A 922,746-nucleotide genomic window follows, 5' to 3' on the forward strand; every position below is an offset into this window, starting at 1 on the left:
TCCTGAGATGCGTAGCCTACCATACTAAAAACGACAACTGCATCTTCGTCTACCCCGTCAAGAATATATTTACCATTTAAATCGGTAGTAGTCCCGATTTGCGTTTTTCCTTTAACAGAAACGGATACCCCAGGCAAGGCCCCTACAGTATCTTTTACCGTTCCTCTAATCTCTTTTGCCACTAGTCTTACCTCCTTTGGCACGATCTTAGGCTTGTGCGGTCCAACTGCTACAGTAACAGGATTCCCTAGTCCCTTCCTTATCACCAGCGTTTTATCTTCCATAGCCCATTTAATGGCCTTTTTCGGAAAAAACTGATCCAGGACTTCCTGTAGGCTGGCCTGTTTAAAATCGACATCTACAACACGGGCTGCTTTAATCAATTCCCCGTCGCAAACCACCTGATAGCCGGTTTGCCTGGTAATTTCTTTAAATACAGTGGTAACAGAGGTTCCCTTTTGCGAAAATGTAATTTCCTGGGCCCGTCCGGAAGCGCTAACCTCCATTAATAGTGTACACATGATGATGACAATCAACTTCATAATACGCAAGGTTTTATTAGCTCTGAAAACAAAATGCTCAGACCTAAATAGATCGTAAAAATTCATACATTTGGTTATTGGGTTTATTGGTTATGATGGTTATTTGGTATAAAATATCTAACTACAGGCCTGATATCATCCGTGGCTTCGACGGCAATCGGAGTCACGGTTTTTCCGGCACTTTTAAGTAAAATTATTTGTGCACGATGATCCTCCTTCCCTCAATTTTAAAATGGATTCCTCCCGTTAATTCCAATATTGACAATACTTTTGATACATTTCCATACCTCGTTACAGATCCCCATACGGTTTTTCCAGCGAAATCGTCTTTATAAACAATATCTACATCATACCACCTGGAAACCGCTTTCATGATGTTTTCAATAGGTTCATTTTCAAAGAAAAACTGTCCCTTTTTCCAGGCGATCTCGGCCGAAGGATCTACATTGGCCACATTAATGACAGCAGAAGCTTCACCGATACGGGCCTGTTGCCCCGGTTTTAATATTGCCTCGTCCGGATTCGCTCCTGTTAAACTCCGCACCTTAACAGCTCCCTCTAAAAGCGTTGTTTTGGTACTGGCATCATCCTTATAGGAGTTTACGTTAAAATGTGTGCCCAGTACCTGTACAACCTGCCGGTCAGAAGCTACAATAAATGGTTGGGTTGCGTTCTTTTTAACCTCAAAATAAGCTTCTCCTGTAAGACTTACCCGGCGTTCCTTTAATCCAGCAAAACTTAAGGGAAACTTCAATTCAGACGCGGCATTGAGCCAAACCCTCGTACCGTCAGGCAAATTAACCTGGTATTGTCCGCCCCTTGGTGTGGAAACCGTATTTGTCAGCATTTTTTTAGGATGGCCATGTACAACGTGCTCCTGTATGGTATAGACCAACTGGCCATCAGCTGTTTTAGTGACCATAACCCCCGACTGCTGAATTACGGCACCCTTTACCGCCGAATCCAGCAATACTTTTGAACCATCGGCCAATATGAGGGTGGCTTTATTCCCACCCGGAGCAACATCTGCAAGAAGTTCCCTTTTTTTTGTGTGGGTGGTAAAAAATACCACTCCCGCACAAAGCACCAGAACTGCAGCCACTTTTAACCAGAGCTGGTTTTTTGAAACAGGCCGGTCAACTTCCTGCTCCCCCATTTCACGAATGAGATTTGACTTTACGCGCTGAAGTTCTGCCTTAACCTTAGGCAGCTCCTTAAACTCCGGATCAACTTCCGCCTGCAATTCTTCCTCAATCAGCTCCCTGAACAAAGGCGCATGCGCTTTATCCTCCAGAAATGATAGAAAAGTTTCCTCCTCCTCCGCCGAGCACTCCTTAGCCAGGTAACGTTTAAATAATTTTATGAGCTCTTGCCGGTTTTCCATAAATATGATCTCTTTCGGATTGTCAGCCATCCTGTTTAAATTCCAGGCCGGGCTTAATGCCTTTTTCACATAATACGGGCGGGCAGAGAAAAGTCCCTGCTCCAGATTAAAATATTTTTTTATTTTTTTTAGCGTTATAAATATTCCCGGGCAGGGAGGCTATAAGCCTAAAAAACCTATAAAAATTATCAACACGGATTCGGCAATCTGCATCTGGGCTTTGATAAATTTATTGGATTTCAGCAGGTGATCGCTGATGGTAGAAGTAGAGATCTGGAGTAACTTACTGACCTCATGGTAGCTTTTGCCTTCAAGCTTACATAAAGTAAATACCTGCTTACGTTGTGGGGAAAGTTTGGCTACAGCCGCAAGAAAAAGCTGGTTGCTTTCCTTATAGAAAAGCTGTTCTTCAATATGACTGTATGCTTCACTATCGGCCTCTGTAAACTGACTTTCCAATTTTCTATCGAGGGCCAGCTTACGAAAATGATCATAGACCAGGTTTTTACCGATCTGATGTAAATAGGCGTTAAATGACTTTTCGGGATCTAAATTTTCCCGTTTCTCCCAAACCTTCATGAAAACGTCCTGAAGTATCTCCCGGGCCAGTTCAGTGTCCCTCACCATACGCAGAACATTGGCATACAATTGCGCGCTAAAGTGATCATAAAGTTCATGGAAAGCGCTATGGTCGTTATTCATGACTTTCATCAATAACGTGCGGACCAATAGTGCATCCTTGCTTTTTTTGATCGCGTTTGTGCCTTCAAAGCGCAGCATCGTAATTTAGTTTGGTTTATAGTTTGGTTGACTAAAAACTAATTTACGTGTATCGGTAAAGAAAAAACTCTGTCAAATGCGCTTAGTAGTAAATCATTTTGGCATCCTAAAAACCTTCAAATTTTTCCCAGAAGCCATCTATGGGCAATCTGGCGAAAATATTTACAGGTTCTTTTTTAACCGGGTGTATGAATTGTAACCGGCGTGCATGTAGGCAGATGCTTCCCTTACGGCTCCCCCTGGGGTAGCCATATTTATTATCGCCCACAATGGGGCAGCCCATGGTTGACAACTGTACCCGGATCTGGTGGGAGCGGCCAGTTAAAGGGTCTACTTCGATTAAATAATAACCATCCAGTTCTCCGAGCAATTTATAACTCAGCTCGCAGCGCTGGCTACCGGGAACTTCTGTATTATAAGGTGTAACTACATTTTTCTGTGGGTTTTTGATCAACCAATGTACCAGGGTACCAGAAGCTTTGCCTGGTTTTTTCCGCACCACGGCCCAATAGGTCTTTTTAACCTCCCTGTTTTTAAAAACGGCATTCATACGTTCCAGGGCCTTGCTGGTTTTGGCAAAGAGAATAACACCGCTAACAGGTCTGTCCAGCCGGTGAACCACACCCAAAAAAGCACTATTGGGTTTATTGTATTTTACGGCCAGGTATTTTTTTACCTGTTCGTCTAAAGGTTCATCTCCGGTCTCATCAATCTGTACAATATCGCCGGCCTTTTTACATATCGCAATCAGGTGATTGTCTTCGTAAAGTACGTCTTTATCGGTTACCGGCATTAATATTGTTCCTTTTCGTTTGGAAAATCATTTCCTTTTACGTCTTTAACGTAAGACTGCGCCGCTTCCTTGATACCCTCATACAAATTCAGATATTGACGTAGGAAACGAGGTTTGAAGCCCTTGGTCAGGCCTACCATATCGTTCACCACCAATACCTGTCCGTCACAGTCAGGTCCTGCGCCAATACCAATCGTTGGGATATGCAGGCTTTGCGAAACCTCCTTACCCAGTAATGCAGGTATTTTTTCCAGCACAATAGCAAAACATCCGGCCTGCTCCAGGGCGATTGCATCAGTTTTAAGTTTTTCTGCTTCTTCCTCACCTTTTGCCCTTACCGTATAAGTGCCAAATTTATAGATAGATTGTGGTGTTAAGCCCAGATGGCCCATTACAGGGATACCAGCGGTAATAATACGCTGTATAGAATCTACCACTTCTGTGCCCCCTTCCAGTTTTACGCCATGGGCACCGGACTCTTTCATAATTCGGATGGCCGAGTTCAAGGCTTCTTTTGAATTGCCCTGATAAGAGCCGAAGGGCAGGTCGACCACAACAAAGGAGCGGCCGGCCCCTCTTACAACAGACTGGGCATGATAAATCATCTGGTCGAGCGTAATCGGAAGTGTGGTTTCATGTCCGGCCATAACGTTAGAAGCCGAATCGCCCACCAATAAAACATCCAGCCCTGCATCATCCAGGATGGTAGCCATCGAAAAATCGTATGCAGTCAGCATAGAGATCTTCTCTCCACGCAATTTCATCTCCTGTAATATATGAGTCGTTATTCGTTTTACTTCTTTATTTACCGACATGCCTTTATTTTTTATGGAAGCAAAATTAGTTTTTACAATTGAAATAAATATTGTTTTATTGTTTTTGTGACATTCCCAACTTCTATCTTTCGGGGCTAAGGGCTGCAGCCTTGGGTAATTGAAAAAATATCTTGAATAAAACCGCTTAAACTCTTATCTTTGTACCCCGAAATGAAGGGGTTAATTAACAGCACATTTGTTAAAAACATAATCGGTATCAAAACCGCTTCAAAATCCCCATTTTTCTCTTTTTTTACACCCATAATTTTTCATTATCACAACAATGACTAACTACACCAAGTTACCTGCTATCCTGTTACTGGCCGATGGAACCGTATATTACGGTAAAGCAGCCGGAAAAATTGGTACAACTACCGGAGAGATCTGCTTCAATACCGGAATGACAGGCTATCAGGAAATTTTTACTGACCCTTCTTATTTCGGTCAGATCATGGTAACCACCAATGCACACATTGGAAATTATGGTATACACAGAGAAGAAATTGAGTCTGACAGCATCAAAATAGCTGGCCTCGTTTGTAAAAACTACAACATTGGGTTCAGCCGTAAGGAGGCATCTGAGTCTATTCAGGACTATTTTCAGAATGAAAACATTGTAGGGATTTCGGATATCGATACCCGTGCTTTGGTACGCCACATCAGGCATAAAGGAGCAATGAATGCCATTATTTCTTCTGAAATTACTGACCTTGAAGAATTAAAAGCAAAACTAGCTGAGGTACCTTCAATGGACGGCCTGGAGCTGTCTTCACAGGTTTCAACCAAAGAAGCTTATTTCTATGGTTCTCCTGAAGCCAGCATTAAAGTGGCGGCTTTAGACTTGGGCATTAAAAAGAACATCCTACGCAATTTTGCTGACAGGGACGTATATGTACACGTTTTCCCGGCAAAAACCACCTTTGAAGAAATGGAAAAATGGGGCGCAGACGGTTATTTTATCTCCAATGGCCCCGGCGATCCTTCGGCTATGCCATATGCCATAGAAACCGTTAAAAAAGTATTGGCTTCCGAAAAACCCATGTTTGGCATCTGCCTTGGTCACCAGTTACTTGCCGAAGCAAACGGAATCGGAACGATGAAAATGTTTAACGGTCACCGTGGTTTAAACCACCCGGTTAAAAACATCATCAAAAACCACTGCGAAGTGACTTCCCAGAACCATGGCTTTGGTGTAATTCCGGATGAAGTAAGAAATTCAGATAAAGTTGAAATTACGCACATCAACTTAAACGACCAGTCGATAGAAGGTATCCGTGTAAAAGGTAAAAAAGCATTTTCGGTACAATATCACCCTGAATCCTCACCAGGCCCGCACGATTCGCGTTACCTGTTTGATGATTTTATCGGGATGATCAAAGGCGAACTGACCTGGTAATCCACAATTACCGAAATAATATATCATATCACCGACATTTTAGAAGGTTTAGCCCGATAACATTTTCTGTTTGGCTAAACCTTCTTACATTTATCATATGGATAAGAAAAATGCCATTATCAGTGTCAAAAACCTGGTAAAGAAATACGACGATTTCACGGCAGTTCAGGGCATCAGCTTTGACGTTTACGAAAACGAGATTTTTGGCCTTTTAGGCCCTAATGGCGCCGGTAAAACCACAACACTGGAGATCATTGAAACCCTGCGCGAAAAAACCTCAGGAGAGATCATAGTTGACGGTTACACTGTAGAAAAAGATGCAGGCAAAATCAAAGGCATTATTGGGGTACAGCTGCAGGCTGCAGGTTATTACCCCAATTTGAACCTGGTAGAACTGATGGAACTGTTTGCCGGTTTATATGGTGTAAATATCCGCCCTATGGAAATGCTGGAGAAGGTAAATCTGCAGGATAAGTCAAAAGCAAAATACAAAGCCTTGTCTGGCGGCCAGAAACAGCGCTTTTCTATTGCCACCACATTACTCAATTCTCCAAGAATTATTTTTCTGGATGAACCCACCACCGGTCTTGATCCGCAGGCACGCCGTAATTTATGGGACCTGATCATCGACATCCGAAACAACGGTACAACAGTAGTACTGACTACCCACTATATGGACGAAGCCGAGCAGTTATGTGACCGCGTGGCCTTTGTAGAGCGCGGTGAGATCATTGCGCTAGACACGCCAGACAATCTGATTGACAACCTGGTCAATAGCGGGTTCGAGAGAAAAAAAGAAGTTAAGAAAGCCAATCTGGAAGATGTTTTCATCAATCTTACGGGCAAAGAATGGCGGGAAGACAATTAAAATAGACATGAGCAAACCTTACAGCAATACCAAAGCTACATTAGCGCTTGCCAAAGCGAGTTTCCGTTCCATCATGCGGAGCCCTTCTGCAGTTGTGTTTACACTGGCTTTCCCTTTAATATTTATCCTTGTTTTTGGCTTTTTAGGCAATGGCGGGGTGAAAGTGAAACTGGCAGTAGCACCAGGATCAGATATTCAAAATCCAATTATCAAAGCCCTTCAACAAATGCCCGTAATCAAACTGGTTAATGACAAGGATACGACAGAAATAAAAGAAGGATTAGAAAAAGGAAACATCGATGCCCTGATCAATGTAAAAAAGAACGAGGCCGGCACCCCCGCATATCTTGCCAGCGTACAATACACTTCGGCCTCGGTAGACAAAGGCAGCATCCTCAAATCGGTACTAACAAATCTACTGTATACACTCAATACAAAGGATGTAAAACCCACAGTTGCCGAGCTTAGCGAAAGCACAGTGCAGGGAAGGATTTATCGGACTATAGATTTCATTTTACCCGGACAACTGGGTTTCTCCCTGCTGAGCACGGGCGTATTCGGAACAGCTTTTGTATTTTTCAGTTTAAGGCAAAACCTGGTGATCAAACGCTTTTTTGCTACCCCCGTTAAAAAATCCAGCATTGTTTTTGGCGAGGGGCTTGCCCGGATAGGCTTCGCTTTACTTGGTGCAGTTTTCATTATCCTGATAGGGCATTTCTTTTTTCATTTTACATTGATACATGGTGTCGTCACGGTACTAAATATGCTTTTACTCTCTGTGATTGGCCTTATTGTGTTTATGGGATTTGGTTTTGTGGTCTCAGGGATTGCAAAGAGCGAAAGCACCATCCCTCCTATTTCCAACATCATCACGCTTCCGCAATTCTTGTTGTCAGGTACTTTCTTTTCCATCGATGCCTTCCCTTCCTGGCTACAGCCGATTAGCAGGGCTTTGCCACTAACCTATTTAAATGATGCCATGAGAAAAGTAGCTTTTGAAGGGGCCGGACTTTGGGATGTAAAGCATCAACTCCTGATTATGATCATCTGGGGTATCGGCATCTATACTGTTGCCGTTAAGGTGTTTAAATGGGAATAACCCCTTTGATTCTGTTAGAATTTCGTATTAGGAATATTAAATATTTGTTGTTAAATTCATTCAACTAAATGAAAAAACAAACTAAAAACTATGAAAAAACTAGCAGCAGAATTCTTTGGAACCTTTTGGCTGGTCTTAGGCGGTTGCGGTAGCGCTGTCCTGGCCTGTAATTATCCTGAAGCGGGCATCGGCTTTTTGGGTGTGGCGCTCGCATTCGGATTAACGGTAGTTACCATTGCCTATGGTCTGGGGCACATTTCAGGAGCGCACCTTAATCCCGCCGTTTCCATAGGCCTTTGGATTGGTGGAAGGTTTGAAGGCAAAGACCTCATTCCTTACATCATATCGCAGGTCTTGGGCGGGGTCGCCGCAGCAGGTATCCTTTATATAATTGCCACTGGCAACGGAAGTGCCATCGGAGGATTTGCTACCAACGGTTACGGCGATTTATCGCCCGGTAAATACAGCATGACAGCAGCCCTGGTATGCGAGGTGGTCATGACCTTTATCTTTTTACTGGTTATCCTTGGCGCTACCGACAACCGGGCACCTAAAGGTTTTGCCGGATTGGCCATTGGCCTTTGCCTTACCTTAATTCACCTCATCAGCATTCCTGTAACCAATACCTCTGTTAACCCGGCAAGGAGCACCAGCCAGGCCATCTTTGTTGGTGGTGAAGCACTTAGCCAGCTCTGGCTGTTCTGGGTAGCACCAATAGCAGGCGCTATCCTGGCCGGAATTGTATACAAGGCCCTCTTTTCTGCCGATTCTGAAACCGCATAACAGTGATAAAAAATAAGATTAAAACAAAGGGCCGTAAGTAATTACGGCCTTTTTTGCTGATAATTTAAAATTTATTTTAACTTTGGATATCCTCTTAGTAATTGTAATTTATACACTAAGGCTTATAAACTAATAAAAACCAATAAAAATGAGTTTAATTATCGATGTTCATGCGCGGCAAATACTCGACTCCCGCGGCAATCCTACCATTGAGGTAGACGTAATTACAGAAAATGGCGTTCTTGGCCGTGCAGCTGTACCTTCTGGTGCTTCTACCGGAATCCACGAAGCAGTGGAGCTTCGCGACGACGACAAGGCTGTATATATGGGTAAAGGCGTATTAAAAGCTGTAGCCAACGTAAACGATAAGATTGCAGCTGAACTGAGAGGTGTGGATGTATTTGAGCAAAATGCAATCGACAACTTATTGATCAAACTCGACGGGACAGAAAATAAAGGAAAATTAGGGGCCAACGCCATCCTGGGTGTTTCTTTAGCCGTAGCCAAAGCTGCCGCACAGGAAAGCCGCCAGCCATTGTACCGTTATATCGGCGGTGTAAATGCAAATACCCTTCCTATACCAATGATGAACATCGTAAACGGCGGTTCGCACTCTGATGCACCTATTGCTTTTCAGGAGTTTATGATCATGCCTGTTGGGGCTTCTTCATTCTCCGAAGCATTAAGGTGGGGTACTGAAGTATTCCATAACCTTAAAAAGATCCTGCACGACAGGGGCCTTTCTACTGCTGTGGGCGACGAAGGCGGTTTCGCACCAACGTTTGATGGTACTGAAGATGCTGTCGAGACCATCCTTAAGGCGATTGAAAAAGCAGGATATAAACCAGGTGAGCAGATTTGCCTGGCATTTGACTGTGCTGCTTCTGAGTTTTATAAGGACGGCAAATACGACTATACCAAATTTGAAGGCGATAAAGGCGCTATCCGCACAAGTGCAGAGCAGGCCGATTACCTGGCTTCATTAACAGAAAAATATCCAATCATTTCTATTGAAGATGGTATGGGCGAAGATGACTGGGATGGCTGGAAATTGTTAACCGATAAAATTGGCGACCGTGTACAATTAGTTGGTGATGATTTGTTTGTAACCAATGTGAAGCGTTTACAAAGGGGCATCGACAGCCATACTGCCAACTCTATTCTTGTAAAGGTAAACCAGATCGGTTCATTAACTGAAACCATCAATGCCGTTACTTTGGCACAAACAAATGGCTATACTTCAGTAATGTCGCACCGCTCGGGTGAAACTGAAGATGTTACCATTGCCGATCTGGCAGTAGCTTTAAACTGTGGTCAGATCAAAACCGGCTCAGCTTCTCGTTCAGACAGGATTGCAAAATACAATCAGTTGCTGCGCATTGAAGAAGAATTGGGTGCTGCCGCAAAGTTTATTGGCAAAAATTTTAAATACGCTAAGAAATAAGCTGTATCTAAACTGAATACAACAGAAAGTCCTGCAAGCAATTGCAGGACTTTTTTATTATATTGCAATAAATACTACCTGTCATGACAAAAAACAAAAAGGAAGAAACATCGGCAATATTCTCATTAATGAGTGTATTTCCGCCCCTCGCTTTACTATTTATTATTGCCGGTTGGTTTAAGCAAAAAAATGTTAGCTCAACTTCTTTTGTCTGGGCAGCTATAGCAATAGTATCGAGCATAGTTTTTGTGGCACAATTGTACAAACCATTGTAATTTGTAACTTTGTAATAATTATGAACCGCATATTAGAACTTGTCCGCAACAAATACTTCTTATCTGTACTCGCTTTTGTGGTATGGATGCTATTTTTTGATAAGAACGATATGATTTCCCAGTTTGAGTTCAGGTCTGAAGTGAATAAGCTCCAGGAAGAAAAAGACTTCTATGTAAAAGAAATTTCACAGGTAAAAAAGGACCTGAACGAGTTAAATACCAATCTGAATACGGCTGAAAAGTTTGCGCGTGAAAAATATTTCATGAAAAAAGATAACGAAGACGTATTTGTCATCATTAAAGAAGCTCCTAAAGACTAATAGGTAAATTTAGGAAAGGTAACTTTATAACGAACCACAATTATTCTGAGTACAAATATAAATCCGATAACGACAATAGTCGCCACATCATCTTTAACATCAAAATACTTTAAAGAATAATACAAAATCCCACCTAAAATACAGGCAGTAGCGTATACTTCTTTATGAAAAATAAGGGGTATGGTATTTAGAAGTGTATCCCTGATCACCCCTCCAAAACAGCCGGTAATGGTGCCCAGTGCTACGCATATTCCCGGACTTAAGCCAAACATCATTCCTTTTTGGATACCGAGCATAGTAAACAGGCCCAGGCCCATGGAGTCAAAAAGGAAAAGCGTGACTTTAAATTTCTTAATATGCGTCTTAAAAAAGATAGTTGCAATGCAGGTCAGCAAAATCAACAGGCAATAGTTTACGTCGCGCATCCAGGCTACGGGAGTATCTCCCAGTAGAAGATCCCTTACCGTTCCCCCACCAATTGAGGTTACAAAAGCGATGATCAGTACACCAAACGGGTCCAGCCTTCTTTGCATGGCCGCAAAGGTCCCCGATATCGCAAAAGCGATGGTCCCCAGTGTTTCAATGGTATCCATTGTACTTATCTGCATGGCATAAAGTCTTTAAATTTCTCCGTTTCTTTTTCTGAAGAACCATTCGAGGCCAAGCAAGCCTATAATCAAAGCAAACAGCCACTTAAAGTTAATCAATTCTTCGTATTTACGGTCTTCATAACTCAAAGTCCTGATCTGCTCATTTGTTTTTATGTTATTCAGCAATTTCAGCAGATCAGCCGGCATATACATTTTTCCCCCTGTTTGAACAGACATGGTACTTAATAGCTGATGATTGGCAACTGTTTGCTGGTATTCTGCCACCATCGCATTCACATAAAAAATGCCCTGCGCAGTATGCTTCTTATCTCCAAGCACCGTACTGGCTGTGTACGTATAATTACCCGGCGGGAGCGAGCTCGCATCCAGTTGATAAGCCACCTCTGTTCGGGAGAACAAAAATTTATACGCAACCCCATGATCATTTTTTAGTACCAACTCCACGTCTGGTTTATTTACCGGAACATAACTATCATTATACAATACCGCGTTGAGTATAATGTTTTCATTTTCGTCAAAGGTATTTTTTGAAGTAAACACCTTAAATTTCCTTTTGTCGTCTTTTACAGAGAGATACTGAACTGTTTTTGATACCAGGCTGTTAAAGGCCATAGCGTCCTGCTGTCCTTCCGCTACTTCAGAAAGCTTCCACCTCCATAAACCCTCTCCTATTAAAAACCCGGTTTTCTTCCCGTTATCTGTCATAAAAAACAGCTGTGGGTAATCTGTATTGATTTTTCCTATCCGCTGCTGTAAGGCTACGGTTGCCTGTCCATTTACCAGTGGCTTATTAGCCGGTGCAGTTAAAGGGTCAAAACCCTCGACGTGTTTTACCATCACCGGGTCCAGCTCAAAGGCTGTAAATCCGGAGTTAACATGACTATAGCTTTCCTGAACAGTATTGCCACCGCTCAGGTTCACCTGCTGTTGTACCTGATTAAATGCTGCCAAATTACTTTGCGCGCCTACCACATACCACACGGCCGCATTTCCCAGCCTGAGCTTATTCATAAATGCAGTAGCATCGTACATTACAGATGGCAACTGATAAAGTATAACCAACCCATAATCGGCAATATTAACCCCATTCAATTCTTCAGCCAGCACTACCTTAACTTCAAAATTTTTGTTCTGGGCTATTGCCTGCTTTAAAGCGGCAATATCCGGGTGTGGCCCTGCAGCGGCAATAAGTATCTTTTGCCTGGCATCAATAACCTCTACAAAAAAGTGCTGTGTATTGTTCTTTTCAGAAGCTTCCCTACTTAGCGGACTCAGCTGTACAGTGTATTTCTGTAAGCCCAGCTTAGCTGCTTTAAGTTTTACGGTTACATTTTTTACAAAAGCGGCCGAATTGATCGGTACCCTTTCTTCATGTATCTTTTTGCCATTTTCCAGCACAGACAACACGGTCTCCTCGCCCTTGGCTTCAAAAGCCTGCACTTGTACATCGGCAGTAAACTCATTGTTCAAATATACCAGGCTGTTGTGGTTCACGCCCGCAACCTGCAGGTCTTTTTTGGGAACGGTATCACCAAGAGCAATGGTATAAATGGGAGCCTTTAACTTATCCAGTTCGTAAAGCGGGCTCCCACCACGATTAAAAATACCGTCAGAAGCAATAATTACAGCTCCCACATTCCGGTTCAGATACTCATCATTTAGTTTGCTGATGAAACCAGCTGCATTGCTGAGCCTGCCTTTATTCGAAAAATCAAAACCATTTTTGATGCTGTCGGCAAAGCTATAAAGCTTAACCTCATATTGTTCGGATAGCTTATCGGCCAGCAGCTTTATGTCCTGCTCATATTTTGCTTTATTGAACCCTGCTGGCACTATATTACCTACCGACAAAGAGTTGTCCTGCCCGATGATGATAATGGGTTTTTCGGGGGTATAAGAAACGCTCCTTATCAATGGAAAAAAAAGCAAAAAACCGATAGCCGTAACAGCTAAGGTACGCAATACTGCCAGTAAATAGCGCAGTTTCCTGCTGAGATGCCGGGTACCATTGTACAATAACCAGGCAAATAAAATTCCAGCCACCAGGCAGCCAAATAAGGTCAGCAAGCTATATATCGTCAATGAATCACTCATGGGTATTTGGATAAAGATGCTAAATTTTAGCATAAACTGCGAAGCATTTTATCTAAGTTTGTTTAACACATAAGGCTTAACCATGAAATTCCTCTCTAAACTTATTTTATTGCTTACCATGACCATACCTGCATTTGCCCAGATGGGGTTTAAAACAGAACAGTTAAAATTTGATCGGGTAAGAACAGCCTATGCCGAAAAATGGCCTGGCTTACAAAAAGATTTGCAGGTTGCTGGGATAACAAGTACTTTCGAAATGTACATGGCTGCCTATAAAGCAGAGGGCAAACTGGAACTTTGGCTAAAAACAGACCGGCAAAAAACTTACCGGCTGTTTAAAAGCTATAATTTTTGTACACATTCCGGAACCCTTGGCCCTAAAGTAAAGGAAGGTGACCTGCAAACCCCAGAGGGCTTTTATCACATTAACGCCTTTAACCCCATGAGCAATTTCTATCTTTCTTTGGGTATAAACTATCCGAATGCAGTCGATAGATTAAGGAGCGGAAAGGAAAGAACCGGAGGCGACATTTACATTCATGGAAACTGTGTTACCGTAGGCTGCATCCCTTTAACCGACGATAAGATCAAAGAAGTGTATGTACTGGCTGTAGAAGCGAAAAATGCAGGCCAACTCAAAATACCAGTACACATCTTCCCTTTTAAAATGACAAACTCAAACCTGAATAAGCAACTGCAGCGCTTTCCTCAGCAAAAAGGTCTCTGGACAAATCTGCAAAGTGGCTATGCTTATTTTGAGCAACACAAACTTTTACCGGAGGTTAGCATAAAGGCAGGTCAGTACCTGTTCAATTGATACTCCGCTTTCTTCCCCTTGAAGTAACAAACTATGCTAAGATTATAACGGTGCAGTCCCGTTTCTGAACACCTTTGCATTTCTCCATTTTACAACGGCCTGGCCGGTCTTCATTGTTCCATAATTGCCGTATTTCATATAATTGGTCACAGGTTCGGTATCCACCAGCTCTGCCTTTTTTACCCCGTTAATGTAAATGATAATCTTTGCACCTTTGTCTTCCTGTAAATGGATCACATTTACCCTGACCTCCGCGTTGTAAATATCTGTTACAAGGGTTTGGCCAAGCCCTCTTAGCGATCCTCCGGAGGCAGCATAGCCTCTGATCATCATCTGCGTTGCCCCTTCAATGCTTCCGAAGATCTGCATCACACATTCATCATTTAAAGGAGAGTAAATGGTAAGGTAGCCCTGGAACTGCCGGCTCCCGATTGAATAATCGTCGTGTATCCTGATTTCCGAGCGGTTAGACTGTGTAGTTAAAATCCGGAAGGTTTCGTCTCCGGTAGCACTTTGATAGTTATAGTCGGCACAGATCGGACTGCCAACAGACTTATAAGCTGTCCAGTTAAATATCTGCAAACCCGCAGCATCATCAAGGTGGATTTTACGCAAAGGCGAGTATTCTACCCATCCGCTCCCCAGCGGTGCATCTGCTGCCGTTCCGCCCCCCGGCTGCGCCGGATTGGCTTCAACAGGCTCATAGGCAGTATAAAAAGTATCAATAGCGCCTATTGGCTTATACAAGGTGCGATATTCAAACACCCCCGCTTTTTTAAAATTAGTTAAGGTAGTTGTACTTACAAAGGGTGTTACAGCTACAGTCTGAGCCACATCTGCAGCATTTGTATATTTTATTTCTGTACCAATTACCTCTGTGGCAGCACTGTTCCAGGAAATCGAAACAGTACTTTCAGTCTCATTAAACACAGTACCTTTAATTCCCCTGTTGTTCAAACCCTCTTCGTAAATTTCTCCCAGCACCTTCCCTTTTACGGTCATTTTATCAGAAACATTTCCCTTACTGTTATAGGCATAGACTGTAAAATCGTACGTTCCTTCATCCAAATTACTTATAAGCACCTCCATCTGATTTTTGCCTGGCGTTACAGCCGCTTCTGCAGATTCTTTTTCAGCATTCCAATACACACGGCATTTCTGGATATCGGCATTTCCCGTCAACGTCCATCCCAATTTTATCCTGGTTTTTCCGGTGTAGCTGGTTAAGTTGCCAACTTTTGCAGGCTTCCCGTTTTCATCAACAGGGTTGTTTTTTTTCTTGCAGGCGGTACCAAGCATGCTCATTATGGCTACTGGCAGTACTAATTTTAAATAGCTTGTTTTCATAGTTAAAATTCTGGTTTTCTGATAATACGGATAGAAAGAGAAAATTCCCTGCTCGTAAAGCCATTTGAGGGAAATAGCCTGGACTTACCCAATAAAAAAGCCATCCGGAAATTCCGGACGGCTCCCATTAAATAATAAAAAATTTCTTATAACATCCCGCCGCAAACAGACAGTACTTGTCCGGTAACATACGCGCTCATGTCAGATGCCAGGAATACGCAGGCATTTGCTACGTCTTCTGTTTCACCGGCCCGTTTCAAAGGAATTGCCTCCACCCAGCCCTCTACCTGCTTAGGATCTAGCACATCGGTCATTTCGGTACGGATAAAGCCCGGGGCAATTACGTTTGTACGGATGTTACGTGAGCCTAACTCTTTGGCCAGTGATTTAGAGAAGCCAATGATTCCGGCTTTTGAAGCCGCATAGTTGGCCTGTCCGCCATTTCCCTGTACACCTACAACAGAACTCATGTTAATGATGGATCCCTTACGCGCTTTCATCATCACCTTAGAAGCCGCCTTACAGACGTTAAAAACAGACTTCAGGTTTACGTTGATCACATCGTCCCAGTTTTCTTCGCTCATGCGCATCAACAGGCCGTCTTTAGTAATTCCTGCATTATTGACTACGATATCCAATGCTCCGAAATCGGCAACGATAGCATTGACCAGCTGATCTGCTTCATCAAATTTAGAAGCATCGGAACGGTAGCCCTTTACTTTAGTACCAAAGCTTTGCAACTCCTGCTCCAAAGCCAGTCCTTTTTCAACTGAAGATAAATAGGTAAAGGCTACATTAGCACCTTGCTCAGCAAATTTCTCTGCTATTTTCCTACCTATTCCTTTAGATGCACCGGTAACCAGTGCCGTTTTTCCTTCTAATAATTTCATTCGTTTTTTCTAATAAGTATTTGGTTATAGATCTGTTACTTCTTTATTGCCGGTTCCTGCTGGCTCAGGCAATGAAAACTGCCCAATCCCCAGATGATATCTGTCGAATCAATCCCCACAACTTTCCTGTCGGGAAACACGCCTTGAATAATCTCTAATGCCTTTTCATCGTTCACATCTCTAAAGGTAGGCACTACAACAGCTGCATTTGCAATGTAAAAGTTTGCATAGGAAGCCGGCAGGCGGGTATCTTCATGAATTACCGGTGAAGGCATAGGCAATTCAACAATATTCAGTGCTTTGCCATTCAGTAGGCGCATTGCTTTCAGGGCCTCCAGGTTTTCCTGCAGCAGCAGATAGTTTTCGTCCAGCGGATTACTTTCTACAACTGTTAAAACGGTGTCTTCGTTCACAAAACGGGTAATGTCATCTATATGCCCATCTGTATCATCGCCTACAATTCCATCTCCAAGCCACAAAACCTGTTCTGCACCATAAAATTCGAGCAGGTACTGCTCTATCTGTTCCTTGGTCAGATGCGGGTTCCTGTTTTCGTTCAGCAGGCAGGCCGTGGTTGTTAAAATGGTGCCCGCACCGTTAAACTCTACCGAGCCTCCTTCCATAACTATATCGGGGGTAAACAAAGGCAGGTTAAAATGTTTAGCAATTTTAGTGGGAATCACATCATCCAGGTCAAATGGCGGATACTTACCTCCCCAGGCATTATACCCCCAATCAACCACTGCCTTTTCCTTACCTTTCAATACAAATGCAGGGCCATGGTCACGGCACCAGGCGTCATTGCTTTCATTAAAATAAAACTCAACCTGGCTTAAATGTGCACCTACCTTTTGCAGATGTGCTATCGCATCGGCTTTCATGGCTTCATCTCGTACATTGATACGCACTTTTTCGCCTTCAGCTATCGCCTTTATAAAGGCACAGTAAGGTTCGTAGATCGTCTCAATCTTTCCAGGCCAGGAGGCTTCTTTATGTGGCCAGCTCAGCCAGGTGGCCTCGTGTTCTGCCCACTCGGCAGGAAAACTATATCCTGTTTTTTTGGGGGTATCTGAAAAATTTATCGCTGTCAAAGGTTATTTTTTTTAAGTAGTTCCAAAGTATGATCCAAAGCTCCTGGAGCTTGCCAGCTATCGTGCCCTGCAACCACGAGACGGATCATTTTATAATTGTTTTTTATCGCCAGGATCGTTTTCGGCCATGCAGTCAGGTCAGCATCGCCAACAAACCCCAGATCCGTTACAGCTGCACTTTTAATTAAACAGCCACCATCCAGCACTTTATATTCCGGAAACCAGACCACCAGATTGTCTTTTGTATGACCTGCACCAAAATAATCAAGCTGAAATTTTTCACCACCAATATCAAACTTTGCTCCCTTTTTAAAAGCATTTGAAGCAAGAGGTTTGTTTTCGGCCTTTAAGATGGCATTGGTTTGCTCCGAAGCATAGGTCGGGATCCCTTTCCGGTTAAAAAACCCAAATCCACCGGCACGGTCTTCATGAGAATGCGTTGCAAAAACCATGATCACCTTTAAACGATGCTTCTTTTCTATAGAATCCAATAACGGTTGGTTTTGCGTCTGGTCCCAAGGTGTATCAAATAAAACCACGCCCTTCCTGGTAATCAGATATAGGGCATTAGCCGAGACCGTTTCGCCTTTATAGCTATGGTATGTGGTATACACACACAGCCGCTTATTTACAGGTATGATTTCCAGCTTTTGTGCGTATACAGAAAAAACCAGAAATAACAGCAGCAGGCAAGTCAGCAGGCTAATCCTCATCAATATACCTTTTTGTAATTGGCTGATAAGAGTCTATTCTGCGGTCTCTCAGGAAAGGCCAGTGCTTACGAAAGAAATCTGATTCAGACAGGTCTAACGTAACCACTTCTGTTTCTTCATTTTCATGCGAAGCCAGGTAAAGGATCCTCCCCTGGGCATTTGTGGCAAAGCTGCCTCCCCAGAATTTCATGGCACCGTCCTGCTCAAAACCTACACGGTTAACGCTTACAACCGGGACACCATTGGCCACTGCATGCGAACGCTGAATGGTTTGCCAGGCGTTATATTGATCTTTGTTTGTTTCCTCATCCTGATCCGTTGCCCAGCCAATAGCTGTTGGATAGAACAAGATATCCGCACCCATCAGTGCAGTAATACGCGATGCTTCAGGATACCACTGGTCCCAGCAGATCAGGATACCAATTTTTGCAAATTTGGTCTGAAACACCTTATAACCCAGGTCGCCTGGAGTAAAATAGAATTTTTCGTAATAGGCAGGATCATCAGGAATGTGCATTTTGCGGTATTTACCCAGATAGGCACCATCCGCATCCAATACCGCTGTGGTATTGTGGTATAACCCTTCAGCACGTTTTTCAAATAAAGAAGCAATAATTACGACTCCAAGTTCTTTTGCCACAACCTGCAAAGCATCGGTTGAAGGACCAGGAATGGCCTCTGCCAGATCGAAGTTATCATAATCTTCAACATCACAAAAATACAATGAAGTAAAAAGCTCCTGCAGGCACACAATCTGAGCACCTTTTGCTGCAGCTTCCCTGACTTTTAAAATCGCCTTATCTAAATTTTCCTGTTTATCAGCGGTGCAGCTCATCTGCACCAGTCCTACCTGTACTTTAGCCATTCTTTATCAAAAAATAATTTGATGCAAAGTTAGCCAAAAAAAATAAATCAAGAGGCAATACTTTCCTTGTACTCCTGCTGCAGTTCAAACAGGCATTTTGCACACAAACAGCCTTCATAAAGCTCGCTGATATATTGTACTTCGTTCAGGTTTAACTGAACCACGCTGCACTGGCATTTGGTATACGAATTGGCCTTGCACTCTATGGGAGTGCCACAACGTTCGCAAGGTATAATTTCATGTTTCGCCATTACAGCTACAAAGATACGATTTCATCTGCCTGCTTATACAACAAAAAAGGAGTAAGAATTGCTCCTTACTCCTTTGGCGATATATTCAATCTGAATGATTAACCTGAACAGCTGATACAGCCTTCTTCCATCGAACAAACCGGCCCTTCTACAATCTCTTCTGCACTTTGTTCAATATGCTCCGGAATTACCGGCTCCATGTTTTTACCTGCCTGGTTCTCTACAGTAAATTTCACTGCTTGTGAAGCTGCCTGTGTACGCAAATAATACATACCGGTTTTCAAACCTTTTTTCCATGCGTAGAAATGCATTGAAGTCAGTTTTGATGTATTCGGAGCATTGATAAACAGGTTGAGGGATTGCGACTGGCAGATATAGGCACCCCTATCGGCTGCCATATCAATAATACTGCGCATTTTGATCTCCCAAACTGTTTTATACAATTCTTTGATATAATCAGGGATCTCAGCAATGTCCTGAATAGATCCGTTGGCCAGGATGATCCTGTCTTTCATAGCAGGGGTCCATAAACCTAAAGCTACCAAGTCTTTCAGTAGGTGTTTGTTCACTACAATGAACTCACCGCTCAATACCCTTCTGGTATAGATGTTGGAGGTATAAGGCTCGAAACACTCGTTGTTGCCTAAAATCTGCGAAGTAGAAGCAGTTGGCATTGGTGCCACCAGTAAAGAGTTATACACCCCATCTTTTACTACTTTTTCACGCAAGGTTTCCCAATCCCATCTGGCGCTATCCGGTTTTACGTTCCAAAGGTCGAACTGGAATTTCCCTTCCGATAAAGGAGAACCTTTAAAGGTTTCATAAGGGCCGTTTTTAACTGCAAGGTCATGAGAAGCAGTCATTGCAGCAAAGTAAATGGTTTCAAAGATCTCTTTGTTTAAAATACGTGCACCTTCGCTTTCAAAAGGCAAGCGCATCAAGATGAAGGCATCAGCCAGTCCCTGTACACCTAAACCAACTGGTCTGTGGCGCATATTTGAATTTCTGGCTTCTTCTACCGGGTAGTAATTGTAATCGATGATCTTGTTCAGGTTTACTGTAGCCTGGTAAGTTACATCATACAATTTCTGGTGGTCAAATTCGCCATTGATGACGAACCTAGGCAAGGCCAGTGAAGCCAGGTTACATACTGCAACCTCATCTTTAGAAGTATATTCTATAATTTCTGTACAAAGATTAGAACTTTTTATGGTACCCAGGTTTTGCTGGTTAGACTTGCTGTTGGCTGCATCTTTATACAACAGGTACGGTGTACCGGTCTCAATCTGTGAATCCAGGATAGCAAACCACAATTCTTGTGCTTTAATGGTTTTACGTGCCCTTCCCTCTTTTTCATAACGCTCATACAAAGCATCGAACTCTTCGCCAAAACAATCTGCCAGTCCCGGTGCTTCATGCGGACAGAACAAACTCCAGTCGCCATTCTCTTCCACTCTTCTCATGAACAGGTCGCAAACCCAAAGAGCATAGAACAGGTCGCGTGCACGCAACTCCTCTTTACCATGGTTTTTACGCAGGTCAAGAAAGCTCAGCACATCGGCATGCCAAGGCTCAAGATAGATGGCAAAGGCACCTTTACGCTTACCGCCGCCCTGGTCTACATATCGGGCAGTATCGTTAAATACCTTTAACATTGGTACGATACCATTACTTGTACCGTTGGTACCGCCAATATAAGATCCGGTAGCCCTGATGTTATGGATACTGAGACCTATACCACCTGCACTCTGAGAAATTTTAGCGGTTTGTTTCAGGGTATCATAAATGCCTTCAATGCTATCGTCCTGCATCGTTAACAAGAAGCAGGAAGACATCTGTGGTTTAGGTGTAGCTGCATTGAACAGGGTTGGCGTAGCATGTGTAAACCAACGCTCGCTCATCAGGTTATAAGTTTCAATGGCACTGTCGATATCATTTTTGTGAATACCAACGGCAACACGCATAAATAAGTGCTGCGGGCGCTCTACAATCTGCCCATCAACTTTCAGCAGGTAAGATTTTTCCAGGGTTTTAAAGCCGAAATAATCAAAACCAAAATCACGGTCGTAGATGATGGTACTGTCCAGGATATCTGCATTTTTTTCGATCACTTCCCAAACATCATCTGCAATCAGGGATGCAGATTTTTCTGTTTTTGGGTCTACATATTTGTACAGCATCTCCATGGTTTTGGAGAATGACTTGGTGGTATTTTTATGAAGGTTGGATACCGCAATACGTGATGCCAACAAAGCATAATCCGGATGTTTTGTAGTTAAAGACGCTGCTGTTTCTGCAGCAAGATTATCCAGTTCAGATGTAGTAACACCATCATACAGCCCTTCAATTACCTTCTTGGCAACATCTATCGGGTCTACCAGCTCAGCATTAAAACCATAGCATAACTTCTCTATGCGAGCCGTTATCTTGTCAAATCTTACCGCTTCCTTGCGGCCATCTCTTTTTATTACAAACATATTTTTCAGGTATTTACAGTGCTTAATGAGTTTGAGAGCGGCAAACCCAACATAGGCACCCAATTATAATTTATTATCTATTTACTTACTGCTAACCTCAATAAGTATTAAAAATCATCATCCAATGAGAAAGCAGCAGCTTTATCCTCAGTTGATGTCAATACACCACTCTTCTGATAATCGCCAACCCTCTTTTCAAAGAAATTGGTTTTTCCCTGCAGGGAGATCATCTCCATGAAGTCGAACGGATTGGTCGCATTGTATATTTTAGCATAACCCAGTTCCTGTAACCATCTGTCGGCAACAAACTCTATGTATTGAGACATCAGCTTGGCATTCATACCAATTAAAGCTACCGGTAAGGCATCCGTAACAAACTCTTTTTCTATTTCTACTGCATCACTAATGATGCCATGAACCTGTTCCTGTGTTAATTTATTTTTCAGCATGCTGTATAATAAACATGCGAATTCACAGTGTGAGCCTTCATCCCTCGAGATCAACTCATTACTAAATGTTAATCCCGGCATTAATCCGCGTTTTTTCAGCCAGAATATGGAGCAGAAGCTTCCGCTAAAGAAGATCCCTTCCACAGCAGCAAAGGCAACCAAACGTTCAGCAAAATTACCGTTATCAATCCAGCGTAGCGCCCATTCAGCCTTCTTCTTTACACAAGGAACGGTTTCTATAGCATGGAACAACCTGTCTTTTTCATCAGGATCTTTAATATAGGTATCAATAAGTAACGCATAGGTTTCGGAATGGATATTCTCCATCATGATCTGGAAACCATAGAAACACCTTGCCTCTGGCAACTGTACTTCACTCATGAAGTTTACAGCAAGGTTTTCATTTACGATACCATCACTCGCTGAGAAGAAGGCCAGAATATGAGAGATGAAATGTCGCTCGCCATCGTTCAGATTATCCCAGTGCTTCAGATCGTCAGACAGATCAATTTCCTCAGCAGTCCAGAAACTTGCTTCAGTCTTCTTATACATTTCCCAGATTTCAGGATATTTAATCGGCAAAAGAACAAACCTGTCTTTGTTTTCTTTTAATAATACTTCTTCTTCTTGCATAAGCATCTATTTTAATAGGGTAAATTGTATAATTGATTGATGAAGCTTTAATAAATCCAGTAGCCAAACAATCCGTACTCAGTTATAAAAAGTTTAAAAAGACATAAATTCTCCGGCAACCTTAAGCAACTAAATATTAAAACTTTAACTAAAAATCTGTGTGTGATTTATTAAAGAACTTTATATAAACAAATATACTCCCTAGGGTTCTGAAGTGTGAACAATAGTTGTTAACAAGGGGGCATTTTTATCAACACTAAAAAGGTAAATTGACACAGTAATTACGTCTGAAATTTGGTATTTATTTCTTTTAAGAAATAAAAAAACACACCGAAGTGTGTTAATAAATTTAAAAAACTGACTATAATGCCATTAAAGTTAAAGCTAGTCGTCTTCTTCAGGCAAATAACTGATCTCGACTTTTGCAATCCCTTTTCCATAAATACCAATGGCTTTAGCAGCGGCTTCAGAAAGATCAATTTTTACTTTCCGGGAATGCGGCCCCCTGTCATTTACTTCAACTTCTACAGATTCCCCGTTTAATGGATTTGTAACGGTTACTATAGTCCCAAATGGAAGGTTCATGTGCGCAGCGGTCATTTTTTGCCTGCGATACCTTGTTCCGCTGGTTGTTTTGCGGCCTTCAAACTTTCGGGCGTAATATGTTGCGTAAACCGTTTTTGAGATTAATTTAGAAGAGCGATTGGAAGTGGGTTCTGCTGATTTGCTGACAACCGCAGCCGATGCTGTTTCGTCTGACATGTCCTGGGAAAAACCCATAAAAGATAATAGCATACCACATAACAATAAACAATACTTCATATTTACTATAGTTGGTGAACGGGCAAACATAAGGAAACTAATTCCTAAAAAACAAAAAATGCCCGGCAAGTTATCACCAGGCACTCATGAATCTTCCTTAAAAGGAATATTATTTCTTGTCAGGCACAAAGTTCATGGAAATGGAGTTCACACAATGCCTGGTATTCTTATCTGTAAAACCTTCACCAATGAACACATGCCCAAGGTGCGCTTTGCAATTTGCACATACAATTTCTGTACGCATTCCATCGGCGTCAGGAATCCTTTCTACAGCGCCCTTCACCTCATCATCAAAACTTGGCCATCCGCAGTGGGACTCAAATTTGGTTTCTGAACGGTAAAGCGGTGCATCACAACGCTTGCAGGTATAGGTTCCTTTTTCTTTATTGTTGAGCAGCTTACCCGTGCCCGGATATTCAGTGCCTTTTCGTACTATTACATCCTCTTCCTCTTTGGTTAGTTTATTCCAGTCCATATTATTCTTTTTTATTACTGCGTTTTGATTAACGGTCTCTTTAGTATTGGGTTTTTGGGCGCAGGCCAGCAGGTTAAATAGTACCAAAAAGCCTGCCAGCATAAATGTTTTACTAATCCTTGTATTCATCTTTAATGATATTAGTTTATACAATATACGTCGCAATTGTCGTTTTGGTTTGCACCGGGCCTATTATTCACATCATGGCAATGTAATAAATCCCCGGAATGCAAAAAGCTCCGATGAACAAGGTTCACGGGAGCTTTTAAATTATACAAGAAGATCTTATTTAATATTTATTTTTTCAAAAGTTCTGCCATAGCAGCACCAATTTCTGCAGGGCTTTCTACTACACGGATACCGCACTCGGCCATAATTTTCATTTTAGCAGCGGCGGTATCATCTGCACCACCAACAATAGCACCAGCGTGCCCCATTCTACGACCGGCTGGAGCAGTCTGGCCGGCAATAAAGCCAACTACAGGTTTAGTACCGTTTTCTTTGATCCAGCGTGCAGCTTCAGCTTCCATTCCACCGCCAATCTCACCAATCATGATGATACCTTCAGTTTCAGGATCGTTCATCAGCAACTCAACAGCTTCTTTAGTCGTGGTACCAATGATCGGGTCTCCGCCTATACCTATTGCTGTAGTAATACCCAAACCTGCTTTCACAACCTGATCTACAGCTTCGTAAGTTAAAGTACCGGATTTAGACACTACACCTACTGTACCTTTTTTGAAGATAAAGCCCGGCATGATACCAATTTTGGCTTCATCAGCTGTAATCACACCCGGACAGTTAGGTCCGATTAAACGGCAATCCCTGTCGGAGATATATTCTTTTACCTGGATCATATCCTTGGTAGGAATACCTTCGGTAATACAAACAATAACTTTAATTCCTGCTTCTGCAGCTTCCATAATGGCATCTGCAGCAAAAGCTGGAGGAACAAAAATAATAGATACATTCGCGCCGGCTTTATCAACCGCATCCTTTACCGTATTAAATACCGGTTTATCTAAATGAGTTTGTCCGCCTTTGCCCGGTGTTACACCACCTACAACATTAGTTCCGTACTCGATCATTTGAGAAGCATGATAAGTACCCTCATTTCCAGTAAAACCCTGAACAATAACTTTTGAATCTTTATTTACTAAAACACTCATGTATCTTTAATTTTTTGTGCAAAGCTAAGTTAATTGAGATGCATTGTCAAATGCAATCCTAATTTTATTACATTTATTACAGCTATTCATTTGCAATTGTTTTTTCAACCCTTGTATCCGGTATAAACCAGATGGCCGCAACCAATATGTAGCAGAAAATTCCTATCCAGGAACTAATAAAACTACTCAGTATGGCAAAAACATAAATGCCTGTAGAAATTTTACCTTTCACATCTTTGCCATATGCCTTCGCAACATCAGATTCCTGACCATGCAGCTTTATCAATGTACGCACCAGGATATAATAAGCTATGGAAGCCATCAGCATGACCCCGCCATACATTACAACCGGCCAGGTTTCATAATGATTTTCTCCCATCCAGGCCGTTGCAAAAGGGAACAAGGAAAGCCAGAACAGCAAATGCAGGTTTGCCCAAAGCACGCTCCCATTTACCTTTTTAACTAACTGCATCATATGATGGTGATTGTTCCAATATATGCCTACATAAATAAAGCTCAGTACATAACTCATAAATACCGGGATAAGGGGAATGAGTGTCCGAAGGGAAGTTCCATGGGGTGTTTTTAATTCAAGCACCATAATGGTAATGATAATAGCCAGTACGCCATCACTAAAGGCTTCTAATCTGCTTTTGTTCATAAATTAAAGATAGTATTTACCCCGATTATTTTCTTAAACTTGTGATCACTTTGCAGTAACGATATATACAGCCAAAAATGAGCCCTTTAAAAATCTGTTTCAAAATATTAAAGACCGGGAACGGCAAATTCCAGAAAACGAAAGACGAGATAAATAACCTGATTGTTGATGTGATCAACCGTAACCCCAGCAAAGCTTCACAGGAGTTGCGGGAAATTGCAATAAACGAGTTCAATAACGAGGCAGCTGCCCAAAAGGTACTTCAAACCAGCGGCCGTTTTTTTATCAGTAAGGTTACCGACGTTGAAGTCCTGATCACTTTTCTTCCCGAAGAAAAATTACTGGAAGATCAGTTCTATACGCAGTGGAGATACATACAGACCTCCGAGCCCTACCGGCTGGTGCAATACCTGGAAGAAAACAAGGTAGTGGTGTATAGTGAAAAAACAAAAGTCTTGCATACCGTTAAACTGGAAAAAGACATCAGTATCGTTGCAATTGAAGATTAAAACTGGATATCATTAAACCACTTTTTATAGATATCTTGGTAGGTTCCGTTCTCTTTAAGCAACCTTAAAACCTCATTAAACCTGGCTTTAAGCTGTGTATCACCTTTTTTCATGGCTATTGCATAAGATGAATCTGTTTTAGGCAGGAACATCCCTATTTTCAGTTTCTTATTTTTTTGCAGGAAACCACCGGCTATGGGTGAATCGTCTACCAGCAAATCTATTTTGCCTGCCTGCAGCTTTCTATACAGTTCTTTATTGGTTACTGCATATACAATGTTATTTGCCGGGAATTGCTCACGCACATACTTTTCAGCTTCAGTAGCCTCTCTCACTCCTATTGTTTTATTTTTAAAGTGATGAAGGCCATTCAACGAATAGTCCTGACCAACTACAGCACATAACCTGAAATACAAATAGGGATTGCTGAATTCCAGGATATGCTGCCGTGAAGCGGTTACGGTTACGGCAGAGCAGATAATGTCAAGCTCTCCTTTAAACAGTTTCTCAAGTATGGTAGACCACAAAGAAACCTCGTATTCAACTTCTAAATCCAGGTGACTGGTAATGGCCCGAAGCAGATCGACCTCAAATCCTTCAAAATTTTCAGAATTGTAATCTGAGTGCATTGGAAATGGCGCTGCAGAATCCAATCCAACCTTCAGTACTTTTTTATTGGCCATACAATAAAGGATTATAACTACAAATAACAACAAAAAATCTCAAAAAAGCAGGAAAAATCAACCTCCAAAAGCAAAAATTCCCGACGTTTCTCAAAAAACATCGGGAATTCTTATTCTATATTTTCATTTTCCTTGCAGAAAATCAGAAAACAAACCCTTCAGGGCTTGCTTTTTAGACCGGATATATCTGAAACCACTTCTTCTTCGCTGCCACGTTTACCTTTCTTCTTCTTTTTCTTAGGATCTATTCCGCTCAAACGCTCTTCCAAAACTTTTTCAAACTCTGGCAGCTGATCTCCTTTTAAAATTTTACGAATATTATCGTTTGTATCATTCTGAAGTTTGTAAAACTTAGTCACATCATCTTCTTTTGAAGTACCGGCCTGTTGTCTTTTGATCAGTTCCAGCTGTTGCTTAGACATGTCAAATACATAGGTATAGATTACGCTTTTCTGTGTTGCACTCAGTTTCAATCTTTTTTCCAGTTCGTCAACATTTTTCGAGGTCATTTCCTGGGCTGTAGGCATTTTATTTTGCTGGGCCTTTGACCATACATTGATTCCGGTTAGCAACAATACAATTAATAAATATTTCTTCATGACGGTATTTCTGTCTAGGGCTGCAATTTAAAAAAATAAATGCAGAATGTAAATATATACCCGCTAACCTAAAAGCCTATCTTTAACAAGTCGTCAATTTTAACAAACGAGTATCCTTTGTTTTTTAAAGTTGTAATCAATTCCGGCAACTTCATATAAAACTTATCCTTTCTTCTGGGGTCGGTTCCGATATGTACCAGCAGAATAAATCCGTTTAAACCGTTCCTGCTTTTTTGTTCATAATCGAGAATAGATTGCATGATCTGCTTGCTATCTACATATCTGACTCCCATTTCAGGATAGGTATAGTCGGCCGCCGATCGGGTGCCTGGAGTAAAATTAATCAGCTGAAGGTCCAATTCTTTTGTCCAGGAAGCGATCTGCTCGTTATACCATTCATAAGGGGGCAAAAAATAAGCCGCTTGTTTTTTATCAATATTTAACTGCTTTAATTCCGTATAAGCAGCCGCCAGGTCGTGTTCAAATTGTTGTTTTGTGACCAGCAGGCTATCCCTTTTAACCCAATCGCAATACAGTAAATGTTTATCAGAGTGGCTGCCCAGATAATTCCCATCTCTTATCAGCTGTTGTACACCCCGCTTAAAATGCTTGTCGCGGTAAAAATTTCCGGTCAGAAAAAAAGATCCAAGAACCCGCTCCCTTTTTAAAGCTTTTGCAATAAATCCGATCCCATCTCCAAATTCATCTCCTGTAAAAACAAGGGAGAGCCTTTTAACAGAGGTATTGCCCCTTACTATTGCGCCACGATCTGTCTGCACCTGCGCCCATATTTGCTGAGTACATGATGACATTAAGATCCCTGCAAAAACAACTATATACTTACTAAACCGGGTCATAACCGGCTACAATTTAATCATATCAAATCATTTATTCCTCCTTTTATATGTAAAGAGGAACCATCCGTCGCCAGTAATGCGGCCGGTGGGCATTGCTTTCCCATTGATGAAACTGGTTAGGAATGCCTTTGTTACCTAACAACGCACTAAATTCACGGTTACCAGGTAAAAACGGATCTGTTTCCCCCACAGCAATGATTACCTCAAGTTTACGCAGCGCATCAAGCATATCGCAATCTGTTAAGTTGGAAATGTATTGTCCGGGCATATTTAAATAAACGGTTTCATTCCGGTACCCATCCAGCAGGTCTTTAAAATCACCCGGATTGGAGGTAAGATCGTATCTTCCGCTCATTCCCACAGCTTTCTTAAATAGCCTGGGGTATTTCATAGCCAGATTTAAAGCGTGATACGCCCCCATGCTGCATCCGGCAGTTTCCAGCCAGTCACCATTGTTTTTTGCTTTTATCAGCGGGACTACTTCATTTAAAATATAGCTTTCATATTGCAGATGCCTTTCCATACGGTTATAGGGATGCAACTGTTCGTTATAAAAACTTTCCCCGTCAATGCTGTCAACACAAAACAACTGTACCTGTCCGGCGTCAATCTGGCTTCGCATGGCATCAACAATGCCCCAGTTCTCATAATCATAAAACCGCGCCATACGGGTCGGGAAAAACAGAACTGCCCTCCCGCTCCAACCAAATATCAAAAGCTCCATCTCCCGCTGTAAGCTTTTACTAAACCATTTGTGATATTCTCTGTTCATTTAAGGTACATCGCTTATGCAGAGAAATATCTATCTTCTATATTATCTGTGGATTAAAAATTGATTAATAATATCTCCCCACAACTGATAGCCCTTTTCGCTCAGGTGCAGGCGGTCATCCAGAAAATAAGACCTTTCAGGCTGGCCGGATTTATCGAGCATTTTTTTAAAGACATCAATAAATTTCCAGTTGTTGCTCAGTTTAATGATCTCACTTTCTATCAGGTTATTGGTATAACGTAACTGGTCGGCCTTATGCCAGCGGCTCAAGCTTGGTTTCAGGGAAACGAAATAGCAGGGCAGTTCACCAAAACGGTTGGCAACTTTGAGCATAAGCTGCTGGAAGAAGATGAAGATCTCTTCGGGGTGCCGGCCATCCCCCAGGTCATTGTCACCTGCGTATATCACGAGTGCGCGGGGGTTGTAATGCAGCATTACCCTTTCAAAAAACCATACACATGCCGCCAGCGTAGAACCGCCAAAGCCCAGGTTTACCACTTCAGCATGCTTAAAATCGAGGTTTAAACTATCCCACATCCGTATAGAGGAACTGCCATAAAAAATAACATCGGGATTTCGCCCGGTAACTAAACGTTCCTTTTCAAGTCGTCTGACTTCATCTTCATACCAAAACATCCTTCATAATCTGTAAAGATAAAGATAATGAGATCCGACATTGCGGAGATATGATGTTAATGTTAATTTTTTGTATCACAAGGCATTGTACAGTCTGGCATAAAACGCACATAGTTGTAGCAGCCTTTCCTCTATGGCAAAAATCTGCTCCTGCTGCTTTGGTTTGAGTTTTCTTTTGGTTTTATTTATCAGCAAGGTACAAATGGCCAGTCTTCGCTCCAGCAGAAAGTGTCTTGCATCTTTGGGATGTAAAGCAGCATAAATTTCTGCATCTTCCATCAGGTCTTCACATTTATCGTGTAACATCCAGTTTAACAGCTCTGTTAAACAGGCCCCATTCTCAATCTGAACCATAATGGCTTTAAACAGATCGAAATCAGTGCCTGCACTCAGTTTTCCTGTTACTGCCTGCTTCATGTCTATTTATATTTTGAGTCTATATACTTACATACGATAAAAAGGAAGATCGGGGTTCAGGCAAATGAAATTAATTCTGTATTATCCTGCTATAGCTAACGTTGTGGCCACTACTTTCATTAGCCAGAACAAAAGGTAATAGGGGCTACTTTATTTAATGCCTTCATGTCCTTTTTAAGCAAAGCTATTGGTCAATTTAGCAGAAAACCTGAAGCTAAAAGAGTTAAAAAACTGAACAAAATGGCTAGAAATTTGGTTAAAAAAACGATTAACATTGGTTTAAGCAAATACTAAACGCCTAACCTTGAATAATTGTTCCTATGAAGCGTAAAATCAACATCACCATTAGCTGCTTGCTGCTATTTATAGTTATAGCCTGCCAACAAAAAGCCCCGGTGCAAAAAACAGATACCCGGACTGCCGCTTTTTCTAAAATTACAGATACGGCTAAAATGTATCATTCGCTACAAAAGCCAGAAATGGCGATCAAATATTACAAACGCGCTTTACAAAATGCGCAGAAAAACAACCTTCCCCGCCAACAGGCTGAAACGTTATTGCATATGGCCAAACTTCTTCCAAAAAAAGATGCGGACACCAGCCTGCACTACCTGAACAATGCCCTACATATTGCACGCAAACTTAAGCACAAGCAACTCCAGTCAGACATTTATCATTCTATTGCACAAATTCACAAACAACAGCGCGACTACGAAGCTGCACTATTTGCGCTTGAGGCACACCACAGGCTTACAGATTCCCTGCTGGAAGAGCATCGGCGAAAAGACATTGAACAGGTCAAAGCACAACGTAACGCAGCATATGAACGGAGCATTGCCATTTTGGTATGCACAGCCCTCCTCATTATTGCACTTGTATTTGCCTTGTTTTTAAGGCGCACACAAAAGCTAAACCAAAAACTTGCCCTTCAGGTAGAGGTAACTAACAAGCTGTTTTCTATTATCAGCCACGATCTGAGGGGACCAGCCGGGAGCCTCAAGCAGGGCCTTGAGCTAGTAGATGGTGGCAGCATTACAATTGAAGAGTTACCCGATTTCATGAGGCTTTTAAAAAAACAGAGTATTGTGCTCAATGAAACACTTGATACGATGCTGATCTGGTCAAGGTCACAACTTAATGAGCTCCGGCAGGCCCCAGTGGTATTCTCGCCACTAGCCATCATTCAAAATAACCTGGTACTGCTGGAAGGTCAATACATGTCAAAAAATTTGAGTTTTGACCTGGACGTTCCGGCAGATGTTACCATTTACGCCGACAGGGACCAGTTTGATTTCATCATCAGAAACCTACTTTCCAACGCCATTAAGTTTTCTCTTGAAAACGGAACAATAGAAATTCATGTCAGCAGGGAAAACCACAGAGCTACAGTTACTGTCAGAGATTACGGAGTGGGTATTTCTACCGAACGGCAGCAACAGTTTCTTTCTGGGAACCTGGAAACTACTTTCGGAACCTCAGGAGAAAAAGGAACCGGCTTGGGTCTTAGAATGGTGAAGGACTTTATCAACGCTGCGGGAGGCAGTATCAGTTTAGAAAGCCGTAAAGGAAATACATGTTTTTCGTTTACGCTTCCCTATCAAAATGCGTAATGTTGAAATATTCAGATTATCTTCACAATTGAAGGATAGATTAGACGAAAATTTTATCCTATGAGATTAAGACTAGTTTGTTTAGCCTGTTTATTTCTATCTATCGGTACACCTGTTATTTCTAATGCACAAAGCCAGGACACCCTAAATTCTAAACCTAAAGTTGCAGCATTTGTAATTCCAACAATATTTATTGGGTATGGGTTGGTATCGCTTGCAGGTAAAAATGCTATCCGCGACCTCGATTTAACCACAAGGGATGAACTTCAGGAAGACCATCCTTTATTTGCCGCCCACGTGGACGACTATGCACAGTTTGCCCCGGCCCTTGCTGTATATGGCCTGCACCTTGCCGGTGTAAAAGGCAAAAACAATTTGGCTGATGCAACAGGCATCTACTTATTGTCCACAGCAATAATGGGAGGTACTGTTTCTGGCTTAAAAAGCTGGACCCACAGACTGCGGCCCAATAATTCCGGGTTTAATTCTTTTCCTTCCGGGCATACCGCAAATGCATTTGCAGCTGCAGAATTTTTAAACCAGGAATACAAAGAAGTATCGCCCTGGTACGGATACGCCGGCTATACAGTAGCCACAGCAACGGGGGTATTAAGAATGTATAACAATAAGCACTGGTTAAGTGATGTGGTGGCCGGCGCAGGATTTGGGATTCTATCTACCAAACTGGCTTATATCTTTTATCCAAAATTAAAAAGGTTGGTTCTGGGCAAAGGAGAGCAGCATTACACCCTGGTGCCCTCTTATCAGCAACATAGTTTTGGTCTTTCGTTTAATGGTACCTTTTAAATAAAAATGGTACCTTGTAGATAAAATAAGTATTATGATAAATTGTTATCCGGTAATTTCCAGGCTAATTGCGTTATCTGTAATACCGCTTCTCTTTTACAGTCTTTCAATGAAGGCTCAAGTAAAAATATCCGATTATCAGTACAACCTTGGCCTCGCAGATTACAATAACCAGCCCTACATCCTGCTGCGTAGCTTTAATTTAAATGGTATACTTACTTACCTGGCCGTCAATCCCCAGAACCTGGATACTCGAACAATCAAGGCAACCGAACTTAGTAATACAACACTCTGTTCTTTTGAGCAACTGTGTCTGAAAATGGAGGACACACCCTATATCAAAGCACTGTTGCGTGCCCGGTCAAAGGCCCTACCCATACAGGATGCAGGAATTACGCACGCATTCCCTTCGGAAAAAGGAATCACCCTGACAATTGACCTCTGCCCTTCCCACAAAGGGCTCGACAAAGACATTTTTACATCATTAACAGGAGCCTTTAAAAATATCGAGCGGCCTATACCGGTTGCCTTATCCCTAACGGGTAAATTTCTCCTTACACATGAAGATGATATCCAGTGGCTGAAGGGACTGGTCAGTTCAGGTCAGATCACTATTACCTGGATCAACCATACCTATCATCACCATTACAACCCTGCTACCCTAATAAGCCACAATTTTTTACTGGAGCCAGGAACCGACCTGCAGTCGGAGCTGCTGCTACTCGAATCAGCAATGCTGGAACAAGGTTTAATACCTTCAGTTTTTTTCAGGTTTCCGGGACTGGTCTCCAGTCAACAACTTGTAAATAAGGTAACATCCTATGGTTTAATTACTATAGGAAGTGATGCCTGGCTGGCTAAGGGACAACAGGCCCAGCCAGGAAGTCTGGTACTCATCCACGGGAACGGCAATGAACCCATTGGAGTACAGGATTTCATAAAGCTACTGGCAAGTGAAACTGCGGCAGTTCACCAAAAGCAATGGCTGTTATACGATCTTCGCACTTCAGCAGCCAGGCAATAGCCAAATTGGAGAAAGAATTATGTAAATTAAATCAAAATACTATATATGAAAGGCTTTCGGTTCATCCCTCCCTTTGTTCGCGAGAATGGTAAAATCATTGCCAGCTTTATATTTACAGTTTTCTTTCTTGCGCTTTTCATATGGTTCATTAAACATGAGCAGGGCGAGTTGAAACAGGTAAAGCGACTGCTCATATCTGCCAATTGGATTTGGATTTCATTAGGTATCGCCTTAAGCATAGCCTATTTGTTTGTTCACGGAATGATGTACCGCTCTGCCTTTTTTGCAATCGGAAGTCGCATTTCTATAGGCGAAGGCACAATGCTATTCCTCAAAAGAAATTTTGTAAGCATCTTTTTACCCGCCGGAGGTGTTTCTTCCCTGGCTTTCTTTAGTGCCGACATAGAAAAAGAAGGTGTCTCCCAGTCCCAGATCAATTTTGCTTCTTCCATATATGGCTTTGTAGGCATTCTATCTGTTGTGGTGGTGGCCATTCCTGTTTTTATTTATGCTATTTTCCAGGGAAGCATCGGCTACGGGGAGTGGTTTGGGCTTATTACCGTATTAGGGCTTATTGCAGGAATCTATCTCCTATACAGATCTGTAATCACCAAAGGGGCCACGTACCTGTTCATCATCAAATATATTCCGGTAATAGAAGTTTATGCGGCCGATTTCAGAAGCAATACCATTGAACGCAATAGTTTTTTAAAGACTTTAGGCTATAGTGTGCTCATTGAAGTAATAGGTGTAGTGCATATTTATATTGCCATGCTGGCTTTATCTATCCATCCCTCTATAACCAATGCACTTATCGGGTACATAGTTGGGGTAGTATTTCTGATCATATCTCCATTTTTAAGAGGCCTGGGTGCTGTAGAGGCCTCAATGACTTTTATGCTCATGCAGTTGAAATATTCAAGTGCCGAAGCAGTATCCATCACGTTTGTATACAGATTTATGGAGTTCTGGATCCCAATGCTGCTCGGCGCATTCAGTTTTCTTTTAAAGATCAACAAGCTCCTGATGCGCATAATACCGGCCTTATTGCTCCTGTTAATGGGGGTCATCAACCTGATATCGGTACTTACCCCAGCCATTCATTCCAGGGTCCATTTTTTAAAAGACTTTCTTCCTATCGAAGCCATAAGGGCATCCAACTATTTTGTATTTACAGCAGGGTTGTTCCTCCTGGTTACTGCGGCATTTATGCTCAAAGGATTGCGGATCACCTGGTATTTTGCACTCAGCTTATGTATAAGCTCCCTTATTGGCCATATCACAAAAGCTATAGACTATGAGGAAGCCATTTTTGCACTATTGGTAATTGTTATTCTCTTTGTTTCAAGAAGAGAATATTACATCAAAACAGATCCAAAAACACGCTCCCTTGGCATTCAAACAACACTGCTAAGCATTACATCTGTAATATTGTATGGAACAATAGGATTCTATTTCCTGGATAAAAAACATTTCAATATAGATTTCAACTGGTGGCAATCAATCAGGTATACGTTGGAAAATTTTATCCTGATTGGCAGCAGTGACCTGGTTCCATCAGACCGCTTCGCGCGGAACTTTCTATGGTCCATCAATATTAGTGGGTTCTTTTCTATCGCCTTCCTTATTTATGCATTAATCAGGGCCTACATCCCAAATTCCGGTACAGCAGAAGAGGAGCTGCAATGGGCAAAACATCAACTGGATAAATATGGCAGCTCTGCGCTGGATTACTTCAAAACTTATAAAGATAAACTCATCTACCGGCAAGGCGAAAGTTTTTTAGCTTACCGGCTTTCAGGAAATTTTGCTGTTGTACTGGAATGTCCCGTTGGCACACCCGAAAAGAGATTAGAGTTGATAAGGTCTTTTGACAAATATTGCTCAGAAAATGGCTTAAAGAGCCTTTACTATCGCGTTTCGGCAAACAGTTTAACTGATTTTGAAGCACTCTCCAAAAAAAAGCTGTTTCTTGGTCAGGAAGGCATTGTAGACCTGCAGTCATTTAGCCTCGCTGGTGGAAACCGAAAGTCCATCCGAAATGCCATAAAGAAAGTCTCAGAAAACGGTTACGTTAGCAAAACTTATACTGCTCCCATAAAAGACAACGTCTTACAGCAACTTAAATCCGTTTCAGACGAATGGCTGAAGGACACCAAAAGAAAAGAAATTGTATTTTCGCAGGGGATGTTTGACTGGGATGAAATTAAATCTCAAACTGTCATTACAGTAGAAAATACAGAGGAAAAGATTGTCGCCTTTTTAAACCTCATACCAGATTATGCCGAGGGTGAAGCCACCTATGACCTCATCAGAAAAACAGCAGATGCGCCTAATGGCACCATTGATTTTATCATGGTGGCCATGTTTGAGCATTTAAAACTCAAGGGATTTAAAACAGTAAATATTGGGTTTTCCCCTATGTCAGGTATCAGCAAGGCCAATAATATTCCAGAACGTTCCATGAAATTCGCATACGAAAAAATCCGCTCATTCTCCGGATACCGGGGATTAAGGGATGCCAAAGATAAATTTTCACCCATATGGCAAGACAAATACCTAATCTACAATCATGATTACGACTTACTGCAAGTACCCAATGTATTAAAACAGGTTATAAAACCCTAAAACCTACACTCAATGATGAAATACATGCTGCTGCTCATATCGCTCTTATGCTTTAATGATAAGATACTGGCTCAAACCGATACCAGCTCCATCACCCATGGCGGATTTGGTAAGGTGCTCATATACCATCCCAAGGGCCGCCCCACTTCGGTTACCTTATTTGTTTCGGGCGATGGGGGCTGGAAAAACGGGGTTATTGATATGGCCCGTACATTAACGGCCCAGGGATCTATGGTATTGGGAATTGATGCCCGGCATTATGGATACCACCTTTCCAAAGAAACTTCTGATTGCCTGTACCCGGCTGCCGACTTTGAGGAATTGAGCCTTTACGTGCAAAAGAAATATAAATTTGCCAGTTACTATAAGCCTATACTTGCAGGTTATTCTTATGGTGCGGTACTGGTGTACGGTGTTTTAGCGCAAGCCCCGGCAAATACCTTTAAAGGTGCAATTGCCTTGGGTTTCTGCCCAGACATTAACCTTAAACGGCCGCTGTGTAAAGGGAACGGCCTTACACAACGTGTTTTGAAGCAAGGTGTTTCATTTTATCTGGAAAGAACCATGAAACTAACGGCCCCGTTCATTGTACTGAACGGGCTTAAAGATCAGACCTGCCCTTTTGCCGCAACCGAGGATTTTTTAAAAGATATGCCGAATGCAGAGCTTATACCCTTAAAAGTAGGCCACGGCTTTTTAGTAACCGTCAACTGGCAGGAAGCCTTGATCCAAGCTTACCGGAAGCTGGAAAAGGAATCGGTTTTCAGCAGTTCCACTGAAAATAACCTACCTCTTACCATTGTGCCTTCAACAAGAAAAACCGATCTGCCACTTATTTTTATGATCTCCGGCGATGGTGGCTGGACCAGCTTTGACCAGTCGCTTGCCCAGGCCTTCGCAGATCAGGGCTTACCTGTGGTAGGGCTGGATGCCCAAAAGTATTTCTGGAAAGCAAAAACACCTGAAGGGGCTGCAGCAGAAATTTCGAAGGCAATCACACAATACAGCTTCGAAATGGGCAAAGACAAATTCATTTTAGCGGGCTATTCTTTCGGTGCCTCAATTGTTCCCTTTATAGGCAACAGACTTTCCGCATCATTGAAATCCAAACTTAAAACAGTAGTCTCGCTCTCGCCCGATGAATCAGCAGATTTTGAGATCCACATTATTGATATGCTAAATTTCGATGGTGCCCATCCTTACAATGTGGTTGCTGAGTTCAAAAAGCTAAGAGGAATACCATCTATTTGTATTTTTGGCTCAGGAGAAAGTAATAACGTTCCTGACCGTTTTCGTAAGGCCGGAGTTGAAGTCGGGATTATTCCCGGAAACCATCATTTTAACGATGATTTCCAAAGAATAGTAAAAGAGGTTATGGGTTATTCCAAATAATTCAGATTTCATTCACAATTGCTGCCTATTTTTAACCTTCGGCAGTTTACTGACCGTTTAACAAAGTAATAAATTATGAAAATCCTGATCATTGAAGACGAAGCTGAACTGGCATCCAGCATGATCGCGTATCTTTCTTCACAGCATTACCTTTGCGAGCTGGCTCCCGATTACCCCCAGGCGTTGGAAAAGATCAGCAATTACAAATACGATTGTATCTTGCTAGACCTCATGCTTCCCGGCGGGAACGGCATGAAAATCCTTGAACTGCTTAAAGCGCAAAACAAAGAAGATGGGGTCATTATTATATCTGCAAAAAATTCATTGGAAGATAAAATAAACGGCCTGCAGATTGGTGCAGATGACTACCTGGCCAAGCCTTTCCATCTGTCGGAACTGGCTGCCAGAATTTATTCGGTCATCAGGCGCAGGAACTTCGCAAATGCCAATATCATCCAGCAAAATGAATTGAAAATAGATGTACTCTCCAAATCCGTAACTGTTAATGGCAAGGCAGTAACATTAACCAAAAAAGAACTGGATTTGCTGCTTTTTTTTGTCGGTAACAAGAACCGGGTAATTTCCAAGAGTGCCCTGGCAGAACACATTTCAGGAGATCTGGCAGACATGCTCGACAACCATGATTTTATTTATGCGCACATTAAAAACCTGAAGAAAAAACTATCGGAGGCGGGCTGTGGTAACTATCTGAAAACACTGTACGGCAATGGTTACAAATGGGAACTATGAATAAACTGCTGAATAAATCACTAAAGCGGTTTACCGTGTATGCAGGAATTGTACTGGCCTGCAGCATTCCCGTTTATTATCTCGCCATCAACGAACTATGGCAATACGAATTAGATGAGCATAATATTACTTTAACGGCTGAAGCCGGCCGTGAAGACACCTTCCTCATCATCGGTGCAATTACGCTTTTAACCGTATTCTTTTTCGCGCTGATATTAGGTGGGTTTGTATGGCTTAACCGCAGCATCTCCAGCCGGCTTTGGCGGCCGTTTTACCAGACACTTGAAAAGATCAAAGACTTTGACCTTACCCGCAATACAACTGTAAAGTTCGAACCGGTAAACATCATTGAATTTGAAGAGTTAAATAGCAGTATCAACAGGCTTCTGGAAAGTAATGTTGCGGCATTCCGTCAGCAAAAGGAATTCACAGAGAATGCCGCACATGAATTGCAAACCCCTTTGGCCATAGTACAATCCAAACTGGATATCTTGTTTCAAAACCATCAGATCACCAGTGAGCAGGCCGTACTTATAGAAAAAATCCAAAACGCATTATCAAGAGTATCCCGGATCAACAAAAATCTATTGCTGCTGGCAAAAATCGAAAATCAGCAATTCCCCGAAAAAGAATTTATAGACATTGCCCCCCTGCTACAGGAAATACATTTTCTGTTGTCTGACTTTAAGGAAGAAGTATCCCTGCATCTGGAAATGGCTGGCAGCCCCGGCGTTGGGGCCAATAAGATCCTGGTGGAAACCATGCTAACCAATTTACTGATGAATGCCATCAGGCACAGCCCTCATCCGGCAGACATTCATATCGTACTAAACCAAAACTCCTTAAGCGTAAGTAATCCCGGAACCACGCCACTCCAAACAGAAAAACTGTTCAAACGTTTCAATACAGCATCCAGGTTAACGCCTGGCAGTGGCCTTGGACTGTCCATTGTAAAAGAAATCTGTGTACGCTATCAATGGGAAATCGGATATGATTTTACAGATAACCGGCACATATTCAGGGTAACATTTACAGCCAACTGATTGCGTTGTTCAAATTTTCTTCTAATTTGCTTTGCAGTTTTGAGAAAAAACAGCTTATGCACAGATTCTTTTTTCTCCTGATTTTAACAATACCCATTTTTGTCAAGGCGCAGACCAGTTTATCCGTAACTGTTTCAGGTTTAATAAAAGATACAAAAAAAATGCCTTTACCCTATGCAAACGTGCTGCTTAAGCAGGCAAAAGATAGCGCATTTGTAACTGGTACAGTTAGCGGGAGCGATGGACGATTTACCCTGGCCAATGTTAAAAGCGGCAATTATAGGCTTGAAATCTCTATGCTTGGCTTCGTTACTAAAAAACAAGCGGTTACCGTAGGTACGCTGAGTGCCTTTCTAGACCTGGGGAATTATGAACTTGACGAGGATGCCCGAATGCTCAATGAAATAAAAATTACCGGTGGGCCTGTAGAAGGGATCTCGTCTAAAATGGATAAGAAAACCTACAACCTGGCCGGTAACCTAAGCCAGGCCGGAGGCTCTGTTTTACAGGCTGTACAAAATTTACCCGGGGTTACGGTACAGGATGGAAAAGTGCAGCTCCGCGGAAATGATAAAGTTGCCGTACTTATTGATGGCAAGCAAAATGCCATTACCGGCTTTGGTAGCCAGACCGGACTCGATAATATCCCGGCATCAGCTATAGAAAGCATTGAGATCATCAATAACCCTTCGGCCCGGTACGATGCCAATGGGAATGCGGGGATCATTAACATCATCTATAAAAAGAATAAACAGCAGGGATTTAACGGAAAAATAGGTTTAACTACCGGATTGGGTGCTTTGTGGATCAGGAAGGAAAACCTGCCAACCATCAGGCCGCAGTACCAGGCTACACCAAAATTAAATCCCTCCCTTTCGCTCAATTACAGAAAGGATAAACTTAACACTTTTATGCAGGCAGACTGGCTGTACACGCAGACATTGAACCGTAATGATTTTGCCCAACGCATTTATGATGATGGCACGGTGATCAACCAGCAGGTAAAAAGAAACCGGACAACTACTTTTTCGACCCTAAAGACGGGGGTAGACTGGAACCCCAACAATCAGAATACCTTTACAGCCGCAGTGTACCTGAACCGAGAAAAGATACTAGACAAGGGCGATATCCCTTATTTCAACAAAGACTTCAGTGTTCGCAGCCGTCTTTGGCAATTCCTGGAAGATGAAGTGAAATATACTGCCACCGGATCTCTGCTGTACCAGCATAAATTTAAGCAGCCGGGTCACCTGCTGAACGCCGGGTTCAATTATACCTTTCACCGCGAAGACGAAAAGTATTTCTTTACCAACATTATGCCCGATTTTACAGGAGAAGATGCATTTAAGCTGCTGTCTGATGAGCATGTGGCCGATCTGAACCTGGATTACACCAAACCTTTGAAACATGGCCGGTTGGACGGAGGCCTTAAGTTCAGAAGAAGAACAATCCCTACCAACATGCAGTTTTTTCCGGGCCTCAATTCTCCTATAGATGTGAACGCAGGGGGCTGGGCCGATTATAAAGAAACCATTCCAGCGGTGTATGGCAACTATGTATTTGAAAGCAGGCATTTTGAGGTAGAGGCAGGTCTCAGATTTGAGTATGTCAAAGTAAACTACGATGTCAATCCCAATCACAATACCTATACCAGTGATGGCTATGACTATAACCGTTTCTTCCCAAGCCTGCGCCTGGCCTACAAAGTAAATGATAAAAACAAGATTTCCTTATTTTACAATGAACGGGTTGACCGCCCAAATGAGGTAGACATCAGAATTTTCCCTAAGTATGATGAGCCAGAAGTAATTAAGGTAGGCAATCCTACATTACGCCCCCAGTTCACCAAAAATATAGAGCTGGGACATAAGCTAACCTGGGGCAAGGGAAGCATATACTCAGCCATTTATCATAAAATGGTAGATGCCACCATTACAAGGATTGCAACAGTAGTACCGGGGAATACTTTAATCTATAACATTTTTCAGAACGCGGGCAAAAGCCGCAATACAGGCGGAGAGCTTAGCCTCCAGCAGGAAATGGCAGCATGGTTCTCTTTTAATGCCAGTGCCGCATTGTACAGAAATACCATCAATGCTTTTACGATAACCAACAAATATCCTGTTCCAACCCAATATACGATGGGCAAGGAAAGCGTCACCTCCTGGAACACCAAGTTTAACGGAATGTTTAAACTGCCAGGAAAAACTGAGTTGCAACTGTCGGCGGTTTATCTTGCGCCAGACATTATTCCACAAGGCCGTATCGGCTCAAGGTTTTCTGCAGACATGGGGTTGAAAAAACAGATCCAAAAAGGCAAAGCTGAGCTGTTCCTTAACGGCACGGACCTGTTCAACACCCTAAGGCCAAGAAAAGAGATTAATGGCAATGGCTTTAAGCTGGTCAGTACCGATTATTTTGAAACCCAGGTATTCCGCTTAGGCTATAATTATAAGTTTTAGCAGATCTGGAATTCAGGACGCAAATTATTTAAAATTATTCTAAATAAATTTGGTGATATAAATATCTCCTACTACATTTGCCGCCACTAGAATTAATCTAAATAAAGGCAATGAAATATTTATACGCTGTAACAGTTTTGTGCATTACCCTCATCTTTAGTCAATCTGTTGTTGCACAGCTGGCTTCGGCTCCTGCAAGGGGAAGTATTAAAGGAAAAGTAAGGTCCAATGATGGCAAGCCTGCATCCTATGTAAGCATTATTATTGTAGAGAACAACAGAAAAGCATTGTCTGACGAAGATGGAACTTTCTCCTTCAACAATTTAAAAAATGGCACCTATACTTTAAGAACATCATTTGTGGGCTTACAAGTACAATCGCAAAAAGTAACAGTAACCGAAAACGAAACCGCCAGCGTAGAATTTATACTGTCTGAAAGTTCAGCACAACTGGATGAAGTTGCCATCAGTGGTTACAAAAGTCCGAATCAGAAGCCAGCTACCCTGGGCAAAATAGCCATTGCCCCCCGCGATCTGCCCCAGGCAGTACAGGTAATAGGCACACAGATCATAGCAGATCAACAGGCCAATCGCTTAGGCGACGTAATGAAAAACGTAAATGGTGTTGCCATGGGCGCCAACCGTGGTTCGGTAGGCGAAAATTTTTATGCCAGGGGCTATAGCCTTGGGGCCAATAATGTATTTAAAAACGGGGCAAGAACATCCATAGGTGGCATACCAGAGGCCAGTACGCTCGAATCTGTAGAAGTGCTTAAAGGTAGTGCTGCATTGCTTTACGGTGGAGTTACCGGAGGCGCGGTGGTAAATATGGTCACAAAAAAACCCAAATTCGAATCTGGTGGCGAGGTATCTATGCGTGTAGGCAGCTACGACATGTATAAACCGATATTTGACGTATATGGCCCCGTGTCTGAAAATATAGCATACCGAATGATTGGTTCCTATGAAAAAGCAGGCAGCTATAGAGATCACGTACAATCCGACAGAATTTATGTTAACCCGTCACTACTCTATAAAATCAGCGAAAAAACAGACATACTGATACAGGCCGATTACCTTAAAAGTGACTTTACACCCGATTTCGGAATCGGTACCGTTGGCAATGCCATTTCACCGCTTGGCCGTAATACATTTGTAAATACCGCCTGGGCCTATAATAAAACCAATACCGGAACCTTGCAGGCCGTTTTAAACCAGAAGTTCAATGACAACTGGAAACTGAATGTAACCGCAGGCGTTCAATCTTACATCCGTGATTATTTCTCATCCGAGCGTCCGTTTACAACCGATGGCAGCTGGAACCGCGCACTTACGCGTTCAAAAACAAGAGAACTAACTTACAATGAGCAGGTCAATTTAACCGGAAATCTTAAAACATTTGGCATCAGCCATCAGCTTTTAATTGGCGCAGATGGCGATCAATCCAAAATCATCACAGGTGGTTTTACCAACCCGAACTTATTAGGGGGCAGTACAAAATATTACGATCAGGTAAACCTGCTTGATCCCGCAAGCTTCAATATACCCTCAAATTTTATAAAGCCAGAAACTACATTGCTTACCAATACCGAAGCCATTGTATATAGGTTTGGTGGTTTTGCACAAGACCTGATCAGTCTTACAGACAAATTTAAGGTCCTGGCAGGGATAAGATGGACCTTCCAGAAAACCCCGGTAACCACCATCAATACTTTAGCTACGCAACAGGAAACAAAAGGGACTACGGCCTTAAAAATTGACAAGGCCTTCTCACCAAAGTTTGGTTTAATTTATCAGCCCCTTAAATCCACTTCAATTTATGCCAGCTATGCCAATAACTTTACATCCAATAGCGGTATAGATATTGCAACTAATGCGCCTATGGGCCCATCCATTATCGATCAGTATGAAGCGGGCATAAAGAATGATTTTATGGATGGTAAGTTGTCTGTGAATGTAACCGCTTACCAAATCAGGAACGATAGGTTTGCCCAGCAGGCTTTGTTTAAAGCTGATGGCTCCGCCAATGCCGATGCCAACCTGAAAGAGTTCACAGGAAAAACACAAAGTGATGGTGTAGAGGTAGACATTACGGCTACAATTGTAGAAGGCTTAAACTTTATTGCCGGATATAGCTACAATTATATGCGCTATACAGAAACCCTGCCACTTACTGTAATACCTACCCCTACTCCTGCCAACCCCAACGCAACAACAACGGTTAGCGGAATTGTAGAAGGTGAACGCCTGGTGGGAACAACCAAAAATACAGCCAATGCCAGTTTATTTTACACCGTGCAGAACGGCGGCTTAAAAGGCCTGAAACTGGGTGCATCGGCTTTCTATACCGGCGACCGTAATGGCGGAAGAAATACAAATAAAGCCGGCTCATCAAGCGGTATTATTCCTGTAAAGGGTTTCACTACCTTTGATTTATCTGCCGGTTATACCTATAAGAGATTTAGCATACTGGGCAAAATATCGAACATCAGCAACGAATTAAATTATTTTATTCACGAAAACTACAGTGTAAACCCTATTGCACCAAGGCAATTCGCTACAACTTTAACTTATAAGTTTTAATTCCGTATGAAAATCTTTCTGCGAAATGTCCATTTGTACCTGGCCCTTGCTGCCGGCCTTGTTATTATGTTATCTTGTGCAACCGGGGCCATCATGGTTTTCGAAGATGAACTGGACCATATAGTCAATTCAAAAAGATATGAAGTAACACCCGGCAATGAAAGATTGCCTCTTGAAGCCTTATTAAAAAAGTTAAAGCAGCATAACATTCCCAAAGCTAAACTCTCTTCTGTAAAGGTGTTCACAGACCCTAAAAGATCGGTTGAATTTGCGATGGTGCTTTCTGAAAAAAAGGGAATGGGCCCACAACAGGGTAAAGAAGCCGTAAAAGGAAACGAAAAAAAAGCCAAAGGCGGAGGAAAGCCTGGGCTTTTCGTTTATATCAATCCATATACAGGGCAGGTACTTGATGTATACAATAAACGCGAATCTTTCTTCTTTAAAGTAGAAATGCTCCATAGATTTCTGCTCGGAGGACAAAACAGCATTGGCAAAACAATAATTGGATTATCCACTTTGTCTTTCCTTATCATTACCCTTACGGGGATCGTATTGTGGTGGCCCAAAAACAAAAAAATACTGTTACAGCGGTTAAAATTTAAAACAGATGGAAGCTTTAAAAGGCTCAATCATGATCTTCACATTGTTACCGGTTTTTACACTTCTGTTTTTTTATTGGTCATAATATTAACAGGGTTGGTTATGGCATTTAACTGGGTCAATGAAGGTATCTTCACGCTAACAGGAAGCAGTATGGAGAGTCCAGAACCTCCTTCCTCTGTTTATCAGCCAGGCAGAAAGGCAATTTCAATGGCACAGGCCATACAAATGATCGATCTTAAGGCAGTTGAATTCTACAACATACGTACACCAAAAGATTCACTGGGAACCTATGCTGTCAATGTGCTTCCAAAAGGCAGTATGGAGCATAAATCGGAGACTTATTTTGTCGATCAATATTCCGGTGCAGTAATCGGACAGCTTAAATTCACAGACAAAAACCTGGGCCAGCGCATACGATCTTACATAAAACCAATACATACCGGTGAGTTGTTTGGCATGCCAACTAAAATTATCAATTTCATTCTGGCCCTGGTAACCTTTAGCTTTCCAATTACCGGAGTGATCATGTGGATAAACAGGACTAAAAAAAGAAAAGCGGTGTAATTTCTATACGCAGTATCACCTCAACTGGTTAAATTTTATTGATGTAGGCCCCCATTTTTGTAGAGATCATAGGCAGTTTGGTAATTTGCTTTGGCTTGCTCTACAAGGCCTGCAGAGAGTTTATCCGGCTTTTGCATGCCGCTTACAGGAGCGTACAAATAAGTTCCTACCTTCCGCTGAGGGCCTAAAATTACCAGGCTGTCCATTTTAAGATAGGCCAGTTTCTGGTAAGTTCCAAGCACAGCCCTGGGTTCAAAACCAGGATCCAGAACATCCTGCCCATAAAGGTTACTAATGTAGTTCCAGCCAAGCAGCGAGAATAGTGTGGGATAGAGATCAATTTGCGAGCACATTTTTCCAATTACGCCTTTTCTGTCATCAGGCAGGTTCAGGATCATGCAGGGAATATGGTATTTACTGATCTCTATTTCATTTTTTCCGGCGCTTCCCGCACAATGATCTGCAACGATAATGATTACTGTATTTCCATACCACGCTTTATTCTTTATCGCCTGCAAAAACCTTCCAATAGCATAGTCGGTATAACGTACGGCAGCTTCCCTACTACCAGGCCGGCGGTCAATAGCCCCTGCCGGAAATGTAAACGGGCGGTGATTGGAAGTGGTCATTACAAAATTATAGAACGGCCTGCCAGACCTAAAGTCTTTATCTGCACCTTTAATAACCTCCTGAAACAAATCCCCGTCGCTTATCCCCCAGGCATTTTCAAAGTGTACAGCACTATCAGGAATTACCCTTCTTTTGGTTTTATAAGTATCATTGATCTTTAGGTTACGCCCTCTATCTACTATATCGAAGCCGTTACCCCCAAAATACTCATTCATATTGTCAAAATAGCCATCACCGCCATAATAAAATGTTCTTGAATAACCCTTCTGTTGAAAAATGTAGCCCACAGTGGTCAGGTCCTGATTATCCTGCCGGCGTACTATACTGTTTCCAGGTGTTGGTGGCACAGAAAGGCTAAGCGCCTCCATGCCCCGCACGGTACGTGTACCTGTGGCATACATATTTGTAAAAAACAGGCTATGATTAGCTGCAGAATCCAGCACAGGCATTAAATTCTGGGTATTGCCAAAATGTGCCATAAAATCTGCGCTCAGGCTTTCAACCGTAATCATAATCACGTTGGGTTTATAATATTTTCCGGTATTTGTTATTCTCCTTTTAATAGAATGGCCTCCGCCCAAAAATAAACTGTGCTTTTCACTCAGTTCTTTCCTCACCAATTGATATGCCCTGTTCAGGGGCAATACCGAATAAAAATCATTGTAATTCAGCTCGTTGTTTTTAAAGGCCGAAAAAAAAGAATAAATACCGGCCTTTGCCAGTTCATTTTCATATCGGTTAGTACCAGACTCAGCATAGGCATTGCTAAGCAATACAGGATAAGATAAAGTTACAAGGAACAGCACACCGAATACCATCAACCTGCGCTTAAAAGATATACCCGGTTGAAACGACATCCGAAATACACCGAACCTGCTAAAAAGCCACATCACCACCAAAGCCAATACCAGCACACCGCCTATCAGCAATGGCAAGGGATAAGATTCATTAATGTTGTTAACTACCTCATAAGTATAAATGAGGTAGTCAACTGCAATAAAGTTAAACCTGCTTTCAAATTCCTGCCAGAAGGTAACTTCAGCAAAAAAAGAAAAAAAGGGAATGAGCAAAGCAATCAGCAAGCCAGTATAAGTAATTAATCTGTTTACTGTAGAACGTAGCCACCTGTCTGGCAGCACCAGCAAATAGAGGTTGTAAAAGGCGGTCATAAACAAAGCAACCCCAATATCATAATCTAATCCCAGGAAATAGATCCTCAATAATCCGTTTATACCAAAATCAGCTTTAGGTATAGACACCACCAGCAATAGGGTCCGGATTAAAAATGAGAGCAGTATAAAGACAAATATAAAAGCAAAAAAGACACAGTACCTGCCCCTGAATATTTGTTTAAGCATATTCATACAAAATATGCAAAATTATAGATCAATTTGGTAGAAAATCTGAATTTCCCCTAAATACTGCGTAGTACTTACCGCATCACCTGCTGCATTCACGTAATGCATCCAGGTATGTACCACATCGCCGCTAAAGTTTTCCGGCAATTGCAAATCCACTTTCTGCTCTGCCCGCAGGGCAATATCCTGAAAGGTCACAAATTCCTGTTTTGCCGGATTGTAAACTACAACAGTAGCCCTGTCATCATCCTTGCAAAAGACCGATGCTGACGGGTTTTCCCATTCTATGCTCAGTATGCCATCTGCCAATGCCAGCACTTGCTTAATTAAAGAAATCAATAGCTCACCGCGGCTAAACACCGCCCTGGCAAAATCTATTGCATAGGTTGCTGCCGAATTGCCGGTAACAGCTTCCTTTAAATGAAAGGCCACAGCTTGGTTCATTGGCGTTTTCTCTCCATTAAAAATCTGGTAACCTATCCATATCAATGCTTTCAGCGGCTTTAGCCAGCTGCTTACCATAGACAGCAGTGCCCTCTGGTTCAATTGTTTTTCTGATGGGGCCTTTAGTGTGGGTGTTGGTAAACTCCGCATGTAATCTATACCTCGCGATGACGCGCCAACCACATTGCCCAGTTTGCCCTTAAAGGTGCCGTTTATTCCGTTTTTATATCTTGCCATAATATTTGTTTTTTGATTTTTGATTTTTGATTGGCGGCTGAAACCCAATCTGCATATTTATATACTGTTCGTTTATGGTGCAAGCGCTGGTAAACGCCATCCCCATTTCTGCTTCCATTGTTATTGCTGTTACCTTCCAGGCTGTAAATCCAATCACCCTTAACCTCAGCAACAAGCCCTACATGCGCAATCCTTTTCAAGTCCGGAAACCATACCCCAAACACATCCGCAGGCTTAGGCTCTTTTACTATCCTTGATGCCGGAAACATAGCTGGGCTCCAGGCAGTTCGGGGCCGATCATAACCAGCTTTTCCAAAACACCAGGAGATATAGGAAGCGCACCATGCCGCTGGAACTTTAATTCCAGTATAAGCTAAGTACTCACGCACCCGCTTACCCTCATTATTCCCTACCTCCCTTACCCCAACTTCGGCTCTGGCAATACTAAGCACCTTGTCCCGCCTACTTGTCATCCCGACTTCGGAGGGATCTATTACACCACCGCTACCACACACCCCAAGCCCACCAATAGCACCAAACAAAACGATGCCCATAAAAATGCCAGCTTTTGCCATACCTGTAAATCTTCAAAGTGTAAAACCATCCTGTCCATTCCCGGCAGGCCCATCCGCAGCCAAAACCTGATGAAAAGCCACCAGCTTAATTCCAGCAGCAGTAAAAATGTAACCAGACTTAGCACCACCATTAAGGGTACACTTTGGTTTATCCCGGTAGTCATTTCCGGGTTATCCAAAAAGCTGGTTATCCCGCCCCATATCAGCATCAGCAATACAAATAGCCGATGTTCTTTCTTGGCTTCATTCAAAAAGCCAATGAGGTTCATACCCCAATGTTTTATATCTATTGTTTTCATGTTTTCTGTTTTAAATGAATAAGAGGGGCTGGCCTTTTCCAGCCCCCTTAGGTTAAAGAACCGTAAACTCCCCAATGTAGTTGCTATTGGAAACCTCTTTTCCAAGCGCATTTACAAAAGAGATCCAACAATGCACGGTGTCACCACTCCAATCGGGCGGCAGCTGCAATACATAAGCTTCAGCTGATCTTGCAGCTGCAGATGGCAGCATCGTAAACTTATCCTTATCTACATTGTAGGCCAGCACCGTCGCCCGGTCTGTGCCACCGGTACTACCAATAGGGGCATCATTGTCCCAGCTAAAGTCCAGCTTGGCCGCAACCGTAGCGGCAACCGCCACATTGGCCGCTTCAGGTAAATCACCATCGCTAAACATCACCTTGGTGTAATCAATGGCATAGTTTGCCATGTTTGTTCCGGTAACCGCATTCTTCAAATGATAAGAAGTTGCTGCGTTCATAGGCGTTATGCCATTGTTGAATTGCTGGTAACCTACATTGATCAGCGGTTTAAGCCGCTTTAAAAATGTGGTAACCATGGCCAGCTTAAACCTTACGTTCAGCTGTGCTTCAGTGGGGGTGTAATCCCCAAAATCAGGAACACTTTCAAATAGTGTACCCCGTTCCAGCTCGATCCTACAACCGACCCAACTTTTCCTCTGAAATTGCCGAGGATGCCTTTTTTGTATTTTCGAATTATAAATGTAAAACTATGTATGTTGAAACAAATAAACCACAACTTACGAAGTGACAATCAGGCACTTTGGTACAAAAACCATCTTCAAAGCTATAGGAAGGCGGTAAATTATTTTCTTTTTACAAGAAAAATTATTTCTGATAAAATTTTTGAGAAGTACTTTCACAACCTCCAAAGCTATGCATCCATATCTAAGGGCTCATCTTCTTCCAGTTCTGGCCTTGCCCTGTACAAGGTATAACTGTAGGTCAGTACCGGGTGCCCATCTACATGCGCATCTGCATCAGGTATAACCATCACCGGCAGGTGTTCATCAATCTCGAAATACATTGGTTTCATATGAGCACATTTTTCTTTTAAAATAATGCCGTCCAGGCCTGGTTCTTAAAACGCCTAAATTCCCCGGTTGTTGATCAGGTATTCTTTGATTTTCTGCTCATCATCACCCACAGCCGCCCGTGCCTCCCGGATAGCCTGCTCATCAATGTTTTCTTTCCGCATCAGTTCTGAGATAATTTCCCCGGGCTGCTTTTCCTCTTCCGGAATTACCGGTTTATTAGATTGGTTATTTTGCGTTTCCATTTTAGTATTTTTTTATTCATTAAACACGCTTGGCAGCCAATGGTTTTAATTTCATCCATAGGAGTAGGTTTTCGGTTTGCACATTTCTGTGTAAATTAATGCCATGCAAACATCAGGTGAAAAAACATTCAGCAAAACCGTTGACATCAATACCTCCCCGGAAAAATTATGGGAGGTACTAACCAAACCCGATTTGATGAAACGATGGGTATCTGATTCGGAAGTTGAGATACTTACAGATTGGAGATTAGGCAGCCCGATAAAAATGCTGGTACAGGCCAATTCGTATAAGGATTATTTTGAAAACAAAGGAACTGTTTTGCAATTCAAGCCTGAACATATTCTGCAGTATAGTCATTTAAGCGCATTGTCCAGGCTGCCAGATCTTATCGAAAACTATACGGTTATTACGTTTACGCTAATTCCCGGCAACGATAAAACCAGCCTGAACTTAACTTTAAGCAACTTCCCAACAGAAACGATTTATCAGCACCTCGCATTTTACTGGAACATCACCCTTGAACTAATTAAAAAGCGAATTGAAAATGAAAAACCATGTTGCTATGGAACCGAAGGGGTGTTATAGTTACAGGGATAACGGGTTACCGCCGGCTAAAAGGCAAACAAATATTATTCTGTTTGCCCCTTTAAAAAACCTCTCAAACAAAATCCAATTCTAAAAAACATAGCCATTTCCGGACGTGTTCCGGAAATGAAAATAGTTTTGTTAGCTGAAAAACAAGGGCTTAGGTTTGCTGTTATAAAACCTATAAAATTGGAACTAACCACCAGCATTGTTAAACCAAAGCAGCAGAAAAGAAAAGCCAGAAGAAAGCCGCGCCGCAGAGATGATCTCTTATGGAAAGCAATTGTCGAGGACGTATCAGAAGACTTCCTGCGTTTTTTCTTCCCGGAAGCAGATGCTCTTTTTGATTTCAGCAGAAAATGTGAGTACCTGGACAAAGAATTTGACCCCTTCTTTCCGTACGAAGAAAATACGGCAGCTGTACGGTATGTAGATAAACTGATTAAGGTTTATCTGAAAAATGGAACTGAAAAATGGATTGCAATACATGTGGAGGTCCAAAATCAGCGCGGCAAGGAAGACTTTAGCTCCAGGATGATCCGGTACTGGTACTTAATGAAGGAAAAATATAATGTGTCTATTACAGCGCTTGCAATTATAACAGGGAGCAATAACAAATTCAAACCTACACCTTATGTTGAGAAATGCTTAGGTACTAAACTAACTTACGAATACAACGTTTATTCCATACTGGATCAGCGCGAAGCCGCCTTACAGGCCAATCCAAACCCATTTGCTGTTGTTATCCTGGCGGCCCTTTCTGCCATTAGAAAAAAGAAGGTAACCGATCTGGAATTAAAGGCCATAAAACACGAACTGAACCGGGAACTGACAAAAAGAAAACCTGATGCGGTTAAACACAAAGGCATTATGAATTTTATTAAATACTATATGAATTTTGAAAACCCTAAAATGATGATTACTTTTGATAGAGAACTTCAAGCATTAACCGGAAGAACTACTCCTATGGGGACTGAAGAATATTTACTGGATAAATTTAAAAAAGAAGGAATTGCAGAAGGCGAAGCCAAAGGCCGGCATGATGAAGCTTTGGAAATTGCCCGTGAGATGAAAAAAGATAAATTTCCGGTTGAGACCATTGCAAAGCTGACTAAGCTTACAATCCAAGAAATAGAAGCGCTTTAAGCCTTCACGGTCCACGCTCATCATCAGATTACAAATGCTTCGCCTTAAAATTTTGTGAAGTCAAAAGAAATACCTAATTTCTCCCATTGAAACCAAACCCTGCAGCTTAGGGCCGCATCGTTCGGGTTATCAGACTTAATACCGAACAAATGGAAACTATATTGGTACAAGACAAGGATGATGCGGTCTTAGACGTGCTTTCTCTTGCCCTTCAGGAAGAAGGATTTGAAGTGATCTCTGTCAATACCTGTGATGAAAAAAAGATTCTGGAATTAATTGATCAGCAAAGACCTCATGTGGTAATGCTCGACATCAGGATGTCAGACCAGGATTGCATTGATGTATGTAAGCTAATTAAGCTTAAGTATCCGCACCTTCCGGTTATTGCATTAAGCTGTAATAACAATGTCCATGAGCAATACAACACAAATGGATTCGACGGCTATATTAAAAAGCCATTTGACCTGGACCTCCTTTATAAAATTATCAGAAAGCATATTTCAGGATAATCGTAAAACTATTAGTGCTCCGAATGGTTGTAGAATTAACATCAACCCTGGAAAACTATGGATACCCCCAAGCAACGCATCTATATAGTTGAAGACAATTCTGATATTGGCTTTATACTCGAGTTATTTTTAAATGAGGAAGGCTTTGCGGTCAAAGTATTGTCTACAGCAAAGGAATTTAACAATGCCCTGAAAAAAGGAATGCCCGATCTGTTCCTTTTAGATGTAATGTTACCAGACGGAAACGGCATTGATATTTGCCACCGGCTTAAAAATGACCCCCGCAGTAAACGCTTACCTATTTTGATCATGTCTGCCCAGTCAAATCAAGATGCTGCAAAGAATTGTGAAGCGGAAGAATTTATAGCAAAACCATTTGACCTGTTCATTTTGCTCCGTAAGATTAAACAGTGTTTGTCTGCGGCCTAAAGCGCTGGCAGATGACCTTTAAATTGCTACCGCGCGCTGAATTAACGCGCTTTTGTTTAAACAATCTTTTGCCAAAGATTGTTCAGGAATAGCAGACAAGCAAGACTGCGATTGGATAAAAGCAAAAAACAAGTTTAATTAAAACTTACAATTATGGCAAATCAACAAGATAAGCGGAAAAAAGATGAGGTTCAAAAAAAAACTGTTTATAAAGAGACAGAGGAGCGCATCAACGAAAAGAAACCAGACAGCGGAGAAACTTCTTCGGTTGCCGATCTTGGCAGAACAGACCTTGTTTCCAGACCGGAAAGAAAACATAAGCCTTTAGGCTCAAGTCATGAGCCCGGAACTACGCCAGGAAGCGATATCTAACCTAAAACCTATTCCTATGAAAAACCGTGCAACACCAAAACCCGGTTCAAAGCAATACAACCCGGAAAAAACAGAGCAGCTAAATACGCCGCAATACCACAGCAGCACTGATCGCAGAAGCAGCAATGAACTGCCTGCCATCGAAAATCTAAACAATCAGCACGAAACGAAAACGGATAAGCAAGTAAAGGATCAGGATATCCCTAAAACTGATTTAGGTAATAAACGCAAGGGCAACGAAAAACAACGCGAAAAGATCATTACGCGCTAACGGTCTGCTGGTCATCTTGAGGTGCAGGGTGGCTGCACAGGGTTAATTTAAGATATGCCGTACAGTTTTTGTTAACAAAATGATAATTTACGGTTATCTTAATGTTTCCTAATTTTGCGACATGCAGATAGCAACCTATGTGGTTTATGAACTGTTGATCAGGCTGAATGAACTGAACGCAGATGTCGGAGACTTTGTTTCCTGCAAAAAAACAGAACAGGGAATTTTGGTACAGACTACTTCTGGTCAACTTACCATACCAGAAAGCCTTTATCGCAGGCAATTTGAGAACCCAGCCGAAATCTCGGCAATTGAACTTCTTTCACTATTCTGAAATGGGAAACCAGCAAGGCTAATTTTACCGCCTCCAGGAATGATTGAGTGGCATAAGTTGCCTGAGCCTGGTCTACGAGACAGCAGAATAACTGGGTTAGGGCTCAGTGAAGACTGGGTTAGGGCTTATTGGACTAAAGGGTACCTTTAACCCAGCAAGCCCCAGCCAATCCTCCTGTTAATGCTCTTTTACCCAGAAATGTATGTACGAGCGCTAAATCTGCGATTGCTGGCTTACTTAAAAAGTAAAAACGCAATGATCAGCGTAACAATGATGTTAAAACCCTGTGCAATTAAAAAGGCATAAAATGGCTTTTTACTGTTTTTACCAAACAAATCTGCAAAATTCGTTTCCAGTCCGATGCTGGTAAAGGCCAGCGCAAACCACAGTCCCTGTAAATTCTTCAGGCTGCCTTTCACCTCGGCATTCACTTCAGCGGGAATAAAAAAAGAAAACAATAGTGACGCTGCTATAAAACCGATCACAAATTTTGGAAAACGCTCCCAGATCACTTTCAATGTAGGTTTTGTGGCTTTATCTTTCCCTGCCGGATGCTGGGTATAAGTCCAGTACACTGAAATGGCAAAGGCCGCAATACCCAACAGCACATTCTGGGAAAATTTCACAATAGTGCTGATCTTTAATGCTTCTTCGCCAACCAGGCTGCCCGAAGCAACCACTGCCCCGGTTGTATCTATACTACCACCCAGCCAGGCCCCCGTAACGGCCTGTGGAAAGTTGAAATAAGCTGCAATGTAAGGCATGAAGATCATCATGGGTATGGCGGTAATGAGCACCATAGAGATGACATAGGAAAGCTTTTTGGAGTCGCCCTTAATTGCCCCTGAAGTAGCGATTGCGGCTGATACCCCGCAGATGGAAACTGCGCTGGAGATCATCATGGTCAGCTCTTCATCTATTTTTAATTTTTTACAGATCCAGAAAGCAAAATACCATACCGAAAGTACAACTACCAGCGCCTGTACAAGTCCCAGAGAACCGGCTTTCAGTACATCAGAAAAAATAACACTGGTGCCCAGCAATACCAGCCCTATTTTAACGAACAGCTCTGTAGACAAAGCTGTTTTGAACCATTCCGGCAGGGTAAAAAAATTGCTGATCAGCAATCCAATGGCAAGACTGAAGATTACAGCTTCCAGGTTTAATGCTTTAACCTGGCTATTGCCCGCCAGAATGAGGGCAATGATGGTCAGGATGTAGACCACCGGAAAAGTCAGCACTGCGCTTTTTATAGGTTTACCGCTAAGCAAGGCTCCGACTGCGGCAATAACGAGCACAAAAATAAACTGCAATCCGATGTGGCCCAGGTTGCCAGCCGATAAAACCGTAGAAGAGAGTTCTGTTATATTTTTCCAGCCAAATGCAGGAACAGGCAATAACAGCCCTGAAAGCGATAAAATAATGGTTAAAGCACCGAGTATAACGACTACCCAGTCTTCATGAATGTTTAATTTTTTGGTTGCTGACATATGGTTGATTTTGTGTGTTTTAAATTTCAATAGAGAAAAGATCTTTTAACGCCCGTTTTGCAGCATGGTAGCCGCACATGCCATGCACCCCCCCTCCCGGAGGTGTAGAGGATGAACAGAGATAAAGCCCTTTTGCAGAGGTCCGGTAGGGTGAGCTTCTCAGAGCAGGGCGTGTAAAGATCTGCCCCAGGTCAATTACCCCGCCATTGATATCGCCTCCAATATAGTTCGGGTTATACGCTTCCATCTGGCCGGTATTCATGGTGTGCCTGGCCAGTATCCTGTCCCTGAAGCCCGGAGCAAACCGTTCTATCTGCTGTTCAATAGCAGCGGTCATGTCTTTTTCAGAGCCGTTGGGTACGTGGCAATAAGCCCAGGCCGTGTGTTTACCTTCGGGCGCCCTCGACGAATCGAACAGGCTTTGCTGTGCAAGTAGTACAAATGGTTTTTCGGCATGTTTCCCCTGCCAGCATTGCTGTTCAGATAAAGTAATTTCTTCGATGGTATTGCCAATGTGCACTGTACCTGCCTGCCGCGCCTGTGCCGCTGTAAAGGGAATGGCTTCGTCCAGGGCCCAGTCTACCTTAAAAACCCCCATGCCATAACGATACTTTTCCAGCTGCCATTTGTAAAGGGCAGAAAACTTGTGCCCTGCAATCTGCAACAGCTGTTTTGGGGTAACATCAAAAAGTATGGCTTTTGCCGAAGGCAGTTCATTCAGCGACCCGATAAACCTTCCTGTTTCAATCCTGCCACCTATGGCTATAAAATAGGAAGCCAATGCACTGGCAATGGCGGCCGAACCGCCCAGCGGGATGGGCCACCCTTTTAAGTGGGCTGCGGTCATCAGCACCAAACCTATAGCCGAGGTAGTAAGGTTAGCTAAGGGCTGTATGGAATGGGCAGCCATTCCTGCCCATAAGCCCCGCGCAGCCTGGGTTTTAAAACGCTTGGCCAGAAAAGAAGCTGAGGTAAGGGCGTTTAGCCCAAATCTGGCCATTGCCAGGGGATGTTTGGGAAAATGTAACGGTCCGAGCACATCAGCCGCAATATCGGGCCAATCCTTCACCAAAGGCTTTATCAGCTTCAGATAGGCTTGTTCATCCTGGCCCAGCAACCTGGCCGTTTCTTCCAGGGAAGAACTTAACACCGCCGCAGTCCCATCATCAAAAGGATGCGCAGCAGCAAGACCGGGATAGGCATACAACAAACCATGATCCTGCAGGGGCAGGGTATTCAAAAATGGTGAGCCGATGGCAAGGGGATGAATGGCCGAACAAACGTCGTGGACAAAACCCGGCAGGGTCAGTTCTGCAGACCTTAAACCGCCGCCAACTTCGGCTTTCCCTTCTATGATCAGTACCGACAGGCCTTCCTGTTGCATAGCAATAGCTGCAGCAAGCCCATTTGGACCCGAACCAACAACCACGGCATCAAAATCTGTTCTGTTCAATTCAATTGTTTTTATAGGAATGATTTCCTGTTAGCAATGGGTACTTTTTATTAGAACGATCTAAAATTACATAAATAGAATCTTTAAATTCATTGGTACCTGAAAGAATGATCCTGTTTTCTGATGGCCTCGAATAATGCAGTACCTGTTTCAGATGGCGGCCGGTCTTGCTTTTGTTCTGAAGGTATAATATATGGCCAACCGTATCAGCCCTGTAATAATACCAGTGCCTTCCCGACATTCCGCTCGATTCCCAGGTGATGTTCAGGTCTCTTTTTGCAGGGTCTTTCTTTTTATGTTTTTTAGGATCGCCGTATCTGCGGATATCGCCCTGCCAGTGAAAATGCCATTTCCCGTTGTACACCTCTGTGCGGCGGGGGTAACTTCCGGCAGCAAACATTTCTATATCCTGCGGGCGGTTTGCAAGCTTGATGCTGATGGATGACCAGTCTTCAAATGTAACATCATGCCATCGGATCGAATCCTGGGGCGTGTAAGGTAGCACCTTATTGTTTAGCTTAAATGTAGTCACCTCATACAGCCCTGCAGTGGCTTTCAGGCCCGGAGTATTCGGGATCTTGTAAAAGTCGTTATGGGTATAGCCATAAACTTCAAAAATGAAGAACAGCACCACAAATACAAAGTTGAAAGTATATTTAATGGTTAACCGGGCATATTTTTGCCAGGTTTTCTTAAACGCCGGGTAATCGTGTAAAATCTGCGTATCCCTTTGCTTTACAATAAGGCTCCAGATGCCGGGGATGTCGTGCCAGAGAATAAAAAGGGAAAGCATGGCCATAGCCGCACTGGGCACCTGCTCGCCAATATCATATGCATGATTAGAGATGGCAATGTTACCAAATACCACAAGGGTTATGGCCGCGCCAATACCTGTTGTACGTCTGAACAGCAATAAAAACCCACCGATAAATTCTGCAAACCCAAGGAATACTTCGTAGCGCGGTACTACACTAAGGGCTTCCCAATACAGCCGCTTGGCAAAAAAATCAATCATTTCCGTATTCCACAAACCCTCATACTCCCGTGGCATCTGCATCACAAACAGCTTTTTATATCCCCAGCCAATGCCAGCATAAGCTACACGGTAGCGGGCAAATACCCGAACCCAATAATACAGTACGCTATATTGCGTGCTCTTTTTATCCAAAGCGGTCCAAAGGAATCCCCCAATAATGGCAATGAGCAGGACAAAAGGAAAGTTGATATAGCTGGCAGCACCAAAAAAACCGTCTTCCGAAAATATATTGATGAACTGCGGGTTAAAAAAAGCCACCACTTCTGTCAGGTCCCGGTAGTTAAGGTGCGCATAATCAAAATTCCAGATCATCTGGTAAAAACCTGCATCAAGCGGAAACGAGAACAGGGTCACAAAAATGAACACAATTCTGAAAAGGATCTTCTGCGGTGCAGTCCAGGCTTTGTTGTGATGAAATGCCGCCGGCACTTGTCTGGCATCAGGCTTCCTGCTTGCGGGCTTTGCTGTTAAAGTTTCTGCGTACATAAATCTTGTTGGTTTTGATACAATGGATAAGTTTTATTCTTTCTGTTTAACACCACATATATGCTATCCTGGTATTCATTTCTACCCCACAAAATTATTCTGGATGCCGAAGGGCGGGAATAATGCAGGTCTAAAGTCTGCTGCCTGTAAACCTTGTTTTTGTTTTGTAAATGCAGGATTCGGTTGAGGGTGTCTGCTTCATAATAATAATGCCTGCGGCCGCCGCCGGTACCGGCCGATTCGTAGGTCCTGTCTATGTCCTTAAATTGTTTTCCCCTTCCGGCCTCACCGTGGATCATGAAAGTATGAAATACGGAAAAAGACAAGGTCGACCATTTTTCAAAGGTAACATCCTGCCATCGCAGGGAATCGAGGGGCGAATACGGGATAATTTTGTTGTTGATGCGGAATTCCGAAACTTCATACAAGCCCCTTGCATTTGCCAGTCCTGGCCGTGAAGGCACTTTGTAGGAGTCGTATTTGTAATTTTGCCAGTGCAGATAAGCGCTCGTGAGGAAGAAAAATCCGAATATAAAAACCTTAAACAAAATGCGCCCATACTTCTGCCATGGTTTGGTTAAAGAAGGATAAATGACACCTGGTCCTGAATTTTCCTCCCTTACAATGAGTTTCCAGACAGAAGGTAGGTACCGCCACAATACAAATGCCCCGCCCAGTGCATAAAATGAAGCTGCCAGATGTATTCCGCCGTCATATGCATGATTGGCAAATGCAATATTGCCAATCATGGCCACTGCCAGGGCGGCACCGATTGCCCTTGTTTTTCTGAAAAATAAAAAGAGCATGATGAGCAATTCTGCAAAACCAGCAAAAACTTCGTACCCCGGTACAAAACTAAATTGTATCCAGTAAAGCTTTTGTGCCACAAAGTCGCCAAAAGGTGTATTCAATTGCGTAAGGGCCAGCTCCGGCATCTGTGTAGGAAAGATCTTCGAAAAAGTAAGCCCTTGCAGCTGGACAATCATGGCGTAGCTGACACCTGCGCCTAAGAAATAATAAGCCAGGCTGTAATTCCTTTCCTTTCTGTCAAACACTGACCATAATGCTGCACCGGCCAGGCCCAGGACAAGCGCCAGCCCCCAGTTTACATAGCTGGCCAATCCAAATTCCCCGCTTTCGGGATAAATGGTCAGCATGCTTTGTTTAGATACCGGTATCCCACCGGTATCATTGGCGCCCGGTCGTGTTCCGGCAACCTTAATGGGGTCAAACGAGGAACCGCTAAGTTTACCGATATCCCTGATGTGCAGGTTAGCCCAATCGGTGCTAAACCATTGCCGGTAATAGGCCGTATTTAGCGGAACAATAAGTATAAAGAAGAAAATGAAAAATGTGCGAAAAAGATATTTTTCAATAGCTGTCCAGCTTTTCGATGTACTTTGCTGTTCAATCTTATTTGTTGCTTCCAGGTCCATCTTTTACAGTTTAATTGGTTTCCTGCGTCCTTCAAACAGCAGGTATTTTCTGTTGATCTTTTCCAGCACCGCATAAACTGAATCTTTTTTCCCGTTTACGCCTTGCAACACCAGGGTGGAGTCGTTCAGAAAATTGTATTTCAGGGAATAATGTTCAGACCGATAATGCTTGTTCTTATTTTTTAATTGAATCTGGTGCTGGGCAGTATCGGCAGTATAGCTATAATAAAAACGGCCACCTACACCCGCCGATTCATAATTCCGGTCAATATCATGCGCATAAAACCCATCGGCAATAGAGGTATCCAGCTTAACTGGTTTTGCAGTCTGAATGCTGATGGTAGCCCATTTTTCAAAAACAACATTCTGCCACCTGTTGGTATCTGTTCTGGAATAAGGAAGAACCTGGTTGTTGAACCTGAACTCGCGAACATTATAGTACCCATAACTGCCTTTTAAGCCCGCCGCTTTGGGGATTTTGTAGGGATGATGTTTATAATTGGCGTAAGTACTGAAGCCCAGCGCCACGATGAATAAAATGGCCAACCCTTTAAGCAAGCCCCTTATTTTTCCCAGGTTTTTACTCCACACGGGGTTAAACTTATTGGCCAGGGTATATTGGTGCAAAACCAGCAATTTGTACAGGCGGGGTGCATCGTAGGCAAACAATACCGCAGCAATTGTAGTCAGATAAGCAGCATATACCCCCTGCCCGGCATTATAAGCCAGGTTTGCGGCAAAAACATTTCCTGTAAAGCCCAGGATGATGCCTGCACCAAAAGTTGTGGTCTGCCGGAAAAGCAGCAGCAGCCCGGCAAATACTTCAACAGCGCCCAGAAAGATTTCGTAGGGCTGGGCAATCCCCAGCGTGTGAAAATAGATCTTCCAGGGAAGAAAGTCGCCATAATTGGTATGCAGGTTACTAAGTGAAGGATAGGGCATTTGCAAAGGGAACAACTTGATAAACCCAAACGCAATAATGCCTACAGCCAGGCGGTACCGCAGCATTACACGCAGCCAATAGTAAAGCTTATGGTAATCGGTGCTTTCTTTCTTAAGGATAAAAGGCCAGGCAATTGTTCCTGCAACAGCAATAATAAGGGCAACGGCCCAGTTTTCATATCCGCTTAGTGAAAAAAAACGGGGCGAATAGGTGGTTAGCTTAAACAGATCATAAAAAGACAGGTTTGCCCAATCCGTACCAAACAAATCACGGTAAAATTTCCAGTCTAACGGCACTGTGAGGATAAAAAAGTAAATGAAGAGCAAACGCAGCAGTACTTTGTAATTTGAACTCATGGCTTTGGTCTTTAAGGTTAATAATCTTTATTCTGTTCCAGGCTTGGGTCGAGCTGGATTTGTGTAACCGGTATTGGAAAAACATACTCATGATCTGCTACTTTGGTATTGGGGTCCAAAGCCTCCAGAACAGCTTTGGCCCTTCCGGTCCGGGCCAGGTCAAACCACCGGTGTGCTTCCCAGGCAAACTCTATGCGGCGCTCATTTTCAATGGCCAGCAGGATCTGTTCTTTGGTAACCGCAGCAGATGGTAAAATACCTGCCCGGTCCCGAACCTGGTTCAGGTCGGACAATGCCCCGCTGCCTGCCGACAGGTTGTTGAGCTGTGCCCTGGCTTCGGCACGGATCAGGTATATTTCGGCAATCCGGAAAATGTATGCAGGGTCTGTAGCATCTTTACGGTAATACAGGTTTCCAAACCAGTTGGTAATCCCGCTTTGTGTTACACTACCTATCAGAGCGCTCCTTCCGCCTGATATTGCAGGATCGTTTAATAGCTGCACAAATCTGTCATTGGGTGCATAGCGGTATTGCCCGCCGTTGGTAGAATGCTGCATCTGTACACGAATGGCATTGGGGTTCAGCACACTATACTGCAGTTCAAAGATCGACTCTTTGCTTGCGCTTACATTGTTGGCAAACCAGGCGCTGAAAGGTTTGACCAGGGTATAATCAGCTGTTTTATCAATCAGTTTGGTGGCATATTCTTCTGCCAGCAGCCATTCTTTTTTATAGAGGTGCAGCCTGGCCCTCAATGCCCAGACGGTACGTTTGGTTGCCCTTATCCGGTTTACCACATCCGGCAATAACAGTTCTGCATCTTCCAGGTCTTTCTGCACCTGGGCATAAGTCTGTTCCAGCGTGCTTCTTTTTACTTTAGGGCGGTTCTCTAACGATACTGTAGGTTCAAGAATGAGCTGTACACCGCCCCATGCCCGGGCAAGGTCAAAATAGGCCAGGGCCCTGATAAATTTAGCTTCGCCAATGTACTGGTTTTTAAGGGCGGGGGTAAGCAAAGGGTCTGTCACATTTGGCACTTTGCTGATCACATGGTTGGCGCGGTTGATGGTGTTGTAAATGGCAATCCAGGCTGTATTAAAGAATACTTCATCGGTTCTGAAATTTACATTTACCAGGTTGGCAGAACCACCTGTAGTCAGGTTTTTAATATCCCCGCTTGGAAAATAGCCCAGGGTTACATAGGTTTCACCATAATACCCTACGCTGCCCAATTGCCGGTAAACCGCCCTCAATGCGGTTTCACTGGAGCCTTTGTCGTATATCGGGTTTTCATCCGAAACAGCATTGACCGGCTCGGTGGTTAAAAAACGCTCACAGGAAGTTAAGGAGGTTATGGTCAATAAAAAGACAATATATTTTATAGATTTCATATCTGTAGTTCTAGAATTTATAGTGTAACATTTAATCCCAGTTGTACGGTACGCGGCTGTGGTGGCGTACCGTAATCATAGCCCTGGATGTTTTGTGTGCCAAGATTGGATTCCGGATCGGCCCCTGTGTATTTGGTGAATAACAACAGGTTACTACCGATCACATAGAACCTTAGCTTTTCAATTTTAATTCTCGAGGTAAATGCTTTGGGCAGAGTATATCCGAGGGTTAGCGACCTTAACCTTAAAAATGAAGCATCCTCAAAAAAGCGGCTGTTTTCCTGGCGGGCGTAATTGGCATCATTTAATTTTGGGGTATTGGTAATCTGGCCAGGGCTTGTCCAGCGGTCCAGCTGGCTTTTCAGCAGCACACGTCCGGCATCCAGCGTCCCCCCTGTTTCTCCGAGCATACGGTTGTGGTTCCAGATGTAGTTGCCGTAAGAAAACGTAAAGAAAATACCCAGGTCCAGACCTTTATAGGTAAAATTATTGGTCAGCCCCCCAAAAAATTTGGGCCAGGTACTGCCCACGATCTGGCGGTCATCTGCTGTTATTTTGCCGTCCTTGTTGTAATCGTCGAACACGGCATCCCCGTTTTCGGGATTCACAGATAATTGTTTATACAGCCAGTACGAATACAGCTCCTTTCCCTGCTGCAGGCGGATCAGGTCCCTTCCTGCAAAGGGAATGTCCGCAGGTATTTTTTCGATAGTATTTTTGTTTCTGGCAATGTTAAAATCTGTTTTCCAGGTAAAGCCGGTTGTTCTCAGGTTTGTAGAATTAATGGCCAGTTCAAATCCCTTATTGCTGATCTCACCAAAATTGGTCAGGTAAGAAGAGAAACCAGAGGATCCTGGAACAGCCACCTGAAGCAGGGCATCACTGGTATATTTGTTGTAATAGTTGAACTCTATGTTCAGTTTATCCTCAAATAGACCGATATCTATCCCTGTGCTAAACTGTGCCGTGCTTTCCCATTTCAGGTCAGGATTGGCCAGCTGTAATGGAGCTGTTCCGGGCAGCTCTGCACCTCCTGCCACGTCTGCATAGCCAAAACCACCTGTCCACAAACCCTGTGAGGCAAAATCGTTGATCCCGGCCTGGTTACCGGTAATGCCATAACTGATCCTGTATTTCAGGTTACTGATCTGCGGCACATCTTTAAGAAAGTTTTCCTCTTTTACCCGCCATGCGGCACCCACTGCCGGAAAATATCCCCATTTATTGTTTTTACCGAACTTTGAAGAACCGTCGGCCCGCAGGGTAAACTCAGCATAGTATTTACCCGCATAATTGTAATCGGCCCTCGAGAAAAAAGAGGCCAGTGTACTTGTTGTTTTAAACTGACCTGCAATCTGTGTTGCCGCCGAAGAAATCTGTGTATAGGAATTGTTTGGGAAATTGGTACCTGTAGCTGATACGTTTTTTACCTCAGCACCTTGCAAGGTATTTCCAATCAGGATGCCAAAGCTATGTTTGCCAACTTTATCGCTGTATGCCAGTGTCTGTTCATTAATAGCTGTTGAAGATTGGGTAATGCTCTGACTCCCCCTTCCACCGCTGTTACCCAGGATGGTGCGGGTATCCCAGTATTCATTTTCTTCATAATTGTTGTAATCCACACCGAAGGTGGAACGAAACTTTAGTTTTGGTGTGATTGCATAATCGAGGTAAATGTTGCCGATATAATGGTAGCTGTAAGACCATAAGTTTACCGTCCCGGTAAGTACCGCGATATTGTCAAAGTTCACCCATTTTAAAGGCGTTCCCTTCTCATCAAAGATTGGAAGATAGGTGGGGATATTTAAAGAGGCCTGCAATAATGTTCCATTGGCCCCGTTTGCAGGCCGTGCCTGGTTACGGTGGCTCCTGGAAATGGCATTGCTGCTTCCCAAAGCTATTTTTGAATTGAGTTTATGGTCCAGGTTAACTTTTAAGCTCGCCCTGTCAAAAGACATCGGCTTCCATATCGATTCCTGATCTGTATAGCCTCCCCCCAGATAGAACCGCGTCCTGTCTGAGCCCCCCTGCAACGAAAGGTCATAACTACGCAGGGATGCTGTACGGTTCAGATAACTCATTCTATCATAAGTAGGCTGTTCTTCTGGCAAACCCCGACCGGCAACCCCATTGATGACCTCACTTGCAGGCCGGAAAGGCTGGGCCTTGCCCATGTTCCGGCTATACTCATTTATCAGCGCCGCATGCTCTGCTCCGGTAGTGGTTTTCCATACCCTATCTTCCGGCGCCCAGCCTAAACCCTCCGAGCCATTAAATTCTATCCTGGTCTTTTGTCCGAAATTCCCCCTTTTTGTTGTCACCAGCACTATACCATTGGCGCCCCTGGAGCCATAGATGGCAATGGCTGTAGCGTCTTTCAATATTTCTATACTTTCAATATCTGAAGGATTGAGATCAGAAAGTGGTGATGTTGCCCGTTCCTGCGCTATATTCTGCAGACTGTTGTTATTGACCCAAACCCCATCAATGATATACAGGGGATCATTGGTCGCATTGATGGAAGTGGCTCCCCTAACACGGATAAATATATCCGATCCCGGCACGCCGGTATTTGAATTGATCTGTACGCCTGCAGCCTTCCCCTGCAGCTGGGCATCAAAACCCGCTTCAGGAATATTTTTTGTTCCTGAAGGGTCTATTTTAGACACTGAGCCAATCAAATCTTTACGTTGCTGCGTGCCATAGCCTATAATGACCACGTCATTCAGCTGACCGGTGATTTCTTTCAGCCTGATCAGAATAGGGCTCCCATTCGCAACAACATCCTTTTTTTCATAAGAAATATGTCTGATCTCAAGTGTGTAAGGAAATTTTTGCCCGGTTACAAAATCAAAACGGCCATCCGGATCGGTTTGTACCGTATGTGTAGTACCCGTAATGTGTATGCTTACTCCAGGAATCCCCTGTTTGGTAAGTGAATCTATGACCTGTCCTTTCAGGGTTGAGTTGATCAAGGGTTGCGTTTGCGCAATAGAAACAAATGGCAATAATAACAATACGGCAATACTGATGCGGCATATCCGTACCTTTTTTAATAAAGAACAGGCATAATGGTAATGCCCGGCCTTTTTAAAATTTTGCATAACTTTAAAAAGTTTTAATTAATAAAATCTGTTGGTTAAAACGAATTGGCTTTTCAGTAAGTGATTGGCGTTGCGTACTGAAGGCCAGGTAAAGGCAGGATACTCATCCTGTCTTTATTGTTTGTTCTTAATTGAAATGCTATTGCATGAAACAGCAACAACAGCGAGCGGAACCCCTCAATAGATCTGGACTGCAGAGCGCAATTTCCTTTTTGAAATGTAAAGCTTGTTTCATTATTTGAGTTTTAGTTCAACCATTATCATTAATGGTCTTATTTGTTTATTGATCCGTCAATTCCAGACAAATGTAGCTGCATTTTTCTAAAAAACAAATTAAATCTACCTATTTAGTAGTATTTATTATATTTGCAGTCTAAATACTCAATTAACCTTAAAATTATGTACAATTCTAAATTCAAACTGGTTCTCGGATGGAGTCTTTTTATTATCGTATTCTACATCTTTTGGCTGCTCGCTTACTTTGTATTGGCAAAATTTGCACTTAGTGAAATTTCCAACTTTCGTTATGGGAACATGGGCCTTTCGGAGGCATTAAGTCTGGGGAATATTTTCTGGTACCTAATTTACATTGGGGGCATCGCTTTATGCATGTATGTCATCAGGCTGTTCATCGTAAAATCGCCCGCGCCTAAATCTGCAGCCTTAATTTATGCGGTTTTAATTGTCATTTCAGAAGCGGTTTTGGTAAAAGGATTAGCTGACAGCAGCCCTATGATTAATATTTTTCCGCATATAGCCATTAACACCTGCTTTTTATTCGGGATCATCTTTACCTATTTTAAACAAGGGGCCGTTGGGCTAAAAACTCAGGCAGACTAATGCAATGCATCAAACAGGATCTCTACGGGATGTAAAGCCCGTTTGCCTGTACCATCTTTAATCTGGTGCCTGCAGCTGGTTCCTGTTGCGGCGATTACTACGCCTTCAGCTTGCTTTCTTACTTCCGGGAATAAAACCAATTCGCCGATCTGCATGGACAAGGCGTAGTGTTCTTTCTCGTAACCAAAAGACCCTGCCATGCCGCAGCAACCCGAAGCGATGGTTTCAACTTTATAGTTTTCCGGAAAACGCAGCAGCTGCTCGGTAGCTGTTAATAGTCCGAGTGCTTTTTGCTGGCAATGGCCATGCAGCTTGATGGTTTTATGTCCAGTGCTAAACTGTGATTTTAAAATGCGTCCGGCTTTCATTTCCTGGATCAGGAACTCATCGATAAGCATTGTATTTGAGGCCAGCTTTTTTGCAGCAGCGATCTGGCTTTCATCGACCAGGTCCGGGTATTCATCCCTGAAGGTAAGAATGGCTGAAGGCTCTATACCAATAAGGGGTGTATCTGCGGAAACCAGGAGGCTCAGCTGTTTTACATTGTAATCTGCAATTTGTTTTGCCTTACGCAGCAAGCCTTTGGAAATGCTTGCCCTGCCGCTCTCTTTATGTTCTGGGATGATGACCTGGTAGCCCAGTTTGTTTAACAGCTGTACCGCTTTAATGCCGATCTCGGCATCCTGGTAATTGGTAAACTCGTCGCAAAACAGGTATACTTTTTTTTGCGGTTGCGCTCTTTCCTTTTTAGCCGCTCTGCGGAACCAATTTTTCAGGGTAGTGTGATGCAGTTCCGGCATGCTCCTCTGAACAGCAAAACCTGCCATTCTTTTGATCAGGGTGCTCATTACCCTACCCGCAATTACATAATTGTAGAGCTGAGGCATCAATGCCATAAACCTGGAAATTGTATTAAAGCCGGCCACCATCCGCGACCTGAGCGGAACGCCATTTGCATCCTGATAGGCCTGTAAAAATTCGGCCTTCAGTTTGGCCATATCAACATTGGAAGGACATTCAGACTTGCAGCCTTTACAGCCCAGGCATAGGTCCATTACTTCCTTAATTTCAGGATGATCAAAAGGATTGGCTTTAGCAGAATTGGTCAGAAAAGTCCGAAGCACATTGGCCCTGGCCCGGGTAGTATCCTTTTCGTTCCTTGTAGCCATGTATGAAGGGCACATGGTGCCCCCTGCAAGTTGCGATTTGCGGCAATCACCCGAGCCGTTGCATTGCTCTGCATGTTGTAGTACATTTTGTCCATGATAGCGGAATACTGTTGATATTTCTCTTGCTGGCTGTCCCGGGGTATACCGCAGCATGGTATTCATGGCTGGGGTGTCAACAATTTTTCCTGGATTGAAGATGTGTTTGGGGTCCCAGGTATCTTTCAATTCCCTGAGCAAGGCATAATTTTTAGGCCCGATCATTTGTTCAATAAACTCTCCACGAAGCCTGCCATCGCCATGCTCGCCACTCAGCGAACCCTTGTATTTTTTCACCAGTGTAGCCACCTCTTCGGCGATAACACGAAACATCCGGTTACCTTCCTCCGTTTTCAGGTTCAGAATAGGGCGCAAATGAAGTTCACCTGAACCCGCATGTGCATAATGCACCGAATGTAGCCCATGCTTTTCCAGTACCTGATTAAATTCACGGATGTAAGCCGGCAAATCCTGTACATCTACTGCGGTATCTTCAATTACAGGTACCGCCTTCTCATCGCCGGGAAGGTTACTGAGCAGACCAAGTCCGGCCTTTCTGAGTGTCCATACCTTTTTGGTATCGGCGCCATACAATACCGGAAAATGATAACCCAGGCCCGCAGCACGCATTTCCTTCTCAGCCCTTGCTGTAATCCGTTCAACTTCTTCAAGCTTATCCGCAGCGTATTCTATAACCAACAGTGCAGCTGGGTCACCCTTTACAAAAAAACGGTTCTGCAATTGTTCCAGGTTGGTTTTAGTACACTCCAGTATGTAATGATCAATCAGTTCTACGGCATAGGGCTGATACTTAAGCGCAATCAAATTGGCTTTCAGCGCATCTTCTATAGACGAAAAATGAGCGCACAACAAACCGCTGTGCAACGGAGGTAAAGGCTCCAGCCCCAGTGTGATCTCCGTGATAAAAGCCAGCGTACCTTCTGAACCACAGATAAGCTGACAGAAATTGAAATCTGGTCCACCGGCTGTAAAAGGCGCAGTTTCCAGCAGCAGGTCTACCGCATATCCGGTATTTCTCCTTTCTATGCTTTTTTTGGGAAATTCTTTGCGGATTTCCTGTTGGTTTTCATAGTTGCCCAGCTGGCCCCTCACCGAACGGTAGAGCGTCGCTTCAAGCGTATCGCCTTCGCATTTCTGAATAAACTCCTCAAAATTCAATGCCCTAAACTCCACTTCCGATCCATCGCTCAGCAAGGCCTTTATGGCCAGTGTATGTTCACGGGTGCTTTTATAAACAACCGAATTGGAGCCACAGGAATTGTTACCAACCATACCGCCAATCATAGCGCGGTTGGCAGTAGAAGTTTCCGGACCAAAAAAAAGCCCGTGAGGCTTTAAAAACAGGTTAAGTTCATCTCTTACCACACCAGGCTGTACACGCACCTGGCGCTTACCGGTATCCAATTCCAGTATCTGGTTAAAATGTTTGGATACATCAACCACAATACCGTTGCCTACTACCTGCCCTGCCAGGGAGGTGCCTGCAGCCCTTGGAATAAGCGAAACATGTTCCTTGGCCGCAAATGCAATGAGTTTTTTCAGATCTGCAACCGTTGCAGGAATGCTTACTGCCAGTGGCATTTCGGCATAAGCTGAAGCATCCGTAGCATACAGGATGCGCATCAGCTCATCGCTATAAAATTCTCCCGAAAGCTCATTAGCCAGATGCTTCAGCTTTTGTTTCATTTATCTACAGGTCAAACTTAATACCCTGGGCCAAAGGTAAGGTATTGGAATAATTAATGGTATTGGTTTGTCTGCGCATATAAGCTTTCCAGGCATCGGATCCGCTTTCCCTTCCACCACCTGTTTCTTTTTCGCCGCCAAAGGCGCCACCTATTTCGGCACCGGAAGTACCAATGTTAACGTTGGCTATGCCGCAATCAGAGCCTGCGGCCGACAGGAATTGTTCTGCCTCACGCAGGTTTAGGGTCATGATGGCTGAAGATAATCCCTGCGGCACACCATTCTGCAAGGCGATGGCCTGGTCAAGCGTTTTATATTTTATCAGGTACAGAATTGGTGCAAATGTCTCTTCCTGCACAATTTCGCAATGATTTTCTACTTCGGCAATGCAGGGTTTTACATAACAGCCCGAAGCATAGGCATCGCCATCCAACACCCCGCCTTCAACTACAAATTCAGCACCTTCTTTTTTACCCTTTGCTATGGCCTGTGTATATTGTTCAACCGCGGCGGTATCTATAAGCGGACCAACATGGTTGTGCTGGTCCAGCGGATCACCAATGCGCAGCTGTCCGTATGCTTTAACCAGTTTATTTTTGAATTCCTCGTAAATATCTTCATGGATGATCAGCCGCCTTGTAGATGTGCAGCGCTGACCGGCGGTACCTACAGCCCCGAAAACTGCACCAATAATAGACATCTCCAGATCAGCATCCCTGGAAATGATGATGGCGTTGTTACCTCCCAGTTCAAGGATGCTGCGCCCAAACCTTGTGGCCACAGCTGCAGAAACGATGCGGCCAACACGGGTTGAACCGGTAAAGGAAACCAGTGGGATCCGCTTATCGTTGTTCATCTTATCGCCCACCGCATTACCGATCAGCAGGCTGCTGATCCCTTCAGGCATGTCGTTGTCTTTAAGCACTTTTGCAATGATGTGCTGACAGGCTACCGCACACAAAGGCGTTTTCGAGGAAGGTTTCCATACGCATACGTTGCCGCATACCCAAGCCAGGGCCGTGTTCCAGCTCCATACCGCTACCGGGAAATTGAAAGCCGAAATGATCCCCACAACCCCCATAGGGTGCCATTGTTCATACATGCGGTGATTGGAACGTTCGGAATGCATAGTTAAGCCATACAGCTGGCGCGAAAGTCCGACTGCAAAATCACAGATGTCGATCATCTCCTGTACCTCACCCAAACCTTCCTGCAGGCTTTTACCCATCTCGTAAGATACCAGGGTACCCAGGTCTTGTTTGTGCACACGTAGTGCATCCCCAAACTGCCTTACTATCTCTCCCCTTTTTGGAGCAGGTACATTGCGCCAGAAAAGAAAAGCTTCCCCTGCTTTTTTCATTACCGCCTCATAGGCAGCTTCATCAGCTACCTGCACACTGGCAATGGCCTGTCCATTCACCGGTGAATAAGACACTATGTTTTTACCACCGGTTTCCAGCCAGTGATTACCTGTGGAGGTCCCGGAGTTCGTTTCGTTAATACCCAATCGGGTCAATATTTCAGTAATTTTCATCATTTCTTTTTTTGATCAGCCTTTTGTTTGTTTGGTGTACGTGCTTTCAAAGATCTTATCGGCATTGCCGGTTTCAAAGCCCTCTCTGCGGTGTTCAGCCCGAATCTCCGCTGCAGGTAGATCTACGTACTGCGGCAGTACCAGTCGTTCAGAGAACTCCACATAACTGCCGGCAATTTCCATTTTTTCGCCATTGGCAAAAACCGCTTCCTGCATTTCTGCTACGGTGCTGCTTTGGCGCAACAGCCCATCAGGGCTCACTTTAATTTTTCCACCCTCTGTATTCAGTTTCAATCCTAAGGATTCTACAAAAGCATTAAAATCCTCAAGATGTCTGTACCCCGGTTTCAGATCGTGCACGCTGATGGTATAATGGTTCAGGTAATACCTGTTGTAAATTACCCAGGCAGCATATTCGCTTTCTTCCAGCAGGGCCTGGTAATCAGATTTTTCAGGCAATTGCCATAAAGGCTGGTGAAAAAATTCACCGATCTGCTCCCCCTTGTCCAGGTTCAGCGCATCAACCGGGTCTGCACTGATGTGCCTGGTATATTTTTCAATCAAAGCCTGCGCCCTGTCTGAAAGTTTTTCTACCATTAACTCACTCATAAATATCCTCGGATATTCCGGTGAAGGCGGGGCATACCAGTAAGCATTTAGCTTTTTACCTTCAAAGTAATAATTGTCCCTTTTCCGGTAGCCGTGATGCAGAAATATCTTTTCAAAAGATGCAATTCCCAGGTGTGGCACACCCAGTGTGCGGAAAGCAATATGATCGTTAACGATTTCGTCCTGCCCTTGTATTACACCGTTACTGATCAATGCATTGGTTATTTTTTTTACCGCCGGAACCTGCTGACTGTACCTTTCAAAAAGGATATTTAAAAAAGTGTCCAGCGGACTTTGATTGTCAAAATTCATCGGTTTTGTGTTTATGCTACTTCAATTTCACCTAAAATGCCCTTTTCAAAAAGCTGACCAGTCTGCGTGGCCAATAATCCTTCAAATGGGATGTCTTCCTGTTTAATGAAACCTTTGGCTGGCAAAGCGCCATTGGCCACCATTTCAATAACTGCAACCAGGCTGGCTGCTGTAGTCCAGGAAATTGCCCTCCAGGTCTGCCCATCTATGGTAACAGGATTGTACGACTTACAGAACTCGTTCCTTTTCAGCTGCCCGTCTTTCCAGCCCTCGGCTGCTGCATATACCAATACCACGTCTTCCGCTACTTCCGGCTTGGCATTTTTAAGGATATCTTCCAGCTGCTGTTTGTTATTTTTTAAATGCAGCTCATGGATTAAGAAGTTCATCAGGTCACAATGTCCAGGATAGCGGATGGTCTTATAGTCCAGCTTATCTACACGTCCGGCGTAGGTTTCGCACATGGTGCCCAGACCTCCGGAAGTATAAAACGCTTCATAGGCTGCCCCTTCTATATTGATCGTTTCCTTGCCCTGTAAACTCACAACCTGCTTACGCTGTCCATTATGAATGGCTTCTGCATCATTGATGTATTCATTTACCACGCCAGCGGCCGACCAGGTAAAGGAATAACCCAGCTCGCCATTCGGATATTTAGGCAAAGCGCCTACACGCATTTCAATAGAACGCAGTTTTTCAAAATCTTTGGCCAGGTGTGCCCCAATAATACCAATAATACCGGGTGCAAGCCCGCATTGCGGGGCCATTACTGCTGTAGCCGTCTCGCTTAAACCGATGATATATTTGGTCGTCTCCACATCTTCGGTAAGGTCGAAATAACTCTTACCTTCCTGGTGTGCAATCCTGGCTATGGTTTTATTCAGAAAATAAGGCAGGGCCGAAACTACTGCGTCATGGCCGGCAATCATTTGCTGCATCAGTACCTCATCTGTAACATCTCCCGTAACTACATTAAACGGAAGTTCGTAAGGATAATGAGGTGCCTGTTTGTCCATACCGGTTACCTGAAACTGCTTGCTGAGCAGTACGCCAACCAGTGTACCTACTTTGCCGAGGCCAAGTGTCAATACTTTTTCAATCATTGGTCTATATTATATTTGGTAAAAACAGCTCAAATATCCATACATTTACCATTAGCAAACAATACATAATAATTAACAAATGATAAGTACAGCTAATCAATTAGAACTCCGGCAACTAAATTATTTTAAAGTCCTGGCCGAAGAGCTTCACTACCGGAAGGCTTCGGAGCTTCTTTTCATTTCACAGTCGGCCTTAAGCCAGCAGATTAAACACCTGGAAGGCACATTGAAAGTTTCTTTATTTGAAAGAACCAACAGAAAGGTAGCATTAAGCGATGCCGGCAAACTGTTTTATAAAGATGTGCTGCAGGTGTTGAACAAAGTGGAAATTGCAGCAACCAATATTAAATTGTACACCGCGGGAAATACCGGTCAGATTGGGATTGGCTTTGTAGCTTCGGCAATGGCTTCTGTTTTACCTGCTTTACTTAAGCAATTTAATAGCGATTGCCCCAATATCAGGTTCAGACTGGATGAGCTCAACAATGCAGAACAGCTGATTGCCCTGCAAAATGAAACACTTGACCTTGGCTTTATGCGTTCCAACCATTTACCGGACGGCTTTAGCAGTAAAAGGGTATATACCGAAACCTTTTCACTGGTTTTACCGGCAAATCATCCGGTTACCGATGCCGGATTCAGGAATATAGGTCAGTTCAGGGACGAGAATTTCATTCTTTTTCCAAATGAACAAAGCCAGCTCTATTACCAGCAGATCATTAACCTTTGTGCAGACCAGGGTTTTGCGCCCAAGGTTGCCCATCGTTCCATTCATGCGCCAACCATTTTCAGGCTGGTAGAAAACGGGATGGGGCTGTCGGTCATTCCCACTTCACTGGCCTCCACTGAAAACCCGAATATCCGTTTTATTGAATTAAAGGATATTCCGCAGCAAACAGCCTTATACGCAGTCTGGAAAAAACTAAACAGCAATCCGGCCTTACCTTATTTCCTGGAGATGCTGGTAGCACAATAAAAAAATTCGACATTCCGATGGCAGATTTTTTTTTATCTGCTTTTTAATTTTGCACTTTAATTCAGTACATAATGATAAAAAAGCTCTTTTCTTACCTCGGGATATTTTCCATAAGCTTTTTATCATTACTTCCTTTAACGCTTCTTTACATTTTTGCTTATGGCCTCTACATCCTCATCTACTACGTTTTTGGTTACCGTAAAAAGGTTGTCAGACAAAACCTGGCCAATGCACTCCCTGATAAAACACCGGCTGAGCTTAAAGCCATTGAAAAGAGGTTCTACCGGTACCTTGCAGACCTGATATTTGAAGTTGTTAAAATGAAGAGCATTTCGGAGACCCAAATCCGGAAACGTTTCATTTTTAAAAATAAGGATCAGATTGAAACCTATCTAAAAAACGGACAAAGCGTGCTGATCTGCGCTGCACATTATGGCAACTGGGAATGGGGTACTTTAGGAATCGGTTTAAATTTTAAGGCAAATCATTACCCCATATACAAGCCATTAAACAATCCTTTTTTTGATCAATGGTTTAAAAAAGTGCGCAGTCGTTTTGGCAATAGACTAGTCGCCATGCGGCAGACCTTGAGGGCGCTTCAGGAAGCTAAAGATCAATTGAGTATATTCAGCTTTGGTAACGACCAGGCCCCGTCGTGGAATGAATCGCACTACTGGACCACTTTTCTGCACCAGCCCGCTTCTATACAATTGGGCATAGAGAAGATTGCCAGAAAAACGAACCAGCCCATATTTTACTTTAAAGTGAATCGTATTAAAAGAGGCTACTATACCGTAGACTGTGTTCCATTATGTTTGAACCCGGCAGAAACTGCTGAATTCGAGATCACGGAAATGCATACCCGGGTATTGGAAGAAATGATCAGAAAGGAACCTGCTTACTGGCTCTGGAGCCACAAAAGATGGAAACACAAACCAAGACTAGGCTGATTTGCAGCAATTCCCTATATTTAGCCGGCGCAAATGTAATGGGTAATTATAGGGATTATACGGATCAGGAACTGACGGCACTGTTAAAAAGCAGTGACCATAAGGCCTTTACCGAGATTTTTGACCGCTACAACAGCCTGCTCTACATCCATGCTTTTAAAAAATTAAGGGACCGGGAAACTGCAAAAGATGTGGTACAGGACACCTTATCGGCCTTGTGGCACAAGCACGAAACACTTGACGTAGCCAACAACCTGGGCGGTTATCTATACACCGCTTTAAAACACAAGATCTTTGACCTGCTTGCCCGGCAACAGGTGGGCCAGAAACATGTTGTGGCCCTGCAGGAATACCTAAACAAGGGAAATTTTCTGGCCGACCACCTGGTACGCGAAAAGCAGCTTGCAGCCATTATTGAAAAGGAAATTGCGGCACTGCCCCCACGTATGCGCGAGGTTTTTGAACTGAGCAGAAAAGAAAACCTGAGCCACAAACAAATTGCGGAACGCATGGCCATATCGGAACAAACGGTTACCGACCAGGTAAAAAAGGCTTTAAAGATATTAAAACCACGTATCGGACTGGTCATTGCCGCTATATATTTTATCCGCTAAAAATATTTTTATTTCGTATCCCCCCTGGACTGCCCATTGCCGTATTGGTTATCATTAAGGCTAAACCATGAACCAAACAGAAGCAACCGCATTACTCCAAAGGTACAAAGCCGGGACCTGCAGCGAAGAAGAAAAAGCAAAGCTGGAAAGCTGGTATTTGCAGTGGAACAATGATGATCATACTTTTGAAGAAGCAGAGTTGCTCAGTTTGCAAAAGGAAATGTGGCTTAACATGCCTTCAAAGCCTTCGCCCCCCAAAACGCTCAGTTTATGGCCTAAAATAGCTGTTGCAGCTGCTGTAGTTATCGCAGTAAGCGCCGGAATCTGGTTTTATACCGCACAACAACGTGAACATGGGATAAGAAAAGAATTACTGGCCAATGATATTGCACCGGGCAAAAACACCGCAACACTTACCCTTGCCAGCGGAGAAAAAATAAACCTTAGTACTGCAAAGACGGGCGTGACGATAAACGAAGGAAAACTGGTCTACAACGATGGCACAAATATCAGCGCCGCCACCGGTACGCAAGCTGTTATTGCAGCTACCCCAAAAGGAGGCACTTATCAGATCACCCTCTCTGATGGGAGCAAAGTATGGCTTAATGCCGCTTCCTCCGTTAAATTTCCTTCAGTATTTGACAAACAGGGCTCAAGAAAGGTCAGTTTAACAGGCGAGGCTTATTTTGAAGTGGCCAAAGACAAAACCAGGCCTTTTATTGTAACTACAGATAAGCAGGAAGTTGCAGTTTTGGGTACACATTTTAATATTAACAGTTATACGGAAGAACCTATTCAAAAAACTACGCTATTGGAGGGTTCTGTGAAAGTAAATGCTTTTAATGCCAGTTATTTATTAATTCCCGGGCAACAGGCTAATTTAAAAAATAATCGTGTGCTTATTGAAAATGCCGATATCAGCCAAACGATGGCCTGGAAAAACGGACGTTTTGTATTTACCGGCGAAGACTTGGAAAGTATTATGCGCAAAATATCCAGATGGTATGATGTGGAAGTTGATTTTCAGGATAATACTCAAAAAATATCATTCATTGGCGTCATTTCCCGCAATAAAAATATTTCATCTGTATTGCAACTCATTGAAGAAACTGGAAATGTTCATTTTAAAATAGCAGGAAGGAGAATTACAGTTATGAAATAAGGCTACCAATTTGAATACAAAAGGAAAGATGGGAGCTTAAAAAAGCCAGGAGAGATCCGACCCTCCCCCGGCAAATGCCTGAGTTTACCCATCAAAATCGTGCTAAACAATTGTCAACAAACCAAACCCAAACAATCAAATATATGATTTATATTAATCTTGGGATAAAGCAAGCTGCTGATATCCTTAAAGAATTTATGCCTGCAAATTACCGGGCATGTAAAAACAAATGGATAATGAGGATAAACCTAATCATCATCTTAATGACCAGCTTTCTCCTTCAGGTAAGTGCCGGCAGTTTTGCTCAGAAAATTACGCTGAATGAGAAAAATGCAAGTTTTGAAGCCATTATTAATAAAATACAGGCACAGAGCGGCTACGATTTCATAGGCAATACAGTATTGATCAGAACGGCTAAACCAGTGAGCATCAACGTAAAAGAAATAAGCCTGGCACAGGCACTTGAGCTTTGTTTTGCCAACCAGGACCTTTCCTACACTTTGAAAGACAAAACCGTAGTGATCAAACACAAGCAGGCCTCTATTTTTGATAAAGTAGTAGATTTTTTTACCGCAATAGAAATCCGTGGCAAAGTGCTGGACGAAAAAGGCAACCCACTTGCCGGGGCATCCATTAAAGTTAAAGGTTCTGATAAAGGAACCGTAAGCAATTCCAACGGAGAGTTCTTATTGGAAAACCTCAATGAAAATGCAATCCTGCAGATCCATTTTGTAGGTTATATCACAAAGGAAATAACGGCTAAGGTGCTTAAGGAGAACCCGGTGGTAAGGCTGGAAATCAATACTGGAGAATTAAATGAAGTAGCAGTTGTATCTACCGGATATCAGAAAATACCAACAGAACAACTGACCGGCTCAACTTCAACAATTAATAAAAAAGCCTACGAATCCCCTATCATTACCAATAATTTCTTACAGGGGCTTCAAAACAAATTGCCAGGAGTTTTAATCAATGGCGACTTAAAATTCGAAGGCAATTCACTGTTCCAGATCAGGGGTATTTCTACCATTTCTGCTACCAAACAGCCCCTGGTTGTAGTAGATGGCTATCCTACAGAACTAAGCCTGGACGCCATCAACCCAAATGAAATTGAATCGGTAACCGTTTTAAAAGATGCCGCTGCTGCTGCCATCTATGGGGTAAGGGCCTCTAACGGGGTGATTATTGTAGAACGCAAAAAGGCAGTAAAAGGTGATGCGAAATTCGAATTCAGGAGTACCCTTAGTGTAACATCGAAAGAGGATTATACCACTTACCGACTGGCACCAAACACTGCACGGATGAACTATAGAATAGATTCTTACGATAGAACCGGAAGCCAGAATCGTGATTATTTCACCAATAACCCGGGAAGATATAACGGAGGTGATGAACCTCTAATAGACCTGGCATCTGGGTTAATTACAAGGGCCGAGATGGAAAAGAGAATGGCAGAACAGTATGCTTATGATAACAAAGATGATTATAGCCGTTTTTTCGAACAAAATAAAGTAACACAGCAGTACGACTTTAATTTTTCTGGTGGTACGGAAAAGGCCCTTTACTACATATCATCAAACCTCACCAGGAACCAGAATTCAAAGATAAAATCGAACGACCAGCGCTTCCTTCTTTCAGGAAGGGGGACCTATAACTTCAATGATAAGTTATCTTTTGTATTGACCACCGATTTCATGCAGAACAAGGGTAATGGGACTCCTGTATACAATTATACAGACTTCTATTCATTTGAGCGGTTCCAGGACGACAATGGCACTCCTTTATCAACATTTGCGGGCTCACCTACCAACCCGCTATATAACCCAGGTATTATTGCCAAAGGATATTATGACAATCGTTACTACCCGCTAAAAGAGATTAATGAGGTAAGCGATCAGAGTAAATCAACATCTAATAAGGTAGTAGGTGATTTGTTCTATAAGATAATACCAGGACTGACGTTAAAAATGGGTGGGGTTTATGAGTACAGCAGCAACAATATTAAACATTACGCCTCCGAGAACGCTGCAGAAATTAAGCAATACGTAAATTTATATTCAGAGGTAGGAACAGACGGCAGCATCAAATTCAATTTGCCAAAAGGAGGGTACAACAAAACCAAGGTGGGTACTACTACAGGCTATACTTTACGTGCCCAGTTAAACTACGACAAAAAATTAAATGAAGATCACGCTATCAATGTAATTACTGGTGCTGAAATCCGTAAAGTTACTTCAGAGTTAAATGGCTACGCAAATTTTGGTTACAGTGAGCAGACGTTATTGCAGCAACCAGTAGATTATAATAAAATCCTGACAGGTTCCTGGTTCAATACGCTTTTCCCTAACAACTCCCTTTCCTATACAGATCTTTTCCAGAAAACCTTCAGTGATGACCGTTTTGCATCTGCCTATTTCAATGGAGTATATGGCTATAAATCAAAGTACATGGTCTCCGGAAGTATCCGTATTGACCAGTCTAATCTTTTCGGGACTGACCCGAAATACCGCTATAAACCACTGTGGTCATTTGGTGTGGCATGGAATGTAGACAAGGAAGCTTTTATGGAAAATGCAGTATGGATAAACAAACTAAAGCTTAGAATATCGGATGGTTTTAACGGAAATGTCTCCAAGGCCAGTTTACCTCAGATTCTTGCCAATTATGCTCAAAACTTACGTACCTCACCCACTTCTACAGGTTTAAATATTCAGAGTCTGGAAAATAGTGCTCTGCGTTGGGAAGAAACCAGTAATTTCAACACAGGTCTAGATTTTACCCTGTTTAACCGCATATCAGGAAGTATTGATTATTACAGCAAACGAAGCAGCGATTTATTAGGTAATACAGCAATCGACCCTACCAAAGGAGCCTCATTTACGACGTTAAATTCTGCAAAAATAAACAATAAAGGACTTGAAATAAGTCTAAACAGCGACTGGTTACATCGCAAGGGCTTTAACTGGAACACCGGTATTGCATTTTCCTACAATACAAGCAAAGTGCTGAACGTTTACCAGAACAACCTTAAACTAAATTATCAATATGTAGATGGCTCAAACGCAAACAATTACATCGTAGGTTATCCGGTTGGTGCCATGTTCAGCTTTAGGTTTGCTGGCCTAAATCAAAGAGGGCTTCCTACTGTGTATGACAAAAATGGGAATACCAAGGAACTTTATGCCAATACCAACGACGAAGGAATAAACGATCTGAACTATTCCGGAAATGGCGTTCCGCCTTACGCAATAGGTATCAGCAACCGCTTTGATATTGGCCCTTTCTATTTATATGCGATGGTTGATCTGTATACTGGTTTTAAAACCCGCATTCCAAGGCCTTCGATATTTAGTAACCGCCCGCTGGAAGGTGCAGAAAACTATTTCAGAACAGCTGGAGACGAAGCAAATACTGATGTATTAGGCTTTTATGCCTTTTCAAACATGGATATCACAAGGACTTTCGCTGTGTATGACAATTCTGACAAATACGTTGTAAATGGTTCTTACATTTTATTGAGAGATGTTACACTATCTTACCGATTTAAAAATCAGGTTTTTAAACAACTCGGCTTTAGCAATTTTGAGCTGAAAGCTCAGGGATCTAACCTTTTCACTAAAGGCTTCAATAAATATAATTACAGCCTTGCTACCGGAAATTATGCCAGGAGAAACCTTGTGCCAACTTTCACCATTGGCTTATTCACTAACTTTTAATCCCAGATCATGAAAACCAGAATATACTATACTTTGCTTGTTTGCTGTGTATTCAGCTTGTTCTCTTCCTGTAAAAAATTCCTGGAAGTAGAGCCTAAGGGGAAAGTAATTTTAAAAACACTTACCGATTATGATCTGCTGCTGAACAGCCAAAACCTGACCAGCAGCGGAGAGCAATTGCTCAACCAAATGTCTGACGACCTGGATATTCCAACTGTAGATCCTATGACCAGGACAACCACCATATTGAGTTATGTGTGGTCCAACGACCTTAACCCGACAGTTAATGAAAGCCCGTTGGTATGGGGCAAGCATTATGCTAATATCTATGCCTTTAATGCAGTAATCAATGGTGTTGAACAGGCAACAACTGGAACTCCAAAGGAAAAGAAAAAGCTTAAAGCTGAAGCACTGGTAGGCAGGGCATTTGAATACTTGTACCTGGTAAATTTATATGCCAGGACCTATAACGCTGCAACAGCCAATACAGACCTGGCAGTTCCTTTCATTATCTCAACAGACATCATGAACAAAACACCCGAAAGGTCTGTGGTAAATTTCATCTACGGAAAAATCATTGATGACATCAATGCTGCTATACCCGACCTGCCGGCAAACAACAACACCAACAAATTCAGGGGATCAGTAAACGCAGCATATAGTATCCTAGCCAGGACCTATTATTACATGAATAACTTTACAGAAGCTGCAAAATATGCAGACCTTGCATTAAAAGAACCAGGAACAGGTTTGATGGATTACAATCCTGTTGCTACTAAAGCAGATATCCCCAATATGCCAATCAACAAACAGGAAATCTATGCCCGTTATGGAACAAATCCGGCTTCGGTAGTACTTCCTACGGTAGAATTCCTGAAGATGTTTGACAAAAATGACCTGCGTTTAAAACTATACTATACAAAACTGGGCGATTTTACATTTCCTACCCGTGGGGTAAGCCAGTTTTCACCAAATGGTAGTGCCGTTAGTTTTGGTACTTCTGTAGCGGAAATGAAACTTATCATTGCCGAAGCAGCGGCAAGGGCAAATAACCTGCAGTTGGCATTAGACCAAATGAACGACATCCGCAAATTCCGTACCGCGACCGCCGCTTATCAGCCTTTCCAATCGTCAGACAAAGAAGTGGTGTTACAGCGTGTACTTCTGGAACGCAGGTTTGAACTCGCCTTTAAAGGAATGAGGTGGATGGATATGCGCAAACTGGATGCAGAAAACAGAATGCCAGCCGTAAACCGTTTAAATGCAAAGGGAGACATCATCAGCACATTGGAGCCTCACAGCCCGAAATACGTGCTCAAGATACCTGCCGCTGTGTTGAACTTTAATCCGGATATGCCTCAAAATTAATCATACAGCATTCCTGGAAAGGCCAATTAACCTTTAATCCCTTTAAAAAATAACCTTTCTCCTTAAATCCCCGGACTTTGAGGGGAACGGTTATTTTTCTACCTTTACTGTGGCGAACCACATATAGGCCCTGCAGGCTTATGCCACAACATGATGCAACTGAACCCTGAAGCTGATTTTAACGAAGAAAAAACGCTCCTCTATCAAATCTCCACCGGAGATGAAAAAGTATTCAGTGTGTTTTTTCACCGCTACAGCCCTAAGGTTTACACCTATGCCTTAAAAATTGTAAAATCTGAATCGCTGTCGGAAGAAATTACCCAGGAAGTATTTGTAAAAATCTGGAACCTGGGCGAACAGCTCAATAGCATCGAAAACCTGGATGCATACCTGCGTGTATTCACACGTAATCAAACATTAAAAGTTTTGCGCCGACTGGCGCTGGAAGTCAGGACCAACAAAATGATGGCCCCGGGCTATACAGAAACCCATAATGAGACCGAGGAATACATCATCTTTAAAGATTCTGAAAAAATCCTCAACCAGGGCATTGCGCAACTCCCTGCCCAGCAGAAATTAGTATACCTGCTATGCCATCAGGAAGGCTTGAAGTATGAGGAAGCCGCCGAAAGGCTGAACATCTCCAAGCTCACTGTAAAAACCCATATGCAGCATGCACTCCGCTTTCTGCGCAATTATGTAAGCACCCATACCGATATTGCAGTGCTGGTCATCCTCATGACTTTTCTTGCCGAATTACATTAATCAACTTTTTTTCTTTTCCATTACTCCGACCTGCTTCGCCGGGGGTCTATATAAGAAAAGGAGTTTAGAACATCCACCCTATGCATATTAAATTAGAAAATTTATACCAGCGATATGTTGAAGGCACCTGTACAAACGAAGAACGTGCAGAACTGCTTTCTATCGTTGCAGCAAACCCTGACGACCCTGAACTTACAGGTTTGCTTGATGGTACCTGGAATAAAATAAATACAGCAGAAATGCAGTCACTGGATGATCCGGAAGACATGCTGAACAACATACTCGGTCAGCAAAAAAAATCAGTAGTCAAAAAAATCGGATGGTACCCTTATGCCGTAGCAGCATCTATCGTAATGGTTTTGGGCGCTGCCATCTTTTTTTATACCTCTAAGACCCCCACTGCCATACCGTCTAATCCAACAGCAGTCAACATTCCTCCGGGAACAAATAAAGCCACTTTAACCCTGTCTGACGGAAAAGTAATTACCCTGGACAATACAGCTGAAGGAGAAATTGCCACTCAGGCCGGGATCATCATACGTAAAACCAAGGATGGACAGCTTGTATACGACATAACAAAAGACCAGGAAACAAAAACCTCAGGTGCTCTGGCTTACAACACCATCGTTACACCCAGGGGCGGCCAATACCAGGTAAATCTACCCGATGGTACAAAAATATGGCTGAATGCCGCATCCTCATTAAAATACCCTGCAGTATTTAATGGCAAACAACGCAGGGTAGAACTAACAGGAGAAGCTTATTTCGAAGTAGCTAAAGACAAAACGCATCCGTTTGTTGTGGCTACAGATAAACAGGAAGTCCAGGTGCTGGGCACGCATTTCAACATCAACAGCTATGCGGATGAAAGTGTAACGAAAACAACTTTGCTGGAAGGCAGCGTAAAAGTGTCTTCCAAAGGCGCAGAAAGATTCTTATTACCAGGCCAGCAATCTGCATTACGCGGTAATGATCTGAATGTCTACCTGGTAGATACGGAAGAGGCCATAGCCTGGAAAAACGGTGACTTCCGGTTTAATGAAGCAGACCTGAGCAGCATCATGCGTCAGCTTTCGAGATGGTACAATGTTGATGTAAGTTTCGAGAAAAAACCTACAGCAGAACTTTTTCACTTTACAGCTTCCAGGAACATTAGCCTGGCAGATATGCAAAAAATATTTGAGTACAATGGTATTAACTTTAAAATAGAAGGGAGAATGCTTATAGTAAAATTATAACCAAAAAGATTTTACTTGAAAAAGAAAGCCGGAAGTGTTACGAGCACCCCCGGACTTAAGTTTCAGGTAAATAAAAAAATGAAATCGGGATAGACCACATTCAATTATCAACCCAATCGGGCAAAGGAATCTCTTCAAAAAGGGAAACGGTTTGCCACGACTAAACCAAACAAAAATATGAATAAAATTTTAGACGCATTAAGGGTCATGAAATTAATTATATGCTTACTAATCATCAGTATCCAGGCCAGTGCAACAGCATTTAGCCAGCGCATTAGCTTGAGTGAAAAAAACGCAAGCATAGAAAGTATCATTAAAAAAATTGAGCAGCAAAGCGGCTACTCTTTTTTCTATAAGATAGACCTGCTCAGAAATAACGCTTCTAAAATTAACCTCTCCTTAAAAAATGCAACGGTAGACCAGGCATTACAGCAAACACTAAGCAACCAGCCTTTAACCTTTGTTATTGTAAACAACACCGTTATCATTAAAGAAAAGCCTGCCGCCACTGATAGACCCAACAGCCCTGAGGCTAAAAAACCAGTACGCGGAAGGGTAACAGACGGCAAAGGCCCTATCCCCGGAGTTTCTGTAAGAATTGATGGTACGAATATGGCCACCATGACGGATGCAAACGGATACTTCACCTTAAACCTGGCTCCTGGTACTTATCGTATTGTTTTTACCTCTATTGGCTACGAGAGTAAACGCATTGAAAAGGTGATCACTGAAAACGACAACACAGAAATCAACGTGGTTTTAAATGTAGCCATTGCACAATTACAGGAAGCAGTAGTAATGGGTTACAGCACCAAAAAGGCCAGTGAGATCACAGGTGCATTGCAAACTTTCAATGCCAAGCAACTGGAAGGTGTAACCACCAACAACCTGATATCTTTACTGAAAGGAAAAGTTGCGGGTATGTACATCACTGAACCTTCAGGAGACCCAAATAACAAAGCATCCTTTGTTGTACGCGGGCAGGGTACTTTACCAATAACAGGTAGTACTACGCTTCGTGTCACCAATAACCTCAATCCATTAATTGTAGTAGATGGGATCATTTATCCCGATGTGGCCTATCCAAGCGATATCGTTTCTTCAACCGATATAGAAAGCATCACCCTATTAAAAGATGCAGCATCAACAGCCATTTACGGTTCACGCGCCAGCCAGGGTGTATTGGTGATCACCACAAAAAAAGGCGTTGCAGGCAACATGAAACTGGATATCAACAGCACTTTTGGTGTAAGCAAAAGATACATGGGTAAAATCGAGTTCATGAACAGCCAGGAATTATATGAACACCAGCGCAAAATGTTGTTGAACTCCTTTGCCATCAGAAATGAAGGCTTGAGTCAGGATGCTTACCTCACAAAATACCTGCCGCCCACTTCGGTATTAAACAATTACACCAACTGGAACGATGAAATATATCGTGATGCTATGGTGAAAACTGTAGATATCGGTTTGTCTGGTGGAACGGAAAAAACACGTTATTATTTTGGGGCCAACCGCTATGACGAGCAAGGTCCTTTAAAAGGCAACGACCTGTTAAGAAATAGCTTTAAGTTAAATCTGGAGCATAATATTACCAGTAAGCTAAGTCTTAACGCCAATATTAGTACAATATTTGACACTGGAAACAGAAGCCCGGTTGGCGGGATCACCCCCCTTTCTTTGCTGCCATGGTACACCTTAAACAACGATGATGGAACCCCTAAAAAAATATTGGGCACAGATGTGCTGAACAATATTTCTCAAAATCCGCTATACGATTTACCTTACAACAGTAACATTACCAAAACCCAAACGGTACTTGGTGTATTCTCAGCAAAATACAAATTGTTCGATTGGCTGACCCTTTCTTCTAACAACTCTTACAATACCACCTTCATTGACAATCAATCTTATGAAGATCGTTTGTCCTTAACTGGTACGGGAGATAAAGGAAGGCTTTCACAACGCAAAACAAATACTTATTCTTTCATGACTTCCAACCTGGTTACCGCACGTAAACAATTTGGTTTGCATACTGTAGGTGGCTTAGGAGGTTTCGAATACAATAAAAATGGCTCTGAATTTAATGCCCTCGCGGTAAAAAACATGCCTACAGGCGTTAAGGTTCCTTCTGCAGCTGCAGAAGTGTGGAATACCTTTAGCGGAAAATCCTTCGCGGGAGAAAAATACGTAAGGGCTTCCTATTCACTATTTTCTGAGGGCAATTACAACTATGACGAACGTTATTTCGCCAATGCTTCATACAGAATGGACTACTCCACCAATTTTGGTATAGAAAAAAGGGCTGGTCATTTTTATTCGGTAAGCGGCGCCTGGCTGGCCAGCAATGAGCAGTTCCTGAAAGGCAATAAATACCTTACCAATTTGAAAATCAGGGCAAGTTATGGTACCAGTGGTAAAGTAGCTGGAGAAGATTTCCTGACTGAGAGCTTCTACAATTTCAACTATCAGTATGGTGGCGATCCGGCAGGTATCATCAACCAGCTAGGAAACCGGCAAATTACCTGGGAACGTGCTTACGTAAGAAATCTGGGTATTGATTTAGGCTTGTTCAACAGGATTACCGTATCGGCCGATATCTATAGGAAACGCAATACAGATTTGCTTCAAAGAGTTGCCACACCTTCTGTATTAGGCGTACCCAGCCAGTACCAAAATATAGGTGCTATGGTTAACAAAGGTGTAGAACTGGTCCTTTCCAGCAGAAACCTTACCGGCAAATTCACCTGGGAAACTGGTTTTAACCTTACATTCAATAAAAACAAGATCACCAAACTGTACGATGGCAAACTTCAAAACGGATATTTTGGACTTCTTAAAGAAGGGGATGACATTAATACCGTACGTGCTGTGAAATGGATGGGTGTAAACAGTGAAACGGGCGCACCTCAATTTGAACGCCTGGAACTTGACCCGGCCACAAACACCTATACCAGCAAAATCGTAAACGTTTATGATGATATATTTAAAGGTTTAACCGGAGATGCTGCTGCAGCGCAGTACCAGTTGGTAGGCATGGGCGCTCCTAAATACTATGGTGGTATACTGAATACTTTTGGGTACAAAGGCTTTGAGCTGTCTGTATTGCTGAATTTTGCCGCCGACTATCTGGTATATAACAACTCGCGAAGCAGCTATTTTTCCTCAGAGGGAAACAATGTGTTGAGGTATAACCAGGTCAAACCAAGAAACGGGCAATCAATCTGGGAAAAACCAGGTGATAAAGCCACAGAGCCTATGATTTACCGCAGCCGTACAGATGGTGCTGATCAGCAGCTGCTCTCCAGATTCTGGGAAGACGCCAGTCACATCAGGGTGCGTAACGTAAGGCTAAGCTATTCTCTTCCTGCTCAAATCATAAACAAAGCAAAATTAACCCGCGCAAACATCTTCCTGAGTGGTGATAACCTGTTTGTCTTTACCAAAAAAACCTTTTACGGATCTGACCCTGAAGGTAACCTGGCCGGAGACACCAACAATTATGGCGTGAGTGCAGGTTATGGTGCCAGCCGCAAGTATCTATTGGGCGTACAATTAACATTTTAATGAAGCAGACAATGAAAAAGTACATACTATCCGCATATATATGTTTTGCAGCAATTGTATTGTTTGGCTGCAAAAAAGCAATTGATGAAAACATCAGGCCTTTTAACGATAAATCTGACAAAGAACTCTTAGCAACTCTTGATGGCTTAGCACTTGCTACAAACGGCAATTATGCCCTAATGGTTACCAAATCGGCTGGCGATAGCCAATATGCTATGAACTGGTTCAATTTAAGTGAACTTAAAGGCAATAACCTTCGTCCGGTGGTTGAGGCCTTTCCCCAAACCAGAAGCGATGCTTATCTTTTTAGAAATTCGCCTACTCAGGGTCCAACGGCTTCATTCTGGAGAATGTCCTATCGTCTGGTATTTGGTGTGAATAAGATCATTGATGCCATCAATGATGGACAGGGTGCAGCTTATGACCAGCTTAAAGGTGAAAACTATTTCCTGAGGGCATTGGCTTATTTCAACCTGGTAAGGGTTTATGGTCGTCCATATTATGACAACAATGCATCCAACCTTGCGGTACCACTATCGCTGAGCTCAATGGTAGATAAGGACTATCAGCCAAAACGCAATACGGTTAAAGAGGTGTATGCCCAGATCATCTCCGATCTGGAAAAAGCCGCCTCATTAATGAACCAGCCGCGCGCAGGTAACCCTAATAACTATGCCTGCAAGGAAGCTGCCTGGGCACTTTTATCTCGTGTTTATTTGTATATGGGTGGCACATCAAACGCTCCGCAAAATGAGTACAATACCAAGGCCGTGGAATATGCAGATAAAGTAATTGGATCTAATAAATATACTTTATTGCAAGGCACAGCGTACAGCAGTTCCTTTGCTATAGACGGCAAAACCAATAAGGAATACATATTTGCTTTCAGACATGATGATGCCAATGGCAATAACATCAATGAATTCCTGATTGCGATGAATATATTTGGCACTATTTACCAGGGTGAATACGCGGCATCTCCAGATTATATGGCTATTCTGAACCAAAACCCGGGCGATTTGAGAAAAAACTTTATCAAAGTCGAAAATGATAGCCGCATTACCTTGGCCGATAAAAGCAGGAATTCAGTCATTAAATACGATTTTCAGAAAATTGCGCCTCCGGGAGGGTTTGACTTCAGTGCGCACAGCAGAAGTGCTACACCTTACCTCCGTTTAGCGGAAATGTTCCTGAACAAAGCAGAAGCACTTGCAAAATCGGGAGACAATACCAATGCGCTGATTGCGCTGAACCTGGTTAGAACAAGGGCCCTGGCACCTGCATGGACAACCACAACACTTGCTGCAGCGGGCATGACGGTCTTCCAGGCAGTATTAAACGAGCGAAGATTAGAGCTGGCATGGGAAGGTCACGGATCATTCGATAACTTCCGGAATGGACTCCCAATGGTTAGGAACTATACTGATTATTCTACAAATATTCCTTTGACCAAAGAAGCTAATGATAAAACTGTAATCTATCCTTTACCTCCGGGAGAAATTTTATTGAACCCGAACCTGGAACAAAACCCATTATAAAATATAAGCACCGGACCGACTGCCGGTCCGGTGCTTACGCTAAATTCCGCTCCAATTAGCAAACCCATAACTAACAACAAAATGAAAAAACTATTAACCGGAATTGCCTGCATCCTTGCCCTATCGACATCTGCTCAGGACCGCGAGATCACTTTTAAGGAAGGCGATTGGAAAACACAGCTGGCCGCAGCCAAAAAAGAGAACAAGATCATCTTCTTCGATGCCTACACATCATGGTGTGGCCCTTGTAAAATGATGGCCAAAGATGTATTTACCAAAAACGAGGTTGCCGATCTGTTCAATGGTACCTTCTATAATGTTAAATACGATATGGAAAAAGGAGAAGGCCCGGCATTAAAAGACAAATATGATGTAAAAGCCTATCCTACCTACCTGTTCATCAACGGTGAGGGCGAAGTAGTACATAAAATTGTGGGCAGCATGTCGGCCAAGGAATTCATTACTGAATCCAATAAAGCGCTGAAACCCGAAAGCACTGCATTTGGGCTGGCCAAGAAATTCAATGCCGGCGATCATTCAGAAGCTACCGCAGTTGCCTATCTCGAAGCATTGGAAAAAGCGTATGAATCGGACAAAATGGGTAGTGTGGCAAAAATCTATTTCGATGGTTTACCTAAAGCCTCGTTACTGGAAGCCCGCAAATGGGAACTGGTCCAGAAATACCTGAACAACCCATCGTCACAAGCCTTTGCTTACCTGTATGCCAATAAAGCAGAGCTGGGAAAGAAATATGGGGCTGATAAGGTGAACATGTATTTCGAGAACACCATGAATATGTCTGTTTATTCCGTTAAAAGGGCATACGAGAAAAAGGACAATCTTAATGAAGCCAAAGAAATTGCTGCAGCCATCAGGAAACTGCAGGCTGCTAAACCTACAAAAGGATCGGCTTTTATGCTGGCCCAGCTGGACTTGATAGCGTTTGCCGCAGCAAACCAGTGGGATAAATTTACTGCAAAGATAGATGCTGTACTTGCAGATGCCGGTTTCCCGCGCAAAGACCAGCTTGTGGTTACCGCAGCTAACGACGTAGTTACCGCAGCGCCCGCAAAATATTACCCTGTTGCCGAAAAATGGGCAAATGAGCTCCAGAAAACTGCGGGTGATTTTACCAACATCCAGTTAACTGACCTCAGGAAACGTATCCTGAAAAAACAGGGAAAAACCGCTGAAGCTGAAGCCATGGCGGCCAAAGCAATGGAACTGAGAAAAGAGGCAGGAAAAAAAGGTCAGATGACCCCTCCAATGATGAAAGACTAAGAATTAACTTAAATATATATAACACCAAAAACAATGATTAAAAAAGTTTTAATGCTGGCAATTGCAGCCCTGTTTATACTAAGCAGCAGCTTTGCCCAAAAAGGAAAAACAGTAACTTTTACAGGTACGGTTAAATTCCCCGACACAGAAAACAAATACCCTATTTACCTGGGCAAATATGAAGGTGAAGGTTTTAAAAGAGCTTTTAAAGCAATAGACAGTACAAAATTAGATGCCAACAACAACTTCTCGTTTAAAGTACCAGCCGATAAACCGGATTTTTACCAGGTACGTGTTTATTATTTCGACCGTATTGACTTCTGGGCAAATAAAGATAACATCCATGTCAATGTGAGGGGTATTGATACCGCCAAAATGAAGATCAAAAACCCTCCGTATATTTATATGGAAAACACATCTGCCGAGAATGATGTGATCAATGATGTGAACCTTGTGGCTTACCTTGATTACCAGCAGATGATCGCAGTTGGTCAGGAACAATACCAGGCCGGTCTTTCAAAAGAACCCAAATGGATAGAATACATGAAAGATGGTTATAACCGCATCGGTAAAGACCGCGACTTCCGCATCAAATACCTGGTTAATAAGTACAAAGACCAGCCTTCAGTATTGTACGCGCTGAACTATTTAAGTACCAAAAGAGATCAGGAACTGATCATGACTACCCTGGATAACCTGACCAAAAAATTCCCTAACCTTACACAGGCACGAGACAAAAAGAAAGAAATCCTGGATGGTATTGCCCAGGCTGCAAAAATTGCCGATGGTCAGAAAACACCCGATTTTTCTTTCCCGGATGTAAACGGCAAAAAATGGGGACCAAAAGATTACAGGGGCAAATACCTGATCATCGATTTCTGGGCTTCATGGTGTGGCCCTTGCCGTCAGGAAATTCCTCACCTGAAAGAAGTGTACAAAAAATATAAAGACAAAGGCCTGGAGATCCTGTCCGTTTCTGTAGATGCCAAACCAGAAGCCTGGAAAAAAGCGATGGACGAAGAACGTATGACATGGCCGCAAATTAATGCGGTAGAATCTAAACCTGTTATGTCTTCTTATATGTTCAGTGGCATTCCTTACCTGGTAGTGGTGGATAAGGAAGGAAAAATTGTAGAGAAAAATGTGCGTGGTGAATCTTTAGATAAAGCCATGCAAAAAATATTTGGCATGTAAAACCTGATGGCCAGACCTCTGGCCATCTTTAACAAAACATAAAATGAAAAAGATCATATTATCATTACTGATGTTAACAAGCTTCTCCGCTTACAAAGCCAATGCTCAAATGGGAGCAGCACAAAAGGTTAAGTGGGACATTGAAAAAGAAGCAGACATCAATATGGAACTCGATGCGGTATGGGACGTTTTTCAAAATAACGAACTGCTCAAAAAAGCCTCAGATGGCTATGTAAGTGCGATAGAAGTGATAGACGCGAATATGCCGATATCCAGAAAGATTGGCTTTTCAAACGGCGGCAATCGTTTAGAAAACATTACTCAGAACGAGGCTCACAACAAACTGATAGCGATTGACTTTGTTGACAGCAACCTGCCGAAAGGAATCAAAGCAGCACAATATGCCATTTTCTTTAAGGCCAATGGCAGCAAAACAAATGTAAAGTGGAGGGCTTTAGTAAGTGGTGATTCGGACGCAAAACAAGCGTTGGTAAAACAGTTGACTGCTGAATTTGACAGCTATGCTGCTGGTTTGGAAAAGATGACAAAGAAATCCATTCCGGCAGTGCGTATGAATTAAAAAATGACCATTCTCTTCCTGCACTGATTTTTAAGGCGCTAAAAGCGCATAAAAATGATGTGCCATCAGAGGAGGTTTTTTTTTGAATAACAGGGCGGTTAAGCATGATGCTTAACCGCCCTGTTTCTGTATAGCAGTATAAATATTAATTAGAAATCAGTAAGTTTGGACGCTCTTGGGGATAAATTCGACTAAAACATGGCGTCCGTTTTAACAGATATAACTAATTTACAAAGTGCAGTGGCAAAAAATGCCGATGAAGCTGCTTACCGTAAATTATTTATATTGTTTCATACACCTGTTATACGTTTTGCAAACACAATCGTACATTCCGAAGAACTTGCCGAAGAACTCTATGCAGATGCAATGATGAAAATCTGGTTGATGGGGCCGAAACTGGAACAGGTTATCGACCTGAGGGTTTACCTTTTTACCCTGGTCAAAAATTCCGCTTTTAATCACCTCAAAAAACATAAAGGCCGTAGTTTCGTAGGTCTGGATGACCTTGAGCTAATACCTCAAGGCAGCGCAACCCCAATTGAACATCTAATTGAAAAAGAACTTCAGCTGAATTTGAATAAAGCAGTCGACATGCTACCCCCTAAATGCCAGATGGTTTACAGGCTGATTAAAAATGAAGGGTTCAGCTATAAGGAAGTATCTGAAATCTTAAGCATTTCTACCAATACCATTGAAGGTCACATGACCAATGCGCTGAAAAAGATTACGCTGTACATGAGACAGCACCTGGATCTTTAAAATATTTTTTATCAGACCGGTGGTTCCCTTCCATTTTTTTGTCTCTTAATTGAAACAACCGGAAATCTATGGCCGAAGATATTTTTTTTAAACTTTTAAGCAGGCAGCTGGCCGGTGAAGCCACTGAAAAAGAATTGCAGCAATTGAAAAAAATGATTGATGCAGACCCTGAACTGAAAAAAGTATACCTGTCATTTCATGCTACCGAAAGCGAGATTTCTGAAGAAGAGCTGAGCAAAGCCGAACAGGCTTTTGCCTTACATTCTTTAAAAATGCACCTCCATGTTCCGGCGGCTCCAGCCCGCCATTTGGGCAAGGGTAAAAATCGGCAGCGCATTTTGCTTGCCAGTGCAGCGCTTTTATTGATCTTCACGATTTTTATGTTACTATTTTCTCCTTTTGGCAGCAACACGGCATTAAAAAGCCAGGTGGTAACAAAAAAGGGTTCCAAAACTATGGTTAAACTGCCAGATGGCAGTTCGGTATGGGTAAATGCGGACAGCCGGCTGCAATATGCCGACAACTTTAAAGGCAAACTACGCGAAGTATGGCTGGATGGAGAAGCATTTTTTGATGTAAAAAAAGATCCGGCACATCCTTTTATAATCCATACCGATAAAATCAACATTAAAGTACTGGGTACAGCTTTCAACGTAAAAAGTTACCCGAAAGATCAGGTTATCGAAACCTCCCTGATCAGGGGACGGATTGAAGTAAGTTTTAATGACAGGCCCTCTGAAAATATCATCCTGCGCCCTAATGAGAAACTCACGGTACGCAAAGATCAGTCAGAGCCAGACAATGCCGAAGCAGAAAATACACCTAAAATTAAGTTAGACAATCTACTGCGCCTGAATGCACAAAACCAGGTAGTGGAAACCGCCTGGATGGATAATAAAATAGCTTTCTCCAACTGTCCCATGTCCGACATCGCTGTCATGCTGGAAAGACGGTTTGACATCAATGTCGAATTTAAAGACCAGGAGGTCATGAAATACCGCTATACAGGAATATTTAATGACGAAAGTATAAACGACATACTTAAAATAATGAAAATTACTAAACCCTTTAACTACAAACTGAATGGAAAAAAACTGACGATTACAAACTGATGTCGGGTTAATTATAAACGGGAAATGTTGTCGCATTCCCCGTTAGCAAATAATTGATGACTGATGATTTCCCCCGGAAAGAGAAAAATATCAACCTTTTATTAATCAACTATTCAAAACAAATATATGAAGAAAACCAAACTTTTCTTTCAGAACCATTTTGCCAGGTGCTACCGAAAACATTTTCTAAAAATGAAGTTACTTTTAATACTTGCGCTGCTCACCATACACACCAGGGCCTCGCTATATTCTCAAACCCGTATAACCATGGAGTTGAAGAATACCCCATTGAGCAGTGTGCTTAGAAAAATTGAGCAGAAAACCACTTACCGCTTTGCGTACAACAATGAGGTAGTTCCCTTTAAAAAACTGGTGAACATCGACGTTAAAGATGCCGGGATTTCAGAAATCATGACCAAATTACTGGATAAACTGCCTTTGACCTACAATGTGGTTAACAATGTAGTGGTCATAAGTGCCATTGACAGACCTGCGGCAACAACCAATCCGGCTGAAGCTGTACTGGTGCAGGGAACAGTAAGCGATGAGCAAAACCTGCCCTTTCCCGGTGTAAACATCAGATCACAGAAACATCCCTCCATCACCAGCGTTACCGATCCAAAGGGCCAGTTTCGAATTACCCTGCCCGATGCTGCCGATGTACTGATCTTTAGCTTTGTGGGCTACCAGATTGCAGAACAGCCTTTGCCGGTAAGCGGGGCACTGAATATTAGCCTTAAGCCCCTGGGCGGTTTACTGAACGAAGTAGTAATTAATGGTTACGGGAAACAGGCCAGAGCCATTACTACGGGAGCTGTAGGCCTGGTTAAATCTCAGGAGCTGGAAAACCGTGCATATACTTCTATAGACCAATCGCTGCAGGGAAGGGTTGCCGGGTTACAGTCCGTTGGTTCATCAGGGCAGCCGGGTGCACTGCAGCAAATCCGCATCCGCGGAATAGGCTCCATCTCTGCAGGGTCCGATCCCCTCTTTGTTATTGATGGTGTAATCGTAAGTGCCGGCCAATTGTCCAGAGCTACCACTACCTCCAACGCGCTATCAGCCATAAACCCTAATGACATCGAAAGCATCAACGTTTTAAAGGATGCCTCGGCCTCGGCCATTTATGGCTCAAGGGCAGCAAATGGGGTCATCATCATTACCACAAAACAAGGCGCCCAAGGCAAAACAAAAGTTAATTTTGATGCCGAGTATGGCATCACAAAGCTGGGAAAAATCCCCGAAGCTGGTAAGTTGCTCACAACCGGGCAATGGCGAACGTTAACCGCACAAGGAGTATTAAACAATCCATCCTATGCCAAACTCAATGGGGTAACGGCCGACAATGTATTTACTTTCCTGGATAACAAATTTGGTTCTGGAAACGGACTGAATACCAACTGGCTTGACCTGGTACAAAGGGACGGCCGGCAGCAGCAGTATAACCTGGGCATCAGCGGGGGCACGGGCAACACACAATACCATGTTTCGGGTGGGTATTTTAAACAGCAGGGAACCGTGATTGCCTCAGATTTTAACCGCTATTCCTTTAAGGTGAATTTAAAAACCAAAGTTACGGATCGTCTTTCCCTATCAACCACCCTAATTCTGGGGGCCAATGGCCAGAATTCTCCCGCAAATGGCAGCTCTTCCGACAATCCTATTACCGCCGCGGTACACTTGTTCCCTTTTATTTCACCCTACAATGCAGATGGCACCTACAACACAGACGCGGCAGTATTTGGTTCAAAATCAAACCCACTCTACACTGCCAAATACAACAAAAACAAACTCAGCCAGCTTAAAGGCCTCGGAACCTTATCGGCAGCATACAAAATTACCGATAACCTGAGTTTTACCTCAAGGATTGGTACGGATTACAACAACCTGGAAGAAGACACCTACTATAACCCAACGCATGGGGCCGGCGCATTTTACGACAATGGTTACTCCTCGCGCGCCTATACACGTTACTTTAATTGGACCTGGACCAATATGATCGATTACCATTTAGACCTTAAACGCGATCAGACCTGGGTAACCAACATTAAATTGGGTTATGAAGCCCAAAAATCGCAGAATTATACCGCTACAGCCAGCACTACGGGGCTACCAGGAAACCCGGCAGCAACGGTTCCTTCAAATGGGACCAATCCTTTCGAAGCTTCAGGAGCCAATTCTGATTATACCATTGCTTCACTACTCAGTCTGGCCGACTTCTCCTATAAGGGAAAATACGTCATTTCCGGAAGTTACCGTCGCGATGGCTCTTCCCGCTTCAGCGAAAAAAACCGTTACGGAAATTTCTGGTCTGCCGGTGCCTCCTGGAACATACAGGAAGAAGCTTTCCTAAAGCCGCTTAAGTTTATTAACATCTTAAAGCTAAGAACAAGCTATGGCCTTACAGGTAATGCAAATATTGATGACTATGGCTGGAGACAATTATACAGCTATGGGGTTTCGAGCGATTACTCGGTCTCTTACTATAATTTTAACTACGATGGCGAGGTGGGCAGCGGCCCTACTTCTGTTGGAAACCCGTACCTGACCTGGGAAACCAACAAACAATTGAACCTGGGCATTGATGCCGGTTTATTTAACAACAGGCTATCTTTTACCTTCGATTATTACAACAGGAAGGCAACTGATTTATTGCTCAGCCAGCCTACCTCCGGTACCACAGGTGCAGGTGCTTTTTTAAACAACATCGGTTCGATGAGAAACAGGGGTGTTGAATTTTCCATCAACGGAACACCTGTACAAACTGCTGACTTTAAGTGGAGCGCAGGCTTTAACATTTCCCGGAACATCAACAAAATTACTTCCCTGGTAGATGGAAAAGACATGAAAGGTTCTTCTGTGATCAGAAGGGTTGGGCTCGACTTTCAAACTTATTACCTGCGCCAATGGGCTGGTGTTGATCCGGCCAACGGAAAGCCGCTTTGGTATACCGACGAGACCAGGACAGCAACCACAAGCAATTACAACCTGGCCAAGCTTGTTCCCAATCATTCTGCCACGCCTAAAGTATTTGGCAGTTTTACCTCTGCTTTTGCCTACAAAGGCTTTAGCCTGGATGGGTTATTCTATTACAACTTTGGCAATCATGTGATGGACCTTTGGTCGAGATATACGCAATCTGATGGGGACAACAGCTCTTTTAACCATTTTGCCTCGCAGCTGGGCGCGTGGCAGAAACCAGGCGATATAACTGATGTTCCAATCTATATTTTCAACAATACCAACAACTCCAGCCGTGCTTCCAGTCGTTTTCTCTATAAGGGAGACTACATCCGCCTAAGAGAATTAACACTGGCCTATGCTTTTCAGAAGGCAGTGCTATCGAAAGCAAAGATTGAAGGCTTGAGCATATATGTGCGCGGAACAAATCTGGCCACCTGGGTTAGGGACAAGAAATTGCCCTACGATCCGGAAGCTGGCTTAACCGGACAATCCAACTATAACATCCCAATGCCAAAAGTATTTACCCTGGGTCTTAACCTAAAGTTTTAATCTGAGTAATAAAATGAAGAATTTAAATAATATACTATTGATTGGAGGTTTTATAACCTTGCTTTCCATTGTTTCCTGTACAAAAAGCTTCCTGGATCAAAAGCCCTACACCAGTATTTCTAAAGAAGATGCGCTTAAAACAGCTGCTGATGTTAAAACAGCACTAAACGGTGCCTACGCAAACTTACGCAATGGCGAGCTTCGTGGGGCTGCTGTTCCAATACTTGGTGATCTGCTTGCCGATAACATCTACCTCTCGACAGTCAATATTGGTCTTTTTAACGGGGAGAATGCCTATTCCATCACCACAGATGGCGCTTACAGCAACCGGGTATGGTTTTTTGCCTACGCCAACGCTTTACAGGTAAATAACATTATAGATGCCCCATTGAACCAGGGCAGCGAGGTGATGCAATATAAAGGTGAAGCCTATGCCATTCGCGCTTTGCTTTATTTCGACCTGGTGCGTTTCTTCGGAAAACCTTATACCCTGGCACCCAATACACTTGGTGTGCCCATTGTATTGCATTACGACCCTGCAGCCTTACCTAAGCGAAATACGGTTACCGAAGTTTATACCCAAATCCTCTCAGATCTGGACCAGGCTATCAGTCTGATGTCGCAATACAATGGCTCAGCAAGATTTTCCAAATATGCTGCAATAGCATTAAGGGCCAAAGTAAATTTATATAAAGGAGACTATCAGAAAGCCTATGACGATGCCAAAAATGTATTGGCCAACAGCGGTTTTACTCCGGTTAACAGGGCCGATCTGGCAGCCTACTGGGCCGCAGCAATACCTCACGACCAAAGCAATAAAGTTGAAACACTTTTTGAACTTGCATCAGATGCTTTTAACAATGCCTCAGATGAACTTGCAACGCATTTTGTGCAGGCCGATAACAGCGAAGGCGAAATGTTAACGACCAAATCATTATTTGATGCCTATACCACAGCGGATGTCAGGAAGAGCCTCATCATTAAAGGTGTGCGGAACAGGGTTGGTGGCGAAGACCCTGCTTACATCGTGAATAAATATCCTGTTGTAGTTGGGGACTTCAATGAAAAAAAGGTGATCCGTTTAGCGGAAGTTCAGCTAATTGCTGCTGAGGCCGCCTACCGTCTGAACAAGGAAAGCGAAGCCCTGACATGGCTAAACACTTTGATGGCACAGAGAGATCCTTCCTTAATTTATGCTTCTGCTGGTGTATCCCTGCTGGCCGACATTGTAAACGAGAGACGCAAAGAACTTGCCTTTGAGGGCGACCGTTTCTTTGACCTCAACAGGTTGAACCAGAATATCAACCGGACAGAGGAATATCCCAGCGGCATTATTGAAGCGGGAGATTACCGGAGGGTAATGCCAATGCCGCTGGGAGAAATCAATGTAAACCCCAATATTGTTCAGAACCCAAATTATCAGTAAGCAGCTTAACCCAATTTAAAATGTTTAGAATTCTTTTCATACTGTTTATGGCGATGCCATTTGCAGGCTTTTCACAAAAAAACAACTTTGTTATAAAAGGGACCATTGGCAGGCTGCAGCCCCCTGCCAAAGTTTACCTGAAATACTATACCGGTACCGAAACAAAAATTGATTCCGCTCTGCTCCGTAATGGCAAATTTGAGCTCAGGGGCTATTTAAGCGCAATTAACCGTGGAATATTTTATTTGAATACCAAAGGTACAGGGCCATCGCGCGAGGATTACCGCTATTTATACATCGATAAGGGCACCACTACATTGAGCAGTACCGGATCTGCCAAAGCGGCAACCGCCTCTGGTACACAGATTGTGGCCGAAGATGCCAGCTATCAGGCGGCATTGACCCAGGGAACAGTAGCGCAATTCATTCAGGCACATCCATCATCCATTATCTGCTTGAGGGCCTTATTCGCAATGCTTTCTTCTACCGATCCACAAGAACTGGAAACTTTATTCCTGGGTTTATCACCAGAAATCCGTAACAGCGGGGATGGCAAAGGGCTTTTCTCCAAAATCCAGTCACTCAAAAATGTAGCCATCGGTAAGATTGGCCCCGACTTTTCCCAGCCAGACACCAGCGGAAAACCAATACAGCTTTCTGCTTTTCGTGGAAAATATGTATTGCTGGATTTCTGGGCATCCTGGTGTGGCCCCTGCAGGAAAGAAAACCCAACGCTGATCAGGATGTACCAATTGTACAAGGACTTAAACTTTACCATCATTGGTGTATCCCTGGATGAACTTTCAGGAAAAGAAGAATGGATCGAGGCGATCCACAAAGACAGGTTAACCTGGCCGCAGGTTTCAGATTTAAAAGCTGAAAATCATGCGGCAAAGCTATACGGGATCACCGGTATACCTCAAAACTTTTTAATTGATCCGGACGGGCGGATCATAGCAAAAGACCTGAAAGGGGCTGCACTGGAAAAAAAGCTTTCCGAAATATTAGCGAAGCCAAATTGACAGGAGCTTGTCCTAAATTAGTATGTCAACCTGAAAAGACATATACCAGGTCAAATACTGCTTCGGACTGACTGACCTGATGTTCCCCGGGAAAAAGTATACTTTTCCTGGCGAGCACCAGGTCAGTCCTTTATCTGACACGTTATCACGCAACCAGCGCTAATTGTCCTGCAGTTTGGCATATAGCGCTTTATCGAGCCCATAAATATCGTCGTAAAACAGCAGTCTTCCTTTTTCATCGATATCTGTTGTATAGTAAGTAATAAAAACGGGCACAGAAACCGGCAACCCTATATATTTGGCCCTTGGGTAACCACTTTGCATTGCACTTTTGATCTGCTCGTACTTTTTCCCCTTTTCGAACAGGGCAAGAGCAAGCAGCAAGGGTTTTTCTACCCGAACGCAGCCATGACTGATGGCACGCATAGGCTGGTTAAAAGCAGCTTTTACGGGGGTATCATGAAGGTAAACACTGCTTTCATTTTTAAACAGAAATTTGATTTTGCCCAATGAATTCCGGTAGCCGGGCTGCTGTTTGAAAGAATAACTACTTACGTTTTCCCTGGCCCAGTCTATAGATTCGGGATCATCTATGAGTTTACCCTGCTTGAAGACATGGATGTTGTTATTGGCCAGGTAATACTTGTCGCGGCCAGCATACTTTGAGATCTCATTTTTTGCGATGCTTTCAGGAATGTTCCAGACCGGATTTACCTGTACACTATAAATTTTACTGCCCAGCTGTGGGGTCTCTTTGCCTTTTTCTCCTACACAAACTTTCATCTGCAGTACAGATATACCCTTTTCTATTACCTGTAAATTAAATTCAGGGATATTTATCCGTACAAATTTCTGTTCAGTTGGCTTGTTTCTCCAGCGTAGGCGCTCCAGGTTCACTTTTAAAGTCTGCTGTGTTTCTTCGAGCGTTTTTTTGGGGGCCTGTATTTCATCTCTTAATGCTGCCTGCAAGGCCAGGTACTTTTTACCCTTTGGTTGTATACTGTCCAGATAGCCCCTAAGATCTTTGACCTCCAAAACACGCAACATTAAAATACTATCTGGCTGCGCTGTAGGTGTAAAATAATTGCTGTCTATCTGCGCCGGATTCAACAGACCAAACTGCAGGGCATTGCTGTATTTCAGCAATGAGCTGGCCACCTGCAGTTCCAGCTCTACCACATCCTGGTACACATTAAGGGTAAGCCCTTTTTTGACATACAGACGTTCCCTCATTTTTCTTATGTTAGTAACAGCAAATAGCTTAGGATCAAGACCATGTCGAGAAACCGCTTCAAAATAGGACAACAAAGTTTGCAGCTGATCTTGTAGCATAAAATGGGATATCAGTACCGGCTGAAATGTTTTACTTTGATAAAATGAGCGGATGGCATTGGGATAGCTTAGCTGAGCCTGCTTATTTTCCAGTACACGCTTAAATACATCCTGAAAATCCTCAGCTCCCTGTTTGGCTATTGCAGCCTGAATAACAGGTGTGGTTACACCAGCGGGACCAGCTATTCGTTTAACCTTGCAGGAAAAACACAGCAAGACACCGAAAAACAAGAGAATAGTGACCAGCCTTTTCATGATGCTTTCTCTTTCACAAGGGATTAACAAACGGGCTACGAGATTGTTTTTTTACCATTTCTGGTTGTTTTCAGAAAAAAATATACGTTCTCAGAGCAGGCATAGGAATAATTGATGCTGAAGGGCATCAATTATTCCTATGCCTGCGAAGAGTAATGCTTATTTTTAATTTTAATCTGCAGAAATTCCGGTTGAATTGAACTGCAGGTCGTACAGTTTTTTGTAATATCCGTTCAGTTTCAGTAACTCCTGATGCGTTCCCATTTCCTTGATCTCTCCTTTATCCAGCACCAGTATTTTATCGGCCTTTTGTATGGTAGAAAGACGATGCGCAATTACGATGGAGGTACGGCCCTTCATCAGGTTTTCTATGGCACGCTGGATCAGCATCTCGGTTTCTGTATCTACGGAAGAGGTAGCTTCATCGAGCACCAGTATGGATGGATTATACACCAGGGCCCTGATAAAGGAAATGAGCTGGGCCTGACCAGCCGACAGTGTCGCCCCACGCTCCATTACGTTGTACTGGTAACCGCCAGGCAAGCGTTCAATAAAATCGTGCGCCCCTACTTTTTTAGCAGCATCAATAACCTGTTCCATGGAAATATCCGGATTGTTTAGTGTGATGTTGTTAAAAATCGTATCCGAAAACAGGAACACATCCTGTAGTACAGTAGCAATATTGCTACGCAGAAAACTGAGTTCGTAATCCTCTATTTTAACCCCATCTACCCTGATCTCTCCTTTCTGGATTTCATAAAACCGGTTCAATATATTGATGGTCGATGATTTACCTGCGCCGGTAGCGCCTACCAGTGCAATGGTCTTACCTGCCGGTACCTGGAAAGAAATAGCTTTCAGTACGTAATTTTCCTCATTATATGCAAACCAAACTTTATCAAATGAAATTGAACCTTCCATTTTTTGAGGAACAAAAGTGCCCTTGTTCACCGTTACTTCATCGGTATCCAGCACCTTGAATACCCGCTCTGCACCCACCATTCCCATTTGCAGGGTATTGAACTTATCGGCGAGCTCGCGGATTGGCCTGAAGAGCATACTGATGTACATGATGAATTCTGTGATGATACCCGGCTTAACATCAGGATCGTTCAGAATGGTCTTTGCACCGTACCAAACCAGCAGGCCCAGCGACATGGCCGAGATGATCTCAACCACAGGAAAAAATATGGAGTAGTACCAGTTGGAACGAATATTGGCGTCGCGGTAGCGGCCGTTGATCTTTAAAAACTTTTTGTATTCCTGCTCCTCCCTTGCAAAATACTGAATGATGGAAATACCTGTGATGTGTTCCTGCAGGTAGGTATTTAAATTGGAAACTTCTGTACGGATTTCCTGAAAGGCCGATTTAATGGCCTTTTGAAAAACCGATGTGGCCATAATCAGCAGTGGCATAGGCAACAGCACCACCAGGGTAAGTGTCCAGTCCTTATATACCATTACACCAATGATCACAATGACCATTAAAACGTCTCCGATAATCACGATAAGGCCTTCGGAGAAAATTTCGGCAATGGTCTCCAGATCAGAAACCGTACGGGTGATGAGCTGGCCGATCGGTGTATTGTCGAAATATTTTAACCGCAGCCTGGTAATGTGATTAAACACATTGATGCGCAGGTCGCGGATGGCCGACTGCCCCAGGGTATTGGTAAGCAGGGTATGGCTATATTGGAAGACCGTTTGGAGGATCAGGAGTATGAACATCAGGATGGTCATGTTCAATAAACCTCCATAATCTCCGGTAAGAATATGATGGTCGAGCGTATAACCGATAAGGATAGGCCGGAGCGGCGCAATGGCCGCCAGGAGTATGGTGAGTACTACAGACCAGATAAAAATACTGCGGTAAGGTTTTACATATTGAAAAACCCTTTTCAATAAGCTGAAGTTAAACGCATCACCGGTTATTTTTGACATATTACTTTACAAAGGGATAAATTACATTTACTAAATACAAACCACAGGCCGGAACAGATTGTCCTGCATTACTGCGGTTCTTACTTTCTATAATTTGTTTAAACTGAGCTAAGTTAAGTTCATTTTTACCTACCTGTATCAGTGTGCCCACAATAGCACGCACCATGTTCCTCAAAAACCTGTCGGCCCTAACGGTAAACCGCAAACCGCTCTCCTGCTCCTCAAAAAAAGCGGCTGTAATTTTACAGTTATTGGTGAAGGTCTGGGTATTGGATTTACTGAAACAGGAAAAATCGGTATAGTTGAGCAGGAGCTCTGCTGCTGCATTCATGGCTTCAATGTCAAGCTCGCCTTTATACAGCCAGGAACGGTTCAGTTTAAAAGGGTCTTTATGAAAATGAAGGTAGTAATGGTAGGCACGTTCGGTTGCATCAAAGCGTGCATGGGCATCTGCATCAACTTTAAATACCCTTTTTACCGCAATCTGATAAGGCAGAAGCGCGTTAATGCCCGTCACCGAACATAAGGGATCCGGCAACTTCGCCTTTGCCTCAATACTTTCCCCATCAGGCGGAACCGACAGATCGAAATGTGCGTAAAACTGCGTAGCATGTACACCTGTATCTGTACGCCCGCAGCCCAGCGTACTTACCGGCTGCCGGAAATAAGTGGATAAAGCTTTATCCAGGCATTCCTGTACCGTAGTAGCATTGGGCTGTATCTGCCAGCCATGATAAGGGGTGCCGTCGTACGACAATTCAATAAAATACCGTTGCGTGTTCAATAGTACAAAATTATCTTTTTAATCGGATATCGAATTGCTTAGTTTTGGCCTTTTAATATATTTGTTAAAATTATTGAACTGATATGATACAAAGAGTGCAATCTATATGGCTTTTGTTGGCAGCGTTGACGCTTGTGAGCTTATTCTTTTTCCCGCTGCTATTTAAAAGTGTAAATAATACCGAGTATTTACTTTATATAGACGGACAGCATATAGGCGCGATGATCTTAAACGGCGTTACCATCTTATTATGCCTGATTTGTATTTTTCAATTTAAGAACCGCCCGATGCAAAAACGCCTGATCATGATCAACATGGTCCTGATCATCGCTACGGCTGTATTGTCGGTATTAAATGCATCTTTATTACCGGGTGGAATCAGTGGGGCTTCACTGCATATTGGTTCAGGAATGTTTGTCCTTGCCCTGCTGTTTTGCATGCTTGCGATCCGCGGAATCAGAAAAGATGAGCAATTATTAAGATCCGCCGACAGACTCAGATAATTAACCGCTTGATTTTTATTTAGTTACTAATCTGTAAAATTCCAAAAATTAAACTTACCTTTGCGGCTTAATAAATAAAATACATGATAAACCCATTTAGTAAATTGGGGATAAGTGATGACGTTGTTAATGCTGTAAAGGATTTAGGTTTCGAAAATCCAACACCTATTCAGGAACAAAGTATTCCTGTGCTGTTAGAGGGCAATAACGATTTTGTTGGTTTGGCCCAAACAGGAACAGGAAAAACAGCCGCATTTGGTTTGCCGCTGTTAGAATTGATAGACTTCAAAAGCAATAAGCCTCAGGCATTGATTTTATGCCCTACAAGAGAGCTCTGCTTGCAGATTACTAGCGACATCAAGAATTTCTCAAAAAACACCCCTGGTGCTAATGTTGTTGCCGTTTATGGCGGTGCAAACATTATGCAGCAATTGCGTGAAATTAGAAACGGTGTACAAATTGTAGTGGCTACACCGGGCCGTATGTTAGACATCATTGGCCGTAAAGCCATAGATTTCAGTAATGTGAAATATGTAGTGCTCGACGAAGCAGATGAAATGCTGAACATGGGCTTCCAGGAAGACATTAATGATATTTTGTCGACCACACCTGATGACAAAAAAACATGGCTATTCTCGGCAACTATGCCTCCTGAGGTAAGAAGGATAGCCAGGAACTACATGGACTCACCGGTTGAACTGACCATGGGTACCAAAAACACAGGTAACGTAAATATTGAGCACGAATACTATGTAGTACGCGCAAGAGATAAATACGCAGCTTTAAAACGTATTGTTGACTTTAACCCTGAAATTTTCGGTGTTGTTTTCTGCAAAACCAAGCTCGATACACAAGATGTAGCTGAGCACTTGATTAAAGATGGTTACAATGCCGATGCGCTGCACGGAGATTTATCTCAGCAGCAGCGCGACAAGGTAATGCAGCGTTTCCGCGACCGTAACATGCAATTGTTAATTGCAACCGATGTTGCTGCCCGTGGTATTGACGTAAACAATGTGACCCACGTAATTAACTACTCCTTACCAGACGAGATTGAAAGTTATACCCACCGTAGCGGCCGTACGGGTCGTGCAGGAAAAACAGGTATCTCTATCTGTATCGTAAATTCGAAAGAATTGGGTAAGATCCGTCAGATCGAAAGGATCATTGGTAAGCAGTTTACAAAAGCTGCCCTCCCAACCGGATTTGACGTTTGTGAAAAACAATTGTTTGCCCTTGTTCACAAAGTTCACAATGTTGAAGTGAACGAAAACCAGATTGAGCAGTACATCCCGCGTATTATGGATGAGTTTGCTGAATTGACTAAAGAAGAAGTCATCAAACGTTTTGCATCTTTAGAGTTTAACCGCTTTTTAGAATACTATAAAAACGCGCCAGACCTGAACGCCTCAGACGAACGTGGAGAACGCGGTGAGCGCGGAGAGCGTGGCGACAGAGGCCCAAGGACAAGTGACGGTTATACCCGCCTGTTCATTAACCTGGGTTCTGTTGACGACTTCACCAGGGGCGATTTACTTTCTTTTGTATGCAACAATGGGAAGATCAGCGGGAAGAGTATAGGTAAAATAGATCTTAAAGGCGTTTACTCCTTCTTTGAAGTAGAAAGCGGTGCCGTTGATTCTTTATTCAACAACTTTAAAGGCGTTGAATTTAACAACCGCGGTGTAAGGATCGAAAAAACAGCTGACGGTGACGGCGGCGGTGGCCGTAGTCGCGGTGGTTTTGGCGGAGGAAGACGTGATGGTGGAAGCTATGGTGGCGGAAGACGTGATGGTGGAGAGCGCAGAAGTTATGGCGGAAAACGTGAAGGAAGTAACAGCGGTGGTGGTTTCAGGGATTTCTCTGGAAGAAGCCGTGAAGACAGAGGCGGTAGTGGTCGTCGTGATGGCGGAAGCGATAGAAAACGCAGATCTTAAGTTTTTATAACCATTATATAAAAAAGGGCGGGTGTTCAATGAACACCCGCCCTTTTTTATTGGAATTCTAGTTTTTACTTTCTGGTCTGTCTTTAATCTGGGATGCTTTCAGATAGATTTTTGCTCCCTTTTTATTGATATAATATTTTTTGTTTTTACCATCGATATATACATCGGACCCATCAGGGGCCATTTTGCCTTTGTAAGTTTGATCAGCTACTTTTGAAGCTCCTTTTACAGCAACCTCGGCAGTTTTATTACCTACTTTTGTAGCCGTTTTACCAATGGCCTTACCGGTTTTATCCAGTGCCTGTCCAACGGTTTCTTTTTTCTTTTCCTGTGCATTGGAAGTAATTACTGCTGTAGTGCATAATGCCAGGCAGAGCAGTCCCGCCATAAATTTTGTTTTCATAAGTTCAATTTTCTTAGAAAACAATACCGCGGCACTTTTGTTTTAACTCAACTGTTCTGTGAGCAGGCGCATTTCAATATGGGGCGAATGTTTTTCATATAAAATGGCGTAAACTGCCCTGCTGATCGGCATATCCACTTTATATTTTTTATTGATAAAATGCATGCAGCTGGCAGCGTAATAACCCTCAGCCACCATATTCATCTCTAGCTGAGCCGATTTTACCGTATATCCCTTCCCTATCATGTTTCCGAATGTGCGGTTACGGCTAAACTGCGAATAGGCAGTCACCAGCAGATCGCCCAGGTAAGCAGATTCCATGATGTCCCTTGAAATCGGATGAACCGCATCTACAAACCGTTTGATCTCCCTGATGGCATTGGAAATTAAAACTGCCTGAAAATTATCACCATAGCCCACACCATGGCATATGCCGCTGGCCACAGCATAGATATTCTTCAATACGGCAGCGTATTCTGTACCAAATATATCATCTGAAACATTGGTTTTAATATACCTGGTATTGAGCAGGTTGGCAAAAAAGCCGGCCAACCCGACATTTACAGAGGCGATGGTCAGATAGGATAACTTTTCCAGTGCCACCTCTTCGGCATGACAAGGGCCGCTAATCACCAGAATATCTGAGAGAGGCACCTGGTATTTCTGGTTAAGGAATTCGCCGATGATCTGGTTCTCATCTGGTACAATGCCCTTAATGGCCGAGATCACCTTCTTCCCTTTAAGCTGTTCTGGCGAGATGCCAGCTAAAGTCTCTTTAAGAAAAGCGGCCGGAACATTCAATACAATATAATCTGCCTTACCAATAATAGCAGCAATGTCGTCCGAGATATTGTCTTCAGGAATTCTGATCTCTACAGAGCTCAGGTAATTTGGATTGTGCTTATATTTCTGCAGGTGTGCTATAGAATCGGCATTGCGCATCCACCAGTAAATTTCTTTAGCTGAAAAGTTATCAGAGAGCATTTTTATAATAGCAGTAGCCCAACTACCTCCACCAATCATTGCGACTTTAGGTATCATACATTATAAATAAAAAATCCCGGTTTAATGTTTTAAACCGGGACAATTTACTTATTTAAAAAGGATTGGAAAAGCCTACTTCTTACCTGGCTCAGCAAACAATTGATCCTTAGTAACTTTCTTTACTTTCGCCCCATCCTTCAGTTTGTTCTGAATGGCAGAATACGGTCCCGTTACGACTTCCTGTCCGGCTTTAAGGCCAGATTTCACGATGATGAACTGATCGTTCTGTATACCTGTGGTTACTTCTACCTGCTTAACCGTCTGATCGGCATTGTACAGGTAAACAAATTGCTTCACTTTTTTATCTGTCAGCTTATTTCTTTGTTTTTCTTCATTTTCCTGATTGCCCTGCGCCTCTTTTTTATCTTTATCCCCTTTCTTTTTGTCGTCTGTGAATACAGACTGGATCGGAACCGACAGGCCATTCACCGTTTCGCTTTCTATATCTACAGTTGCAGATAACCCCGGTCTGAATGGTGAAGGCAGGTCTTTCGCTCCACTGGTAATGTTATTATAGGAATCGGCAAGAATACGCACTTTTACATTAAAGTTGGTGACCTGGTCTACCGTACTGGTAGCTGAACCCACATCTTTAGAAGAACTGGCAATTTCGGTTACCACTCCTTTAAATTTTTTATCAGCAAAAGCGTCTACTTCAATAGAGGCCAGATCGCCCACTTTAACCCTGTTGATGTCGTTCTCGTTCACATCCACGTTTACCTCCATAGAGGAAAGATTGGAAATACGCATGATCTCGGTACCTGCATTTTGTGCAGTTCCCAGAATCCTGTCGCCCAACTCTACAGACAATTTAGAAATTACCCCGTCGACAGGTGCAAATATGGTAGCTTTGGCCAGGTTGGCACTGGCTTCCTGAACATTCGCTCCATTTTGCTCTAAATTATACTTAGCTGCCGTAAGCTCTGCCCTGGCCCGGGCCAGGTTTGTTTTTGAAGTGGTATATGCAGCCTTGGCCGCGTCAAATTCGGCCAGGGAAATCACTTTCTTATTGAACAGCTCAACATTACGTTTGTAGATGGCCTCTTCATTGGCAAAGGTACCTTCAGATTGTTTGAGCAGCTGTGCAGCCCCCGCTACACTTGCCTTCTGGGAACTGTAAGAAGCAACTGCACGGTCGTACCCTGATTTCAATACATCAGGACGAACCTTAACCAGCAGCTGCCCTTTTTTTACCACATCACCTTCCTTAACCAACAACTCGGTTACCTCGCCAGATACTTCTGAGCTCAGCTTCACTTCCGTTTCGGGCTGTATTTTTCCACTGGCCGTAACCGTTTCAATTACCTTTCTGTTGGCAGCCTTTTCTGTAGTTACCTTTTCACTTTTATCGCCCCCGATAACCCCGGTAAACACACCAATGGCCAGCAAGGCGATCACAATGCCCACTATAATTAATATGGTTTTTAGTTTCATTTTGTGTATGTTATATATATTTTCTGTGAACGTTTAAAAAACAATTTGTTTACCGAGGTAATAATCTATCACCTTTGCTTTGAACAATAAATCGTATTTAGCCCTGATCATGTCTATCTCGGCTTTATTCCTTTTGGTGAGGGAAGTACTGTAATCCAATGAATTCACCAGTCCTACATTGTAACGCTGCTCGATGACAGAAAAAGCTTCCTTTTGCGCATTAAAGGTTTTTATGGCCGATTCATTGGTACTTTCGGCAGCCTTTAAATCTGCAACTGCCTGGTAGATGATTTTGTTTAAATTATTCTTTGCCAATTGCTCATCTGCCTGTGTTTGCAAAAGGTTTATCCTTGCTTTTTTAACACTAGATCTGGCTTGGAGGCCATTAAAAATTGGTATGCTTAAGCTCAAGCCAACCCCCTTTGAAACGTTATTCTCGATCTGATCTCTGAAAGATCGATTTTGAAGATCTGCAGGCAGATTATAATTATAGTTATAGTATGAACCATAACTACCGCTAAAAGAAAGGCTGGGATACAGGTTTCCCTTCGCTACATCTATACCCTTTTTTGCAGCTGCAGTCTGAAGCGCTGCCAGTTTAATATCAGGGAAGTAAGTCAACGCCTCTGCATATATGGTTTCTGCATCATAGGCCGAATTGGATTTCGTAAAATTCGCTGCATTAGGTGCCTGAACCTCAAACCTGGTAGAAGAAGGGATATCCATTAACTGCACCAGGGTAATAAAGGAAATGGTCTGTGCGTTATCTGCATTGGTTACATCCAATTCTGCCGTAGCCACCTGCGATTTAGCTTCAGCCAGATCTGCAAGTGTTTTGTTCCCGACATCTAAAAGTGCCTGCTGCTGCTTTAATGTTTTACGGGCAACTTCCAACTGCTCCTTAGCAGCTTTTAGACGGTCTTTATTGTATAATATCTCCATATAAGAAGTTACTACACTTAAAGTAAGATCATTTTTGATCTTATCCGTGTTCATTTTACCCGCTTCGAGCAAGAGTTTATTTTGCCGGATCTGGTTGATCTTGGAAAAGCCATTGAACAGATCCACACCCAGGCCCAAGCCAGGGCTAAAACTATAATTCTGTGTATTTTCATAAATACCCGAGGTACCGGTATTGTTCCGTCCCCATGACATTCTCTGGTCAACCGATCCGTTCAAGCGAGGATACTGCGCCAATTTTGCCTGCTTAAAATTCTCTTCTGCTAAATCCTCGCTTAATTTCGATTTAGTAATCTGGAGGTTATTTTGAAGGGTCAATTCGATGGCACGTTGTACAGTTATGACTTCCTGTGCTATAGATTGCTGTGCAACTCCCGCAAGAAAAATAAAGGTTAAAGCCAGGGAAAGCTTTAATGAGGCATTATAGGAGATGATTGTCTTCATAAATTAAGTTTTTCACAATATTAGCATAAACAACTTATACATTTTGCAATTTTTGGGTACACTTATTGTAATTTCTTACTTTTGGCTATGTACCTCGTCAAATCTCCGCTTTTATTAAGATGGTATTATCCATCTTTAACCTGGAATAAAAACCGTACTCAAAAAGTTATTTATTTAACCTTTGACGATGGACCTATACCTGATGTTACAGTATTTGTTTTAAAAACTTTAAAAAGCTTTAATGCAAAGGCAACCTTTTTCTGCATAGGTGACAACATCCTTAAACATCCGGAGGTATATGAACAGATAAAAGCAGGGGGGCATCGGATTGGGAACCATACTTTTAACCATTTAAAAGGATGGAAAACTCCAGACCAGACTTACATCGAAAATTTCAGCAAATGCCAGGAGCTTACACAAACCGAATTGTTCCGCCCTCCGTATGGCCGTATCAAAAAATCCCAGATTGCAGGGCTAAGGTCTGTAAAGCCCAATACGCAGATCATCATGTGGGATGTATTAAGCGGCGATTTTGACACTGCACTTGCACCGCATAAATGCTATGAAAATGTGATTAAGCATACCAGAAATGGCTCTATTGTTGTTTTTCACGATAGCTTAAAGGCTTTTGAAAGGCTGGAATACACCCTGCCCCGGGCGTTGAAACATTTCAGCGAAAAAGGATATCAGTTTGGGGTCCTTTAGGGACCGGAAAACTTTCCGGGAGGGCTAAAGTGTCCGTTTTACACGCATTACATTATTTAGAATAGGTATAAATAATATAATGATCTGCATATGATCATCAAGGCCTGTTTTTTTTTGTAAATTCGCTACCAATTATAGTAATACTTACCCTTTTAACACATATTATCAATGGCTTTTGATATAGAAATGATCAAAAAGGTGTATGCAAACTTTGGCCCCCGTGTAGAGGCGGCCCGTAAATTAGTAGGCAGACCTTTAACACTTTCAGAAAAAATACTTTATGCCCACCTTTGGGAGGGAAATACGAACACTTCTTACAACAGGGGTGTGGATTATGTGGATTTTGCTCCTGACCGTGTGGCCATGCAAGATGCTACTGCCCAAATGGCATTGTTACAGTTTATGCAGGCTGGCCGGCCTAAAGTCGCCGTTCCTTCGACAGTACACTGCGACCACCTGATTACCGCCAAGCTTGGTGCGGCAATTGACTTGCCTGCGGCCAATACAGAAAGCAAGGAGGTGTTCGACTTTTTGTCTTCAGTATCTAACAAATATGGCATTGGTTTCTGGAAACCAGGTGCTGGTATCATCCACCAGGTAGTGTTGGAAAACTATGCTTTCCCCGGCGGTATGATGATCGGTACGGACTCACATACTGTAAATGCAGGTGGCTTGGGTATGGTGGCCATCGGTGTTGGTGGTGCTGATGCCTGTGATGTAATGGCGGGATTGCCATGGGAGCTTAAATTCCCTAAGCTGATTGGTGTTAAATTAACCGGAAAGCTAAACGGCTGGACCTCTCCAAAAGATGTAATCCTTAAAGTTGCAGGTATATTAACCGTAAAAGGTGGTACTGGCGCTATTGTTGAATATTTTGGTGATGGTGCTAAAAACCTGAGTTGTACAGGTAAAGGAACCATTTGTAACATGGGTGCCGAAATTGGTGCAACCACTTCTACTTTTGGTTACGATGAAAGCATGGAGCGCTATTTGCGCGCTACCAACAGGGCTGATGTAGCCGATGCTGCAAATGCAATAGCCGCTCACTTAACAGGTGATGCAGAAGTTTATGCAGAACCGGAAAAATATTTTGACCAGCTGATCGAGATTAACCTGTCGGAACTGGAGCCTTACCTGAATGGTCCTTTTACACCTGACCTGGCTACACCTATTTCTAAAATGAAAGAAGTAGCCGCAGCAAATGGCTGGCCTTTGAAAGTGGAATGGGGACTGATCGGTTCTTGCACCAACTCTTCTTATGAAGATTTATCAAGGGCGGCATCTATTGCCAAACAGGCGGTAGACAAAGGCTTAACTACAAAAGCGGAGTTTGGTATCAATCCGGGCTCTGAGCAGGTACGCTATACTGCAAACCGTGACGGCCTGCTGGCTACTTTTGAAGATTTAAATGCTACCATTTTTACCAATGCCTGCGGACCATGCATCGGTATGTGGGACAGGGTTGGTGCCGAAAAACAAGAAAAGAACACCATCGTTCACTCGTTTAACAGGAATTTCGCCAAACGTGCCGATGGCAACCCTAATACTTATGCCTTCGTAACTTCTCCGGAAGTGGTAGCAGCGATTGCGATTGCGGGAGATCTTGGCTTTAACCCTTTAACTGATACACTGACCAACAATAAAGGTGAGCAGGTGAAATTAGATCCGCCGAAAGGCGATGAACTACCGGTAAACGGCTATGCTGTTGAAGATGCCGGTTACCAGGAGCCCGCCAAAGATGGCAGCGGTGTACAGGTGATTGTTTCACCTACCTCACACAGGTTGCAATTGCTTGATCCCTTTGCTGCATGGGAAGGCACCGACTTAAAAGGTTTGAAATTATTGATCAAAGCTAAAGGAAAATGTACAACAGACCATATTTCTATGGCTGGTCCATGGTTGAAGTTCCGCGGTCACCTGGACAATATCTCTAACAACATGCTGATCGGTGCAGTGAACTTCTTCAATGAAAAAACTGACAACGTTAAAAACGAACTGACAGGTGAATATGGTCCAGTGCCAGCAACGCAACGTGCCTATAAAGCCGCTGGTATTGGCTCTATTGTAGTAGGTGATGAAAACTACGGTGAAGGTTCGAGCCGGGAGCATGCCGCAATGGAGCCCCGTCACCTTGGTGTGCGTGCGGTATTGGTAAAATCTTTTGCCCGTATTCATGAAACCAACCTGAAAAAACAGGGTATGCTGGGTTTAACTTTTGCAAACAAAGACGATTACGATAAAATCTTAGAAGATGACGCCATAGACATTATTGGCCTGACAACTTTTACACCGAACGTTCCGTTAACCCTGGTCCTGAACCATGCAGACGGCACTAAAGAAGAGATTGTTGTTAATCATAGCTACAATGCACAGCAAATCGAATGGTTTAAAGCAGGGGGTGCATTGAACATTATCCGCAGAGAAGCCGCTGCTAAAAACGCATAACAAACACATTCGGTTCAAATACAATGACATAAAGCCCATCCTGTTTCTTCAGGATGGGCTTTTTATTTGTGATAACCGATTTAAAGTTTACTTTTGCCGCACAAACAAATAAGATCAAACAAATTAGATTTATGAAGAAATTTCTATTGTGTGCTTTAACTGCATTCACATTTTGCAGTGTAAAAGCGCAGGAAGTAAAAAACACCATTAAAATTAATCCGTTAAGTGCATTGCTGCGTACCGGATCTGTATTCTATGAAAGAAAAGTAGACGATGGCATGTCTGTCCAACTTGGAGTAGCCTATACTGGTATCAAACTGGACGACACTAAATTTACTGGTCTTGCCGTTACACCGGAAGTACGTTTTTACCTGAAAAAACATGCACCTGCCGGTTTATATGCAGCCCCATTTTTAAGGTATCAGAATTATACGGTATCTGATGATGCAGACGAAGGTAAATATACCTCTTTTGGCGGTGGTGCCGTAATGGGCTACCAATGGGTATTCGGCAGTGGTTTTGCTTTAGATCTGTTCTTTGGCCCAAGTTATAACAACGGCAACTACAAAGCTTCATCAGGCAGTGACGAACCGGAGATCAAAGGTGGTATAGAAGGTTTCGGCCTTCGTACAGGCGTAACCATTGGTTTTGGTTTCTAAGTAGCTGTAAACTTATTTAGGCCCCGTTTTGATCTAGATCAAAACGGGGTTTTATTTTAAAACTCATTCTGGCAATTGAAACAGTGGTGTGTTTTTTTCGCATGAAATGGATAGATCATTAACAACAAAGAAACAATTACAGTAAATGGCCCGAAACGTTTTTTAGTAGCCTGTACATAACCCACATTGGAAGAACCACAGTTCGGGCAAACAGCAACAGTAGCGGCCTCGGCTTCTTCTGTTAATGGGATTTCTCCTTCCTCTGCCTGAAGGATACTTCTGGCCCGCTCCGCATCTTTTTCAAACAGGTGTAGTTTAACACCACCCAATGCCTGCGTGTACAAAGGGTTAATGGTAATGGTATTTTCATCCGAAAGAAAGCATTGTACACCACTATCCATTAATCTGGCTTTTACAATATTGGCCTCTATAGGGTTGTAAAAGGTTTCAAAAATAATGATCTTATCCATAGGTAAAGTTTGAATATAAAGATAAGAAAAGCTTTCAATGGTTCAGAAAGTCCTGAAACCAAAGTCCGGAGTCTTTAACCGTACGCTGCTGAGTCTTAAAATCAGTATACACCAGACCAAACCTGGCATTATAGCCTTCTGCCCATTCAAAATTATCCATCAGCGTCCAGGCCATATAACCAGCAATGTTCAATCCCTCGCGCTTCGCTTTTAACAAAGCAGCCAGATATTGCTGAAAATAAGCGATGCGTTCCTGATCATGCACCTGATAATTGTTCAATTTATCATGGTAAGCAGCTCCGTTTTCTGTAATCATCAGCTGCGGGATATTAGGATAAGTGGCAAATTGCCGGATAATGTTATAAAAACTATCTGGATTAATCTCCCAGCCCATAGCGGTATGTGGTTTTTTACGGTTTTTGGCCTTTACCTCCCAGGCCTGAACTACCGGGATGAAAGCATTGTATTTAATCGTTAGCGGAAAATAATTCTGTATGCCAATGAAGTCGAAATCGAAAGTAAGCCGTTCGGTATGGCGCCAGGTAGAATGCTGGATGGAAAAACGTTCCATAACCTCCCAACCGGCCGTTGGGTATCCCATGCCCAATGCCGGCTCTATAAATAAACGGTTCATCAGGCAGTCTACACGTTTAGCCGCCAGCAGGTCGGCCTCGCTGTGTGTATGCGGGATAATTTCGGAACAGGAAAAGCTGGTACCAATATTGGCCTCTTTAACTTCTGCCCTCAGAATCCTGCCCCCATCCGCCTGTGCAATTGCGGTATGGTGCACTGCCGAAAAGAAATTGGTAAGCCCGGTCTTGCCTGGTGCATGCACACCGAGCATATAACCTAAAGAGGTAAAGCCAAAGGGTTCGTTCAGTACAATCCAGTTTTTTACCTTATCTCCATATTCTTTTGCGCAAACACTCACAAAATGATTAAAACTGTTATTTATTGAAAATGCGGTCCAGCCCCCCTCCTCTTCCAACGCATGGGGCAGGTCCCAATGGTATAAAGTCACATAAGGCACGATGCCCTGCCGCAGGCATTCATCAATTAGCTGATGATAAAACAAAATGCCTTCTTTATTCACACGCCCTTTACCATCAGGGAGAATCCGGGGCCAGGAGATGGAAAATCGGAATACCTTAAAACCAAGCAACTTAACCAGCTCAACATCTGCTTTATAGCTATGGTAAAAGTCACAGGCTGTAGTTGGCAGATGTCCTTTTTTAATTTTCCCCTGCCGTTTAGAGAAGGTATCCCAGATAGATAATCCTTTACCATATGCTTCGGCCGCACCCTCAACCTGCGCTGCCGCCGTAGCTACGCCCCATATAAAATCGCTTCCAAAATCAGAGGCCTTGATCATATTTTTTTCTATAGCGGGCAATATGGCAATTGCATATTAAGTTAACGTTAAGCCAATCTCCTTTAATAATAAAGCGGCATTAAAAGTACTGCAAGGGCCATGTTTTAATTTATAATCAAAGTTCATCTCCCCTTCAGAAATCTGTATATCGAAATGATAGTTCCTGATCTGCCGGGGGTAACTATCCTCCATTTCAGACAATTGCAGGTCATGTGTAGCAAACAACGCGGGCATATTTTGTTCGATGAGTTTTTCTATAAACACTTTTGAACCCAGGTATTTGTCTTTACTGTTTGTACCCCTCAGCATTTCGTCGATCAGCACAAATGAATTCGGGTGCTGCTGTATCCCATCCAGGATCATTTTAAGCCTGTTCAGCTCGGCTTTAAAGGTAGAAGTGTGATCGTTTAATGAGTCTTTGATACGCATATAGGAAAGGACCTTGAAAATAGACAGTGACAACCGATCGGCACATACCGGTGCACCGGCGAATGCGAGCGACATATTAATCCCAACAGTACGCAAAAAAGTACTTTTTCCAGCCATGTTAGAACCGGTTATAATGTCAACCGTAGGTTTTTCTGCTACATCAAAACTATTCACGACACGTGCTTTCTCACGAATCAGCGGATGACCAAGGTTTAAAGCCTTCAGCTGGAATGTATCTTCAATTAACGGAAAATTCCAGCCCGCCTGGTTATGGCTCAATGTAGCGAAGGAAATCAGTTCTTCAAACCTGCTGATCCGCTGCAGGCCCTTTATTACAGCTATGGCCGACTGATCGTGCCAGTTACTCAGGGCAATGGAACACCTGAGGTCCCACAGCAGGAAAAAATTGAGCACAGCACCCACTATAACATTTAACCTGGCATCAAAATTCTGAATAATGGTAGCTAGCTTTTTGATCTGCGCACTTATGGGTTTACCCGAAAACGATTTGTCAAAAAACCCGAGGATATAGGGCGAATTCCAATTTACATCTTCTGTCCATTTGACGCTATCGGCAAAGGCACTCAGCAAATTGGATTCCCTGCTAAAGCCGTTATATACTTTATTGATCTGCCCAAGCTTAAAAAAGGTAAGCCCGGCGTTGGCAAGCAGCAGAAGTGCAAAAAACTGCCACAAAAGTCCTCCAAACCCTATACACAGGGCCAGCATGCCCAGGGTTACAAAAGGGACAAGCTTCACATAAAGGCGAAGTGTGCGGTTGCGGGTAAAACCAAGCTGGCCAGGCAACTGGTTTTGTAATTTATCTTTAATCACTTTTAGCTGACCAGGCTTATGGCCCTGCAATTCGGCCCGGAAGTGAAAAGTCTGCGCTATATGGGTCTTTAGTTCTGCTATAGCCTCCTGTCTTTGCAGAATCGTCAGTTTATCATTAGGGCCACCCAGATTAGCGGCCAGCATATCGAGCGCCTCGATGGTATTGCACCTGTTAACAAAAGAATACAGTGAACCCGGCCCGAAGATATCCAGGTCGGATGAATAGGGATGGTACTCATCGGCATAGGCCGAGCCATCGTCATATCCATTTTTACCGGTACTAAGCTGGTTAATCTCGTTCTGATAAACCCAAAGCAGCTGGCCTGCATACGTTAACTGCCGCTGAACGAAGGTTTGCTTTTTTACCAGGAACAGGAACAAAACCAGGGGAATCAGTAGCAATACACCAAAAAACCACTCAAAGCCAAAATTAATGATCAGCGCAACAATCAGAATTTCGGCGATAAAGAGGCCCAAACGGGCAAACGAAATTTTATTTAATTTACGTCTCAGTTCATCTATCAGCTGTTGCTGTTGTATGGTTTTGTTTTGATAGTCTGCTTTTACCATTATATTTGAAATTCCTTAATAATTGATTGCTTTAACTTTTGACCGCAGTTAAGTTAAGATGTTACGGGCACCGGGAACGTCTTTAAGGCTTAAAGATAAACAATATGAAGATAACCCTGCTTGTTATAGGCAAAACGGAAGATAAATACCTGATTGAAGGCATAGATAAATATCTAAGCAGGCTGAAACATTATATTGGCTTTAACCTGCTGGTGGTACCGGATATTAAAAACACGAAAAACCTGACCGAGGCACAGCAAAAAACAAAAGAGGCTGAGCTGATCCTGAAACAGATCAGTAATCCGGATATGGTTATTCTTCTGGATGAAAGGGGAAAAAAATACAGTTCTGTTTCCTTTTCAAATTATTTAAACAAACAGATGATCGGAAGCGTTCAGCATTTGGTGTTTATAATTGGAGGACCATATGGTTTTGACGAAAGTATTTACAAAAGGTCCAATGGCAGCATATCACTTTCCGATATGACTTTCTCTCATCAAATGGTGCGGTTGTTTTTTGTAGAGCAGCTTTACAGGGCCTTCAGCATATTAAAGGGCGAGCCCTATCATCACGAATAAATTAAAAACGGCTTGTGGAAACTTCATCCACAAATCATCATGATATAAAAGGAGGTTATTATGCGTTTACCATCGGAGTATAAAAGGAATTACAAATTTAAAAGTGATACAAAAAAAGACAGGTTCAGCTATATCATTGCTATTCTCATATCCATCATTGCATTTTTGCTGATATGGTATTTAGCTTAAACCACAAAAGCCACCTTTAAGGTGGCTTTTGTGGTTTATTGCAGGGATTGCCTACACTCCCTTTTTACTCGTCATATTGGCTTTTTTAGCTGGCTGCGCAGTTTTACTCGGCGCTTTGGCATTTGCTGCCGGTTTAGGTGTAGCTTTAGGCTTTTTCTCTACCTTATCTTCAGCCTTTACATTTTCGCCTTCCGCAGCTGGTGCCGCTTCACTGAACAATGGCAGGTCTTTAAGCAGGTGGTACCAGCTCACGATCTTTTTCATGTCTGAAGCATATACCTTCTCTTCATCATGACCTGGAGCCACTTCTTTAAAAAATGCCCTCAATGCAGTTGTTTCTGCTTTTACATCAGGAACATTCCCTTTAGCAGCAACCATATTGGCCAGAACATCCGTTAATTTCAGATCCTCATCCTCGCCATATACGGTAATGTCTTCCAGTGATGCCAGCTTGGTTGTAGTGATATTGGCTACAATTTTAACTTTCTGGGCATCCAGACCTTCAAGAACGTATCCTGCTTTGTTCTGACCTACAAGTTTAAACAAACCTGGTCTGCCAGATACTGCTACTATTCCTCTTAAATTCATATTAATCTTCTATTACTTCGATACCTAAAATTTTATCACCTTGTCTGATACTGTCCACAACATCAACATTTTCTATTACCTTACCAAAGCAGGTATGGTTTCTGTCAAGATGGGCGGTATTGTCTCTGCTGTGGCAGATAAAAAACTGAGAACCGCCTGTATTTCTTCCGGCATGTGCCATAGATAATACACCACGATCGTGATATTGGTTGTCCCCTGTCAGTTCGCAATCAATTTTGTAGCCGGGACCACCAGCACCTGTTCCGGTAGGATCACCACCCTGAACAACAAAATTAGGGATTACCCTATGAAAAGTTACTCCGTTATAAAAACCTTCGCTGGCTAATTTTTTAAAGTTAGCAACTGTATTTGGGGCATCCTGATCATAGAACTGAACAGTCATATCACCTTTCTCTGTTTTAATTATTGCTTTGCTCATGATATTTTTTGTGTAAAAAGCAAAAATAGTAAAATCAAATGATTAGAAAAGACGAATGATGTTAAAAAGCGTTAATTCTTCAATATCCACATGATCTGGTTGGTATCATCGCTTCCTCCGTACTGGCTCTGCACCGCAGCATCCATATTTGCAGAGTTATAGCTTAGCTCATTTGAAGGATAAAGCCAGCGCAGCGGAAATTTGGAAGAAGGGGTATTTAGATTGGTGGTGCTGTTTAACGTAAATACAGGATAACCGGTACGGCGGTTCTCAAACCAGGCGAAATATTTACCACCTTGTAAAAAGTTGGCCAGATATTTCTGGGTAACGATCTGCGCAATCTGCTGTTCATTGGTCCCGGTTAATGCAACCCCTGCTGTAGCCGGAAAGGCATTGATATAGGTGACATCCATCTTCATGTTGTGGTGATAATCGGTCAGATCGGGCGTGTAAGCAGCAATAAAATTCATGGAATTAATGATTCCTGCAGCATAGTAGGTTTGCGCGGGAGTACCTATAATCCATCCCCGTACAGCAGCTTCGGCCAGGAGAAACTGCTGGTCCCAATAACTGAATACGCTAACAGGCTCAGCATTTACCAGCTGTACATAACGGTTGTTCAGGTCGGCATAATCCTTTCCTACCCTCCTGGTTTGCAAAGCCGAAAAAGCATCAGAAGGCTCGACGCCAGGATAGGCAGCGTAGTCAGTTTGTGAAACCCCTGCGCTTATCTTTACAGGAGAAGGCTTGGCATAATAAAACAAACGCCTGTCGTTTGTAGCTTTCATAGGCGCCAGCAGGGTATTCGTAAGCATCGTATAGTTCGACTTTACAAACGAGTTACCAGAACCTGCCGGAACATCAGACCAGGGATAGTTTTGTCCGGCGGTGTTGTTATAGGCCAATGCAAAATTATCCTTGTAATCGCGCATCAATGGGCGGGTTGCCACGATATCTTTAAAACGCTCAATTACTTTCAGGTCTGCATCCCCGGTTTTCTTGTACAGATTCATCAATACATGGAGTTCAAAGCTGTTGGTCAGTCGTCTCCAATTATCAGTTTTACCTCCATAAATTGGATCTCCATCAAAATTTGCGCCTTCTGAAAACAGTTGGTTCGCCTGATCGAGCTCGTTTAGAATGCCTAGAAATACGGCTTTCTGTGTATCGTATTTAGGCTTTATCGTACCACTTTCACCTTTTACGGCATCAGAATAAGGCACATCACCTACCTGCATGGTAGTGTTAAAAAATTGCCATGCCCGCACAAAATGCCCCAGGGCCTGGTACGATTTCCTTAAGGCATCGCTCGTAGCATATCCTTCCATAGGTGAAATATTCCGCAAGAGCGTAAGCCGATTGAAATCTGTACGCCCTAAACGGTTATATTGAAAACTTTCCTGACCCTCACCCCAGGTTAGGTACTTGCCCAATAAAAAAGGCTGCATAAAGCCTTTTGTGGTACTGATATCTGAACGGGTTATATTCAGAATCATGGTACTAGCCAGCATTGCCGAATTTACCTGTGTAGTTTCATTGGGATTGGTATTGATCTCTTCGAATTTTTTACAGCCACTGGTAAATGCGATACCTGTGATCAGTGTACATATTAAAAAATTTCTTTTCATCATCTTAATTGATTAATGTAAATATTTAAGCCGGTTTCAATTAAAAACCTAATCTGAAGTTAAAACCTACCATACGTGAAGATGGAGAATTTAGATTCTCGGTATCTATATCAGGATCTGAAAATTTAAAGTTGGTCAGCAACAAAAGGTTCTGCCCCGTGACAGTGAATGACGCTGTTTTTGCCCCCAGTTTTTTTGCGAGTTTAGAAGGGAAGCTATATCCTAGAGAAACTTCACGAAGCTTCACAAAAGTTTCATCCTGTATGCCCATATCTCCTCCTCTAAAATTCTGTGCAAAATCCTGGTAGCCCACCTGCACATCATTTGGTGCATATTGTCGGGTATCGCTGGTAATATTGCCATACTTATCGTATTTCACTTCACCAGAAATCACCTTAACACCTTTTCCTACATAATTATTCAAACCGTTTACCACCTGGTCATATCGATACTGGTTATCCGATTCGGGATTGGTACCGGTATCCCACATTTTATCGTACATATAGTTGTACATTAAGCCGCCGATCCGGCCGTCTATATTGATACCCAGGTTCCAGTTTTTATATCTGAAATTATTGATAAAACCAAAGCTGAAATCGGGTTCCCCGTATCCATACTTTTTATTGTAATCACTTTCAACAGGCATGCCATTATTGTAAATGACATTACCATCAGGATCTCTAAGCCAGTATGAGCTGGTATAGGTGTCCAATCTTTGCCCTTTTTTTACCCATAAATTATCAGGAGAATAAAGCGGACTAATATTGTCATAATACCGGTGCTGGTTGGACCAGTTTACGATGCTATTCCATTCAAAGCTATCTTTTTTAATGATGGTACCATCCAGGCTGATTTCCAGTCCACGGCGGGTGTAGGTTTCATCGGTATTTACGAGGATGGTAGAAAAACCGGATGAACCGGGTATGTCTATATTTATCTGCCTGTTAAAATAGTACTTATTAAAATAAGCTACGTCAAAGTGCAGACGTTTGCCAAACATATAACCCGCTGTTCCAATCTCCCAGGTACGGAAAGAACTTGGCAGCAGTCCCTCACCAATCAATTTCGACGGATAACTGGCAGCGTTCAAGGTATTCCAGGCAGCGGTGGTCGTTACATAGGTTTTATTAATGTCAAATGGATCGAATGCACTTTTAAACAAAGTCCATGAACCTCTCAATTTAAACATATCAATAACTCTTGGTAACTTTACCAGTTCAGAAAGCACTACACTTGAGCCAAGTGAAGGATAAAAGTAAGTTCTGGAAGTGGCCGGCTGGCTTGAATTCCAATCGCCCCTTCCGGTCGCATCAAAAAAAACTGCATCGTTCCATCCTATGGATGTACGTCCATAAACACTATTGATCTGCTGAGCCCAGTTTCTTCCGGCGTCAAAAGTTGTTGTAATTGGTTCAACCGAACCTTTTAAAGAAAAATACCTTGGTGAAATCAGTCCGTTTTTAGTAGTTGCTGTAATGTCATCTTTATTATAATAAAACAACGTTCCGCCCGCAAGTGCACTCACGGCCCATTTACTTATTTTCTTATTGTAGGTCAGGATCAGGTCGTTGTTGGTCGACATACCGGTACGGTCATTCACCTGGTACATTCCTCTTGCATTCCAGCCACCGCGGGTTGAGAAAATATTGGCAGTGGGGTTTTGCTTGGTAATCCGGTCATTAAAATTATCATACCCCAAACGCAGCATCAGGTTGAGGTCATTACTGAATTTGTAATTGGCCGTCACACTGGCATTCATCTTATTTTTTGTCTCTCCGTTTAATTTCTCATTGGCAATTAAGTACGGGTTGTCATACCAGTTTGTGTACATCCAGTTCTGAGTTTTATCCGGCACTACCCAATAGTCCTTATAATCACGGATGTCATATTCTGTACCTGTCCACATCACCAGCTGGTAAAGATAGCCCTGATTGTCGTAGCCACTGCCCCACATTTGCGGGGTACTGCCCCTGCTCAATCCAAAGCGGCCTTCTATTTTAAAACGGTCGTTTATTTTGATTTCCCCACCCGAGGTAAAATTCATCAGGTTCAGTTTCTGGTTAGGGAACTGACCTTTTTGAAAAATATGATTCAATCCTATCCTAAAACTGCCGTTTTCCGTACTTTGTGCAAGGGAAATGTTATTATTGGTAATGATCCCAGTATTCATAAAATTCTTCAGGTTGTCTTTTCCTACAGAAAGGAGAGGACGTCCATCTTCAAACTGTTTGGTTTCGGGGTTCCAGTCGCGCGCTGTATTGCCTACATCCAACCTCGGTCCCCAAACATAGTCGTTGTCAATCTCCCCGTTCTGTCCACGCCCATAAGAACTTTGTACTTCAGGAATAGCAAGATACCCCAACTGGAACATGGTATTGCTGTTCACATCAACAGAAAAACCCGTACCTGCCGCCCCCTTTTTTGTGGTAATCATTAGAACACCCCCCTTAGCACGCGACCCATATAAAGAAGAAGCTGTCGGCCCTTTAAGCAAATCCATACTTTCAATATCATCGGTGGGCACATCTCTTAACGTCATATTCTCATAAGGGACCCCGTCAATAACCAGCAAAGCGCTTTCTCCCCTTAATTCGATTGTAGGCCTGGCATTAAATTCGGTTGAATTTTTAATCACTAGCCCAGAAACCCTCCCTGTAAGCGAAGTACCAAGGTCTACCCCTTTTACTGTCTGCAAATCTTTCCCTGAAACCTTTTGCACCGCATATCCCAACGCTTTCTCCGATCTTTTGACACCAAGCGCAGTTACGACAACTTCTGTCAGGTCCTGCAATTCAGCATCCAGCACAATATTCAGTGTACCTGTCCCAGCATTTACAGTAATTTCCTTGCTTACATAGCCCAGAAATTTAACTACGATCACATCGCCTTCCTTTGCATCCAGGTTAAACTCTCCGGCGGCATTTGTTGAAGTCCCTTTGCCGGATCCTTTGATTACCACAGACGCTCCCGGTAAAGGATTGCCTTCCTTATCCACTACCCTTCCTTTGATGTTGATGGCAGAGAACATATTACTGAGAAATCCGATCAGTCCGGGTTTTTCCCTTCTGACTACAATGGTCCGGTTAACGATCGTATAGGAAAACGGCCTGTTTTTAAACATCAGGTCCAGTGTTTCTTCGATGCTGGCATCTTTTACGAAAATGTTGATCTTCCCCTCCTGCCTGATCAGTTTATTGTTGTAAAAAAAAGTAAAGCCACTTTGCTTTCTTATATTTCCAAAAAGACTGCTGAAAGTGGCATTCTTTTCAGCAAGGGTAATCTTCTGTGAGTAGCCATCGGCCGACACCTGCAAGCAGCCAACGATAAGTAAGATTACGACGAGTTTCATTACCCTACATAAATTAAAATTCATATTTTTGAATGTTTTGGTTAATCCATTAATTATTTAACAAGGTATTTTCTGCGATCGGCCGGAACGTAGTTCCAGACTATAAAGGATGGGACAAGCCGGATCCTGTTGTCACCAGGGTCCGGTTATTTTCCTTCAATAAGATCTGATGGTTCTGGTAATTATTTTTTCATCTGCTGTTTGTTTTTAAGTTTATATCTGGTTCTTTGTTTTTATCTGGTTACGATCAGCTTCCTGTTCTCTATTTTAAAATGCAGCCCGCCTCCGTATTCCAGCACTTTCAGGGCGTCTGACAACCTCACTGTGCGCGGAATATCACCTACAAATTCATCATCCATTCTGCTTACCTGGTAAACTACATCCACATCATACCAGCGCGACAATTGCCGCATTACGGTTGGAAGATTGTCATTCTCAAAATGGAAATAACCATTTTTCCAGGCCATTACCTGTTCTATTTTTCCAGGCACTACGGTTATTTTTCCAGGCAAATAATTGTTTATGCGCGACTGCTGGCCAGGAGTTATGGTTACAGTTTTGACACCCGACTGCACTTTCACACTTCCCTCCAGCAAGGTAGTCCTGATCTCCTCTTCATCGGTATAGCTGTTGATATTGAAATGTGTGCCCAGCACTTCTACCTCCTGCCCTTTGCTCTCTACAATAAAAGGCAAACGCCTCCCTTTATAATTCATCTTCGCTACTTCGAAGTAGGCTTCTCCGGTCAACAGTACCCTGCGCTCTTTAACGCCTGAAAATGCCTGAGGAAACTGTATTGAAGAAGCTGAGTTCAACCATACTTTAGTCCCATCGGGTAAGGTAAATTGATAGGTACCACCACGGGGAGTACTGGCTTTCAGCAATGCGCCTTCGGGTGCAGTTCCGGTAGATGAGGCCTGAATGGCACTACCATCATTATAACTTAAGCCTTGTGCATCTACCACAACGCCCTTCTTTGCATCACTCAGGCTTATTGTTTTGCCATTTGCCAGCCTTAACACGGCTATATTTTTACCAGGTTCAGCATCCTTCCCGGCAAGGACCAGATTGGCTTTATTGTGGTTATACCTTGTAAGGTACCAACCTGCCCCTATAGCCAACAAGCATATTGCAGCAGCTGTTGCTGCAATATGCTTGTAACGATAGCTTTTTTTTCGTTGCAACGGCAATGTAGCGCCCAATACTACCGAAGCCCTTTCAAAATCGGGGGGCATCATATCGGTATCGTCTGCCTGCCGCATCGCATCCAGATACCAGCTCTCCACAATAGCCTTTTCTTCTGCGCTGCAGGTACCATTTGCATACCGTTCAATTAATCCTTTAGCTATTTCGTTTTCCATATTTACACAACTGCACTAACAGCCATTTGAGGTTATGACGAACAGCTGGAATCAAAGTGGTAGATTTTTAAGAAAATATTTTATTGAGCAGCAGAAATACCTGGCCTACTCCGATTACCAGTACTAGATGGAGCTTTAAACGCAATATTTTAATCGCGTTATGCACCTGTTTTTTTACTGTGCCTTCAGCCACATTGGTCATTTCAGAAATCTCTTTGTACGAAAGATGGTGTTTACGGCTCAATTCAAATATCTTGCGCATTTTTGCCGGGAGTTTTGCTACCTCCATTTCAATGCGGTTGATCAGTTCCTTTTCCCGGATGATATCTTCTGTAAGAAACTCACCCTTGTCGTAAAATTCCTGAAGATTCGCCAGGTAATTGGTTCTTACCTTGTTCCTGTTGATCAGGTCGATCACTTTATTCCGTGTGGCAGAATATAAGAATGACCGGATAGAAGTCGTAAAAACGGTTTCAGCTGATTTGGCCCAAAGCGCTGTAAAAATATCCTGTACCACATCAATGGCCTCATCATCATCCCTCAGCATTTTTCGGCTATGCCTGAACATCAGCGGCCAGTACCTGTCGTAAATTTCAGTATAGGCCATGCCATCGCCTTCCTTTAATAAGGTTGCCAGTTCCTGATCAGTATAAGCGCTGTAAGCGGCCATCGTCGTAATTTATTCTTAAAATTAGTCAAACATCTTCAATTAAAGTTAATTAATTTTCACCTCAATGTTAACTAATCTTCAGCGATACTACGAAGCCCCTACAGTCTGTACACTACATGGGCAACAGGCCGTCTTTTACCAGCTGATCTACCAGTACTTTTGGATAAGTGTTTACAAAATTATCTATGGAACCAGGGTTAACGGTTTGCGACTGGGCCGACCAGATCAGTTTGTTGCTGTCTATGTCGTACAGATTGGTTTCCATGAAATAAGTTTTATCTGTTACATAATAACCTGGTTCATAAAACATAGGACCCCAGTAGTTGTAATAACTGTAAAAACCACCGTACCACCTGTAATATGGAAAAGGCGCGTAGCCTCTTGTACCGGGCACATAGCGTGTTTCACTGTTTTTATCGATCATAGATATCGTCATGATATAGTTTGCGCCGGAATTTTTGATCTTTGATAACAATTGTTTTTCAGGCGGTATCTTTTTATAGAACTCCGGATTAAAGTACTCATTCCCTTTTACGGTTCTTACGTTCTTCTGGCTTAGCAAAGCTGTAAAACCATTTTCAAGTTCAGTCCTGACTTTTATATTCCTGGTTAATGATGTAATAAAGACCGTTTGGCCACCCAACATTTTTCCTTTTGCACCACTATCTACCCACGATCCGGTAACCCTTGTTATCGGACTACAAGCCCACATCATCCCACTTACCAGCAAAATGACGCCTAATGTTATTCGTTTCATAACCAATGTTTTATAATTAAACACGCGCAAGCAGAAAAGGTTTAGTAACAAAGCGGTAAAAAGCTCGTTACAGGCAGCCTAAACCAGGATTGATTTGGCCCCCATTCGCTACAATTTACTTTTTTTAATAGCGTTATATCGTTACATTCGTACCAATGCCCATTTTATGACCGCCAAACGAATCCCAATCTTGTTTTTTTTGCTCTGCTGTAGCATGGTAATAAAAGCCTCCTCCATTCTTATTTATATGGATGAAGATCAGAAGAACCATTTAAAAGCCTATGGAATTGCCTATTGGAGCATTAAACAGCAGGCCGATGTAAGCTGGCTTTTAAATTACCGGGGAGGTAGCTTTTTAGTGAAATACAATAAGATGGTAGAGGATGAATGTAAGGCCAGGGGTGTTTCATACCAGGTTCTGGCCGATGCCAAAGTAACCGGAATACTGAACGAAATCAGTGACCCACAGGTAAATATGGAAATGGTAAAACTGGAAAAAGCGCCAAAAATTGCCGTCTATTCGCCCAAAAGCAAATTGCCCTGGGACGATGCCGTAACCCTGGTGCTTACCTATGCCGAAATACCCTATGATGTGCTATACGATGACGAAGTGTTAAAAGACAAATTAAGCGGCTATGATTGGTTGCATATGCACCATGAAGATTTCACGGGGCAATATGGCCGTTTCTGGGCCTCCTTCAGAAACGCCACCTGGTACAGGGAGGATGTGAAAAACCAGGAAGCCGCCGCCAAAAGAAATGGTTTTAAAAAAGTTTCTGAGCTGAAGCTTGCGGTAGCAAAACGGATAAAAGAATTCTGTGCCGGCGGAGGCTTTCTTTTTGCCATGTGCTCTGGTACCGACAGCTTCGATATCGCCCTCAGCGCCGAAGGCGTAGACATTTGTGAAAGGATGTTTGATGGTGATGCGGCCGACCCACAGGCACAGGCAAAGATCAACTTTAACCGGACTTTCGCCTTTAAGGATTTTATGCTGGACCTGGACCCTTCCAATTACGAATTTTCGGACATTGATGTCACACAGACCAGGAGCAGGGAATTAAACCAAAGCAATGATTTCTTTACCTTATTTGATTTTTCGGCCAAATGGGACCTGGTACCCACCATGCTCACGCAAAATCATGACAAAGTGATAAAGGGTTTTATGGGGCAGACCACGGCCTTCAGGAAACGCCTGGTAAAACCCAGCATTACCGTACTTGGTGAAAACAAAGGCGCCGAGGAAGTCAGGTATTTAAACGGAGAAATAGGCAAGGGTCAGTTTACCTTTTATGGGGGGCATGATCCGGAAGATTATAAACACGAGGTGGGCGACCCGCCAACAGACCTGAACCTGCACCCCAATTCTCCCGGGTACCGCTTGATCCTGAACAACGTACTGTTCCCCGCAGCCAAGAAGAAACCGCAGAAAACTTAATCGTAAAAATTCCACTGCACCCCAAACTTGAACAACATGCGGTCCTGCATCGGATACCGGTTAATGGTATAGTACCCTTTACTAGGGAAACCCTGGTTCACATAGTCGCATTTCACAAACAGGTTTGCTTTTCTCAGACTGGCTTTTACCCAAACATCCACAATCGGGGTACTTTCAAATGTCTTGCTGTCTGCACCGATAAAAAACTGGCTCGAGGCTGGCGAGTAAGCATAGTTTTTGTAAGGTGAATTGTAACGGATGTCAAAGCCGACATTGGTTTTGAGTGCTTTAAAGAAAGTTTGATTGATATAAAAAGTATTGAAGGTATACACCTCCGGTGTACGCAATATGTCAGGATTATCTGTTTTCTGATAAACCAGGTAGCTTTCCAGGTTAAATTTACCCCAACGGAACTTTTTACCGATGGCAATTTTTAAGAGGTTAACACTGCTGCCCAGCTGAACTGGCATTAGGGTTAGCGTATCGGTTCTTGTAGTTGTAGTCTGCATGTCTAAAGCTCTCGATTTAAAATACAGATAATTGGTGATGAGGTAGTATTGCGCCGTAGCATCCAGTTTCAGCCGCTCATTCAGGTATTTAAAGGAGAAATTGATCGTTTTGGTTCGATCAAAGCTGTTACCATTCTTGTCGCCCAGCCAGTTGTAATGGTTTCCAACAAAACGGTTATAAATCTCTTCCGGGGATTTGTTCTGGAAATAAGCGCCCAGCACCACCCTGCCTACCGAATTACTGAGCAGCACATTGCTCTTAGCCTCATACAAAAAATCGCCGGTATGTCTACCCTGAAAAATCTGTTCCACATCCAGGTTCAGGTCTATCCGGTTGCTAAACCTGTAGCCTGCCGAGCCTAGTAAAGTGATGTTTTGAAAAGTAGAATTGTATTTATAAAAATTGGTGGTATCGGGATACTGGCCCAGTTGTGTATAATTATAGTAATCGTGCCGGATGCCCGCATCTACCTTTAATTCATTTTTAATGATAGAACTGGATTTTGCCCTTAGAAAAAAACTATATACAAACTCATTTTGAATGTGCTTGTAAAAGGTACTGTCGTTCGTAAAACTCGGATCGGCAAAACCTTCCGGAATTACAGAACTATCGTCATCTTCATTTTTCTGAAATGCATAGGAACGTTTATCGTATTTAAATGTATAGGCAATTTTATTCGTTGGCAAGATCTTATCCGATATTTCCTGGGCAAGACTGTCTATACGCCCAACAAAATAGGTTTGTTTGAGCATAAAAGAACCCTGTCGCCATATTTGCCTGGCATTGTTTAAGCGCACCCTTTCGGCTATCCGGTTTAGGCCCAGCTGGCCTTCGGTGGTAAAAATATCATCATTACCCACTGAACCATTTTCAGCTGCCTTCAAAGTATTGAATATGGCATTGCTCCATAAATTATAACGTTTATTGGGCGATTCGTACCAGGTGAACAATGCCCCGTTCAAATCGTCGCCCCTTTGACGGGCATAGATACCATTGGCACCAATCCGGTTAAAATTTGCGCCCACATTAAAGTTTTTCTTCACATTCTGGGAGTGGATCACTTTAAAAACCTGTTCTGCATCTCCCGCCGCCACATAATACAAACTGGTAAAAGGCGTCCTGGCCTTATAGTATTTAATGTCGTCCTGGGTCATGGCATAATAATCCAATGCGTGAAAGCCGGCATCAAAACCAATTGTTTTTGAAGGTTCAAACAGCATGGGCATAGCTGCCAATCCCAGGTTACCGGTACCTACCGTAGGTCTTCTTGGCTGTACAAGCACACTAAAGTTCTGAAAGCCATTTAAGCTCGTATCCAATGCCAGCGTTTGAATGCTGTCTTTTGTAAGCTTTAGCGTCGTATAACGAACATATTTAGATGTAAATACCACAGAGTCGATCCCTCCTTCCTCTTTCTTACGCAAAGAATCCAGTTCCTTGTTCTCCCTGACTGTAGTTTTTAAATCCTGCGCATACAAATGCCCGGTACTTAAACCTGCAAGCAAAAGAACAAATAAAACAATGCGTCTATACATTATAGCGTCGAAATTAACTGGCTCAATATCTTAGTCATTTTGGGTTCAGCAGCACTTGCAGTCTCCAGGATCTCGTCCAGGCTAACAGGCTGCAGCTCTTCAGGAAAACCTTCATCTGTCAATACAGAGATGGCAAATACAGGCACACTCATATGATTGGCTACAATAACTTCAGGCACGGTGCTCATTCCTACTGCATCTCCTCCTATGACCCTTAAATATTTATATTCTGCTCTTGTTTCCAGGTTTGGGCCTGTTACAGACACATATACACCCTGATGACAAGTAATACCTTCTTTTTCAGCAATCTGCATTGCACTTGCAATGAGTTTACGACTGTAGGGTTGGCTCATATCCGGAAACCTTGGCCCCATATCGGCATCATTATGCCCTCTCAAAGGGCTCTCCGGCTGCAGATTGATGTGGTCGTTAATGATCATCAGATCACCTTTCTTGAAATCAGGGTTCAAAGAGCCTGCAGCATTCGATACAAAAAGACAATGTATCCCCAGGGCCTTCATTGCCCTGATCGGAAAAGTGATCTGCTGCATACTATACCCCTCGTAATAGTGCAAACGGCCCTGCATTGCCATTACCCGCTTGCCTTTAAGCGTTCCAAAAATCAGCTTCCCGGAATGGAACTCTAAAGTAGAGATTGGAAAATTAGGGATATTGGAATACATTAAACTGAATTCGATTTCCATCTCCGTTACAAGCCCCCCAAGGCCCGTTCCTAAAACAATTCCAATCTCGGGCTGGAAATTATTGGTTTTGCGCTTTATATATTCAACGGTTTCGTGTAGTGCCTGAAACATAATTTAAAATCTTTTGATCAAATGTAGCTTTATCTTTTTCCTGCAGCTCAATTTTAATGGGCAAATAAAAGACCGGTAAATTTAACAGTAATTCTTTTAAAGTAACAGCTAATAAACGCTGTGCATCCTTTTCTGTTGTGATGATGATCTTTTCTTTTGAACCTTCACTTTGAAACGCATTAACCAGCTGCTCGATATTTTGCCTGCTGAACGGGTAGTGATCGGGATAATTGTGCTGTACAATATGTTTTGAGTATCCTTTTAAATGTACCAGTAAAGGTCCCGGATTGGCTATTCCGGTAAGTAAAAACACCCTTGTATCAGCACTAATGGCATCACAAGACTGTTCCGCACCCGAAAACAGGTGCTTCAGGTTTCCATAGCTGATAAAAGAAAAGAATAGTCCGCCGGCCGGCATATTTCCAAAATTTTTGACGCAGGCTGCGGTTTCCATGGCGTCAGACCTTTCCGGAGCTTTGGTAACCAGTAGTGACTGCGCCCGCTTGTAGCCATCAAAGGGCTCTCTTAGATTCCCGGCAGGCAGCAGAAACTGCCAGCTCAGTAATTTCTCATACTCAAAAAGCAAAATACTGAACCCTGGTTTCACTTTCCTGTGCTGGTAGGCATCATCTAAAATAATCAGGTCATGGCTATCTTTTAGCCGATTGATTCCATAAACGCGGTCTTCACATACCGCTACGGTAACATGCCTGAATTTACTGTAAAACTGCATGGGCTCATCACCAATGGTTAGTGCATTGGCATTTTCATCTGCCAGTATAAATCCCCTCGTTTTCCGGCCATAGCCTCTGCTCAGTATGGCAACTTTATAATCCTTTAACAAACGAACCAGGTATTCGGTTACCGGAGTCTTACCGGAGCCGCCAACCACCAGGTTCCCCACACAAATTACAGGCAGGTCAAAACTGGTAGACTTAAACAGCCCGATGTCATAGCATTTATTTCTGCACACCACTACGATGCCGTAAAGGACAGAAAAGGGAAGCAACAGTAAGCGCAGGTATTTTATCATATTCAGCATTCAAAAATAGGAATTATTAAGCGCCTTATAAGTATTACCCGCGTAATAAAAAATTACCTTACCTTTGTAAAAAATAACTTATTATACCATGCTTAAAGGATTTTTTAACGTACCAACCCCTGTTAATGAGCCCATTCTGGGTTATGCCCCCGGAAGTAAAGAACGTGAATTGCTAATGGCCGCTATTGCCGATGCCCGTTCAAAACAAATTGAGATACCAATGCACATTGCAGGTAAGGAAGTACATACCGGCAATAAAGGAAAAGTTACTCCACCACACGATCACCAACATATACTTGGACAATTCAGTAAAGGAGATAAAACTCATGTATCGCAAGCTATTGACGCTGCTTTAGCTGCCAAAGCCGATTGGGAAAACCTGGCTTGGGAGCACCGTGCTGCAATCTTTTTGAAAGCTGCAGATTTAATTGCAGGTCCGTACCGTTATAAACTGAACGCTGCAACCATGCTGGGTCAAAGTAAAAATGCCTATCAGGCAGAGATTGATTCAGCATGTGAGCTGATTGACTTTTTACGCTTTAATGTGAGCTATATGGCCGACATTTATAAGCAACAGCCTCCCGTATCGCCAAAAGGATCATGGAACAGGGTTGAGCAACGCCCGCTTGAAGGTTTTGTGTTTGCCCTTACCCCATTTAACTTTACGGCCATCGCGGGCAACCTGCCAACATCTGCCGCCATGATGGGTAACGTAGTGGTCTGGAAACCGGCAAACACACAGATTTTTGCCGCCAACGTTTTAATGGAGATCTTTAAAGAAGCAGGCTTACCTGCAGGGGTAATTAACCTGGTTTACGTTTCAGGTCCGGATGCAGGTGAAGTAATTTTTAACCACCCTGATTTTGCAGGCATTCACTTTACAGGCTCTACCGGAGTATTCCAGAACATCTGGAAGACCATTGGAAACAACATTCATAAGTTCAAAACCTATCCACGCATTGTAGGCGAAACCGGTGGCAAGGATTTTATCCTGGTGCATGGCTCTGCTGAGGCTGAGGCTTCTAGTACAGCAATTATACGTGGCGCTTTTGAATACCAGGGACAGAAATGCTCTGCTGCTTCACGTGTGTATGTTGCCAAAAGCATCTGGCCAAAGGTAAAAGAGTTTATGCTGCGCGATCTGGCCACCTTTAAAATGGGCGGCACCGAAGATTTCAGCAATTTCATTAACGCAGTTATCGACGAGAACTCATTTGATAAACTGGCCAAATACATCGATGAAGCCAAAAAAGATAAAGGGGTAGAGCTCATTGCAGGTGGTGGCTACGATAAAACCAAAGGTTATTTTATTGAGCCTACTGTACTTGTGGTAGATGATCCTAAATATACCACTATGTGTGAAGAACTTTTTGGTCCGGTTTTGACGATTTATGTATATGACGACAAAGACTTCGACAAAGTACTGAGCATTATTGATACCACTTCCATATACGCCTTAACAGGAGCTGTAATTGCGCAGGATCGTTACGCCATTGAGAAAGCAACACATGCCCTTAGAAATGCCGCTGGTAACTTTTACATCAATGACAAATGTACAGGTGCAGTTGTTGGACAACAGCCTTTTGGTGGTGCAAGGGGTTCAGGAACCAACGATAAGGCGGGGTCTATGATCAATCTTTTGCGCTGGGTATCGCCACGTGCAATAAAAGAAACTTTCGATCCGCCAAAGGATTACAGGTACCCTTTCTTAGGTTAGCAAACAACCGTTCTCAGAGAAGGTAATTTCCGGTTAAGCAGGATGCAAATGGCAAAGCGCCGAATCCTGTTTAAATCTGATTAAAAGCAGAAAAGCTCCGGGTGATGAACCCGGAGCTTTTCTGCTTTTATTTAACGTTCTCTAAAACTTTCAATATGATTAAGCATTGTGATCGGCAAACCGTCTATTTAACAATCTTACTTGACTCCTCTGCTTAACCTGAAAATTACCTTCTCAGAGGATGGTTATTTTCCTGCATTCATTTTGAACACCGGCGAAATGTCATCGGCACTTGACGCACTTACCTGCATATCAGAGATCAATCCTGTTTTCAGGCTGTAAACCCAGGCATGAACGGAAAGTTCCTGTCCTGATGCCCATGCGTTCTGTACAATAGAAGTACTCATTACATTGGCTGCTCCTTCTATAGCATTCAGCTCAACCAAACGGTCAGCTCTTTTTTGCGGGTCTTTAATGGTCGACATTTCACGCTCATGTATACGGATCACGTCTTTGATGTTCCTTAACCAATTGTCAATTAAACCTACCTGTTTATCTCCCAATGCTGCATTTACACCTCCGCAACCATAGTGGCCGCAAACGATGATATGTTTTACCTTAAGTACGTTTACCGAATAATCCAGCACACTTAACAAGTTCATATCCGTATGTGTAACCACATTGGCGATGTTACGGTGTACAAAGATGTCGCCCGGCATCGTATTGGTGATCTGATTTGCAGGCACACGGCTATCTGAGCAGCCTATCCACAATACAGGGGGGGCCTGACCGGCAGAAAGGCGGTCAAAAAACTGAGGGTCTTCTTTTAGGGTAGCTGCAACCCATTCTTTGTTTCCCTGTAATAAACTATCGTAAGTAATATGTTCGTTATGTTGTTTTTCTAATTTAGCGCACATAATATTTAATTGTTAATTTCTTCTATGACTTTGTGATTTAATTTTGGCACAATATACTGCGCCTTAACATTTTCGAGCGTTACAATAATACCTTTGGTATAGGCATTATGTTTGTAATTAAAAATAGTTTCCAAAACATCGGGATCTATGTACCTCGAGTTTGTTCCATCAATAATTACATTGGTTTCTTTCGGAATTTTGTTCAGCACTACCTGTATAGCAGCTTTGTTAAGGAAAGATACTTCCTCTGCCAGTTTAATTCGTATGTTTTTCTTGTTGCCTTCTTCCTGGATTTTGTAGAAGAACGGATTACGCATATTGGTACGCAACAGGTAAAATACAGAGATCAGCATACCTATGGCCACTCCTTTTAAAAGGTCGGTAAGCAATACCGCAACAATGGTAACCACAAACGGGATAAACTGGTCCCACCCTTTATGGTACATGTGCTTAAATAAAGCTATTCTAGTTAATTTATAACCTGTTACCAATAATATAGCTGCTAAACATGCCAAAGGTATCATATTTATCAGACCTGGAATAAAAAGTAGCGATAAAAGTAACCAGGTTCCGTGAAAGATTGCAGACATCTTGGTCCGCCCACCTGCGTTAACATTGGCCGAACTGCGGACAATAACCGAAGTCATAGGCAAACCACCTAACATCCCGCTCACCATATTTCCCGCACCCTGGGCCATCAGTTCCCTGTTGGTAGGTGATACCCGTTTGATCGGATCTATTTTATCGATAGCCTCAATGCTAAGCAGGGTTTCCAAACTGGCTACAACAGCAATGGTTGCCGCCACGACCCATACCTTACCGTTGGTAAGCTGAGAAAAATCAGGAGTGGTAAACAGCCCCATAAACTCCGACCAGCCATTGACTACCGGAATGGCCACCATCTGCTCGTCTTTAAGTGCGTAACCTGTACCCTGAAAAGCCAGTGTTAAACCGATACCCAATATCACTACAATAAGTGGTGCAGGGATGAGACTTAATTTTTTAAACTTAGGCCACAGTAACAATACACCAATCGACAAGGCACTGATCACTATAGCAGCCACACTGAAATGGTTCAGGGCACCACTTATAGCCGAGAATGTGTTTTCATGATCTTTCTGAAAAAAACTTTCATCGCCAAAAAAATCAGAATCCACTCCCAGGGCATGTGGAGTTTGCTTCAGTATCAATGTCAAACCAATAGCAGCCAGCATCCCTTCAATTACACTTGAAGGAAAGTAGTTGCCAATGGTCCCCCCTTTTAATAAACCAAGGATCAGCTGCATGGCCCCGGCCAATACTACGGCCAATAAAAAAATCTGGTATCCACCCAATTGCCCTATAGCACCCAAAACTATTGCAGTAAGCCCCGCCGCCGGCCCGCTTACACTTAATTGTGAACCGCTTAAACTAGCTACCACAATACCACCTACCACACCGGTAATCAGACCGGCAAATAAGGGAGCGCCGGATGCCAGCGCAATACCCAGACAGAGGGGCAGCGCAACCAGGAATACCACTATACTGGCGGGCAAATCCTTCTTTAAATTCTTTTTTAAAATATACTTCTTCACTTCCAGTCTCGAAAAGACTGAGTTTCCACTTTGCATAAAACTATGTTTTAATGTTCTAACTAATTTCTAAAAAACGTACAACAATTCGTGCTGATGCGGGAACGTCATACCTGTAAAAATTAGCAGCGGTTGGGAGGCGGTGTAGGTACAGATGGGTGGAAAGGATCTACATACCGTTTAAAGTGATCAATAAAACTGTTATTAATTCCAAAATGACTGAGTACAGCTGAAAAACTGTAATCATAATGCAGGTCAATCTTATAATCGCAAAGCTTTACTTTTGCTTTACCACTATCGCCGTCAGCACTATGCTCTACTTCGATCTGCATGATCACAGCATTCATGATCTCTTTATCAATATGATTAAAAAACACTGGGGCACCGGAAATTACCATCTTTGCAGAAAAGATGCCCAAAAAGGCAATAATGATCAACAAACGGTATTTTCTTAAAAACATTTAATAACTGTGTGTGTGTTTTTTGATTCAATTTTTTCAAAAATAAGGCCAAAATATCCTAACAAACAAATTGTCATGTAATAAAAATGTAATTTAGTTGTTATCAAACCCTGTACTGGTGCTACTTGAATTTAAATAAACTTGCTTGTTATAGGAAAACGAAGCATTAAACGTATTTTAGCCCCTTTAAATATTTTACCTGCTTTTATGAAATTAATACCCTTAGGTCTGCTTCTTCTATGCGCTGTTTTTACTTTTGCACAAAGCAATAATGCACCCTCAACCTATGATACGCACGAGATTGCCATAACAGGATACCTGCAGACACAGTATCAAAGAGCACAATCGGCCGGTATACTGTCCTTTTCCGGCGGAGATTTTGCAAAAAACTCTAAAGATCGCTTTATGATCCGCAGGGGAAGGTTAAAAATAGACCGGGCCGATAAGTATTCAAGTATCGTTTTTCAGATTGATGCCACACAAAACGGCGTACAACTCATGGATGCCTTCATACAATTGCACAGACCCACTTCAAAGGCGCTGTTATTTACAGCAGGATTGTTTAACCGCCCTTTCGGACATTCAATTGTTTATTCTTCAGGCTACAGGGACTTTCCCGAAAGGGCAAGGGTATTTCAAACTTTAATGCCCCGTGAAAGGGACCTGGGTGCAATGCTTACTTTCAGGCCCGACGGCAAATTTCATTTCCTTACCGCCGAAGTTGCCGTAATAAATGGCAGCGGCCATTCGGCCAGGGATTATGATTCCAAAAAAGACATTGTCGGCAACCTGGGTTTTAAATTTGACAGTCTGGCTAATAAAAAACTACATATCGGATTTGGCGGATCCATTTACCAGGGCTCTGTACGCTCTGATACAGAAAGTTATTTTAGCAGTAACAGCAGTGGTTTCGTTAAAAACACGAGCCCTGATTATGTAGACTGGAATGCCAAACGCAATTATTACGGAGGAAACCTGCAGCTACAGTACGACAATACTTTTGGAACCACCCTTTTTAAAGCTGAATACATCGCCGGTACACAACCAGGTGTAGCCAGTTCGTCCAGTATAACTGGGCCTGTTGCCAGCCAGAGCTTTGCAGCCCAGCCTGCTACCGACCTTTATTTACGCCCCTTTTCGGGTTATTATTTATGGCTAACCCAACAGATCGCAAAAAGCAGGTTTACTGCACTCTTGGCCTATGACTCTTATGACCCGAACAGTGACCTCAAAGAGACACAGATTGGCGCACCGGGAAGCAATACCACTGCAGGCGATATCAAGTTCAACACCTTAGGCTATGGCATGGCCTGCCTCATCAATTCAAGGATGAAATTAACGGTTTACAATGAGCATGTAGTAAACGATCCAACCCAGCTGGCAGGCTATCTCGAAGATCTGAAAGATGATGTATTTACTGTCAGGTTGCAATACCGCTGGTAACGATATATTTATGATATTTGACAAAATCATTTTAAATGAAGCATAAAATAGAGCTCCTCCAGGATAAAATTAAACAGGCAAAAGCCGGTGGTGGCGAAGCCAGGATTGAAAGTCAGCATAAAAAAGGAAAACTTACAGCCCGGGAAAGGATCCATTTCTTAATGGACGAAAACTCTTTTGAAGAGATCGGAATGATGGTAACCCACAGGAGTACCGATTTCGGAATGGAGCGTGAAAAGTATCTGGGCGACGGGGTAGTTACAGGATATGGTAATATCAATGGCCGGCTTGTCTATGTGTTTTCGCAGGATTTCACCGTGTTTGGAGGTTCTCTTTCAGAAACCCACGCCGAAAAAATCTGCAAGATCATGGATATGGCCATGAAAAATGGCGCACCTGTAATCGGCCTGAACGACAGCGGCGGTGCCCGTATCCAGGAAGGTGTAGTCTCATTGGGCGGATATGCTGATATATTTTACCGGAATGTGCAGGCTTCTGGAGTAGTACCTCAATTATCGGCCATTATGGGGCCCTGCGCAGGTGGCGCAGTATATTCCCCGGCCATTACAGACTTTATATTGATGGTCGAAAACACCTCCTATATGTTTGTTACGGGCCCTAATGTCGTTAAGACGGTAACCCATGAAGAAGTTAGTTCAGAAGAACTCGGAGGTGCATCTACACATGCCACGAAATCCGGCGTCACCCATTTTGCCTGCGCCAATGAGCTGGATGCAATCAACCATATCAAAAGATTGCTCAGCTACATGCCGCAAAACTGCGAAGAAGTACCCGACTCGCTACCCTATGAAATGGGAGATGAAAACAGGACTGCGCTCAACGATATCATGCCGCAAAATGCAAACCAACCCTACGACATCAGGAGCATAATAGAAGAAACCGCGGACAACGACAGCTTTCTGGAGGTACATAAAGACTATGCAGAAAACATAGTGGTGGGCTTTGCGCGACTGGCAGGCAGAAGCATTGGCATTGTAGCCAACCAGCCTGCGTACCTTGCTGGGGTTTTAGACAACCATGCTTCAACAAAGGCAGCCAGGTTTGTCCGTTTCTGCGACTGCTTCAACATTCCCCTGCTTGTTTTTGAAGATGTTCCCGGTTTCCTTCCCGGAACAGACCAGGAATGGAATGGCATTATCAGCAATGGCGCCAAACTGCTGTACGCATTTAGTGAGGCCACCGTGCCCCGCATTACCGTAATCACAAGAAAAGCCTACGGGGGTGCCTACGACGTCATGAACTCCAAACATATAGGGGCTGATATGAATTACGCCTGGCCAACTGCAGAAATTGCAGTAATGGGTGCAAAAGGAGCCGCGGAGATCATTTTCAAAAAAGAAATCACGCATGCAGAAAAGCCTGAAGAAAAGTGGCTCGAGAAGGAAAAGCTTTATTCCGATACCTTTGCCAACCCTTATCGCGCCGCCGAACGGGGTTTTATAGATGAAGTGATTGAACCGGCGCAAACCCGGATCAAATTAATTAAGGCTTTTAAAATGCTGGAAAATAAAGTAGTGAATACTCCGCGTAAAAAGCACGGAAATATCCCATTGTAATGCAGCTTAGTCGTACCGATGTCTTATTGATGGCCTTTTGTACGGGGCTTATTGTGGCGAACATCTATTATTGCCAGCCCCTTGTGATACTTGTAGCGCGCGAGTTCCACCTCAGTGAAAGTTATGCCGGCAGGATCACTTACCTGACGCAAGCAGGTTATGCACTGGGCTTATTTTTACTCGTGCCGTTGGGCGATATGTTTGAACGCCGCAAGCAAATCCTGATGATTACCGGTCTGGCCGTAGGCGCATTGCTGCTTGCAGCCTTTTCGCATACCTTTTTACTGCTGCAAATTGCGTGTGTACTGATTGGCGCAAGTTCCATCATCCCACAACTCATTTTGCCTATGGCTGCTAACCTTACTTCTGATGAGAAAAGAGGCCCTACCATTGGTATTATCATGAGCGGATTACTGATCGGCATCCTCGCTTCACGGGCAGTAAGCGGAAGCATAGGCTTTTTATGGGGCTGGCGGACCATGTATTTTATTGCTGCCGGCATCTGCTTTCTGCTGCTCTTGTTGATGGCCAAACGTTTTCCCCTAAGCAAACCCACATTTACAGGCTCGTATGGCACACTGATGTCATCCATGTGGGGTTACATCAAAACGCAACCGGTACTGCGAGAGGCTTCCATCATTAACTTTCTGGCCTTCGCTATCCTTAGCGCATTCTGGACAACGATGGTATTGTTTCTGGCCAATCCCCCTTTTAATTTTCAAACCCTGCAGATTGGTTTATTCGGAATTGCAGGTGCGGCCGGTGCCCTCGCAGCCCCTTTGGTAGGTAAATTGAGCAGCGGACAAAACCCAAGGAAAAATCTACTGACCGGTCTCCTCCTGCAGCTCATTAGTATTGCGGCTTTCTATTTCACCGGAAGTCAGCTCTACTTTTTTATAGCCGGAATTATCTTAATAGATATCGGCCAGCAAGCCATACACGTTACCAATCAGACCAGGATATACACCTTGGTCCCGGAAGCGAGGAACCGACTGAATACCATTTTTATGTCGGTGAGCTTTGTAGGTGCCTCTGTTGGCTCAGCTTTCGGATTGTGGTTATGGGAAAATGGGCAATGGACTTTGTTCTGCCTGGGGACCAGCCTGGTGGTGATCCTAAACATACTGATCTATAATTTCTACAGCCATAAAATAAAACCTTGATGATGCACAAAGTCCGGATTCAGCAGATCAGCTTTGATTTAACCTGGCGCATCAGACATGAAGTGATGTACCCTAACCTTCCTTTTGACAGTATTAAACTGGACAACGACAAAGAAGGTACCCATTTTGGCTTGTATATTGACAACAAACTAACTGCTGTAGTTTCACTGTTCCATAAAAACGACAGTTATCAGTTCAGAAAATTTGCGACAATTGTTGCTGCGCAAGGCAAAGGCTTCGGGACTCAGTTGCTTGAGCACATCATATCTTATGTGAAAAATGCGGGTGGTAAAAAATTGTGGTGCAATGCCCGTGTTTCGGCAACGGGCTTTTACAGCAAATTTGGTTTTGCAACAACCCGGCAAACCAGTGTAAGTAACGGAATTGACTTTGTCATTATGGAGTTACAACTGAACAATTAGACTCAGGGTTAACACCCGATTTATATATTTGCTTAGATTAAAAATAAAATAATGGCTAAAAAGAAAGACGACAAACAGAATCATGTTTCTGTGGTTACTAAAAAATCGCTCCAGTTTTTTGAAGAATATATCAATAATCCATCCCCTACCGGATTTGAATACCCAGGCCAGAAATTATGGCTCGACTATTTAAAACCTTATATAGATGAGAGCTTTATAGATAATTATGGTACCGCCGTGGGTGTAATTAACCCTAAAGCAGAATTTAAAGTAGTTATTGAAGCCCACGCTGATGAAATTTCCTGGTTCGTTAATTACATTACCGCCGATGGACTGATCTATGTAATCCGCAACGGTGGCTCCGACCACCAGATTGCCCCTTCTAAACGGGTAAATATACACACAGATAAAGGAATGGTTAAAGCCTTATTTGGCTGGCCTGCCATCCATACCCGCAACGGCGGAGAAAAAGAAGAAGCCCCTGCACTGAAAAATATATTTCTGGATTGCGGCTGTACCAGCAAGGAAGAGGTAGAAAAGCTGGGCATACACGTGGGTTGTGTGATTACCTATGAAGATGAATTTATGGTGCTCAACAACCGTTACTATGTAGGGAGGGCGCTCGACAACAGAGCCGGTGGTTTTATGATCGCCGAAGTAGCCCGTTTGCTTAAAGAAAACAAAAAGAAACTTCCTTTTGGCTTATATATCGTAAATTCCGTACAGGAAGAAATCGGACTTCGCGGTGCAGAAATGATCGCCGACAGGATTAAACCTCATGTAGCTATTGTTACCGATGTAACCCACGATACCACTACCCCAATGATCAATAAGATCACTCAGGGTGATCTTGCCTGCGGTAAAGGACCTGTGGTTTCCTATGCGCCAGCTGTTCAAACCAATCTAAACAAGCTGCTGATCGAAACCGCTGAGAAAAACAACATTCCTTTTCAGCGCCAGGCATCTTCACGTTCAACCGGAACAGATACAGATGCATTCGCTTACTCCAACGGTGGAGTTCCTTCTGCACTGATCTCCCTGCCCCTACGCTATATGCATACCACGGTAGAAATGATACATAAGGAAGATGTAGACAATGTCATCAGCCTGATCTACCACTCCCTGCTAAACATAAAGAAAGATCACGATTTCAGATATTCAAATTCATAATTGACTTAAAGGCCTGCTACCATCACCAGCAGGCCTTTATTTTTTAAAACCCAGTGCTTTTGTTACTTTTATAATTCTTCGTACACAAAAACATTTTACTCATGAGCAATCAGTCAGCAAAATTTATAGAAAAGATCAAAGCTTCATATAAGCCCAGCGGATCATATATTTACCTCGGGGCCGGTATATTAGATGGTGAAGTATGGTCTGATGCCGAGATAAACCTGTCACTGCACATGATGAATAGACACGGACTGGTAGCTGGTGCAACAGGAACTGGAAAAACGCGTACCCTGCAATTGCTCTCCGAGCAATTGTCAGACGCAGGCGTACCGGTATTTATGCTGGATGTGAAAGGCGATCTGTCCGGGTTAAATCAACCAGGTGCTGTCAACCCCAAAATCGAGGATAGGGCAAAACAACTCAATAGGCCTTTTAGCCCTGCGGGTTTCCCATTGGAAGTTTATTCCTTATCAGGAAAACTAGGCGCCCAGATGAGGGCGACCGTCCTTGAATTCGGGCCTGTTTTACTCGCCAAAATACTGGACCTGAACGATACCCAGACCGGCGTACTTGCCGTTATCTTCAAATATGCCGACGACAATAAAATGCCGATCATCGACCTCAACGACCTTAAAAAACTGGTTTCTTACCTGTCAAGTGAGGAAGGTGCTGAAGAGATCAAGGAATCCTACGGAAAAATATCAACCGCTACCTCGGGTACCATTTTAAGAAAAATAGTAGCCATAGAACAACAGGGCCTTGGTGCTATGTTTGGCGAACGTTCTTTTGACATTGAAGACCTGTTTGAGAAGGTTGATGGCAAAGGAGTAATCAGCCTGCTGAATATTTCAGATGTTCAGAACCAACCGGTATTATATTCAACTTTTTTGTTAAGCCTGCTGGCAGAAATATTCTACAATATGCCAGAGGCTGGGGATCTGGACAAACCCAAGCTGGTCTTCTTTTTTGATGAAGCCCACCTGCTGTTTAAAAACTCGTCTAAAGCATTTTTAGAACAGATCGAAACCATCATCAGGCTGATCCGTTCTAAAGGCATAGGCGTGTTCTTTTGCACCCAAACGCCTACTGATGTGCCAGAAAGCGTATTATCTCAACTGGGTAACCGCATACAGCATGCCTTGCGAGTGTTTACACCCAATGATGCAGACGCCATGAAAAAAACAGTAAATACCTATCCAACTTCAGAATTCTATAAAATTGACCAGGTTTTAACTTCGTTGGGAACAGGACAGGCACTGATCACTGTTCTGAATGAAAAAGGCATTCCTACAGAAGTGGCGGCTACCATGCTTACGCCACCAAGGGCTATAATGGGGCCCCTAACCACTGCCGAATACAATGGACTAATCCAATCCAGCAGCATGACCGCAAAGTACCAGGAAATCATCGATCCGGAAAGTGCTTATGAAATTCTGACCAAAAGGGTAAATGACAGGCAGGCAGAACAGCAAACGCAGGAACAGGCCAGAGAAGAACAGGCGCCTGCAAAAGGAGAAAAGAGCATTATTGAACGGGTAATGGGAGCAACCATTACCCGGCAGATTGGCAAAGAAATTGTAAGGGGATTGTTCGGTATGCTGACTGGGAAAAAACCAAGAAGCAGCGGTGGAAAAGGTATCTTCGGATTTTAAATAAAAAACTATCTTTACCTTAAACAAAAAATGTATTTTTAGCCCCGCGAAAAGCATCGTATTATATTGAATATTAACCTAATTACTATTTTTATTGAATGAAACCTACCTTATTAATACTCGCAGCCGGTATGGCAAGCCGTTACGGCAGCATGAAACAAATTGATGGCTTTGGACCAAATGGCGAAACCATTATAGATTATTCTATCTTCGACGCAATAAAAGCAGGTTTTGGTAAAGTAGTATTCATCATCAAAGAAGAATTTGTTGACAACTTCAAAGCGATCTTTGAACCAAAACTCAATGGAAAAATTGAGACTGACTACGTATTTCAGAACTTCGATCTAAAGCAGTTTGGCATTGAAGAGGAAATTTATCGCGAAAAACCATGGGGAACTGCACATGCCATTCTTTCAGCAAGAAATGTGATCAAAGAACCATTTTGTGTCATCAACGCAGATGATTATTATGGATTTGATGCCTTTAAAAAAATGGTTGATTTCCTAAATACTGAAGCTACAGATAGCAATTATTCTATTGTAGGCTATCAGATTGGAAAAACCTTATCCGATTTTGGCTCGGTTTCACGTGGTGTTTGCAAAACCAATGCAGCAGGCTATCTGGAAGAAATTACAGAACGTACACAGGTTTATAAAAAAGGCGATGGTATCGTATATGAAGAAGGAGGCGTAGAGTATCCATTAGAATTTGATACTCCTGTTTCTATGAATTTCTGGGGTTTCACGCCAGCCGTATTTAAACTGACTGAAGATTTGTTTAAAGTATTTGCGCTTGAAAATAAAGACAAACCAAAAGCAGAGTTCTTTATCCCTTTAATTGGTGAAAACCTTGTAAAAACAAATACGGCCAACTTTAAAGTGATCCCAACCGACAACCAATGGTTTGGTGTAACTTATAAAGAAGACAAACCTTTTGTGCAGGCAAGTATTGACCAGCTGGTAAAAGATGGCACTTACCCTGAGAATCTCTGGAAATAAATAAGAATTATAATAAAAAGGCCCCTGATCAAATGATCAGGGGCCTTTTTGCTTTAACAAGCTTACCGATTATTTTTTGTCGTCTTTTACTTCTTCAAAATCTACATCAGTAACATTATCGCCGCTGTCAGTAGCTTGTCCGCTTGCCTGTGCATCAGCACCAGCTTCTGGTTGGGCAGCGCCATCCTGACCAGCTTTATACATCTCTTCAGAAGCTGCATTCCATGCATTCTGCAATGCCTCTTGTGCCGAATCGATATCAGCAAAATTTCTCGCAGCATGCGCATCTTTAAGTTTTTTCAAACTTTCTTCAATAGGCGCTTTTTTATCGGCAGAAAGCTTATCACCAAACTCTTTCAATTGTTTCTCTGTCGAGAAAATTAAAGCGTCCGCACTGTTGATTTTTTCTGCTTCTTCTTTAGCGGCTTTGTCAGCATCAGCATTCTTTTCAGCTTCTTCCTTCATCCTTTTGATCTCTTCATCAGTTAAGCCTGAAGAAGCCTCGATACGGATCTTTTGTTCTTTACCTGTAGCTTTATCTTTTGCACTTACGTGTAAGATACCGTTTGCATCAATATCAAATGCAACCTCGATCTGAGGAACCCCACGTGGAGCTGGTGGAATACCATCAAGAATAAAACGGCCAATTGTACGGTTCTGAGCCGCCATAGGACGCTCACCCTGCAAAATATGGATTTCTACCGAAGGCTGGTTATCAGCAGCTGTAGAGAAAGTCTCTGCTTTTTTAGAAGGAATGGTTGTATTGGCTTCAATTAATTTAGTCATTACCCCCCCCATAGTTTCAATACCTAAAGAAAGCGGGGTAACATCCAACAGCAACACATCCTTAACTTCTCCGGTTAACACACCACCCTGAATTGCAGCACCGATAGCCACAACCTCATCTGGGTTAACACCTTTAGAAGGCTCTTTACCAAAGAAAGCTTTAACTGCATCCTGAATAGCAGGGATACGTGTAGAACCACCTACCAGGATAATTTCGTCAATATCACTTGTTTTTAAACCTGCATTTTTCAAGGCCGATTTACAAGGCTCAATAGTACGTTTGATCAGGTCTCCTGCCAGTTGCTCAAATTTTGCACGGGTCAATGTTCTTACAAGGTGTTTTGGACCTGTGGCATCAGCAGTGATATAAGGAAGATTGATCTCTGTAGAGGTTGTGCTAGAAAGCTCAATTTTTGCCTTCTCAGCTGCTTCTTTTAAACGTTGCAGGGCCATTGGATCCTGGTGAAGGTCCATGCCGTTCTCTGCTTTAAATTCCTCAGCCAGCCATTCGATAATTACGTGGTCAAAATCGTCACCACCTAAGTGTGTATCACCATCTGTAGATTTAACCTCAAATACACCATCACCCAACTCCAATACAGAAACGTCATGCGTACCGCCACCGCAGTCAAACACAACAATTTTCATGTCTTTATGTGCTTTGTCCAAACCATAAGCCAAAGCTGCTGCAGTAGGCTCATTAATGATACGTTTAACATTTAAACCAGCAATCTCACCGGCTTCTTTGGTAGCCTGACGCTGGGCATCGTTAAAATAAGCCGGAACCGTGATCACAGCTTCAGTTACCTCCTGTCCTAAGAAATCCTCGGCTGTTTTCTTCATCTTTTGCAAGATCATTGCAGAAAGTTCCTGAGGGGTATATTTACGGTCATCAATTTCCACACGTGGTGTATTGTTGTCGCCTTTTACTACTTTATACGGCACACGGCCTGCTTCCTTTGAAACCTCAGCAAAGCTGCTGCCCATAAAGCGTTTAATTGAATAAATTGTTTTTGTTGGGTTGGTGATTGCCTGGCGTTTAGCCGGCTCACCCACCTTACGCTCACCATTCTCTGCAAAAGCAACAATGGATGGCGTAGTACGTTTACCCTCACTGTTGGCTATAACTACAGGTTCGTTACCTTCCATTACGGCTACGCAAGAGTTTGTTGTTCCTAAGTCTATACCAATAATTTTTGACATGCTATTTATCTCTGTTTATGTTATGAAATCTTTTTATTTAGTATCTGTTTAACAAGCAATGTGCCAATTGGTTTTTGGCAGAAAATATTCCCCGCAAAGAATAATTAAAGAAACTTATGGCGGAAAGCCCTTACAAAAATGTGACAGTATGACAGAAATTCGCCGCTAAGCCTTCTTATCAAAGCCAGCCAATCTTTCCAAATGATGGTATCCTATTCCAAAATAAGCTTTAACTTCCTTTATTTTCGCGGCAATTTCAGCTTTCTTAGCTTCCTGTAATTTTTTCGGAATTTTGATCTCGCTAGTCCGGGTCCCTACCACCAGCACATTCTTTGGTGTATGTGCATCAGATATAAATTCAAATACCTTTGTCTTGTAACCAAAATACTCCAGTATCAGGGCACGTATCCCGTCAGTAACCATTTCAGCCTGTCTTTCCATAAAGATGCCATATTTAGTTAAAAAGGAAAATTCGTTTTTAGCCTTGTGTTTCTCCATCTCTCTTCTGATCTGCTTATGGCAGCAGGGAGCCACTACAATCAATTGTGCCCCGGCTTGTATCCCTTTATAAATGGCATCATCTGTTGCCGTATCACAAGCATGCAGGGCAATCAGCAGGTCTATTGCATCCACATCATAATCTTCTATTGTTCCCTGTACAAAATCAAGTTTGTTAAATCCCGCGTTCCCTGCAATTCCATTACATAGCCCAACCAGGTCTTCCCGGTACTCCACCCCTGTCACCTTGCTGTCCAGCTTCAACACATGGTGCAGGTAATCATATAAGGCAAAAGTCAGGTACCCCTTACCCGAGCCCATATCCACTACTTTATTTATCTCTGCAGCAGGTAACTCTTTGATCAGAGAACTCAGTATCTCTACATACTGATTGATCTGCCGGTATTTATCCTGAGCATTTTTAAATACATTCCCCTCGGCATCACTAATCCTCAATTCCTGCAAGTAGGTCTTTCCGGCAGCCTGAATGATGCGTTTCTTTTCTTTATTATGAGATAATGTTGGCTGTACTGTAGCTGTCGTTCCTTTTTCCCTGACAGAAATCAACCCTTTCCTCCCATATTCAAGGATCACTTCTTTTTCTATCATAACCAGCGTACAAACTTTAAAATCATTGCTAATAAAGTGCCTAATTAAAGTTATACCTTCCTCAACAGAGAAATTTTTAATGATATCTCTTGTTTTATAGCGGTAAGTAAAAGAAAGCATATCTGCCCTTTTTATCTCTATTCTGCGGACATATACATTTTTTAATTCCTTTTCATTTCCCTGATAGTGGCCAAGAGAAAGCTTAACATACTGGTTCAAAGAAATCCCCTCAGAAACCTGGGTTAAAAATTGCTGAATAAGAAGTTGATTGGACATGGAATTAGATTACGCAGCAAAGATAATCTTTTGAAAAGGAATAGTAAATTAGCTTTTATGGAATCATTATACTTTGTAGCTATACTCCCCCCTCAGGAAATCAGTGCCGAAATTGATGAGATCAGAAAACAATGTTCAATTGACCATAAAGTATACACTGCCCTAAAACCGCCTGTTCACATCACCCTGGCGCCCCCCTTTAAACTGAATTCACAATTTGAACCCAAACTATTCAATAGCCTGGAACTGGCAAGAAATTTTCCGTCCTTCAACCAAGAGCTGAAAAACTTCGATGGATTTCCATCGCACACCGTTTATATTAACGCTTTGAAAAATCCATTTATCAGCGCACTTTTCAAAACCATTAAGAATGCGCTCAAACCCTATTCAATCGACAACAAAGGCTCAATCACCCCGCATGTCACCATTGCTTACAGGGATCTCAGCGATGCCTATCCCCAAATCATGGAAGAATATAAAAGAAGAAAATACAAAGCAGAGTTTACGGTAAACAAATTTAGCCTGCTAAAACACGATGGAAAAAACTGGAACCTGCTTAGAGAATTCGAATCAAGACCTCAGCGCGAGCAATTCACTATAGACTTTTAAACAGAAAACCCCAACCAGCAATTGGTCAGGGCCTTCTTTATGATGATAAGGAAATAACTATTCGCCTTTTTCTTCTGCTTTTTCTTCAGCTGCAGGAGCTTCTTCTTTTGAAGGAGCTTCTTCAGCAACAGCTTCTGCTTTCTCTGCTTTAGCAGCAGGTGCATCAGCTTTTTTCGCTTTGCTTCTACCACGACGGGTTGTTTTCTTTTCAGCAGATTCTGCTTCTTTACCATAAACCTCATTGTAATCAACCAGCTCGATCAATGCCATCTCAGCATTATCCCCCAAACGATTGTTCAATTTAATGATTCTGGTATAACCACCCGGACGGTTAGCTACTTTTGCGGCAACATCACGGAACAATTCAGTAACAGTTTCTTTATCTTGCAAATAACCAAATACAATACGACGTGAATGCGTAGTATCGCTTTTAGATTTTGTGATGATTGGCTCAACATACATACGCAAAGCTTTGGCTTTTGCTAATGTAGTAGAGATTCTTTTGTGTTTAATCAACGACGAAGCCATGTTAGCCAGCATCGCTTTACGATGTGAATCTGTTCTTCCTAAGTGATTTACCTTTTTACCGTGTCTCATTTTTTAATTTATTCAGTGTATACCGTCTCTTTGATTCTATACGAGGGAATTATACACTATTAACAATATGTTATTTACTTTTTATTTTTTGCTATTCTTCGTCCAGTTTAAACTTAGACAAGTTCATGCCGAATGAGAGGCTCTTAGATTTAACAAGTTCCTGAATCTCTGTTAAAGATTTCTTACCGAAGTTCCTGAATTTCAACATATCAGCAACATCATAAGAAACCAGATCAGCAAGAGTGCGGATATCAGCTGCTTTTAAGCAATTTAATGCACGAACCGAAAGATCCAGATCTACCAATTCAGTTTTTAAGATCTTACGCATATGCAAGATTTCCTCGTCAACCTCCTTGGTTTCTTCTTTAGCCTGAGATTCCAGTACCAGGTTCTCATCAGAGAACAGCATGAAGTGCTGGATCAGGATTTTCGCAGCTTCTTTCAATGCCTCTTCCGGATGGATTGAACCATCAGTAGAGATGTCTAATATTAACTTCTCATAATCTGTTTTCTGCTCAACACGATAGTTCTCTATGGTGTATTTTACATTTTTCATTGGAGTAAAGATCGAATCGATTGCAATTACACCAACAACAGCATCACTGATTTTATTTTCTTCTGCAGGTACATAACCACGTCCTTTATTAATGGTCAATTCCACTTCTAAAGTAACGGATTTCTCCATGTTACAAATAACGAAATCAGGATTAAGCACCTCAAAGTTGTTAGAAAACTTAGTAATATCGCCGGCAACAAATTGTTCCTGACCATTTACCAAAATAAAAACTTTCTCCGAATCACCAGCATCTCCTGTCTTTTTAAAACGTACCTGTTTTAAATTAAGAATGATTTCTGTTAAATCTTCTACAACACCTTTTATGGTAGAAAACTCATGAGATACGCCTGAAAAACGAATACTTGTAATGGCATAACCTTCTAAAGAAGAAAGCAATATTCTTCTTAAGGCATTACCAATTGTTACACCGAAACCGGGCTCTAAAGGACGGAACTCAAATGTACCATCGAAATCAGTAGATTTCTGCATGATTACTTTATCGGGTTTCTGAAATGCTAAAATTGCCATTTATAATGTTTTTAGATCGTTATTAAAATTATGCAACGTAAAAAAGTTAATTGCCCGCAGGCAATTAACTGAATATATTATTTAGAGTATAACTCTACTATAAGATTTTCTTTGATATTTTCTGGTATCTCGTCGCGATTAGGATAAGCTAAAAACTTACCTGACAACTCACTTGCATTCCAGTCTAACCAATTGAATTTATTGATTACCCTACCGGCTACCGAATTGGTGATAGCCTCTAAAGTTTTTGATTTCTCACGCACAGCGATCACATCGCCTGCTTTCAATTGATAAGATGGAATATTTACTACTTCACCGTTAACTGTTACGTGTTTATGGCTAACTAACTGGCGTGCAGCAGAACGTGTAGTAGCAATACCTAATCTGTAAACTGTGTTATCTAAACGAGCTTCTAATAATTGTAATAAGTTATCACCTGTAATACCTTCACGTGAAGACGCTTTGGTAAATAAGTTACGGAACTGACGCTCTAATACACCATAAGTATATTTAACTTTTTGTTTTTCCATTAACTGTACTGCGTACTCAGACTGTTTCCCTCTTCTTTTAGAAACACCATGCTGCCCTGGAGGGTAGTTTTTTCTGTCTAGTACTTTATCAGGGCCAAAAATTGGCTCTCTGAATTTACGGGCGATTTTGGACTTTGGTCCTGTATATCTTGCCATTGCTTTTCGTTTTAAAGTATCATACAACCTTACGCTGCAGACTCTTAGCTTTAAAAATTAATAAATTAAACTCTTCTCTTTTTAGGAGGACGACATCCATTGTGTGGAAGCGGGGTAATATCTTTGATAGAGGTTACTTCGATTCCTGAAACCTGCAGTGTTCTGATTGCAGACTCACGACCGGAACCCGGGCCTTTAACAAAAACGTCTACTTTACGCAGTCCCAGATCAAATGCTACTTTACCGCAATCTGACGCAGCCTGACCAGCTGCATAAGGCGTGTTCTTTTTAGAACCTTTGAAGCCCATTTTACCTGCAGAAGACCATGAAATAGTTTGACCATTGTTGTTTGTTAAGGTAACAATGATATTGTTAAAAGTAGCATTGATGTGTGCCTGACCTACAGGCTCGATCACAACAATACGCTTTTTGGTAACTTTTTTACTCTTAGCCATAATTATTATTCAGTACTAATTTTATTTAGTAGCTTTTTTCTTGTTTGCAACTGTTTTTCTCTTGCCTTTACGTGTACGAGAGTTGTTCTTAGTACGCTGACCACGAACCGGCAAACCTTTTCTGTGACGTAAACCACGGTAGCAACCGATATCCATCAAACGCTTAATGTTCAATTGAACTTCTGAACGTAAAGCACCTTCAACTTTTATTCCGTCGTTGATAATGGTACGGATTGCTGATAACTCATCATCAGACCAATCCTGTACTTTTTTGTTAAAATCGATACCTGCTTCCGTCAATATACGTTGTGCAGTTGCTCTCCCTACTCCGAAGATGTAGGTTAAACCGATCTCACCTCTCTTGTTTCTTGGTAAATCTATACCTGATATCCTTGCCATATTTATATTTAGCGATTTTTGATTTACGATCTTTGGATTTACGATTTACGTTTAAACAGCACCGCTATTCAATTACGTAACCTTCATTCGTAAACCTAAAATCTAAAATTTAATTAACCTTGACGTTGCTTAAATTTAGGGTTCTTCTTGTTGATAACGTAAAGCTTACCTTTACGACGAATAACCTTGCAATCCGCACTACGTTTTTTAATTGATGACCTAACTTTCATTTTATTTGTATCTATAAGTAATCCTGCCCTTTGATAAATCGTAAGGCGACATCTCTAATTTGACTTTGTCCCCTGGTAAAATTTTGATATAATGCATCCTCATTTTTCCAGAGATATGTGCAATAATCTCATGACCATTTTCCAGTTCAACCCGAAACATAGCATTCGATAATGCTTCTCTTATTACACCGTCTTGTTCAATTGAGGCTTGTTTAGCCATATAATATTGATTTTTACTTAATTAGCTGCTATTAAACAGGGATGCAAAATTAAATAAAAAAATTTAATTATTTACTTTTTTTCTTTTAAAACTTCTTCAATGAATGAAAAGGTTGATAAAACATCTGCATTACCCTTTTTAACGGCAACAGTGTGTTCAAAATGTGCTGATGGTTTGTTATCTTTACTGGTAACTGTCCAGCCATCAGACCAAAATTTAACACCTGCCGTCCCCGCATTGATCATTGGTTCTATCGCAATCACCATTCCCTCCTCAAGTTTAATTCCACTCCCCCGCTTGCCATAATTTGGCACCTCGGGTTTCTCGTGCAATTTAACGCCAACGCCATGACCAACCAACTCCCTCACTACCCCAAATCCGTTTGCCTCGGCATAAGCCTGGACAGCAAAACCGACATCGCCAATTCTAGAACCAACAACGGCTTTTTCTATCGCCAGTCTTAAACATTCCTGTGTAACTTCTACCAGTTTTTTACGTTCCGCATCTATCTCACCAATTGAAAAGGTATAGGCGGAATCGCCAAAAAAATCATTTTTAATTACACCGCAATCTACCGAGATCAGATCCCCTTCCTGAATGACATATTCTCCTGGAAAACCATGAACAACCTGCTCATTCGGAGAAATACATAAAGAATAGGGGAATCCATTATAATTTAAAAAGGCCGGAATTGCGCCGTGATCCCTTATAAATGTCTCTGCCAGATCGTTTAGCTTCTTTGTCGTTATTCCCGGACCAATCACTTTAGCTACTTCTGCCAAGGTTTTTGATACGAGCAAAGAACTTTCCCTGATCAGCTCTATCTCTTCCTGAGATTTATAATAGATTTTAGACATTTGCTAACTAAATCACTGCATTACTACCAGTCGCAGCAGGAATTCCTGTACGACCAGTAACTCTACCTGTCTTCATTAATCCGTCGTAATGACGCATCAATAAATAACTTTCGATCTGTTGTAAAGTATCTAAAACCACACCTACCAGAATCAACAGCGATGTACCGCCATAGAAATGTGCGAACTCCGATTTGATTCCAAACTTAACTGCAACAGAAGGTAAAATAGCAATGATTGCTAAAAAGATTGCACCAGGAAAAGTGATCTTGGAAATCACATCATCAATAAATGAGGATGTAGATAATCCAGGTTTAATTCCCGGTATAAATCCACCATTCTTTTTCATGTCGTCCGACATCTGGGTCGGGTTAACTGTAATAGCAGTATAAAAGAAAGTAAATGCGATAATTAAAAATGCGAACGTTAAGCTATAAGCCAGTGAAGTATAATCACTGAACTGTATCAACCAGGTATTTTGCAGCGACGGGAAAAACCCGGTTAAAGTAGCCGGAATAAACATCAATGCCTGGGCAAAGATGATCGGCATCACACCGGCAGCATTCACCTTTAAAGGGATATACTGTCTTACACCACCAAACTGCCTGTTGCCTACAATTCTTTTCGCATACTGAACCGGCACTTTACGAACGCCCTGAACAATCATAATGGTAAACATTACAACAGCAAACAGGGCCACAATCTCAATAATAAGTGCAATTAATCCACCACCATCACCCACTACTCTTGAACTTACTTCCTGAGATAACGCAACCGGTAAACGAGCAATAATACCAACCATAATGATCAGTGAAATACCGTTTCCAATACCTTTGTCAGTTATCTTCTCACCAAGCCACATTACAAATAAGGTTCCGGCTGCCAAAACAAAGGTGGCAACAACAAAGAACAAGGTATGATCTATGATGATGGCCTCTGCTGGAACCTGTGTTTTAACATAGCCTATCGCTTGAACAGCGGTAATGGCTACAGTTAAATAGCGGGTAATCTGGTTGAGCTTTTTCCTGCCGCTTTCTCCCTCCTTCTGCATTTTCTGAAAAGAAGGAACGGCAATACCCAATAGCTGAACTACAATAGAGGCAGAAATATAAGGCATCACACCCAAGGCAAGGATAGACACCCTTGAAAAGGATCCTCCGGCAAACATATCCAGTAGACCTAAAATGCCAGACTTTGTATTATCGCCTAAAAGTGTTGCATCAACACCTGGCAACACCACGTGTGATACAAACCTATAAACCAAAAGAATTACGAGCGTAAAAACGATACGCTCTTTCAATTCCTGAATTTTCCAAATATTACTTAAAGTAGTAAACAGCTTCTTCATTAATTACAATTTTTCGATTGAGCCTCCAACAGCCTCAATAGCTTTTTGTGCGCTTGCAGAAAAAGCATGTGCTTTAACTTCTATCTTAGATTTAACTTCACCGCGACCTAAAATTTTAACCAAATCATTTTTAGATGCCAGGCCATGTTGTTGCAGAGCAGCGAAATCTATAGTTGTTAAGTTAAATTTTTCAGCCAGACCTTGTAATACGTCCAGGTTTACACCTACGTATTCCACACGGTTGATAGGTTTGAAACCTACTTTAGGTACACGTCGCTGTAATGGCATCTGACCACCTTCGAATCCAACCTTAGTTGAATGTCCTGAACGTGATCCTGCACCTTTGTGTCCACGGGTGGAAGTACCACCACGACCTGAACCGGTACCACGACCAATTCTTTTACTGTTTTTAGTAGAACCTGCTGCAGGTTTTAAATTACTTAAGTTCATTTCTTGAAACTTATTTTGTTGCCCTTCGCTTTCACTAATCAGGGACAACGGTTAAACAATATACAAAGGTTGCAAATGTAATTATATTAACTACATTTACAACCTTTAAAAAAATTTATATACTTTCTATTGCTACTAAGTGATTTACTTTTCTTACCATTCCAATAATGGCAGCAGTAGCTTCAACCTCTACACTTTGGTTCATTTTAGTTAAACCTAAAGCCTGCATGGTTCTTTTCTGGCGCTCGCTTCTGTCGATAACGCTTTTTATCTGGGTTATTTTGATCTTAGCCATGATGTTATCCGTTAAAAACTTTATTTAAATCAACACCACGCTGCTGTGCCACAGTATAAGCATCACGCATTTTAGTCAATGCGTCTACAGTTGCTTTTACCACGTTGTGAGGATTTGATGAACCTTTTGATTTTGCCAGTACGTTATGTACACCAGCACTCTCTAATACAGCACGCATCGCACCACCAGCAATAACACCGGTACCAACTGCAGCAGGTTTGATCAAAACAAAACCTCCTGAAAATTTACCGATCTGCTCGTGAGGTACAGTGCCATTCAGCAAAGGAACCTTTACCAGGTTCTTTTTGGCATCATCAACGCCTTTGGCAATGGCTTCTGTTACCTCTTTCGCTTTACCCAATCCGTAACCTACGATTCCGTTCTCATCTCCAACAACTACGATTGCTGAAAAGCTGAAAGTACGACCACCTTTGGTTACTTTGGCTACGCGTTGTATGCTAACTAAACGATCTTTTAATTCGATCTCGCTAGTCTTAACTCTTTTTATATTGATAGTTGACATCCTTATCTAATTTTCAGATTAAAATTCTAAACCAGCTTCACGGGCACCTTCAGCCAGCGACTTAACGCGGCCATGGTACAAATAGCCATTTCTATCGAAAACTACTTGCTTGATACCTGCTGCTATTGCCTTTTCAGCTACTAATTTACCAACTGCTACTGATTGCTCAGATTTGTTGCCGGTACCTGAAAAATCTTTAGATAAAGATGAAGCTGATACAATTGTACTACCGGTTACATCGTTAATGATTTGAGCATAAATCCCTTTATTGCTTCTATAAACCGATAAACGTGGACGGCTTTCAGAACCTGTTAATCTTTTTCTGATTCCTTTTTTTATACGATCTCTACGAGATAATTTTTTCCCTGCCATGATGATTATTTTTTAGAAGCTGATTTACCTGCTTTTCTTCTTAACACTTCGCCTACAAACTTGATACCTTTACCTTTATATGGCTCTGGTGCACGTAACGAACGGATCTTCGCTGCTACCTGTCCTATCAATTGTTTGTCAATGCTCTCTAAAATGATTTTAGGAGTTTGACCTTTTTCTGAGGTTGTAGTAACCTTAATCTCTTCCGGTAATTGGAAAACATAATGGTGAGAATAACCTAAAACCAGGTCCAGTGTATTTCCCTGATTAGTGGCACGGTAACCCACACCTACCAATTCCTGTTCTACTTTATAACCTTGTGTTACACCAACAACCATATTATAGATCAAAGCGCGGTATAAACCATGTAATGCTTTGTGTCTTTTTTGTTCTGAAGGGCGTTGTACAGTTAATACGCCGTCTTCCTGACTTACAGTGATATCTGAATCTACTGCTTGAGTTAATTCTCCTTTAGGTCCTTTAACTGTTACTACGTTATCTTTTGATACAGTAACAGTTACTCCTGCAGGTACATTAATTGGGGCTTTTCCTACTCTTGACATTTTGCTATCCTCCTTTAATTAATAAACGTGACACAAAACTTCGCCACCAATGTTTAGTTTAGCAGCCTCTTTATCAGTCATAACACCCTTGGATGTAGATAAAATTGCGATACCTAAACCGTTTAATACTCTCGGCATATTCTCTACACCTGCATATTGCCTTAAACCTGGTTTACTGATACGGGTTAACGTACGGATTGCAGGGATCTTAGTAATAGCATTGTATTTTAAAGCTATTTTAATAATGCCCTGAGTTGTAGTATCCTCAAATTTGTAGTTGGCAATGTAACCTTTGTCAAAAAGTACTTTAGTGATTTCCTTTTTAAGGTTCGACGCAGGAATCTCTACAATTCTGTGATTTGCCTTGATGGCATTTCTTACTCTTGTAAGATAATCTGCTATTGGATCTGTATTCATCTTTTATATAATTGTGATAGTGGTTTCCTTCCCGACCCATTCGGGACGACCTTCCATCGGTTAATTCTTGTTGTTGGTTTAGGGCAATTACCTTAAACGCATGCAAGCTGTATTACCAGCTTGCTTTTCTTACTCCAGGGATTTTACCTGCTAAAGCCATATCACGGAACAATACCCTTGATATACCGAAAGTACGCATATAACCACGTGGACGACCGGTTAACTTGCAACGGTTGTGCAAACGTACAGCCGATGAGTTTTTTGGTAACTTGTCTAATCCTGCGTAATCACCTGCAGCTTTAAGTTCTGCACGTTTCTCAGCATACTTAGCAACCAGCTTCTGGCGCTTAATTTCGCGAGCTTTTACACCTTCTTTTGCCATTATTGCTCTGTTTTTTGATTTTTAAATGGTAACCCAAATTGTTTTAAAAGTTCCAATGCTTCAACATCAGTAGTAGCACTTGTTACAAAGGTAATATCCATACCTAAAATCTTGTTGATTTTATCAATGTTGATCTCAGGGAAGATGATCTGCTCAGTTACACCTAAAGTGTAATTACCTTTTCCATCAAAACCTTTATCATTGATACCTTTGAAATCACGGATACGTGGCAAAGCTACGGAAATTAAACGATCTAAAAACTCATACATGTTATTGTCACGTAAAGTTACACGTACACCTACCGGCATACCTTTACGTAATTTAAAGTTTGAGATATCTTTTTTAGATTTTGCTCCTACTGCCTGCTGTCCTGAAATTGTGGTCATCTCTAAAATAGAGCTGTCCATAATTTTTTTGTCAGTCACAGAAAAACGTCCAACTCCCTGGTTGATTGCAATTTTCTCTAACTTAGGAACCTGCATAACACTCTTGTAATTGAACTTTTCTTTAAGTGCAGTTACAATTTCCTCTTTATATTTACTTTTTAATCTTGGTACGTAAGCCATTATTTGATCTCCTCTCCTGATTTTTTAGATACCCTAACTAATTTCCCGTCAGCATTAAGCTTTCTGCCAACGCGTGTAGTTGCACCTGTCTTAGGATCAATTAGCGCCACGTTAGAAATATGAAGAGCAGCCTCTTTTTTAATGATACCACCATTTGGGGTAGCAGCATTTGGTTTTGTATGTTTTGATACCAGGTTAACACCTTCTACAAGTATCCTGCTTTTAGAAATTAATACTGAAAGCACAGTTCCCTGCTGACCTTTTGAATCTCCGGCTATAACCTTAACTAAATCGCCTTTACGGATTTTTATCTTTGGTGTAGTTACTTTATTTTTCATTTTATAATACCTCCGGTGCTAATGATACAATTTTCATGAATTGTTTTTCACGCAGTTCTCTTGCTACCGGGCCAAAGATACGTGTACCACGTGGCTCATCTTGTGCATTTAATAATACTGCTGCATTGTCGTCGAAACGGATGTAAGAACCATCTTTACGTCTGATCTCTTTTTTTGTTCTTACCACAACTGCTTTAGAAACTGTTCCTTTCTTGATATTTCCTGAAGGCAATGCACTTTTAACGGTAACAACGATCTTGTCACCGATAGAAGCATAACGCTTTCCGGTACCACCAAGTACACGGATAACCAATACTTCTTTTGCGCCGCTATTGTCGGCTACGTTTAATCTTGATTCCTGTTGTACCATGTTATTTAGCCCTTTCTAAAATTTGCACTAATCTCCAGTTCTTGTTCTTACTCAGCGGACGAGTCTCCATGATCAGTACTGTATCACCAATACCACAATCGTTTTTCTCGTCATGAGCCATAAATTTGGTAGTTTTCTTAACAAACTTACCATAGATCGGGTGTTTCACTTTACGTTCTACCGCTACCACAATAGATTTATCCATCTTATTGCTTACCACCAACCCGGTTCTTGTTTTTCTTAATTGTCTTTCCATTTCGACTCTAAAGTTATTTAGTTTCAGTAGCAGACTGAGCTTTACGCTTAGTCACTTCAGTATTTAATCGGGCAATATTTCTCCTAACCTTCCTGATGCGGCTTGGATTCTCTATAGCCGAAATTGTATGCGCAAACTTTAACTTTACTAAGTTCTCTGTCTCTTCTGCAATCCTGGCTACTAGCTCTTCTTGTGAAAGCCCTGTAATTTCTGAGTTCTTCATTTTATTAATTTTTATATTGTGGGTCCAGCGGTTATAATAACAAGTTACTTACAACATTCAACCCATCCTTTTTTATGCCTCTACGTAATCTCTACGTACTACAAATTTTGTCTGGATCGGTAATTTCTGAGCTGCTAAACGCATTGCTTCTTTGGCAATTTCCAAAGGAACACCTTCAGCTTCAAAAATAATACGTCCGGGTCTAACAACGGCTACCCAATACTCAGGTGCACCTTTACCTTTACCCATACGTACCTCAGCAGGTTTCTTAGTTACCGGTTTGTCCGGGAATATTCTAATCCATACCTGACCTTCACGTTTCATGAAACGAGTTACCGCGATACGGGCTGCCTCTATCTGGCGACTGGTGATCCAGGTCGACTCTAGAGATTTGATCCCGAAAGATCCGAATGACAATTCAGCACCACGAGTTGCTAAACCTTTCATTCTGCCCTTTTGCATCTTTCTGAACTTCGTTCTTTTTGGCTGTAACATTTTATTCTAATATTATCGTTAAACGATCTGTTAACTAATTATTTACGAGGACCTCTGTTTTGAGAATTTCCACCTCTATTATCTCTACCGGCACCAGGACCGCCTTGACCAGGGCCTCTTCCGCCACGATTTCCTCCGCGGTTATCGTTTCTTCTGTCGCCACCGCCACGGTTGTCTCTGTCTCTTCCACCACCGAAAGCACCTTCTGGCCTGCCACCTTTGCCCGGAGCATTGCCCGTTGAGCCGATGTTAGGAGAAAGGTCACGTTTACCGTAAACCTCACCTTTACAGATCCATACTTTAACGCCTATTTTACCATAAGTAGTCAAAGCTTCTGCCAGTGCATAGTCAATGTCTGCACGGAAAGTATGCAAAGGAATTCTTCCTTCTTTATACTGTTCGCTACGAGCCATCTCAGCACCACCTAAACGACCAGAAGTCATAATTTTGATACCTTCAGCACCCATACGCATAGTTGATGCGATAGTAGATTTCATTGCCCTACGGAATGAGATCCTTGCCTCTAATTGTTTTGCAACACCTTCTGCTACCAGTTGTGCGTCAAGTTCAGGACGTTTGATCTCAAAAATGTTGATCTGAATTTCCTTTTTAGTCAATTTTTTCAACTCTTCCTTGATCTTGTCAACTTCCTGTCCTGCTTTACCGATTACAATACCCGGACGGGCAGTGTGAATCGTAACAGTGATACGTTTTAACGTACGCTCGATTACCACTTTAGCTACGCCGCCTTTAGCGATACGTGCAGAAAGGTATTTTCTTATTTTTTCGTCCTCAACTAATTTATCAGCATAGTTGTTGCCACCGAACCAGTTAGAATCCCAACCTTTGATGATTCCTAACCTGTTACCTATTGGATGTGCTTTTTGTCCCATTTCTGTTAATTAGTTTGAGTTTCAACGTTTTTACTATCTACTACCAAAGTTACATGGTTTGAACGCTTACGTATTCTGTAACCACGTCCTTGAGGAGCCGGTCTTAATCTTTTTAACTGACGACCACCGCCTACCATTATCGTTTTCACGTATAACTGGTTTTCTTCAGGGCGAGAACCTTCATTTTTAGTCTCCCAGTTTTTGATAGCCGACAATAATAGTTTCTCAACTCTTACTGCTGCGTCTTTATTGGTAAACTTTAAAATATGTAAAGCTTTCTCCACACGCTCACCTCTGATAAGATCTACAACCAAACGCATTTTACGTGGTGAGGTTGGACAATTGTTTAATTTCGCTACTGCTTCCATCTCTTAATTATTTTTTCTTTTCAGAGTGTCCCCTAAATGTTCTGGTTGGAGCAAACTCTCCCAGTTTATGACCAACCATGTTTTCTGTTACGTATACCGGTATAAATTTATTACCGTTATGTACTGCAAATGTATGACCCACAAAATCTGGTGAGATCATTGATCTGCGAGACCAAGTTTTAATTACAGACTTCTTGCCTGAATCATTCATAGAGACTACTTTCTTCTCTACGTTATGGTCAATATAAGGTCCTTTTTTAATCGAACGAGCCATTATTTCTTCCTTTTCTCTATGATGAAACGATTTGAGTATTTTTTAAGTTGACGGGTTTTATAGCCTTTGGCATATACACCGTTCCTTGAACGAGGCTGACCTCCTGATGAGCGGCCCTCACCACCACCCATTGGGTGATCTACAGGGTTCATCGCTACCGGACGTGTTCTCGGACGACGGCCCAGCCAACGGCTGCGACCAGCTTTACCTAACACTTCATTTGCATGATCTGAATTGGAAACAGCTCCTATCGTAGCCAGACAAGTGATCAGGATCAACCTGGTTTCGCCTGAAGGCATTTTCAATGTTGCATATTTACCATCGCGTGCAGCCAATTGTGCATAAGCACCTGCGCTACGCGCCAACTGAGCACCGCGACCTGGGTGAATCTCCACGTTGTGGATGATAGATCCCAAAGGAATATTGCTCAATTTCAAAGTATTACCCACTTCTGGAGTTGCAGTATCACCCGACACTACCTTTTGCCCAACTTGCAATCCTTCCGGTGCAATAATATAACGCTTCTCGCCATCAGCATAGTTTAACAATGCGATGCGTGCAGTACGGTTAGGATCATACTCAACAGTAGCTACTGTTGCAGGAATATCAAACTTATCACGTTTAAAATCAATTAAACGGTAAGATTTTTTGTGACCACCACCCATATAGCGCATGGTCATCTTTCCTGTATTGTTACGTCCTCCCGATTTCTTAGAAGATACAACCAATGATTTTTCGGGCTTGGTTGCTGTAATCTCCGTAAAGCTGGCACCAACTCTAAAGCGGGTTCCCGGAGTAACTGGTTTAAATTTTCTTAAGCCCATAGTTTATAAATAATTCAATTCTTATTAAATATTCGAGTAATAATCAATTGTTTCTCCTGCTGCCAGGGTTACAATCGCTTTCTTGTATTTCGGGCTACGTCCCGTAACTAATCCACCTTTAGTGTTTCTGGACTTAACTTTACCACTTACAACCAATGTATTGACAGCTAAAACGCTTACACCGTACATTTTCTCAATGGCCTGTTTAATCTGCAACTTGTTTGCTTTGTGTTCTACTTTAAAAGTAAAGCGGTTAGACTTTTCTGTTAATGCAGAAGCTTTCTCTGTTAATATTGGTTTCTTTAAAAATTCCATATTACTTGGCAAATGCCTCCTCCAGTGTTTTAACAGAATCCGCAGTTAACAAAAGCTTGCCGCAGTTCAATACATCATAAGTATTTAACTGATCTGCAGTGATTACTTTCGCTTTCTGAATGTTTCTGCTTGATAAATAGATATTGTTATTTTGTGAAGGTAAAACCAACAATGTCTTTTCGTTAGCCAGGTTTAATGCACTAACCAGATTGATGTAGTTTTTAGTTTTGATCGTATCAAAAGTAAAATCCTCCAAAACAACTACATTGTTGTCTTTTGCTTTGTATGATAAAGCCGATTTACGCGCCAGTGACTTCAGCTTCTTGTTCAGTTTAAAACTGTAATCACGAGGCTGAGGACCAAATACACGACCACCACCGTTAAACAATGGAGATTTAATACTTCCTGCACGGGCACCACCAGTACCTTTTTGTTTGTATAATTTACGGGTCGAACCAGCAATCTCATTACGTTGTTTAGACTTGTGCGTTCCCTGACGTTGGTTCGCCAGATATTGCTTCACATCTAAATAAATTGCGTGGTCTACAGGCGTAATGCCAAATACCGACTCAGGAAGTTGCACCTTGGCACCTGTTTCTTTTCCTGAAATGTTTAATACTTTAACTTCCATCTGCTTACTTATCTAAGATTACGTAAGAACCCTTAGCTCCTGGTACGGAACCACTAACTACAACCAGGTTTTGATCAGCATAAACTTTCAAAACCTGTAAGTTCTGAATTTTTACCCTGTCGCCACCCATTCTACCCGCCATACGCATACCTTTAAATACGCGAGAAGGATACGAAGCAGCACCCAACGAACCTGGAGCACGCATCCTGTTGTGCTGTCCGTGAGTCTGTCCGCCAACACCGCCGAAACCATGACGTTTTACAACACCCTGGAATCCTTTACCTTTTGAAGTACCAACTACATCCACGAAATCACCTTCGTTAAAAATGTTAACCGTTACCGTATCACCTAAGTTAAGCGATTCTTCAAACGGCTCAAATTCAACCAGTTTGCGTTTTGGGGTAGTCTTTGCTTTTGCAAAGTGGCCTTTAAGGGGCATGGTGGTGTTCTTTTCTTTAGCTTCGTCGAAACCTAACTGAACTGAAACGTAACCGTCTTTCTCTGCGGTCTTTACCTGTGTTACAACACAAGGTCCAGCTTCGATCACCGTACATGGTATATTCTTACCATCGGCGTCGAAAATGCTGGTCATTCCTACTTTTTTTCCAATAATACCTGACATTTTCTTTTTTTAATTTAACACCCATCGAAGCAGTAGGGCTTCGTTCAAGGTGGATACACTCCCCGTTAAGGGACGGCAAAAATAGGAAAGAAATCTTAATTTTCAAATAGTTAGCTAATTATTTTTTCAAATAAATACTAAAAATTTGTTTTGACAGTGCCGCATGCAGTTAAAGCAAGTTTTAGCCCACCAGCTTATCACTTAAACTATACAGAATGATGCATAAAACAAATAAACCAATCAGAACATACAAGTAGTCCCGCTCTATAAGGAAGCTGAAAACGGAGAAAACAACCCTTGCAATCGGCGTAAAGATCAACAATACTGTACCAAACTGTATAATTGCAGCCCCGTCCATCGTCTTTAAGCCATGAAGAATTGATGCAATGGACGACAATCCTGACTTTCCTGCATCAAAATTACCGTAGTCTACAGTTGCGTTGTAGTTAAAAAACAAATAGATAAATCCACCAACAAGCACAACACTCATTGCTGAAATTACCCCTACGCGCAGCAAAGTCCCCAGTATTACCTGGATGTCTTTATCTGCAAAGAAATTTTTGTCCCCTTTACTCATAACTTACCCGATAAGCCATTATAAATCATTTGAAGTGCCAGAAAAGTAACCACAATGGCAAATACAACTTTCAGTTTGTCTGTCTTGGTTTTCACCAGAATCTTGGAGCCTATAGTAGCCCCCAGCAGCACCCCTACAGTAACCGGCATGGCAATCCCCGGATCAATCTGCCCCCGGTGCAGGTAAACAATTGCACTTGCAGCAGCAGTTACCCCCATCATAAAATTGCTGGTCGTAGTAGACACCTTAAAAGGAATACGCATGATGTTGTCCATCGCGATTACCTTCAGAGCCCCCGAACCAATTCCAAGCAAGCCAGAGATGATCCCGGCGATGAACATCATAAAAAAACCACCGGCCACATTATGGACAGCATATTTTTTGACCATGCCGTCAACCGGATAAGAACCGTTCAGCTTAAAAAACAACGCCAGTTTTCCCGAAGTATCATTATCGGAGCGGTCCACCTTCTTTCTTACCATCATTGCAGCAGAAAACAATAGGATCAGTCCGAAAATAACCGCAATGTAACCCGGGTTGATATAAACAGTGACGACAGCACCAATGATGGCACTGATTGTCGTGGCAATTTCCAGGAACATGCCTATACGGATATTGGTAATCCCCTCCTTTACGTAAGCAGCGGCAGATCCAGAGGATGTCGCGATTACAGAGATAATAGAAGCCCCTATTGCGTAATGTATGTCAACTCCCAATGCCAGTGTCAGCAGCGGAATAATGATCACTCCACCCCCCAATCCGGTGAGTGAGCCAACCAGTCCGGCCAAAAAAGCTCCAGCCAAAACTATAATTGTAAATAGTAATACCGACATTGCTACAAATATACTATCTGCAAACTGAACACAATAAAATTAAAATATCATTGTTAAATTAGACATAAACCAATATCCTTATTTGAAGATGAAAAAAATTCTATTCCCAATTATTTCGGCTTTCATACTTAGCTTCAATGCTCAGGGCCAGTCAGTACCAGATACCACTAAGGCCGATCCCAGCCTAAAAGGTCAATACCAGCTCATGCTTTCAAAGTCAAAAACCTTAAACGGCTACAAACTGGTAAACCCAAACAGAATGAGCGCTTTCTGGCAAAACGTCAGGGACACACTGGCTACAGACCGCCGTCAGCTGGCAAACGCCACAAGAAAGATCAGGGAACAAGAACAAAATATTACAGCGCTTAAAACTCAGATCAGTGGTAAAGAAAGCTCACTGGCCAGCACAAATGCTAAAGTAAACGAGATCAGCGTATTGGGTATATCCTTTACCAAATCCACTTATAATACAATTGTATGGAGTCTCATTATCGGACTGGCAGCAGCACTTGCCGTTGTGATTCTGCGGTCAGCAAAACACATCCATGAAGCCCGGTACCGCAGCACTTTATACGAAGAGATTTCCCAGGAATACCAGAACTATAAGACCAAGGCAAACGACAAAGAGAAAAAGCTTGCCCGCGAGCTTCAGGATGAACGCAATAAACTGGATGAGCTAAGGAGCAAAAGATAAACTCCTGAAACCAGCAGTAAAAAAGCCTTTCTGAAAATTCAGAAAGGCTTTTCCTTTAACTGTCAGTTATAGTTAAACTTTGATTTCCACTTCAACACCGCTAGGTAGTTCAAGTTTCATTAAAGCATCAACTGTTTTTGAGTTAGAGCTATAAATATCTAACAAACGTTTGTAAGCACACAATTGAAACTGCTCACGTGCTTTTTTGTTCACGTGTGGTGAACGCAACACAGTGAAAACTTTCTTTTCTGTAGGCAACGGAATCGGTCCGCTAACCACTGCACCCGTAGGTTTAACAGTTTTTACGATTTTCTCTGCAGATTTATCTACCAGATTATAATCGTAAGATTTTAATTTGATTCTGATTCTTTGGCTCATGTTATTTATGAATTAAAGCTGCCGGTTAGAGCTATTAATAACCGGCAGCCAGTTTATTTTAAAAATTAATCTAAAGATTTAACTTTTCCTTTTGATTTTGCAATCACCTCTTCCTGAACGTTTCTAGGAGCTGGCTCGTAGTGATCAAATTCCATAGTAGAAGTTGCACGCCCTGAAGTAATGGTACGCAACTGAGTTACATAACCAAACATCTCCGAAAGTGGAACCAAAGCTTTGATTACCTGGGCACCATTACGGGTGTCCATACCTTGCAGCTGTCCACGACGACGGTTTAAGTCTCCCATTACATCACCCATATTCTCTTCCGGGGTCAGTACCTCAATTTTCATGATTGGCTCCATCAATACTGGCTTACATTTAGGTAAAGCCTCACGGAAAGCAGAACGTGCTGCAATCTCAAAAGATAAAGCATCCGAATCGACTGCGTGGAATGAACCATCAATCAAACGAACTTTCATATCAGGAAGCGGGAAGCCTGCAACAACACCGTTAGACATGGCAGCTGCAAAACCTTTTTCCACTGAAGGAATAAACTCACGAGGGATAGCACCACCCACAATCTCATTCACAAATTGCAATCCGCCTTTTTCGAAATCTGCATCAATAGGAGAAATGATTACCTGGATATCAGCAAATTTACCACGACCACCAGTTTGTTTTTTATAGGTCTCACGGTGTTGGGTAGAACCTGTAATTGCCTCTTTGTAAGCAACCTGAGGAGCTCCCTGGTTTACTTCTACTTTAAACTCACGTTTCAAGCGATCAATCAGGATGTCCAGGTGAAGCTCGCCCATACCTGAAATCACAGTCTGACCTGTTTCTTCGTCTGTTTGAACTTTAAATGTAGGATCCTCTTCGGCCAATTTACCTAAAGCAATACCTAATTTATCTACGTCAGCCTGAGTCTTAGGCTCAATGGCCAAACCGATAACCGGATCAGGGAAATTCATGGATTCAAGAATGATCGGATTTTTCTCATCACAAAGGGTATCCCCTGTTTTGATGTCTTTAAATCCTACAACCGCAGCAATATCACCGGCACCTACGTTAGGGATCGGATTTTGCTTGTTGGCGTGCATCTGGAAGATACGTGAAATACGTTCTTTGTTTTCAGAACGTGCATTGTATACATATGAACCAGCTTCCAGGTTACCTGAATAAACACGGATAAAGCACAAACGACCAACGAAAGGATCGGTTGCAATTTTAAATGCAAGCGCCGAGAAAGGCTCAGTTACATCCGGTTTACGCACTACTTCTTCTCCTGTGTTCGGGTTGGTACCAGTAATTCCTTCCACATCCATCGGCGAAGGCAGCAATTCCATTACCAGGTCAAGCATGGTCTGAACACCTTTGTTTTTGAAAGATGAACCGCAAACCATAGGAACAATTTTTGCGTCCAAAGTAGCTTTACGCAATGCATCAAGGATTTCACGCTCAGTGATGGAGTTAGGATCGTCAAAGAATTTCTCCATTAACGACTCATCATAGTCAGCTACTGCTTCCAGTAAGTTCTCTCTCCATTGTGCAACTTCATCCAGCATATCATCAGGAATCGGAACCTCAGTAAAGGTCATACCTTTATCGTGCTCGTTCCAAACAATACCACGGTTGTTGATCAGGTCAACCACACCTTTGAAGCTATCTTCAGCACCGATTGGCAATTGCAATGGAACAGCGTGACTGCCCAGCATGTCTTTAACCTGTTTAACAACTTTTAAGAAATCGGCTCCTGAACGGTCCATTTTGTTTACGAAACCGATACGTGGAACCGCGTAATTGTTCGCTAAACGCCAGTTGGTTTCAGATTGAGGCTCAACACCGTCAACAGCTGAAAACAAAAATACCAATCCGTCCAATACACGTAACGAACGGTTTACCTCTACGGTAAAATCCACGTGTCCCGGAGTATCAATAACGTTTACCTGGTATTTATTACCACGGTATGGCCAGAAAACGGTAGTAGCAGCAGAGGTAATGGTTATTCCGCGTTCTGCTTCCTGTACCATCCAGTCCATTGTAGATGCACCTTCGTGTACCTCACCAATTTTATGGTTTACACCTGCGTAATAAAGAATACGCTCGGTAGTTGTAGTTTTACCAGCATCAATGTGCGCAGCAATACCAATATTTCTTGTAAATTTTAAATCTCTTGACATTTTATGATTCTATATGATTAGAAACGGAAATGAGAGAACGCTTTATTGGCCTCAGCCATTTTATGCGTATCTTCTTTTTTCTTAACCGCTGCACCTTCACCTTTAGCTGCTGAAACGATTTCACCTGCTAATTTCTCTTTCATTGTTTTTTCACCACGTTTACGTGCGTATGAAATTAACCATTTCATACCCAATGCAATCTTACGGTCAGGTCTTACCTCAGTAGGAACCTGGAAGTTTGCACCACCTACACGGCGTGATTTTACCTCAACAGCTGGCATTACGTTGGCTAAAGCACGTTTCCATACTTCCAAACCATTTTCACCTGCTTTTTTCTCAGCAAGTTCAACAGCATCGTAAAAAATAGAATATGCGATAGATTTTTTTCCATCGAACATCATATTGTTTACAAACCTTGTTACCTGAACGTCGTTAAATTTTGGATCAGGAAGGATAATTCTCTTTTTTGGTTTTGACTTTCTCATTTTTCTTTCCTCCTAATTATTTCTTTTTACCTTTTGCAGGAGCCGCTGCTGCTTGTCCTGGTTTAGGGCGCTTAGTACCATATTTCGAACGACGTTGGTTACGACCCGCAACACCTGAAGTATCCAGTGCCCCACGGATGATGTGATAACGTACACCTGGTAAATCTTTAACACGACCACCACGGATCAATACGATCGAGTGCTCCTGTAAGTTGTGACCTTCTCCAGGGATGTAAGCATTAACCTCTTTACCATTGGTTAAACGTACACGCGCTACTTTACGCATTGCTGAGTTTGGTTTTTTAGGGGTAGTGGTATATACACGTGTACATACACCTCTTCGCTGTGGACAGCTGTCCAACGCCGGAGACTTACTCTTGAACTCCAGTGCTACTCTACCTTTTCTAACTAATTGTTGAATGGTTGGCATTGTTCCTTTTTTACTTTTTTATTTATGTTTAAAAACTATACCCCTCAATAAGGGACTGCAAAGGTAAGACAATACATTTTATAAATCAAGGGGTTAACAGAAAATTAATCCCTTAAAGACAAACAGCATAAAGCTAAGGCGTAAAAATAAAGCCAAACCCTACAAAATCGGCTTCTGTTTCATGTATATATATTTTAGCCTGCACAGCTGCCCAGTCCAGCACATTGTACTTCAGTCCCGGTGTCCAATAAGTCTTGATGTTCATTAAACTGTTATAATGCAGGTAATAGCCATATTTTACACTCATCGCCATTCGTCCCATCCATAAATCCGGTCCAATCGCCAAACCTACCCGCCACCTGTCAAACGAACTGGCTTTAGACTGATAGGTTTCTGTATTTCTTAAAGGATCATAAATGGTATGGTAATATACCGCGTCCAAGCCGGCCCCAAAGCCCAGCACCCTGTTCAAGCGGTAATTGTATCCTGCATATAAACCTGTTTTGTACAGGCCATCTTTACTCCTGTAAACGCCGCGGCGCCCTATATTCACGCCAATATCTATGCTGTGCTTTTTGTAATCCATAGGCTTTCTCCAGGAAGAAGTATCTGCCGCGGATTTTGTTTTTAAAGATTGTATCAATCCCAGACTAACACTACTGATATTCATCCCGTTATTGGGCACCCGTGTACCCCCATTGGAAAAATGGAGGATATCCAGCCCGGCCGACAACCGCGTAGAAGGCCCGATTTTGGTCGCCAGCTTCAGTGCAATCCGCGAAGAAAAATTAAGGTGACTGCCCACCAGCACATTCTCATTCGTAAACCAGGTTTCACCCAGATAGCCCATTCCCAGGCCGGGGGTCACAAACAGTTCTGTATTTTTACATTTCAGGAGCGAAAAATTAAGTGCAGCTATCAGCGCGTAGGAATCACCAAATCTATCCGGCCGCGGATCAGACTCCATAACAATATCGCTCATGTTCTTGTAATTAAATACAAGGTCCAGGCTCTTCAGGTTCAGCATTTTCATCCATGGCCTTGGATTTGCAGTAGTGCTCATATGATAAATGAGTTCCCCCCCATAAGCCACACTACTTAATTTGTTCTGCGCGGTAAATACCCCTAATGATACCTGCGGGGCAAACTCTATACTGTTCCGGGTATCCTGCATTTCCTGCGCATGCAGATTAGCTGCGGCAAATATTAAATTTAAAAAGAAAATAAGGGAATAAGATTTAACTGGCTTTGGGATGCTCATTGTAAGTTTGCTTGCTCAATCGTTTTTAGTGAAATGTATTCAGGTATAGCCGCTCCACTTTCTTACGTGCCCAATCGGTCTTACGCAAAAACTTCAGGCTCGAATTCATGGTTGGGTTGTTGTTGAAACAGGCAATGCGTACCTGCTGCCCCAATTCCTCCCAGCCATAGTGCCATACCAGCTGCTTCAATATAAACTCCAGTGTTTTGCCATGGAGCGGATTATTTGCCTGTTCTTTTTCTGCCATAGTGCAAAAATAACAAGAATAACTAGATTTGCATACGGGCCTCATCAATTCCGGTACCCGCGCTATGGCAGCGCATAAAACATTTAAGCATATGAATTTAAAACTAGGCGATTTTGTTCGTTTCGTAGACGAGAACATCGAAGGATATATCACCCGCATGATCGACAAGGACACCATTGGCGTAACCGATTCCAATGATTTTGAAATCCCTGTCCTGGCCAATAAGGTAACATTGGTGCATGGCGACATCCCCGGCGAAGAACTCATCCCCTCCAAATCTCCGGTCACAGTACCGGAAGCAGAATTTAAAAAGGATGGAATTTATCTTGCCCTGGTGGCCGACCAGCACAGCAGCTCTGTAGCCCATTTCCACCTGGTTAATGAAAGTTCCTATCAGCTGTTGGCGGCTTTTACAACAGCAAAACAGGGTACCTTCAAAGGAGAATTTACAGGCATTATTGACCCGAATACCACAAAAAGGATATATTCCGCCCAACTGGGCGACATTCAGATCTGGCCCGAATTCAGGTTGGAAATACTAAGCAGTACCAAGGCAAACGTTGAACCCAAATCGCCCATTATTTTTCACAGGAGCATTAAAGGCAAAGACCTTTCTGTAGCCAAAGAAGAAATTGCCCTGCTCAAACAAAAGGGCTGGCTCATCCGCCTGGACGAACCTCAGCCGTCGGTTGATTTGCAGAAACTGAAAGAGAAGTTTCAAAAATAAGCGCTGCAGTAATATTCTTTCAATTGTACTCCAATATTACTCTTTTGCTGCTTCATGCTTCAGATGAAGCGCAGTCGACGTTAACAGGGGGTTGGTTCGGTAAATGCCGAACCAACCCCCTGTTAACGTCGACCCAAGCCCGAAGCAAGTAACCTATAATACACCAGAAATACTGGAACAACTAAAGTTGTCCTATACTGAAATACGTTTACAAGTCAGCTGAGTCTCCTCCCTTACTTCACACAAAAATTACCTTCTCTGAAGAGGCATAGCGTCTTTTTATTTTTTCTATAGAAAAAAATAAAATTATACAGCCTCAGAAGAGAACGGTTATTTTTGACCCCAGCTGTTGTTCCCCTCATTTACATCCGGCAAAACCTTATCCGGATCCAGCACTACAGCAACCACCTCTTCAGTAGTCGGGTAATAAACGGTCCAGGTTTTATTCCTCATCCATATATCTACGCCTAACTTAACTCTTTCTGTTTTTCCGCTTTTGGTTTTAACCTGCAGTATAACCGGCATCGGCATCTTCTCCAGGTTGGCCACTACAATATTGTATCCGGCTAAGACACCATCTTTTTTGACCTCCTTCACATCAGCAATAGCCTGGTCCATTTTCCAGTTCTCTAAAAACCAGCCCCTCCAGAACCAGCAAAGATCTTCACCCGCAGCATTTTCCATGGAACGGAAAAAATCAAAAGGACTTGGATGTTTATAAGCCCACTGGGCAATGTAATTCCTGAAAGCATAGTCAAAGCGATCAGCGCCAAGCACCTGATCTCTCAGGATGTCCAGTCCCCAGCCTGGTTTATAATATAGGTTTAAGCCGATGTTTGCCTCTTTCATGGCATCCGGACTCAGCATAATCGATTCTACCTCTGGCCTTGAAATGCTTCTGGCAATATTGTGCATATCAGCAGGCTCCTGTTTATATTCCCCATTGTTAAAGACGGCAGAAGATATCCCATTGATAAAGGTATTGAAGCCTTCGTCCATCCAGCCGAACTTACGTTCGTTGCTGCCCACAATCATCGGGAACCAGGTATGGCCAAATTCATGGTCAATTACCCCCCATGCAGCTCCCTTTTTAGCCCTCCAGCCACAAAATACGATCCCCGGATATTCCATCCCCCCAACATTGCAGGCAACATTCACCGCCATCGGATAAGGGTATTCAAACCATTTATCCGAATAGTGTTCCACCGATCCTTTTACATACTCTACTCCACGCCCGTAGCTATCCTGACCGTTACTTTCTACAGGATGTGCCGAAACGGCAAGCGCCTTTTTACCACTGGGCAGGTTGATGCGGGCAGCATCCAGCACAAAAGCCTTGGAAGAGCCCCAGGCCACATCCCGGGTGTTTTTTATCCTGAACTTCCAGGTCAGTTTATCTTTGGCCGGACGGGATTTAGGATCTGTCACTTCCGCTTCCGATCGTATGGCGATGGTTTTATCGCTTAGCTTTGCCGCATTCCAGCGCTTCAGCTGTTCCGCAGTAAAAACTTCCTGTGGGTTCAGCAATTCCCCTGAGCCCATTACGATATGACTGGCAGGAGCAGTCACCGAAAAATCCACATCGCCATATTCACAGTAAAATTCTCCCGCTCCCCAATATGGCAGGGTATTCCAGCCCAATATATCGTCATACACGCTCATCCTTGGGAACCACTGCGCTATGGTAAAGATTTCACCATTCTTTGTGGCCAGATGCCCCATCCTGTCCGATCCATTGGCCGGGATCACAAAGGAAAAATTCATTTTTATACTGATCACATCACCATTTGCCTCCATAGGAACTGCCAGCCTGATCTGCATCCGGGTATCCTCAGTTAGGGTACTGAACCTTACCGGTTTCATTTTTTGGGCTACTTCGATTCCATCGATCTTATAACCACCTTTTAATTGTTCGCCCCTTGAACCATAACGGCTTCCGGAAGCGATCAGGGAATTGCCGCGTGAATCGGGCGCAAACAGGTTCTGGTCCAGCTGCAGCCATAAAAATGGCAGCCGGTCGGGGCTATTGTTCTTATAAGTAATGTTTACTGTACCGGAAACGGTATTTTTTGCTTCATCCAGATTGGCGGTAATGTTATAATCTGCCCGGTTCTGCCAGTATTTTGGTCCAGGGGCACCACTTGCCGACCGGTATTCGTTTCCGTTCTGAGTGTAAAACAAAGGGCTGAACGCCGCATGAGGGTCGTAATTACTTACAGCAGTATTTTCCTGCGCCAGCACCCTTAAACTTAAAAAGCACAGCAATACCCAGGTGAGAGTTGGTTTATGAATCATATGAAAGTATTGGTTTTCCACTAAAGATATCAAATGAATTATTATACAGGTGTATTGTAACGGTTTTATTAGTTAACCTTTAAAACCGGCATGGGTGGGTTCCTCCTTTGCTCAGGAGGAAGCTTTAACCAGGTATGATAGGCCTTGATCGTATACATCGCATAATTAAAAGGCCTTTCGCTCTTTACCAGCTCTTCCGGTGGACGGTACATAGACATAAAGTCCTTCAGGTCCTGTCCCTTTAATTTAACCAGGTCAGCAACATATTCCTCGGTAAAAATGGTATTGATCTCATTCTGGTAACGGTCACGTTCTTCCAGTTGCCTTATTTTTTCCTGCTGCCGCTTGTATTTACCATAGCCAAGGTTAAAGAGCAATCCACCAGCCCGGTCGTTATTGCCTTTACCCTGCAATCCCTCGGGTGTAAAACGTTTGTAGGCCCTTGCCTGCGGATCAGGCCCTAAAATTGAAGGATTAATTCTCACGCCAACTACCTCTACTTCTTTTAAAGCCGTTGAATTTCCAGGCAGGTATACGGTTTTTGGCAGGAGATTAATTAAATATAGCGTATCAGTATGGTACCCCATCATAGAAAACTCCAGCAAATCGCCTACCCGGGCAGAGATCGAGAACTGACCGGCAGCTTTGGTCAGCGTAAGTTGGTTGTTGCTCAGGTTTTTTACCTTAACATTCTGCAAGGGGAAAGTTTTGTTATCAAAATCGTACACCGTTCCCGAAACCGAATTCTGGGCCAGCAGCGCAAAAGGTGCGGCAATGAGCAGGAACAGCAACAGATGTTTAAGCATAACCAAATGTAAGGGTGTTCATGAGTTAAATATATAATTTAACATAAATTAACAAGAAAGGTTTCCTGTTAAACTTTACAAACACCCTGTCATTCAGCAAACTATTTCAATACCGCAGCATACTGCGCTTCGTTAAAACTGATAAGTACCGGTTTTCCGTCGACCTCTATAACCGGACGTTTAATGGCACTGGTATGCTGAAGTAAAACCTCCACCGCGTTTTTCTGATCGGCTACCCTTTGCTGCACTTCCAGACTTAAAGCCCTCCAGGTGGTTCCTTTTTTGTTCAGCACCTGCTCCCAGCCAAAAACATTACACCACTCGTTCAGTTTTTCGGGCGTAATGCCTTTCTTTTTGAAATCATGAAACTCTGCATTAAAGCCATTTTCTTCCAGCCAGGTCCTGGCTTTTTTTACTGTATTACAATTGGGTATTCCGTATACGATCATGTTTGCAAAACTAAGATTTAATTCATCACTTTTTTTCGGGGTTTCATCACATTTTAAATTTTGAACACTTCATACTTTGTAGTATTGTGGCATAAATCATCACGTCGCTTGTCGACTTAAAATTAAACCCAATGATCAAATTAAAAGAGACCACAAAAATAGAGCTTTGGATTGTAACCTCATTCATCGCGATCTCCTGCCTATTCTCTCTCCTGCAAAACCTGGCCGCGCTTGGCGGATTGGGAAGCGCTTTCGATATCAGGACTATCTTTAACGATACCATATGGACCTACACCTTATTCAGTCACCTGGTCACCACAGTATTTTATTTACTGTTAGCCCTATATGTACAAAAGGAATTTGAAAAATCAGATGAAAAAATTTCAACTGCTGTCTTCTTTATATATCTGCTCATCCACATTTGTTTTCTTGCCGGCTTTATCAGCAAATATTTCATTATCCTGCTTTCCATAAAGTTGATGGTTATCTATTTTACAAGGTACAAGCAAAACATGCCTAACAAAGTATATTCCGAAGCCACACTTCTGGTTGCCTGGTCCATGTTACTTCATGCTTGCGCTCTGATTTTAAATGCCCATCCGTTTATTGTAGCCATCTTTACTTTTGTTAGCCCACTGGCCATTTTTAGCTACATCTACCTGGTATACATACAACTGCCTCTTATTATAAAAAGAAAACGTCCCAAGTTGACATATATCGGCGTCATTTTCTTATTGACATCGCTATCAAGCCTGCTGATTGTACTGACATCCCTGCTTTTCTTTAGCAATACGCATGATCACGATAACGTCCTTGGTTTCTCTACAGCCATAAATTCAATTGCACAGTTTATCGTTGTCCCGTTGTTTGCCTGGAACATTTACAAAGCCAGGAACAACAAAAAAGACCAGGAAATCTATGCTCTGAAAACGGAGCTTGGCAAATCAGACGCTAATCTTAATTTCTTAAAATCACAGATTAACCCGCACTTCCTTTTCAATGCGCTGAATACCCTCTACGGCACTGCGCTGCAGGAAAAAGCCGAGCGGACAGGAGAAGGCATTCAGAAACTGGGTGATATGATGCGTTTCATGCTCCAGGAAAACGTAGAAGATAAAATTCTTTTGTCAAAAGATGTAGACTACCTGAACAACTACATCGCCCTGCAAAAACTAAGAACCTCGACCTCGCCCGAAATCGTGATACAAACACAGATTGAAGAAGAGCAACCAGACGACCTTGCCATTGCGCCCATGCTGCTCATTCCCTTTGTTGAAAATGCATTTAAACATGGCATCAGTTTAAAATATCCCTCACACATCAAAATTACACTTCAAACAAAAAACAACACCCTGTATTTCGATGTCCATAACAGCATTCACCAGAAAAACGAAAGCGACCCCGAAAAACAGCATGGCGGCATTGGCTTACAAAACGTAAAACAACGTCTGGCTTTGTTGTACCCTGGCCGTCATGAACTGATCATCCGCGAAAGTGCCAAGGAGTTTTTCATTCACCTGACCCTGCAGTTGAGGGAAAATGATTAATTTTAAAAATGATTGCAATAGCAATAGACGATGAACCCATAGCCCTGGATGTAGTGCAGTCGCATGCATCCAAGGTTCCTTTTATTGAACTGAAAGCCACTTTCACAAATGCATTTGATGCAATTGCCTTTCTGCAACACAACAAAACAGACCTCATTTTTCTGGATATAAAAATGCCAGACATCAGTGGGATAGACTTTTTAAAAAGCCTCAGCAACCCGCCCCTGGTCATATTTACGACGGCCTATTCAGAACATGCCGTAAAAAGTTTTGAGCTCGATGCGATAGATTATTTATTAAAGCCCTTTTCCCTGCCCCGTTTCTTAAAAGCCTGCAACAAGGCTCAGGAACTCTACAAGTTCAGAAACCATACACCTGCCTCAACAGAACCTCTCTCTATTTTTATTAAAGATGGTTATGAGCAAATAAAAGTTCAGATCAGTGACATCAGGTACATAGAGGCGGCAGGCAATTACACACAGATCAATCTCGAAAATGATAAATTACTTAGTACAAGGGTACCGTTAAATGAAATGCTCCTGCTGCTGCCCGCAGAAAAATTCATCCGCACCCACCGGGCTTTTATCGTAGCAAAAGAAAAGATCAGCAAATTCGATCGCTTCCAGATATGGATTGGCGAACAGGTCATTCCTATAGGCGCTACTTATGCTCAATCTTTGAATAATTTATGCTAAATTCTTCCACAATTTATCTACCTGCGACCCGCTAATTAAATATTATGATTAATATTGTTAGCCATAACAAGAAATTGATCTTAATTATTAACTCATAACATGTTTAAGCTAACTTTTAAACAACAGGTACTCACAGGTTTTGCGATTTCCTTATTGTTTGTCATGATCTCTGCAATTACTTCGTATCAAAGTATCGATTCCTTTAATGAAGATTCTGATTGGGAAAACCATACCTACGAAATCATCATCCTGACCCAAAAAATTGATCAACAGATTGTCAGCGCAGAAAGCGGGCTCAGGGGCTTTGTCCTTACCCAGAGCCAAAAGTACCTTCCCCTTTATACGGCCAATATAGACCAGGTTCAAAACAGCATTCACGATCTCAAAACGCTAGTTAGTGATAATCCCTTACAATTGCGTCATGCCGACAGCCTCGAATCTTATCTCACAAAAAGGGTAAATTCGCTGAAAGAAATCCTGCACGCCAACAATGCTTCCGGAAAAGAAGCCGCAATCGCGCTGATGCAGACAGATAAGATCAGGACAATTCGGGAAAATTTATCCAAATATAGCGAAAAAATGATTTTTGGGGAACGAACACTGCTCAAAAAGCGGATCCTGGCCACAGACAAGAGCAAAGACAGGACAGTTGCCATTGTTATCGGAAGTGCATTGATCATCTTCTGCCTCATCCTCTTTTTGTTCACCTACATCAGAAGAACATTCGACCAGCAAAAAGAAACAGAGGTGCAGATCAGGAACAACAATGCCCAGCTTGCACAGTTGTCTGAAGAAAACGAGCAAAAAAACTGGCTTCTTTCCGGTGCAGCCCTGATTAATGAAGCCATGCGTGGCGAACAGGAAATGAAAGAGCTTTCCGTAAAAATCATTACGGAAATCTGTAACTACCTGAAAGCGCCGGTAGGCGCCCTGTTTCTGAGCAATGAAAATAAACAAACACTGCAGCTAACCGGAGGTTATGCCTACAGCCCCAAAAAAAGTGTAATAGAAAGCTACGCTTTTGGCGAAGGCATGGTTGGACAAACCGCCGCAGAAAAAAAAGAAAAAATACTCACCGATCTTCCTGCAGATTATATGACCATCAGTTCGGGCCTGGGTCAGACCCTTCCCAAATCTGTGTACCTGTTCCCGGTTTTATTTGAAGGGGCAACCATTGCCGTCATAGAAATCGGATTAACCCGGAACCCTGACGACATCACTTCCCTGTTCCTTCAAACCGTATCCGAGAGCATTGGGGTAGCCATCAACAGTACCATAGCCCGGCTCAAGCTCAGGGATCTGTTTGAAGAAACCCAGCAACAGGCAGAAGAACTGGAAAGCCAGCAGGAAGAACTCCGTACTACCAACGAAGAGCTGATCTACAAATCGGAGCAGCTTCAGGCTTCTGAAGAAGAACTGCGGGTACAGCAAGAGGAACTCCGCCAGACCAATGCAGAACTGGAAGAAAAAGCACAACAGCTCGAAGAACGTAACATTGCCATTAACCAGGCCAAAGAGGCCATGAGCCTCAAGGCCGAAGAACTGGAAATATCCAGCAAGTATAAATCTGAATTCCTGGCCAACATGAGCCATGAATTGAGGACCCCGCTGAACAGCATCCTCATCCTGGCCAGAATATTGAAAGAGAACAGACCTGAAAATCTGAATGAAGACCAGATCAAATATGCCGGGGTAATACACAATGCTGGCACAGACTTGCTGACGCTGATCAACGACATTCTTGACCTTTCTAAAATTGAGTCCGGTAAACTCGATCTTTCCATACTTCCTGTGAAACCTGCCGCCATAAAACAAAATATGGAGGCCTTATTTACTGAACTGGCCAGGAGCAAAAAAATTACTTTCCGCAGCATTCTTGGCAGCGAATTACCAAAGGAACTGTTTACTGACCAGGCACGGCTGGAACAAATCGTAAAGAACCTTTTGTCCAATGCCTTTAAGTTTACGCCGGAGCATGGTGAAATTACATTGGAGATCGGCATGGCTAAGCCACAGACACCGTTTTACTCCAGCCAGTTGCAAAGCAGTACAGACGAAATCATTGCGATCAGGGTCAAAGACTCCGGAATTGGAATTCCGGAAGACAAACAAAAGCTGATATTTGAAGCCTTTCAACAGGCAGATGGCTCAACCAGCCGGAAATATGGGGGTACAGGACTTGGTCTTTCCATCAGTAAAGAACTGGCACACATCCTGGGTGGGGAAATCCAGGTGAGTAGCAAACAGGGAGAAGGCAGTATCTTTACGCTTTTTGTACCCAAAAACCACTCTGCGGCAACTGAAAATGAGGAAAACAGCTATGAGACTGAGGAAACTGCTGTAATATTCCCGGTTCCTGCCCCAGAACCCATACAAACACCACACAGCCATACGAACATCCAGAGATTACTTATTGTTGAGGACGATCTTGCCTTTGCGGATGTGCTGAACGATTATGCCATAGAAAAAGGCTTTAGTCCTATTCTTGCCCACAGTGGTGATGTAGCGCTGGAGATGGCTTTTTCCGAGCTACCCGATGCCATTGTACTCGATATCATGCTGCCTGTGGTTGACGGCTGGACCATCCTCAAAAAATTAAAGGCCGATCCGAGAACCAAAAATATCCCGGTCCATATGATGTCTGCAGGAAACGAAAAGGAAGGAAAAGCAAAAAAAGAAGGTGCCATCGGTTTCCTGAAAAAACCGATTGAAAAGGAGCAGCTCGACGAAGCATTTGAACTGTTAAGTGCAGCCCACCTGAAGTATAACCTGAGCAAAGTGCTTGTTATTGAAGACCAGGAACTTCACAGCAAGTTACTCACACAGCAGCTAACAGAAAAGGGCGTTGATGTAAAACAGGCATTTACCGGAAAAGAGGCACTGAAACTCCTCGAAGAACAGGAATTTGACTGCATCATCCTTGACCTTAAATTGCCGGATATTTCAGGCTTTGAGCTGCTGGACATGATCAAATCACAGCCACGAATTGCACATGTACCTGTAATTATCAATACGGCAATGGAACTTGACCAGGAAAAAATGGCGCACATCATGCAGTATACAGAAGCCATGGTGCTCAAGTCCAATAAATCGAACGACAGGCTAATAGATGAGGTAAGCCTGTTTATGAACAAACTTAAGCAGCAAAGTCCGGCATCTTCAGCAACTATTGGCAAGTCCGTTAAGCCTAAAGGTTCCTCTACAATGGAAAAGGTGCTCAAAGATAAAACCATTCTGATCACCGATGACGACATGCGCAACATATTTGCCTTGTCAAGTGCCCTTCAGGCCTACGATTTGAAAATTGTGATCGCCAACAACGGTCGGGAAGCCATCACGCGACTGGAAGAACAGGAAAACATCGACCTGGTGCTTATGGACATTATGATGCCTGAAATGGATGGGTATGAAGCGATGCGGGCAATCCGTGCTAAAAAAGAATATGCTAAACTGCCCATTATTGCGTTAACAGCAAAGGCCATGAAAAACGATAAGGAAAAGTGTATTGAGGCCGGTGCAAACGATTATATTTCCAAACCTGTTGATATGGACAAGCTGCTTTCAATGTTAAGAGTCTGGCTAAGCTGATATGCATAAAGAAACTGACATCATCACCTATGAAGAACTGGGCAATCTCATTAGCCTGATCAGGAATATCCATGGCTTTGATTTTTCGGGTTACTCTGCTGCCTCTTTAAAAAGGCGGGTTACCCGGATCATGCACCTGCAACGGCTAAACCTGTTCGACCTCCGCACATTGTTAACCAACGACCACGATTACTTTGAATCATTTTTGATTGAGGTCACTGTAAATGTCACCGAGATGTTCCGCGACCCCTTGTTTTACAAATCATTACGCGACAACATCATCCCCTACTTAAAATCTTATCAGCGCATTAAAGTGTGGAATGCAGGTTGCTCAACAGGCGAAGAGCTCTATTCTTTTGCAATCCTGTTTGCACAGGAACAGCTCTACGAACGTTGTTTTTTTTATGGTACAGACATCAATGTAGATGTATTGGAACAGGCAAAAACGGGGATTTATAACCTGCAAAAAATGAAGCAGTATTCGGAGAACTTACAGAAAATAGGGACAACCCATACGCTGTCCAACTATTATACCGCAAAGTATGATGCAGCATCCATCAATCACTCTTTAAAAAAAAATATACTTTTTTCTGTTCATAACCTAGCCTCGGATGGCGTATTCAATGAATTTCAGGTCATTTCCTGCAGAAATGTACTCATCTATTTTAATGTGGAATTACAAAAAAGAGTGATCGAATTATTTTATAATAGCTTGGCCAATTTTGGCTTTTTATGTTTAGGTTCAAAAGAAACATTAAGAAGCACAGAGTTGGGGCGTTTTAAAATAATAGATAAAAAAAATAACATTTACCAAAAGATAGCATAGGGCCTAAATGCCCCAATAACCCAGCACACATGGAAAAAATTAACATCCTAATTGTTGATGACCGACCTGAAAATATTATTGCCCTGGAAGCACTTCTGCAGCGAAACGACATCAATATCATCAGTACCACCAATCCCAATGAAGCCCTGAGGTTATCTTGGGAAATGGACATTGCCATTGCCATGATTGATGTTCAGATGCCTGAAATGGACGGTTTTGAACTTGTAGAGATCTTAAAAAGCAACCCCAGGACAAAAGAAATCCTCATCATATTTGTTACTGCCATATCTAAAGAAACCAAATATGCAGTTAAAGGATTAAATACCGGTGCGGTCGACTATCTGTACAAACCCCTGGATCCTTTTGTGACTTCTGCAAAGGTAGATTCCTTTATCCAGTTTGTCAGAAACCAGAGAGAAATAAAGAACAAAAACAGAGAGCTTGAAGCCTATCAAAAAGAACTGATCAAAGCCAAAGAACTTGCAGAACAGGGAAAGCGGATAAAAGACAATTTCCTGGCTAATATGAGCCATGAAATCCGCACCCCAATCAACGGGATCATAGGCATTGCGCAACTCCTTAAAAAAACAGAGCTGAGTGATGAGCAAAGAGAGATGGTAAACCTCTTGGAAATCTCCTCCAACTCTTTGCTGGGCGTAATCAATGATGTACTGGATCTTTCCAAAATAGAATCGGGCAAGTTTAAGATCAACAGGGCGGCTACAGATATTGTCAAAATATGCGTAGCTGTGGTGGACCTGCTCCGCATCCCATCTTTAGAGAAAAAGCTGGCACTTAATTTAGAGCTCGATCCCGAATTGCCAAAAATGATCCTGGCAGATTCCCTGCGTTTAAATCAAATCCTGATGAACCTGATCGGCAATGCCATTAAGTTTACCCACGAAGGCAGCGTAACGTTAAAAGTAGAAATACTGAACCATAAAGGAAATAACCTTCAGATCAGGTTTTCAGTAACAGATACCGGTATTGGGATAGCTGAAGAAAATATTGAAAAAATATTTGAAACCTTTGAGCAGGCCGATGAACAGACCACCATCAAATTTGGGGGCACCGGACTTGGGTTATCCATTGTAAAAAACCTTGCAAAACTTAAAGGGGGGATACTGGAAGTTCAAAGTGAGGAGTTCAAAGGAAGTACTTTTAGCTTTACCAATTGGTACGAAGTACTGAAGGAAGCCAATACGCCTAAAAAATCAACAGAAGAAAAACTTATGCCATTTAGCAATCTAAAAATTTTGGTTGCGGAAGATAACCCGATCAATAAATTTCTAATCATCAAAATCCTGCAGGGCTGGCAGGTTCAACTGGATGTGGTTGAAAACGGACAGGAAGCATTAGACAAACTGAAAGAAAACGACTACGACTTGATTTTAATGGATACTTTTATGCCGGTAATGAACGGCCTGGAGGCCATCAAACTGATCCGCGAGGGTTATGCTCCTGGAAAAGAAAATATCCCTATAATTACCTTCTCTGCTGCCGTGCTCGACACAGACAAAGAAACGGCAATCGCTGCCGGGGCCAATGATGTCATCAGCAAGCCATTTGAACCGGCTACACTTTATAAGAAAATCCAGGAATATACTACTGGTTAAAAGCCGTCATTGTTTTTGCTGGGCCAATCGTTACAAAGCTTTTGATCAGCTCCGTACTCTTATCGATCAGTGCCGGTAACTCCGGAAGTTCATCATCGTCGAATGGCGCAAGCACATAGTCTGCCTGCCTGCCTTTGGGAAAGTTATCACTGATCCCAAACCGCAGACGCGGATAAGCCTGTCCGCCGCAAAGCCCTTCAATGCTTTTTAAACCATTATGTCCTGCACTGCTGCCTTGTAGCTTCAGTCGGAGTTTACCTAAAGGCAAAGCCAGGTCATCTACAATTACCAGCACATTTTCCAGAGGAATACGCAGTTCCTGCATCCAGTAATTCACGGCCTTACCGCTCAGGTTCATATAAGTGGTGGGCTTAATCACATGCAGCTTCCTCCCTTTAAAACCAAGTTCGGCATGATAGGCCAGGCGCGTATTCGTGAATGTGCCTTCCAGCTGCCTGGCCAGTTCATCGGCAATCATAAAACCAATGTTATGGCGGGTATCCGCATACTCAGGACCAATATTTCCTAAACCAACTATTAAGTACTTCATCTATAAATTATACAATCAGCAGTCCTGTTCATTACCTGCAAAGATAATAGTTTATACCATACAGGTAATGGTTCAAAACCCATCCATAAAAAAAGCAGCACCGGTAATGGTGCTGCTTCTGCTTTCAAAAGAAATCAATTATTTCTTGTTCGCTTCTTGTTCAGCTTGTTTTAAAGCTCTTGACATTGCTACAGAAACGATGGTATCTTCACCTGTGTTGGTTACAATGTAGTTACCTTTTTCAAGATCACGTACACGGAATAAGTTACCAACTTCCAGTTTGGCAATGCTCACTTCAACAGTCTGAGGCATATCTTTAGGGAATGCTTTAACACGAAGTTTACGTAATTTCTGAACCAGTTTACCCCCCATTTTAACACCTGGAGAAGTGCCGGTTAATTTAACCGGGATTTCCATCAGGATCTGTTTGTCGTCAAACAGCTGCAGAAAATCTACGTGTAACAACACGTCTGTTAATGGGTGAAATTGCAAATCTTTAATGATGGCTTTGGTTTTGGTGCCATTGATTTCAATTTCTACAAAGTTCGCTTCAGGAGTGTAAATAGCATCCCTTAGATCGGCGATAACAGCAGCAAAGTGAACTTGTTCTTTACCACCATACAATACTGCAGGAACTTTACCTTCGTAGCGAAGCTCTTTAGCATCGCGTTTCCCTACGTTCTCTCTTGGAGAACCGCTAATTGCGATTGTTTTCATTTTCTATTTATTTAATTTATCTAATTATTCTTAAACTCTAAAAAGGTCGCTGATAGACCCGTGTTCGTTTACATTGGCAATTGCTTTTGCAAACAAAGGGGCTGTACTCAGTACCCTTATTTTTGAACTCTCCTGTTTCAACGGAATCGTATCCGTTACGATCAGTTCTGTCAGCATTGAATTTTCAATGGTTTCGTAAGCCTTTCCAGACAATACCGGATGCGTGCAAACGGCCCTCACACTTTTCGCACCTTTTTCCATAATCAATGCAGCAGCTTTGGCCAGTGTCCCGGCAGTATCACAAATGTCATCAATCAGCACAATATCCTGTCCAACCACATCACCGATGATCGACATCGATTCGATTTCATTGGCGCGCTTCCTGCGCTTGTCGCAGATGACCACCTCTGCATTAAAGAACTTCGCGAAAGTACGTGCCCTGTAGGAACCGCCCATATCAGGCGAAGCGATCGTCAGGTTCTCCAGTCCAAGGCTTTTGATGTAAGGCACAAAAATTACCGATCCGTCCAGGTGATCAACAGGGATATCAAAGAAGCCCTGTATCTGTGCAGCGTGGAGGTCCATGGTCATGATCCTATGGATACCAGCTGATTTCAGCAGGTTAGCTACCAGTTTCGCACCTATGGCAACCCTTGGCTTATCCTTTCTATCCTGTCTTGCCAGTCCGTAATAAGGTACAACTGCAGTAATGTAATGCGCAGAAGCCCGTTTTGCGGCATCAATCATCAGGAGCAATTCCATCAGGTTATCAGAAGGCTGATAGGTAGACTGGATCAGGAAAACATCACAACCACGTACCGTTTCATCATAAGAAGGCTGAAACTCACCATCGCTAAACTTATTTAAAGTTACATCGCCTAGCGCTTTGCCGTATTGCTCGGCAATTCTTTTTGCTAATTCTTTTGTACCTGATCCGGCAAAAAGCTTAACTGGGTTAAATTGCAATGGCATGATTAAGGTATATCAATGCTGGTTAAAAAAAATCGGATTGTGAATAAAACCCACAATCCGAATATTGTTAGTTGCCCGACCAGGATTCGAACCTAGACAAACGGTACCAAAAACCGTCGTACTACCATTATACTATCAGGCAATCTTCCATTTTAAAAGGCTTGCTTCGAAATGGAATGCAAATGTACGCAGATTTTTCATTTTTGCAAGAGCAGCATTCAAAAAAAATAAAATTATTTTATCATTTTTATGTTCCCCAAACAGAAAATATTCAAAATGAGCAATTTGATTAGCCATGTAAATAATGTAAATATTTAAATAACCAGGAAAGTTGACTCAACCATATGGCTCATTATGCCTTTCCTCGGAGATAATACCGACTTTGCTCCTAAAAGTACCTTTTTCCCGAAGAAAGGCAGAACCGGCGAATAACCAGGGCCGACTAAAGGTGCAGCCTGGCCTAAATAAAAATGTTAAACTCCGCTTTACTTTGTGCTATTCTCAATCTTATTCTTTATTTTCGGCTGCATTTTAATCGCCTCAATAACATATTAACTATTCAATAAAGAAATGAATTATTCAAAAATTAATAATCTTACCGGTTGGTTTTGCTTTCTTGTAGCCGCTGTAACTTATATTTTAACATTGGAACCTTCCGTTAGTTTTTGGGATTGTGGTGAGTTCATTGCTTCGGCCTATAAAATGCAGGTCGTTCACCAGCCCGGGGCTCCGCTGTTCCTGATGATCCAGAGGTTCTTTTCTTTATTCGCCTTTGGTGATGTACAAAAAATAGCCTATTTCATGAACGTCGGCTCGGCCATTGCCAGCGCTGCTACCATCCTCTTTTTGTGCTGGACCATTACTGCTCTTGCCAAAAAGATCCTGGTAAAAGAAAATGAGGAAATCAGCAAAGCTACCCTCATCTCTATTATGGGTGCCGGAATCGTAGGTGCATTGGCCTATACCTTTTCAGACAGTTTCTGGTTCTCGGCCGTTGAATCTGAAGTATACGCTTTATCGTCTTTATTCACCGCCATCGTTTTCTGGGCCATATTAAAATGGGAAGCGCATGCAGATGAACCGGGTGCTGATCGCTGGCTGCTGTTCATCGCCTATATCATGGGCCTGTCCATAGGTATCCACTTATTGAATTTGCTGACCATCCCGGCAATTGCTTTTGTTTATTATTTTAAAAAGACGCAAAAAACCACAACCAGTGGGATCATCAAAGCCGGTTTCATAGGTGTGCTTATCCTTGCGGTGATCCAGTATGGGATCATTCAATACCTGGTATCATTTGGTGCCTATTTCGATCTTTTCTTTGTAAACACATTAGGGATGGGCTTTGGAACCGGCGTAATTGTGTTTGCTATCTTACTAATCGGCGGACTGGCATGGGGCATACGTTATTCTATCAAACACCAGAAAAGAGTATTGAACATCGCACTTCTTTCTACCGTACTGATCATTTTTGGCTACTGCTCCTTTGCAATGATCATTATCCGCGCCAAGGCCGATCCGAACCTGAACAACAGCGACCCTGATAATGCCTTCTCTTTCCTGAGCTACCTGAACAGGGAACAATATGGCGACAGGCCACTGCTTTTCGGGCCAAACTACAACTCGCAGAAAGTTAACCTTAAACAGGGCAAAACCCTTTATAGAAAAGGTGATGAAAAATATGAAGTAGCCGGTAAAAAAACCGATTACGAGTATGACAGAACAACACCATTCCCAAGGATGTATAGCGATGATGAGCGACATATTGGTTATTACAGGGATTTGATGGGCTTTGATGAAAGTCATTTCCCGAACCTCATCGATAACATTGGCTTCCTGTTCAAATATCAGGTAGGCCAGATGTACATGCGCTACTTTATGTGGAACTTTGTAGGCCGGCAGAACGACGATCAGGGACAAGGCAGCCTGTATGAAGGCCAATGGCTGAGCGGGATAAAACCTATCGACGCCATGATGCTGGGCAACCAGAAAAACCTTCCACCTTCTATAGTAGACAGCAATTCTTACAACCGCTTCTTCTTTTTACCCTTGATATTGGGCTTAATAGGTGCCATATGGCAGTTCCAGCGCAACCAGAAAGATGCGGGCATCGTGGCCCTGCTGTTTTTCTTTACCGGCCTGGCCATTGTGCTTTACCTGAACCAGAAACCAATGGAGCCAAGGGAAAGGGATTATGCTTATGCGGGCTCCTTCTATGCCTTTGCCATATGGATAGGACTTGGTGTGCTCGCCATCAGGGAGTGGCTGTTTAAAAAACTTACACCTGTAAACGGCGCCATCCTGGCTACAGCAACCGGTCTGTTTGCAGCCCCGGTGCTTATGGCGGCCCAGGGTTGGGACGATCACGACCGTTCGACCAAGATGGTCGCACACGATATCGCCGTCGACTACCTGCAATCCTGTGCCCCAAATGCGATCCTGTTTACTTATGGAGACAACGACACTTACCCTTTATGGTATGCTCAGGAAGTAGAAAATATCCGTCCGGACATCAGGTTAGTAAACTTAAGTTTATTTGATACCGACTGGTACATCAATGGCATGAAACGTAAACAAAACGAATCTGCCCCACTGCCCCTTTCGATGAAACCTTCCCAATATGTACAGGGCGTAAGAGATGTGATGTACTATCAGGACGCAAACATTGCCGGATCGGTAGAACTGAAAGACATCGTAGATATATTGTTATCTGACAATGCCGAAGACAAACTGCCGTTGCAGGATGGCAGCAGAGAGAACTTCATTCCCACAAAACACTTTAAACTTACGGTAAACCGTGCCGATGTATTAAAAAATGGTGTGGTGCCTGCTGCAGATTCAAGCAAGATTGCAGCAGTGATGGACTGGACCTTCAACAAAAACTATGTGACCAAGGGTACATTGGCTATGTTTGATATATTGGTACATAACGACTGGAAAAGACCTGTTTATTTTGCCAGCACTGTTCCTTCAGATCAGTACAATGGTCTCGACAATTACCTGTACAATGAAGGTCTGGCCCTACGCCTGCTGCCATTGAAGCCGGATACCACGGCAAACCGAACAGAGCTGATCAATACACCGGTACTCTATAAGAATGTTATGTATAAATTTGTGTGGGGCAATATTAAAAACGCAAAATATCTTGACCCTCAATCCTCCGACGACATTTCCATCTTCACCAATGTATTTAACAATACCATCTCCGGTCTGATCAAAGAAGGCAGGACTGCAGATGCTAAAAAAGTAGTAAACCGTTATTATGAAGTAATGCCGGAGAAATTCTATGGCATGCGTTCTATGATGGGTGCTTACTTCCTGGCCGAAAACCTTTATCTGCTCAATGAGAACCAAAGGGCAAATGACTTGATTGAAAAATCAGCGGCCTATATCCAGAAAGAACTGACCTACCTGGCAGATGTTTCTGAAAGCAAACGCAACCTGATTGGCAGCCAGAACGTTCAATTGGGCTTATCCTTCCTGAACCAGATGGCAAGAACAACTGCCCAATACAAGCAGACCAAGCTTAGTGAAAACCTGAACCGTCAGTTTCAGGGTCTGGAAGGCAGGTTTACCATGTATTTCCCGCAGCAATAAGGGGAAACCTCGAAGCTGTTCTCCGGCTGCATAATTTGGCTTTGAAGAAAAGCCAAAAGACGCTATGCCGGTTCACAGCATACTCGTTTTCTGCCAAAGAACAACCGTCAGTACTTTTATTGCTAACAGATAGACAGCAAGAAAAGACAGTACTAAACAATAAGAAAGGCCTGCAAATCGATTTGCAGGCCTTTCTTATTGTTTATATATTATACGTAATAGTTCTTTTGTGACCAGTATTGAATTACCTGATTAAACACCCTGCTTTGTTGGAAGTAATGAGTTTTCTGCGAACCGGCATAGCGTCTTTGCGCTTCTTCAGCGCAATTATGCAGCCGGAGAGCAGAATGCGAGTTACTACTCGTTCACTACGCCCATTGCACAGAATTTGTCGATCCTGGCAGTAACCATTTTTTCTGTTTTTTCTTTCTTCAACACCTTCAGGTCGTCCAGGATCTGTTTTTTTAGGGTCTGTCCCATCAGTTCAGGATTCTGGTGCGCACCTCCCAGGGGTTCTTTAATAATTCCGTCGATCAGTTTGTTTTTAAACATGTCTTCGGAAGTTAATTTCAGGCACTCTGCGGCACGTTCTTTATAGTCCCAGCTGCGCCATAAAATTGAAGAGCAGGATTCCGGTGAGATTACCGAATACCAGGTATGTTCCAGCATATAAACCTTATCTCCGATGCCAATGCCCAATGCACCACCTGATGCACCTTCACCAACAATGAAACATAAGATCGGAACTTTCAACACTGACATTTCCAGTAAGTTTCTGGCAATCGCCTCGCCCTGTCCGCGTTCTTCTGCTTCAAGGCCTGGGTATGCTCCCATAGTATCAATAAAAGAAATAACGGGCTTGTTGAATTTTTCGGCCAGGCGCATTAAACGGAGTGCCTTTCTATATCCTTCAGGATTGGCCATACCAAAGTTCCGGTATTGCCGCTCCTTGGTATTTTTACCTTTCTGGTGACCAATGATCATCACAGTCTGACCATCTATGGTTGCAAAACCGCCAATGATAGCCTTATCGTCCTTTACCGTTCTGTCGCCATGCAGTTCAATGAAATCATCGCAGATCATGCTGATGTAATCCAGGGTTTGCGGACGTTCAGGGTGGCGGGACATCTGAACTTTTTGCCAGCCGGTAAGGTTACTGTATAGGGTTTGCTGGGTTTTGTCCAGCTTCTCTTCAAGTTCTGTTAAGGTAGCAGACATATCTACTTTGGTTTTTTCAGCAACTTGTTTCACCTTTTCAATTTGCTGTTCCAGTTCAGCAATAGGCTTTTCAAAATCAAATGATGTTTTTATCTGTTCCATAATCGGGCTGTAAAAATAGACATTTTATTTTAAAAACCTGTTCAATGCTTCGATTTCGGCAACGGTAATTTCTGAGAGATCTTTAATGACAATTTGTGCACCTTTCAGGTTTTCAGCATCACCGATACCTACTACCCCCATACCCGCTGCATTTGCGGCCTGCACACCAGCAAAGGCATCTTCAAAGACCACACAACCGGCCGCAGCGGTATCCAGCAATTCAGCAGCTTTAATAAACACCTCCGGGTCCGGTTTAGAAGTGGTTACTGCATTGCCATCCACAATGGCATCAAAAAAATGAGCCAGGCCCGTACGTTCCAGAATGAGCGCCGAGTTTTTACTGGCCGATCCCAAAGCAATTTTAATTCCCTGCTGTTTCAGCTGGCGCAGCAGTTCCAGTGATCCCGGCAGTACTTCCCCTGCAGTCATTTTACTGATCATGGCTACGTACCAGGAGTTTTTCAGACTGGCCAGTTCCTCACGTTCGGCATCAGATTTTCTTATCCCTCCCCACTCCAGTATCATATCCAGGGAGCGCATGCGGCTTACTCCTTTTAACTGCTCATTCTGGGCATGGGTAAAATCAAAACCCAGCGAGTTGGCCAGCTGCTTCCAGGCTTTATAGTGATAAACGGCAGTATCTACCAATACTCCATCCAGATCAAATATACAGGCTGTTTGTTGTGTCATATCCATCTAATTCAATTCAAGTACAAGTGTTGTTTTTGCGGGTACGGTAATGATTTTCAGGTTCTCCAGCTTTTGGGCGGTGATGACATTGGTTGCGGCCGAAACACTGGCCATCCTTTCGGCAAACCTCGCAGTCGGCAGTTCCTTTGCTTTGCCCTCTGCGTTTACAATGACCATTACCTGTTTACCTCCTTCCGGTAAATACCTGAAATAGGTATATATTCCATTCTCAGGTACAAACTGCATCATTTTACCCCTTTGCAAGGCTGGGCTGCTTTTACGGTACCTCGCCAGCATCCTTACAAAATTAAAAGCTTCGTTTTCCAGTGCTGTCCGACCTGAGGCGGTAAATTTATCTGCTTTATCGCCCGGCCATCCGCCGGGAAAATCCATACGCACCAGTCCGGGCGGATGGTAATGGTTTTTCATCAGGATCTCTGTGCCATAATAGAGTTGTGGGATGCCACGCATAGTGAGCAGCAAAGCAATTCCTGATTTAAACTTATCGATGTCCTCATTCACCATCGAATAAAGACGGCTCATGTCATGGTTATCCAAAAAAATCACGTTCCGACTGGCATCCTGGTAGAGGAAGTCCTGAGCAAGCGTGGCATAGAGCCGGAATACTCCGTCAGTCCAGCCCGTATTTCCATTTAAAGCTTCATACAACGCATTTTTCAGCACAGCGTCTGTAATGCCGGGCAATTCCGTATCAAAGCCCCGGTTTACGGTATTGCCCTGGGTAAAATAAGCCTGCGCTGCCACAGAATTTACCAGTGTCTCGCCAAAAACAGAAAGTGTAGGAAACTCCGTCTTTATTTTTTGCATCCAGTCTTTCATATAATCCGGATCGTTATACGGGTAGGTATCCAGGCGCAAGCCATCTATCCCCGCATATTCAATCCACCAGATGTTGTTTTGTGTCAGGTAGTTCTGCACAAAAGGGTTCTGCTGATTAAAATCGGGCATAACAGGTACAAACCAGCCGTTGAGCATCTTCTTTTTATCCGCTTCGGCAGCGTGAGGGTCCATCACGGGCTCATCACGATAGCTGGTTTGCGTATAGGCCGGCCACTGGTTAACCCAGCTTTTCATAGGCATATCCCTATAAAGCCAATGCCCGGTACCCATGTGGTTGTGCACAACATCTTTTACAATCTTAAAGCCCTTTTCATGAGCCTTATCGACATATTTTTTATACAAGGCCAGGCTGCCATATCGGGGGTCTATTTTATAATGATCTGTTGCTGCATAGCCATGGTAAGAAGCTTCGGTCATATCATTTTCAATTTCCGGTGTCATCCAGATGGCAGTTACCCCCAGATCATCCAGGTAGTCCAGCTTACCAATGAGTCCTTGCAGGTCACCGCCATGGCGATAGTACATTGAATCCCGGTTCAATTTATTTTCCCGCATCCCTTTTACAATGTCATTCCCCGGGTCTCCGTTTGCAAAGCGATCGGGCATCAACAGATAGATCAGGTCTTTACCACTCACTCCCTGAATACGCGAGGGTTCCTTCACCCTGTTTTTCAGTTCATACGTATATTGCAATTTTTTTTTTCCCGCCTTTGTAAAAACAATGGGAAATTTTCCCGCTTTTGCTTCCCTGGCAATTTCCAGATCCAGGAACAGGTAATTGGGGTTTTCCACCTGATGTACTTTTGCGAGTTTAACCCCGGGATGGTTCAGCTGTACACTCAATTTAGCAATACCGGCGCCATGCACCAGCAATTGTAGTTTGGGGTTGCTCATGCCCACCCACCAGAACATAGGCTCAATACGCTCCAGCTGCTGCGACTGTGCCCATTTGCTTAACAGCATAAAAAACAATACAATAAATAGCTTCCTCATGATGAACTGGTTACACGCTCCCCCTGGACATTGACATACTGCACCTACTTTTAGCTAATAAAGTGGTAAAAGCGATCAATACAGGGTAAATATAAAGGAAAATGTGGTACATTAGCAAAACACAAGCAATGGCGGGGCCATCAATTCTGCTGGATAAATAATTTATGACAAAAAAGGTTAAGTTCACAAATGCCGATAAATCGACATTTTATGTGACCGTGCGGAAGAGGGTTGATGCTTATTTCACCGACAATAATATTTCTATCCATGCCAACCCGGCCATGTGGTTCAAAACAATTTTTTTCCTGTCGGGTTTGCTTTCTATTTATTTAATGGTTCTGTTTGGCGGCTTCCATACTGTAGTTACCATTTTATTATGTGCATTGCTGGGCATGTTCGGGGCCTTTGTTGGTTTCAATGTCTGTCATGATGCCATTCATAAATCCTACTCCGCAAATCAGACGGTAAACAGGGCATTTGGTTTTGTATTCAACTTAATTGGCGCCAGTCCGTATGTCTGGAATATCTGCCACAACATTGTCCACCATACTTATACCAATATAACAGGGCATGATGAAGATATAGATGTTGCACCCGGACTGATCAGGTTCTCTGAGTCGGAAACAGTAAACAAACTGCAATCTTACCAGCATTATTATGCCTTTATATTGTATAGCTTTGCCATGCTGTCCTGGGTATTCAGAAAAGACTACAAGAAATTCTTTCAGAAAAAGGTAGGGGAACACCTGTCCGATCATCCGAGAATTGAATACTTCCGGTTGTTTTTCTATAAAGCCATTTATTATTTCCTGGTCATCGGACTTCCCTTAATGGTAATGAACATTACCTGGTGGCAATTTCTGATCGGCTTCCTGGTGATGCAGTTTTCGCAGGGGCTGGTACTTGGCCTGGTTTTCCAGCTTGCCCATGTAGTTGAAGGCACGAGCTTCCCTTTTCCGAACGAGGAAGGCAATATTGAAGAAGCATGGGCAGTGCATCAGCTGCAGACTACCGCCAACTTTGCCGGGGATTGCAAGGTCACAGGTTTTCTTTGCGGAGGATTGAACCGGCAGGTTGAGCATCATCTTTTCCCTAAAATATGCCATATCCACTACCCTGCCATTGGAGCAATAATAAAGCAGACCGCAGCCGAATTTAACCTGGATTATATAGAAAGTTCGTCATTCGGTACGGCCTTGGCTTCCCATTATAGAACGCTGAAAAGGCTGGGCCAGGAGACTTATAGGAAAACCCCGCACGTCAACCGGGCCAGGGCTATTTAAGGTAACCTTCTTTTTTGAGGACTTCCGCCCAAACCAGATAACCTTCAGGTTTAAGGTGTAATCCATCATGTGTAAGTTCCGCTTTCAGGTGGTTTTCATTATCGAGGAAATGGGTATAAAGATCTATTACCGTTACTTTCTTAGCGGCCAGCTCTTTGATTGCTGAATTGAGCCATAAGATATGCTCATCTTTACCGTAATGGTTTTTAAACTTCTGGAAAGCAGCATTCACGGGCAACAGGGTGTAGAAATAGATATTGGTTTTTTTAGACCCGGCCCTGATGCGGCTGATCATACTTTTATAATTCCTGAGGATCAGGCTATCCGGTATGTTTCTGGAAATATCATTGATACCAATCAATATAAACACTTTTGAAGGCTTACCGGCAATGACCTGGTCCAGGCGTTCCAGCACTCCATAGGTAATGTCGCCCGAAATGCCCCGGTTCTTTGCGTTTGGCATCCCCAGTAATTTTGCCCAGTCGGTACCAGCGGTAATGCTGTTCCCCAAAAATACAATGTCTTTTTTAGTGATCGGATCGGCAGCAAATTTAGCCACCTGTTCTTTGTATTTACCCGGCCTGAAGGTGGTATCATATTTAATTTCCTGGGCAAGGCCATTCAGGTTCAATAAAAGCAGCAAACAAAAGCAGGTTAGCAGCCCGCAAAAAAATCTTTTCATAAACATTTCAAATTATACAGTGGCTGATAAATTACGTTTTTCTCTGTTCCAGGTAAATGCGGTAAAGAATATGGCGAATATACATGCAATTGCGATAGCAATAAAGCAGGCATCCCAGCCATAATGGTCTACCAGGCTGCCCAATGCCGCATTGGCCATCAGATCGCCTATAAAATAACCAAATAATCCCGTCAGCCCTGCTGCCGTACCCGCAGCTTTTTTAGGCACCAGGTCCAAAGCCTGTACACCTATGAGCATTACCGGCCCGTAAATTAAAAAACCTATGCCCCAGAGGGACACATTCTGCAACAGCTGATTGCCTGAAGGATTTTTCCAGTAAATGAGCACAAACACAAGGGTTAAGGCCATATAAATAATGGTCACCGGTGCCCTTCTGCCTTTAAAAACCCTGTCGCTCAGTACGCCGCACAATATGGTCCCAGGAATTGCAGCCAGCTCATAAACTGAGGATGCCCAGGCGGCCTGGGTTGCGCTGTAGCCTTTTGCTTCGCCTAAAAAGGTTGGTGCCCAGTTCACTATTCCATTTCTTACCAGGTATACAAATGCATTGGCAATGGCAATATACCAGAGCATCCTGTTGTTGAATACATATTTGAAGAAGATCTCTTTGGCTGTGAATTCCTTTTCCTGGCTGGCATCGTAGCTTTTCGGGTAGTCGTTATTGTATTCCTCTATAGGCGGTAAACCACAGGATTGAGGGGTATCCCTTACCAGAAGATAAGCGATGATAGAAAACCCGATGGCAATCATCCCTGGAAAGTACAGTTTACTCTGCCAGTCCATAAACAGCTCAATAGCCCATATAGTGAGCGGACCAACCAGAAAACCACCCACATTATGTGCCAGGTTCCAGATCGACATGGCGGTTCCGCGTTCCCTTACAGAGTACCAGTGCACCACTACCCTGCCACATGGGGGCCAGCCCATGCCCTGAAACCAGCCATTGACGAACAGCAAGATAAACATAATGGTAATGGACGAAGTGGCAAAGGGGAAAAGACCCATACATAGCATGGTCAGCGAAGACAAGATCAGTCCGGCAGATAGGAACATCCTTGCATTGCTCCTGTCTGACAGGTTGCCCATTAGGAATTTACTGAAGCCGTAGGCGATGGAAAGCGCCGAGAAGGCAAAGCCCAGCTGCCCTTTGGTATAACCTTCGTTTTTAATGAGGTCAGGTATGGCAAATGAAAAGTTCTTGCGTACAAAGTAATAGGCTGTATATCCTATAAATATACCTGCAAACACCTGCAGACGAAGTTTCCAGTAGCTGGAGTTGACTTGCGCCTGAGGTAATAATGGCCGGTGTGCAGCCGGTGGCGGGAAAATGTTGAAGCCCATGAATTGTATTTGGTTTGGTTTGTTGACGTAATTTGGTTCCTGGTTAATCCAGCAGCAGGTCCGGGTAATCGGAAATGATACCGTCTACCTTTAATGCTTTGATAGCGGCAATTTCCACTTTGGTGTTCACTGTCCAGGGAATAACCTTGATCTGCTTTTCATGGCATTGCTTAACCAGATCGGAATCGACCATTTTATAGGCCGGGCTTAAAATAAAGGGGTTAAAGCCCAGGTCATCCAGGTTTTCCTGAAGGCTCTTTTTGTTATCGACCAAAAATGAGGTCCTGATCTGCGGATATTTTTTATGCAGGATCTGCAATGTCCTTTTGTCGAATGACTGGATCACTACATACGGACTGATCCCTTTTGCTTCAATCACATCCATCAGTAGTTTTACAAATTGCTCTGGCGCAGGGTTTACTATACCATCTCCTTTTGCACTGCATTTTGTTTCTATGTTGTAGAACATCTGTTTCTTCCCTTTCGAATAAAGCTGCACTTCATCTATCAGTTCTGAAAGCAGGGGAATGTAAGTCTTGATTTTCTTTTGCTGAGGGAAACCGGCATGGACTTTGGTACCCAGGTCAAACGCCTTCAGCTGGCTGTAATCCATTTGGTAAACCGGGTATTTTTTAGCGTCGCTTTTAGGGATTTCCTTCCCTTCCGGTGTAAGCATAAATGCCGGGCTCAGGTAATCGTCGTGGGTAACCACTACCTTACCATCTTTGCTAATGTGGGTATCCATTTCCAGGGTGGTAATACCCAAGTCGATCGCATGTTTCATGGCAATAATGGTATTTTCCGGCATCAGGCCCCTGCCTCCGCGGTGCCCTTCGGTGCTGAAAGCCGGGAATTCTGCCTTGTTGGCCGATTGTTTGTTTTGCATAGTTTTACATCCAAACAGACCAACCAGTGTTATGCCAGCCATATAAATTATCTTTTTCATCAATTACAGGTTTTAATTTCGTCTTTGGCCGGATAGCTAAATTCGTTTGCTAGCTCCCAGCGTGCTTTATACATTTTAAGGCCGTCCATCTGAAAAATGGTTTTACCGTTCAGGTCCTGCACCTTGTCGTTATACCACTGCTTATCCGTATCGATACCTTGAAGGGTGATGACAGGGTAACCGTTAGGCCCGGAGCTGACACTTTTGATACGCGGTAATGCCGAGGCTTCGATTACAGCTTTGGTTTTCATGTCAATTACCCAGGCCTTGGTACTGGTAGACAGCCAGAGCTCGTCTTTTCCATATACAGGAAAGAGGTCATGACAGCCACTTGCCGGCAACGTGATGCTTTCCTTTACGCTTAAGTCCGGTGCCTTGCAGTTGAAATTGTAGGTATAAGCAATTAACTTGTTTTTGCTGGCCGACCAGAGCACCTGACGTTGTTTATCCCACACTACGTTGTGTGCATCCTCCATCACCAGTGTTTTTTTATACACATTGTCAGGGAATATGCCCAGGTTTACATTGATCAGTGTCAGGACATCTCCTGTACTGGAGGCAGCAACAATATTGCCGTCGGGCAGTACTTCTGCCGAATGCGTATTGCCCCCTACATAACAATAGAATACAGTAGCCCTATCGGAAACCCGTACCAGGGCAACACCGCCTCCCGAAGCAGTGATGAGTATATACTTGCCATTGTAAACAGGCTTGCCTTCACTAATGTTGCTGAACCAGGCTGCATGATTTGCAGGTACGCCGGTTGCGGCTTTCCACTCCCATACCACGGTTTGAGTTTTGAGGTCGATCCGCGCAATCCGGTTTTGCGATTGATCAATCGCCAGGAGATAAGTAGCTTTATAAGCTACAGGATCCGGGTTCTGCGGCCCTGGTTCTGCTTTTTTTGAGGAACAGGAACCCGCCCAGAAGGCCAATATACATAGCAGGTAAACAATTTTCTTCATTTGGTTTAGGTTGCGTTGGGTTTGGTCATCAGGATTTGGCTATTACCATATATTGTTCGCCAAAGCGATCTGTTGCTACAACTTTAACTTCTTTTACTGTGGGGCTGTAATGTGCCATAAACAGGTGGTCCATCAGCTTCGGTTCGGCAAAAGTCCTGCCTGCCGGTAGGGTATCCCCTTTGTACAATTGAACAGACAGGGGATCATATCCTTTTTGCTGCTCAAGAGCACCCATTGGCTTGCCATCGAGGAAATATTCTACTTTCCATTCCGGGTCCCAGTTCCATACATTGGCGATCAACCGCTTTTGATTGGTCAGTTCCTCGGTAAACACACTCAATTGCCTGGATTTATCGAACCCGGTAGACTTATAATACCATTTCAGTTCATTGCCCTTTACTTCGTAAACGCCATAACCCCTTGGGGTTCCGTCATTACAGATCGGCCCCGTCCACCAGGCACCGCAAACTGTACCATGATTGTGTTCGTATATGCCGTTTGTAATGTTATTGAGGTTGTAATGGGTATGACCAGACATGATGTGCACATTTTTATAACCATCCAGCAGGGCATAGAAATCGGCATTATTTTTAACAGCATTGTGTACAGGAATATGCAAGCAAACAATGATCAATTGGTCTTTCCCCACATGTTTCAAATCCTGCGCCATCCAGTTTAACTGGTTTTCGCTGATGTAACCATCATAGGAACGCTCTACACCAAGGTAGCGGACGTCATCGAGTACAATATAATGCGCTTTGCCGCGGTTAAAGGAATAGTAAGTTGGGCCAAATACTTCTTTAAAAGTTTTATCAGAAGTTTCATCGCCACCCATCCTGTAGTCCATATCGTGATTGCCCAGGGCCTGGAAAAAAGGAATGCCCATTTCGGCTACCGCCTTATTGTAATCAGGAAAAAGTGCATGGTTGTCCCATACCAGGTCGCCCACCCCTATTCCGTGAATTAGCGCATCGGGCCCCATTGATTTTACCAGCTGCTGCACATCGGGCACTGCCGTGTCCATCATTTGTTTTACATCCTTCTTATTCTTTACCTGCGGATCGGCCCAGATAATAAAATTGTGTTTGCTATCGTCTCTTTTGAGCGGTTGTAGCTTAAAGTCGTACTCATTTCTGCTGCCCAGGGTTTCATATTGCCTGGCGATATGGTAATCTGTTTTAAACTCATAACCAGCAGGCGTACTCATGAATATATTGCTTGCTTTATCGTTGATATCGATGCTGTAGTTTCCTTTGGCATCGGTTAAAACAACAGTATAGCCATCGGAAATGGCTACCTTGGCAATACCTTTGTTACCACTTGTTACGCGGCCTTTTAGAATTTTGCTGCGGCCAAGCTGATCAAAGGCATTGGTTTGGAGACTGATAAAAGCGCTTCCTGTGATAAAGCCAACGCTTTGTAAAAAGGATCTTCTGTTCACTGTTGTGTGTATTTAAAATTGAAAATTAAGGAAGGACAGGTTCCTTCCTTAATACTATTAATGATTTATTAAAGATTATTTTACTCGCAGCATTCGCCTCCATAAAAGGCAAATTCATACGAATATGAATCGCTTGTTACCGGATCAATTACGGTAACCCACACATTGGCATAACCATCAATAAGAATGTCATCGGTAAAGCGGATCAGTTTATCGTAGGCAGAATAAGAATGCGCGATAACCGCATTGTATACTCCCCATGATATGGAGGCACATGAAAGCGGCACAGTAAAGCGGTACAACTGACACCTGCAAACATAATCCTGATCATGTAAATCGGACTGAGGAATGATAGAAGTTTCGGTTACCACATCTCCGCAAAGTGGCATTTGCCTTTGTCCGTTAATTGCAAGGGGGTAGTTTAACCACCTGTCGTTCTTGATGATCTTGCCAGTTGGTTTGCCTACTGGCACACCGGCAAAAGATTCAGGTGAAGAAAAAAGGGTTACGAAGGTTAACAAAAAGCACAGGCTGAAAGCGGCTTTCTTAAGGAATGATCTTTTCATAGTTGTTTTTAATTAAAATTTGTAAGGTTAATTATCATTAATAGTCTCTTAGACAATCACTATATGCTGAACCACTACTACGCTCCCTGTCCTTATAGTTAAGGAATCATCAGCATAAACATTGAAAGTATACGCTGATGATGCCCCCTATTTATCTATTACAATCCAACCATCTCAGTGGCATTGGTTGTCTGGATTTCCTCAATTAAAGAAGTCTTTGTCAATTTAATGTGAACATTGCTCCTTGCTTTTGTCCACTTGCCCAGGGTTAGATTGAAGGTACCACCTAAGGCGTAAAAATATCCCTGGCCTGAACCATCAGGAGCCCCTGCATTGGGCTGATAGGCAAATCTTGAAGTATTTGATCCTGACAAATAAAATGGTGTAGGCCTGTTACTATTGTGATCAATCACATCATAAACATCTGTATTTCCGATTCTGTAGCCTGTTCCTCCATTTGCCGCATCATATAAAGTTCCACCATTGTGTACAAAAACTACATCCATAGGAACCGAGTTTTTATCAATAGATATGCCACGGAAGGCTGCCATACCATAAGCATTGCCACTATTGGCCAACAGGTTGGTTGTTGAATTGCCCCTGGTTGTATTTGTTGAATTGAAGAACGGACTGGCAACATTATAAGCTGCAGACCTTATCCATTTCGCAGAGGCAATCGATGTTGAAGAAGGACCATTGATCAGTTTATTGGAAGCCCCCACGTAAAAAATCTCTCCCCTGGACACAGTTCCTGAAGTGAGTTCCAATTTATACGTTCTTACCTGTCCGGTTGCCCAGCCCTCAACAGGAACACCTATCGGAACTGAGGCACCTGCATTGTTTGTGGTCACAATGGTAAATTTTGTGGTTGCGAAATTGATATTTGTGGTTGCCCTGCATTGAATGTACTCTGCGTTTGTATCACTCCCTTCCGGATCGTTGATAAACCCGGTAATGATAAATTCAGGCACATCAGGTGTTGCACTTAATGTATAAATATCAGCAGCCGTACGCAAACGGTGCTTACCGACCAGCTTTCCATTTTCAAGAGCAGTCAGTACCGTTCCCCTGTAGTTGGCCATATAAGGCGGAACAAGATTTGCAAAAGTGGCATTGGCTTCTGTATGAAGGATAATATCTGCCGTACCGTCATTTAAGACTTTATCGCCCGCTATTTTCTCTGTTGGTACCAGGCTTGGATTATAGGTACCTTTCCATACGTTTACAAATGTTGATTCATACAGCTCCGGCTGGCTCAGGATCAGATTGGCAAATCCCCGTCTGATCATCATAGGCCTGTTCGATGCAACTTTAGTTACATCAGTGCCGCTCTTGCCAACAATTTCCAGGATACCATTTACCCTTTTCAAGACTCCACCGTCAATTTTTACATGCACTGAATCTCCAGGTACATAATTCCTAGCAGCAGCACCAATATCAATGGCTATACCACGGATAGAGTCTATAGCATTACCCACAATCCTCTTGTTTTGAAGCAGGAGCAGACCTTCAGGCAGGTTATTACCGGAATGATCTGAAACAACCTGCCCAGCTACTACGCTCGCTCCTCTCATATTTTCAGCATTGAGTGTCACATCTTCGCCTCTGTAAAGTTTACGCAAGTCAAAATTCGAAATGAACTGACTGGGTGTACCAGCAATATAGTCGCTGTCCCGTTTACATCCCATAAACACTGAAAAAAGTGCTGCCAGAATGAACGATTTTTTAAATATCTTTTCCATAACTATGCTATTCATTTTCAAAAAAATTAAGGCTTTTGCCACCAAACCTGTGTCTTAATAATATCTGGCCCCTGAGCGGCCACCGCTTCTTTATAACTGGTCGGATTAGTTGACTGTGTAATTGTCGGATAATTCAAACGTGCCGGCATCACTTTGTCGTTAAGCATGCCAGGCCCCTTTGGCAGGAAGGGATAGGAAGTTCGACGGTATTCGAACCATTGTTGAAAATCAACAAGAAACAATGCATAATATTTTTGCTGATGGATCAGCAACATTTTGCTCAACGTGTTGGCGTTTGCGCTTTCCAGAGGCAGGGCATTGTCCCATTCAATTTTCGCAATATCTACATAGTTAAGCACTGCAGGGTCTGTAGCACCGCCGGGCATAACGTTAGGCAACCAGTAATTGATCGCGTCTGCAATTCCCTTTAGATAATACGTTCCTGCATCCTTACTAACCCAGCCCTTAGCTGCTGCTTCGGCGATAATGAAATCGACCTCCGCACAGTTCATAATGATACCCGTATACCTGTCCGTCTGCAAATTGATGGCCACATTGTCACTGGAAGAGTAAAAGCGGGATTCTTTAGCCGGCTCACTTCCTGGGTTATAGCCGCTTGGAACACCAACAAAGCCACTCGTTCCAGGCCTAATCCCGAATCTATTGATATTGTTCTGACCATATGAGGGAATGATACGCGGATCACTCCATGCAACCAGGTTGTCAATAAAAAATTCACCTATAGCCGGCACATAAAAATCATTAGCACGTATACTGGCCATGAAAGGAGAGGTGTATAAAGCCGTACTGACATTTGAGCCTGTCCACAACAATTTGGCTGTATGCTGGTTGTTTTCCATTATAGGGTAATTGCCCGGATTGGTATCAATTATTTCCTTTATTTTTGCAATAACAGTTGATGACACCTCTGTCTTGGCTGAAACACGAAGCAACAACCTCAGGTACAAAGAATTGCCCAGCCTTCTCCACTTGGATACATCCCCGTTATATATAGCATCACTTGTAGCAACAATAGCGGTACCTTCTTTCAGCAAATTGTTGGCCTGTTCCAATTTTTCGAACATCCCCAGGTAAATATCCTTTTGCCTGTCAAATTTAGGTTGATAATTGCCTTCCCGGCCGTTATTGGCTTCAGAAAAAGGCACATCACCGTAGGTATCTGTCAATAATGAATATATCCAGGATTGAATGATCAATGAAATACCCTGATAGGATTTGTTTAATTTTTCAGGCTTACTGGCAATCTTCTGCATATCAACGATATTGGTGAGATTGACATACCAGTTGTTCCAGGTATTATCAGCTACGTTCGCCCTGATATCATACCTGAAAATCTTACCTTCCGCATCACCAAGGTCTACGGTTACCTGCATTAACTCGTTGTTGAAGTTACGGTTACGCAACATATTGGTCGACATCAGGTTCACCATCGTAGGCGCCATCAGCTGGTGCGCTTCCACGGCTTCTTTACCCAGCGGGTCTGTATTTACTTCATTAAAATCTTTTGTACAGGACAAAGCCGACAAGCCCAGTCCCGCCAAAAGTATATATACAATCGTATTTTTATTCCTTTTCATTTTCTTGATAATTAAATGCCCATAACTAAACGTACACCATAAGTCCGGGTAGAAGGCAGCTGCCCGGTTTCAAAGCCTTGCTGGATATCAGATCCGGCTAAAGTTCCAAACTCAGGATCGAATGCCGGCCAAGGCGACCATATAAACAGGTTACGTCCATAAACACCTAAAGTGAGTTTGCTCATGCCCAAGCTCTGTACCAGTCGCTTGCTGAACGCATAAGTTAAGTTAGCTTCTCTGAATTTCAGGTAATCCGTACGGAAAATACCACCTTGCGCTACATTATAATACAAGGCATTATAGTAACCTTCAAGGTCTGTAGCAATCACATCGTTAGGGCGATAGGTTCCATCACCATTATCAATTACACCAGTGCCAACAATACCGTTATACCTACCTGGCAATGTTACTGTCGACTTACCCATTGAAGCCATCCTCGAAAAAGTAAAGGAATGGCCTACAGCACCCAGCTGAGCGTCAAATAAAACGTTCATACTCAAATTCCTGTAAGTAACACCAGTACCAAAACTGAACCTGAATTTAGGCAAAGTATTACCTAAATATTCAATATTGGCATTAGGCTTGGCAAAGCCTGTGGTCTGATCGAAAATAATCTGTCCGTCTGGAGAACGCTGAAAACCTGTTCCGTATAAATCACCCATGCTTCCACCTACGGTGGCTACAATCTGCCCTGCATTACCAAAGCCTCCGGTACGCAGCACTACAGAACTGTCGGCGAGTTCCCGTATTTTATTACGGTTGGCGGTGAAAGTACCGTTCAAAGTCCAGGCAAAAGATTTGGTTTTTATCGGGCTTCCGTTCACAGCAAGCTCAATCCCCTTATTGTCCACCCGTCCCACGTTAAAAATACCAACATTGTAACCGGTAGAACGGTCGATGATACGGCTAAGTATCTGGTTCTTTGTATTACCTGTATATACTGCCAGGTCAAAATTCAAACGGCTTTTAAATAACTTGATATCCAGGCCCAACTCTATGGTAGTTGTAATCAATGGTTTCAGATTTGGATTTGGCAAAATATTTGGATTGGTCATCGCACTATCCGGATATACGTTATTTGCAGCAATAAGATAGTTATAAGCGGTACGATAAGGTGTAGTACTGCCACTACCCACCTGAGCGACAGACGCCCTCACCTTGGCAAAGCTGAATGCCTTTGGCAGTTTCCAGTAATCTGAAGCTACAAAAGCAAGACTTGCCGATGGATAGAAAAAGCCGACATTATCAGTTCTGGTTGCAGTTGCCAATGTACTGTTCCAGTCCTGACGGGCAGTTAAATCCAGAAAGAGGTAATTTTTATACGACAACGAACCTATTCCATAAAAACTATTAATCCTGTAGCGTGAGGTATCCGGAACATATACCAAAGGACTGATGCTGTTGTCTAAACTATAAACACCAGGAATTAAAAGTCCATCAGCACGTTTTTCCAACCTGCGGTATTCATTACGCATCTGACTACCACCAGCGCTCACAGTCATATGAAAATCCTTATTGATCTTCTTGTCATATTTCAGCATAAAATCAGCGCTGATCTCATAGGATTTAATACCGGCTACACGGTATGAACCTTGTGCAAACCTTCCTCCCGAAGAAGTATCCCAGGGGCGTATAGTTTCCCTGGTATCCTGATTATAATCAGCAGATGCGCGCACCATCAAACTAAATTCCTTTGTAAACTTGTAGTTGGCCTGTAGGTTACCCAGCCAGCCGTTACGTCTTTGCGGGTTCAGATATTGTTCAGAAATTGCATAAGGTCCTTCAGGGAAAGATGTGGTTAGGTTAACAAACTGGCGGTTTTCAAGCCCCGGAGCCCAGTAGTCCCTATACCAATCGGTATTGATATTTGGCTGCGCAAACATAAACCAATACATCAGCGATTGGTTACCATAGCCCGTGGCTGGTAAATTATCGCTATGCCTGTTACTGTATTGTGCTTTTAAATTGATACTTAGTTTCTTGGTTAAATTGGTATTGGCATTCAACGCTACTGTAGTTCTTTCCAGCCCTGTATTGGGAACAATCCATTCATTTTCGCCGTGGCTGGCAGACAAACGCAAGCCTACCTTTTTAAAGGTACCATCTAAGCTTACAGAGTTGGTAGATTCGAAACCTGTAATAAAAAACTGATCTACCGGGTCTCCGTACCCTACCCATGGTGTTTTGTCAACCCCTTTTTGTTTGGTAAGGGGATCATACTGGTAAAACATATAATTTTCTGAGAAGGCCGGCCCATAACTGGAACTGGTGCTTCCTGTTCCAAACTGATAAGTAGTAGTGCCATCTGTACCCGCCCCGAATTCATTCTGCCTTGCAGGGCCGCGGTTGATATCTTCCCAGGCACTGTTTGAGGTAAAATTGATGCCCATCGTCTTCCTGTTTTTGGCGGCCGATTTTGTGGTGATAATAATTGCACCATTGGCACCCCGTTGTCCATATAGCGCAGAAGCTGCCGGTCCTTTTAACACCGTAACACTTTCAATGTCATCAGGGTTTAAATCGTTCAAACCACTGCCAAAATCCACGGGCATAATGTCTCCAGATGTTCCATATACACCACCGCCCGTTGCTGCGCTGCGCCTTGAGCTACTGCTGGCCACAACTCCATCGATAACGATCAGTGCTTCGTTGTCACCTGTAAGGTTATTTTCCCCACGCAGGATAATTTTGTTTGAAGCAGCAGGGCCACTATTGCGAACCAGGTTCAAACCTGCCACCTTACCCGATAAAGCATCGGTCCAGTTACTGGAAATTGCATTGGTCAGTTCAGTACTGTCAACCTTGGTAACAGCGTAACCCAGTGATTTTTCTTCCCTTTTGATACCTAACGCGGTAACCACTACCTCATTAAGATCACTGCTGGAACTGTTCATGTTCACAACCATTGTACTGGTTGCAACATTGACCATCCGTTTTACCTGGATATAGCCGATCATGTTAAATGCAATTTCAGTGCCCTTTACTACTTTTACAGTAAAAACACCATTTCCATCTGTTACACCCAGAACTTTCTTTTGGTTATCTGAAATGGTAACACCTGGTAAACCGCTGCCATCGCCAGCATCTTTAACAGTTCCTTTTACAGTAACTGTTTCCTGCTGAAACAGGTTGCTTTCCAGCAAACCGGTTCCTGCCTTAAGCATTTGGGGCATTTGTACAAAAACCAATATCATTGCGAAAGCAAGATATTTAAATGGTGTTTTGAACCGCCCGTAGTGAGTAAAGTTTTTGTTCATAATTATTATTAATTTGGTTTCCCCGTTTGTTTACAATTCATTATGTAGGAGCGTTTAATATAATTACTGTTATTCAGACTAATTTTATCGAAAAACCAAACAAATAAAAAGGAAATGCACTGTAAAGAAAACACAGTACAAACAAGCTGAACAAGCCTAAAAACCCAATTATGCGGGATGTCAGAAATTTTCCTCATCAGATTCTAAGTATTTGGTTAGTTCCTTTTGTTTTGCAGCATTTCGTTTCATTTCGATTCCCCTTGATTTCGCTGCAAATATCAAGGTTGTAGTTTTAACTGTATGTTAAGGATTCGTTAAGTTAGGCCGTTGCCTTTACTTTATGAATACCGTCATTTTCCTGCGCAGGTGTATACAATAAATACTGTGCTGCAAGGACAGTAAAAGCTTCCACCTGCGCTTCTACCCAATCTTCAGTCTTTCCCATCTCCTCTGCCATTATCCGGGCAACAGCCGGCGCAAGCACCAAAGCCCCCTTTGCATCCAGGAAAAGCAGGCGCATCCTGCGCGAAAGCACATCTTCAATCGTACGCACCATTTCGTTTTTGACCATCCACACCACCTCTGCTTTTAAGTATTTAAAATCAGGATCCAGACGAACGTTCAGTTCCGGCCGTTCCTTCATCAGTTGCCTGATTCCTTCTGCATCTGCGCCATACAAACCCAGATCATCAGTCCGCATTTTTGCAACATAACCATGTATCTTAACATCCTGGGTTATGCATCTTCTCGCATCCAGCTTCCCAAGCGCGATTGCCTTGTCTACTACATCCATTGCCATCCTACGGTAAGTAGTCCATTTTCCTCCCGTAATGGTAATCATGCCCGACTTACTTATGATCAGTTTATGGCTCCTGGAAATCTCCTTGGTACTGTCAGTATCTTTGCCCGGGGCCGCCAGCGGCCTTAAACCGGCAAAAGCAGCAAGCACATCTACCCTTGCAGGTTCTTTTGTCAGGTATTTACCAGCTGTTGTTAAAATAAATTCAATCTCTTCATCCAGTGGCTTTGGTTCCAGGCTGTGTTCATTTAAAGGCGTATCCGTAGTTCCCACGAGTACTTTCCCATGCCATGGCACCGCAAACAACACCCGCCCATCTGGTGTCTTAGGGATCATCAAGGCGCTATCCCCTTTCAAAAAAGAGGCATCGAGCACTACGTGTGCACCCTGACTAGGCCTTACAATCGCCTTGCCAGATGGCACATCCATTTTCAGGATCTCATCCACAAATACACCCGTTGCGTTAATCACAATTTTTGCGTTTAGCGTATAACTTTTTCCGTTTTCTGTGTCTGTAAAACTGAGACCGGCAACTTCTTCATTTTGCTTCGTCAATCCGGTTACCCTGGCATAGTTCAGCAAAACCCCGCCATATTCTGCGGTAGTCTGCGCCAGGTTCAAGGCAAGCCGGGCATCATCAAATTGCCCGTCACTATAACTCACCCCTCCTTTTAGCCCATCCGCTTTTAAACCAGGGATTGCAGCCAGCACCTTATCAGCCGAAAGAAATGAAGACTTTTTAAAGCCGCTTCTGCCCGCCAGCAAATCGTACAGCTTTAAACCGATCAGGTATTTATATTTCGACAACCAGGAATACACCGGTATAATAAACTCCTGATCTTTAACCAGGTGCGGTGCATTTTTAAGCAGCAAACCACGTTCATGCAACGCTTCATACACCAGGGCCACGTCACCTTGGGCCAAATACCTTACCCCGCCATGCACCAGCTTGGTACTCCGGCTGGATGTGCCTTTCGCAAAATCAGACTGCTCCAGCAGCAAAGTACGGTAACCCCTGCTTGCAGCGTCCACAGCTGTACCCAGTCCGGTTGCACCGCCACCAATAACAATGACATCCCAATCTTTCTGCTTTTCTACCAGTTCTATGAATGAATCTCGGCTAAACACCATTTCGTTTATTTTCAATTTAAAGTATAGATATTTCGCAAACTTTCGTTTTAAATATCAAATATAAACAAACGAAACTAAAAAAAGATATTTATTGTAAAAAAACAAATTATCAGTTTTATTTTTACTTTTAAGTTTATTGAAGACTTAACTTTGAAACTGAAAATTATGTTTATATTACAACAGCCATATACAAGACTACATGATCAACATAGCTGAAAGACATCAATATATTTTAAATAAAATCCAGACAGACGGCAACATCGACGTAAAGTCGCTCTGCAAAAAACTAAAAGTTTCCTCTGTTACAATCCGGAAGGACCTGAAACTACTTGAAGACAAAAACCTTCTGTTCAGAACACACGGCGGGGCAACGCTGAATAACCCATACACAGTCGACAGACCTGTAAATGAAAAGGAACACCTGCAAACTTCAGAAAAAATGAGGATTGGGACACTGGCGGCGGAACTGATCGAAGCCAATGATTCCATCATTATTGCCTCCGGCACAACCGTGCTTGCTATGGCACGCTGCATCAAACCCAAGGGCAACCTTACAGTCATCACCTCAGCCTTAAATGTAGCACTTGAACTGCTGCACCACAACGATATCGAGATCATCCAACTGGGCGGACTTTTGAGAAAAAGCTCATCTTCTGTTGCAGGCCCTTATTCCGACAATGTACTCGGCAATGTTTTCTGCAGCAAGTTATACCTGGGTGTAGATGGTATAGACCTCGAATTCGGCTTAACCACTACCAATGCCTATGAAGCCCACCTGAACCGCCAGATGATAGATTCATCCCAAAAAGTCATTGTATTGGCCGACTCTACCAAATTCGGGAAGAGAGGCTTCGGCAGGATCTGCGGGATTGAAGAAGTAGACCATATCATTACCGACAGCGGCATATCTGATCAGATGCACAAAAGCCTGCTGGGACTAGGCATTAAGGTCTCCATTATTTAGTGGCTCAAGGCAATTTCATCCAACCTGCAGCCCCCCCCCTTTCTTATAACAATACGAAACACCGGTAGCTTACCGGCATAACCATATTACACCCACATCGCTCTATTGATTCCAACATTACCACCACACGCCAAGAATCGTGGTTTTCAATAAGTATGTTGATTTAATCTTAACATTAAGATAACCACAAAGCTTTTACTTTGTATTATTATTTTTTTCATCTAATTACAAATCATGGCGTATAAAATTTTATTTTCTTTTATTTTACTTCGTTTTATTGCTTTTTATTCGATATATTCGATTTACACAAACCAATACAAACTAAAACTAACCAAATTTAAACCTTTTTTTTAAATGAAAAATCACCGAAAGTATTTGAAAAGGTGTTTTATCACCTTTCTATGGCTGTGCTTCAGTTCGTTTTGTTTTCTATCTTGCAAACGCGAAAAAGAAGACCCAAGTAAAAAACACGATTCTTCAAAGCCGATAGTTCTTACCTCCTTTTATCCCAATGAGGGAGGAGCCCGGGATAAGATACTTTTAGACGGGGAAAACTTTGGAGATGACCCAAGTAAAATCAAGGTCTATTTTAACAATGCGAAAGCTTCAGTTGTCTCTTCAAGCGGAAATCGGATTTATGCCATCGTACCCAGACTTCCGGGCGATAACCCCCATATCTCTGTAGTTATTGGTAAAGATTCGGTCGTTTACAAAGAGAACTTCACCTACCACATTCAGGCTCAGGTTAGCACCGTTACTGGCAACGGGCAAAAAAACTTTAAGCCAGGAACACTTTCTGAAGCTGAAGTTTATGGTAAATACCTGGAACTAGATGCCGAAGGCAATATATTCATGTCCTGGCGGGATGGAGGAAACCCAGCTACCTTTGGTGTAGCCCGAATAAATGAGAAGCAAAATATAGTGACCCCGCTGATTGAATCTGTCGCAACCGGTCGTATCTTATATGCCAATGGCCTGACCGTGGACCGCGCCACCGGAATGTTGACCGCTGCTCATGAGTCTACCAAGGAAGTGATTTTCACCTTTGACCCACGGGAAGCCTGGTATCCTCGGCAACGGAACCTCAAATACTCCACGGCAGATTATAACTCAATCGTCACTGCAGATTTGTACAAAAACTTTGTAACATATTGTCCTTATGACGGCTATCTTTACACGAGATATAGAGATGGAAAGGTTGCAAAAATAGACCCCCGGACGTTCGAAGCGAAAATTGTTCATCAAGGGCCTTATGGATCGCAATATGGTCAGGCGATCAATCCAAAAAAACCATGGCTCCTGTACATAACCCTCACCACAAATGCCACACCGACCAATTTCAGACAAGGTATTTCGGTACTGGATCTTCGTGACCCTAACGGATCAGGAGGTTTTAAGCGACTCAATGCTCCTGGTGGGAGTGCCTTTCGCGATGGTCCATTGGCAGATGCGCTATTCAACGATCCTAAAGAGATTAAGTTCGACAACAATGGGAACATGTTTGTTGCAGACTATGGCAACCACTGTATCCGCATGGTATCAGCTGATAATATTGTAACAACTGTAGCAGGCCAGCCGGGCAAATCTGGCTATAAAGACGGCGGACCTGTTGAATCTCTGTTTAATCAACCCTGGGGAGTGGCCGTCAACGAGCAGGGCGACATCTACATTGCAGACTGGAGCAATGCCCGGATACGTAAATTAGTTATTGAATAATAACCATTAAGCATATGATCAAATAATGTCTGGTTTACATAAAACCACTGGAATGATACGCTTTAAATTATCTCATTAAATATATAAAGTATAATAAACATATAAGATGACAAAGACTTTTAAAATTTTGTGTTTGCTGTCGCTGTGTCTGTTTCTAAAGAATTTACGCGCACAGGAAATCAAGAAGTTACTTACCATTGCCGGTACTGTTACCGATGAAAAGGGGGAAGCTATCCCAGCTGTATCTGTTTATATTAAGGATAAACCTTCAGCTGGCACCTCTACCAATCAGGAAGGAAAATTCAGCATTCAGGTCTCGTATGGCGACAAAGTAGCTTTTAGCTATGTTGGGTTCAAAAACGCAGAACATCTTGCTATCGAAACAAAAAAGAACTTAACCATAGTTCTTAAAGACAATAATGAGGCCCTGGAAGAAGTAATGGTAGTGGGCCTGGGTAATGTGCAACGGAAGATAAGCTCGGTGGGTGCCATCACCACTGTAGATGTAAAAGAGCTTCAATCCCCTGCACCATCTATCGCAAACCTTCTTGGTGGAAGGGCAGCTGGTGTAATCTCTAGATTAGGGAGTGGCGAACCAGGGAAGAATATTTCCGAGTTCTGGGTACGTGGTATTGGCACATTTGGGGCCAATAGTAGTGCCTTGGTGCTCATCGATGGCTTAGAGGGCGACCTGAATACCATTGATCCGGCAGATGTAGAAAGTTTTTCTATACTCAAGGATGCATCAGCTACCGCAGTATACGGGGTTAGGGGCGCTAATGGGGTCGTATTGGTTACGACCAAACGAGGTCAGGTGGACCGCATGCAGCTCACTGCACGCGCCAATACTACCTTATCCCGTCTCAACCGCTTACCGGAATATTTACGCGCTTATGATTATGCGCTATTGGCTAATGAAGCAAGTATAGTTCGTGGACAGAGTCCCTTGTACAACCAAACAGAGCTGGGAATTATCCGCGATGGACTGGATCCTGACATGTATCCAAATGTAAACTGGCAGGACGAAATTCTTAACAAGAATTCCTGGCGCCAGAGCTATTACATGAGTGGTCGTGGGGGATCAGAAGTTGCACGCTATTTCCTTAGTTTGGGAGGTAAGAGTGAAAGTGCTGCTTACAAAGTAGACAAGAATAGCCAATACAGTTCTAATGTTGGTTTTAACACCTATAATTATCGTATCAATCTGGATGTTAACCTAACTAAAACCACTAAAATTTTCTTGGGTTCCGACGGGTTTCTATCTAAACTAGACCAGCCAGGTTTGGCAAATACAGATTACATCTGGGGAGCACAATCAAGACTTACCCCGCTCACTATTCCTACACGATATTCCAATGGCATGCTTCCCGGGCTTGGTGGGGAAGACCGCTCATCACCGTATGTCATGATCAACCGCACAGGTAAGGCCTCAGATGAAGTGTACAAAGGTAAAACCACATTGGCTCTCAATCAAGATCTTTCCGGTATATTAGACGGGCTTAAATTCCGGGTTCAGGGGGCTTACGATATACACAGTTACTTCGAGGAGCGCAGACGCGTACAACCGGCACTTTATAATGCCTTAGGACGGGCCTACGATGGCTCGCTCATTACCTTGCAAACCGTACAAGAACAAAAAGCGAGTTACACCAAATCTACCCGTCAATACCGCAAATACCACTTTGAATCTGTTATCAATTATGATAAGGTATTCAACAGTGACCACAGGACCTCCGCACTGGTCTATTACTACATTAGTGATGCCAAAGATACCGAAGACGCGACCAGTAACCTGGACGCCATCCCCTTACGTTATCAGGGTGTATCGAGCAGGTTGACCTATGGTTTCCGGGACACTTACCTATTAGATGTCAATTTTGGCTATACCGGTTCTGAGAACTTCCAGCCCGGCAGGCAATATGGTTTTTTCCCGTCAATAGCCCTGGGATGGGTACCTACTGGCTACAAATTTGTAAAAGAAGCCGCACCATGGCTTAATTATTTTAAAATCAGGGCTTCCTATGGCACAGTAGGTAATGACCGGATTTCAAGCATTCGTTTCCCTTACCTGACCAAGGCCAACCAGGGCAATGGCACGGTATGGGGGGTGCCGGATATCGAAATAATTAATGAGACCAGGATTGGCGCTGATAACCTGGCCTGGGAAAAAGCAATTAAATCTAATTTAGGTATTGAAGGTAAGCTCTTTAACAGTAAGGTAGATTTTGTGGTAGACTTTTTCAAAGATCAGCGTAATGGAATTTTCCAGCAGCGGGTACAGGTTCCCGATTACGTAGGTGTCATTTCCAATCCCTTCGCAAATGTGGGCCGTATGAAAAGTTCCGGAGTTGATGGGAACATCAGCTATACCGCCAATCTTTCCAAAGACATAGGTCTTACTTTAAGGGGTAATTTTACCTACTCAAAAAATCTGGTACAGAACTGGGAACAAGCCTATCTTGAATATCCTTACCTGGAGTACAACGGCTTCCCCTATAATTCTATAAGAGGCTATCAATCCCTGGGACTTTTTAAAGACGAAGACGACATCAAATATAGCCCTAAGCAAACGTTTGGAGATGTGTTACCGGGTGATATCAAATATAAGGATGTAAACGGGGATGGTATAATCGACAAACTGGATATGGTGCCCCTAACGCATAGCAATTATCCTTTAACAATGTTTGGTATGGGCGGAGAATTCCGCTATAAAAAGCTGACACTAGGCGTATTGTTCAAAGGGACAGGAAAAACCTCCTTTTTCTATGTAGGACAGCCAACAACGGTAAACGATGTAACAAAAGCTAATGGAATGGGCTATATGCCCTTCTTTGAAGGCAATCTCGGCAACGTACTTAGTATAGCAGCCGATCCTAAAAACCGCTGGATTCCGAGGGATTATGCCATGGCAAACGGTATAGACCCTGCTTTGGCCGAAAACCCAAATGCCCGATACCCACGCCTGCAATACGGGAATAACACCAACAACAGCCAGTTATCATCCTTCTGGCAGGGAGATGCGCGCTATGTACGTCTGGAGGAAATTACGTTGAATTATAACATTAATCCATCGATCCTGAAACGCCTTGGAATTAAGTCTATGGACCTGCAACTTGTGGGCAATAATTTATACATATGGGATAATGTTAAACTTTATGACCCGGAACAGGCCGCCTGGAACGGGCGTAAATACCCGATACCAACAACCTATTCCTTTCAAGTGTACGTCAATTTTTAATACAAACAAGAAATTAATGATATGAAAACGTCAATCATAAAAAGATTAGCATTCGCAGCGGTCATCATCCAGTTGATTGCGATGACAACATCCTGTAAGAAGTACCTAAATATCGATGAATATTTTGACGATGAATTTAACATCGATTCCGCTTTTGCCAACCCTCGAAATATGGAAGCCTATATGTGGGGTGCAGCGGCCATGTTTCCAGATGAATCAAATACCATTCGCTATGGTTATACACCTGGCCCTATGGCAACCGATGAAGCCTTGAACGGGCTTACCGGAGGTGGCTCGAGCAATGTGTATTATGGAATGGATTTTGCCACCGGGCGCATTACTTCAGATTTCTATGGAGACAGCAACCCTAACTTAAATCAATGGGCAAAATACTACAAGATTATCCGTAAATGTAACAGTATCCTGCAAAACCTTGATCGCCCTAAGGGCATGACCAATTTAGATCGGCTCAGGATTGAAGGGTACACGCGTTTTATCCGTGCATATGCTTACTACAACATTTTAGTAGATTATGGCCCTGCAATCCTGCTGGGTGATGAGGTGATCAACACCAATGAATCCCTTGAATATTATGACCGCCCCAGAGCGACCTATGATGAAACTATGGACTACACCTGCGATGAGCTTGAAAAAGCAGCAATGCTTATGCCTGCAGAAGTTTCGCTGCTGGATTTTGGCCGCCCGAGTAAAGGAGCTGCACTTGCTTTGATAGCCCGCCTGCGGCTGATCCATGCAAGTCCGCTGTTTAATGGCGGACCGGTAGCCAGTTCTTATTTTGGTAACTGGAAACGTAAAACCGATAATGTCAATTACGTATCACAGCAATATAATGAAGCAAGATGGGCGGTGGCTGCAGCCGCAGCCAAGCGCGTGATGGATCTTGGTCAGTACAGGTTATATACCGCAGTGAAAGATGACAAAACCCCTGCGCTTCCTGCCGGAGTTAATTCGGATCCAAATTTCTATCTTGATTATCCAAATGGAGCAGGAGGAATAGATCCGTTAAGATCCTATTCGGATATTTTTAATGGCGAGGCTGTTGCTGAAATTAATAAAGAGATCATCTGGGGCAGAAATACAGGTTATATGGTAACAACCATTAGTCAGGGCTCTATGCCGCCTTCTCTCGGTGGTTGGGGGCGATTCTGCGTTACACAGAAAGTGGTTGATGCCTATCTGATGGCCGACGGTCGTACCAAAGAAGAGGCCACCAGCAATGGGTATTATTCAGAAACAGGCTATACTACACAGGCCAAAAATTTTTCAGGATATCCACTCAATTCCGGGGTTTACAATATGTATGCTAACCGCGAAATGCGTTTTTATGCATCTATTGGATTTAACGAGGCCGTATGGCAGGCACAGTCCAGTACGACCATCAACAACTATACTGCCAAGTACTACTACCAGGCCCCTGATGGTCGTGGCGGAGTGACTGCGACTTCACCCAACTACCCAATCACGGGCTACGTTATCAAAAAATTCAATCACCCGATGGATGCTTTTTCAGGTACAGGTGCGCGTCACATCAAAAAGGCCTACTCCATCATCCGCTATGCCGAGATACTCTTGTCTTATGCTGAAGCGCTTAATAACCTGACAGGTAGCCACACGGTAAAGCTTGGAGATAAGGAATACACCATGTCCAGAAACCAGGAAGAGATAAAGGGTGCCTTTAATCTCGTTCGCTATCGTGCCGGGCTGCCTGGATTGAGCGCCACCCAAATCAGTACTGCTGCGCTAGTTCAAAAACAAATTGAACGTGAACGCATGGTTGAGCTGCTGTGGGAGAACAGGCGCTATTATGATGTACGTCGCTGGGGCATTTATGAAGAAACAGAACGCGAACCTATACGCGGTATGAATCCGGATGGCGCTACCAAAGATGCCTATTACCAACGTGTTATACCGGGAACATCGTCATTTATGACACGTGTAGTAGACAAAAAAGCAGTTTTTGTACCCATACCACGTGCCGAAATGAGAAGGTTACCTTCTTTAGATCAGAATCCGGGCTATTAGGTTAAATTATAAATATAAAAAAATGAAACAAAAGTATATAACGATGCTCGCACTCGCAACCGTGCTCTCTTCGTGCAAAGACAATGAATTGTTCGAAAAGGAAATGTACAAAAATGATGTTGCTTTGATCAGTAGCAGCTATTACAATACCTTTCAGGAAATCGTTCCATTGACAGGCAATGAAGTAACCGGATATATCGCAGCTTCTGCAGGGGGGACACATGCATCTACAAAGGACCTGGTGATCCAGTTGGAAGACGACCTTACGCAGCTGGATTTTTATAACCGGTCTCTTTTTGATTTTGACACCAAATTATATGCAAAACTGCTGCCCCGGAACAAATATGAAATCTTAGATCCAAAAATCCAGATCAAAGCCGGAGAACGTACCGGACGGACCATGGTTAAGTTGCGCCCAGACGGCCTATCACCAGATTCGACTTATTTTATCGGATTAAAAGCTACAGCTGGCCCTGGAGTTGAAATCAACTCGAAGAAAACCACGATTCTTTACCAAGTGCTCATCAAGAACGATTATGCTTCTCAGGCACAAAATACTTTTTATTCCATGACTGGCCTGGTAAACGGAATGGTAACAGCGGGTAATAAGAAGCTGTTTCCCTTATCGGCAAATAGTATTCGAGTAATTGCCGGAACGGAATCATTTGAAAGTACAGAACCCATGATCAATAAGACTTCCATCGTACTAGAAGTGGCAGCTGACAAAAGCGTCACCATTAAACCATATAAGGACATAAAGGTGAAGCAAATTAATGGTGATGCAAGATATCCCAATGTATTCAGGGTTGAGGAATCCTTTGGCCGTAAATTCAATGTCTTCCTATTATCGTATGAGTATACCGTTAATAATGTGGCAAAGACTATGCAGGAGGAATTACGGATTGAGATCGTCAGGTAATTAACGTATTTATAATCAACGACTTTTTAGGGCTATAGTTCATTCGGAACCGTAGCCCTAACTTTTACACCTATTTCTTACGCTCCGTTGTATACCTTACCAGCTGCTCAAGACCGGTCCTTGCATCGCCTGGCTCAAAACTATACAGAATGTCAAAGGCCTCCTGCTGGTATTGAAGCATCTTTTCCTGGGCATAATGAACACCCTGCCTTGCATTTACAAAATCTATGATCTCCTGAATTTTTTCCGGTTCGTCCTGATGGTTTTTTACCAGGTTAATGATTCTCTTCTTCTCCGGTTTTTCTGCCCGGTTCAATGCATAGATCAATGGGAGCGTAACTTTTTTCTCCTTGATATCTATTCCCAACGGTTTACCCACATCATCGGTACCAAAATCAAAAGTATCGTCCTTAATCTGAAACGCTATTCCTACCTTTTCACCAAAGAGACGCATTTTTTCTATGGTCTCCTCATCCGCACCGGCTGAAGCAGCACCACAGGCACAACAGGAAGCAATTAAAGAAGCTGTTTTTTGCCTGATTACATCAAAGTACAATTCTTCACTGATGTCCATCCTCCGTACCTTTTCTATTTGCAGCAATTCCCCCTCGCTCATCTGCTTCACCGCTTCAGAAACAATCTGAAGCAAGCGGAATTCAGAATGGTTCACCGACAGCAACAACCCTTTAGCCAGCAGATAATCGCCTACCAATACGGCAATCTTATTCTTCCAAAGTGCATTGATAGAAAAGAAACCCCGGCGCTCATAAGCGTTGTCTACCACATCGTCATGAACCAATGTAGCGGTATGCAGCAATTCAACAAGGGCCGCCCCCCTATGGGTCGATTCAATGATCCCGCCACATAACTTAGCGGCAAAAAAAACAAACATAGGCCGGATCTGCTTGCCCTTTCTTTTAACGATGTAATGGGTAATGCGGTCCAGTAAAGGCGCATCACTGTGCATGGAAGCCTTGAACTTTTCTTCAAAGGCATCAATCTCTGCTGCTATAGGTAGTTTTATCTGGTTTATTCCTGGCATTACAGGTTAAAAAATATCCGTGCAAACATAAATTAAATATCTTTAAAAGCGTACTTTTAGTAAAAAGTTTAAAATGAAAAAAGCATTTAAGCTCTTAATTGCACTCATTTTAATAGGTGCAGGCATTTACGTGGCTGGTCCAAGGCCGACACATCCAATCTACAGCACGCAACTCCCGGCTGTTCCTGGCATCCCCCAGCTCGAAGCCTATGTAAAGCGACTCGAATCCCAGCATAAAATTAAATCTGGCAACGAAGCCGAAATTGTGTGGGCAGACAGCAATCTCAAACAGCAAACTGAGTATGCGGTAGTTTACCTCCATGGATTCTCGGCTTCTAAAGAAGAGGGCAATCCTGTTCATTACCACCTGGCCAAAGCCCTGCACGCCAACCTGTACCTGGCGCGACTGTCCGACCACGGTATAGATACAGTTCCGGCCATGGAATACATGACAGCCGACAAACTCTGGGAAAGTGCAAAGCTGGCACTCGAAATAGGAAAACGCCTGGGCAAAAAGGTCATTCTTGCAGGCACCTCAACCGGCGGTACGCTTGCCCTTAAACTGGCGGCCACTTATCCTGAGGTGAACAGCCTGGTCCTGCTTTCGCCAAACATCAGGATAAACGACAGGCTGGCCTTCCTGCTGAACAACCCATGGGGATTACAGCTGGCACGGCTGGTAACCGGGGGCAAAGACAGGAGTTCAGAGGAAAAAAAGCTGGAATATGCAAAATACTGGTACACAAGCTATCGCCTGGAATCGACTGTTCAGCTTCAGGAACTGGTAGAAAGCAGCATGAACAGGGCTGTTTTTGAAAAAGTAAAACAACCCTGTCTTTTGTTATATTACTATAAAAATGAAAAAGAGCAGGATCAAACTGTGAAGGTAGATGCAGAACTCTGGATGTTTAACCTGCTGGGTACGCCTCCTGCGTTAAAAACCAGTGTAGCCATACCCAATGCAAGAGACCATGTAATAGGTTCTTACATCACCTCTAAAGATATCCCTGCCGTTCAAAAAGCTGTAAACAGCTTTGTTCAGCACATCCTTAAGGTGAATTAGGCTTTCATTGCTTTCGAAGGACAGGCAAAATCTGTACGTTTCAGCCCTGTATTTTTAATGGCTCCATAACCACCCGCAATATCAACAACCTGCTCAACTCCCCTGGCCTTCAAAATAGAGGCTGCAATCATTGAACGGTATCCGCCGGCGCAATGAATGTAATAGGTTCCATTATGATCGATCTCGCTGGTCCAATCGTTGATATAATCCAGGGGCCGAGTCATGGTCATTTCCAGGTGTTCCGACTCATATTCTCCGGGTTTTCTTACATCAAGCACCTGAATGTTCTGATCTTCTTGTGCAATGCTTTCAAATTCAGCAGCGCTGATCGATTTAACCATATCGATATCCTTGCCAGCCTGCTGCCAGGCGGCAATGCCACCCTTCAGGTAACCAATGGTATTGTCATAGCCCACCCTGGCCAGGCGGGTAATTGCTTCTTCCTCCTTGCCTTCATCACAAACCAGCAGCAAAGGCTGTTTAAGGTCTGTAACCAGGGCGCCCACCCAAGGTGCAAACTGTCCGTTTAACCCTATGTTTACCGAAGAAGGCACAAAACCTTTGGCAAATACCTGAGGATCCCTGGTATCCAGCACCAATGCCCCGGTTAAATTGGCCATGGCCTCAAATTCCACAGGTGCCAATGGCTTTAACCCTTTCTCATAGACTTCATCAAAACTCTCGTAGCCATTTTTATTCATGGCTGCATTTTTAGCGAAGTATTGCGGGGGAGGCAAAATGCCGTCCGTAACTTCTTTTATAAACTGTGCCCTGCTGGTCGCTTTAAGCGCATAGTTCACCTCCCTTTGATGGCCAAGGGTATCAAATGTTTCCTTGCTCATATTCTTGCCACAGGCCGATCCGGCACCGTGCGCAGGATATACAAGCACATCATCCGGAAGGCTAAGGATCTTCTGCTGTAAAGAATCATAAAGGGTTCCGGCCATATCTTCCATGGTCAGATCGCCCTGCTGCGCAAGGTCAGGTCTGCCTACATCTCCAATAAATAAGGTATCTCCTGTAAAAATACAATACGGTTTTCCGTTTTTGTCGGTAAGCAGATAGGTTGTCGATTCGGGCGTATGCCCTGGTGTATGCAGCACGGTAATGGTCAGCTCACCAACTTTAAACTGTTCGCCATCGCTGGCAATATGCGACTCAAAAGAGGTTTTGGCGGTAGGGCCGTATACAATTGCAGCGCCCGATTTGCCGGCCAGGTCTACATGCCCGGAAACAAAATCGGCATGAAAATGAGTTTCAAAGATATACTTGATGACGGCATTGTCTTTCGCAGCTTTTTTAAGATAAGGTTCAACTTCTCTTAAAGGATCTATAATTGCAGCTTCGCCATTACTCTCAATATAATAGGCCGCCTCGGCCAGGCAGCCAGTATAAATTTGCTCTATCTTCATTACAGTTTTTTTATGAAATACAAAAATAAGTTTTTTATCCGACAGTCAGTTCACCGCGTAGCGACTGCTCCATCAGTTTAACGACCTCTTCATTGCTATGTCCCTGCGCCATTAGGTACATCAGCTTGGTAATCGTAGCCTCAAAAGTCATGTCATAACCGCTTACCACGCCCATTTCCTGCAGCTTTTTACTGGTTTCATATTTACCAAGCTCTACAGATCCGCGCTGGCATTGCGAAATGTCGACAATGATCTTACCACTATTTATGGCTTCCTGCAGACAATTGATAAACCATTCTGCCGTGGTCGTATTGCCCGAACCAAAGGTTTCCAGTACAATCGCATCTACAGATGAATGGGTAATGGCCATGACTGCCTGTTTGGAAATACCTGGGTACATTTTTAAAACCCCGATGTTCGAATTAAAATCGAGCAATACCTGTAACTCCTTTTCAGGCTGTGGCAAAATATAATTGTTAAAGAAATTAAGGTGTACACCAGCCTCAGCAAGCACAGGGTAATTGGGCGAGCGAAAGGCCTCAAATTTTTCAGAATTGTATTTGATAGAACGGTTGCCCCTGAACAACTGGGCATCGAAATAAATGCAGACTTCCGGAATCTTGGCTTTGCCATGCTCTTTGGTTGCTGCAATCTCAAGTGCGGTGATCAGGTTCTCTTTGGCATCTGTCCGGATCTCCCCGATAGGCAGCTGCGAACCGGTAAGAATAACCGGTTTACTCAGGTTCTGCAGCATAAAGCTCAGCGCCGACGCCGTAAATGCCATCGTATCGGAACCATGCAGGATCACAAATCCGTCAAACTCATCGTACCGGGTAAAAATCAGTTGTGCCAGTTCGGCCCAGATATCGGGGTGCATGTTCGACGAGTCCATTATCGGATCAAAAGAATGTACCTCAAGGTTATAATTCAACCTGGCCAGTTCCGGCACATTTTGCTGGATCTGTTTAAAATTAAACGGAATAAGCGTACCGGTATCAGTATCATTAACCATACCTATGGTCCCGCCGGTGTATATGATGAGTATTTTGGTCATGTTTTAGATTTTAAAGATGCTGATAGAATTGGCCGTAGTTACTTCCGCTATTTCTTCCACGCTGGCTCCGTATATTTCAGCAAGCTTCTCTGCAATATGGATCAGATAGCTGCTTTCATTTGGCTTACCCCTGTAGGGTACAGGTGCCAGATAAGGGGAATCCGTTTCCAGCACAATGTGTTTTAGCGGAACAGCTTTCAGCACCTGGTCGAGCCCCGCGTTTTTATAGGTCACCACCCCACCTATGCCCAGATAAAAACCCAACCCAATAGCTTTATTTGCCTGCTCCAGCGTTCCTGTGAAGCAATGAAAAATCCCCCTCAGCAATTCATCCTTTTCCGCTTCCAGTATTTCAAAAATCTCGTCGAAAGCTTCCCGGCAATGAATGACGATCGGCAGATCGAGGTCTTTGGCCCATTTGATCTGTTCACGGAAAGCGGCTTGCTGAAACGGCAATGTGCTTTTATCCCAATATAGGTCTATCCCAATCTCTCCAATGGCATAAATGTCCCGGTCGGCTATGCTCTGGCAGATTTCGTCCAGCACTTCCTCATAATTATCCTTTACATCACAGGGGTGTAAACCAGCCATCGCGAAACAATTTTCGGGATATTGCTGTACCAGGCTATCGATTTTGGCTATCGATGCAACATCAACATTAGGAAGGAACAGGCGTTTGACCTGGTTATCAAAGCAACGCTGCATCAATTGGTTCAGTTTTTCCCCATCCGTCTCGTAATACAGATGTGTATGGGTGTCAGTTAAAAGCATTGGCGAAGTTAATAAAAACCAGCCGAGCTTAACAAATAAAAAACCCCGCCAGTTTAGACCGACAGGGTTTCTTTACCTTTATGATCTGCCTGAAGGCAGTAAATAAGGTTTATTTTTTTACAGTTGGGGCTGGTGTTACCGGAGTAACGGTTGCCCCCGGAACTGTAGCTGGTGCAGCTACCGGCTTTTTGATGTCAGTTAATTCTACTTCAAATACAAGCGGAGAAAAAGGACTGATACCGCCCTGAGGCATACCACCTTCACCGTAAGCCAGGTTAGAAGGAATGATCAAAGTGATCTTTCCACCTTTACCGATCAATTGCAAGCCTTCGTCAAATCCAGGGATCGCACGGCCCAAAGTAATCGGACGTGGTCCGTATTGTGCCATTGCATGGAATTTACCTGTTTCTTTAGCTACTTTTTCATCACTGGTATCGAAGACATTGTCTTTGCCGTCAGATTTTTTAGTAGTTAGTTTACCGGTATAATTCACCATCATGGTATCACCCAGAACTGGCTTAACTGCATCACCGGGTTTGCTGATCACATACTGTAAACCAGAAGCCGTAGTTGTAGTTTTCAGGTTGTTGTCTGCGATATATTTTTTGATCTTTCCGGCTTCAGCACCTTTCTTTTTCTCTATGCTGGCTTTGTAGTCTTTCTCAAAAAATTCTCTTGCTTTTTTCTGGAAGGTGGAATCCGCTTCACCGGCTGCTTTAGCCAATACTTTTTCCACTTTAACCGTAAAAACAATATACTTATCTTTTGTACCCTGAGGTTTTGGCTGTCCGCTGCGCGCTGCCATAGTATCCAGATCCAGTTTAAATGTAGCACTATCGCCTTCTCCAAATAAGGTAAGCACATCGTTCATGTCACCTGCATATACTTTTTTAGCTACAGGGAATACCTGCGGCTGCTCCATATCCCAGGTATTGAACATCACAGAATCTTTTTCACTTTTCTGGATAAAGTTCAATTTTACAATATCACCCTCTTTAATTTTTGTACCTCCGCCATCTTTATGAATGATGTACGAAAGACCTCCCGGACCTTTTTTGTAGTTGTTACAAGCAGCTAAACCAAGTGCAGCTGCGAAAAGAATTACTATACCTTTCTTCATGTGGTTTTTTAAATTATTTTTTTGTTGTTCTAATTTTATTGTAATAATTGGTTTTTATAATCAGTTAAAAGCGCCTTAAATTCCTGAACAGTGTCTACTAAATTCTTATCAGAAAAGCCTCCGGCGGCATTTCTATGCCCACCACCATTAAAATATTTCTTGCAAATCTCATTTGCAGGAAAATCCCCGGTGGAGCGCAAAGATAATTTAACTTTATCAGTTCTTTCAATAATAAATGCAGCCAATTTAATACCATTGACCGACAATGCATAATTCACAATCCCTTCAGTATCACCAGTAACGATCTGGTATTTCTGAAGTTCTTCCTTAGTTACCGTAATAATAGCAGTGTTGAACTCTCTCAGGATCTCCAGCTTTTCGCTTAAACAATGGCCCAGAAAGCGTAATCGGTTTTCTGTGGCATTATCGTATACCAGCTGGTGGATGCGCCAGTGTTCTGCCCCCAGGTCTATCAGATCGGCAGCAATACGGTAGACTGCCGCGTTGGCAGATTCAAACCGGAAGGATCCCGAATCGGTCATGATCCCGGTATACAGGCAGGTGGCAATATCTTTGTTCATCATTGCACCGTCCTCCAGTTCGTTTACAATAAAATCATAAACCAGTTGTGCTGCTGCGCAGGCATTGATGCTCCAGTGGCGGTAATCGTCAAAATCTTCCGGATCCAGATGGTGGTCGATCATAAGCTTATAAGCTTTTGAAGCCCTTACCAGTTCCCCCAGTTCGTTGATCCTGCCGAGTGTATTAAAATCGAGACAGAAAATAAGGGCAGCCTCTTCTACCAGCTTTGCCGATTGCTCCTGTGCTTCTGTATAAATGATCACATCAGAGTTATTGGGCAGCCAGTGTAAAAAGTAAGGGTAATCAGTGGGTGTAATCAGTTTAACGTGATGTCCCCTCTGAATCAGGTAAGCATACAAACCTAAAGACGAACCCATCGCATCACCATCAGGTTTATGATGCGTTGTAATTACAATTTTCTGTGGCGTAGCCAGTAAAGATTTTATTTCTGAAATAGATAGCATAAGTTTCGGCTGCAAAGCTAGTAATTTAATTATATTTAAGGCGCTCCGGTTTATCTCTGTTTCAAACTTTAATATTTAGCGTATAAAACGTAATTTTGCAAAAAATTAATATAAAAGATGAGTACAAACAGAACTTTCACCATGATTAAGCCTGATGCAGTTGCAAATGGCCATATAGGTGCTATAATTAATGACATCACTACTGCTGGTTTTAAGATCATAGCCTTAAAGTACACCAAATTAACACCAGAAACTGCCGGCCAGTTTTATGCTGTTCACAAGGACCGGCCTTTTTATGGGGATCTGGTAAGCTTCATGTCTTCAGGTCCAATCGTTGCCGCTATTCTTGAAAAAGACAATGCTATTGAAGATTTCAGGAAACTGATCGGGGCAACCAATCCTGCCGAAGCTGCTGAAGGTACAATCCGTCAGAAATACGCCAAATCTATTGATGCAAATGCTGTTCACGGTTCAGATTCAGATGAAAACGCACAGATTGAAGGCGATTTCTTCTTTACTGCAGCTGAGCGTTTCTAGATAAAAGAAAAAACACGAAAACGATTAAAATAAGCGCCCCAAAAAGGTGCTTATTTTTTTATAAAGTTTGTACCTTTCGGGCACAACAAATAGAATAAATGAAGAAGATCATCATTACACTTATGCTCCCTCTTTGTGCCGTGGCAGGAAATGCGCAGACTAAAGCCAAAACAGGCACGGCAAAAAAAACAACTGCAACCAGCAAAACCCCGGTAAAGCCTGCCGTTGCGGTGTTTAAAACTACGCTCGACTCTGCAAGTTACGCCTTTGGCAATACCATGGCCAGTAGCATGAAGAACGACGGGCTGAACAGCCTGAACTACGAACTGCTGGTTAAAGGTCTGAAAGATGCTTTTGGCGGTGCAAGTCCACAAATCAGCCCTGAGAAATCGCAGATGGCCATTGCGAACCTGTTTAAAACCGTCAGCAGACAAAAACATGCGCCGGCCATTGCCGCAGGTAAAGCCTTTCTTGAAAACAACAAGAAAAAACAGGGAATACAAGTTACACCAAGTGGATTGCAATATGAAGTGATCAATAGGGGAACAGGCATCAGGCCGAAAGCCACGGATACCGTATTGGTAAATTATAAGGGAACCCTGACCAATGGTAAACAGTTCGACAGTTCTTACGACAGAAACGAGCCACTTTCGTTACCGCTAAACGGGGTTATTGCAGGCTGGACCGAAGGTCTTCAGCTAATGCAGACGGGCTCCAAATACAGATTGTTTATTCCCTACGAACTGGGCTATGGAGAACGTGGTGCCGGAGCCGATATCCCTCCTTACAGCACCCTGATCTTCGAGATAGAGCTACTTAAAGTAAACGGGAAATAAGCGTTTAGAAAACCATTGTCGTAGTTTGTTGTTAATAAATAACATCAAAACTATGAACTTATGACAACGAAAAGATATTTTCCATTGGCCATTATTGCATTCCTTTCTACAACCCTGGCCAGCTGCGAGCTCATCGAAGGCATTTTTAAAGCAGGGGTGTGGACAGGCGTAATTGTGGTTGTACTTGTACTGGCATTAATTATCTGGCTGATCAGTAAAGTTTTCGGCGGATAACAGGCCTAGAGAAATACAATTTCAGTAATCACTTCAGATCCGGCACGTTCATTTATTTTTTGAATGATGCCGGATTTTACCATCAACAGTTCATTCTTAATTACTGAAGATTCAATCCTTACAAAGAGTTTTTTCTGCGAAACATAGATCTGGGTAGTCCGGTTGGCTATTGCTTTCCCCATCAGGTCGGGCCATAGCGCCACAACAGAGGTCTCGTCAAATTTCCCCTTCAGCTTGTATACATTGAGCAGTTTGCCAATGCCTTCTTTTAATGTAATATCGTTAGGCTTACGCATGATTTATTGCTCCATTATTTACTTCAAACAAAGTTACCGGCACATCAATTTTATTAAAAACCGCCAGCAGCCTTTCTTTTCCCGTATCTGTTATAAAAATCTGTCCGAAATCCTGATGTGAGACCATTTCCATCAGTTTCTGCATCCGGTTGTCATCCAGTTTATCAAAAATATCGTCCAGCAACAGCAAAGGTTTAAAACCTTTATATTTCTGAAGATAAGCATATTGAGCGAGTTTAAGTGCAATTAAAAAAGATTTCTGCTGTCCCTGAGAACCAAATTTCTTCAAAGGCATATCCGATATGGTAAATACCAGTTCATCCTTATGGATACCAACCGTAGTCCTTTCCAGTATCTTATCCTTTTCAAAAGACTGCAGCAGCAATTGTTCAAATGCACTATCGTTCAGCTGACTTTGATACAGCAGTGCTACCTGTTCTTTATCATCAGTCAAAAACTGATAGTAATTGTCAAACAATGGGATGAACTCCCCCATAAACTGCTGCCGTTTCGCATAGATCTGCATACCCGATGCCACCAGCTGTTCATTGTAAATTTCCAGCAGTGTGGGATCGTAGCTCCTGGTTACCGCTATCTGCTTCAACAGGGCATTGCGGTTCATTAGCTGCCGGTTGTACATAATCAACTCGTCCAGGTACTGTGTATCCGTCTGCGAAATCACATTGTCCATAAAACGCCGGCGTTCTTCGCTCCCTTCCATAATGATATTGGTATCGTACGGCGATATCATGACCAGCGGGAACAGGCCAATATGACTGGCCAGCTTATCGTATTCTTTTTTATTGCGCTTGAATTGTTTTTTCTGGTTACGCTTAACCCCGCAAGTAATTTTTTCGTTCTTCCCCTGACGTTCAAAATCGCCCTGGATCAGAAAGAGGTCCTGCCCCGATTTGATCTGTTGGGTATCGATAGGGTTAAAATACCCCTTGCACAGGCACAGGTAATGAATGGCATCCAGTAAATTTGTCTTACCAGCCCCATTGTTACCTACAAAAGCATTTACAGTTTTAGAAAAACTAACATTTGCGTCTGTGTAGTTCTTAAAATTAAGAAGGGTAATGTTTTTTAACCACATAGTATCAGTAGCAAAGTTACCGTTTAGCTTTGTGAATACGATGATTTGTTTTTATTGAATTAACGCTCAGTTCATTAATTTTATTTAAATACTTGAAAAAGGGGTTGATACTTTGATGTAAAAACGTATTTTTGCAATCCTTAATTTTTTAAAATAAAATGTCTGTAACAGAAAAAGAAATAAATCAGCCGGTAAGAAAAGGCTCTTTTTTAGAAGAAAATTCGAAAAGCCTTTTATTCATTGCAGGTGCAATTGTTGTATTGATAGCCATTTACTTCTGGTATCAGAATGTATATCTTAAAAACAGGGCCGAAGAAGCTTCTGCAAAAATGTATAAAGCAGAGCAATACATCGGCGGGCCGGATTCCCTGGCCAACAAAGCCATCAATGGTGAAGGCGGTTACCCTGGTTTGGAGAAAATTGCTGAAGAGTACGACAATACCAAGTCTGCCAATCTGGCCAATTTATACCTTGGGGGGATTTACCTACGCAAAGGCGAATACAAAAAAGCCACTGAAGTTTTAGGGAAATACACCGAAACAGGAAGTGCAATTGCAGATCCATTGGCATTAGGCCTTTTAGGTGATGCCTACAGCGAGCTGAAAGATTATAAACAAGCAGCAACTTATTATAAAAAGGCGGCTGACAAAGCCAGCAACAAATTTACCTCGCCTATGTTCCTTAAAAAATTAGGCTTGGTTTACGAGAACATAAAAGATTTTAAAGGTGCAGAAGAAGCCTATACGAAAATTAAGACACAATATCCTGACAGCCAGGAAGCAGCAATGATAGATGAATACATTGCCCGTGTTGCAGGCCAGGTAAAATAAGCCAGACCAAAAAAAATATGGCCTTGTACATGTGAAAATGTACAAGGCTTTTTTTTGCAATTTGTCAAATCTTTCCCAATTTAGCAGACACAAATAAAACCGAATAAGATGTACCGCAGCATAGATGATTTCCTGAAAGACTGGAAAAATGAAGAAGCTTTTACCATTCGCATTTTTGAACTGATCACAGCCGCTACCAAAAGCGAAAAAATTCATAAAGATGTTCGTTCATTGGAACGTTTAGCCTGGCACCTTACACAGACTTTAACTGAGATGGGTACAAAAGCCGGTTTATTTGCAACCGATACGCTTGAGCATGTTGCCATCCCGTCTACCATGGAAGAGGTCATTGCTACCTACAAAAACAATTCGGAGTTATTGGCACGCGCAGTCCAGCTCAAATGGACCAGTTCTTCTCTTACAGACCTGATCCCAATGTATGGCGATCAATGGGCAAAAGGTAAGCTCCTGCAGATATTTATCTTACACCAGGCGCACCACCGCGGGCAAATGACTGTCATTATGCGCGTTCTGGGTTTACCTGTCCCCGGCTTATATGGGCCGTCGAAAGAAGAATGGCTGGAAATGGGCCTGCCGGCAATGGATTAAAGCCATGAAAAAAATCGTCGTACTCACAGGTGCCGGCATCAGTGCCGAAAGCGGATTACAGACCTTCAGGGATGCCGATGGCTTATGGGAAGGCTACAACATCGAAGATGTGGCTACCCCGGAAGCCTGGAAACGCAACCCAGAGCTTGTACAGCGTTTTTACAATGAAAGACGCAAATCTGTAATCGAAGCGCAGCCAAATGCGGCACACAAAGCCCTGGCAACGCTACAGGAACAGTACGAACTATACATTATTACCCAAAACATTGATGACCTCCATGAAAGGGGTGGCGCAAAAAATGTACTCCACCTGCACGGGATCATTACCCGTTCACAATCTGATGTGGATCCTGCAGTCACCTACCCTATAGACGGCTGGGAGATTAAACCCGAAGAGGTATGTGAATATGGTATGCAATTGCGGCCGCATGTAGTATGGTTCGGAGAAAATGTACCTAATCTGCAACCCGCCGCTAAAATCTGTTCAAAAGCCGATATCTTTGCCGTCATCGGCACATCACTTGCCGTTTATCCGGCAGCAAGTCTTACAGACTATGTACCTGCTACCGCGATGAAATATGCCATCGATGTAAAAATCCCATATATCAAAGGCGATTTCAAAAAAATTGAGCAGCCTGCAACTATCGGTGTGCAAATGATGGTAAATGAACTCCTGGCAAAATAGCAGTTTAAATGATTTTTCGCTAAGTTTGCGGCATGGCAACACAATTAAAAAACCTATCCGATTTTTCTCATACTACGGTACCTGATGGCAGCCCTTATAAATTCGCTATTGCGGTGGCCGAATGGAATGCAGAAATCACTGGCAGCCTTTACAATGGTGCTTTACAAACCCTGCTTAAACATGGCGTAAAGGCCGAAAATATCATTTCAGTACCCGTACCCGGAAGTTTTGAACTGACTGCTGCAGCGGAGATACTTTTACAGAAACACAAAGACCTTGATGCAGTAATTTGCCTGGGTTGTGTCATACAAGGTGAAACCAGACATTTCGACTTCATCTGCGACGCAGTAGCTAATGGCGTCAGCAATGTAGGCATTAAACACAGTAAAGCTGTAATATTTGGGGTATTGACTACCGATAACCAGCAACAGGCTATAGACAGGGCGGGCGGCAAACACGGCAATAAAGGCGATGAAGCTGCTATTACAGCGCTAAAAATGGCGGAACTGACCGCTACCGTATAACAAACTTTGATTCTTTGCTTAAAAACTGTAAATTAGTACTCATATATCATTAAGAAAACCAATACAGATGAAGAAAGTTGCAATCCTATTGCTTGGCGTTTTTTTTGCAATAACTATTTTGGAAGCCTGCTCTAACAAACTTTGCCCTGCTTACAGTTCTTATCCTGAAGGCAAAAGAAGAAGAGGTTAACAAAAAAGCTGATAGCATAAAAAATGATGGAGATGGAGTGGAAAAATATTACACGGGCCGAACAGGTGGCCGAAATTCAGCAACAGGACGGATATAGCTTAATTTTTAAGCACAGTACCCGTTGTTCAGTAAGTGCAATGGCCAAAAGACGTTTTGAAATGGACTGGTCTGTTATACCTGAAAACACCTCACTCTACTTTCTGGACCTGATCAGCTACCGAGACATTTCTGCTCAGATAGCTGATACCTTCCAGGTGCATCATGAATCTCCGCAAATCCTGGTAATCAAAAACGGCGATTGCATATTGGATGCCTCACATAGCGATATTTCGGCCGATGAAGTGGCCGAGGTCATTAATAGTTAAAACTTACAGTTTTCCTGATATCAGGATGTAAACTATACATCACCGGACAGGTATTGGCCGATCTTTCAATGATCGTTTTCTCCTTTTCCGAATAATTGTTGGCCGGGAACTGAAAATTCACTACAATTTCGGCTACCCGCCTTGGGTTTTCCGCCATAATTTTAGTGATCTCACAAGTTGTCCCGTCAATGTTAAAACCATGCTCATTGGCTGCAATGCCAACAATGGTCAGCATACAATTGCCCAGCGAAGTGGCCAGCAGATCGGTAGGCGAAAATGCTTCGCCTTTTCCTTTATTGTCAACCGGTGCATCGGTAATGATTTCATTGCCCGAACGCAGGTGAACAGATGTGGTCCTTAAACCACCATTATAAGTTATTCTTGAAGTGCTCATGATGTAAAATTAAACAATCCTGCGTAAATCATTATTATTTATAAAATATCCCGGCAATTGTTAACTTTAAGTACAGATAAACACAAACACCATGAAAAAAATCATCTTTCTTATCCTCATCAGCATCAGCGGATTAACAGCATGCAACACGATGAAACAAAACAAATCTGCAGGCAAATTAACCGGAGACTGGGTATTGAATTACATTACAGGCCCAAGAATTGCCTTCGATGGCCTGTTCCCCAATGACAAACCAACAATTAATTTCAAAGAAAACCCTGAAATCATCAGCGGCAATACCAGCTGTAACGGTTTTAGCTGTAAGCTTACCATTAAAGGGAACAACATGAGCATATCACAGCCCGGCCCCATGACCATGAGGTACTGTGAAGGCGGCGGCGAAAAAGTATTTTTAGACATGCTGCAAAAAGTAACCGGTTACGATGTACAGGGCAATACCCTGGTCATGCTGCAAGGTGACATTGTGGTTATGCGCTATACCAGGAAATAGGTTTTTGTTTACATGCGGTAAACATTTCATGTTTATAACAATTCAAACCTATTGCGTAACTTTGCATCATGATCGCATTACCGGTTGTTTCAGAAAACCAAGTACAACGTAAACCAGACTGGCTTAGAGTAAAGCTTCCTGTTGGCAAAGAATATGCACAGGTACGCAGTCTTGTGGACACCCACAAGCTGCACACCATTTGCGAAAGTGGCAATTGCCCGAATATGGGCGAATGCTGGGGAGCCGGAACGGCTACCTTTATGATCCTTGGTAACATCTGTACCCGATCCTGCTCTTTCTGCGCCGTTGCCACAGGCAGGCCACTAGCAGTTGATACAGATGAACCTAACCGTGTAGCCAACTCAGTGAAGCTGATGCAGGTCAAACACTGTGTAATCACTTCGGTAGACAGGGATGACCTGAAAGACGGAGGGTCGATCATCTGGGCCGAAACCCTGCAAGCCATCAGAAGGGAAAGTCCTGAAACGACATTGGAAACCCTGATCCCTGATTTTAAGGGGCAGTGGGACAACCTGTACCGTGTACTGGAGGAACGCCCGGAGGTGGTATCGCACAACGTAGAAACTGTACGCCGTTTAACCCGGCAGGTGCGCATACAAGCCAAGTACGACAGAAGTCTGGAAGCTTTGAAACGCATCTCAGAATTTGGATTACGTACTAAGACTGGTATCATGCTGGGCCTTGGTGAAACTGAAGCAGACGTATTGGAAGCCATGGACGACCTGGTAGCGAATGGTGTACACATTTTAACACTGGGGCAATACCTGCAGCCTACACGTAACCACCATCCTGTAGTAGACTGGATCCACCCTGATCAGTTTGAAAGATACAAGGAAATCGGATTGGAAAAGGGCTTAAAGTATGTAGAAAGTGGTCCGTTGGTGCGTTCCTCTTACCATGCAGAAAAACACCTGTTCGATTTTTAGCGAAACTACCTCAAAAACCTTTTAACGCTTAGCGGCAGCTGTGCTGCAAGGCTGGATGCTGTGATGTTGTGATGATCTACAGCCAATTCATCTCCGGCCTTTCCGTGAAAATAGCAGCCCAGCAAGGCAGCAGCTTTGGCGCTATAGCCCTGGGCAACATAAGCCGCAATAAGCCCTGTAAGCACATCCCCCATGCCCCCCTGGGCCATAGCCGGATTTCCGGTCGGGTTAATCAATACATCCCCCTCCTGATCCACAATAAAGGTAAACTGGTTTTTCAGTACAATGACAGCACCCAGTTTTTTTGCCATTGTCCTGGCCGTTTGCAACCTTTCCCACCAGTTCTTGTGCTTACCAAACAGGGTATCAAATTCCTTTAAATGTGGTGTAAATATGGAATTTTTTGCCAGGTGAAAAAGCAGGTCTGCCCTTTTAGACAGGATATTTAACGCATCGGCGTCGGCAACAACAGGGACTTTTAAAGTTACCAGTTCCTCAATAATGCCTATCACTTCCAGATGTTTCCCTAAACCAGGGCCTATGGCAATGGCATTGTATTTTTTTAATGATTTTATCTTGACCAGCTGCTTGCGCTCCAGGTACATCACCTCAGGGAGTACTGAATTTAAGGCAGTAAGTCCACTTTCGGGCACAGACAGGGTAGTCAGGCCGGCTCCCCCATACAAACAACCACTTGCACACAGCAGGGCGGCGCCCATAGTTTTGATGTCACCAGCAATGAGCAGGGCATGACCATAAGTTCCTTTATGGGAAAAAGCTCTTCTAGGCTTTAAAATGGTAGCAATGTCGGCCTGATTGATCAGTTTATAAGGCGAACTGTCCGCTTCGGTACCAAGCTTATCCAATCCTTCATCTACCAGCTGCAATTTGCTGTCGGCATCAGAATCAGGCAGAAAGCTATTTAAAAATACTGCCATAACGTTTATTTTACAGGCCCATTTCCTTTTTCAGGAATTTGCCGGTCAGGCTGATCGGGCTTTGGATCAGGCCTTCGGGTGTTCCTTCAAATATGATCCTGCCCCCCCCGGCACCGCCTTCCTCACCCAGGTCAATCACCCAGTCGGCTACTTTTACCACATCCAGGTTGTGCTCAATAACCAATACAGTATTTCCCCTGTCAACCAACTCGTTAAGCACACCCAGCAACACATTTATATCCTCAAAATGCAGGCCAGTTGTGGGCTCATCCAGAATATAAAAGGTATTGCCGGTATCTTTTTTGGAAAGTTCTGTAGCCAGCTTCACCCGCTGGGCCTCACCGCCAGACAAAGTGGTAGACGATTGCCCCAGTGTAATGTAGCCCAAACCAACATCTTTTAATGTTTTGATCTTCCGGTAAATGGAAGGCATATGTTCAAAGAAATCACAGGCATCCTCTATACTCATATCCAGCACATCGCTGATGGATTTACCTTTGTAACGCACTTCAAGTGTTTCGCGGTTATACCGTTTGCCCTGGCATTCCTCGCAGGGTACCTGCACATCGGGCAGAAAATTCATTTCTATAACCTTCATGCCCCCACCCTGGCAGGTTTCACAGCGCCCGCCTTTTACATTGAAAGAAAAACGTCCTGGCTTATACCCTCTTATCTTGGCTTCAGGTAACTGAACAAATAAATTCCGGATGTCTGAAAACACGCCGGTATAGGTAGAAGGGTTGGAACGTGGTGTACGGCCAATAGGCGCCTGGTCAATCTCGATCACCTTATCTATTTCCTTTAAGCCATTGATTTTTTCATAAGGCAAAGGATGCTTCTTAGCCCGAAAAAAATGATGGTTCAAAACAGGGTATAAAGTCTCCGTAATCAGACTGGATTTTCCACTCCCTGATACCCCGGTTACGGTTATGAACTTACCCAGCGGAAAGTCAACGGAAACATCCTTCAGGTTATGACCACTGGCCTTGATGATGGAAAGTTTATGGCCGGTTCCTTTTCTGCGTTTTTTAGGCACCTCTATGCCTTTTTTGCCATTAAGATAAGCGGCAGTAAGGGTATCTGATTTCAGGATTTCATCCGGACTACCCTGCGCAACAATTTCACCGCCATGCACCCCAGCAGCCGGACCAACATCGATTACGTAATCCGCTTCCAGGATCATATCCTTATCGTGCTCCACCACCAGAACCGTATTGCCCAGGTCACGCAGGTTCTTTAAAGCGCCGATCAGGCGTTCATTGTCGCGTTGGTGCAGCCCAATGCTCGGCTCATCCAGAATATACATTACATTCATCAGCTGCGATCCGATCTGTGTAGCGAGTCTGATCCTTTGCGCCTCTCCACCCGAAAGGGTACGTGCGGTACGGTCTAGCGACAGGTAATTCAAACCTACATCACTCAGAAAACCCAGTCTTGCCCTGATCTCTTTCAGGATCTCTTTGGCTATGGTATTCTGGCGCTCAGAAAGCCTGCTCTCCAGGTCTACATACCATGCCCTGATGCTGCTGATGTCCATCTCAGCCAGTTCAAAAATATTCTTGCCGTCAATTTTAAAATGCAGGCTTTCTTTTTTTAATCTTGCCCCGTTACAAACCGGGCAGGTTTTCAGTTTTCTGAAAGCCTCCATGTCATCAACAGCCCCCTCACCCTTGCGTTCCTGCTGCTCTTCCAGCAATTTAATAATGCCATCAAAAGTGATCTGGTAATTCTGTACATTCCATTTGTTGTACTCTACAGCCACGGAAAGCAACTCAGGCGAGCCATTCAAAATGATATTGATGATGTCATCGCCCAGTTTTTCAATTGGGGTCGACAAAGAGAAATTATATTTTTTTGCCAGGGCTTTCAAGACCTGAAACATCCAGATGTCGCGGTATTCGCCCAAAGGGGCAAGCCCTCCGTTCATGATGCTCAATTTAGGGTTGGGCATCACTGATTCTTTGTCTACCACAAAGATATAGCCCAGGCCGTCGCAGTTCTCGCATGCCCCATAGGGCGAATTGAAGGAAAAGCTGTTGGGTTGCGGCTCGTCATAGGAAATCCCTGTTGTAGGGCACATCAGAAAGCGGCTGAAGTGGGATACATTGTTGTCCTTGTCGCTGATGTTAATGATGCCTTTGCCTAAGCGCATCGCGGTTTGCAGCGAATCCTGCAGCCGCTTTACATCCTTACGGTCGATGATCAACCGGTCTACCACAATCTCAATATCATGGATCTTGTATCGGTCTACCTGCATTTTAGGTGTAATGTCCTGGATATCCCCATCAATGCGCACCTTTACATAACCCTGTTTACGGATCTGCTCAAACAATTCCCTGTAATGCCCCTTACGCCCTTTTACCACTGGCGCAAGAATATTAACCGGCATATTACCGAATTTATTGAAGATATTTTCCAGGATCTGATTCTCGCTCATGCGCTCCATCTTCTCCCCCGTATTGTAGGAGAAAGCATCAGCTGTACGCGCGTACAACAAACGCATAAAATCATAAATCTCGGTAATGGTACCTACGGTAGAGCGCGGGTTTTTACTGGTGGTTTTCTGTTCAATGGCTATCACAGGGCTCAAACCGGAAACTTTATCTACATCCGGTCGTTCCATCCCTCCCATAAATTGACGGGAATAGGCACTGAACGTTTCCATATACCGGCGCTGTCCTTCAGCGTAAATGGTATCAAAGGCAAGTGATGACTTTCCGCTTCCGCTTAAGCCGGTAATGACTACCAGTTTATTTCTTGGAAAAGAAATATCTATATTTTTAAGGTTATGCACCCTGGCCCCATACACTTCAACATCTTTTTGCTCGCCAAGGTCAACGGTATTTTTGCTCATATATATTTAAAAAAATGATACTGAATCTATACGTTAAAGGTCATATTTTTTTCAACTGCAAAAATGCTAAAAATTTTATCATTTTCACAGCATACTTACCATACAATTGTTGTACCGTCTTCAGTAGGATGTCCCGTACAGATCAATACCCTCCCGGCAGCAATTTCATCGTCCATCAGCACCTCATTATAATCCATTTCCACTCCTCCCTTAATACAATTGGCTGTACAGGTACTGCATATCCCGGCATGACAGCTGTAAGGCAGATTGATTTTTTTTTCAAGCGCTGCATCCAGTATGGTTTTGTTATAGGGAACAGCCAGGTGGTAAATATTGTTCTGAAAATTCAGCACTACGGTATAGGTATTGGTATGCCTGATCTTTTTCTCGGTTGCATCATCTTCATCCAGTTCATCTTCAGGAAGCACAAATGTTTCCCTTTTGATCTGGGCCTGGTCAAAACCCAGGTTAAGCAATGTGATCCGGCAGACATCCATATAGTCTATTGGACCGCAGGTATACAGCAAAGTATCACTTTTATCGAATTCCAGGTTTTCGGCCACAAGCCTTTCTATAAGCGGGCCGTTCAGGCGTGCCATCATCAGGTTTTGCGATTGGCTAAAAACATACACCACTTTAAAACGGTCCGGATATTGTTCCTGCCAGGTGTTCAGCTCTTTGTAGAAAAGTGTTTGTTCAGCGGAACGATTGCTGTAAATCAAAATGAGTTTGCTGTTCTGTTCACGCACAAGTGCGGTTTTCAGGATGGCAAATAAAGGGGTAATCCCAACACCCGCAGCAAACAGGAATACAGTTCTTTTGATTTCAGCATCCGGCTGGTAAAAAAATCTCCCGCTCGGCTCAACAGCGTTAAGCACATCCCCTAGCGATGTTTTATGGTGCAGCAGCCGGGATATTTCCCCGTTTTCCACACGTTTTATGGCAATCGCCAATGGCTCATCTGTATCGGGTGAACTGCATATGGAGTAAGATCTTCTCAATTCCTTTCCGTTTACATCAAAAACAAGGGTCAGAAACTGTCCGGCAAGGTAGGCTGGTTTTTGTCCGCCTACCGGTTCAAAACTGATGATCAGTGTTTCACCCGGACAAAAGGTCATTTCGGTTATGCGCAGTTTGATCATTACCATAGCGCGGTAAAAATAACAAAAAAACGCTTACGATGACCTCTGGCCAGCCATCACTGTATTCAATTTTATTGATCAGCATCTTTCTGTCGGTTCCCGCTGCCTTTCCTGTTCTATGGTCAACTCTTAAAGCATGATAAGCAATTTTCTTTTCAGTATCATGTACTTTATTTTTTGGTTAGCGACCGGATCAGCTCCACCTCATCCTGTCTATAGGCCGATCCGTCTGCATTAAAGATATCATGGAACCAGATTTTAGGTTCTGCACCGTTTGGTATAGGGGTATCCCAGGCATACTTGGTATTGGTTTTACCCGCCACCAAACCCCAATTGTATGCACCGATATGTTCTTTTTTAAGTAGCGGCATGATATTGCCAAACAGACTGTTTCTTGTTCTGGCCATATATTCGGTACAAATAAGTGGACGATCAGATACGCTCCTGAGTGCATCAATCCAATGCTGGTGGTCTGCAGGATCCCCATAATTATGGTAAGTGGTGATATCAGAATTTCGGATCTGATAATCAGACAATTCTTTCAGGTCCCGCTTCCATACGCCCACAGAGAGTGGCTGATCGGGATCAACTGTACGTCCCCACTCAAACACTTTTTTTAACAAATCCATACTTTTATTACCATAACCCGAATTGCCTGGCTCATTGTACAAATCCCAAAGCACAATTCGCTTGTCGTGTTTAAAGGTTGCCAGGATATCCTTTACATAAACCTCCAGCGTATCCACCAATTTAGGGTCTTCGTGATAAAGGTCTCCCGGATCCCTAACCCAGCCCGAATTGTGGATTCCCGGCTTAGGACCGGGCTGGGCTCCTGTTTTAAAAGTTGGGTTCCAGCAATCATCAAACAACACGAATAGGGTAGAAATATGGTGTTTATCTGAAATATCCAGATAAGTCTTTACTCTGGCCTTAAAACCTTCCCGGTCTTTCTGCCATGCGGCATGATGTAAATAAACACGCATAGAGTTCATTCCTATACCCTCAGCAAAGCCCAGTTCCCGATCTATCGTTGCAGCATCAAAAGTTTCCTTTTGCCACATCTCCAGCTGGTTAATGGCAGTACTTGGAATAAAATCGGCACCACGCAGCCATCCCCATTGCGCATACCATTTATTGGCTTTTTCTACTGTCCATATTTCTCTGGGTTGCTTGTTGACTTGTCGGGTTTGCGTTTGTGCATAGGCCTGAAACACCAGGGCAAATAACAATAGCGATAGATAGGTTTTTAGGTCTCTCATTGTTTGTGATTTTTATTATTCTTGATTTTTTATTGTGCTATTACAAAGGATCAGCAGCTGTGTCCGCTACTACAGGCCCTTTGATCGTCCATACTTCCGTATTTGCAGAATAAGCTTGCTTTAACATTGGGACCATAAATCCCATTTTCCAGTAATAGCAGACAGGCAAACGGATGATCCGCCGGTTTAATGCATGAGGATCGGCCATGCTGACAACCTTATATCTGATGCAATTAAAACCAAAGCAGACCAGCACGCCTGCCTGGCCACTTTTAACAGAATTAATTCAGGTCGTTAAAGCCTTTGCTTGTAGTAGTTTTTTTCATACAGACATTTTTTAGTTTGGTTTAGTTTGTCTATTTGTTAATGGTGCTAATAGAAGAATTAATATTTGATCCTGCTGATCAAATGTTGTACAATTTGTATCAAAAATGTGTCTATTATTGGTCTGAATAACTGATACATTTTATATTCGTTTATCTGAGTTTTAGAACTATCTTTAGGATAACCACAACAAACCTGATATGTACACCAACATAACCAAACTATTCCTTGTATTTTTTTTGCTGTTCAGCGTGGTAAGCATTGGTTACAGCCAGTCGTACTCCTTCAGGCACTACCAGGTGGAGAACGGTCTATCTTACAACTCTGTGATCTGCAGTTTACAGGACAAGAAGGGATTTTTGTGGTTTGGCACAAAAGATGGCTTAAACAGATTTGATGGTTATACATTTAAAATATTCAGAAATGATCCCGATAATCCGGAAAGCATCGGCAACAATTTCATCCACAGCTTGTATGAAGATAAAAACCAGACCATTTGGGTTGGCACACTCGCCGGGCTCTATAAATACGATCCACTTAAGGAAAGCTTTAGCCTGGTTTCCCCTTCAAAAGGATATGACATCAGAGATGTAAATGCAGACAGCCGGGGAAATATATGGTACATAGCAGGCTTGTTCCTTTCCCGCTACAATGAAAAAACAAAGCAGAACATCACCTACAGGAACAAAGCACATCCAGGAACAACCTCTCTCAGTATCAGTGAAAGAGACGAAATATGGGTATCATCAATGGATGGTTTCATTCAAAAATATAACCACGCAACAGATTCATTCAGCAATTACAGCGTTTTTGACAAATCTGAACCCGCTATATCCAACTGGATAGAAAAGATTTACAATACCGGAAAGGGATCCATATTGGTAGGCACCTCTAATCAGGGCATCAAAATCTTCGATTTGAAAACTTTAACTTACAAAGAACTTTTAACCTCCAACGCCGACCAAACTGCCATTTATGCCCGTGATTTTATGGATATCGGAAACGACGAATACTGGATCGCCACCGAGTCTGGATTGTTTATTTACAACCTAAAAACGGGCCGGTATAAAAACCTGCGCAATAAATTTAACTATCCCTATTCCATTTCAGATAATGCTGTATACACCTTATGCAAGGATAAAGAAGGAGGGATTTTTGTCGGAACTTATTTCGGGGGCGTAAACTATTATGCAAAGGAATTCACTTCCTTTGATAAATTTATTCCACAGACTGGTAACAACAGCTTAAGCGGCTATGCCGTGAACGAAATATGTAGCGACAAAAAAGGGAATCTCTGGATTGGTACAGAAGATGCCGGGTTAAACAAGCTGGATCTTAAAACAGGACAGTTTAAACATTTTAAACCAGGAAGCAAAAAAACCAGCATCAGTCATACCAATATCCATGGCCTGCTGGCTACAGATAATGAACTATGGATCGGGACTTTTGAACACGGGCTGGATGTCATGGACATCAACACCTCAAAGGTAATCAGGCACTACCGGGCAGGAAAAGCTCCAAATCAGCTAAAAAGCAATTTTATTGAATCCATCCTTAAAACAAGTACAGGCGATATCCTGCTGGCTAGTTCTTATGGACTGTACAAATACAACAAACTTAGCGATGACTTCAGCCTGTTGAATGAAGTGCCTGGAAATTTGCATTACCATCATGTGCTGGAAGATCGCTCTGGCAACATTTGGGTAGGATCATCAACGTACGGCCTGTATGTTTTCACCGTAGCCAACAAACATTCCATAAACTACAAATCGGAAGAGAACAATACAAAAAGCCTGAGCAGTAATGCCGTCAACAGCATTTTTCAGGACAGCAAAGGCAATATCTGGATAGCTACAGAAAACGGGCTCAACCGCTTTAATGAAAAAGAAAAAAATTTCACCAGGTACTCCATTAAAAATGGCTTTCAGAGCAATGTTTTCTACAGGATTTTGGAAGATCAAAAGCAGAACCTATGGATCAGCACCTCGCGTGGACTTGTATGTTTTAGTCCAGATGAAAAGATAACACTATACACCAGATCCAATGGTTTGTTGAACGATCAGTTCAACTATGGTTCGGCGTATAAGGATAAGAATGGCCGGATGTATTTTGGCAGCGTTAAAGGAATGATCAGCTTTCTGCCAGATGGCTTTAGAAAAAACCTGTTTGTTCCACCAATTTACATTACAGGCTTCCAGGTGTACAACAAAGAACTGCAAATCGGTCAAAAGAATTCTCCTTTAACCCAATCCATCAATTTTACCAAAGTATTGAACCTTGAACACCACCAATCCACATTTAGCATTGATTTTGCGGCCTTAGGATTTACTGCGCCCGAAATGACAGAATACACCTATACCATGGAAGGTTTGGACCAAAATTGGACTTACCTTAAAACCAACAGGAAAGTTTATTTTACTAATCTTACACCGGGTACGTATACGTTTAAGGTAAAAGCAACAAATAGCAGTGGCATCTGGAATCCCAATATCATCAGTCTTAAAATCATCATCGCCCCCCCTTACTGGGCAAGCCCTATGGCCTACCTGCTTTACTCCATCATGATGGTAACGGCCCTATATTATGGGATAAAATATTACCATCAAAGGACCAGTGATAAAAATAAAAGAAAGATTGAGCGCTGGGAGTCTAAAAAGGAAACAGAGCTTTACCAGGCTAAAATCGAGTTTTTCACTTATGTTACCCATGAAATTAAAACACCCCTAACCCTGATCAAAGGTCCTTTAGAGGAAGTGATGCGCCATGCAGAAGCCATGCCCCAGGTCAAAGAAAACCTGACGACCATGGAAAAAAACACCAACCGTCTGATAGAACTGACCGATCAACTCCTGGGCTTCAGAAAAGCTGAGATTGAAGGCTTTAACCTCAGTTTTGTAAATGTAAACATCAACGACATTCTGAAAGAGAACTGTTCCAGGTTCAAAACAGCTATTGAACATAAAAAACTGGAATTAACTGTAGATTTACCAGAGATACCACTCTATGCTTATGCCGATCCAGAAGCACTAAATAAGATATTCGGTAATCTGATCGATAATGCGGTAAAATATTCCAAAAGCGAAATTTCGGTAAAGCTGGTCACCTATGAGCACAATTTTGTGATCACCGTAGCCAGTGACGGCAAAGTTATTCCAGAAAATTTCCGGGAAAAGATCTTCGAACCCTTCTTCAGAATGACCAGTGCAGGATCGGAAAGAGGAACAGGAATTGGCCTGCCCCTGGCCCGCTCCCTTACTGAATTGCATGAGGGGACTTTGCGACTAAAAAATGAGGATAAAAAATACAACAACTTTGTATTGACCCTACCCATACGCCATGAACAAGAATTTAAAATCAGTTTAACAGAAACAAGCCCTATGGCAAAAAGCGTCTTACAAAAAAGAGGCGCGACAAATTGTCCCATCATTTTAGTCGTAGAAGACAATACAGAGATCAGTACCTTCATTGCAGGTAAATTAGCTAAAAATTTTGTGGTATTACAAGCTGGAAACGGACAGGAAGCGCTGGATATCTTAAAAGAAAAAAGTGTCCATCTGATCATCAGCGACATCATGATGCCGGTTTTAGATGGAATAGCATTGTGCAGGGCGGTGAAAGAGAACCTGGAATACGCACACATACCGATCATCCTGCTCACCGCCAAAAACACCTTGCAGTCTAAGATAGAAGGCCTGGAAGTTGGTGCTGATGCCTACCTGGAAAAACCTTTCTCTCCCGATCATTTGTTAACCCAGGTTTCCAATTTACTGGCAGGCAGGGATAAAATTAAAAACTACTTTGCAGGTTCTCCGCTGGTTCACATCAAGAGTATGGCCTACAATAAAGCAGATGAGGCTTTTCTGGAAACACTTTATGAGGCTATCCGTAAAAATCTGGACAACAAATCCCTGGACGTAGATCAACTGGCCGAGATCATGCACATGAGCAGGCCAACTCTATACCGGAAAATCAAGGCCATTTCCAACCTTTCACCGCACGAGCTCATTAACATCACCCGACTTAAACAGGCAGCCGAGCTCCTGGTCGAAGGCAACCATAAGATCCTGAAGATCGCTTCCATGACGGGCTTCAGTTCTCAGGCCCAATTTGGGAGATCTTTTCTTAAACAGTTTGGCATGACACCTTCTGAATATGCTGCATCGAAGCACCTGATCACAACTGATTAATAGTTTACAGCGTATGGTTCATAGGAGACTTGAACAGAATACCCCATATGAACCATACTTTTTAATTATCTCTTAGCGTACAGGCTATCAATTATCTCGAAATTAATCAATCACTATCAGCCCTCCTGATGTAAAAAATAAAGAATGGGATGATAACCATCGCTAATTTACAATCCAATATTTATCAGTCGAATTAAAATTATTAAATACGTAAAAATTACCGTTTTCTTCCATACAAAGCAACGATGTTCCAACAGCCACTATTTTTTTGAATCGATTCCAGCCGGTACCGATACGACTTCTAGATCCTAAAGAACCATTCGCCGTGACTGGAATGCTCCATAGATTTCCACTGACGTCAACCCCCAAAAGAGATTGATTATTGAACATAGTAAGTGGTTCATAAATAGAATATCCTTTTCCTACGGTAATTCCGTTGGGCGCCCCAAATGTAGCATCATTTTTTGCATACCAGGCCTTTACCTCCCCTGAAGTCAATACATCTGCCGAGGCGGCTAGTACTGAGAAGAAGAAACCTTTACCGGGTAAAAACCTCGGCATAGTAAATCCGGTTCCGAAAGTGTTTGCTGAACTGGGCGTTGCTTTTACAAAAATTAGCTGGCCATTTTGAATTTGGTGCATGGACACAGCACCGGCGGTATTAATACCGATAAACCGATCCTCATCGTAATAGAAGAAATCGCGATAAGTAGCGCGGGGAACGAGCGAAGCCATGGATGCTGTTTGGGTTAACGATCCGTCCGCGTTTACAGCATAACGAATGATGCCGCCTGTAGCATTCCACTCATATAAACTTTGTCCTTCGCCCGTAAAATATTTACTTGCTATCCTTCCTGTAACGGAAAGTTTTACACCTCTGTTCGAGACTGCCTCTGGTGCCCGATAGGTTTTAAACTTATTGTAAACGATATCTACCCCTTGAGGTGGAAAGAAAACAGTTCTGAATTTAAACTCCCCGGCGTCGGGAAAGTTAGGTAATTGAACTTGCTCTGTAGTCCGCTCTATTCTCACTGTTTTTTCCACGCCAACTTTGTCCTTGTAAACAATTTCTGAATAGATAACACTATCCCCGCGGGTCGATGGCGAAAGATTTAGCGTGAAAAGTGACTGTGCATAGTCGAAATTAAACGCTGTTAAATTTCTCGCACGCAAGCCATCTGCAAATTCTGAACCCCATACATTGACGGTTGAAGACGAATATAATGAGGTTTCCCCTCTGTTGTTTATATTCCTGAATTCGAAAAGTGTGGAGCCTTCAGGAAGGTTTTCAATGATCACCGAGTCCTTTTGGACTCCTGGTCCTTTACGTACAAATTCTTTCACAATTGAATCTTTCCTCATATTCCAGTAGATAATGGTCTTTTCTACCTTGGGATCGGAGCCGATATACCATGTTATCTTTGCTCTTCCGAATCCCGAAAAATATTTAATGGAGTCTACTTTTCCTAAATAGACCTGCTCTTCTTTCTCAGCATATTTTCGCTGAATGTCGTCCATTTTGTCGCAAGACGGCAATAATAATAAAACGACTGCTATGAAGGCTAATATTATGGGAACTATTTTAGTTATCTTTTTCATCTGTATAAAGTTTATTCCATTTCTATTGTGGAACTGTGTTATCACCATAAACAGTAATCTCTCCCATAGACCAGTAATTGCTTACGGGAGGCGGCATTACACCTGCAATTTCACGTACAAATATTCGAATATATCGCACGGGGCCGGCATCCAGTGGAATTTCGTATTCCGTACCGTTTGCCGCAAGGTTTAATGCGCCCTGTGGATCTGGTGGAACCATTCTGTCATAGCGAGGTATGGCATGCCAACCCAAATATTGCCAGTCATCTTTAAATGTCCGGGCAGGAAGCTGGGTGGTTTCATTAATCCCATCGAGGTCTCTGATGTTCTTATTGCGGACAGCATACTCGTCCAACCAGTACGGACGGTCAGCCAACTTAGTAAAATCCATTGTTTTTGATCCCCATGCCTCGAATTGAGTAATATTTGCCTGTCCGTAAACAGAGTTGAGATGATAACCATGAATAACAATCCGGCTGAGCTTGACAACCTGTTTGAGATCAATAGTCATAGATATGCCGCTGCCGCCTCCGGATTGAGTCAACCATCCGTGAGAGGCAGTATTAACAATGTTGTCCCATAGTGCACTAATGTTTCTACCAGAAAGATTAGTGATATTGTCATAAGGGATACTTGACCGAAAATCTGCGTATGGTTTCGGTACCATCGTCTCAAAAAATGGAGTTGTCTTAAGTACTGTCGTGTCCGATATATTTCCCCACTTATCTTCAAAAGCGATCGCAAAAGTAGTCTCTTTTGGATTAAAGCCCCTAAAAGCGCGGCGTTCCTTTTCACTCGAGGAAAAATACATTTCTTTGGTTACCAGTCCGTCTCTTTCGTCTTTAACCATCAACCGGACACCAAATTCCGTCTTTTTTGGATTACTCCAATCCGCAACAATACCGCCAAATCCCGGTATCATATTCAGAGAATTCTTGGCAATGCTGATAAGTGACTCCAGGGGCTTAAACTCTAATTCAAGAGGCTCTGAACGCTGTTCCTGTTTATTAACCATGTACAGGCGGAATGGCACTTTGTCCAGCGTATTAAATCCTTCGATTGTAAGCGTATTTTTATGAACAGACGATTTCTCGGTAAACATTTTCCCGTTCCGCTCATATTCTGCCATCACGTAAAGTAAGTCGGGGTCGTTTGGGAGTTTGTACGTAATCGTCGCTCCTCCGTTAATAGGGGTTATCTGATCAACCTCTATTGGTCCGGAAGACCATCTGCCACCCGGCTTGTCAATTTCCTCTTTGCAGGCGAAAAAGGTACATAAAACCAATACCGCCATTATAAATCTATATTTTTTCATAAAAGTAATCTTTATTAATAATTCCAATTCTGTACTTAGCGTTATTACCAGCCATACGTTTGAACCAAATTTGGATTAATCCGTAAGTCGTAGTCTCTGATAGGATATAAGTAATCTCTAAATGTAACCTGGCGTACAACTTGACTATAGACGAAAGGAACATAAAATTGTTCTGTTTCTCTTGATGGAGTCCAGGACATAGGACGGAGGCTCCAATACTGACCAGCCGTTTTCCATCGGCGTACATCCCAAAAGCGTTGTCCCTCAAACGAAAGCTCGATCAGGCGCTCTCTTTGAATAATTTTACGCATCTCATTTTTATTTGCTGGTGCGTCAGGATTAAATGCCGCTTGTTGCCACGACTGTACTACGCCATTCAATCCCGCCATAGCGCGCACCTCGTCAATCCATTTGTAGACCTCTGCATCTGGCTGGCCCTTTGTTTCGTTCAGTGCCTCGCTGTAAAGCAAATAGAGATCTGATAAGCGCAGTAAAGGAAAGTTATAAGGATGTGCTGTATATCGCTTATTCACATCTCCCTGGCTGGCGGATGACTCGAACGGGATGATCTTTTTAGGAGTATATGCACCGTGGCCTGCTGCTGGTCCAATCTCATCAGGACGACTCTTAATGAAGGGGGCAAATGAGACGCCGCCATTGGTAGTGGTAGTGGATAGCTCAAAGAATCCTCTGTCGATACCTAAATTGGCGTAAAAACGCGGCTCCCGAAAGAAGTGAAGAAGGACGGTTACTTCGCCGGTAGCAATATAAGATTGATGATGATCTGCCGAGGTTGCCCGTTTTAAGCTATATCTGTTATTGTAGTCATAGGTTTTATCTTCATTAATCGGAACACCGTTGTTTGAATAAAACAATTCACCCATATGCCAGGAAGCAGACATGTAGTTGATATAACTAGGCTGATCCGTACTATACAATACCGGAAAAAGACTTGCAAGCATATTTCCCAGCGGAGCAAAGGTGGAACCGCCTTTACCATTTGCAAATTGTTCCTGCGTGGCCCAGATTACGCCTGGATTTCGGTCGATCGATTCAGTAATCGCCTTTCTGACAGTCATCAGCTGCACCAAACTGTCATTCATCGCGAATGTTTGGGCGCCACCTGCAAACTTGTTGAATTCATATAAGCGGTGCCCGGCCTCATGGGCAGCATCAATGGCCTCCTTTATGGCTACCGCAGCTCTCTCCCATTTTTTAGGGTCAGGAGTACTGGATATTAATTGTTTCCCGCGCTTATCGACCCAACCTGCATAATCCGGATTACCATTAAATAATGGGCTGGCTCCCCAGGCTAAGACTTTCGCCTTAATACCCCTTACAATAGTTTGGGAAATCCGGCCTTGTTCTGTCGTCGGATCTGGAAGTGCCAATGGTAAATCAACCGCCGCCTCATCCAGCAACTGCACGATATAGTTTACACATTCATCCACTGGTTCGCGATATACTTTCGTTTGCTCAGGAGTAGCCGATAAGGGCAGGTTTTCTTTCACCAACACGATGGGGCCATACAATTGCATTAAAAAGAAATGGTAATAGGCCTTCAGGAATTTCACTTCGGCGATCCATCGGGCGCGTTCCAGTTCGTCAATATCACGGGGAATATGTGCGTTTTCTAGAAAAATATTGCAGTCACGTATGGCTCTATACATTGATTTACCTCCCTGCCCCCCCGTCCAGTAATCCTGCAGCGGATTATTCGTGTTTTGAAGTCCACGTGAAATTTGGGCGGCGGGCGTATTTCCAGCCCTGTTATCGCTCCTCCAGTCAAACTCGTCCCTGCTGGTAAAATAGGCAGGGTAGTAAAACGGATCGGTCGGATCTGGCAAGTGTGAGTAACATGTTCTCAGAAACTTATCCATTACTGAGCGATTGGAGAAGGCGTGGTCCAATGTCGCTGTATCATTTGGTACCACATCCAGGTATTTGCAGCTCATAATTCCCATCAGAGAAAAGGCTACTATTATTCTCATTATATTCTTCATTCTTAGATCATTATTAAAATTTAACATTCAAACCTAAGTTAAACACGCGCTGAACCGGATATCCCAGGCCTAGTCCGCCCATTTCCGGATCCCACATCTTAAACTTAGAAAGGTAAAACAAATTGGTCCCGCTGAGGTACACCCGCATCATACTCATGCGGGCCCTTTTAGTCAACCGCTCGGGTAAAGTATAGCCTATTTCCGCCTGTTTTAGTCGTATAAAGGTTCCGTTTCGCAGCCAATGCGTACTCGGCTGATTGTTATTTGAGATGGTGTACTCAGATAGGCGGGGCCAGAATGCTTCTATATTCCTGTTCGTTTCAGACCAATGATCGTCTGCGATCGTTTGCATCAGCGCTTTTTGTCCCTGGTTAAGGAAGGGAGAGATACCAGCGGGGTTTATAAAGAAGGAGGATCTAGCGGATCCTTGAATAAAGAAGTTGATGTCGAAGGCTTTATATGCTACCGAGAACGAGTTTCCGTAAATGATCTCAGGAATAGTCGGGTAACCAATGGCTACCATATCGTCCGAATTGATCTGACCGTCATTGTTGATGTCCTTATATTTAAGATCTCCTGCACCGTATTCTCCAAATAATTGTCTGGGCGAGTTGTTTACTTCTTCCTCATCAATGAACAGTCGCTCGGCAATGTAACCTATCGGCTGGTTAATCTTCTGTCCAACGCGGGTACGCCATGGAACATCACTATAATCTGGTTCTTCCCACTTCTTAACTGTGCTGGCTGCATAAGTGAAATTGCCATTTATCATTAACGATAAACCGTTAGTGAAGTGTTTGTTGTATGTTAGCTCCACATCCAATCCTTTTCCCCGGGCCACTCCAACATTTGCCTGAGGGACTACCCGAAGACCCATCGTAGTTGGTATATCTACCCGGGTCTGAAGAATATTACTTCGGGTTTCCTGAAAAAAGTCTGCTATAAGCGTCAGATCCTTGAACAATCCAAGCTCTAAACCAAAATTTGTCTTTTTAGCAACTTCCCAGGTTATCAGGTCGTTGGCATACCGATCAATAGAAATACCCGAACGGTAGTTTCTATTCAGACCAAACCAGTATCCGGCCCCGTTCATATCGATCTGAGACAGGTAGAAAAACCGATCAAACAAAGAGCCTATCTGATCGTTTCCGACCTTACCATACGTAGCACGTAATTTTAAAGTAGATATCACATCCTGCATACCCTTCATAAACGGTTCATTGCTGATCATCCACCCAGCGCCGGCAGAAGGAAAAAATCCCCAGCGGTTCTGCTCGGCGAAACGTTCGGTACCGTTATATCCAAAGTTTAGTTCCAGAAAGTAGCGAGAATCATATCCATAAGATAACCTGCCGGCTGAAGAGATATTCCTTCTTGCGAGAGAGGCCTGAAGGTCATCAGACACCCTCGCATCAGCTTGAAGGGTACCAGTTTCGTTCCTGATTGTACCAACCAATAAGGCATTGAGATCATGCTTTTTATTAAAGGTTTTATTGTACTGCATGCGAAGTTCACCGTACTGGGACGCATTGACCGTCCTGCCCTGACTTTCAAAGTTCAGATACTCAGTACCGCTGTCTGGATTGAGCGGCGTTAACTGGTAAGAACCGTCTATGGTATTTGCAAGACTGTAAAAAAATGGACGATACGCGCGGTTTTGTGCATAATACGCTTTTCGCATCGCGTTGAATGTTCCTCTTACAGTTAAACCCTCCAGATTCCCGGTAAATTTATGATCCATTTCCATTTGCAGCAGCATCATAGACTCTTTCGATTCCTGGAATGAGCTCACCACTTGCGCCCAGGGGTTGGAAAAATTCATTTCCGGATTCATACCGAAAAGGATATGCTCAGTAAATTCGTTGGCTGCGTCTGCCGGATAAAATGGGAGGAACTTCACCGGCGATGCATTTCGCGCCGCGCGGAATACTGCCGCGCCGCCCGATACTGTGTTGCCCAACTCGTCTACCATACTGGGAATAAAAGGGCCACTCCGATCATCAAATGATCCGTATGCACGCACAACACCAGTAGTGGTTGGTGCAAACTTAATGGTCACATTCGAGCGTATCTGAAGCCGATTGATATTGATGTTATTCTCGACTAGATTTTGTTCGCTTTCTTTTAGTATTCCCTTGTCATTCTGAAAGTTGGCAGCCAGGTAATACTGTACAGACTGTCCCCCACCGGTGAGGTTCAGGTTAAGACGGCGGTTGATCGCCTTATCGTCTATTAAATAGTCATACCAGTTTACAGATGGATATCGAATCGGATCGGTGCCCAGCTCTGTTTCCCTGATTTTCGAAGAAGAATAGGGTAGATCTACGAGGGCGTTGCGTGTTCGCACCGCTTCGTTGTGAAGTTTCATGTAGGTAACAGGATCGGCCAGTTCGGCTAACTTGGTATTGTAAGAGTTGGACTGCTCAGCTCTTACGTTGATCAACAATTTGTCTACTGCCCCTACCTTTGTTGTCACGAGAATCACGCCGTTTGCTCCACGTGCGCCATACAGTGCCGCGGAACTGGCATCCTTTAGTACGGAAAAGGATGCGATGTCGTCTACGTTCAACCGGGCGAGGTCATTTGTTGCCATTTCTACACCGTCAATCAGGATCAGCGGATCTCGTTTACCTGATGTACTAAAAGTCGTAACGCCGCGGATGTAAAATTCAGCATTATCGAGCCCTGGTTCTCCGGACCGTTGATAAGCGATCACTCCACCAACCCTTCCCGCCAAAGCAGTCGTTAGGTTACTTGACGGGTTTCTCATGGCACCAGGTCGAACTGTTGAGATGGCACTGACCACACTTTCCTTTTTTTGTGTACCAAAAGAGGTTATGACAACCTCGTCCATAGTAGATGTTGACTCTTGCAAGGTGACACGGACTTCCTTTAAGCCTTTAACGGGCACTTCTTTTGACGCATAGCCAATAGACGTAATCTCCAGTATGGCGTCGTTGTTCGGAATCGTGATTGAAAAGTTTCCGTTCAAATCCGAAACTGTAGCAATCTTTGTTCCTTTAACCTTTATACCCGCTCCGATTATTCCAGCCTCATTAGCGTCGCTGACCCGGCCGGTTATGATACGTTCCTGAAACAAAAACATGCGTTCATTAAGACCATAGGTAACGGACGCCGCTTTACCCATATCCACAGCCTTTGCACCAAGTGAAAGGGGAATAAAAGGCGGCACAATTACTACAGCCATTGTACCTAACCACCTGATTGAGCCGATTAAACTAAATTTTGTAGTTTTTTTTCTCATAATTAATTGTTTATATCGTTTATTACTAGGTTTTACTGTCTATTTCATGGACGGATCATGTTCCTTTCATTGCTTATTTAAAATATTTGTCAAAGAAATTATATAATGGTTACGTACCCGGTATTGAAAAATAAGATTGTATGCCGGAGAAACTGCCATGAATCCCGGGAATAAACTTCCCTCTTCTTCCTGGCTGTTAAATTTGAGTAAGACCGAGTATCGTAATTTTCATGATGGCAATTTTAGTTTGGTTTGGTTAGCTATTGGTAACGCTAATAAATGAATTAATATTTGATCCAGCTGATCAAATGTTGTGCAATTTGTATCAAAATACAGTGAATATGCCGAAATGTAATAACCATCGTTGAGGATAATAATTCTCAGGCTTTCTTCAGGAATTCCCTGCGGTATCTGTGTGCTTCGTATCCGGCTATTTACTTTGCTTATTCTGATCTATAAATATTGACCTGGAACTGACTGCCCCCATGCGGCGTCCTTCTTTAAAAGTAGCAGCCTTAATGGTTACAGGCAGCTTAACCTCAAAGGGCTTGCTGTATACCAGCGAATGTACAGTTGGCATGGAACCATCCAGACTGTAACGTATCTGAGGCTGATAGCTATTGGTTTTGAAAGATACCGTTGCTTTATTGCCCAGGCTGTCAACACTTACCGTATGCCATACATTATAGGCACTTTTGGCGTAATTGATACCCAGGTCATCGTAACGCTGGTATTGCTTTTCAATTCTGCGGCTAAAGTCAGTCCAGCTCTTTCTGGCTGGTATGGTCCAGGCCAGTTCCGCCATTGCGGCAGCACGTGGAAAGGCCATGTATTCTACTTTTTCGGGTGAATGGATAAATTCGGCCCATACATTACCCTGTACCCCTTTTATGTATTTTGCCTCTTCGGCGGTAAGCACCGCAGGGACCGGCTCATAGTTGTATACCTTTTCCAGTTGCAGATTGCCCCCTATCGCTTTTGGCTCCAGGTAAGGTTCGCCCTGATAATAATCCAGGTAAAGAAAATCGTAAGGGGTCATCACTACATCGTGTGCTTGCCTGGCTGCAGCAATACCACCTTCGGTACCCCTCCAGGACATAACAGCGGCATTAGGTGCCAGGCCGCCTTCCAGGATCTCATCCCATCCGATAATGCTTTTATTTTTAGTGGTCAGGAATTTTTCTATCCGCCTGATGAAATAGCTTTGCAGCTCATGCTCGTCTTTCAGGTTTTCCTTTTTCATCCTGGCCTGGCAATCCGGACAAACTTTCCAGCGGTCTTTAGGGCATTCATCACCACCAATGTGGATGAGTTTACCAGGAAATAGTGCGACAACTTCTGTAAGCACATCTTCCAGTAAATTAAAGGTCTCTTCTTTTCCGGCGCAGAAAACTTCTTTTTGTATGCCCCATCCTACCAGCATTTTAAACGGCCCGCCAGTGCAGGAAACCTTAGGATAAGCCACCAGTGCTGCGGTAGCATGACCCGGCATTTCAATTTCAGGAACCACCGTTACGTAACGTTTTCTCGCATAGGCCACAATGTCCCTTATCTGATCCTGCGTATAAAAGCCCCCGTGAGGGGTATTGTCGATTTGGTTGTTCGCAAATTGCGTTCCATTACGCCATGCCCCAACGGCAGTAAGCCTTGGATGTTTTTTAATTTCGATGCGCCAGCCATGGTCTTCGGTTAAATGCCAGTGAAACACATTCAACTTATGTAAAGCAAGGTAGTCGATGTATTTTTTAACAAACTCAACCGAGTAAAAATACCGGCCCACATCCAGCATCATGCCTCTCCAGCCAAAACGCGGCTTATCGGCAATTTTTACGGCCGGGATCAGCGGCGCTTTAACAAAGGCACAACTGTTACCCTTTACCGGCAAGAGCTGGTACAAGGTTTGTGCACCATAAAATACACCGTTTGCTTTTTTGCCACTGATGCGTACCGAAGTTGTATTGGCAACTAAAATATAACCTTCGTCGCCCAGGCTATCTACCGAGTTTCTGGTGGTCAGCACAATGACATTGCTGCCTGCGGCACCAGCAGCCGGGAGTACTTTTAAAGCGTAACCAGTTAGTTTTTTTACCTGATCAGAAAATTGAAGACCAATCGACTTCAGGTCGGAATTGTCAGCATCGTAAGTAATTTTAGTAAAGTTGTTAATTCTAAATTTGCCGGGGAGCACCTGCATATTTAGTGGTTGCGGGATCACAGAAATGCTCTGGCTGTATGCAGCATCCAGGTGGTTGAGCCCAAACAGGCACAATAGAAAAAATACGGGTTTCATCCTCATTTTATATATCTGGTTTTACTTGTGTACGTTAACGATTAAAGTTAAAAATATTCTGCTAGCTAAATATATCAAAGAATCAGATGCGGAAGGAGTGCTGTCAGCATTTTGATACCGGATGCACAAAGATTGAGACGTTTTATCAAATTCCTGAGTAATGACCAGGCCTCAGCCAGAACCCGGCATAAAAAAACGGCATTCCCCGATCATTCCATTGCAGTGGCGGACGGGGATCCAGGAAACAAAAAGAGGTTGATCATCTCTTATCGATGATCAACCTCTTCCCCCATTTGCGTGTATTTCTATATTTTTATTCCGACTGCCTGGCCTCAGCTTTTTCAGCGTTATAAGCCAGTAAAGCCCTCGGCGCTCTGTAGCCATAGCGCACAGGATCCTCCATGATCTCTTTCATGGAAATCAATTTGTAAACATAACCACCTGTTTCGCGGTTCAGTTTCATCTTGAAATAATTGTCCTGATGTTGTCTGTTGATCTGGCGCTTCATGTGGCTGTCGCCGACATTATAGGCTGCTGCTACCAGAGTCCAGCTGTCAAAGATCCCATAAAGTTCTTTGATGTATTTTGCCGCTGCGACCGTAGACTTACGCAAGTTTTTGCGTTCGTCCACTTTCGAGTTCACTTTTAAGCCATACATACGGGCCGTTCCGGGCATAAACTGCCAAAAACCCGCAGCGCCTTTAGGCGATGTGCCTCCATCCAGTCCTGATTCTACCAAAGGAACATATTTAAAATCCTCCGGAATGCCGTAAGCGGCAAGGATAGGTTCTATGATCGGAAACCATTCTGCTGCTTTTCTATGCAGGCTGTTGGTTTGCAGATTACTGAAGTAATGTGCAGCAAGGGTCTTTTTCATTTTACGTTCCACCTTGGTATCTCCAAGAGGCAACGACTCTTCTGCAAAATTTAACTGAGCCATAAGAGATAATGGCTTCCTGATTTTTGTTGTTACTGTATCTTTTTTTGTTGTACTTTTCTCGTCTTTTGAATTACTTTTCGCTGCTTGGGGCATGTTGTAAGCAAACACTTTTGCCATAACCAGTAATGCTATAATTACCGTACATGTTATTATGTGTTTCTTTATCATCTTCCTCCTTTTTTTGGTTAACAATTTTAAAACGCCTGCAAACATACGACATATTTAGTTAATTATCAACTAATTACAAATTTAACCCTCAAAATCTGCGTTTAAATATGATTAGGCGGCGATTTTTATTTATCTTCAGCCAGCGAAATTGGGAGTCTTATGCAAAGTCCATTTTGGCCTCAAAACATCCCTTTTAAATCCTGAATTTCTTCCGGTATTTGTTTGATTTTCGTTCGGAATGCGACCCAGATTGGTTAATCCTTGGTTAGGCATTGGTTAGGGGTTGGGTAGGCCTTGGCATACCCTAAAGCTTACCCAACCCCTAACTAACGCCTGCTTAATCCATGTGCAAACTCTGGTGCATCCCGAACGCGTACCAACTGAACACAAACACCACAGCCAACGGACCCAAGCCAAAAATTGCAAATCAGCCCAATTTTACCTAAATTTGTCGCCGCATAAATTATGCGGTTAAAAGCGTATCATGATCAAAAACAACAACAGGAACAGTCGGGATGACAAGTCCAAACCGGGAAACCGAAGCACAACAGGCAAAAAACCAGAAGAAAAATCTTCATACAAGGGAAAAAGCAGGTTTGACGACAAAGAGGGGAAAGACAATAAATTTGGTGGCTCCCGGGATTTCAAGCCAAGAACACCAAAAGAGGGGGACAGCCGGGATTTTAAATCCAGGACAGATGACAAGAAAGATTTCAGGGCAAGGGGTAGCAAAGACGCAGAAACCAAAGGCTTCAGAAAAGATTCAGAACCTAAAAACTTTGGTTCAAGAAACACGGGTTCCAGAGATTTCAAACCTGGCGCCTCAAAAGAAAATCCATACGGAGAGAACAAACGCAGTTACATTAAGAAAGATAAATTCAATTCGGATGGCGATCAGCCTTTCCGGAAGTTTGACGATAAAAAAGGACAAAGTCCAAGAAGTACCGACAGCAGGCCTTTCAGAAAAAGGGAAGATGACAGCGCGAGGCCTTCTTTCAAAAAACAAGGAGAACGTGGAGAGCGTGGAGAGCGCGGCGAACGTCCGGAACGCAGCCGCCAGGAGCGCAACAATACCTGGAACGGCCCGGAAAAAGCGCCAACCATGCGCAGCAGGAAAAATCCGGTACAGAAAGACGATGGACTCATCCGCCTGAACCGCTACATATCCAACGCCGGGATCTGCTCCCGTCGTAAAGCCGATGAACTGATTGAAGCAGGCGTGGTTTCTGTAAACGGTGAAGTGGTTTCAGAGCTGGGTCATAAAATAGATCCGGTAAAAGATCAGGTACGCTACAATGGCGAACTGCTGAAACGCGAAAAGAAAGTTTATGTATTGCTCAATAAGCCAAAAGATTACATCACCACGACTGACGATCCACAGGAGCGCCGTACGGTAATGCAACTGGTAGAAAAAGCCAGTCGCGAACGCATTTACCCCGTAGGCAGGTTAGACCGGAATACTACCGGCCTGTTGCTGATGACCAATGATGGCGATCTTGCAGATAAACTTTCGCACCCAAAAAATGGCATCACCAAGATCTACCACGTTGAACTTGGCAGAAACCTGAGCCAGGGCGACCTGAATAAAATCGCGTTTGGTCTGGAACTGGAAGACGGAATTATTAAACCAGATTCCGTATCTTACGTGGCGGGTGGCTCCAAGCGTGAGGTAGGCATACAGATCCACAGTGGCAAAAACCGTATCGTACGTCGTATATTCGAACATTTGGGATACGAAGTAGTGAAGTTAGACCGCGTGGTATATGGCAACCTGACCAAGAAAGATCTTCCGCGTGGAAGATGGCGTTACCTGGAAGAACATGAACTGATCCAGATTAAACACCTTATAAAATAAAATATGCGCAGCATCGCCTCACTTTTACTGGTCCTGATTTTCTCAACACAGGGATTCACACAAAAGAAAGACTATAACCTAATAGTGGGCACCTATACCAGTCCGGGTAAAAGTGAGGGGATCTACATTTATAATTTCGACCTTAACACTGCAGATTTTAAACTCCGCAGTGTGGCCAAAGCCGTTACCAACCCCAGCTACCTGGCAATCGCAAAAAACAACAAGTTCGTTTACTCGGTAGCCGAAGCCCCGGACAACAGCGCCGTAGCTGCCTTCGGTTTTGACGGTGTAAAAGGTGAACTGAGTTTTTTAAATAAACAAGCCACCACCAGCAAAGGTCCATGCTTTGTAATGGCCAATGATAAACATGCTTTCTCGGCTAATTACGGCGGCGGTAGTTTATCGGTTTTCAGTATCGAAGGCAATGGCTCCTTAAGTCCGTTAAAACAACTGGTGCAGCATACCGGTAAAAGTATAGACCCGAAAAAACGTCAGGAAAGCGCGCACGCACACCAGGTACAGTTTACGCCCGACAAAAAATATATAGTATGCACCGACCTTGGGGAAGACCAGGTTTATATCTACAACTACAACCCGATGGGGGGCGACAAAGTCCTGACCCTGAAAAATGTCACCAAAACCAATGCGGGGAGCGGCCCCAGACACCTTACTTTTAGTCCGAACGGAAAGTTTGCCTACCTGGCACATGAATTTAACGGCAACATTACAGTTTTCAGTTATGCCAATGGAGCGCTGACCAAAATCCAGGAAACCGGCACTGTAGACAAAGATTTTGAAGGACGGGTTGATGCGGCTGATATTCATGTATCCCCTGATGGCAAATTTTTATATGAGACGAACCGCGGTGATGCCAATACGATCTCTGTATTTGCGGTAAAACCCGATGGAAAGCTCAGCTTTGTAGAGACAGTAAGTACCATGGGCAAGGGACCTCGCAACTTTGTTATTGATCCGACTGGAAAGTACCTGCTTGTTGGCCACCAGTACACCAATGACGTAGTGATTTTTGAGCGCAACAAAAAAACCGGCACCTTAAAGGATACCGGTAAAAGAATGGATATCGGTGCGCCGGTCTGCCTGATCTTTGCCCCTGTTAAATAAGCTTATATTTTTACTTCATTAAGTTTGCGCGATTCTTCAATTACTTTATTGTAATAAGCTACATAGTAAGGCAGAATTTTTTTCAGATCAAAATCCTTCGCCCTTGCAAATGCGTTTTCTTTAAACTGTTTCAGCGTTTCATCACTTTCCAGAATACTGATGGCTTTACGCGCCATATCTTCCACATCCCCTACATTGCTCATGTAGCCAGAGAAGCCATCTACATTCAGCTCAGGCAAACCACCAGAATTGGAAGTAATTGCCGGCACTTTGCAAGCCATCGCTTCCAGGGCAGCCAGTCCAAAACTCTCAGAATCTGAAGGCATCAAAAACAGATCAGACACGGATAGGATTTCTTCTACCGCGTCCTGCTTGCCCAGAAAGCGGGTATGCTCGCAAATGCCAAGATCGCGGCACAATTGTTCATCGGAAGCACGCTCAGGGCCATCTCCTACCATCAGCAGCTTAGATGGGATCTTCTCCTGTATCTTTTGAAAAATCCGGATCACGTCGGCCGTACGTTTTACTTTCCTGAAGTTAGAGGTATGGATAAGGATCCGCTCGTTATTTGGCGCTATGGCTTTTTTAAAATGATCCTTAGGCTTTAAGCTGAAGCGGGAGAAATCGATAAAATTCGGGATTACCTTAATTTCGTTCGTGATCTCAAAATGCTCTTCCGTATCGTGCTTTAAGCTTTCGGATACTGTAGTTACACCATCAGATTTATTGATGGAAAAAGTAACCACAGGTTTATAGGTTGGGTCTTTACCCACCAGGGTAATGTCGGTTCCATGCAAAGTGGTTACAAAAGGGATATGAATGCCATAGGTTTCCAGGATCTGCTTGGCCATAAAGGCTGCCGAAGCATGTGGAATGGCATAATGTACATGGAGGATGTCCAGCTTTTCGAAACGCACCACATCTACCAGCTTACTGGCCAATGCCGATTCGTAGGGGGCATAATCAAACAGCGGGTAATCGCGTACCGATACTTCATGATAAAACAGGTTGGCAGAGAAAAAATCGAGCCGGGCAGGCTGACTGTAGGTGATAAAGTGTACCTGATGGCCCTCATCAGCTAGTGCTTTACCAAGTTCAGTGGCTACCACACCACTCCCCCCAAACGTGGGGTAACAAACAATACCTATTTTCATTTCGAAATTATTTAACGCTGCAAAGTACAGTACTTAAACTGATCTTTGTGTTAAACAATTGCAATTATTTAATTACGCTTCATTTCCTCCTGGATAACCAGGTACATCTCATTCGGGCGCTGCGTACCAATATAGTATTCAAACCCGTCGCGGTCTGTAAGCACAACGGCATCTTTTCCAGAGGAATAGAACCTGATGCTTCCCTTGCGGTGCAGGTTGTATACCGGGTTATTGAAAAGGTAATTGCTGTAAACGTCTTTTCTGACCTTAACGATCGAATTCAGGTCGATTTCCACTTTTTTTGCCGACCAAAGCCCATCTATAATGATCTTTTTCTGGTCTACGATGGTTTTATACTGGATCAGGAAAAGCAGGATGATGGAAACACCAATAATACCAAAACCTACGATCAGGAAAAGGTCTTCGGTATTGTCGCGGTCCCTTTCATAAACATAAGCGGCAAAACAAAAAGCGGCCATTACCAATCTGATGCAGATCCTGATGTAATCGCGGCCAATGTACTGTTTCTCAAAAAAAGCGTATCGGTTCCCCATGTGTGTATGTTTGTGCAATAAAGTTAAGGTTTTTTCAATAGCATCACTTCTTTTTATCGCTTAATGAAGCTATCATGACCTTAGATGCCTCAACTCAAAAATGGTTACACTTTTGGTGTTTTCTGTAAGCTTATACCTGTTGTCCTGTCTCAGCCCGGCAACCCAGATCACTTCCCCATTGCCATTCAGCAGTATGGGCACCTGGTCTTTGCTGCCCAGAGGAATTTTCTGACCGATAAAAAAGTCGCTTAGTTTTTTAAAACCGTTCATCCCCATTGGCTTAAAGCGGTCGCCAGCCTGCCATCCCCGCAGTACAAGCGGAAAAATCAGTTTCTCTGTATCCACATAAGCTTTTAGCTCATCTTTCTCAAAATACACCTTTGCTGATCTGGAGATGAGCAATTGCATGTCTTCCAGGTTAAGCATTTGGTCTTGTGGGTGAATTAAATGTTGGGGCATGGTTTGCGCAGCAGTAAGCGCAGTGACAATGAGATTTTCGCGGTCAACCACAATGCGGTGGGAAGTGCTATAAAAAGAAGTTCCGCTTTGCTTGTCCAGACTGGCCAGAAGTTCTGCAGTTACTGCTTCTGTGAAATTAAAGGGCTTCAACAACTCAAACAGCAGCAGCTGTTGAGGGCTCAGTTCAGCAACGCTTTTTATAGGCAAATACAAACCGCCCTGCTTTTCTATCCATACCTTTTCCCGCAAATTAGCCACAGTCTGTTGCAACACCAGCTCTGTATCGGCAAAGCGCCTGATGTTGTGTTCAAAAGTTTCCTCCAGGTTTGGGTTGATCTCTTTAAGCTGAGGGATTACATTTAGCCTTATTTTGTTACGTGCATATTGGGTGCTGCTGTTAGAACTGTCTTCCACATAGTCGATCTTGTTTTTCTCTACCAGTACTGCAATCTCTTTGGCCGTAAGAAACAACAGCGGCCTTACCAGGCGGTCCCTTTTTGGTAAAATACCATGCATTCCGGCAATACCCGTCCCCCTCACCAGGTTCAGTAACACGGTTTCTATGGCATCGTCCTGGTGCTGTGCCAGGGCAATACAAGTATACTTATGCGTATCCCTGATTTCTTCAAACCAATTGTAGCGTAAGGTCCTTGCAGCCATTTGGGTAGAAACCTTTTGTGCTGCAGCAAATGCCTTGGTTTTAAAATGCCTGACATAAAAGGGTACATCCAGCGTAGCGGCCAGCATTTTCACAAATGCTTCATCCCGCTGGGATTCATCGGCCCGCAAATTAAAATTGCAATGTGCAATACCAAAACTGAATCCGGAGAGTTTAAATAAATGCGCCATCAAAACGGAATCTTTACCGCCGCTAACCGCCAGCAAAATTCTATCTTTTGCATGGAAAAGGGCATGCTGAGCAATAAAGTCCTTAAAGTTCTGAAGGGGTAACATTGCTCAAAAATAGAGAAATAAATATTTAAATAGTGAATATAAACCAGCAAGCAAAAAACTAACTTTGTAGCGTGCAGAAATTACGTTATTTCCTGATCTTATTGCTTTTCCCCTTCGCTGTGCTGGCGCAGCAGAAGACCAAGATCAATGTTGACCATTATGAAGCCTCTACAACCAATGTTGCAGATAAAAACAACAGCATCTCTTATCTAAGAAAACCTGTATTCCGGCAAGATAATGCGACACTGACCTGCGATAGTGCCGTTTTTTATGTAACCAAGAACATTTTTGATGCTTATGGGAACGTGCACATCAACCAGGCCGACACCATCAATATTTATTCCGACCGTTTGAACTATAACGGAAACACCAAAATCGCACATTTGACCAGCAATGTACGGATGATTGACAAGGAATCAGTGCTGACCACCAATATCCTGGATTACAATATGGCCAGCAAAGTAGGGACTTATGTAAGTGGGGGAAAAATTGTAAATAAGGATGTCACACTGACCAGTAAAAACGGGTATTATTTTTCGAACAGCCGCGATGCCTATTTCAGGTACAATGTAGTCGTAGTTACTCCGGAAAGCGTCATCAAATCAGATACCCTTCGTTACAATACCTTTACCAACTGGACGTATTTTTATGGCCCCACCAATATCAAAGGCAAAGACGACAACCTGTATACAGAAAATGGTGCTTACAACACAAAAACACAATATGCCTATTTCGGGAAAAAGAACCTGTATACCATGGGCACAAAATCACTGAAAGGTGATAGTTTATATTATGACGGCATTGCCGGTTATGGAAAAGCGGTAAGGAACATTGTATTTAAGGATACTGCAGATAAGACGGTAATGTACGGACAGCTGGGTTTCTACTATAAAAAAGACGAGCGTACGCTCGTAACCAAAAACCCCTATGTAGGCATGGGCACGGCCGACTCTATAAAGGTAAAAAACAAGCTGCAGCCCGACAGCTTGTGGATGGGTGCCGATACCCTGGAAACACAGATGGTGTTAAAAAAGACCCTGAAACTGATTTCTTCCCCGGTCATCAAAAAGGATAATGAGCTTGGGGAAGAAGAAAAAGACGAAAAGAAGGAGCCCAAAGTAGGCGCAACCAGTCCAAAAGTTTTAGCCGAAAACAGCACAGTTAAGAAAAAACCTGAAAAGCGGGGCAAAAAGAAAGACAATAAGGACCTGGAACTTCCTGAAATCCCTGCCCTGAAGCTCAAAGACTCCGTACTTAAAGATAGCCTGCTAAAGGACAGCACCACCCTGCAAAAAAAAGCACCGCCTGGATGGAAAGATTCGGTGCTTACCAAAAAGATAGCACCTGTTGCAACGAAAGGCAAAGACAGTATCAGCAAAACCATTAAGGCCGGTTTGCCACCAAAAGCCAAAACCGATAGTCTTCTGGCCAAAGGAAAAGCGGATGCCGGTAAACTCAAAAATATAAAGGTTAAGGACTCTATCCCTTTTAACCCGGAGGATACGGTACGGACCAGGGTCATTAAAGCCTATCACAATGTAAGGGTGTATAAAGCAAACATGCAGGCCAGGGCCGATTCGTTGTTCTATACCAGTGCAGATTCGACGCTGAGGTGGTACAAAGATCCGATCCTATGGTCGGAAGGCTCGCAACAAACCGGAGATACCATTTACCTGCAGCTGAAGAACAAAAAGCTGAATACCCTGCAGGTACTGGAAAAAGCATTCCTGGTAAATGTAAATGCCGATTCCGCCAGGTACAACCAAATCAAGGGCAAATTGATCACGGCCTTCTTTAAGGACGGCAAAATGAAGAACATGTTTGTAGATGGGAATGCGGAGAGCATTTATTTTAACCAGGACAAAAAAGAGGCCTATACAGACATGAACCAGACGGTAAGTGCCCGGATAAAAATACTTTTTCAGGAAAAGCAGATCAGCAGGATAGTGACCATAAAGGAACCTGAAGGCCTGCGTACACCGATTGCCGAATTAAAAGAGGATGTATTTCTGACGGGCTTTACCTGGCGGCCAGAACAACGGCCCTTGTCCAAAAAAGAAGTGATCAACGGTAAGCCTAAGGCTAAAGCTGCGACAAAGAAAGCAGCAGCCGGAGTTCCTGCTAAAACAACGTCTAAAACCGGCAATACAAAAGCTAAGCCTGTTCCTTTAAAAAAGTAATGAGCTTGTTCATGGCCAGGGCACGATGGCTGATCTTGTTCTTCTCTTCCATGCTCATTTCGGCAAAGGTTTGGGTATAGCCCTCCGGCTCAAAGATAGGGTCATAGCCGAATCCCTGTGTTCCAAACGGTGTTTCACGGATATTGCCATAAATTATACCTTCGAAAAGAAAATGTTCCTGATTCCGGACAAGGGAAATTACCGTTCGGAAACGGGCTTTACGGTTACTTTGCCCCTTCATTTTCTGGAGTACCAGGTTTAAGTTTTCCTGATCGTTCCTAACACCTGAGTACCTGGCCGAGAAGATACCCGGCTCCTGGTTCAAGGCCGCTATTTCAAGGCCGCTATCGTCGGCAAAACAATCAATCTGGTAATGGTCAACCACATACTGGCTTTTAAGTGTAGCATTTTCTGCAAAACTGTTTCCGGTTTCAGGGATATCCACATCACAGCCAATGTCATTAAGGTTCAATATTTTATACTGGCCCAGCAAAAGCTTACTTACTTCCTGCGTTTTGTGCAGGTTATTGGTTGCAAATACAAGTTCTCTCATTTTATAATCCAAGGTTTTGGAGGCTGCCCCATAGTGCTTTTTTTTCTGCGGGGTTCTGATCCAGGCTGCGCAACTCATCAGCAAAGATGATCCTTACAGCCGCTTCATTTACAATAGTGTTTTTGGGGTGCCCGGTCAATGCCAGCTCCTCGGGCTTAACACCAAAAGCAAAGACAAGGCTGCAGGAAAAGTAATCCAGCAATTGCTTAAAATTTACACCGCTATAGCCAGCATAATTCAGCAGGGCAAAATCATTGGCCGTCAGGTTTACAGATTTTACAATTTTACGGAGCAGCTCCCTGCCTGCTTCATCGCTCACTTCGTTTTGCTGATCGTTTACCAGAATAAGAATATTGCGCTGGTTCTTACCTAAAAATTTAAAATCAGGCTGTTTCTGAACCAGCGGGGTTTCAGGGCTGCCAGCAGGCATGTTCTTTTCCTGTTGCAAAGGGCTGGCCTCAGGTATTGAACCAGTAACATCAGGTTGTAAACCAGGCTCATTTACCAGGTAAACATCATCGGTAAAAAATAAGTGCAGGGCTTCTTTACCAGCGGTTAAGGGGCTATTCATCAATGACAATTTTGCTCGGAATATTTTTTCTGTTAAAATTAGTTAAATATCTTCTTATAGTGCCTTTATTTATTACTTTTATGCCTTAAAAATATATACTCTTTTGTGAGAAAAGTTTATTGCGCTGTTACTTTAAGTCTTTTTGCTGCTGGTGCTTTTGCTCAAAATGTAGCCAGCATTAACGGGAAATCCATAGGTAACAAGGAATTCATGTGGTTCTACAAAAAAAATCATTTGGGTAGCGGTGCGGCTGCATATGCAGAACTGGAGACTTATTTGCATCAGTATATCAATTTTAAACTTAAAGTTCTGGACGCTAAAGAAATGGGACTGGACACAGATACGGCCTACCTTTCGGAAGTAAAGAATTACGAGCTTGCGCTTGCGGCACAAAAGAGAATAGCCAAAACAAGTCCGGCTTACCAGCTGCTCATGAATGAATATAAAGAAGCGGCTTTGATGTTCAATGTATCAGAAATCAGGATCTGGAACAAGGCACAGAATGACGAAAACCAGCTCCGGAATTTTTATGAGCAAAACAAGAATACCTATTTACCTGCGGCCTTTGAAGAAGTGAAGGGGAAGGTGATAGCCGATTACCAGGAACGACTGGAGAAAGAATGGATAAATACACTCAGAAAGAAATATACGGTAAAGATTAACCAGAATGAGGTAAAGAAACTGGCAAAGTTGTAAGTTAATCTGCCATTAGATGATAGAGAATGTTAAATTTGCAAAAAAGGAATACAATTGAATAAATATATAATGAAGAAATTTTTAGTGATTGCAGGCGGATTGATCTGTTTGTTTTTAAATACTCAGGCACAAAAGAAAAATATAGATAAAGTGGTGGCTGTGCTTGGAAGCAATATTATCCTGTTGTCTGACCTGAACCAGCAATACGCGCAATACCTGAACATGGGAAATCCGGACAATCCCCAAATCAAATGTGAAATATTGCGCCAGATCCTGACCAACAAGCTTTTGAAGCAGCAGGCCGAGATAGACTCTATTACGGTAGAGGATAGCCAGGTAGATGAAGAGGTAGAAAAAAGAATGCGCTACCAGATCCAGCGGGCTGGCGGGCAGGAGCGTTTGGAGGAATTTCTAAAACGCTCGGTTCTTCAATATAAGGACGAGATCAGACCAGACATCAAGGAACAGCTGATTTCCAGAAAAATGGAAGCCCACATCACCCAAAACATCAACATTACTCCGCTGGAGGTTAAAAAATATTTTGACTCTTATCAAAAAGACAGCCTGCCAGATATCCCTACGGAATTTGAGATCGGGGAGATTGTAATGTACCCCAAGCCAACCAAGGCAGAAAAGCAAAAATTCTACGACAAGATTGATGCCCTGCGTTTAAGGGTTAAAAGTGGCGAGGATTTTGCCTTCCTGGCTAAGTCTTATTCTGAAGACCCCGGATCTGCAAGCGAGGGCGGTGACCTGGGCTTTTTTGACCGTACCTCTATGGTTAAGGAATTTACCGCCTGGGCCTTTAAATTAAAGCCTGGGGAACTATCCCCAGTGTTTGAAACCGAGCATGGTTTCCACTTTTTACAGGTAGTTGAACGTCGTGGCGAGCAGGTTCATGCACGTCATATCCTGATCCGCCCGCAAAACCCACCAGCAAGTCTGGAGCGTGTTAAACTTCATGCCGATACCATTTATAAAAACCTGATCGACAAGAAAATCCCATTTTCTTTCGCAGCTTCACAATATTCAGACAATAAGGAATCGCAGTATAATGGAGGTATGATGCTGTATGCCGATAATGTTACCGCCAGAACAACCTTTATACCTGCCGACAAGCTGGATCCTAAAGTATTCCTTGTGGCAGATACCATGAAGGTTGGCGGGATTTCGACCCCAACACTTTTTACAGACCAGAGTGGCAAAGAAGGCTACAAGATCCTTTACCTGAAATCTAAAATCCCTCCTCATAAAGGAAATTTAGAGCAGGATTACGCCAAGTTTAAAGAATATGCGCAGCAGGATAAAACCAACCGCGAAATGAGTTTATGGTTTGAGAAAAAAAGGAAAGATACCTATGTACGTATTGATGAGGAGTATGTAAACTGCGATGAACTGAAAATGTGGACAGCAGCCCCATCTGCAAATAAATAAAGGCTTATGCAGTTTGAAAATGACATCAAGGCCGTTGATGCCCTGCATCAATCGTACAACAATATAAAAGCCGAAATAGGCAAAGTTGTTATCGGACAAGACGAGATCGTTAAATCTGTACTGATCTCCATTTTCAGCAACGGGCACTGCCTGTTGGTGGGCGTCCCGGGCCTGGCCAAGACCTTACTTGTTCAAACTGTAGCCAATGTGCTGGACCTGAATTTTAACAGGATCCAGTTTACACCAGATCTGATGCCCAGCGATATCATCGGGGCCGAGATCCTGGGTGAAGACAGGAACTTTAAGTTTATCAACGGCCCTATATTTTCGAACATTATCCTGGCGGATGAGATCAACAGGACACCGCCAAAAACACAGGCAGCCTTGCTGGAAGCCATGCAGGAAAAGGCCGTAACCGCAGCAGGCATCAGGCATGTATTGCCCAACCCCTTCTTTGTACTGGCCACCCAGAACCCGATTGAGCAGGAAGGCACCTACCCCCTGCCGGAAGCGCAGCTGGACAGGTTTATGTTCAATGTACATTTGAGCTACCCTTCCTTTGCCGATGAGCTGACGATTGTAAAGAACACTACCAGCAATACTGATGTGAGTCTGAACAAAATCATCAATGCCAGCCAGATCCAATATTTCCAGAAACTGATCCGGAACATTCCTGTAACAGACAATGTAGTGGAATATGCAGTTAAACTGGCCGGCAAAACACGCCCTAATACCGCTTTATCGACAGAGGAGGTGAACAAATACATCAACTGGGGCGCAGGACCAAGGGCCTCACAGTTCCTGGTAATCGGTGCCAAATGCCATGCCGCCATTTCGGGAAAATACGCTCCTGATATTGAGGATGTGCAGGCCGTGGCCGAAGCTATCCTTCGTCACCGTATTGTGCGCAATTACCGTGCAGAAGCCGAAGGCCTGTCGGTAGAACACATCATTAAAAACCTGTATTAAATATTATTGTCCGCCCTGCATTACACGGGTATATTGATTGGGATAGTCGGTAATCAGGCCGTCAACACCAAGGTTAATTAAGTACCTCATGTCCTTAGCCGTATTTACGGTCCATGGAATGATCTTTACCCCTGCGGCATGGCAGCGGTCTACCAAGCCCTTTCCTACCAATACGTAATACGGGCTGTAGTAAGTTGGGGTAAAGCCCAGGGCCTGTATGCTTTCTTCAAAATCCTGCTTTTCATCAATCATCAACGAGGTTTTGATGGAAGGAAAGTATTCGTGCAGGTACTGCAATGTCCGCATGTCGAGCGACTGTATGATCACCCTTTTGCTAAGCTTTTTCTCTTTCACGATTTCCATGATCTTTTCTATGAATACCGAGGCATCAGGCTGAAATACCCCATCGCCCTTCCTGATCAGTGAGGTCTCAATGTTATAAATGGGTTTTTCAAGTTTGTTTTGTTTGACGTAAGCCTCTACGGAATCGATGGTCTCGGTCAGCAGGGGTTTGTAGACTTTCATCTTCATTTGCCCCGGAAAGCGGTTATGCAGTTTCATACCTACATCAAACTTCCTGATCTCCTCATAGTCCATGTTGAACATGTTGTATTTTTTCTCGTCCTTAAAGCTGATGGCTTTTCCATCCGGTCGGGTACTGATTTCGTTGTTAAAATAAGGCTCATGCGAAAGGACAACCTCGCCATCTTTGGAGATCACGACACCCATGTTCAGTACAGTGACATCCAGGTCAAGGGCCTTGATCATTCCCGGGATGGTATTTTCAGGCATGATTCCCCTGGCCCCCTGGTGACCTACCAACATAAATTTCTGGGCCCTGACCTGGAATGTCAGGGCAAATAAAGCAATCAGTACTAGTTTCTTCATTTATTATTAAATAACGGCATAAAATAAGGATTTATTGGAAGCCAAACAAAAAAGGCCACCAATCAGGTGACCTTTTGTATGTTGTAATTGAGATTTAGCGTTCCGCGGGTGCAAACACCTGAACAATGATGTTCCAGTTGTGGTCTGCCTGACGCTCATAGATGAACACATAGTTAAAGCTTTCCCTTAACTCAGCTTTATAATCTACCGTAGCAACGCCATAGGTATAGGCAAAATCACCCCCATCGGCTTTCTCCACTTTAGTGGTTTTGAAAGATACTTTACTTACCATGCTGTTAAAGAAAGGCAGAATCTTGTCTTTACCCACAATAGGCTCATAGCCCGGGAACAGTAACCTGGCATCCGGATTTAAAAAGCCTGAAAAAGCGGCAATTCCATATGATTTTAGCGAGGTATTCAAAGTTTTTTCGGTAGTAGCAATGATATCCGCCGCTGCCGCCCTTTGCTTGTCGGTCAGGAATTTAGGCTTATAGGAATCTTTTGGTTCAATAAACTCCGGACTTACTTTGTTGAGCGGCTTGTTGGTAGTCGTTCCCAGATCTAAAGCAAGTTCCCATTTGCCATTTTTAGCTTTCCATACAGACAGGAATTGACCGTAAGCAGGTTTTTCACCTCCTACAGTATACGGACCGGTTGTAAACCCCCAGTCGCCACTTCTGGACACCCTTGCATAGGTTGGGCTCCAGCTAATGTCCTTGCTTTCTGGCTGCGAGCTGTAAAAGGTCTTTGCATTAACAGGGTTTGGTCTGAACACCAGGGCATCGTCTGCAGCAAAATTAGTATAGGCGGTTTTAGCGCCATGTTTTGCCAGGCTCTCTGCAAATTCTTTTTCTGCCTTTACCAGCGATTTGGTGCTTCCATCTGATTTCTGTGCATAAGCAGCGGGTGCCAGTAACGTTAGGGATGCGGCAGCAATGGTATAAAGAAACTTGTTCATCATAATTTTAAATAGTTAGGATACGAATATAGGGTTTGGATGTTTTCGTTGGTTTAAAAAGTAATTAACAATTGCACATCATGCGCTACGCCTTATTCCAGGTAGTGCCTTCCTTGCTATCTTTTAGCTGTATGCCCATGCTTTGCAGACCAAGGCGGATTTTGTCGGAAGTGGCATAATCTTTATTCTCCTTTGCAGTTTTCCTGATGTCTATGATCAGGTCAAGCACGTCATTTAGTTCTGTATTGGAACTTTCTTCGTCCTTCAGACCAAAGATCTCAAACACAAAATCGCTGATCAGCTTTTTCAGCTTTTCCAGCTCAGCGGCGTTGATCTTTCCTTTTCCGTCATATATGGTGTTGATGATGCGTGCAGCCTCAAACAATTCGGCAATTACAACCGGACTGTTGAAATCGTCGTTCATGGCTTTGATACAGTTTTCGATGATCGGTCCTATTTCAAAGTCGCTTTCGGACGAAGGCGTCAATTTATCCAACAGGCTTACTGCGTTCATTAACCTCCTGAAACCTTTTTCAGAAGCATCCAGCGCTTCATTCGAAAAATCCAGTGTGCTGCGGTAATGTGCCTGCAGCATGAAGAATTTAACCGTCATCGGGCTGAACCCACGCTCAAGTAAAGGATGATCGCCGGTAAAAAGCTCGCCCGGCAAAAAGCCATTACCTGCCGATTTGGACATGCGGGTACCATTCACGGTCAGCATATTGGTGTGCATCCAGTACTTAGCCGGTTGTTTATGACTGCAGGCTTCAGATTGTGCAATTTCGTTGGTATGGTGTGTTGCGGCAAGGTCCATTCCTCCCCCATGAATGTCGAACTCATCGCCCAGATACTTGGCGCTCATGGCCGAGCATTCAATGTGCCAGCCCGGGAATCCCACTCCCCAAGGTGATGGCCAGCGCATAATTGTCTCAGGTTTGGCCTTAATCCATAAGGCAAAATCGAGCCGTCCGCGCTTTTCATCCTGTCCACCCAGCTCGCGCGTATTGGCCAGCATGTCTTCCAGGTTCCTGTTGGTTAAAATGGTATAATTGTATTTTGAACTGTACTTTTCAACATCAAAATAAATGGTACCATTGGCCTCATAGGCATAACCGTTGTCCATAATCACCTTGATCATTTCTATCTGCTCGGTAATATGCCCGGTTGCGGTAGGTTCTATACTCGGAGGCAGGGTATTGAACATCCTGAGCACATCATGAAAGCCAAGGGTATATTTCTGAACAATTTCCATAGGTTCCAGCTGCTCCAGCTTTGCCCTTTTGGCAAATTTATCATCGCCTTCGTCACGGTCGCCCTCCAAATGCCCGGCATCGGTGATGTTGCGCACATAGCGCACCTTATAACCGTTATATTTTAAATACCTGAATATTAAATCGAAAGAAATAAAAGTACGGCAGTTGCCCAAATGAACATCACTGTATACGGTTGGCCCGCAAACATACATTCCTACGTGAGGCGCGTTAAGGGGTTCAAAAAGTTCTTTTTTTCGTGTAAGTGTATTGTACAGTTGTAGGCCTTTATCCATGTTGCAAAGGTAAATATTTTAGGGATTTAATCTCAAATCGCTGCGAACAGGAAAATGATCTGACAATCGCGCACCAATGATGCGGTAATTCATCACATCTATATCCTGCGTAGTTGCAATATAATCGATCTGAAAGTTCGGGAACTTACCGTTGTAAGTCTTGCCAAAACCTGTCCCTTGTTCTTTAAAAGTATTTTTAAGTGATTTTGTGAGTTGAGTTACGGCATAGGAAGCCGGTGTATCGTTAAAATCGCCTGCAATCAGGAAAGGTGTTTTACAGGTGGCCATGTGGGCTTTCATCACATCTACCTGCGCACTGCGTTTTAAAAAGGCCCGCCTCAGCATTACCAGAATCCTTTTTGAGGGATACAGTTCAGGGTCCATCTTTTGTTTTACCTGATCAATATAATTGTAATCCTGTTTATCAAAAGAAATAGATTGCAAGTGTACGTTATAGATGCGCATTGTTTTTTTTCCAACCAGGATATCAATAAATATGCTCCCATTGCCCCAGCCATTTACAAATTTGATCTCTCCTTTATCCTGAATTGGATATTTAGAAAAAATGGCCAGTCCGGTAGCCTCATAATCATTTTCGGATGATGGTACAAAATAATAGTACGGGTTTTTCAGGATCCTCTTCAGGCTATCTGTAATGTCAAACTTCCCCTTTCTGCGTGTAAAATATTCCTGGAAACAAATCACATCGGGGTTTTCTTCCTCTATAAGATCCAGCATCTGCTGCTTTACCGGCTCCACATTTTCCTGTCCGTAGGGCTTAAAGCTATGTACGTTATAGGTCATGACCCTGATCAGGTCCGGATCGGCTTTAGGGCCCAGACCTTCAGTACCAATAAAGCCAAAGGTGGTGGTGAGCGATCTCCAGCCAGTCAGGATCAGCAAAAGTGTGGCGAAAGCGAAAGACCACCTGCCCCTGAAGCACCACCAGACAATCATGAGTATATTGAGCAGCAGGATATAAGGATAGGCCAGACCAAAAAAAGCGATCAGTTTTTGTTTACGCGGGTCCCACATGCCCGCCACAATACCCAGTGCAAGGGCAATGAGCAGGACAAGTGCGCCTAAGCGGACAAGCTGATCTACAAATGTTGGTTTACCTTTTTTCATTAATGTTTACTTGCTTTAAACAGCGTTTCCTTTTCTTCTTTATTGAGCTTATCATAGCCCGATTTAGAAATTTTATCCAGTATCCTGTCTATTTCTTCCTGGTTCACCTTGTCGGACTGTTTTTTGTTTCCTGCCCCGGAAGATTCGTTTCTTACTACTCTTAATTTTGGTTTGCGTTTAAATATATTGCTCCAATCGGTCCCGCCCCTCAATAGTTTAATATAGGCAAAGCCAAAAAACGCCCCACCCAGGTGGGCGAAACTTCCACCGGCACCTTTGGTTGCAACACCAATAATATCAAGCACGATATAAGCGAGGGCCAGATATTTCAGTTTCACATCTCCCAAAAACAACAAACGCATGCTGTAATCGGGCACCAGCGTGGCAGTAGCTACAATAATGGCCATAACAGATGCAGAAGCACCGATAACAGTTGCTGCAGGCAGCGCCGTAGCAAACACCGGAAAAACATTATAAGCGGCAAGGAAAACCAGGGCACCGGCAAAACCTCCGGCCAGGTATACAAAATGAAACTGCCGGGGTTTCAGGAAATCCAGAAAGATCCTGCCCATCCAGTATAGCCAAAGCATATTGAACAGAATATGCAGCAGGCCATCATGAAAAAACTGATAGGTTAAGATGGTATAGAACCTGTAGGGCAGCTTCGCTACGGATGCCGGGAAACCGGCATATTCCCTGATCCAGGCCTCATAAGCAACTCCACCCTTGCCGGAGAGGAAAAACGGGATATTGATCAGTGCAAATGCTACGAAAATAAGGGTATTTATCCCTATATAAAAGAATAAAGGGTTGCCTGATTGAAATACTTTATATTTTAAATCTTTAAACAGGTTATTATTCATAGTAAGTATAAAATCTATCGTTGTTTTTGTCGCCCCAGATCTTGACCAGGATAAAGCCCAGCAATGCACCTCCAAGGTGGGCGTAATGGGCTATGGAATCGCCCGGAACTTTTGCTACGCCCAGAGAAAGCTCCATCAGGATATACACCGGGATGAGGTACTTGGCCTTAATAGGAATGGGGATGAACATCACATACATTTCAGTGTTGGGATATAACATCCCAAAAGCCACCAGCAAGCCAAAAATGGCACCCGATGCCCCCACCATTGGGGCGCCATACGTACCCAGCAAGGTCTCTGTGGCAGACTTTGTCAATCCCGGGATCTGAATATTGCCCTGGATATAGTTGCCCTGGTGCACAAGGTCGGTAATTGGCACATTGATAAACATACCTGTAATCTGATAGACTTCATAAGCCTGAACCACCATTTGCAGGGCTACGGCCCCCAGTCCGGTAATCAGGTAAAAATTGATGAAACGTTTGGTGCCCCACCTGGCTTCCAGCACACCGCCAAACATAAACAAGGCAAACATATTGAAGAAGATGTGCAAAAAATCGCCATGCATAAACATATAGGTAAGCAGCTGCCATATGCGGAAGAACGGAGAATCAAAATAGAAAGCACCAAGCATATAATCAAGGTCGACCCCGATATTTTTCATTACATATTTCGCGGCAAAAAACAGTGCGTTAATGATCAGCAGGTTCTTTACTACAGGTGGGATATGGATGTTGTTCATTTATTCTTATTTATCAAATTTTTTATCAAGTTCGGCCAGGCCAATGGTTTGGATCACTGGCTTACCGCTAATACTAAAGTTAGGGGTTTTACAGGCAAAAAGCTGTTCAATCAGGGTGTTCATTTCTTCCTGCCCCAACACTGTGCCATTTTTGATGGCGCTGTTCCTGGCCATACTTCTGGCCAGCGCATCCCTTTTGTCCAGCTTCAGCTCCTGCTGAGAGTTTTTAAAGCCTTCTATCAGGTGCTCAAAAAGCTGTGTTTCGTTGATGTTACTGCCTCCCAGGTCTACCGGGATCCCTTCAATCACTAACGTATTTTTACCGAATTCTCTTACTTCAAAGCCCAAACTTTTTATATCGTCCAGTAAGCTTTTGGCCAGCTCATAGTCGTTCGGGCTCAAAGTAACTGTTTGCGGAAACAGGCTTTGCTGGGAAGCCCCTTTTCTGTCTTCCAGGTGCAGGGTAAAACGTTCGTAAAGTATCCTTTCGTGCGCCGCCTGCTGGTCAATAAGCATTAAACCCGATTTGATCTGCGAAATGATGTAGCGGTTGTGCAGCTGCATCAGCTGTTTTTGCACCGGGCTAAACTGGTGCTCAGGCTCCTGTCCGGGCAAATCAAGGGCAGACTGTTCTGCCGGGCTATGGTTTGCAATCTCATACAGGCTACCCCAGTTCTTTGTACTGGGCTGTATGTTCCCCCGGCCCCCGCTGTAGGTTTTAGGGAAACTGGCATAGGCCGACTCCCGGGCAACAGCGGGTTTGTCTTCTGCAAAAGGGTTAAAATCCGGATTAAAGCTGATGCTTGGCGGTATGATTTCTTCCGGTGCTTTATGGGTAATCATACTGCTAAAGCCGGTCTCCTGGTCAAAGTCTATGGTCGGACTGATGTTGAACCTACCCAGCGACCTTTTTACAGCTGAATGCAGGATCGCATAGATGGATTTCTCGTCCAGGTACTTGATCTCTGTTTTTGTGGGGTGCACATTCACATCAATATTTGCCGGATCTATGTCTATGAACAGTACATACAAAGGAAAATGGTCATCTGCCAACAACTCTTCATAAGCCTTGTTCACCGCGTGGTTTAAATAAGCATCTTTAATGAAACGGTTGTTGACAAAAAAGAACTGCTCGCCCCTTGTTTTTTTTGCGTACTCAGGCTTTCCGATATAGCCCTTTAAATTGATGATGCTGGTTTCCTCTTCTACCGGGATAAGCCTTTCGTTATAATTGTTGCCAAATAAATGCACAATGCGTTGCTTTAACACCGAGGACGGCAGGCGATAGATTTCCACGCCATCGTGGTGCAGGCTGAAAGCAATAGCCGGATGGGCAAGCGCTACACGCTGAAACTCATCAATGATGTGCCGCATTTCAGCGGGATTGCTTTTCAAAAAGTTACGCCTTGCAGGGGTATTGTAAAAAAGGTTTTTGACACTGATACTGGTTCCTTCAGCAGTTGCTGCAGGTTCCTGGTTCAGCACCGCAGAGCCCTCAATCTGAATAATGGTACCCAGTTCCTCATCATGCTTCCGGGTTTTCATCTCTACCTGAGCAATTGCGGCAATAGAAGCCATTGCCTCACCTCTGAAGCCCATAGTACGGATGGCAAAAAGGTCTTCTGCTTTGCGCACTTTAGATGTTGCATGGCGCTCAAAGCACATCCGCGCATCGGTAACACTCATACCGGAGCCATTATCGATCACCTGGATCAGCGCTTTCCCCGCATCCTTAACAATCAATTGTATTTTATTTGCCCCCGCATCTATGGCATTCTCTAATAGTTCTTTTACTGCCGATGCCGGCCGTTGCACCACCTCGCCTGCTGCAATCTGGTTGGCAATGCTGTCGGGTAAAAGCTGTATAATATCTGACATTTATCAATCTTCGGTAAAGTTGCTAATTTAGGGAAAATATGCCTCATCAGGGATTTCATTCCCGAATAATTTGTCATCATTTTCCTATCTTTAGCCTTATGAAACCTTTTCTTATCACATCCATTAAGATTGTCGCCTGCTTTTTCGCCCTGTTTACCTTCAGTGCCTGCGCACAGGTACACCAGCAAAATGAGCAGCAGCTGGCCATATTGAACAGCATCAGCAGCAATACGGTACTGTTAAATAACCAGAACAATATTGTCCCGCTGATGAAGCTGGACAAAAAGAACATTGCATCGGTTTCACTGGGCTTCAGCTACCAGCAGGTTTTTGACAGCCTGCTGAACAAATATGCAAAAGTAAGCTCCTATTCTTCCGCACAGTACCAGGCTGATGCAAACCTGAACAACCTGGAAGATGACCTTAAATATTTCAATACCGTTATCATAGCCCTCCCGTCATCGGAGGTGCAGAACCCGAGAAATGCCGGTTTCATTGCCAGTCTTTCCAAAAGCAAACAGGTAATCATCGCCCTGTTCGGAGAAGTTACTGCCCTTCAGGCTTTTGACGCGCTGAACAGCCCCATTATCTGGACAGATCAGAACACGGTTAACGCAGCTGCAGTGGTTCCACAGGCCATTTTCGGCGGCATTGCGCTGAACAAAAAACTGGCAGCCAATGTATCCGGTAAGTATACTGCAGGCTCCGGCTTCATCACTACCAAAACAAGGCTTAAATATACCGTTCCGGAAGATGCGGGTGTGAACAGCAACAATCTCACAGCCATTGACGATATTGCTGCCGAAACCATCAGGGCCCAGGCCGCGCCAGGCATGGTAGTACTGGTAGCTAAAGATGGGAAAGTGATTTTCAACAAAGCCTACGGCCATCATACGTACAATACCGCCGAATACCCGGACAAGGTCACCGATATTTTTGACCTGGCCTCTTTAACCAAAACCACAGCCACAACGCCAACAGTAATGCGTTTATTTGAGGAGCAAAAACTAAAACTGGACACCAATGTGGGCGCTTATATCCCAAGGGCCAGGACAACCCCAATGAACAATGTCAATGTGCGTGAAGTCATGCTGCACCAGGCGGGCTTTATTCCTTATATCCCTTTTCACAATTCCATACAAACCAGCGATTACAGCAGGGATTCGAGTGCTGCCTATCCAACAAAGGTGGCCGACAACTACTTTGTCAGAAAAAACTACTTTAAGGATGTGATGTGGCCAAAGATGATCAACTCGCCCATCAAAACCAGGGGCAGCTATGTGTACAGCGACATCAGTATGTATGTGATGAAAGAGATCTCGGAACGGTTGAGCGGTATTCCCCTGGATCAGTATGTTCAGGATAATTTCTACAAGCCTTTGGGCATGCAGACTGCAGGCTTTTTACCGAGAAACCGCTTTGAGCGGAACCAGATCGTCCCAACCGAACAGGATACTTATTTCAGAAAGACCCTGCTGCAGGGCTATGTGCACGACCAGGGAGCTGCCCTTGCAGGTGGTGTATCCGGTCATGCCGGCCTGTTTGCCAGCGCCAATGATGTGGCCATCATTTACCAGATGCTGCTCAACAAAGGCAATTATGGCGGCGAACAGTACTTTAAACCTCAAACAGTGGATATGTTTACAGCTAAGCAGTCGGATGTAAGCCGCCGTGGCCTGGGTTTTGACAGGTGGGACCCAGACCTAAGCAAAAAATATCCTTCAGAACTGGCTTCAGCACAGACCTACGGACATACGGGCTATACCGGCACCTGCATATGGGTAGACCCCTCACGCGGACTGGTTTACGTTTTTCTTTCCAACCGTGTAAACCCTGCCGTTAGTGATAAACTCATCAACATGAGGATCAGGGGCCGCATACAGGATGTCATCAATAAAGCAATAGATAAAGGATTAAATTAGGGCTATTTTTTTAGCCCTATTTCCCTTAACCTTTCATCCAGGTACTCACCTGCAGTCATATCTGTATAGGCTTTTGGATGTTCGGCATCAATACAGGATTCCAGACAGGTTAGGTCCATATCACTTCTGGGGTGCAGGAAGAAAGGCACTGAAAAACGTGACGTTTTCATCAGCTCACGCGGTGGGTTTACCACACGGTGGGTTGTCGATTTCAGTTTATTGTTGGTTAAGCGCTGCAGCATATCGCCTACGTTAACTACAATATCGGTATGGTGTGCTTTAATGGGCAGCCATTCGTTGCTGCGGGTAAGCACTTCCAGTCCATCCGCACTGGCACCAATCAGCAAAGTGATCAGATTGATATCTTCATGTGCTCCTGCCCTTACCGCATCGTCTGGTAAAGCATCCGGGTTTTCAATAGGAAAATAATGTATTCCCCTTAAAATGGAATTTCCATTATGTACCTGCTTATCGAAATAAGCTACAGGAAGATTTAAATAGGTAGCTATGGCCCGCAGCAGGTGCTTCCCATTGTTTTCCAGCCTTACATAAATCTCTCGGGTTACCTCATTAAACTCCGGGATTTCGGCAAGATATTCATTGTCAGGGTACTGTTCTTTTATAGGATCGCCATCCGTCACCTCCTGGCCTATCTGCCAGAACTCCTTCAGGTCGGCCGTTTTGGCTCCTTTTGCCGTTTCTTTACCCGGGCTCGTATAACCGCGCTGACCGGCAAGCTCCGCTTTTTCATATTGCTGTTTCTGTTCAGGTGTTAGCCTGAACGCAGCCTGTATATTCTGGTACAACTTATCAATCAGTTGCTGGCTTACGCCATGATTGGTAATGGTCACAAAGCCCGAATCATGGAATGCCCTGCCCAGTTCATCAGAAAATTTTTTACGTTGTTCATCATTTCCGTTAATGTATGAACCCAGATCTAAACATGGAATATAAGGTGTTGACATCGCTTTCTTTTTATAGGTAATATCAAGCTAATGTAAGAAAAATCGGAATAAACATGAATGGAAAAACTAAAAGCGCTGATGTTGCGTAACTTTAACAGAGAGATGGTTCTCTGACACAGAATTTTAGGTTATGAAGTATTTATCAGTTATAGTTTTGATCCTTTTATCAGTGAACGCTGCAGATGCACAATCGAAAAAACTGCAAAAAGCAACTTTTGGTATGGGCTGCTTCTGGTGTTCCGAGGCATTGTTCCAGCGGTTAAACGGGGTCACTGCTGTTCGCTCTGGCTATGAGGGCGGCAATGTTTCCAATCCTTCCTACGAAGATGTATGTACCGGAACTACCGGCCATGCGGAGGTGATAGAGGTTACTTACGACCCTGCAAAAATCAAATATGAGGAACTGCTGGAGGTTTTCTGGAAAAGCCATGATCCTACTACATTAAACAGGCAGGGAGCAGATGTAGGCACACAATACCGCTCTGTCATCTTTTACCATAACGAAGAACAGAAACAGCTGGCCGAAAAGTATAAAAAGGAGCTAAACGATACCAGGGCCTTCGATAAACCGGTGGTTACGGCCATCAGCAAAGCGGCCCCTTTTTACCTGGCAGAAAATTATCACCAGGATTATTTTAACAAAAACGGCAGCGCACCTTATTGCCGCATGGTAATCCTGCCGAAGATGGAGAAGCTGGAAAAGCTTTTTAAGGCCAGGCTTAAGCATTAATCCGGAGCCGCAAAGATTTTCCCTGCCGCAGATATGATAATTTGAATTTATCCGTTGTTAGTTATTAACAAAATATCCGATTAAGGAAATGAAAAAACTATTGCTTGCGCTGTCGCTGGCCCCGATACTGATCTGGAGCTGTAACCATGAGACAAAATCTACTGCTGCTGCAGACACCAGCTCAATATCCGGCACGGTTGACACCACTAAAACAGACCATAATGCAACAGCCGATCCGCACAATGCACAAAACTCGCTGGACTGGAACGGTACCTATAAAGGTGTTACACCCTGCGCCGATTGTGAAGGGATAGAGACCGAGGTTACCTTAAACCCCGACCTGAGCTTTCTGATCAAAACAAAATACAAAGGAAAAAGCGATAAGGTTTATGAAGAGAAAGGCAAATTTAAATGGGATGCAACAGGCAGTAAAGTTACATTGGAAACCGTTGATCATCACCGATTGTTTTTTGTAGGGGAAAATACGCTTACCCAGCTGGATATGGATGGCAATAAGGTAACCGGCGCACTTGCAGACAGCTATGTGCTAAAAAAATAATTTACCGGGCTTCTGTTTAATAATGTCACTATATTCGTATAAAAACTTATACCGTGAATTACAGAACGCTGCTTTTAACCTGTCTTTTGCTTGCCTGCGGACTGTATGGCTCTGCCCAGGTTAAAGAAACCTTTGCATACAGCACAAAAGATACCCTTTCCCTAAAACTCGACATTTACAGCAATCAGGACCTGCAGGTAAAAAAGCCCTGCATTATTTTTGCTTTTGGGGGCGGCTTTATCCGGGGCACACGGGACGACAAATATTACCTGGACTATTTTAAAAAACTGGTTGAGCACAACTACAAAGTGATCTCTATTGATTACCGGCTTGGGCTGAAGGGTGAAAAATGGCCAACGGTATTCAATACCAGTGTACTTAAAAATGCCATTGCCTATGCAGTAGAAGATATGTACGATGCCACGAACTACCTGATTACCCATGCAGACAAGCTGGGCATTGATACCTCAATGGTGATCCTTTCCGGATCGAGCGCCGGAGCAGTCACCAGTTTACAGGCCGATTGGGAGAAAAGGAACAACACTGCCATCAGTCAGAAATTGCCGCAAAGTTTTCAATACAAGGGCATAATTGCCTTTGCGGGCGCCATTTTAAGTTACACCGGCAAACCCGGCTACAAAATACCGCCTGCACCTACCATGATGTTCCACGGTACTGACGATAAGATTGTGGTTTACAACAAAGTTAAGCTGTTTAACCGCGGTATGTTTGGTTCCAGGTACCTGGCCAGCCTTTTTAAAAAACAGAGCTATCCTTATTATTTCCAGTCTGTACGCAACATAGGGCATGACATTGCCGGTACGCCCATGCACAATAACCTGGATGACATTCTGTGGTTCATCCGGACTTATATAGAACAGAAGAAGCCCTACCAGATGGAAGTAGATTTTAAAGCACTTTAAAGGTGCGTGCAATAAAATCGAGAACCTTATTCCGTTTATTTTTGTTTTAGCAAAAGACTGCAATGCAGCAGTCTTTTATTTACCGTCATGGAAAAGATCTTGCAGAAACAATGGGAAGAAAGAGATAAAAAATTGTACAAGGCCGTGATATTTAAAGATTTTCAGGAAGCATTTACCTTTATGATACGTGTAGCTTTCCTGGCCGAGAAACACAACCATCACCCCAAATGGACCAATGAATGGAATAAAGTAGAAATCTGGCTGTCCACCCACGATGCCGGTAATGTGGTTACCGAAAAGGACAGGAACCTGGCCAAAGAAATCGATAAATTGCTGGAGCCATCGGCTTAAACATCAATTTTATCCATTTTGCAATGCCGCATCCACGCACATCGCATTAAAATAACGCATTCCAGTCCTCGTACAAAGGCCTCCCTATTCAGATCGAACCAGCTAGGTCTTTTGAAAAATTATCCGGCTGAAAGCCTAAACACACATGCCGGGAAATAGATTTTATTGCGGCAGAGCTGAAATTCCTCAGGATATCTTTTGGATCGGAGTTTGGTAAGCAATAGGACTAAATAGGGTCAGGTAAATACCAAATCAAGGTCTGACTGAGGTCTGCTTCGAAACTTATTGGGATAAAAGGTACCTTTTCCCAATAAAACCTTAAGCAACCTTGGACCAGCCCTTGATTTGTCCAGTAGCTGATGCTTGTTAACCTGCAAGTTAAGTATTCTGGAGCCTCCGCTTCATTCATGCTTTACTCAATTATTTGATTGATCGGAGAGCTCCCGACATGAAGTCAAAAAAAAGGCCCTGAATGTAATACCAGGGCCTTTTTGATTTAAAAAATAAGAATTAAGGAAACTTAACCCCTCTGAACTTAGTCACATCTACAACAGGAATGCTTGCACCATATTTATCGTTAATGGCTTTTATAAATGCATTGGCAGTTATGGCATAACCCAGCGGCGTTAAGTGGATGCCATCCAGTGAAAACAGGTTGCCCTGGATAAATGCCGCACTAACCGGGATACCGTTTGCAGATTTGCCTCCGGCATACTCATTCAGCATGGCATAAGCATCCATCAGGGCCAGGCCCTTTGCATTGGCAATGGTTTTAATACTGGTATTATAGGACGCGATATAGTCGTTCACTATGGCCACTTCGGCCTTATCCAATACATATTTGCTCTCAACCGGATTTAAAGGATGCAGGCCATAAGGAATACCCTGTCCGTTCGGCTTGCCCATTACATTTGCTGAACTTAAAGGCAGGGTAAACAGATCTTCAGCAGTTGCAACCCTGGCCGGGCCAGTACCAGGCTGAATGTAAATATCTTTTACCGAAGCCCCCGTCGGGGTAGCATTAATAGCCGCCAGTAAGGTTTTTAAAGTTACAGTATTGAAATAGGCCGTACTGGTTACTCCCGGAATGGTGGCCACTACACCCTTGGCACCATTTTTTGTCAATTCATTAATCACTGTACTATAAGCACCGGAAAAAGTACTTTTTGCAGTTGGCAATTCGCCGGTAGCACCTGCACTGGCATAACCCAGGATGTCATTGTTTCCCAGCCAGCAGCTAAAAAATGTCCATGGCTTTGCAGTAGCAAAGCCCAGATAAGTGGCAGTACCTACGCTGGCATCTGGCAGCATCCGCTCAAAATAATTATTCAATGTTCCATACCCCGGAATGTTGGCATGGACCAGTTTAATACCCGGCACGCCAAAATTCTCAATATCGCCAGTATACTTGGTATATAAGACCTGGCTGCCCACCTGCCCGCGAACAGCCAGGTTTGAAGTTTCTGGAACTATAGTGGGCACTCCATTGGTTAAAGCCGTAAGTTTAAGGTAACCAGACCCGTTAAATTTATCTGCGGGGAACAATGGCGTACTGAAACTTCCGCCCCCAACAGCTTTCATCTGTGTACCGATCAGCTGTGGATAGGAGCTCTGCTGTACTTCCAGGTACAGGCCTCCGTCGGAAAACCCGGCAGTAAGAGAATTTCCCAGTGCAATGTAACGGGTAAAATCGGCATTGCCCTTGGTTGGGGCAACGGTATCAATGCTGGGTTTGCAGGATGCCAGTCCGAGAATGGCCAGCGCCAGCGCGCTTTTATAAAAGTATGTTGATTTCATGATGTTCGGGTTAGAAAATTAGAATTTATAGGACAAGGACATACCAGGAATATAAGCTACGGTTTTAAATGTACCGCTCAGGTTGGTCTCAATATTGGTCTCTGTCCTGGATTTCACGTTCTCGTAAAGGAAAGACAAGTCGATGTTAAACCTTTCTGAAGGTTTAAGGCCAATACCTGCACTCAGAAGCAAGCGGTCTGCATCAGGAACTTCAGGTGTCACATAGCCCTTTCCTACCGGGCTCAGGGCATAACCTACCCCTGCCCGTAAGGTGAGGAAGGAAGTGGTTTCGTTCTGTATCCCCGCACGGAAAGTAGCGGCATCATGATAATTACGGGCTGATGGTGTAGAAGTGCCATTGTCGTAATAAAAAGTAAGGTCTTTATAAGCATGCCACCATACCCAGTTTACGTCGAGCGCAATAGTGGTTTTTTCGGAAGGGTAAAAGCCAAAGCCAACGGTACTGGTTGCAGGCAGGGGCAGCGTGGCGTCAAAGCTGCTTGGCAATAACGGAGTTACAGAAGCCGGGGCATTAAAGAAATTGGCTTCTCCGCCCTCAACCCTGGCCGTTACCTGCGAGCGGTGGCTTAGGCCCACGGAAATTCCGGAAACGGTTTTGATAAAGATACCTGCATTCCAGCCAAAATCTTTTGAATCACCTTTGAGCTGGGCTGTGGTCTGCTGCCCGTTATTGGTATAAGGCAAAGCTTTTCTAAGATCGACATGCCCCAGTGAATACACCAAACCACCGCCGATACCAATGTTATCTGTAATCCTTAAACTCAAAGTAGGCTGTATAAAAATTGCACGTAAATCTAGCGAAGTAACCGTATACTTACCGGTCCAGTCCTCGTTCCAGTGCATAGCGCCTCCAAATGGAGTATAGGCTCCAATACCAAACCTCAGGCGGCTTTCCGGAGCGCCAAAAACCGCATAGGCCGCAAATGGGGTGGGAACTTTATTTTTATTATGCTCTACTGTCTGGGTGCCGGTTTCGTTAAAAGCAGTTTTAAGCCAGATACCATGCGCACCCACCTGTACACCGTTCTTTTTAAGAAAAGAAACAGCACCGGGGTTAAAAAATACAGCGGCCTCATCAAGGGCAAGGCCTGTGCCTGCACCCCCCATTGCAGTTTGTTTCTGCCCCTGAAGGTTGACCTGGAAAGATTGGGAAAAACCCAATACCGGAATGGCAAATAGAATACCGAATAGAATCTTTTTCATGGGTAAAATTGGTTAGACGTTAAAATGTTGCTAGTTAAGCTAACAACAATTGTAAATGAGTGTAAGTTTTAGCTAATATATAACTATGCATGCATAATAAAAATTATTTTTCATTTAAAAGTCAAATCGCAAAGAATGTTTGTATTCAAAAGAATAACATGCATACATTTGCTAACGGTGTTAACATTTAGTAGCACCGCTAGGTTATCAATTTATAAAAGATATTTAATTACAATAATATGAGCTTAATAGAAGCATTGAACTGGCGTTATGCCACTAAAAAAATGAATGGACAGCCTGTACCGCAGGAAAAAGTTGACCAGATATTGGCTGCTGCCCGTCTTGCACCTACATCATCAGGCTTACAGCCCTTCAAGATCATTGTGGTGACAAACCAGGAGCTGAAAGAAAAAATCAAAGCGGTTGCTTATGGGCAACAACAAATTACCGACGCTTCTCATGTACTGATCTTTGCAGCTTGGGACAATTATACTGAAGAAAGGATCAGGGGAATATTTACACATACCAATAACGAACGTGGTGTACCGGAGTCGGCTACAGCAGATTATGTGAACAACCTGGTGAACAATTATACCAACAGAACTTCAGAGGAGAATTTTCATCATGCCGCCAAACAAGCCTATATAGGTTTTGGGGTTGCCCTGGCCGAGGCCGCCTTGTTAAAAGTGGATGCTACACCGATGGAAGGCTTTGAGCCAGCAAAACTGGACGAGCTCCTGGGCTTAAACAAAATGGGGTTACGCAGCACCACCATTATGCCGTTAGGCTACAGGGATGAGGCCGGCGACTGGCTGGTAGGTCTGAAAAAGGTACGCACCCCTTTAAAGGACTTCATTATTGAATTTAAATAGTTGTAAAAGGCCGTCCTCCGACGGCCTTTTTCTTTTGCCCTTAACTGTCAAAAAATGTTAAAGATGCAAGGTTGTTGACCTATTCATTTCATAAATGAATATATTAGCAATATTATTGTATACATACGTTTTGATGAGATTTATAAAATTTGCAATCGCCCTTATAATACTTTCAGTTACTGTGCAGCTTTCTGTATTTGCGCAGCAGGATAGTGTCGTTTTAGATAACATTCTAAAAAAAACAAAAAAAGTCAGCGATGAGCGCCCGGTAGAAAAGGTTTACCTGCATTTTGACAAACCTTATTACAGTGTTGCAGATACCATTTGGTTTAAAGCCTATTTAACCATGGAACAGAACCTGCTTTCGCAGCTCAGCAAAATTGTGTATGTAGATGTGATCAGCAACAAGGACTCCCTGGTCCAGACCATAAAATTACCGGTTACAGGTGGTGTAGCCTATGGAAACATTCCCCTTACCCCCGGGACCTACCAGCAGGGCAACTATTACTTCAAGGCTTATACCCTCTGGATGCTGAATTTTGATGACGCTTATTTTTTCAGCAAGACCATCCCTGTTGGTGAGGCCATAGACAAACAGCTGAATACCCATTTCAGTTATAAAACTACCGGAGCAGACAAAGCCCAGGTGATTGATGCGGTGGTACAATTTAAAAACCGCGACAATGTGGTTCAGGCCGGTAAAACCGTAAACTGGAAAGTGCTGTCCAATTATGATATTGTAAGTAAAGGCAAAGGGCTTACTGATCAGAATGGTATCTTAAGGATCAAAATTGATCCCAGAAAAGCAGAGGGCATCCAGAATGGGGAGCTCATTACCGATATCAATTTAACAGAAAAAGATGTGCAGACTGCATCTTTTAAGCTAAAGCCCACCCTGGCATCGGCTAATGACCTGCAGTTTTTCCCTGAAGGTGGTGAACTGATTACAGGGATAGCCACAAGAATTGGTTTCAAAGCCATCAACAGCAATGGGGTCGGCATAAATTTAAAAGGTTCTATTGTAGACAATGGAGGCAATAAGCTCAGTGATATCAGTTCTTCCAACCTTGGCATGGGTTCTTTTTACCTGAATGCCGAGGCAGGAAAGTCCTATAAAGCAAATGTAACCTTTGCAGATGGCAGCACAAAAAGTTTCGACTTGCCTAAGAGCCTGGAAAGCGGCATCGCAGCTCAGGTAAACAATACCGATTCCCTGGCGTTTAACCTGAAAATTGTGGCCAACGACCCATACTATCAAGCAAACAAAGGTAAAACCTTATTTATAGTAGCTACAAATGGGGGTATCATTTATTATGCGGCAAAAACCAAACTGAACACACAGGTTACCTCTGCCCGTATTCCGAAAGACAAGTTCCCGGCAGGCATCGTACAGATTACTTTGTTTAATGAAACCGGGAATCCGATAAGTGAACGACTTGCCTTCAACTATAGGACTGACGGGCTAAAGCTGAACCTAAAAAGCGATCTGCCTACTTACAAACCACGTCAGAAAGTTAAACTGGCCGTTAGCGCAAAGGACGGGGAGCAACTGGCTGAGGGTAATTTTTCTGTGTCGGTTACCGACGAACAAAAAGTGCTGGTGGATGAAAATTCCGAGATCACCATATTAAGTTCGTTATTGCTGACTTCTGATTTGAAGGGCTATGTGGAGAAACCGAACTATTATTTTAACAAAACCAATGCAAAAAAACTGGCCGACCTGGACGTGCTGCTGCTCACCCAGGGTTTCCGGCGATATACCTATAAAGAGATCATTGATGGTAAATATCCGGCCATCTCCTTTTTACCGGAACAAGATATGCGCTTAACTGGTACCCTGCGGGACAGAACAGGCATGCCTGTAAGAAAAGGCACTTTACGTTTAACTGTTCCGGGAACAACACAGGCCAAAGAAGTAATGACCACTGCACTGGGTGTTTTCTCTTTCCAGAACCTTACTTTCCAGGATTCCTCTGATGTGGTGATCAATGCCAAATATAGTGTTAACGGAAACGGGCCTATGATTATGCTGGATGGACAGCCAGCCCCACCGGTAACCGGGAACCCGCATCCGGGAGAAGAAATTACAAACATAGACAGTGCCATGTCTTCCTACCTGAACAACAGCAAAAGACAGTACAGCTATTTACGCACACTTAAAGAAGTAAAAATTGAAGGTGCCAAAGCCAAAAGACCAAGCCATTCTGATTATCCTTCACTTTCTGGTTTAAGCTCCATCAACGCTACCGTTATAGAAGGCGATCGCTTCCAGGGCTGTAACATCCTGGCCCTGTGTTTACAGACTATGGCTACAGGACTGACCTTTTTTGAAGACAAATTTTATGTTACGCGCGACTACAATGCAGGCAGCAGGGTTCCTGTACAGATCTTTTTGAACGGGATGCCAATTGACTATATCGGACTTGGGAGCGTACAATCCTCAGATGTAGAAAATGTAGAGGTATTTACCAGGGATGATCTGGGCACGGTAAACCGGATGTACAACACCAACGGCGTTTTGGTGATCAATACCAAGAAAGTCCCTAAGGGCACAAAAATGAGCATGGAAGAGTTCAAAAAGCTGATCCCTGATCCTGCGGTTCTTAAAATTAAACCAAAAGGTTACAGCAAACAGCGTGAATTTTACATGCCTAAATATGTAAATGCCGCGGCAACCTATAACTTTAATGATCTGCGCAGTACCATTTACTGGAACCCTAAAGTGGTTACCACTGCCGCAGGAGGTTTATCGCTGGAGTATTACAATGCCGATGGCAAGGGTACTTACAAAGCGGTGATAGAAGGGGTAGACAAAAACGGGAACGTAAGCCGCGCTGTCTACCGCTATACTGTTAAATAAGTTTATTCTTCCTCTTTTTTTGGTTCTTCAATGGGCAAATGCTTGCATTTCAGCCCGGATTCGGTCATTACCCAGTCTGTGAACTCGGCATCACCGGCATTGTCGTTACAGGTCCAGTAATCGTAAATGGAAAGATACCTGTGCAGTGACCTGCTGACCCTGATCTGGGTGCCTACCGGGACTTTCATCGTCAATGCCACTTCCTGTCCTCGCCAGTTGGCATTTTTTGGCAGCCACAGCATCGGGCCAAAATTCAGTACTGCGCCCTGCTGCAGAAAACCGTAGTGGACATTCTGTGCGTTCTTTAAAGCGGCTTCAAAGGTTTTGCCCCTTGCTTTGTAATTCTGGCTGATCTCGGTCTTGCCGTCCTCGCTTTTTTCTATCCTGATCCAGATGTTCCGGGGCGCATCAAAATCATCGTCACGATCGTCCAGAATTCTTCTCTCTTTATAATTCTGTGGGTCAATACCATAATTAAGGCTGTCTTCCTTCGTGAAAAACTTAGTAAAATCGGCCTTTAAGGTATATTCCTTAAAAGGCCTGATGGCCGTATTCTGTGTAAACTCCGCGCCTTCTTTAAACTCCGACGATATTTTGGCTACATAATAAATACCAAACACCACGCTGCCCAGCCATACGATCAGCATTCCAAATGAAAAGGCTTTGTTTATGGGCTTACCGTTGAAAGCAACCCGCAGCGAGAAAATAATAAGGGCCAGTACCGGAATACCAAACAAGAGGAGTGCTGCAAAAACCACTGCGGGGATATACTCCTGGTTGATGATGTTCAGGGGAAAATAACTGAAGATATCAGCATCCCAGAAACCAAACAGCGCCGCAGCAGCCGAAATGAGGGCCAGTATAAGGAATGACCCAAAAACCGTAATGCTGATGGCAATGACTTTAAGGATAATCCTTCCTGTTCCCTGCAGAAAGTTCCAGATCACTTCAAAAAATTCTGCTACAAAACCTTTGGATTGTTTAACCAATGGATGCTGATGGCTGTTGGCAAAGCCACGTAAAGTGGGTTCCTCACCGTACATCGACATCCGTTCAAAACGTGTTTTTGCCTTTGGCACCATGATCCAGAAAATGATATAGGCCAGCAAGCCCGAACCAAAGATGAAAATGGTAAGAAAAGTAAACAACCTTACCCATTTCACATTCAGGTCCAGGTAATGCGCCAAGCCAGCGCATACTCCGGCAATCATAGCCTGGTCGGTATCCCTGTATAATTTCTTTATGGAATCGTACTCCTGCGGGGCGGCATATTTTTCATCTGTTTCTTCTGAAGTTTCAAAATCCTTTACAGAGCCCATCTGCTGCATAACGGATTGAACATCGGCAATACCGATCACCTGCTTTTGCTGAACGCTCAGCATTTCAGCAAACATCTCTGCTATGCGGTTTTCAATGTCCGTTACAATTTCAAAATCATCTGCATTTCTTGCAAAGTGCTGCTTTACCTCGTTCAGGTAAATGGTAAGCATTTCATAGGCATCCTCTTCAATATGAATAATGGAGTTGCCAATATTTATGTTGTGTGTCTTCTTCATGAGTTTGTGGGATTAACTGGTCCTTTTGATTCCTGATCGGCTACCTTCCTGGATGTATTTATGGCATATTCAAGCTCCTGCCAGGTGGTATCCAGCTGCTTTAAAATGGCTTTGCCATCTTCGGTTAGCATGTAGTACTTGCGTGGCGGGCCCGAAGTTGATTCTACCCAGTTGTAGCTCAGCAAGCCATTGTTCTTCAAGCGTGTAAGCAAGGGATAAAGTGTGCCCTCTACCACCAGAAGCCTGGCTTGTTTCAATTCTGCGATGATATCTGAAGCATAAATTTCGCCTCTTGATATAATGAGCAGGACACAATATTCAATTATGCCCTTCCGCATTTGTGTTTGGGTATTCTCTGCTATCATAATACAAAGTTATATGCTTTATATAGTAATATGCAATACATAGTACTATAAAAACAACAAAATAAAAATTAAAAGTCTGATTATCAATACAATTAATTTTTCATAAAAAAAGAAATTCGATATTTAAAGAAGAAAAAAGGTGGAAAAACTAAAGTTTTCCACAATTCCACATATTTAATGCATTATGGCTTGGCCTTTGATAGTATTTGGGTACATCTATCAAAATTACATCTACCTATGTTAATCAATCTTAATCCCATTCTTCAGGTTTTTGCCAGGCAAAAGGAAGAAAAAAAAGAAAGAGTACTGAGCCGAAAAGAATGGATCAATGCCGATCGGATTGTAATGATTATACTTTTTCTGGGTGTAATTATAGGCGCAATTGTCTTTTCCTGATTGATTTAAAGTAATAAAGTATCAATTCTATGGGCCTGAACCCTTTGCTGTTGGGGCGACCAGCTGTAAATGGTAAAATGTCCGTCCTGAGAGGCAACCAGCGCCATGGCATCTCTCTGATCGTGAACAAACTGGGCAGCCGAAAGGTGCCGTGTGCCCCCTACTTTAGAAGGATGGAGCACTACCGCAGCGCCCCCAATAATCGGTTCCGAAAAAGAGAGCTCATCAATATTTTCTTTTCCTTTGGCCCTTCCTATTTTGGCACCGAAGGCGAGCAGTTCGTATGATGTACTGATCACCGTGGCACCATCTACAGCTGTTAATCCCGCCAGGTGCTCTACTTCACGTTTAAGCGCCGTTTGCCAGAAGATCTGGCTAGCCTCCTTCCTCTCCTGCTGCAGCAACTTGGAGAGCCCGGTAAATGAAGGTTGAATACCATATTGTATAGGCTTAATGATAGACTGCAGCCAGTTCCTGGTTTCATTTGGCACAACAAGCAGCGTACCACCCCGGCCATGGGCACGCATAGAAACCGCAAGCTGGATGAGCACATTGACAGCATCGTTCCAGTAGGAAGGTGCGGTTAAATCGAGCAGCGACAACAGCATTGGCGGACAATCGGGCAGGCTGCTGTGGTGGCTTTCTACAACTTTGACCTGATCGCCCTTCAATACGGCCAGGTTAGTAAATTTACCGAAACCATAAATGCGGCGGTGTTTAATGACCAGCAATGCCGGCTCAGATACATCCACCACAAAACAAAAGTTGGGTATGCTTACCGTAGTTCCCCATACATACAATTCCCCTTCTTCAATCCAGATGCCCAGATGTATGCCCGCGCGTTCAACACCAGGAGCAATTTTTGTTAAAGTACCGGGATTTAAAGGCAGCCGCTGCTTAAAAAGCAAGGGGTTTCCGGCCTGCTGGGGTGGCAAATAAGCAAGGGATATTTTTGGGGAATGGCCCTCTTCTTTACGCAGACTGGCCCAGAATGTCGCATCCAGAATGGCTTCAACCACGTCTGCAGTAGGCAACGGCGCCAGGTCCTCTTCTCCGCTTTCACTGGCAGCACTAAGGTGTTGCGCAAAAATGGCTTCCACTTTTGGGGCAATAACTTTTGCTGCCTGATAGGTTGTGCGGTAGATCATGCCCTAAAGTTAATTCATTTAGGGCAAAACACCACATCATTTAATTGTCAATCTCACACCCATAAAGCCCCTTATGCGCTGGTTTGGCCCGTATACATAGGTAGGGTCAAAAGTCAGATTATAGGGATTGTCTACCTCAGGATGTTTATCAAAGGGATCATTTGCGCGGGCAATGATAAAGGGATTGCCCCGGTTAGGTGTCCAGTTGAGCAGGTTTTTAACACCGCCATAAAGCTCTATCTTTTTAAAGCCCCCGAAAGTAAGCTGAATGTTCTGTATGCTCCATGTTGGTGAGTATTCCTTACGCGGATCAAGCTCATTTAATAAGGGCAGGCGCATCGGGCTATAAATATTGCCGGTATAGTCCAGCGTTAGTTTTAAGGGCCTGATCTTGTAGGAAACCGCCCAGTTGCCCGAAAACTTTTCAGTGAGGATCTGCTGTTTTTTAACACCGCTCTCATAAGTAGCCACATCCTGATAGGTACCCCCAAATATGATTTTCAGGCCATTGGTAAGGGTGAGGTCTATATTGGTGCTGAGGCCCTTACTTACCGCATATCCATCCAGGTTATCGTAAATGATCTGGTTGGGATTGGTGTCAAAATCTCCTATAATCCTGTTGTTGAAATGGGTATAAAAAGCAGATGATTCTATACCGAAAAATGTTCCGTTGGACAGGTATATTTTTTTCAGGTAGTTCAGGTTTACATTGTATGTTTTTTCGGGTTTCAGCTCATTTACCACCTTTACTTCCCTCGCCCCGGTTAATGCAGCATGGTCCTCCGTAAAAATATTGACCACCCTGAAACCTGTACCGGCATTTAAGCGGAGGATGTTATTGTCGTTGATGCTCCATTTATAGGCCAATCTCGGTGTAAATATATTACCGTGTACAGAATTGTAATCGTACCTGAACCCGGCCAGGAACTTATGCTTTGGGGCCAGTGTAATTTCGTCCTGTACAAAAACCCCGGGCAGCCAGGTATTTTTTTTCAGGCTTTGGTTCATACTTGTGGTAGCTGGCGTATTGTCGTCGTAATAGGTGTAACGCATTGCTGCACCAAACAGCAGGTCGTGATTATTTATTTGCTTGTCCCAGGTAAGCTGTGCAAAGCCGATTTTCTGTTCGGCAATGTAAGAAGTGATTCCATAGCGGCTGTCCTGATCGTGCTCGTTATAAGAAAAGGCAAGGAATAGTTTTTCACTGACCGGGAGCTGGTAATTTCCGATCAGTTCCCAGCGATTGGTATAAATGCTTTCCCCATACACTTCATCCCCTCCTCTGTAGCTTTTATTCCATTGCATTTCCCCGCCCCAGCGGTCTTCATAAACATATCTTCCGCCCAAGGTAAATATCCGATCATATTTTCTTTTAAAATTCCATTTCTGGAACACGGAAACGCGGTCCTGCAGCGTTACATCCGTAAAATTATCGTGGTTATCATCTATAGGATGCCCGTATTTGAAGTAATTAACCCCGGTTAACACATCTGTGTTTTTACCCGCTTTAAATTTAAAGCCCAGATCGGTATTGAATTCCCGGTAGCTGGTTGCAAAAATATCAGCAGAAAATAAAGGGGCATTTTGCGGCTTTTTAGTGATGATATTGATCAGTCCTCCTACGGCCTCACTTCCATACAGGGATGAAGCCGGCCCTTTCACAATCTCAATCTGCTCTACAAGCGAGTTGGGGATGCCCGACAGGCCATAAACGCTGGAAAGACTGCTCACTATAGGCATGCCATCAATCAGGATCATAGTGTATGGTCCTTCCAGACCATTGATATGGATATCGCCTGTATTGCAGATATTACAGTTTAACTGCGGGCGCACCCCATTTACATTCTGCAGGGCCTCGAAAATACTTGGCGTAGGGTTCTTTCTGAAAAATGCAGGGGTATAGACCTCTACAGGCACCGGACTTTCCAGGCGTCTTACCTCCTTCAGCGTTCCGGTTACCACCACCTCGTTCAGGTCGTTCTGGAAATTACTCAGGTCAAAATCTATTTTTAGGTTTTCATTTGGCTTCAACGCAACTGTTTTAATCATTTTTCTAAAGCCTACGGCAGACACCTGGATTTTATAATTAGCCGGAGCTACTTTATCGAAAGCATAATTTCCCGCACTATCTGTTTTTATAAGCAATGATGTGCCCTGCAAGCTAACGTTTACGTTTGAAAGTGGTTTGTTTTCCGCTGATACCTGTCCCTTAATATGGCCCGGTTGGGCCAGGGACTGAAATGAAAACAGGATCGAAAAAATAAGGGTTATGGAAAAGTATTTCATTTATCTAATTTAATATTAAACATCACAAAACTATAAAAGTTAGATTAACCTAACAAATATAATTTGAGAATTATTATTTTATATTTGCGTTATGCTATCTTATACGGAAGAAAACTACTTAAAGGCTTTGCTCATGCTTAGCTTTCAGAACGCAGAAAGACCAGAGGCCGGCACCAATGAAATGGCCGCATATTTGGGTGTAAAACCCGCTACAGCCACGGATATGCTGAAAAAGCTGAAAGAAAAAGAGCTGGTAACCTATCAGAAATACGGGAAGATCTTACTGACAGATTTGGGCAGAAAAAAAGGGATAGCGATATTGAGGAAACACCGCTTATGGGAAACCTTTTTATATGAAAAGCTGGATTTTAGCTGGGATGAAGTGCATGAAGTAGCCGAACAACTGGAGCATATCCAGTCGGCCAAACTGGTAGATAAGCTGGAAGAATTCCTGAATTTCCCTGAATTCGACCCTCATGGGGATCCCATTCCAAAAGCAAATGGCGATATTCCGAGCATTGATAAAGTACTTTTATCAGAAATAAAAGCGGGCGAAACCTGTATGGTTGTGGCGGTTAAAGATACTTCTGCTGTATTTCTGCAATACCTGGAGAAACTAAAGATCACGATAGGCACCACAATAAAAGTTTTAGAGTTAATTGATTTTGACGGATCCCTTACCATCGGGATTGAGAAAGAAGAAGCAAGAAGTGTTTCCATGAAGTTTGCGGAAAGTCTTTTTGTAAGGAGATAGTCGTAAGTTTGTATCTATGTCTACAGAGATAAAATGCCCCAATTGTTCGCATACCTTCCCTATTGAGGAGGTAATGGCAGAGGAATATAAAAAAGACCTTCGCGAAAAGATGGTCTCTTTTACCAAACAAAAGGACGAGGAATACAATAAAAAGCTGAACGAATTTGCCCAGCAGCAGAAGCAGCAGGAACAGGCTTTCGAGCAGCAGAAACAGCAACAGGCCCAGCTATTTGAACAAAAGCTGGAAGCTGAAAAAAAACAGCTGCAGCAGGTGCTGGAAGAAAACCTCCGAAAAAGCATTGCCTCCGATTTTGAGAACAAGCTGCAAATGCTGGACAATGCCAATAAGGACAGCGAAGAAAAATTAAAGCTTGCACGTGCAAAAGAACTGGAATTCCTGAAAAAGGAACAGGCCATGAAAGAGAAGGAAGCGGAGCTGGAACTGGAGGTACAAAGGAAACTTCAGGAGCAGCGTACCGAAATGGTAGAGCAGATCCGTAAGCAGGAAGCCGAAAAAAACAGTTTAAAAGAGACTGAACACCAGTTAAGGGTGAAGGAGCTCGAAAAGCAGCTTGACGACCAAAAAAAACTGGCAGAAGAAATGAAGCGGAAGGCCGAACAGGGCTCTATGCAACTGCAGGGCGAAGTACAGGAACTGATCCTTGAGGAGTTGCTCCGGAATACTTTTCCGTTCGACCTGGTTACAGAAGTCGGGAAAGGGGTTAGAGGGGCCGACTGCGTACACCACATCAGGAACCAGTTTGGCCAGGAATGCGGTAAGATCATCTATGAGAGCAAGCGGACCAAGGACTTTTCTATGGAATGGATTGAAAAGCTGAAAAAAGACATGCGCAGCATGGGTGTAGATGTAGCCGTAATTGTAACCCAGGCTTACCCGAAAGGCATGGATTGCTTTGGAGAAAGAGATGGGGTATGGATCTGTTCTTTTGACGAGGTAAAAGCAGTATCCTATATCCTCAGGGACGGGATTGTAAAGCTGTTCAGTGCGGCCAAATCACAGGAAAACAGGGGCGATAAAATGCATATGCTGTACGACTACCTGACCAGCAATGAATTTTCTGAGCAATGGAAAGCCATCCGGGAAGGCTTCATGAGCATGAAACTGTCTATCCAGAGGGAGCGCGATGCCATGGAAAAACTATGGAAGGCCAGGGAAAAACAACTGGAAAAAGTAATGCTGAATGCCGCCCACATCCGCGGCTCCATCGAGGGCATTGCGGGAACAGACAGCATACAGCTGAACCTGACAGATGAGGACGATGAACCTTTATTGCTGGAATAAATGATCTATTCGAATAAGAAAGTACAGCCTTCCGCCAATCTTGCAGCACAGAACGCTAAGATCATTGCAAATGTGAATGCACTTAAAGAAAAGAATCTGCTCAGGATTGAAGGGAATGAGGTGTTTGTATATCCGGCCATATGGAAAGATCAGGCCACGGCCCTGAACTGGATCAAATGCCTGCATATCTATTGCATGCTGAAACATCGTTTTAAAGAGAAAGACCTGCTTGATTTTAAGGATTACACTACAGGAGAGCTGATCGGCACCTTTAAAAACAAAAAAGCGACCGTACTTTTTACTTTTTAGGCTGCCACCTGTTGCAGGCCCACTGCTGCTGCTCGGATGCGGATAAAAAAGACCAGGCTACGAAACGACTGATTTTTTGTCCCTGAGCCATTTCAACAGTCCTGACAACCGCTGGTTTTACCTTTTCCAAAGCTTTATAAATAAAACCTAGGTTGCTGCTTTTGGAAACCAGGCTGCTGAACCAAAGGCATTGACCGGCTATAGCCACACTCTCATTGATCATGTTCCGGATAAAAGCAACCTCCCCACCTTCATACCAGAGTTCTGAATTTTTTCCGCCAAAATTGAGTACTGTTTCTTTCCCCCTATTTTTACCCAGGTTCTGCAGCTTTCTCCTGCTGCCCAACTGTGCCTCTTCGGCAGAAGCATGAAAGGGCGGGTTGCACATACTGAAATCAAACCGCTCCCCCGGCTTAACTATTCCTTTAAAAATATGCCCTTTATGTTGCTGCTGCCGGCAGCCTACTGCATTTGTCAGCGCAGGATTGGCCGCAATAATGGCTTTTGCCGCTTTAATTGCCCCCGGGTCTATATCTGAGCCCAAAAAGCTCCAGCCATACTCCTGTACGCCGATAATGGGATAAATGCAATTTGCCCCCATCCCTATATCCAGTCCTTTAACCTGTCTGCCTTTCGGTGCTACGCCCTTATTTCCTTCGGCCAGCAAATCGGCCAGATAATGGATATAATCGGCCCTGCCGGGAATAGGCGGACAAAGATAATTTGCCGGGATATCCCAATTACTGAGGCCATAAAAATGCTTCAGCAAAGCCTTATTCAGCATTTTAACAGCTGCGGGATCAGAAAAATCGATAGACACGCCCCCATGGGCATTGACTGCCACAAAAGGCTGTAAAGCGGGCAGACTTTTGATCAGCTCAGGAAAATCGTACCTGGACCGGTGCTTATTGCGGGGATGAAGGATATGTTTTTCTTCGGACATGGGTGGTTAAGATGTCTCAAAGGTAAAGCTTTTAGCGAAACTTGGATATGTAAGAAAGTAAGGTTTACTTTGTATGTTTTGCTATTGTACCCAATCAACACCATATGAGCAGGTTTATTAAAAGTTTTGGTTATGCATTTTCGGGACTGGGCCATGCCATTAAAACCCAGCTCAACTTTAGGGTACACCTGCTGGCATTGGCGCTGGTAACTGCATCGGGCTATTGGATTAAACTGACAATCACAGAATGGCTCTGGATCATTGGCGCTGCGGGAATGGTGCTGGTAACCGAGTTGTTGAATACAGCAATTGAGGTATTAACAGACCTGGTTTCCCCGGAGTTACATCCGAAGGCAAAAATCATCAAAGACGTTTCGGCTGCGGCGGTATTGGTTGCGGCACTTACCGCTGTGGCAATAGGCCTGATCATCTTGATCCCAAAACTGCTTTGCCATGCTGCATAAAACCAGGGGCATTGTTTTAAAGACCACATTGTACAGCGAAAACAGCGTGGTGGTACAGATCTTCACTGAAAAGTTTGGCATACAGTCGTACATGATCAACGGGGTTAAAAAGCCCCGGGCAAAGATCAGCATGAACATGCTGCAGCCCCTGCATCTGGTAGATATGGTGGTTTACCATAAGGCCAATACAAATATACAGCGTATTTCTGAACTGCGCCCGGCCCCGGTGTTCAGAAACATTCCTTACGACATCATTAAAAGCACTATTGTTATTTTCCTGAATGAGGTCTTATACAAAAGCATCCGGCAGCAGACGACAGATGAACACCTTTTTGATTTTATTTTTAATGCCATATGCTGGTTTGATGAAACTGAAGAACAAAACGTAAACTTTCATCTTGCCTTTCTACTCAAGCTTTCCAGGTTTTTAGGCTTTGCCCCGAGTACCGAAAACAAAAGCGACCAGAATTATTTCGATTTACAGGAGGGGGAATTCAGATCTATCGTACCTGTACACCCTTATTTCCTGAACAAAGCAGATGCTTTGGTATTCATTTCCTTATTTTCTTTGCCCTTTGAAAAAATAAATGAAATAAATATAGAAAATAAAACGCGCCGCTCCATACTAGATAAAATACTGGTTTACTACACTTTACATACCGCGTCTTTTGGTGAGATCCGTTCCCACCAGGTACTGGAAGATGTTCTGTCTTAAAAAACCACATCTTTTTTTGCAAAAATGATTTTAGGGTGTATATTTGCAATCCCAAAACAAAGGGTTTCTTTGAGAGGGACGAACCAAGGGGAGATTAGCTCAGCTGGTTCAGAGCACCTGCCTTACAAGCAGGGGGTCACTGGTTCGAACCCAGTATCTCCCACCAAAACAGCCGCTCAGCTGTTTCAAAATAAAAAGAGCAGAACCAAGGGGGAGATTAGCTCAGCTGGTTCAGAGCACCTGCCTTACAAGCAGGGGGTCACTGGTTCGAACCCAGTATCTCCCACCAAACAAAAAGCCGTTTTCGATAAGAAGAACGGCTTTTTTTGGCTTCATATGGGGGATTTCGAATACGCAGTATTGTGAGTAAAAGCGAAAAAGAAAAAAGGTTCAGATCTGTTCTTAACCTGCATTCCAATTGAAAATGGCCCCTTAATTCCAGGGGAGCTTGGAGTGGAAAATGGTGTCAGCTAATTATTCACGAATGCTTGTCCTGTCTCCCAGCGTTAGTTCGGCGATTTCGTCTTTCCTTTTGAAAGCAACACCTTCGTGTTGTTGAATGTACCGTATTAAATCTTTTGCTGCCCTAACCATTTGAGGCGTTCCTCCAATTCGATCATGAAAACTTATAGACAATTGTCTTCTTTTAAATTCACTTTCGGCATACAGCTGTTCAAACTCCAGTTTTACCTGATTGAAAAATTGATCGGCTGAAAAGTTTTTCCCTTCAATCAATAGAATATCATTGTTTCGCAGGGTGTAAGGAACGACCGCAAAATCTTGCTGATTGACCTTGATGATAAAAGGCTCGTCTCTGCTCAAATCATCAATGTGATACTTAAATCCAAGCTCCTGTAGTATACTCAGGGTATTTTCACCTCTGCGTAGCCAGTTGGCGTTATAGCCAACTGGATTAAAACCTGTTGTCATTTTGATGGCGTCGACACCATCTTTTATAAATTTCTTTTCTTCTGTATAAGGTAAATTATACTGTGAACTCCAGTTCATGCCGTGGGCCGCCGCTTCGTGTCCGCGGGCCACAATTTCCTTTGCCAATTCAGGGTTTTTTAAAACCGCTGAGCCTACCATATGTGAAGTTACTTTTATTCCCAGCTCATCCCAATTATCCAGCATCCTTGGAATTCCTTCCTTATAGCCATACTGGTACCAGGTAGATGCTGGCAGGTCGATAAATCCTTTCTCCAGATTTTTGGGAAAAGGGCTTTCTGCGTTATCAGGTTGTCCGCCGGCTTCAAACTGCATCGATATTGAAACCACCAATCGTGAGCCATCGCTCCATTTTGTTCTTGTATCCATTTTTTTATTTTTTGTATTGCTGGCCAACAGACGCCCAAATGGCATCATGCTTGCCGCACTTAATAGTCCTGCCTGTTTTATGAATGTTCTTCTTGAATTCATATCGTTCTACTTAAAAAATATTTCATCCAGAGCGATGCTGTTGCTATCAATAAACTGAAGCAAAATGGCAAAGAAAATAATATGAATCAGCTGGGATGGCAGGGCTTCCCAATTTTCGGTCATTGTAGTGCCAAAAATTAACAGCAGCAGAACTATAGCTCCCGCAACTGCTGCAGGCTTGGTAAACAACCCCGTTAGCAACATTAATCCTATGGAAAATTCAGCAACAGGCAGGACGTAACTGAAGGATACTACCAACGCTTTGGGTAACAGCGATTTTTCAAAGCTCCCCACCATCCATTGGCTGAATGCGCTGAGTTTGGGTAAGCGTACCAATCCGTGACCTAACATACTAATGGAAATAGCCAGACGTAGTATCAAAAAAACAAGTGTGTTCATAAAATTCATTTTTAATGTTTGTAATACTGCAAATCTCGTCCTGAATTTTTTGATCTATTTGTACAACTGCTGGAATTATCGGTAAATTTAAAAGATGAAAATTAAGAATCTCCATTTACCCTTTGAAGCCGGCCTGATAGAAACAGATGAATATGTGAGCCAGGAGCACAGAAATACCTATTTTGAAATGTTTTTTATCTTTAAAGGAAAAGGAATTCAGGTGATTAACGAAAATCAACTGGAATACGCTCCCGACAAGCTTTTTTTGCTTTTTCCAAAAGATTTACATGATTTTAAAGTACAGGAAAAAACGAGCTTTTTTTTTCTTCGGTTTAATGAGAGCTACCTGAAGACCCAATCTAAGGAATGGCTGCAGAAGCTGGATTACATTTTCTACAATCACGATCATTTACCCGGCTGTATTCTCAAAAATGTGGAAGATAAACCCTTGATACGAACTTTGGCAGAGGCTATCCTTAAGGAGCAGAAAAGAAAAAATGCATATCAGCAGGAGGTATTGCAACAGCTGATCAACACGATCATTACCATTGCCGCTAGGAATATTGCTTTACTGGGAACAGCAAGACACTATCATCCTTCGCAACCGCTATCGGTATTGGGTTACATACATCAAAACATCTATTCTCCCAATCTGCTAAAGACAGAAGTCATCGCTGAGCATTTTCACGTATCACCCAATTATATGAGCGAGTTTTTCAAAAGACAGACGGGAGAAAGTATGCAGCATTATATTCATTCATACAGAATAAAACTGATAGAAAACAGGCTTTTGTTGACCAACTTCAGGTTGACCGAAATTGCCCTTGAATTTGGGCTAACTGATGTAAGCCATCTCAATAAACTATTCAAAAAATTTAAACAAATGAGTCCCTCTGATTATAGAAGATCAGCCAAATATTCTGGCCTCTAAAACAATAATTTCTAAGGAAAATTCATCAAAAGCTAAAATTTTTGAAATTGGCTCCAGGAAAAGGGCTCCTGCGACATTTAACCTCAATCTTTAGTCTCAAAAATTGACAGACACTGATAATGAGCAGATTGAAGCCAGTTAAAATGGAGTAAATTTTATTTTATTATTTTATAAGGCACATCAAAAGCAGGGAGAACTCAATAAACAATTGAAAAACCATAACAAAGAAAAATGGGAACTTAGACAAAAACAACAAAATGCATTGTTATATTCTGGATGAAATAGCATTTAACCCTTAATCAGGATATGTTAAGATTTCATTCAGGACGATGTCAAGTAATTCCAGAACTGATGTAAAGCAATATCAGGGCTATGCAAGGAGTATACAGACTATATACCTCCCTATCTTCTTCGGACTTTCTTCGGGTTTTCTTCGAGGTTGATTGGGCTGTAGCCGGCCAAAGACTGAATACAAGCCGACGAAGATGCAGCTGAAGGACTACCCAACAATAGCGTTACCAAGGAACTAAGCCGGAAGATCAAAAGCCCTGCAATACCTCGTCAAGCTGCTTTAGGAAAGCCCCGGCATTTTCCTTGTTGAACACCATAGGTGGCTTGATCTTCAATACATTGTGCAGGGGACCATCCGTGCTCAACAGGAAACCACGCGCTTTCATGCGCTCCACTATCTCATCTATTTCGGGTACAGCAGGCTCCAGACTTTCCCGGTTTCTCACGAGCTCGGCGCCTACAAACAAACCTTTTCCTCTCACATCGCCTATAATCGGATGCTTTTCTTTCAGCTTTTCCAGTCCTTCCAACAGGTAATTACCGGTTTCCAGTGCCCGTTGCTGCAGTTCCTCGTCACGGATCACCTCCATAACTGCAATACCGGTTTCCATAGATACCGGATTACCCCCATAGGTATTGAAATACTCCATTCCGTTGTTAAATGCAGCAGCCACTTCTTCGGTAAGCACTACGGCTGCCAGGGGATGGCCATTACCTATGGGCTTGCCCAACACCACAATATCAGGCTCTGCCCCCTGCAATTCAAAACCCCAGAACTGTTCGCCTACCCTGCCAAAACCTACCTGAACCTCATCGGCAATGCACAAGCCTCCGGCAGCACGAACATGACGGTAAACAGCCTGTAAATAACCTTCAGGCAAAGGGATTTGTCCGCCCACCCCCAGCAGGGTCTCGCAAATGAAAGCCGCAACCCCGGTACCTTTTGCGGATAATTCCTTAAGGATATTTTCGATATCTGCAGCATATTTCTGGCCCGCTTCTGCGTCTTCATAACGGTAATTCCCGCGATAGAGATCAGGGTTCATCCCTTTATGGATATAAGGCTGCTGTCCGGGACCTCCCTTGCCATCAAACTTATAGGGGCTCAGTTCCATGGCCACAGTTGAAGTGCCATGGTAGGCATGATCCAGTACAATCACATCTTTCTGTTTGGTAAAATGCCTGCTGATGCGGATGGCCAGGTCGTTGGCTTCACTGCCTGAGTTGCAGAAATAGCAAACCTTCAGCTTTGGTGGCAATGTAGCTGTAATCATTCTGGCATATTTCACCAGGCTATCGTGCAGGTAGCGGGTATTGGTATTCAGCCGGGCCAACTGCTGCTGCATGGCCTTTACCACTACAGGATGGCAATGCCCGATATGGCTTACGTTATTTACACAGTCAATATAGGTGTCCCCTTTATCATCATAAAGGTATTGTAATGCGCCACGTGTGATTTTCAGCTTCTTTTGGTAACTAATGCTCAGGTTGGCACCCACAATTTCCTTTCTTTCCTTTTGCAGTGCTGCATCTGCTGTTTCAGTACCCAATACAGATGGGTGTCCGCAGCAAAGATTAAAACGGTCCTGCACCTTTAATGGATTAAGTTTTATCCATTGGTACAGCAAAGTCCAGGCATCTTTTTCGGATACAAAGTGGTGCGCATTGTTGCTCTGGCTCCGTTTCATGGCCGAAGTGACCACACTCATGCTCAACCGGGCGGCAATGAGGTAATACAAGATGGAGCATTCCTGTTCCGTTAATGGGTTTACGCTGTGGTAACTGTTTAAAAACAGCTCTGCAGCCCTAAGCGGGTCTGCTTTTTTAAACATCAGGTAAGTGCAGGCGACTGCTACATTGTCAACCAGGCAGCTTTCTACCATATCCCCAAAATCTATGATCCCGCAAACTTTTCCATCCTGCACCAGGATATTGTAATCGTTGGCGTCGTTATGGATTACTGCCTTCCTTAAATGCCTGCGCAATGGCAGCACTTCCATTTCGTATTGCAACAGAAAATAAGCCGCCATAGTTCGTTGCTCATGGTCCTGGATAAAATGAAGGTATTGGTGGCAGTCCATTACCTGCGCCAGGTCCCATTCTGTGTATCGATAGGCGGCGGGGAGATGATAACCTCTGAGGTGCTGGTCCATATTGCCCAGCATGGCACCCAGGCTTTGCGGAACCGAATCCGGGCATTCCCCGAGCTCAGCCATGAACGTACCTTCCAGGTAAGAGAGCAGCCTCAGGTAAAGCACATCGCTTCCATGATGTTCAACCGTAAGCCCCCCTCCTTTTAGGTTAGGCATCACCTGCTGTATGCCCAGCTGTTCGTCTTTTTGTTTTAAGAACTGCATTACCCTGATCTGGGCTTCCAGGAAAGCAGGATCTGAGGGGTTGACATTTACCTTTACGATAAATCTGGCTCCCTCATCGGTTTTCAGCAGAAAATTCTGGTCTTCATAACCTGCAATGGACGTAACGTTAACTTCGAGTCCGTACCGGGTACGGACCAGTTCTTCAATATATTTTTCAGAAAGTATCATAAAGCCTGTTCTTTTAATAGCATTAATAAATGGGCGGCCGACCAGCTAAAATTCATGGCATTTAAGCCTTTGCCGCTTAAAGGATGGTAATTTTCGTGGATTGGCCCCTGCAAAGCTAAGCCTTCTGCATGGTTTAAAGTTTGCCGCAGCAATTCAGCAGCCGCTTTCTGATAGCCGTACCGCTGCAGCCCGTTTAAACCGAAGTAGACCTGGTCCAGCCATACCGGTCCGCGCCAATATCCTTTCATCGGGTCGAAGCGCGGGTGATCGGCAGTAAGTGTGGGCAGGGGCAGATAGGTATTGAATTTTTCTTTTTTCAGCATGATATCCCTTACTGCTGCAGCCTGCTGCTGATCTGCCAATCCGGCCCATAAGGGTATCCATCCTTCCGGCCCTTCTGCAGCTATCCAGCTCTTGTCCATCAGCCTGTCGTAATAAAAGCCTTTTTCTGCATGATAAAAAAAAGTGTTGATCTGCTTTTTCAATCCACCCTGCTGCGCCCGCCATGCCCTGGCTTCTGCTGCTCTGCCCAGGGCATCTGCAATTTTTGCGAGGTACTCTTTCTCGGCATACAGGTAAGCATTCAGGTCTACCGATTCCTGGTTGAGCGACCAGGCTTTATCATTGTTCTTCAACAACAGGGCCTGGTCAAAACGTACTGCATTGTCCATCCCGCTTTCCCAGGCTGCGGCAATGCGCGTTCCATCTGTAGCACCATATTCGCAAAGCCCATTCTGGTCATGGTCCCTGTTTTTGTACCACCACTTATGATAACTGACCAATTTGGGGTAAATGTTTTTAAGGAAATCCGGATCTGCCGCACGTGTATGTACCAGCCACACAGCCCATGCCGCCAGCGGAGGTTTGGTATCCCGCAAGTTATTTTCTTTTTTATCGGTATACACACAATCGGCCACCATACCGTGCCCATCCTGATAGTCGAACATAGAAAGAATGTTGCTTATGGCCAGCTCCGGGTTAAAATAACTGATCCCTACTGCCTGTTTCCAGCTGTCCCAGCTCCAGAAACCATAAAAACCCTGGTAGTTCAGCGAGGGGAATACCCCGTCGTGCAGCAGGTCTTTTGCTTTGCTTCTCCAGTTGGTCATTAGCGTAAGAATAGATTTTACGGCAATCCTGCGCTGCACCTCATCTTTGATATTTGCGCCTGAGGCATTAAAATAAGCATTCAGGTAGCCGTTCCAGCGTGCCGTGTTTGTTTTTAATTCTGCATCGAACGGGCGTTGTTTTGTTGCTCCGGAGGCCTGCTGTTCCTCCAGATCGTATCGCTCTATGCGCGAACTGGAATAACTTTTACCTGCCTGCAACAGCAATTTCCCCCGCATAGCGTTATACCTGTTTTTTTCAAGCCGGAAAAGCAGTGGCTCCTGCTTAGGATAGCGCAGCTGAAAGCGGTGCCCCTTGCCAAGATCAGCGCTCAGTGTATTTCCATCTCTCTGCCATGCTACTTCAGCTTTCAGCAAATTGCCCCCCCAGTGGATTTCCAGTTCTTTTTTTGTCCCGGAAAGGTTGGTTATCCTGGTTTCTATCATCGCTTCCCGGTTGGATATGAACAGCAGTTTCAAACTGATCTGCAAACCGGCAACCTTCAGCTCTTGTTGCAGCAAGCCCGGGTAATAATGGCTGCTGCTTTGCGCCTTTTCCAGGTCAATCTGTTTTCCATCGGCCTTCACAGCAAGCCGGGCCACACTATTGGCCAGCCAGTACCCCTCCAGGTCCATCACCATAGGCCCAATAAATGTTCCGTTATCCTGTCTTCCTGCTGGCAAAGTGTAGGCATGCCAGGCCCCCATGTCCGAAAAAACATTGGTTTCTATTTTTTTTGCCTGCTGCACCTGGTAAGCAAGCTTCAATACATCAGGAAAATCCTGACGTGACACCTGGGCAAAAGTATTACCCAGACTGATGCTGCATATTAAAATTAAAAAGTACCTCATCTTAATCCTTTGCTCTTTCTGTTAAAATCTGTTGTTTAAATAGGGGCCTCAGTGTAAAACTATAGTGATAGTCCTGATAGGGGAGCCGGTACTGCGGATGTGTCTGTGCACCCCAGCTATTGTCGCCACCAACGCCCATCTGCTGCATATCAATATTCCACCACACTTTATCTTCAGGCTGCATAGATCCACCATGGACATTTTCCGGGGCATCCTTATCAAAGTCAAGTTGTTTTCTGTCGAAGTGCAGGATCCCTGTGCTCAGTTCCTCCTTCCCGAAGGCCATTAATCCGTAACCTTCCCTGTCCTGCAAAGCAACCCAACGCACACCTGTACGGTAACCGCTCTCCTGTGCCCTTGGATAGGGGTAAAAAAGATCAGCAGCATTCATCTGATACAAGTCGACATGCGCTGCATAGCTCCTATCGGAATAGTTGTCAAAAGGACCCCGGCCCAGCCAGCTGGCCTGCTCATAACTTCCTTTCAGTACCATGCGCATGCCGATACGCTGTGGCTCAGGGTATTTACCGGCACCTGTTTTTAACTGATAGTCTACCATAACATCTCCGTTTCCTTTTATCAGATAACTCAGGATGCAGGATGCAGCTACCCCTGGCAGTTGGTGCACTGTTTTTACGGTATAATTTCCGGCTTTGTCTTTACTATGGCTGAAAGATTTCAGCTCGGCCTGCTGAAACACATTTTGCCACACCCTGCTCCTGATCTGCAAGCTGTTGCCAATGTCATTATCGGTAGCCGGGCGCCAGAAATCCGGTTCAAGGGCCTGTTGCATGAGTTCGTTGCCCATGAGCTGGTAGCTGGCCAGCAAACCTGTCTTCCGGTCAAATGCAAGGGTAAAATCTTTACCGCTAAAGCTCAGTTTCTCTGCGCTGCTGACCACTTTTAATGCAGGTACCTTTTCTGGAATTGCCCTTACCGCCAGCACCTGTACCGGCAAGGCAAACTGCTCCCTGGCAATCACAAAACCTGCCGGCAGTAAAGCATCGGCCACACGGGTCCTGAATTGCAATTCAATAAAATATTCTACTCCCGGCCGCTGCTCAAAAGCAGGAATGGATAGGCCAATCTCCTTTTCCTGCTGCGGGGCCAGGGAAAAGGGTTCCTGTTTACCATTCGCTACGACTTTGCCCTCGCCCTTGATCTGCCAGTAAAGCTGGTATTTGGAAAGATCGGTGAAATCAAAGCGGTTGATCAGCTTAAAGCGGTACTGCGCTGCATCTTTCAGTTCAAAAGCAACGTTCTGATAAACTTTTTGCAGCTCATAGGCCTGAGGATGGAAGCTGCGGTCGGCCGACAACAATCCATCTGCACAAAAACTCGTATCACTGGTGAGCCCCACTGTACCCATATCCCGTCCGTAGCCCCATATTTTATTCCCTCGCTTATCCTTTATGGCGAAAGTCTGGTCGGAAAAATCCCAGATAAAACCACCCTGCAACTGCGGATGTTTATAGATCAGGTCCCAATCGTCTTTCAGGTTACCCCCGCTATTGCCCATCATATGCGCGTATTCGCATTGGATAAGCGGTCTGTTGCGCCAGGTTTTTACGTAATTTTCCATTACCGTAATAGATTTGTACATAGGGCAGTAGATATCTGAATATTGTTCGTCCTTTGCAGCCTCATATTGAACCGGCCTGCTGTCGTCGTTTGCCTTCAGCCACCGGTAAGCAGCTTTGAGGTTTTCCCCAAAACCACTTTCATTACCGGTAGACCAGGTTACGATACAGGTAAAGTTTTTGTCGCGCTGCCACATCCGCTGCACCCTGTCCAGATATGCATTTTTCCAGAGCGGGTTGTCGGATAAAGTAAGCTGTGGTGTAAAGCTCATGCCGTCGCATTCAATATTGGCTTCATCTATCACATATAGGCCATATTGGTCGCAGAGTTCGTACCAGCGCTCCGTATTTGGATAATGACTGGTACGCACGGCATTGATGTTCAGTGCTTTCATCAGCCTGATGTCGCGCAGCATGCCGGCTTCAGTAACCACCTTGGCGGTATGCATGTCATGCTCGTGCCTGTTCACGCCTTTGATACTGATGGCCTTACCATTGACCAGGAACAGACCGTTTTTGATTTCAACCGTTCTGAAACCTATGGGATGTGCAACGCTTTCCACCACGTTTCCCTTTGCATCCAGATGGCTTAACCTGAGCTGGTAAAGGCTGGGCTGCTCTGCACTCCAGGCTTCTATATTGGGGATCTGGGTGCTGAAGCTAAATTCTTTTGAATTTTTGATCTGCTGCTGTGTATGATACAAAACCTTTCCGTTTTTGTCGGACAGCTGCAGGCTTAAACTGCCTTGTTCTGCTTTTAAAGGCAGCTTATTAAACATGGCCTTCAGTTCCAGCGAGCCATTTCTGAAGGAGGCATCCAGCCTGCTTTTTACTTTAAAATCGAACAAGTGAAAGGCTGGCCTGGCGATCAGGTAAACGCTCCTTTCTATGCCGCTGAGTTTCCACATGTCCTGGCCTTCCAGATAGGTGGCATCGCTAAAACGGAACACCTGCAGGGATACCGTATTTTTGCCGGGTTTTAAAACTTTGCTCAGGTCAAATTCCGTAGGCGTTTTACTATCCTTGCTAAAGCCTATATATTGTCCGTTTACCCAGAGGTAAAAAAAGGAGTTTACTGCCCCCAGATGAATGAAGACCTGCTTGCCTTTCCAGGCAGGATCAAGTGTAAAATCGCGCTGGTATTCACCAACGGGATTGTAATCTGCGGGGACCAGCGGCGGCTTTGGTGGAATAGGATATTCCACATCAGTAAATATGTATTTATCAAAACCTTCCGTCTGCCAGTTGGCAGGTACTTTTATTTGTTTCCAGCTGCGGGTCTGCTCCGTGTTTTTAAAAAAATCGGCCGACCGCAACGAGGGGTTCTGAACGATCCTGAACCGCCACATTCCATCCAGGGAAAGGGTTGCCGCCTCGTCCGGTATAAAATGAGCATGGGCTGGCACCGTATTCAGGGAAGGTTTTTCCGGGTTTTCCCAATCGTTTTGCTGTGCAAACAATAAGGCAGGAAAAATGAGAAGCGCACATAATGCGGGTTGTAATATCCTATAAAAATTCATCGGCAAAGGCTATGAAAAGGGGAGCTTTCGCTCCCCTATGATTTGATTCTGTTATTGGGCCTGCGGGTTGTTGACCACCTCTTTTAAGGGTATAGGGTAGAAGGCTTTATCGGCCGTAAATTTCCTTCCGGCAGCCTGCATATTCTGGGCAAGTAATCCCCAGCGTCTCAGATCGTAAAAACGACTGCTTTCCAGTGTAAATTCCATCACCCTTTCGTGCATGATCTGATCAAAAACAACCTGTTTGTTACCAGCTACAGCATCTGGCAGATTGGCTCTTTTGCGCACTTCTGTAATGTATTTCACAGCATCACTGCTGCCCTGCTCGTTCAGCACTTCGGCATACATCAGCAATACATCGGCATAACGCATCAGCGGAACGTTGATGGCATTCGACAAGCCAATCCGGTCTGGCGTTGCAGGAATCCATTTCCTGAAGGCAATGGTCTGCGCGGTAGCCCCAAAAACCTGGTTATACGTTTTGCCATACACCCGCGGTGTGCCGGCATCATTGAAATAACTGTCCCTGAAATAAACGGTCTGATAAACGCGGGCATCGTAACCGCCATTTGCAATTTTTCCTTCTTTCAGCATTTCTGTTAGCAAGCGAGGTGTTCCATAGATCTCTCCGTAACCGTTCAGCTCTGAGGCCGCTACCCAATCGCTCAGGTAAGAGCGGTAGTTGGCACCGCTGGTTGCGTCGGCTGTTTGCTGCAGCTCAAATATCGACTCCGGACTGTTCCTGGTTACACCGTTGAACATATTGCCAAAATCGGGATCCAATGTATAGGCCTTGGAATCGATTACTGCCTGCAGCCATTTTTTTGCTTCGGTATAATAGCCTGTTGCACCGGCTTTGTCATCTCCGGCGCGGTACAGGTATACTTTGCCCAGGTAAGCCTGTGCAGCGCCTTTGGTGATCCGGCCCTGCTCGGTTGCAGGACGGTCTTTCCGCAATGGAAGATCCGGTTCAGCCTCTTTCAGGTCTTTCAGAATGAACTCATACACTTCCTGTCTGGAGGAGAAACCTTTGGCCAGGTCTGCTTCTGAAGTAGGCACCTTATCCCTGATGATGACCTGGTTAAAATTATTGAGCACTTTAAAATGATAGTAAGCCCTCAGGAACTTGGCTTCGGCAATGATCTGCTTTCTGCTGGCATCGTCAATTGCTGTTGCCGGCATTTTCCCTACATTCTCAATGACCTGGTTGGCAAAATTCATACCCTTGTAATTTTCTCTCCACAGCAGATCTATGGCATAATTACCCGAGGTAAAGTCGAAGTTATAATGCTCTGTCCACCATGGGTAATTATAGGCATCGGCTCCCGGAACCACGTAATCCTCGCGGTAAAATTCACGTACTGAACGCGCTTCCACATAGTTGTCCCAGCCTACAAAGCCTTCCAGCTGTGAATAAGCGGCCGATAAACCGGAAAGGGCACGGTCTTTATTGGTCCAGAAATTATCTACGGTCAGCTGGTCAGGAACCTTTTGATCCAGCTCACTTTTCTTGCAGCCTGCTGTTACCATTAAGGCCATGCAGAGGCTTATATATAGTTTATTCGCTTTCATTTTTAGAGAAATTAAATGCATTAAAAGGTTAATTGAACACCAGCCATGATCCTTTTGTTCTGAGGATACAACATGCGGTCTACCCCCGTGTTCAGCGCGCTGAACGTACCCACTTCGGGGTCAAGCCCTGAGTATTTGGTAAATGTAAGCAGGTTCTGTCCGCTAAGGTAAACCCTTAAACGGGAAACTTTGATGTCTTTAAGCAGGGTTTGCGGGAAGGTGTAGCCCAGCTGAACCACTTTTAACCTCAGGTAAGAACCGCTTTCCAGGAACCTGGTCGACTCGCGTGCATTTCTGTTCGGATCGCCCAATACGGCCCTTGGCATATCGGTATTGGTATGCTGCGGGGTCCAGGCATCCAGGGTAGTGGCCAGGAAATTTCTTCCGGCTTCCATACCCTCCAGCTCAAAGCGGTTCCCGTTATAGATTTTGTTGCCGCCTACACCCTGCCAGAACAGCGAAAGGTCGAAGTTTTTAAAGTTTGCGGCCAGGTTTAGCCCGTACTCAAATTTGGCAAAGCCTGATCCCTGGTAGGTCTTGTCTTTTTCATCGATCAGTCCATCGCCATTGGTATCCCTGAAACGGATATCGCCTGCTTTTGCATTGGGTTGAAGGGCATCGCCATCTGCATTTTTGTAGCCTGCGGCTTCAGCATCCGTCTGAAAGATCCCATCGGCCTCGTAAAGGTAAAATGCACCTATCTCCTTACCTACCATGGTTTGTGTAGGAATATGGTCTGTACCAAACCTTAAACCTGTACCATATAAAACCTGATCGGTATTGGCCAGCGACAGCACCTTATTTTTTAGCAGACTGAAAGATCCGCCAAGGTCAAAATTCCAATCGCCCGCAGCAAGCTTATAACTGGCTTCCAGCTCAGCACCCTTGTTGGATATTTTACCCACATTCAGGATAGGGTCGTTCACCCCGGCAGAAGGAGGTACCTCTTTTGTGATCAGCAATCCATCAGTAACGTTGTCGTAAAAATTCAGGGAACCGTTCAGCTTGCCAAACAAGCCGAAGTCTAGCCCCAGGTTTTTGGATTTGATGGTTTCCCAGCGTAAATCCCTGTTCAGCAAAGAATAGCTGGCAGAACCAGGCCATGGTGTGGCTCCAGAGCCTTGCACATAGCCACCCGACTGGTTGTTTACTGTAGTGATCAGGGCCTGGTGGTCGTAATAGCCCAAAGCACCTTCATTTCCCAGCTCGCCGTAACTGGCCCTTAACTTCAGACTGTTTAGCCAGCTTACCTGGCTAAGGAAATTTTCTTTATTGATGTTCCAGCCTAAGGATACCGAAGGGAATACCCCGTACCTCCTGTCTTCGCCAAACACGGACGAACCATCACGGCGTACAGAAACCTGTAACAAATATTTCTCGTCATAAGCATAATTTAAACGGGCAAGGGTCGACAGGCGCACATATTTGTTATTGGATCCCGCAGCATTAAATGTTCCACCCAATCCGGCACTGATAGTATTGAAATCTGGGTTATTGAAACCTGCAGGCACCTCTGTTTCTACAATTTTACCATTTACAACGGTACGTACAATGGTTTTGCCATCTACTGTCGCACTCAGGAAGCGGTTTGTTTTTTCCTGGGCGGTATAACCCGCCAATAATTTAAAGCTGTGCTTGTCTATATCCAGTTCGTAATTCAGCAAATGCTCCATCACGCGCTCTTTATAGGTAGAGGCCCGGTTGTATACTCTTGGATAGGAAATTGCCGGGTCGTTTGCATTTACCCTGTAAGGTGGATTGTGGGAATAATCATCTGTCTGGGCATTGATATAACTCAGGTTAGCGGTATAGCTCAATCCTTTATACAGTTTAAGATTGATGTTGAGGCTTCCTGCAAGGTATTTGGTCTTGCTGTCTGCATCCAGAAAATGATCTGCGCCTACGGGGTTCTGGAACCTTGGCAGGCCGTCGGCAGTTAAGGCATAGCCATATGGCTCGTTGCTGTCGAAAACAGGCAGCAGCGGCGACTGAAAGTAGCCGTCTTTTACATTGAACTTTGCGGCTTCAGACTGGGTTTCCGTATAAACGATATTGCTCCCTACTTTCAGGATGCCTTTGTTAAACTCATTTCTTGACCTAAACGATTTTTTATTGAAATCGGAGCCGATAAAAGTACCTTTATCGTCGGTAAGATCGCCGGTAAGGGCATAAGTGAGGTAATCGCTGCCACCGCTTAAGCCTACACTGTAATTCTGCGATACCCCTTTGCGGTTCATCAGGTCCTGCCAGTTGGTATTTACCCCTGTATTTTTAGTGAGGTACGCCGGGAAAGCCGGAGGCTGTACCCCTGCGTTGGTATACATCTGGGTGTGTACTTTTTTATAGCCTTCTGCATCCAGGAAATCGTATTTTTCTGTAGGGCTAACAGAACTGTAGCTACCTGAAAAATCAATAACTGGAGCGCCTTTTTTCCCTTTTTTGGTAGTGATGAGGATAACCCCGTTGGCACTGTTGGAACCGTAGATGGAAGCTGCTGCACCATCTTTAAGCACTTCCATAGATGCCACATCGTTGCTGCTTAAATAGTAAGGATCTCCCGGTACACCATCAATTACGTATAAAGGCTGGTGACTGCCAAAAGTACCTATCCCCCTTAACCGGACATCTGAGGATTGCCCCGGGTTACCGCCCGGACTGCTTACAGATAAGCCAGCTACACGGCCTTGCAAAGCATTTACCGGGTTATTAGCGGCCACCTGTGCTAATTTCTCTCCATTTACCGAGCTTACGGCGCTGGTGAGGTTGCTCTTTTTCTGCGTACCATAACCTACTACCACCACTTCTTCAAGGCCTTGAAGATCCATCAGCATTTTAACACGCATTTCCTTTCCGGGGCTTGCCGGGAGTTCCTGTGTTTTAAAACCTACTGCAGAGAAAACAAGAATATCCTGTGCTTTGGCCTGAATGGCAAAGTTCCCCGAAGCGTCTGATGCTGTTCCGGTGGTACTTCCTTTTATTTTAATACTGATACCTGCCTGAGGCTGGTCAATCTCATTGAACACCTGTCCTTTAATTAAAATGCTCTGGGCAAAACTGCTGCCTGTACTAAACAACAGGAGCAATCCAAAAAGGAAATGAATTGGCCATCGTAAATTTCTAATCATAATATTTGGTTTAAGTTGATTAATTCCGGATTGGTTTTCCGGCTGATTACTTACTCAAACCTAAATAATACCACGCTTAAAATGCTATAGAAGGCACCCCTACATCGAACACAAAACACCCCTACAACACCTCTACAAGCATGCTTAAATGGCATTAAAAGGCCTTTAGGAAGTCGTTTAGGTTCTCACTGGTTGGCAGCTCAAAATGTTTTCTCAGCCGGTAACGCGCCATTTCTACCGACTTCACCGAGATGTTATTGAGGGACGCGATTTCCTTGATCGACAGATTGAGCCTGATCTGGGCACACAATCGGCGCTCGTTTTGGGTCAGGGTCGGAAATTTTTGCTGAAGGTTATAAAAGAAGTCCTGGTATTTGGCTTCAATCTGCAGGTTAAAATCTTCGAGGTATTTTTCGCTGTTGACCTCATACCGGAATTTATTGACCAGCTTGTGCAGGCGCTGGGGCATATCTTGGCCTCCGCTCTTCTCGAGGGCAACCAGTTCTTCAATAAAGGTCCCGATCACTTCATTCCTGTGGGTCATATACATGGAATAGTTTTTCAGCTCTGTATTGTTAAATTCCAGCTTATTGCTCAGCAACTGCTGCTTCATTTCGGCCAGCTCTGCATTTTTCCGCTGCCGGCTTCTCAGTTTATTGTACAATAAAAAACCAATAATCAATAGCAGGAGCACTATAATGGCGAGGGTATTGCGCTGGTAAGACCGCATGCTTTTTTCCAGGTTTAAGGCTTTGATCTGCCGTTCTTTTTCCTGGGCTTCCCGTTTCATGGTCAGGGTTAAGAGTGCGTTGATCTTGTTTTTGGAGAGAAATTCCTCGCGTACAGCATTGTACTGCTGGATATTTTCATAGGCATGTTTATAATCACCCGTAAGCTGGTACAACTGGGAAAGCACCTTATAATAATCGAGCAGGTTTTCTTTTTTGGAGTTGGACGTGGATTGCTGAATATAGGCATGGGCTTTGTCGAGCGATGCCTTTCCTTCCTGGTAACGCCCAAGTTTAATCAACGAAAAGGCCATCTGGTTATGGATCTCGGCGAGCGACAATACCCTGCCTGTAGCGTGCTGGAGCGAAAGCAGGAAAAAGCGGATCGCCTCTTCGTAGTTATTCTCATTGTTACTGCTGATGCCCAGATTATTGTAGGCCGCACTGATCATCACCTGGTTGTGCTCTTCTTTTGCCTGTGCCAGGACACTGTTGAAATATCCTGCAGCTTTTTTGAACTCATTTTTCAGCTGATAAGTAAGTCCTATGCCATTCAAAGAGACGGATGCCTTTCTTTTTTTGCCTGCCTTTTTGTAAAGGTTATAAGCCATGGTATGGTATTTCAGCGCAAACTCTGCATTTTCTACATCGTAATAAGTCCAGCCCAGTATGGTATATGTATCGGCTATCTGTTCCTGGCTACCTTTTTCTTTATAAATTTCCAGCGCATTAAAACCGTATTCAAGAGCCAGATCGTAAATGTCATTGTACAGATAGCCTTCGGCAAGAATTACCAGTGCATCGGCCTCCTCCTGTTTCAGTTTATTCTCATAGGCCAGCAGGTAGGCTTTGTAGGCGTAGGCGATAGCCTGATTGGTCGCATCCTGGTTTAGCTGCTTGGCCTTCTTGTTTAATGCGGTAATCTTCGCCCTGAGCGAATCCTGAGCAGAAACAGCACCGGCACTTTTAAACGGCCCTGCACAGCAGGCAGCACACAGCAACAATACAAATACAAAAGATTTTATTCTAAACATTACGGCAATTTCCTGCTCCTTAAAAACTAAAATTACAAGAAATTAATACACCACAGGTATTCTTTACTGCAATTATTTATCCACCGGAACCAGCCTGTAAATACGGCCCGGGGTTTCGACCGCAATATAGATGAACCCATCGGGGGCCATCCGGACATCCCTTACCCTGCCGATGTTTTTAAACAAGATTTCCTCCTTAACCACTTTATTGCCTTTGAGCACAGTTCTTTGCAGAAATTTAAACCGCAATGAGCCCGACAGCAGGTTGCCCTTCCAGTTTTTATATCGGTCACCGGCAACAAAAGCCAATCCGCTTGGCCCTATGGATGGGATCCAGTAGTGCACAGGTTGTATCATGCCGGCTTTGGCCGTAAGGTTGCTGATGGGCTTACCATTGTAATTGATGCCATAGGTAATCACAGGCCAGCCGTAATTCTTTCCGGGTTCTTCAATATTGATTTCATCGCCTCCACGCGGCCCGTGTTCATTGGTCCAGATCTTGCCTGTTTCCGGATGAATGGTCATTCCCTGGGGATTGCGGTGTCCGTAGTTGTAGATGGAAGCCTCTGCCCCCGGTGTTTTTACAAAGGGGTTATCGGCAGGGATACTGCCATCACTTTTAATGCGGTGCACCTTACCCAGATCGTTACCTTTAATTTCCTGGGGGTTTACCTTTTCGTTACCACGCTCTCCTACGGAAAAATACAGGTAACCGTCTTTACCAAATTGCATCCTTGAACCATAATGGTGCTGGGTACGGGAATAAGGTTCGGCAACAAAAATATCTTTCTGTTCTGTCAGCGTATTTCCTTCCAATTTAGCCTGCATAATTGCAGTGGTAGCCAAAACCGCAGCGCCTTCACTTTTAAACTTTGAATAGGAAAGATAGATCCTTTTGTTTTGTGCAAAAGCCGGATCCAGGATGACATCCATCAGGCCTCCCTGCCCTCTTGCCAATACTTCGGGTGCACCGCTGATGCTTTGCAGGGTTTTATCGGCTTTTACCCGGTAAAATTTACCGTTCCTGTCGGTAACCAGCATTTCCTGCCCGGGCAGAAAGGCCATAGCCCAGGGAATATCCGTCCCCTCTGCCACAAGCTCCAGGCGGATATCCATTTCTTCTGTCTTAAACAGATCCGAAGCAGGCTTTTCATTGTCCGTATATTTATCTACATTTTTTATACCTTCCAGGATATAATCGGCCAGTGCATTAAGCTCTTTATCACTTAAACTGGCACCAAATGCTGGCATACCTTCATTTTCAAGACCAAATTTTACGGACTTAAAGATGTCTGCTTTAGTGTTTCCGTGTTTCCACTGGCGGTCGACAAACATATCCATTTTTTCGCCATGACAGCCGGCGCAGTAAGTCTTATAATTGACAGCGGGGTCTGACAAAAACTCAGCGGCCGAAACCGGGTTAAAATCAGGCCCTGCCATGTTAGTGTCTTCTTCGGGACTGACAAAGCTAAAACCAATTATCGTAATTAACCCTGCGGAAACCAGGGTACCAATACTTTTAAGCATAGACAAAATGAGTGATTAACCATTAGCGGTACTGAAAATACAAATTATCTGCTAAAAATTACGATCGGATGCTTATTTATACAGATTCTCGGCCTGAGGCCATTTGATCCGGTTCAAGATAGGCCCCTTTTTCCAGGAGCTCTGCCTGCAACTCCTTTGCATCCAGCTGCGATGGCTGAATTTGTTTGCGGACAGCCAGCTTTGCAGCCCTTCCTGCGGCTTCGCCCATGGCCATACAAGGGGCCATAACCCGGATGGCCGACATGGCTTCGTGTGTAGTGGAGATGCAGCGTCCGGCTACGATCAGGTTCTCCACCTGTTTAGGGATTAAACAGCGATATGGAATGTCATAACTATCGCCGCACCAGGTCAGTGTACAGCCCCCTCCTTCCGGATGATGGATATCCAAAGGATAGCTGGCAACGGCAATGGCGTCATCGAATCTGCGGCAGCCCAAAATATCCTCAGCAGTTAAAGTATACTGCCCGGTTATGCGACGTGTTTCCCTGATGCCTAAAAACGGGGCCATTTTGGTAAAAACGGCCTTCCCGAAACCAGGTACATATTCCTTCAGATAACGCTGGATCTCCTCTACCTGTTTACGTCCTTCAACCTCGCCGTGGGTCAAACTTTCGGGATCAGTGCCGTCTACGCCGTTAATCCTGGACATATTTACCCAAACTTCTCCTTCGCGTAAACCGGTAATTAATATGGTACGCTCTACCGGCAAATGATATCCCGCTTCACGGGCCTTTTCCATGACACTTCGTAATCCCACCACTATAAACTGATTATTCTGACCGAAATATTCGCTGGGAATAAAATCGGTAAGGTAGGTCCGTGGCTCCTCGGCAATAGACATCCTTAATTTTTCTGTGTCTACGCCCCCCATACAAAACATTAAAGTTGGGGGTTGTGCCCCGCCCGTCTCATTTCCCTGTTCGCATGGAACGCCTGCCTTAAAAGCCACGTCTGCATCACCGGTACAATCGATAACCGTTTTGGCGAGTATGACTTCCCTCCCCGATTTGCTTTCCACAATCACCCCTTTTAACTGATTGCCTTCTTTAACAACCCCCACACAAAAAGTGTACAGCAAAACATTTACACCCGCCGCCAGCAACATATCCAGACCAATATTTTTAACAGCTTCCGGCTCTACCAGGGTTAAACTCATGTGCAAGGGGCAAGGCCTGTGTTCACTGGCTGCGTCGACGGCCTTCAGCCGGTCGATAAATTGTTGTGGGATGCCTTTAATGATCTGGTTTCCCTTTTGCCCCAGGAACCCTAATATAGGTAAACCTATGGTCATATTGCCACCTACAAAACTCCTGCTGTCTATCAGCATTACCTTTAACCCGTCTTCGGCAGCAGCCTGCGCTGCTGTAATTCCGGCAGGTCCGCCCCCAACCACCAGCACATCCACCTCTACACGTACGGGAAGTTCCCTGGCTGGTTCCGTTATTGTCGTTACATTCTTCATATCCATCACTTTATTCATAAAAATCATCAGGTCGTTTCCAATTTTACAAAGCATTCGCCGGTTTTTCCTTTCTTACCATTGTCCACAAAATCAGCACGGCCAGCGGATGCAGAAAGGCCATTGCAATAAATATATTCCCCGCACCCAGTGTACCCATAAACTGACCTACAAAATAGTTAAAGCCGACTGCACCAAGTGCACCGAAACCACCTGCTATACCCAATACACTGGCTACATTTTTAACAGGAAAAGCTTCGGCGATGACTACGCTTATGGTAAACAGCCAGCTTAAGCAGGCCACTGCTACGATACTGAAGATAAACAGGGTAACAAACGGGCTGGGCAGATAAGGGGTCAGCACACAGAGCGGAGCAAAAGCCGCCGCGCAACTCAGCATGACCTTACGGGCTTTTAAAGGTTCTCTTCCTTTTCTTACCATGCGGTCTGACCAGGCAGCGGTTGCAATCGCACCCAGGTCGGCCACTAAAAACGGGATCCAGCCAAACATTCCCATTTGTGCAAGCGAAAACCCCGACTGCTCCTGTAAATAACCCGGAAGCCAGAAGAGGCAGAAATACCATACCGGATCACTCACAAAACGGATCAGCAAAATACCCCACAGGCTCTTTCTTCCCCACAGCTGTTTCCAGCTGAAAGCTGGTGTTTCTTCGGGGTTGGCAGTCCCTGCAATTGCCAAAGTGACCTCAGCAGGGGGATTTCGGTATATGATGATCCATAAAAGCGCGATCATAAGTCCAACAGCCCCCGCTACCATAAAAACGGTATGCCAGTTATACGTAATGGCCAGCCAGGCCACCAGCGGCGGTGCTATAATAGCGCCGATTGAACTGCCGGCTACACATAAACTGTTTGCAGTTGCCCTTAGCTTGCCAGGAAACCAAACCGCAACCACTTTTAACTGTGCCGGAAAATTGGTTGGCTCTGCCATTCCCAGCAGGCCACGAAAAAAAGTAAACTGGCCGAAGGTCCGCGAAACCCCTCCACCTATACAGGCCAGCGACCAGCCAATAATACCTGCAAACATCACACGCTTTGCGCCAAACTTATCTACCAACCAACCCGAGACAGGGTACATCGCAGCATAACAAATGGTAAAGATGTTCAGTACAAGTGCGTAACCATTGTCATCAAGTGCAAACTCTTTCTTGATTACAGGCTTAAGGATAGAAACAATCTGCCTGTCGAAGTAATTAAATACAATGGCTAAAAATATGATAAAAATAATAAACCAACGCCGCGTATTTGGTAAGAATGACATGCTGCAAACCCTTTAATTGTATATATCTGGTTAGTGCATCGTATTTGAATATGCTCCAAACACAAAGCACCATAAAGTAAGCGAATTAAACAATTCAAAACAAAATAAAATAAAAATAAACATTTTGAAATAATAGCTATGATGTGTATTGGCAATTAATAGCATGGCACATTTAGAAATAATTTTTTAATATTGCTAAACCAGCCAAACTGTATTGTATGCATTCACTAAGCAATCTTGATGATTTTGAACTGATGACCTTATTGAAAGCAGATCATGAGCTGGCATTTGCGGAAATTTTCAGGCGTTTTGATAGTTTGCTCTATATATACGCGTATAAAAAGCTCCAGAACACTGAAGAAGCAAAAGACGTTGTACAGGAAGTTTTTGTGCAATTGTGGAATGCCAGAAAAGATTTCGTACTTAAAACCACGCTTCCGGGTTATCTTTATAAAGCTGTATTGAATAAAATATTGAATATCATTGCCCGCAAGCAAAGCGAAACGAAATATATCGCGTCGCTTCAACATGCCATCAACTCAGATATGGTATCTGCCGATTTTTTAATCCGCGAAAAAGACATCAGGGCATTAATTGAAAAGGAGATCGCAGCACTTCCCAAAAAAATGCGCGAAGTTTTTGAACTGAGAAAAAACCATTACCTGAGTAACAAAGAAATTGCCCTGCAGCTGAATATATCGGAACAAACGGTAGAAACCCATATGAAGAGGGCCTTGAAAATTCTACGCAACAAACTGGGCGTTCTCATCTACCTTTGTTACCTGTTGTAAATATTTTTTCAGCTGCAGTACCCACTCGTCATTACTTACCTGTCATTGTGATAAAACCGAAGAAAATTAAACCGCTTTGCATATGCAGAAAGATGCCAGGGAGCTTTTATTAAAATACAAAGAGGGAAAGGCAAGTGCTGAAGAAAAAGCGCTGCTGGAAAACTGGCTGCATAATTTTAATGCTGAATCTGAACATGCGTTTTCTGATGAGCACCTCCAGGCAGTGCACCAGCAAAACTGGATGGCAGTTAAACAACAGATAAGGATCAGACCTTCCTATCGATTATGGCAGAAATTTACGGTTGCCGCAACAATTATCTTGTGCGTTGGACTTGCATTTTATTTTTATCCTGAAAGCGGGAACACCCCTGCTCCTCAGCATGTAAAAACAGCACCCATTATTGCAGGGGGGAGCAAGGCTTTTCTGACCCTTTCAAATGGCAAAAAAATTGCACTTACCGAGGCGAGCAATGGCAAGCTTGCTGAGCAATCGGGCATAAGAATCAGCAAAACCGCAGCAGGTACCTTATTGTATCAGATAGTTGCACAGAAAGATCAGCATAACAGCAGGCCTGACTACAATACCATAGAGACCCCTAAGGGTGGTGAATACCAATTGATTTTACCCGACGGGTCTAAAGTATGGCTCAATGCCGCATCTGTACTCACCTTTCCGGCAAATTTCTTTGGTTTGAAGGAACGTAAAGTTGAGCTGAACGGAGAGGCATATTTCGAAATTGCGAAAAATAAAAACGCGCCCTTTGTTGTAAAATCTGCCAGACAGGAAGTAAAAGTATTGGGAACACATTTTAACATCAGCGCTTATGCAAGCGAGCAGTCCACAACCACCACTTTACTCGAAGGTTCAGTTAAAATCCTGAATCCTGAAAAAACAGCAAACATAATCCTTAAACCCGGGCAGGGTGCCACCATGAATTCCGGCAAAATAAAAGTCTATGAGACCGACACAGAGGAGGCCATAGCCTGGAAAAACGGATTATTTATTTTTAATGAGGAAAACATCAGAAGCATCATGAAAAAGATCTCCAGATGGTATGACGTCGAAGTCGTTTTTAAAGGTGACATGGATCAAATCTATTTTGTAGGAAATTATTCACGCAGCAAAAACCTTGAAAATCTTTTAAAGAACATAGAATTAACCGGTAAAGTCTATTTTAAAATTGAAGGGAGGAGGATTGAAGTTATAGCAAAATAAATACTTTAAAGACTATCCTAAAACCGGAAGTGTTGAGACCACTCCCGGCTTTGGCCAGCTAATAAAAGCCAGTGAGGATATCTGATCAATTGAAACAACAACCAAATATTAATCCTAACCAAATGTATGAAAATTTTACTGAACTTACGTCCGGGAACAGCGTTTCCTGCGCGCTAAGGTTCCTGTCCGTACTGCTTCATTTAAACCGGCAGCGGAAGACAGAAAAAACTAAATGGGCATTAAGAATGAAACTGACCTTCGCTTTTTTACTGGTTACATTTTTACAGGTCAATGCGGCGAGTTATGCGCAAAGGGTAAGCTTAAATGTTAAACACAAACCCATTAAAGAAGTATTCTCCCTGCTAACCAAACAAACAGGCTACAATTTCATCTGTGATGCCGGGCTGGTCAAAACCCTGGGCCCTGTTACGCTAAATGTGCGCAAGGTATCCTTAAAAGACGTGCTGAACCAATGCTTCTCTGAAAAAACAGTTGAAATTCTTTTTAATGATGACCAGACGGTCGTGATCAGGGAAAAGAATATTCCTATACAGGAAAAACCGCCCACGGCCCCAATCCAGGTTACCGGAAAAGTAAGCGACGAAAAAGGGCTACCTTTGCCAGGGGTAAGCATCAGAACCAAAAACACTGCCAACACAGTGGTGACAGACATTAATGGAAATTATAAGATTCTGGCAGGGGGCAAAGATGATACCCTTGTATTCTCTTATATTGGTTTCAGCACTTATGAAGTCCCGGTAAATGAGGCCGGCATCATAAATGTCACCCTCAAAGAGCAGAAAAATGCACTTGAAGAGGTACTTGTTATTGGATATGGGGAACAGTCGAAAAAGAAACTGTCCACCTCCATTTCCAGGGTTGAAAGCAAATTCATTGGCGTACAGCCTGTATCCACTCCGGGGGAAGCCCTGGCTGGACTGGCTTCCGGTGTGCAGGTCCAATCTGGCAGAGGCGGATATCCCGGTGAGGCCCCTACCATCAGGATCAGAGGGATAGGCTCTTTAGGAACAGACAGCGATCCGCTTTATGTGGTTGACGGTTACCCCCTTCAGGAGTCAACACAGTTTAGTCTGATCAACCCCGCTGATATTGAATCCATAGATCTTTTAAAAGATGCAGCATCGGCAGCGATCTATGGTTCAAGAGCTGCAAACGGGGTAGTCATTGTAACGACCAAACGTGGGAAGGCCGGAAAGACAATCTTCAACGTATCTGCCTATACCGGAATACAGAATATTGCGAAAAAAGTCGATTTGTTAAACCGGGACCAGTATATAGACTATGCCAAATATGCGACAAGGATGCGTGGCATTACTTATCCCGTCGTTTTTGACACCGATCCGCAAAGTCTGCCCGATGTGGACTGGCAGGATGTGATATTTCAACAGGCCCCGATCGCTGATTTTCAGATTTCTGCAAGAGGCGGATCCGAAAAAGTAAAATACTCGGTCTCTGGCGGATATTTTAAGCAGGACGGGACAATGCTTGGGACCAAATATAACCGTTACAACCTTCGCTTCAACCTTGATGCGGATTTAAGTCCGAAACTCAAATTAGGCATTTCGATGTCTCCCTCTTATTCACAACAATTCAGGCAACCCGCGGGAGGACAGTTCAGTGAAGCCTCTGCGAGTGAAACTACAGGGGCAAGGGCATTGCCCAGCCCAATTCATTCTGCCGTGCTGATGCCTCCTGTTGTACCTGTTTATGCCGCTGACGGGGATTATGCACAGGGCTATCGCGGGCTAAAGAACGCAGCAAATGGGGTATTCTTTCAGGCAGCACTTTATAACCCCCTGGGCGTACTGGAACTCTATAAAAACCGCCTGCGTGAATACCGCATTCTCGGGAACAACTTCCTGGAATACGAACCGGTTAAAGACCTCAAGTTTAAGACTTCGATCGGGGCCACCTTAAATATGAACGACCAGTATGCTTACATCCCTGCAACGCTGGCAAATGGAAGTGCCCCGGCTGCAAGTTTATCTACGCCGGTAATTACCCAGATTTATGCTGCCGAGGCCCAATCGACCACCTTAGACTGGCTTTGGGAAAACACCATTTCTTATCATAAACTTTTAGGGGCCGATCATAACCTGAGCGCCCTCCTTTTATATTCCTTACAGAAGTACAATGCAAAATCGACAAGCGTTAACGGAAGGTCCGGCACCTATACCACGACCTTGCTGGAAAACCCCCTGGCCTCTTCGGAAATCCTGGGCTCACTTGCCTATAGCCAGAATTCATTTCTGTCTTTTGGCGGAAGGATAAATTACGATTATAAAGGTAAATACATCTTCTCAGGAGCATTACGGCAAGATGGGTCTTCGCGTTTCGGGCCTAACAACCGGTTTGCCCTATTCCCCTCCCTATCCGGAGCCTGGCGCATCAGCCAGGAAAGCTTTATGCAGCCACTTAAAAATGTGTTGAATGAGCTGAAGCTGCGTGCCAGCTATGGGGAAACGGGGAACGCCAACATTGGTGATTTTACCTGGTCCAATAACATTATTGACCGTAATTACGTTTTTGGCTCGCAAAAAGCTTACGGTTCTGCACAATCTGGCTTTGCCAACTACAACCTTACCTGGGAAAAGAACCGCCAGACAGACTTTGGATTAGAGGCTGGTTTTATGAACGATAAATACAGTATTTCCATAGATTACTATTCCCGTCATACAGAGGGAATGTTATTTCAGAAAGATCTCCCAAGCATCATCGGCTATGCCACCACATTCCGTACCAACCTTGGCAGGTTGAGCAACCGTGGTTTTGAAATCAGCGGAAAAGCCAATTTTAACCTGGGTGAAGTTAAATGGACAGTAGATGCGAACGTATCTGCTAACCGCACACGGGTCGATGATCTGGGCGGCCCAGGGTCTTTACCTGCACAATCTGCAATATTTGGCTGGGACAATGTATTCCAGGTAAAAGTGGGAGACCCGCTGGGCTTAATGCGGGGCTATCAGGTACAGGGGATCTTTAAGAACACACAGGACCTGGGTAAATACCCACAATGGGTTACAGGTAATAAAGTGGGCGACTGGATCATTAAAGACCAGAACAATGATGGTGTGATCAATGAAGCAGATATGGCGGTGGTTGGGCATGGTTTTCCTGACTTTGTATATGGTCTGTCGAGCAGTTTCCAGTATAAGAACTTCGACGTGTCGCTCATTGTACAAGGTGTTCAGGGCGTAAATGTCATCAACGGTAATATCCGCCACCAGTTTGGGGTACATAATGTCAATACCAGCCCTACCTATTACAACAATATGTTCGACAGTCAGGATCCCGACAGGGATGTGGAATACCCGGCGCCGCTTGCATCCGGGGTAACTCCCTTAAACAACCTGACAAACAAAGCCGTATCCGATGCGTCATTCTTGCGGATCCGTAACCTTACACTTGGGTACCGTTTACCACAGAGCTTATTAAAAAGTATCAACATGCAGACCGTCCGCTTCTATGTTACAGGCCAGAACCTTTTGACTTTTACCAAGTACAACTGGTACAATCCGGAAACAAGTGTTACCGGCGACTCTGTAACCCGCCCTGGGGTGGATCAGGGTACCTATCCTGCTAACCGCGTATTTATTTTTGGAATCAACGTGGGTTTTTAATGATAAACTGCTTTAAAACTAAAATTATGGACCGTTATCTTTCTAAAATATATAAAACCCTGGTCATGGCAATGATCATAATAACCGCAGGTTGCGGGAAAGGGTTTGTTGACCTGACCCCGCAGCATATTATCGATGTAGGGACTTATTACAAGACAGAATCCGACATTACTGCAGCACTCACGGGAGCCTATAGCAACCTGAGGGAAATTTACAGCAACTATTGGCTGTACGCAGAATTGCCCTCAGACAATACGCAGGTATTTTCAGAAAATGAAGGCGGTTATGGAGAGTTCGACTGGCTTACCTACCGCCCAACCGGAGGTGTTTCGGGTCCCTGGAACCAGGCATATCGTACCATAGCGGCAAGCAATATTATTCTGGACCGCATAGCGGCAGTGACCATAGCCGCAAACCTTAAAAATCAGTACATAGGCGAAGCCAAATTTCTTCGGGCCTTAATGTATTTCAACCTTGTTAAGTTTTATGGAGATGCACCACTGATATTAAAGGAGCTGAAAACGGAAGCAGAAGCCTACAGCTATAAGCGAAATCCTGCATCCGAAGTATACCAGCAAATAGAAAAAGACCTCAAAGATGCGCAAGGTGTGCTACCTCCCAAATTTACCGGACTAAATGTTGGCCGGGCTACCTCCGGGGCAGCAAAATCACTACTGGGCAAAGTTTATTTACAGCAGAAAAAGTGGCCGGAGGCCGAAGCCATACTGCAGGAAGTGATACCTGCCTATACTTTTGAACCAAATCTGTCTAAACTTTTCGGCCCCGGTAACGACAACAATTCCGAGGTCATCTTTTCTGTTCAATTTATTTCTGGTGGCCTGGGCCTGGGCAACTCCTTTGCACATGCTTTTGCCCCTTCAAAATCCGGGACTTCGATTGTAAGCCTCGGTGCAGCCAGTAACAATACCGGAACGCAGGACCTTTATGATGCCTTCGAAGCTTCAGACCTTCGTAAAACTGCCTATCTGGGCATATTTAAAGATGGTGCCAACCCAAAGATCTATTACTGGGCGAAGAAATTTGTGTATAATGTGCCGATCCTGAACGAAGGTGAAAATGACTGGCCTGTTTTGCGTTATGCTGACGTATTGCTGATGTATGCAGAAGCACTTAACCAGAACAATAAAACAGATGAGGCCCTGACCTATGTCAGCAAGACCCGGGTACGGGCAAACCTGCCAGTTCTTACCGGCCTGTCAAAAGCCGACACCCAGCTGGCCATAGAAAAAGAGCGGCGGCTTGAGCTTTGCTTTGAGGGCCACCGCTGGCACGACCTGATCCGTTGGGGGAAAGAGGTTGCCACTATGCAGGCCTTCAAAACCAAATACCTGTCAATAGACCCCAGGCTTTCCAATATGAGCATAACTGCTGATAGAAAGTTGTTTCCCGTACCTTACAGGGAAATCAATCTGAACCCCTTGCTGGAGCCCCAAAATCCGGGATACTAAGCTTTTTGTATTACTTTAAGAAAATGAAATGAAACATACCTATATAGCTCTTCTGGTCCTCCTTGTTTTCAGTTCCTGGAAACAAGTACGGGACTACGATGTAGTAGTTTACGGTGCCACCCCCGCAGGGGTAACTGCAGCTGTGGCCGCTGCCCGCGAAGGCAAATCCGTAGTGATGATCGAGCCCTTAAGTATTGCTGGTGGAATGATGAGCGGGGGTCTTGGCTTCAGCGATTCCAATCAGATGTTCAGGGAAACTTTAGGTGGCCTCTTTGAAGAATTCCATAAACGTGTAGAAAAGGTATACGCCGAACGTGGCGTAAAGCTCAATTATCGTGTGGATGAAAAGGACACCAAGCACTGGACCTACGAGCCCCATGTAGCGGAACTTGTTTTTAACTCCATGTTAAAAGAAGTTGGTGTTACTGTTGTACTCAACGAAACCCTGAAGTCGGCAAAACTAAAGAACACTGCTATCCAGACCATCAAATTAAGATCGGGTAAAGTATTTTCGGGCAAAGTATTTATTGACGCAAGCTATGAAGGCGATCTGATGGCTGCTGCCGGAATAACCTACCGGGTGGGGCGTGAAGGCAGGGATGAGTTTGGGGAGTCTTTTGCGGGAGCTGTTTATCAGAAAAAAGCAGTGGGCATCTCTGCTGCCGACAGCGACAAAAAAACGCTGCCATTAATCAGCGGTAGTATGGTTAGCCCTGAAGGGCAGGGCGACCACAGGATCATGACCTATAGTTTCCGCCTGTGCCTGTCTGAAGACCCGGCGAATAGGGTCGCCTTTAAGAAACCCAAAGGCTATAATGCCGACAGGTACGAATTGTTCAGGCGCTTCTATAAAAGTTTTCCAAAAAGTGGCATTCCCTTCGATATTTACCCCATACCGGGCAATAAGTTTGATGGCAATAACGGCATCGGAGCACAACTCTCTACCGGTCTGGTGGGTGAAAACTGGGACTATCCCGACGCCGGGACAAAACAGAGACAGGAGATCTGGGACAACCACCGCAGTTACACCGAAGGTCTGCTGTATTTTCTGATGACCGATCCGGCTGTACCGGAAGCAGTAAGAAAACGGATGGAAAACCTGGGCTATGCCAGGGATGAATTTGCCAGATATGGACATTTCCCTCCTGTATTGTATGTCAGGGAAGCACGCAGAATGGTGGGCGACTATTTTTTGACGCAAAAAGATATCCTGGAAACAAGGGAAAAACCAGATCCCATTGGAATTGGTTCATTTCCTATAGATTCGCATGATTGCCAGCGTATTGCTACCCCAGATGGCGGGTTCATCAATGAAGGGACGATCTTTCCGGCCAAAACCCGCATTGATGGTCGTGGCATCGCCTACCAGATCCCCTACCGCTGCATTACGCCAAAGGTTGCTGAATGTACAAACCTGCTGGTGCCGGTCTGCGTCTCTGCATCCCATGTTGCTTTTTCATCTATACGGGTAGAGCCGGCCTGGATGGTGATGGGTGAAAGTGCGGGGGTCGCTGCTGCAATAGCCATCGAAGAAAATAGGGCGGTACAAAGTATCAATCAGGTTAATTTTAGCGAACGCCTCAAAAACAGACATCAGGTATTAACATTTAAGTAACCAGAATATGAAACAGTATATTTTTTGGGTTATCTTATTGATAGCCGGGTTAAGCTCATGCCAGAAAATGAGCGAGCTGCAGCCAGAAATTTTAACGGACAGCCTCAACCATGTTCCCTATCTGACCATTGCACAGCTCAGGAGCGGAGTTGCAGATCATCATGACATAGTATACATCAATGATGGCCTGCGCTCCGGAACCTTTCAATATGATGCAAATGATAGCACAAGCCAGGATGATGGGTCCATGACCATCCTTAGCGGTTCCAGAAGGTACAAACGTGTATCTACCTTTGTTACACTGGAAATGTTCGGAGCCAAAGGTGATTACAATTACATCACAAAAGCAGGTTCAGATGATACAGGCCCTATTCAAAAGGCGCTCAATTACTGCTCTAAAAACGGCACTGAAATCAGATTGCTTGCAGGGAAGAAGTACCTGACACGTACCTTATACCTGTATAAGGACAGTCTGAAGAATCCAGGGTACCAGGCAAAGCCTGGCAGGATAAAAATTATCGGTCAGGCCGGCGGCATAGCAACCGGAGATCTTGAGCCTCAGGGAGCAGGTTTTGTCCATGTAAACAATGAAACGGCCAACCTGATTGAGTGTATTGGTTTCTTCTCTATCAGCAGTCCTGCTACGATGGGCGGCCAAATTGATTTTGAGAACGTAAATTTTATGGGTGGCAACAAAACCACAAATGTCGTTTACCTGGAGGCCTGCCAGGGGCAGATCCTGTTTAAAAACTATACCGTCCAGATCAACAACCCTACCGGAAACGGAATAACCGAGGTTACGACCTGGGAAACCGAACATCAGAATGGGCTGATCCGTGGCCAGGCCTCTGGAAACGGCAATTGGACAGGAATAGGCCTAAATATCAAATCCAATGAATCTGAAGGACAGATCAATATGAAAGTTTACAGCAATGTCAACGTCTACAAATGTGGTTACGGGATAAGAATCGGCAGGAGAAATGCCAGTACAGGTACCATAGGCCCGCTGAACTTTGTTGGCGGACAGGTTAGCCTGTCAGACCAGCACAACATGTGGCTGGATGGAGGAACCTACAACCTTGTATCTACCGGACAGCAATTTGAAGGATCGAGGCTGAACGCCATATTGATCGACTCGGACGGGGCAAATGACCTTCCAAGGAACATCAAATTTATCAATCCCTACTTTACCGGCGGAGGAAGAATTGAAGATGGGAGCTACGACAGCTATGCTGTTCACATTAAGGATGGTGTAGGTGTTGAATTCGACAGTCCTCTGTTCAACAATTTGGGCAACGGAATAGTCTTCAACAAAGCCCTGACACAGGGCCTGGTGATCCGAAGACCGGTTGTCAGAACAGTAAGGACCTATGGTGCCAGCAGCGGAACTTTTATAGATGCTTATGGCAGCAATGTGGCCAGTAACAGGCTAAGCCTTGAAGATCCTGTATTTAACCAGGCGCCTGCCACCTATATTTCAGAATCGGCACTGACCGCCTTCCTCACTACCGCGGCCGGCGGGCGGCTTTCGATTGGAAATAATGCAACAGTGGTATCCTGCGGTATGGGGGCTGGCACGCTTCAGGCTGCACAGATATTGAATTTTAACAATACGGCAGCTACAACGATAACCAACATTACTGGCGGACAGCTGTTCCGCGAACTGCTGCTTACTTTCAGCAACTCACTTACCACCATTACAAACAACTCAAACATCAGACTTTCAGGCAATACAGATTTCCCTACTACTTCGCGGTCGACCCTGAAACTCATTTGGATGGGGAGTTACTGGCAGGAAATTTCAAGAAGTTAACTTTATAAAATAGCATGACACTAAAAATAACTGCAGTGCTGATCGCAGCATTTCTTCTTCCCGCTTTCGGTTGTCTGGCACAAACAGGTCCGGTACCAGATCAGCTGAAGCCGGTATGGACCAGCCATATTACCGGTTTCCCTGCGCAACGATTCAATGATGCCTATTCCAACCGAATCCTTGCTCAGGATATAAACCGCCTGGTAGAACCTTTTAAAAACCGAACGGAAACGCGATACTGGCAATCTGAATTTTGGGGGAAATGGTTTACCTCTGCCGTCCTGGCCTATCGCTACCGTCCTGAACTCCGGCTTAGAAAGGTACTTGACGATGCTGTTGCAAAACTTATTGCTACGCAAAGCGACGATGGTTACATTGGAAATTATGAAGAAAAAAGCCGGCTGGAACAATGGGATATCTGGGGTCGTAAGTACTGTTTATTGGGGTTGCTTGCCTACCACGATCTGACTGGCGATGCCAGGAGCCTGAAAGCAGCACAAGCAATGGCCGACCACCTGATCAGGGAACTCAAAGACCACAATGTACCAATCGTGAGGAAAGGCAACCACCGGGGCATGGCTGCCTCTTCTGTGCTTGAACCCATTTGTCTGTTATACAACAAAACGGGAGAAGAGCGCTACCTCGCTTTTGCCGAAGAAATAGTGAAACAATGGGAGTCTGAAAATGGCCCTCAGCTTATTTCCAGGGCGGGGATCGAGGTCGGTAAACGTTTCCCCCAGCCCAGGCACTGGTTTGGCTGGGAACAGGGACAGAAAGCCTACGAAATGATGTCCTGTTATGAAGGCTTAATTGAGTTATACCGGATAACGGGAAAACCCGGGTACAAACTTGCCGTCGAAAAAACATGGGAAAGTATCTATCAAACGGAAATTAATGTTGCTGGTTCAGGCTCTTCTGTCGAATGCTGGTTTGGAGGAAAAGACCTTCAGGCACTGCCCATAAACCACTATCAGGAAACCTGTGTAACGGCAACCTGGATCAAACTCAATCAACAGCTCCTGAGGCTCACTGGTGCAGCGAAATATGCAGATGCCATAGAGCAGGCGTTTTACAACGCCCTGCTTGGTGCTATGAAACCCGATGGCAGCGACTGGGCCAAATACAGTCCTTTGGCCGGTCATCGGCTGGAAGGCAGCGAACAATGTGGCATGGGGCTCAATTGCTGTGTAGCCAGCGGCCCCAGGGGTTTATTTACTTTACCTTCCACCTCGGTAATGCAGCGTATTAACGGGATTCAGGTCAACTTCTTCATTCCTGGTAATTACACTTTCCAAACACCTGCGAAGCAGCAGGCTGAGTTGATGCAGCAAACGGAATACCCCATTACAGGCAAAGTGAACTTTAGCCTGAAGTTAAAGCGGGCAGAACAGTTTTCTATCAGTATACGCATCCCTTCCTGGAGCAATGAGACGCAACTAAAAGTCAATGGCCAAATTGTTTCAGCAATTGTTGCGGGCCAGTATGCACAGATTAGCCGCAAATGGACTTCCGGGGACATCATCACACTTGATCTTGACATGCAGGGGCACATTGTTTACCAGGGAGTACAACCTACAAATTTTGCAATTTTAAGAGGCCCTATTGTGCTGGCAAGGGATATGCGCCTTGGCGGGCCTCATGTAGATGATGCCCTGACGCCCATTCTCAACCAGGCGGGTTCAATCGACCTGCAGCCGCTTGAAGGCAGTAATAACGACTTCTTGATGAAGTTCAAAGCTGATTTTAAAATTGAATCCCATAAAGAAGGACCAAATGAACCGGTATCATTAACTTTAGCTGATTATGCTTCAGCAGGCAATACCGGTAACGAATTTTCCCGTTTCAGGGTATGGTTGCCGAAGCTGTTTGACCCAAAAGATCAGAAATGAAAATAAATTACCGACAATTTTGCTATATAAAGTGTCTTTTACCGGCAGTAGTTCTACTCGTTTCGGCAATAACAGCACAAGCACAGGCTTTAAAGGCACCAACTGATTTAAGGGTAGATTTGCTTCTGCCAGTTCCGGTCCCTTTAACTGCAAACCTGCAGCCGCATTTTACATGGGTAATGAACGATATTGCCACAAACAGCTACCAGGCAGCTTACCGCATACTCATAGCTTCCAGTCTGGAAAAGCTCGACGCAAATAGAGCCGACATTTGGGATTCGGGAAAAGTACGGGCGGAACGGCGGCCGACAGCAACATATCCGGACCGTAAACTTATGCCCAATACCACGTACTACTGGAAAGTGATGATCTGGAACAACCTGTCACTGCTAAGCCCCTTTTCAAAGGCAGCAGTTTTCAGGACTTCAGGTACTTTAAGTCGGTACAGGACGGCCTTTCATCCACTGATTAAATCTGCGCAGCTACCTGTAAACGTCAAAACACTAAAGGACAAAAATACCCTCTTCGATTTTGGAAAGGCAGCCTTCGGGCAACTCAGTATACGGGTTGTTTCTGCAGAAGGGGGCGATACCTTAAAGATACATATTGGAGAGGCGGCAGACAGTACAGGACGTGTGGAACGAAAACCCAAAGGCACCATCCGCTATTGTTTGCTTAGCCTGCCGCTAAAAAAAGGGCTACATGATTATAAGCTTAAATTTTTGGCCGACAAACGGAATACGGGTGCCAACGCCATTCGCATGCCGGAATATATCGGCGAGGTAATGCCTTTCCGGTATGCCGAGATTGAAACCCTGCCACAAGGGGTCACAATAGCACACCTGCAACGTTATATGGTCAGCTATCCCTTTAACGATGAAGCCGCTTTATTTAAAAGTTCTGACACCGTCCTAAACCAGGTATGGGAACTTTCCAAATACACCATTAAAGCAACGTCCTTTACAGGATTGTATGTAGATGGCGACCGCGAGCGTATTCCATATGAGGCCGATGCACTCATTAACCAGTTATCGCATTATGCAACAGATCCTGAGTTCAGTATGGCCAAACGAACCCTGGAATACCTCATTTACCATCCGACATGGCCTACAGAATGGTCGCTACAGAACCTACTGATTGCCTGGAATGACTACCTTTATTCAGGTGATATCAGAATGGTGAGGGCACTTTACCCTCAGCTAAAGCCAAAACTGCTTACAGCATTGGCACGGGCAGATGGTTTGATCAGTACAAGGACTGGAAAACAGGATACGGCCTTTATCAGATCTATTCATTTTGAAAAATTCAATGAGAATGCAGTACTGAAGGATATTGTGGACTGGCCGCAAAAAGGTGGGTTCGGGCTGGACAAACAGGCCCCAGGGGAAACTGACGGTTTCGTTTTTACCGACTACAATGCGGTTGTTAATGCACTTCATTACCAGGCACTGGTGTGCATGCACCACCTGGCCGTTGCTTTGGGTGAACAAAAAGATGCAATTTCTTTTAAGATGCATGCAGCCCGGGTGAAGTCCGCTTTTCAACGCGTTTTTACAGATCCTGATACAGGAACCATAAAAGATGGCGAGGATACACGGCACAGTTCTTTACATGCCAACATGTTTGCACTGGCCTTTAACCTGGTTCCCGAAAAAAATAAGGCAGCTGTGCTGGCACATATTCAGTCGAGAGGTATGGCTTGCAGCGTATATGGGGCCCAGTTCCTGCTTGATGGCCTTTACGACCAGGGAGAAGATCATTATGCATTGCAGCTTTTAACTGCAACCCATAAGCGGAGTTGGTACAATATGATACGGAGTGGTGCTACCATGACCACCGAGGCCTGGGATATCGTCTATAAAAACAATCAGGACTGGAACCATGCCTGGGGCGCAGCTCCCGCAAACATCATTGTCAGGAAATTAATGGGGGTAGAGCCGCTCTCACCAGCTTTTGAAACCATACAGATAAAGCCGCAGCCAGGCAGCCTTAAAACTGCAGCCCTGCAGCTATCGACCTTAAAGGGAAAAATAATGGTAGAATTTAACAGGGATAGCTCCATGTTCCATTTAAATACGATACTTCCGCCCAATGCGATCGGGATAATCTATCTGCCACGAAAAACGGCAAATGATCGGCTCTTTAAAAATGGAAAAGTTTTCAAGGCAATACAAGAAGGGAAATTCTGGAAAATTCCGGGCGTTCAATCCGGTACTAATTCCTGGAAAGTAGAATACTTTTAGAGCGTGGTCTAACCACGCTCTACTATACACTTGGGTTGGTGTTTAATCGGGAAATTGCATGAATTGGCAATAAAACACATCTTGTTTGCCTGTTCGTGAAGCGCATTGGCCTTTTCTATCTGCGACTCGTCTGTAATGACCACAACCGGGTTTAAAGTAACCAGTGTAAAATGTCCGCTGCCATCCGGGTTTTCCTGCATATCGCCAACGGGGGTATCCTTGTATTCCATTACAATGATCTCGTTCTGCGAGCACAGGTGCAAATACCACAGCATGTGACAGGAAGACAAAGAAGCCAGCAGCAGGTCTTCCGGATTGTGTTTAGTTTTATCGCCAAGAAAAGCAGAGTCGGAAGAGCCCATTATATCTGGTTTCTGATCAATGGAAATGATGTAACTTCTGTCGTATGACCTGTAATCCATTGTCCCTGAGCCTTTATTACCTGCCCATGTAAGTGTCGCCTGATATTGATGTATTTTAGCCATAACGAATGTATTTTATTGTTTCCACCAATTTAAACATTCTTCCCTATCAATGCTACATAAACTAAACAATTCCTCCCATTGCCGGATCGGTAAAGCTGGCTGCCCCGGTTTCTACCCTACCGGCATACCTTTGCTCAAAGCTGCTTTCACCTTCTACTTTTAAGCTGAAATCGTACCAGCCATATGTTTGCTTTAAATCCAGTACAATTTCCTGGGTAGCGCCTGCAGTTAGGTCCTTCCTAACATCGTTTTTACGATAGCCCAGATCTTTAATCACAACTGTATAACGCTTTGATGAACTTCCGTTAACTATTTTTAAGACCACATTACCTGTCGGCTTTCCATTCTCCATTTCATAGGCACAGCGGATTCCCAGATCCGGATTATTGGCCGAGCCGATAAATTCTCTGTAATAGCCGTTCGGCCCATCTACCCTAAGGTGATATTTCCCGTTTTCAAAACCTGATACAGGCCAGTTATAAGTTAAGGTATCACCTGCAACTGCAGCGAAGGACCAGTTCCGGCATACCTGCGAACCCATTTCGGCATCTTTATAGGCTACAGGTGTATATACCGCGAAAGGCGCGCCGACAGCTTTTTTACCAAAAACAGCATTCCCGGCTTTAAATGTGATTTCGAAATTCTTTTTATCGGTGTGTAGTTTTCCATCAACATAAAGCTCATAAGGCAGCGCACAGGAAGGACGTATCCCTCTTTCCTGGACCGACATTACTGCTCCGGAAAGCGGATTTGTCCGGTAGGCAGTAATATCAGCATCTGTCAGCTTCTTAAATCCTGAAGGATCTCCCTTAAACTTGGCATTGTAAATATTTTCGACCATTGCATCGCGCTCCAGGAAGTCTATTTTATCCGGTTTGTCCCCATCAAAAGGCGTAAATACTGAAGTAAGGTCGCCGCAGATGGCCCTGCGCCATTTACTGATGTTCTCAATTTTAATCTCTTTGTTCAGCTTGTTACTGAAAAATACTTCCAGAAACTGTAGGGTTGATGTGTGATCGAATACTTCTGAACATACCCTTCCTCCCCTGCTCCAGGGCGAAGCAATGAGCATTGGCACCCGGAAACCCAAACCAATTGGCGCTTCCCTCGCTGCTTTTTCAGGAACTCCTTGTTTCAATTCATTGGCGAGCCTTACATGCTCTATTTCCGTATCAATTCCCTGCGATACCTTACCGGTTCCGGGAATATTGGCATCTGGAATAGAGAAAGGTTTCACATGGTCGAAATACCCGTCATTTTCGTCGTAGGTAGTAATGAAAATGGTTTTTTTCCAAACCTCCGGGTTTTTGGTAAGGATATCCAGGATTTCTGAAACATACCATGCCCCGTACCATGGGGCACTTGGATGGTCGGAAAAATTCTGAGGACCGGCCAGCCAGGAAACTGCTGGTAACTTACCGGTATTCACATCCTTTCTGAACTGGTACAGTACATCACCTTTAGGAACAGTGACCTCCCGTTTGGTATTCCCTTCTTTGTAACTCAACGTGGTAATGCTCCGGTAATCCGGATCAGCAGCATTGGTAACGAAAGCACTTTCAAAAAGCACTTTCTGCCGATCGGATAACTTATTGTATTCCTCCCGGCTCCATTTTTTTAGTTCCGACGCCGCATTGTCTAAGGCCTCCATTTTATTTTTCAGGTCTTTCTGTATCTTTTTTGCTGCCGCCTCGCTGGAAGGGCTTGCTTCCTGGAGCTTATTGATCTCATCGGGTAGGGTCTCGACCACTTTTTGCAGGTTATTTACGTACCGGGATGAAAACTTTACATTATAAGCAGAGAAGAACTCGAGCAGGTTGCAGCCAAAGTTGCCCAGCCAGGCGCGTTCCTCACCTTTATATCCGCCACCGCAGCTCAAATCATTCTGATAAAATTTCCATTTTACATTGTGCTCCTCCAGCAATTCGGGAAAGGCTTTCCATGGTAATTTGCCGAAGCTGAAATCATCATTTCTAATGTTTACTTTTTGTATTCCGTCTAGCTGATAGGATACTTTTCCTGTCCAGAAGAATGACCGGTTGGGTGTAGTGCTGGTCATGCCGGAGCAAAAGTTCTGATCACAAACCGTGAAGGCATCGGCCATAGCGTAGTTAAAAGGCAGGTCTTCGCGGTTGTAATGGCCTAAGGTAAGCGGCATCCCCGCGTAGCTTTTGTTCCCCGATTTTTTGGAAGTCAGCCATTTATCGTATTTTCCTTTATTGTAGGCATCCACCTGGCTGGCCCTGGAATGCGGGAGAGAGCCGATCCAGGTTACCTTGGAATCTTTAATATTTAAGCGGAAGGGCGCATAGGTATCACCGGCCGCATCTGTCTGCATCCATACCGGCTTTTGATCGGGAAGTGTAATTGCACGCGGGTCATTAAACCCTCTTACGCCCTGCAAAGTACCAAAGCAATGGTCAAAAGACCTGTTTTCCTGCATCAGGATAACGATATGCTCCGCGTCAAGAAAACTACTGCCCAGCTTAGGGTCTATGGCCAGTGCCCTTTGTATAGATGCCGGCAGCATTGTGGAAATCCCCGCAGCACCAGACAGCAGCAGGGATTTTCTGATAAATTCTCTTCTTGATTCCATAATTGAGGTTTGTGTGTTTAAGGCTTATGGGTTAAATAAGCTTTCTAATTTCACAAATAAAATGATGGAATATGTGTATTTCTTATAAAATTTTTGTTATATTTTGTTTAAAAATATTAAATCTGATTTCCATTTAAAGCTATTTAATTACAAAACCTCATTTCAAATGGTAGGCCATGATGCTTTTTTTCCAGAAGGTAGGAATGTAAACAATACGCTTAACCGGATCATAACCTATATCTGCAGTATTCTTTTTTTCCTGGTGGCTGTCCAGCAGCAGGTCATACTTACCGTCGGCATATACATAATATACATACCCACCCCAGCAGGAAAACAGCCAGTCGCCATTGCCCACAGGCTCTATGCCATCCCCTCCGTTAGGAAGTTCCGCAATTTTGGTTAGCTGTTTACTGGCATCGGCTTTCCATAGTGTCTTGCCCCCGGCAATATACAAGTCATTTCCGATGGCTTTCAAACCGTTTACACCTGTTACATTCTCCATATAAAGCGACACTTTATTGCCCTCTACCTTGTGGATCCGTTTTGTCCTGGAATCGGAAACATAGACAATGCCGTTATCGCTAACGGTAATGTCGTTCAGAAATTTGGCACTATCTACCGGTATTTTTTGTTTTACTTTACCTTTTGCTATATCTACAACCACCACGTCAGTCAGATCGGCTATATACAACATATTGCCGCTTTTTGCCAGACCTTTTGGCGAATTTAATCCGGTTATCCAATCGTGGTTCAATACCTTTCCATCCAGGCCAAGTTTTGCAACTCCACCAATACCATCCTTATCATTCGGGTTATTTCCCATTACAGAAACATATACAATACCTGCTTTGACATCAGGCAATGCAGATTCAGGTACATTAATTACACTATCCGTTTCCCACAGCTTTTCCAAACGGTGCTGGGCATTTGAACCTAATGAAACAAAGACAAACAGGGCAAGGGCAAAATACTTCTTCATAAAAATGGATTGAGGTTAAATATATCCGTTAAAATACATAATTATCTTAAAATTCGGGAATTGCGATTGCAATCCAAGCCTCTCTATCAGACAAAATGTTATCCTCATTTGGCCATATTGTCAACGATCTTACCATTAACCCCGGATAATAGCTCAAAAAGCACACATCCGCTATTACAGGCTACTTTGTTCATTTCCTAGCCATCAAATAAACACTAACTTTAAGTGTATAAATGAACCAAATAATGAACAAAAATTCTATTTTAGGCATGACCTGCCTGGCATCCGCCCTTTTATTTTTGGGAACGGGCAGCAGTTATGCACAATCGAAGGCATCAGATTTGAAAAGCTGGCCAAAAGGGAGCTCACCAAAAGAAATAGGCGTTAGAATTGCAGACCGTTTTGTAACTACTCCGCATTCCAATTTCAACCGGCCAGGCCCGCCAAAAGTGATTACTTATCCTGAAACCTGTACCTGGTACGGGGCACTTACCTTTGCCAAGGAAACTAAAGACGCCAAACTGCTTGGAAAATTAAAAGACCGTTTTGAGCCGCTTTTTGGCGTGGAAGCTAAAATGATTCCGGTGCCAGACCATGTTGACTACAGTGTATTCGGATCTGTACCGCTTGAATTATATATGCAGACCAAAGAGAAAAAATATTTTGACCTGGGCATTTCAATTGCCGACAAACAATGGGGCCCACCGGAAGGCCCCCGGGTAGTTGCGGCTTCGCAGGGGTATTACGACCAGGGCTATACCTGGCAAACCCGCTTATGGATAGATGATATGTTTATGATCACAGCCGTACAGGCCCAGGCATACCGGGCTACCGGAGATCAGAAATACATTGACCGGGCTGCAAAAGAAATGGTATTCTACTTAGATCAGCTGCAAAAACCAAACGGCTTGTTCTATCATGCCCCCGATGTACCCTATTACTGGGGGCGTGGCGATGGCTGGATGGCTGTAGGCATGGCCGAACTATTAAGGTCTTTGCCGAAAAGCAATCCGAATTACGAAAGAATCATGAAAGGCTACAAAACCATGATGGCTTCACTTCTACAATATCAGACTGAAGAAGGCATGTGGCGCCAGCTGATCGATAAGCCAGAATCCTGGCCTGAAACTTCTGCCACTGGCATGTTTACTTTTGCTTTCATTACGGGTGTTAAAAATGGTTGGCTGGACAAAGAAGTGTACGGTAAAGCTGCCCGCAAAGCCTGGCTAAAATTGATTACTTACATCAATACAGATAACGACATTACAGATGTATGTGAAGGTACCAACAAGAAAAACGACTACCAGTATTATTTAGATCGCAAAAGAAATGTTGGAGATCTCCATGGACAGGCGCCGCTTTTATGGTGTGCAACCGCTTTATTACGCAAATAAGATAAAGCATAGTAATGGAATGAATATTTTTAATAAAAAAACACAATGAAAAAAATACTCATCGTACCGGTTCTGCTTGGTGCACTTGCCTTTTTTACCCTCTACGCTTTTAAAGATATTTCTGCGTTGCAGGGGCCAAAGCCAGATGCAGATAATGTAGGGCTTAAACTTCCAGAAGGATTTGGGGCCTTAAAGGTGGCCGATATCGGGGCTAAGGCAAGGCACCTTGTGGTAACCCCGCAAGGGCTCATTTATGTGAAACTGGCCCGTGTAAAAGAAGAAAAAGGCATTTATGTACTTCGGGAAGGTGCCGATGGCAGGGCCCAGATTACCGGCGGCTTTGGCAATTATGGTGGTACGGGCATCTATATAAAAGATGGCTATCTCTATGCTTCTTCCAATAAAGAGGTGTTCCGGTATAAATTAAACGACAAAAACGAGGTCATTGACCCTAACAATCCTGAAACGATTGTTAAAGGACTGAAAATGGGCCGTCAGCACGAAACCAAATCATTAGTGTTGGATAACGATGGCAATATATATGTCAACATTGGAGTGCCTTCGAATTCATGCCAGGAGCAGGACCGGGGCTTAAGATCTAAAGGCATTCCCGGATGTCCTTTACTGGATTCTGCAGCCGGCATCTGGCAGTTTAAAGCAAACAAACTGAACCAGAGTTATGCTGAAGGTATACGGTATGCAACAGGCTTACGTAATGTGGTGGGTTTAGACTGGAACCAGCAGAACAACCAGCTTTTTGTGATGCAGCATGGCCGCGACAACCTGAACAGCTCCTGGCCGGAGCTTTACGATACCAAAGAATCCGCAGAATTGCCCGCAGAGTGTTTATATGCTTTAAAGAAAGGTGATAATGCCGGCTGGCCATTTATGTATTACGATGGCATTCAGCATAAAAAAATTGTAGCCCCCGAATATGGCGGCGACAAGAAAAAAGAAGCTGACCCTAAATACCTGGATCCGGTGGTTGCATTTCCAGCCCATATGGCACCAAACGGTTTGTTGTTTTACACCGGAAACATGTTCCCTGAGAAATATAAAAACGGCGCTTTTATCGCTTTCCACGGATCCTGGAACCGTGCGCCTGAACCTCAGAAAGGGTTCTTCGTCGTGTTTCAGCCTTTTAAAGACGGCAAGCCTTCGGGCGATTGGGAGATCTTTGCCGATAACTTTGCCGGTACACCAGAAAAAGCTGCGATGAATAAGGCCGACCACCGCCCGTGCGGACTGGCACAAGGTGCTGATGGCTCTCTTTATGTAACGGATGATTCAAAGGGGTTGATTTACCGCATCCTATATACTAAGAAATAAACAGTAGCGATGAAAAGAATTTTAGTATCCTTATTGATTCTAGCTGCATGCAGCATCCGGCTGTCTGCCCAGACAAAGGGGAAAAAAGCCACTGCGGCAAAACCTCAGGCAGTTACTGCAGCAGTAATGGCCAGTGGGAAAAAGATATACAACAAGTATTGCCTGGCCTGCCACATGGCTGACGGCGGAGGCGTTCCGAACATGAACCCTCCCCTTAGTAAAACATCGTATGTACTGGGCGATAAAACCAGGCTCATTAAGGTGATCCTGAACGGCCTGGCAACAGGCGAGGAAATTGATGGTGAAACTTATACCAATGTGATGCCTGCACATAATTTCCTTACAGATCAGGAAGTTTCGGATGTGCTGAGTTTTGTGAGAAACAGTTTTGAAAATAAAACCAGTGGCATTTCTGTTCAGGAAGTAAAAGCTGTAAGGGCTAAAAGCACAAAAAAATAGCGTACAGAACGATACAGATAAAAAGAAAGCGCAGCCAGGTCTGGCTGCGCTTTCTTTTTATCTGCATTATTGTCCTCCTAATTTTCCTTTACCTGCCCATAAACGAAGTTGCTCTTGTATAGATCCGGCACGCTGTGCAGCGGTGGTTATGTTGTTTACCGCCGCACTTCCCATTCTCTCGGTAAGCTGTGCTATGTAGAGACTTCTAGGCAATACAGGAGTACCCCAGCTCTCCCAGTAACCTGCCCCGTTCTTTGTTTGTCCGACACAGCCTATACCCCAGTTTTTAGCGCCTTTCGGACTTTCTACCTTGATGTCGTAATTTGAAGATTTACAATTCCAGAACATCGTCTGGGCACCGGCCCAGCCATGTCCGGAGCCCATGGCCTTCCTGTTCTGTACAATGATCTGTCCCCCAAAAACATTGTCGAACAGCACACCCGTTGCCCAACGGTGATGCGGGCCTATATCCGCTTTGGTATTAATAGAATAGCTATCCAGAAAGACATTCGGTCCCGGAACCCTTGACCCTGTTACATAATCGTGCCGGCCACCGTCGGTATAACAACGCTGAAAAAGGTTAAAAGAAGACCCGGCCTCCAGATTGAAAGAATACTTTCTGCTCCCCGTTGTCTGGGACTTAGGCTCAAGCATCGCGCATTCTTCTATGGTATTGTAAACCGACATGGTACTGACAGATACACAGGCATAGCCAAAATACTGTGCAGTGACCTGTTTAATCCAGCAATTCTCGGTACGGTTCAGTTCTATACCATTCCAGGCATGCAGTTCATCATCGTCGTTTAAATAATAAGATACCAGGCGAATGTTTTCCACTCCCGAATTGCTGATGCGCCCGGTGATATTGGTCTTAAAAACATAGCCTCCTCCGTATCTGGTCTGTATGGGATCCACAATGGCTGCGTTTAAGGTAATTGTATTGCCGTTAATAGCTGTTATTTTACGTTCAAAATTGACGTCATAGTCCGCTGCAGTCCAACCATATTGCGCCATATCCAAGGCATTGATCCACTCCTGGTTTGGCACACGATACACGGAGATCTGATCTCCGATGGTAAAACCGGCTGCAGACTCTACGTCAAAGCTTACAGCACCGGTTGGCACATATTCCGTGCTGATCTTTTTCCTGGTTCCGCCAACTTCCGGCATGCCCGAGCCCGAGCCATTGAGTTCTATTAGATTATGCTGTGCTTTTTTGGTGGCTTTAATGATGGTGCCATTGCTGCCCTGCCCTACGCCACGCAGCACGACTCCGCCCCTGTCAATAAGCAGTGTACCCTCTACCTCGTACGTTCCTGCTTGCAGCAATACCGCGCCCCTGATGCCATTCGCGTCTGCTGGCATGCTCTTTACTTCATCTATTGCATTTTGAATATTCAGGCGATTGTCGCCTGCAACTGCACTAATGGTCTTTTTTACCGGCACATCGGGTAACGCTACTCCTCCACCCTGATAACCCGCAGTAGAGAAATCGGGGATCACATTATCTTTGTTGCTCTCGCCTTCATTGGCAAATTTATTGTAAGCCAGTTTATTTGCACTATTGATATAAACCAACGAAGTGGTATTTTCCGGCGGGTTCACCACCGGTGGATTGGTAACAGGCGGATTCGTTTTTTCATCCACCTGTACCGTTTTCTTTTTACAGGAAACACTCCACATTAAAGCCAATAAGATAATAAATAGTTTTGAAAGCGCTTTCATTTAAGCTATTGTACAATGGTAACCCTGCGCGGGAATACAGAAGCACCTGTAGTACTAGTAGGCGACACCACATGAACCTGACCGTTTGTAGCTATCTGGCCTGATGATGTACAATTGGTTACGCTATTAATCCGTAGCGGAGAATCCTGATTGTTAACCAGAACCATATCTATTTTGCCCTCAGGATCAAACCCTATAGCACCTAGTCTGGAAACACTGCTTTGGATAGATCCCGGAACAGACCCCGGGGGTAGCAGTGTTTCAAGCGTTGTAGTGCTGGTTGTTGCATTGTTAAACCCATAATCACCCTTCAGTATCAGGTATAAAAAGTAATTTCTTACTTCCTGAACCGGATATTCTTTCCAGGAAGTTGCAGGGTGGGTTCTTGGTGTAATTCCGTCAGGAAGATATGCCTGACTACCATCCGGATTTTTTTCATAAATCGGGAAGTCAAACCACAATCCCCCGGTAATTGCCCCTGTCGTTGCATTCCGCACCCTGATCGCATTAGTCCCTAAGAATATGAATGTTCTTCCGGATTGTTCATATTCACTTAAATCGATGCCTGCATATTCCAATCCAAGCTGCATCCATTTAAAAAGAGTATCACTGGCTATTTGGGGTGCTTTACCTCTATCCAGCATATACTGCTTTGCAGATTTGTTCAAATGAGGATCCAATGTCTTCTTTTCATATTTATAATCTTTCTGCAGGTCAAGCCCAAACATAGAACATGAAGTACTTAGTGCAATACAGAAAAGACCAGTTAACAAAATATTTATATTTTTCATCTTAGTCATGATTAGTTATTATAAGGCTCATTTTGAACCAGCAAACGATTAGAATTCAACACATTACGATGTATTGGCCAGTAGTACTTACGTTTATCCGTTCCCCAACCTGTTACAGTAGAACCTGCCAGGGTTTGACGTGCCCTTACAATAGGTTCCATTATCTCCATCACACGATCTGTACGTACAAGATCAAACCATCGTTTTCCTTCACCTAGCAACTCATACTGTCTTTCCTGAAGGATCGCTGTTTCCAATGTCCTGGTATCTGTATAGTTTGCAGCCAGTAAAGCCGGCAAATTTGCTCTTGTACGGATCAGGTTTACATATTTTAGTGAATTGGTTTTGTCGCCAATCTGGTTTAGGGCTTCAGCATAAAGTAAATACATATCACTTAAACGGTACACCGGAATGTAAACATTTGTTGTCCGTGTAGCTGCAGGGCTACCTGTTGTAAAGTTGTAGTTTGTAACAGGATTTGTTCCCGGCGGGGTAAAGGTACCTGTATAGAATTTCCAGAGATTGGCATCGCGAATTGCTGTCGAGGTTCCGGTTGTATTGAAAGTCTGCTTGGCACGAAAATCTACGGTATTGGCTCTCCAGCTGGTCCACAATCCATCCGCCATCCGGCTTACCGAGTTATTGGTTGTAATGGATATACCCGACATACAAGCACAACCATTGGCTATATAATCCCAATGAATGCTAAAAATACTTTCCACACTTGCTGGTGGGTTTACAAACTGATTGTTCCAGGTTGGTCCGGTTTGCAGATCGGCGGCCAAACCACCGGAACCAGTTGTTAGTGTACCGGTAGCGTTGTAAACTTTGCCTGTAGGGCCTTTTGCTTTAAACAGATTTTTGAGCCAGACAATTGCATTTGGATAGTCCTTACGCCACATGTAAATATCTGCCATTGTAGCACAAATTGCTCCTTCACCCATATACCACACAGTTGGCGTAGCATTTTTTGCAATCATGTCATAAGCCTTTTGCAAATCAGCAATAGCCTGATCTAAAACCTTGTCCTGTGGCTGTTGTGGCGATTCAGGATCCTCGGTAATGCTTTCATAAGGCTCCGTACGAATTGGTGCATTTCCCCATACCCTGGCAATCCAGAAATAGCATAAACCACGCATAGCATAACACTGTGCTATATAGTTGGTCTCGGTAGCCAGGGGAAGTTCATTTGGTGTACCCGCCAAAGCATAATTCTTAATCTCTGGCAAACGCTTGATCATGAGGTTAGCCCTACCGATGGTACTGTATAAAAATGACCAGTCGGAGAAAGTATTATTAGCACTTAAACTATTGAAATCTATCTCATTCTGGGAAGCGGTGGCATACTGCACCCTTCTTTCAAAGTTATCCGATCTCGCCTCTCCCCACCAGGTAATCCGGTTTTCAGATTGTGTTCCATCTCCTCTGATCATTGTCGACTGGAACTCTCCATACATCCCCGCCATCGCAGCTTCTGCATCAAACCTGGTTCTGAAAAAATCTTTGGCAAGCCCCTGTGAAAGCGGTTCTTCATTTACTAACTTTTTACAACTCCCCAGTACAAGTAATACACCCAGGATCGCTATACTATATATCTTTTTCATGTCTATCTCTCTTTTAATTAAAACCCTATATTAAGACCAAAACCAATTTCCCTACGTTTCGGATACTTGCCGTTGTCATCACCTGGAGTAAGTCCAGGAGAACTGAATTCAGGATCATATCCCGTATAGTTGGTGTAGGTAAGCAGGTTTACTCCATAAATATAAGCTGAAATCGATCTTGCAAGTACCTTACCAGCAATTTTTGGATCCAGACGATAGGTAAACCTCGCACTTGAAAGCCTTAAGAAGCTTGCATCTTCCAGGAAATAACTGTTGCCATTCTGTCTTTGGCTACCCCTGGTATCTTTATCAGGGAAATAAGGGAATGTTGCAATATCACCCTGCTTTGTCCAGGCCCCGTGTATTGCTTCCGGTAGTGATGGACCACCGGCATTCGCGTTATTTGTAAGCCCCTGTTTAAATGAATTGTAAACCTGTCCACCTATCGTCGTATTAATGATAAACGACAAGGAGAAATTTTTATAACTGAAATTATTTACAAAACCAAGATAGGCATCAGGCTGAGCATTGCCGATTACGTGACGGTCACGGTCATCAATAATTCCGTCATTATTAACATCCAACCACTCTGTATCGCCCCCCAATAAAACGGTATTGTTAGAACTTTTTTGCAGTACCTGCCCTGTATAAGGCTGCCCGTCCAGCTGATAACTTTCTGCGACTGAAGTTGCTGCACGTCCTGTAGAGCCAGTAGTTGTTACCTTAACGTTAACAGGAGTTAGCTTTCTACCATCAGGTGTATAAGCATTGGAAGCGTCATACTGGTAAACACCAAGGTTTTTCCATCCATAAAAATCGCCTATCCTTCCACCCTCTCTAATAATGTGTTTGTTTCCGGCAATAAATTCCTGTCCGTCAAACAATTTTAATATTTTCCCTTTTTCAAAAGTTGCATTGAAATTCACGGCCCATTTAAAGTCCTTACCTGAAATAGGAGTTCCATTAAGGGCAAACTCCCAACCTCTGTTTTCAATATTACCTACGTTGATCTTCACCGTATTGTAACCTGTTTCTTTAGGAATCTGTCTGTCATACAACAAATCATTTGTAGTTTTGATGTAATAATCGGCACTAAGTCCCAAGCGACCTTTCAAAAAGGTCAGATCTGTTCCCCAGTTTTTGCTAACTGTGTTTTCCCATTTGATGGTTGGATTGGAAAAACCAGGAAGCGTAGCTGCACCGGCTGAACCGGCATAGCTGTTCTGCCCAATTTCAATTCGCGCAATAGACTCATAGTCTGAAATCGGGTCATTACCTGCACTACCATAACTAAACCTTAATTTACCATCGTCTAAAAATTTCTTACTCCATAACATGAATTTCTCATCGGTAAAACGCCATGCAGCTGAACCAGCCAGGAAGGTACCCGATCTGTTTTCGATACCAAACCTCGACGATGCATCATTTCTCATCACCCCTTGCAAGATATATTTTGCCTTGTAATTATACTCAAGCCTGGCTATTCCCGAAGCTGTTGAGGCAGCGGATGTCGTTATACGCTGTTTAGTCAAATCAACGATATTTGCACCGGTAAGCGTCCGCACATTTTCAACGATAATACCTGTTCCTTCAAATGAAGACTCATCATTTTTTCTTCTGTCTCTTGAGAATGCTGCTAACGCCTTTATGGTATGGTTACCAAAGGTTTTGGTATAGTTCAGATAAGTCTGTAATTCATAATAAAACCTTCTTGTCGCACCATTTCTCAACAAATTTTCATTTCCCTGCGCCGACAGAAATCGTGGCATAAAATAAATCGATTTCCCATCATCCAACTGCGTATTTAAAGCAACGGTAAATACCAGATCTTTCGTAATATCGTAATTTAATGAATTTACAAACTGGATCTTGTACTCTTCCCGGGTATTGTCTTCCAGCAATGCATTCGCGACGGGGTTTCTTTTCGACAACAAGTAGCTCGTTAGCGCCCCATCGGGATAAAAGACTCTTAAGTAACCGGGTCGGTCAAACATTGGCCGGAGTGAGTTATTCGTATTGATAATATTACCTGCCTGCCTGTAAAAAGACATATTGGCACTGTATTTTAATTTAGGTAAAGCCTGATAGTCCAGATTTATCCTAGACTGGATCCTTTTACTATATGAATTCAATGCAGTTCCCTGGTCGTCCAGATAATTAAAACTACCTGAATACGTGAGCCCTTTTTGTCCGCCACTAATCGTAAACCTTACATCATGCTTCTTACCTGTATTTCCCAGCAACAGCTCCTGCAGGTCATTATCCGTATTAAAACTTGGGTTTAAAGAATCTGTAAAAGTACCGCCAGAACCGCTGGTTAAACCTGCTTGTAACTTCCGGTAATAGCGTACATCATCAGCATTTGGCGCCTGGATTTTGTGCGCCAGCTTGCCCATAGTAAAAACATACTGGACGTCGAAACGGGCCTTGCCTTCCTGTCCACGTTTAGTAGTGATCAGGATTACTCCATTTGCAGCTCTGGAACCATAGATAGAAGATGATGCGGCATCTTTTAAAATCTCAATGTTCAGGATATCATTGGGATTTAAAATGGAGGCATCAGGCGTAATCACCCCATCTATAACATACAGTGGATTTGTTCCATTCCCATCTGAAGAAAAAGTAGAAGGTCCACGAACTGTAATTGTACCTTCGGCACCGGGCTCACCATTATCATTAACGATAAAAACCCCCGCAGCCTGTCCTTGCAAAGCATCAAATAAATTTAACGGCTGTCTTTCAGCGATTTGCGAGGCTGTAATTGTAGCCGTAGCACTGGTAAGGTCTTTTTTCCTGGCCAAACCACCATAACCTGTACTTACGATTACCTCATTTAAGCTATTTTCATCATCTTCAAGCTTAATATTCAAGGTTCTCCTGGCCCCTACCACTTCTTCCTTAACTTTGAACCCTACATAGGTAAATACCAATACGGCCGAGTTATCAGGAACTCCTATCGTATATTTACCGCTATTAGAAGTCGATGCTGATATTTTAGTGCCCTTAACCTTAACACTCACACCAGGCAAAGCTTCTCCTTTACTGTCGGTTACCGTTCCTGTAACAGTAACACTTTGGGCATAGGATACCACAGCCAGCAATTGCAGCACTGCCAAAAACATGAGCAGCTTCTGCAACGTTCTGGTGACCCTGAATTTCATCAGGCTACAGGAAATTGTTCTTGTAAAATTTTTATTCATATCGGATATATTTGGTTTATTCTCTAATCCAAACACCCTATACTATCCGGCTATATCCCTATTGTTATAACCGACAAAACAAGCATTTAATCCGAAACGCCTGCTTTTGCTCGTACAAAGTATTTTGGTTTATGCAATTGACTAATAAGTTTTCAATTATTAATTGCTCAAATTACCCAAGCATTCAACTATCTTGGCAATCCATTCTTAGTCCTTTATAATGAGTTGATTTCCCAGCCCAGTTAACCACAAAGGGCCTATTCCTGTAGCCTTCAATAAGTCTTTATGCAAATTATCAGGTTTATTGGCACCAACGTCGGCCGACTGGAAAAAGCTATATGTTCCGGTAAACGCACCATATACCGGACTACCAGCTGCAGCAATATAGATATTCAACTCATTTAAACCCAACTTAGGATCCACAATTGTAAAACCCGTAGGTAAATCAGCTCCTGCAATGGTTCCAAAGGCTTGGTTCCCTGCATACATAAAATTTTGAGGGATATCTGTAAACCTGAGATAAGTTGAGCCTGTCTTCATCTGCAGGACATTATTGGCAATCACACAATTTGCCGGGGGTACAGTACGGCTATTCCCACCCTTTCCGGCGCCTATATCAAAGCCCTGCGCACAGTTTATGATACTATTGCTAACGACTTTAACATTCTTAACCTGGAAGTACCCACTTGGTTCTGAATCAGGTACACCGTCCAGCATAGCTATAGCACAGGTTTGTCCTGTTGTAATAATTCCCTGCAGGTAATTATTATATACGAGATGCCCCTCACCGATAATCCTGATCCCGCCCGACTCTGCAACGCCATTGCCAATCAGATAATTTCCATATACTTCTGAATTGTTTCCATGCCTCAAACATAAGGTTCCCCTACTTTCAAAGAAGAAATTGTTCCTGATCGTATTTTTGCTCATCTTATTGGAAATAATTTCCGTCTCTCCATTGCATTTATCAAATATATTCTCCTCAATAGTATTCAGGCTTTCACTTAAATAATAGGCACTTGTACCAACCCTGATGGTCTCGCCCCCGTTGGATCCCAGTTCAGGCCTGGTCCCAAAATAATTATGGTCAATTCTATGGTTTAGCGCATCATTTGATCCCCATATCACTACAGTAGGTCCTAAATGCGCCTTCCCTTTAATATAACAATGATCAACCCGATGGTTTTTTCCATTTAACGAAACCCAACGATAATCTACAGATTGATCTGCGGGATTGTAATCTATAATAGCTGTATTGGTCAGGCGGCAGTTTCTTGACACAGCGCTAAAGTCGATGACATTCAATTTGGAAACACTCAAGTCACCGTTTTTAAAGTTCAATCCCTCAACCACCAACCAGCTGCCATCAATACTTAACGAGGAACTCCCTTTAAAGATCACCTCTCCGGCTTTTTCAGCCATCAGTACAATAGGCTTTTGATCTGTCCCGTTCCCTTTGAAAATCAACCGTTGGTTTGCCCAATCACCTGTAGCCATTATTATGGTATCACCCGCAATAGGACTCAATGCAGCTAGCTCAGCAGCAGATTTCACAAGCTTACAGGATTTACATAATTCAGGTTTCTTTACAGGCTCTTCCTTTTTAGGCTCTTCCGGGATTAGTTTAGCGTTTTTTTTACAGCTGGTAATTGTTAAAAACGGAATGGTTAACATATAAACTATAAGGCCGAATTTTATCTTCATCATTTTTTTGTTTAACAAGTTGATATCTGATTTTTTCAAATTTAAAGGTTGCCGATCTGTTGCACGATTTTGCTGGCTTTAAACTGATATGTTAAAAAAGCATATCTGTAAGTCATCTTGGCAGCATAAAAAGACAATGCTAATCTGGTTTAATGATTGGCCTATAGCGCAGAATAACAGACTTCCTTAACAAGTTAAATTAGAGCTTATTAACCAAATATATTTTTTATGAAACAAATTAAATCAGTAACCCTGGCGCTCGCCTGCGCCGCTGTAATGCAGTATGGCTGCAAAAAACAAACCTCCTCGGAGCTTCCTGCTGAAGAGATCGAAAAAACAGGACAAGTACAAAAAACAGCTTCCGGAGGTGTACAAATCATGTCGGTGCTCTTTAACGGAGATGCATCGAACGGATCTTCCAATGTGTGGAAAGACATCAACATTGAAGGTACCGGAACGGTAACAACAGTAAACGACGAAACGGGCACGCTATGCTGGAAATTCCTCAAGCCAGCCAACAGTCACCGTACAGAAGGCCATGGCGCTGAAGGCTACCAGGCCCAGGATGGGGACGAGATCTACATTGGCTGGACCAGCAAGATCTATATGCCCACTACCTTAAAAACAGAAGCCATATTCCAATGGAAATCGTATCCAACTGCCGGCTCACTCCAAAACCACCCCTTAATGCTCAGGACCAAATCTGGGAACCTGGAGCTTCAGCATTTTGACGACAACCATGTGGCCACCGTACCTTGGTCTACCGCCCTTTCCACAAGCACCTGGCTCAAATTCGTGATCCGAATGAAGGTTTCCCGGAACCCCGCTGTGGGTTACATCGAATTCTGGTATAACGGGGTAAAACAGACCTTTACAAATGGCAGCCAACGCCTGTATTGCAGAACACTGGATGTAGATGACTGCGACCCAAAATGGGGTGTATATGGCGGTGATGCTTCGCAAGCAACACATTTTGTGAAAAAAATCAGGATAGGCACTACCTATGCTGATGCTCAGCAATAATACAACTCCGGAAATGACAAACTGTTTTTAGACAGTTTGTCATTTCTTTAACGAGCATACATTTTGCGCGCGCGCACCTTGTATTGCTCCTGCATAAACACTATTTTTGCAATTCATTCAACATCAATTGAATTGCCGGAACAAGCACACCATATTGCCAGTACTTTTGAAGAATTGTTCAGGGACAATTATGCCAAGCTATGTCATTTTGCTATGCAATTTTTAAAGGATAATGATGCAGCCAAAGACGTCGTTCAGGAAGTTTTTGTTACTTACTGGAACATGGACAAAAACCTGGCCCCAAACGCTTCTGCTACCAATGCTTTTTTATATTCCTCTGTAAAAAATGCCTGCCTCAATAAACTGCGCAGGCAAAAACTGGAGCAAGGATTTTTGAATGACCAGGATGCAGATCCGGTAGAAGATGCCATCGTCTTAAATTCAATGATCCGCTCTGAAGTTATGGCCGAGCTGCATAAAGTGATCACCACATTACCTGATAATTGTCAGAAAATCTTTCGCATGGGTTATCTGGAAGGCTTAAAAAATCCACAAATTGCCAGTGAGCTGGGCATTAGCGTGAACACTGTTAAAACGCAGAAAAAAAGAGGGCTGCAACTGCTAAAGGTTCGTCTTAACCCAGATTTTTTTGCCATTCTTTCCTTATTTTTATTGAAATAATCCAATTATTAAAAAATAATTTGATTTTCTTTCACCCACTTTTGTTTTTCGGGTTTCCTATAGTTGTCTATGGAAACACAAAACAATTTTAAGTACACATCCCAACTCATTATTAAGTTCCTTAAAGATGAACTTAACGCTCAGGAAAAGAGGGCCCTTGAACTTTGGCTTAATGCATCCCCGGCTAACCGGGAACTACTGGAGTCTTTCCGCAATACCGCAGCTGTACAACAGGAGATCAATTACATAGATGCAGTTGACACCCATAAAGGCTGGGAAGAAATTTCAAAACAAATGCAGGTTAAACCAGTAAAAGCATTTTTCTGGAATAAAATCAGGAAATACAGCGCAGCTGCCATACTGTTAATCACAACAGGTATTGGCCTTTATTACTATACTGCAAAAAATAACAACGGGAAACCCAACGGTACCAACGGTACCCTGGCATCACAAGATATTATGCCTGGAGGTCAGAAAGCGGTATTGCAATTGGCAGATGGCTCTTCTCTTGATCTGGGCAGTAATAAATTCCTGCTGAAAGGCGAAAATGGGGAAGTAGCCATGAGCGCATCAAAAGGAACACTGTATTTTGGGAACAATAAAGGAAGCAGAGCCAAAGGATACAACCTGTTGAAAACCCCTCGGGCAGGAGAGTATAAAATGATTCTTCCCGACGGAACTAAGGTCTGGTTAAATGCATCATCTACCCTACGTTTCCCGGCAAGTTTCAATAGAGAAGAACGTCATGTCCAGCTTACAGGAGAAGCCTATTTTGAAGTTGCCCATAACAAGGATCTACCATTCAGGGTAAGTTTTAACAACACAGAAGTAGAGGTGTTGGGCACCCATTTTAACATCAATACTTTCGGCAAACAAAGCAGAACCACACTGGTAGAAGGTTCAGTTAAAGTGACCGAAGCAGGCAAACAACAACTGCTGAAACCCGGAGAAGAAGCGATCGTAAATGATGGCAAAGTAGCCATCCATAAAACAGATACCTACAAATCCATAGCCTGGAAAGAAGGTGCTTTTTATTTCCAGGATGACCTGATGACAGACATTATGGACCAGGTATTCCGGTGGTACAACGTAGAAATTATTTACAAAGGTAAACCAGGCACCAAAAGATATAGCGGAAATATCCGCAGGCAAGCTACATTAAAGCAGGTGCTGGAAATGCTTAATGCAGTAAGCGGAACAGAATTCAGCCTGGAAGACAGGACCGTAACCGTAGACTTTAACAACTAAAACTTTAAACACATGAAATAACCATTACTAAACAATCACCGGAATTTAAAAATACAGGTATAAAAAATCCGGGAGCATTGCAGTGTTCCCGGATCAAAAAGTGCGGCTGTGTTTATTTGATCGCTTTTCGAATTCAACCAATTTTTCAAAACCAACACATACAAAAATATGAAACAAATCCTTCCCGGCAAGTATGCGGGAGAATGCAGGTCATTTAATAGAAAACTACTATTAGTTATGAGGTTAACTATTTTCTTATTAATCGCGGGCTGCCTGGCTGTACAAGCCTCAGGCTATGCCCAAAAAGTAAACCTATCGGTGCGCAATGCAGGGATGGAAAGCGTCTGCCTGGACATTAAAAAGCAGACCGGCTATTTCTTCCTGTACGATGCCGATGTGCTGAAAAAATCAGGAAAGGTTAACCTTGAACTCAAAAACGCCGAACTGACAGAGGCCTTAAAACAGCTCACGGCCGGAAAAGCGTTGGAATATAAGATTATTGATAAGACAGTCATCATCTCTGAGGCAAGAAGCGTACAAACTATGCAGGAGGAGATCATCGTTAAAGGAACCGTAAAATCGAAAGAAGCGCCTGGTCAGCCAGATCTGGCTCTTCCCGGGGTGGTAGTTACGCTTAAGGGAACAAAAAAAGCTGTGCTTACTTTCGGCGATGGGACATACAGCATCAAGGCCCCTGCCAATGGTACCCTGGTATTTTCTATGGTAGGTTACGGCACTAAAGAAATCGCTATTAACGGAAATAAAATCATTGATATTGTAATGGCAGAAACAGCCAGCCAACTGAATGAAGTTATTGTTACCGCCTATGGTACTTCTGAAAAAAAAGAAAACCAGATCGGGAGCGCATTTCAGGTAAACAGAAAAGACCTGGATCGTAAACCTCTCGATAGGATTGACAAATTGCTGGAAGGTATTGTACCGGGTTTACAGGTTGACATGCAGGATGCAACTGCAGCAAGTGCCAGACCAAGATTCCAGACGCGTCTTAGAGGGGATGCGACATTCAGCTCCTCCAATGAGCCGCTATGGGTGTTAGACGGAATCCCGATAAATACAGGTGATGAGACCAATATGATCCCGGGCACCAATACCAGTGTTAGCCCCTTAAGCTACCTTAACCCGAATGACATCGAATCAATAACTGTATTGAAAGATGCTACCGCAACTTCAATTTATGGTGCAAACGGTGCAAACGGGGTGATACTGATTACAACTACCAGGGGACGGGATGGCGAAAACAGGATTAACTACAGTTTCAGAACTGGTCTGAACCTTTTAAACGACAACCGCTTTCATGTTCTCAGTGCGAATGAGTATAGAGAACTCATTTCGGAATCTTTTGCCAATTCGCCATTATCAGTGAATCCGGTTGAGGATTTGGGAACAAGTACCGACTGGTATGACATCTTTTACCGTAACGGTGTAACCAGTCAGCATGATCTTTCATTTTCAGGAGGAAACGAGAAAACCAGGTATTATGTTTCTGGGGCTTACTACAAAGAGAAACCCATCATGATCAATAATACTACGCAAAGGTTTTCTACAAGAATTAACCTTGATCAGAAAGTAAACCGGTCAATTGACATGTTTTTCCGCCTGGGCGCTTCATATAACCTGAATGACATGTTTAATCCTGGAAATGCCTATTACATCAACAGACCTATTGACAGCCCCTTCAATCCGGATGGATCCTATGTTATGAAGTTTTACAATAAACTTGCCGACGCAAAGTTTAATGACGACAACCAGAAAACCATGGCTATGAATGGAAATATTGGTGGAACAATCCGCATATTGCCCGAACTTTCATATACCACCACCAATGGTATAGATTACTCTTCAGTAAACGAGAGCATGTATACCTCTATGCTTACATTCCTTGGCCGAGATGGCGGGGAAGCTTATAAAGGGCAAAGTACAGTCTTTACCTGGAACTCTCAACATCGCATTAATTTTGATAAGAAATTTGGCAACCATTCCTTTTCTGCCTTATTGGGTGGAGAAGCTACCAACAGGGACAGGCGGTCATTATCTGCTAATGGAATCGGTTTTGCAAACGATAAGATCAGAGAAGTGACCTACGCTGCAACCAGAACGGGTTCAAGTTCGGCGGCCGAACAAAGTGGTTTATCCTACTATGGACAGCTCAACTACAGTTTATCAGACAAATATCATTTGATAGGAAGCTTCAGGGGTGATGCCAATTCGGATTTCGGAACCGATGTAAGGTGGGCAACCTTTAAGTCGATAGGGGCCGCATGGACCATCAGCAAAGAGAAGTTCTGGTCTGTAAAAGAAATTGATTTCGCGAAAATCAAACTCAGCTACGGTACAAACGGCAATTCCAGGATAGGGGCATATAAATCAAAAGGGATTTACAGCATGGGTACAGACAATAGTTATATCGGTATGCCTGGAGCAATCATGTCAAATGGTGAAAACCCTGTGCTGTCCTGGGAAACCACCTACATTTTAAATGGAGGTATTAGTCTTGGTTTGTTCAAAAGAATTTCCCTTGAACTTGAAGCCTATCAGAACATCACTAAAAATATTCTGGACGACGTAGACGTATCTCGCACAAGCGGGTTTACAGGAATCCTTCAGAATTTAGGGACTGTAAAGAACCGCGGCATTGAACTTACCCTAAACACACAAAACATCATGAAGAAGGATTTTGAGTGGAAAACCAGGTTTAACCTGTCGCACAACAGTAACCATATTGTGAAGCTTTACAATGGCAACAATAAGGTTTTTGGCAATACGATCAGAAGTGTAGGTGACGCCATAGGCACCTTTTATCTGATCAGATGGGCCGGAGTAGATCCCCGAGACGGCGGTCCGCTGTGGTACGATAACCGGGGCAATATTACCAAGGAATTTGACCTGAACAATCGTGTCATACTTGACGATCCCAATCCTGATTTTTTTGGGGGCATGACAAATACCTTCCAATATAAAAACTTTTCGTTTAGTGCGCTAATGGTATATAATGTAGGCGGATATGCATTTAGTGCTTTGCAGCGCGATGCTGAATCAGATGGAAGGAACCTTGCTTCCGACAACCAATCGAGAAACCAGCTTGACCGCTGGAGAGAAGCCGGTGACCTTAGCATCGTCCCTAAAACCGTTCTGGGTGAAAATGCAAACAATGGACGTAACTCAACCCGGTTCCTTCACCGGAAGACAAGCTTAAGATTAACCAATGTTAGTGTAAATTATGCAATACCGGAAAGCGCATTAAAAGCCATACGACTTAGGCGCGCCAGCATATATGCTCAGGCAGACAATGTTGGTTTCTGGACACCTTATAAAACCAAAAAAGGTTACAACGATTACAAGAACTATTTCAATCCATACCCTCAACCTCTTGTGCTCTCTTTTGGCTTAAACGTAGGCTTTTAACCATAACATAAACAACAATGAAAAATATAGCTAAAATAGCATTACTGATCTTGCTTGCTCTAAGTGTGGGTTCATGTAAAAAATTCCTTGAAAAAGAGCCTATAGGTAAAGTAGGTAAACAGGTACTGTTTGAAGACGTTAACGGCGCAAAGCTTGCGCTGATGGGTTCTTATAAATCCATGCTCGATTATTACAGAAATGAATTTGGTATGTATGGTGATGTAGCGTCAGATAACCTGGTGAATGTGCCGGCAAACAATGTTTATATGCCCGAACAGTTTAACTTTAGCAGCACAGCCGAAGACGAAGCCAGTGGTGCAGGCCACATATGGTTAGATATTTATGAGACATTGAACAATGTGAACAATCTGATCAATGCCATACCTGAACTGAAAGCAAAATTTCCAGGTAGTACGGGAGAGCTGGATGCTTTACAGGCACAGGCCCTGGTGCTTAGGGCAATATGCCACCTGGATTTGAGCAAAGTGTTTTCGCAACCCTATACTTTCACAGCAGATGGCTCACATATGGGAATTCCTCTTTTGTTAAAAACACCAAATCCCGGCCAACAGGTACCACGCAATACAATGAAAGAAACTTATGATCAAATCATTAAGGACATCAGTGATGCAATTCCAGTATTAAAAATTTACGGTAATACCGATCAGGCGTTGATAAGTTATCAGGCAGCGCTGGGCCTGCTATCCAGGGTTTATCTTTATCAGGGTAACTGGACACAAAGCCTTGCAAATGCGGATCTGGTGATTAACGACAAGGCTTATGCGCTGGCCACTGCATCAAGTTACAAGACAGTATTTACCGCCTACCCTTTAAGCTCTTCCTCACCAAAAGTTGAGATTTTGTTCCAATTATCCGCTCAGGGACAAGACAAGTACGGTGCCACCGATATCAACACAATATTCTCATCTTTCTCAGCTGCCAGGTACAAAGCATCAGCCAAATTACTTGGCCTGTTTGATGCCAACGACATCAGAAAGAAAGACATGTTTTCTGTCAATTCTACAAAATCGATCACCAAAAAATATGCAGACAGCATTTCAACAGTTCCAAATCCATTTACAATAAAGGTAATCCGCCTTTCGGAAGTTTACCTGAACCGCGCAGAAGCAAACTGGAACCTTGGTAAATATGATGATGCAGCAAAAGATCTTCAGATCATATCGCAAAGAGCGCATCCGAATAAAACCATTACGATAATTTACAGTTCAGCTGCTGACCTCTACAAGCAGATTGCCGATGAAAGAAACCGTGAGCTGTGTTTTGAAGGGCACCGTTTGATTGATCTGGTAAGACGTAAAGAAAATCTCCAACGGGGGAACGACTGCAACTCGACGGTTTGCAGTCTCAACTACCCGAACGATAAATTTGTTTTACCGATTACAACCAAGGAACTAGATGCCAACAAGGCAATGAAACAAAACCCTGGCTATAACTAATAAAGAAATGAAAAATAATATAAAAAATCTGCTCAGTATCTGTATTCTACCTTTGGTATTACTGGCTGCATCCTGTTCAAAGGAACAGGTTCCTTATGACAATCCTTTTTTTCATATCAATTTTGAGAATAAAAGTTCTATAGAAGTCTTATCCAACCGTAAAGACACCGTAGACTATAAAGTTTACCTAAGTGCCCAGCTTCAGTTTGAACCTATTGACCTGCAATATGAAGTAAAAGTGGGTGACGGGTTGCAGGATGGTCGTGATTTTACACTAATTACCACTGGTAATAAATTGACTTTTCCACAGGGGATTTTTGAGCGTGCCATCAGAATTGCATGGAAAGAATCTGTCCTTGATCCGGCAAAAGACAATACCATTACCATTCGGCTAATCAGCAATACCCGGAACTTTACAATGGGTATGCCTGGGCCAGACCAGCTACAGCGTCAACTGATCATCACTAAAAAGTAGGGAAGGCAATGATGAGGAAAAATATAAATCTGATGCCGTTATTACTGGCCTGCCTGGCACTTTTAAGTTTCGGCGGCTATGCCCAGCAATTGCGTCAAGACCCGAACCTGGTAACGGGAAGGCTTAAAAACGGCTTTACCTATTACATTTACAAAAGCAACAAAACACCAGGTAATTCGGTTCTGAGATTGTTTCTAAATGCAGGCTCACTACAGGAAGACTCTGATCAGTTGGGCCTAGCCCATTTTATCGAGCACATGGCCTTTAATGGGACCAAACATTATTCTAAAAATGATGTGATCGAATTCCTGGAATCTAAAGGTGTAAAGTTTGGGGCCGACCTGAATGCACACACCAGTTTTGATGAAACGGTGTATAAGATCAGTATCAATACGGAGGACGAGAAAAACCTGGAGAAATCTATCGACATTATGGCTGACTGGGCATTTGGCATAACCTTCGACAGCCATGAGATCGATAAGGAACGTGGCGTAGTGATCGAAGAATGGCGTAGCAAACAAGGTGCAGCGAACCGCTTAAGGGAACAATACCTGCCCGTACTGTTCAACAAATCCAGGTATGCCGAACGCTTGCCGATAGGCAAGGTTGACATCCTGAAGAGCTTTAAACGGCAAACCATTGTAGACTTTTACGAAAAATGGTACCGCCCCGACCTAATGTCTATTGCCATTATAACGGATATTGATCCAAAAAAAGTGGAAACTTATATCAAAAATGAGTTTAACCAGTACAAAGCTAAAAGCAAGGCCCCAAGGATATATTATGAATTACCTCAGCATCGTGACACCTTGTTTTCTATCCTTACCGACAAGGAAGCCAATGCCATTGAACTGAGCGTTTTTAATAAGATCAGGTCTTTTAGTGGGATCAAAACAGAGCAGGACTATAAAGCTCAGCTTATCCGTTCATTTTTCAATGCTCTGACCAAAAGCCGCTTCAGCAGAATCTCTCAACTGCAGAATGATTTTAAGGAGGGCAGCTTCTCGGTCAGCAATATTGTGCTGAAAAATGGCATTGTTTCGGGCGGGGCAGCTTTGTATCACGACAAAATCAAAGAGGGAATTACTCAGTACTTAACCGAAACGCAGCGGATTTTCCGTTATGGGTTCACCAGCGATGAAATAAAAAAATACCGTGATGAGTATATTGCAGCAATTAAACGTTCTGAAGCCTCGGAGGATAAAACGCAAGGAGAAACCTATGTCAATGAAATACACGATGTATTTTACAACGGCAGCACCATGTTGGCTAAAACGGAACGCAACAGGCTTGCGCTCAAATACGCACCGCAAATTGACTCCCTTACGCTCTTCGACTTCCTGAAATCGGTAAACAAGCCAGGTAATACCGTGGTATTGCTTACCGCGCCGGAAAAGGACAAAACCAGTTTACCTGACCAGCCAGCCTTAAAGGCCATGTTTGCCAAAGCAGCCTCAGAAAAGATTGCGCCCTGGTCAGACCAGCTAAGCATTCCTGAAAAACTGCTGGCACAAGAACCAAAAGCTGGTAAAGTGGTCAAACAGGAAATCATATCTCCTATTGGGCTTACCAAATGGACCTTATCCAACGGCTCCATTGTTTATCTGAAGCCGACCGAAGAACGTAAAAATTACCTTTCTTTATCGGGCTTCCGGAAAGGTGGAATTTACGCCCTGGATTCAGCACAATATGTAACCGCTCAGTTTGTAAAGCCGGTTACCGGCCTGAGTGGTGCGGGCCCTTTCAGCAGACGCGCATTAACTGAGTTCCTTACCGGAAATTCAGCTTCTGCCACCCTAGTTTTATCAAATACCAGGGAAGGTGTAGTGACCAGTGCCGACTGGAAGGATGCCAGAACCATGTTCCAGCTCATGTACCTGAAATGGATGTACCCCAATGCTGATCCCTTAACATTTGAACAGGCAAAGCGGCAAACCATAGAACAGATGGAGAACAACAAACTTTCTCCGAATTACGCCTACAATAAAGCCATAGCTGAACTGCTGAAAGGCGACGATGACTATGCGTCAAACCTGTCGGAAGCCCGCCTGAATAAAGAAGCACAATTAAAAGACATCATCCCGATTTTCAAAAGCCGGTTTGGTTCAGCTAAAGATTTCCAGTTTGTCATTGTAGGTGGGTTTAACCCCGACAGCATCAAACCTTTGGTTGAGCAGTATATAGGCGGTTTACCCGGTGGTGATTACAATGCAAAATTTGTTTATAAAGGTCCTATTGAAGGCCATGGAGCAAAAGACATCCTGATGTATGCGGGCACTGCACCTAAAAGCACCGTAAACCTTTTTTACCAAAACAATCAGGTAAACTATGATTATCCTGAAATACTGGTTCAGACGCTTTTACAGGAGGTATTGAAAGTAAAGCTCCGCTTAAACCTTCGCGAAGAGAATTCGGGCGTATATGGTGTCGGTGTTTCGGTATCAGCCACCAGCGTCCCTGCACCGCTAATCCGCTCGAGGATCTCCTTTACCTGTGCTCCGGAATCGGCGGAATTTCTGGTTAAACAAGCCCGGGACGAGGTTAAAAAAATTGCAGCAAATCCGCAGTATTTTGCTGCCGAACTGGCCAACATCAAAACACAGCAGATCGATGGCTATAAGAAACAGGTAGGTAAAAACCTGTTCTGGAGTTCGGCCCTTAGAAATCAGTTTTACTTCGGTTTTAAGGATTACAGTTATTTCAACAACTACGAAAACATGATCAACCGCATCACCCCTGAAATGGTTTCCGATTATGCTAAAAAATACATGATTGAAACACCGGGCATTAAAGCAGTACTGATGCCTGAGAATTTTAAGACACTAAACTAATTGTTATGAAGACTTTTAAAAATATCACCATCCTGTTCCTGCTTTTCATGGCGGGTGTTTATACAGGTTGTAAAAAAGACCCCGTAATGTACGGCAAAGGATTTGAATCCTTTAAATTCATCGTGAAAGATGCACTTGATGCAAATAAAGAATACGAAGGGATAATAAATGGCGACGAGATTGTGGTACAGTTGCCGACAGAGGTAGACGTCACAAATCTTAAAGCCAGCTTTTTGATGGATAATCCACGCACCATTGTGCAGGTAGGATCTGAAGTCCAGGAAAGTGGCATTACTGAGCAGGATTTTACCAATCCGGTGTCCTACCGTGTAAAAGCGGAAGACAAAAGCACGCGTAGCTATTCCGTGCGCGTCGAAAAGAAAGTAGCCTTCCAATCCTTTGGCTTTTATAAAGAAGATAACCCGGGGCTTGAAGAAGATTACAAAGCGGTCATCAGAGGATTAATTATTGATATTGCTGTTCATGAAACCGTAGACATCACAAAACTGGTAGCCAGGTTCCAGACAACAACAGGGGCAATAATAAAAGTTGGGGCAGTGACACAGGAAAGCAAAGTTACACCCAACAATTTTAATAGCCCCGTAGCGTACACTTTTACCGATGCAGGTTTACCTGCCTCAGTAGACTTTAAAGTTGCACTTTCTTTTATTGGCCCTAAATGGTGGATGATTGGTGATAAAAGCATCATAGGAAGTGAATCATCAAATTTAAAAATGGCAATTCATCCATTCACTAAATATCCTTACCTGGTATACATAAGAAGTGGGAAAGACGAGAATGGTGCTGTCATTCCTGATGAAAAAGAGAAAATTGCGGTAATCAGTTACACAGGCACAGGGTGGAAAAATGTTGGGAACCCTGAAGGCTTCTCAGATGACGAATCCGATCTCGCCCAAATCGCTTTTGATGACCTTGGCGTACCATATGTCGGTTATAAAGATTACTATAAAGATGAACAAAAAGCAACGGTATTAAAATATTCCAATGAAAATTGGGTTCCTGTTGGCAACAAAAATTTCAGCCCTGTCAAACTAGGCAAATTTTCATTCACAATTGGGGAATTCAATAGACCTATAGCTGCAGCCGCAGCTTCTGCAGTAGCACCAGGCTATGCCAGACAAGCTATATATGTTGCAGCAAATATGGATGACCAATGGAATAGTATTACTCCCTCAATCACAAACCCTTTAATAGGCGGAGTACAGGTATTTAAGGGCTTAGACGGTAAAACTTACATGGCGGTTTTAGACCGAAGTTCGAATCTTAGCATGTATAAATATACCGACAATACCTGGAAGCCGGTTGGGCCTGTTAGCTTCAGAACTTCCGACGGATTACCAGGTTTTACATCTGTAATTGGCGCAGCTTCAGCTGATGGTACTGTTTATATTGGTTTTCAGACGGTATCTGCTAATCAACGTTTGAACCGTGTAATGAAGTTCAACGGTACCACTTGGGAAGAGCTTGGCTCAGCTGGAAACAGCCAGGACCAGACCGATAAATATGCGTTAGCTGTAGATCCAACGGGCAAGCTGTATTTCGGGTTCGCAAATACCACTGGTCTGTACGTGCGTACTTTTAATGATCAGACTAAAAACTGGAATACACCCAGAATGGTTGTTTCCGGAAAAATTAACGCATTTGACATGCAGGTTTCACCTGATGGGATTCCTTATCTTGCTGTAACCACCACTACCGACAAGAAAATAACCGTTTACAAGTACACTAACACGAAATAACATCCCGGCTTTACGTGGGCTTAACAACCCATGTAAAGCTTTTAAACATATATCAATTGAAACAGTTCAGTTTTTTTATACTTGCGGCATTCACCTGCTTTTCTGCAAGCACTTTACAAGCCCAAACCACTGCAACCGGCTATGTATTTGCCGATGCGAACGGAAACGGTAAAAAAGATAAATCCGAGAAAGGCATTGCCAATGTTTCGGTAACCAATGGGCAGGAAGTGGTACAAACAGACAACAAGGGGTTTTATACCCTTCGGGTTGGCAATGATGACATCATCAGTGTCATTAAACCAAGTGGCTACCAGGTGCCGGTCAATGCCGATAACCTGCCGCAATACTTTTACATCCACAAACCCCAGGGTTCGCCCCAGCTTAAATACAGGGGCGTTGCCCCTACCGGCCCATTGCCTAAATCGATTGATTTTCCCTTAAAGCCATCAACAGAAAAAGACAACTATACTGCCTTGATTTTTGGCGATCCTCAGGTATACAATCAGGAACAGGTAGATTACTTTATAAAAGATGTTATTACGGAGGTTGAAGGCATTAAAAACATTTCCTTTGGCATCAGTATGGGCGATGAGGTTGGCGATAAACTCGATCTGTTTGCAGCCTATACCGCAGCGGTTAAACGTGTGGGCATTCCCTGGTACAACATGATGGGCAACCACGACCTGAATGCCGATGCCCCCACCGATTCCCTATCAGATGAATCCTTTGAAGCCCATTTTGGTCCGGCTACTTATGCATTTAATTATGGGAAAGTACACTTCATTATATTGGATAATGTATTGTATCCTGATCCGCGTGATGGTCGTGGTTACTATGGCGGTCTGAGGGAAGATCAGTTAAAATTTGTAGAGAACGACCTGAGGCATGTACCTAAAGATTATTTGGTTGTACTGACCATGCACATTCCGATGAGCGAGCCTGAATTCCTTTTCAGTTCAGCAACCAGAAAAAGGTTATTCAACGCCATTAAGGATTTTCCAAATACCCTTTCTATTTCTGCTCATACCCATATGCAGCGTCAGGATTTTTATGTAAAAGGTTCTGAATGGCTGCAAGACAAACCACATCATCATTTCAACATAGGAACTGCTTCGGGAGATTTCTACTCAGGTTTAAACGACAAAGACGGGACGCCCATTTCTACCATGCGGGATGGCACACCCAAAGGATACGGTTTCATTCATTTTAAAGGTAATCAGTATATCATCGACTATAAAGTTGCAGGTAAAGATGCTGCCGATCAAATGAGGATTATCGCTCCTGAAAAGCTTAAAAAGGACAGTGACACGCTTGCCTACATTTATGTGAATTTTTACACCGGCGCTAAAAATGACCAGGTACAATATCGGATTGATGGTAGCGAATGGAAAAACATGGAACAAAGCATCGAATTTGACCCCTTTTACCTGGCTGAAGTAGCTACATGGAAAAGTATTACCGATAAAACAAAAAAAGCCAGGCGCCCATCCAACCCGGCAAAAAGCACCCATTTGTGGAAAGGCCCTATATCTACCAGATTACCAACGGGCAAACACAACATTGAGGTAAAAGCTACCGATATGTTTAACCGCTCGTTTATACAAAAAAGCACGTACACAATTGAGTAAAACAGAGGCCCTGCCGCAACGGCAGGGCTTTCTTATTGCATGCAGACTGTTCAAAACTCATACCTGCAACAGCAAAAAAAATCCACTAAATTTGGGACATGAGTAATGCCGCATCTTCCGGTTCTGTTTCCGACAAAGTTTTAGCTTTTATTGAATATACCAATCAGAATATTTTCCTGACCGGAAAGGCGGGAACAGGTAAAACTACCCTGCTCAAACGCATCCGGGAAAATAGCAGCAAAAAGATGGCCGTTATTGCTCCTACCGGGGTAGCTGCCATGAATGCCAAGGGCACCACTATAAATTCCTTCTTTCAGTTGCCCCCGGGCTCCTTTTTTCCTGGCGACATTAGCCTCGAAAATCTTCAGGCAGGCTTCCTCTCTATCCAATCGATGGTATCGGACCTAAGCTACACCAAAGACAAGCTCAACCTTTTTAACGAGCTTGAACTCTTGGTAATAGATGAGGTATCGATGGTGCGTTGCGATTTACTTGACGTTATTGATGCCATTTTACGTGCTGTACGAAAAAACCAGTCCCCTTTTGGAGGCGTACAGCTGCTGCTGATCGGCGATCTGTACCAGCTCCCTCCTGTAACCAAAAGAGAAGACTGGTCTTTTTTGAACCGGGCTTATCCTTCTCCCTATTTCTTCGATGCCCAGGTGATTCGTCGTAGCCCGCTGCTGCAGGTAGAACTGACTACCGTTTACCGGCAAACAGAAACCGATTTCATCAATATTCTGAATGACATCCGGAATAATGACATCCAGGCAGATAGTCTGGCCCTCCTGAACCAAAGGTACAATCCACAGTTCAGTGCTTCGGATGAGTTGAACCCCATTATCATTACTTCCCATAACGCTGAGGCCAACAGCATCAACCAGCAGAAACTGGATGAACTATCGGGCACTGAATATACTTTCGAAGCCGAGGTCAACGGCGATTTTAAAGACCTGAGCCTGCAGGCCGAGCAAACACTCAAACTTAAAGAAGGTGCGCAGATCATGTTCATCAAGAACGATACCGGCGAGGACCGCAGGTTCTACAACGGGAAAATAGGTAAGGTAAAGTCGGTAGCAAACGGAGATATCTACATCTCCTTTCCTCAGGAAGAAGACCTGCTGCTGGAAAAAACGTCATGGGCCTCATTCGAATATAAAACAGATCCGGAACAGGAAATTGTACAGCAACAGGTGGGCGAATTTTTGCAGTACCCTATTAAACTGGCCTGGGCAGTGACGATCCATAAAAGCCAGGGCCTGACATTTGACCATGCCATTATCGATGCCGGTAAATCCTTTGTAGCCGGACAGGTGTATGTCGCATTAAGCCGCGTACGCACACTGGGTGGGTTAATCTTAAAATCAAAGATCAGTACAGAAAGCTTAAGGTCGAATGTCGAGGTCATCAATTATATGAAACCGGTAAAAGCCGAGGAAATGGATAGTCTCCTGATTACTGCACAGGAAAAATTCATTCTCAAGCTGATACTCGACCATTTCGCTTTAAACAGCATTTTATCTGGGCTGGACAATATTGCCTCCAATACGGAAATTGCAAAAGCCCATTTACCTGAATTTAAAGCATTACTGGCTCAGCTTAACAAAGCGATAAATGAGCTGATGCTGCTTTCAGACCGTTTTCAGAAGCAGGTTAAACAGCTGCACCATAAAGATGGCTTTGGCGTGCAATCGGTTTTACAGGAGCGTATCGAATCGGCACTTACTTATTTCACCAGGGAAATCACCATGCAACTGCTGAATAACGTCAATAAGAACATCAGGATTAAGCCTAAAAACAAAATTCAGCAGCAGATACAGCACCTGTTGATAAAGTACAGGCAGGTTATTGAAAACAGGCTGGCGTTGATGCAATTTGCTGCGGGACTGCTAAAAGAGCCCCTGAAAAAAGAACATTACCTGGAATGGATCAATAGACATAAAATAAAGACAAGCACCAAATCAGGTGGTTCATCAGCCGCAACACAGCAGCCTGGCAGTTTACAATTGTTTTAAAACCTAGCTGAACAAACCTAGCAGATCCTTTTTTGATAAAGTTTTATAGATCGACGTATCGGTTTTAATCAGATCGTCTACCAGCTCCTTTTTGGTATCCTGCAGCTTCATGATCTTATCTTCGATGGTATCCGGACAAATTAAACGTACGGCCACCACATTATTTTCCTGCCCAATGCGGTAGGTACGGTCTATTGCCTGGTTTTCTACTGCCGGGTTCCACCATGGGTCTACAAGATATACATAATCGGCCCGGGTAAGGTTCAAACCGACACCGCCGGCTTTCAGGCTAATCAGAAACACACGTACTTCCGGGTTATCCTGAAAGGAGGTTACAGCTGCCGCCCGGTTGCGGGTTTGTCCGGTAAGGTATTCATGTGCAATACCCTTACTACGCAGTGCTTCGCGGATGAGATCGAGCATACCTACAAACTGTGAAAAGACCAGGATCTTATGGTTGGGCGACTTGCTTTCGATCTGCTCCATGAGCACCTCCATTTTTGAAGAAGCATTTCCATAAAATTTATCATCTTTCAGCAATTCGGCCGAATTGCAGATCTGGCGCAACCGGGTAATGCCCTGCAAAATATGCATGCTGCTTTTTTGCAGTTCGTCTTCTGCCCGGCCCTCTATATAATCTTTAATGTCCTGCACGGCGGCTTCGTAAACCTCGCGCTGCTCCCGGCCCATTTCGCAATAGATCACCATTTCAGTTTTATCGGGCAGCTCTTTGGCCACCTGCTCTTTTGTTCTGCGCAAAATAAAAGGGCTAATCCTGCGCTGCAGCTCTCTGGCTTTTTTGGTTTCTTTAAACTGATCGATAGGTACAGAATACTGTTCTTTAAAATGCTGCTTGCTGCCCAGTAAACCCGGACAGGCGAAAGACAGCTGTCCGTACAGATCGAAGGTATTGTTTTCTATGGGCGTACCCGTAAGTACCACTTTATTGCGCGATTGTAACAACCTCACAGCCATATACCGTTGGGAGTCGGGGTTTTTGATATGCTGTGATTCATCCAGAAACACATAATTGAAACGGTAGGACTTTAAAAAGCGGATATCGGCAAGTAATGTCCCATATGAAGTAAGAATGATCTCATACTGATCAAACTCATGAATGTCTTTCAGGCGATCGGCGCCATAAATGGTCCGTATCTTTATGGACGGTGCAAATCTGGCCACTTCTGCCTGCCAGTTAAAAATAAGAGAAGCAGGTACTACGACCAGATTGGTGTTGTGGATTACCTTCTGACGCTGGGTAAGGATAAAGGCAATGATCTGTATGGTTTTACCCAAACCCATATCGTCGGCCAGGCAGGCGCCGAAATTAAAATCATCCAGAAAGTTGAGCCAGTTTACTCCTTCCTGCTGGTACTGCCGCAGTTCGGCATGCAAGGTATCCGGAACTTCTACAGGACTGATACTTTCCGGCCCGGAAAGCTTGCCCCGGTACATCGCCAGCTGGTCTTTTACGGATTCATCAAACAACTGTTCGTCATACAGCTCAGCGACCATATTATAATTGATTTTGTGGGTATGAATGCTGTTGTCAACCAGTTCACCCGCATTAAAATAGCCGGTAAATCTCTGTACCCACTCATCGGGCAAAATGCCCATAGTACCATCATCCAGCTTTACAAATTTGCTTTTGTTACGGATAGATTTATGCAGGTGCTTCATGGAAATAGCTTCACCGTTGTATTCTACTTTTGCGACAGTCTCAAACCAATCGATCCCACTAATCACCTTGATGGAAATATCTGCTTTATACTGGTTTAGCTTATTGTCTTTTAACTTATTAAAACCCAAAATAGTAATCCCCTTACTGCGCCAGGCTTCAAAGGCATCCAGAAACCAGTCTATGTCCAGAAAATGCTTGCGGTGCATGTAAAAACAATCGAGCCGCAATTCCTCGTTCTGCTGCTCCTCAAAAAATGGATGCTGCTTTACAATATTGGCAATGAACTGAAATTCTTCTTCTTCATCCCGCTTTAAGGTAAAGGTGTTTCCATACTTATCTTTGGCAATGATCTGTTTGCGCGAAAGCACGGGTATTTCCATATTGCTATAGCGCATTACAGGGGTAATGAGCACAAAGTCCTCTGACTCGGACAGGTAGATCAGCTGTTCGTTTTCCAGGTCATAGCCTTTGTCTTCAATCTGCGTTTTGGTGGCGGGTTTCAGATAAGCATAATTGATCCGCACTTTTTCTTCCAGGTTGGAGAGGATATTTTCGTAGAAATCGTCGAATTTAGACTTATGAATGAGCATTTTATCGTAATGCTTCTTAAAGAAATCTATGACCCTTAAAAAATCGGGATTATCAATCAGGTACAGTTTTTTATCCAACCGGATAAAATAGTGGTGCCTGACATTCAGGTTCTCAAGCGGAATATCGTCACCATCGAGCATCAATTTGCCCGACACCTCATAAAAATCGCCCTTTTCATGAACAGAAAGAACCAGATCAATAGGCAGGATTTTAAGTTTAATGCGTTCAATAGAACTGGCAGTGATGTTGGGTGATACTTTAGTATCGTGAATGTACATGTCCAACCCAAGTGGGTTCTTTGCCAATGCTTTTAAGCCCTCCAGGTCAGCATCTGAAGCGTCGGCATTATAGTTATTCTGAAATTTGAGGACACCATTGATAAACCTCATCTCGCTAAGATTTTCGGTATTCCAAAGCAGGTCGGAGGGATCCACAACCTTCAGTGGGTTCTTTACTTTACCATCTTTACTGGCTATCCCCTGACAGAGTGATACCGTAAGATGATTATAATAACGGTGCTGTCCAAATACGACAATGGTTCTAACATCTTTTTTTAGCAATCCACCTGAGCCAGGGAAAGAGTATTCCTTATTCGGCAACAGTGATTCCTTCAGCTCCTGTTTGGTTTGCCTGGTAACCGGAAAGAGGGTTTTGATTTTGGGATTGATTTTAACGTGTTCTCCGTTTTCTGTACGCTCTCCGCTCCCTTTTACATAACTGATGATAAAATGCTCGTCGAGCAGAGGTTCATTTTCAAGTCCATAGTCAACTGCAAAAGCTTTCAGCTGCTGATGGCGAAGCTGCTTGTCGAAAAACATACGTAGGGGCTGCCGGTTGACGATATTGTACAAAACCCGGATCTCGTGTTCACATAAGCCACCGATAGTCGACATGCAGCTGCAGGAAAACATGAGCCTGCCTGAAGTTTGTGTAATGGTTACCATTGGATGCTCAAGTGTGGTTGAAGCAGAGCCAAAAACTGCAAAATCAATGGTAATATCTTCCGGAGAAAAGTTATAAAAACCTCTGGCCTCAGTATCAACCCCCACCTTATTGTGTTGAAAGATATCGGAAACAGTTAGCCCCGAAAGACTAAAATTTTCCAAAACATGAGTATGCGGTCTGGTACGCTCATTAACGCTCTCTTTCTCCACTGTAGAATGTAATTTGATCAATAAAAAAATCTAAAATACACTATGATCTTCTAATTCGGTTTAATATTCTGTTTATTTGTAATACAGAAAACAACAAACACACAAACCTAACCTGTACCACTATGCTACTGAGCATTTTAAACGCTATTTTTTGCATTGCATTCATTTTGTTTGCTTATGTAAACCTGAACGATTCGGATTCCTGGCTGTGGGTCCCTATTTATATGGTGGCATCCATTTGTTGTGGATTTGCCATATTTAATTATTTTTATCCTACTGTATACCTGATTGCCATATCTTTCTATTTGATTTATGCGATCTTTTTGTTTTTTGCCAAAGATGGTGTGCGCGACTGGATCATGAAATACCGAACGCCCAGCCTTGTAGAAAGTATGCAGGCTACAAAGCCCTACATAGAGAAGACCAGGGAATTTTTTGGGTTACTGATCATCAGTGCAGCTCTGGCCATAAACTATTTCGCGGCAGTCAACTAGAATAAATTATGTTGTTAATAGACAGTGAAGGATTAAAAAGTCTTAATGGCCTTTTCCTGCAAATTATTGAACGGAGTCTAACGGCCGAAGCATTTCAATGGCTGCAGAACAAAGCAGGCCTGGTGGTAAAGGAAGACAAATCTGTGCAGCTTCATCTTTGCTTTGCGCATTTGCCGCGTATTGCATCCAGGGAATTGGTAATGTCTACTGATGATGAAAATACAGCGATCAGTGCGCTGTTACCAGGTTTTACAATAACAGACTGGACCTCAGATAAGCTATGCAGAATATGGCTGCTGATGCAGTTGCCATCCGACAACCGCGAGACCTATGTTAAAAAAATCAACAGCCTGTTTTCAGCGGCAGAAATGAACGAGCAGGTGGCTTTATACTCGGCACTTCCACTGTACCTTTACCCGGAAGAGTGGATTAGTCGCTGCGAAGAAGGCATCAGGAGCAATATCGGCACTGTACTGGAAGCCATTATGTACCACAACCCTTATCCTGCCCGATTTTTATCGCAGCAGGCCTGGAACCAACTGGTGCTGAAAGCATTTTTTACCGAAAAAGACGTTAAACAGATTGTGGGGTTAAACGAACGCCTCAATGAGTCGCTGACAGCCACGCTGCAGGATTATGTGCAGGAACGTCTGGCAGCCCAGCGCAGTGTAGCGCCCGAGATTTACCAACTGATTGAACAAATGAACCAAAAGATATAGCAATGTGTTGTAATGAGAATTTTGAAGAAAGGAATAAGGGAGAGAAAATTAATACTGTCCTTGACCTGAGTGAGATCAGCGGAATGAAGTTCTTTGATCCGCATGTACACATGACCTCACGTACTACCGACGACTACCAGGCTATGGCCGACGCTGGAATTGTAGCGCTGATAGAGCCTGCCTTCTGGTTAGGGCAGCCGCGTACAGGGGTAGACAGTTTTACCGACTATTACAGCAGCCTTATTGGCTGGGAGCGCTTTCGTTCCTCGCAGTTTGGCATCAAACATTATTGTACCATCGGTTTAAATTCACGCGAGGCCAATAACGAACGACTAGCCGAACAGGTGATGGAAATACTGCCGCAGTTTATTTTTAAGGAGGGGGTAGTAGGCGTTGGCGAGATCGGCTTTGACGACCAGACCGCCGCTGAAGAAAAATATTACCGTTTGCAGTTAGAGCTGGCCAAAGAAGCTGGATTGCCTGTGCAGATCCACACACCGCACCGCGACAAGAAAAAAGGCACGCAGCGCAGTATGGATATTGCCATTGAGCAGGGGCTCGATCCTTATATGGTGATTGTAGACCACAATAACGAAGAAACGGTAAAAGAGGTACTCGACCGGGGCTTCTGGGCGGCCTTCACCATTTACCCTTTCACCAAAATGGGCAATGAACGTATGGTAGAAGTAGTAAAACAATACGGATCGGAACGGATCATGATCAATTCGGCGGCCGACTGGGGTATCAGTGATCCGCTGGCCATTCCTAAAACAGCTGCTTTGATGAAAAGATCGGGTATAAGCATGGCCGATATTGAACTGGTGACCTACCGTAATGCCATCACTGCATTTGCACAGAGCGGACAAATCAATGAGCAGGACTTCGTTGCTGTCAAAAACATAGACCAGAGCCAGAAGTTTGCCAGTAACTCTATATTGCGCGGTGGACAGCAGCCAAGAATAGATAAGAATTCCATCATCATTTCCTAACCACGGCATAAGTGAACAAATTAATCGGATACTTAAGGCTAATGCGGCCAGCCAATGTGGTTACTGCCGTTGCCGATGTGCTGGCGGGAATGGCCATTGCAGGATATTTTATATCATTTTTGCCTGGCAGTACAGGCGTTGGTCTATCGGTTCCTTTGTTGCCGGTAGTACTGCTCTGCCTGTCAACCATAGGTCTGTATAGCGGTGGCATCATCATGAACGATGTATTTGACGCGGAACTTGATGCCAAAGAAAGACCGGAACGCCCCATTCCTAGCGGATTGGTTTCGAAAAAGGCAGCCACCCTGTTTGGCGGTGTATTTTTCTTTATCGGAATTTTTGCAGCTGGTCTTTACAATCCGGCTTCACAATACCTGGCAGCAGCTATAATGATCTCCTGCCTGGTGTATGACCGTTTTCTGAAGCACAATGCTTTTTTCGGGCCTTTGAACATGGGACTTTGCCGGGGGCTTAACCTGCTGCTGGGCATCAGCATAATTCCGTCGGCGATACAACAATGGTGGTTCTTAGCCTTGGTCCCTGTTATTTACATTGCCTCTATTACCATGGTCAGCAGGGGCGAGGTACATGGTGGAAGCAAAAAGATGCTCTATTTCGCGGCCTTTCTATATGCTGTTGTGCTGGCCTGCATCTTGTTTTTTGCAGCCAGACAAGGTCATTTGTTACCTACATCCATTTTTGTGGCGGGCTTTGCGCTCATGATCTTTATCCCACTGATCAGGGCGATGCAGAATCCCATTGGCAAAAACATAGGCAAAGCCGTAAAGGCTGGTGTAATTGCGCTCATTTTAATGAATGCAGCATGGGCCAGCGCTTTTGGGGTATGGCATGTGGCCCTTTTTATTGTTATTTTATTACCTGTATCATTATTGCTGGGTAAAGCTTTTGCGGTTACCTAGCTTCGAATATTTAGGATATGAATTATTTACAACAGTCTTTCAGTATAAAATTTGAATATAAAATCTGCTTTACCACTTCATTATTTGATGTGGAAAATACAACGCTTGCAGATTTTTTTAAAGGCAGATCTTCAACAACATTGCGCAAAATATTTTTCGTAATGGACGGGGGCGTTACCGAAGCGCATCCCCATTTGGAAGATGACATCATAAAATATTTTGATCATTACCAGGATGTTCAACTCATACCTGAAATCCTGATCGTTCCTGGTGGGGAAGCTGCAAAAAATGACACGGCATTGTTTGAAAGGATAGTGGAAGCGGTAAATGTACACGGCATAGACCGCCATTCCTACATTGCCGCCATTGGTGGTGGCGCGGTACTTGATCTGGTTGGCTATGCTGCTGCGGTTTCGCACCGGGGCGTAAGGCACATCCGTATACCCACTACTGTGCTTTCGCAGAACGACTCGGGCATTGGCGTTAAAAATGGCATCAACTACAAGGGCAAGAAGAATTTCCTAGGCACGTTTGCTCCTCCAGCAGCTGTATTTAATGATGATGATTTTTTGATGACCCTGAGCGACCGTGATTACCGTTCGGGCATATCTGAAGCCATAAAGGTAGCGCTGATTAAAGATGCTGAGTTTTTTTACTGGATTGAAGCACATGCCGGAAAGCTGGCCGCCAGAGATGCAGAAAGTATGAATTACCTGATCAGGCACTGTGCAAAGCTACACCTGGAACACATTGCTGGTGACGATCCTTTTGAAACAGGATCGGCCAGGCCCCTGGATTTCGGTCATTGGAGTGCTCACAAGCTGGAGCAGCTGAGCAATTTTGAAGTCCTGCATGGAGAAGCAGTAGCCATGGGAATTGCCCTGGACAGCACCTACTCTTTTTTAAAGGGGCTTCTTTCAGAAGCTGACCTGGAAAGGATCTTAAATGTACTGTTGCAGCTTTCCTTTGACATTTCCAACCCCTTGATACGTATTGAAAGTGCGCAATCGCCTATATTGCAGGGTTTGGCTGAATTCCGGGAACACCTTGGAGGTATGCTCAGCATTACCTTATTGAATAGCCTGGGAACCGGAAAAGAAGTACACGAAATGGATCAGGAATCCCTGATCAAAGCCAGTCATTACGTGTTCGATTTCACAAACAAAAAGCCCTCCCTTAACAGCAGCAACTAATATGAAATTAAATACTGGCCACTTAACCTACTGTACAAATATTCATGCCGGAAAAAACTGGGTGGAAGATTTTAAAGCTTTAAAAGAGAATTTCCCGGCAATAAAACAAGCTGTTGCACCAACCCAGCCCCTGGGAATTGGACTCCGGCTGTCCCATGCAGCCAGCAACGCATTAACGAATGAGCAGGAACTGAACACTTTTAAACACTGGCTGAACGAAAATAATGCCTACGTTTTTACCATGAACGGTTTCCCTTACGGGGATTTTCACCACACCATAGTAAAAGCGGAGGTACACAGTCCTGACTGGACTACAGATGAACGCAGGGATTACACCTTAAGGTTATTCCATATCCTGAAAAAATTGGTACCCGAAGGCATAGATGCTGGCATTTCTACTTCCCCCCTAAGCTACAGGCACTGGTTTAAAACGGATGAAGCCTTAAAACAGGCCAGGGAAAAAGCTACCCTGAACATGCTGGAGGTTGTAAAAGAACTCATCCGCATAGAACAGGAAATTGACCTGCACATGCACCTGGATGTTGAACCGGAACCAGATGGTATTCTGGAAACAGGGAGGGAATTTATCGATTGGTATGAAAACGATCTGCTACCTTCAGGGATCCCATTGATAAAAGCCACATTTAACATCGACGAAAAACAAGCTGAAATACTGATCAAAAGACACCTGTGCCTGTGCTATGATGTTTGCCATTTTGCCATTGGCTATGAAGACCACGAAGCCGTTTTAGAGGATCTGGATTTAAGAGGCATAAAAGTGGGAAAAATACAGATCAGTGCAGCATTACAAGCCGATTTAACGGGTACTGAGACAGAAAGGCAAAATATACAAACTGCATTTGGCAGGTTTAACGAGCCTACTTACCTGCACCAGGTGGTGGCGTTAACCTCAACAGGAGCGTTGCTGCGTTATCCTGACCTGCCAGAGGCGCTGGAGCGCTTTGACAATGATCCCGCTACACAATGGCGCGCCCATTTCCACGTTCCTATTTCAGTTAAAGAAATCGCCCCGCTGCAGTCTACCCAGGATGATATTGTAAAAGTATTGGAACTGCAAAAGAAAAAACCTTTTACCCATCACCTGGAAGTAGAGACCTATACCTGGGAAGTTTTACCGGAACAGTTAAAATTGCCCATTGCCCAATCCATCAGCAACGAGCTGAACTGGGTTATTGATACCCTGTCTTAAGCATAAGAGCCTTAATATGAAGAGCGTAATATGAAAAAAACTGTAGTCATAGATGTTGTTGGCCTTTCGGCAAACCTGGTCGGGGAGCACACCCCCTTCCTGCAGCAATACGTTAAAAAAAGAAACCTTGCAAGCATAGCGCCCATGCTGCCTGCGGTAACCACGGCGGTACAATCAACCTATTTAACAGGGAAGGAACCTTCCGAACATGGTATAGTAGGCAATGGCTGGTACGACCATACCGATGCGGAAATCAAATTCTGGAAACAATCCAACAAACTCGTACTGGCCGAAAAGATCTGGGATGAAGCTAAAAAAGCCGATCCTTCCTTTACCTGCTCCAATATGTTCTGGTGGTACAACATGTACACCAATGCAGATTATGGGGTAACGCCCCGACCAAACTACCTGGCGGATGGCAGGAAAATGCCCGACTGTTACTCCTATCCTGCTGAACTGCGCGATACCTTACAGGAGAAACTGGGACAATTCCCCTTGTTCCAGTTCTGGGGTCCCGGTGCAAACATCAAATCCTCCAAATGGATTGCTGATGCTTCGGTAATTACCGATGGCTTGTACAACCCAACCCTGACCCTGATTTACCTTCCTCATTTGGATTATTGCCTGCAAAAGTCCGGGCCTGATTTTAGTCAGATGAGTAAGGAACTAAATGAAATAGATGAACTGCTGAAAGGCCTGGTGAATTACTATGAGCAAAAAAATGCTGAAATCATCATTCTTTCCGAGTACGGGATCACACCGGTGAACAAGCCGGTACATTTAAACAGGATATTCCGGCAAAATGGCCTTTTACAGATCCGCGTAGAACGGGGACTTGAATTACTGGATGCTGGAGCTTCAAAGGCTTTTGTGGTGGCCGACCACCAGGTGGCCCATGTGTATATTAATGATCCGGTGGTAAAGGAACAGGTAAAAGAAATCCTGGAGCAAACATCTGGTGTAGCCCTGGTGCTGGACGAAGATGGCAAAAAACAATATGGGATAGATCATGAGCGTGCCGGGGATTTTGTAGTGGTTGCCCAACCCGAAAGCTGGTTTACTTATTATTTCTGGCTGGATGATGCCAAAGCCCCTGATTATGCCAGGTGTGTGGATATCCACAAAAAGCCCGGTTACGACCCGGTAGAGATGTTCATGTCGTCAAAGCCCCGTGCGGCCTATAAGCTCTTGCGTAAAAAAGCAGGGTTCAGGTATGTGATGGACGTTATCCCCCTGGATGCCATGCTCATCAAAGGCTCGCATGGCAGCATAAATACTCCTGTAGAATTTCACCCGGTACTGATTACAGATGAACGATTAAACAAGGAAAACCTGCAGGCCACAGAAGTTTATAAAGTAATCCGAAAAGCTTTGAACCTTTAGGGAATCTGATTACATTTGGTTACACACATGAATAACCAAATGAACTCAAGAAGGGATTTTTTAAAAAAAGCAGCCATACTATCTGGCGCAGCAGGCCTGCCCAACGTTGTTCCGATGTCGATACAAAAGGCAATGGCCATCAGTGCAGATCCGGGAAGTACCTTTTATGATGCGGAACATATTGTATTTTTAATGCAGGAGAACCGCTCGTTTGACCATATGTTCGGGCGCTTAAAAGGGGTACGTGGTTTTAACGACCCCAGGGCTTATACTTTGCCTGATAAGAACAAGGTCTGGCTGCAGAAAGATAAAGAAGGGAAGACTTACGCTCCATTTCACGTAGATATCAATAAAACAAAAATTACCTGGCAAGGCGGATTGCCACATTCCTGGAACGACCAGGTTGCTGCGCGCAATAACGGGCGCTATGACAAATGGGCACCCGTAAAAAGTCTGATGTCGCTGGGTTATTATGATCGTTCGGATGTTCCTTTTTACTACGCAATGGCAGACGCCTTTACCATATGCGACCATCATTTCTGTTCTTCATTAACAGGAACAACACCAAACCGGTTATTTTTCTGGACCGGCACCATCAGACCTGAGCAGAACGGCACGTCTGTAGCCGCAGTAAACAACTCACAAGCCGAGTCTCGCAACAATGTATATGTAGACTGGCATACCTTCCCTGAACTGTTGGAAGACCATAAAATCAGCTGGAAGATTTACCAGAACGAGATCTGGACGGCAGACCTGCAGGGAAAAGATGTAGATTCCTGGCTGGGCAATTATGGAGACAATGCCATTGAGTATGTCAAAAGGTACAATGTAAAACTTTCTGCTTATTTCAGAAAAAATGGCGACAATACCGCAAAACCAGCATTGAGTGCCGAGCAGGTAAGGGCCAGGTATGAAAAACTTTCTGACAGGGAAAAGAACCTGATCGATAAGGCTTTTGCTACAAATATCAATGCACCAGACAATTACCTGGAACTGGCCCCTTTTTCGTACACCGATGACAAGGGAGAAAAGCAGACCATGGAAATACCGAAGAATGATATCTTTTACCAGTTCAGGAAAGATGTAGATGAAGGTAAACTGCCAACGGTATCATGGCTGGTAGCGCCAGAGAATTTCTCTGATCATACCAGCGCCCCGTTGTATGGTACATGGTACGTATCGGAAACCATAGACATTTTAACCAAAAACCCAGAAGTCTGGAAAAAGACCATTTTTATCCTGACCTACGATGAGAATGATGGGTATTTTGATCACCTTCCCCCATATGTAGTTCCCAAACCCAATGCCGCAGATACGGGAAAAGTATCCCCGAAAATAGACATTGCCCCAGATTATGAGCTTAAAAAAGACAGTCCCATTGGCCTGGGGTACAGGGTGCCCATGCTGATCGCTTCGCCATGGAGCAAAGGTGGGTATGTGAATTCGCAGGTATTTGACCATACTTCCTGTTTGCAATTCCTGGAGCATTTCCTGAGTAAAAAAACAGGAAAAACCATTAAAAGCAATAACATCAGCAGCTGGAGAAGGGCGATCTGCGGTGACCTCACCTCGGCCTTCAGACCTGCAAAAGAAGCGGGAGATCATATTCCTGCCCGGCTTAAGAAAGAGGAAGTGATTGTCAGCATCAACAATGCAAGGAACAAGCCTCCGCAGGTTAAGCCAGATCCTTTAAAAGCGGAAGACATCGAAAAGATCAATGCTAATCCATCCTTTTCTCCGCTATCTTCTCCATTTATGCCGCAGCAGGAAAAAGGCACCAGCCTGGCCTGTGCATTACCTTATCAATTGTTTGCCGAATGCCAGCTAGATGCAAAAAAACAGCACATTCAGCTTTATTTTGAAAGCGGAAAAGGAAATTTCGGACAAAAAACTGTTCCTAAAGGTGCACCTTTTACTGTATACACCACTGATGTTTACAAAGGCGTAAACGGAAAAAACTGGAATTACGCTTTAACCGCAGGAGATCAATTGACTGATCAGTTGAAGCTTGAGCATTTTGCCGATAACAATTACGACATACAGGTAAGTGGCCCAAATGGATTTTTCCGCCGTTTTAAAGGCAGTAAAAATGATCCGTCGTTGAAAACCAACTGTAATTATGAAAATACCGGCTTCCTGAGCAAAAAACCAAGCGGCAATATTGAATTGCTGCTGGAGAATACGGGAAAAAAGGAGCTGAAACTGGAGATTAAGCATAACGCTTATAAAAAACCGCTTGCGGAAGTTGTGTCACTTACTCCTGGCCAGAAAACCAAACTCGTGCTCGACCTGAAAAGCAGTTCAGGCTGGTACGATTTCAGCATTATGGTAAATGGTGATGAGCAGTACAGCAGACAGTATGCAGGTCACGTAGAAACCGGGGAAGATTCGATCACAGATCCATTTATGGCTGGCCTGTTATTGTAGTTTCGGCTGGATCAGGTTGTTTTTCAGGGTCCAGCTGAACTTCCACATCGTTTACTTTTTTAGCAAACATGATGGGGTAAAGGAACCAGAGTGCACCTACCAGGAACAGAAGCCCCGACAATTTAAGCACATATACACTATATGCAGCATTAGTAGGTTCTATAAGCTTATAGGCCACTAATCCGATAACGCCGAGCAAAATGACGTATACCGCTTTCTGAAGTCTCAATACTTTGATCATAACACCTGTTTTAGGTTACGTTATGAAATAACAAAGAACAAGCTGTCCGGTTTTAAATAAAAAATCCTTTTAAGCATGAAGTGTTTGCTTGTTTGATGGAATTGCTAGGTTTGTGAGTATGATTTTCAGAACTGCAGAACACTCAGATATTAAACAGATGCAGGTAGTGAGACACCTGGTTAAAGAAAATACCTTAAGCAATCCCGATCTCGTTTCTGATCAGGATGTAGCCTATTACATTTCGGAGAAAGGAAAGGGATGGGTTTGTGAGGTGAAGGGCCAGGTTGTAGGCTTTGCAATTATCGACCTGTTAGAAAAGAGTGTATGGGCATTATTTGTAGATCCGGATTTTGCGGAAAAAGGAATAGGAAAGGAATTACATCATCTGATGATAGATTGGTATTTTCAACAAACCAAAGATAAGGTAGTTTTGGGCACAGCTCCAAATACACGGGCAGAGCGGTTCTATAAGCTTCAAGGTTGGACTCCTGTTGGCAGGTATTCAAATGGAGAGACTAAATTTGAACTCAGTTTCAATGATTGGGCCTCCAGATAGATGATCAGCGACTTATTCTGCAGATCAATCCAGATTAAACTTCCGTATATCATTTGCTTTCCAGGCAATATAGCCCAGCTGTGCACATTTATCGGCTACCGTATGTATTACATGCTCGGGCACCTCATTAGTTATACGCCATCTGATAGCATAACTGCTGTTATAGCTCAGGTAAACCGTCAGGTCATTACAATCCCTTACCTCGCGCAATTCTTTTTCTAGCAGTACCTGTAAATCTGCTGCCAAACGCTCCAGCCGCTCATTCATCATGCGGGTAAGGGGCGCTTTAGGCCTGGCTTCAAAATCAATAATTGCCAATACAGTAACGGTATTCATCCAGTGTGGTTATTTTACAAATATGGCAGAAGTTTATCATTATCACAACTTAAAGCTTTAGCAATTTAACACTTCAATTTTTCATTAGAAAACCTTAGCTTTGCATCCTTAATTTTTGGAGATACTTGATTGATGTATAGGGAATTTAAACAACTGGAACTAGCTAAAATAAGCGAAGAGATACTTGATTTTTGGAAAGCGGAAAACATCTTTGAGAAAAGCATTTCAACCAGATCAAAATCTAACCCTTTTACTTTTTATGAAGGCCCCCCTTCTGCCAACGGAATGCCTGGTATTCACCACGTAATGGCAAGGGCTATTAAAGATATTTTTTGCCGGTACAAGACCCTTAAAGGTTACCAGGTTAAACGTAAGGCCGGATGGGATACCCACGGATTACCTGTAGAACTGGGTACCGAAAAAGAGCTGGGCATTACCAAAGAAGACATTGGCAAGACCATTTCCGTAGAAGATTATAACGAAGCCTGTAAAAAAACGGTAATGCGTTACACCGATGTGTGGAACGACCTTACCGAGAAAATGGGTTATTGGGTAGATATGGACGACCCGTATGTGACCTACAAATCGAAATACATGGAATCGGTTTGGTGGCTCCTAAAAGAAATCTACGATAAAGGCCTGCTTTACAAAGGCTATACCATACAGCCCTATTCTCCAAAAGCAGGAACAGGCTTAAGCTCGCACGAGGTTAACCAACCGGGCGCCTACCGTGATGTAACGGACACAACTATTGTAGCCCAATTTAAAGCCCTGGCACATACCCTGCCCGCTTTTTTACAAGGACAGGGCGATATACACCTGATGGCCTGGACTACAACTCCATGGACCCTTCCATCCAATACTGCACTTACGGTAGGGCCAAAAATAGATTATGTACTGGTAAAAACATTTAACCAATACACCTTCCTTCCGGTAAATGTAATTTTGGCAAAAGCACTTGTTGGCAAACAATTCAGCAAAACATATTTTGAAAGCGCTGCCGCTGAAGATTTTGAGAACTTTAAGGAAGGAGATAAAAAGATCCCTTACCAGGTTTTAGCGGAATTTAAAGGTGCCGATCTGGTTGACATCCGCTACGAACAGCTTTTACCGTATGTGTTGCCGTATCAAAATCCTGAAAATGCATTCAGGGTAATATCCGGCGATTTCGTAACCACGGAAGACGGAACAGGTATTGTTCATACTGCCCCTACTTTTGGTGCAGATGATGCGCGGGTAGCCAAAGAAGCCGTACCTGAAGTACCACCGATGCTCGTACTGAATGAAAACGGCATTCCGGTGCCACTCGTAGATCTGCAGGGTAAATTCACTTCGCATCTTGGCGAGCTGGCTGGCAAATATGTAAAGAATGAATATTACGATGCAGGCCAGGCACCTGAAAAATCGGTTGACGTAGAAATTGCTATCCGCTTAAAAGAAGAAAATAAAGCCTTTAAAGTAGAGAAATACCTGCACAGCTACCCGCACAGCTGGAGAACTGATGAACCACTTTTGTATTACCCGCTGGACTCCTGGTTCATTAAGGTTACCGACGTGAAAGACCGGATGTTTGACCTGAATGAGACCGTCAACTGGAAACCAAAATCGACCGGGGAAGGACGTTTCGGCAACTGGCTGAAAAATGCCAACGACTGGAATCTTTCACGCTCCAGGTACTGGGGCATTCCATTGCCCATCTGGCGAACAGAAGACAAAAAAGAAGAAGTGATCATGGGCTCTGTTGAACAGCTGTACCATGCCATAGAAAAATCAATAGCTGCCGGATTCCAGAAAGAAAACCCTTTTAAAGGTTTCGAAATTGGAAACATGTCGGAAGCCAATTACGATTTGGTTGACCTGCATAAAAATGTAGTGGATGAAATTGTCCTGGTCTCAGCATCGGGCAAACCAATGAGACGTGAGAGCGACCTGATTGACGTGTGGTTTGATTCGGGCGCCATGCCGTATGCACAGTGGCACTACCCTTTCGAAAACAAAGATAAGATCGATAACGGTACTGACTTCCCGGCAGACTTTATTGCTGAAGGGGTTGACCAGACCCGCGGATGGTTTTATACCCTGCATGCCATAGGCACACTGGTTTTTGATAAGATTGCCTATAAAAATGTGGTTTCTAATGGCTTGGTACTTGACAAAAACGGCCAGAAAATGTCTAAACGTTTGGGTAATGCAGTAGACCCTTTCAAAACCCTGGCAGAATACGGGCCTGATGCCACCCGCTGGTACATGATCTCGAATGCCAATCCATGGGACAACCTGAAGTTTGACATTGAAGGGATTGCCGAGATTCGTCGTAAGTTCTTTGGCACACTTTACAATACCTACGCTTTCTTTGCCTTGTATGCCAATATAGATCGCTTTGTATTTGATCAGGAGAAGCTTACCCCAATTGCTGAACGCAGCGAACTGGACCGCTGGATCTTATCCTTACTGCAAACATTGAAAGCGGAAGTAGATGAAAGCTATAATGCCTATGAACCTACCAAAGCCACAAGGGCCGTACAGGCTTTTGTTGATGAGCACCTTAGCAACTGGTACATTCGCCTGTCGCGTCGTCGCTTCTGGAAAGGTGAAATGACTGCCGATAAAAAAGCCGCATACGAGACTTTATATACCTGCTTAACAAGCGTGGCGCAAATGATGGCACCTGTAGCGCCTTTCTTTGCCGATTGGCTGTTCCGCAATTTAACGGTGGGCGACAAATCCAACCCGGTGGAATCTATTCACCTGAGTTTATGGACTGATGCCGATGTTGCGCAAATTGACACCGAACTTAACGAAAGAATGCAGCTTGCGCAGGACATTTCATCAATGGTATTGTCGCTCCGTAAGAAAACGGGCATCAATGTGCGTCAGCCCCTGGCTAAAATTTTAATCCCGGTGCTGGATAACAAATTTGCAGAAAGGGTGGAACTGGTAAAAGACCTGATCTTATCGGAGACCAACATCAAAGCGATTGAATACATCACTGATACTGCGGGATTTATCAAGAAAAAAATCAAACCCAATTTCAAAGCCTTAGGGCCTAAAGTTGGCAAAGACATGAAAGCGGTTGCCGAAAAAGTGAGCAATATGAGCCAGGAAGAGCTGGTAGATTTTGAAAATAAGGGCAGATATTCAGTTAGCGGCACGGATTATGTTATTGAGCTGAGCGATGTGGAGATTATTGCAGAGGATATTCCAGGATGGCAGGTAACCAATATGGGCAGTTTAACCGTAGCACTGGACGTGTCGATTACCGATTCCCTTAAGCAGGAAGGTTTATCGCGCGAGCTGGTTAACAGGATCCAGAACCTGAGAAAGGAACTGAATTACGAAGTTACAGACAGGATTACAGTTACTTTACAAAACCATAACCTGATTGCAGATGCGGTAGCTCAAAATAAACCCTACATTTGCGCTGAAATTTTGGCAGATAATATTAACTTAACAGAAACTTTAGCTAACGGAAACAAAATAGTAATCGAGGACGTTGAACTACAAATTTTGATTGCACAACAATAATTATTATGGAAAAAGAGAAAACAAGGTATTCTGACAGTGAATTGCAGGAATTTAAAGAATTGATCCAGGAGAAATTGAGAATGGCAAGAGAAGAATTTCTTGATCTGACCAATTCATTGAGCAGTCCTAATTCTAACGGAACAGAAGATACTTCTGGCACCTACAAAACACTGGAAGATGGTTCGGCAACACTTGAAAAAGAGCAATTGAACCAGCTGGCAGCCCGTCAGAAAAAATTCATTGAAAATTTAGAAGCAGCACTGGTCCGTATTGAGAACAAGACTTACGGCATTTGCAGGGAAACCGGCAAACTGATCCAGAAAGAACGCCTGCGCGCAGTTCCTCATGCTACATTAAGTATGGAAGCTAAACTGAAGCAGTCGTAATGAAAGGCTATACAAAACCTTTATTGATCATCTTTCTTGTATTACTGGCCGACCAGGTTTTAAAGACCTGGATAAAGACCAATATGTACCTTGGCCAGGAGTTCAAAATTATTGGCAACTGGTTCATTATCCACTTCACCGAGAATAACGGAATGGCCTTTGGATTGGAATTTGGTGGTGAATTTGGCAAGCTGGCTTTATCCCTGTTCAGGATTGCAGCAGTAGCGGGAATCGGCTATGGCTTACATTACCTGATCCAGAGAAAATACCACCGGGGACTGATCCTTAACGTAGCCCTGATCTTTGCGGGCGCACTGGGCAACATCATTGACTCTGTATTATATGGCAAGATCTATGGTTATGCCAGCTTGTTTCATGGCCGTGTGGTAGATATGTTTTATTTTCCGCTGGTGCAGGGTGTTTTCCCTAAATGGGTCCCGATATGGGGAGGTGAAGATTTTATCTTCTTCCGTCCGGTGTTTAATATTGCCGATGCAGCCATATCTGTTGGTGTAATATTGATCCTGATCTTCCAGAAATCCTACTTCAAAGAAGAAGTAGTTGAAGAAATTGGACCTAATAATGAGATGGTTGAAGATTAATTCATAAAAATTGCACGTGTAGATATGGAATTGGTACGAAAGTTTCATCTATATATCAAATACACAAAAGAAATATTTACATTATGAAAAAGTTATTAAGCCTTGCCATCGTTGCCTTATTTAGTGTTAGCGCTATGGCCCAACAAACAGACCTGCGCAGGAAGATCAACGTTAGCGGTTCCGCAGAAACTGAAGTTACCCCGGATATCATTTACATCAGCATTTCTTTAAAGGAATACCTGAAAGATGGAAACAGCAAGAAAAAAGTAGACATTACCACCTTGGAAAATGAGCTTTTTAATGCAGTACAGAAAGCCGGACTGGATAAAGAGAACTTAACGATCAACAACCTGTCCAGCTACACTGCAGTTGCTGAAAAAAAGAAAAACCCGGATTACCTGGCCAGCAAACAATACCGCCTAAAGGTAAGCGATCTGAACAAATGGAATGCAATTATTGGCAGTGTTGACCCTAAAGGGGTTGCTTATACCAATATCGACAGCTACGATTACTCCAAAATTGAAAGCCTGAAAAAAGACCTTAAAATTAAAGCTTTGCAGGCTGCTAAAGCCAAAGCAACTTATTTAGTTGAAGCCATCGGCGATAAATTGGGAGCTGCGCTGGATATTCAGGAGATCAATAATGAGATCTACCCTCAGCCAATGTACCGCAATGTTATGATGATGAAAGCAGAAAGTGCAGATATGGCTGGCGCTGCCGCCCCTGAGATCGATTTCAAAAAGATTAAATTAAACTACGTAATGAATGTAGTATTTGAGATCAAATAACATAAACCTGACCTGTAGAGTATACAGTTTTCATAAAAAATAATGCAATGAACCTACCAAAACAAATTGGTAGGTTTTTTGTTGTTTAGTTACTTTATACTGTTAAACCACAAATCAATAAACCATGAAAAGATTAATTTATACTTTGGCTCTCCTTTTTACGCTCACTATCAGCACAAATGTTGTTTCGGCTGCCGACAGCAAAAAAGCAAAAACTGAAATGACTGCTGAACAAAAGGCTCAGTTAGATAGGATTAAGACCCGTGTGGAAGAAATCAGGGACATGGATAAATCGGATCTCTCCCGCGAGGAGCGAAAAGAATTACGTAAAGAATTAAGAGAACTTAAAAAAGAGGCACGCGCAATGAGCGGTGGTGTTTACCTTTCGGTAGGTGCGATCATCATCATCATTTTATTGCTGATCCTTATCCTATAGTATTATTAACTAACCCTAACATCTACCTGTTAGAAACAAAAGCTTCCCCATGGGGAAGCTTTTATGTTTTAATCGATATACTCGAAGCCCGTATATTTAACCAGCGCCTCCGGAATTTTAATCCCCTTCTCGGTCTGGTTATTTTCCAGGATTGCAGCTACGATACGTGGTAAGGCCAGGGCGCTTCCATTTAAAGTATGCGCCAGCTGGGTTTTCCCCGTTGCACCTTTAAACCTAAGCTTTAACCTGTTACTCTGATAGGTCTCAAAATTGGAAACAGAAGACACCTCCAGCCAGCGTTGCTGTGCGGCACTCCATACTTCCATATCATAGGTCATGGCTGCTGTAAAACTCATATCGCCTCCACATAAGCGCAATACACGGTAATGCAATCCAAGTTCCTGGAGCAATGACTGTACGTAGGCGCTCATTTCTTCCAATACCTGATAAGATTGCTCAGGATGGACGATCTGAACCACCTCTACCTTATCAAACTGATGCAGCCTGTTTAAGCCACGCACATGTGCACCATAAGAACCTGCCTCTCTGCGGAAACATGGGGTATAGCCCGTATTCTTAACGGGCATTTCCTCTTCTTTCAAAATCACGTCCCTGTACAGGTTTGTTACCGGCACTTCGGCCGTTGGGATGAGGTAAAGGTTATCTATGCCCACATGGTACATCTGGCCCTCTTTATCCGGTAGTTGCCCTGTACCAAAACCTGAAGCTTCGTTTACCAGATGCGGCACCTGCATTTCACGGTAGCCTTCTGCAGTGGCATGATCTAAAAAGAAATTGATTAATGCACGCTGTAAACGGGCACCTTTGCCTTTATAGACCGGGAACCCTGCTCCTGCAATTTTGGTCCCCAGTTCAAAATCTATAATATCATATTTCGCAGTCAGCTCCCAGTGTGGCAATGCCTGATCAGGCATTACTGCAGGCTCCCCATGCGTATATACAATCTCATTTTCTTCGGGTGTACTACCAGCCTTTACCAGGTGATGCGGAAGGTTCGGCAATTGTACAATCAGGTGATGCAATTTGTCTTCAGCAGCACTAAGCTCATCGGACAAACTTTTAATCTGCTCTTTGTTAGCCGTAGTCTGGGCCTTTAATGCCTCAGCTTCATCCTTTTTTCCGGCACGCATCAACTCACCAATTTGTTTTGCGCTCGAATTTGCAACAGCAGAGAGGTTATCCAACGAGGTTTGAAATTGTCTTCTTTCTTCATCGGTTTTAATAATCTCATCAACCAGCTCTGGTTGTTTGAAGTTTTTGAGGCTTAAGCCTGCTAAAACTTTCTCTCTGTTTTCGCGGATATAGTTAACTTGCAGCATTATTTATTTTTTTACAAAGATAAGATTGATTTACATGCCCGGCAAACTATTTCTTGTTCCCACCCCTATTGGTAACCTGGAGGATATGACCTTCAGGGCCATCCGGATTTTAAAAGAAGCGGATGTGATCCTGGCCGAGGATACCAGGACCAGCGCGCCCATGTTAAAGCATTTTGGGATAGACAAAAAGGCATATTCCCACCATCAGCACAATGAACACCAGGCCACATCAGAGATCGTCAGATTTTTGAAAGAGGGAAAAAATGTGGCCCTTATTTCCGATGCAGGAACACCAGCCATATCCGACCCGGGTTTTTTCCTGGTAAGGGAAACCTTAAAACACGATCTGGAAGTGGAATGCCTGCCCGGGGCAACGGCTTTTGTACCTGCCCTGGTAAATTCCGGGTTGCCAAACGACACCTTTGTTTTTGAAGGTTTTTTACCCGTAAAAAAGGGAAGACAAACAAGACTGAAAAAACTGGCAGAAGAAGAACGGACTATGATATTTTATGAAAGTCCGCACCGTTTGCTAAAAACCCTGGAAGAATTTGCGCAGTATATGGGAGCAGAGCGACAGGCCTCAGTAAGCCGGGAACTGACTAAACTGTATGAAGAAACAGTAAGAGGTACACTCACAGAAATTAAATCACATTTTGAAAACAATATATTAAAAGGGGAATTTGTAATTTGTGTGGCCGGACGTGAGGAAGTAAAGAAGAAAAACAAATATAAAGACGAACTGGAATAAAGGTTCAATTTTTGATAACACAGTATTTAAACAGAAACAGAATGATATTAATAGATAGATTTTTAAGTGACGAACAAGACCCAAAGGCCGTTGAAAAAGTTTTGGGCAAACTAAACGATATGCTGACCAGCAATGAGGAACTGATTTACATGGCCGTACAAAAAAAGCCAGCGGTAAACCTGCTCCCCGATTGTATAGCCGTTAGTAACAAGCGTATTTTTTATTGCGAACCGGGCAATTTCGGGATCACCATGAATTTTAAGGACATTTCCTGGAAGAGCATTAAAGAAGTTTCTTTTAAGGAAGAAATTTTTGGCTCTAAGTTTATATGCGTGCCTTTACACGGGGAAAACATCATTACTGAGTACATCCCTAAGGTACAGGCCCGCAAACTATACCAGGCAGCTTATGAGCAGTTGGAGGCCTTTAAGGAACAGCAGCGACAGGCGGAACTGGAAGAAAGACGTTCCTCAACTTCGCCGGTAACGGTAAATACTGCTCCTGCTGAACAGCCTGTGGTAGAGGATGAACCAAAGTCATTTTTCTCGCAGCCACCTGCTCCGGCGCCCGCAGAAGAACCTGAGGATGAGACTACCTTAAAGCTGAGAAAATTGAAAGGCCTGTACGACAAGCACCTGATTACACAGGAGGAATATGAAGCAAAAAAAGCAGACATTTTAGACAGCTTATAAGCCTGCTGCATGAACTTCAAAAACACTGCACCACTTGCCTTTTTAAGTGCTTTTTTAATGTGGCTGGCCTGGCCGCCTATTCCTTATACTACACCATTACTGCTGATAGGCCTTGTGCCTCTACTGGTAGCCCTGGATAAACTAAAGCAGAACAAGGAAGGGAAAATCGGAAAAAAAGTATTCCTGACTGCCGGGCTGACATTTCTGATCTGGAACACCGCCTGCATTTATTGGGTATATAATGCCATTAGCGCGGTGAACAACCCTGTGGTTGCGGCGTTTGTTTCGTTGATCCCTTTTGGATTAGGGGCCTTGCTGATGACCTTTGCTTTCTGGCTATACTACCGCCTGGGCCGTGTAGTCAATAAGAACCTGGCCTACGCGGGTCTGGTTTCCTTTTATGTGGCCATGGAGTACCTGCACCAGAGCTGGGACCTGGCCTTTCCCTGGATGACACTGGGAAATGGTTTATCGGGCATGCACCAGCTTGCGCAGTGGTATGAATATACCGGCGTTTACGGCGGTTCTGTATGGATACTACTGAGCAACATTTTAGCGTTTGAAGCCTGGAAAAAATGGAAAAGCGATGTCAAAGGTTATGGCCGCATAAGGCCCGCTTTTATATGGACTTTATTGGTAGTGCTGCCTGCCAGCTTATCGCTTACCAAATACAGTCAGTATAAAGAAAAGGAGGTGCCGGTAAATGTGGTAACTGTTCAGCCGAACATAGACCCATACCTGAAATTTGGCGGACTTTCGGCGGCAGAACAGCTCAATGTGTTGACGCATCTTTCCGATTCAGTAGCACAACCCAATACAGAGTATTTTATATGGCCCGAAACAGCCATACCTAGTAACGTGGATGAAGACAGGATCAGGAGCAATACCGACTTCATGATTGCACAGCGATTTCTGGAAAAATACAAGAACGGCACTTTAATTACCGGACTGGAAAGCGTCAGGTTTTATCCTGATCAGCAAACCCTATCGGCCAGGAAATACGATAATGGCACCTATGTTGATGTTTTTAACAGTGCCATACAAATTGAAAACTCGGCGAATGTGCAGTTTTACCATAAATCCAAACTGGTTCCGGGTGTAGAGAAAATGCCCTTCCCTTCGGCACTCGCTATCTTGTCCCCGGTTTTTGAGGGTTTTGGTGGTACAGTAGGTGGTTATGGCTCACAGAAAGAACCGGGCGTGTTTTATGCATATAGTGGCATTGGTGCCGCACCTGTGATCTGCTATGAATCCATTTGGGGCGACTGGGTTGGCCAGGCAGTTAAAAACGGGGCACAATTTATTGCAGTGATCACCAACGACGGCTGGTGGGGCAACACCTCGGGCAAAGACCAGCATCTGATGTATGCGAGGCTTAGGGCCATAGAAAACCGCAGGTATGTAGTACGCTCGGCCAACACCGGAATTTCCTGCTTCATCAATCAGAAAGGCGATGTGATCAAACAGGCGGATTGGTGGACAAGAACTGCACTGAAGGCTGACATCAATTTAAATGATGAACGGACCTTTTACACCAGATCAGGTGACATTATTGCCAAACTCCTATGCATTACAGCTTTACTCCTGGCATTGCTTATCCCTTACTACCGCTGGGTTAAAAAGAAAAGCTAAGAGAGGTATTTACCTACTATCGGCATCCTGCGGCCCATTCCAAAGGCTTTAGGCGACACTCTTAAAATCGGAGGGGTCTGGTAACGCTTAAACTCTGCGGTGTTCACCATTTTGATGATCCTTTTAACCAGGGCGCCATCGTATCCCTGGGAAATAATAGCTGTTGAACTTTGTTTTAGCTCTATGTACTGGTGCAGGATTTTGTCCAGAATATCATAATCAGGTAAGGAGTCAGAATCTTTTTGTCCCGGGCGCAGTTCGGCCGATGGTGGTTTCACAATTGAATTTTCCGGGATGACAACTCCATCTTTATTAATGTAATGGGCCAGCTGGTAAACCTGGGTCTTATACACGTCGCCAATCACGCCGATTGCCCCGCACATATCGCCATACAAAGTACCGTAGCCTACTGCACATTCACTTTTATTAGAGGTATTCAATAAGATGTAGCCAAACTTATTGGACATGGCCATCACAACGATGCCACGGCAGCGGGCCTGAATGTTCTCTTCGGTAAGGTTAAAAGGTAATCCCTTAAAAGCCGGCCCCATCATGCTATCGAAAGCATCAGCAGCGTCTTTTATCGGGATAATCTCGTGCTGGCAGCCGATGTTGCTCACCAGGTCGAGCGCATCCTGTATGGAATGATCTGAGGAATACTTAGATGGCATCAGTACGGCCATTACATTTTCAGGCCCCAAGGCACGACATGCCAGGGCACAGACAAGGGCAGAATCAATGCCCCCCGATAAGCCCAGCACGGCTTTACTAAAGCCAGATTTGGCAAAATAATCTTTAATACCGAGTACAAGTGCCTCGTAGATCTGCTCTACATCCGGTATGGTCTGATGCTGAATAGGGTGATGCCCCGTAATTACATTGTCTGCAAATTCATAAATGCGCAGCTCCTCCTTAAAATAAGGCATTTCATCAATCAGGTTCCCTTTGGCGTCAAAGGCTAAAGATCCGCCATCAAAAATGATCTCGGTTTGTGCCCCCACCTGGTTCACATACAGTAATGGCAGGTTATATTTTTTAGCATTGTTAGACAGCACCTCAATACGCTCGTCATCATGACAGTAAGAAAAGGGAGAGGCTGCAATATTGATCATCAGTTTTGGTTTCTGGCGAATCAGCTCGTCCATAGGTTCAGCCACATACAAGGGGTTATTGTTGATGTTCCAGAGGTCTTCGCAAATGGTAACCGCAATTTTAATCCCTTTAAAATCTACACATTCAAAATGACTTGCAGGTTCAAAATAACGGTACTCATCGAATACATCATAATTGGGTAGCAAAGCCTTTTTCACCACACGTTTCAGGCGACCATCCTCCATGAAATAAGCCGCATTGTACAAATCCTTTCCCGCCAGGATATCATTTTTAACAGGCAAGCCCACAATACAGGCGATGCCTTTGCAATGCGTTGCGATCTCCCGGGCAGCTTTTTCACAGAGGTCGATAAACTCGTCAAATTCCAGAAAATCGCGTGGAGGGTACCCGCATATGGCCAGTTCAGCAAACACAACGAGATCTGCCCCCTTTGCCTTGGCCTGTTCAATATGGTCAATGATCTTTTTTGTATTGTATTCGAAATTACCGATATGATAGTTGAGCTGTGCTAATGCGATTTTCATGCGTTTTTCTTAGAATACTGATTAAAAGAATACACCTATATTGAGGCCAATATAATGGTTGCGAAGGCTATTGGCTTCGCTGGTGCGGATATTGGTAAAGCCATTGTTCAGGCTAAGTCCTGCTGCGACTGTAGTATGGTCCGCCACATCAAATTCTGCGCCGGCCCCAATGATCAGTCCCGCACGGTAAAACTTGGTATACTTTGAAATGCTCTCGCTATCCGGAGTCTGACCGCCATCTTTAACCACGCCATCTCCACTCTGCTTTGCCCCAATTTTAAAATCGTTGGATAGGCCGAATTGTCCGTACCAGCGCACATCGCCCATCTGGCCCGTCCGCAGTTTAATGGTAAGCGGAATTTCGATATACTGAAGTTTATACTTTCTTTCAATAGCAATCTGAGATGAATTTACGGTCTGCGCTTCAGTACTTTCGCCATTTATGGTGGTGATGGTTAGTCCGGTAGAAAAGCTGTAGTTCTCAGCAAAATTAAAATCTCCCAGCAGTCCATAGGAAAAGCCCAGGGAAATGCCATTGCTTTTACCGGTTTCAGGTTTTACCCAGCCAATTGTAGGGTGTGCCGTTAGGCCCAGACGGAAACCGTACTCGGGTAATTTGAACTGCTGTGCAAAAAGGTTAGTGCTTAAAAAAAATAGCAGGAAGCCGGGAAACAGTCTTTTCATATGTATATTTGTTATGATGATATATAACGTAAAACTCTGCCAAATCTATCTATTTTTTCTTGTTGTCCTTACTTTTTTTTCATGTAAGCAGTCGGCCAAGCCCGATGTCAGTCATATTGACCTTAATGTAAAAATTGAACGCTTTGATCGCGACCTGGCCCAGGGGAAATCAGCTGGCCTGCAGCAAACAGATGAACTGCTTCATAAAAAGTACGGCGCATTTTACGATGATTACATGCACCGTATGGTAGGCAATTTTGAGTACAGCAACACAGAAATCTTATCTACATTGTATAAAGATCAGGCCTATTACGATTTAAACAAGGAGGCCGACAGTGTTTTCAGTGACATGAAACCTATAGAAAAAGAACTGACGCAGACTTTTAAATACATCCGGTATTATTATCCAAAGACCTCCTTGCCGCGCTTTGTCGCTTTCATTTCGGGCTTTGCCGTTCAAACCCCGATCGGCGATAACTACATGGGTATAGGACTGGATATGTTTTTAGGAAAAAACAGCAAATTTTACCGGGCTATTGTAGAGAGTGTACCCCTGTATTTATCACGGCGATTCAGGCCGGAATATATTGTACCCCGCACTACAGAAACTTTTGCCAGGGAGGAGCTCTTTAAGGAGCAGGATGAAGACCGCTCATTACTTTCCAAAATGATCTATAATGGGAAGATCCTGTATTTTATGGATCAGGTACTTCCGGATGGAACACCCGACTCCGTAAAAATAGGTTATACCGCCAAACAGCTGGCCTGGTGTAAAACTTTTGAGCGCGACATATGGGGCTATTATCTGCAAAACGATTTACTGTTTGAAACAGACTACCAGAAAATACAGGTATTTTTAAGCGAAGGCCCCTTTACACCGGGGCTGGGAGAAAAAAACGAATCGGCTCCAAAACTCGGGATATGGACTGGCTGGCAGATCGTTAGAAAATACATGCAGGAAAACAAGCAGGTAACTTTACAGCAGCTGATGGCCGAAAAGGACATGCAAAAAATACTACAGCAGTCAAAATATAAGCCCAAATCATAAAAACTCAAGGTATGGCTAAAATAGGTATTGTATTATCTGGTGGCGGAATACGCGGAATCGCGCATTTAGGCGTTTTAAAGGCCTTTATGAATGCTGGCATACAATTCAGTCACGTCAGCGGCACCAGCGCAGGATCTATTGCCGGTGCATTTTACGCTGCCGGTATTGACCCGGAAGAAGGATTGAACATTTTTATCAAAACCAAGCTGCTTCACTTTGTGAGGCCTGCTTTAGGGGCTATGGGCCTGGTTAACATTGAACATACCTCCGACCTGCTAAAATCTTATTTCCCAGAAGATAAGATCGAAAACCTGAAAATTCCGCTTACCATTGCCACCACCAATTTCAGTGAAGGCAGGCTGGTATATTTCAATAAAGGACCGCTCATCAGAGCCATACAAGCATCATGCTGCATCCCAGGTATTTTTAAGCCCATTATGATTGATGATCAGATGTATGTAGATGGAGGAGTACTGAACAACTTTCCGGTAGAGCCCCTGCTTAAAGACTGTGACTTTATCATAGGCTCGTCCTGCAACCATTTAAACCCGGTAGATAAAATCACTAAGTTCATCTCACTGATGACCAGGGCTGCCATCATGTCGGTAAACAGAGATATGGAACAAAAAGTAGCTTCATGCAATATTCTGGTAGAGCCCAAAGGAATGGGCAGCATCAATACCTTTGATATGGCCAAAGCCGAAACCATTTACTGGCTGGCTTATGAAGAGGCGCTTAAAACGATAAAAAACAGCGAAACGCTAAGTGCGCTTAGCCTTTAGCAGGCTCCATCGCTACCAAAGCCTCGCCAACAAGCACAGGTATGGCCTGGCAGATATTGAACTGTAAGCAGAACCTTACATCATCTTCTATGTTTAATTCGGCAAGCCTGTGACTGTGCGACGATTTGTGGAGATAGGCCCTGAGATCGTCTTTCGCCAGCAGATAGAGGTCTTCCGCTGCAATACAGGAATCATCAAAATGGGTAAAGTCCTTACGCAGTTCATTTACAACCGCACCTGCGAACAGGGTATCTTCCAGATTAAACTTGTCTTTCCATCCTGCGCAAAGCAGCAGGACATTTTTTTCCTGGACCTTAAGCCAGTTACATAGCGCTTTTAAATTCAGGAAGGCACCAATCACTACCTGATGTGCCTGTTCACGCGCCATATGCAGGGCCTTGGTACCATTTGTGGTAGTGAGCACTACCGTTTTACCTTTCACTTTTTCACCAATATAGGAAAATGGAGAATTGCCGAAGTCGTAACCTTCAACAACTTCTCCATTTCGCTCTGCAGCCAGTAAAAAGCCCTTATCCGCATAACTTAAGCAATCTTCAACATGGGCAACGGGAATAATAGCTTCGGCGCCATTGTCAATCCCATAAACCATTGATGAAGTCGCCCTTAAAATGTCAATAACCACGACAACGCTTTCTTTAATGTCGTACAGGTTTAATAGTGCGGGCGTTAAACAAACTTCTATGCTTTTTTTTTGCATGGGGGGCAATTGATGTGCTATTGCAGTGTAAGATTAATTATTTATAAAAAGGGAATTTAACAATTCTGGCCCTGATTTTCTGATTACGGATATGTATAAAGATCTCCGTTCCCTCTTTGGCAAAGGCTTTGTCTACATAGCCCATTCCAATCGCTTTTTGCAGCGAAGGTGATTGTGTTCCTGACGTAACGCGGCCAATTACATTGCCATCGGCTTCAATAATCTCATAATCATGACGGGGGATCCCTCTGTCGATCATTTCAAAGCCTATAAGCTTACGTTTTACACCTGCCTCTTTTTGTGCAAGCAGCGCCTCTGAATTCGTAAATACCTTAGAAAATTTGGTGATCCAGCCTAAACCAGCCTCGATTGGTGAAGTCGTATCGTCAATATCGTTGCCATACAGGCAGAAACCCATCTCCAGGCGCAGGGTATCTCTAGCCCCCAAACCAATGGGCTTGATGTCAAATGCTTCTCCAGCCTCAAAAATTGCCTTCCAGATGGCATCAGCATGTTCATTTTCAAAATAAACTTCAAAGCCACCTGCACCGGTATAACCTGTTGCAGAGATCACTACATTATCGATGCCCGCAAAACGGCCTTTAACAAAATTGTAGTATTCCATCGAAGCAAGGTCAACATCTGTTAAGCTTTGCAGTGCTTCGGCAGCTTTTGGTCCCTGAATAGCCAGCAAAGAGGTCTTATCAGATATATTATGCATTTCAACACCTTTGGTATTGAATTTCTGGATCCAGTTCCAGTCTTTTTCAATATTTGAAGCATTTACCACAAGCATATAAGTAAGCTCATCAATACGGTACACCAGTAAATCATCTACAATACCGCCATCTTCATTTGGCAGACAGGAATACTGAACTTTACCATCGTATAATTTTGAAGCATCATTACTGGTTACGCGTTGGATAAGATCCAATGCATTTTCCCCTTTCAGTATAAATTCACCCATGTGACTAACGTCAAAAACGCCAACACTGCTTCTTACAGCAGCATGCTCTGCATTAATCCCTTCGTACTGAACAGGCATATTGTATCCTGCAAATGGCACCATTTTGGCGCCCAATGAAATGTGTTTATCGGTTAGTGCGGTATTCTTCATACAGTTTAATATCTATAAAAACTCGGCAAAGGTATATAAATTTAGCCACTAATTAATTTTTCATAGATATCCATCATTCTTTTGGAAATCTTGTTAATATCATGGTCCCTTTCTACGGTTTTCCGCGCATTTTCGCCTATTTCCCGCCACTTTTTAGGATTGGTAATACATTGCAGAATAGACCGGTAAAATTCATCCGCAGTATTGGCAATCAGGATATCTTTTCCATGCTCACAGCTGATTCCTTCTGCAGCCATACTAGTAGCGATGATACATTTGCTCATGGCCATGCCTTCAATAATTTTCACCCGCATTCCACTGGTAGACAAAAGGGGTACGATCATGATGGCTTTGGAATTGATAAACTCTACGGCATCAAATATCTCTCCCTCTACCACTAGGTTTTCAGAATCGTACTCAAAAAACTGGCGTTGCATATTCTTCCCGGCAATATAAAACCGGAGCTCGGAATTGAGTTTTTCGATATCAGGCCATATTTCATCCAGAAACCATTCCAATCCTTCCTTGTTTGGTCTCCAGTCCATAGCCCCCAGGTGAAAAAGCGTGGGGAAACTGGTTTTAGAGGGATCTGTAATGTATTTTTCAAAATCAAGGGCAACCGGAAAAACCTCTAAGGCGGTCTCACAGCCCATCTTTAGAATGTTTTGCCTGTCAGGCTCGCTGATGGCAAATACCTGGTGAAAACGATTGATCTGTTCTGTTTCATAATGCTTTAAACGCCGGGCCAGAAATTGCAGGTATTTTCTTCGGGGCGTAAATTGTTCGCGCATAGCACTTCGTTCCCATACATCAAACTCTATGTTGTGTGCCCTATAAATTACCTTCGCTGTGCTGTTCGCTTTCACAATATCCAGGTAAGGCACCACAAAAAGCCCCTCAAACTGAATGATATCAAATTCATTCTCCTTCAAAATTTCTTCCAGTAAACGTGCAGCATCCTCATCAAAAAACCTGGATACGTTATATGATTCATTGGAAAAGATATTGATCAGTGCGCCCCATACATTTACTTCCGTATCGATACTAAAGGAATGAAATTTTATCTGTTCAAAAACTGGGTCGTAAATATCATCCACATCAATTCTATGCTTGTTGGTGTTGATACTGAACAAGGTGATATCTGCCCCAAAGTTCAGCAAGCCTTTAATGGTATTGTAAACCACTATCGGATAACCGCTGTTGGGAGGGAAAGGTACTCTGTTTGTGAGGATCAGTGTTTTCAAATTATGTGAAAATACTAATTATCCTCATATTTCGGAAAAGAGCTTTAGCTGCGGCGGACTAACGGTAAAAGTTTTACGGTGGTATGGCGAAAGCCCAAATTGAAGAGCGGCCGTGCGGTGCACCTCTGTTGGATAGCCTTTATTCTGCTGCCACTGGTAGTGCGGATACTCTGCAGCTATGCGTTCCATAAACTCATCTCTATGGGTTTTTGCAAGTATGGAAGCCGCTGCTATATTCAGATATTTGCCATCCCCCTTTACTACGCAGGTATGCGGTATATCGGCATATTTTTTAAACCTGTTGCCATCAATACTTAAATATTGAGGCTGCACTTGTAGCTGTTTTATTGCCCTGTGCATGGCCAGGAAAGAAGCATTTAAAATGTTGATCTGATCAATTTCTATGTTGTCCACCGCTGCAACAGCCCAGGCAACGGCTTCCCGCTCTATAATGAGCCTGAGTTTTTTACGCTGGTTATGGCTAAGCTGCTTGGAGTCGTTCAACTCTCCGGCAATGTAATCGGGAGGCAGGATTACGGCTGCGGCAAATACCGGTCCGGCCAGGCAGCCCCTGCCGGCTTCATCGCAGCCGGCTTCCAGAAATTCTTGCTGATAACAGTTCAGTAGCATGTTACAAAGTTAATAAATTAGCATTACACAGATATATTTTGTGATTTAACATCAAAAGCATCACGGAGGCCAATGGCCAGCAAATTAAATGCATATACCGTCAGCATAATGGCCAGGCCAGGGAGCACTGCAAGATAAGCAGCATCCATGATGATATACCCGTAATGTTCCTTGATCATCCCCCCCCAGCTGGGCATAGGCGGCTGAGCACCAAAGCCCAAAAAGCTCAGACCGGTTTCCAGCAAAATAGCGGCTGCAAAATTTGCAGAGGCCACCACCAATACAGGGCCTGCAATGTTTGGTAATATATGCCTGGTTATGGTCCTTGAAGTAGAATACCCAAGCGCCTTCGCCGCTTCAACAAATTCAACTTCCTTAAGGGCCATTACCTGCCCCCTAACCAAACGGGCCACGTCTACCCAGGTAGACAGCCCTACAGCAATGAATATCTGCCAGAAGCCTTTCCCTAAAGCAAAGGAAATGGCAATAACGAGCAACAAAGATGGCAGCGACCAGATCACATTCATAAACCAGCTGATGGCGGCATCAGTTTTACCGCCAAAATAACCCGCCAGTGCCCCCAGACCTACCCCAATGAAAAGGGATATGAGTACCGCCATAAGTCCTACAGATAAGGACACACGGATGCCCAGGATTAACCGGCTCAGTAAATCCCGTCCATACATATCGGTTCCCAGCCAATAGGTTTGCTGATAGCGTTGCTCAGTATCAATATAAGGATATACAGATTCTTCCGCCTGCTCGTCATCTCCGATATACTCCCTGACGTATACTTTATTTCCGATTATACGATAGGCCGTAATAGGAATACTTTTAAAATCAGCTTCTTGTCCGTAAAGCATCCGCTCCAGAAAATTTACCTTTTTAATATTGTTCTTTTTACTGACGATTAAGAAATCAAAGCTACGACCGGGTTTTTTATTGCTCAACTGCAGGTGCATGGTGTTGGCCATCGGGGTCTGGTCGGGCGTAATCAGGTAGCCCAAAATACCCATCAGAGCAAACAGCAAAATAAACAGCAAGCCACCAAAAGCCATTTTATTTTTCTTAAAACGCTTCCAGATTTTAGCTGAAGGGCTGCTGTTATTTTCCATTATTTTACCATTCTATCTTTCCAATTGTACTTTCCGCTGTTCCCTGCAATACCAATATAAACGATATATAAAATGTGCAGCAGATTAAGCACCGGCAATAACACCAGCAGCTTTCGCCGCTTGGCAAAACCTGTTACATCGTATAAAAATAAGTATTCAACTGTCATTTTCAACAGCAGCTGCACCAAAGCCAGTTTGAGATAAAAGATGTTAAAAATCCCCCCTGTTATATTTACAAGTATGCTCAGGTTAAATAGCCAGACACAAACCCCCAATACAATGATAGATTTGTTCTTGTACCGTGTACTTTTCGATGCCCATCTTTTGCGTTGCTGAATAAACTCCTTCAACGTAGCCTTAGGGTGCGTATACACCACTGCTGCTTCATTTTTCAGGAAACCAATATTGCCATCAAATTTTGCGGCCATTTTATGCAGCAATAGTTCGTCATCGCCCGAGGCGAGATCATCTATGCCTTTAAAGCCCCCTACTTCATAAAAGGCATCTTTTTCGTAAGCAAGATTAGCACCGTTACAGGTAGATGGTTTTTTATTCCCTATGGTAGAGGCCCCCAGACCAATCAAGTACAAAAATTCCAGTGTTTGGGCACGTTCAAAGAAGCTTTTCTCTTCGAAATAAGCTACTGGAGAGGAAATCATCTTGTAGTTTTTTTCCTCGTAAAAACCGACTATTGTTTTGAGCCAGTCGGGGCCCATCCTGCAATCTGCATCAGTAGTTACAATTAAACTGCCCGAAGATTGGGCAATAGCGGTTTGAATGGCTTTCTTTTTATAGGAATTGAGTGTTTGTCCTTCATTAAGGCGAATCAGCTTAACACCCCTTTCAGCATAAGTCCCTATTATTTCTGCTGTCCGATCGGTAGAATGATCATCAACAAAAATGAGTTCTGTAAGCTGTTTATCATAGGTTTGGGCCAGCAGATCTTCTATAGTTTTAGCAATATTTCCGGCCTCATTTCTTGCTGCGACCAGCACGGATACTTTTGTAGCCAGATTCTGCTTTTGCAGTTTAAAGTAGCTCAGTTTATGCCAGCCTTTTATAAAGGCAACAACAACTAAGATATATAAACCCGTTAAAAAAGAAGAAAGGACACTAATTATGCTGAGTATTTCCAAAAAAGTTAAGTTTAAACACAAAATAAGAGCCTAATATAGCAGGAATTATAATATTTATAAGCCATATACTGGCAGTACATGCAATTACTGCTACATCCTGGGTAGTTACGTAACCAAAAAAGTAAGATGCTGTGACACTTCTAACCCCAATATCAAATAAATCCAATGAAGGTAAAGTGGACTGTACAAAGAAAAGAATACTAACCATCATCAGGATATCCAGAGGGTGGATTTCAGGGATGAGCCAGAAAAAAAGAATAAAATACTGGGTGCTGAATACCAGGTAACGGGCCAGGCAAAACAACAAGATCTTTAGCAACTCCGTTTTACTGTACCGCGCCAAAATGTTATAAAACTTCTTATACTTACGCGTAAAGCGCATGGAAAGCAAAATGCCGTTGAGCCATCTGATGTTAAAGTAAAAAACAACAAAAAACGCACAAAACATTACTGTAAGGGCTACCAACGCATAAAAAAGACGGTAGTCTATATTTGCAAAACGGTAAATAAATATGCTGAGGGCCAGGGCACCAAAAACATTGGTAAGCACCATTTGCCCGATATTGCCAACAGCCATGGCCACCACACCTATAATGCGTCTTTTAGGAGATAAAAAAAACACGCGACCTCCATATTCACCTAGCCGGTTGGGGGTAAACACCGCCCATGTCAGACCACAAAAAACAGATTCAACCGCTCTCCACAAGCTGATCTGTTCAACCCTTGCAATGAGCCGCTTCCATTTCAATGCCTCCAATCCCCAGTTGATCAGCATTAACAAACATACAGTAGTAAGTACAATGATGATTTCCTGACGTGGTACCTTGATCAAAAGCTTTTCAAATTCCTTTAAATTCTGATTAGCCGATAGTTTCTGATATATAAACCAGAATGCAAAAGTTACAATCGCGGCTTTAAGCAGGTAGGAAAGTATTTTTTTATAATGGGATGTCAACTTTTTTGCTTTTACTCTCTGCAAATATGCTTAATATTGTTGTATGTTGGCTGAAAAAAAGGAAAGGGTGATCATGGGTATAGACCCTGGAACGGCAATAATGGGTTATGGGGTAGTCCTGGAGCGGGGAAGCAAAATTGAATTGATCACTATGGGCATTGTACGGATGGACCATCTCGAAGATCACTTTCTAAAGCTGCAGCGGATATTCGAAAAAACAATAAACTTAATAGACGAGTATAAACCAGATACTTTGGCCCTTGAAGCTCCTTTTTATGGTAAAAACATCCAGGTAATGTTAAAGCTGGGCCGGGCACAGGGAATTGCCATGGCAGCGGCCTTATCCAGAAATATTCCTATCAATGAATATGCACCCCGAAAAATAAAACAATCCATTACGGGGAACGGTAGTGCCGGAAAAGAACAGGTGGCTGCGATGCTGCAAAGGCTGCTGAATTTTAAAGAAACGCCTGAGTTCTTGGACGCAACCGACGGACTCGCTGTAGCCGTCTGTCATTCTTTTCAAAAAGTAGGTAATGCCGGCAAGGGCAAAACCTACTCTGGATGGGAGTCCTTTGTTAAAGACAATAAAAAAAGGATAAAATAGGTCGGTTATACCTGTGCGCGTTTTTTCCTGTAATACCTGAAGGTAAAATATCCGGCTATCAACAACAGGAACAACATCCATAAATTGGTTAAGATCAGCACAAATTCTTTAAAGATTACCCATCCGTTCTGAATATTCAACACAAACCTGCGTAGAAAATCAGGCTTGTAATCGTACAGGGTATCATTGGCTACGATCATTTTCTTAACGGTGTTGTCCTGGTAAAAGTTAAGTGTAATGTTACTGTATTGTACCCGGCTGTCGATCTGCATATTCTGGATTTTCTTATCTACATAATCATCCTTAACCGTTAGGGCTGTCTCTACATTATTGCTTTTTTTGCTGGCATGTTTGTTCAACTGCTGCGTAGCCTCTATCCGGTTCTGGTTTTTGAGTTTATTGCTCAGGTAAACCAGGCTCTGATCATCAAGTTTCATCGACTGAAAATCGACAAATACGGCCATTTTAGCAACCTTATTGGTAAACTCGTCCAGTTTATCTGAAGGAACTTTTGCTGTAACGGCCCCTTCCGTTCTGTAAGCCGTAAGTTCAAGCAGCGAATCTGCTGAATATTTAACTTTTTCGCTCTGCTGGATATTACTATGAATGGTAAACTCTGCAATAGTGCCGCCTTCGGCCCTTATGGCCGCACTTAACCTTTCCTTGGTTTGCTGAACATCTTTTACCCTGAAACGCATGTCCGCAGTTTTGATGATCTTTTCCGCAAGTGTAGAATCACTTGCTTCAAGATTTTCAGCTGTCGCGTCTGCTGCACTTTCATGTGATTTATTGGCATTCTGACAGCCCCATACTCCCAGAACAATTGCTACGTAGATGAAATACTTTTTCATAATATCAATGGTTAGATTTCCTCTTTATACAGGCAACACGACAAAGTAACCTCTTATTTTTCCTTCTAACCAAAATATTACAAATAAATAAGGCCCTCATCAACCGGAGCTGATGAGGGCCTTATTTAAAAAATCTATTTGTACAGCTTATGCGTCCAGTATTTTAAATACGGCTTTACATGCGATGATAGAACCGATGGTCAGAATTACCCACGACACAATTGACAAAGTAGTGGAGTCTGCAGCAAAACGCAAATAAACACCCAAAATACTGATTAATACGCCTACGGTCATCAATTTATAAATTGAAGTCTCGTTAGCTCTCTTCATGCTTTCTGTATTGTGCTTTGGTGTCTGTTCCATACTGTTTTTATTTAATGGCACAAAAATAATATTAATTAGCTAAAAAGCAGAACAACACAGCGATAAAATTTTATCTTATATCTCCTTATGGATTAGCTTTAGTCCTTGCATCTATACAAAAACATCATTTTATGAAATCCATCATTTTAATACTACTAACAAGTTTTAGCACATTCTGCAGCTATGCCCAGTCACCCCGTATATTCAATAGTCAGCTGGAATCGGTCACGGTCTACAGCCTGGGCGCCGAACTAAACCATAAAGCCAAGGTCAGCCTCCCTGCAGGCACCAGTGAAATCGTTCTCGCTAATGTAGCTAATACAGTTGATGAAAGCAGCATCCAGATCAGTGTACCTTCCAATGTCACCATTTTATCTACCAGTTTCTCCAGGGATTTTTTAAAGAACGAGAACAAAAGTCCGGCCTATATTAAAGTGGAAGATAGCCTGCAGTTCATCAAAAGAGAATTGAATAAACTCGAAAACAAGCGCGTTGTAGAAGAAAATCTGTTAGTTTTGCTCGATAAAAACCAGGCCATTGGCGGCTCCAACACTGGTGTAAATGTTGCTGAACTGATGAAGGTGGCCGACTATTACAAAAACAAACAACTGGAATTAAGGAACAACATTTTCAATCTTAAAGAAGCCGAAGCATTGCAGCAAAAAAGGATAGCAAGAATGCAGCGTCAGCTGCAGGAGTTGAGCCTGGATAAAAGCGGTACATCCGGACAGATTATTTTACAGCTGATGGCCTCTACAGCTACCAATGCAGACCTTAGTGTCAGCTACCTGACACCAAGCGCTGCCTGGATTGCTTTTTACGATCTGAGGGCAGAAAACACCACTACACCGCTTAAAATTGTCTATAAGGCAAACGTAACACAGTCAACAGGGCTCGACTGGAAAAAGGTAAGGCTGAGCCTTTCTACCGGCAATCCATCCCAAAACGGAACGGCCCCACTCCTATCGGCCTGGTTCCTGCAGTTCGGAGAGCCTGAATACGCCTATAGGAACAAGAAATTGGTGTACCAGAACAGAATTCAATCTATGGCGATGCCGGCACCTGAAGTTAAAGAGGAAGTACTGAGTCTGATGGCAAAAAAAAGCAATGGCCTTGCCGTTCAGCAGAACGAAAATATGCTTAACGCCATTTTTGATATTGAAATTCCGTACGATATTGCCTCCAACAGCAAACCCCATAGCGTAATTCTGAAAGAGTTTAGTCAGCCTGCAGCATTCAAATACTACAGTGTCCCTAAAATGGATGGAGACGCATTCCTGATGGCCGAAATCACAAATTACGACAAACTGAACCTGCTACCGGGTGAAGCCAATATCATTTTCGAAAATAGCTATGTGGGCAAATCCTTCATCAACCCAAATGCCACTACCGATACCCTTAATCTGAGTATGGGCAGAGATAAAAAAATCACCATCAAAAGGGAGAAGATAGCGGAGCAAACAGGTGTCAAATTTATCGGCAACAGTAAAAAACAAACCTTTACCTATGAAATCCGGTTACGCAACGGGAAAAAAGAAGCTGTAGACCTCTTGCTGAAAGATCAGTATCCGGTCTCTACAGATAAGGACATGGAAGTGGAGCTCTTAAATGCAGGCGGGGCATCCGTAAACAAAGAGACCGGAGTGCTTACCTGGAAACTAAAGCTGAAGCCCGGGGCTACCGAAAACATCCGGATCAGCTATTCAGTAAAATATCCGAAGGACAAGAATATTCTCAACCTTCAGTAACAAAAAAGGCCCTGATCTATGCGACCAGGGCCTTTTCTCTATATCAGGTATAATTACCCATTCAATGCTGCTGCACCGCTTACAATCTCAGTAAGCTCGGTAGTAATAGCAGCCTGACGTGCCTGGTTGTACGAAAGCTTTAAGGCCTTAAGCAAATCACCGGCATTTTCAGTGGCTTTATCCATTGAGGTCATACGTGCTCCATGTTCAGATGCATGCGAATCAAGAACAGCTTTGTACAACTGGATCTTAACAGATTTAGGGATCAGTTGTGCTACAATTTCTTCCTGAGAAGGTTCAAGGATATAATCTACATTTGAGGTTTTAACATCTGCGGCTTCCTCTGCTTTAGGCAATGGCAGCAGTTGTTCAGTTGTTAAAATTTGCACAGCGGCATTTTTAAATCTGTTGTAAACCACCTCAACCCTGTCAAATTCTCCCTTGACAAAGCCATCCATGATGGCATCTGTGATTTTGGTTACATTCTCAAAAGTAAGTGCTGAAAATACCTCGTTATTGTTTCCAATTACATTGTAGTTACGTTTCTCATAAAAATCCTGAGATTTCTTACCGATTGATACAATACTTACATTGCCATTTTTCAGCTGTTCGCTATATTTTTCAGCAATTAAATTGTTCGCAGCTTTAATTACGTTCATATTGAACGCACCGGCAAGACCACGATTAGAAGAAACCACTACAATTAGCACCTTGTTTGGCTCACGCTCCTGTATAAAAGGTGAAGATGATGCCTCAAGACTTGCAGAAAGATTTCCTAAGATTTCTTTAAGCTTGGTTGCATAAGGACGTAATTGTATAATAGCATTTGTCGCACGTTTCAACTTAGCCGCCGAAACCATTTTCATGGCTTTGGTAATCTGCTGCGTAGATTGGACCGATGCTATACGAATTCTTACTTCTTTTAAATTAGCCATTTTTTAATTTATAGTAGATAGTACCTGGTGATTAGTATTTACTTGAAAGCTCTTTTGCTACAGTTTCCAGTACACCAGTAATCTGGTCATCAAATTTTCCAGCTTTTAAAGCCTTCAAGGTATCAGGATGACGCAGTTCCAGTTGCTGCAGGTACTCAGCCTCAAATTCTTTTACTTTATTTACAGGTACAGAACGCATCAGGTTCTTGGTACCCACGTAAATGATCGCAACCTGTTTTTCAACAGTCATTGGCGAGAACTGACCTTGTTTTAAGATCTCCACGTTACGTGCACCTTTATCCAATACTGATTTCGTAGCCGCGTCCAGGTCAGAACCGAATTTAGAGAAAGCCTCTAACTCGCGGTATTGCGCCTGATCCAGCTTCAAAGTACCGGCAACTTTCTTCATCGATTTGATCTGGGCGTTACCACCTACACGTGATACCGAGATACCTACGTTAATGGCCGGACGGATACCAGAGTTAAACAGGTTACTTTCCAGGAAGATCTGACCATCCGTAATTGAAATTACGTTGGTAGGGATATATGCAGAAACGTCACCAGCCTGAGTTTCGATGATCGGAAGTGCGGTCAATGAACCACCACCTTTAACGATACCTTTCAATGATTCAGGCAAATCATTCATGTCCCTTGCAATCTCATCGTTTGAGTTGATCTTAGCGGCACGCTCCAATAAACGGCTGTGCAGATAGAATACGTCTCCTGGATAAGCCTCACGGCCTGGTGGACGACGCAACAACAAAGAAACCTCACGGTAAGCAACAGCTTGTTTAGACAGATCATCATAAACAATTAAAGCCGGCCTTCCTGTGTCACGGAAAAACTCACCAATAGCTGCACCAGAGAAAGGAGCATAAAACTGCAGCGGAGCAGGCTCAGCAGCAGAAGCAGCAACAACTACAGTATAAGGCATCGCACCGTTCTCTTCTAAAGTACGTACGATGTTTGCTACAGTACTTGCTTTTTGTCCGCAGGCAACATAGATACAGAATACAGGGTTTCCTGCTTCATAAAATTCTTTTTGGTTAATGATGGTATCGATACAAACGGCAGTTTTACCAATCTGACGGTCACCGATAACCAACTCACGCTGACCACGGCCAATTGGAATCATGCCGTCTATAGCTTTGATACCAGTTTGTAAAGGCTCGGTAACCGGCTGACGGTAGATTACCCCAGGAGCTTTACGCTCTATCGGCATCTCATAGGTTTCGCCAAGGATAGGTCCTTTACCATCAATTGGCTCACCTAATGTATTTACAACACGACCCAACATACCCTCACCAACTTTAATAGAGGCAATTTTTTTAGTACGTTTTATCGTATCCCCTTCTTTGATATTGTCGGATGGGCCTAAAAGCACCACACCCACGTTATCTTCTTCAAGGTTCAAAACAATTCCCTGTAAGCCGGTTTCAAATTCAACTAATTCGCCCGATTGAACTTTAGTTAAACCATAAACACGAGCAATACCATCGCCCACCTGCAATACAGTACCAACTTCTTCAAGTTCTGCTTCTGATTTGAAGCCCGCCAATTGTTGCCTGATAATTGCCGATACTTCGTCTGGTCTTACCTCTACCATAATTTTATATTATTTCTTTTGTAAATTCAGTATTTGTTATCTATATCTTCCCTCAGGATTACGCAATCCCCTGGGCAAATTCTTTTTTAAGTTTATTTAAACTGCTGGCAATGCTGGCATCAAACTGCCTGTCACCAACTTTCAAAATAAAGCCCCCTATCAGTTTATCATTAACTTTTTCCCTGATTACTACTTCGTTGGCACCAATTTCTTTTTTTACGATAGCTACAATCTCCGCCCTGCTTTCGGCAGTAAGCTCGGTAGCAGTAGTTACATAAGCAGTTACGATCCCTTTAAGGGCATTATACTGTGCTATAAATGATTTTGATATATCAAATAGAATTGCAGAGCGTCCTTTGTTCACAATCAGCTTTGCAAAAGCTTTGGTAGCTTCATTAACCTTAGCGCCAAGTATATTTTCCAGGATCCCTGATTTCTTATCCAAAGGAACAATAGGATTTCTAAGAATGGCTTCCAGCTCCGGATTCTGATCGATCACTTGCTCTAAAAAAACCATATCATTTTTAATTTCCTCAAGGGCATTCCGCTCCTTTGCGAGATCAATTAATGATTTGGCGTATCTTGATGCTGCTTTATTTTCTGACATTTTTTGGGGTATATCTAGCTAAACAAAAACCAATTAGTTTAATTCAACATCTTTTAAAAGATTAGCAACTAAATCCTCCTGCTTAGCTTTATCCTGAAGCTGGTTACGCAATACGCGTTCAGCAATATCCAGTGATAAAGTGGAAACCTGGCTTTTTAATTCCGCTAAAGCTGCTTTCTTCTGATTCTCGATCTCAATTTTTGCTTTTTCAATCAGTTTGGCACCTTCGTTATGCGCTTGCGTTTTAGCCTCATTAACAATATTATCTTTCAGCGTCTTTGCTTCCTTAAGGATCAGGTCGCGCTCAGCACGAGCCTGTTTAATCAACTCTTCGTTCTGAGTAGTTAAACGTGCCATTTCAAGCTTAGCCAATTCAGCTTTATTTAAAGCCTCATCGATGCTTTGCTCACGCTCGTGAATGGAAGCCAGGATTGGTTTCCAGGCAAATTTCCTAAGCAAAATCAACAGACCAACAAAAGCTACTGTTGTCCAAAAAACTAATCCTATACTTGGGAGAACTAAAGGGTTCATATGTTCTTAACTTTCTTAATGTAATTTTAATTTAGATCAGGAAAATAACCAACCGTTATTTTCCTGATCATAAAAATAATTCTGTTTGCTATTAAACTTGTAAGCCTAATAATGAAACTACCACACCGAATAAAGCAGCACCCTCAATAAGGGCAGCAGCGATAATCATCGCAGTTTGAATTTTTGATGCAGCTTCTGGCTGACGAGCAATACCTTCCATTGCTTTTCCACCAACTTGACCGATACCGATACCGGCACCAATTACTGCTAAACCGGCACCTATCGCCGCGATTGAACCTACCATAACTAATTTAATTTATATATAATTTGTAAAAAATAGTTTCTAATTAATGATGATGCTCCTCTACAGCCATTCCAATAAACAGCGCAGTAAGCAAGGTAAAAATAAAGGCCTGTAAAAACGCTACCAGCAATTCCAGCACATCCATAAATAACACGAATGCAATTGATACCGGCGCCATAGCCAAAGTTTCAAATATAAAGATCAGTGAAATTAAGCTCAGTACAATGATGTGACCAGCCGTGATGTTGGCAAACAAACGGATCATCAAGGCAAAAGGCTTAGAAATTACACCGATAAGCTCTACAGGGATCATAATTGGATACAACCACCATGGCACATCCGGCAAAAGGATATGTTTCCAATAGTATTTATTGCCATTTAAGTTCACAATCAGCAAGGTACCTATCGCCAGTACAAATGTAAGGGCAATATTACCGGTTACGTTTGCACCTCCAGGAAAAATAGGAACCAAACCCAGCATGTTGTTGATCCAGATAAAGAAAAATACGGTTAACAGGTATGGCATAAACTTTTCATACTTATGACCGATATTAGGTTTTGCAATGTCATCTCTTACAAAAAGGATGATCGGCTCGATAAATGACTGTAAACCCTTAGGCGCTTTACCTACGCGTTTTTTATAAGCCGATGCGACAGAGATAAACACAATGAGAATAACAGCGATAGCAACAAACATTGCCGCAACGTTCTTGGTAATAGAGAAATCCAGCAACTGAGCCGACAGTGCTTCATCAACCTGACCATCAGCACCCACAATCTTAACTTTGTCCTCTACTAAACGGTAAGTATATTTTGCACTGGTATAATCGTGTTCTCCATGATGAAAATGACCGGAAGAGAACATATCCAAACCTGCAGGTGTATAAACAATTACCGGAAGTGGTAAGGAAGTGTGCCCCCATAAATGCCACATATGCGAATCCGCAATGTGCTCCATAATTACCTTTGTAGGTTCAAATTTTTCTTTTCCATGTGACGTATCATGTTGCCCGGCATGTGCAGGAGTGGCTAAGGCAACAGAATCTGGTGAAACTACAGCACTGTCAACCTGGGCAAAAGCTGGCGACGTAACAGAAAAAAACGCTAAAAAAAGCGCAAAAACAACAATTAACCTATTCACTTTAAACTTAAAAACGTGGCTACAATCCATTTAGTCGCAGATTTTTACTATTTATTTTGGTGGCGCAAGTTACGTAACAAAGAGTATATTTCAAAGAAGCTGAACAATAAATATAAAGAAAAAAAATTCAGCACCAAAACAAGCCCTTTTTCTTTAGTGTTTTGACTGTAAATCAGCACAAAAGCCATAGAAAAAAGCATCTTCAGTGCTATTGACCCCATAATGGCCATAATTCCGGCTTCAGGATTCCTTTTTATACCCAAATCAGCAAGAATATAGGCGATGAAAGTGATGCCTGCCAAAAAGATAAACAATACCCAGAATTTAGAAACCAATAACTTCACACCGGGAAGAGCTAAGGGCAGAAAATAAGCAACAAGACCTAAAATGGCTGTATATACTAAATACGAAAGGGTAAACTTGATTAGGCTCAATTTAATATTTTTCACAAAAGTATATATAACTATCGGATTCAACAATCAGGAATCATTTTTATTCAATTGTTTAAAAACCTGGTACATGGCAACAGCCACACCCACCAGGCTCAGTGCCGCAGTAAAGATAGGGGTCTTTGAATTTCTCCACTCATCAATTTTATAGCCCGCAAAGGCAAAAGCACCAATCACTACAATCATCTGAAAACTGATAGAAGAATACCTTGCAAAGGTGTTTAAGCCCTTTTTCCGCTGTTCAGGATCTTTCATATTCATAGGCCTTATAAATAAAATATCTTTTGTTAAGAAGTTATGGATGAATAAAATACTTTTGTATGTATTTTATTGTTTATAAGCTTTAACTCATCCTATTGAAAAATTACGCTATTCACGGTTTAAAGGTAATATTATTTAGCTTATGCCTGAGCATAATCTCTTCCTGCGGCGCGCAAAAAGATACTGCCACAGGAAGAGGTATGCAAAACCTCACTGCCCGCTACAATTACATTTACAATTCAAATGTAATACTCGACAGCCACCAGCAGGAACTTACTGAAACCTATGCCGATAATTATGAGCAGGTGCTTCCTGTCTACATTGGCCCCGAAGTTGACGAAACTTTTATGGTAAAAGGCGGCTCCGGAGCCGATAAGGCGATGGACGATATCATCAAAAAAGCACAGGTGATTATTCTGGAGAAGAGTTACAGTAATTATCTTGACGATGCCTATATCCTATTGGGAAAAGCGCAGTTCTTTAAAGGGAACTATTTCAATGCAGCAGAATATTTCGATTATGCAGCAAAAACTTACAGGAAGAATACCAGGAGTTTTATAGAAGCACTGAACTGGAAAGCGCGCAGCCTGATGCAGGTAAGACGGTTAACGGAAGCAAATTTGGTGCTCGATACCATGGTGTATGCACTAACCGACCTGAAGAAAAATTCTGCGGAGCCACTTGCCACCCTTGCCCAGATGTGCATATACCAGCAAAAAATGCCTGAAGCCATTTCATTTTTGAAAGATGCAATCAAAGCGAGCAACAACAGTCAGCATAAAATAAGATGGACATACATACTTGCCCAGCTTTCGGAACAGCAAAAAAATTACCCTGAAGCAATGTTGAATTACCGCAGGGTTCAAAAGAGTAGTGCGCCCTTCGAGATGTATTTTAATGCCAACCTAAGCAGAATCAAACTAAATGCCCTACTCAGCAACAAGACTATCAACAAACAGGATGAGCTCCTCCGCCTTTTAAAGGACGATAAAAATGAAGATTATACGGATCAGATTTATTACCAGATTGCAGAGAGCTTCCTGGCCGACGGTGCTTACGATGAAGCAAAAAAATATTACCTGCTGTCGGTTCAGAAAAGTACAAAAAACCAATACCAGAAAGGCATTTCCTATTTAAAGCTGGCCGATCTGGATTTAAAACAATTCCGCAACTACCTCAATGCAAAGCTGTATTACGACAGTGCGGTAAATACCTTACCCAAGCATTACCCAGGTTATGATGCAATTGTAAAAAAAAATCAAAACCTGGAGTATTTAACCAAACGCTATCAAATTATTGCCGATGAAGATACACTACAGACAATTGCCCGTCTTCCCGAACAGCAAAGACAGGCCAAAATTCAGGCTATTTTTACACCGGTCGAAAAATCTGCACCTGCTACTGAAGCAGCTGCCACTTCCGGCAGCAATCCATTGCGTTTAAACGAGAACACTCCGGGCAGAGGACAGTCTTCATCTACCTTCTATTTCAGTAATGCGGCCGCCATCAGCAAAGGCTTTTCTGATTTCAAGAAAAAATGGGGAAACAGAAAATTAGAGAACAACTGGCGCCAGAGCATCCGTTCATCAGCACAAACCATTACCCAGGACATTGCGAACAATACCTCCAATGGTGCCGCATCAAACGCCGGACAGCCAGAGCCTGCTGCAGACAGAACTGCCGATATAAAAGCCTATACAGATGCATTGCCCCTGACACCAGAATTGCTGGGCAGATCCAATCAGAAGATCGTTGATGCCTACTATGATATCGCCAGTTTCTATTTACAGGAACTGAACGATCCGGCAGAAGCAGAAGCCGTTTACCAGATCCTGTTAAGCCGCTTTCCGGAGAACCATCATCTGGCAGCTGTCTATTACAGTTTGTTTCTGATCAACAAAAACAAGGACGCAGCAAAATCAGACGACTATAAGAACAGGGTACTCAAAGGATTTCCAAATTCCAATTATGCAAAAATTATTATGGATCCTTCATTCTCTCTCAAACAAACAGAAAGGGAAACCGCCATCAATAAGAATTACAATGAGGTCTTTGAGCAATACCAGAAAAAGGATTTTGCAGGTGTAATACAACAGGTGAACAGAACGCTCATTAGCGCACAGGAGAATTACCTGGCACCCCAATACGCTTACCTGCAAGCTATTTCCATTGGACGTACAAGTCATGTAGATACGCTTTTAACTGCATTTAACTCATTAATCAGCGTTTATCCCGATGACCAGCTGATTACGCCATTGGTAAAAGACCATATCGCCTATATCAATGCTCATCTGACCGATTTTCAAAAAAGAAAAATCGCCCTGTTAGACTTTGACCCTAACGAACCTCCGTTTAGCATATATCAGCCCCCGGTTGCGGCGAACAATCAACTACCTGATGACGCTATGCCTGTGGCCCCTAAAGCAGACCCTGTTGCAGCAATAACACCCCCATCGCCAACAGTGCCAAAGCCCGAAACAGGTAAACCTGTGGCAATAACACCTGTGCCGGTTAAAACAGAAGGGATTTTTAGCACAGCAGTTTCCGCCGTATACTATTATGTAGTTGATGTGGCCGACGCCACACTAACCCTTAGTTCTTCGCGTTTTGGTATTGGACAATTTAACCGGGGCAAGTATGCGGGGCAGAATCTAAAACACCAGTTAAAAGAATTTGACAATGATCAGCTCATATATGTAGGGAACTTTAGTAATTTTGAGGACGCAAAAACATATGCTGATGGAATAACCCCTCAGCTCAAACAAATCATGAAGGTGCAGGCTGACCTATATACCAGTTTTATCATCAGCAAGGAGAACTTCGATAAATTAACCAGTAAAGACCTGCTGAACAAATACCTGGAATTTTATAAAAACAATTATTAAAATGAACAAAAAACTTTCGCAAGAGGACATCAGGAAGTATAATTATGGATTATGGAAGTTATTGATCGGTGGGATGATATTATTTGCACTGTTCATTATAGCAATTGGATTTGGCTTATTTGGTGAGCTGCCCTCATTCAGGGATATCGAGCATCCCAAAAGCAACCAGGCTTCAGAAATTCTGGCCGATGATGGCCGTGTTCTGGGAACTTATTTTGTTCAGAACCGTTCCAGTGTAAGTTATCAGGAGATCTCTCCGAACGTCATCAATGCCTTAATTGCCACAGAAGATGTTCGTTTTAAAGAGCATTCGGGTATAGATTTCAAACGTACCTTTACCATATTCTTATATGCAATTGTTGGTAAAAAACAAGGCGGAAGTACCATTACCCAACAACTGGCCCTTAATCTGTTCTCCGAAGAAGGCCGTCAGAAGAATTTCCTCAAACGTATCCTTCAGAAGTTCCAGGAATGGGTAATTGCCGTTAAACTAGAGCGCAACTACACCAAAGAAGAGATCCTGGTAATGTACCTCAACACTGTTGATTTTGGAAACCAGGCCTACGGCATCAAATCGGCTGCGCGGGTGTATTTCAATACCACCCCAGATAAATTAACCGTAGGCCAATCGGCCACCCTGATCGGTATACTAAAAGGGATCAGCCGCTATTCTCCTACCCGCAACCCTGAACGTTCACTGGCCCGCAGAAATACCATCATGGGCTTAATGGTGAAAGCAGACCTGCTTAGCCAGCAGGAACTCGATACAGAAAAAGAAAAGCCATTGGGATTAAGGTTTAGCGCGGCGACTGTAAATGATGGAATTGCCCCTTATTTCAGAACAGTCTTAAAAAGTGATATCAAAAAAATCTTTCAGGAGCGTTCTATATTAAACAATGGCGTACCCTACGATCTGGACAGGGATGGACTCAAAATATACACCACGCTTAACTACGACATGCAGGTGTATGCCGAAGAAGCCCAGAAAGAATACATGAAAATACTGCAGGCTTCGTTCCTAAAAAGCTGGAAGGGACGCAATCCCTTTAAAGGTAAGGAAATGCAGATCGAGCAGGGGATGAAAAGATCCGACAGGTATAAAGCACTTCAACTGGAAGGAAAGTCTGAAAAAGAGATCCGGGAAGATTTCAACACCCCAACCAAACTCAGCATCTTTACCTGGAGAGGAAACATTGATACGCTGATGAAGCCTATTGACTCCGTAAAATACTATAAAATGCTGCTGAGAAACGCCATGATGGCCATGGATCCTCAAACCGGCCTGGTTAAAGCATGGGTGGGCGGCATCAACTACGAACACTTTAAATACGATCAGGTAAAAATGGGTACCAGGCAGGTAGGCTCTACAGCAAAACCTTTTACCTATGCAGTCGCCATCGAAAATGGCTATTCGCCTTGTTTCAGCGTGCTTAACGAGCCTGTAACCATAGAAGTACCGGGAAGCCAGCCATGGACACCAAGATCTTCAGGAACGGTACCTGGTTACCTCACTCTGCAAAAGGCCCTGGCCCTTTCACAAAACTACATTGCGGCTTATTTGATGAAACAGGTTGGTCCTACTGCTGTAGCCACCCTGGCTAAAAAAATGGGGATCACCTCTGATGTGCCAGCTTATCCATCTATCGCCCTAGGCTCCTTCGATGCTTCGGTTTACGATATGGTAGGTGCATACAGTGTGTTTGCGAATAAAGGAGTGTGGACTAAACCTACTTATATCCTAAGGATTGAAGACCGCAACGGCGTGGTATTGTACAGTGAAAAGCCTATCCCCGTACCTGCCATGAATGAAGAAGTTGCTTATGTCATGACCCGCATGCTGCGGGGTGTGGTAACCAACGGAACCGGTTGGCGACTGGCAGGCAAATATGGTGTCAAAGGTGCTATTGGCGGCAAAACCGGGACCACACAAAATAACTCCGACGGCTGGTTCATGGGCATTACACCACAACTGGTTGCCGGGGTCTGGACAGGTTGTGAAGATCGGGCCTTTCATTTTATCAGCACTGCACAAGGTGATGGCGCCACTACTGCCCTGCCTATTTTTGCGGGCTTTATGAAGCGTGTTTATGCCAATCCAAAACTAAAAATTTCGCAGGCAGATTTTGAAGTCCCTAAAAATGGAGTGTCCATTACCTACGATTGCAATCAATACCAGCAGCAGGAGCAAAAAACTGAGCTCGACGAGAAGCTGGGCTTTTAATTCCTATTTGTTACCCATATGAGTGCTTTCGATTATAAAAAGGCCCTGACCGATATACCCCATAAACCTGGCGTTTACCAGTATTGGGATACAGATGGCACACTCATATATATTGGTAAGGCTAAAGACCTGAGAAACCGTGTAGGTTCTTATTTCAACAAAGACAACCAGATGAACGGGAAAACCAAAGTACTGGTTTCCCGTATCCGCAAAATTACCTTTACCATCGTTGATACCGAAATTGATGCCTGGCTGCTGGAAAACAGCCTCATCAAAAAGCACCAGCCCAGGTACAACATCATGCTCAAGGACGATAAGACCTACCCCTGGATTATCATTAAAAAAGAACCTTTTCCAAGGGTGTACTGGACTCGAAAAATGATAAAAGACGGTTCCACGTATTTTGGCCCATATGCTTCGGTAGGTATGATGCATACCATTCTGGACCTGATTAAAGAGACTTATCCGCTCCGTACCTGTAACCTGCCCCTTACGCCTAAAAATATTGACGATGGGAAATTCAAGGTATGTCTTGAATACCAGATCGGCAATTGCAAGGGCCCCTGCCAGGCCTATCAGAATGAGGCAGACTATGGCAGCAACATCGAAGAGATCAAAGATATCCTAAACGGCAAGATCGGCAGCGTCATCAAAAGCGTAAAACAGGTAATCGGAAGGGCCGTTGCGGATCTGAATTTCGAATATGCACATCAATACCAGCGCAAGCTGTTGGTACTGGAAAAATACCAGAGCAAGTCTACCGTGGTAAACAGTGCCATTACCAATGTCGATGTGGTGAGCATTGCTTCAGACGAACGCTATGCCTTCGTAAATTACCTAAAAGTAATGAACGGCAGCATTATCCAGACCCAAACCATTGAAATCAAGAAACGCCTGGACGAGACGGATGAAGAGCTGCTCACCATTGCCATTACCGAGTTCAGGACCCGCTTTAACAGTACTTCAAAAGAAATTATCGTTCCTTTTGATATTACGCTGGCCGACGAAAACCTGAAGTTCACTGTCCCAAAACTGGGCGAAAAAAAGAAATTGCTGGAACTGTCCCAGAAAAATGTACTCTTCTTTAAAAAAGAAAAGTTGAATCAGTACGAAAAACTGAATCCAGACCTGCGGACAGACCGGGTCCTTTCGCAAATGCAGAAAGACCTCGGCTTAACAAAACTACCTGTACACATAGAGTGTTTCGATAATTCCAATTTCCAGGGCAAATATCCGGTATCGGCCATTGTGGTCTTTAAAGATGCCAAACCTTCCAAAAAGGACTACAGGCATTTCAATGTAAAAACCGTTGAGGGGCCAAATGATTTTGCCACTATGGAAGAAGCTGTTTACAGGCGATATAAGCGCATGCTGGAAGAAGAAAACACTTTGCCCCAACTCATCATTATAGATGGCGGTAAAGGCCAGCTTTCATCAGCTATGAGCAGCTTAAAGAAACTAGGGATAGAGAAGCGGGTAACCGTAATCGGGATCGCCAAGCGCCTGGAGGAATTGTTCTTCCCCGGCGACCCTTATCCATTGTACCTGGATAAAAAATCAGAAACGCTAAAAATCATCCAGCAGCTCCGTGATGAAGCCCACCGCTTCGGCATTACCTTCCACAGGAAAAAGAGAGATCAGGGCACACTAAAAACAGAACTGGAGCAAATTCCCGGAATTGGAAAAAGTACGGCCGAAAAGCTTCTGCTTCACTTCAAATCTGTAAAAAAAATAAAGGCGGCGAATGAAGAGCAACTTGCAGCAGTGCTTACCAAGACCCAGGCAAGAACGGTATTCGATTATTTCTCAAAATAAAAGCCTCAATGTTATCCATTGAGGCTTTTGATAGGTTATTATAGCTTAAGGCTAATATTCCCATAAACTTTGCTCGTAATCTGATATAGACTTTTTAATCCTTTCAGACTCGTATAGTTTTCTCGGATCCTTAGGATCAGTTTGCCCAAGTATATCCACAATGTTCTTATTGGCAGGGTTTGTTTCCTTCACAATATAGCTGGAGAACAATCGTCTCACAAAGAAATCATCAAAGGTAAGCTGCGAAGCATCATTCAAGGGGTTCACCAGTCGCTTTTTGCTCAGCAATTCCCTTGCGTCATCATAGTAGATCCAGAATACCGGTTGCCAGTTCCCTTCAACCATTTTCATCGGCGCCAGGCCTACAATCCTAGGTTCCAATATAGAACGTTTGGTATCCAGTATCCAGTCTTCCTTGATCCTGTATTTCAGAAACTCGTCAGACCTCAGTTTCCTTAATGTAGGCTCACCGATTTTACCGCTTACTGAGTCTGCAACACCTTCTGTTACTCCCCTTGCACCTTGCAAAGCCTGCTGAGCTGTCAGCGCGATGCGGAATGAGTCGTTGTCTTCCAATATCTTTCCGGCAGTGGTGTCTTTCGGAGAGTACACCGTAAGCTCTTCGTTTCCTACAGCCTCCAGTAATATATCAATTAGTTTAGCATCTTCTGCTTTAAGTACGGAGTTGATAGTATCCCTTAGGTCAATCTCACGCCAGATGCGTTTTGCATAATACACATCCTCTTCCCTCACATCAGCATAAGGAACCATCACATTACTGTCTACATCCGTCCGCACAGCGTACCCATCTTTTGGTGGGGTCTTAATCTTCAGCTTTGCCTTCTTAACGGTATCTGCAGGTGCAGTAGTTGCGGGTGCTGCAGTCTTTACCTGAGCATAAGCACCTAGGCCCAACATCAGAAATACGATAATACCTACAATGTTTCTCATCACTATATTATTTAGCTACAAATGTAATCCCATCTAAAACCTTTTGCCTTCCATCAGGCCCTTCACAAACAATATCTTTAAATATGATGGTTGCACCAGGTTTAATCGAATTCAGGGCCCCTTTTATTTGTCCACCAAAACCGCCACCGTTATTGGCAATGGTAACAGCATCCGAACGGGGATTGATGAAGGTTGCAGAGAAACGTACCACCCTGAATTTCACGTCAAATACAAAATCTTCAAGCTGGGTATCAATTGATCCGGCACCTTCAATCCATTCTAAAGGAACATTACCTCCGGATTTACCTTTGATATAAGCCCTTGGTGTAGGCAATGCCTTAACCCTGAACTGCTGTGCGCCCAGGTTTAATGTTTTCCCTCCGTTACTTGCAGAAACATTGATACTTAAGGTCTTTCCTACCTGATCGCCACCAACATTAACCGAGTATTGCCCGCTTCCTACTTTCTTGATGGATCCGCCAGAAATGCTTGCATTAACACTTTCCAGTGGAAAACCAGCAGCCGAAACCGAGAAAGGATTTGCAATACCTGCATAAATCACGTTCATTTTATCTGGTGATACCGTTGCCGAAGGTTTGGCTACCTGGTAACTTTGCTCAGGGGTTGTATATTGTTTTACTGTTCCATCTGTCTGTTTCACACTGATTACGCCTTTCCACCGAAACATACCCACACTTCCGGTACCACCGGTATAAGTACCTTTACCATCTTTTACAGACAATGCATTCCCGTTAACGGTAATGGAAGGTGTAGACCTCGAATCACTTGCAGTTAAAAATACCTGTGCAGTATAAGGCTGGCCTTGTATTACGTATGAACTTGGTGCAACAGCAACCGCATCAAACTGATCCAGGTTTACCAAAGCCTTGTCCATGTTTCCAAATAGCTTTTTAACAATTTCAGCTTCTGCATTCTTTGTGTCCGACTGGATTTTACTCAGAATGGTGTTGGCCGCAGTAAGTGGGGTTCCCTCTCCGAAATTGATGTCTACCCACTCTTTTTTACCATTTACAGGTTTTGCAGGATCCTTCGCTTCCAGCGTAAAGGTTACACCTGAACGATCTTTTTCGTCCAGCAAAGCAATCAGCTTTTCGCGTGTTTCATTGATTTTCGCCTTTAGCTTCGCTCCTTCACCTTTGTTAACCATAATATTCTGTGCAATATCCAGGTTATCCCTCAGCTTGATATCTCCAGTCTCTTCGTTAATGCCTTCCCCGGCTTCAAGAAACTTATCTTTTAACTGCTGCACGTAATTGTTCAACTCATCAGCAAGCGATTTAGCTTTATTGGCTTTTTCCCAGATTGGCTGTGCCCTAGCTGGTTCATCTTTTAATTTTGTATTCTGAAACGATGAAAATAACTGGTCTATGCTTGTATTTACATTTGTTTTAGACGACACCAAACTATCATTAATGTTTTTAAATGCATTCAATATAGTATCAGATACGTTCAAAGCAAGCATAGCCAACAATACCAAATACATGATATTGATCATCTTCTGCCTCGTTGTCTCTTTTCCTCCGGCCATTTTTAATTAGGTCTGTGTGGTTAAATATTAACTGATTCTTGCTAATTATATGCGTGGCTGATTCATGGCGGACAGCATATTGCCATAAATGGCGTTCAAAGAAGATAAGTTCTTAGCCAGTTTGCCTACTTCTTCTTTAAACTGTTTTGAATCTTCCATAGATTCATTGAAATTATTCATTGTTAATGAAAGGTTCTGGTAGAACTTATTCATAGATTTCAAGTGTGCACTGGAATCCTGAAGTTCCAGTTCATACACTGCATTTAAAGCAGAAAGGTTTTTTGCTAAAGCATTTACCTGATCATGGTATGCTGTAGAGGCCGTATTGCTATTGCCCATTTCTACCAATTGGGAAGTTGCCTTTTCGAAAGCACCATTTAATGCATCAAAGCTGGCCGAGGCAGTTTTTAGCTTGCCAGTGAATTCGCTGGTAGCCGATGAGGCATCTCCCACATTAGATATGGCAGCAACCTTATCCCCAAATGTACGTAAACCTGTTCCCAGGCTTTCGATCAGTTCCGGACCAATTTTGGCATCGACCAGCATTTTATCCAATGCAGCAGTAGAAGAAAACGCGGCAGGAGCAGCAGCCTGACGAACAGTAGCCTTTGGCAACTCGCCGGTAAAATTATCATCCAGTTCCGGGTATACCCTTTCCCATGGCAGTTCCTGAGCTGGCTGCCTTAATCCTGTTAAGAAGAATAAGATGGCCTCAACCCCTAAACCTATACCAATCATGTAATTTCCCCATACACCACCCAGGTGAAGGATTTTGAAAAGTGCACCCACAATTACAATACTTGCACCCCAGGATATTGCAACATGTAACCAATCGAAATTTTTCTTTGCAGCCATTTTGTTCGTTAATAAGGAATTTTATTTTTTTGTTTTTTAGTTTCTATAAGTAATATCGGTACCCGGATAAGCTGAAACACACCTAAATCCTATATAAGATCTGGCCTGGTCCTGGTATTCATAAGTACCCACGGCATTTTGAAGAAAGAAGCCAATATCTTTCCACGAGCCACCCCTAACCACCTTACGTTTCATGTATTTGCTGTCGCCGGTTTTGGCCACATAAGTAAAGTTAGGGTTAAAATCGAGCAGCATTGGTGCGGCCGATTGATTATAAGCTGTTATAGTCCACTCTGCAACGTTACCAGCCATATTGTACAGTCCATAGTCGTTAGGGAAATACGATCTTACATTTACCGTATATAAGCCACCATCATCAGAATAATTACCACGTCCAACCTTAAAATTTGCTTGCATACAACCCTTGGTATTACGCACGTAAGGGCCTCCCCAAGGGTATTTGGTTTTTACATTTCCACCCCGGGCGGCATATTCAAACTGGGCATCGCTTGGCAGCTGATATTCCGGTCTTGCATTTAATGGCTGTTTTCTGGCCACAGCTACAGATTCGTAGAAACGGGTACGCCAAACGCAAAAAGCACTGGCTTGCTCCCAGGTTACGCCCACTACCGGATAATCATCATAAGATGGGTGGTTAAAATAGGTTTTAACCATAGGATCATTCTGGGAATAGGAATAATCTACTTTCCAAACTAATGTATCCGGATAAACAGCCACAGATGGGTGATGATTTGGATTACCAGGATCTGGGTTATCCGTATAAGTGATGATAAAATCCTGTCTCTTTTTAGACTGATCCTTTCTACCTTCAACGGCCAGATCGGTACTTACATAGCTGTAAGCATATTTCAGTTTCCTGATGTCTATTTCGTTTCGGCCGGGCAGGGCATCAGCACCGCTATAATACATATCGTTGAGCTTGTTACCCAATCCGTTGTTTTTTGTACTCCAAAGTGCGGAACCGTTCCCCACTTTTCTCCAGTCGATATTTCTGTTGGCACCCAGGGCTGCTCCGCCACCAGGTCCTGTAGGGGCTGGTTTGTAGAAATTAGGCGCACCAGATGGGCCAAGCATAGTTATAGCTACAGAATCTCTTACCCAATTTACAAATTGCCTGTACTCGGCATTTGTAATCTCGGTCTGGTCCATAAAAAATGCACTGAAAGAAGTCATCCGTGTAGGAGAACTCTGCGTGTTGTTGATATCCTCATCAGACATCCCAATTAAAGTCCGGCCTGGAGGGATATATACCATCCCTAAAGGGATTCTGTTGTTTTTGAATTTTCTATTATAAACTCCCACCAACTCGCCTTGTCCTCCTTTTCCACAACTGGAAAATAATGCGGTGATAGCAATAAAAGCAACCAAGTATACGTTTCTCATATATTAGCGTCAAGCAATTTTATAACAATTTTATCAATTTTGATTGATATAAACAATTATTAGGTCATAAAAATGTGACTTAAAATAAAAAAATGCAGATTTCTGGCATTTTTATTGCCAAGATAACTCCTTTTGAGAAATTTTTTAAACTGTTAAGCAACAGTGAAACTTTATTTATTCGATTTCTTTATATAATTCTCAATTGCCATAATCATAGAAGGCGCTTCTGGCGATGGGGCCGCTATATCAACGATCAGGCCTGCATCGGTAACCGTTTTTTGAGTATTAACCCCAAAGGCGGCAATTCGAGTGTTATTTTGTTTAAAATCGGGGAAATTTGTATACAGTGACTGTATACTCGATGGACTGAAGAATGCAATAATATCGTAAAAAACTTCAGCAAGATCAGAAAGATCAGACACAACTGTCCTGAACAACACTGCCGGAGTAAAATCGTAGCCGTTCTTTTGCAGGAAATTCATGGTGTCTTCAGTAGCCACATCAGAACAAGGATAAAGGAATTTCTCATCGGCGTGCTTTTTCAGCACCTCGGCAAGGTCTGCCGCGGTCTGCTTGCCAAAAAAGATCTTACGCTTTCTATATTGAATATATTTTTGCAGGTATAGTGCGGTCGACTCGGATATACAGAAATATTTCAGATCGGCTGGAACATCGTATCTCATTTCTTCACATATCCTGAAAAAATGATCAACTGCATTTCTACTGGTAAATACTACTGCTGTAAAATCGCTTAAAGTAATTTTGTCTTTTCTAAAATCCCTGGCCGGAACGCCTTCAACATGAATGAATGATCTAAAATCAATTTTCAGGTTGTACTTCTTTGCCAAATCAAAATATGGAGACTTTTCTGTTTCTGGCTTTGGTAGGGTTACCAATATACTTTTAACTTTGCGTAACCTATCGTCTGTCATTTCTTGCATTTTACCTAATTACCGCTTTTATAATCCTATCGCCTTGATTAATATTAATATAGGGCAGATTTCGAGGGCACAAAAGTACAAAAATAAATATACTTTTGAAAACCGATAATGAGATAAAATATTTACCCCTGCCCTAATAAATTGAAAAACAAACACAATAATTAGCAGAATAAAGGAAATGGCAATATAATAAGGCCCATACTTTAAAGGAGATAGCGCAAAAGCGATGACCAGCGGAATAAACATCAGGGCAATGTTAAAATAACTTAAATATAATATGGAAACATATTCGTTTACAGCTTTCTGAACATTAAAAAGGTAACCCAGTAAACGCAGCAATACAATTTTCAACACATAAAGCACAACAATCAGCAGGGATATACTTACATAAAAGCGGAAACCTGTATCGGCAAACGACATATGATAATACTGCGTTACCAGGTAAAAGAACATCCCGATAGTGAAGCCAAACTGCACAAACAAAAGCAAAAATGGCCAGGAAGTAAATAAGTTATCTTCCTTATTCAGGTTGTTTAAAATCCTGTTGCTAAAAAAAGACTGCACAATGGTTTGCAACTGTTTGGAGAACGACACTTTTAAAGAAGCAAACAGCACCATCAATAAAGCAATAACGCCCAATACCCAAAGATTCCCTTTAAGCACGGGTGTTCCGGTCTGATAACGGCTTACTTTTTCGGAAGCTTTGAAATCCTTATACCGCGTATACAAACCAGAGCGCCCATAGGTATTGGCTTTTAAAATACTGTCAATAACGATATTTCTGTCAATCAGTGAATCCGGAAGCAGCCAGGTGTGTGATAAGATAGAATCTGTCACGAGCTTCTGTCTGGCATAAAAAGCAGAATCTCTTACTATTCTGGTATATTTTTTCTTTACTACAACGGTACTATCTGGCAGCGGCGCTGCAACCTGCGCATTTGCATTCCATGCAAGCAAGGCAAAAGATAAACCGACCAGAAAAATAACCCGCATAAAAACCATTGCTACAAACTTAGGAATAAAAAATAACCATTCTGCTCTGCGGCTGCATAATTGCGCTGAAGAAGCGCAAAGACGCTATGCCGCTTCGCAGAAGGTAATTTTTCTTTTAAAATCCCGGCAATAATTAATACTGCGGAGGTTTATCAATACTTCAATCCTAGTTTGATTTTTGCAATAAGTAAGTTTTAATAAACTTATCATTCGCATTATTATAAAACTTAGCTTTATGTGGCAGATAGTACCAGCCATGTGCTGCACCAGGGTAAAACATAACCTCAAACTGTTTATCAGCTTCTATCAGGGCATCTACCAGTTTCATGGTATTGCGCATGTGCACATTGTCATCAAGGGTACCCTGGGCAAGGCTCAAATGGCCTTTCAAACTTTTAACATAAGTAAATACGCTCGAACTTTTATACCCTTCCGGATTTTCTTTCGGACTATCCATATACCTCTCGGTATAAGCGCTGTCGTACAAATGCCAATCGGTAACGCTCCCTCCGGCCAAGCCTACTTTAAACAACTCTGGTGCCTTTACCAATGCAAGGGCAGAAATATAACCGCCATAGCTGAAGCCACTGACACCCACCCTTTCGGCATCGATGAAAGTATATTTTTTCGTTAGATATTTGATTACCGTACTGTAATCCTCAATTTCCCAGTGCCCTAGGTTTCTGTGCAGGTAGTTTTGTCCTGCTTTCCCAAAATGTCCTGAACCCCGATGGTCCATCTGCACCCCGATCAGCTCCCTCTCGTCCGCTTTCCCAGTATAGCTCGAGTAATAACCATCATTTACAAATACAGAATTTGGCCCTCCATAAATACTGGCCAGTACAGGATATTTTTTGGCTGGATTAAAGTTGGCAGGATAAGAAATGCGCACCGGCAGGTCAAAACCATCGGCTGTTCTTACACGGATGATTTCAGATTTCGGTGCTATAGCCACATACTTTTCATAATCTTTGCCCCTGCTGTCGGCCAGCTCCCTGATCATTTTACCTTTAGTATCCAGCAAGGCAACTTTGCCCGGGGTTTTAAAGTTGCTGTAGGTGGTGATGAAATATTTTGCATTTGGCGAGAGCTCAAAGCGATGCGCAAATTCCCCAAAAGTTAAACGCTTAACCTCTCCGCCGGTAAGTTTCACCACATACAGATCGGTACGGGTTGAATTTTCCTTTTTACCGGTAAAATAAACCTGTCCCGCTTTTTCATCAATGTAGTTGATTTCCGTTACAGTCCATTTACCCGAGGTAAGCTGACGTACCTGCTTACCTTGCATATTGTGCAGATAAATGTGCATCCAGCCATCTTTATCGCTCATCAGCAGGAACATCTTTTTAGCCGGAACAAAAGTTATCCTGTTGTCCTGGTCAAGCGATACCCAGGTTTTCTGTGTTTCTGTATATACCGGCTTACGGTTACCCAAAATCAGGTCTATAGCTTCAATTTTCAGGGTATCCTGTCCGCGGTTCATCCATTGTACCCAAAGCTGCTCAGCATCAGGCGTCCATATCGGTGTACCAAAATACTGGTCGGCCTTTGCATCATAATCTGCCCAGGTAATGGTTTTACCGGCCAGGCCTGCTATTCCGATTTTTACTTCCGGATTGGTGTCCCCGGCAAGCGGGTAACGTACAGCGATCTGTTTCTGATGGATACCGGTATCATCTGTCATGTAATAAACGGGGACCTTGGCATCGTCAAAACGCATGAAAGCGATCTTTTTACTATCAGGGCTCCACCAGAAAGCACGATAGGCCATTCCCCTGCCCAGAATTTCCTCATTGTATACCCATGATGACCAGCCATTGTAAACTGTTTCCGATCCATCAGCGGTTACCTGCCATTCCTTGCCTTCGGAAATATTATACACATACAGGTTCCTGTTTTTCGTATAGGCAATATTGGATGAATCGGGCGATACTACCGGCGTTTGAAGCCCTTTCAAAGTATCCGCCCCCGAAGCATTCTTTCTGGCGATAATGACCAGGCCGTTCCGGGTTATATTAATCCTGCTCTTAACCGGACCTGTCCGTTCCGTTATGGTCTCTTTGCCGGTTAAAACATCAACAATAACTTCGTCCGAAGCCCGCATCATACCATTCATGCGATAAGTTTTGTAATGGTTATCGTCTACCCAATGAAATACGGGCAAACGTTTTACAAAATCAATATCAGATGTACCTTGCTGCGCCCTGCTCGTGCATGGTGTCAGGTATAACCCTGCTGACAGCAGGGCTATAATATTTAACTTTTTCATCCGGTCTTTCTATTTTTTAAGTTCAGCTTCCAGCAGTTCTTTCAATTTAGGATCGGTAGGACGTGGAGCATCTACGGTTACGATATTCCCTTTTTTGTCAAACACCATAAAACGGGGGATACTGGTAATTTTATAATCCTTAGCAATTTTGCTCCAGCCACTCGCAAACAGCTGCACACCGCCCAGATTTTCATCTGCTATCATTTTCTGCCATTTCTCCTTATCCTTCTCCTCATCAACAGAAACACTCATAATTACGATATCTTTCCCATGCATTTCCTGTTCCAGTTGTTTCAAAGCGGGAATTTGCTGTTTACACGGACCGCACCAGGTTGCCCATACATCAACCAGCACTACCTTACCCTTCTGGCCACTTAGCGACACCATTTTACCGGTTTTATCAGGATACTCAAAGTCGGATGCGATACCTCCGGCCTTTGTATTGTAAAGCAGGGCGCTCATTTCATCCAGTCGTTTTTTCTGGGTAGGACTTTGCAGGTACTGTCCATAGGCATCTACCATTGCTTTATACCTATCATACGATTTTATCCCCCGGCCTTCATTGGAAAGAATGTATTCGCCCTTTTGCCTGTTAGTACCTAAAAAGGACAGCCTTTGTTCCACTGTGCTGGGCGATCCCGCAGCAAAATCAGCATACATGCCCAGGTACCTGGCACCATACAAGGTATTCAGTACATCATCATCAGCGAACTTGTTTTTTTCAACAATGGTATTGTAATAAGCAGGTCTGTCCAATTTTTCCGGGTGTTTGGAACGTGGGGTACGCAGAAAATTTACCGCATAAAAATCCATGTCATAAAAAGTCAGCTTCTTCATCAATTCGTTAAACCTCGCATTTTTAGTCTGGATGGTTTTTCTGAAGGCATCGGTTTGTGCCGCAACAGCAGTCAGCTCCGGAAAGAAATCCTCGTAAGTGCTAAATGATCCCATAAAATATACCGATTTCCTTTTTAAGCTTTTGGTAAGGTTGCTCCATCTCGATAATACGGTATTTTCTGGTGTATTTGTTCCTGTAAATTCTGCATTTACATTGTCAAACGTTACTTCGGCTTTATCACCGGCTTTGATATAAACAGGGAACTGACCTTTCAGCAGATCGGAAGAACCCACCGCATAAAAACCCTCATAGGCTGGCTTAAACAAAAAACCAAATGAGCCATCAGCAGCCAGTGCGGTAGAAGCAATCACTACCGGCTGGCCATCTTCAATTTTCATTAAAGAGATGTTTTCTTTTATTGTTGCCTTATCCGGTTTTACGGTTCCACGGATTTCGCTCATCTGGGCGGAGGCAAACAAAGCATTGATCAGCATTGCTGCCGACAAAATTATTTTTTTCATTTTTTATTGTTTTATGTGTTGTTGATTTTCCTGTTTTTATACCACCACTACTTACCAGCCAAAGTTTTGCTCTATTTTATTACCTGGCTTACTTAACTCAGTATTCGGGAATGGGAATAAATAATGTTTTTCCTGGAATACCCTGGTCTTGGCAATATTTTTAACTGTATAGGTTTTCACACCGGTTACGGCATCCCTTACGATCTCCATTTTTTTAATCGGATTGGTGGCTGTCGAAAATAAATTCACGGCAAGTTTCCAGCGCTTTACGTCCCAATAGCGGGCATCTTCAAAAGCCAGCTCCACCCTGCGTTCATGCCTGATGGCGGTACGCATATCAGCCTGCGAAAGGCCAGTTGGCAGGTTTGGCATTCCGGCACGTTTGCGCACCTGGTTTATGGCATCATAAACAGTCGCATCCGGACCTATGGCCTCATTCTGGGCTTCAGCATAGTTCAGCAATACTTCCGCATACCGGAACAGGATCCAGTTCTGACCGCTTGCGGCATTGGCATCCGCAAAATTGATGCTTTCATCGGTAAATTTTCGCAGGTAATAGCCAGTATTGGTAATCCAACCAGCAATAATTCCACCCGAAACCGTCAGGTCCTGTCCGCCGTTATACAACTGCATGGCACGCCCCCTAAAGGTTGCCCCGTCGTACAGCACGGTAGCAGCAAAACGTGGGTCGCGGCCCACATATGGCTGCTGGCTGTTGTAACCAGAAGCTGGATTGCTGATAGGTAAACCCGTAGTCTGCATTTCATACTCATCTACCAGATTCTGGGTAGGTAAAGTTCCACCCCTTCCGCCAAAGGCCGGCGGTTGGTTATAAAGATCAAAGAAATGTGAGCGCTGAGACCTATCAGTATTGGACTGTACCGAAAGGATCACTTCAGTATTTATTTTGTTGTTATTCGCAAAAATTGCACTGTAAGAAGTCTGCAACGCATAAGCTTTAAGATCCATAACGGCCTTTTCTGTTACCGCAGCATCCGCCCAGCGCCCGGCATACAATTGCACACGTCCTTTCATGGCCAGGGCCGCCCCTTTGGTAATCCTTCCCCAATCAGCAGTACCGTAAGTAACCGGCAAAGCCGCTGCCGCTTCAGTCAGCTCATTTACCAGGAAATCGGTAAACTGATCTTTGCTGGCTTTTGCTACAAAAGCCGATTCATCCAGTTCAGTCTGTGCCTCTGTAATGATAGGTACCGGACCAAACCAGTTCATCAGGTCGAAATAATAATAAGCCCTCAAAAATTGAACCTCCCCCTTCATGCGCTGGTTAAGCGCCGCATTACCCGGAACTGCATCTATTTTCGAAAGAAAAATATTCGCCCTGCGGATGTAAGTCCATCTCCCCGAAGTCCATAACCCATTCAGGGGTGAATTAGAAGAATCATACGCACCATTCCAATAAGCATTATAAACCGTGCTGTTTGCCTCCGCATCATCGGTAATATCAGACAGCAGGTTGCCTGTAAATATAGAGGAGCCAGCATGCGGGCCAGAAAAACCGCTTTGCATCTGGGCATAGAAATTGGCGGTATAAGTAAGTACCATATCCTGGTTGCTCCACAACACCAGGTCGTTTACCTGGTCAACTGGTTTTAGGTCCAGCACTTTTTTGCAGGAGCCAAACAGCAATATTATTGCTGTAACCCCAATTAATATATATCTGTTGTTCATTTCAGTAAGTTTAGAAGTTAACATTTACACCAAAGCCTATATTTTTCTGGTTCGGATAAAAACCACCGCTTGCCCCACCTGTTCCCAGGTTAGGCGTTTCGGGGTCGATACCGCCCAGTACAGAAGTCCAGGTAAACAGGTTAGAAGCTTGCGCATACAACCTAACCTGTTTCAATTTTACCGCATCCAGCCATTTTTTTGGCAGTTCATAGCTCAAGCGTACATCCCTTAACCTCAGGAAATCGTCTTTGATTAATGTGGCGTCCGAAACTCTGGAGTTATTGGTGGATGAGGCCAGCCTTGGATATTTTGCACCTTCATTACCAGGCCTCCAGGAGTTGTCATAAATATATTGCCAGTTGGTGTTTGCTCCATAACGAATGTAACCTCCCATCGCACCATTAAAAAAGGCACTTAGCATAACCCCTTTATGTTTAAGGTTAAAACCAAAACCAAAATTGATTGGTGGAAAGCCCATATTATCCATCCAGATCTGATCATCTACCGTTAATTTCCCATCTCCGTTCCGGTCAGCAAATTTGAGGTCCCCGGGCTTAATGCTGCTATTTTTAAGCCCATCCTGGTCTACCGGCCATGCGGTAATTTCCGCTGCATTCTGAAAGATACCCAGTGAATGGTAGCCCACCAAAGCATTGGTAGAGCGGCCTTCCTGTCGCAGATAATCTGGTAACAACCTGGTACCCATTTCAACCCATTCGCTGCGCACATAGGTAAAGTTGGCATTCAGGGATAATTTCCAGTCCGCCGCCAACTGCTGTTCGCTGGTCAGTTCCAGCTCAAAGCCCCTGTCACGCATCTTTGCAAAATTCTGGATCGGAGCATTGATACCAAAAGTACCCGGCAGTACAGCATCACTCGTACGGAGCATATCGTAACGGTTTTTTCGATAAATATCAAAAGTAAGCCCCAACTTGCGGTCCCAAAGAACAGCATCAATGCCAATATTCTCTTGCCTGTTCTTCGCCCAGGTAATATTTTCATTAGGTAAACTGCCGTTAGCAAGTACAAAGGTTGGTGTATAAGCGGTACCAAAGATATAGCCGCTAGCATTTTGAACGCCTGTATTGGCAATCCTGTATGTGTAGTAATAGCTATTTGCACCTACCGAATCATCCCCGGTTAAACCTACCGAAGCCCTTAACTTTAAGGAATTCACCACGTCGTTTACTCCAGCAAAAAAGTTTTCCCGAGAAATTATCCAGCCTGCTGATGCACCCGGAAAGAAACCCCAGCGGTTGCCCGGCGCAAAAAAAGTAGAACCATCAAAACGGAAACTGGCTTCAAAAAATATGCGGTTGTCAAAGTCATAATTCAAACGGCCAACATATCCGGCACGTGCCATCTGCCCCCGCGTCCCGCTTGTAGTCTCACCAATGGTAGAACCTAAATTCAGAATATCCAGACCGGGTGCAACAAGGTTCAGACGGGTGTCACTGTTTGTATTACTACTGTTTTCACTTTGGGTATACAAAGCCAGGGCCTCTATGCCATGTTTGCCAAAACGATACTTATAATTCATCCCCATATCCAGGGTATAATTATTGGCATCATTAGTATTATCATTAAGCGTTGGTTTTCCTGCACCAGCAGCCTGAAAATAACCAGTTGGGGAAGAAGGATCCAGCCTGAATTGCGGAACTGGCACCTGATAGGACTTTCCTCTAAGAAACAGTTTTTCAGAAGCAATATTTGCATACGCTGAAAAGCCCTTTAAAAAGGTTGGTTCCCAGGTCAGCTTCCCTACCAATGTTAGAAAATTATCTTTTATATATTGATAGCCAGATTGCTCAGAAATGGTAACCAATGGATTGGCAGTGGTTGTGCCAGCACCAAATGTACCATTAGGCATATAAGCCGGCGTTAATGGAGAAGTATTAACAGCCTGATTCATTGCAGTAGATCCTCCGCGAATATTTTGCTTGGAAGTTCTGTACCCCAGGTTCACCTGTGCTTTAAACTGTTTGCTCAGGTTTACATCAAAATTGCTTTGCAAAGTATAGCGCTGCAAACTATTGCCAGGGTACATTCCCTGCTGGTCTGCATAGGACCCCGATATGAAGTATTTAACACTTTCAACCCCGCCATTTATATTCAGACTATGGTTCTGAACAAGGGCTGGTTTTCCAGTTAGCAAACCAATCCAGTCTGTATTGGCATATTTATAGGGGGCTAGCTGCCTTTGTATGGTATCTAAAACTGCAGCGGAGTAAGGCGCTGTCAGGCCACTGTTCGTGTAAAATTCATTCTGGGTCAAGGCATAAGTATAGGCATCCGTATTCTTCACCATCTTACCTGCCCTGCTCCACGTTAAATTACTGATGTAATTAAATTGCGGTTTACCCAATTTACCTCTCTTGGTAGTCACGATAATTACCCCATTTGCGGCTCTCGAACCATAAACGGCTCCTGCTGCATTGTCCTTTAATACCGAGATGCTTTCCACTTCGTTAGGATCTATGTCCCCAAGCCCATACTGTCCGTTACCAAAAGCATTGATCCGTGGAACCCCATCAATCACAAGCAGGGGAGGTTGTGAACCGTTACTGGTTCTAACCAGCAAAGTAGCATCATCCGCTCCCGGAACACCAGAACTGGTTCGGGCCAGCATCCCTGGGATACGCCCCGCAAATACCTGCGAAAGATTGGTGGTTGGCATCTGCGTAATCTGCTCCGAGGTAATGGTAGCTACCGAAGTAGTCAGGTTTTCTTTCTTGACCAGTCCGTACCCTACCACCACCAGTTCGCCCAGTTCCAGGTTCATTTCTTTCAGCGTAATGTCCAGCTCTTTCTGGTCGCTTACCGGAACATCAACAGATTCAAAGCCTATCATACTGATACGCAGTACAGACTTTTCTGTTACCACAATAGAAAAATACCCCTCTGCATTGGTCATGGCCGCTCTGCGGGTACCCAATACCATCACAGACGCCCCTGGCAAGGGATTTCCTTTGCTGTCCTTTACCCGGCCTTTGATCACGACAGGTGGTTGGGGATTAGCCGCAACGTTTGTCGGTCGGTTCATAATCACAATGATATTGCCTTCAACCGCATATGTAAATGGTTGTCCGGCAAAACATTCGTCCAGGGTTTCTTTCAGGGTTTTGTTCTGAACAGTAATACTCACCGGCCTGGCAGCCCTGATCTGTGGACTGGTGATCACAAAATCATAACCGCTTTGTTTCCTGATCTCCCTGATCACCTCAAGCAGGGAAGCTTTATTTTTATTCATGCTGATCCGCTGAGCGAAACCAGCCGCACTTACATGCAGCAGGGAGGTAACTAATATGACAATGGTCAGTTTCATAATTCGCAGTATCTTATTTGCTCCACAAGCAAATTGCCTGCGCTTAAATAGCGCATAAAAATTCATACATTTGAGTTTATTCTCTTTTCAGAGATTGGTTTGGTAATTAGTTGATTATAGTCTTACGTATATTTTAATTAAGTAATCCGGCCATTTAGCCAGGGGTGGGTCCAATCACTCCTGGTTCTTTTTTGGATTACATTTTATGTAGATTTCCAATTACATAACGGTCACCCTCCTCCCCTCAATCTTAAACTTCACGTTCCCCGATTTTTCCAGCGCGGCAAGCACCTGTATTAAAGATCTTTCCCTTGATATTTCTGCGTTGAAGCCCACCTGGTTCACACTATCCTCATATGCCACATCAATGTCGTACCAGCGTTGCAGCACTTCCATAATGCTTTTAATGTTGCTGTCCACAAAAATGAAATTCCCGTTTTTCCAGGCCATTACCGCTTCGGTGTCCGCAGTTTCTATATTAGCGCCAGCGGCCAGGACAGCCTGTTGCCCGGGCTTTAGCAGGTAATCTTTTGCATTGTATTTCAGCTTTATGCTCCCCTCCATCAGGGTAGTTTTATCAGCAGATCCACCCGGATAGGCTTCTACATTAAAATGAGTACCTAATACCAGTACTTCCTGACCAGATGTTTTTACAATAAAAGGATGGGTTTTATTTTTAGCTACTTCAAAATAAGCTTCCCCACTAAGCTCAACCTTTCTGTCGGCCAAACCGGCAAATGAAGCCGGGAACCTGAGCGAAGTAGCCGCATTTAGCCATACTTTTGTCCCATCGGGTAAATTTAACTGATATTGCCCGCCCCGCGGCGTGGCAATGGTATTGTACCGGGGTGCAGCAGCGCTCAACTGATCCTGCTTCAGCACATCGTAAACCAGTTTCCCCTCGGCAGTCTTACGGATCACAATGCCTCCCTGACTGGCAACTTTACCCTTGACGGCATCATCCAGACTAATCTCTGAGCCATCAGCAAGTGTAAGTACAGCTTTATTGCCCCCTGGCGCTACATCATTTTTATACCTGCTGGCCTGACTTTCTGTTTTTTCTGCAGCTGGCTTTGGGTTAAAGAAATACCATCCCCCAATTGCCAAAATTAAAGCAATAGATGCCGCGGCACAGTACCTAAGCCATAGCGGAATTGTTTTACGTGTTGGTAGCTCCTCATGAACAGGCAAGGCAGCCCATATGGCCTTTCCCACCCTGTCAAGCTCAGCTTCATCCGGCATAAAACTGCTTTGCTGCAGCTCCTTTATGTGCCAGCTTTCAACTATGGCCCGTTCCTCTTCAGTACAGGTGCCGGTTTTGTACTTATATAATAAATCCTCCGGTAGGTAATCTTGCTTCATCTTCTAAGCTTAAATAAGGTTGCTTAGAGATATGTAGGTTAGGTAAAACAGATGGAGTAGATCAAAGTAAAATTTATTTTATCATCAGAAATTGATAGTAATAAATATCGAGAACAGCTTTAATTTCTCTTTAAGGATTTTTACGGCATTGCTGACCTGTTTTTTTACCGTAAGGTCTGAAACGCCCAGCTTTTCAGCGATCTCTTTATGTGAAAGCCCTTCATTGCGGCTCATTTCAAACATCTCCCTCATTTTGGCGGGCAGCAGGGCCACCTCCCTTTCAATAACAGCAACCAGCTCCCTTTCCCTAAGCTGATTATCCGTAATGTATTCACCTTCATCAATAAATTGCTGCAGGTAGGCTTTATAATCCGTTCTTACTTTGCGATGGTCTAGCAGATCAAAGATACGGTAACGCACCGCAGTATATAAATAAACAGCGAGGGAAGTCTTAATGCTAAGCTCCGCACCTTTATGCCACAGGTAGGTAAAAACCTCCTGTACAATATCTTGCGCATCGTCTGCATCGGCCATTATTTTACGTGCATATACATACATAATGGCCCAGTAACGGTTGTAGATTTGTTCATACGCATTCCTGTCCCCTGCTTTAAAAAGCAGCAGCAGCTCATCATCCGGAATACGGCTTAAATCTTCTTCCCTCATGTATCATCGAGCGCATCAAATGTATGATACAAAAATAGCAAATAGTTTTTACCAAAGTTTTCCCTGCCTCATTATTCTGACGGAAAAGTAATTCTGTTTGGCAGCTGTGAAAGCATTCGGGAAATTCGCTGTACCACCTGCCGGATAGTCTTTGCCGTAAGCAGCCTCAATATTAATGGCACTTTTGATATTGGCATTTAATGAAAATACAATTGTAGGTTTGTCATCCCTGGCAAAAGAAACCTTATCGAAATACACTCCGGGTTTTAGCCACGTTTCTTTACCTCTATCTCTAATGTGCAACATCGGTCCAAAGCCAAACCGCATTACCTTATAGTTGTATTTGCCTTCCCGCACATCATCGGTAGCCGATTCGCCTCCGTTTACAGCATCCTGGTCCCGCTTTCTGTCGCCAACCCTATGGTACCAGCCAAAGTCTGCAAACAGTTTAAACTTTGTAGCCGTTTTGTACCAGAATTGTAGGGCCCCGTCTACGCCGGTGATCACATGCGTTCCGCTGACACCTGTTTCAAAAGCATGAAGCCCTACAGAATATAGTCCTCTAAGATTAATGTTAACAGGCTTGTTATTCAGCATTTCAAGCTTTAATCCAAAATCAACCGTCGGGTAAGCTACCTTATCTGCATAAGAAGCCGCTACGGCATTGGTTACCATTGGGGTCTGGTCATAGCCTACCCCCACCTGGAACTTGCCCGAAAAACCCTGATGTGTATAGCCATCATTTACAAGCGACATGGCCCCTATTGCAGCGCCCGCAGCAGCAGTATAAGCTACATCCTCTGTTTTGTCCCTGTCTTTTGCTGCTGCTACGCGTTGCCCTCTTATTACTGCCTGTCTGGCTTCAGCAGCCTGGTTGTATTTCTGCCGGGCTGTGCTTTTCTGATCCTCGGTTACGGCTATGTTTTGTGCCTGCATATAATAAGTCATGGCGTTATCATAGCTTTTATTGCCAAAAGCACTGTCACCCTGAACAATCATGTAATCAAACTTTTTCTGCTGAGCATTTCCAGGGCTGGTTTCATTACCGAAATTACCTGTGCTTTTAGCAGTACTGCTGTCATTTTCTGCGGTGGTAGTATAAACTATGTAATTAGGTGTTCCGTTATCACATTGCGCAAAAGCACCGTTTCCTTTAAATGCTTCAGCTGTGCAGCTCGTCTGGCCGTCTTTGTTAAATACAAAACAAACATCAAATACCTGGGCAATAGGGTTTCCTTCGCCAATAACCGCAATCTGCTGGCGTGTTATATCACCAGGCTTAAGCCTTGGATAGGCATCGCCAAAAGTATATCCCGGGTTTACCTCTTTGGGTTTTTCGGTTGCCGGATTATAAAAATAATAGGTAAAGCCAACTTTTTTATTGTACCTGTTTTGGAATTCGATCAAATAAAACCACTGGTTGGTCTTTTTATCATAATGATCTTTTTCGATCCTGACATAAAGGCCTTTATAGCAGCTGAGTTGTTCCCAGGGGCCGAAATTCTTTTGTGCTGAGCAATAAACTGCACTGAACAGCAAGACGAACAAAAAGTAAAGTTTTTTCATTGTAAGGGAGGATTAGTTCATGGTTCCTTACAAATTTCCGGCAAGTTCAGCGCTTAAAAAATAGCTAGCTATAGCTATTTTTTAAGCAGCTTTTAGCCATCATATCCAACCTTCATGCAAGGCCTTGCACACCAGTTCCACAGGCGTTTTAACATCGGCTTTTCTCAGTATGTTTTTGCGGTGGGCGCTTACAGTATGCGGGCTTATAAATAATCTATCCGCTATTTCTTTACTGCTTTTGTTTTCTACAATCAGTTTTAAAACTGCCCTTTCCCTTCTCGTAAACAAGTCGTAAGATTGTGTAAGCGTATTAGCTTCAGTAATATTATGGTACGACGGTTCTCCATCAAGGCCTATAATAGAAAAAGTTGGTGTGCCTTCGGGCTTAATGTGGGTAATATCGGTGTCAATATCCAGCGTACGATAATAATTGGATTCGTCATAATCTATTTGCACGGCCTGGTGCAGTAATCTTATGTACCGGCCATTACTGGCACGCATCCTGATATCGTACTGCATCTTATATTTAGGGATCTTGTCAAATGGCAAGGCTTTGAAAAATTCTGTAATCCGTTTTTCGAACTGCAAAAAGTAGGGCTTATCATCGGGATGCATTATTTCCAGGAAACGATGAATGGTCATTTCTTCAGGCGGGTAACCCAACACCTGGGTAACACCGGCACTCACAAATTCAAATTCGGCCTGGAAAATATTAAAAACGTAATAGTAATAAGTTCCAGGCTGAAAAAGATTGAGCAATCGCTTATGCAGATCGAGCTCCAATTGTAATTCGTAAGCATGGGTAGCATCTTCTTTTACTACCGTATTCCACAGCTTTTTGGCGCTCTGGTAAAGTGGTGAATTTTGGTTTGGCATAATTTAGAATGATAGATAAAAATAATCTAAAATTCCGATTAATCAATCCTCTTCTCCCAACTCAAAAATTGTTTCTACAGGCACTTCAAACACCTTTGCCATTTTTAAGGCAAGCACCGTTGAGGGCACGTATTTACCAGATTCTATGGTATTGATGGTTTGCCTTGATACCTGGATCATTTCGGCCAGTTCCGCCTGGGTAATGTTTTTAATGGCCCTCTGTACACGCAGGTTATTTTTCATCAGCAAGCCTTTCTCTTTTAAGTTTATATAAACTTAGGTTAAAAGTAATAATAAACACGATTAACACCGTAAGGAGGTTATAAATCATAAAACTAAAAAAAGCACCGCCGTATACCAACAAATTTGCTGCAAACAATATCCCATAAGAAATCAGAACGGAAAGCTGCCAGGAGCGTAGCCGAAGGTAAGAAATGTATTCATCCTCCTGTTTTTCTGAAGCAAAACAAATTAGCACTAAACCTAGCAGGATTCCTGCTCCAGAAAAAGTCATGTTCGAGTCTGGATCAAAAAAAGATTCCGGACCATCTTTTTGAAAAGATAGTGGAAGTTTTGAGCCTAGTTCAGGGTAAAGGACATTTGCAAAAACATGCAATAACACAAAAACTAAAAAAATAACCCAACCATATACCTTGTATTTGCCAGGAAGAAGTAAATGATTTTTCATAACATCAATTTTATTTTACCAAATGTAAAGTATTTCTTACATAAATGTCAAGCAAATAAATCAATATGTCATGTTTATTTTACATTTGTTTTGATTTCCCTCGTTTCCACCAGATCAGGAAACCGGTTATAGGCAGGCCCGCAACAATAAGCCCGGCCAAAAAGGCCAGCAATTTTCCCGTAAATCCCAGTGCACTTCCGGTATGCAGGTCGTAATTCATGGCTATAATTTTAGCACCTACTGGCAGTTTGCTAAAGGTTTCTCCGGCTTGCAGCAGCTTTCCACTGTACCGGTCAAACCTATACTGCACCCTGTTGTACAGCTTCATCTCACTTTGGTAAGCCGAAACGTTCACAGTTCCGCTTTTGGCAGAGGGGAAATTGTATAAAAAATATGCTGTTTCAGGTGATGCCTGAAGAGCCTGGTTCAGGATAAGGTCTGCCGGCATTATATCCTTCATTTGGGTGGTATCCGATAAGACTTTGGCTTTCTTATCGGTAGTCAGGTCAAACGACCACATTAAGCCTGTACCAGCGATAATCATCAATACCAAAAAGCTATAAAAGCCAATAACATTATGCAAGTCGTAATTAAGCCGTTTAAATTTGGCATTCCATTTTACCGAAAGGCGCTTTTTCAGCTGCTTGCGCTTCCATTTTTTTGGCCACCACAAAACCAGGCCGCTTAACAGCAAAACAACAAAACACACTACAGACCATTTTACAACAAAATGGCCTACATTGTCGCCCATCAACAGGTTCATGTGCAAAGCCAGCACTACTGTAAAAAATTCCTTTTTAGCGTTCTCCTTAAATACTATCTGCCCGGTATAAGGGTTCAGGTATACTTTATCATAGTACTGGTAATAATTCCAATATCCAAATGCCTCCCGGTTCAGTTTCATCGCCCTGAACATAAACGTACGGCCTGGCATTTGCGAAAGCTCGGCCCTTGATGGCTTACGGTCTTTACCAAATGCTTTTTCGGCCACTGCAATCAATTGGCTCAGGGGCAAGCGCTGTGCACCTGCAGGCACCTCTACATACAAACGCTCTTTATAAACCAGGTCTTTAATTTCATCCTGGAAAGCATAAATTGAACCTGTAAGGCCAATTACAAACACAACCAGCCCGGAAATTAATCCGAGCCAGAGGTGAATTTGTGCTATGATTTTTTTAATCGTCAATAATTAGAATTTAAAGGTAAAGCTACCTGCCACTGTTCTTGGCATTTGCGGGGTAAGAACTCCTGTCCCTGCAAAATACCTTTCATCGGCTAAGTTATCAACTTTAACCCCTATTCTATACTGTGGTTTATCATAAAATACGGTTGCAGTAGCCATAATGTAAGATGGCAGGGTAAATACACCTGTAGTTTTATGATTGCTTGTTTTGTGCTTACCGATATAATTGATACCGGTACCAATGCCCAAGCCCTTCAGGTTACCATTTGGAATAACATAACTGATCCATGAATTGACTAAGGTTACCGGCCCAGCTGATGTTGGCCTGCGGGCTATCAGCTCTGGAATAGCCTTTGTAAGCTTGCTGTCGTTATAGCTATAACCTGCTATGATGTTCAACCCTTCAAAAGGATTCGCAATCAATTCCAGCTCCACACCACGGCTTTTCTGTGTTCCGTCCTGAAACCTGGCATTATAGTTTACACCACCTATATTAACAACCTCATCCCGTGTCACATTTTCTACTTCTATGTCATAAGCACTGGCTGTAAAACTAAGCCTGCCCTCAAGCAATTCCATTTTTATCCCTGCCTCCAACTGATTGGCATGCTGAGGCTTAAAAGTACTGGAAAGCCCTGTTTCCGGAGCTTGCGCATACGGGGCTACGTAACTAAAACCGTTCATATAGTTACCAAATAACGAAACCTTGTCTTTCAGCACCTGATATACCAAGCCAAGTTTTGGTGATATTGCAGTCTGCAAATATGCACTGTTTGGAGTCAGGGCATTGATAGCCTGATTGCGTATGCCGCGGTTATGGTAGCGGTCTACCCTCAAACTCAGCATTGCTAATAACCTGTCGGTCAGGTTTAGCACATTAGAGGCATAAGCACTATAAATATTACTTTTGATACTGTTTTTCGTCGGTGCCCCTGTACTAGCTGCAAGTTTGGCTTCCACAGCCGCCCGCGAAAGTTTCAGGTAATTCGGATCAGCGTTGTTTAACGCATCTACCTGATCAAAAGCAATATAAGGAGAGTTATCGTTATTTACAGTAATATTCAGATAATCCAGGCCAGCAACTAACCTGTTCCGTAAACCGGCAATCTTAAAATCACCAATAAAGTTCTGCTGAATATCTGTGTTTGTATTTACCGAATTTTGCAGAGAGATGTTACGCTCCAATATATTGTCTGTTGCAGCGCGCATAAACTGGTATTGGTAAAAGCCATCAGATTTTCTGGTGTTGCTGGAATAAATAGTTTGTGAAGTCCATTGATCGGACAGTTTATAAGTAATTTGCCCGCGTACGTTTACTGTAGGGTTACGCATAATAATGTCGTTACTGGTAAATGAGCGCTTCCAGTCGAAATTCAACTCTTCAGGCTTTGTTGCAATAAACGGTCGGTTACGCGTTAAAAAGATCGAAGGTGTACTGGTTCCCTCCAGCTCATAGAAACTTGCGTTTAAGTTCAGTGTCAGCTTTTCGTTTACCCTGTATTCAAATGAAGGTGCCGCAAAAATTGACTTCCTGAAACCCGCATCCTGAAAACTGTTCTGATTTTGATAGGCCGCTGTCATTCTAAATAAAAGCTTCTTATCTTTATTCACCGGACCATATACGTCAGCCGAAAGCCGGTTTAGTCCGTAGCTTCCGGTTACATAACTAAGTTCCCCGCCCAGGGTGTCTACTGGTTTTTTGGTTGCAATATTGATTACACCGCCAAAGGCAACCACTGCACCACCGTAAAGCGTTCCTGAAGGCCCTTTTATCAGTTCTACACGTTCCACGTTTACCGGATCTATCTCACCATTGGTTTGCGATGGTATGCCATCTACGAGCGAAGCCTCTGTACGGAAACCACGCATCGTGTAGAATGAGGCCCCATCGGCATTGATCCCCCTGCTGCCCTGTATTTTATAAATGCCGGGACTGTTTTTTAACGCCATGCTAAACTCTGTAACCATTTGCTCGGTAAGCAGGGTTTTAGGTATGGTGGTGTAAATCTGCGGGTTCTCCAGGTTACCCAAAGGCATCTTGGCCGCGGTTGTCGTTCTTTTCACCGCAAATTTATTGGTGCTGCCACCATTTACCACAACTTCTTCCAGCTGTTCGTTGCTTTCGGTAAGTTCAAAATCAACAGCTATCGTTTCGGCTGCTACAACGGTAACTTCTTTTTGCTGAACAACCCTGCCTATAAAACTAACTACAAGTTTATAATTTCCGGGCTCCAGTTCCTTCAATATGTAATTGCCCCTCGCATCAACCTGAGCGCTTTTTACACCTTTGATAGTAATGGTTACAAATTCGGCAGGCTTTCCGTCACTGGTCCTTACAGTGCCCTTGATGCCGCCCTTGTCAGTTATTGTTATAATTCTTTCAGTAAGTTTATAGTGAGATGCGTAACCCATGAGGGGCAGAAATAAAACACTGCCCAAGAGCAGCAATAATTTCATAAAATATTTCTTTTGGGTACATTTTTTATACATATGCTTTAAATTTCCGCAAATCTAACAATTAATTGGAATCAATCTAAATAAATAAGGCTTTATTTTAAATGAATTGCAGGTAAACAAAAAACCCCCGTCAGTTATGCTGACAGGGGCTTATCTTTATTTTTAATTGATACTTATTTGTTCAGGTACTTCTGTATATCGTGTACATTATTACCTGTTGTTTTTGCAATTTCCCGAAGTAGCCTTGGCCTAATTCCCAGCTTATTCGCCCAATATTCTACTTCAAAATTCTCAATAAGATTGATCTGCTCTGAAAAAGGATCTGTTTTCTGTTTACGTTCCATGATCTTAAAATTTGGTATAGTGAAACAATGCATAACGCGTGCCAGTTTTATAAATCCGCAGGTAGCGCCACTACCTACGGATAAATTATACATGCAGAAAAGATCTGCAACCCTAAAAAACACCTCTCCCCTGTTTGCCCTCCTAATCACTAAGGTGTTAGATTGGGAATAAAATTACGGGATATGTGCCTGCCAAAGAATAAGGAATAGGCAGAAAGGCAGTTTGGATCGATGAAAAGGCATTTTACCCAATCGGCGTACCGATAGCCTTTTAGCAAAGAAAAAGGAACAAACAAAACCAAAATGCTGTTGTTGTATACATTTTAACCCAAATAACTATTATCGTATGATACTGGAACAACTTATCGGAGAATTCGAAAACGAAGTAAAAAGTACCCGTAAATTATTACAGGCAGTTCCTGAAAAAGACCTTAGCTACAGGCCCTCAGAAATTTCCTGGACCATGGGCGAGCTTGCCCAGCATATTGCCACCATTTATTATTGGTACGTTGGCACACTTACCCAAGACGTATATGATATGGCTGCTGATAGCCTACAACGTGGCGATACAAACGATATTAAAGCTACTCTGGAACTTTTCGAAAGCAATGTTGAGAAAGCCAGAGCGGCACTAAATTCGCTTACTGAGCAAAAGCTACTGGACAACTGGACCATGAAGGTTGGCGACAAAGTTGTTCTTGGCCCTATGCCAAGAGGCATTGTATCTCGTGGTTTTCTTTTTAGCCACATTTATCACCATCGTGGCGAGATGATCGTTTACCTGCGTGCAACAGGCAACAAAGTGCCTGGTATGTATGGCCCTACTTACGAAGACAGTGTGAAAGCATAAAACCTAATATAATTTTGCCCATCCAGTACTAAAGCCCTTTAACACCAGAAATTGCCGAATTAACTGGCCTTACCATTGACGAAATCGAATCCCTAAAAGGGTAGCTTTCTGAAATGTTCCCCAGGTTGGTTAACCCTTGGCAAACCTTTGGGTAAGGGTTAACCAAGGGTTCCAATACCAAAAGGGTTTAAACAACCCATACCAAAGGCTTGCTTAATACTTCGATAAACACAGCTTCAACCAAACAAAGAACGTGTTTGTTCCATCAACGTCCTTTCTATTGGCGCCCACGCCTTAGCTTTTTCCTGATCTGTCTGTGCGTAAACAGTAAAAGATAGAAAAGATATTAGAAAAAACAGTAAAAACGCAGGTAGTAATACTACCTGCGAGTGGCTTATAGTCGTATTGAACGAAAGATTAATTAAAGCAGGTTATTTCACCACAGCATGGCTGGGCCGCACACCAGGCATAGGGGTCCTGGGTAGCCGGCATTGTAATATATCCACCGGTTCCACAATCGGATGGAGAAGTTTTGGCTACAATAATACAGGTAATGGTGTCAGGGCACTGCTCTCCTTCAAAAATAAAGTCACACGTCTGAGTGTTTGCGTTCCAGCATAAGCCTTCAGGGCAAATTCCACCGCCACCGGTTACTTTTTTCATTTCTGCTTTTGTAAGAGGAATAAATTTTTCCATAATTAAAAGTTTGTTTAGTCAATCAAATTTCGCACTGATTGTGTATGCGACATATTTTTAGAACTTTATGTTTGTTCACTTATCTTTGGGTCTATGGTTTGAAACTTCCGTCACTATTCCTGACACCCGATTTGCTTTTTGAACCTGACCACTTTTGAGGTGCCCACTGAAATTTCAACATAAATAGACGGCTATTTGCATTAGTTTTGATCTCTGTGATACCATTTACTGCAGCTATCCGGTTGACAAAATTGCTTGCTTTAAAAAGATCAGAAACGCCCAAGGAAAATGTTGCATTTTTGGCTTTAAGAAAACGTTTTTCTGCCATCAGATTTACTACAAAAGGGTTTCTGACAGTGTTGGATGGCAAACCACTAACAATTTGCTGACTTAGTTCATAGATCAAATTGAAGGTATTATCTAAATAAGCCTTCCCATCCACCACGGCATGCCAGCGCTGTTCAAAGAAATTGTGATCCGATGCTACGTAAGACATGCGATTATACAAATAAATAACTGAGATCTTTGTTTCCATGCATTTCTTTAAAGTAAATGCGAGATTTATATTCTGATAGAGGCTGTAAAAATTGTTCTTAGAAAAGATAAAATTGTTAGCGATTTTGTTATCCTGATACTGAAACATCCCCACTAAATTCAAGTTATACCCGCTGCCTGAAAAACGCTTGCCAATGCTATAATTGGACTGAAAAGAACGATTGTTTCTACTGTTAATATATCGGGTCTCACGGATGTAAACATTATCTTCTATTTTAAGAAATTGGTTTTCTACAATTTTTTCTGCCAAACCGACTCCAATTGCCAACATCAAATACACGCCGCTAGAATTAAAATACTGGTTATATTTTAAATCGATTTTTTGGGCAAATACTGGTTTTAGTTCAGTATTGCCAAATCTCTGATACAGCGGATTGCTGATATCCTGTAGCGGCTGCACCGTTTCAAATGTAGGGGCTGTTATCTCCCCGATATATTTCAGACTAAACTGAAGGTTATTTGATCCAGTATACCTTAAGTGAACATCAGGACTTATCCTAGAAAATATTTTATCAGAATTGCTGCCCGACAAGGCATTTAAAGTCTTCAACCCAGTGAAAATGGTCTTAGCTCCTATTGCTACCTCATACTCCTTATACTTATACCTGTAACTTACAAGTACCGGATACTGTATATTTTTATATTCGAATTGCTGCCCCAGCGAATCAATATACCTCCAGGAGTTTTCACTATCTTCTACTTTTGCAGAGGAATGATTCTTCGTTGAGTTATAATTGCTGCTGGCCTGCAAAATCAAAGATTCCCGGTGGCTTAAAGGATAGCCAAGTACTACAGAAAGTTGATATTGTTGCCTGGCGGTAAAAAAGCCAAACCTATACCGTGCTGGGTTAATTCCCCCACCCGTGGCATCTTCATAAAATACCACTTTATTTTGCTGATCTCTATCCCTATCCATGAGTTCGCGTCCAATCTGCGCAGTAATTGCTAAATTTGCTCCTGCATCGTTTAGTTTAAGTCGATATAGACCGTTTATGTTAAAAGATGGCTTTGAGGTTCTATGGTAATCATTAAGCGACTGCACTTGCCGTTGCAAACCATCATAAGCAGTGTTACGGTCGTTTGCTACCGACGAATGCTGATGAGTAAGCAAAGCTCCAAAAATAAAATCCTGGTTTTTATCAAGATGATAGTTAATCTTACTATTTAGCTGATGCTTCTTATCTTTTACGTCTGTTTCGATCTCACTTTTTGAGATTACAGAATTATCATCATAAAATTCCGACCCAGACACATTTTTAAAAGAATGTACGACCCTATCTGAAAAACTGTAAGTATTTTCGACATCAACTTTATTAAAGCTCTTATTCCATACCAAATTAAGGTCTTTATTCTTATCCATTCCAGAGCTTACCACAGGGGTGATTCCCTGTTCAGTAATGCCGAGTGGCTTCTGAGCATAAACAATACCCACTCCTTTCTGGTCCAATCCATCAATACGTTTTAAGCCAGCACCTGCTTTTAACTGATCACGGGTTCCACCTTTTGTTTCTAGGTTACTCAGTAAGCCAACTGAACGATCAGGTTTTGAAACCACATTTAACACCTTTTGCGAATTTGCCTTCAGCCCGGTAAACCTGGCCTGTTCACCGTAATCATCAATCACCTGTATTCTTTCTATAATCTCAGCAGGCAACTCGTCAATGGCATTTTTTACATTCCCACCAAAATAAGTAGCGCCGTTAAATTTCGCTTTTCTGATCGTTTCGCCATTATGGGTAAGATTTCCTTCAGCATCTACGTCAAAACCGTCCATTTTTTTTATCAGGTCTTTTAAAGAAGCATAGTCCATGACCTTATAATCGCTTGCCCTATATTCAACAGTATCCTGCTTATACTTTATTCCTACTTTACCACTTATGGTTACCTCCTTCAGATGAAACGCTTCGGTTCTTAGCTGTATAGGCTTAAGCACAATCAAATTCTTGCTATCGCTTTGGAGATGTTTTTGCACCAACGGAAGGTAGCCAAGACAGGATATCGTAAGGCTAAATACTGAAGATTTAACCCGGCTAAAAACAAACACACCTTCCTCGTTGCTTATTGCGTTAAGAGTATCCGCCGCAGATTTGAGGATGACAACGGCACCCGAAACTCCATTTTGAGCGGAGTCCAATACAATTCCGCTTACTTGCCGAACCGAAAGTGTAGGAGTTTCCTTATCCTGTGCCAGCGCTACAGTACACAAAACGAAAAGAAGAATAATTGTTAATAGTTTAGACATAACAATTTTAGACCATCACTATTCTGGTTTGCGTACCATGTTATAAGTCCCTTTAAACTCTGTACGAGTATAAAGATCAATTACTTTTTCTCTCAATTCTGGTGTCGGAGCTTCTATGGAGGAGCTCATTAATAGAGCTGCAGCCTTTGTATTGCTACTTCCGTTTAGAATTATAGCGTAGTGAAGCACCTGGTTATCGTAGTCCGGTAGATTTTCTCGTATCAACTTTAATGGAATAGCAAATTCGATATTATAAACTAAACCATTTACCCCTGTTTCTTTAACCAATGCGGCTTTAATTCCATGCTCATTATAAACAGAAATAATACTATCAGGAATAATAGAGATTCCTTGAGGGCGTATAACATCAAAATCCGGTTTACTTGATAGTAAAACAGGATAAGTAAAACTGATTTTGTCTTTTTTGTCTGTTGACAGCGTAAAATTAATTCCGCCCCGATCAACTTTTGAAAGATTCTTATCTCTTTTTATGGCGAGGTATAGATATTTATCACTGTTTGCCAAAGCAAACCACAGGTTATTTTGCTTTTCATACTTTAGTTCAGCCCATTCATCCAATTTTCCATCAATTTTAACGTTTGAAAGCCATTTCGGCACTACGGCTTGCTGCATGTGTTGAGCCTTTATACCATTGCAATACACGAGGAAAACAACGGCGATCAGTATTTTATATGTCATAGGTTTAGTTAATAAAGGAAAGGTGTAATTACTCAAATTTAAACAATTACACCTTTATAAAAGTTAAGGCGTTGGTGGGACATAATTGCACGGTGGTGCGGGATTCTTCGCATTTGCCATTGTAGTACAAAGTTTTTCAGAATCGCTGAAGTAAGTACCTGTGGCGCATACACCCATAATAGGAATAAGAATACCCGGATCTGTTTCAACACAAACAAAGTAACGACGACAATCTGTTGGATAAGCATATATAACGTCCTGTTCCTTCCCTACGCAGGGATTTTCTGGAGGGTCCTGAGCCGTGACAGAAAAAAATGCCAGAAGGCATAAGCAAGCAAAAATTGTTTTTTTCATATAGTTTGGTTTAAATAATTTGCGCAATTCCAGTAATATTTATTTGAAGTGGCTCCGTAGGAGAACTTGAAAAAACAAACAAACTTTGATTAAAAGCTCCCACCTCTTTAAGTTTATAACCAACGGTAATCTCACCGGTTTTTCCGGGAGAAATGGGTTCATGAGGCCATGTGACTTTCAAACAATCACATGAAACCTTTACGCTATTAATTATAAGTGGCTTTTTTCCTACGTTTCTAATAGGAATTCTTACAGTTTTTAATACACCAACGTTTTCACTACCAAAATTTATTTCGGTTCTTGGGGTAGTAATAAGTGCATCCTCAAAAAACTTGTATTTTCTATTTACCAGATAACGTAGTTCATTTTTTAAAGACGGATAAAGAATCGCGTCCAACTCTTCATTATATAGGTTCAATGTTTGATATGCCAGCTTCTGCGCTTGAATGGTGTCCTTAGCCATAATCATTGCCTTAGTCAACAGATAATTATTAAAGAAATAAGGCTGCCATTTAACCGTTCTTATTACCCCTGCCAACTGGTGGTTATTTAACGCATTACCGGCTCTAATAGCAATAAACGCTTTCAACAATTCATCTATAAGCTTAATTTTTTGTTCATCTGAGAAAACAGCAGCACTATCTAAATTAAGAAACTGGGCTTTTGATTCATAATAGATCTTTCCAGAATAAATAGCACGCAAGGCCATATTTAAAACCTCTGGCCTGGCCCCCCTAAAGAAGCCACGAACATCTCCTTCCTTATCCAAAACAATTGTCAATGGAAAACTATATTCCCTAAGCAATTGATTTAACCACAGGTTCTCTCGCTTCGCTTCAACAGATTTCATCATCAAGTCCGAACCAAAGGCTGCATTTTTGTTATTATTCAGTCCATTTAGCTCTTTCTTATAGATATCGCACAAATCACACCCAGATTTAGTTAAAATTAGCACAACATATTTACTTTCTTTTTTTTGTTTTTGAAGTATTTGATCCAAACTCTCCAAACCACTAAAGTCTATATCAGCTTTGTCCGGTTTACAGCTAATAATAAATAAAAAGAATAAAAATAGGAGAAGATAAGAGCCTTTCATAAAAGAGTTTAATGTAGAACCAAAATTTACTGAGATAAAAATGAAGAAAGCAACAGATAAAGAAAATAGATATCATCTATCAATTTGATTAAAATAGCCCTCCAGAAATCCCAGGGGGCTAAGTTTAAAAATCAAGGCAACCTGGATAATCCGGTCTAATGATGCTTTTGTTTGACCATTTTCTAAAAGACAATATGAGTTTTGAGATATGTCAAGCGCATCTGCCATATAATATTGGGAATATCCTTTCTCCAGTCTTATCTTTCTAATATAATCACCTAATGTGATTGAGCTATACGTTAATTTATTTTTCATTTGAGCGTAATTAAGCGGCTAATTCAATATACTATCAAAATGCTTTGTAGGTTTATTGAGCGCTTTTGCCTTCCTTATTCCCCATTCTGCATACAAGCGCGCCCTTTCGGGATCGTTCTGGGCCTTCATCATACCGGCTGCAGTACCCAATACGCTATAGGGTGATTTTTCTGAAACCACTTTTACCATCCAATCAGCAAAAAGCTGCTTTTCTTCCTCATCAATACCGTCACCATACAGGTACATAGCCATGTAACGGATCTTGTTGTCATCATCATTAAAGTTTTTGGCGGCATATTTAAAAAATGCTTTACGGTCTTTCAGCTGTCTGTAATAATAAGCTTCTGCCATATCCAGGCGTGCATAAGGCCAGTCGGTCTTAGAGAATAAAGGCTTTACTTTGTCTAGGAACATCTCAAATTTCAGATCATTCTTTTCCGGGAGCTCAGCTTTAATTCTGGCGGCCATAATCTCATTCCTCCGTCCATAAACCAGGTCTTTTCCATATAAAGCTTCAAACTGGTTATAGTTTTTAAGCAGCAGGTCAGCAAGTTCCGAATTCAGTGATCTGGTCATTAAAAAAGGAACAGCATTCACTTCAGCAAGGATATCTTTCCCCTTAATGTAAGGAATCAGCTTATCCTGATCAACCGGCTTACGTTCCGTAAACACTGCCTTATAAAAATCGACGTGTGCCACATCCAACGCCGGACTAAAACCTTTTAGGGCAATACCTTTCTTCGACTTTACAACGGCTTCACTAAGCAGCTCCTGGAATTTATCTGCTTCCTGGTACCCTGAAAACTTATTCACCAGCTGGCCATCACTGTTCAGAAGCAAAAAGGTAGGGAATCCGGTAACCATGTATTTCACTTGTAGTTCCTTACCCAGGTCTTCTTTGTAAAAATCAATTTTAACGTTTACAAAATTGTCTTTCATCTGCTTCATCACAGCTGGCAAAGGAAAAACCTCATCGTCCATCTGCTTACAGGGATGGCAGCCTACAAAGTAGGCGTCAACAAATACCATTTTGTTTTCTTTCCTGGCCTGGGCCAGCAGGCTTTTCCAATCGGAGGTTGTTGTAAACTGGCCGTCCTGTGCACTTGCCGTCAATACCAGCAGCATCAGGCTTAAATAAATTTTAAATGTTTTCATTTCTTATAGTTTTGGTTAGGAATTAGGTAAATCTCTTTTTTCTGCATATTGATGCTGAAGTTGTATTTGCTGATCAGCCCTACGCCTATAGAACCGTCAAAGCCGGGGTTCCAGCTTTCGCTCTGACCGCCGCCCGCCATCAGCGTAACCAACATATTTTTTATTGGCTCCACATTTGAAAAAGAAAAAGCAGCGGCCTTTCCGGCAAATGTAGGCGTGTTCATTCCCATGCTTACGGTGCTGCCATGACTTTCGGCTTTAAATCCGCTTACCAATAGTTTGTGCTGTTTTACAAATGGCCTGAAGCAGATCAGATTGTATGCAGCACCGGTATCGAATACAAAATTACCGGTGTGCGGCTGGTCGGGCGTAATGCTTAAAGTGCCAGGAATGATAAATAAACCGGCAGGGATTGTAAAAGGAATGGCCTGTCCTCCCTTTTCTTCTAAATCGCCGAAGTTATACAGGAGCATTTCCTTGCGGTCATAATCCACTTTAACAATATAATGCCGGGCCAGGGTATTGCCGATGATGCCATCAGTTCCTTCCTTGTGCATTTCTTTAAAAATCGCGATGCTTTGGTTCTTAAAATCAAAATCGCCCATATGCACTGTATTTCCCGTAGAAACAGAAATATCCATAGAACCGCCCACTACTGAGGCTTTCTGGGTACGGGCCACTTTTAGCCCTATAGAATCGGCCAGGCCCTGCCCTATGGCCATACCATCGGCTCCCGTATCAAACAACAGCCTTAAAGGGCGCGGAAAATCGTTTAGCTTTACCGTGAGGATGATGGTGCCGTTATGGCTTTCAAAAGGAATCCGCGCAATTTCTTTTGCTTTTGAAACAAAGGCCAGCAATTGTAACGCCAGTGCCAGTAGTAAGAAATGTTTATAGCTGTTTTTAAACTTCATTATTTCTTTGTTTTAGATTGACTTAGAAACCATAGATCTTTTCCAGTGCTTTGTCAATGGCATCAGAAGCCCCGCTGGTGGTCCGGGTAATGATTTTTCCATCAGCACCAACCAGTATCTTGGTAGGGAAAGCATTTACATTAAATGTTTTTACAATATTCTGCTGTTCAATGCCATCCTGGTTCAGGATATGCACCCATCTGATATCATCTTCTTCAATCGCCTTTAGCCAGCTCTTTTTGGAGTCTTCAAGCGTTTTGCCCCGTTCATGAGCTATGGCCACAATTTCAAATCCTTTTGATTTGTATTTTTTGTAGAGTTCTTTCAAATGCGGATGGCTTGCCCTACACGGTCCGCACCAGCTACCCCAGAAATCAAGGATATAAGCCTTGCCTTTCAGTGTTTCCCTGCTTACCCGGTTGCCATCTTTGTCTACCCGGTCAAATGCCAGAACGGGAGTACCCGCCTTGGTGAGCGACAAGCGTTGAACTGTTTGTTCAATGTCTTTCCCCTGGACAGTATTTTTGTAATCAGGCGCCAATGCATTCCATGCGGCAATGTATTCATCAGCACCGTAACCATTGGCTGTGCGCGATAAAATGAATACCGAAGCAAAAGCATCAGGATGGGCCTTTATAAAAGCTTTTTCCTTTGCAGAATTTTCCCGGTAAGTTGCCATCAGTTCTTCGTGCAACTTCAGCGAATCGGCCGCTGTAAGTTTTTTATCCTTTTCGAGCAGCCGGCCCATCAAACGCTTTTGTTTAACTTCTGTTGCCACCATGCTCTGCTGCAAATCATTGTAGAGCTTGTTTTGTTTGCCTCCCTGCAACTTTACCCCCTGCAGAAACCGGGCATCCCCGCCCATAAAGATGTCTTGATCAAGAAGGAAAAAATTAAATGGCGCGATGGGAATTTGGTTATGTTGGCCTTCTCTCGGCCAGGAAATATTAAGTCGTGCAGCAACCGGAGTTTTCCGTGCGGCTACACGTGCAGAAAACTGATCGGCATTGCCTTGAACAACTATATATCCGTTTTTACTGCCTTCTCCAGTCCAGGAAATGCTAACTTTATTGTTGCCTAATCCCTTAAGGTTTCCTTTAATGAAAATGCTGTCGGTTTGTCCTTTTGCTATGAGGCTCCCCAGCATCAAGCCAGCTACCGCTAAAAAAGATTTCATGTGTATATCATTTAGGTTCGGAATATAAAACCAAAGGCCGGATCAACCGGCCTTTGTATTATTTTGCGGCGAGCGTTTTTTCCAGTAATTGTTTCAGTTCAGGTTTAGACGGTCTCGGGGAATCGATGGTTACGATCTTTCCATTACGATCAAATACCATAAAACGTGGTATACCCGTAATTTTATAATACTTGGCAAGATCGCCCCAGCCGGTTGCAAACAACTGCAGGCCACCCAGGTTCTCATCTTTGATCATCTTTAACCACTTATCTTTATCTTTTGCTTCATCCACAGAAATGCTGACTACCTGTACATCGGTACCTTTCATTTCTTCCTCCAGCTTTTTCAGATGAGGGATCTCGGCCTTACATGGGCCGCACCAGGTTGCCCATACATCAACCAATACCACTTTTCCTTTCAGGTCTGCCATTGTTACGGTCTTTCCGTTTTTATCAGGATAAGAAAAGGCAAAAGCAGGATCGCCTGGCTTTAATGAGGCTAGAGGGGCCAGCAAATCGCGGCTTTTTTGCTGCTGACTTTTAGTCAGCAAGTATTTACCATAGGCAGCTGTCAGCGCCTGGTACTCATCATAACTTTTCATACGCGCGCCGTTTTCCAAAACGAAATCGCCTTTTAAGGTATCATTAGGAATAAAGCTCAGGTCGTTCTTCAGGCCTTCAAGCCCCTGCGTATACTTCATATTTTGTTGCCTCATGTTTACGCTGATCAAACCACCCAGTGTACGTGAACCCCAAGGCTGACGGTACACTGCCGCAGCGCTTTTAGCAAAATCCTGTGTCTTTAACGTAGCATAATAAGGACTATACTCTTCAACCGAAGGATGCGCCGAACGCGGGGTATTCAGGAAATTGGTAGCATAGCTGGCCAGATCCCATGCCATGTTTTCCTTCATCAGTTTATCGAACTTTGCATTGCCTGTTACCTTGCCGTTAAGGAAAGTTTTAGCTTTTCCAGTGATTTCCTCCAACTGAGGGAAGAAGTCAACAAAAGTGCTTTGGTTTTTCATGAAATTGATGGCTTTCTGCTCTAATGGATTTGTAAAATCGTGCCATTCGGTCATCAGCACATTCTCTTTTGAATTCTGCTTTCCATCGAGTGCATAAGTCAGTTCCGAAATGGTCAGCGAAAGTTTATCGCCTCCCTTAAAGTAAAACTTATAGTTGTCGTTAGGACTGCCCACAGTGCCTGTCCCTACGACATAAAAACCTTCATATTCCGGGTAAAAAAGAAAGCCAAAGCGTCCTTTTTCTTCAGGGGTTGACACGGCAATTTCAACGGGGCGCCCTTCTACTACTTTAAAAAGTTTTACAGGGCTCTTTCTCTCCTTGTTCAGCTGCCCGCTGATCTCTACCGGCAATTGCGCCTGGGTTTGAAGTGCGGCCATGCTTATGAATAAGGCCGCGCTAAACAGTTTTTTAATCATGTTAGTTAGTTTATGTGTGTTGATTGTTTAAAGCCAGGTGTTATCGGACACCTGGCTTCGTCTATTATCGTTCCCTGTAGGTTAGGCTTTGTACTTTCCCGAACCCACTGAAAGATTTATATAATTGCAAATCGGCGTTTAAAGGAGGGACAGTAAAAAGTTCCATCTTACCATTTATTCCTTCAGGTAAAGCCGGATCGTAACTGCAGACAATAAGTTTATTCCCTTCCGGATATTTTGTTGTAGACCGGAATACATGGAATTTAATTAATGATACCCTATTTGTTCCCTTGTCTACAACCAGCTTGGTTGTCTTAAGGAAGATGTCATATTCATATACTTTTGACCCTACATTATAGAAAACATAAGCCAGGTCAGGACTAATCGCATATTGTTCTGCCTTATCAAAATCTGTTGCCAGAATTTCTGCATAATAAGACTGTTCATTGCTGGAAATGTTAAACCTTGCCAAAAATCTCTTTGTTCCTGTTGGCTGTTTTAAAATGGCAAACACTTCGGTACCATTAAAACGGACAAACTCCATATAAAGCAAATCCATACCGGTACTGAAGCTAAATAGTTTTTTATCCGCAGCAGGCTCAGGCAGCGTTGTACAGGAAGCTGCTGTACCACTGTGCTTCACAAACCTTCGGTTATCCGAATCATAAAGGATTAATGGTAATACAGGGCTGGTTTCATCCGAACCAAGAAACGGAGCAGCTGTAAAGCCTTTTTTCTCTGCATCGATATAATTAATTGGGGTAGCGTAATACACATTTACCGGTCTATCATAGAGATATACATTCCCCTTACCCAGCATATACGCACTGGAATTATTTCTAGCTTTCATTGCCTGAGCATAAAAACCAACAGGTATCTCACCAAACATCTCATAGCTAAGGTCCATCGTTTTGGTCCATTTATAAGTATTTGGATCTATTTTAGTAGTGCCCTGATCGGTTCCAAGATATAAGCCGTAAGAGATTGCATCAGGGCCGATCAGCAAGCCAGTAGGATAAGTATAAGCCATTACAGGTTTGCCTTTTAACGTGAGCCCGGACTCTGTAACTTTTAGCAGGTCTATGATGTTTACGAAACTGCCATCTGATTTCCTGGATATTACATCCAGCCGCGCAGTCCCATTTACATCTGTCATCAGGAACCATCCTTCGTTGATTTCATTCTGCACCGTTAAAGTAAATTTCTTACGATATTTCACTCCGCTGGCTTTGTCGGTAACTCCATAATAAAATGTGTATGCCCTTGCAACCAAGGTCATTTTTACATTCAGGTTGCGGGTAGTGGCCAATACAAACATCTTATCACCTCCAAGCCCGTTCGGCCCTACATAGGCCCATTCATAACTATATTTTGTTGTATCTGCGCCATTATCAGCCGTAAACGACAGTATTGGTTTTATTGTAAACTGACTACCGTAAACCGCAGTGGTGTCGTTAACCCCACCAAATTGCTGCACCTCGTTAACTGATTTATAATCGTAATTGCCAAGGTCCTTTTTACAGGAATATGCTAGTATTATCGCCAGGGCGATCAGATAAGTATGTATTTTAGTAAACATAAATTTCATTTTTAATGGTTAATACTATTGAACTCCGGCGCCCATGATCATTTCGGTTCCGTCATCTTCATAGACAGTTTTGCCCGCAACTTTCTGATCGTTTAAATAACGCTGCATATATTTACCATATGCCCCTAGTATACCAAGTGAAGGGGAACCTACAAAAAAACTGGGTTCAACACTTAAGACATCTACCATCAGGAACAATTTTTTACGGCTGAATACGCCCAGATAAAAATCAAACCAGCCGGACGGCTTTTTCACAATATCATTGATATATACCTTGTAACTAACGTAACTGTACTTTTTACCCGTTGTTGCGTTTAATACCTTATCCTGCATAGCTGTAACAAAATTTTCGTTTGGTTGAAGATTTAAGATCAGGAGCGGCTCAGCAGTTTGCATATCGGAGGTACGATGTGTCTTTAACAATACTGTATCTTTTAACTTGTTTTTCTTTATGGTAAAAGTGGTCGGTAAAGCATCGTAGTGTTTTCCTGCAATTGCTGTCGATCTTGGATCTACAACCAAGTTGTAGGCTCTGTCATGATTGGCCATAGCTCCCGTTACTCCGATAATAATTTTTGCGACCGAATCAGTTGCTGTTGAATAAGCGAACGACAATACTGTTGAATCACTGATTACTTCTCCATTAAAATCGGGAAGCTTTGTTGCTGCATTAAAATAAATGTCAGGCTTTCCTTCGTAGGTAATTACATTGTTCTTTTTACAGGAGACACCTGCTATAAATAGAAACAACACACTTAAGCTATATAGAATATTTTTCATGTTTTCCTCCTTTTTATTGACGGTATTGAGTTTCAGATAAAGGTAAAGGCAATACATACTTGCTTGCGTTCATGGTTACATTTCCACTTGCAGCCGAGCCGTTAGGGATTGAAGTAATATTTCTTCTTTTGTAGTAATAAAACAGCTGCCCCTCACCAAAAAACTCCTTTTGATATTCCTTTTGTAATTCAGTGTTTAAATTTGCTGTAGCGGCAAGGCTCAACAGACCGCGGTTGTTCCGAACAGTATTTAAATAACCAATTGCGGTGGCGGCAACCGGTTCACATTCGGCAGCTATATAGAACATTTCACTGATCTTGATCATAGGAATACTGAAACGGAATGTTTTGGCCTTATCAATTACGTCAGCATACTTGTAAAAGGTTCTGTAAGTTTTACTTCCATTGCCCGGAACAGCCCATTGCGGGTTGTACCTGTAGTCATTTTCATTGGTCTCAAAGACCGTGGTCAACCGGCCTGCAACTGGGGCGAGTATATTTTTATCTTCCAGCTCAGGCGCAAAGTAGTTGTTATAATTGTTGTACAACTGAGAATTCTGAATACCCAGTATCATTTCCTGCGTATAAACCCTGTCTGGATTTGTTTTTTCACTTACCGCAGCAGCTAAGGTGATCCAGGGGAACTTGGCGGTATTTTGTATCAGAACTTTTGCTGCTTCAAGAGCCGCGGGTTTATTACCTCTGTACATATTAGCCCTGGCCTGAAGGGCTTTTACCGCGTAATAATTTAGCCTGTAATTCCGGTTACGCATAAAATTATTTTCTCCATCTATAAATGTTGGCATTACTCCGTTCGCAATGACAGGATCATTTTTTAACAAAGTTTCGGCCTTTGCCAGATCTGACAAAATCAATGACATGACCTGGTTAGCCGGCAGATATTTATTGGCCGAAGATTCCGCTTGTGTATAGTACGGTATAGATTCCTTAACAGAATCAGCCGAATTGTACATAGGCCCATATAAACGAAGCAGATCCAAATGCAACATTGCCCTGATGGCGATTGCTTCTCCCCTGTAAATAGAATCTGTACTGGCATCCAGCACACCCATATACTTGTTGAGGTTCGCCATAAATACGTTCGCATTTAAAATATTTACGTATGCGGCACTCCACATCGCGTCAATTTTGTCAACCGCCGGTTTCGTAGCATAATCGTACGTAGACAGGGTCAGTAATGTATGTGAACTGGGAACATTGTAGCGTTGTGCCAGAATATCTATCGTACTAAGGGTAAGGTTATCGCCATATAAACTGTTTTTGGCCAGGTTAATGTACAGCCCATTCAAAGCTGTATTGACCCCTTTCACTGTAGAAAAAGTATCCTCTTCAAGCACTTTGTCTTCCGGTTTTACATCCAGAAATTTTTTGCAGGATGCCAACATACCAAGGGCTACCAGCACCGCCATTATTCTTATATAATTTCTTTTCATGATTCGCTTCTTTTAAAATGATGCCCTTAAACTCATTGAAATTGTTTTTGCGAAAGGGTAGTCTACCCCGCGTTCTCTTAACACACTAGATACCTGAAAAATATCATTAGCAATTGCTGTTAATGTAACCGTACTTAGCCCGGCGCGCTTTAACCAGGCCTGCCTGTCGAAGGTATAACCCAGACTGATAGATTCACCTGTGATGTTGTTATTTCGCTGTACAAATCTCGAAGATTGTGGCGTTACGCTGGTCTGGGAAATGGCCTTGAAATAAGCAACATCTCCCGGATTTCTCCACCTGTCGTACAGGGCTCTTCTATCCTGGTTGTTTGCTACGGAAGCATAGGTAATGTTTTCAACCTTGTTATAAAGCGCGGTATTAAAAATATCACCACCAAACTGGTATCTTATGTTTACACCTGCATTAAAACCTTTGTAAGAAAAATACGTAGAAGCAACACCTTCAATTACAGGGTTAGTATTGCCTACAGCAGATAAGATGGCAGCGTTATAATCATACGTGTATTGCCCGTCGGGCCTCAGGAACATTTCTCGCCCTGTGCCCGGATCTATGCCCAGCGATTTTGCAGCCCAGATATCGTCAGGACTATATCCATCGTTGAACTGCAGCAACTTGGTAGTTATAGTTTGGTTTTGCTGGTTCTGGGTATTTAATCCGGCAAGGGCTGAGCCCAATCCACTGTATTTACTTTTATAACTGCTTCCGGTTATATTCAGATTCCACACAATACGATCTTCTAATTTATAAATAGGTGAATAACCAATCTTAATTTCGCCCCCCAGGGTATTCATAGTACCTACATTAAAAGGGAATGCGACCAACCCTGTGGAGGAGGCAAGATCTACCGCAACTACTAGTGGATTGGTGCGCTTGTTATAGACGTTTATATACCCTGTAAGACGATCTTTGAAGAATGAAAAATCTATACCACCGCTAATTTGTGTTGTTTTTTGCGGAGCAAGATCAGGGTTACCATAAGTGCTTAATGTTACACCCTGTCCAAACTGGTTATAATTGGTGTTGGAATTATAATCGTAAGTAGAGGTAGAAGAGATAGAGGCATAGTTTTGATTACCCGTGACACCAATATTTCCATATACCCTTAAACGGTTAAGCCAGTTACGGTTTTTCAGCAGAGCTTCATTGTGAAGGTTCCATCCTAGTCCTGCTGACCAATATGGCGAAAATTGCCGGTTACTGCCAAATGCGGTTGAACCATCGAGCCTGTAAGAAGCATCCAAAAGAAACCGCTGATCATAAGCATAGTTGGCAGATAAAGTAGCATTCACTGATCTCGACACACTTGAAGATGCAGTAGGAGCCCCATTAGCCTGGTAACTATAGGCAAAACGCGGATTACCTGTGGCCCCTTCCGGAAAACCTTCTGCGATCATTTGCAATGCCCGGAACTCTCTGTTGTTAATTTCTGCCCTTGCGTTGGCCGTGATAGAATGTTTTTCGGCAAACACCTTTCCATAAGTAAGCAAAGCATTGGCCTGGTAAGAAAAATTATCGCGCTCATTTCTGGTATACTTTCCTTTTCTGAGTAACGGAATCTCTTCGAATGAGCTGTGTTCAGGGGCTAGGAACAAAGTACTTTCTGTAGCTCCTTTGATCAATTGCAGGCCTCCTGATAGTCGGATATCAGAGGTAATGTCATAATTCAGCTGTAAGTTGTTCTGTACCTCCAGATTGTTGTCTGAATTGATATTTGGCAATAAAGCATTGTAAAGGGGATTGGAAACCCTGAGTACCGTTCCTCTTGCTGTACGCGTCTGTTCTAAATAGGGAGAGGTAACATCCTTTTTAAAATAAGGATTTGCATTCACAAAATTTGAAAAAGAGCCATATGGGGTTTCATTTGCCTTGTATCCTCTAACAAACAAATTATTGTTGATGTTTATTTTTTTCTTTCTGTAGGTCAGGTTGATGTTTCCACTCCAGGTATCTCTTCCGGAGCCCTTCATCGCACCAGTCTGCGTTTTGTAGTTAACCCCTACCCCATATCTGAAACTATCATCTCCTCCCTGCGCAAAGATGGAATTGTTCTCTGAGAAACCAGTTCTTACCGGTTCATTTAACCAATAGGTATCTACTCCCTGCTCTACCAATTTTTTATGGTCATTATAGAGCTGATCGAGCTCAATCTGTGAGCTTACAGATCCGCTAGTTGTGATGTATCTTCCTGATAAAACTTCAAATTCCAATTTTTCTTTAGCATTCATCATATTGTATACCGATAACAGCGGCATTTCAACCCTGAAATCGTTTGAATAAGAAAACTGAAGTTTTCCTGGCTTTGGTTTAATGGTTTCCACAACAATTACCCCGTTTGATGCCCTTGCACCATACAAGGCGGTAGAGGCAGCATCCTTTAATATCGTAACCGAACCGATTCTGTTAATATCCAGATCGACAATGTTCTGTAAAGTAGTTTCAAAACCATCCAATATAAACAAGGGTTGGTTCGGATCCGCACCAAACTGATCTCTTAAGGTAGCAATTGGTACACTTGTTTTACCTCTGACCTCAATGTTTGGCAATACATTGGGATTCGCACCTGCAAGGTTATTTTCCATCTGGATAAATGATGGATCTAATGTTCGTAAACTCTGAATAAGATTATTATTGCCTATGCTTTTCAATTGGTCTCCACTAAAAGTTGCAGTAGCCCCGGTAAAACTATTCTTGTTACGGGTAATGCCTGTACCAGTTACAACAAATTCATTCATCAGCTTCTCGTCATCTTCCATAACAATAATCCGATAGCTTCCAGCAGGAAACCCAGGTAAATATTTCACTTCTTGCGTTTTAAAGCCTATATAAGAGATCTGTAGTACATCTTTTTCCGACTGCAGTACAATCCTGAATGTTCCATCCTGGCCTGTGGCCACCGCTCTGGTATCGGATCCTTTTATCCGGATGGAGGCCCCTCCTATTGGCTTATTGTTCTTATCCACAACCTTGCCCAGGAATACAATTGCACGCGTTAAAAGCGGCCGCGCATTCTGTACGATGATGGTATTCTGTTCAATCCTGTAAGATAAAGACTGTCCGGCAAAACAAAGGTCAAGCACCTCTTTTACAGAGGCATTTTTTACGTTAATGGTTACCGGATCTGCCTTGGAAAGCATGTTGGCATTGTAAAAGAAATCATAGCCGGTTTGTTTTCTGATGCTTTGTATGATCCGTTCAAGTGGAGCGCCTTTTTCCTTTAATGTAATCTGGGCATAGCTGGCTGCGCTAACCTGCAGAATTACAGTGGTCAATATGATAAAGGTCAGTTTCAATTTCAATGAAATATTGGCATACACACTGCCTTTTAAGCAATGCTTAAATGTCATGTAAAAATTCATACATTTGTTTAGTTTGGGTTTTTGTCCAATGTTTAGTAAAGTCGATTTATTTGAACAGGTTCACCCGAACAGCTACTCATCATGAGTAAAATACAATTCAGGGGCGTCGCAACCGCTCCTGGATTTTTTTGTTCAGGGTTACTGCAGTAAGTGTAGAACTATGGCATAACAGTAACCCTCCTTCCTTCTATCTTAAACTGAATAATGTCTGGTATAACCATTCTTTTCAGAACTTCCTCAATATTTTTCTGACGGGACATAAACCCCGTAAACTCTAATTTTTCCATCTCTGGAGGACAGATTACCTCTACATCATACCACCTGGCTATCTTCCGCATAATGCTACCTAACTCTTCGTTATCAAACGCAAAATCATTATTTACCCAGGCTATATCATTTTCTGCATTCACAAACCTGGTATTAAGTTTCTGGTTTTTCAGCATACTTTGCTCGCCTGGTCTCAATACCGTAGACACTTCTCCTTCCTTTATTTGCACCTTAACTTTACCTTCCAGCAAAGTAGTAGCAACATAACCATCTTCTTTATAAGCGCTTACATTAAAGTGCGTTCCTAATACCTCAACACTCTGTTCATTAGAAATCACTTTAAAAGGTTTTTCTTTATTATGCGTCACCTCAAAATAAGCTTCTCCTGTTAATTTGACCTCACGTTCATGACCCGAAAAAGCCACAGGGAAGGTTAAGGAAGACATGGCATTTAACCAGACTTTAGTACCATCAGGCAAGTTAACCTGGTATTGTCCGCCCTTCGGTGTAGTAACTGTATTGTACTCAACCGCCCTTGTTTCAGTACTTTTACCAACCTGGTACACCAGCTGCCCATCACTGGTTTTGGTTACTGTAATGCCCGATTGGCTGGCCAGGTTCCCATTTGCAGCATCGTTTAAAACTATCTTATCGCCATTTGCCAGGGTAAGAATGGCATTATTGCCACCAGGTACTATTTTGGCAGTTGCAGCATCCGCCGCCAGCTCTTTATCTTTCTTCTGAAAAAGTACCGCCAGCGTTACGCACAACATTACCGATGCAGCTGCAATCCATGGCCATAGCACAATGCGTTTAACCTGTTTCTGATGTACAGGCAATCCCAGCCATATCCTGGACTTTTCTTCTGCTATCGCCTCAGGTGTAAAATCGGGTTTAGTCTCATCCTCATATTCCAGGTACCAGCTTTCCAGTAACGCAATCTCTTCTGCGGTACAGCTGCCTTCTCTGTATTTCTTTAACAATTCCTTCGCTTCTCTATTCTGCATTACAATATTTAAAAATTACCCGTTTAAATGATAGACGGCGAGAACGGTAGGTATGGGGTAGAAAAAAATAATAAAAATTTAAAATTAATTTTATACAACCAAAAACAACATCATTCCAAGCTTTAAACGCAATATTTTGAGGGCATTATTTACCTGTTTCCGAACGGTCTGCTCTGATAAATTCAGCTGAAGGGCAATTTCTTTGTGGCTCATTACATGTTTGCGGCTCAGCTCAAACACTTCCCTCATTTTGGGAGGAAGCTCCGAGATCCCTTTTTCAATCAGGGCGGTCAGCTGCCGCTCCCTGACCTGATGGTCAGTAATGCAATATCCTGTCTCTATAAAATTTTGTAGTGAACTTACATATTTAGTTTCTACCTGCTGGTGGGCAATCACATCCATGATCCGGTTGCGCACCGAAGTATACAGGTAAGCTGCAAGACTGGATTTGATCTCCAATGCTTCCTTTTTATTCCAAAGCGCTGCAAAAAGTTCATGGATTACATCCTGGGCCTCATCCTTATCGCGCAGGCGCTGGCAGGCATGAATGTAAAGCTCCTCAAAATAACGGTTGTAAATAACGGTATAAGCGCTGGCATCACCTTCTTTAAGAAGGGTTATGAGTTCTGAATCTGAAAACGAACCATAAGCCAGCATATTCCTAAAATTAATTTCTACTTAAAATACCTGTTTTACCCAACATCTGCAAAATTAGCTGTTATTCTGACAATTGAACAATTTAAAATACAAGCCTACAAATTTTAGAAGGTTTCAAAAATAGTATAAAATGCCAGCAAGTTGATAAAAACACATCCGGATAATCAGATTTGCCCGTACCTTTACCAAATGTCCGGAATTTACATCCACATCCCTTTCTGCAAAAAGGCATGTACCTATTGCGATTTCCATTTCAGCACCTCATTGAAATATGCGGATGAAATGACGGATGCCATCTGCACAGAAATTGTTAAAAAGAAAGACCGGGTAAACGGGCAGGTGGGCAGCATTTATTTTGGTGGCGGAACACCTTCTGTACTTTCCTCCAAAGCATTTGAAAAGATCTTCGGCACCCTGGAGCAGCACTTTTCTGTTTCCTCGGATGCGGAAATTACCATTGAGGCCAATCCCGACGACCTCAACGCAAAAAAAATAGCAGAACTCAGACAGCTTCCAGTAAACCGCTTCAGCATAGGTATCCAGTCTTTTTTTGAAGAAGACCTGATCTGGATGAACCGCGCCCATAATGCCTCGGAAGCCGAAAGCTGCATTAAACGGAGCCAGGATGCGGGCTTTGAAAACCTGAGCATCGATCTTATTTATGGCTATCCTTTGCTTACAGATAACAAATGGCTCAGCAACATTCAAAAAGCCATTGCATTTCAGGTACCGCACATTTCGGCCTACTCCCTAACCGTTGAGCCACGCACCGCATTGGCCAGTGCGATCAAAAGAGGTAAACAAACACCGGTAAACGATGAACAAAGCGCCACACAGTTCCTAACACTTACAGAAAAACTTCAGGAAGCAGGGTTTGAGCACTACGAAATCTCCAATTTCAGCAAACCAGGAAAATATGCGGTACACAACACCAATTACTGGCGGGGCATCCCTTACCTGGGCATTGGCCCTTCGGCCCATGGCTTTGACGGACAAGCACGTTACCTGAATATCGCCAATAACGCAGCGTATTTAAACGCACTGCAAAGTGGCAACCTGGCCGAAAGCATTGAAAAACTGGATATTTACGACCGCTTCAACGAGTACATCATGACCTCTCTGCGTACCATGTGGGGCAGCAGCTTGCAGAAAATAACAGCAGATTTCGGAAAGGAGTTCTTAGCAGATACACTGAAAAACAGCAGGCCTTTTGTAGAAAAAAAATGGCTGATGAACCACAACGAGCACCTAATCCTGACTAAAGAAGGAAAGTTGTTTGCAGATCATATTGCCTCAGAATTATTTTTAATACCCGACGATCATCATTAAACTACAATACCATGAACAATAAAGTCATCTGGATTACCGGCGCATCTTCAGGCATTGGCGAAGCCTTGGTCTATGCTTACAGCAATGCAGGCGCCAAACTGATCATTTCGGCCCGTAACCGCGACGAACTTTACAGGGTTAAAAGTGCTTGTAAAAGTCCGGTTAATATTCATGTCCTCCCGCTTGACCTGGAAAAAACAGAGCTGCTTGCTGATAAAGCCCAGGAAGCCATACGCATCTATGGCTATATCGACATGCTCATCAACAGTGGCGGCATCAGTCAGCGTAGCCTGGCCCTGGAAACCCAGCTGCAAACCGAGCAACGGCTGATGAATGTGAATTTTTGGGGTACGGTTGTACTGAGCAAGGCTGTATTACCAGCTATGATTGCCAACGGAAGCGGCAAGATCGTTTGCATCAGCAGCCTGGTAGGCAAATTTGGCACACGCTTGCGGTCCGCCTACTCGGCTTCCAAGCATGCATTACATGGTTATTTTGATTCCCTTCGTGCAGAGGTATTCGACAAAAACATCCAGATCAGCATCATATGTCCCGGTTTTATCAAGACAAACGTATCTGTAAATGCGCTGACCGGCAATGGCAGTCCGCAGGGAACGATGGACGCTGGTCAGGCCAGTGGAATGCCGGCATATGAATGCGCCAGACAAATCATACAGGCCATTCAGCAGCACAAAGAAGAGGTCTACATCGGTGGTAAAGAGGTAAAAGGAGTATGGTTTAAACGCCTCTTCCCCCTGCGTTTTTCCCGGTACATGAGAACCGCACAGGTCACACGCTGATTAATCGGCAACGCACCTGAAACCGGTATTCTCCAGGCCTGTATCTATGGATGATTTCATTTTTGAACTCACCCTGTAACCTTTGCAGTAAGAAGAGTGACACATAAATGATCCTCCCCTGATCACTTTCTTTGGAACTGTGGGCTCTTCAGGATCGTAGCTTTTTACCGGCCCCTTAGGATTATTTACAGTGCCTTTTAAAGTTTTATAATAGTCAGCCGTATACCAGTCGGCCGTCCACTCCCATACATTTCCGGCCATATCGTACAATCCGAAACCATTTGCGGCAAAGGATTTGACAGGTGCAACACTCGAAAAGCCATCTGTTTTTAAGTCGTTGTAAGGAAATTCTCCCTGCCAGGTATTGGCTTTGAGCTTACCCTTGTCCAATGCTTCATCTCCCCATGGATATTTCTTGCCTTTCAACCCGCCTCTGGCAGCATATTCCCACTCGGCCTCTGTTGGTAACCTTTTGCCCGCCCATTTTGCATATGCTGCAGCATCTACCCACGAAACCTGGGTTACCGGATAATTTTCTTTACCAATGATATTGCTTTTTGGCCCCTGAGGATGTTTCCAGCATGCTCCTGCAGTCCAGCTCCACCATTGCGAAACATCATTAATGTTTACACGTCCGGCGGGCTTCCTGAACGTTAAAGAGGCGGGCTGCAACAATTCTTCTGCAGGCTTTGGTGTTCCTGGGGGCAGTTGTTTTTTGAGTTCCTCCCAATCTGGTTTGCGCTCTGCCTGTGTGACATAGCCGGTGGCCTTTACAAAACGGGCAAACTGGGCATTGGTTACTTCGGTTTCATCTATCCAAAAGCCCTTTACCGACACCTGGTGTGCAGGATATTCATCTGCCCGTCCTTCCTGATCGGCCGCTCCCATGATAAAACTACCCGTAGGGATAAACTTCATTCCGGTATGAGATGCTTTGCCTTCTCCTGTACCAGAGCCCAGTGAATCTATTGGGGTAAGTGAACCAAACCTTTTGGGCAGCTTGGCATCACAACAACTGGAATCTGCTTTCCCTGTAGTATCAACCGCACTGTTCATGGTACTGTCAACGTTCCCACCGCCAGCTGTATTTCGCTGGTTACAGGCGGCAATTGCAGCCACCGCCAGCAAGGATAAAATAATTCTTTTCACCCGACTAAAATAAGGATAAATTAAATAGGGCAGAAAAAGCTAGCGCATTACACCGATTTTGTTACCTTCCCAATCCGGGAACAAGACCTTATCGTTATTGATATTCAAGTGTTTATCAGCCACCTCGCTAAATACACTTCTGAAATCGGTGGTCACCGCCAGGTCTCTTCCATCTTCCAGGTTTTCTACGGCAAGCGGGTTTACCAGTCCGTGTACCAATCCTCCGTTTACGCCATTGCCCAGAATAAAATTGCAGGACCCACGGCCATGGTCTGTTCCACCGGTACCATTCTGCTTTACCGTACGGCCAAATTCTGTCATGGTCATCACCGTCACGTCATCCTGATAAGTACCCATATCTGCCCAGAAGGCCATAATACTATTGCTCAGGTCGTTCACGTTCCTGGCAAAAATCCCTGTTTCTGCGCCCTGGTTAAAGTGGGTGTCCCAGCCACCTGATTCAGCAAAAGCGACTTCCATTCCTACATCCATTTTAATTAACTGGGCAATCTGTTTCAATGAATTGCCCAGCGCAGTATTCGGATATACCGCATTGTTTGATGGTCTATAGTTTTTTGTATCCACCTTCTGCAGCATTTTTATCGCATCAAAACTCTCTTTTCCGGTTTCCTTCAGCAAACCCGATGAAGTCGTATCGTATAGATCCTCGAAGCTTTTTGCAGCCATATTTGCTCCCTTCACATTTCCTCTCAGCTGAATGTTAAAATCCTGAAGGTTGCTGATGGCCACTGCCGGGTTTTCGCCATAGAACGACCTTGGCAACGAAGAGGTTAGACTCACTCCCTGAAAAGGTGTAGCGGCATCATGGCCTAACAAACCTACTGCCCTGTTTAACCAGCCGCTCTCGGTCCCTTTCCGGAAAGGTGTCCCCGATTCCATAAAATCCTGGGCATCAAAATGCGAACGGGTACTATTGGGCGATCCGATACCATGTACAATGGCCATTCTTTTTTCCCTGAACATCGGCTCAAAAGCAGCCATCGAAGGGTGCAGTCCGAAACGGCCGTCCAGATCAATTAAAGGTGTCCCCTTTCCGTTTCCCCTCGCCGCGTCCATAAACAGGGTAGGTCTTGCCGCTTTTAAATATTTATCTGTAAAAGGTGTTACTGCCATCAGGCCATCCATGGCACCGCGCTGAAAAATACACACCAGAATCTTTTTCCTTTTAAACAAACCCGGCGCTTTTGTTCCGGCTACAGCTTCTGCCAAAAAACCTGGGATACCACCCAATCCTATACCAAACAGGGCCAGTCCGCCAGCTTTAATAAATCCTCTTCTTGAAGTCATGATGATCGTATTTTAAGGTTTACTTACGTTGAAATTCAGGAGAGCCGATAATTACACCTACCACCTGGGCCAGCATCGTATTGTTGCCTGTTGCCATAGCCAGGGCGTCTGCATTTTTACCATACGCTTTTTTACCCGGCTTTCCTTTAAGGTTTTTGCCGGCAGCCATCATTCCCTCCTCCTCATTTGTCATGGTATCCATGGTTGCAGGAGGTGTTGCTTTGGCGGCTGCGCTTTCTACCTTGTTCGCCAGGTTAGGGTCATTTAACATTGGTTTCAACCGTTTAACCGTTTCTTCCAGGTTCCGCTCAGGCATAATGAGTTTACTATAGGTAACCAGGGCCGCATCGCTGCTTTCCGGTTCATGGTTGTCGTTCAAAGAAGCCAGGTTGATCTTAATTCCCGGGATACGTTGCGTAGCCAGTGCCAGCCCGAAATTCATCCGGTTCAACAAAGAACCCGTATTGATCCAGTACTGTCCGCGGTCAGGAAAACCGGTTGGGGCCTGGTAATAGTACATCCTTTGACCCATTTTATTGATCCAGGCATAAAGCTGATAAGGCTGTGTAATCTCTGCATTGAGGCTACGGACCGCACTGATTGCCAGTTCAAACGGTGATTTGGTTTTCTCTCTCAGCGCCTCCTTGTTCCAGAACTCGGGGGCACAGACCATGGCAATCATTACCTGTTTAATATCGCCATCTGTCCGGGTAAATGCTCCGGCCATTTTATCGACCAGCTGCTGGGAAGGGTTATCGTTCACAAACCTTGTAGCCAGTTTTTTGGAAATGAATTTGGCGGTAGAAGGATGGTGGGCCAGCATCGTAAGGAGTTCAACGCCTTCCTCATACCCTCTGTTTGCAGGGAAGCGTTTACCCAACACCACCTTCTCCCCATTGTCATGGCGCGTAGGGACGAAAAGGAAGTCACCATCATGTACGTAGCCACGTTTTTCAAGGGTACTTTCGCCAACCCGTTCCATCAGGTTTTTGGCGGCCGATCCGTAGCCATTCTCGCCCATGGGCGCTATTGTCCAGCCGGTCAGTATCCTTGCGGCCTGGGTTACATCATTTTGGGTATAACCACCATCTACGCCTAAAGTATGGAGTTCCATTACTTCACGTGCGTAATTTTCATTTAAACCGCCCTGTTTTTTCTTATTGGCCTGTAATTTTTTCAGCGCTGGCGAGTTTGCCATTAATTTTGCCCGGGCCGCCTGGCGTTTTTTGGCCATAGGCCCTTCGCCCATCTGCATTTCCAAAGTGTTATTTGCTGCAGCAGGCTGCCCGCTACTTGAAAAATTATCCAGGTACATCAGCATGGCTGGTGATTTTGCCGTAGCCATCAGCAAAGTCTGGAATTTGCCAGTAACGTTCGGGCGGATCACATCACGTTCATATGCCGGAACAAATGAGGCACATTGGTTCTTTGTTAAAGAAACATTAAAATGGTTGAACCAGAAGTCTGTCAGCAATTCATGCAGCTGGTTATTGGTATAAGCAGCCCTTAATATTTTCTGGTTAAAAAACTGGCGGTAAAGTTCCTGTTGCGGTTTATAGCCTTTGGAATCCATATAGGCCTTCACCTGCTGCCGGTATTCCTTCCCATCAGCTTTGTTTACAGAGTCTTTGTCAATAAAACCTTCCTTAACAGCCATCCTTACAGCCTGTCCTGGGCGGGGATATTTATTTTCAACCTCGGTATTGCTCAGGTTGATGTCCTCGTATTGTTTCAGTTTCCCATCAAGCAGCTGATCGGCCTGTTGCCCATCCAGTTGCTCTTTAAACCATTTTTCCAGGCCGGTCTTTACCACTTCATCAATATCCTCTGCTTTGGCCCCATAGGTAAACCTGCTGAGCAGGTGCGCTGCGGCCTGTCGCTCGGTAAGTCCCGCCTGCTTATACGGGAATGCAAACTTCACAGCTGCCGGCTTCTCTTTTTGAAAAGAGGAGCACAGCACTGCGATAAATAATACTAAACCAAAAGAATAGAGAACTTTAGCCGGTGCTTTCATACCATGTTTATCTTGATTACAATGCTATGACACCGGAAGTTTGCGAAGGTTTAAAGATCAGGCATCCGGAATTTCTGGTTCTACCAGTTTAATGAGTTTTTCCAGGGATTCCTGCCAGCCCAGGTAACACATTTCGGCAGGGATCACGGCTGGGATATTCTCCTGCAATACCCTCAGTTCAGTACCTACAGATGTTTTTTGAAGCCATACAGAAGTAGTCATTACTCCTGGCAGGTTAGGATCGTCAAATTTGTCTGTGTATTTAATAAACTCGTTTGGCTTCAGCTCTAAGTACTCTCCGCCAAAGGAATGGCCGTTACCGGTTGTAAAATTGTGAAAGGACATTTTAAAAGTACCACCTACACGAACATCCATATTGTGTACGGTACAAAGAAAACCATATGGCGGCAGCCAGGAGGCAATGGCCAGGGTTTCGGTAAAGGCCCGATAAACCTTTTCAGGTGAGGCCTTAATTACTCTGTGCAATGAAACTTTGTTTTCTGACATGGTCTTTTTCTTTTTGTTGTTTAACAAAGATGCCAGTAAAAACAGACATTTAACAGGGTAATATACGACAATTTAAAGTGCATTTGCGACAAAACACAGTGATAACGAGGTAAGAAAATCACAAAGCTAAACCCTGACTTTTTTACGGCATTTGTCAGAATTATTCCATTTTTCTTGCAAAGGTTACCTTTCGATTTCCCGATTATATAGTTTTGTTTCATCTTCATCTTAACTCTAAATTCATATGAAGTTTAACCTGACTCCAATCGATATCGTTGATGACATCAGCAAAGCGGATTTTGAAAAAAACTACCTGAATGCCCGCAAGCCATTGATCATAAAAAACATGTCCAAAACCTGGCCTGCATATGAGAAATGGAACCTGGATTACATGAAAAACATAGTGGGCGACAAGACTGTACCCCTGTACGACAGTTCAAAGGCTGACCCCTCCAAGCCTATTAATGCATCCGCAGCTGAAATGAAATTTGAGGATTACATTGAACTCATCAGAAATACCCCCACCGACCTTAGGATATTTTTATTTGACCCGATTAAACACGCCCCTAAATTGCTAGACGATTACCGGGCTCCTAAAGAATTAATGGGCGGTTTTTTGGACAGCTATCCAAATATGTTTTTTGGGGGAAAAGGTTCTGTAACCTTCCTGCATTACGACATAGACCTTGCACATATCTTCCATACCCATTTTAACGGGCGTAAACACGTGATCCTGTTCGAAAACAAATGGAAAGAACGCTTATACCAGATCCCCTACGCCACCTATGCCCTGGAAGATTACGATGTAGAACGGCCTGATTTTGAGAAATTTCCGGCATTAAAGGGCGTTCAGGGTGTGGAGGCCTTTCTGGAACATGGCGATACCTTGTTTATGCCTACGGGTTACTGGCATTGGATGAAATACCTGGACGGTTCTTTTTCTATAAGCCTGAGGGCCTGGGATAAATCCTGGGTTGTAAAAGCCAAAAGCCTATACAACCTTACCCTTCAGCGTAAGTTTGATGATTTTATGAAAGCCAATTTCAGGGAAAAATACATGAACTGGAAAGAAGAACTGGCCATAAAAAGAGCTAATAAAGCCTTGGCAAAACAATGGCCCGCATAAACGGCGGGTTTGATGCACATCATCTATGAAATTGTAAATTTTAATTTACATTTGTTGTAAATAAGGTCGGCAGCAAGCATTGAGCCGCTTCCATGTACCTTATCATAGAATGATATGAGCTTTATTTTAAAGCCGGTAGATACCGTTGAGAGCATTAGCCCTGCTGATTTTAAAAAAAATTACCTGGATGCACGCCGTCCGCTGATCATTAAAGGCCTGACCAAAACATGGCCTGCCCGCGAAAAATGGGATACTGAATATCTGAAAAAGATAGGCGGAGACATTACCGTAAGCCTGATGGACAATTCCAAGGCCGACCCCTCCAAGCCCATCAATGCCTCGGTTGCAGAAATGAAATTCGGAGATTACCTCGATCTGATCAAAAGGGAACCTACAGAACTTCGTATATTTTTCTTTAACCTATTCAAACATCATCCCGACCTGATCAATGACATCGTCATCCCGAAAGACCTGATGGGCGGCTTTATAGAGAGCATGCCGGCCATGTTTTTTGGCGGCTCCAATTCTGTTACCTTCCTGCATTACGATATAGATCTGCCCCATCTTTTCCATACCCATTTTGGCGGCAGAAAACACATCATCCTGTTCGACAACAAATGGAAAAAAAGGCTTTACTGTATTCCAAATGCAACTTATGCGTTGGAAGACTATGATGTAGCCAATCCCGACTTCGAAAAATTCCCGGCACTGAAAGGTGTGGAGGGATATGAAGTATTTCTGGAACATGGCGATACCCTGTTTATGCCAACAGGTATGTGGCACTGGATGAAATACCTCGACGGTTCCTTCTCTTTGAGCCTGAGGGCCTGGGATGCCTCCATTACCCGCAAAGCACAAAGTGTGTTTAACCTGGCTGTAAAAGGAGGACTGGACAGTGTGCTTAAAATGGCTTTCAAAGCCCCATATGCTAAATGGAGAGAACGCCTGGCTATCAAAAGAGCGGAAAACGCACTGGCTGAAGGCAGTCCGAAGTAAACTATACCTTACGGTCTTTTTACAAGCGGATAACATTACTGCGCGCACAAACTTTTACCTTCGGTAATTCGTTTATACTGAATACATGAGAGGGTTCCGATTTTCTGATTTTAAACCTGACGACCTGCCAAAAGGCGGTTTTGAGGAATTGCTGAAGCTGTTTACCCAGTTGCTCAATTACACCGCAGGTGATGCCGGGGAAACCCTTGCCTGGATGAATGAGCTGGATAAGCAGTACAAGTTTACCAACAATGAGTATGGTATGGGCGATTTTATAGAGGAGCTGAAGGAAAAGGGCTACCTGCAGGAAAACCCTGCCAATGGCAACCTTAGCATAACTGCCAAAACAGAACAGACCATTCGCCAATCGGCGCTTGAAGAAATCTTTGGCAAGCTAAAAAAGGCAGGAAAAGGGAACCATAACAGCAACATTTCAGGAATCGGTGAGGAAAAAAATGCCGACAGAAGGGAATATACTTTTGGCGATAGCCTGGATCAGATAGACATGACCGCCTCTATACACAATGCCCAGATCAACCATGGCATTGGCAACTTTACCCTTACCGAGCGCGATCTGGAGGTAGAAGAAAAGGATTATAAAACCCTTACCTCTACCGTACTCATGATTGATATTTCCCATTCTATGATCCTGTATGGAGAAGACCGCATTACACCGGCAAAAAAAGTAGCTATGGCGCTGGCAGAACTCATCAATACCCGGTATCCTAAGGATACCCTGGATATTGTAGTTTTTGGAAACGATGCCTGGCCCATTACCGTAAAAGACCTGCCTTATTTGCAGGTTGGCCCTTACCATACCAATACCTTTGCAGGGCTGGAGCTGGCCACGGACCTGCTGCGCAGACGCAAAACGCACAACAAACAGATCTTTATGATTACCGATGGCAAGCCTACCTGCCTGAAAGAAAACGGCCGCTATTATAAAAACAGCGTAGGACTCGACAGAAAAGTGATCAGCAAAACCCTGAACATGGCAGCCCAGTGTAAGCGCCTGGGAATTCCTATTACCACCTTTATGATTGCCAAAGACCCCTATTTGCAGCAATTTGTAAGGGAGTTTACACAAATCAACGGCGGAAGGGCATTTTATAGCTCACTGAACGGATTGGGAGAATATATTTTTGAAGATTACATTAAGAACAGGAGAAAGACAGTCAGATAATGGACCATATCAATATCAAAACACTTGGAGCATTAAAAGCCTCCAATTACACCCCGCTTTCCGTTAAAGAAGAACTGCGTAAAAACCTGATCAGGCAGTTGCAGGATAAAGATGCCGGTTTTGACGGCATTTTAGGATACGATGAAACGGTAATACCAGAGCTGCAAACGGCCATCTTATCCCGTCACAACATCCTGCTGCTGGGCTTACGCGGACAGGCAAAGACCCGTATTGCGCGTTTAATGGTGAACCTGTTAGACGAATACATCCCATACGTCAGCGGCAGCGAGATTTTTGACGATCCGTTGAACCCCATTTCCTGGTATGCCAAACATGAGCTTATGATACATGGCGACAATACGCCCATCAGCTGGCAGCACCGTTCGGAACGCTATACCGAAAAACTGGCCACTCCGGATGTAACGGTTGCCGATCTGATTGGTGATGTAGACCCCATTAAAGCAGCTACGCTTAAACTGACGTACAACGATGAAAGGGTAATCCATTTCGGACTGATCCCAAGGGCGCACCGCAGCATTTTTGTAATCAACGAGCTACCCGATCTCCAGGCACGCATACAGGTTGCGCTATTTAATATGCTTCAGGAGAAAGACATACAGATCAGGGGCTTTAAACTGCGCCTGCCGCTCGATGTTCAGTTCGTGTTTACCGCAAATCCTGAAGATTATACCAATCGCGGATCTATTGTGACCCCACTAAAAGACCGTATTGAAAGCCAGATCCTTACCCATTACCCTAAAACCATTGCCATTTCCAGAAAGATCACTTTCCAGGAAGCCAGGATCAGTGCAGAACAGACACAACGTATTGAGGCCGATGGGCTCGTAAAAGACCTGGTGGAGCAGGTTGCATTTGAAGCCCGAAAAAGTGAATTTATTGACCAGAAATCCGGGGTCTCGGCAAGGCTCACCATATCGGCTTATGAGAACCTCATCAGTACCGCTGAACGCAGGATGCTCATCAACAGAGAGAAAACCACAGTGGTACGCCTGTCCGATCTTACCGGCATCATTCCGGCTGTAACCGGAAAAATTGAGCTGGTATATGAAGGAGAGCTGGAAGGCCCTGCAAAAGTAGCCAATACCCTGATCGGAAAGGCCATTAAAAGCCTGTTTACCCGTTATTTCCCCGATCCCGAAAAGGCAAAGAAAAGCAAATCTGCAAACCCTTACTTAAACATAACTGAGTGGTTCACCGAGGGGCACAGCCTGGATATCTCGGATGACCTGAGTGCTGCACAATACAAAAAGGAATTGATGAAAGTTGCAGGGCTCAAAGACCTGGTAAAGAAATTTCATCCCAAGTTAAGTGAAAACCAAACCCTGCTGCTTATGGAATTTGTGCTGCACGGCCTGGCCGAATATTCCCAATTGAATAAAAACTATCTGGAAGGTGGCTTTGGGTTCTCAGACATGTTCGATAGCCTGTTTAATTTGGATCTTGAACAAGACGACGACGAGGAAAATTATGGGTAGGTTATCAATCATTCTGTTCTTCTGTGCCTTCCTGCTGGTGTTCGACTATTACTGTTTTCGCGCCATATTAAATACTTTTAAAAAATGGAAGCCCGGTACCAAAAAGATATTCGGCATTTTATGGTGGACTTATACGATATGCCTGCTCCTGGGGGTTTTTGCCAGCATATACCTTAATCTTTACCTCACTGTAAGAGCGGTGATCCTTGTGGCCTTTTTCCTTACTGTAGTTTGTAAAATGGTGATGCTGCCCTTCCTGCTCATCGACGATCTCCGCAGGCTAACCATCAGGTTAAAGCGTCCGCGCAAAACAACGGCAACCAGGGCTCCCCAGGAAAACATCAGCCGTTCTGCCTTTTTAATGAAAGCAGGACTGGTTACAGCGGCCATTCCACTGGCCTCGTTAAGCTGGGGCGTGATATCCGGGGCCTACGACTATAAAATAAAACGCCGTAAACTGGTATTGCCCAATCTGCCCAAGGCATTTGACGGCATAAAAATGGCGCAGATCTCCGACATTCATTCCGGCAGTTTCTATAACAAAAAAGCCGTAATGGGCGGAGTAGAGCTGCTACTTGGCGAAAAGCCCGACTTCGTCTTCTTTACAGGCGACCTGGTGAACGATATGGCTTCCGAAATGCGCAACTACCAGGACATTTTCAATAAAGTAAAGGCTCCCCTGGGTGTGTATTCTACCCTTGGCAACCACGATTATGGTGACTACCACTACGGCAGAACCCCATCGCCAGCCAAAGCAAAAAACCTGCAGGATGTAATCAAAACCCATAAAATAATGGGCTGGGACCTGCTCATGAACGAAAACAGGCGGTTAAAAGTAGATGGGGAAGAAATCGGGATCCTGGGCATAGAGAACTGGGGCATGGGCCGCTTCCCTAAATACGGGAAAATGGAACTTGCAGTACAGAATACCGACGACCTGCCCGTAAAGCTGCTCCTGTCGCACGACCCCTCACATTGGCGCGGGCAGGTACTTGAAAAGTATCCGCAGATTGATGCCATGTTCAGCGGGCATACCCATGGGATGCAGTTTGGTGTGCGCACCGAGCATTTCCAGTGGAGCCCTGTACAATATATCTATAAAGAATGGGCGGGCTTATACCGGGAACAAAACCAGCAACTGTATGTAAATGTGGGCTATGGTTTTTTAGGTTACCCAGGAAGAGTTGGAATTTTGCCGGAAATAACGATATTTGAGTTGACACGGGCCTAAATCCAAATATCCTGCTGCACATGATCAAAAAAGTGCTCTTGCCTATTCTTGATTTTTTGCTTTTCAGCAACCTGTTTATTGCCATATGCGCAGTAGCCCAGGGATTGGTAACCTATCACCTCCTACATGCAAAACCAGATAAATACATTCTGGCCATTATCTTTTTCGGCACGCTGAGCATTTACAATTTCAGCATGCTGCTGTCCAAACCCAAAAATCCCGAAGACTCTCCTTTTGCAAGGGTAAGGTGGATCTTTTCCCATCACCGGCTCATCATCTCCATTACGCTCATTTCTATGCTCTGCCTCATCCCGCTGGGCCTGCTGTACCTCAGCATTGAGGCCCAGCTGCTCATGATCTTTACCGCAGTGCTGGCCCTGGGCTATAATGTTCCTTTTTTAACCCTGAACAACCAAAAGATCGGCCTCAGAAATATACCCGGCATCAAGTTGTTCCTGATTGCATTGGTGTGGTCTGTAAGCTGCGTGCTGCTGCCTGTGGTAGAACTGGAACACAATTACCAGATCAACATTTCATCAGCAGAAACCTTATTGCTGGTCGCCAAACGTTTCCTCTTTATTGCGGCCATTACCATACCGTTCGACATACGGGACCTCTTCCAGGATAAACTATATGCGTTAAAGACTATCCCCGTAATGCTGGGAGAAAAAAAGGCCTACATCTTCTGTCAGTTCCTGCTTGTGGCTTACCTGGTACTGCTCATCCTGTTTAACCAGACCGTAAATATAGATACCATTGGTCTCACGCTAACCCTATTGCTCACAGGCTGGCTGATCTTCAAGTCCAACATCAAAAAGAATGAATACTACTATTTCTTTTACCTGGATGGCACTATGCTGCTGCAATACCTTGTACTTGTACTGATCAGCTTTATCAGTTAAGCCGGGTTAAAACGATAACCTACCCCCCTTACAGTTTGCAGCAATTGCGGATTATCCGGGTTTAATTCTATCTTTTTACGCAGGCGCACAATATGCATGTCAAGTGTACGGGTATTCACATCGGAATTATATCCCCATACCACCAGCATCAGCTCATCCCGGTTGATAACCTTATTCGGGTTCCGCAAAAAGTACAACAATATCCGGTTTTCCAGGATTGTAAGTTCTATCTTTTTACCTTCCCTGAACAAGGTGTGGATATTAGGATGGTGCTCCATATTGCCAAAGCGGTGCACTTCAGAACGTTCATTGTTTAAAATAAATTTCACCTTACTATCCAGCATAGCTACCAGTACGTCCATGTTAAAAGGCTTGCTCACATAATCAGAAACTCCAAAATTATAGGCATCGATCTTATCCACGTCCTGGGCTTTGGCGGTCATCATAATGATCAGGTTGTCAAATCCCTGCTTACGTACCTCCTCGCAAACCTGTGCACCCTGTTTTCCGGGCAACATCCAGTCCAACAAAACAATATCAGGTTTTTCCGATAGGATGACCCTTTCCGCAGCTTCTCCATCGCCCACCTCCGAAACCTCATATCCTTCGGCCTTTAAACGATGTACCACTAAAAAACGTAAATTTTCATCGTCCTCAACAATCAGTATTTTAACTCCTTTCGACATAGTATTAATCATTATATGGTAGTACAATTTTAAATTCTGTTCCTTTGTTAACCTTGCTCCTCACTGTAATTTCGCCTTTCATAAAGTTAACCAGTTCCTTACAGAAAGCCAAGCCCAAGCCCACACTACCGTTCTGGTTGTACTGGTTCTGGATGCGGAAAAACTTCTTAAATATATTATTAATTTCTGAGGCGGGGATACCGATCCCCTGATCAGCAAACCTGAATACTACCTTTCCTTTGATCAGCCTTGCACTGATGTGCAGTTTTTTCCGCTCTGCAGGTGAGTATTTATAAGCATTTTCAGCCAGGTTATCGAACAAGCTGCCCAGCAGCACCGGATCGGTAACAAAGGTTTTGAATCCCGAAACCTCGTAAGTAAAATCAAAGTCGGGGTGCTTTAAGCGGTGTGCCTCAACGGTGCTTTCCATAAAATCAACAATCCTGATTTCGTCGCGGTTCAGCGCTATTGACTTATTTTCTATCTGTGTAAAGGCCAGCAACTTATTCATCAGTCCATTCAGCTTATCGGCCTCTTCGTCCAGGATCTTACCATATAGTTTCAGCTCCCTGTCTGTCAGCACCGTAGCGCTTTTAATGTTGTTCCCCGCAATTTTTATCACACTGACGGGCGTCTTGAATTCATGCGTCAGATTGTTTACAAAATCGTATTGCAGTTTAAACATCTTCTGGTTAATGTTCAGGTTACGGTAAATGAGAAAAGCCACCAGTACAACAATGCCATAAAACAAGAGCAATGCAAGTGCTATTGGTAAAAAATAGCTGAAGACTTCCTTTTCTATGAAAGATTTTGAGGAAATAAAATAAAGCTTATAGTCTGAAAACGGCCCGGGCAACGTAATCTCCGTACTGAGGTACACCTCAGTGGTATCCAGAGGGTCGTAAGTAAGCGGCTCAATTTTAATGTACTGGTAAAGCAGCGGCCTGGTATTTACAATCTTTATTTTATAAGGGTCGAGCTGAAAGGAAAGCATATCCTGCTGGTAAACAGGATTAGCATCCAGGCGGTTTCGCATCATGTGTTTATATGCCTTCAGGTCTTCCAGTCTTGGGATGTTCAGGTAAGTGATCTTGTTGGAACGCACGTTACTGAAATTGCTAAACAACTCATCCTGCCCCGGCACACGTGTAGTATCCAGGCTTTCAATGTAAGATACCAGTTTCAGGCCTAATGCATTAAAATCATCGCCCACTATAAAATTACGGGTATTGTTCCTGGAAAAAAGCTGCACAGAATCCAGGGGTACCAAGCTGCCAAACTGATAGATGTTTTTAGGTCCAAAAGAGAATTTCCCAATATTCAGCCCATCGCTAACCGGAGTGTTGCTCACCTCGGAGTCATAAAAAACAACCTTTGAAACAAAAGGGTATTCCAGCAATACCGTATCTACAAAGCTGGCCGCTGTGGCCGAATCCAGGTATCCATTGTAAAAAGAAACCTCAGGCAGCTTTTTCTGAAAAAAATCGTTATAAGGTTTGATGCTCTCTTCCAATACGTTTACTTTTTCGGAAACAAACTCGTTTTCGATGTATTTTGTGCTGAACCTGTAGGCTAGCCCAAGGGACAGCAGGAACAGGACAGACATCAGCACGATGAAGGTAAGTATCAACGAAAAATTCTTACGGTAACCGTTTCTTTTTTCTGAAGCCATGTGTGAATTTACTTCCTTTTCAGGTTAACTTCTAAAAATTCTTCCAGGGCGGTATAAAATTTATGCCTTACATCGGGGTTTCTGCCAAAGATCACATCCCCATCGGTTTCCAGGTAGGTGATGCTGACATTTCTTTTCTTAAGGTTTTTTACAAACTGTATAGCCTCACCCGAATTGTTGTTCGGGTCGTTGATATTTTCGGCCAGCAGCACCGGTGCATTGATCTTATCGGTCTGGAACAGCGGCGAAACCTGCCTCATCCTGTCCATATCCTTTACCGGATTGCCTATGACCTCGTAATACATCTGCAGATTGGGTTTTTGGTATGGAGGGATAGATTTCAGATAAGTAAGCAGGTTGATCACCCCTGAATTTGAGGCAGCACAGGTGTACATCCCCTTGCTCAGGTACAGGCCGTTTAAAGCGATATAACCACCAAAACCACTACCATATAGGGCAATTCTTTTAGGATCGGCAATTTTTTTACCGATCAGCCATTTCACACCATCGTCAATGTCATCCTGAATTTTCCCGCCCCACTCTTTAAAACCAGCTGCGGCAAATGTTTTCCCATAACCGGAAGAACCCCTGTAGTTAACCTGAAATACCGCATACCCTCGGTTGGCCAGGAACTGAACTTCAGGATTATAACCCCACAGGTTTCTCTGCGCTGCAGCATCATGCGGCAATACCACTACAGGCAGGTTTTGTGCAGCCTTATTTAAAGGCAAGGTAATGTAACCATGAATCCTTAGACCATCACGCGAAATATAGCTTACCGGTTTCATTTCGCAGAGCTCATTTTCTTGAAGGGAAGCATTAAAATCACTCAGCTTTCTCAGCTTGCCCGTATTGGCAAAATACAAATAATAAGAACCCGGGTTACGGTCGGTAAAAGTCCGGAGTATAAATACACTCTCTGCCTCATCCATATCAAATATCCTGGTCTCTGTTTTCGGTAAAAGCTTATCCAGATTGCTGTAAAGCTGCTTCACAGAATCGTCCAGAAAGTGCTTCTCCTTTTTCCAGGTTTCATACACCACAAAAGAAAGCTTTTGCTTTTTCTTTGAATATTGGGCATCAGTGATGTTCAGCGTATCGTTACAGAAAATATTCTTTAGTTCTTTTCCGGTATTGCAATCCACCTCTACCAAAGCGGTTTTATCCCGGTTCACATCAGATATAGCATAAATCACATTTGGCCGCTGGTGGTCAAAAGCCACGGGATGAAAGGTGTCCTTAAAATTACTGGTCAGCACCTTTTTGAAGGCCTCGCTTTCATTTTCCCGGTAAAGTATGGTCGAATTCACCCCATCACTGCTTACCGCCAGGCGCAGTTTGCCTTCTGAATCCGTACGCCAGTCTACAATATTTCCCGGGTTCTTAGCGGCCATCTCCATCTCCCCGTTCCGCACATTTAAGCGGTAAACATCAAAAACCGTCGAATCTCTTTTATTGGACGAAACCAGCAGGTATTTATCGTCGATCAGCTGGTCTTCAATTACCTTTAAGCGGCTTTTATCATTATTCAGTAACTGCCGCTCATTTTTTCCATCTTTGTCAATAATGAAGATATCCGATTGGCGCTTAGCGGCATCAATTTCCTTGTAATAGATCAGTTCATTGTTGCTTACCCAGAAATAAAACACGATGCTCTTGTTTTTCAGGTGCGTAATACTTTTGCCCCTTCCGCCTTCAACATCTTCAATATAGAGGTTCTGGTCCTTGCCCTGCAATTTAAGGTATGACAGGTGTTTGCCATCCGGAGACAACCGGTAAGCAATCTTTTGCTGCGATTTAAAAAAATCGTCAACAGGGATTACCCTTGTCTCCTTTTGCTGTTGGCAGGCAGGCAACAAACACGCAAAGAAAAGCGCAAAAGAAAGCGTGCAAAAGAGCTTAAAATATCTTTTAAATCCGGTCATATCACTGATTAGCTTACAAAGCTACGCAACATGCCCTTTGTACCAAGGCAATACACCAATATTGTTACTTTAAAGCCTAATTGTTACTTACTTTTTTTATCTTGTCTCATGATCCGCCTGATTTGTTTTATTACCGTTTTCCTGGGCATTAGTCTTGATGCTGCTGCACAAACCGCTCCATTGGATGAAAAGAAATTTACCGACAGCTTAAACGGCTTGTTAAACGGCAATGCAGATGCTGCAGTTAAAGCCAGGGCAAATTTTGCGCTCTCCTATTACTGGTCTGATTTGGACACAGCCCAATCATGGCAGTACCTCAATAAAGGAAAAGCGCTAAGTAAGAACAACCCTTATCTCCAGGCACTCAGCAACTATTTTACTGCAGCTTACTTTTGGGAAACGAACAAACCGCTGGCAAAACGGATGTACATGAAGGCCGACAGTTTACTGGCCAGGTTCCGGTTGCCTGAAGCCTACCAATACCGGGCCAGGGCATGGCTGGGTTACGGGTCTTTATTGCAGAATGAAGATCAGGAAAAAAAGTTTATGGACATTCTGCTGGCCCGCTGCATCCCATTGGCGCAACAGGCACCAGATATGGGCATGTTGGGGAATTGTTACCTGAACATCGGGCTCGTTTTTACCAATACCCTGCATTACGAGAAAGCAGCCGAATATTTTTTAAAGGCCATTCCGCTTTTAAAGTCATCGCCTTACTCCTCGGTACTTGCCGACACGTACATGCGAGCAGCAAAAAATTACATTCTTCAAAAAAAATTCACCTCGGCCAGGGCCATGCTCGACCAGGCAAAAGCCCTGCTCGAACCCTATCCAGCTTCTGTTTTTACCATAGATTATTACCAGGTGGAAGGCATGTATTTTGACAGGATGGGGCTTTACATCAAGGCACAACTTAGTTTCGACAAGGGCATTGCGCTTGCTAAACAGAAAAACAAATCCTACAGTGTTGAAAGCCTTTTATTTGAAAAATACAAAACCTATTCCAGGCAAAGCCAGTATGAAAATGCAAAACAGGTGCTGTTACATATCCTTCAACAGCCAACCTTCCCATTTGCAAGTAACCGGATAAGACATTATTATGAGTTGGCCGGTACCTACGGCAAACTCGGTGATTTTCGTAAAGCCTACGAATGGTCTGATAAAGCATTGCTATTGCTGGACAGCACCAGTGAGGCAAGGATAAAAACCGACATCAATGAACTGGAAATTAAATACCAGGCTGCCGAAAAGCAGAAAAAGATTGCACTGCTTAGCGCAGAGAAAAAACATGCGCTGCTGACCCTCAAAAACAACCGTCTTTACAGCTGGCTGCTGGCCGGCGCCTGTCTCTTTCTTTTTATCCTGGTATTCTTTATCTTTTTCTACTATAAAAGTCAGAAAAAGATTGCCAGCCAAAAAGTAGTTGAGTTAGAGCAGAAACAGCAAATAGAGCTGGTAAAAGCCATGTTGAATGCAGAAGAAAGTGAAAGAAACAGACTGGCAAAGGATCTGCATGATGGATTGGGCAGTATGCTGGCCGGCATTAAGATCAGTTTATCGGCCTGGGCAAAGACAAAAACACAGGATGCTGAACTGCAGCAAATCGTTGCCCAATTGGATGGCTCGGTAACAGAGTTGAGGCACATTGCCCGCAATATGATGCCGCAAACCTTGCTGCTGTACGGACTGGAAGCCGCCTTAAAGGAGCTTTGTGAATCGGTTATGCGCAACAACCTGAGCCTGCATTTTGAAGCGATAAACCTGGAAAAAACCATCCCATTAAATGCACAGATTACCATTTACAGAATTGCACAGGAAATCCTGGCCAATGTGATCAAACATGCCCATGCCACCTCAATTCTATTTCAATGCAGCCAAAACCGGCAAAGGTTTTACCTTACTGTTGAAGACAATGGCCAGGGTTTTGACAGCACTGCACCAATTGCCGGCATGGGAATCAGCAACATTAAAAACCGGGTAGCACACCTGAATGGCAGCATTGAACTGCATTCAAAACCTGGTGAAGGCACAGTAATCAATATAGAACTTGATGTCTAAGCAATTTTTCTTGCAGTCAGCTCAGGCTTTTTTCAATAATCCCCCTAATTACACCGTCCAGTTCCTTTGCAGAATCATGTAAATAAGCAATGACCTGCTGTTCGTCTACATTTTCGCTTTCCGGTTCCCGGAGCAGCTGCACCAGTCCCATAATACGGGCCAGGGGAGCCCTTACCAGGTGGGTCTGCGCCCAGGCAATATCTTTGAGCCTATGGTTCTGCTGCTCAATGGTATGAATATAATTGATGCGTTCGGTGATGTCGCGGATGGTTCCTACCATCCGGATGGCCTCGCCTTCATCATTCCTTACAATATAGCCGCTTTCTTCTATGAACGCATAGCTTTCATCGGCCCGCTTTAACCGGTACTGTGCGGTCCAGTTGGTCTTCGCAGCATCCCTTAAAGCTTCCCTCAGGTTTTTGGTAACCGGGTCCAGATCTTCCTGGTGAATCATTTCTACCCATCGCTGGATAGGAAACCTTTCACCATCCGGCTGATAGCCAAACACCCGAAAAAAACCTCCCCCCCATTCCAGGTTGTTGTCAACAATGTCCCAATCGTATATGGCATCATTGGTGGCCCTGTTCACATAATCGTAGAGTTCGTTGCTGGATTTCAGCGCTTCAGCATATTGCCTGCTCTCCAGAATAACCTGCAGTAAAGAACTTGCCCGCTCAATTATTTTTAACTCTTCCGCATTCGGTACCTTAACCTTACCATAGTACATGGCAAAAGTTGCCATAACCTGGCCCGATGAATTGACGATCGGCCGAGACCAGCAGGCCAGAAGATGATGCGCCAGGGCAATTTCCTGGTAGCCCTCCCATTTGATGTCATGTGCAATATCGGCCACAATTACCGTTTCCTTTAAAAAAGCTGCAGTGCCGCAGGAGCCCATGTTGTCGTCAATTTTGATCCCCTCAATCTGCTCTTGGAAATCTTTAGGCAAGGATGGCGCTACCCAGCCATATAATCTGCCGTTTTTAACTTTCATGATAGAACAATGCATCTCCGGAAACAGCGCTTCAATACCCTGAACATAGTAAAACAGCACCTGGTTAACCAAAACTTCGGATTTTGAATTCAATTCCAGAACTTTTCTTTCCAACTGTTCCAGGTCGGGTATTCCATCCATTGTTGACATAGCGCATGAATTAGAAAAATGAATTTACTATTTTATTCGCTAAATTCCCGATCTTAGTTGAAAATGAAGAAACTAGCAGTAACTGTTTTATTGTGCCTGTTACAATTATTAAGCCGGGCTCAGGACAACGTAGACGATGCGCTGGCTTATCAGTATTACCAGCAAGGCCAATTCCAGCAGGCCGCTGTACTGCTGGAAAAACTGTTTAACAACACCAAAAGCGATGCGTATTTTGAACTTTATTTCAATTCCCTGCTAAAACTTAAAAAGTTTGATGAGGCAGAGAAGCTGGCCAGAAAACAAATCAGACAAAGCCCAAAAAACCTGCAGTATGGCATTGCCCTGGCCAGGGTTTACCAGGACAAAGGCCAGGCCGAAGCGGCAAATAAAATGTACATGCAGGTAATTGCCAATTTACCTGCCGATGAATTTAAGATCAGGGAAATTGCCAATCATTTTTATGGGTTCCAGGCTTACGACCTGGCCATATCTACTTTTTTACAGGGTCGTAAGCTCCTGAATAACGATCAGCCCTTTACCTACGAGCTGCTGAGCATTTACCGCTACAAAAAAGACAAAAACATGCTGGTGCAGGAATACCTGAATGCACTCCCCCAGCTCCCACAACTCCTCCCACAGGCAGAAAGCGTACTTTCTTCTGTATTTGAGGACAATGCCGACTACCAGATCCTGCAATCGGCCCTGCTCAAAAAAATCCAGAAAGAACCGCAAACCGAAATCTATACCAAACTGCTCATCTGGCAATACCTGCAGCAACAGGAATATGAGATGGCCTTAAGGCAGCTCATTGCGCAGGATAAGCGGATAAAAGACGATGGTGCTATTTTATTTAATACCTCCAACACTTTTTTAGACAATAAAGCCTACCCCACCGCCATCAAGGCTTATGAGTATTTGCTGACCAAGGGAAAAGAAAACCCCTGGTACTTGCCGGCAAAAGTTGAAATGATCAACGCCAAATACCAGCTGGTGATTTCGGGTAAGTTTGATAAAAATGCCATCGGCGAACTGGCCGCGGCATACCAGGCCATTATTGATGAATATGGAAAAAGCAGGCAAACCCTTTTTGCCCTCAGCAAGCTGGCCAATTTACAGGCCTATTATCTGAACGAACTATCTAAAGCCGAAAAAACCCTGGAAGAATTGCTCAAAACGCCAGGGATTTCTGCAGCTGAAACCGGCCAGGTGAAGCTCGACCTGGGTGATATCTATATTTTGACACAACAGCCCTGGGAAGCATTCCTGATCTATGAACAGGTTGCCAAACAATTTGAAAACCAGGACATCGGCAATGAAGCAAAATACAGGGCCGCCCGGTTATCTTTTTACCAGGGCAACTTTAACTATGCCAAATCGCAGGCCGATGTTCTGAAAGCTTCTACATCGCAGCTGATTGCCAACGACGCCCTGAACCTGAGCCTGCTGATCTCGGATAACCTGCAATCAAAAACAGACAGCAGCGCCCTTAAAATGTATGCCGACGCCGAAATGCTCCAGTTCAGGAACCAACCAGCACAAGCACTGGCCAAGCTCGACAGTATTGCCATTGCATTTCCAAACAATAGCCTTACGGATGACATCTTAATGGCCAGGTCAAGGATATATATCAAAAACAATGATATCCCCAATGCCATAACTGCACTGAAAATGCTGACCGAAAAACAAAGCAACAGCATCTGGACAGATGATGCCCTGTTTACTCTCGCCGATTTGTATGAGAACAACCTCAAAGACAACGCGCAGGCGAAAAGCATTTATCAGAAACTGATTAACGATTATCCCGGCAGTATGTTTACCAACGAAGCGCGGAAACGTTTCAGGAAACTTCGGGGAGATAATATTGGGACTTAGTAGTATCTTTGCGGCATGCTATTATACAACGTAACCATAATAATTGATGAAGCAGTGGCCGACAAGTGGCTGAAGTGGATGCAGGACGTCCATATCCCAAACGTAATGGCCACCGGGAAATTTATTTCCAACCGTTTGCTTAGGGTTTTGGATTCACCAAACGAAGGCATAACCTATTGTGCCCAGTACGTGGCCGAGCATATGGCCGATTACCTGGACTACCAGGAGAATTTCGCCCCGGCATTACAGGCGGAGATCAATGAACATTTCGAAAATCAATTTGTGGCCTTCCGCACTTTAATGGAATATATAGCTTAAAATTATGCAGATTACAGAAACACCTATAGCCGGACTTTTGGTGATTGAGCCTAAAGTATGGAAAGATAACCGCGGCTATTTTTATGAAAGCTATAACGCCAGAATCCTGGCCGAAGCCGGGATAACAGGCAATTTTGTACAGGACAATCAATCTTTTTCACAAAAAGGTGCTTTAAGGGGCATGCATGCGCAGAACATGCCTTTTGAACAAGGCAAACTGGTACGGGTACTAAAAGGCGCAGTGCTGGACGTTGCGGTCGACATCAGAAAAGCCTCAGCCACTTACGGGCAGCATTTCAGCATAGAGTTGAGTGGAGAGAACCACAAACAGCTATGGGTACCCCCTGGCTTTTTACATGGTTTCCTGACCCTTGAGGATGAAACCATCTTTACTTATAAAGTAACCAATTATTACGATAAAGCTTCCGAAATTGGTGTCATGTGGAACGACCCCGACTTGAACATCAACTGGAACAGCGGGATTTCAGGGAAAGAACTGCTTTTGTCTGAAAAAGACCTTGTGCTTTCCTCATTTAAAGATTTTAAAAGCCCGTTTTAAACGGGCTTTTTTTATTTCGTATACACCAGGTTTCCTTTTACAATGGTAGTCTGAATAGAAATTTCCCCGTCAAAAATAACGATATCAGCTTGTTTTCCTTCAATTAAGGAGCCCCTCCGGTCTGCAACCCCCATAATTTTTGCCGGTGTGGTAGTCAGCATTTGCACAGCTTCAATCAATGGTACATGTGCCAGCTGAACCATAGTCCGCAGCAGACGATCGGTTGTAGCCACACTCCCGGCAAAGGCGCTCCTATCGGGCAGCTTGGCTACCCCATCCTCTACAATTACTTTCATGCCGGTATGGATGTTGCCCAAGATGCTTTCGCCGGGCGGCATACCGGCGCCACGCATGGCGTCGGTGATCAGCGCTGTTCTGGACGCCCCTTTTATTTTGTAGACCAGCTGCAGCAGGGCTGCGGGCAGGTGGATCCCATCGGCAATGACCTCTACATCCATCTCATCGATCAGGTAGGCACTCTCAATCACACCGGCATACCGGTAAGCGTTCCGGCGGGTAACACCCGACATACAGGAATAAAGGTGCGTGGCCAGTGTATAGCCATTTTCAAATGCTTCCAATGCCTCTTCATAAATGGCATCGGTATGCGCTATCGCCGCAATGATACCCTTGCTCCTTAAAAAACGTCCAAAGTCGATCGCCCCAGGCAGCTCCGGTGCTGCACTCCAGCGCCTGATAATATCAGTATGCGCAAGGATAGCCTTATACTCCTCAGGGTCCGGGTTGCGGATAAAACGGGCATCCTGGGCTCCACGCTGATCTGCAGCAAAATAAGGCCCTTCCAGGTGCATCCCCAGAAATTGCGCACCCATGAGATTTTTTCGGTGGGCCTGCTTATAGATATCCAGCGTATTCAACAATTCCTCTCGGGTACTGGTAAGTGTGGTAGGCACCATTGCGGTGGTGCCATACCTGGCGTGGGTCTCGGCAATTTTAAGAAAGGCGGTTTCACTGCCGTCCATAAAATCGTGCCCGCCCCCGCCATGAATGTGTATGTCTATAAAGCCCGGAGCTACATAACAACCCTGAGCATCAATCTCAATAGCACCCGGGGCCGCTATGTCATGCTCGCTAATTGCAGTTATTGTATCTCCTGTTATAATTAATGTGCCGCGCTCAATTATCCGGTAGGGTGTAATGATCCTTCCGTTGATAATTTTATATTGGTTTTGAAGCATTAATCCGATGTTTTAGCGTATTTAAGAAACCTGTTCTACCCAATAGGTACATGAACCGCCTTTGTTAACAGGCCCCTTGAACAGGATACAGCCACCACAATCCTTTTCCGCTCCTTTTGGAATAAAAAGGTTACACTTTACGCACTCGCGTTCTGGATCGGAAGCTTTTTCTTCATAGCCCAGTTTTTTACGCTTGGCCAGTTCTTCCTGGCTTACGCCGGTATAATCGCCGCATTTAAAATCATCTGCAGCACCTGATGAAGCCTTACCAGCTGTATCAGTTGCCGCTGCTTTGGGCGCATCGCCTGCGGTTGTTGTATTTTCTTTAGGTGCGTCACCATTACAGCTGCTCAGCGCTGCCCCTCCGGCAACCACAACCAATCCGGCCGAAAGGAATTTTTGCAGGAAGGACCTGCGCGAATGATCTTGAGTTTTCATGTGTTTATGTTTTTAATAAGTAAAAGGTCAGCTTGCTTTCAGGGCTTCGGCAATGTCCTGCCAGCCTTTTTTGTTTTCTTCGGCAGCGCTGCCCTCCAGTTTCTTAGCGGTATTCAACAATGCCGGGGCCGCGGCTTTGTTCTTGGATTTTTTCAAGCCGGTGGCCAAACCACTCAGTGCCGATTGTACCCAATCCGCATTGGCCTTAACAGCCGGCGAAGCCAGGAACTCCATCAGTTTGCCCACTTCAGTTACAGATTTACGTGAGCCAATGATGATAGAGATGTTCTTCATAAAAGCCAGTTTAGCCGAATCGGTACCGTTAAAGAAAGTGCCGTTTTTGGCCAGCTGCCCGAGCAGTTCAAATGAAGAACCCGGATCAGAACTCAACACTGCAGTGGTAAACCAAAGATCTTTATATTTCTTTTCTATTACGCCTGCAAAAGCCGGCACTACCTGTGCCGCCGGCAATTGGCCCGTGCTAAGGGTGGCCTGCATCGCAACCAGTCCTACCGGGTCATTGATGGCTTTTACCAGCAAACCTGAAAGGGCAGCATCACTTTGGTAACGCTCTGCCAGGATGGCCCCATGCTCCCTTAACCCGGCATCGGCATCAGTTAGGGCCTTCGTAACCAGACCTGCATCCAATGCATCCAATCCTTCCAGCGTGTACAGGGCGTGCAGCCTGGTGATCGGGTTTTTATCGGTATTGAACAGCTTGGTCAATGCAGGTATAGCACCTTTATCTTTACGCTGTATAATAACCCGCTGGGCGGTTAAACGCCACCAGCGGTTGGCATGGCCCAGATAAGGGATCAGCTCCTGGGTAAATTGTTTGGTCATGTGTGGGGGCAATACCTTTTTAGGCGTAGCCTTGTTGTACACAATCCGGTAAATACGGCCAAAATCGTTCCCCCTGTCGAAATCCATATCCATTTTTAAAGAATCAGGAATGGAAACCGGGGTTTCAATGTGCTGGCGGTACATGTCTATCATATACAGGTTGCCATCGTAGCCCAAGGTAAAGTTACATGGCCTGAACCAGGTATCGGTAGCGGCAATAAACTCACGTTTCTGTTCCTCTGCACTGCGTTTTGCAGCAAAGAAGGGGCCCTCATTGCTCAGTTCTATAATGTCGCGGTGCACCAGACTTCCTGCCACATCGCCAATAAAATGAGAACCATAAAATGATTTAGGATAAGTATCACCAGCATAGATGGTACCTCCGGAAGCACCCGTAAAACGGCCTTCGGCATATTCTACCCGGTCCAGTTTCTCTTTCTGGAAGTTTTCATTACGGGCTTTGGTCCGCTCGGCACGCCACCATGGCGCGGGCGTAGCCTGGTACATGATGGGCTCGGCAGCGTAAATGTTGACTACCGATTTAAAGTTCATATGCCCATGGCGTTTCAGGTACCTTGCCGCTATCGGCGAGTTGGAAATGTGCCTTGAGTTGTTCGTATAAAAGCGGTGCCCCAGGTCGTCCATATCCAGACCATACTGTCCGGCGCCCGATTCTACCTCGAACAAGCCTTTATCTAACCTAAAACGGAAATCGCCCCCTTTTATCTGCAATGCAGGTACATCCGGTTTCCGGGTAAAGGTGATTTCACCAGCCTGGCCGCCGTTATTGGCATAGATCCAGTTGTCGACCCCATACCTTAAGCTGGTGATCTGGGCCTCGGAATTGTCCTGAAAAAAGCCGGTAAACAGCACTTCACGGATATCTGCCCGGTTATCGCCGGTCGTATCTTTCAGGAACAGCAGATCGGGCGCAGCCGTAACCAGCAAACCGCCTTCCCAAGGCAGGATACTGGTACCGCTTTCCAGTTTATCTGCAAAAACCACAGAGGTATCTATCCTGCCATCGCCATCTTTGTCAATTAGTTTACGGATAATGCCTTTTCCCTGTCCGCGTACCGCTTTATAAGGATAATCGCCCATTTCAATGGAATAAGCATTGCCATCTTCATCAAAAGTGAGCTCTACAGGATCTTTCACCTGCGGCTCCGAAGCAAATACTTCGGCTTTAAAGCCATCCAAGATATCGAATGTCTCTATAGACTCTTCAGGCGTACGGGAGCCCTCATATTTCTTTTTCTTTGCGCATGAACTGCATACCATTGCAAAAACAGCAATCAGCAACAGGCTTCGGGTTAAGTTGGTTCGTTTCATTGCTTAAATATTTTATGAGTTTGTGTGTTTAAATGGATTATCTATTTTAACAAGGTCCTGGATTTCATGGCCGTTGTGCATAAACCTGGCCAGGGTGTATACATTTCCGTCGTTATCCATGGTGATGGAGTTAACATAAGTTGGCCTGCTGCCATCAGCATAAAAGATGGCGCCGTGGTCGGTATATTTCCCATTGGAAAGGTCGTAGGTCACCAAATGCAGGTTCTCCAGGCCTTTGGCCGCTCCCTTTGCAATGGCATCCTTGCCTTTTAAGCGTCTTCCATTTACATAAATCGGTCCTCCGGTAAGGTAATAAATGGTTTTTCCATCCGGGCCGGGCTGAAAGCCCAGGTAGCCATAACTGAACTGATCGAACATGCCGCTTTTCTGCGAAGGCAGGGAGGCAATCCTGTCTACAATTTCAATCTGCTGTTTACGCGGATCAAATTTAAACAGGTAACCCGAATTGCCATGCACGCCATAAGCCACCTGGTGTGGTTCGTACCAGAATATCTTACGCCAGTTGTAGCCCATGCTGCCCGGAAGGGTGGCATCATAACTGCCAAAATAATCCAGGCGCAGGTCAACCTCATCCAGCTTGCCAAAGTTCGCATCTCCCGGCTGGTAGGTCAGGATATCACCTTCTGCAGTAGAAAGGTACAAGGTTCCGCTGGCGGGATCTACAAACATTGAGCGGCAAATTACCCGGTAGTCCTGCCCAACTGCTCCACCTTCTCCGCGGCCGCAGGTAAGGCCAATGTTGCTGAGTTTACGGGTATTCATATCGTAATGCACCAGATAGCCCAAGGGCCAGGTAAGCGCATAGATATGTCCCCTGTCTTTGTCAATGGCCATGGTCAGCAGGCCCTCGCCTTCAGGCGCTATGGCCAGGTCCTCAAACTTGCCCGAAGCCAGCTCGTACGACACGATATGCCCTCCCGGATAAAGCTGGTAACCGGCAGGGGGTACCTTATGGAGCGTTTCCATATCATTGACCATATCATAAACCCCTACATGGGTTACAAAATACAGCTTGCCATTGCTTTCGTAGAAACGCACATGGCTCTTGCCCTGCGGAATGGCCTTGCTGTCTTTTTCGCCGCAAACTTCGGTCAGGTCGGCCAGCAGTGCCGTAGCATCTGTTTTAGGATCGTACACATAGATTTTACCACCGGTATCATAAGATTCGGAAGAAAGGACGTAATAAATGCGGCCATCACTGGCGGCCGATATCGCATTATAGGTATCGTGTGCCAGCTCAAAGCCAGAATAGTATTGTTTTGCAGTTAAAGTATTGCTCATTATCAGATTCGTATCGTATGCTGTTTTTGCCCTACAAACGGAACAGCTTTTTAGCATTGTAGTATAAAATTTTTCTTTCTATTTTTTTGCTTGGCGAAAGCCTTTTGATCGCATCGATCAGCTTGGCGCCAAAACAATTGTCGATATGCCCGGTGATATCGGTACAATCGCTGCCAAAAAGCAGCCTGTCCTGGTGTTTTTCCAGGAACCAGCGTGCATGGTCTTCATCACGGGTAAGCGAGCCAAGTCCTGAACCGGCCGAGAAATCTCCATAAATATTGTCATAATTGCTCAGCAGCTGTTCGGTAATGCCGCCTCTGGTCACCTTTGTTTTTGGGTACAGCACACTCTGGTCGGTATGGTTCTTATCGATATTCGCCCACCAGGTTTGGGAATGACCAATGAAATTCACTTTAGGGTATTTCTCGAGCATGGTATGGAAACGCTCCAGGCCGTAATTGTACATTTCATACTGCCAGTGCATCAATACGGGCACGTTATAAGCCTGGGCCAGCTCGTATATCTTCTGCATTTCGGGCGAGTCGCACTCTACCCCGAATTTGGATTCCCCGATTACACAGGCTCCCATTTTCAGGTATCTTTCTATCTCCTGGATGGCTTCCGGTATATCGGGCACCTCATTGGCGCCATACAAAAACTCCTGAGGGTATTTTTTGGCCAGGGCCTGGCATATGGCATTGCCTGTAGCTTTGGCCTGCAAGCCATTGCCTTTGCCAAAATGGGTAGAGGCCTGGTTTACAGATCTGCCCGACGGCAAAAGTATGGTCTTGGTAACGCCCATGGCGCGCTGGTGCGCAACCAGCATGTCGTTGGTCCGGCCCATATAATCGGTATGCTGATGGATATCGATGATTGGCTCTGCAAAGAGCAGCGAAACCGGACTGGCATTCAGTCTCAGGGCCGTTGCGCTGAGCAACAAACTTGTCCCGGCAATGAACTGGCGCCGGGACAGGGATATTGGGGTTTTAGGGTTTTTATGATCCATGTTTGTTGCTTTTTTTATTTAACAATCTTAAGCGCACCTGCTTTTTCGCATTGCGCAATCACTTCCGTTAATATCTTGGTTTCAATGGTGGCATCCCATTTTGCGGGCAGCCCGTATACCATCCTGGCAGCATCGCCCTCGTATCCACCCTCCTGTAATATGGAGCAGGAAGGGATATAAGTCATTACATCATTGCAATAGCCCAGCACAAACGCATCCTGTCCCAGTATCTGCTTGATCTTGATAGCATACTCTATGGTCAGCTCACCGCCCAGGCTTACCAGCGGCAGGCCGCCCAGTGTCCATACCTGTACGGGGTAAGGGTACAGGCGCGACAGTTGTTCACCATTCTGCATTTTACCCAGCATACGTTCGGCCCAGCGCTTCTGGTAGGCTACAGGTGCAGTTTGACTGATTTTGGAAAGCTCTTCTTTTGAAGGCAGCGGAGCCATAGGCAGGTTCACTTCAGCATAGGCCGTAGTGATCGCAGCGGGTAGTTTGCGCATGTCTTCTTCCAGCACACGGTCTACCGCCGCAGCCAGTTCACGGCCATATTGTCTGGCCAGCGGGATGGTATGCCTTGGCAAAGGGTTCTGATCGGCACCTGCCCCCTGAAAAAACATAGCTGTAGCACCAGGGTGCGCTTTTTCAAGTTCCAGCTGTGCAAAGCCTGCGTAGTCGCCAGACCATTGGTAAATTTCCAGTACGGTAGGGTGACAGGCATAACCGAAGGTAATGGCCTTGAGTTCGCCTTTTTTATTGAGCACTTTTAGCACCGGAACCGCAAAATCGTTAGGCCCTTGCAGTTCGGTAACCTTGGTAAGGGTGGCTACAGGATTGTTACGGCGGTTTACCTGGAAGCGGGTAACGCCGTTCTGGGCATAGACCTCGGCGGGTTCCATTTTCCCCAGGGCATCACCTACCAGTTTTACGATATGGTCTTCCAGTGCGCGCGAGTATTGCTTAACCTGTTCCAGCTGCGCTGCATCCAGGAGGTAGATGTCAGATAAGGCGTTCTGCAAAACCGGACCTGAATGCGTATGCGAGCTGTTCAATATGATCTGATTACGTGTGATGCCGTACTTACTCTGGATGCGGTCCCTGATCTGATCGGACACCGCTTTGGGCAGACCCAGCAGGTCGCTGGTAACCAGCACCACCTTTTTGCCGCTGGCGTCCTGCAAAGCAAGGGCCTTCGCCCATAGATCGTGTAGTTTACCTTCCGATGGATGGGTGCGTACTGCAAAACCGGCCATGGCCATGTGCTGCTTAGGGGTAATCACCATGCGCGCCACGCCAGCTTTCCAGTCGGCCTGTTGTGCCTGCACTGTACTCAAAAAGATAAAGCAAAAGGAGGTTAAAATCTGAATTGTTCTTTTCATCATTTCCCTGCTTTACTTAATTGATCGGCATTCTTATGGATTTTTGCGATGGCATTGGCAATATCGTCCATATCAGTCTTAGTGCCCAGCAACATGTACTGATACAGCCACACGGCTTCTTCATTGCAAAGGATATCGTTGTTAGGACATTTGTTCTGGGCTGCCCACTTATTGTAATCCAACTCCTGCGCACTATACATCTTTTTGAAATTTTTGGACTCAAAAGCCTGCTTAATAAACGACATATCCATCAGCGGGGTATAACCACTGGAGCAAGGCACGCCTTCTGCCCTCAATGCTTTCAGGAAAGCATCCCGCGACAGACCTTTAAAGGCCTGCTTCTGGTACCTGAACGGAAAGAGGTGAAAAGCACAGCGGTTTGCTTTAGGGTATAGTTTATAAGGGATAATACCCGGTATTTTTTCAATCTTCGATTTCAGGTAAGCTGCGTTTTCGTTACGTGTGGCAGTTTCCTGCTCCAGCCGCGGCAGCAAAGAAAGCCCTATGGCCGATGCATACTCAGAAGTACGCACCTTGGTGCCCAGCACCGTGCTGCCAATCCCTATACCTCCGGAAGCGGTTCCAAAGGGATAGCCATACTGCTGGTAAGAGAAGCATTTGTCGATAAACACATCGCTGTTGCTCACAATTGCCCCAGCTTCGCCTATAGGCAGGTTTTTAGAGTTCTGAAAACTGAAACATCCGGCATCGCCTATGGTACCCAGCTTTTTGCCATCGTATTCTGCAAGGTGGGCCTGGCAGGCATCTTCCAGCACCACCAGCTTATGTTTTTTAGCGATGGCCATGATGCGGTCCATATCGCAGGGCAAGCCTAAAATATGAACAGGAATGATGGCCTTTGTGCGTGGCGTGATCTTGGCTTCTATCTTATCGGGGTCCATCTGAAAAGTCTCGCGGTCTACATCCACAAAAACAGGGATGGCGCCGTTCAGCAGTACCGCAGAAATGGTGGCAATAAAAGTATAGGGCGGAACAATCACCTCATCGCCCGCACCAATATCGAACTGGTTAAGCGCTACAATGAGTGCATTAGTGCCGTTGACTACCGTTAAGCTGCGTTTTACGCCCAGGGCTTTGGCCCATGCCGTTTCGAACTCTGTGGCTACATTGGCGCGCGACCAAACCCCGCTGCGCAGCACTTCGGTAACCCGTTTCTCGTCGGTTGCCGGGTTCCATATCGGCCATTTAGGCCAGCCTGCGGTCCGCACCGGGCTGCCGCCCATAATGGCCGGTTTGCCCGAAACACCCAAGGCAGTGCTTGGATGGCTGTTATTTGCGGCCGACAATGAAGGACTGAGCATCATGCCTGCTGCAAAAACCCCGGCCGACTTGAGGAAGCTGCGCCGGGCTTCTGAATTGTTTCTTTGTGTGTGGTTCATTGTGTTAGTTTTTTAGCAGTTTGTGTATAGCGTTCATCAATACTTTCTCAATTTCGGGGTTGGCTGCCGATGCCTGTCCGGCTTCATATCCGCCTTGCTTGTAACCTTCCTCGTTACAGATATAGCCCGGGCCATAATCGCCATAGCCCGCCACTGCCACAAAAAGGTCTTTACGGTAAGCCTTGGCGGCCAGCTGGTATTCAATAAAGGGTTCGCCTGGCAAATGAAGAATACGGGCATTGCCCAGTGTAAGGCAAGTCAGGTCTATCTTTTTTCCTGCCTGCTGTCTGTGCAGCAGCACCAGTTTAGACATGTTATTGGCCAGGAATACCGGCGTTTCAGTCCGCATCTTCTGTTCCATGGTACCCACGTCAGCTTTTAAAGGGATGCTGATGGGCGCAATGGCCCAATGTACCTGTGCTGCGCTAATCGGTTCTTTTTTTGTGGAATCCCAGGCGCGCTTCATCCCGTCGGCCAGCCTTTGCGCCAGGATCATCCGGTTAATTTTAGCGCCATCGTTATATTTACCTGCGGTGATGTTGCCCCCCGCCCCGTTAAAGTGAATGTGCAGGGCCTCTGGCACAGCCAGTTGGCGCATAAAACGCGCAATACCCGGGAAATCGGGATTGGCCACCCCAGTGCGGTAATAACTTTGCGGATGCGTAGCATAATAACTGAGTACAGCCACCGGCTTGTCTTTGTTCCAGAAACTGATGAGGGAAACCATAGGGTCAATCAGACCTTCCGGCTCCGCACGTATGGCTGAATCTTTGGTGGCCGAAGTACGGCTGGCCTTAACCAGACCATCGGCGCCTATGATCCGCCTGTTGGAAGATACATTATATACCCTGGCTGCCCCCAACCCCAGATGGGTAATGGGTTGCGCCTGTGCCAATGAATTTTTAACAGCTATATCCAGCCGGCGGATGAGTTCACGAGAGAAAGCCCCCTCGAAACTGCGGGGATTGATACCCGCAGCAAGCAGGATTTTCTCTGCACCGAAATCAGATGTGGGCGCATCGTGCTGGTGAATGGCATGGACCGCCACATGATCGGGTGTGGTACCCGCAGCATTGGCAATTGCCTTTTTAAACTCGTCCTGACTGTCATTGGAAATCCCTATCCAATCTACCGAACAAACCACAATGGGTTTACCCGCGCCCAGCAATACAAAACCTTTGGCCCTTAAGCCAAGATCCCAGGAATTAACCATAGGATCATAAGTCAGATGCGAACCTACAGGCGGCGTAGCATCCACATCAAAGGTGCTCAGGCTTAAGCCTGCCACCTGCTGTTTCAGCGAATCAACCGGAGTAACGGCTGCCCGTATGTCCAAAGCAAAGCAGCCGAGCAACAGGTATAATATGATGATCTTCTTTACCTGCATTATGGAATGGTGTTTAATTTATCGCGGTTATCGTAAACTTTCATGATGGCCCTGATGACATCGTCCATGTCAGACTTTGTACCCAGAAGCTGGGCAGAACCGCCCAGCACAATCATTTCCTGGCCAACCAGATCGGTATTTGGCATATTGGCCGCATCCTGTTTAAAACGCTGTAACCTTTCGGCACTATACATGGTCTTGTATTCCTTTAAGCCCAGGATATGCTCAACCCAGGGCTCAGTATGCAGGCCTTTAATATAGGGGCTCAAAGGAACCCCCTCGGCACCTATTGCCTTCAGGAATTTACTGCGGTCGGCATTGTTAAAATGCTCCTTATGGTAACTCATTGCATATAAGTAATAGCCGCTGCTTTCAGTGCCCTGGTATTGTTTCTGGGGCACCAATCCCGGGAAATCTTTTAGCTTGGAGCTGAGGTAGGCTGCGTTCTCGTTACGACGGGCAAAACGATCTTTGGCTCCAGGCAGCTGCCCCAGTAAAATAGCACCTTCAAACTCGTTCATTCTGTATTTAGGCCCTATGGTGACGTTTTTGCCTTTGCGGTCAGTTCCGTGATTTTGTACCGTATAGACCTTATCCATCAGGGCCTCATCGTTGCCGATCACCGCACCACCCTCACCACAGGAGATTTGTTTGCTGGCCTGAAAACTGAAACAGCCCAGATCGCCTATACTGCCGATCTGCTTACCCTGATAGCGGGCAAAATTGGCCTGGCAGGCGTCTTCTATGACAAAGAGTTTATGTTTTTTAGCAATGGCCATGATGCGCTCCATATCGCAAGGCATGCCCATCATATGCACCGGCATAATGGCCTTGGTATTTTTATTGATCTTTCTTTCCACGTCAGCCGGATCGAGCTGATACGATTTAGGGTCCAGATCGGCCATTACCGGCAAGGCCCTGCTGCCAATGATGGCAGAAATGGTGCCGAAATCGGTATAGGGAGAAGTAATCACCTCGTCGCCCGGACCAATACCCAGCGCTTCCACGCAGGTACTCAGTGCCTGCGTTCCTGAACCTGTTCCAACACAAAACCTTACCCCCAGCAAACTGGCAAAATCTTTCTCGAAGGTAGCCACCGTACCGTTGGCCAGGTTCTGTATACGGCTCCATTTACCACTTTTGGTGGTGTTCACAATAGATGCGATTACCTGCTCATCGGCCAGCACATTGGGCCAGCTGATCCATGCTTTGGTCCGGACAGGGGTGCCGCCCAGAATTGCCAGTTTCCCGTTGTCTTTTACGCGCAGATGGCCTTGCGCAGAAATGACATTGGAAAAAGCAGCCGCAATTGAAGTTGTAGTTACAGCCGCAATAAAATTTCTTCTGGAAAAGTTTGATTTTTTCATCTCATTGGGTTTAGGTTGCCAGGTTTTGTAAAGCCGGTACGATTTAAGTGTACGTACCCGAATTATATCTAAGGTATGAAATCTTTTGAAACAAAAAAATATAAAATTGAAATAATTTATGCTGAATTCAACATTTTATCAGATTCATAGCACTTTAATAATCAGTATACTTATATTTACGTGTACGTAACCATAAAACACAAACTAAAATGAAACCATTACAATTATTATTATCAGCCAGCCTGATGCTCCTGTCCTCTGCTTACGCACAGCAGCCGGTGAGCATTACTGCACTGCCCGACAAGAGCGGTTTTACTGTAGCAACCAAAACAAAAGAACTGGGCTCGGGCTTTTACGACCATGGTGTGGCCTCGCCCATCAGCAATCACCGCGGTGTTGTCGCTACAGTCGACGGCGAAGGCCGAAATGTATTGCTGATCTGGCTGTTTGATCACAGGGGTGGCTATGCCTTGCTGATGATTGATGCCCAGACCGGTAAAAGTGAGGAATTCCCGGTACCCTTTGATCCCAAACAGGACACTCCCTACTCCTCTATCCTTTCCTCCGGCAACAAGTTTTACAGCATGTACCGCGATCACTTTGTGGAGTTCGATCCTGTAAAAAGGAAATTCACCTTTGTCAGCAAGGCCACTCCCCAGATGGCCATGGCCATGACCGAGGACGATGCGGGTAAGATCTGGGCGGTAACCTATCCCAACAGCGGACTGGTATGCTTTGACCCGGGCAGCCGGGCATTTAAGGACTATAAATCTGTAAACAAAGAAAACTGGTACCAATATCAGAAAACCATGGCGGCCGATGATGCGGGCTGGATCTATTTCGGACTGGGCAATGCCTCCTGCCAGATTTTTGCCTTTAATCCGCAAACAGCTGAAACCAAAAGTATAGTACCCCAAAATGAGCGCAAGCTGGGTATGGCCCTGGTATACCGCGATCTGAATGGTAAGGTATACGGACAGGTACCGGGCGATAAAGACCCCGTATATTATGAATTGCACAAGGGTGAAGGCCACAAAAGCGGAAAATACAATACCCAGACGCTAAAGCCGGTAATCACCAACACGCAAAATCTTTTCCATAAAACCTTTCCGGATGGCAGCCAGATCAAAGAACTTGACCTGGTAAACCGGATACTGGTTACCAACAATCCCAAAACCGGCAAAACAACAGAAGTAAACTTCAACTATTCAAGCGATGGCGCCATAGTAATGGGCGTAGGCGCTGCACCAGATGGCACCATCACCGGTGGTACTGCGTTCCCCATGCGTTTTTTTAACTACAACCTGAAACAGGACAAATGGATCAACCGTTATGCCATTGGACAGTTTAATGCGCTGGCCAATCAGGACAACAAGGTGTTTTTTGGCGTTTATAGCGGTGGGCACCTCATAGAATGGGATCCATACCAGCCCTGGAAAGGCATTACCAAAGACAAAGCCAGCAACCCGGTTCATTTGACCACCGTTTACCCCACCATTATACGCCCCTTCCGTCTGGTTGCACACCCCGATGGGCATACGCTGATCATGAGTGGCAGCCCACAATACGGAGCAACCGGCGGAGGCTTGCTCTTCTGGAACAGTAAGGCCAAAGAAAAGGTATTGCTTACCGACGAGCAGGTGGTAAAAAACCAGTCGACCATGAGCATTGTGCCTTTAAAGAATGGCAAATTACTTTGCGGCAGTACCACTACTCCCGGAACGGGCGGAGAAAAGAAAGCCACAGAAGCTGTAATTTACCTGATGGATATGGCCAGCAAGAAGGTAGAATGGCAAACCGCATTGTTCCCCGGAACGCAGGAATACAGCGAAATGCGCCTGATGCCCAACGGCCAGGTATATGGTATTGCAGACAAAAGGCTATTTTTTGTCTTTGACCCTGTAAAACGTAAGGTACTGCACCAGGAAGATCTGCTGCCTACCTATGGCAGGACTACAGCCGAGCAATGCCCAAGGATTTTTGTGGAAGGACCAAAGGGCGAAATGTACATGCTTTTTAACAAAGGTGCTATCGTGCAGGTCGATCCGCAAAGTTATGCCCTGAAGCTGATTGCCACCGCACCTTCGACGATTAAAGCGGGTGGGGATTATGCCAACGGGCGGATATTTTTCGTTAGCGGCTCTCATTTAATGAGCTACAAACTTTAAAAAAACGGCTGCCCTGAGAACTTCAGGGCAGCCGTTTTTATATTCTGCAGGGTTTCAATAGTCTACCAAATCACAATTCTTCGTCCTCTTTTAAAGAATTGAGCAGCGCTTCTACTTCCGGCTTAACTTTAGTCCGGAACAGCAGGCCGCAGCCAATATAAATGATCATGGAGGTAACAATTGGCGAAGCCAGCTCTGCAGTTAAACTTACCGTCATAAACGATTTCATTACCGCAAAAGTGATCAGCCCTCCAAAAATAGAAAATAAGGCTGCCCTGCTGTCACTGTGCTTAAATGCAGGCAGTAGGCCCAGGATCATTGGGATGGCAGTTGGCCCAACAAGGGCAGAGAACCAGGTAATAATGAGGCCGAACACCCCACCAAAAGATTTGGACTGAAAAGCAATGATCAGCGTAGTTACGATAAAAAGGAAGGTGGTAAGCCTGGCTATAACCAGCATTTTTTTCTGGTCGAAGGATTTCAGCTTTTTATACAATACCGGAAGGATGTCCCTGGTAATAACTGCAGAAATCGTATTGGCATCAGCCGCTGTCATGGCCAGGGTATTGCCAAACATAGAAGCCAGCAATAAACCGATCAATCCATGCGGCAGAAACTTCATGGCCATCATGGCATAAGATTGGGTAGGATCGGCGAGGTCTTTGATAAAGATCGGCGCAGCAAACATCGGGAAGAACAGGATCAGTGGCCAGATCAGGTACATGAGCATGGAAAGCGTTGCCGCCTTACGCGCTTCGGTACCAGACGGCGATGAAATGAACCGGGTAGCCAGGTGCCAGGTGCCGCCGCTAAAACTGAAAAAACAGATTACTGTAAATGAGATGGCAAAAGCAGGGGTATATGGACCATTGTACAGCTGCCCATGTGCAGCAGGCAGGCGGTCCCACATGGTAAATATGCCGTTCAGGCCATCGCCCAGTTGCGCCAATACCATCACCATCATGATAATGCCTGCTGTAAACTGGATCAGAAAGGAAGCCAGGTCGTTCACCACATCGGCCCACAGGCCACCCATGGTAATGTAGATCATACTCACCAGTCCGGCAGTTAAAATCCCGGTGCCTAAAGGAAGACCTGTAAAAGCATTCAGCAAGATGCCAATAGCTGCCCATTTTGCCCCTACATCAAATATTTTAATGATCACCCCGCTCCAGGCCATCACCTGTTGTGTGGGCAGGTTGTAACGGGTAGCCAGGTATTCGGTCGGCGATTGGATGCCTGCTTTAGACCGGAGCCGTGCCCATCGTGGCGCAATAAACAATACCGTACCTACCATGGCAATGGCAATACTCAGGGCCCACCACATGTAAAGGGTAAAGCCATAATTGTAGGCAATGGCTGCATAAGCCACAAACACCGCTCCGCTGTAACCCGAAACGTGGTGCGAAATGCCCGACAGCCACCAGGGCAGTTTGCCCCCGGCAGTATAAAAATCAGCTGAGGATTTAATTTTGGTATAGCCCCATATGCCCATCAAAACGAGGAGCAGAAAATATCCGGCCAATACGATGTAATCAATTTTTTCCATTTGTGTTTGGTTTAGTTTTTATACCCAGCTGAAAGACTAGAGGGGAAGTTTTACCAGCTGACCGGTTTGTGCACTTTTGTAAATGGCCAGCACAATCTCTACGGATTTGCGGCCTTCTGCCCCATCGATCAGCAATTTGCCATTGCTGTAAATGGCAGCGATCATATTTTCCATTTGTTTTTGGTGTCCGGCATAGCTGATCGACTTTGGATCGGACACCCCTCCACTGGAATTGTGGCTGCCACTGGTGGTGTTGATCTGTTCGTCTTCTGCGCTCTGATCTCTGAACTGCCACTGGATAATGTCGTTGTCTTCCATCACCACTGTACCTTCAGTACCCATGATCTCGATTTTTTTATAAGCGCCCGGATAAACAGCTGTTGAGCATTCTATGGTACCCATCCCTCCGTTGGCAAACTTTAAAATGGCCACCAGGGTATCTTCTACGGCTATGTTTTTGTGCTTGGCATTACCGGCAATGGCCATTACGGATTCAACAGGGCCCATACACCATTGCAGCATATCCACATTGTGAATGGCCTGGTTCATAAGTGCCCCGCCTCCGTCCAGCTCCCAGGTGCCCCGCCATTTGTTGGAAGCATAATATGCTGGTGTACGGCTCCATTTTACATAGGCACTACCCAGGGTCAGCTGTCCGAAACGGCCATCCCCTATCGCCTTTTTCAAATCCAGGCTGCCCTGGTAAAAGCGGGTTGGAAATACTACGGCTACTTCTACATTTTTTTCCCGGGCCGCCGCGATGATCCTGTCGGTCTTTTCCAGTGTCACTTCTATTGGTTTTTCAATCAGGCAGTGTTTACCGGCTGCAATTGCCTTCAATGCAGGTTCCAGGTGCGCGCCTGATGGGGTACAGATACAAACAATATCCAGTTCTGCTGTTTGCAGCAATTCATCCAGCGAATGATAAGCTGTACAATCGTATTGTCTTGCAAATTCATCTACTCTGGCTTGTGTTAAGCTATAGGCGCCCAGCAATTTTGCGTTTTTAATGGCCTTGATGGCCTGCGCATGAATACCGGCTATGGCACCTGTTCCTACTATTCCAAACCCAATTGTTCTGTTTTCCATCTAAGGGCGGTTTTAAATCTGGTTTAATATGCGTACAACACGTTTCGGTAACGTACACGTTTTGGTGCTAAAGTATAATTTTTTAGTCAAAAACACCAGTGAATGTTTAAATAAATCTTTTTTCCCGGCCTGGGCCAGAAAACGGTGCGGTTAAAAATGAAAATGGCTTCGCCTTTTACAGACGAAGCCATCATTTTATTCAATTTGACTTACAAATAGACAACAGGTACTGTGGCAATATTGTAAGTCGTAAAGCCCGGCACAGTATAAATACTATAAAAAGCAAAACTGCTCCCCGTACCAGCGATCATTAAAAATAGTCCTAAGATTATGGACTACAACAGGAATAGCGCTTTTTGTTTTCATTGTTTTATTGGTTAATTGTGATGGGTTTATTCGTTTGAGACAAAGCCCCCCTACTTCAATCTGGTTTACGGTGTAATGGTGATTGTAATTTCCTTTACAATTGCTTTAACATCATCGATGGTGTTATTCGAAGCCACAAATACAGCTTTATAAGTACCAGGTGCGGTATAGGTGTAAAAATGTGCATCCAGATTAGGGCTTGAAATTCCTTTGAGGGCCGTAGACAGGTCGGGGCCCAGGTTTACACTTTCAATATTGATGGCCTTGCTAACGGCCCAGTGCTCACTTGTCGGGTCGTTGTAAGGGCTAGCAGCATTAAACGGCACATATACCGGGATTTTTGCTGTTGGGTTGTATGCAGGGTCGCGGGGGTTATACCTGGGGTCATTAGGATCATACATAGGGTCATTAGGATTAAACCTCGGCATATCAGCGGTCAGGTATTCGTTTCCGTACAGTGTAACCCGGGTTGAGGTTACTGAGGCCCTTGCGGGTGCGTTTTCCTTGTTTTCGTCAACAATCCTGAAACCTGCATTTACCTGATCGGCAATGGTGAGGGTAGTAGTACCATTTAATTTTAATTTGCTTTTCACCGCAAAGGTCTGGATGAACCATTGCCGGGCCAGCCCATTGGTAGCCTGTGGCTTGGTTACATATTTAAAAGCAAAGTAAATGGGCTTTCCGGGTACAATCAGGTCTGAAATGTCTTTCGGACTAATGGTAGTGGGCACAAAAGTTGCACTGGTAGCCAGCGGGGCAAAGCGGGAAGTAATATCGGTCCAGGTTGCGGCCTTAACACTGGCCAGACTGCTGTAATCTCCGTTAAAATCTGTGGAGTAAAGAAAGGAGAGCTGACCGGCTTGTGTGCCCACCTGTACGCTGTTCTGAAATTCGAGTGTAGCCCCGGCATCCCTGATGCTCAAAGTCCTTCCTTCCCTGAAGGCATAATCTTTTAAAGTTTCGCCAGAATAGAAGGAAATGATGTGTGCTGTACCCCCGGTTATGTTGAACTTGATTTCCTGCCCTACTTTATAGGTATTTGAAGCCGTGCTGACATCAAAGCCCGGGGCATTGTCTACTTTGAGCTCTTTACTGCAGGATGCCATTAAAAGCACCGCCGACAATATCATATAATGTTTAAGTTTCATCTTATCTGAATATTTTGTTAATTCCATCCGGGATTCTGCGTAATCGCCAGGTTAGTAGTAGTTTCAGTGGTAGGTATAGGCATGAACAGGTCTTTTGCACTGACATTCGTAAAATACTTCACTGCCTGATCGCCCGGGATTTCATTACTCAGCAGGTTACCCACATCCTGGTTCACCTGGAGAAATATCCCCCAGCGCAGCAGATCTGCTTTCCTTAAGCCTTCATAATTGAATTCACGAAAACGCTCGTCCTGTATAGCTGCCAGAAAAGCGGCCTTGGAAGCCGTTTGTGCAGGTTTCAGTTCTGCATCAGTAGCACTGTAAATGGTAGCAGTTGCCGTTGCGCCGGTACCCCCGCCCCCTGTGATGGTAATGGTTGGAGCTGAGCTGTATTTACCCTCTACATTAAATATGGTTCCTGTAAGGTCGCGGTTTAAGGTAATTGCGGTAACTTTCCCTCCCGAGATTGTAGCCACTCCGGTTGCTGTTGCGCCGCCAACACCTGCCGAAAAAGTAACCGTTGGTGCGGTGGTATAACCAGAACCCCCATTGGTTACGGTAATGGTACGGATACCGGTAGACCAGGCACGTTTACGCACAAGGTTTACATAATTTATCGCTTCAGGTGTAGGTCCGTTATTGATCTCATTCTGTGCCTCCGCATACATCAGCAGGACGTCTGTATAACGCAGGATAGGCGCATTGTTGGGCGTATTGGCCCCAATTTTTTGCACCACTTCAAACTCCCTTCTCCATTTTGCAGGCCTGATGGTGTTCTTGGCGGCCTGGGTAGCGGGTAGGTTGCCCATATTTTTACCTGTTGCAGTATAGCTAAAATGGGTAATGCTCCACCATTTGCGGTTATCACCGGGTTCAAATACATCATAAAATTTAGAGGTGATGCTGAGATAGGCTACACCATCACCATTAATGGTGGTCGCAGCTGAGGTAGGACCGTTGATATAACCGATATTACTGAAGTCGCTGTTCTGGACTGAGCTGTTTCCCCAGAATTCAGCTTCCCAGATGCTTTCTTTGGCGTCATATTTATCTGAACAAAGGTTGATGAATATCTGCGGATAACTTGGGTTTAAGGCATGGGCAGCTTCCGTATCGTCTATAACCATTTTTGCCCATTTGCTGGCCTCGGCATAGCGGCTCTTGTCGTTCAGCGGGGCACCGGCCATATGCAAGTTAACCCGGGCCAGTATACCGCGTACGGCCGACTTGCTGATTGCCCCACCGTAGCCCAATGCTGCAATGCCAGGCACCAGTGGTTCTGCAGCTTCCATGTCGCTGATGATCTGCGCATAGGTATCTTTTATACTTGCCCTTGGGATATCGACATCTACAACAGATGCGGTAGGCGTCGTTTTTATAGGTACGCCACCGTAATACTGCACCAACTGGAAATAGAAATATCCGCGCAGAAACATCGCCTCGCCCCGGATGATATCTCTTTTGGTTTTGTTGATTGCGGGATTCTTATCCACATTGGCCAGCAGTACATTTGCCCTGTTGATGCCGTTATAGAGGTTGGCCCAATAACCGGCATTATAGGAATCGGCCGAGGAATAAAAATAGTTCCACGGGCCGGTGGTTAAGGTAAACCTGTTCATGTATCCCTCATCGGCTTGCCAGCCCAGCAGGTAATTTGCCCAGGAGCCCCAAAGCTGAGGTGCACCAACATTGTGGTAAACACCAGCACGTGCAAATTCAAGCTGTGCCTCTGTTTCATAATAGGCATCAGGATTCAGAAAGTCTGTTGGTTTGGTTTCCAGGTATTTTTTACATGAGCCAAAGCTAAGCAGGCAAATAAGCACGGGTAAATAATATATCTTTTTCATTTACTTCTGATTTAATGGTTAGAATGTTGCCTTCAGCCCGAAAACAACGGCAGGCGATTTAGGATAGGAAGAGTAGTCGTAGCCCGGTGTAAGGATAGGGTTACGGGTAGACACTTCCGGGTCCATTCCTGAATATTTGGTCCAGGTAGCCAGGTTCTGGGCAGCTACATTGATGCTCAGCCCGCTTAAGTAAAATTTGCTGATATACTTTACCGGGATACTATAGTTCAATGCTACTGTTTTTAATCGCAGGAAGGAGCCGTCTTCCACTACCCTTGAGGAATGGAAACCAATAGGCCCCTGTCCGCGTGTACGGTAATTGGCATTGGTCTGGTTATCGGGTGACCAGCGGTTGGCATAGCTGGCAAACTGGTTGATGAGTGCATAACCGTTGCTGTTCCCTTCAAGCAATAACCGGTTGGCATTGTAAATGTCGTTTCCGTACGACCACTGGAAGAATACGTTCAGCCCGAAGCCTTTATAAGTAAAGTTGTTGTTAAAACCGCCGATATGGATGGGCTGGCCGCGGCCAATAAAGGTTACATCTGCATCGGTCATTACACCATCACCGTTCAGGTCCCGGTACTTGATGTCGCCCGGTTGTATGGTATTCCGCACGGCACCATTTGTAGGTACATCCGGTTTCAGGACATACACCCCCGGAGAAGGCTGATCAAAATCGGCATACTGATAATTGCCTTCCCAGATGTATCCGATCATCATACCGGCGGGGCGGCCGATCTCGGCCAGGTACAGCGGCTTACCAAACTGTGAAACATAGGCCGCCACGGTAGGCAGGCTCTGCTGGCCCCTGGTCAGTTCCATGATCTTGTTACGGTTGAAACTGATGTTAAGGCTGCTGTTCCAGCTGAAAGTTTTGGTACTAACGTTGGTGGTATTTAAAGTAAACTCCAGACCTTCGTTCCGCAGCTTACCGATATTTTTTACAGCAGTAGAGAAACCTGTGGTTGGTGGCAGGGCCGCATTGAGGAGCAGGTCGCTCACCGTTTTTCGGTACAGGCCAACTTCAAGCGCAATTTTATCCTTTAAAAAGCCCACTTCATAGCCCAGATCGATCTGGGTAGTGGTTTCCCATTGCAAATCCGGATTGGCTACGCTGGATACGTATACAGCACCGGTTGGAATCCCATTTTTGAAAGAATAGCCATCTAATGTCTGTGTAAGCTTTGCGTAATTGGCAAAATCACCGATCCTGTTGTTGCCATTACTGCCGAAACTGGCGCGGAGCTTGGAAGTGGACACAAATGGCAAGGCTTTTGCAAAGAAGCTTTCATTCTGCATATTCCATGCAAAGGCAGCCGCAGGAAAATAACCCCAGGGGTTCAGAAATTTAGACGAACCATCGGCCCTGAAAGCCGCAGTAATGATGTATTTTGACTTGTAGTTATAATCAAGCCTTCCACCATACGAAACCATGGTATTTTCGCTGCTGCCAATATCCTGGTTAAATATGATCCCCTCGTCGAGCCCGTCTATGCCCAGGCTTTCGTTGGGCAGCTGCCTGCCGCCATAGGCATTGGTAGAGGATTTAAAGCTGTTCACAGAGAACAGGGCCAGGGCGGTAATGGTATGCGCTTTATTGAAGGTCTTTTTATAATTCAGGGTATTCTCGTTAGAAAAACTGTTCAGGAAGTTGTTTCTTATAAAACCATTGACCAGGTTGGTGCTGTTGCTGGAGTGAATCCTGCCCTGAGAGGTTTTGGAATTGTAGAATTGTTCGGTAAGCCGCCTGTCGTGGCTAATGCCGGCGGTCGACTTAAAATTCAATTCTTTGGTAATGTTGAAGCTGAAGTAACCGTCGGCCCTGAGCACATTGGTTTTGAAAACCTGGTGCTGGTTTTCCAGGTCTATTACCGGGTTTATCCTGATATCAGAAGTGGTAACGGCCTCATCATCTGCCGTTTCATTGAGCAGATCATCTCCCGGATCGGCAGATATAGGGCGGTACATCCATGCCCTGGGCAGCAGGAAGGTAGTAGGATTGGATGCCGAAATGCCACTGCTGCTGATGCCTTGCCCGTTCTGGTCGATCACATTATAAGTTCCGGAAATTCCGACTTTAATTTTACTGCCCAGAGACTGGTCTAATTTTATGCTGCCCGTATAACGGTTGAGACCGGTATTGATCATCACCCCTTTCTGATCATAATAGGAGCCTGAAATGGAATACTGGGTCTGGTCGTTCCCGCCGCGGACAGCCAGGTTATGGATTTGTACAGCTCCAGTCCGCAGCATGTAATCCTGAAAGTTGACCCCTTCCATGTTTCTATAATCATCCAGCGTCCTCGGCCTCCCTAAAGCAGCATCATAGGCAAAGAAAGCGGTTACATTTGCATTGGTAGGATTGAGCTCTGCCTGGTATTTTACAAACTCGTATGGGCTCATGACCTCCATTGGTTTTGGTGTAGCTGAAAACCCGAGCGAGCTGTTGAGGCTAACCACAGGCTTCCCCGCTTTACCTCGTTTGGTTTGGATCAGGATTACCCCATTTGCCCCCCTGGATCCATAAACTGCTGTGGATGAAGCATCTTTCAGGATACTCATGGACTCAATTTCTTCGGGATTAAGGGTTGCCGGGTCCAGGTCTTCGATCGGAAAACCATCTATTACATATAAAGGGGAAGAGCTTTGGGTTAATGAGCCCACTCCCCTGATGAAGATGTTAATGCCCCCGCCAGGCTGCCCATCGTTGGCCGTAACCTGCACACCAGACACCCGCCCTGCCAGGGCCTCTGCAAAAGAACTTACCGGGGCTTTTGACATGTCCTCAATATTTACCTTGCCCACAGATCCGGTAAGGTCCTTCTTTTGGACGGAACCATAACCAATAATCACGGTTTCCTCGAGCGATTTTGCATCGTCTTCCAGCCTTACATTAATGGTCGATTTTGAGCCTACAGCTATCTCCTGGCTCTTTGTCCCTACAAACGAAAACACCAGCACATCAATGCTTTTGGCCTGAATGCTGTACTGCCCTTTATTGTCTGTAGATACGGCCTTCTGGGTACTTCTGACCTTTACACTGACGCCTGGCAGCGGCTGCCCGTTGGAGGCCTCGGTAACCGTACCTTGAATGGTCTTTAATTCCTGAGCGATTACCTGCCCCGGGACTAGTGCGGCAAGTAAAACGACCATGAGCAATCCCCATTTGGGGATTTGCCATGGACTTTTGGTGGTAAAGTAAATTTTCAGCATGTTATGTGGTTTAATTTTAAGTTTTGTGGTTGTTATAAATATCGTGTGCGTACCCGTAATTAGCAATAAAAAATTAAAACAGTAGTTTATCCGTTGCAGCCTGGTGATGAAGTGCCGCATCTATAAATTTATAGGCTTCCAGCCTGGTTTCCGGAGGGAAGTCATGCCCGGCATCAGGATACCTTACCTGGAGCTTATCGACCGCCTTAAAAAGTCGGTAAACCGCAGCAATACCTGCCATCCCTTCCTTCACCCCCTTTACATCAAAATTCGCATCTCCGGTTGGGGAGTTGGAGAAAAAAGGCCTTGGGGCCAGGGCCGCTATGGCCCCATCAAAATTAAAGGGCACTTTAGCAGCATCCAGCTGGTATTTATCCCTAATCAGCGGCATATAGCGCGTTTGCGCCCAGGGGCCCAGTTTTCCGCCATGCTTTTTGGTAACCTCGTCCCCGGCGTTATAATGCTCCATTAAGGTCCAGCCGCAGCTGGAAACAATCACTTTGATCCGTTCGTCAAATGCCCCGGCAAAAATCGCATTGTGCCCACCCAGGGAATGCCCGATCACACCAATACGGTCGGGATCCACATCCTTCCTGGATTGCAGCAGGTCTATGCAGCGCATGTGGTTAAAAATGGCTTTCATGGTTCCCGACTGGTACCGGTCATTTTCAAAATCGTAGTCTTTTAGATCGCCAAAACTCGGGTAATCGGGAGCGATGACCACATAGCCCCTTTGGGCTAGTTCTTTGGCATAGGCCCGGTTCGGTTTTGGGTCGATACCGCTTACCGCCCCCTTACCCAGCGCACTTGTGCCATGCAGCACCAGCATTGCAGGCCGTTTTTCAGGTTTTCCCCGCTGTCGCGGTACATACAAATAGGCAGGCAATATTTCGTCAGGTGCTATGGTAAAACGAATGGTATAACGGATATGATCGGGCTCTGCAAGGCTGTCTGTTACCTGTACATTTAAAGCAGGCAGATGGTTACGGTCGGGCAGCTTGCCCATGGCCCGCTCCATACCTTCAATGATCTGTTTACGCTTGAGCTGCCAGTCGGACAGGTTCCTGACGGCGGCCGTCTTTCCAGATTTACCGCTGAAGTAAAGAAGGCTATCTTTCGGGTTCAATGCAGGCAGGGCCAGCTTTGGTAAAGCAAAGCTGCTTCCTCCGCAAAGCATGAGTATTGATATTGTAATAAGAAGCCGTTTGGTCAGATCAGTCATCTTTATCATAACAATTTTATTCCCCTTTACAAATAACCAGATAATCAGCATTTTGCATTTTACGGTTACGTACCCTAATATACATCAAAGTTTTAAAAAAACAAACCTAAATCAGATTATTTTATCATTAAAGCTTTGTAAACAAATATTTTATTGAGCTTAAGGTCAATTAGCCCAGTATTTCTGCATAAACTTTCACGTTGTTTAAGTCGAAATCCAAAACCGCATACCCTTTTTCAGCTTTCCGTACAGAGACCTTCCGCTGTTCATCTCCCAGTTCCGGGCTCATCACTTTCAGGCCCGACAGTTTTAACTGAGCAGTATTGATTTTAAACTGCAATGCATTGTTCTGAATTTTTGAACCTATATCTGCAAGAATGCTGATCCCCGCATTGTCTTTAATTGTAGGGTGCGGAATACCGGTTAATGCAGTGTTCATTAAATGGATAACGGGCTTACCTTTATAGCTCCTAACCCGGGCTACCCAGCCCTTTTCACCAGCAACCTGGCGTAAAACAGGTTTCAACCTGCCCTCAGCAACCATCTTTTCGAGCACGTCCGATTTGGTGATCGGATCTACCAGCTGCAGGTTTTTATATTTTGTTTTTACCAGCTGATCAGATAAGGGGTTTGCACGCTTAAAGCCCTTTTCGTCATGTGTCCCGAACGGAAGGGACATCCACGCTTTACCGCCGGCAGCCAGATAAGATTGAATGGCTTTAAACTGTTGTTCCGACACACAACCTACGCCGTCCAACACCAAAGGGGTATTTTCCTTTTTCAATGCCGCAGCATCAGCAAGTTCTTCGTACCGCACAAAACGGTAACCTATACTATTTTCGACCAGCTTTTTTGACCAGGCTTTGGCATGGTCCCAATGCTCCAGGCCATCCGCTCCGCGCCAGCCGTTGTCTTTGCAAAATTTATTGTTCACTACCCTTATCTCCACCAGGTCTTTTCCATCGCGGGGTTTAAGGTCATTGTGTTTTACCTCCCATAAATTGGAAGGCCTGATTACGTCTTCCATTTCCATGGCATCTGCAGGATCCTCTTCCAATCGCTGGTTGTGGGTGCTGCTCCAGTTGGCCACCCCCCAGAAGCGGCTCAATGCCCAGCCCAGGTATCCCCCTTTTTCATAAATGGTATAACTCAGTGCCATTGCCGGCGCATTACCGCGCTTGTCGGCTATGTCTTTTTGGTTCAACGCCTCGGCATCCATCTTTATCCAGTCTACACTCTTAATATTGGTACCAACGTTTTCGAGCATAAAGAAGTCGAGGTAGGGCGCCATCTTTTCCAGGTCGAGCGAAATGCCATTCAGCACCATAGGCCCCGTGCTGGAGCAGCAGGACATCAAAGGTTTATCACCGGCAATACCCTTCACCATTTTTACATGGTCAACAATTACATCTGTTTTCATTCTCAGCCAGTCCCTGAATGCAGGGTTTTCATAATTGCCCCATTGCAGCATTGGTTTGCTTACATCGCCCCAGAATTCCTTTTCCCCGAATTTTGGTATTTCATGGCCATAGTCTTTTTTGAAGCGGTCTCGGCAATACTTACAGCCGCAGGTGGTCAGGCCCGAATAATCGCACATGTCATCTACCTCTATCCCATCCAGGGGCACTTCTTTGAAAAGCCTTTCCAGGTATCTGGCATGCATATCCAGGAAGCCCGGGTTATTGTGACAAAAGGTTTCCATCTGGTACTGCCGGGCATAGCCCCTGCTCCCATCGCGGATATCCACTTCGCAGATGTCTTTAAAGAAATGGCCTTCATATTGCGCAAACTCAGCAGCCTTAGGGTCGTGAAACAACAGCACATGGTGCCGCTGACCGCGGTGCAGCTTACGGAATTCTTCCTGTCCGCGCGGCCTTTCCACATGGTTACAGGAGTAATGGTCCATAAACTTAATGTCGTATTTATGGAGTTCATCACACACATTGGCCATATACCCGTGCAGCTGACCGAAATAATTGGAAAAATCGAAACGGATGTGCCAGCCATAATGGATGGCCATATCTATTTTAGCCTCGGCAAAAGCCGCAGCCCTGCGCTTGATCCGGTCAACCACCTTTTTCTGCGACCATTGCAGATCTTCTATGGTTACCCACCAGCTGGCCGTACGACGTGGTACAAAAGGTACAGAAGGCCCCTGGTTATGCGGCAGGATCAGTTTTCGGGGATCGGCAACGGCCTGTTCCGGGGTATGGGCATGAACTGCAGAAAAACCATCTGCCAGCACCAGTCCGAGGCCGCTTAACGACATTTTTTTAATAAAGTCCCGGCGATCATTAGTGTATTTCATTGATGTTGTTTATGTGATTTAATATGAGGAACCAATTCAATAAAAAATTTTCAAATACCACCCTTACATTCCTTGCGCTGAAGCTGATGATACTAATATAAGAACAATTGTGTACGTTACCGAAATTTAATTATTTTTTTTTTCCTGCAGCGCCAGAACCGCCTGATCCTTCCATTGCAGCTTTAACCGATCCATGTGTAAGCAGGGTTGACTTTGCCTCGGCATAGTCTTCAATTCCTGCTTTTTGCATCAGGATTTTCACCGCACGGTCCAGGATTTTATCATTGATCAGTTTAACATTTACCATGGAATTCCCCTCAACCCGCCCAAGTCTGATCATTACGGTGGTAGAGATCATATCAAAAAGCATTTTCTGGGCCGTTCCGCACTTCATTCTTGTACTACCGGTAATAAATTCAGGTCCTGTTACCACTACTACCGGATAATCAGCCTGCTCAGCTATTGGTGTAGCAGGATTACTGACTATGCAGCCTGTGGTAATATTTGCTGTCCTGCATTTCTTTAGGGCTTCCAGTACAAAAGGTGTTGTTCCGCTTGCTGAAATACCAACAACAATATCGCCCGGGTTGATTCCTGCCTTCAGCAAAGCATCCCAGCCCTCATTCAGATCATCCTCTTTTTCTTCCAGCGCATCAGCCAGGCGATCAATTCCTCCGGCAAGAACGGAATTATATATTCCCTGGGGCAGACCATAAGTTGTAGGAAGCTCAATCACATCCAAAACAGATAACCGGCCACCGCTTCCGGCACCTACGTAAAACATCCGCCCCCCGGCCTTTAGTTTATCCACTATTGCTGTAATCAGCTTATTAATATCCGGAAGAACAGCTTTAATTGCTGCGGCTACTTTTTCATCTTCCTGGTTAATGTAACCTGTCAGTTCTTCGACTGACCTGTTTTCTAATTGATCGTACAGTGACGATTGCTCTGTAATTGGCGTCATATGTATTGCGTTTTTTATTCGGTTTTAAATACAAATATAAACGCAAAATTATAATACACAAGTTTTTAACGAAATAAAACCGCAAAAAAGCCGCAAATAATCCTATCTTGCCCATTCAAAAAGTAGAGTCTGCTTAATTGATATGGATTTTATACTTTTACGCCGGAACTCCCAATGCGAAAAGAAGACAGACATAAACTGATTATGAGAGAGATAAACCTGCACAACAAGGTTTTATCTACCGATTTAAGCGTGTTGCTAAACATTTCTGACGATACCGTTAGGCGTGACCTTAAGGAACTTGCTGAAACAGGAAAGCTTTTAAAAGTGCATGGAGGTGCGGCCAGCAAATCATTTGTCGCGCCCTTCAACCTGCAGAACGAAGTTTATGCGTTAAATGAGAAGAAGAAGATCGCCGAAAAAACGCTAAAACTGATAAAAAACGACATGGTTGTGCTTACCGAAGGTGGAACAACCATATTGGAACTCGCTAAAATGATCCCGGAAAACCTTAAAGCCACATTTTTTACGATCAGTCCGCAGGTCGCAATTACCCTGTCCGATCACAGCAATCTGGAAGTCATTACCATTGGCGGCAAGCTCAACAAAAACGCAAACCTGCATGTGGGTGCAAGCGTGATCAACCAGCTGGTAGATATTAAAGTGGATTTGTGCCTGCTGGGCGCAAATGCCTTTTCTGCTGAAGACGGGCTTACGGACCTGGATTGGGATATCGTTCAGGTCAAAAAGGCACTGATCCGCGCTTCCAAAAAGACTGCGGTGCTGAGTATTTCAGAAAAACTCAACAGCACCCAAAAGATCAGGATCTGCAGTCCAAACCAGATCAATTACCTCATTACCGAATTGCCTCCCGAAAGCGCTTTGCTTGCCGGTTACAGGAATGAAACCCTTTCATTGCTTTAGGTAGCACATCCTGTAGGTTCCTGTCTCAATTGAGCAACACTTGTGTACGTTACCGATTTTTATATAAATCAATTATATTTGTTTATGAACAATATTGGAATTCTGATGACGGCCATAGGCCTCAGCTGCTTTGTACTGCCGGAGCGGGGAGCAGAGATAGAAATTTCGCGCAGCCGTGCCGATTACCTCTTATCCAGGGTATCTGAAAGAGACCCATGGGAACGCATGCCCGACGCCAGCAGCATTGCCTGGCTTGAAGCGGCTACCCTGAGCACCTTGGCAGATATGTATGAGGCAACAGCCGACCCCAGGTACCTGGAAGAGCTGGCCCGAAGGGGCGACCGCTTGTTGTCGCACAGGGATGATAAACGTGGTGTGACCGACGGATCAGGAAAAAGCAGGCCGGCATGGAGCATGGGCTATAAGTACGTGGTGGCCAAAGGCGGACTAATGGATCAACATGGCAATGTCATCATCAGCATCCGCTCTACCCCCTATTCCAATAACCAGCTTACCCATGTGGAAGTTGCACATGAACCCGGAAAAGCAGGAAGGTTTACCTTTCAGCTAAGCAACGAATTCTGGAAACGTGCCGAAACCTTTACCAACCTGAGCATGGATCCGGCAGATGAACGTTATGTCGAAAAAGTGGTCAATGACCCTATGGCCCCTTACTCCGCAAAAGCCGGGACCTATACAGACCGTTCCAATCTGATTGCCGTAAAGGCCAACGGCACAACCCTGCCGGTAGTCCAGAACATGACGCTCCAGCCCATTCCCCTGGCCTACATGGGTTATATCGGCATCATTTATACGCCCCTGCTGCGTTGTGCCGAACTGGTTAAAGGCAGGCCCGCACTTAAACATTTACAAGCCGCCTCAGCACGCTTCATTAAAGCTGCAGAAGAATCTTATGCCGATGCGGCAGCCAGGTTATGGCGCAACGGTCCAGGCAATGATGAAGGCTATTATTTAACCTGCGAAAGGGGGGAATCTTTTCCGGCCGACAATGTAGGTGCGCCTTTCAACTTCCTGGGCAAACATGTATGTGCTGAGCTGGCCCTGTACCGCTTAACCGGAAAACAAGTCTATCTGGACAGGTCTAAAAAGATGTGCCAGCTGCTGAAAAACAGGCTTCAGTACAACGCAAAATCTGATCTGTACGTTTGGAATTACTGGTATGAACCCATGACCACCAAGGGCTGGGTGCCGGAAGACCAGCTTTCGCAGAATGTAAAATACTTTAAGGGTGCAGCCAATGTAGAGGACATCTCTCATGGTGCTTTGGATATTGCCATGATCGTTGCAGCACAGCAGGCCGGGATCGTTTTTGACCGGCAGGATGTAAGCCGCTTTGCCAACACCTTATTGGTTAACGTTTTAACGCCAGACCGTAAAAGCGTGCGGCGCAAAGTGGATGGAGGTGCAGAATACCCTGCATACTTCCAGGCGCTGCACGGCTGGGCAGACCTGGCGCAAGTCAACCCCGAAGTTTATAAAGCCATACGCCAGACCTACCTGAACCGGGGCGAGGAAAGTCTGGCGGTATGTGCCGCGCTGTTAAAATGGGAGCGTAAACTTAAGCAGGGCAATTGAGCCTAAATGCCCAGGAATTTTTTAGCGTTGCCCGACCTTAGCAGCTCCTTGGTTGCCTCATCGGCCTCATTTGGGCGCATGGATTCAATCCTGAGCTGTGCGGTAAGGTAATCCAGTATAGGTGCATGGGTGCCAAAGGCAAACTTGTCCTTACCATAATTGTTAATGAAATCGGCCATATTGGTGATGGCCCTGCCCGAATTGTCGATGATCACACCAGGCTTTTTCACCAGGGCCATTTCTTCTTCGTTTAAGGCTGCGTTGTTGCAAAAATTAAGGATCATAAATTTGGCGTCGGGCACTGCCTTTATAATGGGCAGGATACTTTTCATGTTCCATTCCGGCTTAGGTGTACCCACTATATAATCAATATCCATCCAGGAGCGCTGCCTGCTGTCTACCATCCTGAAATTGAAGGCCACAGGCAAGCCATGATCGCGGACACGCTTAACCAGTTCAATGCAGGCGGGGTCAACAATGTCAAAATCGTGGTATTTGGGATAGATCCGCACACCTTTAAAACCCATCTTTTTAACGCTGGTATCCAGGTCGTCCTTCCAGCCGGCATAAATCGGGTTAATGACTGCGAAAGGGATAAAGCGGTCATGGAATTTTTTGTTCGACCGGATCTCCTGCATCAGCTCTTCGTTGGCCGACTGTGTATTTTTATAAAAGATGCCGTTCAGGTTACTGATCACCGAAATGTCTACCCCGAACTTGTTCATTCTTTCCAGCAAGCCTGCGCAGGTATTGTGTTTGAGCTGTTGAAATGGCCAGTGGCCCACGTAAGCATTGATATCAATCAACATGATTGCCTCCTTTTTTTAAGATGTTGTTAAAGTTGTCAAAGAATAGTTTTTTGCGCTGTACTTCAGTCAGGTTTGAGGCCAGTACTTTGCCCACGCTCTGGTAATAGCAGTTGTCGGAGCCAAAAAGCAGGCGGTCTTCACCCAGCTGCTCCAGGGCAAAGTCGATCATGTGTTCTTCATTGTTGCTGCCGGAAGTGTCGACATATACATTCGGACTGTTTTTAAGGGCCTTGCACATGTACTCCCAATCGCCCCCGCCACCAATATGCGCATGCTGGAACATGGCTTCCGGATACCTTGCGGCGATGGCTACAAAATCTTCGGGGATCGACACATTTTTAGGCTTGTTGCCATTGTATTTCATCCGGTAGCCGCCCACACCAAGCTGTGTTTCGGCATGGGTATGGATGATCATTTTCAGGTCGATCATCTTTTCTACAATGGGATAGAATGATGGGTCGCTGATCTTGGTCTGGTAATAGGTCTTGGCGCCTACCATCCCCTGGTCTACGCAGCGTTTGATCTCTTCCAGCGAAGCTTTGAGGTGTATGGGGTTAAAGGTAAAGCTGCCGGTAATCCTGTCGGGATGCAGTTTCATTAAGCCCAGAATGATGTTGTTGTGTTCAATGAAGGCTTCCGGGCTGGCATCAGGAATGCCCTTGATGAGCCGGGTTACGGGTTTGGAAAGTACCAGCTTGCGGATGTTAAACCTTTCGGCGTAGTCCAGCAGGATCTCCGCAAACTTCTTCTGCGCTTCAAGATTGCCGTTCCCCAGGTCGCAATGTACGTGTGCATCTATTTTGGGGTACTTCAACATTTCCCTGACGATGTCGTACTTAGGGGGCTGGCCATTTACCGCCGGCTGCGCCCGGCTGCTTTGGGGATCAAATCCAAAAAGGCTTTTGCTTACCAGTAAGCCAGCGGCCGAAAGCCCGGTACTGGCAAAAAATTTTCTTCGGTCCATTGTGTTATTGTTTAGGTTAAAAATTCCTGCCCGATTTCCGGAGGATATTGTTGTAGTTCTCAAAAAATACCTTCCTTTTCCGGGCTTCATCCAGTCCGGATGAAATTACTTTACCAATACCCTGAAAATAAGAACCATCGCATCCAAAAAAGACGCGGTCCTCGCCCAGGGTCATTACAGCAAAATCTATCATGTTTTCTTCATTGTTGCTTCCTCCTGTATCTACATAAATATTAGGGTGATTTTTAAAAGCCTTGCAGGCATATTCCCAGTCGCTGCCCCCGCCAATATGCGCATACTGGAACATGGCCTCGGGGTATCTTGTGGCCATGTCCACAAAATCTTCAGGCAAAGAGATACCGGGGGTAGTCTGCACATCATATTTCATGCGGTAGCCGCCAACGCCAAGCTGGCTTTCGCCATGCACATGAATGATCATTTGATAAGGGATGAACTGTTCAATAACCGGATAAAACAGGGGATCATTTATTTTTACCTGGTTGTAGATTTTCATGCCGGTCATGCCCAGGTCTGTGCAGCGCTTAATTTCTTCGGCCGCTTCCTTAGGGAATGCAGGATGGATGGTGACCTGGCCTATCAACCTGCCGGGATACCTTTTCATCGCTTTCAACACCAGATCGTTATAAGCCCTGATCTCTTCAGGCCTGTCTCCCATCTTCTTAGCTACAGGCAGGGCTATAAAAAGCTTATCTATCCCCAGGGTATCGGCATAAGCGATCTGGGCCGCTGCCTGCGCATCCTGTGAATAGGCATTGGCATAGGCATCGATCTTCCTGTATTTTAAGGCTTCCTTCAATATGTCCTTACCTGTTCCCATCCGCAGGGTTTAATAGTTTATTGAGGGTATAGCAGATCAGCTTATTGGCCAGGGGCGTCCCCTCGTCTGAACTGATGCCCCCCAGTTTCAGTTCATAAACATAACCGGGCTTCAGGGCGCCCAGTTTCAGCGACACTTTTTTCTGATCGGCCGAAATGCTGATGCCGGTAACCGGGACCTCCTGCAGGTCTTGCTGCATGGTGTTGTCGGCGCCTTCATGCTTAACTTTCCGCTGGTATTTATAGAAATAACTTCTGAACTTATAATTTTCGGGGTTTGATGCTGCCGTTTTGTTTAGGGGCTGGGTAAAGGTAAGGTCGAAGCCATCATTGGTCAGCTTCATGGTATAGACATCCATCGGGGGCTTGTTGTTAAAAACGATGCGCTGAATGCCGATATCGCCGCTCCATCCATAGGCAATCTGCCCTGTCCATAGGCTGCCATCGGGCGCAAAAGCCAAACGGTTGTTTCCTTTCCTTAAGCCATGTCCATCCAAAAATGGGATGCAGGCACCCTGCAGCTGTCCCTGCACTTTTTCAAGCATCACCCGTACAATCCTGTCGCGGTTCATCTCTCCCACAAACAATTGCCCGGCAAAGGGCCCAAATTTGCCCGCTGTAGCATCGCAAAGCGGCTGTGAAGGGGAGTTAGCCATAATGCCCTGCGGAAACAGCACAGCGGCTTTGGTACGCATGGCGTCCAGCTCCTTTATCGGCAGCGCCAGCGGACTCTTGCCTTTCCAGTCTTTTTGCCAGACCAGGCTGGCAGGGTGGCCGTAAAATTTGCCTTCCTCTACATGGTACAGCGTGCTGGTCTCTACCCAGTCGCTCTGGTTATCGGTTACAAACAGATTGTCCTCCAGGTCAAAGCCCAGGCCATTGGGCGAGCGCATGCCCGAAGCATAGGGATGCAGCCTGCCATCGGGACTAAGCTTCATTACCCAGCCCCTGTAGGGCACTACGGAGTACATTTCATAAAGCCCCTGCTGAAGATCGCGGCCCAGGGGGTTAAACCTGCCCCGCAGCTCCTGGTTTACCGAGCCTCCCGGCGAAGCCGTATTGAGGGCAATGAAAAGATTGCCCTTCTTGTCGCGCGCCGGACCATAATTGAATTCGTGGTAGTTCCCGGAAAGGCCAAAATCATCGGTCATGTTTTCATACACATCGGCCCTGCCGTCCCCATCGGTATCTTTAATGCGCGTAAGTTCAGGGCGCTGCATCACCACCAGCTCTGAATTGCTCAGCGCCAAAACACCCAGCGGTTCGTGCAGGCCATCGGCAAATACGCTCCAATGCTTTGTTGCCGGATCGTAGATCATCACTTCCCCACGGATAAAGCAGGCAACCAGACGGCCGTCGGGCAGAAAATCGACCCCCCCTGTTTCGCTGGTCAGCCCCTCGGGCATGGTTATGGTTTCTACGGTATAGGCTTCCTGTCCTTTCACAGCAAAAACACTTGCGAAAAACAGCAACAGGACCGTAGCCCCGCTAATGCTTACTGACCTCATATCAACGTCTTTTTTTATTGTAAACCAATGGATAACTGGTAATGGTGACCGAAAAATCGCGGGCCTGCTGCGGACTGAGCTTTAGCTTATCCTTTTCCCAAACACCAGAGGAAGCCTCGTAGGTTTCCGATTCGTTGCTGATGCCGCAGGCCAGCCATACCGTTTTACCTGCATCGGGGATGCGGAACTTACGGATCAGGCCCTTCCCGTCTTCCTTAGGCAAAATCAGCTCGTAGACATCTGTGCCATTCAGGGTGTAGTGAAATTCAGGGTATTTGTTGACCAGGCGGTAGCCTTTATAAGCTGCAACCGGGATTTCATCGGCCTTGCCGATGCGCAATGGGCTGCTCATGATTTCGCGGTAAAAGATGGTACCGACAATTTTCGCCACGGCATCGGCATGGCCTTTCCAGATGCCGGTATTGTCTACAAAACCACCCTTCCAGGCATACCTGAGCCGGCATAAGCCTGCATCCCAGCAGTACGACAATTCCTGGGGCAGGCTTACGGCTATGGCAGCCGGCCCGGCATCTTCCATAAAAATGCGGTACAGGTATGGGGCAACGGGGGTATAGGGATGATTGGCCTGCACTTTTTTGGGTTCCGCCATTTTATGCATGTCGTGCTGATTGTGCATGTCCTGCGAAGCCGCAGCAGCGACCTGCTCTTCCTGCCTTGAAGGCGGAATATTAGGGTCTGTTTTAATGTCGGGCATCTCCCCTCCGGCGTTTACATACATCACCCCGTACATCACAAAGCCATGGCCCGGAAAAGTGCAGACATAAGGGTAAGCCCCTGCCTTTGCCGGTGCTTTAAATGTGAGCGACCTGGTCTGATCTGGGGAAACCACGGGGATAGACCAGAGCACATCGGCCGATTTGGGTACATAATTCATTGCAGGCCCTTTTTCTTCAAGCTGCAGGGCTGCATTGACCACATTTACCCTGGCGCCCGGTTTGGTGATGAGCAGGTTGTGGCTCATGTCGTCTGTATTGGTAAAGTTCAGTTTCACCGCCGCTCCGGGCTTTACGGTAAAGCGCACCACATCGTACTGCAGGCCCGGAAGCACTTTCAGTTCAATTACAGTTGGCGCTGCAGCTGCCGGTTGCCCCATACCGTATTTTACCTGCAGTACGAACAAGAGCAGCATTATCATTCTTTTGGCTAAACACATATGTTTCTGTTTATTTTATTTTTCCTTAACCACACCAATCATGTCCATACAAAGCTCCTTGCCCGGTATGCCTACGCCCTTCACTTTTGCTTTTGATGCCGCGGGCGGACTTTCCGGCTTGTAATATTTCGGGCGGATGGTGTTCAGGTCATTACTGGCGCTGTCGGTCACCACATAATAGGTGGCCTTGGCCAGATGGTCAAAATCAGTCCCTGCCTGGCTTAAAATCCCCGACATCTCCTTAAAAATAGCTGCCGATTCATTTGCTGCCTCCTTACTGGTTTCGCCGTACAGCGACGAGAGGTATACCTTACTGCCATAGTTGATCCGAGCAACCTTGCTGTATACCGGCGAGGCAGTCATCCCCGTGGGCGTAATGAAATCCAGCTGCGTTTGCGGTTTACTTAAAGCCTGCGGAACCCGGGCAATCAGTTCAATTTCTATCAGCGGCTTTTTACTGGTCCATTCTACATATACCGCAGGCGGAAGGGTATGGCCTTCAAAAAAAGCAGCCATTTCCTTTTTTACCAGGTCAATATCTGCCGCCGGACAAATGAAGGACTTGATCTGAACCACGTCGCTCTTTTTCAGGCCTAGGTATTGCAGGGTAGAATCCAGCTGCTTCAGGGTTGCACGTGCTGCCCCGGCAATCTCTCCGTTTGCGGCCTGACCGGACACATATACAACACCAGCCCCTGGCAAAACGGCAACCTGGGACTGGTGAGGGGGAGCTGCAGATAAATCAGAAACACCTATGGCATCAACTGCAAAAAGTGCTTCAGAAGGGATGATATCTCCGGTTACCAGACTTACAGCGGGTCTTTTACCGGCTTTAAAACGATTACTGATGTATTTCCTGAATTCAGGGATGAATTTGTCGTCCGCAACACAAACATGGAGTTTAACGGCCCTGTCAAGACCAGAGCCCCCTGTTTTTAAGGCGCGGTCTACATTGTCGAAAACCTGTTTCAGTTGCAGGCCCGGGTTGGCTTTGCCTATAATTTTACCCTTTTGGTCTGTAGGCAGCAGCTGTGTGGTATGTGCCAGTGGGCCTTCGCCTGCCACTACGGCCAATGCGCCGCCTGTATGTCTGGAATTGCCGATGTATTGCATAGTAGATTTTGGTTTGGTTGATATGGGTTCCCAGCGGGCATGTGAAGTCACTTTAAATGCGGCACCTTCGTCGAAATCGTAAGTATACCTGCGCGTTGTCTGCCCGGCACCTTTTTCTCCCGTAACGGTGCTGTAATCGGCCACAAAAGTTATCGGCCCACAATCAACACGGGTTAAATTTCCTTCCCTGGTAATGTTTTTGATGGTATAGCAGGCGTCGCGGTTGCCTTTGGTTGCTACAATGAGCTGCTCTCCTGTCAGGCTGCCATCAGCAGGTAATGCGGTATCTACCAGCAGCCATCCGCCCCCAGCCAGGCCCTTGTTCATTTTCAGCACTTTACCTGTAAAGGCACCTTCAGATTTCAGCTCCAGCTGATCATATTTCAGCAGGCTGCCATCTATTAGAATTCCTTTAACGGGTTTTCCTGCCTTTTCTTTGATATAGCCCAGCTTACCCTTCAGCAGCATGCCATTATCCAGTTGCAAGGGCTTTTCCCCATCCGGGTTATACAGGATGTAATCCATTTCACCATTCAGCAGCGCTATCTTTAAAGCTACCTGATTGCTCTTTCCGTCGTCCAGCCTTTTCAGGGATTTCAGGAAAGGGTTGTTCTGATAAGGCTCCAGCACCGAAACAAAATTGCTGTTCAGGTTTTCACCCTGCCGGTGCATCAACACATAACCCAGGGTTTTGGGGTTGCCGGGCTTGTTTTGCGGCGGGTCACCATCGGCAATGGCCACATCCTGTGCGGCGCTTAGCGCATGCATGCGCAGGTGCGTATCCTCTCCGGCTTTCATGCCCCGGTAGGAAGGATCTACTTTCCAGTCGACCATAAATTGCCCAGGCGGCTGCTTATCCCTTTGCACATTGTACAGGTGGGCATATCCAATGGGCGTATTTCCGGCCAAAACGCCCTTCGGCACATCTTCACCGGCATAACTGCCTTTCTCCTGCTTTTTCAGCTCCAGTCCGGCCGTAGTTACTGTGCCCGGAGGGCCGTGAAAGCTGTACACATGGTCATGACCTCCGCTTACCCGGAATACATCCAGAACATAAGCATTGCTGTCGGCATCCCCGCCCATATCGGGCGCTCCGCCAATCAGCAGCATCGTGCGTGTATATTCCTTTACCGAAGGGTATGCGCTGCTGCCGTCCAGCTCAAAGGCACCAAAACCTTTAAGCTGTTTAAAAAGACGGGTATGTCCGCCCCAGCCCTCTTTCTGCGGTTGTTTGTTCACATAAACCAGGTTATGGGAGATGGTGCTTCCTGTCCATTCGTTATTGCTGGGCCAGCGGGTGGCATATTCGGGGTAGCCATGGTCGGGCGCCATCCATTTGCCAAAGGCAAAGAGATCAAAGTTGAGCAGGTCGGGATGTGCATGTTTGATGGTACGGCCATAGTTGCTGGCTATCGCAGTGCCTTGCATGCCTGTTCCGGCCTCGAGTGTGGCCAGACCAAAGCCGCTCATCAGATTGCCCCTGTTGGGGCCTGTTGCCGCCTGCAGGGCTACACGCTCAATCTCCTGGCCCAGTAGTTCCGGGTTTTCCGCAAAAATATCACGGCCAAGTCCCTTTGCGGTGTTGCCATTTGCACGATAAGCGGCCAGCGCCATTTCAGGATCGCGCGTTTGTGCATAACCCAGGGCAATAAAATCCGGGCTGACTGCCCCTTTGGAAACCAGTCCGGTTGAGCCCGAATCGCCAATATTAGGTACAGCTACACCCAGCACTGCCATGCGGTAGGCCGTCATAAAGGCTGCGCTGAATTGGGGAAGATCGCGGTAAATATGGTGTTTGGTGTAAGCCGGATAGCCGGCCAGTGTTTGTGCCAGCTTAGCCACCAGGTTACCCCACATAAAGGCATAGCCCGGGGCGCCCTCATCTGATGTGCCGTCGCGGTCAAAGTTACGGATCATGAGCCCCGGAATATCGCCCCCTTCAGGCGCAAAAAGCCAGTCGAGCCAGGCTGTTGTTTCCGGGTTGCTGTTCAATGCAATGGCGCACCTGGCCACGCTCAGCTGGTGCATGCCCTGGTTGCCATATACGCGGTGCGATACAACAGCTTTAAACGCTGTACGCAGGATGCCATCGTCTACATTCTTTACCAAAAGCGCACGTGTTCCCTTTGCCTTTCCCAGCTTGTATTTTTTAGATTGTTGTGATAAAAACGTGTAAAGAGCGGGCTGATCAGCGGTTCCGCTCAGGATCTTATCGTAGGCATCAGCAAAATTCTGCACTACGTTTGTTTCCCATATGGCGCCTTCAATTTTGCCCACGTTCCGTCCTCCGTCTGAATGGTACCAACCCCTGTCGGCATAGGGCTTCCAGTCCATATCCGGATATACGTCGGCAATCCTGTCCAGCAATATGGCGGCCTTGGCAGCATAACGTTTATCGCCCGTATATAAAAAGGCATCTGCGAGGACCCGCAGGCCATCGCCTATTTCGTCCCAGTATTTCCAGGTATAATAACCAATAAACTTATAGCTGCGCCCTTCGGCATTGATATAGCCAAAACCATCGTCTACCCCGTATTTGTGCAGGGGATCTTTGGGGTCCGGGTGTGCCGTGTTATACAGTAAGCGCCTGTCGCCCTTTGCCGGGTTAAAAAGGCCCCGTTCATCAATGGCAGTTTTATAGTATTTCCCGAAATCGTTGGTCGGGAAAACGGCCTGACAGGATGGGCAGGTCAGTTTCCAGGGCAGTTTTTCAAAATCGGGGTTATAGGGATAATTGCCATAGCGGGAAATTTTGTGGCCGCATTCCAGGCAGCCCAGGAATTTCGGTCCTTTGGTGAGGCGGTCGAACGTCACGTCAATACAGCGGGGCAGGTCCTGACCGGGCACCATCTCCCACAACACTTCATCAGATTTTGCCAGCCATTTTGCAGCCCTTGAAATAACGGCATCACGCTGCTTTCGCGCCCATTCGTAACGCCCGCAGTTGGCCCTTAAATTGGCGATCTTATCTTCAGTATAAAAACCGCCGTAAATCCGGTTGGCATAGAGCCCGGTAGTCCACAACAGCCCGGCTGCCATGAACAGGTAAATCAATTTGAAATTCGGTTTCATTTGGTGTGTGCATTAAACTCCGTTAACGTTACCGAAAATAATCATATAATTTTAAAATCCCTCATGATTTGCGTTTTTTCTTTTGCCATAAACATAGTTGGATATGTATTGTGTACGTAACCAAATAAAATCAGTCCCGATTTAAAGAGGCTGTACAAAAGCTTCATTTATACAGCCTCCTGTCCTGCAGCTCTAGTAGTCCTGGTTTTGCGCCAGCACACCTGGGTTATACACCTCAATCTGCCGTTGCGGTATCGGAAAAAGCACATAATGCGGCTTAGGCTGCAAAGTAAATTTCAGTGCGGTCTGCGTAGTCGGGTTATACCCCCGCTCTTCAAAAGCCAGCTCGCTCAATAACCTTCCGGTCCGCACCAGGTCAAACCACCTTTCATTTTCAAAGGCAAACTCCAGGCGCCGTTCCAGCAAAATCTTATCGGTAAAGGCCTCGGCCGTTGCAATATCAGCCGGCGTATAGTTTTTAGTGGCATTACCAAAGGCGCGGCTGCGGATCTTGTTGAGCTCTGCCAGTGCCAGGTCCGGACGGTTTAAGCCGTATTGCGTTTCGGCCAGCAGCAAAATGACATCGGCATAGCGCAAAACAGGCAGGTCTATTCCCGAGGAGTTCAGCAGGTGCTTCACCTCGTACTTGCTCACATGCGGAAACCATACCGTAGGCGAATTGGCCGGTGTGGGCGTTTTGTAAAACTCTGTAATGGAAGCGGCCTTGCGTGTATCGCCGGTTTCAAAAAGCTTGTGCAGATCCCATGAAGGGAATACCGATTCGAGGCCTGATGAGGCGATGCCGGTCTTACCGCCAAAAGGCAAAAATGCGCTGCTCAGTGTATGGCCGTTTGTCCCTTCTATGTATTTGATGGCAAAGATCAGCTCGGCATTGTCTTCGTTTTCCAGCTTCCAGAGGGAAGCAAAATCCGTTTGCAGGGCATAACCATAACCTGTCACCATATCCAGATAGGTTTTGGCATTGGGCCAGTCCTTCAGGTACACGTATACTTTGCCCAGCAAGGCTGCCGCTACCCCATTGCTAACCCGGCCTTTCGGCATATCTGCTTTTGCAGGCAAGGTAGCCAGGGCATCTTTAAGGTCGCTGATGATCAGATTATAGATCTCTTCCTTGCTGGCCCTTGGTGTAGATTTGGCTTCATTTATTTCCAGCAATGTAGTGACTTTGGGCACCCCGCCAAAAAGCCGCACCATATCAAAGTAAAAGAGTGCCCGCATAAATTTGGCCTCACCGGTAAGCTGTTCTTTTTGCTTTGCTTTATAATCCTTAGGGTTATCAATATTGGCCAGCACGGCATTGGCCCTGAATATGCCACTGTAGCTGGCTTCCCAGAAGGTGGCAAAGAGCTGGTTTGCCGAAGTGATGGCCATATTGTCTACATCATCGGCCCCGGCCGATAAGGTATAGGTTGTCCGGTAAAGGTTGTCTGTAGGCAGTTCCAGCAAAATGTAGTCTGTTGGTTTACGGCTCTGGTAGCTGCTGTATATGCCAATTACGGCCAGGTCTAGATCTTTCGCTGTTTTGTAATAATCGGTTGTAGTCAGCACAGAATCAGGCGTAATTTCGGTAAGGTCTTTATTGCAGGCGGTGATGTTCAGCGTAAGCAATACCGCAAGCATTTTTATATATCCATTTCTTTTCATGATGTGTGGCTTTAAAAGTTTACATTCAAACCCAGGGTATAAATTCTGTTGATCGGTTCGGAGCCTCCGTTATAGCCGGGCTTACTGTTCAGGCCTCCAATCTCGCCCTGCGTATAGCCTTCAGGGTTATAGCCATGAAAACCTTTCCTGGTAAGCATAAAAGGATTGCTGATGGAAGTATAGATGCGGAAGCTTTGCATGCGCAGCTTCTGGGCAATTGCCTTTGGCAGCGTATAGCCCAGGTTCAGGTTCCTTACAGCCAGGAAAGAGGCATCTTCTATATACACATCAGAATTGGCCTGCCAGGTAAGTTTACTTAAAGCAGCTCCGGGCATTTTGCCGTCGCCAGGCTCGGCGGCCGACCACCATTGGGTTTCTACCAGAGAGCGGCGCATTGCACCGGCAAGGGCACCCTGGTAATATTCATTTTCAAAATTATACATTTTGGCACCCAGGGAAGCCTGCATTACAATACTGAGGTCAAAATTTTTCCAGGAGAAATCGTTGACCATCCCCATAAACAGCTTGGGATGAAAGCTGCCCAGGATTACCCTGTCGGATGAGTTGATGGTCCCGTCTTTAACTACGTCCTCATATTTGGTATTTCCGGGCAGGGAACCTGCCAGTACCGGCGAGTTTGCCACATCATTGGCATCCTGCAATACACCTATGGATTTAAAGCCGTAATACGAGAACATGGGCTCTCCCACGCGCAGGATCCAGCTCATGCCAAAGGTATCGGTATTGATGCGCTCGTTTACACCACCCAGACTTACCACCTTGTTCCGGTTGCGGGTAAGGTTAAAAGAGGTTTCCCATTTAAAGGCACCGGTTAAGTTTTTGGTGTTGATCTCCAACTCTATCCCCCTGTTGTTTACTTCCCCGGTGTTCCTGAGGGAAGTGATGAAACCTGTAGTTGCCGGTATAGATTCCAGGTACAATAAGTCGCTGGTGTTTTTGTTGTAATAGTCAAAAACTATATTTATACGGTCACGAAATAGACCAAGCTCCATTCCCACATCATAGCTCCGGTTTTCTTCCCATCTCAGGTCTTTATTCCCAAAAGTTGTTTGCGCCTGGCCTTTGGTAAGCACGCCGTTTGGCGCATAATACACATCGCTTATTCCACCCAGGTAACCAAAATCAGGAATGTTAAAATTACCCGTAACGCCATAGCTGGCGCGCAGTTTTAAATTGCTGACCAGCTTGTTCTCTTTAAAGAAATCTTCTTTGGAAACGCGCCAGGCTACAGAAGCCGAAGGGAAAAAGCCCCATTTGTTGTTCGGGGCAAACCTGGAACTGCCATCTGTACGCATAGAGGCGGCCAGCAGGTACTTCTCCTTAAAATCGTAATTGATCCTGCCGAAATAGGATGCCAGCCCCCAGCTTGTTTTGCTGGTACGCGTAAGTGTTGGCGAAATCACCGCGTTGTTCAGTGTTTCTATCACATCGTTGCTAAAGCTGCCGGCAACAATGCCCATGGCGGTAGCACGTGTCTTTGATTTCTGAAAAGAAGCACCCAGTATACCGCTCAGGCTATGCCCTCCGCTAAAGCTTTTGTTGTAGCTCAGCACGTTCTCGTTGATCAGGTTAAAGTTCCGGGTATCGGCTGCCGATCCGGTGGCGGCATTGGTCGCATTTCCAAAGGCACTCTGGTACACATCGTTGGTGGTATAGGTGATGTTGGCACCTACAGAAGACCTCAGTTTTAAGCCTTTCAGAATATCCAGGCCAACATATATTTCGCCAACGTTGTTCATGGCATTGGTGTAGTTTTTAGTGGCATCCAGCACCGCCATAGGGTTCAATCCGCCTGTAACCACAATGCCCCAGTAGTCGCGGGCCTTGGGATAGGTACCATCCGGGTTTTTAACCGCTACAAAAGGCGGGTACTTGACCATGGCCTCAATGCCCAGCCCCAGGTTCCTGCGGTTGTTATAATTAGGGCTCAGCATAAAGCCCATGTTCAGTGCGCTGTTTATTTTAAGGTCTACATTGGCGCGGACCGCATAACTGGTATAGGCTGTATTCCTGATCGTTCCCCTTTCATCTTTAAATGTACCGGAAACATAATATTTTGCATTTTCACTGCCCCCCGAAACAGAGAGGTTATAGTTTTGTATGGGCGCAGTTTCCAGTACCTCCTCCTGCCAGTTTACATTGCCTTCTTTGATCACGGGGTTCACCTGGTAGGCCGCAGGCCGCCTGGCATCGCCCCATACCGGAATGCTTGGATCCCCTCCTGCCCATACATATTCCCTGTTCTGGTAGCGCACTACATAATCGTAATATTCCTGCCCGCTGATCCAGTCGTCGTGCCCCATAGCTTTGGCAATACCGGTATAGGCATTAAAGTTCAATTGCGGCTTGCCTGCCTTTCCTTTTTTGGTGGTGATGATGATTACCCCGCCCGAGCCGCGTGAACCATAAATGGCAGCCGAAGAAGCATCCTTTAGAACTTCCATCGACTCTACATCGTTCATGTTCACATTATCCAGGCTTCCCCCCGGGAAACCGTCTATTACGATCAGCGGCTCATTTCCCGCATCCAGTGATGAGGCTCCCCTGATCCGGATTATGGGTGCTTCGCCCGGCCTTGCCCGCGTGGTTGAAATGTTGATCCCAGCCATACGCCCCACCACTGCGGTTTCAAAGCGCCCTGCCGGGATCTGGTCCAGGTTCTTATTTTCGATCTTCGAAATGGCGGCCGTAAGCGAACTTTTTTTAACCGTACCATAACCCACCACTACCAGCTCTTCCAATGCTGTGGAATCCTCCTTTAATTTTACGTTAATGGTAGCCTGTTTGTTTACCGCAACTTCCTGGGTGGCATAACCAATGAAAGAAAACACCAGTGTCCCGTTTTCAGGTGCATTGATGGCATATTTCCCGGATATATCGGTAGATATCCCTGCATTGCGCCCTTTTACCCTCACACTTACACCGGGGATGCTAATCCCCTTTACATCCGTAACTGTGCCTGTAACCTTCATATCGGCCTGCTGCGTAAGGGGCTTTTCGCCTTTAAATTCCTTGATGATTACGGTTTTCATCAGCACCTCATAAGTAAAGGGCTGTTCCTTAAAACACAACTGCAAAACTTCGTGTATATCCAGGTCCTTTACATTCAGGTTTACATTTCTGGCGCTTTTTAAACTCTTCTGATTGTACACAAAACTATAGCCGCTTTGCTTCCTGATTTCCTTTAAAACCTCGGTAAGCGGCACATTTCTGCTCACCAAAGTAATTTTCTGGGCATAACCAGCGGCATGTACATGCATCAGGGCCGTTAAGAGTAAAATCAATGTCAGCTTCATTACTAAAAGAAATTTATAAAATACCGGGCAGCCTGCACCAGGCAAGTGTAATAGATTAAATTTCATACATTTGAATAATTTGAGTGGTGAATATTGCTTGTTATCAATCAATGGGCTCCATTTTCCGGGAGCGCTCGACCCGCTCCCGGTTTTTTACCTCCATTGTATGGTGTGGTAGGTTTACATGACTATAATTTTCCTCCCTTCAATTTTAAAGTGAATGGTTCCTGTTGCTTCCAGTATTTTGAGCACCTGCGATACATTTTCAAACTTAGATATGGTGCCCCCAAAATTTTCGCTGATCTGTGCATTGGCATAAACCACTTCCACCCCGTACCAGCGCGATATTTTTCGCATTACGCTATGGATCTCTTCGTTGTCAAAAATGAAATAGCCGTTCTTCCAGGACACGGCTTCTTCTATGTCCACTTTAACCACATCCATCTGGCCGGTACTGCCCGATAAGCGGGCCTGCTGTCCGGGTTTGAGCATTGCAGTCTGGCCATGCGCCCCTTCCCTTACCTTCACACTCCCTTCCAGCAGCGTTGTTTTAATTTCGGCTTCGTCGTCATAGGCATTCACATTAAAATGCGTACCCAGCACTTCCAGCTGCTGCCTGCCCGACTGGACTTTGAACGGCCGTTTCTTATCCTTTGCAATTTCAAAATAAACCTCGCCCTTTATCGCTACGCTTCGTTCCGTCTGGCCAAACGCGATGGGGAAGCGGATGGAAGAGCCTGCATTGAGCCAGACCTTACTCCCATCGGCTAGTACCAGCTGGTATTGTCCGCCAAGCGGGGTGCTGATGGTGTTGTAGGCCGGCTGTTCATCAGCTGCCAAAGGCGCAACCGCCTTCATATGGTAAACTGACTCCGGCCCTGCGCTGTCCAATGTGACCTGCGAACCGTCTGCAAGTGTTAAGACCGCCTTATTGCCCCCAGGCCCCACATCATGAGCAAGAGCAGGCCTGGCCGTCCTTTTTAAGGGCTTTTCTGCAGGGCTTTGTATGTAAAAAAATAATGCAGCAGCGGAAACTATGGCCGTAAATATTGCCGCAGCCTGCCAGCTCAAAAAGATGTTCCTGCTTTTGCGCTCCTGATCAGGCGCCCTATGCCTGGCTATTTCCTGTAAAACCTTACCGTATATTGCATGTTGTACTTCGTCTTTTACGCCCATAGTATTTTCGTTCCAGCCGCGCTCCTTTTCCTGCAGGGCATCATAATGCTCCGCTAAGCGTCGCCCTTCTTCGGTGCTGAGGTTTCCTTTCAGGAACCGCGCTGCCAGATGTTCAAATTCTTTTCTGTCCATGGTTGTAAACTGTAAGTACCAGATACAGGCGCTTACCCCCAAAAGGAAATAAAAAAATTAAAGCGGGGATGCACTCCCTAGTGCAAAGCGGATCCGGCGCAATGCAATGGTGAGCTGATTTTCTACAGTTTTTGGGGATATACCGAGGCGTACGGCCACTTCTTTGGTAGAAAGATGGTCTTTTCTGCTTAAGTTAAAGACATCCCTGCATTTGGCCGGGAGCTTAGCCACGGCCTCGTCCAGCTGCCGCTGAAAATCTTTGGTCATCAGCAGGCTGTCGGTATCGGCTACAAAAGCCGGCGGGGCCTCCATGGTATTTATTTTGGCCCTGGCTACCGGAAGTGCTTTAAACACCTGGTATTTGACACAGGTATACAGCCAGGCATTTAAGGAAGCGATTTCATTTACCGAGCGTTTTATCCAGAGCTGAACAATAACCTCCTGCACAATGTCTTCGGCAATTTGCCTGTCGCGGATGATGTTATAAGCCTGCAGGTACAGTTTAGACCAATACCGCCCATAAATTTCGGCCAGTGCAGCTTCATCGCCCTGCTGTAATAGATAGAGCAGCTGCCGGTCGGTCAGGTTGGTATACACAGGTTTAGGCATCAGATATTGGTTACGTACCCGAATATAAAAAAACAAATGCTATAAAACAAAAATGAGTTGACTAAAAGCGTTTTACACTTTTGGTCAACTCATTGCAAAGGTTTTAAGGGCTTACTGCTTAATCAGGTCGTACAACTCGTCCAGTTTCGGTGAAAGCACAATTTCGATCCTTCTGTTCTTGCTGCGGCTTTCGGCACTGGTATTTGGCCCCAAAGGCTGGTATTCGCCTTTACCTGTTGCGGTCATGCGCACGGGCTGTACCTTACATATTTCGGTCAGGAACCTTACTACCGAAGTAGAGCGGAGCACGCTCAGGTCCCAGTTGTCTTTGATCTGCCCAAGGTTGGTAATTTTCTGCGAGTCGGTATGTCCTTCAACCGCTATATTAATCTCGGGCTGCTGCTTCAGTACATCGGCCAGCTGGGTTAAGGCCTGCTTACCTTTTTCGTCAATAATGATACTTCCCGATGGGAACAGCAGCTTGTCTGTCAGGGAAACATATACCTTACCATTTTTGATCTCAACCGTTAAGCCGTTTTTGGTAAAGCCGAGCAGGGCCTGCTGCAGTTTTTCTTTCAGTTTATTGGTGGCTTCATCGCGTTTGCGCAGAATCTCTTCCACTTCTTTCAAACGCTGCTCACGTTTCTTCAGATCTGCCGATAGCTTATTGATCTCGTTGGAGCTGTTGCTGCGCAATTTGGAGTAATTGTTGTCCATCTCGGAGTATCTGCTCTTCATGTCGTTCAGCGCACTGCTCAGGCCGGTTGTATCTTTCCTCAATTTGGCGATCAGGCTTTCCAGGTTTTCATTCATGAGCTGCGACTGGGTCCAGCCATTGCTTAAGGAATCCTGTTTGGCCAACAGGGCTTTATATTTTTTGGGCGACAGCACCACACAGGAAGTAAATGCACTGGCCAGCAATGCAACAAATAAAAACAAACTGATTTTTTTCATTAGTGTTATTGGGTTTTAAGGATTATAGACCTGCAAACTGCCTTTTTCAGAAAGCAGGCAGGTCATTAGGTTTCATTCTGTGTTACTGATCAACAGCTTTCCTCAAAAATAGTATAAAGGGATATACACTTTCAAAAGCAGTTTTCAACTTATCCACGATTCCGGGTTTTAAGAAGTCTTCATCTTTCAAAGGATAGATTGCAATAAAGCTTTTCAGCTTCAGGAATTCAATCTGGGGATGGTCTGCCGGGTAACCCTTTGGCGCTGTTTTAAGGGTGTCTTCCCTGCTCAGCTGATACAGACGTTTGAAGTTTTTATCGTTAACAATTTCCAGGAACTCGGAAGTATTGTAATCAATTTCTTCCCTGATCTTTTTCAGCACTGCAGCTTCAGGCATCCAGAACCCCGCTGCAAAAAAACATTCACCTGGTTGTATGTGCAGGTAATAGCCTGCACTATGGATATCACTGCCTTTAAGGTTAAAGGAAATCCCAAAATTGTTTTTATAGGGGTCTTTATTTTTACTGAACCTTACATCACGATAAATACGCAACAGACATTTTTTTGCCGGGGTATCTATAGCAAACTTTGGATCTACAGCAGCAAGTTTGGGTATCAGCTGGTCAATCAGGGCCAGCACATCTGCTTTGGCCAGTTCATATCTTTCTTTGTTTTCAGCAAACCATTCCCTGTTGTTATTTTTTGCTACATCAGCAATAAAAGCTAGCGTGTCTGACTTAATCATGGCTTATCGTAATAGGCGTTGTACTTTATTTTTGGAGAAAGCCAATGTAGTAAAATCACTCGTGAATAGCGATAATTAAAAGGCGCCAAAAGTAAACATCCTGTAAAAATTACAGTAATGTATAGCCAAAAGGAGTCGAAATCGAGGTTTCCCCCGGAAAGCACATAAGTAGCTACAGCAAGCGTGATCATCTCTGCACAATTCATAGCATAGCTCACATACATTGCAGCATAAAAATAACCGGGCTCTATTTCAAAGCGCTGACCGCAATGCGGGCATACCTCGTTGGTACGCTGGATGTTGAAACCGTATAAGCTGCCGGTAAAGATGTTGCCACGACGGCATTGCGGGCATTTGCCATTTACAATGGCATAAAGCTTAGATGTTTTGCCCATAGCCGATGGTTTTTTTGCGGTATTTAACGTACCATAATATCCCAACACCGGTAATCAGCAGATAAGGAATGGCCAGCAGGTATAAAATTCCGTTGTTTAGTCCTTTACCCTGGGTATTGCCATTTTTAACGCTTTGCTCTGCGTTGACGCTGCACATGGCGCATTGTGCGCTGGCTGTATTGCTTACCGCAATGGCCGATAGCAATGTAAAAATGAAAACAAATGCGATCCTTTTCATGGCAGCAAATATAAGGAATTTTGTTGAGGCTATACTTCTATCGAAATGTTTACCCTACCACCAAGGCCTTTTTCCACGATGTCGAACAGTGTTTTAAGTGTTAAATTACTCCCATCGTTTTCTACTCTTGATATGTAGCTCCTTTTTTTATCTACAAGATCGGCCAGCTGAGTTTGCGTAAGGTGCTTTTCTTCGCGTGCTTTTCTTAAAAGCAAACCTATTTTAAACCCTTCTAATTCGCGCTCCAGTTCATCACGCCTTGGTGTACCTTTTTCACCGTAAACCTTATCTTTTATATCCTTCCAATTAGTCGTAGTCATAATCACAAATTCTTTTTATAATATTCGTTCATTAATTTAATAGCCCGGTTTAATTCTTCCTTCGGTGTTTTTTGCGTTTTCTTGACAAATCCATTTAACAGGATTACCAATCTACCTTTATCAAAAAAACAAAAGACCCTCCAGATATTAGCAGCCAGTTTGATGCGGACTTCATATAGCCCGTCTGTACCCTCTAAATATTTCAAATAATTTACCGGAACACGTTCCAGTATCTCAATAGCTTCAATTATTTTGAAGATCTTATCCTGAACTTTTTGTGGCTGTTCTTTTAAAAAGTCTTCGAAATAATTTTTGTAGGCAATAACCTCTCTTATTTTATTCATAGCAAAGGTAACTTATAAGTAACACACAAACAAATCATTTCTTACAAATGATGGATTACAAACAACCACAAAACGGAGTATCCACTGGTAAAAAATTTGAATTTTTCTAGAATCCTAGGCGATTCCGCAACCTCATTTAGCGGGCAAGTAAGGGCCTGAAAGCACCTTTGACCTGCCCTGATTATGCCTTAATTCTGCCTTTGTTCGGGAGAAAGGTACTTTTTAGGGGTAAAGGCGGCATAAGCCCCGAACAAAGGGGGAAGATGGGGCTATTTTATTTACCATTTTATTTAACTTTAGCGTGCCCAAACAGATAAAAAGTAACGGAAACAATGAAAATGGAAACGTATACGCCTGCTGCGCTATTAAGGCCATTCATTAAAGCCTATAAAATTATTGAAAGCGGAGATGAAAGGACCAACAGGGTTGTACCAAATACTTCATTTGCACTTGCATTTCGCTTTAAGGGGCAGATTTCCTCTATCGCAGATGGGCACAAAACAGCCTTGCCAGCCACAACGTTTTCAGGTTTGCGAAAATCTGTAAGACTTTTCAACTATGCGGCTCAGACATCGGCTTTAATTGTACAGTTTGAAGAAACAGGTGTCCTGGCATTTTTCAAACATCCGCTTCATGAGTTATTTGAACAAAGTATCTCGTTAGACAACTTCTTTCCGCAATCAGAGATTTCAATTGTAGAAGAGCGTTTAAGCGAAGCGCCAGACAAGCTTGCAAAAATTGCCATTGTAGAGCAGTTTTTATACAACAAACTATTCTATAATAAACCTGATAAGCTGGTTTTGGAAGCCATCAACAGCATTTATTCCAGCAATGGGATAATCAGGATCAGGGAATTGGCCAGAAGTTTATATATCAGCGATGATGCTTTTGAAAAACGGTTCAGAAAAGCAGTTGGAGCCACGCCCAAGCAATTTTCTTCCATCATAAAGCTAAAAGCCATTATTGACCAAAACACGGGCTCGGGCTCCTTTACTGATATTGCATTTGAACACGGCTATTACGATCAGCCACACTTCAATAAAGATTTTAAACTTTTCACTGGCCAGACACCGACAGAATTTTTCAAATCAGGCCTGTATTGGTAAATCAATGATTTTTTACAATGATCGGCTAAGCTGCAGCTTGATATTTGTATTAAAAAATTAAGCAAAATGAAATCAGGTTTATCAGCAGCAGTTGTGATTTGCATGGCCCTCGTAAGTGGAAAAACTTATGCGCAGAAACAGTACAGTCTACTGGTTAGGGTACCTAACACGTATACTATCGAACAGGTAAAATCGGCAGGCCCGCTATGGGACAAATTAATTGAAAAATGGAAAGCAGAGGGCGTTTATGTCCTGAGCTTTGCCTTTCCGGGAGAAAGTTATACGGTAACGGGAAATGTGAAGTCGGTAAAAAAAGAAACGGTTTTATCAGACAACCTTAAAGTAGTAAGCAATATTGTTCTCCGTGCAGAAAGCATGGAACAGGCTTTGGCACTTGCAAAAGCATGCCCGGTTCTTTTATATGGTGGAAAAGTAGAGGTAAGGGAAATCCCGAAGCCAGTAAAACCTTAGGGGCTCCGTATTGGGTGCAAATAACTGCCTTCATCTGGTTTATAGTTTATGTTGCTGCTCACCGTACAAAAAGGCTAAAAATAAACCCTGTACATCAAATTAGGGAACACAGACATCTGTTTCATATGGCCAACAGCGCCTGCTTCCCCCGGGTCGTAAAATTCCGTAAGTTTTGCCCTGCTATTTGTCACATTATCTATATTCAGAAAAATTTCGTGAGTTGCCCTTGGCTTATTTATCTTATAGCTAAACGACATTGTAATTTGGTAGATATCTTCAATATCCTTGTCATAGGCCTTACTATAATCATAAAACCTATTACTGGCAGGGTCTACTGCCAAGTTCCCATCCGAACCCCTCAACAACGGAATTATTTTTTTACCTCCGCCAAAAAAAGCTCTGCTGTTAAAGCTTAACGTCTTATTTTTTGCCTTGCCAAGTTTTGGGAAATCCTTACCAAAAAGAACATTTACAAGGTAGTTTCCATTGAACCGTGTATTACGTTCAATCCCATCAAGCGCCTTGTAGGTCGAGTTGTATACCGAGGCATTCAGAAGATAATAGAAATTCTTATTAAAGAAACGTTCAACAGTCAGTTCTACACCATAGTTTTTACCGGTTCCTTTGTTTACCAGATCCAGGTAATGGAAATCGAGCCCCTCATTAATAGTAGCAAATATATTATCCTTAGAATTTGCTACAGGCAAGTTGTAAAGATCCTGATAATAGGTCTCTAACTTAACCATCATATGCTTACCGAAACGTTTCTCGTACCCCAGCACAAAATGATGCGCTTTTAATAAATCAAGGTCTTTATTGGGCTCTGTATGACTTCCGTCTGGTAATTTTACCTGGGCATAATAATGATGAATACTTTCCATTGTGCTGTGCTTGCCATAGCCGGCACTTATAGCGCTGGTCTTATCCAGTTCCCAATTCAGCGAAAATCTTGGTTCGACCGTACTCCTGCTGAACAGCAAAACATTCATGTTTTGCACACCAAATACAGTAGTCAGCTTTTCATTAAATCTATACCTGAAACTGATGAAATTTCTAACCGTACTGATGTTTTCTTTGAAATTAACCAACGTAGACCTAACGTTCGAACTATCTTTGAACATACTCTGATTAAAATTGTAATCAAGCAAAGCATATTTAGAACCCGCCTGCAGCTTAAGCTTTGGACCCAGTTTGTTGTTGTAAGTGATCTCGCCCCGGTATGCCGATCTCCTCAATCTGCCATTAAAATTCAGCTGGTTACTTTCCGAAGTATCGGTTTTGAAATTCTCGAAAACATCATCATCAATACCCTCGCCCGAAAAAGACAGTCCGGTATTGATATAGCTGTTTTTATTTATCGTCAAGGTATGGTTCAGGCCCAAATTCGCAAGGTGCGAACCCTTATTGTAATCTTCAGCTATTTTGTTGGGCACAAACCTGTTTCCAGGTGTTTGCCACAAGGCAGGTGATACATCTTTAAACAAAAAATTGCTAAAACCTACCAGGCCAAAAATAGAAAACAGTCCAGCTCGCTCAGTAGGCAATACCACTTTAAAAGCAGCGTCCTGAAAATTTAATGTCCCGTTTAAACCATCAACCAGCCCAAGATCGCTTAACAACGAGATGGTAGAATAGCGGTAATTCACTAAATACGAACCTTTATAGCCCTTTTTAAATGGTCCTTCTATGGTTAACTCTGTGCCTAACGCACCCAGACCAAATGTTGACTCGAATTTTTCGTTGTTTCCCTGCCTTAATTTAACATCATACACACCAGACAGAACATCGCCATATTCTGCTGAAAAGGCACCTGTATAAAAGTCTGACGTGGCCAGCAAGTTATTATTTAGCGCACTAATAGAACCACCTACCGCACTTTGATCAGAAAAATGATTGGGATTTGTAATTTGCATACCCTCTAAACGCCATTGCATATACTTAGGAGAGTTCCCCCGCACAATAATATCATTGCTGCCATCCTGAGAACTGGTAACCCCGGCAAAATTAGACAAGATCCTTGAGGGGTCATTGAAACCGCCTGCATATCTATTCGTCTGTTCCGGAGAAACAGAGCGGCCGCTAACCAGGGTCATATCATTTAAGGGTTGCCCTTTGTTTTTATCGAAAGTTAGAACGATACCTTCCAGCTGAGCAACAGCTTCCTGCATGTTTATATTTAATACCGTCTCCTTGCCCGAATTCACCACAATATTAGGAAGTATGATTTTTTGGTACCCCAGGTTTGACACGTATAAGGTAATTCTTCCAATTGGCATATGGTCAAACCTAAAGCTCCCGTCTTTGCCGCTTAGTATAGCTTTTAAAGGGTTACTGCCAGCTATGGTTACGGTTGCGCCCGCTATAGGCTGTTTACTGTCCTGATCAGTAATTACCCCCCTCACAGTTTGATTGAAATTTTGGGAGAAGGCCGAGGTGCATAAGCAAAATAAAAGGAGCAGATTAAATGTAAAAGGACGTAAAATGGCAGGTGCAGGAGTGGTTTTTTTCTTTTGCATATCAATACTATAAATTGTTAAATGATACTGCAAAAGTAGATTGGCGAGATGCCAGAACTCGTTCACTTAAGTTAAGAAGCGTATCTCAACTTTTACTTTTTTCAAAAATTTTTGGCTGTTTGCCCGCTTACAGACTGCGGTTTTATTCCAGGACAATTTGCTGATCGGCTACATCATGATCCGGCCTGTATTGAACTCATGCCTATTGCGCCACCTGCTTAGCAGGTTTTGCTTTTTAGTGATTATTCAACTCCAAAAGCAAACATAAAATCCTTAGAACCAAAGAAATACTCTCCTTTATCCAGATTTTTTGCAATCAGGTAGTAATATCCGTCCTTAATTTTTTTTACTTCATAATTAATTTTCGCAAAGGATGTTGAAGTACTTGTTGCTTTTGCCAGGGTGGTAATTAAAACCCGTTGATCTTTCCTCACTTCAAATTGGGCTAAATCAAAAATGGATGTAGGATCTTGGCCCGGTGTTATTTTTACAATGAATTTTAATTCATCCTGTTTAGGAAGCTTAACTGAAGAAGAAATTCCATTTAATGAAAAACCGCCCTCAGCCTTAAATATTCCTTTTGCCCTTGCCATGGTGCTATATGCTGATTTTTCCAATTCTTTTAATTGCCTGGTTTTAGGATCTAAATAAGCTGGCTTGTCATTAAATTCCGGTAAATTTTGCCCCTGGACCACTAAAGAAATACATATAAAGAATAGTAAACCTAATAAGCTTTTCATGTTAATTGGCGTGATTTGTTCAGTACAAAGATAGAAGTGATACACGCAAAACCCATTAACTTAAGTTAACAAATGAATTCTGTATTGCTAAAATATGATGATGTAATTGCTTTTAGGATACCTTTTTTACCAACCTGTTTCTCATTCTGCTTAATGATTGCGGAGTAATCCCTAAATAACTTGCTAAGTAATATTGTGGTATTCTCTGAACCAAATCTGGTCTTGTTTCCAATAGATGCAAGTAGCGTTGCTCCGGGCTGGATATCTTGAAATTATCAAATGCAATTTGACTTTTGGAATGAAGGTCTTCTGATAAAATGCGGCAAAGTTTTTCCAATTTTGGAAACTTCTTGAAAAGTTCTTCGTCTGGCTCAGCATCACCTGCTGAAAGTACAGAATCTTCTAAACAAGAAATATAATATTCAGAAGGTTTCCTGGTTAGGGCACTTGGAGGAGTAAGGGATTCCCCGTCGCTGTAAAAAGCAGTAGTTTTTTCTTCCCCATCAACTATGTAATAACATCTAATACATCCCTTAACTACAAAATAGCTATCTTTTGATAGTTGGCCCTCTTTTAATAAAATTGTTCCTTTTTTAAAACTTGTGAAAAAAGCTACATCAATTATGGCATTTTTTTCCTCTTCAGAAAGTTGAATGTACTTTGCTAAAAAATTGAGGAGAATTTGATCCATATCTCCATTTTTAAATTTCATGCTTTTATCATTAAGTTAGTTCATGTGTAAAATTTGATACTTCCTAAACGCTTACTATACATAACCAAAGATAACAATTGAAAACAAACCGCAAAATCATTTGGACAATAGGCTATCCCTTCATTGGCGATCTCTGAAGACTCCCTTTAACAATCAATAAACCGAAAAATCCGAGTAAAATAACCCAGGCTGCAAAAAACACCGTTAATAGGATGCTGATTATATTGGCTATAAATGGCAAAGTAAAATAACAATACCTAATTTAAGTTTGAAATTTGGCACATATGTATGTATAATCACAGATAACCGGAAAATTTCCGATTATCAATTCATAATATGACAATAAATTATGTATAAATATTTGCTTTAAATCGGAAATTTTCCGATTTTAGATGAATAATTTAACAATAATGGATTTTAAATATTTAGCCAAATACTATAACAATGCCCCACTGACCCGCTCCATCATGCTGGACATGCTTAAGGATTATAGAAGACCTAATGATAAAATCAGTGAATTGATAAAGAGCGGTGATCTGTTGCCATTAAAAAAGGGGCTTTATGTTCCTGGCATAAAAGCTGATTTAGCAGGTCCGGAGCTTTTTCTGATCGCAAATCACTTATGGGGTCCAAGCTATGTGTCACTTGAAGCGGCTTTGTCTTACTGGGGATTAATTCCTGAACGGGTTTATGAAATCAGCTCCATTACGATGAAGCTTTCAAAAAAATATAAAACACCAAAGGGCAGGTTCAGCTATCGCTTTGTGCCTTCGCCATATTACAGTTTCGGAATTATAAGTATAGAATTATCGCCTGAACAGGTTGCCATTGTAGCAACACCCGAAAAAGCACTGTGTGATAAGATAGTCACTACGGCCGGACTTGTGTTAAGGAGTTCCACCCAAACGCTTAATTTTCTGCTGGAAGATCTTCGGATAGACGAGGAATCGCTTCGAAAGCTTAATATTAAGGAACTGTCTTCCTGGATTGAGGATGCTCCAAAAAAGGAGAGTTTAAGAATGCTTGTTAAAACACTTGAAAAACTATGATTAAAGAATGGATAGCTGAATATAATCCCAAAAATACAGATGATGTACTTTCGGCTTTAAGAGAAATTATGCAGGAAGTTGCATTAGCAGGCCTATCAAGGACAGACTTCTTCGAAAAAGCAGCCTTTTATGGTGGCACTGCCCTGCGTATATTTTATGGCCTGGACCGATTCTCTGAAGACCTGGATTTTTCGCTACTGGAGGCCGATCCTAATTTCTCCCTTGAGCCTTATTTCGATGATATTGTAACGGAATTTGAATCCATTGGTATGAGAGTGAGCATCCGGGAAAAGGAGAAAAAGGAAAAAACAAATATCGATTCGGCTTTCCTGAAATCAGAAACTGAATGGAAGGAACTGATACTAGAGGATATTGTAAAACAGGCAGGTATAAAATCTACGAACAGGTCTATGAAAATTAAGATCGAGGTAGACCGTAACCCGCCTCTTGGGTTCACAACAGAAATGAAACTTTTAACACGTCCTTTTTCCTTTTATGTAAAATGTTTTGACAGGCCAAGTTTGTTTGCAGGTAAAATGCATGCGCTGCTCTTCCGAAAATGGCAAAACCGGGTTAAAGGAAGGGATTGGTATGACCTGGAATGGTACATAAAAAAAGGGATTCCACTTGACTTGCACCATTTTATGCTAAGGGCAAAAGATACCGGCAACTGGAGCAAAGATAAACTGATCCCGGAGGATGTACTGGTATTGCTTCGCGAGAAATTTAAGTCAGTCTCATTTGACAATGTAAAAGAAGATGTTTTGCCATTCATAAAAGATGATGCTGCACTTGAAATCTGGAATGAGCAGTACTTTAATGACCTGGCAGATAAATTAAGATTTCAGTAGAAATGAGCAGTTATTTTAAAACTTTTCTATTTCTTCTATAGGAAACCTGGTAAGCTCTTTAATCTCATCAAGAGACAGTCCTTTGTCTTTCATTTTTTGGGCTATCTCGAGTTTTTCTTCAAGTTTACCTTTTTTCTCGGCATAACGAATACCCGCATTCCAGTCAGATTTCGCTTTTAAGTCTGAATGGTACAACTCACGTTCTTCCTCAGTTGCATTATCATAGTTTAGACGTTCAAATACTTTTTTAAATATGGGATTCTCGGCAGATAGCCTTGCTATAAATTCTTCGCTAATTCCCGGCACCTGTTTTTCGTGTTGCTCCATAATTTGCTCAATTGAATACTCTTCTTTAGTTATTGCACTCATATGTTCGAACAGCTTGCCGGCGATTTTTCGCTCCAACTGTCCAGCAGACCAATTATTTTTGACTGCTTCTACAATGTAGAAATCTCTACCTGACTGATCCTCAACACCTAATAGCAGCTTATAATGGTCCCAACTTAATTGTGCAGGCAGCACATGCACAATTGGAAAGCATCTATAAAACTGGAGATAAAGATTGATCTGACTGATGGAATACCCGCTTCCAAACTCTGGTTGCAATTGTTCAGAAAGCATTTTAATGAGAGACTCGGCATGGCCTTCGCTTTTTTGTTCTTCCAAAAAGATACGCTGACCAATTCGCCAGTACATGAGTACTTGTTCAGCCTCCACAGCATGGCCAGCCTTTTCACGTGCAGAATGGATAGTTGTTTTAATGTCCGACAGGATAGTAGTGTTTAAGGTCATAATTTTTAAGTTAGTTTTTTACAAACTTAAGTGTTTGTGCCCCCTAGACCCACAACGTCCAAAACAAAGTTTTTTAGTACAAAAAGCTGGTTTTTAAACCAAAATTTTGAAATTATGTCGGCCCCCACGTCAACAATTATAATATGACAAGGTCAGATTTTTGTTGTTAGCTTGAGTGTTTTTAAATCGTAAATACTGATTTCATTTTTATCTGTTATATCGTACTTCCGATTATTATTCAGATCATAGTAGCCAGTTACTACCAATGTCCCTGTTTTTTTATTTACTGCCCAGGATAGCACATATAATTTATCATCGGTAAGTTGGGTGCGCTTTGTCCCATCGGTTGACACTGCAGCTATTTGCCTTGGGTCACTATAGTCTATCCCATTTTTTCCGTCCATGTCAATACATTGAACCGCTACCAGAATAATATTTATATCCAGTTCATCTATTTTTACCTGCTCGGGCCTGCTATTAAACCAGCCCCCAACAGGAAGCTCCATACGATTTACCTGTCCGTTTTTTGTATCGATAAAAAGCCAGTACTGATTTTTTGCGCTTTCGGATTTTCCCCAGGATTCAATGGTGGAAATTACAAAGCTTGTCCCTTCAATTTCTGTGATTTTAGTATAGTTGTATTTGTTTTGTCCAAAAACTGTGGCTGTTAGCATAGTGAATACAAAAACTATAACTGCTTTCATATAAGTAATATTTAGTTTTGAGGGTGTTTATAAAAACAAAGTTAATAGGGTTGGCTGCTTTTCCAAAAATTGTCAAGAGGAGGCATGATGGCCAACAATATTCTTTATCATTCCTTTAAAAATAAAAGCATGAAAAGGCAAAACCGCGTACCAATATAACCTTCCGGTCAGACCTAAAGGTCGAAAAGTAGCTGTTTGTATAAACCTGTTTTCCTTATCTATTTTAAATTCCAGCCAGGCTTCACCAGGTAATTTCATTTCTGCATACAACAGTAACCGCCTATCTTTTTTATCGGCAAGAATTACTCTCCAGAAATCAATTACACTTCCGGTTGACAGGACATTGGAATTTGTTCTTCCCCTTTGCAATCCTACTCCACCAGATAACTTATCCAGAAAGCCCCGAACTCCCCAAAGCCAATTTGCATAATACCAGCCGGTTGTCCCGCCTATGGCCCAAACATTGTTCAATACACGCTCCGGATCATCTACCCGCATTGATCGAACATCTTTAAAACAGCCTTCCTGAGGAACTTCAATGAGTTTTTTAAACCGATCAGGATAAACATATCCATTCATCGCATCCCGCCAGCTTGATATGACCTGGTTTTGTTCTATTTTATCAAAAGCCAATTCAATAGATTGCTCATAGCTAACCGGCTTAATATTTAATCTTTCTTGTAGATCGTTTGGCTTTGCCACCACATCAACCTTCATACTTTCGACCAAACTGCCGGCCAAAGGATAAGAAACTGAGGTCACAAAATATAGCCAATAGGAAGAAAGCTTTGGAGTCATTACCGGTACAGTAAAAATCCATCGCTTCAGTCCCCTCACTTTAGCAAAACGCAAAAGCATCGCTTTGTAAGTAATCACCTCAGGCCCACCGATATCATATGCTTTATTGAAAGCATAATCCTGCATCAGCACACCTTCAAGAAAGTGAAGTACATCGCGAATACCAATGGGCTGACACCGGGTATTGAGCCATTTAGGTGCAATCATTACAGGCAGTTTCTCTACAAGATCCCTGATAATTTCAAAACTCGCACTTCCAGAACCCACAATAATCCCCGCTCGTAAAGTAGTTAAGGCATACTTATCCGATTGCAAGGCCTCCTCAACACTCAGACGAGAATTTAAATGCTTCGACAAATGCGCACTATTCACAATTCCACTTAAAAAGACAACCTGTTTTGTAGATGTGCGTTCTATGATGCTTTTGAAATTATTTGCTGTAGACAACTCAGCCTCGGAGAAATCACCCTTTGTTGCCGACATAGAATGCATAAGGTAATAGGCTGCATCAATAGCTGCAGGTATATGGTCAAAACTGTTCTTATTCAGGAAATCTACCTCAATAACCTCTAAATCAAACCCTGCATATTTACTTTTATCAAATCGGTTTTTATCCCGAACGCAACAAATCACCTGGTGCCCATTTTCAAGCAAAATAGGGAGCAACCGCTGAGCAATATAACCAGTAGCACCTGTTAACAATATCCTCATGTACTTAAATATACTAATATTTGCCTGACAGTGATCATAAAATTTCTACTCGCAAGGATGGGTATACCGATCAATCGTCTTTTGCAATTGCTGTTTCAGCTGCTTTACCAAAATCCTTGGGCCCAGCACTTTCATTTTAGCGCCAAAGCCCAGCAGCTCCCGCTCCAGCTCAAAATTCAGCACTACCCTTATGCTGAATATTTTACCGGTTTCGTCTTCGGTTAACAAGGTTTGCGTATGGTGCAGGGGCTTGGTAACCACATAAGGCGCATTTTCCTTATCTATCCAAAAAACCACTTCGCAATCCCGTTGTTCAGGAGATTTGGTTACCCCGATGCAGTTGTCGTAATAGGTAGCCAGGTTAAGCGTGGTATTTTCATGATAAGGCTCCTCATGATCGGTTATGGCCTGAATCCTGTCCAGTGCCAGGTTATACAGGTTCCTTGCCGCCCGCTTATGCTGTACGCCCAGTACAAACCAGCGGTTGCGGTATTCTTTAAGCAGGTAGCCGCTGAAACAAAAGGTACTCTCCTGCCGGGCTTTAAATGAGCGGTAGGTAATGCAGATCGTTTTTTTCGCGACAATGGCTTTGCGGATCACTTCAATATACTCCAGCCCTTTCAGGTTGTCGTTCCTTTCGAAATCGATGACCGGGGCACTGTGCGTTTTTTGCGTGTAGATCTTGTCTTCCAGCTTGCTCACCATTTCATTGAGGTCTGCAAAGTGATTAAAGCCTTTGAACTGCTTCAGCAGGCCCGATACTTCGCTCAGCACCTGCATATCCTGCTGGTTCAGCGGACTGTTGGTTATGCTATAGTTTTTATCACTATAGGTGTAATATTTTTTATCGGTTACAATGATCGGTGCCTCATAGCCCAGCTTATTGCTGCGCATCATTTCTATATCGGCCTGCACGGTCCTTCGGCTTACCCCGGTGTCGATGCCCTGGTATTCATAGATGGCATCGCTGCATGCCTCAATCAGATCGTCGAGGGTCCATTTCTTGTAACGGTTTTGCAGGCACTGGTCTATAGTGCGGTAGCGGATGAGGGCATTTCTGTTAACAGGCATGTGCTTGAAATTATTTTAATGAATTTATGAATTAATTTTAACTACGCAAATACACTGCGCAGATGCTATATTTCTTTGCCTCAGTAAACAATAAAACAGTCATGAAAAACGAGAAAATCAGCAACAACGAATTAAGGGCTTTGGGTGTCGAATCAGTAGAGCTCCTCATCAAGTTCAGCCGCGTAGCCAATGGTTTATTGAAACATGAGGTAATGCCTAAGGCTGAAATCCTGGCCAATATCGCAGCGCTGATCGATGACCCGATGCCTTATGCTTTGAAAAAAGGCGGCAAGTTTAAAAACCTGGCCGAAGAGGTGATCGCCCTGCGGAAGGAAGGAAAATTTGTAAAACAAGAGCGCAGCAATTTTAAGCTGAAAGAAGAAATAGCAGACTTTCCGGTGTGGGGATTGGAACAGATTGAAGTGGGCGCACTGGCACAGATGCGTACTGCCGTACAATTGCCCATTGCTGTTGCAGGTGCCTTGATGCCCGATGCGCACCAGGGTTACGGTTTGCCGATTGGCGGGGTACTGGCTACTACAGCAAACACCATCATTCCGTTTGCGGTTGGGGTAGATATTGCCTGCAGAATGTGCCTGAGCATATTTGACCTGCCTGCAGCAGCCATCGATACTGAAGCTGATAAATTAAAAAATATACTGGTAGACCACACCTATTTTGGTATAGGCTGCACCACAAAATCATACTTTGACAGCTCGCTGTTCGATAGTGCGGCCTGGAACGAAACCAAGGTGATCCGTAACCTGAAAGACAAGGCTTATGCCCAGCTGGGTACCAGTGGAACGGGCAACCATTTTGTGGAGTGGGGCGAATTGACCATTGCTGAGGGTGCTTTAACAGGCATTCCGGCTGGAAGCTACCTGGCCCTGCTGTCGCACTCCGGTTCACGTGGATTTGGCGGAGCGGTAGCAGACCACTATAGCAGGATAGCGATGACCAAAACAAAACTGCCCGCAGAGGCCAAGCACCTGGCCTGGCTGGACCTGGATAAAGATGAAGGGCAGGAATACTGGATTGCCATGAACCTTGCCGGTGAATATGCAAGTGCAAACCACCACGAGATCCACAACAAGATAGCCCGTGCTTTGGGTGTTAACCCGATGACCAGGATAGAGAACCACCATAACTTTGCCTGGAAAGAGCAGCTGGCCGACGGTACGGAGGTGATGGTTCACCGTAAAGGTGCTACCCCTGCTGGCGAAGGTGTTTTGGGGATCATTCCTGGAAGCATGAGTACACCGGGCTTCCTGGTGCGCGGCAAAGGCAATACCAGCAGCATCAATTCGGCCAGCCATGGTGCAGGCCGCCTGATGAGCAGAAGTGCGGCTTTTAAAACGCTGGACAGAAAGCAGATTGCTGCTAACCTGGTAGATAAGCGGATTACCCTGATGGGTAGTGATGTGGATGAAGCGCCAATGGCCTATAAAGATATACATGCGGTTATGGCCGCACAAAATGACCTGGTTGAGGTACTTGCGAAATTTGAGCCGCGTATTGTAAGAATGGCGGATGCAAGAGAAAAACCAGAAGATTAAAAAGAATGAAAGGAGGTTCAACATGAAATTTAACCTGTTAAGCAGAACAAAAAATCAAACCATAAACTACGAAGGTGCAAAAGCGTTTGCAATGACTCCGGAAATGGAGCTGTACGCGACGGTGGTGACCTGGAGCTTAAACGATTCCTTTTATGAAAAGGATGAGGCAAGGCTGCAACGTTTGCGCGTGTTGATTGCCAAATGCACCCCTGTATTTGTGGGTAAGCTGGCGGTATATGCCAGAACTAAAATGTATATGCGCTCAGTGCCGCTTGTTCTGGTAACAGAACTGGCCAGGCAGCACGCTGGTGATAACCTGGTTGCCAGGGCTACCGATGGTGTTATAGGCCGGGCAGATGAGATCACAGAATTACTGGCCTGCTATGAATTGCTGAACGAGCGTAAAGGCCCTAAAAGGCTAAACCGCTTGTCTAAGCAATTGCAAAAGGGTTTATCCAATGCGTTCAACCGTTTTGATGAATACCAGTTTGGCAAGTACAGCCGTGATGGTGCCATCAGGCTGCGCGATGCTTTGTTCCTGGTTCACCCAAAAGCAAAGGATGAATTGCAGCAGTTGCTCTTCAACAAAATTGCGAGTGGCGGTTTGCAAACCCCTTATACCTGGGAAACGGAACTGTCGGCATTGGGACAAATGAATTTTGACAGTGCAGAAGCAAAAACCATGGCCTTTCGTGCCAAATGGGAGGAGCTGATCGACAGCGGAAAACTGGGCTATATGGCCCTGCTGAGGAACCTGCGCAACATCCAGGATGCTGGTGTAAGTTATATGCACTTCGAAAGGATATGTGAACGTTTGGGCGATGCCGTGGAAGTGGCAAAAGCAAAACAGTTCCCGTTCCGTTACCTTGCTGCCTACCGGGAGCTGATCGGTTCACAGGGCAATAAAAAAGGCTATACCGGCCTCTTACTGGATGCATTGGAAAAAGCGGTCCGGGCAAGTGCGGCAAATATCAAAGGCTTTGACCATGAAACCCGTGTGCTGCTGGCCTGCGATGTTTCGGGATCGATGCAGCAACCTGTATCGGCAAAGTCTAAGATCTTGCTGTACGATGTGGGCCTGATGCTGGGTATGCTTTTGCACTCCCGGTGTAAAAATGCAGAAGTCGGCATGTTTGGTGATACCTGGAAAACCATCTCCGTGCCAAGAACCAACATATTGGGCAATGTGCAGGAGTTTTACCGCCGCGAAGGTGAAGTAGGTTATGCAACCAATGGCTACCTGGTAATCCAGGATATCCTGCGCCGCAAGGTAAGAATGGATAAGGTGATGCTGTTTACCGATGGCCAGTTGTGGGACTCTTCTATATTGGGCAGTCGTATACAGACGTTGTGGCTGCGGTATAAAAAAGAAGTATCTCCGGAAGCCAGGCTTTACCTGTTCGATTTGCAGGGTTATGGCCGGACGCCATTGCAAATACTGCGCGATGATGTTTACCTGATTGCAGGCTGGAGCGACAAAGTGTTTGAAGTGCTTGCCGCTTTGGAAAATGGCAAAACAGCCTTAGACGCAATCAATGAAATAGAATTATAAATCAGGTATGGGGAGAACGCCCCATACCTTTAAAAAAAAGAGATTCATAAGGATGCCGTAGAAACGGGATACTTCGCGCCATTGGAGGGGGTGGGCAGTGTTGTGCAAATGATGCTGTGGGTTCGAGTCCCAAAAGCGGTTCCCCCGTCCCGGTTCGCCTGTTGCTCCTTATAAAACATAAAAGAAAGTGCCGTAGATAAGTGATACTTCGACTCCACTCGCCAGGTCGCCGGTTCGAGTCCGGCCATTGGCCCAGCCAGTGTAGCTCAGTTTGGTCAGAGCAGGAACACCGCAAGGTGTATTTCACTTCTCGCTTTTGCCTTTCTTTTTAAAGATAGAGCTTTTCTGTTTCTTCGATAGAGAGCCTAGTGAGCTTCATGATTTGTTCATTTGATTAGCCCTCTTTCTTCATCTCAATTGCTATCTCGGGCTTTTCCTCAATCTTAGCTTTTTCTGCTGCTTTTTGCTCTTCGTAACGAATACCTGTATTCCAGTCAGACTTTGCTTTCACATCTGAAGTAGCGCAAAAGCATTATTAGTAAACCTAAGGCCATTTATACTAAAGTTAGAGCAATAGCGCCTGTGATTAGAAAGGTGCAGATGAAAGAAGCTGATGATGCAGAGCATGATTTGGAGTTGGGAAAGTCGGCTCAAGAACGTGCTGCTGCTGTTACATTTATTATTTCGCAATCATTAGCGAAAGGACAGCGAATGGATAAAACTAGGTTATCAAGAAGAGTAATGCACTCATGACACTAGCCGAAGATTCTGAAGATTTTATTAGTCCTAATTCCTTATCATTTCCTTTTATTGTTAATTAGCCGATTTGCCGGATTGCATTGCTGCAGTATATTTTTTCAATGTCTCCTCTTCCCTTCTAATGTACTCATCTGTTGAAGGCGTTGCAGGAAGCTTCAGGTCAGCAACGAATTTCTTCTGTACGGCAATTGCCCTCTCAATATCTCCGGATGCAAAATATGCTTTTGCCACCTTTCCCATAGCAAAGAAGTCATTCTCCGAGCGTCGCGTATAATAGTCAGCCACAAAAACATAGAACTTCTTGTCAAGTCGCCCTTCATCTTCGCTGAGGGCACGTGCAATCTCGTACTCCTGTTCTGAACCCTTTAGCGTTACCAATTGCTTCAGTGCCTTTTCGGGACTAACATGCGCAAGGGCACGTAAGTATGTTCCTTTCATAATGTCCGAGTTCGCTGGATAATCCTGCATAAACTTCTCATACAAGGAAACCGTCAGCGGATAATCCTTTGCCATGAGTGCCTGCCGGATCTGCATGAGCGCAGCCATTGCCTTGTCATCGATCGCCTGGCGTTTTGGCTGGCTGGCCCTTCGCTTTGCAAAGGCAGCAGCGTCAAAAGTGCCCGCCACAACAGCAGCTAAAACACTGTCCACGCCCTGTGGCTGCCCTATCCAGGCAATCTTGCTTTCCTGGTCCACGATGAATACAGACGGAATGCTTCTAATTCCTGCTGCGCGCAACCAGGTATGGTTCACTAAACTGGCATCGTTATCCATTGCAACATGCGTATCCAATTTATTCCCCATCATCTTTACAAAGGCATCAACCATGGTAAAAACATCCCGATCCTGACGCGGAGTTTCCGATACATTCATCGCGATGAAAGTAGCCTGATCTCTGTATCGTCTTGCGAGTGCGCTCATATGAGGCATACTTTCCCGGCAGGGCACGCACCAGGTGGCCCAAAAATCTAAGACATACACATGCCCCTTTTTAAAATCATCGATAGGCTTACCCTTTACCCATCTCCCAACAACTAACTTAGGGGCAGAATCGTTCACATGGAGCGTAGGTCCATTCTGTGCATTAACGTTCTGTGCATTTGCCGATAGAAACGAACTGCCTGACATTGCGAGCAGTACGATCATTTTGAATGTACGTAATTTTGTGCTTTTCATAAGTATACTTTTTAGTCGTTTGGAAAGAAGACAAAATATAGGTTAGGATTTCTTTTTGCCTGCTTTAGCCTGATACGCTTTCAAGGTTTCTTCATATTGGGCAACTAGTTCCTTGGTAATCCTGGTACCGCCCTTGCCGGAAGCCAGGGCATCCTGTGACTTTTCAAAAACAATTTGCTGATTTTTGACTGCATTAGCGTAATCACCGGCTTGCGCATAACACTTGGCGATATACTCATATACCAATGGATTTGGCGCTCCGTTGCTTCTGGAAATATACAGTTGAAGGCATTCCGCTCCGAAAAGATAGGTTTCCGGTTTAAGACCTGTACGGTCGGCAATTGCAGTTCCAAAATTACCAACCGTATTGCCGCCAATGGTAATAGATGCCAGGAACTTTCGTGCCACCTCAACCGCCTGTTTCTCATCTACAAAATCTAATAAGGTGGTGAATTTCTTCATCGTTACCCCATACATCATTTCGGGATTATCATTAGCTATCTTATCGAGCGCGGCAATCGCAGCCTTATAATCTTTTATCGCAATTGCTTTATCATAGTCCACCAGTATTGCTTCCTGGCTTTTTATGGTGGCGGCAACTTCAGCCCTTTGCGCTTCTGATCCTTCTGATGTTACGTTATAGGTGCCATTTTTGATCAGTTCCAAGATGTTTTCTAATCCTTTTGGAGATCCGATCCAGATCAGTTTGCCATCTTTTACAACTAGTGTCGAAGGGATGGCACTGATCCCGGCATTCTTCAGCCAATTATTTAGCATGTATTGGTCGTTATTATCTACCGCAACACTGAAGTCCATCTTATCACCCATGGACTTTACGAATTTTTCAACATTGGGCAATGCGGATTCATAAGGCCTTCCGCCTACTTTCTCCATGACGTTATACGCGATCACGGTAACCTCCGGATGCTTTCTGGCAAACTCGGAAAGCCCTGGCATAGCTGCAATGCAGGGACCGCACCAGGTCGCCCAAAACTCCAGGACATAAATCCTGTCCTTTTCGTAGGACTTTACCGGTGTTCCTTTGAGCCATTTGGAATATTTTATCTCCGGTGCGTCATCGCCAACGATTAAGGGTACTTTTTGTTGAGCCAGCGCCATAGAGCAGCTAACCAAAAGCAACGTACATGTTAATATTTTTTTAAATGTCATTTTCATAATTTTCAAGTTGATAGCTTATTTATAAATTTCTGCCAGTTTTTTATCCAAATCGTCGTCACTTCCATACCTACCAACGATAACACCATTTGGATCGACTAGTATTTTGGTTGGGAGAACACTGATGTTATATTTATCTAAAATGGAGTTTGAACTATCAAAATTGATACCGCCGCCGGACATCCATTTAGTTCCGTTTAAAACATGTTTCCAAATACCAATCTTGTCATCCTCAACCGCTTTTCTCCAGCTGTCAGGAGCCCTATCATCATCAGAAACTCCAATAATCTCAAATCCCTTGGATTCATACTGATTATAGACATCTATCAAGTGTGGGTTGCCTTTTCTGCACGGAACGCACCATGAAGCCCAGAAGTCCAGTAGCACATATTTTCCCTTATAGTCTGCAAGGCTCAGTTGTCCGCCGCGCAGCTCGCTGCCAGAGAATGGGGCCGCTACGGAACCTACGGTTCCTAATTTAGCTTTATCTATCCCCTTCTTTAATTGTTTGCCAACATTGCTTGCGGCAACATCTGGACTTAACTTTGCATAACGCTCGTTTATATCGGGCATTGTTAGATTTTCGCTTAAAATCCATGCGGCGACGTAGCTATTAGGAAATTTGTTGATATAATCGAGCTTTTTCTCTTGCATCTGCTTGCCCAACACTGAGAGAGCAGTTCTGAGGTTGCCTAAGTCAGTCTTGAGCTTGGTCAGCGTCACCGCATCGGCTTTATCGCTTGTAGCCTTCATGATCGCTGAATTAGTTGTGTAATAATCTCTCATCACTTTGTCCAACTGAGGCTGAATGTCGTTTACGAATTCATTATACTGTTTTAGCTCTTCCGCTACCGGTGTGCCACTCAAAAGTCCATTTGAAAAATCGCCAGCAGGTATCGTAACCATTTGGCTTCCGGGAGACACGAATATCTGGAATGCTCTTGCATCCGTTGATGACCCCAGTTCTGATAGTATCCTTGCAGATGTAACCCCATCGACAGTGCCTTTGAACATAAAAGCACCGGCGGTAATTTTAGTACTATCTGTGATTATCTTCTGAAGCCCTTTTTGATATATCAAATAAATGGTACCATCAGTTTTACCAGCTATTTTCCCCTTAATGGCAAAGGGTTTTACTTGTGCCATTGCTGCAAATGCCAGAAATGATAATGCAGCAGTTAAGCAAAGGTTTTTGTTTTTCATGTGTTTGACTTGTTTAAATAATACCAGGAACTGCTATCCAGAAAATTTCAGGGCCTAAATTTAGGAGTGCGGAATTCCGCGCTCCTAAATCTTAATAAATGCCCTATTTGTTTTAATAATTTTGAGTAAGATTTGGATTATAATCTGTTGCGTTTTGCGGAAAAGGGAAGATCCACAGCGGAGATTCGGGCCTCAACTGATACACCGTCCCATTGATCGTCCTTTTTATGGTTTCCTTATAGGCGTCTTCTGTATTCCACCTTTTGATGTTCAGGTAATTTTTGCCGGTATAAAGAAATTCTATCCTGCTGAACTTTTTCAGGGCGGCCATCGCCTGCGCTTCGGTGGAAGCTGTTAGAGGTGCATACACGCTCGGATGTATCCTGTTTTGCCTCATCAAATTGATGATCTGCATGGCGCCAGCAATATTCTGCTGTGCACCGGCCCTAGCCAGGCATTCCGCTTTGACTAGATAGGAGTCACTGGTATTTAATCCTGCTGTGTTTTTGGCGTAAGTTCCACTAAACCAGGTTAAAGAGCCCGGTAATCCAATTAGCGGATCTAGGGCTGTTGAATAAGGCTTGACATACTGATTGATGATATCTCCGGTTTCATAGAACTGTATAACCTCTGGAGTGATAGTTAGAAAAAATTTAGTTGAGGGGGCATCCGCGGCATAAAAATATTCTTCTGGAGCCACTACTTCGGGATGTGCAAAAACAGTTGTGCCAACAGGCGCATATTTTCGGTGGTCATCCAATTGGTTATTGATGGCAAGGCTTTGATCTGCAGCCTGCAGTGCCTCAGGATATCTACGCATGGACAGCAACACCCGCGCTTTTGCGGCATAAGCAAACCCAAGTCCCACCCTCATCGCATTTACGTTTTTGTTTGGAAGGCTGTTGAGCGCAAGGGCCGCATCCAGATCAGCCATGATATTGGTGTAAACTTCGGCTACTGTGCTTTTTTTGTTTGCTTCACCAATGGCATTATCCTCCTTTACATATGGAATACCCGGATCGCTCGCCGCAGTTGCTGGATTGTAAGCCTTCGCAAATAGGTTCACCAACCAATAATGAAAATATGCCCTAAGTACGAGTGCTTCAGCTTTTAATTGGTTTCCTTTGGTACGATCGCCGGTAGCTTCGTCAACATTGGCAATTACCGCATTGGCCACATTATTGATGATAAAGTACATCTTCGAGTACTTGATATCTGTTGCGGTCAGGGCAGCTCTGTTAATGGCTTCATCATAGGTCATATTTACATAATCCAATGTTTTACTTGGCGCAGTGATGATCCCCGTCACGCTTTGGACAAAGGGCGTATAGTCGCCTACCAGTACATTTGCATCCTGAAAATAGAATGCACCTTCCGCACTGCTCCTGGCCGCAGGAGAACCTACCGCCACACCTCCATTGGTGCTAAAATTAAAATTCAGTACGGTTTCAATATCGCTCACTTTATTGAGCAGATTTTTGCCTTTTGGGGTAATTTCCGTAAATTTTTCGCAGGCTGTCAAACAGGCCAACAGACCGATGAATAACAGGCTATATATTATTTTTTTCATCTGATTATAAATTGAAATTTAAACCGAATACATAAGAGGTAAGGGTTGGAGCCGCTCCAGTTTCAGGATCAATACCGACCTTGTTTTTGATCCAGACAGCCTTTGGATTGTTCAACTGGAAGCGAAGGGAAACATTTCTGCCTCCAAGTTTGCTCGTCAGTTCTCTAGGCAGTTTATATCCCAAACCGACACTTCGGATTTTGATAAAATCACTTGGGCGCACAAACACATCCGAGTTATTAATCTGAACTGGGCTTAAAGCGGTAGTTGGAGCGTATTGACCATATCCAGGTATATATGTATCTGTATTATTCGGTGTCCATGCGTCCAAAGTGTACGACGGAAGTGAGCCGTAAGCCGATCCGGTTACAAACGTTGGTTGTAACGCGCGCTGGAAGTGTCCTCCGTAATATACACCAAGTATATTGAGGCTGAAACCTTTATAACTAAGCTCGTTAATTAGCGTAACATTGATTTTAGGATCTAACCCTCCAGAGAAAACAATAGCGCCAACATCTTCAGAGGTAAGCAATCCTGTAGTCAGCGTGCCATCTGCCTTATAAAATTGAGATGCGCCTACCGAATTCGGTCCAGCGTTTTGGAAAGAAAATAACGATTGCACTGGAAACCCAGCCTTTAACCCGCCCTCGGCAAGCAGCTGCGGAGTATTGGCAATCTGATCTACGTAGGTAACCCTATTCTTATTTTTGCTCAATACCAGGTTACTGGACCAGCCGAAACCTGATGCTTTTGACGGTTTGAACCATTGGTATTGCAAGTTCAGCTCAATACCATTATTTAATAAATCGCCATTATTAATAATCTGTGATAGAAAACCTTCAGATGGGTCAATCCTGGTAGCAGCAAGAATATCCGATCCTCTTTTACGATAAATATCCAATGCTCCGTTCATTCTGCCCTGGAACAAGGTGAAGTCTATTCCAATATTGGCCGTAGCTGTCTTTTCCCATCTCAACTGCGGATTTGCCGAGCTTTGTATTTCCGAAACCGGAAGTTGTGTTGCGGCATTTGCCGGAACCGCTGAGTTGGCAACGAGTAAACTGGTCAGTCCAGGGGCGATATTTCCTGTAATTCCGTAGGTAGCTCTAAGCTTCAGGAAATTAATCCAAGGCTGGCTTTTGATAAAATCTTCATTATGTGCGTTCCATGATACACCTGTAGACCAAAGCGGTCGGCCACGGAACTTTTTATCCAGACCAAAAGCATCAGCGTAGTCCTTACGGAATGACCCAAAAACATTGTATTTACTATCATAAGTATAAGTCGCGTTCGCATATACGGAGTTTGATCTAGACCTTGTTTCCGGTACGACCCCAATAAAATTGCCGATGTTTGCACTATAAACACCTGAGGGATTGATACCTGGTTTAAAGAATGTAGAGTTTGACATTGTACTGAGTGCAGCGAAATTAACCGTATTCATAGACTGTGACTGCAATTGGTCGTCATATCCCAATAATAACCCTCTCGAACCTTTGGTCAGGTTTTCCCTGAACTCCATACCGGCCAGTACATTAATTTCGTGTTTCTTAAACTGTTTGATGTAATCAAGCTGACCCCTCGCTGTCCAGGCATCAACATTCTGCTGGATTGTTGCTAATCGGCCTCCCTGTGGTGTAAGGTAAGTGTAAGTATAATTTGGTGCGGTACCTGCTCTGGTGGTAAAAGAATTACGCAGGTAGCGCATGGCATAACTATCGCTTTCAGAATAAGTACGTGCCGTGGTGCTATTGTTCTCATATTGGAACTGAGGCGAAAATGTGAGGCCATCAATGATGTTAACTTTCAGGTTCACAAAATACCTTCCGAAGTTCTGACGGGTATTCCTTATGTCCTTTTCCAATTCATCCAAATGATTGACTAACATACTCTGCAGCTGTGGAATCGTGCTGTTGTTGACCGTTGTATACTGGTTATAATCGGCAGTGGTATAATACTGTCTGTTTCCATCGGCATCCTCCAACCTTAGGTACGAAGGAACATTGAGCGGGCTTGTCGCAAAGTTACTGTTGCTTTCTTTTGCCTTGCCCAATACCGTATTGATCCCGAAGTCGATCGTTGCCCATTTCAGAGGCATATAAGTGCCTTTGTAGAAAATATTCAATTGCCTGTTGTAGGCGTTGGCAATTGCATTGTTATCGGTTTTGTAGTTCAGTAAAAGACTCGATTGGAATTTGTCGGATCCCGTACGAACGGCAAAGTTATACTGTTGCAAAAGTTGGTTCCGCAGTGCCTTTTCAGCAAACTCTTTCCTGAAATCGTTCTGGCGATATTGGGCAAGCGCAGCATCTACCTGGCTTTTGGGAATTAAATTCTGCGCCAATTGAAGGTTCAGATATACGATTGGTGTTACAGGGAGCCCCTGGTTAATCTGATTGTTGTAGGTGGTAATATTGGCTGGACCGCTTGTTGGATTGGTAAAGAGCCACGTTGTATAGGCATTCTCTACATCAACCTGCTGGGCTGCGGTCAATAAGTTGAACTTGTCATAGTCGGTCTTATCGGTGAGTGTAACATCGGTTGCAAATTCTATGGTTGTACCATTTTGGTTCGCCTTTTTAGTGGTAATTACAACTACCCCATTTGATGCCCTGACACCGTAGATGGCTGCAGCCGCAGCATCTTTCAATACGGTAATAGTTTCCACATCATAAGGGTTTATGTTGGCTACGGAACCCTCAATCGGAAGGCCATCAACCACATACAGCGGACTTCGTGCACCATTGTTAAAAGTACTGACGCCCCTAATGGTCGTTGTTCCCCGATAGTTAACCAATCCGGGAACTCTGCCCTCAAGATTAGTAAGAATGTTGGGCGTGTAGCGTTTTTCCAGTTCCTTTGAGGTAATAGTGACGGTTGCTCCTGTTAGCTTTTCCTTTTGTATCGATTGGAAACCCGTATTCACCACGACTTCCTGGAGGTTATTGTTGGAAACTTCCAAGGCGATTGTTCCAAGATTGGCACCTGCTGGCAGGCGTTTGGTAGTAAACCCAGTGAAACTAACATCGAGTATTGCATCTGCAGCAACGTCTTTGAGCATAAATTCACCATTTGCATTAGATAAAGTAACGTTGTTTGTACCCACCACGCGTATGGTGGCTCCCGGCAACGGCCGTCCCTCATTATCGACAATACGGCCCCTCACATCAATTGCCTTTTGATTGGACTTATTTTGAGTGCTATGCTGTTTCACGCGTTTTAGAATGGAAACGGTGTTACCCTCAATGTCATAAAAAAGGTCAAGCCCGTTCAAGACAGTATTTAAGGCTTCTTGCAAAGTTGCATCTTTGACGTAAACACTAACTTTCTGGTTATCTGGAACGAGTTTCCCATCATAATAAAAATCATATTTGGACTGTCTCCTGATTTCCTTCAGAATGGACTTTAAGGTTACATTGGACTCACTTAGGTTTATTTTTTGTCCAAATGTGGCTGCACTAACCTGCAGCAGGGAAGCCAATATGATTACGGTGGTTAATCGCATATAAAGCAATATTTTATGGCGCAGCTTCTTTGCCGTACCGGGATTCCAGGTATAATTTTTATACATTTGTTAAGTTTGGTTTATGCGGTCTGCCCGGGTCGTCGAAAACATTGGGCATTCCACAGGTTAGTTGATCTTCAATTAATTAGCCAAATGCGAACCAGGAGCATTTAGCTTCTGGTTTTTTTATCGTTAAAAATTCAAGGTGGTAGCTCTTTTATCATCGTTTTATTTTAAGGTGAATTTATTTTTTAATTCTATGAGCGAGACACATAAACCTTATTCTGATCTATTCTGAATTTTACTTGACCGGATTTGCTGATCAGTTTTAGCACTACCGAGAGATTATTTTTTCTAGAAATCCATCCACCAGCTTCCATCTCGTCGCTTATCGAATTGTCTAGCACAAATTCGATATTGTACCAGCGTTCAAGCTTCCTTAATGCGGCTTTAAGTTTAATCCCCTCGAAGTTGAAATCATCATTCTGCCAGTCCATAACGTTATCTACGTTCACATTTTTCTCCATCCTCATCCCTTCTTTTGAAACTAGCATCTTTTCCTTCGGACTAAGTCTGATTGATTTACCTCCAGAAACCAAAATGATCGATCCTTCTAACAGTGTTGTGGCCGTTGCTGGCTCATTTAGATAACTATTGATGTTGAAACGTGTACCGAGCACCTTAACTGTCTGTCCAGAGCTCTGCACCAAAAAAGGATGTTTTTTGTCTTTTTTAATTTCGAAATATGCCTCTCCAACAAGCTCCACATGCCTTTCTTTTAGGTTTGCAAAAGATGCAGGATATTTTAAAGCAGAAGCAGCATTGAGCCAAACCAAAGAGCCATCTGGCAAACGTACCTTATAGGTCTCCCCTTTGGCGGTTGTCAAAACATTTATTTTATCAGACGCCACCCCTGTTCCTTCCATCTCATAGATCAGCTGACCCGCTGTCGTTTTAGTAATCATGACTCCCGCCTCATTCGCCAGTTCTCCACTGCCTGCATCATTTAGGCGGATCTTTTTACCATTAGCCAAGGTAAGGGTAGCTCCAACTTTTCCGGGCTTCACATCCTGAACATAAGAACTGGTCGTACCAGTATTTATCTGATCATTCCTGTATTGGAGGAAATATAAACCGAAAACAATCAGTGACACAGCTGCTGCAACCCCAACAATACGCGGCCATAGTTTCTGAACCTGTTTTCCTGATTTCAGCCTTGCCGCTATCCCGGCATAAATGGCATTCACCTCCTGTACCGAGAGCTCACTTTCTTTACCAGAACTCAGTACATCTTCCGCCTCATCATCGATCACCTTTTGCCATTCCGATGGATACGCACCGCTTTTTAATATCGCAAATACTTCTTCAAACTCCTCCTGGCTGCATTGTTGATTGATGTATTTCTGAAATAGGGTTATGATTTGCTTTTCCAATTTTCGCCATTTTGTAACTTATACAACTGGCAGCGGCACCCGGTATATTCCAGGCATTGAAAAAACACCAATTAATTATTAACTAACTGATTTAAAGTCTAATAATTTTTAAGATACGCCAGCAACAATAGAATTGCATTTTTAAACGTAATGTATTCCTTGATCAATCTCAGTGCTTTTACCATCTGTGTATGTACAGTACCTTCGGCGATTCCAAGCTCCAACGCGGCATGCTTGTACGACATTCCCTGAATTTTACATTTGATAAAGATCGTTTTACATTGAGGCGGTAATTTCTCTATCGCTTCATTTAACAACTCATTACTTTCAGCGTAATCCAATTGAAGATCAGTTGTATCTTCAGAAAAAGCAGTGTATTTTTTGATCTGGTCCAGTATCTGCGTCTCATGCTGCACCCTTCTCAGCAAATTCAGCAAATGACGTTTAGCAATGGTATAAAGAAAAGTTTTAAAGGGTTGATCTGGATCGATCTGCTCACGGTTATCCCATAACTTAACAAATACATCCTGTACCACATCTTCAGCTAATTCCCTTGATTTAGCAATACGCAGGATGAAATAATGTAATGGTTTTAGATGGCTCTCATACAATGGGCGTAATGCACCCTGGTCATCTTGCTGTAGCAAAATAATCAGTTCCTTTTCTGTAAGCCCCTTGTATTTCCTCATCTGATAAAATCATGAAATATTCGCAATTATAGATAATATTTGGTAAAGTGGGTGAAGTTTTTTGTTGATCTTGAAAAACGAAAATGTCAAAGGTGGAAGCTGGCGCCAGTACGAGTTAAAACCTAGAGTTGAAAAAATAAATCAATCTGCAAAAGGAGATGGTGGAAAATCTGGTAAAGAAATGAAGGTTTAAGCAAAGGCAGCAATCTACAAGGACAGCGCCCGTTGTACCGCCAAGCTATCCTCTAAAAGACGGTACCTAATGATCAGTCCATCTTTAAAAGTCATATGGATATGAAACATCGAATCAACCACCTTGCCCGTTGCCAGCATCCTGGTAGAGAACTCACCGATCACCACCGCCTTATCATTTTCAACAAACAAATGTTCCACATTTGCTGAAAGCGGTTCGGTGGCGAGCCACAGTGTAGAGAAAAAATCCTTCACACCATTTCTATCCGAACGTTTTCCGAGCCAGTGAGCCAGCTTTTCATCACCAGGAATATACCAATCAACATTCTGGGCAAATAAGCCAACTATTGTTTCCAGGTCTCTTTGCCCCATGGCAGCAAGGAAATTTTCAGCCGATTGTTGTGTGGTCATAGCGTGTAGTTTTCCAACAAATCTAAGCAAATGGCTTGGGATAAGTTCAGATTTTACATTCACAATGTTACTTGCTTTCCTTTTTTTACCTTATACCCGCTTGACTTTTTGATTTTCAAAAAAGACTTATTGGCCCTGATATTAGTTCTGTATACTATTAACTCCCGCCCCAAAAATAAATCTGATAAATTATTACCAGCCAATACCGATTAATTTCTACACTTGCAATAAATTTTTCTTAAATTTAATGTAGGGGTAACATATTATGTCTGCTTACAGCAAATACACCGATCAGGAACTGGCCGGCCGGCTAACGCAGGGCGATGAGCCTGCGTTTGCTGAACTCTACAAAATTTATAGCCCCAGAATTTACAGCAACCTGAAACGCCTTACCAAGGATGATGAGCTGGCAAAGGAGCTGCTTCAGGAAGTATTTTTTAAGGTCTGGGAAAAGCGGGAAGCTTTGAATGTAGAGGTTTCGTTTCAGGCTTACCTGTACAGGATCTCTGAAAATATGGTCAGGGATTTTTTCAGAAAGGCCGGCCGGGACAAGAAGCTGATGGAGCACCTGGTTAATGCCGCTTCTGAGTTTTACAGTACGGTTGAAGAACTGTACATATCTAAAGAAAACCAGGGCCTGTTCCAGAAGGCAATAGATGAGCTGCCCCCGCAGCGCAAAAAGATATTTACGCTCTGCAAAATAGAAGGCAAAAGCTATGAAGAAGTAAGTGCCCTGCTTGGCGTCTCTACCTCTACCATTAACGACCATATTGTTAAAGCTACCAAGGCCATACGGTTATCCTTAGGCGGGCCGGGGCACAATGCCATGATCGGTATTGCGGCGGCGCTTGTGGTATTTAACGTTTAGTCCATTCAATTAACGTCTAGCCTATCCAAATATGCGGCACGCCTAATAATCCAGTTGCTATTTCAGGAAGCTTTCGCCAATAGCAGTCACATCTTCTGCAGCGTTGGAAAGGATAACTATGGCTGTCTGCCGGTCGGGATCAAAACCAACGAAAGAGCGGAACCCTCCTGTGCCGCCCGAGTGGTGTAGGTAGGTATGCTGGCCGCTATGGTTAATGCGCCAGCCCAGGGCCATAGTTTGGGCTTTGCTGCTGAAGGTTTGCTGATGGCTAAGCAGGATTGCTTTGCCCAAAGGGCCTTTAATTTCCATTTGGGCACGGGCGTATTTAACCATATCGTTCAGCGTAGAGCGGATGGCGCCAGAGCCTTTTAGCGAAGCGAGGTCCCAGGGGGCGGTGGCCACACCGCTTTCGTTATAGCCCTGGGCGAAGTTCTGCTGCGCGGCATTGTTGAGTGTAACACTGGTGTGCAGCATGCCCAGGGGCTTGCAGATCCGGTTTACAATCAGCGTTTCAAAGCTGCTGCCCAACTTGCGCTCCAGTATGGTGCCCAGCACCCCGGCGCCAAAGTTGGAATAAGAAAACACGGTGCCCGGCATAACAGTAGCACGATAATGCTTTAAAAAGCTGTAAAGCGAATCTGGAAGGTAATGTTTGTATGGGTCTTTGGGATCTACTTTAGCATTGAAAATATTTGCAGGCAGCCGCGGAAAGCCTGAAGTATGGTTAGCCAAATCTTGTAAGGTAATGGGTCTGCCCTGGAAATTCAGGGCTGGGATTGAATCGGGCAGGTAAAGGTTTACCGGATCATCGAGCTTCATCCGGCCAGCAACCACTTGCCGGGCAAGCAATAGTGCATTAAACGTTTTTGTTACCGAGCCGATCTCAAAGATCGTTTGTTCGGCATCGGGCAGTTGGCTTCCCGCTTTATTGACCGAGCCATAGCTGTATTTGCGCACCTTACCATTGCGCACAACCGCCAGCACCAACCCGCAGGTATTCCCTTTTTGAATGTAAGGCCTTACCAAGTGCTCCACTGTAAGATCGAGGGAATCTTTAAGTGGATTATTGCTGGGCACCTGTTCAGTTTTAGCAGGAATGGTTATAGGGGCAGAAGCGAAATTGAGCCTGTCTATCTTGCCCTGGGCGTTAAGTTTGATGGAAAATACCTGACGGGAGTTTTCAAATACCGAAAGGTAATCCAGGCCTTTTTCATTCTCTTCTTTAAAATCGCTGCTGAGCCAGTCGCCCGTTTTTGCATGAAATTTGCTCATGCCCACCGCAAATTGTTCGCCCGTCATTTTCTTCCGGAACACTTCTGAGGTTAGGGCATATATTTTTTCAGGCTGATTTAGATTGAAGCTGGCCTTTACCTGCTCCACTATGTTTTGGTATTGCTCTTTGTCTTGTTGTGCATAGCTAAAGCTAAAGGTGAGGAATGTGAGGGCAAAACTAAGCCCCAAGATATGGCGTCTGAGCATAAATATTTTTTAAGGTAAGAGGTTCAGTATATAGGGTTTGACGCTGCAAAAAGAAGATTTGTTACAAGGCATTTGATGCCAGCCTCTTTTGATTAACTTAGCAAGCAACAAATAAAGCAATGCAGGAAAAAGAAATAGAAGTATTTTACCCGGAGAGCCCGGCACAATGGAGAAAGTGGCTGGAGGAAAACCATCAGTCCAAACAGTCCGTTTGGCTTGTTGGCTACAACAAAAAGTCGGGTAAAAAATCGGTAACATGGGCAGAGTCTGTAGAAGTGGCTTTATGTTTTGGCTGGATAGACAGCAAGAAAATAAAAATTGATGAGGAAAGGACGCACCAGTTTTTCAGCAAACGGAAAGCAAAAGGCACCTGGTCTAAAATCAATAAGGACAAAGCAGAGCAGCTGATACAGCAGGGCTTGATGACCGAAGCCGGGTATAAGAGCATTGAGGTTGCAAAAGAAAACGGCTCCTGGACGATTTTAGATAGCGTTGAAGACTTAACTGTTCCTGAAGACCTATACACCCAGCTAAAAAACGATCCGGCAGCCTGGGAGTTCTTTGATGGCCTTAGCAAGTCATCTAAAAAGATGCTGCTGCATTGGGTTTTATTTGCCAAACGACCAGAGACCAGGCATAAGCGCATTGCTGAAATTGTGGAATGTGCCGCGAAAAAACAAAAGCCGAAGCATATACAAACTTAAGAAAAGCCCACAAGCTTAAAGCGCATAATATTTCTTCCTGAACCAAAAAGCCAGGTTAACTAAGGCTATCAATGCCGGAACTTCTACCAATGGGCCGATAACGCCTACAAATGCCTGACCGGAATTGATACCGAAGACACCAATGGCAACAGCTATGGCCAGTTCAAAGTTGTTCCCAGCGGCAGTGAAAGCAATGGATGCGCTTTGCGAATAGTCAGCTCCCATTTTCTTGCCGGCAAAAAAACTGACCACAAACATAATGGCAAAATAGATGGCCAAAGGAATTGCAATGCGTACCACATCCATTGGGATCTGCACGATCAGCTCACCTTTCAGGCTGAACATGACTACAATGGTAAAGAGCAAAGCGATCAAAGTAATCGGTGAGATAAAAGGAATGAACTTTTGCTGATACCATTCTTCACCTTTGGCTTTAATCAGCGCGTAACGGCTGATCACGCCGGCTACGAATGGGATACCCAGGTAGATGCCCACGCTTTTTGCAATTTCGGCGATCGTGATGTTTACCTCCAGCCCTTTAATGCCGAACAGCGGCGGCAGTACAGTAATAAAAACGTAAGCATAAACACTGTACAGCAGCACCTGGAAGATACTGTTTAGCGCAATCAGCCCGGCGGCATACTCACGGTTGCCTTCAGCAAGTTCATTCCATACTACTACCATTGCAATGCAACGGGCAAGGCCGATCAGAATCAGCCCAATCATGTATTCAGGGTAGCCGTGTAAAAACGTAATGGCAAGGACAAACATCAGTATGGGACCAACTACCCAATTTAGAAAAAGGGAAGTCCCCAACACTTTTATGTTCTTAAATACCTCGCCCATTTTTTCATACTTCACCTTTGCCAGTGGCGGGTACATCATCAAGATCAGTCCTATTGCCAAAGGGACGTTGGTTGTTCCGCTGGAAAAAGAATTGATAAAGCCGGATGATGAAGGCAGGAAGTAGCCTATGGCTACACCGATAGCCATGGCAAGAAAGATCCATAAGGTTAAATACCTGTCTAAAAAGCCCAGGCGCTTGCGGTTTGCGGCCGGGTTACAATTGTTTGCACTCATCTAATCTATGTTTTGCCTGATAAACGCTTCGCTATAGGCCTTAATCTCTTCCCGAACGGCACGAAACTGCGCCATAATCTCCTCTTCAGTTCCTGAAGCCTTTGCAGGATCGGGGAAATTGTGGTGGAACTTCAGCGCTTTGGAAGGAAAGAAAGGGCAGCGCTCTTTGGCGTTATCACACACGGTGATCACGAAATCAAAATCGATGTCGCGGTATTCGTCCATATTGTTGGAGGTATGGCCTGAAATATCAATGCCATCTTCTTTCATGGTGGCAATGGCACGGGGGTTTACCCCGTGTGTTTCTACACCGGCACTATAAATTTCGGCGCGGCCTGCGGCGAAATGCCTTAAATACCCTTCTGCGATCTGGCTTCGGCAACTGTTACCCGTACATAGCACTAAAATCTTCTTCATATCTGTTAGTTTATTGTAATATTACGATTAATGATTTCAAATTTTTTTAACAACAATTCTGATCAGCGATGGGTATGTCCCCAAATAAACCGTTTGGTAAATAAGTCTGTTTTACTTGCGCCCATCTTGAACTATTATATCGCAATATTACGATAACCCGGTGATGTTTACAAATCTTTCATGATTAAAAATAAACAACTACCTTTACTACATGAGAATGACTGTGATGTTATAATATAAATTTTTAAGTCTTTAAGGCAAATGCCCCGCAAAGGGCACAAAATCTTTATTGTCTGAATTTTTATACTAAATAACATGCATAACTTCTTAAATCCACAACAAATTCAATCCTTTATTACAGACGGCTTTATCCGTATTAACAACGCCTTTTCTGCTGAGCTTGCCAGCGAAGCAAGAGCCATTTTATGGAAGGACATTCCGGCCAATGAAAACGACAGGGCTACCTGGACGCAACCCGTAGTATGGCTGGGAATGTATACCCAAGAGCCCTTCATCAAAGCTGCAAATACGCCTGTATTGCACAACGCTTTTGACCAGCTGGTAGGCAAAGGGAAATGGATTCCATGCAGGAACATGGGCGCATTTCCTGTCCGCTTCCCATCAACCATTGAAATGAACGATACCGGCTGGCACGTAGATGCCGGGTTTCCGGGTGATGACCCTAACGACTATTTCAATTACCGGATCAACGTGCATTCCAAAGGCCGTGGTTTACTGATGCTCTTTCTATTTTCGGATGTAAGTGAGCTAGATGCCCCTACCCGGATATTAAAAGGATCGCATCAGGATGTTGCCCGATTGCTGGAACCCATGGGTGAAAGGGGGCTGTCCTTTATGGAGCTTGCCAAACAACTACCAGAGATGCCTGGGAATGCTGAAGTACTGGCCACCGGCAAAGCCGGTACAGTATACCTATGCCACCCCTTCCTGGTTCATGCGGCACAGCGGCACCGGGGTTTGTTACCTAAGTTTATGGCACAGCCGCCCCTTTTAATGCGCAGCGGGTTTGACATTAACAATATCGGGCTCGGCAGCCCTGTAGAGCAGGCTATTAAAATTGCTTTAACAGCTAAATAATCTTTCTGTTACCTTGAAGAATAATAGAAGTTGTTTCTCAAAGCCCAATTCGGGGGGCAGTGTCCCCCGAATTGCGTAAGTACAATAGAACCAATTAAGTGAGTAGCATATTTATTATCTAGCTAACCCGGCATTAGGAGTGCAGTCTTGCTTTGTTATGGAGACCAGCGAACCTTCAGAACGTCGCGCTTTTGTGGAATCTAAAGGCAGCAGGGCTATTTCGCCATAAGCAACCACCTTGTTTTGTTTAACAACCACCAGCTGCTGAAACCAATCTGCATCTGAAGCAGCCAGAACTTTGTCTTCTATTTCAGAAAAGTTCTCTGCATCAATGGCTTTTAATGATGCAGCAGTAGTATAGGGAGGAATTATCCAGATCAAATCCCAATCCACATTTACCACCTTACAAAGGTCTATAGGTTGGTTAGCATTACTTGAATTTTTGTCTATCCCCAAAGATTTCAGGTTTTGATCAAAATCTATCTTAGTGATAGGACCTGACTGCTTGCAGACATTCAATTGCAGCATTAGCAATAAAACCAGGGTTATAACTTTAATTCTTTTCATACATCTTGTTTGAATTTGAGCCAATGTTGAATGATTTGTTACAACTTAACTGAACTATCGGAGCTTTTTTCCCGGTAACATTTTATTGGTGAACAGTCATATGGAGTGGGTAGTAAATTCTTGTTGATGTCGGCTGGTAAAGGATATGAAATAGCCCATTAAGGAGATGTAAACAAAAAAGTTTAAAAATATTTTAAAACCGAGCAGATGGTTTTTACCTGCCGAGCGTCTTACCCTTAAAACAGCATAAAAAATGGACAGCCAGGTTTATACCATTTTAGAGAGATACTACAGGAACGAATGTTCGGCGGAGGAAGTGCGTTTGCTGATAGGCCACTTTAATACGGCTTCTGAGCAGGACCTGATGAACTACATCATGAAGGGTTTTGAACTGGAGAAAAGGGAAATGAACTATGATGGTGCAGACAAGGAAACCCTGGATGCTGTTTACCGCAACCTGGAAGAAAGGATAAGACAGAATAAAGCCCATAACACAATAGCAAGGGAGAGCAGGCCTTTATGGCCGCGCTACATAGGCGCAGCCGCGGCGGCAGCTGCAATTGTTTTCGGCATCTGGTTTTATAACACCTCCCGTCATCTCGAGGGAAGCGGAGCAACGAGAAATCTCTTGAACTCTGCTAAAAACGACATCGCCCCTGGCCATAACGGTGCAACTTTAACTTTTGCCAGCGGCAAAACCATAAACCTGAGTGATAAGAAGAACGGAGTAATAGTTGGGGATGATTTAAGGTATGATGATCATACTCTTGTTATCCAGAGCAACCCTTTGTCATCCAGAGCGAACGCGAAGGATCCAGATCCCTCCGAAGTCGGGATGACAGGCAAACAGCGGGATGACAAAGTGGGCGAGATCATAGCACAAACAACCAAAGGCCAGCTTTACTCCATTATTTTGCAAGATGGCACAAAAGCTTGGTTAAATAGCGCTAGTAAATTGAGCTTTTCTTCAAAATTTGGGAAAACCGCCCAAAGAATTGTAGAGATATCAGGAGAAGTTTATTTTGAAGTAGTAAAAGATGCCAGGCGGCCTTTCATTGTAAGAAGCCACGGCCAGGAAGTAACCGTACTGGGTACGCATTTTAACGTAAAGGCCTACAGCGATGAACCAGCGATAAGAACTACCCTACTGGAAGGTTCGGTACGCCTTTCCCGTCATCTCGAGGGAAGCGCAGCGACGAGAGATCTCTCCTATCGTCGGGAAGACGCTGTACTCCTTAAACCTGGCCAGCAGGCCACAAACACCGGTACTGCTATAAAAGTAGAAGCCGTAAACGCTGCTGATGCCATAGCCTGGAAAAGCGGCAGGTTTGCCTTTAACAGAACCAGCCTGGAAGCCGTACTGCGCGAAATGGGCCGTTGGTACAACGTAGACATAAAATACCCCGATGGCATACCAGACGAACAATTTACAGGTAACATAAACCGGAACAATACCCTGGCCCAGGCGCTTGACATTTTAAAGTTTATGAAAGTGAAATTTGAAATACAGGGCCGCACCATAATTGTAAAGAAATAAAAAAGACATCATCCCTTTAACTAATCCTATAAACCAAAAAAAAACTAAAAATGAAAACAGAAAAACGAACGTAAAAAGGAATGATGAACAGGGAGCTTTAAATAAGAAGCCGGATAGTAGTTCGAAGTACCATCCGGCGGGCGATTGAGCTAACCTTTCCCTAAGGCCTAAGCCGGCAGGGATAAAAACAATTGCTAGAACAATATTTTATCAACTCAACCAAAGTAAAGTTATGCATTTATTTGCTCATAACCCAGGTATACGTTTATTGCGTATACCGCCTAAACTGCTGTTAACAATGAAGCTAACCACTTTCATTTTAATGATAGCCCTGGCCCAGGTAAGTGCCAGAGGATTCGGACAGAAAATAACCCTGAATGAAATTAACGCGCCTATTGAAAAAATTCTACAATCTATAAAAAGCCAATCTGGCTATGGTTTTATTTACAACGTAAAAGACCTGGACAACCGCAAAATAACGCTTAAACTTAAGGATGCCACAATTGAAGAAGCTGTAAAAAGCCTGACTAAGGACTTACAACTGAGCTACAAAATTGTAAGCAAGGATATTGTGCTGACCAGAGAAGAGCCTTCCTTTCTGGATAAAATCAAATCTGCTTTTGCTGATCGTGATGTGCGGGGCCGTGTGGTGGATGAGCAAGGCAATCCGATGCCGAACGCAAGCATCCAGATAAAAGGGACTAGCAAGGCTACAACGAGCAATGATAAAGGTGAGTTTGTGATTAAAGATGTAGCAGATGATGCGGTACTTGTGATTTCTTATGTGGGTTATAAACAACTGGAACTTTCAGTTAGGGGGGCTGTTATGCCGTTGGATATAAAACTAAATCAGGTGACAGGGGAATTGGAAGAGGTAAATGTGGAATACAGCACGGGTTACCAGAAAATACCTAAAGAAAGAGCTACGGGTAGTTTTGAATTTATTGATAACTCGATGATTAATCGTAGCGTGGGAGACAAAATTTTAGACAGAATTAAGAATCTAACTGCTGGAGTATCAATAAATCCGGTGGGAGTTGATCCATTAATTATTAGAGGACGCTACAGTATGGAATTAGATGTGTCCCCTTTAATTGTGCTAGACAATTTTCCATACGATGGAAATATTAATAATATTAATCCTAATGATGTAGAAAATATAACTATTTTAAAGGACGCAGCTGCGGCTTCGATTTGGGGATCTCGGGCTGGTAATGGGGTCATTGTAATTACGACAAAAAGGGGGAAAGGTGGTAAGCCTTCAGTTTCAACAAATCAAAATGTAATCGTACAACCTCGGCCTGATTTATATAATACTTCAAGTATATCAGCTAGTGACTATATAGATCTAGAAAAATTTTTGTTCACAAAAGGACAATATAATATTCTAGAACTATTAAATAATTTAAATATTGCTAGATCTCCATTTACACCAGTTGTTGAACTTTTATTAGCAGAAAGAAAAGGACTAATATCTTCCAACGAGGTTACAAATAAAATAAATTCCTTTCGTAGCATTGATGCCAGAGAAGACATTAAAAAATACTTTTACCAGACTAGTTTACGTCAGCAACATGCGGTTAACTTAAGTGGGGATACACAATACCTAAATTACTATTTTTCTGCTGGATTAGACAACGCTCGTTTATCTCTGCTCGGAAATTCAACTAACAGAGTTACGATACAAAGCCAAAACACCATAAAAGTAACTAGCAAGGTCAATATTAATCTTGGCTTAAGTTATGTAAATAATTCAACTTATATAGGTTCAAATCGTGGAGAATTTATTACTGCTGGACAAAAGTCATTTTTATATCCTTATGCTGATTTGGCAAGCAATTCAGGAGAGGCTTTAGCTTTGGTACAACAGTATCGTCAAATGTATATCGACACGGTAGGGAATGGTAGATTAATGGATTGGACTTATAAACCCTTAAATGACATCCAAGCCACTGTAACAAGGGATATTAAGAAAGATTTCACGATAAGAGCTGGGCTGGATATCGTGTTAACCCCAACGTTGAAGGCTAATGTTCAATATCAAAATCAGAGTTTGGTAGGAGGAGGTAATACAAACTATTCTCTTGAGTCGTATCATACTAGAAATTTGATCAATATGTTTACCCAAGTAGGTCAAGACGGCCATTTGTCGTATCCTATTCCAAAAGGTGATATATTAGAAACAAATAACAGTCAACTAATTTCTCATCAAGGAAGAGTAGGCCTGTCTTACAATGAGAAACTTGGTAAAAGACATGAAATTGTTGCTATCGCAGGAGCCGAAATTAAAGATTTAAATCAAAAGAATATTTCAGGGATTTATTATGGATATAAAGAAAAAGGGAGCTTTGTGTCTTCTAATTTGAATTATACAAATAGTTATAAGATGTATTACAGCCCCGTTAACACTAACCAAATCCCCTATAAAGAAAGCATTGGCGAAACTACGGATAGATTTGTTTCCTATTTTGCAAATTTTGCTTATACCTATGCTGGTAAATTGACCTTCTCGGCAAGCGGCAGAAGTGATGCAGCTAATCTTTTTGGAGCTAAAACCAATAAGCAAAGAGGTGTTCCATTATGGTCTCTGGGTACTAGTTGGGCGGTTTCGAATGAAGATTTTTATAATATAAACTGGATGCCGTTGTTAAACTTTAGGGTGACTTATGGAAGTGGCGGTAACATTTCACGCAGGACAACAGCAGTTGTTACAATTGTTGAGAAGCCTTCTGATGTAACTCTTTTTCCTACGGCTACTATTTTAAATCCACCAAATGAACGGTTAAGGTGGGAGCAAGTTAAAACCTTTAATGTCTCAGCAAATTTTGGCTTATTTAAAAATAGAATTACTGGAACGCTTGACTTTTATTTAAAAAAATCTACCGATGTAATGGCAACATTCCCAGTAGATCCTACATTGGGTGTGGGTAATACATTGTCTGCAAATGTGGCCGGGGTTAAAGGTCAGGGTTTAGAAGTAGTCCTAGACTCGAGAAATACTGACGGAGTCGTAAAATGGTCAACACGATTTTTATTCTCGACCTCTAATTCAAAATTGACGAAATGGTTAATGCCGGTATCGAATACGGGACAGACCTATCTTTCTTCTGGTGGTGTGGTACCAATTTTAGGTAAATCACTGTATGGTTTGTACACCTATAAAGCAGGGCCTTTGGATCCAAATACCGGAGATCCACAAGGGTACGTTGGAAATGCCTTAAGTAAAGATTATGAAGCTCTGATGAGAGACGTAACTTTGGATAGTTTGAAATATAATGGTTCAAGAGAGCCAATTTACTCAGGGTCAATTATGAATACTTTTAGGTGGAAATCGCTCTGCCTATCATTTAATATAAGTTATAAGCTAGGATATTACTTTCAGAGAAATTCAATAAATTATACCACTTTGATCACTCAATGGGGAGGGCATGGTGACTACAGTAAACGCTGGCAAAAACCGGGAGACGAAAAGAATACTGATGTTCCTTCTTTCGTTTATCCAATTGATCCTAACCGATCGGAGTTCTATCTTAATTCAAGTTCATTGGTGGAACGGGCTGATCATATACGTCTCGAAGATGTTAAGCTGGAATACGTTATAACTAAGGCTTTATGGAAGAGCATGCCTTTTAAGACAATAAACCTTTATGCTTATAGTCAGGTTAACATGCTAATGTGGAATGCTTCCAAGAAGGATATCGATCCATATTACGACAATATTTCACGACCATCGAAAACTTTTTCTATCGGCTTAAATATTACCCTGTAAGAAAGATCGAAAACACTTTTAAAAACAAGATAATTATGAAACATATAAGAATCCTGCTCCTTCTAATATATATACTTGGTGGTTGCAGCAAAGCTGAATTTCTAAGCAAAGAACCCGATTCGTCGAAGCTAGAGTTAAAAACATTAGATCAATTACAGGCGTTGTTGGATTATGACTTACTCATGAATGGACGCGAAAGAACTGGAATTGATCCAAATTATCTCTTGATTGGAGCTGACGACTATTTTATGCCTGAACCAAATTTAACCACAATAGTTAGCGATCCTTTCTTCCGCAATTTGTATACTTGGAACGATAAAATGCATGATACAGAGGTTGATAATTGGAGTAGAATCTATACCGCTATTTTCTACGCAAATGCAGCATTGGACGGATTAGATCAAATTGTCAAAAATAATGAAAATGGCCGACAATATGATTTTGTGAAGGGTGCCAGCTTATTTTTTCGAGCGCGGTTTTTTTTTCAACTAGCGCAGGTTTTTGCTCCGCCCTATAATTCATTAACCGCTGAAAGTGATCTTGGAGTTGTTTTGAGGTTAAAATCGGATGTCAACGAAAAATTGAAAAGAAGTACAGTAAAAGAAACTTATGATAAAATTATTGGGGATTTAAAAGAAGCTGCTGTAAGGTTGCCCGTGACGACAAACTTACCATATAAAACAAGGCCAAATAAAGCAGCAGCTTACATGATGCTAGCAAAAGTACTACTGCTAACAAAAGACTATCAACAGTCATTAAAATATGCTGATTCAGCCCTGACTATACAGAATAAGCTAATGGATTTCAATGACTTTACTTCGGCAACTCAAACCTCTACGGCATTACCGATACCAGTTGACAATCCTGAAGTCATTTTTTTTAGCATGTTTATGGGTACATACAATACCATTGTCTCTCCATCATTGGCAAGAATTGACAGTACTCTCTATAAATCTTATGAGCTTAATGATTTGAGGAGGAATGTCTTTTTCACTGCTAACGCCGCCAATGACGTAACCTTTAAAGGAAACTATATCGGCTATTTTGATAATTACTTTAGCGGCCTGGCGGTTGACGAGCTTTACTTGATTAGAGCTGAGAATAAAGTAAGATTGGGTTTGATATCTGAGGGGCTTCAAGATTTGAATACATTAATGGTAAAAAGATGGAAGGTAGGTAGCTTTGTTCCTTTCTCAACCTCAGATCCTAGCACTGCACTAGCATTGATTCTTACGGAACGTAGAAAAGAGCTTGTGCAAAGAGGTACGAGGTGGACGGATTTAAGGCGATTAAATTTAGAGGGATATAATATTAGCATAACTAGAATATTAGAAAACCAAACATACACGCTTAAACCAAATGATAAGAGGTACACCTCTCTGATTCCACCCAATGTAATTAGCATAAATCCATCTATTATCCAAAACGCCAGATAAGTTTTTAGCTTATAGTAAATTAAGGTTATGAAATTAATAATAACATTTATCGCTGTTCTGCAAGTGTTTTATGTACAAGCACAACATGCTGATGGAAGTAAAATTAGCCAAGCGAAACTTACGTCTCAATTGAGCTCAAAGCCCTTAATTCCAGGGGAAAAGGTTCCAGATTTTATATTGGGTCAAATGCTAAACCATCCCACGCTAAGATCAGCAAGAATATCCGATTTTAAAGGGAAACTATTAATATTGGATTTTTGGAATACACATTGTACCGTTTGTATTCAGCAATTTCCGAAAATAAATAAGTTGCAGGAGAAGATGGGTGATGGTGTTATAATCCTACCCGTAGGATTTGAATATGCAAACAATACAGGGGAAATTAAAAAATTTGTTCAGAAACTGCACGGTACATTTTACGAATTAGCTTTGCCCTCGATTGTCAGTCAATGGAAGGTTGGTGGTTCCGCGTGGCAAGAGAATGTCTTTTATAAACTATTTCCCTGGGAATCAATGCCGCATGAAGTTTGGATTGATGGTGATGGGCGTTTAATTGCTATTACTGATCACACTGCGTTAACAGAATCTAATATAGCTGCTGTTTTACGAGACAAGAACTATGTTTTACCTACAAGACAATTAAAATCTAAAAGAATTGGAACCGAAACCTTTTTGATCAGTCAAAATGGCGGAGTGGAACTAAAACATTATGGCTCGATACTTTCGAAATATCAGAATACTTACAAGGATAGTTATTTAGATGATTACTCAGACTCGGTTAGATGGAGGTTCTCTGCCGCAAATCAAACAGTATTTGATTATTACGTTAAGGTATATAAAGATGATTTGCCTGAATTATTTGGCGATAGTTACAATAAAAGAATATTAGTTGAATCTAAAAGTCCAGGGACATTTTATCGAAGAGGTTATGAAGGGGAATACTTAGACAATTGGGGATTTGAATCATTTTTGAATTCCAATTATTTCAGCTATGAATTAATCATGCCCAAGAGCTTTACCAAGGATAAAATTTATGAGATCATGAGGCAGGATTTCGATCGATATTTTTTTGTAAACTCTAAGATCGAAAACCGAAAAGTAAAATATTTAGCCTTGGTCGCAGATGGAAATAGATTTGTAAGTCGAAACTTAAAAGCGGGTTATGAGCAAATGGTGTCTCCTCAATGGGATAATATTGAATTTAAGAATGGTACTATAAAAGATTTTGTGACCAATTGTTTGGATAGAAGTTTCCCATCTTATATCATACTTAACCAAACAGGGTTTTCAGGAAATATAGATTTGAAACTTGAGAAAGTTAAAAGGAACGACTTACAATATTGGAATACCGCCTTAAATAGATATGATTTGAAACTTGTAGAGGTGGAAGGAGAGTTTCCAATGCTGGTGCTAAGGGATCTAAGAGAATAATTAACTTAATATGAAGAATAGACTATTAATATTTAGCCTGTGCTTGCTGTTTAGCAGTACGCAAGCGCAGATACTGAACCCCGTAAACTGGAGTTACGGAGCTAAGAAAATTTCTGCGACAGAAGCAGTGTTGTATCTAAAAGCGACTATGGACTCGGGCTGGCATATTTATTCAGTAAACCAAAAGGACGGTGGCCCATTGAAGACCAGTTTTAAGTTTGCCGCTTCGTCAGGTTTTGTTTTGATTGGGAATGTAATGGAGCCTAAACCGATTTCGAAATTTGAAGAGGTGTATGGCCTACAGGTAGATTATTTCAAAAAGGAGGTTGTGTTTCAGCAAAGTGTTAAGTTGAAAAAGCCTGATGCTGTTGTGAAAGGTAAGATAGAATATATGGCATGTACAGATAAACAATGTACACCACCACTGGAAGTAGAATTTTCAATTCCTGTTAAATAAGAACCCGTAATTAGCTACGCTGAGCTCGTGAATAACTCGGTTAACACCTCTCAACATCCATAAAACCAGTGGAGGGCTCGCCAAGCCCTCCGCTACTTAAAACAAACGCCATGCAACAAGAAAAACAAGAACCAATTTTGATTATTGACAGGCCAGACGGCTCACAATTGAGATTATACCAGGAACTATCAGACGATTATGCAAAAAAGCTAATTGAAGAGTTTATGAAACAGGAAGGGGCGATTATCAGAAAACCAGGAATAGAAAACAAACCATAAATATGAAGAACTATTTAATTATTGACCACCATGCCCCTGCCAGCAGGGCTTTGCGGCTGGCTATAGCAGAAACTGAAGGTACGCTAAGTATCAACCAAACCCATGAGCCTGCAGAGGTAAAGGAACTCCTTGCATCGGTGCAAATTACCGCAGTGTTTGTACGATTTGAACTATGGGACCATCGCCTGTTCCCGGAATATGGCAGCATTAAAGACATGCCAGAGTTGGTTTTGCTGGGCAGCGCAGAGCAGGAACCTGTAGCCTGCTGTGGCCTGGGCCTGCCTCATTTTTTTGCTGATAGCAGTAGTGTACAGGAATTACAAAGCATATTGAATGTGGTGAACAGTGCCTTTATAAATACTATGGATTTTAGGTTTGTTTTGGCAAAAGACGGGGATAAGGTTTGTAAAGTAGACCTGCGGGAAATTATAGCCGTTGAGGCTGTAGGTGATGGCACTGTGCTGCACACCACCTGCGGTAAGTTTAGCACCGCCAAAACCCTGGATGAAATGGAAACTTTGTTGCCGGCATAGCTATTTTTTTAGACAGCGCTCAACAATATTTTGATATAAAAATCAAACGCTTTTAACGATCAACAAAAATATACGCTACCCGGGTAAATGCTTACCCTTTGCGGGCTGGAGGGTGATAGACAGCCCATTTACATCTAAACCCTAACCTACAAAAACCATGAAAATGAATTAACGCAGTAATTATTAACCGCAACCGGGGTATACCCCCATCAAAAACAGAGACAATTAATTGGTGCCATAGGCACAGCGCTTAGCAGGGCTATTTAGAGCAGACAGGCCCTGCGGCAAACTAACTTAAAATGAGATTTAAAAATGTTAAAAAATTTAAAATTCCTGGCCAGGTTAATGGCCTATTTGCAGCGTATTGATCCTGCAACTCCCCTATCGCCCAAACTGGAGCCTGAATTAAAAGACCGGATGAAAGATATATCTTTCAGAAAAAAACGCCAGACACTGGTTACACAGGACGAAAAGCCAGGCCATGCCTACTTTTTACTTAGCGGTTATGTTGTGGTATGCTATATAGACGATAAAGGCGAAATACGTGTAGTCCGCATTGCCTTTGGTGAACAGATCATCGCCATTGATGCTTTTATGCAGAACAAGCCATCGCCCTATTACATAATTGCCATGCGCGAAGCGGTATTGATTAGTATAGACTACGATAACATGCTGGCTATTTATCGTGATGTACCAGGCGTGGATGAACTTGCTGTTAAAACCTCGGCCAGCTATGAAAGGCTGGAAAAGGAACGCGACGAATTGCTGAACAAAAGCAACCGGGAGCGGGTACTGGAATTTTACAGTGACAAGCCAGATCTGCTACCGGCAAAGAAAAGCCCTTTGCAGGACTTGTATATAGCGAGCTACCTTAAAATGAATATAGATACTTTTAGAAGGGTAAGGAACAAGCTGATTGCCGAAGGGCTGCTAAAAGTATAGATTTTTTAGATAAAAGAGGCAAGATTGTTCTTTGATTTACTATTTATTGGAAAGTGTTAAAGGATATTGTTTTTTAATGTAAAACGTTGATTTTAACTACAAAACAAAAGTTTTTTTAATTGCGGCGGATGATTTAGCTTTACAAAATGGAGATGAAATTATTCGAAAATAAGCATGTCCGTTCGGTATGGAACGAGGCTGAGCAGAAGTGGTATTTTGTAGTTGAAGATGTTATAAGTATTCTAACGGATAGTAAAGATCCGAAGCAATATATTAAAAAGATGCGACAACGGGACGAAGAACTTGGCAAAGGGTGGGTACAAATTGTACCCACCCTTGCGGTAGAAACTTCTGGAGGTAAACAGAAAATGGGATGTACAGATACTAAAGGTCTTTTACGCATCATTCAATCCGTTCCTTCGCCAAAAGCCGAACCTTTTAAATTGTGGCTGGCCCAGGTTGGGTCGGACAGGTTAGAAGAAATTGAAAACCCCGAGCTGGCCCAGGCCAGAATGCGGGATATTTACCGTGCAAAAGGCTACACCGAGGGTTGGATTGAAAAACGGATAAGGGGCATTGCTGTTAGAGACGGACTGACCGGGGAATGGAAAAAACGTGATGTGAAAGAAGGCGTTGAATATAGCATATTAACCGCCGAAATTAGTAAAGCTACTTTTGGTATTATTCCTTCAGATCATAGGAAAATAAAAGGGCTAACCAAACCCACCGAAAATTTAAGGGACCACATGACAGATTTGGAATTGATTTTTACCATGCTTGGTGAGGCATCAACTACAGAGATTGCCAAAAATAAAGATGCACAGGGGTTTGAAGAGAATAAAAAGGCAGCCAAACAAGGTGGTGCCATTGCCGGAATAGCCAGAAAAAAACTGGAGCAAACAACAGGGAAAAAAGTAGTGACACCAAAGAATTTCCTCCATTTAAAAGACAACAAAAAGCTTAAAGGGTAAAAATAAAGACTGCGTTGTTTCAATCTGTACCCAATTCCAACAAACAACATTTTAATTCCAGCTGATGCTGCCGGGTATGTTTACCTGGGGGTATTTGGTATTGGGATTTTTTTAAAGCTGAACCAATCCAAAACTTTGATATAAACACTTAACAATTGCCTGCGCATAAAAAAAACTGATTGCCGAAAGCCTGTTAAAAGTATAGGTTTTGTGGTATAGGTGCCATGATCTGTTTGGTTGTGGCACCCTACTTTTGTAAGTATAAATTAACAGGCGCTTTTATGAACAAACATTTAACATTCACCATTTATTTAAACAACATGAACATTGGCAGTATGGTACTGAGGGCACCCGGGAAATATTACAAGATTGCTGAACTGCTAGATGTGGTGCCCCTGGCCGCAGAGGTAGATCAATTCATTAGATCGGTTAACGCCGGTGCTGCCCCGCACAGTCTTTTTACCCTGGCCGATTTGAGCAGCGCTGCTTATGAGTTTGAGCTTAGGTTTGCTGGTATTGTTTATTTGGCTTTGCGGCTTAAAACAGGTGATAGCGGTAAGGTGCTGGTGTTTGAGTGGGAAGGCAGGTTTGGTGATTTTAGGGATGGTTTTAAGATATTTTAATAATTATTTATGAGAAAGTTAGTAGTAGTAATTAGTTATAGCCTGGGAACTTTGTTTATGTATACCGCAATAAGTAAACTGAACGGATACGGGAAGTTTGAGGCCACGATTGGCCAAAGTGCCCTGTTAACGCCTTATGCCGGTGTGCTGGCCTGGGCAGTGCCTTCGCTTGAGGTTCTAATTGCGGTGATGCTGGTGTTTAAGGGCTTGCGGCAGTTTGGTTTGTATGCTTCGCTGGGCTTGATGGCGGTGTTTACCGCATACGTATTTATCATTTTACAGTCTCCGGAAAAGCCGCCTTGTAATTGTGGAGGTGTTGTTTCGGAAATGAATTGGAGCCAGCATTTAGTTTTTAATATAGTGTTTACGGCAATGGCCGGGGCTGGGGTTGCCCTCTCTGCCCTCGCTAACCCTCACCGGCCTTCGGCCACTTCTACCTGGCAGGGAGAGGGATAAGGTATTCTAATGCGCATGAATCGAGGGGAAGCCCAAAACCTCGTAAAAAGCAGAGTAGGCAAATTGAACTTTTATAAATAAAACAATGAAAAAGTCATTATTAGGACTTGCCTTAATGGTAACGCTGGCATCGGGTGCCGTTTATGCCACCATGAACACCCCGGTTAAAAAACAACCGGCAAATGTGTACACTTATTACTTAGAGAATGAATGTGACACGCCGGTACAATGCTCGCCTGAGTTTGAAGGACCTGTGTGTTCTGAAGTCTTTGAAGGAAGAATTGTATACGATGCGCAGGGCTGCCAGGTTGGCCATGAGGTAACAACCATTCTTGGTAAAAAACAACCGTAATTGGTTTGGGGGAGGCGCTTGTACTCCCCCTCTTTTTTAAAAGCTATGAGAACACGCTACAAAATATTATTGGCACTGGTTTTTAGCATCAGTGCAGTTGCCAGCCTTTATTTTATGCAGGATAAACCTGTAAAGAACGGTTTTAACCGGGGCCCTGTTTACAGGGTTAAACCGCTGGATTCATTGGAACTTAAATACAATTACTGGTACATTAACCGCCTGGACAGCAACCGCATTTACTTTGGCAACACCATAGCCAGGCTGAATTTATTTAGCTGCGGGTATAACTTACAGGATACCCTGTACCAAAGGCTACCTGCCCCGGATGATAGCCGGGAGCAGCTGGAATGGCTGAGAAAAGAAATATCAGAAAAAATAAAACCAGCAGACCGTGGCTTTGGCATGGATGGCTATGTGGTAAAGGATATCCCGGCAGGCCGGATCTTATACACCTATTACTACCGGAATAGCTTTGTAGGTTTAGATACGGCCCTGCAGCTACTGTATACCGGTAAGTTGATTGATACCAACACGGTTGCTAAAATAGAGGTAACGGAGTACAAAGAAAGTGAACTTTGTTGGGCACGCTTTATGGCAGCGCCTGCGGTGGTTGTAAACAAGCGGGGCTATGCAGATTCGGGCTGGTTTTACAACCATTCCGGACTGGCCGGTGATAATGAGCTGCTGGAAGGTTTTAAAGCCCATGAGGTGCTGGATGTTTACCGACTGGATAACCGCAAATACAGCCACAGCATTTACCTGCCCAAGTACAAAAAGCAGGATTTAACAAACTTTGCTGTGCGTGGTAACCTGATTATTGCCTTGTATGGCAAGTACCTGCTTAGCTTTTCAATACAATAAACAGAAAGGAGGTGTTTTAATTGAGCAGATTACTGATTTATACCAAAGATGTACAGCGCATTACCGGCAAGGGCAAAACCGCAGCACAAAATTTGATTACCGCCATCAAACGGCAGTTGAAAATAGAACGGTACAGCACCCTGACGATCAGGGAATTTTGCGATTATATGCGGCTGGATGTTGAGGCCGTGCAGGCGCAGTTGAATTGAGCAATACCTTGATTTTTGCATTAACCACCCTTAGGCACCGCTGCCTACGGGTGGTTTTTACCTTTGGGTTTCATTTTTATTGAAAGGGAAATCTCATTTCTTTTTGCATTTGCTCCCGCCGCTTTATTTGATTTTCTATCCAATCATTCTCTTCTTTAGAAGAATTGAAAAAAATGTAATCCTTAGATATTTTGAAAGTGGCAGAAGGCACATATTTTTGAGCTGCTGAAATCACTGTAAAAGTTTGAGTTTTACCATTTTCATGCGTATACATGCGTACAATGAAATCTGTTTTGCCATATTTTCTTATCACTCTGTAATTGTAGTAATTAAGCGAACTGCAAACGTACATAGAATCTCGCTGCTTTGTAAGTTTATTGGTAACCACTACTTTTTGACAAGGGAAATCCCCGATTTTTTGATAGACTTCAACGTATTTAAGGCTGTAATGAGAAGATGAATCTGTTGTTTTATTGGGTTCTTCTTTAGTAGCAATCTTATATCGCTCGCCCTCGGTAAGTACCCAACGTGCACCTGTTGTGTAGTTGGTCCAATTGTACGTGGGGAAACCCTTAATAGAAATTTCTCCGGATTCGGCAGTCAATGCATCCAGCTTTCCATCTGCTTCAGGACCTAAAGACGAGGTAACTAGTTGCCCAACTTCCAAATCGCCATAAATCATCAGGTAAAGGTATGGCCCATATGGTTTTCCTTTGTAGCTGGATTCTATCGTGAATATTTCGGCCTGTACCATTTCCTGGCTGTAGGCTACCCTAACCGCAATAAGAAATAAGAACAATGTGTAGGCGAGCCTTTTTCTTATCATTGATCTGAAATTGTAAGGACTAAATTAGCGGTGATATTAGCTTTGCTATTGTTTCCGGAAACACTTATATTTTTACTGTAAGTTTGAGTGGTAATACGGCAATAGATTTTACCAGGGCATGAATACAATACGCTTGTACCAGTATTTGTAGCGGAATAGCCCGGGGCTTCAGAGAAATAATTGCTCGACCCATTGTCTTCTGCATTGCTTATATTTACGCCATGAGTTTTGTGTACCCATTGGTTTGAAGTATTCTTTTGAAAAGTAACAGATGCCCTGACATTGCAATTGTTAAAATAATAATATTGTTTGCTTCCATAATACTGCCCAGGTTCAAGTTCAATAGGAGGCTCTTCATCTAAGCTCTCAGTAACCGATAATTTTGAATTTTTAATCCTGATGCTTGCATATCTAATAGATTTTGATGAAGAAATTCTATCTTTTTTATTCCCGTTTAAAAAATTATTGATTTGTTCTTCGCTTAATTGTAGTGGGGTTACATCTTTAGGTATGTCCTTTTCGGCCACAGGAGTAAAGCCAGCCTCTAGCATCGCATTTTCAATATCTTTTTGCTTTGTCGAGGCCGCATCTTCTTTTTTACAGGAAACGACTAACAGGGCTGTAAGAAGCACCATACTACAGGAAATGGCTTTTAGTTTTTTTGCGTTCATAGTGTTTGATTTTATTGTTTACGTTTTAACATGGATAGTGTTTAACTGTAAAGCACTTAAAATGCCCCCATCCCCCAACTCATTTGAATATTTTTTAAAAAATTGATAATTATTACAAATAATTAATTTTTGATTAATTTTCTTCTTTTGAGTAAATTTGTATTGTAGATTTTAAATATGTCTGAAGATCAAAATATAGAGTACAAAGAATCCTGGAGAGATGAATATCTAAAATGGATTTGTGGTTTCGCGAATGCACATGGCGGGAAAATATTTATCGGCGTTGATGACTCCGGAAAGATTACAGGAATAGAAAATGCTGACAAGTTACTTGAAGAGATCCCTAATAAAGTAAGAGACATTTTGGGGGTGATGATTGATGTAAATGTACTTAGAAGCGGGGAGTTGAAATATTTGGAAATAATTGTTGACCCCTACCCTAATCCAATTAACTATAAAGGTCAGTACCATTACAGAAGCGGAAGTACCAAACAGGAGTTAAAAGGAGTAGCCTTGGATAAATTTCTGCTTCAAAAATATGGTAAGCATTGGGACGGTATACCTGCGCCCAGATTTAAAATTGGAGATTTAAGCGAACAAGCCTTTGCCCTTTTCAGAAAACTTGCCTTTCGAAGCAAAAGAGTATCTAACGATGTACTAGAAGAAAACAATCTGAATTTGCTTGAAAAAATGAAGCTTTTGGAAGGAGGTCATTTAAAACGGGCAGCCATTTTACTTTTTCATCCTGATCCTGAAGAACTGGTAACGGGCGCTTATATTAAAGTCGGCTTTTTTAATGCCGACCATCTACTGCTTTATCAGGACACCATTTATGGCCATCTCTTTGAACAGGTTGAAAAAACGATGGATCTGTTACTCACAAAATATCAAAAGGCCCTTATAAGCTATAAAGGTGTAAGTAGAATAGAAACTTATATGTTTCCGGAAGAGGCGCTGAGGGAAGCTCTTCTAAATGCCATTGCCCACAAGGATTATGCGAGTTGCATCCCAATTCAGATCAGTGTGTATGAAGATAAAATTATGTTGTGGAATAAAGGCTACCTGCCACCTACCTGGACAATAGAAAAGCTACTACAGAAACATTCTTCAGAACCATATAATCCAGATATAGCAAGCGCCTTTTTCCGGGCAGGGCACATCGAATCCTGGGGACAAGGAATGCAAAAAATTATTACGGAGTGCAAAAAGGAAAATAAACCGGAGCCACTTTTTGCCTACGATGCTCCTGGATTTACAATTACTTTCGAGGCTGGAACAGTAAAAACGTCGGAGAAAACTGTGGAGAAAACTGTGGAGAAAACTGTGGAGAAAACTGTGGAGAAAACTGTGGAGAAAACTCCAGTTACTTTAATCTTAGAAGCCATAAAATTAAATCCTTCTATTTCTGCTATTGAGTTACAAAGGATAACTGGATTAACCAGGCGAGGTATGGAATGGAATATCCAAAAGCTAAAAAAAGAAAAGAAATTAGAACGTATAGGTGCAGATAAAGGAGGTCATTGGAGAATTATTTAAACAGATAAATGCGGCGGTAATGTTACAATAAACAAGGCGGGCGTAGCTCAGATTTATATATTTTTGAGGCACACTAACTTCTATACTATGAGAAAAATTTTCGCTTTGTTCCTGGCTTCCTTGTTTCTATTTGCTTGTAAAAAGACATCAACGCCAGCTGAAAACCCCGATAACAATTATAATGAACGCGAATGGGTACGGATACAAATACCCGGTGGAGCTGAAGCCTCGGCCATTGCGGGCAACATAAGCGATACTTTAGTTGTAGCCACAAGGTACAACATTTACCTGGTGACCGAAAACGGCGCCAAGGTAACACCCGCTTCAAAAAACCTGAACTATATTCCCGGCCTTCTTACGGTAAAAGATACCATCTTTGCCCTGGCAGGAGAATCTTACGATGCAAAATTTGAAAAACATTATGCAGCAACGGGCACTTATTACACGCTAGACAAGGGTAAGACCTGGGTATCTACGCACCGGCCAAACATGTTTATGGTTAATGGTGAAGCCAGCAGCATAGATTTGACCCAATTTAAACTTCAGTACCGCGCCGGGGCCGATTTAAATGGCGACAAAAGCAACAACTGGGTACTCCAGACTTACATTATTAAAACAACAGCTTCGGGAACAACTACCAGGTTTACGCCGCCAATTGAAAACAGGCAGCCGCTTAACCTTCACATCGATAAGGATAACCGATTGTATATTGCTACTGGTGGTAGTTTTACGGAAGCAGGCGTTTATTTGAAGGCAATTTCGCAAAGCCCGGCTTATATTTATGTTTCGAAAAACCCGGTTTAGTCATTTCAGTACCTGATTCTGCTCGCGCGCAAGGCACTACCATTAGAGCAATGGCAATGATTAAAAGTTTCACTAAGATGTTCATACAGGCTTATACTTTGCAAGAACGAGCATAAGCTCCTTTTTAGATTCATCTTCGATCAACGATAGATAGTACAACTCCGTTATATTCTTTCTCGGATGTTCTGATTTAATATCCAATTGAATTGCAAAAACTCGAACTGGCTAGTTAAAAAAGACGGTGTCCATAGTTTTTCGACACCGTCCTTACATTTAACCATTACGGGATTAATATCATACCGATTAAAATCATTAGGGAAATAAACAAGATGCTAAGTGCGGCATAGCTAAATTTCGACTTACTAGTAACAAGGTATTTGATTGCAAAAAACGCAGCTATAAGTTGTAATATTATAAGTGGAATGGTAACTAGTTCCACTATAAATGAAGCTATTGCCAAATTCGCGCCTTTAAGCACACCACTAAATAGTATGGAAAAATAAATCAACGACGCAATACTTGCATAAAAAAATAGCTTTATATTTTTTTTCATTATCCCTTGTAATACTTCAAGTGAAACATTATACTAGTTTACAATAGTTCCCAAATTTATAACTGTAATTTACGGGGCCGAAACGAACCCAACTTTAACAACTTTCCCTCCAACGATTTTGTAATATTTGCCAGTGGCATAGTTGTCAACAAAGTAATAAGCATCCGTCAATACATTAAGATATTGGGTATCGGAGTAGTACTTTCCATCATTTGCATTGTAGTAAAGGGAGGTGTCAGCCGGTTCCAATTCAGGGTCGTATTGGGATAAATTAGTTAGATAATAAGCAAATGGAGGTACCGGCGTCGGAATAGTCAAGACAATTGTATTGGTATCAATGCTGTCCTCCACAAATGTAAATGGCTTATTATCTTCAGCATCAGCATCTGGTACACACCCCGAGAAACAAAACCAGCTTGGAGTGCACTTTTTGCAAATTTTATCATGAACATAGCATATCGGATGCCAGTAGTAACATGCACCGCTATAATTTCCACAACAACCATGACTGCTACCTCTTGGCCACCAACCAACAAATGAATTAAGCTCCGGATGTGAGTTTCTATAAACATCAAATGCCGCCAAAAGATCTTTTAGCGTAAATGTAGAACTGTTCATTGTTTCTAAGACATCTTGAAATACATACAGTCCTCTATTGTCACTTGATGCAGAGATTAAATCTTGGGAAATTATAGCCTGTAATAATGGCTTATTTACAATTATATCTTCGTTAAGCGCAAATGAAGAGAGACCTAAATTATACCCTTCAAATACATCTTGTTCATATGAAGGATAATCCTGTTCTTCCGGATCGTCAGAATCATTGTTAACGCTACTTAAGTGTTTTCCTGACCGAGAATGTGTGGCTTTCAAATTTTGCGACAGCCCAAGTTTATTGCTTAGTATCCTTCTTACAAAAGACAAACTCATGTATAAACCTTGAATTTTAGGGTCTTTTACTTCCACTGGATTTAATGATCTTGTACTTTCCTGAATCATCATTTTTATTGATTTACAAATCATCTTTATTTCAGCTGTTGATAAATTATTGTATTCAGATTTATCTGCCTTGTCAGCAAGAGCTTCATAAACATCTTTACTAAAGGAAACCTTTTTTAAATCAATCTCAAATATTTCGTCTATTTCTTTTGTGTTGTCAGATCTTTTATAAACCTGGACACTAAAATTCAATACACTATCAGATACACTAGAATTGTAGTCAATTTTATGATGCTCGGTAGAGTATCCTTTTTTAGAGTACTCCGCTGCATTATCGCCTAGAGTTTTTCTACAGGCGTATATGCTAACTAGCAGAACAAACAAACAGGAAATCGTAAAAAAGAAACTCGTTCTTTTAAACATAGGGACATTGTCTTTTTTCATTTAATAAAAGTGTTTAAGTTTATATAATTAGTAATTTTTCTAAAGGTCACGAGGGGACCTTTAGAAAAATTCAATCAAAAAATAACTTACTGCAACAAAACTCCGTAAAAGAATGATGCCGTATTGGTTTGATTTAAAAAGCCACCTACCGTTGCACCTGCAGGAGCTCCGGCTGCTATGTAAGCAATTTTAAAATTAGATCCTGAAAAATAATCCGTTAATGCGGTTACATAAGTTCTGATGGTACTGGCGTTTCCTGTAGGCGTTGCAGCCAGGGTAAACCTCGCAATTCCAGTATTGGCATCCAATGCCATATTATAGATAAAATCTGCATTAAAGAAACTGGTTGGACTACTTGGGTTTCTATACCTAATCTGGAAAGTTACTGTTCCATTAGGATTAAACAATAACGTTATATATTCAATATAGCGTCCCGCGTTGCCCAAAGTCCCAAGAGAAGCATTTGCCGTATTGTATTTCGCTTTAAAATCTGCAGAAAGGTCTGATAAATTTGCCACATCAATCCGCATGGAAGTCCATCGGGTTCCCAGAACTGTGTGCAAAGCTGGTGTTGTTTCTAAAGGAAGCGGCGCAGGAGAAATCTCTATTCTGATCCTGGTAGTTCCATTCAATAAATAAAAATACTTATCTGTTGGCTCCCAATACACTTTCGTAAAAGTATAGCTACCGTATTTAAGTGGAGTTTTTAGTTCTAATCCATCCAAAACAAAAGCATAAGCGGAACTGGATTGCCCACCTATAGAAGTCGACTTCCCTGGGATACTCAACGATACAGGAACCTGTTTGTTATCAAGCATTACATATAGTATCTTTCCTGTTACCGCGACAGTAGCATCGTCAATAATCGTTTTAATTCCTCCACCCAGGATACTTTGTGCTGCTGCGTTCGACAATTTCACCATCTTCATGGCGTTCTTATTAAAAGTACCTTCAAACTTAACTGTATCCCCAACAACTTCTGTAAATGCGAATTCAAAATCGGAAGCAAGTCCGGTTGCGGTACTTGCACTGCCTCCGCTTATAGTTGCATCCGGATCGGCCGGTAAATGAATATAGCTATAGGTATCAAATATCAGCGTTGGCCGCTGCAGGGCTTTTAACCTGTAGGTACTTTCTTTCAATGTTGCAGCGGAAGCTGTATTAAAGTCCGACAACATGTTCACCTTACCCTCTGCTGTAAATTTAAGGTAGAAAGAAAAGCCTTTTCCACCTTTTGGATAAATTGTAGCCAACCAGCCATCAGCAGCAGAAAGCAGCAATGCCTGGTCTTTTGCCAGTTCGGCACTAAGTCTTGTATCCGGATCTTCAAATACCGGATCATTGTTCTTTTTACAACCTGACACAAACATGGTTGCAATCAAGATTGCATATGTTAAAAATCTTTTCATATAGCTGTTCATAATCAGTTCCATTAGTATTTAATTACGCCCAGGGTTCCAAAAAAGGACGATGCCGGATCTGAAACTTTGGTCCATTGTCCGTACTCAAGCAAGTTGGCATCATAACGCCAGCTCAACGCAAAACTACCCGTAGTGAGGTAATTTGTGAGGGCCACCACACCTGGTGCAATAACATCGGCATTGCCATCACGCCTTACATAAGTAAGCGTCATTTGCTGACTGGCATTGTAAGTTACCTTATACGCAAAATGGGCAATAAACGGTGAACCTGTAGCATTTGTATAATTTACACGCAGCACCAGCTCTCCTGCCCTTGGATAGAAGAACAATACAAAATTGCCCAATATCCTTCCTGCACCACCAACAGCTGCCAGGCCTGTTTTTGCCGTTTCCCAGGTAGTCATGAAACTTGCTGACATGCCAGGTACATTGTTCGGATCAACAGCAACTGAAGTGAACTTTTTGCGATTGCCAAAAAGGGTTGACAATTCAATTGGGGCGCCCTGCGAAAGGGCATAGTTTACCTTATTTTGAACTTTGGCAAAATCAACACCATAATTTTGCTTGAAATAAGTAATTACACTCAGTTCCTTTTTTCTGATATTACCTTGTGCTGTAGCGTTTGGCATTTCCCTTACAATGATAAAAGGAGGATTGGCCGGATCGGGAATGGAATCGAGCTTAGGCACTACAATGCTATTCACAATGGCATCATACGATGACTTTCCTTCGGTAAGCATAATGGAAGTCATCTCTGCAAAATCTTCGTCGGGTGATGCTTGCGAATACTGTGAAATAAAACCTCCGTTGTTAGCTTCAACCAGAGTGGTGTTATTCCAGTCGGCCGTATAACCTGCCGGAGTAATTTGCGGAAACTCCTTCTGAAAGCTGATGGTCTGGTTTAAAATATGGGTAAACTCATGGTGAATGGTTTTTAAGACCCTTTGCGAAACTGCCCTGTTGGTTTTGTCAAAATTATTGACATTAAAAAGGGTTACTTTAATACCGCCTTCGGCCTCGCCTAATGTAACCGTTCCACCGGCATTGTATTGAAGGCTACCTACCAGCACATAGTTTTTTGGCGCATATTTTTTAATAAAATTTTGCCCCACTTCGGCGGTATAGGGATCAATCCATGCCGACCTTACCATTTCCATTAAAGGCTGCACCCGGTCTATTTTTGGTGGGATTAATGTTTTGTCCCTGTCGTACTCGGCACCATCCCACCTGTATTTTACATTGATGTTATACGGATCGGTAAAATTGGTGAACAGCCATTTATCAAGTGTACTCTCTGTCCAGGTATCGCCACCCAGGCCAACAATCTCCCTGTCCAGATTTTCACTTTTTTTACAGCTTAGTATTACCCCAAAAAGTAACATAAGCAATAGGGTATATCTTATTTTCATCTTGATTTTCTTTAGGGTTTAACGTGGGTTTTGTGTAATCCCGGATAAGGTTACCTGCGGTGGAATCTGCCATAACTTCCTGCCATCATCTTCAGCCAGTTTGAACTCTTCACCAGCAGCATTTCTATGAACAACAGGCAGTTTGTGCCTTAAAATATCCATCCAGCGCATTCCCTCATGTACAAATTCCGCTTTCTTCAAATCAAGCAAAGCATTCAAATAAGCTTGCTTAGTCTCTGTTGTGCTGGTATAATAAGCCTTGATCTTGGTTTCTGTAAAATTATGTGTAGCAGGAATGTAATTGGTTACCCTTGTACTGATCAATGTATTCATATCTGCCAATGCTTCAGTATATTTACCCTGCATAATATAAGCTTCGGCACGGTTCAACAACACCTCTTCGGTAGTAAGTACCGGCACCATGGTATAACCTGTTCCGGTAGTTGCATTGATATTGGTACGCACAAAGTGTTCTACAAACTTTAGTAAATAGTAGTATGTAGACGAATTGGAATAAATCCTATAGGCGTTCAGGCTTGTACCAACAGGCGCCAGAATCAAATTCAACCGGTTCTGGTTTATGGAATAAACCGGTCTTTTATAATTCCTTCCCAGCCTGGAAACGGTTTCGCAGATTAACAGGTTACCGGGATTGGTAGCGTTGGTAAATGCTGTTTCCTGTTGCTCCACACTAAAATCAGCATAAGATTTCCAGGGTCTTACGTTCTCAGCAAAGTTATTCCCTGGAAAAGCAAGGCCGGCGTATTCAATTACCTTAGCCGGATCTCTTTTGAAGAGATAATAACGACAGGCAAAAGCGTAAGCTGCTTTACGGGTAAAGTGATAGGCCGGAACGGTATAATTGTCGTTGATGAGCGGAATACCTTCCAACAGGTCTTTTTCAATTTGCTGATAGGTATAGGCCACTGTTTTGCGGTCATAATTTTTAAATACCACATTCTCGGGCTCAGTAACATAAGGGATACCCATATCGGTTTCGGCCGTTGCAGGGTCATAGCATTTGGAAAACAAAGTAACCAGCATAAAATGTGCATAAGCACGGGCCACCAAAGCTTCGCCCTTTTGGCCGCTATAGGCTTGTTTATCGGCAGCTTTAGCAATGGCATCAAGTGCCTGGTTAGCCGCTGCTATAGCAGTATAACAGGCATTCCAATAATAAGTAGGACTATCCTGATCTGTAGCCTGGGTATCCCTCCAGAAATAACCATCCTGGTTTACAGGAAAGTCTATACCTGCGGTACTTACAAAGGAAGGGATATCTGACATGGACTCGGCCAGCAGAAAGTAATTTCCACGCGGATATGCAGTAACCAGCAGTTCGGATACCTTGGCCGGTGTGTTTAGCTTGGTGCGGTCATCGGGTGCCTGGTCAAGGTATTTATTGCATCCCGATCCAATACACGCCAGCAACGTCAGTAGATATATTGTATATTTTTTCATGATCTTTCTGTTTAAAATCCAACCTTTAACGACAATGTGATTTGCCTTGGAATAGGAAGGGCTACCCCCCCTGAACCAAAAAATTCAGGGTCCTGGCCTTTCAATTTCTTATCAGCATACATCAGCCACACATTGTTCCCTTGCAGTTTAAGCGACATAGAGTTTACCCCCAATACATTGCTATATTTTTTAGGCAGGTTATACGCTACTGATACTTGTTTTAACCTTACAAAGGAACCATCTGCCACACGATCGCTTGAGTAGTTATAGGCCGTATAAGGGTAAAGACCATTCAAATCTTTTCTAACCAGGTAATCGGCAATAGAAGGGGTATTGGTCAGGTTTTCATCTCCGGGTAAAGTCCAACGGTCCAAAAATTCATTTGGCAGGGCATCATTATCATTATAAGCTGTTGCAAAAACATTGTTAAGCCTGATCTTATTGCCTGCCTGGTAAGACACAAACAAGTTAACCGTAAAGTCTTTATACTTAAATGTATTGCTAAACCCTCCGGTATATAACGGATCAACAGGCCCTTCATATTTTAAATATTGGGTGTTGGTGCTTTGAACATATACTGCCCTGTTCGGCTTGCCTTCTTCATCAATAAATGTAGGCACCCCTACCTTATCTAATTTTTGGAAATCGATGGAATACAATCCTCTTACAGCACCTCCTTCTGCAGGTCCACCTTCAGCTATGATAAGATCATAAATCCTTGGTTTACTTTTTAAGTTGGTGATCTTATTTTTATTGTAACCAAAAGTTAAACTGGAAGTCCAGCTGAAGTCGGTTGTTCTAAATGGTGTGCCACCTAAAGTAACCTCTACCCCATGGGATTTCATGTCAGCATAATTGGCTGTTTTAACCGATTCGCCACCTATCCCCGAAGTTACCACATCGCCTATCAGGTCAAAACCATTGCGTCTGTAGTAATCAAAGGAGAAATTTAAACGGTTATTGAGTAAACCCAGGTCAACACCTGCATTTGCCTCATATTGTTTTTCCCAGGTTAACTCTGAGTTCTCCAGCGCATCCATAACAATCCGGGGTTCTACTTCCGCCAAACGCGGCCTTCGGGTGGTACTGTTCAATAAAACTACCGATGAATTGCTTGCATCTCCCAAACTGGCTGTCAGTCCATATCCACCACGAAGTTTTAAGTAGCTGATTGCGTCAAGCTTTTTAATGAACTCCTCCTCATCCATATTCCATGCCCCACTTAGCGTCCAGGTAGGCAGCCATCTGGCAGTCGACGATTCGCCCATACGGTTACCTCCATCATATCTTACAGTACCGGTAAAAATATATTTGGAATCATATGCGTAATTCGCATTCATGAAGAACGCAGCGTAACGATCGTAAAATCTGTTCCGGCCAAAGTAGTTGTAATTCCCCTCCAGCAACATTTTAATGATGCGGTAGTCTGTAAATGGAACACCCCCTTTATCATACTGGTAACCATAACCATTGTTATAACTGTTTTGGCGGTCGGCGAACTTGGTTTGTTGTCCTATAAATGCACTGACATCGTGTTTGCCGAATTTCTGTTTCCAATCAATCTGGTTTCTGATGTCATAACTCATCAAGTTGTCATCATTCCTGTTATAAAAACCTCCTTGTGGTAAAACAACCTCCCGGTCAATAATTTCAGGACGGTCCGGATCATTATACAGGAAGATATTGGCATTAGCGATGACTGAGTTTGGCGCATACCTATAGGCATTAGCCATGTTGGAATATTCGGTAATCTTATGCTCACGGGTACTCTTTACATAACGCAAGGCACCAACCGATTTAAATTCAAAATTCTTCATGAATTTATAATTTAATTCGCCCTGCATTTTAAGGTCCATCATATCGAGATCGATATAATTATTGTTCAATTCCTCAATAATGTTAAAGGGGGCATAGTTGCGGGTAAAATACTCCAGATTGCCGTTTTCATCATAAGGGGTCATGGTGCGGCTGGTATTCAAAGCATAACTAAAAGGGTTGATGTCGAAATCACGGGTGTATTTACCTTCTACCACATTACTGCTGCGGCCAAGTGTGCCCGGCGCCCTTTGGGTTCGCAGTGCCCCTGTACCCAGTATCCCTACAGTTAACTTGGGCGACAGGTTATAATTGCCCCTTAAGTTCATTGTATATCTTTTGGCTTTATCTCCTATGGTCCAACCCTGGTCATTATAATAGCCCAGAGAAAAATAATGCTGTGATTTTTCTGACCCTGAGGATACGCTCACCGAATGTTCCTGAACAAAGGAGTTTTTAAACAATACATCAAACCAGTCCGTATTAGCCAGGGCATACCTCTTTAAGAATGCAGAACGGCCTTCGGCAGTATTTACCACGCCAAACTGACCTGTGCTGGCATCAAAAGCATTGATTTGCTGGTACATTTTTGCAAATACGCCCCCGTTCATGCCGTTGGCAATATTAGGCGTCAATCCGCCTTTACGGTAAACCTCGGCATAGAGCGACATCTGGTCGGCAGAATTCATGATGTTGAAGGTGCTATAGCTTGGTTTCAGGAAAGATGAGAAGTTACCACTGTAACTTACCGCAGTATTACCGGCCTTACCTTTCTTGGTTGTAATTACTACCACACCGTTCATCGCCCGCGCTCCGTACAGTGCAGTTGCAGAGGCATCTTTGAGTATATTAAAACTCTCAATATCGTCGGCATTAATACCCGCCACAGATGAGCCGAGCAAGGTCGTGGCATCACCACTGGACAGCTGGTCGTTGGAGATGTTGACTACATCCTCCAACACCACTCCATCTACTACCCACAGTGGCTTATTTTCGCCCGATATTGAAGTTGCCCCGCGCACCCTGATTTTTGGCGCTGTACCAAATGTACCTGAAACATTTTGTACCGAAACCCCGGCTACTTTACCTTCGAGCATACGGCTAATGTCTATTACCCCATCCTGCTTTACGTCTGTACCGCTGATGGTTGTGGCTGCCCCTGTAAACAATTTCTTATTGATGTTCTGAAACCCGGTAGCTACTACGCTAACGGCATTGAGCGTGTTGCTTTCGCTCTCGAGCACGATGCTGATGTTCTTACGCCCATCAACCTGTACCTCTTTTGTTTTGTAGCCAATAAACCGCGCAATCAATGTGGCATTTGCGGCCGCATTGATGCTAAACTCGCCCTCGGCATTTGCTGTTACACCAGTACTGGTACCCTTAACCAGCACGGAGGCCCCTATAAGCGGCTCTCCTTCGGCATTCTTTACTGTACCTTTGACCTGGTTTTGCTGCACATTGCCCAACGCCCCTTCTGACAGGGAACTGATGATAATTGTTTTGTTAATGATCTTAAAGGTCATCTTTCTGTTTCCCAGCAATCTGGACAAAGCATCCTGCAGGCTTGCATCTTCCAGCTTCAGATCTACCCGATCGGCACCCCTGATTAGCGCATCCTTATAGAGGAAGCTAAAACTGGTTTGTTTGTTGATCTCTTTGAGAACGTCTTCAAGTTTGGCATTGCGTAGGGATAGGGTCACTTTTTGCGCCCTTCCGTTACCATATACACAGGTCATAAAAACAAACAATAACAATGTTGTTATTTTCATAATCCGGAGAATTATTGGCAAGAGGGTTCCCGGGGAATAGGCGCTCCCTTTGCCAAATGATAAGTTATTCATACATTTGATTTTGAGTTAATGTAAAAGGTCTAGAAATTTTTTCTTTAGCTTAATGAACTAAAACAGGGGTGTAGCAGCACCTCTGTTTTTATTTTATTGATTAGCTATTTTGGTTAGTTTGTAAGGTTTACTTCATGGTTTTCGCTTTTTTGTTAATGATTAATAATTTATTCTCATTCAGTTTAAAATCAAGATCGCTTACAAGTTCCAGCATCTTTAATACCTCTGATAAGCGAACATCCCTGCGGATTTGGCCGGTGTAGGTTTCTGTGAGTGACAGATCTTCGGAAAGTGTGATGTCCAGATCGTACCAAACCTGCAGCTGATGGGCTATACTGACAATGTTATCGCCCTTAAAATAAAATTCATTGTTTTTCCAGGCCAGGTCTTTCTGCAGGTTAGCAACCCCTACACGCAGGTTCTGGCTATTCCATTCGGCGCTTTGCCCCGGAGCGATAACCACAGCACCGGAGTTTCCTGAAACCTCTACAGCACCCTCGGCCAGCGATGTTTTAACGTTATTGCTGTTATAGGCCGAGACATTAAAATGGGTGCCCAAAACCCGTACTTTTACACTTCCGGTTTCTACAAAAAATGGGCGCCCCCTGTCTTTGGCAACCTCGAAATAGGCTTCTCCGCTTAGATAAACCCTGCGCTCTTTGCTGCTGAACTGGGATGGAAACTGCAGCCTGCTGTTGGAATTTACCCAAACCAGGGTGCCATCGCCCAAGGTAAGCTTGAAAAAGTTGGCCGCCGGGACCACCAAGGTGTTCAACAATAAGGTGTTACTAGTCTGAGGCCCGTTTTGAGCATCGGCGATAACCAATTCTCCGTGTTCCGGAACATTGAGGGTATCACTAACCTTAATTTCCTTACCACTGGCAAGTATAATCTTTGCGCCCAGGTTGGCCGGCAGAATATCGTTGTTGTATTTTTCGTCTTTGCTCTCTACAAATCTTTGAGCTGCACTATGGTCTTTGTTGTTCAATATAAAGTACAAGCTGAACGACAACAGGATGGCAACTGAAGCAGCGACAGCCCAGCCCCAAACTTTTTTTCCTTTAAATTTTCCTTTTTGTTTGATACGCTCCCAGGCCTGGTCCTCATCGATCTGCTCGAGCCAGGCCATTTCCAGGGGGTCCTCTTTAGCCATCAGCTCGGCAAACAACTGCCCGTTCCGGGGGTTTGATTCCCGCCAGGACTCCAGCATTTGTTCTTCTGCTACAGAAAGTGTTTCCTTTCTATATTTTCTGGCCAGAATATTTGCGATATCAAAAGTGTTCCTATCCATAATCTGTTAATAAGAAACCGAAACCATGGATTGGGGTGACAAGAAATTTTATTTTTTTTAACGGAGGAAAAATACCGCCAGGAGAAGTGTCAGATAATCGGGCCGCAGCTTATCTCTAAGCACGCTTAAACCTCTCTTTTTCTGCGTTTTGATGGTATTTATACTTAAATCCAGCTGCCCCGCGATCTCATCGTTGGAAAGACCTTCGAGATAGCTCATGGACATGATTTTACGGCAGCCCTCGGGTAAATTCTGCAATGCCTCGTTTATGGCCTGCATAAATTCGGTCCTGATGATCTGGTGCTCATAGTCGGTTTCATCAAATTCCTGAAAGCCCTTGCGCTCCCAGAATTTCCTGACCGTCTTGCTTTTTCTGCTGAGGTTGTATACGGCAAACTTTACCGAGGAATACAAAAAGGTTTTGATTGCCCTTTCATCATTTGCCACTGCTGGTTTATTCTGAAAATAGCTAACAAATGCATCCTGCGCCAGATCTTCCGCCAGATTTTGGTCCTTTACCATTTGGAACGCAAAATAGCACAGGGTTTTGTAATATCTGGTAAATAAGAGTTTATCTGACTGGAATGCCATGTCAAAATGTTAGTTAGCAGTGGAATAGGTTATCTTTTGCTAAAGGTATAGAAATTAAATTAAAATTTATCACATCACACCGCATTACACCACATTTTACCGTATTGTACCGCAGCATTAGCGTCTGATACTGAGGTGAATTACTTTTGTTTCAGCATTACGCGAAAGCTAACCGGCCGGGGCTTTGAGCGAACAGAAAGATGCTGATTCAGGACCCTTAAATTTTAGAAAAATGGGAAAGTACAAAAAAGGCATCCTCGGCCATTTTAGAGGAATTGTAGGAACCGTAATAGGTTCTGTATGGCGTGGGATACACTACATGAAAAGTTTACCCGACGTAGGCGCGGATAACCCAACTCCTGCACAAATTAATGTGCGCGCAAAGCTGGCATTGGTAACAGCTTTTGTACAGCGATTGAAAACATTGATTACAGTGGGTTACCAGTCTTTTACCAAGGGCATTACACCCATGAATGCGGCAACCGGCTATCATTTGAAAAACGCGGTAACCGGCACCAGCGCTGCAAACTATGCCATAAACTATGCGCTGGTGAGGTTTAGTGTAGGCAGTTTATCTGCGGATGTAACTCCTTTGGTTACCCCAACTGCAGGCGCCAAACTTGATTTTAGCTGGACAGATGATACTGACCCGGAGGAAGACCCTACAGGCAGTACAGACCTGGTTACGGTGCTGGCTTACAGCATTGAGAAGGACAAGTTTGCCAGAAAGGTTGCTGCTGCTCCAAGATCGGCAGAGGCTTATGTATTGCAACTGCCGCTGGATTGGAGTGCAGACAACGTGCATACCTGGATTTCGTTTGTAAGCGCTAACGGAAAGCAGGTTTCCAACAGTGTTTACACCGGTGAAGTCCTGGTGCTTTAATGATGGGGGTGCCTGCGGGCACCCTCTTTATCTTAAATAGAATGATATGAAAACACTAGCTATTAAATATTGGGCTATAAGCCTCATTAACCTTGTAAACGAGGTAAAGAAAGAACACCGGCTGTTTGGGATACTGATGCTTGCCTGGGGCATGATTACCTGTTTTTTAAGCAAGCCGGAAATGAGCATCGGGATTAACCAGAGCATCCCATTAATGGTGGTATTGGGGCTGATCACCTTTCTGCTACTACTGGAATTGAGCTGGTGGCTGTTTAACAGGTTCTGGCTAAGGACCGGACTGCCCGGAATGGAACATATGGTTGTACAATTTGAAGATTTAGAGATATGGCAAAAACTGGCATTTTTATGGGCATCATTTGCCTTGGTATTGCTGGTGGGTTTGGGGTGTTTGATGGCGGTGGTGTAGTAGATCCCTCCAGAGTCGGGATGACAAAGAGGCGTAATGACGTATTGCGGATAGCGCAAGCCGAGGTTGGCGTGCGAGAACTGACAGGCCGCAATGATGGAAAGCGAATAGCGGAGTATCTCGCTTACACCGGGATTAAAGTTCCGGCGGCCTATTGTAGTGCTTACGTGAGCTGGTGCTTTGGGCAAGCGGGCTATACTCAGCCTAAAAGTGCCTGGTCCCCTGCCCTGTTTCCGGTGGCGAGGATTGTAAGGGAGCCTAAGCCTGCGGACGTGTTTGGCCTCTGGTTTCCAGAGTTAAATCGCATTGCGCATGTGGGTTTGGTTGTCAGTGTTAAAGGCGATTGGATCTACAGCATTGAAGGGAATTCTTCGCCCGACGGCAGCAGGAACGGCAATGGTGTTTACCAACGCATTCGGCATAAAAAAACGGTTAGCAGGTTTGCTGACTGGATTTCGAACAATAAAATTTAAACAAATGGCTAAATATAAAAACGGAATAAACGGAGCTTTCTCCGGAAAAATTGGCGCAGTGGTTGGCGCATCCTATATGGGGATCAGCTACATCCGCAGTTTACCAGAAACAACCAAGCCTGCTACAGAAAAACAGTTGCACCAGCGCTTAAAGTTTAGCGTGATCATTGCCTGGCTACAGCCGGTACTGGCATTGATCAATATTGGCTTTCAAATCTTTACAGGAGATAAAACCGCCATGAACCGGGCGGTAAGTTATCACATGAAAGAGGCACTGATTGATAACGGTAAGGAAGTAGCCATTGACTTTAAAAAAGCGATCTTCAGCAGAGGCGAGTTATTGGTATCGTGGATATTGGAAGTGCTGAGCCTGGCCAGTGCGATGTTGAATGTTAAATGGGACAACGGCCCTGAATCTTTGTTCAATAAGGCTGACGATAAGGCCACTTTTATCTTTTACAATCCGCAGAAAGAGAAATTTGTATCTTTTAAAGGTGTAGCAAGAAGGCGGGATAAAGAAACCGTATTACGGCTGCCGAAAAGGTTTGCCGGGGACACCGTACATGCTTGGATGCTGTATATTAATGCGAAAGGCGATATGGTAAGTACGAGTGTGTATTTGGGCGAGATAGTGGTGGTGTAACTCTACGATTTAAATAAAAAGGAGGCTCTATGAAGAAGCCTCCTTTTATTCTACAAACTTTAAATCTAATTAATAAGGTAGGGAACAATTATTAGTACCATCTAAATTTATCGAGTATTCGGGACCAGAATAACTGAATTTATAGGTAAGTGTACCTTCGAAATGATAATAATAGTTTCCCTCATATTCTGGAATTGGCCCGCCTAATTCACCTATAACTAAATACTCTTCAAATAAATCTCCGTAAACTGAAGTTATGGTAGCAGAACCACCCGAAAAAAAATGAATATTCCCATTCCTATATTGTTTAGTAGGATTGTGAGTAATAAGAGCTTTTTCATATTTAATGTTTTAGTTAAATATTATCATAAATATAATATTATTAAACTAATTGTTTGCGCTTTGTAACTAACAATGAGATTCAACATGCATTCACGTAAGAAACTGTATCATTCGCGTAGTATATAAGGTCATTCACGTAAAACATTATAGATTGATTAATTTTTTGCTTAAAATAGTCTATTGATCCACACATAAACTTAGATTAATGCCTCAAACTCCTGCCTCAGCAAGATTGCCTTTAACCCTCCTTTCAAAACTCTTACTGGAAAAAGGAAATTATCAATTGCCTACCCACCAAAACAATTAACAAAAATATTTAACAGAAATTAAGCTCATGAAGAAAAATCATTTCAAAAAATTCTTAACCTTATTCTTTATATTAACCGTCGGTTCGTCGGTATTTTATGCATGTAAAAAGAATACAGAAGTTGAAAACAACGAACCACTTTCCTTGAACAACTATAAATCTACTCATCTAAAAAAAGGGGTGACAGAAGCTGATGTACAAAGTACATTAAAAAAAAGCGCACTATTATATGGGAATAAAGCTTTAGAAGATATATTAAGCGATCTGGTAAGTAAGAACAAAATAACTGAGAAGGGCAAAGCCAGTATTTTGGCTTCGGTACAAGGGAAAACCCAGGATCAATTTGTAAAAGGTGCATTGCAAAGGATCTCTAGCTTAAAGCACGGACTACCATTGCAGATTAAAAAATTCTCCTATTCAAACTCTAATCCATTGTCTAATACAATTCAACCCGGCCCTTTTGAAGAACTGAATGACGCAGGTTTTTCAGCGTTTGAACAACAGATGATGTTTGACTATATAATCCTAGAACTTACCAATCAGGGAATATCCTGGAGTTGTGCGATCGCCATCGCAGGGGTAGGATTAACTATAGCAGCCCTTTTTGTTGGCGGGCCAGCAACTGTTGCCGCTGCGGCTTTATGGGGAGCTTCTCATGTTGTTGCTGTAATAAGTTTAAAGGACTGTGCGCCTCAGCATAAGAATTATGTTGAAGATATTAAAAATCAATTTGCTACCGAGCAAGATTTCATTGACTATTTTCAAAATAATGTGAGTAACAATGGACCATTAGAATGGACTGAAATACCAGGAAATTTTTTAGACGGTTTTCAAACCGACGTTTTTTTAAACGACGTGATGATAAATAATGGTTTGACAAGGATTCTTGTGCAGCCTTATAATGAATCAATACCAAGCTTAATGGATGCAAACGATGGAAACTGGTACTTTTTCAACGGTACAACGGGAGTTTTAGTGCTAGGTCGAAGTGGCCTTCTTGTTGCTCATAATTTTGCAGATTTGACTTCTTATACTATCAGATACATGTGGATCACGGGTTCACCATTGCAAGAGATGGTTTTGGTAGTAAGATTGAGAAATTAATACCGGTAATAAACCTTGGAGTGGGTAGTATATAAAAAGGTCAGGCAACTAATATTACCTGACCTTTTTATACCTCACTAAAATAGTTTTTGCTTATTCTGGCTAAGTTAGTTAATACGGTATCGATATATTATTAAGACGATCTAAATCTAACGTATAAGTTGGTCCAAACGGACTAAATCTATAAGCAAGAACACCTTCAAAATGATAATACCAGTCTTGTCCGTACGGATAACCGCCATCTGGTCCAACAATACCCCGATACTCTTCAACTAAAGTACCAGTGAGTGATTTAATAATAACCCTATCACCTGAAGAAAGATAAATCGTACCCTGTCTAAACTCACGTGTAAACGTATTAAAAGATAGTTCACCCCAATAATCAGCACTATAAACACTGACTGACACAACGGGTCCCGTACTTGGTGGGGGTGGCTCTGGTGGTGGAAATGTTTGTGAGAATGCGGATGAACTAAAAAAGGCAGTTAATCCAAATGCCAGCAGCGCAAATAACAAGAGCTTTTTCATATTTTATGTTTTAGTTAAATAATATATAAATATAGTATTTAAAATAAACAAAGAACCCTGCGGCTTATACCGCAGGGTTCTTTGTTTATGGTAATGTACTCTCTTTCTTTTTAATTTTTTTTATTCCGTAAAAGAAAAGAAATGTTGCAGGTATACCTGCTAACAGCATCCTCGGGTCAAATTCACCTTCGAGGAGATAAAGGACCAGCGAAGAAATTATGCTGAATATTATAAAGTACATCACTATTAGTTTCATGATTTAAGTTTTAAGTTAATTATTGCAACGATCCTGTAAAGGTGAAATCGGGATGTTCTATGCTCTTAAATTGTCCTAATACCTGTCCTGTTGCCGGATCTGCAAAATAATCGATAGTAAACGTATCTACATTAATGCGGTCTCTAAGCAATGTATTTAAAGCCGCTTGAAGTGCTGCTGAATTTCCACTGGCCGGAAGTGCAGTAAATTTATATATACCATTTGCGGTTTTAGTGTAAGTGTAAGGATAAGGCAACTGAAGCGTATTAGCGCCGTAAGTAGTAAGTACTACCAGGTTAATGGTTTTGGCTGCCCCGTTAAATACAAAAACTATCCGATCAAGAACCAAAGGTACTCCTCCAAGTGAAAACCTGCCTACTTCAGTTGCTGCTGTAGCCCTTCTGGTGACGAAATTAGCACTCCATCCACCATAAGTTGTTGCTTTAGGTACAATCACATTGACATAATTAGTACCCAGAACCAGATGTAAAGGCATAATAGGCACACCAGAAACCAGAACTTCTATCTTGGTCCCTGTGGAGGTAACCAGGTACAACTTACTATTTGCATTGTCCCAATTTACCGCAACAATAGTAAGTCCGTTGTATGCTAGAGGCGAAGTGAGCTTTAAACCGGTTTTGGTATCATAAATAAATTTCGCGCTTTCACTTTTAACTACGCCACTCTGTAAGGAGGTCAAAGAAATTGTTCTGGTTTGAACATCTGCGTTAACAGAGACCTGAATACGATTGGTATTGTCGTTTGGATCAGGAATATATAAGTAAGGATGTTCATCCGTGTAGGTATTCAGGTTAGTAACCACACTGGTATAAAAAGCTTTGTCAGCTGCAGTTGCTTTAACCAATACAAGCTCCGCCAGTCTCTTCTTACCAATGAGTTTTATCGTATCTCCAACCTGTTCCCTGATTTCAAATTCAAAATCAGAACCATAGCCTTCCGCATATACCCCGTCAAATGAGTCAGGATTTGGATCCTGTAATAAATGTAAGGTGCTATAAGTATCAAAAATAAGAGAGGGAGCCATTACGTATTTAAGTCTATAGGTGCTCTCTGCGGCGTCAGGAGCGTAATCTGCCCACATCTTTACCCTGCTGGATTCACCAAATTCCATATAAAAGCTATAATCACCCTCAATAAGGTTAGTCTTGATACGGGCAACCCAACCCTGTGGGCTACCAACCAGTTCCTTACTGTACTTCTCCATTGTTTCGGCTACCCGTTCTTCGGGCCTTTTGCCATCGATCAGCTCTTGCTGATCCTTTTTACAGGCCTGCATTATTAATAATGCAAAAAGGCCTAGTATAAATATTTTTTTCATGTGTAATTTCATTTACAGTTTACGACAAGTCTATCTTTGTATATTACCATAAAAACCCAATTGGCTATTTGAAGTGTCAAAAAATCCTAGCAGGGAACTTCTGGAACCTGGCACTAAACTTTCTATCCAGTTTACCCTGAAAGTCTTTGTGGTAAGATAATCCAACAAAGGCTTCATTGGTACTTGAAGAAATGTCCCATTTGAATACTGAGCTGTTGTGCCTTGTGCTGCCCTTGCTAATTTAATGGTCCCTGACGCTCCTGTAGTAATTGTAGCTGTCATATTATACCAATAAGCATAAGCGCCATCTGAAAATTTAAGGATCATGTCTGTCCTGTTCACTGCTGGATTCGTAAATACCAGTTCAAATGTTGGGAATACCGGCGAGGCATATGCAGGAGCACTTGCTGCTGCAATAGATGCATTATATGCTGTAACAAACTCCGAACCCTGGCTCGCTGCATTTTTATCAACAGTAAAACCTTTGAAAGAGCCTTGCGATAAACGGGTAGGAACAGGAACGATTGTAGCTGGGGCATACGTTTCGATTGCAGTCCTTACTTTTGCCTGTAATTTCCTGAAATCAAGTCCATGCGCAGCCTTAAAATAGTCTACCACTACCTGTTCTTTTTTTCTCAGTTTTGTAATGGCCGTAGGATCTGTTGCTGTATTTACATAAGCATCAAACTGATCCTGCCCGGCTACCAGCAAAGTAGCAATCATCTCTGCAAAGTCTTCATCTTTATTATTGCGGGCATAACGGGTAACAAAACCTAAGCTCTTTGCAGTTGCCGCCGAATTACCAGAGCCTACCCAAGATGAGCCCACGTAGTTTGAAGATATCTCTTCATAGCCCGGAGGAACCGGAACATTCTGGTGAAGGATATGTGCAAACTCATGGTGCATGGTATGAAAGGCGGCAGGCCTTTCTGGGGTGCCCATTACACTTATTACATTATTTCTATCGTAATCATTTACCTCGTACAGATTAATCTGCCTTCCCGCATCAGCTGTACCTAGCGTAATTTGATTGTCAGAATACTCTCCGGTACCAAAAAGTGCTATCTCTTTAGGGAGAATTGGCAAAAGAAATGCTTTACTGGAAACATCCAGATAAGGCTGGATAAAGATCTGCTGCACCCCCTCCATAATCGGTTGAACTTTCTCTTCCTTTACAGGAGCGATTTCCTTGTCTATACTGGCTTGAAAGCGGTCAAACCGGTACAGGATTTCCATGTTATATGGATTTAAAAAATTATCTTCCAGCCATTTGTCCAATGTACCTTTTGCATAGGTATCCAGGTTTGACTTGGTGATGTCAACATTCAGTGCACCTTCCTTTTTGCAGGATACAGCGACCGTTAACAACAACATCAGGTATAAAAAAATCTTTTTCATAATCTTTATGTTTATCTAGGATTAAGTGCCAATCCTGCTTTTTGTGCAGGTATCGGTAATTGGAAAACACGGCGTGGATCGCCTGGCTTCAGTTCGACAGTTGTACTTGCACCGTTGGCATCCAGCTTGTTGTGCTTTACAGTCAGATCATGCCTCAGGATATCAAACCAGCGCAAACCTTCTGTTATAAATTCAGCTCTTTTGAGATCTAGAATGGTTTTAATAAGACCTGCTTTAGGATCTGTAATACCATAATAAGCGGCAATTTTTGCCAGTGTAACCCCATGAGCAGATGCACTATAATTGCTGATCCTTGTGCTTAAGAAAGTATTGATGTCCTGTAAAGCCAAGTCAGACTGACCAGATGAAGCATAAGCTTCGGCCCTGTTCATGATTAATTCATCAGCAGTAAGCAGAGGTACCATAACATAGGGTTGCCCAAATCCTGATCCAATTTTGCTCTCGAAGAAAAGCTCATCAAATTTGTTGCTTGACCAATATGGTTCTACATAAGGGGTAGCCTTGTAAGCATAGTTACCCCCAGAAACATTAGGGCCAAATAAAACCGTATTTGTAATAATCCTACCTAGACCATAACGGATATAGAAATGCCTGCCCCAACCGGAATTTGCTTCACCAAGGAGTAGATTTGAATTTTCTGATGACTTGGTAAATTGCGTTTCCAATGCACTTGCTATCATAGCGGCATAAGTGCTGTTCCAAGGCCTTAGCATGGTTTTTGCCTGATCGGGTGTAAGTAATACTTTGTTAGTGTACTCAATTACCTTGGGAAGGTCGCCTTTAAACAAATAGAACCGTGCTGCAAAAGCATTGGCTGAATTCTGGCTGAAATGATACTTTGGTGCCGTTTTGTAAACCGAATTATTGATCAATGGCAGGCCTTCGGTCAGGTCCTTTTCAATTTTTGTATAAACTTCGGCAACTGTACCTCTTTTGTATTGAGGGGAAACAGTAACCTCAGGATCTGTTACAAAAGGCACTCCAGGATCACTATTGGCCTGACCTGGTTTGTAAATATTGGCATATAAACTTACCAGCATGAAATGAGCGTATGCCCTGGCCAACAGCGCCTCTCCTTTATACGGGAGCAGATCTGTCTGCTCAGGATGGGCATTAATATATTGTAAAGCTGTATTTGCAGAAGCAATGGCTAAATAGGTTTCATTCCAGTAAGTATCTGTTGAACCGGCTACCTCACCTCCGTTCTCAAAGTCTTCCCACAGGTAGGCTTTGGTCCAAGCTTGTTCGGACGATACACTAAGGTAATCTACGCGAGGGCCTTTATCCTCAGCATTGTCTGATGCGTTCTCTGTGAACGACAGGTATTCTGCTTTAGGATAGGCCGATACCAATAGTTGTGCAACTTTTTCTTTTGAATTTAACTGGGTTCTTAGATCCGGACTTTTTTCCAGAAACTTTTTACATCCGGAGGCCGAAAAGACCATCAGGACAGCCAGTAAATAAATATATCTTTTTGCTTTCATCTTCTATATTATTAAAATCCAACCTTCAACGACAAAGTGTACTGACGTGGAATTGGCATCGCCACACCACCAGTGCCAAAAAATTCAGGGTCCTGGCCGTTTAAGCGCTTATCGGAATAAATTAACCAAACGTTGTTTCCTACCAGCCCCACAGAAGCATTGGTAGCCCCTATGGCTGAAGCCCATACCTTAGGCAACTGATAAAAAAGCATCACCTGTTTTAACCTGGCAAAACCTCCATCGGCTACACGAACAGTGGAATAGTTGTAGGCATTATAAGGTTTCTCGGTACTTCCAAAATTACCCACAACAAATTTATCTGCAATTGAAGGCACATTGGTAAACAGCTCATCACCAGGTTTGGTCCATCGGTTTAGAAAATCTTTCGATGTTGCAGTAAGGTCAGAATAGGTATCGCTGAAATTCGGGTTTAACCTGACTTTGTTCCCTGCACTAAAAGTTACCAGGGCAGACAAGGTAAAGTCTTTGTAAATGAATTTATTGGAAAAACCGCCTGTAAATTTAGGATCCACCTGTCCTTCATATTTCAGGTACTGCAAATTATTGCTCTGGAAATAAACCTCTTTGGAATTCCTATTGCCGTTTTCATCAATAAAGGTTGGTACACCGGTATTGTGGTCAAGCCCGTCAAATACGATAGAAAACAAGGCGCTTTGCGGATAGCCCAGTCTGGCGCCACCTGTTGGGGTAACCAGTTTAAAAATATCCGGATCATAGTCTAGCCTGGTGATTTCTCCTTTGTGGTAACCAAAATTTAAATTGGTGTTCCATTTGAACTGGGTATTGTTGATCACCTTGGCATTCAAGGTAAGCTCAATACCCTTGGATTTCATATCTGCATAGTTGGCATTTTTCAGGCCTTCGCCACCAATACCTGCAGTTGGGAACAAGCCGATCAGGTCAAATCCATTTCGTCTGTAAAGATCAATAGAAAGTGAAAACCTATCCTTTAAAAACCCAAGGTCGAAACCAAGGTTGGTATCATAGGTCTTCTCCCAGGTAAGCTCTGAATTTTCCAGACCATCAATGTAGATGGAAGTCTCCTTATCTACATCATCCTTTCTTCTGGCCGTCTGGTTCCTCAGGATCATGCTTGAGTTCTTTGCATTGGCGGTACTGGCAGTTAAACCATAAGTTGCCCTTATTGTAGCCCTGCTCAGGATATTCTGTTTCTTGAAGAAATCTTCTTCATGCATATTCCAGGCTCCTGATACGTTCCAGGTTGGCAGCCATCTTGCAGTTGGCGATTCACCCAACAGGTTAGAGCCATCGTAACGTCCGGTTGCATTGAAACTGTATTTTCCTTTGTAGGAATAGGCTGCTTTAACCGCATATGAAAGGAAACGCTCGTAGCCCCTGCCCATTCCGTAAGGATAAGAGTTGGCCTCAATGGCTTGCTTATAGTAGTCGGAATTGATAAATGGTATTCCTCCGTTATCAAACTGATAACCAATTCCGTTGCTGAAACGGTCTTGCCTGTCATTAGCCCGCATCTCTACCACACCCAGAACGTTGAAGAGGTGGTCTTTATTGAATATCTTGTCGTACTCTATGTCATGACGCATGAAGTAATTTACAAGACCATTTGAGGTTACATTATAGAAACCACCTTCGGGCAGTACAATGCTTGGCAATGAGCCTGGTTTGGATGGATCCCTGTATAAGAATTTGTTGTTTTCAATTACGTTACTGTTGCCATAGGCACGGTATGCATTTGCTGCATTGGAATATTCGGTAATGCTATGCTCCCTGTCTGACTTTACATACCTGTAGGCTCCGGTAAATGAATATTTAAGCCCGTCAAGGATTTTATATTTTAAGCCCCCCTGAATTTTCAGGTCTATCAATGTAGTTTGTATGCTGTTGTTCTCTAACTCCTGCAGGATGTTAAAAGGCGCATAGTTCTGGGTAAAAAACTCGCGGTTGCCATTTTGGTCGTAAGGGGTAAGGGTTCTGCTGGCCCTTAATGCATAGTTGAAAGGGTTGATGTCAAAGTCCCTGTCAACCTGCCCTAAAACCTCATTATCTTCCTTGTTCACAGTTCCGGGGCTACGTTGGTCACGAATTGATCCCTGGGTTAAAATTTCGATCTGCAAACGATCGGTGATGTCGAAATTTCCACGCATGTTCCCTGTAAAACGCTTTACGCCGTCGCCTACCGTCCAGCCATTGTCATGCAAAAAGCTGGTTGATGCATAAAACTTGGATTTTGCTGTTCCTGCTGTGATGCTTAAAGAGTGATCCTGCATCAAAGAATTGCGAAAAAGCTGATCAAACCAATCGGTATTGGCATTGGCATAACGGTTCAGGAACTGCAACCTGCTTGGCGCATCATTTCTTAAAGCAAACTGGTCTGTAGCCGGATTGTAATCATACATCAGATCGTACATTTTACGATATACGCCACCATTTGCTGCTTTGGATACATCCGAATGTCTTAGCCAACCTTTGTTTTCCATATCTAAATAAACCTGCATCTGATCGGCAGAGTTCATGATATCGAACTGGTTGTAATTTGGTTTCAGATACGTGGTAAAGTTTCCTGAATAAGATATGGCAGGCTTGCCTTCTGTATTTCTACCTTTTTTTGTGGTTACTACCACTACCCCGTTCATCGCCCTTGCACCATACATCGCAGTAGCAGCAGCATCACGCAGGATCTCAAAACTCTCAATATCATCGGGGTTTAATCCTGCAACTGATGAGCCGATCAATGTGGCAGCATCACCGCTGGACAGCTGCTCGTTAGAGATGTTAACCAGATCTTCGAGCATGATACCGTCTATTACCCACAGGGGCTTATTGTCGCCATTTAACGAAGAGGCACCACGTATACGGATTTTAGGTGCGGCACCAAAAGTACCGGAAACGTTCTGTACAGAAACTCCTGCTACCTGGCCCTCCAGCATCCTGCTGACATCCTGAATACCGCTTCTTTGGGCATCTACCGCTTTAAGCTTGGTTGCTGATCCGGTAAAGAGCTTTCTGTTCAGTTCCTGATAACCTGTAACCACCACTTCAGACAGCGCTTTGGTGTCCTGGCGCAAACGAACATTTACGGTATTCTTGCCGTTGGTAGAAACCTCCTGGGTGGTATATCCGATCATGGTTATGACCAGGATATCCCCATCATTAACTGAAATGGAAAACTCTCCATTGCCATTGGTAGAGGTAGATTTTACTGAGCCTTTAACTTTAATTGATACCCCTGGTAAGGGCTGTCCGTCTTCATCGGCTACAATTTTACCATTAATTGTTCTTTCGGCAACAGCATCCTTTACTTTAACGATGATGTTTTTATCTTCAATAGAGAAAGTAAGACGTTTTAAGCTGAATACGTTTTTAAGCACCTCAGATAGGTCCTTGCTTTTTACCTGAACGTTCACGGTTCCTGCACGTTCAATAACCTCATTATTGTAAATGAAGTCATAACCGGTTTGCCGGCGTATTTCTTTAAATAGTTCTTTTAAACTGGCATCCCGCTTGGAGATACTGACTTTCTGGGCAAAACCGGATGCAGCTGCCTGGAAGGTCAACGCCAGGATAATAATAGCGGTTAATTTCATCGTCAGAAAGAGCTTTTTTATAGCAATGGCTGTGCTTTCCCGGCATGTACCGGAAAAGAAGCGCACAATAGCGCGCGTTATTGAATGTGGATAATCATTCATATATTTGAAATGTAGGGTTTAGGTCTTAGTTGATTTCACGATTAAATAAAGGGTAACCCTATGGGCCTGTTGTAAGCAGGATTTTTAGCCTTTCCGGACTGCAATCCGGGAAGGTTATTTTAGGCTAACCTTTAGGATGGGCTTAAGTATTTATCTGGTCATGGTTACCTCCTTTTGCTAGTTTTCACAATAATTTGTTTATCGCCAATCTCGAAATTCACCCCTCCGGCTTCTTCTATCAGTTCCAGTATTTTCGAGACATTATTACTTCTTGACACCATTCCGGTGAAATAGATATCAGGTTTAACGCCCTGATATACTACATCTACATTGTACCACCTTCTGATCTGTCTCATTACCTGGTCTATAGGTGTATTGTCGAACTGGAACAACCCGTTCTTCCAGTCTATGGCTTCGTCAATATCGATATCCCTTAGAATGATCCGGTTGGTGCCTGTTTTTATCAATGCCTGCTGCCCCGGAGATAAAACCCGGGAATCGTTACCCAGGTCAACACGCACAGAGCCTTCGGCCAGGGAGATCTGCGTTTGCCCCTCGCTGGCGTACGACATGATATTGAAATGTGTGCCCAATACCCTCACCTCGGCAGCTCCCGCTTTAACTGTAAAAGGATGCTGTTTATCTTTGGCAACCTCAAAATAAGCTTCACCTACAACAGTAACATTTCTTTCTGCTCCGGTAAAAACAGAGGGATAAGAAATAGAAGACTCTGCATTTAACCAGACTTTACTCCGGTCTGGTAAAACCAGCATATATTGCCCCCCGCTTGGGGTAATCAGGGTGTTGATGCGCGGCTCATCTGCAACTCCGGCAGTTGCCGTGGATTGTTCGCTTGCATCATAAATTAACATCCCGTCTTTGGTTTTACTGATCTTTGTATTGCCTTCGCTTGCCAGCAAGCCTGTAGCATGCCCGTCCAGTACAATTTCAGTACCGTTTGCCAGCTTTAGCACAGCCCTGTTGCCACCCGGGGCGATATCCTTTTTTACGCTGGCCGTGGGTAAGCCTGTCTTTTTGCTTTGTGTACCGGGCCATAATAAGATGCCCAAAGTTAGCACTGCCAATATCGCGGCAGCAGCACCCAGCCAGGTATAAATACTTCTCCTTTTTGTCTGAACATCCGGTACCAGTTTTGCTTTTAATTTTGAGATAGACTCCGCTTCATCAATATCCTCCAAACGACCTGTACTGGCTGCAAGATCCCATATCTTCTTTACATCCTGAAACTCCTGTTCGTTGGCTGCCGACAACTGTCTTATCCGGGTTACTTCCGCCAACAAAAGAGGATTTTCCGGATCATTTAAATGCGTTAAAATAGTTTCCTGAAATGTTGAACTTCCTTCCAATGTATGCTTTCTTTTTTCTGATGACAAATAGCAGACAAAAAACCCCTAGTCATTTTCAAAAAAAAACACAATTATTTAATATTAAATTATCGCTGGCTTAAGCGTTAGCACAGAAAGGTGCCCAGAATAGACAAATACTTTACTTTGGTCATCGGCGTGGCGCCTTTAGCCTGGTGTAGAATACGATCTCTCAAAACCTTAAGTGCATGCCCCATATGGTTCTCTACCGTCTTTTCTGAGATGCCCAGCTGCAAAGCAATAGCTTTATACTTTATGCCCTCCAGCCTGCTGAGCTTAAAGACTTCCCGGCATTTTTCGGGCAGCAGTTCGATTTCCCGATACAACAAAACAATCAGTTCATTCTGCTCATCCATCCTATCTAAATCTTCCTCGCTCAGGCTTTCTGCAATTTTCAGATGGTGTTTTTCAAGACTCCGCTCCCTGTTGACATGGTTTATGGAAGCATTGATCACACTTCTGTACAGGTAAGATTTAATTGAGGATATATCTGTGAGCAACTGTTTATCCTCCCATATTCTTAAAAAGATATTCTGTACGATCTCTTCTGCAACGGGAATTTCGCGCACGTATTTATCAGAGACCAGGATCAGTTTCTTAAAATTATCAATATAAAATCCTGTAAATGCTTCGGTATCCCTTTGTTCTATCAGCAGCAACAGATCCTGGCCGGTTATTATTGAGTCTGATTTTTTAGGGATCCCCATATCTGGTAAATACTAGAATAGTTAAGAGGTTAAATACTAAAGCCTAAAATACGACTTATAGCACAAAAACTCAATTCTCAGGAATAAAAAAGCAGAAACGTTACAGGGACTTTTAAAAAATTATTTGAATTAAAAAAAGGATGGCACCAAAAGAAATTATCTTTAGTAAATGTAATAAGGTGAAATCATCAGGTACACAATTACTCCGGTAACCGCTACATACAGCCAAAGCGGGTATGTAATCTTCGCTATCTTTTTATGCCTGTCAAAGCGTTCGGCCAATGCTCTGACATAGGTAATCAGTACCAGGGGTATTATCGCTACAGACAGCAGGATATGCGTTAACAGTATAAAGTAATAAACGTATTTAATAGTCCCTTCACCACCGAATTTGGTTGAGGGTGTGGTCATGTGATAGGCAATATACATCAACAGGAACAACAGTGAGCAGCCGATGGCACATTTCATTAAGTTCTCGTGCAGCTTACGCTTCCCATTTTTAACCGCCATTACGGCTATTACCAGTAAAACTGCTGTGATGCCATTTATAGTGGCATAAATAGGGGGTAAAAAAGGCAGTGGTGTAGCATTTGGTATCTTAACAACAAACAATACCGCTACAGCCAGTGGTATTACGATAGAGAGCAGAATAATCCATTTGTTGTATTTTTTCTCGATTGCGCTACTATTCGTTGTCATAATTCTTACAGCTTATCTTCCGTCGTTGTTGTTTCTTAATTCTTCTGCGATCAAGACCTTGATCTCATCGTCCAGCTTAGTGAGCGCCTCCTGATTGGTGGCTTCATAGTAGCCCCGTATCCTATGCTGATAGTCCAGCAGCACAAACAAATTGCTGTATGTAAATTTTGGTTCCCCGTTCAGTATCTCTTTATGGGCATCTACAGATAGCTCTTTATTGATCAGGTTATAGACCATAGCACTATCTCCTGTAAGCAGGTTCCATTTATCTGCCTGTGCAGAAACACCTTTCGCGTATTTGGCCAGGGCCTCCTGTGTATCCCTTGCAGGATCGATGCTTAGACTGGCAAAACGTACAACCTCATTTTTATGATACGCATGCTCCAAAGCTTTCATTGCCCGGTTAGCAAAATTAACTGCATCGGTATTTCCGGTGGTATAAAACAAGTTTAGGACTAAAATCTTGCCGCTATAAGTTTTGGCTGTTACGGTGTCCCCTTCCTGGTTAAGCAGCTTAAAGTTGTCTACTTTATGGTAAATGGTATCGGGGACCTGCTTACCCCTTACAGAATGAAAAGTTGAAGCTACTACTTTAGAACCAAAAATTGGCAGTGGTTTATAGCGGTTCTTCCCCTTCTCGACCAGTAAATTATACAAAAATCCTGGTACCGCTAAAATGGTGACCAGGATTAAAACTTTTTTTATTGAAGCTGCCTTCATTAAACCAATGGCATATGAATATGCAAATAGCCTCCCTCAATAAGCATCAGTACTATAAAGTAAAGAATAAAGATAAAAACTACCGATACACAAAGTTGCAGTCCAACTTTTTCATATTTAAGGTGCATAAAATAGGCAACAATGTAAAACGCTTTCATTAACGTTAAAGCAATGTATACGTAATTGCCAACGTGTTGCGACATGTGTTTGCCAGGAATGGCCCACAATGCAATGATGAACTCAATTACCGTAATGGCCAGCAGGATACCAAACACCTGCCAGATTTTCTTTTTGTCTAAACCGGCATGCTCGCCATGTGCATGTTCTCCGTGAGCGTGATCTGTATGTAATTCTGACATAATATCTTATTGAGAAAAATTAAACTAAATAGAAGAAGGTAAATACGAATACCCAAACAAGGTCTACAAAGTGCCAGTATAAACCAACCTTTTCGATCATCAGGTAGTGTCCGCGTTTTTCAAAAGTGCCATTAATGGTCATGCATAAAATGATGATGTTAATGATCACACCACTGAATACGTGGAAGCCGTGGAAACCGGTTATGGTAAAGAACAGGTTAGAAAACTGCAATGCAGATACTGTTGATACCTCTCCGGTAAACAAATGGTGTAAAGTTTCCATTGGTGGAATTTTACCCCAGCCAAAGCCTTCGTGGAAAAGGTGTGTCCACTCTGCTGCCTGACAGCCAAGGAACATAAAACCTCCTATAATCGTTGCAATCATCCACCAGATCACTTCTTTTTTAGATCTTCTGTGGCCAGCCTCAACAGCCAATACCATAGTTACAGAGCTCATGATCAGGATAAAGGTCATGATACCCACAAAAACCAGTGGATAACCGCCATCCGCTAAGCCTGGTACAGATTGGAAAACCAAATCCGGATCTGGCCAGGTGAATTTACTAAAGCGCTGCGCACCATAATAAACCAATAATGAAGAAAATGTGAATGCATCAGAAACCAAGAAAAACCACATCATTATTTTGCCGTACTCTACAGACCACGGCGAGCGGCCTCCGCTCCATGGAGTGGTTTTTACCTGATCTAATTGTGATAATGAACTCATTTTGTAAATAGTAATAGTTTGTTAAAAATTCTAACTGTTCAAAAGTAAAAAAACATACAGATATATCCATAATATATCTATAAAATGCCAAAATATAGAGGCGATTTCCATCCGGAATTTGCGCTTCTCTACAGACATTTCTTTATAAGCCCCAAACAGGGCATTCAATACCATACATAAGCCCGCAAAGATGTGCAGCAGGTGCATGCCGGATACAATATAAATCATTGAAATAGCGGCATTATTGTTTACCATGGCAGCACCTGTATGGAACAAAGCGCTCCAGGCATCAAACTGCAGGTAACCAAAAACACAGCCCAATACAAATGTTGCCATCAGCAATAATTTCTGGGCACTCAAATTGCCTGCTTTCAAGGCTCTGGAAGCCATAAAAAGACAGATGCTGCTTAAAATCAATACAGCAGTACTGTACATAAATACCTCAGGGAGTACCAAGCCATGCCCCTTACCTTTTGATGCGGCAAAAACTATATAATAACTTGTAAAGCCACCAAACATAATGGTTGATGAAACCACAAACAACCAAATGACGAATTTCTTTGGCTTCGCATTAAAGCCCTCATCCATCTTCAAATCCTGTTCTTTTAATGTGTGTACCATTTTTATTTAACTATAAAATCGAATAATAAAACCAACTGCACCAGGGGCAGGTAAAAGAAGGAGCAAAACATGACCTTCCTTGCACTCGCCAGGTCCATTTTTACCCATAATTTAAATCCGAGCCATGCAAAAACCAGACTGGCCAGCAACGAAACCCCTCCAACATAATAGCCGCCAAAACCGTAAAATGTTGGTAATAAGCTTACGGGTATCAATACGAGTGTACTTAAGAAAGTCATAAAAGCACTTATCTTATCTCTTTTTGTTGTAGGCAATAGCCGGAACCCAGCCTTACTGTAGTCCTCATCCAGAACCCAGGCAATAGCCCAGAAATGCGGAAACTGCCATACAAACTGGACCAGGAATAAAATAACCGCTATGGTATAATCCATAGGGACAAAGTGAGTAGCCTTGCCAAAGGCTGCCAGATAGCCTAGCAATGGCGGCAATGCCCCAGGGATTGCTCCCACAAAAACCGCAATTGGCGATTTCCGTTTTAAAGGTGTATAGGCAAAGGCGTATAAAAGGATAGAGAATACTGATAAAATTCCTGTTTCCAGGTTGAGTTTGCCCAATAACCAGGTGCCCAGCATGCCCATGATGAGACCCAAAACCAGTCCTTGCCCTGTAGTCATTCTACCGGCAGGCATTGGCCTGTCCTTGGTACGGGTCATCAGTTTATCCAGGTCTTTTTCTATAATCTCATTAAAGCAGTTTGCTGCGCTTGTAACTAAAAATCCGCCGGCAACCAGGATCAGCCAGTTCATCCAGTTGATCCCCTCCAGCTCGCCGCGGTAAATCTGCGCCCTCTGTCCGATCAGGAAAGTGATTGAAGCAGAGAACACCACCAGAAAGGTGAGCCTGAATTTGATGAGTTTAGAGAAATCAGCAAAAAAATGTTTCAATTTATATATAATTAATCTCTTTGATTGTATGTACTTGTTCCATAAACCAGTAAATACAAATAATACTGTAAACTAAATAAAAGCGTTGAAAATAAAATGTGCATCGCCTGGGCATAAGGCGGAAGCGCTAAGTTGGATAACAATAATCCGGTAACAATCTGAATGATCAGCACAATACCTATTGAACTGCCTACCCTTAATGCAGTTGCCTTGCCACTAAACTTGTCTTTCACAATTTTATAAACGACAATGTTCAGGATCAGTACCAGCATCGCCAGGTCCCTGTGGTAAGAAAATATATTGCCGACTTTAGCAACCCAGGTACTCCTTCCGTTGTACAGCATCTGCTTGGAAATGGCATCAATGGCTTCCCGCACTTCTGTTCCCAATACAATTTGTATAATACTCAGCACTATAGACAATAAGATTAAAGCCTTAAGCCAAACCAATTTGCCCATAATCACAGTTTCCTGTTTATGCAGCTGCTGTGCATAGTTATAGGTATATACCAGGATCCCCAATATCACCAGGGCCAGCAACATATGTACCGTCACTATCCAGGGCATCAGATTGGTAGAAACCACAATGGAACCCAGCCAGGCCTGAAAGCCTACCACTACCAGGTTCAACAGGCTCAATACAATAATTCTTTTTGCTTTGCCTTTATAGGTGAATGAAAATACGACAAGCCCGAGTAAAAGGAAGCCGGTTGTTGCCCCCATTAACCTGTTGATATACTCTGTCCAGGTTTTTGCCGCATTAAAAGTTTCCGGAACAAGGATAGACTCATCATGTCTGATGCTGTCTGCAAGATGTCCCTTGCCCATTTTATCGAGTGTTTTTGCAAAACGCTCATTTTTTGCCACACGTTCGGCTACATATTTCTCCTTATAATCTGGAGGAAGCTGTGTAACTGAAGTTGGGGGTATATATTGATCAAAACACTTAGGCCAATCCGGGCAGCCCATACCAGAACCCGTACTACGTACTATCCCACCAGCTAAAATAAGCAGTAGGGTAACTACAATAGTGATAAGGTTTAGCCTGATAAATCTCGTTTCAGATTTAGGAACCATGGTATGTGTCAGATTAAAAAAAATGAGGTATCTGATGTAAGTATTTACCTACTGCAGATACCTCATAGTATTAGATATATGTATTAGTCTAATTTTGACGCATCTACAGATGGGTTCTTTTCTTCCCATTCTTTTTGGATACGCTCAGACTCACTGTTGCCTTCAAAATCATGAGGCATATTTGAACTCATTGTTTGTGAGAAAGGAATGGTTTGAGGGATAAAATCCTCTTCCGCTCCAGGTTTACTGTAATCATATGGCCAACGGTAAACAGTTGGGATTTCTCCAGGCCAGTTACCGTGTAAACGCTCAACAGGTGTAGTCCACTCCAGGGTGTTTGCCCCCCAAGGGTTCTGCGAAGCTACTTTACCTTTAAAGATGGAATAGAAGAAGTTAAACAGGAAGGCAACCTGCGCAAGGGCAGCTATAATGGCCGACCATGTAACCAGGATGTTCACTGTAACCCATTTGTGCATGAACTCAAACTCGGTAAATGCATAGTAACGACGTGGAACACCGTCCAGACCTAAGAAGTGCAGCGGGAAGAATACCAGGTAGGCACAAGCAAAAGTAATCCAGAAGTGCAGGTAGCCCAATTTTTTGCTCATCATCCTTCCAAACATCTTAGGGAAATAATGATAAACACCGGCAAGCATACCAAAGATCGCTGCAGATCCCATTACCAGGTGGAAGTGGGCCACAACAAAATACGTATCGTGTAAGTTGATGTCCAGTGAGGCGTTACCCAGGAAGATACCTGTTAAACCACCAGAGATAAAGAAGGAAACCATACCGATAGCAAACAACATGGCAGGAGTAAACCTGATGTTACCTCTCCACAATGTAGCCAGCCAGTTGAAGGTTTTAACCGCCGACGGTACAGCAATGATCAATGTTGTGATCATAAATACACCACCCAGCAATGGGTTCATACCCGTTACAAACATGTGGTGCCCCCAAACGATAAACGATAGGATTGTAATACCGATCAATGAATAAATCATCGCATGGTAACCGAAGATAGGCTTTCTTGCATTCACAGACATGATCTCTGATGACAGACCCATGGCAGGCATAATTACGATATATACCTCAGGGTGTCCAAGGAACCAGAATAAGTGCTGCCAAAGAATCGGAGATCCGCCTTCATTAGGCAATACCTGTGTACCCATAACGATATCCGACAGGTAGAAACTCGTCCCGAAACTTCTGTCGAAGATCAGCAATACCACACCGGCTACAAGAACCGGGAAAGACAAGATACCCAATACAGCAGTCAGGAAGAATGCCCAGATTGTCAAAGGCATTTTCCAAAGGTCCATACCTTTTGTACGCATGTTTAGAATTGTACTTACATAGTTGATACCCCCCATTAATGAAGAGGCCACAAAAAGTACCATACTGATTAACCATAAAGTCATACCTAAACCAGAACCACTGATAGCAGTAGGCAAAGCTGATAATGGCGGATAAACCGTCCATCCGGCACTCGCAGGTCCTGTTTGGATAAAGAATGATCCCATCATGATGACACAGGCCATAAAGAAGAACCAGTATGACAGCATGTTCAGGAATGGCGAGGCCATATCCCTTGCACCAATCTGAAGTGGTATTAATAAGTTACTAAAAGTACCGCTCAAACCTGCAGTCAGTACAAAGAATACCATGATGGTACCGTGTATGGTTACCAGCGCCAGGTAAAAATCTGGCTTAATACGTCCTCCTTCAGCCCATTTGCCCAGGAAGGATTCCAAAAGAGGGAATTCCTTATCTGGCCATGCTAACTGCAAACGGAACAAAATCGACAGGCCCATCGCAATAACAGCCATAATAATACCTGTTATCAGGAACTGCTTCGCAATCATTTTGTGATCCTGACTAAAGACGTACTTCGTTAAGAAGGTCTCTTTATGATGTCCATGATCATCATGGCTATCGTGGTTGTGTGTATCGTGTAATGATATAGTTGACATAATGTGCTATTCCTGTATTATTAATGTTTTAAAGCCAATTGATTTGTTTTAGCTGCAGAAGTATCTTTTGCTGCTGTATCTGCAGGAGCAGTAACAGGTGCTGCTATTACCGGCAGTTTAAATTCCTTCCTTAAATCGTCAGTTAAATAGGCAGGCTGTTGTTTCACCCATGCCTCGTACTCGGCCATAGAAACAACCTTAACTTCTTTCTGCATTTTATAGTGACCGTCTCCGCAGATTTTGTTACATAAAAACAAATACTTGAAAGCAGGGTCATTGGTTTTGGCCTTCATCTCTTCAGTAGTGATAGTTGGCGTAAATTCGAAGTATGAAGTCATACCAGGAACTGTATTCAACTGAACCCTGAAATGCGGCATATAAAAACTGTGGATTACATCTTTACTGGTCAGGATCAAACGAACCGGCTTATTCACAGGAATAACCATTTCATCTGCAGATTGATCGTCTAGTGTATTTTTATCTTTAAAATCGATACCCAACGCGTTGATAGAGTTGATCAGCTTGAAGTTTTTCGTTCCTACAATACCATCTGCTCCAGGATAACGGATAGCCCAGGCAAATTGCGACGAAGTTACTTCTATACTGATCGGCTTGTTGTTAGGGTCTTCAATTTTATAGAAAATTGATCTCCAGGTAAGAAAGCCCATCAATACCAATACGGTTAAAACCAAGGCTGGAATGATGGTCCACACACGCTCGATAGTGTTGTTGTGTGGATAATAGTAAGCTTTTCTTTTTCCGCTGTGTCTGTAGAAATAAGAAAATGCAAATAAAAGAATGTGCGTAACGATAAAAACAATAGTGGTAAGGATCAATGTGATATTGAACATCTGATCGATCTTTTTACCATGCTCAGATGCTGCTTCCGGAAGGATCATGTTGCCATGAACTGTATATTCCCAATATACACCATATAGTCCTACAACAAGGAACAGGGCGAATAACACACCATTAACTGTATTCCAGTTAATTCCTTTAGGTTTGTCCTGAGCCTCGCGGGTCAATTCATATACCCTTAATGCTTTTCCTATAATGGCTACAAACAAGCATAGCAACAGGAAGGCCATGGCATAAAATATCGCCGATTTATAAACCGGCCCCATATCTACGGGCTTCTTAGCGGTCTCAGCAGCTGCAGCTTGTGCAAATGCGCTGGTATTTGCAAATGCAGTCATGATTACTGCCAGTGCCGCTATTGTTTTGTTACTTATAAATTTTCTTAAACTCATTTCCTTAAAAGTAGTAACGCTGTACTTCTATTATACTATTATTTTATATACTTTATAAAAACCACCAATTACAAATGGTGGTTTAGACTCTCCTGTAAAAACGGGTGGTTTTTAGCTATTAATGCTTTTTTACTTAAGGCATTTAAAACCGTAAAAGTAAACAAACCTACAAAACCTACCGCTATCCCAATCTCAATAAAGCCAAATGCATGATGCTCAGCAACTGTTCCAGGCATAATCATTTGATAATAATCTACCCAGTGACCGCATAAAACAACAATTGATACCGTCAGTAAAATATTTTCCTGTCTTTTGTTATCCCTGTCCATCAACAGCAATACCGGGGCTAAAAAGTTCAATACAAGGTTCAGGTAAAACCAGAACTCATAGTGCTCAAACCTTTTGTAAAAATATACGGTCTCCTCTGGCATGTTGGCATAATAGATCAATAAGAACTGTGCAAACCATACGTAAGTCCAGAAAATGGAGAAACCGAAGATGAACTGCCCTAAGTTATGCAGGTGGCTGTTGTTTACCCAGCTCATGTACCCCGATTTTTTCAGCAGGATAATGATGATAGCGATAGTAGCCAGACTGGTTACCCACATGGCTGCAAAGTTATACCATCCGAACATGGTAGAGAACCAGTGTGCTTCCAGTGACATCACGGTATCAAAAGCAAATACCGGAGTGGTAAATCCGTATATTACCAGGAAGATACATGAGTATTTGAAACTCTTTCTGTAAGAATTCAAACCACCTTCCAGATCTTCGTTGGCAGATAGCTTCGATAAAAGCATAGCGAATATCGAGTAAACTCCAAGGAAAATCACCTGGCGCGCCATAAAGAAAGGCACATTCAGGAATGACGATTTACCATCGATAAGTTTATCATAGTTGGCGCTATTAGGATCAGTTAATCCATCTGCATGCCAGTGATGATATAAATTGTGCGTGTATAAACCAGCTCCGATTACTGCAAGTAGTATAAGTACTGCTATTGGAAGGGTTCTGGCCATTGCCTGTGGTACACGTAGTATAGAAGCAGACCATCCTGCCTGTGCTACAAATTGAACAGCAAGGAAAAATGCTCCAGACATGCATACGCATGCGAAGTAATAAGCCATCAGCAACAGGTTGGCAAAAGTGCGCTCATGAAGCTCCTTTCCGGAAAAACCATAAGCAATAGCCGCGATACCTATTACAATAGCTACGATGCTTAAAGTTTTAGCTTTACCTGTAAACTCAAACTGCTCAGTTAAATTATAATTGTGAGTTCCCATTTATATTCTGCTTTTCTATTGTATTTTTTGTAATTGTTGAACATACATCACTACTTTCCATCTTTCATCAGGAGTTAGCTGAGATGCATGTGATCCCATATTATTTAAACCATACATAATGGTATGATAAATTTTACCTGCCGTAAGGTCTTTCATTAAACCACCACGGGATGAAGCTGCATCACCATGATAGGAAGGGATTCCACTAATTTTCTCGATTTTAACCAGGTGACCTTGTCCGTCGCCTTTCTCTCCATGGCATGGAGAACAAAATACTTTGAAATAGTGCTTACCTGCTTCAAGGTTTTTTTCGGTAGCTTCAAGTGGGTTTACCAAGGCCGCACCTGCTGCCTCATAACCTTCTTTGGTATTAGGGTAGTCGTATTTCTCAAATCCAACCGGACTGGTATGTGCCGGAGGTGTCTGAGCAGTCTGCCCTTTAAAACTTTTCAAAAGTTCATTGGTTGTAGAAACCGGTTGGTCTGGATTCGGAGCAATCGGATCATACATATTTCTTGCGTATTCTAAACCCGTACTTCTTTTATCCTTACATGCTGTAAAAACAACAGCACTCGCAAGAATACAAAATGAGGCTAAAACTACTTTATTCCTATTCATAGCTAACATACTTCCTTTCATTATGCTTTACTTCCAAAGCACCTGCTTGCTTTAATAAATCATCAATCTTACTGTGCTCAGTATTTTCTTTTGCATCAATTGCAATGATGAACCTGTCATCTGTTGCCCTTAAGTCCATCACCCTTGGTGCTCTTCCAGGGAATAAATGTGTTGATGCATAATAAGAGCCTACCAAACCAAAAGCACAAAACAATATGGTTAGCTCAAATGTAATCGGAATAAAATCCGGAAGGGCAAAGTGTGGCTTACCACCGATATTGATTGGCCAGTCGTACGCTGCCGCAAAATATACGAACGTAAGCATGGTGCAGGTTCCTGTGATTCCAAAGAAGAAAGCAGCAATATCTAACCGTGAACGTTTAACCCCTAATTTGGCTTCTATGCCGTGAATAGGCATTGGTGTATAAACATCATGTATCTTAATGTTGTTCTCCTGCAATTTCTCGATGCCATGCATCATTTCATCAGGATCACCAAAACTGCCTAAAATATATTTGATATTATTCATTGTTATATTTTTGCGTAATCTTCTTGTTTAACACTATCAAATTTGTCTAAAGACTCTACGTATTCTGCTACCTGTTCTTTATCCAGATGACCTTCCTTAATTAGCTCCAGTTTGGCCTGCTCACTTGCACTCTTCAGCAACAGTTTCACCTCTGCAATTGCAATTGATGGCAACACCCTTAAGAACAATAAGAACAAAGTAAAGAATAAGCCTATCGATCCTACAAATACACTCACATCAACCCAGGATGGATAGAACATCGCCCAGCTGGAAGGAATGTAATCACGGTGTAATGAAGTTACGATGATCACAAAACGCTCAAACCACATACCGATGTTTACAACGATAGACAATATCCAGGTTGCAGCGATACTGGTACGGATCTTTTTAAACCACAGCAACTGTGGAGAGATTACGTTACAAGTCATCATCATCCAGTATGCCCACCAGTAAGGACCCGTAGAACGGTTGATAAATGCATATTGCTCATATTCAGAACCTGAATACCAGGCAATGAAGAACTCTGTTAAGTAAGCCACACCTACAATAGATCCTGTTAAGATGATGATCTTGTTCATCGACTCAATGTGGAACATGGTGATATAGTTTTCAAGGCCCAATACTTTACGTGCTACCAGCAATAAGGTAAGTACCATCGCAAATCCAGAAAAGATTGCCCCTGCAACGAAATATGGAGGGAAGATGGTGGTGTGCCATCCAGGAATTACCGAAGTAGCAAAGTCCATCGATACAATGGTGTGTACCGAAAGTACCAGCGGTGTAGAAATACCTGCAAGGATCAATGATACCGCCTCAAAACGCTGCCATGTTTTTACGTTTCCAGCCCATCCGAATGACAGGATAGAATAAACTTTTCTTTTCGTACCGGTTGCACGGTCACGAATTGTAGCGATATCAGGCAACAAACCTGTATACCAGAACAATAGTGATACGGAGAAATAGGTAGAGATGGCAAACATATCCCATACCAGCGGTGAGTTAAAGTTAACCCATAATGATCCGAACTGGTTTGGCAATGGAAGTACCCAGTAAGCCAGCCAAGGACGGCCCATGTGAGAAACAACGTAGGTTGCCGCACAAATAACTGCAAAGATCGTCATCGCCTCTGCCGAACGGTTAATGGAGTTACGCCAGTTCTGACGGAAGAGTAACAGTACCGCAGAGATCAACGTTCCTGCGTGACCAATACCTACCCACCATACGAAGCCGGTGATATCCCATGCCCATCCAACTGTTTTATTTAATCCCCACGCACCGATACCAAACCAGAAGGTGTAACTTACAGCTACTACCCAAAGTAAGGCACCACAAAGTGCAACGGTAAACCCTATCCACCATGCCTTGTTCGGCTTATTCTCAACAGGCATTAAAATATCATCCGTAATTTTTGCATACGTGATATCCTTGCCGGTGATTAATGGTTCTCTTAATATTGATTCGTTATGTCCTGACATAATTTATTTTCTTTTAATATCAGCTGCGCGCTTACGCTTGTACTGTTGTATCTGTATTTCTAATTTTCGTCATATAACCTATACCCGGCTGTACGTTGATCTCTTCCAAAACGTAGTAGATACGCTCGCTACGCAATGCTTTAGATACTTCTGATTCCGGATCGTTCGCATCACCAAAGATGATTGCGTTTGCAGAACATGCCTGCTGGCAAGCCATCTTGATATCTCCATCTTTCAACGGACGTTTCTCCAGTTTCGCAGTCAATTTACCAGCCTGGATACGTTGGATACACATCGAGCATTTCTCCATAACCCCTCTTGAACGTGTAGTTACATCAGGGTTAAGTACCAGCTGTGTAAACTCATTGTTCAGGTAGTTATCAAAACGTGAGTCATTCCAGTAATTGAACCAGTTAAAACGACGTACTTTATACGGACAGTTGTTTGCACAATAACGTGTACCTACGCAACGGTTATAAGCCATGTGGTTCAAACCATCTGATGAGTGTACAGTTGCCAATACCGGACAAACAGTCTCACAAGGAGCGTGATCGCAATGCTGACAAAGCATAGGCTGGTGTACAACCGATACATTGTTCATCTGGTTCTCGTCCAGGTGTGCAATCTCTTTTTCTTTTGTAACCGAATTGATTCCGTTTCCATGGCCAGCGTGTGCACCATGTTCTGCATGGGCCTCACCATCCTGGTTAAAGCTGTAGTAACGGTCGATACGGATCCAGTGCATCTCTCTGCGCCTGCGAACCTCTTCCTTACCTACAACAGGAATGTTATTTTCTACGTTACAGGCTACAATACAAGAACCGCAACCGGTACAGGCATTCAGATCGATTGCCATTACCCAGTTGTTACCTGGTTTCTCATATTTATCCCATAAATCGTAAGTTTTATGTTTAGCGTGGTCATTACCCGAACCGGCCGCAGGATTCTTTTTGTATTCAGCAAACGTAGCCTCACGGATTACATTTCTGCCTTCAAAAGAATAGTGCGTTTGTGTTTGGGCAAGCTCTTCTCTTCTGCCTGTTCCTGTTAAAGTAACTGAAGTGGCATATTTTAAAGTACCATTACTGAAACTCACAAACGGATAAGCATTCTTACCTACATTGTCTCCGGCCTTACCTACTTTGGTACGGCCATAACCCAATGCAACAGATACCGTTCCAATTGCCTGTCCTGGTTGGATCAACAATGGAAGATCAATGCTGTAACCATTTGCAGCTTTTACAGTAACAATATCAAACTCTTTAAAGCCAAGTTTTTCTGCATACTTAGGCGCAATAGCCACGTAGTTATCCCAGGTTACTTTAGAAACCGGATCAGGAAGTTCCTGAAGGAACGCATTGTTGGCATGTTTACCATCACGCATCGGAATACTTTCGTATACCTGCAGTTCTACATCTTTTGCCAGAGTCTTGCTGTTATTCAGCACCGATGGCGCTACAGCTGCCAGAGAAAGGTTAAAAGTGTAAGTTCCCGCTGGTTTTTCAGCTGCAAAGAACACTCCTTTTTGTAATACATCTTTCCAGGTAGCACCTACTGCAGGCAATATACTTTTCTCCCAGTTGTTACGTACATACTGGTAATACTCTTTAACTACATTATCAGACCAGATCAGTAAGCTTTCTTCTGCCTGACGGGTATTGAATACCGGGTTGATGGTTGGCTGTACGATTGAATAAGTTCCTTCGTAAGCACTTGCATCTCCCCATGACTCCAGATAGTTGTGGTTAATAGCAACTACATCACAAAGTGCAGCGGTCTCGTCTTTACGGTCAGCAAATGACACTTTCAACGCTACCTTTGCCAGTGCATCGGTAAAGGCTTTCGTGTTGGCTACATCATAAACCGGATTGCTATCCAGGAAGAATACAGCAGCAACTTCACCCCTGTTCATTTCGTTAATGAATTCTGCAAATTCAGCATCGTTGCCCGCGTAACGCTTACAAGGATTATCCAGATCGATGGTAGTTCCGTAGCTGCCGATAGCAGAGTTAATGGCATTTACAAGGATCTGTGTAGATACATCATTCGATCCTGAAACCACAACAGCTTTTCCTTTATTTTGCAGCAGTTCTTTACCAACCAGTTTCAGCGCTTTCTCTGCTGTTACGTTATTTGGCAATGTACCGCCAGCTAAACCAGCTCCTGTAATTGCATTATATAGGGCAATCAAAGCAGGGCCTTCTTCCGATAACTTGATTGGAACCCGGGTATCTGCATTTGTACCTGTTAAGCTCATGCCTGCCTCAAACTGGAAGTGACGCGACATTTTGCCGTTTTTCAAAGATTTATGATCCCTGTTGGATACATATTGAGCAGTAAACTCCTCGCCACTGATCCAGGTACCTAAAAAGTCAGCCCCGAAACTTACAATCAGGTCTGCCTTATCAAATTTATATTTAGGTACAACAGCTTTTCCAAAACTGTTCTCATTTGCTTTAATGATACCAGTGTAGGAAATTGCGTCGTACTGCACATGCTTTGTAGTTGGATAAGCAACAGAAAAATCAGCAATAACGGCTTTTGTAGAAGGACTGTTTACAGAAGAGGAAACGATCCTGATTTTCTTTCCGGAAGCCTGCGCTTTGTTAAGCTCACCCTTAACAAACTCATCTACCTTTGCCCAGGTAGTTTCGTTTTCTTTTAATAAAGGCGATCTTAGTTTAGATACATCGTACAGGTCCAGTACAGAGGCTTGTGCCTGTGCGTCGGTACCGCGGTTAAATGTACCCGCATTTGTGTTTGCCTCTATTTTGATTGGCCTTCCCTCCCTGGTTTTAACCAATACAGGCTGACCATTAAAACTTGACACATAGTAGTTAGGGATACCCGGCACAACCTCTTCAGGTTTAATTACATAAGGGATTGCCTTATGCACAGGGGCTGTCTGACAAGCCGCAAGTGTTACCGCACCTAAACCAAAGCCTAAAGCCTTTAAAAAGTCGCGGCGTGGAGTTACTGTACTTAACCCTGCTTCATTTAAAACATCTTCTATTGGAAGGGGCTCAGCAAATTCGTTCTTGTTGTTTTCAACAAAATCCGGAGTGTTGTTATACTCTTCTAAGCCTTTCCAGTATTTTTTATTGCTTTCCATTTAAGCTATATTACTGTTATCGAACGTTCTTTGTTATTAAACTCTACTATTAATAGTGGCACTTACCACACTCTAAACCACCCAATGCTGCCGGGGTAATCTTCTCACCCTTTTTGATTTTCTCATGGGTCTCGATCACCTTCGTATAGAATGCGTTGTCTTTACCAGAGATTTGAGCATCCTTATGGCAGTTTATACACCATTTCATCGTTAGCGGTGAATACTGATAGATTTCTTCCATTGTATCAACCGGACCGTGACATGCAAAACATACTGGTTCGTTTGGCTGTAAACCTTTTTCTTTTCTGATGGCTTCTTCACCAACCACTACGTGTTGTGAGTGATTGAAGTAGGCAAAATCAGGCAGGTTATGAACGCGCACCCACTCTACCGGCTTTTCTTTCGATTTATCGTAAGTCATGGTATTCGGATCGTAACCTATTGCAGTATAGATCTTCTGAATCTCAGGAGAAATCTCTCCATTGTATTTTTCAGTAGCCTGTACAGACTTGTGACAGTTCATACATACGTTAACCGAAGGGATAGATGCATTTTTAGATTTAAACGCACCTGAGTGACAGTACTGACAGTCGATCTGGTTTACACCCGCATGCAACTCGTGAGAAAACTTAATCGGCTGAACTGGCTGATACCCCGTGTGTACACCTGTGTTCCACATGCCCATCCATCCAAATGAACCTAATGCTATAATTAAACACAGCACAAAGAACATCACAAATTTCTTGTTTTTGAACATTTTGCGGGTAGCAGCTCCGAAAGACAAACTTTCTTTCTCTACAACTTCTACACCTTGTTTCTTAAGGATCAAACGCTCCAGCATTTTTACAGCACGGCCTAAAACTACCAGTACAGCGATAGAGATCAGAATAATCAGCGCAATCCCTGCAATAGAAAAATCTGAAACTCCCTCTGAAGCCACTTCAACTGGCTTATCACCTTCTTTTTTAGGCTCTCCCGCCTTAGCATAGGCAATTACGTTTTTGATCTGGTCATCAGTCAAAGTAGGGAAAGTGGTCATCTCTGCCGGAGAGAACTTTGCAGCTTCGATCGCTGTTTTATCACCAGCATCAACTAAAGCCTTCCAGTTTCTGATCCATTTGATAGCGAATGCTTCATCCAGTTCAGTCAGTTTAGGTGTTAAAGCCGGACCAGTACTGTTACGGTCTAATTGGTGACAAGAAGCACATTTATCTTTAAATATTTTTCTTCCCTCCACTACATCTTGCGCATGTGTTGCAGAAACGATTAAAACAGATAGAGCCGTAAACATGAATGCCGACTTCCAAACTCTTCTAATGATCAATGAGATATCCCTCATAATGAGTATTTTATGCTATTTTTTAAAAAACTTTATAAACGTAATTGATGTTTAAACTTGAGTCCTTCACCAAAACGTCCACAAAAGTAAAATTTATTAACGTACCAATGACAAAGAAATGACAGTAAATACAATTTATAATCAATCTAAATAGTGCCGTTATTATGCTTTAAACAAAGAAAATCACCAATTTTTGCAAAAATTGGTGATCCTCAGTCAGCCCTATATTGATGCTGTATTTGTTATTTCGAATTACATTTTTAATATCCATGCAAATATCAGTGGCGCCACTATTGTCGCATCCGATTCCACAATAAATTTAGGCGTGTGGATATCCAGTTTACCCCAGGTGATCTTCTCGTTAGGCACTGCACCTGAGTAAGAACCGTATGATGTGGTGGAATCAGAAATCTGGCAGAAATAACTCCAGAATGGGATATTTTCCATTTCCATATCCTGGTAAAGCATAGGCACTACGCAAATAGGGAAATCGCCCGCTATACCGCCTCCAATCTGGAAAAATCCAATTCCTTTTCCTGCGCTATTGTTAATGTACCAATCGGCAAGCCATCCCATATACTCGATGCCGCTCTTCATGGTAGTTGCCTTAATCTCCGATTTCATGACATAAGAAGCGAAAATATTCCCCATCGTAGAATCTTCCCATCCAGGCACAACGATAGGCAGGTTCTTTTCTGCCGCTGCCAGCATCCAGGAGTTTTTCGGATCAATTTCATAATATTGCTCCAGATCTCCGCTCAACAACATTTTATACATGAATTCATGCGGAAAATAGCGCTCGCCGGCTGTATCAGCATCTTTCCAGATCTTGTAGATGTGTTTTTGCAACCTGCGGAAGGCCTCCTCTTCAGGAATACAGGTATCGGTAACCCGGTTATAATGGTTTTCCAGTAAATCCCATTCGTCTTGCGGGCTCAGGTCGCGATAATTCGGTACGCGTTTATAGTGTGAGTGTGCAACAAGGTTCATAATGTCTTCCTCAAGGTTAGCCCCTGTACAGGAAATGATAGAAACTTTGTCCTGGCGGATCATCTCTGCCAGCGAAATACCCAACTCCGCTGTACTCATTGCGCCAGCCAGGGTAATCATCATTTTACCCCCTTCGTCCAAGTGTGTTTCATACCCTTTGGCTGCATCCATCATGGCCGCCGCATTAAAATGGAGGTAATTGCGCTCCATAAACTGAGAAATCGGTCCTCTTGTTGTACTCATCTTAATCTAATTTTGTTGCCGCAAAAATAGGCAAATATTATTATTTTAAGCCATTTGGCCTCAAAGTTGTTAGCAGAGTCTCAGAATTAAATCCTTTCCCCTATTTTAGGCCAATGAAGAAAATTTCGATTTGTACCCTTTTTGTTTTGATCACCGCAAACGCATTGGCGCAAAAGAAACTCATAGACCGCTACCTATCCAACAAAACAGACTCTTCCCGCAGGCCCAGCTTTATGCCAGTCCCTATTTTTCGTTATAGCCAGGAAATAGGAGTTGAATTTGGTGCTGGGTTGCTCTATTCAACTTATCTAGACAGAAAAGACCTTAGCAACCGCAGTTCAAATTTCTCGGGCGTAGTATCTGCATCAACTAAAGGACAGTACAATGTTACCCTTAAAAGTGATATCTGGACAAAAAAAAACACACACCATTACATTTCTGAAGTTCGCTTTAAACGCATGCCCTTTAACTTTTACGGGATTGGGAATGAAACCGATGCTGCTAATGAAGATCGCCTTGTACAGGGCTTCGTTAAGGTAGTACTGGAAGCAGAAAAAAGGTTTTGGCCTGCCATGTACACCGGGTTTTCTGCAGGCTTCGAGAATTACCATTTTACCGATAAAGAAGTTGGAGGCATATTTACGACAGACCCCAGCATTATTCATAAGATAGGTGGCTCTGTATTTTATGCCGGAGTGTCTCAAACCTACGACACCAGAAATTCCAATAATTATACAACAAAAGGAATGATGGCCAAAGTGTCGTACCAATATGCGCCCGATTTTTGGGGGAAAGAGAACTTTACAGGCAGCCTCATCAAAGCAAACGTGCGGAGTTTTTGGTCACTCTCTCCAAAATTTGTGATCGGTGTGAATGGATTATTCCACAGCATCCAAGGCAAAAATGTACCCTTTTACCTGCTGCCCCAAATGGGTAATGACGAAATGATGCGAGGCTATTATACCGGAAGGTACCGCGACAGGAACCTCCTTGCCGCCCAGGCAGAGCTCAGGTACCGCTACAACAACCGCTTTGGTGCTGCAGTTTTCGGTGGGGCCGGGCAGGTATTTGAAAATGGTGGTTTAGGAATTAAAAATTTTAAACCCTCATATGGTGCTGGAGGAAGGTATTTCTTTGATCCTGAAAAAGGTCTGAGTGTTCGCGTAGATTATGGGATTGGCGAAAAACGCGCCAATGAAAAACGCCAAAAGGGTTTTTACATTAGCCTGGCCGAAGCCTTTTAAAGCTGGTTATATCTAGAATTTTATCTTAAAATGCTCTTTCACCTGGCCCTTCCTGAAATAAACAAGGCCAATCCAGAAAAGATCAACCGTTACCGTAACTTCAGGGTGGTTTTTAATCTCTTCCCAGGCTTCCTTCATACCCTTGCTCCAATAGATGTCATCGAATATCAGCAATGAACGCTCCTGCACCTTAGGCAGGCACCATTTGAAATAATCCAATGTAGCTTCCTTTCGATGGTTCCCATCTATATAAACAAAGTCGAGTTGCTGCTGCCCCTCAATCACGCCAGGGAGCAGGGCATCGAAATTCCCAACCTGTAGTTCAATATTTTCCAATCCGAGTTCCTCAAAATTGCGACCTGCAACCTTTGCTGTTTCGGGGCAGCCCTCTATGGTGATTATTTCTGCATCCGGACAAGCTTTGGATAAGTATGCCGTGGTAATGCCAAGACAGGTACCCAATTCTATGATATTGGAGGGTTGGGTATTTTTAGCCAAACGATAAATCAATTGCGCCAATCGGGGGCTTTTTAATGCATTTTTTGCAATCTGCTTTACCTGTTTGGTCCTGTTCTTATTCAAGTGGGAACCCGCCCCCAAATCGGTCACAGTGATCAATGATTCGTCATTAAAAAGTTTTTTTCGCTGCGCTTCAATACTTTTATAATCGGTTTTGGAGTTAAAATCGTAAATTACCTCATCAGTAAGCTTGTATACAAATGGGGAATGGGTACCGTGCCTGCTTTTCGCAGTAAGACGGTGCTTAATGTAGTCACTGATAAAATTAAAAACCATAGCCGCAAAAATAGGTATTCAAATTTGCATGTTTAATGGAAAATAGTAAAGAAATAAGTGCGTTGATTAAGCTTCTTGACGATCCTGATCTTGAGGTATATGAACATGTTGAAAAAAGATTGCTCGAATACGGCCCTGAAGTGGTCGACTTCCTCGAGAATGAATGGGAACACTCTCTGGATACCCTGCTACAGGAGCGGATAGAAAATATTGTACACAAGATCCAGTTCCAAAGTGTAAAAGAAGACCTTAACTTATGGTACCATAGCGGGGCATTTGACCTTTTGCAGGGTGCCCTGGTCATCAACCGGTACCAGTACCCTGATCTGGACGAAGAAAAGGTAATCCTTCAGATTGAAGAAATAAAAAGGGAAATTTGGCTGGGCCTGCAATATGAAATGAGTTCTATTGAAAAAATAAAGCTCATCAATCATGTATTTTACAACGTATACGGCTTTGGAGGAAATACCAAAAACCATCACGACCCGCAAAACTCCTATATCAGCCAGGTATTGGAAAGCAAAAAAGGCAACCAGATCTCGCTGGCCATTATTTATGCGACACTAGCTCAGAAATTGGATATTCCAGTGTATGGCGTAAACCTGCCCCAGCATTTTATTTTGGGATACATTGACGAAAGCAGGCGTGAAGAACATGAATTTGGCGTTCTTTTTTACATCAATGCCTTTAACAAGGGGGCTATTTTTGGCAAGCACGATGTAGATCAATTCCTCCGTCAGCTTAACCTTGATCCGCTACCGGGCTTTTATGCGCCCTGCAGCAATGTAGAAATCATCAGAAGAATCATCCGCAACCTGGTATCTGCCTACGAAAATCTTGGCTCTGCGGAAAAAGTGAACGAACTGAAACAGTTGCAGGATATTCTAAGCAATACAGATCTATAAAAACTGATTGCCTCTCATCCAGTTTTCCAAGGTCTTAAACCAATCCTCAGCCGTAGTTTTGTTTTTTAGACCAAAGCCATGCCCTCCGGCCTGATAAATGTGCATTTCTGCTTTTACTTTAGCCTTTACCAGGGCCTGATTAAATAGCATGCTGTTCTGAACCGGAACGGTCATATCATCATTTGCATGAATCAGAAAGGTTGGTGGTGTTTCGGCATCAACATGTTTATCGTTAGAAAAATATTGCCTTAATGTAGCGTTGCTGCCGGCCAGTTTTTCTGCCGAGCCCTTATGTTCCGACTCGGTAAAGGAAACTACAGGATAAATCAGAATAGAAAAATCCGGTCTTAAGCTTAAACCCTCCTTGTTCTCAATCTTTACATCTTTATAGTGTACGGTTAAGCTCGATGCGAGATGGCCGCCGGCGGAAAATCCCATCACACCTATTTTTGAAGGGTTAATTCCCCATTTGGAGGCATCTTTTCTAACCGTATAGATGGCTTGTTCAACATCCTGTAACGGTCCTACTGATCTGTCCTGCATAATCTCGTCGCTCGGCAAGCGGTATTTCAATACAAAAGCAGTTACGCCCAAAGCTGCAAACCTCTCGGCCACGGGATAGCCCTCATGCCCTATTGCCAGGCCAGAGTAGCCTCCTCCAGGACAAACAATCACGGCTGTACCATTTGCCTTATCCTTAGCAGGTTGATAGACGGTAAGCGTCGGTATCGAAACTTTACTGACCCCTGCTCCTCTTCCTTCGCGCATCACCGTGGTTTCCTGGTAATCTGCAGGTGTAGGTTTTGCTCCGGGGATAGGGCCCGGATAAAGGGGCAGCACTTGCTGGGCCATTAGCCCATTTGCCGATAACAGTACAGTCATGAATAGTCCGCTTAAATATTTCATATTAAAATTCCATTAAGTACGCTTTTAAAAAGTCGTTAAGCTCCCCATCAAGCACTGCCTGTGGATTGGACGACTGAAAATTTGTCCGGTGATCCTTTACCCTACGGTCGTCCAGCACGTAACTTCTGATCTGAGAACCCCATTCTATTTTCTTCTTACTCCCCTCAATTAAGGCTGTAGCTTCCATACGCTTACGCATTTCTGCCTCATAAAGTTGCGATTTCAATAACCTGATTGCGTTCTCTTTATTCTGCAATTGCGACCTCGACTCCTGGTTCTTAATGATAATTCCGGATGGTTTGTGGTACAAACGCACTGCAGTTTCCACCTTGTTCACATTTTGCCCGCCGGCACCGCCCGAACGGAAAGTCTCAAATTCAATCTCAGCGTCCTTCACTTCTATTTCTATGGTATCGTCTACCAACGGGTAAACATATACAGAAGCAAAAGAGGTATGCCTCCGGGCATTAGAGTCAAAAGGGGAAATCCTTACCAAACGATGAACACCGTTTTCACCTTTCAGGTAGCCATAAGCAAAATCACCCGAAAATTGAAGCGTAACCGATTTGACACCCGCAACCTCACCTTCCTGGTAATCCTGCTCAGTAATCTTATAACCGTTCTTTTCGCCCCACATCATGTACATGCGCATCAGCATATAAGCCCAGTCGCAACTCTCCGTTCCGCCTGCACCAGCTGTGATCTGCATTACCGCAGGCAGCTGATCTTCCTTGTTCTTCAACATGTTCTTCAGCTCCAGGTCTTCTATTGCCTTTAAGCACAAGTCGTATTGCTCCTGCATCTCTTCCTCACCTGCATCGCCACCCTGATAAAATTCAAACAGCACGAGTGTATCTTCCAGCAAGCTGTTTGCTTGCTGCCAGGCATCCGTCCATACTTTTTTGGCATTTATTTCTGCGATATGTTTTTCGGCCTTTTTCGGGTCATCCCAAAAGTCCGGCTGCAGGGTAAGTTCCTGCTCAATACGAATATCCTCTAAACGGTTTTCAACGTCAAAGGTACCTCCTCAGCGACGTTACTCTGTCCCTTAAATCCTGAATTTGTTCTTTTGTCATAAGCACAAATATATAATATAAAGGGCTTGTATCAAATTCCTTTTGATACAAGCCCTTTTTTAAAGTTAAGCGGTCGATTTAGTTAAAAAGTCCCTTTAATTTATCCACAATACCGTCGTCTTTACCATCCCCGTTTACATCTGTTTTTTCCGTGAACATCCTGGTCACATCAGACAGGTCAAATTTTCCATCAGGCCCCGAAACCTTGGCCACAAGGTCCTGGATATTGAAAGAACTGTCATTCGGATCGTTGGTCTTGTTTACCAGCTTACCTACTATAGAAGGGATCACCGATGCCGCTATGTTCTTGGCCGACTCTATATTGATTCCCATTGCTGCAAGCTTATCCGAAAATCCGGCTGTGGCTTCCTGTGCAACCGCACTGCCTTCGGCATTGCCGCCCTTAAATGCGTCTACAAGGTTACCAATATTACCAGATGAAAGTTGTTGTTTAAGTGCGTCAATAATTGAACCTGACGCAGCACCAATAGCGGCTTCGTTCTGTTCGTTCGGTACAGCATTGTTGTTTACAATAGCGTCCTGAACATTTTCTTTTACGAGTTGATTTAAATTTTCTAACATAGGTGTTTTTTTAAAGGTTTTACTATCTTGTTCCGTTGAATAAATGTAACATCGATATATTTAATAAATATAACATTAATATTATGCTTCCTACAATAAATTTCACAGAAACCGCTGCGTATAAGTACCTTGCCGATCACTTCATCGACATCAATAAGAAAAACCTGAAAGAGCTTTTTGCAGAAGATGAATCCCGCTTTGAGAAATTTTCCCTGCTGTTCGAGGATATCCTGGTGGACTATTCTAAAAACAGGATTGACGATACCACCATTGCTTTACTTATCCAGCTTGCACGGGAATGTAAGTTAGACGAAGCTATTAAAGCCATGTTTAGTGGCGAGCAAATCAACCAGACGGAAGGCCGCCCGGTACTGCACATCGCCCTGCGCAACCAAAGCAACAATGCCATCCTGGTAGAGGGAAAAGATGTGATGCCGGAAGTAAACCGGGTGCTCAGCAAAATGGAAAAATTTAGCAGCCAGGTTATCTCCGGAAGCTGGAAGGGATATACCGGCAAAGCCATTACTAATGTGGTAAACATTGGTATCGGCGGCTCTGACCTGGGCCCTGTAATGGTAACGGAAGCCCTAAAAGCTTATAAAAACCATCTCCATATGCATTTCGTTTCCAACATTGATGGAACACACATTGCAGAGACCCTTAAAAAAGTAAACCCTGAAACTACTTTATTCCTGATCGCTTCCAAAACTTTCACTACACAGGAAACTATGACCAATGCCAATACGGCACGCGAATGGTTCCTGCAGAATGGAGCTAAAAAGGAAGACATCGCCAAACACTTCGCTGCCCTGTCTACCAATGCAAAAGACGTTTCGGCTTTTGGTATTGACACGGAGAACATGTTCGAATTCTGGGACTGGGTTGGCGGCAGGTATTCTTTGTGGAGTGCCATAGGCCTCCCTATTGCGTTAAGCATCGGCTATGATAATTTTAAACAGCTGCTGGCAGGGGCACATGCCGCCGATGAGCATTTTGAAAACGCTGAATTTGAGATCAACATCCCAGTTATCCTGGCACTTATAGGCGTGTGGTACATCAACTTCTTTGACGCAGAAACGCAGGCCATTTTACCGTACGATCAATATATGCACCGTTTTGCGGCCTATTTCCAGCAAGGTGATATGGAGAGTAACGGCAAGCATGTAGACCGCAATGGAAATGACGTAAGTTATGAAACAGGCCCGGTCATCTGGGGCGAACCTGGAACAAATGGACAACATGCATTTTACCAGCTCATACACCAGGGAACCCGAATTATCCCTTGCGACTTTATTGCGCCGGCACAAAGTCTAAACCCTATTGGCAACCACCATCCTATCCTGTTATCCAATTTCTTTGCACAAACCGAAGCCTTAATGAATGGCAAAACCATTGAACAGGTAAAGGAAGAGCTTAAAAAAGAAGGAAAAACAGATCAGGAGATTGAAAAACTTGCGCCATTCAAGGTATTCGAGGGAAACAGGCCTACCAACTCCATATTGCTGAAAAAAGTTACTCCATTTAGCCTCGGCAGTCTTATTGCTATGTACGAGCATAAGATATTTGTGCAGGGCATCATCTGGAACATCTTCAGTTTTGACCAATGGGGCGTGGAGCTGGGCAAACAGCTTGCGAAAAGCATTTTGCCAGAACTTAATGACGATAAAGAGGTGGCTACACATGACGGATCGACCAATGGCCTGATCAATCAGTACAAAAGCTGGAGATAGGTAATTGCCTTTGTTTTTTTGTATCTTTATGTATGTTGGTTATGGAAAAAGGCTGATGCCTGCATCATAACGTTAAATTAGTTAAACGCTAAAATAATATACAGATGAAAACAATTAAAAACATGCTGGCATTTGCCGTCCTGCTGATTATAAGCATACAGGTAAATGCCCAAACCGATAAGGAAACCACCATCAGGGTAATCAATGCGCAGAATTTTATATTCAATGCCACTTCGGCTATGCCAATGGCCAATATGGATGTAAACAACATTTTAAGCAAAATGCCTGGCGGCAATGGGGGTGGCCTGATTCAGCTTACAGGCTCGCAGTACCAACTTACAGTTACTAAAGACAGCGTAGAAGCTTATCTGCCTTATTATGGCAGGGCATATACCGCTACCATGAACCCCGACGATTCGGGCATTAAGTTCAAATCGAAAAACTTTAAATATAAAGCCGATAAAAAGAAAAAAGGTTCATGGCTCATCACCATTAATCCGAAAGATACCAAGGATACCCAATCTATGACCCTTAACGTATCTGAAAATGGTTATGCCACCTTAAATGTAAATAGCAACAACAGGCAGTCCATATCCTTTAACGGATACATCAACGAGCCTAAACAAAAGAAATAGGTTATTTTTTAATAACAGGCTTCACCTCAAACAGGTGAGGCCATTTTTTTCCGGTAACAAACAGGCGTTTTCCGGCTTTGTCCCAGGCGATCCCGTTCAACACATTGTTTGCCTTATCGTCTTCGGTTTTAAAATAGTCGCCCGGCAATAAACCAGAAAAATCAATTTGCTTTTCTACAACACCTGTTGCAGGGTCAATCACTACCACAATGTTCTTGGTGTAAATATTCGCATAGATCTTGCCATCTATGTATTCCAGTTCGTTTAGTGATTCTACAGGACCATTGTTGTCGTAGACCGCTATTGTGCTTTCATCCTTGTAGGTATCCTTATTCATAAAATATAGCTGGTTTGAACCATCCGACATGATCAGCTGTTTGCCGTCAAAACACAAGCCCCAGCCGTCTCTGCCGGTTGAATATGCAAATGTACCCTGCTGCTTAAATGATTTGGCATCAAATATCAGCCCTAAACGATCTCTCCAGGTCAGCATCACCACCTTGTCTCCTACCAATGTTGCCCCCTCACCAAAATATTTATCTTCCAGTTTAACCTGCTGCTGCACCTTTCCCGATGCCACATCCACCCACCTTAATGTTGAATGCTGCTCCCTTCCTGTACTTTCCAGAAACCGTCCGTTATGGTATTCCAGCCCCTGCGTATAGGCTGAAGTATCATGTGGCATGGTTTTCACTAACTGATAACCATACTGTTGCGGCTTAACCGTTGATGTAAGTTCTATATTGATCGTTAACGTATCTTTCTTACTGCCATTGTCAACCACAGCTGTGATCAGTTTGTAGCCCAGAGAAAGACCTTTCGTACTTAAAGATACGGCTTCCCCATTTGCTTTCTCTGCAAGGGGCTTGCCATCCAGCAAATAAGTAGCTGAACTGATGTTTGTTCCTTCCGGAATATCCAGGGCTATTTTCAGCTCATCACCTAAACCTATGGTCTGTCCCTGCTCAGGCAATTTAAAGGAAACACCGGGAGATGTTTTATCCTTGCAGGACATCATGAACAATAAACTAAACAGCAGGCAAAAAACTGCACTGCGAAAGGTATTTTTAACTTGGCCAGAATGCATCTTCTATATGATTAATTTTATAAAGGTCTTTATTTTCGAAAACAATTGCAATAATGTCAAAACGAATCTCTTTCTGGTGGTTCGTCATCTCTATATATGCTGATGATGCAAACTCCAGCTGCCGCTCCTTTTTATAGTCCACAAAATCCTCGGGGTGACCATAATCCGTAGAACTCCGTGTTTTTACTTCCACAAAAATAATCGTACCCTGCTGGTCAGCAATCACGTCCACCTCTGCCCTTCCGCATTTCCAGTTCACATGCAAAATGCGGTAGCCCAGGTTTTCCAGGTATGCTGCAGCAATTTGCTCCCCTCTTTTGCCCAGGTCGTTGTGTACAGCCATTCCCTATTTCAAAATGGTTATGCCCAGATGTTTGGAAATCTCTCTTTCTACACTCTTCATCAGTACAAATTTCTGCATCAGGATCTCCAGGTTTACGGGATCCGTCTCTGCTTTTATTTCATTAGAGATGTTTTGTAAGATCCCCGCTATTTTTGTTTTTTTCAGGTGAAACAACCCACCCAATATGGTGGCTTTTAAATTTACTGTTTCATCCCTTACATAAATATTATGCTTGTTTTCCCAGTTCTCGCTTAAAATATAGGGCGAGGTAGAAAGGTTAATGGCCAGTTCTGCAATCTGCCGGTCTGGGTTTTTAATAAACTGACTGGCCACAGGTAAGTGCCCGTTCTCTATTTCTTCCCTGTAGGTTTCAATTACCACATTGCAGAGCTTGTCCTCAAACACCACATCCGTTAGATTTTGAACTATGAAGGAACCAATATACATATTGTCTATACCATCCCAATTTACCAGTTCATGCCCAAAAGCAAGTAGCAAACGCACAATTTCCTGTTCCTGCACCAGGTCATTGTTTACCGGGGCCTGCGGACCGGGATCCTCATATGGGCCTTCGGCTTCAAACAGGTTATCAGGGGGCATATCCCCATAAGGACCTGATGCATTCTGGTGTTGATGGAAGGATTGCTGCTGTGGAGTTTGTGTTCCTCCTGAAGCTTTTTTCAGCTTCGCAACCCGCATTTTGTTGAGCTCCGAAAGCAGGATCCTCTCTTCTACCTGCAAAAGGTTACTGCATTCCCTGACAAAGACGGCAGCTTTAATGTCATCAGGGATCTTTGCAATGCTTTCGATAATGTCCCTGATGATACCGGCGCGTTTAATAGGGTCTGTGCCTGCCTCTTTCAATAAGATATTCGCCTTGTACAAAATGAAATCCCTGCGGTTCTCTTCGATATACTTTTTAAACTCACCCGAACCCACATGGTGCATGTAGGAGTCTGGGTCGTGGCCATCCGGAAAAAGCACTACCTTCACGTTCAGGCCTTCCTCCAGGATCATGTCCAGCCCTCGTAAAGAAGCCTTGATACCAGCAGCGTCGCCATCATAGAGAATGGTCACATTTTGTGTAAAGCGCCCAATCAGCCTGATCTGCTCAGTTGTCAGTGAAGTTCCTGAAGATGCCACCACGTTTTCTATCCCAGCCTGATGCACCGCCAGCACATCCGCATAGCCCTCAACCAGGTAGCAATTATCCAAGTCCCTTATTGCTTTTTTTGCATGGTACAAACCATACAGCACATTGGATTTATGGTAGATGTCACTCTCAGGGGAGTTTACATATTTCGGGACATTCTTATCTGTTTTAAGTGTTCGCCCACCGAAACCGATTACCCTTCCGGTAAAGTTGTGGATGGGAAACATCACACGGCCGCGGAAACGGTCGTACAACTTCCCTTTATCGTTTCGGATGGCCAGGCCTGTTTTTTCCAGGTATTCTTCCTTATGCCCCGCACCCGCAGCACTTTGGATCAGGGCGTCCCAGATATCCGGCGAGTAACCCAGCTGAAATTTCTTTAAGATGTCTTCCCTGAAACCACGCTCTTTAAAATAACTAAGGCCTATTGCACGGCCATCGTTGCCAGTCCAGAGCTCATTTGCAAAATAGCTGGCGGCAAATTCAGAAACAATATAAAGACTTTCCCGGGCATTCTGAGCCTCTATATTCTGGGGCGACTGAACCGTCTCCTCAACTTCTATATTGTATTTATTGGCCAGGTATTTCAGCGCCTCCGGATAGGAATACTTCTCGTGGTCCATAATAAAGTGGACGGAGTCACCACCCTTACCACAGCCAAAGCATTTATAGATACCCTTTGTTACAGAAACATTAAAGGAAGGTGTTTTTTCGTTATGAAAAGGACAATTACCAATCAAACTGGTACCACGCTTTTTAAGCGCAACGAAATCGCCCACCACTTCCTCAATGCGGACGGTATCCATTATTTTGTTTATGGTATCCTGGTTGATCATCTTACTAATTTAACTATTTTTCTTTGCCCGATTGATAATCCTTATGCACAATAAGGAAACTGGCACGCTCTTCCTTTTTAAACGGATAATCCCAGTTTCCCTGATAGGTAATCTTGGTTGGCAGCTTCTCTTCTCCAAAATAACTGGTTTCGATATTCATCTGCACATCAAAGTCGAACAGCATATTGCTGTATTTCATATCTACATAGCGGCCCAGAATCTCAAAATTGCGTTTGTCAAAAATGGTAGTAAGCTCTTTGATCATCAGGCCATCCTTTGTGCCTTTGCTCAGGTCCTTTTTAACGGTAACTTTAAACCGGTAAACCGGTATAGAATCAAGGTAGGTACCACTATGGTAAGCATAGTCATAATACTGACGCATGTTGGCCGTAAAAATCTGGGTTTTGCTGCCTATAAAAGGCAGGCCTTTGATAGGCCTTCCCGGGGCAAATATCAGGGTCTTCAGTTTATCCTTGTAACTTTCGTTGGTCTCACCATTTTTATTTCCTGTCATTGGCCCTTCTTTCACAAAATCCGTTTTATAGGCATTCATAAAAATATAGTCAAACATTTCTATGGTATACAATTGGTATTTACCGTTCTTCTTATAAACCTTGCCCGTATCCTGTTTGGCCAGGTATACCATTTTTTCCGACCCCTGGTTGGTGTGCTTAATCTTACGGTAAATGCGGCCGTCTACTTTATTTTTCTTATCGTAGGTATAAATGCGGTTCTCAGCAATAAAATTATAGCGCTTCATGTTCCTGAAGGCCTGATAAAAACTCTGATCTGTAATGATGGCATTGATGAAGGTCTCCACACCAAACTTCTGTGCCTTGATATTCACTACAGAATCCAATTGGATGGTTTTGATCGTATCCGGATTAAAGCGCTGAATTTCCTGTGCAAAACCGGGTTTTGCAAGGATCATCAACACCATATAAATCACTACTTTCTTCAATTACCCAGCTGTTTCAGCGCTACATAGGCCATTAAACCTGTCGACACCTTTAATGCGTCTTCATCAATATCAAAATTTGGTGTATGTACGGAATAGTAGGTATCTTTTTCTTTATTTCCTGTTCCTAACCTGTAAAAACAAGCATCTGTGATTTGCGAATAATAAGCAAAATCTTCCGCAGCCATCCAGATGTCCAGATCAAGTACATTTTCTTTGCCCAGGTAATCTTCAGCAAAAGCACGCGCGTTGGCAGTCAGCTTTTCCTCGTTGATCAGGTAAGGGTAACCATCCATAATGGTAAATTCGCAACTTCCGCCCATACTCTCGGCAATACCCTCCGCCATTTTTTTCATCAGGCGTTTGGCTTCCTTACGCCATTCCTCATTCAGGGTCCTGAAAGTACCCTCCAGCTTCACTTCATTAGGGATAATATTGGTGGCCCCATTGGCAATCACCTTTCCGAATGAAAGTACTGAAGGGAGACGCGGATCTGCATTTCTGCTCACAATCTGCTGCAGGGCAACAATGATGTGTGAGGTGATTAGCACGGGGTCTATATTCTGATGTGGTTGTGCCCCATGTCCACCTTTGCCGCGCACGGTAACATAAAGCTCGTCGGTAGAAGCCATATAAATTCCTGAGCGGAAACCTACCTTACCGGCATCTATCAAAGGCATTACATGCTGCCCTATGATATGCTGTGGCTTAGGGTTTTCCAGAACTCCTTCCTTGATCATGATACTCGCACCGCCAGGAAGTATTTCTTCAGCAGGCTGGAAAATCAGCTTTATAGTTCCGCCAAAGTCTGCTTTCAACTGATTTAAAATATATGCACTTCCCAATAAGGAAGAAGTGTGCACATCATGACCGCAAGCATGCATCACTCCGGGATTTTTAGAAGCATAAGGTTTATTGTTTGCCTCTGTTATCGGGAGTGCATCCATATCTGCACGCAGGGCGATGATTTTATCTGAAGGGAGTTCCCCTTTAATTAAACCTACAACGCCGGTATCGGCCATTTCTGTAAAAGGGATACCCCAGTCAGTCAGAATCCCTTTTACAAAGGCTGAAGTCTGGTATTCCTGAAAAGAAAGTTCCGGATTGGCATGTAAATGCTGGCGATAGCCAACAACCTGTTCAAATATATTACCCGAAAGGGCCTGGATCTTGTCTTTAATCATCATTGCTGTGGTTCTAAATTAGGTGCATTAATCTTTTCCCTGAAAATAAATAAGGTAGGGAACATTGGTCTGAGTTCATTTAGCAGGCGCTGTGCTTCCAGCCGCGTTCTAAAATCACCAACCCGTAAATAATAATTCGGCTGTTTATAGGTAATGTAGGTATTTAATTCCGGGTAGCTGGAGTTAAACTTGCTCTGCTCATTATAAACCTCGCGCCGGTCCGACCCATAATAGATCTGTACCCGGTAACCCATTTGCGAAACGATGGTGGTCCCCGGCCTTACCGGGATTACAGTACCTGGACCCCCTGTTGTAGCGGGTTTCAGGTTCAACTCTATACGTTTTGCAATCAAACTGTCTATCATCGGATCTTTAACTACTGCAACTACTCCCTTAGTCTGGGCCATCACCACAGCAGAAAAGCAACACAATATACCAGTTAACAATTTCTTCATGAAAGGATAAAAAAAGAATGCCGAATTTTTTACAAAACTCGGCATTCTATATGTTTATTACAAATTACAATCCTGCGCCGTGACAGTTTTTGAATTTCTTGCCGCTGCCGCAAGGACAAGGCTCGTTTCTGCCCACTGTTACTTCCTTGCGGATGGGCTGCTGCGGAGCCAGTTCACGGGTATCTTCCATCACTTCAGCACTGCTGCTTTCATGTCCGAACTCGGGTTTAGACATTTTTAACCTGCTTGGTGCTGGTCTTGGCGCCTGTGCCTCACGCACATCATTCGGATCTGTCTGTATCGGGATACCTCCTTTATACAGGAAGCTCACTACCTCTTTGTTCACTGCATTCAGCATGTTCTTGAACAGGTTAAAAGCTTCCATTTTATAAATGATCAATGGATCTTTCTGTTCGTAAACCGCATTCTGTACAGATTGCTTTAATTCGTCCATTTCACGCAGGTGCTCTTTCCAGGACTCGTCGATCAGGGCCAGTACAATAGTTTTTTCAAATGACTTAGTGATTTCACGACCGCCATTGTCTATCGCTTTCTTTAATCCTACCGGCACCTGGATACTGCGCATACCATCTGTAAACGGCACAACTATCTGCTCAATCTGTGCGCCGCGTTCTGCATACACCTGGTTCAAGACCGGCATGGCCTGCTCAATGATCGCATCTGATTTACGGGCGTAGAAAGCCGTAACCTCTTCAAACAGCTTGTCTGTTAAATGGTGGATGCCTTTGGAGTTGAACTCATTTTCATCGATTGAAGTATCGGCCGAGAAGTTTTTGATCACTTCCAGCTTAAAGCCTTCAAAATTACCTTCTTCTTTATATTCAGTTACAATGTCTTCAGCAACATCAAATACCATATTGCTCATGTCAACATCCAAACGCTCACCAAACAAGGCATTTCTACGTTTTGCATAAATTACCGAACGCTGAGAGTTCATTACGTCGTCGTATTCCAGTAAACGCTTACGAATCCCAAAGTTGTTCTCCTCTACTTTTTTCTGGGCGCGCTCTATAGATTTGGTAATCATCGAGTGTTGGATTACCTCACCATCCTCAATACCCATTTTAACCATGATGTTAGAGATCCTTTCCGATCCAAATAAACGCATCAGGTTGTCTTCCAACGACACAAAGAACTGAGATGAACCCGGGTCTCCCTGCCTTCCGGAACGACCGCGCAGCTGCCTGTCTACCCGGCGCGACTCGTGTCGCTCTGTACCTACGATGGCCAAACCTCCGGCTTCCTTAACGCCAGGACCTAATTTAATATCGGTACCACGGCCAGCCATGTTGGTCGCAATGGTTACCTGTCCTGTCTGACCAGCTTCGGCCACAATATCAGCCTCTTTCTGGTGCATTTTGGCATTCAGTACATTGTGTTTAATGCCACGAAGTTTTAGCATCCTGCTCAGTAATTCCGAGATTTCTACCGAAGTGGTACCCACCAATACAGGTCTTCCCTCCTGGGTCAATTTCACAATTTCTTCAGCAACGGCATTGTATTTTTCGCGTACTGTACGATACACATAATCCTGCTGGTCCTTTCTGGAGATCACCCGGTTTGTAGGGATCTCTACTACATCCAGTTTATAGATAGACCAGAACTCACCCGCTTCGGTAGTTGCTGTACCTGTCATACCACAAAGCTTGTGGTACATTCTGAAAAAGTTCTGCAGGGTAACTGTAGCATAGGTTTGCGAAGCGTCTTCGACCTTCACATTCTCTTTAGCCTCAATTGCCTGGTGTAGACCATCCGAATAACGACGGCCATCCATAATACGGCCAGTCTGCTCATCTACAATCTTAATCTTACCCTCATCAATGATGTATTCCACATCAATTTCAAATAAGGTATAAGCTTTCAACAACTGGTTTACCGAGTGGATGCGTTCTGCCTTAATCGAATAATCACGCATCAGGGCATCCTTTTGTGCAATCTTCTCTTCACTTGTTAGTGATGATTTTTCGATCTCTGCGATCTCGGTACCCACATCAGGAAGTACAAAGAAGTTATGGTCCTCACCAGATTTGGTGATCAGCTCGATACCTTTTTCGGTAAGTTCAACCTGGTTGTTCTTCTCATCAATATGGAAAAACAACTCAGCGTCTACCTTAGGCATATTTTTCGACTGATCGGCCATGTAATGGTTCTCGGTTTTCAATAAGGTCTGCTTTACGCTGCCCTCACTTAAAAACTTGATTAAAGCTTTATTTTTAGGTAAGCCACGGTGGGCACGTAAAAGCGCCAAGCCACCTTCGCCTTCTTCGGTTCCGGTTTTACCTTCATTTATTAACTTCTTGGCATCATTTAATGCCTTGGTTACATACTCTTTCTGGGCATTTACCAGGCGCTCAATTCTTGGCTTCAGCTCATGAAATTCATGCTGATCACCAAAAGGAACCGGGCCGGAAATGATTAAAGGGGTACGCGCATCATCAATTAAAACAGAATCGACCTCATCTACCATGGCAAAATGCAACTTGCGCTGAACCAGCTGATCTGGGGTCTGCGACATATTGTCACGCAGATAATCAAAACCAAATTCATTATTTGTACCATAGGTAATATCGGCCAGGTAAGCATTCCTGCGTTCCTGCGAGTTCGGCTCATGCTTATCAATACAATCCACAGAAATACCATGGAATTCAAACAGCGGACCGTTCCACTCCGAATCACGACGGGCAAGGTAATCGTTCACGGTTACAATGTGTACACCTTGTCCGGCCAGTGCGTTCAGGTAGGCCGGCAATGTACTTACCAATGTTTTACCTTCACCAGTGGCCATTTCAGCAATTTTACCACTGTGCAGTACCATACCGCCTATCAGCTGCACATCGTAGTGTACCATGTTCCATACTACATCTACTCCTGCCGCTTCCCAACGGTTAGCCCAAAGTGCTTTATCGCCTTGTATAGTTACATTCTTCTTTTTTGCAGCATAGTCCCTGTCAAATTGGGTTGCAGTAACCTCAAGCGTTTCGTTCTCAGAAAAACGTCTCGATGTTTCCTTAACAACTGCAAATGCTTCCGGAAGGATTTGTTGTAAAACAACTTCCAATTCCTTATCGCGGTCTTTAATCAATGCATCAACCTGATCGTACAATGCTGTTTTCTCTGCCAGTGATAAATCCTGGCTTTCAGCATCTGTTTTCAAACTGCTTATCTTGCCATCAATTTCGGCCAGGGCCTTAGCTATGATGTCTTTAAAGTATGGGGTTTTTGCACGCAATTCGTCGTTGCTTAAAGTTGACAATCTTGCATATTCTTCATTTATTTTGGTAACTATAGGTTGTAAGGCCTTAATGTCTCTTTCCGATTTGCTTCCAAAAATCTTGGCTAAAAATCCTAACATATAATATTTTGTATTTATATTTTTTTTAAAAAATGGTGAAATTACAACAACCAGGCCACGCGGCCAATTGAGCCACAATGTCAGTTGAAGGGTGTTAAAAAACTAGAATGGACTGAGAATTAAGGGCTGTTGTTCTTGGTTTGTTCTTTTATGGCCAGATCAACAATAACGTAACTATTGATGCTATGCTGCTCAATGCGTTTCTCTGGCAATACACCAATAGCACTAAGGGCGCTGTAAGACAAAAAGAAAGGGTGGTGCTGATCATCAGGTTGACTTAGTCTTATTGCTGCCGATTTCTTTTCCAGCTGCTGACTATTACAATATTTGGTTACAATGCGCAGTCCTTCTACCCGTTCCGCCTTTGCAAGGTGGGTCAGGCTAAAAAAAACCAGCGATAAGGTAACTATATGTCTCATGTTCGCGCCAAAGCTACAAATTCTATTCCAGTCCACCTAAATTTACTCATTTATTGCACACTCAGCTCTTTCAATTCTTCAAGATCTGCATAGAGGCCTTTTTCTTCTTTCCCTAAATCGGGCCAGCCGTTTGTTTTTTTCCCTGCATAATAATAAGAAAAACCTATCAGTGCTGAAAAGATAAGGATGGAAAAAACGGCCTCCAAAATCCCCGATTCAGGTATTTTAGCTATGATACGTGATAAGGAAAGTAATATAGAAGAATAGAACATCATACTGATAATATACCTGAAACTTTTCTTGTATTTTGCATAAACAGCAATGATCTGTACCAATGCTTCCTGGAGATTTTGCCTGTCCAGGCCTATTTCTTTAAGTGCCATACGCGCCCTGAACAAAAAAATCACCATTAGTACACAACATAGTACTAAGGCTGCAAGCGGCATGTATTGCGTTGGGGAAGTATAATCGAAGGGGTTTCCGAAAAAAAGACCGCTAAGACAAACTGTATAAAAAAGGAAAAGGCACAACATTTCCGTATAACGCCTTCTGATCCGCGCAACCCTGGAGACAGATCTTTCTCTGATCATACTCGCAATTACTTTCTGGTTAATCTCTTCGGTAGCCGCCAATCTGCTGTCGTATTCCTGCCAGGCGGTTTTCAACTCATCTAAGTTCATAACGATCTGTTTTAATTATTTTCTCCAATTTGACTTTAATCCTGTTGATCCTGACCCCAACATTGGTTTTACTGATCCCGATGATTTCACTGATTTCTTCATAACTCTTCTCCTCCAGATACAACAGGATGATGGCTTTTTCTACTTCTGTCAATGCCTCAATGGCTTGTTTTAGCATAAACATCTGTTCATCTTCCTCCGGATATGCGCCCAAGTCAGGGATCTGAAACTCATCTGCCGAAATTTCCCTGCGCTCTGGCCGTTTACTTTCTTTTCTAAAATTGGTGATGGCTGTATTTAAAGCGATACGGTACATCCAGGTGCTTTGTTTTGACTCTTCCCTGAAGGATGGGAAAGCCCGCCATAGTTGAAGCACAACCTCCTGGAACAGGTCGTTCTTATCTTCCCTGCTCAAGCCATACAGGTTGCAAACCTTGTATATAATTCCGCGGTGTTTGTTTATCATTTCGATAAATACCTGCTCCATCCTATTTCAATTTGAACAATAAGTCGTAAAACCAGTACTAAAATTACATCTTTGATAAAATTAATCCGGAATCATGGCCGATTTTCGCTTAACCGTTTTTTATACTGTTGCCAGGAGGCTTAGTTTTTCAAAGGCTGCAGAAGAATTATACATCAGTCAGCCTGCGGTAACCAAACACATCCGCGAGCTGGAGCATCAGTACAACAACAAACTCTTCGACCGGAAGGGCAACAAAATAGGGTTAACCTCTGCGGGTCAGGTGCTCTTGAATCATACCGAATCGCTCTTTGCCATTTACAGGTCTATAGATTTTGATATGAACGCTTTGCTGCAAAAACACGCTGGTATATTGCACCTGGGAGCAAGCACCACAATTTCCCAGTACCTTATCGCGCCCATCCTTGCTGGTTTCAAAAAGAAGTTCAGCGATATTGAGCTTAAACTGATCACTGGTAATACCGAACAGGTTGAAAAGGCTTTGCTGAAAAAAGAAATAGAGCTGGGTATTGTAGAAGGCCGATCCAAAAACCTGGAAATTAGCTATTCTGACTTTATGCAGGACGAGATTGTGCTGGTCTGCAATAAACAACATCCACTGGCCAAAACTTCAGAAATAACACCGGAACAACTAAAAGAACACCGTTTCATTGTGCGTGAGCAGGGCTCAGGAACCCGTCAGGTAATAGACCACGCATTAAAAACATCTGGTTTGACCCTGGCCGATCTAAGGATCGAGATTCAACTGGGTAATACTGAAAGCATCAAATCGTACCTGATGCATTCGTCTACACTTGCTTTTTTATCTGTCCACTCGATTAGCAGAGAGCTCTTAAATGGCGACCTACGGGTTATCGACATCCAGGAACTATCTATAACCAGAAGTTTACATTTCATCCACCTTCAAGGTCATACAGACGTACTTTCCGAAAAACTAATGCGTTTCGCCCGCCTTCACTATAACATGAAGTAATAAGTCATAAATATTTGGAATATAAATTCCAGTAGTGGCCGGCATAGTTTTGCAATAGAAATACAGCAATACTATGAATATCCGCAAACTTATTTTTCTAGCCGTAGCAGCACTTACCTTAAGTCCTTTCATTACGGCCCCTTTGGCCCTGTTGCTCGGATTAGTCCTGGCTCAAACCATGGAACACCCCTATCCGCAATCCAGCCAAAAGGCTACGCATCTCCTGCTCAAAATTTCGGTTATCGGATTGGGTTTCGGCATGAACATTTACAGCGCAATAACTGCAGGAAAAGAAGGCTTGCTTTTTACGTTAGCCTCCATCCTGATTGTACTGGCAACCGGCTATTTCGTAGGAAGGAAACTGAAAATAGACTTTAAAACCACATCACTGATCTCTGCCGGTACAGCCATCTGTGGCGGCAGTGCTATAGCAGCCCTTTCACCGGTAATGAAGGCCAATCAGCAACAGATCTCGGTGGCACTTGGCACCGTGTTCATACTCAATTCTGCAGCCCTGTTCCTATTTCCTGCTGTAGGCCACTGGCTGAATTTATCGCAAAACCAATTTGGCCTCTGGTGTGCCATTTCCATACACGACACCAGTTCGGTGGTTGGTGCCGCAAGTAAATACGGCGAGCAGGCCCTGCATGTTGCCACTACAGTAAAACTTAGTCGTGCACTATGGATCATTCCAGTGTCCTTTGGTGCCACCTACTTATTTAAAACCAATAAAACCAAAGTGCAGGCGCCATATTTCATCGCCTTGTTTGTGCTGGCGGTATTGGCAAATACCTATTTCCCTTTTCTAACCGGCTACAGCCATTACCTCGTTAGCCTGGCCAAATCCGGATTAAGCTTAACTTTGTTTCTTATAGGCTCAGGTTTGTCTTTTAAAACCTTAAAAGGTGTAGGCAGCAAGCCCCTGGTTTTGGGCACAACATTATGGGCACTCATTTCGGTATTTAGTCTTTATGCAATAATGGTAGTTTTATAATAACAAATCGTTACAAACTGTTAAGCCATAAAGAGCCAGCACCCTGTTCTACAGGCCATCCATAACATAAGAATCCAAACTCCTGAAAGAACTTATTTATCAACCCCAGCCATCTTGTAGATCGTTTCAACATGATGCTGAATGGCTTTAGAAATACGTTCTTTTCCTTTGGCTTCATTGATGTCGATACCACAAAAATTACTGCCATTGGATTTTGCGTGCAAGGACAGATAATAGATCCCTGCAATATGCAATGCCAAAAAGGCCCGGATATCAACCCCGGACTGCTCAAAATCCTTGTCCAAAATCCCGAGCACGGCTTCGCCTGTCGCCTCACGCTGATCTGCCGCACTCCGTAACATTTTATTCTTTCCCCCCAAGCCCCAATGCATAATTTTTTGCTGGGCTTTGTCATTCAGCAAAGTATCAAACTGGGCCTGCAATAGTGCATTTACCATTGTTTTACCAAGGCTATCCGGATTTGCCACTAAGTTACTAAGCATTTTCTTTGCCCCTGATTTCCAAAAATCCTTATCCATAATATAGGTTTCTATCAGGTTGTCGAGCGTACCGAAGTAGGTATAGATCAGTTTCCTGTTTAATCCTGCCTCATTGGCAATGTTAACTGCTGTAAGCCCCGGGTAGCTATGCTTCTGCAATACTTTCCCTACAGCGCTTACCAGTTTTTTCATGGAGCGGGCCTTCTCCCGAAGAGGCCCTGAAGATACTTTTCTGGATTTTGGTTCCTTGTTTTCGGTTTCCGCTTTCTTGCTTTTTGACATCATATTCCGTTTTTGAGGCCCTTGCAAGTTGTAACTTTTTGCCGATAAATTCAACTTATACGGCCATCAAAAAGTAAAAGCGTATTTTAGCAGAAACATCCTTGCCCTGAGCGGCATCTGGAATACCGACAGCTGATTGGAATTGGAAAAAACCTGTTTGTATACCCCTTGGTTGATCAGGTTAATGCCATTCAGCTCAAAATAGCTCCTCCATTTAGCAGGAGTATATATTACATTAAAATCTATGAAATGATTGGCTACCGGATTCTGTAAAGATTGTTTATACCAGCTGAATTTATAACTTACACCGTACAGCAACTGCTCATTTAAATTGTGCTGCCATTCTGCTTTTATTTTCTCAAAGTCTGTGCTGTTTTTAGTTACAGCACCACCTGATATTTTTTGTTCGTTTATAAATTTTCCAGCGTCTGCAGTAACTGAAACCGTTGCTTTACTAAATACTTTTCTTCTGACGCTACCGGAAAGATTGATGATATAGGAATGGTATGGTGAGATCTGGCCATTGTAAAAACTATTTCCTTTTTGCAGGCTCAGGTTGCCCGAAGCTGAGACATTGACAGAAAGAAAGAACAAATATTTTGAAAGGTTTGCATTCAGGGCATACCTGTCGGCCCTATTCTTAAAATCAATGGCCACCGACCTTGTAAGGCCGCTATCAAGGGTATACGCATTGATAAAGTTTTGTTTTGTCCGGTCATAGTTGAAACCCAGGTTGTAAAACAACATTTTTAACGGTTTTCTGTAAGCATACCTTAAGCCCATTGAACTGATGTCTGTTTTTGGCAGAGGGGCATCATTAAGATTAAACTGCCTGTAGTTCACCAGCATGGTTCCCGGATAAATATCATTGACCTGGCCAAATTCCGTCTGCCTGGAAAACCTGAAATTCGACTCTGCATATTTGCCTATCTTTTTGCGAAACTCTACTATGGGTTTAGGCAGGAACCAGGCATTTTTGCCAGACGCAGGTGGTTTTTGTCCGGTGTAATGAATAAAACTGTAAGTCGGACTTGCCTCTATGCTCAAAGAAGACCCTTTTTCGAAGAGGTAAATGGCCGAAACCTTACCAAAAAAGCTGAGATTGTTAAATGCAATGTCATTATTAAACTGGGTTCCTACAGGCCTTGTCACCTGGCTGCTGTCTGTTTTATACAGCCCTGAATTTAGTGTATTCCATTCGTAGGAAATCCCAAGGGCCCCAGAAAGGATAAACTGGTCAAATTTTGTTTTGTAAGTAACCGACTGGTTAATAAAAACATTCCGGGTACGTACCTGCTGGTCTAGCTTAAGGTACCCTATACTGTCATTAACAACGTTTTCCTGTATTCCTGGCAGAATGGTCAAAGCTTCATTTAGTTTGTAATACTGCAGCAAGGAATTATATTGAAGAATATTGTTTACGCCCAGGGCCTTAACCAGGTTAGTCTCGTTACTTAAGGACGAATAAGAGGAAGGCTGGTTTTGCTTAAAACTCTGCCCGTTCTGGGCTGTATTTCCGATTCGATCCCATTTTGGAAGATCGGCCCTGGTAACCGACCTTAAATATATTGAATTGCTGTTTTTCTCGATCTGGGCCTGGACTTGCCATTGGTTCAGCTTAAATGTACTGTTCTGTGCTTCATCGTAACTTATGGTATCTGCACCGGGCAGAAAATAATTCAGCAGGTTGTTAAATCTGTTTTTACGTTTGAGCTGAAGTGTAGAGATATTTAAGCGCAAAGACCAATCTGTTTTAAATTTGAACAAAGTGTTGATGTTTGCTGCATTGTCATTATTCATTAAATAATATTGCTCTGCAACAGCAGGCAGGGTTTCATTCTGCATCGAAATGTAAGGCTTTGGGCTCCTTAAATTGATTTCATTACCATTTACTGATAGCCCGATATCAGCATTTTCAGTTTCCAGGTTCTCCCCGATATTGTTTGTTTTGAGGTTATTGATGCCCTTCAGCTTTTGCTGAAAAATAAGGTTGTTCAGTTCGGCGCTGTAAGCTTTATTGCCTAAGCCAATATAACCAGTATTGATCGTCATGGTGCGGGCGCTGTCGGTCAGCTTAAGGTTTAAGGAAACATTATTCGCAACCACATAGCCGTTTAAGGCTTTTATAGGCTGGTCTCGTTCTATTACCTGTACCTGCTCTACAGCGCCAACAGGCACATTATTGGTGGCAAGCCTGTACTTACCGCTTAATAGGTTGTCCCCGTCAATATATACGTTGTCAATGCGCTTTCCATTGTAGCTGATGGCACCTTTTTCATCAACCTGTATACCGGGCAACCGGCCAATTAAATCGGCAATCACACGATCATTTTTATCCGTAAATGCTTTTACACTATATTTTAAGGTATCGCTTGACAGCAATATCTTGCTGTTCGATTTTATGACTACCTCCTGTAATTGCCGGGCAACCTTCTTTAAAGTGATCACATACTTTTCATCTGGGCCGCCTGCAAGCGGAACAATAGATTGCTGATAGCCCAAGGCCGTTATTTTAATGGATAGCTCTGTGCTGCTATTTTGATACCTGCAATTAAAAATACCTTTCTGGTCTGTTTTTTCAAATACAATGCCAGCACCATCTTTGTCCACAATGGTTACAGATGCACCTGCAACCGGATCTCCAATGCTGTCTTTTACCAGGCCACTGATGCTGGTCTGCGCAGATAACAGGGAGGTAGAAAACAGCAGATAAAAAATTAAAAACAGGCGTTTTACGTCCAAAACGGTAATCGGCTTAGTTTGTCAGTTCCAGCGGATAATTTACCGTAAACTTTTTACGGACTTTTTCCTGGGGATCTCCCTGCACGGTTACTTTATCTATTGATGTTTCAGTTCCGGCATATCCGCCGGCGCTCAGGCTTTCTTTATAGGCTTTTTCCATCCGGTTATAATCTGAATGGCTGGTAACAACGGCGTCCGAAGGTAGGTCAAGGGATATGTTCGCGGGGAGTGAGGTACCCAATGTGATTTTAGTGCAGGTAAATTTTATTCTCTGACTGTCATCATAGGCTTCCATAATCAGGCCTGGCAGGCCCTGCAATTTCCAGGGGCCAAAGCTTACGGGGATATCGGTTGTAAACCAGGCCGTATATTTCCGGCCTTTACAGATCCCGGTAGCCATCTGGCAGGTATAACCCAACAGTATTTTGGTCTCCTTTTCAATTTTCCAGTTAACCTGTTCCATTACCTCTTTGATCAGGTAATTGTTTTCGCTGAAAAACTTATTTATATAGACCGTTCTTTCATTTGCTGAGGTGAAGATATTTTCGGCGGTTGAGGGAACGAAAAGGCCCATATTTATCTGGTTGCTGCCAGCACTGGCGGCAGCTTCAACTTTTGACTTCAAAATGGAATCCTGCATTTGTTTCGTATAGCTGGTATACAAACTTCTTTGCGTATTAAATGCCATTTGGAAATCCTCCTCCCAGATACGGCCTGTATTCGTAGTATCGCGAATGTGAAAGAAATGATAGATTGCTACGCCTGAGGAAGCATCTGTGCTTTTTTTATTTTTATAGCTGAAGGAATAAAAGATGCATAACAGCAATGCAGATACAAAAAGCTTAAGGTAGTAAGGCATATATCTTAATTATTGATTTATAAATAAACCCCGGGCGGTACCCGGGGTATTCTGAAATAAAAGAAAGTCCGTTCTCTGTATGTCCTGAAGAGTGCTTAACTAGAAACAGCCGCCACCTGCATTGGCATAGCCACAGGCGTAGTTATAAGCTGTTTGTGCCATTGAAGCGTTAGAAACAGAATTTCCTGCAGATACCCAAACTGTTAACATCTGCCCGCAGTTGTCATAAAACTGAAAAGCCATTTGTCTGCGGAAGGCTGCTTTTTCGGTTTCAGTTTTCTTTGCTTCACTTTTGTTAAGGCTTGTAGCTTTTTTTACCTCTGCTTTTGTTACTACAGCAGCAGCTTCTTTTGGTGACAGGCCATTGGCAAATGTGCCAACTGCCATAAATGAGCATATTAATGCTATAAATAAATGTTTCATGATTTTAATTTTAATAGATAAATGATTGTTTTGTTATGCCCGAAAGCATGTTCTTATCTTGGGAAACAACCGTTTCCGGTAAGGGTGCTTTCTGCGTATGCATAAGCAGTTCCGTACAAATCGCCGTCGGTTGACCAGCTGCCGCCAGATACCCATACAGTCATCTGCGTACCGCAGCCGTCATAAAATGTAAAGGCCATCTGACGACGACGAAGCGTCTCTTTTTCGGTTTCACTTTCAACTGGCTTGCTGTTGTTTTCATTAGGAACTGTGCGCACTTCTGTTTTTGTTACCACAGGAGCCACTCCCTTTGGGTTTGCATCATTAGCATAAGCGCTAAATCCGATCACTGTACAAACCAATGCGATAAATAATTTTTTCATGACTTTTTTGTTTTTTGATAGATAATTGAAATAGGTCAGAACATAAGAGAATGGACATTGCTGTATTCAATGGTACAAATGTAAATTCAATTCGCAATAATTCAAAATTAATTCTCACTAGTGAGATATAATATTTAAAATCTATTAAGGAAAGTACTCCGTCTTGTATGTTTGTATACTTCATCTTTGGAAAGCAATGTTTTACCTTTACTGCAAGAGGAAGTAAAGAATGCAACGGCTTAGCAGAATCAGCACTGGGGATTCAATCTTATCAAAAGCTGATGCCAATACCTCAGATAGAAATAATGTTAAACGGGTTTATGTTTCAATCCCAGCGCTGTAAATCTGAACTTTACCATTTGCAAATTGTCTCAAATAACTCTTTGCAATCTCGCTACGGCAGCTATTGCCGGTACACAACACCAATACATTTTTAACAGCATCCACCACCTGGAGTGCAAGTTTGGCCAGAGGCCAGATTTATCATTTCAATTTTTTGCTTTTCGGCCGGAACACTACATTTATCTGGTGCTAAACAGGCGGTTTTCTTATTCATTAAAAGAAAATTCTCTCCGTCATACCCCAGGTCATACCTACCAATAGTTTGTGCCTGGTACTCTACCTCAATTTCCAGATCTTTCATTCCCAAAACTTTTTCCGAGAGAGAGATGATATGAAGTAATTTTCCTGCTTTTAAACGATGTTCATAATCATCCGCATCCCATAACTGAAAGTTCGCAACTTGTTCATGGCGCACTGTTCCTCCGCAGTCAATAAAGTCTTTTGTAATCACTCCTACCTCGGTTACATGGAAATGCTCGGGTACTGAACTCCCATTTTCCAGTTTAAAATTTACAGCTTCAGCCTTAGCAAGGATTTCTTTTATTTCTGATAATTTCATAATTTATCTATTTATAGTATTATTGCAATTTAACGATTGATCTAAACAAAAAAAGGTTAACAACAAGACTTTCCACCTTTATATCCGGCAAAAAATGCTCCTAACTGTCTCTCTAACAACTCCCAGGTTTTTGGATTGATGCAATAGCAGACGCTAACCCCCTCTATTGTTCCTTGTATAATTCCTGCATTCTTCAGCTCCTTTAAATGCTGAGAAATGGTGGCCTGCGCCAGGCCCAGTTCTTCGACAAGATCACCGCAAATACAGGTATTGGAAATTAATATTCTTTGCAGAATAGCAATTCGGGCAGGGTGTGCCATAGCTTTTAACCAGGTTGCCAGCTGGTTCTGCTCATCTGTAAATATTTCTGTTTTTGTAAGTCCCATAATTATACATCGCAATATTACGATATATAAAGTTCATTTCCAAGTAATAATTTATGTAATTGGGGCCGACTTTTAGACAGCCCCAATCCTTACTTACTCAGGTTCAGCCTCAAATTCAGTTCAAAACTACCATTGGTATAACCACTCAAAGCCGATGTTTGGGTGGTATAAGTGCCACTGATCAGGTATTTTTTTCTGAAATCCATCCCCAAACCAAAGGTTGCATTCTCTGTACTGTGGTACATGGCCAGTAAAAACACCTGTTTGCCCGCAATACTGAACTGCGAGCCGGCATCCCAGATGTTGCCAAAGCCCTTTACTCCCCTGTAGGCAACTTTAGGCTCCATGTCTATGCCTTCCGGCCCTTCGCTGAGCTTGATCTTATAGCTTACTGCTGTATAAAAGGTAGCCACATCGGCCAGTTTGATCACATCCTTTTTCAGCACGCTTTTTAGATTGGGTACCGAAGCCTGAATGTTCAGCTTATCCGAAGTGTAAGCTATACCAAAATCACCATCAAGGTAAGTTTTGCGGTCGTTGTACTGCCCCACCATAGGATCATTCGGGTTGCCATAAATGTCGGCATTTTCCAGCCTTTGGCTCATGAAACCCAGGGAAACGCCAAAGTGCAGTTTATGGTTGTTTTCGCTTAATTTCAGGTGGTACGCATAACTGCCCACTACCCTGGTTTGCCGCTGCAAACCTGCACTTTCGTTGTTAACAGCTAAACCCAGACCTACCTTACCAAAACCATAATCTGCTGTAAGGTTTTGCGTTAAAGGTGAGCCAGGTACATTGCTCCAGAGCTTGCGGTAAGCACCGTTCAGTTTCAGGCCCTCTCCTGCTCCAGCAAAAGCTGGATTGATGAGATACTGGTTGGTATAATATTGTGCCGATAGCGGGTTTAACTGCGCTTTTATGGTTGTAGTACTGATGGCAATTACAGCCATCAGCACAAGTATTTTAATAGTTATCTTCATTCTTATAATGTCTTTAATCATTTCTAACAATGGTAATAAAACCTTTAAATACCCTTGTTCTGTCGCCAAAATCAACAATGTAATAATAGGTTCCTTCATTTAGGGCTATGCCATTAAATGTACCGTCCCAGCTGTTATCATAACCTCTTTTGTTATACATCAAACGACCAGATTTGTCAAAAATCTTTACCTCATTGTTCGGATAAAAATCGATGTTGTCTATCACCCATTTGTCGTTGTATCCATCTCCATTAGGAGTCAGGATGTTTGCAGCCTTGATTTTTGCAAAGTCTTCATTTACTACGATAGTAACGCTTTGAGTTTGGATGCATCCGCTGACATTGGTAGCAGTTACAGTATAGGTGGTGGTCTGGCTTGGCCTTACCGTTAACACAGCACCATTGGTTGAACCAATAATCCCACTGGCATTTGCCCATACATAGCTGGTTCCTCCTATTGCCGTAAGTACAGCTGTTTCACCTTTGCTTAGGTTTGTACCCTTATCGCTGTTGATGGATACCACCGGCAACGCATTTACAGTAATTACAAAGTTGCGGCTAAAGCTATCTACCCCGCCATTGGCCGTGCCGCCATTGTCTTTTACGGTTACCGTAACTGTAGCGGTTCCGGCTACGGCACCTGCCTTAACGCGGTAGTTCAAGGTTCCTGTAGCACCGGTTCCGCTAACAGTGAGCGCATCAAACAGGTTGGCATTACTGCTACTTACTGTTAATGTTGTGGTTTGCGCGCTTTCTGGCCCCGCGCTGATGCCGCTTAAAGCTACTGTTTGCGCTGCTGTAGTAAAGCAGATGGTCTGATCGGCAATGGCTGCCAGTGTAGGAATCTCATTTAAATCACTTAAAGCTATGTTCAATACTTTTTCCAGGCTCAAGCCATATTGCGTAGTGCTTTTTACGCGTACACTATAGCTGGCTTTATTTTCAAAGTTAAGTGACGCTGCAGTATTGATCTTGTTGCCGCTGATCGCAAATAATGCATTGTCGGTATCGCCTGTGCCTGCAACCAATGTATAGGTAAAAGTGGCACTCGGATCATCTGAAGTACTGCTCAGGGCACCCGCATTGGTACCACTCGCACTGTTCTCGTAAAGGGTTATCTCTGCCAGACTGATGTTGGTTGGTGCGCCTCCTTTTACTTTAAGTGTACCTGCAACATAATTGAAACTATAGTTCGCTGCCGCTGCTCCACTTACCGTAATCGGGTAATCTCCTACCGGGCTTCCGATGGTAGCTGTAGTGCTTACTGTTGGTACTGTGGTCAATACAGCATTGGTTTCGCTGTTCACAAATCCGGAATAGCTCACCGTAAGTACAGGATTTGCTGTGCCGGCAAACCGCTCTTTGTTATCCGCGGCAATGGTTAACAGCGCCTTATTAACGATCAAGGTTTGCTGAGCATTAGCAGCCGCTTTAACCGTGGCATTTCCAGGCTGACTGGCAGTAACTAAAGTGCTTCCTGCTTTCAGAATGGTGGCGGTATTTCCGCTGATAGAAACCACTGAAGGATCAGCAGCGGTATAAGTTACGGCTAACCCTGCCGAAGAATTGGCATTTCCCAGGGTAAAGGCTGCACCACCATAGGTTTTAGCTGCTATAGCATTAAAGGTAATGGTTTGATTACCTTTTGGTACGGCTGCAACATCGGTACTTATTGCACTAATGTTACCGGCCTGGTCTATGGCTTGTATGCGATAATAATAAGTTGTACCATTGGTTAAACCTGTATTTGTATAGGTTGTGCCTCCCGCAGCAACTTCTGTTAACAGTATTGCCGGACCGGCAGTTGTACCGGCAAAGATCCTGTACCGGGCAATATCTGTTTCCGGATTGCCTGTCCAGTTCAGCACAACTTCCGCATCACCCCCTGTTGCAGCAAGCCCTGTCGGAACCCCTGGCGCCTTGGTGTCAATGGTGTAGTTATTGGAAATAGTAGTGCCATTACCGGTATTGCCCGCTACATCAATAATGCCTGTGTTGTCTAAAGTGATCAGGTTGCTGGCATCTTCTATTCCAGCTGCCGGCGTTAAAGTTGCCGTCCAGATAATACCACCATCTGATGAACTAAGGCCAGTTACCACAGCATTTTCAACACCAAGATCGGCAGTCGAAAAACCTGTAACTGCTTCACTGAAGGTAATGGTAACCGGTGTTGTTTCCCCAGCACGTAAAACCGCATTGGCTACCAAAACGCTTGCAGTTGGCCGCTGTGTGTCTATGGCATAATTGTTAGAATTAGTGGTCCCTGTACCTGCATTGCCAGCTACATTTTGCACTCCCGTGTTGTCTAAGACAATCAGGTTGGTTGCATCAGTAACGTTGGCAGATGGAGTCAAAGTTGCTGTCCAGGTGATGCCGCCATCCGTTGAACTTACAACGCTTAGGCCGCCGTTGGCAACAGTAAGGTCTGCATTGCTAAAACCACTAACCGCTTCGCTAAAAGTAATGGTTACCAGCGAGGTTGCGCCAGCGTTTAAAATTGTATTGGCAACAACAATTGTAGCCGTAGGGCGTACCGTGTTAATGGTGTAATTAGCCGAATTGGTAATGCCTATTCCGGTATTGCCTGCAAGATCACTAATCCCGGTATTGTTTAAGCTGATCAGATTGCTGGCATCTTTAATACCAGCTGTTGGTGTAAAGGTTGCCGTCCAGGTTACGCCACCGTCTGATGAGCTCACATCTGTCAGCGTACCATTGGAGATCGTAAGATCATCGTTAGCAAAACCAGTAACTGCTTCACTAAAGGTGAAGGTAACAAGGGAACTCTCTCCTATGCTTAAGGCATTATCTGCCAACACAATTGTTGCCGTTGGCCGCTGGCTGTCAACGCTGTAATTATTAGAATCAGTAGTGCCCGAACCTGCATTGCCTGCTAAATCCTGCACACCCGTATTGTCTAAAGTGATCAGATTGGTTGGATTCGTAATTCCAGCTGCTGGTGTAAAGGTTGCTGTCCAGGTAATACCCCCGTCTGATGAACTCACTGCGCTCAGCGTACCATTGGCAATGGTAAGGTCTGCATTGGTAAAACCAACAACAGCCTCACTAAAGGTGATGGTTACCAATGAAGTTCCTCCAATACCCAAGGCAGTATTGGCTACAATAACAGTGGCTGTGGGGCGTCTCGTATCAATGGCGTAATTATTAGAATTGGCAGTGCCCGCCCCAACATTACCTGCAGTATTTGTAACACCCGTATTATCTAATACAATCTGGTTGCTTGCATCAGTAATCCCGTTTGTTGGTGTAAAGGTGGCGGTCCAGGTGATGCCTCCGTCCAATGAACTTACTGCAGTCAGCGTGCCATTTTCAATCGTAAGATCGGCGTTGGTAAAACCGGTAACCACTTCATTAAAGGTAATGGTTACCATTGAGGTTCCTCCAATTTTCAACGAAGTATTGGCTACAACTATTGTTGCCGTAGGACGTACCGTGTTAATGGTGTAATTAGCCGAATTGGTCGTACCCGTTCCGGCATTTCCGGCAAGATCGCTAATCCCGGCATTGTTTAAAGTAATCAGATTACTGGCATCTGCAATACCGGCTGTTGGTGTAAAAATAGCCGTCCAGGTAATGCCCCCGTCTGATGAGTTCACCGCTGTCATCGTACCGTTTGCAATCGTAAGATCAGCGTTGGTAAAACCGGTAACCGCTTCACTGAAGGTAATGGTAACGACTGTGGTTTCTCCGGCAGTTAAAACAGGATCGGCAATAACTATTGTTGCAACTGGCCGCTGGCTGTCAATACCGTAATTATTGGAATTGGTAATACCTGAACCTGTATTGCCTGCTAAGTCCTGCACGCCTGTGTTATCTAAAGTAATCAGATTGGTTGCATCTGTAATGCCAGCTGATGGTGTAAAGGTAGCCGTCCAGGTAATCCCACCATCTAATGAACTCACCGCTGTCAGCGAACCGTTTGCAATTGTAAGATCAGCGTTGGTAAAACCAGTAACCGCTTCACTAAAGGTAAAGGTAACGAGCGAGGTTCCTCCAACACCCAAGTTGGTATTCGCTACTACAATGGTGGCTGTCGGCCGCTGTGTGTCAATAACGTAATTATTGGAATTAGTTGTGCCTGTCCCGGCAATTCCGCTACCATTTGTAACGCCGGCATTATTTAATGCAATTATGTTGGTTGGATCGGTAATTCCAGCTGTCGGCGTGAATGTCGCTGTCCAGGTTGTGCCCCCGTCTGAGGAACTCACATTACTCAATGTGCCATTGGCTACCGTGAGGTCAGCATTGTCAAAACCGCTAACAGCTCCGTTAAAAGTAATGGTTACCAGCGAGCTCTCTCCAATTTTTAATGCATTGTTGGCCACTACAATACTTGCCGTTGGCCCTGGAGGGAGGATCACATTGGAGTCTTTTACCCAGGTGAAAGCATCAAAGCCTACATACCGAAAATTACCTCCTAAGGTAATTTGAAGTTCATCAATAACGATATTGCTATAATTTTGCCCGTTCAGATTCGTCAAATCAATCAACGTGTAACCATTTGTTGAGCCTAAAGAGGTAGCAAACCCGGTGGTTTTGGTCTGGGTAAATTTGGTGATACCGCTTAATTTACCTGTAACCGTAAGCGTTCCCGCAACGTTCAGGTCCAAGTTGAGTGCAGACAAATACATCCAGAACCGGTTCACCTTAAAAAGGTTTGAGGTTGTCTTGATACTGAAAGATGGCGGAAAAGCAGAATCATTGGAATTATCAATATATCTGTTATCGTTAGCCACACCGTTCCATCCGGTACCAGGAAAGTTTCCCTGGATATCAAATACACTAACATGGGAAATAATATTAAATATAACCCCATTATCGGTAAAACTGGTTGAGCCATGGCTTTCTGTCTCAAATTGCTCGGTAGAGGTCTGTGCCCGAAGCGCTCCGGCCATAGCCAGAAAAACTATCAATAAGTAGTAAACTTTTTTCATTTATTTCATTTAATTAACAAACAGGGATTGAACATGCAGAAGTATTCACGATTTATATCGTATACAGGCATTAACTGGAATTAACAGGAAAGAGCGTATATTTCATAGTGATGAGCTAGATTTAACTACATCAAAAATATGTAAAAAAAAATTTGCCAATCAAGATAAATACAGCTTAATCTCAATTAAATATGTTTAATTAATTATAGTTTTATTTTACACAGTTCGGGCAAGCCTCGGAAGAAAAAGACAATAAAAAGCTAATATTCAAAACATTAGCCTACATAAAAAACCAGCTGCTTACGCAGCTGGAGCAGACCACATCGCACATGTAAAATTTGAGTTACATAGCAAGAAAACCAATCAAATGTGCTAGTAATCTACATGATAATCTTTGGCAAAACCTTTTCCGGCCCAGGCCTGTTTTGCAGTCCATGCTACAGGAGCGCCTGTCCAGAACTCATGATCTGCAGGCAGCCCTAATGGCAGGAACGATAATGTAGCCATGTACAAACTACCTGTAGAGGTATAATAATCGGCAATTTCGGGTTCATGCCCACAAAAGCCCAGCTGTAACCAACCATTTTTATCAAAAGTTCCTGGTGTTTCGTACATGTTCTGCTTTACCTTGGTGAGCGCGCAACGTACCTGGGCCGGTTTTATTCCTGCCGGCAGTTTTTCCATAAGGGACACCTGGGCCAGCACCTGAAACGCACCGGTTCGGTAAGTGATGGAACGCCCTATAGGCGGATAAGTTCCCTCTGGTGAGATCATACGCTCCTGCCCTACTGCATGCCGCTGCATACGTTTTAAGGCCAGATCATACACTTTTTGTTCCACCAGGTTTTTAGCTGCCATTATTGCCAGTGTATCTACCATCATAGAATGGATCACAAAAGAGTTGTAATAATCGAAGGCGTAATTGGGGCCGTCGCCATACCAGCCATCGCCTTTGTACCATTCGTTCAACATCTTAGGTCCTTCATTTAAACGGACAGTATCAGGCTCTTCGCCTATGGTAAGTAAAAAAGCTTCTGTAATAGAGCCAAAAAGCAGCCAGTTGCTTTTGAAAGGCTTCCGGTTTCGTAACGACTTGAAGGAAGTAATGATATTGGTTTTAGTTTGCGCTTCCAGAGGCTCCCACAATGCTTTAGGTGCTCTTAAAAAGGCTTGCGCCAAATAGGCTGCATCTACAATGGGCTGATGGTCTTTTGAAAAATTCAAAGCGTCGGCACTACCTGGCGTAAAACATTTATTGAGCCCTTTTATGGCCTCATTTCTAAACGATTTTCTTAAAATACCTTCTTTGGTTTCATCATCCGGTAAAGCCAGCCAGGGCGCAATACCTGCATAGGTACGGCCTACGGCTTCAAGATAAGTAACTGAAGGTGAACGGGAATCAAACGTAGGCGATTTTTCCAGAGGCATGTTTTTAATCAGCGTACCATTGGCCAGGTTATGCACTACCGGCCCTGCAATTTTATACAAGAGTTTATACCAGTAATCCCGATCGTTTTTTGCATAGACACTTGGTTCATGCTTTTCATCAGCCAATATTCTTTGGGGTATCAGTGTACCCAGTATCCCGGCAAAAGATAAGGCACCTATAAATTTTCTTCTTTCCATAGTTATTTTTTATAAATACCAGTTTTTGTAGCGCAACAATGCCTCCAGGTAATAATAATCGGCATAGGTTAAAGGTACATCTATTTCTGATTTTAAGGGCAGGGCACCGGTGCTATGCATCAGTAAAAATCCGCCGTTCTCTCCTTGCTTTGCCCTATAAACCGGAGATGACAAGGATGTCAGCATGGTCTCTGCTGCCGAAACATAGGTTTTGCGGTCGTTACCGGAGGTATACTGCCCAAGCTCCAGCAAAGCGGATGCGGTAACTGCAGCTGCCGAAGCATCCCTGCAGGTATTTGGCGTTGCGGGAACATCAAAATCCCAATAAGGCACCATATCTGTCGGCATGTTCGGATGGTTTAGTATAAAGCTGGCTATATGCTGGGCCTGTTTCAAATAGTGCTTATCCTTCGTAAAGCGGTACATCATTACATAGCCGTACAGCCCCCAGCTTTGTCCGCGGCTCCAGGCCGAGCTATCGGCTGCGCCCTGGGCGGTTCCTTTTTTCAGTACTGCCCCGGTATTCATGTCATAATCTACCACATGATATGAACTGTAATCGGGGCGGAAATGATTTTCAAGGGAAGTATTGGCATGATTGATGGCAATTTCCTTGTATTTTTTATCTCCGCCATTGTCTGTAACCCAGGCCAGTAGCTCCAAGTTCATCATATTGTCAATGATTACGGGCCCGCGCCATTTTTTACTCGCATTCCAGGACTGGATGACCTTTGCATTTGGGCGGTAACGTGTAATTAAAGATGCTGCAGCAGTGTCAATCGTTGGCCTGTAGGCTTCGTTTTTTGTAATGCGGTAGGCATTTCCAAAGCTACAGTACATCATAAAACCCAGATCATGGTTGCCGGTATAATGCTTTTCAGGCTCAAGAATGGCTAGCCTGCTTTCCGCTTCTTTAAGGATGTCAGGATCTTTAGTGTATTCGTAAATATACAGCAGCGCACCCGGGTAAAACCCGCTGCACCACCATTTGGTATCACTGGTTTCTACCTTATTGGTTTTGGCATAATATGTTTTGGGCATCCTATGAGAAGGTACATTTTTAGCAAGCACTTTATATTGCGTAGCCGCAAACCTGAATTGTTCATCAATCAGGCTCTTCATCTTTTCTCTGTTCTTTTCGGGTGGCTGCGCAAATGGCATCCCGCTTACCAGTAAAAAACCGGCAATAAGTATCAACTTTCTCATGTTTTATTTGTGTGTATTTCTTGCTTTATGTTTTTGCCTTGTCGTATGTATTGCCGCTACCCTTTTTTGCGTTAGGCTCCAGCACCACAACAAATGGCTTTCCGGCTGCTGTGTTTTTAAGGTGGATAAAATATTCTGTACCACTGATCTCTTCAGTATTCAGCAATTGTGCCGGCTGTGCCAGCAGATAAGATTTACCTATGCTGGTGTTAGCCGGTAGTTTTACCTTCAGCGCCCCTGAAACCGGAACATTAAACACAATCATATACAGCTTATCGGAACCCGTTTTTTTAGTAAAATAGCCCCAATCCTGTTTTTCCAGTCCGGCATATTCGCAGTTGTAAATGGCCTCGTTGTTGGTTTTCATCCAGTCTCCAATCTGAGCGGCAAGCTGTTTTTCCTCTTTCCTTATCGCACCATCGCCCTGCGGGCCAAAGTTGAGCACAAAATTTCCGCCCAGGGAAACACATTTGGCCGTCATTTCCAACAACTCGTTCGTGGTTTTGATGTGTCCTTTCCAGGCTTTGTTGTAACCCCATTGATTTTCAGGAACAGTCATCACACAATCCCAGTCGTTCCCATGCACATCTTCTATCTTATTTGGGATTTTACGCTCCCAGCCCTGTTCGTAATCGCCCATTAAAACCCCGTTCGAGTCAAAATGACGTTTTCCATTTTCATCAGCACGGAAGCGGCTGCCAATAATGAGACCAGGCCTCAGCTTGCGCATCTCGGTTTCCAGCTCATCAGCAAAGGCGGCCTGTTTTACCCAGGATTTGTCCCAGGTACCATCAAACCACAACCCTTTAGCTGTTGGGTATAAGGTAAGTAACTCCAGCAGCTGGTTGCGGGTAAACTGTTTAAAACCTTCAAAAGCGATGCTGTCTTCTTTGGTTTTGATGTCGTAACGCCAGCCGGGGTGATTCCAGTCCATCACCGAAAAATAGAGGATCACATCGATGCCTTGTTTGTCGTAAGCATCAATCAGGGGTTTCATAATGTCCTTTTTCCAGGGAGAGTTGGCCACCGTATAATTGGTGTACTTACTCGGCCAAAGGCAGAAACCATCGTGATGTTTGGTGGTAATGGTAACATATTTAGCACCCATCTGTTTGGCCGTTGCCGCCCATTCTTCAGCATTGAAGTTTACAGGATTGAACTTGTAAATAAGCGAATCGTAGGTAGATTTCGGGATGCCGTTCCAGGAACGGATCCATTCCGCCGCACCATTGTATTGTTTACCGTTCCACTCGCCCCCCGGGATGGCATACAAGCCCCAGTGGATGAATTGCCCCAGTCCATAGCCGCGCCATTTGGCCATTACAGCATCTGTACGTTTGCCAACGCGGTGGCTGCCGTGTTTCAACTGCAGCTTTTCCTGCCCATCGGCCTGCTGTGCAGAGAGTGCACAGCAGGTAAAGATGAACATATACAAGAAGGTTTTTATGTTTATTTTCATAGTTTCTATTTTTCCCAGTTTGGATTTTGTACCAGTTTGTTGTTTAACAGAATATCTGCAACAGGGATTGGAAATAAGTATGCCTTTGATTCATTGAATTTTCTTCCGTTCGGCAATGTCTTAAAATAAGGCAAAATATATCCCTCGGCGCTTAGGTAAATATCCCTATTTACCACCACTGCCGGAAATTGTGATTGAACAAATTTAATCCCCTCAACGGGTATATCTATAAAGCGCCCCGTCTTCCATCTCATTAAATCGTCCCAGCGGGTGTTTTCAAAAGCCATTTCCACCCTTCTTTCACGCCTGATCTCCCGAAGTAAGGGATTGATAACCCCTCCAGCATAATTTCTGTAAATGTCATCCAAACGGGTATCTGTAGGTTCGGCACCAACCGTAAGCCCAGGCATGCCTACCCTGCTGCGCAGTTTATTTATGGTCTGGTCAATAACCGACTGGTTAGCCTCTCCCAGTTCATATTTAGCCTCTGCATAGTTCAGCAGGATCTCTGCATAACGGAATACAGGCGCAGCCTGTTGGCCGCTTGTTACCCTGTCCCAATCTACCGGGCTGTTATAAAACCATTTGGCCAAACGGTAACCTGTAGGGCATTTGTTTCCGCTCATGCCCGGCAAATTTGGCAGGGGCGCATTATTGGCCCCCTGAATCGTGGTGCTGGCCAGGTTATAAGTTCCAAAATTTGCAATGGTTTGCGTTAATCTTGGGTCTCGGTTCTGCATTTCAGTTTGGATTGAAGTTTTGCCCTGAAACAACGGACTTGATGAAATCGGTTTACCATCTGTACATAGATACTCATCTACCAGATTGCGGGTGGCACCAAACTGGTGCCGCAAATTTTGTGCAAAATAACGGCTGAAGGCGGCCCCATAGGTAAGTGCCGCAGAGTACTCCCTCCATAAAATGACCTCAGTATTGCCGCGGTACGATTCTGTAGCAAAAAGGTTATTGTAAACAGTTCCAGCGTTTCCCTGTACCAGGCTGTATTTATTAAGCAGTGCTTCCGAGGCCTCAGTAGAATATTTGAGGAACTTGTTCGCATCCAATCCAAGCTCTGGGTGGTATTTCCTGAACGTACCTTCAAAAAGTCCAATTCTCGATTTCAGGAATTGTGCCATGTCTTTGTTGATGCGGTTGCTTTCTTCCGAACCTTTGGCAGGTAAACAGGTAATGGCCTTGTTCAGTATCATTACTACAGAATCCATAACTGCCGCACGCGGCGTTCTGGCCTCGTACAATTCTGGGGAGTTTACATTTAAGGAATGTGTTAACCATGGCACATCTCCAAATAATTTCACCTTATTAAAATAATCCCATGCTTTAAAAAACAGGATCTCTCCAAGATAAATATTTGAAGTGGCCTCAGGAATATCCGCGCGTTTATAATTGTCCAGAAAAAAATTAAGCTGTTTTATGCCTGTAAAATTCCAGCCACCCGATTCATTTGTTCCCGAAAGATGTGAGATATACTCATCTGTTCCAACCTTCGAATAAGTAAGGGGTGCCGCATTATCTGTAATTACATCCCCATAAACCAGGGTATTCACATTTACGCCCCAGGGCTGCACTGTTCCATCGGCAAAATCGGTTCCGAAACCAACAATATAAGTTGGGTAAAGGCTGTTGGCATACAGCTTTAAATCGTTTTCCGTTTTCCAGAAATTCTGGTCTACAATATTGTCAAGTGGATATCTGTCTAAAAAATCTTTTTTACAGCCCAGCAACAGTAAACCTGATACTATTCCCAGTATAAATATTTTGATATGCTTTTTCATCTCTTTATGATTTGAGTTTTAAAGTTGTCGATCAATTTAAAATGTGGCCTGTATACCCAACGCAAAGGACCTGATGATTGGATAATTCATACCAACCAGTTCAGGGTCAAATGTTTTAGGAACACTTTTAAATTCGAACAGATTATAGGCGGACGCTGAGATCCTTACTCTTTGCAGGCTAATCCTGTCGGTTAAATTTTTAGGTAAGGTATACCCCAGCGCCAGGTTCTTCATACGCAGGTAAGCTCCATTTTCGAGATACCTGGTTTGGACCTGCCTGTTTCTGGCTGCATTCTTATACGCAGGGTAAAAAGCATTGGCCCGGTCAGGTGTCCATGAGTTATTGTAAGTCTCATAAGTACCGGTTGTCCCTGCGCCCCAATACAGGTTATTACCTATCCATAGGTCTCTTTTCCCTACACCCTGTACAAACATATTCAGATCGAACCCTTTGTAACTTAAGTTCGTATTCAGACCAAATTGGTAGCGAGGGGTATTGTTCCCTATTATTTTTCTGTCGCCTGTATTACCAAGCGTATTATTCCCGAATGTGATTTCATTATCGCCATTGATGTCTTTATACCTTACATCCCCTGGGAACCAGGAAGCCTGTGCAGCTATAAGCTTTTGCGTTGGTGCTGTGGTAATTTCATCGGCCGATTGAAAAATGCCGTAGGTTTCATAACCCCATATCTCGCCCATTTTCTGCCCTTCGTACAAAATATCATCACCTATCCTATTAGCAGGGTTGTTGTCAAATTTCACTACTTTAGACTGATAATCTCCCAGGGTAAAGGCAAAATCGTAATTCAAACCAAATGCGGTATTGTTACTATATTTCACGATCAATTCCCAGCCCCTGGTGTCAATGGTGCCTGAATTGACCTGCGGTGATGCAGCACCAAGTACCGCAGGGAATTTTAAGCCGTCAGTAAGAATATCTGTAGTTCTTCTTCTGTACCAGTCAAAATTGATCTCCAGTTTTTTCAGCACGGTCAGGTCAAACCCAAAATCAATAGTTGTTGCGGTTTCCCAGGTTAAACTCGGATCAATCAACAAAGGAGGTGTAACACCTACCGGCCTTAATCCGCCCAGTAGGTAGTTAATCTGCGACGTCGTTCCATAATTGGAGATATACAGGTAATTCCTTACGTTCTGGTTACCCAAGCTGCCATAGGAAGCCCTTAATTTCAAGTCGTTTACAACAGACTTTATACCTTTTGCAAAAGGTTCTTCCGTTATACGCCATCCGGCAGAAAAGGATGGGAAGAATTTAAAACGTGTATCGGACGGGAATTTTGATGTTCCGTCGTAACGTCCGTTGGATTCAAATAAATACTTGCCTTCATAATTGTAGTTGAGTCGATAGAATACCCCTTGCACTGCCCAATGCGATTCACTGTCACCTACAGTACGCTCGCCCTGTGCCTGTCCAAGCGTTGGCACATTGTTGTTGATGTTATTGCGCCGCGCTGTCAGGTCCTGGTCTGTATACCATTCCTGGTTATAGCCAAGCAACCCTTGAAAATTATGCTTTCCCCCAAAGGTTTTGGTGTAATCTGTATACACGTTGATGGTGTATTTATTGGAATTAAAGTTGTACCGCGAAATGTAGTCGGGATTGGTATGAACAGTAGTTGTAGAATTTCTTGTATTTTCCAACCTTTCCAGCAGTGGCACAATGGTTTTCTGGATCATTCCATTGTTTAGGTACGACAGGTCGCCTTTTAAAGACCAGTTTTTTGTAAGCGTAAAAATTGGCGAGGCCGACAACAATATATTGGATTTATTTTCGGTATTAGACGAACCATAATCCATAAACGACAGGATGTTGTCGGTATATTTTGCCTTCACATTTAAAGATGCCGGTACATATATTGGCATGCTTACGTTACGCGAAGGTTCCTGAGACATGGCCGTCCACCAGCCTCCCTTACCCGAAGGGCTTACAGGCTCATGATAAGTAGAATTATTATAGGCAGTCCTGAAATCTATTTTAAACCAGTCGTTTACCTGTGCATTTACGTTTAAAAGCGAATTATAGCGTTTTAAATTATCGGTATTGATTTTATACAATCCGTCCTGGTCCTGAAAACCGAAAGAGCCATAGTAAGCTATTTTTTCTGATCCGCCCGATATGGTGAGGTTATGCTTCTGCATAGGCGAGTTTTTCAGCAATGCCTCATCATATAGGTTTACGTTGCCCCTCCATATGATATCATTAGTATTTTTTGTAGGATCTGCAAAATAATAAGGCTCATTGTTAACCGGGTCATCCATATATTCCTTTATCTTCTGCAGCTTCAATATTTCGTTTGATCCTGCCGAGACATTTTCTAATGCTGCTGCTTTAAGAATGGCATCCTGGATATCATAGGCGTTCAGCAGATCAGGTACTGCTGTGGGTGAACTCCACTGGAAAGAATTAGAATAGGTAACATTAGACTTACCCTTTTTACCTGATTTGGTTTTGATCAAAAGCACTCCAAAAGCGCCCCTTGCTCCATAAATCGCAGCGGAAGCAGCATCTTTTAACAAGGTTACAGACTCAATATCTTCAGGATTTAGTAGTGATGGATCCATTTCTATACCGTCCACAAGAATAAAAGGTTGCCCGCTTTGAAATTTGATCTTATTGCCATCATTGGCATCCTTAAAAAAAGACGTTCCACCCCTTACGTTGTAACTTGCCGACGTGTTAGGGCTTCCGTTTGAAATGTTTACATTAAAGTTTGGCATCAAGCCTTGAAGCGCCTGGCCTAAACTTGAAGTAGGCCTGTTCTCAAGCATTTTTGAATCGATCTGGCTTACAGCGCCTGTTAGATTGGCTTTCTTCTGAACACCATATCCTACAACAACAACTTCTTCAAGTGCCTTCTTATCGCTTTGCAATGTGATGCTAAGGTTTTTACTACTAATGGTTACTTCTTGCTGTACAAAGCCAACGCTACTTACAATTAATGTAGCTGTACGATCTTTAACGACTATTGAGAACTCACCACTTGCATTTGTACTGGTTCCGTTTTTAGTTCCCTTTTCCAGGATACTGACTCCAGGTATCGGCAATCCATCTTCATCTTTAACTGTTCCTCTGACAGTTTCCTGCAAAACGGGTTTCAGCATTACTACTACCCTGGAAGAAGCTCTCGCCAATGTTATGTTGCACGGCAAGATGCCCAGCAACAGGATCAGCACCGGGAATCCCCAGCGAGATTTTGAACGGTTAAGTTCATTGAGTACATTTTTTTTCATACCGTTTAGTTTAGGTTTGTTTGTCCTGTCAACTTTACATCGTTTAAGCTGGTTAAGCTTTAATCTTTAACATGCCCCCTGCAGGTCTTAAGATATATGTGGTTGAACTACTCAAATCTGGATGATTATTCGTTTAAAAAAGATGAATATTCTAAACGTTTGGGTAGAAAAATCATGAAAAAACGCCCTTTTTAATTTAAAATCTCTCTTTTGTGTTATCTGCCTTATCCAGAACAATCAAACCCAAGACAAGTAAGACGTCCAGAAAAGTTAATACAACAATATACCATTGATAAGCTTCCATTGGTTACAGAATTTAGCAGGCATGTAAGTACACGCCTGCCTTGATAATTAAGATTTTATGTTCATGATTTGATTTAAGGAACATCTGCTGATTTCATAGTCCTTATTTTTTGATTTACACCATCACCATCAGCAATGTAAAATATACCAGTATAAGGATCGTAGGTAATACCAACAGGCCCTGCAAACCTTGCAGCAGCAGCTGTTCCATCTACATACCCTGCAGTTGTACCTCCGGTAAGTTTTTCGAAAGTAGTGGCATTTCCATCGGCTTCGGCCAATATTTTAGAGATGTAATGCCCACCCGTATTGGCAATAAATACCTTATTAGCCGGGCTAACGTACAAGCCTCTTGGCGAGGACATGTTTGTTTTGCCCATACCCAGTATTGTAACATTGTTATCAGACAGGCGCACTTTACTAATACCATTACCGTTCCAGCTGGCCACATATACAAAATTACCATCGGCGCTCATCCTTACTCCCCATGGGATCTGGAATTTTGCGGCTGTCCCAACACCTGCGGCCATTCCGCTGGTAGAACCTGCAAGAGTGGTAACCTGGTTATTGGCCAGGTCGATCTTCCGCAGGCGGTGCCCGCTCCACTCCACCGTATACAGGCAATTGCGAGCCTGGTCATAACAAATGCCCGCAGGCCTGTTAAAGGTAGCAGCAACACCAGCACCATCAAGCGAGCTTGCGGCCCCACTGCCAGCGATGGTGCTCACCGCAGCAACGTAAGTATCGTTTAAAGTAATTTTGCGTATTTTGTTACCTCCCGAAGCGGCGTTGTCTGTAACATATAGATTTCCACTGGCATCAATAGTAATGCCCCATGGTGCATTAAACTGAGCGGAAGCCCCGGCACCGTCAACTGTTCCTGCCGTACCGTTACCCGCCAGTACGGTGGTATTTCCAAAACGGTCTACCCGCAATATCCGGTTGCCACTGCCCTCGGTAATGTAACGATTGCCAAACTTGTCTGTTACAATATCCTGGGGCTTGTTCACGCTGAGTTCATTGTTCAGCTCCAAAGTCCCTACCTGCAAATTGGTCAGCACGGGCTCCGGATATTTGGCAGCACGTAAACTGATTGGGAAATCTACACTTACCAGACGGGTACCCGGGTTGGTGACATTCATAGTTTTGTCGGCATAGATCTGATCTCCCGTCACTGCCAGCCTGAACTCTTCGGCATTCTGGATGTTCAGTTTCAGTTTTCCATTGGCTGCAATTACATCTGTAAGAAAATCAGTAAACGTTGTTTCGCCTCTTTTGCGGTAGCTGATCTTTACCTGGGTACCAAAGGCCGCCCTCTTATTGGCAGCACCATATTCGGCACAATACAGATTGACTTCCATGGCTATTGGTTTCATTTCTGTTTTCAATTTGGCCGCAGCCCCTTTGATACTGGTAAGTGATACCAATGCCGTATCCGGGAAATAAGTCATCGTATCGGCAATGGCAACCCGCACTTCATTCGGATAAGGCAGCGAAACCAGCAATTTACCAGCGTTGTCTACATTTTCCGTTTCTGCGCTGCCCCATACTTCCTGCCCGGATGCCTTTCTACTGATAGAAACGGAGATACCGGAAAGTGGCTGTGCAGTTTTGCTGTCGGTAACTGCTATATCAAGCGGCCCCATACCAAACTTCGGACTGGAATGCAGAACAACCTGTGCCCCCTTGCTGTCTATGAACTCCAACACCTGCTCAGCCTTGTGGTAGAAAGCCGTATCTACTTCAATTTTAAAGATATTGGGGTATGGATAATCAAAACTGGCCTGGCCTTTCCGATCGGTCCGGATGGTATCTACCTTTAAAAAGTCTCCTTTTGGCGAAATTTTACGGCTGATGATCACCCTTACGCCCTGTGCAGGTAATTGGTCGTCATCATTGATTACGGTAATGCCCAAAGGGGCCCTTGCTATATCATGTTCCCTGAAAGCATCGGTGGTCAGCTTTTTGCAGGCAGCCATAGAAAGCAACAGCAGGAGGAACGGGAGAATTTTATTCAGATATTTCATATCGGCTATTTAATAAATTCAGATTCAAAACTTGACAGGAACACCTGGCCATCCAGTTTCCATTTGGCATCAATGGTTACACCAAACCAGTAGAAGATTTGTGAAGTAATATCGGTATTGCGCAGTGCAAACTGTCCAGGCAAAATAGGACTTGGTGCAGTGGCACAAACCGGTTTTTCCAGAAAATCCCAGACATAATTTCCGGTCAGTATCAAATCTTTACCCTTTGCCTGCGGGCTGTAGTTTACAAATTCTGCCAACCCATCGTTACATGGCCAGTAACCGATCAGGTTATTGTAGTAGGCATCTGTTGGACTTACACCATCAGCACAGGCATCTTCCAGAATTTTGCTGTCGGGAAGGGCCGTATTCCATATCCGGATATTGGATACTGATTGATTGGTATTGTTCCCGAAACCAGATTTCCATCCTGCAAAAAGTTCTGCTGGCGAAACAATATCTTCGCCGGTGATATCCATTGGTGCAGAAGCCTTTACACCATCCTGATAAATGATCATCATACGTTTGGTGCCCTCCATATAAATTTTTGCTGCCAGGGTATACCATTTATCGGTTACCATCTTAGGTGGTGCCGCAGCACCCAGATCGGCCGAAGTAAGTGTTTTATTGGCCCCTCCTGTGGGTCCCCTTCTTACTACAAACCTCCAGGTACCGTTGGAGCCGTTATGGATGAACCACCATCCCGGGTTGGAGTTGGCCGGACTATTGGACTTAAAAAAGATGGTTGAATTCTGTGTTCCAAAGGCATATATCCTCAATCTGAACTCTATTGTATAACTGCCGGTTGAACCCAGATTATACAGGTCGGCGTTAGTTCCTGCAAGCTTTGCCGTTATCGCACCTTCAGTAAACTTCACCCCATCAATCGCCACTGGGGGCACAATTTCCTTTCCTTTAAAATTGGCCGAATAGTACAGGCTAAAGATGTTCCTGTCACGTGTCCTGTTGGAAATTTCGCCATAGCCCGTTCCTGTGCCCCCGTGGTTGGAGGTCACAATAACCAGCCACTCTTCGGCAGCATAGGTTTTTCTACCTTTAATGGCATCCAGCATTTCACCGATATAACCATCTGTTTTCAGGACAGCTTCTTTGTACTGCGGAACATTTGGAGAGAAACCAAAAGTGGTACCAGCCTTAAGCACATCGCCGAAGTTTACAATAACCAGGTCATTACTCAGCCCCTTCAGTTTCACCAGTGCCGAATCTTTAACTTCAGCATCAGTCGCTACTTTTATCGGGTAGTCGGCATAAACAAACATCTTGTTGTTCAGGGGTGCCCAGGTCGTAATTCCGGCCGAACGCCTGATTTTACCCGAAGCCTGCAGCCTTTCGATCAATGTAGGATAGGAAGTAGTGGCGTCGTGCTCATGGCCATCGCCCCCGCTCGGCACTTCAAAAGTATCGTCTTCGATGCCATGTTTACCTACCCCAACTCCAGTCATGATGTTCTTCCATGTTCCCGCATCGCTGGGAATAAAATCGGCCAGCGCATCCCATGAATATTTGCTGTTGGCCAACATGGCGGTTATTTTTGGTGGCGCAATGGTTTTGATATCGGTACCGGTAGCACCATCAATCACCACCAATAACACTTTTCTCTGTTTTTTAATGATCTGCTGCTGTTCTTCGTTTACAAAAGGCGGATCAAAATATTTTTTACAGCCCTGCAGGCACAGCAGCGCCATCACAAAGGCGGCAAGCATAAGCTTTAGCTGTCCTGCTGCCGGATAAGATTTAATATATTTCATTTATCTGTTTCTTAATGGATAATCAGCCAATGGTTATTTAGTCGGATCAAACAGCCATACCTGTTCTGTTAAAAGCGGGTATTGGGCTGCTATCTTGTTTTTGGAAACACTGCTCACATACAATCCCCATTGTTTCATAAAAGGTTCCATGTCCTTCTTGGTAAACTCCGATAGCCTTTCGTAGAAGAAGTCGACCTTATCCTGTTCGTTGTTGGCACCAAAGCGGGCCATACGGGCCTGGGTACACAGGTAGGTCATAAAGTCGAACCCATATCTTTCAAAGACCTGGACAAAAATCCCCATGCGGGCGTCAAGACTTGCAGATGCAAATTTTTTGTTTGCATCCACAGGTGTCGTAAAGGCAATTACCCCAGGCATGATCTCCCTGTACTTGGTATGTTTATAACCATGACGGTTGGTAATTTTAAAAGAGAAAAGGTTATTGGATACCTCACCCAGTTCAGACCAGCTCCAGGAATTCCCCATTTGCATGTTGTGCCCCAGTTCATGGTAAGTACCCCAGTTTGCGCCTACCACCTGGTCAATGGAAACGGCCTGCTTAAAATAAGCATCGGTGGCCATGGCCACCACCGGGTAACCCGAGTGCTGGGCACCAACTGAAGGTTGGATATCGTGCACATCGCGCCATGGTAATGTTGGGTTTCTGTTACGCACATCTGTAGTAGTTTCGGATAAGCCATACCATTCCCAATAGCTATGCAGGATTTCATCATCCCAGGCAGTCATGAGTGCAGTAGGACTGGCAATAGGGAATTTCGCCAGTTTATTGGTTGGTAAAGTAAAAATGATCCTTTTGCCCCGCAACTCAAACCAGGGCACGGTAGTTTTGGCGATCATGGCTTTCCACTCAGCATCGGTGGTTTCACCAAGCACAAAATCAGGCGATTTTACTGCTCCGGTAAACTTCAGCTCTACTTTGCGGCCCATCGATCTGGACGGGATAATCCAGATGGTACCTCCATACAGGTTACGCACATAATTGGTACCCGGAAAAAGCTGCACCCTTGTATAAATGATGGGTGCACGCTGAAGTGGATCTTTACCGGTAAGGTTATCGTTATGGGCGCCTACCTGTACCTGCAATCCGTAGGTATCGGAAGGTAAATTAATGATGATGAGTTCACCAGCAGGTGCATACAAGCCGGTACTGAAGTAACCACCGGGAGCTACACTGATCCTTAAGTCACTTGACTTTACCTGGACGTAGTCGAGATCAAGTGTAACCTTATAGCCGCTGAGCCGGGGCTCGGCAATATCTACCAGCCCGGGAAATGCCCTTGCAGCATTGAACTGCGATTTGTCTATTTTACTTCTTGAAGTATCCAGCACAAGATCGAAAGTATCCACAGGGTGGTTTCCATCAGTTGTGCCATCAGGATGATGAAGACCGTAGTTCTTGGTGCAGCCGATCATACCGCTAAGCAGGACCAGCAGGGTCATGCAGTTCAGTAAATTTATCTTTCTCATTGTTCCTGCGTTTTAAGGTTTAACATCTTTATATACCGGGATCCAGGTTTTGCCATCCAGCCCGAGGTTAATGGTCTTGACATTCATCCAGGCATAAATGAAGCTTGGAATATCGATCCCGTTAGGAATACGGGTGTAAATGTCATCAGCAAGGTCTACACACAGCTTAGGGGAATAGTCGCTAAAAGGCACCCATGCATAACTTTTTTCGAGGGCGAAGTCATTCTTCGAAGGGCTTTTATCCTGAAAGATACCACGTACACCATCTGTGGCCGGCCAGTAACCAATCAGGTTGTTGTAGTAAGGATTACTGCTTTTAACCGCTGTTTTACAGGCATTGGCAGCAATAAACTCGTCAGGAATAGCTGTATTATAAATCTGAATATCAGCAATGATCTGTTCTGTTGTGTTACCGAAACCAGAGCGGAAACCAGCTACCAGGTCTTCATTGTTGTTCACATTCCTGTTGGTAATGTCAACCGGGTTAGGATAAGCTTTTACACCGTCCTGGTAAATCATTACCCAACGCTTGCTGTTCTGATTGTAGATCTTGAAGCCCAGAGTATACCATTCGTTGAGCTTTAGTGGCGGCTGATTGGAAACCATAATCGACGCAGGCAGCCCGCCTAAACGCCAGTTCCCATCTACACCCGAGTGGATCACCCACCAGCCTGTGCTTGAATTTGCAGGGCTTGCACTTTTAAACAGAATAGGTGCATTTCCTGAGCGGTTGGTTGGTGTTGATTTGTCCATCAGGTAAGGAAAACGCAGTACCTTTAATTTAAACTCAACAGTAAATTCTCCGGTCGTACCAAAGTTGTAGGCTGCAGCTTTGGCCGCAGGCATACGGGCTATGGTATCACCATGCAACACAACTCCTTTTTCTTCAAAAGGCAGTTCCATTGTATTTGGCCTCGCATAGTACTGGAAAGAGAACCTCGGATTGTAAAGGATGGCAAAACTATTCAGCAGCGGTTTGCTGAACAGCGTACCATCGTTTTGTGCAGGAGGTACAGGAAAATTCCCTCCCTGATTAGAAGCCACGATCACCAGCCAGTTTTCTTTTTCATAGTCCGGCCGTTGCTTTAAGGTATTGATAGCTTCGCCGATGTAGGTATCCACATTCAGTATGGCACCGCTGTATTGAGCCACGCTACCATCATAGCCATATTGTTGTCCGGCCCGGTCTACACTGTTGAATTCGGCCAGAACAACATCTGCCCTGACATTTTTCAACTCATTGACCAGCGCATTTTTTACCGCGACGTCATCATTGCTAAAATTCTGGTTTACATCGGCATTGCTCACCAGGTTCTGGCTAAATGCAGGTGTAGAAGAGAAGGCCACAGTGCGCAGGGCAGCATTATTTTGTTTCAGCTGTTTAAAGAACATGGGATAATTCGTCAGATTATTCCCGCTGAAATCGGCTTTGGTTACCTTATGTTTTATCTTATTGAAACCTGTCAGCATATCAGCCCAGGAGGTTGCAGACAGGCCATTCTCATCGCTCACCCCATTAAAAGTTTGCAGGGCATTTTCGCTGATGGCAGTTAAGTTAGGCGCCTGTATGGTGTTGATCACCGTACCCCTGGCACCATCCACAATGATGTAAAGTATTTTGGGTGCTTTATATCCCGCAAGACTGTCGGGCTTTAAAGTCAGGTCGAGCCTGTTGTCAAAATCCTTGTTGCAGGAAAGCATGGTAAGCAGTCCCATTCCCATCAGGAACATTTTAAGTCCTGATTGATATTTTTGATATAACCTATGTATTTTCATTGCTTGTTTATGGTTATGGACGTAAAATGAACCGTACTATATTTCCTACTGTTTTATTGTCGAATTTGGAGATGTATCCTACCATGACCACCGCAGGAAAGCCCAGCGGGGAAGTGGTCTCATAAATATCATTGAGGAAGCCAACGAACAGGCCTGTGTTGTTGTAGCCCTGTGCCAGGCTACCGTCTGGGTTCAGGATCATAAAGCCCTGCCGTACCACGCCATTGTATTTTTCAAATGATCCGCTCACAATGATCAAACCACTGGAAAGCTGAGCAGAGAAACTCACCCCTCCGCCTTCAATGGTCCCTGGTTTAAAACCTTCGTTCAAAGAGCCGTCCTTATTGAGCATGACCACTCCATTGGCCGGTTTGCCATTAAAGTTTTTAAAAGAACCTGAAACCATAAACTTTTCGGTAACAGCATTGTAGCGGATGGCAGAGATACTGCCATCGGCCCCTGTTCCTACCTGGAATGTAGGGTCAATGATACCATTGTTGTCTACACGGGTAATGTAGTTGGCCGCTTTGCCCTGGAAACGGGTAAAACTACCAACAATGATCACCTTTCCATCATCCTGCATATAAGCATCTATAATGTCCCCGTTCGGGCGCTCATAACTGGTACCTGTGGCAGCGTTGAAATTGTAGGTCTGGTCCAGTTTACCATCGGCATTCAAGCGCAACAGATTGTACATCTGGGTATAGCCCAACACTTTATTGTCGCGCGTAGATCGCTCATAAAAATGCTCATAGTAGTTTGTAAAGCCGCCTATAACAATGGTTTTATTGCTGTAACTGAAAAGTTTACTTACCCCACCTGCCACTGCGCCATTAAATGCAGCGACCGTATCAAAGCTGTTCTTTGGGATCAGCGGGGTCAGGTTAACTACTTCAACAATAGCCGAATCCAGAGAACCGTTGGTATTTAAGCGGGTAATGTTGCCAATGCTTTTGCGTTTGTTGTAACTGTTGAACACTCCCCCTACCATGTATTGTCCGTTGCTTAGCCGCAGCACACTGGTTAACGAACCATTGGGCCCTGCCCCTGTAGCCAGTGAAGGCAGGTACTGTCCATCAGAAGAGGTTAAAGCAATTCCATTAATGGGTTGTTTTGCCGATGCATTTTTTTCAAAATCCGTAAAGCTGCCTACCAGCATAAAGTTGCCGTTTGGGAGGCGCAGGATCTGGCTGATCATGGAATTGGCACCTATAGCAGCCTTAAAGGTGGGATCTATACCTGCCTTGCCCGAAACGGTAAACTCTGGGCCGAAAAAGATCTGCCCATCTATCACAATCGTTGCCCCACCGGAACTTGCACCCGCAGGTACTTTTACTTTCACACTTTTATCGGTAATCTCAAGTATGCTGGCTTCAGTTTGGTTCATATAAAACTTCAGCTTATCCTTATAGGGCAGCAGTCCCGAGATCTGATATACGACCTCAGCCCCACTGTTGCCGCTGGCAGGTTTGGGTAATTCATTGGAGAACCTTACGCCCAGCGGCTCCTTTCCCCCCGCATAGGGATCGGCCTGCAGGTCTGTTGCTTTTTTACAGGACAGGCCAAATGCCATCATGCTCGCCAGGCACAGCAGGTACCATATCCTGGTATTTCTGTTTTGATTTTTCTTATTGATGTTAATCTGCATTTTCTGATCTCCTATACCTTTACTTTCCAATTCCATTTTCAATTGCCAGGTTTATAAAATTGAATGGGCTGAACCCAAAGAAATGATTGGTAAACCTGAGTGCATGTACAATTCCATTATCCGGATTGATATCTGATGAGGCCACCGGTGCATTGATCCAGAAACTTTTGGGCTTTGACAGGTCCGGGATATACGAGATCATCAACTGGCGGTACCCCGCGTACTTGATGGTTACGCGGTTTTCTGCAGGCCCGTTTACGGCATCATTAAAAATTACACCGATATTGAGCGGCCTGTCGTTATAAGAGGTATAGCCCTGCCCGGAATAGGTGTCCAGCGCCAGCGTATCTACCTGCCGGTAGTCTTTCAGCCGGTTGGTACCTTTAAATATGTACATAGATAGCATCTCTTTCCATACTTTTGGTTTTACTTCGTCCAGTGTTTTGATGGTATCGCGCCCGGAGATATAGAGATAGGCATTCAGCAGTTTTACTGTTGCGCCTATAGAAGGATCGGGCGGTGCAAAAAAGGTGATGTTCTCCTTTTTGAATACGTCTTCCATTCCCGCCAGTTTGATCACCTGTACCAGGGTATCAAAATGCAGGGGTTTGGATTCCAGGTACTGCATGATGCTGCCATTGAACTTTGGATTGGTTAGCCCGGTATCAATGTAATGGTCTTTTTTACATCCCATGGCAAAACACAGCGCTGCTGCAATAATGACAAGACATGCTTTGATGTGGTTTATATTTTTGTTCATAGCTGTTTCTTAAATGAAGCTTATTGCCAATAGTTGTTTAAAGTCATGTATGGATTGTTCTGCAATGCTTTCTTATCGATCGGCCAGGTCCATGCCCCGGATATAAAAGCAGAATAAGACATTGGCCTGAAGGAGAAGTTCGGGTCCATAATGCGTTTGGTACGCACCAGGTCATAATAATAATGTCCTTCACCCATCAGTTCCTTACAGCGCTCGTAATAAATAGCATCCTTGATCTTTCCCTCGCCCGGATTAGCAGGGAAAGCATCCGCTCCTGCCCTTGCCCTGATTACATTGAGGAGGGTTTGGGCACCTGCATCATCACCCATTTCAGCGCGGGCTTCTGCATGCAGCAGGATCACATCTGCCAGGCGGAAGATGATCGGATTATCGTCATCACCTTGTGTAGGCGCTGATCGGTTAAAAAACTTGTAAATAATGGCCTTACCGGTCTCATCATAAATATCGGCCTGATCAAACCAGATGGATTTGCGCTTATCTGCCACTGTTTCCGGGTAAAGGGTACGCATATAGCTTGAGCGGTAGGCCAGCTCACTTACCGACCTATCTGTAGAGGTAAGGAAAGGCAGGTGTGCCACGCTGTTGGAAAATTTATGCCTGCGGTCTACGCTGACCTCACCATAGTTACTGCTCAGCTGGATCTCAAAAAGTCCTTCCTGCGAACGGCCAAACATCACCAGATAGGTTTGTTCAATTGGCAATAAGGCGTAGGCACCCTGTTGCTTCATGCCAATTTCCTCGATCTCCTTTCCGAGCTCATCTACTGCTTTATAATATTCCTGGGAATTGAGGTTGTCAAAACCGGCGCACCACATATTGAGGTGCATCATCAGCGCTATAGCACTACCTCTCATTGCTCTTACCGCCCGATTTGCCGGATCTTTATAAGTCCAGGGCAAGTCTGCTTTTACTTTGTCAAGATCGGCAATACAGTTTTTAAACACGGTAACCATATTGGTACGTGGCAAGGGGTCCTGGTTGTAAGCATTGATGTAATAAGGCACATCGCCATATAGTCTTACCAGGAAGAAATAGGCCATACAGCGCATAAACACAGCCTCAGCCCGGTATTGTTTCCTCGAAGCCTCACTAAAGGCAGGGTCCTGTACGCGATCTACTTCCTTGTACAGGATATTGGCCGACTGGATCACTTTATAAAACGGTGTCCAGTTGGGAATGATGTCATAACGGGCACGGGCCTGGTACCACTCCAGTTCGGCATTATAGTCGGGCCTGGTCCTGGTGGCATCTGCTGCCAACGTTTTTTTCACATCATTTGCCGCCATATAATCAAAATCATAGCGTTTCGGAAATGTAGATCCGGCTTTTGCATAACTGTTGCGGAAATCGCCTATGGCCAGCAAAATGTTGGACATGGTTGCCGTACGGAACAGCCGGTATACATCCTTGGTAAAATCTTCGGCATCTTTAGCCGTTTTCCAGTAGTTGTTGCCCGACAAGCTGGTTACGGGTTCAACATTTAAAAACTTTTTACAGCCCGGATTTGCGATCAGCAGCACCAGTAGAGGGATTATGTATAAGATCTTTTTCATCTTCAATTTCATTTAGAACTGTACGTTAAGACCGAGTGAATAACTGCGCCTGCTCGGATAACCTTTAGAATTGTCGCGCCCCAGGTCTGTCACATTTTCAGGATCTGGCCCCGAATAGTTTGTGAAAGTATACAGGTTGTTCCCGGTACAGTAGACACGCATAGAAGTAATACCCAAACGTTCAGCAAATTTCCTGTCGAAGGTATAGGCTAACGTAAGGGTGTTGATTTTCAGATAAGAGCCATCTTCCTGAAAGAGCGTCTGGTCAAACCTGAAAGGCGCATAGGCACTGTAGCGCAGAAAATCGTAAGGATTAGGGTACATAGAAGCATCCCCTGTAGCTTTCCAGTGCTGGTACCTGTCCAGCGGCACCAGGTTTCCCTGTTCAACCGGATTGGCAAAATTCTGAAACTGTTCTGCCAGCGCATTGTTCAGGATATCCCTTTTTAAAGTAAAGGACATGTTGAGGTTGGCAGAGTAATTTTTATAGGAAATGAAGGAAGTGATACCCCCGGTAATTTTAGGAAAGGAGTTGCCTGCAATCACCAGGTCGCGTTCATCCAGAACATAATCGCCGTTAATGTCCGCCCAGTACGGATCCCCACCCTGGAAATAAACCGTGTTTGTACCGTTTGAAGTCCGGTACCTCAGCCCGGTAACAGGGTCAACCGCAACCTGGTCGGTCGTGGCATATACCCCTTTGGTATTGTACAATACGTTAGACAAACTGTTACGGCCCAGGCGGTACAGGATGTGCTGACCGGTGTTGGCATCCTTTAACATGATGGAACGTACAGCATCCGGCAGACGGGTAAGTACATTTTTATTGATGGCACCGTTTGCAGATATTGTCCAGTTTACCGGGCTACTCTTGGCAAGCGGACGCACAGTAAGGGAAAGTTCGTAACCATAGTTCACCAAGCTGACCTCGTTGGTCCTGATCTCCTCAAAGGCATTGTGATCTGCCAAGGCTTTAGTCCGCAACTGATTATCTACCATTTTATAATAGGTATCAAAAGTCAGTTGATACTTACCTTCCATAAGACCAAGGTCGAGCCCGGCGTTGAACTGTGTGGTAACCGTTGGTGTCAACAGCGTATTGGGCAATTGTTTGTAGCCAATCCCGATAGCCTGTGAGCCATTGTAAGAACCGCTGTAGTTATAGGAGCCGAAGGCATCGAATACATCGCCAACGGGCACAATGTTTTTGCCCCAGCTGCCACGCAGGGAGGCGTAATCAAGCCACTTTGCTTTTTCAAACCACTTTTCCTTATTAAAGTTCCAACGTAGGCCAACTGATGGATTTTTAGACCAGGGTACATCAGGTCCGCTGCTCGACACACCATCCAGGCGGTAAGAAAGGTCTACCACATATTTTTTGTCGAAGTTATAAGAAAGAGAAGCAGCAAGGGCAGCTGATCTGGAATCCGCATAGCTGTTCAATACCCCTCCTTTTGACTCCCCGGCATTGAAGCCACCGGGTCCCTGGTACTGATCGTTCGGCGTACGCACCTGGTTGATCACATGCGCCTGGTAATTACGGATGTACATTTCATTGAACAGAAAGAAGCTCAGGTTATGAAAGTTGTTGAAGGTTTCGGTGAAGTTGATCATGTTCCGGTTGTACAGCGTGCTTCTCCTGTCGTTGTAGCTATAAAGACTGGATTTGTTGTTGTTCAGAATGGCCGGTTTAAAAGTATCTTCGGTACCGGTATTGTAATCATAGTTAACCACACTGGTTACAGCCAGCGATTTCAGGAACTGATACCTGGCCTCAAGATTGGTTTTAATATTGGCCGATTTGTTGTTATTGTCTACAATCAGTGCCCCTGTTGCATCGCCAGCTCCGCTGAACAGCGATGGCGGAGGCAATAAAGAAGATGCCGCAGCCCCTTTGCCCACACCTCCCTGCTGAACCCCGTTCCCACTTCCTTTCTGACTTACACCAAGAGCCGTAGAAACATTAGAGAATAACCTGAATTTGTCGTTGGGCTGATACAGCACATTCATCCCCAGTGAGTACCTGGTAAGTCCTGTATTTTCAATAATTCCCTTTTCATCATAATACCCAAGATTGACTTTATAGTTAAACCTTTGGTCTCCACCCGAGGCATTTACGTTGTGGGTCTGGTTAAAGGTTGTCCTGTAGAACACACTTTGCCAGTCGGTAGAATTGTTGTAAAAAGCATTCAGGCTATCGGCAAGGAAAGGACTATTGTCTATCCGCTGCCGCGCATCATACATGTTGAGGCTGTAGTTGTACAGCTGCCATAGGCGCATATCGCGCTCGGTTTTCCCGCCGATCACCTCTCGGAGTTTTGGAGGGGTATTCACAAAAAAGTTAGTGGTATACTGGATGATCGGAGTTTTGGACTTACCTCTTTTGGTGGTAATGAGTATAACCCCATAAGCACCTTGTGAACCGTACAAGGAAGTAGCCTGTGCATCCTTTAAAATGCTGACCTCTTCAATATCTTCTGGTGGGATAAGAGAAAGCGGGCTGATGCCAGGGCCACCTTGTGAAAACCCGTATTCATAATTGGAGTTGGCATCCAATGGAACACCATCGATCACGAACAAAGGCGAAGTGGGGGTAAGGAATGCGTCACTGCCTGCTCCCTGAATGTCTATGCTAGATAAACCGCGCAGGAATACAGAGCCTCTTGCACCCGGGCTACCCGTATTGTTCTGGATATTCAGTCCCGCAACTTTACCTTGCAGCAGTTCCATTACGTTGGCTACAGGGACATCCTGAAGCGACTTACCGCTGATGGTAGTAGTTGCACCGGTTGATACTTCTTTGGTTTTTGCGGTATAACCCACAATAATCACCTTGTCTTCAAGGGTATTATTGGCTTCCTGCATTACAATACGCATTGGCTGCTTATCGTTTGCACGGAGCCTTTGTGGTTTATAACCGATATAACTGAATACTAACTCTGTATTTTCCGGTACAGTAACGGTGAAAGAACCATTACCTCCTGTAGAACCTACCGACTTAAGTGGGTTGCCCATGGCGACATTAACGCCCGGTAAACCCAGATTGGTTGTTTTTTCCAGAATGACACCTTTTACGGTCACCATTTTCTGGGCATAGGCCATCATGCCGGAGCTCAGCACCAGCCCAAGGATCAATAAAAGTTTCAACAAGTGCTTCATGGTCCTGTATTGTTTTAATGTGTTTCGCTTAAATCTGTTTTGCCTGGTATACATCATTCATTTTCGAATTTTGGGTTATCCCGGTTGAACCAAAAAATGATTTCCCATGCGCCTTGCTGGTAAATGCTGAAATTAAAGGAGAAACCTCCAAGCTCTTTGATCCCGCCAAAGCCCAGACGGTCGTAGCTGAAGATCAATTGTGCCTGCCTGCCATCTATGGTAGTATATGCCGTTGGAATATTTACCAGCGGGATCGGGAATGCGACATCATATTTTATATAGGTATTGGTCTTCTCCAAATTGAAACCATGCACCAGTTTTTCCCACTTGGTGAGGTTGAATTTATTGGGATTGATGACATGCTGTGTACTGTCCAGAAAACGTATGGTTAGGGAATTTCCATCGCCAATGCGGTTTAAATAAACATTGATGTCATTTGCTGTAAGTGCAGTAGAGGTGCGTTCACCGAGCATATTCAGAACAGTTGTAGGCCTTATGGGCGCATTTGAACTGGCACCGGTAACTGCATCCATGGAGTTAGGCTCATAAGGTCTTTCCTTATAAGGCTGCAGTTTCATGTTATTGAAATAACGGCGTCCGCCATTATTGGTTACCTCAACATCAAAAGTATAACCTGAATCGGGCAAAGATTTAAGGACGGAATTGTTGGCCGCCGCCCAGAGAATAAACTCTCCTGAATGTTCACGGACCTCAAAAAGCGGGTGTTTTTCAATGGCCCTCTTGGCTTCAATCTCTGCCAGGGATTGTTCTGTTCCGGTATAGGCTTTTTTCCAGACCAAAACATCAAAAGGTTTGATGAGTTCGGGTGCGACCTGTCCATCGTTGTTCCTTGGGTTTACAATCCTGAAGGTCAAAGGCAGGGTAGAATTCTGTGAGTCAAAATTATTGCTCATCAGGGTAGTACGCCCCAGTACCGGCTTATAGATGGTCTGGGTAAAACGCGCTTCAAGGTTAAAAGTGTCGCGGTCTGTAGGCAGCAGCTTTTTACAGGCGCTGAACATTACAGGCAGCAACAGCACAAAAACCGCGCATACAGCGGTCAGCTGTTTTTTATTTATCATGATCTTTTTAACTGAATTCATAACCGTTATTTATTGAGCCTGAGGGTAAATTCACTAAAACCGAATTCGTGTGAAGGAGTAAGCACATGTACCACGGCGTTGCTGGTAAAGATGTTTACTGCCTGGGTGGTTGTACGTTGCCACTCTACAATGTACTGCGAGTATTTAATATCACTGAACATGATGGATTTTGGCCCGCCCTTTACAAATCCATATGCATTGGAATTGATCTCTGTGGCATGCATTTCATAATCATGTTTGATGTTGTCCAACATTACCCCGTCCGTAAGCTGCAAGCTATCTGTTGTATACCTGCCACTGATGATATACCTGCTTAACAAGGTTTCCAATTGGCTGACATCTGCATTACCGAGGTTAAGAAGCGGCTTTTTTTGTGCAGCACGAAGGTTATTCAGGTTCAGCATGGCCAAGACAAAGCTGCGGTTGGTTGGTGCGAATACGGTAAATTTACCTGGCGCACTTAGGGAATCCTTTAACCAGGAAATGCGATCGACCACCCTTAACAGGGAATCATAGGTGCTTGGTTGCGCCTTCAAATAACTATAAACAGGCCCATCGTACTCATTTACCTTATTCTCATAATCGTAGGCCCCTTTATCTTTCTTACAGGCTGTAAATGCTATCGCTGCTGCCAGCAGCAGGATGAAATTTAATTTTCTTTTCATGTGATTACCTCCAATATTCGTTTTGGACCAGTGAAGAATTACGGCTCAGCACATCCTGGCTGATTGGCCAGAAGATGCCATCGCTGCTAATGAGTTTATTGAACTCTGGATTGTTGCGTTTGATCCTGTTGTAACGGACCTGATCGTACCAGCGCCAGCCCTCACCCATCAGTTCACGCCTACGTTCTTTAAAGATGGCGTCAATAAGACCTGAGGCAGGCCCGTTATACTGTGGCAATCCGCGTGCAATACGAACCTGGTCCAGGGCATCCCTTGCCGGCTGGATATTACCGATCACGGCCATCGATTCGGCATACAGGAGGGATATTTCTTCCAGGCGGGTAAAAACGATCGCAGAACTGAAAAGCCCAAGCGAACCATCTGTTGAAGCATTGCGAATACATTTTATTTTACTAAAAACGGTATTTGAGCTGCCAAATCCGGTAAAATAATCAGACACCGCCCTGCCTGTTTCTGCGCTGATAGAGAAACGCTGATCCTTATCCTCATTAAAGATCGAAAGTATGGTTTGGTCAGTAACAAATATCTGCGGTACGGTTTTTACCACCAGTGGAGCTGCAAGGGTAAGGTCTTCGATATGTCCATCCAGGCTGGCTTCCCTGTCGCTCCAGGCAAAGGGCAATCCGAACAGCTGAAAGGAGTTTTTGTCGTAAAACAGACCATCAACCCTGGTCAGCAATGGTGTAGCCACGAAACCTGCACCTGCCTTGCCGGCATTGTTAAGAACAAACCCTGCATAACCTGAAGCATCAATATAACGTTCGCTCCAGGCGGCAATATGGGCAAGAATGGCATAAGCTGAAATCTTGGTAAGCAATACCCCGCTCCAGGCACCTGTCGACTGGCCATAATACAAGCCGGGGAATATCGGGTCATTAACGTCTCCATACCGGTAAGGAAGGTCAGTTACAGCCTTCAGCAATTCGCTTTCCGCATAACCAAGAACTTCTGCTTTCGGACTGCGCGGGGCCTGTTCAAATGTGCCGTCATTGGCCGACCTGATCAGCGGGACATCGCCCCAGATCCGCGTCATATAAAAATAGGCAAAAGCACGCAGGGCATGCATCTGGGCAATATCTACCTGATAATTTTTCTCGGTATACTGTTTGTCCTTTTCCATTACTTCGTGTGCATGCGCAATGAAAAGGCTGGCACTGTTGATGACCGCGTAAAACCGGCGCCAGTTGCTGAGCGACTGAACCACAGGGTAGGGTGCATTCAGGTTACTGCTTATAATTGCCTTCAGATCGAGCCGAGAGGTGGCCTGAAAATCGCCATTACGCAGCTCACCATACAGCCAGTGACCATTATTATCGGCCATTGCAGCCCTTAACAGGCCATAGGTGCCCAGCAATGCAGAACGGGTATCAGTAATGGACTGCCAATTGTTTTTCTCGTTTACCAGGTGTGTTGAATCGATGTCCAACTTTTTATTGCATCCTGACATCAGCATGCTAAGCATGACTGTCCCTACAAGGATGCGCAAAGAGTTTATTATTGTATTGAACCTCATATCTTAATTTCTATAAATCGACTTTAATACCTAATATGTACGTTTTAGGCATGGAAAGGCCATACCCTGTATCAACCCCTGTATAACTCGCTACTTCCGGGTCGCCTCCGCTATAAGGAGTGATGGTAAACAGGTTGGTAGCTGTCATGTAAACTACGAACCTGTTCTGCAGACGCTTTCTCGGATTAAAAAAGTTCACCTTACTCAGATCGTAGCTCAATGAAGCAGAACGGAGTTTCAGATAAGAGCCATTCTCTATAAATATATCCTGGTCAGAACGGTAAGACTGGACTGCACTCCAGGGGTTGTACACCGGATATTTTGAAGCATCGAAATTAGTTTGCCAGAAAGTGATCTCATCTACAGATGAGATGTCGTTTTGCCCCTTCCTGTTGATGAAATCAAAACGGTTGGCCACGGCCTGGTTCATGATATTACGGCCCAGCGCAAAATATACATTGAAATTCAAACCAAAATTACCGTAAGTGAACTGGTTGGAAAAATTGCCACTTACTTTTGGCATGTAATTCCCAAGCGCCACTTTATCGGCCTCATTGATGGTGTAATCGCCATTCAGATCTTTCCACCGGGGATCTCCTCCACGAAATGGCACCCCCTTGTAGTTCAACACCTGAAAGGTCTGCGGATTAACCGGCACATCCACATCCGAGTTGAAAACGCCATCGGTCTTTAATACCCAAAATTTGTCTATAGCCTGTCCTACCACCAGTTTTTGTGTGCCAATAAGGATTTCTGATACCCCACCAGGCAGTGCGTTCAGTTTATTCCGGTTGTAGCTGGCGTTAAAACTGCTGGACCAATTGAATTGCCGACCTTTAAGCACTTCCGCCTGCAGGATCAATTCGGCTCCTGAATTGTTGACATCCATTCCGCTCTGATAGGCAGAAGTATAGCCAGACTCAGCATTTATCGGCATAGGGAGCAACATACGCTTGTTGTTTTTAGCATAAAGCTCAAGCCTTGTCTGTAAACGGTTATCAAAGAAGCCTGCATCAATGCCCAGATTGCTTTCCTGTACGTAAGACCATGGAATATCATATCCTACCCAGCCCTGGTTATATGGCCTGGATAGTGTTCCAAAACCTCCATAAGAATAGAAAGCAGGGCTTCCTGACCAGCCCAGATCAACATTATATTGCGGACCAGCGGCAAAACGGTCGGTAAGGAGCAGGTTGCCAATGCGGCTCCATGATGCCGAAAGCATGAGTTTGGAAAATACGGTATTGTTTTTTAACCAGACACTTTTCAGATTATAATCTGCGCTGATGACCGGCGAGAAGAACCACTTAGCCGAAGGCTGCATATTGGACGAACCATCGGTACGCGCAACAGCTGTTATACTGAAATCTTTATTGTATTCGTAGGTAGCCCTGGCATAAAGTGAGCTCAGGTTTGCTTTCTGACGATCGGTGAAACGATAAACAATAAAATCTTTGGGAAGCAGGTACTGGTCATTTTTAGGGTCGCCGTTCACCACATTGATCCTGATATAGTCGCTCGAGCCTTTATAACCATAAGCATAATTGTATTTGTTCACATCAGCCTGGAAAGAATGTCCTGCTTCCAGGTTTAACTTCTGCGCAGAATTGATGTCATAAATATATTTTACCGTATTTTCGACAATAAAGCGCTGATTATAGCCAAAATAATTAGAAACATAGTTATTTCCATCAAGCATGGTTGAAGGAAAGAAAACATCGCGCAGCCCCTCATTATAATCAAACCCTATACGAGAAATGATATCCAGGTTGTTCAACTTACCGGTAAGGGAAAAATACCCTTGAATGGAGTTGTTCTTATTTCTATCGATAGAACTGGTTTCATAATCTTTCAGTAGGTTGCCATAGATCAGCTTGTTCGGAGAAATAGGACTGAACAGGTCTGGCACATATTGCATTTCCGAAAAACGGTCACGAAACGAACGGTTCCTGTCGCGTTCCATCCGATTGGCATTGATCATACTGGAAACCGTAAGCCACTTTAAAGGCAGCATATTAATGAAGAAGGAAGCCGTATACTTGTCAAGCTTTGTCCCATCGGCATTGCCGGCATTTGTGGAATTTCCACCAAAAAAACGGAAATTCGACCTGCTGGTACCTCCTGTAATACTTCCATTTAGGGTATGTACAGGACTATTTTTAAAATAAAGATCTGTCCAGTTGGAAGGCCCATAATAGTTCTCATTGGTCACATCCCGCAGATAGCCCGGATAGGCATCAAAATCAGCTGGTGAAGCAAACTTTTGATAAAAGGGCATTCTGAAGTCGCTCTCATTTTTTGCATTTGCAGGTATAACCTGATCTTTCTGCGTCATGCCATAATAGCTGTTGAAAGTGATCTGGCTCAGCCCTTCACGTGCATTTTTGGTAGTGATAAAAATAGCTCCGTTTGCAGCCCTTGGGCCATAAACACCTGCTGCAGCCCCACCTTTGATGATGTTAATGGTTTCTATATTGTCCAGGTCAATGGCCGACAGTAAACTCGTTGCCGTCCCAATAGGTAAATAGTCGAAACGCTGTACATCAAACATAAATGGGTTATCCTGAATCAAGGGGATGCCATTCAGGTAAACTGCAGGCTGTGCCTGGTAAATGTCTTTTCTGGACAGCAGTGGCATAGGCAGGCCTCGGATCAGCATACTTTGTTCGGAAGTTCCCGGCTCACCGGTAGTTTCCTGCACATATACACCTGCCGCATTTCCTTTCAATACCTGCTGCAGGGTACTCAACGGAACATGGCTCAATAGTTTGACCGGTAATGAATCCATATTTTTTGAGGATACAAAGCGTTGAAGCTTTACACTTCCTGAGTCCCTGGCTGCAGTGTCTTTTGCCGAATCAGGCCTGGCATCCTGACCATATCCGCTTAGCGGAAAACCAAGACCTGCAAGAAGAAAAGACACAAGTATCCATTGACAATGCCTGTGTTTGTTAATTCGGGTATTTCTCATCCGTTATAATTGTTTTTCGTTTGTTGGTTGTTTTTGTGGGGTATTCTGTTTTTTGTACCGAATCTTTCGTCATCGCGTTGACGAAAGATGTTTCCGGCTGGAAACCAGCGAAAGGAAATAAATGGTAAAAGAAAGCCTCTAGGGTTTGGTAAATTTTTTATTCATACAGTTTGGTTTAGGTTCTTAATTGAACAACTGCATTTTTTTTCTTTAAAGCTGGTTTGGGCTTTTCAGGTGTCGCTGTTTTGTTCCGGACGATAAAATATGCGCTGTTCAGATATCCAAATCTGGATGATTATTCGTTTAAAAAAGATGAATATTCTAAACTTTTGGGTAGAAAATTCATAAAAACAAGGCCGTTAAACGCAGATATACCTATCTTTAGTACATCAAACCATAAACCACGCTCATTAAGCTGTATGAAATTTGCCAGATGGAAAATCTTCGTTTTTTGTCTTTCCATTTTTGCTGCCGGGACGGCGGCAATGGCCCAGCTACCGATCAGCTTTGGTAACCTGACCATTGAAAACGGACTCTCGCAAAATTCAGTGATCGCCATTGCACAAGACCGCGCAGGTTTTTTATGGTTTGGTACCAGGCAAGGACTGAACAGATATGATGGCTACCAATTTAAAATCTATAGAAACAGTTCCAGCAATCCAAACAGCATTTCGGGCAACGAAGCACAGGCCCTATTAACCGACGCCGCAGGGCAGCTATGGGTAGGCACTCCTTACGGATTGAACAGATATGATCAGGAAAAGGACGCTTTTATTAACATTACAAAAAAAAATGGATTAAGTGCCAATTATATAGAAAGTATTTATGAAGATGCAGACAGCAACCTCTGGGTGGGTACCATCAATGGGTTAAACCTGCTGACAGACAAACGCAAAAACAGGTTCCGGACCTTTCTTTTTAACCCGAACAAATCGGACGCGGTTAACCGCATTTCCTGCATTTTCAGAGATAAGGATAAGAACATCTGGGTTGGTACAGGTAGGGGTTTGGTTTGTATGACCTTTAAAAACGGCACCTATACCTACAAGGTATTCAGGCATAAAAACGGAGATGCCAGCAGCCTTAATTCCGATTATGTAACCGCCATTGCAGCAGATCAGCAGCAGAACCTCTGGATAGGCACAGACAATGGAATTGCCTTGTTTAACCCCTCGGGAAAAAACTTCCGTACCTTCAGGCACAACAACCTCGATCCTGGCTCCCTGATCCACAATGATGTAAGGGAGATAAGGCAAGATGATAAGGAATTGCTATGGATTGGCACGCAGGAAGGGCTAAGCATACTTGACCCTGAAACCATGAAATTCAACAATTATCAGCATGAGCCCGAGGTAAAGGGTAGCCTTAGCCACAACTCCATACACAGCATTTTTCAGGATAATGCAAAAACCATGTGGGTAGGCACTTATTTTGGCGGGGTAAACTTTGCCTATCCTATTGCTACGCGCTTCACAATTTATCAAAACAGCAAACTTCGGCCCAGCATCAGCGGAAATGTGATCAGTTCTATTGTGGAAGACAAAAACGGGAGTCTATGGATTGCTACAGAAGGCGCAGGCCTGAATTATGCCGATCTTAAACATAACGTTTATAGGAATTACAAGACAAATCCCGATAATCCGAACAGCATCACCTCTAACCTCATCAAAATCATGTGTGCAGACCGATCTGGCAACGGCGACCTAATTATCGGAACGCATTATGGGGGATTAAATATCTTTAGTCCTGCAACCGGTAAATTCAGGCATATTGTTAATGTAAAAAACGACAAAAACGTACCCGGAACGGCCGAAATTATTGCCTTGCTACACGACAGCAGGGGCACCCTCTGGGTAGGTTCAATGAACGGTTTATCCGTGCTCCGCAAAAAAAATGGGTTTTTTGATTGGAGAACAAGTAAAAGTCCGCTGGATAAGTTTGTACATAAAGGCAGATATGGGGTAACCGCCCTTTTTGAAGACCGCGAAAAAAACCTTTGGATGGGAACCACTGCGGGGCTGTACCGGTATAATTTTAATACCAAACAATTGCATTCTTTTTTGAAAAACGAAACCGACAGTACCAGGCTGTATTCCGATTTCATCAACTGCATCAGCCAGAGCAAGGCCGGTAAAATCCTTATCGGCACTTATTTTGGCGGCTTTAGCATTTATGATCCGGCTACCAACCATTTCAAATCTTACGAAGAAAAAGATGGTCTGGCCAACGACAATGTATTGGGTATTATTGAAGATGATAAAGAAAATTTATGGATCAGTACAGCGAATGGCTTGTCTGAATTTAATGCAGGCATTAAAAAATTTAGGAATTACACCAAAAGTGATGGTCTGGCGGGCAATGAGTTCAATGCGCGATCGTACTTTAAAAGCAGTCGGGGCGAAATATTTTTTGGAGGGCTAAACGGCCTCAGTTCCTTCTATCCTTCAAATATCCAAACCAATACCTTTACTGCACCAGTGGTCTTTACCGGACTTAAGCTGTTTAACCAGCCTGTAGTTGTAAATGGACCAGACCAGCTATTAAAGGAACACATGATGCTGACACGGCAACTAATCTTTAAACACGACCAGAACCATTTTACCATTGGTTTTGCATTGCTGAACTACATTAAGTCTGACAAGAACAAGTACGCCTACAAGCTGGAGGGCTATGATAAGGGGTGGAATTATGCAGAAACACCAAGCGCGACCTATACCAATTTGCCTTCCGGCAAATATCAGTTCAAAGTAAGAGGCATAAATAACGATGGTATTCCCGGCATTAATCTGGCCAGTACCATCATTCGTATTATGCCCCCGATATGGGCCAGCTGGTGGGCTTACCTGATTTATATCTTTATTTTCTCTATTATCCTGTTCCTGATCGTCCGTTACCTGTTTATACGTGCTCTGCTCAAAAGGTCTGAAGATGTTCAAAAAATGAAACTAAATTTCTTCACCTACGTATCTCATGAAATACGGACCCCGCTTACCCTGATACTCGGCCCGCTTGAAACCTTATCAAAAACCACCAAAGACAATCCAGAGATCAACAATCAGATTCTCCCGATTAGAAATAATGCAGAGCGACTCATGCGACTTATTACAGAACTGATGGATTTTAGAAAAGCGGAAACAGGGCATCTTAAACTAAGCGTCGCCAATGGTGATATCATTGGCTTTATTAAGGAGATCTTCCAATCGTTTCAGCACCTGGCTACCGTACACCAAATCCAGTATAGCTTTAATTGCGAACAGGAAGAAATAGAATTATATTTCGACTGGGCACAGCTGGAAAAAGTGTTGTTTAACCTGCTCTCCAATGCCTTTAAATTTACAAGCGATAAAGGCCGGATTTCTGTGTCTGCTTCAGCTACGGCCGAACAGGTGATTATTAAGGTAAGAGATAACGGGAAAGGGATTCCCTACGAAAGCCAGAATAAACTGTTTAGCGATTTTTTCCAGGTTGACGAACCTGGATCAAGCCATATTGGCTCGGGTATAGGCCTGGCCTTATCCAAAAGCATCGTAGAGGCCCATGGCGGAAGCATAGCTATAGAAAGCAGTCCGGCCAGTAATGAAAACCCTGGTGATACCTGTTTTACCGTAACACTTAAAAAGGGCAAGGCACACTTTAAGGCCAGTGAGCTTACCGGCACTTCGGAACAGGCAGGTAGCTATCAGCTTTACACCGGCTCGTTACACCAGTCGGCAGCAGTTTCTGAAAAAGGGCCTAAAAAAACAGGTGCAGAAACCATACTTCTTGTAGAGGACAATCCGGAAATCCGGCAAATGCTGCGGGGTTATTTAAATACAGATTATGAAGTAAGAGAAAGTGAAGACGGATTAAAGGGCTGGCAAACTGCTACCGAGCTTTTGCCAGACCTCATCATCTGCGACATTATGATGCCGGTAATGGATGGGCTGAAACTGTGTAGCAAACTTAAAACAGATGAACGGACTAGTCATATTCCGGTTATCCTGCTTACTGCAAAATCAACGCATGTACAACAAATGGATGGCCTTGAAACAGGGGCTGACAGTTATGTAACCAAACCCTTTAGCATAGATCTGCTGAAGCTGAATGTACGGAACCTGCTGCAGTCGCGGAAAACCATGCGCCAGAAATTTAGCCAGCAGGTAACCCTACAACCCCAAAATGTTACCATAAGCAGCGTTGAACATACCTTTATGACTAAAATGCTACAGTATATCGAAGATCACATGGGCGATCAGGACTTCAACATTCCAGAATTGGCTGCACACATAGGGATGAGCCAGCCGGTCCTGTATAAAAAAATAAGGGCCATTACTGATCTTTCGGTAAATGACTTTATCAAAACCATCAGGCTCAAAAAAGCGGCCCAGCTGTTTGTGCAGAAAAAATATAATGTTTCAGAAATCTCCTATCTGGTAGGATTCAATGACCCCAAATATTTTAGCCGGGAATTCAGGAAACAATTCGGGCAGAGCCCCAAGGAATACGTGAATGCACTTCCCGCAGCAGGTTCCGTCGATTAACCACCAGTACACTTATTTATATTAATTCTAAATAAATTTCCTAAGCCGGGATATACTTCCTACATTCGCTTAATTTTTAATCAATCTAAATAGCAGAGATATGAAATCATTATTACTGGCTTTACTTTTTACATTAGGAACAAGTCAATTATTCGCACATGCGTTATGGATAGAAACAGCCACTTCGGGCAAGGTTGGACAGGCGCAGCAGGTAAAAATATACTATGGAGAGTATGCTACAAACGAGCGTGAGGAAACCGATAAATGGTATTCTGATGTTAAAGAGTTTACGCTATGGCTAACGGCTCCCGGTAAGGAAAAAATTAAACTTAGTACCACTCCTGGAAGTAACTATTACAGCGCAACCTTTACTCCTGAAGGAAACGGCCAGTATGTATTAACGGTTAGCCATGAAGCAAAAGAACTTGGCGGTACCACAAAATATGAATTTATAGCTACTGCACTGGTATCTGTGGGTAAAGCAGCCGCAATAGATCATTCGGCCATTCCGGTTGCGGTTAAAGTGCATCCTACAGAAGCTAAAACTTATAAAGCAAATGCATCGGTACAGGTAAAAGCAACTGCAAACGGGCAGCCACTAGCCAAAACTGCGGTTTCCGTTTTTTCTCCGGAAGGCTGGAGCAAAGAAATAACAACTGACGAAAAAGGGATGATTACCTTCAGTCCGATCTGGCCTGGAAGATATCTGCTGGAAGTAGCTGCACGCGAGAAAAAAGACGGCACACACCATGGCAAGACCTACAACGCTGCATGGCAGGGTGCCACTTACAGTTTCGAAGTAAGTAAGTGATGTAAAGTCCTGTTGACATCAATCATTCGATAAAATAATCAAGAAATAAAATATAAAATCCCTGGATATTCATTTATCCGGGGATTTTATATTTTGAATTACCCAAACCGTTTTTGCTGGAGCTGATCGTAATGCTTTACATAATCAGGATGTTCTGTACCCATCAGCCTGTCCCATACCCGCAGGTACAATCCATAATTTCCCTTGAATTTTTGATGGTGCAGGTTATGGAAAGTAGAGGTATTGATGATTTCAAACAGAATGGTTTTTCTGAAGCCTTTAGGCATAATTTCATACCCAAGATGCCCATATACATTAATAACGAAAGATGAAAGTGCAAATAATCCTATGGTTAAAGGATGCAAAGGCATAGTGAAAACCAGCAGGATGATGACTGCACCTTCCGCTATCGCCTCAAGGAAATGGAAGGAATAGGAACTCCATGGCGAGGGGTTTGTACTCTGGTGATGCACCAAGTGGGTTATTTTAAAGAGTTTTTTGTTGTGCAGCGCCCTATGCATCCAGTAAAAATAAGTGTCGTGCACGAGTAAAGTCAGCACAAGGCTTACCGGGACCCACCATACAGGATAGTCGTCCAAATCGGTATAGATAAAGGTATACGGTCTGAGGCTATCCGATAAAGCGATGATTGCGGTAATGGACAACATTACGCTGGATATTGAAGAGTGAAGAATTTCCCGAAGAAAATCGGCCCTGCCCGCCAGCCTGCTTTGAATTTTATTTCGCAACAGGCTTTTGGGGAAAAGCAGGTAAAAAACTAAAAAAAAGATACCCGCAATGATAAAATAACGGCCTATAGTAATGAGAAACGCCCAGCTAATGGATTCAAATAAATGTTTCATGATTATTTACGTTTTCTGCGGATTAAGATGATCAGGCCGGTTAGGAATAACACACCTGGTAACACCCCGTAACACAAGACCTGCAAAGGCATTATGCTTTCCTTGGTTAATGTGGTTGAATTATCTTTTGAAAGTGGCCGGCTGGCATCTACCGGAAATTCGCCATAGGAGAACCAGCGAAACATACTCATTGCAAATGCGGAGTTCAGGGTCCGCATGTTTGAACGGTTCAATTCCATATTATTGAAAAAGTCTGCATCAGCAGTCACAATGATCCGCTGCTCTTTATTACGCGCCTTTCTGGTGAGCATCAAAGCCGTAGGAAAACTTCCCTGCTGATCGCCTTTAACCGGGTCAAATTCTAATGCAGCAGAGTCCAATACAATTTTGCCTTTTTTGAGCCAGGTTGACTGGGCGTCTGACATTAAAAGCGGGTGGGCATTAAATATCCCATTTGTTGAGTAGCTCAACGCTCCGGCACTGGGCATAGAGACAATCATTTTATAGGAATAATACTGCTGCAAGCCCTTGTCCATCGCAACAGCACCAGGCGCCAGGGCAGGTGTAAGCAGGTCATAAGAGTAGTCTCTGCTCTTTTGAACAATGGTTCCATTCAGCATTTGAACGCCCAATGAATCCAACAGGGGATTGATAACATTTTGTTTACCCGGCTCCCCCGCAATCATCAGGTTGCCGCCTTCTCTTATGTATCTTTGAAGCTTTGCTTTTGCTTTTGCTGTAAATTCTACCCTTGGATCGGCGATAATCAGCGCGGCTATATCTTTTGGAATCTCATTATGCTCCAGAGAAACACTGTCAACATCAAATCCCTGGTTGATCAGGGAATACCTGGAAGCTTTATTATTTGCCAAAATCTTATAGTCCCTGTCGCCCATTTTATCCATGCTACGCTGATAGCCATCTGTTGCAAATACCAATTTGGGCGGAGTTGTTGTCAACCGTTTCAATGCAGCCGCAGTTTCTGTCTCCGAAGGCCAGAACTTCTGATCAGGCGGCGGGAAGGTCCTTAAGAAAGTGCTTTTACCTTTATACCTTAACTGCATGACCAAACGTGCGTCTTCACCACGCAAATCTGCCTGCTGCGCCAGCTCTTTAGCGGTAGAAAAATTACCAAGATCCAGTTCATTGACATTTACCATGAAGTTGACATATTGTTTATAACTCATCTTTTGTTCAATCAAATGTGGCGTAATACCGGGAACACTATCATAATAATACACCCATTTCAGGTTGATATTCGGCTTAAAACGGAAATAAGGTTCCCACCGTGCAATGTTAGGAATGCGCATAGCCGGAGTTGAATTAAAGTAAGAACCATCCAATCCGTTAATATACTCTGTCACCTCAATGGGGCCATCACCAATTTTTTTAAGGATTTCCTGACTTGCCCTGGTAATGGTATTCACTTTGGTTGCCGTTGCATCATAATAACCGATGAGGGGCTGACGAGAACTGAGATAAGCAATAGTTAACCCTATGATTAAGATGCCGACGTAACGTATGGCCTGTTGAAATGCAGTTCTGGACAAGCGTTCCAGTTCGAGTTTGGTAATGGTGAAAGCCAGGAACATCCCTGCAATGACAAGATAATAAATCACATCCCGGGAGTTCAGTAGTCCTGCGATCATACGTTCAGTACGACTGGGCATAGAAAGACTATGGGTAAGATCCCGTATAAAATCAAGGTCTTGTCCAACGGTGCCGATATAATTCATGAATGCCAGCATCACAAATGTACTGATAGCAGCTACCGCCTGATAGGTAGTTAAACTGGACACAAAAATCCCGATAGCTGCATAGGCACTCAACAGCAAATAAATAGCAAGTAAAGCAATTATAATATGCGGAAAGTCGAAGTTAGGAACATGCCATGCGCCAAGCAGCACAAAAAATGCCATGACCATAATAATCACAAAATTGAAGGCCAGCATGGAAATGAACTTTCCGTAAATAACTTGGCTCAGCTTTACCGGAGAAGAATATAACAATTTGATACTGCCACTACTCAATTCCCGGCTTATGATACCCATAGTAATTAAAGGAATATACAGGTAAAGGTGTTCCAGCATTTGTGATAAAATGCCGATTTTTTGAAGATCGGTAAAAATGCTGCTGGTCAAAAAGCTTAAGTCTTGTCCGCCTGTTAGTGCAGGCATAGCGCCCATAAACATTAAACTGAGCTGAACAAAAAGGGTAATGGTTAATAACCAGGCTACCGGGGAATAAAATAGCAGGCTGAGCTCCAGCCTGGCTATTTGTATGATTTTCTTCATATTTTTACGATCAATGGTTAGTTTTTTCCGGCATTAACACCAGTCTTATATAGTTTTTATCCTGAATATAAGTTGCAGCGGCGTCCCTGACTGATTGCACCGTAATCTGATCAAGTGCATCGTTATAGTCTGAAAGAGGGATCAAAGGCTGTTTATTCATCACTTTTCCCGCTAGATAGTCGAGCCAGAACCCATTATTTGTGGATCCGTTTTGCAATTCTACCTTAGCTGTAGCCTTAAATTTCTGCAGGTTCCCTGCGGATGGTCCGGATGTTCTCACTTTATTCAGCTCATCCTGTGCAGAAGCGATCAGCTTATCTACATTTTGTACGGCACAGTCAAAAGATATCATCAGACTAAACCGTTGCTTCAGGTATTTGCTCATGTTCATTTGCACATTAGGTGTATAAGTTCCACCTTCTTCATCGCGCAGTCGTTTCGTCAGGCTGATCTTAAGCGCGTCAGCAATGGCATCCATCTTTATCGTATTCCCGAAATTGTAAACGAAAGGCCCCGAATAGGTAAGGATTACACTGGATTTTTGCACAGCACCCTTATACACCGTCTTAGAAATCCGTCCTGCAGGGGTATTGATTCCCAGATCACGTGCTTTTTCCCGCCTGCCTTTTGAAGGCAATGAGCCCAGGTATTTTTCCAGCAACGGTTTTATTGTTTCCAGGTCTATATTTCCTACAAACGCGAAAGTAAAACCGGAAGCATCTGCAAAGCGTTCCTTAAAAATTTCGTAGGCCCTGTCCAGCTTAATGGCATTGATGCTGTTGATACTTTGTGGTCTTCTGCGCATATGGTAATTACCCAGCACAAAGTTTACGGTATCCGAAAACACCTGACTGGGCGCATTTCCCTTGCTAGCCAGTGTTTCTTTCGATCTGCCGATCAAAATATTAAAGGCCTCTTCATCTTTCCTGGGTGCTGTAAAATAAGCATGCACGACTTCCATAGCAGCTGGTAAATCTTCTATGGGGGTAAGCCCGCTAATGCCCTGATAGGTATCATTTACAAAAGGGCCAACCTGCATCTGTCTGGCCGAAAGAAATGTATTCAGCTGCTGTGCATTGTAATTCCCTACACCTGCTGCTGAAACAATACTGGCGGCATTAATGGCATTTTGATAATCCGCATCCGGGTATAAGGAAGCTCCTCCTTCAGCAAAGCCTTTGAAAATAATCTGGTTATTCTGAAAATCAGTTTTCTTCAGCAGCACATTTACCCCATTACTTAGCGTGATCTTTTGAACACCTACTTTGTCGAAATTTTCCGTAGCAATGATCTTTCCTGGCTGTGGCATTTGTTTTAACAGCGGGGCATCCTGAACATCATCTACAAACGGGCTAAGCGGCTGCACATAAACCTGCTCTAACCAACTCAACACGGTCGCTTCATCGGGCAGAAATGCTTTGTTTTCCTCAGACGATTTAACGATAATGTCACGATCAGTGCCCTTCATATACGATTTCATCAGTTCATTGATTTCTGCCAGCGCAATGTCGGGTAACAGGGCTTTGCTCAACTCCTGTTCTTTGGAAATGCCAAGGGCAATGTTGCCGGTCAGAAAATGATTCAGGTATGATTTAATTAACACCTCCGAAGCAGTTTTATCTTTTTCCTTTAACGCTTCATCCATTTTGTGTCCATAGCTTTTCTTCACTCTTTCCAATTCTGCTGATGTAAAGCCCTGTTCTTCCATGCGACGCAGTTCCAGCCATAGACTCTGGAATGAGGGCTGCGTTTCGGCAGGTTTAGTGGTTAAGCTAACAGACATGGCTGTCAACCCTCCGGCGACGTCATTGAATGTTACAAAAGGTAATTGCCTGAATCTGGCACTGACTAGCTGCATTAATAAATTTTTCATTAGAACAGCCCGGTAATCTGCCGTTGTAGTGATCGTAGCCCGCGAACGTTTCATCAGCACTTCAATAGAAATTCCACCCCAGTCCGGATCTATGAACTGCATATACTGGTTTTTTCCCGTCAGTTCTGCCCGATATGCAGTACGTTCTTTCTCCTTTTCTGGATTTTTAAGGTCCCCAAACTTTATTTTAACAGCCTTTTCCATAGCCGCAACATCAATGTCACCTACTATGATCAAAGCCTGTAAATTTGGCCGGTACCAATCTTTGTAAAAACTACGGATTTCATCCGCAGTTACTTTCATTAATACTTCATCCGTCCCGATAGGTAAGCGCATACCATAGCGGGAACCGTTGGTAATCATTGGGATGCACTGTTCCTCAAAACGCTGTTGCATGCCCTGGCGAAAGCGCTTTTCTTCAAGGATCACATGGCGCTCCCGTTCTACAGCTTCAGCTTCAATATTGGCCTCCTGTGCCCAATCGCGCATAATCTGTAAACCATTGGCAAGCAGTTCAGGATTGTCTGAGGGTAAGGGCAACTGGTAAACTGTTTCGTCCTGTCCAGTATTGGCATTGATGTCTGCACCAAAGCGTACACCCGATTGTTCCAGGTAGTTGGACAGTTCCCTTTTAGGAAAATGTTTGGTCCCATTAAAACTCATGTGCTCCACAAAATGGGCGATCCCTCTTTGCTGATCGGTTTCCAGGATGGAGCCAGCCTTTACTGCCAGGTACATCATGACCCGTTTTTCGGGTGTTTTGTTTTTACGGATGTAATAAGTAAATCCATTGGGCAGTTTTCCTGTCTTTACTTCCGGATCCAACAAAAGGGGCTGGTCATTCAGCTGTGTTTTGCAGGAAAAAAGGCTGCAAAACACGGTAACTAAAAAAAAGCTTAAAAATCTATATCTGATTAACATGTCTATTGTAAATGAGGTTGGGTGGTTACTGGTTCACTAGCTTGGATAATGTCAACAATCTTTTCATTTTCAATGATGATCATACCTTGTCTGTCAGTAGTAATTCCTGAAGTAAGTGTATATGGATATGTCGGCACACCATTTACCATCAAGGTTGGCAGGAAAGAAAACTGCAGGTTGTTGCAGGCTTTACCTAAGGCTTCTCCTACTTCAATGATATGGGTAGAGATCACAAAAAAGCTATTCCGGTTCTCTGCAAAAGCCTTGCTTACCGCCAGTGTGGCATCATAAGCATCTTTTACGTTGGTTCCTTTAAATAGCTCATCAAACAACACATACAGATCCATGGAGTCATTGACTGCCTTGGCAACGGTTTTGGTACGCAGTACTTCGGCGTAAAAATGGCTATAGCCCATATCCAGGTTATCAGACACATTGATGGAAGAGAACAGCCCGTCTTTAACGGAAAATTCCATATGTCTGGCTGCAACAGGAAAACCCATGTGAGCCAGATAAACGGCAATGCCCATCGATTTCATGAAGGTAGATTTACCTGCCATGTTAGCGCCCGTAAGGAACAGCATGTTGCGTTCAGCGGTTAAGCAGAGGTTATTAGTGACTCCATTTTTAAGTGCCGGATGTCTGAAGCCTTCCATATCCAGCACCATCTGATCTGCCGGTAAAGCTTTAGCGTATACAAATCCCTGATCTGCCGCTACCGCAGACACCCCTACAAATACATCCAGTTCATAAATCAGCTTGGTCAGTGTTTCCATCTGACTGATCATGGCATGGCGGATCACATAGTCATTGCGGATCAGCTGCATCAGCGAAAGCTGCCCTTCCGGCGCATTTAAAATTCCCTGAAGCCTGGAATCCTGTAGAATTTTTAGGGCAACATCCAGCTGTTCCCGGTATATGGCTGCGTCTTCCCGCTCATTCAATTCTGAAAAGAAGTTACAAAAGGCCTGTAACACTTCAACAGTAACAGATTGTCCGGCCTGCAGTTGCAATAACTCGGCATTATGAAAAAGTACCTGTTTAAACTTCTTGGTAAAAATCCCCCAGGCTACTCGCGGCAAAGACGCCCCTGCACCACCTGCCAGGTAGTCCTCCATAGATTCAATCTGTGAGCGGATCACGGGAAAAACCACCCTGCCCTGCTGAAAAAATGCAAACAAAGCACTGCGTTTATTGATCTGATCAGGATGATTTAGCGGACGTGCAAACATCCCTTCCAGCACCTGTTCTCCTCCACGGGTTTGTAAGTGGTTAAACAAGCTGTAAACAGACCGTTGCTTAAACTTGCCTTGCAGGTTCAGGTCTTCTACGGTCTGTTTATCTGCCAGAAAATGCTCATGCTGTTGTTTAGTTTGCTTTTTTTCTTTGATCAGCTCAATTACGCCCTCATTGTTGATTATGATCATCCCATGCCGGTCATCAGTAATACCCTCTGTTAGTGTATAGGTATAAACCGGCTTTCCATTTTCCATGCGGGTGGGTAAGTAACGGAAGATCATATTGCTGCACCTTTCCTTTAAAACTGCTCCAGCTTCCATAATGTGGGTAGAGATGACAAACAAGGAATGTGGTTTACGCGCAAAAGCTTCCATGATGGCTATGGTTCCTTCATAGGCGTCTTTTACATTGGTACCGCGAAACAATTCATCAAACACCACAAAAAGGTTTTTCCCAGCCCCCAGTTCATTAGCTACCTTTTTAACCCGCAGCACCTCCGCATAAAAATGACTGGCACCCATAGCCAGGTTATCTGGCAGGTTAATGGTGGTATACATACCGTCGCAGACAGAGAAATCCATCTTTTTAGCCGCTATAGGAAAACCCAGGTGTGCAAGGTACATGGCAATACTCAGAGATTTCATAAAAGTAGATTTCCCACCCATATTCGCTCCTGTAAGGAATAAGACATTGCTGTCAGGAGTCATTTCCAGGCTATTGGCCACAGGCTTATTCAACAAGGGATGATACACATCCTGCAGCTGCAAACGATTGGCATCACGCTGTAATGCGGTAGCAAAAATATAACCACGCTCTGTTGCTACGCGGGCGATAGAAATGTACACGTCAAGGTGATAAATATGCTGCAGGATCTTTTCCATCAGCGCTCGCTGCTGAAAACGAATGATATTGTCATACTCGACAATCTTACCTGAAGAGATCTTTCCTTTGCTATGGTCTGCAAAAATGAGTTCCAGCTCCTTGGTTGCGAGTAAGGCCAAAACTACTTCTACCTGCTTACCATAAGTATGATCTGTAACTCTTGGCTTCAGCTCCAACATAAAGGTTCTTAAGCCCTGCAAAATCTCAATCAGTGTAGTTACACTTTGCCCTGCCGCTTTAAAATCTGCCATGCTAAAGCCCTGGTTAGAAAGCCTGCTGCGCGGATCGGTATTTGACAAATAGCGCTCAGCTTCTTCAAACCGGTTTCCCTGCAAAGGAAAAGCAGTCTTGCTTTCCTGGAAGTAACGCAAAACTGCTACCCGTTCATTGATCGCTTTATGATCTGAAAGCGGGCTCCGGAACATTTCCTCCAATAGGGCCGCCCCACCCTGGGTATAGGTCTTATTAAAAATATGGTAGATTGAATCGCTCCCCGATTTGGAGAAAACATTCAAATCATCGATTGTTTGTTTATCGGTTATAAAGCTCATAATTATTTACGTTTTCTGCGGATGAGGAGGACCATACCCAACAGGATTATCGTGCCTGGGATCACTCCGTAATACAATATTTGCGATGTTTTAACTCCGGCTTTATTTAGCTTAAGTTTGGTATCTTTCGGATTCGGACGTGACAGATCGATTGGAAATTCAGCATTGGAGAACCAGCTAAAAATCGAGATGGCAACAGATCCGTTTATGATCTGCATGTTATTTCTCCCTAACTCTTTATTGCTAAAAAAGTCAGCATCGCCAGACACCAGGATACGTTGCTCCTTATTGCTTATTTTTCGGGAAAGCGTTAATGCGCCGGGGAAAGCGCCCTGTTCATCACCGTTCTTCGCCTCGAATACCAATGCTGCCGAATCCAACACAAACACACCCTTTTTTATCCAGCTGGTTTTTGCATTGGTCATCAAAATCGGCCTGGTATTAAAACCAACATTACGATCATAACTCAATGCCGCTACACTGGGCATTGATACTAAGGACTTTTCCAGGTAAGGCTTTTTCAATGCTACGCTCATTGATACCGCAGCCTTCGTTAAAGTTGGTGTAACCAATCCGTAAGAATAGTCTCTGCTGCGCTGGACAATTGTTCCGTTTAGCAGTTTTACACCAATAGCTTCCAGCAAAGGATTAACTATGTTTTGTTTCCCCGGTTCGGCGGCAATCATCAGATTTCCACCTGAGGCAACATATTTTTGTAATTTAGTTAAGGCCACCGGACTATAGGCCACCCTCAGATCACCAATAACCAATGCGGCAATGCCGGCCGGAATTTCGTCATGTTCCAAAGCCATACTGTCGATGTCAAACCCCTGATTGATCAATGAGCTGCGTGCCCCTTTTACATTCATCAGCATTTTGTAATCGCGGTCGCCCACCTTATCCACACTGCGCTGATAACCGTCGGTTGCGAAAACGATTTTTGGAGGGGTTACAATCAGGCGTTTTAACGCTGCCGCTATTTCTGCTTCCCCAGGCCAAAATTGCGCATCATCAAATGTTCTTAAAAAAGTAGTTTTGCCTTTATATTTCAATTGCATCACTAAGCGCCCGTTTTCCCCCTGCAGATCAACCTGTTTACGAATGGCTTCAGGTCCAATAAAATCATTAGTATCCAAATCTGCGGCTTTTGCCCTTTCCCTGAACAAAGTTTTCAAACTTTTACCAGGATTTGCCGCATAGAACTGCTGATACGGAATACTGTCATAATAGTAAACCCATTTCAGGTTGATATTTGGTTTAAACCGTAAATATGGTTCCCAGCGCTCCATAGCACCGATTCGCTTATCCGGGGCACCATAAGAATAACTGGCATCCAATCCATTGATGTACTCTGTCATTTCAACAGGCTCCGCTCCCATCCGCTTCAGGATGTTTTGGGTTGACTTGACAATGGTATTTACTTTTGTATCCGTCGCATCGTAATAAGCTATTGCCGGTTGTCTTGAGCTGATATAGGCAATGGACACCCCAACAACTACAATGAGGGCATAACGGCAAAACTGGTGCAGAAATGACTTGGCTACCCTGGCCATTTCAAGTCTGGTAATGGTAAAAGCTAAAAAGATACCGGAAATGACGATGTAGTAGATGACATCCCGGCTGTTCAGTAAACCTGCTATCATTCGGTTTGCGCGTCTCGGCATCGCCAAGCTATAGGTCAGGTCCCGTACAAAATCAATTCCCTGCCCAAAACCACCTACATAATTTAGAAAAGCAAGCACCATAAAAGTACTGATGGCTGCCACTACCTGGTAATTGGTAAGGCTGGACATAAAGACTCCTATGGCAGCATAAGCATTCAACAGCAAATAACAGGCTAGCATACCAACCAGAGGATGCGGATAATCAAAATTCTCGATAAACAGTGCCCCAAAAACAAAGAAAAGCCCTGATATTCCTGCGATAACAAGGTTATAGACCAATATGGAAATGTACTTCCCATAAACAATATGGCTTAGTTTCACTGGCGACGAATACAGCAATTTAATGCTTCCGCTACTGGTTTCTCTGCTAATGATCCCCATTGTGATCAGCGGCGTATATAGGTAGAGGCTTTTAAGGATCTCAAAGTAAATTCCAAAAGTCGTTCCTACGTTTGTTGTAAAGAGCCTGTCTGTTAAGAAAGGGAAATCCATACCGAATTGCTGCAGGTGTTGGATCTGCCTCACCGCTGGCATAAAAGCAAGGGCCATTTGTACAAAGAATACCATGATGAGCAACCAGGCTACCGGAGAATAAAATAGCAGGCTGAGTTCGAGCCTGGCTATCTGTATTATTTTTTTCATTTTATCGTAAAGTCTTTAATTCGAGATTCTGGATAACTGGGCAAAAGTTTCATCTAAAGAGTTCTTTTCCATATTCAGTTCCCTTAACCGCCATCCCCGTTTTGCACTTTCGAGAACAACGGCTTCCGAAATGCTGCGGTCACCGTTAAAATAGATCCGCAATTGTTTTTCAGTAAGTGTTTCTATTCTTATGACACCTTCTATGGCCAGCAATGCTTCTGCCGGGGGGGCATTTTCCATTACCACCAGCATACTGTGCGGAGCGATATAGTTATCAAAAGCTTCCATTGTATCGGCAAAGACAATTCTTCCGCTTTCAATCATTACAATATCCTTGCATAAGTACTGTACTTCGGTAAGAATGTGTGTAGAAAGGATTACTGCCCTTTCAGCCGCTATATCTTTAATCAATCCACGTACTTCAATGATCTGGTTCGGATCAAGGCCATTGGTTGGCTCATCAAACACCACCAGTTTGGGATGATGAATTATGGCCTGGGCAATACCCACACGTTGCTTATACCCTCCGGAAAGGTTCTTTATGAGTCTTTTGCTGATGTGCGTAAGGCCACAGCGTTCTTTTACCTCTTCAAGCGCTGACTTTAACTGGCTTTTTTCTACTGAACGCAGGATCGCTGTGTGTACCAGGTATTCATCTACCGTTAAATCCATGTACAGCGGTGGGGTTTGTGGTAAAAAACCGATTTCCTGTTTTGCGCGTTCCGGTTCTTTGCTCAGATCAATGCCATTGATGGTTACCGATCCTGCTGTTGGCGTTAGTACGCCACAAAGAATGTTCATGGTTGTGGACTTGCCGGCACCATTAGAGCCAAGCAGTCCAACAATTCCACTCCTGGGAATTTCAATATTGATGTCTCTTATAGCCCAGCTGGTACTATAACGGTGCGACAGTCCGCTGATACGAACGATTGGTTCCATAGTTTTTATTGAATTAGATAGTTTATGTGTTAGAAAACCGTGTAAAAAAGCAGTAACCATCCCATACCCCACAGTTATTGAGGAGCAAATGAGGTCCAGGATGGCAGTTTTTAGTTAAAAATCATCAATTAGAAAGGGTTCTCCGGCAAGTACCCCTTTTGCATCATCAGGCAACCATGCCAGCGTATAGTTGCGGTAACGCCATTTATTTTTTTCCAGGCTCGTCGTGCCCACGTCCTTCAGGGTATAGGTTTGTAAAAGTGTGCCCGAACCCTGGTCAAAAAATTCGACAAGTACATCACCAACTTTAGCATTGGCTTTTACAGACAGATAATCTGTAGCGGATTTATAGGCCAGGTTAGTGACCGACAGCTCGGTTCCCTCTCCGGAAATGCGGATTCGCACAGGAGTTTTAGCTGGCGCAAGATTTACAAAACGCAAGCCAAGCACGCTATCTGCAAGGGCATGAAACGGTGGCATTTTTGTAATCAGCAGCGTTTCCGGCTGCTCCAGCGTTCCGGTAAGGAATAAAGTACTTGCTTCTCCAGCATTAGGATTAACACTAAGCTGGTAAACAGGTTTATTTTGGTCGGCAGCGGCGGGAAACCTGTAAATTAACAAAGGTTGTTCGCCGGCCGGAATCGTCAAATGATTCTGAGGGGTATACACCCTGTATTTAACATACATCCCCACAGGATAAATCCCATCAGTTGTATAGTTGGTATTAAAGTTGGCTACTAAATTATCGGAACCTGATACTGCATTTACAATGGTAAAAGCCGCAGTAGCCTGGGGCACCAGCTCCTTTTTACAGGAAACTACAAGAGATAAAAATAAACCGGTCTGAATATATAGGAAAATCAGTTTTTTCATGATGCTCAATTTTTAATGATAAGACTGTTTCTAATAGTTTGGATTCTGTTTGAGGAAATGATTTCTTTCCAGTTCTTCTTTAGGAATTGGATACAATAGCTGGTAATTGCCTCTCCAGGGCTGTTTGGCCGGAATTGCAGACAGTACAGCTTCTGCTTTTCCTGTTCTTTTTAAGTCAAACCAACGGTGTGCCCATTCTCCAAAAAGTTCTGCCTGCCTTTCTTTTGCAACGGCAGCCAGGGCCTCTTCTTTTCCAAGTGATGTAGGTAATGGATCTACGCCTGCACGACGGCGCAATACATTGAGGTCCTCAATGCCTGTGCTGATTGGTCCATTCAATACCCTTGCTTCGCCCCTCACCAGGTACATTTCGGCCAACCTCAATACCATATAATATTCGGGAGCCTCGGCATTAACGACCTTGTTGTGCAGACCTGTTTTATATTTATACACGAACCTTGCATGGACCATATTACTCCCCGAAACAAAATCCGTACTATCTATCCAGGCTGCTTTTCGGAGATCTCCTTCGTCAAAAGCACGGAGCAGGTTGGGAGAAAGATCACTGGAAACCCCGGTATGGAGCGGGCTAGGCATTAAATATATCGCCTCGGGCACCGCATTGCCGGAAAAATCTACTTGTGTGTTCTGTTGCAACTGCCAGATGCTTTCTGAGCTATTTTTCAAAAAGACCTTGTTCAGATCAACAAGTTCCAGCTGATAAAGGCTGGTTTGACCAATTACATCTGTTGCTTCCAGAATGGCGTCCCCATAATTTCCTGTGTAAAGATAGACCCTGGCCAGCAAAGCTTTTGCCGCCCATTTATTAGCCCTGATCCGTTCTCCGTTACCACTGGCATAATCTGCTGGCAATATATTTGCCGCATCTTTAAGGTCAGTAACGATCTGTTCATAAACCTTTGTTGTTGGTGTGCGTTCTATATTTGTATTTTTAGCCAGGTTAATAGTGAGTACCAATGGTACGTCCCCGTAGGTATTTACCAGGTAGAAATAACAAAAAGCGCGGATAAACTTAGCTTCAGCCGTCAGCTCTTTTCTGAGTTTTTCGCCTAATAAAGGCGACTTTGATTCGGCGATACCCTCTATCACACCATTTGCACCATATATGGTTTGATAGGCAGAGTTCCAGATTCCGTTACTTTGACCGTCCTGAGCGGTAAGTGCATTTCTATAATAGTTATCTCCCGGATTCAATACATTGTCCAGCTCATCGGCCGAAGTACGCCCCAGCTGACTGCTGAGTCCGGCACTAAAAGAGCCGTATGCACTGCTATTGATCATCTGGGTAAGTACACCAGCCATCGCACCTTTTGCTTGTGTTTCATTGTTAAACACTTTTTCAGTAGTGAGGCTGTTTTTAGGCTCCGGAATCTCGAGGAGTTTATCACAGGAAACCAATAAAAAGGCTGATATAAACAGCAGTAATTTGTTTGTATGATGGTTAAGCATAATCATAGTTTAAAATGTAAGATTAAGTCCAGCAGTAATTATTTTAGCAGTAGGCATTGATGCAAAATTTTGTGTATCGGGATCGATGCCTTTATACTTTGTAAACACCAATAAATTCTGTGCATTTACAGAAAAACTAAGCTTCTTATTTTTCAGCACTTTCTCCGGCACGGCATAAGAAAATGAAACATTTTGCAGCCGCAGGTAAGATGCATCAGTATAATACAGATCGGAAGATGATACATATCCATTCTGCGGTCCGCCCGAAGTAGTAGTCAGGATCGCATATTTAGCCTGCTGTCCGGGATATTGCCAACGGTTTTCAAAAATTTCTGTTGGTATGTTCCCAAAATTTCCTGCGGGCATACCACTATAAAAAGCACTTATGCCCATTTGATTTTTATAATACATGGAAAAACTCAATGCCATATTTTTGTAACGGAACCGGTTTTCTATGCTTCCGGTAAATTTCGGGTCAGAATTGATTACTATATAACGGTCATCTTTCTGTCCAGGCTGTTCAAATGGATTTATATCAATCACGCCATCCTTGTTGCGATCTTCAAAAGCATATTGACCAGTCATTGGATCAATACCGATATAGTGTAAAAGATATTTATCATTTACAGACTTACCGATAACATATTGGGTTGCATAAGGTGAGAGTTTAAGATCAGGGTACCTGAGCAGGATGTTTTTATTGGTTCCCCCGTTTAAACCCAGATCCCAGCTAAAATCCTGTTCAGCGACTATATTGCTATTCACAGCAAACTCCCATCCGCTATTTTGAACGGTAGCTGCCCAGTTGGCCGTTACCCCATCAAAACCAGTATAACGAGGGGTAGGGTAACTGGTTAACTGATTTCCACATCGGTTTTGATAGTAAACAGCGCTAAGTGTAATTCTATCATTAAAAAGCCCCATTTCCATTGCGGCTTCCAGCTTTTTGTTTACCTGCCATTGGTAATCCGGATTTACAGCATGCAGGCTTACCAGCGGTGTAATTCCACCATAAGTATACAGAGGTGTACCACCCGGCTGACTTGACCATTGGCTAATGTATTGGTAATCCCCTACGCCATCGCTGCCCGTTAGTCCGTAACTGCCTCTGAATTTTAAAAAGCCCATAAAGGAAGGCAGGACGTTTTTAACCCAGGTTTCCTGTGACGCAATCCACGCCAGGCCTATAGCACCAAAATTTCCATATTGTTTTCCCGGACCAAAACGTGAAGATCCATCCCGTCGTCCACTCAGGTTCACAAAATATTTACCATCCCAGTTATAGGTAACCCGACCCGATAGCGCCGCATATTTATATTGGCCATAGGTATCGTTAATCAGCTTAAATGGAGCAAAAGAAATAGAACCCAACAGGTTATCATCTTCAAAGCCAAAGCCCATAATATTCTGACCTGAAGCAATACTGCCCGACAATGTAGCCGCCAGGAGTACAGATAAATTACCTTTACCTATAGTTCGCTGATAGTTCAATTGCGGATCAATATTCCAGTTTTGGTTGTCGTTGGTTCCAACCATCATGCTACCTGTCGGACTGGTCACAGGATTTTGCGAAGAAATCGGCTGTGCCCCACCACCGGTGTTGTGACTGGTATTGTAGCCAAAACGGCTGCTTAGCTGAAGTCCGGTAAACAACTCATAAGAAATATCCAGGCTCCCTAATATTAAGGATGTTTTTGAGTAGGCCAAAGCATTGAGCGAACCAAAAGGATAGGAATTTGGTAATCCTGCATCATTCCATTCTTTATAATTGAGCTGTCCGAGGCTGTCGAATATTGGTGGTGCGTTAGGTGCAAGTCCGGCTACCGAGGGTGTACTGTTTGTATTGACACTGGTAAAAGTATAGGCACCCTGAAAATTAGTTTTCAATTTTTTATTGAAGGCAGCATTGCTGATGCTAAACCCCATGTTGGCACTTTTATTGGATCCGCTGTTTGTCATGATATCAGTTGTCCTGCTATATCCCGGATTAATGTTAAACTGGGTGTTTTCATTGCCCCCTGAAATACTTAAATTGACAGTTGTGACTTTTCCTGTATTTCCCCACAGTTCCTTTTGCCAGTTGGTATATCTAGTGGTATCCCAGGCAATAAGATCAGGAGCGTTGAGCAAGGTGGGTGTAATGCCATCATTCTTAAAGGCCTCCTTTCTCATTTTTACATAATCTTTTGTATTTAACAGGTCCCAATAGCGGGTAACCACATTGATACCCTGAGCAACATTTGCAGAAATGCTTGTTGGGCCCTGTGTTCCTTTTTTAGTGGTGATCAGGATAACGCCATTGGCTCCCCTGGAACCATATATTGCTGTAGCATCAGCATCTTTTAAGACCTCAATGCTTGATATGCTGGCAGGATTGATATTAAACAGTGGGCTCTGTCCCCAGCCTGCCGTATAACTTCCGTTCTGTATAATTCCTGGAGAACCTGCTTCATAACTGGAATTTCCACTGATATCTAAATAAGTGAGCGGCACACCATCGATAATATACAAAGGATCTGAAGGAAATTTTGAACTGATGGTACTCCGTCCACGGATTTCCACTTTAATGGTTCCACTTGCATACCCGGTGTTAGGTGTTACGGTCATTCCAGGCACTTTGCCCACCAAGGCCAGCAAAGGGTTCATCACGGGCTGTTTTGCAATTTCCTCGGCGGTAACGGTAGTAATATTCCCGGTAGAAAAACGCCGGCTGGTTTTGCCGTAAGCCATCACCTGAATTTCATCCAGTTTTGAGTTACTCAATTCTAGTCTGATTCCTATTATGCGATTTCCAACAGGTACTTCTTTGGTTACGTAACCCATAAAAGAGACCTGTAAAATGGCATCATCGGCTACATTTTTCAATACAAATTCACCTCGGGCATTCGTTATGGTCCTGGCCTTTCCATCTTTGACAGAAACCGTGGCACCCGGAAGCGGTTCACCTTTTGCATCTGCAACAACACCGCGAACATCCGTATCTTTAAAAACCTCAGTAAGCTGATCCAGTAAAGAAGGTGCTTTCGCCTGCACCACGATTGATTTTTTGGAGATAGAATATGTTAATGGCAATGCCTGGAAAATCTCTTTTAAAGCATCTTCCAACGACGCATTCTGAAGCTTTACATCTATCTTAATCTTTGTCAGGTCTTCATTCTTCCAAAAGAAGCTATAGCCCGTCTGGCTTTCTATGTTAGAAAAAACTTTCGTAAGCATAACATCTTTTTGATTGATGCTTATTTTTTGCGCGTATCCAATTGCAGATACCTGCACACAAGCGATGGTGATTATGAAAAAAATCAGTTTCATTACCATAATGATTTTACGCAGCTGTCCCCCTGGTTTATGGGAAACTTTCGCATATGAGTATAAATTCATACGTTTGTATTGTTTGGGTTTGGATTAATTTTCAAGAATTATACATCATTCCGATTTATCGGATCGGGTTAGCCCAAACGTAGGTCCGGAGAAAAGTGTCGAAGCCTTCTCCGGGCTTTTTTGTTTACCGCTAACCTCCTGACTGGTTTAGCCGCTTTGTTGTAGAGATTTTTTCATTTTGGTTGGTTTAGTTTTAGTTAATTATGAGTTGATTTTAGGTGTATCTTTTTTTCCCTATTACGGCATAACTATTATTTTTCTACCCTCTACCCGGAAATGCACTTTGCCGAGCTCCAGTACCTTTAACACTTCAGAGAGTGTATAGCTCCTTTCAATTTTTCCGTAAAACTGTTCATCTTTAATGCCTGGTTCGTAGGCCACTTCCACATCATACCAGCGTGAAATTTGGCGCATGAGAGTCTTAATATCCGTATGATCAAATTTAAATAAACCATCCTTCCATGCCACAGCATCATCCACATCAACTGTTCTCACACGAATTATGTTATCGTCCGACAGAACCGACTGCTGATTAGGTTTAAGTATTGTACCATTCACATCCACACTCCCCTCCAGCAGCGTGGTCCTGATACCTGGCTCATCCGCATAAGCATTCACGTTAAAGTGTGTACCCAGCACTTCCACAATTTGGCCCCTGCTAATAACCTTAAAGGGCTTCGCCTGGTTGTGCGCGACTTCAAAATACCCCTCGCCGGTTAATTCAACGGTCCGGCTGGCCCCTTTAAAACGGATCGGATACTTCAGTGAAGAGGCTGCATTCAAAACCACCTTTGTTCCGTCTGAAAGCGACAAAGTATACTGACCACCTTTCGGAATAGAAATCGTATTGTATACAGCGGTGGTATCATTTACAGCAGCTCCTCGATACACCAGTTGTCCATCTGCAGTTTTTCTGATGATGGCATCATCTTCCGTAGCCAGTGCTCCGTTCTGTGCATCGGTCAGAGTGATCTGGTGGCCATTTCCAAGTGTTAAAACGGCTTTATTGGATCCGGGAGCAATGTCGTTGTGTCTGGAAAGACCGGTTATTTCATTTGAAGGCCCCTTAACATAATAGAACAAGCCAGCTCCGGCAACTAAGATAATAGCTGCAGCAGCTGCAATACTCGGCCATAACTTAAGGCTCCTGGCTTGAGCAATCGGGGCAGCAATTCCGGCATGATTAAGTACACGGGCTTTCAGTTCCGGTCCAAGCCGGCCGAAATCTATTTCATCATCCTGAAGAAAAAGGCTGTCCAATTTTTGCATATACCAGTTTTCCAGCACTGCTTGTTCTTCAGCTGTTGCCAGTCCGCGGTTATACTTTTTAACCAATGCTTTTGCCTGTTGCCTATCCATTCTTTTTGGAGTTCATTTACAGCTAAACGGGTGAAAGTAAATCTGGGGGTAGAAAAATTTTAAAATATTTTCATACCATGCTATTAACGCATCAACAGCAGTATCGCAATGCCAATACCCATGTCATTCAATTTGGGTTTAATTGCCTTAAGTGCATTCTGTACCTGTTTCTTTACGGTTTGTTCCGAAATGTTCAATTTAGCTGCAATTTCTTTATGTGATAGGTTTTCCTTACGGCTCAGTTCAAAGATTTCCCTCATCTTCGGGGGTAGTTTCTGAATTTCCCTTTCCAGAATTTCAATAATCCGTTTTTCATCGATGGTATCTACCTGATCGTTTCCTGTACCTGAAATAAAACTGGCAATCTCGCCGATATAATCGCTCCTCACCTTATTTCGCTCAATCAGATCAAACACCTTATTCCTGGCAGCAGTATACAGCAGCCCAGCAATATTGGTGTTGTTTTTTATGGATTCTGCTCTGATCCACAGGTTACCAAAAACTTCCTGAACAATATCTTTCGCATCTTCCTCATCCCTCAGCATTTTATAGACATGCACATAAATCAGCTTCCAGTGCCTGTCGTAAATCTCCGTAAACGCAGCCTGGTCACCCCCTGTTAATAAGACAGCCAGTTCTGCATCCGGTAATTTACTATAATCAACTATGTCTTGCCCACTCATTCTTAGGTAATACAAATTTTAAAACAATGTTAGCAAATTACGGTGGAAATAATGCCTCTTAAAAATATTATCCTCATCAATGGTAATTTTCCATCAATGCGGTAGCTTATCTTTAATCACCCCATACAGAAACGTACCGATCTAATGAAGTTTAGGCACATTAATAAACTCCGACATTGTGTTTTTTATCTGTTAATAAGATAAGGTTGCATAATTTTTGCCCAGATGGCATATCCTTTTGCGTTCATATGCAGGTTGTCTGACAAAAAGATGTCAGACCTAATATTACCATCGGCGTTGAACATGGCATCGTAGGTATTGATATAACTGGTCCGTTTCATTTTCGAAATCATCATTGCGATCCTTGCATTTGCTTCCCGCATTAAAGTCCAGTATTTTTCCCTGGAAGGGCTTGGTTTAATAGAAATATAGGTAACCTGAATCCTTGGGTATTTTTTTCTTATTAACTTGAGCAGCTGCCCAACCCGCTCTACCACGGCTTCAGCTGAAGCTCCACCTGTAAAATCATTCTCACCGCAATAAATAACAACCTGTCGCGGATGATAAGGATAAACAATATCCTCAACATACCGAATCACATCTGGCAGCGATGAACCTCCGAAACCCCGGTTGATGATGGTATGTCCCGGAAAATAGGTATTCACATCTTTCCATTTGGTAAAAGTGGAACTTCCAATAAAAAGTATGGCCTTTTTGGGCGGAAAATCGATACTGTCTTGTTTCTTAAAATACTGGATATCTTTATAAAAGGGGGTGTTTTGTCCTTTTGATATTACAAAGGCAGTTAAGAGAAATAAAATCAGCGCTAGCTTTTTCATCTGGATATAATTTATTTTTTATGTTATACAAAAACCCTGTTGCCCGAAAGGTTCTCCCTGAATTCTTTGGGCGTACAGCCTTTTTTCTTTTTAAAGATGCGGTTAAAATTAGAGATATTATTGAACCCACAATTGTAGGCTACTTCAGCTACCGCTTCTGTGGTATCAATCAGTTTTCTGGAAGCATGGCCCAGCCTGATGTCGGTAAGGCTATCGGTAAAGTTAGTCCCCGTCCTGCTTTTAAAAAAGCGGCTAAAAGAAACTTCAGTCATATTGGCAATTTTTGCTACTTCGGCCAGGTTTACCTGTTTATCAAAATTTAAATTGATGTACTCCATCACCTTTTCTATTCTCCGGCTATTGTAAGAGAATTCTGCCTGGCTGAAAGTTGAGTCAGAAAGTGTCCGCATATTTCTAGAGCTTGATAAATCGTGCAGAATAGACATCAGTTCTAAAACAGAATCAAACCCATGTTTCTTATTCAGTTTTACCAGCCTTGGTCCTATGGATTGTGCCGCTTCCCTGGAAAACAGGATTCCGCATTTTGATTTTTCGAACAGCTCCCTGATTACGCGCAGCTGATTTCTGCGTAAAAACTTCTCGTCGAAGAGATCCTTATGGAATTGAATGGTCACTTCATGAATTTCCCTTCCATCCAGTTTATGGGTTTCCCATACATGCGGAAGATTAGACCCCACCAATACCAGTTCCACATCTCCGATCTCTTCAATATGATCACCAACTACCCTTCTTGCTCCGCTGGCATTGGAAATAAAGTTCAACTCCATCTCTTCATGATAATGCAACGGAAAATCGAAATACTGTTTCTTCCGTTCAAAAATAGTAAAACAATCACTGTTGGTTAAGGGGGTAATTTCTTTTAACATGTCCTTTTGCACAATAAATGTATAAATAACACCAATGATATGGATAAAATAATATCACATTCAAATATAAGACTAAAGACATCTATTCAGCAATTAAAACAGGTTCAGCAACTCATAAAACCGCCTAATTTTTAAAACAACGAAGATCACTGCGATAAAAATATCACAAATGGATAAAATAGTATTATTTTTCAGCACATATCGAGGACTACTTTTGATGTTAACCAAATAAACCGCTTATGCTTAATAAACTATCCATTAATTTATTGGCAATACTTGCATGCCTGTTATTTATAACCAACACTTTTGCCCAGGACAAAAAAGTATCCGGCAGAGTGACTGATGAAAACGGCAGCCCACTTCCAGGTGCTTCAGTTAGTATAAAAAATACAAAAACAGCAACCATTACAGATGGACAAGGCAACTTTACACTTGCCATTGCGGCCTCAGCTCAGGCATTAACCATTTCCTACCTCGGAATGGAAGAACAGCAGATCGCCATTGGCAGCAGAACGACGTTCAGCATCATGCTAAAACCTACAAGCAATACACTTTCCGATGTCATTGTAGTAGGTTACGGCACAGCAAAAAAATCCGACCTGACTGGTGCCATCAGCAGAATTGAACGGGACGATCTGATTAAAGATGCACCTACAAATGTCCTGCAGGCATTACAGGGGAAAATTGCGGGGGTAAATGTGACACAGAATGATGGTGCCCCTGGGGCAGGCCTGAGCATCAGGGTAAGAGGCTCCAACTCCTTTCTTGGCGATACAGAACCTCTATATGTGATAGACGGAGTACCCTTCAACAACAGCAGCTCTGGCACCACCCCGCAATCTATCGGCGAAGACGAAAAACAGACTTTAAATGCTATGGCCTTCCTGAACCCCAGCGATATTGAAAGCATCGACATTTTAAAAGATGCCTCCGCAACTGCAATTTATGGTTCACGCGGGGCGAACGGAGTCGTTTTGATTACCACCAGAAAAGGAAAATCAGGAAAGGACAAGGTCGAATTTAACCTCACCATAGGCCAGGCACAGGTATCCAGAAAACTGGATGTTTTAAATCCTGCTGAGTATGCCGCCTACCAGAATCTGGCTTACCTGAACTCCAACAAATATACCGGAACTGCGTATACCCTGCCCTACCCGGGCACAAACCTGCCCGACCCTTTAAACCCGGGCGGCACCTATTATGCCAAAGGACCGCAGGATTTTATCGGCAATAACAACAATTGGCAGGACCGGATTTTTCGCACCGGCACGCTTCAGAATTATACCATAAACGTTTCCGGAGGTGGTAATGCCGGCAGTCATAGCATTTCCTTTAACTATTTAAATCAGGAAGGGACCATTTCAAATTCAGACTACAACAAATTCGGGCTCGGTTTAAACCTGAACAGGAACATCAGCAAAACCTTTAAGATCGGAACCAGCACAACTTTGGCAAGCTCCCGTACCAACGGTGTAAAAACCGGCACCGATAAATCGGATGCGGCAAGTGCCGGAGTAATACGCTCTGCCATCACCTTTCCTTCCACTCAATCAGAACCAATTGATTACGACGGTGTGGGCGACGCCTTTATCACCAACCCCTACATTTATGTTAATGACGTTTTAAATCGCGTAAAGGGGATCAACATTTTTACTTCAAATTACCTGGAAGCAAGCTTTTTAAAGGATTTCAAATTCAGGCAGAACCTTGGCTTTAGCTACGCATCCAGTACCCGCGATCAATATTATCCAAGAAGTGTTTACGAAGGCTTTGCTGTTAAAGGCTGGGGCTTAAAATCCGACAACATATGGAACAGTGGTGTTGCCGAGAGTATTCTGACCTATAATAAAAAGATAGAGAAGCACAGCTTAAACATTGTTGGAGCAGGCACTTTTGAACGCACAAACGGCAACAGCAAAAGGACGGAAGCCAAAACTTTTCCGAATGATGCACTGCAAAACGAGAATATGGCTGCGGCCGAAGCTACCCTCCCGATCATCACTTCACGCTATCAATCTACACTGATCTCTTTTTTAGGCCGGGCAAATTACAACTATGACGACCGGTACCTGCTTACCTTTTCCTATCGCCAGGATGGTTCCAGCAAATTTGGTAAAGACAACAAATGGGCAGGATTTTCGTCGGCGGCCGCTGCATGGCGGATATCAAACGAAGACTTCATGAAAGATGTGAAGATGGTTAACGACTTAAAGCTACGCCTGAGTTACGGACAAACCGGCAACCAAGGCATTGGCTCCTATGCTTCCCTGGCCAAATTGAGTGTTTACAATTATGTATTTGGGGGCGCTGTGCAGACAGGCCTTGCCAACGACCTTTATTCTGGCCCTCCTAATGAAAAGCTGAAATGGGAAACTACAACCTCCTATAACGCTGGGTTAGACCTCAGTATATTTAACAAAAGATTCAATCTGCAGGTCGATCTCTATAAAAAAATAACCGACGACCTCTTACAAAACCTGATCATCCCTTCTTCTACCGGGTTCCCAACCAAACTGGTAAACTCTGGCTCAATAGAGAATAAAGGACTGGAAGTTACACTTGGCGGCGTTGTTTTAAGGAACAAAGACTTTGAATGGAACTCCAGCTTCAACATAGCCTTCAATCGCAACAAAATTTTAAGTTTAAGTCCGGATGTAACCGAGCAATACGGAAGAAATATCTCTACCGGCGATGCACCTTTCATCCAGACTGTAGGCAAGCCAATCGGCGCACTGTACGGTTATGTTGAAGATGGATATTACGACAATGAAGCCGAGGTAAGAAGCGACCCGGCCTATAGCGGTCAGGGCACAGCGATCATCCTGAGAACCATTGGTGAGATCAAATACCAGAACCTGGATAATGACAGGACCAATATTTCACAAACCGACAGAACTTTTATCGGCAACGTAAATCCCGATTATACCTTTGGTTTTACCAACAATTTCAGCTACAAAAGATTTGACCTGAGCATATTTATCAACGGCGTTCAGGGCAACGACATTATCAATATGAATACCCGGTTTAATGGAAACCTGGGCACCAATAAAAACATCACCCAAGAGATGCTGGATGGCGCCTGGGCCGAGGGGAACGACAATACCAATGCTACCGGGCCTAAGGTGATGCGCCAGTTTTTCAGGAACCAGCTGTTCAGCAGAAGGTTTGTTGAAGACGGAAGCTTTGTAAGAATTAAAAATGTGACTTGCAGCTATCAGCTTCCGCTCAAATCCAAAGTCATCAATAATCTCAGGGTTTCCCTTGCCGTAAGCAACCTTTACACATTTACCAATTATTCGGGCTACGATCCAGAGATCAACAGTTATGGTGATAATCCTGCACTTTTCGGGGTCGACCTGGGGGGCTATCCTAATGCCAGAACCTATCACCTTTCTTTACGCTGCAATTTTTAACCTTTTAAAAACAGAACATGAAAGCATTTTCAAAATACTTTACCGCATTTGCTACCGGACTGCTTTTTCTGGGTACCGGTTCCTGTAAAAAAGCATTGGAAGAAACCCCTTATTCCTTTTATTCGCCGGAGAACTTTTACAAAAATGAAAGCGATGCCAGGGCGGCCATCAACGGGGTATATGCAGAGCTTTATACTTACGATCTGTACCTGCAGCCTTTCTGGAACATGACCATTCTTGACGACGACCATGTTTCGGGTGCCGATTGGTTTTTAGGCACCACAGGAGCAGGGAACCCTCAGGCTTATTTTGGCTGGGAAAAACCCTGGGTAGGCTGCTACGCCATTATTGCCAGGGCAAATACCGTTCTGGAGAATGTAATCAATATCAGCACCATGGATGAGGAGATCAAAAACAGGATCCTCGGCGAAGCCTATTTTCTAAGGGGCTGGGCTTATTTTCAATTGGTTCAGTTATACGGCGGTGTGCCTATCCGTTTAAAATCCCTGTCGGCCGCCGAGCCCGAGACCAATATTCCGCGCGCTACCGTTAAAGAAACCTATGACGTGGTGATCAGTGATTTTAAAAATGCCGAAACGAGGCTGCTGCCTTTGGGCCATCCAAAAGCTGGGGAAACTGGCCGGGTAAACCAGGGTGTTGCAAAAGCATTTCTGGCAAAAACCTATCTTACTATGGCCTCGGGTGCAGCAACAGGCAATGTAACCGTTCGGGGAGGTACCGACAATGGCTATTACACCTATGCCAAAACCATAGTTGCCGGCTATGAAGGCATAGACTCAAAGGCCTTTTATACGCTGGCAAGGGATAAGGCCGCGGAAATGATAGACAGCAAGCTTTACACCTTAACACCAAGCTGGAAAGACCTGTGGAGCATTGCAGGCAGGAACAATAAAGAACAAATGTGGGAATTGCAATCGCTTGCCGGAACAGCCTTTGTAAATAATCTGGGTGCTTATTTCTCGGCCAGGTCTACCTTCGGGCAAGGGGCCGTATGGACCACCAACAACCATTATAAAGATTACGACGAGGCTGATGCCCGGGTTTTGGATGGCATCACGCACAATTATACCACTTTACAGGGAACAAATATTTTTTACCCTTTTGCCCAGGCCGCATTGTACAAAGTGGTTAACGGCATCACCTACAACAATACCAACAGCACCACCGCAGAAAGGGCTTATACCATCAAATACAGTGCTGTTGCCGATCCCAGCGTAGCAAACAGCGATGCCTTTTATCCGCTGCTGCGTTACTCGGAAGTATTGCTGATGTATGCTGAGGCCGAAAATGAGATCAACGGCCCAACCACCCTTGCCTATAATGCACTAAATACGGTAAGGTTCCGCTGTTACCCTACAACAGGGACACCCGCAGTACCTGTGCCCGCTGCATATGCACCTGCCAACATGAGTCCAGAGCAATTCCGCAGTTTTGTACTGGCAGAAAGGGCACGTGAGTTTAACCTGGAAGGGATCAGGCGTTTCGACCTGATGCGCTGGGGAATCTACCTGCAGGTGATGAACAAGATTTCTACCGGCCAGAACAACATTTCAAAAGTGAGGGCCAAAAGAAACCTATTACTGCCTCTTCCTTTAAACGAACTGAATTCCAATAAAGCCATCCCATCAAATAACCCGGATTGGTAAAAGATATTTATTTAATGATTAATTTAAATCATGCAATTATGAAAAAAATGCCATCAATAAGCAGCTATGCACTGATTGGGGTACTGCTTTTTCTTTTTAACGCCTGTAAAAAGGAGAATCCGGTAAATACCGATCCTCCTACCATAACAGGCATTAGCAACCTGGTAAACAGAGATATTCTGTTAACATCTGTAGATTATGGAGAATGGATCTGCATCAAAGGAACAAACCTGAGCAGCACCTATAAAGTCGATTTTAATGGCACATTAGCGGCAGATTCCCTGATCTATGGGGATGACAATACAATAACCGTTAAAATACCTGCACAACTTACAGACCCGCTAAACAATCCGATTACGGTAAGCACAAAGTATGGCTCGGCCACCTTAAATTTCCAGATCAAACAACCCGCGCCAACAATTTCCGGTTTCGATCCGGGAGCAGGCTTACCGAATGACGAGATCAGCATAAAAGGAAATTACTTTAAAGGTGTAACTGAGGTCAGATTCGAAACCACTGTGGCAACTATCGTTTCCAGCACGCAAACCGAGATCAAAGTAAAAGTACCTGCAGGATTTGTTTCCGGGTACATCTTCGTTACCACCCCGGTAGGAACTGTAAAATCGGCAAAAGTATTTGGTTTAAAAGCTACAATATTTGACGATGCCATGGCCAGCGGCTGGACCAACACTTCATACAGCAACACCTACGACATGAACCAGACCGCTATTGTAAGAAGAGGAACAAAAGCCATTGTAAATAAATTTACCGTTGGTTTCGGTGCGGTACGTTTTACAAAAGCGGCACCGGCATTTAGCACCAGCGGTTATACCGGGGTTAAAATCTCTATTTATGGAGGTGCAGGCACGGCGGGCAAAAAAGTAAGGATATCACTGACCCCAGCCGCCAGTACTTTCGAGCTCATCCTGACCGAAGGGACCTGGACAGACTACCAGATTCCATTTACAAATCTTGGGAACCCTACCACGATAACGGCCATCACCTTCCAGGAATTCAGCGGACTTACCTCACAAATTTATGTAGATGATGTGGGCTTCTATTAGGATTATCTTTTTATGCCTCTGCGTTCTAAACAAACTACAGGCGGCGGCTCAATCGCTAAGCGATAAATCGGCAGGCAAAGAAACTGTTGCCCTCTATAAAAACCTCTATAAACTGAGCGGGAAACACACCATATTTGGTCATCAGGACGACCTGGCCTATGGCGTAAACTGGAAATATATCGCAGGCAAAAGTGACATTAAGGATGTGGTAAATGACTATCCCGGTGTCTACGGCTGGGATCTGGGACGCATTGAACACGACTCGCTAAGAAACATCGATGGCATTCCTTTCTCCAAAATGCGAAAGTATATTCAGGATGGATATGGGAAAGGCGCGGTCATTACCCTGAGCTGGCACTTCGACAACCCTCTAACCGGGGGATCATCATGGGATACCACCAGAAATTCAGTAGCGGCGATTTTACCAGGCGGCAGCAAACACCAGCTTTACATCTCCTGGTTGGACAAAGCCTCGAAGTTTATTTCCAGCTTAAAAGGAAGCAAAGGAGAAGCCATCCCGATACTTTTCCGGCCTTTTCATGAAATATCCGGGAACTGGTTCTGGTGGGGAAGGAATGTCGCAAGCCCGGCTGAAGTTAAAAAAGCATGGCGGTTCACGGTGGATTACCTGAACCATACGAAGAAATTGCACAACCTCATTTTTGTTTACAATACAAATGGGGTTGCCAGCGAGCAGGAGTTTCTGAAATACTACCCCGGCAACGATGTAGTGGACGTGCTGAGTTTCGATCTGTATCAGTTCAAAAACCAGGACAAAAACGCATTTACCGCAGCCGTAAAAAACAATCTGGTCATTCTCAGCAAGATTGCAAAAGAACGCGGCAAGCTAACCGCCTTTGCCGAAACCGGATATGAAGCCATACCAGACGCAAATTGGTGGACCGGTACTTTATTGCCGGCAATCAAAGAGTACCCTTTATCCTATATTTTGGTTTGGCGAAACGCAGGATATATGCCCTCAATGAAGAAAATGCATTATTATGCCCCTTTCGAAGGTCAGGTTTCAGCCCCCGATTTTAAGAAATTCTATCAAAACAAAAGGATGCTGTTCGAAAAAGCTTTAGGCAATAAAAAAATATACGAGACCAATTGATATGAAACTACAGCTGATTGACATTTTAATCCTCCTTGCCTACCTGCTCACCATGGTACTCATTGGCTTTTACATGAGGAACAAGGCCAAACAGGATAAAGAAAGCTACCTGATGGGCAGCAAGAAATTACCCTGGTACATGCTTGGCCTTAGTGATGCCAGCGATATGTTTGACATCAGCGGCACCATGTGGATGGTAGCCCTTTGTTTTGTGTATGGCTTTAAAAGCATCTGGATTCCCTGGCTCTGGCCCGTTTTCAATCAGGTTTTTATGATGATGTTTCTGTCTAAATGGCTCAGGAGATCGAATGCCACAACCGGCGCCGAATGGCTGAAAACCAGATTTGGTTTAACAGGAAAAGGAGTCAAAAGTTCGCACATCATCGTAATTGCCTTTGCACTAATCAGCTGCCTGGGCTTTCTGGCCTATGGCTTTGTGGGCTTAGGTAAATTCGTCCAGGTTTTCATCCCCTGGGAGGTAATTAAGGACTATATTCCCTTTACCGTGGCCGAAAAGTATGTCCCCCATTTCTATGGCATTGTATTTACCCTGTTTGCCATGTTCTATTCCATCATTGGCGGGCTGCACAGTATTGTACTTGGCGATGCCATTAAGTACCTGATCATGACCATTGCCTGTATTGCTATAGGGATAATTGCTGTTCAGCACCTGCATGGGCAGACATTGAATGTACCCAAAGGATGGAACAATCCTTTTTTCAGCTGGGAGCTCAACCTGGATTGGAGTAAAATTGCTGCTGATGCCAATAAAAAGATTGCAGATGATGGCTTTAGCCTGTTCGGCATTTTCTTTATGATGATGCTTATGAAGGGTGTTTTTGCCTCCCTTGCAGGGCCAACGCCAAACTACGACATGCAAAAAGTACTCAGCACCCGCAGCCCTAAAGAGGCCAGCAAAATGACCGGGTTCGTAAGTATCATATTGCTGCCCATCCGTTATTCCATGATTACCGGTTTAACCGTCCTGGCTCTTTTATACTACAATCAGCTTTACCTGAAAGGCCCTGACGGCGTCACAGATTTTGAAAGGATTTTGCCAGCAACCATCAACAACTTTTTGCCGGTCGGTGTTTTAGGCCTCGTATTAACGGGCTTACTTGGTGCATTTATGGGTACTTTCAGCGGAACACTTAATGCAGCACAAGCCTATATTGTGAATGACATTTATCTGAAGTATGTTAACCCTGAGGCAAGCACCAAAAAGATCATGTCCATGAATTATACCGTAGGCGTGATGGTGGTAACCACAGGCATCTTCTTCGGTTTTATGGCCAATAATGTCAACGACATCCTGCAATGGATTGTCGGCGGCTTATATGGTGGTTACGTAGCTGCCAACTGCCTCAAATGGTATTGGTGGCGATTCAATGCCAATGGTTTTTTCTGGGGAATGACCATTGGTGTAGTGGCAGCCCTGTTCATGCCTTATATCACAACCGGCCTACCTTTATACTGGTGGCCGCTGCTTTTCGTATTATCCCTCATAGGCTGCTTTATAGGCACTTATAGTGCGCCTCCCACAGATATTGGGATATTAAAATCTTTTTACAGGAATGTCCGGCCCTGGGGGTTCTGGGGGCCGGTACACGACCTGGTTGTTCAGGACGACCCTGCCTTTCAGGCCAACAAGGATTTTAAACTGGATATGTTCAATGTGGCGCTGGGTATCACGGCTCAGCTTTGCCTTACCATTTTCCCCATGTATCTGATCACAGGGATGTATGCCCCTTTATGGATAACAACAGGCATTTTAACGGTAATCAGCCTCATTTTAAAAAGAACATGGTGGAATAGATTAGAAGATTAAGAGAATAAGATGAAAACAGATTTCAAACAACATATTACACAACTAGCTTCGAAACAAAACGAATTACTTAAAGCCCCAAATCAAAAAGCGGAAGCGGAAAATGGCTTGTTCGACAGATATAAGAACCCGGTGTTAACAGCAGCGCATGTACCCTTTACCTGGAAATACGACCTTAACCCGGCAACCAACCCGTATTTAATAGAGCGTTTTGGCATCAATGCCGTATTCAATGCCGGAGCCATCAAATGGCATGACAAATACATCCTGATGGCCAGGGTTGAAGGAACCGATAGAAAATCATTTTTCGCCATTGCGGAAAGTCCTAACGGGATTGATAATTTTAGGTTCTGGGAATATCCGGTAGTGATGCCCGAAATAGATGAGCCCGACACCAATGTTTACGACATCAGGCTGGTACGGCATGAAGATGGCTGGATTTATGGATTGTTCTGCACCGAAAGAAGAGACCCCTCGGCCCCTGAAGGAGATCAATCGGCCGCTATAGCCCAATGCGGAATCGCCCGCACAAAAAACCTGACCAACTGGGAAAGGCTGCCCGACCTGCAAACAAAATCCCCCCAGCAGCGCAATGTAGTCTTACACCCGGAATTTGTAAATGGAAAATATGCTTTTTATACCCGCCCACAAGACAGCTTTATTGAAGCAGGCAATGGCGGGGGCATTGGATTTGGATTGTCCTCATCCCTGGAAAATGCATGCATTGAAGAAGAAATTGTAATTGATAAAAAAATATACCACACCGTTTACGAGGCAAAAAACGGGCAGGGCCCCGCCCCCATAAAAACATCCGAAGGCTGGCTGCACCTTGCCCATGGTGTGCGGAACACTGCAGCAGGGCTAAGGTATGTGCTGTATATGTTTATGACCGATCTGAACGATCTTACCAAAGTAACACATAAACCGGGGGGCTATTTTCTTGCCCCAGAGGGGGAGGAAAGAGTGGGCGATGTATCCAACGTGGTTTTTTGCAATGGCTGGATTGCAGATGAAGATGGAACTGTGTACATTTACTATGCCTCTTCCGACAGCAGGCTGCATGTAGCAACTACAACTATTCAGCAATTGCTGGATTACGTGAAGCACAATCCTGAAGACCGGCTGAGGTCTGCCACCTCTGTTGAAACCATTATCGGCATTATAGACCAGAATAAGAATTTAGCATGGATCCAGCACCTTTAGCTACTTTTAAAGCAGAACTGATTACTGAGCTATCAGACATCTTAAACTGGTGGATGACTCATACTGTTGACGAGGAGCATGGCGGGTTCTATGGAAAGGTAGACAATGACAATATTGCTAATCCACAAGCAGAAAAAGGGTTGGTATTAAACGCAAGAATCCTTTATACCTTTTCTTCGGCTTATCTGCTAAACAGCAAAAAAGCATATTTAGCCATTGCCCATAGGGCATTTGATTATTTAACTACTTATTTTCTGGACAGTGAATATGGAGGGTTCTACTGGGCGGTAGATTTTACAGGCAAACCATCGGCATCCAGGAAACAAGTATACGGACAGGCCTTTGTGATCTATGCCCTGGCAGAGTACATAAAGATAGCGTCCAATGAAAAAGCCCTGGCTCTGGCTAAAATTACCTTTGAATTGCTGGAGCAGTACAGCTTTGATCCGGTCAACACCGGCTATATAGAAGCATTAAGCAGAACCTGGGGAGCGCTGGAAGACCTGCGGCTAAGTGATAAAGACCGGAACGAAAAAAAATCCATGAACACGCACCTGCATGTGATCGAAGCCTATACCAATCTGTACTCGATTTGGCCAGATGACAAGCTGAAAAAAGCCATCAAAAGACTGCTTTCGAACTTTAAAAACCATATTATAGATAAAAGCAACTGCCATCTGCAGTTGTTTTTTGCAGAAAACTGGGAAGTTAGATCAAACACATTTTCCTTTGGCCACGATATTGAAGCGGCTTGGTTACTGCAGGAATCGGCAACTGTCCTTAAAGACGAAGAAGAGACCGAAACTTTCCAGAAACTGGCCTTACAATTAACCAGAGCCGCAACAAAAAGCTTAGCGGAAGACGGGGGCCTGTGGGAAGAAGAGGCTCATTGGTGGCCTCAGGCCGAGGCCATGGTAGGCTTTTTGAATGCCTGGCAAAATAGTGCTGATATCAGGTACTTACAGCAATCTGTTCAAAGCTGGTCCTTCATCAAAAGACACCTTAAAAACGATAAGGGGGAATGGCATTGGGGTGTTCATCGAGATTATACCCTAATGGCAGGACAAGATAAGGCAGGCTTTTGGAAATGTCCATATCATAACGGCAGGGCCTGCATAGAAATTATCAAAAGATTAAGCGCATAGCGCATTTTCATGCTAAAACAAAAAAGCCTGCTATCGTTAAAATAGCAGGCTTTTTGCGGGCCGTACGGTACAAATCTCGAACCTTTTCTTGATTGACATAAAGAAATTAGCATCCATTAATATCCCGATAGTTCCTGATAAGATTCAAGTTAAATCGGAAAATAAAAGACATCAGTTTATTTATACTTCAGCAAAGCCCGGTAACAAAAGAAAAAGGAGATTAAAATTATAAACATCTCAGATGGATGGTAATTTAGTTATCGCAAGAATAGCTCTTATTGTCTCGTACTTTTGAAGATTTATCGAATTATAAATACCTTGCAGTTTGGTTGTTTTTCAATATCCTTTGAAAAGTTAACATCATTTGCGATTTTCCTTTCGGGATCATAAATTATAAAGAGCTTATATTTTTCCTTAGGATATTTCGTAATGTCGGCACCGATCTGATCTGTAATAGCTGCTTTTGATGTGTTTCCACGCAGATACTTAGCCTCAATGAGAAGATCATAAATTTCTAAAAAGGAATGATCGGGAATAACACGAGCAATTGAGAATTTTATGGTTGGGTATTCTCTTCCGTAATCAATACTCTCACCTTGAATTAGCGCATGTATTACATCATTCAATGCATTTTCATGCTTCGGCTTTTCATGTTCGAACGCCTGGGGTATCGCGATAGTTAGTTTAGCCTTGATTGTTTCAATAAGACATTCAATAGGTGGTTTAAGATGCATCCTCTCATCGATGTAGGCATTCAACGTATTTGCAATTTTAGGTTTGAGCGGATCTTGCAAAAGCTGAATGTTTCTAATTGCGTTTAACACTTGACTAGTATGCGTTTTAAGCAGGTCGTAAATGCGCATCGCCTTTTCTGATGGTCTCTGCCCCTCTAAATATGGGATGATGTCAGTTAACGCCGCCAACATTTCATACTGAAAATTCATTTCAGTAAAATTATTGTACTTTACGATTGCCCTAATATAGTCATTCAAATGTGTACGGGATTCTGGACTTGTGATGGGATCTTTCGCTATATCGATATCATAAATTGCATCAAAATCCTGTAAGTCAGATGCAAAAGCAGCTAATCTTCTATCAACGCATTGTGAGCATCCACCACAATGTGTTGCCTGAGAATTATTTTCAAAACTGAGAAATGTTTTTGTGCAAGAGATTGTTGAATTAATATAATTTACCTTACCCGCAGCCTTGATCTTGTTAAAGATATCTGTTTTTGTATTATAAAGAAATGGATGAACAATTGGTCGCTGTTCTTCGCCAACCGCGGAATAGAAGTTTTCCAGTAATTTTAATGTTTGTGGGTGAGTTGTTCTGCTTGCACGAGCATTAACCAAATCAGCTCTTTTTGAAAAATTAAGGGATGTAACTCCATTTTCAAATACATGAATTTCCTTTTCTGAGGCCAATGTTGACAGAGAATACGCAATTGCGGTATATAGAAATATTCGTGTACGTTGCGTTTCCTCAACAGCCCTTTCTCCGTGAAGGTTACAATAGAAAGCAAAGTACTGGATCCTGCCTGGGAAATCAGTTTCAAGAAGTCGGTGTATACCTTTCTGGATTTTGGAGACACCGGTTGTATTGGAGCGATGACTAACTAGGATTAGATTTTTGTCAGTTGTAGTTAGGATTTCTAGGGCGCCAGCCAAAGAGTCCAAGCCACCAGAAAAAAGTCCAATAATAGAGTTCTCTCTCTTTTGTAACTGGATTGCCTCATGATCGTAAAGACTTTTTTGTCCAATATCAGCCCCCCCATCTTTGAAAATAAAAGAATATCCTTGATCACCGGATACGAAAGTTAATGCATCAGACAAACGTTTTGTAATCTCTGGGTTTGACCAGAAAGAAACATCTCGAACTCTTATAATGAAATTTAATTGCCTTGACCAACTATGATATTCAAGGCTGTTATTGGCCCCACGCCCAATCATTCTGTCAGCCGCGTAAACGTATCCTGCAATCTCCAACAAATCTTTAATTCGATCCGGAAAATGACAATTTACCAGCTGAATGAAATGTGGTAGTTCAAGATTTATATTGTGTCCAGGATTAGATGGATCAATAATTAATCTATGGATATGGTTGGAGGCATATTTTTTCGTTTTGTGAGGAGAAGGACTAACTCCACCACATAAAACTATATGGCTGTTGGAGTTAATCATATTTTATTTCTTCTCTTATTAGTTCACTGTTTATTTTTTGAAAAGCAAAAGAAAGAAACCCTTTTATACGTTTGTTGCTAGGCAATTTCTCTTTTGCATATTTATTAAACCATGCAGCGGCAAATGATTGAGTTATTTTTGAAGTTTCAAATGCATGCTTTGAAATTCTGTCAATATGGGTTTCTAAATTTTTATTAAATTGAGTTCTATCGTAAAGATTATCAATTCCAGAAGCAGCTTCTCGCTCTAAAAAATATTTTAAATATCGTTCGGTAAATTTCGAAAAGAATAATCTGGAAAGTTCACAAAAACCTGCACCATTAGAAGCCTGTTGCCAAATCTCCAAACCCGTATCATTAGAGTCAAATAAACTCTGCTGATTTGTCTGATGCGACCTAGCCCAGTCACTTATAGTTTCTATAATTGACTGGGTAGCAAATGACGAGTATTCTTTTGAATCCTCATTTTGAGAAATATAATTCTGAATACAAAATGCAAGATCATACAGATTAAAATTTTTCGGGAGAACAATACCTTCCTCTGCTAACCTGTCAAGCGCGTTATCTGATTTTGCGAAATGTGAAAGAGTTATTATGAATTTGAAAGCCCCGAAAACACCGGCATCAGTATTAATGTCTTGAAATCTTTTTCTAACGTTTTTTGTAGTCTGTGCAGCAATTTCTACAATTGTATCCTCGGCATCAGTATAATCACTGATACTATTAACAATACTCTTCCAACGTTCACTTTTAGGTAAGGTACCGATACGTTCGTGACCCATATATTTAAATATTAGCTAAGATAAATAAATATAATCAGAAAGCACTTTAAATCTGAGAGTTAAAACTATTATATACCGGTTTGTATAATGCCTAAAGGATATATTTAGTGGTTTTTACATTATAAATTTGCAATGCTTGTCGTTATCAAAATTAATTCGGCGGGCGTCAACGAATTATTATTCTGTTGGCTAAATACTGTACCGGTTGCAGCACAAAATCGCGAAGGATTCATCGCAGTATTTGCGCCAAATATATTTCTGAATCTTGTATAGCTTAGTATACAGGCAGCTTTAGCACGTGTAATTGCCACATAAAAAAGTCTCGCATTTTCTAAAATTAGACCCGGTGCGTTCTGAGCCGGTACGCTTGGAAAAATGGTTTCTTCCAGTCCAGGTATGAAAACGATTTTTGCACTAAGCCCTTTTGATGAGTGAAAGGACATGATGCGTATTTTATCGATTATCGCTACTGCGACTTGATTTTGAGGACCAGGGTTTACACGTGCATTGATTACAGTCAATATTTTGTCTTTTTCCTCTTGTGAATCTGTTTGCAAAAAATCTTTCAATTCCTCTAGGGTCATATCAACTGGAAGCCCAGCAATAAACCCCCTCCAATTAGTTACTTCTACTTGGGTAAAATTGTTCAGAAATATTTGATCAATGTCGTTAGCTCTAAGGCCGATCGTATCAGTAAGATTCCAAGTCTGAAATACTGCGATGTTTGTAATTACTTTATTAATAGCAGTAATTTCACGCCCTCCGAAGACCTGTGGAGGTAGTTGGTTATAAAATAAATCATGATAATTTAGATTGTTAGCAATGACTTTATCTGCAATATTTCTGCATGTTCCTAAACCAATTCCTCTGGGGGTTCCTAACATGATTCTATGTGCAACATAGTCATTTTCATTACTTTTTATGCGTAATAACGACTGTAGAAATCGTCCATGATCAGAATCCTTGAAATCTTCTCGTTGATTAGCATCATAACCAATGTTAAGAGCGTCCAATGCATTTGTAATTGCACTTAGCTGCAGTCTCCTATTACTAATTAGAATCATTATTTCCTTTGGAGGAATACCACTATTAATTAATTGTTGGCATGACAGCGCTATGTACCTTGCTTCCTGAACTGGACTATTAAAAGCATTTGATTGTGTAAATCCATTATTTATTGGGTTGGATGCGGTATAAACTGAAGTCAACTGTTTGGGAATTCTATTCGGAGCAGGATAATTTAGGATAACGTTTTGAGCTGCGGTTAAAATAGAAGGTGTACATCTAAAACAATGATTTAACACGTGATTGGTTGACGCAGGATAAACGTTGGTGAAATTCTGAATTCCTTGAGGAAAGGCAAATCGAAATGAATATACACTCTGGTCATCATCACCTGAAATAAACACATTGACACCCCGAATAATCAGGGCGTTAATAAACTCAAAATCACAAGGATTAAGATCTTGAACTTCGTCAACAATTAGATGTCGGACTCCCAGTATTGCGACAGGATCAATAAGCCCTGATTGAATTTGAGTGACACAAGTCCTTACCATTTCACCCGGCAAAACGCAAGAATAGGTTTGTGTGCGCGGTCCATAAAACCCATTAAATGATGCCCGATCCGCTTGTGTTACAGGGACTGCCAGTACTGGAAGGTTTGCCGGATTCCACACACCGGTACTCCAAAATGCCTCATGGTCTCTTCTTATATCGCCGCTTCTAGTAGGAGTGATATTTGCCGAGTTGGAAAACTCCGCATCAAAGACATTACTCAATTCCCAGTCATCCATAATAGCAGGTTCAGTGGGGTACAAGGCCAGGTTTCCTGTTTGTCTCAGCATATATAGCGCAAGAGCGTGCAATGTTGAGATTTTTACATCAGTTACGTTACCTTGATTATGATTTGCACAGTAACTATATATTCTATCTTTTAGATCTTTAGCAGCAGCCCTAGTAAAAGACACTGCGATTATTGATTCTGGATGAATGTTTTGACTTGAGAGAAGCCAATGCACTCTTCTTTCAATAACAAATGACTTTCCTGTTCCAGGCCCTGCAACCAAGCGAATTGTTGGGGCTAGATCTTGTGCTGCTGCATCTTGAATTAAATTGGCGTTTTGAATTTGTTGTGGCGTTATCGGCATACTGAGAGGTTAATAAATTTGAAACACTTTATACGAATATAATACTTTGTCATTTAATATTCACTAATAATGCACGGTATAAATTGTTCTCCATAATTGAATATGATTCTACTTTTATGGAAACTACTATATAATTACATCCTTTAACAGAAAGGATGTTGAATGCAAGCGGCATATCTATATATCCGTGTCAGCACAGATGAGCAGGCTTTAAAAGGCTACTCCCAACGAACACAATTGGATCGCTTGACAAGATTTTGCCTTGCTCGCAACATCAGCGTTTGGGATATTGTTTTTGAAGATCACTCGGCAAAGTCTTTCAACCGGCCAGCATGGTGTTCCATGATGACAAGAATAAGACGTAATAAACGATCACGCCCTGGCTTGCTCCTATTTACCAAATGGGATAGATTCAGCAGAAACACGGGAGATGCTTACTACATGATCTCGCAGCTTCGCAACTTGGGGATACAGCCACAGGCAATTGATCAGGAGCTCGATCTCTCTATTCCCGAGAACAAGATAATACTTGGCGTTTACCTTGCCACATCCGAAGCAGAAAACGATCGACGATCACTCAATGTGAGACAAGGAATCCATAAGGCGAAACAAGAAGGCCGCTGGACCGCGCACGTACCATTAGGATATAAAAGTCTAATAGCTCCGGACAGGAAACGGGAGATCATTCCGAAGGAACCGGAGGCGACATTTATCAGAAGGGCTTTCAACCTGGTAGCTGAAAACCACGACAATATAAACTCGATCTACACCGGAATTACCCTTAATGGCCTAAAGTGCAGCCGTTCAAACTTCCGACGTTTGCTCAGAAATCCATTTTATTATGGTAGAATAGTAGTGCCGGCATTCGAAAATGAATCTTCCACATTGGTACAAGGACTGCATACACCTTTAATAACTGAATCTTTATTTTTTAGAGTACAAGAGGTTATCCAGAAGGCTCGAATGAATCAACCGATACATCATTTAAGGGCCAACGACCCACTATTTCTGCGTGGCTTTCTATTATGTCCTCTTTGCAGCAAAATGCTTACCGGTAGTGCATCTCGGGGAAAGAAGGGTAAACGTTATCATTATTATCATTGCAGCTATCCATGCGGCTTCCGTACAAGGGCCGATGGAATTAACCAACTTTTTATTCAGGAATTCGAGAAGTTGAGATTGGGACAAAAGTATCTTGATGTTTATGAGGACGTACTCAAGCATATCGGTAAAGACTCTTATAATATTGTAGCAGTTACAGAAAAGAGTATTTCTATAGCTATCGACAAGCTGATCGACAGGTTAGTTAAGGCAAAAGAATTATTACTCATTGGCGAGATCGAAGATGAAGACTATATACTCATAAAAAAAGATTGTGAGAGTAAGATTCATATGCTCGGAGCTGACCTCCAGCGTGCGGAGATAATCTCAAAAAAAAACTCTGATTCTCTAAAAAAAGAGAAACTTAAACTATCCAGATTTGGCAGAACTTTTTCCTTAATGGAATGCTTTGATAAAAGAAAGCTGATGAATATAATGTTATATCCCGTTATCTTACCAAAGATTGAATTTGAACTAGGAACAATGATTAATGCCGATGTCGGTATCCTGTTTGAACTAGATTGCCTGACTCAGAAAGCACCCGAAAAAACAATGTATTACGAAGAATCTATGGATCCGGCTTTCTATACCCAAACAATTATAAAACTAGAAGACATTATTCACGGAGGTAAATTGAAATTAGGAGATGCGACAGCTAGCAGGATTTTATATTTTCTCTCTGTTTTCGCTAAAGTTGTTAGTAAAACTACCGTATAGATTCTTATTCAAATATAAAAATGGATGCTTAAATGCAATTTAAGCAGGTTCGAGTACCGTTCGCTCTCAACACATTTTAGGAAAAGGACATCTATAGATGCATTAAATAAAAACATAAAAAGCTAATATTTAGATGATTACAAACGGCCAGATTTTATCCGCGCATTAGTTTGATTCTGAATTAATGACGATGTAAAAATATATCGAACTCGTCTAGCGCATTGTAACTATCTAAAAATCAGAATAATGCCAAACAAAAAAGCGAAAATCTATTCAATTTTGAACAAATTTTCGCTTTTGCGGACCGGACGGGACTCGAACCCGCGACCTCCGCCGTGACAGGGCGGCATTCTAACCAGCTGAACTACCGGTCCGTTTTTCCCGTTTCTGTATCGTTGTTTCGTTTCGGGATTGCAAATATAGGGTGTTTATTTAACTTTGCAACATTTATTTTAAAATAATTGCAAGTCCTTAAATTACAGCACCTTCTTTTAACTTCTCTGCATTCTCTGCGAACTGTAACGCATCTATCAGTTCCTGCACCCCGCCATCCATAATGCCGTTCAGGTTATAAAGTGTCAATCCAATGCGGTGATCGGTAACCCTTCCCTGCGGATAGTTATAGGTACGGATCTTTGCAGAGCGGTCACCGGTAGATACCATGGTTTTACGTTTTGCAGCGATGTCACCATTTTTCTTCTGCAGTTCTATATCATAAAGCTTACTCCTCAGCATCTCCATGGCGATGATCCTGTTGCCCAGCTGCGAGCGCTCTTTCTGGCAAACCACCACAATACCCGAAGGCCTGTGGGTAAGCTGCACTTTAGTTTCCACTTTATTTACATTCTGCCCACCTGCACCACCAGAACGTGAAGTCTGCAGGTCAATATCGGCTGGGTTGATGTACAGGTCAATCTCTTCTGCTTCCGGCAATACCGCTACCGATGCTGCCGAGGTATGCACACGGCCCTGGGTTTCTGTGTCAGGCACGCGTTGTACCCGGTGTACACCAGATTCGTATTTGAGCTGCCCGTATACATCGTCGCCGCTTACTTTAAGGATTACCTCTTTGTAACCGCCGGCAGTACCTTCAGTTACATCAATGGTTTCTACAGTCCAACCTTTCTGCTCAAAGAAACGGCTATACATCCGGTAAAGGTCGCCGGCAAATAGTGCAGCTTCATCACCACCTGTTCCGCCTCTGATCTCGAATACCGCATTTTTTGCATCCTCCGGATCTTTAGGGATCAGCATCAGACGAACCCTTTCTTCCATTTCTTCCTGCTGTTTCAGCAGCAGTTCCAGTTCCTCTTTCGCCATCTCACGCAATTCAGCATCCTTTTCATTTACCAGGATGTCTTTATTCGCGTCGATGTTACTCATTACATTTTTGTAAACTTTATATTCCTCTACAATCTTCCCCAAATCCTTGTACTCCTTGTTTAAAGCTGCAAAACGCTTCATGTCCTGCACGGTATCAGGGTTACTCAGCTGCTCTTCAACATCTTCCCAACGCAGTTTAATGGCTTCTAATTTATCTAACATATGCTTTCTTTCAGAAAATATTTCATGCTGCCTGGCCAAAAAAATCAGCATCATTCCAGGATCTGATCTGGCCCGGGCAGGCGGTTTTTATTTCGGACAACAAAAATAGGCTTTTTCGTTTAATTTTTTTCGAAGTAATTCAGACTTAAATCATTGCCATCGAATACCGCGTAGGAGTTGAAGTTGATCCATTCCCCAATATTGATGTATTTACTTTTACTATCCAGATCAATACTCAAAGGCAGGTGCCGGTGGCCAAAAATAAAATAATCGTAATGCTGTTCTTGCAGCAATTCCCTGGCATATACCGCAAGCCACTCTTTTTCTACACTTTCAAACACCTCTTCCTTGCTACTTGCAAGCCTGCTTTTGCCCGACCACCAGGTGGCAATGCCCAATCCGATACGCGGCGGCACCAACGCAAACAGCCACTGGCAAACCGGGTTCCTGAAAATCTTTCTTAATATTTTATACTTATTATCGCCCGGGCCTAAACCGTCACCATGATGTAAAAAGAAGCGTTTTCCCGACCTTTCCATTACCATTTCATCGCTCACAATTTCAATACCCATCTCCTCTGTGAAATAGGTTTTAACCCACATATCATGGTTACCCTTAAAGAAATAAATCTTTATTCCGGCATCTGTCATCGCGGCCAGCTTACCCTGCAGCCTAATGAAACCTTTGGGCACAACCGTACGGTATTCAAACCAGAAGTCAAAGGTATCGCCCATCAAAAACAACTCACTACAGGTTGATTCTATGGAATTTAACCACCTTACAATACGATCTTCCCGCAACCTGCTTTCGGCATGATCAGGCGAACCAAGATGAAAATCTGAAGCGAAATAAATGTTCTTTTTCATGAATACCTGGCAAAGATAAAGAATATTATGGGCCCTTCAGTTTAAATAAATCCTACAGGCTTTATAGATTTTATAAAATAGAATCGTTATTGATAACAAAAGTTCGTAAATTCGCACAAATTTTAAACTATGATTTCTACTGACATAGCCATCATTGGCGCCGGACCCGTTGGTTTATTTGCGATTTTCGAAGCAGGTTTATTAAAAATGCGTTGCCATTTAATAGATTACCTTCCACAGGTAGGTGGACAGCTATCTGAAATATATCCAAAAAAACCTATTTACGACATCCCTGGCTACCCTACTGTTTTGGCTCAGGAGTTAATCGATAACCTGATGGAGCAAGCCAAGCCTTTTCATCCGGGCTTCACCTTAGGCGAGCGTATTGAAGGGCTTGAAAAACGTGGTGAGGCCGACTTTGTGCTAACCACCAATATGGGTACCATTATAGAAGCAAAGGTTGTGGTTATTGCCGGGGGCTTAGGTTGTTTTGAGCCGCGCAAACCTGCTGTAGCCGGACTCGAGCAGTTCGAAAACGGCAGAGGCGTAAATTATATGATCCTTGATCCTGAAAAATACCGCGGACAAAAAATGGTGATTGCCGGAGGTGGCGATTCTGCCCTGGACTGGACCATCTTTTTAGCTGATGTTGTTGATGAGCTGACCCTGGTTCACCGTAGCGAGAGTTTCCGTGGCGCACCTGATTCGGTAAACAAGGTAATGGAACTGGCTGAAAGCGGACGCATCAATCTCGTATTAAACAGTAACCTGAATTCGGTAAGTGGAAATGGCAAGCTGGAAAGCGTAGAGCTGATCCATAACAAGAGCCTGGAAACGACCACTGTTGCTGCTGATCACCTGATCCCGTTATTTGGTTTAAGCCCTAAATTAGGCCCTATCGAACAATGGAACCTGAACATCAGTAAAAGCGCCATTGAAGTAAATACAGACGATTATTCAACAAATATCCCGGGAGTGTATGCCATTGGTGACATCAATACCTATACCAATAAGCTAAAGCTGATCCTTTGCGGTTTCCACGAAGCTGCCCTGATGAGCCACAGCGCTTACCAATATATGAACCCAGGAATTAAATACACCATGAAATATACCACTGTAAACGGTGTATCAGAGTTTTAAACATGGAAAACAACATTACCGTACACGTACAACACCCCGACGGAAGCCGGGTTGCCCTGGAGGCACCTACAGATATGGGCTTGAGCCTTATGGAATACCTCAAGGCCTGTGAATATGATATTTTGGCCACCTGCGGAGGTATGGCGCTTTGCGCTACCTGCTGTGTAGATGTGCTGGAAGGCGAAGACAAGCTCAATGAAATGAGCGACGATGAATACGCCATGCTGGATACCCTACCGGATGTATTGCCCAATTCAAGACTGGCCTGCCAGCTGCAGTTAAACCCCGCCATGGATGGCCTGGTTGTTAAACTGCACCACGCAGAATAAAAAGAACTATCAATTATGATCTACGGCAGCTGCTATTGTTTTAATAGGGCTGCCGATTGTTTTATACTCCCCTTCTCCCTTTAGGATAGCTAACATTTTGGTGTTGTTGTTCAGCAAGCCCCTGGCTGCGTTCAACTCCTTATCGTACTGAAAGGCCTGTTCTACCTTACCTCTTTCGTAGTAGTAACGGCTTACAATCTGTGTTTCCAGTGCCCTTTTTATTTCTGGCTTAAATGTGGTCAGGTCAGTTTTTTTGGCACCCAGCATTTTTTCCTTCAAATCATCCAGATCGGCTTTTACTGCCGGAAGTTTATTTTCCTTTTCAGCCTCTGTCCTTAAATCAGACAACAGGCGTTCGGTACGAGAGGTATAGGAATAATCCTTTCCGGCCAGCGAACTCACAAAAGCTGCATAATCGGCATCTGTAAGCTGGAAAGAGCCCGCAGGCGCAATTGCTTTATTGTTCTTTTTATAGCTGTTCGCGTAATCAAAAAACAGGTTCTTGTTGAGCAGGGATATGGTTATCGGGCTATATTTAGGGGTATTGACCACCACATCCGGGTAAACACCGTTCCCATCATAAACACTACGGCCCGTCTTTGTATTGAATTTGGTCATCAATGAATCTGCAATTTTCAGGGTTTTACCGTTGGCATCTTTATGGGCATAATCCATGGCCTGTATACACCTGCCCGAAGGGGTAAAATATTTAGCTACAGTAACTTTTACCAGGCTGTTATAAGGCAGGTTAAAGGTTTGCTGTACCAGGCCCTTGCCAAAGCTACGTTGCCCCACAATAATTGCCCTGTCCAGGTCCTGAAGCGCTCCTGCAACAATTTCCGATGCAGATGCAGAAGAACCACTGATCAGCACTACCAATGGGATATCAGGGAATAGCGGCTGGTTCTGGGTTTTGTAGCTGATGGTCTTCTGCGGGTTACGTCCTTTCTGGGTCACAATCAGCACGTCCTTATTTACAAAGATGTTTACGATCTTAACTGCCTCCTGTAATATTCCACCACCGTTGTAGCGCAGGTCTAGCACCATGCCTTTGGGCTGTAGTTTACCGAGCGTAACCGCAGCATCTTTCACTTCCTGGGCAGAATTTTCCAGAAACTTGTCCAAACGGATATAGGCAATATTATCAGCTGTCATGCCCGAATAAGAGACGTTAGGCTGTTTAATCTCATCACGGATCAGGTTTTTGGTCATCACGCTTCCATCTCTGATGATCAGCAATTCTACAGCCGACCCCCGTGGCCCGCGCAACAGCTGGCTCACCTGTGCCCGTTCCTTGCCCTTCACCTCATTGCCATTGATCTTTACGAGCTGGTCACCAGGCTTCAGTCCTTGTTTATCAGCAGGGTATCCTTCACTAACCTCGTTCACAAACAGTTTCCCTTCAATAAAGATAGTGCTTGCCCCTATGCCACCGTACTGGGTACTAACATATTTCAGTTTATAGTCTTCTACTTCCGATTCAGGAACATATTCTGTATAGGGATCCAGTTTTTCGAGCATGGCGTCAATACTGCTGCGCATCAGACTGGAAGCATTGGTTTCTTCCACATAATTAATGTTCACTTCCTTATAAAGGGAGGCAAAAATATCCAGGTTTTTAGATACCTGGAACAGGTCTTCCCTGAAAGACCAGCTTAAGGATGCAAAGGCAAGAAGAAGAGCGGCTGCGGCAATTTTATATATTTTCATCGTAAGCAGATGGGGTTCATCAATCTATCAGAGTAAATTTACAAAAAAGCCCTGTATATCAATAACAGGATAACAAATTAAAGTCTGTTTCCTGCCGGATCGGCGAGTGCTTTATTAATGGTAAATTCAATATATGCCCGGTCTCTTTTTACAAGATCCATCAGCTGCTCTACCAGCTGGTCTTCCTGTCCGGGTGTAAAAGACAATTCAACCTGTGCCAGATCACGGTATTTTCTAAGAAATTTAATTTTAACCTTTTGCCAGGTTTCAGGGGTTAATGTAAAATTTGCCATGCCACAAAAATAGCAATAATTGCTTAACAAAGTAATCTGCGCCCTTAAATCAGGGCGCAGACTTTAGAATTAATTTGTATCCCACCATAACGGTGTAAGCAACCTGTATTTTTCTGAATTGTCTCCAACATTATCCGGGTTACGGGTTTGTTCATTGCTCTCGTAAACCATTCCCCTAATCCACTGGTTCGGATTGCCTGCATCAAAGATGACCGTATTCAGGTTTAAGGGCCTCAGCAGTGATGGCCCATATATAGCCTGACTAAAATCAGACCGGCGCATATCCACCCAGGTCTCAGGATTTAAACATAGGGAAATGTACTTTTGCCTCATGATATGACTTAAACCCTGCGTCAGATTTGCAAAATGTGCATTTAATCCGTCGGCGAGCTGAGCTGTCCAATAAGTAGTGATGTCACCGCTCGCAACGCCCAGCTTACGCATATTGGCTTTAACACCTTCCTCATAGGCCGCCAGTGCGCCAGGAATATCCCCCGATCTGAGCCGGGCTTCTGCTTCAATAAGTTTCACTTCAGAATAGGTAATAAACGGAAAAGGTGACGTTTGCTTCGTATAGAAGCCGCTATTACTAAAAAGCCCGTAATCATTGGCATTTTTCTTGGTAGCATCGCCATTCTGGCCATTCGCTAAAATGCCCTGCCCTCCGGTTAAGCCACCACCAGACCGCAAGCCGCGATATTGCCCATCTGATAACGCCGGCTGCATAATTTTACTGATCCGGGGATCTTGCCTAATGGTATTGGTAACGGGCAAAGTGGTTAGCATGTTTACAAAAAACTGGCTCCAGGCAAAATACCTTGGATTATAGGTATTGTCGTTAGGCGTTGTACCAGGCGGCACTGTAAAGCCACCCCAGCTAAACCACGGGTTTTCATCGGTCGGGAGCGCGCCGGCCAGATAAGGGAATTCAGCGTCCATCCCATCTGCATTAAAGGCATTACCACAGGCTTCGATAATTTTTGCGGGATTATAAAGTGTGCCTTTTTTAGAAAGATGGTTCAGGTACCTGGCCTTTAATGCCCAGGCAAAACGTTTCCATTTATCTATGTTTCCCTGGTACATGATATCGCCCGCGGCCGAATTTAATGTACTGTTGTTTACCGGGTTATTGAATGCCAATATTGCTTCATCCAATAATTTATCTATCCGCTGATAAGCGGTCTGCTGATCCTGCATTTTAGGCGTTAGGGAAAGCTGGGTTTTCCCGTTATAAAATTCATCGATAACAATAGCACCATATTGGTCAGCAAGCATACCAAAGTTCATCGCTAATAAGGTTTTTCCGGCGCCAACAAAACAAGGGCTTCCTTCCTCTTCTCCCAGATTGATCAAATCGATACAATTTGGCATCGTAAACACATAAGTATTTTGCCATGCAAAATAACTTGCGGTAAAGCGCCAGGTCTCTGCATTCAGGTTTGTGCCGGTTAAAAGCTTGGTAACGCCATACTGGGTTACGCCTGCAATTTCCCTGGCGCCCCGCCACATGGCTGCACCATTAGAAGTCGTAATGGCACCAACCAGCCTGTTCGCTGCGGTTACCTTCGTTGGATTATTTGGATCCGTATTTACATCCAGAAATTTCTTACATGATGGGGTTACAATGGCCATAGCCAAAACCAGATAAACCAGCCCCTTTTTATATATTGTATTCATCGTCAGTCCTCCTCGTTACAATGTTAATTTTAAACCTAAGTCAAAACCCCTGGTAGCCGGGACCCCCAAGTTGTCAAAACCAAATGAGCCTGTTCCGCCTACACCTGCGCCACTGCCCGAAACTTCAGGGTCTACACCAGAATAATCGGTAATTAGTAGCAGGTTACGCCCGGTAACCGTAAATGAAAGGCCTTTAAGCTTTAATTTACCCAGGTATTTTGTGGGCATATTGTAGCTAAGCGTAGCATATCTCAACCTTACCCAGCTTCCATCTTCCACAAAATCATAGCCCTGATTGGCATATATTGTCTGGTAATAATTCTGATTTAACGGAACCGCTATGGTATTTTGAACACCGGTCGACTCGATGATCCCATCAAACACCTTTGTTCCCCTGTCTAAAGTTTTCAGGCTTAAGCCCGATCTGACCAGGGCATTTTCTGTGGCATTAAATACCTGCCCGCCAGAACGGACATCTACCATAAAAGAGAACATAAAATCTTTATAATTGAAGGTATTGGTTATCCCCATTGTAAAATCAGGATTCCTGTCGCCAATATTGGCCAGGGCAGTTTGCACTTGTGGATAGCCCGCGTTGTTGAGCAAGAGTTGCCCCTGGGCATTTCTTTTCCACACATTCCCGTTTATTCCAAATAAACTTCCATTCAAAAAAGCGGCTCCCTGCGCTACATTGGATGCTGCCCAGGCATCAGAAAGTTCAATCCGGTCAATCTTTGCGGGCAAGGCTTTTACAACAGAAGTATTGTGCGCAAAGTTAACATCTATTGACCATTTAAAATCGTCGCCTGCTACAGGCCTGCCATTCAATATTACTTCAATCCCTTTATTTCGTATAGACCCTCCGTTTAGGGTGGCCAGGAAAGATCCGGAGGATGGCGGGGTACGCAGCTGTAATATCTGGTTATCAGATTTGCTGAAATAATAGGTTACGTCAATACCCAAACGATTTTTTATAAACCTTAGGTCGGCCCCTACCTCAAAAGCACGTGTAAACTCCGGCACCAGTAATGGGTTACCAAAAGCATTGTTTGAATTGATAATGAACCCTCTTGGGTTAATTGTAAAATCATTTGTCAATGTAGCCAATGAAGTGGTTAATGAATATGGAGAAGCATCTTTACCTACATTAGAATAGGCTGCCCTTATCTTTCCATAGGAGAAAACACGATCATCAGATTTGGCCCCCATTTCTTTTAAAAGATCGGTGACAATCAAAGCCGCGCTCACTGAAGGATAAAAGAACGACCTGTCTTTTACCGGCAAGGTAGAAGACCAGTCATTCCTGCCTTTAAAATTTACATAGGCGATGCCTTTCCAGTCTATATTAAAATCTCCGAACCAGCTGAATATCCTTCTTCGCCTTAACTCTTCTGAAGTCGTCCGGTCAGAAGGTTTGGAGTTATTGATACTGGCAAACGTAGGGTCGATAAAATTAAGAGCAGTGGCTGTAGAAGTCTGCAAGGAGCTTACTTCAATGTTATTTCCTACAGAAAGGCTAAGGTTTATCTCTGCACCTATTTTCTTTTTGCCGGTTAAAATGGCTGTTGATGTTGTGATCTGGTTATTGGCCACAGACTGGATGATCGAACCTCTATTTACATTGGGCTCTAATGTCCCCGGCATTCTTACAGATTTAAAGTTTTCGGTATAATAATCCGTACCTATCCGGTAGGTAAAATTCAAAAAGCTAAAAGGATTGTAATCCAGGTTCCCCTGTACAATCATCCGGTTTACTTTACTGGTAAAAGGTTTTTTATTTATGGTCCAGAAAGGGTTGTCTGTTCCTGTGGAATTGATAATTTTCTGTGAGCCGTCAGGATTCAGGTAATCTTTCATATCGAGGCTACGGGGCCAGGAAAGCCCACCCATAATGCCGTTAAAGCTCCCCTGAGAAAGATAGCTCCTGTCGGTACGAATATAATTGGCATTCCCTCCAATGGTTAGCTTTTCACCAACCTTAGTATCGGCATTTATCCGGAAAGATTTCTTTCCAAAAGTTGAATTGTCAACAATTGAACCCTGTTCCAAAAAAGACCCTGAAGTATAATAATGGGAATTGTCTGTACTGCCGCTTACCGAAACATCGTGGGTTTGTGCAAAAGCATTTTTAAAAACACTTTCCAGGTTATCATAAATTGTTTCACCAGCAGTAAAAGCTGGGCCCCAGGAGCCCAATGCTGTGGCGTTAGCTGCACCCTGCTCACCTTGTTTAAACTGCGACTGAAGCTCCGGAAGTTTATTGATGTGATCAAATGAAAAATTATTCTGATAAACAATCCTGGCTGCACCTCCCGAACCCTTCTTGGTGGTAATAACAATGGCCCCTGAAGCTGCACGGATCCCATACAAGGCAGCAGCAGCAGGACCTTTCAATACGGTAATCGTTTCAATATCTTCCGGGTTAATATCTATAGCCCGGTTCGAAGCAGGCGCAACCGAAGCAACCAGACCTCCCTGAGACACCGGAGTGCTATTGTCTACCGGAATACCATCCAGAATAAACAAAGGCTGATTACTCCCGCTAAGAGAGCTTCCTCCCCGTATCATAATGTTGGCCGATGATCCTGCAGCACCACTGGAATTGGTAATCTGTACACCCGCCACCTTACCTTGCAACGCATTGACCACATTGGGCTGCTGAGAGTTTACAATATCCTGGGCCTTGACGTTTTGCGTTGAGAAACCGAGGCCCCTGACTTCCTGTTTTACACCAAAAGCGGTAACAGCTACTTCCTTTAATATCTGGCTGTCTTCCTGTAGTTTTACATTGACCATGCCACTCCCGGTTACCGGGATTTCCTGATTTAGCATTCCTAAAAAACTAAAAACCAGAACATCTCCGCTTTGGGCGGTAATGGAATAATTTCCTGCGCCATCAGTGCTGGCTCCACCGGGTTTTCCTTTTATTTTTACGGATACACCTGGCAATGGAGCGTTGTCGCTTGCCGATGTAACTTTACCTTTTAGCGTTATTTGCTGGGCAGCGACCTGCGTAATGCAAAGTCCTATACCCATAAATAACAGGAGTAGTTTTCTTTTCATATAGATTAATTTTAAGTAGGTTTTATATTTTGTTTTAATTTAACATTTTTTAACCACTTTATTTTCAACCGGTTGAAAACTTCAGCTATATAAAGACAAAATGGAGAACTACGCCATAAAAAAAGCCCCGGTTGGTACCAACCGGGGCTTTTCAGAATGCTTACTGAACTTTTAAGCTCAGTGTTGTTTTCTTGGTAAGTGTATTCTTATTTACCACCTCTACCTCCATTACAATGGCTGTTCCTACAGCAAGGCCTGCAGGCACGGGATAAGGGAGCAACAGGGAGTCTGTCTTGCTCACTTGCGAATAAGCCTTTTGATAGGCTGTGGTAGAAACTGCTTGCTGGGTACCAGTACCAACAGTAGACCTTAAGTTGATCTTATCGATCGGGTCATCAGACCAGTACCTGAGGTCTAGCTGAACAGTACCACCAGCAGCCACATTGGTGGTTTGCGGTGGTTTTACGGTAAAGCCGGCAATTACAGGTACCTTTCCAATCACATTTACGTTATCTTTGAGCCATTGATCGGCGTCGTTCTTTTTACATGCAGAAAACAATGCAGCAGATGCAATAAGCAAGGCTGCGTATGTCAATATCTTCTTTTTCATTTCTATTCCAATTTAGTTAAACAACCAAAGTTTCACTGCCTGATTGGCCACCTGTGGCACATTAGGGTTTCTACCAGGCTCATTGTCCGGATACTTGCCACGTTGCACATAAACAGTACCCAGCAGGTTCTTAAACGGAGTTTTCAACCCTGGATATACAGTTGCGCTGTACTGGTACCTGCGCATATCAGTCCATGTTTCCATTTGAAGGAACAGGGCAATATATTTTTGCAGCATAATATCGGTTATAGTGATATTTCCTGATTTCGTAACCGCCGGGTTGGTGGTATAGGCATTGATTGCAGCTGCATCCACACCCAGTTTTTCCATATTACCTTTTATGCCCCTGATGTAGGCTGCATAAGCTTCGGTTGGGTTCGTAGCAATCAGGGCCTCGGCTCTTACAAACTGCATTTCCGCGTAGGTAAGTATAGGAACCGGAGAAGTGCGCGCACCATAAAAGGTTTTATCGGTGATGTCAGAATTGGCCAGGTTTGCACCCTGCTCATTACCTAAAGCCCCTACAGGCCTGCCAACATAGGTAGCGGCACCATTGTTATCGAACAGTTTTGGCATACGCGGATCGATAACACCAGCAAAATAACCAGTACCATTCATCAGGTTAACCATAAAGTACGATGGCCTGTGCTGCTTGGCGGTAAGTGCCGGCTGCCCCAGGTTGGTATACCATGGGCTTGGTCTTTCTGTACTGTACTTGAGCTGCACATCAATGGCACTTCTTTGGGTTTCATCTACCGAAAGCGCAGCGTCTGCAGCGGCATTTACAAGACCGGCAGGATTTCTTTTGGAAAGGTTAAGGTAGTACCGGGCACGTGCGCCGTAGGCAGCTTTCTGCCAGCTGGCAATGGTACCTCCAAAAATAAGATCAGAAGTACCCACTTTCAATGCCGCACTTGCAGGAACCGGCTTCGCCAGATCCGCAATAGCGCCATCCAAAAGTTCTTTCAGGGAAACATTGTAGATATCTTCCTGCTTATCGTAAGTAGGGCTTGGCACCGCTGCCCCTTTAAAGGCCTGGCTGTAGGGCAAATCTCCCCATATGTCGGTGCTTTGCATCAAAAGCAAAGCCATCAGTGTTTTACCAATACCAGCATATTGCGGGGCACCCAAGGTTTCGGCCCTGGTGATCATCTCTTTAAGGTTAGGCATCGCATCGCGATAGCCAGACTCCCAGATGTTGTCAAACCCATAGGGATTATAGGAGTCTATATTCGCCTCGTAAGTATTTGAACCCGCCAGGTATTGCGGATAGCTGTTACCATATTGCCCTACGTTAAAAAAGGAAGTAGCCGTAAACTGTATGGTAGAACCGAGCAACCCGGCCAGATTGGCCTGTTCTGGGGTTAACTTTGAGGGGTCGTTGTTGATGTCGAGTGCATCTTTACAGGAGCTGAATACCGAAGCTACCGCTATCAGTACCGCCGTCATCTTTATATTGAATGTTTTCATCATCTTAGAAATTGACATTTAAACCAACAAAAATACTCCTGGTTGAGGGAATACCTGTTCCTACATATCCAACAGAGTTTGAGCCCGATCCGTAAGCACTTGCCTCAGGGTCAAAGCCATTAAATGGTGTACTTAGCCAAAGGTTATTGGCAGATACATTAACCGAGGCCGATTTGATAAAGCTTTTGGCAACCCATGCTTTTGGTAATTCATAAGCAAGGGAAACATTCTGCAGCCTTACCCAGGAAGCATCCTGGAAACCGTTATTTTCGGTTGAAAGGCGATAGGCAAAGCTATTGTTATAAAAAGCCTGGTCAATCAAAACCGCTTTATCATTTGGCACATAGTTCGGTGCAGCATCTGTACCTATATTTTTCACCCCTTTAAACACAACCATTGCGTTTCTTAGCTGCGTTTCTGCACCTATACCGGTAGTATAACGCTGTGTTTTAGGAATATCGAATACATCTCCGCCTTTTTTGAAGTTAAACAGGAAAGAGAAAGTAAGGCCTTTATATTTCAGGGTACTTCCCAATCCGCCGGTCCAGTCCGGGTAGGCATTTCCTACAAGGTAGTTGTTAGACAAAGGCTGGGGCACAATCGGATACCCATCGGCACCGATAATCAGCTGCCCATTGTACTGGCTACCACCATCAGTTACGCGGGTATAAGGCCATCCGTACCAATCACCTGGCCTGCCGCCAGTTTTTATAATTTGTTTTACCCAGGGGCTTTCAGGGTTAAACTGGATCTCGCTTACTCCCGGAGGCATAGACAATACACGCCCAACTGTTCTGGACCAGTTTGCATTGATGTCCCATTTAAAATTTTCGTTATTGATAATGTTGGCATTCAATAAAAATTCGAGCGACCTGTTCCTGATCTTGCCCGCATTGGTTACGAAGATATCGAAACCTGAAGCATAGCTGATCGGAACTGGCACAATCTGGTCAATACTGTTCAGGATAGCATAATTTGCATCCAGGGTAATGCGGCTTTTCAGGAAATGGAACTCGCCACCAAATTCCAGGCCTTTGGTCCTTTCAGGCCTCAAAGTTTCAGACCCTACTTTAATGTCCCTTCTTACACCGGTTACCCCACTAAAGGCCTGGATAGTAGAAAAGTATTCGCCAATCTGATAAGGATCGGCATCTTTACCCACCTCTGCATAAGACAACCTTAACTTACCATAGTTAAATATCGGATTGTCTTTAAGGCCCAATGTTTCGGTAAACACATACGACAGGCTGGTTGATGGATAAAAGAAAGAGCGGTTGGCCGCCGGAAGTGTAGATGACCAGTCGTTCCGGGCTGTTGCATTCAGGAATATGGTATTGTCGTAGGATACAGTAAGGTCACCAAATACACCTATGATGTTTTTCTTCGAAGGAAAAGTAGTAGGGTTATAAACATTGTAGTTGTTGATGCTCTCTACATTTGGCACTACCGCCTGTGTGCCATTCAATGAAAGGTTGGTTCCGTTGATATGGGTAAAAGAATGACCCAGTAACAAGTTTACATTCCATTTCTCTCCGAATTGCTTGTTGGCCCTGGCAAAGAAATTGGAGTTGATCTCGTTATAGCTGATTCTTTGTTCTGTCATAGAACCCAAAGTGCTGATCAGCAAACCAACCTCGTTGTAGATCTGCCTAAAATCTGTGTAGTGGTCTATACCGGCTTTATAGTTAAAGGTGAGCCAGTCGTTGGCCTTAAATTCGGCACCAAGATTTCCCAATATCCTGTTCACATTGTCTTTCATAAAGGCATTTTCAGTGAAATAGAACGGATTCTGGATAGACGCGTTGTACGTTTTCTCTGTTCCATCAGGGTTCAGGTAATCCCGAGGGTCAACGGTATTGGTATGGCGCATCAGGTAAAAGATGGTACCAGATGAAATACCGGTCCGTGGGTTTTGCCCGCCCGAATTGATATAGTTGGCAGAACCTTCAAATTTAAATTTATCAGAAGCTTTTAATGTTCCGGCCAGCCTGATGGAAGTCTTTCCATAATCAGAATTGGGCACCACACCCTTTTGATCGGCGTTAGATATGGAGGTAAAATAAGTTGCACTTTCGTTCCCCCCGCTAAAGGTAAAGGAATTTTGCGCCTGATGGCCGGTCTTGAAAAAAAGATCGTAAGGATTGTAAACCGGCTGTCCTTCAATTTTAGGCCCCCAGGTATTGATACTAGCCACTACAGCACCATTGTTGCCCTGCCCGTAGGTAGTCTGGATATCAGGCTTGGTCACTACATCGTCGAAGCTGTAAGATGATTTAAAGCTAAAAGAAGGTTTCCCACCCTTGCCAGATTTGGTGGTAATGATTACCGCACCGTTGGCAGCACGCAAGCCGTATAGCACAGAAGCAGCAGGTCCTTTCAGAATGGTCATTGATTCAATATCATCCGGGTTAATGTCTGCAGCACGGTTGGTGTTCTGGAAATTGTCGTTGTTCACCGCAATCTGGTCGGTATTGTTAGAGATTGGGATACCATCTACCACAAACAAGGGCTGGTTATTTGCCGAAGGATTTAAGGAGTTGACCCCCCTGATCTGGATTCTGGTACCTGCTCCGGCAGCACCACCGGTACTGGTAATTTGTACTCCGGAAGCCTTTGCCTTTAATGCATTCAGCATATTAGATTGGTTGGTATTGGCAATATCAGCAGCCTTTATTTCCTGGGTTGCATAGCCCAATGATCTTCTTTGCTGCCTGATACCCAATGCAGTAACCACCACTTCCTGCAGCGATTCCGATTCAGGGGCCAGAACAACATTGATGGTGGTGTTGCTGCCTACGGCTTTCTCTTGCGGCACCATGCCGATAAAGGAGAACACCAGAACATCTGTTGGTGCGGCCTGAATGCTGTAGGCACCTGTGGAGTTGGTTTGCACCACAGTAGTGGTTGATTTGATTTTAATGGAGACGCCGGGTAAGGGTAGCCCGTCATCTGCGCCAGTTACCTTTCCGGTAACAGTTACTTTTTGGGCAATGGCCTGTGAGGCAAGCACAAATACGCCCATAAATAACAGGAGTAGTTTTCTTTTCATAGCGGAATTTTAGTTAGCAATAAGTTTTATCGGGTTATAAGGGCACACAAAACCCGCAAATAACCGCACATACTAAATTGCAACAATTAGCCGTAAAAAAGGTTACTCCTTAAAAGCTATATTCAATATATTTACATTTGCATGAGAAACACCGCAGGTTAACGCACAATAACGCAACCAGCGGTGTAACATAGAATTCTCTATTTTTTCTCTATGGCTTCAGAAGGCTTACTTTCCTGATTATCTATATTCAATGTTGAAACAGAATAATATCCGGCCGTGTTAATTGAAATGCTACTACCTTTAGTTATCGTTAGTACTTTTCCTTCTTTCTTTAAATCAGAAAAGTAATAAACCACTGATTTCACGCTTCCAGAAGCATTCCATTTCAACTCTCCACTTTCTATCCTAACGTTTGTTGCTGCAACCGGGGCCGCAGCAACACTACGACCTAAAAACGGCATTACAGCCGGGTCTTTGTAAATAGCGGCCAGTTTATCTGTAATACCGACCTTATTCAAGTCAAGATATTTAGCGCTATACATTGCATTACCTACTACCTTCTTATTCAATCTGGTCAGATCAAATTGCCTCTGTAATTCTGTTGACGACTGAAAAGCCGCAGGTGCAGTGGCGTCTCCGAATTTATAAAAACCATGTCCAACCATTAACGCAGCTTTGAAGCTGTTATTAGTCCACTCAGCAAGTCGTAGTTGAAAATCGTTGTATTGGTTTCCTATCTCCTGGTATAATTGGGGAATAACTACATCCACCCAACCCTCCTGGTTCCATTTCTTAACGTCAGCATAGAGCGTATTGAAATTTTTATTGATGTCTGGAGCAGGCGAAACAGAAAATACTACCCCGGGTTTAGTGGCTACTATAGCATCATATACACCTTTAATTGCCTTATTCACGTTATCTCTTCTAAAATCCTGAATGGTGTTTATACCTGCACCGTACTTTGTAAAATCTGCCTGATCTGAAAAGGTTTCGCCTTCCGGATAAAAATAATCATCAAAATGTATCCCGTCTACATCATATTTAGTTATGGTTTCTTTAACAATATCAACCAGGCGCTGCCTCACTTCAGGCAACGCAGGGTTATAAATACGTATAGTCGGGAAGTCCATCACCCATTCCGGTTTAACCGAAGAATGAAGGGCAGGGAATGCGCTACCAGAATTAGCACGTGTTGCTATCCGATACGGGTTCATCCAGGCGTGAAATTCAATATCCCTGGCATGCGCCTCATCAATCATAAACTTAAGCACGTCATATCCCGGATCGGTCCCCCTGGTTCCTGTTATGGATGCACTCCAGGGTTCATAGGCGGAATTATAAAATGCATCTCCCATTCCCTTTACCTGAAAATAGATCGCATTAATATTAAGTTGTTTGAACTTTTCAAGGTAATTGATGTATTGCTGCTTCTGGTTTGCCATGGTATACACCCCCTGTGGCCAGTCCAGGCCGTAAACAGAAGCAATCCAAACTGCCCTCATTTCTTTTTTAGGGAAAACAAGCCCCGTTTCAACTGGCGGGTCTACCGGATCAGGTGTAGTGCCGCCTCCGCCTTTCTTACAGGCGTTCAGCAGCAGTGCCAATATCAGCACTGCCACCAGATGTAGGTTATTTTTTTTCATAGATTTAAATTTCATCACTGTTTAATCTAAAGCAACTTTCTTTGGAAATTCAAAGAACACAAACCCCGTGTCATTTGCGCCAGCATAAAGCAATAAAGATTCATCCTTGCCCGTTGCGTCTTTTTTAACATAAAAACCTGTTTGTGAAGATGGGGAGGTATTTACAGGCCCCATTAATGAATAATTAAATACAGCATTAACAACAGGTTGATTATTTAAGTTAGTCAATGCCTCCTTTACATCTGCGCCTTTCGTAATGTCGTAAACCATGAAGTTAGTAGCCTCTGCGCCGGTTCTTGCTGCTGTGGTAACAATCAGATAACGTTCGCCATTAAAGTTAACGACGCGTGCATCTGAGCTTCTTATAGGAATAGCCGTTCTACTCATAGTAAATGCAGCTGCCCCTCCTTCGGATACCAATGCAACAGGTGCATCGTGACCAGTAAATATATACTCGCTGGTATTCCCAATCCGATTGTACGAAGTCCAGGATCCAGCTCCTGTAACTGGAATTGCGAAAGCAACCGGATTACTAACTGTGATATAATTAGCAACATCAAATCTTAATATTTTAGTGCCGGCATTGTCACCAAAGAAGAGGTAGCCATTCCCCTGATCATCCAAGCTTACTGAAAAATTGTCACCATGTCTAACTCCAGCTCCGGTTATAGTTCCAACATTGATATTCGCGATTACTTGCGGGGCAACGGCTGGATCAGTCCAATGGTAAACTTTTAATGGGCTGGCAGCGGTATTGCCAGAGAGATTTGCGATATAGGTATGACCGTTTACCTGGGCGCCCATATTCGTAATAAAGGTCCCCTGCGAAACACCTGTCATATTTAACAGAATTTTGTTGATTGTCCCGGTCTTCAGCTCAGATACGTTCAACAAATGTGGTGCTTCTCTTCTAACAACCAGGACTTTTTGTCCATCAAATCCGCTACCCCTGGTTAATGCACCGGTAAAGGCATCGTAAATCGGACTTCCCAATGGATTGCTGGTAAAGTCATAAGTAGCTCCTTTTTCAAAATCAGCCCCGAATACTGGTACTTTTAACCTTAATTTAACAAAATAATCGCGATAACGCGGAGAATTTAAAACTTTAATGGTAATAGTTTGCTCCGATTTCCCCTCTTCAAATACAACCGGATAAGTATCCTGGCTCAACTTAGCCCCTTCCGATACACTGGCCTCAAATTTAAGATTAGAGAAATTAGTAGCTGGGTCTATTCTGGGAAATGAGACCGTCTTTGCATCTTCATCAACAACTCCCTCCAGCACTGTAGTTCCATTGGCTCCTGCATTCATGATTTTAATTGAGTTCAAAACAGTCATTTGGGAAGAAGTGTCCATTGCTTCCGGGAAATCATCTTTACATGAAGCCAGGGTCAGCATCCCCATAAAGGTTGCCAGGAGCCATATTTTTGATGTTTTATATGTTAGTTTCATATGATATCGTTTATTATTAATAATAAAGCTTATATATTTCTAATTTTGCGGCCAGCCCTGTGTTTGCTGCAATTTATACCCTTTGGACGCATAGAAGTCGATTTCTGAAATTCCAATAGGCACCAAATAAGGATTTATATTGACTTGATTTAAAAAGGGTAAACGGTTCTTATTTGCTGTATTTTTATAAAAACCTTTCATAGCCGCAGCGTTGGTTCCATTGTAAACGGTCTCCACTCCAGTTGTGCTTATTACAGCAATTTTACCAATATTCGCAGCAGTTAAAGCAGCAGGTAGTTGTGCAGGGAAATCAACCCATCCTCCAGATATTAAATCCGTGTTCAGGTCATTGTCCATATATTCCAATTTAGACCATCTCTTCAAATCTGCCAAACGGAAAATTTCAAACGCAAATTCCATTCTGCGTTCTCTTCTGATCTCCCACAATAAAGCTGAAACTTGTGGGTCTCTACCTGGATCTGCTGGGAGGGCTGCCAGGCTAAGGGGAGCAGTCAATGTTACTCCTCTGGTTACTGCTTCTGGAGCCAATGGCCTGAGTCTGATTTTATTGATCGTTTTATCTATGTCATTTTGCACTATAGGCGTTCCACCCAGGGTAGCCAATTCAGCTTTAGCTTCAAGCCAATTCAACAAAACTTCCGCATAACGCAACACAGGGGCGTCAGTTTCATTTTTATCTCCCGTAAATTCTGGAGGCATACCTAAAAGATCTACCTGCGTACGTTTCTCCACCTCCCGTGGCAAAAATTTGGTAATGTAGTAAAAGGAGCCTCTGTTTAACAGACTTGGTTTACTGTAAAAAGTTGCTTCAAACCTGGAGTCACGGGTTTTTATCAAATTATCCAGATTAAAAGACGCGGTTGCAGTGCTTGCATTTTGCCAAACATCACCAGAAGTCAGAATATATGATTTAATTAAATCTGAGGTAGGGCCATTAAGTGTTGATTCTGCCAAATTACCATAAGATGCGATCGCATGGGTAACTCCGGCAGCAGGATCATAACCTCTATATAAAATACATTCCTTATTTGCCTTTAAATCTTTAGAAGTAAATAGGGATTTATAATCGGTGACGATATCGTACTTGCCGCTTGAAATATCCATATCAGCAGCTTCAACAGCCAGTTCTAAAAATTTTTTGGCCCGTTCATTATTCTTGTAATAATATTTTTGCCAGGTACCTTCACTTAATGCCAATCTGGAAACAAAACCTGCAACAATATACCTGTTTACAAATTGCTCTCCATCATTCAAACGCACATTTTGCAATGCAAATTTCATATCGTCATACACCTGATCCATTACTTCATTGCGTGGTGTTCTGGCCTTAAACAATTCATCCGGTTCTGAATCAAACACCTCTCGTGTATAATAAGGGACATCTCCGTAGGCCTGTACCAGTTCTGCATATCGGAATGCTCTGAAAAACCGCCCTATACCTAACCAATGTGCCTTTGCGCTAGCCGATAAAATACCCGACATTCTGGTTTCTATCCGATCTAACATGATGTTAAGAGAGCGGATCATAGAATAATTCCAAATTCCAGTATTAGGAACCGAACGTGTAAAGTTAGGCTGATTTCCCTGCACAACCATATCGTCGCTGTTGGTATAACCAACAAGCGGTGCGCCAGCGGTGGTGAAACCATTTCCATAACCATCAAAAAAATCGGTGTAATACTTGTTTGCGTAAAGACGCACTTTTTCTTCGCTCGTCCAGGCTGTTTCATCATTGTCAACGGTCAAAGGTGGCCGGTCCAAAAATTTCTTACAACCAGCAGAAACAATTATGATAAAAACGAATATTATTTTAAATGCTATTTTCATTTTCTTTCTTCCTTTAAATTAAAAACCAACTTGAAGCCCCGCAGAAGCCGACTTAAATGCAGGATTTGAAGTACCTGTACGGCCTAAATTATAATTTGAACTGGTAGAACCCAGGATGGAATTTCCTGAAATCGCTTCGGGGTCAATCGGCAATCCCCTCAGCTTATCAAACGTAATAAAGTTTTCCAGCGAAACATAAATCCTTGCACTGGCCAGCTTAATGCTTTTAAGTAAAGCAGCAGGCAAATTATATCCCAAGGTGATGTTCTTTATTTTCAGATAAGACATGTCTAACATGTACTTGCTTTGACGCCTCATCACGTAGCCTTCATTGGCACCACCCAAATTCCATGCTCTTGGATAAAAGGCGTCGGTACGGTCTGGTTTCCAATAATCTTTGGCAATTGCCTGCGGCATTGCGCCTTCTTTGGAATAGTAGCCAGGAATGGCCAGCTGCCCGTCACCCCAGATTTTTCTTTCCCCTACACCCTGGAAGAAAACAGACAAATCAAACCCTTTGTAGTCGGCACCAAAACGGAAGCCATACTGATACCTTGGGGTTGTATTTCCAATTACAGTCCGGTCACCAAGATTGCCGTAAGTGCCATCTCCGGCATCGATATAGCCATCCCCATTGAGATCTACAAACTTTACATCACCCGGACTGATCAGCAAGGTCTGGTTACCATCTTCAAAATAGGTTTGGTAAACCGGGTTACTTCCGGCAAGTTTATTCGTCGTTCTGCTGTTGCCATTATATATGATATTCGTTTGCACGAACTTACCGTTGGCATCATAAACAAAGTCCTCTTTCTGATATAAGCGATCGGTCACAAAACCATATACATCACCAAACCTCTGGCCTGTAGAATAACTTGTTGCCAGCATTCTGTTTTCGGGAGCGTCTTTATAATCCACGCCTTTGGTAATAAAGGATACCGCATCTGCCAGATTTGCATCAATACTTAAACGAAGGCCATTGTCAAATTGATGGTTAAAATCTAAATTTAATTCCCAGCCCCGCGTCCTCACGTCTCCCAAATTACTCTGCGGTGCGGTTGAGGCGCCATAAGTAGCCGGCATTGCTTCACCTGCAACAATCATATCCCTGGTATAGCGCTGGAACACCTCGGCGGTAACGCCAAACTTGTTATTAAAGAACCTCAGATCGACCCCCAGGTTCATGTGCTCGATATTTTGCCATGAAACATCCTGAGAAAACGGACCAGGAGTACCCAATTGAAAATTAGGAAGACCACCAGCACCCAACCATGAATTTTTGCTAATACCCATAACCGGTATAGCTAAAGCACTGGATACCGACTGATCTCCAATTAAACCCCATGACGCACGAAGTTTTGCAAAACTCAATACAGCTGTCTTATCTTTCAAAAAATCTTCGTTAGAGATGATCCAACCTCCTGAAACCCCAGGGAAAGTTTGCCATTTCAAACGTGTCGGAAATTTCGAAGATGCATCACGTCTCAAAGTGGCCTCCAAAAGGTATTTATCTTTGAATGCATAATTAACCCGCCCAAAAAACCCGACTTGTGAATCCCAATTGGCTGTTCCTCCTGAATTTTCCGTTCCAACCGCAAAATCATATTGCGGATTGTCGTTGTTCAACAGGTTACCACGGGTTGAGTATTGACTGGAATAGTCAAAACCAATGATGTTAGCCCCTACCAAAAACTTGATCTTGTGATCATTTAAATCCAGATTGTAGTTTGATAAGACATTAAAAGTGTTTCGTCGTGACCGAAAATTATTTTGAGAAAAATAAGTATCAGCCTTTACTGTATGATCTGTTAAAGGAAACTGATACGCCGGCATGCCGCCTGTATTGGTAACATCCCCATTTTCATCAACATATACCTGTGCTCCGCTAGCGTCTTTAAGGGCTTCAACACCATACCAGGTAGTACGGCCCTGCACATATGGCACAGAAGATGTTCTCAAATCATTTTCGGTATTGTAGGTATAATCAGCTTCTACATTCCAGGCTTTAGTTATATTAACAGTCGTTCCCAGAGTAAGGTTCAAAAACTTATTGGCACGGATCTGATCATTGGACATTCGGGCCGAGAAAGCAGGGTCAATGATATCCTGGCCATTCTCTTGTACACCAATTGGAAATAATCGGCTCCAGCGGTAAAGGTATAACCAGGGATCGGCTGCAAAACCACCTGAGTTTAACGAATTTGGATTCCGTTTTGTCGCATCTGCATATCTTACCCCACCACGAACCGTTAAATAATCGTTAACCTTAGTTGATAAAGATAGTGATGGCGTAAACCTTTTATAATCATCATGCTTGGCAGGCTTCATCATCCCCTCCTGCCCCAAATAACCTATACTCAGATTATAGGTCGTATTCCCGCTTTTACCGTTTAAACCCAGGTTATGAATTTGAGACAAGCCATGATCTTTAACCATCGCTTCTACAGGGTCATAAATTCTATAGCCAAATTTTTGAGCACCGTCCCAATACCAGTCACGGCCATACACAACAGGATCATTATTGCCAACCACACCGCCATATTTTGCTTGCCATTCTTTGATCTTTTCGAAGCTCGTTCTGTCTATACGCCAAAAACCTCCGGCAGGACCAACCTGCTTCATGTTTTCATGTGCATCCAAGGTATATTCCAAACCATCGATACCCGCAATATCTAAATCTTTAAATGGAGACTGCCACACAAAATTATTGGAATAGCTAAATTTATTTCCATCAGTTTTAGCTCCTTTTTTTGTGGTAATTAAAACTACACCAAAAGCAGCTTTCGAACCATAGATAGCAGTTGAAGCAGCATCCTTCAAGATAGTTATGTTTTCAATGTCGTTGGGATTGACATACTGGATGCTGGGAAGTTCTACGTTATCTACCAAGAGCAGCGGATTACTGTTTCCATTTACAGAACCAAATTGGCCGCGAATCTTAATAATTGGATCTGAGCCTACCTCACCACTGGGTACAACTACCGAAAGACCCGGCACAGCACCTTGTAAACCCCTACCGACATCAGCTATTGGCCGGTTACCAAATACTTTAGCAACATCAACAGAGGTGATTGCCCCTGTCAAACTTTCTTTCTTTTGTGTACCAAACCCCACCACAACCACTTCGTTAAGCCCTTTCGCATCAGCAGCAAGACTTACATTAATTGTGGCGCTGTTTCCAACGCTTCTTTCTACAGTAGCATAACCCACGTAGCTAAAAACCAGGACATCATTTGTCGCAGCTTTAATAGAGTAATTTCCATCGCTATTGGTTTGGGCCACCACTGAAGTTCCCTTTACCCGAATGGAAACCCCCGGCACAGGCCCATCAGCAGACGAAACCTTACCTGTTACTGTAATTTGCTGTGCAAGGGCCTGTGCAACCAGCAAAAACGTACCCAAGAATAAAATGAGTAATTTTCTTTTCATAAAAGCTTATTTGGTTAATTATTAAGTTTCTTATTGCTAAACATTCCGCAGACGTCAAAACACGCAAATAACCGCAAAATGATTAAACTTATGTAAATATGTGCAATATTTTTCAGGTTTTTCCTGCAAAAAGCAAACATATTTAAAAGAATTGTAAAAAATATGTTGCATAAAGCCGCACAAAAGCGCACAACAGCGTCTATGATTTTTGAGGCTTCTATCCGCCAAATAAAAAACCTCCGACAGTTAAACTAGCGGAGGTTCATTTACGAGACCATTTTTAGATTTCTTAGAGCCTTGCGGTGCAATTACCAGCATTCAGAGCACACGTCCCAAAGGTAAATGATTGTGTTATTAAAAATTATCTTGTTAAGAAGAATGCAACATACGGTTTGCGAACCGCATCTGTTCGCCCGGAATACCCTGTGGCAAAAACCGTATAAATCCGTCGGTTTAAAATGGTACTAGCACTGCTATATGTTGCTAATGCAGTCGTACCACCAGCAGCTCTTACAGACCAGCCCGATACTGTAGTAGGAATTGCCATATCAAAATAGCTACTCTCTTTCAGATACCCAATATTGGATTGCATCAACGTTGTACCATAGTAAAGATCTACAGATGGCACATTGGGCATCAGATTTATGAACTTATACCGTACGAAACCAGAATCCGGAAGCGCAAAATTATCCAGCGCTAATAAACTTGTAGTATTAGCTGCAGTATCAGTTAAATGCAAAGTATAAGCTTTACCTGCCTCAGTTGTTATAGCCGTTTTATAAAGCACTACGGAATCTACATTTGTTCCTTTTTTAGGAATAGAAATAGAGACTTCGGAAGTGCCCGGCTTAGTTACTAAATAATCCGGTCTTGAATCACCAAGAGTACCATAGCCACCACCAGGATAAGGATAGCGGGTTTGGATAACAGTACTGACACGTTCTCCATTAATTTTAATCTGAACTCCAGGGTTTGCTGTATAAGCGATGTTATAGTTTACCTTTAACATAACCTGATCAGAAGACAACTTTTCAAACTCTCCGTAGTTGATCTCGTTTTTATCGCATGACGAAAAGAGAATGGCTGTAAGGAGAATCACTGACAATATTTGTATGATCGATTTCATATATTTAATAATTAATTATGGGAGATTAGACCAAGTTTCTAGTGTATGATAACCATCCTCACCACAACCCCATTTATTGTATTCATTTCTATTAAAAGAATACTCAGATGCATATCTCGGCCTTAACCGGTATGCGTATTTTCCATTATTTTTTTCAAAAAAATCACCTGATTGAAGCTGTATGTAGTTTTTATAAATTAATGGATCATAATGATATTTTCTTAAATCACTCCATTGCTCCATACCAGCCCAGCCCCATTGTGCAATATATTTTTGCTGCATAATGTCAGCTATTGTTAAAGCTGTTCCGGTTTGAGCTACTTCAGAGCTTATCATATAAGCATTTATTTCCGCCGGAGTAATAACCGCCACAGCAGGAGTTCCATTTCGCCCATATAGGTTAATAAACTCCATATGGCCTCTTATTCCATTTTGATAAGCGGTTAACGCCCCTCCCGAATTCCCTTTTTTAAACAAGGCCTCCGCTTTGGCAAATTGAAGTTGCGCATAACTCATGATGGGATACCGTGCATTATTTGAATAAAGGTATTTTCCTGGAAATGGAACAAGCGAAGTGCCGCTTAAAGCCCCAAGGATGTGAGGAACGGTTGCATTGCCATTAAAAGGGAAAGCACCACGATATATACCTGTTGATGGAACCGGATTAATCATTCGGGTTAATCTCGGATCAACAGATGTTTTAGGGTCAACTGCCGGAGTTCCCCTTACTCCACCGGTTAAAAGGTTAACAATAGGCTGGGCAATCCTGCCAAATGTCGATGAAGTCGTGGCAGTTGCCGTGTAAATTCCAAAATTCTGGCTAAAGGGATTTGAATCTCCACCAGAGCCGCTGGTATTACCACCAAAATTAATAGTTGCATCCTCGGTGGAATTAGCAAAAGAAAGATCAACATATTTCACAACACTATCTGCATATTGCGTGTTAAATTGTGGCTTGTTAATGAAGTGACTATACTGCTGGGCAAGCAAACCATAAATAAATTTTCGCCATTTTGGCCTGTCGCCTTTATAAATCTGATCACCAGATACACCCGCTAGTAAACCTGCAACGCCATCAGCATCGGGCTTATTAAAACACTCCAGCGCTTTTTGGCTCCACTCTCTAACTCTAGCGTATACCTCTGGTTGGTCTTGATATCTAAATTCCAGCTGATTCTTAAAAACATCATCTAAAACCACGGGTCCGTGAATGTCAGTAAGCAACTGATAACCCCAGGCTTTAATTGCATAACCAATACCTGCGTAAGTCCACTTATTTGATGCTTCCGCCTCTTTAATCATTTCTTCAAGATTCAAACCCAGTCCGATATAAACCATACGCCACATGGATCCACCAACATCGCTGTTCGATTGATAGCCATGCTTTTCCCATGCAATAGTAAATGTCGTTTGATCCTGACCAACCATATCCTGGGTATATTTAAAGATAACCCGGTTATCTGTTGCAGTATTATTAGCCATTTGAAATTGGATAGGCGCAAGCAGGTATTCTGCTTTTGTAGTTTGAGGAAATGCCGGATCCTTATTCACGTCCAGCATTTTCTTACAACTTGTTATATTTAATACAACAAACGTTAATATTATTATTCTCAAGTATTTCATCTCTTTAATCTTATAATTTTAAACGAAGACCAATATTAATACCTAACGGCCTACCCATGTTACCATAGTCAATTCCATACCCTCCGGCTCCGCCTAATGATGGATTATTGGCATTGGTATCCGGATCCATACCAGAATAGTTAGTGATCAGAAAAACGTCTGTCAAGGTCACATAAGCTCCAAGATTTCGTATAAAACTGGTATTACTAAACATTTTTGCAGGAAAATCATATGCAACTGTAATGTCTCTTAGTCTAAGTGCATTAACATCCTTTTCTACAAACATTTCTGGTGATATTCCAGCCACAGTAGAGGTATAGTAATTAGTGTTAGCAGAAGGTGTTACCAAAATGGTATTTCTGGTAGGGTTATCGCTATCCTGTAAGCCATCATTTAACACTCCTGTAACTACACGAGGTACGTCTCTATCCAATGTTTTAACACTTAGCCCTCTCCTGTAGAGTTCGTATTGTGTCTGGTTATAAACATCGCCACCAACTCTCAAGTCGAGCAGGAAGGATACATTGAAGTTTTTATAACGTATATTATTTGAAAAACCCAAAGTGAAGTTTGGTGTCCTATCGGCAATAACCGGGAAGTCCTGATCGCTGGCCAGCATAGGTAAACCAGTAGCAGGATTAATTAAATAATCTCCATTTTTATTTTTCCGGTTTACCCAACCACCCAATGCAAGTGTACTTGAGCCCGGAAACACTGCACTTCTTACACCATTGGCAACCCAGGTATCAGAATCGTAATATTCTGGCAGTTCCTCGGAAATAGAAGATACTTTACCCCTGTTTCGTGTAAAGTTAAAGGTCATATCCCAATTGAAATCTTTCGATCTAAATGGAGAGCCTTTCAATTGAATCTCTTGTCCTTGATTAACAACGTCTCCTCCGTTCATGTATCTCAATACAAAACCCGATGCATAGCTTAGCCTTGGCTGTACCAATTGCTTATGGCTATTTAAGTGGTAGTAAGTAAAATCGACGCTAATTCTGTCATCCAAAAAACCTAATTCAAATCCAGTTTCAAAATTTCTGGTCTGCTCAGGCACCACCCCTAGGTTTCCACCATTATTGGCATCATAACTAAAACCACCCCCTGTGGTATTTACCGTCTGTAACCTGGTAGCTAAGGCATATAATCTATAAGGTTCCTTACCTGTAATCCCGTAAGAAGCCCGCAGCTTACCATTGCTTAACCAGGAAAGCTTCTTCACAGCCTCCAGTTCACTAAAATTAAAAGCAAAACTGGCCGCAGGATAAGCAAAATAAGGATTATTTGGCATTAAGCGAGATGCAGCATCAACGCGGCCGGAAAGCGTGAGAAACACTATCGACTCGTAACCCAATATAGCCTGCGCAAAAGCGCCCGCATTTCTATACCTGTTAATTACCAATCTTGCACTCTGGGTAGTAGGTAATGTATTGTTTATACTATAGAAATTTGGATCAAACATGTTCTGTCCTCTCGCAGAATTGGTTGTATTGTTTACATCCGAAAAATTTGCTCCAATAATATACGTATTATTGAACTTACCAAATCTATGAGTAGCTGATGCAGTTAAAGAGCCATCTAATCGCTTGTTTAGCTGCTGATAAGTATTTATTGTTCCTCCGGTAGGATTTGCCGCACTTCCCGAACCAGAGAAAGATTGAGCATGATACACAGTAATACCATCTGTATTAGATAGGTTTGTTCCCAAAATACCGGTTACATTCAACCATTTGGTTGGTTTATAAGATATATTCGCATTTCCAATCAAGGCATTTGTTTTGTCCTGAGAAAGATTCTTATTTACATCCCAAAAGGGATTGTCACTTTCATTATAAATTGTGCCAGTTGTGGTAATCCTGTTACCCACAGGATCTATCCAATCGGTCACATCAAACCGCGACGGAAACCTAAGCAAGCCCATAAGATACCCTTGAACACCTTTATTCGCTTTCTTATTAAATGCGTTGGTATAGCTAAAGCGCGTTGTAACCTTTATTTTATCGGACACAGGTATCACCCCTACTACAGAAGAAACAAATCTTTCATATTTTGTTGTAGGTATTGTTCCCTCATTGTTGGTATACTCGTTAGACCACCTGTAACTCATGGATTCCTTTCCCCCTTCAACCACTACGTTATGTTTTTGCGCCAGCCCCGTCTTAAAAAACGCACCCACATTATCATAAATCGTACCCCCCTCCGGATATTTAGGCCCAAAAAAATTGAAGGAGCCCCCGTTAAAAATACCATTAGCATCTCCCTGCCCGTACACCTGCTGCACTTCAGGTGGATTATTAACCGTCTCTATTCTTAACGATCCGTTGTAAGACACCGAAGATTTTCCTGCCTTGGCCTTTTTTGTTGTAATTACAATGGCACCGCTAGCTCCTAGGTTCCCATAGAGCGCTGTCGCCTCAGGCCCTTTCAGTATGGTGTAACTTTCTATATCTGCAGGATTAATATCAGATGCCCTATTCGTATAATCCTGACTCCTATTGTTCCCATCCATTGCGGTATTTCTTTGAGCCAATACAGAGTTATCAACAGGCACACCATCTACCACAATTAGCGGTGAATTGTCACCAGTAAGAGAAACAATACCGCGCAGAATAATTTGCGAAGAAGCCCCGGGGTCACCGGATGTTTGATTTACAATAACGCCAGGAGCCCTCCCTGCTAAACCATTAATAAAATTTTCCCGTCCTGTCGCAGTAACTTCGTCTCCGCTAACTTTAGGAGTGGAATACCCTAATGATTTGGCATTCCTTTCTACACCATAGGCGGTTACAATAACTTCATTTAAGGATTTGTCATCCGGTTTCAAGGCAATATTGACCACCGCTGCATCTACTTTCTTTTCCTGCGGAACCATTCCGATGTAGCTGAACACCAGTACATCTCCCGCTTTTGCCTGAATAGAATACGTACCAGTTGAGGTTGTCTGGGTAACGGTCTGGGTTCCCTTTAATTTAACAGAAACACCCGGGATAGGCAATCCATCATCGGAAGAGGTGACCTTACCCGTGATTGTTTTTTGCTGTGCAAACGTTTGCGCAATCAGCAAAAAACAACCTACAATAAATAGGAGTAATTTTTTTTTCATAAACGCCAGTTTTTATTAAAATCTAAAATGTGTTGGTTGGTGGTAATGGTTTGTTAGGTAATGGTTTTGTTGGTTGGTTTTGTTCGGTTTTTCAGGATTACAAAACACGCACTAACCCGCACAATTATAATCCTTTAGTAAATATCACAAATGTTTTTAATAAAATGCAAACAATTACTAACTATTTTCAGAAATTTCCCGCTATTGCATTTGCATAAATCCGCAAATACCTGCATTTTGTTTCTATGATATTTTATTTACATTAGCTAAAAAATATTTTATGCTGAAAAAGGAAAGGCACGACTTTATAATGCGCCAAATTAACCTGCACAACAGAGTGCTGACTTCCGACCTTGTACAATTACTAAATGTTTCTGAAGATACCATTCGTCGGGACCTTCAGGAACTGGCAGAGAAAGGGCAGCTTTCCAAAGTACATGGTGGTGCGCTTTCAAAGTCTTACCAATCTACCTTTGACGACAGCGATGTATATGCCAAAGACGCCAAGATCGGCATAGCCCGAAAAGCGATTCCTTTGATAAAAGACGGGATGGTGGTTTTAACCGGCGGCGGAACCTCTATTATAGAGTTGGCAAAGCAACTCCCTGAGAATCTAAATGCAACCTTTTTTACCATCAGCCCCTTTGTAGCTATAGAACTGGCTAAATATGCCCGGGTTGAGGTGATCCTTATCGGTGGGCTGTTCTCCAAAAACTCGCAGGTAACTTACGGAGGGCATGTCATCAATCAACTCTCAGAGATCAATGCCGATCTTTGCCTGCTGGGAACCAGTGCCATACATCCAACCGATGGCTTAACAGATACCGACTGGGAGATTAACCAGCTTAAAAAAGCAATGCTGAGTTCCTCAAAAAAGGCGGCTATTTTGTGTATTTCCGAAAAACTGGATACTTCATTGAGGTTAAAAGTGGCTTCACTTGAAAATATAGACTACCTGATTACGGAACTGGAACCTGAAGCGACAGAATTGAATGCCTATCGGGTAAAAACGCTGCAGATAATGTAATTACAATTCTGATTTTTAATGGATTCCAAGATTACCTGGTCGGTAAAGGTCTGAACGCTTCGTTCGATAAAAGGCCATCGGGCGAATGCCCCAATAGGTGTTCATTTGGAATAAATATAAAACTATTAAGGTCTTATTATAGTCTCTTTGTATATTACTGGCAAATGATTCTGAATATTACTCCACTCATCATCAGCTAGCTTAAATTTGTCCATAAATAATTCTTTGTATTCTGGCCTGAATCCAATTATATCTAACGGATAGGAATAATCATTTGCAGAATATTTCCCCCATAAGCCACTTTCGCCAAAAACGAAAAATTCTTTATGAATTGATTCAAGCATTGTTGACGACACAAAGTTCCCACTATTAAGCTCTTTCCACGAAATATCAGAGGGGAATTTCATTCTGAACATTGGATCTTTTAAAGCCCCATTAAAATCATTCTCGATTATTAAAAAATAATCATCACCAATGGTTCTAATACAATCCTGCAGTTTAAGGAAATCTTCCTCAACAAAAAGCCGCCCCCCTTCTACAGCAACGATATTAAACTTTTCAGAAAAAACTAACTCAGGTAATCCCGAGCTTTGATTAATAAATACATTTTTCCAAATAGCCTTCCATTTCTTTTCATAATCATCATTAGACAACCAATATTTTCTCAAATATTCTTCACCTATCTCCAAATTTCCCCATTCCGATCGAGAAATTGTTTTCGAATACATATCATATCCCTCTAGAGAATATTCATCTATTATTGTTTGGTATTCTTTCATGAATTAATTCTTATTTTATAAATTTCACCGCCCTTATTTATATCCGAAGTATACTGTCCTGTTTTTGTAGAATAATGATTAAATAATGTGGTACCATCAGATAATTCCACTGCTCCACTTTTTAATTTTTTCCCTCCAGCGCCATAACCTCTAATGCAAGCTGATCACCCGTGTTATCTGCCAGTGGCCATCCTTTAACCGCCACATGGTAACAAATTTACTCGGGCGACTTTCTCCGGGCTCATTGATATTGCGGAAACTATGATAGCCGAACTGGACAGCGCCATATCCAGGTATTTCGTAGACCTCAATACTCCCCGGTGTGAGAATACGTGTCACTTTACCGCAAATATTTTTTTGAATGGAGGCCAGTAGATCCTTTTTTGAGTTAGAAAAACCACCGCGGTCGTGATAGAATTCAATATCATCCGCCGTAAGTGAATCCATTTTGGCAATCTTACAGTTGTTATAGGTATCAAAATAGATACTATCCATTTTAACAATGGTACGGTACAACTCTACCGACGCGGGAATATAAGGGGCCGGTACGTAATGCTTAACTGAATCTGTACCAGGTTTATTATTCTGCGCAAAGGCAACAGCAAAAAAAGCTGTTAAAATGAAAGTCAGTGTTAGTATCTTTTTCATTCCGATGTTAGTTGTGTTTTTGACACAAAACTCCAAACTATGTTACTGGAATACTTGATTTCTTGACGATAACTCCGTTCATCTTAGCCGATCAGCATTTCTAATCGCAGAAAACAGCTAACTACATACCATGCTACTGAAGCTTCTTTTTACAGTGCTTCAGCCTCATTAATACTGAGCCCAGTATATTCAGCTATTTTATCAAGATTGAAGCCTTCAGCTTTAGGCTTGCCCGCTATTTCAACTGTTCTTTGATAAATCCCTTCAGCTCTGCCACGAGCCTCTCCTATTTCTTCCCCCTCGTCTCTTGCACCTCCTATTGCGGCATAATAGTCCCATCTGGCTTTTGTTTTTGCGCTGATCATATCCTTTTCCTCCTTTGTTAAGTTAATGTATCTGGCAGTCTGGCAAAACTTAAAGCAATTCGATTTCCCCTTTTGAAAGGCCAGTTAACTCTGCAAGGCGATGCTGCTGGCTTATTTTCCCTGACCTGCACAAAGCAGTGTATGGATTGGCGGGGGCCAGCCGAAGGCAGGGAACAGCTCAATTGCCTTTGCAACCAGAATTGTTAAACGAACGCATGGAGGTCTATATCTCTTTTGTAGCAGAGAACAGGAAAGAGATTTGCAACAGCACTTACCTGAGAAGTTTTAACAAGTAACGGCAATCATAAAAAAAACCGGCACCTGTTAAAGATGCCGGTTTTCTATCTCCTATTTAAAACGCCGGATCGGCAGGTGTATTCGGGTTGTTGTCGCGCTCTACAAAAGGATAAGGGAAGAAATTCCGTTTCCTGTCTGCATTTGGCTGTCCAAACCTGCGCATATCTTCCAGTTTTAAACCGGATAAATAAAGCTCTATACAGCGGTGCTTGTAAATGAGCGGCAGGATATTGGCCGGGGTTAAAGGTACTACTACTACCGGAGGCAAGCCCGCCCCCACACCAAAGGGATCCGCAGCGGGTTGTTTGGTAACTACTTTATTTAGCTCTGCCAATGCATTAACCGGATCCGGCGCTGCCTGACGGGCATACACCTCGGCCTTGATCAATGTAATTTCTCCGGGCAGGTATAGTGGGATGGCTGTAGTACTTGTTAATCCAAATCCGCCTAAACGTGCAGTTGGTGCAGTAGCATTAGGCACAGTATAAAAGGCAAGGCGCTTATCGGCCGGATCAGGAGTATTTGCTCCCGTTAAACCCAGATTGGCATTGGTAGGCTGAAACACATTATTGGTTGAAGTAGCAATCTCAAATATCGGGTTCAAAGTCTGCGCATCGAAGTTAAATGTCGACTTCTTAGTCAGGTCAACACTATTTGCTGCAGCCAAAGCTACCGGATAATTGCCCGCAAACAGCGCGTACCTTGCTTTTATGGCATACAAGCTATTCACAATATCTATCCCGGCAGGCATGTTGGCCAGAAAAGCGGAACTGATATTTTTAGCTGCAATAACCGCAAGTGCATTGTCTATTACCGCAATTGCCTTGTTAAACCCTTCAACCCTGCTTATAAAGCTTACATTTTTCCCGATACCTGAAGGTATGTTTTCCCAGTATTGAGAAAGGTTTCCTAAGGCCAGGGCTTTATACAAGCTGGCATAAGCAATTAGTCCGGAAGCATAATTTTGATCGGACAGGTTTGCAGCATTGTTGATCACGTTATCTGCATCAAAAATGATCTTATTGCTATAGGTCCACAGGTTTGTTAGAATATTATTCGTACCATCTACACTATTACCACCGGTGAACAACTGCAGTTCAGGAATATTTCCTGAGTTCATCAGCATGATTTCATTGGTTGAAAAACCTGTTGTGGATACTGAATTGAAGTAAACCCCTAAACGGCCAACAGTATACACCCTTTGCAGGCCTACTGTTACCCCGGTCAATCCCTTTGCGGTGGTTAGCACATCATCAGAGTTTGCACCGGATGGGTTCCTGTATTCCTTTTTACAGGAGGCGATCATAACCAGCACCAATAGCGTGCAGGTTATTTTATATATATAATTTCTTTTCATCAGAATATGATTTTTGTCCTTAATTCAATTAAAACTTAGCTTTTACTCCTAAACTGAACGTCCTTGGGATTGGGACAGAGCCAAAATCAATGTTTCGGAGGATGGTTGATTGCCCTCCTGAATTCAGTTCCGGGTCATATCCTTTATAGTTGTCCCATGAAATCAGGTTTCTTCCGCTTAAGTTAATGGTCAGGTCCTGGATAAACTTCACTTTCCCGATATTGTAGCTGAGCGATACTTCCCGCAGTTTGACATAAGAACCATCATCTATCCGCCATTCTTCTGTAGCATACACACCCGCCACATAACCACGTGGCAACAAACCCATTTGTTCCTGCTCTGCTACCTTACCATTACCTACACCCTGGCGTGTGCGCCAGTCGGCATTCCATACATCTGCCCCTTCCGAAGCATCAAGCTGAATGTGTAAGCCAAGTTTTTTATAGGTAAAATCATTTACAAAGGATGCGGTATAATCCGGGTTCGGATCTCCAATAACCTTACGCAGCGTAGTTCCGGTAGGCAAGCCGTCTGCCCCTCTTTGCGGGGTAAAGGTAGTGGTAGAGTTTTGTATACCACGTTCCAGCTGAGGGATACCAGCTGCGTTGGTCAGCAAACTCCCATCGGAGTTGCGCGCAAAGAAAGTACCATAAAAGACCCCCACAGGTTCGCCATCGATGATGGCCACCGGAGCTCCGGGATTGGTGGTGATGAGCTGCAGGGCACCTGTTCCCTCTGCCTTATTCCTATTACGGTTAAAAATGAAAGTCGAATTCCATTTAAAGTTTTCTGTGGCCACAGGTGTTCCTGAAAGCATAATCTCTATACCCTTGTTTTTTAAGGCCCCGTTATTCTGTAACAAGGAACTGTAGCCCATGGTAGGTGCAATAACCACCGGAACAAGCAATTCATCAACCTTTTTAGTATACCAATTGAATACCAGGCTTAGCCTGTTTTTAAAGAAAGACATATCTGTTCCGATCTCCAGTTCTGTTTGTCTTTCGGGGGCAACGTCAACGTTTGCAAGCTCAATTTTTGAAGCCAGCGCCGTTTTGCCAAGGAAAGAAGAGGATAGATATTCATTAAACCTGGCATAAGGGCCGATTCCGGTTAAGTTACCCGATTGCCCATATGCCGCTCTTAATTTAAAGGTATCCCACCATTCTGATGCGCCAAAGTCTTTCCAGTAATCTGCCGACGAAAGCACATAACTGACATTACCCTTTAAATAGGCCTTGGTACGGTTTTTCTCCCCAAAAACGGTAGACTGATCTACACGCACCGCACCGGTTACGAACAGGTGGTCTTTATATTTAAAATTCTGTTGTAAGTAAGCGCCGCTAATAGATTGCTGTAGCCTGGCGTCATTATTAGGCAAAATGGTACTTGCACCATTTACACTTTGAACAAAAGGTGCAAGCCCGCGACCATTAGAAAGCAGATAGTTGTTCTTTTCATACTGATAAGAACCGCCCAATTGCGTAGTAGACAGAAAGACATCGCTTAATTTCGCATCATAGGTAAAGTTCAATTCATGATTGAACAGCGTAGCAACATTATTGGCCGCACTTGCGTAGCCGTTAAGAGAAGGATCTAGTGTTGGTCCGCCACCGTAAAAACCTGTACTTACATTATAGGCAAAAGGCGGAATAAATGTAGTTCCGTTCTGCGTAGTATTGTCTACCCCGATGGTATAATCAACCGTCAGGTTTTTTACCGGGTTTAATACCAGTTTGGCATTGGCAATTACACGGTTTACGGTTTGCCTTTGTTTGATGTCCTCAATTACCGATACCGGGTTTACCCTGCCGCGCTCCCCTACTGATTTCAGGTTGCCCAGGGCATCTCTGGTAAAGATGTCATGAAAGTTACCGATAATGGTAACCGAGTTCATTGGCGAGAAAAAAGAGTTGCCATCAGGTTTTTCATTGGCATCGCTATGGATGTAGTTGAACCCTGCGGTTACTTTGGCCCAGTCGTTAATTTTCTGATCCAGGTTGGCCCGCATGTTATAGCGTTTGAAATCTGTGTTTTTGATGATACCCTGGTTAGAGAAATAGCCCAGTGAGGTATAAAACTTGGTATTGTCGCTGCCTCCGGCCAGGGATACTGTATTGTCTGTTCCCAGCGCGGTCTGGAAAATATAATCCTGGTAATTGTACCTGGTTACCGGTGTGGTATTGGTAAGCAATGCGGGAGGTGTACCTACCGTCTGGATCACATCCTGTGTAAAGGCATCAACTGTTCCGCCAAACTTAACCGGCGACTGGTTCGTTTCTACCTGCTTGCGGAGCTGGCTATGTGTAAAACTGGTAGAAAGACTAACCACGGGCTTGCCGCTGGTTCCTCTTTTGGTAAAAATCTGGATTACACCGGCATTTGCCCTTGAACCATAAATGGCCGCAGCAGCAGCACCATTTAAGACCTCTATACGTTCAATGTCATTAGGATTGATGTCTACCATCCTGTTCTGGCCTATGGCGCCTACAAAGTTTCCATTGCCTCCAACACCGCTACCACCACCGTCATAGTTGGCCGAAGTATTGGTTACACGGGCAGTGGCATTGTTTACAATTACCCCATCAATGATATATAACGGATCTGAGCCTGAATTGATGGAACTCACCCCCCTTAGCCTTACAGACATTCCGCCTGCAGGATCTCCAGAGTTCTGGCTGATCTGTGCGCCGGGCGCTTTACCCTGTAAGGAAGACAATACGTTTCCGCTGGGGGCTTTCACCAGGTCATCGCCCTTAACAGAGGTAACATAGCTACCCATCTGTTTACGGGTGGTTCCCTGCGAGGTACCTGTTACGATAACCTCGTCTAGCCCGATGTTATCTGCTGACAGCTCTCCGTTCACTGTAACCTGGGCACTGGCGCCCAGCTGAACGGTTTTGGTTTGTGACTTATACCCGATAGAAGAGAATACCACCTGGTAACTGCCGGGGGCCAGATCGGCCGAAAGGCTGAACTTACCTTCGCCGTTGCTGGCCATGGCCGCATTTGTATTCTGTATTTTAACTACTACCCCGGGAATTCCGATACTGGAACTACCTTCGGTTACTTTTCCTGAAATGGTGTAGCGCTTGTTTTGTGCATTTACGTTTTGAATAAAAACCAGCACAAGAATAGGCACCCAGAAAATCAGCCTGATTTTGCGGCACCTCTGTTTGTAGAGTTTTTTCATACATTTATTTGGTTTATTTCAGTTAATACACCTTATACCAACATAATGTTTTACAAAACCCAAAATATTTGACTTTAATCTGACTATTCGGGCAAACAAACTTTGCCCATGCTTACTGATGGCACCCCCTCCCTGTCGCCGAAATTGGTTTTATTGCCTACCATGGTTTCATTGGCCAGTATAGCAAACAATACGGCCTCTTTGGCATCGGGATTAATTTCGAGCTCGTTGGTAGAGAAAAAGCTGGCATTTTTAAGGACTCCCTTTAGCCTGTTTAACAGTAAAGGGTTATGCATGCCGCCCCCGCTCACAAAAATTGAAGGGGTGCGGCCTTTCCCGAAACATTTTTCAATGGCATTGATGATCACATCGGCAGAGAAACGGCAAAGTGTAGCCATAACGTCTTCGTTGCTGATGTTTTCCGTTCCTGAATGCTGTTGCGCTTCCGCTAAATATTCAAGATTGAAAAGCTCTGGCCCGGTTGTTTTGGGAAAGTCTGCTTCCAGGAATTCTGACTGCATCAGTGCTTTTAAAAGTGCGTCATTTGCTGTTCCTGCGGTAGCAATACGCGCATCCTCATCAAAATACAATCCTTTATAGTGCCATTGTACAAACTGGTCCATCAGGGTATTTCCCGGCCCAACATCGGTAGAGAACACTTTGGCAGCGTCGTTATCGCCCGGTAAATAGGTAAAATTGGCTATGCCGCCTATGTTGAGCATGATGCGGTCTTCGCCCGTTTTAGAGAAGAGCAGGTAATCGCCATATACGGCCAGGGGAGCGCCTTCGCCACCTGCAGCAATGTGTTTCTGCCTGAAATCGGCAATGGTAATGATGCCTGTTCTAACGGCAATATGGTCGCCATCGCCAATCTGTAAGGTGGCATTGGGATACTCTTTAAGCCCATGCAGCGATTGGGGCGCATGAAATATGGTTTGGCCATGGCTGGCGATGACATCTACATCTTCTGGTTTCAGCCCCCAGGAAGCGATAGCTTCCAGGATCATATTGGCATGCACCAGGCCCACCTTTTCGTTCATCAGGCAAACCATTTGAAGGTCTGCGTCCCTGCGCGAAAAAATAGCCTTTATTTCTGCCTTAAACTCATTGGTATAAGCAACCGTTTTGAATTGGACCAGCCTTACCCTGGTTTGGGTGCCACTGCCCGATAAGGCACATAAGGCAATGTCTAGCCCGTCCATAGAGGTGCCAGACATCAGTCCGATGATCATCCGTTCGGGTTTCTGAATGATGTTAAAGAATTTTTCCCAGTTTGCGTTCATAAGGATAGCTTTAAGATTTAAGGTGCCAGGCTTTAGTTTTGGTAAAGGCCCTTAGCCCCTGGTGTGATAAGGTGGAGCCAATGCCCGAATGCCGCCTGCCGCTCCAGGGCAGTCCGGCACTTACCCTGTCGCAGCAATTCCAGTAACCGGTTCCGGAGTCGATCTGCTTCAGGATCTGTTTTGCCCTTTCCATGCTGGCTGAATAAACCGAGGCCGTTAAGCCATAAGCCGTATCCTGCATTAAATAGGTGGCTTCGGCATCGTCATTTACTTTCATGATACCGATGATGGGCCCAAAACTCTCTTCCTGCATCAGCTTCATGTGGTTGGTTACCTGGGTGAGTACGGTAGGCTCAAAATAATAACCCTGCCCTGCTATCCGTTTACCGCCCGCCAGCAACACAGCTCCATTTTCCTGAGCTTCCTTAACCTGGCGCTCCAGTACATCCAGCTGCTCTTTTCGGGTAAGGGCACCTATATACACGCCATCCTGTGTTGGTGGGCCCATTTTCCAGGATTTCACTTCATTTACAAAAGCGGCTATATAATCGTCGTACACCTTTTCATGCACATAAATACGCTCTACAGCACAACAACTCTGGCCATTGTTATAAAAGGCCCCATCGGCTGTAGCCGCAGCCACAGCATTGATATCTTTTACATCATCGGCCACATATAATGGGTCTTTGCCCCCCAGTTCGAGCTGGCAGGGCACCATTTTTGGCGCTACACGTTCATAAATGTGCTTGCCGGTTTTATAAGATCCGGTAAAGAAATAGCCGTCGAAGTTCATGTCCAGCAAATGCTCGCCGGTTTCTTTGCCGCCTATGGCCATTTTAAATACGTCTTCGGGCAATCCGGCCTGCTTTAGCAGGCGGTCTATTTCCTGCCCGGTAAGCGTAGCATATTCTGAAGGCTTATACATTACCGCATTTCCGGCCAGTAGGGCCGGGATGAAAACATTTACCCCTACCAGGTAAGGATAGTTCCATGCCGAAATGTTGCAGATGACACCCAGGGGCTCATAAGACACCTGTTCTTTTAAGCCATCGGCATCCGTTACCTGCTCATCAGAAAGGTATTGCTCTACATGGTCCAGCATCCAGCTGATCCTGTTACGGGCACCATTGATCTCGTTACGGGATTGCTGCAGGGGTTTGCCTACTTCTGAGGTCAGCACGGCTGCCAGCTGCTCTCTTTCTACTCCCAGCAGTTCATAAAACTTTGCGATGACGGCCCTACGTTCCTGTAAAGTTTTAGCTGCCCAGTTTTTCTGTCCCATTTTGAGCAGGTTGCGTTTGTGTGACAAGGATTTGCTGTCGTCTTCTTTTACAGTAGTGATAATTTCTTCAGTAGCGGGATTTACTATGTTCATCGTTTATGATTTTTGACTTCCTTAATAAACTGTTCTTTAATTTTTTGGGATAAAGGGTTTTGCTCCTTTTCCTTCATTCTTTCGGGGTGCCATTGTACAGCAATCATAAAGGCCTTGCCCGTTTTGTCTTTAAACTCCAACCCTTCTATGATGGGGTTCGGGGTATCGGCATATACACTTACCATCAGGTTTTCGCCAAGGGCATTGGGGTTTACGGCCTGGTGATGGGCGCTGTTTACCTGACCGCGTTTCTGGCCTGTTATGGCATACAGTAAGCTGTGGGTGTTGATGATGACCTCATGGACCTTGTCTTCGCTTTCTTTTTTATGGAATTTATGGAGTTTTTCGCCATTGTCTTCAAACACTTTTCCACCCTCCATAATGTTGATGTACTGCATGCCCCGGCATATGCCCAGTACCGGTATTTTTGCTTCCTGCGAATACTTGTAAATGAGCCGCTCAAACTCGTCGCGCTCGGGCAAAAACCGCTCGGGCATATAAGGATATTCTTCGGCCCCGCCGTATATGGCCGGCAACACATCAATGCCTCCGGTTAGTACAAAGCCATCACACCTTTTAATGTCTTCCCGGTTGTTCTTCTGAAAGGAAAGTTCGATCAGCTCGATGTCCTCTCCAAGCTCGGCCGGCGTAAACCAGTTCCAGTAGTTCTGGAAGTTTGCTTCCGAATAGCTTATTCCTATTTTCTTTTTCATTACAATAATCCTTTTTTACACCTGCGTTCAGTTACCCTCAACGCATTCAATCGCTCTTAACCGCGCTCTAAAGTGCCTTTAGATACAGCTGCTTAAAGTCTTCCCTGCTTACCGGCTTTGGATTGTTGGGATGGGCAAAATCGGCAAGGGCCATGTCTGCCAATTTATCAATATGTTCTGGTTTTACACCTATATCTGAGAGGTGATGTGGAATATTTATTTTGCTGTTCAGGTCGAAAAGGTATTGCACTACGGCTTGTCCCGTCTCTTCTTTAAGCTCCAGTGCCCGCGCTATACGCCTGAACTTATCTTCAAAGCCTGCCACATTGAACTCCATGCCATAAGGAATGTTGACGGCATTGGCCAGGCCATGGTGGGTATCCAGAAGAGAAGAGAGCGGATGGGCAAGGGAATGTACCACACCTAGTCCTTTTTGAAAGGCAATGGCGCCCATCATGGAGGCCATCAGCATTTTGCTGCGGCTCTGCAAATCGGGTTTGTTTACGGCCTGCTCCAGGGCATCCTTAATCAGGGAAATGCCTTCGAGTGCAATCCCATCACACAGGGGATGTGGGTTTTTGGCTAAAAAAGCTTCCATATTATGCGTAAGCGCATCCATTCCGGTAGCGGCGGTAATAAAAGGAGGCAATTCCATGGTCAGCAGCGGATCGGCAAATACAATTTTGGCCATCAGCTTTGGTGAAAAAAGGATTTTTTTCTGATGGGTCTCATCATCGGCAATGATGGCACTGCGGCCCACCTCACTCCCGGTTCCGGCAGTGGTTGGCACAGTGATGAAATGCGGCACTTCATTGGTTACATACACATCGCCGCCTATCAGGTCATCGTATTTAAACAGGTCTGCCCGGTGACTGGTGCGCAGTACGATTGCCCTGGCCACATCCAGCGCAGCGCCTCCGCCTATGCCAATTACACAATCCCTGCCGGTGTCGTCCCAGATTTCGGTTCCTTTATATACATCACTTTTTACCGGGTTTTTATGGATATCACTAAACACCTCGGCAGAGATGCTGCCAGCATGCAGATCGGCAATGATGGTCCTGAAAAAGGGAAGCGCTGCAATGGTCGGATCGGTTACGATCAGTGCCCGTTTCAGTGCGTGCTGCTGCAGGTAAGCTGGCAATTCTTTAATAGCCCCGGCACCAAAACGGATGGTAGTGGGGAAATTGTACTGGTATACTTTATCAAATGTCATACTGGCGCATTATATAATTTCAAAATATCTTTTCAGCTCCCAATCGGTTACTACCCTGGCATACTGCCGCCACTCCCATTCTCTTGTTAACGTAAAATGTTCAACAAACTGATCGCCAAACAGTTCTTTGGCCAATGCAGAAGTTTTCATTCTTTGTGTAGCTTCATGAAGGTTTTGCGGGAGTACCCCATTAGAGAGGTCTCTGTAGCCATTGCCTGTTGTGGCTTCTTTTTCAAGCTTCATATTATGCTGAACACCGTACAGACCCGCAGCAAGGCAGGCAGCCATGGCCAGGTAAGGATTGGTATCGGAGCCCACTACCCGTGTTTCGAGCCTGCTGGCTTTGGCATTGCCGGGCAGGGCCCTTAAGGCAACTGTGCGGTTATCAATACCCCAGGTTAAGGTAGTGGGTGCCCATGCGCCTTCTACCAACCGCTTATAACTGTTGATGGTCGGTGCAATCATGGGCAAAATTTCGGGCAGGCAATGCAGTTGCCCGGCAATATAGCTCTTCATCAGCGCACTCATTTTACGCTCGTCCTTTTCGTCGTGGAATAGGTTCTTTTTAGAACTTTTATCCCATAAGCTCTGGTGCACATGCCCGCTACAGCCCGGAAGGTTTTCACTGATCTTGGCCATAAAGGTGGCCATAAGCCCATGCTTGTAGGCGATTTCCTTTACAGCCGTTTTAAACAGCACGGCCTGGTCTGCCGCTGCCAGGACCCCGGCATATTTAATGGCAGCCTCGTAAACACCAGGGCCGGTTTCGGTATGCAGGCCTTCTATGGGGATGTCAAACCTGCACAGCAGGTCAAAAAGATCGCTCATGTATTCATTCTTCAGCGTACTGCGAAGGATGGAGTAACCAAACATGCCCGGACTGAGCGGGTTGAGCTGGCGGAAATCTTTCTGATTGGCCGTTTCGGGTGTCTCCGCAAAATTGAACCACTCAAATTCCTGGGAAAAATAAGGGGTATAGCCACTGTTCTCTGCATCAACAAGCACCTTTCGGAGCAGCTGGCGCGGACAGGTGTAGGCCGGGCGGTGCTGTTCATCTACAAAATCACCAAGAAAGAAAGGCACATCGTTTTCCCAGGGCACCTTACGGAATGTGGCGGGGTCCAGTTGCACCTGTGCATCGGGATAACCGGTATGCCATCCGGTATATTTAACATTGTCGTAAGCTACGTCGCCCATATCCCAGCCAAAGGTAACGTCGCAAAAGCCCAGCCTCCCTTCAATAACAGACGCAAACTTCTCGGCTGCAATATATTTTCCCCTCAATACGCCGTCAATATCGGCCACGGCCACTTTTACTTTTCCGGATGGGTGTTTCTTTACATAAGCTAAAATTTCTGGTATGGTCATTTGCTACCTGGTTTAAAAATTTTATACAATAAAAAGGTGATGAGCAGGATGGAAAAATAAACAAGGCCCAGTTTAAGGTTAAAAATAAACATGGCCAGTATGGATATTGCTGCAATACCTAGCGAAACTATCGGAAAAACCGGGTAAAAAGGCACTCGGAAAGGGCGATCCAGTAAAGGTTCTTTTTTACGGAGGATGAGGATGGCCAGCATGGCAATAATGTACAGGGTAAGGGCGCCAAATACGGAAATGATGATGATCTCAGCCGTTTTGCCCGATAAGAGGGCCAGGATGCCGATGAGCATATTGCCGATAAGTGCATTGGCCGGGGTATGGAAGCGCGGAGAGATTTTACCGAGAAAAGCAGGGATATGCTCCACCCGGCCCATTTCGTAGGTAGAACGGCCGGCAGCCAGGATAAGCCCATGAAAGGAGGCCACCAGGCCGAACAGCCCGACGGTGATCAGCAGGTGGTACATCATATGGGTGTTGCCGGTTATTTTTGCCAGGGCAAGCGGCAGAGGGGAATCGGAAGTTTCTCCGCTAACCCCGTTTTTATAGACAATAGCTTCCCAGCCTGCAATGCCTGTTGCGGTGACAAAAATGAGCACACACAGAATGGCCAGCGTAAGTATGGCCCAGCCAAAGCCCTTGCTGATGTCTTTCTGGGGGTTTTTGGTTTCTTCGGCTACATTGGCAATGCCTTCTATGCCCAGGAAAAACCAGATGGCAAAAGGGATGGCGGCAAAAATCCCCTGCCAGCCATTGGGGAAAGCATTTTGGGTAAGGTTGGCCAGCTGGAATTTTGGTGCTGCCAGCCCCGAAAATAAAAGCAGCTCGCCCACAGCAAATACGGTAATGACCACCTCGAAGGACGCTGCAGCCTTAACCCCGTAAACATTGAGGGCGGTAAAGACCAGGTAAACAGAGATGGCGCAGGTTAAAATGGGTACTCCCGGAAAAAAGGCATTGAAATAAGCCCCTATGGCAAATGCAATGGCCGGGGGCGCTAAAATGAATTCTACAATCTGGGCGATACCGGCAATGAAGCCTATGTCTTTTCCCATGGCCTTGCTGGCATAGTCGAACACTCCGCCCGCCTTGGGAATGGCACAGGCCAGTTCGGCATAACTAAAGGTAAAAGTAACGTACATGAGCATGATGACGAGCGTGGCAGCGGCCATACCTCCGGTACCGCCCTTTTCCAGGCCAAGGTTCCATCCAAAATACATGCCCGAGATTACATAGCCTACGCCAAGGCCCCATAACATAAAAGGGGTAAGTGTTTTCTTTAAACCTTTATTTTCTGTCATTTGGTTTGGTTGGTTACTTCATTTATAAATATAAAATAAAAATTCTTTAATTTTTTTTACGGAGGCTTCTCATTACTGATCAACCGTTTGCGCAATAGCTTATTTTATGTTCCAGGCGTTTAATTTCGATAATTAAGTGAGATACACTTCTTAAAAAATTTGATAAAGTCGGCAGAGTAGTTATATTTACTGCTCCGTACAAAATTTAAGAACAAACGAATGGCTAGATTAAATCTTCTGGAGGAAACGCGCTTTGAAAAACTGCCTGTTTCTGTCTTTGAAAACCCCAAAGAAGCATCGCTCAGCGTTGCTCAGCGCATCGGGAACCTCATTAAAGAAAAACAAAAAACCAATGCCCATGCAGTTTTAGGCCTGGCTACCGGTGCAACGCCTGTTGCCGTGTATGCTGAACTGGTAAGAATGCACAGGGAAGAGGGATTGAGTTTTAAGAATGTGATCACTTTTAACCTTGACGAGTACTACCCTATGCAGCCTACTGCTGCACAGAGCTATGTGACTTTCATGAACGAAAACCTGTTTGATCACATCGACATCGACAAGAACAATGTAAACATCCCTGATGGAACATTGAGCCTGGAGGAAATCCCTGCATTTTGTCTGGATTATGAGAAGAAGATTGGAGACCTTGGAGGACTGGACATCCAGATCCTCGGTATCGGACGTACAGGTCACATCGGATTCAATGAGCCAGGTTCTGCACCAAACTCAGGTACCCGTTTGGTTACGCTCGACGATCTGACCAGACGTGATGCGGCAAGAGATTTCGGGGGTAAATCTTTTGTACCTACAAAAGCAATCACCATGGGTGTTGGTACCATTTTCAAAGCCAGGGAGATCATCCTGATGGCCTGGAACAAGAAAAAAGCACCTATCATTAAAAAAACAGTTGAAGGCGAGATCTCGAGCGAGGTACCGGCTACTTATTTACAGTTATCGGACAATGTTGAGTTCATCTTAGATAAGGATGCAGCCTCAATGCTGACCCGCTTTGATACGCCATGGCTGGTTAAAGACTGTGTATGGGACGAGAAACTGACCCGCAAAGCGGTGATCTGGCTGGCCAACACACTTAAAAAGCCTGTTCTTAAGCTTACTGAAGACGATTACAACAACAACGGTATGGCACAGCTTGCTGTTGAGCAAGGCCCTGTTTACAACATCAACATCCATATTTTCAATAAATTACAGCACACCATTACTGGATGGCCAGGAGGAAAACCGAATGCCGATGACTCGCAAAGGCCTGAGCGGGCCACACCTGCCAAAAAGCGCTCCATCATTTTCTCACCGCACCCTGATGATGATGTGATCTCTATGGGCGGTACTTTCATCCGCCTGGTAGACCAGAAACACGATGTCCATGTGGCTTACCAGACTTCGGGCAATACCGCTGTATGGGACGATGATGCGCTGCGCTTTGTAGAGTTTAACATCGACTTCTCTGAAAAAATGGGACTGGATGCAGCGCACCTTAAAAAACTGTACCAGGATATGCGTTCTTTTATCGAGAAAAAGCAGCCTAACCAGATTGATACTCCTGAAATTCAAACGGTAAAGGGCTTGATCAGAAAAGGTGAGGCTATTGCCGGTGCACGTTATTGCGGACTGGACGATGACCACATCCACTTTATGGCATTGCCGTTTTATGAAAGCGGAAAAAGCCAGAAAAACCCGGTTACCGACGCCGATGTGGTGCTAACTATGGAATTGCTGCAAAAGGTAAAACCAGAGCAGGTATTTGCCGCAGGCGATTTTGAAGACCCGCATGGCACACATATCGTTTGTTTTAACATTATCCTGGAAGCATTGAGACGTTTGGCTAAAACAGAAGACTGGGTTAAAGATTGCTGGTTATGGATGTACCGCGGTGCATGGCAGGAGTTTGAGACCTACGAAATTGAAATGGCTGTGCCATTGAGCCCTCAGGAAGTGGAAAGAAAGAAATTCGCCATCTTCAAACACCAGTCGCAAAAAGACAGGGCTGTTTTCCCGGGTGATGATGCAAGGGAATTCTGGCAAAGGGCTGAAGACCGGAACAGGGAAACTGCCCAGGCTTACGACAGCTTAGGCCTGGCAGAGTACGAAGCCATGGAAGCTTTTGTACGTTATAAGTTCTAGTTAAATTTATTATATTTATAACCGCTGCCGATTAACCAGGCAGCGGTTTTTTTGTTTAAAAACTCTTTTATGAGCTCATCTTTAAGCGTAACTTCTGCCCCGGCAAGGCTATTGTCACTCGACTTTTTCAGAGGTGCAACCGTAGCCGCTATGATTTTGGTAAACAACCCGGGCGACTGGGGCAATGTTTATGCGCCTTTAAGGCATGCGGAATGGAATGGTTGTACGCCCACCGACCTGATCTTTCCTTTTTTCCTGTTCATTGTAGGGGTATCCATTGCCTATGCCATGGGCAGCAAAAAAACGGATGCCGCAAGTCATGGAAAGACCATTTTAAAAGCATTGAAGCGGGCCCTGATCCTGTTTGGGCTTGGGCTGTTCCTGTCCCTCTATCCAAAAGTATTTACTGAGCCTATCGCCGCGTTTCAGGGGGTAAGGATTCCGGGGGTACTGCAGCGCATTGCCGTTGTTTTCCTGATCTCGTCTGCTATCTTTCTTAAAAATTCGGAGCGGAACATTTTCAGGATTCTGATTGCCCTGCTGGCAGTTTACTGGCTGCTGATGACCTTTGTGCCCGTTCCTGGTGTGGGTTATGCCAACCTGGAAAAAGAAACCAACCTGGGGGCATGGCTGGACAGGACCATACTAACCGAAGCTCATTTATGGAAAGCAGCCAAAACATGGGACCCAGAAGGTATTTTGAGCACCATGCCTGCAGTAGCTACCGGCCTGTTCGGCGTACTGGTTGGGGTATATTTAAAACGTAGGGATGTAGATGCAGCCACGAAAATTAGCTGGCTCTTTTGTACAGGAACTGCCGCAGTAGCCCTGGGGCTGCTCTGGGACTTGCAATTCCCCATCAACAAGGCCTTATGGACCAGCTCATTTGTACTTTATACTGGCGGCCTGGCTACCATCATCCTATCTTTCTGCTACTGGATCATCGACGTGCAGCAATACAACCGCTTTACCAAACCTTTTGTGGTGTATGGTGTAAATGCCATCACTGTTTTCTTTTTATCGGGGCTGATCCCACGTACACTTCGCATGTTTACGGTAAAGGCCGCGGATGGTTCGGAAATAAACCTGCAGGCCTGGTTGTACTCGGGCTTTGAATCCTGGCTCTCCCCCATCAATGCCTCGCTGGCCTGGGCTATCGCGTTTATCCTGTTCTGGCTGCTGATCCTTTGGGTGATGTACAAGAAAAAGATCATCATTAAAGTTTAAATTGCCAGAAGTGATATTCGCATATCACTGTTAAATTATGTTAAAAAACCATCTACCCTACGAACCCATTCGTAGTTTTGAACAAACTAACTCTTATTATGAAAAGACATTTTAACGCCCTTTGCATAGGGCTTGCAGCAGCGGTAGTCTTCAACACGCCTGCCTTTGCGCAAAAGAAAACTGCAGCGGCCAAAAAGCCAGCGCAAAGTACCGCAAAAATTGCGGGAACGGTGATCCCCAACGACCCGAATGTAAAAATAGGCAAGCTGGCCAATGGCCTGACCTACTACATCCGTAAAAACTCGGAGCCAAAGCTACGGGCAGAGCTATACCTGGCTACAAGAATAGGCTCATTGATGGAGAACGATGACCAGCAGGGACTTGCGCACTTTACTGAGCACATGGCATTTAATGGCACCAAAGATTTTCCTAAGAATGAGATCATCAATTATTTGCAGAAAGCGGGTGTGCGCTTTGGGGCCGACCTGAATGCCTATACTGGCTTTGACCAGACCGTTTACCAGCTGCCCATCCCTACTGATAGTGCAGCCGTATTTAAAACAGGTTTTAAAATACTGGCCAACTGGGCCGGTAAAATTGTAATGGAAGGTGAGGAAATTGATAAAGAGCGTGGCGTTATTGTAGAAGAAGACAGGCAGCGTGGTAAAAATGCTCAGGAACGCATGAGCAAACAGCTGCTGCCGGTATTGTTGAAGGGCTCCCGCTATGCCAATCGCCTGCCGATTGGAAAACTGGATATCCTGCATTCTTTTACTCACGATAAGATCCGTAACTTTTACAAAGACTGGTACAGGCCAAATCTGCAGGCGGTAATTGCCGTAGGCGATTTTGACGTAAATGAGGTTGAGCAATTGATTAAAGACAATTTTTCTGGCCTCAGCAACCCGGCAAACCCAAGGCCCCGCCCTTCTTATGACCTGCCCGACAATAAGGAGCCACTGGTTAAGATCATTACCGATCCGGAACAGCAGTACAATGTTGCACAGATCATGTATAAACAACGTGGTGGGATGTTAAAAACAACGGCAGACTATAAAAAAAGCATGCTGTACAACATGATCAACAGTATGCTGGGCGCCCGCATACAGGAAATCATGCAAAAAGACAATGCGCCATTTATACAGGCCCAGAGTGGATATGGAGCGTACCAGGGCGGACTGGTTCCCGGCATCAATGCTTTTCAATCGGTAGCGGTATCCACATCGGGTGCTACACTGGAAAAGGCATTTACAGCTGTACTGGCCGAGAACGAACGCATGAGCAAGTATGGGTTTGTGCAGTCCGAACTGGAGGTTGCCCGCAAAAACATCCTTGCAGGCAATGAAAAACGATTAAAAGAAAAAGATAAGACCTCTTCTTCTTCATTTGTACAGAAATACCTGAACAATTTCCTTACCGGCACCAGCATTCCATCTACAGAATATGCTTACGAGCTGACCAAAAAGACATTGGACGAAATTACGCTGGCAGAGGTGAATGCCCTGGCAAAAACACTGATCACCAAAGAAAACCAGATCATTATAGTACAGGCTCCTGAAAAAGAAAAAGCAAGTTTGCCTACAGAGGCCCAGCTACTTGCTGCTTTAAAAAATGCCGCAAATAATGTTGCCGCGTATGTAGACAATACGGTAAACAAACCTTTGCTGGAGCAAAAACCCGTAGCCGGAAAGATTGTAAAAGAGGAAAAAATGGATCAGATAGGCGTTACAGGCCTGGTCCTGAGCAATGGCATCAGGGTATTGCTTAAACCTACAGATTTCAAGAACGACCAGATCATTTTCAGCTCATACGCCAAAGGAGGAACCTCGGTGGCTACAGATGCCAACTTCCGGTCGGCCGAAGCAGCAGGCCTGATTGCAGAGAGCGGCGTGGGCGACTTTAACCCTACTCAATTGAATAAGCTGCTTGCTGGAAATACAGGACGCGCAGGTGCCTATGTCAGCGATCTGTATCAGGGTTACAGCGGAAGTGCGTCTCCTAAAGATCTGGAAACGGCTTTCCAGATGATCTATGCCTATGCCAACAATCCGCGCAAGGATGCTGAGCTGTTCAATAAAAACATCAGCGACTATAAAGTAGTACTGGCCAACAAAAGTGCCAATCCGGAAAGCGTTTTTGGCGACACCGTACAGGCCGTTATGTCTTCTTACCATAAGCGGGCTATGCCTACAAACCTGTCCGACCTGGATAAAATATCTTTAGACGAGGCCTTTAATTTTTACAAAGCGCGCTTTGCCGACAACAGCGGTCAAAATTTTGTGTTCGTAGGTAATTTTACCCTGGAAAGCATCAAACCTTTGATTGAGACTTATATTGCCAGTTTGCCTGCCCAGAACAAGGCCGAGAATTTTGTTGACCTTGGCATATACCCGCCAAAAGGAAAAGTGAGCAAAACCGTTTATAAAGGCCTTGAAGATAAAGCCGAAGTACAGTTGTACATTCATGGCGACTATGAGTACAGCGCACAGACCAATGTACAGATGGAAGCAGTTAAGGTGGCCCTGGAAAATAAAATTCTGGAGCGCCTGCGGGAAAAAGAAAGCGGGGTTTATAGTCCGCAGGTAGGCCTTAGCCTGAGCAAATATCCTAAGGCACACTACTATTTCACCATTTCCTTTAGCTGTGCAACAGCAAACGTAGAAAAGCTGATTGCTGCAGCACTGGACGAGGTGAAGCAGATCAAAGACAAAGGCGCTACAGCGGATGACATCAGCAAGTTCAAATCAGAAGAACAACGCCAGGTAGAGCTTAGTCTACGCGACAATAACTTCTGGCTGAACTACCTGAGCGGCCGCTTAAAGAATGATGAAGACCTGGCACAGGTACTTTCCCTTAAAAAGCGACTGGATAGCGTTACCGTTGAAAGTTCTAAAGCTACTGCACAGCAATACCTGAATGAAGACAATTACATTCGCCTGGTATTGATGCCACAAAAATAAACGGCCGGTTCTACTCGGCGCTGGCGAGCTCTTTGGTCTGGATACCTACCGGACCACTGGGCTCGCTTTCGTTTTTAAGCCTGTCGAGCGCAGTAACCAGGTAATTGTACCTTTTCCCTTTCTCTACAGCGGTATCTATAAAGCTTGGGAAATCCTCAAAACTAATCCTGAGGATATTCTTTGCATTCAGGATATCAATCTTCTCTCCCTCATTAAAACGGTAGATCACGTAACCCGATGCGGTTTCTCCATCGCTGGCTTTTAAAGGACGTTCCCATTTCAGGTGTACGCCATCGGCATGTGCCTCTGCCGTCAGGTTAAGGGGCTGATTGGGTACAATTTCGTCCAGCCAGGGCATTTGTGGCGGCAAGGCCGGATATTTATAATAATTGTTTTTTAAGGAATCGCCCAAAGCCCGGGCAATAGTAGAGAAAGACTTGGAGCTAAAGAACACGCTGCCCTGTATGCGGTTACTCTCCCTGATGTGCCTGATCTGGTTGGGGATCTGGTCTGGAAAGGCCCAAGCTGCTTCTTTGCGCGATGTGCCATTGTGGATCAGGTAAGCGCCATGGCCAACATAAACGTGCCTGCCAAAGGCGTTGTTGGTCCACCAGTCTGATATTACCCCAAAAGGTGCGGCGCGGCGTGTAAAGCTAAAATAAATCTGTGGGTTGATATAGTCAACCCAGCCTTCCTGCACCCACTTTCTGGAATCGGCGTAAAGTTCTGAATAGTTGGACAAACCATTTGTTGCCGAGCCCTGGCTATCTTCAGATTGATTTTTCCAGATGCCAAAAGGGCTTACCCCAAATTTAACGTACTTTTTGTAATGGTGAATGCTATCGTCGAGCTGTTTGATCAGCATATCTACATTGTTCCGCCGCCAGTCGGAAATATTGGCGAAGCCATTGCCGTACTTATTAAAGGTTGCCGCATCGTTAATGGTTTGGCCGGCAATTTTATAAGGATAGAAATAATCGTCAAAATGAATCCCATCTACATCGTACCCTTTCACTACGTCCAGAATTACCTGCACAATGTATTCGCGCACTTCGGGAATTCCCGGATCGAACTGCTTTTTCCCACCATACACAAAGAAAAGGTCTGGCCGTTTGCGGGTCATATGATCGGGGCTAACTACAGCATTGGCACTCATGGTTGCACGATAAGGGTTAAACCAGGCATGCAGTTCCATACCCCGGGAATGGGCTTCCTTAATGGCAAATGCAAGTGGGTCGTAACCTGTGGCAGGGGCCAGCCCCTGTCGGCCCATCAGCCATTGGCTCCAGGGCTCTCTTGATTTCGCATAAAACGCATCTGCAGCTGGTCTGACCTGCAAAATAATGGCATTCATGCCATTAGCTTTATGTTGTTCCAGGAGACCTATCAACTCTTGTTTTTGCTGATCAATGCTTAACCCTGGCTTGGACGGCCAATCAATATTTGCAACAGTTGCAACCCATACACCCCGAAATTCTCTTTTTGGAGCAATTTTTGATGGGGATTGTGCTATTAGGGAAATAGGGGTTATTAATATTGATAATAGTGCATAGATTATAGTTTTGAACATTTTTTGTAATTAGAATAGCTTAAAATCTGGTTTTCATTTGTTGTTTTCAGTATACAATACAGTAACTGGCTCAAGCAATTAAACGATTTTTTTTTAAGTCTCATACAAATTGAATGTTTTTTTACCTAATCCTGCCATTTACTCCCTCCCTTTTTTACTGTTTTTGAGATTTAGAACCAGAAAATGTCAGACCAAAAGGATATAATAAATAAGGGCGATCGCAATAAAATTTATTTTTTAATTGTGGTTATCGCTGCGTTATTAGGTACCAACCTTTATTTATATGTTAAAGACCAGCAACAGAGCGAACGCTTTGTTACCGTAAACACCGAAAAAGACCGCTTAAAACTTGAGGTAGAGAAAATTGAAGTAGAGCTGGATAAGGCAAACAACCTGAACCTGGTATTGAGCGAGAAGCTGCAGGAAGAACAAAAGCTGGCCCGTTTAAAAATTGCTGAACTAAAACTGGCCCTTCAAAAAGGGGTGTTGACTGAAGGAAAGCTGGCTGAAGCCCAAAAAGATGTTATGGAGCTAAGGACATTTGTGAAAAATTACAGCGAACAGGTTTCTCTGCTGGAAAAAGAGAATGCAGCCCTTAAAAACCAGCGCGACAGTTTAAAGGAGTTTGCCAATGCTGAAAGCCGCAAAGCCGAAGAACTTGCAAAAAAGAATGCCGAACTAAATGCCAAAGTAAAAACAGGGGCTTCCTTAAAAGCAAACAATGTGTACATTATTGCCTATAAGGTGAAAAGTAATGGAAAAAACATAGAAGTAACACGGGCAAGCACAGCCAAAAAACTAAGTGTTAAATTCGGTATTGTACCTAACCCGCTTGCCGAAAAAAATTACCATAAAATTTACCTGCGTATTTTTGACCCTGCGGGTAATCTGGTTGCAGATGAGAACAATATGTTTGAGGCAGATGGCCAGGAAATGCAGTACACTTCGTCTACTTCCATCTCTTATAACGACGACAATACTTCTTATACGATGGAATGGGTTAATCCAGGTGATTTCATAAAAGGAACTTATTCCATTATTCTGTACACAGATGGTTTTACAATGGGTAAAGCCTCAATTACCTTACGATAAAGGAAAGCTCAGGTAGAACGTAGTTCCTACATCTGCTGACGATTTAAAATCAACCGTACCTCCGGCGTTTTCTACTGCCTGTTTAACAAATGCAAGCCCTAGGCCGGTACCGGATGATTTTGTGGTAAAATTAGGTACAAATATCTTATCCTGCAGGTAAGGGTCTATTCCCTTGCCATTGTCTTCTACCTCAATAAACACATGTGTTTCGTTGTGTACAATCCTGATCTTGATCACACACCTGTTGTTGGCATTACCGGCTTCGATACCATTTTTGAGCAGGTTGTTAAAGGTACGCAGCAGCTGATCTTTATCGCCAAGGACAGTCACATCCCTGCCTGCGTGATTGAAAATATAGATCTCGGCATCTTCTGCATTGGTAAAAACATCCCTGGCCTGTTCAATGATGGGCAAAAGCTGTAGCTTTTCGAGCTTGGTATCCGGCATTTTCGCAAAGTTGGAGAACTCAGAAGCAATGGTAGAAAGGCTGTCGATCTGCTCTATAAACGATTTATTAAAGCGCTCAAACTTTTTCTCGAAATTGGGGTCTTTTTCTCTCCAGGACTTCTCCAGCAACTGCACGCCCAATTTTAGCGGGGTTAGGGGGTTTTTAATCTCATGTGCTACCTGCTTGGCCATTTCGCGCCATGCGCTTTCGCGCTCTGACCTGGCCAGCTTGGCGGCGCTTTCCTCCAAAGCAGAGATCATCTTATTGTACTCCTTTATTAAAGAGCCGATCTCATCGTGCCGCGACCATTGTATCGGCTGGTTCTTTTGCCCCAGTTTGGTTTTACGGATACTGTCTTGTATAAAGGTAAGCGGACTGGTAATCTGGTTGGCCAGGAAAACAGCAAGGATACCGATTGCAACAAACACCAGGGCGTAAATGTTGATCAGCGTATTGATGAACAGCCCGATTTTACTCTGATAATCTGCTTCATTGGCATAATAAGGCAGACCAATATAAGCAACGGTCTTATTCAATGAATTTTTTATCGGGGCATAGGCCGAAGCATATATAAAGTTCTCGCCAATGTGCTCCGTAGGATTAATGTACTCCGATTTTTGTTGTATTTTGAGGTTGATGTAAGCTTCAGGTCCTATTTTCCTGCCTATGATCCCATAATCGTACAATTTAGGCAAAGAAGTAAAGCGCAGATCGCCATTGACATCAAACAGGTTCAGGTAAGTGGCATTGATGTTGGCAAACTGGTTAAAATCTGCATTGGCCTGGTCGCTAACCTCTGGGATTCCCCCTGTACTGAAAATCTGCTTTTCATAAGACATCTGTACTTTCCGGATTTTCTCCTTGATAAAATTCTCCTGTTGCTTGCGGTATTCTTCCCGGATGTAAAAATAGGTTGTCCAGCCAACGATCAGCAATGTGGCCACTACCGACAAAACGATTGAGAATTGGATGCGGGTTTTATAAAGGATTTTGTTAGCGTTGATCATCAGCGAGCGATTGATATTAAACCAACTTCCCCAGCTTTCATCGATATTTTTAAGCAGCCAGATCAGCGCATACAGGGTAATGGAAAAGATGATAAAGACGAGAAAGAAAAAGGACAATGTAGCCAGCCTGGTCACATAAGACACCTTTTCCTTGCTGATCACGATCATTTTATTGCTGGCAGGCATGTACACCAGGTGGGTATAGTTCAGCGTATCGCTAACAATCTCCCCTTTTCCAACGGAACCCTTAAAATCGGTACTGGCAAGCTTATAGGTAAACTTGCCCGACTGGTTGATCAGTTTTCCTGAATTGTAAAAAGCAAAGGAATAATTGCTGTAATCGTCTTCGCTTTTAATCTTACCATCAGCCAGTATTTCGGGCAGCTGACTGTTGTAATTGTATTGCGGTGATTTAAGGTCGATGACCAACGTACCGCGGATCCTGTTGTCAACAAATATGGGAATGATCCCAAAGTAGTTCTGATACCCGAAAGTATAGTTGAGCCTGTAAAAGAAATTGGATTCCGGAACTTTAACGGAACCCGATTTAACCAGGTCTTTGTAATAGCTTAATGCAACTGATTTTTCATTGGAAATGATCGAGTCGCTGTCGTTAAACTCATATAAATTGTATTCGAACTGAGTAAGGTAGCCTCCCAGCAATATCTTATTGACGTGTTTATGTAAATCAAAAGTGGATTCCAATATTGCCGGCTGCTTGAAATATTCGGCAATAAAAGCATCCGTTGAAACGGCCTTCTCCAGGCTTTCAATGGAGCTGATAACTTTGGGATCGTCTGTAGAACCCAGTTTCTGTGCGATATTGTACCTTTTTTCCTTCTCTTTAAAATCTGTGAACCTCAGGTATTTAATGGAAGTAATGAAGGCAAGGCAAAAGAACAGGGCCGCAAATATGCCTATAGAGAACTTTTTATTCCTGATGTAGATGTTCCATGCCATGATAAAAATGAACAGTGCATAAGCGATAAAAAATATGCTGAAGCCTGTTGCTATGCGGTAAAGCAGGTAAACAAAAAATGCTGCAAGGAAAAGGATCAGCCGTTCGCGGTTGTTTACATTCAACTGCAGGGTCTGCTGCATGAATATATTCCCTATAAGGTACATATTGAACCACGCAAGGCATAAAATGATGATACTTACCCAGCTGATCCAGCCCAGGTTAATGATATTGGTGATATTGAAGTTTATTTTCGAGTTTTTGATAAAGCCAAAAAATACCTGGTCAAACAAAAAGGCCAGACCACTAAATACAATCAGCAATAACAAATGAAAAACAAGTCCACCGGCTTTACTGCTTTTAATCCATTCAGGCGCCCTATACTTATCGCTGTAGGTGTACATGAACAAGACCACCCAGGTAATGGCAATTACATTGAGCAGAAAATCACCCAGGGAAGGCAGGAAAAAGCTTTCCCCAAAAATTGTGGGGCTAAATATCTGCAGGTTGAACTGATGGTTAAACCAGCCGTATTCCAGATCTGTAATCCTGATGGCCAGGAAAAAAACAATCAGCAATAGCGTCCCCGCAACCGGTCGGCCGCCTTTTGCCAGCCATGCAGAAAGGGAGTTGAAGAATAAACAGAAACTAAAAAGCCCGATGATCCAAAGCCAGACTTCTATTGTAGCATAAATGCCCCTGGAGTAGCCCTGTTTTAATTTAACCTCAAATAGGGGTTCGCCTTTTATGGTCCTGATGCCATAAACATCCCTGTCGGGATAACTGGCAAGCGACAAGGAATTGGCAGGACAGAGGTGTTTTGAAATGGTATTTTCGAGGTATTGGTTCTGGATGTCGAACTGGCTTTTGACATCTATCAGAAAAACGAGTGTGTAGCTGCCTGCCTTTTTTTTGATGACCTCATACGAGCCATTACGGAGTACTACAAACGAGGAGCCTTCTTTTATGTTTTCGGGATTGGATGGAAATGCCCTGAATGAGCTCCAGAACTTAAGTTCATCATCCTGATATACCAGAATATTGATGCCCTGACCACGGTAAGCTTTAATGAAAGAAAGGCCAAAATTCTCGTTCAGGTGATAGCTTTTTGCATTTTCTACCTGCTTGGGGTCGGATAAGAAATTATAAACGATCTGCTCTTTTGCATCCAGGTTTTTCTGAAGCTGATGTGCTTCATAACTGAGCAGCTCTTTCTTGGTAATAGAATGCCTTAAAGATAAAGCAGTAACAATACAACAAGCGCCCAGTATCAATAAAAGAAATCGTATTTTACCTCTTATACCCACGCTTGTTGTATTTTATATGTTCATTTCATGGATCAGGCAGTGGCGGAACTGGTCTGCACGGTCCTGCTTACTTTTTTTACCAGACCTTGTAGTACATTTCCCGGGCCAACTTCGATAAATTCATCAGCACCATCTGCAATCATACGCTCAACAGTCTGCGTCCACCGCACAGCACCGGTTAACTGCGTGATCAGGTTTGCTTTTATTTTTTGAGGATCGGTATTCGGTTGTGGATCAACATTCTGATAAATAGGACACACGGGCGACTGAATACTCACTTTTTCTATGGCTTCCTGAAGCTCTACCCTTGCCGGCTCCATTAAAGGCGAGTGAAAAGCACCGCCTACATTTAGTTTCAATGCACGCTTTGCTCCGGCCTCTGTTAGTTGCTGACAAGCCAGGTCAACCCCTTCAATACTCCCTGAAATTACGATCTGTCCGGGGCAATTGTAATTGGCGGCAACCACAACGGCATCAATACCTGCACAAACATTTTCAACGACCTCGTTTTCCAGGCCCAGAATGGCTGCCATTGTAGATGGCTGCAGTTCGCAAGCCTTTTGCATGGCATTTGCACGTGTAATCACCAACCTTAGCCCGTCTTCAAAAGAAAGTGCATTGGCTGCAACCAGCGCAGAGAACTCTCCCAGAGAATGTCCTGCTACCATATCGGGCTTAAACTCAGCCCCCAATGTTTTTGCAAGGATTACAGAATGCAAAAATATGGCTGGCTGGGTAACTTTTGTCTGTTTCAACTCCTCATCGGTACCCGAAAACATGATGTCGCTGATGCGAAATCCAATGATCTCATTTGCCTTTTCAAATAAGGCCCTGGCAACTTCATTTTCGTAAAGTTCCTTACCCATGCCCGAAAACTGGGCACCCTGCCCCGGAAAAATATATGCTTTCATTTATTTACTGTTTTAAAACTCAGGAGTAAAACTCCCATAATGCTATTTTATGCTATTAATGCAGGTTTGCTGTAATGAGCCTCAAAAACTCGGCCCTGGTTTTATCCTTTGCAAATTCACCGGTAAATGCGGAAGTCGTGGTTACAGAATTTTGCTTCTGTATGCCTCTCATGGCCATGCACAGGTGTTTGCATTCAATTACCACTGCCACACCCGCCGGCATTAATGTATCCTGGATACAATCGCGGATTTCATTGGTTAAACGCTCCTGTACCTGCAGCCTTCGTGCAAAGGCATCTACTATCCTTGGGATTTTGCTTAAGCCAACGATATGCCCGTTAGGAATATAAGCCACATGAGCCTTGCCAAAAAAAGGCAGCATGTGGTGTTCACACATAGAAAAAACCTCTATGTCTTTTACGACTACCATCTGGCTGTAATCCTCTTTAAACATCGCTGAGCGCAATATCCCGGCAGGATCTACATCGTATCCATGCGTAAGGTACTGTAAGGCTTTAGCCACGCGTTCAGGTGTTTTTATCAGGCCTTCACGTTCCGGGTTTTCTCCAAGCTGACCAAGGATGTCCTTATAATGATCTGCAACAGCAGCTATTTTACCTTCGTTATAACGGTCTATTTTAATGTACCCGTTATCTTCATCATCTAAATGATTTGTGTGATTATCCATATGTACAATTAATGACCAAAATATTCAACAAAGTTATTTTCGGTCTCGTAAATTTTTATGCTGTGCAGTTGTGCACCGGATTCTGCGATCAGGTTTACCAATTCGTCCCAGATGGCTACAGCCAGGTTCTCTGTAGAGGCCAGTTTGCCCTTCATAAAATCGACATCAAGGTTCAGGTTCTTATGGTCAATTTTATCAACCACATAAGTATTGGTAATGTCTTTAAGCCATTTAAGATCTACCAGGAAGCCAGTTTCGGGATTGATCTCGCCCTTAACGGTTACATACAACTGGTAGTTGTGGCCATGCCAGTTGGGGTTAGCACATTTGCCATAAACTTCTGTATTTTGTGCTTCGGTCCAGTCGGGCCTCGATAATTTATGTGCAGCGTTAAATGATGCTTTTCTGGTTATATAAATCATGCTCTGTTATATTATTGACAAATATACGCAGAAAGGTTAAAGTAGAAAGGTTAAATCTCTAACTTAGCTGGTATGAAGATTCTTTTGGTTGCCGCCACCTGGCCGGAAATAGCACCGCTGGCCGCTCACTTTCAAGTGCCTGAAAAGGATTTTGTCAAAACTGAGCACTTTGATTTGCTGGTTACAGGCGTTGGCATGACCGCCACCGCATATGCCCTGGGCAAACATCTTTCCAGCAACTATAAGCTTGTGCTGAACCTCGGAATCGCAGGCTCTTTTGACCGCAGCATTCCGCTGGGGACAGTGCTGAACATCAGCAGCGACGAATTTGCTGAGCTCGGGGCAGAGAACAGGGCTGAATTTCTGAGTATTGATGAGCTGGGCTTTGGCAGGGCGGGATATACGGCGGTCAACAACCTGCTTCATGAGGATGTGAACAAACTCCAGAAAGTAAAGGGCATTACCGTAAACCGTGTACATGGTGATGCTGCAAGTATTGAACGGATTATAGCACAATGTAACCCTGTAACAGAAAGCATGGAAGGTGCCGCTGTACTTTATTGCTGTCATGAGGCCGCTTTGCCCTGCCTGCAGATCAGGGCCATTTCCAATTATATAGAACCCCGAAATAGAGAGAACTGGCAGATTGGCCTGGCCATTAAAAACCTGAATGAATGGGCTATTGGATTTTTGACAAATACATAACCAACAGTTTTTAGCGAGTCCTTACATTTACAGCATGAAACTTAGCCTTGGTTTTTCACCCTGCCCAAACGACACCTTTATTTTTGATGCGCTGATCCACCATAAGATCGACACGGAAGGTTTAGAATTTGAAGTCTTTTTTGACGATGTGGAAACTTTGAACCAAAAAGCGTTTCGCGGGGAGCTGGACATTACAAAACTAAGCTTCCATGCTTTTGCCTATGTACATGGGCAATATGCACTGCTTGATTCAGGAAGCGCGCTGGGATTTGGTGTAGGCCCTTTGCTGATTTGCCACAACGAAAGTCTTGCTGCCAATAAAGATCATTTAAGCCCCGTTCTAAAGGTTGGCATCCCCGGCCGGTATACCACCGCAAATTTCCTGTTGGGTATTGCTTTCCCCCATTTGACAAACAAACAGGAAATGGTTTTCTCAGAAATAGAAAGTGCTTTATTGGAAGACACGATTGATCTGGGCTTAATCATTCACGAGAACAGGTTCACCTATGCTGATAAAGGCCTGCATAAAGTGATAGATCTGGGGAATTACTGGGAAGAAAAAACCGGCTGTGCCATTCCCCTTGGCGGGATCGTAGTTAACCGCAGGCTAGACCAGGAGACAAAAGAAAAAGTAAACAGGTTAGTCAGAAAGTCTGTTGAATTCGCCTTCGCCAATCCCAAATCGGGCATTGAGTTTATCCGGCAGCATGCCCAGGAAATGAGTGAAGAGGTAATGTACAGGCACATCGAACTTTATGTAAACAAATACAGCATTGAACTGGGAATGGAAGGAAGAAAAGCGATAGATGTGCTGTTTGAAATGGCCAGAAAAAAAGGCCTGATCCCTGTGGCTGAGCAGGATATTTACCTGACAAGCCCGGTTCTTTAATTGCAGGGGCCGTCAGGAATTTCTTTGGTGATCTTTAGTAATTTAGTTACTACCATCGTCGAATCAAAATCGGCGGACATACTTAAACTATCCGACTTAATGGCATGTGCCTCTGCTTCAATATAAACAGGCTCATAGGGTTTTTCAAAATTAAAATTGCTGTAAGCCAGTTCCAACGTCTTTGCGCTATCGGCCACCCAATACTCGGTACCTTCCTCACAATCGGTAAAAGACTTCAATTCAGGACCAAAACTGTATAAACCTTTTATAACACGGGTATTGCCCTTTTTTGTTTCTGCAGGTCGGGGATTACATGCCATTGCAGTAACAGCAAGGGCTATTGTTAAAAATAGCAGGCTTTTAAATATATTCATGATTTAGAGATCTTGATTTAAATGATTTATCTTCTTTACGCTCAAATTAGCTGACAAAGCTGATGCCATAAACGAAAAAACACTCACTGTTAAAAATACCAGCAAAAAATCCTTCCATTTTAACGCTACCGGATAGGCATTGGTAATGACCAGATTGTCCTGCGTCATTTTTACCAGTCCGAACCTTTGCTGCAGGAGGCAAAAGCCCAGCCCCACAATAAGGCCAAATACACAGCCAGCCATGGTGATCATCATGCCTTCCAGCAAAAATATTCGTTTAATCAGCTTTTTACCGGCCCCCAGGCTACTGAGGATCGCAATATCTTTTAGTTTATCAATTACCAGCATGGTTAAAGAACCAATGATGTTAAATATGGCAATGATCAGTATAAAGGTCAGGATGATGTACACCGCCCATTTTTCACTGCCTAAGATATTATACAATACTTTATTCTGCTGTATTCTGTCTTTAATTTCAAAATTTTGCCCAATACGCTCCTCTATATTTGCCTTGAACTGATCTGCATCAACCCCACGTTCCAGGTTAATTTCAATGGATGAAATCCTGACCGGTTCTTCCAGCAGTTTCCTTGCAAACCTTAAAGGTACAATGGCTACATTATCAAAATCCTGCTGAACTTCAAAAACTCCCGAAACAGGGATGGAAAGTATGGTAAAGTCTTCTGCGGGGTTAACTGAGCTTGCACTGCTGGCTTTCTTTTTAGGGGAAAAAACCTGGAGTGGATTAAAAGGATCCGTTGTATTTACCATCAGAAAAGTCTGAATTGCCGAACCAATAACGGCATAATTGAGGCTCTTGTTTTCGAGGGTAAAATTACCATCGATAGTGATACTGTCCAGGCTTTTGTTCTTTAAATAATCAGTGCTGACCCCCTTTACCAGTCCTACCGACTGTTTGTCATTGTACCGCAGCAGCGCATTTTCAGCCAGCACCTCGGTAAAAGAATATACCCCTTTTTCTTTTCTTAACTTGTTAAAGTATGGGGTATTGGGATCAAATGTCTTTCCCTCAACCGGAGATATGACAATTTGCGGGGTAATGGTATTGAACATTTTCAGCACCACCTCTTCAAAGCCGTTAAATACAGACAAAATGATAATCAGCGCAGCACTACCTACGAAAACACCTGCTACAGAAATGGTAGAGATGATGTTAATGGCATTGGTAGATTTCTTTGCAAAAAGATACCGACGGGCTATGTAAAACGGTGTATTCAATATAAAACGATATTACTTATCCTAAATAAGGATTGTGCGCTTTCTCGAAACCTATACTTGTAGACTGGCCATGACCGGGATAAACCACACAATCATCCGGCAATATAAACAAGTTATTCTTGATACTGTTGATTAATTGCAAATGATTACCCCCAGGAAGATCTGTACGGCCTATACTGTAATAGAACAAAACATCGCCCCCTATCAGGAAATTATCTGCAGCAGCATAAAAACATAAATGTGCAGGTGAATGTCCGGGCGCAAAAATGATTTCGAGCTGGCTGTTGCCAAAACTGATCTTACCCGATTCGGGCAGAAATACTTCAGGTTCTGGAGACATTTCGTAGCGCAGGCCCATCTGCGGAACGTAGCCAGGTATGGCCTGTAACACATACAGTTCCCCCTTATGGAACTGCGGCTTAAGGCCCCAGGTATCATATACAAACTTATTGCCAAATACGTGGTCGTAATGGCAATGGGTATTCAGCAAAAGTACAGGCTTTAAGCCTTTCTCCTTAATAAAATTGGCAAACGCCGTCTGCTCCTCACCATCATACATTCCGGGGTCAATAATTACACATTCTTTTGTCTCATCAAACAGAATGTATGTATTTTCTCTAACCGGGTTAAATGTGAACTGTTGAATACTAATCATAGGATGTTATTAATCTAATTTTTCCACTTAAATGTACTGATCATCTGATCGATGTCTTTTTTGATAAAAGCCACAACTGGTTGAATGGAATCGTACTGAGGCCTTTCGTTAAAATACAATGCCCCTCTGAAATAATGTTTTGTACTGTCTGTAAGGAAGAACTGAACAGAAGAGGCGGTATTGCCCTCTATGGCATAATAAACGCCATATACCTTTTTATCAGGGTAGTTGATGATTTTCTGATCAATTGCATTTGCTTTCACGGTATGTTTAAATGCAAAGGTCCTGGCATCTTCTACCAGGTTTTCATATTCTTTTCGGGAAGATACATCATAATAAGTAAGATGCAGACGCCCGTTAAACTGCGGAAAGGAAAGATTATACCAGCAAGGCTGGGTATCGGCACTACTATCGGCCTGTAAAACTGCATATCTTGGGTATTCAAAGGAGAAAGGGCAGGCCTTGTTGTACAGTTGGTATGCTTTGGCAGGAAAATCAATCCTGTAATAGCCCCTTGGCTTCGGGGTGTAATTATTGTTGTTACAGGCAGAGAATGCGAGTAAACTGCTCAATAAAAAAAGACAACTGTATCTGCTCATGTTATGAATTCCAGATTTCCCATGAACGTATGGCCTGCAAGTGCAACATTTCGAGGCCATTTTTTGTTTTCCCTCCTTTAGCTTTCACCTGTTCCAGAAAAAGTGTTTCCTCAGGATTATAAACCAGGTCATAACCAATATGCTTATCGCTTAATAAGTGATAAGGGATATCCGGACAGGAATCATTATTGGGCGACATGCCCAAAGGGGTGGTATTGATCAGTATGGTATATTCCTTAAGCAGCCCCTCGTTTACCGCATCATACAAGATGCTGTTTTCCGAAGGTTTTCTGGTAACCACCAGAAAGGGTATGTTTAGTTTGTTCAGCACATATTTGATGGCTTTTGCAGCACCACCATCGCCAAAAACCAATGCTTTACGGTGATGTGCTTCGAGCAGGGGTTTTAAGGATTCTTCAAAACCATAGGCATCGGTATTGTAGCCTTTTATACATTGTTCTCCCAGTTTTCGGCCAATTAGAATGCAGTTAACCGCGCCTATTTCTGTTGAGGCTTCATCCATCTCATCCAGGAAGGGCAGTATCTGTACTTTGTAGGGGATGGTTACATTAATGCCGCAGAGTTCCGGATTATCAGAACATAGCTGCACAAACTGCTCAACCTTTTCTATTGGATACAGTTCATATTCACAGGTGGTGATCCGCTCTTCTTTAAACTTTTCGGTAAAAAACTTCTTTGAAAAAGAATGTGATAAAGGATAACCTATTAAACCAAATTTTCTCATTATCTATTTAGGAATGCACTTATAAGCCTATTTTTCAAGGTTTAAAAAATGATCGAAAGTATCGCCTCTTAAGCCCAGGCGGATGGTTTCCAGCGGGATTACCTCTGCGGGTGCAATATTCCCGATGTTTACATTGGCACCCAGCAATTTGATGAACCAAACCTGCTGTTCTTTCTGAGGGGCCTCCCAGATGATAGTCTCTTCTGGTATTTGCGTAAGGATCTCATCTACCAGACCTTCCCTAACTTCGCCGGAACCACGATAAATGCCGACATTCCCCCCTTCTCTGGCTTCTGCTATAACTTTCCAGGAACCGGCCTCAATTTCCGCGTTCATCAATTTGATCCACTTATAAGGGGCAAATATCTTCGTCGCATCTTTGGATCCTACTTCTGAAATTACCGTTACCTGTCCTGCCAGTTTTGAAATGAACCCACACTTTTGATCATGCTCTATGGTGATGGACCCATCAGAAACTTCTGCATATTCCATCCCGAACTGATCAAGCACCCTCCGGTAATCATCGAATTGATTTCTGATCACAAAGGCTTCGAAAAGCGTACCGCCAAAATAGGTTGGAATTCCGGCATCTTTATAAATCCGGAGCTTTTCTTTTAGGTTTGGGGTAACAAATGAAGTAGCCCAGCCTAGTTTCACGATATCGGTGTGTATTCCTGCTACTTCTATAAAATCTTCTGTCTGCCTTAAGCTTAATCCTTTATCCATAACCATTGTAATTCCTTTATTACGTGGTTTTACAGGACGCTCCGGTATATTATTCAGTGGGTAATTCATATAGGTCACAAAGGTGAAAAAAATTAGACAGTTTTTATCAATACTATCCAATAAAAGGCAGAATACTATTTTATATACCGGCTGATTACATCAACAATTGCACTGTTGTCCTGCAATTGCGGCAGGTACTCAAATAAAATATAATGCTTTTCGGGGTCGGTGACCAGGGCTGTTTCCAGGTACAAAAGCGCTTCGCTCTTATTGCCCAAAGCAAATAAATAAGCTACCATACGGTAATATAATTCAGCCGCATCCGGATTGTTCTTTATCGCGTCTGCAATCGTCTCTGAAGCCTCCAGCAGCTTACCTTGCTCGTACAGCACGGTTGAAAAATCCAACCAGGCTTCAACATCTACAGGGTTATACTCCAAAACCTTGTAATAGGCTTCCACAGATTGTTCTATCTGCCCAAGTTTATAATGTGCATCTGCCATAGCAAACCAGAAATCCGGGTTCTCTCCATCCAGCTCAAGTGCCTTTCTGTAAAAATGCAGTGACTCAAAATAACGTTCTTCAAAATTAAGCGTAACCCCTATTCCAAACCAGGCATCAGCCATCTTGGCGTCCATCTTAACCGATTTTTTATAGTAAGAACGCGCCTCGTCCATACGCTCCAGCTTCTCATAGCATTCGCCGATGGCACAATATGTATCTGCATTTGGCGGTTCATATTCAAAAGTCTGCTTATAAACCTCTATGGCTTCCATATAGCGATCGAGTTGAACCAGGGCATTTCCTTTATTGTAATAAGCAGAAGCAAAATTATCTTTTATGAGAATGGCGTAATCGTAGGCATCGATTGCCTTTTCAAACAAATCCAGTTTATGGTAAGAGTTCGCCAGATTGTACCAGGCCGCATAAGAATAGGGATCATTGTCGATATACTCCTGATAAAATTTGATGCTTTCTTCCTGCTTGTCGAGTATATCGTAACAAAATGCGAGTTCATAAAGCCCGTCTTTGTTTTCCATATTCTGTTCCAGGCTTTGCTTAATATATATAATGGCATTTTCGTAATCCAGCATGTTCTGATATACATATGCAATCTGCAACAGGATTTCATCGGTGGTTTCTGCAAATTCAAGGGCTTTCTGGAAATTATCCAGCGCTTCAGAATAACGCTCAAGGCTATTAAAGATATTGCCCCTTAAAATATAGATCTCTGCTTCTGAAGCCTCCAGCATTTCGGCTTTCTGCAACGAAAGAAATGCCCTTTCTGCCTGATCCGTTATAAAGAACAACTGGGCCTGCTTAACCAGAAAGACCACCGCGTAAGGGTGTTGGTTTACCGCGTATTCTATTACCTGCAATGCCTTTACAGGATCACTTTTTTCGATATAATAATCAATAATATTCTCAAAGGCCTGAGCATCAAAAAAGTACTGATCCTGATTGCGTATCATCTCTTCGTAACGCTCAACAGACCGTTGGGCATCATCACTAAAATCAAAGTAAAATTCCTCTTCCATGTAATTGAATAATTAAAGAACAGTTCCCTTTTTTGTTAAATACAATATAAGTTTACAATTATAATACCTTGAATAAGCCAAATAATTTTCAACATACACACAAGTCACCTGTTAAGTAACTGATTATATTAATTATGCGAGAGGGGTTATGATCAGAATTATTTTACAAAAGAACGCAAGATTATCCGGAATTCGGTAAAATCAATGTATTTTTTCGTTGATTTGTACACCTAATTATTTACAACATGCAGCACAACATCGGTACCATTTTAAAGAATTTAGGCATCGTAGAACTAAATCCAGCCTACAGCACGGGCAATAAATGGGGCAGTCTGGCAGATTCAGCCCGCATCGACAGCTTTTCACCGGTTAACGGGAAAAAGATAGCCAGTGTGCTGGTAGCTACGAAATCAGATTATGAGGCAGTTGTAAAAAAGGCAGAAGAAGCTTATTTATTCTGGCGCAGCCAGCCCGCACCGAAGCGGGGTGAACTTGTACGCCAGTTTGGCGATGCCTTGCGCAAAAATAAAGAGGCCCTGGGTACCCTGGTATCCTACGAAATGGGCAAAAGTTTACAGGAAGGTTTTGGCGAGGTGCAGGAAATGATAGACATCTGCGATTTCGCAGTAGGGCTTTCCCGACAGCTTTATGGCTTAACTATGCATTCCGAGCGCCCAAGCCATCGGATGTACGAACAATGGCATCCGCTGGGAATTGTAGGGGTCATCTCTGCCTTCAATTTTCCTGTTGCAGTTTGGAGCTGGAATGCTGCGTTAGCACTTGTATGCGGTAACGTGTGCATCTGGAAACCTTCTGAAAAAACGCCATTGACTGCAATTGCCTGCCAGCATATCATTGCCGGTGTATTTAAGGTAAATGACATTCCGGAAGGCGTTTCAAACCTGATTATTGGCGGCAAAGAAATTGGTGAAATGCTGAGCAATGATATGCGTATTCCACTCATTTCTGCCACAGGTTCTACCCGAATGGGAAAAGCGGTTGCTGCTGCTGTTGCCTCTCGTTTAGGAAAAAGCCTGCTGGAACTTGGCGGCAATAATGCCATCATCATATCCGAACATGCTGATCTGGACATGAGCCTGATTGGCGCTGTTTTCGGGGCCGTGGGTACCGCAGGGCAACGTTGTACCTCTACCCGCAGGTTAATCATCCATGAAAGCGTTTATGATGCCTTTACGGCAAAACTGGTTAAAGCCTACGGACAACTGCGCATTGGCAACCCGCTCAACCAGCACAACCATGTGGGCCCGCTGATTGATACCGATGCCGTTGCCAGTTATATGGGGTCTATAGAAAAATGTAAGGCCGAAGGAGGAAGGTTTCTTGTTGAAGGCGGAGTGCTAAACGGTGAGGAGTATGCTAGTGGCTGTTATGTAAAGCCCTGCATTGCTGAGGTTGAAAATGATTATAAAATTGTGCAGCATGAAACATTCGCACCAATTCTTTACCTCATAAAATACAAAACACTCGAGCAAGCCATCGCCCTTCAAAATGGCGTTCCGCAGGGATTGTCCTCGGCCATCATGACCTTAAACCTGCGCGAGGCAGAGCAATTTCTTTCGGCTGGCGGTTCAGACTGCGGTATTGCTAACGTAAACATCGGTACTTCCGGTGCCGAAATAGGCGGTGCTTTTGGCGGAGAGAAAGAAACAGGCGGCGGCAGAGAAAGCGGATCGGATGCCTGGAAAACCTATATGCGCCGGCAAACCAACACCATTAACTATTCTACCACCCTGCCATTGGCTCAGGGCATTAAGTTCGACTTGTAAAAATTGGATTTAACACGGAATTGAATCAAATCAGCAAGTGATATCTCATTTTCTTTACTGTTCTCAAAAAAGGCTAAAAAAACAGACCGGTTTTGTTTGAAAACACCTCAATTTGACGTAAGTTTAGAGATTTTTAAATGCTTACCCTCTGATTGTTTTAATCTCTTGCCAATGTTACGCGTAGATAGCTCCAAACCCTTCAAAATTGTATACTCTTTATGTAAACATGCGTATTTGGGCTATTTAATTGAACCGCATATTGTTCAGCTAAATCCTCAGGGTGATTTTTCATTGACCTATCAGCGTATTTTTTCGCATACAGCCAAAGAATTCAGCAAACATTTAACAGAAACAGACCTTAAGCTGATCAAAACACTGGATGAGACCGAGCAGGATTATATCATCAGGAAGTTCCATAAAAAAGCGATCAGGCCCGTAGAGTTCTTCAGCAAATTTTTTAATGATAAATTCTATGAAAATGTCCGTCCTAAAATTGAGAAAAAACTATCCGAAGTTTTAGAGGTGCTGAAACGGGAAGGTGCGCTATACCTGATGGACAAAGACGGATGGCCTGCCGAAAGGAGAATTGAAATCGCCAGCGAAGCGGCAACAGTATTGTTCCATTTCAGAAGGAACGAAGTGGAAACCCGTTATTTTCCGACGATAAAATACCAGGGCCTGCGGATTGACTTCATGTACAAAGATGCCCAGGTCATCAGCAACCAGCCCTCCTGGTTATTGCTGAATGATATGCTCTATTTTTTTGAGCAGGATATTGAAGGTAAGAAACTGCTACCATTTTTGAACAAACGGTACATCACCATTCCCAAATCTACAGAAGAAGCTTACTTCGGTAAATTTGTTGCCCCGCTAATCGAAAAATATCATGTATATGCGGAAGGCTTTGAGATCAGGACCGAAAAACACAGCCCTGCGCCAATTATCAAAGTAATTTACGTAGACGCAGGAATATCACAGCTGCAGTTGTATTTTAAGTACGGTGAGCATGCCTTTGCCATGGGTAACGAGAAGAAAATAACCGTTCACCTGCATAAAGAACAGGACAATTATATTTTTACCCGCATAAAACGCGACGTAAACTGGGAAAAACAAAAATTCGATTTCCTGCTAAATTTGGGGTTGAAGAAAACAAGCGCGCTTTATTACCACCTTGAAGTCCCGCAGATAGACGAGGAAGACCAGTCTTATGCAGTCATCAACTGGGTTAATGAACACCTGGAAATGCTAACAGAAAACGGATTCGAGATAGAGCAGCACCGGGGCACTAAAAAATTTCTGTTTGCCGTTAATAAGATCAGCTTTGACATTAAAGAGGACAATGATTGGTTTGACATTAATGCCATTGTTTACTTTGGCAGTCACCCGGTCCCTTTTATTTCACTGAAGCAACACATTCTCCATAAAAAAAGAGAATTCCTTCTGCCAGACGGCTCTATTGCAATTATTCCGGATAAATGGTTCACACAATACAGCAGCTTATTTAGCCTGGCCGACGGTGGGAAACAGCTTAAATTAAAAAAGCACCACATCGGCCTGATCAATGAACTTGCGGAAGACAGCATTGCCAACATCACCTTAAGCCGAAAATTACAAAAGCTGAATGACTTTGAAAACATTGCTGATACACAGATGCCGGTGAATTTTAAAGGCGATCTTCGCAGTTATCAAAAAGCGGGGTACAACTGGTTCAGCTTTTTAAGAGAATATAATTTCGGTGGCTGTCTGGCAGATGACATGGGTTTGGGTAAAACCATCCAAACACTGGCCATGCTACAGAAACTTAAGGAGGAAGACCAGGCGCAATCAAAGCACAGCACTTCACTGATTGTGATGCCAACCTCACTGATTTACAACTGGCTTAATGAAGCCAGAAAGTTTACACCCAAATTAAAGATCCATGCACATACCGGATCATCAAGAAACAAGGATATAGGCCGTTTTGCGGATTTTGACATCATCATTACTACATATGGTATTACCCGTGTAGATATTGATGTACTTAAAGATTTTTACTTCAGCTATATCATTCTGGATGAAAGTCAGAACATCAAAAACCCTTCATCCAAGTCTTTCAAAGCAGTAAAAACGCTTAAATCGAGACATAAGTTAATCCTTAGTGGTACGCCTGTAGAAAACTCTGTTAGCGACCTGTGGACCCAGCTTACCTTCTTAAATCCGGGGCTTCTGGGCACCCAGGCCTTTTTTAATGAGGAATATGTACAAGCTATTGAAAAGAGAAAAGATGAAGAAAAAGCCCGGAAACTGCAGGCCATCATTAAACCATTTGTGCTGCGCAGAACAAAGGAGCAGGTAGCAGCAGAGCTGCCTTCCAAAACTGAACAGGTCTTTTACTGCGATATGAGTGAAGATCAGGCCGCTTATTATGAAAAAACGAAATCGGCCTACAGAAACGATCTGCTCAACAGCATGGAAGATGGCACTCATGCCAGGAAACAGGTACAGCTGCTACAGGGACTTACGGCATTGCGCCAGCTCGCAAATCATCCGGTAATGATTGATGATACCTACACTTCTGATTCGGGCAAATTTGAGAATGTAATCCATACCCTCGACAATGTACTTAAAGGGGGGCATAAGGTGCTCATATTTTCGCAGTTTGTAAAACACCTGAACATCTTTAAGCACTATCTGGAAAAGGAGAACATTTCCTTTGCCTACCTGGATGGCGCCACAAAAAGCCGGGGTGAAATTGTGGCGGAGTTTCAAAAAAACACGGAGCTAAAAGTATTTCTTATTTCAATTAAAGCCGGTGGTGTAGGTTTAAATTTAACCCAGGCCGACTATGTATTTATCCTCGATCCGTGGTGGAATCCTGCGGTTGAACAGCAGGCAATAGACCGGACGCACCGGATCGGGCAGGAGAAAAAGGTTTTCATTTATAAATTCATTGCGAAGGATACCGTAGAAGAAAAGATCCTGGCGCTTCAAAACCGGAAAAAGAAACTGGCCAGCTCACTCATCACAACAGAAGAAAGCTTTTTCAAATCGCTCAGTAAAGAAGATATTCAGGAATTGCTCAATTAGACTTAAGCCAGTTAAGATAACTTGCACTGCCAATCATTTCAGCGCCCAGGCTCATCAGGTGATCATTGGGCAGCTGACAATCTATCATCTTAAACCTTTCTTGCCGGCAAAGTGATATCAGGGCGTATTTAGAAGCATTACTGGCTTTGCTGAACATACTCTCTCCGCAAAAAACCTGATTGATATGCACACCATACAATCCACCTACCAGTGTTTCCTCCTGCCATACTTCAACACTGTGAGCATAACCGCGCCTGTGCAATTCTATATATGCTTTTTGCATTTCCCCCGTAATCCAGGTCCCATCCTGATCTTTACGGCCAATCTGGGCACAATTGCTGATCACTGCCGCAAAAGCCTGATCATAGGTAACCCTGAAAGTATTGTTCTTTAACAATCTGCTCATGCTTTTGCTGACCACAACCCTATCCGGAAAAATTACGCAACGTTCCCTGGGCGCATACCAGCAAATGGGATCGCCCTCACTAAACCAGGGAAAAATTCCATTATTGTACGCGAGCATTAATCTTTCGGGTCTCAGATCACCTCCTATAGCCAGTAAACCATCCGGATCTGCAAGAGCTGGATCCGGGAAAACGATCTCAGTGTCGTCCAATTTAAAAACCATTTACAATATTACGGACTAAAACATTATCTCCCTAGCATCGTTTTATAATAGTGGACAGAAAAGATAACTTCATCAATATTAAACACCTCTATAACAGGGGCGGCTTTGGAATTGCCTATTCCGATCTGCACAAACTGAGCAGAAAAAGTATAGAGAAAGTGGTAAACGAACTTCTTGAAATCCCGAAAGAAAGTGCTGACCTGGCTACAGTTGATCCGGATGAAGTGAGGCGCCAAATGCAGCGGCAATCAGAACTTGGGGCAAAAAAAGAGTTGACGGAAGCCGAAAAGAACGAGCGACAGGAGATTACGCGCATACAAAACGAGCAGAGCCGTAAGCTTAACCTCGACTGGATGCAGCGCCTGATTGGTACAGAGCAACCTTTACTGGAAAAAATGACCCTCTTTTGGCATGGGCATTTTGCCTGCCGGTCTAATAACCCGATGTTTGCCCAGCAACTTAATAATATTCAACGAAAATATGCACTCGGCAGCTTTAAAACTTTGTTGGTTGAAGTCTCTAAATCTCCGGCAATGCTGCAATATCTGAACAATCAGCAAAACAGAAAAGGCCGGCCCAATGAAAATTTTGCCCGGGAGCTGATGGAATTGTTCACGATTGGCAGGGGCAACTACACAGAAAAAGATGTTAAAGAATCGGCAAGGGCCTTCACTGGCTGGACCTACAATAAAGAAGGGGCATTTGAATTTAAAAAAGCCTTACATGACGATCAGATTAAGGTTTTTTTTGGCAACACCGGCAATTTCGATGGTGAGGCTATTATTGATCAGATCCTGGACAAGCCGGCAACATCGGTATTCATCTGTACCAAGCTCTACCAGTTTTTTGTAAACGAAACCCCAAATGAAGCGCATATTAAAGAGCTAAGCAATTACTTCTACCGTCAGAAATACAACATCAGCGATCTGATGCGGAAAATGTTTAGTTCAGCATGGTTTTATGACAAAGAAAATATCGGCACCAAAATAAAATCGCCGGTAGAATTTCTTGTGGGCCTTAGCAGGGAATTTCATGTAACCTACAATAAGCCGCAGGTGCTTATTCAACTGCAGAGCAACCTTGGGCAATACCTGTTCAACCCACCCAATGTGGCGGGCTGGCCAGGGGGTAAAAACTGGATCGACAGCTCATCATTGATGCTGAGGATGAAAATACCATCACTGGTGCTGAATGATGGCCTGATTGATTTCAGCGGAAAGGCCGACCCCGAAGATGAAGCCGTAATAGCGCAAGGTAAAAAAAGTAACATCAAGCCCATTAAATCTGCCATCGATGCTAAAGCCGACTGGCCAAAGTTCCTGGAAGGCCTGCCTAAAAAGATCAGCCCTGTTGAACTGGCCACTTTCCTGCTACAGCCCGCTGTGAGTGCCAAAGTTACAGGTATGATCCAGAACAACCTGAGCTTAAAAAATACAGCAATAGAAATTACCAGCATGCCCGAATACCAGCTTTGCTGACCATAGGAGATGAAGACCATGAAAAGACGAGATTTTCTTAAAAATTCTGCATTTGCCGCTGCCGGAGCCCTTATGGTACCGGCATTTTTGAAGCCTTTTGAGGCCCTTGCCCTGGATGAGCTCAGTGCTTACAAAAACCTGGTGGTTATCCAGCTTTCAGGAGGGAATGACGGCTTGAATACAATTGTTCCTTATGGCAATGACATCTATTATCAAAAACGAAAAAGCATTGGCATAAAGCCTGAAGATGTAATTAAGCTAACAGATATCCAAGGCCTAAACCCCAATCTCAACGCCCTGAAAGAATTATACGATCAGGGCTGGATGACCATCATTAACGATGTGGGCTATCCCAATCCCGACAGATCACATTTCCGTTCTATGGACATCTGGCAAAGCGCAAGTGATTCCAACCAGTTCCTTTCGACAGGCTGGATTGGCCGCTACCTGGATTCGAATTGTGAAACCTGTAAATTCCCTTATACAGCTATAGAAGTAGACGACAGCTTATCTATGGCCCTAAAAGGCGGAACAAAAAAAGGGATTGCACTTAAGGATGCAGGTACATTATTTAAAAATACAAATGAACCCTTTTTTAAGGAAATGATCCGAGCCGATAAAGCCCACCTGGATGAAGAAAACCTTGGTTACCTATATAAAACCATGATCGAAACTTCTTCTTCTGCCAATTACATTCAAAATACTTCCAAAATATACCAGTCGAAATTCAGCTACCCCAATACCGGCTTTGCAAGCCAGCTTAAAACGGTTTCGAAATTCATCAGTTCGGGTTTAAAAACAAAAGTCTACTACGTATCTATGAGTGGTTTTGACACTCATGTAAACCAGCAGCAGCAACAGGGCCGCCTGCTGCAGCAATATGCCGAAGGTATGAACGCTTTTATAAAAGAGCTGAAGCAAAACAACAGGCTTGAAGATACACTGGTCATTACCTTCTCCGAATTTGGTAGGCGGGTAGAACAGAACGCCAGCAATGGTACAGACCATGGAACCGCAAACAATATGTTCATCTTTGGTGGCCGGCTAAAAAAACAAGGCATTTATAATGCAGCTCCAAACCTCAGTGACCTGGAATCCGGGGATTTAAAATACCAGGTCGATTTCCGTCAGGTATACGGCACCATACTGGATAAATGGCTGGATGTAAGCAATGCGCAAATCCTGAGCAGGAAGTTTAACACACTTGATTTTATATAGGCTTTAGCCGTTGATGAGCTTTGTTTTGATGGAATAAGTGATTGCTTCACGACTGGTTGTAAACAGGCAGGTTTTAATACCGTGCAAGCCTGATATTTCATCCAAAAGCGCCTGTGCCTGAGTGGCCTTTTCTGCTCTGATATTCCGTATATATATGGCGGCAATATTTTGGGGGTACTTCTTGGCAATTGTGGTATAAATAACCGGGTCTTGCTGGGAGTTATCGCCAATAAAAACAAACTTTTGATTTGGAAAGGCATCCAGAATACGCATCACGCGCATCAGTTTCCCTTCATGCCCGGTCCGGCCAGTCCTGAGCAGGTCTTTCCAGCGCTTGATCTGGTTTAGCAGAAAGGCTCCCTCTGGCATTTTATTAAACCTGAATGTTTCCACCAGGTAGTCGTAAAGGTTCCATTCGCTACTGGAAACATAAAAAAAAGGATTGGGCTGATTTGCGTTGGTATGTGATGAGGCAAATGCATGGTAAAGCGTATGGGTATCCCTGAATGTTTTTCTGGTCCTCGGATTCTTGATAAAAAGTTCTCTCAGTCTTCTGCCCAGGGTAGCAGAATGAGAGATCATCACCGTATCATCAATATCTGAAATGAAAGCATATTGAGTAAGGTGTGGCACAAATATCTGCCCATGCCCTATCACCATTACTGCATCATTTCCATCCAGGGCCTCAACTTTTACGCCATGCCACCCCGCACTTACTGTTTTATGAGCTGCCCATTCAAATTTAAAAAACCCATCATACTCAGTTTTGTTATATATCTGCTGGCCCTGAAAGGTCAGCCTCACCTTAACGTGAGGGTAGGGTTTTAAAATGAATAGTTTTAGCAGGTGAAAGATGTTCACAAAAAGGTTGTTGCTGTACGCCTGCTTAGTTTTTGCTTTGAAACGGAACACATGTCCATACACCACCAGGTTGTGCTCATGTCCATAGCCGTGATATACTTTAACACTAACAGATTTATTCATTATTAATTAAAACAGCCGATCACATCGGTTGTTTGTACAATTAGATATTTACTGATGGGCAAGCGTACTTCAAATTTAAAATTATTGTTTATTGTTAATCCCGGATCGGGAAGCGGCCAAATTAATTTCACCGAAGTGATTGGCGACTATTTTGCAGAGCGCGAGGAAGATTTTGAGATTTATGAGTTGCCAAAGAACTGTGCCATAGCGCAGATCAAAAAGGCAATTGAAACTGCAAACGCGGATAGGGTGATTGCTGTGGGCGGCGATGGTACACTTAAGCTGGTATCGGAATGTGTGCTGCAAACAGATACACCCATTGGTATCATCCCGGCAGGTTCTGCCAATGGGATGGCCAAAGAGCTGGGCATTCCTACTGCGATCCCCGAAGCCCTGGACATTGCTGTAAACGGTAGCATCAAAAAAATCCACGCCATTAGCGTAAACGGTGAATTGTGTATACATCTGGCCGATATTGGTTTCAATGCCCATCTGGTTAAAAAGTTTGATGCCCTGCCCCAGCGGGGGATGCTGGCCTATGCCAAAGCAGCATGGCAGGCACTCTGGAAACATTATAAAATGGAAGTTGAGTTTAAAATTAAAGACAAAACCATCCGTGCAAAGGCAGCAATGGTGGTAATTGCCAATGCCACCATGTATGGCACCGGTGTTAAGATCAATCCTGATGGGAAATTGGATGACGATCTCTTTGAGGTGATATTGGTGAAAGAATATTCGGTGATGGAAATCCTAAAACTCAGGTTTACCAACCTGCCCTTTAACCCTAAAAATATTGAATCCTTTCAAACCAAAGACCTGAGTATAAAAACCAGGCATAAGGCCCATTTCCAGGTAGATGGGGAATATATTGGCAAGGTAAACAGCATCAAGGCAAATCTCCTTCCTGCAGCCATCTGCATGATCACCAATGCTTAGACAGCTGCTTACCGGCAGTATTTGTCCAGCATTTCATCTGCCAGATCGGAGCCCATATATTTTACAAACAGAAAGTCCTCACAGGCTCCCAGTTTGTCTTTCTGTTTCAGTTTTTTAAGCCCGTCTTTGATGCGTTCCTGAAAATACTCATCGTCATAACCCAGTTCTGTACGCAAAGCTATAATCCTGGCTTCCTCAGCTTTTTTATAGGTGCCTTTTTCCTTGTTCCTGTAAAAATTCTGAATGGTGCCCGCAAGGCCCTGGTTAGAGCGGTAAAGGGTTATTGCCCTTTTGATCTCCTCCGGGTTTTTATTCTCGCAGTTGTAGCCAGACAGCGTAAACTTTATGGGCGCGATCAGAAATACAGTGGTATCGTGATTTTTGGGTACAATCCATTTACCGCTGCTCAGCCTGATCAGTCTTAAAGCTTCATCATCCAGATCGGTCCCGATACCCGATCTGATCTTTGAATAGTACACAAAGCCGTTTTTGTCAAGCTTAAAGCTGATGGTCACTGTGCCTTGTATGCAGTTTTGAAGAGAATATTGAGGGTAAACATTATTAGCCGCAACAAAAGCTTCCAGTCCGCCTTTTACAACAGGTTGGGCACTTAAACCAAGTGCACACAACATAAAAAATGCGAAACCCAGGATTTTTGTCATACACTAATTTACGAATTTCCGTCGTTTTCTTTACGGTCTTTCGAAATCTTGTCAAACAACCTGTCCATATGCTCCACGTATTCGTTTGTATCATCTACAAAGAAGGTAAGCGTAGGGATTACGCGGGCCTGGTGGCGTATTCTTGCACCAAGCTTATACCTGATCTCGCCGGCATGTGAGTTTACCTCGGCAACCGATAAGGTGGTATTGTTTGTATTTAAAAAGCTCAGGTAAACCTTTGCAACCGCAAGATCCGGAGAAACACGCACCTTGGTAATGGTTACCAGGGTATTCGGCAAATATGCTGCACCTTCGCGCTGAAAAATAGCGGCTAACTCTTTCTGTATAATTCCGGCAAATTTCTGTTGACGTTTACTTTCCATAATTTTCTCTTTCTACTTTAACAGCATTAATTAATACAACAGCTTATCGTACGGATAGCGAGCGGTGTGCAATGCCACCACTTTACCGTACAACAACTGCTTAAATTCTTCTAAATTCTCTTTATGAAGTGCAGAAATAAAGATGGCAGGTGCATTTTCTGACCCCATCCAGCTCTTTTTAAAATCTTCCAAGGTAAGTACTGCTCTTTCTTCTTCTTCATGGTAGGGCTCCGGACTCACATAGGCATCAATTTTATTGAACACCATAATGGTTTCTTTATCCCTTGCCCCAAGGTCTTTCAGGGTTTCATTAACCACATGGATCTGATCTTCAAAGTTCGGATGTGAAACATCCACCACATGGATCAGGATATCAGCTTCGCGCACCTCATCCAGGGTAGATTTAAAACATTCTACAAGGTGGTGGGGCAGCTTACGGATAAACCCAACGGTATCCGACAGCAAAAAAGGCAGATTTTCGATGACCACTTTACGTACCGTAGTATCCAATGTGGCAAAAAGCTTATTTTCTGCAAACACATCAGATTTGGACAGCATGTTCATGATGGTAGATTTACCTACGTTAGTATAGCCCACAAGCGCTACACGGATCAGCTGCCCGCGGTTTTTACGTTGTGTTTCATTTTGACGGTCGATCTGCTTTAGTCGTGATTTTAGAAGTGATATCTTTTCCAGGATCATCCTTCTATCGCTCTCAATCTGGGTTTCCCCCGGGCCACGCATCCCGATCCCTCCCTTCTGGCGCTCCAGGTGGGTCCATAAGCGGGTTAACCTGGGCAGCAGGTATTGCAGCTGGGCCAGCTCAACCTGTGTTTTGGCCTGGGCGGTTTGTGCCCTACCCGCAAAAATATCCAGGATCAGGTTACTGCGGTCCAGTATTTTAACCTGCAGTTCCCTTTCAATATTTCTCAATTGCGAAGGCGATAGTTCGTCGTCAAAAACAACCATATCTATCTCTTCAGATTTTACATAAGCCTGTATCTCTTCCAGCTTTCCTGTACCCACAAAAGTGGCACGATCGGGTTTCAGCATTTTCTGGGTAAATTCATGCTCCACCAAACCACCTGCAGTATCTACCAGAAAAGCCAGCTCATCCAGGTATTCCCTGGTTTCCTCTGGTTTCTCTCCTGGCCTTACGACCCCTACAAGTACCGCCCGCTCCTGCTTAAGCGCAGTATCATAAAATTTCTGTTTTCCCATGTAAGGTACAAAGATACAAAAGTTATACCGAGATCAATTGCCCGGCAAAATCCCGCATGGCCTGGCCCGGGTTTGCTGTTTTCATGAAGTTTTCACCTATCAGAAAGCCATTGAAGCCTGCGGTTTTCAGTTCCTTAATCGTTTCCACTGCACTTATGGCACTTTCCGAAATCTTCATAAAGTCTTCGGGTATTTGATTTACCAGGTCGAAAGAAGTCTGGATATTTACCGTAAAATCAGCCAGGTTACGGTTATTTACACCAATCGCATCCAAATCTTTACAAATGCTACGTTCCAGTTCCTGCTCGTTGTGTACTTCAAGCAATACATTCAAGCCAAGGTTTTTGGCTACAGCAGACAGGTTTTTGATCTCTGCGGGTGTCAGAATTGCAGCAATCAGTAAAATAATATCAGCACCCAAAGCTTTGGCCTCTATAACCTGATATTCATCGATCATAAAATCCTTTCTCAGCACCGGGATTTCATTTGCCGCCCTGGCTTCCAGCAGGTCATTGGTATGCCCGCCAAAAAAATCTATATCGGTAAGTACCGACAGGGCCGATGCGCCCGCCGCGGCATAAGCCTGTGTTACATCGGCTACCTTTACCTGGTCGTTGATGATCCCTTTTGACGGTGATCGTCTTTTGAATTCCGCAATAATGCCTGTACGCTGCTCATCCAGCAAAAAGTCTTTAAATATATAGGGATTGCGTTTAAAGTGCAGGCCGGCTTCCAGTTGCTGTACAGAAACAGCTTGTTTGGCCAATGCCACTTCCTCTTTTTTACGCAGTACAATTTTATCTAAAATAGTCATAATTAATTTTCCAGCCAGTTCTGCATCATTTGTTTTCCATATTCCGTCAGTACGCTCTCCGGATGAAACTGAACCCCGCGCACATCGAAATCGTTATGGCGCAACGCCATAACCTCCGCATCGGCATCAGTAGCAGTTACCGTAAAGCAATCGGGCAAGCCTTCATTGCTTACTACCCATGAGTGGTAGCGCCCCACATTTATGGTTTCAGGACAATCGGCAAACAGGATTTCCGTTTTGTCCAGCACCGTAACTGGCGTAGCAATGCCATGCATTGGCCGTCCCAAATTTAGCAATCTTCCACCAAAGGCTTCGGCAATAGCCTGCTGGCCCAAACAAACGCCAAAAATACTTTTGCTTGCCGCATAGGTTTTAATCACATCGAGCAGCAAACCCGCTTCTTCCGGAATGCCGGGACCTGGTGATAAAATAATTTTATCATACTGGTCCACATCAGCCAAATCAAATTTATCATTTCTCCATACCTCTACATCGCGCCCAAGTTCATTTACCAGGTGCACCAGGTTATAGGTAAAGGAATCGTAGTTGTCAATAACCAGTACTTTCTTTTGTATTTGCTTATCCATTGTCTTAAATATCTGTAGCCATTTGTATTGCCTTACGCAAGGCTGCAATTTTATTGTTTACTTCGTTCAGCTCATTTATCGCTACTGAATCGGCAACTATACCTGCTCCTGCCCTGTAATGCAGCTGGTTGTTCTTGCTCATAAAAGTCCTGATCATGATGGCATGGTTAAACTGGTCGTCAAAACCCATATAACCAATGGCACCGGCATAAAAATTACGGCCCAGACCTTCGTACTCATCTATGAGCTGCATAGCCCTATATTTGGGTGCCCCGCTTAAGGTACCAGCCGGATAGGTATCGGCAACCACCTTAAAGGCCGATACATTGGGCTGCAGATGGCCACTTACTTTTGATACCAGGTGGATCAGGTGCGAATAATATTGCACTTCTTTAAATGATTTAACCTCAACACCGCTGCAGTGCCTGCTCAGGTCGTTCCTGGCCAGGTCTACCAGCATTACGTGCTCAGCACTTTCTTTAGGGTCCTGCTCCAGTTTCCTGGCCAGCTCCGCATCTTCTTCGTCGTTTCCGGTACGCTTAAATGTTCCTGCAATAGGAAAAATATTGGCCACATTGTCTTTAATGGTAATCTGGGCTTCAGGCGAGGAACCAAAAAGCTTAAAGCTGCCATAGTCAAAATAAAACAGGTAGGGCGATGGGTTAATAGAACGGAGGCAGCGGTAAACGTTAAACTCATCCCCTAAAAAGCCTTGGCTATATGCCCTGGACGGCACAATCTGGAACACATCTCCACGCAAAATGTGTTTCTTCATTTGCTCTACCATTTCCATAAAACCCTCATTGCTCAGGTTAGATTGTTCTTCGCCATCGATCTTAAAATCATATTCCGGGAAATTTTTATTCTGGATAATGTATTCCAGCTTTTCCAGATCTTCATTATCATCACCATTAAAGGTGTTTTTGAACAGGGTGATCTCATTTTTAAAGTGATCTATGGCAATGATGTACCTGTAAATGTGGTATTGCATCAGGGGGATCTGCTGGTCTTGCGGTGCAACCGAGCTAAATTTAATGTCTTCAAAATGCTGCACGGCGTTCCAAGTGAAATATCCAAAAAGTCCACTTGATATGTACCTGGTATCGGCTACAATGGGTGGATTAAATTTAGCTTTAAAAGCATCTATTTCATCTGTAAGTACAAAATCCCGCTTTTCTTCTTTCTGCCCATCCGGAAAATACGTAGCAAGCAGGCCATCTTTTAGTGTAATTCCTGCTACGGGCTCTGCACAAACGTAACTTACGGAATTGGACCGGCTATGGTAGTCGGAACTTTCCAGTAAGATGGTATTCGGAAACACATCACGCAACCGCAAATAAATACTTACCGGGGTCGTGGTATCGGCAAGTCTTTTCTTATAAGTGGTATTAATTATATAATTGTTCATATGCATCATTGCCTGGTCTTTTCCAGGCTTTCTTTTCAAAAAATCAATAAAACAAAAAACCCGACGTGTGGTCTACGTCGGGTTTTAATGTGGTTTGGTTTAGGTTGATAAACTATAAGGTACACAAAGCTACGACTAGACTCCTTTTTAGAGTGCCACGCCATTGCCATGTATGTATATTGTTAATCATATGTCACAAAAATATAAATAAATCTTACAAAGCAAAATTAAATTTGTAATTTTTATGAGATGCCGAAGAATGAACGTGATGGATCAACCATAGTCATCCTCAAAATGGCAGCTATAATAAGTACCAGTGCAAGCCCGAAATAAAGCGCTACAGCGCGGTGCCTGGCTGCCGGATCATTACCTTTTTTGGACCTTGCATTACCTATTGTGACCAGAATTGCAGCAAAAATCATCATGCCTATGTGTTCCATTTTCCAGTAAACAATTCCTGCTTTTACAAGTGGGCTCAAAAAATACAAGACCAATCCTATTAAAACCTGGGTGTGAACAAATATTAAGGTAAAGAGATTGATTTTTCTGTTTCCTTCTGTATATGGCTTTTTACCCAACCACCCCGAAATGGCTTGTACAAGTGCAATTACCAATAAAATTAAAACCAGGTAACGCCAGCCTGAATGTGCGCTTTTTAGAATCTGATACATAATCGTTTTTCTTTCAAACTTAACCAATTACTTTCTGATTCATTAAAAAGCAGAAATAGCAACTGATATTTAAAATCATTCCAAATTAGAAAGATAAAACGATTTGCCTGTTATCGGCTGGCGGCAAAAGCGGTATCCAGTTCAGTAATTTTAGTTTTAACAGCAGCCAGTCCTTCGATTTTAACCTGGCTCATCCTGCCTTTGAACAGATTATGATCAGCAGCCGTCCCCTTTAACTTAAGAGATGAATTGCCTTCTACATAAGTATATAAACTTCCAATATTACCTATCACATCAGCCTTTGCTGTATCTTTTAGAAATACCTGCAGCACACTTAATGAGAATTTACCTTTAGTAGTTACAGAAGCTGCATTCGAAGCGTCAATTCTTTGCAGGTCTTTCATGTATACTACCATGTGCAATGGCTCATCTTCGTTAGAACTGATGAAAAGTTTATCTCCTTTTGCTTCTATACGGGTTACTGCTTTATCATACTTTCCATATACAACAACACCTTGCTTGTTGGACTGAATAACTTCTACCTGCACATTCCCTTTAACCACCACTTTATTGAAGTTGATTCGTTGCTGTAGGTTCAGCTCAGTACGTATTGGCCCTGCCGCATTAGCACTTAATGCTGAAGTTGATAAAACGATTGCTGTTAATGCTGTTGCGAATAATGCTTTTACTGAAGTTTTCATATTTGTAAGGCTTTTAAGTTTTTTTTAATTTGTTTCCTAATAAGTCTCCCCAAATCCTAAAACGTTACAGCTATTTTTCTCCTTTTATGCGAGTCTGTAAATACGTTCGACGAACGCCTTAAATTTTTCGACCAACCAGATCCATCTTTTTAAAACCAAACCAGCTACCTGGTGTTATTTGTCTATACTTATAAAAAACATATTATGGATAAATTGGAAATTAAAGGGGCCTGGAACGAGCTCAAAGGAAAAATAAAGCAGGCTTATGCAGATCTTACTGATGATGACCTGAAGTATGAGGAGGGAAAAGACGATGAAATGCTGGGAAAACTGCAGCAAAAAACCGGAAAAACCCGCGACGAGCTGGTCAAATGGATCAATGGTCTGTAAACAAAAAATGCCTGTTCCAAAAAAACAGGCATTTTTGTTTTAGCTCATCTTCATCACGTATTTGTCGATGCCTTTGGCAAAGCCATCAGGAACAACGGCTATAGTTCGAAAGCCTCTTTTCAGATAAAAGCCCTCCGTATGCTGAGAAGTATCTATTTTATAAATTTTGCCAGGATATATTTCCTTTAACAGATTGATCCTATATTCCGTCAGCAGTTTACCTATTCCGTTTTTATGCTCTGCAATGTGTACCATACCCCAGGATAAGCCTGCCTCGTCAGTTTCAGTATCCAGAAAAATCCCTCCGCAGGCAACGATTTTCCTATTCTTTTCAACTACATAATAATTGTCTTCAATATCATTATCCAGGAAATCGACAAAAAGCGGCAGTTCCTCTGGCGCAAAGAATCTGGGCATATTGCTTTCAAAAAGTGCTACACATTTTTCCTTGAATAAAGGCTTGTATTTTAATATCTCCATATGCTAATGATTGTACATCGCAAATTACGACAATAAACATAACCTCATGGCAACAGAAAAAACCCTTATACCACAATTACCTCACCCAAATAAACCGAAGTACTTACAGCATTGCTGTAACCCTTCCTAAAAATCGTGATAAAAAATACTTTATGGCTATGACAGTCCGTTGTATATCCCTGCAACCGCAACCTTTGACATCGAAAATGAGCAAGTTGAAACAATTTTATCCCCCTATCCAATAACAACCCGATATTTTTGCTCATAAAAAGATAAGCTTTCATTTTTCGAGATAAACTGTTTTGCAAAATATCTACTTTTTAACTCGCCATAACTCTTGGCACATAGAAAGAGAACACAGCACCGTCTAGATTATATATTATAAGGTTTTCCTTACAACATTGTAAAAAAGCTGGAAATTATACTCGGTATGAAACCCGGTTAATTGAGCAATCTTTGTTAAAAGGCCAACAGAGTTATATGCGGAACTGGACAAGTGGTTGTATGCTTTTAAACACTTAACAGAATTCAAAGAAAGACCTGAATATTTAAGCGGCCCGGAATTTAATCAGTTTTTTAACCTGGCCAAATACGCCGATTTAACACCGGAGGAAAGAGTGATGTATAACAGAAGTTTAAAACACAAGTGGGACAATAAGAATGTGATGGATTACCCCGTGGCACAGGCGGAGCTCAGGAGCAAAACCGAGGAAGAAGCCAAGGGTCGCCATGATGAAGCCCTTGAAATCACTACAGCATTAAAAAGTAAGAAAATTGCCATCGAAGTTATTGCCGAAGCAACTGGCCTTAGTGTGGAAGAAATCGAGGCGCTATAAGCAAAATGTATTTGGAAAACGCCAAAACCTGGAATGGATATTTCGGGCTTTTTATTTTTAACTTCTTTACAAAAACTGCACCAAACCTACCACCAGCCCCGACGGGGCCGAAACCGCAATTTGCCGTAACCACCCATCTAGATTGTCGTTATTCCCCCTTTTACATCTGAATAATGTAGCTGATCTTTGATCAGATCATAAAAACAAAATCTTATGGCAGTAGAAAAAACAAAGGCAAGCACCGTAGACCAGTACATTGCCAATTTCCCCGAAAACATACAATCCAGGCTAACCCAGATCAGGCAGGCCATTAAGGCCGCAGCTCCCGACGCTGAAGAACTGATCAGCTACAGCATTCCCGCTTTCAAAAAGCATGGCATGCTCATTTTTTATTCGGCTTATACCAACCATATCTCCATTTCTATCCCTCCATCACCGGTATACGAAGTGTTTAAAAAAGAGCTCTCTGTTTACAAAACAAGCAAGTCTGCCATACAGATACCGAATGATAGCCCCCTGCCACTCGAATTGATCGCTGAAATGACAAAATTCAGGGTAAAGGAAGACGCAGAAATTGCCGCCGAAAAGGCCAGGAAAAAGGTTCAACAATAATATCAGATAAAATGTTATATCATTAACCAATAAATTAAATGCTATGGAAAAGCTGGAATACAAAATCTCTATCAACGCACCTGCAGAAAAAGTATGGAATACACTTTGGGAAGATAAAACCTATCGTCAGTGGACAACCCCCTTTAGCGAAGGATCAAGTGCTGAAACAGATTGGAAAAAAGGCAGCAGGATTGTATTTGGGGATTCAAGTGGCAACGGCATGATATCAAGGGTGGCCGATAACATCCCCAATAAGTTCATGTCTATAGAACATCTGGGTATGCTTAAAGATGGCACCGAAGATTTCGACAGTGATGAGGTAAAATCATGGGCTGGGGCAATGGAAAACTATACTCTTGAAGAAAAAAACGGGAATACTGAACTGTCTGTGTTAACAGAAATTACCGAAGAATATAAAGAAATGTTTGCTGAAATGTGGCCTAAAGCTTTAGATAAGTTAAAGGCTTTATCCGAAAATTAGCGGGGTACACTTTAACGTAAAAAATAAGTGATAAGCGGGTTTAATCAATTTTTTATAATAGATTTAGGTGTTATCATCTAAATTCTTTTATGAAGAAAATCCTGCTTCTCTTTGCCGGGGTATTTGTTGGGACAAGCCTGTTTGCCCAGCAAACCTATCCGGTTAATGGCACCTATGACATCAGGCAAGGCCTCTATGCATTTACCAATGCCAATATTGTAGTTAGTACCCGTAAAACCATAAGTAATGGAACTTTATTGATTAAAGGCCAAACGATACAGGCTGCCGGCAATGGCATTTCTGTTCCGAAAGGCTATGTGGTTATTGACCTGAAGGGAAAGTTCATCTACCCTTCACTAATTGATGCCTTTACCTCTTATGGACTCCCGGAGCCTACCCGTACGGGAACGGCTGGCCGCCAATCTATCTTCACTTCTACAAAAAAAGGTGCCTATGGCTGGAACGAGGCAATCAGGCCTGAAACCCAGGCCAGTGCTTTATTTTCGGCCGACAGCAGGAAAGCGGCGGAGCTGCGCAAGCTGGGCTTTGGCAGTGTAAATGTGATTAACCGCGACGGTATAGCGCGTGGCACATCAGTGGCAGTTACGCTAAGCGATGAAAAGGAGAACGGCAGCATACTCAATGCCCGCTCGGCCGCCAACTACTCCTTTAATAAGGGAACCTCCCAAAATGATTACCCAACATCCCTGATGGGCGCTATCGCCTTGCTGCGCCAGACCTATTACGATGCACAATGGTATGGCAAGCAAAAAGAGGAATACAACATTTCCCTGGAAGAGTTCAACAAGCAGCAAGATATTCCGCAGATTTTTGAGGCCGATGGCTGGCAAAATATCCTCCGTGTAGATAAGATAGGAAAAGAGTTTGGCCGGCAATTCATCATCAAATCCAATGGCGACGAATACCAGCGCGTAGCTGCAGTTAAAGCAACGGGTGCCGGCCTGATCATCCCGGTAAATTTTATAAAAGCCTACGATGTAGAAGATACTATTGAAACCCGCGACATCAGTCTGGCACAGATGAAAGCTTGGGAACTCGCACCAGGCAATCCTGGTATACTGGAAAAGGCAGGGATCAGATTTTCCATTACTACCCATGGGCTGGAAAACACCAGTGATTTCTGGCCGGCGATGGAACAGGCTATCAATAAAGGGTTAACAAAAAAACAGGCCTTAATAGCCCTTACAGAAATTCCCGCGGCCATGCTGGGCATAGCCGATAAAACCGGCACCCTGGAAACAGGAAAACTGGCCAATTTTATCATCACATCAGACAGCCTTTTTAAAAAGGAAAATGTGATTGAGGAAAACTGGGTGCAAGGCAAACGTTTTATACTCATTAATAAAGATGCAGAAAAAGACACCTCAAGACTTGTGCTGAAAAAGACCGAACCACTAAAAAATGAGCCTGCCGGACCGCTGATCTACCCCTTCACCGCTTTTGGTAACAATGTCCCCTTAAAACAGGAAAGCGTTTTATTGAAAAATGCAACTGTATGGACCAATGAAAAGGAAGGCATCCTGCAAAATGCCGATGTACTTATCGAAAACGGAAAGATCAAATCGGTAGGAAAAAACCTGAACCCGGGAAATGCGAAGGTAATTGATGCCACGGGCAAACACATCACTCCGGGCATGATAGATGAACATTCGCACATTGTCATGACCGGGGGTATCAATGAAGGCGCGCAGTCTTCTTCAGCAGAAGTACGCGTGGGCGACATCATCAACTCTGAAGACGTCAACATTTACCGACAGCTTGCAGGTGGGGTTACCACCTCCCAGATCCTGCATGGTTCTGCCAATCCGGTTGGCGGGCAATCACAACTCATAAAACTGCGCTGGGGCAAACTACCCGAAGAGCTTAAGTTTGAAGGCGCCGATGGGTTCATAAAATTTGCGCTGGGCGAGAATGTAAAGCAGAGCAATTTTGGAACAGGGGCACGTTTTCCGGTAACCAGGATGGGCGTAGAACAAACCTTTGTAGATCAGTTTACCCGGGCCAAAGCCTATAAAGCTGAAAGGGCTAAAAAAGGAAGCAATGTGAGGCGAGATCTGGAACTGGATGCCATAGCCGAAATCCTGGATAACAAACGTTTCATCACCTGCCATTCTTACGTGCAGTCCGAAATCAATATGCTCATGAAAGTAGCCGATAGCCTGGGCTTCAAAATAAATACCCTTACCCACATATTGGAAGGTTATAAAGTAGCCGACAAGATGAAGGCGCGTGGCATCAATGCCTCTACCTTTTCTGATTGGTGGGCCTATAAAATGGAAGTAGCCGAAGCCATACCCTACAATGGTAAGATCATGCACAACATCGGTATCACTACCGCATTTAATTCTGACGATGCGGAAATGGCCAGACGCTTAAACCAGGAAGCCGGAAAAGCGATCTTGTATGGCGGCGTTCCGGAAGAAGATGCCCTTAAATTTGTAACCTTAAATCCAGCTAAAATGCTGCATATAGACAGTAGGGTAGGCAGTCTTAAAGCAGGTAAAGATGCGGATGTGGTCATCTGGTCAGACCACCCCCTCTCTATTTATGCCAAAGCAGAAAAAACTTTTGTAGATGGCATCGCCTACTGGGATATGGAAAGAGATGGCCAAATTAGGGCTGCACAAAAGCTGGAAAGGGCCCGCCTGATCCAGAAAATGAAAGAGAGCAAAGGCCGCGGGGCCAAAACCCAAAAGCCAAAACCAGAGGCCCGGCGCGAATTTCATTGCGAAACCGTAGAAGACTACTCCCTTGAACTGAACGACCTGGAAAGGAGCCACAACCATGAATAAATACATTTTAAGTCTGTTAGGTACTGCCCTGGGGCTAAACTGCCTGGCACAGGCCAACATCTCTCCGGCACCAGCGCAGGATAAAAAAGTAATTGTAATGGGGGCCAGACTCCATACAGGTAATGGAAAGGTGATAGAGAACAGCTACCTGATTTTTGAGCAAGGCAAAATTACCGGATTAGGCGATGCCACTGTTGTGCGCTTAGACCCCAGCGGCTCAACCTTAATCAACGCCAGTAACAAACACATTTACCCGGGTTTTATAGCGCCGGTAACCAACCTGGGGCTGGTAGAGATCAGCTCTGTTAAAGCAACAATGGATTATAGTGAAATTGGCGAACTTAACCCGCACATCAGAGCTTTGGTTGCTTACAATACCGATTCAAAGGTGCCTGCTACCATCAGGAGTAACGGCGTGCTAATGGCGCAGATTACGCCTCAGGGAGGGACAATTTCTGGCAGTTCCTCAGTGGTACAACTGGATGCCTGGAACTGGGAAGACGCAGCCATCAGAACAGATGATGCCCTGCACCTGAACTGGCCGGTTACCCCCAAATTCAGGGGCCAGGGTAGCCGGGCGGGCGTCCCGTCGGCAGCCGAACTGAGCAGCCGCACACAAAACACCATCAATCAACTGGACCAGCTTTTTGCAGAGGCAAAAGCTTATGCTGAAACAGAGAAACCAGTTGTTGTAAATGGCCGGCTGGCGGCAATGAAACACCTTTTCGATGGCACACAAAAATTGTTCATTACTGCAAACGCACAGAAAGACATCATTAGCGCAGTAAAATTTGCAAAAAAATACAACATCACACCGGTTTTGGTTGAAGGCGATGAAGCGTATCTCATTATCCCATTCTTAAAGGAAAACAACATCAGTGTAGTAGTCAAAGAACCGCACAATTTACCCGTTATGAATGACGACGACGTAAATATGCCCTATAAGAATGCAGGGGTATTGGCCAATGCAGGCATTAATGTATCTATGAGCCTGCACAGCTACTGGCAGCTCAGAAACCTGCCTTTTATGGCCGGAACTGTAGCAGCCTGGGGGCTGGATAAAGAAAAGGCTTTGCAAACCATCACTTTAAATACAGCTAAGGTTTTAGGTATTGATAAAACCGCAGGAAGTCTGGAAATAGGTAAAGATGCAACCTTCTTTATTTCGGATGGCGATGCATTGGACATGAAGACAAACAAAGTAGAAAAAGCTTTTATACAGGGCCGGGACATCAATCTGGATAACCTTCACAAACAACTCGACAAGAAATTTAGCGATAAATATAAAGCCGGGAAACAATAGGCATAAAAAAAAACAGTGACCTCATCCAAGGTCACTCGTTTTTAACTAACTTATTATTCATAAAAAAACTGGCTGTTGGGGAAGGAGTCGAACCTTCAAGGGGTAGTTAGCTACAGTTCAAAAATTAATTTGTGGTCAACCCATAAACTGCGTTTATCCATTTATCCCCGCCACCGAGACAAGAAGGCGTGTCTGCCAATTTCACCACCCAACATTCTGTTAAAGTACTAAATTTTATTAAGAAAAAAGATTTTTGGTTTAGGTTGATTAAAAATCTTTTTTCTTAATAGCTGTAGGGGAAGGAGTCGAACCTTCAAGGAGTAGTTAGCCCTTACGGGTTTTCCATATTCTCCACCACCGAGACAAGGAGGTGCGTCTGCCAGTTTCACCACCCTACAGAGTATAAGCAAATGTTAAAGAACTATATTTTTTGTTACTTGCTTGATACAAATGTAACAACAACCCAAATACGTTACAAATATTTTAATCATTTAATTTTATTTTTAGCATATTTATAATTATATTTGATTATCGTTAACAAATATCAAAATCATGCTTAGAAAAGAAAGCCAAAATTTAGAAATTGATAACCTGGATATCGACATTTTAAAGCAGTTGATGCACGACGCAACCAAACCCTATACTGAAATTGCCAAAGATCTGATCGTTTCGGGCGGTACAATACATGTTCGCATGAAAAAGCTTCAGGAAATGGGCATCATCAGGGGCTCACATTTAATCATTGATCCGCAAAAGGCAGGATATGACGTAACTGCCTTCCTGGGAATTTATCTGGAAAAAGGGATACAATATAAAGATGCTGTAGCACAGCTCAGCAAGATTAAAGAAGTAGTAGAACTTCATTATACTACTGGAGCATACAGCATGTTTGCCAAAATTATCTGCAGGGATACCAGTCACCTGCGCCACGTGTTAAACGAAGAGATACAGGCCGTTCCGGGTATTCAGCGTACAGAGACGCTGATTTCGCTCGAAGAAAGTATCAGGAGGCAGATAGAGTTATAATAGATTCTATTTGAACATATCCTTTAAAGCCTGCAGCTTCAACTGTAAATCTCCATCAGGCAGTTTTTCTTTTTGTCCAGCTTTTGGATTATGCTGTGGTTTAAGCGGCTTTTTATGCTGTTGAGCCCCTACAGGCTTGGCAAACTTTTTAGACTTGTCTGCCTGCTTATGCTGGTCCCTTTTAGGCTTAGCGTCCAATTCCTTTTTCATCGACAGGGAAATTCTTTTCCGGGCAACATCCACTTCAACAACAGTAACCTCAACTTTCTGATGTACCTTCACTACATCCGCAGCATTGGCCACAAACTTATCAGCCATCTGGCTGGTGTGGACCAAACCGTCCTGATGCACCCCGATATCTACAAATGCGCCGAAATTGGTAATATTGGTAACAATACCTGGCAGCTTCATGCCTACTTTAAGGTCGGCAACTTCATTTACTCCCTCTGTAAAACTAAATACTTCAAACTGCTCACGTGGGTCGCGGCCTGGTTTTGCCAGCTCAGCCATGATGTCGGTCAAGGTAGGTAAACCAATGTCATCACTTACATATTGCTGTAACCTGATCTGCTTTTGTAACTCCGTATCTTTCATCAATTGGCTGATGCTGCAATTTAAATCCCTTGCCATTTTATGCACCAAGGCATAGCGCTCAGGGTGTACACCACTTGAATCCAGCACTGCTTCAGCATTTCTGATCCTCAGGAAGCCTGCCGCCTGCTCAAAGGCTTTATCGCCCAAACGCGGCACTTTCCTCAGACTTTCCCTGTTTTTAAACGCACCATGCTCATTACGGTAGGCCACTATGTTTTGTGCCAGTTGCGGCCCCAAACCAGATACGTAAGCGAGCACCTGCTTTGAAGCGGTATTGAGTTCAACACCTACGGCGTTTACACAACTCATTACGGTATCATCAAGCGATGCCTGTAACTTATTCTGGTCCACATCGTGCTGGTACTGCCCCACACCTATCGATTTAGGGTCTATTTTCACCAGCTCGGCCAGTGGGTCCATCAGTCTGCGACCAATAGAAACTGCTCCCCTTACCGTAATATCCTGATTAGGAAACTCTTCACGTGCCACTTCCGAGGCGGAATAGATCGAAGCTCCGTTCTCGTTCACCATTACTACCACTACCCCCGGAATGTTCAGTCTGCGTACAAATACCTCCGTTTCGCGGCCAGCCGTTCCATTACCTATTGCCACGGCTTCAATTTCATATTTTGCACAAAGCTCGGTCAGTTTATCGCCAGCTTTCTTAACATTGCCTTGTCCTGTATGCGGATAAATGGTGGTATTTTCCAATAACTTTCCCTGCTTGTCCAGGCAAACTACTTTGCAGCCCGTACGGAAGCCGGGATCAATGGCAAGCACATTCTTCTGGCCCATTGGCGCAGCCAGCAAAAGCTGTCGCGCGTTTTCTGCAAATACCCTTATGGCCTCTTCATCCGCTTTTTCTTTCGACAGGTTGCGGATCTCTGTTTCCATTGCCGGGCCCAACAATCTTTTATAGCTGTCTTGTACAGCCAGCTTAACCTGAGCTGCACAAGCATTGTTTCCTTTAACAAATTGGTTTTCCAGGATTGCAATTGCCCCATCTTCGTCGGGCATCGCATCAAGTTTTAAAATGGATTCATTCTCGCCCCTTCTTATGGCCAATACCCGGTGCGAAGGTGCATTTTTCAATGGTTCTTCCCAGTCGAAATAATCTTTGTATTTAATCCCTTCTTCTTCTTTACCTTTAATAACAGTGGATTTAAAGACGGCTTTTTGCTGGAAGTAGCTCCGCATCGCCGTCCTTGCCTCGGCATTTTCATTTACCATTTCGGCAATAATGTCCCTGGCTCCCGCCAGCGCTTCAGCAGTAGAAACCACACCCAGCTCATCATTCAAAAACTTGCCTGCTTCGGCTTCAGGATCTGCTTTAGCCTGCTCCAAAATAAACAGGGCCAAAGGCTCCAGTCCTTTCTTGCGCGCTTCAGAGGCCCTGGTCTTACGTTTAGGCTTGTAAGGCAGGTAAATATCTTCTATGGTAGCAATGTCAGTAGCTGCGTTAATCTGGCCTTCCAGTTCGGGGGTTAGTTTGTCCAGCGCAGTCAATGCCTTCAAAATAGCCTCCCTGCGTTTATCCAGCTCTCTTAATTGCTGAAATCTGTCGCGGATACCCGCTACCTGCACTTCGTCTAAACTTCCAGTCACTTCTTTCCGGTAACGTGAAATAAAGGGAACTGTAGCCCCTTCATCCAGTAATTCAATAGTAGCGATAACCTGCTCTTCCTTTACCGCCAGCTCGGCAGCAATGATTCTAGAATGATTGCTCATTTAATTTCTGTTTGATATCCTAATTGCCGCCAAAATTAATCCTAACAATTGACATCCTCAAATAAATATATTGTTAACAAAAAATCCCCTAAGGCCTACCCAGGGGATTTATATTTTTTGTTGCAACAGGGCAACGCTTATTTATTTACGTACAATACCTCTTTAACTGCTTTTACTACTCTTTCTGCATTAGGTAAGCTTGCAGCAATTAAGGTAGGCGCATAAGGAAGCGGAACATCTGCACAGGTAATACGCAGTACAGGAGCATCTAAATAATCAAAAGCATTCTTTTGAACATTAAATGCAATTTCAGAAGAAATTGAAGCCAATGGCCATGCCTCTTCTACAACTACCAGACGGTTCGTCTTTTTAACAGACTCAATGATGGTAGCATAGTCAATAGGGCGTACTGTACGCAAATCGATCACTTCAACATTGATTCCTTCTTTGGTCAGCTCTTCTACGGCAGGGTTAACAACGCGGGTAAGCATTTTACCAAAAGTAACGATGGTCACATCAGAACCTTCCTTAACCACATTTGCTTTGCCAATTGGCAGGTAGTACTCTTCTTCAGGAACTTCGCCTTTGTCGCCGTACATTACCTCCGATTCCATGAAAATAACCGGATCAGGATCTAAAATGGCCTGTTTAAGCAAACCTTTGGCTTCGTAAGGCGTAGAAGGAACTACTACCTTTAAACCCGGACAGTTGGCATACCAGTTTTCAAAGTTCTGAGAGTGCTGGGCACCCAGCTGACCTGCATTACCTGTAGGTCCGCGGAATACGATGGGCACAGGGAACTGTCCGCCGCTCATGGATAACATTTTAGCTGCGCCGTTAATGATCTGATCTATAGCAACCAGAGAGAAGTTAAAGGTCATAAATTCTACAACCGGAACCAATCCGTTCATTGCTGCGCCTATTGCTATTCCGGCAAAGCCCAATTCAGCAATCGGCGTATCAATTACACGCTTATCGCCAAATTCATCAAGCATACCCTGACTAACCTTATAGGCACCATTGTATTGCGCAACTTCCTCGCCCATAAGGAAAACGTTTTCATTTTTACGCATTTCCTCGCTAAGGGCCTCACGCAAAGCTTCTCTAAATTGAATCTCTCTCATTGTATATTCAAATATTAACTGGCGCAAACTTATATAAAATTGCGTTCAAATGCAAGTTTATCCATAGCCCTGAAACCTTTAAAAACAAAGTGTTAAGACAGGAAATATATGTTTTGCAAGTCTATAATTTTAACGTGTTTTAATTACACTATCGCCCCTACTTGCCAAATAAAGTTCTATATATAGAATATTTATAATTGTCTTCTACCAGGCTCGATTTAAAATAAGGCGCTTCAAAAAGTTCGGTAAGTTTTTCTTTGAGTGCCGATATGAACGCTGCCTTGGCTTCTTCCAGATAAGTGCCGGATAAACTTTGCCTGCCCGATTTAAACCACACCCCTTCCTGGCTCATGGTTTTAACCACATATAAATTCGGTTCAACTGCAGTTTTACCCGAAAATTGTTCATAAACGTAGGTGTAGAGCAAAGTCTGGATCAGGGCTTTGTTGATGTACTTACCATCAGTATTGAACAGTTCAGGGATATCCTTATAGGTCAGTTTATCGCTACCCGTTTTATAATCAACTATCCGGGTAACACCCTCTTTTAAATCTACCCGGTCAATAATTCCTCCTATCCTGATGCTGGCCTCTTTTCCATTGAGCGGGAAACTGATGTCGGCCTCCACCCATTGCTCCAGGCTTGCAATGCGAAAGGGGGCTTGGGTTTCATCCTGGTTAACAATGATTCTTACATAAGCTTCTACAATGGCCAGTATTACCTTTTGCATTCCTTTAAAAGCAACCGCCTTATCCGGGTTGTTGAATATCACCGCAGCAAAGGCTTTTTCGGTCAATGCAGGAATGTCTTTGCTTTTTGCCTTGAGCAGCGGGGCGGTAATTTCCTGGCCAATGCAGTCTTCATAAAAATATTCCATTACCTTGTGCAGGATAGAGCCTACCTCATTGGCCTCTACCACGGCTGTTACCTCTTTAGGTTCTTTAATGCCGGCAATGTAATTGAAAAAGAAATCTATGGGGTTCAGGATGTATTGCGTTAATGCAGAAGGCGAAAGCGTTTTATTTTTATCCAGGTACCGTTGCAAACCAGCCTGTATCGCTGCATTTCCTTCTTTTTTGATTTGCACCTCTTTAACCGGCTCTGTTCTTACATTCAGATCAAGACTGTAATAACTGAAATCAAAGCCGCTTTCGTAGGCCAGCTGTTTTAAGATCCGGCTCGGCTCGCCCGAAGTAGATTCATCTGTAAGGCTGTTGTAAACAAAATTGATGTTTTCTGCCCGCTGGATTAGCCGGTACACCATATAAGCCGAAATGGCATCCTGGTTTTCCAGCACCGGCAAGCCATATACCCTCCTGATGCTGTCGGGGATAAAACTGTTTCCCGCAGATGATTTAGGCACAATACCCTCGTTAAAGCCCAGCATCACCACCTTATCAAAATTAAGGTTCCTGGTTTCCAGCAAGCCCATCAACTGGATCCCCTTTAAAGGATCACCTGAAAGTGGCACTGCAAGCCCCATAATTGCCTTTTGCACCAGTGAAATAATGAAAGGAATCTCTTCATGCCCTACATCCCGCCCAAAAGTGTCGTACAATCTGTTCAGCTCCTGTATAATTTTAACGAAGAGTTCCGCATCAATCTTTTTTAATGCGCCTGCATTGGAAAGCCTTGCCAGCACAAAATTACAGAGTTCCAGCAGCTGTTCCATTACCTCACCTGCATGGTTCAGTTTTTTGAAAAACACTTCGAACAGGCCTTTCTGGTTAATTAAACGGGACTGTGAAATTTCAACTTCCTTCTCTGTCAGCAAAGCCCTTTTAATCTTATCGCGCATAGCATGGCTCAGCCCGGTTAGCGGGTGTGTTAAAAAGGCCTCTACATTTTTGTAAGACAAGCGCCCGGTTTGCTGAATCTCCAGCTGACAGCCGCTCCAAAGATCTATCAACCCGTATACACTGGAAGCCGCCAGGGCAAAACCCATTGTAACGTTCAGCTCAACCTCCTGCCCGTTATAAGTGGTTGGAATGGTTTGTAATGCTGGAATCAGCAGGCTCTCATCTGCCAGCACTACAGCAACGGAGGTTTCCTTACCGGTGCCGGTATAATCCTCTTTTAAAATGGCATTCAGTATTTTGGCCTGCGCGGCCTGCCCCTGCACACTGTAAACATTTACCTGATGTTTTTCATTCCGCATTAAACTGGAGCTGTTTTCAAAAACATTTTTTATCCCCAGTTGATGAATGTTCTTTCTTAAAAACAAGCCAGCTTCCTGCAAGGGATCGTCCAGGTAATAGCTATCGGCATCAAAATAAAACAAGGCCTTACCCGCGTCCTGCAGGTTTACAAAAATCCGGGCCTCTGCATTGCTTAATGCATTAAAGCCAGCAAAAATGACCTTTCCTTTTTCAAAGTCCGCCATAAAGGCCTGCCTTGCTGCATTGCTCTGGGCCAGTTCCCTGTAAATCATCCCATTGGTGATATAGCCCTGCGTTTTTAATTCGTGATGAAACTTATGGTAAAGTTTAGGCATCCTGCGCCACATCTTTATAAAGAGCTCCTGTTGTCGCTTATGCTTCCCTTCCGAATAGGAAGTCCAGAACTGAGAAAGGTACTGGTACTGCTCCGGGCTCAGGTAGTCAAAATCCTTATTGATCACAGAAATATCTTCCAGATCGCGGTAAATCTTGTCCGCATCCACCAGGTCGATATCTATCTGCGAGAAATCGGCGAGCATGATCTTCGCCAGCGGAAAGAATTTATTACCCGAAATGGGATCCAGTCCCTCTTCCCGGAGCAGCTGGTTATAAATTCTGTGCAGCGTAAAAAACTGTATATAAAAATCGGCTAAACGGTAATCGGTCGATTTTGCAAAAAACTCCTGTACAGTAAAAAAGGAAGGACTAAAAAAAGGCTTTTTAATGAGATCGGCCAGGTGTTTCTGTAAATAGGCCGCCGGCCTTTTATTGTTAAAAATGATGGCACAGTGCTGTAGGCTGCTGCCAAACTTTGCAACCAGATCTTCTGCTAATTCCTGTAAAAATGGCTTCATACTTAAATAGATTTCAGTTGTTTGGTAACCGCGTAAAACAAATAACCCTTTACTTTGCTGTAACCCATTTCGGTAAATAAAGCCTTGTAACCCTGTACCTGCGCTACATGCTCCTTTGTCTGCTCCAGAGTAAATTTATAATCAAGGATGATGACCTCATCGCCAGCCAGGAGTACCCTGTCCGGCCTGTGCATTTTCCCCTCAGCATCTATGATGTTCTTTTCTGTGATGCTTTCAGGAGCCTGGTTTAATACCGCCCGCAGTTCGGGGTGATTTAAAACCTCCTGCACAGCCGTTTTAAGCTCCTCCATTTCCTTTTCTAAAATAGTACCCTCCAGCAGCAGACCTGCCAGGTAGCGATCTATTTCCTGTCCCGTCCCCGCATTGGCCAGTACATCATGAAGTAAAGAGCCCCGGCGGCCCGACTTCTGAATATTTAACACGTGCTTTAAATGCTGTTCCTGATCGGGTACATAGATCTCAGCTAAACGGCTGGTGGTTGGATAATGATCCAGCTCAATCTGCCCTGAAAGATTAGTTTGCCCCAGGCGTGCCGGAACTTCATCTACAATCTCATATACATTGTTTTCGTCAAAATCATGTTCAAAGGTCATATTCAGCACATCGCCAATAGTGCTGAGTTTTGTGCTGTCCTTTTTTGCCATTGTAGCGATGTACAGATAATCGCGCGACCTGGTCGTGGCCACATATAGCATATTTAAGGCATCCATATGGTTGTACAACAGCTCTTCATAATAAGCTTTTGCAACCGCAGAATTACTAAGCGTCTCATTGTATTTCAGGGGAATACCCCGCAAAGCTTCAAAAGCGGTGTCTGCCGATGACACCCAGAAAACAGCATTTGCTTTACCTTTGATTTCCCAGTTACAGAAGGGAATAAATACAGCCCTGAAAGCAAGCCCTTTTGATTTATGAATGGTGATCACCTGTATGGCATCCGCGCTTTCGGGTGAAGGCAGGGATTTGTTTACCCCTTCTTCATCCCACCAGGTTAAAAAGGACACAATCCCCTTCTCTCCCAGTCGGCTTGCATTGGCGGCGAGGTCTCTGAAGGCCAGCAGATAAGGAAGATGGGCCTCCATTTGGCCCAGCCCATAACTATCTATCAGGATCTCTACCAGCTCTGGCAGCGGCAGCTGCATCCAGCTTTGCCAGTTTTCACACAAGGAAGCCGGGAGCACAGCTGTGAGGCCACTAAAGGAAGTATGGTTTAAATTAAGGTAATGACTGGCATCTGGTGTGATATTTTGCAAGGAATTGTACAGGGCAATACAATTAGCTTTGTAGAGCGTAGTTTCACTATCCAATCCAATCAGGGCTTTCATCGTATCTATAATCAACCGAACCCCTATGTTGTTGGAGATTTGTAGCGCCTCGCCCGAGATTACCTCTATACCCTGGGCCATCAGCTTTTTAACTGTGGTTACGGCTTCGGCATTGGACCGTACCAATACAGCAATGTCGCGGGCGGCATAGCCTTGGTCCGCTTTGAGCCGGGCGATCTCAGCAATCACTTCGTTCAGGGCAATATCCCTGAAAACCGTTTCCGTGAAGCGCTGCTCTTCAGCGGCGTCATCTTTACCTATTTTCCTCACTTTAATGGTACCTCCAATAGGCGTTTTGGGCGCAAGCTTTTGTGTGGATGTACTATATATGTCTGTAATGATGCGATCAAAACCTTGCCCCTGCCACCATAACCTTAAATCTTCCGGTTTTCCTTCCAGTCCCTGGTTCAATTCATTTTGCAGCAGCAAAGGGATGGATTTATAAATGAAATTATTAAAAGTGATGATATGCTCGGCGCTTCGGTAATTTTCTTCCAGGCTTTCTTCCAGCACCCGGTCTGCACCAATGTCCAGTTTCGCCTGCCGGTGCAGGATATTCCAGTCACCATTACGCCACCTGTAAATCGACTGCTTGGTATCCCCTACAATTAAGTGGTCTATCAGTTCCCCGCTCGGGGTGGCAATGGCATTGGCAAGCAGTGAGCGGAAGCTGTTCCACTGACTGGTCGAGGTATCCTGAAATTCATCAAACAAAAAGTTACGGTAGCGCGTACCTACTTTTTCCCAGATAAAAGATGGATTATCACCTGCTTCATCTGTAATTCCGGTGATGAGCTTTTGTGCATCGCTGATCAGCAGGTTATCGTTTTCTTCCCTGTAAACTTTTAATAAAGAAGCAACCTCCTGCATCAGCCGCAGGTAGTACAGGTTTTTACTGAACGCAATAGCCAGGGTATAGTTGGGCAGATGCGTTAAATAATATGCTCTTATAGCTTTAAGTATCGGGTTAAGCTCCTGGTAAACGGCATCAAAACTTCTATTCTTCTGAAACCAGGTATCCGGTTCATCTATAAAATTAAAAAGGGGCTCTATTTTAGAAAAATCGCCGTTAACGATGAGCGGGATTTTGGCCAGGGGGCTTACAGATTTCCGGTTCAAATGCTCCTTCTCTACCCCAAAGCGATTAAATATTTCCTGTGCCTTTATGGCCAGGCTGGTCAGTTCTTCTTCAAAGTTTTTTGCTGCAGCCCTGGTAATGCTGATGTAATGTTTAAACAGGTCGTCTATGCTATCAGAACCAAGTGCATCAATGGCTTCTTCAAAAACCTGGAAACGCTCCTTAAAGATCTCCCCTATAAGGTTGTACAATTCTACCTTATAATTCCAGCTCTTGTTGTCGTTTATCCTTTCTATGGCCAGATCAATGATCCATTGCAGCAATTGTTTGTTATGGTCCAAAGCCTCATCCAGCTTGCCTACCAGGTCATCCTTCACCTTATCGTAATTCATTTCCAGGCTATAGCCTGCATCAAGGCCGAGCTCAAAGGCAAAACCCCGGATCACCTTCTGCACAAAGCCATCAATAGTACTCACCGAAAAGCGGCTGTAGTCGTGCAGTATCTTACGGTAAATTTTGTCTGATTTTTCTTTCAGGCTTACCGCATCGAGCGAGGGATTGCCTTTTAAAATGATATCCCGGTAGCTGTCAAACTTTTCATCGCCACTGGCAAAGCCATGCAATACTTCCAGTATTCTGCTTTTCATCTCTTCGGTAGCCTTGTTCGTAAAGGTTACGGCCAGGATTTCCCGGTACTTGTTCTCACCCGACAAGAGTAAGGTAAGGTAATGCGCTGTTAAACTGAATGTTTTACCAGAACCGGCAGATGCCTGTAGTATTTTTAATGGCTGGGGCATGGACGAAAATAAAAAATAAAGTGCTTACCTTGTACATTCATAAAAACACTAAAAATTTATTCAAAATGAAAAGACTGCTTATCGTTGCTTTACTGGCAATTACGACTGCCACCTTTGCGCAGGAAAAAAAAGAAGCTGTAAAAATTTACAATCCTGGAGCCAATGCAAGGGCCGACATTGATGCGGCCGTGGCCAAAGCCAAAAAAGTAGGCAAGCATGTATTTGTGCAGGTTGGAGGCAATTGGTGCGGCTGGTGCATCCTGTTCCATAAACTGGTTGACGCTACGCCTGAACTGAAAAACTACTTAGATACCAATTACGAAACCGTGCTGGTAAATTACAGCCAGGAGAATAAAAATGAAGCAGTGATGGCCAGTCTCGGCTTTCCGGGAAGGTTTGGCTTTCCTGTATTCGTCATCCTAGACGGAAACGGCAAGGTAATCCACATTCAGAATTCTGCCTATCTCGAAGAAGGTAAAGGCCATGATGTTAAAAAAGTAATGGACTTTTTAAAAGGCTGGACCTTTGCTGCAGTGCAACCTGCAAATAACAAATACTAGGAGCATCCGTTAATTCTTCTTTTTTTTCGGGGAAGCAATCCGTTTAGGCCTTGCCGCCATGGCTATGGGCTGACCAAGCAGATCCCTGATGACCACAGATGCACATACCCCACCAAATGCTGCAGGCAGGTAAGAGATGGTGCCATAGGCCGAACGCTTAAAGTTACTCCCATCTGTCATCACAAGGGAATCTTTAGCCACAGGCTCAATGGAAAATACAGCTTTTACCTGCTCATAGTTTCGCAGCTTCTTGATGCGTTTTCTTACATACTGGGCAAAAACGCATTGATAGGTATCTGGCAGCCAGGTTACCCTGAGTTGTGTAGGATCCATTTTCCCGCCGGCTCCCATAGAACTCACAATAGGCATGTTCTTTTCCAGGGCGCTCGACAGCAGGATAACCTTAGGGGTAATGCTGTCAATACAATCCATAATGTAGTCAAAGCGCAACTCCATCAGTTCCCTGCATTTCTGAGGGGTTAAAAAATCTCTGATCACATGTAGTTTAAGCTTCGGATTGATGGCCAGCAAACGCTCCTGCATAATATCCGCTTTGCTTTCCCCATGATTGGTTGCCAGGGCGGGCAATTGCCTGTTGCGATTGGTAGGGTCAACCACGTCACCATCAACAATGGTCATTTCTCCTACACCAGAACGGCAGATAAACTCCGCGGCAAAAGATCCTACACCACCAAGGCCAACTACCAGCACGTGTTTTTGCTGCAATAGATTGATCCCCTCATTTCCGACCAGCAATGCAGAGCGCGATAACCAGTTTACATCAGACATATATTAAATGAGCTTTATTTTTTTCCAGCTGGCAAAAATAAGTGCTTTTATCTCTGCTACAGTGGAGTTTTTTAAATTCGCCGCTGCCTGGTAAATTTCCTCAATCCTGCAAGCGGCATCGTCGGTTTCCAGAAAAAAAACAGCTGTATGTTTCAGCAGGCTTGCAGCACCTGAATCTGCATTCAATATTGCCTTTCCAAAAGAAAGGTAAAAACCCTTGGACAGCAATTGCAGGCCAAGCTCCTGATGTTTATTAAAGCCATGGATAATGAGGGGCACACTGGGCTGCATTTCCTTCTTAAGGGCCATCAGCTCATCGTAACACCTTACACAATGCAGGATTACCGGCTTTTGCAATGCTTCGGCAAGAAGGATTTGCTTTTTCAGGATCAGCAACTGGTGCTCCAGCGTTTCGCCTTTTAAACGGTCTAAGCCACATTCGCCGATCAGTTTAACGGCGGGTCCTTTTGCAAATTCCGCCAGCCGGTCATAGTCGCGCTCAAAATTTCCGATAGTCGCAAACCAGGGATGCAGGCCTGCCGAGCATTCTTTACCTTTCTGCAATGCTGGCAAAGCATCCCCTGTTAATGTAAGACTTAAAATACTCCGGATTTCCGGATCTTTACTGTCCTGATGGGTATGGATATCTAAAAATTGCAAAGCAAAATATTATAGCCCGTCGCCATATTTAAAAAATGTATTTACGGTTACCGGCAGTTTCCCTGTTGCTACAACCTGGTTTTTAAGGACTAATGCAGCGGCTTTTTGCATAAAGTCTTCCTTCTGATAGGCAACAACAAGGCCTTTACTTTGCTCCAGGCCAGGCAGGGCCGCCAAATTATACGGATTGGCAAATAAGGCAAAGATGGCGTTGCTTAACGACATATCTTTGATAAACATCTTCAGGTCGGCACTCAATACCATACCATTCCCAGGCCTGGTCCGGGTGTCATGAATACCGATGATAATCTGGTCAAAAGCTTTCAGATCGCGCAACACCTTTGCGATGGCGTTGGCATTGGCATTTTTATCCAACGTATAAAATATGGCATTTTTATAATATTCACCCAGCTCGCGCTGAAAAGCGGTTACTTCTGGTGTACCTATACTGATGATGACAGTTCGTTTGTCTGCGTTCAGTTGCCGGATATTATCTTTCCCTCTCAGCACGGTCATAGACGCATTTGCCAGCTGCTGCAGCAGCGCCAGGCTTTCCGGTCTGTTTACTTCGGCAAATACATTGTGTTCATTAACGGTATCTTTAACGTTCAAACCCGCCCAGTATTTGGCGGTAAGGATCTTTTTTACACTTGCATCAATCTGTTCCATTGGAATGCGGTCTTCCCTTACAGCTTTACGCACCAGTTTGATGGCCCGGGCACTGTTTTCCGATAACTCCAGGATGTCATTCCCGGCAATGACGCCCATTACATCTGCTTCGCCATCCTTAAAATGTTTCACCACCCCATTCATGCCCATGGCATCAGAAATTACAATCCCCTTAAAGCCAAGCTCTTCCTTCAGCAAACCCGTAACAATTGGCCTGGATAAGGTTGAAGGCATATTAGGTGTATTGTCTAGCGCCGGAATATTCATGTGTGCAATCATTACCCCGGCGGCGCCCTGGTTAATCAGTTCTTTAAAAGGATAAATTTCCAGGCTGTCCAGACGGGCCTTGGTAAATTTCAGCTGCGGCAGGTCGTAGTGCGAGTCTACATCGGTATCGCCATGGCCCGGAAAATGTTTAATACTCACCAGCAGTCCCCCCTCCTGCATCCCTTTCATATAGGCTGCAGCCTTGGTGGCCACATTGTACTTGTTCTCTCCAAAGGAACGGAAGTTGATTACCGGATTTTTAGGGTTGTTATTCACATCCACATCCGGTGCCAGGTTCATGTGCATCCCTATCCTTCTGTAATCTTTGGCTACCTCAAGCCCCATTTTATAGAGCAGGTCTTTATCCTGTACCGCCCCAAGCGCCATCTGGTAAGGATAGGAAATGGTACTGTCCAAACGCATACCTAAGCCCCACTCCCCATCAGAAGTAATCAGCAAAGGAACACGGGCCAGTGCCTGATACTTATTGGTCAGAATGGCCTGTCTGCCCGGACCTCCCTGGAAAAACACCAGGCCGCCTACGCGTTCTTTTTTTATCACCATCCCTATAGAATCTTCATAAGCCTTTCCAAAATTGGTATGTGCCCTCACAAAAAACATTTGTGCAATTTTTTGTCGCCTGTTTAACTTTTTAAAAACAGAGTCTACCCACTCATTAGGTTCCTGAAGTGTTTGCAGGTAGCTTTTTGTCTGAGCTATGGAAGTGCTTATACTAACTATTAGAAAAAAAGAGGCTATAAAAAAGTGTCTGAAATTCATTTGTATGATGCTGGTTAAACCTCAAAGTTAAGGATTTTTCCATTTTTGTGACCTTATAAAAAACTGAGGTATGCATAAATATGGCACTTAGGTTAGCGACGAGCGGAGCCCCAGTAATTGTATCAAATTTGATACAATTCTTGTAAAATGGTAGCCCCGCTAAAAATTCACCCCCTTTTGTTTTAAAACACCTAATTAACTGGTTGTAAAATAGTTTTTCACCTGATTTCTTAAAATCTGAACCTTATTCTAAAAAGCTGGCACATTTCTTTCACATACCAGTTTATTAAAACATACACAACATGAAAAAATTAGTTATCCTGGCCATAGGCCTATTTGCAGCAACAGCTGCCAGCGCACAAAGCCCGATCAGATTGGGTGTTAAAGCGGGTTTGAACTTGCCAAACATCATTAAAGATGACGGGAACAATGATTTTAAAACAAAACTGAACCCGGGATTTAATGCTGGTGTTACCTTAGATATCAACCTGATCAAAGGGTTAGCCTTTACTCCGGAGTTATTGTATTCTACCAAAGGCTATAAAGCAGAAACCCTGTTTGGCGACTTTACGCAAACTACCAGCTTTATTGATATTCCTATCCTGGCCAGCATCAACCTGGGAGGAAGCGGGTTAAACCTGGTAGCAGGTCCTCAGGTTTCCTTTTTGCTGTCTACCAAAAATAAATTCGAAAATGGATTTGGAACAGCCGAACAGGAAATTATCGAAGATAAATCTGACCGTTTCAAAAAGAGCCTTGTTGGTGGTGTAATCGGTTTCAGATATGATGTAAACGAAAAAGTTGACATTCACGGCCGCTACGCTTTAGACTTTCAGAAAAACAATGAAAATGGGACCCGGGAAACTCCTGAATATAAAAACCAGGTATTTTCTGTGGGACTTGGTATAAAATTCTAAAGACCCTATATCCCTTCCATATTCCCTATGGAAAATCAGGCCCCGGATGCTGTATTCAGCACCGGGGTTATTTTTTATTAAAACATATCTTTTTAACCGGTGTTATACAAATGATAATCATCTGTTTATAAACTACAAGATATGACTATGAAAAATCAACCCAATCAAAAGAATACGGCGCGCGCGCAGGGAAAGCCAACATCAGACCGAATGCACCATAGTGTAAAGTTAGACAAGAAACAGCAGGGAATTACTAATGGCGGCGGACAGCAGTCTGATCAGACCTCTAACAGGGACAACCAGCGTAAAAGAGAAAATTAACTGAGGATAATATATTCCTGTTACCAAAAGGCATCCTAATAGGATGTCTTTTTCTTTTTTTACAAAGTATCTTTTACTTTCGGCAACGATTCCGTATACTTACGTTTTGTTACACATTATTGCAATTATAAATTATGAGCAAGTTTATTCTATCCTTTGATCAGGGAACCACAAGTTCAAGGGCGATTGTATTCAATAAAGAAGGCGGGATTGTATCCATCGCCCAGAAAGAATTTGAACAGATCTATCATCAGCCAGGATGGGTAGAACACAATGCCAGCGAAATATGGTCGACCCAGATTGCAGTAGCAACTGAAGCCATTGTTAAAGCGGGGCTTACACCGACCGAAATTGCTGCAATTGGCATTACCAACCAACGTGAAACCACGGTACTCTGGGATAAAAAAACAGGCGAACCTCTTTGCAATGCGATAGTGTGGCAGGACAGAAGAACATCGGCCTATTGCGATGAACTCAAGGCAAAAGGCCTGGCAAAAAAAATACAGGATAAGACAGGCTTAATATTAGATGCCTATTTTTCAGCCACCAAGATCAAATGGATTCTTGACCATATTGAAGGCGCCAGGGCAAAAGCAGAAGCCGGGGATATTGCTTTCGGAACTATCGACTCCTGGCTGATATGGCGCTTAACAGATGGCAGGGTGCACGTTACCGATGTGAGCAATGCATCCCGAACCATGATCTATAATATCCATACCCTGGATTGGGACCAGGAACTACTTGATTTGTTTAATATTCCTAAAAACATCCTGCCTGAGGTAAAATCATCCAGCGAAGTTTATGGTGAGACTACGGGGAATGTGCTTGCTGCCAAAATCCCGATTGCCGGTATTGCAGGCGACCAGCAGGCCGCCCTGTTCGGACAAATGTGTACAGAAACCGGCATGGTCAAAAACACCTATGGTACCGGTTGTTTCATGCTGATGAATGTGGGTGATAAACCTATCGCTTCAAAAAATAACCTGGTAACTACCATTGCCTGGAAAATAAACGGAAAAGTACAATACGCCTTGGAAGGCAGTATATTTATCGGTGGGGCTGTAGTACAATGGCTAAGGGACGGACTAGGCATCATCAGTTCTTCTGCCGAAGTAGAAACACTGGCCCTAAAAGTAAATGATACTGGTGGTGTCTATCTGGTACCTGCATTTGCCGGCCTTGGTGCCCCACACTGGAACCAGGATGCCCGAGGAACCATTACAGGAATAACCAGGGGAACTACTGCTGCACACCTGGCCAGGGCTGCCATTGAGAGCATTGCTTTCCAGACTATGGAAGTGCTGAAAGCCATGGAAGCCGACTCCGGCCATCGCATCAAAGAGCTGCGCGTAGACGGCGGGGCTACTGCAAATGATATATTGATGCAGTTCCAGGCCGACCTGCTGGATACTACAGTAATCCGTCCTAAGGTAACTGAAGTAACAGCATTGGGTGCAGCCTACCTGGCGGGACTGGCCGTAGGTTACTGGAATAGTATGGACGACATCAGCGGACAATGGAAAATTGACAAGAATTTTAAGGCGGGCAATACCGACAATATTGCCGAACGTATCAAGGGCTGGAACAGGGCCGTAAAGGCTGCGAAAGCCAATGCCGAAAACTAGTATATTTATAAACCAAATTTAAACTTAACAACATGTCTCCTTTTACAGCCGAAGTTCTCGGCACAATGTTTATGATCTTACTGGGCAACGGTGTTGTTGCCAATGTGGTTTTGAAAGGAACCAAAGGAAATAATGGCGGCTGGATGGTTATTACTACAGCCTGGGCCCTGGCGGTATTTGTAGGCGTGGTTATTGCCGGGCCCTACAGCGGGGCACACCTTAACCCGGCCGTAACCATCGGCCTGGCCATCTCGGGCAAATTCGCATGGGCCAGTGCCCCAGAATATATTGCTGCGCAATTTATCGGAGCTATGCTGGGGTCGTTCCTGGTTTGGCTGCTGTTTAAGGACTTTTATGCCGGTACGGATGATAAAGGCGCCAAACAGGCTACTTTTTGTACTGCTCCGGCTATCCCGAACACCGTATCCAACCTCATCAGCGAGATCCTTGGTACCTTTGTGCTACTCTTTGTTATATTTCACTTTACCAATGCAGAAATGGGTGCAGATAAAAGCCCCATCGGACTGGGCTCCATCGGTGCACTGCCTGTAACTTTCCTGGTATGGGTAATCGGCTTGTCACTAGGTGGTACAACGGGCTATGCCATCAACCCTGCCCGCGACTTAGGTCCAAGGATCATGCATGCCATACTACCCGTTGCCGGAAAAGGGGGCAACAATTGGGGCTATGCCTGGATACCGGTAATAGGCCCTGTAATAGGCTCTGCCCTTGCAGCAATGCTGTATTTGTACGTTAAAGTTTAAAAAACAACCGTTCTGCTCAGCGGCTGAGCAGAACGGTTGTTTTTCTTCCCCTAAATAAGCAAAATGTATTTTCCGCTCTAAAACAAAAAACTAAAGTATCTGCATCCGCTTGTATAAAGCGGCCCTGTAAGCATCAGAAACTGGCACCATATTGCGGTGCACAATCAGTGTTCCACCCTCAATCGTATCTATTTTACCAACATTAATGATAAAAGACCTGTGCACCCTTAAGAAAGTATTTTTAGAGAGCTTTTCCTCTACAGACTTTAAAGAGGAGTGAATGGAATAAGTATGATCGGCCATATTGATCCTTACGTAATCGCCCCGGGCTTCCATGTATAAAATATCACTGATCTTTACCCTGCGTACCACATTGGAATCCCGTATAAATACAAATTCATCTTCTTTATCAACAAAGGCCAGGTTCTTTGTAAGCAGCATTCTTCTTGCTTTTTCTACTGCCTGCAAAAAACGGGCAGGGCTGATGGGCTTGATCAGAAAATCTACTACGTTCAGGTCAAAGGCTGCGGCGGCATAATCTACCGTAGAAGTGGTAAAGATGACCATCGGGCGCTTCTCTCCCAGGCTTTTCACCAGGTCTATACCACTCATATCAGGCATCTCGATATCGAGGAACAGAATATCTATATCGCTCAGCTGGATTTGCCTGTAGGCTTCAACAGCATCATAACATTCTCCTACAACCTTTAGCGAGGGCTCCAGGCTGGTCATTTTTTTAAGGATGCTGAGGTCTATTATGTTGTCGTCAACAATTAAGCAGTTCATTTTGGGTTAGGGAATGATTATCCTAAAATAGAAATAATAAACAAAAGATTAAAATGCTGAACAAACTGAATAGGCATGAAATTTGGCATTTCCGATTTAAAAGAATTTTCTTTACATTAATACCAGTCTATCATTAACACTTCTACTGATGAGAAACACCCTTTCTTGCCTGGTTTTGTCATTGCTTTCATTGGGCTATTGCAAGGCACAGCAGGCCCCAAATTTCGGGGAGCTTTTAGACAGTGTCCTGGTGCGGGATGCAGACTTTAAATTGCAGCAAAATAAAAATAAAGTCACGTCGCTAGACCAGCACAAACTAAAAGACATTTTCCTGCCCACCCTTGAACTCAGCGGTAATGCAGGATACATGAATGCAACAATGCACCTGGTTTCCCCGGAAATCAACCTGCAGCCATTCCTGAATATCCCCGAAGGGAAATACAACAATAACCTCAACATATCCGGCTTCTCTGGCCTGGCAAAGGCTGAAGCCAAAATGCTGCTTTATTCCGGAGGCAAGGTACAGTACCTAAGCAAAGCGCTGCAGGAGAAAAAAATGTCGGAAGAAGCATTGCTGGAAAAAACAAAGGACGAGGCAATCGCGGTAATTTCCCGGGCCTACGATCAGCTGGCCTTGGTGCATCAGTCGAAAAAAGTATTGGATGAAGCCAAAAAGAGACTGGCTGCAAACCGCAAAACGGCAGATAAAGCCCTGGGCTATGGACTAATTACACCTTACGATCATAAAAAGATAGAACTTGCGCAGGCGAGCCTGGATGCTAAAATGGTTGAATATGAGGGAAAGAAAGCGCTTTTGTTAACACAGCTTGAAGTGCTGACCGGCATCGCCCCTGAACGGCTCCGGCTTATTGAACCCGTACTGGTGGCAGCAACCCCCACTGCAGCACAGAAAACCATCGGGGACCGTGCCGAGATCCGCGCGCTGAACTTTGGCATCAATGCATCAGATTACAAAATAAAAGCCGAAAAAACATGGTGGATACCCAAAGTACAGATGATGGCATCAGCCTATTATTTTGGATTGTACGAGAGTAGGGTAAAAACCTCTGAAAATGTTATTCCTGCCATACCTTCTCTGAATTACCCGGGCAGAAAACTGGACTGGAGGCCGACAAACTTAAATACCTTCCCCTTGCTTATGGCGGGCCTGGGCTTTAAATGGGAGTTGTTTGACGGGCGTGAAGGAAAACATGCCATTGAAACCGCCCGTATAGACCGGGAATCCCTTCAAATCCAGAAAGAAGACGCCCTGCGCAAGCTGACTTTAAACAAAGTCAATAACCAGTCGGCCTACGACATCGCTAATGCACAGATTGATTTAAAAAAGAAAGAAAAAGACATCGCCAGAGATGGATTGGTACAGGCCGAAAAAGAATTCAGGTATGGTATGACCAAGTCTACCCAGCTGATGGAAGCTGAAAATGACCTTGTAAACGCAGAACTGGATTATCAGAATGCCATTTTTAACCAGCGCAGGGCAGCCGTTGAATTAATGCGTGCTACACAGGAACTGGACATAAAGAAACTGTATGAGTAAAATAACGACTATGAAGATGAAAATAAATGCCTCCATATTGTTGATCACAGTATTCACCTTATCGGGCTGCGCAAAAAAAGAAAAAACGGAAGAGTTTCAGGGCAAGGTAAAAAAGGAGTTGGTTTCCTTTGCGCCGAAAGTAACCGGCCGGATACAGAAGATATATGTAAAAGAAGGACAAACCGTAAAAAAGGGAGATACACTTGCACTGCTTGATGTGCCCGAAGTTTCGGCAAAAATTATGCAGGCACAGGGAGCCGTAAATGCAGCCAGTGCCCAGGAACAGATGGCCAGGAATGGCGCAACAGCCGATCAGATGAAACAATTGCAAGCCAAATATAAAGGCTTGAAGGAGCAATATGAATTTGCCCGAAAATCTTATAACAGGGCTACCAATATGTTTAATGATAGTCTGATGGCCCCGCAGGCATACGACGAGGTTTATGCCAAATATCAGGGTGCGAAAGCACAATATGATGCAGTTGTAGCAGAACTGGATGATGTAAAAAAAGGCACAAGGGCAGAGAAAGTGGAAATGGCCGCGGGACAGGCATCACAGGCCAGGGGCGCTTTGCAGGAAGCCAGAGTGGCCTACGCTGAACGTTACGTAATTGCTACCAACGATATGGAGATAGAAACCATCAGCCTGAACGCTGGCGAGTTGGCTACAGCAGGCTTTGCCCTGTTTAATGGGTATATTCCATCAAGTGTTTATTTTCGTTTTACCGTTCCGGAAAGTAAGATTGCAAAATACAAAAACGGACAGGAGGTAAAACTCCGGGTAGTTTACAATAAAGAAGAACTGGATGGGCGTATTTTGTATATCAAGCAGCTTACCCGTTACGCAGACATTACTACGGCTTATCCTGATTATCAGCTTCAGGATGCTGTTTATGAAATTAAGGTCCAGCCAACAGACAGGGAGAAAGCAGCAAACATCCTGGTAAATGCAAATGTGATCCTTAAATAAACGGGTATGAAAGAGTTTTTCCGCCTGCTGAAACGTGAATTTAAACTATTCACTGCCAATGCCACCTTGCGCACGGTGTTCTTTTTGGCACCCGTTTTTTATGCAACATTATTGGGTTTTGTTTACAGGAGCGGGAAGGTAGAGCACATTCCCGTTATTGTGATCGACAAAGACAATACCCCCTTGTCGAACCAGCTGACAGAAATGCTGGATGACAATCAAAGCATAGAAATTCTAAAATATCTGGGGGAAGGCCCGGACATCAAAGAGGAAGTGATCCGGCATGAGGCTGCGGCAGTGGTAATCCTCCCTTCAGGGTTTGAAGCTGGCATCCTTCAAAAGAAATATCCTGAAGTGAACGTTTACATCAATACCGGAAATGTATTAACAGCGAATTTTGCCACCAAGGCCTTGCAATTAACCCTCGGCACATTTTCCGCGGGGGTTTCAGTAAAGGCCCTTCAAAAAGCGGGCATGCCGGCGCCAAAAGCTTTTACACAATATGAACCTTTTAAAGCCAATTACATTACCCTTTTTAACACAACCAGTAATTACCTGATCTTCATGTGGCCTGCCATGCTGGCAGTTGTTTTGCAACAGGTAATCCTGCTGGCTATGGCGGTAAGTTTTGCTGCAGAATTCCAGGGTGGGACTTTCATCAGGGAATACCAAAATATGCGCCGGCGGGCCTTTGCTACCATGCTGATCAAGGTTAGCCCAATATGGTTCTTTTCTATTTTTATCGTTGGCATATATTACCTGATGCACATTCTTTTCCGGGTACCCCTGCCAGAAGGCATATTCAATTTTATATGGCTTACCGCACTCTTTGTGGGGTCGGCCTCGTTTATGGGCGTGCTGGTCAGCATTATCATTCCTGATGCCTTAAAGGCTACCCAGATACTGATGGTTATTGCTTCGCCTGCCTTTATCATCAGCGGCTTCACCTGGCCCCTCAGCGCCATGCCTGTTTTTGTACAACTGCTGGCAAATATCATCCCGCTCACCCCCTTTCTGCAGGCATTTAAAATCCTGCTTATACAAAAAGGCAGTGTAGGATTAACCTATCCTTACATGCAACACCTTGGAATATTAATTGCTGTTTATGCTATCCTGGGATGGATGGCATTGAAAATTAAATTCCACTTTGTATTCAAAAAGATCCTGCCGCCCGCGGAAAGCACATCGGAAGACGCGGATAAAGCATAAAAAAGCCCAACAAATGTTGGGCTTTTAAGCGGAGAGTGAGAGATTCGAACTCTCGATACCCTTTTGGAGTATACACACTTTCCAGGCGTGCTCCTTCGACCACTCGGACAACTCTCCGTTTTTCGGATTGCAAAAGTAGAAAATTTTTTGAATCCGAAGGAATATTAATCAATAACTGTAACTTTTACCATATTTGTTTTCCCCTTGCGCTCCATTGGAATAGCCGCTGTGTTGATGATCACATCGCCTTTTTTAACCAGTTTAAGCTTTTTGAGCAAATCGTTCACATCCTGGATGGTTTCGTCTGTACTTTCAAATTTATCATAGAAAAAGCCCTGAACACCCCACAAAAGACTCAGGGTATTGAGCAGTGACCTGTTACTGGTAAAAATATAAGTAAGTGCCTTAGGCCTGTGGCTCGAAATCTCGAAAGCAGTATAACCACTCAGGGTCATTGAAACAATCCCGACTGCATTGGTTTGTTTAGACAGAAAACAAGCCGTATCGCAGATAGCATCGCTCAGGAAGCTATCCGATTTTGGCTTTAAGAATTTTTCCGGATGGAAAGGGTAATTATTTAATTCTATGTTTTGGATGATCTTTTGCATGGTCTCAATAACGATCAGCGGGAATTCTCCTACAGAGGTTTCACCGCTCAGCATCACTGCATCTGCACCATCCAGCACCGAGTTGGCCACATCATTTACTTCAGCACGCGTTGGCCTTGGCGTGGTAATCATGCTTTCCAGCATCTGGGTGGCAATAATCACCGGCTTAGAGGCTGCGCGACATTTCTGAACAATCATTTTTTGCAGCAAAGGCACTTCTTCCATTGGCATCTCTACCCCCAGATCGCCCCTGGCAACCATAATACCGTCAGATACGGCAACAATCTCATCAATATTTGCTATGGCTTCCGGTTTCTCAATTTTAGCAATTACCCGTGCCGTTTTGCCACGCTCTTTAATGATGTTCTTCAGTTCGATGATATCTTCTGCATTACGTACAAAAGAAAGCCCAATCCATTCTACATCGTTTTCGAGAACAAATTCAAGATTTTTACGATCCTCAATAGTAAGAGACGGAATTGAAACCTTGGTATTAGGCAGGTTTACCCCTTTTCTGGAGGTAAGGATACCACCATGCACAACCTCGCAAACTACTTCATCAACCAGATTGGTTTCCAAAACCCTCATCTGCAGTTTACCGTCATCCAGTAAAATAATTTCACCGGCTTTAACATCTTTCGGAAAAGACTCGTAAGTAATGTAAATGCGCTCCTCGTTACCTACACACTCTTTGGTGGTAATGATCGTCTTAGCGCCGTTAATCAATTGAATACCACCGTCCTTAACCATACCAATCCTTATTTTAGGCCCTTGCAGGTCAGCAAGTATCCCGACATTATAGTTGTGCTTTTTATTGATGCTGCGAATGGTATCCAGGACTTCCTGGTGATCTGCCTGCGAACCATGTGAAAAGTTTAAGCGGCAAACGTCCAGACCTGCATTAAACATACTATATAAAACGTCTGGTTTAGCTGAGGCCGGGCCTAATGTGGCTACGATTTTTGTTCTAGAATGAAATGGTTTCATTGAGTTATTTAAATTTTATTACAGACCAACAAAACGAGCGTTTTTTGATACAGAAAACCGATGCCAGTCTGATTTATTAAAAGTTATCTGTTTGGTTATGTAAATTCAAATATAGTGTATTTTGTACACCTTCAATATAAAATTTACATTACTAAATTCTCTTTCGACTTTAACTTCAAAGGATTTATCTGTGCAGCAACCTGAATATCAGGAAGTTTATTCAATCCAGAGATGATAAAATTCAGATCTTCCCTGTCAATATACTGGTGAATAATCATGAAAAAATCGACCTTGTTCATCTCCGGAATTAAAAAACCTTCGGCATTTCTATTGCTGATAATGTAATATTCTATTTCACCCTGTTCAACAAAAAAATAATACTTGGAAAAGGATAGCGGGGCTTCATCAATATTAAAATAAACCTCGTGATCTTCAATCTTTTCAAAGCCAAAATTCAGGCTGGTATTGATCTTATGACAGAGGGTGTAATCTTTTAAAGAGGCAGTTATGGCAATTAAAACGAAGTCGAGGTCTAATGAAAGTTTTAAATAAGTTTTGTTCAAAACAGAATATTTTACGGAAATACGAAATTATAAAACTAATTTTACATTGATGTTCAAAATAAAAACATTAAAATTGGTACAGAAATAAAAACATTTGAAAAGTGTAAATATTTATTTTTCTTTGCACTGAATTATTTAACCATTAAATTATAAACATTATGTCTGATATTGCTTCAAGAGTTAAGGCTATTATCGTTGAAAAATTAGGTGTGGATGAAAACGAAGTTACACCAGAAGCTTCTTTCACTAACGACTTGGGTGCGGATTCTTTAGATACAGTAGAACTTATTATGGAGTTTGAAAAAGAATTCAATGTAGCGATCCCTGATGATCAGGCTGAGACCATTGGTACAGTTGGTCAGGCAATTGCTTACTTAGAGAAAAACGTAAAGTAGAAAATACGGTTTCCGTATAACCCGTATAAATGGAATTAAAAAGAGTAGTAGTTACGGGGCTTGGTGCGCTCACTCCAATAGGCAATACCATTCCAGAATTCTGGGAGGCATTGGTTAATGGGGTGAGTGGCGCTGCTCCGATCAAGGGTTTTGACACTACCAAGTTCAAAACAAAATTTGCATGTGAAGTTAAAAACTTCAATCCTGAAGACTTTCTGGACAGAAAAGAGGCCCGGAAACTGGATCCCTTTGTACAATACGCCATGGTGTCTACCGACGAAGCTGTGAGAGACAGTGGTCTGGACTTTTCTCAGGTCGACACCAATCGTGTAGGTGTAATATGGGGTGCCGGTATCGGTGGATTAAAAACTTTTCTGGACGAGATCAGCAATTTTGCGCTTGGCGATGGTACGCCAAGGTATAACCCATTCTTTATTCCAAAAATGATTGTTGATATCGCAGCAGGCCATATCTCCATCAAATACGGACTGCGTGGACCTAATTTCTCAACCGTATCCGCTTGTGCTTCATCAACCAATGCGATGATCGACGCTTTTAACTACATCAGGTTAGGGACTTCAGATATCATCATTTCAGGAGGATCTGAAGCCATCATTAACGAAGCGGGAATTGGCGGTTTTAATGCTATGCATGCCCTTTCAACCCGGAATGACGACCCTGCTACTGCTTCACGCCCGTTCGACAAGGACCGGGATGGTTTTGTGGCTGGCGAAGGTGCAGGTACGATTATCCTGGAAGAACTGGAACATGCAAAAAAACGCGGTGCAAAGATTTATGCCGAACTGGTAGGCGGGGGCATGAGTGCAGATGCTAACCATATTACGGCACCTCACCCACAAGGTCTGGGGGCAAAAATGGTAATGCAGAATGCCTTAAATGATGCCGGGCTCACTACTGCCGATATCGATTACATCAATGTTCACGGAACTTCTACCCCACTGGGGGATATTTCCGAAAGCAGGGCTATTGTAGATTTATTTGGCGACAGTGCCTATAAACTGAACATCAGTTCTACCAAATCAATGACAGGCCACTTATTGGGTGCGGCCGGTGCAGTTGAAGCTATTGCTGCAATCCTTGCAGTAAAAAATGATATTGTTCCGCCAACAATTAACCATTTTACCGATGACCCTGAATTTGATCCAAAATTAAATTTCACTTTTAACAAGGCGCAAAAACGCACCATTCGTGCTGCTCAAAGCAATACATTTGGTTTTGGTGGCCATAACGCGTCTGTGATATTCAAAAAATACGAAGAATAAGTCGCTTTATGTGAAAGCTGCAGTATGCTGTTTTCTTTAATTGTTTAGGAATTAATGCCATTATTTGACCTGTATAAGCTTTATCTTTCATCTGATAAGGATTTTATAAGAAAGTTGAAAAACATTTTAGGCTTTGTGCCGGGAAATGCTACTTTATATAAAATGGCGTTCAGGCACAGGTCTGTTGCAAAAGTCTTAAAGAATGGAAGCAGGAGCAGCAATGAGCGGCTCGAATTTTTAGGCGACGCCGTTCTTGGCTCAGTCATCGCCGAACTGCTGTTCAAGAGTTACCTCTACAAAGAAGAAGGTTTTTTGACAGAAATGCGCTCTAAAATTGTAAACAGGGCCAACCTGAACCAGCTTGCCCGGAAAATGGGTTTCGATCAGTTAATCGTATTCGATCACAAAGCAGTAAATGTGCAAACCAAGCACCATTCTATGCTTGGAGATGCCTTTGAGGCCTTAATTGGGGCAATATACCTGGACAAGGGGTATAACTTTACCCGGGAATTCCTGCTCAAAAGAATTGTTAAGCCTTATATCGACATCCATACTCTCGAACTTACAGAAACCAATTTCAAAAGTAAACTGATTGAATGGTGCCAGCGCCATGGCAAAGACATTACCTTTGATATGATGGAGAATGAAGAAGGTGAAAGTGCCAAATTATTTACCATCCGGGCCATGATTGAGGGCGAAAGCTACGGGATAGGCCGAGATTACAATAAAAAAAATGCAGAAAAGCTGGCTGCCGAAAAGGCATGTGAGGCGCTTTCTATCTGAGTGCTCAATTCTTCCTTAAGGTATCCGTATATTTTTTATAAGAATCCCTGATGTACTTTATCGCATCATACTGTGCCCAGTTCTTGGATTTTTCATATTCCGGCCTGTAATCCAGCATAAACTGCTCCAGGTCTTTCCCCTTAAGATCAGTATTGCTCTGGATCAGAAATTCATTAAACAATCCGTCAATATGCGTTTGCTGCAGCTCCGTTTCATAAAAGCGGCCAAAACGCCTTGCATTTTTAGGCGTACGGCCAAACAACTCATAAACAGCAGTTAAAGGCTTAAACAGAAAAGAAAGGAAGGGCGGTTTACCCTGGTAAAACGAGCCTTTATTGCGGTATTCCCTTTTCATATCGTCCAATTCCTGCTTCTTGGTTTGCCCCTTGATGTTCACTTCTTTCAACATCTGGCTTCCCGTCAGGTAAATCAACATATCCTTAGCGGCCAACACCACAACCTCTGCATCCGAAAAATTCATTTTGGTAACCAAAAGGGTATCACCTGCACTTGCTTTGATCTGGAACAGCCCAAAATCACTGCTGCTTACCCTGAAACCATTCCGCTTATTGGTAATTTGCGCCCCGGCAATGCGATTTGTAGTCCCTCTTTCGTAGACCGCACCGCCCAGCAAAAAATCCTGGGCAAAAACAGCAGGTGTGGCAGTCAGGAAAAATGCCAGAAACAGGAAAATATGTAGGTAGTTAAACTTCATTCCAGGTAAAAATTATTGTAAAACTAACTATTGTTGAGCAATTCCCTTAGTTAAAAAAAGTTAAATGGAAATGAAAACGCAATAAATTATATCTTTGCACATGATAAAATCAATGACAGGATACGGCCTGGCCTCTGCAGATCACGAGAATGTAAAATTTGCAGTGGAGATAAAATCCCTCAACAGTAAGTTTTTAGAACTCAATCTAAAGCTTCCAAAAGCCTTTTCAGACAAGGAACTGCTTTTGCGGAACATCTGCAGTAAAGAACTGGAACGCGGAAAGGTCAGTGTTTCCATTAACCTGGAAAAAGGTGAAGAGGCGCTTAAGGGGGCAACCATTAATGCAGCTCTGCTCAGCAAATATTACAGGCAGCTGGAAAACATTAATGTGAGTCTGGGCGCAAACTCAAATAACCTTTTGCAGGCGGTCCTGAATTTCCCGGATGTGATCAGCTATGTAGAGGATGAAGTGAGTGAAAACGACTGGAACATTCTTTTCGAGACTTTTAACAAGGCCCTGGCAAACTTTAACCAGTTCAGGGAGATGGAAGGTTCCGTATTGAAGACCGACCTGGAATTACGGATCAAAAACATACTTGACTTTTTCAGCCAGATCGAAGTATTGGAACCTCTCCGGATCCCCCAGATCAAAAACAGGCTGAACCAGTTTCTGGAAGAAAACGTGGGCAAAGTGAATGTAGACCAGAACCGCCTGGAACAGGAACTGATCTATTACATTGATAAACTGGACATTACTGAAGAAAAGATCCGCTTGAAAAGTCATTGCGATTATTTTCTCGAAAGCTTAAAAGGCAAAGATGCCAATGGGAAAAAACTTGGTTTCATCTCTCAGGAAATTGGCCGGGAGATCAATACTATGGGCGCAAAGGCCAATGATGCCCAGATACAGCAGCTGGTTGTTGGGATGAAGGAAGAACTGGAAAAGATTAAAGAACAATTGTTAAACGTATTGTAAGCCCCTGATGAAACAAGGTAAACTCATTATATTTTCTGCACCTTCAGGAGCAGGTAAAACCACCATCGTTAAACATTTACTTACGAAATTCCCTTCGCTGAGCTTTTCCATCTCTGCCACTACACGCCAGCTGCGTGGTGATGAAATGAATGAAAAGGATTATTATTTTATCAGCAAAGAAGACTTTTTACATAAAGTTGCGCACCAGGAATTTGTAGAATTTGAAGAGGTGTACAGCGGAACATTTTACGGTACTTTAAGGTCGGAAATCCAACGCATCTGGGATCAGGATAAACATGTTATCTTTGATATTGATGTAGAAGGCGGCCTGCGCCTGAAACGTAAATATGAAAAAGATGCCCTGGCCATCTTTGTGCAACCGCCATCATTGGAAGTACTCAAAGAACGCCTGACGGGCAGAGGCACCGATAGCCCCGAAAAATTACAGGAACGTTTTGTGAAAGCCGAAAAAGAATTGGGCTATGCAGATAAATTTGACGTGATCCTTAAGAATTTTGACCTGCAAACCGCCTGCCTGGAAGCAGAAAAGTTGGTTGGAGATTTTATAAACGCATGAAAACGGGACTCTTCTTTGGTTCATTTAACCCCATCCATACCGGTCATTTAATCATAGCCAGTTATATGGCTGGTTTTACCGGACTTAAAGAAGTATGGCTGGTGGTTTCGCCACACAACCCTTTAAAAAACAAAAACGGCCTTTCAGACATGTACGACAGGCTTGAAATGGCAAAACTGGCTACCGAAAATGCAGATCGGATTAAAGTAAGCGACATAGAGTTCAGTTTACCGCAACCCTCTTATACCGTTGATACCCTTGCACATTTACAGGAAAAATATCCGGGTAAAGAATTTGCCTTAATTATGGGGGCCGACAATCTTGCTTCCTTTAAAAAGTGGAAAAATTACGAGGTTATTTTAAAAAACTATGAGCTGTATGTTTACCCAAGGCCAGGAGCTGACATCAGTGAATGGGCCGGCCATCCCTCCATAAAGATCACCGAAACACCACAAATGGATATCTCCTCTACCTTTATCCGTAAAGCCATTGCTGAAGGCAAAAATGTACAGTATTTTGTTCCTGATAAAGTGCTTTCTTTTATAGAAAGCAAGAACATGTACCACTAGCTTCCTTTATACAATAAAAATATAGTTGGTTTTTTATGCAAATCCAAACGCTCTTTGCGCCATGCCCCTACCGGTAAGGTTTTTACAAACTCATCTTCGGCAGTCAGGTTACAAGCTACACAGAGCTGTGTATTTCCCGAAGCATTTTTGAGTATATCTTCAAAAAGCTGATTGTTGCGAAAAGGCGTTTCTATAAAGAGCTGGGTTTGCCGGCTCTTCTGCGACAGCTGTTCCAGCTCCTTAATCCGCTTGGCCCGTTCTACCTTATCTATGGGCAGATAGCCATGGAAGGTAAAACTCTGTCCGTTAAAGCCAGAGGCCATCAGCGCCAGCAAAATGGAGCTTGGTCCAACCAGGGGCACCACCCTGATCCCTCTTTTATGCGCTTCGGCAACAATTTCCGCTCCTGGGTCAGCAATACCTGGGCATCCTGCCTCGCTCATCAGGCCAACATCCTTTCCCGTCATCAGTTCCTTAAAATAAGGCACCATAGAATTTCCGCGCTTATGTTTCCCATAGTCATGCACAAGCAGCTCGCTCTGCTGAATTTTAAGCCCGGCCTCCTTTAAAAACTTACGTGCTGTTTTCTCGTTTTCAACAATATAGGTAGAAATGGAATTTATCGTATCGCCCAGAAAAGAGGTAAAAGATTTTTGAGCTGCATTTTCTGCCAGGGGAACAGGAATAAGAAATAAAGTGCCTTTTGTCATTCGGTATGTTGATTTTCCTACAAAAGAAGAAAAATATTACGGTAAAACGCAGTTTTCAGATACTAATTGCAAGAAAAAAACGTAAATTGTATTACGCTCTTCTGAATAAAAATCTGCCAATCCAAACATGAAACCAATATAATTAGGCGTAACACCAACATCACAATGTAATATTTTAGTAGCGACATTAAACTTTTTAAAGTTTTTGGAACTCAAATTGATATATAAAAAGCGTTAGGTAAATTAAACACACACACAAATGAAAAACATGATCAAATTACCGGCTATTGTACTTGGGCTTATGCTCATGTTAACCGGTACAGCACAAAAGGTTATGGCTCAGCAAGACGATGTTTCCTTACAATCATTTTATGATGAGCTGTCTCCTTATGGCACCTGGATCCAGGACCCACAGTACGGGTATGTTTGGAGGCCAGATGTAGAACAAGGCGACTTCAGGCCTTATTACACCAACGGACGCTGGGTAATGACTGAATATGGTAACACCTGGGTGTCTAACTACGATTGGGGATGGGCCCCTTTCCATTACGGAAGATGGGTGTATAATCGTTTCAACCAATGGATATGGATTCCGGATACCGTTTGGGGACCAGCATGGGTAAGCTGGAGAAGTGGTGGCGGATACTATGGCTGGGCACCAATGGGCCCCGGCATGAACATCAACATCAATTTTAACATCCCTGACCTTTGGTGGGTGTTTGTTCCGCAGAGAAACATCTACTATGATAGTTTTCCGAGGTATTACTCGCGCAGGAACGTGGTGATCATTAACCGTACCACCATCATCAATAATACCTATGTTCACAACAGGCGAAGCTATTATACCGGCCCAAGGGCTGATGACATCAGAAGGGATACCCGCCAGGATGTACGTGTTTATAATGTAAACAATACCGGCAGACCAAGCAGGAGTAACATCAGTGGCAATAGTGTTAACATCTATACGCCAAGGCCAAGCAGGGGGAACTCCAATGCCAATGCGGCTCCCAGAGAAGCCATCAGAGGCGAAGGGTATACCACAATGCGTGACCGTGACCGCAGCAACAGCAATAATGGAGTATCTTCTTCGCGGCCTTCAAGAGGCGACAGCCAGGGCAACATCAGCAATGGACGTGAAAATAGTTTTCCTTCCAGCGGCGGAGATAGAACAGGCATAGTACCTCCAACAAGAGGAGAAAGACCGTCATACGAAAACAATGGCCGGCCTTCGAGGGTGGGGACACCGGACAACAACGGTTCTTCCCGTACAGAACGGCCGGCCCAGACAAGGGAAACATCGCCTGTGCAAAGACCAGAGCGGATGCAGCAGCCACCGCAGCAGAGAGAAGAACGCAGGGTTGAAACCCCACGCGAGTACCAGCCACAACGAGAAGCTCCTGCACAACGTGAATACCAACGCCCTCAGCGCCAGGAAAGCAGGCCACAGCCGCAACCACAGGCTCAGCCTCAATACCAAAGGCCTGAGCGTACGCAGCAATCAGCCCCGCCTTCCAGGGGAGTTGAAAGCCGCGGCGGAAGAGGCGAAGGCGGTTCATCCGGATCGCGGCCAACCCGGGGCGGAGGAAGGTAATTATCAAGGGAAAACCGGCAAATTCAGCCGGTTTTCTTTTGTATATTATAATTATCTTTGCAGCCGCATTATGATTAACCCAGAAATAGAAAAACGAAAAACATTCGCCATCATCAGTCACCCCGATGCCGGAAAAACCACCCTGACAGAAAAATTCCTGCTTTTTGGTGGTGCCATTAACACCGCGGGCGCCGTAAAACGCAATAAGGCCAATCAAAGCAACACCTCCGATTTTATGGAGATTGAGAAACAGCGTGGAATATCGGTGGCAACTTCTGTGATGGGCTTTGAATACAGCGGCAAGCGGATCAATATCCTGGATACCCCAGGCCACAAAGATTTCGCAGAAGACACTTATCGCACCCTATCGGCAGTAGATAGCGTAATTCTGGTGGTCGACTGCGTAAAGGGTGTAGAGGAACAGACCGAAAAGCTCATGTCGGTATGCCGTATGCGCAATACCCCGGTTATCATTTTCATCAATAAGATGGACCGTGAGGGTAAGGATGCCTTTGACCTGCTGGATGAAATCGAAAATAAGCTGAACATCAGCCTTTGCCCCCTTTCCTGGCCAATTGGTCAAGGCCATACCTTTAAGGGCGTATACAGTATTTACAATAACCACCTGAACCTTTTTGAGCCGGATAAAACAAAGATCAGCGAACCGGTAATTGAGGTCAGTGATCTGAACGACGATAACCTCACTAAATTTTTAAAACCTAAAGAGCTTGAAGGCTTAAAGGGAGACCTGGAACTTGTAGATGGGGTATATGGCCAGCTCGATAAAAGCATGTACATTGAGGGATTACTGGCCCCGGTATTTTTTGGCAGTGCCATCAACAATTTCGGGATCAAAGAACTGCTGGATACCTTTATCAATATTGCGCCAAGCCCGAAAGGCCGTGAAGCAGAGCAGCGCGAAGTGGCTGCGGGAGAAAAGAACTTCTCCGGCTTTGTATTTAAAATTCATGCCAACCTGGATCCTAAGCACCGTGACAGGATTGCTTTTCTGCGCATCTGCTCAGGCAAATTTGAACGCAATAAATTTTATTACCATACCCGCCAGGACAAGAAACTGAAATTCTCCAACCCTATGGACTTTATGGCCAACGAGAAAAGTATTGTTGAAGAAGCCTGGCCAGGAGATGTGGTTGGCCTGTACGACAGCGGGAACTTCAAAATTGGCGACACCTTAACTGAAGGAGAAAAACTTCAGTTTAAGGGCATTCCGAGCTTCTCTCCGGAGATTTTTAAGGAACTGGAGAACAGAGACCCCCTAAAAACCAAACAGCTGGAAAAAGGCATACAACAGCTTACAGAAGAAGGCGTGGCGCAATTGTTCACCATGCAGCCCGGAAACCGCAAGGTGGTAGGTGCCGTGGGCGAACTTCAGTTCGAGGTAATTGCCTTCCGCCTGGAGCATGAATATGGGGCCAAAGCGGCTTTCAGGATGCTGAGCTATACCCGCTCCAACTGGGTAACTTCAAAAGACAGGAGTAAGCTTGCCGAGTTCCTGAAACGCAAACAGCAGCATATTGGTGAGGATAAAGACGGGAACCCGGTTTACCTGGCAGACAATGAGTTCATGATCAACATGACCATGCGGGACTACCCGGATATTGAGTTCCACAAAACATCAGAGTTTAAATAACAGAAAGCCTGTGGCCTATACCACAGGCTTTCTGTTTCACAGCTTTATTTAAGTACTTCGGCTAATTTTTTATTCAGCTCTTCAGCCCTCAAATGAGATCCGATGATCTTTCCTTCCTTACTAACCAGGAAATTTGCAGGAACGCCAGATATGCCATAAAGTTTCCGGGCTTCATTATCCCAGCCCTTAAGATCAGACACCTGTGTCCAGGTTAGTCCGTCTTTTTTAATGGCTTCCAGCCACCGGCCTTTGTCACTATCTACTGACACAGAAAGAATCTCAAAACCCTTGTCTCTATAAAGTTCATATTGTTTAATCAGATTGGGGCTTTCTTCACGGCAGGGATGGCACCAGCTGGCCCAGAATTCAACCAAAACCAGTTTGCCTTTATATGCTGAAAGCGAAACGGGCTTGCCGTTTACATCGTTTTGTGTAAAGTCCGGGGCATTCCCGCCAATTGCAGTGACTTTATGTGCTGATAACAGTTTATACAAAGTCTGACCAGTATACGATAAACGCAATTTTTCATTTAACCTGCTAAATATAGGTTCAGCAACAGCAGCAGGGGTTCCATAACCGCTAACAGATTCTGACAAGCCTTGCAAAGCAAAGAAGGAATCAGGATTGGCTTTGGCAAATTCCAATAGTTTCTCGCCACGTAAAGCCCGCAGCGCTTTTACCCTTTTATCCAGCACCTTAAAGTACGCAGTGTCTTTTTGTTGCTCGGGGGATGCACTTTGGAGCAGCGCATTAGCGTTGTGGTTTATGCTCATCACTGTAGGCCCCACCGCTTTGTCAAAGGCAAGCATTTCATCATGCACTTTAGACCCTGTCCATTTTGCATTGTAAAGCGAATCCGCGGAATGGATCAGGATATTTTCAGCTCCATAATTTACATAGATCACATCGCCGGTACCTTTGCCATAGATTTCTTTTTCTTTAATACCCTCGCGAGACAAGGTCATGCGGGCAAAAGCAACGCCAGGTACATAACCAGCAAATTTGAATGTTCCGTTTACCAATACTGCAGAGTCTGTTTTACCTGTCCCTTCAGAAGTATAATCAATATAAATTTTAGCGGGTTTGTTTAAAGTCCCGATTTTACCACTAATCGTAAAATTGGGGGTCTGTGCCGTAACGGCCAAAGGGGCCATTACGGTCAATAGAATTAATTTTATGTTCATCTGTAGTTTATTTATCTGCTGTAACCTGGGTTCTGTTCACCTGTTTTTGGGTTTTGCAAAAACTCGGCTTTAGGTATCGGTAGTATATATTGAATTTTATTGGTGATGGTTGGCCTCAGTTGTTGTACCATGGCAAATGGCAAGCGCAATAAAGCCATCCACTCTATACCATCCTCGCCTACCATGTTCCTCACATATTCCAGATAAATTTGTCTCAGCAGCTCATCGGTCGTGTTCGCAGCATCTACCGCCGTAAAATCAGTTAGGCCAGATTTGCTCAATACTTCCTTGAGCCTGGTTTTAGCCGGCGCAAGTGCTCCGCCAGAACGCACCATGGCTTCTGCCTGCATCAGATACACTTCGGTCAAACGGAATGCATAAGCGGTTTCAGATACAACTGTAGATATCCGGGTTGGCTGTACAAATTTGATAAAATAATTGAAGGCACTGGTTCTGTATTGAGTACCAATGATCCAGGCTTTGCGCGGGTCGTTGTTGTATAAATTAATCAGGTTTTGATTGGCACCATAGATAAAGGAGCGACCGATAAAATTACCACTCATGTTCTCATAAACCTGGTCCTGGTTGGCCTGTGGCTTAATGCCCAGCATCACCTCCGTACTGGCAAGCCCCTTTGTATAGAACAGGTCCCTGAGGTTAGGTTCCAGAGCATACGGTCCTTCATTAATAATGCTGTTGGCTAAAGTTACGGTTTGAGCGTAGTCATCGCCCTGCCCGCGGCTAAGCAGTACCCGCATTTTCAAGGCCATTGCGGTCCACTTACCGGCATATACATTCGGGCCGGTAACCGGTGCATTGGCAATGGCATAATCTATATCTGTAAGGATAAAATCATAGCATTCCTTAACAGTCCCTCTCGCTTTGTCTTTATTGGTCAATGTAATGAACTGGTCCTGAATAATTACCCCATAGGCGCTATTGACGTCAAACCACTGTCCAAAATAGCTCAGCAGCTTAAAATGCCCATAGGCCCTAAGGAACCTGGCTTCACCCAATATTTGTTGTTTTTTTCCGGCCACAAATTTGTTATCGGCAAGGCCCTCTACCGCACCAATCACGCCGTTTGCAGCATTCACCAGGCTATAGTAGCGCCCCCATTGCGAGATATAACCGGTATTGTCAAAGGCATTGATCTCGTCATTAGCGCCCCCGTTACCGGTAGCATCAACCAGGTATCCACTAAATCTGCCGCCCATGATCTGGTTAACAGACCAATCTGTGCGGGTATTGCTGGCATTTGCAAAGCGAAAGTAAACCCCGTTTAGTGCTACAATTGCCGAAGGCTGGTCTGTAATGGCATTCCCTTCTACTTTTGCATTATCCGGAAGCTTGTCCAGCTGTTTTTTACATCCAAAAGGCATAAAAAGTCCGGCCATTAGTAACGCATATATAAATATCTTCTTCATTTTCTTAATCTTAAAATCCTACTCTGAAACCAATAGTATACTGTTTTACAGTCGGGTACATGCTGGCATCGCTCGAGCCATTGATGAGACTGTAAGGGTCATTGCTTACCTCTGGGTCTGGCCCCGGGTAATTGCTGATGGTGAACACATTTGTGGCCGAAACATAAATCGAAGCCGACTGCAGCCTCATCCTTTCCATAAAAGATTTGTTTAGCTGATAGGAAAGCGACACACTTTTGAGTTTCAGGAAAGATCCGTCGTACAGGTTATTGCTTGAAGTACCAATCTGTCCGTTTTGCCCATAAATTACCCTTGGTCTGTCAGAAGTTGGATTCTCAGGTGTCCAGCGACCTAATATCCTTGCATTTTTATTGCTCAGGTTGGTCACTTTCTGGTTCTGGATATCGGCCAGATACAGGATTTTGCTTCCATAAGTAAAGTTAAACAAACTGATTAAAGAGAAATTCTTATAATTCAGCGTATTGGTATAACCGCCATAAAATTTAGGCTCTGCATTTCCAATAACCAGTGTGGTGCTCGGAAAACCGCCAGGTTGGTTAATGTCAAACATTGGATCGCCGATGTTCAGGTAAGGGGATATAAAAGGGTTTAAAGAAAATTCTTTTTTATAGGCGGCCAGTTGTTCCGCATCTCTGATAATGCCCCTGAAATGTGAACCATAAAACAGGCCTATCGGATTGCCTTCCCGGATGATGGTATTGCCCAGGTAAGCACCAGACACACTAGGATCAGAAAAATCAGTATTGATATTGGTTACCATGCTCCTGTTAAAGGATATATTGATGGCACCGTTCCATGAAAAGTCTTTATGGCGTATATAATCGCCCCTTACGTCTATTTCCAGCCCCCGGTTTCTGATACTGGCCAGGTTGGCGTAAACACTGCCGTAAGAAGAGCTTGGCTGCAGTGCCTGGTTAAATAATAACCCCGTTGTTTTCTTTTCGTAGATGCCCAGCTCGGCCATTAACCTGGATTTGAACATGGAGAAGTTAATTCCTGCATCTTTTTGCAAGGTAGACTCCCATTTGATGGTGTTGTTACCCAGTTGCGAGGGTACCAGTGCATTCAGGCCATTATAGGTAGCAGGGGTATAAAGGGTACGGAACATGTGGTCGCCAATGTTTTGAGTCCCGGTGTAACCGGCACTGGCCCTTATTTTCAGGTCATCAATCCAGCTCACAGACTTCATGAAATTTTCCTGCGAAATGCGCCAGGCCAGGCCTGCCGAAGGGAAAATAGCAGTACGGTTACGGGCGGGAAACTTGGAAGAGGCATCAGAACGGCCAGTAATGGTAAACAAATAGCGTTCTTTTAAAGCGTAGTTTAACCTTGCATAAAAACTCAGCAAGGAGTTCTGGCTGGAATAAGCCACCGATGGAAGGGTAATGGCCGCCGATGACAGGTCATTCAGTATAAAGTCGTCAGGAAAGCCCTGCCCCGATGCCTGAAAAGTCCGGCTATTGTCTTTTTGCCAGGTTGTACCGGCAACTACATCAATACGGTTGTCTTCATTAAACTGATTGTTATAGGTTAATGTGTTGTCGAAAAACAAGCTTACAGATTCTGTCTGACCTTGTGAGGCAATTCCGTTATTGGAGGATGCGGCACCACCACTGGTGGCCACAAGGGCATTGCTTGGTGAATAATTCCTTTGGTGATAGGAATTGTAGTTCACAGAGGCAATGCTCTTAAACTTGAGGTCCTTGGTAAATTCATATTCTACGGCCAACGAGCCCAGCACCATGGCGTTTTTTCCCTTATTGATCCCCCCAATTAAAGCAAGCGGATTTTGAAGCCCCGACGACGCAAAAGCACCAAGCTGATTGCCATTAAAAGCATTCACAGAACCATCTTCATTGTAAGGGGCAAAAGTAGGCGGTGCCAGTAAGGCCTGGGTATACGCTCCGTTGGTAATGTTATTTACTGTAAAGCCATAGTCTATATTGGTTGTGGTACGCAGTTTACTGGTAATGTTATTATCCAGGTTTAGCTTGCCAGACAAACGGTTAAAATCAGTCCCTTTAATCACCCCTTTGGAATTGGTATAAGAAAGAGAGGTATAATAGCGCGAAGCCTTACCCCCGCCCCGTACTGAAAAATCAGCGTTTTGCATTAGGGCTGTACGCAATACCAGGCCGAGCCAATCTGTGTTTGCCGTTCCAAGAAAGTTTGGTGTATTCAGGATATTGACTGCCGTAGGATTAACCGGCCCCATAGGAAATTGCGGAGGGGGCGAATTGACCAGGTTTCTGGCGGACTCTGTCATGATGAGCTTATACTCTTCGGCATTCAGCAGTTTTTCTTTTCTTGGCTCAGATGCACCAGTATAGTAATTAAACTCAATGACCGGCTTTTGCTCATTTCTTCCTCTTTTTGTGGTAATGATGACTACTCCATTTGCCGCTTTTGAACCATAAATGGCTGTTGAAGAAGCATCCTTTAAAATGTCAATGGATTCAATGTCGTTAATATTTAAGCCGCCCAAACTGTTTAGCCCCCTTGCAAAAGAGCTGCTGATAGAGTTGGCACCGTTATCTGATCCCGATAGCGGGTTTACAATTTCACTCTGGCTTTCGATGTACCTGTTCTGGATGGTGACCTGTATGCCGTCTATAATGTACAAAGGATCATTACCCCCCAATATCGATGTTCCTCCCCTGATCTTAATCCGGGCCACGCCACCCGGCGAACCATCGCCCTGGGTTACCTGAACGCCTGCGGCTTTACCCGATAAGGCCTGATCTATACTGGTAAAGGGCACATCCTTAACATCGTTGATGTTTACAGAGGCTACAGAACCTGTTAAATCCTTTCTTTTGGTAGTTCCATACCCTACCACTACAACGTCCTGCAGTTTTGAGTTGTCTGTTTTTAAACGGATAACCTTTATCCCCTCGCTTACTTTAAGTTCCTGTGGTATAAAGCCGATAAAGGAAACTGTAACAACAGCATTTTCGTCAACATTTCTGAGCGAGAAATAACCGTTCGCATCAGTAACTGTAGCTTGTTTTGTTCCTTTTACCTTAACACTTGCGCCAATCAGCGGGTTTCCGGTATCATCAACAACCTGCGCATTTATATCTACAGATTTTATGTAATTGAGGAACCTGTCAAAAACAGTTTCCTTAACCTGCGTTACAATTATGGTTTTGTTCCTGATGGTATAGGTAAGGCTTTGTCCCTCAAAGATGTAGTCCAGTACGTTTTTCAAAGGTTCATTTTTAACATCGATGGTTACCGCCGCTGTTTTGCTCAGCATGGCATTAAGGTAAACGAAATCATAGCCGCTTTGCCTGGTGATCTGATCAAAGATCTGGTATAAAGAAGCGTTCTTTTCTTTCAGACTGATGTTCTGGGCATTTGCCCCTAAGCTGACCTGTATAAATGCAGTAATCAGTAAAACAAAAGTTAGTTTCATCGTCAACAGTAATTTACTCATGTAACCCGGAGGTTTACATAAGGGTTTAGTATAAAATTTCATACTTTAGTGGTTTGGGTTTTGTTGTAATAAGTGTTCTGGCATTATATTCAATAGGTTAATCCAAAAAATCTGCCGGGGGTATTTGCAGTACCCCTGGCTATTTAAAGGATAACCGTTAGGGTAAGTAACATTACGGCATAACGATAATCCTCCTTCCTTCAATCTTAAACTGTACATGATCTGTTAATTCAAGGATTTCCAGCAATTCTGCTATGTTCGCAAAACGCGATGTGCGGCCGCCAAATTTTTCTTTGGACGGGCTGCCCTTGTACTCAATCTCTACATTATACCATCTGGCTACCTGACGCATAATGCTTTCGATATTGGCATTGGCAAATATGAATTTTCCGTCTTTCCAGGCCACATATTGCTCTGGGTTAACCTTACTGACTTTAAATCCCCCGTTTGCTGCAGGGCTGGCCTGCTGCCCGGGCTTAAGCAATACCTCGCGATCAGAATTAGGTTTTAACACCCGAACACTGCCTTCAAGCAAAGTGGTGGTCGTACCAGGCTCATCCTGGTAAGCGTTGATGTTAAAATGCGTACCCAAAACCTCTGTAACCTGCCCATTGCTTTCTACGCGAAAAGGTGCTTTCGGATTTTTTGCCACTTCAAAATAGGCTTCCCCCTTTAGCTGTACCTTTCGTTCAGCGCCATTAAATACTGCCGGATAATGTAGGGAAGAAGCGGCATTCAACCACACTTTAGTCCCATCCGATAAAGTAATCTGGTAAGTCCCTCCACGTGGAGTAGTAAGGGCAAGTACTGCATTATCCCCTCGCGCTCCCCGTGGTAGAGAGGGCTGCAAGCCTGAAAGGGGGCTTCCATCATCATACTTTAAGTCTTCTCCTACAACTACTCCATTTTTCGCTTCACTTAAGGCTATCACTTTGCCGTTAGCCAATGTTATGGTGGCTTTGTTCATCCCTGGAACAATATGGCTGGCCTTTGCCATATCTCTCAGCCTGGGCTTACTTGCTTCTATATAAAAATACAGCCCAAACACAATCAGCGCAATTGCTGCTGCAAACCCTGGCCACAGCCTTAGCCTTTTTGGGGCAGGCCTTGTTGCTAAACCAGAAAGTTCCTTGGTAGCCTGCCAGATTTCTTCTTTTAGCCCTAAGAAATTAAGCTCTTTTGCCGAGAACTCGTGCTTCTTTGACTCCTGCAGGTACCAATTGTCCAACCAGGCTTTTTCCCTGGCACTTGCCTGGCCTAGATTGTATCTTTCAATAATAGCTTTAGCTTGCTCCTTGTTCATACTTCCGTAATGGGCTGATTTACGAAAAGAACAGCCGAAAGTAAATTTGGGGGTAGATAAAAAAAAAATAAATTTTTATGATGAGGTAAAAACCGTGTTAAACGGTATTTTAACGTAAAAAAAACAGCACAAAAAACCCGGCTTGTGCCGAACGGATCTTAGGCTTTAAAATTTTAAGCGCATTTTGTATTTGCTTTTTTACAGTTTGATCAGAAATACCAAGTTTTTCTGCGATTTCTTTATGAGAAAGATTGTCCTTTCTGCTCAGTTCAAAAATTTCTTTCATTTTTGGAGGAAGATTTCGGATTTCTTCTTCTACAATTTCCAGCAACTGTTTTTCATCCAGCAACGATGTTTCAGAACTTATATCCGTAATAAAACCGGCCACTGAACTCAGATAATCACTTCTAACTTTATTCTGGGCAATCAGGTTAAATACCCTGTTCCGTACCGCAATATACAAATGTCCGGACAACTTGGTATTGACATTCAGTGCAGCCGATTTTAGCCATAGGGCACTAAATACGTCCTGAAGCACGTCTTTTGAACTGTCTTCATCTTTCAGCATCCTGAAGGTATGAAAATACATTTCTGCCCAATAACGGTTATAGATTTCGGTAAATGCAAGGCGGTCTCCCTGTTTCAATAAAACAGTCAGTTTACTATCGCTAAAATCACTATAGGCTGGCATTTTTTTACAGATCTGATACGATCAAAACGAAAGTAGACTTTTTAATTGGCAATAAAAAATGAGAGTCTATGCCTCATTTCTTCAGCCAGCTGACTTACTTTGCTGGTTATAAATCGAAAAACCAGGCCATTGCATGGTCTTGGGAGTGCTGGCCGTCATTTTAGCACACACTAGCATGCAAAAGAAAAAACAATGCCCCGCAATCAGGTAGAATTGCAGGGCATGTATAATCTAACAGCATGAGGGGTACTGAAAACATCCATTTTCAGAGGGGCAAACATAGCGTTCATCCTGTTGTTATGGCCGCAAACGTAGTTGTTGCTCCGGAGTGTTGCAAATCTTTTACGCGAACAGGCCATTTTCTTACGTGAATGAAAATTTATGCGCTTAATTCGTCCTTCCTTTTAAAGTCGGTTGATTGACCCGACATCAATCATGGCAGATTATCTGCCCCCGCTAAATCAACTTACCAATCCTCTTTTGTTCTGAAATAGGTTAGGAAAAATACCTAATTAAGGTCTGCTTAAGGTCTGCTTCGGGGCTTATTGGGATAAAAGGTGCCTTTTCCCATCCAGACCTTAAGCAATCTTGGACCAGCTCTTGATTTGTCCAATAGTTGATGCCTGTTAGGCTGCAAGTAAAACCGAAGGCTAAAACAAAATACACTAAGCCAGCAATTTCTCCATAGCCCGATGGGTCTTTTCAAACTTAAACTGTGCCAGCACTTCTGTCATCATTTCCTCAATCTCTACATTACAAAGGTTACCGATGCTGCCCTCATGGGTATGGTTCAGTTCAGTAAGCGGTTTAAAGCTGCCATTTTCAATGCTTTCCCCTACCTGTTTGTAAGCCTCCCTGAAAGGTACGCCTTTTAAAGCCAGTTCATTCACCACCTCTACGCTAAACAGGTAATCGTACTTTTTATCTTTCAGGATATCCGCTTTAACAGAAATATTTTGGAGCATATAGGTAGCCATCTGCAGGCATTCATTCAAGGAAACCATGGCCGGGAAAAGGTTTTCCTTTAGCAACTGAAGATCACGGTGATAGCCCGATGGCAGGTTGGTGACCATCATGGCGATCTCATTGGGCAAGGCCTGTATTTTATTGCAGCGCGAGCGGATCAGCTCAAAAACATCGGGGTTCTTTTTATGCGGCATAATACTGGAGCCGGTAGTCAGCTCATCCGGAAAACTGATGAAACCAAAGTTCTGATTGATGAACAGGCAAACATCCATGGCCATCTTGGCCAGTGAAGCCGCAATGGCAGACATGGCCTGCGCCAGGACCCTCTCTGTTTTGCCTCTGCCCATCTGGGCATATACCACGTTATAATTTAAGCGTTCAAAGCCAAGCAATTTGGTAGTCATGGTCCTGTTTAAAGGAAATGACGAACCATAGCCTGCGGCAGAGCCCAAAGGGTTCTTATTGCATACCTTCCAGGCGGCCAGCATCAGCTCCATATCATCGGCAAGGCTTTCTGCATATGCGCCAAACCACAAACCAAACGAAGAAGGCATGGCAATCTGCAAATGGGTATAACCCGGCAGCAGCTTATCCTTATGGGTATTGCTCAGTTTGATCAACTGCTCAAACAAAACCGAGGTATTGCCTACCATCTCTTCAATGCAGCTCCTGAAATAAAGTTTCAGGTCTACCAGCACCTGGTCGTTGCGCGAGCGCCCGCTATGGATTTTCTTGCCGGCTTCGCCAATGCGTTGCGTAAGCAGCCACTCTACCTGCGAGTGCACATCTTCCACGGTATCCTCTATTACAAACTCTCCTGCCGCTATTTCGGCATAGATCTTCTTCAGGGCAACCTGGATCTCAGCAAGCTCTTCGGCACTCAGCAAGCCAATACTTTCCAGCATCTGCACGTGCGCCAGTGAGCCCAGAACATCAAATGCAGCCATTTGCAGGTCCAGTTCCCTGTCTTTCCCTACTGTAAAAGCTTCTATATCCTTATTTACTTCAATATTTTTTTGCCAGATCTTCATCTATTTCTTCATTAAAATTCTACTTTCCGTTGATAACCGGCTTCAGCATCTCTATGTACAGCACTATGCCTTCTTCAATCTCATGGGTGTAAATGTACTCATCAGCCATATGAGACCGCGCAGAATCACCGGGCCCCACTTTCAGCGAAGGAATACTCAGCAGCGCCTGATCTGAAGTGGTAGGAGAGCCATAAGTCGCTCTGCCCAATGCAATTCCCGATTGTACAATCGGATGCGCCTTATCAATAGAAGAAGGTTTGAGCCTTACCGAGCGGGGCTTTACCTCACAATCCACATTTGTGCGTATGATCTTTAAAACCTCTTCATTTGTATAAGCATCCGTTACCCGCACATCTACCGTAAAAGTACAGGTTGCTGGCACCACATTGTGCTGCGAGCCGGCATTGATGATGGTAACCGACATTTTTAAAGGCCCGAACATTTCAGATACCTTCGAAAAACGATAATTGCGGAACCATTCTATATCCTTAAGCGCCTTGTAAATGGCGTTGTCCCCCTCTTCACGCGCGGCATGCCCGGCCTTTCCATGCACCGTGCAATCCAGTACCAGCAGGCCCCGTTCTGCAATCGCCAGGTTCATCTGTGTTGGCTCCCCTACTATGGCAAATTCCAGATCGCCCAACTCTGGCAGCACATGCTCCAGGCCGTTGTTCCCCGAGATCTCTTCCTCGGCTGTAGCAGCAAGGCATAGGTTATAGCTCAGTTCTGACTGCTCATAGTAATATAAAAATGTGGCTATAAGCGATACCAGGCATCCTCCCGCATCATTGCTGCCCAAGCCATATAATTTACCGTCTTCAATTTTTGCCTCGTAAGGATCACGCGTATAGCCCGTGTTTGGCTTTACGGTATCGTGGTGCGAGTTTAAAAGCAAAGTAGGTTTGGAGGCATCAAAATGCTTATTATAAGCCCATACATTGTTCAGTTTACGCTGGGTCTTTACATTTCGTTGCTGCAGGAATTGCTCAATCACATCTGCGGTTCTGTCTTCTTCTTTACTGAAAGAAGGTATGCTGATCAGTTGTTTCAGCAGTTCTAAACTGTCTTTTTGCAGTTGGCCGGTCATCCTGTTATTCTTTGGTGTATAAAGCACCCGCTTTAAGGGCGGAAAGTTTAATCCCTTTAATTAATGAAGAACTGTAGCCATTGTGCTCCATTTCGTTCAATCCTGCTATTGTACAGCCTTTAGGCGAGGTTACCTTGTCAATCTCCTGTTCTGGGTGTGATTGCATCAGCAGCAGCAGGTCTGCAGCGCCTTTAGCCGTCTGAACGGCCATTTTGAGTGCCTCATCGGCATGAAAGCCAATTTCTACCCCTCCCTGTGATGCAGCCCTGATCCCCCGCAGAAAAAAAGCAATGCCGCATGCACATAAGGCTGTGGCCGAAGTCATGAGGTCTTCGTTAATTTTAACAACAGAGCCTACGGTTTCAAACATTCTGATTACCTCCTGTATGTTTTCCGCGCCCGCATTATCTGTAGCCACACAGGTCATGGATTGCCCGATGGCTATCGCTGTATTCGGCATGGCCCTGATTACCTGCACCTCGTCGCCCAGTTTACTTCTGATATCAGCACAGCTTACACCAGAAGCAACAGATATAAATAAGTGCTGCTTTGCATCAGTAACGGGTTTAATTTGTGCCAATAAGCCATTTAACTGCTGGGGCAGTACAGCCAGCACCACAATATCGGCCTCGGCAACTACCGCTGCATTGTCATTGCTCACCGCAAAACCCTGCCCGGCGAGTGCAGCAAGACCAGCTATATTTCTTCTTGTCAGGCTGATCTGACCGGGTTCGGCGTAATCGGACTTAACCAAGCCCTTTGCTAAAGAGATACCAATATTTCCGCTGCCTAAAATGGCGATCCTGCCTTTAAATTTTTCCATAACTTACTTTATTAATCTGGTTCCGAAACTGCTTCCATTAATTTGTAGTAATTCATCGGCTTTACCAATGTATACTGCCGAAACGCCGCTTTTTATCGCCTCAAAGGCATTGTGTAATTTGGGGATCATCCCACCTGAAACCACGCCTTCAGCCTTTAGTGCATCAAATTCATCCATCCTGATCTCAGCTACCAGGGAGCGATCGTCTTCCACATCCCGCATTACACCACGCTTCTCAAAGCAATAGATCAGTGCGGTATCGTATCTTTTTGCCATGGCAACCGCAACGGCAGATGCAATCGTGTCGGCATTGGTGTTGAGCAGCTGAGACTGCCCGTCATGCGTAATGGCACAAATAACAGGCACCAGACCTGCCCTCAATAAGCTATCCAGTGTTTCAACCGAAACCGAAGCCTCATCCAGGTCGCCCACATAGCCGTAATCTATATCCTTTACCGGTCGTTTTACGGCTTTAATGATATTTCCATCAGCGCCGGTAAGCCCTACGGCATTACAGCCTTTGGCCTGAAGTTGGGCCACCATGTTTTTATTGATCAATCCGGCGTACACCATGGTTACAATGCGCAGGGTTTCTATATCTGTAATCCTCCGGCCTTCCACCATTTTGGCTTCAACGCCTAAAGAAGTCGCCAGCTCGGTAGCAATTTTCCCTCCGCCGTGAATTAAAATCTTGTCTCCGGGGAGCGCGGTGAAGTCGAGCAAAAACTGATGTAGCTTTTCTGAGTTGTCGATTACATTTCCGCCGATTTTAATTACGTTGAGTGTCTTCTTCATTTTCTTACAATTTTTCCAGCATTTGTTTCAAAACAGCCTGTGCTGCCCATAAGCGGTTTCCCGCTTCGTGGATCACCAGCGAGTTAGGCCCATCCAGTATTTCAGACGAAAGCTCCAGATCGCGTCTTACCGGCAGGCAATGCATCACCCTGGCGTTGTTGGTGTTTTTGAGCTTATCGTTATTCAGCATCCAGCCTTCAGGATAGGTAAGCACCTTACCGTATTCCTTGTAGCTCGACCAGTTTTTTACGTAAATATAATCGGCCCCGGCCAGTGCTTCATCTAAATTATGCGTAATGTGTGCTCCCGGGGTAAAATCTTCACTCAGTTCATAACCTTTAGGTTGTGCTATGGTAAAGTCCAGCATCCCCTCCTGCTGCGCCCTGCACATCCATTCGGCAAATGAATTTGGCACAGCCTGCGGCAATGCTTTGATGTGCGGCGCCCAGGCCAGCACTACTTTGGGCTTCGCAGCTGATACCCAGGTCTCTTTTATGGTAACCAGGTCGGCCAGGCTTTGCAATGGATGGCGCGTAGCACTTTCCAGGCTAACCACGGGCACCTGGCAATATTTAATGAACTTGTTAAAAAAATCCTCGTTGTAGTCTTCATCCCGGTTTACCAGTTTAGGGAAAGAACGCAGGCCCAGCACATCGCAATACTGGCCCATCACCGCAGCTGCTTCACGTATGTGTTCAACCGTAGTCCCGTTCATCACCACTCCATCCTGGGTTTCCAATGCCCAGCCCTCTTTGTCCATATTCATCACCATTACATTCATCCCTAAATTAAGGGCAGCTTTCTGGGTACTTAATCGGGTACGCAGACTTGGGTTCAGAAAAACAAGGCCCAGGGTTTTGTTTTTACCCAGGTGTTGGTGTGCATAGGGGTTTCCCTTTAGCGCAAGTGCATCTTCAACCAATTGGTCAATATGCTGCACATCGTTTACTGAAGTGAATTGGTTCATCCTTTTAAAGCAGTTTTAAAGTCATTTAAAAATTGATCTGCCTGTGCTTTGGTTAAGTTTAAGGCAGGTAACAGTCTGATCACATTGGGTTTTGCTTCCCCGGTAAAGATTTTATGTTTAAACAGCAGGTCTTTTTTTACATTTGGCAGGCTTTCCGGCAAATCTATGCCGATCATCAGGCCGCGTCCACGTACTTCTTTTATGGCTTCTATTTTCTTTAATTCGCTGATCAGGTAATCGCCTACCTCTGCCGCATTCTGCATCAGGTTATCCTGTTCAATAACTTCCAGTACGGCCAGCGCCGCTGCACAGGCCAGGTGATTGCCCCCAAAGGTAGTGCCCAGCATGCCATGCCATGGTTTAAACTTAGGCGCAATAGAAATACCTGCTACAGGAAAGCCGTTGCCCATACCTTTTGCCATGGTATAAATATCGGCATCAACCCCTGCATAATCGTGCGAATAAAAATTCCCTGTACGGCCATAACCGCACTGCACGCTATCTGCAATGTAAACGGCGTTGTAGCCGTCACAAAGTGAACGTATCTTTTGCAGGAAATTGATGGAAGCCTCTTTAATACCCCCAACACCCTGAATACCTTCAATAATTACCGCAGCAATGTCATTTCCGTACTCCGAAAAGGTTGCCTCAAGGGCCGCTTCATCGTTGTGTGGTAAAAAGATGATGTTATCTGTTTCATTTACCGGTGCAATAATTTTAGGGTTATCGGTAGCGGAAACCGCCAGAGAGGTTCTGCCATGAAAGGCACCTTTAAAAGCAATTACTTTCTTTCTTCCGTTATAAAAAGAGGCTAGCTTTAACGCATTTTCATTGGCTTCAGCCCCTGAATTACATAAAAACAACTGATAATCCGTTTTGCCCGAAACCTTGCCCAGCTTTTCGGCAAGCTGCACCTGTAAAGGAATTAGTACAGAGTTGGAATAAAAGCCCACCTTGTTCAGCTGCTCTGTTAAACGCTGCACATAATGCGGATGGGTATGACCTATAGAAATTACGGCATGACCGCCGTACAGGTCCAGGTATTCCTGCCCGTTGGCATCCCATACTTTACTTCCTGAGGCTTTAGTGATTTCTATATTGTTGAGTGGATATACGTCGAATAAATTCATTTTATTTTTTATTTAATGGATTGAATAATGGTACATAGTTCAAGAGCGCATGTTGCGTTCCCGATGAGGGGCGGAAGTTTTGGGCCCGGCTTAAAATGCCTGGGCCTTAAGCCGCAATCCTGTACCTTCTTCCAATCCAAAAATTAAATTCATATTCTGCACGGCTTGTCCGCTTGCACCTTTCAGCAGGTTATCGGTAATGCTGACAATAAAAAGTTTACTGCCATGCTTTTCCACATGCACCAATGCCTTATTGGTATTTACCACCTGCTTTAAATCTATGTTCTTCCTGCTCACATGGGTAAAAGGGTGCGCTGCATAATAATCTTCATAAATGCGTTGCGCTTCCTCGGCAGTCAAATCACTTTCTACATATATGGCCGCCAGAATGCCCCTGGTAAAATCTCCGCGTTGCGGGATAAAGTTGATGACCTGGTTAAACCTGGAATCCAGTTGTTTCAAACTTTCGCCGATCTCATTCAGATGCTGGTGCTCAAATGCCTTATAAACCGACAGGTTGTTGTTGCGCCAACTGAAATGCGAGGTAGCCGATAAGCCCTGTCCGGCCCCTGTTGAACCTGTAGTGGCATTGATATGTACCTCGGCCTTTAACAGTCCTTTTGCAGCCAGGGGCAATAAACCGATCTGAATGCAGGTAGCAAAACAACCCGGATTGGCAATATAACTGGCTTTTTTTATGCGCTCGCGGTTCAACTCAGGCAAACCATATACCCACTTGCTCCCGGCGTTGATTTTTAACCTGAAATCCTGGCTCAGGTCAATGATCTTTATTCCTTCAGCAATATCATTTGCCTCCAGGAACTTCTTCGCATCACCATGCCCTACACACAAAAACAAAACATCAATGTCAGAGGAAAGCTTATCTGTAAAGCGCAGGTCAGTATCGCCCAGCAAGTCGGTATGCACGTCCGAAACCAGGTTCCCGGCATTGCTGTTGCTGTGTACAAACTGGATATCAACAGCGGGGTGGTTTACCAGCAGGCGGAGCATTTCGCCTCCTGTATATCCGGCACCCCCAACTATGCCTGCTTTAATCTTCATGGCCGTTCACTTTATGCCAGATCATCACCTGGTTTCCAAAAATCTTAGAAAATCCTTTCACATCCTCACCGCTCCAGGCATTGTTCATTTCGCCATAGCTGCCAAACTTATTGCTCATTAAATCGTGGTCAGATGTTATCCCGATAATGTTAAAACGGTAAGGCAGCAGTTCAACAAATACCTTTCCGCTTACTACTTTCTGGGTATCTGTTAAAAACGCTTCAATATTGCGCATAATAGGGTCATGGAACTGCCCTTCGTGCAGCCAGTTGCCATAAAAAGAAGACAATTGCTCTTTCCAGGAAAGCTGCCATTTGGTTAAGGTATGCTTTTCCAATGTATGGTGTGCTTTTATGATCAGCACGGGTGCTGCAGCCTCAAAACCTACACGGCCTTTGATGCCAATGATGGTATCACCAACATGGATATCCCTGCCAATGCCGTAAGGCTGAGCAATGGCCTGCAGTTTCTGGATGGCCCTAACCGGCTCAAGTCTTTCGCCATCTATGCCCACCAGCTCCCCTTGCTCAAAGCTTAGCTCCAGCTTGCGTGGCTTAGTTTCCGACACCTGTGTTGGCCATGCTTCTTCAGGCAGGGTCTCATTAGAGGTCAGCGTTTCTTTTCCGCCAACAGATGTTCCCCATAAACCTTTATTGATGGAATACCTGGCTTTCTCTGCACTATATTCTACCCCATGCTTGTTCAGGTATTCTATTTCCGCTTCGCGGGATAATTTCAGGTCCCTGATTGGTGTAATGATCTCTACATCCGGAATGAGGATGTTAAAGATCATATCAAAACGCACCTGGTCATTCCCTGCACCGGTACTGCCATGTGCCACGTAATCTGCGCCAATCTTTTTTACATAATTGGCAATTGCTGTAGCCTGGCTTACACGTTCTGCACTTACAGAAAGCGGGTAGGTCGCATTTTTCAGCACATTACCGAAAACCAGGTATTTGATACAGCTGTTATAATAGTTTTCTGTTTCATCAACCACTGCATGTGAAGCCACGCCCAATGCATAGGCCCGTTTTTCTATTTCTTTCAGCTCTTCATCAGAAAAACCTCCGGTATTTACAATTACAGAATGAACTTCAAGACCGCGGTCCTGGGCAAGGTAAATGCAACAAAACGAGGTATCCAAACCTCCGCTAAAAGCTAAAACAACTTTCTTCTTCATCTTAATTATAACAGCTATTTAAATAAAACAGTAAACATTAAAAACAGGGATTTCAACCCCTTCTTATTGGGTTTGGACTTAAGCACCAATCGTTGCTTAATGCTCATGAAACGTTCATATAAGGTTGGGTTCTTATGCAGTTCCTCCGCAAATTTCTTTGCCGCATCGTGCTTTTGCTCAACCGGATCGTACAACATGGCGGTACACATACAGTTCTTGCGTTCCTTCATCTTTAATATCTCGAAGTTTACGCAGCTTTGGCAGCCTTTCCAGAATTCCTCATCCTGGGTGAGTTCCGAGTAAGTAACCGGCTCATAGCCCAGGTCAGAATTGATCTTCATTACAGCAAGCCCCGTTGTTAAACCAAATATTTTGGCCTTAGGGTATTTTTGCCTTGAAAGTTCAAAGATCTTTTCCTTGATGGCATGCGCCAATCCGGCTTTTCTGTATTTGGGGCTTACAATAAGACCCGAATTGGCTACAAACTGCCCGTGTGTCCAGGTTTCGATGTAACAGAAACCGGCCCATGAGCCATCCTTATGAAAAGCGATAACGGCTTTACCATCGGTCATTTTATCAGCTACGTACGCTGGCGAGCGTTTAGCGATACCTGTACCTCGTGCTTTTGCTGATTCAGCCATTTCTTCACAGATTTCTTCTGCAAAGACACGATGTTCAGGAAGTGCAACCTGCACTATAAAATCGTTTATATTCATTAATAGGATAACGAAAAAATATAAATGTTCTGATTAATTGTTTTTTGAGAGGCAATCCTCTTCGTAAATGAGCTGGGGTAAAATATTTACTCAGATCCGCGGCGTGTAGGTTTGCCGGTTTGTGGTCACAAAAAATATGGGTCGCAAGCGCTCAATAAACAAACTTCTCGAAGCAATATTCTTTGCCTCAACAATAGAAAGTTTATGTGTGATGTGCTTGATCATTTTCTGTCTATAATAATATTTTAAATGAGTTGAGGCGCAAAGGTTTAAATAAATATTGAGTTGTGCAATACGTTTTTAATTTTTTTACATTTTTATAATGAAAAAATACATTTACTTTAACGCTGAAACCTGAAGTAATGCGATAGTAAACCTGGAGTCCCTTTCATCATGTCTACAATCATCTCTGCGCCGGTTACCGAAAAGGTAATCCCATTTCCGCCAAACCCCAATAAAAAATAACTATCCGGAAATTTAGGATGCGTACCGATATAAGGCAGTCCGTCTTTTGTTTCCCCAAAAGTACCGCACCAGCGAAAATCGGCTATAAAGCTAACATCCGGGAGATATTTCTTCACCGTTTTAATCAGTTTGTCTTCCTTTCTGCCCAGCAGCAGGTCCCTTCTCAGTGCATTTTTAAAGTTCTCGTCTTCTCCGCCTACCAGCAAACGGCCGTCGGCAGTTGTCCGCATGTAGAGGTATGGGCTATCGGTATTCCAGAACAAGGTTTTCTCACAGATTTCAGGATGGCGGTCTTCTTTTTCGCTGATCATTGCATAGGTGCTTTTTAAACTCACTACCTTATCTGGCAGCATGCCCTGTGTTTCATAGCCGGTACAATAAATGATCTTCCGGGCCTTGATACTGGCCCCGGTATGGAGCTGCACCTCTACCTTCTCCTTCTGGTACTTAACCTTTTTAAGTTCAGTCTTATCGAACACTTGCAAACCCCGCTCTGCATTGTAATGAAGTAAGTCGTGCGCCAGGCAAAAGGCATCCAGGCTTCCGCCATCTGCCGATAAGATTGCTCCCTCTGCCACAAGTCCATATCTTGTATACAGGTCTTTCTTATCCATCCAGCTTACCTCAAACCCTGCCGACTTACGTGCCTCATACTCTTTTTTCAACCATTTGAGGTCTTTAGACCTGCCCGCAAAATAGAGGGATTCCTTTTGCTCAAACCCACAGGCAGAACCGATTTCTTCTGATAGCTCTTCCAGCTTATAGATGGCATCCCTGCAGGCTTTATAGCTGGCAATGGCGCCCTGATCGCCAATCAGTTCCTTTAATTTATACAAAGGCACGTCTATTTCGTACTGAAGCATAGATGTGGTAGCCGAGGTACTGCCATTGGCAATTTCCCTTTTGTCTATTAAAACCGTTTGATATCCGTTTTTAACAGCAGCATGGGCCATTAAAGCTCCTGTTATGCCCCCGCCAACAATTAATACTTCACAGTCCAGATTGTGCCTTAACGAAGGATAGGAATGTTTTATGCCGTTTTTTACCAGCCAGAATGGTTCATTAGAACGTACGTCCATAGTTTCAGATTAGTTCTTCTATAACAGCAGGACCTTCAATCTGTTTGGTTCAGCCTGCCGATATTCGGCCTCATTTCTTTATATTTACTTTAACAACAAATGAAACACAAACACCGAACATGAAAAAGTGCCTGCTAGCGCTATGCCTGCTCATTGCCAGACCGGTTATAGCACAGGATATTGTACTGACGAGAAATATACTGGACACCCTCAGCTCAAAAACCATGTGGGGCCGGGGCTATACCAACAATGGCCTGGCCAAAGCGGCAGATTTTATCAGCACAACATTTCAGGCATACGGATTAAAACCTCTGGACGGAACATCTTTTAAACAGCCTTTTTCTTTTCCCGTAAATACCTTTCCCGGCAGCATGAACCTTAAAATAAACGGCAAAGCACTGGTACCCGGGAAAGACTTTATTGTAATGCCCCAAAGCATCGGAAAAACGGCCAGCGGCAAACTGGAGCAAAAGGATAGCACTGTTTTTGTTGCTGCAAATGAAGGATTTGTAGTACTCTTAAAAGATAAACTCACCTGGTCTGTAAGTACGCAGCTGGCAGATTACACCGGCATAGAAGTGCAAAAAAACGCAATTGGCCAGCCTGAAACTATTGAACTTGATATAGCGCAGCACTTTATTACCGATTTTAAGGCAGACAATGTTTGCGCTCTGGTAAAAGGCACCCACAAGCCCGATTCATTGGTGGTGTTCACCGCCCATTACGATCATTTGGGTGGCATGGGCAGCAACACCTATTTCCCGGGGGCAAACGACAATGCCAGCGGGGTCTCTTTTTTACTGAGTATGGCCAAACACTATGCTGCCCATCCACCAGCCTATAGTATGGCTTTTATCTGTTTTGCAGGGGAAGAGGCCGGGCTCCTGGGTTCAAAATATTTCACCGAACATCCGCCTGTGGAACTCCGCAAAATCCGCTTTCTCATTAACCTGGATATGGTTGGAACCGGCGAAACCGGCATAACGGTGGTTAACGCCCCACTCCACCCCAGGGAATTTACGCTGCTCAACACCATCAATGATGAGCATCAATACCTGGCTAAAATCAATCCGCGGGGGAAAACGGCGAACAGCGATCATTATTATTTTTCAGAAAAGGGCGTACCCGCCTTTTTTATCTATACCACCGGAGGCATCAGGGCCTATCATGACGTGTATGACCTGCCTTCCACCCTCCCATTTACGGCATACGAAGACCTGTTTAAACTTCTTACAACTTTTAACCAACAGCTGATGAAGTAAAGCCTGTTTTTTCAATTAATCAGCATAGTTTAAACCAATTTCCTTTAATTTCGTTGTATAATTAAAACAACAAGATATGTTCGATAAATTGATGGCCGCACAGCAAAAGGCCGATGAGATAAAAAGACGCCTGGATACCATCTCTGTTTTCGGGGAAGTTGAAGGCGGGGCAATCCGTGTTACCGCCACTGCAAACAAAGCAATTACAGCGATAGAAATTGAAGAAGAATTTCACAAAACTGCAGACAAGGAAGAGTTGGAAGAGTTATTGCTTACAGCAGTAAACAAAGCCCTGACTCAAGCAGAGCAGGTAAGCGCCAGCGAAATGCAGGCAGCAACCAAAGATATGCTTGGCGGTTTGGGTGGTATGTTTGGTGGCTAAAAACCGGTAATGTTTGACAAAGAAAAACAGCGCAAAATGAAGTATACTTATTACGGACAATCCTGCTTTCAGCTGGAAGCAGATGGCAAAAAATTTCTTTTTGATCCTTTTATTTCGGGGAATTCCCTTGCAAAGCATATTGACATCAAATCTATTGAAGCCGATTACATCCTGGTGAGCCACGGCCATGGTGACCATGTGGCCGATATTGTGCAGATTGCCAATCAGAGCAATGCCCAGGTAATTGCAATGGTAGAAGTGGCACACTGGATCACAAAACAGGGGGTAAAAAATGTAACTGATATCAATTTCGGTAAATCGAAATTTGATTTCGGCACCTTACGCACGGTATGGGCTGTACACAGCAGCAGCAATCCGGATGGCAGCTATGGCGGCAATCCGGCTGGCTTTGTATTGGAGCTTGAAGGAAAATCCATCTATTTTGCCGGAGATACTGCCCTTACAACAGAAATGAAACTACTGGCAGACCTGCACAGCCTGGATTATGCCATCCTGCCTATAGGCGGACACTATACCATGGATGTAGACGATGCCCTGGTAGCCACCAAGTACCTCGAGTGCGAAAAGGTAATCGGTGTTCATTACAATACCTTCCCGCCAATCCAAATAGATCCGGAAGCGGCTGTTGCGAAATTTAAAAGAGAAAACAAAGTATTGCTGCTGCCTGCAATAGGAGAAACCATTGAACTTTAGTAAAAAAAGTACCGGAATACACACCAGTACTTTTTTATTTAATAGCCGTTATGCTTGCTTTTTAACAGAAGTTAATGCGCCGCAAGCCAGTTGTCGCCCTCTCCAATTTCAACTTCAATTGGCACTGTAGTTTTGATCGCAGTCTTCATCCGGTGTGAAATGAGCTCTTTCATGACCTCCACCTCGGTTTTAAGCACGTCAAAAACCAACTCGTCATGCACCTGCATGGTCATTTTGGATTGCAGTCCTTTGTCCTGAATGTCTTTGTGAATGTTGATCATCGCTACTTTGATCATATCGGCGGCTGAGCCTTGTATCGGTGCATTGATGGCATTTCGTTCGGCAAAACCACGAACGGTCTGGTTGGCCGAATTGATATCCCTCAAATACCTTCTTCTACCCAGAATGGTTTCAACAAAACCATTTTCACGGGCAAAGTTCATGGTGTCTGACATGTATTTTTTTATGCCCGGATATTGGGTAAAGTACTGTTCTATAATTTCAGCTGCTTCCTTTCTCGGTATGCCTAAATTTTGGGACAGACCAAAGGCCGACTGCCCGTAAATGATGCCGAAGTTCACAGCCTTGGCATTCCGTCGCTGTGTTGCATCCACATCTTCAATAGCAATACCATAAACCCTGGCCGCTGTTGCGGTATGGATATCTATGCCTTTGCTGAAAGCGTCGAGCATGTTCTCCTCTTTACTGATGTCGGCAATGATACGCAGCTCTATCTGCGAATAATCTGCTGAAAGCAGGATATGGTTTTCATCCCTGGCGATAAAAGCCTTACGTACCTCCCTCCCTCTTTCGGTACGGATAGGAATATTCTGTAGGTTCGGATTATTGGAACTCAACCTGCCTGTAGCGGCAACAGCCTGGTTAAAGCTGGTATGTACACGGCCTGTCTTTGGATTAACCAGCAAAGGCAGGGCATCCACATAGGTCGATTTTAGCTTCTGCAGCTGACGGAAATCCAGGATATCCTGTACCACATCACTTTTATGGGCCAGGGCCAGCAATACATCTTCGCCAGTCTGGTACTGGCCTGTTTTGGTTTTTTTTGCCTTAGGGTCCAGCTTTAGTTTATCAAAAAGCACTTCTCCAAGCTGTTTTGGTGAGGCCAGGTTAAACTGTACACCACACTTCTCGTACACATTCTGCTCAAATTTTCTGATGTCAAGCTCCAGCTCTTTTGAATAATTAACCAGCGTATCCATGTCAATTCTCACTCCTTCTTTTTCGATATCGGCCAACACATAGATCAGGGGGTTTTCTACTTCCGTCGCCAGCTTTTCGGCGTTCAGCTCCTTTAGCAGAGGTTCAAAAACACCAGCCAGCTGTAAGGTCACATCAGCGTCCTCGGCAGCATAGTCGGTCACTTTTTCTACAGGAACATCGCGCATATTGCCCTGCGCTTTGCCTTTGGCACCGATCAGGGTAGTTATGGAGATGGGCGAATAGTTTAAATAATTCTCGGCCAGCACGTCCATATTGTGCCTGGTATCCGGATCAATCAGGTAATGCGCCAGCATGGTATCAAACAAACGCCCTTTTACAGCTACCCCGTACCATTTCAATACCAGCATATCGTACTTGATGTTCTGCCCTATTTTAACAATATCAGCATTTTCCAGAACCATCCTGAACTCTTCTACAATCTCCTGGGCAGCTGCCCTTTCGGCCGGTACAGGTACATAATAACCTTCTCCGGGCTTAATACTGAAAGATAAACCAACCAGGTCAGCCAGGTTGGCATCGGTACCCGTAGTTTCTGTATCAAAAGAAATCCTTTCCTGCTTCATCAACAGCTCAACAAGTGCTTTACGCATTTCCGGTGTATTGGCAAGCTGATAATTGTGTGCAATATTTTCAATGGTATTTAAGACCTTTACTTCTGGAAGTTCCAGCACTGGTGCCGGTACGGTTATCAGCTCTGTGTAAGAAATGGTTTCGCCAACAACATTTCCAAATAGATCGGTCTGCTGGCTAATTACTGTTGCGGTTCCTTTATTAAAGCCTTCGCCAAACACCCTTTTGCCTATGGTCCTGAATTCCAGCTCTGCAAACAAGGGTTCCAGCAACTCCCGGCTTGGCTCTTCCAATTCCAGAGCCCTTTCATCAAATTCTACCGGAACGTTCAATATAATGGTTGCCAGCTTTTTGGAGATGAGCCCCTGCTCTGCATAGGTTTCAACATTTTCCCTTTGCTTGCCTTTCAGCTCATGCGAATTGGCAATGATATTTTCTACGGAACCATATTGTTTGATAAGTGCTTTCGCTGTTTTTTCTCCTATCCCTGGGATGCCCGGAATGTTGTCTACCGCATCTCCCCACAGACCCAGTATGTCTATAACCTGGTCTACACGGTCTATTTCCCATTTGGCCAGTACCTCTTTAACTCCAAGTATCTCCATTTCATTCCCCATTCTTGCAGGTTTGTAAATAAAAATACTATCGGATACCAGCTGCGCAAAGTCCTTATCCGGGGTCATACAAAACACCTGGAAGCCTTGCTTTTCAGCCTCCTTGGCCAAAGTGCCGATGATATCATCTGCCTCATAACCATCTTTGGTAATTACCGGGATCCTGAATCCTTCTATCAGCTTAAAAATGTAGGGAAGCGCGGCCGACAGGTCTTCTGGCATGGCCTCCCGGTGCGCCTTATAGGCTTCAAAGTCGGTATGTCTTTCGGTAGGGGCATCGGTATCAAAAACCACAGCAATATGGGTAGGATTCTCCTTTTTCAGAACCTCCATCAAGGTATTGGCAAAGCCCATTACGGCCGAAGTGTTAATTCCGGTAGAAGTAAACCTTGGGTTTTTACTCAGTGCAAAATGCGCCCTGTAAATCAGCGCCATACCGTCAAGAAGAAAAAGTTTTTTCATATTTCCATTTCAATGTTACTTCGATAAAGGTACTAATAACCCGATAATTTCCGTTATTTGACAAATATGAAATCAATAAAGTTTTATAAGGTACTGGTAATGTTCCTGATGGCATCGGCAGCGCTGAAAGCACAGGATGCAGTAACCATTTCTGAAGGTAATTTTGTACGGGGCACGATCCAGGGCACGGATTTCTCTACAGTTATTCTTAAGAACGAAGATGAATCAATTTCACAGTTCAAGGCAAAAGACATCAAAGCGTTTTTGTGGAACGGTGAAACCTATGTGAGCAAGCCCATCGTCATCAAAAAACGCATGGAGCATCGTTTCTTCAGGCTGCTGGAGCAGGGTGCGGTGAACCTGTACAGCATTGGCGGAAGTACCGCGCTTGTTGAAGAGCCGCAGCCCAAAAGGGCAAGGGTAAGGCCTTCTATTGGCATTGGTGGTGGCACAGGCGGTTTTGGCGGGCTAGGTGGTGGCGTGGGCATTACCATTGGCGGTGGCAGGAACCGTGAAGAACAAGCTACCAGAGTGGCTGGCCCGACAGCCTATTTCATAGAAAAGTTTGGTACAGGCCCTATGCAGGAAATCCCGGTTGAGGGTGGTAATTCCGCAGGCAAAAACCAACAGATCAAAACTGCGCTTTTACAGAAAATGACCAACGATGAAGACCTTGCAGAGCGCATAAAGGCCACCGAAAGTTTTGATGCCAAGCTGGTGCGCTCGTTTGTGGCGGCCTATAATGCAATGCATAAATAATTATCTGCAGATGCAATCGGCCACATGGTCGTTCACCATGCCCGTGGCCTGCATGTGTGCATAGCAGATGGTGGTACCAAAGAACTTAAAGCCCCGTTTTTTCATGTCTTTGCTAATGGCGTCAGACAGTTCCGTGCGTGCAGGTACATCCTTAAGCGTTTTAATGGGATTTTGTATAGGTTTCCGGTTTGGAATAAAGCCCCACATATAGTTGGCAAAAGAACCAAACTCTTTTTGAATCGTTATAAAAAGCTTAGCATTGTGAATTGCGGCCTTCACCTTCAACCTGTTCCTGATGATGCCAGGATCGTTCATCAACCTTTCTTCATCCTTTTCATTAAAAGCGGCCACCTTTTGCACGTCAAAATCTGCAAAGGCTTTTCTGTAACCTTCCCTTCTTTTCAGAATAGTGATCCAGCTCAGGCCGGCCTGTGCCCCCTCAAGCAACAGGAACTCAAACAGCACCTTATCATCATAAACCGGCTTTCCCCATTCTTCATCATGGTATTTTACATAAAGCGGATCCGTTCCGCACCATCCGCACCTGATTTGGTTTGCCATAAGCTTATAATTCTATAAGGGGGTCCCAGAAATGTTTTTTAAAGTTCTGTATTTTATCTCCTTTTACCACAATTCCTTCTTTTTCCAATAGCTCCTGCATACGTTCCGGCGGTTTAAAATGGAATTTGCCGGTAAGCAGGCCGCTACTGTTTACCACCCGGTGTGCTGGTATTTTTGGCTTCGCGAACCCGGCATTGCTCATGGCATAGCCCACCATGCGGGCCGAACCGCCGGCTCCCAGGCTCCTGGCAATTGCACCATATGAGGTTACCCGCCCTTTCGGGATCAGCCTTACCAATTCAAACACCTGGTCGTAAAAAGATTGTTCCATTACTCAAAAGAGAATTGTATGTAATTGATGTTTTTATCATGTTTTAAATAAATCCTTTCATAATGCGTTTTGATAGACAACACATCATCGTACAGGTCAGACTTATATAAATTGTCTGTTTTTTTATGGATCTTCATGCCCAGCTCTTCAACCTTTTCTGCCGTATAAAGATATAAACCATCGTTATCGGTTTTCAGATTTATTTTTCCTCCCGGCTTTAAAAAAGTTTTGTACTTATCCAGAAAGCCTGGAAATGTCAGGCGCTTCTTTTCGCGGCTGTCCTGTGGTTGCGGATCAGGGAAAGTAATCCATATTTCATCTACCTCATTTTCAGCAAAAAAGTCTATGATATCTTCTATCTGGATTCTTAAAAAGGCCAGATTTGTAACCCCCTCGTCCATACCGGTACGGGCACCCCTCCAGATCCTGTTACCCTTAAGATCCACCCCAATAAAATTCTTTTTGGGAAACATCCGTGCCAGGTTAAGCGCATATTCTCCTTTACCACAAGCCAACTCCAATACAACAGGATTATCGTTCTTAAAATGTTCCCTGGCCCATTTTCCCTTCAATGCTTTACCCGCATCGAGCTGGTAAACATTCGGAAAAGCATCTATTTCGGCAAATTTTCTTAATTTATCTTTACCCACTTCAAATTAATTATAGTATAACCACAAATTTATATAAAACTTAACAGAATTTACTAGCAAGTCCGTTTTACCCTCAGGCTCTCAGAAGAATTCGTACTTTTGTAAACCAATTTGAGATCAGTGGAGAAAAACGCAAAAATATATGTTGCCGGGCACCGTGGAATGGTTGGCTCTGCCATTTACCGTAAATTACAGAAAGAAGGTTACAGTAACCTGGTTGTCAGAACTTCGGCTGAGCTTGACCTGCGCAACCAGCAGGCGGTAACCGATTTTTTTGAGGCAGAAAAACCGGAATATGTATTTCTGGCCGCCGCAAAGGTGGGCGGTATTGTGGCCAACAATACCTACAGGGCCGATTTCCTGTACGAAAACCTTTGTATTCAGAACAACGTGATCCACCAGGCTCATAAAAATGGGGTAAAAAAACTGATGTTCCTGGGTTCCAGCTGTATCTACCCAAAACTGGCACCGCAGCCATTAAAAGAGGAATACCTGCTTACCGGCCTGCTCGAAGAAACCAATGAGCCTTATGCTATCGCTAAAATAGCGGGTATAAAAATGGCCGATGCTTACCGCAGCCAGTACAACTGCGATTTCATTTCTGTAATGCCAACCAACCTTTACGGTTATAACGACAATTACCATCCGCAAAACTCTCATGTATTGCCTGCCCTGATCCGGAAGTTTCATGAAGCCAAAGTAAATGGCGGCACCGAGGTGAATATCTGGGGTTCAGGAACGCCCATGCGCGAATTCCTTTTTGCCGATGACCTGGCCGATGCTTGTTATTTCCTGATGCAAAACTACAGCGAGGCCGGCTTTTTGAATATCGGCACCGGCACGGACCTCAGTATCAAAGACCTTGCACTCCTCATCAAAGAAATCGTAGGCTTTGAAGGCACCCTCGCTTTCGACAGCACAAAGCCAGATGGAACACCACGCAAATTGATGGATGTATCCAAACTGCACCAACTGGGCTGGAAACATAAAATTGAACTCAAAGAAGGCATTAAACTGGCCTATCAGGACTTCCTGGAAAAGCATAGCTAAAATTGATATATTTGCTGAAGTGAATAAACTTTAGCTATATGACCTTAGTTCAGCTCGAATATATTGTTGCAGTAGACACCTACAGGAGTTTTGTTGGGGCTGCCGAAAAATGTTTTGTTACACAGCCCACGCTGAGCATGCAGATCCAGAAACTGGAAGAGATGTTAAATGTAAAGATCTTTGACCGCAGCAAACAACCTGTTGTACCAACTGAAATTGGCGCACGTATTATTGAACAGGCCCGTCAGGTACTGCAGGAAAGCCTTAAGATCAAAGAACTCATCAGCAATGAGCAGCAGGACGTAGCAGGTGAACTTAAAGTGGGCATCATCCCTACTGTAGCACCCTACCTTTTACCCAAAGTAATTGCAGCCATGATGGAGAAGTACCGGGACCTGAAATTGCTGATCTGGGAATATACTACTGAAGACATTCTGCACCATTTAAAAACTGGTGTATTGGATTGCGGCATTTTAGCCACTCCGCTAGGCGAACAGGCCATCATTGAGCAACCACTGTATTACGAAAATTTTGTTACTTATATCAGCAAAAACAGCAAGCTGTCTAAAAAGAAAACCATTGATGCCGAAGACCTGGAAGATGAAAACATCTGGCTATTGAATGAAGGCCATTGTATGCGCTCACAGGTACTCAATATCTGCAGGTCTACCAAGCACAATCGGCTCCAGGGCCTTACCTATAATACCGGAAGTGTAGAAACGCTGATCCGCATGGTCGACATGAACAATGGCGCAACCCTGCTTCCTGAACTTGCACTTGAGGAGCTCAGCAGCAAACAGCTCAGTAAAGTGCATCATTTCAAATCGCCAGAGCCGGTAAGGGAGATCAGCCTGGTTACACATAAAAACTTCATCAAGAAGAGAATGCTGAACGCGCTTAAAGAAGAAATACTGGAAATAATTCCGAAAGCCATGAAGCAGAAAAAGAAGAAAGATGTGGTAGGGATATAAAAATAAGGCCCGGGTTTCCCCGGGCTCTATCGTCAATCGGTCAGTACAAGTAAACTAAAATAAATAGCCTCCTGTATAACTTTAAAGTGACATTTAGGTTGTTCGTAGAAACCCTAGAATCAATCGCCTGGCATTTCCAACCTTTGTACCTTCTGCGCTTAGCCCTCACTTTGACCAGGGGTTTATTCTTTCTTTATGGCAGGCAAATCTAAGCTATAGAACAACTATTATATCCCAATTGGGCTACAAAAACAAACAGCCTGGATGTTTACACTTCCGGGCTATCCTATATAATTGATCCTGTATCAAACAGGCATTAAATTATGCATTTTTGAAACGCTCAGCTACAGCATCCCAATTTACAACGCTCCAGAAAGCAGCAATATAATCCGGACGTCTGTTTTGATATTTCAGGTAGTAAGCATGCTCCCATACATCCATACCTAAAATCGGTGTTCCTTTTACCTCAGCGATATCCATTAAAGGGTTATCCTGGTTAGGTGTAGAGGAAACCACTAATTTCTTATCTGCACCAACGCTTAGCCATGCCCATCCCGAACCGAAGCGGGTAGCACCAGCCTCAGCAAACTTCGTTTTAAACTCGGCAAATGAACCGAAAGCGGTATTGATCGCATCAGCCAATTCTCCTTTTGGCTCGCCACCTTTATTCGGGCCAATAACTTCCCAGAACAAAGAGTGATTATAATGACCACCGCCATTATTCCTTACCGCAACAGGAAATTTTGAGATATTTTTAACAATTTCTTCAATGCTTTGGTTAGCCTCAGGCTTTCCTTCTAAAGCTTTATTTAAATTGGTAACATACGCCTGGTGGTGTTTGCCATGGTGAATTTCCATAGTCTGTTTATCGATATGCGGTTCTAATGCATCTGTTGCGTATGGTAACGCAGGTAATTCAAAAGCCATATTATTATGATTTATGTTTAAAAATTGTATGATTTCAGATTTGTAGCAAAATCCTTTGCTGTTCACAGCAAATATAACAATCGGGGGTTAAGTTTTGTTCAAGACTTTGTAAAGTTAAGCCCTTTTTCCTGCGAAGAATTTCGTCATTAACGCCCCGCATTCCTCTGCCAGAATACCGCTCTTTAAAACAGTTTTCGGGTGCAGCAGCTGACCGCCTTTTGTGCTAAATCCCCTTTTCGGTTCGGACGCGCCGTACACCAGTTTGCCAATCTGCGTCCAGTAACTGGCACCAGCGCACATCACACAAGGCTCTATGGTTACGTACAGGGTACAATCCTTTAAATATTTACCGCCCAATGTTTGGGCAGCAGCCGTAAAAGCCTGCATCTCAGCATGGGCGGTTACATCGTTCAGTTGCTCCGTAAGGTTATGCCCACGGCCAACAATCTTCCCTTTACAAACCACAATGGCCCCTATAGGGATTTCCTGCAGGTCGTACGCTTTTTGCGCTTCATGCAGGGCCAACCGCATAAAATGCTCATCTTCTGCTACAGCATCTTTCTCTTCTGAAAAATTATAATAACTCATTTATATCATTCTACTGCCGTTCGGCACTTTTCCATTTAAAGTGGTTAACACAATATCCCCATTTTCATCAGCAAACCCTGTTACCAGGAATTCGGACATAAATTTACCGATCTGTTTCTTCGGGAAGTTCAACACCCCTACAATTTGTTGGCCCACCAACTCTTCTTTGGAATAAAGCGCCGTGATCTGAGCGCTGCTCATTCTTATTCCCAGCTCCCCAAAATCAACCTTTACCTTATAGGCAGGCTTTCTGGCCTCAGGATATTCCAAAACTTCCATAATTGTTCCTGCACGCAACTCCACTTTTTCAAAATCGCTCCAGCTTATTTCTTCCATGCCCTAAAATTACAATTTATCGGCAATTCTGTACCGCTGTTCCGCTTATATTTGTGACCACACCCGCTAAACCCCTGATATAGAAATGATCCCACTCAAAGAAATCTCCTATTTTTCCCTTGCCGCCCTGATCCTGGTGATCAGCCCGGGCCCAAACATGATCTACCTGATTTCCCGGTCCATTACACAGGGACAGCGATCCGGCCTGATCTCTTTAATGGGCATCATATCTGGCTTTTTATTTCACATTGTGATGGTCTCTGCCGGGCTCACCGCAGTGCTTTTTGCAGTACCCTATGTGTATGCCACAATAAAAACCCTGGGTGTAGTGTATTTGCTTTACCTGGCTTACCAGGCCATTAAACCCAATGGCCGAAGCCCGTTTGAGGTCCGTAAAGATTTGAGCAATGACAAGCCGGCAAAGCTGTTTAAAATAGGTGTCCTAACCACAGTATTGAATCCTAAAGTAGCGGTGTTTTACCTGTCTTTCTTTCCTTATTTCATCAAACCCGAATACGGGTCGGTATTTATGCAAAGCCTGCAGCTGGGCATCACACAAGTTTGCATCAGTTTTTCCGTAAACCTGATCATTGTGCTCAGTGCCGCCAGGGCAGCCCTGTTCTTTGCCGGCAATCCGCTTTGGATGCGGGCCCAGAAATGGGTTATGGCCAGCATCCTTGCGTCGCTAGCTGTAAAAATGGCGCTTACCAAAGAGAAATGACACTATTTTTCCCTTAATTTGCAGCATGATCGATGTAATTCTTAAAAAAGGCAAAGAAAAAGCTGCTATGCTGCGTCATCCCTGGATCTTTTCGGGTGCTATTGACAAGATTAAAGGACAGCCTGTAAATGGTGAAATTATAGCCGTGCGCTCTGCTGATAAAGAATTTCTGGCCTATGCCTATTTCAACGACCTTTCCAGGGTTGCCTTGCGCCTGCTGGAATGGGACGAAACGGCAACAATAGACAAAGCCTGGTACCAGCAAAAGATTAAGCAGGCCATTGCGGCACGAGGCCATATCTTAAACGAAGACACCAATACCTGCAGGCTGATATTCAGCGAGGCAGATTTCCTGCCGGGACTGATTGTAGACCAATATGCAGATTTCCTTTCCCTGCAGATTTTAAGTGCCGGAATAGAAAACATCAAAGAAGAGATCATCGTTATTTTACGGGAAGAGCTGAACCCTAAGGGCATATTTGACAAGAGTGATGCCGGCGCACGTAAGCACGAAAACCTGGAAGCTACACAGGGTCTGTTATGGGGAGAAAACCCTCCTGAATTTATCGAAGTAAAAGAAAACGGGATCCTTTACCACATCAACATTGCTGAGGGACAGAAATCCGGCTTTTATTGCGATCAACGCGATAATCGAAGAATCCTTGCTGAATACACCAGGGGCAAAAACGTGCTCGACTGTTTCTGCTACAGCGGTGGTTTTACTTTAAACAGTTTAAAATACCAGGCCGCACATGTAACCAGTGTAGACAGCTCGGCCCTGGCCATAGAAACCCTAAAGCATAACCTGGAACTGAATGCCTTTAAAGCTGAACAGCAAACCAGTATACAATCTGACGTAAACAAACAGCTTCGTGCTTTTAAAGACGCAGGCCAAACCTTTGATGTACTGGTACTGGACCCACCAAAATACGCCCCTTCACGTTCGGCATTAGACCGTGCAGCCAGGGCCTATAAGGACCTGAACCGCCTGGGTATGCTGTTGCTTAAAGAGGGAGGGATTCTGGCCACTTTCTCCTGCTCCGGAGCAGTAGATATCGAAACGTTTAAGCAGATCATCGCCTGGGCCGCATTGGATGCCGGCAGGGAAGTTCAGATCATTAAACAGTTCTGCCAGCCCGAAGACCACCCTGTCCGCATTTCCTTTTCTGAAGGAGAATACCTAAAAGGGCTCTTGTTACGGGTTTTATAAAACGGTCTAATCCTCCGGCAGGTGATCGTACTCGCCTTTTAAGGCATACCAGCCAAAAATAACCAGCCCCGCACTGATGGGGATAAAGATGAACAATATGATACCCCATTGCAGGGCGGTATTGGTTCTTTGTACACCCTCTGCTGCGAGGCCTACCTTTTCAAAGGCCTGCATAAACATGAATATAATTGAGACTGGGCCTAAGGCAATCCAGAATAATCCTAATGCTTTTTTTAATCCGTTCATGATCAATTTCTTTTAATGGGTTTCTGCTTCAGCTTCGTTATGGTCAGGCTTTTTATTGGACAGGTAAACAGTACCGATCAATAAACTCAGTGCTGCAATGCCTATCGGGTACCACAGCCCAGATAAAGGTGTAGAGCCTGAAAAGCTGGCAATGAGCGTGGCAATGAATGGCACCAGGCCGCCAAACACCCCGTTACCTACGTGGTAAGGCAGCGACATAGAAGTATACCTGATCTTTGTAGGGAACAGTTCTACCAGGAAAGCCGCTATAGGCCCGTAAACCATGGTTACCAGCAGGATCTGGAAAAAGATCAGTGCCACAAACTTCCAAAAAACAGGGGTCGATAATTTTTTATCCTTATAGGCATCAGGCATTTCAAGCGCTGGCTTGCCCGGATCTGCATATTTGGTGTGCGACTGTATTTTCTGAAAAGAAGCCCCATTTAGCAAAGTAACCGTTGATGTTGTGGTAATCAGGCTATCTCCCGTTTCTGCAATGGCCGTACGCATCACTACCGGATCAGAAACAGAGGCAATGTCTTTCTGCTCCACTTTTGATACGTCTGTATCGTCCAGGAAAACCTGGTATATCGGGCGGTAAAATATTACCCCCAACAGCATTCCTGCGAGCATGATCCACTTACGGCCTACCTTATCGCTCCAGGAACCAAAAATTACAAAGAAAGGGGTTGCAAAGGCGATCCCCCATAAAAGGATATACCTGGAGTCGTTAAAATCAACATGGCAGGTATTTTCGATGAAGGACTGTGCATAAAACTGGCCCGTGTACCAGATCACCCCCTGCCCCATGGTTGCGCCAAATAAGGCAAGCAGCACCATTTTAAAATTGGCTTTATGACTAAAACTTTCCTTCAGTGGATTTTTGGATACCTTTCCTTCCGATTTCAGCTTACTGAACATCGGAGATTCGTGCATTTTCATCCTGATGTAGATAGAAACACCAACCAGCAGGATAGACAGCAGGAAGGGAATCCTCCAGCCCCAGTCGGCAAAACTTTCGGCACCCACCAGGTTTTTTGTCAATACGATAATCCCCAGCGACAGGAACAGCCCGCCTGTAGCGGTAGTCTGGATCCAGCTGGTAAAAAAGCCTCGCTTGTTGGCTGGTGCGTGTTCTGCCACATAAGTAGCTGCCCCGCCATATTCCCCGCCCAGGGCAAGGCCCTGTATCAGCCGTAAAATTAATACCAGTATAGGGGCTGCATAGCCTATGCTTGAATAAGAGGGGATCAGGCCAATCAGGAAGGTTGAGCCGCCCATCAAGACCAGTGTAAGCAGAAAAGTGTACTTCCTCCCAATTAAATCACCCAGCCGCCCGAATACAAGGGCTCCAAAAGGTCTGACAATAAAGCCTGCTGCAAAAATAGCCAGGGTATTGATCAATGCCGAAGCCCCGGCGTCTGCCGGAAATAACTGTGTCCCGATAATGGTGGCTAAACTTCCGAAAATATAGAAATCATACCATTCAATTAAGGTGCCCAGCGAAGAGGCGCCTATCACTTTAAAAATACTGCTTTGTTGTGGTTCCTGGCTCATATTTGGTTTAAAGGTTGACTAAAACAATAAATCTACAATTAATTCCGAAATATCAGCAAAATATTAGAACAAAAGTTAATCTACGTTACCGTACACAAAGCAATAACGGGCCTGAATGAACTTATTGCTCTTCCCTGAAATAAACTTTATAGTAATTCATGGATTTATCGTCATCAAACCCTTTTTCGATGAGTTCTTTATCGCCATGGATATAGATATGGAAGTTCTTATCCAGCTTCAATACGCTTTTATAAACCCTCGCCTGCTTCTTTACCGCAGCACCTGAAATGTCAAAACTATCGGGAATAGGCTGGTCAAACTCCTCTTCAAAGTTCTTTTTGTAATTCTTAAAAGATTCAATTCCCTCGGCATTCCCAATAACCTCGTTAGAGAACTCATCCAGGTCAAAGCTTTCCTTTTCCTTAAAGTACTTCATAGACCTATTCAGCAGGTCTATTTTATCTGCCTTGGAAATCTCGAATTCCTCGTCCAGCTTCTCTGTCACAAAGTTTTTGTAAACCCCCAATACGCTGGCTGTCTGGTTAAAACTGTCGTTCCTGATCTTTAACTTCAAAAACTCATCTTTCCAGTATACCGCTTCTGCGCTTCTGTTCGTCTGGTCTATCACTGCAACCCTGTAGCCCTCTTCTTTATCTGTATTAAAAATCAGGCAGCCCTTATCCAGTTTATTGATATTGATGGCATCCTGCTCATAGCTTAGGCCAAAGCCATCCTGCTCCGGAAAAACCTTCAGGTAGCTTTCTTTGGTCTCCGATTTAAAAATACCAATGGCATCATGAAGTTCACCTTCAATCTGCACGTTCTCGAAGTAGGCCACATACAGCTCTCCCGATTTTATTTTCGGGTGCCCGGAAACATCATACAGGAATTTGGCCAGCTGCTGGCTGTTCTCATGAAAAACCTCTCCGTTTTCAAAAATCGCTTCAGCAAAATGATAAACTTCGTTTAAGTTCAGATCGCCATTAGGGTGCATAAAACGATAAACCTCATTCACCTTTTCATAAGGCCCTAAAAAGTACTGCTGAAGCAGGTTGCTCAGCATCAGGTCTTTGATCACTATGGACTTTTCCGACAGGACATAAAACTCTTCTTCGGATTTGTTCCCGATCCGGTGTATAGACAATTCGGCCAATGAGGCCTCAACAAAAGAAATCATTAAGGAAAATTAGGCTTTGTTTTCGTTTTCGTTAGGGGTATTGCGCAGCTCAACCGGTTTCTCCGCATTTTTCTTCATTTTCAGGTTCAGCATCTCCACCAGGATGGAGAAGGCCATTGCAAAATAGATATAGCCTTTCGGTATGTGCTGGTCCAGACCTTCTGCCAGCAGGGAAACCCCGATCAGCAACAGGAAGGACAGCGCGAGCATTTTTACTGTGGGGTGGTTGTTTACAAAATTACTAATGGCACTTGCAGACACCATCATAATGATAACGGCAATGACCACTGCGGCGATCATAATTTCAACATGCTCTGCCATACCTACAGCAGTAATTACAGAATCCAGTGAAAATACGATGTCGAGCAACAGGATCTGGACAATAACCCCGGTAAAAGAATATACTTTTCCCTTGATCTCCTTTTCTTCTTCGCTTTCCAGCTTATCATGAATCTCGTGTGTACTTTTATAGATCAGAAACAAGCCCCCGATAATCAGGATCAGGTCACGCCCCGATATGGCCAGCTTTTCCAGCCATTCCGGATCGGAAACACCAACCAGCGTACCCAGGTTAAACAATGGCGTGGTTAAGGTCATTACCCAGGTAAGGGATAAAAGCAGCAAAATACGGGTGATCATGGCCAGGGCCAAACCTACCTGCCTGCCTTTTTTTTGCTGGTGCGCAGGTAACTTGCCAGACAAAATTGAAATGAAAATGATATTATCTATTCCCAGAACGATTTCCAGAACGGTTAGGGTCAGTAGTGAGATCCAGGCCTCAGGGCTGCTTAAAAATTCCATCTTTAAATTTAATGTACGCGAAGATATAAAAAAAGCTTGCTGAATTCATCAACAAGCTTTGTAGGTATTTGGTTTAATTTTTTAATTGAGGGTCACCCCACCGTGTTTGGAGTTTACCGTTACTTTGGAATTCCCACCCGAACCAATTTTCCCTGTATATTGTCTGTTTTGTCCCGTTCCTTCTGTTTTAACGGAAATGTTGGGGCCGTATTTGAAATCTGCCAAGCTGGTATTTACCTCCAGCACCGCATTATAGTTTGTACTAAAATTCACTGTTGCCTTTAACTGGGCACAATCTATTTCCAGCTTCCGGCATTCGGCAGTTACATCATTGATATTCAAACTATTGTATTGCATGGTAAACTTTGCATCCCCCTTTAGCCTCGAAATGGTAACATTGGCATACTGGGCATTGGTAATTAAGTCGACCGTTGTTCCGATCGTAAGGTTACTGTAACGCTGCACCAGGTTTGCAGCACCGCTAATGGTGCCAATGCTTACTTTTGCGTACGATGCGTTCAGGTACAGGTCATGTGCCGAGCCTATAGTAAGCCCGGGGCCATACTGCTGTACAATGTTTGCCTTTTCTGTTACTGAACCAATTTTTACAGCAGCATAGGCGGCATTAAGCTTCAATGTGCCTACACTACCAATGGTTAGCCCCGCACCATATTGCTGCGTAATTTCCGCCTGGTTGACGTTGCTGATATCCGCTCTTCCATACTGTACCCGGATCTTGTTACTGTTGCTTTTCAGGTTTCCCAGCTTAAGGTTGCCGTACTGTACATTGGCTTCAAGCGCCCCGGATAAATCACCAATACTGACATCTCCGTACTGATGGGAAAGTTTCAGGCTGTTTGTTGCAGGCATATACACCTGATAACTTCCTTTGATCTCTGCCTTCCATTTTTTGCCCGTCTTAACCTTTCCTTTGGCCAGTTTGGTGTCCAGGATCACTTCGCCTCCGGCACTCAGGGCTTTGATATTGGTCAGGTCAAGCAACTCCTGGGCCTCGGCAGTATTGTCTCCATACACCTTCAGGTCTACCTCTATCTTTACTTCGTTTTTATCCCAGGTCCTGATGTCCAGTGCGCCATACTGGTTGTTTACCGTTACCTTATCGTTGCGACCCACGGTAAATGATTTACTTACTTTTCTAGATTTAATCGCTTCTTGTGCATTTGCAAAACTAACCACACACAAAAGAAGCCCTGTTATCCAACTTTTCATATCTGGTTGTCCTTCCTGTTTGTATTCACTTCGTTAATGACAGACAATTGCTGGTTGATGATCTGCAGCTGGATCTGCAGGTTCTGCACCATAGCCTCAATGACCAGCTTCTGGTTCGGACTGTGCTGCAATTCTTTTTTCAGATCGGCATAGTCCTTGTCCAGCTGGTTAAGGTCGGCACTGAATTTCTGGTACAGGTCCGGATTATCCTCTGCCAGGGCCTTTAAACTATCCTTTTTTTCATCAATCATATTGGCAAACCTGGCTTCTTTTTCTCCCAGCGCCCTGCTGATATCAGCCACATCAATCTGTTTGTTTTTCTGGTGTCGGGTAAACATAAAAGTGACTGCAGCAATCAGTACCAGCGATGCCGCAATTCCCATCCATAAGTTTAAATTAAAGGGCCTGGCTTTTTTTTTCTTATCCAGCTGCTGCTCAATCTTTGCCCATAAGGCATCCGAGGGGGCCTCCAAATCAAAAGCCTTCTTATGCTCCCTGATGTAATCTTCCATTTTTCTACTCATCTTTTACTCCTTTCTTTCCTAGTAAAGCCGTCAATCTTAATTTTGCCCTCATGTACTGTGTCCTCGAGGTGTTCTCTGATATTTTTAATATGTATGCTATTTCCTGGTGATCGTAGCCCTCAAAAAGGTACAGCGATAAGATTACCCGGTAGCCATCTGCCAGCCTGGTCATGGCCTCTTTAATTTCATGTACCTTCAGTTCTTGTTCCTCCAGACCGGCTTCATCATCCTCTGCGGCTACATCAACCTCATCCAACCCTATGAACTCAGCCTTTCGCTTCCTCAGCACATTCAGTGATTTATGAATCACAATCTGTTTCAGCCACAGGCCAAAAGAAGTCTCCCCCCTGAAGGCTTCAATCTTAATAAAGGCATCTAAAAATGCCTCCTGCAGCACATCCTCTGCATCTGCCTCTGCATTTACAATGCGCAGGGCCACATTATACATAGCCCGGCTATACAATTTGTAAATTTCAAATTGTGCTTTACGGTTGCCCCGGCGGCATTCGCTCACCAGATCTGCATGCTTGTCTATATATACAGCTTCCAATATTTATCTGAATTCATAACATAAGACAAGCCACTATTCAAAACGTTGCATATCCTTTATTTTTTTTTTAAAGTACGAAAGTAAAATTGCCTGTGGTTGAAATATGTGGTTCAAAATGAATATTTTTGCCGCTTAATTCTTTATATAATGTTAAGAACAACTACTTGCGGAGCTTTAACCCTTAAAAACCTGGGCGAAAATGTAATCTTATGTGGCTGGGTACAAAAATCGAGAGATTTAGGCGGAATGACTTTTATAGACATCCGCGACCGGTATGGCATAACCCAGTTGGTTTTTAATATGGACGATAACCGCGAATTGTGCGAAGCTGCCCGTAACCTGGGCCGTGAATTTGTGATCAAAGCAAGCGGACAGGTAGTAGAACGCTCTAATAAAAACCTTAAAATGCCTACAGGTGAAGTGGAAATAAAGATTACCGCCCTGGAGGTACTGAATGCAGCCAAGCTGCCCCCGTTTTTAATAGACGATGAAACCGATGGCGGAGACGACCTGCGGATGAAATACCGTTACCTGGACCTGCGCCGTAACCCGGTGCGCAACAACATGATCATCCGTCATAAAATTGCACAGGCAGTTCGGCGTTACCTCGATGGGCTGGACTTCATTGAAGTGGAAACCCCTGTGCTCATCAAGTCCACTCCGGAAGGGGCAAGGGATTTTGTTGTGCCCAGCAGGATGAATGCCGGAGAGTTTTACGCGTTGCCGCAATCACCTCAGACTTTCAAACAGCTGTTAATGGTTTCCGGTTTTGACCGCTATTTCCAGATTGTAAAGTGTTTCAGGGATGAGGACCTTCGGGCAGACAGGCAGCCTGAGTTTACACAAATCGACTGTGAAATGTCTTTCATTGAACAAGAGGATATACTAAACACTTTTGAAGGCCTGATCCGCACCTTGTTTAAGGAAATTAAAGGCATAGACCTGCCTGAGGTGCCAAGAATGCAGTATGCTGATGCCATGCGCCTGTATGGTTCAGATAAACCGGATACCCGTTTTGAGATGCAGTTCGTGGAATTGAACAGCCTGGTAAAAGGCAAAGATTTTCCTGTTTTCGACAATGCTGAACTCATTATTGGTATCAATGCCAAAGGCTGCGCCAGCTATACCCGCAAGCAGGTAGATGAGCTGACCGACTTTATTAAACGCCCGCAGATTGGTGCTACTGGCCTAATTTACATGCGCCACAATGAAGATGGCTCACTGAAGTCTTCGGTAGATAAGTTTTATGATGAAGAGGCCTTAAAAGGATGGTCTGCTGCATTCGACACCCAACCGGGTGATTTGCTGCTGATTATGGCCGGCAGTACAGATAAAGTCCGCAAGCAACTGAGCGAACTGCGCCTAGAAATGGGTAACCGCCTGGGGCTACGCGATAAAAATACCTTCAGCGCCCTTTGGGTACTGGACTTCCCATTACTGGAATGGGATGAAGAAACCGAACGCTACCATGCCATGCACCACCCTTTTACCTCACCAAAACCGGAAGACATTGCTTTGCTCGATACCAAACCGGGCGAAGTGAGGGCAAATGCATATGATATGGTCATCAATGGAACTGAAGTTGGCGGAGGCTCTATCCGTATTCACGACAGGGCCCTGCAGGCGCTGATGTTCAAACACCTGGGCTTTTCTGCAGAAGAAGCACAAAAACAGTTCGGGTTCCTGATGGATGCCTTTGAATTTGGCGCCCCTCCACATGGCGGCATTGCCTTCGGATTTGACAGGCTGTGCTCTATTTTCGCTGGCTTAGACAGCATCCGTGACGTAATTGCCTTTCCTAAAAACAATTCAGGAAGAGATGTCATGATTGATAGTCCTTCTACCATAGACAGCAAACAGCTGGATGAATTAAAAATAAAATCTACATTTTAAGTTTTTCATTCCATAAAAAAGGGCTTCATGTAAACATGAAGCCCTTTTTCTTATCAATAAGTCTCGCTATCCGGAGGAATGCCATAATCCACATACTGCGGCGCTTTATCTTTTTTCTTCCTGGATCCGCTAAACCATGACTTTACAGAATTGAAAATCGCTGAAATATGCTCTGCATCCAGGCTCTTTCCAACCTTGTTGGAAGCCAATCCAACAAGCGTTTTGGTCAAAAAGCCTGAACCTTTAAACAAAGTTGTATTCATAATAAAAGGCAGTACCATAGACATCAAGCTGCTGCTGATGTTGAGCTTATCGTCTATCTTAAGCAATGCAGAGGGGCTCGCATATTTTTTGATCAGCCCTCCCAAGGTAAACTGATGAAGGTACACGCGGGTATCCTTTAACAACAGTTCTCCTTTCTGCTTATGCTCGGCCTTTAAGCTGGCTACCATGGCATGGAGTTCCTCTAAATTATTGATATTATACCTTCTGTTCATCTTCTTCATCCTTATCTGCCAGTTTGTTAAAATAGTTTCTGATTGTAAAGTTGATTATCGCTTTCTCGATATACTTCTCTTTTGTATAGTATACAATAAGCGCCAGCAGTACATAAATCCCTGCAACACAGCCAAAACCACGAGCGTAGCTTCCAAGTACATCCGACAGGAAAAGGGCGAGTGTAAACGTTCCGAACAGAAAGGCCAGAATGAAACAGATCACAACTGCTGCATTGGTTACTACATCCGCAAATATCTTCGATATCTTTTCTACCAGGTACAGTCGCGTATATTCTACCCGTGTATCTACATAACTTTTGGCATCCTCAAAAAGATCCTCAATACCCTTTTCTTTGTTCTCCTGCATTGTCAATGGTTTTAGCTTTTTTTACGCATGTTCCAGATCGTCATCGACAAATTCATTTTCCGATTGACGAAGTTTATTCTTTACAGAGCTTACCACCTTATCTTTCAGGTTGCTCAGGTTATTGATCTCGTCGGCAGCTTTATCCTTAATAGAATCTCCAAGATCTTTTAAGGACTGGCTCAGTCTGTCCCTGGTTTCGCTTCCCTTTTCAGGTGCAAATAACAAACCCAATGCGGCGCCGGCAGCTAAGCCTACCAACAATCCAACCAACACTTTTGAATTATCATTCATAACATTTCAATTTTATAGTTAACGATACATTAATTCTCCTGAACGCCATTATTATAACTCCCCTTGTTCAGAAATTGTTTTAATTCTTTCCAATCTTTCGGAAGCCATGGCACTTGTTTCGTATATTTTAATCAGCAGAATAAAATACGACAACAGTAACGGACCAAAAACAAGTCCCAGTATACCAAATAAGGGTATACCAATAACTACGCCAATTACGGTAATGATGGGATGGATGTTACCAACTTTTTTGGCAATGACAAAACGCAGCACATTATCAATATTGATAATCACCACAAAACCGAATATAAGCATGCCCCAGGCTGCAAAATTATTGCCATTGACCATTTGTATCAAGGCAGCCGGAACAAAGACTACCGGTGGCCCAAGTACAGGCACAAAGGAAATAAAAGTGGTAATTACCCCCCAGAACAGCGGATCGCTATAACCCAGCACATAAAAACACAAACTCAGCAATGAGCCCTGGACAATTGCTATGAATCCCTGTCCTAAAACATTGGCATAGGTGGTATTGCGCATTTCTTCAGCAAAACGCTGCGCATTCTGCATCCTGAAAGGTGCATATTTGATCAGTGCAGCTTCAAACCGCTCTCTTTCTACCAGCATAAAGTATAGTAAAAAGTACATCAGCAGCAAGCCCAGGACAATATTAAAGGCCCCAGAGATCAATGAAGGGAACAGCTCTGTGGCCCAGCTGCCCGCTTTCTTAAGCCCATCCTCTACCAATTTCTGTACATCATCCCCTACAGGAATCAGGTGTTTCAGTTTAAAAAGCAGGTTCTTAAAATAGATAGGGTCATTTTGAAGCTCCGCAATTTTTTCGATTACCATAGCGCTCAGGGCATAAAACGGAAGGACAAGCACCACAACCGAAACCGCGAGCAGCAATATGGCCGAAAAGCTTTTATTGAGCCCCCTTTCTTCAGCCATGTACATATAAGCCGGCCGTAAAATGGTATATAGCACCAGTGTACCTAAAATGGAGCCGAAAATACCGTGTAAAGAGTATGCAATTAAACACCCCAAAGCTATAATAATGACCAGGTTGATATTATTGCGCTGCTTATAGGTAAATATCGACATGTAAAGGGCTATTTTTCCAGGTTTATGGCTCTCATTTTATTATAAAGTGTTTTCCTGTCTATGTTCAGGATTTTTGCCGCCTTGGTCTTGTTAAAATTAACCTCTCTCAAAACTTTCAGAATAGCTTCATATTCAGCTTCAAGCGCAGCATTTTTTAAATCCCTTGGCCGCTCATTACGTGACATGGTGGTTTCAATGGCGTTTGCCCTTGCATAGGTAGAAATCTCCAGCGGCAGTGCTTTGAGTTGGATTTCCTGTGTTTCGGTAAGCAGGGTGGCCCTTCTGATCACATTTTTAAGTTCCCTTACGTTGCCTGGCCAGTTATAGGTTAAAAAGCAATCCTCAACTTCCTGTGAGAAGCCTTGTACGTTCCGGCCCAGTTCCTGGTTGGCAACCTCCAGAAAAGTATTCGCAAAAATCAGGATATCCCGTCCGCGTTGGCTAAGCGGCGGAAGATCAATTGAGAATTCGTTGAAACGGTGGTATAAATCTTCCCTGAACTTTCCTTTCTGAATGGCATTACCCAGATTTTCATTGGTAGCCACAATAATACGCACATCCAGGTCAATTTCCTTGGTGCTTCCAATGCGTTTTATTTTGCGCTCCTGCACCGTTCTCAGCAAAGCCGCCTGGATGTCATAGGAAAGGTTCCCCACCTCATCCAGAAAAAGGGTGCCTCCATTGGCCATTTCAAAATGGCCAATTTTAGTATACAACGCTCCCGTAAATGAACCTTTTTCATGGCCAAAAAATTCGCTTCCGGCAAGTTCCTTGGTTAAAGAACCACAGTCCATGGCCACAAAAGGAGCGTCTTTCCTGGGGCTGTTCAGGTGGATCGCTTTGGCAACAGACTCTTTACCCGTACCGCTCTCGCCCGTTAAAATTACGCTATAAGAGGTTGGGGCAACCAGCTGAATTTGTTTTAAGAGGTGCTTCGAAGCATTGCTCTGCCCCGCCACAAAATTATCAGTATGGTTATAGATCTGTTTTGGCGCACGCTGTTTTGGTGTTTCAGAAACCTCAGGTAATGGCGCAACATTTAACGCAATCTGCGTTTCTATAGATTTATTAATCGTATTCAGGATCTCGTCCGGATAGAGTGGCTTGGTAATGTAATCATAGGCGCCCAGCTTGATCAGCTCAACAGCCAGCTTGATATCAGAATAACCGGTGATGATGATCACACCCGTCCGCGGATACTTCTCCTTGATCTTAATCAACATCTCTTTGCCATCTGTATCTTCCAGACGGTAATCGCATAAAACAAGATCATAGTATTCTTTGGCCAGATATTCCATCGCTGAAACACCACTCGTCGCTGTTGATACACTAAAGGAATTTCGCGTTAAAAACTTAGACAATAGTATCCCTATATTTATTTCATCATCAACAATTAATATTTTTCTCATATGTATTTTTTAGATAACATAAAGATAAATATAGGATAGTTTTTTTGATATGGGAAATTTTCTCTACACTTTTTACACAACAGAAAGTATTAAAAATTTATTTATTGGAAAAAACAGGTTTTCTTTTTTCTAAAAATGCAGTTGTCCCCTCTTTAAAATCCTGGGTATTAAAGCACTTTCCAAACTCTTTGATTTCTACATCGAAGCCATTTACGGCAGGCGCAAATGCAGCATTGACAGCTTTTATTGCAGCCGCAAGGGCTAATGGTGCGCGCAATTTAATTTTATTCAATATACTTTCGGCTGATGCAATCAGTTCTGCCTGAGGTACCACTGCATTGACCAGACCTATATTTTCTGCCCGTTCTGCCGAAATCATATCTGCTGTGGCGATCATTTCCAGGGCCCTGCCCCTGCCCACCAGCAGGCTAAGGCGCTGCGTCCCGCCATAACCCGGGATCAGCCCCAGTGAAGTCTCTGGCAAGCCCAGTTTGGCATTGTCAGATGCAATACGAATATGACAGGCCATGGCCAGCTCCAGGCCTCCGCCCAGGGCAAAGCCGTTAATGGCGGCAACAACCGGCTTAGTGCAATTTTCAATGGCATTAAAGACTTTGTCCTGTCCATTTCTGGCCAGGGCCTCGCCCTGCTCGCCGTTATAGTCAGAAAATTCAGAAATGTCAGCTCCCGCAACGAAGGCCTTTTCTCCTGCACCGGTTAACAATACGCCCCTTATGGCATCGCTTTGTCCCGCAAATGCAATCGCATCTGCCAGTTCGGTCAGCGTTGCTTTATTCAATGCATTTAGCTTCTGTTCACGATTGATGGTAAGGTACAGGATCTGATCCTTCACTTCCGATAAAATATTCTGATAAGTCATGCTCTAAAAATTTCTGTTTTCAGCAACCCAATTTTCAATGTAGTTCACGATACTCTCCATCGTAGTTCCCGGGGCAAACAATTCGCCAACCCCAATCCCCTTCAGTTTTTTCATGTCCTCTTCCGGAATGATCCCCCCGCCGGTAAGCAAAACATCTGTCACTTTTTTTTGCTTCATCAGCTCAACGATCTTCGGGAATACCGTCATATGGGCACCCGACAAAATAGAGATCCCTATGGCATCCACATCCTCTTGTAAAGCGGTATTGACAACCATCTCGGGGGTCTGGCGTAAGCCGGTATAAATCACCTCCATACCCGCGTCCCTTAAAGAGGTTGCGATTACCTTTGCGCCCCTGTCATGCCCGTCCAATCCTACTTTGGCCACTAAAACCCGGATGGGCCTGTTTAATGTGTTGCTCATAATTTATGCTAATAAGTCGGCGGTAAATGTAAGTAAATTAGCGCTTTTATGTTAACTTTGACCACTAAATTTACAGTTTATATGAGTGAGGAAAGATCATTGAACTTTATTGAAGAGATCATTGAGAACGATTTAAATAGCGGAAAATACGAAACCCTGGTAACCCGTTTTCCACCGGAACCCAACGGGTATTTACACATTGGGCATGCCAAGGCCATTTGCCTGAATTTTGGCCTGACCCAAAAATACGGCGGTTATACTAATCTCCGGTTCGACGATACCAATCCGGTAACCGAAAAGACCGAGTATGTTGACAGTCAGCAAACCGACATCAAATGGCTGGGCTTTGAATGGAAAAATGAGCTGTACACTTCAGATTATTTCGACATCCTGTACAACTATGCCGTTCAACTGATAGAAAAAGGCCTGGCTTATGTAGATCATAGCACTGCCGATGAAATTGCTGCGCTGAAAGGCACACCTACCGAGCCTGGAAAGGACAGCCCATACCGCAGCCGCAGCGTACAGGAAAACCTGGACCTGTTTGCCAGTATGAAAAACGGAGATCTGGAAGACGGCGCCTGTACCTTAAGAGCGAAAATTGATATGGCCAGCCCTAATATGATTATGCGCGACCCCGTTCTTTACCGCATCAAACACGCGGAGCACCACCGTACGGGAAATAAATGGTGTATTTATCCAATGTACGACTTTGCACACGGACAAAGCGACAGCATAGAGCACATCACGCATTCCATCTGTACGCTGGAGTATGTTTCTCACCGCGAGCTGTACGACTGGTGCATCGAAAAACTGGAGATATTTCCTTCAAAACAATATGAATTTGCCCGCTTAAACCTTTCTTATACCGTAATGAGCAAGCGCAAACTGCTGCAACTGGTCAATGAGGGTGTAGTGAGTGGCTGGGACGACCCGCGCATGCCTACCATCAGCGGGTTACGCAGAAGGGGCTATACCCCTGAAAGCATCCGCGAATTCTGCGACAGGATAGGCATCGCCAAAAGGGAAAACCTGATCGAACTGAGCTTGCTGGAATTCTGTGTAAGGGAACACCTCAATAAAACCGCTAATCGGGTAATGGCCGTAATGGATCCAATTAAACTGGTCATCACCAACTACCCTGAAGGTAAGGAAGAGGTCCTGACAGGCGAGAACAACCCGGAAGCAGCAGATAAAGGCGGCACACGTGAAATTCCTTTCAGCAATGAACTGTGGATTGAACGCGAGGACTTCATGGAAGAACCGGCAAAAAAATGGTTCAGGCTGGCGCCTGGTGCCCTGGTTCGGTTAAAACATGCCTATATCGTAAAGTGTGAAGATTTTGTAAAGGACGCAGAGGGCAATGTTACGGAAATCCGTTGTACCTATATCCCTGAGTCAAAAAGCGGGGAAGATACCAGCGGCATCAATGTAAAAGGAACCATCCACTGGGTGAGCACCAAACATGCCAAAAGCGCAGAGATCAGGTTATACGACAGGCTCTTTTCTGTAGAGTCGCCGGATGCTGAGGAGGGTGATTTTAAAGACTACCTGAACCCGAACAGCATGGAAGTCATCAAAACAGCATATATAGAACCTTACCTGGCTGCAGCGGATAAAGATGCCCGCTACCAGTTCATCAGAAAAGGTTATTACTGTCTGGATAAAGATTCCACTGCAGATCACCTGATCTTTAACCGCACAGTTTCCTTAAAAGATGCCTGGGCAAAGGGGAACAAATAAAAAAAGGCGCTTTAAAAGCGCCTTTTTCATTACATATACTTCTTATACAGATTAAACAGGATCAGCTTATCGGCCGGGGTCAGTTCCTGGCTGATGTCTGTCTGCACAAAATGGATCTTAAAGGCCTCAATTGCCGCCTTTAGGTTTTTCACATTGTAACCAATGATCCTTAAGGCAGCCTCTGCGTCAAAATCATCCGGGGGCATCATCAGCACGCTATCGTACCAAAGCCCGAAACCGCTTTCCGCCAGTCTTTTCCAGGGAAAGTTTTTTGGATCGTTTTTACGGCCAGGTGCAATATCAGCATGGCCAATAAAATTGGCCGCAGGGATGTTGTACCTTTTCTTTAAAGCGCCCAATACGGTAATCAGGCTTTTGATTTGGGGCTCAGTGAAAGGTTCCTTTCCGTTATTGTCTATTTCTATGCCTATAGAAGAAGAATTCAGGTCAGTTTCATTACCCCATTTGGATGCGCCGGCATGATTAGCCCTCAGGTAGTCGTTTACCATCTGGTATACCTTGCCGTCCCGACCCACCACATAGTGTGAGCTTACCTGCGTACGGGCCAATGTAAAGGTTTTTAAAGTCTGTGCCGCAGAATCCTGTGCAGTATGGTGAAGGATCACAAAATTAGGTTTACGTATGCCAAAATTTACAGAACCGACCCATGGTAGCTTATGGGCGGGTAAGGAATCGATGGCCTGATTGAGGGGCGGCTCTGCCTTTATGATCTCTGCGAAGCCCGCTGCCTGCTTCTTGTAAACTTTATTGGTTGCTGCATATTTGCCTGTGGAACAGGCCCCAAGCATCAATAGTAAAAACAGGGAAAAACCAGGCCGGGTAAACTTATAGGATGATCTCATAATAGCGGGATTATAAATGGTGAAATTACTATTTTTTACTAATTTCGTTGCATGCTTAATACAGCAATTACCACAATAAGTAAATCATTACCATGAAGAAACGGAACAAAATCACGCTGCTCGTTGCCGGATGCTCAATTGTAGCAGGGGCATTATCCTGCACCAACTCACAAAATAACAACAGCAATCAAACTCAAAATAAGGTCGGCAGTACAGACAGCCTGCAGCGTTATGTAGACGAACGCCTGGCCATCTATGAAAAAGTTAAATTAACCAGCAATTTGAACGACCTGACCGCAAGCGAGCGAAAAATACTTCCGCTGCTGATCCAGGCAGCAAAGATCATGGACGATTTGTTCTGGAAGCAGGCTTACCCTCAGCGCGACAGCCTGCTGGCTACCATTAAAGATGAAAAAACAAGGGCATTTGTTGACATCAATTACGGCCCCTGGGACAGGCTGAATGGGGACAAACCATTTGTTGCCGGAATAGGCCCTAAACCCGATGCGGCAACATTTTATCCTGTCGGGATGACCAAAGACGAGTTGGAAAAATCAGCTGTAAAAGACAAATATGGTCTGTATTCCGTAATCAAGCGAGACAGCACCGGCAAGCTTACATCCGTCCCTTATCACATCCTTTATGCGGCAGAGCTTCAGAAAGCATCCAACCTCCTTAAACAGGCCGCCTTGCTTGCCGAAGACGCCGGGCTAAAAAAATACCTGAACCTCAGGGCTGATGCACTGGTTACAGACAATTACGGCCCTAGCGATTACGCCTGGCTGGACATGAAAAGCAATACCCTGGATATCATTATCGGCCCTATAGAAAACTACGAAGACAAGTTGTTCAATGCCCGTGCATCGTTTGAGTCTTATGTTCTGATCAAAGATAAAGTATGGAGTAAACGCCTGGCCAAATATGTAAGCATGCTTCCACAACTGCAGCAGGGCCTTCCGGTAGAGGCCAGGTACAAACAGGAAAAACCAGGGACAGACTCTGAGCTGAATGCCTACGATGTGGTTTATTATGCCGGCGATTGCAATGCAGGCTCAAAAACCATCGCCGTCAACCTGCCGAATGATGAGATCATCCAGCAAAAGAAAGGCACCAGGCGCTCCCAGCTAAAAAATGCCATGAAGGCCAAATTCGATAAGATCCTGATGCCCATTGCCAAAGAATTGATCGACAAAGACCAGCAGCAATACATTAATTTCGATGCTTTTTTTGCCAATGTGATGTTCCACGAGGTAGCACACGGACTGGGCATCAAAAAAACCGTTACCGGAAAAGGATTTGTGAAAGAAGCCCTTCAGGAACAATATTCCTGGCTGGAAGAAGGGAAGGCGGATGTACTGGGACTATACATGGTTACCGGCCTGCTTAAAAAGGGAGAGCTGGAAGGCGATATCAAAGCTTTTTATACCACTTATATGGCTGGAATATTACGTTCTGTGAGGTTTGGGGCGGCAAGTGCACATGGTAAAGCCAATATGCAATGCTTCAATTTCTTTAAAGAGAACGGGGCCTTCATCAGGAACAGCAATGGAACCTACAAAGTAGACTTCAGTAAGTTTGAAACTTCGATGAATAAATTGAGCGGAGTAATCCTGACGCTACAGGGTAATGGGGATAAAGCTGCAGTAGAGAAAACCCAGAAAGAAATGGCGGTCATCTCTCCGGAGCTACAGAACGATCTGGATAAACTTACCCAAAAAGGAATCCCTGTGGATATTGTTTTTGAACAGGGCGTAGACGTATTGGGCGTAAAATAGTTTTAAACGGCCAGATGTCTGCTGATAATTGCTTCAAGCTCTTCAATATCGAAGGGCTTGGACAAATACCCGTCAGCACCTGCCTGATCTGCCAGCGATTTCACATCATTGTTGGCAGAAAAATAAATCACAGGAATGTTTTTTAGCAAGTCGTTGGCTTTCAGCTCCCTTGTCGCATCTATCCCACCTACATCAGGCAGCCAGTTGTCCATAAATATGATATCGGGCGTATAGGACATTACCTGATCGATGATGTGATTAGAAGTCGAAGATGTTTTGATGTCATACCCCGCATCCTGTAAAATAATTGTACACAGTTCTAAAATGTCTGGATTGTCATCAAATACGAATACCTTTTTACTCATGTGCTTTATCATCTTAAGGTTAGGACAACAAATTTATAAATTCTCCCATATCTTCAATGCTTAATACCGCATCTATTTCAACATTAAGTTTTGCCTGGGCAGGCATGTAAGCCACCTGGGCGGTGTCGGGATCCTGGATTGCCGTTGTTCCGCCCCAGATTTTTACCGTTTTCAGCCCATTTACCCCATCGGCATTTGAGCCGGAAAGCAGGAGGCAAACCAGTTTCGCGCCATAAACCTCTGCTGCGGTTTGAAATGTAGCGTCGATGGCGGGCCTGGAATAATTGATCTTTTCCGAATAATCCAGCGAAAAGGTCTGGTCCTGCTCAATCAGCAAATGATAATCAGATGGCGCAATGTATATCGTACCTGCAAGTATTTTTTCCTTTTCATCAACCTCTTTCACTTTAAGCTTGGTCCTTGAGGAAAGCAAAGAGGGCAGTAAGGAGTCTGCACCGTGCTTGCGGTGAACCACAATGACAATCGGAAAGCTGATGTCCGGGCTCACCTGAGGCAGTACCTTCAACAGCACGTCCAGGCTTCCGGCCGAGCCACCTATAATCAATGCCTTTGCCCCTTTCATCAGCCCAGTTTCCTCCATATTTTTTCGCCCGGCAAACGCTTATATCTTTTCGCGATCCTTGAAAAATCTACGGTTTCTTTCGTGCCTAAGGCCAGGTAGCCCAGCTCATCCAGGCTGCTGTCGAACAGATCGAGCACATTATGCTGCAGGGCACGGTCAAAATAGATCAGTACATTCCTGCATAAAATCAACTGAAACTCGTTAAAAGAATGGTCTGAAACCAGGTTATGGGTAGAAAAGATCAGCTTGCTTTTCAGCTCTTCATCAAATTTTGCCAGGGAGTAATTCGCAGTATAATAGCTGGAAAAGTCTTTCGTCCCCCCTGCCAAGATGTAATTTTCCGAATATTGTTTCATCTGCCCCATCGCAAACATCCCCTGGGCAGCTTTCTCCAGCACTGCCGGGTTAAGGTCCGTGGCATAGATCAGCGATTTATGCAGCAGGTTTAGCTCTTTTAAAAGGATGGAAATAGAATAGGCTTCTTCTCCGGTAGAGCATCCGGCAAGCCAGATCCGGATAAAAGGATAGGTTCCCAGTTTTGGCAGAACCTCTTCCCTTAAGGTCCTGAAAAAGGATGGATCTCTGAACATTTCGGTAACATTTACCGTAATCTGTTCCACAAACCTTTTAAAATAAACCTGGTCATCAATAACCTTATACCTGAACTCCGCAAAACTTAATGCTTTATCCAAAGCATAAAGCCTGGAGATCCGCCGCTTTAAAGAAGCCCTAGAGTACCCGGTAAAATCATAGCCATAATGTTCCAGAAGATCGGAAAGCAGGATCTCCACATGTTCATCGGTGATTACAGGACCATCCAGCATCGGCTTTTCTAAATATAAAGGTTAAGTAAACCGGTTAATTCCTCTACATTAACGGGCTTGGACACATAACCCGATGCCCCGGCGCTCAGGCATCTTTCCCTGTCGCCAACCATGGCCTGGGCGGTAACAGCGATCACGGGAATATCCTTCAGCAAAGGGTCCGTCTGCATTACGGCCATCGCTTCGTAACCATCCATTCCCGGCATCATCATGTCCATCAAAACCACGGCAATGTCCCTGTCTTCCGCCAGTAAGTCAAGCCCCTCCTGTCCTCCTGTGGCCGATACACAATGATAGCCTTTAGCCCTCAATACGGCCGACAACGCAAAGATATTCCTGCTGTCGTCATCCACAATCAATATCTTATTCTTCGCCATGTTATACCTTATCGTAAAGCCAAACCCTAAGCAGCGAGATCAGCTGGTCAATATCCACCGGCTTGGAAATATAGTCAGACGCTCCTGCAGCAATACATTTCTCCCGGTCACCCATCATCGCCTTGGCGGTCACGGCAAGAACCGGCAACTGTTTATAGGCGGCCATCTTCCTGATTTCCTTTGTCGTCTCATATCCGTCCATTTCCGGCATCATCATGTCCATCAGCACGATATCCACCAACGGGTTCTCTTTAAGTACCTGCAGGGCTTCTTTGCCATCTGTAGCGGCCAGCACTTTCATCTTATGCTGCTCCAAAGCTTTGGTCAAAGAAAAGATGTTCCTCACATCATCGTCTGCTATCAGGACAGTCTTATTGTTCAGCACCTCATACAGGCCGCCGAGTTTTTCTGTATTTGTCTTCTTCTGCCTGCTCTCGTCCCCCTGCTCTTCAACCAGGTGCAGGAAGAGCGCCGCCTCATCTAAAATACGCTGGTAGGAATGTGCAGTTTTAACCACAATGGAGTCCGCATACTGTTTGATACGGCTCTCTTCCCCCTTGGATAAGTTCTTGCCGGTAAAAATGATGATCGGCAGGTTTTCAAGCCCTTTACTTTTCTTAATGGTTTCCAGTGTTTCATAAGCATTCTTATCGGGAATGCCCATATCCAGGATCACACAATCCACTTCCTGCTTGTTCAGCGCATCAATGCTTTCTGTCACATTGCCCGCCACTTCGGTATGGATGCTGTAATTGCTCAAAAAATAACTTAGCGCCTCCGCATGTTGCTTGTTTTCCTCTACAATCAGTACTTTTTTAGGATATTTGCTTAAGGCCTGTTCCAACTTTTGAAAGATCTGCTGCATGTGCTCCAGCGCAACAGGTTTGTTAATAAAATCGACGGCCCCCTTTAACAGGCTCTCCTTTTTTACTTCAAGCGACGACATGATGTGCACCGGGATTGGCCGTGTAGCTGGGTTCGACTTCAGCTCCTCCATCACCTGCCAGCCGTCTTTAACCGGCAATTGTATATCCAGCAATATCGCCAGGGGCTTATAGTGATTGGCCAGCTCTATACCAACATCTCCCCTTACGGCAACAATGCCCTTATAGTTTCTTTTTCGTGTAAAGCCCAGCAGTGTTTTTGCAAAATTGGTATCATCTTCAATGATAAGGATTATCTTGTCTTCCGGCCCGATATGGTCACGGTCATCTTCGATATCTTTAGGGATGCGGTCAACTGTAAACCGTTCGGCGATAACGGGCTCCGGCTTTTCCACAAAAACCGGCGCCGCCAGCACATCCTGCACCGCTTCAGGCTTTTCCATTACGCTCCGGACTACCGGCAATGAAAATGTAAACTCGCTGCCCACATGTTCCTTGCTGGTCAGCGTGATCTCTCCGCCCAGCAGTTTAGACAACTCCCGGCTAATGGAAAGCCCTAATCCCGTTCCCCCAAACTTGCGGCGGGTAGAGCCATCGGCCTGCTGAAAAGCTTCAAATATCAACCCCTGCTTATCCCTCGGGATGCCTATGCCTGTGTCTGTAACTTTAAACAATACGTTTTTACCGTCTTCAGCCTTAGTCACTGTCAGCGCAACCTTTCCGGCAGTGGTAAATTTAATGGCATTGGAAAGCAGGTTCTTTAAAATCTGCTCCAGGCGCATCTTATCGGTATTGATCTGTAAAAGCTCGTCTTCAACATCAATCACAAGATCCAGGGCCTTATTTTTTGCCAGTGGGGCAAACAACGAGCGCATATCCGTAACCACCTCTGCAAGATTCACGTCCGAAAATTCAAGCTTCATTTTCCCGGCCTCAATTTTAGACAGGTCAAGAATCTCATCAATCAAAGCCAGCAATCCCTGTCCGGAGCTTTGTATCACCTCGGCATATTCAATATATTCCTTATCCAGCTCCTTATTTTCAGACATCAGTTTTGACAGCAGCAAAATCGAATTTAAAGGGGTACGCAGTTCATGTGACATATTGGCCAGGAATTCTGATTTGTACTTTGTGCTTTGCTCCAGCTGTTCTGCCTTGTGTTGTATATCCAGGTTCCGTTCCTGGATCAGCTGGTTCTTTTCTTCCAGCAAACTTGTACGCTCTTCCAATTCCTGGTTACTTTGCAAAAGTTCTTCCTGCTGCACCCGGAGTTCCTCTTCTGAGGTCTGGATCCGCTGTGTCTGAGCTTCCAGTTCGGCATTTAAGCCTTCCAGTTCCCGGTGCTGCGCCTGCAGTTCTTCTGCCTGGGCCTGGGTTTCCTCTAAAAACTCCTGCAGCCTTTTCCGGTTTTGTGAACCATGAATGGCAATTCCGATATTGTGCGAAATGTTATGGAGAAATTCGAGATGAAGGGGAGTGTAAGTATGCAGACTGCCAAATTCCATCACACCGGTCACAATGCCGTCCCTGATCACAGGAACCGCCACAACATTTCTGGGCCTTGTGTTCCCCGCCGCATAGCTGATGGTCAGTTCTCCCTCAGGGATCTCATTGATCAGCATTTGTTTTCCCGATTGCAAAGCCTGTCCCGCCAGCCCCTCTCCGGCTTTTAGCTGTGCTGTTTTATGCCCATCCATCAAAGCATAACTTCCCGCAAGATGAAGCATTTTATCTTCTTCCAGCAGGTAAAATGCCGCAACCTGACTATGGGTGTGTTCAATTATACATTCCAGGATATCATTGGCCAGCTCAGGTACACTTTTTTCGCCTACCATTTTATCGTTCAATGCCGCTATGGCCGATTGCAGCCATTCCTTATCCGCCAGTAATGAAAAAGAA

At 43.6% G+C, this 922,746-nt stretch carries 759 protein-coding genes, 7 tRNA genes and 1 pseudogene (2 of these 767 running past the window's edge); 265 read left to right on the forward strand and 502 right to left on the reverse strand.

The genetic code is table 11. The features are described from left to right. The 6 genes from B9A91_RS06460 to B9A91_RS24085 all read right to left on the reverse strand — a co-directional run. On the reverse strand, positions 1-542 hold the 5' end (the start) of the coding sequence (locus tag B9A91_RS06460) for a SusC/RagA family TonB-linked outer membrane protein (RefSeq protein ID WP_235012475.1). Its footprint begins 2,923 nt before the window's first position; only the first 542 of its 3,465 coding nucleotides appear in the window; the start codon lies at positions 540-542; its stop codon lies off the left edge, out of view. 193 nt (positions 543-735) lie between these two features. Next, the gene (locus B9A91_RS06465; protein ID WP_084237560.1) at positions 736-1,995 is read right to left on the reverse strand and encodes a FecR family protein; all 1,260 of its coding nucleotides are present in this window, start codon (positions 1,993-1,995) and stop codon (positions 736-738) included. Between the two features lie 90 nt (positions 1,996-2,085). Further along, positions 2,086-2,706 carry an RNA polymerase sigma factor gene (locus B9A91_RS06470; protein WP_084237561.1) on the reverse strand — a complete coding sequence of 207 codons (621 nt, stop codon included), beginning with the start codon at positions 2,704-2,706 and terminating at the stop codon, positions 2,086-2,088. 106 nt (positions 2,707-2,812) lie between these two features. Beyond that, entirely contained in the window at positions 2,813-3,499 is a 687-nt protein-coding gene (locus B9A91_RS06475; protein ID WP_084237562.1) for an RluA family pseudouridine synthase, read from the reverse strand. Continuing rightward, complete coding sequence (gene panB / locus B9A91_RS06480) at positions 3,499-4,314, reverse strand: 3-methyl-2-oxobutanoate hydroxymethyltransferase (RefSeq protein WP_084237563.1); 816 nt, start codon at positions 4,312-4,314, stop codon at positions 3,499-3,501. Before panB ends, B9A91_RS06475 begins: the two co-directional genes overlap by 1 nt. A 95-nt stretch (positions 4,315-4,409) precedes the next feature. Next, positions 4,410-4,577, reverse strand: coding sequence for a hypothetical protein (locus B9A91_RS24085; protein ID WP_159451656.1), 168 nt, complete (start codon positions 4,575-4,577; stop codon positions 4,410-4,412). Positions 4,578-4,597: 20 nt separating this feature from the next. On the opposite strand from B9A91_RS24085, the gene carA reads away from it, so the two are divergent. The 6 genes from carA to B9A91_RS06515 all read left to right on the forward strand — a co-directional run bounded on the left by carA (position 4,598) and on the right by B9A91_RS06515 (position 10,499). Next, positions 4,598-5,710 (forward strand): glutamine-hydrolyzing carbamoyl-phosphate synthase small subunit, encoded by a 1,113-nt coding sequence (gene carA, locus B9A91_RS06485; RefSeq protein ID WP_084237564.1) that lies wholly within the window; start codon positions 4,598-4,600, stop codon positions 5,708-5,710. Positions 5,711-5,807: 97 nt separating this feature from the next. Then, positions 5,808-6,578, forward strand: a complete 771-nt coding sequence (locus B9A91_RS06490) for an ABC transporter ATP-binding protein (protein WP_084237565.1) — start codon at positions 5,808-5,810, stop codon at positions 6,576-6,578. Between the two features lie 7 nt (positions 6,579-6,585). Further along, complete coding sequence (locus tag B9A91_RS06495) at positions 6,586-7,677, forward strand: ABC transporter permease (protein WP_084237566.1); 1,092 nt, start codon at positions 6,586-6,588, stop codon at positions 7,675-7,677. Positions 7,678-7,767: 90 nt separating this feature from the next. Further along, positions 7,768-8,460 carry an aquaporin Z gene (gene aqpZ, locus B9A91_RS06500; RefSeq protein ID WP_084237567.1) on the forward strand — a complete coding sequence of 231 codons (693 nt, stop codon included), beginning with the start codon at positions 7,768-7,770 and terminating at the stop codon, positions 8,458-8,460. A gap of 148 nt (positions 8,461-8,608) precedes the next feature. Beyond that, entirely contained in the window at positions 8,609-9,904 is a 1,296-nt protein-coding gene (eno, locus tag B9A91_RS06505) for a phosphopyruvate hydratase (protein ID WP_084237568.1), read from the forward strand. A 295-nt stretch (positions 9,905-10,199) separates the two neighbouring features. Next, a complete protein-coding gene (locus B9A91_RS06515) occupies positions 10,200-10,499 on the forward strand; it encodes an FtsB family cell division protein (protein WP_084237570.1) in 300 nt (99 codons plus the stop codon). Here B9A91_RS06515 and B9A91_RS06520 read toward each other — a convergent pair. Then, positions 10,496-11,107, reverse strand: a complete 612-nt coding sequence (locus B9A91_RS06520) for a trimeric intracellular cation channel family protein (protein ID WP_084237571.1) — start codon at positions 11,105-11,107, stop codon at positions 10,496-10,498. The two genes, B9A91_RS06515 and B9A91_RS06520, sit on opposite strands and share 4 nt — an antisense overlap. Positions 11,108-11,119: 12 nt before the next feature. Continuing rightward, complete coding sequence (locus B9A91_RS06525) at positions 11,120-13,204, reverse strand: VWA domain-containing protein (protein ID WP_084237572.1); 2,085 nt, start codon at positions 13,202-13,204, stop codon at positions 11,120-11,122. A gap of 82 nt (positions 13,205-13,286) precedes the next feature. Between B9A91_RS06525 and B9A91_RS06530 the strand changes: the two genes are divergently transcribed. Continuing rightward, a complete protein-coding gene (locus B9A91_RS06530; RefSeq protein ID WP_084237573.1) occupies positions 13,287-14,021 on the forward strand; it encodes a L,D-transpeptidase family protein in 735 nt (244 codons plus the stop codon). A gap of 42 nt (positions 14,022-14,063) precedes the next feature. Here B9A91_RS06530 and B9A91_RS06535 read toward each other — a convergent pair whose 3' ends face one another. From B9A91_RS06535 to B9A91_RS06590, 12 genes are all read right to left on the reverse strand, one after another. After that, positions 14,064-15,368 (reverse strand): DUF4998 domain-containing protein, encoded by a 1,305-nt coding sequence (locus tag B9A91_RS06535; RefSeq protein ID WP_084237574.1) that lies wholly within the window; start codon positions 15,366-15,368, stop codon positions 14,064-14,066. Positions 15,369-15,514: 146 nt separating this feature from the next. Next, positions 15,515-16,258, reverse strand: coding sequence for a 3-oxoacyl-[acyl-carrier-protein] reductase (gene fabG / locus B9A91_RS06540; RefSeq protein WP_084237575.1), 744 nt, complete (start codon positions 16,256-16,258; stop codon positions 15,515-15,517). 35 nt (positions 16,259-16,293) lie between these two features. Beyond that, the gene (locus tag B9A91_RS06545; RefSeq protein ID WP_084237576.1) at positions 16,294-17,349 is read right to left on the reverse strand and encodes an agmatine deiminase family protein; all 1,056 of its coding nucleotides are present in this window, start codon (positions 17,347-17,349) and stop codon (positions 16,294-16,296) included. Beyond that, positions 17,346-18,062 carry a BlaB/IND/MUS family subclass B1 metallo-beta-lactamase gene (bla, locus tag B9A91_RS06550; protein WP_084237577.1) on the reverse strand — a complete coding sequence of 239 codons (717 nt, stop codon included), beginning with the start codon at positions 18,060-18,062 and terminating at the stop codon, positions 17,346-17,348. Before bla ends, B9A91_RS06545 begins: the two co-directional genes overlap by 4 nt. Next, entirely contained in the window at positions 18,052-18,927 is an 876-nt protein-coding gene (locus B9A91_RS06555) for a carbon-nitrogen hydrolase (RefSeq protein ID WP_084237578.1), read from the reverse strand. Before B9A91_RS06555 ends, bla begins: the two co-directional genes overlap by 11 nt. Before the next feature lie 47 nt (positions 18,928-18,974). Further along, the gene (locus B9A91_RS06560) at positions 18,975-19,178 is read right to left on the reverse strand and encodes a cysteine-rich CWC family protein (protein WP_084237579.1); all 204 of its coding nucleotides are present in this window, start codon (positions 19,176-19,178) and stop codon (positions 18,975-18,977) included. Between the two features lie 98 nt (positions 19,179-19,276). Then, a complete protein-coding gene (locus B9A91_RS06565; RefSeq protein ID WP_084239606.1) occupies positions 19,277-21,655 on the reverse strand; it encodes a ribonucleoside-diphosphate reductase subunit alpha in 2,379 nt (792 codons plus the stop codon). Positions 21,656-21,762: 107 nt separating this feature from the next. After that, positions 21,763-22,737 (reverse strand): ribonucleoside-diphosphate reductase small subunit, encoded by a 975-nt coding sequence (locus tag B9A91_RS06570; protein ID WP_084237580.1) that lies wholly within the window; start codon positions 22,735-22,737, stop codon positions 21,763-21,765. A gap of 384 nt (positions 22,738-23,121) precedes the next feature. After that, a complete protein-coding gene (locus B9A91_RS06575) occupies positions 23,122-23,499 on the reverse strand; it encodes a septal ring lytic transglycosylase RlpA family protein (RefSeq protein WP_235012476.1) in 378 nt (125 codons plus the stop codon). A 169-nt stretch (positions 23,500-23,668) separates the two neighbouring features. Beyond that, complete coding sequence (locus tag B9A91_RS06580; RefSeq protein ID WP_084237582.1) at positions 23,669-24,163, reverse strand: methionine-R-sulfoxide reductase; 495 nt, start codon at positions 24,161-24,163, stop codon at positions 23,669-23,671. A gap of 167 nt (positions 24,164-24,330) precedes the next feature. After that, on the reverse strand, positions 24,331-25,203 hold the full coding sequence (sucD, locus tag B9A91_RS06585) for a succinate--CoA ligase subunit alpha (RefSeq protein ID WP_084237583.1): 873 nt from the start codon (positions 25,201-25,203) through the stop codon (positions 24,331-24,333). An 82-nt stretch (positions 25,204-25,285) separates the two neighbouring features. Next, positions 25,286-25,864, reverse strand: a complete 579-nt coding sequence (locus B9A91_RS06590) for a TMEM175 family protein (RefSeq protein WP_084237584.1) — start codon at positions 25,862-25,864, stop codon at positions 25,286-25,288. Between the two features lie 77 nt (positions 25,865-25,941). Between B9A91_RS06590 and B9A91_RS06595 the strand changes: the two genes are divergently transcribed. Next, positions 25,942-26,373 carry a hypothetical protein gene (locus tag B9A91_RS06595; protein ID WP_084237585.1) on the forward strand — a complete coding sequence of 144 codons (432 nt, stop codon included), beginning with the start codon at positions 25,942-25,944 and terminating at the stop codon, positions 26,371-26,373. On the opposite strand, the gene B9A91_RS06600 is transcribed toward B9A91_RS06595, so the two are convergent. From B9A91_RS06600 to B9A91_RS06625, 6 genes are all read right to left on the reverse strand, one after another. Next, positions 26,370-27,056 carry a substrate-binding periplasmic protein gene (locus B9A91_RS06600; protein ID WP_084237586.1) on the reverse strand — a complete coding sequence of 229 codons (687 nt, stop codon included), beginning with the start codon at positions 27,054-27,056 and terminating at the stop codon, positions 26,370-26,372. The genes B9A91_RS06595 and B9A91_RS06600 overlap by 4 nt on opposite strands. 158 nt (positions 27,057-27,214) lie before the next feature. Next, entirely contained in the window at positions 27,215-27,655 is a 441-nt protein-coding gene (locus B9A91_RS06605; RefSeq protein WP_084237587.1) for a hypothetical protein, read from the reverse strand. A gap of 68 nt (positions 27,656-27,723) precedes the next feature. Next, positions 27,724-28,467, reverse strand: a complete 744-nt coding sequence (locus B9A91_RS06610; RefSeq protein ID WP_084237588.1) for a polysaccharide deacetylase family protein — start codon at positions 28,465-28,467, stop codon at positions 27,724-27,726. A gap of 88 nt (positions 28,468-28,555) precedes the next feature. Next, positions 28,556-29,284, reverse strand: a complete 729-nt coding sequence (locus tag B9A91_RS06615; RefSeq protein WP_235012477.1) for an esterase family protein — start codon at positions 29,282-29,284, stop codon at positions 28,556-28,558. A 42-nt stretch (positions 29,285-29,326) separates the two neighbouring features. Further along, positions 29,327-29,920 (reverse strand): GDSL-type esterase/lipase family protein, encoded by a 594-nt coding sequence (locus B9A91_RS06620; protein ID WP_084237589.1) that lies wholly within the window; start codon positions 29,918-29,920, stop codon positions 29,327-29,329. A gap of 75 nt (positions 29,921-29,995) precedes the next feature. Continuing rightward, complete coding sequence (locus B9A91_RS06625; RefSeq protein ID WP_084237590.1) at positions 29,996-30,337, reverse strand: hypothetical protein; 342 nt, start codon at positions 30,335-30,337, stop codon at positions 29,996-29,998. Between the two features lie 320 nt (positions 30,338-30,657). Between B9A91_RS06625 and B9A91_RS06630 the strand changes: the two genes are divergently transcribed. From B9A91_RS06630 to B9A91_RS06675, 10 genes are all read left to right on the forward strand, one after another. Beyond that, positions 30,658-31,947, forward strand: a complete 1,290-nt coding sequence (locus B9A91_RS06630) for a sensor histidine kinase (RefSeq protein WP_084237591.1) — start codon at positions 30,658-30,660, stop codon at positions 31,945-31,947. A gap of 60 nt (positions 31,948-32,007) precedes the next feature. Then, on the forward strand, positions 32,008-32,754 hold the full coding sequence (locus B9A91_RS06635; RefSeq protein WP_084237592.1) for a phosphatase PAP2 family protein: 747 nt from the start codon (positions 32,008-32,010) through the stop codon (positions 32,752-32,754). Between the two features lie 109 nt (positions 32,755-32,863). Further along, on the forward strand, positions 32,864-33,778 hold the full coding sequence (locus tag B9A91_RS06640) for a polysaccharide deacetylase family protein (protein WP_235012478.1): 915 nt from the start codon (positions 32,864-32,866) through the stop codon (positions 33,776-33,778). Positions 33,779-33,823: 45 nt separating this feature from the next. Beyond that, on the forward strand, positions 33,824-36,406 hold the full coding sequence (locus tag B9A91_RS06645) for a phosphatidylglycerol lysyltransferase domain-containing protein (RefSeq protein WP_084237594.1): 2,583 nt from the start codon (positions 33,824-33,826) through the stop codon (positions 36,404-36,406). 12 nt (positions 36,407-36,418) lie between these two features. Then, entirely contained in the window at positions 36,419-37,798 is a 1,380-nt protein-coding gene (locus tag B9A91_RS06650; RefSeq protein ID WP_144008878.1) for an AcvB/VirJ family lysyl-phosphatidylglycerol hydrolase, read from the forward strand. A 75-nt stretch (positions 37,799-37,873) separates the two neighbouring features. Further along, the gene (locus B9A91_RS06655) at positions 37,874-38,548 is read left to right on the forward strand and encodes a response regulator transcription factor (protein WP_084237595.1); all 675 of its coding nucleotides are present in this window, start codon (positions 37,874-37,876) and stop codon (positions 38,546-38,548) included. Continuing rightward, on the forward strand, positions 38,545-39,591 hold the full coding sequence (locus tag B9A91_RS06660) for a sensor histidine kinase (RefSeq protein WP_084237596.1): 1,047 nt from the start codon (positions 38,545-38,547) through the stop codon (positions 39,589-39,591). Before B9A91_RS06655 ends, B9A91_RS06660 begins: the two co-directional genes overlap by 4 nt. 56 nt (positions 39,592-39,647) lie before the next feature. Then, entirely contained in the window at positions 39,648-42,053 is a 2,406-nt protein-coding gene (locus tag B9A91_RS06665) for a TonB-dependent receptor (RefSeq protein ID WP_084239609.1), read from the forward strand. Positions 42,054-42,163: 110 nt separating this feature from the next. Beyond that, entirely contained in the window at positions 42,164-44,635 is a 2,472-nt protein-coding gene (locus tag B9A91_RS06670) for a TonB-dependent receptor (RefSeq protein WP_084237597.1), read from the forward strand. 6 nt (positions 44,636-44,641) lie between these two features. Beyond that, complete coding sequence (locus tag B9A91_RS06675) at positions 44,642-45,802, forward strand: PepSY-associated TM helix domain-containing protein (RefSeq protein ID WP_084237598.1); 1,161 nt, start codon at positions 44,642-44,644, stop codon at positions 45,800-45,802. A gap of 35 nt (positions 45,803-45,837) precedes the next feature. Here B9A91_RS06675 and B9A91_RS06680 read toward each other — a convergent pair whose 3' ends face one another. From B9A91_RS06680 to B9A91_RS06705, 7 genes are all read right to left on the reverse strand, one after another. Further along, a complete protein-coding gene (locus B9A91_RS06680; protein ID WP_084239610.1) occupies positions 45,838-47,790 on the reverse strand; it encodes an LTA synthase family protein in 1,953 nt (650 codons plus the stop codon). Positions 47,791-47,811: 21 nt separating this feature from the next. Beyond that, on the reverse strand, positions 47,812-48,471 hold the full coding sequence (locus B9A91_RS06685) for a DUF6266 family protein (protein WP_084237599.1): 660 nt from the start codon (positions 48,469-48,471) through the stop codon (positions 47,812-47,814). After that, entirely contained in the window at positions 48,447-49,025 is a 579-nt protein-coding gene (locus B9A91_RS06690; RefSeq protein ID WP_200815606.1) for a C40 family peptidase, read from the reverse strand. The genes B9A91_RS06685 and B9A91_RS06690 overlap by 25 nt, the downstream gene beginning before the upstream one ends. Continuing rightward, a complete protein-coding gene (locus B9A91_RS06695; protein ID WP_084237600.1) occupies positions 48,965-49,345 on the reverse strand; it encodes a hypothetical protein in 381 nt (126 codons plus the stop codon). Before B9A91_RS06695 ends, B9A91_RS06690 begins: the two co-directional genes overlap by 61 nt. Before the next feature lie 52 nt (positions 49,346-49,397). Beyond that, positions 49,398-49,883, reverse strand: coding sequence for a DUF6266 family protein (locus B9A91_RS06700; protein WP_235012480.1), 486 nt, complete (start codon positions 49,881-49,883; stop codon positions 49,398-49,400). A gap of 335 nt (positions 49,884-50,218) precedes the next feature. Next, the gene (locus B9A91_RS24090) at positions 50,219-50,380 is read right to left on the reverse strand and encodes a hypothetical protein (protein ID WP_159451657.1); all 162 of its coding nucleotides are present in this window, start codon (positions 50,378-50,380) and stop codon (positions 50,219-50,221) included. Between the two features lie 54 nt (positions 50,381-50,434). Next, the gene (locus B9A91_RS06705; protein WP_084237601.1) at positions 50,435-50,623 is read right to left on the reverse strand and encodes a hypothetical protein; all 189 of its coding nucleotides are present in this window, start codon (positions 50,621-50,623) and stop codon (positions 50,435-50,437) included. Positions 50,624-50,726: 103 nt separating this feature from the next. Between B9A91_RS06705 and B9A91_RS06710 the strand changes: the two genes are divergently transcribed. From B9A91_RS06710 to B9A91_RS06740, 7 genes are all read left to right on the forward strand, one after another. Further along, positions 50,727-51,209, forward strand: a complete 483-nt coding sequence (locus B9A91_RS06710; protein WP_084237602.1) for an SRPBCC family protein — start codon at positions 50,727-50,729, stop codon at positions 51,207-51,209. A 189-nt stretch (positions 51,210-51,398) separates the two neighbouring features. Continuing rightward, entirely contained in the window at positions 51,399-52,355 is a 957-nt protein-coding gene (locus B9A91_RS06715; protein WP_235012481.1) for an RpnC/YadD family protein, read from the forward strand. A gap of 128 nt (positions 52,356-52,483) precedes the next feature. Continuing rightward, positions 52,484-52,864 (forward strand): response regulator, encoded by a 381-nt coding sequence (locus tag B9A91_RS06720; RefSeq protein ID WP_449406346.1) that lies wholly within the window; start codon positions 52,484-52,486, stop codon positions 52,862-52,864. A 57-nt stretch (positions 52,865-52,921) separates the two neighbouring features. After that, entirely contained in the window at positions 52,922-53,293 is a 372-nt protein-coding gene (locus B9A91_RS06725) for a response regulator transcription factor (RefSeq protein WP_084237604.1), read from the forward strand. Between the two features lie 153 nt (positions 53,294-53,446). Continuing rightward, on the forward strand, positions 53,447-53,665 hold the full coding sequence (locus B9A91_RS06730; RefSeq protein WP_084237605.1) for a hypothetical protein: 219 nt from the start codon (positions 53,447-53,449) through the stop codon (positions 53,663-53,665). A gap of 16 nt (positions 53,666-53,681) precedes the next feature. Continuing rightward, positions 53,682-53,936 (forward strand): hypothetical protein, encoded by a 255-nt coding sequence (locus B9A91_RS06735; protein WP_084237606.1) that lies wholly within the window; start codon positions 53,682-53,684, stop codon positions 53,934-53,936. Between the two features lie 121 nt (positions 53,937-54,057). Then, positions 54,058-54,270 carry a hypothetical protein gene (locus B9A91_RS06740; RefSeq protein WP_084237607.1) on the forward strand — a complete coding sequence of 71 codons (213 nt, stop codon included), beginning with the start codon at positions 54,058-54,060 and terminating at the stop codon, positions 54,268-54,270. A gap of 233 nt (positions 54,271-54,503) precedes the next feature. On the opposite strand, the gene B9A91_RS06745 is transcribed toward B9A91_RS06740, so the two are convergent. From B9A91_RS06745 to B9A91_RS06775, 7 genes are read right to left on the reverse strand one after another with little or no spacing between them, the layout of a single operon-like run. Further along, the gene (locus B9A91_RS06745) at positions 54,504-55,760 is read right to left on the reverse strand and encodes a YeiH family protein (protein ID WP_084239612.1); all 1,257 of its coding nucleotides are present in this window, start codon (positions 55,758-55,760) and stop codon (positions 54,504-54,506) included. A 19-nt stretch (positions 55,761-55,779) separates the two neighbouring features. Continuing rightward, positions 55,780-57,213, reverse strand: a complete 1,434-nt coding sequence (locus B9A91_RS06750; protein WP_084237608.1) for a phytoene desaturase family protein — start codon at positions 57,211-57,213, stop codon at positions 55,780-55,782. 1 nt (position 57,214) lies between these two features. Next, positions 57,215-58,735 carry a hypothetical protein gene (locus B9A91_RS06755; protein ID WP_235012482.1) on the reverse strand — a complete coding sequence of 507 codons (1,521 nt, stop codon included), beginning with the start codon at positions 58,733-58,735 and terminating at the stop codon, positions 57,215-57,217. Beyond that, positions 58,717-60,171 (reverse strand): hypothetical protein, encoded by a 1,455-nt coding sequence (locus B9A91_RS06760; RefSeq protein WP_084237609.1) that lies wholly within the window; start codon positions 60,169-60,171, stop codon positions 58,717-58,719. The genes B9A91_RS06755 and B9A91_RS06760 overlap by 19 nt, the downstream gene beginning before the upstream one ends. Before the next feature lie 3 nt (positions 60,172-60,174). Then, the gene (locus B9A91_RS06765; protein ID WP_084237610.1) at positions 60,175-61,470 is read right to left on the reverse strand and encodes a hypothetical protein; all 1,296 of its coding nucleotides are present in this window, start codon (positions 61,468-61,470) and stop codon (positions 60,175-60,177) included. A 17-nt stretch (positions 61,471-61,487) separates the two neighbouring features. After that, positions 61,488-62,861: a RagB/SusD family nutrient uptake outer membrane protein gene (locus tag B9A91_RS06770; protein WP_084237611.1), complete on the reverse strand. Its 1,374-nt coding sequence runs from the start codon at positions 62,859-62,861 to the stop codon at positions 61,488-61,490. Between the two features lie 17 nt (positions 62,862-62,878). Then, the gene (locus B9A91_RS06775; protein WP_084237612.1) at positions 62,879-65,965 is read right to left on the reverse strand and encodes a SusC/RagA family TonB-linked outer membrane protein; all 3,087 of its coding nucleotides are present in this window, start codon (positions 65,963-65,965) and stop codon (positions 62,879-62,881) included. Between the two features lie 399 nt (positions 65,966-66,364). Here B9A91_RS06775 and B9A91_RS06780 point away from each other — a divergent pair, with 399 nt between their 5' ends. Then, complete coding sequence (locus B9A91_RS06780) at positions 66,365-66,805, forward strand: hypothetical protein (RefSeq protein ID WP_084237613.1); 441 nt, start codon at positions 66,365-66,367, stop codon at positions 66,803-66,805. Here the strand turns inward: B9A91_RS06780 and B9A91_RS06785 are convergent. Genes B9A91_RS06785 through B9A91_RS06800 form a run of 4 tightly spaced genes read right to left on the reverse strand, consistent with a single transcriptional unit; the run spans position 66,802 to position 73,275 of the window. Further along, complete coding sequence (locus B9A91_RS06785) at positions 66,802-69,717, reverse strand: FAD-binding and (Fe-S)-binding domain-containing protein (RefSeq protein WP_084237614.1); 2,916 nt, start codon at positions 69,715-69,717, stop codon at positions 66,802-66,804. The two genes, B9A91_RS06780 and B9A91_RS06785, sit on opposite strands and share 4 nt — an antisense overlap. Before the next feature lie 4 nt (positions 69,718-69,721). Beyond that, complete coding sequence (amaB, locus tag B9A91_RS06790; RefSeq protein ID WP_084237615.1) at positions 69,722-71,251, reverse strand: L-piperidine-6-carboxylate dehydrogenase; 1,530 nt, start codon at positions 71,249-71,251, stop codon at positions 69,722-69,724. Positions 71,252-71,266: 15 nt separating this feature from the next. Continuing rightward, positions 71,267-72,172, reverse strand: coding sequence for a DUF1338 domain-containing protein (locus B9A91_RS06795; protein WP_084237616.1), 906 nt, complete (start codon positions 72,170-72,172; stop codon positions 71,267-71,269). Between the two features lie 11 nt (positions 72,173-72,183). Then, positions 72,184-73,275: a saccharopine dehydrogenase C-terminal domain-containing protein gene (locus B9A91_RS06800; RefSeq protein ID WP_084237617.1), complete on the reverse strand. Its 1,092-nt coding sequence runs from the start codon at positions 73,273-73,275 to the stop codon at positions 72,184-72,186. 79 nt (positions 73,276-73,354) lie between these two features. On the opposite strand from B9A91_RS06800, the gene B9A91_RS06805 reads away from it, so the two are divergent. The 18 genes from B9A91_RS06805 (at position 73,355) to B9A91_RS06890 (ending at position 100,056) form a co-directional block, all read left to right on the forward strand. Then, positions 73,355-74,251 carry a LysR family transcriptional regulator gene (locus tag B9A91_RS06805; RefSeq protein ID WP_084237618.1) on the forward strand — a complete coding sequence of 299 codons (897 nt, stop codon included), beginning with the start codon at positions 73,355-73,357 and terminating at the stop codon, positions 74,249-74,251. A gap of 71 nt (positions 74,252-74,322) precedes the next feature. Further along, complete coding sequence (locus B9A91_RS06810) at positions 74,323-75,201, forward strand: lysophospholipid acyltransferase family protein (protein WP_084237619.1); 879 nt, start codon at positions 74,323-74,325, stop codon at positions 75,199-75,201. Between the two features lie 38 nt (positions 75,202-75,239). Next, positions 75,240-75,815, forward strand: coding sequence for an RNA polymerase sigma-70 factor (locus B9A91_RS06815; RefSeq protein WP_084237620.1), 576 nt, complete (start codon positions 75,240-75,242; stop codon positions 75,813-75,815). Between the two features lie 67 nt (positions 75,816-75,882). Further along, positions 75,883-76,977 carry a FecR family protein gene (locus B9A91_RS06820; protein ID WP_084237621.1) on the forward strand — a complete coding sequence of 365 codons (1,095 nt, stop codon included), beginning with the start codon at positions 75,883-75,885 and terminating at the stop codon, positions 76,975-76,977. Between the two features lie 236 nt (positions 76,978-77,213). Beyond that, on the forward strand, positions 77,214-80,693 hold the full coding sequence (locus B9A91_RS06825; RefSeq protein ID WP_159451658.1) for a SusC/RagA family TonB-linked outer membrane protein: 3,480 nt from the start codon (positions 77,214-77,216) through the stop codon (positions 80,691-80,693). Positions 80,694-80,702: 9 nt separating this feature from the next. Further along, complete coding sequence (locus tag B9A91_RS06830; RefSeq protein ID WP_084237623.1) at positions 80,703-82,061, forward strand: RagB/SusD family nutrient uptake outer membrane protein; 1,359 nt, start codon at positions 80,703-80,705, stop codon at positions 82,059-82,061. Positions 82,062-82,211: 150 nt separating this feature from the next. Further along, on the forward strand, positions 82,212-82,826 hold the full coding sequence (locus B9A91_RS06835) for an RNA polymerase sigma-70 factor (protein WP_084237624.1): 615 nt from the start codon (positions 82,212-82,214) through the stop codon (positions 82,824-82,826). A gap of 80 nt (positions 82,827-82,906) precedes the next feature. Then, positions 82,907-84,064, forward strand: coding sequence for a FecR family protein (locus B9A91_RS06840; protein ID WP_084237625.1), 1,158 nt, complete (start codon positions 82,907-82,909; stop codon positions 84,062-84,064). A 177-nt stretch (positions 84,065-84,241) separates the two neighbouring features. Then, a complete protein-coding gene (locus tag B9A91_RS06845; protein WP_084237626.1) occupies positions 84,242-87,631 on the forward strand; it encodes a SusC/RagA family TonB-linked outer membrane protein in 3,390 nt (1,129 codons plus the stop codon). An 11-nt stretch (positions 87,632-87,642) separates the two neighbouring features. Beyond that, positions 87,643-89,169: a RagB/SusD family nutrient uptake outer membrane protein gene (locus tag B9A91_RS06850; RefSeq protein WP_159451659.1), complete on the forward strand. Its 1,527-nt coding sequence runs from the start codon at positions 87,643-87,645 to the stop codon at positions 89,167-89,169. Positions 89,170-89,250: 81 nt separating this feature from the next. Next, complete coding sequence (locus B9A91_RS06855; protein WP_084237628.1) at positions 89,251-90,450, forward strand: thioredoxin family protein; 1,200 nt, start codon at positions 89,251-89,253, stop codon at positions 90,448-90,450. A 33-nt stretch (positions 90,451-90,483) separates the two neighbouring features. Next, a complete protein-coding gene (locus tag B9A91_RS06860) occupies positions 90,484-91,644 on the forward strand; it encodes a TlpA family protein disulfide reductase (RefSeq protein WP_084237629.1) in 1,161 nt (386 codons plus the stop codon). Positions 91,645-91,687: 43 nt separating this feature from the next. Further along, complete coding sequence (locus tag B9A91_RS06865; protein WP_084237630.1) at positions 91,688-92,224, forward strand: SRPBCC family protein; 537 nt, start codon at positions 91,688-91,690, stop codon at positions 92,222-92,224. A 198-nt stretch (positions 92,225-92,422) separates the two neighbouring features. Then, a complete protein-coding gene (locus B9A91_RS06870; RefSeq protein ID WP_084237631.1) occupies positions 92,423-92,983 on the forward strand; it encodes a sigma-70 family RNA polymerase sigma factor in 561 nt (186 codons plus the stop codon). A 68-nt stretch (positions 92,984-93,051) separates the two neighbouring features. Then, on the forward strand, positions 93,052-94,095 hold the full coding sequence (locus B9A91_RS06875) for a FecR family protein (protein ID WP_084237632.1): 1,044 nt from the start codon (positions 93,052-93,054) through the stop codon (positions 94,093-94,095). A gap of 192 nt (positions 94,096-94,287) precedes the next feature. Beyond that, positions 94,288-97,608, forward strand: coding sequence for a SusC/RagA family TonB-linked outer membrane protein (locus B9A91_RS06880; RefSeq protein WP_159451660.1), 3,321 nt, complete (start codon positions 94,288-94,290; stop codon positions 97,606-97,608). A gap of 13 nt (positions 97,609-97,621) precedes the next feature. Then, positions 97,622-99,034: a RagB/SusD family nutrient uptake outer membrane protein gene (locus B9A91_RS06885; protein WP_084237634.1), complete on the forward strand. Its 1,413-nt coding sequence runs from the start codon at positions 97,622-97,624 to the stop codon at positions 99,032-99,034. A gap of 20 nt (positions 99,035-99,054) precedes the next feature. After that, positions 99,055-100,056, forward strand: a complete 1,002-nt coding sequence (locus tag B9A91_RS06890; protein ID WP_084237635.1) for a TlpA disulfide reductase family protein — start codon at positions 99,055-99,057, stop codon at positions 100,054-100,056. A 159-nt stretch (positions 100,057-100,215) separates the two neighbouring features. Here the strand turns inward: B9A91_RS06890 and B9A91_RS06895 are convergent, their stop codons facing one another. The 3 genes from B9A91_RS06895 to truA all read right to left on the reverse strand — a co-directional run bounded on the left by B9A91_RS06895 (position 100,216) and on the right by truA (position 104,368). After that, a complete protein-coding gene (locus B9A91_RS06895) occupies positions 100,216-101,643 on the reverse strand; it encodes a L,D-transpeptidase scaffold domain-containing protein (RefSeq protein ID WP_084237636.1) in 1,428 nt (475 codons plus the stop codon). Positions 101,644-101,814: 171 nt separating this feature from the next. Beyond that, the gene (locus B9A91_RS06900; RefSeq protein WP_084237637.1) at positions 101,815-103,584 is read right to left on the reverse strand and encodes an ABC transporter ATP-binding protein; all 1,770 of its coding nucleotides are present in this window, start codon (positions 103,582-103,584) and stop codon (positions 101,815-101,817) included. Position 103,585: 1 nt separating this feature from the next. Then, complete coding sequence (truA, locus tag B9A91_RS06905) at positions 103,586-104,368, reverse strand: tRNA pseudouridine(38-40) synthase TruA (RefSeq protein WP_084237638.1); 783 nt, start codon at positions 104,366-104,368, stop codon at positions 103,586-103,588. 83 nt (positions 104,369-104,451) lie between these two features. Between truA and B9A91_RS06910 the strand changes: the two genes are divergently transcribed. Continuing rightward, positions 104,452-104,871 carry a DUF4293 domain-containing protein gene (locus tag B9A91_RS06910; RefSeq protein WP_084237639.1) on the forward strand — a complete coding sequence of 140 codons (420 nt, stop codon included), beginning with the start codon at positions 104,452-104,454 and terminating at the stop codon, positions 104,869-104,871. An 83-nt stretch (positions 104,872-104,954) separates the two neighbouring features. Further along, the gene (locus B9A91_RS06915; protein ID WP_200815607.1) at positions 104,955-106,808 is read left to right on the forward strand and encodes a DEAD/DEAH box helicase; all 1,854 of its coding nucleotides are present in this window, start codon (positions 104,955-104,957) and stop codon (positions 106,806-106,808) included. A 67-nt stretch (positions 106,809-106,875) separates the two neighbouring features. Here the strand turns inward: B9A91_RS06915 and B9A91_RS06920 are convergent, their stop codons facing one another. From B9A91_RS06920 to B9A91_RS06935, 4 genes are all read right to left on the reverse strand, one after another. After that, the gene (locus B9A91_RS06920; protein WP_084237640.1) at positions 106,876-107,220 is read right to left on the reverse strand and encodes a hypothetical protein; all 345 of its coding nucleotides are present in this window, start codon (positions 107,218-107,220) and stop codon (positions 106,876-106,878) included. 42 nt (positions 107,221-107,262) lie between these two features. Beyond that, positions 107,263-108,261: an NAD(P)H-dependent glycerol-3-phosphate dehydrogenase gene (locus B9A91_RS06925; protein ID WP_084237641.1), complete on the reverse strand. Its 999-nt coding sequence runs from the start codon at positions 108,259-108,261 to the stop codon at positions 107,263-107,265. 75 nt (positions 108,262-108,336) lie between these two features. Next, a complete protein-coding gene (locus B9A91_RS06930) occupies positions 108,337-109,698 on the reverse strand; it encodes an efflux RND transporter periplasmic adaptor subunit (protein ID WP_084237642.1) in 1,362 nt (453 codons plus the stop codon). 33 nt (positions 109,699-109,731) lie between these two features. After that, positions 109,732-111,102, reverse strand: coding sequence for a TolC family protein (locus B9A91_RS06935; RefSeq protein ID WP_084237643.1), 1,371 nt, complete (start codon positions 111,100-111,102; stop codon positions 109,732-109,734). Positions 111,103-111,189: 87 nt separating this feature from the next. On the opposite strand from B9A91_RS06935, the gene B9A91_RS06940 reads away from it, so the two are divergent. From B9A91_RS06940 to B9A91_RS06950, 3 genes are all read left to right on the forward strand, one after another. Next, positions 111,190-111,807, forward strand: coding sequence for a polysaccharide deacetylase family protein (locus tag B9A91_RS06940; protein ID WP_084237644.1), 618 nt, complete (start codon positions 111,190-111,192; stop codon positions 111,805-111,807). Between the two features lie 168 nt (positions 111,808-111,975). Beyond that, positions 111,976-114,252, forward strand: a complete 2,277-nt coding sequence (locus B9A91_RS06945) for an aconitate hydratase (protein WP_084237645.1) — start codon at positions 111,976-111,978, stop codon at positions 114,250-114,252. A gap of 131 nt (positions 114,253-114,383) precedes the next feature. Then, positions 114,384-114,911 (forward strand): DUF3575 domain-containing protein, encoded by a 528-nt coding sequence (locus B9A91_RS06950; RefSeq protein ID WP_084237646.1) that lies wholly within the window; start codon positions 114,384-114,386, stop codon positions 114,909-114,911. Between the two features lie 56 nt (positions 114,912-114,967). Here the strand turns inward: B9A91_RS06950 and B9A91_RS06955 are convergent, their stop codons facing one another. The 3 genes from B9A91_RS06955 to B9A91_RS06965 are packed head-to-tail and all read right to left on the reverse strand — an operon-like array spanning position 114,968 to position 118,586. After that, positions 114,968-115,381, reverse strand: a complete 414-nt coding sequence (locus B9A91_RS06955; RefSeq protein ID WP_084237647.1) for a putative signal transducing protein — start codon at positions 115,379-115,381, stop codon at positions 114,968-114,970. Positions 115,382-115,415: 34 nt separating this feature from the next. After that, a complete protein-coding gene (locus B9A91_RS06960) occupies positions 115,416-116,753 on the reverse strand; it encodes a GH1 family beta-glucosidase (protein WP_084237648.1) in 1,338 nt (445 codons plus the stop codon). 36 nt (positions 116,754-116,789) lie between these two features. Beyond that, positions 116,790-118,586, reverse strand: a complete 1,797-nt coding sequence (locus B9A91_RS06965; protein WP_084237649.1) for a MutS-related protein — start codon at positions 118,584-118,586, stop codon at positions 116,790-116,792. Positions 118,587-118,690: 104 nt separating this feature from the next. On the opposite strand from B9A91_RS06965, the gene rlmH reads away from it, so the two are divergent. After that, positions 118,691-119,164, forward strand: coding sequence for a 23S rRNA (pseudouridine(1915)-N(3))-methyltransferase RlmH (gene rlmH / locus B9A91_RS06970; RefSeq protein WP_084237650.1), 474 nt, complete (start codon positions 118,691-118,693; stop codon positions 119,162-119,164). Positions 119,165-119,404: 240 nt separating this feature from the next. Here rlmH and B9A91_RS06975 read toward each other — a convergent pair whose 3' ends face one another. The 7 genes from B9A91_RS06975 to B9A91_RS07005 form a co-directional block, all read right to left on the reverse strand. Beyond that, positions 119,405-119,941, reverse strand: coding sequence for a DUF5606 family protein (locus B9A91_RS06975; protein ID WP_084237651.1), 537 nt, complete (start codon positions 119,939-119,941; stop codon positions 119,405-119,407). A gap of 1 nt (position 119,942) precedes the next feature. Continuing rightward, positions 119,943-120,380, reverse strand: coding sequence for a peptidylprolyl isomerase (locus B9A91_RS06980; protein WP_084237652.1), 438 nt, complete (start codon positions 120,378-120,380; stop codon positions 119,943-119,945). Positions 120,381-120,451: 71 nt separating this feature from the next. Continuing rightward, positions 120,452-122,011 (reverse strand): SusD/RagB family nutrient-binding outer membrane lipoprotein, encoded by a 1,560-nt coding sequence (locus B9A91_RS06985; protein ID WP_200815608.1) that lies wholly within the window; start codon positions 122,009-122,011, stop codon positions 120,452-120,454. 37 nt (positions 122,012-122,048) lie between these two features. Beyond that, positions 122,049-125,357 (reverse strand): SusC/RagA family TonB-linked outer membrane protein, encoded by a 3,309-nt coding sequence (locus B9A91_RS06990; protein WP_200815609.1) that lies wholly within the window; start codon positions 125,355-125,357, stop codon positions 122,049-122,051. A gap of 233 nt (positions 125,358-125,590) precedes the next feature. Next, entirely contained in the window at positions 125,591-126,718 is a 1,128-nt protein-coding gene (locus B9A91_RS06995; protein WP_084237655.1) for a FecR family protein, read from the reverse strand. Between the two features lie 67 nt (positions 126,719-126,785). Next, positions 126,786-127,388, reverse strand: coding sequence for an RNA polymerase sigma factor (locus tag B9A91_RS07000; protein ID WP_084237656.1), 603 nt, complete (start codon positions 127,386-127,388; stop codon positions 126,786-126,788). 112 nt (positions 127,389-127,500) lie between these two features. Continuing rightward, positions 127,501-128,145 (reverse strand): DUF4136 domain-containing protein, encoded by a 645-nt coding sequence (locus B9A91_RS07005; RefSeq protein ID WP_144008879.1) that lies wholly within the window; start codon positions 128,143-128,145, stop codon positions 127,501-127,503. Between the two features lie 214 nt (positions 128,146-128,359). On the opposite strand from B9A91_RS07005, the gene B9A91_RS07010 reads away from it, so the two are divergent. Beyond that, positions 128,360-129,580, forward strand: a complete 1,221-nt coding sequence (locus B9A91_RS07010) for an asparagine synthetase B (protein WP_200815610.1) — start codon at positions 128,360-128,362, stop codon at positions 129,578-129,580. Here B9A91_RS07010 and B9A91_RS07015 read toward each other — a convergent pair. The 3 genes from B9A91_RS07015 to lpxK are packed head-to-tail and all read right to left on the reverse strand — an operon-like array spanning position 129,577 to position 133,482. Next, positions 129,577-131,625 (reverse strand): putative porin, encoded by a 2,049-nt coding sequence (locus B9A91_RS07015; protein WP_084237659.1) that lies wholly within the window; start codon positions 131,623-131,625, stop codon positions 129,577-129,579. The two genes, B9A91_RS07010 and B9A91_RS07015, sit on opposite strands and share 4 nt — an antisense overlap. After that, positions 131,625-132,440, reverse strand: coding sequence for a purine-nucleoside phosphorylase (locus tag B9A91_RS07020; RefSeq protein ID WP_084237660.1), 816 nt, complete (start codon positions 132,438-132,440; stop codon positions 131,625-131,627). The genes B9A91_RS07015 and B9A91_RS07020 overlap by 1 nt, the downstream gene beginning before the upstream one ends. After that, positions 132,412-133,482: a tetraacyldisaccharide 4'-kinase gene (gene lpxK, locus B9A91_RS07025; protein ID WP_235012483.1), complete on the reverse strand. Its 1,071-nt coding sequence runs from the start codon at positions 133,480-133,482 to the stop codon at positions 132,412-132,414. The genes B9A91_RS07020 and lpxK overlap by 29 nt, the downstream gene beginning before the upstream one ends. 88 nt (positions 133,483-133,570) lie before the next feature. Here lpxK and pruA point away from each other — a divergent pair, with 88 nt between their 5' ends. Next, positions 133,571-135,199 carry an L-glutamate gamma-semialdehyde dehydrogenase gene (gene pruA / locus B9A91_RS07030; RefSeq protein WP_084237661.1) on the forward strand — a complete coding sequence of 543 codons (1,629 nt, stop codon included), beginning with the start codon at positions 133,571-133,573 and terminating at the stop codon, positions 135,197-135,199. A gap of 245 nt (positions 135,200-135,444) precedes the next feature. On the opposite strand, the gene B9A91_RS07035 is transcribed toward pruA, so the two are convergent. The 3 genes from B9A91_RS07035 to B9A91_RS07045 all read right to left on the reverse strand — a co-directional run bounded on the left by B9A91_RS07035 (position 135,445) and on the right by B9A91_RS07045 (position 138,148). Continuing rightward, the gene (locus B9A91_RS07035) at positions 135,445-136,116 is read right to left on the reverse strand and encodes a carbonic anhydrase (RefSeq protein ID WP_084237662.1); all 672 of its coding nucleotides are present in this window, start codon (positions 136,114-136,116) and stop codon (positions 135,445-135,447) included. 5 nt (positions 136,117-136,121) lie between these two features. Then, positions 136,122-137,726, reverse strand: a complete 1,605-nt coding sequence (locus B9A91_RS07040; RefSeq protein ID WP_084237663.1) for a SulP family inorganic anion transporter — start codon at positions 137,724-137,726, stop codon at positions 136,122-136,124. 83 nt (positions 137,727-137,809) lie between these two features. Next, positions 137,810-138,148: a hypothetical protein gene (locus B9A91_RS07045; RefSeq protein WP_084237664.1), complete on the reverse strand. Its 339-nt coding sequence runs from the start codon at positions 138,146-138,148 to the stop codon at positions 137,810-137,812. 207 nt (positions 138,149-138,355) lie between these two features. Here B9A91_RS07045 and B9A91_RS07050 point away from each other — a divergent pair, with 207 nt between their 5' ends. The 7 genes from B9A91_RS07050 to B9A91_RS07080 all read left to right on the forward strand — a co-directional run bounded on the left by B9A91_RS07050 (position 138,356) and on the right by B9A91_RS07080 (position 146,576). Then, a complete protein-coding gene (locus tag B9A91_RS07050; RefSeq protein WP_084237665.1) occupies positions 138,356-139,591 on the forward strand; it encodes a porin family protein in 1,236 nt (411 codons plus the stop codon). A 35-nt stretch (positions 139,592-139,626) separates the two neighbouring features. Then, positions 139,627-141,168: an acyl-CoA carboxylase subunit beta gene (locus B9A91_RS07055; RefSeq protein WP_084237666.1), complete on the forward strand. Its 1,542-nt coding sequence runs from the start codon at positions 139,627-139,629 to the stop codon at positions 141,166-141,168. Next, the gene (locus B9A91_RS07060) at positions 141,168-142,331 is read left to right on the forward strand and encodes an MFS transporter (protein WP_084237667.1); all 1,164 of its coding nucleotides are present in this window, start codon (positions 141,168-141,170) and stop codon (positions 142,329-142,331) included. Before B9A91_RS07055 ends, B9A91_RS07060 begins: the two co-directional genes overlap by 1 nt. After that, complete coding sequence (locus tag B9A91_RS07065; RefSeq protein WP_235012484.1) at positions 142,331-142,753, forward strand: GNAT family N-acetyltransferase; 423 nt, start codon at positions 142,331-142,333, stop codon at positions 142,751-142,753. The genes B9A91_RS07060 and B9A91_RS07065 overlap by 1 nt, the downstream gene beginning before the upstream one ends. A gap of 51 nt (positions 142,754-142,804) precedes the next feature. Continuing rightward, entirely contained in the window at positions 142,805-143,923 is a 1,119-nt protein-coding gene (locus B9A91_RS07070) for a M42 family metallopeptidase (protein ID WP_084237668.1), read from the forward strand. A 101-nt stretch (positions 143,924-144,024) separates the two neighbouring features. After that, the gene (locus B9A91_RS07075; RefSeq protein WP_084237669.1) at positions 144,025-145,578 is read left to right on the forward strand and encodes a helicase HerA-like domain-containing protein; all 1,554 of its coding nucleotides are present in this window, start codon (positions 144,025-144,027) and stop codon (positions 145,576-145,578) included. Between the two features lie 98 nt (positions 145,579-145,676). Continuing rightward, the gene (locus B9A91_RS07080) at positions 145,677-146,576 is read left to right on the forward strand and encodes a nucleotidyltransferase family protein (RefSeq protein ID WP_084237670.1); all 900 of its coding nucleotides are present in this window, start codon (positions 145,677-145,679) and stop codon (positions 146,574-146,576) included. Positions 146,577-146,645: 69 nt separating this feature from the next. Here the strand turns inward: B9A91_RS07080 and dnaK are convergent, their stop codons facing one another. Together dnaK and B9A91_RS07090 are read right to left on the reverse strand one after the other, a co-directional pair. Beyond that, on the reverse strand, positions 146,646-148,565 hold the full coding sequence (dnaK, locus tag B9A91_RS07085; RefSeq protein ID WP_084237671.1) for a molecular chaperone DnaK: 1,920 nt from the start codon (positions 148,563-148,565) through the stop codon (positions 146,646-146,648). A gap of 165 nt (positions 148,566-148,730) precedes the next feature. After that, positions 148,731-149,948 (reverse strand): class I SAM-dependent methyltransferase, encoded by a 1,218-nt coding sequence (locus B9A91_RS07090; RefSeq protein ID WP_084237672.1) that lies wholly within the window; start codon positions 149,946-149,948, stop codon positions 148,731-148,733. Between the two features lie 57 nt (positions 149,949-150,005). On the opposite strand from B9A91_RS07090, the gene B9A91_RS07095 reads away from it, so the two are divergent. After that, positions 150,006-150,557 (forward strand): 2'-5' RNA ligase family protein, encoded by a 552-nt coding sequence (locus B9A91_RS07095; RefSeq protein ID WP_084237673.1) that lies wholly within the window; start codon positions 150,006-150,008, stop codon positions 150,555-150,557. 57 nt (positions 150,558-150,614) lie between these two features. On the opposite strand, the gene rplQ is transcribed toward B9A91_RS07095, so the two are convergent. From rplQ to B9A91_RS07250, 31 genes are all read right to left on the reverse strand, one after another. Further along, positions 150,615-151,154, reverse strand: coding sequence for a 50S ribosomal protein L17 (gene rplQ / locus B9A91_RS07100; protein ID WP_084237674.1), 540 nt, complete (start codon positions 151,152-151,154; stop codon positions 150,615-150,617). 91 nt (positions 151,155-151,245) lie between these two features. Further along, positions 151,246-152,238, reverse strand: coding sequence for a DNA-directed RNA polymerase subunit alpha (locus B9A91_RS07105; protein ID WP_084237675.1), 993 nt, complete (start codon positions 152,236-152,238; stop codon positions 151,246-151,248). A gap of 77 nt (positions 152,239-152,315) precedes the next feature. After that, positions 152,316-152,924, reverse strand: coding sequence for a 30S ribosomal protein S4 (gene rpsD, locus B9A91_RS07110; RefSeq protein WP_084237676.1), 609 nt, complete (start codon positions 152,922-152,924; stop codon positions 152,316-152,318). 65 nt (positions 152,925-152,989) lie between these two features. Further along, entirely contained in the window at positions 152,990-153,379 is a 390-nt protein-coding gene (gene rpsK, locus B9A91_RS07115; RefSeq protein ID WP_012780795.1) for a 30S ribosomal protein S11, read from the reverse strand. Positions 153,380-153,400: 21 nt separating this feature from the next. After that, positions 153,401-153,778, reverse strand: a complete 378-nt coding sequence (gene rpsM / locus B9A91_RS07120) for a 30S ribosomal protein S13 (RefSeq protein ID WP_084237677.1) — start codon at positions 153,776-153,778, stop codon at positions 153,401-153,403. 113 nt (positions 153,779-153,891) lie between these two features. Next, on the reverse strand, positions 153,892-154,008 hold the full coding sequence (ykgO, locus tag B9A91_RS07125) for a type B 50S ribosomal protein L36 (protein WP_008244551.1): 117 nt from the start codon (positions 154,006-154,008) through the stop codon (positions 153,892-153,894). A gap of 1 nt (position 154,009) precedes the next feature. After that, complete coding sequence (infA, locus tag B9A91_RS07130) at positions 154,010-154,228, reverse strand: translation initiation factor IF-1 (RefSeq protein ID WP_008244555.1); 219 nt, start codon at positions 154,226-154,228, stop codon at positions 154,010-154,012. A gap of 71 nt (positions 154,229-154,299) precedes the next feature. Then, a complete protein-coding gene (gene map / locus B9A91_RS07135) occupies positions 154,300-155,085 on the reverse strand; it encodes a type I methionyl aminopeptidase (protein ID WP_084237678.1) in 786 nt (261 codons plus the stop codon). Positions 155,086-155,092: 7 nt separating this feature from the next. After that, complete coding sequence (gene secY, locus B9A91_RS07140; protein ID WP_084237679.1) at positions 155,093-156,430, reverse strand: preprotein translocase subunit SecY; 1,338 nt, start codon at positions 156,428-156,430, stop codon at positions 155,093-155,095. Between the two features lie 3 nt (positions 156,431-156,433). Then, positions 156,434-156,880, reverse strand: a complete 447-nt coding sequence (rplO, locus tag B9A91_RS07145) for a 50S ribosomal protein L15 (protein WP_084239617.1) — start codon at positions 156,878-156,880, stop codon at positions 156,434-156,436. Positions 156,881-156,995: 115 nt separating this feature from the next. Continuing rightward, complete coding sequence (gene rpmD, locus B9A91_RS07150; protein WP_084237680.1) at positions 156,996-157,175, reverse strand: 50S ribosomal protein L30; 180 nt, start codon at positions 157,173-157,175, stop codon at positions 156,996-156,998. A 4-nt stretch (positions 157,176-157,179) separates the two neighbouring features. After that, on the reverse strand, positions 157,180-157,698 hold the full coding sequence (gene rpsE / locus B9A91_RS07155; protein WP_084237681.1) for a 30S ribosomal protein S5: 519 nt from the start codon (positions 157,696-157,698) through the stop codon (positions 157,180-157,182). An 18-nt stretch (positions 157,699-157,716) separates the two neighbouring features. Then, a complete protein-coding gene (gene rplR, locus B9A91_RS07160) occupies positions 157,717-158,070 on the reverse strand; it encodes a 50S ribosomal protein L18 (RefSeq protein WP_084237682.1) in 354 nt (117 codons plus the stop codon). Between the two features lie 5 nt (positions 158,071-158,075). After that, a complete protein-coding gene (gene rplF / locus B9A91_RS07165; RefSeq protein WP_084237683.1) occupies positions 158,076-158,633 on the reverse strand; it encodes a 50S ribosomal protein L6 in 558 nt (185 codons plus the stop codon). An 18-nt stretch (positions 158,634-158,651) separates the two neighbouring features. Then, positions 158,652-159,050: a 30S ribosomal protein S8 gene (gene rpsH / locus B9A91_RS07170; RefSeq protein WP_084237684.1), complete on the reverse strand. Its 399-nt coding sequence runs from the start codon at positions 159,048-159,050 to the stop codon at positions 158,652-158,654. Between the two features lie 112 nt (positions 159,051-159,162). After that, positions 159,163-159,432, reverse strand: a complete 270-nt coding sequence (gene rpsN, locus B9A91_RS07175; protein WP_084237685.1) for a 30S ribosomal protein S14 — start codon at positions 159,430-159,432, stop codon at positions 159,163-159,165. After that, complete coding sequence (gene rplE / locus B9A91_RS07180; RefSeq protein WP_084237686.1) at positions 159,432-159,998, reverse strand: 50S ribosomal protein L5; 567 nt, start codon at positions 159,996-159,998, stop codon at positions 159,432-159,434. Before rplE ends, rpsN begins: the two co-directional genes overlap by 1 nt. After that, positions 159,998-160,336 (reverse strand): 50S ribosomal protein L24, encoded by a 339-nt coding sequence (gene rplX, locus B9A91_RS07185; RefSeq protein ID WP_012780784.1) that lies wholly within the window; start codon positions 160,334-160,336, stop codon positions 159,998-160,000. Before rplX ends, rplE begins: the two co-directional genes overlap by 1 nt. Position 160,337: 1 nt before the next feature. Further along, entirely contained in the window at positions 160,338-160,706 is a 369-nt protein-coding gene (gene rplN / locus B9A91_RS07190; protein ID WP_008244575.1) for a 50S ribosomal protein L14, read from the reverse strand. Position 160,707: 1 nt separating this feature from the next. Then, positions 160,708-160,962 carry a 30S ribosomal protein S17 gene (gene rpsQ, locus B9A91_RS07195; RefSeq protein WP_084237687.1) on the reverse strand — a complete coding sequence of 85 codons (255 nt, stop codon included), beginning with the start codon at positions 160,960-160,962 and terminating at the stop codon, positions 160,708-160,710. 13 nt (positions 160,963-160,975) lie between these two features. Continuing rightward, complete coding sequence (gene rpmC / locus B9A91_RS07200; RefSeq protein ID WP_084237688.1) at positions 160,976-161,185, reverse strand: 50S ribosomal protein L29; 210 nt, start codon at positions 161,183-161,185, stop codon at positions 160,976-160,978. A 72-nt stretch (positions 161,186-161,257) separates the two neighbouring features. After that, positions 161,258-161,680, reverse strand: a complete 423-nt coding sequence (gene rplP, locus B9A91_RS07205) for a 50S ribosomal protein L16 (protein ID WP_008244578.1) — start codon at positions 161,678-161,680, stop codon at positions 161,258-161,260. 38 nt (positions 161,681-161,718) lie between these two features. Next, positions 161,719-162,573 carry a 30S ribosomal protein S3 gene (gene rpsC, locus B9A91_RS07210; protein ID WP_084237689.1) on the reverse strand — a complete coding sequence of 285 codons (855 nt, stop codon included), beginning with the start codon at positions 162,571-162,573 and terminating at the stop codon, positions 161,719-161,721. A gap of 5 nt (positions 162,574-162,578) precedes the next feature. Continuing rightward, on the reverse strand, positions 162,579-162,941 hold the full coding sequence (gene rplV, locus B9A91_RS07215) for a 50S ribosomal protein L22 (protein WP_084237690.1): 363 nt from the start codon (positions 162,939-162,941) through the stop codon (positions 162,579-162,581). Positions 162,942-162,948: 7 nt separating this feature from the next. Continuing rightward, complete coding sequence (rpsS, locus tag B9A91_RS07220; RefSeq protein WP_008244581.1) at positions 162,949-163,215, reverse strand: 30S ribosomal protein S19; 267 nt, start codon at positions 163,213-163,215, stop codon at positions 162,949-162,951. Then, a complete protein-coding gene (rplB, locus tag B9A91_RS07225) occupies positions 163,215-164,039 on the reverse strand; it encodes a 50S ribosomal protein L2 (RefSeq protein WP_084237691.1) in 825 nt (274 codons plus the stop codon). Before rplB ends, rpsS begins: the two co-directional genes overlap by 1 nt. 24 nt (positions 164,040-164,063) lie before the next feature. After that, complete coding sequence (rplW, locus tag B9A91_RS07230; RefSeq protein WP_084237692.1) at positions 164,064-164,354, reverse strand: 50S ribosomal protein L23; 291 nt, start codon at positions 164,352-164,354, stop codon at positions 164,064-164,066. A gap of 1 nt (position 164,355) precedes the next feature. Next, entirely contained in the window at positions 164,356-164,985 is a 630-nt protein-coding gene (gene rplD, locus B9A91_RS07235; RefSeq protein ID WP_084237693.1) for a 50S ribosomal protein L4, read from the reverse strand. A 4-nt stretch (positions 164,986-164,989) separates the two neighbouring features. After that, the gene (gene rplC / locus B9A91_RS07240; protein ID WP_084237694.1) at positions 164,990-165,607 is read right to left on the reverse strand and encodes a 50S ribosomal protein L3; all 618 of its coding nucleotides are present in this window, start codon (positions 165,605-165,607) and stop codon (positions 164,990-164,992) included. A gap of 181 nt (positions 165,608-165,788) precedes the next feature. Continuing rightward, positions 165,789-166,184 (reverse strand): DUF1634 domain-containing protein, encoded by a 396-nt coding sequence (locus tag B9A91_RS07245; RefSeq protein WP_084237695.1) that lies wholly within the window; start codon positions 166,182-166,184, stop codon positions 165,789-165,791. Then, positions 166,181-167,017, reverse strand: coding sequence for a sulfite exporter TauE/SafE family protein (locus B9A91_RS07250; protein ID WP_084237696.1), 837 nt, complete (start codon positions 167,015-167,017; stop codon positions 166,181-166,183). Before B9A91_RS07250 ends, B9A91_RS07245 begins: the two co-directional genes overlap by 4 nt. An 88-nt stretch (positions 167,018-167,105) precedes the next feature. Between B9A91_RS07250 and B9A91_RS07255 the strand changes: the two genes are divergently transcribed. Beyond that, entirely contained in the window at positions 167,106-167,711 is a 606-nt protein-coding gene (locus tag B9A91_RS07255; protein ID WP_084237697.1) for a hypothetical protein, read from the forward strand. Positions 167,712-167,783: 72 nt separating this feature from the next. On the opposite strand, the gene rpsJ is transcribed toward B9A91_RS07255, so the two are convergent. The 6 genes from rpsJ to B9A91_RS07285 form a co-directional block, all read right to left on the reverse strand. After that, entirely contained in the window at positions 167,784-168,089 is a 306-nt protein-coding gene (rpsJ, locus tag B9A91_RS07260) for a 30S ribosomal protein S10 (RefSeq protein ID WP_084237698.1), read from the reverse strand. A gap of 65 nt (positions 168,090-168,154) precedes the next feature. Next, positions 168,155-170,269, reverse strand: coding sequence for an elongation factor G (gene fusA / locus B9A91_RS07265; RefSeq protein WP_084237699.1), 2,115 nt, complete (start codon positions 170,267-170,269; stop codon positions 168,155-168,157). A 17-nt stretch (positions 170,270-170,286) separates the two neighbouring features. Then, entirely contained in the window at positions 170,287-170,754 is a 468-nt protein-coding gene (gene rpsG / locus B9A91_RS07270; RefSeq protein WP_084237700.1) for a 30S ribosomal protein S7, read from the reverse strand. A 16-nt stretch (positions 170,755-170,770) separates the two neighbouring features. After that, positions 170,771-171,184, reverse strand: coding sequence for a 30S ribosomal protein S12 (gene rpsL / locus B9A91_RS07275; RefSeq protein WP_010599925.1), 414 nt, complete (start codon positions 171,182-171,184; stop codon positions 170,771-170,773). A 133-nt stretch (positions 171,185-171,317) separates the two neighbouring features. Continuing rightward, a complete protein-coding gene (locus B9A91_RS07280; RefSeq protein WP_084237701.1) occupies positions 171,318-172,445 on the reverse strand; it encodes an acyloxyacyl hydrolase in 1,128 nt (375 codons plus the stop codon). A gap of 25 nt (positions 172,446-172,470) precedes the next feature. After that, complete coding sequence (locus B9A91_RS07285; RefSeq protein ID WP_084237702.1) at positions 172,471-172,692, reverse strand: VF530 family protein; 222 nt, start codon at positions 172,690-172,692, stop codon at positions 172,471-172,473. A gap of 91 nt (positions 172,693-172,783) precedes the next feature. On the opposite strand from B9A91_RS07285, the gene B9A91_RS07290 reads away from it, so the two are divergent. Beyond that, on the forward strand, positions 172,784-173,419 hold the full coding sequence (locus tag B9A91_RS07290; protein ID WP_084239618.1) for a hypothetical protein: 636 nt from the start codon (positions 172,784-172,786) through the stop codon (positions 173,417-173,419). A 330-nt stretch (positions 173,420-173,749) separates the two neighbouring features. Here the strand turns inward: B9A91_RS07290 and B9A91_RS07295 are convergent, their stop codons facing one another. The 3 genes from B9A91_RS07295 to B9A91_RS07305 all read right to left on the reverse strand — a co-directional run bounded on the left by B9A91_RS07295 (position 173,750) and on the right by B9A91_RS07305 (position 176,969). Next, positions 173,750-175,714 carry a M1 family metallopeptidase gene (locus B9A91_RS07295; protein WP_084237703.1) on the reverse strand — a complete coding sequence of 655 codons (1,965 nt, stop codon included), beginning with the start codon at positions 175,712-175,714 and terminating at the stop codon, positions 173,750-173,752. A gap of 68 nt (positions 175,715-175,782) precedes the next feature. Beyond that, positions 175,783-176,520 carry a carboxypeptidase-like regulatory domain-containing protein gene (locus tag B9A91_RS07300; RefSeq protein WP_084237704.1) on the reverse strand — a complete coding sequence of 246 codons (738 nt, stop codon included), beginning with the start codon at positions 176,518-176,520 and terminating at the stop codon, positions 175,783-175,785. 101 nt (positions 176,521-176,621) lie between these two features. Continuing rightward, complete coding sequence (locus tag B9A91_RS07305) at positions 176,622-176,969, reverse strand: arsenate reductase (protein WP_084237705.1); 348 nt, start codon at positions 176,967-176,969, stop codon at positions 176,622-176,624. A 131-nt stretch (positions 176,970-177,100) separates the two neighbouring features. Between B9A91_RS07305 and B9A91_RS07310 the strand changes: the two genes are divergently transcribed. From B9A91_RS07310 to B9A91_RS07330, 5 genes are all read left to right on the forward strand, one after another. Further along, complete coding sequence (locus tag B9A91_RS07310) at positions 177,101-178,516, forward strand: sensor histidine kinase (protein ID WP_084237706.1); 1,416 nt, start codon at positions 177,101-177,103, stop codon at positions 178,514-178,516. A gap of 8 nt (positions 178,517-178,524) precedes the next feature. Beyond that, positions 178,525-179,211: a LytR/AlgR family response regulator transcription factor gene (locus B9A91_RS07315; RefSeq protein WP_084237707.1), complete on the forward strand. Its 687-nt coding sequence runs from the start codon at positions 178,525-178,527 to the stop codon at positions 179,209-179,211. 99 nt (positions 179,212-179,310) lie between these two features. Continuing rightward, positions 179,311-182,799 carry a hybrid sensor histidine kinase/response regulator gene (locus B9A91_RS07320; RefSeq protein WP_084237708.1) on the forward strand — a complete coding sequence of 1,163 codons (3,489 nt, stop codon included), beginning with the start codon at positions 179,311-179,313 and terminating at the stop codon, positions 182,797-182,799. A 1-nt stretch (position 182,800) separates the two neighbouring features. Next, positions 182,801-183,625 carry a CheR family methyltransferase gene (locus B9A91_RS07325; RefSeq protein ID WP_200815611.1) on the forward strand — a complete coding sequence of 275 codons (825 nt, stop codon included), beginning with the start codon at positions 182,801-182,803 and terminating at the stop codon, positions 183,623-183,625. Positions 183,626-183,654: 29 nt separating this feature from the next. Beyond that, entirely contained in the window at positions 183,655-185,241 is a 1,587-nt protein-coding gene (locus B9A91_RS07330) for a response regulator (protein ID WP_084237709.1), read from the forward strand. On the opposite strand, the gene pth is transcribed toward B9A91_RS07330, so the two are convergent. From pth to B9A91_RS24095, 5 genes are all read right to left on the reverse strand, one after another. Then, positions 185,231-185,791 carry an aminoacyl-tRNA hydrolase gene (gene pth / locus B9A91_RS07335; protein WP_084237710.1) on the reverse strand — a complete coding sequence of 187 codons (561 nt, stop codon included), beginning with the start codon at positions 185,789-185,791 and terminating at the stop codon, positions 185,231-185,233. The genes B9A91_RS07330 and pth overlap by 11 nt on opposite strands. Positions 185,792-185,929: 138 nt before the next feature. After that, complete coding sequence (locus tag B9A91_RS07340; protein WP_084237711.1) at positions 185,930-186,508, reverse strand: 50S ribosomal protein L25/general stress protein Ctc; 579 nt, start codon at positions 186,506-186,508, stop codon at positions 185,930-185,932. 30 nt (positions 186,509-186,538) lie between these two features. Next, positions 186,539-187,480, reverse strand: a complete 942-nt coding sequence (locus B9A91_RS07345; RefSeq protein WP_084237712.1) for a ribose-phosphate pyrophosphokinase — start codon at positions 187,478-187,480, stop codon at positions 186,539-186,541. Between the two features lie 71 nt (positions 187,481-187,551). After that, a tRNA-Gln gene (locus tag B9A91_RS07350) sits at positions 187,552-187,622 on the reverse strand. Further along, positions 187,616-187,777, reverse strand: a complete 162-nt coding sequence (locus B9A91_RS24095; RefSeq protein WP_159451661.1) for a hypothetical protein — start codon at positions 187,775-187,777, stop codon at positions 187,616-187,618. Before B9A91_RS24095 ends, B9A91_RS07350 begins: the two co-directional genes overlap by 7 nt. Positions 187,778-188,050: 273 nt before the next feature. On the opposite strand from B9A91_RS24095, the gene B9A91_RS07355 reads away from it, so the two are divergent. Continuing rightward, a complete protein-coding gene (locus B9A91_RS07355) occupies positions 188,051-191,077 on the forward strand; it encodes a glycosyltransferase family 117 protein (RefSeq protein ID WP_084237713.1) in 3,027 nt (1,008 codons plus the stop codon). A 357-nt stretch (positions 191,078-191,434) separates the two neighbouring features. Here B9A91_RS07355 and B9A91_RS07360 read toward each other — a convergent pair whose 3' ends face one another. Genes B9A91_RS07360 through B9A91_RS07370 form a run of 3 tightly spaced genes read right to left on the reverse strand, consistent with a single transcriptional unit; the run spans position 191,435 to position 194,941 of the window. Then, the gene (locus B9A91_RS07360) at positions 191,435-192,397 is read right to left on the reverse strand and encodes an acetyl-CoA carboxylase carboxyltransferase subunit alpha (protein ID WP_084237714.1); all 963 of its coding nucleotides are present in this window, start codon (positions 192,395-192,397) and stop codon (positions 191,435-191,437) included. A 24-nt stretch (positions 192,398-192,421) separates the two neighbouring features. Continuing rightward, positions 192,422-193,087, reverse strand: a complete 666-nt coding sequence (gene pgmB / locus B9A91_RS07365; protein WP_084239620.1) for a beta-phosphoglucomutase — start codon at positions 193,085-193,087, stop codon at positions 192,422-192,424. 6 nt (positions 193,088-193,093) lie between these two features. Then, on the reverse strand, positions 193,094-194,941 hold the full coding sequence (locus tag B9A91_RS07370) for a glycoside hydrolase family 13 protein (RefSeq protein WP_084237715.1): 1,848 nt from the start codon (positions 194,939-194,941) through the stop codon (positions 193,094-193,096). A gap of 164 nt (positions 194,942-195,105) precedes the next feature. Between B9A91_RS07370 and B9A91_RS07375 the strand changes: the two genes are divergently transcribed. After that, entirely contained in the window at positions 195,106-196,224 is a 1,119-nt protein-coding gene (locus B9A91_RS07375; RefSeq protein ID WP_084237716.1) for a fatty acid desaturase family protein, read from the forward strand. Here the strand turns inward: B9A91_RS07375 and B9A91_RS07380 are convergent. The 10 genes from B9A91_RS07380 to B9A91_RS07425 form a co-directional block, all read right to left on the reverse strand. Continuing rightward, complete coding sequence (locus tag B9A91_RS07380) at positions 196,217-196,906, reverse strand: GDSL-type esterase/lipase family protein (protein WP_084239621.1); 690 nt, start codon at positions 196,904-196,906, stop codon at positions 196,217-196,219. The two genes, B9A91_RS07375 and B9A91_RS07380, sit on opposite strands and share 8 nt — an antisense overlap. Positions 196,907-196,918: 12 nt before the next feature. Next, a complete protein-coding gene (gene glpT, locus B9A91_RS07385) occupies positions 196,919-198,268 on the reverse strand; it encodes a glycerol-3-phosphate transporter (RefSeq protein ID WP_084237717.1) in 1,350 nt (449 codons plus the stop codon). Between the two features lie 43 nt (positions 198,269-198,311). After that, positions 198,312-199,214, reverse strand: a complete 903-nt coding sequence (locus B9A91_RS07390) for a glycerophosphodiester phosphodiesterase family protein (protein WP_084237718.1) — start codon at positions 199,212-199,214, stop codon at positions 198,312-198,314. Further along, the gene (locus B9A91_RS07395; RefSeq protein WP_084237719.1) at positions 199,214-200,179 is read right to left on the reverse strand and encodes a DUF6528 family protein; all 966 of its coding nucleotides are present in this window, start codon (positions 200,177-200,179) and stop codon (positions 199,214-199,216) included. Before B9A91_RS07395 ends, B9A91_RS07390 begins: the two co-directional genes overlap by 1 nt. A 28-nt stretch (positions 200,180-200,207) precedes the next feature. After that, entirely contained in the window at positions 200,208-201,620 is a 1,413-nt protein-coding gene (locus B9A91_RS07400; RefSeq protein ID WP_084237720.1) for a calcineurin-like phosphoesterase C-terminal domain-containing protein, read from the reverse strand. Between the two features lie 80 nt (positions 201,621-201,700). After that, a complete protein-coding gene (locus tag B9A91_RS07405) occupies positions 201,701-202,186 on the reverse strand; it encodes a hypothetical protein (RefSeq protein ID WP_084237721.1) in 486 nt (161 codons plus the stop codon). 158 nt (positions 202,187-202,344) lie between these two features. Then, a complete protein-coding gene (locus B9A91_RS07410) occupies positions 202,345-203,943 on the reverse strand; it encodes a DUF5689 domain-containing protein (RefSeq protein ID WP_235012485.1) in 1,599 nt (532 codons plus the stop codon). Positions 203,944-203,954: 11 nt separating this feature from the next. After that, positions 203,955-205,526, reverse strand: coding sequence for a SusD/RagB family nutrient-binding outer membrane lipoprotein (locus tag B9A91_RS07415; protein ID WP_084237722.1), 1,572 nt, complete (start codon positions 205,524-205,526; stop codon positions 203,955-203,957). 11 nt (positions 205,527-205,537) lie between these two features. Then, complete coding sequence (locus tag B9A91_RS07420) at positions 205,538-208,690, reverse strand: SusC/RagA family TonB-linked outer membrane protein (protein ID WP_235012486.1); 3,153 nt, start codon at positions 208,688-208,690, stop codon at positions 205,538-205,540. Between the two features lie 412 nt (positions 208,691-209,102). Continuing rightward, positions 209,103-210,713 carry a glycerol-3-phosphate dehydrogenase/oxidase gene (locus tag B9A91_RS07425; protein ID WP_084237724.1) on the reverse strand — a complete coding sequence of 537 codons (1,611 nt, stop codon included), beginning with the start codon at positions 210,711-210,713 and terminating at the stop codon, positions 209,103-209,105. A gap of 199 nt (positions 210,714-210,912) precedes the next feature. Here B9A91_RS07425 and B9A91_RS07430 point away from each other — a divergent pair, with 199 nt between their 5' ends. From B9A91_RS07430 to B9A91_RS07450, 5 genes are all read left to right on the forward strand, one after another. Further along, positions 210,913-211,677 carry a DeoR/GlpR family DNA-binding transcription regulator gene (locus tag B9A91_RS07430; protein WP_084237725.1) on the forward strand — a complete coding sequence of 255 codons (765 nt, stop codon included), beginning with the start codon at positions 210,913-210,915 and terminating at the stop codon, positions 211,675-211,677. A 354-nt stretch (positions 211,678-212,031) separates the two neighbouring features. Continuing rightward, positions 212,032-213,393 (forward strand): IPT/TIG domain-containing protein, encoded by a 1,362-nt coding sequence (locus tag B9A91_RS07435; protein WP_144008880.1) that lies wholly within the window; start codon positions 212,032-212,034, stop codon positions 213,391-213,393. A 106-nt stretch (positions 213,394-213,499) separates the two neighbouring features. Beyond that, the gene (locus B9A91_RS07440) at positions 213,500-216,631 is read left to right on the forward strand and encodes a SusC/RagA family TonB-linked outer membrane protein (RefSeq protein WP_084237726.1); all 3,132 of its coding nucleotides are present in this window, start codon (positions 213,500-213,502) and stop codon (positions 216,629-216,631) included. Positions 216,632-216,652: 21 nt separating this feature from the next. Further along, positions 216,653-218,674, forward strand: coding sequence for a RagB/SusD family nutrient uptake outer membrane protein (locus B9A91_RS07445; RefSeq protein ID WP_084237727.1), 2,022 nt, complete (start codon positions 216,653-216,655; stop codon positions 218,672-218,674). Between the two features lie 22 nt (positions 218,675-218,696). Next, complete coding sequence (locus tag B9A91_RS07450) at positions 218,697-219,593, forward strand: BT_3044 domain-containing protein (RefSeq protein ID WP_084237728.1); 897 nt, start codon at positions 218,697-218,699, stop codon at positions 219,591-219,593. Between the two features lie 70 nt (positions 219,594-219,663). Here B9A91_RS07450 and B9A91_RS07455 read toward each other — a convergent pair whose 3' ends face one another. Then, positions 219,664-220,635, reverse strand: a complete 972-nt coding sequence (locus tag B9A91_RS07455) for a polyprenyl synthetase family protein (protein ID WP_084237729.1) — start codon at positions 220,633-220,635, stop codon at positions 219,664-219,666. Positions 220,636-220,708: 73 nt separating this feature from the next. Between B9A91_RS07455 and B9A91_RS07460 the strand changes: the two genes are divergently transcribed. After that, positions 220,709-221,698: an alpha/beta hydrolase gene (locus tag B9A91_RS07460; protein ID WP_084237730.1), complete on the forward strand. Its 990-nt coding sequence runs from the start codon at positions 220,709-220,711 to the stop codon at positions 221,696-221,698. On the opposite strand, the gene B9A91_RS07465 is transcribed toward B9A91_RS07460, so the two are convergent. The 5 genes from B9A91_RS07465 to B9A91_RS07485 form a co-directional block, all read right to left on the reverse strand. Next, positions 221,695-223,110 (reverse strand): MBL fold metallo-hydrolase, encoded by a 1,416-nt coding sequence (locus B9A91_RS07465; protein WP_084237731.1) that lies wholly within the window; start codon positions 223,108-223,110, stop codon positions 221,695-221,697. The two genes, B9A91_RS07460 and B9A91_RS07465, sit on opposite strands and share 4 nt — an antisense overlap. A 34-nt stretch (positions 223,111-223,144) precedes the next feature. After that, positions 223,145-224,164 carry an asparaginase gene (locus tag B9A91_RS07470; RefSeq protein WP_084237732.1) on the reverse strand — a complete coding sequence of 340 codons (1,020 nt, stop codon included), beginning with the start codon at positions 224,162-224,164 and terminating at the stop codon, positions 223,145-223,147. 3 nt (positions 224,165-224,167) lie between these two features. Continuing rightward, a complete protein-coding gene (locus B9A91_RS07475; RefSeq protein WP_084237733.1) occupies positions 224,168-224,935 on the reverse strand; it encodes a TatD family hydrolase in 768 nt (255 codons plus the stop codon). Positions 224,936-225,044: 109 nt separating this feature from the next. After that, complete coding sequence (locus tag B9A91_RS07480) at positions 225,045-226,055, reverse strand: FKBP-type peptidyl-prolyl cis-trans isomerase (protein ID WP_084237734.1); 1,011 nt, start codon at positions 226,053-226,055, stop codon at positions 225,045-225,047. Positions 226,056-226,090: 35 nt separating this feature from the next. Beyond that, the gene (locus tag B9A91_RS07485; protein WP_084237735.1) at positions 226,091-227,101 is read right to left on the reverse strand and encodes a DHH family phosphoesterase; all 1,011 of its coding nucleotides are present in this window, start codon (positions 227,099-227,101) and stop codon (positions 226,091-226,093) included. Between the two features lie 117 nt (positions 227,102-227,218). Here B9A91_RS07485 and B9A91_RS07490 point away from each other — a divergent pair, with 117 nt between their 5' ends. From B9A91_RS07490 to B9A91_RS24205, 3 genes are all read left to right on the forward strand, one after another. Beyond that, a complete protein-coding gene (locus tag B9A91_RS07490) occupies positions 227,219-227,638 on the forward strand; it encodes a nucleoside-diphosphate kinase (RefSeq protein ID WP_084237736.1) in 420 nt (139 codons plus the stop codon). A 98-nt stretch (positions 227,639-227,736) separates the two neighbouring features. Then, positions 227,737-228,474 (forward strand): BamJ family beta-barrel-assembly machinery protein, encoded by a 738-nt coding sequence (locus tag B9A91_RS07495; RefSeq protein ID WP_084237737.1) that lies wholly within the window; start codon positions 227,737-227,739, stop codon positions 228,472-228,474. A gap of 60 nt (positions 228,475-228,534) precedes the next feature. Beyond that, complete coding sequence (locus tag B9A91_RS24205) at positions 228,535-228,708, forward strand: hypothetical protein (RefSeq protein ID WP_200815612.1); 174 nt, start codon at positions 228,535-228,537, stop codon at positions 228,706-228,708. Positions 228,709-228,713: 5 nt separating this feature from the next. Here the strand turns inward: B9A91_RS24205 and B9A91_RS07500 are convergent, their stop codons facing one another. Both B9A91_RS07500 and recF read right to left on the reverse strand, forming a co-directional pair. After that, positions 228,714-229,004, reverse strand: coding sequence for a DciA family protein (locus B9A91_RS07500; RefSeq protein WP_084237738.1), 291 nt, complete (start codon positions 229,002-229,004; stop codon positions 228,714-228,716). After that, a complete protein-coding gene (recF, locus tag B9A91_RS07505) occupies positions 228,997-230,100 on the reverse strand; it encodes a DNA replication/repair protein RecF (RefSeq protein WP_084237739.1) in 1,104 nt (367 codons plus the stop codon). The genes B9A91_RS07500 and recF overlap by 8 nt, the downstream gene beginning before the upstream one ends. A gap of 158 nt (positions 230,101-230,258) precedes the next feature. Between recF and B9A91_RS07510 the strand changes: the two genes are divergently transcribed. From B9A91_RS07510 to ytxJ, 5 genes are all read left to right on the forward strand, one after another. Beyond that, entirely contained in the window at positions 230,259-230,930 is a 672-nt protein-coding gene (locus tag B9A91_RS07510) for a tetratricopeptide repeat protein (RefSeq protein WP_084237740.1), read from the forward strand. A 108-nt stretch (positions 230,931-231,038) separates the two neighbouring features. Further along, the gene (locus tag B9A91_RS07515) at positions 231,039-231,539 is read left to right on the forward strand and encodes a DinB family protein (protein ID WP_084237741.1); all 501 of its coding nucleotides are present in this window, start codon (positions 231,039-231,041) and stop codon (positions 231,537-231,539) included. 4 nt (positions 231,540-231,543) lie between these two features. Continuing rightward, positions 231,544-232,224, forward strand: a complete 681-nt coding sequence (locus B9A91_RS07520) for an SIR2 family NAD-dependent protein deacylase (RefSeq protein ID WP_084237742.1) — start codon at positions 231,544-231,546, stop codon at positions 232,222-232,224. Between the two features lie 32 nt (positions 232,225-232,256). After that, positions 232,257-232,748, forward strand: a complete 492-nt coding sequence (gene ribH / locus B9A91_RS07525) for a 6,7-dimethyl-8-ribityllumazine synthase (protein WP_084237743.1) — start codon at positions 232,257-232,259, stop codon at positions 232,746-232,748. Between the two features lie 222 nt (positions 232,749-232,970). Next, positions 232,971-233,303 carry a bacillithiol system redox-active protein YtxJ gene (gene ytxJ, locus B9A91_RS07530; RefSeq protein WP_084239624.1) on the forward strand — a complete coding sequence of 111 codons (333 nt, stop codon included), beginning with the start codon at positions 232,971-232,973 and terminating at the stop codon, positions 233,301-233,303. On the opposite strand, the gene B9A91_RS07535 is transcribed toward ytxJ, so the two are convergent. Further along, complete coding sequence (locus B9A91_RS07535; RefSeq protein WP_084237744.1) at positions 233,293-233,697, reverse strand: OsmC family protein; 405 nt, start codon at positions 233,695-233,697, stop codon at positions 233,293-233,295. The genes ytxJ and B9A91_RS07535 overlap by 11 nt on opposite strands. A 91-nt stretch (positions 233,698-233,788) precedes the next feature. On the opposite strand from B9A91_RS07535, the gene B9A91_RS07540 reads away from it, so the two are divergent. Next, positions 233,789-234,208, forward strand: coding sequence for an META domain-containing protein (locus B9A91_RS07540; RefSeq protein WP_084237745.1), 420 nt, complete (start codon positions 233,789-233,791; stop codon positions 234,206-234,208). A gap of 68 nt (positions 234,209-234,276) precedes the next feature. Beyond that, entirely contained in the window at positions 234,277-235,155 is an 879-nt protein-coding gene (gene lipA / locus B9A91_RS07545; protein WP_084237746.1) for a lipoyl synthase, read from the forward strand. A 5-nt stretch (positions 235,156-235,160) separates the two neighbouring features. Here lipA and B9A91_RS07550 read toward each other — a convergent pair whose 3' ends face one another. The 5 genes from B9A91_RS07550 to B9A91_RS24100 form a co-directional block, all read right to left on the reverse strand. After that, positions 235,161-236,093 carry an NAD(P)H-hydrate dehydratase gene (locus B9A91_RS07550; RefSeq protein ID WP_084237747.1) on the reverse strand — a complete coding sequence of 311 codons (933 nt, stop codon included), beginning with the start codon at positions 236,091-236,093 and terminating at the stop codon, positions 235,161-235,163. A gap of 10 nt (positions 236,094-236,103) precedes the next feature. Then, positions 236,104-238,947, reverse strand: coding sequence for an excinuclease ABC subunit UvrA (gene uvrA / locus B9A91_RS07555; RefSeq protein WP_084237748.1), 2,844 nt, complete (start codon positions 238,945-238,947; stop codon positions 236,104-236,106). A 95-nt stretch (positions 238,948-239,042) separates the two neighbouring features. Continuing rightward, entirely contained in the window at positions 239,043-240,089 is a 1,047-nt protein-coding gene (locus B9A91_RS07560) for a ferredoxin--NADP reductase (RefSeq protein ID WP_317043321.1), read from the reverse strand. A 170-nt stretch (positions 240,090-240,259) separates the two neighbouring features. After that, complete coding sequence (locus B9A91_RS07565) at positions 240,260-241,348, reverse strand: glycoside hydrolase family 2 TIM barrel-domain containing protein (protein ID WP_084237750.1); 1,089 nt, start codon at positions 241,346-241,348, stop codon at positions 240,260-240,262. A gap of 40 nt (positions 241,349-241,388) precedes the next feature. After that, the gene (locus tag B9A91_RS24100) at positions 241,389-241,556 is read right to left on the reverse strand and encodes a hypothetical protein (protein ID WP_159451662.1); all 168 of its coding nucleotides are present in this window, start codon (positions 241,554-241,556) and stop codon (positions 241,389-241,391) included. Positions 241,557-241,872: 316 nt separating this feature from the next. Here B9A91_RS24100 and B9A91_RS07570 point away from each other — a divergent pair, with 316 nt between their 5' ends. Further along, positions 241,873-245,859 carry a hybrid sensor histidine kinase/response regulator transcription factor gene (locus B9A91_RS07570; protein WP_084237751.1) on the forward strand — a complete coding sequence of 1,329 codons (3,987 nt, stop codon included), beginning with the start codon at positions 241,873-241,875 and terminating at the stop codon, positions 245,857-245,859. 162 nt (positions 245,860-246,021) lie between these two features. Here the strand turns inward: B9A91_RS07570 and B9A91_RS07575 are convergent, their stop codons facing one another. The 6 genes from B9A91_RS07575 to B9A91_RS07600 all read right to left on the reverse strand — a co-directional run bounded on the left by B9A91_RS07575 (position 246,022) and on the right by B9A91_RS07600 (position 257,439). Further along, complete coding sequence (locus tag B9A91_RS07575) at positions 246,022-247,458, reverse strand: DUF4998 domain-containing protein (RefSeq protein WP_235012487.1); 1,437 nt, start codon at positions 247,456-247,458, stop codon at positions 246,022-246,024. 22 nt (positions 247,459-247,480) lie between these two features. After that, on the reverse strand, positions 247,481-248,773 hold the full coding sequence (locus tag B9A91_RS07580) for a DUF4959 domain-containing protein (protein WP_084237753.1): 1,293 nt from the start codon (positions 248,771-248,773) through the stop codon (positions 247,481-247,483). A 44-nt stretch (positions 248,774-248,817) separates the two neighbouring features. Beyond that, entirely contained in the window at positions 248,818-250,764 is a 1,947-nt protein-coding gene (locus tag B9A91_RS07585; protein ID WP_200815613.1) for a RagB/SusD family nutrient uptake outer membrane protein, read from the reverse strand. Between the two features lie 25 nt (positions 250,765-250,789). Beyond that, positions 250,790-254,041, reverse strand: a complete 3,252-nt coding sequence (locus B9A91_RS07590; protein ID WP_084237755.1) for a SusC/RagA family TonB-linked outer membrane protein — start codon at positions 254,039-254,041, stop codon at positions 250,790-250,792. Positions 254,042-254,471: 430 nt separating this feature from the next. Then, on the reverse strand, positions 254,472-256,337 hold the full coding sequence (locus tag B9A91_RS07595; RefSeq protein WP_084237756.1) for a beta-N-acetylhexosaminidase: 1,866 nt from the start codon (positions 256,335-256,337) through the stop codon (positions 254,472-254,474). 307 nt (positions 256,338-256,644) lie between these two features. Further along, positions 256,645-257,439, reverse strand: coding sequence for a lytic transglycosylase domain-containing protein (locus B9A91_RS07600; RefSeq protein ID WP_235012488.1), 795 nt, complete (start codon positions 257,437-257,439; stop codon positions 256,645-256,647). 484 nt (positions 257,440-257,923) lie between these two features. Here B9A91_RS07600 and B9A91_RS07605 point away from each other — a divergent pair, with 484 nt between their 5' ends. Then, positions 257,924-259,294 (forward strand): pseudouridine synthase, encoded by a 1,371-nt coding sequence (locus B9A91_RS07605; protein ID WP_084237758.1) that lies wholly within the window; start codon positions 257,924-257,926, stop codon positions 259,292-259,294. A gap of 3 nt (positions 259,295-259,297) precedes the next feature. Next, a complete protein-coding gene (locus B9A91_RS07610; RefSeq protein ID WP_084237759.1) occupies positions 259,298-260,416 on the forward strand; it encodes a lactonase family protein in 1,119 nt (372 codons plus the stop codon). 2 nt (positions 260,417-260,418) lie between these two features. On the opposite strand, the gene bshA is transcribed toward B9A91_RS07610, so the two are convergent. The 3 genes from bshA to tilS form a co-directional block, all read right to left on the reverse strand. Beyond that, complete coding sequence (gene bshA / locus B9A91_RS07615; RefSeq protein ID WP_084237760.1) at positions 260,419-261,570, reverse strand: N-acetyl-alpha-D-glucosaminyl L-malate synthase BshA; 1,152 nt, start codon at positions 261,568-261,570, stop codon at positions 260,419-260,421. A gap of 68 nt (positions 261,571-261,638) precedes the next feature. Beyond that, a complete protein-coding gene (locus B9A91_RS07620) occupies positions 261,639-262,124 on the reverse strand; it encodes a hypothetical protein (RefSeq protein WP_084237761.1) in 486 nt (161 codons plus the stop codon). A 72-nt stretch (positions 262,125-262,196) separates the two neighbouring features. After that, on the reverse strand, positions 262,197-263,537 hold the full coding sequence (gene tilS, locus B9A91_RS07625) for a tRNA lysidine(34) synthetase TilS (RefSeq protein WP_084237762.1): 1,341 nt from the start codon (positions 263,535-263,537) through the stop codon (positions 262,197-262,199). A 71-nt stretch (positions 263,538-263,608) separates the two neighbouring features. Here tilS and B9A91_RS07630 point away from each other — a divergent pair, with 71 nt between their 5' ends. Next, a complete protein-coding gene (locus tag B9A91_RS07630) occupies positions 263,609-265,717 on the forward strand; it encodes an OstA-like protein (protein WP_084237763.1) in 2,109 nt (702 codons plus the stop codon). Here the strand turns inward: B9A91_RS07630 and rdgB are convergent. Then, positions 265,692-266,270, reverse strand: coding sequence for an RdgB/HAM1 family non-canonical purine NTP pyrophosphatase (gene rdgB / locus B9A91_RS07635; RefSeq protein WP_084237764.1), 579 nt, complete (start codon positions 266,268-266,270; stop codon positions 265,692-265,694). The genes B9A91_RS07630 and rdgB overlap by 26 nt on opposite strands. A gap of 1 nt (position 266,271) precedes the next feature. Further along, entirely contained in the window at positions 266,272-266,841 is a 570-nt protein-coding gene (locus B9A91_RS07640; RefSeq protein ID WP_084237765.1) for a hypothetical protein, read from the reverse strand. Positions 266,842-266,946: 105 nt separating this feature from the next. On the opposite strand from B9A91_RS07640, the gene B9A91_RS07645 reads away from it, so the two are divergent. The 3 genes from B9A91_RS07645 (at position 266,947) to B9A91_RS07655 (ending at position 269,940) form a co-directional block, all read left to right on the forward strand. Continuing rightward, positions 266,947-267,537, forward strand: coding sequence for a hypothetical protein (locus B9A91_RS07645; RefSeq protein ID WP_084237766.1), 591 nt, complete (start codon positions 266,947-266,949; stop codon positions 267,535-267,537). Between the two features lie 69 nt (positions 267,538-267,606). After that, complete coding sequence (locus tag B9A91_RS07650; RefSeq protein ID WP_084237767.1) at positions 267,607-268,971, forward strand: peptidylprolyl isomerase; 1,365 nt, start codon at positions 267,607-267,609, stop codon at positions 268,969-268,971. A 6-nt stretch (positions 268,972-268,977) separates the two neighbouring features. Then, on the forward strand, positions 268,978-269,940 hold the full coding sequence (locus B9A91_RS07655; RefSeq protein ID WP_084237768.1) for an AAA family ATPase: 963 nt from the start codon (positions 268,978-268,980) through the stop codon (positions 269,938-269,940). A 3-nt stretch (positions 269,941-269,943) separates the two neighbouring features. Here B9A91_RS07655 and B9A91_RS07660 read toward each other — a convergent pair whose 3' ends face one another. From B9A91_RS07660 to mutL, 7 genes are all read right to left on the reverse strand, one after another. Further along, complete coding sequence (locus tag B9A91_RS07660; RefSeq protein WP_084237769.1) at positions 269,944-270,828, reverse strand: glycerophosphodiester phosphodiesterase family protein; 885 nt, start codon at positions 270,826-270,828, stop codon at positions 269,944-269,946. Positions 270,829-270,922: 94 nt separating this feature from the next. After that, entirely contained in the window at positions 270,923-271,789 is an 867-nt protein-coding gene (locus B9A91_RS07665) for a DUF4440 domain-containing protein (RefSeq protein ID WP_200815614.1), read from the reverse strand. 82 nt (positions 271,790-271,871) lie between these two features. Next, the gene (gene cysS / locus B9A91_RS07670) at positions 271,872-273,332 is read right to left on the reverse strand and encodes a cysteine--tRNA ligase (protein WP_084237771.1); all 1,461 of its coding nucleotides are present in this window, start codon (positions 273,330-273,332) and stop codon (positions 271,872-271,874) included. Between the two features lie 18 nt (positions 273,333-273,350). After that, positions 273,351-274,460, reverse strand: a complete 1,110-nt coding sequence (locus tag B9A91_RS07675) for an endonuclease/exonuclease/phosphatase family protein (protein ID WP_084237772.1) — start codon at positions 274,458-274,460, stop codon at positions 273,351-273,353. Then, positions 274,460-275,323, reverse strand: a complete 864-nt coding sequence (locus tag B9A91_RS07680) for a rhomboid family intramembrane serine protease (RefSeq protein WP_084237773.1) — start codon at positions 275,321-275,323, stop codon at positions 274,460-274,462. Before B9A91_RS07680 ends, B9A91_RS07675 begins: the two co-directional genes overlap by 1 nt. Continuing rightward, the gene (locus B9A91_RS07685) at positions 275,316-276,065 is read right to left on the reverse strand and encodes a rhomboid family intramembrane serine protease (protein ID WP_084237774.1); all 750 of its coding nucleotides are present in this window, start codon (positions 276,063-276,065) and stop codon (positions 275,316-275,318) included. The genes B9A91_RS07680 and B9A91_RS07685 overlap by 8 nt, the downstream gene beginning before the upstream one ends. 6 nt (positions 276,066-276,071) lie before the next feature. Then, positions 276,072-277,943 carry a DNA mismatch repair endonuclease MutL gene (gene mutL / locus B9A91_RS07690; RefSeq protein ID WP_084237775.1) on the reverse strand — a complete coding sequence of 624 codons (1,872 nt, stop codon included), beginning with the start codon at positions 277,941-277,943 and terminating at the stop codon, positions 276,072-276,074. Between the two features lie 98 nt (positions 277,944-278,041). On the opposite strand from mutL, the gene B9A91_RS07695 reads away from it, so the two are divergent. Next, on the forward strand, positions 278,042-279,865 hold the full coding sequence (locus tag B9A91_RS07695) for a serine hydrolase domain-containing protein (RefSeq protein ID WP_084237776.1): 1,824 nt from the start codon (positions 278,042-278,044) through the stop codon (positions 279,863-279,865). A 2-nt stretch (positions 279,866-279,867) separates the two neighbouring features. Here the strand turns inward: B9A91_RS07695 and B9A91_RS07700 are convergent, their stop codons facing one another. Then, positions 279,868-280,830, reverse strand: a complete 963-nt coding sequence (locus tag B9A91_RS07700; protein ID WP_084237777.1) for an isopenicillin N synthase family dioxygenase — start codon at positions 280,828-280,830, stop codon at positions 279,868-279,870. 130 nt (positions 280,831-280,960) lie between these two features. Between B9A91_RS07700 and msrA the strand changes: the two genes are divergently transcribed. The 4 genes from msrA (at position 280,961) to B9A91_RS07720 (ending at position 283,393) form a co-directional block, all read left to right on the forward strand. Next, positions 280,961-281,560: a peptide-methionine (S)-S-oxide reductase MsrA gene (msrA, locus tag B9A91_RS07705; RefSeq protein ID WP_084237778.1), complete on the forward strand. Its 600-nt coding sequence runs from the start codon at positions 280,961-280,963 to the stop codon at positions 281,558-281,560. A gap of 88 nt (positions 281,561-281,648) precedes the next feature. After that, positions 281,649-282,119: a copper resistance protein NlpE gene (locus B9A91_RS07710; protein WP_084237779.1), complete on the forward strand. Its 471-nt coding sequence runs from the start codon at positions 281,649-281,651 to the stop codon at positions 282,117-282,119. Positions 282,120-282,172: 53 nt separating this feature from the next. Continuing rightward, positions 282,173-283,042, forward strand: a complete 870-nt coding sequence (locus B9A91_RS07715) for an alpha/beta hydrolase (RefSeq protein ID WP_084237780.1) — start codon at positions 282,173-282,175, stop codon at positions 283,040-283,042. A gap of 87 nt (positions 283,043-283,129) precedes the next feature. Then, positions 283,130-283,393 (forward strand): 4a-hydroxytetrahydrobiopterin dehydratase, encoded by a 264-nt coding sequence (locus tag B9A91_RS07720; RefSeq protein ID WP_084237781.1) that lies wholly within the window; start codon positions 283,130-283,132, stop codon positions 283,391-283,393. 510 nt (positions 283,394-283,903) lie between these two features. Here the strand turns inward: B9A91_RS07720 and B9A91_RS07725 are convergent. Continuing rightward, complete coding sequence (locus tag B9A91_RS07725; protein WP_084237782.1) at positions 283,904-285,190, reverse strand: SGNH/GDSL hydrolase family protein; 1,287 nt, start codon at positions 285,188-285,190, stop codon at positions 283,904-283,906. An 18-nt stretch (positions 285,191-285,208) separates the two neighbouring features. Next, positions 285,209-286,414, reverse strand: a complete 1,206-nt coding sequence (locus tag B9A91_RS07730; protein WP_084237783.1) for an OmpP1/FadL family transporter — start codon at positions 286,412-286,414, stop codon at positions 285,209-285,211. A gap of 239 nt (positions 286,415-286,653) precedes the next feature. Between B9A91_RS07730 and B9A91_RS07735 the strand changes: the two genes are divergently transcribed. Then, the gene (locus B9A91_RS07735; protein WP_084237784.1) at positions 286,654-287,286 is read left to right on the forward strand and encodes an NAD(P)H-dependent oxidoreductase; all 633 of its coding nucleotides are present in this window, start codon (positions 286,654-286,656) and stop codon (positions 287,284-287,286) included. A gap of 133 nt (positions 287,287-287,419) precedes the next feature. Beyond that, positions 287,420-290,146, forward strand: a complete 2,727-nt coding sequence (locus tag B9A91_RS07740; protein WP_084237785.1) for a hypothetical protein — start codon at positions 287,420-287,422, stop codon at positions 290,144-290,146. Positions 290,147-290,148: 2 nt separating this feature from the next. On the opposite strand, the gene B9A91_RS07745 is transcribed toward B9A91_RS07740, so the two are convergent. Together B9A91_RS07745 and B9A91_RS07750 are read right to left on the reverse strand one after the other, a co-directional pair. Next, positions 290,149-291,702: a PspC domain-containing protein gene (locus B9A91_RS07745; RefSeq protein ID WP_084237786.1), complete on the reverse strand. Its 1,554-nt coding sequence runs from the start codon at positions 291,700-291,702 to the stop codon at positions 290,149-290,151. Continuing rightward, positions 291,699-292,067 (reverse strand): PadR family transcriptional regulator, encoded by a 369-nt coding sequence (locus tag B9A91_RS07750; RefSeq protein WP_084237787.1) that lies wholly within the window; start codon positions 292,065-292,067, stop codon positions 291,699-291,701. Before B9A91_RS07750 ends, B9A91_RS07745 begins: the two co-directional genes overlap by 4 nt. A 237-nt stretch (positions 292,068-292,304) precedes the next feature. On the opposite strand from B9A91_RS07750, the gene B9A91_RS24210 reads away from it, so the two are divergent. Continuing rightward, on the forward strand, positions 292,305-292,463 hold the full coding sequence (locus B9A91_RS24210) for a hypothetical protein (RefSeq protein ID WP_200815615.1): 159 nt from the start codon (positions 292,305-292,307) through the stop codon (positions 292,461-292,463). Positions 292,464-292,468: 5 nt separating this feature from the next. Here B9A91_RS24210 and B9A91_RS07755 read toward each other — a convergent pair whose 3' ends face one another. Together B9A91_RS07755 and B9A91_RS07760 are read right to left on the reverse strand one after the other, a co-directional pair. Continuing rightward, positions 292,469-293,611, reverse strand: coding sequence for a putative sensor domain DACNV-containing protein (locus B9A91_RS07755; RefSeq protein WP_084237788.1), 1,143 nt, complete (start codon positions 293,609-293,611; stop codon positions 292,469-292,471). Between the two features lie 36 nt (positions 293,612-293,647). Then, entirely contained in the window at positions 293,648-295,897 is a 2,250-nt protein-coding gene (locus tag B9A91_RS07760) for a TonB-dependent receptor (RefSeq protein WP_084237789.1), read from the reverse strand. Positions 295,898-295,988: 91 nt separating this feature from the next. On the opposite strand from B9A91_RS07760, the gene B9A91_RS07765 reads away from it, so the two are divergent. Genes B9A91_RS07765 through B9A91_RS07775 form a run of 3 tightly spaced genes read left to right on the forward strand, consistent with a single transcriptional unit; the run spans position 295,989 to position 298,263 of the window. Then, the gene (locus B9A91_RS07765) at positions 295,989-296,651 is read left to right on the forward strand and encodes a metal-dependent transcriptional regulator (protein WP_084237790.1); all 663 of its coding nucleotides are present in this window, start codon (positions 295,989-295,991) and stop codon (positions 296,649-296,651) included. A 16-nt stretch (positions 296,652-296,667) separates the two neighbouring features. Continuing rightward, the gene (locus B9A91_RS07770; RefSeq protein WP_235012489.1) at positions 296,668-297,954 is read left to right on the forward strand and encodes a DUF2130 domain-containing protein; all 1,287 of its coding nucleotides are present in this window, start codon (positions 296,668-296,670) and stop codon (positions 297,952-297,954) included. Next, positions 297,955-298,263 (forward strand): hypothetical protein, encoded by a 309-nt coding sequence (locus B9A91_RS07775; protein WP_084237791.1) that lies wholly within the window; start codon positions 297,955-297,957, stop codon positions 298,261-298,263. On the opposite strand, the gene rlmF is transcribed toward B9A91_RS07775, so the two are convergent. After that, positions 298,253-299,206, reverse strand: coding sequence for a 23S rRNA (adenine(1618)-N(6))-methyltransferase RlmF (gene rlmF, locus B9A91_RS07780; RefSeq protein ID WP_084237792.1), 954 nt, complete (start codon positions 299,204-299,206; stop codon positions 298,253-298,255). The genes B9A91_RS07775 and rlmF overlap by 11 nt on opposite strands. Positions 299,207-299,310: 104 nt before the next feature. Between rlmF and B9A91_RS07785 the strand changes: the two genes are divergently transcribed. From B9A91_RS07785 to B9A91_RS07800, 4 genes are all read left to right on the forward strand, one after another. After that, a complete protein-coding gene (locus tag B9A91_RS07785) occupies positions 299,311-299,670 on the forward strand; it encodes a diacylglycerol kinase (protein ID WP_084237793.1) in 360 nt (119 codons plus the stop codon). After that, positions 299,660-300,385, forward strand: a complete 726-nt coding sequence (gene recO / locus B9A91_RS07790) for a DNA repair protein RecO (protein ID WP_084237794.1) — start codon at positions 299,660-299,662, stop codon at positions 300,383-300,385. Before B9A91_RS07785 ends, recO begins: the two co-directional genes overlap by 11 nt. Before the next feature lie 88 nt (positions 300,386-300,473). Beyond that, positions 300,474-300,551 (forward strand) — tRNA-Val (locus tag B9A91_RS07795). 45 nt (positions 300,552-300,596) lie between these two features. Beyond that, positions 300,597-300,674 (forward strand) — tRNA-Val (locus B9A91_RS07800). A 185-nt stretch (positions 300,675-300,859) separates the two neighbouring features. Here B9A91_RS07800 and B9A91_RS07805 read toward each other — a convergent pair. Next, positions 300,860-301,702, reverse strand: coding sequence for a polysaccharide deacetylase family protein (locus B9A91_RS07805; RefSeq protein ID WP_235012490.1), 843 nt, complete (start codon positions 301,700-301,702; stop codon positions 300,860-300,862). A 108-nt stretch (positions 301,703-301,810) separates the two neighbouring features. Further along, positions 301,811-302,203, reverse strand: a complete 393-nt coding sequence (locus B9A91_RS07810) for a DoxX family protein (RefSeq protein ID WP_084239626.1) — start codon at positions 302,201-302,203, stop codon at positions 301,811-301,813. Positions 302,204-302,297: 94 nt separating this feature from the next. Here B9A91_RS07810 and B9A91_RS07815 point away from each other — a divergent pair, with 94 nt between their 5' ends. Then, the gene (locus B9A91_RS07815; RefSeq protein WP_084237796.1) at positions 302,298-303,134 is read left to right on the forward strand and encodes an AraC family transcriptional regulator; all 837 of its coding nucleotides are present in this window, start codon (positions 302,298-302,300) and stop codon (positions 303,132-303,134) included. Positions 303,135-303,673: 539 nt separating this feature from the next. Here B9A91_RS07815 and B9A91_RS07820 read toward each other — a convergent pair. From B9A91_RS07820 to B9A91_RS07860, 9 genes are all read right to left on the reverse strand, one after another. Continuing rightward, positions 303,674-305,971: an aminotransferase class III-fold pyridoxal phosphate-dependent enzyme gene (locus B9A91_RS07820; protein ID WP_084237797.1), complete on the reverse strand. Its 2,298-nt coding sequence runs from the start codon at positions 305,969-305,971 to the stop codon at positions 303,674-303,676. Continuing rightward, positions 305,968-307,929: an MGH1-like glycoside hydrolase domain-containing protein gene (locus tag B9A91_RS07825; RefSeq protein ID WP_084237798.1), complete on the reverse strand. Its 1,962-nt coding sequence runs from the start codon at positions 307,927-307,929 to the stop codon at positions 305,968-305,970. The genes B9A91_RS07820 and B9A91_RS07825 overlap by 4 nt, the downstream gene beginning before the upstream one ends. Before the next feature lies 1 nt (position 307,930). Further along, positions 307,931-311,029: a glycoside hydrolase family 2 TIM barrel-domain containing protein gene (locus tag B9A91_RS07830; protein WP_084237799.1), complete on the reverse strand. Its 3,099-nt coding sequence runs from the start codon at positions 311,027-311,029 to the stop codon at positions 307,931-307,933. Between the two features lie 51 nt (positions 311,030-311,080). After that, entirely contained in the window at positions 311,081-312,601 is a 1,521-nt protein-coding gene (locus B9A91_RS07835; RefSeq protein ID WP_159451663.1) for a RagB/SusD family nutrient uptake outer membrane protein, read from the reverse strand. A 20-nt stretch (positions 312,602-312,621) separates the two neighbouring features. Further along, positions 312,622-315,726, reverse strand: coding sequence for a SusC/RagA family TonB-linked outer membrane protein (locus tag B9A91_RS07840; protein ID WP_084237801.1), 3,105 nt, complete (start codon positions 315,724-315,726; stop codon positions 312,622-312,624). Between the two features lie 154 nt (positions 315,727-315,880). Further along, the gene (locus tag B9A91_RS07845; protein WP_084237802.1) at positions 315,881-317,488 is read right to left on the reverse strand and encodes a tetratricopeptide repeat protein; all 1,608 of its coding nucleotides are present in this window, start codon (positions 317,486-317,488) and stop codon (positions 315,881-315,883) included. 72 nt (positions 317,489-317,560) lie between these two features. Beyond that, complete coding sequence (locus B9A91_RS07850) at positions 317,561-319,015, reverse strand: PQQ-dependent sugar dehydrogenase (protein ID WP_084237803.1); 1,455 nt, start codon at positions 319,013-319,015, stop codon at positions 317,561-317,563. 76 nt (positions 319,016-319,091) lie between these two features. After that, positions 319,092-320,552: an FAD-dependent oxidoreductase gene (locus B9A91_RS07855; RefSeq protein ID WP_317043322.1), complete on the reverse strand. Its 1,461-nt coding sequence runs from the start codon at positions 320,550-320,552 to the stop codon at positions 319,092-319,094. After that, on the reverse strand, positions 320,542-321,777 hold the full coding sequence (locus B9A91_RS07860; protein WP_084237804.1) for an MFS transporter: 1,236 nt from the start codon (positions 321,775-321,777) through the stop codon (positions 320,542-320,544). The genes B9A91_RS07855 and B9A91_RS07860 overlap by 11 nt, the downstream gene beginning before the upstream one ends. 218 nt (positions 321,778-321,995) lie before the next feature. On the opposite strand from B9A91_RS07860, the gene B9A91_RS07865 reads away from it, so the two are divergent. The 8 genes from B9A91_RS07865 to B9A91_RS07900 all read left to right on the forward strand — a co-directional run bounded on the left by B9A91_RS07865 (position 321,996) and on the right by B9A91_RS07900 (position 336,454). Beyond that, positions 321,996-322,568 carry an RNA polymerase sigma factor gene (locus B9A91_RS07865; protein ID WP_084237805.1) on the forward strand — a complete coding sequence of 191 codons (573 nt, stop codon included), beginning with the start codon at positions 321,996-321,998 and terminating at the stop codon, positions 322,566-322,568. A gap of 82 nt (positions 322,569-322,650) precedes the next feature. Beyond that, complete coding sequence (locus B9A91_RS07870; RefSeq protein ID WP_084237806.1) at positions 322,651-323,784, forward strand: FecR family protein; 1,134 nt, start codon at positions 322,651-322,653, stop codon at positions 323,782-323,784. 122 nt (positions 323,785-323,906) lie between these two features. Continuing rightward, positions 323,907-327,425 carry a SusC/RagA family TonB-linked outer membrane protein gene (locus B9A91_RS07875; protein WP_084237807.1) on the forward strand — a complete coding sequence of 1,173 codons (3,519 nt, stop codon included), beginning with the start codon at positions 323,907-323,909 and terminating at the stop codon, positions 327,423-327,425. A 71-nt stretch (positions 327,426-327,496) separates the two neighbouring features. Further along, the gene (locus B9A91_RS07880) at positions 327,497-328,894 is read left to right on the forward strand and encodes a RagB/SusD family nutrient uptake outer membrane protein (RefSeq protein WP_159451664.1); all 1,398 of its coding nucleotides are present in this window, start codon (positions 327,497-327,499) and stop codon (positions 328,892-328,894) included. 28 nt (positions 328,895-328,922) lie between these two features. Continuing rightward, the gene (locus B9A91_RS07885) at positions 328,923-330,509 is read left to right on the forward strand and encodes an FAD-dependent oxidoreductase (RefSeq protein WP_084237809.1); all 1,587 of its coding nucleotides are present in this window, start codon (positions 328,923-328,925) and stop codon (positions 330,507-330,509) included. 7 nt (positions 330,510-330,516) lie between these two features. Beyond that, positions 330,517-332,322, forward strand: coding sequence for a hypothetical protein (locus tag B9A91_RS07890; protein WP_084237810.1), 1,806 nt, complete (start codon positions 330,517-330,519; stop codon positions 332,320-332,322). A 14-nt stretch (positions 332,323-332,336) separates the two neighbouring features. After that, a complete protein-coding gene (locus B9A91_RS07895; protein ID WP_084237811.1) occupies positions 332,337-334,211 on the forward strand; it encodes a glycoside hydrolase family 127 protein in 1,875 nt (624 codons plus the stop codon). Further along, the gene (locus tag B9A91_RS07900; protein WP_084237812.1) at positions 334,208-336,454 is read left to right on the forward strand and encodes a family 78 glycoside hydrolase catalytic domain; all 2,247 of its coding nucleotides are present in this window, start codon (positions 334,208-334,210) and stop codon (positions 336,452-336,454) included. Before B9A91_RS07895 ends, B9A91_RS07900 begins: the two co-directional genes overlap by 4 nt. Before the next feature lie 8 nt (positions 336,455-336,462). Here the strand turns inward: B9A91_RS07900 and B9A91_RS07905 are convergent, their stop codons facing one another. The 3 genes from B9A91_RS07905 to B9A91_RS07915 form a co-directional block, all read right to left on the reverse strand. Next, entirely contained in the window at positions 336,463-336,939 is a 477-nt protein-coding gene (locus B9A91_RS07905) for an OsmC family protein (protein WP_084237813.1), read from the reverse strand. 61 nt (positions 336,940-337,000) lie between these two features. Continuing rightward, the gene (locus B9A91_RS07910; protein WP_084237814.1) at positions 337,001-339,535 is read right to left on the reverse strand and encodes a phosphocholine-specific phospholipase C; all 2,535 of its coding nucleotides are present in this window, start codon (positions 339,533-339,535) and stop codon (positions 337,001-337,003) included. A gap of 157 nt (positions 339,536-339,692) precedes the next feature. Continuing rightward, on the reverse strand, positions 339,693-340,514 hold the full coding sequence (locus B9A91_RS07915; RefSeq protein WP_084237815.1) for an NHL repeat-containing protein: 822 nt from the start codon (positions 340,512-340,514) through the stop codon (positions 339,693-339,695). Positions 340,515-340,759: 245 nt separating this feature from the next. Here B9A91_RS07915 and B9A91_RS07920 point away from each other — a divergent pair, with 245 nt between their 5' ends. From B9A91_RS07920 to B9A91_RS07930, 3 genes are read left to right on the forward strand one after another with little or no spacing between them, the layout of a single operon-like run. Continuing rightward, on the forward strand, positions 340,760-341,908 hold the full coding sequence (locus B9A91_RS07920; protein ID WP_084237816.1) for a glycoside hydrolase family 88/105 protein: 1,149 nt from the start codon (positions 340,760-340,762) through the stop codon (positions 341,906-341,908). A gap of 45 nt (positions 341,909-341,953) precedes the next feature. Beyond that, positions 341,954-343,237 carry a PQQ-dependent sugar dehydrogenase gene (locus B9A91_RS07925; RefSeq protein ID WP_084237817.1) on the forward strand — a complete coding sequence of 428 codons (1,284 nt, stop codon included), beginning with the start codon at positions 341,954-341,956 and terminating at the stop codon, positions 343,235-343,237. 9 nt (positions 343,238-343,246) lie between these two features. Further along, on the forward strand, positions 343,247-343,696 hold the full coding sequence (locus B9A91_RS07930) for a c-type cytochrome (protein WP_084237818.1): 450 nt from the start codon (positions 343,247-343,249) through the stop codon (positions 343,694-343,696). Between the two features lie 66 nt (positions 343,697-343,762). Here the strand turns inward: B9A91_RS07930 and B9A91_RS07935 are convergent, their stop codons facing one another. The 5 genes from B9A91_RS07935 to B9A91_RS07955 form a co-directional block, all read right to left on the reverse strand. Continuing rightward, entirely contained in the window at positions 343,763-345,421 is a 1,659-nt protein-coding gene (locus tag B9A91_RS07935; RefSeq protein WP_144008882.1) for a hypothetical protein, read from the reverse strand. A gap of 5 nt (positions 345,422-345,426) precedes the next feature. Then, the gene (locus B9A91_RS07940) at positions 345,427-346,212 is read right to left on the reverse strand and encodes a hypothetical protein (RefSeq protein WP_144008883.1); all 786 of its coding nucleotides are present in this window, start codon (positions 346,210-346,212) and stop codon (positions 345,427-345,429) included. Positions 346,213-346,223: 11 nt separating this feature from the next. Then, the gene (locus tag B9A91_RS07945) at positions 346,224-347,816 is read right to left on the reverse strand and encodes a RagB/SusD family nutrient uptake outer membrane protein (RefSeq protein WP_084237821.1); all 1,593 of its coding nucleotides are present in this window, start codon (positions 347,814-347,816) and stop codon (positions 346,224-346,226) included. A 17-nt stretch (positions 347,817-347,833) separates the two neighbouring features. Further along, complete coding sequence (locus tag B9A91_RS07950) at positions 347,834-351,016, reverse strand: SusC/RagA family TonB-linked outer membrane protein (RefSeq protein ID WP_084237822.1); 3,183 nt, start codon at positions 351,014-351,016, stop codon at positions 347,834-347,836. A gap of 207 nt (positions 351,017-351,223) precedes the next feature. Then, the gene (locus B9A91_RS07955; RefSeq protein WP_144008884.1) at positions 351,224-352,723 is read right to left on the reverse strand and encodes a polysaccharide lyase 6 family protein; all 1,500 of its coding nucleotides are present in this window, start codon (positions 352,721-352,723) and stop codon (positions 351,224-351,226) included. 225 nt (positions 352,724-352,948) lie between these two features. On the opposite strand from B9A91_RS07955, the gene B9A91_RS07960 reads away from it, so the two are divergent. The 10 genes from B9A91_RS07960 to B9A91_RS24525 all read left to right on the forward strand — a co-directional run bounded on the left by B9A91_RS07960 (position 352,949) and on the right by B9A91_RS24525 (position 369,261). Continuing rightward, a complete protein-coding gene (locus B9A91_RS07960) occupies positions 352,949-353,743 on the forward strand; it encodes a heparin lyase I family protein (RefSeq protein ID WP_084237824.1) in 795 nt (264 codons plus the stop codon). Positions 353,744-353,875: 132 nt separating this feature from the next. Beyond that, positions 353,876-354,424: an RNA polymerase sigma-70 factor gene (locus B9A91_RS07965; RefSeq protein ID WP_159451665.1), complete on the forward strand. Its 549-nt coding sequence runs from the start codon at positions 353,876-353,878 to the stop codon at positions 354,422-354,424. A gap of 69 nt (positions 354,425-354,493) precedes the next feature. Then, positions 354,494-355,672 carry a FecR family protein gene (locus B9A91_RS07970; protein ID WP_084237826.1) on the forward strand — a complete coding sequence of 393 codons (1,179 nt, stop codon included), beginning with the start codon at positions 354,494-354,496 and terminating at the stop codon, positions 355,670-355,672. A 237-nt stretch (positions 355,673-355,909) separates the two neighbouring features. Beyond that, positions 355,910-359,095, forward strand: coding sequence for a SusC/RagA family TonB-linked outer membrane protein (locus tag B9A91_RS07975; protein WP_159451666.1), 3,186 nt, complete (start codon positions 355,910-355,912; stop codon positions 359,093-359,095). Between the two features lie 17 nt (positions 359,096-359,112). Then, positions 359,113-360,552 carry a RagB/SusD family nutrient uptake outer membrane protein gene (locus B9A91_RS07980; RefSeq protein WP_084237828.1) on the forward strand — a complete coding sequence of 480 codons (1,440 nt, stop codon included), beginning with the start codon at positions 359,113-359,115 and terminating at the stop codon, positions 360,550-360,552. 7 nt (positions 360,553-360,559) lie between these two features. Beyond that, positions 360,560-361,027: a hypothetical protein gene (locus B9A91_RS07985; RefSeq protein ID WP_084237829.1), complete on the forward strand. Its 468-nt coding sequence runs from the start codon at positions 360,560-360,562 to the stop codon at positions 361,025-361,027. A 32-nt stretch (positions 361,028-361,059) separates the two neighbouring features. Continuing rightward, positions 361,060-363,858, forward strand: coding sequence for a M16 family metallopeptidase (locus B9A91_RS07990; protein ID WP_084239628.1), 2,799 nt, complete (start codon positions 361,060-361,062; stop codon positions 363,856-363,858). A gap of 5 nt (positions 363,859-363,863) precedes the next feature. Further along, positions 363,864-365,618 carry an NHL repeat-containing protein gene (locus B9A91_RS07995; protein WP_084237830.1) on the forward strand — a complete coding sequence of 585 codons (1,755 nt, stop codon included), beginning with the start codon at positions 363,864-363,866 and terminating at the stop codon, positions 365,616-365,618. Positions 365,619-365,674: 56 nt separating this feature from the next. Next, positions 365,675-367,246 carry a calcineurin-like phosphoesterase C-terminal domain-containing protein gene (locus B9A91_RS08000; protein WP_084239629.1) on the forward strand — a complete coding sequence of 524 codons (1,572 nt, stop codon included), beginning with the start codon at positions 365,675-365,677 and terminating at the stop codon, positions 367,244-367,246. A 98-nt stretch (positions 367,247-367,344) separates the two neighbouring features. Next, positions 367,345-369,261, forward strand: coding sequence for an ATP-dependent DNA helicase (locus B9A91_RS24525; RefSeq protein WP_084237831.1), 1,917 nt, complete (start codon positions 367,345-367,347; stop codon positions 369,259-369,261). A gap of 3 nt (positions 369,262-369,264) precedes the next feature. On the opposite strand, the gene B9A91_RS08010 is transcribed toward B9A91_RS24525, so the two are convergent. Beyond that, on the reverse strand, positions 369,265-372,708 hold the full coding sequence (locus B9A91_RS08010) for a DEAD/DEAH box helicase (RefSeq protein ID WP_235012491.1): 3,444 nt from the start codon (positions 372,706-372,708) through the stop codon (positions 369,265-369,267). Positions 372,709-372,809: 101 nt separating this feature from the next. Between B9A91_RS08010 and B9A91_RS08015 the strand changes: the two genes are divergently transcribed. From B9A91_RS08015 to B9A91_RS08050, 8 genes are read left to right on the forward strand one after another with little or no spacing between them, the layout of a single operon-like run. Beyond that, positions 372,810-373,181: a transmembrane 220 family protein gene (locus B9A91_RS08015; protein ID WP_084237833.1), complete on the forward strand. Its 372-nt coding sequence runs from the start codon at positions 372,810-372,812 to the stop codon at positions 373,179-373,181. A gap of 8 nt (positions 373,182-373,189) precedes the next feature. After that, positions 373,190-373,900, forward strand: a complete 711-nt coding sequence (locus B9A91_RS08020; protein WP_084237834.1) for an EboA domain-containing protein — start codon at positions 373,190-373,192, stop codon at positions 373,898-373,900. A 2-nt stretch (positions 373,901-373,902) separates the two neighbouring features. After that, entirely contained in the window at positions 373,903-374,889 is a 987-nt protein-coding gene (locus tag B9A91_RS08025) for a TatD family hydrolase (RefSeq protein WP_084237835.1), read from the forward strand. 11 nt (positions 374,890-374,900) lie between these two features. After that, the gene (gene eboC, locus B9A91_RS08030; protein WP_200815617.1) at positions 374,901-375,809 is read left to right on the forward strand and encodes a UbiA-like protein EboC; all 909 of its coding nucleotides are present in this window, start codon (positions 374,901-374,903) and stop codon (positions 375,807-375,809) included. Positions 375,810-375,826: 17 nt separating this feature from the next. Beyond that, on the forward strand, positions 375,827-377,002 hold the full coding sequence (locus B9A91_RS08035; RefSeq protein ID WP_084237837.1) for a 3-dehydroquinate synthase: 1,176 nt from the start codon (positions 375,827-375,829) through the stop codon (positions 377,000-377,002). A gap of 1 nt (position 377,003) precedes the next feature. Beyond that, a complete protein-coding gene (gene eboE, locus B9A91_RS08040) occupies positions 377,004-378,212 on the forward strand; it encodes a metabolite traffic protein EboE (protein WP_084237838.1) in 1,209 nt (402 codons plus the stop codon). A gap of 30 nt (positions 378,213-378,242) precedes the next feature. Beyond that, complete coding sequence (locus B9A91_RS08045) at positions 378,243-379,595, forward strand: alkaline phosphatase family protein (RefSeq protein WP_084237839.1); 1,353 nt, start codon at positions 378,243-378,245, stop codon at positions 379,593-379,595. A 39-nt stretch (positions 379,596-379,634) separates the two neighbouring features. Further along, positions 379,635-382,022: a phosphocholine-specific phospholipase C gene (locus B9A91_RS08050; protein ID WP_084237840.1), complete on the forward strand. Its 2,388-nt coding sequence runs from the start codon at positions 379,635-379,637 to the stop codon at positions 382,020-382,022. On the opposite strand, the gene B9A91_RS08055 is transcribed toward B9A91_RS08050, so the two are convergent. Then, positions 382,000-382,263, reverse strand: coding sequence for an isoleucyl-tRNA synthetase (locus tag B9A91_RS08055; protein WP_084237841.1), 264 nt, complete (start codon positions 382,261-382,263; stop codon positions 382,000-382,002). The genes B9A91_RS08050 and B9A91_RS08055 overlap by 23 nt on opposite strands. A 118-nt stretch (positions 382,264-382,381) precedes the next feature. Here B9A91_RS08055 and B9A91_RS08060 point away from each other — a divergent pair, with 118 nt between their 5' ends. Next, a complete protein-coding gene (locus B9A91_RS08060; RefSeq protein WP_084237842.1) occupies positions 382,382-382,819 on the forward strand; it encodes a GNAT family N-acetyltransferase in 438 nt (145 codons plus the stop codon). Positions 382,820-382,843: 24 nt separating this feature from the next. Here the strand turns inward: B9A91_RS08060 and B9A91_RS08065 are convergent, their stop codons facing one another. After that, positions 382,844-383,155 carry a hypothetical protein gene (locus B9A91_RS08065; protein WP_084237843.1) on the reverse strand — a complete coding sequence of 104 codons (312 nt, stop codon included), beginning with the start codon at positions 383,153-383,155 and terminating at the stop codon, positions 382,844-382,846. Between the two features lie 132 nt (positions 383,156-383,287). On the opposite strand from B9A91_RS08065, the gene ileS reads away from it, so the two are divergent. The 5 genes from ileS (at position 383,288) to B9A91_RS08090 (ending at position 388,892) form a co-directional block, all read left to right on the forward strand. Further along, positions 383,288-386,680, forward strand: coding sequence for an isoleucine--tRNA ligase (ileS, locus tag B9A91_RS08070; protein ID WP_084237844.1), 3,393 nt, complete (start codon positions 383,288-383,290; stop codon positions 386,678-386,680). A gap of 5 nt (positions 386,681-386,685) precedes the next feature. Next, complete coding sequence (locus B9A91_RS08075; RefSeq protein ID WP_084237845.1) at positions 386,686-387,066, forward strand: TraR/DksA family transcriptional regulator; 381 nt, start codon at positions 386,686-386,688, stop codon at positions 387,064-387,066. Continuing rightward, positions 387,066-387,668 (forward strand): lipoprotein signal peptidase, encoded by a 603-nt coding sequence (locus B9A91_RS08080; RefSeq protein WP_084237846.1) that lies wholly within the window; start codon positions 387,066-387,068, stop codon positions 387,666-387,668. The genes B9A91_RS08075 and B9A91_RS08080 overlap by 1 nt, the downstream gene beginning before the upstream one ends. Before the next feature lie 83 nt (positions 387,669-387,751). Beyond that, a complete protein-coding gene (locus B9A91_RS08085) occupies positions 387,752-388,456 on the forward strand; it encodes an SIMPL domain-containing protein (RefSeq protein WP_084237847.1) in 705 nt (234 codons plus the stop codon). Between the two features lie 124 nt (positions 388,457-388,580). After that, on the forward strand, positions 388,581-388,892 hold the full coding sequence (locus tag B9A91_RS08090; protein ID WP_084237848.1) for an OmpH/Skp family outer membrane protein: 312 nt from the start codon (positions 388,581-388,583) through the stop codon (positions 388,890-388,892). 68 nt (positions 388,893-388,960) lie between these two features. Here the strand turns inward: B9A91_RS08090 and serS are convergent, their stop codons facing one another. Continuing rightward, positions 388,961-390,232, reverse strand: a complete 1,272-nt coding sequence (gene serS, locus B9A91_RS08095) for a serine--tRNA ligase (protein WP_084237849.1) — start codon at positions 390,230-390,232, stop codon at positions 388,961-388,963. 34 nt (positions 390,233-390,266) lie between these two features. On the opposite strand from serS, the gene rsmI reads away from it, so the two are divergent. Genes rsmI through lnt form a run of 3 tightly spaced genes read left to right on the forward strand, consistent with a single transcriptional unit; the run spans position 390,267 to position 393,304 of the window. After that, positions 390,267-390,980 carry a 16S rRNA (cytidine(1402)-2'-O)-methyltransferase gene (rsmI, locus tag B9A91_RS08100; RefSeq protein WP_084237850.1) on the forward strand — a complete coding sequence of 238 codons (714 nt, stop codon included), beginning with the start codon at positions 390,267-390,269 and terminating at the stop codon, positions 390,978-390,980. Between the two features lie 41 nt (positions 390,981-391,021). Then, a complete protein-coding gene (locus B9A91_RS08105; RefSeq protein WP_084237851.1) occupies positions 391,022-391,672 on the forward strand; it encodes a PH domain-containing protein in 651 nt (216 codons plus the stop codon). A gap of 9 nt (positions 391,673-391,681) precedes the next feature. Continuing rightward, positions 391,682-393,304, forward strand: a complete 1,623-nt coding sequence (gene lnt, locus B9A91_RS08110; protein WP_084237852.1) for an apolipoprotein N-acyltransferase — start codon at positions 391,682-391,684, stop codon at positions 393,302-393,304. On the opposite strand, the gene B9A91_RS08115 is transcribed toward lnt, so the two are convergent. Together B9A91_RS08115 and B9A91_RS08120 are read right to left on the reverse strand one after the other, a co-directional pair. Beyond that, on the reverse strand, positions 393,301-394,941 hold the full coding sequence (locus B9A91_RS08115) for an NAD+ synthase (RefSeq protein WP_084237853.1): 1,641 nt from the start codon (positions 394,939-394,941) through the stop codon (positions 393,301-393,303). The two genes, lnt and B9A91_RS08115, sit on opposite strands and share 4 nt — an antisense overlap. 21 nt (positions 394,942-394,962) lie before the next feature. Then, the gene (locus B9A91_RS08120) at positions 394,963-395,625 is read right to left on the reverse strand and encodes a porin family protein (RefSeq protein ID WP_084237854.1); all 663 of its coding nucleotides are present in this window, start codon (positions 395,623-395,625) and stop codon (positions 394,963-394,965) included. A gap of 16 nt (positions 395,626-395,641) precedes the next feature. On the opposite strand from B9A91_RS08120, the gene gldB reads away from it, so the two are divergent. After that, positions 395,642-396,673, forward strand: coding sequence for a gliding motility lipoprotein GldB (gldB, locus tag B9A91_RS08125; protein WP_084237855.1), 1,032 nt, complete (start codon positions 395,642-395,644; stop codon positions 396,671-396,673). 11 nt (positions 396,674-396,684) lie between these two features. Further along, positions 396,685-397,455 (forward strand): patatin-like phospholipase family protein, encoded by a 771-nt coding sequence (locus tag B9A91_RS08130; protein WP_084237856.1) that lies wholly within the window; start codon positions 396,685-396,687, stop codon positions 397,453-397,455. Here B9A91_RS08130 and B9A91_RS08135 read toward each other — a convergent pair. Genes B9A91_RS08135 through B9A91_RS08165 form a run of 7 tightly spaced genes read right to left on the reverse strand, consistent with a single transcriptional unit; the run spans position 397,445 to position 404,370 of the window. Next, positions 397,445-398,173 (reverse strand): 2-phosphosulfolactate phosphatase, encoded by a 729-nt coding sequence (locus B9A91_RS08135; RefSeq protein WP_084237857.1) that lies wholly within the window; start codon positions 398,171-398,173, stop codon positions 397,445-397,447. The genes B9A91_RS08130 and B9A91_RS08135 overlap by 11 nt on opposite strands. A 37-nt stretch (positions 398,174-398,210) precedes the next feature. Further along, positions 398,211-399,290, reverse strand: a complete 1,080-nt coding sequence (gene gcvT, locus B9A91_RS08140; protein WP_084237858.1) for a glycine cleavage system aminomethyltransferase GcvT — start codon at positions 399,288-399,290, stop codon at positions 398,211-398,213. Positions 399,291-399,331: 41 nt separating this feature from the next. Next, a complete protein-coding gene (locus tag B9A91_RS08145; RefSeq protein WP_084237859.1) occupies positions 399,332-400,534 on the reverse strand; it encodes a glycosyltransferase family 4 protein in 1,203 nt (400 codons plus the stop codon). Positions 400,535-400,558: 24 nt separating this feature from the next. Further along, a complete protein-coding gene (locus B9A91_RS08150) occupies positions 400,559-401,164 on the reverse strand; it encodes a ribonuclease HII (protein ID WP_084237860.1) in 606 nt (201 codons plus the stop codon). A gap of 23 nt (positions 401,165-401,187) precedes the next feature. After that, positions 401,188-402,279: an ABC transporter permease gene (locus B9A91_RS08155; protein ID WP_084237861.1), complete on the reverse strand. Its 1,092-nt coding sequence runs from the start codon at positions 402,277-402,279 to the stop codon at positions 401,188-401,190. Beyond that, complete coding sequence (locus B9A91_RS08160; protein ID WP_084237862.1) at positions 402,279-403,415, reverse strand: glycosyltransferase family 2 protein; 1,137 nt, start codon at positions 403,413-403,415, stop codon at positions 402,279-402,281. Before B9A91_RS08160 ends, B9A91_RS08155 begins: the two co-directional genes overlap by 1 nt. After that, positions 403,393-404,370 (reverse strand): hypothetical protein, encoded by a 978-nt coding sequence (locus B9A91_RS08165; protein WP_084237863.1) that lies wholly within the window; start codon positions 404,368-404,370, stop codon positions 403,393-403,395. The genes B9A91_RS08160 and B9A91_RS08165 overlap by 23 nt, the downstream gene beginning before the upstream one ends. 43 nt (positions 404,371-404,413) lie before the next feature. Between B9A91_RS08165 and ruvC the strand changes: the two genes are divergently transcribed. Then, positions 404,414-404,977 (forward strand): crossover junction endodeoxyribonuclease RuvC, encoded by a 564-nt coding sequence (gene ruvC, locus B9A91_RS08170; RefSeq protein WP_084237864.1) that lies wholly within the window; start codon positions 404,414-404,416, stop codon positions 404,975-404,977. Between the two features lie 5 nt (positions 404,978-404,982). Here the strand turns inward: ruvC and B9A91_RS08175 are convergent, their stop codons facing one another. Beyond that, positions 404,983-405,828: a DUF4349 domain-containing protein gene (locus B9A91_RS08175; RefSeq protein WP_084237865.1), complete on the reverse strand. Its 846-nt coding sequence runs from the start codon at positions 405,826-405,828 to the stop codon at positions 404,983-404,985. A gap of 147 nt (positions 405,829-405,975) precedes the next feature. After that, complete coding sequence (locus tag B9A91_RS08180) at positions 405,976-406,191, reverse strand: hypothetical protein (RefSeq protein WP_084237866.1); 216 nt, start codon at positions 406,189-406,191, stop codon at positions 405,976-405,978. A gap of 131 nt (positions 406,192-406,322) precedes the next feature. Between B9A91_RS08180 and B9A91_RS08185 the strand changes: the two genes are divergently transcribed. Beyond that, positions 406,323-407,939 carry a DUF4139 domain-containing protein gene (locus B9A91_RS08185; RefSeq protein ID WP_084237867.1) on the forward strand — a complete coding sequence of 539 codons (1,617 nt, stop codon included), beginning with the start codon at positions 406,323-406,325 and terminating at the stop codon, positions 407,937-407,939. A 53-nt stretch (positions 407,940-407,992) separates the two neighbouring features. Here the strand turns inward: B9A91_RS08185 and atpG are convergent, their stop codons facing one another. The 8 genes from atpG to B9A91_RS08225 form a co-directional block, all read right to left on the reverse strand. Continuing rightward, complete coding sequence (atpG, locus tag B9A91_RS08190; protein ID WP_084237868.1) at positions 407,993-408,874, reverse strand: ATP synthase F1 subunit gamma; 882 nt, start codon at positions 408,872-408,874, stop codon at positions 407,993-407,995. 31 nt (positions 408,875-408,905) lie between these two features. Continuing rightward, a complete protein-coding gene (atpA, locus tag B9A91_RS08195; protein ID WP_084237869.1) occupies positions 408,906-410,480 on the reverse strand; it encodes a F0F1 ATP synthase subunit alpha in 1,575 nt (524 codons plus the stop codon). 58 nt (positions 410,481-410,538) lie between these two features. After that, positions 410,539-411,087 (reverse strand): ATP synthase F1 subunit delta, encoded by a 549-nt coding sequence (atpH, locus tag B9A91_RS08200; RefSeq protein ID WP_084237870.1) that lies wholly within the window; start codon positions 411,085-411,087, stop codon positions 410,539-410,541. A 33-nt stretch (positions 411,088-411,120) separates the two neighbouring features. Beyond that, positions 411,121-411,618, reverse strand: a complete 498-nt coding sequence (atpF, locus tag B9A91_RS08205) for a F0F1 ATP synthase subunit B (protein WP_084237871.1) — start codon at positions 411,616-411,618, stop codon at positions 411,121-411,123. Between the two features lie 91 nt (positions 411,619-411,709). Beyond that, positions 411,710-411,922 (reverse strand): ATP synthase F0 subunit C, encoded by a 213-nt coding sequence (atpE, locus tag B9A91_RS08210; protein WP_084237872.1) that lies wholly within the window; start codon positions 411,920-411,922, stop codon positions 411,710-411,712. A 43-nt stretch (positions 411,923-411,965) separates the two neighbouring features. After that, positions 411,966-413,093 (reverse strand): F0F1 ATP synthase subunit A, encoded by a 1,128-nt coding sequence (gene atpB, locus B9A91_RS08215; RefSeq protein WP_084237873.1) that lies wholly within the window; start codon positions 413,091-413,093, stop codon positions 411,966-411,968. 17 nt (positions 413,094-413,110) lie between these two features. Continuing rightward, the gene (locus B9A91_RS08220) at positions 413,111-413,512 is read right to left on the reverse strand and encodes a hypothetical protein (RefSeq protein WP_235012492.1); all 402 of its coding nucleotides are present in this window, start codon (positions 413,510-413,512) and stop codon (positions 413,111-413,113) included. Positions 413,513-413,542: 30 nt separating this feature from the next. After that, entirely contained in the window at positions 413,543-413,767 is a 225-nt protein-coding gene (locus B9A91_RS08225; protein WP_084237874.1) for an AtpZ/AtpI family protein, read from the reverse strand. A 101-nt stretch (positions 413,768-413,868) separates the two neighbouring features. Here B9A91_RS08225 and porW point away from each other — a divergent pair, with 101 nt between their 5' ends. Genes porW through uvrC form a run of 3 tightly spaced genes read left to right on the forward strand, consistent with a single transcriptional unit; the run spans position 413,869 to position 420,694 of the window. Continuing rightward, on the forward strand, positions 413,869-416,658 hold the full coding sequence (gene porW / locus B9A91_RS08230) for a type IX secretion system periplasmic lipoprotein PorW/SprE (protein WP_084237875.1): 2,790 nt from the start codon (positions 413,869-413,871) through the stop codon (positions 416,656-416,658). A gap of 1 nt (position 416,659) precedes the next feature. Continuing rightward, positions 416,660-418,879 carry a transglycosylase domain-containing protein gene (locus B9A91_RS08235; protein WP_084237876.1) on the forward strand — a complete coding sequence of 740 codons (2,220 nt, stop codon included), beginning with the start codon at positions 416,660-416,662 and terminating at the stop codon, positions 418,877-418,879. An 18-nt stretch (positions 418,880-418,897) separates the two neighbouring features. Then, complete coding sequence (gene uvrC, locus B9A91_RS08240; RefSeq protein WP_084237877.1) at positions 418,898-420,694, forward strand: excinuclease ABC subunit UvrC; 1,797 nt, start codon at positions 418,898-418,900, stop codon at positions 420,692-420,694. 51 nt (positions 420,695-420,745) lie between these two features. Here uvrC and porN read toward each other — a convergent pair whose 3' ends face one another. From porN to B9A91_RS24105, 19 genes are all read right to left on the reverse strand, one after another. Then, on the reverse strand, positions 420,746-421,645 hold the full coding sequence (gene porN, locus B9A91_RS08245) for a type IX secretion system ring subunit PorN/GldN (RefSeq protein ID WP_084237878.1): 900 nt from the start codon (positions 421,643-421,645) through the stop codon (positions 420,746-420,748). A gap of 7 nt (positions 421,646-421,652) precedes the next feature. Beyond that, a complete protein-coding gene (porM, locus tag B9A91_RS08250) occupies positions 421,653-423,194 on the reverse strand; it encodes a type IX secretion system motor protein PorM/GldM (RefSeq protein ID WP_084237879.1) in 1,542 nt (513 codons plus the stop codon). Positions 423,195-423,239: 45 nt separating this feature from the next. Further along, positions 423,240-424,049 carry a type IX secretion system motor protein PorL/GldL gene (gene porL, locus B9A91_RS08255; RefSeq protein WP_084237880.1) on the reverse strand — a complete coding sequence of 270 codons (810 nt, stop codon included), beginning with the start codon at positions 424,047-424,049 and terminating at the stop codon, positions 423,240-423,242. Between the two features lie 36 nt (positions 424,050-424,085). Beyond that, entirely contained in the window at positions 424,086-425,453 is a 1,368-nt protein-coding gene (gene porK, locus B9A91_RS08260) for a T9SS ring complex lipoprotein PorK/GldK (RefSeq protein WP_084237881.1), read from the reverse strand. Between the two features lie 170 nt (positions 425,454-425,623). Beyond that, positions 425,624-426,394, reverse strand: coding sequence for a uroporphyrinogen-III synthase (locus B9A91_RS08265; RefSeq protein WP_084237882.1), 771 nt, complete (start codon positions 426,392-426,394; stop codon positions 425,624-425,626). A gap of 18 nt (positions 426,395-426,412) precedes the next feature. Beyond that, positions 426,413-427,387, reverse strand: a complete 975-nt coding sequence (locus tag B9A91_RS08270) for a DUF4271 domain-containing protein (RefSeq protein ID WP_235012493.1) — start codon at positions 427,385-427,387, stop codon at positions 426,413-426,415. 166 nt (positions 427,388-427,553) lie between these two features. Then, entirely contained in the window at positions 427,554-429,656 is a 2,103-nt protein-coding gene (locus tag B9A91_RS08275; RefSeq protein WP_084237884.1) for a S9 family peptidase, read from the reverse strand. 9 nt (positions 429,657-429,665) lie between these two features. Then, positions 429,666-431,015, reverse strand: coding sequence for a TlpA family protein disulfide reductase (locus B9A91_RS08280; protein ID WP_084237885.1), 1,350 nt, complete (start codon positions 431,013-431,015; stop codon positions 429,666-429,668). A gap of 51 nt (positions 431,016-431,066) precedes the next feature. Beyond that, complete coding sequence (locus tag B9A91_RS08285; protein ID WP_159451667.1) at positions 431,067-432,704, reverse strand: RagB/SusD family nutrient uptake outer membrane protein; 1,638 nt, start codon at positions 432,702-432,704, stop codon at positions 431,067-431,069. Positions 432,705-432,714: 10 nt separating this feature from the next. Then, positions 432,715-436,029, reverse strand: coding sequence for a TonB-dependent receptor (locus B9A91_RS08290; protein ID WP_159451668.1), 3,315 nt, complete (start codon positions 436,027-436,029; stop codon positions 432,715-432,717). Between the two features lie 219 nt (positions 436,030-436,248). Then, entirely contained in the window at positions 436,249-437,391 is a 1,143-nt protein-coding gene (locus B9A91_RS08295; RefSeq protein WP_084237888.1) for a FecR family protein, read from the reverse strand. A gap of 84 nt (positions 437,392-437,475) precedes the next feature. Beyond that, a complete protein-coding gene (locus tag B9A91_RS08300) occupies positions 437,476-438,057 on the reverse strand; it encodes an RNA polymerase sigma factor (protein ID WP_084237889.1) in 582 nt (193 codons plus the stop codon). Positions 438,058-438,105: 48 nt separating this feature from the next. Further along, positions 438,106-439,623, reverse strand: coding sequence for a hypothetical protein (locus B9A91_RS08305; RefSeq protein ID WP_084237890.1), 1,518 nt, complete (start codon positions 439,621-439,623; stop codon positions 438,106-438,108). Positions 439,624-439,722: 99 nt separating this feature from the next. After that, positions 439,723-440,499, reverse strand: coding sequence for a LuxR C-terminal-related transcriptional regulator (locus B9A91_RS24530; RefSeq protein WP_084237891.1), 777 nt, complete (start codon positions 440,497-440,499; stop codon positions 439,723-439,725). A gap of 42 nt (positions 440,500-440,541) precedes the next feature. Further along, complete coding sequence (locus tag B9A91_RS08315) at positions 440,542-440,742, reverse strand: helix-turn-helix transcriptional regulator (protein WP_084237892.1); 201 nt, start codon at positions 440,740-440,742, stop codon at positions 440,542-440,544. After that, positions 440,732-441,187, reverse strand: a complete 456-nt coding sequence (locus B9A91_RS08320; RefSeq protein WP_084237893.1) for a hypothetical protein — start codon at positions 441,185-441,187, stop codon at positions 440,732-440,734. The genes B9A91_RS08315 and B9A91_RS08320 overlap by 11 nt, the downstream gene beginning before the upstream one ends. 79 nt (positions 441,188-441,266) lie before the next feature. Continuing rightward, the gene (locus B9A91_RS08325; RefSeq protein WP_084237894.1) at positions 441,267-442,373 is read right to left on the reverse strand and encodes a PepSY-associated TM helix domain-containing protein; all 1,107 of its coding nucleotides are present in this window, start codon (positions 442,371-442,373) and stop codon (positions 441,267-441,269) included. Between the two features lie 3 nt (positions 442,374-442,376). Next, positions 442,377-444,827, reverse strand: coding sequence for a TonB-dependent receptor (locus B9A91_RS08330; protein WP_084239631.1), 2,451 nt, complete (start codon positions 444,825-444,827; stop codon positions 442,377-442,379). A 173-nt stretch (positions 444,828-445,000) separates the two neighbouring features. After that, the gene (locus B9A91_RS24105) at positions 445,001-445,171 is read right to left on the reverse strand and encodes a DUF3606 domain-containing protein (protein ID WP_159451669.1); all 171 of its coding nucleotides are present in this window, start codon (positions 445,169-445,171) and stop codon (positions 445,001-445,003) included. Positions 445,172-445,517: 346 nt separating this feature from the next. Between B9A91_RS24105 and B9A91_RS08340 the strand changes: the two genes are divergently transcribed. Further along, positions 445,518-446,021 carry a DinB family protein gene (locus tag B9A91_RS08340; RefSeq protein ID WP_084237896.1) on the forward strand — a complete coding sequence of 168 codons (504 nt, stop codon included), beginning with the start codon at positions 445,518-445,520 and terminating at the stop codon, positions 446,019-446,021. A 417-nt stretch (positions 446,022-446,438) separates the two neighbouring features. On the opposite strand, the gene B9A91_RS08345 is transcribed toward B9A91_RS08340, so the two are convergent. The 17 genes and pseudogenes from B9A91_RS08345 to B9A91_RS08420 form a co-directional block, all read right to left on the reverse strand. Then, positions 446,439-446,684, reverse strand: a complete 246-nt coding sequence (locus B9A91_RS08345; RefSeq protein WP_159451670.1) for a hypothetical protein — start codon at positions 446,682-446,684, stop codon at positions 446,439-446,441. A gap of 124 nt (positions 446,685-446,808) precedes the next feature. Next, positions 446,809-449,046 (reverse strand): outer membrane beta-barrel protein, encoded by a 2,238-nt coding sequence (locus B9A91_RS08350; protein WP_235012494.1) that lies wholly within the window; start codon positions 449,044-449,046, stop codon positions 446,809-446,811. 192 nt (positions 449,047-449,238) lie between these two features. Next, positions 449,239-449,514: pseudogene (locus B9A91_RS24585) on the reverse strand (carboxypeptidase-like regulatory domain-containing protein); the annotation flags it as partial. An 18-nt stretch (positions 449,515-449,532) separates the two neighbouring features. Next, positions 449,533-450,213, reverse strand: a complete 681-nt coding sequence (locus B9A91_RS08355; protein WP_084237899.1) for a hypothetical protein — start codon at positions 450,211-450,213, stop codon at positions 449,533-449,535. 63 nt (positions 450,214-450,276) lie between these two features. Beyond that, positions 450,277-450,567, reverse strand: coding sequence for a chitin binding peritrophin-A domain-containing protein (locus B9A91_RS08360; protein ID WP_084237900.1), 291 nt, complete (start codon positions 450,565-450,567; stop codon positions 450,277-450,279). A 10-nt stretch (positions 450,568-450,577) separates the two neighbouring features. Further along, the gene (locus B9A91_RS08365; protein WP_084237901.1) at positions 450,578-451,663 is read right to left on the reverse strand and encodes a DUF1573 domain-containing protein; all 1,086 of its coding nucleotides are present in this window, start codon (positions 451,661-451,663) and stop codon (positions 450,578-450,580) included. Between the two features lie 72 nt (positions 451,664-451,735). Further along, positions 451,736-451,978: a helix-turn-helix domain-containing protein gene (locus tag B9A91_RS08370; protein ID WP_084237902.1), complete on the reverse strand. Its 243-nt coding sequence runs from the start codon at positions 451,976-451,978 to the stop codon at positions 451,736-451,738. Between the two features lie 18 nt (positions 451,979-451,996). Beyond that, a complete protein-coding gene (locus B9A91_RS08375; RefSeq protein ID WP_084237903.1) occupies positions 451,997-453,133 on the reverse strand; it encodes a thioredoxin family protein in 1,137 nt (378 codons plus the stop codon). Next, positions 453,130-454,047: a retropepsin-like aspartic protease gene (locus tag B9A91_RS08380; protein WP_084237904.1), complete on the reverse strand. Its 918-nt coding sequence runs from the start codon at positions 454,045-454,047 to the stop codon at positions 453,130-453,132. Before B9A91_RS08380 ends, B9A91_RS08375 begins: the two co-directional genes overlap by 4 nt. Positions 454,048-454,069: 22 nt before the next feature. Next, on the reverse strand, positions 454,070-455,224 hold the full coding sequence (locus tag B9A91_RS08385; RefSeq protein ID WP_084237905.1) for a TlpA family protein disulfide reductase: 1,155 nt from the start codon (positions 455,222-455,224) through the stop codon (positions 454,070-454,072). A 58-nt stretch (positions 455,225-455,282) separates the two neighbouring features. Then, positions 455,283-456,668, reverse strand: coding sequence for a TlpA family protein disulfide reductase (locus tag B9A91_RS08390; protein ID WP_200815618.1), 1,386 nt, complete (start codon positions 456,666-456,668; stop codon positions 455,283-455,285). 64 nt (positions 456,669-456,732) lie between these two features. Beyond that, entirely contained in the window at positions 456,733-458,247 is a 1,515-nt protein-coding gene (locus tag B9A91_RS08395; protein WP_159451671.1) for a PKD-like family lipoprotein, read from the reverse strand. 24 nt (positions 458,248-458,271) lie between these two features. Then, positions 458,272-459,036, reverse strand: a complete 765-nt coding sequence (locus tag B9A91_RS08400) for a DUF4843 domain-containing protein (RefSeq protein WP_159451672.1) — start codon at positions 459,034-459,036, stop codon at positions 458,272-458,274. Between the two features lie 13 nt (positions 459,037-459,049). Continuing rightward, on the reverse strand, positions 459,050-460,489 hold the full coding sequence (locus tag B9A91_RS08405; protein WP_084237908.1) for a RagB/SusD family nutrient uptake outer membrane protein: 1,440 nt from the start codon (positions 460,487-460,489) through the stop codon (positions 459,050-459,052). A 12-nt stretch (positions 460,490-460,501) separates the two neighbouring features. Next, positions 460,502-463,867 (reverse strand): SusC/RagA family TonB-linked outer membrane protein, encoded by a 3,366-nt coding sequence (locus tag B9A91_RS08410; RefSeq protein WP_084237909.1) that lies wholly within the window; start codon positions 463,865-463,867, stop codon positions 460,502-460,504. Between the two features lie 158 nt (positions 463,868-464,025). Then, positions 464,026-465,141 (reverse strand): FecR family protein, encoded by a 1,116-nt coding sequence (locus B9A91_RS08415; RefSeq protein ID WP_084237910.1) that lies wholly within the window; start codon positions 465,139-465,141, stop codon positions 464,026-464,028. A gap of 90 nt (positions 465,142-465,231) precedes the next feature. Then, positions 465,232-465,798 carry an RNA polymerase sigma factor gene (locus B9A91_RS08420; protein ID WP_084237911.1) on the reverse strand — a complete coding sequence of 189 codons (567 nt, stop codon included), beginning with the start codon at positions 465,796-465,798 and terminating at the stop codon, positions 465,232-465,234. A 189-nt stretch (positions 465,799-465,987) separates the two neighbouring features. Between B9A91_RS08420 and hemW the strand changes: the two genes are divergently transcribed. Next, positions 465,988-467,127, forward strand: a complete 1,140-nt coding sequence (gene hemW, locus B9A91_RS08425) for a radical SAM family heme chaperone HemW (RefSeq protein WP_084237912.1) — start codon at positions 465,988-465,990, stop codon at positions 467,125-467,127. 11 nt (positions 467,128-467,138) lie between these two features. Next, complete coding sequence (locus B9A91_RS08430; RefSeq protein ID WP_084237913.1) at positions 467,139-467,927, forward strand: SDR family oxidoreductase; 789 nt, start codon at positions 467,139-467,141, stop codon at positions 467,925-467,927. Here the strand turns inward: B9A91_RS08430 and B9A91_RS08435 are convergent, their stop codons facing one another. Genes B9A91_RS08435 through B9A91_RS08450 form a run of 4 tightly spaced genes read right to left on the reverse strand, consistent with a single transcriptional unit; the run spans position 467,928 to position 472,905 of the window. Further along, positions 467,928-469,076 (reverse strand): formylglycine-generating enzyme family protein, encoded by a 1,149-nt coding sequence (locus tag B9A91_RS08435; protein ID WP_235012495.1) that lies wholly within the window; start codon positions 469,074-469,076, stop codon positions 467,928-467,930. Positions 469,077-469,115: 39 nt separating this feature from the next. After that, positions 469,116-470,384, reverse strand: a complete 1,269-nt coding sequence (locus tag B9A91_RS08440) for a DUF1501 domain-containing protein (RefSeq protein ID WP_084237914.1) — start codon at positions 470,382-470,384, stop codon at positions 469,116-469,118. A gap of 19 nt (positions 470,385-470,403) precedes the next feature. After that, complete coding sequence (locus B9A91_RS08445) at positions 470,404-472,398, reverse strand: DUF1800 domain-containing protein (protein ID WP_084237915.1); 1,995 nt, start codon at positions 472,396-472,398, stop codon at positions 470,404-470,406. A 57-nt stretch (positions 472,399-472,455) separates the two neighbouring features. Next, positions 472,456-472,905 carry an SRPBCC family protein gene (locus tag B9A91_RS08450; protein WP_084237916.1) on the reverse strand — a complete coding sequence of 150 codons (450 nt, stop codon included), beginning with the start codon at positions 472,903-472,905 and terminating at the stop codon, positions 472,456-472,458. A gap of 244 nt (positions 472,906-473,149) precedes the next feature. Between B9A91_RS08450 and B9A91_RS08455 the strand changes: the two genes are divergently transcribed. From B9A91_RS08455 to B9A91_RS08480, 6 genes are all read left to right on the forward strand, one after another. After that, positions 473,150-474,031 carry a cupin-like domain-containing protein gene (locus B9A91_RS08455; RefSeq protein ID WP_084237917.1) on the forward strand — a complete coding sequence of 294 codons (882 nt, stop codon included), beginning with the start codon at positions 473,150-473,152 and terminating at the stop codon, positions 474,029-474,031. A gap of 114 nt (positions 474,032-474,145) precedes the next feature. Then, positions 474,146-475,027 (forward strand): cupin-like domain-containing protein, encoded by an 882-nt coding sequence (locus tag B9A91_RS08460; RefSeq protein WP_084237918.1) that lies wholly within the window; start codon positions 474,146-474,148, stop codon positions 475,025-475,027. Positions 475,028-475,112: 85 nt separating this feature from the next. Then, positions 475,113-476,210 (forward strand): vWA domain-containing protein, encoded by a 1,098-nt coding sequence (locus B9A91_RS08465; RefSeq protein WP_084237919.1) that lies wholly within the window; start codon positions 475,113-475,115, stop codon positions 476,208-476,210. Next, entirely contained in the window at positions 476,210-477,706 is a 1,497-nt protein-coding gene (locus tag B9A91_RS08470; protein ID WP_084237920.1) for a sigma 54-interacting transcriptional regulator, read from the forward strand. The genes B9A91_RS08465 and B9A91_RS08470 overlap by 1 nt, the downstream gene beginning before the upstream one ends. Continuing rightward, the gene (locus tag B9A91_RS08475) at positions 477,699-478,937 is read left to right on the forward strand and encodes a metallophosphoesterase (RefSeq protein WP_084237921.1); all 1,239 of its coding nucleotides are present in this window, start codon (positions 477,699-477,701) and stop codon (positions 478,935-478,937) included. Before B9A91_RS08470 ends, B9A91_RS08475 begins: the two co-directional genes overlap by 8 nt. 20 nt (positions 478,938-478,957) lie before the next feature. After that, positions 478,958-479,839, forward strand: coding sequence for a UbiA prenyltransferase family protein (locus tag B9A91_RS08480; protein ID WP_084237922.1), 882 nt, complete (start codon positions 478,958-478,960; stop codon positions 479,837-479,839). Here B9A91_RS08480 and B9A91_RS08485 read toward each other — a convergent pair. From B9A91_RS08485 to B9A91_RS08495, 3 genes are read right to left on the reverse strand one after another with little or no spacing between them, the layout of a single operon-like run. Further along, on the reverse strand, positions 479,836-480,525 hold the full coding sequence (locus B9A91_RS08485) for a response regulator transcription factor (protein WP_084239634.1): 690 nt from the start codon (positions 480,523-480,525) through the stop codon (positions 479,836-479,838). The two genes, B9A91_RS08480 and B9A91_RS08485, sit on opposite strands and share 4 nt — an antisense overlap. A gap of 4 nt (positions 480,526-480,529) precedes the next feature. Then, a complete protein-coding gene (locus tag B9A91_RS08490) occupies positions 480,530-482,197 on the reverse strand; it encodes a sensor histidine kinase (RefSeq protein ID WP_084237923.1) in 1,668 nt (555 codons plus the stop codon). Between the two features lie 8 nt (positions 482,198-482,205). Next, the gene (locus B9A91_RS08495) at positions 482,206-484,122 is read right to left on the reverse strand and encodes a S9 family peptidase (RefSeq protein ID WP_084237924.1); all 1,917 of its coding nucleotides are present in this window, start codon (positions 484,120-484,122) and stop codon (positions 482,206-482,208) included. A 108-nt stretch (positions 484,123-484,230) separates the two neighbouring features. On the opposite strand from B9A91_RS08495, the gene B9A91_RS08500 reads away from it, so the two are divergent. Continuing rightward, the gene (locus B9A91_RS08500; protein ID WP_159451673.1) at positions 484,231-486,180 is read left to right on the forward strand and encodes a tetratricopeptide repeat-containing sensor histidine kinase; all 1,950 of its coding nucleotides are present in this window, start codon (positions 484,231-484,233) and stop codon (positions 486,178-486,180) included. Positions 486,181-486,196: 16 nt separating this feature from the next. On the opposite strand, the gene B9A91_RS08505 is transcribed toward B9A91_RS08500, so the two are convergent. Next, positions 486,197-487,324 carry a PAS domain-containing protein gene (locus B9A91_RS08505; RefSeq protein ID WP_084237926.1) on the reverse strand — a complete coding sequence of 376 codons (1,128 nt, stop codon included), beginning with the start codon at positions 487,322-487,324 and terminating at the stop codon, positions 486,197-486,199. Between the two features lie 63 nt (positions 487,325-487,387). Between B9A91_RS08505 and B9A91_RS08510 the strand changes: the two genes are divergently transcribed. Genes B9A91_RS08510 through rfbC form a run of 3 tightly spaced genes read left to right on the forward strand, consistent with a single transcriptional unit; the run spans position 487,388 to position 490,073 of the window. Further along, complete coding sequence (locus tag B9A91_RS08510) at positions 487,388-489,196, forward strand: tetratricopeptide repeat protein (RefSeq protein WP_084237927.1); 1,809 nt, start codon at positions 487,388-487,390, stop codon at positions 489,194-489,196. A gap of 15 nt (positions 489,197-489,211) precedes the next feature. Beyond that, positions 489,212-489,514, forward strand: coding sequence for a DUF4286 family protein (locus B9A91_RS08515; RefSeq protein WP_084237928.1), 303 nt, complete (start codon positions 489,212-489,214; stop codon positions 489,512-489,514). A 4-nt stretch (positions 489,515-489,518) separates the two neighbouring features. Further along, the gene (gene rfbC, locus B9A91_RS08520; RefSeq protein ID WP_084237929.1) at positions 489,519-490,073 is read left to right on the forward strand and encodes a dTDP-4-dehydrorhamnose 3,5-epimerase; all 555 of its coding nucleotides are present in this window, start codon (positions 489,519-489,521) and stop codon (positions 490,071-490,073) included. Positions 490,074-490,084: 11 nt separating this feature from the next. On the opposite strand, the gene nagA is transcribed toward rfbC, so the two are convergent. Genes nagA through B9A91_RS08565 form a run of 9 tightly spaced genes read right to left on the reverse strand, consistent with a single transcriptional unit; the run spans position 490,085 to position 501,729 of the window. Continuing rightward, positions 490,085-491,272, reverse strand: a complete 1,188-nt coding sequence (nagA, locus tag B9A91_RS08525; RefSeq protein WP_084237930.1) for an N-acetylglucosamine-6-phosphate deacetylase — start codon at positions 491,270-491,272, stop codon at positions 490,085-490,087. A gap of 21 nt (positions 491,273-491,293) precedes the next feature. After that, complete coding sequence (locus B9A91_RS08530) at positions 491,294-491,710, reverse strand: hypothetical protein (protein WP_084237931.1); 417 nt, start codon at positions 491,708-491,710, stop codon at positions 491,294-491,296. A 27-nt stretch (positions 491,711-491,737) separates the two neighbouring features. Then, the gene (locus B9A91_RS08535) at positions 491,738-493,885 is read right to left on the reverse strand and encodes a PVC-type heme-binding CxxCH protein (protein ID WP_084237932.1); all 2,148 of its coding nucleotides are present in this window, start codon (positions 493,883-493,885) and stop codon (positions 491,738-491,740) included. A 12-nt stretch (positions 493,886-493,897) separates the two neighbouring features. Next, on the reverse strand, positions 493,898-495,187 hold the full coding sequence (locus B9A91_RS08540; protein ID WP_084237933.1) for a ligand-binding sensor domain-containing protein: 1,290 nt from the start codon (positions 495,185-495,187) through the stop codon (positions 493,898-493,900). Between the two features lie 31 nt (positions 495,188-495,218). Continuing rightward, complete coding sequence (locus B9A91_RS08545; RefSeq protein WP_084237934.1) at positions 495,219-496,193, reverse strand: amidohydrolase family protein; 975 nt, start codon at positions 496,191-496,193, stop codon at positions 495,219-495,221. A gap of 14 nt (positions 496,194-496,207) precedes the next feature. Further along, the gene (locus B9A91_RS08550) at positions 496,208-497,578 is read right to left on the reverse strand and encodes a neutral/alkaline non-lysosomal ceramidase N-terminal domain-containing protein (protein WP_200815619.1); all 1,371 of its coding nucleotides are present in this window, start codon (positions 497,576-497,578) and stop codon (positions 496,208-496,210) included. After that, positions 497,575-498,975: a DegT/DnrJ/EryC1/StrS family aminotransferase gene (locus B9A91_RS08555; RefSeq protein ID WP_084237936.1), complete on the reverse strand. Its 1,401-nt coding sequence runs from the start codon at positions 498,973-498,975 to the stop codon at positions 497,575-497,577. The genes B9A91_RS08550 and B9A91_RS08555 overlap by 4 nt, the downstream gene beginning before the upstream one ends. Before the next feature lie 4 nt (positions 498,976-498,979). After that, the gene (locus B9A91_RS08560) at positions 498,980-500,362 is read right to left on the reverse strand and encodes a hypothetical protein (protein WP_200815620.1); all 1,383 of its coding nucleotides are present in this window, start codon (positions 500,360-500,362) and stop codon (positions 498,980-498,982) included. After that, complete coding sequence (locus B9A91_RS08565; protein ID WP_084237937.1) at positions 500,362-501,729, reverse strand: DegT/DnrJ/EryC1/StrS family aminotransferase; 1,368 nt, start codon at positions 501,727-501,729, stop codon at positions 500,362-500,364. The genes B9A91_RS08560 and B9A91_RS08565 overlap by 1 nt, the downstream gene beginning before the upstream one ends. Before the next feature lie 209 nt (positions 501,730-501,938). Here B9A91_RS08565 and B9A91_RS08570 point away from each other — a divergent pair, with 209 nt between their 5' ends. Continuing rightward, the gene (locus B9A91_RS08570) at positions 501,939-503,897 is read left to right on the forward strand and encodes a hypothetical protein (protein ID WP_084237938.1); all 1,959 of its coding nucleotides are present in this window, start codon (positions 501,939-501,941) and stop codon (positions 503,895-503,897) included. A gap of 70 nt (positions 503,898-503,967) precedes the next feature. On the opposite strand, the gene B9A91_RS08575 is transcribed toward B9A91_RS08570, so the two are convergent. From B9A91_RS08575 to B9A91_RS08610, 8 genes are all read right to left on the reverse strand, one after another. Then, positions 503,968-505,446: a sodium:solute symporter family protein gene (locus tag B9A91_RS08575; RefSeq protein WP_084237939.1), complete on the reverse strand. Its 1,479-nt coding sequence runs from the start codon at positions 505,444-505,446 to the stop codon at positions 503,968-503,970. A gap of 36 nt (positions 505,447-505,482) precedes the next feature. Further along, the gene (locus tag B9A91_RS08580) at positions 505,483-506,535 is read right to left on the reverse strand and encodes a Gfo/Idh/MocA family protein (protein WP_084237940.1); all 1,053 of its coding nucleotides are present in this window, start codon (positions 506,533-506,535) and stop codon (positions 505,483-505,485) included. Positions 506,536-506,966: 431 nt separating this feature from the next. Next, positions 506,967-508,049, reverse strand: coding sequence for a DUF5017 domain-containing protein (locus B9A91_RS08585; protein ID WP_084239636.1), 1,083 nt, complete (start codon positions 508,047-508,049; stop codon positions 506,967-506,969). 17 nt (positions 508,050-508,066) lie between these two features. After that, the gene (locus B9A91_RS08590) at positions 508,067-509,896 is read right to left on the reverse strand and encodes a RagB/SusD family nutrient uptake outer membrane protein (RefSeq protein ID WP_084237941.1); all 1,830 of its coding nucleotides are present in this window, start codon (positions 509,894-509,896) and stop codon (positions 508,067-508,069) included. 18 nt (positions 509,897-509,914) lie between these two features. After that, positions 509,915-513,112: a SusC/RagA family TonB-linked outer membrane protein gene (locus B9A91_RS08595; RefSeq protein WP_235012496.1), complete on the reverse strand. Its 3,198-nt coding sequence runs from the start codon at positions 513,110-513,112 to the stop codon at positions 509,915-509,917. A 73-nt stretch (positions 513,113-513,185) separates the two neighbouring features. Beyond that, on the reverse strand, positions 513,186-514,343 hold the full coding sequence (locus B9A91_RS08600) for an alpha/beta hydrolase (protein WP_235012497.1): 1,158 nt from the start codon (positions 514,341-514,343) through the stop codon (positions 513,186-513,188). A 160-nt stretch (positions 514,344-514,503) separates the two neighbouring features. Beyond that, positions 514,504-516,642: a hypothetical protein gene (locus B9A91_RS08605; RefSeq protein WP_084237942.1), complete on the reverse strand. Its 2,139-nt coding sequence runs from the start codon at positions 516,640-516,642 to the stop codon at positions 514,504-514,506. A gap of 130 nt (positions 516,643-516,772) precedes the next feature. Further along, entirely contained in the window at positions 516,773-517,606 is an 834-nt protein-coding gene (locus B9A91_RS08610; RefSeq protein WP_084237943.1) for an N-acetylmuramic acid 6-phosphate etherase, read from the reverse strand. 174 nt (positions 517,607-517,780) lie between these two features. On the opposite strand from B9A91_RS08610, the gene B9A91_RS08615 reads away from it, so the two are divergent. Both B9A91_RS08615 and B9A91_RS08620 read left to right on the forward strand, forming a co-directional pair. Further along, a complete protein-coding gene (locus tag B9A91_RS08615; protein WP_084237944.1) occupies positions 517,781-518,530 on the forward strand; it encodes a DeoR/GlpR family DNA-binding transcription regulator in 750 nt (249 codons plus the stop codon). Positions 518,531-518,614: 84 nt separating this feature from the next. Continuing rightward, the gene (locus tag B9A91_RS08620) at positions 518,615-520,126 is read left to right on the forward strand and encodes a glycoside hydrolase family protein (RefSeq protein ID WP_084237945.1); all 1,512 of its coding nucleotides are present in this window, start codon (positions 518,615-518,617) and stop codon (positions 520,124-520,126) included. A 2-nt stretch (positions 520,127-520,128) separates the two neighbouring features. Here the strand turns inward: B9A91_RS08620 and B9A91_RS08625 are convergent, their stop codons facing one another. The 16 genes from B9A91_RS08625 to B9A91_RS08700 form a co-directional block, all read right to left on the reverse strand. Further along, positions 520,129-520,935 (reverse strand): amidohydrolase family protein, encoded by an 807-nt coding sequence (locus tag B9A91_RS08625; protein ID WP_084237946.1) that lies wholly within the window; start codon positions 520,933-520,935, stop codon positions 520,129-520,131. Then, positions 520,925-521,899, reverse strand: coding sequence for an amidohydrolase family protein (locus B9A91_RS08630; RefSeq protein WP_084237947.1), 975 nt, complete (start codon positions 521,897-521,899; stop codon positions 520,925-520,927). Before B9A91_RS08630 ends, B9A91_RS08625 begins: the two co-directional genes overlap by 11 nt. A gap of 16 nt (positions 521,900-521,915) precedes the next feature. Further along, positions 521,916-522,737, reverse strand: coding sequence for an amidohydrolase family protein (locus tag B9A91_RS08635; RefSeq protein WP_084237948.1), 822 nt, complete (start codon positions 522,735-522,737; stop codon positions 521,916-521,918). Further along, on the reverse strand, positions 522,724-524,244 hold the full coding sequence (locus tag B9A91_RS08640) for a PQQ-dependent sugar dehydrogenase (protein WP_084237949.1): 1,521 nt from the start codon (positions 524,242-524,244) through the stop codon (positions 522,724-522,726). Before B9A91_RS08640 ends, B9A91_RS08635 begins: the two co-directional genes overlap by 14 nt. Before the next feature lies 1 nt (position 524,245). Beyond that, positions 524,246-525,418, reverse strand: coding sequence for a plastocyanin/azurin family copper-binding protein (locus B9A91_RS08645; protein WP_235012498.1), 1,173 nt, complete (start codon positions 525,416-525,418; stop codon positions 524,246-524,248). Positions 525,419-525,433: 15 nt separating this feature from the next. Further along, complete coding sequence (locus tag B9A91_RS08650; protein WP_084237950.1) at positions 525,434-529,603, reverse strand: Rid family hydrolase; 4,170 nt, start codon at positions 529,601-529,603, stop codon at positions 525,434-525,436. Between the two features lie 192 nt (positions 529,604-529,795). After that, positions 529,796-531,268: a RagB/SusD family nutrient uptake outer membrane protein gene (locus B9A91_RS08655; RefSeq protein ID WP_084237951.1), complete on the reverse strand. Its 1,473-nt coding sequence runs from the start codon at positions 531,266-531,268 to the stop codon at positions 529,796-529,798. 11 nt (positions 531,269-531,279) lie between these two features. Further along, positions 531,280-534,585 (reverse strand): TonB-dependent receptor, encoded by a 3,306-nt coding sequence (locus tag B9A91_RS08660; RefSeq protein ID WP_235012499.1) that lies wholly within the window; start codon positions 534,583-534,585, stop codon positions 531,280-531,282. Positions 534,586-534,765: 180 nt separating this feature from the next. Beyond that, entirely contained in the window at positions 534,766-535,893 is a 1,128-nt protein-coding gene (locus tag B9A91_RS08665; protein WP_144008885.1) for a FecR family protein, read from the reverse strand. 57 nt (positions 535,894-535,950) lie between these two features. Then, entirely contained in the window at positions 535,951-536,502 is a 552-nt protein-coding gene (locus tag B9A91_RS08670) for an RNA polymerase sigma factor (RefSeq protein WP_084237953.1), read from the reverse strand. A gap of 111 nt (positions 536,503-536,613) precedes the next feature. After that, positions 536,614-537,456 (reverse strand): OmpA/MotB family protein, encoded by an 843-nt coding sequence (locus B9A91_RS08675; RefSeq protein WP_084237954.1) that lies wholly within the window; start codon positions 537,454-537,456, stop codon positions 536,614-536,616. Between the two features lie 82 nt (positions 537,457-537,538). Continuing rightward, positions 537,539-538,201, reverse strand: coding sequence for a DUF2461 domain-containing protein (locus B9A91_RS08680; protein WP_084237955.1), 663 nt, complete (start codon positions 538,199-538,201; stop codon positions 537,539-537,541). Then, positions 538,198-538,596, reverse strand: a complete 399-nt coding sequence (locus tag B9A91_RS08685) for a DUF983 domain-containing protein (RefSeq protein WP_084237956.1) — start codon at positions 538,594-538,596, stop codon at positions 538,198-538,200. The genes B9A91_RS08680 and B9A91_RS08685 overlap by 4 nt, the downstream gene beginning before the upstream one ends. Further along, positions 538,580-538,834 (reverse strand): hypothetical protein, encoded by a 255-nt coding sequence (locus B9A91_RS08690; RefSeq protein WP_084237957.1) that lies wholly within the window; start codon positions 538,832-538,834, stop codon positions 538,580-538,582. Before B9A91_RS08690 ends, B9A91_RS08685 begins: the two co-directional genes overlap by 17 nt. A 29-nt stretch (positions 538,835-538,863) precedes the next feature. After that, on the reverse strand, positions 538,864-539,154 hold the full coding sequence (locus B9A91_RS08695; RefSeq protein ID WP_084237958.1) for a helix-turn-helix domain-containing protein: 291 nt from the start codon (positions 539,152-539,154) through the stop codon (positions 538,864-538,866). 2 nt (positions 539,155-539,156) lie between these two features. Further along, positions 539,157-539,498, reverse strand: coding sequence for a type II toxin-antitoxin system RelE/ParE family toxin (locus B9A91_RS08700; protein WP_084237959.1), 342 nt, complete (start codon positions 539,496-539,498; stop codon positions 539,157-539,159). A 332-nt stretch (positions 539,499-539,830) separates the two neighbouring features. Here B9A91_RS08700 and B9A91_RS08705 point away from each other — a divergent pair, with 332 nt between their 5' ends. Together B9A91_RS08705 and B9A91_RS08710 are read left to right on the forward strand one after the other, a co-directional pair. Further along, positions 539,831-540,604, forward strand: coding sequence for a helix-turn-helix domain-containing protein (locus B9A91_RS08705; RefSeq protein WP_235012500.1), 774 nt, complete (start codon positions 539,831-539,833; stop codon positions 540,602-540,604). Positions 540,605-540,670: 66 nt separating this feature from the next. Next, positions 540,671-541,075, forward strand: a complete 405-nt coding sequence (locus tag B9A91_RS08710) for a YciI family protein (RefSeq protein WP_084237960.1) — start codon at positions 540,671-540,673, stop codon at positions 541,073-541,075. A 74-nt stretch (positions 541,076-541,149) separates the two neighbouring features. Here the strand turns inward: B9A91_RS08710 and B9A91_RS08715 are convergent, their stop codons facing one another. The 3 genes from B9A91_RS08715 to B9A91_RS08725 all read right to left on the reverse strand — a co-directional run bounded on the left by B9A91_RS08715 (position 541,150) and on the right by B9A91_RS08725 (position 545,043). Beyond that, positions 541,150-543,591 carry a TonB-dependent receptor gene (locus B9A91_RS08715; protein ID WP_084237961.1) on the reverse strand — a complete coding sequence of 814 codons (2,442 nt, stop codon included), beginning with the start codon at positions 543,589-543,591 and terminating at the stop codon, positions 541,150-541,152. 242 nt (positions 543,592-543,833) lie between these two features. Then, positions 543,834-544,331 carry a hypothetical protein gene (locus B9A91_RS08720; protein WP_084237962.1) on the reverse strand — a complete coding sequence of 166 codons (498 nt, stop codon included), beginning with the start codon at positions 544,329-544,331 and terminating at the stop codon, positions 543,834-543,836. 112 nt (positions 544,332-544,443) lie between these two features. Continuing rightward, the gene (locus tag B9A91_RS08725; RefSeq protein WP_200815621.1) at positions 544,444-545,043 is read right to left on the reverse strand and encodes a Crp/Fnr family transcriptional regulator; all 600 of its coding nucleotides are present in this window, start codon (positions 545,041-545,043) and stop codon (positions 544,444-544,446) included. 410 nt (positions 545,044-545,453) lie between these two features. Here B9A91_RS08725 and B9A91_RS08730 point away from each other — a divergent pair, with 410 nt between their 5' ends. Together B9A91_RS08730 and B9A91_RS08735 are read left to right on the forward strand one after the other, a co-directional pair. Beyond that, the gene (locus B9A91_RS08730) at positions 545,454-546,092 is read left to right on the forward strand and encodes a type IV toxin-antitoxin system AbiEi family antitoxin domain-containing protein (protein WP_084239643.1); all 639 of its coding nucleotides are present in this window, start codon (positions 545,454-545,456) and stop codon (positions 546,090-546,092) included. Continuing rightward, on the forward strand, positions 546,089-546,943 hold the full coding sequence (locus tag B9A91_RS08735; protein WP_084237963.1) for a nucleotidyl transferase AbiEii/AbiGii toxin family protein: 855 nt from the start codon (positions 546,089-546,091) through the stop codon (positions 546,941-546,943). Before B9A91_RS08730 ends, B9A91_RS08735 begins: the two co-directional genes overlap by 4 nt. Before the next feature lie 15 nt (positions 546,944-546,958). Here the strand turns inward: B9A91_RS08735 and B9A91_RS24380 are convergent, their stop codons facing one another. The 4 genes from B9A91_RS24380 to B9A91_RS08755 all read right to left on the reverse strand — a co-directional run bounded on the left by B9A91_RS24380 (position 546,959) and on the right by B9A91_RS08755 (position 551,019). Continuing rightward, positions 546,959-547,735 (reverse strand): DUF1016 N-terminal domain-containing protein, encoded by a 777-nt coding sequence (locus B9A91_RS24380; RefSeq protein WP_084237964.1) that lies wholly within the window; start codon positions 547,733-547,735, stop codon positions 546,959-546,961. A 152-nt stretch (positions 547,736-547,887) separates the two neighbouring features. Beyond that, positions 547,888-548,439: a hypothetical protein gene (locus tag B9A91_RS08745; protein WP_084237965.1), complete on the reverse strand. Its 552-nt coding sequence runs from the start codon at positions 548,437-548,439 to the stop codon at positions 547,888-547,890. A gap of 72 nt (positions 548,440-548,511) precedes the next feature. Next, positions 548,512-549,948, reverse strand: a complete 1,437-nt coding sequence (locus B9A91_RS08750; protein ID WP_084237966.1) for an SDR family oxidoreductase — start codon at positions 549,946-549,948, stop codon at positions 548,512-548,514. A 45-nt stretch (positions 549,949-549,993) separates the two neighbouring features. Then, entirely contained in the window at positions 549,994-551,019 is a 1,026-nt protein-coding gene (locus B9A91_RS08755) for a helix-turn-helix transcriptional regulator (protein WP_084237967.1), read from the reverse strand. Positions 551,020-551,120: 101 nt separating this feature from the next. Between B9A91_RS08755 and B9A91_RS08760 the strand changes: the two genes are divergently transcribed. From B9A91_RS08760 to B9A91_RS24110, 3 genes are all read left to right on the forward strand, one after another. Continuing rightward, complete coding sequence (locus B9A91_RS08760) at positions 551,121-552,575, forward strand: RtcB family protein (protein WP_084237968.1); 1,455 nt, start codon at positions 551,121-551,123, stop codon at positions 552,573-552,575. Further along, a complete protein-coding gene (locus tag B9A91_RS08765) occupies positions 552,550-554,127 on the forward strand; it encodes a TROVE domain-containing protein (RefSeq protein WP_235012501.1) in 1,578 nt (525 codons plus the stop codon). Before B9A91_RS08760 ends, B9A91_RS08765 begins: the two co-directional genes overlap by 26 nt. Positions 554,128-554,727: 600 nt before the next feature. Further along, positions 554,728-554,880 (forward strand): hypothetical protein, encoded by a 153-nt coding sequence (locus B9A91_RS24110; RefSeq protein ID WP_159451674.1) that lies wholly within the window; start codon positions 554,728-554,730, stop codon positions 554,878-554,880. Between the two features lie 60 nt (positions 554,881-554,940). Here the strand turns inward: B9A91_RS24110 and B9A91_RS08770 are convergent, their stop codons facing one another. The 8 genes from B9A91_RS08770 to B9A91_RS08805 all read right to left on the reverse strand — a co-directional run bounded on the left by B9A91_RS08770 (position 554,941) and on the right by B9A91_RS08805 (position 566,241). Further along, a complete protein-coding gene (locus B9A91_RS08770) occupies positions 554,941-556,032 on the reverse strand; it encodes a redoxin family protein (RefSeq protein WP_159451675.1) in 1,092 nt (363 codons plus the stop codon). A gap of 72 nt (positions 556,033-556,104) precedes the next feature. Continuing rightward, positions 556,105-557,181 (reverse strand): TlpA family protein disulfide reductase, encoded by a 1,077-nt coding sequence (locus B9A91_RS08775; protein ID WP_159451676.1) that lies wholly within the window; start codon positions 557,179-557,181, stop codon positions 556,105-556,107. Between the two features lie 75 nt (positions 557,182-557,256). Continuing rightward, on the reverse strand, positions 557,257-558,441 hold the full coding sequence (locus B9A91_RS08780) for a TlpA disulfide reductase family protein (protein WP_084237971.1): 1,185 nt from the start codon (positions 558,439-558,441) through the stop codon (positions 557,257-557,259). 112 nt (positions 558,442-558,553) lie between these two features. Further along, complete coding sequence (locus B9A91_RS08785) at positions 558,554-560,011, reverse strand: RagB/SusD family nutrient uptake outer membrane protein (RefSeq protein ID WP_084237972.1); 1,458 nt, start codon at positions 560,009-560,011, stop codon at positions 558,554-558,556. Positions 560,012-560,015: 4 nt separating this feature from the next. Next, on the reverse strand, positions 560,016-563,582 hold the full coding sequence (locus tag B9A91_RS08790) for a SusC/RagA family TonB-linked outer membrane protein (protein ID WP_084237973.1): 3,567 nt from the start codon (positions 563,580-563,582) through the stop codon (positions 560,016-560,018). Positions 563,583-563,773: 191 nt separating this feature from the next. Beyond that, on the reverse strand, positions 563,774-564,949 hold the full coding sequence (locus B9A91_RS08795) for a FecR family protein (protein WP_084237974.1): 1,176 nt from the start codon (positions 564,947-564,949) through the stop codon (positions 563,774-563,776). Positions 564,950-565,047: 98 nt separating this feature from the next. After that, entirely contained in the window at positions 565,048-565,638 is a 591-nt protein-coding gene (locus B9A91_RS08800) for an RNA polymerase sigma factor (RefSeq protein ID WP_084237975.1), read from the reverse strand. 207 nt (positions 565,639-565,845) lie between these two features. Then, complete coding sequence (locus B9A91_RS08805) at positions 565,846-566,241, reverse strand: nuclear transport factor 2 family protein (protein ID WP_084237976.1); 396 nt, start codon at positions 566,239-566,241, stop codon at positions 565,846-565,848. A gap of 265 nt (positions 566,242-566,506) precedes the next feature. On the opposite strand from B9A91_RS08805, the gene B9A91_RS08815 reads away from it, so the two are divergent. After that, positions 566,507-567,109, forward strand: a complete 603-nt coding sequence (locus B9A91_RS08815; protein ID WP_084237978.1) for an RNA polymerase sigma factor — start codon at positions 566,507-566,509, stop codon at positions 567,107-567,109. 57 nt (positions 567,110-567,166) lie between these two features. On the opposite strand, the gene B9A91_RS08820 is transcribed toward B9A91_RS08815, so the two are convergent. Next, a complete protein-coding gene (locus B9A91_RS08820; RefSeq protein WP_084237979.1) occupies positions 567,167-568,588 on the reverse strand; it encodes a serine hydrolase domain-containing protein in 1,422 nt (473 codons plus the stop codon). 119 nt (positions 568,589-568,707) lie between these two features. On the opposite strand from B9A91_RS08820, the gene B9A91_RS08825 reads away from it, so the two are divergent. Further along, the gene (locus tag B9A91_RS08825; protein WP_084237980.1) at positions 568,708-569,292 is read left to right on the forward strand and encodes a YdeI/OmpD-associated family protein; all 585 of its coding nucleotides are present in this window, start codon (positions 568,708-568,710) and stop codon (positions 569,290-569,292) included. Between the two features lie 15 nt (positions 569,293-569,307). Here the strand turns inward: B9A91_RS08825 and arsB are convergent, their stop codons facing one another. Together arsB and B9A91_RS08835 are read right to left on the reverse strand one after the other, a co-directional pair. Next, positions 569,308-570,372: an ACR3 family arsenite efflux transporter gene (gene arsB / locus B9A91_RS08830; protein WP_084237981.1), complete on the reverse strand. Its 1,065-nt coding sequence runs from the start codon at positions 570,370-570,372 to the stop codon at positions 569,308-569,310. Beyond that, positions 570,373-570,789, reverse strand: a complete 417-nt coding sequence (locus B9A91_RS08835) for an arsenate reductase ArsC (protein ID WP_084237982.1) — start codon at positions 570,787-570,789, stop codon at positions 570,373-570,375. Between the two features lie 315 nt (positions 570,790-571,104). Between B9A91_RS08835 and B9A91_RS08840 the strand changes: the two genes are divergently transcribed. After that, a complete protein-coding gene (locus B9A91_RS08840; RefSeq protein ID WP_084237983.1) occupies positions 571,105-571,887 on the forward strand; it encodes a phytanoyl-CoA dioxygenase family protein in 783 nt (260 codons plus the stop codon). 114 nt (positions 571,888-572,001) lie between these two features. Here the strand turns inward: B9A91_RS08840 and B9A91_RS08845 are convergent, their stop codons facing one another. Beyond that, a complete protein-coding gene (locus tag B9A91_RS08845) occupies positions 572,002-572,454 on the reverse strand; it encodes a hypothetical protein (protein ID WP_144008886.1) in 453 nt (150 codons plus the stop codon). A gap of 253 nt (positions 572,455-572,707) precedes the next feature. Here B9A91_RS08845 and B9A91_RS08850 point away from each other — a divergent pair, with 253 nt between their 5' ends. The 14 genes from B9A91_RS08850 (at position 572,708) to B9A91_RS08910 (ending at position 586,309) form a co-directional block, all read left to right on the forward strand. After that, complete coding sequence (locus B9A91_RS08850; protein WP_084237985.1) at positions 572,708-573,991, forward strand: FecR family protein; 1,284 nt, start codon at positions 572,708-572,710, stop codon at positions 573,989-573,991. Positions 573,992-574,289: 298 nt separating this feature from the next. Beyond that, positions 574,290-577,760, forward strand: a complete 3,471-nt coding sequence (locus B9A91_RS08855; RefSeq protein WP_159451677.1) for a SusC/RagA family TonB-linked outer membrane protein — start codon at positions 574,290-574,292, stop codon at positions 577,758-577,760. Positions 577,761-577,795: 35 nt separating this feature from the next. Continuing rightward, positions 577,796-579,196, forward strand: a complete 1,401-nt coding sequence (locus B9A91_RS08860; protein WP_084237987.1) for a RagB/SusD family nutrient uptake outer membrane protein — start codon at positions 577,796-577,798, stop codon at positions 579,194-579,196. A 27-nt stretch (positions 579,197-579,223) separates the two neighbouring features. Next, the gene (locus B9A91_RS08865; protein ID WP_084237988.1) at positions 579,224-580,627 is read left to right on the forward strand and encodes a TlpA family protein disulfide reductase; all 1,404 of its coding nucleotides are present in this window, start codon (positions 579,224-579,226) and stop codon (positions 580,625-580,627) included. A 10-nt stretch (positions 580,628-580,637) separates the two neighbouring features. Further along, a complete protein-coding gene (locus tag B9A91_RS08870; protein WP_084237989.1) occupies positions 580,638-581,084 on the forward strand; it encodes a protein-disulfide reductase DsbD domain-containing protein in 447 nt (148 codons plus the stop codon). A gap of 110 nt (positions 581,085-581,194) precedes the next feature. Beyond that, complete coding sequence (locus B9A91_RS24115; RefSeq protein ID WP_159451678.1) at positions 581,195-581,362, forward strand: hypothetical protein; 168 nt, start codon at positions 581,195-581,197, stop codon at positions 581,360-581,362. Positions 581,363-581,364: 2 nt separating this feature from the next. Beyond that, positions 581,365-581,895 carry a LytTR family DNA-binding domain-containing protein gene (locus B9A91_RS08875; protein WP_084237990.1) on the forward strand — a complete coding sequence of 177 codons (531 nt, stop codon included), beginning with the start codon at positions 581,365-581,367 and terminating at the stop codon, positions 581,893-581,895. A gap of 312 nt (positions 581,896-582,207) precedes the next feature. Continuing rightward, the gene (locus B9A91_RS08880; RefSeq protein ID WP_084237991.1) at positions 582,208-582,837 is read left to right on the forward strand and encodes a Crp/Fnr family transcriptional regulator; all 630 of its coding nucleotides are present in this window, start codon (positions 582,208-582,210) and stop codon (positions 582,835-582,837) included. A 152-nt stretch (positions 582,838-582,989) separates the two neighbouring features. Beyond that, positions 582,990-583,808 carry a BRO-N domain-containing protein gene (locus B9A91_RS08885; protein WP_200815622.1) on the forward strand — a complete coding sequence of 273 codons (819 nt, stop codon included), beginning with the start codon at positions 582,990-582,992 and terminating at the stop codon, positions 583,806-583,808. A 281-nt stretch (positions 583,809-584,089) separates the two neighbouring features. Then, positions 584,090-584,431, forward strand: coding sequence for a hypothetical protein (locus B9A91_RS08890; protein ID WP_084237993.1), 342 nt, complete (start codon positions 584,090-584,092; stop codon positions 584,429-584,431). Positions 584,432-584,440: 9 nt separating this feature from the next. Beyond that, entirely contained in the window at positions 584,441-584,887 is a 447-nt protein-coding gene (locus B9A91_RS08895; protein ID WP_084237994.1) for a MauE/DoxX family redox-associated membrane protein, read from the forward strand. A gap of 85 nt (positions 584,888-584,972) precedes the next feature. Then, entirely contained in the window at positions 584,973-585,239 is a 267-nt protein-coding gene (locus B9A91_RS08900) for a hypothetical protein (protein WP_084237995.1), read from the forward strand. A gap of 45 nt (positions 585,240-585,284) precedes the next feature. Continuing rightward, positions 585,285-586,100 (forward strand): hypothetical protein, encoded by an 816-nt coding sequence (locus tag B9A91_RS08905; protein WP_084237996.1) that lies wholly within the window; start codon positions 585,285-585,287, stop codon positions 586,098-586,100. Positions 586,101-586,120: 20 nt separating this feature from the next. Then, positions 586,121-586,309, forward strand: coding sequence for a hypothetical protein (locus B9A91_RS08910; protein ID WP_084237997.1), 189 nt, complete (start codon positions 586,121-586,123; stop codon positions 586,307-586,309). A gap of 76 nt (positions 586,310-586,385) precedes the next feature. On the opposite strand, the gene B9A91_RS08915 is transcribed toward B9A91_RS08910, so the two are convergent. Further along, on the reverse strand, positions 586,386-587,135 hold the full coding sequence (locus B9A91_RS08915; protein ID WP_084237998.1) for a hypothetical protein: 750 nt from the start codon (positions 587,133-587,135) through the stop codon (positions 586,386-586,388). Further along, complete coding sequence (locus tag B9A91_RS08920) at positions 587,132-587,806, reverse strand: hypothetical protein (RefSeq protein ID WP_084237999.1); 675 nt, start codon at positions 587,804-587,806, stop codon at positions 587,132-587,134. Before B9A91_RS08920 ends, B9A91_RS08915 begins: the two co-directional genes overlap by 4 nt. Before the next feature lie 177 nt (positions 587,807-587,983). Here B9A91_RS08920 and B9A91_RS08925 point away from each other — a divergent pair, with 177 nt between their 5' ends. Together B9A91_RS08925 and B9A91_RS08930 are read left to right on the forward strand one after the other, a co-directional pair. Further along, on the forward strand, positions 587,984-589,342 hold the full coding sequence (locus B9A91_RS08925) for an ATP-binding protein (protein ID WP_084238000.1): 1,359 nt from the start codon (positions 587,984-587,986) through the stop codon (positions 589,340-589,342). 87 nt (positions 589,343-589,429) lie between these two features. Continuing rightward, complete coding sequence (locus tag B9A91_RS08930) at positions 589,430-590,146, forward strand: hypothetical protein (protein ID WP_084238001.1); 717 nt, start codon at positions 589,430-589,432, stop codon at positions 590,144-590,146. Positions 590,147-590,768: 622 nt separating this feature from the next. On the opposite strand, the gene B9A91_RS08940 is transcribed toward B9A91_RS08930, so the two are convergent. The 7 genes from B9A91_RS08940 to B9A91_RS08970 all read right to left on the reverse strand — a co-directional run bounded on the left by B9A91_RS08940 (position 590,769) and on the right by B9A91_RS08970 (position 601,914). After that, positions 590,769-592,082, reverse strand: a complete 1,314-nt coding sequence (locus tag B9A91_RS08940) for a hypothetical protein (protein WP_084238003.1) — start codon at positions 592,080-592,082, stop codon at positions 590,769-590,771. An 86-nt stretch (positions 592,083-592,168) separates the two neighbouring features. Next, the gene (locus B9A91_RS08945; protein WP_159451679.1) at positions 592,169-593,491 is read right to left on the reverse strand and encodes a DUF4302 domain-containing protein; all 1,323 of its coding nucleotides are present in this window, start codon (positions 593,489-593,491) and stop codon (positions 592,169-592,171) included. Positions 593,492-593,514: 23 nt separating this feature from the next. Then, positions 593,515-594,912, reverse strand: a complete 1,398-nt coding sequence (locus B9A91_RS08950; protein ID WP_084238005.1) for a zinc-binding metallopeptidase — start codon at positions 594,910-594,912, stop codon at positions 593,515-593,517. Between the two features lie 18 nt (positions 594,913-594,930). Continuing rightward, a complete protein-coding gene (locus tag B9A91_RS08955; RefSeq protein WP_084238006.1) occupies positions 594,931-596,373 on the reverse strand; it encodes a RagB/SusD family nutrient uptake outer membrane protein in 1,443 nt (480 codons plus the stop codon). 11 nt (positions 596,374-596,384) lie between these two features. Beyond that, positions 596,385-599,960, reverse strand: a complete 3,576-nt coding sequence (locus B9A91_RS08960; protein ID WP_235012502.1) for a SusC/RagA family TonB-linked outer membrane protein — start codon at positions 599,958-599,960, stop codon at positions 596,385-596,387. A 199-nt stretch (positions 599,961-600,159) separates the two neighbouring features. Then, positions 600,160-601,323: a FecR family protein gene (locus B9A91_RS08965; RefSeq protein ID WP_084238008.1), complete on the reverse strand. Its 1,164-nt coding sequence runs from the start codon at positions 601,321-601,323 to the stop codon at positions 600,160-600,162. Between the two features lie 57 nt (positions 601,324-601,380). Further along, positions 601,381-601,914 (reverse strand): RNA polymerase sigma-70 factor, encoded by a 534-nt coding sequence (locus B9A91_RS08970; RefSeq protein ID WP_084238009.1) that lies wholly within the window; start codon positions 601,912-601,914, stop codon positions 601,381-601,383. A gap of 232 nt (positions 601,915-602,146) precedes the next feature. On the opposite strand from B9A91_RS08970, the gene B9A91_RS08975 reads away from it, so the two are divergent. The 5 genes from B9A91_RS08975 (at position 602,147) to B9A91_RS08995 (ending at position 606,093) form a co-directional block, all read left to right on the forward strand. After that, a complete protein-coding gene (locus B9A91_RS08975) occupies positions 602,147-602,797 on the forward strand; it encodes a DUF6266 family protein (protein ID WP_084239645.1) in 651 nt (216 codons plus the stop codon). A 46-nt stretch (positions 602,798-602,843) separates the two neighbouring features. Then, on the forward strand, positions 602,844-603,224 hold the full coding sequence (locus B9A91_RS08980; RefSeq protein ID WP_084238010.1) for a hypothetical protein: 381 nt from the start codon (positions 602,844-602,846) through the stop codon (positions 603,222-603,224). Then, the gene (locus tag B9A91_RS08985; RefSeq protein ID WP_235012504.1) at positions 603,143-603,697 is read left to right on the forward strand and encodes a CHAP domain-containing protein; all 555 of its coding nucleotides are present in this window, start codon (positions 603,143-603,145) and stop codon (positions 603,695-603,697) included. Before B9A91_RS08980 ends, B9A91_RS08985 begins: the two co-directional genes overlap by 82 nt. 4 nt (positions 603,698-603,701) lie before the next feature. Further along, positions 603,702-604,340, forward strand: coding sequence for a DUF6266 family protein (locus tag B9A91_RS08990; protein WP_084238012.1), 639 nt, complete (start codon positions 603,702-603,704; stop codon positions 604,338-604,340). A 676-nt stretch (positions 604,341-605,016) separates the two neighbouring features. Continuing rightward, positions 605,017-606,093 carry a hypothetical protein gene (locus tag B9A91_RS08995; RefSeq protein ID WP_084238013.1) on the forward strand — a complete coding sequence of 359 codons (1,077 nt, stop codon included), beginning with the start codon at positions 605,017-605,019 and terminating at the stop codon, positions 606,091-606,093. A 111-nt stretch (positions 606,094-606,204) separates the two neighbouring features. Here B9A91_RS08995 and B9A91_RS09000 read toward each other — a convergent pair whose 3' ends face one another. The 23 genes from B9A91_RS09000 to B9A91_RS09110 all read right to left on the reverse strand — a co-directional run bounded on the left by B9A91_RS09000 (position 606,205) and on the right by B9A91_RS09110 (position 634,819). After that, on the reverse strand, positions 606,205-606,621 hold the full coding sequence (locus B9A91_RS09000) for a hypothetical protein (protein WP_084238014.1): 417 nt from the start codon (positions 606,619-606,621) through the stop codon (positions 606,205-606,207). A gap of 275 nt (positions 606,622-606,896) precedes the next feature. Further along, on the reverse strand, positions 606,897-608,216 hold the full coding sequence (locus B9A91_RS09005; RefSeq protein WP_159451680.1) for a DUF4302 domain-containing protein: 1,320 nt from the start codon (positions 608,214-608,216) through the stop codon (positions 606,897-606,899). A gap of 30 nt (positions 608,217-608,246) precedes the next feature. Continuing rightward, positions 608,247-609,614 carry a substrate import-associated zinc metallohydrolase lipoprotein gene (locus tag B9A91_RS09010; protein WP_084238016.1) on the reverse strand — a complete coding sequence of 456 codons (1,368 nt, stop codon included), beginning with the start codon at positions 609,612-609,614 and terminating at the stop codon, positions 608,247-608,249. A gap of 11 nt (positions 609,615-609,625) precedes the next feature. Then, on the reverse strand, positions 609,626-611,119 hold the full coding sequence (locus B9A91_RS09015; protein WP_084238017.1) for a RagB/SusD family nutrient uptake outer membrane protein: 1,494 nt from the start codon (positions 611,117-611,119) through the stop codon (positions 609,626-609,628). An 11-nt stretch (positions 611,120-611,130) separates the two neighbouring features. Beyond that, positions 611,131-614,706: a SusC/RagA family TonB-linked outer membrane protein gene (locus B9A91_RS09020; protein WP_235012505.1), complete on the reverse strand. Its 3,576-nt coding sequence runs from the start codon at positions 614,704-614,706 to the stop codon at positions 611,131-611,133. Between the two features lie 266 nt (positions 614,707-614,972). Beyond that, entirely contained in the window at positions 614,973-616,202 is a 1,230-nt protein-coding gene (locus B9A91_RS09025; RefSeq protein WP_084238019.1) for a FecR family protein, read from the reverse strand. A 77-nt stretch (positions 616,203-616,279) separates the two neighbouring features. Further along, entirely contained in the window at positions 616,280-616,900 is a 621-nt protein-coding gene (locus B9A91_RS09030) for an RNA polymerase sigma-70 factor (protein WP_084238020.1), read from the reverse strand. Positions 616,901-617,062: 162 nt separating this feature from the next. Further along, entirely contained in the window at positions 617,063-617,599 is a 537-nt protein-coding gene (locus tag B9A91_RS09035; RefSeq protein WP_084238021.1) for a DUF420 domain-containing protein, read from the reverse strand. A 12-nt stretch (positions 617,600-617,611) separates the two neighbouring features. After that, positions 617,612-618,319 (reverse strand): SCO family protein, encoded by a 708-nt coding sequence (locus B9A91_RS09040; protein WP_084238022.1) that lies wholly within the window; start codon positions 618,317-618,319, stop codon positions 617,612-617,614. After that, positions 618,319-618,678, reverse strand: coding sequence for a cytochrome C oxidase subunit IV family protein (locus B9A91_RS09045; RefSeq protein WP_084238023.1), 360 nt, complete (start codon positions 618,676-618,678; stop codon positions 618,319-618,321). The genes B9A91_RS09040 and B9A91_RS09045 overlap by 1 nt, the downstream gene beginning before the upstream one ends. 19 nt (positions 618,679-618,697) lie before the next feature. After that, positions 618,698-619,405 (reverse strand): cytochrome c oxidase subunit 3, encoded by a 708-nt coding sequence (locus B9A91_RS09050; protein WP_084238024.1) that lies wholly within the window; start codon positions 619,403-619,405, stop codon positions 618,698-618,700. 30 nt (positions 619,406-619,435) lie between these two features. Further along, positions 619,436-620,026, reverse strand: coding sequence for a cytochrome c oxidase subunit 3 (locus tag B9A91_RS09055; RefSeq protein WP_084238025.1), 591 nt, complete (start codon positions 620,024-620,026; stop codon positions 619,436-619,438). 2 nt (positions 620,027-620,028) lie between these two features. After that, on the reverse strand, positions 620,029-620,931 hold the full coding sequence (gene cyoE / locus B9A91_RS09060; RefSeq protein WP_084238026.1) for a heme o synthase: 903 nt from the start codon (positions 620,929-620,931) through the stop codon (positions 620,029-620,031). Between the two features lie 11 nt (positions 620,932-620,942). Beyond that, positions 620,943-622,007 (reverse strand): COX15/CtaA family protein, encoded by a 1,065-nt coding sequence (locus tag B9A91_RS09065; RefSeq protein ID WP_084238027.1) that lies wholly within the window; start codon positions 622,005-622,007, stop codon positions 620,943-620,945. 83 nt (positions 622,008-622,090) lie between these two features. Beyond that, the gene (locus tag B9A91_RS09070; RefSeq protein ID WP_200815623.1) at positions 622,091-623,980 is read right to left on the reverse strand and encodes a cytochrome c oxidase subunit I; all 1,890 of its coding nucleotides are present in this window, start codon (positions 623,978-623,980) and stop codon (positions 622,091-622,093) included. Between the two features lie 20 nt (positions 623,981-624,000). Further along, positions 624,001-625,230 carry a cytochrome c oxidase subunit II gene (locus tag B9A91_RS09075; protein WP_084238029.1) on the reverse strand — a complete coding sequence of 410 codons (1,230 nt, stop codon included), beginning with the start codon at positions 625,228-625,230 and terminating at the stop codon, positions 624,001-624,003. Positions 625,231-625,298: 68 nt separating this feature from the next. Beyond that, a complete protein-coding gene (locus B9A91_RS09080; protein WP_084238030.1) occupies positions 625,299-626,513 on the reverse strand; it encodes a quinol:cytochrome C oxidoreductase in 1,215 nt (404 codons plus the stop codon). Between the two features lie 15 nt (positions 626,514-626,528). Further along, positions 626,529-627,140 carry a c-type cytochrome gene (locus tag B9A91_RS09085; RefSeq protein ID WP_235012506.1) on the reverse strand — a complete coding sequence of 204 codons (612 nt, stop codon included), beginning with the start codon at positions 627,138-627,140 and terminating at the stop codon, positions 626,529-626,531. After that, positions 627,124-627,660 carry a DUF3341 domain-containing protein gene (locus B9A91_RS09090; RefSeq protein WP_012780469.1) on the reverse strand — a complete coding sequence of 179 codons (537 nt, stop codon included), beginning with the start codon at positions 627,658-627,660 and terminating at the stop codon, positions 627,124-627,126. The genes B9A91_RS09085 and B9A91_RS09090 overlap by 17 nt, the downstream gene beginning before the upstream one ends. A gap of 2 nt (positions 627,661-627,662) precedes the next feature. Further along, positions 627,663-629,135 (reverse strand): NrfD/PsrC family molybdoenzyme membrane anchor subunit, encoded by a 1,473-nt coding sequence (gene nrfD / locus B9A91_RS09095; RefSeq protein WP_084238032.1) that lies wholly within the window; start codon positions 629,133-629,135, stop codon positions 627,663-627,665. Positions 629,136-629,166: 31 nt separating this feature from the next. Further along, entirely contained in the window at positions 629,167-632,247 is a 3,081-nt protein-coding gene (locus B9A91_RS09100; protein ID WP_084238033.1) for a TAT-variant-translocated molybdopterin oxidoreductase, read from the reverse strand. A 49-nt stretch (positions 632,248-632,296) separates the two neighbouring features. Further along, positions 632,297-633,586, reverse strand: a complete 1,290-nt coding sequence (locus B9A91_RS09105) for a c-type cytochrome (RefSeq protein WP_084238034.1) — start codon at positions 633,584-633,586, stop codon at positions 632,297-632,299. Between the two features lie 252 nt (positions 633,587-633,838). After that, positions 633,839-634,819 (reverse strand): deoxyhypusine synthase family protein, encoded by a 981-nt coding sequence (locus tag B9A91_RS09110; RefSeq protein WP_084238035.1) that lies wholly within the window; start codon positions 634,817-634,819, stop codon positions 633,839-633,841. Between the two features lie 113 nt (positions 634,820-634,932). On the opposite strand from B9A91_RS09110, the gene B9A91_RS09115 reads away from it, so the two are divergent. Beyond that, the gene (locus B9A91_RS09115; RefSeq protein WP_084238036.1) at positions 634,933-636,063 is read left to right on the forward strand and encodes a BamA/TamA family outer membrane protein; all 1,131 of its coding nucleotides are present in this window, start codon (positions 634,933-634,935) and stop codon (positions 636,061-636,063) included. Positions 636,064-636,075: 12 nt separating this feature from the next. Here B9A91_RS09115 and B9A91_RS09120 read toward each other — a convergent pair whose 3' ends face one another. Then, entirely contained in the window at positions 636,076-636,858 is a 783-nt protein-coding gene (locus B9A91_RS09120) for an O-methyltransferase (RefSeq protein WP_084238037.1), read from the reverse strand. Between the two features lie 35 nt (positions 636,859-636,893). On the opposite strand from B9A91_RS09120, the gene B9A91_RS09125 reads away from it, so the two are divergent. After that, a complete protein-coding gene (locus B9A91_RS09125) occupies positions 636,894-637,763 on the forward strand; it encodes a transglutaminase-like domain-containing protein (RefSeq protein ID WP_084238038.1) in 870 nt (289 codons plus the stop codon). Here the strand turns inward: B9A91_RS09125 and B9A91_RS09130 are convergent. From B9A91_RS09130 to B9A91_RS09140, 3 genes are all read right to left on the reverse strand, one after another. Next, positions 637,758-638,645: an alpha/beta hydrolase gene (locus tag B9A91_RS09130; protein WP_235012507.1), complete on the reverse strand. Its 888-nt coding sequence runs from the start codon at positions 638,643-638,645 to the stop codon at positions 637,758-637,760. The two genes, B9A91_RS09125 and B9A91_RS09130, sit on opposite strands and share 6 nt — an antisense overlap. Positions 638,646-638,670: 25 nt before the next feature. Continuing rightward, a protein-coding gene (gene prfB, locus B9A91_RS09135; protein ID WP_144008887.1) for a peptide chain release factor 2 occupies positions 638,671-639,745 on the reverse strand; the annotation gives its coding sequence in 2 pieces (ribosomal slippage) (positions 638,671-639,684 and positions 639,686-639,745; 1,074 coding nt in all). Between the two features lie 78 nt (positions 639,746-639,823). After that, the gene (locus B9A91_RS09140) at positions 639,824-640,327 is read right to left on the reverse strand and encodes a hypothetical protein (protein ID WP_084238040.1); all 504 of its coding nucleotides are present in this window, start codon (positions 640,325-640,327) and stop codon (positions 639,824-639,826) included. Positions 640,328-640,410: 83 nt separating this feature from the next. Here B9A91_RS09140 and pgi point away from each other — a divergent pair, with 83 nt between their 5' ends. Both pgi and B9A91_RS09150 read left to right on the forward strand, forming a co-directional pair. After that, positions 640,411-642,057: a glucose-6-phosphate isomerase gene (gene pgi / locus B9A91_RS09145; protein ID WP_084239646.1), complete on the forward strand. Its 1,647-nt coding sequence runs from the start codon at positions 640,411-640,413 to the stop codon at positions 642,055-642,057. Between the two features lie 104 nt (positions 642,058-642,161). Then, on the forward strand, positions 642,162-642,692 hold the full coding sequence (locus B9A91_RS09150) for a DUF4251 domain-containing protein (protein ID WP_084238041.1): 531 nt from the start codon (positions 642,162-642,164) through the stop codon (positions 642,690-642,692). A 1-nt stretch (position 642,693) separates the two neighbouring features. Here B9A91_RS09150 and B9A91_RS09155 read toward each other — a convergent pair whose 3' ends face one another. From B9A91_RS09155 to B9A91_RS09200, 10 genes are all read right to left on the reverse strand, one after another. Beyond that, the gene (locus tag B9A91_RS09155; RefSeq protein ID WP_084238042.1) at positions 642,694-643,779 is read right to left on the reverse strand and encodes a glutaminyl-peptide cyclotransferase; all 1,086 of its coding nucleotides are present in this window, start codon (positions 643,777-643,779) and stop codon (positions 642,694-642,696) included. After that, positions 643,760-644,122, reverse strand: a complete 363-nt coding sequence (locus B9A91_RS09160; RefSeq protein ID WP_084238043.1) for a YraN family protein — start codon at positions 644,120-644,122, stop codon at positions 643,760-643,762. The genes B9A91_RS09155 and B9A91_RS09160 overlap by 20 nt, the downstream gene beginning before the upstream one ends. A 3-nt stretch (positions 644,123-644,125) precedes the next feature. Then, a complete protein-coding gene (dnaG, locus tag B9A91_RS09165) occupies positions 644,126-646,111 on the reverse strand; it encodes a DNA primase (RefSeq protein WP_084238044.1) in 1,986 nt (661 codons plus the stop codon). Between the two features lie 13 nt (positions 646,112-646,124). Next, complete coding sequence (locus tag B9A91_RS09170) at positions 646,125-647,051, reverse strand: hypothetical protein (protein WP_394334674.1); 927 nt, start codon at positions 647,049-647,051, stop codon at positions 646,125-646,127. 17 nt (positions 647,052-647,068) lie between these two features. After that, a complete protein-coding gene (locus B9A91_RS09175) occupies positions 647,069-648,253 on the reverse strand; it encodes a M20 metallopeptidase family protein (RefSeq protein ID WP_084239647.1) in 1,185 nt (394 codons plus the stop codon). Next, the gene (locus B9A91_RS09180) at positions 648,253-648,708 is read right to left on the reverse strand and encodes an SPOR domain-containing protein (protein WP_235012508.1); all 456 of its coding nucleotides are present in this window, start codon (positions 648,706-648,708) and stop codon (positions 648,253-648,255) included. Before B9A91_RS09180 ends, B9A91_RS09175 begins: the two co-directional genes overlap by 1 nt. Positions 648,709-648,772: 64 nt before the next feature. Further along, positions 648,773-652,081, reverse strand: coding sequence for a preprotein translocase subunit SecA (secA, locus tag B9A91_RS09185; RefSeq protein ID WP_084239648.1), 3,309 nt, complete (start codon positions 652,079-652,081; stop codon positions 648,773-648,775). A 119-nt stretch (positions 652,082-652,200) separates the two neighbouring features. Beyond that, complete coding sequence (locus B9A91_RS09190) at positions 652,201-652,500, reverse strand: hypothetical protein (protein ID WP_084238047.1); 300 nt, start codon at positions 652,498-652,500, stop codon at positions 652,201-652,203. A gap of 50 nt (positions 652,501-652,550) precedes the next feature. Next, positions 652,551-653,180: a hypothetical protein gene (locus tag B9A91_RS09195; protein ID WP_084238048.1), complete on the reverse strand. Its 630-nt coding sequence runs from the start codon at positions 653,178-653,180 to the stop codon at positions 652,551-652,553. Continuing rightward, entirely contained in the window at positions 653,167-653,667 is a 501-nt protein-coding gene (locus B9A91_RS09200; RefSeq protein WP_084238049.1) for an RNA polymerase sigma factor, read from the reverse strand. The genes B9A91_RS09195 and B9A91_RS09200 overlap by 14 nt, the downstream gene beginning before the upstream one ends. Positions 653,668-653,740: 73 nt before the next feature. Between B9A91_RS09200 and B9A91_RS09205 the strand changes: the two genes are divergently transcribed. Continuing rightward, positions 653,741-654,637: a LysR family transcriptional regulator gene (locus B9A91_RS09205; RefSeq protein ID WP_084238050.1), complete on the forward strand. Its 897-nt coding sequence runs from the start codon at positions 653,741-653,743 to the stop codon at positions 654,635-654,637. A 73-nt stretch (positions 654,638-654,710) separates the two neighbouring features. Next, complete coding sequence (locus tag B9A91_RS09210) at positions 654,711-655,631, forward strand: YeiH family protein (RefSeq protein ID WP_084238051.1); 921 nt, start codon at positions 654,711-654,713, stop codon at positions 655,629-655,631. 92 nt (positions 655,632-655,723) lie between these two features. Here the strand turns inward: B9A91_RS09210 and B9A91_RS09215 are convergent, their stop codons facing one another. From B9A91_RS09215 to B9A91_RS09345, 27 genes are all read right to left on the reverse strand, one after another. Further along, complete coding sequence (locus B9A91_RS09215) at positions 655,724-656,416, reverse strand: TetR/AcrR family transcriptional regulator (RefSeq protein ID WP_200815624.1); 693 nt, start codon at positions 656,414-656,416, stop codon at positions 655,724-655,726. Positions 656,417-656,479: 63 nt separating this feature from the next. Further along, positions 656,480-659,155: a carboxypeptidase-like regulatory domain-containing protein gene (locus tag B9A91_RS09220; protein ID WP_159451681.1), complete on the reverse strand. Its 2,676-nt coding sequence runs from the start codon at positions 659,153-659,155 to the stop codon at positions 656,480-656,482. A 13-nt stretch (positions 659,156-659,168) separates the two neighbouring features. Beyond that, on the reverse strand, positions 659,169-660,014 hold the full coding sequence (locus B9A91_RS09225) for a GLPGLI family protein (protein WP_084238053.1): 846 nt from the start codon (positions 660,012-660,014) through the stop codon (positions 659,169-659,171). 99 nt (positions 660,015-660,113) lie between these two features. Then, positions 660,114-660,437 carry a hypothetical protein gene (locus B9A91_RS09230; RefSeq protein WP_144008888.1) on the reverse strand — a complete coding sequence of 108 codons (324 nt, stop codon included), beginning with the start codon at positions 660,435-660,437 and terminating at the stop codon, positions 660,114-660,116. 53 nt (positions 660,438-660,490) lie between these two features. Next, the gene (locus tag B9A91_RS09235; protein WP_084238055.1) at positions 660,491-660,820 is read right to left on the reverse strand and encodes a hypothetical protein; all 330 of its coding nucleotides are present in this window, start codon (positions 660,818-660,820) and stop codon (positions 660,491-660,493) included. Between the two features lie 318 nt (positions 660,821-661,138). Continuing rightward, positions 661,139-661,270 (reverse strand): arsenate reductase/protein-tyrosine-phosphatase family protein, encoded by a 132-nt coding sequence (locus B9A91_RS09240; RefSeq protein ID WP_317043324.1) that lies wholly within the window; start codon positions 661,268-661,270, stop codon positions 661,139-661,141. After that, positions 661,254-661,721, reverse strand: a complete 468-nt coding sequence (locus tag B9A91_RS09245) for a DUF6428 family protein (RefSeq protein WP_084238057.1) — start codon at positions 661,719-661,721, stop codon at positions 661,254-661,256. The genes B9A91_RS09240 and B9A91_RS09245 overlap by 17 nt, the downstream gene beginning before the upstream one ends. Positions 661,722-661,777: 56 nt before the next feature. Continuing rightward, positions 661,778-662,107, reverse strand: a complete 330-nt coding sequence (locus tag B9A91_RS09250; protein WP_084238058.1) for an ArsR/SmtB family transcription factor — start codon at positions 662,105-662,107, stop codon at positions 661,778-661,780. An 89-nt stretch (positions 662,108-662,196) separates the two neighbouring features. Then, positions 662,197-663,087, reverse strand: coding sequence for a PorP/SprF family type IX secretion system membrane protein (locus B9A91_RS09255; RefSeq protein WP_084239650.1), 891 nt, complete (start codon positions 663,085-663,087; stop codon positions 662,197-662,199). A 13-nt stretch (positions 663,088-663,100) separates the two neighbouring features. Next, positions 663,101-668,041, reverse strand: a complete 4,941-nt coding sequence (locus B9A91_RS09260; RefSeq protein WP_084238059.1) for an Ig-like domain-containing protein — start codon at positions 668,039-668,041, stop codon at positions 663,101-663,103. 372 nt (positions 668,042-668,413) lie between these two features. Continuing rightward, positions 668,414-669,667, reverse strand: coding sequence for a DUF2264 domain-containing protein (locus B9A91_RS09265; RefSeq protein ID WP_084238060.1), 1,254 nt, complete (start codon positions 669,665-669,667; stop codon positions 668,414-668,416). A gap of 9 nt (positions 669,668-669,676) precedes the next feature. Beyond that, positions 669,677-670,873, reverse strand: a complete 1,197-nt coding sequence (locus B9A91_RS09270; RefSeq protein ID WP_084238061.1) for a glycoside hydrolase family 88 protein — start codon at positions 670,871-670,873, stop codon at positions 669,677-669,679. A 25-nt stretch (positions 670,874-670,898) separates the two neighbouring features. Continuing rightward, positions 670,899-672,332 (reverse strand): alpha-L-fucosidase, encoded by a 1,434-nt coding sequence (locus B9A91_RS09275; protein WP_084238062.1) that lies wholly within the window; start codon positions 672,330-672,332, stop codon positions 670,899-670,901. Positions 672,333-672,337: 5 nt separating this feature from the next. After that, positions 672,338-674,125, reverse strand: coding sequence for a RagB/SusD family nutrient uptake outer membrane protein (locus B9A91_RS09280; protein WP_084238063.1), 1,788 nt, complete (start codon positions 674,123-674,125; stop codon positions 672,338-672,340). A 36-nt stretch (positions 674,126-674,161) separates the two neighbouring features. Continuing rightward, the gene (locus B9A91_RS09285; protein ID WP_084238064.1) at positions 674,162-677,377 is read right to left on the reverse strand and encodes a SusC/RagA family TonB-linked outer membrane protein; all 3,216 of its coding nucleotides are present in this window, start codon (positions 677,375-677,377) and stop codon (positions 674,162-674,164) included. Between the two features lie 377 nt (positions 677,378-677,754). Further along, positions 677,755-679,707 carry an NHL repeat-containing protein gene (locus B9A91_RS09290; protein ID WP_084238065.1) on the reverse strand — a complete coding sequence of 651 codons (1,953 nt, stop codon included), beginning with the start codon at positions 679,705-679,707 and terminating at the stop codon, positions 677,755-677,757. Between the two features lie 5 nt (positions 679,708-679,712). Beyond that, positions 679,713-681,476: an alkaline phosphatase family protein gene (locus B9A91_RS09295; RefSeq protein WP_084238066.1), complete on the reverse strand. Its 1,764-nt coding sequence runs from the start codon at positions 681,474-681,476 to the stop codon at positions 679,713-679,715. A 33-nt stretch (positions 681,477-681,509) separates the two neighbouring features. Continuing rightward, complete coding sequence (locus B9A91_RS09300; protein ID WP_084238067.1) at positions 681,510-682,964, reverse strand: M60 family metallopeptidase; 1,455 nt, start codon at positions 682,962-682,964, stop codon at positions 681,510-681,512. Positions 682,965-682,976: 12 nt separating this feature from the next. Beyond that, the gene (locus B9A91_RS09305; RefSeq protein ID WP_084238068.1) at positions 682,977-684,740 is read right to left on the reverse strand and encodes an alkaline phosphatase family protein; all 1,764 of its coding nucleotides are present in this window, start codon (positions 684,738-684,740) and stop codon (positions 682,977-682,979) included. Between the two features lie 13 nt (positions 684,741-684,753). Beyond that, positions 684,754-686,424, reverse strand: coding sequence for a DUF5008 domain-containing protein (locus B9A91_RS09310; RefSeq protein ID WP_084238069.1), 1,671 nt, complete (start codon positions 686,422-686,424; stop codon positions 684,754-684,756). Then, the gene (locus B9A91_RS09315) at positions 686,408-687,148 is read right to left on the reverse strand and encodes a fasciclin domain-containing protein (protein ID WP_235012509.1); all 741 of its coding nucleotides are present in this window, start codon (positions 687,146-687,148) and stop codon (positions 686,408-686,410) included. Before B9A91_RS09315 ends, B9A91_RS09310 begins: the two co-directional genes overlap by 17 nt. A gap of 20 nt (positions 687,149-687,168) precedes the next feature. Continuing rightward, positions 687,169-688,722, reverse strand: coding sequence for a RagB/SusD family nutrient uptake outer membrane protein (locus B9A91_RS09320; protein ID WP_084239653.1), 1,554 nt, complete (start codon positions 688,720-688,722; stop codon positions 687,169-687,171). 12 nt (positions 688,723-688,734) lie between these two features. Beyond that, positions 688,735-691,881 carry a SusC/RagA family TonB-linked outer membrane protein gene (locus tag B9A91_RS09325; protein WP_084239652.1) on the reverse strand — a complete coding sequence of 1,049 codons (3,147 nt, stop codon included), beginning with the start codon at positions 691,879-691,881 and terminating at the stop codon, positions 688,735-688,737. 53 nt (positions 691,882-691,934) lie between these two features. After that, positions 691,935-692,984, reverse strand: coding sequence for a DUF5007 domain-containing protein (locus B9A91_RS09330; protein ID WP_084238070.1), 1,050 nt, complete (start codon positions 692,982-692,984; stop codon positions 691,935-691,937). 5 nt (positions 692,985-692,989) lie between these two features. Next, complete coding sequence (locus B9A91_RS09335) at positions 692,990-693,649, reverse strand: fasciclin domain-containing protein (RefSeq protein ID WP_084238071.1); 660 nt, start codon at positions 693,647-693,649, stop codon at positions 692,990-692,992. Between the two features lie 4 nt (positions 693,650-693,653). Next, entirely contained in the window at positions 693,654-695,183 is a 1,530-nt protein-coding gene (locus B9A91_RS09340) for a RagB/SusD family nutrient uptake outer membrane protein (RefSeq protein ID WP_084238072.1), read from the reverse strand. Between the two features lie 10 nt (positions 695,184-695,193). Further along, a complete protein-coding gene (locus B9A91_RS09345) occupies positions 695,194-698,154 on the reverse strand; it encodes a SusC/RagA family TonB-linked outer membrane protein (RefSeq protein WP_084238073.1) in 2,961 nt (986 codons plus the stop codon). Positions 698,155-698,573: 419 nt separating this feature from the next. Here B9A91_RS09345 and B9A91_RS09350 point away from each other — a divergent pair, with 419 nt between their 5' ends. Together B9A91_RS09350 and B9A91_RS09355 are read left to right on the forward strand one after the other, a co-directional pair. Beyond that, complete coding sequence (locus B9A91_RS09350) at positions 698,574-702,674, forward strand: hybrid sensor histidine kinase/response regulator transcription factor (protein WP_144008889.1); 4,101 nt, start codon at positions 698,574-698,576, stop codon at positions 702,672-702,674. Positions 702,675-702,774: 100 nt separating this feature from the next. Beyond that, positions 702,775-703,485, forward strand: a complete 711-nt coding sequence (locus B9A91_RS09355) for a DUF4198 domain-containing protein (protein ID WP_084238075.1) — start codon at positions 702,775-702,777, stop codon at positions 703,483-703,485. 98 nt (positions 703,486-703,583) lie between these two features. Here the strand turns inward: B9A91_RS09355 and B9A91_RS09360 are convergent, their stop codons facing one another. From B9A91_RS09360 to B9A91_RS09420, 13 genes are all read right to left on the reverse strand, one after another. Beyond that, positions 703,584-704,348, reverse strand: a complete 765-nt coding sequence (locus B9A91_RS09360; RefSeq protein WP_235012510.1) for a sterol desaturase family protein — start codon at positions 704,346-704,348, stop codon at positions 703,584-703,586. A 2-nt stretch (positions 704,349-704,350) separates the two neighbouring features. Continuing rightward, complete coding sequence (locus B9A91_RS09365; RefSeq protein ID WP_084238076.1) at positions 704,351-706,642, reverse strand: Gldg family protein; 2,292 nt, start codon at positions 706,640-706,642, stop codon at positions 704,351-704,353. Positions 706,643-706,652: 10 nt separating this feature from the next. After that, on the reverse strand, positions 706,653-709,436 hold the full coding sequence (locus B9A91_RS09370; protein WP_084238077.1) for a M16 family metallopeptidase: 2,784 nt from the start codon (positions 709,434-709,436) through the stop codon (positions 706,653-706,655). A gap of 2 nt (positions 709,437-709,438) precedes the next feature. Then, complete coding sequence (locus tag B9A91_RS24385) at positions 709,439-712,108, reverse strand: MutS-related protein (protein WP_235012511.1); 2,670 nt, start codon at positions 712,106-712,108, stop codon at positions 709,439-709,441. A 2-nt stretch (positions 712,109-712,110) separates the two neighbouring features. After that, on the reverse strand, positions 712,111-714,414 hold the full coding sequence (locus tag B9A91_RS09380; RefSeq protein WP_084238078.1) for a Gldg family protein: 2,304 nt from the start codon (positions 714,412-714,414) through the stop codon (positions 712,111-712,113). Positions 714,415-714,429: 15 nt separating this feature from the next. Beyond that, positions 714,430-715,353: an ABC transporter ATP-binding protein gene (locus tag B9A91_RS09385; RefSeq protein WP_084239656.1), complete on the reverse strand. Its 924-nt coding sequence runs from the start codon at positions 715,351-715,353 to the stop codon at positions 714,430-714,432. A gap of 114 nt (positions 715,354-715,467) precedes the next feature. Beyond that, positions 715,468-716,226 (reverse strand): DUF4397 domain-containing protein, encoded by a 759-nt coding sequence (locus B9A91_RS09390; RefSeq protein WP_084238079.1) that lies wholly within the window; start codon positions 716,224-716,226, stop codon positions 715,468-715,470. A 30-nt stretch (positions 716,227-716,256) separates the two neighbouring features. Further along, positions 716,257-717,696 carry a RagB/SusD family nutrient uptake outer membrane protein gene (locus B9A91_RS09395; protein ID WP_159451682.1) on the reverse strand — a complete coding sequence of 480 codons (1,440 nt, stop codon included), beginning with the start codon at positions 717,694-717,696 and terminating at the stop codon, positions 716,257-716,259. A gap of 9 nt (positions 717,697-717,705) precedes the next feature. After that, a complete protein-coding gene (locus B9A91_RS09400) occupies positions 717,706-721,074 on the reverse strand; it encodes a SusC/RagA family TonB-linked outer membrane protein (protein WP_084238081.1) in 3,369 nt (1,122 codons plus the stop codon). 237 nt (positions 721,075-721,311) lie between these two features. After that, a complete protein-coding gene (locus B9A91_RS09405) occupies positions 721,312-722,433 on the reverse strand; it encodes a FecR family protein (RefSeq protein WP_084238082.1) in 1,122 nt (373 codons plus the stop codon). An 83-nt stretch (positions 722,434-722,516) separates the two neighbouring features. Next, a complete protein-coding gene (locus B9A91_RS09410; protein ID WP_084238083.1) occupies positions 722,517-723,116 on the reverse strand; it encodes an RNA polymerase sigma factor in 600 nt (199 codons plus the stop codon). A 185-nt stretch (positions 723,117-723,301) separates the two neighbouring features. Then, a complete protein-coding gene (locus B9A91_RS09415; RefSeq protein WP_084238084.1) occupies positions 723,302-723,955 on the reverse strand; it encodes a GDSL-type esterase/lipase family protein in 654 nt (217 codons plus the stop codon). 23 nt (positions 723,956-723,978) lie between these two features. Beyond that, positions 723,979-724,842: a helix-turn-helix domain-containing protein gene (locus tag B9A91_RS09420; protein WP_084238085.1), complete on the reverse strand. Its 864-nt coding sequence runs from the start codon at positions 724,840-724,842 to the stop codon at positions 723,979-723,981. Positions 724,843-725,081: 239 nt separating this feature from the next. On the opposite strand from B9A91_RS09420, the gene B9A91_RS09425 reads away from it, so the two are divergent. From B9A91_RS09425 to B9A91_RS09455, 7 genes are read left to right on the forward strand one after another with little or no spacing between them, the layout of a single operon-like run. Then, entirely contained in the window at positions 725,082-728,255 is a 3,174-nt protein-coding gene (locus B9A91_RS09425) for a SusC/RagA family TonB-linked outer membrane protein (RefSeq protein WP_084238086.1), read from the forward strand. Between the two features lie 17 nt (positions 728,256-728,272). Beyond that, the gene (locus B9A91_RS09430) at positions 728,273-729,922 is read left to right on the forward strand and encodes a RagB/SusD family nutrient uptake outer membrane protein (protein WP_084238087.1); all 1,650 of its coding nucleotides are present in this window, start codon (positions 728,273-728,275) and stop codon (positions 729,920-729,922) included. A 38-nt stretch (positions 729,923-729,960) separates the two neighbouring features. Continuing rightward, positions 729,961-730,986, forward strand: coding sequence for an IPT/TIG domain-containing protein (locus B9A91_RS09435; protein WP_144008890.1), 1,026 nt, complete (start codon positions 729,961-729,963; stop codon positions 730,984-730,986). Further along, complete coding sequence (locus tag B9A91_RS09440) at positions 730,967-732,100, forward strand: glycoside hydrolase family 26 protein (protein WP_235012512.1); 1,134 nt, start codon at positions 730,967-730,969, stop codon at positions 732,098-732,100. Before B9A91_RS09435 ends, B9A91_RS09440 begins: the two co-directional genes overlap by 20 nt. A gap of 1 nt (position 732,101) precedes the next feature. After that, positions 732,102-733,928, forward strand: a complete 1,827-nt coding sequence (locus tag B9A91_RS09445) for a sodium:solute symporter family protein (protein ID WP_084238090.1) — start codon at positions 732,102-732,104, stop codon at positions 733,926-733,928. Between the two features lie 9 nt (positions 733,929-733,937). Continuing rightward, entirely contained in the window at positions 733,938-735,128 is a 1,191-nt protein-coding gene (locus B9A91_RS09450) for a glycoside hydrolase family 130 protein (protein ID WP_084238091.1), read from the forward strand. Continuing rightward, the gene (locus B9A91_RS09455) at positions 735,110-736,273 is read left to right on the forward strand and encodes an AGE family epimerase/isomerase (protein WP_084238092.1); all 1,164 of its coding nucleotides are present in this window, start codon (positions 735,110-735,112) and stop codon (positions 736,271-736,273) included. The genes B9A91_RS09450 and B9A91_RS09455 overlap by 19 nt, the downstream gene beginning before the upstream one ends. 299 nt (positions 736,274-736,572) lie before the next feature. On the opposite strand, the gene B9A91_RS09460 is transcribed toward B9A91_RS09455, so the two are convergent. From B9A91_RS09460 to B9A91_RS09470, 3 genes are all read right to left on the reverse strand, one after another. After that, entirely contained in the window at positions 736,573-738,456 is a 1,884-nt protein-coding gene (locus tag B9A91_RS09460; protein ID WP_084238093.1) for a PD-(D/E)XK nuclease domain-containing protein, read from the reverse strand. Continuing rightward, on the reverse strand, positions 738,449-739,237 hold the full coding sequence (locus B9A91_RS09465; protein ID WP_084238094.1) for a hypothetical protein: 789 nt from the start codon (positions 739,235-739,237) through the stop codon (positions 738,449-738,451). Before B9A91_RS09465 ends, B9A91_RS09460 begins: the two co-directional genes overlap by 8 nt. A 119-nt stretch (positions 739,238-739,356) precedes the next feature. After that, positions 739,357-741,387: an ATP-dependent helicase gene (locus B9A91_RS09470; protein ID WP_084238095.1), complete on the reverse strand. Its 2,031-nt coding sequence runs from the start codon at positions 741,385-741,387 to the stop codon at positions 739,357-739,359. Positions 741,388-741,549: 162 nt separating this feature from the next. Here B9A91_RS09470 and B9A91_RS09475 point away from each other — a divergent pair, with 162 nt between their 5' ends. Next, a complete protein-coding gene (locus B9A91_RS09475) occupies positions 741,550-743,205 on the forward strand; it encodes a recombinase family protein (RefSeq protein WP_084238096.1) in 1,656 nt (551 codons plus the stop codon). A 300-nt stretch (positions 743,206-743,505) separates the two neighbouring features. On the opposite strand, the gene B9A91_RS09480 is transcribed toward B9A91_RS09475, so the two are convergent. From B9A91_RS09480 to B9A91_RS09490, 3 genes are all read right to left on the reverse strand, one after another. After that, positions 743,506-743,579: transfer RNA gene (locus B9A91_RS09480), tRNA-Asp, on the reverse strand. Positions 743,580-743,676: 97 nt separating this feature from the next. Beyond that, the gene (gene prfA, locus B9A91_RS09485; protein WP_084239657.1) at positions 743,677-744,750 is read right to left on the reverse strand and encodes a peptide chain release factor 1; all 1,074 of its coding nucleotides are present in this window, start codon (positions 744,748-744,750) and stop codon (positions 743,677-743,679) included. Between the two features lie 119 nt (positions 744,751-744,869). Further along, entirely contained in the window at positions 744,870-745,616 is a 747-nt protein-coding gene (locus B9A91_RS09490) for a UDP-2,3-diacylglucosamine diphosphatase (RefSeq protein ID WP_084238097.1), read from the reverse strand. Between the two features lie 129 nt (positions 745,617-745,745). Here B9A91_RS09490 and B9A91_RS09495 point away from each other — a divergent pair, with 129 nt between their 5' ends. Continuing rightward, positions 745,746-746,756, forward strand: coding sequence for an NAD(P)/FAD-dependent oxidoreductase (locus tag B9A91_RS09495; protein WP_084238098.1), 1,011 nt, complete (start codon positions 745,746-745,748; stop codon positions 746,754-746,756). Between the two features lie 2 nt (positions 746,757-746,758). Continuing rightward, the gene (locus B9A91_RS09500) at positions 746,759-747,085 is read left to right on the forward strand and encodes a 2Fe-2S iron-sulfur cluster-binding protein (protein WP_084238099.1); all 327 of its coding nucleotides are present in this window, start codon (positions 746,759-746,761) and stop codon (positions 747,083-747,085) included. 9 nt (positions 747,086-747,094) lie between these two features. Here B9A91_RS09500 and B9A91_RS09505 read toward each other — a convergent pair whose 3' ends face one another. The 14 genes from B9A91_RS09505 to B9A91_RS09570 all read right to left on the reverse strand — a co-directional run bounded on the left by B9A91_RS09505 (position 747,095) and on the right by B9A91_RS09570 (position 773,187). Then, the gene (locus B9A91_RS09505) at positions 747,095-748,795 is read right to left on the reverse strand and encodes a S41 family peptidase (protein ID WP_084238100.1); all 1,701 of its coding nucleotides are present in this window, start codon (positions 748,793-748,795) and stop codon (positions 747,095-747,097) included. Positions 748,796-748,872: 77 nt separating this feature from the next. Next, the gene (locus B9A91_RS09510; RefSeq protein ID WP_084238101.1) at positions 748,873-749,088 is read right to left on the reverse strand and encodes a hypothetical protein; all 216 of its coding nucleotides are present in this window, start codon (positions 749,086-749,088) and stop codon (positions 748,873-748,875) included. Between the two features lie 69 nt (positions 749,089-749,157). Continuing rightward, a complete protein-coding gene (locus B9A91_RS09515) occupies positions 749,158-750,765 on the reverse strand; it encodes a SusD/RagB family nutrient-binding outer membrane lipoprotein (RefSeq protein WP_084238102.1) in 1,608 nt (535 codons plus the stop codon). A 15-nt stretch (positions 750,766-750,780) separates the two neighbouring features. Continuing rightward, positions 750,781-753,828 carry a SusC/RagA family TonB-linked outer membrane protein gene (locus B9A91_RS09520; protein WP_084238103.1) on the reverse strand — a complete coding sequence of 1,016 codons (3,048 nt, stop codon included), beginning with the start codon at positions 753,826-753,828 and terminating at the stop codon, positions 750,781-750,783. A 160-nt stretch (positions 753,829-753,988) separates the two neighbouring features. Continuing rightward, a complete protein-coding gene (locus B9A91_RS09525) occupies positions 753,989-754,438 on the reverse strand; it encodes a hypothetical protein (protein WP_084238104.1) in 450 nt (149 codons plus the stop codon). A gap of 12 nt (positions 754,439-754,450) precedes the next feature. Then, positions 754,451-755,911, reverse strand: coding sequence for a SusD/RagB family nutrient-binding outer membrane lipoprotein (locus tag B9A91_RS09530; protein ID WP_235012513.1), 1,461 nt, complete (start codon positions 755,909-755,911; stop codon positions 754,451-754,453). Position 755,912: 1 nt separating this feature from the next. Further along, positions 755,913-758,957, reverse strand: a complete 3,045-nt coding sequence (locus tag B9A91_RS09535; protein WP_084238105.1) for a SusC/RagA family TonB-linked outer membrane protein — start codon at positions 758,955-758,957, stop codon at positions 755,913-755,915. A 200-nt stretch (positions 758,958-759,157) separates the two neighbouring features. After that, positions 759,158-760,603: a glycoside hydrolase family 10-like protein gene (locus B9A91_RS09540; RefSeq protein ID WP_084239659.1), complete on the reverse strand. Its 1,446-nt coding sequence runs from the start codon at positions 760,601-760,603 to the stop codon at positions 759,158-759,160. Positions 760,604-760,624: 21 nt separating this feature from the next. Continuing rightward, positions 760,625-762,055, reverse strand: coding sequence for a DUF4623 domain-containing protein (locus B9A91_RS09545; RefSeq protein ID WP_084238106.1), 1,431 nt, complete (start codon positions 762,053-762,055; stop codon positions 760,625-760,627). A 39-nt stretch (positions 762,056-762,094) separates the two neighbouring features. Beyond that, on the reverse strand, positions 762,095-763,903 hold the full coding sequence (locus tag B9A91_RS09550; RefSeq protein ID WP_084238107.1) for a RagB/SusD family nutrient uptake outer membrane protein: 1,809 nt from the start codon (positions 763,901-763,903) through the stop codon (positions 762,095-762,097). 18 nt (positions 763,904-763,921) lie between these two features. Continuing rightward, positions 763,922-767,332 carry a SusC/RagA family TonB-linked outer membrane protein gene (locus B9A91_RS09555; protein WP_084238108.1) on the reverse strand — a complete coding sequence of 1,137 codons (3,411 nt, stop codon included), beginning with the start codon at positions 767,330-767,332 and terminating at the stop codon, positions 763,922-763,924. Positions 767,333-767,693: 361 nt separating this feature from the next. After that, a complete protein-coding gene (locus tag B9A91_RS09560) occupies positions 767,694-768,458 on the reverse strand; it encodes a DUF4397 domain-containing protein (RefSeq protein WP_084238109.1) in 765 nt (254 codons plus the stop codon). Positions 768,459-768,473: 15 nt separating this feature from the next. After that, positions 768,474-770,081, reverse strand: coding sequence for a SusD/RagB family nutrient-binding outer membrane lipoprotein (locus B9A91_RS09565; protein ID WP_084238110.1), 1,608 nt, complete (start codon positions 770,079-770,081; stop codon positions 768,474-768,476). 10 nt (positions 770,082-770,091) lie between these two features. Beyond that, positions 770,092-773,187 (reverse strand): SusC/RagA family TonB-linked outer membrane protein, encoded by a 3,096-nt coding sequence (locus B9A91_RS09570; protein ID WP_084238111.1) that lies wholly within the window; start codon positions 773,185-773,187, stop codon positions 770,092-770,094. Between the two features lie 280 nt (positions 773,188-773,467). On the opposite strand from B9A91_RS09570, the gene B9A91_RS09580 reads away from it, so the two are divergent. Beyond that, positions 773,468-774,214, forward strand: a complete 747-nt coding sequence (locus tag B9A91_RS09580) for a DeoR/GlpR family DNA-binding transcription regulator (RefSeq protein WP_084238113.1) — start codon at positions 773,468-773,470, stop codon at positions 774,212-774,214. A 125-nt stretch (positions 774,215-774,339) separates the two neighbouring features. Here B9A91_RS09580 and B9A91_RS09585 read toward each other — a convergent pair whose 3' ends face one another. The 3 genes from B9A91_RS09585 to B9A91_RS09595 form a co-directional block, all read right to left on the reverse strand. Continuing rightward, on the reverse strand, positions 774,340-774,993 hold the full coding sequence (locus B9A91_RS09585) for a hypothetical protein (protein ID WP_084238114.1): 654 nt from the start codon (positions 774,991-774,993) through the stop codon (positions 774,340-774,342). Between the two features lie 150 nt (positions 774,994-775,143). Next, a complete protein-coding gene (locus tag B9A91_RS09590) occupies positions 775,144-775,641 on the reverse strand; it encodes a nuclear transport factor 2 family protein (protein WP_200815626.1) in 498 nt (165 codons plus the stop codon). Between the two features lie 149 nt (positions 775,642-775,790). Then, positions 775,791-776,006, reverse strand: coding sequence for a hypothetical protein (locus tag B9A91_RS09595; protein WP_084238115.1), 216 nt, complete (start codon positions 776,004-776,006; stop codon positions 775,791-775,793). A 125-nt stretch (positions 776,007-776,131) separates the two neighbouring features. Here B9A91_RS09595 and B9A91_RS24590 point away from each other — a divergent pair, with 125 nt between their 5' ends. Beyond that, the gene (locus B9A91_RS24590; RefSeq protein ID WP_394334675.1) at positions 776,132-776,302 is read left to right on the forward strand and encodes a DUF6266 family protein; all 171 of its coding nucleotides are present in this window, start codon (positions 776,132-776,134) and stop codon (positions 776,300-776,302) included. A gap of 56 nt (positions 776,303-776,358) precedes the next feature. Here the strand turns inward: B9A91_RS24590 and B9A91_RS09600 are convergent, their stop codons facing one another. From B9A91_RS09600 to eat, 8 genes are all read right to left on the reverse strand, one after another. Then, on the reverse strand, positions 776,359-777,660 hold the full coding sequence (locus tag B9A91_RS09600) for a RagB/SusD family nutrient uptake outer membrane protein (protein ID WP_084238116.1): 1,302 nt from the start codon (positions 777,658-777,660) through the stop codon (positions 776,359-776,361). 28 nt (positions 777,661-777,688) lie between these two features. After that, a complete protein-coding gene (locus tag B9A91_RS09605; RefSeq protein WP_084238117.1) occupies positions 777,689-780,850 on the reverse strand; it encodes a SusC/RagA family TonB-linked outer membrane protein in 3,162 nt (1,053 codons plus the stop codon). An 83-nt stretch (positions 780,851-780,933) separates the two neighbouring features. Then, the gene (locus B9A91_RS09610; RefSeq protein ID WP_084238118.1) at positions 780,934-782,133 is read right to left on the reverse strand and encodes an anhydro-N-acetylmuramic acid kinase; all 1,200 of its coding nucleotides are present in this window, start codon (positions 782,131-782,133) and stop codon (positions 780,934-780,936) included. A 10-nt stretch (positions 782,134-782,143) separates the two neighbouring features. Continuing rightward, entirely contained in the window at positions 782,144-783,508 is a 1,365-nt protein-coding gene (locus B9A91_RS09615; protein ID WP_084238119.1) for an aldehyde dehydrogenase family protein, read from the reverse strand. Beyond that, positions 783,505-784,221: a gamma-glutamyl-gamma-aminobutyrate hydrolase family protein gene (locus B9A91_RS09620; RefSeq protein WP_084238120.1), complete on the reverse strand. Its 717-nt coding sequence runs from the start codon at positions 784,219-784,221 to the stop codon at positions 783,505-783,507. The genes B9A91_RS09615 and B9A91_RS09620 overlap by 4 nt, the downstream gene beginning before the upstream one ends. A gap of 67 nt (positions 784,222-784,288) precedes the next feature. Further along, positions 784,289-785,437 carry an iron-containing alcohol dehydrogenase gene (locus tag B9A91_RS09625; protein ID WP_084238121.1) on the reverse strand — a complete coding sequence of 383 codons (1,149 nt, stop codon included), beginning with the start codon at positions 785,435-785,437 and terminating at the stop codon, positions 784,289-784,291. A 9-nt stretch (positions 785,438-785,446) separates the two neighbouring features. After that, positions 785,447-786,805 carry a glutamine synthetase family protein gene (locus B9A91_RS09630; RefSeq protein ID WP_084238122.1) on the reverse strand — a complete coding sequence of 453 codons (1,359 nt, stop codon included), beginning with the start codon at positions 786,803-786,805 and terminating at the stop codon, positions 785,447-785,449. Beyond that, on the reverse strand, positions 786,802-788,118 hold the full coding sequence (gene eat / locus B9A91_RS09635) for an ethanolamine permease (RefSeq protein ID WP_084238123.1): 1,317 nt from the start codon (positions 788,116-788,118) through the stop codon (positions 786,802-786,804). Before eat ends, B9A91_RS09630 begins: the two co-directional genes overlap by 4 nt. A 219-nt stretch (positions 788,119-788,337) precedes the next feature. Here eat and nagB point away from each other — a divergent pair, with 219 nt between their 5' ends. The 3 genes from nagB (at position 788,338) to B9A91_RS09650 (ending at position 794,444) form a co-directional block, all read left to right on the forward strand. Next, entirely contained in the window at positions 788,338-790,257 is a 1,920-nt protein-coding gene (gene nagB / locus B9A91_RS09640; protein WP_084238124.1) for a glucosamine-6-phosphate deaminase, read from the forward strand. A 69-nt stretch (positions 790,258-790,326) separates the two neighbouring features. Beyond that, positions 790,327-791,484 carry an acyltransferase family protein gene (locus B9A91_RS09645; RefSeq protein ID WP_084238125.1) on the forward strand — a complete coding sequence of 386 codons (1,158 nt, stop codon included), beginning with the start codon at positions 790,327-790,329 and terminating at the stop codon, positions 791,482-791,484. A gap of 98 nt (positions 791,485-791,582) precedes the next feature. Beyond that, entirely contained in the window at positions 791,583-794,444 is a 2,862-nt protein-coding gene (locus B9A91_RS09650) for a M16 family metallopeptidase (RefSeq protein WP_084238126.1), read from the forward strand. A 10-nt stretch (positions 794,445-794,454) separates the two neighbouring features. Here B9A91_RS09650 and B9A91_RS09655 read toward each other — a convergent pair whose 3' ends face one another. Continuing rightward, on the reverse strand, positions 794,455-796,014 hold the full coding sequence (locus tag B9A91_RS09655) for a glycoside hydrolase family 10-like protein (protein ID WP_084238127.1): 1,560 nt from the start codon (positions 796,012-796,014) through the stop codon (positions 794,455-794,457). 183 nt (positions 796,015-796,197) lie between these two features. Here B9A91_RS09655 and B9A91_RS09660 point away from each other — a divergent pair, with 183 nt between their 5' ends. Then, entirely contained in the window at positions 796,198-797,106 is a 909-nt protein-coding gene (locus B9A91_RS09660; protein WP_084238128.1) for a hypothetical protein, read from the forward strand. On the opposite strand, the gene B9A91_RS09665 is transcribed toward B9A91_RS09660, so the two are convergent. Genes B9A91_RS09665 through B9A91_RS09680 form a run of 4 tightly spaced genes read right to left on the reverse strand, consistent with a single transcriptional unit; the run spans position 797,098 to position 802,847 of the window. Next, the gene (locus B9A91_RS09665) at positions 797,098-800,826 is read right to left on the reverse strand and encodes a sensor histidine kinase (protein WP_235012514.1); all 3,729 of its coding nucleotides are present in this window, start codon (positions 800,824-800,826) and stop codon (positions 797,098-797,100) included. The genes B9A91_RS09660 and B9A91_RS09665 overlap by 9 nt on opposite strands. Before the next feature lie 32 nt (positions 800,827-800,858). Beyond that, the gene (gene fabD / locus B9A91_RS09670) at positions 800,859-801,737 is read right to left on the reverse strand and encodes an ACP S-malonyltransferase (protein ID WP_084238130.1); all 879 of its coding nucleotides are present in this window, start codon (positions 801,735-801,737) and stop codon (positions 800,859-800,861) included. A gap of 55 nt (positions 801,738-801,792) precedes the next feature. Continuing rightward, the gene (folE, locus tag B9A91_RS09675; RefSeq protein WP_084238131.1) at positions 801,793-802,425 is read right to left on the reverse strand and encodes a GTP cyclohydrolase I FolE; all 633 of its coding nucleotides are present in this window, start codon (positions 802,423-802,425) and stop codon (positions 801,793-801,795) included. Positions 802,426-802,433: 8 nt separating this feature from the next. After that, the gene (locus B9A91_RS09680) at positions 802,434-802,847 is read right to left on the reverse strand and encodes a 6-pyruvoyl trahydropterin synthase family protein (protein WP_084238132.1); all 414 of its coding nucleotides are present in this window, start codon (positions 802,845-802,847) and stop codon (positions 802,434-802,436) included. Positions 802,848-802,919: 72 nt separating this feature from the next. Here B9A91_RS09680 and mqnB point away from each other — a divergent pair, with 72 nt between their 5' ends. Together mqnB and B9A91_RS09690 are read left to right on the forward strand one after the other, a co-directional pair. Beyond that, the gene (gene mqnB / locus B9A91_RS09685; protein WP_084238133.1) at positions 802,920-803,552 is read left to right on the forward strand and encodes a futalosine hydrolase; all 633 of its coding nucleotides are present in this window, start codon (positions 802,920-802,922) and stop codon (positions 803,550-803,552) included. Positions 803,553-803,586: 34 nt separating this feature from the next. Continuing rightward, a complete protein-coding gene (locus B9A91_RS09690) occupies positions 803,587-804,441 on the forward strand; it encodes a menaquinone biosynthesis family protein (RefSeq protein WP_084238134.1) in 855 nt (284 codons plus the stop codon). Here B9A91_RS09690 and B9A91_RS09695 read toward each other — a convergent pair. The 7 genes from B9A91_RS09695 to B9A91_RS09725 all read right to left on the reverse strand — a co-directional run bounded on the left by B9A91_RS09695 (position 804,438) and on the right by B9A91_RS09725 (position 810,317). Then, on the reverse strand, positions 804,438-804,815 hold the full coding sequence (locus B9A91_RS09695) for a hypothetical protein (RefSeq protein WP_084238135.1): 378 nt from the start codon (positions 804,813-804,815) through the stop codon (positions 804,438-804,440). The two genes, B9A91_RS09690 and B9A91_RS09695, sit on opposite strands and share 4 nt — an antisense overlap. A 3-nt stretch (positions 804,816-804,818) precedes the next feature. Then, a complete protein-coding gene (locus B9A91_RS09700) occupies positions 804,819-806,054 on the reverse strand; it encodes an FtsX-like permease family protein (RefSeq protein ID WP_084238136.1) in 1,236 nt (411 codons plus the stop codon). A gap of 16 nt (positions 806,055-806,070) precedes the next feature. Further along, positions 806,071-806,709 carry an MBL fold metallo-hydrolase gene (locus B9A91_RS09705; protein ID WP_084238137.1) on the reverse strand — a complete coding sequence of 213 codons (639 nt, stop codon included), beginning with the start codon at positions 806,707-806,709 and terminating at the stop codon, positions 806,071-806,073. Between the two features lie 14 nt (positions 806,710-806,723). Continuing rightward, positions 806,724-807,308 (reverse strand): gliding motility lipoprotein GldD, encoded by a 585-nt coding sequence (gldD, locus tag B9A91_RS09710; protein WP_084238138.1) that lies wholly within the window; start codon positions 807,306-807,308, stop codon positions 806,724-806,726. 1 nt (position 807,309) lies between these two features. Then, positions 807,310-808,053, reverse strand: a complete 744-nt coding sequence (locus B9A91_RS09715; protein WP_084238139.1) for a shikimate dehydrogenase family protein — start codon at positions 808,051-808,053, stop codon at positions 807,310-807,312. Between the two features lie 27 nt (positions 808,054-808,080). Then, the gene (locus tag B9A91_RS09720) at positions 808,081-808,848 is read right to left on the reverse strand and encodes a phosphosulfolactate synthase (protein ID WP_084238140.1); all 768 of its coding nucleotides are present in this window, start codon (positions 808,846-808,848) and stop codon (positions 808,081-808,083) included. Between the two features lie 65 nt (positions 808,849-808,913). Beyond that, the gene (locus B9A91_RS09725) at positions 808,914-810,317 is read right to left on the reverse strand and encodes a tetratricopeptide repeat protein (RefSeq protein ID WP_084238141.1); all 1,404 of its coding nucleotides are present in this window, start codon (positions 810,315-810,317) and stop codon (positions 808,914-808,916) included. Positions 810,318-810,562: 245 nt separating this feature from the next. On the opposite strand from B9A91_RS09725, the gene amaB (B9A91_RS09730) reads away from it, so the two are divergent. Beyond that, positions 810,563-812,104: an L-piperidine-6-carboxylate dehydrogenase gene (amaB, locus tag B9A91_RS09730; protein WP_084238142.1), complete on the forward strand. Its 1,542-nt coding sequence runs from the start codon at positions 810,563-810,565 to the stop codon at positions 812,102-812,104. A 171-nt stretch (positions 812,105-812,275) separates the two neighbouring features. Continuing rightward, positions 812,276-815,170: a DEAD/DEAH box helicase gene (locus B9A91_RS09735; RefSeq protein ID WP_084238143.1), complete on the forward strand. Its 2,895-nt coding sequence runs from the start codon at positions 812,276-812,278 to the stop codon at positions 815,168-815,170. Here the strand turns inward: B9A91_RS09735 and aat are convergent. Continuing rightward, entirely contained in the window at positions 815,163-815,798 is a 636-nt protein-coding gene (gene aat, locus B9A91_RS09740) for a leucyl/phenylalanyl-tRNA--protein transferase (protein WP_084238144.1), read from the reverse strand. The genes B9A91_RS09735 and aat overlap by 8 nt on opposite strands. A gap of 50 nt (positions 815,799-815,848) precedes the next feature. On the opposite strand from aat, the gene B9A91_RS09745 reads away from it, so the two are divergent. Both B9A91_RS09745 and B9A91_RS09750 read left to right on the forward strand, forming a co-directional pair. Next, a complete protein-coding gene (locus tag B9A91_RS09745) occupies positions 815,849-817,276 on the forward strand; it encodes a DUF1800 domain-containing protein (protein ID WP_235012515.1) in 1,428 nt (475 codons plus the stop codon). An 18-nt stretch (positions 817,277-817,294) separates the two neighbouring features. Further along, complete coding sequence (locus B9A91_RS09750; RefSeq protein ID WP_084238146.1) at positions 817,295-818,494, forward strand: DUF1501 domain-containing protein; 1,200 nt, start codon at positions 817,295-817,297, stop codon at positions 818,492-818,494. Positions 818,495-818,497: 3 nt separating this feature from the next. On the opposite strand, the gene B9A91_RS09755 is transcribed toward B9A91_RS09750, so the two are convergent. Then, the gene (locus B9A91_RS09755) at positions 818,498-819,478 is read right to left on the reverse strand and encodes an App1 family protein (protein WP_084238147.1); all 981 of its coding nucleotides are present in this window, start codon (positions 819,476-819,478) and stop codon (positions 818,498-818,500) included. Between the two features lie 54 nt (positions 819,479-819,532). Between B9A91_RS09755 and B9A91_RS09760 the strand changes: the two genes are divergently transcribed. Next, the gene (locus B9A91_RS09760; RefSeq protein WP_084238148.1) at positions 819,533-820,414 is read left to right on the forward strand and encodes a diacylglycerol/lipid kinase family protein; all 882 of its coding nucleotides are present in this window, start codon (positions 819,533-819,535) and stop codon (positions 820,412-820,414) included. 8 nt (positions 820,415-820,422) lie between these two features. Here B9A91_RS09760 and B9A91_RS09765 read toward each other — a convergent pair whose 3' ends face one another. The 8 genes from B9A91_RS09765 to B9A91_RS09800 form a co-directional block, all read right to left on the reverse strand. Further along, positions 820,423-821,076, reverse strand: coding sequence for a TonB family protein (locus tag B9A91_RS09765; RefSeq protein ID WP_084238149.1), 654 nt, complete (start codon positions 821,074-821,076; stop codon positions 820,423-820,425). A gap of 8 nt (positions 821,077-821,084) precedes the next feature. Continuing rightward, on the reverse strand, positions 821,085-821,459 hold the full coding sequence (rbfA, locus tag B9A91_RS09770) for a 30S ribosome-binding factor RbfA (protein WP_084238150.1): 375 nt from the start codon (positions 821,457-821,459) through the stop codon (positions 821,085-821,087). Between the two features lie 30 nt (positions 821,460-821,489). Further along, positions 821,490-822,680 carry a GTPase HflX gene (hflX, locus tag B9A91_RS09775; RefSeq protein ID WP_084238151.1) on the reverse strand — a complete coding sequence of 397 codons (1,191 nt, stop codon included), beginning with the start codon at positions 822,678-822,680 and terminating at the stop codon, positions 821,490-821,492. Between the two features lie 22 nt (positions 822,681-822,702). Then, positions 822,703-823,494 (reverse strand): indole-3-glycerol phosphate synthase TrpC, encoded by a 792-nt coding sequence (gene trpC / locus B9A91_RS09780; RefSeq protein ID WP_084238152.1) that lies wholly within the window; start codon positions 823,492-823,494, stop codon positions 822,703-822,705. 2 nt (positions 823,495-823,496) lie between these two features. Beyond that, positions 823,497-824,081 (reverse strand): anthranilate synthase component II, encoded by a 585-nt coding sequence (locus tag B9A91_RS09785; RefSeq protein ID WP_084238153.1) that lies wholly within the window; start codon positions 824,079-824,081, stop codon positions 823,497-823,499. Between the two features lie 4 nt (positions 824,082-824,085). Then, a complete protein-coding gene (locus tag B9A91_RS09790; RefSeq protein WP_394334667.1) occupies positions 824,086-825,489 on the reverse strand; it encodes an anthranilate synthase component I family protein in 1,404 nt (467 codons plus the stop codon). A gap of 242 nt (positions 825,490-825,731) precedes the next feature. Further along, positions 825,732-826,160, reverse strand: coding sequence for a cytochrome B (locus tag B9A91_RS09795; protein WP_084238154.1), 429 nt, complete (start codon positions 826,158-826,160; stop codon positions 825,732-825,734). A gap of 110 nt (positions 826,161-826,270) precedes the next feature. Then, the gene (locus B9A91_RS09800) at positions 826,271-826,861 is read right to left on the reverse strand and encodes a GIN domain-containing protein (RefSeq protein WP_084238155.1); all 591 of its coding nucleotides are present in this window, start codon (positions 826,859-826,861) and stop codon (positions 826,271-826,273) included. Positions 826,862-827,065: 204 nt separating this feature from the next. Here B9A91_RS09800 and B9A91_RS09805 point away from each other — a divergent pair, with 204 nt between their 5' ends. Beyond that, a complete protein-coding gene (locus B9A91_RS09805; protein ID WP_084238156.1) occupies positions 827,066-827,251 on the forward strand; it encodes a CsbD family protein in 186 nt (61 codons plus the stop codon). A gap of 39 nt (positions 827,252-827,290) precedes the next feature. Here B9A91_RS09805 and B9A91_RS09810 read toward each other — a convergent pair whose 3' ends face one another. Next, positions 827,291-827,731 (reverse strand): GNAT family N-acetyltransferase, encoded by a 441-nt coding sequence (locus tag B9A91_RS09810; RefSeq protein ID WP_084238157.1) that lies wholly within the window; start codon positions 827,729-827,731, stop codon positions 827,291-827,293. A 500-nt stretch (positions 827,732-828,231) separates the two neighbouring features. Between B9A91_RS09810 and B9A91_RS09820 the strand changes: the two genes are divergently transcribed. The 5 genes from B9A91_RS09820 to B9A91_RS09840 all read left to right on the forward strand — a co-directional run bounded on the left by B9A91_RS09820 (position 828,232) and on the right by B9A91_RS09840 (position 833,776). Further along, on the forward strand, positions 828,232-828,567 hold the full coding sequence (locus B9A91_RS09820; RefSeq protein ID WP_235012516.1) for a PD-(D/E)XK nuclease family transposase: 336 nt from the start codon (positions 828,232-828,234) through the stop codon (positions 828,565-828,567). A 213-nt stretch (positions 828,568-828,780) separates the two neighbouring features. After that, positions 828,781-829,179: an iron chaperone gene (locus B9A91_RS09825; RefSeq protein ID WP_084238160.1), complete on the forward strand. Its 399-nt coding sequence runs from the start codon at positions 828,781-828,783 to the stop codon at positions 829,177-829,179. Positions 829,180-829,222: 43 nt separating this feature from the next. After that, positions 829,223-829,660 carry an SRPBCC domain-containing protein gene (locus B9A91_RS09830; protein WP_084238161.1) on the forward strand — a complete coding sequence of 146 codons (438 nt, stop codon included), beginning with the start codon at positions 829,223-829,225 and terminating at the stop codon, positions 829,658-829,660. A gap of 89 nt (positions 829,661-829,749) precedes the next feature. Next, positions 829,750-832,473, forward strand: coding sequence for an amidohydrolase family protein (locus B9A91_RS09835; RefSeq protein WP_084238162.1), 2,724 nt, complete (start codon positions 829,750-829,752; stop codon positions 832,471-832,473). Then, on the forward strand, positions 832,466-833,776 hold the full coding sequence (locus B9A91_RS09840; RefSeq protein ID WP_084238163.1) for an amidohydrolase family protein: 1,311 nt from the start codon (positions 832,466-832,468) through the stop codon (positions 833,774-833,776). The genes B9A91_RS09835 and B9A91_RS09840 overlap by 8 nt, the downstream gene beginning before the upstream one ends. Before the next feature lie 69 nt (positions 833,777-833,845). On the opposite strand, the gene B9A91_RS24120 is transcribed toward B9A91_RS09840, so the two are convergent. Further along, a tRNA-Asp gene (locus B9A91_RS24120) sits at positions 833,846-833,990 on the reverse strand. Between the two features lie 76 nt (positions 833,991-834,066). Next, positions 834,067-834,174 (reverse strand) — tRNA-Asp (locus tag B9A91_RS24125). Positions 834,175-834,328: 154 nt separating this feature from the next. Here B9A91_RS24125 and B9A91_RS09845 point away from each other — a divergent pair. Continuing rightward, the gene (locus B9A91_RS09845) at positions 834,329-834,802 is read left to right on the forward strand and encodes an Lrp/AsnC ligand binding domain-containing protein (RefSeq protein WP_084238164.1); all 474 of its coding nucleotides are present in this window, start codon (positions 834,329-834,331) and stop codon (positions 834,800-834,802) included. Between the two features lie 6 nt (positions 834,803-834,808). Here B9A91_RS09845 and B9A91_RS09850 read toward each other — a convergent pair whose 3' ends face one another. The 4 genes from B9A91_RS09850 to B9A91_RS09865 all read right to left on the reverse strand — a co-directional run bounded on the left by B9A91_RS09850 (position 834,809) and on the right by B9A91_RS09865 (position 844,482). Continuing rightward, positions 834,809-837,124, reverse strand: coding sequence for a Tex family protein (locus B9A91_RS09850; protein ID WP_084238165.1), 2,316 nt, complete (start codon positions 837,122-837,124; stop codon positions 834,809-834,811). Between the two features lie 137 nt (positions 837,125-837,261). After that, positions 837,262-838,248, reverse strand: a complete 987-nt coding sequence (locus B9A91_RS09855) for a pyruvate dehydrogenase complex E1 component subunit beta (protein WP_084238166.1) — start codon at positions 838,246-838,248, stop codon at positions 837,262-837,264. A 157-nt stretch (positions 838,249-838,405) separates the two neighbouring features. Beyond that, entirely contained in the window at positions 838,406-841,261 is a 2,856-nt protein-coding gene (locus B9A91_RS09860) for a PD-(D/E)XK nuclease family protein (protein ID WP_084238167.1), read from the reverse strand. A gap of 2 nt (positions 841,262-841,263) precedes the next feature. After that, entirely contained in the window at positions 841,264-844,482 is a 3,219-nt protein-coding gene (locus tag B9A91_RS09865; protein ID WP_084238168.1) for a UvrD-helicase domain-containing protein, read from the reverse strand. Positions 844,483-844,547: 65 nt separating this feature from the next. Here B9A91_RS09865 and B9A91_RS09870 point away from each other — a divergent pair, with 65 nt between their 5' ends. Then, positions 844,548-845,042, forward strand: coding sequence for a thioredoxin family protein (locus B9A91_RS09870; protein ID WP_084239662.1), 495 nt, complete (start codon positions 844,548-844,550; stop codon positions 845,040-845,042). Between the two features lie 9 nt (positions 845,043-845,051). On the opposite strand, the gene B9A91_RS09875 is transcribed toward B9A91_RS09870, so the two are convergent. Genes B9A91_RS09875 through B9A91_RS09885 form a run of 3 tightly spaced genes read right to left on the reverse strand, consistent with a single transcriptional unit; the run spans position 845,052 to position 848,207 of the window. Beyond that, positions 845,052-845,831, reverse strand: coding sequence for a tRNA threonylcarbamoyladenosine dehydratase (locus B9A91_RS09875; protein ID WP_084238169.1), 780 nt, complete (start codon positions 845,829-845,831; stop codon positions 845,052-845,054). A gap of 3 nt (positions 845,832-845,834) precedes the next feature. Beyond that, positions 845,835-846,491 carry a TatD family hydrolase gene (locus B9A91_RS09880; RefSeq protein ID WP_084238170.1) on the reverse strand — a complete coding sequence of 219 codons (657 nt, stop codon included), beginning with the start codon at positions 846,489-846,491 and terminating at the stop codon, positions 845,835-845,837. Between the two features lie 9 nt (positions 846,492-846,500). Further along, positions 846,501-848,207: a glycoside hydrolase family 3 protein gene (locus tag B9A91_RS09885; protein WP_084238171.1), complete on the reverse strand. Its 1,707-nt coding sequence runs from the start codon at positions 848,205-848,207 to the stop codon at positions 846,501-846,503. Positions 848,208-848,509: 302 nt separating this feature from the next. On the opposite strand from B9A91_RS09885, the gene B9A91_RS09890 reads away from it, so the two are divergent. From B9A91_RS09890 to B9A91_RS09900, 4 genes are all read left to right on the forward strand, one after another. After that, on the forward strand, positions 848,510-849,124 hold the full coding sequence (locus B9A91_RS09890) for a porin family protein (protein ID WP_084238172.1): 615 nt from the start codon (positions 848,510-848,512) through the stop codon (positions 849,122-849,124). Positions 849,125-849,271: 147 nt separating this feature from the next. Next, positions 849,272-849,445 (forward strand): hypothetical protein, encoded by a 174-nt coding sequence (locus tag B9A91_RS24225; RefSeq protein WP_200815627.1) that lies wholly within the window; start codon positions 849,272-849,274, stop codon positions 849,443-849,445. Between the two features lie 134 nt (positions 849,446-849,579). After that, positions 849,580-851,070: a glycerol kinase GlpK gene (glpK, locus tag B9A91_RS09895; RefSeq protein ID WP_084238173.1), complete on the forward strand. Its 1,491-nt coding sequence runs from the start codon at positions 849,580-849,582 to the stop codon at positions 851,068-851,070. Between the two features lie 32 nt (positions 851,071-851,102). Beyond that, a complete protein-coding gene (locus tag B9A91_RS09900) occupies positions 851,103-851,834 on the forward strand; it encodes an MIP/aquaporin family protein (protein ID WP_084238174.1) in 732 nt (243 codons plus the stop codon). 90 nt (positions 851,835-851,924) lie between these two features. Here B9A91_RS09900 and B9A91_RS09905 read toward each other — a convergent pair whose 3' ends face one another. Then, entirely contained in the window at positions 851,925-852,620 is a 696-nt protein-coding gene (locus tag B9A91_RS09905; RefSeq protein WP_084238175.1) for a LytR/AlgR family response regulator transcription factor, read from the reverse strand. A 148-nt stretch (positions 852,621-852,768) separates the two neighbouring features. Here B9A91_RS09905 and B9A91_RS09910 point away from each other — a divergent pair, with 148 nt between their 5' ends. From B9A91_RS09910 to B9A91_RS09920, 3 genes are read left to right on the forward strand one after another with little or no spacing between them, the layout of a single operon-like run. Beyond that, positions 852,769-854,178, forward strand: coding sequence for a TolC family protein (locus tag B9A91_RS09910; RefSeq protein ID WP_084238176.1), 1,410 nt, complete (start codon positions 852,769-852,771; stop codon positions 854,176-854,178). Between the two features lie 10 nt (positions 854,179-854,188). Then, positions 854,189-855,148, forward strand: coding sequence for an HlyD family secretion protein (locus B9A91_RS09915; protein WP_235012517.1), 960 nt, complete (start codon positions 854,189-854,191; stop codon positions 855,146-855,148). Positions 855,149-855,154: 6 nt separating this feature from the next. After that, positions 855,155-856,357, forward strand: a complete 1,203-nt coding sequence (locus B9A91_RS09920) for an ABC transporter permease (protein WP_084238177.1) — start codon at positions 855,155-855,157, stop codon at positions 856,355-856,357. Between the two features lie 29 nt (positions 856,358-856,386). On the opposite strand, the gene B9A91_RS09925 is transcribed toward B9A91_RS09920, so the two are convergent. The 3 genes from B9A91_RS09925 to B9A91_RS09935 all read right to left on the reverse strand — a co-directional run bounded on the left by B9A91_RS09925 (position 856,387) and on the right by B9A91_RS09935 (position 858,515). Then, positions 856,387-856,474, reverse strand: a tRNA-Ser gene (locus tag B9A91_RS09925). Positions 856,475-856,521: 47 nt separating this feature from the next. After that, a complete protein-coding gene (gene pyk, locus B9A91_RS09930) occupies positions 856,522-857,952 on the reverse strand; it encodes a pyruvate kinase (RefSeq protein ID WP_084238178.1) in 1,431 nt (476 codons plus the stop codon). A gap of 143 nt (positions 857,953-858,095) precedes the next feature. Continuing rightward, positions 858,096-858,515 carry an IPExxxVDY family protein gene (locus B9A91_RS09935; RefSeq protein WP_084238179.1) on the reverse strand — a complete coding sequence of 140 codons (420 nt, stop codon included), beginning with the start codon at positions 858,513-858,515 and terminating at the stop codon, positions 858,096-858,098. A gap of 158 nt (positions 858,516-858,673) precedes the next feature. On the opposite strand from B9A91_RS09935, the gene B9A91_RS09940 reads away from it, so the two are divergent. From B9A91_RS09940 to rnc, 3 genes are read left to right on the forward strand one after another with little or no spacing between them, the layout of a single operon-like run. Further along, a complete protein-coding gene (locus B9A91_RS09940; RefSeq protein ID WP_008241990.1) occupies positions 858,674-858,910 on the forward strand; it encodes an acyl carrier protein in 237 nt (78 codons plus the stop codon). Between the two features lie 29 nt (positions 858,911-858,939). Then, complete coding sequence (gene fabF / locus B9A91_RS09945) at positions 858,940-860,193, forward strand: beta-ketoacyl-ACP synthase II (RefSeq protein WP_084238180.1); 1,254 nt, start codon at positions 858,940-858,942, stop codon at positions 860,191-860,193. Positions 860,194-860,247: 54 nt separating this feature from the next. Then, positions 860,248-860,976, forward strand: a complete 729-nt coding sequence (rnc, locus tag B9A91_RS09950; protein WP_200815628.1) for a ribonuclease III — start codon at positions 860,248-860,250, stop codon at positions 860,974-860,976. 4 nt (positions 860,977-860,980) lie between these two features. Here the strand turns inward: rnc and B9A91_RS09955 are convergent, their stop codons facing one another. Next, entirely contained in the window at positions 860,981-861,691 is a 711-nt protein-coding gene (locus tag B9A91_RS09955) for a hypothetical protein (RefSeq protein ID WP_084238181.1), read from the reverse strand. A gap of 112 nt (positions 861,692-861,803) precedes the next feature. Between B9A91_RS09955 and B9A91_RS09960 the strand changes: the two genes are divergently transcribed. Genes B9A91_RS09960 through nadD form a run of 3 tightly spaced genes read left to right on the forward strand, consistent with a single transcriptional unit; the run spans position 861,804 to position 863,813 of the window. Continuing rightward, on the forward strand, positions 861,804-862,667 hold the full coding sequence (locus B9A91_RS09960; RefSeq protein WP_084238182.1) for a YicC/YloC family endoribonuclease: 864 nt from the start codon (positions 861,804-861,806) through the stop codon (positions 862,665-862,667). A 7-nt stretch (positions 862,668-862,674) separates the two neighbouring features. Next, positions 862,675-863,244: a guanylate kinase gene (gmk, locus tag B9A91_RS09965; protein WP_084238183.1), complete on the forward strand. Its 570-nt coding sequence runs from the start codon at positions 862,675-862,677 to the stop codon at positions 863,242-863,244. After that, positions 863,241-863,813, forward strand: a complete 573-nt coding sequence (nadD, locus tag B9A91_RS09970) for a nicotinate (nicotinamide) nucleotide adenylyltransferase (protein WP_084238184.1) — start codon at positions 863,241-863,243, stop codon at positions 863,811-863,813. Before gmk ends, nadD begins: the two co-directional genes overlap by 4 nt. Here nadD and B9A91_RS09975 read toward each other — a convergent pair. Further along, the gene (locus B9A91_RS09975) at positions 863,810-864,523 is read right to left on the reverse strand and encodes an SAM-dependent methyltransferase (protein ID WP_084238185.1); all 714 of its coding nucleotides are present in this window, start codon (positions 864,521-864,523) and stop codon (positions 863,810-863,812) included. The two genes, nadD and B9A91_RS09975, sit on opposite strands and share 4 nt — an antisense overlap. A 259-nt stretch (positions 864,524-864,782) precedes the next feature. On the opposite strand from B9A91_RS09975, the gene B9A91_RS09980 reads away from it, so the two are divergent. Together B9A91_RS09980 and B9A91_RS09985 are read left to right on the forward strand one after the other, a co-directional pair. Further along, on the forward strand, positions 864,783-866,114 hold the full coding sequence (locus B9A91_RS09980; protein WP_084238186.1) for a DUF6600 domain-containing protein: 1,332 nt from the start codon (positions 864,783-864,785) through the stop codon (positions 866,112-866,114). A 70-nt stretch (positions 866,115-866,184) separates the two neighbouring features. Further along, positions 866,185-867,765, forward strand: coding sequence for a peptide chain release factor 3 (locus tag B9A91_RS09985; RefSeq protein ID WP_084238187.1), 1,581 nt, complete (start codon positions 866,185-866,187; stop codon positions 867,763-867,765). Positions 867,766-867,809: 44 nt separating this feature from the next. Here the strand turns inward: B9A91_RS09985 and B9A91_RS09990 are convergent, their stop codons facing one another. From B9A91_RS09990 to B9A91_RS10060, 15 genes are all read right to left on the reverse strand, one after another. Then, the gene (locus B9A91_RS09990) at positions 867,810-868,949 is read right to left on the reverse strand and encodes a TlpA disulfide reductase family protein (RefSeq protein WP_084238188.1); all 1,140 of its coding nucleotides are present in this window, start codon (positions 868,947-868,949) and stop codon (positions 867,810-867,812) included. Between the two features lie 11 nt (positions 868,950-868,960). Beyond that, entirely contained in the window at positions 868,961-870,376 is a 1,416-nt protein-coding gene (locus B9A91_RS09995; protein WP_084238189.1) for a RagB/SusD family nutrient uptake outer membrane protein, read from the reverse strand. A gap of 10 nt (positions 870,377-870,386) precedes the next feature. Beyond that, positions 870,387-873,836, reverse strand: a complete 3,450-nt coding sequence (locus tag B9A91_RS10000; protein ID WP_235012518.1) for a TonB-dependent receptor — start codon at positions 873,834-873,836, stop codon at positions 870,387-870,389. A 172-nt stretch (positions 873,837-874,008) separates the two neighbouring features. After that, positions 874,009-875,139 carry a FecR family protein gene (locus tag B9A91_RS10005; RefSeq protein WP_084238190.1) on the reverse strand — a complete coding sequence of 377 codons (1,131 nt, stop codon included), beginning with the start codon at positions 875,137-875,139 and terminating at the stop codon, positions 874,009-874,011. 109 nt (positions 875,140-875,248) lie between these two features. Beyond that, positions 875,249-875,830, reverse strand: a complete 582-nt coding sequence (locus tag B9A91_RS10010; protein ID WP_084238191.1) for an RNA polymerase sigma factor — start codon at positions 875,828-875,830, stop codon at positions 875,249-875,251. A gap of 665 nt (positions 875,831-876,495) precedes the next feature. Beyond that, on the reverse strand, positions 876,496-877,827 hold the full coding sequence (gene argH / locus B9A91_RS10015; protein WP_084238192.1) for an argininosuccinate lyase: 1,332 nt from the start codon (positions 877,825-877,827) through the stop codon (positions 876,496-876,498). 19 nt (positions 877,828-877,846) lie between these two features. After that, positions 877,847-878,914, reverse strand: a complete 1,068-nt coding sequence (locus tag B9A91_RS10020) for a M20 family metallo-hydrolase (RefSeq protein ID WP_084238193.1) — start codon at positions 878,912-878,914, stop codon at positions 877,847-877,849. Between the two features lie 4 nt (positions 878,915-878,918). Beyond that, a complete protein-coding gene (gene proC / locus B9A91_RS10025; protein WP_084238194.1) occupies positions 878,919-879,737 on the reverse strand; it encodes a pyrroline-5-carboxylate reductase in 819 nt (272 codons plus the stop codon). Positions 879,738-879,740: 3 nt separating this feature from the next. Beyond that, positions 879,741-880,532 (reverse strand): acetylglutamate kinase, encoded by a 792-nt coding sequence (gene argB / locus B9A91_RS10030; RefSeq protein WP_084238195.1) that lies wholly within the window; start codon positions 880,530-880,532, stop codon positions 879,741-879,743. 4 nt (positions 880,533-880,536) lie between these two features. After that, a complete protein-coding gene (locus B9A91_RS10035; protein WP_084238196.1) occupies positions 880,537-881,499 on the reverse strand; it encodes a Rossmann-fold NAD(P)-binding domain-containing protein in 963 nt (320 codons plus the stop codon). Beyond that, on the reverse strand, positions 881,496-882,629 hold the full coding sequence (locus tag B9A91_RS10040) for an aspartate aminotransferase family protein (RefSeq protein ID WP_084238197.1): 1,134 nt from the start codon (positions 882,627-882,629) through the stop codon (positions 881,496-881,498). The genes B9A91_RS10035 and B9A91_RS10040 overlap by 4 nt, the downstream gene beginning before the upstream one ends. Before the next feature lie 90 nt (positions 882,630-882,719). Then, positions 882,720-883,691: an N-acetyl-gamma-glutamyl-phosphate reductase gene (argC, locus tag B9A91_RS10045; RefSeq protein ID WP_084238198.1), complete on the reverse strand. Its 972-nt coding sequence runs from the start codon at positions 883,689-883,691 to the stop codon at positions 882,720-882,722. Beyond that, positions 883,681-884,874: an argininosuccinate synthase gene (gene argG / locus B9A91_RS10050; RefSeq protein WP_084238199.1), complete on the reverse strand. Its 1,194-nt coding sequence runs from the start codon at positions 884,872-884,874 to the stop codon at positions 883,681-883,683. The genes argC and argG overlap by 11 nt, the downstream gene beginning before the upstream one ends. A 14-nt stretch (positions 884,875-884,888) precedes the next feature. Then, a complete protein-coding gene (locus B9A91_RS10055; RefSeq protein ID WP_084238200.1) occupies positions 884,889-885,590 on the reverse strand; it encodes a Clp protease/crotonase-like domain-containing protein in 702 nt (233 codons plus the stop codon). A 341-nt stretch (positions 885,591-885,931) separates the two neighbouring features. Then, entirely contained in the window at positions 885,932-887,134 is a 1,203-nt protein-coding gene (locus B9A91_RS10060) for an NAD(P)/FAD-dependent oxidoreductase (protein WP_084238201.1), read from the reverse strand. Positions 887,135-887,253: 119 nt separating this feature from the next. Between B9A91_RS10060 and B9A91_RS10065 the strand changes: the two genes are divergently transcribed. The 3 genes from B9A91_RS10065 to B9A91_RS10075 all read left to right on the forward strand — a co-directional run bounded on the left by B9A91_RS10065 (position 887,254) and on the right by B9A91_RS10075 (position 889,492). After that, complete coding sequence (locus B9A91_RS10065; RefSeq protein ID WP_084238202.1) at positions 887,254-888,396, forward strand: M28 family metallopeptidase; 1,143 nt, start codon at positions 887,254-887,256, stop codon at positions 888,394-888,396. A 76-nt stretch (positions 888,397-888,472) separates the two neighbouring features. Continuing rightward, the gene (locus B9A91_RS10070; RefSeq protein WP_084238203.1) at positions 888,473-888,778 is read left to right on the forward strand and encodes a YbaB/EbfC family nucleoid-associated protein; all 306 of its coding nucleotides are present in this window, start codon (positions 888,473-888,475) and stop codon (positions 888,776-888,778) included. 36 nt (positions 888,779-888,814) lie between these two features. Continuing rightward, positions 888,815-889,492, forward strand: coding sequence for a metal-dependent hydrolase (locus tag B9A91_RS10075; RefSeq protein WP_084239666.1), 678 nt, complete (start codon positions 888,815-888,817; stop codon positions 889,490-889,492). A 71-nt stretch (positions 889,493-889,563) separates the two neighbouring features. Here B9A91_RS10075 and polA read toward each other — a convergent pair whose 3' ends face one another. Then, the gene (gene polA, locus B9A91_RS10080; protein ID WP_084238204.1) at positions 889,564-892,380 is read right to left on the reverse strand and encodes a DNA polymerase I; all 2,817 of its coding nucleotides are present in this window, start codon (positions 892,378-892,380) and stop codon (positions 889,564-889,566) included. A 66-nt stretch (positions 892,381-892,446) separates the two neighbouring features. Between polA and B9A91_RS10085 the strand changes: the two genes are divergently transcribed. Then, a complete protein-coding gene (locus B9A91_RS10085; RefSeq protein WP_084238205.1) occupies positions 892,447-893,139 on the forward strand; it encodes a hypothetical protein in 693 nt (230 codons plus the stop codon). Here B9A91_RS10085 and B9A91_RS10090 read toward each other — a convergent pair whose 3' ends face one another. Genes B9A91_RS10090 through trmB form a run of 3 tightly spaced genes read right to left on the reverse strand, consistent with a single transcriptional unit; the run spans position 893,140 to position 894,681 of the window. Next, positions 893,140-893,700: a DNA-3-methyladenine glycosylase I gene (locus tag B9A91_RS10090; RefSeq protein ID WP_084238206.1), complete on the reverse strand. Its 561-nt coding sequence runs from the start codon at positions 893,698-893,700 to the stop codon at positions 893,140-893,142. Positions 893,701-893,704: 4 nt separating this feature from the next. Continuing rightward, the gene (locus B9A91_RS10095; RefSeq protein ID WP_084238207.1) at positions 893,705-894,031 is read right to left on the reverse strand and encodes an MGMT family protein; all 327 of its coding nucleotides are present in this window, start codon (positions 894,029-894,031) and stop codon (positions 893,705-893,707) included. After that, a complete protein-coding gene (trmB, locus tag B9A91_RS10100; protein WP_084238208.1) occupies positions 894,031-894,681 on the reverse strand; it encodes a tRNA (guanosine(46)-N7)-methyltransferase TrmB in 651 nt (216 codons plus the stop codon). Before trmB ends, B9A91_RS10095 begins: the two co-directional genes overlap by 1 nt. A 120-nt stretch (positions 894,682-894,801) precedes the next feature. Between trmB and fcl the strand changes: the two genes are divergently transcribed. After that, positions 894,802-895,731 (forward strand): GDP-L-fucose synthase, encoded by a 930-nt coding sequence (fcl, locus tag B9A91_RS10105; protein WP_084238209.1) that lies wholly within the window; start codon positions 894,802-894,804, stop codon positions 895,729-895,731. A gap of 38 nt (positions 895,732-895,769) precedes the next feature. Next, positions 895,770-896,702, forward strand: a complete 933-nt coding sequence (locus B9A91_RS10110; protein ID WP_084238210.1) for a hydrogen peroxide-inducible genes activator — start codon at positions 895,770-895,772, stop codon at positions 896,700-896,702. A 321-nt stretch (positions 896,703-897,023) separates the two neighbouring features. On the opposite strand, the gene B9A91_RS10115 is transcribed toward B9A91_RS10110, so the two are convergent. The 3 genes from B9A91_RS10115 to B9A91_RS10125 form a co-directional block, all read right to left on the reverse strand. Further along, positions 897,024-897,629 carry a superoxide dismutase gene (locus tag B9A91_RS10115; RefSeq protein WP_084239667.1) on the reverse strand — a complete coding sequence of 202 codons (606 nt, stop codon included), beginning with the start codon at positions 897,627-897,629 and terminating at the stop codon, positions 897,024-897,026. Between the two features lie 114 nt (positions 897,630-897,743). Then, positions 897,744-898,217, reverse strand: a complete 474-nt coding sequence (locus B9A91_RS10120; RefSeq protein WP_084238211.1) for a nucleoside deaminase — start codon at positions 898,215-898,217, stop codon at positions 897,744-897,746. Further along, entirely contained in the window at positions 898,218-898,553 is a 336-nt protein-coding gene (locus B9A91_RS10125; RefSeq protein ID WP_084238212.1) for a tRNA-binding protein, read from the reverse strand. Between the two features lie 85 nt (positions 898,554-898,638). Between B9A91_RS10125 and B9A91_RS10130 the strand changes: the two genes are divergently transcribed. Beyond that, the gene (locus B9A91_RS10130; RefSeq protein ID WP_084238213.1) at positions 898,639-899,274 is read left to right on the forward strand and encodes a LysE family translocator; all 636 of its coding nucleotides are present in this window, start codon (positions 898,639-898,641) and stop codon (positions 899,272-899,274) included. Positions 899,275-899,299: 25 nt separating this feature from the next. Next, entirely contained in the window at positions 899,300-900,484 is a 1,185-nt protein-coding gene (locus B9A91_RS10135; RefSeq protein WP_084238214.1) for a class I SAM-dependent rRNA methyltransferase, read from the forward strand. A 6-nt stretch (positions 900,485-900,490) separates the two neighbouring features. Here the strand turns inward: B9A91_RS10135 and B9A91_RS10140 are convergent, their stop codons facing one another. From B9A91_RS10140 to B9A91_RS10170, 7 genes are all read right to left on the reverse strand, one after another. Continuing rightward, positions 900,491-900,730, reverse strand: coding sequence for a DUF6814 family protein (locus B9A91_RS10140; RefSeq protein ID WP_084238215.1), 240 nt, complete (start codon positions 900,728-900,730; stop codon positions 900,491-900,493). A 12-nt stretch (positions 900,731-900,742) separates the two neighbouring features. Beyond that, positions 900,743-902,287, reverse strand: coding sequence for an MFS transporter (locus B9A91_RS10145; protein ID WP_084238216.1), 1,545 nt, complete (start codon positions 902,285-902,287; stop codon positions 900,743-900,745). A gap of 121 nt (positions 902,288-902,408) precedes the next feature. Further along, positions 902,409-903,464: a nucleoid-associated protein gene (locus tag B9A91_RS10150; RefSeq protein ID WP_084238217.1), complete on the reverse strand. Its 1,056-nt coding sequence runs from the start codon at positions 903,462-903,464 to the stop codon at positions 902,409-902,411. A gap of 9 nt (positions 903,465-903,473) precedes the next feature. After that, complete coding sequence (locus B9A91_RS10155; protein ID WP_084238218.1) at positions 903,474-904,265, reverse strand: TerC family protein; 792 nt, start codon at positions 904,263-904,265, stop codon at positions 903,474-903,476. Between the two features lie 81 nt (positions 904,266-904,346). Further along, positions 904,347-905,495, reverse strand: a complete 1,149-nt coding sequence (locus tag B9A91_RS10160; protein WP_084238219.1) for a hypothetical protein — start codon at positions 905,493-905,495, stop codon at positions 904,347-904,349. Continuing rightward, a complete protein-coding gene (locus B9A91_RS10165) occupies positions 905,492-906,019 on the reverse strand; it encodes a hypothetical protein (protein WP_084238220.1) in 528 nt (175 codons plus the stop codon). Before B9A91_RS10165 ends, B9A91_RS10160 begins: the two co-directional genes overlap by 4 nt. Next, complete coding sequence (locus B9A91_RS10170) at positions 906,012-906,569, reverse strand: RNA polymerase sigma factor (protein ID WP_084238221.1); 558 nt, start codon at positions 906,567-906,569, stop codon at positions 906,012-906,014. The genes B9A91_RS10165 and B9A91_RS10170 overlap by 8 nt, the downstream gene beginning before the upstream one ends. A 147-nt stretch (positions 906,570-906,716) precedes the next feature. Here B9A91_RS10170 and aspS point away from each other — a divergent pair, with 147 nt between their 5' ends. Beyond that, positions 906,717-908,462: an aspartate--tRNA ligase gene (aspS, locus tag B9A91_RS10175; RefSeq protein WP_084238222.1), complete on the forward strand. Its 1,746-nt coding sequence runs from the start codon at positions 906,717-906,719 to the stop codon at positions 908,460-908,462. A gap of 53 nt (positions 908,463-908,515) precedes the next feature. Here the strand turns inward: aspS and B9A91_RS10180 are convergent, their stop codons facing one another. The 7 genes from B9A91_RS10180 to B9A91_RS10210 all read right to left on the reverse strand — a co-directional run bounded on the left by B9A91_RS10180 (position 908,516) and on the right by B9A91_RS10210 (position 913,433). Beyond that, positions 908,516-908,968 carry a hypothetical protein gene (locus B9A91_RS10180; RefSeq protein WP_235012519.1) on the reverse strand — a complete coding sequence of 151 codons (453 nt, stop codon included), beginning with the start codon at positions 908,966-908,968 and terminating at the stop codon, positions 908,516-908,518. Then, positions 908,943-909,326 carry a phage holin family protein gene (locus B9A91_RS10185; RefSeq protein ID WP_084238224.1) on the reverse strand — a complete coding sequence of 128 codons (384 nt, stop codon included), beginning with the start codon at positions 909,324-909,326 and terminating at the stop codon, positions 908,943-908,945. The genes B9A91_RS10180 and B9A91_RS10185 overlap by 26 nt, the downstream gene beginning before the upstream one ends. A 21-nt stretch (positions 909,327-909,347) precedes the next feature. Then, positions 909,348-909,617, reverse strand: a complete 270-nt coding sequence (locus B9A91_RS10190; protein WP_084238225.1) for a YtxH domain-containing protein — start codon at positions 909,615-909,617, stop codon at positions 909,348-909,350. 51 nt (positions 909,618-909,668) lie between these two features. After that, positions 909,669-910,721: an AI-2E family transporter gene (locus B9A91_RS10195; protein ID WP_084238226.1), complete on the reverse strand. Its 1,053-nt coding sequence runs from the start codon at positions 910,719-910,721 to the stop codon at positions 909,669-909,671. 8 nt (positions 910,722-910,729) lie between these two features. After that, positions 910,730-912,130 (reverse strand): sigma-54-dependent transcriptional regulator, encoded by a 1,401-nt coding sequence (locus B9A91_RS10200; protein ID WP_084238227.1) that lies wholly within the window; start codon positions 912,128-912,130, stop codon positions 910,730-910,732. Between the two features lie 97 nt (positions 912,131-912,227). Next, entirely contained in the window at positions 912,228-913,010 is a 783-nt protein-coding gene (locus B9A91_RS10205; RefSeq protein WP_084238228.1) for an enoyl-CoA hydratase/isomerase family protein, read from the reverse strand. A gap of 3 nt (positions 913,011-913,013) precedes the next feature. Next, a complete protein-coding gene (locus B9A91_RS10210; protein WP_084238229.1) occupies positions 913,014-913,433 on the reverse strand; it encodes a cobalamin B12-binding domain-containing protein in 420 nt (139 codons plus the stop codon). An 81-nt stretch (positions 913,434-913,514) separates the two neighbouring features. Between B9A91_RS10210 and B9A91_RS10215 the strand changes: the two genes are divergently transcribed. Beyond that, on the forward strand, positions 913,515-915,176 hold the full coding sequence (locus B9A91_RS10215) for a glutamine--tRNA ligase/YqeY domain fusion protein (protein WP_084238230.1): 1,662 nt from the start codon (positions 913,515-913,517) through the stop codon (positions 915,174-915,176). Positions 915,177-915,205: 29 nt separating this feature from the next. Here the strand turns inward: B9A91_RS10215 and B9A91_RS10220 are convergent, their stop codons facing one another. After that, positions 915,206-916,039 (reverse strand): N-acetylmuramoyl-L-alanine amidase, encoded by an 834-nt coding sequence (locus tag B9A91_RS10220; protein ID WP_084238231.1) that lies wholly within the window; start codon positions 916,037-916,039, stop codon positions 915,206-915,208. A gap of 92 nt (positions 916,040-916,131) precedes the next feature. On the opposite strand from B9A91_RS10220, the gene B9A91_RS10225 reads away from it, so the two are divergent. Next, on the forward strand, positions 916,132-917,814 hold the full coding sequence (locus B9A91_RS10225) for a dipeptidyl-peptidase 3 family protein (RefSeq protein ID WP_084238232.1): 1,683 nt from the start codon (positions 916,132-916,134) through the stop codon (positions 917,812-917,814). A gap of 2 nt (positions 917,815-917,816) precedes the next feature. On the opposite strand, the gene B9A91_RS10230 is transcribed toward B9A91_RS10225, so the two are convergent. The 5 genes in view from B9A91_RS10230 to B9A91_RS10250 are tightly spaced (at most 19 nt apart) and all read right to left on the reverse strand, a layout consistent with a single transcriptional unit that may run on beyond the window. Beyond that, positions 917,817-918,179, reverse strand: coding sequence for a response regulator (locus tag B9A91_RS10230; RefSeq protein ID WP_084238233.1), 363 nt, complete (start codon positions 918,177-918,179; stop codon positions 917,817-917,819). 19 nt (positions 918,180-918,198) lie between these two features. After that, the gene (locus B9A91_RS10235) at positions 918,199-918,780 is read right to left on the reverse strand and encodes a chemotaxis protein CheB (protein ID WP_084238234.1); all 582 of its coding nucleotides are present in this window, start codon (positions 918,778-918,780) and stop codon (positions 918,199-918,201) included. Next, a complete protein-coding gene (locus B9A91_RS10240) occupies positions 918,762-919,586 on the reverse strand; it encodes a CheR family methyltransferase (protein ID WP_084238235.1) in 825 nt (274 codons plus the stop codon). Before B9A91_RS10240 ends, B9A91_RS10235 begins: the two co-directional genes overlap by 19 nt. An 8-nt stretch (positions 919,587-919,594) precedes the next feature. Then, positions 919,595-919,963 carry a response regulator gene (locus B9A91_RS10245; protein WP_084238236.1) on the reverse strand — a complete coding sequence of 123 codons (369 nt, stop codon included), beginning with the start codon at positions 919,961-919,963 and terminating at the stop codon, positions 919,595-919,597. 1 nt (position 919,964) lies between these two features. Then, positions 919,965-922,746 carry the 3' portion of a response regulator gene (locus B9A91_RS10250; protein WP_084238237.1) on the reverse strand. The gene runs 809 nt beyond the window's last position, so the window shows 2,782 of its 3,591 coding nt (coding positions 810-3,591); its start codon lies off the right edge, out of view; the stop codon is at positions 919,965-919,967.

This window comes from Pedobacter africanus (genome assembly GCF_900176535.1).
Taxonomy (GTDB): domain Bacteria; phylum Bacteroidota; class Bacteroidia; order Sphingobacteriales; family Sphingobacteriaceae; genus Pedobacter; species Pedobacter africanus.

Coding starts and splice junctions, on each gene's coding strand:
- B9A91_RS07290 (WP_084239618.1), top strand. CDS start 172,784: ATGAATTTAAAACTAGGCGATTTTGTTCGTTTCGTAGACGAGAACATC.
- B9A91_RS08640 (WP_084237949.1), bottom strand. CDS start 524,244: ATGAGGTCAGTAAGCATTAGCGGGGCTACGGTCCTGTTGCTGTTTTTC.
- lpxK (WP_235012483.1), bottom strand. CDS start 133,482: ATGCTGAATATGATAAAATACCTGCGCTTACTGTTGCTTCCCTTTTCT.
- B9A91_RS24530 (WP_084237891.1), bottom strand. CDS start 440,499: ATGCCAAACCAAAATTCACCACTTTACCAGAGCGCCAAAAAGCTGTGG.
- B9A91_RS09270 (WP_084238061.1), bottom strand. CDS start 670,873: ATGAGAAAGTTGATACTTATTGCCGGTTTTTTACTGGTAAGCGGGATG.
- B9A91_RS06655 (WP_084237595.1), top strand. CDS start 37,874: ATGAAAATCCTGATCATTGAAGACGAAGCTGAACTGGCATCCAGCATG.
- B9A91_RS07585 (WP_200815613.1), bottom strand. CDS start 250,764: ATGAGAATAATAGTAGCCTTTTCTCTGATGGGAATTATGAGCTGCAAA.
- B9A91_RS10120 (WP_084238211.1), bottom strand. CDS start 898,217: ATGAGTTATTATAATTTTTCAGAAGAGAAAGATGCTGTAGCAGAAGAT.
- B9A91_RS10090 (WP_084238206.1), bottom strand. CDS start 893,700: ATGGCAAACCAAATCAGGTGCGGATGGTGCGGAACGGATCCGCTTTAT.
- B9A91_RS09360 (WP_235012510.1), bottom strand. CDS start 704,348: ATGAAACATTTATTTGAATCCATTAGCTGGGCGTTTCTCATTACTATA.
- ykgO (WP_008244551.1), bottom strand. CDS start 154,008: ATGAAAGTTAGGTCATCAATTAAAAAACGTAGTGCGGATTGCAAGGTT.
- B9A91_RS09565 (WP_084238110.1), bottom strand. CDS start 770,081: ATGAAATACTTGAGAATAATAATATTAACGTTTGTTGTATTAAATATA.
- B9A91_RS10185 (WP_084238224.1), bottom strand. CDS start 909,326: ATGCAGGAGAACAAAGAAAAGGGTATTGAGGATCTTTTTGAGGATGCC.
- B9A91_RS09320 (WP_084239653.1), bottom strand. CDS start 688,722: ATGAAAAAGATCTTATACATAATCCCTCTACTGGTGCTGCTGATCGCA.
- amaB (WP_084238142.1), top strand. CDS start 810,563: ATGCAGCACAACATCGGTACCATTTTAAAGAATTTAGGCATCGTAGAA.
- B9A91_RS08880 (WP_084237991.1), top strand. CDS start 582,208: ATGTTAAAAAATTTAAAATTCCTGGCCAGGTTAATGGCCTATTTGCAG.
- B9A91_RS07710 (WP_084237779.1), top strand. CDS start 281,649: ATGAAAAAACTATTGCTTGCGCTGTCGCTGGCCCCGATACTGATCTGG.
- B9A91_RS09850 (WP_084238165.1), bottom strand. CDS start 837,124: ATGAGCAATCATTCTAGAATCATTGCTGCCGAGCTGGCGGTAAAGGAA.
- B9A91_RS07090 (WP_084237672.1), bottom strand. CDS start 149,948: ATGTCCAATCAACTTCTTATTCAGCAATTTTTAACCCAGGTTTCTGAG.
- B9A91_RS09230 (WP_144008888.1), bottom strand. CDS start 660,437: ATGAAACATTTATTTATAGCATTAATATGCTCATTTATGGCAGTTGGC.
- B9A91_RS08660 (WP_235012499.1), bottom strand. CDS start 534,585: ATGAAGCTGACATTGATTTTACTCTTAACGGCCCTGATGCATGTACAT.
- mutL (WP_084237775.1), bottom strand. CDS start 277,943: ATGTCAGATATTATACAGCTTTTACCCGACAGCATTGCCAACCAGATT.
- B9A91_RS09645 (WP_084238125.1), top strand. CDS start 790,327: ATGAGCTCATCTTTAAGCGTAACTTCTGCCCCGGCAAGGCTATTGTCA.
- B9A91_RS07595 (WP_084237756.1), bottom strand. CDS start 256,337: ATGAGGATGAAACCCGTATTTTTTCTATTGTGCCTGTTTGGGCTCAAC.
- B9A91_RS08390 (WP_200815618.1), bottom strand. CDS start 456,668: ATGATTAAAAAACTGTTTAGCGCGGCCTTATTCATAAGCATGGCCGCA.
- B9A91_RS06470 (WP_084237561.1), bottom strand. CDS start 2,706: ATGCTGCGCTTTGAAGGCACAAACGCGATCAAAAAAAGCAAGGATGCA.
- B9A91_RS09650 (WP_084238126.1), top strand. CDS start 791,583: ATGAAAAGACATTTTAACGCCCTTTGCATAGGGCTTGCAGCAGCGGTA.
- B9A91_RS07105 (WP_084237675.1), bottom strand. CDS start 152,238: ATGGCAATTTTAGCATTTCAGAAACCCGATAAAGTAATCATGCAGAAA.
- B9A91_RS08870 (WP_084237989.1), top strand. CDS start 580,638: ATGAAGAATAGACTATTAATATTTAGCCTGTGCTTGCTGTTTAGCAGT.
- B9A91_RS08275 (WP_084237884.1), bottom strand. CDS start 429,656: ATGAAAAAGTTAAATATTATAGCCCTGCTGTCAGCAGGGTTATACCTG.
- B9A91_RS09435 (WP_144008890.1), top strand. CDS start 729,961: ATGAAAAAAATGCCATCAATAAGCAGCTATGCACTGATTGGGGTACTG.
- B9A91_RS06495 (WP_084237566.1), top strand. CDS start 6,586: ATGAGCAAACCTTACAGCAATACCAAAGCTACATTAGCGCTTGCCAAA.
- mqnB (WP_084238133.1), top strand. CDS start 802,920: ATGAAGATTCTTTTGGTTGCCGCCACCTGGCCGGAAATAGCACCGCTG.
- uvrC (WP_084237877.1), top strand. CDS start 418,898: ATGAGTGCTTTCGATTATAAAAAGGCCCTGACCGATATACCCCATAAA.
- B9A91_RS06620 (WP_084237589.1), bottom strand. CDS start 29,920: ATGTTTTGGTATGAAGATGAAGTCAGACGACTTGAAAAGGAACGTTTA.
- B9A91_RS09395 (WP_159451682.1), bottom strand. CDS start 717,696: ATGCTTAACCATCATACAAACAAATTACTGCTGTTTATATCAGCCTTT.
- B9A91_RS08185 (WP_084237867.1), top strand. CDS start 406,323: ATGAAATCCATCATTTTAATACTACTAACAAGTTTTAGCACATTCTGC.
- secY (WP_084237679.1), bottom strand. CDS start 156,430: ATGAAGAAGCTGTTTACTACTTTAAGTAATATTTGGAAAATTCAGGAA.
- B9A91_RS10220 (WP_084238231.1), bottom strand. CDS start 916,039: ATGAGATCATCCTATAAGTTTACCCGGCCTGGTTTTTCCCTGTTTTTA.
- B9A91_RS24225 (WP_200815627.1), top strand. CDS start 849,272: ATGAAAAATCAACCCAATCAAAAGAATACGGCGCGCGCGCAGGGAAAG.
- B9A91_RS08815 (WP_084237978.1), top strand. CDS start 566,507: ATGTCTGCTTACAGCAAATACACCGATCAGGAACTGGCCGGCCGGCTA.
- B9A91_RS08130 (WP_084237856.1), top strand. CDS start 396,685: ATGGCTAAAATAGGTATTGTATTATCTGGTGGCGGAATACGCGGAATC.
- B9A91_RS06825 (WP_159451658.1), top strand. CDS start 77,214: ATGAGGATAAACCTAATCATCATCTTAATGACCAGCTTTCTCCTTCAG.
- B9A91_RS09545 (WP_084238106.1), bottom strand. CDS start 762,055: ATGAAACTAACATATAAAACATCAAAAATATGGCTCCTGGCAACCTTT.
- B9A91_RS08510 (WP_084237927.1), top strand. CDS start 487,388: ATGAAGAAACTAGCAGTAACTGTTTTATTGTGCCTGTTACAATTATTA.
- B9A91_RS07015 (WP_084237659.1), bottom strand. CDS start 131,625: ATGTATAGACGCATTGTTTTATTTGTTCTTTTGCTTGCAGGTTTAAGT.
- rpsN (WP_084237685.1), bottom strand. CDS start 159,432: ATGGCAAAAGAAGGTGTAAAAGCTCGCGAAATTAAGCGCCAGAAGCTG.
- B9A91_RS09190 (WP_084238047.1), bottom strand. CDS start 652,500: ATGAGACATATAGTTACCTTATCGCTGGTTTTTTTTAGCCTGACCCAC.
- nagB (WP_084238124.1), top strand. CDS start 788,338: ATGGCTAGATTAAATCTTCTGGAGGAAACGCGCTTTGAAAAACTGCCT.
- B9A91_RS08655 (WP_084237951.1), bottom strand. CDS start 531,268: ATGAAAAGAAATGGATATATAAAAATGCTTGCGGTATTGCTTACGCTG.
- B9A91_RS08980 (WP_084238010.1), top strand. CDS start 602,844: ATGAAAACACTAGCTATTAAATATTGGGCTATAAGCCTCATTAACCTT.
- B9A91_RS10110 (WP_084238210.1), top strand. CDS start 895,770: ATGACCTTAGTTCAGCTCGAATATATTGTTGCAGTAGACACCTACAGG.
- B9A91_RS09100 (WP_084238033.1), bottom strand. CDS start 632,247: ATGGAAAGCAATAAAAAATACTGGAAAGGCTTAGAAGAGTATAACAAC.
- B9A91_RS07305 (WP_084237705.1), bottom strand. CDS start 176,969: ATGATCGTATACGGAATACCCAATTGTAATACAGTAAAAAAAGCCAGG.
- B9A91_RS06885 (WP_084237634.1), top strand. CDS start 97,622: ATGAAGAATTTAAATAATATACTATTGATTGGAGGTTTTATAACCTTG.
- B9A91_RS08555 (WP_084237936.1), bottom strand. CDS start 498,975: ATGAACCACACACAAAGAAACAATTCAGAAGCCCGGCGCAGCTTCCTC.
- B9A91_RS09690 (WP_084238134.1), top strand. CDS start 803,587: ATGAAACTTAGCCTTGGTTTTTCACCCTGCCCAAACGACACCTTTATT.
- B9A91_RS09290 (WP_084238065.1), bottom strand. CDS start 679,707: ATGAAATATCTGAATAAAATTCTCCCGTTCCTCCTGCTGTTGCTTTCT.
- B9A91_RS09155 (WP_084238042.1), bottom strand. CDS start 643,779: ATGCATTCTGGCCAAGTTAAAAATACCTTTCGCAGTGCAGTTTTTTGC.
- lnt (WP_084237852.1), top strand. CDS start 391,682: ATGAACTTCAAAAACACTGCACCACTTGCCTTTTTAAGTGCTTTTTTA.
- B9A91_RS07405 (WP_084237721.1), bottom strand. CDS start 202,186: ATGAAAAGATCATTCCTTAAGAAAGCCGCTTTCAGCCTGTGCTTTTTG.
- eno (WP_084237568.1), top strand. CDS start 8,609: ATGAGTTTAATTATCGATGTTCATGCGCGGCAAATACTCGACTCCCGC.
- B9A91_RS07960 (WP_084237824.1), top strand. CDS start 352,949: ATGAAACAAATTAAATCAGTAACCCTGGCGCTCGCCTGCGCCGCTGTA.
- B9A91_RS08745 (WP_084237965.1), bottom strand. CDS start 548,439: ATGAAAGCAGTTATAGTTTTTGTATTCACTATGCTAACAGCCACAGTT.
- B9A91_RS24205 (WP_200815612.1), top strand. CDS start 228,535: ATGACAACGAAAAGATATTTTCCATTGGCCATTATTGCATTCCTTTCT.
- B9A91_RS07995 (WP_084237830.1), top strand. CDS start 363,864: ATGAAGACTTTTAAAAATATCACCATCCTGTTCCTGCTTTTCATGGCG.
- msrA (WP_084237778.1), top strand. CDS start 280,961: ATGAAGTATTTATCAGTTATAGTTTTGATCCTTTTATCAGTGAACGCT.
- B9A91_RS09195 (WP_084238048.1), bottom strand. CDS start 653,180: ATGAACTTAGATGAGTTGAAAACCGCCTGGCAGGAATACGACAGCAGA.
- B9A91_RS06920 (WP_084237640.1), bottom strand. CDS start 107,220: ATGAAAACAAAATTTATGGCGGGACTGCTCTGCCTGGCATTATGCACT.
- B9A91_RS09550 (WP_084238107.1), bottom strand. CDS start 763,903: ATGAAAATAGCATTTAAAATAATATTCGTTTTTATCATAATTGTTTCT.
- B9A91_RS10055 (WP_084238200.1), bottom strand. CDS start 885,590: ATGAATATAAACGATTTTATAGTGCAGGTTGCACTTCCTGAACATCGT.
- B9A91_RS06770 (WP_084237611.1), bottom strand. CDS start 62,861: ATGAAATCTATAAAATATATTGTCTTTTTATTGACCATAACCTCCTTA.
- B9A91_RS09760 (WP_084238148.1), top strand. CDS start 819,533: ATGGGCAAGCGTACTTCAAATTTAAAATTATTGTTTATTGTTAATCCC.
- B9A91_RS08620 (WP_084237945.1), top strand. CDS start 518,615: ATGAACAATATTGGAATTCTGATGACGGCCATAGGCCTCAGCTGCTTT.
- B9A91_RS09080 (WP_084238030.1), bottom strand. CDS start 626,513: ATGGGAACTCACAATTATAATTTAACTGAGCAGTTTGAGTTTACAGGT.
- rplX (WP_012780784.1), bottom strand. CDS start 160,336: ATGAAAAATAAAGTAACTACACCAAAGATAAAAATCCGTAAAGGCGAT.
- B9A91_RS08105 (WP_084237851.1), top strand. CDS start 391,022: ATGATATTAATAGATAGATTTTTAAGTGACGAACAAGACCCAAAGGCC.
- B9A91_RS09680 (WP_084238132.1), bottom strand. CDS start 802,847: ATGATTTATATAACCAGAAAAGCATCATTTAACGCTGCACATAAATTA.
- B9A91_RS09615 (WP_084238119.1), bottom strand. CDS start 783,508: ATGAACATAGTAAATCCCGCTACTGAAGAAATTATCACTACTGTAAAA.
- B9A91_RS06805 (WP_084237618.1), top strand. CDS start 73,355: ATGATAAGTACAGCTAATCAATTAGAACTCCGGCAACTAAATTATTTT.
- B9A91_RS08540 (WP_084237933.1), bottom strand. CDS start 495,187: ATGAGCAATACTTTAACTGCAAAACAATACTATTCTGGCTTTGAGCTG.
- B9A91_RS08755 (WP_084237967.1), bottom strand. CDS start 551,019: ATGCCTGTTAACAGAAATGCCCTCATCCGCTACCGCACTATAGACCAG.
- rpsL (WP_010599925.1), bottom strand. CDS start 171,184: ATGCCAACCATTCAACAATTAGTTAGAAAAGGTAGAGTAGCACTGGAG.
- B9A91_RS09160 (WP_084238043.1), bottom strand. CDS start 644,122: ATGGCTGTACACAACGACCTGGGCAAAAGAGGGGAGCAAATTGCTGCA.
- B9A91_RS08670 (WP_084237953.1), bottom strand. CDS start 536,502: ATGCCTAAACCTGTGTATACCAACCTGACCGACCGGCAGCTGCTCTAT.
- B9A91_RS08835 (WP_084237982.1), bottom strand. CDS start 570,789: ATGAAGAAGATTTTAGTGCTATGTACGGGTAACAGTTGCCGAAGCCAG.
- B9A91_RS09725 (WP_084238141.1), bottom strand. CDS start 810,317: ATGGAAGAGGAATTTTACTTTGATTTTAGTGATGATGCCCAACGGTCT.
- B9A91_RS08730 (WP_084239643.1), top strand. CDS start 545,454: ATGGATTTTAAATATTTAGCCAAATACTATAACAATGCCCCACTGACC.
- carA (WP_084237564.1), top strand. CDS start 4,598: ATGACTAACTACACCAAGTTACCTGCTATCCTGTTACTGGCCGATGGA.
- B9A91_RS10130 (WP_084238213.1), top strand. CDS start 898,639: ATGATCCCACTCAAAGAAATCTCCTATTTTTCCCTTGCCGCCCTGATC.
- B9A91_RS07360 (WP_084237714.1), bottom strand. CDS start 192,397: ATGGAACAGATAAAAACATCATTTGATTTTGAAAAGCCTATTGCTGAA.
- B9A91_RS08950 (WP_084238005.1), bottom strand. CDS start 594,912: ATGAAAATAAGATATACCCTATTGCTTATGTTACTTTTTGGGGTAATA.
- B9A91_RS07280 (WP_084237701.1), bottom strand. CDS start 172,445: ATGAGCATCCCAAAGCCAGTTAAATCTTATTCCCTTATTTTCTTTTTA.
- bla (WP_084237577.1), bottom strand. CDS start 18,062: ATGAGGATTAGCCTGCTGACTTGCCTGCTGCTGTTATTTCTGGTTTTT.
- B9A91_RS09830 (WP_084238161.1), top strand. CDS start 829,223: ATGGAAAAGCTGGAATACAAAATCTCTATCAACGCACCTGCAGAAAAA.
- B9A91_RS07010 (WP_200815610.1), top strand. CDS start 128,360: ATGGTAATAAAAGCCTCCTCCATTCTTATTTATATGGATGAAGATCAG.
- B9A91_RS09885 (WP_084238171.1), bottom strand. CDS start 848,207: ATGAATTTCAGACACTTTTTTATAGCCTCTTTTTTTCTAATAGTTAGT.
- B9A91_RS07970 (WP_084237826.1), top strand. CDS start 354,494: ATGGAAACACAAAACAATTTTAAGTACACATCCCAACTCATTATTAAG.
- B9A91_RS06935 (WP_084237643.1), bottom strand. CDS start 111,102: ATGAAGACAATCATCTCCTATAATGCCTCATTAAAGCTTTCCCTGGCT.
- gmk (WP_084238183.1), top strand. CDS start 862,675: ATGAAACAAGGTAAACTCATTATATTTTCTGCACCTTCAGGAGCAGGT.
- B9A91_RS09500 (WP_084238099.1), top strand. CDS start 746,759: ATGGAAAACAACATTACCGTACACGTACAACACCCCGACGGAAGCCGG.
- B9A91_RS07815 (WP_084237796.1), top strand. CDS start 302,298: ATGAAAATTAAGAATCTCCATTTACCCTTTGAAGCCGGCCTGATAGAA.
- B9A91_RS09890 (WP_084238172.1), top strand. CDS start 848,510: ATGAAAAAATTAGTTATCCTGGCCATAGGCCTATTTGCAGCAACAGCT.
- B9A91_RS09460 (WP_084238093.1), bottom strand. CDS start 738,456: ATGATTAACTCCAACAGCCATATAGTTTTATGTGGTGGAGTTAGTCCT.
- B9A91_RS08330 (WP_084239631.1), bottom strand. CDS start 444,827: ATGAAATTATTGCTGCTCTTGGGCAGTGTTTTATTTCTGCCCCTCATG.
- B9A91_RS07065 (WP_235012484.1), top strand. CDS start 142,331: ATGATGCACAAAGTCCGGATTCAGCAGATCAGCTTTGATTTAACCTGG.
- B9A91_RS06660 (WP_084237596.1), top strand. CDS start 38,545: ATGAATAAACTGCTGAATAAATCACTAAAGCGGTTTACCGTGTATGCA.
- B9A91_RS08650 (WP_084237950.1), bottom strand. CDS start 529,603: ATGAAACCGAATTTCAAATTGATTTACCTGTTCATGGCAGCCGGGCTG.
- rplV (WP_084237690.1), bottom strand. CDS start 162,941: ATGGAAGCAGTAGCGAAATTAAACAATTGTCCAACCTCACCACGTAAA.
- dnaK (WP_084237671.1), bottom strand. CDS start 148,565: ATGTCAAAAATTATTGGTATAGACTTAGGAACAACAAACTCTTGCGTA.
- B9A91_RS07045 (WP_084237664.1), bottom strand. CDS start 138,148: ATGTTTTTAAGAAAATACCGTTTGTTGATCATTATTGCCTTTTTGGGC.
- B9A91_RS07990 (WP_084239628.1), top strand. CDS start 361,060: ATGCCGTTATTACTGGCCTGCCTGGCACTTTTAAGTTTCGGCGGCTAT.
- B9A91_RS09910 (WP_084238176.1), top strand. CDS start 852,769: ATGAGAAACACCCTTTCTTGCCTGGTTTTGTCATTGCTTTCATTGGGC.
- B9A91_RS07900 (WP_084237812.1), top strand. CDS start 334,208: ATGAAAATAAATTACCGACAATTTTGCTATATAAAGTGTCTTTTACCG.
- B9A91_RS07080 (WP_084237670.1), top strand. CDS start 145,677: ATGAAACCTACCTTATTAATACTCGCAGCCGGTATGGCAAGCCGTTAC.
- B9A91_RS08585 (WP_084239636.1), bottom strand. CDS start 508,049: ATGAAACTTAAACATTATATGATATTGTCGGCGGTGCTTTTAATGGCA.
- B9A91_RS07735 (WP_084237784.1), top strand. CDS start 286,654: ATGAGCTTAATAGAAGCATTGAACTGGCGTTATGCCACTAAAAAAATG.
- B9A91_RS08595 (WP_235012496.1), bottom strand. CDS start 513,112: ATGCTGAAAATTTACTTTACCACCAAAAGTCCATGGCAAATCCCCAAA.
- B9A91_RS08885 (WP_200815622.1), top strand. CDS start 582,990: ATGAAATTATTCGAAAATAAGCATGTCCGTTCGGTATGGAACGAGGCT.
- B9A91_RS08285 (WP_159451667.1), bottom strand. CDS start 432,704: ATGAACAACAGATATATATTAATTGGGGTTACAGCAATAATATTGCTG.
- B9A91_RS10010 (WP_084238191.1), bottom strand. CDS start 875,830: ATGCCAGCCTATAGTGATTTTAGCGATAGTAAACTGACTGTTTTATTG.
- B9A91_RS10075 (WP_084239666.1), top strand. CDS start 888,815: ATGAAGTATACTTATTACGGACAATCCTGCTTTCAGCTGGAAGCAGAT.
- B9A91_RS09600 (WP_084238116.1), bottom strand. CDS start 777,660: ATGAAAAGAAATTATATATATAAAATAACCTGCACGCTATTGGTGCTG.
- B9A91_RS07460 (WP_084237730.1), top strand. CDS start 220,709: ATGAAAAAAGCATTTAAGCTCTTAATTGCACTCATTTTAATAGGTGCA.
- B9A91_RS07975 (WP_159451666.1), top strand. CDS start 355,910: ATGAGGTTAACTATTTTCTTATTAATCGCGGGCTGCCTGGCTGTACAA.
- B9A91_RS10085 (WP_084238205.1), top strand. CDS start 892,447: ATGAAATCAATAAAGTTTTATAAGGTACTGGTAATGTTCCTGATGGCA.
- B9A91_RS08560 (WP_200815620.1), bottom strand. CDS start 500,362: ATGCAGGTAAAGAAGATCATCATATTATACCTGTTGCTCGGCTGCTTT.
- rpmD (WP_084237680.1), bottom strand. CDS start 157,175: ATGGCTAAGATCAAAATAACCCAGATAAAAAGCGTTATCGACAGAAGC.
- B9A91_RS06530 (WP_084237573.1), top strand. CDS start 13,287: ATGAAATTCCTCTCTAAACTTATTTTATTGCTTACCATGACCATACCT.
- B9A91_RS09985 (WP_084238187.1), top strand. CDS start 866,185: ATGATTAACCCAGAAATAGAAAAACGAAAAACATTCGCCATCATCAGT.
- B9A91_RS08045 (WP_084237839.1), top strand. CDS start 378,243: ATGAAAAAAACTGTAGTCATAGATGTTGTTGGCCTTTCGGCAAACCTG.
- polA (WP_084238204.1), bottom strand. CDS start 892,380: ATGAAAAAACTTTTTCTTCTTGACGGTATGGCGCTGATTTACAGGGCG.
- B9A91_RS08735 (WP_084237963.1), top strand. CDS start 546,089: ATGATTAAAGAATGGATAGCTGAATATAATCCCAAAAATACAGATGAT.
- B9A91_RS09795 (WP_084238154.1), bottom strand. CDS start 826,160: ATGTATCAGATTCTAAAAAGCGCACATTCAGGCTGGCGTTACCTGGTT.
- B9A91_RS08675 (WP_084237954.1), bottom strand. CDS start 537,456: ATGAAAAAAATCAGTTTGTTTTTATTTGTTGCATTGCTGGCCAGTGCA.
- pyk (WP_084238178.1), bottom strand. CDS start 857,952: ATGAAACCATTTCATTCTAGAACAAAAATCGTAGCCACATTAGGCCCG.
- B9A91_RS08055 (WP_084237841.1), bottom strand. CDS start 382,263: ATGATCAAAGTATTGAGACTTCAGAAAGCGGTATACGTCATTTTGCTC.
- B9A91_RS09940 (WP_008241990.1), top strand. CDS start 858,674: ATGTCTGATATTGCTTCAAGAGTTAAGGCTATTATCGTTGAAAAATTA.
- B9A91_RS24210 (WP_200815615.1), top strand. CDS start 292,305: ATGTTAATCAATCTTAATCCCATTCTTCAGGTTTTTGCCAGGCAAAAG.
- rfbC (WP_084237929.1), top strand. CDS start 489,519: ATGCAGATTACAGAAACACCTATAGCCGGACTTTTGGTGATTGAGCCT.
- bshA (WP_084237760.1), bottom strand. CDS start 261,570: ATGAAAATAGGTATTGTTTGTTACCCCACGTTTGGGGGGAGTGGTGTG.
- B9A91_RS08780 (WP_084237971.1), bottom strand. CDS start 558,441: ATGAAAAACAAAAACCTTTGCTTAACTGCTGCATTATCATTTCTGGCA.
- B9A91_RS09210 (WP_084238051.1), top strand. CDS start 654,711: ATGAATATCCGCAAACTTATTTTTCTAGCCGTAGCAGCACTTACCTTA.
- B9A91_RS06930 (WP_084237642.1), bottom strand. CDS start 109,698: ATGAAACTAAAAACCATATTAATTATAGTGGGCATTGTGATCGCCTTG.
- B9A91_RS06840 (WP_084237625.1), top strand. CDS start 82,907: ATGCATATTAAATTAGAAAATTTATACCAGCGATATGTTGAAGGCACC.
- argB (WP_084238195.1), bottom strand. CDS start 880,532: ATGAAGAAGACACTCAACGTAATTAAAATCGGCGGAAATGTAATCGAC.
- B9A91_RS07430 (WP_084237725.1), top strand. CDS start 210,913: ATGATCAACATAGCTGAAAGACATCAATATATTTTAAATAAAATCCAG.
- B9A91_RS09070 (WP_200815623.1), bottom strand. CDS start 623,980: ATGTCAACTATATCATTACACGATACACACAACCACGATAGCCATGAT.
- B9A91_RS07760 (WP_084237789.1), bottom strand. CDS start 295,897: ATGAAATACTTTTCCATAACCCTTATTTTTTCGATCCTGTTTTCATTT.
- prfA (WP_084239657.1), bottom strand. CDS start 744,750: ATGTTAGATAAATTAGAAGCCATTAAACTGCGTTGGGAAGATGTTGAA.
- B9A91_RS09000 (WP_084238014.1), bottom strand. CDS start 606,621: ATGAAAAAGCTCTTGTTATTTGCGCTGCTGGCATTTGGATTAACTGCC.
- B9A91_RS07520 (WP_084237742.1), top strand. CDS start 231,544: ATGAAAAAAATCGTCGTACTCACAGGTGCCGGCATCAGTGCCGAAAGC.
- B9A91_RS09245 (WP_084238057.1), bottom strand. CDS start 661,721: ATGAAATTATCAGAAATAAAAGAAATCCTTGCTAAGGCTGAAGCTGTA.
- B9A91_RS08960 (WP_235012502.1), bottom strand. CDS start 599,960: ATGAAAATAACAACATTGTTATTGTTTGTTTTTATGACCTGTGTATAT.
- secA (WP_084239648.1), bottom strand. CDS start 652,081: ATGTTAGGATTTTTAGCCAAGATTTTTGGAAGCAAATCGGAAAGAGAC.
- B9A91_RS09305 (WP_084238068.1), bottom strand. CDS start 684,740: ATGAAAATACATAGGTTATATCAAAAATATCAATCAGGACTTAAAATG.
- B9A91_RS06700 (WP_235012480.1), bottom strand. CDS start 49,883: ATGGTTACCACATTTTTAAAGCGGCTTAAACCGCTGATCAATGTAGGT.
- B9A91_RS08135 (WP_084237857.1), bottom strand. CDS start 398,173: ATGCAAAAAAAAAGCATAGAAGTTTGTTTAACGCCCGCACTATTAAAC.
- B9A91_RS06640 (WP_235012478.1), top strand. CDS start 32,864: ATGAAGGCTCAAGTAAAAATATCCGATTATCAGTACAACCTTGGCCTC.
- eboE (WP_084237838.1), top strand. CDS start 377,004: ATGAAATTAAATACTGGCCACTTAACCTACTGTACAAATATTCATGCC.
- B9A91_RS08875 (WP_084237990.1), top strand. CDS start 581,365: ATGAAGAACTATTTAATTATTGACCACCATGCCCCTGCCAGCAGGGCT.
- B9A91_RS24385 (WP_235012511.1), bottom strand. CDS start 712,108: ATGAGCTTTATAACCGATAAACAAACAATCGATGATTTGAATGTTTTC.
- B9A91_RS08920 (WP_084237999.1), bottom strand. CDS start 587,806: ATGAACGCAAAAAAACTAAAAGCCATTTCCTGTAGTATGGTGCTTCTT.
- B9A91_RS08450 (WP_084237916.1), bottom strand. CDS start 472,905: ATGTCAGAAAACAAAGTTTCATTGCACAGAGTAATTAAGGCCTCACCT.
- B9A91_RS07920 (WP_084237816.1), top strand. CDS start 340,760: ATGAACAAAAATTCTATTTTAGGCATGACCTGCCTGGCATCCGCCCTT.
- aspS (WP_084238222.1), top strand. CDS start 906,717: ATGTTAAGAACAACTACTTGCGGAGCTTTAACCCTTAAAAACCTGGGC.
- rnc (WP_200815628.1), top strand. CDS start 860,248: ATGCCATTATTTGACCTGTATAAGCTTTATCTTTCATCTGATAAGGAT.
- B9A91_RS07935 (WP_144008882.1), bottom strand. CDS start 345,421: ATGAAAGCGCTTTCAAAACTATTTATTATCTTATTGGCTTTAATGTGG.
- B9A91_RS09355 (WP_084238075.1), top strand. CDS start 702,775: ATGAAATCATTATTACTGGCTTTACTTTTTACATTAGGAACAAGTCAA.
- B9A91_RS07425 (WP_084237724.1), bottom strand. CDS start 210,713: ATGGTGTTTAGCCGAGATTCATTCATAGAACTGGTAGAAAAGCAGAAA.
- B9A91_RS09875 (WP_084238169.1), bottom strand. CDS start 845,831: ATGTCTGATGTAAACTGGTTATCGCGCTCTGCATTGCTGGTCGGAAAT.
- rpsK (WP_012780795.1), bottom strand. CDS start 153,379: ATGGCTAAGAGTAAAAAAGTTACCAAAAAGCGTATTGTTGTGATCGAG.
- rsmI (WP_084237850.1), top strand. CDS start 390,267: ATGCCCGGCAAACTATTTCTTGTTCCCACCCCTATTGGTAACCTGGAG.
- B9A91_RS08575 (WP_084237939.1), bottom strand. CDS start 505,446: ATGGAAAAAATTGATTACATCGTATTGGCCGGATATTTTCTGCTCCTC.
- glpK (WP_084238173.1), top strand. CDS start 849,580: ATGAGCAAGTTTATTCTATCCTTTGATCAGGGAACCACAAGTTCAAGG.
- B9A91_RS07875 (WP_084237807.1), top strand. CDS start 323,907: ATGTATGAAAATTTTACTGAACTTACGTCCGGGAACAGCGTTTCCTGC.
- B9A91_RS06615 (WP_235012477.1), bottom strand. CDS start 29,284: ATGAACAGAGAATATCACAAATGGTTTAGTAAAAGCTTACAGCGGGAG.
- B9A91_RS07605 (WP_084237758.1), top strand. CDS start 257,924: ATGATCAAAAACAACAACAGGAACAGTCGGGATGACAAGTCCAAACCG.
- B9A91_RS06705 (WP_084237601.1), bottom strand. CDS start 50,623: ATGGAAACGCAAAATAACCAATCTAATAAACCGGTAATTCCGGAAGAG.
- B9A91_RS09225 (WP_084238053.1), bottom strand. CDS start 660,014: ATGCCTTACTACCTTAAGCTTTTTGTATCTGCATTGCTGTTATGCATC.
- B9A91_RS24110 (WP_159451674.1), top strand. CDS start 554,728: ATGAAAGAAGCTGATGATGCAGAGCATGATTTGGAGTTGGGAAAGTCG.
- gldD (WP_084238138.1), bottom strand. CDS start 807,308: ATGAGCAGATACAGTTGTCTTTTTTTATTGAGCAGTTTACTCGCATTC.
- B9A91_RS07020 (WP_084237660.1), bottom strand. CDS start 132,440: ATGTTTCAGGCACTACACGAAACCGTTGAATATATAAAGCGCAAAACC.
- B9A91_RS09445 (WP_084238090.1), top strand. CDS start 732,102: ATGAAACTACAGCTGATTGACATTTTAATCCTCCTTGCCTACCTGCTC.
- B9A91_RS08075 (WP_084237845.1), top strand. CDS start 386,686: ATGGAAAAAGAGAAAACAAGGTATTCTGACAGTGAATTGCAGGAATTT.
- pgi (WP_084239646.1), top strand. CDS start 640,411: ATGCTTCCTACAATAAATTTCACAGAAACCGCTGCGTATAAGTACCTT.
- B9A91_RS06560 (WP_084237579.1), bottom strand. CDS start 19,178: ATGGCGAAACATGAAATTATACCTTGCGAACGTTGTGGCACTCCCATA.
- B9A91_RS06990 (WP_200815609.1), bottom strand. CDS start 125,357: ATGAAACTCGTCGTAATCTTACTTATCGTTGGCTGCTTGCAGGTGTCG.
- B9A91_RS07420 (WP_235012486.1), bottom strand. CDS start 208,690: ATGCTTAAGGCAGGAACCGGTTTGCTGGAAAGCAACCTGTTTCAGCAG.
- B9A91_RS07535 (WP_084237744.1), bottom strand. CDS start 233,697: ATGAGCACTTCAAGAATAACTTATAATGGTGGTTTAAGGACCACATCT.
- B9A91_RS07700 (WP_084237777.1), bottom strand. CDS start 280,830: ATGTCAACACCTTATATTCCATGTTTAGATCTGGGTTCATACATTAAC.
- nadD (WP_084238184.1), top strand. CDS start 863,241: ATGAAAACGGGACTCTTCTTTGGTTCATTTAACCCCATCCATACCGGT.
- uvrA (WP_084237748.1), bottom strand. CDS start 238,947: ATGAGCAAAAATACCGTTGACCTTGGCGAGCAAAAAGATGTTGAAGTG.
- B9A91_RS07490 (WP_084237736.1), top strand. CDS start 227,219: ATGAGTACAAACAGAACTTTCACCATGATTAAGCCTGATGCAGTTGCA.
- B9A91_RS09385 (WP_084239656.1), bottom strand. CDS start 715,353: ATGGAACCAATCGTTCGTATCAGCGGACTGTCGCACCGTTATAGTACC.
- B9A91_RS06910 (WP_084237639.1), top strand. CDS start 104,452: ATGATACAAAGAGTGCAATCTATATGGCTTTTGTTGGCAGCGTTGACG.
- B9A91_RS07660 (WP_084237769.1), bottom strand. CDS start 270,828: ATGAAGAAACTAGTACTGATTGCTTTATTTGCCCTGACATTCCAGGTC.
- B9A91_RS10205 (WP_084238228.1), bottom strand. CDS start 913,010: ATGACTTATCAGAATATTTTATCGGAAGTGAAGGATCAGATCCTGTAC.
- rplQ (WP_084237674.1), bottom strand. CDS start 151,154: ATGAGACACGGTAAAAAGGTAAATCACTTAGGAAGAACAGATTCACAT.
- B9A91_RS06570 (WP_084237580.1), bottom strand. CDS start 22,737: ATGCAAGAAGAAGAAGTATTATTAAAAGAAAACAAAGACAGGTTTGTT.
- B9A91_RS06710 (WP_084237602.1), top strand. CDS start 50,727: ATGCAAACATCAGGTGAAAAAACATTCAGCAAAACCGTTGACATCAAT.
- rplB (WP_084237691.1), bottom strand. CDS start 164,039: ATGGGCTTAAGAAAATTTAAACCAGTTACTCCGGGAACCCGCTTTAGA.
- B9A91_RS06760 (WP_084237609.1), bottom strand. CDS start 60,171: ATGGACCTGGAAGCAACAAATAAGATTGAACAGCAAAGTACATCGAAA.
- B9A91_RS07610 (WP_084237759.1), top strand. CDS start 259,298: ATGCGCAGCATCGCCTCACTTTTACTGGTCCTGATTTTCTCAACACAG.
- amaB (WP_084237615.1), bottom strand. CDS start 71,251: ATGAAAATTACTGAAATATTGACCCGATTGGGTATTAACGAAACGAAC.
- B9A91_RS07870 (WP_084237806.1), top strand. CDS start 322,651: ATGCAGAAAGATGCCAGGGAGCTTTTATTAAAATACAAAGAGGGAAAG.
- B9A91_RS10065 (WP_084238202.1), top strand. CDS start 887,254: ATGAAAAAGTGCCTGCTAGCGCTATGCCTGCTCATTGCCAGACCGGTT.
- rplO (WP_084239617.1), bottom strand. CDS start 156,880: ATGAACTTAAGTAATTTAAAACCTGCAGCAGGTTCTACTAAAAACAGT.
- B9A91_RS09610 (WP_084238118.1), bottom strand. CDS start 782,133: ATGAACGCAAACTGGGAAAAATTCTTTAACATCATTCAGAAACCCGAA.
- B9A91_RS07070 (WP_084237668.1), top strand. CDS start 142,805: ATGGCTAAAAAGAAAGACGACAAACAGAATCATGTTTCTGTGGTTACT.
- B9A91_RS10005 (WP_084238190.1), bottom strand. CDS start 875,139: ATGAACAAGGAGCAAGCTAAAGCTATTATTGAAAGATACAATCTAGGC.
- B9A91_RS08500 (WP_159451673.1), top strand. CDS start 484,231: ATGATCCGCCTGATTTGTTTTATTACCGTTTTCCTGGGCATTAGTCTT.
- rpsC (WP_084237689.1), bottom strand. CDS start 162,573: ATGGGACAAAAAGCACATCCAATAGGTAACAGGTTAGGAATCATCAAA.
- B9A91_RS08460 (WP_084237918.1), top strand. CDS start 474,146: ATGAGCTTTATTTTAAAGCCGGTAGATACCGTTGAGAGCATTAGCCCT.
- B9A91_RS06605 (WP_084237587.1), bottom strand. CDS start 27,655: ATGAAGAAATATTTATTAATTGTATTGTTGCTAACCGGAATCAATGTA.
- B9A91_RS07865 (WP_084237805.1), top strand. CDS start 321,996: ATGCATTCACTAAGCAATCTTGATGATTTTGAACTGATGACCTTATTG.
- rpsS (WP_008244581.1), bottom strand. CDS start 163,215: ATGGCTCGTTCGATTAAAAAAGGACCTTATATTGACCATAACGTAGAG.
- B9A91_RS06695 (WP_084237600.1), bottom strand. CDS start 49,345: ATGAAAACAATAGATATAAAACATTGGGGTATGAACCTCATTGGCTTT.
- B9A91_RS07860 (WP_084237804.1), bottom strand. CDS start 321,777: ATGTCATTCTTACCAAATACGCGGCGTTGGTTTATTATTTTTATCATA.
- B9A91_RS07255 (WP_084237697.1), top strand. CDS start 167,106: ATGAAAAAAATTCTATTCCCAATTATTTCGGCTTTCATACTTAGCTTC.
- B9A91_RS07450 (WP_084237728.1), top strand. CDS start 218,697: ATGAAACAAAAGTATATAACGATGCTCGCACTCGCAACCGTGCTCTCT.
- B9A91_RS08685 (WP_084237956.1), bottom strand. CDS start 538,596: ATGGGCAAAACATCTAAGCTTTATGCCATTGTAAATGGCAAATGCCCG.
- B9A91_RS09370 (WP_084238077.1), bottom strand. CDS start 709,436: ATGTTAATCAGATATAGATTTTTAAGCTTTTTTTTAGTTACCGTGTTT.
- ileS (WP_084237844.1), top strand. CDS start 383,288: ATGTATAGGGAATTTAAACAACTGGAACTAGCTAAAATAAGCGAAGAG.
- B9A91_RS09015 (WP_084238017.1), bottom strand. CDS start 611,119: ATGAAAGCAAAAAGATATATTTATTTACTGGCTGTCCTGATGGTCTTT.
- B9A91_RS06985 (WP_200815608.1), bottom strand. CDS start 122,011: ATGATGAAAAGAAATTTTTTAATATGTACACTGATCACAGGTATCGCA.
- B9A91_RS07570 (WP_084237751.1), top strand. CDS start 241,873: ATGTACACCAACATAACCAAACTATTCCTTGTATTTTTTTTGCTGTTC.
- B9A91_RS09250 (WP_084238058.1), bottom strand. CDS start 662,107: ATGGGACTTACAAAAACAGAAATATTTACAGATGAGCAGAACCAGCTG.
- trpC (WP_084238152.1), bottom strand. CDS start 823,494: ATGACTATTTTAGATAAAATTGTACTGCGTAAAAAAGAGGAAGTGGCA.
- B9A91_RS08820 (WP_084237979.1), bottom strand. CDS start 568,588: ATGCTCAGACGCCATATCTTGGGGCTTAGTTTTGCCCTCACATTCCTC.
- B9A91_RS08800 (WP_084237975.1), bottom strand. CDS start 565,638: ATGAGGAAATACAAGGGGCTTACAGAAAAGGAACTGATTATTTTGCTA.
- B9A91_RS08300 (WP_084237889.1), bottom strand. CDS start 438,057: ATGAGGGAAGAAGATTTAAGCCGTATTCCGGATGATGAGCTGCTGCTG.
- B9A91_RS09115 (WP_084238036.1), top strand. CDS start 634,933: ATGAAGAAAATTTCGATTTGTACCCTTTTTGTTTTGATCACCGCAAAC.
- B9A91_RS08995 (WP_084238013.1), top strand. CDS start 605,017: ATGAAGAAAAATCATTTCAAAAAATTCTTAACCTTATTCTTTATATTA.
- B9A91_RS06725 (WP_084237604.1), top strand. CDS start 52,922: ATGGATACCCCCAAGCAACGCATCTATATAGTTGAAGACAATTCTGAT.
- B9A91_RS24525 (WP_084237831.1), top strand. CDS start 367,345: ATGAGTAATGCCGCATCTTCCGGTTCTGTTTCCGACAAAGTTTTAGCT.
- B9A91_RS06800 (WP_084237617.1), bottom strand. CDS start 73,275: ATGATTGAAAAAGTATTGACACTTGGCCTCGGCAAAGTAGGTACACTG.
- B9A91_RS07060 (WP_084237667.1), top strand. CDS start 141,168: ATGCAGCTTAGTCGTACCGATGTCTTATTGATGGCCTTTTGTACGGGG.
- B9A91_RS06830 (WP_084237623.1), top strand. CDS start 80,703: ATGAAAACCAGAATATACTATACTTTGCTTGTTTGCTGTGTATTCAGC.
- rplC (WP_084237694.1), bottom strand. CDS start 165,607: ATGTCAGGTATTATTGGAAAAAAAGTAGGAATGACCAGCATTTTCGAC.
- fabG (WP_084237575.1), bottom strand. CDS start 16,258: ATGAAATTATTAGAAGGAAAAACGGCACTGGTTACCGGTGCATCTAAA.
- B9A91_RS07620 (WP_084237761.1), bottom strand. CDS start 262,124: ATGGGGAACCGATACGCTTTTTTTGAGAAACAGTACATTGGCCGCGAT.
- B9A91_RS08350 (WP_235012494.1), bottom strand. CDS start 449,046: ATGGACGGTTTTGACGTAGATGCTGAAGGAAATCTTACCCATAATGGC.
- B9A91_RS08115 (WP_084237853.1), bottom strand. CDS start 394,941: ATGAAAATCGCATTAGCACAGCTCAACTATCATATCGGTAATTTCGAA.
- B9A91_RS08535 (WP_084237932.1), bottom strand. CDS start 493,885: ATGAAACGAACCAACTTAACCCGAAGCCTGTTGCTGATTGCTGTTTTT.
- B9A91_RS07805 (WP_235012490.1), bottom strand. CDS start 301,702: ATGGATACAAGAACAAAATGGAGCGATGGCTCACGATTGGTGGTTTCA.
- B9A91_RS07300 (WP_084237704.1), bottom strand. CDS start 176,520: ATGCTTAAACATCTGTTGCTGTTCCTGCTCATTGCCGCACCTTTTGCG.
- B9A91_RS06865 (WP_084237630.1), top strand. CDS start 91,688: ATGAAAAAGATCATATTATCATTACTGATGTTAACAAGCTTCTCCGCT.
- B9A91_RS08430 (WP_084237913.1), top strand. CDS start 467,139: ATGAACAATAAAGTCATCTGGATTACCGGCGCATCTTCAGGCATTGGC.
- B9A91_RS10095 (WP_084238207.1), bottom strand. CDS start 894,031: ATGGAACAATCTTTTTACGACCAGGTGTTTGAATTGGTAAGGCTGATC.
- B9A91_RS07410 (WP_235012485.1), bottom strand. CDS start 203,943: ATGAATAGCATAGTTATGGAAAAGATATTTAAAAAATCGTTCATTCTG.
- B9A91_RS10195 (WP_084238226.1), bottom strand. CDS start 910,721: ATGTCGATATTTACCTATAAGCAGCGCAATAATATCAACCTGGTCATT.
- B9A91_RS08505 (WP_084237926.1), bottom strand. CDS start 487,324: ATGTCAACAATGGATGGAATACCCGACCTGGAACAGTTGGAAAGAAAA.
- B9A91_RS24095 (WP_159451661.1), bottom strand. CDS start 187,777: ATGGCTAATCAAATTGCTCATTTTGAATATTTTCTGTTTGGGGAACAT.
- B9A91_RS06610 (WP_084237588.1), bottom strand. CDS start 28,467: ATGTCATCATGTACTCAGCAAATATGGGCGCAGGTGCAGACAGATCGT.
- B9A91_RS08445 (WP_084237915.1), bottom strand. CDS start 472,398: ATGAAAGCACCGGCTAAAGTTCTCTATTCTTTTGGTTTAGTATTATTT.
- B9A91_RS07835 (WP_159451663.1), bottom strand. CDS start 312,601: ATGAAAGCGAATAAACTATATATAAGCCTCTGCATGGCCTTAATGGTA.
- B9A91_RS10210 (WP_084238229.1), bottom strand. CDS start 913,433: ATGAGCAACACATTAAACAGGCCCATCCGGGTTTTAGTGGCCAAAGTA.
- B9A91_RS09825 (WP_084238160.1), top strand. CDS start 828,781: ATGGCAGTAGAAAAAACAAAGGCAAGCACCGTAGACCAGTACATTGCC.
- B9A91_RS09420 (WP_084238085.1), bottom strand. CDS start 724,842: ATGTTAAAAGAAATTACCCCCTTAACCAACAGTGATTGTTTTACTATT.
- B9A91_RS09390 (WP_084238079.1), bottom strand. CDS start 716,226: ATGAAAAAACTGATTTTCCTATATATTCAGACCGGTTTATTTTTATCT.
- B9A91_RS09300 (WP_084238067.1), bottom strand. CDS start 682,964: ATGAGAAAGATAAATTTACTGAACTGCATGACCCTGCTGGTCCTGCTT.
- B9A91_RS09585 (WP_084238114.1), bottom strand. CDS start 774,993: ATGAAAGAATACCAAACAATAATAGATGAATATTCTCTAGAGGGATAT.
- B9A91_RS08840 (WP_084237983.1), top strand. CDS start 571,105: ATGCATAACTTCTTAAATCCACAACAAATTCAATCCTTTATTACAGAC.
- B9A91_RS07955 (WP_144008884.1), bottom strand. CDS start 352,723: ATGATGAAGATAAAATTCGGCCTTATAGTTTATATGTTAACCATTCCG.
- B9A91_RS06630 (WP_084237591.1), top strand. CDS start 30,658: ATGAAGCGTAAAATCAACATCACCATTAGCTGCTTGCTGCTATTTATA.
- B9A91_RS07355 (WP_084237713.1), top strand. CDS start 188,051: ATGAATTATTCAAAAATTAATAATCTTACCGGTTGGTTTTGCTTTCTT.
- B9A91_RS09555 (WP_084238108.1), bottom strand. CDS start 767,332: ATGAAAAGAAAATTACTCATTTTATTCTTGGGTACGTTTTTGCTGGTT.
- B9A91_RS08085 (WP_084237847.1), top strand. CDS start 387,752: ATGAAAAAGTTATTAAGCCTTGCCATCGTTGCCTTATTTAGTGTTAGC.
- rplN (WP_008244575.1), bottom strand. CDS start 160,706: ATGGTACAACAGGAATCAAGATTAAACGTAGCCGACAATAGCGGCGCA.
- B9A91_RS09405 (WP_084238082.1), bottom strand. CDS start 722,433: ATGGATAGGCAACAGGCAAAAGCATTGGTTAAAAAGTATAACCGCGGA.
- B9A91_RS07380 (WP_084239621.1), bottom strand. CDS start 196,906: ATGAAAAGATTTTTTTGCGGGCTGCTAACCTGCTTTTGTTTGCTGCTT.
- B9A91_RS09800 (WP_084238155.1), bottom strand. CDS start 826,861: ATGAAAACTTCAGTAAAAGCATTATTCGCAACAGCATTAACAGCAATC.
- B9A91_RS06555 (WP_084237578.1), bottom strand. CDS start 18,927: ATGGCTAAAGTACAGGTAGGACTGGTGCAGATGAGCTGCACCGCTGAT.
- B9A91_RS09470 (WP_084238095.1), bottom strand. CDS start 741,387: ATGCCGATAACGCCACAACAAATTCAAAACGCCAATTTAATTCAAGAT.
- B9A91_RS08080 (WP_084237846.1), top strand. CDS start 387,066: ATGAAAGGCTATACAAAACCTTTATTGATCATCTTTCTTGTATTACTG.
- B9A91_RS08385 (WP_084237905.1), bottom strand. CDS start 455,224: ATGAAATCTTTTTTAGCGGTAGCTGGCTTGATGCTGGGGAGCCTCATA.
- tilS (WP_084237762.1), bottom strand. CDS start 263,537: ATGTTACCCCTTCAGAACTTTAAGGACTTTATTGCTCAGCATGCCCTT.
- B9A91_RS06855 (WP_084237628.1), top strand. CDS start 89,251: ATGAAAAAACTATTAACCGGAATTGCCTGCATCCTTGCCCTATCGACA.
- B9A91_RS09840 (WP_084238163.1), top strand. CDS start 832,466: ATGAATAAATACATTTTAAGTCTGTTAGGTACTGCCCTGGGGCTAAAC.
- B9A91_RS08180 (WP_084237866.1), bottom strand. CDS start 406,191: ATGGAACAGACACCAAAGCACAATACAGAAAGCATGAAGAGAGCTAAC.
- B9A91_RS06590 (WP_084237584.1), bottom strand. CDS start 25,864: ATGAACAAAAGCAGATTAGAAGCCTTTAGTGATGGCGTACTGGCTATT.
- B9A91_RS07640 (WP_084237765.1), bottom strand. CDS start 266,841: ATGAATAGCCCCTTAACCGCTGGTAAAGAAGCCCTGCACTTATTTTTT.
- aat (WP_084238144.1), bottom strand. CDS start 815,798: ATGGTTTTTAAATTGGACGACACTGAGATCGTTTTCCCGGATCCAGCT.
- B9A91_RS09905 (WP_084238175.1), bottom strand. CDS start 852,620: ATGAACTGCTTAATTGTTGACGACAACATAATAGACCTCAGCATCCTT.
- B9A91_RS07470 (WP_084237732.1), bottom strand. CDS start 224,164: ATGACCAAAATACTCATCATATACACCGGCGGGACCATAGGTATGGTT.
- B9A91_RS06860 (WP_084237629.1), top strand. CDS start 90,484: ATGATTAAAAAAGTTTTAATGCTGGCAATTGCAGCCCTGTTTATACTA.
- B9A91_RS09130 (WP_235012507.1), bottom strand. CDS start 638,645: ATGACTGTACTGTTATCGGCAAATGGGCTAATGGCCCAGCAAGTGCTG.
- rdgB (WP_084237764.1), bottom strand. CDS start 266,270: ATGAGAGAACTTGTATTTGCAACCAATAACCTGCACAAAACGCAGGAA.
- B9A91_RS08355 (WP_084237899.1), bottom strand. CDS start 450,213: ATGACATATAAAATACTGATCGCCGTTGTTTTCCTCGTGTATTGCAAT.
- B9A91_RS09040 (WP_084238022.1), bottom strand. CDS start 618,319: ATGAAGGCAGCTTCAATAAAAAAAGTTTTAATCCTGGTCACCATTTTA.
- B9A91_RS07685 (WP_084237774.1), bottom strand. CDS start 276,065: ATGAACAACATCCATATCCCACCTGTAGTAAAGAACCTGCTGATCATT.
- B9A91_RS08340 (WP_084237896.1), top strand. CDS start 445,518: ATGATACTGGAACAACTTATCGGAGAATTCGAAAACGAAGTAAAAAGT.
- B9A91_RS07930 (WP_084237818.1), top strand. CDS start 343,247: ATGAAAAGAATTTTAGTATCCTTATTGATTCTAGCTGCATGCAGCATC.
- aqpZ (WP_084237567.1), top strand. CDS start 7,768: ATGAAAAAACTAGCAGCAGAATTCTTTGGAACCTTTTGGCTGGTCTTA.
- B9A91_RS09750 (WP_084238146.1), top strand. CDS start 817,295: ATGAAAAGACGAGATTTTCTTAAAAATTCTGCATTTGCCGCTGCCGGA.
- B9A91_RS06735 (WP_084237606.1), top strand. CDS start 53,682: ATGAAAAACCGTGCAACACCAAAACCCGGTTCAAAGCAATACAACCCG.
- B9A91_RS07915 (WP_084237815.1), bottom strand. CDS start 340,514: ATGAAGAAGTATTTTGCCCTTGCCCTGTTTGTCTTTGTTTCATTAGGT.
- B9A91_RS09755 (WP_084238147.1), bottom strand. CDS start 819,478: ATGAATAAATCTGTTAGTGTTAAAGTATATCACGGCTATGGACATGAG.
- B9A91_RS09765 (WP_084238149.1), bottom strand. CDS start 821,076: ATGACAAAAATCCTGGGTTTCGCATTTTTTATGTTGTGTGCACTTGGT.
- B9A91_RS09535 (WP_084238105.1), bottom strand. CDS start 758,957: ATGAAAAGAAAACTACTCCTGTTATTTATGGGCGTATTTGTGCTTGCC.
- B9A91_RS06515 (WP_084237570.1), top strand. CDS start 10,200: ATGAACCGCATATTAGAACTTGTCCGCAACAAATACTTCTTATCTGTA.
- fabF (WP_084238180.1), top strand. CDS start 858,940: ATGGAATTAAAAAGAGTAGTAGTTACGGGGCTTGGTGCGCTCACTCCA.
- B9A91_RS07845 (WP_084237802.1), bottom strand. CDS start 317,488: ATGTTTAGAATAAAATCTTTTGTATTTGTATTGTTGCTGTGTGCTGCC.
- B9A91_RS09175 (WP_084239647.1), bottom strand. CDS start 648,253: ATGATTAAAGACAAGATCCAGGCCCTTTCGGGTAATATATTTGAACAG.
- argH (WP_084238192.1), bottom strand. CDS start 877,827: ATGAAGATCTGGCAAAAAAATATTGAAGTAAATAAGGATATAGAAGCT.
- B9A91_RS10235 (WP_084238234.1), bottom strand. CDS start 918,780: ATGGAGGAAACTGGGCTGATGAAAGGGGCAAAGGCATTGATTATAGGT.
- B9A91_RS09200 (WP_084238049.1), bottom strand. CDS start 653,667: ATGGAGCAGGTATTTATCGAAATGATAAACAAACACCGCGGAATTATA.
- gcvT (WP_084237858.1), bottom strand. CDS start 399,290: ATGAAGAATACCGCACTAACCGATAAACACATTTCATTGGGCGCCAAA.
- infA (WP_008244555.1), bottom strand. CDS start 154,228: ATGGCTAAACAAGCCTCAATTGAACAAGACGGTGTAATAAGAGAAGCA.
- B9A91_RS07415 (WP_084237722.1), bottom strand. CDS start 205,526: ATGAAAAGGAATAAAAATACGATTGTATATATACTTTTGGCGGGACTG.
- B9A91_RS10200 (WP_084238227.1), bottom strand. CDS start 912,130: ATGAGAAAAATATTAATTGTTGATGATGAAATAAATATAGGGATACTA.
- B9A91_RS09310 (WP_084238069.1), bottom strand. CDS start 686,424: ATGGAATTGGAAAGTAAAGGTATAGGAGATCAGAAAATGCAGATTAAC.
- panB (WP_084237563.1), bottom strand. CDS start 4,314: ATGTCGGTAAATAAAGAAGTAAAACGAATAACGACTCATATATTACAG.
- B9A91_RS08580 (WP_084237940.1), bottom strand. CDS start 506,535: ATGGAAAACAGAACAATTGGGTTTGGAATAGTAGGAACAGGTGCCATA.
- B9A91_RS09870 (WP_084239662.1), top strand. CDS start 844,548: ATGAAAAGACTGCTTATCGTTGCTTTACTGGCAATTACGACTGCCACC.
- B9A91_RS09865 (WP_084238168.1), bottom strand. CDS start 844,482: ATGCCCCAGCCATTAAAAATACTACAGGCATCTGCCGGTTCTGGTAAA.
- B9A91_RS08720 (WP_084237962.1), bottom strand. CDS start 544,331: ATGAAAAGCTTATTAGGTTTACTATTCTTTATATGTATTTCTTTAGTG.
- B9A91_RS09900 (WP_084238174.1), top strand. CDS start 851,103: ATGTCTCCTTTTACAGCCGAAGTTCTCGGCACAATGTTTATGATCTTA.
- B9A91_RS09090 (WP_012780469.1), bottom strand. CDS start 627,660: ATGAATAATATCAAATATATTTTAGGCAGTTTTGGTGATCCTGATGAA.
- glpT (WP_084237717.1), bottom strand. CDS start 198,268: ATGGGCTTCAACATTTTCCCGCCACCGGCTGCACACCGGCCATTATTA.
- B9A91_RS08530 (WP_084237931.1), bottom strand. CDS start 491,710: ATGAAAACTCAAGATCATTCGCGCAGGTCCTTCCTGCAAAAATTCCTT.
- B9A91_RS24105 (WP_159451669.1), bottom strand. CDS start 445,171: ATGGAACGTAAACAGAAAACAGATCCTTTTTCAGAGCAGATCAATCTT.
- B9A91_RS09440 (WP_235012512.1), top strand. CDS start 730,967: ATGATGTGGGCTTCTATTAGGATTATCTTTTTATGCCTCTGCGTTCTA.
- B9A91_RS06945 (WP_084237645.1), top strand. CDS start 111,976: ATGGCTTTTGATATAGAAATGATCAAAAAGGTGTATGCAAACTTTGGC.
- B9A91_RS06875 (WP_084237632.1), top strand. CDS start 93,052: ATGGCCGAAGATATTTTTTTTAAACTTTTAAGCAGGCAGCTGGCCGGT.
- B9A91_RS07770 (WP_235012489.1), top strand. CDS start 296,668: ATGTCTACAGAGATAAAATGCCCCAATTGTTCGCATACCTTCCCTATT.
- B9A91_RS09085 (WP_235012506.1), bottom strand. CDS start 627,140: ATGTTAGCTATGAATAGGAATAAAGTAGTTTTAGCCTCATTTTGTATT.
- B9A91_RS07095 (WP_084237673.1), top strand. CDS start 150,006: ATGGAATCATTATACTTTGTAGCTATACTCCCCCCTCAGGAAATCAGT.
- B9A91_RS07840 (WP_084237801.1), bottom strand. CDS start 315,726: ATGATTAGAAATTTACGATGGCCAATTCATTTCCTTTTTGGATTGCTC.
- B9A91_RS08965 (WP_084238008.1), bottom strand. CDS start 601,323: ATGGATAGGAACACTTTTGATATCGCAAATATTCTGGCCAGAAAATAT.
- B9A91_RS09495 (WP_084238098.1), top strand. CDS start 745,746: ATGATTTCTACTGACATAGCCATCATTGGCGCCGGACCCGTTGGTTTA.
- B9A91_RS08725 (WP_200815621.1), bottom strand. CDS start 545,043: ATGAAATTTAAAAATGGAGATATGGATCAAATTCTCCTCAATTTTTTA.
- B9A91_RS07565 (WP_084237750.1), bottom strand. CDS start 241,348: ATGAGAGACCTAAAAACCTATCTATCGCTATTGTTATTTGCCCTGGTG.
- atpB (WP_084237873.1), bottom strand. CDS start 413,093: ATGGATTGTAGCCACGTTTTTAAGTTTAAAGTGAATAGGTTAATTGTT.
- B9A91_RS09140 (WP_084238040.1), bottom strand. CDS start 640,327: ATGTTAGAAAATTTAAATCAACTCGTAAAAGAAAATGTTCAGGACGCT.
- B9A91_RS09265 (WP_084238060.1), bottom strand. CDS start 669,667: ATGGAAAGAAGAAAATTTATAGGTGCCTTATCTTTTGCCGGGATACTG.
- B9A91_RS07580 (WP_084237753.1), bottom strand. CDS start 248,773: ATGAAAAAATATAGATTTATAATGGCGGTATTGGTTTTATGTACCTTT.
- B9A91_RS09515 (WP_084238102.1), bottom strand. CDS start 750,765: ATGAATACAATATATAAAAAGGGGCTGGTTTATCTGGTTTTGGCTATG.
- porN (WP_084237878.1), bottom strand. CDS start 421,645: ATGAGAAACATTGTAGGTATTATCGTATTTCTGATGTTGGGCCTAGGT.
- B9A91_RS07600 (WP_235012488.1), bottom strand. CDS start 257,439: ATGATAAAGAAACACATAATAACATGTACGGTAATTATAGCATTACTG.
- B9A91_RS06960 (WP_084237648.1), bottom strand. CDS start 116,753: ATGATCAAGGCCTCTGATTTTGGAAGCGATTTTATATGGGGCGTAGCT.
- B9A91_RS08015 (WP_084237833.1), top strand. CDS start 372,810: ATGCTACTGAGCATTTTAAACGCTATTTTTTGCATTGCATTCATTTTG.
- B9A91_RS08370 (WP_084237902.1), bottom strand. CDS start 451,978: ATGAAAAATAAATTAACGTATAGCTCAATCACATTAGGTGATTATATT.
- B9A91_RS08360 (WP_084237900.1), bottom strand. CDS start 450,567: ATGAAAAAAACAATTTTTGCTTGCTTATGCCTTCTGGCATTTTTTTCT.
- B9A91_RS06490 (WP_084237565.1), top strand. CDS start 5,808: ATGGATAAGAAAAATGCCATTATCAGTGTCAAAAACCTGGTAAAGAAA.
- B9A91_RS08065 (WP_084237843.1), bottom strand. CDS start 383,155: ATGAATACCGTTACTGTATTGGCAATTATTGATTTTGAAGCCAGGCCT.
- B9A91_RS08550 (WP_200815619.1), bottom strand. CDS start 497,578: ATGATGAAAAGAACAATTCAGATTTTAACCTCCTTTTGCTTTATCTTT.
- B9A91_RS09810 (WP_084238157.1), bottom strand. CDS start 827,731: ATGGAGATATTAAAATACAAGCCTTTATTCAAGGAAAAATGTGTAGCA.
- B9A91_RS10140 (WP_084238215.1), bottom strand. CDS start 900,730: ATGAACGGATTAAAAAAAGCATTAGGATTATTCTGGATTGCCTTAGGC.
- rpmC (WP_084237688.1), bottom strand. CDS start 161,185: ATGAAGAACTCAGAAATTACAGGGCTTTCACAAGAAGAGCTAGTAGCC.
- eat (WP_084238123.1), bottom strand. CDS start 788,118: ATGACAGAAAATAAAGGTTTAAAGAAAACACTTACCCCTTTTATGTTA.
- B9A91_RS09325 (WP_084239652.1), bottom strand. CDS start 691,881: ATGAAGCACTTGTTGAAACTTTTATTGATCCTTGGGCTGGTGCTGAGC.
- B9A91_RS09790 (WP_394334667.1), bottom strand. CDS start 825,489: ATGAACAATTATATAATTAATACCACTTATAAGAAAAGACTTGCCGAT.
- B9A91_RS08495 (WP_084237924.1), bottom strand. CDS start 484,122: ATGACCGGATTTAAAAGATATTTTAAGCTCTTTTGCACGCTTTCTTTT.
- B9A91_RS08380 (WP_084237904.1), bottom strand. CDS start 454,047: ATGAAGTTTAAAAACAGCTATAAACATTTCTTACTACTGGCACTGGCG.
- B9A91_RS06870 (WP_084237631.1), top strand. CDS start 92,423: ATGGCGTCCGTTTTAACAGATATAACTAATTTACAAAGTGCAGTGGCA.
- B9A91_RS06780 (WP_084237613.1), top strand. CDS start 66,365: ATGTACAATTCTAAATTCAAACTGGTTCTCGGATGGAGTCTTTTTATT.
- B9A91_RS08610 (WP_084237943.1), bottom strand. CDS start 517,606: ATGACGCCAATTACAGAGCAATCGTCACTGTACGATCAATTAGAAAAC.
- B9A91_RS08415 (WP_084237910.1), bottom strand. CDS start 465,141: ATGCAGAATAGAGAAGCGAAGGAATTGTTAAAGAAATACAGAGAAGGC.
- B9A91_RS06685 (WP_084237599.1), bottom strand. CDS start 48,471: ATGGCAAGATATAAAAACGGAATAAACGGCACCTTTAAGGGCAAACTG.
- B9A91_RS08035 (WP_084237837.1), top strand. CDS start 375,827: ATGAATTATTTACAACAGTCTTTCAGTATAAAATTTGAATATAAAATC.
- B9A91_RS08915 (WP_084237998.1), bottom strand. CDS start 587,135: ATGATAAGAAAAAGGCTCGCCTACACATTGTTCTTATTTCTTATTGCG.
- B9A91_RS08615 (WP_084237944.1), top strand. CDS start 517,781: ATGCGAAAAGAAGACAGACATAAACTGATTATGAGAGAGATAAACCTG.
- B9A91_RS06675 (WP_084237598.1), top strand. CDS start 44,642: ATGAAAATCTTTCTGCGAAATGTCCATTTGTACCTGGCCCTTGCTGCC.
- B9A91_RS10040 (WP_084238197.1), bottom strand. CDS start 882,629: ATGAATTTATTCGACGTATATCCACTCAACAATATAGAAATCACTAAA.
- B9A91_RS06670 (WP_084237597.1), top strand. CDS start 42,164: ATGAAATATTTATACGCTGTAACAGTTTTGTGCATTACCCTCATCTTT.
- atpF (WP_084237871.1), bottom strand. CDS start 411,618: ATGAACCCTTTAGTTCTCCCAAGTATAGGATTAGTTTTTTGGACAACA.
- B9A91_RS07755 (WP_084237788.1), bottom strand. CDS start 293,611: ATGATCTACCGCACAACCTATCAGGCAGCAAAAGTTATTGCCCCAAAA.
- porM (WP_084237879.1), bottom strand. CDS start 423,194: ATGGCCGGAGGAAAAGAGACAACGAGGCAGAAGATGATCAATATCATG.
- B9A91_RS07765 (WP_084237790.1), top strand. CDS start 295,989: ATGCTATCTTATACGGAAGAAAACTACTTAAAGGCTTTGCTCATGCTT.
- B9A91_RS07475 (WP_084237733.1), bottom strand. CDS start 224,935: ATGCTTTTAACTGACACCCATACACATCTGTATTACGAGACGGATGGG.
- B9A91_RS09330 (WP_084238070.1), bottom strand. CDS start 692,984: ATGAATTCAGTTAAAAAGATCATGATAAATAAAAAACAGCTGACCGCT.
- B9A91_RS07825 (WP_084237798.1), bottom strand. CDS start 307,929: ATGAGGTACTTTTTAATTTTAATATGCAGCATCAGTCTGGGTAATACT.
- B9A91_RS08405 (WP_084237908.1), bottom strand. CDS start 460,489: ATGAAAAGAAATTATATAAGAATAATGGCGGTGCTGGTAGCCCTTGGT.
- B9A91_RS07395 (WP_084237719.1), bottom strand. CDS start 200,179: ATGAAGAAAATTGTTTACCTGCTATGTATATTGGCCTTCTGGGCGGGT.
- B9A91_RS08625 (WP_084237946.1), bottom strand. CDS start 520,935: ATGTTGATTGATATCAATGCTTACGTGGGCCACTGGCCATTTCAACAG.
- B9A91_RS09705 (WP_084238137.1), bottom strand. CDS start 806,709: ATGATTAGTATTCAACAGTTCACATTTAACCCGGTTAGAGAAAATACA.
- rpsH (WP_084237684.1), bottom strand. CDS start 159,050: ATGAATACAGATCCAATAGCAGATTATCTTACAAGAGTAAGAAATGCC.
- B9A91_RS06755 (WP_235012482.1), bottom strand. CDS start 58,735: ATGTACGCAGAAACTTTAACAGCAAAGCCCGCAAGCAGGAAGCCTGAT.
- B9A91_RS07655 (WP_084237768.1), top strand. CDS start 268,978: ATGCAGTTTGAAAATGACATCAAGGCCGTTGATGCCCTGCATCAATCG.
- B9A91_RS09540 (WP_084239659.1), bottom strand. CDS start 760,603: ATGAAAAAAAATAACCTACATCTGGTGGCAGTGCTGATATTGGCACTG.
- rplD (WP_084237693.1), bottom strand. CDS start 164,985: ATGGAAGTTAAAGTATTAAACATTTCAGGAAAAGAAACAGGTGCCAAG.
- B9A91_RS10165 (WP_084238220.1), bottom strand. CDS start 906,019: ATGAGTAGAAAAATGGAAGATTACATCAGGGAGCATAAGAAGGCTTTT.
- B9A91_RS09735 (WP_084238143.1), top strand. CDS start 812,276: ATGTTACGCGTAGATAGCTCCAAACCCTTCAAAATTGTATACTCTTTA.
- B9A91_RS08485 (WP_084239634.1), bottom strand. CDS start 480,525: ATGTCGAAAGGAGTTAAAATACTGATTGTTGAGGACGATGAAAATTTA.
- B9A91_RS07650 (WP_084237767.1), top strand. CDS start 267,607: ATGAAGAAATTTTTAGTGATTGCAGGCGGATTGATCTGTTTGTTTTTA.
- B9A91_RS06520 (WP_084237571.1), bottom strand. CDS start 11,107: ATGCAGATAAGTACAATGGATACCATTGAAACACTGGGGACCATCGCT.
- B9A91_RS09340 (WP_084238072.1), bottom strand. CDS start 695,183: ATGAGGTTCAATACAATAATAAACTCTTTGCGCATCCTTGTAGGGACA.
- porL (WP_084237880.1), bottom strand. CDS start 424,049: ATGGCTGCAAAGAAAAATTTCGATTGGTTACATGTTGCAATATCCTGG.
- B9A91_RS08400 (WP_159451672.1), bottom strand. CDS start 459,036: ATGAAAAATATTCTATATAGCTTAAGTGTGTTGTTTCTATTTATAGCA.
- B9A91_RS09845 (WP_084238164.1), top strand. CDS start 834,329: ATGCTTAGAAAAGAAAGCCAAAATTTAGAAATTGATAACCTGGATATC.
- B9A91_RS07890 (WP_084237810.1), top strand. CDS start 330,517: ATGAAACAGTATATTTTTTGGGTTATCTTATTGATAGCCGGGTTAAGC.
- B9A91_RS09410 (WP_084238083.1), bottom strand. CDS start 723,116: ATGAGTGGGCAAGACATAGTTGATTATAGTAAATTACCGGATGCAGAA.
- B9A91_RS08970 (WP_084238009.1), bottom strand. CDS start 601,914: ATGGCATTCCAGTCAGATAAACTCTTATTTACCAGATATTACAAAACC.
- B9A91_RS08235 (WP_084237876.1), top strand. CDS start 416,660: ATGAACAAAAAACTTTCGCAAGAGGACATCAGGAAGTATAATTATGGA.
- B9A91_RS07340 (WP_084237711.1), bottom strand. CDS start 186,508: ATGAAAACAATCGCAATTAGCGGTTCTCCAAGAGAGAACGTAGGGAAA.
- B9A91_RS09595 (WP_084238115.1), bottom strand. CDS start 776,006: ATGATCAGCGCAAAAACAAAAGCCAGATGGGACTATTATGCCGCAATA.
- B9A91_RS06645 (WP_084237594.1), top strand. CDS start 33,824: ATGAAAGGCTTTCGGTTCATCCCTCCCTTTGTTCGCGAGAATGGTAAA.
- B9A91_RS09260 (WP_084238059.1), bottom strand. CDS start 668,041: ATGAAAAAAGTTTACTACTTATTGATAGTTTTTCTGGCTATGGCCGGA.
- B9A91_RS09530 (WP_235012513.1), bottom strand. CDS start 755,911: ATGATGAAAACATTCAATATAAAGATGACGGCGGTACTGATAGCGGTA.
- B9A91_RS07345 (WP_084237712.1), bottom strand. CDS start 187,480: ATGCCATTGCAATTTAACCCAGTTAAGCTTTTTGCCGGATCAGGTACA.
- B9A91_RS09860 (WP_084238167.1), bottom strand. CDS start 841,261: ATGAAGCCATTTTTACAGGAATTAGCAGAAGATCTGGTTGCAAAGTTT.
- B9A91_RS07435 (WP_144008880.1), top strand. CDS start 212,032: ATGAAAAATCACCGAAAGTATTTGAAAAGGTGTTTTATCACCTTTCTA.
- B9A91_RS09005 (WP_159451680.1), bottom strand. CDS start 608,216: ATGAAAAAAATATTTATACTAGGCCTTTTTGCATTATTAATAATGCAG.
- B9A91_RS08150 (WP_084237860.1), bottom strand. CDS start 401,164: ATGCTACTGAACTGTTATCAGCAAGAATTTCTGGAAGCCGGCTGCGAT.
- B9A91_RS24100 (WP_159451662.1), bottom strand. CDS start 241,556: ATGGCCGATCCTCATGCATTAAACCGGCGGATCATCCGTTTGCCTGTC.
- rpsM (WP_084237677.1), bottom strand. CDS start 153,778: ATGGCAAGGATATCAGGTATAGATTTACCAAGAAACAAGAGAGGTGAG.
- B9A91_RS09475 (WP_084238096.1), top strand. CDS start 741,550: ATGCAAGCGGCATATCTATATATCCGTGTCAGCACAGATGAGCAGGCT.
- argC (WP_084238198.1), bottom strand. CDS start 883,691: ATGAAGATTAAAGCAGGCATAGTTGGGGGTGCCGGATATACAGGAGGC.
- B9A91_RS07785 (WP_084237793.1), top strand. CDS start 299,311: ATGAGCAGGTTTATTAAAAGTTTTGGTTATGCATTTTCGGGACTGGGC.
- B9A91_RS08895 (WP_084237994.1), top strand. CDS start 584,441: ATGAGAAAGTTAGTAGTAGTAATTAGTTATAGCCTGGGAACTTTGTTT.
- B9A91_RS08395 (WP_159451671.1), bottom strand. CDS start 458,247: ATGTTTACTAAAATACATACTTATCTGATCGCCCTGGCGATAATACTA.
- B9A91_RS06925 (WP_084237641.1), bottom strand. CDS start 108,261: ATGATACCTAAAGTCGCAATGATTGGTGGAGGTAGTTGGGCTACTGCT.
- B9A91_RS07005 (WP_144008879.1), bottom strand. CDS start 128,145: ATGAAACGAATAACATTAGGCGTCATTTTGCTGGTAAGTGGGATGATG.
- B9A91_RS10135 (WP_084238214.1), top strand. CDS start 899,300: ATGATCGATGTAATTCTTAAAAAAGGCAAAGAAAAAGCTGCTATGCTG.
- B9A91_RS09255 (WP_084239650.1), bottom strand. CDS start 663,087: ATGAAGATAACTATTAAAATACTTGTGCTGATGGCTGTAATTGCCATC.
- B9A91_RS09415 (WP_084238084.1), bottom strand. CDS start 723,955: ATGAAAAAGCTAGCGCTGATTTTATTTCTCTTAACTGCCTTTGTAATA.
- B9A91_RS07560 (WP_317043321.1), bottom strand. CDS start 240,089: ATGATCAAACTGCGCATAACCGAAATGACCTTTTGTCCGGGTGAAACA.
- B9A91_RS09990 (WP_084238188.1), bottom strand. CDS start 868,949: ATGAACATAAAATTAATTCTATTGACCGTAATGGCCCCTTTGGCCGTT.
- B9A91_RS08850 (WP_084237985.1), top strand. CDS start 572,708: ATGGACAGCCAGGTTTATACCATTTTAGAGAGATACTACAGGAACGAA.
- B9A91_RS09275 (WP_084238062.1), bottom strand. CDS start 672,332: ATGAAAATAAACATAAAAACCTTCTTGTATATGTTCATCTTTACCTGC.
- B9A91_RS09525 (WP_084238104.1), bottom strand. CDS start 754,438: ATGAAAAAGAAGATATTGACATACGCAGCCTTGCTTATTGCATCTGCT.
- B9A91_RS10035 (WP_084238196.1), bottom strand. CDS start 881,499: ATGAACCAATTCACTTCAGTAAACGATGTGCAGCATATTGACCAATTG.
- rpsE (WP_084237681.1), bottom strand. CDS start 157,698: ATGTCAACTATCAATATAAAAAGAGTTAAGACTAGCGAGATCGAATTA.
- B9A91_RS09660 (WP_084238128.1), top strand. CDS start 796,198: ATGTCAGACCAAAAGGATATAATAAATAAGGGCGATCGCAATAAAATT.
- ytxJ (WP_084239624.1), top strand. CDS start 232,971: ATGGAGTGGAAAAATATTACACGGGCCGAACAGGTGGCCGAAATTCAG.
- folE (WP_084238131.1), bottom strand. CDS start 802,425: ATGGATAATCACACAAATCATTTAGATGATGAAGATAACGGGTACATT.
- B9A91_RS10215 (WP_084238230.1), top strand. CDS start 913,515: ATGAGTGAGGAAAGATCATTGAACTTTATTGAAGAGATCATTGAGAAC.
- B9A91_RS09450 (WP_084238091.1), top strand. CDS start 733,938: ATGAAAACAGATTTCAAACAACATATTACACAACTAGCTTCGAAACAA.
- B9A91_RS08420 (WP_084237911.1), bottom strand. CDS start 465,798: ATGCTGGCTTATGGTTCGTTTTCAGATTCAGAACTCATAACCCTTCTT.
- B9A91_RS24380 (WP_084237964.1), bottom strand. CDS start 547,735: ATGACCTTAAACACTACTATCCTGTCGGACATTAAAACAACTATCCAT.
- B9A91_RS07885 (WP_084237809.1), top strand. CDS start 328,923: ATGAAACATACCTATATAGCTCTTCTGGTCCTCCTTGTTTTCAGTTCC.
- B9A91_RS09365 (WP_084238076.1), bottom strand. CDS start 706,642: ATGAAGAAAATCATACAAATAGCCAGGCTGGAGCTCAGCCTGCTATTT.
- rpsG (WP_084237700.1), bottom strand. CDS start 170,754: ATGAGAAAGTCAAAACCAAAAAAGAGAATTATCCTTCCTGATCCAAAA.
- B9A91_RS07245 (WP_084237695.1), bottom strand. CDS start 166,184: ATGAGTAAAGGGGACAAAAATTTCTTTGCAGATAAAGACATCCAGGTA.
- B9A91_RS06795 (WP_084237616.1), bottom strand. CDS start 72,172: ATGAATTTTGACAATCAAAGTCCGCTGGACACTTTTTTAAATATCCTT.
- B9A91_RS07590 (WP_084237755.1), bottom strand. CDS start 254,041: ATGAGAAAAAAAACTACAAAATTTAGTTTAATCGGCTCAATCAGGTGG.
- B9A91_RS07745 (WP_084237786.1), bottom strand. CDS start 291,702: ATGAAGAAGACACACAACATAAATATTGGCAACTCCATTATTCATATT.
- B9A91_RS10060 (WP_084238201.1), bottom strand. CDS start 887,134: ATGGACGTACGTTCTAATGAACCATTCTGGCTGGTAAAAAACGGCATA.
- B9A91_RS09105 (WP_084238034.1), bottom strand. CDS start 633,586: ATGAGGGATATCTCATTGATCATTAGAAGAGTTTGGAAGTCGGCATTC.
- B9A91_RS08680 (WP_084237955.1), bottom strand. CDS start 538,201: ATGATTAAGTCAGACACGCTAGCTTTTATTGCTGATGTAGCAAAAAAT.
- B9A91_RS06740 (WP_084237607.1), top strand. CDS start 54,058: ATGCAGATAGCAACCTATGTGGTTTATGAACTGTTGATCAGGCTGAAT.
- atpE (WP_084237872.1), bottom strand. CDS start 411,922: ATGGTAGGTTCAATCGCGGCGATAGGTGCCGGTTTAGCAGTAATTGGT.
- B9A91_RS08280 (WP_084237885.1), bottom strand. CDS start 431,015: ATGAAAAAAATAATTTTGTCGGCAGCAATGCTGATCAATGCTTTGTTT.
- B9A91_RS08985 (WP_235012504.1), top strand. CDS start 603,143: ATGGCAAAAACTGGCATTTTTATGGGCATCATTTGCCTTGGTATTGCT.
- B9A91_RS08945 (WP_159451679.1), bottom strand. CDS start 593,491: ATGAAAAGATTTTTAACATATGCAATCTTGATTGCAACCATGTTTGTG.
- B9A91_RS09620 (WP_084238120.1), bottom strand. CDS start 784,221: ATGAAAAAGAAAATAGGAATAAGCTATTCGGAAGCAAACTTCCAGAAC.
- fabD (WP_084238130.1), bottom strand. CDS start 801,737: ATGAAAGCATATATTTTTCCGGGGCAGGGTGCCCAGTTTTCGGGCATG.
- B9A91_RS07310 (WP_084237706.1), top strand. CDS start 177,101: ATGATCAAATTAAAAGAGACCACAAAAATAGAGCTTTGGATTGTAACC.
- B9A91_RS09065 (WP_084238027.1), bottom strand. CDS start 622,007: ATGGTTCCTAAATCTGAAACGAGATTTATCAGGCTAAACCTTATCACT.
- dnaG (WP_084238044.1), bottom strand. CDS start 646,111: ATGATCAACCAGGATACCATAAACAAAATAATGGATACCGTCCGCATT.
- B9A91_RS07725 (WP_084237782.1), bottom strand. CDS start 285,190: ATGAAATCAACATACTTTTATAAAAGCGCGCTGGCGCTGGCCATTCTC.
- recF (WP_084237739.1), bottom strand. CDS start 230,100: ATGTGGTTAAAAAACATTACCCTTCTTAATTTTAAGAACTACACAGAC.
- B9A91_RS07575 (WP_235012487.1), bottom strand. CDS start 247,458: ATGAAAAAGATAACTAAAATAGTTCCCATAATATTAGCCTTCATAGCA.
- rplF (WP_084237683.1), bottom strand. CDS start 158,633: ATGTCAAGAGTAGGAAAAGCCCCAATTAATGTACCTGCAGGAGTAACT.
- B9A91_RS08090 (WP_084237848.1), top strand. CDS start 388,581: ATGAAAAGATTAATTTATACTTTGGCTCTCCTTTTTACGCTCACTATC.
- B9A91_RS08690 (WP_084237957.1), bottom strand. CDS start 538,834: ATGAAAAGGATCGCATTTGTTTTCATTTTTACATTGCTATCGGCCATT.
- B9A91_RS09590 (WP_200815626.1), bottom strand. CDS start 775,641: ATGAAAAAGATACTAACACTGACTTTCATTTTAACAGCTTTTTTTGCT.
- map (WP_084237678.1), bottom strand. CDS start 155,085: ATGTCTAAAATCTATTATAAATCTCAGGAAGAGATAGAGCTGATCAGG.
- B9A91_RS07325 (WP_200815611.1), top strand. CDS start 182,801: ATGCATAAAGAAACTGACATCATCACCTATGAAGAACTGGGCAATCTC.
- B9A91_RS07855 (WP_317043322.1), bottom strand. CDS start 320,552: ATGCTTTGTAAAATTGGAAACGACCTGATGATTTTTATGAATAAAGTG.
- B9A91_RS08605 (WP_084237942.1), bottom strand. CDS start 516,642: ATGAAATACACTAATGATCGCCGGGACTTTATTAAAAAAATGTCGTTA.
- atpG (WP_084237868.1), bottom strand. CDS start 408,874: ATGGCTAATTTAAAAGAAGTAAGAATTCGTATAGCATCGGTCCAATCT.
- B9A91_RS07295 (WP_084237703.1), bottom strand. CDS start 175,714: ATGATTCATAAACCAACTCTCACCTGGGTATTGCTGTGCTTTTTAAGT.
- B9A91_RS09050 (WP_084238024.1), bottom strand. CDS start 619,405: ATGAGTTCATTATCACAATTAGATCAGGTAAAAACCACTCCATGGAGC.
- B9A91_RS08565 (WP_084237937.1), bottom strand. CDS start 501,729: ATGAAAAAATCAAACTTTTCCAGAAGAAATTTTATTGCGGCTGTAACT.
- B9A91_RS06845 (WP_084237626.1), top strand. CDS start 84,242: ATGAATAAAATTTTAGACGCATTAAGGGTCATGAAATTAATTATATGC.
- B9A91_RS09280 (WP_084238063.1), bottom strand. CDS start 674,125: ATGAAAAAGCATATCAAAATATTTATACTGGGAATAGTATCAGGTTTA.
- B9A91_RS09170 (WP_394334674.1), bottom strand. CDS start 647,051: ATGGTGTTGATGATCCTTGCAAAACCCGGTTTTGCACAGGAAATTCAG.
- B9A91_RS09075 (WP_084238029.1), bottom strand. CDS start 625,230: ATGAGTTTAAGAAAATTTATAAGTAACAAAACAATAGCGGCACTGGCA.
- B9A91_RS07375 (WP_084237716.1), top strand. CDS start 195,106: ATGACAAAAAAGGTTAAGTTCACAAATGCCGATAAATCGACATTTTAT.
- B9A91_RS06565 (WP_084239606.1), bottom strand. CDS start 21,655: ATGTTTGTAATAAAAAGAGATGGCCGCAAGGAAGCGGTAAGATTTGAC.
- B9A91_RS09625 (WP_084238121.1), bottom strand. CDS start 785,437: ATGACATTTGATAAAGTATACCAGTACAATTTCCCCACTACCATCCGT.
- B9A91_RS08050 (WP_084237840.1), top strand. CDS start 379,635: ATGAACTCAAGAAGGGATTTTTTAAAAAAAGCAGCCATACTATCTGGC.
- B9A91_RS09010 (WP_084238016.1), bottom strand. CDS start 609,614: ATGAAAAAGATTTTTTTATACCTGATGTTGTTGTTAACGGTCGCTGTA.
- B9A91_RS07665 (WP_200815614.1), bottom strand. CDS start 271,789: ATGATGAACAAGTTTCTTTATACCATTGCTGCCGCATCCCTAACGTTA.
- cysS (WP_084237771.1), bottom strand. CDS start 273,332: ATGGATAAAGGCCTACAACTGTACAATACACTTACACGAAAAAAAGAA.
- B9A91_RS07480 (WP_084237734.1), bottom strand. CDS start 226,055: ATGAAGAAAGGTATAGTAATTCTTTTCGCAGCTGCACTTGGTTTAGCT.
- B9A91_RS09505 (WP_084238100.1), bottom strand. CDS start 748,795: ATGAAAATATATAAAATTGCCGCAGCCGCTCTTCTTCTTGCCTTTGCA.
- hflX (WP_084238151.1), bottom strand. CDS start 822,680: ATGGGAAAACAGAAATTTTATGATACTGCGCTTAAGCAGGAGCGGGCG.
- B9A91_RS08375 (WP_084237903.1), bottom strand. CDS start 453,133: ATGAAAACATTTAAAATTTATTTAAGCCTGATGCTGCTGGTATTGACG.
- B9A91_RS08295 (WP_084237888.1), bottom strand. CDS start 437,391: ATGAAGCAAGATTACCTACCGGAGGATTTATTATATAAGTACAAAACC.
- B9A91_RS09580 (WP_084238113.1), top strand. CDS start 773,468: ATGCTGAAAAAGGAAAGGCACGACTTTATAATGCGCCAAATTAACCTG.
- B9A91_RS09605 (WP_084238117.1), bottom strand. CDS start 780,850: ATGAAAAAACTCTACAAACAGAGGTGCCGCAAAATCAGGCTGATTTTC.
- B9A91_RS09180 (WP_235012508.1), bottom strand. CDS start 648,708: ATGAAGAAATTGTTAACTGGTATATTGTGTTGCTTTTCTGCTGTGGTG.
- B9A91_RS08630 (WP_084237947.1), bottom strand. CDS start 521,899: ATGGACCGAAGAAAATTTTTTGCCAGTACCGGGCTTTCGGCCGCTGGC.
- B9A91_RS07250 (WP_084237696.1), bottom strand. CDS start 167,017: ATGTCGGTATTACTATTTACAATTATAGTTTTGGCTGGAGCTTTTTTG.
- B9A91_RS06690 (WP_200815606.1), bottom strand. CDS start 49,025: ATGGGCATCGTTTTGTTTGGTGCTATTGGTGGGCTTGGGGTGTGTGGT.
- B9A91_RS07440 (WP_084237726.1), top strand. CDS start 213,500: ATGACAAAGACTTTTAAAATTTTGTGTTTGCTGTCGCTGTGTCTGTTT.
- B9A91_RS07050 (WP_084237665.1), top strand. CDS start 138,356: ATGAAATTAATACCCTTAGGTCTGCTTCTTCTATGCGCTGTTTTTACT.
- B9A91_RS08770 (WP_159451675.1), bottom strand. CDS start 556,032: ATGATCGTACTGCTCGCAATGTCAGGCAGTTCGTTTCTATCGGCAAAT.
- B9A91_RS08665 (WP_144008885.1), bottom strand. CDS start 535,893: ATGGACAGAAAAGAATTTGAACATCTGGCAGCGCGGTTCCTGAAAGGA.
- B9A91_RS08705 (WP_235012500.1), top strand. CDS start 539,831: ATGAAAATGGAAACGTATACGCCTGCTGCGCTATTAAGGCCATTCATT.
- B9A91_RS06525 (WP_084237572.1), bottom strand. CDS start 13,204: ATGAGTGATTCATTGACGATATATAGCTTGCTGACCTTATTTGGCTGC.
- ribH (WP_084237743.1), top strand. CDS start 232,257: ATGGCAACACAATTAAAAAACCTATCCGATTTTTCTCATACTACGGTA.
- rplW (WP_084237692.1), bottom strand. CDS start 164,354: ATGGAATTTTTAAAGAAACCAATATTAACAGAGAAAGCTTCTGCATTA.
- B9A91_RS08410 (WP_084237909.1), bottom strand. CDS start 463,867: ATGAATTTTTACATGACATTTAAGCATTGCTTAAAAGGCAGTGTGTAT.
- B9A91_RS09915 (WP_235012517.1), top strand. CDS start 854,189: ATGAAGATGAAAATAAATGCCTCCATATTGTTGATCACAGTATTCACC.
- nagA (WP_084237930.1), bottom strand. CDS start 491,272: ATGCTTCAAAACCAATATAAAATTATCAACGGAAGGATCATTACACCC.
- B9A91_RS07040 (WP_084237663.1), bottom strand. CDS start 137,726: ATGCAAAGTGGAAACTCAGTCTTTTCGAGACTGGAAGTGAAGAAGTAT.
- B9A91_RS08345 (WP_159451670.1), bottom strand. CDS start 446,684: ATGAAAAAAGTAACCGGTGGCGGTGGAATTTGCCCTGAAGGCTTATGC.
- B9A91_RS06810 (WP_084237619.1), top strand. CDS start 74,323: ATGATAAAAAAGCTCTTTTCTTACCTCGGGATATTTTCCATAAGCTTT.
- nrfD (WP_084238032.1), bottom strand. CDS start 629,135: ATGTCAGGACATAACGAATCAATATTAAGAGAACCATTAATCACCGGC.
- B9A91_RS09150 (WP_084238041.1), top strand. CDS start 642,162: ATGAAAACAATTAAAAACATGCTGGCATTTGCCGTCCTGCTGATTATA.
- B9A91_RS10225 (WP_084238232.1), top strand. CDS start 916,132: ATGAAGAAACGGAACAAAATCACGCTGCTCGTTGCCGGATGCTCAATT.
- B9A91_RS09335 (WP_084238071.1), bottom strand. CDS start 693,649: ATGAAAAGAAAATTAAATTTCATCCTGCTGCTGGCAGCAGCGATAGCA.
- B9A91_RS08940 (WP_084238003.1), bottom strand. CDS start 592,082: ATGAAAAAAGACAATGTCCCTATGTTTAAAAGAACGAGTTTCTTTTTT.
- atpA (WP_084237869.1), bottom strand. CDS start 410,480: ATGGTAGAGGTAAGACCAGACGAAGTATCGGCAATTATCAGGCAACAA.
- B9A91_RS09465 (WP_084238094.1), bottom strand. CDS start 739,237: ATGGGTCACGAACGTATCGGTACCTTACCTAAAAGTGAACGTTGGAAG.
- B9A91_RS08600 (WP_235012497.1), bottom strand. CDS start 514,343: ATGATAAAGATGACTGATCTGACCAAACGGCTTCTTATTACAATATCA.
- B9A91_RS08715 (WP_084237961.1), bottom strand. CDS start 543,591: ATGCAAAAGAAAAAAACCACTCCTGCACCTGCCATTTTACGTCCTTTT.
- B9A91_RS07675 (WP_084237772.1), bottom strand. CDS start 274,460: ATGAAAAAAGGTAAACCAACATTTGTAGATCAGCTTGTCCGCTTAGGC.
- B9A91_RS08455 (WP_084237917.1), top strand. CDS start 473,150: ATGAAGTTTAACCTGACTCCAATCGATATCGTTGATGACATCAGCAAA.
- B9A91_RS24090 (WP_159451657.1), bottom strand. CDS start 50,380: ATGAAACCAATGTATTTCGAGATTGATGAACACCTGCCGGTGATGGTT.
- B9A91_RS10230 (WP_084238233.1), bottom strand. CDS start 918,179: ATGAGTAAAAAGGTATTCGTATTTGATGACAATCCAGACATTTTAGAA.
- B9A91_RS10020 (WP_084238193.1), bottom strand. CDS start 878,914: ATGACCGGCCAACTGCAAAAAGACAGTTTAGAACTGCTGAAACAACTG.
- B9A91_RS07445 (WP_084237727.1), top strand. CDS start 216,653: ATGAAAACGTCAATCATAAAAAGATTAGCATTCGCAGCGGTCATCATC.
- B9A91_RS09205 (WP_084238050.1), top strand. CDS start 653,741: ATGGCCGATTTTCGCTTAACCGTTTTTTATACTGTTGCCAGGAGGCTT.
- B9A91_RS07695 (WP_084237776.1), top strand. CDS start 278,042: ATGAAACCTTTTCTTATCACATCCATTAAGATTGTCGCCTGCTTTTTC.
- B9A91_RS08480 (WP_084237922.1), top strand. CDS start 478,958: ATGATCAAAAAAGTGCTCTTGCCTATTCTTGATTTTTTGCTTTTCAGC.
- B9A91_RS08440 (WP_084237914.1), bottom strand. CDS start 470,384: ATGACTTCAAGAAGAGGATTTATTAAAGCTGGCGGACTGGCCCTGTTT.
- B9A91_RS09560 (WP_084238109.1), bottom strand. CDS start 768,458: ATGAAATCGATCATACAAATATTGTCAGTGATTCTCCTTACAGCCATT.
- B9A91_RS07980 (WP_084237828.1), top strand. CDS start 359,113: ATGAAAAATATAGCTAAAATAGCATTACTGATCTTGCTTGCTCTAAGT.
- B9A91_RS09805 (WP_084238156.1), top strand. CDS start 827,066: ATGGATAAATTGGAAATTAAAGGGGCCTGGAACGAGCTCAAAGGAAAA.
- B9A91_RS08320 (WP_084237893.1), bottom strand. CDS start 441,187: ATGAAAAATCATTTACTTCTTCCTGGCAAATACAAGGTATATGGTTGG.
- B9A91_RS10145 (WP_084238216.1), bottom strand. CDS start 902,287: ATGAGCCAGGAACCACAACAAAGCAGTATTTTTAAAGTGATAGGCGCC.
- B9A91_RS08845 (WP_144008886.1), bottom strand. CDS start 572,454: ATGAAAAGAATTAAAGTTATAACCCTGGTTTTATTGCTAATGCTGCAA.
- B9A91_RS07540 (WP_084237745.1), top strand. CDS start 233,789: ATGAAAAAAATCATCTTTCTTATCCTCATCAGCATCAGCGGATTAACA.
- rplR (WP_084237682.1), bottom strand. CDS start 158,070: ATGGCAGGGAAAAAATTATCTCGTAGAGATCGTATAAAAAAAGGAATC.
- B9A91_RS09350 (WP_144008889.1), top strand. CDS start 698,574: ATGAAATTTGCCAGATGGAAAATCTTCGTTTTTTGTCTTTCCATTTTT.
- B9A91_RS06595 (WP_084237585.1), top strand. CDS start 25,942: ATGAGCCCTTTAAAAATCTGTTTCAAAATATTAAAGACCGGGAACGGC.
- ruvC (WP_084237864.1), top strand. CDS start 404,414: ATGTTGGCTGAAAAAAAGGAAAGGGTGATCATGGGTATAGACCCTGGA.
- B9A91_RS06980 (WP_084237652.1), bottom strand. CDS start 120,380: ATGAGCAAAGCAATAATTAAAACAGAGAAAGGTGATATGACTGTTCAG.
- B9A91_RS07895 (WP_084237811.1), top strand. CDS start 332,337: ATGACACTAAAAATAACTGCAGTGCTGATCGCAGCATTTCTTCTTCCC.
- pgmB (WP_084239620.1), bottom strand. CDS start 193,087: ATGACACAACAAACAGCCTGTATATTTGATCTGGATGGAGTATTGGTA.
- B9A91_RS09215 (WP_200815624.1), bottom strand. CDS start 656,416: ATGATGTCAAAAAGCAAGAAAGCGGAAACCGAAAACAAGGAACCAAAA.
- sucD (WP_084237583.1), bottom strand. CDS start 25,203: ATGAGTGTTTTAGTAAATAAAGATTCAAAAGTTATTGTTCAGGGTTTT.
- B9A91_RS06955 (WP_084237647.1), bottom strand. CDS start 115,381: ATGGATAAGATCATTATTTTTGAAACCTTTTACAACCCTATAGAGGCC.
- B9A91_RS07330 (WP_084237709.1), top strand. CDS start 183,655: ATGGAAAAAATTAACATCCTAATTGTTGATGACCGACCTGAAAATATT.
- B9A91_RS08290 (WP_159451668.1), bottom strand. CDS start 436,029: ATGAAACTGACCATTGTCATATTAGTTACCTCCCTGCTGCATGTAAGT.
- B9A91_RS08270 (WP_235012493.1), bottom strand. CDS start 427,387: ATGCGGGTTATTTTTCTGGTCGGTTTATCTTTTGCCTTGCTTGCATGG.
- B9A91_RS07035 (WP_084237662.1), bottom strand. CDS start 136,116: ATGTGCGCTAAATTAGAAAAACAACATAACGAACATATTACTTACGAT.
- rpsJ (WP_084237698.1), bottom strand. CDS start 168,089: ATGAGCCAAAGAATCAGAATCAAATTAAAATCTTACGATTATAATCTG.
- B9A91_RS07285 (WP_084237702.1), bottom strand. CDS start 172,692: ATGGCAGAAAAAGAACAGGCAAATAATCCGCTCCATGGCAAAACACTG.
- B9A91_RS06775 (WP_084237612.1), bottom strand. CDS start 65,965: ATGCAAAATTTTAAAAAGGCCGGGCATTACCATTATGCCTGTTCTTTA.
- B9A91_RS07390 (WP_084237718.1), bottom strand. CDS start 199,214: ATGAAAAAGATAATTTATATGGCTGGCATAACACTGGTTGGTCTGTTT.
- B9A91_RS09110 (WP_084238035.1), bottom strand. CDS start 634,819: ATGAGTACAACAAGAGGACCGATTTCTCAGTTTATGGAGCGCAATTAC.
- B9A91_RS06965 (WP_084237649.1), bottom strand. CDS start 118,586: ATGGTAAAAGCAGACTATCAAAACAAAACCATACAACAGCAACAGCTG.
- B9A91_RS06785 (WP_084237614.1), bottom strand. CDS start 69,717: ATGAAACAAAAGCTGAAGCATCTGGCTAATGAGCTTTCGGGAGAATTT.
- B9A91_RS09490 (WP_084238097.1), bottom strand. CDS start 745,616: ATGAAAAAGAACATTTATTTCGCTTCAGATTTTCATCTTGGTTCGCCT.
- B9A91_RS06665 (WP_084239609.1), top strand. CDS start 39,648: ATGCACAGATTCTTTTTTCTCCTGATTTTAACAATACCCATTTTTGTC.
- B9A91_RS10190 (WP_084238225.1), bottom strand. CDS start 909,617: ATGAATGATAATTCAAAAGTGTTGGTTGGATTGTTGGTAGGCTTAGCT.
- rbfA (WP_084238150.1), bottom strand. CDS start 821,459: ATGGAAAGTAAACGTCAACAGAAATTTGCCGGAATTATACAGAAAGAG.
- porK (WP_084237881.1), bottom strand. CDS start 425,453: ATGAGAAACGTATACTTGGTTGCTTTTATTGCTATCACCGCATTATTT.
- B9A91_RS07830 (WP_084237799.1), bottom strand. CDS start 311,029: ATGAATTTTTATAGGATATTACAACCCGCATTATGTGCGCTTCTCATT.
- B9A91_RS08750 (WP_084237966.1), bottom strand. CDS start 549,948: ATGAGGATATTGTTAACAGGTGCTACTGGTTATATTGCTCAGCGGTTG.
- B9A91_RS07315 (WP_084237707.1), top strand. CDS start 178,525: ATGATTGCAATAGCAATAGACGATGAACCCATAGCCCTGGATGTAGTG.
- B9A91_RS09120 (WP_084238037.1), bottom strand. CDS start 636,858: ATGGTTTTTAATTTTATCAGTGACTACATTAAGCACCGTCTTACTGCG.
- B9A91_RS08925 (WP_084238000.1), top strand. CDS start 587,984: ATGTCTGAAGATCAAAATATAGAGTACAAAGAATCCTGGAGAGATGAA.
- B9A91_RS06950 (WP_084237646.1), top strand. CDS start 114,384: ATGAAGAAATTTCTATTGTGTGCTTTAACTGCATTCACATTTTGCAGT.
- B9A91_RS09835 (WP_084238162.1), top strand. CDS start 829,750: ATGAAGAAAATCCTGCTTCTCTTTGCCGGGGTATTTGTTGGGACAAGC.
- B9A91_RS06650 (WP_144008878.1), top strand. CDS start 36,419: ATGATGAAATACATGCTGCTGCTCATATCGCTCTTATGCTTTAATGAT.
- B9A91_RS10160 (WP_084238219.1), bottom strand. CDS start 905,495: ATGAAAAGTTGGATAACAGGGCTTCTTTTGTGTGTGGTTAGTTTTGCA.
- B9A91_RS24085 (WP_159451656.1), bottom strand. CDS start 4,577: ATGGGTGTAAAAAAAGAGAAAAATGGGGATTTTGAAGCGGTTTTGATA.
- B9A91_RS08570 (WP_084237938.1), top strand. CDS start 501,939: ATGAAACCATTACAATTATTATTATCAGCCAGCCTGATGCTCCTGTCC.
- B9A91_RS10150 (WP_084238217.1), bottom strand. CDS start 903,464: ATGATTTCTTTTGTTGAGGCCTCATTGGCCGAATTGTCTATACACCGG.
- B9A91_RS07940 (WP_144008883.1), bottom strand. CDS start 346,212: ATGAAAAATATAAATATTTTGTTAACTGGTCTTTTCTGTATTGCACTA.
- B9A91_RS06680 (WP_084239610.1), bottom strand. CDS start 47,790: ATGCTTAAACAAATATTCAGGGGCAGGTACTGTGTCTTTTTTGCTTTT.
- B9A91_RS08790 (WP_084237973.1), bottom strand. CDS start 563,582: ATGTATAAAAATTATACCTGGAATCCCGGTACGGCAAAGAAGCTGCGC.
- B9A91_RS09995 (WP_084238189.1), bottom strand. CDS start 870,376: ATGAAGAAGATATTTATATATGCGTTACTAATGGCCGGACTTTTTATG.
- B9A91_RS06975 (WP_084237651.1), bottom strand. CDS start 119,941: ATGAATTTAAGAGGAATAGTAGCAGTATCTGGCAGACCAGGTTTGTTT.
- B9A91_RS06850 (WP_159451659.1), top strand. CDS start 87,643: ATGAAAAAGTACATACTATCCGCATATATATGTTTTGCAGCAATTGTA.
- B9A91_RS24115 (WP_159451678.1), top strand. CDS start 581,195: ATGCAACAAGAAAAACAAGAACCAATTTTGATTATTGACAGGCCAGAC.
- B9A91_RS06915 (WP_200815607.1), top strand. CDS start 104,955: ATGATAAACCCATTTAGTAAATTGGGGATAAGTGATGACGTTGTTAAT.
- B9A91_RS07905 (WP_084237813.1), bottom strand. CDS start 336,939: ATGGCTAAAATACATCAATATCAGGCGACACTTACATGGGCAGGTAAT.
- B9A91_RS07740 (WP_084237785.1), top strand. CDS start 287,420: ATGAGATTTATAAAATTTGCAATCGCCCTTATAATACTTTCAGTTACT.
- B9A91_RS09570 (WP_084238111.1), bottom strand. CDS start 773,187: ATGAAAAAAAAATTACTCCTATTTATTGTAGGTTGTTTTTTGCTGATT.
- B9A91_RS09425 (WP_084238086.1), top strand. CDS start 725,082: ATGCTTAATAAACTATCCATTAATTTATTGGCAATACTTGCATGCCTG.
- B9A91_RS07850 (WP_084237803.1), bottom strand. CDS start 319,015: ATGCTTAAAAGTATTGGTACCCTGGTTTCCGCAGGGTTAATTACGATA.
- recO (WP_084237794.1), top strand. CDS start 299,660: ATGCTGCATAAAACCAGGGGCATTGTTTTAAAGACCACATTGTACAGC.
- B9A91_RS06635 (WP_084237592.1), top strand. CDS start 32,008: ATGAGATTAAGACTAGTTTGTTTAGCCTGTTTATTTCTATCTATCGGT.
- rlmF (WP_084237792.1), bottom strand. CDS start 299,206: ATGTCCGAAGAAAAACATATCCTTCATCCCCGCAATAAGCACCGGTCC.
- B9A91_RS07370 (WP_084237715.1), bottom strand. CDS start 194,941: ATGAGGAAGCTATTTATTGTATTGTTTTTTATGCTGTTAAGCAAATGG.
- B9A91_RS08760 (WP_084237968.1), top strand. CDS start 551,121: ATGAAAAACGAGAAAATCAGCAACAACGAATTAAGGGCTTTGGGTGTC.
- serS (WP_084237849.1), bottom strand. CDS start 390,232: ATGCTGCAAGTTAACTATATCCGCGAAAACAGAGAGAAAGTTTTAGCA.
- B9A91_RS08645 (WP_235012498.1), bottom strand. CDS start 525,418: ATGTGTTTAGCCAAAAGAATGATAATGCTGCTCTTGTTCGTACTGCAG.
- rlmH (WP_084237650.1), top strand. CDS start 118,691: ATGAAGATAACCCTGCTTGTTATAGGCAAAACGGAAGATAAATACCTG.
- B9A91_RS08930 (WP_084238001.1), top strand. CDS start 589,430: ATGAGAAAAATTTTCGCTTTGTTCCTGGCTTCCTTGTTTCTATTTGCT.
- B9A91_RS06900 (WP_084237637.1), bottom strand. CDS start 103,584: ATGTCAAAAATAACCGGTGATGCGTTTAACTTCAGCTTATTGAAAAGG.
- B9A91_RS09975 (WP_084238185.1), bottom strand. CDS start 864,523: ATGACAAAAGGCACTTTATTTCTTATTCCTGTTCCCCTGGCAGAAAAT.
- B9A91_RS10245 (WP_084238236.1), bottom strand. CDS start 919,963: ATGGCGAAGAATAAGATATTGATTGTGGATGACGACAGCAGGAATATC.
- B9A91_RS10155 (WP_084238218.1), bottom strand. CDS start 904,265: ATGGAATTTTTAAGCAGCCCTGAGGCCTGGATCTCACTACTGACCCTA.
- B9A91_RS08155 (WP_084237861.1), bottom strand. CDS start 402,279: ATGGAAAATAACAGCAGCCCTTCAGCTAAAATCTGGAAGCGTTTTAAG.
- B9A91_RS09045 (WP_084238023.1), bottom strand. CDS start 618,678: ATGTCAGAATTACATACAGATCACGCTCACGGAGAACATGCACATGGC.
- B9A91_RS08855 (WP_159451677.1), top strand. CDS start 574,290: ATGAAGCTAACCACTTTCATTTTAATGATAGCCCTGGCCCAGGTAAGT.
- B9A91_RS07455 (WP_084237729.1), bottom strand. CDS start 220,635: ATGCCAGGAATAAACCAGATAAAACTACCTATAGCAGCAGAGATTGAT.
- B9A91_RS10070 (WP_084238203.1), top strand. CDS start 888,473: ATGTTCGATAAATTGATGGCCGCACAGCAAAAGGCCGATGAGATAAAA.
- B9A91_RS08975 (WP_084239645.1), top strand. CDS start 602,147: ATGGGAAAGTACAAAAAAGGCATCCTCGGCCATTTTAGAGGAATTGTA.
- B9A91_RS08175 (WP_084237865.1), bottom strand. CDS start 405,828: ATGAAAAAGTATTTCATCTACGTAGCAATTGTTCTGGGAGTATGGGGC.
- B9A91_RS07910 (WP_084237814.1), bottom strand. CDS start 339,535: ATGGAATCAAGAAGAGAATTTATCAGAAAATCCCTGCTGCTGTCTGGT.
- B9A91_RS06895 (WP_084237636.1), bottom strand. CDS start 101,643: ATGAAAAGGCTGGTCACTATTCTCTTGTTTTTCGGTGTCTTGCTGTGT.
- B9A91_RS10125 (WP_084238212.1), bottom strand. CDS start 898,553: ATGGAAGAAATAAGCTGGAGCGATTTTGAAAAAGTGGAGTTGCGTGCA.
- B9A91_RS08060 (WP_084237842.1), top strand. CDS start 382,382: ATGATTTTCAGAACTGCAGAACACTCAGATATTAAACAGATGCAGGTA.
- B9A91_RS07720 (WP_084237781.1), top strand. CDS start 283,130: ATGGAAAAGATCTTGCAGAAACAATGGGAAGAAAGAGATAAAAAATTG.
- B9A91_RS08475 (WP_084237921.1), top strand. CDS start 477,699: ATGGGTAGGTTATCAATCATTCTGTTCTTCTGTGCCTTCCTGCTGGTG.
- B9A91_RS08900 (WP_084237995.1), top strand. CDS start 584,973: ATGAAAAAGTCATTATTAGGACTTGCCTTAATGGTAACGCTGGCATCG.
- B9A91_RS10115 (WP_084239667.1), bottom strand. CDS start 897,629: ATGGCTTTTGAATTACCTGCGTTACCATACGCAACAGATGCATTAGAA.
- B9A91_RS08955 (WP_084238006.1), bottom strand. CDS start 596,373: ATGAAAAAATATACAATATATCTACTGACGTTGCTGGCGTGTATTGGA.
- B9A91_RS06475 (WP_084237562.1), bottom strand. CDS start 3,499: ATGCCGGTAACCGATAAAGACGTACTTTACGAAGACAATCACCTGATT.
- B9A91_RS06580 (WP_084237582.1), bottom strand. CDS start 24,163: ATGAATACAAGGATTAGTAAAACATTTATGCTGGCAGGCTTTTTGGTA.
- B9A91_RS06625 (WP_084237590.1), bottom strand. CDS start 30,337: ATGAAGCAGGCAGTAACAGGAAAACTGAGTGCAGGCACTGATTTCGAT.
- B9A91_RS08590 (WP_084237941.1), bottom strand. CDS start 509,896: ATGAAAAAGATATATTATTTACCCGTGCTTATTTGCCTGCTTAGCTTT.
- B9A91_RS09980 (WP_084238186.1), top strand. CDS start 864,783: ATGAAAAACATGATCAAATTACCGGCTATTGTACTTGGGCTTATGCTC.
- B9A91_RS07495 (WP_084237737.1), top strand. CDS start 227,737: ATGAAGAAGATCATCATTACACTTATGCTCCCTCTTTGTGCCGTGGCA.
- B9A91_RS09235 (WP_084238055.1), bottom strand. CDS start 660,820: ATGAAAAAATTATTTATCGCATTGGTTTGTACAGTGATCGGATTTAGC.
- B9A91_RS06765 (WP_084237610.1), bottom strand. CDS start 61,470: ATGAGTTCAAATTACAAAGTACTGCTGCGTTTGCTCTTCATTTACTTT.
- B9A91_RS06600 (WP_084237586.1), bottom strand. CDS start 27,056: ATGGCCAATAAAAAAGTACTGAAGGTTGGATTGGATTCTGCAGCGCCA.
- B9A91_RS09315 (WP_235012509.1), bottom strand. CDS start 687,148: ATGAACAAAAATATAAACCACATCAAAGCATGTCTTGTCATTATTGCA.
- B9A91_RS07485 (WP_084237735.1), bottom strand. CDS start 227,101: ATGCTATCTATTTCAGAAATAAAATCTTTACTGGCTACGCCACAGAAA.
- B9A91_RS07945 (WP_084237821.1), bottom strand. CDS start 347,816: ATGAAAAAGATATATAGTATAGCGATCCTGGGTGTATTACTTGTACTG.
- B9A91_RS09955 (WP_084238181.1), bottom strand. CDS start 861,691: ATGAAGTTTAACTACCTACATATTTTCCTGTTTCTGGCATTTTTCCTG.
- B9A91_RS09055 (WP_084238025.1), bottom strand. CDS start 620,026: ATGGTACACACATTAAAAGAACAGGATTTGAAGATGGATGAGGGCTTT.
- argG (WP_084238199.1), bottom strand. CDS start 884,874: ATGAAGAAGAAAGTTGTTTTAGCTTTTAGCGGAGGTTTGGATACCTCG.
- B9A91_RS07985 (WP_084237829.1), top strand. CDS start 360,560: ATGAAAAATAATATAAAAAATCTGCTCAGTATCTGTATTCTACCTTTG.
- gldB (WP_084237855.1), top strand. CDS start 395,642: ATGATATATAACGTAAAACTCTGCCAAATCTATCTATTTTTTCTTGTT.
- B9A91_RS09430 (WP_084238087.1), top strand. CDS start 728,273: ATGAAAGCATTTTCAAAATACTTTACCGCATTTGCTACCGGACTGCTT.
- B9A91_RS08020 (WP_084237834.1), top strand. CDS start 373,190: ATGTTGTTAATAGACAGTGAAGGATTAAAAAGTCTTAATGGCCTTTTC.
- B9A91_RS08465 (WP_084237919.1), top strand. CDS start 475,113: ATGAGAGGGTTCCGATTTTCTGATTTTAAACCTGACGACCTGCCAAAA.
- B9A91_RS09715 (WP_084238139.1), bottom strand. CDS start 808,053: ATGAGAAAATTTGGTTTAATAGGTTATCCTTTATCACATTCTTTTTCA.
- B9A91_RS09035 (WP_084238021.1), bottom strand. CDS start 617,599: ATGACAACGAATAGTAGCGCAATCGAGAAAAAATACAACAAATGGATT.
- rplE (WP_084237686.1), bottom strand. CDS start 159,998: ATGGCTTACGTACCAAGATTAAAAAGTAAATATAAAGAGGAAATTGTA.
- B9A91_RS07810 (WP_084239626.1), bottom strand. CDS start 302,203: ATGAACACACTTGTTTTTTTGATACTACGTCTGGCTATTTCCATTAGT.
- B9A91_RS09030 (WP_084238020.1), bottom strand. CDS start 616,900: ATGGGGATCCCTAAAAAATCAGACTCAATAATAACCGGCCAGGATCTG.
- B9A91_RS07550 (WP_084237747.1), bottom strand. CDS start 236,093: ATGGCAGTATTTTTAAATAGCTTTCTGCCTGATTCTGATGCCGACAGC.
- B9A91_RS08825 (WP_084237980.1), top strand. CDS start 568,708: ATGCAGGAAAAAGAAATAGAAGTATTTTACCCGGAGAGCCCGGCACAA.
- B9A91_RS09125 (WP_084238038.1), top strand. CDS start 636,894: ATGGAAAATAGTAAAGAAATAAGTGCGTTGATTAAGCTTCTTGACGAT.
- B9A91_RS07320 (WP_084237708.1), top strand. CDS start 179,311: ATGTTTAAGCTAACTTTTAAACAACAGGTACTCACAGGTTTTGCGATT.
- B9A91_RS09695 (WP_084238135.1), bottom strand. CDS start 804,815: ATGAATATATTTAAAAGCCTGCTATTTTTAACAATAGCCCTTGCTGTT.
- B9A91_RS07055 (WP_084237666.1), top strand. CDS start 139,627: ATGAAGCATAAAATAGAGCTCCTCCAGGATAAAATTAAACAGGCAAAA.
- B9A91_RS09855 (WP_084238166.1), bottom strand. CDS start 838,248: ATGAGAGAGATTCAATTTAGAGAAGCTTTGCGTGAGGCCCTTAGCGAG.
- B9A91_RS07925 (WP_084237817.1), top strand. CDS start 341,954: ATGAAAAAAATACTCATCGTACCGGTTCTGCTTGGTGCACTTGCCTTT.
- rplP (WP_008244578.1), bottom strand. CDS start 161,680: ATGTTACAGCCAAAAAGAACGAAGTTCAGAAAGATGCAAAAGGGCAGA.
- B9A91_RS08700 (WP_084237959.1), bottom strand. CDS start 539,498: ATGAATAAAATAAGAGAGGTTATTGCCTACAAAAATTATTTCGAAGAC.
- B9A91_RS06820 (WP_084237621.1), top strand. CDS start 75,883: ATGAACCAAACAGAAGCAACCGCATTACTCCAAAGGTACAAAGCCGGG.
- B9A91_RS08860 (WP_084237987.1), top strand. CDS start 577,796: ATGAAACATATAAGAATCCTGCTCCTTCTAATATATATACTTGGTGGT.
- B9A91_RS07500 (WP_084237738.1), bottom strand. CDS start 229,004: ATGCGTAAGCCTAACGATATTACATTAAAAGAAGGCATTGGCAAACTG.
- B9A91_RS08990 (WP_084238012.1), top strand. CDS start 603,702: ATGGCTAAATATAAAAACGGAATAAACGGAGCTTTCTCCGGAAAAATT.
- B9A91_RS09630 (WP_084238122.1), bottom strand. CDS start 786,805: ATGACCATACCAGAAATTTTAGCTTATGTAAAGAAACACCCATCCGGA.
- B9A91_RS09020 (WP_235012505.1), bottom strand. CDS start 614,706: ATGAAATTAACCGCTATTATTATCCTGGCGTTGACCTTCCAGGCAGCT.
- proC (WP_084238194.1), bottom strand. CDS start 879,737: ATGGAAAAATTTAAAGGCAGGATCGCCATTTTAGGCAGCGGAAATATT.
- lipA (WP_084237746.1), top strand. CDS start 234,277: ATGATCGCATTACCGGTTGTTTCAGAAAACCAAGTACAACGTAAACCA.
- B9A91_RS08305 (WP_084237890.1), bottom strand. CDS start 439,623: ATGAAAAAACTTTACTTTTTGTTCGTCTTGCTGTTCAGTGCAGTTTAT.
- B9A91_RS07775 (WP_084237791.1), top strand. CDS start 297,955: ATGATCTATTCGAATAAGAAAGTACAGCCTTCCGCCAATCTTGCAGCA.
- B9A91_RS08025 (WP_084237835.1), top strand. CDS start 373,903: ATGTGTTGTAATGAGAATTTTGAAGAAAGGAATAAGGGAGAGAAAATT.
- B9A91_RS09285 (WP_084238064.1), bottom strand. CDS start 677,377: ATGAAAAAAAATGTACTCAATGAACTTAACCGTTCAAAATCTCGCTGG.
- rpsD (WP_084237676.1), bottom strand. CDS start 152,924: ATGGCAAGATATACAGGACCAAAGTCCAAAATCGCCCGTAAATTCAGA.
- B9A91_RS08225 (WP_084237874.1), bottom strand. CDS start 413,767: ATGAAAGATCCTGAACAGCGGAAAAAGGGCTTAAACACCTTTGCAAGG.
- B9A91_RS06745 (WP_084239612.1), bottom strand. CDS start 55,760: ATGTCAGCAACCAAAAAATTAAACATTCATGAAGACTGGGTAGTCGTT.
- B9A91_RS10000 (WP_235012518.1), bottom strand. CDS start 873,836: ATGAGTAAATTACTGTTGACGATGAAACTAACTTTTGTTTTACTGATT.
- B9A91_RS09455 (WP_084238092.1), top strand. CDS start 735,110: ATGGATCCAGCACCTTTAGCTACTTTTAAAGCAGAACTGATTACTGAG.
- B9A91_RS08515 (WP_084237928.1), top strand. CDS start 489,212: ATGCTATTATACAACGTAACCATAATAATTGATGAAGCAGTGGCCGAC.
- B9A91_RS10240 (WP_084238235.1), bottom strand. CDS start 919,586: ATGCTGGATGGTCCTGTAATCACCGATGAACATGTGGAGATCCTGCTT.
- B9A91_RS08785 (WP_084237972.1), bottom strand. CDS start 560,011: ATGAAAAAAATAATATATAGCCTGTTATTCATCGGTCTGTTGGCCTGT.
- B9A91_RS09345 (WP_084238073.1), bottom strand. CDS start 698,154: ATGAGAAATACCCGAATTAACAAACACAGGCATTGTCAATGGATACTT.
- B9A91_RS08805 (WP_084237976.1), bottom strand. CDS start 566,241: ATGACCACACAACAATCGGCTGAAAATTTCCTTGCTGCCATGGGGCAA.
- B9A91_RS08695 (WP_084237958.1), bottom strand. CDS start 539,154: ATGACTACGACTAATTGGAAGGATATAAAAGATAAGGTTTACGGTGAA.
- B9A91_RS06995 (WP_084237655.1), bottom strand. CDS start 126,718: ATGGAAAACGAAATAGCTAAAGGATTAATTGAACGGTATGCAAATGGT.
- rpsQ (WP_084237687.1), bottom strand. CDS start 160,962: ATGGAAAGACAATTAAGAAAAACAAGAACCGGGTTGGTGGTAAGCAAT.
- B9A91_RS07000 (WP_084237656.1), bottom strand. CDS start 127,388: ATGGCCGCTTACAGCGCTTATACTGATCAGGAACTGGCAACCTTATTA.
- arsB (WP_084237981.1), bottom strand. CDS start 570,372: ATGAGTGCAAACAATTGTAACCCGGCCGCAAACCGCAAGCGCCTGGGC.
- B9A91_RS08120 (WP_084237854.1), bottom strand. CDS start 395,625: ATGAAAAGACTGTTTCCCGGCTTCCTGCTATTTTTTTTAAGCACTAAC.
- B9A91_RS10180 (WP_235012519.1), bottom strand. CDS start 908,968: ATGAAGAAGATGAACAGAAGGTATAATATCAATAATTTAGAGGAACTC.
- B9A91_RS08865 (WP_084237988.1), top strand. CDS start 579,224: ATGAAATTAATAATAACATTTATCGCTGTTCTGCAAGTGTTTTATGTA.
- B9A91_RS07680 (WP_084237773.1), bottom strand. CDS start 275,323: ATGAATAATAACCTGTTTAAAGATTTAAAATATAAAGTATTTCAATCA.
- B9A91_RS07730 (WP_084237783.1), bottom strand. CDS start 286,414: ATGAAAAAGATTCTATTCGGTATTCTATTTGCCATTCCGGTATTGGGT.
- B9A91_RS09520 (WP_084238103.1), bottom strand. CDS start 753,828: ATGAAAAGAAAACTACTCCTGTTATTTATGGGTATAGGACTTTGCATT.
- B9A91_RS09920 (WP_084238177.1), top strand. CDS start 855,155: ATGAAAGAGTTTTTCCGCCTGCTGAAACGTGAATTTAAACTATTCACT.
- B9A91_RS09510 (WP_084238101.1), bottom strand. CDS start 749,088: ATGGCAAATTTTACATTAACCCCTGAAACCTGGCAAAAGGTTAAAATT.
- B9A91_RS08890 (WP_084237993.1), top strand. CDS start 584,090: ATGAACAAACATTTAACATTCACCATTTATTTAAACAACATGAACATT.
- B9A91_RS07510 (WP_084237740.1), top strand. CDS start 230,259: ATGTCTGTAACAGAAAAAGAAATAAATCAGCCGGTAAGAAAAGGCTCT.
- pruA (WP_084237661.1), top strand. CDS start 133,571: ATGCTTAAAGGATTTTTTAACGTACCAACCCCTGTTAATGAGCCCATT.
- B9A91_RS06815 (WP_084237620.1), top strand. CDS start 75,240: ATGGGTAATTATAGGGATTATACGGATCAGGAACTGACGGCACTGTTA.
- B9A91_RS07515 (WP_084237741.1), top strand. CDS start 231,039: ATGTACCGCAGCATAGATGATTTCCTGAAAGACTGGAAAAATGAAGAA.
- B9A91_RS06880 (WP_159451660.1), top strand. CDS start 94,288: ATGAAGTTACTTTTAATACTTGCGCTGCTCACCATACACACCAGGGCC.
- B9A91_RS09380 (WP_084238078.1), bottom strand. CDS start 714,414: ATGAAAAAAATAATACAGATAGCCAGGCTCGAACTCAGCCTGCTATTT.
- B9A91_RS06890 (WP_084237635.1), top strand. CDS start 99,055: ATGTTTAGAATTCTTTTCATACTGTTTATGGCGATGCCATTTGCAGGC.
- B9A91_RS08490 (WP_084237923.1), bottom strand. CDS start 482,197: ATGGCTTCAGAAAAAAGAAACGGTTACCGTAAGAATTTTTCGTTGATA.
- B9A91_RS09720 (WP_084238140.1), bottom strand. CDS start 808,848: ATGAATTACCCACTGAATAATATACCGGAGCGTCCTGTAAAACCACGT.
- B9A91_RS07075 (WP_084237669.1), top strand. CDS start 144,025: ATGAGCAATCAGTCAGCAAAATTTATAGAAAAGATCAAAGCTTCATAT.
- B9A91_RS08635 (WP_084237948.1), bottom strand. CDS start 522,737: ATGGGAACAGGTAAGGACATATTGAAGGAAGCCTTAAAATACAGGAAG.
- B9A91_RS08470 (WP_084237920.1), top strand. CDS start 476,210: ATGGACCATATCAATATCAAAACACTTGGAGCATTAAAAGCCTCCAAT.
- B9A91_RS09960 (WP_084238182.1), top strand. CDS start 861,804: ATGACAGGATACGGCCTGGCCTCTGCAGATCACGAGAATGTAAAATTT.
- B9A91_RS08775 (WP_159451676.1), bottom strand. CDS start 557,181: ATGGCGCTGGCTCAACAAAAAGTACCCTTAATCGTTGGCGATGACGCA.
- B9A91_RS07880 (WP_159451664.1), top strand. CDS start 327,497: ATGATCATAATAACCGCAGGTTGCGGGAAAGGGTTTGTTGACCTGACC.
- B9A91_RS08710 (WP_084237960.1), top strand. CDS start 540,671: ATGAAATCAGGTTTATCAGCAGCAGTTGTGATTTGCATGGCCCTCGTA.
- B9A91_RS09295 (WP_084238066.1), bottom strand. CDS start 681,476: ATGAAATATATTAAATCTTATCCGGCAGCAGGACAGCTAAAGCTTATG.
- B9A91_RS08545 (WP_084237934.1), bottom strand. CDS start 496,193: ATGGATCATAAAAACCCTAAAACCCCAATATCCCTGTCCCGGCGCCAG.
- B9A91_RS06535 (WP_084237574.1), bottom strand. CDS start 15,368: ATGAAAACAAGCTATTTAAAATTAGTACTGCCAGTAGCCATAATGAGC.
- B9A91_RS06835 (WP_084237624.1), top strand. CDS start 82,212: ATGATGCAACTGAACCCTGAAGCTGATTTTAACGAAGAAAAAACGCTC.
- B9A91_RS08265 (WP_084237882.1), bottom strand. CDS start 426,394: ATGCAAGAAATGACAGACGATAGGTTACGCAAAGTTAAAAGTATATTG.
- B9A91_RS08365 (WP_084237901.1), bottom strand. CDS start 451,663: ATGAAAGGCTCTTATCTTCTCCTATTTTTATTCTTTTTATTTATTATT.
- hemW (WP_084237912.1), top strand. CDS start 465,988: ATGTCCGGAATTTACATCCACATCCCTTTCTGCAAAAAGGCATGTACC.
- B9A91_RS09655 (WP_084238127.1), bottom strand. CDS start 796,014: ATGTTCAAAACTATAATCTATGCACTATTATCAATATTAATAACCCCT.
- B9A91_RS07465 (WP_084237731.1), bottom strand. CDS start 223,110: ATGAAGATAGAGCAAATTTATACTGGCTGCCTGGCCGAGGCGGCCTAT.
- B9A91_RS06730 (WP_084237605.1), top strand. CDS start 53,447: ATGGCAAATCAACAAGATAAGCGGAAAAAAGATGAGGTTCAAAAAAAA.
- atpH (WP_084237870.1), bottom strand. CDS start 411,087: ATGTCAGAAAATAAAGCAGCATCAAGATACGCCAAATCATTAATTGAT.
- B9A91_RS08315 (WP_084237892.1), bottom strand. CDS start 440,742: ATGAAAAATAACCTGCGTGTACAGAGGGCCATTAAAAACATTACCCAG.
- B9A91_RS07950 (WP_084237822.1), bottom strand. CDS start 351,016: ATGAATAAAAATTTTACAAGAACAATTTCCTGTAGCCTGATGAAATTC.
- pth (WP_084237710.1), bottom strand. CDS start 185,791: ATGAAGTACTTAATAGTTGGTTTAGGAAATATTGGTCCTGAGTATGCG.
- B9A91_RS09785 (WP_084238153.1), bottom strand. CDS start 824,081: ATGGATAAGCAAATACAAAAGAAAGTACTGGTTATTGACAACTACGAT.
- B9A91_RS06940 (WP_084237644.1), top strand. CDS start 111,190: ATGTACCTCGTCAAATCTCCGCTTTTATTAAGATGGTATTATCCATCT.
- B9A91_RS08765 (WP_235012501.1), top strand. CDS start 552,550: ATGCAAGAGAAAAACCAGAAGATTAAAAAGAATGAAAGGAGGTTCAAC.
- B9A91_RS09400 (WP_084238081.1), bottom strand. CDS start 721,074: ATGAATTTATACTCATATGCGAAAGTTTCCCATAAACCAGGGGGACAG.
- B9A91_RS07750 (WP_084237787.1), bottom strand. CDS start 292,067: ATGATAGCAGAGAATACCCAAACACAAATGCGGAAGGGCATAATTGAA.
- B9A91_RS06575 (WP_235012476.1), bottom strand. CDS start 23,499: ATGTCAGACGAAACAGCATCGGCTGCGGTTGTCAGCAAATCAGCAGAA.
- B9A91_RS08905 (WP_084237996.1), top strand. CDS start 585,285: ATGAGAACACGCTACAAAATATTATTGGCACTGGTTTTTAGCATCAGT.
- B9A91_RS07820 (WP_084237797.1), bottom strand. CDS start 305,971: ATGATACTTTCTGAAAAATATATTGAAGAACTGGTCCGTACCCGGTAC.
- fusA (WP_084237699.1), bottom strand. CDS start 170,269: ATGTCAAGAGATTTAAAATTTACAAGAAATATTGGTATTGCTGCGCAC.